The sequence below is a fragment of the Streptomyces sp. JN8 genome, from assembly GCF_055808075.1.
In genome coordinates this window covers 280,892-1,203,637 of record NZ_CM147852.1, presented here as the reverse complement: position 1 = coordinate 1,203,637, position 922,746 = coordinate 280,892, and the positions used below count along the sequence as shown (strand labels likewise).

Below are 922,746 nucleotides of genomic sequence, written 5' to 3'. Positions count from 1 at the left end.
CGGCGAGGCTTCGGCTTCTCCTCGTTCCCCGGCTCCGATCCGCCCCCGGTCGAAGCCTCCAGGACCTGCGCCCCCTGGTGCAGGTCCTCTCCCGCCCCTTCGGGGGCGGGTACGGCGGAAGCTTTGCTTCCGCCCCAACTTGCTCCGTCGGAGACCGAGTTGTCGTCAGCCGAACCATGCGGCAGAAGTGAGGAGATGGGCGTCGGGAGCGGACGGCCGTCACCGGAATCGGAGCAGGGAGGGGTGGCGGACATGGGGTTCCTCCGGAGACGGGGCGCTTGGGTGAACGGGGCGGTGGCCCGGCGAGGCCGGGCCACCATCGGGAGAGCCGTGGTTCAGCAGCACAGCCTGCACCGGGAGTAGTGGCGAGAGAGCGCCCGTCCCATGTTCAGCTTCACGCCCTTGGCGATCCGGCTGCTCGCCTTCGCCGGGTTGCTCCCCTCGTGCTGGGCAGCGTGGCTGTTCAGGATGGCGAGGTCATTCTCGAAACCGGCCTTTATCCGGTTGAAGCGGTCGCAGGTCTTCATCGAGCAGCTCCTTTGGAGGAAGTAGAGGCCGGGGTGGCGGCCCGTACGAGGGCCAGGACTGGGGTCAGATGTTCGTTGCTGAGCGGGATCTCGTGGCTGCGCATGATCTTCCGGAGCTGGGCTCGGGTGATCTGGGCGTTGCCGTCCTCTCTCAGGACGTCGGGCACGTGGGGGAGGACCAGCTCGACCACCTGCTGGTGCGACAGGCGCTTGGGCCCGGTTCGGGACTGCCGGCTCGCCTGTACCCGAGCGTGCACCGTCCCCGGGCGAGCCGGACCGTTTCGCGTCCGCCGACGGACAGGTCTCGGGTTCGGTCCGGGTTCGGTCTTCGGTCCGGGTTCGGGGTCCGGGTTCGGGCGGTGGTCCGGGGCTGGTCCGGGTTCCGGGGTCGGTCCGGGTTCGGTCTTCGGTCCGGGTTCGGGGTCCGGGTTCGGGCGGTGGTCCGGGGCTGGTCCGGGTTCCGGGGTCGGTCCGGGTTCGGTCTTCGGTCCGGGTTCGGGGTCCGGGTTCGGGCGGTGGTCCGGGGCTGGTCCGGGTTCCGGGGTCGGTCCGGGTTCGGCTTCCGGTCCGGGTTCGGGGTCCGGGTTCGGGCGGTGGTCCGGGGCTGGTCCGGGTTCCGGGGTCGGTCCGGGTTCGGCTTCCGGTCCGGGTTCGGGGTCCGGGTTCAAGATTGGTCCAGTCCCAGAGGCCCGGCTTGGTGGCCGGTCTTCGGAGATCCGGACCTTCTCCTCGTGTGGCAGGGGACTGGCGACGCGTTGGTGGATCTGCCGCATCAGCACCCCGAAGGCGAGCATGCTGGCGGTGGGCGGGACTGCGGCGACGACGTAGTCCAGGTGAGGCACAGGCTCTGGGGTCGCGCCGCTGACCCCGAGGACGTTGAGGGCGATCGAGCCGATGGACCCGGTGGCGGTCACGCCGATCGCCCACCAGTCCGTCCGTCGGCGCAAACCCGCGCGGAACATCAGCAGCTCACCCGCCACGATGAAGGCGTCGAGGGTGGCCGGCCAGGCCCAGGCTCTGATGGGGGAGTTGTCGAGGCCGTGTCGTGCGGCGACTTCCGCCAGGTGGGCGTAGGAGAGCCAGAAGCCGGACCCTGTCAGCACCGCGATCACCATCACGGCTGCGGTCAAGGCGTATCGGTCCGCGGTCTCCTCGGTCAACAGGTGCCTTTCGTTCGGTGGTGGAAGCGTGGAGGGGGCGGCTGGGAAGGCTCATGCCGCCTTCCGCAGGGCGTCGATCAGGTCGCCCGTCTGAGCCTGCCGGGGGACGGGGCAGAACGTTTCTTCCGTGGCGTCGGCCTCGTCGTCGTCCGGGTCCGCCGGCGTCCAGTAGCGGTCGCGGTCCGTGATGGCGTGGCCGGCGTCTCGCAGAAGGTCGCGGGCATGGTCGAGGTCGACGGCGAGGACGTAGGAGAGGCGCTCGGGAGTCCACTTGCGGACGTAGGCATGGCGGGCGACGGCGTCTCGCTCGGCGGCGGTGAGGAACACGTCCCGGCCCATGATCGCGGCGCGCACTCGGGCGTAGTCGAGGCGCTTGGCGACCTTGGCGTGCCAGGGCCGACGCTCGTCTCGGGTCAGTCCGCCCCACATGCCCCAGCGGATGTCGTTGTCGAGGGCGTGGGTGAAGCAGTCTTGTCGGACGGGGCACCGGTGGCAGAACGACTTCGCCTCGGCGATGTCGGAGAGGGCGCGCGGCGCCGAGAAGAACAGCCGGTCGGCCTCGTCGGCTTCCAGGTCCCGGCAGGCTCCGCGGGCGTGCCAGGAGATGTCGGCGATGCCTCGTACGGGCGGGGTCGGGCTGCTGGCGTTGGTGGTGATGTGTCGCATGGGTGTCTCCAGGGGATGCCGCCGGGCAGGCAGGAGCGGCGCGGCATGCGAAGGTCGTGGTCGGCGCGCGGCTGGGGCTGGCGGCGAGAAGCAGGTGAGGGGTTCCGGGGCCGTCAGGCGGCGGCGCGGAAGCGGCGGTCGGGGCCGCCGAGGTGGACCGGGGTGCACATGCCGGACAGGCGGGAGAGGACGCGGTCGCCGATCTTGTCGCGCAGGACAGGCTGGCGGGGGTCCATGTGCTCGGTGCGGACCGGCGGCAGGTTGGTCGTGATGATCGTCGGCCGGCGGTGTTCCGAGCGCCAGTTGAGCAGGCGGAAGGTGATCTCCTCCGTCCACTCGGTGCTCTTGGCGGCCCCGAGGTCGTCCAGCAGCAGCAGCGGCACGCGGACGATCCGGCGCAGCAGGTACTCGGGATCGAGCCCGTTCCGGGCCCGCATCGCGCCGTAGAGGTCCGCCGCGGTCGTCGCCTGCCACCGCACGCCGCACCCCGCGGCGGTCAGCGCGCGGATTGCCCCGTACGCCTCGTGGGTCTTGCCGGCGCCCGTGGGCCCCCACAGCAGCAGGCTGCGACCGTGGGTGATCTCGCGCTGACCGGCCCAGCCGACGTGGGGCGCGAGGGCGTTGGCGGCGTGGCCGACCGCCGCGTCGGCGATGGAGCCCACCCAGCGGGCGACGTCCGGATGCTCGGCCTGAGCAGCGCGGTACTCGTACGGGATGCGCTCCTGGGCGGCTTCCAGGGCCGGGTTCGGCTCAGGCCGTTCGGCGAGCGGCGCAGTGGCGTTCGGGTCGATGCCCCGCTCGGCGAGCTTGCGCTGCATCCAGGCCATCGCCGGGTTGTCGGCGGCCGTCTGAGGGTCGTCGAGGCGAGAGCGGATCACAGGGCGACTCCGAAGGTCCCGGTCGGGGCGGTGGGATTGAGGTACGGGGTGTAGGCGGGGGCGGCGGCGGCCCAAGGGCCCGCGCCGGAGGCGGAGGACGGCGCCGAGTTGACCACCTCGTTGACGAGGCTCGCCAGGACGCTCGGGTGCAGGCCCTTGGCCCGCAGGCGGTCGAGCGCGGGTCGCAGCGCGTCGGGCTCGAAACCCTCGTCCAGCAGCTGGCGGATCTCCTTGCCCAGGTGGCCGAGGAACGTCTTCGGCGGACGGCGGCTGCATCCGCGGAGGTACTCCGCCATCAACCGCTTCGCCGACCACTCGCCCGCCTCGGCGGACTCCAGCACCTGCTCTGAGGAGGCGGCCGGCGCGGGCGCTTCGCGCCCCCTACGGGAAGATCCAGGATCCAAGATCCTAGATCCAGCACCTGAATCCTCACTGAATGTGGCGCCGATCACCCCGACTTCTAGGCAGCTATCGGCCTGACCTGCGGCTTCTCCAGATTCCCGCCAAAGGGCGGACTCTCCCGGAGAAGTGGCCTCCATCACGCACGGGACTGTCGAAGTGGCGCGGGTCACATCAGCGTCCAGAGGTGGGGAATCGGTAGGCATGAGCTCTTCGTGAGTGTTCACGGAGGCGGCTGCCGCCCGATCGCCCTCGTGGTGGCCGAGGTGCTTCTGTGTCGGGCATGCACGGGTGCCGCATTCGCCGCACGCCTTCGCGGCCTCGTGAAGCGGACAGCGCGGCAGACGGGACGCCGAGGGGCGATTGATCCGCTGGTGGCGGTCCCAGGTCACGATGTGCAGCCACGCCTTTCCGTCGCAGCCGGTGTAGCGACAGATCAGGTTCCGCCCCGCCAGCTGCTCCAGGTCGTGGGCGACGTGTGCCGGGGTGTGATCCGGGCGCAGAGCCCACAGCCGTCCGGCGATCACGGCAGGCAGGTCGCGGTGCCGGCCCGCATCGTCGGCCTGGGTGAGGAGGCCGATGAAGGTCAGTACGGCCGTCACGGGGACGGAGGCGAGATCCTCCGACTCCCAGGTTTCCGGCTTGATCGTGCGGATGCGGGCCATCAGGCCTCACCTCCGCGGCGACGGACCGGGACGGGCCGGTGACCGGGGTTGGCTGCGCGGTGCGCGGCGCCGGTCCGGTGGGCCGGGCTTTCGCGCAGGGGCGTGCCCATGCAAAACTCTCCCTCGTAGTACTGCCGCTGCCGGTGTTGCCCCGTGGGAAGGGCCAGCGCGGTGATGACGGGTCGGTCTCTCTGCCGTTGCCTCGGCCGGAGATAGGACTCTTCGCGGTTCGGCGCCTGGGAGTTGCCTCTCCCGGGCGCCGCGGCGTTTTCAGGGCCTGACGGTCCGGCGTCTCATGTGTTCCCTTCGTCGGTCGCCGGGTTGCCTCCCGGCGGGGACGACGAACATACGTAGACCGCCCGCGCAAGTCCATAGTTGGCACTAGAAACCGTTACTGGTCGTACTGTCCGCGAGACGGTGCAAGGCGCGTGGTCGGTGGGAATTGCGCCAGGCGCAATTTGCTGGAAGTGGTGCAGCTCACTATGTGTCCGGTTTTCCGTTCGCGGGGCTTCCATGAATTGAGCTGGAATTTATGCCCGCCTGATGCCGCGCGTCAAGGGTGGTTTAATATCTTCTCGAATTGCGGCACGCGCAATTCGGCGAAATTGCGCGTGACGCAATTTCGGTCAGTGATCTTGAGAAGTCGAGAGGCAGAGAAGTGCGAGCCGTCACCATGTCCAGCTACGGAGGTCCTGAGGTCCTCCAACTCGCGGAGGTACCTGAGCCCGCGCCCGCCGCCGGCCACCAGAGGATCGAAGTCCTCCGGTCGGGCGTCAACTACGCGGACCTCCATGTGCGTGAGGGGAACTACCTTGCCGACGTCGAGCTCCCGTGCATCCCGGGAAACGAAGTGATCGGCTACAGCGACGGGCGGCGGGTGGTGGCCCTGACCCGCGGCGGTGGGTACGCGCAGGTGGCCTTGGCTCACCGCCGCTCCACGATCCCGATCCCGGACGACATCGACGATGCCACGGCGATCTCGTTGACCCTCCAGGGCAACTCTGCCTGGCACCTGCTGCACACCGTGCTGCGCATCAGCCCGGGGGAGACGGTGATCGTGCCCGCAGCTGCCGGCGGCGTCGGGTCCCTGGCGGTGCAGCTCGCCAAGCGGGCCGGAGCCCGCGTGGTGGCCCTGGCCGGCACGGACGCCAAGCGAGCTCTGGCCCTCACCCTGGGGGCGGATGCCGTCGTCGACAGCACCTCGACAAGACTGGACGCAGACCTGAAGGAGGCGACCAATGGCGCAGCCGCTGCGGCGCTGGAGATGACGGGCGGCGACACCCTCCACGCGACCCTGGAAGCCCTGGCGCCCATGGGCCGGATGGCGGTCTACGGAAGCGTCAGCGGCAGCGAGACCACCATCGCCACCGGCGACCTCATGGCCACCGGCAAGACGGTCAGCGGATTCTGGCTTCCCCTGCTCTTCGCGCACCGGACCGCGCTACGCGACTCCATGACCGACCTCTTCCAGGCCATACGGGACGGGGAACTCACCGTCCCGGCGCCCACCGTGTACCCGCTGAGCGAAGCGGCTCGCGCGCACGAGGACATGGCGGCCCGCCGAACCGCCGGCAAGGTCCTCCTCGACCCCGCTTCCTGACTCGGCTCGGTATCCGGCGCGGCCCGGGCCCGGTGCTCCGCCCCCACGAGGGGAGGGACGAGGCCCGAGGTCGAGGTCGCTGCCGTCAACCGATCGGCTCGTCCAGCTGCTCGCGCAGGTCACGCAGAACCGCCAGGCGCTCCGACAGCTCGGTGATCATCGTGTCCAGCTCGCTACCGGCTTCTCCCGCGGAGGCCGGCAGCGTCGTGCGCAGGAGCTGCTGGTACTCGCGCACGACGCCCCGGCGGGACGACTGCGGCACGAGACGACTGAGTGTCGCCTCCACGGAGAGCGAATTCACGCGCCACCCGCCACTGTCCTGCCGATACGCCCACACCACGGTCCGGTCCTGCGGGTTGAGCGTGAGACGACACCCAGGGCCGGCCAGAGCGCTCAGCTCCGGCAGGCCGATCGCCTCGCTGCCCGCGAGCGCTGCCGCGTCCTCCGCTGAGTCAGCCCACCCAGCCTGCGCCCAAGAGGCGTCCCCGATCGCTTCGGAGCCTCCGGCCCCACCCGCTGACAGGGCATTCGGCTGTTGTACGGATCCGGGCTGGAGTTCGTGCTCGCTGCCGAGCCAGGTGATCACCACCGCCCGCAGGTCTGGGTGGCCTGCCGGGAAGAGGAGGTGCGAGACGACTTCGACCTCCTGGAAGTCGAAGCGCGGCAGGCGCATGCGGAACCGGTTGCCGTCGCGATGGGCGACCACATGGGGGCTCTCGTCCCACAGTCGGCGGCAGTCCGGGTCCTCGTAGACCTCGCGCAGCAGAGAGGTCATGAAGCGGTCGGCCTTATGGCGTGCAAGGAACATGCGGATCATGGCCAGGTACACGCGAGCGTGATCTTCCCAGCCCACGTACTGCTTGCGGGCGTCCGGGTGGAGCAGGGCCCAGCGCATCAGGTTGGCGCCCGGCTCAAGAACCCAGGGGTACCAGTCCGCCATCGCCCGGTTGTAGGCGATCAAGGACCAGCGGGCATCGGTCACATAGGCGGGGTGGGGCATCTGCTGGTCCAGCAAGAACTGCAAGGTCCGTAATTCCGGTGGCTCGTCCCTCGGTCTGGTGCGGCCGATCAGGGCACCGCCAGGGGTGTAGAAGAGAAGCGTCTGACGCTCGTCCGGCCCCAGATGCAGCCGCTCGACCAGCTTCTCGACGGCGTCGTGCGGCAGGCGGGGAACCGCGCCTCGTTCCAGCTGCCTGTACCACTTCTCGGACATGCCGATGGCGTGCGCCACCTCTGCCTGAGGGATCGCGCGACCACGTCCCTCCTTCAGCCCCGCAGCGAGGCGCCAGGCCCTGAGCAGACCGGCCAGCCCCATCAGCTCTTCCGGGCCGAGTTCTCCCTCGTCGCTTTCGCCGAGACCCATGCGGCACCAGCTCCCATCACGTGCCGCCAGCTTGAGGCAGCCCGAAGGAGGCGACAACTCGAGTCACGCCGGCAGGGGCGCGAGGCCCTTCTCCTGCAGATTCCTCTGAAGCGCGGCCCGGACCGGTAGCCCTGTTCCGGTAGTCGTGTTCCGGTACTCCAGTTCCGATTCCTTCCTGAGAACGTGTGCAAGCCAGGGACGGAGACGGCTTTCCGCCCCTGCACTGACACGTAGGGCACCAATCATCCCGCTATTAGTTCTGGATTCAACATGACATCCGAGCGCCCCAAGGGGAGCAGCCACGCAGAGCGAGTGCTCCGGGTCATGCAGGCATTCGCCGAGCTCCTGGGCGACACGCATTCTCTGAAAGTCATTTCCGAGTACACGGAATTGGATCCTGCGGTGGTTCACCGAATTCTCGCGGCCCAGGTCGCCGCGAAATGGGTCGAGCGCGTAGGCCGCGGCAAGTACCGGCTCGGCAGCCACGCGGCCCGCGCCGGGATGCAAGCCATGGCCGGCATGTACGACGGCCTGGACCAGCACGAGATCCTCGTCGACCTGCAAGCGGACTGCGGCGGTCTCGTCCTCTTCTACAGCCTCGCCTCCGTCGGAGCACGCCGCGTCTGCACCGACTACGCGATCGGCAACTACTGCCCGGACGACTTCGGCATGACCGCGTACGACATTTTCACCGCAGGCTGCTCCCTCCGCACCGGGGCCTCCGGGCGGGCCCTGCTCGCGTACGTCACCGAGAGCCTCCGGGAGATCGCCCTCGCCGAACCCATCCCCGGAACGGCCGGCCCGGGTGCGCTCAGCAACGACGATCTCCTCGCCACCCTGGACGGAATCCGCACCCGGGGCTACGCCATCGGGCGCCAGGAGTGTCTCCCGGGATGGGACTCCGTCGCAGCGCCGGCCCTGTGGGGTGAGACGGCCCTCGGGGTCGTCCTGCTCCTGAAACCCCTGAGTGCCATTCCGAACGACATCACCGACTACATCGACCAGGTTCTCGGCGCAGCACAGCTGATCAGCCTGGCGGCCACCCAAGGGGGTCGCAACCCCCAGCTCGTTGCTTGACCGCGAGAAAGCACAGGACACCATGACCTTCATCGCTCACGTCCAGACGACAGACGAGGCCAGCGAGCTGATCGCTGACCTCGCCGGCGGCAACGTTCGCGACCTCGACGCGTTGGCCCATCACCTGGGCCCTGTTCAACTCACCCTTGACCTGGAACACAAGGAGATCTGGTGGGCGACGCCCGAGCGTGATCGATGGGCTGTCGAGACGACAACCCCCGGCCAGTGCCTCGACCTCATCCACGATCGGGCCGACCCGACCTGGGCCTCGGAACCGACGGCACGCGCTGACTACCAGCGCATCGTCGACATGCTCCTTCCGTCTGTGGAACTTGCGGGGCGGCAGGCGCTCGTATCAGAGCGTCTCTGACGGCTGTCCGAGATCGGTGGGGACGGCCAGAAGGAACTTCCCGGCCTTGTCAGCCAGCTGCCGGTGCAGGTACTCCGCAGCGTCGTTCGGCCGCATCCGGTACAGGGCGACCAGCCCGGTGATGACTACGTCCGCGACCTCGGAGTGGACATCGCTCCAGTTGTGACTGTCTCCCTTGCGGGGGTTGGTGCCACGCGCGCCGATCACGGTCTGGGACGCCTCACCGGTCTCCTCGGCGATCTTCAGGACCTGCAGGGTCCACTGTTCCTGTGGGGCGAGGCCCCGTTGCTCGTCGTGATCGTTGAATCGACGCGCGAGACTTTCGATGGTCTTCCAGAGCGTGTCGTGCACGAGGTCGTCTCCTTGATCGGGTACGGGTGCAAGGCGTGGGTGATTACCGGTGTATGAGGAAGGTGACATCGTCAGGCTGGGCGGCTGGCGCGAACGAGGGTGCAGGACAGTGGGCTCTCCTGGTCAGGTCCTCTGAGGACGTCGATCACTTCGGCAAGCAGGCCGTGCTCGACGAGGAGGTCTTCCCACAGCGTGGGGCTGAGTACCCACATCTGAACGGTCAAGGGCTCGCCGCCCGCGAGAGAGAGGATCTCGGGCCTGGCGGCGACGGAGCTGGAGGGGCCGTCACCGGTGAAGTTGGTGTGCAGGGCGGAGAAGACCAGTCGGCCACCGGGCCGGAGTCCCCGGACGATGGCGGGCAGGATGCGGTGTGGGTCGATGTATGGGATGCCGTGGATGGAGTAGATGACGTCGTACGGTTCCGCCTGGGTCAGGTGCTCGACCGCGTCCGCATTGATCAGTCGAAGACCTGTCTGGTCCTGGTAGCGGGCGACGGCTCGCTCGTGTTGAGTGCGTGCGCCCTCGACTGCATCGACATGGATGCCGCTGCGCGCGAGGTCGGCGGGGAACTTGCCGATCCCGGAGCAGAGGTCCAGGACACGTCGACCGGCGAGGTCGCCGAGAACCTCCTCGCCTGGGCCATGGTCCGGCCAGTATCCCCACGTCAGCCGCTCGACATCGGGAATGTCGGTGCCGCGGGCCAGATGGTGTGTGCCGTAGACGTTCCAGGAGTGGAGTGTCCGGCGTTCGATGTCCAACAAGTCTGCTCCACAGGTGGTTTGGGGGCGGAGGACGTACCGGCGGACCGAGTCAGTGCCTGTCCCGCCGTACGAACAAGCGCCAGGCGAAGGTCAGCGGTCCTGGGAAAGGACGAGGAGTTCGGCGAAGGTGCCGCCGGCGTGGACGAGGTCGTCGTAGCGGCCCTGTTCGGTGATGCGGCCTTGTTCCATGACCACGACGTGGTCGGCGATCCTGGTGTTCTCCAGGCGGTGGGTGATGACGATGGTGATGCGGTCGGCGGCGATGGCCTTGATCTGCTCGAACATCTGGTGCTCGCCGCGCGGGTCCATCTGGGAGGTCGGCTCGTCCAGGATCAGCAGATCGGGCCGGCGGTAGAGGGCGCGGGAGCAGGCCAGGCGCTGCCACTGGCCGCCGGAGAGTTCCGCGCCGCCGAAGATCTCGCGGGCGAGGAGGGTGTCGAGGCCGGCGGGCAGGTCTTCGACGGCCTCGCGCATGCCGACGGCGTCGACGGCGTCCCACACGGGTCCGTCGTCGTGGGTGCGGGGCTGGCCGAGGGTCACGTTCTCGCGGACGCGCAGGGGCCATTGGGCGAAGATCTGGGGGACGAGGCCGGTGTGCTGCCAGATGGTGGCCGGGTCGGTGTCGGCGAGGTCGGTGCCGTTCCAGGTGACGCGGCCCTTGTCGGCGAGGTAGATGCCGGTGATGAGGCGGGTGAGGGTCGACTTGCCGGAGCCGTTGACGCCGACGATCGCCAGGATCTCGCCGCGACGCAGGCTGAGGGACACGCCGTTGACGGCCGGCGTGTCCTTGCTGGGGTACTGGTAGGAGACCTCCTCCAGGCGGATCTCCTCCGTGACGGGGCCGATCGCGCTGGTCCCGCGTCTGGGGGCGCGGGCCTCGGCGTCGTCGAGGAAGGCCTGCATGTCGGTCAGGTAGAGGCTGGTGTGGAAGAGGGCGGCGCCGTTGAGGATCACCTGGGAGAGGGCGGCGAGCGTGGTCTGCACGGCTACCACGGCCGTCGCGGCGAACGCGACGGCGATCCGTCCGGTGGCGGCGAGCCACGCCAGCGCACCCCACGTCGCGAGCAGGAAGGCGCCGGCGGTCAGGGAGGAGACGAGGGAGATCCACAGCGTGCGCGGGGCCGCGGCCAGGTTCCGCCGGTCGCAGCGGTCGGACAGGGAGCGGTACCAGAACAGCAGGTAGTCGGTCATCGAGTTGGCGCGGACCTCGTCGCCGTACTTCGGGTTCGTCGACCACCAGCGCATCATGCCGCGCACGTTGCGGTCGGCGATGTTCGCGTAGTGGATCTCGTAGTCCACTCGGGCGGTGAGCACCGCGCCGACGCCGGCCGGCAGCACGGCGAGCAGCAACAGCGGCAGCAGCAGCGGGTTGAGCACGCTGAGCGCCCCCGCGGCCGTGACCATCCTGACCAGCGCCGACAGGAACCGCTGCGCGTCGCTGACCATCACATGGGTGCGGACCACGCCTATCTCCGCGGCCTCCTGGCGGTCCGAGAAGCCGTCCTCGGCGTACGCCGACGCCTCGACACGGCAGACCGCCGCGACCAGAGCGGTGTCCGCCTCGGTGGTGAGCCGTGGAGTGATGCGACGCTCGGCGTACGTGGCCACGGCGCCCGCCACACGGGTCAGCGCGGCGGCGACGCCGACCACGACCAGCGCCGGCACCGCGCCGTACAACCGGTCGGCCACGCTCCCCACGCCGAGCAGCGGACGCATCGCGCCGGCCGTCGCCGCCAGCAGCACCGCGGCGGCGGCACCGGTGACCACCGGACAGGCCAGGAGAAGCACGACGGCCCGGCGGTCGATGCGCCACGACATGCCGATGATGCGGGCGAGCACCTTCGGGACCTGGCCGCCGAGCCTGCGGAAGGAGGCCTCGCCGAGGGGGTTCACGGAGTACTCCCCGATGTACCGGATCTCCGCCAGCGGCGGGGGAGAAACCGTATCGTTCTGCTGGACCCCACGTTTTTCTGGTGCGCTCAACTGCGGTCCTCCATCACTGGCGTGCTTGATTTCCGTGACGACACCGAGGTCAACGACGCGGATTCGATATCGAACACACGTGTTTGAGACGAGGCTGGAAGCCCGAGACTGAGCGCTCGGCGTCGTATGTAGGGCGCACGGACCCTTGTTCGGCCCGGGCGCCGAAGGATCCGTCCGTGGCCGACATGCCGAGCGTCGATGCACATGTGACGGGTGGGTTTTCGGGCACCCGCCCTGGGCTGCAGCGGGCGGTCAGTTAATCGGGCGAGAGTGAAGGAATGAGTCGGCTCTCACGAGGTCCTCCGGTGTGTCGACGGCCAGGCCGTCGTCGATGACCGGAAGCATCCGTACGCCGTGGCCGTGCTCCACGAAGCGCAGCATTTCTACGCCTTCGGTTCGCTCCAGCGGCCCTTGAGGCAGTTGTTGGAACAGGCTGAGGGCCGCTCCCGTGAAGCCGTAAAGCCCCAGCTGGCGTCGGTACCTCGGTCGGTCTCCTCGTGGGTACGGGATCGGCTGACGGGAGAACATCAGCGCGTTCTCTTCGGCGTCGACGACGACCTTCACGACGTTGTGGTCAAGGACAGCGCCGGCGTCGTCCAATACCGTGTAAGCGTTCACCGCGAGCGTTCCGGGCGCGAGGTGTTCCAGGGCTTCGGAGACTGCGTCGATCGCGGCAGGAGAGATGAAAGGCTCGTCGCCCTGGACGTTGATGTACGCGTCTGCCGGCAGGCGCGTCGCGCACTCCGCGACGCGGTCCGTACCGGTGAGGTGCTGCCCGGTGCGCAAGCACTCGATGCCCAGCTCGTGGCATGCCCTCTCGATGCGCTTGTCATCGGTGGCGACCACTACGCCGTCGAGGTGCTCGGCCTCCAGACAGCGCTGGTGGACGTGCCAGAGAAGCGGCTTGTCTCCGAGCCGTGCGAGGGGTTTTCCCGGAAACCGGGAGGCTGCCCAACGGCAAGGGATGACGGCCACATGATGGCGGCGTGCGGTATTCGGTGGTGCGGTCGTGGTGGCGGCCACGGCGTACTCCCGTCGGTGGGTGTCAGGAATGGGTGGGGCGGGGGAGGAGGGCCAGGTCGGCCCGGGCGGTCGGCGGGGCGGAGCCGTCGAACGAGCACAACCCGTGGCTCCTCGGCTCTTCGGCCCGCAGCTCGGCGGCCAGAGCCCTCATCTGGGCGTGCATGCCGTTGTGAAGGTCGACCTGCGGCTGCCAGCCCAGGACCTCCTGGGCGCGGCTGCGGTTGGCACGGGTGGTGAGGACGTCGCCGCTGCGCGGGTGCTCCTGGTGAACCTGGACCTCGCGCCCGGTGAGGCTGCGCGCGATGTTGATCACTTCGAGCAGGGAGGCGCCCGAACCACCACCCACGTTGATCACGCCTTGCGCCGTCGGGACGGTGGCCGCGGCGATGGTGGCGGAGACCGCGTCATCGATATACGTGAAGTCCCGGCGCTGGTGACCGTCGCCGTACAGACGGAGTGGTTGACCGGTCAGGGCCGCTGTGAGAGCACGGTGTGTGAACATGTCCGGCCGCTGGCGCGGGCCGTAGACGGTGAAATACCGCAGGGCGACGACGCTGGTCGGGCAGTGGGCCTGTGTGGAGTGCGCGAGGCAGAGCTGCTCCTCGGCGAGCTTGGTGACCGCGTACGGGGACGTCGGCTGGGGCCTGTCGGTCTCCACGCTCGCGCCGCCGTCCGTGGCGCCGTAGACGCTGGAGGACGAAGCCACCACGAGCCGGGGCACGCGCATGCGGGCGACGGCGTTCAGGGCGCGATGGGTTGCGAGGACGTTCGAGGCGACGTAGTCGCTGAACTTCGGCCCCCAGGAAGGGCGTACCCCGGGGATGCCGGCCAGGTGGAAGACGGCGTTCGCCTCGACGAGAAGCGGCTCAATCGCACAGTCGAGGAGGTCGGCGGTGACGTGCATGTATCCCGGGAGGCCCTGCAGAGCGACGAGGTTGGCCGCGGCCGTGGGGTCGGTGGCCGGGTCGCGCCGGTCGACGCCGATGACGATGGTGCCGGCCTGGACGAGGGCGTGCGCGAGGTGGGAGCCGATGAATCCGGCGGCACCGGTGACGACAGCCCGACGCGGGACGGTGGTGGTCAGGTGGGTGGGCGAGTTCTGCGACATGGGGATCTCCGGGAGGTGGCGAAGGGAGACGTTCAGGAGAGGCGGGCCAGCACGGTGCGGCCGTGGGTGCTGAGGGCGGCGTCGTCCTGCTCGTGTCCACGCACCAGTGCGGTGACGGCCTCGATCGCGCCGAAGGACTCCAGCAGCCGCTGTTCGGTGTCCCTCAACGGCTGTCCGTATCCGGCGAAGAAGGCCGTGCGGAGGTTGGGCGCTGTGTGCCAGCGGCGGAACTCGAGCCGGGCGAAGTCGCGGATGCGGGCGTCGCGGCGCATGTGCTCGAAGTCGCACAGCCCGAAGGCGTCCCCGAGGAGCCAGTTCCGCGGCTGGTAGTCGAGGTGGCACACCGCGCTGTCCATAGGCGCGTTCGCCAGGACATCGGCGCTCTGACTCAGGCGGTCGTGTTGGTCCTGGGAGATGAGACCGACCACGTCCGCACGGGCGATCCAACCGCGCAGCCGCTGGGCGAGTTCCGTGCCGACCGCTCCGCTGGACGGCGCCGAGGTGGCGTGGTGCAACTTCTCCAGCACACGCCCGGCCTCGTAATGGAGCTGCTCCTCCTCGGACGATCCCGGTGTGAGCGTGTCCGCCCGAACGCCGGGAACGGCGGTGAGCAGTAGCGTGCACGTCGCGTCCTGCTGACCCACGACGCGGGGGATATGGCCGATCAGGTGGGCTCCCCAGGCGAGGTAGGCCTGGAGCTCACGGACGTACCGGTCGCGTTCGCTGTGCTGCTTGGCGAAGAACTCGTTGCCGTCGGCGTCGACCAGGCGCAGGACTCGGGCCGGGAGCGTCGGGTCGTGCACGATTCGAACCGCTCCGAGCGCGCCCCGGGCCAGGCTCAGACGCGGGTCGTCGAACAGCGTGATCACGAGGCGGCCTCCTGCGCTAAGGCGGCAAGGTGCTCGGTGTCGTTGTGGCGGTCGAGCATCCACCGTCCCTGTCCGAGTCGGTTGAGGTGGTGCTGCCAGCGGGTGATGGAGCCGTGGGAGACCGTGAATCCGGCCGAAGAGCCGGGCGGGATCCCCAGGAGCTGGGTGTGCGCGGCGATCACGGTCTCGCCGTGCGCGGCGAAGAGGACGCGTTCGCCTTCGTGCTGGTCGATAAGTTCCTGCAGGAAGCGGCCGGCCCGCTCCAGGTATCCGTTCCAGGTGTCGGATCCGGCAGCCCAGGGCTGGTCGGGATGGGCGTGCGGGCCGCCGTCGGCGGCGGCCTTCACCTCGGTCCAGGGTCGGCCGTCGGCGGCGCCGTGGACGGGACCGTCGAGACGGTCGTCGGTGCGCATCGGGAGCCGGAGGGCCTGGCTGATGATCTCGGCGGTCTGGCGCAGGCGGATGCGCGGGCCGGCGTACAGTGCGTCGAAGGGCTTGTCACGATGTTCGGCGGCGAGCCGACGGGCGACCCGTTCGACCTGGTCGTATCCGCGGTTGGTCAGCCCGGTGCAAGTGCGTGGGCCGCCGACCAGGCCGTCGACGTTGCACTGGGCCTCGCCGTGGCGGATGAAGACGAGTTCGGTGGTGATCATGCGGAACCTCGGGAGCAGGATTGGGGCCGCCAGCTGCACCGGTAACCGTTGCGCCCGGCATACGGGGCGGTGAGGACGGCGTGCAGGGCCAGGAAGTCGTCGAGCCGCTCGCGATCCGTGGTGCCCAGCCGGCGATCGTGCCGTTCGGCCGCCTCGTTGTAGGCGCGCAGGGCGGAGTCGATGGTTGGGGTCGGCAGCGGACCGTACGTCAGGACCAGCGTCGCGATCAGCTTCGCCAGGTCGTACGCCATCGGTGCGAGCGTCAGGTCGTCGGTGTCGACGGTGTAGATGTCGCCGACCTCGGTGATGATGAAGTTCCGGGGGTTGCTGTCCTTGTAGAAGGCGGTCGGTCCCTCGGCGGTCTTCTCCAGCAGCGTCAGCATCGCGTGGAGGGCGACCCGGTCCGGCAGGTACCCCTGTTCCAGTCTTCTTCGGAGGGCGGTCTGCCGGGGGCCGATGTAGTCGCCGAAGGCGATGCCGTCCCGGAATCGGTGGGGCGTGTTGAGAGACGCCGGCCGGAGGTCGGTGGTCCAGGCGGCGCCGTGGGCGTCGCCCAGCAGCCGGGCCAGGGTCAGAAGGTCCTCGGGCCGGGCCGGGCGGCCGTCGATCCACTCGTACGTCAGACTCGTCGGTCCGACCACGGTCAGCGCCGGCAGACGCAGCGGCCGTGCGTGTTCGGTGAGCCAGGCGTGGTGACGGGCGGCCGAAGCCACCTGGGCAGCGGTCTCGTACCGTTTGGTGAAATGGCGGAGCCTCACAGCCTGCCTCCCTGCGAGAGGGCCACGACGAAGGTGACGAGGGACGTGGTGGTGAGCGGACCGTCCGGAAGTGCCTGGTGCAGGCTTGCGGCTAGCGCGCTCGGATTGCCGTACAGACGGGGGGCGAGGTCGTACTTCGGGTTGGTGGCCAGGTACTCCGCCACGTGGTTGTGGCCGTCGAAGGTGAAGCTGTGCTCTTCGTGCTCCACGGCGAGTACGTCGAGCGACGCGGTGGCCAGGTCGGCGAGATTGCCGCTGTGTGCCGAGATGTACAGGCTCTCGTGCTGCTCGGCTCGCGGGTCGAGGCCGGCGGCAGCGACCAGCTGGTCCATCTCCCGGTAGCTGTCGAGCCGCTTCGTGACGAGCACGGCCAGGCCGCCGGGAGCGAGCGCCCGACCGATCTCCGCGACTACGGTCTGCGGACTCGGCGAGTGGTAGAGGCAGAACGCGGCGACGACGACATCGCACGACCCGGCGGGCACGGGGAGACGGTGGAAGTCGCCCTGCAGGAAGCTCACCGGGAGGCCGGGCAGCCGCCGGGCGCGCTGGCGGGCCTGTTCGACCAGCGCGGGGGCGGCGTCGAGGCCGACGACGCGCCGGGGCCGGAGTTCCTGGGCGAGGGCTAGGCTGCTCGTGCCGCGACCGCAGCCGAGATCCAGAGCCAGGCCGAGACGGTCGGGTCGCTCGTGATGGGCACGCACCAGCCCGACGATCGTCTCCGGTACGGGGCGCCCGGAGGTCTTCGCGCGCAGCAAGGCGTTGGAGCGGCCGGCCAGCCGAGCGACGTGCCCGTACAGCTCCACCTGGCGCGCCGGGTCCAGGAAAGGGTTGGTGCCGCTCATGCCGCGCCCTCCCCTCGGGGGCGCGGGAGGCTCAGCGGTGCTCGGCGGCGACCTTCTGCAGCCAGCGGCGCGTCTGCCGCCGACTGGACAGCAGCACCACCTCGGCACGACCCGAGGCGAATTCCTCGATCTTGGCCATGACCCGCGGGCGCATCTTGCGGCGGTACGTCGCCACGTACTTGACCACGCCCCAGTGGATGCGGTTGTGCACCCCGTTGCCCTTGTGACCGGCCCCGTGCCGGATCTGGCGGGAGAAGATCCCGTACAGCGCAGCCACGGTCGAGACGTCCATCAGGACCACGGTGTCGCAGGCTTCGAGTCGGGTCTGCAGGGTCGAGTTGTAGTTCCCGTCGATCACCCACCTCGGCTGTGCGACCAGCTTTTGCTGTAGGTCGGCGAACTTCTCCATGGGCAGCTCGTTCCACTCGTCGTCGTAGAACGCGGCGTCCAGGTGCGTCACCGGGGCGTCGAGGATCCTGCCCAGCTCGCGCGCCAGGTACGACTTGCCGCTGCCTCCGCAGCCGACGATGGCGACCTTCTTCATGGTGCTCCAGCCTAGAGGGGTTCGGGTGGCCGGTCGGACCGGTCGCCCGGGCACGTTCGGATGTTCCAGACGCGGTGGCCTGGCTGCTCAGCTGCATCAGGCCGCCCCGCGTTCCATCGCGACGGGGCTGGCCGACTTGTCCAGGACGGCCTCCAGCGCGTCCACCTGTCGGCTCAGCCGGAACAGGTCGAGGCGGTCCAGACAGGACGCGATCAAGTCCGCGTGCTGCTGGGTGCTGGAGATCCGCTGGAGATGGGTCAGCCGCTCGATCGCCTCATCACCAGAGCTGACGATCAGCTCCTTGGGCACGAAGCGGTCGGCATGCACGATGTCGGCAGGGGCGAGGGGGAGGCAGCCGGCGAGCACGGCTTCGAAGATCCGCTGCGTCATCTGCCCGGCGGCCGCGTACGTCTCGGGGATCATGAGGATGGTCGCCAGTGACCTGCCGTACAGGCCATGGACCGCCTCGAAGGGGAGCCTGCCGAGGAACCGGACGTGCGGCCAGCGGCCGGTCTTGGTCCACTTGCCTCCGACCAGATGGTCGAAGTGCTCGGCGGCCGGTGCGAAGAAGCGTTCGAAGTGCTCGTCGCGGTCGTACTGGTTGCCGACGTACCCGAGCACGAGGTCCCGGGGCCTCGTGGCGAGCGCGACCGGATCCGCCCCGGCAAGCAGGCGGTCGTCGACGGGGAAGAGCAGGCGGTGCGCCCCGGTCGTCGGTTCGAGAGCTGCCTCGCAGACAGTGACCTGGGGAACGCGCCGCCACACGCTTTCCGCCCGGAGTTTGCGGTCCTTGTCCCAGATCACGGTCGGCGTCTTCCGGCGTACGGTGTAGCGGGTGATCAGTTCGGCCTGGCGGTGGAGGTCGCACGTGTGGCCTTCGGTACCGCATGGGGTGGTGTTGCGTCCCTCGATCGCCCAGCGCCACTCCAGGAACAGGGCGTCGATGTCCGGGCTGCCGCTGTGGAAGGTGTAGGCGTTGCCCAGGTCGTCGCCGGCCTCGATCAGGTCGCGGTTGGCCTGGAGGAAGACGATCTCGTGGCCGCGATCGAGGAGGGCATCGATCAGGGGGCGGCGGTGGCTGCGGCCCCCGTCCGGCGTGTCTGTGATCCCGTTGCCGAGGAAGCCCCAGAAGCTGTATCCGATCTTCACTTGGTGATCCACCGCCCTTCCAGCAGGAGGGCATCCAGGCCCGAGTTGGCCAGGCAGTCGAGCGCCATCGCGGGTGTTCCGCAGATCGGCTTGCCCTTGACGTTGAGCGAGGTGTTGATCAGCACCGGCACGCCCGTGCGCCGGGCGAAGGCGCTGAGGACCTCGTGCATGAACGGGTTCTGCGCGCGAGTGACGGTCTGGAGCCGGGAGGTGCCGTTGGCGTGCACGATGGCCGGCACCAGGTCGCGCGCCTTGTCGGTCACGCCGGAGGCCATCGACATGTAGGGCGCCTCCTGGTCGAGAGTGAAGAACTCCGCAGCGCGCTCGGCGAGCACCATGGGGGCGAAGGGACGGAACGGTTCCCGGAACTTCACGGTGGCGTTCAGTCGCTCGATGACGCCCGGCTCCCGAGGGGAGGCGAGGATCGAGCGGTTGCCGAGGGCGCGGGGGCCGGCCTCGACGCGCCCCTGGAAGAGCCCGACGATCAGACCGTTGGCGAGCTGCTCGGCGAGGAACTCGGCGGCCTCGGTGCCCAGCGCCTTCTCCTGGAGGCCCGGCCACGGCGTGAGGTCGAGAGACGTTCCCTGGTAGGACGGGCCGAGGTAGCAGGCCCGGGTGATGCCGGAGACGGGCTGTCGGGCATGGCGGTCGTGGTGTACGGCGATGGCGGCGCCGATCGCGGTGCCGGCGTCGCCGGGGGCGGGCGGCACGAAGACCTCGTCGAACACGCCGGCCTCGATGATGCGGCCGATGCTCACGCAGTTCGTGGCGACGCCGCCTCCGACGCACAGGCGTCGGGAGCCGGTGACGGCCCGCGCTCGGCGAGCGAGATGCAGCATCACCTGCTCGGTGCGTTCCTGGAGGGCGGTGGCCAGGTCCCGGTGTACGTCGCGCAGCGGCTCGCTCGGGTGGCGTTCGGGGCACGTCGCGTCGATGAGCCGCCGGGCTGTCCTCGGGTAGCCCGAAGTCAGCACCCGCGGGGGAAAGTAGAGCGGGTCGACGGCGAAGCCGGTGGGGGTGAGGCGGATGGCTCGGGCGAAGAGCTCCCGGAATCGCCCGGGGTCGCCGAGCGCGGCGAGCGCCATTACGGTGCCCTCTTCGTCACCGCGACGCCATCCCAGGTGCTCGGTCACCGCGCCGTACACGTACCCGAGTGAGGCGGGATCGTTGATCGCCTCCAGGGTGCGGGTGCGTGGCCGGAGTGCGTCGTGCCCTTGGGCGATGGTCGTCGTCTGCCGCTCGCCGAGGCTGTCGACGACGAGCACGGCGGACTCGTTCCACCCGGAGGCGGCGAAGGCCGCCAGCTGGTGAGCGCGGTGATGCAGTACGGGGGAGACGCGTGCGGCGGGGAATCGCCGGCCGAGGTCGCGGACACGGAGCTGGGTGCGCATCGCCACCTTGGCGAAGCCACGGGCTCGCGGTACCGCCCGGTCACGTGTGGTCGGTGACAGTGCCAGCCACAGTGCCGCAGGGGATTCGAGCAGGTAGCGGGCGGGCTGGAAATTGTAGGCCACGGCGTCGACGTCGGTGGCGGACAGCCCGGCCTCGCTGAGCAGCCACTCGACGGCGTGGTGTGGGTAGTCCTTGGTGTGCTTTATCTGGGACAGTCGCTCCTCCTCGACGAAGCCGACGAGCTGCCCGTCGACGAGCAGCGCGGCGGCGGAGTCGTGGGTGTACGAGCACAGGCCGAGGATGACCGAGGGCGTCTGGTCCACGGCCGCCGTCACCGTGCACCGGCCGAGGCATGCACGGACGAGGTCCTGGTATGACGGTTCAGCTCGTCGTACCAGGCGGTCATGGCCTGGCCGAGCGGCCCGTCGATCTTGCCGGCCAGGTCAGTCGCCTGATCCCGCCGGCCACCCTTTCTGAGCTGGTAGCTGCGCAGGGTCTCGGACATGCTGTCCCAGCCGGCGTGCCCGGTCACGTCCCCTGTTTTGACCTGGTGGAGGAGGGCGTCGAATCCCTCCCACTGTGTGGTGAGGTCCGGCATGTCGACGCTCGCGACGATCGAGGTCAACTCCTCCGCCTGGGCGAGATGGTTCTCGTAGATGTGCAGGGAGCCGACGTGGTGGTGGAAGTCGCCCAGCTCGGCGCCGATCCAGCCGGCCACCAGCTCGTGCAGGACCGTGTAGAAGAACAGGTCGTACGGCATGCCGATCCACACGTCCTGGCCGCGCATCGTCGTCGACATGTGCAGGCGACCGTCGCGCAGGTAGAAGCGGAAGCCGAGTGTGCAGGGCACGTCCTTGTGGCCGGCGGCGTCCCGGGCCGGGTCGTAGAGCTGGATCAGGGCCCGGCGGGAGTCCGGGTCCTGCTTGAGGATGTCCACCACGCGGGCCAGCTGGTCCACCGAGCCGCCCCACTTCCGCATCCGCGGGCCGTAGGCGCCGCGCAGGACTCCGTCGTCGGCGTACTGCCGGAGCTTCGCGTTGTAGTCGAAGATCCACGGTTCGTCCGAGCCGGAGAGGATCCAGACGGTCTCGGCCACCGCGAACGCGGGGTTCAGGATCCTGCTCGGCGGCGCGTACAGCAGGCGGGCCCGCGGCCGGGTCAGCCGCATGTGGACGTCGAGGACCTCACGAGTCGCCATGCCGCGCGGGCTGACGCTCTCGCCGGACTTGGCCAGGGTGACGGCACCGACGAAGAGCTCGGCGATGCTGTCGGCGGTCAGGGATGTCATCGGGCGGGAACTCCTTCGTTTCGGACGTGGTTGAGTCGATTTCCGGACGAACGACGGACGATGAGTTGCGTGACCAGGGCGGCGCTGTCGCCGCTCCAGCGGCACACCGCGTCCGCCGACGTGGGGTCGGCAGCCGTAAGCGGATCGAGGGGTGCGGAGAGCGCGTCGGCGACGTCCCCGGCGGTGCTGCAGCGTCGCGCGAGGCCGAGAGCAGCAAGCCCGAGCGTGCGTTCGTCGGCGTTTCCGATCTCCAGCACCGGCACGCCCAACAGGGCGGCCTCGATGCCGCACGTCGAGTAGGCGCTCGCCACGACGTCGGCGCCGGCGAGGCAATCTCGTGCCCCTACCTGCGGATCGGCGACGGCCACGAGCGGCCTTCCGTCCCGCTGCAGGAGCGAGGCGAAGACGTCCGGGCTCTGCGCCGGATGCGGGGCGATGACCAGTCCCCATTCGCCCTCGGCCTCCCACATCCCGTCCAGGAGGAGGTCGGCGTGGGCCTTGAGCCGGTCGGGACCGAAGGGCTGGCAGGCCCAGACCATGATCCGGTCGGGGCCCCGCCCGGATCCGGGTACCAGCAGCTTCTCCAGGTACTGCCTCTGGGCCTCCCGGTCGAGGCCGGCGAGGATGTCGAAGCGGGGCTGCCCCAGCACGTGGACCTCGGCGTCCGGGTGCCGCGCCCACGCCTTGGCAAGCGGGGCATCGCGATCGCCCATGACGACGATGTCACGGCTGTGCAACGCGGGCCACGCGACCGACTCGGCAGTCCAGGCCCCGTGCTGCACAAGGACCGTGTTCATGCCGTTGAGATCGGCCAGGTGGACGGCGAGCGCGCCGACGGGGCTGGTGTCGTTGCTGACGAGCAGCGTGTGCGGGCGAGACGCCTCCAGGACACCGCTCAGCCAGGTCTCCAGACGGACCACGGAGCGCCACGACGGCTGGGTGCATCCCCCGCTCGTCTCCAGCAGGACGGCCAGGAGACGGACCAGACGCGAGAGCCGGATGACGTGTTCCTTCACCCGGACGACGTGCTCGTCGTCCCACAGCTGCAGGCACTCCACGGCTCCGGACAGGGCGAAGAGGCCAGGGGGAGGCGTAAAGAGCCTGATGCCCTCGACGGCTGGGGTGTCGCAGCGTTGCGCCAGGTCCGTGGCGAAATCGACGAGAAGACTCGTCCGGCCACCACCTGCCAGGTCTTCGAGCACCGGCAGCAGAGTGGCCGCATGCCGGGACGACCACGAGAGCGCGACCACGCCGGCGCGTGGGAGCGCCGACGGCGGAGGGCTCGGCACCCGGATGTCGACCCGCGCCGGCTGCAGGTTGCTCAGCTGTACCGTACGGAAAGGGTTGTACAACGCGGTTGCCCCGAGCAGATACGCGATGCCGGACCACGTGACGGTGTAGGCGCGGTACTCACGGGAACTGGTCTCGCGAAGCCCGACGAGTCCCTCGTGCGGAGCGATCTTCAGCGGGCCGGGCGCCTCTCTGAACGGCTCCCAGGCGCTGAGGGCCATCAGCTTGCGCACGACGTGGGCCACCAGGCGACGGACCGGTACATGCTGCACGTACAGCCACCCGGCCCCGCCCGGCGTCGACCTGAGATCGGCCCCGTACCACTGGAGTGTGTCCATGACACGCTCGACCAGGGCTTCATGCTCCTGCGTGTCTACGGGCAGAGTCTCCAGCTCGCTTGCGGTGATCCGGTCGGATGCCAGAGTCGCGAACGAGCCTTCACCGACCAGTACCCACGCGGGCTGTCCGTCGACGTCGGCCCGCGCCAGACCGTGGACATGGCGAGAGGGAGTGGTCACAACAGACTCCCTTCGAGGACGGGGCCCTGGGAAAGGAGCCTCAGCAGGTCCTCCGGGGACTCGGCGACCACAGGGGAGGGGGAACCCGGGCAGCCGTACCCCCAGCCGGCGTGGACGTACGGAACTCCGGCGCGGCGGGCGGCTTCCTGGTCGACCGCCATGTCGCCCACGTACACGGCGTCGGCGGGGTCGACACCCAGGTCAGTCAGCGCGAGGAGGACCGGATCCGGTGCGGGCTTTCCGCGCCCACCGCCGTTCGGCGTGCGCACCGTGGAGAACGGGCAGCCGAGGTTGGTCAGGAGCGGGGCCGCCCGCTCCAAGGGCTTGGACGTGACGATGCCGAGAAGCCAGCCAGCGGCCACGAAGGCGTGCAGAACCTCCGTGGCACCATCGAACTCACGGGCGAGGTGGGAGGCTGCGATCGACGCCTCGTCGTACGTACGGTGAAACTGCTCGAAGTCGGTGAATCCGAGCCGCTCCATGATGGCGGCGAACGGCCGTCCGAGGTGGCGCTCGTACTCCTCAAACGGTACGTCGAGACCGTGCTCGTTCAGGACGTGCTGCCATGCGCGCTCCATGACCGGGCGGGTGTCGAGGAGTACGCCGTCGAGGTCGAGGAGCAGCGCCTTCGGAGGTAACGGCGAGGGCGGGAGCAGGGTGGACATGAGGTGTCTCCGGTGAAGGGGTCAAGGGGTGAGGGAGGTCTCGGGGCGTTTCACGAAGGCGATGACCCGCTTGCCGCTTCCGTCCTGTTTGGGGCATGCGGTCCAGGCGTCGGCCACGGCGGACACCAGGAGCAGGCCACGTCCACCTGTCGCGTAGGGGGAGGCGGTCCGCGGGACGGGGGGCTCCGGGGAGTTGTCCTCCACCTCGATCCCCACGACGCCGGCCTGGAGGGCGAGCGTCAGAGTGATTTCGTCGCGGCGCGGATCCCGCTTGTCTTGCTCGCCGCCGTGGTGCACGGCACGTCGGCCGTGGCGCTCGGCGTTCGTCGCGAGCTCGCTCACGATGAGCACGACGTGGTCCAGCAGGTCCTCCGCGCCCCAGGCGGTCAGAACGTCGCGGGTGAAGCAGCGTGCCGTGCCTGGGGCGGTGTCGTCGGCGGTGAGCGTCAGTCTCTTCTGGTGCTGCGGGGCGTCAAGGATGGCGCCCAGACCGTCGATGCGGCGGCTGTCCAGCAGGAGGAGTTCCCGTTCGAGGCTCATGGCGCGGTGCTCCCCGAAGCCGGCGTCGAGGTCGATTCGTCTGCTGCGGCCGGCCGGGCCCCTCGTACGAGCAGGATCTCGGTGCCGGCTTCGTTCAGCCGCTGTCGGCGGTCAGCTGCTATGGCCCTGGGGCCCAGGTGGGACGGGGCGGGGAAGACAACGCCGTACGGGCGAGTGGCCGCGACGGCGTCGAGCATGCCCACGAACGCGCCCGACGTCGCCGCGCACCGCTCCATGTACACACCGCCCAGCGTCAGTTCGTGGCGGCGGCAGTAGTCGGTGATGGTCTTGGCGAGAGCCTGCTGTCGGCTCGCGGACACCCCGACGAGCCGCAGAAATCCGAAGACGATCGGGCCCGTGACGTTCCGCTGTTCCGTAAGGGGCTCCATGGTCGTAACCACCCATCGGATCGGGGGGAGGGGGACACTCCGAGCCTGGTCGCCACCCCGCGATCGGGGAATCCACGTCTGTCCCACTTCTGTCCCACAACCGCCCCCCGGCGCGGTCGTCACGTGCTTCGATGGCATCGGAAGGGAGTGGCACGTGGCGACCGTTCACGAATGGACCGGCCTGGAGGCGCTTGCCCTGCGCAAGGCACTCCGGCTGAGCGTGCGCCGCTACTCCGAGCACCTGGGCATCGCGGTCAACACCATCAGCAACTGGGAGAAGTACCGAGAGAAGCGGCGGCCCAACACCGAGAGCCAGGCCATCCTCGACACAGCGCTGGCTCGGTCAGACGCCGCAACCCATCTGAGATTCGAGACGGAGCTCGCGAAGCTCTCCGAGGGAGAAGGGGGACGACTCGCCGGCGAAACGGTGCGCGTCACCATCCCGCGACCTCGGGCGTGGGAGTACGAGTCCTGGACGGACGACCTTGAACGTGCGGTCGTCGCGCTGTCCCACCAGAACTTCGCGTTCGCCGACGACCTGCTTCGGCGCTGGTCGTCCAGCTACCAGCCCTCGGAGCTGGACGAGCGAGGCACCTACCTCCTCGCCCGCTCCGTCGCCCTGCAAGGCGACCTCAAGCGGGACCAAGGGGCAGTCGTGGGCCCGTTCTCCGCCCAACGGTGCTACGCCAACGCTCGCTCTTTTTATATCGAGTTGGAGATTCCCCGGCGTGTGGCGCAGCTCGACCTTTCTCTCGCGGTCGTCACCGAGATGTCCGGAGCGCTGGAGACCGCGGCCCGACAGTACGAGGACCTCGCGATCGACGACCGGTTATCCCCGCGGGACCGTGCCCGCGCGCGACTCTGGGTAGGCACAGCGCTCAGCAAGGACGGCAACCACGACTACGCGGTTCGGGTGATGGAGGAAGCCATCCGCGAGTTCGAGGGCCTTGCCGAGCAGGATGATTGGTCCGTCGCGCAGCAGAAGCTCGCCCTGGCCCACCGCGGAACCGGAGATCTCGACGCGGCCCTGCGCCTCATCGACGTGGCTCGCAGCACAGGCATCACCGACGCGCCGATGCAGCGGGTGCGGCTGGACACCGCGTACGGGCACATCCTCCTGTCCGACCGCGCGACCCTGGATGATGGGTTACGCGTCCTCGACGACGCCGCCAAGCGGGCGGCCCAGTACGGCCTCACCCACCAGCTCCGCAGCATCACGGACATTCGGAGGACGGCCGATGGGCCAGCCAGCCCTTCACCACGTTGACCAGGGAGACGAGCGAGTGACCGACAACCAGCCGGCCATCAACGACGAGCAGATCGGCAATGCCAAGCTGGTCTGGGACTATCACCAGATGGGTCACGAGCTGCGCCCCGTCGATGTCGCCATCGGCCTCGGCAGCCACGACCTCGGCGTCGCAGCCTTCTCCGCTGAGTTGTACCGCGCTGGCCTGTTCCCCACCCTTGTGTTCACCGGCGGCAACAGCCCCACCACCGCGAAGGTCTTCCCCCGCGGCGAAGCCGTCCACTTCCGCGAGCACGCACTCACCCTCGGCGTGCCGGACAGCGCCATCCTGGTGGAACCGAACGCCGGCAACACGGGCCAGAACATCGAGCTGTCCCGAAAGCTCCTCGCCGCCGCCGGCCTCACCCCAAAGTCGGTGCTCCTGGTCTCCAAGCCGTACATGGAACGGCGCTCCTTCGCCACAACCCGCAAGCTGTGGCCCGAGGCCGAAGTGCTGTGCGCCTCTGAGCCGATGGAGTTCGACGACTATCTGAAGAGCATCGGCGACGAGAAGCTCGTCATCGACATGCTCGTCGGCGACCTCCAACGCATCATCGAGTATCCGAAGCAGGGCTTCGCGATCGAGCAGGACGTCCCGGAGAGCGTGCATGTCGCGTACGAAGACCTCATCAGCGCCGGCTTCACCAGCAGGCTCATCGGCGCGTGAAGCAGCACCGGGGGGATTGGTGGCGATCCACCAGCCCAACCTCTTCCCCCGGCTGAGCACCCTCGCGAAGATATTCGCGGCGGACTGCTGGATCGTCCTCGACGACGTCCAGTTTGCCCGCCGCGACTTCCAGCACCGCGCCCGGCTGGCCGCCCTGTCCGGCTCGGCGCGGCGCCAGTGGCTCTCGCTCCCCACTCATCTGCCCAATGGGCAGTCGACCCTGATCAGAGACGCGGTTCTTGCGGACCACGAAGGGTCCCGCCGACGCGTCGCGTCCATGCTGCCCCAGTACTACGGGGCAAGCCCCGACTGGCCTCTGCTGCGCCCTGAACTGGATTCCGTGCTTGCTCGGTTTCGTGAGCGCGCCGGCACCGCTGATGTGGCTGAGGAATCGACGAGGGTCTTGCTACACCTCTTGGGCTGGGAGGGGCACGTCTTGCGGAGCAGCTTGTTCCCTACGCGAGGCGGACGCTCTGAACGGCTTGCAGATCTAGCTGCGCACGTTGGAGCACGCGGCTACCTGTGCGGGACTGGCGGAATGCGGTACCTGGAAGACAAGCCGTTTGCCGAGCACGGTGTGAGTGTCGTGCCATTTCGCTCGCCGTTGGTAGGGGTCTGGGAAGACGCGCGGGACATAAGCGCCGTGGCTCCGCTCATGATGCACGGGATTTCGCCCGTTGCGGACCAAATACGAGACGTGGCAGCCAGGCATCGGGCAATGATCACTTCCACCTAGGCGCTGCCCCTCGGTAGAGCTGGGCCTTCCGCTGCGGCCGGGCTCCTACAACTGGCCCCGGTCCTGCGTGCCTGCGTCAGCGGCTACTTGGGCATCCGGCCGCTCCTTGATGCAGGGCTATGGAAGCTGTCGCGGCCGCCAGCACAAGTGGGTCCACCCGCCCCTAGTTTGCTCACGGCAGACAGGGAATACCCGGCCAGGACTGGAAGAGATTGAAGTCGCATGTCAACCTACAACACCCCTGATCAAGAAGGGTGCTGATCTCTGATGTTCGCCCCCCTGATGGACCCCGCTCCGCTTGAGGAGTACTTCTGCTCATCCCACACTCCGGTCTCTCCGTTCTGCAGCCGCTCGTCCTCTCCTTCAATCTCGTGTGAGGCCTTTGGCCTCTGCCTGCCGGCGTCGCCCCGTCGTTGAGGTGTGTCTCTGACGGGCCATCGCCATGGGTAACCGCTCGCGTGGTCACCCTCTTGCCTGTCGTTTCCCGAAGGTCCTAGGTGACGGCGGCCGTGCGCCTTGCGTCAGTGACCGGCTGAAGAGCTTGCTGACCGTTGTTCTGCTGGGGGAAATATAGCTGACGATCCCCGGTTTTCGAAACCGGGAAAGGAGATGGAGCATTGCTCTCCGAGTCGGCTTCTCGAGCCGAATCTACGTTGAATCGGCTAAGGAGGAAGATCATGGAGGTGCGATTCATGGATGCGCGCGAGACGGCTGCGTTCTTGAATATGTCCCTTGCCTGGGTGTATCGAGATTCGGCGAGGTGCGGCTTGCGGGGATATAAGTTCGGTTCAGGTAGAAACTCGAAGTTGCAATTCGATGTGAACGAGGTCAAGCGATGGGTTGAACAGAGGAGGGTTTCGTGACCTGCTTCATCTCCTGGAGTCCATGCGAGATTGGGGTAACTGCTTGAGCAGGGCGCTAGCGCGCGGGATGGGGGCCTTCTTCAAAGAATGCACCCACTCCGAGTCTGGGTGGCCAAAGTGCCCGCACCCATACAAGGTTCGGTATCGAAATGTCGCGGGGAAGCAGGTGGAAGAGTCTGGCTTCCCGACTCAGAAGAGTGCCATCGGCCGGCTCACTGAAATCTATAACGCAAAGAACTCTCGCCGTGTAGGTCAGGGCAAGCTCGAAAGAATCCAGAAGTACGGCAACATGAGATTCGAAGAATATGTTGCGGAGTGGAAAGAAGGGCAGCGTCATCTGGCTCCTTCCTCTCTGCGGCATCTGGATTCCCTGCTGCAGCACCACCTACTTCCTGCGCTTGCGAGCCGACGCATGAATTCCTTCGACTACAAGGTAGTGGAGGGGTTCGTTCGATCCATGGAGCGCAACGGAGTGGGGCTGGCCACTCAATCGAACGCGTTTGACAAGCTGAAAATGGTACTGCTTGACGCGCATCGCCTAGGTCTGTACGAGGACAGCCCTCTTGAGGGAGTGAAGCCACCTCAGTATGACCCGAGCCGTTCTGTCATTCCCTCTCCTGCTGAGCTCCGTGAGATTCGCTCTGCCGGTGACGATGTGTTCAGACTCGTGGCAGACATGATGAGCGGATGTGGGTTGCGGAATGGAGAGGCCTTGGCGGTAAACGTGAAGAACATCGTTGCTGACGATGTTTATCGAGTGCGGGAGCAGGTGAACCAGACAACTGGAGACTATGCGCCCCTCAAGCACCGCAAGAAGGGGCAGTATCGGGATGTTCCACTTCCTGCTAGGACCAAGGCGACCGTCGAGGAATTCGTGGAGAAGCACGGGGTTGTAGATGGATATCTACTCAGGAATCCGAAGGATCCGTCGAGGGCCTTCTCTCTGCACGTCTTGCAGAATCGGTGGCGGAGAATAAAGGTCGACAAAAAGGTGAAGATCCCGGAAGGGATGACTCTATACGGATTCCGGCACTTCTTCGCCTCTAACTGCCTGTCCCAGGGAATACCCATCACTGACGTGGCTGAGTGGATGGGTCACAAGAGTATCGAGGTCACTTTCAAGACCTACAGGCATCTGATGCCTGGGTCCATTGGAACCGCAGCCAAGATCTTGGATACAGGGCTGGCGGCGTAGTTGGGCACCGCGCCAGCTTTTGGTGATCGGCGCCGCATACGTGGGGTCCCACGTTGTGCGAGGGACTCGTGCGGCTGCTGCGTCAGCGTCTGGGAGCAGCCGACGGGAGATGCTGGACGGCTCCCCGTCGATGAGTACTCAGCAAGCCTGCTCGATACTGCCGTTCGGCCCAGCCTCGAGGGCTCCTCTGCCCAGGGCTGCTGCGTACGCAGGTTGCGAGATGAGTGATGCGTCGAGCAGGCCGATTACAGCTCCGCGCGGTACTGCTCCAGGCGGTCGGCCAGTTCCTTCAGATGGCCGAGCATGGGGCAGTGATCGCCGGGCATCTCGTCCGGTCGGGAACCAAGGTGCTCGGCGACCATCGTCCGCATGAACTCGGGCGGGAAGAAGCGGTCGTCGGACGACAACAGGAACCTGGTCGGCACGTTGGGCCATGCATCGAGCGGCCACGGCTTCCCGAACGGGGTCGGCGCCTGGTTCCGCTGATGCTCGGCCACGAACTCGGCGGCCAGGTCGGCCGGCGAGTCATGCAGCACCAGGGAGGGGTGTCTTCTTCCGTGCCGTCCGCGACACCTCTCCGGCGGTCGACCTCCTCGCGTGCCGGGCCGTAACCAGTGCTGTCCCACCACTTGCCCGGTGGCTCGCCCGGCGTCGGGACCTGGGCCTGGAGCATCACGAGCAGGTCCGCCGCCACCCGATCGCACACCAGCGGCCCGGTGAAGCCATCGGGTCGGGCACCTCGATCGAGGCCCTGTACCACGTGCGAGACGTGACCTACGGCGAGGACACCTCGCGGATGCGTACCGGCACCGCGCCCCGTGCCATGGCCACGACGCGCAACCTGGCCATCGACCTCATACGCCAAGACGGCCCGTCCAACATCGCCGCCGCAGCCGATCATTACCGGTCACGCCTCGACCGCGCCGCAGCCACACTCGATCTTGCCGCCTGAGAACGCATCAGCCCTGCTCCTCTATCGACCCGTTGCCGACATTGACGACATCGACGTCCTCGGGACCCATGAGGTCTTAGCGTCGGACGAGCGCAGTGTCGGATGAGCCTGGGTTCGCCGTCGCAGGCCTTTGCCGGCCGTCGGGCGCCGGTGGATGAAGCCGACTGACTTCCGCCCTGTGAGTCGCCGAAGCGACCAGCAGAGGGAACGGTGCTGACCTTTTGCTGACCCCGGGCGTGCCGACGTGGCTTTCACCTGCAGAGATGCCGTGATGAGGTGTGTTGTGGTGGAACTTCGTGGGACGCACCGACGAGGAGATCCGCCGGGCCCGCGAGGAATGGGCGACCGGCGACCGCTTCGGCGAGGTGAAGGGCTACGACGGCGACCGCCTGGACGCCCCGCCGGTCCCGGCCGCCCACCTGAAGGCCCGCGGCCGGGTGCGCTGACCTCCGGCGGGCCCCCGTGCGCCTGCCCCGCGGTCCGCGAGCCGAACCGTGGGCCCGCCCGCATACTGAGGAGGACGGCAGCCCGTCCCGGGGGTGTGGGCCTACGGGAATCATGGTGGCGATGGAACAGGTGCCCTTCGACGACGCGACCACCGCCGCCGCCCGCGACGCGGGCGGGTGGCTCGGGGACCTGACGGTCGCCGTGGTGGCCACCGGCGCGGACGGGGCGATCGTCCGCTGGGACCACGCGGCGGAGGAACTGCTCGGCTACACCCCGCACGACGTGCTCGGACGGCACATCGCCGATCTGCTCCACCCGGGTGCCGACCGCGGGCTCGGCCGCTCGCTCTGGGAGGGCGCCGCCACCGGCCACGGCGTCACCGGAACGGTCACGGCCTGGCACAAGGAGGGACGCCCGCTCGATCTGGAGATCTGGGCCGCCCCGGTGCCCGCCCGGCACCGCGGCGGCACGACCGTGCTGGTGTTCGCCGCGGAGGCGGAGGCCGCCCGCCGGATCCGCGGCTCGTCGGTCGTGTGGGACGGACTGTTCGCCCGCTCCCCGGTCGGCATCGCGGTCCTCGACACCCAGCTGCGCTTCCTCCGCGTCAACCCGGCCCTGGAGGCCATGAACGGCCTGCCGCAGGCCGCCCACATCGGACGCCGCCTCGTCGAGATCCTGCCCGACGTCAACGCCCCCGACATGGAGCGCTCGATGCGCCGCGCCCTCGACGAGGGCCGGCCCGTCGTCGACTCCCGCCGCACCGGCCGCACCCCGGCCGACCCGGACCACGACCACGTGTGGTCGGGCTCGTACGTCCGCCTGGAGGACGCCGACGGACGCCCCATCGGGCTGGCCGCCACCCTCATCGACATCACCGCCCAGCAGCGGGCGCAGCTGGAGGCCGAGGCGGGCCGCCGCCACCTCGCCCTGGTGAACGAGGCCACGCTGAAGATCGGCACCAGCCTGGACCTGGAGCGCACCGCGCAGGAGCTCGCCGACGTGGCGGTGCCCGACCTCGCGGACGTCGTCACCGTCGACGTCCTGGAGTCCCTGGCCGCCGACGGCGAACCCGGCGCGGGCCTCGTCGGCGGCGCCACGCTGCGCCGGCTGGCCAAGGCCCCGCTGACGGGATCACCGGTCGCGGCCGCCCTCGCCCCGCTGGGCCGCACGCTCGACTTCCCGGCGGCCGCGCCGTACGCCCGGGCCCTCGGCGACCGCCGCGCCTACGTCGTCGGCGAGTTCGACGAGAGGGCCGTCGAACCGGCGGCCGGCCACTCCAGCACCCCGGCGGAGCTCCTGCGCCTGGGCGTCCACTCGTTCATGATGACCCCGCTGCTCGCCCGCGGCGTGGTGCTGGGCCTGGCCACCTTCTACCGGACCCGCCCGGTCGGCCCCTTCACCAAGGACGAGGTCGACCTCGCCGGCGAACTGGCCGCCCGCGCGGCGGTCTGCGTGGACAACGCGCGCCTCTACAGCCGCGAGCACGACACGGCCACCGTGCTGCAGCGCAGCATGCTCCCGCAGCACATCACCCCGCCGCCGGGGATCGAGGTCGCCCACCGCTACCTGCCCGCCAGCGACGTGAACGAGGTCGGCGGCGACTGGTACGACGTCGTCGACCTGACGGACGGCAGGGCCGTCCTCGTCATCGGGGACGTGATGGGGCACGGCACCGCGGCCGCCGCGGTGATGGGACGGCTCTCCGCCACCGTGCGGGCCCTCGCCCGCCTCGACCTCGCCGCCGACGAGATGTTCCACCAGCTGGAGGCCGCCCTGCGCGACCTCGCCGAACCGATGATCGCGACCTTCCTCTCCGTGGTCGTCGACCCGGCCACCGGCCGCTGCGGCATCACCCGCGCTGGCCACCCGCCGCCCGCCGCCGTCCTCCCCGACGGCACCGTGCGCCTGCTCGACGTCCCGCCGGGCCTGCCCCTGGGCGTCGGCGGGGTCGACTACACGACCACCGAGGTCGTGCTGCCCCTCGGCAGCGTCCTCGTCCTCTACACCGACGGCCTCGTCGAGTCCCGGAGCAGCGACATCGACGCCCGCCTCACCGAACTGACCGATCTGCTCGCCGCACCCGTGCCGTCCCTGCCCGCCCTCTGCGACCGGCTGCTCACCCACCTGGTGCCGGCCTCCGCGGACGACGACATCGCGCTGCTCGCCGCCCGCGTCGGCACCGCGACCTGAGCCGCACCGGTCCGCGAGACCCACGCCGCCTCACGGCGGGCCCTCGCCCCGCTCCCGCTCCTGCTCCAGCAGGGCCGACAGGTCCTTGAGCCGGTCCAGGCCGTGCACCGCGCGGGAGATCCGGGCGTTGTGCTCCAGCGTGCCGCGGTGCCGGTGCAGGAAGTTCCAGTAGCCCGCGGTGAACGGGCAGGCGTCCTCCCCGACCCGCCGGTCCGGGCGGTAGCGGCACGGCCCGCACAGGTCGCTCATGCGATCGATGTAGGCGCCGCCCGAGGTGTACGGCTTGGTGGTCATCCGGCCGCCGTCCGCGTACTGCGACATGCCCACGACGTTGGGGAGCATCACCCAGTCGTAGCCGTCGACGAAGCAGCGGTGGAACCAGTCCGTCACGGCGGCCGGGTCCCAGCCCCGCTGGAGGGCGTGGCTCCCCAGCACCATGAGGCGCGGGATGTGGTGGGTCCACCCGGTGTCCCGGACCTGGCGCAGCACGGTGGCCAGGCACCGGGCCGACACGGCGTCCGCGTCGAGCTCGTTCCACCAGTCGGGCAGGGCGGCGGTGTGGCCCAGCTCGTTCGACGACCGGTAGTCCTCGCCGAAGTACCAGTAGAGGTGCCAGACGTACTCGCGCCAGCCGGCGACCTGCCGCACGAAGCCCTCGACGGAGTTCAGCGGCGCCTCGCCGGCCCGCCAGGCCGCCTCGGCACCCTCCACGCACTCGGCCGGGTCGAGCAGCCCCAGGTTCAGCGAGGAGGACAGGAGGCTGTGGCTCATCACGCCGTCGTCGGCGAGCATCGCGTCCTCGTGCGCGCCGAACCCCTCCAGCCGCTCGCCCAGGAAGCGCTTCAGGGCGGCCCGGGCCTCCCGGCGGGAGGCGGGGAACCGCCGCGGCCCGTCGCGGCCCACGAAGGAGACGTCCCCGTCCCGCTCCCAGCGGTCGAGGTCGTGGCGGACCTCCTCGTCGACGTCGCTCTCCCGCGGCCGGTACGGGGCGGGGGCCCCGAGCGTCCGCCGTCCCCGCGGCGGCGGCTCCCGGTTCTCGTGGTCCAGGTTCCACGTGCCGCCCGCGGGGCTCCCGCCGTCCATCAGGAGGTCGTGGTCGCGGCGGACGTGCCGGTAGAAGGACTCCATCCGCAGTCCGCGCTGCCCGTCGGCCCAGGCCCGGAAGTCGTCCTGGCCGACGAGGAACCCGCGCGGCGGGAGGACCGTGACGTCGTCCAGGGACCGCACGAGGGCCAGCGCCGCCCGCGAGGTCGGATGGTGCACCGTCACCGGGCCACGGCCGACCGCCTTCGCCAGCCCCTCCCGGTAGGTGTCGGCCCGCACGTACGTCACGCGGTCGCCCAGTTCCGCGGCGCGGTGACGCATCGCCGAGAGGATCAGATGCGCCTTGGCGCGGTGGAAGCGACGCCTGCGGAAGACCGCGCGGGACTCGATCATCACCACGGGCGCCTCGCGCGACGGGCCCTCGCCGTCCCCCGCGCCGAGGAACGCCGGCCCCAGCTGGTCCCCGAAGAGCCAGTGCGTACGGGTCATGCCGTCTCGATCCGCTCGGTCGCCGTGGGGCGTCTCCTGGCGCCCCTACACGACTTCGGCGCGCGGGTGTCCCGCGGATGCGGGGTCCCGCGGACGATCCGCCGCCGGGGCGCTGCCGCGTAGGACTCCGGAACGGCCGGCGACCGGCGCGATGCCGGCCGGCGGCGGACCGCGGCTCAGAAGGAGAGGAACCGGAAGAGGAAGAACAGCCCTCCGAGGACGGCGCCCGCGGCGATCAGCGCGAGCCACACCGTCGGGTGCTCCCAGACGCCGCCGTCGGGGCGCTCCTGGTGGGCCGAGGACGTGGACCCCTCCGCGGGCGGGGTCTCCTGGGGCGGTACGAGCGGCTGGGTCATGGCCTCTCCCGGGGGGGTGCGGGACGGCGGTGCGCCGCCGGGTCTCCACCGTCCCTCGATCGGCGGATGCCTGCCACGCGCGTCGTTCGTGCGTCGAAGCCCGGCCCTGCCGGGCGGCCCCGGGCCGCCCGGCAAAGTCACAGGTGGTGACCCGGGGATCGCGGGTACACGCTGGGACGAGTGCCCGGGGCGGAGAGAGCCGCCCCGCGACACCGGCCCCATCCGTCGAGGAGGCCTCTGTCGGCAGTGCTTCCGTTCGCCGCTGCCCCGCCCCCGACCACGGGTGAGCGCCACCGTCCAGCACGAGGGAAAGGCAGCACGACCGATGACCGAGAGCCGACCCGCCACCACGACCGACTCCGGCGCCCCGGTGGAGAGCGACGAACACTCGCTCACCGTGGGCCCGGGCGGTCCGATCCTGTTGCAGGACGCCTATCTGATCGAGCAGATGGCGCAGTTCAACCGTGAACGGATCCCCGAGCGCCAGCCGCACGCCAAGGGCAGCGGCGCGTTCGGCCGGTTCGAGGTCACGCACGACGTCAGCGCCTACACCAAGGCGGCGCTGTTCCAGCCCGGCACCCGCACCGAGCTGGTCGCCCGCTTCTCCACCGTCGCGGGGGAGCGCGGGAGCCCGGACACCTGGCGCGACCCCCGCGGGTTCGCGGTGAAGTTCTACACGTCCGAGGGCAACTACGACATGGTCGGCAACAACACGCCGGTCTTCTTCATCAAGGACCCGATGAAGTTCCAGCACTTCATCCGGTCGCAGAAGCGCCGCGCGGACAACAACCTGCGCGACCACGACATGCAGTGGGACTTCTGGACCCTCTCCCCGGAGTCCGCCCACCAGGTCACCTGGCTCATGGGGGACCGGGGCATCCCCCGCACCTGGCGCCACATGAACGGCTACACGTCCCACACCTACATGTGGATCAACGCGGCCGGCGAGCGGTTCTGGGTGAAGTACCACTTCAAGACCGACCAGGGGATCGAGTACTTCACCCAGGACGAGGCCGACCAGATGGCCGCGGTCGACACGGACTACCACACGCGCGACCTCTTCGAGCACATCCGCGACGGCGAGTTCCCGAGCTGGACGCTGCACGTCCAGGTCATGCCGTACGAGGACGCGGCGACGTACCGCTTCAACCCCTTCGACCTCACCAAGGTGTGGCCGCACGGCGACTATCCGCTCATCCCGGTCGGCCGGATGACGCTCGACCGCAACCCCACCGACAACCACGCCGAGATCGAGCAGGCCGCCTTCCAGCCGAACAACCTCGTCCCCGGCATCGGCCCCAGCCCCGACCGGATGCTGCTCGCCCGGCTGTTCTCGTACGCGGACGCCCATCGGCACCGCATCGGCGGCAACTACCAGCAGCTGCCCGTGAACGCGCCCGTCGTCGACGTCCACACGTACTCCAAGGACGGGGCGATGGCGTACCGCAAGACGTCCGACCCGGTCTACGCGCCGAACTCCAAGGGCGGGCCCGCCGCCGACACCGAGCGGTACGGGAACCCGCCGAGCTGGACCGCGGACGGCGAGATCACCCGGTCGGCCTACGTCTCCCACCCGGAGGACGACGACTGGGGCCAGGCGGGCACCCTCGTGCGCGAGGTGCTGGACGACGCCGCCCGCGACCGGCTCGTCGACAACGTCGTGGGCCACCTCCTCAACGGCGTCACCGAACCCGTCCTGGAGCGCGCCTTCACCTACTGGTCCCACATCGACGAGGACCTCGGCAAGCGCATCGCCCAGGGCGTGCGCGCCAAGGCCGACGAGAGGGACCCCAAGGCGGCCGACCAGGGCAACCCCGCCCGCCGCTCGATGCAGGACAAGGCCTGACCGACGGAACACGACGGCCGGTGGGCGCCCCTCGTCTCCGAGGGGCGCCCACCGGCCGTTCGGCGTGCCGGGCAGGCGTCACCGCCCCGGCACGCCGGCCTCTTCCTCCCGCAGCTCCAGGAGGTCGGCCGCGGGAGCCGTGACCACCTTCGGAAGGGCACCCGGATGCTCGCGGGCGAGCCAGCCGACGAGCTCCTCCCGGACGGCGCACCGGGTCGTCCACAGGTCGTCGGGGTCCTTGGCCGTCACGATCGCCCGCACCGTGATGCCGGTCGGCGAGGTGTCCGTCACGGCCAGGTCCCAGGCGCGGCCGTCCCAGGTCTCGCACTTCGCCAGGAACTCCTCCAGGTGCGCCCGCGCGAGGGCGACCGGAGTCGAGTGGTCGCAGTGGAGGAACACCGATCCCGTCATCTCCGCACCGCCCCGCGACCAGTTCTCGAAGGGGCGCGAGGTGAAGTACGAGACGGGGAGGGTGACCCGCCGCTCGTCCCAGGTCCGGACCGTGAGGAAGGTCAGGGTGACCTCCTCCACGACACCCCACTCGCCGTCCACGACGACGGTGTCGCCTATCCGGACCATGTCGCCGAAGGCGATCTGGAAACCGGCGAAGAGGTTGCTCAGCGTGGACTGGGCCGCCACGCCCGCCACGATGCCGATGATCCCCGCCGAGGCCAGCAGGGAGGTGCCGAGCGTACGGAAGGACGGGAAGGTCACGAGTGCCGCGGCGGCGGCGACCACCCCGACGGCGACGGTCACCACCCGCATGATCAGCGTCACCTGGGTGCGGACCCGGCGCAGCCGCGCCGCGTCGCGCGAACGGCCGGCGTACCGCGCGTACGAGGACTCGACCACCGCCGCGACCGTCCGCACCATCAGCCACGCGCCGCCGCCGATCAGGGACAGCAGCAGGACGTGGCCCACCGTGTCCGCGTGCTCCTCGAGCGGCTCCTGTCCCCGCGCCGCCACCGGGTAGGTCCATCTCAACAGGGCCGCCAGCACGACCACGTACAGCGGTGTCCCGCCGCGGCGCAGCAGCCCCCACAGCGGTGTCTCCGGATGCCGTCGGTCGGCGAACCGCGCCAGCATGTCCACCGCGCGGCAGACGACGAAGGCCGCCAGCGCCGAACCGCCGACGGAGATCGCCAGGCGAATAACGCTCTCCATATGCTCCCCAGTCGATAGTCGAACAGGCCGTGAATACGCCTCACCGCCGCCCGGTACGCCAAACATCGACCCGGGGCGACGGCGTACGCCTCGCGGGGGTGCCGGCCGGCGCGCGCCCGCCCCGGGGGTTCACCCGGCCATCCGGCTGCGGTGGCCGGGCGGGCGCGGATCGCGTTGCATGGAGGACAGCGTGAGAACAGCGCACTCCGCCGTCTCGTCGAGGGGGCTCCCCCGTGGTTGGTGAGGATCAGCAGGACCAGCGGTCCGTGCCCCGGGGACTGGGGGACGCCGTGCTCGACGCCCTGTTCTCCCAGTCGCCCATGAGCCTGCACGTCTACGACCGGGACCTGCGCCTGGTCCGGGTCAACAAGGCCGCCCGGCTGATGCGGGAGTTCCCGGTCGACCGCTTCCTCGGCCGCCCCCTGGCCGAGATCCTGCGGTCCTTCGACCTCTCCGAACCGGCGGCCGTGGAACGGGCCGCCCGCGTGGTGCTGGAGACCGGCACACCAGCCTTCGACCTGAGCATCCGGGTGCGCGACCACCGCGTCCCCCCGGCCGAGGCCGTCGTCTCGGCGTCCGCGTTCCGGCTGCAGCGGGCCGACGGCACCGTCCTCGGCCTGGCCGTCGCGCTGACCGACATCACGGCCCGGGCGAGGGCCGAGGCGGAACTGCGCCTGCTGAACGAGGCGGCCGCGCGGATCGGCACCACGCTCGACATCTTCCGCACGGCCGCCGAGTTCTGCGAGGTCGCGTCCCCGGCCCTGGCCGACACCGTGACCGTCGACGTCTACGACACGGTCCTGAGCGGCCGGGCTCCGACGGTGGACGCCCCCGACCGGGACCAGACCCTCCGCCGCGTCGGCTACCGCTCGGTCGCCGGACCGGAGCGGCAGGGCGTCCCCGTCGTCGGCGAGGTGACCGTCTACCCGCCCGCCACACCCCATCGCGCGGCCCTCGACACCCTGGCCCCCAAACTGGTCCGGCGACTGCGCCCCGACGCCCCCTGGCTCGACACCGCGCGCCGCCGCGACGCCCGGATCGTCCGGGCGGGGGCGCACTCGATGCTCCTGGTCCCGATCCGGGCCCGGGGCGTGGTCCTCGGCCTCGCCTGCTTCTACCGCTGGCGCGACCCGGCGCCCTTCGACCACCGGGACCTGCGGCTCGCCCGGCAGCTCACCGCGCACGCCGGCCAGTGCCTGGACAACGCCCGCCTCTACGGCCGCGAGCGCTCCGCCGCCCGCATCCTCTCCGGGGGCTTCGCCCACACCCAGGCCAGCGTGGGCACCGCCGTCGAACTGGCCCGCACCCATCTGCCGGCCGGTACGGGCGGCGGCTGGTCCGACGCCATCCCCCTCTCCGGATCGAGGGTCGCCCTGGTGGCCGGGGACACCACGTCCGGGACGTCGGGCCCGGGGGCGATGAGCGAACTCCGTGCGGCGATCGAGGTGCTGGCCGATCTCGACCTGCCGCCCGACGACATCCTCCAGCGGCTCCACGACCTCGCCAGCCGCCCCGGCGGCCCGCCGACCGGGACCGGCTACGAACCCGCCGACGGACCGCCCGCCACCTGCCTCTGCGTCGTCTACGACCCGGTGTCCCGGCTCTGCACGGCGGCGAGCGCGGGACACCCCCCGCCCGTGCTGGTGCACCCCGGCGGCGACGTCGAACTGCTCGACGTCGCCGCGGGTCCGCCGCTGGGACAGGGCCTCGCCCGGTACGGGCTCACAGAACGCGCCCTGCCCGCCGGCTCCACCCTGCTGATCTACAACAACGCCCTGCTGGCCGGGGCGGGCGGCAGGGAGTCGATGCTCGGCCGGCTGACCGGCCTGTTCGACGCACCGCACGCCTCCCTGCAGACCGCCTGCGACACGTGCGCCGACGCCCTCGCCCCCGAGCAGTCCCCGCGCGACGCCTACCTGCTGCTGGCCCGCACCCGCACGATGGACGCCTCCCGCACGAAGGCCTGGACCTTCCCCAACGCCCCGGAGAGCGCCGGGGAGGCCCGTCGGCGCGCCACGGAGCAACTCGCGGCATGGGGAGTGGACCAGGACGTCATCGACGACACCGCACTGGTCGTCAGCGAACTGGTCACCAACTCCGTCCGCTACGCGAAGGGACCGATCCGGCTGCGCCTCATCCGGGACAGCACGCTCGTCTGCGAGGTCACCGACGACAGCAGCGCCAGCCCCCACCTGCGCCGTGCCCTGAACACGGACGAGAACGGCCGCGGCCTGTTCATCACGGCCCAGCTCACCCGCCGCTGGGGCGTGCGACCGTCGGGCCGCGGCAAGACCCTGTGGGCCGAACGGAGCCTGGTGTCCGGCGAGGACGCCCCCGGGCGGGCCGTCGACGACGGGGTGTGACCCGGGGGGCGAGGCCGCACGCCGTCCCTCCGGCCGGGTCCCGCCCATCCCCGGCCACCGCCGTAGGCCGTCACGGGTGACCGCCGTCGTGCACGTGCTCCGTGCCCCGGGGCGGGGCCGGGGGCGGCGGTCCGTCCTCCCGGCCGAGCGGCCCGACGGCGGCGCCCAGGGCGTACGAGCCGAGGAACACCACCACCAGCAGGGCCAGGAACCCCCACACGGCGGCGGGCGGTCCGTACCGCCGCCGAGGCGTCCTTCCCGCCCCGCCGCCCCGCGCCGCGGGCGACGTCGAGTCCCGGGTGGTGTCCACCGGCCCCCTTCCAGACCACGGAGGGGCGCCGCCAGGCACGGGCGCCCGGGGGAGGAGTCGGATCGCCGGCCGTTCCGGTTCCGGCGGACGGGAGGGAATCCCGGTGAGTGCCGTTCCGGCTCCGGCTCCGGTTCCGGCTCCGGCGGAGCGGACGGGAGCCCCGGGCATTCCGCGGTCCCGTCCGCCGGACGCTTCGGGGGCGGGGCCGCCCCTCCCCGTACCGGATCAGGCCAACGCGGGAGCCCTCGTCGTGCCCCGCTGGGCCGGCAGGGAGGACGGGGACGCCGCCCCTCCCTCGCCCGCCGGCTCCTCGCCGCCCCGCAGCAGCGCGACCAGGGACGTACGGGCCCGGGCGACCCGCGAGCGGACCGTGCCCACCGGACAGCCGATGGCCTCGGCCGCCTCGGCGTAGGGCAGGCCCAGGAGTTGGGTGAGGACGAAGGCCTCGCGCCGCTCCGCCGGGATCGAGTCCATGAGCTCGGCGAGGGCCACGCCGTCCTCGAACCCCGGCAGGCCGAGCGGCTGCGTGTGCTCGGCCTCCGCCTGCCAGTCGTCGCGGTCGGAGAGTCTGGGGCGGGCGGCGGCGCGGCGCAGGCTGTCGACCACCGTGCGGCGCGCGATGGACAGGAGCCAGGTCCGCGCCGAGGAACGGCCCTGGAACCGGGGCAGCGCGGCGATCGCGCGCAGGAAGACCTCCTGGGTGAGGTCGTCGGCGGCCTGGCGGTCGGCGCTCAGGTACGCCACGTACCGCCAGACGTCCCGGTGCAGGGCCCGGACGAACAGGTCGGCCTTCGCGGGGTCGCCGTCCCGCGCGGCCAGGGCGAGCAGCGTGGTCGCGGCGTCGGAGTCGGCGTCCGGCGTGCGAGCCGCGCGGGAGGGGGTGATCGGTCCCTGGTGGAGGGTGCCGTGGGCAGGGGTCATCGCCACAAGTCCTTACGGGGCAAGGGAGGTCCGGCGGCGCGCGGGCGCGCGGCTGCGCCGGTGAAGGGGTCGCGGCCTGCCGGGGCGGCAGGCCCGGTGCCCGGGCGACGGCGGCGCGGAAGGCGCGCCGGCGCGTCGGGGAGCCGGCTGTCAGGAGGAGACAGCGAGGGCGCGCGGCGGACCCCGGGAGACGACGGAATGGGCGAGGAGCAGCCGCCGGGGGGCCCGCTCGTCCTCCGCGCGGACGCGCCGGACCCGCGGGCGACGCGGCGGTACGGGGACGACGGCGGCGAGCAGCAGCCGCAGGGGCCGCAGCGGTGACCTGAACCGCCACAGCGGCAGGGAGCGCGCGAGGCGGAACGCCGCCCGCTCCCCGTACGCCAGCCAGAGACCGCTGAGCAGACCGGCGAGGAGGTGCGCGGACAGCATCCCGAGAGACGACGACATCTCTGACATCTCTGTCATGTCGTGGGCGACGGCCCCGGAGTCCACGGGCGTGCCCCGCGCGGCCCCGTGGACCGCGTCCATGCCGCCCGCGCCCACGTGCCCCGCGTGCCCCATGGCCGCGTGGGCCGCCGCGGCACCGTCCGCGGCAGGTCGACCGGGCGGCGGGGAACCCTGCCGCTGCGACCAGGAGAACACGGTGTGGAGCACGGTCTGGACGGCCACCGCGGCCGCCGTCACCGCGAGAAGGCCCTGTTCACGACCCGCGAGGACCCAGGCGACGCCGAACGTCGCCGCGCACGCCGGACCGAGCACGGCGGCCGGCAGGTCCTGACCCGACATCAGCACGTGGCCGGTGGCCGCGAGCAGCACGCAGACGGCCGCGAACATCGCGGCCCGGGCTCCTCGCGCACATCGGCCTGGTGTCATGGCGCGCCCATCCTTGCACCCCTCCGGAGACACGGGGGCGGGAAGGGCGACCACGGCCGCCCCCTCGACCTGTCGGGTCATCAGTACGCGACTGTGGCGCGGCCCACAAGAGCGCATCGGGAACTTCCGGCACCCGCGCCACGACTTCTCCACGGCGACGGCGGGCGGCCCGACCGTCGCACGGGAGGGGGAGCCACGTGAAGTCCGCAGGCAGGACGGCGGCCACCGGTACGGGGGCGGAGCCCGGGCACACCGCGCCGCGCGGACTGACCGCGCTGCTCACCACCGCCATGGCCTTCTCGATGATGCAGCTCTTCCTCCTGGGGGCGCTCGGGCCGCGCCTCGTGGACGGTCTCGGCGTCTCCGAGACGCTCCTCGGCCTCACGACCACGGTCGGCTTCGGGACCGCCGCCGCCCTCTCCCCGGCCGGCGGACGGGTCGTGGACCGGGTCGGCCCCCGGCGGGCGCTCGTCGCGCTGCTCGTCGTGTCGGGCGCGGCGCTCGGGCTGATCGGCGCGGCCCCCGGGCCGGGCCTGCTCCTCGTGGCGGTGGCGTTGGGCGGGCTCCCGCAGGCCCTCGCCAACCCGGCGACGAACAAGGCGATCCTGGCGTCCGTCCCCGCGCCCCGTCGGGGTGCCGTCACCGGAGCCAAGCAGTCCGGGGTCCAGCTCGGCGCCTTCGCCGCGGGGCTTCCGCTCGCGGCGGCGGCGGGCCTGCTGGGCTGGCGGGGCGCGGTGTGGGTGGCGGCCGCGGCCGCCTTCGGCGCCGCCCTGTGGGCCCGGCGGGCGCTGCCGGCCGACCCGCCGTCCGTGCCCGGCGCCGCGTCCGGCGCACCGGCCCCGCCGGGCGGCCCCGTGCCGTGGCTCGCCGCCTTCTCGCTCTTCCTCGGCGCGGGCATCGCCTCCGTGAACACGTACGTGGCGCTGTTCGGCGTCCAACGGCTCGGCATGGGCCCGGCGGTGGCGGGTGCGCTCGTCGCGGTCCTCGGCCTCGCGGGGATCGCCGGCCGGGTCGGCTGGTCCCGTGCGGCGACACCTGAACGGGCCCCGTGGTTCCCGGCCCTCCTCGCGGTCGGCGCGGTCGGCGCCGCCCTGCTCCTGGCCGGGGCGCTCCGGGTGGGGCCCCTCGTGTGGGTGGCGGCCGTGGCGGTCGGCGTGTTCGCCGTGTCGGGCAACGCCGTCTCCATGGTCCTGGTGATGCAGCGGGCGGCCCCGGGACGGGCCGGGCGGGACTCGGCGCTGGTCGCAGCCGGCTTCTTCGCCGGGTTCGCCGTGGGCCCGCCGCTGTTCGGACTGCTCGCCGAGCGCGGCCGGTACGGCGCCGGCTGGGCCCTGGTCGCGGCGGAGTTCGCGGTCGCCGGGGCCGTCGCCCTCCTCTGGGCGGTCGGGGACCGGCGTACCCGCCGGGGCGGGGCGAGGTGACGGGCACGACGGACTGGGCCGAGGACGCCCTGCGCCTCGTCCTCGGGCGGGTCGCGGAGACCGCCGCGCAGGTGGGTGACCGCTTCCCGCTGTACGCGGACCCCGACGACGGCCGCTGGACGACGACGGGGCGCGGATCGTGGACCGGCGGCTTCTGGGCCGGACTGCACCGGCTCCGCGCCCTGCACACCGGGACGGCGGCCGACCGCAGGGCGGCCGCCGAGGTGACGGCCCGTCTCGCGCCCTGGGCCGAGGCCGACACCGCGGCCCGCGGCCTCGTCCTCTGGTACGGCACCGCCCCGGCCGACGGCGCGGACGGGGCGGCCGCCGCCCTGCGCGAGCGCGCGGCGAGGTCGGTGCTGGCCGCCTGGGATCCGCGGCTCGGCCTGGTCCCGTGGGGCGCGGCGCTCGGCGGGCCGCGGCTGAGGGCCCGCGCGGACGGCGTCCCGGGGCTCGTCCCGCTGCTGGCCGCCGCGGGGCCGGAGGGACGGGCGGCCGCCGCCGCCCATCTGCACCGCCATCTCGACCTGTGCCTGGACGGTCGGGGCGGCGGCGGGCGGCCCGTTCCGGCATGGCGCCTGGACGGGCCGCACGGGAGCCGGGCGGGCGAGGCCGACCCCGCGCCGGGCTGGACGCGGGGCGAGTCGTGGCTGCTCCTGGCGGTCGCGGACGGCCTGCTCCTGGCGGGCGGCGATCCCGCGTGGCGCGCCGACCGCCTTGCGGCGGCCGCCGAAGACCTGCTGGGGAGCGGGGAGTTCCTCGACGGACCGGTCGTCCCGCCGGCCGAGGCCGGCGCCCCCGGCGGGCCTCCCGACACGTCCGCCGCCGCCGTCGCCGCGGTCGCCCTGCTGAAGCTCGCGCGGGCCCCCGGCGTGACCGGGGCCCGGGCCTGCGCGGACCGGGCGGAGACCGTCCTGCGCGGGCTCGTGGACGACCACCTCACCCGGCCGGGCGGCGACCGGCCCGCGGGCATGCTGCTCGACGGCTGCTACGACGCCGGGACCGGGACGGCGGTCCGCCACGAACTGGTCTGGGGCGACTACTTCCTGGCACTCGGTCTGACGGCGGTCCTCGGGCGCGTCGGGTTCGGCCTGGTCTGACGGCGGTCCTCGGGCGCGTCGGGTTCGGCCTGGTCTGACGGCGGTCCTCGGGCGCGTCGGGTTCGGCCTGGTCTGACGGCGGTCCTCGGCCGCGCCGACCTCAGCCGGATCTGACGGCGCTCCCCGCCGTCGCGCTCCGCAGCGCGCGCCGGGCGACCGCGCCGACGTGCTGCTCGTCGGGACCGTCGAGGATCCTGGCCGTCCGCCCCGTGCGGAGCAGCGCCGGGAGCGCGGTGTCAGGGCCCAGGCCGGCCGCGCCGAAGACCTGGACGGCCCGGTCCGCGACCTCCTGGAGCGTGCGGGCCGCCGCGGTCTTCGCCAGACCCACCTCGACGCGGGCGTCGCGCCCCTCCGCGACCAGCGCCATCGCCTCGTACACCAGGGGGCGGGTGCTCCGCAGCGCCAGCAGCGACTCGAAGACGTGCTGCTGCACCAACTGCCGGTCCGCGAGCGGTCCGTGGGCCCCCTGCCGGGCCACGGCGCGGCCGCACAGCAGGTCGTACGCCCGCTGCGCCTGCCCCACCCAGCGCAAGGCCCGCAGGGTGCGCCCGAGCTGGAGCCGCTCACCCGCGATCGCCAGGGCCTGCCCGGCCTCACCGACGAGCTGGTCCCCGGCGACCTCGACCCGGTCGAACGCGATCTCGTACTGGCCGCCGGCGCCCAGGACGGGCAGTTCGCGGACGACCCGGAACCCGGGGGAGTCCGTCGGCACGAGCAGCAGGGAAAGACCCCCGCGGTCCCCGACGGCGCCGCTGGTCCGGGCGAGCACGGTCACCAGGTCCGCCTCCGCGGCGTGCGACACGAACCACTTGCGGCCCGTGACCGTCCAGCCGCCGCTCCGCGGCTCCGCCCGGGTGGCGGTGAGCAGCGGTTCGGTGCCCGGGACGTCCGGCTCGGTCATCGCGTAACAGGTGCGGAGATCGCCGGAGACCAGGCGGCGGAGGTACGCGGAGCGGACCCGCGCCGAGCCGTGGCGCGCCAGCATGGTCACGTCCAGCAGGGGCGCCGACCCCAGGGCCGCCGGGCCGTGGTCGCTGGCCCCCTCGGCCTCGGCGATCGGACCGTACGCGCTCAACGACAGTCCGCCGCCGCCCAGTCCGGAGGGCAGCGGAAGGGCCCACAGTCCCGCCGCCCGCGCCTCGGCGCGCAGCCGCCGCCGCGGTTCCGCCGTGCCGGGCCCGCCCGCGTCCAGCAAGGCCTCCACCGGGAACACCCGGTCCCGGACGAACGCGGAGACCCGCTGCCGCAACGGCTCGGGACCGCCCTCCGCGCCGCCGCCCGTGGCGGACGCGCGGGCGGAGCCGCGGCCGGCCGTCGCTACGTCATGATCCGTCACTGTTTCCTCCGTCTTGGGAACTCGACAGAACACGCGTCCGACTGCCTGCCCGTGGAAGAGGTCGGGCGCACCCGCCCGCCGGTTCCCGCGAACGTCACAGACCCCTGCGCCGGCCACCGCCCGCGCGAGGAGAGGAGAGGCATGGCGTCCCCAGCGACCCCGTACGACGCGGTCCGCCGCAGGCCCGACGGTCCGCGTCCGCTCGACGCACTGCGCGTCGACGTCGGCGGGCCCCCGGCCCTCACCCGTGTCGTCGCGGACCACCTGGGGCGCCTCGGCGGACGGGTGCGGAGCACGGACTCGGGCCGGATCGGCGTCGACGGCGCAGGGTTCGCCCCCGTCACCGCCGACACGGCCTGGGGAGCCCACGGCTCCGGCGTCGAGGACGAGGCCACCGCCCAGGCCGCCACCGGCGTGATGGCCGTCCACGGCCGCCGCCACGGCTCCCCGCGCGGTCTCGGCGTCGACTACCTGGCCACCGCCACCGGCGTGCTCACCGTCCAGGGCCTCCTCGCCGCCCTCGTCGCCCAGGCCCGCGGCGCCGAAGGCCCCCGCCGGGTGAGCACCACCGCCGACGGGGCCGGCCTGCTCGCCGTCTCCCAGTACCTGGCCGCGGCCGGCGCCGACGAGCAGGAGGCCGTCGAACTCGCCGCCGGGGGGCCGCCCTTCACCTCCGCGGACGGCGTCGACTTCGAGCTGGAGACCCTCGACCCCGGAGCCTGGGCCGCCTTCTGGCGCGCCCTCGGGGCATCCGCCGACGCGATACGCGCGGGCTGGCGGCCCTTTCAGTTCCGGTACGCGACGGCCTGCGCGCCCTTCCCGCCCGCCCTGCACGCGGTCACCCGGCGGCACGGCATCGAGCAGGCCCTGCGGGCCGCCGCGGCCTCCGGGGCCGAGGTGTGCCGGCTGCGGACCCTGGCCGAGCGCGCGCGGGAGGACGACGGAGCCGACCCCTGGTCCCTGCGCCCCCTCCTGCCCGCCGCGCCCGAGGCCCCGCGGCCCGCGCCGACCGCCGGGCCGCTCGCGGGCCTGACCGTGCTGGAGGCAGGCCGGCGGATCCAGGCACCGCTCGCCGCCCACCTGCTCGGACGGCTCGGCGCCCGCGTCGTCAGGATCGAGCCCCCGGGCGGCGACCCGCTCCGCGGGATGCCGCCCGCCTGCGACGGCGTCTCCGCCCGGTGGCTCGCCCTCAACCGCGGCAAGGAGGCCGTCGAGATCGACATCAAGTCGCCCGGCGACCGCCGCCGTCTGATCGAACTGGCCGCCGAGGCCGACGTGTTCCTGCACAACTGGGCCCCGGGCAAGGCCGCCGAGCTCGGACTCGACTCCGCCGACCTGGCGGCCGCCGCACCCTCCCTCGTCTACGCCTACACCGGCGGCTGGGCGGACCGGATCGCGGACGCCCCCATGGGAACGGACTTCATGGTGCAGGCCCGGACCGGCGTCGCCGAGGCCGTCCGGGCCGCCGGTGAACCGCCCGCCCCCTCCCTCATGACCCTGCTCGACCTCCTCGGCGGTCTGCACGGCGCCGAGGCGGTGCTGGCCGGACTGCTCCTGCGCGAGCGCACCGGCCACGGCGTACGGGTCGACTCCTCGCTCCTCGGCGCGGCCGACACCCTGCTCGCCCCCGCCCTGGACCGGGTCCGCCGCGGGGACGACCCGCGCCCGCCCGCCGGATTCCGGCACCCCCTCCGCACCTCCGACGGCTGGATCGCGCCCGGCGACGCCTGCGCCGAGGCCGCCGCCGCCCACGACCTCGGCGGCATGTGCACCGAGGACGCCCTGCACCGGCTGCGCTCCCGCGGGCTGACCGCGACCGCCGTCACCACCGACCTCGCCGCCCTGTTCCACGACCCGCGCCTGTCCGGCCCGATCGGCCGGGACGCGCACGGCGCCCCCGCCGTCCCCGACCCCTGGAGCCTCGCGTGACCGTCGCCCTCCCCGACCTCCTGCCCGCCGGACTCCGCCGCTCCTGGGCGGTCGACGGCACCTGCCCGGACCTCGACCTCTACAGCCTCTTCCGGGCCCGGCAGATCGCCGACCTGCACCGGACGGCCGTCCTCGACGCCAGGGGCACGCTCTGCTACACCGCCCTGGACCGCAAGGTGCGCAGCCTGGCCGGCGGCCTGCGGGCCCTGGGCGTCCGTCCCGGTGACGTCGTCGCCGTCCAGCTCCCCGACCAGCGCAACGCGGTCGTCGCCGACCTGGCCGTCGCCGCCCTCGGCGCGGTCGCCCTGCCCTTCCCCGTCGGACGGGGCGCGAAGGAGGCGGAGTGCCTGCTCCGCGGCTCGGAGGCGGTCGCCGTCATCGCCGCGACCGAGCACCGGGGCCGTGCGCACGCCGCCGACCTGCTCGCCCTCGCCCCCTCCCTGCCGGCCCTCCGGCACGTGGTGTCCGCCGGCCCGGGGACCCCGCCGCCGGGAACCGTGCCGCTGCGGGACCTGCTGCGCACCGACCCCGCCGGCTTCGTCGCGGCCCGCCCCGACCCCGACGGCCCCGCCCGCATCCTCGTCTCCTCCGGGTCGGAGGCGGAGCCGAAGATGATCGCGTACTCCCACAACGCCCTCGCCGGGGGCCGGGGGAACTTCCTCGCCTCCCTCATGCCCGACGACACCCCGCCCCGATGTCTCTTCCTCGTCCCGCTCGCCTCGGCCTTCGGCTCGAACGGCACCGCCGTCACCCTCGCCCGGCACGGCGGATCCCTCGTCCTGCTCGACCACTTCACCCCCGGGGCCGCGCTGGAGGCGATGCGCGCGCACGCCCCCACCCACGTCCTCGGCGTCCCCACGATGATCCGGATGATGCTGGAGCACATGGAGCGGACCGGGGAGCGGGTGCCCGCGCCGACGGCCCTCGTCCTCGGCGGCGCGCCGCTCGACGAGGCCACCGCGGCCGCGGCCGCCGCGTCCTTCGGCTGCCACGTCGTGAACCTGTACGGATCGGCCGACGGCGTCAACTGCCACACCGGCCTCGACCACAAGGTCCCGCCCACCGACCGCTCGGGCGTGGTCGCGGGCCGGCCCGACCCGCGCGTCGCGGAGATCCGCGTCACCGACCCCGAGACCCACGAGCCGCTGTCCGACGGGCGGATCGGCGAGATCGTCTCGCGGGGCCCGATGACCCCGCTCTGCTACGTCGCCTCCCCGGAGCTCGACACCCGCTACCGCACCCCCGAGGGCTGGGTCCGCACCGGAGACCTCGGCTACCTCGACGAGGACGGCGTCCTGCACGTCGTCGGCAGGCTCAAGGACGTCGTCATACGCGGCGGGGCCAACATCAGCCCGGCCGAGGTGGAGCGGGAGCTGGCGGGACACCCGGCCGTCCGGGACGTGGTCTGCGTGGGCGTGCCGGACCCGCTCATGGGGGAGCGGCTGGTGGCCTGCCTCGTGGCGCGGGGCGGCGGGCGTCCCACCCCGGACGGCCTGGGCGCGCACCTGGCCGCGCGCGGGGTCGAACGGTACAAGCACCCGGAACACGTCCTCGTCCTGGACGCCCTGCCCCTCACGGCCGCGGGCAAGCCGGACCGCGCGGCCCTCCGGAGGCGCGCCCTCGACGAGAGCAGCGCCGCCACCGCACCCCGGCCGAGGTGAACGCGCGGGAGGGGCACGCGGACCGCGTGCCCCTCCCCGTACGGTCAGGCCGGGTCCATGGCCTTCCTCAGTTCCGCGGCGGCGTTCCGGTACACGGCCAGCAGGTCCAGGTCCTCGCCGGGGTAGTTCACGATGCTCACCTGCTTCGCCCCCGCGTCCGGCAGCACGGTGCCCGACGACATGTGCGCGTTGTCGAGGACGAAGGCCGGCTTCTTCGCGGAGAGTTCGGCCAGCCGCGCCGGGGTGACCGGCTCGGGGCCGTAGGTGCCCACGGTCGTCGCGCCCGCCAGCCCGGCGGCCCATCCGGTGAACACCTGGCTGACCACGGCCGGGCTCTTCCCGCCCGGCCAGGCCGCCCGCAGCTCGCCGTTCAGCTCGGCGACCTCCCCGTCGAGCCGCTTCTTGAACCGCGCGGCGGCGTCCTTCGTACCGAACAGCCCGCCCAGCCGCGTCACTTCGGCGGCCGCCTTCGCGGGGTCGTTGTCCAGGTTCACCTCGACCAGCCGCGCCTTCGAGCCGGCCGCCTCCTTGATCTTCGCCGCGTACGGCTCGAAGGGGGCGTAGAGCACGAAGTCCGCCTTCGCCACGGCCGCGAGGTCGGAGGGCTTCGGGTCGTAGTCGGGTGCGTGGTGGACCGACCGCGGCACGATCACCGTGACGTCCTCGGCCCCGGCGGCCTTGGCGAAGGCCCCCTCCCAGGTGGTCGTGACCACCACCACCGGCGTGCCGCCGGCCTCCTTCGCGGCCTCCGGCGCGGGGGCGTCCCCGCTCCCGCACGCGGCGAGGAGCGGAAGGGCCGCGGTCAGTGCGAGGAGGGAGGCGATGCGGGTGGTGCGGACGCGGGTGCGCGCCATGAGCTGTTTCTCCGTTCGGGGACGAGGTGCGCGGCGAGGACGACTGCCCCCGCCGTGAGGACGAGGACGGGACCCGGGGGCCAGTCCAGCCAGAGGGCCAGCAGGAAGCCGGTCAGGTTGACGGCGATCCCGATGCCGACCGCCCACAGGGTGATCGACCGCAGGGAGCGGCCGAGGCGCCGCGCGGCGAGCGCGGGCAGCAGGGTGAGCGCGTCGACCAGGAGGGCGCCGGTCAGTTTGATCGCCCCCGCCACGGCTACCGCGACGAGCACCAGGAGCGCGGTGGTGAGCAGCCGGACCGGGACACCCGACAGCTGCGCGAGCTCGCGGTCGTACAGCAGCAGGGCGACGTCCCGCCGCTTCCACCAGAACAGGGACGGGACGACCGCGGCGAGGACGCCGAGGACGACGAGGTCGGCGGTGCCGACCGAGAGGATCGAGCCCCACAGGAGGGCGAAGGCCCCCGAGGCGTTGACGCCGGAGACGGCGAGGACCAGCAGGGCCGCCGCGACGGCCAGGCTCATCAGCAGGCCCATGGCGCCGGACAGTCCGTCGGGCGTCCGGGCCAGCGGGGCGACGCCCGCTCCGGACAGCGCGCAGGCCACCAGCGCGCACAGCATCGGATCGAGACCGGTCAGGAGCCCGACGGCGATGCCGAGGAGGGCCACGTGCATCATCGCGAACCGCACCGGCATGATGTCCAGCCCCACGATGATCACGCCGATCACCGGCAGTCCGACGGCGGCCAGGAGCAGGGCGGCGCCCGCCCGCTGCACCGGCACGAGCTGCAGCACGGCACCGAGGTCGGCCGTCGCGAGCGCGCTCACCGGACCTCCCGCAGCCGCCCGGCGGCCATCTCCAGGACCCGGTCGCAGCGCTCGGCGAGCGTCCGGTCGTGGGTCACGACCACGAGCGTCACCGGAAGGGCGGTCAGCACGTCCGCCGCCTCCTCCTGGCCGGCGAAGTCGAGCGCGGCGGTCGGCTCGTCCGCGAGGAGGACCTGCGCCCCCGCCGCGACGGAGCCCATGGCCCGGGCCAGGTACATGCGCTGCAGCTGCCCGCCGGACAGCGTGTCCACCGGTTTCCCGGTCAGCGCGCCGACGCTCAGCCGCCGCGCGGCCTCCGCCGCGTCGGCCGGGGCGCCGCTGCTCGCCAGGAGTTCGTCGCCGCGCAGCGGGAACCGGCCGGCGGCCGGCTTCTGCGGGATCCAGGCGCAGGCCCGGTGCCGCCAGGCCCACTCGGCCGCCGTGCGGGCGGTCCGGCCGCCGACCTCGACGGTGCCGTCGACCCGGCGGTGCAGCCCGAGGACCGCGCGCAGCAGGGTCGTCTTGCCCGAACCGTTCGTCCCGGTCAGCGCCACGCGCTCGCCGGCGGCGATCTCCAGGTCGACGCCGGCGACCGCCTCGGTGCGGCCGTGCCGGCACGCGACCCCCCGCATGCGTATCTCCAGTCCGCCCATCCCGTGCCCTTCACCGCCCGTGTGCCCGTGCGGTGGAGGAGTCGGACGGGAGGGCCGCCGGGTTCCCGCGCACCGGCCGGATCCGCGGGCGGCTCAGCGGACGGGGTAGCCGTAGACGCGGCCCTGCTCCGTGAGGCGGGGGAGGAGCCGGCGGAGCGCCTCGACGGTCTGGGACCGGTCGCCGCCCGCGTCGTGGAAGAGGAGCGTCGGGCCGTTGGGCAGCTCGCGTTCGACGGTGGCGACGATCGCGGCGGTGCCGGGCCGCTCGAAGTCCTTGGTGTCGACGTTCCAGCCGAGGGGCCGCATGCCGTGCGCGGCGGCGAGCTTGCGGCTGTAGGGGGTGAAGGCACCGCCGGGGGCCCGGTAGTACACGGGCCGCACGCCGCCGGAGGCCTTGGTGATCATGCGCTCGGCGTCGAGGATCTGCCGCTTCTGGTAGTCCTCGGAGGCCTTGTCCATCGCGGTGTCGTGCGAGACCGAGTGGTTGCAGAGCCGGTGCCCCTCGGCGACGACCCTCTTCACCAGGTCGGGGTGGGCCCGGGCCTGCGTCCCCACCATGCAGAACGTGGCCTTCACCCCGTACTCCCGCAGCACGTCGAGCACCCGGGGGGTCCACACCGGGTCGGGGCCGTCGTCGATGGTGAGGTTGACGCCCCGCGCGCCGGCCTCCGAGGCGTGGGCGATGGTGATCGAGACCGGCTTGACGGCGGTGGGCGGCGCGGCGGGCCTGCTCGCCTTCGGCGGCGCGTCGTTCGCCGAGCCCGCCTGCGCGGTCCACACCGACGCGCCGGCGGCCAGCACCGTCACTCCCATGGCCGCCCCCACCAGCTTGCCGTACCAGCCCCGCCTGCCACCGTGCCGCGCCATGACCGCCCCGCCCTCTCCCGCACTGCCCCACCGGTTCCCGATCGCGTCGCGACCAGGTGTGAGGACGGTGCCCGGCGGCCGGAGGATGCGTCCGTTACCGATCCCGGACAATTCCGGGACCGTACGCGCGGACGGCACGCCCGCGCGGGCGTGCCGTCTGTGGGTGGGGAGCCGTGCGGGTGGCTCAGGACATGCGGCGCCTCATGTCGTCGCGTGCCTTCAGGGCGCTCTCGTGCACCTTCTCGATCGCCTCCCGCGCCTTGGCGGCCATCTGGTCGGCCTTGCCCTCCGCCTCCAGGCGCGTGTCGCCGGTCGCCTTGCCCGCGACCTCCTTGGCCGCCCCCTCGCCCTTCTGCACGGTGCTCTTGCGCATGACCGCATTCCTTCCGTCGCATCCCACGTCGGGTCCGCATCTCTGTCTACGGACGCGACTGCCCCTGCCGCCGGGAATCATGCGGTGGAGCCGGGACGGCGGATCAGGGGCTCAGTCCGCGGTGCGGTGCGGCACCGCGTTCCTGCGCCGCGCGACCGCCCGCATCAGCAGTCCCATCAGGCACACCGCGGTGACCACCCAGACCGCGGCGAACAGCCACAGCGGCCCGGACGACGAGGACAGGGCCGCCAGGACGAACAGGGCCACGCACGCGACGCCCAGGACGCCGGTGATCAGACCGAGGCGGCGCCCCAGGACCGCGCCCCGGGCGCCCTCGGACCGCCCGTGGCCGCCGCCGGTGTGTCCGAGGGAACGCAGCCTGCGGCTGAGGGACGCGTCGCTCCGAAGGCCCTGCTCGATGCCCTCCAGGATCTTCCGTTCCTGCTGGGTGAGCTTGGGATTGGCATCGTGCATGGCGAACTCCCGTCGAGCGTCGAGCGGTCCGGTCAGGTGCCGTGGCCCCGGAGGGCGGGGTCGAGGCCCCGGACGGCGTGAACGTCCCGGGCCTCGGTGCATGCTGCTCGCAGTAGGGGAAACATGTTCCCCGACCGGTCCTCGCCCGGGAATCCCCGCGCACGCCCCTTCGTGCGCGACGAACGGGCGGTGCGCCCGGTTCCCCGGGCTCTCACCCGGCCTGTTCCCGCAAAACGGCCCCCGTAAGCACCGTGCGGCCCGGCAGCTCACTCCCGTGCCCGCGACCGGTCGCCCTCCGTCAGGAGACGGGCTTCTTCGGTGACCGCCCCAGGGCGCGGACCGCGGGCACGGCCAGCATGACGCCGATCAGGACGACCCCCGTCACCGACGAGAACAGCAGCACCCGGTCCGCTCCGTACGCCTCCGCCGCGGGGCCCGCCAGGGCGCGGCCCACGGGGATGACCATGATGGAACCGGCCACGTCGTAGGCGGAGACGCGGCTCAGGACGGCGAGCGGGATGTGGGACTGCACGCTGGTCGCCCACATGACCCCCCAGAAGGCGAAGCCGCACCCCGCCAGGACGCCCGTGAGGGCGGTCGCCGTGAACGACCAGCCCAGGGCCGGGGCCAGCGGGTTGAGGGAGAAGAAGAACATCGCGCAGGCTCCCGCGACCAGCGGCCTGGTCGGCCGGACCCGCATGCCGAGCAGGCCGCCGACGATCGTGCCGGCGCCGTCGGCCGAGGCGATCCAGCCGTACCCGCTCGCGCCGTGCTGCTCGGTGAGCAGCGCCGCGCCCAGGGGCAGGGCCGGGCCGAAGACGAACAGGCCGTACACCGCCCACACGGCGATGACGCCCCACAGCCAGGAGCGCGAGCGGAACTCGTGCCAGCCGGTGGCGAGCCGGTTCCACAGCGGGTCGTCGCTCTCGTCCTTCGCGGTGCCGAGACCGCGCAGCGGCGCCAGGCCGAGCGCGCTGAGGGCGTACGCCGCCGCGATGACGACGAAGGAGCCCGCCACGTTCCAGTAGGCGACGAGCAGTCCCGCCACGCCGGGCCCGAGCAGGGTGCAGACCGCCTCGGAGATCCGCAGCAGCGCGTTGGCCCGCTGGATGTCCTCGGCGACCCGCGGGATCAGGCTCGCCAGACCCGGCTGGAACATCGCGGTGGCGGCACCGCTGAGCGCGAGGAGCGCCATGATGTGCCAGAGGCGCACGTGCGAGCCGATCAGCAGCACCGCGAGCGCCAGCATGGCCACCATGCGCACCACGTCGGCGCCGACCATCATCACCTGCGGGGTGAAGCGGTCGGCGAGCACGCCCCCGAACAGGACGAGCAGCACGATCGGCGCCATCCACGCGGCCAGCGCGTAGCCGACGCCCGACGCCCCGTACCCGGCGCCCAGCACGGCCGTCGTGAGCGACACCATCAGCATGCCGTCGGCGAGCAGCGAGGTGCTGCGCGCGGTGAAGAAGAGCCGGAAGCGGCGCGATCGCCACGGGCTGGGGGGAGCGCCCTGCTCCCGCTGTGCGGTTGCCTCGTCCATCGTCATGTCACATCCCGGTCCCGGCCGGTCCCTTCCCTGAGAATCTGCTGCCGGAGCCAGGCGCTGGTCCGGTCCGCCTCCGCCGGCGGTCGGTGGACGATCACGTACCGGCGCGGGGCCAGCACCCCGGGGCGGCCGGGGAGCGCGTCCATCAGTGCGGTGTGGGCCGCGGCCGGTGTCAGCGTGCGGTCGCCCACGGCGACGTACGCCGTGAGGCCGCCGTCCTCCGCCGGGCCGCCGTCCTCCGCCGGGCCGCCGTCCTCCGCCGGGCCGCCGTCCTCCGCCGGGCCGCCGTCCTCCGCCGGGCCGCCGTCCGGGCCGGGGGGCCCGGCGGTGACGTGGACCGGCAGGCCCCGCAGGGCCTCGCTCAGCGCCCGTGCCACGAGCGGCGGCGAGGTCCAGGAACCGTCGACCCGGTGCCAGTCCGGTCCGCGGTCGACCGGCCCGACGCCCGTCACCCGGGTCAGCGAGGCCAGCGGTACGTCGTCCTCGGCGGCGGCCTCCAGGAGCCGGACGAGGCCGGTCAGGAAGGCCTCCGCCTCAGCGGGCGCGAACAGCGCGGGATCCAGCCAGGCGGCCAGGTGGAGCTCCGGCTCGATCGCGTGGACGAAGGTCAGCACGCGGGTCGGCAGCACCTGGCCGGGGCCCCAGCGGAGGTCGAGCCCGGCCGCCGCGTCCTCGTCGGCCGGGTCCGGGCCGGCCGCCGACGTGACCGCGGCGACGGTCGGCGGCAGCGTGCTGACGTCGTTGAAGACGATGTCCCGGGCGAACCGGCTGCCCCGTTCGCGGGTCGTCTCGCCGATCATCTCCCAGAGGGCCACCGCGTCGAACTGGCTGTGCCGGTACGCGTTGAGCGCGGCCCCCCAGGCCTTCTTGAGCAGCGCGTCGAAGCTCGGCACCCGGACGTCCAGGGAGAGCAGCGCGTCCTGGGACAGGGTGTTCACCGACCGGGCCAGCCGCGGGTGGTAGCGGTTGGACGTCGGGACGGCGGCCACGCAGACGGGCTGGTCCGCCCGGTGCGCCACCAGGGCGCACCAGGCGGTCAGCAGCACGGTCGCCGGCATGCCTCCGGTGCGCTCCGCCACGCGGGCCAGGGCCCGGGCCGCGCGCCGCGAGCGGAGGGTGAGCCGCGGCGTCGGGACGTCCGTCCCCTCGGCTCCGGGCTCCGCGAACATGGCCTGCGGCTCGGTGCGGATGATCCGTTCCCAGTGCCGCAGCGACGCGGCGGACCGGCGCAGCCCGGCCGGGGCGGCCTCCTCGGCGGCGAGGGCGAGCGGGGTGAGGGAGTCGGGCGGGGGGAGGGTCTCACCGGCGAGCAGGCCGAGCCACTCCTCCCTGAGGACCGCGAGGGCGCCGACGTCGGTCACGGCGTGGCTGGCCGCCACGGCCGCGAAGGCGGGAGCCCCCGACCGGGCGACCAGGCGGACGCGGAGGGGGAAGTCCCGGTCCAGCCGGAACCGTTCGGCACGGGCCCCGCGGGCCAGGGCGTCGGCGTACCCGGCGGGGTCCTCGGGAAGGTCCTCGTGGTCGAGGACGGTCACCGTGAACGTTCCCCCGGTCGCCACCACCTGCTCGCGCGGCGCGCTCCCGGCGGCGTGCGGGAAGGTCGTGCGCAGCGCCTCGTGGCGTACGGCGAGCGTCCGGAGGGCCTCGACGGCGGCGTCCTCCGTGGTGCCCGCGGGAACGGGCCACACGTCGTGGATGTTGATGTGCTCGGGCTCGTCCCGCAGCATGCAGCGGATCATGTTGGCCTGCCCCATGGTGACGGGGCCCCGGCGCTCCCCGCCCCCGGTGGCGTACGCGACCGTGCGGACCCGGGCGCCGCCCGGGGGCCGTGCCGACCGGCTCGCGCCGGTCAGGGCCTCCCACGCCTCGATGAGCAGGGCGAACTCCTCCATGTCCCGGCGCGCCTCGTCGAGGAGCCGCTCCCGGAGCGGGGCGAGGACGTCGGCGGCGGTGGCGTAGCGGCCGCCGAGGGAGCGGTAGGAGCGGTCGAGGACGTCGAGCCGTGCGGCGTTCGCCGCGCGGTCCGCGCGGGCGCCGTCCCGGACGAGGCCCGCGACGGCGGCGGCCCTGAGCCGGCCCCCGGCGTCGAGCAGGCCGTCGCCGGCCTCCTTCGCCGCGGTGTGCACGGCGTCGAAGTGGGGCGTGGAGAGCAGGAACTTGGCGAACCGGAGCTGGTAGGCGAGGAAGCCCTCGTCGGAACGGCGCTCCCCGGTGTGGAAGTTGACGATGTGCCGGTTGTGGAGGACGCCCGGCAGCCGGGCGTTCTGGACCAGGTGCACGAGGAAGTAGTCGCTGCCGATGGTGTCGGTGGCGGGCGGCAGAGGCACCCGGCCGTACACCTCGCGGTGCAGCGCGATGTTGCACATGTCCACCCGCGTCGGACTCACGCTCGTGAGCGTGGTCAGGTCGCCGCTGTACGGGGTCGTCCCGGCGCCCCGGAAGGACTGGGCGATGAGGTTCCTGCGCCAGATGTCCGGATGCCCGGAGGGGATCGAGAGGCCGACGACCTCCTCGTAGACCTCCGGGTCGAGGCGGCGGATCTCCTCGACGTCCACGGACATCGCGCCGACGAAGGAGCCGCCGACCAGGGACACGGGCCGGTGGGCGCACGCGGGGTCGAGCCTGCTCCGGGAGACCAGGCCGGCCGCGTCGGCGGCGCGCAGCCCGAGCGCGGCGAGCTCGTGGTGGATCGGGAAGACCGGCTCGCCGTCCAGCTCCTGGTAGCGGCTGTCGGAGTCGCGGCGGTGGACCGACGCGCACCCAAGAGCCTCGGCGAGGAGGAACGCACGGTTGGTGCAGGCGCCGTAGGACACCCGGTCCGGCAGCATCAGGTCGAGCACGCGGTCCGGCGCGGCGACGCCGGACCGGTCGATCACCGTGCGGAGGAAGGCCCGCTGCTCGTCCTCGTCGAGGTGGTGGACGACCACGCCGGGCGCGGCGGGCAGCGCGGCGACGACCTCGCGGTGTTCGGCGGCGCTCGCCGCGTCGGAGGAGTCCAGGACGAGGAACCGCACCTCGACGCCGAACGTGCGGGCGCCGTAGGCGGCCTCCTCGGCCACCGCCCGCAGGGTCTCGGCGCAGGGCCGGTCGGTGGGGAGGGTCAGGCAGACGCGGCGCACGCCGGCTCCTCGCCCCGGCCGGCGGCGGCGCCCCGGTCCGTGTCCGCCGCGGGGCCGTCGCCCGCGTCCGCGCTCCGGGCCGCGTCCGTGCCGGAGGCGGCGCCCGCGTCTGTCCCGGTGCCGGTGTCCGTGCCGGTGTCCGCGCTCCGGTCGGCGGCCGGGGTCTCCCAGGCGTCCTTCCACGAGGTGAGGCCCAGCAGCCGGCTGCCCAGCTCGTCCAGGGTGGCCGTGGGGTACCGCTCGGACTCGTGGCGCACGGGGTCGCCGACCAGGGTCCGGTTCCAGCGCGGGGTCCGCAGGTGCCGCCAGGAGTCGACGCGGGACCGCCGGAGCCGCTCGTGCTCCTCCAGGGCCGGCATCATCGACAGGTACTGCACGGCCCGGACCTGGTCCCGCGAGACGTTGCGCGCCACGCCGTGGGCCAGCAGGCCGTTCCAGATGAGCAGGTCGCCGGGGCGGAGTTCGGGGCGGACGACGGGGTACTCCGCGCGGTCCACGGAAGGGCGCAGCGGGTCGCGGTCGGCCGGCTGGGCGACCTTCCACTCCTCGAACCGCCGGAAGAGCTCCGGGTTGCACTGGAAGCCGCCGGACTCCGGCCCGGTCTCGTTGAGGGCGATGATCCCCTGCACCCGCTGCGGCGGCACCCCGAGGGTGGTGTCGATGTCCCAGTGCAGCTCGATGTCGAAGCCGCGGTCCGTGGGTTCGATGAGGGCGCGGTCGCGGTTGCCGACGTTGGGCGGGTTGAGGTTGAGCCGGTCCTGGGTGACCCACAGCTCCTCGCAGTCCCAGACGTCGACGAAGGCGTCGTAGACGCGCCGGGCCTGGCGGTTGTCCCAGAGGAGCTGGTGGTGGTACGCCTCCACGAAGCCGTAGACGTGCAGCTGCCGGTCGAGCTCCGAGCGGAACGGCCGGTCCGCGTACCAGCCGTCCGGATCCCCCGGGTCGAGCCCCTGGAAGTCCCAGGTGAAGTCGAGCAGGCGCTTCGCCGCCTCGGCGGGGATCGCCTCGCGCACGACGACGTAGCCGTACGTCTGCCAGTGCGCGAAGTCCTCCTCGGACAGCACCCGCAGCGGCCGCGACTTCTCCAGCTCCCGCAGGGTGGTCTGGGCGAGGTAGGACTCGCCGTCGGCGCTGAAGTACGGCAGGTCCGAGGCCGCCCGGTGCAGGCGCGGGCGGCGGCGGGGACGGTGGGGGGCGGGCGTCGTCATCTGATCGCTCCAGGGCGGGAGTCGGGGCCGCGTTCCCCGGCCGGTGGACAGCACGGAGAGACCCTCGGCGCGGCACCGGGGGCGCGTGGCTCGGACGGAGGGCGGGCGGAGGGCGTGGACGCACGGCAGCGCCCGGCGCGGGGTGCGGGACCACGCCGTTCAGAACAATTGGTTTAGACCATACTCGTTGTCAAGTGACCACTCAATATGCAGAGTTGCACGTGACAGCCTTTCGGCTTTGGTCTAGACAACATTGGAGGGGCTGTCCTAGTGTCCCCCTGCGCAGTCCGGCCGCGGTGCCGTCGCGGCCCCGCCGCCCCTGCGCTCCGCGGTCGACGTCGACCGCGCCCACGGGCGTTCGCCCACATCGCGGTTCGCCCACGCCCAGAGGGAGCGGTTTCCATGAGCACAGCCGGCGCCACCGTCCTGCCGGACGGCGGCCTGAAGAGTCCGGGTGCGGGCCTGGTCACGCTGGACCCGGTCCGGACCGCGCTCCTGCGCGGCCTCGACGAACTCCTCACCGGTCTCGCCGCCCGGCTCTCCGCACCCGAGGTCCTCGGCCCGCCCCTGCTGTCCGTGCCGGGCCTCGCCCGGCTCGACTTCTTCCGCAATTTCCCCCACCTCGGCGTCTCCGCCGGCCGCTTCGCCCCGGACGCGCTCGACGGACTCGCGGCCGGCGCGACGCCGGAGGAACTGCCGCTGCGCCCCACCGGCTACCTGCTGCCCTCCGCCACCTGCTACGGACTGCTGCTCTCCCTGGAGGGCCGGGACGTCGGCGAGGAGGGCCTCCGCCTCTCCGCCACCGGCCGCTGCTTCCGCAACGAGACCCACTACGACGGACTGCGCCGCCTGTGGGGCTTCCACATGCGCGAGGTCCTCTACCTCGGGACCAAGCAGGGCTCGGTCGAGCACCTGGAGAGCGGTGCCGCGTTCGTCCAAGAGACGGCCGCGCTCCTCGGTCTCGACCTGACCAGGGCCGTCGCCGACGACCCCTTCTACGACAAGGGCGGCTCACGCGCCCGGCTGATGGCCCTCGACCCGGTCAAGCACGAGTTCTGCGCGCCCGACGGCACCGCCATCGCCTCCGTGAACCGGCACCGCAACTTCTTCGGCGAACGCCTGGACATCCGCGCGGGCGCCGAGGGCCCGGCGTACAGCGCCTGCGTCGCCTTCGGGGTCGAGCGCTGGATCCACGCGATGATCCTCGCCCACGGCACCCCCGAGCGGGCCCTCGACCGGCTCGACGCCGTCCGCTCCTGAGCCGGGCACCGCACCCGGTCCCCCTCGAACCCCGTACCCGTACCCGTACCCCCGCGACAGCGGTGAGCAAGGAGCGACCCCTCCCCATGGAACGCATCGCCGAGTGGCTGCACGAGAAGAACCCCGGACTCGACGGGCCGATCGCCCCCGACGAGGACCTGATCGAGGCGCGCCTCATCGACTCGATGGACTTCCTGGAGTTCATCGACCTCCTGGAGGAGCTCTCCGGGAGCACCATCGACCTCCAGGAGGTCACCATCGACGACTTCCGCACCCTCGGCCGCGTCCGCGAGCGCTTCCTGAGCGCCGCCACCGGCTGAACCCACGGTGACCGACGGCCCGGACCGGGGCGGGGCCACGGCGCTGGCGATCGTGGCGACGACCGGGGAGGTGCTGGCCCACCCGGAGCTGGGCGAGGGCCTGCTGGCGCCCTGGGAGCGGCGCCGTCTCGCCCCGATCCGGCTGCCCGGCCGCCGCGCCGACGTCCTCGCGGCACGCCTCCTCGTGCGGCTGTGCGTCGCCCGCGCCACCGGCCTGCCGCTGGACACCCCGGACCTCGCCCAGCGGTGCCCCGGGTGCGGCGAGGAGGGCCACGGCCGCCCGTACCTGCGCGGCCGCCCCGGCACCGGCGTCAGCCTCAGCCATGCCGACGGCCTGGTCGCGGCGGCCGCGGGGCCGGGCGCGATCGGCATCGACGTGGAGCCCGCGACCCGCCGTCCCGGCCCCGGCCAGGTCCTGCGCCGCCTCCTCCCCGAGGCGGACCCGGCCGACGGTGCGGCGCCCATGGAGGGCCCGGAGCTGCTCCGGCTGTGGGTCCGCGCCGAAGCCCGGCTGAAGGCGGGAGGGGCCCGGGGCGCCGAACGGCTCGTCCAGGCGGGCTGGTTCGGGCCGGGGGAACGGTTCGGCCAAGGCGACCAGGGAAGCCAGGGCGGCCAGAACGGCCAGAACGGCCGAGGCGACCAGGGCGGCCGAGGCGGCCAAGGCGGCTGGGGCGGCTGGGGCGGCCAAGACGGTCAAGACGGCCAAGGCGGCCAAGACGGCCAAGACGGTCAAGGCGGCCAAGGCGGTCAAGGCGGCCAAGGCGGCCGAGGTGGCTGGGGAGGCCGAGACGGCCGGGGAGGTCTCCGCATCCTGGACTGGACGGACCGGCATCGCGCGGCCGTCGTCGCGGTGGCCGCCACCACGCGGGTCGTGCGCACCTCCGTCTGAGGCTCCGCGAGCCCGCCGCGCCGCCGCCCGCACCGCCGATCGGCGGAGTTCGCGGCACCGGGCCTGCGTCCTCACCGGCTGAGGAAGCCGCGGGTGGTAGGTCGGGGGGATGCAGCCAGGCACCTCACCGACGGTCACCGTCACCCCCTTCCTCCGGACGGCAGCCGCCTACGCGTGGCGGCTGCTCGTCGTCGGCGTGCTCGTCTACAGCCTGTTCGCGGTGCTCGGACGCTTCCACGAGATCGGCGTGGCCCTCTTCCTGGGGCTCGTGATCACCGCACTGCTCAGGCCCGTCGCCGACGTCGTCGCCCGGGGACTGCCCCGGCCGCTCGCCGTCGCCCTCACCCTCCTCGGCAGCATCGCGCTGGTCCTGGGCGTGCTCGCGCTGGTCGGCGAGGCCGTGGCCGGGGAACGGACCACCCTCGTACGCGAGTTCCGGACCGGCGTCGGCCGGATCGAGGACTGGCTGGAGCAGCCGCCCTTCCGGCTGAACCCGGGGGCCCTCAGCGACCTCCAGGCCAAGATCGGGGAGTTCCTCTCCAGCCACCGCTCGACCCTGGTCAGCACGGCGGTCAGCGGCGCCCACCAGGTGGTGGCCGTGCTGACCACGCTGGCCCTCGCGGTCTTCTCCGCGGTGTTCTTCGTCCACTCCGGCGACCGCCAGTGGGCCTGGTTCCAGAAGCAGCTGCCCGGGTCGGTCCGCGACCGGGTGGTGGTCGGCGGACGCGCGGCCTGGCGCACCTTCACCGGCTACACCCACGGGATCGTCCTCGTGGCGGCCGTGAACGCGGTGCTCGTCGGGGTCGCCCTGTGGCTGCTCGGCGTCCCCCTCGCGGTGCCGCTCGCCCTCCTGGAGTTCGTCGCCGCCTTCGTGCCGCTGATCGGCTCGCCGATCGCCCTGGCGGTCGCCGCGGTCGTGGCGCTGGCCTCGAAGGGCCCGCTGGTGGCCGCCATCGTGATCGGCCTGATCGTCGTGATCGGCCAGATCGAGGGCCACCTGCTGCACCCGCTGGTGATGAGCTGGGCCGTGCGCCTCCACCCGCTGGTGGTCGCGATCTCCGTCGTCGCGGGCTCGATCGCCGCCGGCATCGTGGGCGCCGTGGTGGCCGTCCCGCTGGTCTCGGTCGTCTGGTCGGTGCACACGGCGCTGCGGGACGCCCGAGCGGCGGCGAAGGAGAGCGGCGCCGCGCCGGCGCCGTCCGACCCGGAGGGAAACGGCCCCGGCCAGGACGGCCCCGGCCAGGACGGCCCCGGCCAGGACGGCCCCGATCCGCACGGCCCCGGCCCGGACGGCCCCGGCCCCCAGGCCCCGCCGTCCGGCCCGCAGGATCCGACAGCGTGACGCGGCGCGGGTTCCAGGGTGTGAACCCCCGCGTTCACAGGGGGACTTGCGCGGGGCGTCCGGCCTCTCTACTCTCACGGGCCAATGGTTAGGAATATTTCCTAACCATTGGCCATGGAGGGAAAGGGAGTTGTCATGCGTCGACGAAGCGTCTCGCTTCTCGGACTCGCAGGTCTGCTGGCGGTGCCCCTGACGGTGCTGCCGCAGGCACAGGCCGCCGACGGTCTGGTGTCCACCGGCAAGACGGTGACGGCCTCGTCCGTCGAGACCTCGGCCTTCGGGCCCGGACTCGCGGTGGACGGCAGCACGGCCACCCGCTGGGCGAGTCTCGAAGGAGTGGACCCGCAGTGGATCCGCATCGACCTCGGGGCCGTCCACACGATCTCGCGGGTCAAGCTCCACTGGGAGGACGCGTACGGGAAGACGTACCGGATCCAGACCTCGGCCGACGGGTCGACCTGGTCCGACGTCTACTCCACGACGACCGGCGACGGCGCGACCGACGACCTCGCGGTCTCCGGCAGCGGCCGCTACGTCCGCATGTACGGCACCGGCCGCGGCACCGCGTACGGCTACTCCCTCTGGGAGTTCGAGGTGTACGGCGCGCCCACGGGCACGGGCGGCGGGGGAGGCACGGCCGTGCCCTTCGGCAGCCACCTCAAGCCCTACGCGGCCGGCACCCTGAAGCCCTCGGGCTCCCAGGCCGCCCTCGACCAGAAGGTCGTCGACTACTACAACCGCTGGAAGTCCGCCTTCGTCCGCCAGAACTGCGGCAACGGCTGGTACCAGATCATCTCGCCCGACGCCGACCACCCGTACGTCGCCGAGGCGCAGGGCTACGGCATGGTGGTCGCCGCGACCATGGCCGGCGCCGACCCCGACGCCAAGAAGATCTTCGACGGGCTCGTCAAGTGGAAGATCGACCACCCGTCCTCCGTCAACCCGAACCTGCTCGCCGCCGAGCAGGACGCCGCCTGCCGCAGCGTCAACGGCGGCGACGGCGCCACCGACGGCGACATGGACGTGGCCTACGGGCTGCTCCTCGCCGACAAGCAGTGGGGCAGCACCGGCACCTACAACTACAAGGACCTCGCGCTCAAGCACATCGCCGCGATCAAGAAGGACGAACTCAACCCGACCACCAAGCTCCTGAAGCTCGGCGACTGGAGCAGCTCCGGCGACCAGTACTACTACATATCCCGGACCTCGGACTGGATGGTCGACCACTTCCGCGCCTTCCGCACGGCCACGGGCGACACCACCTGGGACGCCGTGCGCACCGCGCACCAGAACCAGATCTCCCGCCTCCAGTCGACCTACGCCTCCGGCACCGGACTCCTCCCCGACTTCGTCGTCGACACGAACACCACCCCCCGGCCCGCACCCGGCCAGGTCCTGGAGGACCCCAACGACGGCGCCTACTGGTGGAACGCCTGCCGCACCCCGTGGCGGATCGCCGACGACGCGGTGACCAGCGGGGACGCCACCTCGCTCGCGGCCGCCCGGAAGCTCAACGGCTGGATCAAGACGAAGACCGGCGGCGACCCGAGCAAGATCGCCATCGGCTACAAGCTCAACGGCACCCAGATCTCCGCGGGCAGCGAGGCCGCCTTCTTCGCCCCGTTCGCGGTGGCGGCGATGACCGACCCCGGCAGCCAGGCCTGGCTGGACGCCCTGTGGAACAAGATGCTGGCCACCCCGATCGACACCAGCAGCTACTTCTCCGCGAGCATCCAGCTCCAGGTGATGATCACGGCCTCAGGCAACCACTGGGTCCCGTAGCGGCACGGACAGCGCCCTGAGGCAGTCCGTCAGGGCCGCCGTGGTCGCGGCGAGCGGGAAGCGCGCGGCGAGTTGCCCGTCGGGGCGCACGACGAAGCCGGTGGCGCCGTCGGGGAGGTAGATCCGCTCGAACTCCCCGGCGGCGTCCCGGTACGCGGGAGCACCGACGGCGGGGACCGAGTCCGCCTCCCCCTCCCGGGGGAGCAGGGCGACGACGTCCAGCGGCAGCCGCTCGCCGGCCGCCGCCCGCGCCGCGGCCACCGCCCGCGACAGCCCGGTCGCCTCGGCCCCGTACAGCAGGGCCACGTGTCCCGGGCGGTCGCGCAGGACGTCCAGGAGGCGCACCGGGTGGACCGCGATCGGTGTGCTCAGCCCGCCGCAGTCCGGTGCCCGGTCCCCGGGCTGCGGCGCCTCGACCGGCCCGTACGGGGCACCGGCCAGCGGGCCGTCCCGGTAGCCGACGAGCAGCTGGGCCTCCCGGAGCATCAGGGTCGTCATGTCGTCCCGGTCGGACCCGATCCCGCGGGTGGCGTGCCGCACCGTACGGCCGACGACCTCCTCGCCCACCGGACGGCGCTCCGCGTCGTAGCTCGCGAGCAGTCCCGGGCCCGCCTCGGCCCGCACCACGAGCGCGAGCTTCCACGCCAGGTTGGCGGCGTCCTGGATGCCGGTGTTCATGCCCTGGGCGCCGGTGGGCGGATGGATGTGCGCGGCGTCGCCCGCGACGAACACCCGTCCCGCGCCGTAGCGGCCGACGATGCGGTGGCTGATGCGGAAGACCGACGACCAGCGCAGGTCGGAGAGCCGGGCCGGGCCCGGACCCAGCCGGTCCACCACCGCCTGCAGTGCGGACAGCCCGGGGCCCGTCCCGCCCTGGAGGCCGTGCGCGGGAACGTCCGGGGAACCGGCGGCCCCGGAGGGCCCGCCGAGCTCGGGAGGCACCTTCATCGACATCCGGTACCGGCCGGCGCCGGGCAGCGGGATGCAGACGAGGACGTCGTCGAGGGTCCCGTCGTCGGTCCGGTGCTCGGAGCGGAGCGCGTACCCGGGCGGAAGGTCCCAGTCGGCGTCGGCCACGACGTCGCCGAGCATGTACGCCTCCGGGAAAGCACCGCCCTCGTACGACAGTCCCAGGGTCTTGCGCACGACGCTGTGGGCCCCGTCGCAGCCGATCAGATAGGGGACCCGCAGCTCCTCGGTGAACCCCGAAGCGCCGCGCAGCAGGGCGGTGACGCCGTCGGAGTCCTGGACGAACGACACGAGCTCCGTGCCGCGTTCGATGCTCGTGCCCAGGCCGGCGAGGTACTCCTCCAGGAGCCGCTCCGTCTCGTACTGGGGGAGGGCGGCGAAGCCGTACGGGACCTCGGGCGGCAGCGCGAGCGTGATCCGCGCCGACTCCGCGCCGTTGACGTGGACCAGCTGGCCGCGCATCGGGACGGCGGCCTCCAGGACCGCGCGGACGAGGCCCATCCGGTCCCACAGCTCCAGGGTGCGGGGCTGGATCCCGACCGCCTTGGCGTACGGCAGCCGGGCCGGCAGCCGGTCGACGAGGCGGCAGCGCACGCCGTGCCGGCGGAGCTCGGCCGCGGCACTGAGGCCGACGGGACCCGCGCCCGCGATGAGTACGTCGGTGGTGGTGCCGGTGTGCGCCACGGATGCCTCCAGTGCCGGCCGGTCTCTCGCCAGGTCCGTCCTCCATGGTCACCCGCGACTCCCCGTTCGGCGAGCGGTGCGGGCCGCTGCCCCGCCGGGCGGGCGGAGACGACGCATGACGCTCCCGTCGAGCCCCGCACGGCGGCGTGCGGCCGCGGCGGACCCGCACCGTCGGCCTGCCCAACCTGCCTGCCTTCGTGCCTGCCTGCCGCCGCTCCGGCCGGCCGACCGGGCTCAGGGCTCCACGATGCCCCTGATCACGCCGAGGTCCAGCAGGTCCCGGGGGCGCAGCCGGAGCCGGTCCGCGACCGCGGCGGACTCCTCCGGCGGACGCTTGAGGATCGACGCGGCCGCCTCCGGGGCGATCACCGAGAAGTAGCTGTCGGGGGTGGCCCAGAGACGCCCGGGCGCGGCCAGGGCCAGAGCCCCGCCCGAACCGCCCTCGCCGATGAGGAGCGAGGTCACCGGGACCCGCGCGGTGGCGACGGCCGCGAACAGGTCCGCGATCGCGGGGCCCGCGCCCGCGCGCTCCGCAGCCGGGTCGTTGGCCGCCCCCGGCGTGTCGATCAGGGTGAGGACCGGGATCCCCAGCCGGTCGGCGAGCCGCACGAGCCGGGCGGCCGTCCGGAAACCGGCCGGGAGGGTCGCGGTCCCGCACTGCGCCGCGTACGCGACCGTGCCGCCGCCGGGGACCCGCCCGAAGCCGCACCGCATCCCCGGGTCGACACCGCCGGCGCGGTCCCCGGAGACCTCCGCGCGGTCGGACAGGTGCGCGTCGAGGTAGGCGTCCGCCCGCGGACGCCCGGGATGCCGGGCCCGGGCCACCGCCTCCCTACCGCTCGCCGAGGGCGGGGCGTCCGGGTCGCCGAGCGCGCGCGGCGGCGCCGGCGCTTCCTCGGCGGGCCGGGTCAGCAGGGCGAGCCATCGCCCGAGGGTGTCGCGGAGCGCCTCGGGGGCCACGACCGCGTCGACGTGGCCGTGCGCGAGCTGCGCCTCCGCGGTGTACGCGGCGGGGTCCGCGTCCGGCGGGCGGACCCGGGACCCGGCGAAGCCGACCTGGGCGCCGGGCAGCGCGAGCACCACGTCCGAACCGGCGCCGAGGGTGGCCCAGCCGCCCCCGGTCGTCGGATCCCGCAGGACGGCGATCTGCGGCAGCCCGGCGGCCCGGGTGCGGGCCGACTCGCCTGCCAGCAGCTGGAGTTGGAGCAGGGCCCGCATGCCCTCGTGCATCCGGCTGCCGCCGGTGGCCGGCAGGACCACCACGGGCAGCCGCTGTGCGCGGGCGTGCGCGTGGGCGGCCGCGGCCCGGGCCCCGGTCCGCTCACCGAGGGAGCCGCCGAGGAAGCCGAACTCGAAGGAGATCAGGACGGCCCGGACCCCGCCGACCACACCCGTGCCACAGACCACGGACTCGGTCTCGCCGGTCCGCGCGGCGGCGCGCGCGTGGGCCGCGGAGTAGCCGGGCCAGCCCAGCGGACCGTCGTCCGCCAGGGGCTCCCCGGTGAAGGCGAACTCGGTGAAGTCGCCGCCGGCGACGAGGGCGATCGCCCCGCGTGCCGTCGTCGGGTCGCTCATGGGGACCTCGCAGCTCGTCGACGCAGGGGAGGACCCGGCAGCCCCGCACGGCGCGCCGGGACCGGACCCGCCGGTACACCGCCACCCTAGGGGGTGGCTGCCGGCGGACTCCCGGCCCCCCACCACGCCAGGCCCCGACGCCGGGCCACCGCGGGCCCTCCGTCCCGCCCCGATGCCCCCGCCCAGGCGGCACCGGCGCGGGGACCTCGGACCCGGCCCCGGCGTCTCCCCGGGGCCGCCCTCCGCCGCTCCTCAGGCCAGGATGCCGCTCCCGTGCGGCGCGTACAGGTCGAGGAGCCGGACCCGGGTCACCTGGAGGCGGTGGGCCAGGATCGCCCCCACCCAGAACATGACCGAGGCCCCGAACTCCGCGTCGGAGCGGCACATCGAGCGCACGGCCGGGGCGTTGAACTCATGGGCGCGGACCGGCGTCATCGCCTCCGCGCCCGACTGGCACAGATACGGCGGGAACATCCACGACAGGCCCACCAGCTCGCCGTGGTGCAGGGTCTCGATCACCGGGGCCCCGCGCCCCGGAACCCGCGCGTCCAGGGTCACGGCCCCCGTCTTCACGATCCAGAACCGGTCGGCGTGCTGCTGCTCCTCGAACAGCCGGTGACCGGACTCGAAGTACACGTCCTCGGCGAAGGCCATCAGGCGCTCCCGGTGCTCCGGCGGCAACGTGCTGACCTTGGGTGCGGCACTGCTCATGGCGGACCCTCCTCGCGCACTCGGCTCCCACCCCCAGTGTCCGCCAGCCCGCCCCTCGGCGCGCGGACGCCACCGGGAGGCCGCTCCCGCACGGGGTACCCGCACCCCTCCGGCGTGCGGGTACCGGACGGAGGGCGGAGCATGAACGTGAGAGGGAGCGGCAAGCGGGGGCGTGAGCCAGGAGGGTGCCATGCCCGTCCCGGAAGGCGGCGTCCCCCAGGGCGGCGACGCGCTCGTCGTGCTGCGCGGGGTCGACAAGCACTTCGGCACGCTGCACGTGCTGCAGTCCATCGACCTCACGATCCACCGCGGCGAGGTCGTGGTCGTGATCGGGCCGTCCGGATCCGGGAAGTCGACGCTGTGCCGGGCCGTCAACCGCCTGGAGACCGTCGACGCCGGCGAGATCGTCGTCGACGGTCGGCCCCTCCCCGCCGAGGGCCGTGAGCTCGCGGCCCTGCGGGCCGACGTCGGCATGGTCTTCCAGTCCTTCAACCTCTTCGCGCACAAGACCGTCCTCGACAACATCACCCTGGGCCAGATCAAGGTCCGCAAGAAGGACCGGAAGGCGGCCGAGGAGCGCGCCCGCGCCCTCCTCGACCGGGTCGGGGTCGCCTCGCAGGCGGAGAAGTACCCGGCCCAGCTCTCCGGCGGCCAGCAACAGCGCGTGGCGATCGCCCGCGCCCTCGCCATGGATCCGAAGGTGATGCTCTTCGACGAGCCGACCTCCGCGCTCGACCCCGAGATGATCAACGAAGTCCTGGAGGTCATGCAGCAACTCGCCCGGGACGGCATGACGATGGTGGTCGTCACCCATGAGATGGGCTTCGCCCGGTCCGCCGCCGACCGGGTCGTCTTCATGGCGGACGGCAGGATCGTCGAGGAGACCACCCCGGACGAGTTCTTCAGCAACCCGCGCAGCGACCGTGCCAAGGACTTCCTGTCCAAGATCCTCCACCACTGACACCACTGACATCACTGACATCACTGACACCACTGACACCGCGGCGCCGCAGCACCGCACCACACGGCGGGTCGCCGCCCGACCAGCAGCCCCCAGGGGTGATCCTCATGAACGCGACCAGGACCGGCGGGAAGACCGCCAGGGCCGGCGTGGCCGCCGCCGCGGCCGTCGTCCTCTCCCTCACCTCCGCAGGACTCGCCGACGGCGCGACCGCCGCCGTGCCGCGCGACCACGGCGGCGACGAGATCACCGTCGGCATCAAGTACGACCAGCCCGGCATCGGCCTCAAGACCCCGGACGGCACGTACACCGGCTTCGACGTCGACGTGGCCACCTACATCGCCAAGGAGCTGGGCCACGACCCGTCCGACATCGTCTGGAAGGAGGCCAAGAGCGCGGACCGCGAGACGCTGCTCCAGCGCGGTGACGTGGACTTCATCGCGGCCTCGTACTCCATCAACGACGAGCGCGCGGAGAAGGTCGACTTCGCCGGCCCCTACCTCCTGGCCCACCAGGACGTGCTCATCCGGGCCGACGACGACTCCATCAAGAAGCCTTCCGACCTGAACAACAAGCGGCTCTGCTCGGTCACCGGCTCGACGTCCGCGCAGAACGTCAAGGAGAAGCTGGCACCCGACGCCCAGCTCCAGGAGTACGGCGGCTACTCCGAGTGCCTGACCGGACTGGAGAACGGCGTCATCGACGCCGTCACCACCGACGACTCGATCCTCGCCGGGTACGCCGCACAGAGCCAGTTCAAGGACAAGTTCAAGCTCGGCGGCTTCAAGATGAGCAACGAGAACTACGGCATCGGCGTCCAGAAGGGCAGCGAACTCAAGGCCCGGATCAACACGGCCCTGGAGAAGATGGTCGCCGACGGCTCCTGGGACGCCGCGGTGAAGAAGAACTTCGGGCCGGCGAACTACCAGAACGAACCCGCCCCCGAGATCGGCGTCGTCGTGAAGTGAGCGGGCCGCCGTGTTCGACTTCCTCCAGGGGTACGACCTGCTCGGAGCCTTCTGGGTGACGGTGCAGCTCACCGTCTACTCGGCGATCGGCTCCCTCGTCTGGGGGACGCTGCTGGCGGCCATGCGCGTCAGCCCCGTCCCCCTCATGCGGGGCTTCGGCACCGTCTACGTCAACGTCGTCCGCAACATCCCCCTCACCGTCATCATCGTCTTCACCTCGCTCGGCCTCTTCCAGACGCTCGGCGTCAGCATGGGCGCGGACCGGTTCACCACGATCAACTTCCGGCTCGCCGTCCTCGGCCTCATCGCCTACACGAGCGCCTTCGTCTGCGAGGCCCTGCGCTCCGGCATCAACACGGTTCCCCTCGGCCAGGTCGAGGCGGCCCGCGCGATCGGGCTCAGCTTCCCCCAGGTCCTGCGGATCATCGTGCTCCCGCAGGCCTTCCGCTCCGTCGTCGGCCCCCTCGCCAACGTCCTCATCGCGCTCACCAAGAACACCACGGTGGCCGCCGCCATCGGGGTCGCCGAAGCGGCCCTGCTGATGCGGGAGATGATCGAGAACGAGGCCCAACTCATCCTCATCTCCGCGATCTTCGCCGTCGGCTTCATCTGCCTGACCCTGCCCACCGGCCTGTTCCTCGGCTGGGTGGCCAAGAAGGTGGCGGTGAAGCGGTGAAGACCAGACCCACCGTCCTCTACGACGTCCCCGGACCCCGCGCCCGGCGCCGCAACCTCCTCTGGACCCTGCTCTTCCTGGTCGCGCTCGCCCTCGTCGTGTGGTGGGTCCTGGCGGGCCTCGCGGCGAAGAACCAGCTCGAATGGTCCAAGTGGGCCCCCTTCTTCACCGACGCCCGCGTCTGGGAGACGTACCTCCTCCCGGCCCTGGAGAACACCGTGATCGCCGCCGGCCTGGCCATGGTGATCGCGCTGCCCCTCGGCGCCCTCCTCGGTGTCTCGCGCCTCTCCGAGCACCGGACCGTCCGCGGCGGCGCGGGCACGGTCGTCGAGTTCTTCCGCGCCATCCCCGTCCTGATCCTCATGCTCTTCGCGAACGCGGCCTACTCCGAGTTCACCGACATCAGCCCCGACACCCGCCCGCTGTACGCCGTCGTGACCGGCCTCGTCCTCTACAACGCCTCCGTGCTCGCCGAGGTCGTCCGGGCCGGCATCCTCTCGCTCCCCTCCGGCCAGACCGACGCGGCGAAGGCCATCGGCATGCGCAAGGGCCAGACCATGGTGTACGTCCTCCTCCCGCAGTCGGTCACGGCGATGCTGCCCGCGCTCGTGTCCCAGCTCGTCGTCATCGTCAAGGACACCGCGCTCGGCGGCGCCATGCTCGGCTTCTCCGAACTCCTCGCCTCGGTCCGCCCGATGAGCGCCAACTACGGGGCCAACACCATCGCCTGCTTCACCGTCGTCGCGGTGATCTTCGTCCTCCTCAACTTCGCCCTCACCAGCTTCGCCTCCTGGCTCGAAGGACGGCTGCGCCGCGGCAAGAGGTCCACGGGCGCCGTCGTCGGAGCGGGCGCCGTGGAGGAGCTGGCCACCCCGGGCGAACACCGGGGGCCGCCCGACGGGACCCCCTGACGCCTCGGGTCCGCACCTCCCCCGGCGGTCGCACGCCCGTGCCGGACGGCGCCTCGCGCGCGTGCCCCGGCCGGGGACACGCGCGCGACACGGTCAGGCCCGGGGGAGGGCGAGCACCGCCACCGGGTCGGAGGTCGGACTCGGCGAACCACCGGCCGGTTCGACGGTGACCCCCACCCCGGACGCCTGCCGCACGGGCCCTTCGAGCAGGGTCGCCTCGGCGGTCGCGCCCGGGTCCATCAGCCCGGCGGACCGCATGCTCCCGCCGTCGTCGTACCAGAGCTGGTAGACCTTCCCGGCCGGCGGCGGCGCCATCCCGGAGGCCGCGAACACCGCCCGGTCCAGGGTGGACGAGACGACGACCGTCCCCACGGCGCCCCCTTCGAGCCGCGTGGTGGAGACCCGGGCGTCCGGGGCCGCCAGGACCTCGGCCACGGAGTCGTTCGCCTGACGCGCGCGGTCCGCCTCCTGCCGGGCGTCCTCGGCCGCGCCGTGCTGCCAGACGGCGACCCCGCCGAGCCCGACCGCCCCGGCCAGACACGCGGCCAGCGCCCAGTGCGACCACCGCCGGAAGCCGCGGACCCGGCGCGAGGCGCCCCCCGCCTTCGAGGTCGGCGGCGGCTCCTGGCGTACGGTCGCGATCCGCTCCAGGACACCCGCCCGCAGCGAGGCGGTCGGGGTCACCGCGACGGCGACGCCGAGCCGGGCGACCGTCTCGGTGAACTCGTGCACCTCCTGCGCGCAGGACGGGCACTGCGCCAGATGGCGCCGGACGGCCGCGTGCTCCTCGACGTCCAGGGCGTCGAGCACGTACGCGCCGGTCAGCATGTGCGGATCCGCGGCGTTCACACGCCCACCCCCAGACAGTCACGGAGCCGGATGAGACCGTCGCGCATCCGCGCCTTGACGGTCCCCAGCGGCACCGCCAGCAGTTCCGCGACCTCGCGGTAGGTGAGGCCCCGGTAGTACGCCAGGGTCACCGACTGGTGCTGCAGCTCGGTGAGACCGCGCAGACAGCGCCGGACCTGCTCGCGCTCCAGCCGGCCCTCCACCTGCTCCACCACCTCGTCGTAGGCCGCCGCGTGGTCCAGGAGCGCCGCCCGCCTCTCGCGGTCCGACGCCGCCTGCTCCGAGCGGACCCGGTCGACGGCCCTGCGGTGCGCCAGCATCAGGACCCAGTTCATCACCGACCCCCGCTCGGGCTGGTAGCGGGCCGCCGTGCGCCACACCTCGACCAGCACCTCCTGCGCCACCTCCTCCGACTGGGCGGCGTCCCTCAGGACGGTCCGGACGAGGCCCAGCACGGGGCCGGACACGGCGTCGAACACGGCCGTGAAGGCCTGCTGGTCGCCGAGCGCCACCCGGCCCATCAGCTCGGGAAGGTCCGGGGCCGCGGGTCGGACGTCTCCGATCCACACGTTCTCTGTCACCGGCGGTTTCCTCCAGGGATCACATCAGTACGGGAGGTATTCGGAGCCGACGGCCCCGCGGACGGGTGTGCGGGAGACCTTTCCGCACAGCCCGGTCCGCCGAGGCGGGTCGGCCGTTCCTCATCCCTCATTCGGCCGATCGGGGGCATCCGGACGCGGCCCCGCCCCGAATCACTCGTGAGGGCCGCTCCGACCGGTCGGCCCCGAGGCTAGGAGTGATCGATCATGAACACCCAGACCTTCAGCCGTGCCACCGTCGCCGTCACCGCCGCCGTCCTGCTGCCACTCGGCCTGACCGCCTACTCGGCCCAGGCGGGCGACGGCGGGTCGGCGTCCTCGTCGAGCGCGGCCGCCGCGAAGGCCGACGGCCCGTTCGGCCCCGGGTGCGCCGCGATCCCGAAGGAAGGCGCCGGCTCCCTCGCCGGGATGGCCGACGACCCGGTCGCCACGGCGGCCTCGAACAACCCCGAGCTCTCCACGCTGGTCACCGCCGTCAAGCAGGCCGGACTCGTCGACACCCTGAACAACGCGAAGGACATCACGGTCTTCGCGCCCACCAACGCCGCCTTCGCCAAGATCCCGAAGGCCGACCTGGACAAGGTCCTCGCCGACAAGGCGATGCTGACGGACATCCTCACGTACCACGTGGTGGGGCAGAAGCTGACCCCGCAGCAGATGGAGAACGGCTCCTTCGAGACCCTCCAGAAGAGCAAGCTGACCACCAAGGGCTCCGGCGAGTCCTTCACCGTCAACGACTCCGCGAAGGTGGTCTGCGGCAACGTCCCCACCGCCAACGCCACGGTCTACATCATCGACACCGTGCTGATGCCCAAGTAGCGGCGTCCGCCCCGGGGGCACCGTCCTCCGGCCCCGTCGCGGCCCGGCCGATCCGGCCGGGGTGCGGCGGGGCCGTCGTACGAGGACGTCAGCGGCGGGGGACGGGCACCTCGCCCAGTTCCTCGTTCAGGGCGTCCAGGAAGCGCACGGCCGCGGCCAGCTCCTCGCCGTCGAACCGCAGCCGGGCCCGCTCCGCCGCCTGGGCCAGCGGCATGAAGTAGCTCCGCGCGGCCGCCCGCGCCCCCTCCACGTAGTGCACGTGGACGACCCGGCGGTCGGCGCTCTCCCGGGAGCGGCGGATGTGCCCGGCCCGTTCGAGCCGGTCCAGGCAGGCCGTGACCGCCCCCGAGGTCAGCCCCAGGTGCTCGCGCAGCCGCCCGGGCGTCAGCGGCTCCGGACTGTCCAGCACGACCGAGAGCGCCTGCACGTCCGTGGGATGCAGTCCCTGCGCGAGCGCGAAACCATGGACCAGCCGATTGATCTCACCGTTCGTCCGCCGCAGCGCGCGGGCGAAGCTGTGCGCATCACCCGGCGTCCGCCCGTGCGCGGTCCCACCGGTCTCGGGTTCCTCTGTTCTGGCCACACGATCAGCCTATAGAAACCGGCCCCCCGCATCCGAGGCGGCCGCACCCGTGGAAGAGAACAGGTGGAAACCCATCCCCCGGCCGGTGGGGGAGTGCGACACCCGACAGCGGAACGGAGCAGATCCATGAGCGACGCGTCAGGGCACGAGACACCGGGGCCCCTGTGCCTGGTCACCGGTGCCAGCGGCTACATCGGCGGCCGCCTCGTCCCCGAACTCCTGGAGGCCGGTTTCCGGGTGCGGTGCCTGGCCCGCACCCCCGCGAAACTGCGGGACCACCCCTGGGCCGGGGAGGTGGAGATCGTCCAGGGGGACGTCACCGACGCCGACACCCTCGGCCCCGCCTTCGACGGCGTGGACGTCGCCTACTACCTGGTGCACGCCCTGGGGGCGGGCCCCGGCTTCGAGCACACCGACCGCGCCGCGGCCCGCACCTTCGCCGTGCGGGCCCGCTCCGCCGGCGTGGGGCGCATCGTCTACCTGGGCGGTCTCACCCCCCGCGGCGTCCCCGAGGAGGAGCTCTCCCCGCACCTGCGCTCACGCGCCGAGGTCGGACAGATCTTCCTGGCGTCCGGGGTCCCCACCACGGTCCTCCGCGCCGCCGTCATCATCGGATCCGGCTCCGCCTCCTTCGAGATGCTCCGCTACCTCACCGAGCGGCTGCCCGTGATGGTCACCCCGAGCTGGGTCCGCACCCGGATCCAGCCGATCGCCGTCCGGGACGTCCTGCGCTACCTGGTCGGCAGCGCGCGCATGCCCGCCGAGGTCAGCCGGGCCTTCGACATCGGCGGCCCCGACGTCCTCACGTACCTCGGCATGATGCGCCGCTACGCCTCCGTCGCCGGCCTGCCCCGGCGGCTCATCTTCCCCGTGCCGGTCCTCACCCCGCGGCTGTCCAGCCACTGGATCGGCCTGGTCACCCCGGTGCCCCGGTCGATCGCCCGCCCGCTCGCGGAGTCGCTCCGCCACGAGGTCGTCTGCCACGAGCACGACATCGCCGCGTGGGTGCCGGACCCGCCCGGCGCCCCGCTCCGCTTCGAGCGGGCCCTCGACCTCGCCCTCCAGCGGGTCCGCGAGGCGAAGACCACCACCCGCTGGTCCTCCGCGTCGCTGCCCGGGGCGCCGAGCGACCCCCTGCCCACCGACCCCGACTGGGCGGGCGGCAGCCTCTACACCGACGAGCGCGAACTGGACGTCGGGGCCTCACCGCAGGCGCTGTGGCGGGTCGTCGAGGGCATCGGCGGGGAGAACGGCTGGTACTCCTTCCCCCTCGCCTGGGCCGTCCGCGGCTGGCTGGACCGACTGGTCGGCGGCGTCGGCCTGCGCCGGGGCCGCCGCGACGCCCAGCACCTGCGGGCGGGGGACTCCCTGGACTTCTGGCGGGTGGAGGAGATCGAGCGCGGCCGACTGCTGCGGCTGCGCGCCGAGATGAGGATCCCGGGACTCGCCTGGCTGGAGATGTACGCCGAGAGCGACGGGAACGGGGCCGCCCGCTACCGCCAGCGCGCCCTGTTCCACCCGCGCGGACTGGCCGGCCACGCCTACTGGTGGAGCGTCGCCCCGTTCCACGCCGTGGTCTTCGGCGGCATGGCCCGCAACATCGCGCTGACGGCGGAGGCGAGCGAGGCCGAGGGCACGGGCGCCGAGGACCGGAGCCCGGCCGGGGAGCCCGAGCCGGCGGGGACCGCCACCGCGGGGAAGCGACCGCTTTCGGCCGGAGAGTCGCCCGGATCCGGCGCATCCGGCGCGCCTCCGGGGGCGGAATGACCCCGCACGCCCGTACAGCGACCACCGGAGCGGCGCCCCGCCGAGCCGGTCGGCGATCCCCTCCAGGAGCGGTCCCATGAACGTCTCGGTCGTCCTCTTCACCTCGGACCTCCGTGTCCACGACCATCCGCCGCTGCGCGCCGCGCTCGGCCGGGGAGGCGAGGTCGTCCCCCTCTTCGTCCGGGACCCGGCCGTGGCCCGGGTGGGCGGCACCTCCCCGAACCGCGACGCGTTCCTCGCGGACTGCCTCGCCTCCCTCGACGCGGGACTGCGGGAGCGCGGCGGCCGGCTCGTGGTGCGCTCGGGCGACCCGGTCGAGGAGGTGTGCGCCGTGGTGCGCGAGGCCGACGCCGACGTCGTCCACATGGCGGCCGGCTGCAGCGGCTTCGCCCGGCGCCGCGAGGACCGGCTCCGCCGCGCCCTGGAGGCGGACGGACGGCGCCTGTACGTCCACGACGCCGTCGTCACGGCGCTGCCCACCGGCGCGGTGACGCCGGCCGGCTCGGACCACTACGCCGTCTTCACCCCGTACTTCCGCCGCTGGGCGCAGGAGCGGCTGCGCGAGCCGATCACGGCCCCGCGCGTGGTCCGGATGCCGGAGGGCGTCCGCTCGGAGGACCTGCCGGCCCGGGCGGACGTCGCCGACGTCTCCGAGGGGCTCGCCGCGGGCGGCGAGGCGGAGGGCAGGAAGCGGCTCTCGGCCTGGCTGTCGCGGGGTGTCGACGCCTACGAGGACGGCCATGACGACCTGGCGGGCGACGCCACCTCCCGTCTGTCGCCCTACCTCCACTTCGGCGCCGTCTCGGCGTCCGAGGCGGTCCACCGGGCCCGCGCGCGGGGCGGGGCGGGCGCCGAGGCGTTCGTCCGCCAGCTCTGCTGGCGCGACTTCCACCACCAGGTGCTGGCCGCGCGCCCCGAGGCCTCCGTCGACGACTACCGCACCAAGCACGACCGCTGGCGGCGTGGGAAGGAGGCGGAGGCCGACCTCCTGGCGTGGCGCGAGGGCCGCACGGGCTACCCGGTGGTCGACGCCGCGATGCGGCAGCTCGCCCACGAGGGGTGGATGCACAACCGGGGGCGGCTGCTCGCCGCGTCGTTCCTGACCAAGACGCTGTACATCGACTGGCGGGAGGGGGCCCGGCACTTCCTCGACCTGCTGGTCGACGGCGACGTCGCCAACAACCAGCTCAACTGGCAGTGGATGGCGGGCACGGGCACGGACACGCGCCCCAACCGGGTGCTCAACCCGGTGACCCAGGGCAAGCGGTACGACCCGGACGGCGCGTACGTACGCCGCTGGGTGCCGGAGCTCGAAGGCATCGAGGGCTCCGCGGTGCACGACCCGTGGAAGCTGCCGGGGCTGGAGCGGGCCCGCTACGACTACCCGGACCCGGTGGTCGACCTCGCCGACGGCCTCGCCCGCTTCCGGCACGCCCGGGGTCAGGACGAGGACTGACCCCTCCTCACGCGCGGGGCGGGTGCTCCGGACCCCGGCCGGTCGCGACCGCCGAGGGTCCCTGGGGGCGCGGGGCGGCGCACAGACCGCTCAGCAGGGACAGGGCCTCCCGCAGCCCGGTGGGCCGCAGCATGCCCGGACCGAGGGTCCGGCCCGCCCAGCCGGGTCCCGTGAGGAGGACCGCCGTCCGGGACCGGGCGCCCCTGACGCCCCATGAGGTCTCGGACACGTGGCGCGCCAGGGGGTGGTTCGCCGTCGAGCGGGCCTGGGCCCACAGCACGACCGCGGCGGGGCCGGTCCTGCGGACCGCCTGGTCGAGCGCCTCCGGCGGCACGGCGCCGCCGAACATCAGGGTGGGGAGCCCGAGTTCGGCCAGTCCGGCGGCGAGCGCCTCCAGCGGGAGGGTGTGCTGCTCGTGGGGCACGCAGGCGAGCAGGACCGGCCGCGTGCCGCCCTTCGGGAGCCCGGTGCGGCCCGGCGCGACGACCCGGCGCAGTGCCGTGGAGACGTGCCAGGACAGCAGGTGCTCCACCTCGACGTAGCGGTCCTCCGAGGTCTCCCACTTGCGGCCCACGGCGTGCAGCGCGGGCGCCAGCACCTCCTCCCACGCGGTGACCAGTCCGTACCGGGCGATCGCGGAGTCCATGATCTCGTCCATGGCGGCGGAGTCGAGCCGGACGGCCGCGCGGCCCAGGCCCCGCAGTTCCATGCGCACGTCGCCGGGCACCGGTTCGCGGGCGCCCGGCTCGGCGGCGGGAGCCTCTCCGGGGAGGGGGGCGGAGGGCACGGGAGTGTCGGCGAACTCGACGGACTCGACGGGAACGGCGGGCGCGGCGGGGTCTGCGGGCTCGACGGGGACGGCCGGGGCCGCTCCGGCGGCTCCGGCCCCGGCCCGGGCCGTCCTGGCGGCCTCCGCCGGCGGGACCCCGGCGGCCGTCAGGCGGCACATCTCCTGGAGGACGGCGATGTCGTGCGGGCTCCACCGGCGGTGCCGGCCGCTCTCGTGGGCGGCGGGGCCGATGCCGTAGCGCCGGTCCCAGGAACGCAGGGTGGTGGGGGCGACACCCAGGCGGCGCGCGACCGCACCGCTGGTGAGACCCGGCGAGGATTCGGTCATGACTCCACCATACGACGCACGAACGATGCGAATGGTGTGAGTGCCTCGTCGGGACGGACTCTGGGGACAGCCCGACAGGGTCCACCCACAGCAGACCGGTCCACTCCGGTCCAGGTCACACAGGAGGCGGGTCGCCATGACCGTACAGGTTGATCTCGCCCGGCCGTCGCTCCCGAACGGGGCGCCGTCCCTGTCCGACCGCGAGGTCGCGGACGGGTTCGTGCGCGGCGACGAGCGCTGCCTGGCCGCGGCGTACGACCGCTGGCACGGCCTGGTGCACACCATGGCCGCCCGCACGCTCGGGGACGTCAGGGAGGCCGAGGACGTGGGCCAGCAGGTCTTCCTCGCCGCCTGGCGGGGACGCGCCGGCTACCGGCCGGAGCGCGGCCCCTTCCCCGGCTGGCTCGTGGGCATCACCCGGCGGAAGATCGCCGACACCCTCTCGGCCCGCACCCGCCGCCGTGACCTGGTGGCCGCCGCCGGCGCCCGGCTGCCGCTCACCGAGGACTCCGGGGCCGACCACGACACGGTCCTCGACCGGATCGTCGTGACGGGCGAGCTGGCCAAGCTCCCCGCCCCGCAGCGCGAGGTCCTCGCCATGGCCTTCTACGGCGACCTCACCCAGGTGCAGATCGCCGAGCGCACCGGAATGCCGCTCGGCACCGTGAAGAGCCACGCGAGGCGCGGCCTCGACCGGATGCGCCGCTCGCTGAGCCGCCCGCCGGGCGGTCCCGGGCTCTCCGCACCCTGCTGACCTGCCGGAACGCCCCGGTGGACGGTCTCACGACCGTCCACCGGGGCGTTCCGCGGTGTCACCCGTCCCGGTGAATCCGTCAAACCGATGCGCGATCGATGCCGAATGAGGAACATGACCCTCTCCGCGCCCCGGCGCGCGCCCACCCGCACCGACCGCCTCCTGGCCGCCGCCGGCGGCCTGGTCGCCGGATACGTCTCCCTCGCCGTCGCCGACCTCGCCTCCTTCTGGGTACGGCCCGAGGCGAGCCCGGTGACCGCCGTCGGCGGCGCCGTCGTCGACCGGACCCCGGCGGCCGTCAAGGAATGGGCCATCCGCCAGTTCGGCGAGAGCGACAAGGCCGTCCTCCAGCTCGGCATCCTGCTCGTCCTCGGCGTGCTCGCCGCCGCCGTCGGACTCCTCGCCCTGCGCCGCCGACTGCTCGGCTCGGCGGCCGTCGGGGCGTTCGGCCTCCTCGGGGCCCTGGCGGCCGTCACCCGTCCGGACTCCGACTCCGCGCTCGACGCCGTGCCCTCGCTCGCCGGCGCCGCCGTCGGCGCGGCCCTGCTGTACGCCCTGACCGGGATCCTCACCCGAAGAGCCGGTACGGGGCCGGCGGCCGCCCGCGCCGACCGCCGGACCTTCCTGGTCGCCGCCGCCTCCGCCGGCCTCGCCGCCACGGGGGCCGCCGCCGTCGCCCGGGCGGTCGGCAGCCCCGTCGAGGAGAACGCCGCCGCCTCCCGCGCCGCCCTGCGCCTGCCCCGGCCCGCCTCGCCCGCGCCGCCCGTGCCCCCCGGCGCCCAGCTCCAGGTCCCCGGCATCAGCCCGTTCGTCACCCCCAACCGCGACTTCTACCGCGTCGACACCGCGCTCGTCGTCCCCCGGGTCGACGCGGCCCGCTGGCGGCTGCGCATCCACGGCAGCGGGGTCCGCGAGGAACGCACCGTCACCCTGCCGCAGCTCATGAGCCGCCGGGTCGTGGAGCGGGACGTCACCCTCGCCTGCGTCTCCAACGAGGTCGGCGGCCCGTACGTCGGCAACGCCCGCTGGCTCGGCGTGTCCCTCGCCGACCTCCTGCGCGAGGCGGGCGTCCGGCCGCCCTCCGAGGGCGGGCCCGCCGACCAGCTGGTCGCCCGCTCCGTCGACGGCATGACCATCGGCACCCCGGTCGAGCAGGTCATGGACGGCCGCGACGCCCTCCTCGCCTTCGGCATGAACGGCGAACCCCTGCCGTTCACCCACGGCTTCCCCGTCCGCATGGTCGTCCCCGGCCTCTACGGGTACGTCTCCGCCTGCAAGTGGATCGCCTCGATCGAACTCACCACCTTCGCCGCGTACGACGCCTACTGGGTTCCCCGCGGCTGGGCCGCCCAGGCCCCCGTCAAGACCGAGTCCCGCATCGACACCCCCCGCCCCCTGGCCCGCGTCGCACCGGGCGCCGTCGCGGTCGCCGGGGTCGCCTGGGCCCAGCACCGGGGCATCCGCCGGGTCGAGGTGCGGATCGACGACGGCCCCTGGCAGGAGGCCGAACTCGGCGCCGAGGACAGCGGCGACACCTGGCGGCAGTGGCTGCACCGGTGGCCGGCCGCCCCCGGCCGCCACACCCTCACCGTGCGCGCCACCGACGGCACCGGCGCCACCCAGCCCGAGGAGCGCACCGGCACCATGCCGAACGGGGCCCAGGGATGGCACTCGGTCGTCGTGGAGGTGGACGACGCGTAGCCGCCGTGCGCGAAGTGAAGGAGCCGTGACGGTCGAAGGGGGTAGCCGTGACGGTCGGGGTGCGGCATCGTGACGGTCGGAAGGGTGTCGCAGCTCCGGTCCGGACCGCGTAACGAACCGGTGCCGCCCGCCCGTTCGTCGTTCTCATGAGGGAGACTGCTCCCGTGCGTGGACATCTGCCGGACGAGAACCCCGGTTTCGTGGGGCGCCGCACGGAACTGGAGCGGATCTCCGCCGCCTTGGCGGAGCACCGCCTCGTCACCGTGACCGGCGTCGGGGGAGTCGGGAAGACCCGGCTCGCGCTGCGTGCCGCGCACCGGGCCGCCGGGCTGTACCCCGACGGCGCCTGGTGGACCGACCTCGCCCAGCTCGACGGCGACCGGCTGCTCGTCGCGCTCGTCGCCGACTCCGTCGACCTCTCCGACCACACCCCGGGCATGGCGGCCACCGGCCTCTGCCACCGGCTCGCCGACGACCGGCTGCTGCTCGTCCTCGACTCCTGCGAGCACCTCGCGGAACCCTGCGCACGGCTCGTGGCCGAACTCCTCGCCGCCGCCCCCGGGCTGACCGTCCTCACCACCAGCCGCCGGCCGCTCGGCGTCGACGGCGAGCAGGTCGTCGCCCTCGACCCGCTGCCGCCCGCCGGGGTGGACGCCCTGGAGCTGCTCCGCGGGGCCGCCGGCGAGGAGTTCACCGCCGCGGGTCCGGCCGGCGAGATCTGCGTCCGCCTCGAAGGCATCCCCCTCGCCCTGGAACTCGCCGCCGCCCAGATCCGCATCCAGGGCGCCGAGGCCGTCCGGGACCAGCTCGGCACCCGCTTCGACGCCCCGCCGTCCGCCCGCTTCGACCTCCTCGCGCACACCGAGCGGGTCTGGCCGAGCCGCCACCAGACCCTGCGGGCGGCCATCGGCTGGAGCCACGAGCTCAGCGCCCCCCTCGAACGGCTCCTCTGGGCCCGCCTCTCGGTCTTCCGCGGCCCCTTCGACCTGGCCTCGGCGACGGCCGTGTGCATCGGCGGCCCGCTGAACCGCGCGACGCTGCCGGGCGCCCTCGACGGCCTCGTCCGCGCCTCCGTGGTCCGCCCGCCGGACGCCGCCGGACGCCTGCGGATGCTCGACACGATCCGCGCGTACGGCGCGACCTGGCTGGACCGGACCGGCGAGACCGCGGCGGTCGCCGACCGGCACGCCGCGCACTTCCGCGGCCTCGCGCGGCGCGGCGAGGCGGACTGGCACGGCGCCCGCCAGCTGCGCTGGTACCGGACGGTCGACTCCCACCACACCGACCTGCGCCTCGCCCTCGACCGGCTGCTGCGGACCGATCCCGACGCGGCCCTCGACCTCATCGGCTCGGTCGCCTTCGCCTGGTCCTGCCGCGGCCGTCTCCGCGAGGCCCGCGACGGCCTCGAACAGGCCCTGCTGCTCAGCGGGGAGCGCGGCCGCACCCGGGCCCGCGCGCTGTGGGCGCTCGGCGTCACCCTCGTCCTCCAGGGCGAGTTCGGTCCGGCGCAGGACGTGAGCGAGCAGTGCGCCCGGGAGGCCCGGTTCGCGGAGCACACCGTCCACCGGGACCGGCCCGGCGACCTCACCCTGGACGCGGCCGCGCTCGCCGGGCTCCTCGCGCTGACCACCGGCCGCCCGATGGCCGCGCACGTGGTCGTGGGCCATGTGCTCGACGCGGCGCGGGGCGGCCCCGCCGACTCCGCGGCCCGGCTCCGCTGCCACCTCGTCCGGGTCTTCGCCCTGACGGGCCTCGGCCGGCTCGGCGAGGCCAGGGAGCGGGCCCTGGCCCTGCGGGACCTGTGCGAGGAGCTCGACGAGCACTGGACCCGGACGGCGCTGGAGTACCAGCTGTCCCTCACCGGGCTCCTGGAGGGCGACCCGGCGCGGGCCGCCGGGCATGCCCGCGCGATGCTCGAAGGGACCCGGGGGCTCGGCGCCAGTCTGGGCGTGGCCCTCGGCCTCGACGTCCTCGCCACGGCCCTCGCGGCGGCCGGCGACGGCGAACGCGCGGCGGACGTCTCGGGTACGGGGGAGGCGTACTGGCGCTCCACCGGGCAGGCCCGCCGCGGACTGCCCGGCCTGCGGGCGCTGCACGAGAAGTACACGGACACCGCCCGCGCGACGCTCGGCGAACCGGCCTACGAGGAGATCTTCGTCCGCGCCCTGACCGGGCTGCCCCAGGACGGTCTGGAGCGGGCCCTCGGCGACCCCCGGCACGCCTGAGGCGGCGCCCCGGGCCCCCGACCCGGCCCTCCGCCCGAGGTGCCGGGCCGCCGGCCGCGGCGCACCATGGGGGCATGGACGGATCGCCGGGCGGTCTGGGCGCCGTCAGCGCCCCGGGACGCGTGGCCGGGCCGGACGAGGGCGTCACCATGGAGGAACTGGCCCTCGCCGCCCGCAACCACGGGCTCCCGCTGGAAGCGCTGCGGTACGACGTCACCCCGCCCGGACTGCACTACGTCCTGGTGCACTACGACATCCCCGACACCGGTGCCGAGAGCTGGCGGCTCACCGTCGGCGGCCGCGTCCTGCGCCCCCTCTCCCTCGATCTGGACGCGCTGCGCTCCCGGCCCGCGGTCACCCGCCGGGTCACGCTGGAGTGCGCCGGGAACGGCCGCGCCCTGCTCTCCCCCCGCCCGGTCAGCCAGCCCTGGCTGGTCGAGGCGGTCGGCACCGCCGACTGGACCGGCGTCCCCCTCGCCGGGCTCCTCGCGGAGGCGGGGATCGCGGAGGACGCCGTCGAGGCGGTGTTCTCCGGCGCCGACCACGGCGTGGAGCGGGGAGTCGAGCAGGACTACCGGCGGAGCCTCCCGCTGACGACCGCCGCGGATCCCGCCCGGGACGTCCTCGTCGCGTATGCCATGAACGGGGCGCCCCTGCCCCCGCAGCACGGCAGTCCGCTCCGGCTCGTCGTCCCCGGCTGGTACGGCATGGCCCACGTGAAGTGGCTCCGCGACATCACGCTCACGGACACCCCCTACACCGGCTTCCAGCAGGCCGCTGCCTACCGCGTACGGCAGTCGCCCGAGGAGCCAGGGGAGCCCGTCACGCTCATGGCCCCCCGGGCCCTCATGGCGCCGCCCGGCTTCCCCGACTTCCAGTCCAGGGCCCGGGTGGTGCGGCCCGGCCCCGTCACCCTCACCGGCCGCGCCTGGTCGGGCCGCGGCCCGGTCGTCCGCGTCGAGGTGAGCGAGGACGGCGGGGCGGCGTGGACCGCGGCGGAGCTCGTCCGGGACACCGCGCACCCCTGGGCCTGGTCCGCCTGGCGCGCCGCGTGGACGGCGATGCCGGGGCTGCGCCACCTGACCGTGCGGGCGACGGACGCCGCGGGCGGGGTCCAGCCGCTCGCGGCACCGTGGAACCGCGGCGGCTTCGCCAACAACCTCGTCCAGCGGGTCGAGGTCCTCTGCGCCCCGGACGCCGCCGGGCCCTGACCGGGGCGGCCGGTCCCGGAGGCGGCGGGGGCCGGGCGACGCCGCCCCGCCCCGGTGCGTAGAGTCGACGTCGGCAGTCCCGAACCCGACGAGGAGACCCCCGTGACCGACCCGGCGTCCACCGCCCGCCAGCAGCAGATCGCCCGGGACCTCCAGGTGGCCGAGACCTTCGACCCGCGGGCCGAGATCGAGCGCCGCGTGGCCTTCCTGACCGAGCGGCTCACCTCAACCGGTCTGCGCTCCCTGGTCCTCGGCATCAGCGGCGGCGTGGACTCCACCACCGCCGGACGCCTCTGCCAGCTGGCCGTCGAGCGGGCCCGCGCCGCCGGACACGAGGCCGTCTTCTACGCGATGCGCCTGCCGTACGGCGTGCAGGCCGACGAGAAGGACGCGCAGACCGCGCTCGGCTTCATCCGCGCCGACGAGGTCCTCACGGTGGACGTGAAGGCCGCGAGCGACGCCGCCCTGGACGCCGCCCTCGCCGGCGGTGTGGCCTTCCGCGACGCCCACCACCAGGACTTCGTGCAGGGCAACATCAAGGCCCGCCAGCGCATGATCGCCCAGTACGCCGTCGCGGGGGCCCGCGACGGGCTCGTCGTGGGCACCGACCACGCCGCCGAGGCCGTGTCCGGCTTCTTCACCAAGTTCGGCGACGGCGCCGCCGACGTCGTGCCGCTCACCGGACTCACCAAGCGCCGCGTCCGCGCGGTCGCGGCCGAGCTCGGCGCCCCGTCCGAACTGGTCTGGAAGACCCCCACGGCCGACCTGGAGACCCTGGACCCGGGCAAGCCCGACGAGGACGCCCTCGGTGTCACGTACGACGACATCGACGACTTCCTGGAGGGGAAGCCGGTCGCCGAGGCCGCGTTCGCCACGATCGTGCGCCGCTACGAGCTCACCGAGCACAAGCGGCAGCTGCCGATCGCGCCCTGAGCGCCCCGCTCCCGGCCCGGGCGGCGGGCGGCGGGCACGCGGCGGATCCTGGAAGGGGCGCCCCGGACCGGGGCCCCGGAAAGGAGCACGTCATGTTCGGCGACACCCCGGCGTTCAGCGGCTTCTCGGTCGACGACCTGGACGCCGCCCGCCGCTTCTACGGCGAGACCCTCGGTCTGCGGGTGGGCGAGGAGGGGGAGGGCGACATGCGGATGCTCTTCCTCACCCTGGCGGGCGGCGTCCGGGTCTTCGTCTACCCGAAGGACGACCACGCCCCCGCCACGTTCACGATCCTCAACTTCGCGGTCGACGACATCGACCGCGCCGTGGACGAGCTGACCGGTCGCGGAGTGGCCCTGGAGCGCTACGAAGGATTCGAGGCCGACGCCAGGGGCGTCGTCCGGGCCGAGGGCGGACCGGCCATCGCCTGGTTCAAGGACCCCGCGGGCAACGTCCTGTCGGTGCTCCAGGAGCCCGGCTGAGCCACGGCGGCCGCGGTGCCGGGCCGTCGGTCCGGCCCCCCGCCCCCGCATGCTCCGCGCCCCTGAGCGGACCGCTCCCCAGCGGACCGCCCCGCCCCCGAACGGCCCGGCCCGGGTGCGCCCCGGCCCCGTACCGCCTCGAATGGGAGGGTGACCGCGCCGCCCGACGACTGCCTCGCCCGCAACGAGTGGATCTGCGGCGCCTACCTCTCCAGCCGCAGCGAGATCCTCACCGACGCCGTCGTCGAGCACCTCCGGCTGACCGCCGTCTCGGTCGCCCTCGCCCTCGCGCTCGCCCTCCCGCTCGCGGTGGCCGCCCGCCGGTGGCGCTGGGCGGCCGGTCCCGTCCTCGGGATCACCACGCTCCTGTACACGATCCCGGCGCTCGCCATGTTCTCGCTGCTGCTGCCCTGGTACGGGCTGTCCGCGTCCCTGGTCGTGGCCGGTCTCGTCCTGTACTCCCTCACCCTCCTGGTCCGGAACATCCTGGCCGGACTCCGCGCCGTCCCCGAGGAGACCCGGCAGGCCGCCCGCGGCCTCGGGTACGGGCCGGTGCGGCTGCTGCTCACCGTCGAACTGCCGCTCGCGGTGCCGTCCGCCATGGCCGGGCTCCGCATCGCCACGGTCTCGGCCGTCTCCCTCGTCACGATCGGCGCGATCGTGGGCCACGGAGGCCTCGGCAACCTCGTCTACGCGGGGATGAACACCTACTTCAAGGCGCAGGTGCTCACCGCCTCCGTGCTCTGCGTGGTGATCGCCGTCGCAGCCGACCTGCTCCTCGTCGGCGCCCAGCGCCTGCTCACCCCCTGGACCCGCGGACGGTCGGCGTGAGCCGCCCCCCGGCCCCGCGGGCGGCGGGCGGACCGCGCCCCCGGAACCCGCGGGCGGCCGGAGCCCCCGGACCGGGAGCACCGCGGGCCTGCCGTACGCCCCCGTCCCCGAACCGCGGGGCGGCCCGATGACCACCCTGGCGGACTCCTGGTCCTGGCTCACCACGTCCGGGCACTGGTCCGGCGAGAACGGCGTCTGGCACCGGCTCGCCGAGCACCTCTTCCTCACCGTCGTCTGCCTCGTCATCAGCTGTGTGATCGCCCTGCCCGTCGCCCTCGTCCTCGGGCACCTCGGCAAGGGCGGCGCCCTCGCCGTGAACCTCTCCAACGTCGGCCGGGCCGTCCCCACCTTCGCGGTCCTCGTCCTGCTGCTGCTCAGCCCGATCGGGACGTACGGCCAGTGGCCGACGATCATCGCCCTGGTCCTCTTCGCGGTGCCGCCGCTGCTGACCAACGCGTACGTCGGGATGCGCGGCGTCGACCCCGACGTCGTCCGTGCCGCCCGGGGCATGGGCATGACGGGCCGCCAGACCCTGACCCTGGTGGAGGTGCCGCTCGCGCTGCCGCTGATCCTGACCGGGGTGCGGATCGCCGCCGTGCAGCTGGTGGCCACGGCCACCGTGGCCGCTCTCGCGGGCGGCGGCGGGCTCGGCAGGATCATCACGGCCGGGTTCAACCTCGCCTCCACCCCGCAGGTCGTCGCCGGGGCCTGCCTCGTCGCCCTCCTCGCGCTGCTCGTGGAGGGGGTCTTCGAGGCGGCCCAGCGGCTGGCCCCCGGTCGGCGGGGGAGGAGCGCGTGAGCGGACGTCCCCGCCCGCGCCGGTTCGCCGCCCCGGGCCTCCTCCTGGCGGTCTGCGCCGCCCTCGGCGGCTGCACCGCGGGACCGTCCCTGGAGGCGCAGGGCGAGGTCACGGCGCGGCCGGGCGACAGCCGCCGGCTGACCGTCGGCTCGGCCGGTTTCACCGAGAGCGACCTGCTGGCCCAGATGTACGCCCTGCTCCTCGAAGAGGCCGGATACGGCACGAAGATCCTCTCCGTCACCAACCGCGAGCTGTACGAGCCGGCCCTGGAGCGCGGCCAGATCGACGTGGTGGCGGAGTACGCGGCGACCTTCGCCGACTGGCTGAACGCCAAGGCCCACGGGCCCGAGGCGCCTCCCGTCGGCTCGCCCGACGCGGACGCCACCATGAAGGCCCTCCGCGCGCTCGCCACGCCCCGCGGTCTGACCGTCCTGGACGCGGGCCGCGCCGTGGACCAGAACGCCTTCGCCGTCACCGCCGAGTTCGCCGCGCGGCACCGCCTCAGGACCCTGAGCGACCTCGGCGCCACCGGGCTCCCGATCCGGCTCGCGGCCGGTGACGAGTGCGTACGGCGGCCGTACTGCGCGCCGGGGCTGCGGAAGGTCTACGGCATCGACGTCACGGCCGTCGACCCCAAGGGCGTGGGCACCACTCCGGCCAAGCAGGCCGTCCAGAACGGCCAGGACCAGCTGGTGCTCACCACGAGCACCGACGCCACCCTCGACGCGTTCGGTCTCGTCCTGCTGGAGGACGACCGGAACCTGCAGAACGCCGACCACATCGTCCCGGTGGTCAACCGCGCCCGGGCCGGCGGTCCGGGGGTCACCGGAGCGCTCTCCCGCCTCAACACGGTCCTGACCACCGCCGATCTGACCCTGCTCAACGAGCAGGTGGACAGCTGGCGGAGGCTGCCGGAGGACGTGGCGCGGAACTACCTGGTGTCGAAGGGACTCGTCACGGGGTGAGCCGCGAGGGGCCGTCCCCGTCAGCCCGCTGAACTGCGTCTCTTGTCATGACCCTTGCGAGGCGGTTCGCGCGGCTGCTCTTCATCCGTTAGGAAAGTTTCCTTCCATTCGAGTGTGTCCTCCCCGGCCCTCCCGGGCCTCGTTCGTCGTTCCGTGGAGACCCCCATGACTTCGGCACGAACCGCACGACCCCGCAGGACCCCCCCGACCCGGCATCCGACGCCTCGGCGTCGCCGGAACCGCCCTCGGCGCGCTGCTCCTCGGCCTCGCCGTCGCCCCGCCGACCGCGACCGCCGCCCCCGTCACCTACGAGGCGGAGACGGCCACCGTCTCCCGGGGCGCCGTCGAGTCCCACCACACCGGATTCACCGGCGGCGGCCCCAACGTCGACCACCTCACGGTCGACACCGCCACCGGCCCGCCGCCCACCGGCACCACACCCGCGGCGGTCAACGGCAGGCTGAAGGTCTGCGGCACCAAGCTCTGCAACACCCACGGCAAGCCGATCCAGCTCCGGGGCATGTCCAGCCACGGCACCCAGTGGTACGCCCAGTGCCTCACCGGCGGCTCGCTCGACGCCCTCGCCAAGGACTGGAAGGCCGACGTCCTGCGCGTCTCCACGTACGTCCAGGAGGGCGGCTACGAGACCGACCCGCGCACGTACACCGACCTCGCCCACTCCCTGATCGAGCAGGCCACCGCGCGCGGCATGCACGTGATCGTCGACTGGCACATGCTCGACCCCGGCGACCCGCACCACAACCTCGCCCGCGCCAAGACCTTCTTCACCGAGATCGCCCAGCGCCACGGCGCCAAGGCCAACCTGCTGTACGAGATCGCCAACGAGCCCAACGGCGTCGCCTGGTCCCGCATCAAGAGCTACGCCGAGCAGCTCATCCCGGTCATCCGAGCCAAGGACGCCCAGACCCCGATCCTCGTCGGCACCCGCGCGTGGTCCTCGTTCGGCGTCTCCGACGGCGCGAACGAGTCCGAGGTCGTGTCCAACCCGGTGAACGCCGCCAACATCATGTACACCTTCCACTTCTCCGCGTACTCGCACCGCGACGAGTACCTGAACACCCTCTCCCGCGCCGCCGACCGGCTGCCCGTCTTCGTCACCGAGTTCGGCACCCAGAACTACGCCGGCGAGGGCGCGAACGACTTCGCGATGTCCCAGCGCTTCCTCGGCCTGATGGCCGCGAAGAAGATCAGCTGGGTCAACTGGAACCTCTCCGACGACGAGCGCAGCGGCGCCGTCTTCAAGACCGGCACGTGCGACGCCGGCGGCCCCTGGGCCGGCACCGGCTCCCTGAAGCCCGCCGGCGTGTGGATCCGCGACCGCGTCAGGACGGCGGACGACTTCCCGACCTCCTGACGCCCCTTCTCCGGTCCGCCCCCGCCGTGTGATCCACTGTCCCGGCGGGGGCGTACCGAACAGGAGCAGCGACAGCGTGACCACCTTCCGGCAGCCGGGACTCGTTCTCACCGACCACCGCTTCCCCGTCCCCCTCGACCACAGCCGCCCCGACGGCGAGCGGATCGAGGTCTTCGGCCGCGAGGTCGTCGCCGGCGGCGACGCCGGCGCGGACCGCGAGCGGCTCCCCTGGCTGGTCTACCTGGAGGGCGGACCCGGCTTCGGCGCCCGCCGGTTCATCGGACCGCAGGCCTGGCTCGGCCGCGCCGTCCGGGAGTTCCGCGTGCTCCTCCTCGACCAGCGGGGCACCGGCCGCTCCACCCCCGCCAACCGCCAGACCCTGCCGCTCCGCGGCACCCCCGCCGAGCAGGCCGACTACCTCGCCCGCTTCCGCGCCGACTCGATCGTCGCGGACTGCGAACTCATCCGCCGCCGGCTCACCGGCGGCGCCCCGTGGACCGTCCTCGGCCAGAGCTTCGGCGGGTTCTGCGCCACCCACTACCTCTCGGCCGCGCCCGAGGGCCTGGAGCGGGTCCTGATCACCGGCGGCCTGCCCGCCCTCTCCGCCACGGCCGACGAGGTCTACCGCGCGGCCTACCCCCGCATCCGGCGCAAGAACGAGGCCCACTACGCCCGGCACCCCGAGGACGCCGAACGGGCCCGCGCCGTCCTCGCCCACCTCCTCGACCACGAGGTCGAGCTGCCCGGCGGCGGCCTGCTCACCCCCGAGGCCTTCCAGTCCCTCGGCATCCTCCTGGGCTCCGGCGAGGGCACCCACCAGCTCCATCTCCTCCTGGAGGGCGCCTTCGTCCCCACCCGGCAGGGGCCCGCGCTCGCCGACGCCTTCCTGGAGCAGGTCCAGGCCCAGTTGTCGTACGCCGGCCACCCGCTCTACGCGGTGCTCCACGAGTCCATCTACGCCCAGGGGCAGGGCCCCACCGACTGGGCGGCCGAGCGGATCCGCGCCGAGCACCCCGAGTTCGACGCCCGCGCCGCGCTCGCCGAGGGACGGCCGCCGCTCTTCACCGGCGAGACCGTCCACCCCTGGCACTTCACCACCGACCCCGCCCTGCGCCCGCTCCGCGAGACCGCGGAACTCCTTGCCGCCCGCGCCGACTGGGCCCCGCTGTACGACCCCGAGCGCCTCGCCGCCAACCGGGTCCCGGTCGCCGCGGCCGTCTACCACGACGACATGTACGTGGACACCGGCCACTCGCTGGCCACCGCGCGCGCGGTCCGCGGTCTGCGCACCTGGGTGACGGACGAGTTCGAGCACGACGGGGTGCGGGCCGGGGGACCGCGCGTCCTGGACCGGCTGCTCGCGCTCTCCCGCGACGAGATCTGACCGCCCGGGCAAGGACGACGCGCGGCCGGCGGGGGCGCGCAAAAGTCCAAGGGTCGGACCGCCCCCGCTCATGGAGTGCACCGGACGGGAGCCGGTACAACTCGGTCCTGGCCCCGTGCGGGGCCGGCCGAGGAGAGGACCCGGACATGAGCACCCACGTCAGCGCGGAGATCGCCGGTCAGCCCGACTGCTGGCGCCGCGCCGCCGAGATCGCCGACCGCGACGCCGCCCTGCTGCCGGCCCGCGGCGAGCGGGTGGCGGTGGTCGGCTGCGGCACCTCGTACTTCATCGCCCGCACCTACGCGGCGCTGCGCGAGTCCCTCGGCGCGGGTGAGACCGACGCGTTCCCCGCCTCCGACTCCACGCCGCTCGGGCGCGGTTACGACCGCATCGTGGCCCTCACCCGCTCCGGCACCACCACGGAGGTCGTCCGGCTCCTGGCCGGCGCGGCGGGGCGCATCCCGACGCTCGTCCTCACCGGAGTGCCCGGCAGCCCCGCGGGACGGCTCGCCGACCGGGTCCTCGAACTCGGCTTCGCCGACGAACGCTCCGTCGTCCAGACCCGGTTCGCGACCACGGCGCTCCAACTCCTGCGCGCGGGGCTCGGGGTGGACCTGGGGCCCGCCGTCACCGACGCCGAACTCGTCCTCTACGAGCGGCTGCCCGCAGCGTGGGAGCGGCGCGGCCAGTTCACCTTCCTCGGCACCGGCTGGACCGTCGGCCTCGCCGACGAGGCCGCCCTCAAACTGCGCGAGGTGGCCCGCGTCTGGACGGAGTCGTACGCGGCTATGGAGTACCGCCACGGCCCGATCAGCGTCAGCGACCGGTCCAGCCTCGTGTGGTGCCTCGGCCCCGCCCCCTCGGGACTCAAGGACGAAGTCGAGTCCACCGGAGCCCTGTTCGCGGCCGACGCGATCGACCCGGTGGCCGCGCTGGTCCGCGCCCAGCGGCTCGCGGTCGCGCTCGCGGTACGCCGCGGACTCAACCCCGACCGGCCCAGGAACGTCTCGCGTTCGGTGATCCTTTCCGGAGCGTTCCGCCCGACCGCGTCGGAGACCGCCCGTATCCTGCGATCATGACCGGAACCGATGTCAACGACCTCACGGAGATGCCCGGCGACTGGCAGCGCGCCCTCGCCGTCGTCGCCCACCCCGACGACCTGGAGTACGGCTGCGCGGCGGCCGTCGCCGCCTGGACGGACGCCGGCAAGGAGGTGGTCTACGTCCTCGCGACCCGCGGCGAGGCGGGCATCGACTCGATCGCCCCGGACGCCTGCGGGCCGCTGCGCGAGCAGGAGCAGCGGGACAGCGCCGCGGTCGTCGGAGTGGACACGGTGGAGTTCCTCGACCACCGCGACGGCGTGATCGAGTACGGGCTCGGTCTGCGCCGTGACATCGCGGCGGCGATCCGCAGGCACCGGCCGGAGCTGGTCATCACCCTCAACCACCGTGACACCTGGGGCGGCGGCCCCGGCGCCCCCTGGAACACCCCCGACCACGTGGCCGTGGGCCGGGCGACGCTTGACGCGGCGGGGGACGCGGGCAACCGCTGGATCTTCCCCGAGCTCATCGACCAGGGACTGGAGCCCTGGAACGGGGTGCGCTGGGTGGCGGTCGCCGCGTCCAGCACCCCGACCCACGCGGTCGACGCGGCCCCGGGCCTGGACCGCGCGATCAGCTCGCTGCTCTGCCACCGCGCGTACATCGAGGGCCTGACGGACCAAGACCCGGAGGAGTACGTCCGGTCCTTCCTCACCGGCGCGACGAGCCGCGCCTCCGACCGCTTCGGCGGCCGTCCCGCGGTCGCCTTCGAACTCTTCGGGCGCTGAGAGGCGCCGGTGGCGCTGAAGGTGGCCGGCCGAGGGGGCGTCGACCGGGCTGGGGCGCTGTCGAGGGCCCCGGCCACCGGATCCGGCCGCCGGACGGCCGTGCCGCCGGGTCAGCCCATCGGGGCCGGCTTCAGCACCGCGAACGGGGCGCCGAAGGGGTCGGCGAGCCAGGCGACGCGGCCGACGTCCGGGATGTCGGCCGCGGGCATCAGGACCGAACCGCCGTGGGACCGGGCCGACGCGACGGTCGCGTCCGCGTCCTCGACGTCGAAGTACACCATCCAGCGCGGGCCGCGCCGGATGTCCTGGAGTTCGGCCGCGCCGCCGAAGGTGGCGTCCTGCTGGTCGCCCTCCGCCGTCGAGAGGACGCGGTACCGCATGCCGGGCGCGTCCATCTCCGCCGATCGCCAGCCGAACAGCGTCCGGTAGAAGGCGAGGACGCCCTCGGGGTTCTCGGTGTGCAGCTCCACCCAGACGAGGGCGTTCGTCGACGAGGTGCGGTCGAGGCCCTTGGTCGTCCCGGGCTGCCAGAGGGCGAACCGGGCGCCGCCGGGGTCGGTGAGGGCGCCCGCCCGGCCCGCCTCCATGATGTCCATCGGCGCGAGGCGCACGGCGCCGCCCGCCGACTCGGCGTCCCGCGCCGTGGCGTCCGCGTCCGGGGTCTGGAAGTACACGGTCCAGGCGCTGGACGCGCCCTGCTCCGTGAGCGGCCCGAGCGCGGCGACCGTCCTGCCGTCCTGCTGGAAGAAGCCGTAGTCGCCGGCGCCCGGGCCGGCCGAGCGGAACTCCCAGCCGAAGACCGCGGCGTAGAAGGCGGCTGCCGCCTCCGTGTCGGGGCTGCCGAGGTCGATCCAGCAGGGGGAGCCCTTGGTGAACTGCGTTCCGAGCATGGGGGGGTGTCCCGTTCCTTCCGTGTGCCGTCGTCCGTGAGCCGTGAGCCGTGAGCCGTGAGCCGTGAGCGTGTCGTCGTCCGTGCGCCGGGCGCCGTCGGCCGCCCGGCGCATCCGGTCACCGCGATCGATCCTCGTCCGTCGGCCCCGGCGGCGCAGCCCCAGCGGCGACGGTTCATCCGACCGGCCGACCGGCCGCCTTCTCCTCCAGGTCGCCGAAGACCAGTTCGCTGTTGAGGGCGGCCGCGGCGCGGTAGCCCCGGCTCACCGCGTTGACCACCTGCTCCTGCGGCCCCGTGACGTTCCCGGCGGCCCAGACGCCCGGCACGCTGGTCCGTCCCACCTCGTCCACCACCACGAACTCCCCGAAGGGCGTCTCGCGCAGCTCCGCGCCGAGCTGCCGCAGCACGCCGTCCCGGGGTGCCAGGCGCGAGGCCGCCGCGAAGACCACCGAGCGGGCGACGGTCCGCCCGCCGGCGAGCCGCACCCCGGTCAGCCGGTCGTCCTCCACCGCGAGGCCCACGACCTCGCCCCGCTCGATCCGGACGCCCGCGGCCTCCAGCAGGGCCGCCTCGTGCTCCGAGGGCTCGGCCGAGGTGTGCAGGAACAGGGTCACGTCCTTGGACCAGTGGGCCACCATCAGGGCCTGGTGCGCGGGCATCGTCGGATGCGCGATCACCCCGAAGGCCTCGTCGCGGACCTCCCAGCCGTGGCAGTAGGGGCAGTGCAGGACGTCCCGGCCCCACCGCCCGGCGAGTCCGTCGATCGCGGGCAGCTCGTCGACGAGCCCCGTGGTGACGACGAGCCGCCGCGCCCGGACCGGGTCCCCGTCGGCCAGGGTGAGGAGGAATCCGCCGTCCCCGTCCGGCGCCGCGCCCGTCACCTCGCCGGTCCGCAGCTCGACCCCGTACCCGGCGATCTCGGCCCGGCCGGCCGCCAGGTAGTCGGCCGGGCTCATGCCGTCCCGGGACAGGACGCCCTGCATGTGCGCGCTGGGCGCGTTGCGCGGTGCGCCGGCGTCGACCACCAGGGTCCGGCGCCGTGCCCGGCCCAGGACCAGGGCGGCGCTCAGCCCCGCCGCGCCGCCGCCGACCACCACGGCCTCGTACGTGTTCTCCAGGTGTGCGTTCATGGGCCGAGCGTCACCCGGCCCCGCTACGGGAGCAAGGTGGCTTGCCGTTTCTGCAAAACTTGGACGTATGACCGAAGACGATCGCATCGACGCCGTGCTCCACGAGGTCGGCCCCCGGCTCCGCAGGCTCCGCCGCGACCGCGGGGTGACCCTGGCCGAACTGTCCGCGGACACCGGGATCTCCGTGAGCACCCTCTCCCGGCTGGAGTCGGGGCAGCGGAGGCCCAGTCTCGAACTGCTCCTGCCGCTCGCCCGCGCCCATCAGGTCGCCCTCGACGAGCTGGTCGGCGCCCCCGCGACGGGCGACCCCCGGATCCGGGCCCGGCCCATCGTGCGGCACGGTCGCACGATGTATCCGCTCACCCGTCAGCCGGGCGGCCTCCAGGCGTACAAGGTCATCCAGGAGAAGCCGCAGCAGGAGGAGCCGGAGCCGCGCGTCCACGAGGGCTACGAGTGGCTGTACGTGCTCTCCGGGAGGCTGCGGCTGGTCCTCGGGGAGCACGACGTGGTGCTGGGCCCCGGGGAGGCCGCGGAGTTCGACACGCGCGTCCCGCACTGGTTCGGCCCCACGCCCGACGGGCCGGTGGAGTTCCTGAGCCTGTACGGGCCGCAGGGGGAGCGGATGCACGTCCGGGCCCGCCCGAAGAAGTCCGGTTGAGCGGTTCCCCTCGAATCAAGCGACCGCTTAGTATGCAACCGACCGCTCGGTACGGAGGAGGCTTTCGGATGCAGGCATGGCGTGTGTACGAGAACGGGGAACCGCGCGCGGTGATGCGCCGCGAGGAGGTGCCGCCGCCCACGCCCGGCGACGGCCAGGTCCTCCTCCGGGTCCGCGCCGCGAACGTCAACTTCCCCGACGCGCTGCTCTGCCGCGGCCACTACCAGATCCGCCCCCCGCTGCCCTTCACCCCCGGCGTGGAGGTCTGCGCGGAGACCGAGGACGGCCGCCGGGTCGTCACCACCGCAGCCCTCCCGCACGGCGGCTTCGCCGAGTACGTCCTGGCCGACGCGCGCGGGCTGCTGCCCGCCCCCGAGTCGCTCGACGACGCCGAGGCCGCCGCGCTCCACATCGGCTACCAGACCGGCTGGTTCGGCCTGCACCGCCGCGCCGCCCTCCAGGAGGGCGAGACCCTGCTGGTCCACGCGGCGGCCGGCGGCGTCGGCAGCGCCGCCGTCCAGCTCGGCAAGGCCGCGGGCGCCACCGTCATCGGCGTCGTCGGCGGACCCGCGAAGGCCGCCGCCGCCCGCGCCCTGGGCTGCGACGTGGTCGTCGACCGGCACTCCGAGGACGTCGTCGCCGCGGTCAAGGCCGCGACCGGCGGCCGCGGCGCCGACGTGGTCTACGACCCGGTGGGCGGCGACGCCTACCAGCAGTCCGCCAAGTGCGTCGCCTTCGAGGGCCGCATCGTGATCGTCGGCTTCGCCAGCGGCACGATCCCGGCGCCCGCCCTCAACCACGCCCTGGTGAAGAACTACTCGGTCCTCGGCCTCCACTGGGGCCTCTACGCGGCGAAGGACCCCGCCTCGATCGGCCGCTGCCACGAGACCCTCACCGCCTACGCCGCCAAGGGCCTCGTCAAGCCCCTCATCGGTGAGCGCGTGCCCTTCGCCGGCGCGGCGGACGCCGTGCAGCGGGTCGCCGACGGCACCACCACCGGCCGCCTGGTCGTCCTCCCGGAAGGAGCCCGCGCATGACCGGCGCCGAGGAACTCCTCGTACGCACCCGGAAGCTGCTGGCCGAGCACCCGCCCTCCACCACCGACCGCACCGACTTCCTGCGGGCCCGCTTCGACGCCGGCCTCGCCTGGGTCCACTACCCCGTCGGCCTCGGCGGCCTCGACGCGCCGCGCGCGCTCCAAGCCGTCGTCGACGCCGAACTCGCGGCCGCCGGCGCCCCCGACAACGACCCGCGCAAGATCGGCATCGGCCTCGGCATGGCGGCCCCCACCGTCCTCACCCACGGCACCGACGAGGTCAGGCGCCGCTTCCTCCGCCCGCTCTGGGTCGGCGAGGAGGTCTGGTGCCAGCTGTTCAGCGAGCCCGGCGCCGGCTCCGACCTCGCCGCCCTCGCCACCCGGGCCGTCCAGGACGGCGAGGACTGGGTGGTGGACGGGCAGAAGGTGTGGACGTCCAGCGCCCACACGGCCCGCTGGGCCATCCTCATCGCCCGCACCGACCCGGACGCGCCCAAGCACCGGGGCATCACCTACTTCGTCTGCGACATGACCGACCCCGGCGTCGAGGTCCGGCCGCTGCGCCAGATCACCGGCGAGGCCGAGTTCAACGAGGTCTTCCTCACCGGCGTCCGCATCCCCGACGCCCACCGCCTCGGCGAGGTCGGCGACGGCTGGAGGGTCGCCCAGACCACCCTCATGAACGAGCGGGTCTCCATCGGCGGCGCCCGCATCCCCCGCGAGGGCGGCATGATCGGGAAGGTCGCCGCGACCTGGCGCGAGCGCCCCGCACTGCGCACCCACGAGCTGCACCGGCGCCTGCTCGACCACTGGGTCGAGGCCGAGGTCGCCCGGCTCGCCGGGGAGCGGCTCCGCCAGCAGCTCGTCGCGGGCCGGCCCGGCCCCGAGGGCAGCGCCATGAAGCTGGCGTTCGCCCGCCTCAACCAGGCCATCAGCGGCCTGGAGGTCGAACTCCTCGGCGAAGAGGGCCTGCTGTACGGCGAGTGGGAGATGCGCCGCCCCGAGCTCGTGGACTTCACCGGCCGCGACGCCGGCTACCGCTACCTGCGCTCCAAGGGCAACTCGATCGAGGGCGGGACCAGCGAGGTGCTGCTCAACATCGTCGCCGAACGGGTCCTCGGCCTGCCGCCCGAGCCCCGCAACGACAAGGACGTCGCCTGGAAGGACCTCGCCCGATGACGGAATCGCCCGAAGCGGTGCAGCAGCCGCTCGACCTCCTCTACTCCGAGACCGAGGACGACCTGCGGGCCGCCGTCCGCGCCCTGCTCGCGGACCGGGCCGGACACCAGGCCCTGCTCGGCCGGATCGAGACGGACAGCCCCTACCTCCCCGGCCTGTGGAAGTCCCTCGCCGCCGACATCGGCGCCGCCGGGCTGCTCGTCCCGGAGAAGCTCGGCGGCCAGGGCGCGAGCCACCGCGAGGCCGCCGTCGTGCTGGAGGAGCTGGGCCGCGCGGTGACCCCGCTGCCGTACCTCACGAGCGCCGTGGTGGCCACCGAGGCCCTGCTCGCCCTGGTGGCGGAGAGCGACGCGGCGGCCGCACTGCTCGCCGAGTCGGCGGCCGGCCGGACGGTCGCGGTCCTCGCCGTACCGCTGCCGACGGCGCCCGGGGCGGACCTCCCGTCCGGCGGCCGGGTCCCGGCGGTCGCCGACGCCGCCGCCGCCGACGTGTTCCTGGTCCTGTCGGCCGACGGGCTGTCCGCGGTCCCCGCCGGCGAGGCCACCGTCGAGCCGCAGACCCCGCTCGACCTCACCCGCCCCCTGGCCGCGGTCACCGCTCCGGCGGGGGCCGGCACCCCGCTGGCCGGCCCCGACGCGGCCCGCGTGGCGGTCGGCCGCGGGCTGCTCGCCGGGGCGGGACTCCTCGCCTCGGAACAGCTCGGGCTCGCCGAGTGGTGCCTGGAGGAGACCGTCCGGTACACGCGCGAGCGCCACCAGTTCAACCGGCCGGTCGGCTCCTTCCAGGCCCTCAAGCACCGCATGGCCCAGCTGTGGCTGGACCTCGTCGGCGCCAGGGCGGCGGCCCGCGCCGCCGCCGACGCCCTCGCCACGAGCAGCGCGGACGCCCCGCTGCTCGTCGCCGTCGCCCAGGCGTACTGCTCGCGGGTCGCCGTCCGGGCGGCCGAGGAGTGCGTGCAGCTGCACGGCGGGATCGGGATGACCTGGGAGCACCCGGCCCATCTGGCGCTCAAGCGGGCCAAGGCGGACCAGATCGCGCTCGGCTCCACCGGCCGCCACCAGGACACCGTCGCCGCCCTGGCCGACCTGGCGCCGCCCGCCTAGCGCCGGATCGTTCCCGCCCCCGGCCCCGCCTGACGCCGGCTCGGCCCCGCCCGGTAAGGGGCCGAGGCGTCCACACCCCTTTACATAATGTTTAATTGCAATCTGTTCGCAAAAACAGTTGATCTCCAAAAGGGGTGTGGACAGGATGACCGCCCGATTCCTCCGCGGCACGGCCGCCGCGACGCTCGCGGGGGCCGTGGCCCTCACCGCGGCGGCCTGCACGAACCCCGGCGCCACCGCCGGGGCATCCGGCGGACCCAAGGACTCCGCGGTCGTCGGCATCGCCTACGAGCCCGAGACCCTCAGCCCGCTCCTCGGCTACGGCAAGGACGGCAACTCCAAGATCTTCGACGGTCTCCTCGCCTTCGACGCCGACATGAAGCTGCGCCCGGCGCTCGCCACCGCGCTGCCCCGCGTCACCGACGGCGGGCTCACCTACACCTACACCCTCCGCGACGGGGTCACCTTCAGCGACGGCGTGCCCTTCACCGCCGAGGACGTCGTCTTCACCTACCGGACGATCCTCGACCCGAAGACGAACAACCCCTCGCGCACCGAACTCGACGCCCTCAGGAGCGTCGAGGCCGTCGGCGACGACACCGTCGTCTTCCGCCTCAAGTACCCCTACGCGCCCTTCGCCGAGCGCACCGTCCACGCCATCGCCCCCGAGCACGTCGCGGCGAAGCAGGACGTCAACACCGGCGCCTTCACCAGCAAGCCCATAGGCACCGGCCCGTACGTGCTCACCGGCTGGTCCAAGGGCGAGAAGCTCAGCTTCAAGGCCAACCCGACCTACTGGAACGGCGCGCCCGCGGTGAAGAGGTTCACCATGGCGATCATCAAGGACGACGACGTCCGCGCCACCCGCCTCCGCGCCGGCGACCTCGACGGCGCCATCCTCCCGCCGAACCTCGCCGCCGGCTTCAAGGGCGACCGGGCGAAGAAGACCTGGACGGCGACGACCTACGACTACCGCACCGTCACCCTCCCCACCCACCACCGCGTCACCGGCGACACCGCCGTACGCCGCGCCCTCGACCTCGCCGTCGACCGGCAGGCCATGGTCGACAAGATCCTCGAAGGAGCCGGGAAGCCCGCCTACGGGCCCGTCCCCACCGGCAGCCCCTGGTTCGCGAAGGGCACCGAGCGCCGCCACGACCTCGCCGGGGCGCAGAAGATCCTCGACGAGGCCGGCTGGAGGCCCGGCCCCGACGGCGTCCGCGTCAAGAACGGCGTCCGCGCCGCCTTCCCGCTCTGGTACCTCTCCGGAGACAAGCTCCGCCAGGACCACGCCCTCGCCTACGCCTCCGACGCCAAGAAGGCCGGCATCGCCGTCACCGCCCAGGCCGGCACCTGGGAGGTCATCGAACCCCGGATGAAGACCGACGCCGTCCTCGCCGGCGGCGGCGCACCCGGCGACCCCGACTTCGACCAGTACCTGCTCCTCAAGTCCAGCCTCGGCGGCGACGGCTTCAACAACATGGCCTGGTACGACAACGAGACCGTCGACCGCGCCCTCGACGAGGGCCGCCGCACGAACGTCCTCGCCGAACGCCGCGCCGCGTACGACACCGTCCAGCGCGAACTCGTGAAGAACCCCGGCTACACCTTCCTCACCCACATCGACCACCTCTACGTCGTCGCCGACGCCTGGGACGGGCTCGGCACCCAGACCGAGCCGCACGACCACGGCCTCGCCTCCGGCCCCTGGTGGAACGTCGAGGACTGGAAGCCGAAGACCACCGGGGACGCCGAGAAGTGAGCCGCCGCCTCCCCTGGGGGGCCATGGCCCGGATGACGGGACGGCGCGCCCTCGCCGCCGTCCCCGTCCTCCTCGCCGTCACCTTCGCGGTGTTCGCCGTCGCGGAGGCCTCCCCGTTCGACCCCGTCAAGGCCTACGCCGGCACCGCCGGCCTCACCGCCTCCCAGGAGAACCTCGACCAGCTCCGCGCCAACCTCGGCGTCGACCGGCCCCTCCTCACCCGCTGGTGGGAGTGGCTCACCTCGGCCCTCACCGGCGACCTCGGCGACTCCGCCGTCATGCGCCGCCCCGTGGCCGAGGTCGTCGGGGAACGCCTGGGCTGGTCCGTCCTCCTCGCCGTCACCGCGTTCCTCGTGGCCATCGCCCTCGGCACCCTCCTCGGCGTCCTCGCCGGGCGCCGCCGCGGCGGCCCGCTCGACCGGGCCGTCAGCTCCGTCGCGTACACCCTGGAAGCCGCGCCGGCCTTCTGGCTCGGCCTCCTCGCCATCTGGTTCTTCGCCCTGCAGCTCGGCGCCCTGCCCGCCGGGGGACTCACCGACACCGCCAGCGACACCGTCACCGCCGACCAGGTCGCCCGCCACCTCGTCCTGCCCGCACTCGTCCTCGGCGTCTCGCAGCTGCCCTGGTTCTTCCTCTACGTCCGCCAGGGCGTCGGGGACGCCCTGGACGAGGACCCGGTGCGCGGCGCCCGCGCCCGCGGCCTCAGCGAGCGCACCGTGCTCACCGGCCACGCCCTGCGCTCCGGCATGCTGCCCATGCTCACCCTCGTCGGCTCCCGCGTGCCCGAGCTGATCACCGGAGCCCTGCTCGTCGAGACCGTGTTCAGCTGGCCCGGCATCGCCGCCGCCACCGTCCAGGCCGCGACCTCCGTGGACTTCCCGCTGCTCGCGGCGCTCACGGTCCTCGCCACCGCCGCCGTCCTCCTCGGCAACCTGCTCTCCGACCTCCTGTACGGACTCGCCGACCCGAGGGTGGGCTTCGATGGCTGACCCGCGCACCCACCGCCTGCGGCTCTGGAGCTCCGCCCTCGTCGTCGGCGCGGTCCTCCTCGCCGTCCTGGCCGTCCCGCCGCTCGTCCAGCTCGACGAACAGGCCGTCGACCTCTCGCGCAAGCTCCTCCCGCCGTCCTGGGACCACCCCTTCGGCACCGACGACCTCGGCCGCAACCTGCTCCTGCGGTGCGTCTACGGCCTGCGGATCTCGCTGCTCGTCGGCCTGGTCGCCGCGCTCGTGGCCACCGTCGTCGGCACCGCCGTCGGCGCGGCCGCCGGCGCCCTCGGCGGCTGGGCCGACCGCACCCTGATGCGCGTCGTCGACGCCTTCTCCTCCGTGCCGCACCTGCTGCTCGGCATCTTCGTGGTCGCCCTCTTCCGGCCCGGCGTCTGGCCCGTGATCGCCTCCGTGGCCGTCACCCACTGGCTCTCCACCGCCCGCATCGTGCGCTCCGAGGTCCTCTCGCTGCGCACCCGGCCCTTCGTCGAGGCGGCGATCTCCGGCGGCGCGGGCCGGTGGCGCGTCACGGTCCGGCACCTGCTGCCCGCCGTCCTGCCGCAGGCGGGACTCGCCGCCGTCCTCATGGTCCCGCACGCCATGTGGCACGAGTCCGCGCTCTCCTTCCTCGGCCTCGGACTCCCCAGCCACCAGGCGAGCCTGGGCAACCTCGTCCAGAACGCCCGCTCCTCGCTCCTCGCCGGCCACGGCTGGCCGACGCTCTTCCCCGGACTGCTGCTCATCGTCCCGACGCTCGCCATCGCCGGCCTCGCCGGCGTCTGGCGCGACCGCCTCAACCCGCGCCGCCGATCGGAGCTCATGCTGTGAGCGCAGAGAACGTGCTCCGCGCCCTCCAGGCCGTCACCGCCGAGCGTGCCGAGGACGCGGTTCTCAGCGTCCGCGACCTGAGCGTCCGCTTCCGGCTGCGCGGCGGCCGTACCGTCGAAGCCGTCGACGGCGCCGGCTTCGACCTGGGCGCGGGGGAGTGCCTCGCCCTGGTCGGCGAGAGCGGGTGCGGCAAGTCCGTGCTGGCCTCCGCCCTCCTCGGACTGCTCCCCGCCAACGCCGAGACGTCCGGTACGGCCCTGCTCGCGGGCTCCGGCGACGCCGGGGCCACCGACCTGCTCGCGGCCGACGAGAAGACCCTCGCCCGCACCGTACGCGGACGCCGGGTCGGGCTCGTACCGCAGAGCCCCGCCGCCCACCTCACTCCCGTCCGCACCGTGCGGGCCCAGCTGGAGGAGACCGTCCGCGCCCTGACCGACGCCCCCCGCCGGGCGCGCCGTCAGGCCGCCGAGGCCGCCGCGGAGCGGGCCGCCTTCCCGGCAGGCCACCTCGACCGCCATCCCCACGAACTCTCCGGCGGACTCGCCCAGCGCGCCGCCACCGCCCTCGCCCTCGTCGGCGACGCGCGGCTGCTGCTCGCCGACGAGCCGACCACGGGCCTCGACCGCGACCTCGTCGACCGCACGGTGGACGAGCTGCGCCGCCACGCCGACGACGGCCGGGCCCTCCTCCTCATCACCCACGACCTGGCCGCCGCCGCCCGGATCGCCGACCGGGTCGCCGTCATGTACGCCGGCCGCATCGTCGAGATCGCCCCCGCCCGGCGCTTCTTCGGACCCGACGGCCCCCGCCACCCCTACGCCCGCGGACTCCTCGACGCGCTGCCCGACCGGGCCTTCACCCCGATCCCCGGGATGCCGCCGGAGCTCTCGGCGCTGCCGGAGGGCTGCGCCTTCGCCCCGCGCTGCCCCTCCGCCACCGCACGCTGCTCCGCCCGACCGGAGTTCACGGCCGACCTGGCCTGTCACCACCCGGAGCGCCCCCGTGCTTGAACTCGACGCCGTCACCGCCGGATACGACCGCCGCGCCCCCGTCTTCCGGGGAGCCTCCCTCACCGTCGCACCCGGCGAGTCCGTCGGACTCCTCGGCCCCAGCGGCTGCGGCAAGTCCACGCTCGCCCGGGTCGCGGCGCTCCTCCACCGCCCCGACGAGGGCCGGTTCGTCCTCGACGGCACCGAGGTCACCGGCTGGCGCCACCGGGCCCCGCGCGCCCAGCGCACCGCCGTCGGCGTCGTGTTCCAGCAGCCCCGGACCGCCGCCGACCCCCGCCTCACCCTCGCCGACCTCCTCGTCGAGCCGCTCCGGGCCACCGGCCGGCGCGCCGAGGCGGCGGCCCGCCTCGCCGAACTCGCCCCCGCCGTCGGCCTCACCCCGGACCTGCTCGGGCGCCGTCCGCACGAGGTCAGCGACGGCCAGCTCCAACGCGCCTGCCTGGGGAGGGCGCTGGCCCTGCGACCCCGCTGGCTGATCTGCGACGAGATGACCGCCATGCTGGACGCCTCCACCACGGCCGCCCTGGTCGGCGCCGTCGAGGCCTACCGGGAGGAGACCGGTGCGGGTCTGCTCGCGGTGGGCCACGACCGGGTCCTGCTGCACCGCTGGTGCGACCGGACCGTGGAGTGGCGGGACTGCCTGCCCGCCGAGACGGGCGGACGGCCGGACGGCGCCGGGCCCGCCGCGGGCTGACCCCGGACCGAATCTCACCCGTATGGCCGCCCCGCCGCTCGCCCGGACGGACCGCGCATTCCGACACACTGTCCGCCGAACGCCGCAATTCCGGTGCGGCGACGGAGGGACGTGAACGCGATGGCCGTTTCCATTTCTGTCGTGGTGCTGCTGCTGGTGCTGGCCGTGATCTTCCTGCGCAACGGCGGACTCAAGGTCACCCACGCGCTCGTCTGCGCCCTGCTGGGCTTCTTCCTCGCCGGCACCAGCATGGCGCCGACCATCCACAACGGGGTCGCCGCCACCGCCAACGTGGTCTCCAGCCTCAACCCGTGATCGTTTCCACAGCGTGAACTGCCCGTGAAACACAGGGCAGTTGCATGTACATCTCACGCACTCGGGCCTAGCGTCGGCCGCCGGCGCGACAGATGCCAGCAACCCGAGGAGCCGCATTGGCCACGCACCCGCCCCGAAGACGAGCCCGCGCGCTCACCCTGATCGCGCTCGCCGCCGCCCTCCTGGTGGGCTCCGTACCCGTCGCCCAGGCCCAGGAGATCCCCCTCGGCCTCGGCCACCGCCTCGTGGAGCACTACGAGGGCGCCCCGGCCACCGCGCGGCCCGTGCCGGGCAGGAGCCCCGCCCAGCACCCGTACCTCGCCCCCAACGGCCGCAGCGGCATGCACGCCGACGGGGCGGGCAGCGGCACCCACCCCCACCCCGGCCCGCTCGGCCGCTCACCCCGGGTGGACAGCGAGAAGATCGCCCCCGTCGGCGGCGAGTGCGCCACCGTCACCTTCGACTCCGGCGGCCGGCTCGTCACCGTCTGCGGCACCTTCAGCGGCTTCCTGCTGAAGCTGCTCGACCCGACCACCCTGGACACCCTCGCCGAGTACAAGCTGCCGCAGCGCTCCTCCACCGTCGAGGCCATCACCCGCCTCGACTTCGAGAAGATCTTCAAGGACACCTCCGGCGGCGCCTACTTCTACCTCGACGACCGCGACCGCGTGGTCCTCGCCGACTCGCGCCAGCACATCCAGCGCATCGCCCACCGCCAGAAGCCGGACGGCACCTGGGAGTTCGTCGTCGAGAACGACTGGGACCTGACCCCGCTCGTCCCGCACGACTGCGTCGGCTGGACCAACCTCTTCCCCAGCGGCGTGTGCGACCCGGTGACCTCCGTCATGCCGGACTGGGACGGCCGCATCTGGTGGGTCACCCGACTCGGCCGGGTCGGCACCGTCGACCCCGCGACCGGCGCGCTGCGCGTCGTCCGCCTGGAGGGCGAGGAGATCCAGAACTCCTTCTCCGTCGCCGAGGACGGCGTCTCCCTCGTCACCGACCACGCCCTGTACAGCTTCCGCGCCGACGCGGACGGCGTGCCGCGGGTGCGCTGGCGCGAAGTGTACGACCGGGGCACCGGCACCAAGCCCGGCTCGGTCAACCAGGGTTCGGGCACCACCCCCGACCTCTTCGGCCCGCACGACGAGTACGTCGCCATCACCGACAACGCCGACGACCGGATGAACGTCCTCGTCTACCGAAGGGGCGCCGACGTCCCCGCCGGCGAGCGCCTCGTCTGCAAGGTCCCCGTGTTCGGCTCCGGCGCCTCCACCACCGACAACTCCCTGATCAGCTGGGGCAACAGCCTCGTCGTCGAGAACAACTACGGCTACGAGAACCCCAGTACGCTCCTCCTCGGCAAGAGCGTCGTCGGCGGCGCCACCCGCATCGACGTCCGCGCCGACGGCAGCGGTTGCGACACCGTCTGGGAGAGCGACGTCCGCTCCCCGTCGACCGTCCCCAAGCTCTCGACGGCCAACGGACTGCTCTACTTCTACGAGAAGCGCCCGAACTCCTGGGGCATCGACGCCTGGTACCTCACGGCCGTGGACTTCCGCACCGGAGAGCGCGTCTTCAGCCGCTTCACCGGCACGGGCCTCGCCTACGACAACAACTGGGCGCCGATCACCCTCGGCCCCGACGGCACCGCCTACGTCGGTGTCTTCAACGGCATCGTCGCGGTCCGCGACGGCGCCTGACCGCAGGGGGCCGCCCCCGGACCGGTGGTCCGGGGGCGGCCCCGCCCGCCAGGCGCCGTCACGACCCGCTCAGACCATCTCGGGCATCTCACCGACGGTGGTCCGGACGTCGATCACGGCGAACGCGGCCCCCTGCGGGTCCAGGATCGCCGCGAAGCGGCCGAACGGACTGTCCATCGGCCCGAACACCTTCCGCCCGTTGAGACGCTCGGCCGCCTCGACCGCCTTGTCGCAGTTGTCGACGGCGAAGTACACCTGGATGTACGAGGGGACCTCCGGCGGGAAGTCCTCCGCCGTCATCTCCATCCGGCCCAGCAGCGGGTCGCCGCCGAGGTCGAAGACCCGGTAGTCCATGTCCTCATCCTGCATCTTCTTCGAGCGGAAGCCGAAGACCGAGGTGTAGAAGGGATCGGCCTTCGCCGGCTCACGGGTGAAGACCTCGGCCCAGATGTAGGAACCGGTCTCCCCCTCCAGCTCGAAGCCCTCGTGCCGCCCCGCCTGCCAGACGCCGAAGACGGCCCCCGTCGGGTCCTGCGCGAGGCACATCGACCCGAAGTCGCCGACCTGCATCGGCTCCATCAGCACGGTGCCCCCGGCGGCCCTGACCTTCTCCGCCGTGGCGGCGGCGTCGGGCGAGGCGAAGTAGAGACACCAGGCCGACTGCCCCTGCCCGTCGTCCCCCGGCATCGGCGGGACGACGGCCGCGACCGCCTTCCCGTTCCGGTAGGCCTGCGTGTAGTTGCCATATTCCGAGGAGGACTCGCCGAAGGTCCAGCCGAGTACGTCGCCGTAGAACGTCTTGGCGAGCTCGACGTCCTTGAACATCGCATCGGCCCAGACGGGCGTGCCTTCGGGTCGTACGGCCATGACGATGACTCCCGTTTCCGATTCGACGACGTGTTCCTGTGAGCCACGCTAGCCACGCTCGCCCCGCCCCGCGCGGTGACACGACGCGACCGGGCTCCGCGGGCGGGGACCATCGGGACCATGACCACACAGGGGGACCACGCGATGATCCGCGTACCGGCGGGGCGGGTCACGCTCGCGGACCGGCGCACACGACGGAGTCGGGCGGTCGACGTCGGCCCCTTCGCCCTCGGCGCCGTCCCCGTCACGCGCGAGCTGTACGGGCAGGTCACGGGCGCCCCGCCGGGGCCCGCGCGCGGCGGCCGGTTCGACGAGCACTGGACCTGCCGCGCCTCGGTCCGCCGCCGCAGCCACCCGACGCCGCGGATCGACGACGTCGGATTCCGGCTCGCCCGCACCCTCCCGGACCGGGCGGCCGGCCCGGATCAGTCCGGCAGCCGGCCCAGCGTGTAGCGGTGGAACGGCCCGCCCGGCAGCGGCAGCTCCGGCCGCCACATCCGCAGCACCTGCGCGGACGGCAGGAACAGTGCCTCCGGCAGCCGGGCGGGGTCCGTCCACTCCCAGCGCTCGATCGAGTCCGGCTCGGCGACGGCGGGCACGCCCCGGAAGGCGCGCACCGCCGTCGCGGCGGTCATCCGGGTCATCCGGGACGAGGTGATCGAGTCCAGGGCCAGCCCGATGACCTCCACGTCCGCGGGCTCCGCGAGGAGCGTCGTCTCCTCGGCCAGCTCGCGGACCGCCGCCTCCTCCACGGACTCGCCCGGCTCGACCTTCCCGCCCGGCAGCTCCCACACGCCGGAGCGGTGCAGGCCGAGCAGCACCCGGCCCGCCTCGTCGGTCACCACGACCCCCGCCCCGAGCGAGGCCTGGGCGGACGGCGGCTGGACGTTGCGCCGGGCGGCTGCGGCCCGTTCGACGGCACTCATGGCACCCCTTCTACCAGCGGCGTTCCCCGCCGCACAACGCCGGGGCCCGCGCCTCCGACCCTGTCAGGGCCGGGACACCGGGGGAACCACCGCGACCGGGCAGTGGGCGTGGTGCAGCACCGCGTGCGCGACCGAGCCGATGAGCAGCGAGCCGAACCGGTGCCGGTGATGGCGGCCCACGACCAGCAGTCCGGCGTCCCGCGACCCCTCCACGAGCACGCCCGCCGCGTCCGCCGGCACCACCGCGGGAACCAGCTCGACGTCCGGCCGCCGGGCGGCGAAGGGCCGCAGCCGCTCGGCCTGCTCCCGCTCCGCCTCCCGTACGAACCGCTCCGCCGCGTCCGCGAGGGGCAGCTGCGGGGGCATCTGGAGCGCCGGGGCGGGCGCCACGACGGGGCTGCCCGGCTGCGGAGGCAGCCGGACCGCCGTCACGGCCGCCAGCGGCACCCCCCGGTGGTGCGCCGCCTCGAACGCGAAGGACACCACCTCGTCCGGCGTCTCCTCCGGGTGCAGGCCCAGCAGCACCCGGCCGGCCGCCGCCCCGCTGCCCAGGGCGGCCGTGCGCGCCTCGTGCGGGACGACGACGAGCGGGCAGGGCGCGGTGGCGGCGAGGGTGCGGCTGGTGGAGCCCAGCAGCAGGCTCGCGAAGCCGCCGTGCCCGCGGGAGCCGGTCACCAGCAGCCGGGCGCCCCGGGCGACGGCGGGCAGGGCGTCGGTCACGGAGCCGTCGAGCGTCTCGTACCGGACGGGCATGCGGTGCCCGCGCTCCTCGACGGTCCTCCGCACGGCCGCCGTGACGGTGTCGGGGATCTCGGGGGAGGGGCCGAGGGAGGCGATCCGGGCGGCCCCGAGCTGGAGGGCGTCGGAGCGCACATGGGCCACGACCAGCGGCGCCGCCAGCTTCTCGGAGGCGCTCAGGGCCCAGGTCAGGGCCCGGAGGCTGTGCTCGGAACCGTCGACGCCGACGACGACCGGCGGCTCGGACGCGGTGTTCGTGTCACTCATGGGGCCATGACTCCCGCGGCCGGGCCCGCGCCACACCGGTCAGGCCCCTCGCGTCCCGCCGGGAGGCCGCGGACGACACCGGACCGGCACCGACGGTCCGCCCGTCGGTCACCGGTCCGGTGGGGGGACGGTCAGGCGCCCTGGGCGCGGCGGGCCGCCCGCTCGGCACGCTCGGCGTTGCGCTCCTTGATGCGGACGGTCTCCTTGCGGACCTCCGCCTGGGTGGCGCGCTCCTTGCGCAGCCACTCGGGGAGCTCCTGCCGGAGCTCCTCGATCTGCTCGGTGGTGAGCGGGTCGGTGATGCCGCCGCGGGCGAGGCCCGCGATGGAGATGCCGAGCCGCTGGGCGACCACGGGGCGGGGGTGCGGGCCGTTCTTCCGCAGCTCCTCGAGCCAGGCCGGGGGATCGGCCTGGAGCTGGTTCAGCTCGCTGCGCGAGACGACACCCTCCTGGAACTCTGCGGGGGTGGCCTCGAGGTACACACCCAGCTTCTTCGCCGCGGTGGCGGGCTTCATCGTCTGGGTGCTCTGGTGCGACGTCATGGTGTCAAGGGTATCGAGCGTGCGGGCGAGTTCCGACCACGGTCGCTACCGGTAACCTGGCGGGGTGACAGGCTCGGACGCTTCCCCCGCTGATTCCCCCGCTTCCCCCGCTCCCTCCCCGTTCTCCTTCCGGCTCGCCTACGTGCCGGGAGTGACGCCCTCCAAGTGGGTGCGGGTCTGGAACGAGCGCCTGCCCGACGTCCCCCTGACCCTGGTGCCGCTGACGCCCGCCGAGGCCTTCGGCGCGCTCCGGGAGGGCGCGGCCGATGCCGGCCTGGTCCGGCTCCCCGTCGACCGGGACGACCTCAGCGCCATTCCGCTGTACACGGAGACGACGGTCGTCGTCGTCCCCAAGGACCACCTGTTCGCGGCGGCCGAAGAGGTCGCGGTCGAGGACCTCGCCGAGGAGCTCGTCCTGCACCCGCTCGACGACACCCTCGACTGGGAGCGGCTGCCCGGCCGCCCGGCGAACGAGCGGCCGGCGACGACCGCGGACGCCATCGAGCTGGTCGCCGCCGGTGTGGGCGTGCTCGCCGTGCCGCAGTCCCTGGCCCGGCTGCACCACCGCAAGGACCTCACCTACCGGACGCTGAACGACGTCCCGCAGTCCCGGGTGGCCCTGTCGTGGCAGGCCGCGGACGAGGCGCCCGACCTGGTGGAGGAGTTCATCGGCATCGTGCGGGGCCGGACGGTGAACAGCACGCGCGGGCGCCGTGCCGAGGCGCAGAAGGGCCAGAAGCAGCCGAAGGAGCAGAAGGACCGCAGGTCGGGGGCCACGCCCGCCCGGTCCGGGAAGCCGGGCGCCGGTTCCCGTACGACGGGCAAGGCCGCGGCCCGCAAGGGCGGCGCCGCCGGGGGCTCGGGCCGGGGCCGTACGGGCGGGAAGCCCCGCAAGCGCTCCTGAGGCGCGCCGTGCGCTCGGGCGGCCTCCGTCCGTACGGCGGACGCCGCCCACCGGGCCCGGCGGGCGGTCGGCATACTGACCCCTCCTGATCACCGAGATCATCCAGGAGGAGCTTTGGCCGCCAGTTTCAGGACCGTCGTCGAGGTGGGAGCGGACCATCTCGCGCAGGCCCGGTCGATCGACCGGGTGTTCCAGGAGGCGATCGCCCCGGCGACCGTCAACTTCGACTTCGAGGCCATCCGGGAGGCCGCCGCGGCCGTCCCGGACAGCACCGTGGTGAAGATGGTGCGGGGCTGGGGGCTCCAGGAGTACGCCCCCGTCCTCGTCATGGTCCTCTCCCTGAAGGAGGCCGTCCGGCAGGCGCTTCCGCCGGAGTGCGCGGAGGCCGGGTTCTGGGCCACCGTCGAGCGGGAGCTCGTCCAGGCCTTCACCGGCCTCGCCGCGCAGGAGGGGCAGCCCGGGCTGTCGTTCTACGAGGAGTCGGCTGAGCGGACCCGGTTCTACCGGGACCTGTTCTTCGCCCTGCAGGACGAGGAGACCGGGGAGCACATGTACGCCCTGGCCTTCTGCGTCGACGTGACCGTCGAGCTGCCGAAGGCGCGGGCCGTCGCCCTGGAGCTGACCGACACCGTGCCGTTCGCGGTCCGGCTCAACGCGATCGTGGTCCGCCAGGCCCTCGACCTCGTGGCCTGACGTCCCGCCCCCCGGCGACCCGCCGGCCCGCCGTCCCGGGCCGGACGCCCCCGCCCCCTGTTCCTCGGGCCGTCCCGTCCCGGCCCCTCCGCGCGGATCCCGCGCCGCCCCCGGACCGCACCGCGGGCCCCTCGGCCCCCTCGGTCAGTCCCTCGGGCGCAGCCGACCGCCCCGCGCCGCCGCCACGAGCTCCGGCACCGTGGCGAGTCTGACCCGCGGGCGTCCCTCGTCCCGTCCCCTGGCCCGCTCGGTGCGGTCGATGGCCGCGAGGCCGCGCGCGTCCACCAGATGACGGCTCCGCCGCCGCGCCAGCCGGCGGAACTCCTGCGCGGTGCCCGTCGGCGCGGGCAGCACACCGGCCACCGCGTCCGCGAGGAGCGACCCGACGGTCTCCTCGGCGCAGGCGCGGTTGGCCCCGATGCCGCCGGTGGGACCGCGTTTGATCCAGCCGACGACGTAGGCTCCGGGCAGCCCGGCGATCCGCCCGGCCTCGTGCGGCACCGTGCCGGTCGCCTCGTCGAAGGGCAGACCCGCCAGCGGGACGCCCCGGTAGCCGATCGCGCGGACGAGGAGGCCCGCCGCGATCTCCGTCCCGTCCGGCGATCCGTCCTCGGTGACCCGGACCGCGCGGACGGCCTCGCCGCCCACGGCCTCCACCGGGGCGGAGTGGAAGCGGAGCACGATGCGCCGGCGGTCCGGCGCGGGCTCCCGCGTCCAGTCCACCGTCTCCCGCGCCACGTCCCGCAGCAGCGCCGCCTTCGCCCCGTCCGCGGCCGTGTCCACGGCCGCGCCCGTGCGCGGGTCCCGGTCGTCGAGGACCAGGTCCACACCCGGCAGGTGCTTCAGGGCGAGCAGTTCGGAGTGCGTGTAGGCCGCCTCCCCGGGGCCCCGACGGCCGAGCAGCACCACCTCGCGCGCCGGTGTGCGGCGCAGCGCGGCGAGGGCGCGGTCGGCGATGTCGGTGGCGGCGAGGGCGTCGGGGTCGGTGACGAGCACGCGGGCGACGTCGAGGGCCACGTTGCCGTTGCCGACGACGACCACCCGCCCCGGGGTGAGCGGGACGGCGTCCGCGGCCGTCTCGGGGTGCGCGTTGTACCAGGAGACGACCGAGGTGGCCGAGACGCTGCCGGGGAGGTCCTCGCCGGGGATGCCGAGCCGGCGGTCGGAGGGCGCGCCGACCGCGTAGACGACCGCGTCGTGGTGCGCCGCGAGCTCCTCGGCCGTGACCTCCTTGCCGATCTCCACGCCCAGCCGCATCTTGACCCTCGGGTGGGCGTGGAAGCGGGCGAAGGCGTCCCCGGCCCCCCTGGTCGCCGGGTGGTCGGGCGCCACGCCGTGCCGGAGGAGTCCCCCGGCCACCGGGAGCCGGTCGATCAGGGTGACCTCGGCGTTGGTGTGCAGCAGGAGGTCCTCGGCGGCGTACATGCCGGCGGGGCCGGTGCCGACGACCGCGATCCGCAGCGGGGCGAAGTCGGCCGGCAGCGAGCGGGGGAACGAGGGCTGGCCCCACGGGTGGAAGTTGGGCGAGGCGAGGGCGGGTCCGGGCGCGCGGTCCGCGTAGTAGGCGGCGTTGACGGCCTCGTACGCGCGCAGCCGGCCGGTGAGCCGGTCGGCGGGGAAGATCGCGTCGACGGGGCAGGCGTCGGCGCAGGCGCCGCAGTCGATGCAGCTCCCCGGATCGATGTAGAGCATCTCCGTGGTGCCGAAGTCCGGTTCCTCGGGCGTCGGATGGATGCAGTTGACCGGGCAGACGGCGACGCACGTGGCGTCGTTGCAGCAGGTCTGGGTGATCGCGTAGGTCATGTCGTCGGCTCTGCTCTGCTCGGCTCGGGGGATCAGACGAGGTGGGCGCGCTGGTAGAAGAAGAGCGCGGGCCGGGTCAGCATGCCGACGTCGGCGAGGAACTCCATGAGTCCGGAGCAACTGGCGCGCAGCTGCGCCTTGTAGTGCTCGTTGGCCGCGGCCTCGCGGCGGGCCCGCTCGGGGTCGAGTCCGGCACGGACGTACACCTCGGGGCTCACCAGGCTGGTGATGATGTAGTACGCGGCGATGGCGACGACGAGGGCCTGGAAGTGGCGGCGGGTCCGGCCCGCGCGGGCGAGGTGGCGGCGCGTCTCGTCCCGGGCGAACTTCATGTGCCGGGACTCCTCGACGACATGGATGTTGCTGATGGTGCGGACGAAGGGGACCACCCGCTCGTCGCGCATCCAGTCGCGCTGCATGACGTCGAGGACCTCCTCGGCGACGAGGATGCCGGCGTAGGCGGCCTCGCCGAAGCCGACGGTCTTCATGAAGCGTCCGAGCTCCAGGACGGCCCGCCTGGGCCGGTAGGAGGGAGCCCCGAGCTTCTGGGAGCCGCGGGCGAACATGATCGAGTGCCGGCACTCGTCGGCGATCTCGGTGAGGGCCCACTGGAACCGGGGGTCGGTGTGGTCCATCCGGTAGATGTCGCGGAGGACCATCTGCTGGAGGATCATCTCGAACCAGATGCCGGTGCTGGCGACCGAGGCCGTCTCCTGACGGGTCAGCTCCTTCTGCTGGGCCTCCGTCATCTCGTTCCAGTACGCGGTGCCGTAGAGGGAGTTCCACTCGGGGCTCTGGCCGTGGAAGTCCTCGTCGAGGGGCGTGTCCCAGTCCACCTCGACGGCGGGGTCGTACGACAGCTTCGCGGCCGACCGGAGCAGCCGCTCGGCGACGTCCTGGTCATCGGGCTCCGGGCGAACGGTGCTGCTTGCCATGGTGCGGCTCCTTGGATCGCGCGATCGGCGGCTCGGGCTCTTATTAGACTTCACGTCTAGCAAGCTGTTAGACGGAACGTATAGCAAGGGGCCGGGTCAGGCCTACCCCCCGGTACCGACTTTTTCCCGCGGGCACGCGAACGGGGCCGGAACCCAGGTGGGTTCCGGCCCCGTCGAGAGGTCGTGCGGGAGGTGCCGGTGGGATCAGAAGGTCAGGTTCCAGGCGTCGATCTTCCCGGTGTCCTGGCTCGCGTTGTCGTTGACCCGGAGCTTCCAGACTCCGTTCGCGACCTCGGAGGAGGCGTTGACGGTGAACGTCTGGACGATGTCGTCCGTGCCGCTGCCGGTCCGGTTGTGGACCGTGTAGACGGTCCCGTCCGGAGCGACCAGGTCGACCTTCAGGTCGCCGATGTAGGTGTGCTTGATGTCCACGCCCACCTTCAGCGTGGCCGGGGCGTTGCCCGTCACGCCGCTGACCGTGATCGGGCTCTCGACCGTGCCGTTGTCCACGATCGTGACGTCGGCGAGGTTCTCGAAGTACTTGCCGGGCGGCGGGGTGGTGCCCCCGACGGCCTTCAGGGCGTCGACGGCGCCCTCGCCGAAGAAGCCGTTCTTGGTCGAGGTGCCCTTGCAGCGGGTGTCCGAGGGGCACGCGCGGTCCGTGGCCTGGGCGCCCAGCTGGTCCCGGATCTGCGCCGGGGTGAACGTCGGGTTGGTGCTGGCGATCAGCGCCGCGACGCCCGCCACGTGCGGGGAGGCCATCGAGGTGCCGCTCATGTTGCCGTACTTGCCGCCCGGCAGCGTCGAGTAGACCTGGGTGGAGCCGTCGCCGCCCGGCGCGGCGACGTCGATCACGCCGTTGCCGAAGTTCGAGTACGAGGCCTTGGCGCCCCCGCTGGCCTGCGAGGCGACGGTGACGACGCCCGGCAGCTCGGTCGGGATGTCGAGGCAGGCGTTGGTGATGGTGCGGGTGACCGGGGTCGAGTCGTTGGGGCTCTCGGAGTCGGTCGTCTTGTTCGCCAGGTCGTAGTTGGAGTTGCCGGCGGCGGCCACCTGGAGCGAGCCCTTGCCCTCGGCGTACACCTGGGCCCGGCGGACGCCCTCGATGATGGCGGCCTGGTCCAGGTTGTCCGGGCAGTTGAACTGCCACGGGTCCGTGTAGTAGCTGTTGTTGGTGACCTTGAAGCCGTGGTCACCGGCCCACATGAAGCCGCAGATGGTGTTCTCCGCGAAGAACAGGCTGCTGGTCGGCTCCGCGATGCGGACCGAGGAGATCTTCACGCCCGGCGCGACGCCGATGACGCCCTTGCCGTTCTTGGCGGCCGCGATCGTGCCCGCGACGTGCGTGCCGTGGGTGCCGACGTCACGCCAGGCACCCGTCCGCGCGTCCGCCTTGCCGTAGGCGCAGGAGGCCGAGTCGGCGGCGTTGAAGTTGGGCGCGATGTCCTGGTGCTGGTCGTCGACGCCGGTGTCGAGGACGCCGACCTTCACGCTCGCCGAACCGGTGGTGACCGCCCAGGCCTGCTCGGCCTTGATCTGGGTCATGTCCCAGCGGTTCGACTCCGTCAGCGTGGTCGCCGACTGCGCGGGGTTGGCCGGGAGGGCCGGGTTGTAGGCGTCGGCGGGGACGTCCGAGGTGCGGGTCGCGCCGACCTGCTGGACGCCGCTGACGGCGCGCATCGACGAGGCGAACGACGCGGAGGTCGAGTGCGCCACGATCACGCCGATCGCGTCGTAACCGGCGAAGACCGAGCCGCCGTTGGCCGTGATCGCGCCGGTGACCGCCGAGGTGCCGCCGGGCGCGGTGATCACCAGGTAGGCGCGGGTGCCCGCGGCCCAGGCGGCCGGAGCCGCCGCCTTCGTCGTGGTGCTCTGCGTCGCCCCCGCCGAACGGGCCGCGACGGGCTCCGTGTCGGTCGGTGCTGCCTGGGCGAGTCCCGCGGGAGCGGCGAGCGCGACGGTCGTGCCGAGCGCCGCGACGGCGATGGCCGACGATCTCAAGCGGCTGGATATGAGGGAAAACAATGCGTCCTCCGATGACCCGGTGGCGCGGGTGGCGCCCGCCGGGCCCTGTGATGTGTGGGGTGGACGCAAGATCCCAGAGTCGCGGGGCGGAAGGAAGCGTTCAGCCCGAGAAGCCCGTTCGCGTTACGCACTGTTGACCGATCGAACCGACTTTCTGGACAGGTGTCCATGTATAGTGGACAGCTGTCCAGGAAATCGGCTGTGCGGAGGAGACGACGGTGGAGACGACGGCGAACGTGCTGGTGGGGCTGGTGGCGGCCCTGCACGTCTACATCCTGGTGCTGGAGATGTTCCTGTGGGAGCGCGGGCCCGGGCGCGGCCTCTCCGGCTTCGACGCCGACATGGCCCGGGCGACCGCCCCGCTCGCCGCCAACCAGGGCCTCTACAACGGCTTCCTCGCCGCCGGACTCGTCTGGGGCCTCGTCGCCGCGGATCCGACCGGATTCCGCGTCCAGGTCTTCTTCCTCGGCTGCGTCGTCGTCGCCGGGCTGTACGGCGGCGCCACCGCCAACCGTCGCATCCTGGTCGCCCAGGCGCTCCCCGGGGCGCTCGCCCTCGGCGCCGTCCTGCTGAGCCGGTGATCCGCCCGTGACCACCACACCCGGCGACCCCCGCGCGGCCAGGACCCGGGCCAAGCTGCGGCAGGCCCTCCTCGACGAGTGCGCCGAACGCCCGCTGGCCGAGGTGGCCATCGCCCCGCTGGTCCGCCGGGCGGGAGTCGGCCGTGCCACCTTCTACCTGCACTACGCCGACCTGGAGGCCTTGGCCGTCGACGCCTGCGCCGGCGTCGTCCGCGACGCGGTCGACGCCCTGCACGCCTGGCGCGGCACCCCCGACCCGGCGTCGCCGCCGCCCGCCCTGGGCGACTTCCTCGCGGAACTCGCCCCGCACGCCGGCCTCTACCGCGCCCTGCTGCGCCCGGGCGGCGGCGGGCCGCTCGGGCTCGTGCTCCACGCGGACCTGCGGGCCCGCAGCCTCCACGAGCGCCGCCTGGTCGGCGCCCCCGAACCCGAGCTGATCGCCTCGGCCGTGGCGGCGACCTTCACGGGGGTGCTCGCCGACTGGCTCCACGGTCTGGTCGAGGGCGACGCCGACCGGATCGCCCGCATGGTCTGGCGTCTGCTCGTCTCGCTGCACCGCACGCCGCCGGGGTAGCCCGTACGGCCCGGGCGGACAGGTCCGTCCGGGCCGTACGGGGCGGCCGGCGCTACTTCAGGTACGGTCCCGCGGTGCCGATCCTGCCGGGGCCGTCGAGCACGTACACCCGCAGGTTGCCGCGGCCGGGTGCGGGGACCGAGAGCGTGCCGCCGGTGACGGTCTTCACGTCGCCGGTGACCGCGTCGGTGTAGGTCCCGTTCGGGATGCCCGTGTAGGTGGCGCCGCCCGAGACGGTGACGAGGGCGAAGCTGTCGGTGCCCCCGCCCGTGTAGCGGCGCTTGAACGCCATGCCGCCCGAGATCCCCTCCGTGGAGTACTGGCCCGACTGGAGCGCCGGGATCGCCCGGCGGATCTGGTTGAGCCGCTGCACGTGCTTCACGAGGGGCTGCGCCAGCGTCGTGGCCACGGCTCCGGAGGCCGCGGAGACCTGGGAGAAGTCCGAGGCCGTGACGGTGCCGGCGAGGTGGTCGCCGAAGTAGGCGCGGCCGGTGGTGGCGAGCGGGCAGGACGGCCCGCAGTCGATCTTCCTGCCTTTCTGGAACTCGATCTCGGAGCCGTAGTACAGCGTCGGGATGCCGCGGAAGGTCCACATCAGCGACATGTTCTCGGCCCAGGCGTCGGTGCCGCCCGCGTAGCGCTCGCTCGACTTGTTCGGGCCGTAGTCGTGGCTGTCGACGTAGACGACGTTGTACGTGGCGTCGTTGTAGCTGTCGTCCGAGTCCTTGCCGTTGGAGAAGGCGTTGGACGCGTCGCCGAAGTTCATGTGCATGCGCATGTCGATCACGTGCATGCCCGAGAAGCGGCTGTGATCGGGGGTGTGGTAGCTGTTGCCGTTCAGGAAGGCGTTGGTGGAGGTGGGCTGGTCGCCCGTGCCCCGCTGCTGCTCGTCGGCGTACATCTCCAGCGCGGCCTTCGCGTCGTCCGCGGCGTACTCCTTGCGCTCCTTCCAGGTGAAGAACTGCGCCGAGTGGTTCACCGAGCCGCGGTTCCACTTGTCGTTGACGAAGGCGGCGACCTCGCCGAAGACGAAGAAGTTCTTCGCGGCCTCGACGCCGTGGCGCTGCGTCACCCGCTCCTGGATGGCGGGCAGGAAGCGCCGGTTCCAGGTGGTGCGGGGGATGTGGACGGCGGTGTCCACGCGGAACCCGTCGACGCCCATGTCGATGTACTTGTCGTAGGCGCCGATCAGGTAGGTCTGCACGGTCGGGTTCTCGGTGTCGAAGTCGGCCAGGTCCTCGTGCAGCCAGCAGGAACGGGAGTCCTCGCCCTCCCAGTTGCCGATCCAGCACTGGTGGAAGAGCGCCTTCGGGAACATGCTGGAGGTCGGGCTCGGCCACTGGCAGTTGTACAGCGTGTACCCCTCGGCGCTCCTGCCGCCGGTGGGCCTGCCCCAGTCGAGGCAGGTGTTGCCGGCCGGCTCGGCCGTCGACCACAGGTCGCCGTTGTAGTACGACTTGCCGGACTTGGCGTCGACCGTGAGTCCGTCGTACTCGAAGCCGGGCTGCCTCTCGTCGTAGTACCAGCTCCACTGACCGTCCCGGACGCCGTAGACGGTGGGCGTGAACAGGCCCTTGGCGCCCCAGCGCGAGGAGTGGTTGTAGACGACGTCCTGGTAGATCTTCATGCCCTTGGCGTGGGCGGCGTCGATCAGGTCCTGGTAGGAGGCGCCGGCGGACTCCAGGCGCGGGTCGACCTTGTAGAAGTCGTAGCCGTGGTAGCCGTGGTAGTCGTAGTCGGACCGGTTGAGGACCACGGGGGTGACCCAGACGGCCGAGAAGCCGAGCGCCTTGATGTAGTCCAGTTTCTGGATGAGGCCCTTGAAGTCGCCCCGGAACATGGGGTCGTCGTGGGCGGCGTTGCCCGATGCGGTGTGCTGGGCGCCGCCGCGGTTGTTCGACGGGTCGCCGTCGTTGAAGCGGGCCGTGAGCACGAAGTAGACGGGGTCCTTGCGCGGGTCGGTGCCGAGCGGACGCCCCGTGCCGGGGGTGGCCGGCCTGTCCCCGGTGGTGGCGCTCGCGGGCGCGGAGGCGGCGGAGACGTTGCCGGCGGCGTCCACGGCCTTCACCGTGTACGTGTACGCGGTCCGTTCGGCGAGGTCCGTGTCGGAGAACACCGTGGAGCCGACATCGGTGACGAGCGTCCCGCCGCTGCCGCCCGTCCGGGTGACCTGGTACTTCGTCACGCCCCTGTCGTCGGTGGCGGGATCCCAGGTGAGCAGGACCGAGACGCCGTCCGCGGCGGCGGTGACCTTCGCCGGGGCGGACGGCGCCCGGGTGTCGGGTGGTTCGGCGGCGCACGGGTCGGCGGCGTTCGCCGTCACGGCCTTGTTCCGTACGGTGCTGACGCCGGTGCCGATGGTGTAGTCGGCGCCGCCGTTGTTGTCCCAGATGCCGTTCCCGTTGTTGAAGGCGGCCGTGAGGGAGCCCGCCGTGCCGAGGTCGACCTCCCGCTTCCACCAGCCTGCGCAGGCGGCCTGCATGCCGACGCCGGGGACCGCGGTCCAGGCGCCGCCCGCAGGCCGGTAGTGGATGTTGGCGGTCGACCAGCCGAGGGCCTCGGTCGAGTAGTAGACGGTGGCCTTCGCGCCGGGCGTCGGGGTCGGGTCGGGGGTGGTCCCGGCGCAGGGGTCGGAGTGGGCGATCACGCCGTCCCTGACGGTGACGGAACCGGTGCCGAGGGCGTAGTTCCGGCCGCCGTTGTTGTCCCAGGTGCCGCTGCCGTCGGTGAAGGCGGCCTGGAGTCCGGCGGCCGCGCCGAGGCTGACGGTCCTCTTCACCCAGTCCGTGCACGCGGCCTCCATCGCGGTGCCCGGGACGGTGGTCCAGGAGCCGCCGTCCGGGGCCCAGTGGAGGTGGTAGCGGGTCCAGTCGCGGGTCTTCGTCCAGTAGAAGACCGTCGTGGTGTTCTCGGCGGCCGCGACCGGCGCGGTGCGCGGTCCCGTGGTCGCGGCGGGACCGCCGGCGGGCGCGGTCAGCAGTCCGAGGATCCCCGCGGCGAGCGCGAGTGCCGCCGGCGGCCGCAGGGGCAGCCGGCGGCGCGCGGGTGTCGGTCCGGGCGCACGTCTCATCCGTGTCTCCAGGCAGGGCCGGGCGTCACCGGGCAGAGCTCTGCCCCGGACGGGAGCCGAAGCCCGCTGGAAACGCTGTCGGAAAGTTTCGGAAACGTCTTGCGTCGCCGGAACGTATCGCCGGGCGGCTGCGCCGTAAAGGGTTTCGACGGAAGTGCGGACGGGCGGTCGCGGCCGTGGCCGGCGTCGGTCGGGCGACCGCGGCCCGGCGGATGCGGGCGGTGCCTCGCGGAAGGCGGTGACGCTCCGTCAGGGCCGCGGCCAGGGGCGCCCCTCCAGGCGTTCGATGTCCCGGTTGAAGCGCTCCAGGAAGCCCGCGAAGCGTTCCACGTCCTCCGGGGACCAGTGCTCCATGACGCGGTCGAGCCCCTCGATGTTCGCGTTGCGGTCGGCCTCCAGGCGCCGCTCGCCCTCCTCCGTGATCCGGAACTTGCGGGCGATCCCGCCGTCCGGATCGGAGATGCGCTCCACGACCCCGGCCCGCAGCATCGCGGCGGTCTGGCGGTTGAGGGTGGAGGCGTCGAGCCCGAAGGCCTCGCTGAGCTGCCCGATGGACATCGGCCCGTGCATCCGGATGCGGCTCAGCAGGACATAGGCGCTGCGGTCCAGCTGACCGCCGGCCGCCCGTGAGCGGGGGGCGTACAGATGGGCGTGCCGGCCGAGCAGCATGGTCTCGAACTCGACCAGGTGGAGGGGTTTGTCCTCGGGCTTGTCCATGACCCCATTGTCCCTCGCCGTGATCGAATGTGCATCATGCATGCCTTGTGTATGGCACCATTAATGTGCACTATGCATATGGAGCCGTGGCGGATCACCGCGCGGACGATCGAGGGAGAACACGTGGACGGCACCAAGCCCGACGCCCGACCCGGAGGCGTCGTCGGCGTCCTCGCGCTCGCCGGCATCGTGGCCGCACTCATGCAGACCCTGGTGGTGCCGCTCATCGGCGACCTCCCCCGGCTGCTCGACACCACCGCGTCCAACGCCTCCTGGGTGATCACCGCCACCCTCCTCGCGGGCGCCGTGGCCACCCCCGTGGCCGGCCGGCTCGGCGACACCCTCGGCAAGCGGCGGGTCCTGCTCGTCTCCGTCGTCCCCCTGGTCGTCGGCTCGGTGGTCTGCGCGCTCGCCTCCTCCGTCGTCCCGATGATCGTCGGACGCGGTCTCCAGGGGCTCGGCATGGGCGTCGTCCCGCTCGGCATCAGCCTGCTGCGCGACATCCTCCCGGCCGAGCGGCTGGGCGGATCCATCGCCCTGATGAGCGCCTCGATGGGCGTGGGCGGCGCCCTCGGCCTGCCGTTCTCCGCGGCCGTCGCGGAGAACGCCAGCTGGCGCGTCCTCTTCTGGGTCGCCGCCGCGCTCAGCGTCGTGGTCGGCGTGCTGATCTGGCGCGTCGCCCCCGCGGGCCGTCGCGCCGCCGCCCCCGGCCGGTTCGACGTACCGGGAGCGCTCGGCCTCGGCGTCGGGCTCGTCGCCCTGCTGCTCGCCGTCTCCAAGGGAGCCACCTGGGGCTGGGGCAGCGCCACCACCCTCGGCCTCTTCGCCGTCGCCGTGATCGTCCTGCTCGCCTGGGGCCGGTGGGAGCTGCGGACCCGCGACCCCCTCGTCGACCTGCGGGTCACCGCCCGTCCGGTGGTCCTGATGACCAACCTGGCGTCGATCCTGGTCGGATTCGCCATGTACGCGCAGTCCCTGGTCGTTCCGCAGCTCTTCCAGCTGCCCGAGGCGACCGGATACGGGCTCGGCCAGTCGATGATGGCCATGGGCCTCTGGATGGCCCCGGCGGGCCTGATGATGATGGTCCTCGCGCCCCTCGGCGCCAAGCTCTCGGCCGCCCGCGGCCCCAAGGTCACGCTCTCGGTCGGCGCCCTCGTCATCGCCGTCGGCTACGGATCGTCGCTGGCCCTTATGGGCACCACCGTCGGCCTGCTCGTCGTGACCCTCGTCTGCAACACCGGGGTGGGACTCGCCTACGGGGCCATGCCGGCCCTCATCATGGGCGCCGTCCCGCAGGAGGAGACCGCCTCGGCCAACAGCTTCAACACCCTGATGCGCTCCATCGGCACCTCCGTCTCCGCCGCCGTGATCGGTGTCGTGCTCGCCCAGATGACCACCACGCTCGGCGGCCACACGCTGCCGTCCGAGGGCGGCTTCCGCGTCGCCATGCTCATCGGCTGCGGCGTCGGCCTCGTGGCCGCGGCCGTCGCCGCGCTCATCCCCGGCAGGCCCGCCGCCGCACCGGCCGGCGACCCCGCGGGCACGGAACCCGGAGCCGCGCCCCGCGCCGCCACCGAGGCCGCGGCCTGAGCCCACCCCGCCCCGCGCAGGACGGGTGCGGGCCCGGATCCCGCTCCCGGGCCCGCACACGGCGGACCCGGGAGCGGCTCAGCTCCTGCCGGGCCCGGCGGGCTCCAGGGCGAACAGGGCGCCCTCGGGATCACGGACCACCACGGCCCGGCGCCCGTCGGCCTCCTCCGGCCCCCGCACCCCGCCCCAGTCGCCGCCCGGCACCACGGTCCCGCCGTAGGCCACCACCGCCACCGCGGCCGCCTCCGGATCCGGCACCCGGAAGCGCACCAGCCACCGCGGACGCAGCTGCGGCCGGGGCGACCCGGACTCGACCGGCCCGCTGTTCAGCCGGGCCACGGCCTCCCCGTCGCGGCGCAGCACCACCTTGTCCTGCTCGTACGAGACCTCGAAGCCGACGGACGCCCGCTCCGCCCAGCGCAGCACCTCCCCGTAGAACACGGCCGCCTCGAACGCGTCCCGGGTGTGCAGCTCCAGCCAGGCCGGCGCCGAGCGCATCCCGAGGTGCAGCCGGCTCTCCGCCGGCCCCTCCCAGACGCCGAACGCCGCGCCCTCGCGGTCGGCGGCCAGCGCGGCCCGCCCGTGCGGCGGGTAGGCGACCGGCCCCACGCCGACCGTGCCGCCGCGCTCGCGGATCCGCGCCACCGCCTGGTCCGCGTCGTCGACCGTGAAGAAGGCCGTCCAGGCGACCCGCACGGACAGCTCCGTCGCCACCGCCGCGATCACGGCCACGGGCTGCTCGTCGAGGCGGCCCACCGAGTACGCCCGCTCACCGGTCTCGTCCCGCCGGAACGTCCAGCCGAGCACGGCCCCGTAGAAGCGCTCCGCCGCGTCGAGATCCCGCGCGGTCAGACTCAGCCAGCACGGCGCTCCCGCCACCTCTCCGGTCGTCGGCCCCGACACCGGCACCACCTCCTGTTCCGTCCTGCTCGCTGCGTGCGTCGTGCGCGTCTTCCCCGGTCCGCCGCCCCGCATGCGCCGACTCACCCGAGTGCCGCCGATCACCACACGCCCGGGTGCGCCGGCCGCCGGCCCGCGGGCCGGGCCTCACCGCCGCCGGTCCGCCCGCGGAGGGTTCCCGGGCTCAGCGCGCCGCGCGCGCCGCGTAGGCGCGGACGTCGGCGTCGGGGTCGTCCGAGGCCCCGGCGAGCGCCGTCCGGGCCCCGGCGTCGGTCCGGTGGACGAGGAGCGAGAGGACGGCGGCCTTCCGCACGTCCGCGTTCACGTCGGCGAGGGCCTTCGCGAGGGCGGGGACGGCCTGCCCGGCCGCGGCGGCCCGCAGGGCGGTGGCGGCGCCCGAGCGGACCTGCCAGGCCGGATCCGCGAGGGCGGACCCGGCGCGCCCCGCGTACTCCGGCGGGCAGCCGGTTCCCGCGAGGGCGGCCAGCGCCGCCCCCCTGACCAGCGGGTCCGCGTCGTCGAGCAGCGGCCGGAGCGGCTCGGGCGCCGGATCCCGCACGGCCGCCAGCCCACGGGCCACCGCGACCCGCACCTCGCGCGCCGGGTCGCCGGCCGCCCCCCTCAGCTCCGCGACGGCGTCCACCGAGACCAGCGCCCGGACGGCCTGGGCACGGACGTCGACCGCCGGGTCGGCGAGCGCACCGCCGTACAGGGCCGCGTCCCCGAGGCGCAGGGCCCGCAGCACCTCCAGCGCGGCCGACCGCACGGCCGCGTCGGGCACGGCGAGCGCCTCCCGCAGCCCGGCGCCGAGGTCCGGGCCCGCGGGCAGCACCTCGACCAGCTCGCGCAGCGCGGCCGCGGCGGCGGCCCGGACGGGCGGCGCGTCGTCCCGGAGCCGGGCGGCCAGCACCGGCCCGGTCCCGGTCGGAGCGGTCTCCCCGAGCGCGGTGACGGCGGCCGCCCGGACGGCCGGATCGGGATCGTCCAGGTAGGGGCCGAGGGCGTCGAGGTCGGGGGAGTCCTCGACCAGGGAGAGGAGGGCGAGGAGGCGGGGGTGGGGCGCCGCGGGCTCCGCCGCTCCGACCGCGAACGCTCCGACCGCCGATGCGGCGGGCGCCGGGTCCGCGTCCGCGCGCGGACGCGCCGCCGGGGGAGCCTCCCGGGGCCCGGCCGTCGCCACCGGCACCAGCTCCACCTCGCCGAGGTGCCGCTCCGCACCCCCCGGAGGCGCGAACCCGGGCACCGGCACCAGGTACGGCTCGACCGGACGCGCCGTGAACTCCATCGCCCCGGAGGGGGACTTGCGCAGATCGAGGTGGTGGAGCCAGCCCTCGTCGTCCCGCTCCGGGTGGTCGAGCCGCTCGTGGTACAGGCCCCAGCGCGACTCGGTCCTGGCGAGCGAGGCCCGCGCCGCCATCTCGGCGCAGTCGCGGATGAACGACACCTCCGCGCACCGCATCAGCTCGTGGGCCGTCCGCGCCCCCATCCCGGCGATCTCCGCCGACATCCGGTCGAAGGCCTCGACCGCGAGGGAGAGCTTCGCGCCCGTCTTCGGCGGGGCCACGTAGTCGTTGACGAAGCGCCGCAGCTTGAACTCCACCTGGGGCTGCGGCGGCCCCTCCGGGTTTCGCAGCGGCCGGTAGACCAGCTCGTGGGCGGCCGCGAGCTGCGCGGGGTCCAACGCGCCCTCGTACGCGCAGTACTGGGAGGCGTCCGCGCCCGCGAGGTCGCCGAAGACGAAGGCGCCGATCATGTAGTTGTGCGGCACGGACGCCAGGTCGCCGGCCGCGTACAGCCGCGGCACGGTCGTCCGGGCGTGGGAGTCCACCCGTACCCCCGAGGCCGAATGACCCCCGCACAGCCCGATCTCCGAGATGTGCATCTCGATGTCGTGCGTCCGGTAGTCGTGGCCGCGGCCCTCGTGGAAGGTGCCGCGGGTGGGCCGCTCCGTGGTGTGCAGGATCGACTCGACCGCGTCCACGGTCTCCTCGGGGAGGTGGCTCAGCTTCAGGTACACCGGGGCCCGGTCGGAGGCGAGTTCGGCCGCGAACTCGGCCATCATCTGCCCCGACCAGTAGTCGGACTCCACGAACCGCTCGCCGTGCCGGTTGACCTGGTAGCCGCCGAAGGGATTGGCGACGTAGGCGCAGGCCGGACCGTTGTAGTCCTTGATCAGGGGGTTGATCTGGAAGCACTCGATGCCGGTGAGCGCGGCTCCCGCGTGGTACGCCATGGCGTAGCCGTCCCCGGCGTTCGTCGGGTTCTCGTAGGTGCCGTACAGATAGCCGGAGGCGGGCAGCCCGAGCCGGCCGCAGGGCCCGGTGGCCAGGACGACGGCCCCCGCCCGGACGACGACGAACGCGCCGGTCCGGGTGTGGAACGCCGCCGCGCCGACCGCCCGGCCGTCCTCGGGGTGGGTGAGGACGCGGACCGGCATGACCCGGTTCTCGATCCGGATCCGCTCCCGCATCTCGCGCCGCCGGAGCTGCCGGTACAGCACCTTCTTGACGTCCTTGCCCTCGGGCATCGGCAGGACGTACGCACCGGACCGGTGCACCTGGCGGACCGCGTACTCCCCGTGCTCGTCCTTCTCGAACTTCACCCCGTACGACTCCAGGCGCTGGACCATGCCGAAGCCCCGCGTCGCCGTCTGCCGGACCGTCGACTGGTCCACCAGGCCGTCGTTGGCGCGGGTGATCTCGGCGACGTAGTCGTCGGGTTCGGCGCGGCCCGGCACCACCGCGTTGTTGACGCCGTCCATGCCCATGGCGAGCGCGCCGGAGTGCCGGACGTGCGCCTTCTCCAGGAGCAGGACGTTCGCCCCGCGCTCGGCGGCGGTCAGCGCGGCCATCGTGCCGGCGGTGCCGCCGCCGATGACGAGCACGTCGCAGGAGAGCTCGGTGGCGTCGGCGAGATCGGGCACGGTCAGGGGGAGGTGCACGGCACTGCCTTTCGAAGCGGGGTGTTCGGGGGACGCGCGGAAGGGGGCGGCGGTCCGCGGCGGCACCGCCCGGGCCACGCCCGGGAGGTCCGCCGACCGGCCGGGCGTACGGCCCGGCCGGCGGGACGCCCCTACAGGGAGTCGAGGACGCGGCGGCGGAGCGCTGCGGTCTCCGGGGCCCGCCGCGCCTCGCGCGAGCGCGGGTGCGGCACGTCCAGCACCTCGCCGGTCGCGAACAGGGCGACCCGGTCGCCGAGATGGAGCGCCTCGTCGACGTCGTGGGTGACGAAGACGACCGTCGCGCCCGTGCCGCGCAGGATCTCCACCAGGAGGTCCTGCATCCCGGCCCGGGTGTGGGCGTCGAGCGCGCCGAACGGCTCGTCCATCAGGACGGCCCGGGGCCGGGCGGCGAGGGCGCGGGCGAGCTGGACGCGCTGCCGCTGCCCGCCGGACAGCTGGTGCGGGAACCTGCCGGCGTGCCCGCCGAGCCCGACCCGCTCCAGCCACTCCGCAGCCTGGCCGCGCCGCTCGGCCCGGGGCACCCGCCGGATCGCCAGGGGCAGTTCGACGTTGGCGCGCACCGAGCGCCAGGGGAGCAGCGCGTCGTGCTGGAAGACCACGGCCCGGTCGGCGCCCGGCCGGCGCACGGGCTCGCCGTCCTGGGTGACCCGACCCTCCAGCGGGGGCAGCAGCCCGGCGAGGGTGCGCAGGAGGGTGGTCTTCCCGCAGCCCGAGGGGCCGACCACGGTCAGCAGTTCGCCGGGGGCGATCCGCAGGTCCACCGGGCCCGGCACGGCGACTCCGCCCGGGTGGCCCAGGCGGACGCCGTGCAGGGCGAGTTCCGCCCCCGCCCGCCCCGCCGTCGAGGGCGGCACCGGCGCGGGCGGCCTCGAGGACACGGCGGACGGGCTCGCGGTGCTCATGGGACCGGCTCCTTCTCGGGACGGCGTACGACGGAGGGGGACGGGGCGGTGGCGGGCGACGGGGTTCCCGCCGGATCGGCGGCACCGGCGGCCCCCGGGGCCCGGGCACCGGCGGCCGGCTGCGGCAGCCACGCCGTGGCCCGGCGGCCCAGTGCCTCCACCGCGGTGGACGTGAGCCGGCCCAGGGCGCCGATCGTGGCCATCCCGACGAAGACGCCGGGGTAGTCGACGACCGTGTAGTCCTGCCAGGTGCGGTAGCCCACCCCGTACTCGCCGGAGATCATCTCCGCGGAGATCACACAGATCCACGAGACGCCGATCCCCACCGAGAGGCCCCCGAAGATCCCCGGCAGGGCACCGGGCAGCACCACCGAGAACAGCACCCGCGCCCGGCTCCCGCCGAGGGTGAGCACCGCCTCCTCCCACACCGGGTCGAGGGCCCGCACGGCGTGCCGGGTCGACACGAGGACGGGGAACAGGGCCGCGGCGCAGGTGATGAAGACGATGCCCTGCTCGTTCGTGGGGAGCAGCAGGATGGCGACCGGCACCAGGGCGATCGCCGGGATCGGCCGCACCACCTCGACCAGCGGCCCGAGGACGTCGGCTGCCCAGCGCGAGCGGGCGACGGCCGTTCCGGCCGCGACCCCGAGGACGGCCGCGAGGAGGAAGCCGACCGCGATCCGGCGCAGGCTGTGCCCGAGGTCCTGCCAGTACGCCTCGGTGCCGATCCGGTCCCCGAGGGCGGAGGCGACATCGACGACCGTGGGGAACTGCTGGAACCGCAGCCAGAGTTCGACGTCGTACGAGGTCAGCAGCTGCCACACGCCGAGCGCGACGAGCGGGGAGGCCACCCGGACCAGTCGGCGCCCGGCGCCGGCCGCGCCGCTTCCGGAGCTCATGACGCGAGCCGCACGGCGTCCGCGTACGGGACGACGCGTGCGCCGGCGTGCCCGGCGACGTACCGCTCGGCGGCCGACCGGGTGACGAAGGCCCGCCAGTCGGAACCGTCGAGGACCCACACCGCCCGGTCCGCGAACCACAGGGTCCCCGTCACCGCGTCCGGCACGTAGGCGGCGCGCACGGAGCCGCCCCCGACGGCCTTGAGGAGCGCGCCGGGGCTCTCGAAGGCACGGGTCGTGCGCTGCCCCTCCAGCCACAGTTCGGCCTTCGAACCGCTCGTCCTCGGGTACGCCGCGTCCGGTACCGCACGGCGCAGGGGCGCCGCGTCGACGAAGGCGTCCACGTCGACGTCCTCCACCAGACCGGCCTCCCGGAGCACCGGCACGTCCTCCTTGAGGGCGGCGATCAGCTCCGGCCGCAGCGCCGGGTCGAAGGTGGCGATGCCCTGGGCGCCGTTGTAGAGGTACACCACCTCGGCGGGCAGTCCGGTCTCCTTCGCGACCGACTCGGCGGCGGCCACCGGCTGCTTCCGCAGGTGCTCCGTGGCGCGGTGCTGCGCACGGAGGAAGGCGTCCAGGACCGCGGGCCGCCGCTCGGCGAACTCCTCGCGGACGGTGACCCCGTGGAAGGTGGGCAGGTTCAGCTCGGCGCCGTCGTACAGCGCGGCCGCCTTGCCCTGGAAGGCGAGCAGGCCGGGCCAGGCGACGAACTGGGACAGCGCGTCGACGCCGCCGGACGCCAGCGCCGAGGATCCCACGCTCGGCTGCTGGTTGAGCTTGCGCACGTCCTTCGCGGGGTCGACGCCCGCCCTGCGCAGGGCGCGTACGAGCGTGCCGTCGGCGGCCGAGCCGACGCTGGTCGACACCTTGCGGCCCTTCAGGTCGGCGAGCGACCGCAGGGGCGAGCCGGGGGCGGTCACCACGGTGCTGAGGCCGCCACGCAGGTTGTAGCCGGTGACCGACACGAGCCGGGTCGGTTCCTTGAGCTGCTTTCCGCGGGCCGCGTTGATCAGCAGCGGGAAGTCCCCCATCGAACCGATGTCGATCTTCCCCGCGGTCATCTGGGCGGTGATCGGTGCCCCGGTCGCGTAGTCCTGCCAGACCACCCGGTAGCGGAGGCCGTCAGCGCGGCCCCGGTCCGCGAGCTCCTCCTCGAAGTAGCCGAGGGAGCGCAGCAGGGTTCCGGCGGTGACGGTGTTGATGGTCTTCGACTGGTAGCCGACGGTCACCGTGACCGTTCCGCCGTCGGAGGGCTCCCCGGCGTCGCCTCCGCAGCCGGTGGCGAGGGCGAGGAGGAGGGCGAGCGGCGGGGCGAGCCGCCCTGCCGCCCGGTGGGGCGGCAGCGCACGTCGTGCTCGGGGCATGGGAGTTCGGCCTTTCACCGGAGCAGATAGGGCATGTTGACGGTGACCGCGCCGGTGGGGCAGCGGGCGGCGCAGGGGCCGCAGTACCAGCACTCGTCCACGTGCATGTACGCCTTGCCGTCCTCCTCGCGGATCGCGAGCGAGTCCAGCGGACACATGTCGACGCAGAGCGTGCACCCGTCGATGCACTTCGACTCGTCGATGGTCACGGGCACGTCGGCGCGCTGGGGGACCAGAGGCATGGCTGTCTCCAGGAAAGGGCTCGGCGGAGCGAGGGGGACGGGACGGGGGAGCGAGGGGGACGGGGTGGGGGAGCGAGGGAGGGGAGGGCGGAGGGGCGGGGCGGGGCGTCAGAGGGAGCGGCGCAGGACGCCGCCCATGGTGATCCGGTCGCCCCGGAACCGGATGAACTCCAGGTCGACCGGCCGGCCGTCGGGCAGACGGGTCAGCCGCTCCAGCATCAGGACGGCCGCCCCGCGGGGGGCTTCGAGCACGGCGGCGGAGTGCGCGTCGGCGTTGACGGCCTCCAGGGTGATCTCCGCGTGGCCGAGCGGGCCGCCGGTCAGCTGCTCCAGGAGCCGGAACACATCCGTGTTCTCCAGGTCGCAGCCCAGGAGTTCGCCCCCGACGTCCATCGGCAGGTACGACAGGTCGAGGGAGAGCGGCAGCCCGTTGAGCCGGCGCAGCCGCTCGATGCACAGCACGTCGGAGTGCTCCGGCAGGCCGAGCCGGTGGGCGACCGGGCCCGGCGCCCCGACCGGTCCCACGGTCCGGACCTCGTTGGTGACCCGCCCGTGCTCGCGCAGCGTCTCGGCGAGCCCCTGCAGCCGGTCCAGGCCGTGCGGGTACTTCTCGCACACCACCACCGTGCCGACGCCCGGCTGCCGTTCGACGATCTGCTCGCCGCGCAGCAGGTCGAGTGCCTGCCGGACGGTGTTCCGGCTGGCCCGGTAGTCGGCCGCGAGGGCGTCCTCCAGGGGCAGGACACCGCCGGGGAAGCCGCCCGCCAGGATCTGGTGGCGCAGCAGGTCGGCGAGCTGCCGCGCCCGGTCCGCACGCAGCCGCAGACGGCGGGCGGCGGCGACGGGGCGGGCGGCGGAGGCGGGTTCGGCGGGCATGGCAAGGAACGTAGCCGCGGGGCGCCGCCGGTGGTGTTGCGGCAGTATTGCGCCACCCGGCATCCCGCGCGCACCGCCCTGACCTGCGCCGATCGGGCTCCTGCGGGGAGATCCGCCACCTCCCCGCCCAGCACGTGGACGCCCGGCCGCCCACCATGCGGGAAGCTCAGCCGGTCCCGGCCCCGGCCCCCGTCCCGCCTCCGGAGCCGACCTCGACGCGCAGGGCGACGGAGAGATGGTGGTGGAGCGCGCCGAGCACCGGCTCCCCCGGAGCGAACAGGCCGGCGGCGAGCTTCCAGTACCGGGTCATCACGGGCCCCTCGCCCCGGGCCAGGAGCGGCGGGAGTCCCCGCCGGAAGGCGGCGGAGTCCGCCGTCCCGCGCGCCCGGGCGTAGGCGTCGACGAAGCAGTCCAGCGCACCGCCCCCGTACGGTGCCCGCCCGGCCGCCAGCTCCGCCGACGCCAGGGCGTACGCCTCGGCGAGTCCCTCGTACAGCACGGCGGGCCGGTACTCCCCGTCCGGCAGCGGCGGCGCCGGGCGCTCGACCCGCGGATCGGCCACCAGGGCGTGCAGCCTCGCGAAGTCGAGGACCTGACGCGGGCTCGGCTCCGCCGGAAGCGCCGGCACCACCGAGTCGAGCACCGTGGACACCACCCGCGCGGGCAGGCGTACGGGCAGGCTCCGGCGCCAGAACCGGGCCAGCGCCTCCGTGTCGGGCGGCGCGGGCAGCGGCCCGACCAGCCGCAGCCGCTCGGCCCGCTCGCCCGGCGGACCGTCGGCGAGGAGCCGCAGCGAGGCCTCGCGCCAGCGCAGCGCCACCAGCCGGGACTCCACCTCCCGCAACTGGCCCGAGACGGCCTCCTCCAGGGCTCCGTCCGGGTCCCCGCCGGCCGCGAGGACCCGCTCGACCTCGGGCACGGGCAGGCCGAGGCCGCGCAGGGAGCGGATCAGCAGGAGCCGGTCGAGCGCCCCCGCCCCGTACCGGCGGTGTCCGCCGGAGCTGCGTTCCGCCTCGGGCAGCAGGCCGCGGTCGGAGTAGTACCGCACGGTCTTCACCCCGACGCCGGCGCGCCGGGCGAGCTCCCCGATGCTCCACAGCCCCTCGGACAACACGGCGCGCGCCTCCCCTCCCCAGGGCCGCTCCCACGGGGAGCGGCCCTTCCACCCGGTCGCTGCCAGTGTGGCGGAAGCGTCCTCCGCCGGCCGGACCGCGACCTTCAGGGCATCTCCCGGCCCTCCGCGCGGCCGCCCTTGAATCTCCCCCCGGGGGAGTTCCTAGCGTGGCGGCGAGTCAGTCCAGAGGCGTTGCGAGGAGACGACCATGACCACGTTCGTGCTGGTTCCGGGCCCCTTCACCGGTGGCTGGGTCTGGGAGGAGACCGCGTCCCTGCTCCGGGCGGCGGGCGAGGAGGCGTACCCGGTGACCCTCCCGGGACTCGGGGACCGGCGGCTCCCCGACGGAGCCGGCGTCGACCTGGAGACGCACGTCCAGGACCTGGTGCGCCTCATCGACGGCATCCCCGTCCCCCGCGTCGTCCTCGTCGGACACGGCTACGGGCTCCACCCCGTCCTCGGCGCCGCCGACCGGCGCCCCGCCCGCGTCGCCCGGATCGTCTCCCTCGACACCGGCCTCCCCGCCGACGGCGAGCCGGCCGCGCGCTCCGTCCCCGACCCCGGGGCGCGGGCCCGCCTGGCGGCCGTCGACGCGTCCGGCCATGCCGGCGGCTGGATCGCACCGCCGGAACCGGGCGGCTGGTCGCGCTGGGGCAGTACCGAGGACGTAACGGCCGCGGCGCTCGACCGGCTCGAACGGCTTGCCTCCCCGCAGCCGGTGCGCACCTTCACCTCTCCGCTCCGGCTGACCGGCGCGGCCGCCGACCTGCCGACCACCGGGGTGCTGTGCACGGCCAACGGCTCCAGCGTCGACCTGGTGAGGATGCTCGTGGAGGCGGGGCCCCCGCAGTTCCGGGAGCTCGGCGACGACCGGTTCCGCTTCGTCGACCTCGCGACCGGGCACTGGCCGATGCTCTCCGCGCCCGGAGAACTGGCGGAGGTGCTCCGCCGTACGGCCGCGGGGGAGGGGCACCGGATGACCGCGCCCGACGGCCCGCACGAGCGGCCGAGCCATCTCCTGCCCTTCCTCGTCGACCTGCCGGAGGTGCCGCGCGAGCGGCTGGGCAGGGTCGACCTGCACCTGCCCGACACCGGCACGTACGCCGGTACGTACGCCGGCACCGGCACGGACACTGGCATCGGCATCGGCATCGGCATCGGCATCGGCACGGGCACCGCCACCGACAGCGGTACAGGCACGGACGCGGACACCGAGACGGACACAGGCACCGGCCCTGGCCCTGTTACCCGTACGGAGACCGTCTCCGGCACCGCCTCCGACCCCGGCGTGCCCCGCCCGGCCGTCGTCTTCGTGCACGGCGGGCCGGTCGCCCCCGACCAGCGGCCCACCCCGCGCGACACCCCGTTCCTGCTCGGCTACGCCCGCTGGGCGGCGCGTCTCGGCGCGGTCGGCGTGACGCTGGACCACCGGCTCCACGGCCTCGGCGACTTCCCGCGGGCGGCCGACGACCTCGCCGAGGCCGTGGCGCTCGTACGCGCCCACCCGCGCGTCGACGGGGACCGGATCGCGCTGTGGTTCTTCTCCACCGGAGGGCTCCTCGCGGCCGACTGGCTGGCCGCGCCGCCGCCCTGGCTGCGCTGCCTCGCGGCGAGCTACCCTGCCCTCGCGCCGCTCCCCGGCTGGGGCGCGGTGGAGTCCCGGTTCCGGCCGGCCGACGTCGTCGGCACGGCGGACGGCCCCCCGGTCGTGCTGACCCGGGCCGGCCGGGAGCACCCGGCCTTCGCCGCGACGGTGGCGGCCTTCCTGGCCGCCGCCGAGGGGAACGGGGCCGACGTCGAGATCGTCGACGTGCCGCACGGCCGTCACAGCTTCGAACTGGTCGATCCGGGCGAGGAGTCACGCGCGTGCGTGGAGCGGGCGATGCGGTGCGTGCTCGGGCACCTCGAAGACCCGCCCCGGCACCCCGGCGGGGCCGACGAGCCGGCCCGGCGGCCGTGACGAAACAGTAGCCATGTACATAGTAGCCATGTACTGTATTGCGAGTGAGTTCAGCAACCGACGGCGCCACGACGGGATTCCTGGTCTGGCGCCTCTCGATGAAATGGCGCGTGGCCGTCGACCGGGCGGTCGCGCCACTGGGCCTGACCCACGCCCAGTACGTGGTGATGGCGTCGCTGTACGGGATGTCGCGCGCGGGGCTGCGGCCCAGCCAGCGCGGGCTCGCCGACCGGACGGGAATGGAGCCGCTGTACGTCTCCAAGCTCGCCCGCGCCCTGGAGGCCTCCGGGCTCCTGGACCGCACCCGGGACCCCGGCGACCCGCGGGCCATGCAGCTGTCGCTCACCGAGCGGGGAACCGACGTCACACGCCGGGCGATCACGGTCGTCCAGGGACTCCTGGACCAGCTCCTGGAGCCGCTCGGCGGTCGGACCGGCCCGCGCGCCCAGGAGTTCACCCGCGAGCTGGCGACCCTGCTCGACGCGCCTCTCGATCCGTCCACCGCACACGACGAGGAGCAGTCATGACCACCACCACCGCACCCCGCGCCGACGGCCGCGTCCTGGCCCTGGCCCACCACGCGGCACGCGCCGTCCTGGAGGGCGTGCTGACCCGCCACGGCATCACCTTCCACCAGAGCGTCACCCTCCGGGCCGCCGCGGCGGCGGGCGGCGCCCCCGGCCGCGCCGAGCTGGTCGACGACGTCACCGGCTCCCTCAAGGCCGACGGCGCACTCGTCTCCGGGGTGATCGACGAGCTGGCGGCCGCCGGACTCCTGGAGACGGACCCGGAGGACCCGGCGCGGGTGCGGCTCACCGACGCCGGACGGGCGACGTACGACGCCACCGCCGCCGAGTCCGCCGGCCTCTCCGCCCGCCTCTACGACGGGATCCCGGACGAGGACCTGCGGGTCGTGGGCCGCGTGCTCACCCTGATCACGGAACGCGCGAACGCCGCCCTGGCCACCGGAGCCTGAGACCCCGTCCGGCCCCCCCCGCAAGGGGGGGCGGACCGGGGCCGCGGGGCGCACCGGCCCGCCGCACCCCGCCGCCTCACGGGTGGGTGAACACACCCACCATCCGGGTGTCCGGGTTGCTGCTCATCCCGACGATCGCACCCCCGTCGGCGCGGTTGGCCCGCGCGTGCGTGCCCGCGTACCCGTCGTCGGTGAGGAAGACGCCGAGCGCCGCGATCCAGTCGTCGACCTCGCCGGTCGCCGGGTCGTACACCGGCTCGGCACGCGGTACGACCCGTTCCTGCGCCACGTAGCCGCCCCGCTCGACGGCCGTCCGCAGCGCCTTGTCCCACTCCGCCTCCGCGCACTCCCAGCCGACGAAGGTGTCCAGACCGCCGTACCCGGCGCCCGGCTTGAGGATGAGCCGTTCGCGCCGCTCCCGGCAGAGGTCGAGCAGTTCGGCCGGGACCGCGGCGTGCAGCGAGCGGCTCCACGGCAGGACCCGGTCGACGAGCGCCCGCTCCCCGGCGTCGAACGCGCCGCTCCAGCGCGGATCGGTGAGCAGCGCCAGCGCGCTCTTGTTCGAGTAGAAGCCGCTCTCCAGGGAGGTGAACAGGACGGTCCGGCCGGCCCGGTCGGCACGGAAGAACGGCTCCGCGACGTCGGGCCCCGCCGGGTCGTCCAGCAGCTGGCTCGCCGCGAAGTTCCGCAGGACCAGGTCCAGCGGGGTGCCGTCCAGGGTCAGCTTGCCGTCGGCGCCGGCCCGCACCCGGTCGATCTCGCCGATCCGCACGTCGATGCCCTGCTCGGCCATCGCCTCGACCGTGGCCCGCATCAGCCTGCCGTACGGGCCGACCCCGCCGCGGCCCTCGATCAGCCCCACCACCGGGTCCGCGCCCCCGGACAGCGCCGGGCGGGCGCGGTCGCGCAGCACGGCCGCCGTCCGGGCCGCGATGTCCACGTGGTCGAGCCGGTGCGCGCGGGCGAAGTCCGCGAACGCGGGCACCCGCAGCAGCCCTCGGTTGAACACGGCCATGTCGAGCCCGCCGACCTCGCTGCCGAGGTTGAACTCCAGGAGCCGGTACGACGTACCGTCGTGGTAGGCGTCGGCCCGCCCGAACCGGGCCGGGACGCCGGAGCCGCCCCGGCGCAGCAGCACCGCGAGCGCGGGATGGATCCCGACCTCAGCCGCGTACCGGTCGAGGTCCCCGTCGAAGAGCCGCCGCGGCAGGGACACGAGCAGCTCGAACAGCCCCTCCAGGTCCCGCGCGAACGCGGCCGTCTCGTCGGCCCGCACGAACCAGGGCCGGGGCAGCAGGTGCGCGCGCCACGCCTCCTCGAAGGCCGGGGGCAGTGCGGCCCGCGCCACGGACTCGGCGAGCCCGCGGTCCCCGCCCAGGCACTGCTCGACGTGTATCCGGCTCAGATCGGTCATCGGCGGCGCTCGCTTCCCTGACGGCATCGGGTACGTGCTCGGAAAGGCGAGCAGACTACCGTGCGGCCCCCACGCGCCCCCGCGTCAGCGGAACGTGAGCGGCCGCAGGGACAGTGGCGGCGGACCGGGGCGGGCCGTGGGGGCCCGCCCCGGTCCCCTCCGCACGCGCGCTCGCCCCCGGTCCCTCCGCGTGCTCAGCTGGTGATCGTCACCACCGTCGCCGCGGTGACCGCGAGCATCGCCGCCTGCATGTCCCGGATCGCCCGGCGCACGCCCTCCGCCGCCCACTGACCGGCCGTGAGCTCCTCCAGTCGGGCCGCGACCTCCTTGCGGGGCAGGTCGGGGAAGGCGAGGCGGTGCAGCCGGGCGCCGTGGACCAGGGCGAGGAGACCCGTGGTGCGGGCACTGTGGGTGGGGCCGGCGGCGAGGACCGTGTGCAGCCTGGCCCGCAGCTCGCGCTCGACGGAGCCGTCCGCCTCCGGGTAGCGGGCCACGGGGAAGAGCCCCATGACCCGCTGCCGCTCCTCGCGCACGAGGCCGCGCTCGCGGAGGCTCCCGACCGTCGCCCTGACCGCCTTGCCGTGGTCCTTCGTCAGCCACTCGGTGACCTTCGGGGCCCTGCTCTTCTTCGCGCACCACGCGTCGAGCTGCCGCAGCCGCTCGTCGAGCAGCGGCACCTCGGTGGGCGTCGCGTCCGTCACCCGCACCCGGCCGTCGTCGACCGCCACGCGCCCCGCCAGCACGAGATCCAGCAGGATGCCGCCCGCGACCGCCCACGCGGCCGTCTGCCGTTCCTTCGCCACCCCGGACACGTCGTCCAGGGACAGCAGCATGATCTCCTCCGCGAGCGTGACCGCCACCCCGTACTCCTCGTCCTCCGCATGCGGCCGTCCGCATGAGCGCCTGTGCGGCGCCGCGCGGCGATCGAACGCCCCCGGCACCCTTCGCACCTCAGGACGAGCGGAGCCCCCGGCCGGTTCCCGACGACCGGCCGGCGCCCGCCGTGACCTGCGCCGATCCCGGAGTGCCGGGGAATCGCGTCCGGTCCTTGGTCTGGACCGCAGCGGGCCGGGGCGTCAAGCTCTCGCTATGGACTTGGAGCTGAGGCACCTCAAGACGATCCGGGCCATCGCCGACGCGGGGAGCCTCACGCGCGCCGCGACCGCGCTCGGACTCGCGCAGCCGGCGCTCAGCGCTCAGCTCAAACGGATCGAACGGGCCCTGGGCGGAGCCCTGTTCGAGCGCGGCCGGGAGGGGGTGCGGACCACCGCCCTGGGCGACCTGGTCCTCGAACGGGCCCGCGTGGTGCTTCCCGCGGTCTGCGAACTCCAGGAGGAGGCCGTGCGGTTCGCCCGCGGCGGCGCGGAGGGCTACCGGCTCGGCGGCACCCACGGGCCGCTGCTCGGCGGCCTGGTCGACCGGATCGCGCGCGAGGACCCCGGGGCCCCGGTGACCACGTACATCTCCTGGTCGGAGCGCGAGATCGCCGGCGGCGTCGCCGACGGCCGCCTCGACTTCGCCCTCGTCGGGGTCTGCGGGGAGAGCGGGCCGCCCGAGGCCGGACGGCTGGCGTGGACGGAGGTCGCCCGCGACCCGGTGTACGTGATGCTGGCCGCCGACCACCCGCTGGCCCCGCGCTCCGAGATCGACCTGGCCGAACTGGCCGCCGAGGCCTGGACCGACGTGCCCGGCGACGGCTGCTTCGGCGACTGCTTCGCGGCCGCCTGCGTACGGGCCGGGTTCACCCCGGCGTGCGTGTACGAGACGGACACCGCGTCCTGCGTGCACCTGGTGCAGGTCGGCCGGGCCGTCGGACTCTGCCGGGCCACCTTCCCCGTCACCCCGGGCCTCGTCACCCGCCCCCTCGCCGGCACCCCGCTCCTCTGGCGCCACCTCCTCGGCTGGCACCCCGAGGGCCGCGCCGCCGCCCGGGCCGGCGCCGTCCTCGACCACACCCGGGCCGCCCACGCCGAGGCGCTGGCGACCAGCGCCGGACGGCGGCACACCGGCGCCGACCCCGGGCATAACGCCGTGGCAGGGGCCGACCGGTAGCTCCCGCACCCCCGTCGCGATTCCTACGGTTCCAGCAGATCCCCCACCGCGATCCGCGACCGGTGATCCACGATCCCGGATCCGAGAACCGAGGAGACTCCCCATGCTCCGACGACACGCCCGCACGGCGTGTACCGCCCTCGCCGCCGCCGGAATGGCACTGGCCGGGCTCCAGGCCGGGACCGCCGCGGCGGCCCCGGACGGCCACGACCCGCACCGCTCCCCGACCGCCAGAACCGCCGCCCAGACCCTGGGCGCCGACTCCGCGCAGCCGGAACTGCTCGACGCCATGCGGCGCGACCTGGGACTCACCCGCTCCCAGGCCGTCACCCGACTCGCCAACGAGGCCGAGGCCGGGGCCACCGCGGCCCGGCTCCGCCAGGGCATCGGCGGCGCCTTCGCCGGCGCCTGGGTGGACGGCGCCGAGGCCGCCACCCTGACCGTGGCCACCACCCGCGCCGCCGACGCGGCCGCCATCCGCGCCACCGGCGCCCGGGCCCGGGTCGTGACGCACAGTCTGACCGCGCTGGAAGGCGCCAAGCAGCGCCTCGACCGCTCCGCCGGCGCCGACGCACCCGTCCGCTACGTCGACGTCCGGGCCAACGTCCTCGTCATCGAGGAGACCCGGGCGGGCGCCGGAGCGCGCCTCGTACGGTCCACCGGGGTCCCGAGCGAGCTGGTCCGCGTCGTCCGCACCGCCGAGGCGCCCCGCCCGCTCTACGACATCCGCGGCGGCGACGCCTACTACATGGGGGGCGGCGGGCGCTGCTCGGTCGGCTTCGCCGTGACCCGGGGCACCACCCAGGGCTTCGCCACCGCCGGCCACTGCGGCCGCGCCGGCACCACCACCAGCGGCTTCAACCAGGTCGCGCAGGGCAGCTTCCAGGCCTCGACCTTCCCCGGGAACGACATGGCCTGGGTCGCCGCCAACACCAACTGGACCTCCACCCCGTACGTCAAGGGCTCCGGCGGCGCCAACGTCCAGGTGACCGGCTCCGTCCTGCAGCCCGTCGGCTCGTCGGTCTGCCGCTCCGGCTCGACCACCGGCTGGCACTGCGGCACCGTGCAGCAGCACAACACGAGCGTCACCTACCCGGAGGGCACCATCTCCGGGGTCACCCGCACCACGGTCTGCGCCGAGCCCGGCGACTCCGGAGGCTCGTACATCTCCGGCAGCCAGGCGCAGGGCGTCACGTCCGGCGGGTCCGGGAACTGCTCCAGCGGCGGTACGACCTTCTTCCAGCCGCTGAACCCGCTGCTCCAGAACTACGGCCTCACCCTGAAGACCACCGGCACCGACCCGGGCCCCGGCCCGGGCGAGCCGGAGCCGGGCGGCACCTGGGCGGCCGGGAAGGTGTACGCCGCCGGTGACACGGTCACCTACGGCGGCGCGAGCTACCGCTGCCTCCAGGGCCACCAGGCCCAGGCGGGCTGGCAGCCCCCGAACGTCCCGGCGCTCTGGCAGCGCCTGTGACCCCGGCGCGACCGTGAGACCGGGGGTGCCGCGAACCCGAGGGGGGTGTCGCGGCGCCCCCTCGCGTTCCCCGTAGGATCACCGCGATCTTGATCATCATTCATGATCGACACGGAGTGCCGCCCTCGGGGCGGCACGTGCGCCTCGCGGGGGAGTCGGCACAGGGGCAGGGTCCGTCACGCCTCCGCCAGGCCGCCGCGCGCGATGACCTCGGCGTACCAGCGGGCGCTGTCCTTCAGCGTCCGCCGCTGCGTCGCGAAGTCCACGTGCACGATCCCGAACCGCTTGCTGTAGCCGTAGGCCCACTCGAAGTTGTCCAGGAGCGACCACAGGAAGTACCCCCGGACGTCCGCCCCGTCCGCCAGCGCGCGGTGCACCGCCGCCAGGTGCTCGTGGAGGTAGGACACCCGCTCGGGGTCCTTCACCCGGCCCGAGGGATCGGCGTAGTCGTCGTACGCCGCACCGTTCTCGGTGATCACCAGGGGGACGCCCGGCAGCTCGTCCCGCAGCCGGATCAGCAGCTCGTGGAGTCCGCTCGCGTCCACCGGCCAGTCCATCGCCGTGCGCGGCCCGGGCGCCGGCTCGAAGCGGACGTGCCGCTCCGCGCCCGCCCACGGCGAGGGCGACTCGGAGCCGCCCGCCCCGACGACCGAGGGCGAGTAGTAGTTGATGCCGAGCGAGTCGATCGGCGCGTTGGCCGCCGCCAGGTCGCCGTCCTGGACGAACGACCAGTCCGTGACCGATGCCGTGTCGCGGACCAGGTCCTCCGGGAGGCGCCCGTGGAACACGGGGTCGAGGAACACGCGGTTGCCGACCGCGTCGATCCGGCGCGCCGCGTCCAGATCCTCCGGCGCCTGCGAACAGGGCCGCACCGCGTGCAGGTTGAGGGTCAGCGACACCTCGGCCGCACCGGGCAGCGAGCCGCGCAGGGTGCGGGCCGCGAGCCCGTGCGCCAGGTTGAGGTGGTGGGCGGCGCGGAGCGAGGCGAGGGCGCTGGTGCGGCCCGGGGCGTGCACCCCGTTGCCGTAGCCGAGGAACGCCGCGCACCAGGGCTCGTTCAGCGTCGTCCAGGTCGCCACCCGGTCGCCGAGGGCGTCCGCCATGATGCCCGCGTACTCGGCGAACCGGTACGCGGTGTCGCGCTGCGGCCAGCCGCCGGCGTCCTCCAGCTCCTGGGGCAGGTCCCAGTGGTAGAGCGTGGCCACCGGGCGGATCCCGGCGTCGAGGAGGCGGTCGACGAGCCGCCGGTAGAAGTCCAGGCCCTTGCGCACCGCGGGCCCGCGTCCGGTGGGCTGGACCCGGGGCCAGCCGATGGAGAAGCGGTAGTCGGTGACGCCGAGCCGCCGCATCAGCTCGACGTCCTCGTCGACCCGGTGGTAGTGGTCGGCGGCGATGTCGCCGGTGTCGCCGTTGCGCACCTTGCCGGGCGTCCGGCTGAAGGTGTCCCAGATGGAGGGGGTGCGGCCGTCCTCCGCCGCCGCCCCCTCGATCTGGTAGGCGGCCGTGGCGGTGCCCCAGCGGAAGCCCTCGGGGAAGCGGAGGGCGGTCGTCGTGTCGGTACGGGCGTCGAGCGCGGTCATGGGATGGGAACTCCCTGGAGTGAGGGGTCTGGAGGATGGGGGAGGCGTCGGCGAGGGCGGCTCGGGCGGCGCGGGGGTCAGCCCTTGACCGCGCCCTGCATGATGCCGCCGACGATCTGCCGGCCCAGCAGGCCGAAGACCAGCAGCACCGGCAGGGTGCCGAGCAGCGTGCCCGCCATGATCACGGACTGGTCGTGGACGTAGCCGCCGCCGAGCTGGCGCAGGGCGACCTGGACCGTGGGCTCCGAGGAGGTGAGGGCGACGACCGGCCAGAAGAAGTCGTTCCAGGCGGCCATGAAGGTCAGCAGGCCCAGGACGGCCATGCCCGGGCGGGCGATCGGCACCACGATGGACCAGAAGATCCGGGCGGTGGACGCGCCGTCGACCCGCGCCGCCTCGATCAGCTCGTCGGGCAGCGACTGCACCAGGTACTGGCGCATGAAGAACACGCCGAAGGCGGACACCAGACCGGGCAGGATGACGGCCTGGAGCTGGTTCACCCAGCCCAGTTCGGCGATCAGCATGAAGAGCGGGATCACCCCGAGCTGCGGCGGGATCATCATGGTGCCGACGGTGACGGCCAGGAGCGCGCCACGGCCCCGGAAGCGGAGCTTGGCGAAGGCGAAGCCGGCGAGCGTGCAGCACAGCACGGTGCCGAGGGTGATCGAACCGGACACGATCAGGGAGTTGAGCAGGGCCTTGCCGATGTCCGCCTCTTCGAGGACCGCCTCGAAGTTGCGCATCAGGTTCGGGCCCGGCAGCAGCGTCGGGGGGACCTTCGCCAGGTCGGCGTTGGAACGGCTCGCGGCGACGATCGTCCAGTAGAAGGGGAAGGCCGAGAACAGGACGGCGACGACGAGGATCCCGTAGGCGAGCGGTCCCGCGTGCAGGGTGCGGCCGGCCCGGGAGGGGCCTCGGGGCGCGGGGGGAACGGGCGGGGCTCCGGCTGCGGAGGGGCCTCGGGTCACGGTGGCACCGGGCGTGGTCATCGGCCGGCCTCCTTGCGGGAACGGCGGCGCGCGATCAGGGCGTTGACCCCGACGAGCACCACGATGAGCAGGAACATCACCCAGGCGATGGCGGCGGCCCGGCCGAGGTGGAAGAAGCCCCAGCCCTGCTCGTACATGTACAGGCCGAGCGTCTGGTACTGGTGCGAGATGCCGCCCGAGATCGACCCCTCCAGGAGCAGCGGCTCGCCGAACAGCTGGGTCGCGCCGATGGTGGAGACGATGACGGTGAACAGGATCGTGGGCCGCAGCCCCGGCAGCGTCACGTGGAAGAACTGGCGCCAGCGCGAGGCCCCGTCCATCGCCGCGGCCTCGTACAGCTCGTGGGGGATGGACTGCATGCCGGCCAGGTAGATCAGCGCGTTGTAGCCCGTCCAGCGCCAGATGACGACCGTCGACACGGCGATCTGGGAGGCGACGGTGCCGTTCTGCCAGTCCACGGGGTCGATGCCGACCAGGCCCAGGGCGTAGTTGATCAGACCGAAGTCACGCCCGAAGAGCTGGGCGAAGACGAGCGTGGCCGCGGCCACCGACGTCGCGTACGGCAGGAGGACCGCGGTCCGCAGGAAGGTGCGCCCGCGCATCTTGTAGTTCAGCAGGTGCGCGAGGCCGAGGGCCATGACCAGCTGCGGCACGGTCGAGAGCACGCCGATGGTGAAGGTGTTGCGGAGCGAGAGCCAGAAGTACTCGTCGGTGAAGAGGGCGGTGTAGTTGCCGAGGCCGCGCCACTCCATGTCGCCGGGCGTCTGGAGCTCCACCCGGTAGAGCGAGACGAAGGCCGTGTAGAGGAGCGGGAAGAGGCCGAAGGCGACGAACAGGGTGAAGAACGGGGCGAGGTAGGCGTACGGCGAGAACTGCTGCCAGGCCCGCCGGGCGGACCCCCGCCGCGCGGGCGGCGGGGCCGGCTTCGGCGGGGCCGGCGTCTCGGATGCGGTGAGGGTCACGGCGCGGCCCTTCGGAGGAGGGGAGGAGGCGGGGGACGACGGGGGTCCGGCGGAGGTCAGCCGACGGTGTTCGCGACGCCCTTCTTCGCGTTCGACCAGGCCTTGTCGGGCGAGGTCCCCTTCCGCTCGACCTCGCTCAGCGCGTTCGTGATCTGCTGCGCGATGTTCTGGTCGTGCACGCCGAGCACCTGCACCGGGGCCGCCTTGGCCGCGTCACCGAAGATCTGGCCGATGGGGGCGTCGGAGAAGAAGGGGTCCTTCGCGCCGGCGACCTTCTCGATCGCGCCGGTGGCGGAGGGGAAGTTGCCCTGCTTCTCGAAGAGGCGGGTCTGCTGCTCGGGGGCGGTGAGCCACTTGATCAGCTCGTACGCCTCCTTCTTGTGCTTGGCGGCCTTCGGCACCGCCAGGTAGGAGCCGCCCCAGTTCCCGGCGCCGCCGGGCAGGGTGGCCACGTCCCACTTGCCCTTGCCGGCCTCACCTGCCTGCCCCTTGATGTAGCCGAGCATCCAGGCGGGGCAGGGGATGGTGGCGAAGGAGCCGGCGGCGAAGGCCTGGTTCCACTGCGGGGACCACTGGTCGAGCTTGGCGCTCAGCCCGTCCTGGGCGGCCTGCACGGAGTGGTCCCAGGCGGTGCGCAGCGCGGGGTTGTCCTCCCAGATCAGCTTCCCCGAGGCGTCGTAGTACCGCTCCTTCTCCTGCCCGATCATGATCGAGTAGAGGCTGCCGACGCTGTCGAGCCAGGCGCTCTTGCCGGGGGCCTTCGCCTTGTACTGCTTCCCGAGGGCGAGGTAGCCGTCCCAGGTGGACCACTTCTCGGCGAGCTCCGCGCGGTCGGTGGGCAGGCCGGCCTTGGCGAAGAGGTCGCTGCGGTAGCACATGGCCTCGGGGCCGACGTCGGTGCCGAGGCCGAGGACCTCGCCGTTCTTCCCGCCGGCGGCGGCCCACTTCGCCGGGGCGAACTGGTCCTTCAGGGAGTCCGCGCCGTACTTCCTCAGGTCCTCGAACCGCTCCGCCTGCTGCTGGGTGACGGAGGCGATCCGGCCCACCTCGATGCCCTGCACGTCGGCGAGGCCGGCTCCGCCCGCGAGCCGGGTCTGGAGGGACTTCCAGTAGTCGGCCTCGTCCTCGGTGTCCGTCTGCTTGATGGTGACGCCCGGGTGGAGCTTCTCGTACTCGGCGTACAGCCCTGCCTCTTTGTATCCGAAGGAGCCGAACAGGTCGACGGTGATGGTGACCTCGCCCCCCGCCCCGTCGGTGGACGCGTCGTCCGACGTACCTCCGCAGGCGGCGAGCAGGGCCCCGGCGAGGACGACCGCCCCCAGGCGGACGGCGGTTCTCCCGGCGGTGGTCGTGACGGCGGCTCGGGCGATGGGCATGGGAAGCCTCCCTTGGCTCCGGAACGAGCGAGAGCGACTGAGAGCGCTCTCAAGCGTGCGGGGGGAGCGTGCCTGGGGCGGAGCCCATCCGTCAAGGCTCGAAGGCGTAACGGACGGGAAGAGCCCTCAAGTCCGGGCTGTGTTCAATCTCTTGACACACGTGTTTCGGCGGTTTTACGTTTCCGGCGTCTTGAGAGCGCTCTCTCGCGGCGTTCGCCGCCGGCGTCCACCGCGAACCGGTCCTCTTCCGCGCTACCTCTCCCCGCGCGTCCCTCCCCACCCGAACCGCCCCGCCGTGCCCCACCCGTCACGACGACACGAGGTGCCGTACATGCCAGCCCCCCGCACAAGGCCGGCCGCCGCGCTGGTCCTGGTCTCCGCCCTCGCCGCCCTGGGCCTCGGCCCGGCGGCCGCCCCCGCCGCCGCGGCCACCGTCCCCACGGGCGCCGGAAGCTACTCCGACACCCGCCCCGCCGGAACCTCCGGCCCCACCACGAACACCGGCGCACCGGTCACCCCCAAGGTCACCGCCGCCGCCCAGGGCAAGCCGGTCCCCACCAACGACTGGTGGTCCTCCCTCGCCTTCCAGCGCTACGGCGACAACCCGTACTCCACTCCGATGTACGGCCACCCGCTGACCTACCAGGCCGTCGCCGGCGGCCTCCAGCTGGGCTACCCGACCAGCCCCGCCATCGTCGGCGACGGACGGCAGTACGAGTTCGCCCACAAGGCCGACCTCACCCTCGGCCTCACCGGGCTCAACTCGCCCGACACCAAGGCCGACGCCTGGTCCGACTGGACCGTCACCCCCTACTGGTCCGACGGCGCCCGCACCCTGCGCACCACCATCGGCCACGGCATGCCCTTCGTGTACGCCAAGGGCAGCGGCGGCGACGCCCGCATCACCACCGCCACCGCGCCCACCGTCTTCGCCGACCAGGGCAACGTCCTCGGGATCACCGTCGCGGGCCACCACTACGCCCTCTTCTCGCCCACCGGCACCGACTGGAACGTCTCCGGCTCCACCATCACCGCCGGGCTCGGCGGCAAGGACTACTTCTCCGTCGCCGTCCTGCCCTCCACCGACGCCCTCGCCACCTACCGCAAGTACGCCTTCAGCTTCGTCACCGGGTCCACCGTCGGCTGGAGCTACGACGCCGGCACCGTCCGCGCCACCTACGCCCTCACCACCGAGGCGAAGGAGGGCACCGAGCGCGGCACCCTCCAGGCCCTCTACCGCCACCAGTGGCTGAACACCACCGACCCGCTCACCCCCTACACCTACGTCTCGCCCCGCGGCACGATGAAGGTCCGCGAGTCGGCGTCCTTCACCACGAGCCAGAAGGCGGCCGCCACCCTGCCCGGACTGCCGGGCGGCGCGGGGGTCGACAGCGCGCGGCTGCGCGGCTACCTGAACGAGGTCGCGAACTCCGCCGACCCGTTCTCCGGGGCCGTGGACACCTACTGGACCGGCAAGGCCCTCGGCAAGCTGGCCCAACTCGTGCCGCTCGCCGACCAGATCGGCGAGACCGCGCTCCGCGACAAGCTCCTCGGCCAGATCAAGGGCCGGCTCCAGGAGTGGTTCACGGCCGGCGGAGCCAACGAGTTCTCGTACGACACCGCCTGGAAGACCCTCACCGGCTACCCGGCCTCCTACGGCAGCGACACCGAACTCAACGACCACCACTTCCACTACGGCTACTACGTGTACGCCGCCGCGATCGTCGCCCAGTACGACGCGGCCTGGGCCGCCGACTCGGCCTGGGGCGCCATGGTGAAGACGCTGGTCCGCGACACCGCCAACCCCAGCCGCACCGACACCGCCTTCCCGTTCCTCCGCGGCTTCGACGTCTACGCAGGGCACAGCTGGGCCAGCGGGCACCAGGGCTTCGCCGCCGGCAACAACCAGGAGTCGTCCTCCGAGTCGACCAACCTCAGCGCCGCCCTCGTCCTGTGGGGATCGGCGACCGGCAACACCCAGCTCCGCGACCTCGGCACCTACCTGCTCACCACCGAGGGCGAGGCCATCGCCCAGTACTGGTTCGACGCCGACCAGCAGGTCTTCCCCGGCGCCTTCCAGCACGACACGGCCGGCATGGTCTGGGGCAGCGGAGCCGCCTACGCCACCTGGTGGACCGCCAACCCCGAGGAGATCCACGGCATCAACGTGCTCCCGGTGACCGGTGGTTCACTGCACCTCGGCGGTCACAAGGACGCCGTCCGCCGCAACATCGCCGAGATGGAGCGGGAGAACCCCGGACCCGCCGTCGAATGGCGCGACATCCTCTGGGAGTTCCAGTCCTTCGCCGACCCGGCCGCGGCCAAGGCGAAGTGGGACGCGGGCAACGCCGGCTACACCCCGGAGGCGGGCGAGTCCAAGGCCCACACCTACCACTGGCTGACCACGCTCGACACCCTCGGCGCCCCCGACGCCACGGTCACCGGATCCATCCCCACCTCCGCCGTCTTCACCAAGGGCACCGCGCGGACGTACGTGGCCCACAACCACGGCGCCACCGCCCGCACCGTCACCTTCTCCGACGGCAAGTCCCTCTCCGTGCCCGCCCGTTCCACCGCCAGCGGCACGGGAACCGGAGGCACCGGCCCCGACCCGGACCCGGAGCCCTCCACCGGCGACACCTTCCAGCTCCGTACGGGCGGCACGCTCACCACGGCCACCGGCGCCGCGGCGGGCAGCGACACCGTCCTCTCGGCGCAGGGCGGCAACCACGACGGCACGCCCAGCCGTCCGGTCGTCTACGAGGCCAGGGGCGTCAACGGCACGCTGAAGGCCGGCGGCACCACCGCCTTCCGCCTCCAGCTCGACGCCGGGACGGCCGTCGGGCTGGGCCAGCAGGCCCGGATCAGCTACGACCTCACCGGTGACGGCACCTTCGAACGGACCGAGACGTACCACTACTTCGCGACCGACCCGGTGACCGGCTGGGAGGAGTACTCCCAGGCCCGCGGGCTCAAGTCCGCCACCGGAACCCTCGGCAACCTGACCGGCGGCACGGTACGCCTGGAGGTCTGGAGCGCGATCGGCAACGGCGACTCGCGCGTCCAGACGGGCACGGACCGATCGGTGGTGGTCATCCCCTACTCCTGACCGTCCGGCCCTCCGGGGAGCGGAGCGGCGGGCCGGGTTCCTCCTCACCCGGCCCGCCGTCCCGCGTCCTCCCACCGCCTTGCCGCCGTCGCCGCCCCGCCGCCGTGCCTCCGCCGCCGCCGGGCCGGCCGCCGCCCCGTCGCCGTCCGGCGCGTTCCCGGCCTCAGGCCGAGTCGCGGAGCACGAGCGAGGTCGGCGTGACGACGGACGCGGGGACCCCGGTACCGGTCCCGTCCAGCAGCCGCATCAACAGCTTCACCATCAGCCGGCCCATGTCCTCGATGTCCTGGTGCACCGTGGTCAGGGACGGCGAGGTCCTCCGCACCACCGAGGCCATGTCGTCGAAGCCGACGACCGCCACGTCCTCCGGGACGCGCACGCCGCGCTCGCGCAGGGTCAGCAACGCCCCCGAGGCCATCAGGTCGTTGGCCACGAACACCGCGTCCACGTCGGGCCGCCGGTCCAGCAGCTCCGCCATCGCGCGGGCGCCGCTCTCCTCGGTGAAGTCGCCCCTGCTCAGCAGGGCGGGATCCGCGTCGACCAGCACGTCCCGGTACCCGTGGAGCCGGTCCAGCGCGGACGTCTGGTCGTCCGGACCCGAGATGTGCGCGATGGTCCGCCGGCCCAGAGCCACCAGGTGCCGCACCGCCTCGCGGGCGCCGCCCCGGTTGTCGCAGTCGACGAACGGCACGGTCGGACTCGTGCCGGGACCGGGGCGCCCGCCGTAGACCACCGGGATCCGGGTCCGGTCGATGACGGCCGGCAGCGCGTCGTCGTTGTGCAGCGAGAACGCCAGCGCGCCGTCCACGTGTCCGCCGCCGAGATAGCGGGCGATCCGGTCGTGGTCGCCGGGCCCCTCCACCCACAGCAGCACCAGCTGCGCGTCGTGCGCGGTGAGTTCCCTGCTGATGCCGCGGACCTGCTGCTCGAAGAACGGGTCCGAGAAGATCCGGAACTCGGGCTCCGCGATGATCACCGCCACGGCGCCGTTGCGCCGGGTGACCAGGGTCCGGGCCGCGTGGTTGGGCACGTAACCGAGCTCGTCGACGGCCCTGCGCACCTTCTCGACCAGCGGGGGCCGCACCCCCGCGCCCCCGTTGACGACCCGCGAGGCCGTCGCGCGGGACACGCCGGCGCGAGCGGCGACGGCTTCCAGCGTGGGGCGGGGCCCCGTGGTCTGCTCGGGCAAGGCGTGCGCTCCTCGACTGCGTGGGCGGGGCGGGTGTCCGTGTGCGGTGTGCGTTCCCGCACGGACCAGGATATCTGTACACCCCACCCGCTGAGAGCGCTCCCAGAACGATCGCCGCGACTCCCGGACGACCTCCGCGGCACGGGTCGGCCTCCCCGGCTCCCCGGCAGACCTCCGCGCACCGGACGACCCCCGGTCCGGCACCGGCCGGCCCCGCGGTGCCGGTCCGCCCGCGGAAACCCCGTTGCCGCCGTCGCCGCGGGCTGGCTAGCGTCGGGGCCCTGCGACGTGTAGCTCAGCAGCAGAGCGCCGGGCTCGGGACCCGGAGGGCGCGGGGGCGGAACCCGCCACGTCGGCTTATGGACACTCACGCTGACAAGCAGCCGCAGACCGTGTCGCGCTCCTACGCGGAGGGCCGTCTGGCCCGTGCCTTCGTCACCGCGCTCCACCACACGGACCCCGCCACGCGGGCGCGTGCCGGGGAACAGGCCGCCGGCTGGCGCCGCGTGCTCGGGGGCATGGCCGCGGGCACCCTCAGCATCGGCTCCCGGACACCGGTCCGCGGCCTGCCCGCCTGGGTGACCCCCGAGGTGCTCCACGGCGGCTTCGCCACCGGCGGGGCACGCGCCGCGGGCCCCCTCCTGCCGTACGAGACCGAGGCGGCCCGCAGGGCCGGCGTACCGGCGGACAGGGGAGCCCTCTTCGCCCACGCCCTCACCGAGGAGGGACTCGCGGACCTGTGGGACCTCCTCGACAGCACCTGCTACGAGGTGACCGTCCCCGAGGAGGCCGCGCTCCTCACCGTGGCCTGGCTGGTCCGGGCCGGGGAGTCCGAAGCCGCCCTCGCCCTCGTACGGGAGATCCGTCCGTTCGCCGCCCTCCTGCGGTTCACCCCGCGTCCGACGGCCTCGCCCGCCCCCGACACCGACGCCGTGCACCGGCGGACCGTCGGCGAGGTCGGAGCCGCGCTGGCGGGGCGGCGCCCGCACCGCGCCGTCGAGACCCAGCGCGAGGCCCACGCCGTCTGGCGGCCGTTCGAGGACGAACTCCTCGCGCACTGGCTGGAGACGGCCGGCCCCGACCACCGCGTGCTCGACCGCGAGCCCGGCGGCGGGTGGCACGAGCGCGGCGCCGCGCTCCTCGACCGCTACCGGCGGCTGGCCCGGGAGCACACCCTGTGCGGCCGCCACCGGGATCCCAAGGGCAACCCCGGGATCCTGCGCGGAGCCCTGGAGGAGACCGCGGCCGGGCGCCCCCTCGACGCGCGCCGGCTCGGACTCCTGCGGCACGCGGTCGCCTCGATGGTCCGCAAGCGGGGCCTGCCCGGCTCGGACCGGCACACGGCGGTCCGGAGCGCCCAGGCGGCCATGGCCGCCCTGCCCTCCCACCGGGACATCGCCCACCTCGTCGCCCACCGGCTGTCCGGCCTCCCGCAGGACACCGGCGCCGCCGACGTGACCGCGCTCGTCGCCCCGGTCACCCGGGCCGAGGAGCGCGGCTCGGGACTCCCCGCCGGGACGGCCGTCCCGGCCGCCGTCCGCCGCGCGGTCGAATCCGCGCGGAGCGCACCGCTCGCCACCCTGGTCCAGGCCGGATTGGTGCCCTCGGCCGAGGTGATGGCCGAGCTCGTGCCCCAACTCGTCGCCGCCGAGACCGCCGCGGCCTACCGGGACGCGCCGCTGCGCGCGCTGTCCGCCGCGCACTACCGCGCGTTCCGCGACCGCCGCTCGCTCCTGCTGCTCCACCGGGAGGGGCAGGTCAGGCAGGAGGAACTGCCCTGGGTGAGCGCGGTGGCGCCGCACCGGACGGCCGACGCGCGCGTGCGTGCCTCCGCGCACACGACGCTGCGCCGGCTCGCCGAGGTCGCCGTCGACGGCTTCCCCGCCACCCTCCTCCCCAACCCGCTGGTCCGGGAACTCGCCGTGCTCGCCCGGCGGACCGACCTCGACGCCCCGCTGGTCGAGGAACTCGCCGCGGACATCTTCACGGGCGGGTTCAGCCCGAAGTTCCAGGCCGCCGCGGGGGTGGCCGGGGAACTCCTCGGCGGCGGTTCGCTGTACGAGCGGTACTACGGCATCGACTACGCCGCCGTCCGGGCCCTCGCCGAGGTCCGGCCGGGAACGGGGCGGACCCCGTCGAGGTCCGCGCCGGACTTCGCCAGGCTGTGCCGGGTGCGGGCGGGAGCGCCGCACTCCGGCAGCCTCCGGGAGAACGGCACGGTGATCGAGCAGGCCCAGATCCTGACGACCCACAACCTCGCCACCCTGGTCCACCGCGTCGGCATCGCCCCCGCCGCCGGCTGGCCCGCCCTCGCCCGGCACTGCCTCGTCACGGTGGGCCGGCTCACGGAGCGCGCGCAGCGCGAGCCCCGCCCGCTCGGCACGGTCAAGGACGCCGCCTACGCCTGGCGGCAGATGCTGTTCCACCTGTCCCTCTGCGAGGCGGCGGCCGCGTCCGACACGATCGCCTGGGCGGAGCAGGCGTCGGCGCGCCTCCCCGCGCCCGTGGCGGCCCGGCTCGCGCCGGCCCTCGCGGGCCTCCGACTGGTCGCCGACGGCGGCGCCTTCGGCGAGGACGGCACGGCGGACGACGGACGGGCCCGCAGGCTGACCGGCTGGAGTGCCACGGGAGGGCACTGGCTGACCGGCGGGCCGGCCGGGCCCCGGGGCTGAACCCCCCGCCGGTTCGGGCCTGTCAGTGGTGCGTGCGACGATCCCGTCATGATCGCCTCGCTCGAAGCCCTGCTGCCCGCCCCGGGGAGTACCCACGTCTCGACCACGTACACCGACTGGGTCGCCGTCCACGACCCGGGCGCCGTGGCGGCGGCCCGGGAGCTCGGCCAGGCGATGGGGAACGAGCTCAACCGGTCCTGGACGAAGCCCGGCGCGTTCGTCGACGCCATGGCGCGGTGGGCGCGGCGGTTGCCGGCCGCCCATCTGCCGTGGTTCTGGGACACCGTCGGGCACCGGCTGATCGGCTACGGGGCGCGCCCCGGCGGCCGGGCCTACGTGGCCGCGCGGGCCGCCGAGGCCGAGCACGGCCTGACCGTCGACCCCGCCTACCGCCGGGCCAACGGGCTGCTGTTCGCCCGGGGCGGGGCCATGCCCGCCAAGGAGTTCGGCGCCCATCAGCGGTTCCTGGCCGACTCCCTCGAACCCGCCGAGGCGCACGTCGCGCTCGGCGCGTTCCTGACCGCCTGGGCCGGTTCCCGGGCCGACCTCCCCGCCGACCTCGTCCGCCGGGTTCGGGCCTCCGCCAAGGCCGCCGGGCACGGGGACGAGGAGGTCGCGCGCGTGGTGACGGAGATCCTCGCGGTCACCCGGGGCAAGTCCGTGCCGGACGCCCTGCTCGCGGGCGCGGAACCGGTCCTGACGGCGCATCCGCCGGCGGACGGGACCGCCGCCGGGCTCCTGGAGGTCTTCCCCGAGGGCGCCGTCGACGGCGGGGCCTGGCTGCGGGTCCTCGCCGGATGCGGCGCGACCGGGGCGATGGAGGCCGGACGACTCGTGCCGGAGGGCGGACTCCACCGCTGGGTCGGGCACTTCGTCCACATGTACCAGTACACGCGCGCGTCCGGCGGCGGAGTCGCGCGCCGCCGGCTCCCGACCGAGTTCCTCGACCTCGTGGGCCGGCTCGGGCCGCGCCTGCGGGCCGCCGGCGAAGCGGTGACCCTGCACACCACCCGCCACCACTACCAGGGCTTCGACGCCGACGTCCTGGACGCGTTCCTGGCCGCCGGGGCCACCGTCGTCGATCCCGGCCCCGCGGTCCGGCTGCACTTCTGGGGAGAGGAGTCCCGGCGCGACCTCACCGCTCTCGCCGCCGACCCCGCCTTCGGCCCCCGCCTCGAAGGGACCGTGCACGCGCGCCTCATGCCCGACTGGTGGGGCGCGCCCGCCCGCAAGCCCGGGTCGGCCGTGACCCTGCTCCCCGGGAACGAGGGCATCGCCCAGGGGGTGGCCGTACGGGTCGGCAGGCTGGTCGACGCCGTCGGGGGCGGCGGCATGGCGGGCGCGGAGGAGGCGGTCGCCGAGCTGGAGACCCTGCTCGACCGGCCGACGGTGACGGCGCTCGGCGGGATCGGCGACGTTCTCGCCGAGGCCTCCGCCGGCGGCGCGCTGCGGCGCTCCCTCGCGGCCGGACTCCCCGAGGAACTGGCGTGGCCGGAGCTGGAGGCCGTGTACGAGGAGTTCGCGGCCGAAGCCGAAGCCGAAGCCGAAGCCGAAGCCGGTGCCGGTGCTGACGCGGCCGGCCCCGCCGGCCCGACCGGCCCCGCAGGCCCGGCCGCCCCGACACCGTCCGTCGGGGCGGCGGGCGGTCAGGAGTCCGTCGGACTGCCCGGTGTGGCAGGAGTGACCTGCACCTGGCCCGTGCTGACCGTCTTCGGGCGCGACCGCGCCGTCGCGGTCGCCCCGGACGGGGTCCGCGGGTCGTGCCGCTTCACGGTGCCGGACGACGCGAACTCGTTCGCCGTCCACTACGCCGGCGGCTCGTTCCTCGTCAGCTGGAGCACCGAGTCCGGCCACACCGCCTTCTGGGCCGACCGCCCGGAGGAGCGCTTCACCCCCGAGGAGTCCGGCGGCCTGGTCGCCTTCGGCGGGAGCCTCGACGGGGCGTACGGCTTCCAGTTCGAGACCGCCGACGGAGGCGGCCGGCACGGCGGCCTCCGGGTGACCCGCCCCGGCGGCACGGAGGGGATCGACCGCGACGAGCTGCAGATGGGCGACGGCACCCGGATCTGGACCAACGCGGTCTACGGGCGGCGCCCGTGGGAGCTCGTCGACGCGGTCACCGGCGAGCCCCGGGGCGCGACCCCGCTGCCCGACTTCCCCGGCCGCCCCGCGAGCACCGATCCGGCCCTGGAGCCCTCCGAGGCCGACCTGACCCTCGCCCACGAGGCGCTGCACCTCGCCCCGCTGCCCGCGGGGCTGACCGACTCCCCGCTGGGCAGCCGCGACGGACTCGTCGGCACCCGGATCCTGTTCCGGACCCGCCACCGCGACCACGCGCCGGACCACTACCTCGTGGAAAGCGTCGACGGCCGCACGGCCCGCTTCGACATCGACCGGCCGGGACAGGAGCCGTGGGGACTCTGGGCCGCGCCGGAGGGCGCCGTGGAGGACGTCGTCCTCGCCGAGTCCCGTACCCGCACCGGGGTGCGCGCCTACGCCGCCGACGGCGTCCTGCTGTGGGAGCTCGACGGCCACCACTCGCCCGCCCATCCGCGGGTGAGCCCGCGGCGGACGGCCACCGTCTCCCGCGGTACGGCTCTGCCGCCCGCCTTCTGGTACCTGCTGCGGACCCGGGACCCGGCGGGCTCCGCCGCGCTCCGCACCCTCGGGCGCGGCACGGCCGACGCCCTGCTCGCCGCCGCCCTCGACGGCACCGGGGCGGCACGCGCCGCCGTGGCACGCGAACTGCCCCGGATCACCGACCCGTTCCTGGCCGAGGCCGTCGTCGCCGTGGCCGAGCGGGCCGCCCGCGTGGAGGAGCGCCGCCGCGCCCTGCACCGGCGCGTCACCCTGCTCGCCGAGGCGCCGCCCGTCCTGCCGAGCCGCCAGGTGCCGGACACCGAGCTGATGCCCGCGCTGTCCGGACTCCTCGTCGACGGTGGGGACGACAGCCGGCGGCGGAGCCGGGACGTCGCCCGGTCCGCGACCCTCAGCGCCCTCGCCGCCGACGGCGCCTGCCTGGCCGGGACGATCGTGGAGGAGGTCCGGCGGCTGTCCCCGCCGGCCCTCCCGCACGACTGGTCGCAACTCCTCGGTGCGATCGACGCCGTCGCCTGGCGCGCGGCCGTCGCACCCACCCCGGAGACCGACCGGACCGCCCTGCGCGCCCTCCTGGAGACCTGGGCCGACCAGCCGTTCGCCCGCGAGGGCAGCCGGTGGCGCGTCGGCCGCGCGCCCTGGCCCGCGGCGCTCGACGCGCTGCGCGAGGGCGGTACGGCCGTGGCGTCCGCAGCGCGCTGGGACGCGGGGGAGGCCTGCTGGTTCGTCGCCCCCGCCGACGGCGTGACGGAGGGCGCCCCCGCGCCGGACGGGATCCCCGAGTCCCGGCTCGTCACGATCGAGCGGGACGACGCGGCCCGCCTGCGGGCCCTCGTCGGGGCGGTCGACGCGCACGGACCGCTGCCCGTGCCGGAGTCCGCCGCCGCGCGGTTCGCCGAACTGACCGGCGTACGACGGCCCGTGGCCCGGCTCGTGGTCGCCGGCCTCGTCGGCCGCGCCGACCGGGACGAGGACCTCGCCCTCGCCCGCAAGGCGCCGTACAAGGCCAGTCCGATGACGGCCGAGTCGTACCGGAGGCTCCGGGCCCGGCTCGGCGGCGACGGCCGGAGGGCCGTGCTGGCGGCGGCGCTGCCCCGGGACCCGGCCGAGCTGTGGCGGCCCGGCGGCGTCGAGGCGGCCGTGGAGCGCATGGCGGGCGTGTGGCGGGAGCGGATGGGCACCCTGCCCGCCGTGGACGACGAGGCCGCCGACGCCCTGGAGGCCGAGCTCGGCCTCTCCGAGGTGTGGGCCCGACGCCTCGCCGGCGGCTACGGGGCGGCCGAGGACGCCACCGTGCCCGCGGCCGGCTGGGAACTCGCGGCACCCAGGTACGGCCTCGGCGTGGAGGTCAGGGCCCTGCCCCCGGCCGGACCCGAGCTGCCCTACGGCACCCCGGTCGGCCTCGCCGTCGGGCGGATCGCGACCGCCCTGGTCTGGGCGTGGACCGACCGCCCCGTCGGCGACCCGGCCGTCGCGGGCGCGACGGCCCTCTACGAGCGGCTGCGGGCCGAACTGTCCCGACCGGAGCTCCTCGTGGCGCTCCCCGACGCGACGGTCGAGGACACGCCGGAGGGCATCGCCGAGCGGTTCGGGCCCGCGACCCTCCCGGTGTCCCTGGCACTCCGCGCGGAGCAGGCGGGGACACCGGACATGACGGCGTACGACTCCGGCGCCCTGGTGGTGTGCGCTCCCCGAGGAGACGCCGCCCTGCGGCCCGCGGCGGTCGCCGACCCCGAGGCGTGGCGGCGGGTCCGCGAGGTCGCCGAGCTCACCGGCCCCCTGGACCGGCTGGAACCGCTGATCGCCGGCGGCGGCCTGGACCGGATCATGCGGAGGGCCGCATCCGGGGCCGTACCGGACGGCGCGTACGAGGCGGACCCCCGGCAGTCCTGCCCGGAGCTCGTCGCGCGGGTGGCCGGGGAGCTGGGCACCGGGCCGGCCGCGGCCGCCCTGTACCTCCAGCTCGCGACGCTGGCCGCGCCCACCGACCGGAACGTCCGCCGGTGGAACGGCTGGACGGCCAAGCGGCACACGGAGGTCCGCACCGAGCTCCTCGCCACCGGCGCGGTCGTCGAGGCCAGGCGGCCGCGGGCCGGCCGCACCCTGTTCCTGCCCGGCGAGTGGAGCGACCTGAAGGCGCCCCACCTGCCCCTGGAGAAGGCGAAGCTGGCGTCCCTCCGGGCCAGGCCGTGGCTGGGCGGCCGGGTCCTCTCGCCCTTCGAGCGGCTGCTGCCGGTTGCCCCCCTGCACGAGATGTTCGAGGAGGCGTGGGCCCGGCGGGCCTGAACCGTGCCCCGCGACCCGGTTCGGCCGGGTCGAGGACCCGCACGGCCGGATGCGGCGCCTGGTCCGACCCCGGAACGCGCGCCCGCCCCGTACGCCGGAGCGTACGGGGCGGGCGGTCCGGGTCCGGTCCGGGACGGGTCAGCCGGGGAGCGGCGCCCCGGCCCCGGCGGGAGTCCCGGCCGCGGTGGTCCGGCCGGCCAGGACCTTCTGCGCGAGGACGCCGAAGACCACCCCGAACACCGCCCAGAGGACGGCCTGGACCGCGAGCGACGCCAGCCTGAACTCCCAGAGCAGCGCGGCGGGGAAGCCCGCCTTGACCGCGTCGTCGTTGGCCGGCAGCAGCACGAAGGCGACACCGGTCACGACGACGAAACCGGCCGCGGCGGCCAGGGTCGCGTTCCAGTTGCCCAGGCGCGGTGCGAGCCGCCGGCCCGCGATCACCGCGGCGAGCCCGAGCAGCACGCTGAGCAGGATCATCAGGAAGAACAGGGTGGTGCGCTTCCCGATCGTGTCCGGGTTGCCGACGGCCGGCGGGGTCGCCGGGTACTTCAGGAACGGCACCAGGTAGACGGTGGTGAACGCCGCCGCCGCGGTGAGCGCCGCCGTCGCCCGGGGGCTGAACCGGCCGATCCGGCCGAGCGCGAAGGAGAAGGCGAGCGCGGCGATGCCGCCGAGCGCCACCCCGTACACGAGGACGCCGGTGGCCAGGCCGAAGGTCGACTGGACGGGGCGGCTGACCGCCTCCTCCTCTTCCTCCGCGACCTCGGCGGCGCCCGTGCCGCCGTGGCCGGCGTGTGCCCCGGCGGCGGGGTCCGCCTCCTGGGCCGCCTGGGCCTCCTCGACGGCGATGGCGCCGTTCACCGGGGGCTCGCCCACCACGTAGGCGACGGCGAAGGCGAGGAGACCGGCGACCAGGCCCGCGAGCATGCCGCGGACCAGCAGGGATCTGACAGTTGAGGCGTGCATGTGCGGATCGCCTCTCAGTGGCAGGGGAAGCCGAGCAGGTGGCGTCCGTCGTGCACCCACTCGTGCACGTCGGAGCCCGCGATCAGGGAGGTGGCACCCTGCTCGGCGCCCACGAAGTACAGCGCGATCAGCGCGAGAAGGCCGACGAAGAACGCCCAGGGAAGGACGGCCCGGACGGGCAGCGGGGCCGGAACGGCCACGGAAGGGGCGGATGCGGCGGCGGTGAGGGCAGCCTCGGCCATGGTGGAACCTCCTACGGGAACTCGCGTCCCGGACGGTGGTGCAGGACGACGGTCCACGGGTCTGACTCACCGTCGCACCGCCTCCGGAAGGAGGGCGGCGCCCGGCTCACAGTGGCGCGACCGTGCCGGATTTCCACCGGACTTCCGTCTCGCCGTCGTCACGCTGTTCAAATGTCGCCCGACCGTACCGCGCACCGGGGGTGCCGCCAAGGGCGTGAGGCCTGAATCACGTTCGCACGCCCCCGGCCGCGCCCCGGGCCGAACACGGTGGTCACCGGGATCGGCGCTACCCTGGGCGCGCCCCGGGACCCGACCGACGAGGACGCCGATGACCGTCCGGCTGACGCTGATCTCCCCCGCCACGAGCGGGGCCCCGCGCGACGTCGGGTTCGACGACGACCGTCCGCTCGACCCCGCGGGCCTGGCCCGTGCCGAGTCGGCGGCCTCCGCCGTCGATGCGTCCGCGCGCGCGTACTCCTCGCCCTCGGCGCGCTGCCGGGGGACGGCGGAGGCCCTCGGCCTGTCGGCCGAGGCGGTGTCCGCCCTCGCGGGCTGCGCCATGGGGCGCTGGCGGGGACGGACCCTGGCGGCCGTCGCCGCCGCCGAGGAGGCGGCGCTCGGCGTCTGGCTGTCGGACCCCACGGCGGCGCCGCACGGCGGGGAGTCCGCGCGCGAGCTGCGACTCCGGGTCGGTGCCTGGCTCGACGCGCGGCGGGGGGAGTCGGGGCGCGTCACGGTCGTCGCCGAACCGGACGTGATCCGGGCCGCCCTGGTGCACGCCCTCGGGGCGCCCGACGAGGCGGCCGGGAGGCTCGACGTCCGTCCGCTGACCGCCGTTCACCTGAGCGGGCGCGCCGGGCGCTGGAACCTGAGCGTCGGGACGCCGCTCGGGTCCGGCTAGGGGGTGTCCCGTCGGTCAGACCCCGCGAGCCCGGCCCGACCGACAGGACACCCCCGAGCACCCGGCGGAGGGGTCCCCCGGGGTCAGGCGACGGGACGCCGCCACTCGCGCAGCAGCAGATAGCCGAGGTACGCGCCGCCGACGGCCATCGTGTAGAGGCCGACGGGCAGGTCGTCGAAGAGCGGCAGCTGCTGCGCCGTCAGGTCGGCCAGGACCAGCAGCAGTGCCCCCAGCAGGGTGGACATCACCAGGTGCGGTCCGCCGCTGCGGGCGACCCGCTTGGCGATCTGGGGGGCGGTCAGGGAGATGAACGCGATCGGACCCGCCACGCTGACGGCTCCCGCCGAGAGGACGATCGACAGCGCGATCGCCCAGGTCGCCGTCCGCCCCGGCCGGGCCCCCAGGCCGGTGGAGAGGTCGTCGCCCATCTCACCGATGCTCAGGGGCCGGGCGAGGAGGGCGGCGAACGGCAGGGAGACGAGGAGCACCGTCCACACGACCGCCGCGTCGTCCCACGAGCGCGCGGAGAGGCTGCCGTTGATGTAGGCGGTCAGGGAACTGGCCTTGTCGCGCTCCACGGCGTACACCACGTACTGGGTCAGCGCGGTCGCCATCGCGGCGACGCCGATGCCGGCCACCACGAGCCGGCCGGGGCTGCGGAACCCGGTGCCGGTGGAGAGGAACACGACCGCCATCGCGAGGACCGAGCCGAGCAGGGCGCCGACGGACACCGGCATCACGTCGGGCAGGAACAGGGCGGCGGCCGCCGCTCCCGCTCCGGCCCCGGCGCTGAGCCCGATGACGTCGGGGCTGCCCAGCGGGTTGCGGGTGACGGACTGGAACAGGGCCCCGGACAGGCCGAGGGCCGCACCGGTGGCGACGGCCACGACGAGCCGCGGGCCGCGCAGCCGGTTCAGGACGAAGGCGTTCTTCCCGGTGGCGTCGCCCGCGAGGGCGGACGGCAGGTCGGGCAGGTCGATGCCGAGGCGGCCCATCGACAGCGTGGCCACGGCGGCCGCGCAGAGCAGCAGGAGCGAGACCGCCGCGGCGATCACGGTCCTGCGGCGCACGGGTACGGCGACCCAGGGGCCGATCCGCAGCACGCCGCGGCGGGCGGGCTTCGGCCCGCGGGGCCCGTCGGTCCGGGCGCGGTCGGGAGAGTCGGTCCGGTCGGCGGTCTTCATCCCGCTCCCCTCATACGGCGAACGGCGAACAGCAGGGCGGGGGCGCCGACGAAGGCCGTGACGACCCCGACCATGAGTTCCTGCGGGCGCAGCACGACCCGGCCGACGACGTCGGCGAGGAGCAGCAGCGTCGGCCCCGCGAGGCAGGTGAAGAGGATCTGGGCCCTGAAGTCGGCGCCCACCAGTGCCCGCACGAGGTGGGGGACGGCGAGGCCGACGAAGGCGATGGGCCCGACGGCCGCCGTCGCGGCGGCGGCGAGCAGCGTCGCCGCGAGCAGCCCGGCGCCCTTGACCCGGGCCGGACTGATGCCGAGGGAGGCCGCCTTGTCGTCGCCCATGGCCATGGCGTTGAGCCCCGGGGCCAGCAGCAGGGCGAGCAGGAGGCCGGCGGCGGCGAACGGCAGGACCGCCCAGAGGGCGTCGAAGCCGCGCCCGCCGAGCGCGCCCACCACCCAGTAGCGGTAGGTGTCGAAGATCCGCGGTCGGGACAGGGCGACGGCCTGGATGAAGGCGGCGAGGATCGCGGAGAGCACCGCGCCGGCGAGGACCAGCCGGACCGGTCCGCCCCCGCCTCCGACGGTGCCGACGACGTGGACGACCACGCCGGTCAGGAGGGCGCCGAGGAGGGCCCACCAGATCGTCTCCCGCTGCCCGGAGGCGCCGAGGAAGGCGGTCGCGGCGACGATGCTGGCGGACGCGCCCGCGTTGATGCCGAGGAGTCCCGGCTCGGCGAGCGGGTTGCGGGTGATGCCCTGCATCAGGGTGCCGGCGACGGCGAGGGCGAGACCCGCGAGCACGCCGAGGGCGGTGCGCGGGTAGCGGCTCTCGACGACGGTGCGGGTGTACGCGTCGCCGCCGTCGCCGAAGACGACCCGCAGGACGTCGCCGGCGGAGGTCGGCTTGCTGCCGAACATGACGCTGGCGAGGAGCGCCAGGGCGAGCAGGGCCAGGCACAGGACGGCGGCCAGGACCTGCCGGCCAAGGCCCCGCCGTACCACGGCGGGGCCTTGAGCGGTCTTGGAGAGAGTGGTCACGCGGGGGCCCGTGGTTACTTCCCGGCCTTGGCGACGGCCTTGTCGATCATCGGGAGGTAGCGCTCGATGCTGTACGGCACCGTCAGCGGGTTGATCATCGAGGAGGCGGTGACGAAGGGGGTGTCGTGGCTGTAGACCAGGGCGTTCTTCTTCACGGCGGGGATGGCCGCGTAGAGCGGCTGGGCCTCGACGGTCTTGCGGGACTTCTCGTCCATGTAGAACGTGAAGGCGATGTCGCTCTTCGCCAGCTTGTTGGCGTTCTCCAGGCCGATGAGGGCGGAGTCGGTGCCCTCGGTCTCCGGGAAGGTGTCGACGATCGGGTCGACCTTGAGGCCGAGCTTGGAGACCATCGCCACGCGCTGCTCCTCGGGCTTGAAGATGCCGAGGGTGCCGGGGCCGGTGTTGTAGATGTACGAGAACGTCACGTTCTTGTAGTTGGGGCGCGATGCCGCCGCGTCGGCGAGCTGCTTGTCGATCTTCGACTCCAGCTCCTCGGCCTTCTCCGGCTGACCGAGCGCCTTGGCGATGATCTCGATCTGCTGGTCCCAGTTCGTGCTCCACGCCTTCTCGGGGTAGGCGACGGTGGGCGCGATGTCCTTGAGGATGTCGTACTGCTTCTGCGTCAGACCCGACCACGGGGCGAGGATGACGTCGGGCTCCAGCTCGGTGATGGCCTCGATGTCGAGCTCCTCGCCGCCCTTGAACTGCTTGGGGAGCGTGGCGCCGGACTTGGTCACCGCCTCGTGGATCCAGGGGAGGTAGCCGGTCTTGTCGCTGCCCCAGGGGTACTCCTCGATGCCGACCGGGACGTTGCCGAGGGCGATGGCGGTCTCGGCGGAGCCCTGACCGAGGGTCACGACGCGCTTGGGCTTGTCCTTGATGACGGCCGAGCCGAGGGCGCTCTTGATGGTCACGGGGAAGGCGCCGGCCGGGGCCTTGTCCGCCGGGCCCGCCGCGTCGTCCTTCTTGTCGTCGGAGCCGCATCCGGTCACCAGCAGGCCGAGCGTGACCGCGGCGGCCCCCGCCACGAGAGCGCGACGGCGAAGGGGGGTGAACACAGAAGGCATGGTGGATCCTTGTCTCCGGGCAGGGGGATGTGGGCCCCGACGGGCGGCCCCGCGGACGGGTGTCCGGGGGCAGCGGCAACGCGGTGCTTGTTAGGTGAGCCTAACCTATTCCTGTCCGGGTGTGGACGCCCGGGGTCCGGTCCCGGTGTGATCCACGCGGCGGCCGGTACGTCCCTCAGGGGGCGACGGCCTTCCGCAGGGTCCGCAGGCACAGGGAGAGGGCCGTGTGCTTGGGGGTGCCCTGGTCGCGCGCCTGTGTCCAGGCGGCGTAGAGCAGCGCCCACACGACGTCCTGGAGCCAGCCGGCGTCGACCCCGGGGTCGAGCGTTCCGTCCTGCTGGCCGCGCCGGACGAGGGTGAGCAGGGACAGGTCGGCCGCCGACTCCTCCTCGATCCCGGACCACGCGACGAACTGCGGGACGTCGTACAGCAGCAGCAGGCGGTCACCGAGTTCGAAGTACTCCAGGCAGAGCCGCTCCAGCGCCTCGGGCGCCGGCCCGTCGTCGAGCCGTGCCCGGTCGGCCGCCGCCGCGACCCGGTCGCGCACGTCCGTGCCGATCGCGGCGAGCAGGTCGGAGCGCTCGGGGAAGTAGCGGTGGACGGTGGTCCGTCCCACCCCGGCCGCCTCGGCGACATCGCCCAGCGACGCGCTGTGGTCGGCCGTGAGTACGGAGACGGCGGCGTCGAGGATCGCGCGCCGGGTGCGGGCGCGGGTGGCGCTCTCGCGGGTGGCCGCGCCGTGCGCGGGAGTGTCGTCGGACCCCATGCGCACACGGTAACCCCTCATACCGTTTGGGAAACCCTTTGACCTTTCTGGAACAGCGGTGTTCCATTGTGGGTATGCAGTCATCCCTTGCGCCTCGCCTGAGCATCCTGTGGTCCTTCGCCCGCCCGCACCGGCGCACCCTGGCCACGGGACTGGCCCTCGCCCTGGTCGCCTCCGCCCTGGGCCTCGCCACGCCCATGGTCACCAAGCACGTGCTCGACGCACTGGGCAGCGCGTCCTCCCTGACGCGCCCCGTGGCGACCCTCGTCGTACTGCTCCTCGTCGGCGCCGCGGTGTCCTACTGGCAGTGGATCCTGCTCGGGGCACTGGGGGAGCGGGTGGTCCTCGACGCGCGCGAGTCGGTCGTGCGGCGCTTCCTGGGCGCCACCGTCCCCGCCCTCACCCGGAGCCCCACCGGTGAACTCGTCACCCGGGTCACCTCCGACACCGTGCTGCTGCGCCAGGCCGCGGCCTCCTCCTTCGTCGGCCTGGTCAACGGAGCGGTGATGCTGGTGGGCAGCCTCGTCCTCATGGGCTTCCTCGACCTGGTGCTGCTCGCCACCACGGTGGCCGCCGTCGCCCTGGTCGGCCTGGCCTTCGCCTTCCTCATGCCCGGCATCGCGAAGTCGCAGCAGCAGGCCCAGGAGCACGTGGGACGGCTCGGCGGCATCCTCGAAGGCACGCTGCGGGCGATCCGCACCGTCAAGGTCAACCGTGCCGAGGAGCGCATGACCGAGCGGATCCTCGCCGACGCGCGGGCCTCGGCCGCCTTCGGGATCGGCGCCGTCCGCCGCGAGTCGCTGGCGTGGACGATCGCCTGGTCCGGCGTCAACCTGGCCGTCATCGCGATCCTCGCCGTCGGCGCCTGGCGCGTCGGCGAGGGCCGGCTCGAGGTGTCCGGCCTGATCGCCTTCCTCCTCTACACCTTCGCCCTGATGGACCCCGTCAGCGAACTCAGCCAGAACGTGACCGCCCTCCAGTCCGGCATCGCCGCCGCCGAACGTATCCGGCAGGCCGACGCCCTGCCGTCCGAGGAGGCCGCACCGTCCCGGGCGACCGGCGCCGGCACACCCATACGGCAGGCCCCGGGGCCGCGCGAACACCAGGAACGCCCCGAGCTCCCCGAACCGAAGGAACCGCGGGGCATCCGCGACGACATTCCCGTCCTGGAGCTGCGGAACGTCACCGCCGCCTACGGCCCGGACGCCGAGCCGGCCGTACGGGGCGTCGACCTCGCCGTCCCGCGGCGCGGCCACACCGCCGTCGTCGGCCCCTCGGGGGCGGGCAAGACCACGCTGTTCTCCCTGGTCCTGCGGTTCCTGGAACCCACCGGCGGCGAACTGCTCCTCGACGGACGGCCCTACCGGGACCACGCCCACGCCGACATCCGGGCCCGCCTCGCCTACGTCGAGCAGGACACCCCCGTCGTCCCCGGCACCCTCCGCGACAACCTGCTGCTCGCCCGGCCCGAGGCCACCACCGAGGAACTGCTGCGCGTCCTGGACGACGTACGGCTCACGGAGAAGGTCGAAGGGCTGGAGGAGGGACTGGACACGCCGCTCGCCACCGCGAACGTGTCGGGCGGGGAGCGCCAGCGCATCGCCCTGGCCCGGGCCCTGCTCGCCACCCCCGACGTGCTGCTCCTGGACGAGGCCACCGCGCAGCTCGACGGCTTGACCGAGGCGGCCGTACAGGAGTGCGTCCGCTCCCGCGCCGACACCGGCGCCGTCGTGACGATCGCGCACCGCCTGTCGACGGTCGTCGACGCGGACACCATCGTCGTGATGGAGGCCGGCCGGGTCCGGGCGCGGGGCCGGCACGAGGACCTGCTCGCCTCGGACGGCCTCTACCGCGACCTGGTCGCGTCCCTGCGGATCTCCGCCGGGACCGGCGTTCCCGTCAACTGACCGCCACCGCCCGGCCGGACGGCGACGCCGGGTCCGTGCCGTGGGCGACGGCGGCCACGTGCCCCTCGGAGAGGAGCACGTCGGCGAGGCGGAGACCGGGCACCGCCGCAGGGACGAGTCCCGACCCCACGTAGGGGTCGGCGGCCCCGCGGACCAGGGCCACGCCGGTCGCCTTGAGCACGGCCTCCTTGCGGGTCCAGCACCGGGCGAAGGCGCCCGCGCGGGCGTTGGCCGGAAGAGCCGCCAGCTCCGCGCGCTCGCGCGGATGGAGGGCCGCGCCCACGTCCCGTACGACGCCGTCGGCCGGCACCGTCTCCACGTCCACCCCCACCGGCACCGACGCCACCGCCAGCAGGACGCGGTCGCCCGCGCGGGAGAGCGAGAAGTGCACGGCGCCGTGGTCCCGCAGACGGGGCTTGCCGTGCGGGCCGCCGCATCCGGCGCAGGGGTCCTGCGCGAACACGAGCCGGTCGGGCCGGGCGCCCACCCGCTCGGCGAGCACCAGGCGCAGCAGCACCCGGGCGACCAGGTAGCGGTCCGCGTCCGCGGGGCGCCGGAAGGCCGCCGCCCTGGCCGTCTCCGCCGCGTCGAGCAGCGGGGCGAGCGCGCGGGCGGCCGCGGCGTTCGGATGCACGGCGGCGGCCACCACCCCGGGGTGGCCCGGCAGTTCCTCGTAGCGCACGGGGCGGCTCAGAAGACCCGGTCGGTCGTGGTGACCACCGCGCACCGGCCGGCCGCCCACTCCAGCGCCATGCGGTGCTCGCGCTCGGAGAAGTCCGCCACGGCGTCGGCCACGACGAACGCCTGGATGTCCTGCATCCACGCGTCGCAGGCGGTCATCAGGACGCCGATGTGCGCGTACACGCCGGTGACGACGAGCTGGTCGCGGCCCTGCTCGCGCAGCTGCTCCAGGAGGTCGGTGCGGACGAAGGCGCTGTACTTCCACTTGGTCAGGAGGGTGTCGCCGGGGCCCGGGGCGACCGCTTCCGTGATGGCCGTGGCGTGCGGGTCGTCCGGGACGCCGGGGCCCCAGAAGTCCTGCTGGAGGCCCCGCTGTTCGGGAGTCTGGCCGCCGGGCTGGGCCGTGTAGACGACGGGCACGCCGAGTCGGGCGGCCTCCTTGCGGAGCCGGCCGAGGTTGCCGAGCAGGGCGGTGATCGGCTCGGCCTCCGCGTCGAACGGGGTGAGGAAGTGGTTCTGCAGGTCGTGCACGAGCAGCACGGCGCGGTCCGGGTCGACGGTCCACTCCACCCGGTTGGCGGGGAGCTCGTCGGGGCGGGGCATGGGGTAGGGCGCGACGGTGGGCAGGGTCATGGGCGTTCCGTTTCGGCGGGTGCTGGTGGTGGTACGGCTGGGGCGCCGGGTCAGTCCCGGGGAGCGGTCCGGGCGCGCAGGTCCTTCTTGGACACCTTGCCCACGCCGGTCGTGGGGAAGGCCTCGACGAAGACGACCCGGTCGGGCACCTTGAAGGCGGCGAGCCCGCGGTCCCGGACGAAGCGCTTCAGCGCGAGCGCCCCGACGGCCGGCGCGTCGGCACGCGGGATGACGTACGCGCAGCTGCGCTCGCCGAGGTACGGGTCGGGCTCGGCCACCACGTTGGCGTCGTGCACCGACGGGTGGGCCAGGAGGTGGTTCTCCACCTCCTCGGCGGCGATCTTCTCGCCGCCGCGGTTGATCTGGTCCTTGGCGCGCCCCTCGACGACCAGGTGTCCACTCGGGGTGACCCGGACGAGGTCGCCGGTGCGGTAGAAGCCGTCGTCGGTGAAGGAACGGGCGTTGTGCTCGGGCGCGTTCCAGTAGCCGCGGATGGTGTAGGGGCCGCGGGTCAGCAGATGGCCGGTCGTGCCCGCGGGGACGTCCTCGTCCGCGTCGTCCACGACCCGGATCTCGTCGTCGGGCGAGATCGGCCGGCCCTGGGTGGTGACGATCGTCTCGGTGTCGTCGTCGAGACGGGTGTAGTTGACCAGGCCCTCGGCCATCCCGAAGACCTGCTGGAGGGTGCAGCCGAGGGCCGGCTTCACCCGGCGGGCGGCCTCCTCGCCGAACTTGGCGCCGCCCACGAGCAGGACGTCGAGGGTGGAGAGGTCGTAGGCCGACGCGGCGGCGGCGTCGGTCCAGACGAGCGCGAGCGGCGGGACGAGACCGGTGATCGTGACGCCCTCGTCCTGGATCAGCGGGAACGCCGCGTCCGGTGCGGGCCGCGGGCACATCACCACGCGGCCGCCCGCGTACAGGGCGCCGAGCGAACCGGGGGAGGAGAGCGGGAAGTTGTGGGCGGCGGGCAGCACGCAGAGGTAGACGGAAGCCTCTTCGACCCCGCAGATCTCGTTGGAGCCGCGCAGCGAGTAGATGTAGTCGTCGTGCGTCCGCGGGATGAGCTTGGGCACCCCGGTGCTGCCCCCGGAGAGCTGGAGGAACGCCAGGTCGGACGGGGCGGGGCCGGTGAGCGGCACCGGTTCGGCGGGCACGTCGGAGAGCGCCTCGAAGGGCCCGGCGTCCCCGCCGGCCACGAAGACGTGCCGCAGCGAGGGCGTCCGGGCGAGCGCGGTGGTGGCGAGGGAGCGGTAGTCGAAGCCCGCGTCCTCGGCCGGGATCACGTAGGCGACCGCTTCGGTGAGGGAGCAGAAGGAGGAGATCTCCGACTCGCGGTGCGCGGGCAGCGCGAAGACGGGCAGGGCGCCCAGCCGGAACAGGGCGAAGATCACCTCGAAGAACTCGGCGATGTTGGGGAGTTGGACGACGACCTTGTCGCCGTGGCCGATCCCGCGGGCGGCGAGTCCGGCGGCGAGCCGGTCGGCGCGGAGGTCGAGCTCTCCGTACGTCCAGGCGCGCCGGGTGCCGGCGGGTCCCGCGTGGTCGACGACGGCGACGCGGTCGGGGTGCGCCGTGGCGCGCTCGCGGAGCACGGCGCCGAAGGTCTCGCCCCGCCACCAGCCGGCCGCGCGGTAGCGCGCGGCGAACTCGGCGGGCCAGCCGGGCGCGGCCTGGGCGGGTTCCGTCCCGGGGGTGTCCGGGGCGGCGGGCCGGGTCGGTGCGGTCACAGCTCGGCCCCCACGGCGTTGAGGAAGGTGCGGAACTTGGCGGCGGTCTCGGCGGTCTCCGCCTCGGGGACGGAGGCGGAGACGATGCCGGCGCCCGCGTAGAGGCGCAGGGTGCGGCCCTCGGCCTCGGCGCAGCGGATGGTGACGACCCACTCGCCGTTGCCCTCCGCGTCGCCCCAGCCGACGATCCCGGTGAAGAAGCCCCGGTCGAAGGGCTCGGTCTCGCGGATCACCTGTCTCGCGAGCGCCGTCGGCGTGCCGCAGACCGCGGGGGTGGGGTGGAGCGCCGAGGCGATCTCCAGGGCCGAGACCTCGGGGTGGGCGAGGGTGCCGGTGACGGTGGTCGACAGGTGCCACATGGTGGCGGTGCGGATCAGCGAGGGCCGGGCGGGGACCTCGACGGCCGAGCAGTACGGCGCCATGACCTGGTGCACGGCGTCGACGACGACGGCGTGCTCGTGGAGGTCCTTGGCGGACTCCAGGAGGGCCGCGGCGCGCCGCACGTCCTCGGCGAGGTCGTCGCTGCGGGGGATCGAGCCGGCCAGCGGGTTGGACACCAGCCGGTCGCCGCGCCGGGAGACGAGGAGTTCGGGGCTGGCGCCGAGCAGCGTGCGGTCGGGGCCGGTGGGCAGCGCGAAGGTGTAGCCGGCCGGGTCCCGGCGGCCCAGCCGCTGGACCATGGCGGCGAGGTCCAGTTCGTCGGGGCCGGTCACCTCCAGGGTGCGCGCCAGGACCACCTTGCTGAACTCGCCGTTCCACATGCGGTCGACGGCCGAGGCGACGCCCTTGGCGTACACGTCGGGCTCCGGCCCCGGCCGGACCGACCAGGCGGTGGCCGGGGGGTCGCCGGCGGGCAGGGCGACCAGCGGGTCGTACGCGAGGGACGGGCCGGTGCGGACCGTCTCGGGTATGACGAGGGCGGCGGGGGCGTCCTGCTCGAAGGGGAGCGCGCCGATGACGACCGGGGCGGCACGGCGGCCGGAGCGGGCCTCCCGCAGGGCCTCGGCCACCCGCTCGGCGACCGGTGCGGTGCCGTGCGGGATCTCCCGCTGGACGCCGTGGGCGAGCAGGGTCCGGGTGGGCGTGGCGAGGAACCGGTCGCCCTCGCGGTAGGCGTCGAGCAGCGCGGTGGCCGCTCCGACGGCGGAATGGGGGTCTGCGGGCGCGGACGTGTGCGCGGCGACCTGGTGGACCGTCGACACGGGGGCTCCTTGGTGTCGTCTGGGGGTGGGGGTGCGGCGGGCGGTTCGGTACGGGGCGGGCGGGCCGGGTGGGCCCGGTTCCGTCAGCGCAGGGTGGCGCCGCCGTCGACGTAGATGTCCTGCATGGTGATGTGGCGGGCCCGGTCGGAGGCGAGGAAGACCACGGTCTCCGCGATGTCCTCCGGGTCGGCGATGCGGCCCAGCGGGATGCCGGTCCGGTGGCTGGCGACGTCCCCTTCGATGACGCGCCGTGGGCCGGAGGGCCCGTCCCAGAGGGCGCGCTGCATGGGGGTGTCGGTGGAGCCGGGACAGACGGCGTTGCAGCGGACGCCCCGGTCGGCGACCTCCAGGCCCAGGCACTTGGTGAAGGCGACGGCGGCGGCCTTGGAGGCCGCGTAGGCGCTCATGCCGGAGCGGGGGATGCCGGCGGCGTTGGAGGCGACGGTCACCACGGAGCCCGTGCCCCGGGCGGCCATGCCGCCGACCACGGCCCGGGAGACGTGGAAGACGCCCGTGGTGTTGACCGCGAAGACGTCCGCCCATTCCTGGTCCGTCATGGCGAGCGCGGGTCCGGTCCTGAGGACCCCGGCGACGTTCACCAGGACGTCCACCGGGCCGAGTTCGCGCTCGATCCGCCCGACGGTCCGGTTGACGTCGTCCCCGTCGGTGACGTCCAGCGGGTAGGGCACGACCGCTCCCGCGGCCCGTTCCCCGGTCGACCGCGCGACGCTCGCGGCGAGTGCGGCCGCCTGCCGGTCGGTGGCCGCGACGGTGGCGCCCCGCGCGGCGAGCGCGTGGACGACCGCCTCGCCTATGCCCTGGGCGGCGCCGGTGACGAGGGCCACGCGCCCCCCGAACTCACCACGCGGTCTGCTGCTTTCAGCCACAATACCTCCTTGACTTAGGTAAGCCTAACCTAAGCTGTGCGATTTACCCATGGGCTTGCCCCGGCGGCGGCCCGAAGGCCGCCGCCGACTGCGGAACACCGAACGGAGCCCGGTCACCGTCGAGCTGACGGACCGTCCGGCACGGCCCGCAGCGCCGCGTCCAGGAGCGGTCCGATCTCCTCCAGCGCCTCCGGCGCCATCAGCTCGTCGTGACCCCGGTCCAGCACGTGCTCGGTGAGGACGCCGTCCACGTACCCGGGCCACACCAGCTGCGACGCCTCCCCGTCCGGAGTCGTCCGCGCGGCCGTGAAGAACAGGACGTCACCCCGGAAGTGCCGGGTCCGGCTGCGGGACAGCAGCCGTACGCAGTGCACGTTCGTCTCCACGATCGCGTGCAGCAGCGCGTCGTCGAAGCCGGCGAGCAGACCCTGGCTGTCCCGGATCGCGGCCACCGCCTCCTCCCGCGAGACGTCCCCGCGCCCGCCGCCCTCCGCGCCGAGCCCGGCCACGGAGAGCAGGAAGCCGTTCTCCTCCTGTTCGAGCCGTTCGCGCCACTCCGGCGTCTCCAGGTACGACCAGTCGTCCCGCTCCGGCGGGTAGGCGTCGAGCAGTGCGAGGAACGCGACCTCCTCACCGCGCTCCTGGAGCATCGCCGCGAGCGTGTGCGCCACCGTCCCGCCGAAGGAGTACCCGGCGAAGTGGTACGGCCCCTCGGGCTGCACCGCCCGGATCTCCGCCAGGTACCGCTCGCACAGCTCGGCGACGTCCGCCGCGTCCGGCAGCTCCCCGGCCAGACCGGGCGACTGCACGGCGTACACCGGCCGGTCCGCGTCGAGATGACGCAGCAGACCCGTGTACTGCCAGCCGAACCCGGACGCCGGGTGGAAGCAGAACAGCGGCGCCTTCCCGCCCCGCTCCCGCAGCGGCAGCAGCACCCGCAGCGCGTCCCGGCGCGAGTCCGAGCCGATCCGGGCCGCCACGTCCGCGACCGTCGGCGCCGACATCACCGTGCCCACCTGGACCGGGACGCCCAGCTCGTCACGGATGCGGCCGACGAGCCGCATCGCGAGCAGCGAATGTCCGCCCAGCTCGAAGAAGTTGTCCTCGACCCCGACCCGCTCCAGACCGAGCACGTCCGCGAAGATCCCGCACAGCAGCTCCTCGCGGGCGTCCTTCGGCGGCCGCCCGCCGCCCGCGTCCGCGAACGCCGGGGCGGGCAGCGCGACCCGGTCCACCTTGCCGTTCACCGTCAGCGGCAGCGCCGGCAGCTCCACGAACGCCGAGGGGACCATGAACTCCGGCAGCGTCGCCGCCAGCCGGGTCCGCAGCGCCGCCGTCACCGCCTCCGGGTCCGTCCGGTCCGCCTCCGAGGCCGGGACCGTGTACGCCACGAGCCGCTTCACCCCGTTCGCCCCCGTGTGCACGACCACCGCGGCGGCCGCCACCTCGGGCGCGTCGGCGAGCGCCGACTCGATCTCGCCCAGCTCGATCCGGAAGCCGCGGATCTTCACCTGGTGGTCGGCCCGGCCCAGGTAGTCGATCCCGTCGTCCTCGCGCCAGCGCACGAGGTCGCCGGTGCGGTACATCAGCGTGCCCGGCGCACCGAAGGGATCGGCCACGAACCGCTCCGCCGTCAGCGCCGGCCGCGCGAAGTATCCGCGCGCCAGACCCGCGCCCGCCAGGTACAGCTCGCCCGGCACCCCGCGCGGCACCGGCCGCAGGGCGCCGTCCAGCACGTACGCCCGGGTGTTGTGGATGGGGCGGCCGACACAGGAGGTGGCGCTGCCGCCGACGTCGGCCCCCAGCGCGTTGATCGTGTACTCGGTGGGGCCGTACAGGTTGTAGCCCATCGTCCCCTCCGTCCCCGCGATCAGCGACCACAGCGAGTCGGGCACGGCCTCGCCGCCCAGCAGGACCAGGGCGGGCCGGTGCCGCCCCGCGCCCAGGAGCCCCGCGTCGACCAGCTGCTGCCCGTACGACGGGGTGACGTTGACGACGTCGATGCCGACCCGGTCGTAGTGCGCGGTCAGCGCCGCCGGGTCGAGCCGCAGCTCCTCGCCGATGACGTGCACCTCGTGCCCGTCGACCAGCCAGAAGAACTCCTCCCACGACATGTCGAACGCGAACGACACGGTGTGCGCGACCCGCATCCGGCGCCCGCCCGCCAGCTTCACCGCGGGCTCGAAGATCCGCTCCCGGTGGTTCAGCAGCATGTTCACCAGACCCGAGCCCGGCACCACCACGCCCTTGGGGCGCCCGGTCGAACCCGAGGTGTAGATCAGGTACGCCGGGTGCCGGCCGTCACGCGGAGCGGCCAGCTCCTCGTCCGCCACCGGCCCGCCCGGCAGCGCGGCCAGCTCCGCGACCGTCGCCGGATCGTCCAGCGCCAGCGGAGGCACACCCGCCACCACCGGCACCCGGCCCGCCACCGCCGAGACGGTGACCAGGCAGAGCGGACCCGCGTCCTCCACCATCGCGGCCAGCCGGTCCACCGGGTGGTCCAGGTCCAGCGGCAGGTACGCCGCGCCCGCCTTGAGCACCGCGAACAGCGCGACGACGAAGTCCGCCGAGCGCGGCAGCCCCAGGGCCACCGTCCGCTCCGGCCCCGCGCCCCGCGCGAGCAGCGCACGCGCCAGCCGGTTCGCCCGCTCGTCGAGTTCCGCGTAGCTCAGCCGCTCGTCCTCGAAGACCAGCGCCGTCGCGTCCGGGGTGAGCGCCGCCTGCCGGGCGAACAGCTCGATCAGCGACACGTCCGGCAGCTCGTGCCCCGTGTCGTCGCCGAGGGCGAGCAGTCCGGCCCGCTCGGGGGCCTCCAGGGTGCGCAGCCGGCCGACCGGCGTCGCCCCGCCCGCCGCGAACTGCTCGACGAGCAGCCGCAGCCGGGCCGCCAGCTCCTCTGCCGCCCCCCGCTCGTACAGGTCGGGCCGGTAGGCCAGGCTGAGTTCGAGCGAGCGGTCCGGCGTGACGGCGAGAGTCAGCGGATAGTGCGTGCCGTCCACGCTGTGCGTCCAGCCGATCTGGTGCCGCTCCACCGCCTCCTCGCGGGCGGTGTCGTCCAGCGGCGTGTTCCGGAACACGTACAGCGTGTCGAAGAGCTGCCCCACGCCCGCCGCCTGCTGGATCCGGCCCAGGCCCAGGGAGTGGTGCGGCAGCAGCTCCGCGTGCTCGTTCTGCGTCCGGACCAGCAGCTCGCGCAGCGTCTCCGAGGGGCGCAGCGTCACCCGGAACGGCAGCGTGTTCATGAACATGCCGATCATCTGGTCGACCCCCGGCACCTCCGCCGGACGCCCCGAGACCGTCGCGCCGAACACCACGTCGTCCCGCCCGGTCATCCCCGACAGCGACAGCGCCCACGCCGCCGACAGCACCGTGTTCAGGGTGACGCCGCAGCCCCGGGCGAAGGCCCGCAGCCGGTCGCTGGTCTCCTCGCCGAGCGCGATGTCCACCACCTCGGCGGTCACCGGCTGCCGCGCCGGATCGGCCGGCGCCACCAGCGTCGCCTGGTCCAGGCCCGACAGGTGGTTCCGCCAGGCGGTCAGCGCCGCCTCGGTGTCCGTCCCCGCCAGCCACCGCAGGTACGCGCGGTACGGCGTGACCGGCGGCAGCACCTCGGCGCGGCCGCCCGCCCCGTACAGCTGGAACAGCTCCTCGAAGAAGAGCGACTCCGACCAGCCGTCGGTGAGGATGTGGTGCTGCGTCACGCAGAGCATCCACCGGTCCTCGGCGAACTTCAGCAGCGTCACCCGCATCAGCGGCGGCGCCGACAGGTCGAACCGCGTCGCCGCGTCCTCCAGCGAGAACACCCGCTGCGCCTCGTCCTGCCCCGCCCGGTCCAGATCCGTCAGATCCCGTACCTCCCAGGGCAGCTCCCACACGGCGGGCACCACCTGCACCGGACCCGCCAGCCCCTCGTGCCAGAAGGCCGAGCGCAGGTTCGGGTGCCGGCGCAGCATCGCGTCGAACGCGGCGCGCAGCGCCGCCGTGTCCACCGCGTGCCGCAGCTCCACGAAGTTCTGCATCAGATACACGTCGAGCGCGCGGTCGTCGTACTGCGCGTGGAAGTACAGCCCCTCCTGGAGCGGAGCCAGCGGCAGCACCTCCCCGGCACCCGGGAAAACCCGGTCGAGCACGGCCCGCCCGGACGCGTCCAGCTCCACCAGCGGCCCCTCGGCCCCCGGCACGGTCCGCGCCGCGGCCTGCTCGTCCGGCGTCCTGGCCGCCACGGCCAGACCCGCCACCGTCCGCTGCTCGAACACGTCGCGCGGGGTGAGGACCAGACCCTCCTTCCGCGCCCGCGTCACCAGCTGGATCGAGACGATGCTGTCGCCGCCCAGGGCGAAGAAGTCGTCGTCCACCCCGACCGAGCGCAGCCCCAGCACCTCGGTGAACACCCGGCACAGGGCCTCCTCCCGCTCCCCGCTCGGGGCCCGGGACTCCGGAGAGGCGCCGAGCACCGGCGCGGGCAGCGCGGCCCGGTCCAGCTTGCCGTTCACGTTGAACGGCAGCGCGTCCAGCACCACCACGGCGGCCGGGACCAGGTAGTCCGGCAGCGCCTCGGCGAGCTCCGCGCGGATCGCGACCGGATCCGCCGTGCCGGTGACGTACCCCACCAGACGCTTCACGCCGGGCGTGTCCTCACGGACCACGACCGCCGCCGCGTCCACCCCGGCCACCGCCGCGAGCGCCGCCTCCACCTCGCCCGGCTCGATCCGGAAGCCCCGGATCTTCACCTGGTCGTCGGCCCGGCCCAGGTACTCCAGCTCGCCGTCCGCCCGCAGCCGCGCCAGGTCACCGGTGCGGTACATCCGCGAGCCGGCCGGACCGTACGGATCGGCCACGAACCGCTCGGCGGTCAGCGCGAACCGGCCCAGATAGCCGCGCGCCGTCCCGTGCCCCGCCAGATACAGCTCACCCGTCGTTCCCGCCGGGACCGGCCGCAGCGCCGCGTCCAGGAGGTACGCGCGCGTGTTGCCGATCGGCCGCCCCACCACCGGGGTCGCACTGCCGGCCAGGTCCGCCGCGAGCGCGTCCACCGTGTACTCGGTCGGACCGTAGAGGTTCACCGACATCACACCGCTCGCCGCCCGCACCGCCGACCACAGCGCCTCCGGCACCGCCTCGCCGCCGAGCAGCAGCAGCGCCGGACGGTGCCGGGCCGGGTCCAGCAGCCCCCAGTCCAGCAGCCCCAGCGCGTACGTCGGGGTGACGTCCATCGCGTCCACCCGGTGCTCGCGCACATAGCCGACGACGAACTCGGCGTCCCTGCGGCCCACCTCGTCCAGCACGTGCAGCTCATGCCCCGCGACCAGCCAGAACAGCTGCTCCCACGAGGTGTCGAAGCTGAACGAGGCCGTGTGCAGGGCCCGCAGCCGACGGCCGCCGGTCGCGTCCACCACCGGGCCGAAGACCTCGGCGACGTGGTTGGCGTACAGGTTCGACAGACCGCCGTGGGTGAGGACCACGCCCTTGGGACGACCCGTCGACCCCGAGGTGTAGATGACGTACGCCGGGTGCCCGTCCGCGATCTCCGGCGCGGCGAACTCCGCCGGGCGCGCGTCGAGCGCGGCGGCCGTCTCCGGCGCGTCGAGCACGATCCGCTCCGGACCGTCCCCGGCCGGCGGCAGCAGCTCCACCGCCCGCGCGGTGGTCAGCACGAACGCGGGCGCCGCGTCCTCGATCATCAGACCCAGCCGGTCCGCCGGATAGTCCAGGTCGAGCGGCAGATAGGCGCCGCCCGCCTTCAGCACGGCCAGGATCGCGACCACCGTCTCCGCCGAACGCGGCACGGCGAGCGCCACCACCGACTCCGGCCCGACCCCGCGCTCCGCGAGCAGCCCCGCGAGCCGCGCGGCCCGCCCGTCCAGCTCGGCGAAGGTCAGGGAGGTCTCCCCGCAGACCACCGCCGTCGCCTCGGGAGTGCGCGCCGCCCGCTCGGTGAACACGTCCGCGACCGTGCCCGACGGCACGTCCCGTACGGTCCCCGGCCAGCTGCCCCGCACCCGCTCCAGCTCGGCCGGCGGCAGCAGCGCGAGCGCGCCGACCGCCGTACCGGGCTCGGCCGCGATCCGGTCCAGGACGTGCGCGAGTCGGTCCGCGATCCGCTCCGCGGCCCGCGCGTCGAACACGTCCGGCCGGTACTCCAGCCGCAGTTCGGCCCGCGCGTCCAGGGACACGGCCAGGGTCAGCGGGTAGTGCGTGGCGTCCTCCGCCTCGACGCCCGTCACCCGCACCCCGGCCGCGACCGTCTCGCGCGCCGAGGGGTCCACCGGGTAGTTCTCGATGACGACGAGCGTGTCGAACAGCTCGCCGCCGCCGCTCTGCCTCTGGATCAGCCGCAGCCCCAGGTGGTGGTGGGCCAGCAGCGCGTTCTGCTCGTCGCGGAAGCGGCGCAGCAGACCCTCCACCGTCTCCTCGGGCCGGGTGGCGAGCCGGACCGGCACGGTCGTGATGAACAGGCCGAGCATCGACTCGACCCCCGGTATCTCGTCCGGCCGGCCCGAGACCGTCAGACCGAACACCACGTCCTGCCGCCCCGTCAGACCGCCGAGCAGCAGCCCCCACGCGCACTGGATCAGGGTGCTCGGCGTCGTGCCGAGCCGCCGCGCCGCCGCCGTCAGCCGGTCCGTCGCCTCCCGCGACAGCTCCAGGGCGTGCACCCCGGGCCGCACCGGCGCCCGCGCCGGATCCGGCGCCGCGACCAGCGACGCCTCCTCGACCCCGGCGAGCGCCGACCGCCAGGCCGCCTCCGCCGCCGGAGTGTCCTGCTCCTTCAGCCACTTCAGGTACGCGCGGTAGGGGCGTACGGCAGGAAGCCCCGAGGGGTCCCCGTCCGCCGCGTACAGCGCGAGCAGGTCGCCCACGAGAAGCGGCATCGACCAGCCGTCGACCAGGATGTGGTGGACCGTGATCACCAGCCGGTGGTCGCCGTCCGCGAGCCGCGCGAGGACCAGCCGCAGCAGCGGCGGCCGGTGCAGCGCGAACCGCCGCGCCAGCTCGGCCCGCCGCAGCACGGCGAGCCGCTCCGCCACCGAGGCGCCGGTCAGCGGAGTGCCGTCGGCGGCCGTCGGGGAGACCCCTGTCAGATCGACGCGCTCGACGCCGGACGTCACCTCCGCCGGCACGAACTGCACCGGCTGGGGCACGCCCTCGTGCCAGAAGCCGGCCCGCAGGTTCGGGTGGCGGCGCAGCAGCGCCGCCGCCGCACGGTCCAGGCGGTCCGCGTCCACGGGCCCGGACAGGCCGACCGACACCTGCACGGTGTACACGTCGGCGCCCTCCCCGTCGTAGACGGAGTGGAACAGCATGCCCTGCTGAAGGGGGGACAGCGGCAGCATGTCCTCGATACGAGCCTGCGTCACTGCTGGGCCCTCCACATTTCTTCGAGCATGGTGATCTGGTTCTGGTCGAGGTCGAGCAGGTCGAGGTCGGACGGGGTGTGTCCGGCGGAGGAACCGCCGGCCGCCCACGCGGCGAGCAGGTCGAGGGCGGCGAGCCAGCCGTCGGCGAGCTCGGCCACCGTGTTCGGGGAGAGCGCCTCACCCGCCCAGACGAAGGTGGCGGCGAGCTCCGGACCGTCCGGGCCGTTCTCGACCTCCGCGTCGACGGCGAGCGGGTGCGAGAGCGGCATCCCGGGATCGGGCCGTACGGCGAGCGCGTCGGCCTCCGCCGCGGGGCCCCACACGGACTGCGTCCGCGCGGTCTGCCGGCCGAGGTAGTTCCACAGGATCTCCGGGCCCCCGCCGGGCGGGAACAGCCCCGCCGTGGCCGCGTTCGCGTACCGCAGCAGCCCCGCCCCGATCCCGCCGTCCGGGACGTCCCGGAGCCGCTCCTTGATCTCCTTCAGGGCGGTCCCCGCGTTCTGCGACCCGGCGGCCACGGCGGCCGGGTCGTAGCCGTCGGCGGTGAGCCGCACCGGGTACACACTGGTCAGCCAGCCGACCGTGCGGGTGAGGTCCGCGCCCGGCACGAGGTCCTGCTCCCGGCCGTGCCCCTCCAGCTCCACCGTCAGTCCGTCCGCCGGCATCCCCGAGCGGGCCGCCCGCTCGCCCACGGCGAGGGCGAGCGCGGTCAGCAGCGTGTCGTTGACGGTGCCGTGGAAGGCCTGCGGAACCGCCGACAGGAGCGGTTCGGTCCGCTCGGGCGACAGCCGGACGGTCAGCCGGCGGGCCGTCGCCACGGTGTCCCGCGCCGGGTCCAGCGGCCGCTCGGCCAGCAGCCGCGCCCCGGGCGCCGCCGCCTCCAGCCAGCGGTCCAGCTCGGCCGCCCGCCGCCCGCCGTGCGCCTCGGCGAGCAGCCCCGCCGTCCAGGTGCGCAGGGCCGTCGGTACGGGGTCGAGCACGGGCGCCCTCCCCGCCGCGGCGGCCTCCCAGGCCGCCCGCAGGTCCGGCAGCAGGATCTGCCAGGACACCTCGTCCACCACCAGGTGGTGAGCGACGAGCAGCAGCCTGCCCGGCTCGTCGGGACCGGTGTCCAGGTGCACGGCCCGTACGGTCGCCCCGGTCTCCGGGTCCAGCGCGGACGCGGCACGGTCGGACTCCTGCCCGACCAGCTCCCGCAGCGCCCCCGAGTCCAGACCGGACGCGTCGGCGGTCCGCAGCACCGCTGCGGCCGACACCGAGCCGGCGGGGGCCACCTCGGCGCTCCACACGCCGGGGCGTGTCACGGTCAGCACCTGCCGGAGCCCGTCGTGGAGGTCGAGCACCGCCTGGAGGGCGGTCACGAGGTCGGCCCGCCGGACCCCCGCGGGCACCACGACCAGCCGGGCCTGGCAGAACCGGCGGAGAGGGCCGCCGCGTTCGGCGAACCACCGCGCGACCGGCGGCAGGACCAGCGGCCCCACCCCCTGTTCGGCGGGACGCGCGGCGGCCGCGGCGTCCGCCGTGGGCGCGGCGACGGCGGCGAGCCCGGCCGGCGTCGGGTGCTGGAACACCTGGCGGGCCGTCACCTTCAGCCCCGCCTTGCGGGCCCGGCTCACGAAGCGGATGGAGACGATGCTGTCGCCGCCCAGCTCGAAGAAGTTGTCCCCGGGGCCCACGGCGGGCAGCCCCAGCACCTCGGCCATGAGCCGCGCGAGCAGCTCGGCCGGGCCCTCGCCGGGCACGGGACCCGAGGCCGGGTCCGGCGCGGAGGCCCGCGGCTCCGGCGGCGCCGGGAGCGCCCGCCGGTCCAGCTTGCCGTTGGGCGAGAGGGGCACCGCCGGGATGTCCAGGAAGACGCTCGGCACCATGTACTCGGGCAGCCGCGCGGCGGCGTGCGCCCGCAGCGCCTCCGCGTCGAACGACGCGCCCGCCGCCGGGACGGCGTACGCCACGAGCCTGCGGCTGCCCGGGCGGTCCTCCCGGATGACGGTGACGGCGCGGAGGACGTCCGGGTGGGCGGTGAGGACGGTGTCGATCTCGCCGGGTTCGATGCGGAGGCCGCGGAGCTTGACCTGGTCGTCGGTGCGTCCGAGGTAGTCGAGTGCGCCGTCGTGGCGTCGGGTGACGAGGTCGCCGGTGCGGTACATGCGGCTTCCCGCGGGTCCGTACGGGTCGGCGACGAAGCGTTCCGCGGTGAGGTCGGGGCGGGAGAGGTAGCCGCGGGCGAGCTGGACGCCGGCGAGGTACAGCTCGCCGGGGACGCCGACCGGAACGGGCCGGAGACGTGCGTCCAGCACGTGGAGACGGGTGTTCCAGACCGCGGAGCCGATGGAGGCGGAGGCGCCGGTCGCCTCCCCGGGCAGGCACGTGGTGGCGGTGACGTCGACGGCCGCCTCGGTGGGTCCGTACAGGTTCTCCAGGGCGACGGACCGCTCGCCGGCCGACTCGTGGAAGCGGGTCACGAGATCGACGGGCAGGGCCTCGCCGCTGCACACCACGACCCGCAGGCTCGGGCAGGAGGAGACCTCCACCTCGGCGACGAAGGCCTGGAGCATGGACGGGACGAAGTGGAGGACGGTGACGCGCTGTTCGCGGATCAGCTCGGCCAGGTACTCGGGGTCCTTGTGTCCTTCGGGTCGGGCGATGACGAGGGGGACGCCCTGGGCGAGGGGCCAGAAGAGTTCCCAGACGGAGACGTCGAAGCCGGTCGGGGTCTTCTGCAGGACGCGATCGGTCCGCGTGAGCCCGTACGCGTGCTGCATCCACTTCAGGCGGTTGACGATGGCCCGGTGCTCGACCATGACGCCCTTGGGCCGTCCGGTGGAGCCGGAGGTGAAGATGACGTACGCCGGGTGGTGCGGCAGCAGCGGAGCCAGCCGGTCGGCGTCGGTCGGCGCCTCGGCGGAGAGCCCCGCCGACTCGGCGACCACGGCGGGGGAGCCGAGCACGATCCGCGGAGCCCCGACACCCCCCGGGAGCGCGGACTCGGAGAGCGGGTCGGTGAGGATCGCCAGCGGTCGCGCCGTCTCCACCATGTGCGTGAGGCGGTCGGTGGGGAGGGTGAGGTCGAGGGGCAGGTAGGCGCCGCCGGCGCGGACGACGGCGTGGAGGGCGACGAGCAGGTCGAAGGAGCGGGGGAGGGCCACGGCGACGACGGTCTCGGGTCCGACGCCGCGTCCGACGAGGAGGCGGGCGAGCCGGTTGACGCGTGCGTCGAAGTCCGTACGGGAGAGGTCCTCGCCCTCGAAGACGAGCGCGGGGCCTTCGGCGCGGGTCGCGCCCGCGGCGACGAGGTCGGCCAGGTCGGCCGGTCCGTCGAGGACGCGCGCGGTGTCGTTCCAGCCGTCCAGCTGCCGCCGCTCCGCCTCGTCCATCAGCTCGATCGAGGCGACCGGCGCGTCCGGATCCGCCACCACGGCTGCCAGGAGCCGGAGCAGACGCTCCGTCAGCCGCTCGGCACCGGCCCGCTCGAAGAGGTCCGTCGCGAAGCGCAGACCGCCGCTGATGGCGCCGTCCTCCTCCGAACCGCCGAACGCGAACTCCAGGTCGAACTTCGACCCGCCGATCTCCACCGGCAGTTCACTCGCCCGCACCCCGAAGAGCTCCGACACCCCGGTCTCCACCGAGTGGTACGTCACCATCGTCTGGAACAGCGGGTTGCGGGACTGCGAGCGGTTCTGGCCGACCGCCTCCGCCACGGCCTCCAACGGCAGATCGGCGTGCGAGAAGGCCGCGAGCCCGGTGTCCCGGACCCGGCCGACCAGCTCGGCGAAGCTCGGCTCTCCCGTGAGGTCGGCCCGCAGCACCAGGGTGTTGAGGAAGAACCCGACCATCGGGTCCAGCTGCTCGTCGCCCCGGCCGGACACCGGCGTGCCGATCGCGATGTCGTCACCGGCACCGAGCCGGTGGAGCAGGGCGGTGACGGCCGCGTGGACCACCATGAACATCGTCGCGCCCGAGTCCCGGGCGATCCGGGCGAGCCCCGATCCCGTCGCCGCGTCCACCGCGAAGGGCACCACGTCGCCCCCGTACGAGGGCGTGGCGGGGCGCTGCCGGTCGGTGGGCAGGGCCAGCTCCTCGGGGACGCCGGCGAGGGCGTCCCGCCAGTAGGCGGCCTGGCGCGCGGCCGGCGATTCCCGGTCCTCCGGGTCCCCGAGCAGCTCGCGCTGCCAGAGCGCGTAGTCGGCGTACTGGACGGCGAGCGGCGCGAACTCCGGAGCACGGCCCGCGGCACGGGCCCGGTAGGCGGTGTCCAGGTCGGCGAGGAGCGGCCCGGTGGACCACTCGTCCGTCGCGATGTGGTGCAGCAGCACCACGAGGACGTGCTCCTCGTCCGAGGCGGTCAAGAGGGCCACCCGCAGCGGGATCTCCCGCTCCAGGTCGAAGACATGGCCGCAGACCGACTCGGACTCCGCGCCGAGCGCCCGGGCGGCGACCCGCCGGACCTCGAAGGGGACCTCGGCGTGCTCCGGCGCGAGGACGCGCTGGTAGGGCTCCCCGTCGATCTCCGTGAACACCGTGCGCAGCACCTCGTGCCGCGCCACGACGTCCCGGACCGCGGCCCGCACGGCCGCCGGGTCCACCGGACCGTCGAGACGGACCGCGAGCGGCACGTTGTACGCCGTCCCCGGGCCGCGCACGTGGTCGATCAGCCACAGGCGGCGCTGGGCGTACGAGAGGGGAGTCGGCTCCGGTCGCGTCCCGGCCGGTGCGAGGGCGGGCCGGCCGGACGCGCCGCGGGCGGAGAGCCGGGCGGCCAGCGCCTCGACCGTACGCGTCTCGAACACGTCTCGCACCGAGCACTCCACTCCGAGCGCGGCCCGCACCCTGGCCGCCGCACGGGCGGCCAGCAGGGAGTGACCGCCGAGGGCGAAGAAGTCGTCCTCGACCCCCGCGGATTCGAGCCCGAGCAGGCTCGCGAACACGCCCGCGAGGATCTCCTCGCGTGCGTCCCGCGGCGCCCGGGACGGCCCCGTCGCGGCGTCCGGCGGTACCGGGAGGGCGCGGCGGTCCAGCTTGCCGTTGGGGGAGAGGGGGACGGCGGGGATGTCGAGGAAGACGCTCGGGACCATGTACTCGGGAAGGCGCGCGGCGGCGTGGGCGCGCAGCGCCTCCGCGGCCACGGTGGCTCCGCCCGCTGGGACGACGTACGTCACGAGCCGCTGGACCCCGGGCCGGTCCTCGCGGACGACGGTGACGGCCCGGGAGACCCCGGGGGCCGCCGCCACGACGGTGTCGATCTCGCCGGGTTCGATGCGGAGGCCGCGGAGCTTGACCTGGTCGTCGGTGCGTCCGAGGTAGTCGAGTGCGCCGTCGTGGCGTCGGGTGACGAGGTCGCCGGTGCGGTACATGCGGCTTCCCGCGGGTCCGTACGGGTCGGCGACGAAGCGTTCCGCGGTGAGGTCGGGCCGGGAGAGGTAGCCGCGGGCGAGCTGGACGCCGGCGAGGTACAGCTCGCCGGGGACGCCGACCGGGACGGGCCGGAGGCGCTCGTCCAGGACGTGGACGCGGGTGTTCCAGACGGGGGAGCCGATCGAGGCCGAAGCACCCTTCGCCTCTCCGGGCGGGCAGGAGGCCGCGGTGACGTCGACGGCCGCCTCGGTGGGCCCGTACAGGTTCTCCAGGGCGACGGACCGCTCGCCGGCCGACTCGTGGAAGCGGGTCACGAGATCGGCGGGCAGGGCCTCGCCGCTGCACACCACGACCCGCAGGCTCGGGCAGGTCGCCGCGTCGACGCCGTCCAGGAAGGCCCGGAGCATGGACGGGACGAAGTGGAGCATGCTGACCCGCTGTTCGCGGATGAGTTCGGCCAGGTACTCGGGGTCCTTGTGTCCCTCGGGCCGGGCGATGACGAGGGGGACGCCCTGGGCGAGGGGCCAGAAGAGTTCCCAGACGGAGACGTCGAACCCGGTCGGGGTCTTCTGGAGGACCCGGTCGGTGCTGCCCAGGCCGTAGGCGTGCTGCATCCACTCCAGGCGGTTGACGATCGCGCGGTGCTCGACCATCACGCCCTTGGGGCGGCCGGTGGAGCCGGAGGTGAAGATGACGTACGCCGGGTGGTGCGGCAGCAGCGGGGCGATCCGGTCCGCGTCCGTCACCTCGGCGTCCGACAGCTCCTCCAGCTCCGCGCGGACCTCGGGCGCGTCCAGGACGACCGGTTCGGCCTCGCACGCCGGGGGCAGCGCCCCGAGCCCTTCGAGGTCGGTCACCACGCAGACCGGCGCGGCGGTGTCCGTCATGTGGGCGAGGCGATCGGTGGGGAGGGTGAGGTCGAGGGGGAGGTAGGCGCCGCCGGCGCGGACGACGGCGTGGAGGGCGACGAGCAGGTCGAAGGAGCGGGGGAGGGCCACGGCGACGACGGTCTCGGGTCCGACGCCGCGTCCGACGAGGAGGCGGGCGAGCCGGTTGACGCGTGCGTCGAAGTCCGTACGGGAGAGGTCCTCGCCCTCGAAGACGAGCGCGGGGCCTTCGGCGCGGGTCGCGCCCGCGGCGACGAGGTCGGCCAGGTCGGCCGGTCCGTCGAGGACGCGCGCGGTGTCGTTCCAGCCGTCCAGCTGCCGCCGCTCCGCCTCGTCCATCAGCTCGATCGAGGCGACCGGCGCGTCCGGATCCGCCACCACGGCTGCCAGGAGCCGGAGCAGACGCTCCGTCAGCCGCTCGGCGCCGGACCGCTCGAACAGGTCGGTGGCGTAGCGGACGCCGCAGCTCATGCCGGGCACCCCCGCCCGCTTCGTACGCCGGAACAGGATCTCCAGGTCGAACTTGGCCGCGCCGCCGAGGACTTCGTACTCCCCGGCGTCCGTGCCGAGCAGCCGGGAGGTGTCCGGGCCGCCGCCCTCGTACGCCACCATCGTCTGGAACAGGGGGTGGCGGGAGAGGGAACGGGCCGGGTGGACCGCCTCCACGACGGCGTCGAAGGGCAGGTCGGCGTGGTCGAGCGCGGCGAGGTCGGTGGCCCGCACCCGGCGGAGCAGCTCCCCGAACGTCGGGTCGCCGCCGAGGTCGGTGCGCAGCACGACCGTGTTGACGAAGAAGCCGACGAGCTCGTCGAGGGCGCTGTCGCCGCGGCCCGCGACCGGCGTGCCGACGGGGATGTCGTCGCCCGCGCCGAGCCGGTGCAGCAGGGTCGCGACGGCGGCGTGCACCACGATGAACATCGTCGCGCCGGACGCCGCCACCAGCCCGTCGAGCGCGGTGACCAGCGCGGCGGGCAGCTCCGCCGTGACCGTGTCGCCCCGGTACGAGGGGGAGGCGGGCCGGGGCCGGTCGGTGGGGAGGGCCAGCTCCTCGGGGAGTCCGGCCAGCCGGTCGCGCCAGTACGCGGCCTGGCGGGCGGCCAGGGATTCCCGGTCGCCCGGGTCGCCGAGGAGCGCCCGCTGCCAGAGCGCGTAGTCGGCGTACTGGACGGCGAGCGGCGCGAACTCCGGCGCGTGACCGGCGACGCGGGCCGCGTAGGCGGTGTCCAGGTCGGCGAGGAACGGTCCGGTGGACCACTCGTCCGTCGCGATGTGGTGCAGCAGCACGAACAGCACGTGCTCGTCGTCGGAGGTGCTGAAGAGGACCGCCCGCAGCGGGAGTTCGGCCGTGAGGTCGAAGACCTCGGTGGCGGCGTCCTCCACGAGCGACGGCAGCTCGGCGGCCGTGACGCGGCGGACGGCGAAGGGCACCTCGGCCGCGCCGGGCACCAGGATCCGCTGGTACGGCTCCCCGTCGGTCTCCGCGAACACGGTCCGCAGCACCTCGTGCCGGGTGACCGCGTCGCCGAGGGCCGCGCGCAGCGCCGACGCGTCCACGGCGCCGCGCAGCCGCAGGGCGAGCGGGATGTTGTAGGTGGCGGAGGGGCCCTCCACGCGGTGCAGGAACCACAGCCGCTGCTGCGCGGAGGAGAGCGGGAGCAGCCCCGGGCGCTCGGCGGCCCGGGCCAGGACGGGGCGGGCGGACGCCGCGCGCCGCGCGAGACGGGCCGCGAGGGCCGCGACCGTACGCGCCTCGAAGACGTCGCGCACCGTGCACGCCGTCCCGCTCGCACGGACGCGGGCCACGACCCGGGTGGCGAGCAGCGAGTGGCCGCCGAGGGCGAAGAAGTCGTCCTCGGCACCGACGGACGCGAGCCCGAGGACCTCGGCGTACACCGAGGCGAGACGTTCCTCCAGCGGTCCGCGCGGGGCCCGCGTGGGCTCGGCGGCCGTCGGCGCGGGCACGGGCAGCGCGGCCCGGTCCAGCTTGCCGTTGACGTTCACCGGGAGGACGTCCAGGGCGACCACGGCCGCGGGCACCATGTACTCCGGCAGCTCCTCGGCGAGGGCGCGGCGGACCGTCGCCGGGTCCGCGCCGCCGGTGGTGTACGCCACGAGGCGGGGCACTCCGGGGGTGTCCTCGCGGACGAGGACGGCGGCCGAGGCCACCCCGGGGAGGGCCGTCACGGCGGCCTCGACCTCGCCGGGCTCCACGCGGAAGCCGCGGATCTTCACCTGGTCGTCGACGCGGCCCAGGAACTCGATCTGGCCGTCGGCGCGGCGGCGGACCACGTCGCCGGTGCGGTACATGCGGGTGCCGGAGGGCCCGTACGGGTCGGCGACGAAACGCTCGGCGGTGAGGGCGGGCCGCCCCAGGTAGCCGCGCGCGTTCTGCACGCCCGCGAGGTACAGCTCTCCCGGGACGCCGGTCGGGACCGGCCGGAGACCGGCGTCCAGGACGTGGGCCCGGGTGTTGTCCAGCGGACGGCCGACGACGGGCGTCGCGCAGTCCGTGACGCGGGCGACGAGCGCGTCGACGGTGAACTCGGTGGGACCGTAGTAGTTGACGGTCTCGACCCCGTCGACGTCCCGGAGTTCGGCCCACAGCGCGGGCGGGACGGCCTCGCCGCCGAGGAGGAACAGCGGGGGGCGCCGGTCGCCGGTGAGGAGGCCGGCGTCGAGGAGGTGGCGGCCGTACGACGGGGTGACGTCGAGGGCGTCGATCCGGTGCGCGCGCACGTGGCCGACGACGGCGTCCGCGTCGCGGCGGCCGTACTCGTCGAGGACGTGCAGCTCGTGCCCGGCGATCAGCCACAGGAGCTGCTCCCAGGAGGAGTCGAACGAGAACGAGGCGGTGTGCAGGGCGCGGACCCGGCGCCCGAGCCGCTCGGCGACCGGGCGGTACAGCGTCCGCTCGTGGTCCCGGTAGAGGTTGGCGAGTCCCGCGTGGTGGAGGCCGACGCCCTTCGGGCGGCCGGTGGACCCCGAGGTGTAGATGACGTACGCCAGGTCGTCGCCGCGGGGCGCGCGCGGCGCGGGACCCGAGGCGGCCGCGAGCCGGTCCCGTACCGCGGGGTCGTCCAGGACCAGCCGGCGCATGCCGGGCCGGTCGGGTACCGCGCCGTCGACGTCGGCGGTCGTGACGGCGCAGACGGGTCTCGCGTCGCCGAGCATGTACGCGAGGCGGTCGGCGGGGTGGCCGAGGTCGAGCGGCAGATAGGCGCCGCCGGCCTTGAGGACGGCGAAGGCGGCGACGACGGAGTCGGCCGACCGGGGCACGGCGAGGGCGACGACCGCGTCGGGACCGGCGCCCTCCGCGGCGAGGAGCAGGGCGAGCCGGGAGACCCGGTCGCCGAGCTCGGCGAAGGTCAGCCGCTCGTCGCCGCAGACGAGGGCGACGGCCTCGGGGGTGCGGGCGATCTGCCGGTCGAGCACCTCGACCACGCTCTCGTCCGGGTGCGCGACGGCGGTGTCGTTCCACCGCTCCAGGAGGTCCCGCTCGGCCGCGGAGCGCAGCTCGTACGAGGAGACCGGGGCCGCGGGGTCGGCGACGGCCTGTTCCAGGACGCGCAGCAGCCGGTCGGCGAGCGTGTCGGCGGTCCGCCGGTCGAAGAGGGCGGCGGAGTAGAACACCTCCAGGTCGAGCCTGTCCCCGTGGGCGGTGTCGGAGAACGTGATGTCGAGGTCGAACTTGGTCACCCCGGGGTCGACCCGGTCCACGCGCGCGTCGAGCCCGAAGAGCGCGCGGACGTCCTGGGTGACGGTGCTGTGCGACACCATGGTCTGGAAGAGCGGGTGCCGGGTCAGGGAGCGGACCGGGTTGACGGTCTCCACGACCGTGTCGAACGGCAGGTCGGCGTGGTCGAGGGCGGCGAGGTCGGCGGCGCGGACGCGCTCCAGGAGCGTCGTGAAGGCGGGGTCGCCGGAGAGGTCGGCGCGGAGCACGAGGGTGTTGACGAAGAAGCCGACGAGCTCGTCGAGCGCCGGGTCGGAGCGACCGGCGACGGGGCTGCCCAGGGGGATGTCGTCGCCGGCGCCCAGGCGGTGCAGCAGGGTCGCGACGGCCGCGTGGACGACCATGAAGACGCTGTTGCCGGACTCGCGGGCCAGCGCCCTGATGTGGGCGGCGAGCGAGGCGGGCACCTCGCGGTGGACCATGCCGCCCGCGTTGCCCGCCACGGCCGGCCGGGGGCGGTCGGCGGGGAGGGTCTGCTCGGCGGGCAGGTCGGCCAGCACCTCGCGCCAGTAAGCGGCCTGGCGGCCGGCCAGGGAACCGGGGTCGGCCGGGTCGCCCAGGAGGTCACGCTGCCAGAGCGCGAAGTCGGCGTACTGGAGGGGGAGTCCGGCGCCGGGGCGCGCGAACTCCGGCGCGCGGCCCTCGCGTCGGGCCGCGTAGGCCTGCTCCAGGCCGTGCAGGAAGGGTCCCATCGACCACTCGTCGCTCGCGATGTGGTGCAGGACGACCACCAGGGCGTCGGACCCGCCCTCGGTGTCGCGCACCAGAGTGACCCGCACGGGAGCCTCGGAGGCCAGGTCGAAGAGGTGCCCGAGGGCACGCTCCACCGCCGCGTCCAGGTGCTCCCGGCCGGTCTCCTCCACCCGGAGGGAGACGCCCGCGTCCTCGGGGGCGAGGATCCGCTGGTGCGGTTCCCCCTCGTGGTCGGCGAAGACGGTGCGCAGGGTCTCGTGCCGGGCGACGACGTCGCGGAGGGCCGCGTCGAGCGCTTCCGTGTCGAGGAGTTCCGCGAAGCGGGCCACGAACGGGATGGTGTACGTGGTGCTCGGACCCTCCATCTGGTGGAGGAACCACAGCCGGCGCTGCGCGTGGGAGAGCGGCAGCACCTCGGGTCGCCCGGCCGCGGCCGGCGTCGGGCGGGAGGCGGACTCCCCGCGGGTGCCGAGGCGTTCGGCGAGGGCGGCGGGGGTGCGGGCCTCGAAGACGTCGCGGACCCCGCACTCGGTGCCCAGGGCGCCGCGGACCCGCGCGGCCACACGGGCGGCGAGCAGCGAGTGGCCGCCGAGGTCGAAGAAGTCGTCGTCCGGGCCGACCGACTCCAGCTCCAGGACGTCGGCGAAGACGCCGCCGACGATCTCCTCGCGGGCGTCGCGGGGAGCCCGCCCGCCCGCCGTCGTGAGGCCGGCCAGGTCGGGGGCGGGCAGGGACCGGCGGTCGACCTTGCCGTTGGAGGTGAGCGGGAGGGCGTCGAGGACGACCACGGCCGACGGCACCATGTAGGCGGGGAGCCGCTCGGCGGTGGCCTGCCGCAGGGCGTCGGCGTCGGGCGCGCCGCCCTCGGCGGCGGTCACGTAGCCGACGAGGAGCTGGGAGCCCGGCACGTCCTCACGGACCACGACGACGGCCCGTCCGACCTCCGGACGATCCGTCAGGACGCTCTCGATCTCGCCGAGTTCGATGCGGAAGCCGCGGACCTTGACCTGGTCGTCGGCGCGGCCGACGAAGTCGATGCGGCCGTCGGGGCGGCGGCGCACCAGGTCGCCCGTGCGGTACATGCGGCTGCCGGGCGGGCCGTACGGGTCGGCGACGAAGCGCTCGGCGGTCAGCGCGAAGCGGCCGAGGTAGCCGCGGGCCAGCTGGGCGCCCGCGAGGTAGAGCTCGCCGGGGCGGCCGTCGGGCGCGGGGCGCAGCGCGCCGTCGAGGACGTGGGCGCGGGTGTTCCAGAAGGGGAGGCCGATGTCCGGGGTGCCGGTGTGGTCCGGCGCCAGGACGGCGGAGGTGGCCCAGACGGTGACCTCGGTCGGCCCGTACACGTTGGTGACGGAGCCGGCCGTCCGGGTCAGGCGCTCGGCCAGGGCGGCGGGCAGCGCCTCGCCGCCGACGAGGACCTTCGTGGTGCCCAGGCCCGTCGGGCGGCCGTCCTCCAGGAGGGCGTGCCACAGGGACGGGGTGGCCTGCATGACCGCCGGGCGGTGGGCGTCGACGAGCGCGGCGAGCGCGGCCGGGTCGCGGACGGTGTCGCGGTCGGCGAGGACCACCGTCGCGCCGCAGACGAGCGGGACGTGGAGTTCGAGCGCGGCGATGTCGAAGGAGATCGTGGTGACGGCGACGAGCCGGTCTCCCGGGGCCATGGCCAGTTCGTGGGCCTGCATCCGCAGGAAGTTGGCGAGCGCGGCGTGCGGGACGACCACGCCCTTGGGGCGTCCGGTGGAGCCCGAGGTGTGGATGACGTACGCCGGGTGGTCGCCGGAGAGCGCGGGTGCCTCGGCCCCGTCGAGCGGGGCGGCGGAGAGGTCGGCGAGCGCCGCCAGGGTGTCGGGCGCGTCCAGGACGAGGGTCTCGGTGCCGCGGACGTCGGGGGCGTCCGGCGCGCCCGTCAGGGTGGTGAGCACGCAGACCGGGCGGGCGTCGCGGACCATGAACTCCAGGCGGTCCGCCGGGTAGTCCAGGTCGAGCGGCAGATAGGCGCCGCCGGCCTTGAGGACGGCGAGCAGGGCGACGACGAGGTCGGTGCCGCGCGGCAGGGCGAGGCCGACGAAGGACTCCGGGCCGACACCGCGCGAGACGAGCAGCCGGGCCAGTCGGTTGGCGCGGGCGTCCAGCTCCGCGTACGTGAGGGCGTCCCGGCCCGCCAGGAGGGCGGTCTCCTCCGGGTGGGCGAGGGCGCACGCGGCGAAGGCGTCCACGACCGTGCCGGGCTCGGTCTCCCGGGCGGTGGCGTCCGCCGCCTCGGCGAGGGCGCGGCGGTGCGCGGCGTCGACCAGGTCGGGGCGTCCGACGGGGGTGTCGGGTCCTGCGGTGGCCGCCTCGGTGAGGAAGTGGGCGAACTCGGCGGTCCTGGCGGCCAGCGAAGCGGCGTCGTAGGCCCGCGGGTTGGCGTCGAGTCCGAGGCGGATGCGGCCTTCGGCCGCGTCGTGGTGGACGGCGAGGGTGAGGTCGTCCACCGGTCCCGCGGCGATGTTGTGCACGGAGCCGGGGGCACCGGCGAAGGCGAGGACGTTGTCGAAGGCCTTCACGTTGACCATCGGTCCGAGCGGGCCGGGGTCGCGGCCGACGAGGCCGAGGTCGCGGCGGATGTCCTCGGCGCGGTAGCGCTGGTGGCGGCGGAGCCCGCGGACGCCGTCCGCGACCTCGGCGACCACCGAGGCCAGCGGCTGCCCGGGCCGTACGGCCACGCGCAGGGGCAGCACGTTGACGACCATCGCCGGGACCGAGAGGGCGGCGGAGCCCAGCCGGGCCATCGCGGGCAGCGACAGGAGCACGTCGCGGTCGCCGGTGGAGCGGTGCAGGAAGGCGGCGAACGCGGCCGTCACGACATCGGCCCAGGTGGCGCGGGCGGCCCGGGCGAGGGCGTGGATCCCGGCGGTCGCCTCGGGTCCGACGACGGCCTCGGCGCGCAGGAAGTCGGGTGCCGCGGGGAAGGAGGCGCCGGACAGCGGTTCGTGGGCGGTGCGGCCTTCGAGGCGGGCGAGCCAGTGGGCGCGGTCCTCGGCGTACCGCTCGCCCGCGCGGTAGGCGCTCTCCTCGTCCAGGACGGCGGAGAGCGGGCCGAACGGGGTCGGGCCGGGCTTCTCGCCGTGCGCGAGAGCCGAGTAGACCTCGGCGGTACGGCGGGAGACCAGGGAGAAGCCGTAGGCGTCGAGCGCGATGTGGTGGACGCGCTGGTACCAGAGCGTGCGGCCGGGGGCCACGCGGTGCAGGGCGAACGCGAAGAGCGGGGCGGTGGCCGGGTCGGCGGACGTCCCCATGTCGGCGCGCATCCGGGCGAGCGCGGCGGCCTCGGGGTCGGCCTCCGCGCGGTGGTCGACCGTCTCCAGGACCGGCCCCCGGCAGGGCTCCTCGGCGAGGATCTGCCACGGGGTCCCCGATGCGTCCTCCTCGAATCGGACGGTGAGGGCCTCGCACTCGTCGACGACCCGGCGGACGGCCGCCTCGAAGAGGTCCGGGTCGACCGGGCCGTCGATCTCGACGTACTGGCCGACGTTGTAGACCGGGGAGTCGGGGGCGAGCCGCTGCCCGTACCAGACACCGGCCTGGGCCCCGGTGAGGGGGAGACGCCGCAAAGCACGCTCGGTCATGGATCTTGCTCCAGGTTCACCCGCGGCGGATCGGTGTCCGCCCGTGGGAAGGAAAGGCGAGGAGGGGAGTCGGAGGGAGGAGGGCCGGGGAGGCGCGGGGCGCGGTGGCGGCGCCCGGTGGCGCGGTTCCCCGGCCGGGTCAGGCGGTGGCCGCCCGGACGTCCACGGCGGGGACGGGAGGGTCGCCCTCGCCCGCCGGGGGCGTCTCGTCGTCGGGCTCGTCGCGGGGCAGGGTCGCCCTGCGCAGCCCGGGGACCGTGACGGCCACGACCACGGCGGCGACGGCACAGATCGCGCCGTTCACGACGGCCGCGCCGGCCGGGCTGAACCAGCGGGCGATCAGGGCCACTTCGACGTCGCCGGCGATGCCGCCCGCGGTGCCCTGGGCGGTGACGACGCTGACGATCCGGCCACGGAGCCGGTCCGGGGTGTTGTGCTGGACGAGGGCGTACTCCAGGATCTCGTACACCGTGCCGGCGGCGCCGCCCACGACCAGCATCGCGTAGGCCACGACGGCGCTGCCGCTGAGACCGAAGCCGACGACGGCCAGGCCGCCGGTGAACGCGGCGGTCAGGAGGAGGCGTCCGGGGCGTCCGGCGCGGGTGATCCAGCCGCTCGTCGCGGAGACGGCGATGGCGCCCACGGCCGGAGCGGTGTAGAGCACGCCGAGCATGAAGTCGCCGCCGCCGAACTCGGTGTAGACCAGCTCGGGGAAGAGGACGACCGGCAGGCTGAACAGCGCGTTGATCCCGCCGAGGGCCAGCAGGGCGCCGACGACGCGGTTGCGCACGGCGAACCGGAAGGCGGCGACCGGCGAGCCGGAGTCCTCGCGGCCCTCCTCGTCGTCCTCGTCCTTGAACGGCGGCAGCGGGCGCAGCCGGAGCAGCAGCAGGGTGGTGATGCCGGTGGTGACCGCGGTGAAGGCGAAGACCGGGCCGGGGCCCGAGGCGGCGAGCAGGATGCCGCCGATGAGCGGGGCGGCGACGGAGCCGATCTCACCGGTGAGGGAGATCAGGGCGCCGGCGGCGGGCAGTTGGTCGGGCCGGACGAGGGTCGGCGCGACCGCCATGAGCGCGGTGACGCTCACTCCGGTGGCGAGTCCGTCCCAGGCGACGCAGAGGTAGACGGCCCACAGTTCCGGGGTGGGCAGGAAGGCGTTGACCGCGAGACCGGCGAAGGCGAGGGCGGCGGAGCCGCGGGCCCAGAGGATCAGCGTCCTGCGGTCGGTGCGGTCGGCCATCCAGCCGCCCCACAGGGAGCCGACGAGGACCGTGACGCTCATGATCATGCTGGCGACGGCGACCCCGAAGGTGGAGCGCGTCATGCCGAAGACCTGCGCGGCGAGGGCGACGGTGGCCATGCCGAGGCCGAACAGCGAGACCACGCGGGCGATGAAGATCGCCCGGAAGTCGCGGCTGGTCCGCAGCGGGCCGATGTCGATCAGGAGATCACCGGCGCGCACGGGGTGCTCCCGTCGGGGTGCTCAGGAGCTCCACCCACGCGTCGAGGGTGGGGCGTTCGGCGAGTTCCACGAAGCCGATCCCGGCTCCGTCCGCGCGCCATCCCTCGACCAGGGTCATCAGCCGGATCGAGTCCAGCCCCTGCTCGACGAGGCTTTCGTCCGGCTCGATCTCCGCGGGGTCGACGTAGAGCACGCCGGCGACGTCCCGCGTGAGCCGCTCGCGTGTGAACGCCTGATGTCCGGCCGTGTCGACCATCGTCGTGTCCTCTTCCCGTCCGGCATGCGAGGTGATGCGGATGCTGTGAGTGAGCAGGTTGGTTAGGTAAGGCTTACCTAACTCTCTATGGTGTGGGGGAGTCAAGCGGCGGTGGTCCCCGTGACCCCCGCCGTCCCCCAAGAGCGCGAGAGTGAGAAGCCGTTGACCACAGTCACGCCCCGCCCGGGCGTCCGGTCGGAGTCCGCCGCCGTCTCCGTCCGGCACGCCGGCCGGTCCGACGCCGCCGCCCTGTACCGGCTGTCCGTGCCCTTCGTGCGTGAGGGCGCGCTGCGGGACCGCCCCGCGGGCGTGTACGCCCGCGACGCGGCCGACTTCCTGGTGGCCGAGGCCGCGCAGGGAGGCCTGGAGGGGTGTGTCGCGCTGTGCCTTCGGCCCGACGTGCACGGCCGGGCGGCCGCCGTGCTCTACAACTTCTGCGTGGCGGAGGGGAGTCAGGGGCGTGGTGTCGGCTCCGCGCTGCTGCGGGCCGTGCTCGGCGAGGCGACGGCCCGGGGGGTGTCCCGGGTCTTCACCGCGACGGCGGGCGGAGGGGAGCTCTTCCTGCGCCACGGGTTCGCTCCCGGTGGCGAGGAGGAGGCTCCCCCGCGGTGGCGGGCCCGCCTCGACCCGGCGCGGGGCTCCCGGGTCCTCGTGCGTTCCCTGGCCTGACCGCCCGGTGGCGTCGGGGCGGGCGCGCGTCGCCCGCCCCGACGCGGACCCCCGGCGCCACGGGGGCGCCGGGGGTCCGCGTCGGGGGTGTGCTCAGGCGCGGGCCGCGAGGCTCGCCGGGCGCATGTCGGTCCAGTGGGCCTCGACGTACCGGGTGCAGCCCTCGCGGGAGTCCTCGCCGTGCACGGTGGTCCAGCCGTCCGGGACCTCGGCGAACGCCGGCCACAGGGAGTGCTGGTTCTCGGCGTTGGCGAGGACGAGGTAGCGGGCGTCGGCGTCCTCGAAGGGGTTGGTGGCGGTCATGCGGGATCTCCTTGCGGGGGGCTGGCTGTGCGGGGCGGGGGAGTCGTCCCGAGGGGTCCGACCGCCCGGGCGGGCCCGCTGACGGGCCGCCCTGGCACGTGAGCGATTAGGTAAGGCTAGCCTAAGATCCTGGAGCGTTGAGGGGCTGTCAAGTGGGCTCCGACCCCCCGGCCCGGTCCCGCCGGGCGATGCGGAACGCCCCTCAGGCGGCCCGGTCGGGGCCTGAACCGGCCTGCTCCGCACGGCCCTTGACCCAGGCTCCCGGCGTGCATCCGAAGTGCTTCCGGAAGGCCAGGATGTAGCCGTTCGTGCTCACGAAACCCACCCGGGTGGCGGCCGTGCTCACCATGTGCCCCCGGTTCAGGAGGTCCAGCGAGCGGTTCAGGCGCACCCGGGTGCGCCACTCGGAGAAGGCCAGTCCCGTCTCGTTGCGGAAGGCGCGGCGCAGACTGGTCGAGCTGGTGTGGAGGCTCTGCGCCCACTCCGTGGCGGTCCGCTGGTCGTCGGGCCTGCGCAGCAGCGCGCCCGCCACCGAGCGGGCCGACTCGCTCGTGGGGCGCGGCACCGGCAGCGCGGCGGACGGGGACCCGGTGAGCAGTGCGAAGGCGGACGCCTCGTCGGCGCCGCATCCGCCGCCCCGCGTCCGGGCGAGCAGCAGACGCCGCTGCGCCTCGTCGATCCGGACCACCGTGGGCTCCGCGTAGGGGAGTTCGTGGGCGCCGGGGTCGAACGGCTCGGCGAGCACCAGGGAGTCGGGGTGGAAGCGCGCGCTGTGCGGAGTGCCCGCGGGGATCCACAGGGCCACGGACGGGGTCAGCTCGTGGGCGGCGCCGGCCGCGGAGACCGATATCCGGCCCAGTGCCACGTAGAGCAGCTGGTGGAAGTCGTGCGCGTGGGGCGGGTGGCCGCCCGCCGTGATGAAGTCCTCGTCCGCCGCGGCGGACGTTCTCTCCTGGGCCATGGCCCACCCCCTGGTCCGCGGGGGCCGGGACGGATTCCCGGTCCCTCGGTGTGATCGGTCGGTCTCCGGCTTGGATGAGCGGAGCTTAGGTAAGGGTAACCTAAGTCGCCGCACGACCCGTGAGGAACAGGAACATCCCATGACAGACACGTCCCCACCGGTGAGAGCCCCGCTGTCACCGGCACGGACCCGGCTCTCGCGCGGCGCGACCGTCGCGGTGATCGCCACCGCGGCCCTGATCGCGACCCTGCTGGCCGGAATCGCGCTCGGCTCCCGGGACATCTCCCCGCCGGAAGTCGTCCGCATCCTGCTCCACCCGGGCGGCGAGGCGTACAACTCCCACGTCCTGTGGACCGAACGCATCCCCAGGACCCTGCTCGGCATCGCCGTCGGCGCCGCCCTCGGTGCCTCCGGAATGATCATGCAGGCGCTCACCGCGAACCCCCTCGCGGACCCCGGCATCCTCGGCGTCGAGCAGGGCGCCGCCATGTTCGTCGTCTTCGGCATCATGTTCCTCGGTGTCACCGACGTGAGCGGCTACTTCTGGCTGGCCCTCGCGGGCTCGGCCCTCGCCGCCTCCCTGGTCTACCTGATCGGCACCCGCACCGACGCGGGCAGCTCCGCCGTCGGCCTCGTGCTCGCCGGAGTCGCCCTCGCCGCCGTGATGTCCTCCCTCATCACCCTCCTCGTCGTCCGCGACAAGGAGGCCTTCGCCCACCTGAGGTTCTGGTCCGTCGGCCAACTCACGGGCCGCGCCGACGTCATGGACCAGATCATGCCGTTCGTGCTCTGCGGACTCCTGCTCGCCCTGCCGCTCGGCGGCACCCTCAACATCCTCGGCCTCGGCGACGACACCGCCCGCGCCCTCGGCGTACGGGTCGAGCGGGCACGGCTCCTCAGCGCCGCCGTCGCCGTCCTGCTCTGCGCCGCCGCCACCGCCGCCGTCGGCCCGGTCGCCTTCGTCGGCCTGGTCGCCGCGCACTGCGCCCGGCTCCTGACCGGCCCCGACCACCGCTGGTCGCTGCCGATCTCCATGGCCGTCGGCGCCGTCCTCCTGACGGCCTCGGACACGGCCGGACGGCTCATCCTCGACCACGGGGAGATCCAGGTGGGGCTCATGACCGCGATCGTCGGCACCCCCTTCTTCGTCTGGCTGGCCCGCCGCCGGGACCTGGTGAAGATGTGAGAACCGCGACCGACCTCCGGCCCGCGCGGCCGGACACCCCGACCGCCTCCGCCGTCGTCGCGCACCTGCGCACCGGCCGCCGCGCCCGCAACCGCCGCACCCTCGTGGTCGCCACCGTGCTCGCCGCCGCGCTGCTCGCCCTCACGGCCGCCTCCGTCCTCATCGGCGGCATCGGCCGGGTCGACCCCGCCGACGTCCTGCCCGCCATGTTCGGCCTGCGCACCGGCCTCGCCGACTACATGATCTTCCAACTGCGCATGCCCAGGGCGCTGGCCGCGCTCCTCGCCGGAGCCCTCTTCGGCCTCGCCGGCTCGCTCTACCAGCGGCTCATCCGCAACCCGCTCGCCACCCCCGACATCGTCGGCATCTCGGCCGGCGCCGGAGCCGGCGCCGCGACCGCGCTGCTCTACGCCCCCGCCGCCTTCAGCGTCGGCGTCCCGGCGGCCGCCGTCGTCGGATCCTTCGTCCTGGTCGCCGCCGTCCAACTGCTCAGCTGGCGGGGCGGGGTCGACACCTACCGGCTCGTCCTGGTCGGCATCGGCCTGAGCGCGGTCTGCACCGCCTACACCAACTACCTGTTCACCGTCGCCGACCAGCAGAGCATCGCCATCGCGATGCGCTGGACCGTCGGCAGCACCAACGCGGCGGACTGGGAAGGCGTCACCACCCTCGCCCTCGGCCTCGGCGTCTGCCTGCTCGCCGCCCTCCTGGTCGGCCGGTCCCTCGGCACCCTCGGACTGGGCGACGGCTTCGCCGCGGGCCTCGGGACCCGGGTGACGACGGTCCGCGTCGGCGTCCTGCTCCTCGGCGCCGCCGCCGCGGCCCTCGCCACCAGCGTCGTCGGACCCATCGGCTTCGTCTCGCTCATCAGCGGGCCCATCGCCGTACGGCTCGTCGGAGTGGACCGCTCGACGGCCGTCGCCCCGGCCGTCGGCGCCGTCATCGTGATCGGCGCCGACGTCCTCGCACAGCACGCGCCGGTGATCAGTCCGGTGCCCACCGGAGTCCTGACCGCGTTGCTCGGCGCGCCCTACTTCGTCTGGCTGATCCTTCGACGCAGGCAGGGAGCCTCGTGACACACGCCGTGACACCACAGACCGACCTCACCCCCCGGGCGCCGAAGGCCCCGACCCCGCCGCCCGACGGCGGGGCGACGACGGCCCACCGGCTCGAAGCCCGCGGCATCGGCGCCGGATACGGCGGCACCCCCGTCATCGAGGACCTCTCCCTGCGGATCGAGGCCGGCCGCATCACCGCGCTCGTCGGCCCCAACGCCTGCGGCAAGTCCACCCTCCTCAAGTCGCTGGCCCGACTGCTGCCGCTCACCGCCGGATCGGTCCTCCTCGAAGGCGCCGACATCCACCGCCTGCCCACCCGCGAGGTGGCCCGCCGGCTCGGCGTCCTGCCCCAGTCCCCGATCGCCCCGGAGAGCATCACCGTCGGCGACCTGGTCTGGCGCGGACGGCACCCGCACCGGCAGTTCGGCCGGCGCCGCGACGCCCACGACGACACCGTCATCGCCGAGGCCCTCCGCGCCACCGGCACCGCCGAACTCGTCGACCGCCCCGTGGACCAGCTCTCCGGCGGACAGCGCCAGCGCGTCTGGATCGCCCTGGCCCTGGCGCAGGACACCCCGACCCTGCTGCTCGACGAGCCCACCACCTATCTGGACGTGGCCCACCAGATCGAGGTGATGGACCTCCTCGCCGACCTCAACGAACAGACGGGCAAGACCATCGTGCTCGTCTCCCACGACCTCAACCAGGCGGCCCTCTACGCCTCGACCATCGTCGCCATGCGCGACGGACGCGTCATCCGGCAGGGCACGCCCGAAGAGGTGCTCGACGCCGACACCGTGGCCGAGGTCTTCGGCCTCCGGTGCGTCGTCGTCCCCCACCCCCTCACGGCACGGCCGCAGATCTTCCCCCTCGGCCGCCACCACGCGCAGGAGAACTGATCATGAACCGCCTCGCAAGACCCGCCGCCCGACGCTCCGCCGTCCGCACCCTGATCGCCGCCGCCGCGGCGGCCGCCCTGCTGGTCGGCTGCGGCTCCGGCACGGAGGACAAGACCGGCTCCGACAAGCCGACCACCGGCGCGAGCGCCGCCCCGGCCGCCTTCCCGGTCACGCTCACCAACGCCTGGGGCAAGACCGAGGTCACCGAGAAGCCGCTGAAGGTCGCCACCGTCTCCGACGGCGACACCTCCATCGCGCTCGCGCTCGGCCTGGTCCCCGTCATCACCCCCGACGCGGAGGACGGCGGCCCCGTCCCCGAGTACAAGCAGCGCGCCCTCACCAAGCTCGGCGCCGGCAAGCTCAAGACGTACGACGACACCGACGGCACCGACTTCGAGGCCATCGCCGCCGAGTCCCCGGACGTCATCCTCGGCATGAACACCTGGTCCATGGACACGGACTACGCCAAGCTCGCGCCGATCGCCCCCGTCGTCACCTACGCCGACAAGAAGGGCGCCGACACCCTCACCTGGCAGGAGCGCCTGAAGAACGCCGCCAAGGCCCTCGGCCTGACGGCCGAGGCGGACAAGGTCATCGCCGCCAACGGCAAGGCCATCGCCGACGCGGCCGCCGCGCACCCCGAGTTCAAGGGCAAGACGTACACCTACGCGGTCGTCCACCCCGAGCAGCTGACCTTCATGTCCCACGCCGACCAGGACCCGGGCATCTTCGAGCAGATCGGCCTGAAGAAGACCGCCAAGGCCGCCTCCTACACGGCCGACAAGAACGCGGTCAGCCTGGAGAACCTGGACGAACTGGAGGCCGACGTCCTGCTGATGACGTACCCCTTCGGTGACAACGGCCTGCTCAGCGCCTCCGAGCTGGAGAGCAACAAGCTCTTCCAGTCCCTCGCGGTCGTCAAGGGCAGGCACTACGCGGTGATCCCCTCGGAGAACACCCTCTCCTCCGCGGTCGCCTACCCCGACGCCCTGAGCTTCCCCTGGATCGTCGAGAAGCTGACCCCGATCCTGGCGCAGGCCGTCGCCGGGAAGTGATCCCCGCTCCCGTCGGGGAGCCGCACCACCCCGCACCACCGAGCACCACCCACCCGTCACCGGCGGGCCGGGCGGACCGGACGGCGTCACCCCGCCACCGGTCCGCCCGGCCGCGGTTCCCGGACCACCGCAGTGCCAGAAGGAGCCCCCTCCATGTCCACCCGCAGCCCCCGCTCGGTCGTCACCTTCCCCATCGTGCTGAGGGAACTGACCGTGCTGCGCGCCGAGAACATCACCCCGGGAATGCGGCGCCTCACCCTCGGCGGAGCCCAGCTCGACGCCTTCGAGAAGAACGGCCTCGAACTCCCCGCCCTGCGCACCGAGGGCTTCGACGACCACGTCAAGTTCTTCTTCGCCGACGAGACCGGCCGGCTGATCCTCCCCGGCCAGAACGTCAGCAGCCTGGACTGGCCCGCCGACGGCCGTCCCGTCGCCAAGGACTACACCCCGGTCCGGCACGACCCCGAGGCCGGGGAGATCGACTTCGACTTCGTCCGCCACGACGGCGGCATCGCCTCCACCTGGGCCGAGCGGGCCGAGCCGGGCGACAGCGCCTGGATCGCCGGACCGAAGATGTCGCACAGTCACCCCGAGGGCGCCGACTGGCTGCTCGTGATCGGCGACGAGACGGCCCTGCCCGCCATCGGCCGCTGGCTCGCCGAGATGCCCGAGGGCACCAAGGCCCGCGTCTTCATCGAGATCGGCGACGACTCGCACCGCCAGGAGCTGCCCACCCGGGCCGACGCCGAGATCGTCTGGCTGTCGCGCGAGGGCGCCCCCGCCGGCACCACCGACCTCCTCGAACAGGCGGTGCGCACGGCGGAGTGGCTCCCGGGCACAGTCTTCGCCTGGGTGGCCGGCGAGACCCTCACCCTCAAGGGGATCCGCCGCCACCTCGTGGCGGAGCGCCGGATCCCGCGCGACCACACCCACATCACCGGGTACTGGCGCCGTACGGAGCACGCGCCGACCGTCCCGTCCGAGGGGGCCGAGGCGGTCACCACCGCCGAGGCGGAGGAGGACGGGGACGCGCACGAGCGGCTGCACGAGCTGACGGATCTCGCCCCCGGCTACGCGATCCGGACGGCCGTCACGCTCGGCCTCTTCGACCTGGTCGACGGCGGCGTGCGCGAGGCGGGCGAGCTGGCCCGCCGGGCCGGGGCCGACGCACCCACGCTGAAGGCGCTGCTCGACTACCTCGTCTCGATCGACCTCCTCGCGGTGGGCGGGGACGGCTACCGCCTCACCCCGGTCAGCGAGGAGCTCGTCGAGGACGACCACTCGGGCGAGGAGTACCACCTGGAAGGCGCCCAGGCCGCGTTCGACGCCTCGCTCTCCGGACTCCTGCACACGGTCCGCACCGGCGAGGCGGGGTACCGCACGCTGACCGGGCGGACCCTGACCGCCGCGATGCAGGACGACCCGAGGCTCGCGGGCACCGCCCGTACCGCGGTCGAGGAGGAGGCCATGTGGATCGCTCCCGGCGTCCTCAAGGCCCATGACTGGTCGGCGGTCACCGAGGTGACCGCGACCGGCCACGGCTCGGCGAGCGTGGTGAACGCCCTGCTCAAGGAATTCCCGGCGCTGCGCGCCCGGATCGCGGCCATGCCGTCGGTGCTGCGCGTGCTGAGCGACCAGGTCCTCGACACGGACGTACTGCCGAGGGTCGAGCTGATCGCCCGGTCCGCGGGCGTTCCGGACGGATCCGGCACCCTGCTGATCTCCCGTCAGCTGGAGTGGCTGGCCGACGAGGACGCCGTCCACACCCTGGCCGAGGCGGCGGCGGGGCTGACGCCGGACGGCACCCTGCTCCTGGTGGAGATGGTCACCGGGGCCGATGCCGACGACGTCGACGCCGTCCTGCACCACCTCCGCCTCAAGTGCGCCTTCGGCTCCGGGGTCCGGGCCGCCGACGAGGTCTCCGCGCTGGCGGAGCGGGCGGGCCTGGTGGTGCGGGAGCGCAGGGACATCGGGTGGGACCACCGCCTCTGGGTCCTCGGCCGAGGCTGACCCGCGGAGAGCGCGCGGACGCGCGCCGATGCCCTCGCCCGGAAGGGCGAGGGCATCGGCCGTGCCGGCGGGGCCGGCGGTGGTCAGGAGCCGCTGCGCGGAGCCGGTGGGACGCCGCCGCGCCCGCGCGCCGCCCCGGCCGCGGGCCGTTCGAGATGGCTGTGCACCCGGCGCAGCAGGGAGGCGAGTTGCTCGCGCTCGGCCCGGTCGAGCGGGGCCAGGATCTCGTCGTCCGCGGTGGCGATCTCCGCGCTGAGCTCGGCGAGGTACGTCCGTCCCGCCGGGGTGAGCCGGACGACGACGCGGCGCCGGTCGGTGTCGTCGCGGACGCAGTCCACCTGCCCGATGCGGGCCAGGTCGTTGACGATCTTCACCAGGTCGCTGGCGTTCATGTCGAGCCGCGCGGCGAGGGCCGTCTTCATCTGCGGGCCGACGTCGGCGAGCAGGGTCATCACGGTCAGGTGCCACAGGCGCAGCCCGCGGCCCTCCAGCCGTTCAGTGAGCCTCCGGCGGGCGACCTTGCCGAGCGCGTACATCAGATACGCGTTGAGGTTCAGGACGCTGGGCGGGGTCATGCTCATGGAGGGAGTGGAGGCGCCGGCGGCGGTGGCGGCGTCGTCACCGCGGTCCGCTCCGGAGCCGGCCGCCTCGACGACCGCACGCAGCAGGGCCTGTTCGCCGCCGCCCGCCTCCGGCCCGATGCCGGGTCGCAGGTCGGCGTCGGCGAGGGAGCGGAAGATCTTCGCCCAGTCGGCCGGCATGTTCGAGATGCCGACGACGGCGAAGGCCGTCCCCGAGGAGTCGCACGCCGTACCGCTGACGATCGGCTGTTCCATTGCTGTGCCTCACTGCCCGGCGGTCGGGGAGGACCGCCGGGACTCACCGATAGGTTGGGCTAACCTACCCATTTCCGACACGGGGGAGGCCGTGGTACCCGGGCGTGGCGTGCGACCCCCGTCGACGTACGCGGAACCCATGCGCGTCAGGGCCGGCTGGTCAGGTAGCCGCCCATGGACGTGAAGTACTCGGTCGCGGGCAGTTCGCGGCCGTCCTCCGTCCGGACGCGGGTGATGGCCAGGCCGTGGTTGCGGCCCGTGCGGGCGTCGGCGCCGGCGACGATCACGACGCCCTCGCCCTCGCGGTAGAAGACGCGGCCGGGCGTGCCGCCGTAACGCCCCTCGGAGACCACCGCGGTGAGGACCTCGAGCCGCTTGCCCCGGTGGAAGGTGAAGGCGCTCGGGTAGGGCGCGGACTGGGCGCGGACGAGCCGCTCCAGCACCTCGGCCGGCCAGCTCCAGTCGATCCGGATGTCCTCCTCGGCGCGCTTGTGGAAGAAGCTCGCCTGGGAGCGGTCCTGCCGGGTGAACTCGGCGCGTCCGGTGGCGATCCGGTCCAGCGCGTCGATCGTGACCGGGGCGATGAGGTCGACCGTCTTGTGGAAGAGGTCGGTCGTCGTGTCGGTCGGCCCGACGGGGACGGCGTGCTGCTGCACGATGTCGCCGGCGTCGAGCACCTCGTCCATCATGTGGGCGGTGACGCCGACTTCGCTCTCGCCGTTGATGAGCGCCCAGATGAGCGGCGAGAAACCGGCGTACTTGGGCAGCAGCGAGTCGTGGATGTTCAGCGTGCCGTGGCGGGGCAGGTTGTAGATGTGCGGCGGGATCCACGTCCGCCAGTTGTTGGCGACGATGATGTCCGGGTCCGCCTCCTTGAGACGGGTCAACAGCTCCTCGTCGTCAGGCCTGTTGCGGATCACGACGGGGACGCCGTGCTCCTCCGCGAGGTCGGCGACGGAGTCGCTCCAGATCTTCTCGTAGGCGTGCTCGCTCTTGGGGTGCGTCACGACGAGCACCACGTCGTGTTCGGAGTCCAGGAGCGCTTGGAGGGTGCGATGGCCCCAGGTCTGGTAACCGAACATGACGACCCGCATCGAGTTCCTCCTCGGGAGAGCGATTGACCGTCAGCAAGTAAAGCAAGCCTTACCTAACAGTGCAACTGGCTTGATTTATGCGGTCGTTGTACGCGCTCGTCTGCGCATTGTCCGTTTTGGGTCATCGACAGGGCCGTCAGATCAGGTTAGCTTTACCTAAGTTCTGCTCGGCTGTCGGTGCCACCGGTGTGCCCGACGCCCCTGTTCCCCCGCCTTCTTCCCGCACGATGGGAGTGACATGTCGCAGGTTCCTCCTGGTGACGCACCTCTGGTCCACGACCTCATCGGTATCGGCTTCGGGCCGTCCAATGTGGCCATGGCGATAGCGCTCAGCGAGCACAACGCACGCGTCGGAAGGCAGGAAGCGGTCACCGCCCACTTCTTCGAGCGCCAGCCCCGCTTCGGCTGGCACCGCGGCATGCTGATCGACGACGCGACCATGCAGGTGTCCTTCCTCAAGGACCTGGTGACGCTGCGCAATCCGACCAGCGAGTACAGCTTCCTCTGCTACCTGCAGAGCAAGGGCCGCCTGATCGACTTCGTGAACCACAAGAACCTCTTCCCGCTGCGCGTCGAGTTCCACGACTACTTCGAGTGGGCCGCCTCCAAGGTCGACGACATGGTGTCGTACGGCCACGAGATCGTCTCCGTCGAGCCGGTCGAGCGGGACGGCGTCGTCGAGTACCTCGACGTGACCGCCCGCTCGGGCTCCGAACTCGTCGTCCACCGCGCCCGCAACCTCGTCCTCGGCACCGGACTCCGCCCGCGCATGCCCGAGGGCGTCGAGCGCAGCGACCGCGTCTGGCACAATTCCGACCTGCTCCGCAAGGTCGAGAGCCTAGAGGGCACCGACCCCCGGCGCATCGTGGTCGTCGGCGCCGGACAGAGCGCCGCCGAGAACGTGGCCTATCTGCACCGCCGCTTCCCCGAGGCCGAGATCTGCGCCGTCTTCTCCCGGTACGGCTACAGCCCCGCCGACGACAGCGCCTTCGCCAACCGGATCTTCGACCCCGACGCCGTCGACGAGTACTTCACCGCTCCCGACGACGTGAAGCAGAAGCTGATGGACTACCACGGGAACACCAACTACTCCGTGGTGGACATCGACCTCATCGACGACCTCTACCGCCAGGCGTACCAGGAGAAGGTCCTCGGCACCGAGCGGCTGCGCTTCATCAACATCTCCCGGCTGACCGGAGTCGAGGACGGCCCCGACAAGGTCCGCGCCTTCGTCACCTCCCTCGTCACCGGCGAGGAGACCGTCCTCGACGCCGACGTCGTCGTCTACGCCACCGGGTACAGCCCCGCCGAACCCCTCGGCCTGCTCGGGCCGGTCGCCGACCGCTGCCACCGCGACGACCGGGGACGGGTCAGCGTGCAGCGGGACTACCGGCTCGCCACCGACCCGGAACTGCGCTGCGGCATCTACCTCCAGGGCGGCACGGAGCACACCCACGGCATCACGTCGTCGCTGCTCTCCAACACCGCGATCAGGGTCGGCGAGATACTCGCCTCCGTCCTCGAACGGAACCCGGCCACCCCGCCGGCCGCCCCCGCCGCCACCGCCGACGCCCGCGTGGCCGACGGCGTCGGCACGGCGCGCTAGGCCCCGCCGTCACCCTCCCGTCCGCCTCGCGGCGACGACGGCCCGGGGGCGACAGGCCCCGGCCGCACCTCCGCTCCACCCCCCACGCGACAAACGCCACACCACCGGGCGGCACCCCGTGCGCCCGAAGGGCGTGGCAGCACTGTGAATCCCCGAAAGGAACGTCCGTGTCCGCTGGTGCACGTCCCGCTCTGGCCCGGTTCGCCAGATCCGCCCCCCGTGTGGCTGTCCTCGCGGTGGCGGCCCTCGCCCTCGCCGCGTGCGGGGGAGGGGCCGAGAAGACCGAGTCGCCCTCCGCCTCCTCCTCTGCCCCCGCCGACGGGGGCGGCAAGCCCGCCGCGTTCCCCGTCACGGTGTCCCACAAGTACGGCTCCACGACCATCGACAAGGAGCCGAAGACGATCGTCACCCTCGGCCTCTCCGACCAGGACGCCGTCCTCGCGCTCGGCGTGAAGCCGGCCGGCGCCGTCGACTGGTTCAAGGAGAAGCCGTACGGCAAGTGGCCCTGGACCAAGGACAAGTGGGGCTCGACCCAGCCGGAGATCGTCGGCGAGCGCGACGAGTACAACATCGAGAAGATCGCGGCGCTCAAGCCGGACCTGGTCATCGCCCAGTACTCGGGGATGAAGAAGGAGCAGTACGACACGCTCTCCAAGTTCACCAAGGTCGTCGCCCAGCCCAAGGAGCACCCGGACTACGGCGCCCCCTGGCAGCTGATGACCCAGCAGATCGGCAAGGCGCTCGGCAAGGACGCCGAGGCCGCCCGGCTGATCGCGGACATCGACACGCGCTTCAAGGCCGTCCGGGAGAAGCACCCCGAGTTCGCCACGAAGACCCTCGCCGTCGCCGACAGCTTCGAGGCGGGCAAGTACTCGGCGTTCACCAAGACCGACCCCAAGGCGATCTTCTTCTCCGAGCTCGGCTTCAAGCCCAAGCCGGAGATCGACACCCTCGCCAAGCCGGGCTGGAACGTCGCCGAGCTCAGTGCGGAGAAGCTGAACGTCCTCGACGTCGACCGGCTCGTCTGGGTCACCTCCAGCACCGAGGCCAACGACCGCATCAAGGCGGAGCCGCTCTACAAGAAGCTCAAGGTCAACCAGGAGAAGCGCGACCTGTTCGTGCCCTACCAGGACCCGGACATCGGCGCCGCGTTCTCCTTCAACACCGTCCTGTCGATCCCGTACGCCATCGACGAGATCGAGCCGCTCCTCGCGGCCGTCAAGTGACGCCCGGTCGCTGACGCGCCCCGGAGCCACCAGTCGACCCCACCGGCGGCGCGGCGGAACCTCTCGCCGCGCCGCCGGTGGCTCACGTCGCCACCCGCCTGCCACGCACCCCCAGGGAAAGGCCACTTCGTACGATGTTTGACGTCGAGCCGTCGGACCGGAACACCCCCTCCGGCCTCCCCGTCACCGGCGGGCAAGCCGGTATCTGGCTGGCCCAGCAGCTGGAACCGGACAGCTCCGCCTACAACATCGTGTTCGCGCTGCACCTCCGCGGAGCCGTCGACCTCGACCGGCTGAGCGCCGCCGTCCGCCAGGCCGTCGAAGAGGCCGAGTGCCTGCACGTGCGGATCGCCCCCGGCGAGGACGGACCCCGCCAGACGCCCCGCACCCGCACCCACCCCGTCGACCTCGCCGTCGTCGACCTGCGCGAGGCCGCCGACCCCGACGAGGCCGCCGCCGCGTGGGTGGCCGCCGACCGCGACCGGCCCGTGAACCTCGCGCTCGACCCGCTCTTCGCCCACACCCTGCTGCGCCTCTCCGACGACCGCGTCGTCTGGTGCCAGCGCTACCACCACATCGCCGTGGACGGGATGGGCGTCTCGCTCATCACCCGGCGGGCCGGCGAGCTGTACACCGCGGGGGACGCCGCCGCGCCGCGCGACTGGTCGCTGTCCCGGCTCGTCACCGCCGACCGCTCCTACCGCGCCTCGGACCGGCACGCAGCCGACCGCGCCTGGTGGCTGGAGCGGATGGCCGGCCGCCCCGAGCCCGTACGCCTCGTCGACCGGGCCGCCGCCCCCATGACCCGCCGCCTGCGCCGGACCGCGGAACTGTCCCCCGAGACCGCCGGACGCCTGGAGTCCGCGGCCCGGACCGCGGGCGTCCGCACCTCCCGCGTCCTGCTCGCCGCCGTCGCCGCCTACCTCCACCGCGCCCGCGGCGAACAGGACCTCGTCCTCGGCCTGCCGGTCGCCGCCCGCGCGGACGAGGTCTCCGCGACGGTCCCCGGCATGGTCTCCAACATCCTCCCGCTGCGCCTCGCCGTCCACCCCGGCACCACCGGCGCCGACCTCGTCGCCCAGGTGCGCGGCGCCGTCGCCGACGCCCTCGCCCACGGGCGCTACCGCGCCGAGGACCTGGCCAGGGAGCTGGGCCTGGTCGACGGCGTCCCGGAACTCGTCGGCCCCACCGTCAACATCCTGCCCCGCTCGGAAGACCTCCGCTTCGCCGACCACCGGGCCGAACTCCGCCCCGAGTGGCTCGGCCCCGTCAGCGACCTCGCCTTCGGCTTCGCCGAGGGCGAGGACGGCCGCGGGCACACCCTCCACCTCGACGCGGACGCCGACGTCTGCGACCCGGCCGTCCTCGCCGACCACGAGCGCCGCTTCCTGGCCCTCCTCGACGCCTTCGCCGACGACCTGGACCGCCCCGTCGGCCGCATCGAGCTCACCTCCGAGGACGAACGCGGCCTCCTCCTCGACGCGTTCGGCGTCTCGCCGCGCGAGACCCCGGAGCTGTCCTGGCCCGCGGCGTTCGAGCGCCAGGTCCGCCGCGGCCCCGAGGCCGTCGCGCTGGTCTGCGAGGACCGGGAACTGACGTACGCCGCCCTCGACGAGGCCGCCGACCGGCTCGCCCGCCTCCTGCGCTCCCGGGGCGTCGGAGCCGAGGACGTGGTGGGCGTGGCCCTGCCCCGCTCACCGGAGCTCGTGACGGCCCTGCTCGCCGTGATGAGGGCCGGCGCCGCCTACCTGCCGCTCGACGCGGACCACCCGCAGGACCGCATCGCCTACATGCTGTCCGACGCCGGGGCCCGCACCGTCGTCACCGTCCGCGACCTCGCCGCCGCCCTCCCGGACACCGCGGGCGTCGCGCGCCTGCTGCTCGACGACCCGGACACCGAGGCGGCCCTCGCCGCCGCGACCCCGGCCGGACCCGCGCCCGAGGTCGCGCTCGACCAGGCCGCCTACGTCATCTACACCTCCGGCTCGACGGGCCGCCCCAAGGGGGTCGTCGTCTCCCACGACGGCGTCGGCAGCCTCATCGCCACCGCCACCGACCGCATCGGCGTCACCGCCGACAGCCGGGTCGTCCAGTTCGCCTCCGTCGGCTTCGACGTGACCGTCTGGGACCTGATCATGTCGCTCTGCGTCGGCGGGCGGATCATCGTCGTCCCCGCCGAGCGCCGTGTCGCGGGCCCCGCGCTGACCGAGTACATCGCCCGCCACCGCGCCACCCACATGATCCTGCCGCCCTCGCTCGTCTCCGCGCTCCCGCCGGAGTGCGAACTCCCGCCGGGCGCCGTCCTCGTCGTGGGCACCGAGGCGGTCCCCAGCGAGCTGATCGCCCGCTGGGGCGACCGGCTCCGGGTCGTCGTCGCGTACGGGCTCACCGAGGCCACCGTGAACTCCACGCTCTGGCTCGCCGACCCCGACCGCCCGGGGCCCGCGCCCATCGGCCGGCCCGACCCCAACACCCGCGCGTACGTCCTCGACACGGCGCTCCGGCCCGTCCCCGTCGGGGCGGAGGGCGAACTGTACGTCTCCGGGCGGGGCCTCGCCCGCGGCTACCTCGGCCGCCACGCCCTCACCTCGGAGCGGTTCGTCGCCGACCCGTACGGCGCACCCGGCACCCGCATGTACCGGACCGGCGACCGGGTCCGCTGGGGCGCCGACGGCAACCTGGAGTTCCTCGGCCGGGCGGACGGCCAGATCAAGATCCGCGGCCACCGCGTGGAACCGGGCGAGATCGAGAGCGCCTTCATGGCCTGCGCGGGGATCGCCCAGGCCGCCGTCCTCGCCCGCGAGGACCACCGCGGGGCGAAGCGCCTGGTCGCCTACCTCGTCCCGGAGGCGTCGGCCGCCCCCGCCGCCGGAACCGACCGTGCGACGGCCCCCGAGGCCGGGACCGGCACGGGCGCGGGCTCCGGCTCGGCCACGGGGACCGCCTCGGCCCCGGGCTCGGCCCCGGCCACCGCGACCGCCCCGGCCACCGCGACCGCCCCGGCCGCCGGGCCGGGCTCGGCCACCGGTACGGGCTCGCCGGCGACCGTGACCGGCACGGCCACCGGTACGACCCCGGCCGTCGGGCCCGACACCTCCCCGGCCACCGCGACCTCCCCGGCCACCGCGACCTCCCCGGCCACCGCGACCTCCCCGGCCGCCGGGCCGGGCGTCGGTGCGGACCCGGCCGCCGCCGTGACCGCGGCACGCGCACGCGTGGCGGACGGCCTGCCCGACCACATGGTGCCGAGCGCGGTCGTCGTCCTCGACGGACCGCTGCCGCTCACGCCCAACGGCAAGCTCGACGCCAGGGCCCTGCCCGAGCCCCGCTGGACCTCCCTCACCGGCGCCGACACCCCCACCACCCCGGCCGAGTCGACCCTCGCCGGCCTCTTCGCCGAGGTCCTCGGGCTGCCGGCGGTCGGGGTCCACGACAGCTTCTTCGAACTCGGCGGCGACAGCATCGTCGCCATCCAACTGGTCAACCGCGCCCGCGCGGCCGGGCTCGCCCTCACCCCGCGCGACGTGTTCCGGAGCCGTACCGTCGCGGCCCTCGCCAGGACCGCCGGCGAGCCCGCGGCGTCGCCCCGGGCCCGCCAGGCGGAGCTCGACCAGGACGCCCTGCCGGTCTCCCCGCTGCAGGAAGGGTTCTTCTTCCACGCGGAGTTCGACCACGGCACCCAGGACCTCTACGTCGTCCAGGAACTCCTCGACCTCGCCGAGGACGCCGACCCGGAGCGGCTCCGCAGCGCCCTCCAGAACCTCCTCGACCGCCACCCGCTGCTGCGCGCCTCCTTCCGCCAGCTCCCCGGCGGAGAGGTCGTCCAGCGGATCGCCGACGGGGTGACCCTGCCGTGGCGCGAGGCCGACACCGCCGGGACGGAGCTCGCGGACATCCTCCGCGCCGACCGCGCCGAGCGCTTCGCCCTCGACCGGCCGCCGCTCCTGCGCGCCACCCTCGTCAGGGACGGCCGCCGCCTCCGGCTCCTGCTCACCCTCCACCACATCGTCGCCGACGGCTGGTCGGTCGCCGTCCTGCTCCGGGAACTCTCCGACGCCCACCGGGGCGCCGCGCTCCCCGAGCCCCCGGCCCCGCAGCCGTACCTCGCCTGGCTCGCCGGCCGCGACCGCGACACCGCGCGCGAGGCGTGGCGGCAGGCGCTCGCCGGCCTCGACGGCCCGACCCGGCTCCCCGCGCTCGCCGCCCCGGCGGACGAGGAGCCCGCCCGCCCCGAACACGTCGACACCCGCCTGCCCCGCGACCTCACCGACACGCTGGGCAGCTGCGCCCGGGCCCGCGGACTGACCCTGAGCAACGTCTTCCACGGACTCTGGGGGCTGCTGCTGGGCGGCCTCACCGGCAGCCGGGACGTCGTCTTCGGCACCACGGTCTCCGGCCGCACCACCGAGGTCGCCGGACTGGACGCCGCCGTCGGCCTGTTCATCAACACGGTCCCCGCCCGCGTCACCCTCCGTCCCGAGGAGACGCTGACCGAGCTGCTCCGCCGCGTCCAGGACGAGCAGGCGGCGCTCCTCGACCACCAGCACCTCGGACTCGCCGACATCCAGCGGACCGCCGGCGGCGGCGAACTCTTCGACACCCTCGTGGTCTTCGAGAACTACCCCGGCGGCACCGCCGACCGGGACCCGGCTCCCCTCGTCACCGGCGCCGAGGTGTTCGACGCGGTGCACTACCCCCTCGCGCTGATCGTCGAGCCCACTGCGGACGGCCTCCTGCTCCGCTTCAAGCACGACGCGGCCCGGATCGACCCGGTCGCCGTGGCGGTCCTCGCCAACCGCTTCACCGCACTGCTGCGGACCCTGGTGGCCGAGCCCGACCGCCTCGTCGCCCGGACCGACCTGCTGTCCGCCGGCGAGCGCGCGCACCTCCCCGAGCTCAACGCCACCGCCCACCCCGTCCCCGAAACCACGCTCACCTCGCTCATCGGAGACCGGGCGGCGCGCACCCCGCGCGCCCCGGCCGTCGTCTTCGACGACACCACCCTCGACTACGCCGAACTCGACCGGAGGGCCGAAGCGCTGGCCCGCCGCCTCCGGGCCCGCGGCGCGGGACCCGAGCGGTACGTGGCCGTCGCCGTCCCGCGCTCGGCCGAACTGATGGTCGCGCTGCTCGGCGTCCTCAAGGCGGGCGCCGCCTACCTGCCCCTCGACCTCGACTACCCCGCCGACCGGGTGGCGTTCATGCTCGCCGACTCCGGCGCGCGGCTCGTCGTCACGACCACCGGTGCCGCCGGTCGCCTCCCCGCCGAGGCCGGGCTCGAACAGCTCCTCGTGGACGCCGGGGAACCGGCGGAGACCCCCGCCGACGCCCCCGCGCCCGCCTCCGGACCCGACCACCCCGCCTACCTCATCTACACCTCCGGCTCCACCGGCCGCCCCAAGGGCGTCGCCGTCACCCATCGCGCCATCGTGAACCGGCTCGCCTGGATGCAGGGCGCGTACGGGCTGACCGCCGACGACCGGGTCCTCCAGAAGACCCCGTCCAGCTTCGACGTGTCGGTGTGGGAGTTCTTCTGGGCGCTCGCCGAGGGCGCCACCGTCGTCCTCGCCCGCCCCGACGGCCACCGCGACCCGGAGTACCTGGCCCGCCTCGTCGCCGAACGCGGCGTCACCACCGCCCACTTCGTCCCCTCGATGCTGGCGGCGTTCGTCCGGGTCATGGAGGCGTCCCCGGACGCCCCCGACTGGTCGGCGAGCCTGCGCCGGGTGTTCTGCAGCGGCGAGGCCCTCCAGGGACCCGACGCCCGCCGCTGGTGGGAGCTGACCGCGCGCTCCGGGCGCCCGCCCGTCCCGCTGCACAACCTGTACGGCCCCACCGAGGCCGCCGTCGACGTCACGTACTTCCCCTACGAGGGGAGCACCGAACAGGCCGTGCCGATCGGGCGGCCCGTCTGGAACACCCGGCTCCACGTCCTGGACCCGTTCCTGCGCCCGGTCCCCGAGGGGGTGGCCGGAGAGCTCTACCTCGCCGGCGTCCAGCTGGCCCGCGGCTACCACGACCGGCCCGCCCTCACCGCCGACCGGTTCGTCGCCGACCCGTTCGGCGCCCCGGGGGAGCGGATGTACCGCACGGGCGACCTGGTGCGCCGCCGGGCGGACGGCGCCGTCGAGTACCTCGGCCGCACCGACCGGCAGGTCAAGATCCGCGGCAACCGCGTCGAACCGGGCGAGGTCGAGACCGCCCTGGCCGCGCTGACCGGCGTGGCCCGCGCGGCCGTGATCGTCCGCGACGGCGCCCTCGTCGGCTACGCCGTACCCGTCCCCGGCGCCGCCCCCGCCCCCGAGGACCTGCACGCCGCCCTCGCCGGGGCGCTGCCCGCCGCGATGGTGCCGAGCGCCGTCGTCGTCCTCGCCGAACTGCCGCTGACGCCCAGCGGCAAGCTCGACCAGAACGCCCTGCCCGCCCCCGAGGCCGCGCCCCGGGCCGCCGGCCGGGCACCCCGCGACGACCGCGAGCGCGCCCTCTGCGCGATCTTCGACGAGGTCCTCGGAGTCCCGGGAACCGGCGTCGACGACGACTTCTTCGTCCTCGGCGGCGACAGCCTCAGCTCCATCGCCGTCGCCACGCGGGCGCGGGACGAGGGCCTGGCCCTCAGCCCCCGCGACGTGTTCGAGCACCGCACCCCCGCCGCCCTCGCCGCGGCCGCCGCCCCCCACGGGGACCCCGCGGCGTCCCCGGCACCCGACTCCACCGAGGTACCCGTGCACTCCGACGGCGTGACCGTCTCCGCCTCCGACGCCGGCCAGGCGGCCGCCGCCCTCCAGGCCGTCCTCGCCCTCCAGCAGCAGTCCGGCGCCGCCGTCGACCCCGCCCTGCGGGCCCTCCTCGACCAGCTCACCGCCGCCGCGCCGACGCCGCCCGCGGCCCCCGAGCCCCCGGCGCCCGCCCCGCTCGACGGACCGCACCTCGACCCGGAGGAGACCGCCCGCGTCCACGCCGCCGCCGGGCTCCCCGTCGCCGACGTCTGGCCGCTCTCCCCGCTCCAGGAGGGCATGTACTTCCACGCCACCTACGACACGGGCGACGCCCTCGACGTCTACCAGTCCCAGGAGACCCTGGACCTCGACCGCCGGATCGACGCCGACCGGCTGCGCGCGGCCTGCCGCACCCTCCTCGACCGCAACACCGGCCTCCGCGCCGGATTCACCAGCGACGGCCTGCCCGGCCCCGTCCAGTTCATCGTCGACGGGGCCGAGATCCCGCTCGTCGAGGAGGACCTCTCCGGGCTGACCGAGGAGGAGCAGCGCACCCGCACGGAGGAGCTCCTCGCCGCCGACCGCAGGCAGCGCTTCGACCTCTCGGCCGCGCCCCTCTGCCGCCTGCTCCTCATCCGCCTCGGCGACGGCCGCGACAAGCTCGTCGTCACCCACCACCTCATCCTCTGGGACGGCTGGTCCGCCTGGCTCTTCCTGGAGGAGCTGTTCACGCTCTACGAGCGGGCCGGCGACGCCGCCGGCCTCCCGGAGGCCGGCTCGTACCGCGACCACCTCGCCTGGCTCGGCGCCCAGGACACCGCGGCCGCCCTGGACGCCTGGCGCGGAGCCCTGGCCGGCTTCGACGAACCGACGCTGCTCGCCCCGACCGGCCGCGACACCGGCCCCGTCATCCCGGTCGACTTCGACGCCTTCCTCACCCGGGAGGCCGGCGACCGGCTCCGCGCCGTCGCCCGGCAGCACGGACTGACCCTCAACACCGTCCTCAACGCGGCCTGGGCCCTGGTCCTCTCGGCCGTGACGGGACGCGCCGACGTCGCCTTCGGCACGGCCGTCGCCGGACGCCCCGCCGAGGTCCCCCGCGTGGCCGGCATCATCGGCATGTTCCTGAACACGGTGCCCGCACGGGTCGCCTTCGCCCCGGACGAACCCCTGCTCGCGCTGCTGCGCCGCATGCAGTCCGAGCGCGCCGCCGTCATGCCGTACGAGCACGTGGGCCTGGGCGCGCTCCAGCAGGAGACCGGCCACCGCCGCCTCTTCGACACCCTGTTCGTGCTCCGCTCGGCCGACGGCGAGGACCGCGCCGCCGCCCTCCGCGCACGCCACGGCATCACCGCGGTGTCCAACGTCGACGGCACCCACTTCCCGCTCACCCTGATCGTCACCCCGGGCGCCCGGCTGAAGGTCACCCTGGCCGCCCGCCCCGACCTCTTCGACGCGACCGCCGCCGGCACCCTCCTCACCCGGTTCACCACCGTCCTCGACCGCCTCGGGGAGGCCCTCGCGGGCCCCGCCGCCGCGTCGGCCCGCACGGTCGGCCTGGACCTGCTGCTCCCGGAGGAGAGCGCCGCCCTGGCCGCCGCCCGGCGGTCGGGCCGCGAGCCCGTCCCGGACGAGACCGTCGCGGACATGCTGTCCGCCCAGGCGGCCCGCACCCCGGACGAGGTCGCCCTGGTCTTCGGCGGGCGGGCCCTCACCTACGCCGAACTCGACGCGCAGGTCAACCGGTTCGCCCGGCTGCTGCTCGCCCGGGGCGCGGGCCCCGAGCAGGTCGTGGCACTCGCCCTGCCCCGGTCCATCGAGATGGTCGCCGCCCTCTTCGCCGTCCTGCGAACCGGCGCCGCCTACCTGCCGCTCGACCTCGACCATCCCGCCGACCGGCTGCGCCTGATGGCCGAGGACACCGGACCGCTCTGCCTGGTCTCCACGACCGCCGTCGCACCGACCCTGCGCGGCGAGGACGGGCCCGTCGCGCCCGAGGTCCTCCTCGACGACCCGGCCGTGCTCGCCGAGCTGGCCGCGCTGTCCGGGGACGAGGTCACCGACGCCGAACGGCCCGCGTTCGCCCGCGGCGTGCCCGACCGCCTGGAGTTCCCGGCGTACGTCATCTACACCTCCGGATCCACCGGCCGTCCCAAGGGCGTCGTCACGCCCTACCGGGGCCTGACGAACATGCAGCTCAACCACCAGAAGGAGATCTTCGACCCGGCCATCGCCTCCGCGGGCGGCCGGCGCCTCCGGATCGCCCACACCGTCTCCTTCGCCTTCGACATGTCGTGGGAGGAGCTGCTCTGGCTCGTCGAGGGCCACGAGGTGCACGTCTGCGACGAGGACCTCCGCCGCGACGCCGAGGCGCTCGTCGCCTACTGCGACGCGCACCGCGTCGACGTCGTCAACGTGACGCCCACCTACGCCCAGCTCCTCATCGAGGAGGGCCTCCTCGCCCAGGACGAGGCCACGGGCAGGCACCGCCCCGCCCTCGTCCTGCTCGGCGGCGAGGCCGTCTCCGACACCGTCTGGACGCAGCTGCGGCGCACCGAGGGCACGTACGGGTACAACCTGTACGGCCCCACCGAGTACACGATCAACACCCTCGGCGGCTCCACCGCCGAGAGCGCCGGCCCGACCGTCGGCCGGCCCATCCGCAACACCCGCACCCACGTCCTGGACACGATGCTGCGGCCCGTCCCGCCGGGCTGCCCCGGCGAGCTGTACATCGCCGGCACCGGCCTCGCCCGCGGCTACCACGACCGGCCCGCGCTGAACGCCGAACGCTTCGTGGCCGACCCGTTCGGCGAGCCCGGCGAGCGCATGTACCGCACCGGCGACCTGGTGCGCCGGCGCCCCGACGGCCTGCTCGACTTCCTCGGCCGCACCGACGACCAGGTCAAGATCCGCGGCTACCGCATCGAACTCGGCGAGATCTCCACCGCCCTGTCCGAGCACCCCGAGGTCGCCCACGCCGCCGTGGTCGTCCACGAGTCCGCCGGGACGAAGCGCCTCGCCGGCTACTTCGTCCGCGAGTCCGCGGCGCCCGGCGGCGAGGACGACGACCTCGGCCGGCGGCTCCGCGACCACCTCAGGTCCCGCCTCCCCGACTACATGGTCCCGGCCGCCCTGGTGCCCGTCGCGGCCCTGCCGCTGACCGTCAACGGCAAGCTCGACGTGAAGGCGCTGCCCGCCCCCGACCTGACCGCCTCCGGCCCGCGGCGGGCGCCCCGCACCCCGCAGGAGGAGACCCTGTGCGGGCTCTTCGCCGAGGTCCTCGGCCTGGCCGCGGAGAACGTCGGCGTCGACAGCGACTTCTTCGACCTCGGCGGGCACTCGCTCCTCGCCACCCGCCTGGTCAGCCGGGCCCGCACCGCCCTCGACGCCGAGCTGGCGATCCGCGACCTGTTCGAGGCGCCGACCGTCGCCGAACTCGTCGAGCGGGCGGCCGCCGCCCGCGGCGCCGCCCGCCCCGCGCTCGTCGCCGCCGAGCGCCCCGCCGAACTGCCCCTCTCCCACGCCCAGCAGCGCCTCTGGGTCATCCAGCAGATCGAATGCACCTCCGCCGCCTACAACTTCCCCCTCGTCATGCGGCTGCGCGGCACCTTCGACCGCACCGCGTGGAGCGCCGCCCTCGCCGACGTCACCGACCGCCACGAGGCACTGCGGACCCTGTTCGCCGCCGGCGAGAGCGACGGCCGGGCCTACCAGCGGATCCTCCCCGCCGGCTCCGCCGCCCCGGTCGTGGAGCACCTGAGGGCCACCGAGGAGGAGATCCCCGGCATCGTGGACGCCGCCGTCCGGCGGCCGTTCGACCTCGCCTCCGAGCTGCCGATCCGCGCCACCGTCGCGGAGGTGGCGCCCGACGACCACGTCGTCGTCCTGCTGCTCCACCACATCACCACCGACGAGTGGTCCGACCGCCCCTTCCTGCGCGACCTGACCACCGCCTACACCGCCCGCCTCGCGGGCACCGCGCCCGACTGGGAGCCGCTCCCCGTCCAGTACGCCGACTACGCCCTCTGGCAGCAGAGGCTTCTGGGCGACCCGGCCGACCCCGCGAGCCTGGCTGCCCGGCAGCTGGAGCACTGGCGCACGGTCCTGGCCGGAGCCCCCGAGGAACTGGAGCTGCCCACCGACCGGCCGCGGCCCGCCCGCCCGGCCTTCACCGGCGCCGCACTCGACATCGCCTTCGACCGCACGGTCCACGAGGACCTGCGACGGCTCGCCCGCTCCACCGGCGCCAGCATGTTCATGGTCGCGCAGGCCGCCGTGGCCGCCCTGCTCCACCGGCTCGGCGCCGGGACCGACATCCCGCTCGGCGCGCCCATCGCGGGACGCGGCGACGAGGCCCTGAACGATCTGGTCGGCTTCTTCGTCAACACCCTGGTGCTCCGCACCGACCTCGCCGGGGACCCCACCTTCACCGAACTCCTCGGCCGGGTGCGGGAGACGGACCTCGCCGCGTTCTCCCACGCGGACGTCCCCTTCGAGGCCGTCGTGGAGAAGCTCAACCCCACCCGCTCCCTCGCCCGCAACCCGCTGTTCCAGGTGATGGTCGGCTACCACGCGCGCACCGACGAGGCCCTGCGGCTGCCGGGAGCCGAGGCCGGCTACCTGCCGTACGGCGTCGGCACCGCCAAGTTCGACCTCGTGTTCAGTTTCACCGAGCACACCTCGGCCGACGGCACGGGCGACGCGCTCGGCTGCCGCCTGGAGTTCGCCACCGAGCTCTTCGACCGGGAGACCGCCGAGCGCATCGGCGAACGCCTGGGCCGCCTGGTCGGATCCCTGGCGGCGGCCCCCGACCGGCCGCTGTCCGAGGCCGGCATCCTCACCGAGGAGGAGCACCGGCTCGTCCTGGAGGGCTTCAACGGCACGCCCCGCGAGGTCGACGAGGAGACCCTGCCGGGCCTCTTCGCCCGCCGGGTGGCCGAGCGCCCCGACGCGGTCGCCGTCGTCGAGCGCTCCCGCTCGGTGACGTACGCGCAGCTCGACGCCCGCGCCAACCGGATCGCCCGGCTGCTCGCCGCCCGCGGCGTCGGAGCGGAGAGCGTCGTCGGCGTGGCCGTGCCGCGCTCGGTCGACATGATCGCCACGGTCGTCGCCGCGCTGAAGCTGGGGGCGGCGTTCCTGCCGCTGGACCTCGTCCACCCCGAGGACCGCCTCGGCTACATGGTCGAGAACTCCGGCGCCGCCGTCGTGGTCGGCACCGAGCCCGTCGCCGGGAAGATCCCCGCCGCGGGCGGCGTCCCGGTGGTGCTCCTCGACGCCCCCGACGTCGCCGCCGCACTCGACGCGCTGCCCGGAACGGCCCCCTCCGGCGGCCCCGTGGGCCTCGACCAGGCCGCGTACGTGATCTACACCTCCGGTTCGACCGGGCGTCCCAAGGGCGTCGTCGTCCCGCACGAGGGCATCGCCAGCCTCGTCGCCACCGCCGTCGACCGGATGGGCCTGGAGCACGACAGCCGGGTCCTCCAGTTCGCCTCCATCGGCTTCGACGTCTTCGCCTTCGAACTGGCCATGGCCCTCTGCCACGGAGGCCGGCTCGTCCTGATCACCGACGAGGCCCGGGTCGCCGGACCCGCCCTCACCGACTTCCTCGCCGACCAGCGGATCACCCACATGATCCTGCCGCCCTCGCTGGTGTCGGCCCTGCCGCCCGGCTGCCGGCTGCCCGAGGGGTCGACGGTCCTGGTCGGCACCGAGACCGTCCCGCCGGACCTCTTCGAGCGCTTCGGCGCGACCGCGCACCTGATCTGCGCCTACGGACTCACCGAGGCCACGGTCAACTCCACCCTGTGGCCCGCGCGGGAGCACGGCGGCCGGGCCACCGGCCGGGTGCCGATCGGCCGCCCGGACCCCAACACCCGCTGCTACGTGCTCGACGACCGCCTCCGGCCCGTCCCGCCGGGCGTCATCGGCGAGCTGTACGTCGCGGGACGCGGCCTCGCCCGCGGCTACCTGGGACAGCCCGGGCTCAGCTCGGAACGGTTCGTCGCCGACCCGTACGGAATCCCCGGCAGCCGCATGTACCGCACCGGAGACCGGGCCCGCTGGCGCGCCGACGGGAACCTGGACTTCCTCGGCCGCGTCGACACCCAGGTCAAGATCCGCGGCTTCCGCATCGAACTGGGCGAGATCGAGGCCGCCCTCGCCTGCCACCCCTCGGTCGCCCAGGCCGCCGTCCTGCCCGACCGCGACGGCGACATCGTCCGCCTCGTCGGCTACGCCGTCCCCGAGCCCGGCGCGGACCCGGCCCTCGACCCGCAGGAACTCCGCGCGCACGTCGCCGCGGTGCTCCCCGAGTACATGGTCCCCGCCCTCGTCGTCCCGCTCGTCGGCCCGCTGCCGCTCACCCCGAACGGCAAGCTCGACCACAAGGCCCTGCCCTCCCCCGACTGGTCCGCGATGACCGGCGACGCCGCGCCCGCGACCGAAACGCAGGCGCGGATCGCCGACCTGTTCTGCGAGATCCTCAAGCTCGACGCCGTCGGCGTCCACGACAGCTTCTTCGCCCTCGGCGGCCACTCCATGGCCTCGATGCGCCTCCTGGGCCGCATCCGCGCCGAGTTCGGCGTCGAGCTGAGCATCCGCGACGTCTTCGACGCCCTCACCGTCGCCGGCATCGCGGGCAAGCTGGAGGGCGCGGGCGCCGCCCGTCCGGCCCTGCGCCCGGCCGGCCCCGGCGACGGCGACGGCGCGGAGTCACCGGCGGCCCCCGTGCAGCGCCGGCAGTGGCAGGCGTACCGGCGTGCCCCCGGCTTCGACCACGCCCTGGTCCTGCGCTCACCCGGCGGCCTCGACGCCGACGCGCTCGCCGCGGCACTCGCCGACGTGACCGCCCGCCACGAACCGCTGCGCACCGCCTTCGCCGAGGTCGACGGCGCCCTGGTCCACCGGCCCGTCGGGGCCCCCGGCCTGGCCGTGGAGGAATGCGCGGACCTGGACGCCCGGCTCGCCGAACTGGCCGCCGCCGCACCGGACCTGGAGCGGGAGGCCCCGCTGCGGGCCCGGCTGCTCACCGGCGGCGGGGGAGCGCAGGCGGTGCTGCTGACCCTGCACTACCTGGCCGTCGACGAGTGGTCGGTGGTCCCGCTCCTCCGCGACCTCACCACCGCGTACGGCGCACGGGTGGCCGGCCGGGCCCCCGACTGGGCCCCGCTGCCCGTCGGATACCGCGACTACGCGCGCTGGGCGCGGGAGGTGCTCGGCGACCCCGCCGACCCCGAGAGCCGGGGCGGCCGCCAGCTCGCCTACTGGCGACGGACGCTCGCCGACGCCCCGCGCGAGCTCGCCCTGCCCGCCGACGCGCCCGCCGCCGTCCCCGCGCAGCGGGGGAGCCGGGCCGCCGGAGTCGTCGAGTTCATGCTCGACGAGCGGCTGCACGCGGACGTGGACCGGCTCGCGCGGACCACCGGCACCAGCATGTTCATGGTGCTGCACGCGGCCCTCGCGACGCTCCTCACCGGCCACGGGGCGGGCACCGACCTGCCGATCGGCACGATGGTCGCCGGCCGCGGCGACGACCAGCTCGCCGACCTCGTCGGCTGCTTCCTGAACACGGTCGTGCTCCGCACCGACACGGCGGGGGACCCCTCCTTCGCGGAGCTCCTGACCAGGGTGCGGGAGACCACGCTGAGCGCCCTCGACCAGCAGGACGTCCCCTTCGACGAGGTCGTCAGCGCGGCCGGGCTGCGACCGGAGGGACCCCAGGTGATGGTGGTCCACCACGAGCAGGCCGACCTGGAACGCCTCCAGGGCGGGGTCGGCGACCTGGTCGCCGTACTGACCGGAGCCACCCGCGCGGAGCTGACCCTCAGCTTCTACGAGCCCCGGGGCGAGGGCCCCGTGCACTGCGGCCTGATCCACGCCCTGGACCGGCTCGGCCCGGCGAAGGCCCGCCGGCTCGCCGAGGAACTGCAGTCCCTGCTGCGCACCGTCGCGGACGATGCCGGACAGCGCCTGTCCCAGCTGTCCGGAGTGACCCACAAGAGGAGTGAGAACGCATGAGCACCAACCCCTTCGAGGACCCGCAGGGCCGCTTCCTGGTCCTGGTCAACGAGGAGAACCAGCACTCGCTGTGGCCCTCCTTCGCCGAGGTCCCCGCCGGATGGCGGACCGTGTTCGGCGAGGACACCCGCGAGGCGTGCCTGGCCTTCGTGGAGACCCACTGGACCGACCTGCGCCCGGCGAGCCTCGTCGCGGCCCAGGACTGACCGGCCCGCCGCCGGCCCGCCGGCGGCACGAAGGGGGCGGTACGACTCTCGTCGTACCGCCCCCTCGGCGTTCCGGCCCCCGTGCTCGGGCGCCCGTCCGCGCGGACGCCCGTGTCCTCGGGCGGTTCCGTCCTCCGGATCCGTCCTCAGACGGCCGGCGAGACCCGGGCGTCCTTGTCCGCCGCCGGGTGCGGCACCGTCTCCCCGGGCTCCCGGCGGCTGGCCGACCACGCGGCCCACAGGTCGGCGTACCGGCCGCCGGCCGCCACGAGTTCCTCGTGCGTCCCGGTCTCCACGACCCGCCCCTGGTCGAGCACGACGACCCGGTCGGCGGCCGCGGCCTGCGGCAGCCGGTGCGCGACGAGCAGCCCGGTGCGCCCTTCGAGGGCCCGCGCGGCCGCGTCCTCCAGGACCCGCGCTCCGGCGCTGCCCGCGTCCGCGGTGGCCTCGTCGAGAATCGCGATCGGCGGATCCGCCAGCACCAGCCGCGCCAGCGCGAGGTGCTGCGCCTGGGTGACCGTCAGCCGGTGCCCGCCCTCGCCGACGACCGTGTCCAGGCCCTCGGGCAGACCCCGCGCCCACTCCAGCGCCCCGACCCGGTCGAGCGCCGCGTGCAGCTCCTCCTCGGTCGACCCGGGCCGGGCCAGGCGCAGGTCGTCGGCGAGGGTCCCGGCGAAGACGTGCACCTCCTGGCTGATGAGCGCCACCGCGCGCCGGACCCCGGCCGGTCCCAGGTCCCGGGCGTCGACCCCGCCGAGCGCGATCGAACCCTCCGCGGGGCTGTGGACGCCAGCGATGAGCTTCGCCAGCGTGGTCTTGCCGGCACCGCTCGCCCCCACGAGCGCCACCCGCTCCCCGGCGCGCACCCGGAGGTCCACCCCGTGCAGCACCGGAGCCCCGGAGCCGTACGCGTGGCTGAGCCCGGACACCTCGACCGATCCGTCCGAGACGTCGTGCCGTTCGTCGTGGGCCCGCTCGGCGGGGAGTCCCGAGACACCGACCAGGCGGGCGAAGCTCGCCCCCGCCGACTGGGCGTCGTCGAGGAGGAACAGGGTCGCGTTGATCGGGTTGAAGAGGCTGTGGAAGTACAGCGCGGCGGCGGTGGCCGTACCGATGCTGACCGCGTCCCGGTCCACCAGGACGAACCCGGTGCCGAGCATCGCCGCGAGGCCGATGAACTCGGCCGCGTTGAGCCGGGAGAAGAAGCCGGTGACGATGTGGATGCCTCGCAGCCCCAGGTCCCGCGCCGCCTCCGACCGCTGCTCCAGGAGGCCCGTGTGGGTCCCGTTCAGCCGGAAGGCGCGGACGGTCCTGACGCCGCCGACGCTGTCGAGCAGCTGGTGCTGCAGCGCACCGGTGGCGATGCGGTGTTCGCCGTAGACCGGGGCGGCCCGGCGCAGGTACCAGCGCACCGAGAGCACCTGGACCGGCGCGGCGACCAGGGCCGCGAGCAGGAACCGCCAGTCGAGGACCGCGAGGCCGACGAAGGTGAGCAGGATCGTCAGGGCGGAGCGGCTGAACTCCGGGAGCGCCTGCCGCACCGACTTGCCGATCATCGACACGTCGCTGGTGACCCGGGAGACGAGGTCGCCCGAGCCGGCCGCCTCGACCCGGTCGAGCGGCAGCCGCAGCGCCCGCTCGATGAACTGCTCCCGCAGGGCTGCCAGGACGGTCTCGCCCAGCCGGGCCACGAGGGTGCTGCCGACGGCCGCCGCCGCGCCCCGCGCCACGGCGACGACGACGAGCAGGACCAGGGGGAGGGTGAGGGCGGAGGCGCCCCGGTGCGCCACCACGAGGTCGACGATGTGGCCGAGCAGCGGCGCGGTGAGCAGACCGACGGCGGTGCCCGCGACCAGGACCGCGATCGCCCCGAGGGCGAGGAGCCGGTGGCCGTGCAGCATGCCCCGGAGGGCGGTGAGCGACTCGGCGCCGGTGGCGGTCGGCAGGAGCTCGCGGTCGGGGCTGGTTCCGCCCATGGTCTGGTCCGTCCTTCTCTCGCGTCCTTCGCCCGCCTTCGTGTCGTGGTCGACGGTGGCCGTCATGCCAGCACCGCCGCTCGGTAGGTCGCGTCGGCGGCGAGGAGTTCGGTGTGGTGGCCGGCGGCCCGTACCGCGCCGTCCTCCAGGACCACCACCCGGTCGGTCACCGCGAGGAGCGCGGGGCTGGTGGTGACGAGGACGGTGGTGCGGTCCCGGCGGACCTCCCGCAGCCCGGCGGCGATCCGCGACTCGGTGACGGTGTCGACCGCGGTGGTCGGGTCGTGCAGGACGAGGACCGGCCGGTCGGCGGCGAGCGCGCGGGCGAGCGCGACGCGCTGGCGCTGGCCGCCCGAGAGCGAGCGGCCCCGCTCGGCGAGGAGGGTGTCCGCGCCGTCGGGCAGGAGCCGGGCGACCTCGTCGGCGGCCGACGCCTCCAGCGCCCGCCGGACGGAGTCCGGGCCGTCGTCCGGCGCGGTCCCCAGCCCGGCCCGGACGTTGTCGAGGAGGGTGCTCTCGAAGAGGTCGGCGTCGTGGTGGGCGACGAGGACCACGCGGCGCAGCTCGTCGGGGTCGAGCGCGGTCAGCGGGGTGCCGTCGAGTTCGACGGCCCCCTCGGCGGGGTCCGCCTCGCGGGCCAGGCAGACGAGCAGGTCGTTGGCGGCGGCGGGGTCCCGGGCGACGACCCCGGTCAGGCTGCCGGCCGGGAGGTCGAGGTCCACGCCGCGCAGCGAGCCGAGCGACACCCCGCGCAGGGCGACGTGCCCGGCGGGGTCGGCGGGCACGTCGTGCCCGGCCTCGACGGTGACGGGGGAGGCGAGGACCTCGGCGATCCGCTTGGCCGACGCCCGGCCCTGGGCGAGTTCGGCGTTCACGTAGGTGAGGAGCTGGAACGGCCCGAGGAGGAACTGGGCGAGACCCACGGCGGCCACCAGGTCGCCGACGCTGATGCTGCCGTCCATGGCGAGGTAGGCGCCGACCACTCCGATCACGGCGATGAAGACGCCGGTCAGGGCGAGGATCGCGCCCTCGTGGCCGGCCCGGCTGCGGGCGGCGCGCAGGGCGGCGGACAGCGAGTCCTGGCTCGTGGTGCGGTAGCGGTCCACGGCGGCCGACTCCGCGCCCATCCCCTTGAGCACGCGCAGCCCGGTGACGAGGTCGGCGGCGACGCCGGAGGCGTGCGCGGCGCGCTCCTGCTCGGCCTCGCTGCGCTGTTCGAGCGGCCGGCTGATGCGGTGTCCCAGCCACAGGAGCGGTGGGATGCCGAGCAGCACGAGCAGGCCGAGGGGCACGGAGATGTTCAGCAGGGCCACGGCGCTGATCACGAGGGCGGCCACCGCGGACACCCCGTACGAGATGACGGTGGCCACGGAGCCGACGCGCCGGGCGTCGTTGGTGGCGATGCTGGTCAGCGCGCCGGGGAGCCGGTTGGCGTCGGCGCCGCCCCGGGGGTCGAGCACCCGGGCCGCCAGGTCGAGCCGCAGCTTGTGCGCGGCGAGTTCGCCGGTCCCCTCGCCGATCCGGGCGCTGGTGCGGTAGCAGGTCGACAGCACCAGGAACAGCACGGCGAGGACGATCAGCAGCTTCAGCAGCGCCGAGGAGGAGCCGGTGGCGACGGCCGTGTCGATGGTGGCGCCGATGACCACCGGGACGAGGGCCTCGCAGCCCTGGTGCGTCATGCCGAGCAGGGATGCCGAGATCACTCGGCGGCGTTGTCCTCTGATGGCCTGACGGAGGACAAGTCCCCCCGTAGGAACGCCCGTTGGCATGTGTCTCCTTCACGGAGGGGAGGGGATGGTTAGGTAAGCCTACTCTGACCGTCGGCTCGGGTGGTGTGGCGCCCGGGGCCGGTGGGCAGGGTGTCCCGGGAGTGCTCCGCGGGTCCTGTTCGACGCGTTGACCGCTCGGCAGGGTTCGGTTAGCCTCACCTAAGTCGTGATCCCGGTCCGTCGCACCACGGGCTCGCGCCGTACATCTGTACCACCGCCAGGGGGAGTTGTCGTTGTCCGTCGAATCCCGGGTGGTGTCGGGACAGCAGCCCGGGGCACGCACCCCGGGTACGGCCGGTGAACCCGGTGACCCCACGGGCCCGCCGCACATCGGCCGCGCCGGCCACGCGTACCGGGGCTTAGGGCTGGTCCTGGGCCTCGCGGCGCTCGTCCTCGTCGGACTCCTGAGCATCTGGGTCGGCACCCGGGGCATCCCCTTCACGGCCACCTGGGACGCCCTCTGGCACCCCGACGGATCCGAGACCTCGGTGATCATCCACGACTACCGGATCCCCCGCACGCTCCTCGGCATCCTCGTCGGCACCGCCCTCGGCCTCGCCGGCGCCCTGATGCAGGCCCTCACCCGCAACCCCCTCGCCGACCCCGGCATGCTCGGAGTCAACCTCGGCGCCTCCGCCGGCGTCGTCGTCGCCATCGCCTTCTTCGGCATCGCCGCCCCCCTCGGCTACGTGTGGTTCGCCCTCGCCGGGGCCGCCGCCGCGTCCGTCGGCGTCTACCTGCTGGGCTCCTCGGGGCGGAAGCTCGCCTCCCCCGAGCGGCTCGTCGTCGCCGGCGCCGCGGTCACCGCCGTGCTGTACGCCTTCAACTGGGCCGTCCTGCTGCTCGACCCGCGGGCCTTCGACCAGTTCCGCTTCTGGACCGTCGGCTCCCTCGCGGGCCGCTACCACGACATCGTCCTGATGTCCCTGCCCTTCATCGGCACCGGCCTCGTCCTCGCCCTCGTCCTCGCGCCCTCGCTCAACGCCCTGGCCATGGGCGACCAGGTGGGCCGGGCCCTCGGGGTCAACGTCGGCCTGACCCGCGCCCTCGGCGCCGCCGCCGTGATGCTCCTGTGCGGCGCCGCCACCGCCGCCGCGGGACCGATCGGCTTCATCGGCCTCGCCGTGCCGCACATCGCCCGCTTCGTCGTCGGCCCCGACCAGCGGTGGGTGTTCGCCTACTCGATGCTGATCGCACCCGTCCTCCTCGTCGGCTCCGACATCGCCGGCCGGGTCCTCGGCGCCCCCGGCGAGGTGCAGGTCGGCATCGTCACCGCCTTCGTCGGCGCCCCCCTGTTCATCGCCCTGTGCCGCCGCCGGAAGCTGGTGATGCTGTGACCGCCGTACGGGAGGCGAAGGCCTCCGCGCCCGACGCCGGGGACCGCACCGCGCCCCGCCCGGGGACGGCGGCCGCCGGGCACCGTCCCCGCGTCGTCGGCGGCCGGGTGGTCCGCACCCGTTCCGGCGCGCTCTCCCTGCGGGTGCGCGGCCGCGCCGTCGCCGTGACGGCCGCCCTCCTCGTCGCGCTCGTCGCCGTCGCCGGCACCACCCTGACCACCGGCGACTTCGACCTCTCCGTGGGCGAGGTCCTCCAGGCCCTCACCGGCAACGGCAACGGCCTCGCCGACTTCGTCGTCAACACCCTCCGCATGCCCCGCCTCGTCACCGCGCTCTGCGTCGGCGCGGCCCTCGCCGTCAGCGGGGCCATCCTCCAGAGCATCACCGGCAACCCGCTGGGCAGCCCCGACATCATCGGCTTCACCAACGGCTCCGCCGTCGGCGCCCTCGTCGTCATCGTCGTCCTGCACGGCAGCATGACCCAGATCGCGGTGGGCGCCCTCGTCGGCGGCCTCGCCACCGCCCTCGCCGTCCACCTCCTCATGATCGGCCGCGGGATCCAGGGCTTCCGCCTCGTCGTCCTCGGCATCGGCGTCAGCGCCCTCCTCCTCGCCGTCAACTCCTACCTGATCACCCGTGCCACCTTCCAGGAGGCCCTGGAGGCACAGGCCTGGCTCATCGGCAGTCTGGGGAACCGGCTCTGGACGCACGCACAGGCCATCGGCCTCGCCGTCGCCGTGCTCCTGCCCCTCGCCCTCCTCCTCTCGCGCCGGCTCTCCATGGTCGAGATGGGCGACACCACCGCCACGGCCCTCGGCGTGGACGTCTCCCGCACCCGCACGATCCTCCTCGTGATCAGCGTCGCCCTGGCCGCCTTCGCCACCGCCGTCACCGGACCCATCTGGTTCGTCGCGCTCGCCGCGCCCCAGGTGGCCCGCAGACTCACCGGATCGTCCGGGCCCGCCCTCCTGCCCTCCGCCCTCATGGGCGCGGTCATGCTCGCCCTGAGCGACCTCGCCGTCCAGCGGCTCTTCGCCCCCGCACTCCTCCCCGTGGGCACGGCGACCGGCTGCGTCGGCGGTCTCTACCTCATCTGGCTGCTGGTCTCCGAGTCGCGAAAGAGCCGCGCATGACTGCCGAGAAACGCCCCGCCGACCACCCCCGCACCGCACCGGAGCCGACGTCCCCCGCGGGCGATCCCGGGCGTTCCGCGGCGGAGCCCCGCCTGCGGGCCGAGCACCTCACCCTCTCCTACGACCAGCGCACGGTGGCGACCGATCTCACCGTCGACATCCCCGACCACTCCTTCACCGTGATCATCGGGCCCAACGCCTGCGGGAAGTCCACCCTCCTCACCGCGCTCGCCCGGATGCTCAGGCCGAAGGCCGGACAGGTCTACCTCGACGGCGCCGCCATCGCCTCCTACCGCTCCCGCGAGGTCGCCCGCCGCCTCGGACTCCTCCCGCAGTCCTCCACCGCGCCCGGCGGCATCACCGTAGGCGACCTGGTGGCCCGCGGGCGCTATCCCCACCAGGGCATGCTGCGGCAGTGGTCGGCCGAGGACGAGGCCGCCGTCGTCGAGGCCATGCGCCGGACCGGCGTCCTCGAACTCGCCGAACGCCCCGTCGACGACCTGTCCGGCGGCCAGCGCCAGCGCGTCTGGCTCTCGATGGTCCTCGCCCAGCAGACGTCGATCCTGCTGCTCGACGAGCCGACCACCTACCTCGACATCGCCCACCAGGTCGAGGTCCTCGACCTCTGCGCCCGACTGCACGCCCAGCAGGGCCACACGGTCGTCGCCGTCCTGCACGACCTCAACCAGGCCTGCCGGTACGCCACCCACCTCATCGTGATGCGGCCCGGCGGCGTCATCGCGGCCCAGGGACACCCGAGCTCGGTCATGACCGCCGAGCTCGTCGAGGACGTCTTCGGACTGCCGTGCCGGATCATCCCCGACCCCGAGACCGGCACACCGCTGATGGTCCCCGCCGCGCCCGCGTGGTACGCCTCCGCCGGAGCGGCCGCCCGGTCCGGGGACGCCGCGGAGCCCGTCGAGGGCCCGGACGGGGGCGGGGCCGCCGGCCACGACACCGTGATGGCCAGAACCACCTGACGCACCGTCACGCCCGGCGTGACCGACGAACCGTGACGGCCGACACCACCCGACGAGGGGACGCGGACCACCCATGCTCTGCACCAGGCTGACGAACGCGCGCATTCTCACCATGGACCCGGACCATCCCGTCGCCCACGACCTCGGCATCTGGCGGGGCCGGATCTTGGGACTCGACGAGGCCGTGGCCCACCTCCCCGCCCGCGAGGTCGTCGACCTGCAAGGGGCCACCGTGCTCCCCGGCTTCATCGACAGCCACGTCCACCTCGCCTGGGCCGGACTCAAGGCCGCCACCCCCAGCATCGCCCCCTGCGAGCGCGTCGAGGACGTCCTCGCCGTCATCGCCGAGGCCGCCTCCCGGCGGGCCCCCGGCGCCTGGGTCGACGTCGCCGGCTACGACCAGCGGTCCCTGGGCCGCCACCTCACCGCCGCCGAGATCGACCGGGTCGCCCAGGGGCGCCGGATCTTCCTGATGCACGACTCCGGGCACGCCTGCGTCGTCGGCAGCGCCGTCCTCGACCTCCTGCCGCCCGAGGTCCCGCACCAGGACGGCTTCCTCGCCGAGAGCGCCATGAGCGCCGTCCGGCGACTGCGGCTGCCGTACTCCCAGGAGGAGCTCGCCGACGCCATCGAACGCGCCGGCCGCACCTGCCTCGCCGAGGGGATCACCGCCTGCGCCGAAGCCGGCATCGGCGGCGGCCTCCTCGGACACAGCCCCGTCGAACTCGGCGCGTACCAACTCCTCAGGGACCAGGGCCGACTGCCCCTCCGCGTCCAGGTCATGGCGGCCGGCGACACCCTCCGCCCCCGCGACTCCCACCGGGACGACGGCATCCCGCGCGCCCTCGACCTCGGACTGCGCACCGGGTTCGGCGACGACTGGCTCTCCCTCGGGGCCCTCAAGATCTACACCGACGGCGGCATGATGGCCCGTACGGCGGCGCTCACCGAACCGTACGAGGGCCTGTCCACCACCGGGCAGTTCCAGGACGACCCCGAACGGATCGCGGACCTCATCGTCGACGGGCACCTCGCCGGGTGGCAGCTCGCCGTCCACGCCATCGGCGACCGCGCCGCCGACCTCGCCCTGGACGCCCTGGAACGCGCGCAGCGGCTCCGCCCCCGCCCGACCGCCCGCCACCGCATCGAGCACGCGGGACTGATCCGGCCGGACCAGCTGCCCCGCTTCGCCCGGCTCGGGGTCAGCGCGGTGGTCCAGCCCCACTTCCTCCGCTCCTTCGGCGACGACTACGCCGACGTCATGGGGGCGCGGCGGGCACCCTGGATGTACCGGGGGCGGGGCTTCCTCGACCACGGCGTCGCGCTCGTCGGCAGCTCCGACCGCCCCGTCACCGACGGATCCCCGCTCCGCGCGATCCAGTTCATGGTGGAGCGCACCTCGCTCTCCGGCCGGCCGATCGGCCCCGAGGAGGCCGTCACCGTCGACGAGGCCCTGCGCGCCTACACGGTGGCCGGCGCCCACGCCTGCCACTGGGACGACAGCGCGGGCGTCCTCGCTCCCGGCAGGCGGGCCGACCTGGTGGTCCTCGGGGACGACCCCCGGGCCGTCGACACCTCGCGCATCGGGGACATCGAGGTCGTGGCGACGTACGTCGACGGCCGCACCGGAAAGGAGCAGCCGTGAGCACGCCGAACGCCGCAGCGCGGACCGTCGACCGGTTCGCGCCGCTGTGAGAGGCCCCCGCCTCGCCGCCGCGGTGGGTGATCTGGGCTCCGGAGCCGGACACGATGGTCTTCGACCGGGAGCTCAACCTCCCGGTGGACATCGACGACCACGTCCTGGACGAGGTCCTGCGCCGGATGCGGGCGGCCGGGGTGCCGGAGAGCGACGCGTACCCGGGACGGCCCTGCGGACGGTGAACGCGGCGGCCCCGGGCGGCCCGTGCTCGGGGAAGAACGGCGGCCGCGCTCGCGAACCGGGTCGCGAGCGCGGCCGCGCAAGGGCCCCGGTCGCCTACCGGCGGACCGCGGCGCGGTCGAGGATCGCCGGCAGCGCCTCCACGAGCTCCCCGACCTCACGCTCGGAGACGGTCAGCGCCGGGGCGAGGCGTACGGTCGAGGGGCCGGCCGCGTTCACCAGGAGACCGGCCTCCTGCGCCGCGCTCCGGACCCGTTCGGCGGTCGGTTCGGTCAGCACGATCCCGAGGAGCAGCCCCGCGCCCCGCACCTCCGCGACCAGCGGGTGCTTCGCCTCCTCCGTACCGGACCGCAGCAGGGCGCCCATCCGCGCGGCGTGCTCCAGGAGCCCCTCCGACACGATGGTGTCCAGGACGGCGCGACCGGCGGCGCAGGCGACCGGGTTGCCGCCGAAGGTGGAGCCGTGCTGGCCGGGGGCGAGCAGCTCCGCCGCGTCGCCGAACGCCACCGTGGCGCCGATCGGCAGCCCGCCGCCGAGCCCCTTGGCCAGGGTCACCACGTCCGGGTCCACCCCCGCCTCGGCCAGGTGCGCGAACCAGTGGCCGGTCCGGCCGATCCCGGTCTGCACCTCGTCGAGCACGAGCAGGCTTCCCGCGGCACGGGTGAGCGCCCGGGCGGCCCGCAGATACCCGGGCGGCGCCGGGATCACGCCGGCCTCGCCCTGCACGGGCTCGACGAAGACGGCGGCGGTGTCCTCCGCGACCGCGGCGCGCAGGGCGTCGACGTCGCCGAAGGGGACGTGCGTGACCTCGCCGGGCAGCGGCAGGAACGGCTCGCGCTTGGCGGGCTGCCCGGTGAGGGCCAGGGCGCCCATGGTGCGACCGTGGAAGCCGCCCTCCATCGCGACCACCCGCGGGCGTCCGGTCCGCCGCGCGGCCTTGAAGGCCGCCTCGTTCGCTTCCGCGCCGGAGTTGGCGAAGAAGACCCGGCCGTCCGGTCGGCCGAACAGCCCGAGGAGCCGCTCCGCGAGCGCGACCGGGGGCTCCGCGACGAACAGGTTCGAGACGTGGCCGAGCCGCGTGAGCTGCTCGTGCACGGCGGCGACCACGGCCGGGTGGGCGTGGCCGAGCGTGCTGACCGCGATCCCGCCGGTGAAGTCCGTGTAGGCGCGCCCGGATTCGTCCCAGACGGTGCGGCCCTCGCCGCGGACCAGGGCCAGCGGCGGTGTGCCATAGGTGTCCATCATGACGGCGCGCCAGCGGTCCGTGAGGGTCCGCGCCGGCGGGGTGCCCGTCCCGGGGGCTGCGGGAACCGCGGGGGCGCTCATGCGGGGTTTCCCGGGGCGGCCGGGGCGTCGTCGGGCAGGACCGTGGTGCCGGGGTTCTCCTCGGTGAGGACGCCCCGGAGGACGGCGTGCGGGGTGCGTCCGTCGAGGACGTGGACGCGTCCGACCCCGGACCGGACCGCCCGCAGGCAGCCCTCCATCTTCGGCAGCATCCCGCCCGCGAGGCCGGGGAGCAGCGTCTCCAGTTCCCGTGCCGTCAGCCGGGCGACGACCTCGGTGCTGCGCGGCCAGTCCGCGTACAGGCCGGGGACGTCGGTGAGCATCACGAGCCGGTCGGCGCCGAGGGCGACGGCCAGGGCCGAGGCCGCGAGGTCGGCGTTCACGTTGTAGACCTGCCCGTCGGCGCCGCGCGCGACGGGGGACACCACCGGTATGCGGCCGCCCGAGAGGAGGTTCCGCACGGTGTCCGGGTCCACGCCGACGATGTCGCCGACGAGACCGATGTCGACGGTCCGGCCGTCGACCCGGGCGGGGCGGCGCACGGCGGTCAGGGTGTGGGCGTCCTCGCCCGACATGCCGACGGCGAAGGGGCCGTGGGCGTTGATGGCGCCGACCAGGTCCCGCTGGACCTGCCCGGTCAGCACCATGCGGACGACGTCCATGGCCTCGGGGGTGGTCACCCGCATGCCGGCCTCGAACCGGACCTCCAGGGCGAGGCGGTCGAGCATCGAGCTGATCTGGGGACCGCCGCCGTGCACCACGACCGGATCGAGGCCCGCCTGCCAGAGTTCGACGACGTCCTGGGCGAACGACCGGCGGAGCGCCGGGTCCTCCAGGGTGCTGCCGCCGCACTTGACGACGACGGTCCTGCCCTGGAGCTCCTCGGACCATGGGACGTCCGCGGCGGGCAGGGCGGCGGCGTCCGCTCCCGGACCGGTGCCCGTCCGTCTCGCACCGTCCGCACCGCGCACGGCGGGCTGCTCGCGGAGCGTCCTCATTCTCGTACCTCCTCGGCTCATGAGCTGTAGGCGCTGTTCTCGTGCACGTACTCGGCCGTCAGGTCGTTGGTCCAGATCTCCGCGGACGCCTCGCCGGCGCGCAGGTCGACCGTGACCGTGATGCGGCGGCCGGTCATGTCGACCTTCTCCCGGGCCTCCCCGGCCGCGCCGTCCCGGCAGACCCACACGCCGTTGATGGCCACGTCCAGGCGGTCGGGGTCGAACACGGCGTCGGTGGTGCCGATCGCCGACAGCACCCGGCCCCAGTTCGGGTCCTCCCCGTGCAGGGCGCATTTGAGGAGGTTGTTCCTGGCGACCGAGCGGCCGACGGTCACGGCGTCGTCCTCGGACGCGGCGCCGACGACCGCCACCTCGATCTCCTTGGACGCGCCCTCCGCGTCGGCGACGAGCTGGCGGGCCAGGTCGAGGCAGACGGCGTGGACGGCCTCGGCGAGGTCCGCGTCCGCGGGGGTCACGCCGGAGGTGCCCGAGGCGAGCAGCAGGACGGTGTCGTTGGTGGACATGCAGCCGTCGGAGTCCACCCGGTCGAAGGTGGTCCGTACGGCGGAGCGCAGCGCGGAGTCCAGTGCCGGACCGTCCGCCGCGGCGTCGGTGGTGAGGACGACGAGCATGGTGGCGAGGCCGGGCGCGAGCATCCCCGCGCCCTTCGCCATGCCGCCGACCGTCCAGCCGGACCGGGAGGCGACGGCGGTCTTGTGGACCGTGTCGGTCGTCTTGATGGCGACGGCAGCGTCCTCGCCGCCGTCGTCGGCGAGCCGGTCCGCGGCGCGCGCGATCCCGGCCGTGATCCGGTCCATGGGCAGCGGGACGCCGATGAGTCCGGTGGAGCAGACGGCCACGGCCTCCGGGGTGACGCCGACGGCGCGGGCCGTCTCCTCGGCCATGGTCCGGGCGTCCTCCGAACCGGTCTGCCCGGTGCACGCGTTGGCGCCGCCGGAGTTGAGGACGACCGCGGTGACCGGACCGCGGGCGAGCGCCCGCCGCGACCAGCGGACCGGCGCGGCCTGGATCCGGTTGGAGGTGAAGACCCCCGCGGCGGCCGGTGCGGGGCCCCGGTTCACCACCAGGGCGAGGTCGGGATCCCCGGACGTCTTGATCCCGGCGGCCACCCCGCTGGCGAGGAATCCCCGGGCGGCGGTCACGGTCACGGTGCCACTCCATTCATGGGCAGGCCGAGCCCTTCGGGCAGGCCGAGGGCGACGTTCATGCTCTGCACCGCGCCACCGGCGGTGCCCTTCGTCAGGTTGTCGACGGCGCTCACGCAGACGAGGCGGCGGGCGGCCGGGTCGACGGCCACCTGCACCTGCACCGTGTTGGATCCGAGCACCGCGGCCGTGGACGGCCACTGGCCCTGGGGTAGCAGCCGGACGAACGGTTCGTCGGCGTAGGCGGCCTCGAAGACCTCGCGGACCTCGCGCAGGCCCCCGTCGGCGTCCACGTGCGGGCGGAGCCGGGCGGAGCAGGTGGCGAGGATGCCGCGGGGCATCGGGGCGAGGGTGGGGGTGAAGGAGACGGTGACCGGCTCGCCCGCCGCGAGGGACAGGTTCTGGGTGAGTTCGGGGGTGTGCCGGTGGCCGCCGCCGACGCCGTACGGGGTCATGGAGCCCATCACCTCGGAGCCCAGCAGGCGGGGCTCGGCGGAGCGGCCCGCTCCGGAGGTGCCGCTCGCCGCCACGACGACGACCTCGGGTTCGACGAGGCGGGCGGCGTGCGCGGGGAAGAGCGCGAGGGTGACGGCGGTCGGGTAGCACCCCGGTACGGCGATCCTGGAGGTGCCCTTCAACTCGTCCCGGGCGCCCGGCAGCTCGGGGAGCCCGTAGGGCCAGGTGCCGGCGTGCTCGGAGCCGTAGAAGCGTTTCCACTCGGCCGGGTCGCGCAGCCGGAAGTCCGCGCCGCAGTCGACGACCAGGGTGTCGGGGCCCAACTCCCCGGCGAGCGCGCCCGACTGCCCGTGCGGCAGGGCGAGGAACACGACGTCGTGGCCGCGGAGCGCGTCCGCCGACGTCTCCGTGAGCACCCGGTCGGCGAGCGCGGACAGCTGCGGCTGCACCTCGCCGAGGGTGCGCCCGGCGCTGCTGTGCGCGGCGAGGACGCCGATGTCGAGACCGGGATGTGAGGCGATCAGGCGGAGGATCTCCCCACCGGCATAGCCACTGGCTCCGGCCACCGCGACCCGAAAGGTCATGCTCTTCCGTCTCTCCTGAGGATGGGGACGTGTCGCGTACCCGGAGGTGGACACCCCGAGTCGACGCACTCGAACTAAACTTAGCCTAACCTAAGTAGCCCTGGTGGCGGAATCGAGGATCCACGGCTCCGGCTCGGGAGGGGGATGACAACGCTGCGGCGGAGGAGCGGAGTTGGAAGGGGCGGGTCGGGGGGGCGCGAGTCCGGCGGGGCGGGTCGGGGGGGCGCGAGTCCGGCGGGGCGGGTCGGGGGGTACGACTCCGGCGGGTCGGGGCCGGCCGGCTCAGGCCGGTGACCCCCAGGCCGTCGTCAGACCGTCCAGCCAGGCCGGGGGCAGCTCGGCCGCGTCCCATTCCTCGTGCAGGGCCGAGGGGGTCTCGGCCAGGCGCTCCAGCACGGCCACGCTCGCCGGGGAGTGCACGAGGGAGTAGCGGCCGTGGATCGCGATCGGACTGCCCGGCCCGTACTGCGCGTACAGCCGCTCCAGGTGGGCGTGGTGGACGGAGGTGAACCGCGTCAGCCGCCCCGGATACCCGGCCCGCTGGCGCGGGCTCATCGTGCGCAGGACCGCGCCGAGCACCTGCTCCGTGACCTCCGGGTCGAGTTCGGAGACGTCGGCGAACGACAGGTACAGCGGCGTGACGGCCACCTTCGCCCGCTCCATCTCGGCGCGTCTGACGGGGGAGGGCTCGTCGGGGGAGTCGGCCGACGGGGCGGTGGCGACGGCCTGGAGCAGGGCCCGCTCGGCGACGGCGCCGAGTTCGCCGGTGACGGCCAGGGCGCCGTCGGACCAGCCCGCCGCGTAGCGCTCCCCCTGCTCGGCCGCCGGCCCGTGCGGAGGGGCGTCCCGCCGCGCCCCGGCGATCTCCGCGTGGGCCAGGGCGAGCGCGCCGGCCTCGACGAGTCCGATGAGTTCCTCCGCGTCGCCGGTGTAGACCCCCGCGCGTGCGAGGAGCTGGAGGAGGGTGGTCTTCGCGTTGAGGACGCTGGCCGCGTCCAACTGCTGCTGCCGTCCCTCGTCGGCGGTGTTCATGGGAGGGTCCTCCTCGTCGTACGGGCGGCACGGTGCGGTGCGCGGAACGCTCGCTTCGAGCCTACGCAACGACGATTCCTCCGGGACCCGCATCCCCCTCCTCCCGCGCGCGTCGCCGGCGGCGCCGAGGGGGCGCGGGCCGTCGGGCGCGCGCCCGACGGACCCGGTGCGACGGGATCAGTCCCGGTACACCCGCAACTGCGCCACCTCGTACGACATCGCCGACACCGAGGGGTCCGGCGCCGGGTGGTAGCGGCCCGCGCAGACCGAGAGGTTCACGATGAGGTGCGCCCGCCAGGACCGCCCCACCCCGCGGCGGTCGTCGAAGACCCGGGCGCCGTTCACCCACCACACCACGTTGCGGGCGCCGAACTCGACCCGCAGGTCGACCCAGGCCCCCGGGCGGATCGCCGGGTTCCGGTAGTAGAGGTGCCGGGACCTGATCCGGTTCGACAGCTCCAGCAGGTCGGGGTTGTCGGGGTGGTACTCGAAGACGTCGATCTCCTGCCCGCCGTCGAGCCAGGTCCAGATCGCCGGCCACGCCCCCGTCTCCACCGGCAGGCGCACCCGCGCCTCCAGGACGTCGTCGGCCCGCACCAGGAACGCCTCGGCGCTGCCCTCGGTCGTGAGCAGCCCCGCGTCCCACTTGCCGTCGGGGCGGCGGGTCGCCCGGAAGACCCCGGACCTGCTGTAGGCGGGGTCCTCGACGAGGTGGTCGAGCTTGTTGTCCCCGGGGTTGGTCGGACCGCCGCCGGGATAGGCCCAGGAACGGCCGGCGACCCACTGCGCGGTGGAGGTGAAGTCCGCGTCGAGCACCACCCTCCCCGGTGAGCGTGCGGGTCCCCGGGGGCCCGCCCCCGGGCGGCCCTCCGAGCCGCGGCGTCGGAACAGTCGGTCGAAGAGATCGGACAGCACGGCACTCTCCTCTCGCGCGGGCCCGATCGGCCCGCCGACGTTTTGCCCGGAACGGCCCCCTCCATACGTGGAAGGGCGGCTCTTGGCGACAAGTCGTCAGAACACCCGCCATGAGGTGTGAGGTGGTGATACTCGCAGAATGTGCCGTTACGACAGTGATAGCTGTATGATGCACGTATAGGTGTGGGGTGAGCTGGCCGCACCGCACGGCACGGGCCGCAGGGGCACGGACCCGGGAGGCGCCCGGCGAGGGCAGAGGGGCGGCCGGCTCGGGGCGCACACGCACGACAACGCACACGAGAGGAACACGCGATGAAGGCACTGCAGTACCGCACGGTGGGCGCCGCCCCCGAGGTCGTCACCGTCCCCGACCCCGAGCCCGGACCCGGCCAGGTGCTCCTCAAGGTCACCGCCGCCGGCGTCTGCCACTCCGACATCGCGGTCATGAGCCTGCCCGCCGAACAGCTCTCCTTCCCGCTGCCGCTGACCCTCGGACACGAGGGCGTCGGCACCGTCGAGGGGCTCGGCGCCGGTGCGGAGGGCTTCGCCGTCGGCGACGCGGTCGCCGTCTACGGCCCCTGGGGCTGCGGCAGCTGCTCCGCCTGCGCCCGCGGCAGGGAGAACTACTGCCTGCGCGCCGCCGAACTGGGCATCAGGCCGCCGGGACTCGGCGCCCCCGGCGCCATCGCCGAGTACATGATCGTGGACAGCCCCCGCCACCTCGTCCCGCTCGGCGGGCTCGACCCCGTCCGGGCCGTACCGCTCACGGACGCCGGCCTCACCCCGTACCACGCGGTCAAGCGCTCCCTCCCGAAGCTGGTCCCCGGCAGCACCGTCGTCGTCATCGGCGCCGGCGGGCTCGGGCACGTCGCCGTCCAGATCCTGCGGGCCATGACGGCGGCCCGGGTCGTCGCCCTGGACGTCACGGAGGAGAAGCTGGCCCTGGCCCGCGCCGTCGGCGCGCACGAGACCGTCCTGTCGGGCGCCGGGGCGGCCGCCGCCGTGCGCGAACTGACCGGCGGACGGGGGGCGGAGGTGGTCCTCGACTTCGTCGGTGCCCCGCCGACGGTCGCGGCGGCCGGCGCCATGGTCGCGATCGAGGGCGACGTCACCATCGTCGGCCTCGGCGGCGGCACCCTGCCCGTCGGGTTCGGCAGCCTGCCGTACGAGGTCTCGGTCACGTCCCCGTACTGGGGGACGCGGGCCGAACTCGTCGAGGTGCTCGACCTGGCCCGGGCCGGGGCGATCGACGTGCACACCGAGACCTACGGCCTGGACGACGCCCCGAAGGCCTACGAGCGCCTGCACGCGGGCCGTGTCGAGGGGCGGGCCGTCATCCTCCCGAACGGCTGAGCCGCACCGCGACCGGCTGCCCGACTCCCCGGCGGAGGACGGCGGTTCGGTCGGGTGGCCCGGGCGCCCGGAACCTCTGACGGCTTGTCGGCCCGGCGATGATCACGTAAGGTCCTCCGACGTGAACACCGGACCGGCGACGAGACGCCACACACAGACGGGCCATCCGGTGGACGACTGACCGCTCCGTGGGTGCGTCCCCCGCACCCCCGCGGTTCCGCACGCGGACCCCCCAGTGCCCCGGCACTGCGACGAGTCCCCTTTCGTGTCGAACCCACAGCGAGGTCATCCCCATGGCAGTCACGTTCAACCACACCATCATCGCCGCGAAGGACCGCCACGCGTCCGCGCGGTTCTTCCGGGAGCTCCTGGAGCTCCCCGAAGCCCCCTCCTGGGGCCCCTTCGTCAACGTCCAGCTCGCCGACGGCGTCCTCATCCAGTTCGCCGAGCCCCCGGTGGACATCCAGATGCAGCACTACGCCTTCCTCGTCGACGACGAGCTCTTCGAGCGGGCCTACGCCCGGCTCCGCGAGCAGGGCGTCGAGCACTGGGCGGACCCCCAGATGAAGCGGCCCGGCGAGACCAACTCCGAGCACGGCGGCCGCGGCGTCTACTTCAAGGACCCCGGCGGCCACGCCTTCGAGCTGATCACGCGGCCCTATCTGTAGTCCTCGGACGCCGGCCGGACCGGGGCGCGGCTCAGGCCAGGAACTCGCCGTCCCGGGCCACCACCGCACCCCCGTGCACCACCAGGTCGCGGCGGGGCATGTCCACGACCACCTGCGGCAGGCACTCGCCCCGGACCAGGACGAAGTCGGCGGGCGCGCCGGCCCTGAAGTCCGCGCGCGCCAGGCCCATGACGTCGGCCCCGCCGTGCGCCGCGACCTCGTAGCAGCCGGTCAGCTCGTCGTCCAGGCGCACGTCCGTCACCCAGCCGAGGATGTGGGCACGGTGCATCATGTCGGCGTTCCCGAACGGGCTCCACGAGTCCCGCACGCCGTCCGAACCGAGTCCGACCCGCACCCCGTGCTCCCGCAGGCGCTCGATCGGCAGGACCAGCGAGTCGGAGGGGGCGACCGTGGTCAGCGCGATGTCCTGGTCCCCGAGGTCGGCCGCGATCGCCCCCAGTTCGCGGTCCGACAGCTCCGGCAGGCAGAAGACGTGGCTCACCGTGACCCGGCCCGCGAGCGACAGCGCCCGCGTACGGTCCACGATGCCCCGCATCGCCTTCATGCCCTTCTCCCCGCGGTCGTGCAGGTGGATGTCCACCCCCACGCCGTGGCGTTCCGCGATGCCGAACACGACGTCCAGCTGGTCGTCGAGCGCCTCGTCGAAGCCGATCGGGTCGATGCCGCCGATCATGTCGATCAGCCCCTCGCGCGCCGCCCGCTCCAGGAGCGCGGCCGTCCCCGGCGTCCGGATCACCCCGTGCTGCGGGAAGGCCACGATCTGGACGTCGAGCGCGTGGCGCAGCCGTTCCCGGGCCTCGGCCACCCCCTCCACCCCGGCGAGGCCGTACGCCGGGGCGACGTCGGCGTGGGCGCGCATGCCGCGGGTGCCCCGGGACACGGCGTGCGACATCAGGCCGTACGCCCGCTCGGCGACCGGACGCCGCTGGCCGCGGAACAGCTCCACGTCCTGCGCCACGTAGTCGGCGATGCCGCTCGCCGGCCGCCGCGACACCCAGGAACCGCCCCAGGTCGTCTTGTCGGGGTGGATGTGCGCGTCCACGAGGGACGGCAGCGCGATCCGGCCGCCTCCGTCGACGACCTTCGCGCCGTGCGGAGCCGGGCGGTCGGAGACGCGGCCGTCGACGACCACCAGGTCCCTGGCCCGCGCCGCGCCGAAGGGGCGCACGTCGCGGAAGACGACCGCCCTCGGCCGGTGTCCGGGGGCGCCCGCCGCCGCGGCTCCGGTGGTGGCCGGGGCGGCCGCCTGCGCGGGCCCGGCCGCGGCGGCCCCGGCGGCGGTGGCTCCGGTGGCGGTGGCTCCGGCCACCGCCGCGGCCCTCGCCAGCATCGTCCGGCGCGACAGCGCGCCGGCGGAGGGTGCGGAGGAGGGCGGGGACGCCGGGGTGGACCAGGACTGCATGGGATCTCCTTCTCGGGAACGGGGTGCTGCGCGTGCTACGGGCGCCGCGGGCGCCGTGACGGGCGCCGCGGGGCGGGGCGGAGGGTGGCGAGGGGGCGCGGTGGGCGGCCGGGTCGTACGCGAGGGGCGGGCCGGTCTCAGGCCGCGACGCCCGCCCGTACCACCGTCACGGGCCGCTTGAGGACCGACAGGTCGGCGAGCGGGTCGCCCGACAGCAGCAGGGCGTCGCCCGCGAAGCCGCGGGTGAGCCGCCCCACCGAGCCGCCGAGGCCCAGCAGACGGGCCGCGCCCGTCGTCGCCGTGCGGATCGCGTCGAGCGGCGACAGCCCCGCGGAATGCATCAGTTCGACCTCGCCGCCGATCGGGTCCACCGTTCCGCCGGAGGAGTCGGTGCCCGCCGCCAGCGGCACGCCCAGTTCGTGGGCGGCGAGGACCGCGCGCTTCAGGACCGGCAGATAGGTGCGGCCGCGCTCGGCGAGGACCGGGTCGGGGGACTCCGCGAGGCCGGCGATGGCGGTGAGGGTCGGGGTGAAGTACGTTCCCCGGCGCCGCATCTCGCGCAGGGTGCGCTCGCCGACGAACGCGCCGTGCTCCAGGGAGCGGATGCCCGCCATGACGGCGTCGTGGCAGCCCTGCTCGCTGTAGCTGTGGCAGAGGACGCCGCGACCGCCCCGGCGGGCCGCCGCGACGATCTCGGCGAGCTGCTCGCGCGAGTAGACCTGGGCGAGCGGGTCCTGCTCCGGGAGCCCGGCGCGCTCGTTGACCCGGGTCTTGACGACGTCCGCGCCCCGCGCGAGGTTCACCTCCACGACCCGTCGGAGCGCCTCCGCCGAGCGCACCCCGCCCTTGAGGCGGGCCAGCGGAGTCAGGTCCGGGTCGGCGAGCACGGTGTCGCCGAGGTCCGGGGTGACGAACACTCCGGCGGCCCGCAGCCGCGGCGCGAGGGCGGGGCTGTGCCGGGCGAGTTCGCGGACGGCGATGTCCTGGTAGAACGAGGTCGATCCGCTGCGCGCGCTCGTCGCGCCCCGGAGGACCGCGTCGCGCGCCTCCGCCGCGGTGCTGAGGTGGATGTGGGCGTCCACCAGGCCCGGCAGGATCCAGCGGCCGTGCGCGTCGAGCGTCCCGACGCCCTGCGGCACGGTGACGGTGCCCCGGCGGCCCGCCGCCCGGACGGTGCCGTCCTCGATGACGACGACGGCGTCCTCGGTGACCTCGCCGGTCGCCGGGTCCAGGAGGGTGCCGCCCCGGATCACCAGGTGACCGGCGCGTGCCGGGGTGCCGGGGGTCCGGCGCCCCGAACCGGAGGCGGGGCCGTCGGCGGCGGTCGCCCGCCCCGCCGCGGCCACGGTGCCGGCGAGGGCGGCCGCTCCGGCGAGGACGCCGCGGCGGGTCACGGCGGGGGAGGGCGGGGGGATGGCTTCGACGCACATGGGTGCTCCTTGGGGGAGTGGTCGAGGGCTTCCCCGTTTTGTATACCAAGCCGAAGGCGGCGGACAAGGGAGGGGGGTGAAGGAATCGGAGACACGCATTCCATGCGGCTTTCGTCCCGGTTCAGGGTGTCAGGGATGCGCGACCGGGCAGTCCTGGTATACGAATGGAGGGAAGGGTGCTACTCCGCCGACCGCCGCGCCGCCTACCGTCGCGCCCGACCGCCGCGCGCCGACCGCCCCCTCAGGCGTCGCCGAACAGGGACCGCAGGGCGACCGCCCGGCTGTCCCGCACGTGGAGCAGCGTGCTCGCCGCGGCCGCCTCGGCGTCCCCGGCGGCGATGTGCCGGTACATCTCGGCGTGCTGGGCCCTCATGTGCGCCGGCTCCTCGCGCAGGCCGAACACCAGGCGCAGCTGCCAGCTGAGCTGCTCCATGGTGCGGGCCAGCAGCGGGTTGCCCGCCATGGCGACCATGCTCTCGTGGAAGGCGGTGTGGGCGGCCACCTCCCGCGTCGCCTCGTCCGCGGCGGCCGCCCGCTCGGCCTGGTGCAGCGCCGCCTCCAGGGTGGCGAGCCCCTCGGTGTCGCCCGCCGCGCGCGCCCGCGCCGCGAGCCGGGACGCCTGGACGGTGAGCGGCTCCCAGACCTCGTACAGGTGCTCCACGTCGGCGCGTTCGAGCCGGCGGACGCGGACCCCGCTGTGCGGGAGCAGCTCCAGGAGGCCCTCGGAGACCAGGGCGCGCAGCGCCTCGCGCACCGGCACGCGCGACATGCCGAGCTCCTCCGCGACCTCGCGCTCCACCAGACGGGCGCCCTGGGCGTACCGCCGGTCCACGATGCGCTGGAGGACCGCCTCACGCGCGCGCCTGCCCATCGGGACCCCGGCCTTGTCGCCGGCCCCGCCGTCCGGGGTCGCGGCCGTCGCGTCGGCCCGTCGTCCGTCCGTCACCCGTGCCGCCCTCTTCCCTGCTCCGCCGTGCCCGCCCGTCCCCGCGCGCGGGGTGTCCGGGGCGAGGATACGACGCTTCGGAGCCGCCCCCGGCGGCGCGCGCCGCTCACCGGCCGGGCCGTCGGGGTCTGTTGGTCCCCGCTGTTCGGCCCCGGCTGTGGTACTGCCTTACAGAGACATCGTCAGGTTTGGGCTGAAATGCCGCTCTTCCCGTGAAAGGTGTGATCTGTGTCGCAGGAAGACCAGGAGCCGGACGGCCGCCGAACAGGCGCCGAGCCGGGCGGACGGGAGACGTTGCCGGTGACGGCCGACATCCCGGGCCACCCCTCCGAACACCAGCGCGCCCGTACCGACCGGATCGTGTTCGGTGTCACCGCCGTCCTGACCGTGGCGTTCGTCGTCTGGGGCGCCACCGCCACCGACAGTCTGGAGAGCGTGTCGAGCGACCTCCTCGACGGACTGATCCGCAACGGCGGCTGGGCGTTCATGCTCGCCGCGTCCGGCTTCGTCGTGTTCGCGCTCTGGCTGGCCGTCAGCCGGTACGGCCGGATCACGCTGGGCCAGGAGAGCGAGGGCCCGGAGTTCCGCACGGTGTCGTGGATCGCCATGATGTTCAGCGCCGGCATGGGCATCGGGCTGATGTTCTACGGCGTGAGCGAGCCGCTCGCCCACTACGGCACGCCGCCGCCCGGCACCCACCCCGTCGACTCGGCCGAGCGCATGCAGACCGCCATGGCCACCACGCTCTTCCACTGGACGCTCCATCCGTGGGCGATCTACGCGGTCGTCGGACTCGCCATCGCCTACTCCACGTTCCGCAAGCGGCGCCGGCAGACCATCAGCGCGGTGTTCGTCCCGCTGATGGGCGAGCGGGCGGCGTACGGCGGTCCCGGCCGGGTCATCGACATCCTCGCCATCTTCGCCACCCTGTTCGGCTCCGCCGCCTCGCTCGGTCTGGGCGCGCTCCAGATCGGCAGCGGCTTCGAGGAACTGAACTGGATGGAGAAGACCGGCACCGGACTGCTCGTCGCCATCATCGCCGTCCTGACCGTGGCCTTCGTCTTCTCCGCCATCTCCGGGGTGGAGAAGGGCATCCAGTGGCTCTCCAACATCAACATGGTGCTCGCCGCGGTGCTCGCCGTCTTCGTCTTCATCGCGGGCCCCACCATCATCGTGCTCGACCTGCTGCCGACCTCGATCGCCGCCTACATCGACGACCTCCCGCAGCTCGCCGGCCGGACGGAGGCGACCAGCGGGGCCGAGATCCACGACTGGCTGGGCAGCTGGACCGTCTTCTACTGGGCCTGGTGGATCTCCTGGACGCCCTTCGTCGGCATGTTCATCGCCCGGATCAGCCGCGGCCGCACCATCCGCCAGTTCGTCGGCGGGGTCATCCTGGTGCCCAGCACCGTCAGCCTCGTGTGGTTCGCCATCTTCGGCGGCACGGCGATGAAGCTGAGCGAACAGGGCGACCTGGCGGGCGAGACGACGCCGGAGGGGCAGCTCTTCGGCGTGCTCCAGCAGTTCCCGATCACCGGCACGATGAGCCTGCTCGTGATGATCCTCGTCGGGATCTTCTTCGTGTCCGGCGCGGACGCCGCGTCGATCGTCATGGGCACGCTCTCCCAGCGGGGCGCGTTCGAACCGACCCGCCCCGTGGTGGTGTTCTGGGGCGTGGTGACCGGCGCGGTCGCCGCCATCATGCTCCTCATCGGCGACGGCCAGGGCGACGCCCTCGCGGGCCTGCAGAACCTCACGATCCTGGTCGCGGCCCCGTTCGTGCTCGTGATGATCGGCATGTGCGTGGCGCTGATGCGGGACCTCCGCAAGGACCCGCTGATCGTCCGCGGCGAGGTCGGCACCGAGGTCGTCGAACTCGCCGTGATCGCCGGCCACGAGCAGTACGACGGCGACTTCGAACTCCGCATCGGCCCCGGCGGCCAGGACTCCGACACGCCCTGAGCCGCTCCGGCGCGCTCACGCCCTGCCCGCCGCCTTCTGGGTGCGGCGGGACAGGGAGTCGACCACCACCGCGGCCAGCAGCACCGCGCCCGTGATCATGAACTGGACGGCGTTGCTCACGCCCATGATGTTCATGCCCGACTGGATGGAGCCGATCACCAGGGCGCCGAGCAGCGCCGACCACACCGTGCCGCGGCCGCCGAAGAGGCTCGTACCGCCGATGACGGCCGCGGCGATCACGTTCATCAGCAGGTTCCCGCCGCCGGAGGTCTGGCTCGCGGACTGGATCTGCCCGGCGAGGAAGAGGCCGCCGACCGCCGCCATGGTCCCGGCGATCGAGAAGACCGTCATCCGGATGAACGGCACGCTGATGCCCGCCCTGCGCGCACCCTCGATGTTCCCGCCGACCGCGAAGATCCGGCGGCCGTACGTGGTGCGCCGCAGCACGAAGTCCAGCACCACCAGCAGGACCAGGAAGATCAGCAGCGCGAGCGGCAGCCCCTGGTACTGGTTGAGGATGTACGCGGTGGCGAAGGCGAGCGCGGCGATGACGACGGTCCGCAGCACGATCTCGGAGAGCGGCCGGAACGGCACCCGGGCCGCCCGGCGCCGCTGGGCGTCCAGCAGCGAGGCCGCCAGGAACAGTCCGACCCCCACCGCCGCCGCCACGTACGCGGCGGCCGGGCTGTGGTAGATCGTCGAGTACAGCTTGGAGACGATGCTCTCGCTGGGGATGTTCACCGTGCCGCTGGTGCCGAGGACCTGGAGCATGAGCCCGTTCCAGGCGAGGTTGCCCGCCAGGGTCACCACGAACGCCGGCACCCCCACCTTCGCGAAGAAGAACCCCTGGATGAGCCCGACCGCCGCGCCGCCCGCGATCGCGACGAGCAGCGCGAGCCACTCGTTCATGCCGTTCAGGACGTTGAGCACGGCGAAGATCGCGGCGCACAGACCGCTGACCGAGCCGACGGAGAGGTCGATCTCGCCCAGCAGGAGGACGAAGACGATCCCGACGGCGATCATGCCCGTGCCGACGATCTGCTGACTGAGGTCGGACAGGTTCTGCGCCGACAGGAACGTGCTGTTCAGACTGCCGAACACGGTCCAGATGATGATGACGGCGAGCACGACGGGCAGCGAGCCCAGTTCGCCGCTGCGCATCCTGCGCCGGAACTCGCCGAGGTACCCCTTGATGCCCTCCTCGCGGACGAGGAGCCGGGTGTCGACGGCGGGCACGGCACCGGGCGCCGGTTCCTGGCTGCCCGCGTCGGGGGAACCGCCGGAGGGGTCGCGGCCACGGTCGCGTCTCATCGCTCCTCCTCCTGCTCCCGCTTGCGCGCCTGACGGCGGGTGACGGCGCTGTCGGTGGCCCCCGTGATCGCGGAGATGATCTCCTCGGTGGTGGTCGAGCGCTTGTCGAAGAAGCCGTTGTTGCGGCCGAGGCGCATCACCGCGATGCGGTCGGCGACCGCCATCACGTCCACCATGTTGTGGCTGATCAGAATGGTGCCGAGGCCCTGCTCACGGAGCCGTTCGACGAGGTCGAGCACTTCGGCCGTCTGCTCCACCCCCAGGGCGGCGGTGGGCTCGTCCAGGATGACGACCTTCGGCGCGCCGATCAGCGAGCGGGCGATCGCGACCGTCTGCCGCTGACCGCCGGAGAGGGAGGCCACGGGGATGCGGACGCTCGGGATGCGGATGGACAGGGTGTCAAGGAGTTCACGCGCCCGCTGGTCCATGCGGACCTCGTCGAGCACGCCGAACCGCCGCAGCTCCCGGCCGAGGAACAGGTTGGCGACCACGTCGAGGTTGTCGCACAGCGCCAGGTCCTGGTAGACGGTGGCGATCCCGAGGTTCTGGGCGTCGTGCGGCCGGCTGATGGAGACCGGCCGCCCCTCCCAGGTGATGACGCCCTCGTCGGGCGGGTTCACCCCGGCGATCGACTTGACCGCGGTCGACTTGCCGGCGCCGTTGTCGCCGACCAGCGCGACCACCTCACCGGGATGGACGTCCAGGTCGAAGTCCTTCAGGGCCTGGACCGCGCCGAACCGCTTGGAGATCCCCCGAAGGGAGAGCACGGGTGGCTCCGGCAAGGGAACCGCCTCCTCCGCTCGCCCGGCCGCGCGGACCGCCCCGCCCCGCGGGGCGGAGGGACCGCGCGCCGGGATGGAACGCCCGGGACCGGAGGGTCCGGGACGGACCTGCCGTGCGCCCGGGCGGAAAGCTGCGCGCCGGGACGGAATCGCCGCGCGCGGCTACTGGAGACCGGCTTCCTTGCAGGCGGCGGCGTACGTCGGGGTGCAGATCTCCTGCACCGTGTACAGGCCGTCCTTGACGACGGTGTCCTTGATGTTGGTCTTGTCGACCACGACCGGCGTCAGCAGGTTGGCCGGGACCTTCTGGCCGCTGCCGCTGGTGACGGTGGTGGGGACCAGGTCGGCCGGCAGGGGCTTGCCCTCGGCGAAGTCGACCGCCATCGTGGCGGCGATGTCCGCCTCCGGCTTGTACGGCTTCATGACCGTGATCGTCTGGGTGCCCAGCAGGATCCGCTGGATCGCGTCGAGCTGGGCGTCCTGGCCGGTCAGCGGCACGTTCATGCCCGCCGCCTTCAGGGCGGTCGCGATGCCCGCGGCCAGTCCGTCGTTGGCCGAGTAGACACCGACGATCTTGTCCTTGCCCAGGGCGCTGATCGCGCCGGACATCTGCTGGTTGGCGTTGTTCGGGTCCCAGTTCGGTGTGTCGTACTCCTTGCCGATCTTCACCTTGCCGTCCAGGACCGAGTGCGCGCCGGCCTTGAACTCCGCCGCGTTCGGGTCCGTCGGCGACCCGTTGTGCATCACGATCTCGCCTGTCCCGGCCTTGTCGCCGAGGGCGTCGAGGAGCGCCTGGCCCTGCAGTTCGCCCACCTTGCGGTTGTCGTACGAGACGTACGAGTCGACCGGGCCCTGCGCGAGGCGGTCGTAGGCGACGACCTTCACGCCCGCGTCGTGGGCCTTCTGCACGGACGACTGGATCGACTTGGCGTCCACGGCGTCCAGGATGAGGACCTTGTCGCCCTTGGCGAGCGCCGTGTTCACCTGCTGCTGCTGGGTCGTCGCGCTCTCGGCGGCGTTGTAGTAGTCGATCTGGGCGTCCGGTGCCAGTTCCTTGATCTTGGCTTCGATGTACGGCCGGTCGAACTTCTCGTACCGCGTGGTCTTGCTCTCCGGCAGCAGCAGACCGATCCGCACGTCCTGCCGCTGCGCCGACGCCGCGCCGGGCTGGGCCGCCCCGCTGGTCGCCACCGCGCCCAGACAGAGGGCGGTGGCCCCGGCGAGGGCTATCGCACCCCGCAATCTACGGGTCATGGGAGGCTCCTTCCGTACTCCGCCCTCCCGCCGCCTGATGAGCACGGGACGGAGGATGCACATGTGGCCTATATATCGACATTAGCGTCAAGCTGGGGTCCGGCAAGCGGGTGAAGCCCCACCGCTCCCGGCCCGAGCGGCGACCGCACCGCGCTCCGGCCGGGCCCCGGGCCCGGCCGGATCACTGCGAGTGCCGTGCCCGCCCCGCCCCGTCCTCGCGGGCCGCCCCCGGCATGCGGCATCCTGGCGGCATGCCGACCCCGCAGACCCTCAGCTCCCGGGACCCGCTGGCCGCAGCCGTCACCGAGGCCGTCGTCACCGGCGACCTCGCCACCCTGCGGGCGCTGCTCGCCGCGCATCCCGGACTCGCCACCGCGCGGATCGCCGAGGACCGCGCGGGCTGGGGCCCCGGCGAACGGAGCCTGCTGCACATCGCCGCCGACTGGCCCGGCCACCGGCCGCGCGGCCCGGAGACCGTCGCCCTCCTCGTCGAGGCCGGCGCGGATCCGGACGCCCGTTTCGCGGGCGCCCACCGGGAGACCCCTCTGCACTGGGCGGCGAGCAACGACGACGTGCCCATGATCGACGCGCTCCTCGCCGCCGGAGCCGACATCGAGGCCGACGGAGCGGTCGTCGCCGACGGAACCCCGCTGACCGACGCCCGCGCCTTCGGACAGTGGCGCGCGGCCCGCAGACTGCTCGAACACGGCGCCCGCCCCACCTTCCAGGACGCCGCGACCCTCGGCCTTCTCGACCTGGTGGAGGCCGGTCTCGCCGTCCGCCCCGCCCCCTCGCCCGACGAGATCGACGCTGCCTTCTGGGGCGCCTGCCAGGGCGACCGGCCCGATGTCGCCGCCCGCCTCCTCGACGCCGGCGCGGACATCGACCGGATCGGCTGGGACGGCCTCACTCCGCTCGACGTCGCCCGCGCCGAGAACGCCGGGGAGACCACCGCCTGGCTGCTGGCGCGAGGCGCCCGGACGGCCGCGCAGCGGGCGGCGGCGGACGGCGCCTGAGCACCGGGACCGGCGCCCAGGGCGTCAGTACACGTCCCGCACGTACCGCCGGTCGGCGGCCAGCCGCTTGACGTACGCCCCCGCCTCCGCCGCGTCCATGCCCCCGTGCGCGACGGCGATGTCGCGGAGCGCGCGGTCCACGTCCTTCGCCATCCGGGCCGCGTCGCCGCAGACGTAGAAGTGGGCGCCGGACCGGAGCCAGGACCAGAGCTGCGGTCCGTGCTCCCGCATCCGGTCCTGCACGTAGACCTTGGCGCGCTGGTCCCGGGAGAAGGCGGTGTCGAGGCGGTCGAGCGTGCCGTCGGCCAGCAGGGCGGTGAGCTCCTCCTCGTAGTAGAAGTCCGTGGCCCGGTGCTGCTCGCCGAAGAAGAGCCAGTTCGGGGCCCGGTGGCCGAGCGCGCGGCGCTCGTCGAGGAAGCCGAGGAAGGGCGCCACACCGGTGCCGGGACCCACCATCACCATCGGCGTCGACGGGTCGGCGGGCGGCCGGAAGTGCGGGGCGCGCCGGACGTGCACGGGGACCGGAGCACCGGAGTCGGCGTCCGCCAGGAACTGCGAGCAGACGCCCTTGCGGGGACGCCCGCGGCGGTTCTCGTAGCGGACCACCGAGACGGTGACGGACACCCGGTGCGGGTCGGTGAGCGGACTGGAGGAGATCGAGTACAGCCGGGGCGCGAGCCGCCCCAGGACCTCGGCCCACTCCTGCGCGCCGGCGCGGACGGGGTGTTCGGCGAGGACGTCCACGGCCTGCCGGCCCCAGGCCCAGCGGGCGAGCCCGTCCTTGTTGTCGGGCCGCAGGAGCCGCTTGAGCTCGCGGTCGCCGGTCCGCTCGGTGACGAAGGCGAGGAGGGCGGGCGTGGCACGGGTGATGTCGAGGTGGCGGTGGAGCGCCTCGCCGAAGGCGACCGTCCCCCGGTCGCGCAGGTCCACCGGGGACTCCGCGTCGAGACCGGTGACGGCCAGCCATTCGGCCACCAGATCCGGGCAGTTGACGGGCTGCACGCCGAGCGCGTCCCCGCTCTCGTACCCGAGGGGCGCCCCGTGCTCCCGGGTGTCGAAGGTGAACCGCCGGACCTCCTTGCCCGCGCCCGGCAGGCTGAGCAGCCGGTTCCCGACGAGGCGGGCGGGGGTGGTCGCCGGGCCGGACCGCCGGGGAGCGGCGGACGGCGGTACGGCCCCCGGGGAGCCGGCGGACCGGGCGGGCGCCGGCGGCCCCTGCTCGCCCGCGAGCCCGGCCAGGACCTGGTCGAGCCAGGCCAGGGCGGAGGCCTCGTAGTCGGGTTCGCAGTCGGTACGCGGTGCCAGGCGGACGCCGCCCAGCTCGTCCAGCCGCCGGTCGAGGCGCCGCCCGTGCCCGCAGAAGTCGCCGTACGAGGAGTCCCCGAGGGCCAGGACGGCGAAGCGGCGGCCGTCGAGGCGCGGCGTGTCGGGGGCGGTCAGCGCGTCCCAGAACCCGGAGCCGTTGTCCGGCGCGTCGCCGTCCCCGAAGGTGCTGGTGATCAGCAGCAGGTCGGCGGCGGGCGGCAGCGCCCCGAGGGCGGTCCCGTCCATGCCCGCGAGCGCGGCCCGGTGGCCGGCCGAGACGAGCCGCTCGGCGGCGGCCGCCGCGAAGTCCTCGGCGTTGCCGGTCTGCGAGGCCCACAGGACGACGACCTCCCGGCCCGCCGCGGCGACTGCGCCGACGGCGGGTGCGGTCGACGGCACGCGGGAGTACAGGCCGGCCAGCACCCCGTTCGCCCACCGGGCGCGGTCCTCGCGGAAGGGCGCGTCGGCCGGCAGCACCGGCACCCCGGGCGCGCCCGACTCCAGCCCGGCGAGGAAGCCGACGAGGTACTGCCGCTCCTCGGCGGAGAGGACGGGCGGCGGGGCGGTGCCGAGGCCGAAGGCGGCCGCGGGCCCGGGCGGCAGGGCGCCGCTCGGGAGGGCCGTCGGCGGCGCCGCGGGGGCCTCTCGGGCGACCGGCGCGGGCAGCGCGGCCCGGACCCGGACCGGGGCCGCCACCCGCGTCAGGGCCACCGCGCACACCTTGAGCTCGGGCTGGAAGGAGAGCGGGTCGACGGCGTCCTGGGTGACGGCGTTGACGCAGAGGTCCTCGCCGAAGAGGTCGTTCCAGTGGAACGGCGCGAAGCAGCTGCCCGGCGCCACGCGGTCGGTGACCACGGCGGGCAGGACGGCCTTCCCGCGCCGCGAGACGATCTCCACCGCGTCGCCCTCCGCGATCCCGAGCCGCGCGGCGTCCCCGGGATGCAGCTCGACGAACGGCGCCGGGTTCAGCCGGTTCAGCCGGGCGACCCTGCCGGTCTTGGTGAGGGTGTGCCACTGGTGCTGGAGCCGGCCGGTGTTGAGGACGAACGGGAAGAGGTCGTCCGGCATCTCGGCCGGGTCGACGTGCGGACGGGCGTGGAAGACGGCCCGGCCGCTCGGGGTCGGGAACACCGGTCCCGTGCCGGGCCCGCCGCCGTTCCCCCCGACGTACCTGATCGGGTTCCGTGCGGGGCCTCCGCTCGCGGCCGGCCACTGGACGGGGGTGCCGCGCAGCCGCTCGTACGACACCCCGCTCAGGTCGTAGCCGGTCCTCGGGTTCCCGGCGCGCCGGATCTCCTCGAAGACCTCCTCGGCGCTGTCGTACGAGAACGCCTTCTCGTAGCCCATCGCGCAGGCGATGCGGGCGATGATCCGCCAGTCGGGGAGCGCCTCCCCGGGCGGGTCGACGGCGGCCCGGGTGAGGGTGAGGCCGCGCTCGCTGTTGATCAGGACGCCCTCGGTCTCGGTCCACAGGGCGGCGGGCAGCACCACGTCCGCGTGGGCGTTGGTCTCGGTGTCGGCGAACGCGTCCTGGGTGACGACGAGTTCGGCGGCCCGCAGGCCCTCGACGACGGTGGCGCGGTTGCCGACGGAGGCGACCGGGTTGGTGCAGATGATCCAGCAGGCCTTGATCTCGCCGTCCGCCATGCGCCGGAAGAGGTCGACGGTGCCCTGACCCGAGCCGTCCTCGCGGATCGTGCCGGGCGGGAGGTCCCAGAGCTCCTCGGTGAAGGCGCGGTCCTCGGCCACCAGGACCGAGCGCTGGCCGGGGAGGCCGGGGCCCATGTAGCCCATCTCGCGGCCGCCCATCGCGTTGGGCTGGCCGGTCAGCGAGAAGGGGCCCGACCCGGGACGGCAGATCGCACCGGTCGCCAGGTGCAGGTTGACCAGGGCGTTGGTGTTCCAGGTGCCGTGGGTCGACTGGTTCAGCCCCATGGTCCAGCAGCTGGTCCATTCGCCCGCCGCGCCGATCCACTCGGCGGCGGTGCGGAGGTCGGCCTCGGGTATGCCGGTGACGCGGGCGACGGCGGCCGGCGGGTAGTCGGCGAGGAACGCGGGCATCGCCTCCCAGCCCTCGGTGTGCGCGGCGATGAACGCGGGGTCGGTGCGGCCGTTCTCGTGCAGCAGGTGCAGGAGCCCGTTGAGCAGGGCGAGGTCGGTGCCGGGCCGGACGCGCAGGAACAGGTCCGCCTTCTCGGCGGTGGCGGTGCGGCGCGGGTCGACGACGATCAGCTTCGCGCCGGCCTTGACCCGCTCCATCAGGCGGAGGAACAGGACGGGGTGGCAGTCGGCCATGTTGGAGCCGATGACGAGGAAGACGTCGGCCAGGTCGAGGTCGTCGTACGAGCCGGGCGGGCCGTCGGCCCCCAGGGACAGCTTGTAGCCGGTGCCGGCGCTCGCCATGCAGAGCCGCGAGTTGGACTCGATCCGGTGGGTGCCGATGAACCCCTTGGCCAGCTTGTTGGCGAGGTACTGGGCCTCCAGGCTCATCTGGCCGGACACGTACAGCGCGAAGGCGTCGGGCCCGTGCTCGTCGACGATCGCCCGCAGCCGGCGGGCGGTCTCGACGAGGGTCCGCTCGGTGTCGGCGGGTACGGGGTCGGCACCGCGCTCCTCGCGGACGAGCGCGGTGGTCAGCCGTCCGGGGGCGGCGAGCAGGTCGGCGGTCGTGGCGCCCTTGGTGCACAGGCGTCCGCGGTTGGCGGGGTGGTCCGGGTCGCCGCTCGCCCTGAGGACGGTGCGGCGTCCGTCGGGTCCGGCGCCGATGTCGAGGAGCAGGCCGCACCCCACGCCGCAGTACGAGCAGACGGTCCGGATCCGGTCGGGCGTACCTGCCGTACCGCCCCCGGGGGTCGGCGTGTCCTGTCGGGTCACCGGGGCGCCTCTCTGTGGAACCGTTCGAGCCCCGACCGTACGCAAGAGCGATGACACCCGTGTCACCCGGGCCGATCTCGGCCCGTAACACCGTTCGCACAGCGGCACCGGGCGCGGTGTGAGGACTCCGGCGCACGGCGTCAGGGGGCGGTGGCGCCCCCGGCGGTCCCGGGCGTGCCGGGTGCGTCGGTGGCGCGGAGCAGCCTCAGGAAGGCCTTGAGCCCGGTGATGATCTCCTCGTTGTCGGTGAGGCGGTTCACCGTCGACTCGAACTCCCGCGCCAGCGCGGCGATCCTCCGGTCGGTCTCGTCGGCCCGCTGGTGCGCGGAGAGCGCGACGGCGTCCACCGTGCGGCGCAGCTCGGCCAGGGCCCGGTACTGCTCCTCCGTCCTCTTGTCCATGGTCGTCGCACCGCTCTCCAGGGCGGCGACCCGCCCGGTCAGGGCCACCACGTCGTCGCGCGGGAACGTCACGTCCTCCAGCAGCACCCCGAGGCGGCCGCGCAGTTGCCCGAAGTACGCCCCGGCCGGCCGGAAGAACGTGCTGAGGAGGAAGAACCCGGCGAACCAGTAGCCCGCCGCGCGGCCGGTCGCCGCGGCCACGGCGAGCGCCGCGCCGGCCGTCGCCACGTGCCCGGCGACGGCGAGCCGCAGCATCCCGCGGGCGATGCGCCGCGCCTCGGCGTCCCGCTCCCCGGGGACGTCGATGCCCTTGCCGCGGCTGATCGCGATCTCGGCGAGGACCGAGTGGGCCCGGAAGTACAGGTTCCACGGCAGGGTGAGGAGCAGCAGGAGCCAGAGCAGCCCGAGAACGCCCGCTCCCACGGCGAGCACCGTTCCGGGCGGCGCGCCCACCGCGTACGCCAGCACCAGCGCGCCGACCGCGCAGCCCGCCGCCAGGAACACCCCCACGACCTTGCTCATGCCGCCCCCTCCGAGCCCGTCCGCATCCGGCGCCATCGTCCCGCCGGGCCCCGGTCCCGGCCATGAGTACGTGTACTCAGATCGGGGCGCGGAGCCGTCCCCGGCGGTGCCGCGGGGGACGGCACGGGCGGACGGGGTCAGCTGATCGCGAGCGGGTCCCCCGGCGCGAGCGCGGCCGCGATCCGCTCGGCGACCACCTCGGCCTGGTTGCCCTCGGGGGTGGTGGCCGTCTGCGTCGCCGAGACCGCGATGGCGAGCCGCTCGGAGGGGAGGTACGCCTGGATCGCCGCGTACCCGGAGAACGACGGGTTCTGCACGATCCAGCCGTTGACCACGATGACCCCGAGACCGAAGTGCTTGGCTTCGGTCTGCTTGAGGCAGATCGTGGCGGGACAGGTGGCCGTCTCGCCGCCGAGACCGACGGTGCCCGGGTCGAGCAGGGTGCGGTACGAGCGGGGCGAGAGCAGCTCGCCCGCGCCGATGGCCTGCGCCGAGCGGGCCAGGTCGCAGATGTCGGTGGTGATGACCGCGCCCGGGGCGGTCGTCCACGACGGGTTCCAGAACGTGGACTCCTCGTACAGTCCGCGGTCCGAGGTGAAGGCGTGCAGGACGGGGCTCGGGATGTCGGGCGTGAAGTTGTTCCGGGTGTTCCGGAGCTCCAGCGGACCGGTGACCTTCTCCCGCACCAGCCGGTCGATCCGCACGCCCGTGATCTTCTCCAGGGCCTCGACCAGGTAGACGTAGTTGGCGTGCGAGTAGCTCCAGCTCGTGCCCGGCTCGTACCAGAAGGAGTGGCGGAGCGGGAACGCGACCAGCTCCTCGGGGGTCCAGGCCTTGAACGGGTGGGTCCCCAGCTCCGCGCCGAACGCCGGGTCGGTGACGTAGTCGTGGAGGCCCGTGGTGTTGGACGCCAGCATGCGCAGGGTGATCCGGTCCGCCTGGGGCAGGTCGGGAAGCCAGTGCTCGACGGTGTCGTCGAGCCGGACGCGCCGCTCCTCGACCAGCCTGAGGAGGGCCGTCCCGATGTGGGCGAAGGCCACGGAGCCGGCCCGGAAGTGCATGGCCGGCTCGGCCGGGACGCCGGTCATGGACTCGCCGAGCGCGTCCGTGAGGACCTCGCGCCCGTCGACCGTGACCCGCACCTGCACGGCGTTGAGCCGGAGGTCCTCCTTGGCCTGCCGGGTGATCTCCAGGACCCTTCGTCCCTGGCCGCCGAGGTGGCCCGGGGTCCGCACGCAGTCGGAGCCGCGGCCGCCGGGACTCCCGGCGGCCGCGGGGGCGACGGCCGCCGTCTGGGTGGCGAGGGCGAGGACGGCGGCGCAGAGCAGGGCCCTGCGGAACCGCGCGCGCGTGCGCGGGAAGTGGGGGGTGTGCGTCATGTCCCGCACTATCTCGGGGCGAGGGGTCGGCCCGAGGGGGAACACTCCGCGGACCGCGCGAGTACCGCCCGTGTGGGGCAGACGAGGGCCCCTCCGGCCGGGGTCCCGGTCCCGAGGGGGCCGTCGCGGCGCGCGGCCGGGCGGTCAGGCGGTGGTGCCGTCGCGCGGCGGCGGCGGGCCCTCCGCGCGCACCGCGCGGACCACGACCACGATCACGCAGAAGGCGATGAGCATCTCGGCCCAGAAGAAGGCCAGGTAGTCCAGGAGGCTGCCGATGGGCGGCGCTCCCGGGGCGGTGTTGCGGAAGGCGGCCAGGGCGAACAGGGTGGCCGCCATCCAGCCGAGCGCCGGCCAGGTCAGGCCCATGCGCCGCCGCACGAGGTGCCGGCCGCCCATGAGGACGGCGACGGCGAGGGCCCACATCGCCAGCATCATGAAGACCGAGAAGACGAGGACGCTGCGGGAGCGCGCCACCTCCGCGGTGAACACGGCCGCGCCCTTGATCTCCGCGGTGTCGACGGCGAGGGAGAACAGGGCGTCCCGGTTGGTGAGCGTCATGCGGACGGGGACGGGCTCGCCGCCCTGCACGGCGCCGAACTCCATGTCCGCGTCGTACGCGTCGAAGGGGTAGTCCGTGATCGGTCCGCCGGTCAGGGCGACCGGTACGTCGACCGTGGCGATCCTGCTGTGTGCGGGGAAGGTGAGGTCCCCCCGCACGGACGAGGAGGTCTGGAGGGTCAGGTTCTCGGCGGGGGAGACGCCGCCCGCCTCCGCGAGCGCGCCGCGGGGCGTGACGAGCAGGCGCAGGACCAGTTCCCGGCCGGCGGCGTCGACGCGCTGGACGGAGGCGTCGATGTCGATCCGGTCGGGGGCCTGTCCTCCGGCGGTGTAGCGGGTGTCCAGGTCCTGGCGTTCGCCGAACTGGAGCCAGAGGCCGCAGAGGGCGGCCGCCGCGACGGCCAGGAGGACGAGCCCGGCGCTCAGCGGCCCGCCGGGGGGCCGTGGTTGACGTCGCTTCTCGGACACGGACGGGCTCCAGGGGGAGAGACGGGGTTCGGCGGGCGGGGGAGGGGAGGCGGTCAGGCGGCGGGCCTGCCCGGCTGGTCGTGCGTCGCGCAGTGGATGCCGCCGCCGCCCGAGGCGATGGTGTCGATCTGCACCTGTACGACCTCGCGGTCGGGGAACTGGTCCTGGAGGATGCCCCGGGCGCGGTCGTCGGCGGTCCGGTCGCCGAACCGGGGCATGAAGACCGAGCCGTTGGCGACGTAGAAGTTGGCGTAGGTCGAGACGAAGTCGTCGCCCTCGCCGGTGATCCGGTCGAGGTCGGGCTGCGGGAGGTCGATGATCTCGAAGCGCCGGCCGCGGGCGTCGGTGGCCCGGCTGAGGACCGAGCGGGCCTGGTCGGCCGAGCGGGACCAGGAGTCCGGGGGAGTGCCGGGGAAGGCCTGGTCGAGCAGGACGACGCCGGGGGCGGTGAAGCGGACGAGGCTGTCGACGTGGGCGTCGGTGATGTCCTCGCCGCGGACGCCCGCGAGCCAGACCACCTTCTCGACGCCGAGGGTCTCGATCAGCTCGTCCTCGATCTGGTCCCGGGTCTTCCCCCGGTTGCGGTTGTCGTTGACGATCGAGCTCTCGGTGACGAGGAGCGTGCCCTCGCCGTCGGTCTCGAAGGAGCCGCCCTCGGCGACGAGGGGGGCCACCTCGCGGGGGATGCCGTACTTGCGGAGCAGCAGCCGGCCCACCTGCGCGTCGTTGGTGTGCTCCTGCTTGTTGCCCCAGCCGTTGAAGTTGAAGTCGATTCCGACGAGCTCGTCGCCGTCCTCCACGAAGACGGGCACGGTGTCGCGGGCCCACAGGTCGTCGACCGGCATCGCGATCACCTCGACCTGGGAGCCGCAGGCCCGCTGGGCCGCGGCGACCTGGGCCGGCCGGGCCATCATGACGACGGCCTCGTACGCGGAGACGGCCCGCGCGATGCGGGCGATGTCCTCCCGGACGGACGGGAGCTCGTCCCCCCAGACGGAGGTGAGCGCGGGCCAGGACATGAAGGTGCGGGTGTGGCTGTCCCACTCGGCGCCGAAGCGGCGCTCGCCGCCCGCGGCGGAGGGGCGGGCGGAGCCGGTGGCCGGGCCGGTGGTGGCGCCGGAGGCACCGGCGGGGGTGGAGTCACCGGGGCCGCAGCCCGCGGCGCCGAAGGCGAGGGTGCCGCCGACGGCGGCGAAGGAGAGCAGGGCCGTGCGGCGGGTGAGGACGGGATGGGACACGCTGTGCTCCGTTCATGGGCTGGCGAGAGTATCCGGCGGTGGCGGGCGGATCGTGGTGAAACGCGCCGCATGCCGGATTCGCGGGCCTGGGCCGCATGCGGGCGACCGGAGGGTTGCGATGGCCGGCGGCCCGGACGTGCGTGGGGGCGGGCCGTGCCGCCACTCGGGCACTGACTGGATTTTCAGTCAAGCTCGGTCGAGGCAGGGGGCGCCGGGGCAGTACGGGTCACGACAGGGCGCAGGGGTGCGCTCGGGCGCTCAGGGCTCCCCTGTGCGGTCGCATCCGAAAAGAAGGCCCACCGCCGGGCCGGGGTGCGACCGCCCTCACTCCCGGACCGTCCCGTGCGACGTCCCCCGTCGGCACCCCCGCCTCGCGGACCTCGGCCGAAGGGCCCGGTGAGGGGAGCCGATAGGGTTCGGGGCATGTCGTCTCGCAGTACTCAGATCCTGGAAGCCGCCGCCCGGGTGATCGCCCGGCGCGGTGTGCGCGGCCTGCGCGTGGAGGAACTGGCCGCGGAGGCCGGCGTCTCCACCGGCCTCATCTACTACCACTTCAAGGACCGGACCGGGATCCTGCGGCACACGCTGGAGTTCATCAACGACCGCGCCGAGCGGTACACCAACCAGCGCGACCCCGACGCCGAACCGCTCGGCCCGCGCGAGGAGCTCGACGAGGTCCTCCTCCTGGAGCTCCAGGACATCCCCGAGGTGCGGGAGAACAGCTCGGCCTGGGGCGAACTGCGGGCCAGCGCCGTCTTCGACCCGATCCTGCGCGAGGACCTCGCCCGGGCCACCCTGGTCTGGGTGCAGGAGGTCGCCGCCCTCCTGGGGCAGGTCCAGCCGATGGCTCCGGCGGCCGCCCTCGCCGCCGCCGCGGAGCGGCTGACCGCCCTCCTGGAGGGCCTCAGCATGCGCTGGCTGAGCGGCGGCATCGGGATCGAGCACGCGCGCACCCTGCTGCGCGAGGCCATCGCCGTCGAGCTGGCCTCGCTCGCCCGCCCGTAGCCGAGCGCGCGGGAGGGCGACCGGAGTCCCGAGTGCGCGGGAGGACGACCGGAGCTCCGACCGCCGGGTCGCGCGTCCGCGCGCCCGGCGGTCGCCGTCGTACGCCCATCGAGGGATCACCGAGTCGCGAGGGCGGACATATCGGGACACGATGACACTTCACGGCCCCTTCTCCCAGGAGGCGGGAATGGCTGAGCTGATCGTCATCGGGTACGACGACCCCCGGGTGGCCGAGCAGGCGTACGACACGGTGCACGAGCTGCAGCGCGACTACGTCGTGCACCTCAACGGCCTCGCGATCGTGTCCGTCGACGCCGACGGCGCCACCCACGTCGACACCGACAGCCGTGTCGTCGGCGTCTCGGCCGCCTCCGGCGCCCTGTGGGGAGCCATCTTCGGCCTGCTCTTCCTCTTCCCCGGCGTGGGGCTCCTGACCGGCGCCGCCCTCGGCGGCCTCGTCGGGAAGATCAGCAAGTCCGGGGTCGACGACCGGTTCCGCCGACAGGTGGAGGACCTCCTCAAGCCCGGCTCGGCGGCGCTCGTGATCATGGCCTCGAAGGTCACCGACGACAAGTTCACCGTGGCCATGCGGCCGCACGGCGGCACCGTCCTCAAGACCTCGCTCAGCGACGCCGACGAGCGGGAACTGGCCGAGCAGCTCGCCGGACCCGGATAGGGCCCGGCCCCTCCCCGCTCCGCCCGCCCCGCAGAACCGCCTGAACCCGCCAGGAAGGCCTCCCCATGGACCCCGCGCTCAGCAGCGACGTACTGGCGAAACTGCGCCAGCCCCGCCCGTACCCCGCCGTGTCCCTCGTGATGCCGACGCACCGCCGCGAGCCGGACAACGCCCAGGACCCCGTACGGCTCCGCAACCTGGTGGCCGCGGCGGAGAAGGCGATCCAGGAGGACCCGGCGATCCCCCGCGAGCGGCGCGCCGACGTCATCGACCAGCTGAGCCGCGCGGTGGCCGAGACCGACCTCGCCCACGCCGAGGACGGCCTGGTCCTCTTCGCGGCCCCGGGCGAGCACTACGTGTGGACCGTCGGCCGGTCGGTCCCCGAACGCGTCGTCCTCGCCGACACCTTCCTCACCCGCAACCTCGTCGCCGGCCAGGCCGCCGAACAGCCCTCCTGGGCGCTCGCGGTCTCGGCCGACCGCGTCTCGCTCTGGAGCGGCAGCCCCGAACGGTTCACCGAGCACACCGGCAACGGCTTCCCGCTCACCCGCGGCCTCGACGACCCGGACGCGGAGCGCAAGGAGCGCATCGGCGATCTGCCGAGCACCTTCCAGGACGAGGCCACCCGCCAGTTCCTGCGCGAGGCGCACACGGCCCTGCGCGCCGTCCTCGCCTTCGCCCCCCGACCGCTCTACGTGCTCGGCGAACCCGCCGCCGTCGCGCTCCTCGAGGACACCGGGCCGCTCCCGCGGGGCGCCACGACCCTGCACCACGGCGGCCTCGCCAAGGGGCCGGCCGCCGCGGTGCACGAGGCCGTCGAGCCCGCCCGCGCCGCCCGGGAGGCCGCCACGGCCACCACCGTCCTGGCCGAACTCGACGCCGCCCGGGGGCGCCGCGAGTTCGCCGGCGGCATCGACGAGGTGTGGCAGGCCGTCAAGGAGGGCCGGGTCCGGCTGCTCGCCGTCGAGGACCACTACCGGACCGTCGTGCGCGACGAGGGCGGCCACCTGGAGCCCGCGGAACCCGCCGAGCCCGGCACCCGGGACGACATGGTCGACGAGATCGTGGAGCGCGCCCTCGACACCGGCGCCGAGGTCCAGTTCGTCCACGACGACGCCCTGCTCGACATGGGCCGCATCGCCGGAGTCCTCCGGTACTGACCACGCCCGTGCCGCGGCCGCGCACCGGCCCCGCGGTCGACACCCTCCGGACACCATCCGACCCACCACGAACGCCCACGAGAAAGAGGACGGATCCTGTGAACCCCACATCGGAGCGCGGCCGCAGGCCGGTCCGCGCACGCGCGGTGAGCGCGGCCGCGGCCGTCGTCGTCACGGCCCTCGGCGCCGTCGGCCTCGTGTCCTGCGGCAGCGACGACGACACCGGAGGCACCGCCGTCAGCGAGCGCCCCACCGCCCCCGACACGGCCGGCTTCACGGGCGAACTCCCCTCCTCCGTCGCGTCCTCCGGGCAGGCGGCGATCGAGTCGGCCCGCGCGTCCGCGTCCTCCGCGGCGGCCTCCGCCTCCGCACGCGAGGCCGAGCGCAAGGCGTCCATCGGGGCCGAGGTCGAGCGCAGCCGCCGGGAGGCCGAGGAGGAGCTGAAGGATGTGCAGGCGCCGGGGAACGCGGGCGACGAGGTGGCGATGACGGGCAAGCCGCGCGCGGAGACCGGCGGCGTGCTCACCGTCGTCCTGAACATCACCAACACCACCGACGAGGAGGCCTCGTACGCCGTGCAGGTCGACTTCCTCGACCCCTCGGGCAAGGTCGTCGAGACGCAGTTCGTCGGCGAGGAGGACCTCGAACCGGGCGAACGCAGGCAGCCGCTGGTGATCAGCCGGCAGCCGGCCGACCCGGTGCTCACCCCGAAGCTCGTCAAGGCGCAGCGGTACTGACACAGGAGGAGAGCCGCATGTCCGAACTCATCGTCCTCGGCTACGACGACCAGGCCGTCGCGAACCGGGCGTTCGCCGCGGTGCAGGAGCTCGGGGAGAGCGATGCGGTCGAGCTGACCGGACTCGCCGTCGTGTCGGTGGACGAGGACGGCAGGACCCATGTGGACACCCCGGCCCGGCGGAAGGGGGAGACCGCGCTCTCGGCCACCGCCGGCGCCCTCTGGGGCCTGGTCCTCGGCATGATCATTCTGACGCCGGGGCTCGGCGTCGTGGGCGCCGCCGTGGGCGGGCTCATCGGCAGGCTCAACCGGATGGGCGTCGACAACGCCTTCCGCGACAAGGTCCAGGAGCTGCTGGCGCCCGGCTCGTCCGCCGTCGTGGTGATGGCCTCGCGACTCGCCGAGGACGGGTTCGCCGCGGCGGTCGAGCCGTTCGGCGGCACCGTGCTCAAGACCACCCTGCCGGAGGAGAGCGAGCGCGAGCTGGCCGAGCAGCTGGCCGGCCCGGACCCGGCCGCCTGACCGGGACCGCCCGGAGACGCGCGGGCCGGCCACCCCGTCCCTCCGGCCGGCCTCACGGAGCGTCACGGGACCCGGCACCGCGCCGCGGTGCCGGGTCCCGGCGCGCCGTCAGAAGTCGACCGCGTCCCTGATCAGCGGGCAGGTCATGCAGTGCCCGCCGCCGCGGCCCCGGCCGAGCTCGGCCCCCACGATGGTGACGACCTCGACGCCCGCCTTGCGGAGCAGCGCGTTCGTCTGGGTGTTGCGGTCGTACGTGAAGACCACGCCGGGTTCGAGGGCGACCGCGTTGTTCCCGCTGTCCCACTGCTGCCGCTCGGAGGCGTACACGTCGCCGCCGGTCTCGATGACCCGCAGCTTCGGCAGCCCCAGGCCCTTCGCCACCACGTCCACGAACGGGGTGCCGCCCTCGTCGGTGATGTCCACGCCGGACGGCTTGCCGCCGGGTCGCAGGGTGAAGGTGTGCACCGAGTCCATGATCGTCGGGTAGAGCGTGACGATGTCCCGGTCGGCGAAGGTGAAGACGGTGTCCAGGTGCATCGCGGAGCGCAGCTTCGGCATGCCCGCGACGATGACGCGGTCGGCCGCGCCGTTCTCGAACAGGGAGGCGGCGACCTGGGTGATGGCCTGGCGCGAGGTGCGCTCGCTCATGCCCATCAGGACGACGCCGTTGCCGACGGGCATGATGTCGCCGCCCTCGAAGGTGGCCTGACCCCAGTCCCGCTCGGGGTCGCCCCACCACACGGTCGCGTCGCGGTAGTCGGGGTGGAAGCGGTAGACCGCCTTCATGAGCAGGGTCTCGCCGTGCCGCGCCGGCCAGTACAGCGGGTTGAGGGTGACGCCGCCGTACAGCCAGCACGTGGTGTCCCGGGTGTAGAGGGTGTTCGGCAGCGGCGGCATCAGGTACTCGCGTACCCCGGTGGCCTCGCGGGCGAGGGAGAGGTACCCCGAGCGGTACGCGTCGGGCAGGTCGGTGGTCGCCAGCCCGCCGATGAGGTACTCGGCCAGGTCGCGGGCCGACACGGAGTCCAGGAAGGCGCGGGTGTCGTCGATCAGGCCCAGGCCGACCTCGTTGGCGACGATCTTCCGGTCGAGCAGCCAGGACCGCGCCTCGGGCAGGGCCATGGTCTCGGTGAGCAGGTCGTGCAGCTCCACGACCTCGACGCCCCGCCGGACCAGTTCGTCGACGAAGTCGGCGTGGTCGCGCTGGGCGTTCTCCACCCACATGACGTCGTCGAACAGCAGGTCGTCCGAGTTGGTCGGGGTGAGCCGGCGGTGGGCGAGCCCCGGGGAGCAGACGAGGACCTTGCGGAGCCGTCCGACCTCGGAGTACACGCCGAGCGCGGGCTGGGCGGGCGCGTCGTTGCTGGTCATGCGGGGCCTTTCGGGTACGGAGGCGAAGGAGCGGGCGAGGGGCGGGGTTCGGGGGAGGGGCGCCGGCCGGCGGGGCGGGCTCAGAGGCTGATCCAGCCGGCCGCGAGGGCGACGACGCCCACGACGGCGCCGGCGACCGAGACGGCGAGGATCACCAGCTCGCGCGGGGAGAAGAGCGTCCTGCCCTGCTCGCGCCGGGCCTTGACGAACAGGAACGTCGCCGGCGCGTAGAGGATGAAGGACACCAGGACGAACTTGAGCCCGGCGGCGAACAGCAGGAAGGCCGTGTACACCGTGGCGAGGAGGGCCACCACCAGCTCGCCCCGGGTGGACCGGCCCACCGCCTTCTCCTGCGCGGGCCGCAGCGCGATCTTCACCGCGAACGCGGCGGCGAGCAGGAAGGGGATCAGGCTGAGCGCGCTCGTCAGGTCGAGGGCGAAGTTGAACGCGTCGTCGGAGAAGGCCGTCACCACGAGGACGACCTGGCTGAGGGCCGTGCTCAGCAGCAGGGCGGGCACGGGGACGTCGTCGCCGGAGGAGCGCCCCAGGAAGCGCGGCATGTCCTCGTCCTTGGCCGCCACGAAGAGCACCTCGGCCGCCATCAGGGTCCAGGCGAGGTAGGCGCCGAGGACGGAGACGATGAGGCCCACGCTGACGAAGACCTGGCCCCAGTTCCCGACGGCCGCTTCCAGGACCCCCGCCATGGAGGGCTGGCGGAGCTCGGCGATCTCGCTCATCGGCAGGATCCCGTACGACACGATGGTCACGGAGGCGAAGACGGCGAAGACGCTGAGGAAGCCGAGGATCGTCGCGCGGCCGACGTCCTCGCGGCGCTTGGCGTGCCGCGAGTACACGCTGGCTCCCTCGACCCCGAGGAAGACGAAGACGGTGGCGAGCATGGTCCCGCGGACCTGGTTGAACAGCGAGCCGGCGTAGTCGGCGCCGCCCCAGTTGTCGGCGAAGACGGAGGCGTCGAAGTAGAACAGGGCGAGGACCACGAAGACGAGGATCGGCACGATCTTGGCCACCGTCACGATCCGGTTGATCGCGGCGGCCTCCTTCACCCCGCGCCGGATGAGCAGGAAGAACGCCCAGAGCCCGGCCGAGGACAGGATGATCGAGAGGGCGGTGTCGCCGTCGCCGAGCGCCGGCCAGATCGCGCCGATCGTCGACATGATGAGCACCCAGTACGTCACGTTGCCGACGCAGGCGCTCGCCCAGTAGCCGAACGCCGAGAAGAAGCCCAGGTACTCGCCGAACCCGGCCTTCGCGTACGCGTAGACGCCGGCGTCCAGGTCCGGGCGCCGCACGGCGAGGGCCTGGAAGACGAAGGCGAGCATCAGCATGCCGAAGCCGGCGATCGCCCAGGCGATCAGCGCGCCGGCGACCCCCGTCTCCTGGGCGAACCGCCGGGGCAGCGAGAAGACGCCGGCGCCGACCATGGAGCCGACGACCATCGCGGTCAGCGTGACGAGCGTCAGTTTGGCCGTGGGCGGGGACCCGGTGGTGGTGGCGCCTGGGCCGGTTTCAGCGTGCGACATGACCTGCCTTCCGTGGGGCCGACGTGGGGGGAGCTGCCGGAGGGGCGTACGTCGGGAGGGGGCGGCTCCGGCCGGAGCCGGTGCGGGGGACGCGCCGCACGGCGTGCGGCGCGCCTGGCGCCGGAAGGGTGGCGAAGGCCCGAGCGGGCGTCGGCTCCCGCGGGGTTCGGTCCTCTGCGGCGGGTTCGCCGGCCTGCATGCCCACCCCTTGGAGCGACGGGAGACGACTGAAATCCGAATCTAGCCGGATGGTGGGTTTTTGTCCCCGTACGGCAAGGTGCGCCGCACCGGCGGAGAGGTGCGCGGGCGTCCGGGCGGAATCGAATCGAACGGACGCTTCGCTCTCGAACGGACTGCGCGAGACCCGGCGGTGGGAACCATGGGCTCTCGGCCACGTGGCCCGAATGCCGCAGATCATCGGGTTAAACCTCGAATGGAGCAAGATCGCCGCTTCGAGGTAATGCCCTCGAACTCGTGGGGTGCGCCCGGGTCGACGGCCGTTAGTGTTCCCCGGGATCTGGACGGATTCCCGGACCTTCCTCCTTGTTCACCCCTCTTTCCGAGCTTTCACCCGCCTTCTCGACCTTCTGATCCTTCTCGTCCTTCCCGTGTCCCTCCTCTTCACCGACCGGTGCGCCCGCGCCCCGGTCACCACCCCCCTGCGAAGGAGAGCCCGCTCCATGACCGTCGACACCGGCCCGGCCGTACAGCAGGACACCCCGAAGCAGTCCAGCCTCAGTACCGCCGCCGCCCGGAACCTGGCCCACACGGCCAAGTCCGCCCCGCAGATGCAGGAGATCAGCTCCCGCTGGCTGCTGCGGATGCTCCCCTGGGTGGAGACCAAGGGCGGCGCCTACCGGGTCAACCGGCGGCTCAGCTACACCGTCGGCGACGGGCGCATCGAGTTCGTGCAGGACGGGGCCCGCGTCCGGGTCATCCCCCGCGAACTCGGCGAACTCGCCCTGCTGCGCGGCTTCGAGGACGACGAGGTGCTGAACGCGTTGGCCGCCCGGTGCGTGCAGCGCGACTTCGCCGCCGGCGAGGTCCTCGTCTCGCGCGGCACCCCCGCCGAGGAGATCCACCTCGTCGCCCACGGGCGCATCAACCAGACCTCGCTCGGCAAGTACGACGACGAGGTGGCCGTCGCGGTCCTCGCCGACGGCGACCGCTTCGGTGAGAACGCCCTGCTGGACGCCGACGCCCGATGGGACTACACCGCGACCGCCGAGACCGCCGGCACGCTGCTCACCCTCTCCCGCGCCGAGTTCGCCGCGGTGCTCGCCTCCTCGTCCGCCCTCCAGGCCCACATCGAGGCCTTCAGCTCGCTCCCGCTCCAGCGCCAGAACCGCCACGGGGAGGCCGAGATCGCGATGTCGGCGGGCCACGTCGGCGAGGCCGCGCTGCCCGGCGCCTTCGTCGACTACGAACTCAAGCCCCGCGAGTACGAACTCTCCGTCGCGCAGACGGTCCTGAAGGTCCACACCCGGGTCGCCGACCTCTACAACGGTCCGATGAACCAGACGGCGGAGCAGCTCAGGCTCACCATCGAGGCGCTGCGCGAGCGCCAGGAGCACGAGCTGATCAACAACCGGGAGTTCGGGCTCCTCCACAACGCCGACTTCAAGCAGCGGATCCAGACCCACTCCGGCCCGCCCACCCCGGACGACCTCGACGAGCTCCTCTGCCGCCGCCGCGGCACCAGACTCTTCCTGGCCCACCCCCGGACGATCGCCGCGATCGGGCGCGAATGGAACGCGCGCGGCCTCAACCCCGGCACCGTCGAGCTCGAAGGACAGCAGGTCCTCGGCTGGCGGGGCGTCCCGCTGCTGCCCTGCAACAAGATCCCGATCACCAAGGAGAACACCAGCTCGATCCTGGCCATGCGCCTGGGCGAGGACAACCAGGGCGTGATCGGCCTCCGCCAGACCGGCCTTCCGGAGGAGTACGAGCCCGGCCTCTCGGTGCGCTTCATGGGCATCAGCGAGCAGGCGATCATGTCGTACCTCGTCACGACCTACTACTCCGCCGCGATCCTCGTGCCGAACGCGCTGGGCGTGCTGGAGAACGTGGAGATCGCCCGCAGGCACTAGGGGTCGCGCATCACTCCCGTCCGTCCCGCGGGCGACGACGGGAGTGCGACGACGGACCCTGGGCCGCAGCCGGAGAGTGCGGCCCGGCCGAGAGGCGCGACGGCCCGCACGCCGGGTCGTCCGCACCGCCGGGCGAGGGCGTCGCCCCCCACGAAGGCCCCCCGTCCGGTGATCGCCCGTACCGCACGCCGCGAGCCCCGCCCGCCGTCGGACGGCGCCGCTCTCCGGATCCGACCCGGGCGCTCTCCCGCGGCCGCCGCCCCGCAGGCCGCGACGGTCCGGACCGTACCGATCGACCGCGCCCGGCACCCCGGACCGCCCCCACCCCCAGCAAGGAGACACGGATGCCCGAACCAGGGCCCTCCCCCCTGCAATCGAGCCTGCCCGGCGCGGCCGCCCACTTCGGCGCCCATGTCCTCGGGTCGGCGGCCGCCCCGACGGCCGCGGCGGGGGCGGCCGGTGCGCCGGTCGCCGCCGGGGCCGCGCCGGTCGCCCCCGGTGCCGCCGCGCCCGCTCCCGTCGCCCCCCGACCCGCGCCGGTCGCCCCGGCACCCGCGGTGACCCCGCTCCTCCCCGCGGCCCCGGGTGCCGCCGCCGTCGCCTCCGGCGCACTCGCCGCCCCGGCCGCCCCGGACGTGTCCGCGCCCCCCGTGCACCTGCCGGGGTTCGCCCTGCCGGGGCCCACCGGTCTGGGCACGGCGGCGCTGTCCCTGGCCCGCGGCGCGGGGGCGCCCGCCCTGCCGGAGCCCCCGGCGCCGGCCGCGGGGCGCCCCGTCCCGGGGCTCTACCACCACCCCGTGCCCGAACCCGACCCGGTGCGGGTGGACGAGGTCAGCCGCCGGATCAAGGCCTGGGCGCTGGACGAGGTGCAGCTCTACCCCGACGACTGGGAGGGGGAGTTCGACGGGTTCTCCGTCGGCCGCTACATGGTCGCGTGCCACCCCGACGCCCCGACCGTCGAGCACCTGATGCTCGCGACCCGCCTGATGGTCGCCGAGAACGCCGTCGACGACTGCTACTGCGAGGACCACGGCGGCTCGCCCGTCGGCCTCGGCGGACGGCTCCTCCTGGCGCACACCGCCCTGGACCCGCTCCACACGACCGCCGAGTACCAGCCGCAGTGGGCCGAGTCGCTGCACGCCGACGCCCCGCGGCGCGCCTACCGCTCCGCCATGGGCTACTTCGTCGACCAGGCCAGCCCCTCCCAGGCCGACCGGTACCGGCACGACATGGCACGGCTCCACCTGGGGTACCTCGCCGAGGCGGCCTGGACGGAGACGGACCACATGCCAGAGGTGTGGGAGTACCTGGCGATGCGCCAGTTCAACAACTTCCGCCCCTGCCCCACCATCACGGACACCGTAGGCGGCTACGAACTGCCGGCGGACCTGCACGCCCAGCCCGCCATGCAGCGCGTCCTCGCGCTCGCCGGGAACGCGACCACCATCGTGAACGACCTGTACTCGTACACGAAGGAGCTCGACAGCCCCGGCCGGCACCTCAACCTGCCCGTGGTGATCGCCGACCGCGAGGGCGTCTCCGACCGCGAGGGCTATCTGAAGGCCGTGGAGGTCCACAACGACCTCATGCGCGACTTCGAGGCCGAGGCCGCCGCCCTCGCCGCGGCCTGCCCCGTCCCGACCGTGCAGCGCTTCCTGCGGGGCGTGGCCGTGTGGGTCGACGGCAACCACTACTGGCACCAGACCAACACCTACCGCTACAGCCTGCCCGATTTCTGGTAAGAAATGGAATTATCTGTGACCAGCACCGAGTTCACCACCGTCTCCGGCACCTCCGCGTTCATCCCCTCGCCGGCGACGCCGTACCAGGGCGACATCGCCCGCTACTGGAACGACGAGGCCAGGCCGGTCAACCTGCGCCTGGGCGACGTCGACGGGCTCTACCACCACCACTACGGCATCGGCGACGTCGACCACGCCGCCCTCGGCAGCACCGAGGACGGCGCCTACGAGAAGCGGCTGATCGCCGAGCTGCACCGGCTGGAGTCGGCGCAGACCGAGGTCCTCCTGGACAACCTGGGGGTCATCGGCCGGGAGGACACGCTCGTGGACGCCGGCTGCGGGCGCGGTGGTTCGAGCGTGATGGCCCACCAGCGCTTCGGCTGCAAGGTGGAGGGCGTCACCCTCTCCTCCACGCAGGCCGACTTCGGCAACCGGCGTGCGAAGGAGCTGGGCATCGACGACCACGTCCACGCCCAGGTGTGCAACATGCTGGACACGCCGTTCGAGAAGGGCAGCATCGCCGCCTCGTGGAACAACGAGTCGAGCATGTACGTCGACCTGGACGACCTCTTCGCCGAGCACTCCCGGTTCCTGAGGGTCGGCGGCCGCTACGTGACCATCACCGGCTGCTGGAACCCGCGGTACGGCCAGCCCTCGAAGTGGGTCTCCCAGATCAACGCGCACTTCGAGTGCAACATCCACTCCCGCCGCGAGTACCTGCGCGCGATGGCCGACAACCGGCTGGTCCCGCAGGCCGTGATCGACCTGACGCCGGACACGCTGCCCTACTGGGAGCTGCGTGCCACCTCGTCCCTGGTCACCGGCATCGAGGAGGCGTTCATCAACTCGTACAAGGACGGCTCCTTCCAGTACGTCCTGATCGCGGCCGACCGGGTCTGATCCGGCTGGTCTCCGGGGTGCCGAGGGGCCCGGTCCGTCGTCGCGACGGACCGGGCCCCTCCGGCCTGCCGTGAGGCCGCCGGGCCGTCCCGCGCGGTCGACGGCCTCGCTCCCGGTCGCGGGGCGGTACGCGGCCGGAATCTCCGGTCATGGTATGGACCTGACAAGTGGAGTATCGCTACGGTGGCTTCCGTGCTCGCTTGAGAGCGCTCTCAGCGCCTGCTCACCCCACTAGGAGGCTCCTGTGAAACGAACGTCCGCCCTGCGCGCCGCCGCGGCGGCCCTGCTGCTCACCGTCGGACTCGGCGCCGCCCAGGCGATGCCCGCGAGCGCCGTCCCCACCGCGGCCTCGCCCACCGCCTCGGCGGGACTGCTCGACGCCATGCGCCAGGACCTCGGGCTCACCGAGCGGCAGGCCGGTGAGCGGCTGGCGGCCGAACGCACCGCGACACGCGTCGAGTCGGCGGCCAGGAAGGCCGCCGGCGGCAGCTACGGCGGCTCGTGGTTCGACGCCGGCACCGGGCGCCTCGTCGTCGCCCTCACCGACCGCGCGGAGCGGGCCGAGGTCGAGGCGTTCGGCGCCGACACCAGGCTCGTCCGGCACAGCGCCGCCGCGCTCGACCGTGCCAAGGCCCGGCTCGACGCCGGCGCCGCCCCGAGCGGCGTCGCCGGCTGGCACGTGGACCCGCGCTCCAACAGCGTCGTGGTCACCGTCGTGCGCGCCGACCGGAACGCCCCGGCCGTCCGCGCCTTCGTCGAGCGGGCCCGCGCGACCGGACCCGTCACCGTCGCCGAGGCGGCCGCGGCACCCCGCACCTACGCCGCCGGGACCGTCGGCGGAGACCCCTACTACACCGGCAACGTCCGCTGTTCCATCGGCTTCTCCGTGCACGGCGGCTTCGTCACCGCGGGGCACTGCGGCGGTGCCGGTGCGGCGGTGCGCGGGTGGGACGGCTCCGCGATGGGCACCTTCCAGGGCTCCTCGTTCCCCGGGAACGACTACGCGTACGTGAGCATCCACAGCGGCTGGTGGACGGTGCCCGTGGTGCTCGGCTGGGGGGTGACGTCGGACCGGCTCGTCAGGGGCTCGGCCGAGGCCCCGATCGGCGCGTCGATCTGCCGCTCCGGTTCCACGACCAAGTGGCACTGCGGCAGCGTCCTGGCCAAGAACGAGACGGTGAACTACAGCCAGGGCGCGGTCCACCAGATGACCAAGACCAGTGTGTGCGCGGAGGGCGGCGACTCCGGCGGCGCGTTCATCAGCGGCGACCAGGCGCAGGGCGTCACCTCCGGCGGCTGGGGCAACTGCTCGTCCGGCGGGGAGACGTGGTTCCAGCCGGTGAACGAGATCCTCGGCCGCTACGGCCTGACCCTGCACACCGCGTGACGCGCTGACGGGGCGGGGGAGGGGGGAGGGGTCCGGTCCAACGCCGTTGACCGCGAGGGTGGTTGACGAATGGTCTGGACCAACCTACGGTCTGCTGGAGCGCGCGCCATCGCCCAGGACCATCCCCCCACGTCCCCAGGAGCACGCATGCCAGCGCCCCGGATCGCCCGACTCCTCGGAGCGGGCCTCGCCACCCTGCTCGCGGCCGCCGCTCTCGCGGCGCCCTCCGCCGTGGCCGCCCCGACCGCCCCGTCCGCTCCCGCCGCGGACACCTGTGCCCTCAAGCAGAAGCCCACCGGCAAGGTGCTCCAGGGCTACTGGGAGAACTGGGACGGGGCGGCCAACGGCGTCCACCCGCCCTTCGGCTGGGCCCCCATCGACGACGCCCGCTTCAAGGCCCACGGCTACAACGTCATCAACGCCGCCTTCCCCGTGATCCGTTCGGACGGAACGGTGCTGTGGGAGGACGGCATGGACAGCACGGTCCGGGTCTCCACCCCGGCGCAGATGTGCAACGCCAAGGCCGCGGGGGCGACGCTCCTGCTGTCGATCGGCGGCGCGACCGCGGGCATCGACCTCAACTCCCGTGCCGTCGCCGACCGTTTCATCGCGACCGTCGTGCCGATCCTCAAGACGTACAACTTCGACGGGATCGACATCGACATCGAGACCGGCCTGGTCGGCAGCGGCAGCATCGGCACGCTGTCCACCTCGCAGGCCAACCTGGTGTACATCATCGACGGCGTCCTCGCCCGCATGCCCGCCGGGTTCGGGCTGACGATGGCACCGGAGACGGCGTACGTCACCGGAGGCAGCGTCGTCTACGGCTCGATCTGGGGCGCGTACCTGCCGATCGTGAAGAAGTACGCGGACAACGGACGCCTGTGGTGGCTCAACATGCAGTACTACAACGGCAGCATGTACGGCTGCTCGGGCGACTCCTACGCGGCGGGGACCGTCGCCGGTTTCGTCGCGCAGACCGACTGCCTGAACCGGGGCCTCGTGATCCAGGGCACCACGATCCGGGTGCCGTACGACAAGCAGGTCCCCGGCCTCCCCGCCCAGCCGGGCGCGGGCGGCGGCCACATGGCCCCGTCGCTCGTGGCGCAGGCGTGGAACCACTACGGCGGGGCGCTCAAGGGCCTGATGACCTGGTCGGCGAACTGGGACGGGTCGAAGGGCTGGACCTTCGGCGACAACGTGAAGGCACTCCAGGGCCGCTGACACCCGCCGGAGCCGCCCGTGCCGCCGGAACCGCCGGGCGGACCGGCGGCTCCGGTCGCTCCTGTCCGGGCGGGCCGGACCGGAGCAGTGCCGGCCCCCCCGTCCGGGCTCCGCCGGCCCCCCCGTCCGGGCTCCGTCGGCCCCCCCGTCCGGGCTCCGTCGGCCATCCGTCCGGCCATCCCGCGGCGGGGACCACTGGTCCGGGGCCGGGCGGTTGTGCTTTGCTTGCGGCATGACCCTGCTCGTGACGCGCCGCCACGTGGACTACGTGCGCGTCACGACCACGTCCTGTTCCGGCTGACCCCGAGGCCCTCGTCCCGGCAGCCGGCCGTCGCCCGCGCGACCTCCGAGCCCCCGTCACCCCCGAGCACCACCCCGCGACCCGCCCGCCCGGGCCCGTCGCCACGGGCGGGCGCGAGGGCCTCCCGGTGCACGCCCCGTTCGCGACGCAGCAGACGACACCTGGAGGACCCGCCCATGCCCATCAGCGACACCCCCGCGCCCGCCACCGGGGCGACGGAGCCCGACGCCGAGGCCTTCACCGCGGCATGGGAGGAGTGGCACCGTGACAAGGACGCCCGGCTCGCCGCCGAGCACGGCTTCCTCGCCATCACGGGCCTGCACTGGCTCACCGAAGAGGCGCAGCGCCTCCCCGACGCCCCCGGGCTCTGGTCGACCGGCCCCGACGGCGTGACCGTGGAGCTCGGGGAGGGGGAGGAACTCGTCGTCGACGGGGCGGCCGTCCGGGGGCGGTACGCCTTCGGCGCCATCCCGGAGCGCGGCGGCGTCGACGCCGTCTGGGGCGACGCCGTGATCGAGGTCGCCAGGCGAGGCGGCCACGACATCGTCCGGCCGCGGCACCCCGGACACCCGCTGCGGGTCGCGTTCGCCGGGACCCCGGCGTACGCGCCCGCACCGCGCTGGGCCGTCACCGGCCGCTACGTCCCCTTCGACGCGCCCCGGCCGACCACGGTCGGCGCCTCCGTCGAGGGCCTGCAGCACGTCTACGACGCGCCCGGCAGCATCACCTTCCGGCTCGACGGACGGGACCTGGAACTCATCGCCTTCAACGGATACACCCCCGGCGGCTTCACGGTCCTCTTCACCGACGAGACCTCGGGCGTCACCACGTACGCGGCCAACCGCAGCCTGCGGGTCGACGCGCCCGGACCCGACGGCGAGGTCCTGCTCGACTTCAACCGCGCCGCCAACCTCCCGTGCGCGTACACCGACTTCGCGACCTGCCCGCTGCCGCCGGCCGAGAACCGGCTGCCGGTCGCGGTCGAGGCCGGGGAGCGCATCCCGCACGAGCGCGAGCCGGCCGCCTCGTAGCCGACCGGCCCGGCGCCGAGGGCCGCCGCACCCCGGCCCGAGCGGCCGTACGACGGCGGCGACGGCGGGGTCCGCGGCACCGCCCCGATCCCTCCGGGGCCGGGCGGTGCCGCACCTCCGCGTCACCGCGCCGGCTCCTCGACCGGGTGACGTCCGCGCGGTCGCCGCAGTTCGCACCCGCGGGGCGGCCGCCGTCGGGGATACGGTCCGCTGCATGGAAGGTGAGCGGGACGTGGAGCGCGATCGTGGGACGACGGACGACCGGGGCACGGAGGAGGACCGCCGGGGCTGGCCGCGCTGCCTGCTCGCCGGTGCCGTGTTCGTCGTGTGCATGGCCGGCACCACGCTGCCGACCCCGCTGTATCCGCTCTACCAGGAGAAGTTCGGGTTCTCCGAGCTGACGGTGACGATCGTCTACGCCGTGTACGCCTTCGGGGTGATCGGGGTGCTCCTGCTCGCGGGCAACGCCTCGGACACCGTCGGCAGACGCCCGGCTCTCTTCCTCGGCCTGGGGTTCGCGGCGGCGAGCGCGGTCTGCTTCCTGATCGCCGACGCCGTGGGCTGGCTGTACGCGGGCCGGCTCCTCTCCGGTCTGTCGGCGGGCCTCTTCACCGGGGCCGCCACGGCGTACGTCATGGAACTCGCGCCGAAGGGCGGCGGGTCGCGGGCGACCCTGGTGGCGACGGCCGCCAACATGGGCGGGCTCGGGTGCGGGCCACTGCTCGCCGGACTGCTCGCGGAGTACGCCCCCGAGCCCCTCGTCCTGCCGTTCGCCGTGCACCTCGGCCTGGTGGCGGTCTCCCTGGGCGTGCTCGTGTGGCTCCCCGAGACCGTACGCGACCGGCGCGGACCGGCGGCCGTACGGCCCCGGCTGCCCGCGCTGCCGCCTCAGGTGCGGGCGGTGTTCGTACCGGCGGCGATCGCGTCGTTCGTGGGATTCGCCCTGTTCGGGGTCTTCACGTCGGTGAGCCCCGCGTTCCTCGCCCGCTACCTGCACATCGACAACCACGCGGTGAGCGGGCTCGTCGTCGCCCTCGCGTTCTTCTCGTCCACCGCCGGGCAGCTCGCCGTCGACCGGGTCGGGGTGGCCCGCTCGCTGCCGCTGGGGTGCGCGGTGCTCTTCGGCGGGCTGGTCCTCCTCGCCGTGGCGCTCCTCACGGACGTCCTGGCGTTCGTCGTCCTCTCCGCTGTGGTGGGCGGCGCGGGCCAGGGCCTCGCCTTCCGCGCGGCCCTGGCCTCGGTCGCCGCGGCGGCGCCCCCGGACCGGCGGGCGGCGGTGATCTCGACGCTGTTCGTCGTCGCGTACACCGGCATCTCCCTCCCGGTGATCGGCGTCGGCGTGCTGGCCGATCCGCTCGGCCTGGAGGGGGCGGGGCTGGTGTTCATCGCCTGCATGCTGGTGCTCGTCGCCTCCGCCGCCGCCTATCTGATCAGGCGGCCCGTGCCGACCGGCGGGCGGTGACCGCTCCGGCGGACGAGGGCGCCGGAGCCGACGGACCGAGCGTCAGACCGCGGTGAAGACGTGCCCGGCCGTGTCGCGCAGGACGAAACCGTTGTCGAGCCGGACGCGCACCCGCACGGGGGCCTCCGCCTCCTGGTAGGCGGTCCACGCCGGCTCCAGGGAGGCGATCCGCTCCTCCAGCCGCGCCCGGCTGGCCGGGGGCATCTGGTGGCCGAAGGAGTCGAGCAGCGAGGCGAGACGCGCGTACTCACGCACCTCCTCGCTCTCCCGGCGGTCGTCGGCCACCTCTTCGACGGTGCCCTCGGTCCCCGCCGGCAGGGCCAGGAAGCCCACGGCGGCCGCGGGCTCCGCGGGGTCCTCCCCGACCGGTGCCGCCTGCCCCGTCAGGGCGAGCTCCACCGCCAGCCGCACGCGCCGGCCCACTGTCAGTGTCATCGATCCTTCGTCTCTCCGCTCGACCGGGCCACGACCGCGTCCGTCCGCGGATCACCCGGGCGGCCATTGTCCCGGGCCGCACCGTGCGGGGCGACGCGGGGCCCGCGGTCTCCGCGGAGGCTCAGCGGTCCCGCCCCGGGACGTCCGGCACGGGGCGGCCGAAGGCGAGGTCGACCAGCCGCCGCCAGTCCACCCGCGGGGCGGGATCGGCGACGCCGGGACGGTCGCGCGGCACCAGGACCCGCAGGGCACCCGGGCGCAGGGTGCAGACGACCGGTGTGGCCATGCGCAGGGCCTCGCCGTCGACCGCCACGGGGATCTCGTCCGTACGGGAGGCGTCCGCTCCGGACCCGCCGGAGCCCGGGCCGTCCGCACCGGCGCGGTCCGACCCCGGGTCCTCCGCCGGGGCGGCGCCCGCCCCCGCGCCGCCCGTCCCCCCGTCGCCCGCGACGGTGGCCGTCACCTCGACGCGGCGGGCGGTCGTGACGGTCAGCCCGGTGGACTGCGCACCGCGCACCGCGAGGTCCGCGGCCTCCGCGGCGCCCTCCACCCTGATGCCCAGCACGCCCAGCTCGCCGTCGTCGAGGCGGGGCCGGCGGCCGCCGCCGCTGAGGACATCGGGCGAGGTGTACGCGTTGTTGCTGACGAGGAGCGCCTGCTGGGACGCCAGCGGCGTGTCGTCGATCCGCGCGTCGAGCCGGCGCACCCCTTCGCCGACCAGCAGGTCCGGCATCAGGGTCAGGGCCGTGCCCGCCTTGGCGTCGCGGTAGTCGGGGTGCTGCACGACATCGGCGTAGACGCCGAACGACACGGTGTTGACGAACGGCCGGCCGTCGACGTCGCCGAGGTCGACCCGCAGTTCCTCGCCGGCCGTCAGCGCGTCGAGGCAGCGCGCGGGGTCGGCGCGGTCGAGGCCGAGGTCCATGGCGAAGTGGTTGCGGGTCCCGGCGGAGATGACGAGGAACGGCAGGTCGTGCTCGGCGGCGACGGCCGCGACCAGGGCCTGGGTGCCGTCGCCGCCGGCGACGCCGAGCAGGTCGGCGCCCCCGGCCACCGCCTCGCGGGCCAGCTCGGCCACGTCGGCCGGGTCGTCGGGATCGAGCACGGTCACCCGGGCTCCCAGGGCCTCGGCCCGCTCGACGAGCCGGAAGCGGCCGACCTTCCCGTCCCCCGACCTCGGGTTCATGATGAGGAAGGCCCGACGGGGCGGGGAGGCAGGGAAGACGCGGGTCCTGCGCCGCGGGCGGGCCTTGCGGAGCGCGGCCCGCGCGCAGGCCACCACGACGACCCAGCACAGGACCAGTGCCAGCGCGGGGCGCCAGAGGCCGTCATGGGAGAGGAGCGTCACGAAGCCGGCCGGCGCGGCGATCGCGACGAACGCGCCGAGGAGGCGGACCGCGCCGCGGTGCGCCACGAACCACCAGGCTCCGGCGGCGCAGACGACGATCCCCAGCAGACCGGCCAGCAGGACCACGAGGCCGCCGTCGCCGATCGCGAACCCCAGGAGGACCAGCGAGCCGACCGCCGCGAGCACCGCGATCCGGGCCAGGAACCGCGCGGCGGCACGCGTGCCGGATCCCGTCGTCCGCTTCCCGCCGCTGCCGTCCTGGCTCATCCCGTGTCCCACCTCTCGGCCCGGCCCGTGCCTCCAGCGTTCACGCCGGCGGGCCGTCGGGCATCCCTGCCGGGCCGTGCGGGTGAGCCCGGGGGCGGCTCAGGAGGCCGCGGTGCGGGGCGCGCGCCTGCGCCGCTCGGCGACGAGGTACGCGAGGCCGGGCAGGGTCAGCAGGACGGTGGCCCACAGGGGCAGCAGGAACAGCGTCTCCTCGCCCACCAGCCGCTGCGTCAGGAAGAGCACCGGAAGTCCCACGGCCAGCGCGACGAGCCACCCCTTGCCGAAGCCGAGGCCGCCCCGGCGCAGTTCGAGGACCACGGTGGCCGCGCCGATGCTCAGCCAGAAGGCGAGCCGTCCCGCGTCGATGTCCACGACCGTCGTCCGGTGCACGAGGTGGGAGAGCAGCAGCAGGACGCCGACGACGAGCGGGACCAGCGCCGCCATCCTCAGCAGCCGCGGGCGCAGCGGTGTCCGGGCCCGGGCCCAGGACGCGGCGAAGGCCCTGACGTCCTGTCCGACGACGTCCTCCGGGGTGCGGCCGGCGGCCTCGGCGTCCTCCAGGTGGGCCCGGAGCTCCGCCAGCATCTCGCGGACCGCCGCGTCGTCCAGGCCCCGGTACTCCCAGTTGCTGCGGCAGACCGCGAGGACGTGCTCGTTGGTCATGGTGTCGTTCCCCCGTGGGTCGTTCGAGTGAGGATCCGGTCGGCCTGGGCGGTGAATCCCTGCCACACGGCCCGGCCGTGCTCCAGCTCGGCCCGGCCCGCCTCGGACAGCCGGTAGTACTTGCGCGGCGCCCCGCCGCTGGACGACGGCGCGCGGAACGGCTCGACGAGCCCCGCCCGCTCCATCCGGGCCAGCAGCGGATAGATGCTGCCCTCACCGACGAGTTCCAGCCCGCTCTCCGTGAGCGCCTCGACGAACTCGTATCCGTACCGGGGCCGTTCGGCGATGAGCGACAGCAGGCACAGGTCGAGGACGCCGCGCAGGAGCTGGCTGCGCCGCTGGTCACCGGCGTTCGGCAGCTCCTTTGTCATGCGGTGCATGGTAGTCGGGCACTGTCTTGCGCCGCAAGGCAGTGAAAGGACGTGTCGCGATGATCGGCCAGGAGGGGGAGGCGGGTGCATGATGTGCACCAACAGCGGACGAGTTTCTGTCTGGAGGCCGAAAGAGTGAACGATGGCAACGGACGGCGGAGCCTTGCCCGCCGTGCCTCGGCCGGAAAGGGCGCCTCGGTCCTCCGCTCGGCCGGCGCCCGCGGACGGCTCGGCCGCAGCCACGGCGAGGTCCCCCTCGACCGCCTCACCACCCGGGGCCGGCTCGCCTGGCTGAACTCCGCGGGGGCCAGGATCGGCACCACGCTCGACCTGGAGCGGACCGCCCGGGAACTGGCCGACTTCACCGTGCCCGTCCTGGCCGACGGCGCCGCCGTCGACATCCTGGAGAGCGTCCTGCGGGGCGAGGAGGGCTCGCGCTGGACGGGGACGGGCATCCCGGTCCTCCGCGCCACCGCGCTCAGCTTCGTCGACGAGCTGGCCTCCCTGGAGCCCACCCCGGTCGGCGAGACCTTCGTCCGCACCGAGGAGGCCCACGAGACCCTCCTCCACCGCTACTGCCTGCGACAGGGCCGGCCCGTCCTGCTCAGCCGCATGCGCCACGAGGACTTCCTGCGCGTCGCGCCCACCGAGAGCGCCGCGGCGAAGATGCGCGCCGCGGGCGTCCACAGCTACCTGGCGGTGCCGCTGATCGCCCGCGGGCTGCTGCTCGGCAGCGCGGACTTCGTACGCGGCCGGGGGACGCCCCCGTTCTCCTCGACGGACCTCGCCCTGGCCGAGCAGCTCGCCTCCCAGGCCGCCGTCTACATCGACAACGCCCGGCTGTACGGTCGCGAGCGCGAGCACGTCGTCTCCCTCCAGCGCAGCCTCCTGCCCCGCGCGACGCCGGTGACGCCGGGCCTGCGGATCCACGCCGAGTACACCCCGTCGACGGCCCACCACGGGGTGGGAGGCGACTGGTACGACGTGATGGCCCTGCCGGGCGGACGGACGGCCCTCATGGTCGGCGACGTCATGGGCCACGGACTGCCCGCCGCCGCCACCATGGGGCGGCTGCGCGCCGTCGCCCGGACCCTGATGACCCTCGACATGGCGCCGGAGCGCGTCCTGGCCCGGCTCGACCTCGCCACCCGCGATCTGGAGGACGAGCAGGTCGCCACCTTCCTCTGCGCGGTCCACGACCCGGCCGACTCCACCTACACGCTGGCCAGCGCCGGCCATCTGCCCCCGCTGCTCGTCGACGGCGAGGGATCCGCGGCCTTCGTGGACGTGCCGATCGGCGCGCCCCTCGGCGCGGGGGTCATCCCGTACGACCCGGTCCGGCTGGAGGTCCCGGCCGGCGGCCATCTCGTCATGTACACCGACGGCCTCGTCAAGTCCCGGCACGCCGACCTCGACCACCAGCTGGAGCTGCTGCGCTCGGCGGCCCGCGGCCTCACCCCCGAGGCCCTGGAACGCGGCGGTCTGACGGACCGCGCCCCGACCGACTCCAGCCGCTTCGACGAGGCCGTGCTCCTCGTCGCGACGACCACGGCCGGGTCCACCCCCGGCGAGCTGCGCGAATGGCAGCTGCCGCGGGAGGGCCGGGCCGCGTCCGTCGCCCGCGGACTGGTCACCGACCAGCTGGACGCCTGGGACCTGGCGGAGCTCGCCGACGTCTGCGAACTGGTCGTCTCGGAACTCGTGGGCAACGCCCTGCGCTACGGCAACGGACCCGGCCGCCTCCGCCTGCTCCGCGGGGAGCGCCTCGTCGTGGAGGTCTCGGACACGGGCCCCGACCTGCCCCAGATCCAGCACGCCGACCTCAGCGACGAGGGGGGCCGGGGCCTCCAGCTGATCAACATGCTGTGCCGCCGCTGGGGCTCGTGCCGGACGGTCTCCGGGAAGGTGGTGTGGGCGGAGCAGAACCTGCCCACGTGACGCACGCACCACGAGGGCCCCCTCCCGCCCGGGAGGGGGCCCTCGCGCGGTCGCTCCCTCCTAGAGTTCCTTGATCCGGATGTCGCGGTAGGAGATCACGTCCGTCGTGCCGTGGACCTGGAGCCCGATGTAGCCGGAGGCGTAGCGCCGGCCGTCGGTGCCCGGGTCGTCGCCGCGCGGCGGTTCGAAGACCTGGCCGCCGGTGTTGTCGAACTCGTTGATCAGCCGGCCGTTGCGGAAGACCGAGTAGTGCTGGCCCTCCACCCGGATCTCGTAGTCGTTCCAGGTGCCCTTGGGCGTCACCCCGGCACCGGCGAGGCCGACCCGGTCGAAGCCGTACAGCGAGCCCGTCTTGTACATGTCGCCGTCGGGCCGGTCGAGGACCTGGATCTCATGGCCGTACTTGACGGCGACCCATTCGGGGCGGGGCTCCTCCGGGTTGTCGTGGACGTACGGGAAGCGGACGAAGACCCCGCCGTTGGCGTTGCCGGAGCCCGGGGCGTCGTCGCGCCACTGGAGCTTGAGCGAGAAGTCGCCGTACTGCCGCTGCGGGAACCACAGCATGCCCATGCCCGGCACCGTGGTGCTGCTGGTCATGGCCCTGTCCGAGGTCAGTTCGAACGCCCCGCCGCCCACGTGCTGCCACTTCGCGAAGCCGGCCGCGGTGCCGTCGAACAGGTCGCGGTACCCCTCCGTCTGCCCCGGCTTCCCGATGCCCGACTCCTTGGCCGCGCGGTAGATCCTGCGGTGCTCGCGGGCGTCGATGACGCCGTCGGCGAGGAGCCGGTCGGTCACCGTGTCGACGTGCTTGAGGAACAGGGCGTGCGAGGACCAGTCCTTCTCGTCCTCGATGAGCTCGTTGACGGTGCAGCGGCGGTTGGTCATCCGGTTCGGGACTCCGGTGTCGACCGTCCCGACGAAGACCGTCGGGCGCTCGTCGAACTCCGGGCAGTTCGGCGCCGGCACCCCGCCGCCCTCGGCGACGGTGAAGGAGGCGCTCCGGGCCGCGGAGGTGTTGCCGGCCTTGTCCGTCGCCCGGTACAGCACCGTGTGGTGGCCGACGCGGTCGACGATCACCGGGGTGGTGTACGCCAGGTACGGGCCGGCGTCGAGCGAGTACTCGATCCGCTCGACGCCCGAGTCCGCGTCGAACGCCGACAGGGTGACGGTGGCGCTGGTGAGGTACGCGCCGCCGGAGTCGCGCGTCCCGGTGACGGAGGCGGCGGCCTCGGGGGCGGTGGTGTCGGGATCGGGCTGCGCCACGACCGTGAAGGCCGCCGACTTCACCGCGGCGCTGTTGCCCGCCTTGTCCGTCGCCCGGTAGCGGACGGTGTGGTCGCCGACCTGGTGCACCATCACGGGGGCGGTGTACGGCTGCCAGGCGCCGTCGCCGATCGCGTACTCGATGGTGTTGACGCCCGAGCCGGTGTCGGAGGCGGTCACCGTCACGGTCGCCATGTCGAGGTAGCGGCCCTGGTCGTCCCGCTCGCCCGACACGGTCGCCGAGGTCTCCGGCGCCGTCGTGTCGTCGGTGGGCCGGGCGACGACCGAGAACGCGGCCGTCTTCTCGGCGGCGGTGTTGCCCGCCTTGTCGGTGGCCCGGTAGCGCAGGGTGTGCGCGCCGACCGTGTCGACGACGACCGGGACCGTGTACGGCTGCCACGGGCCGTCCGCGCCGACCGCGTACTCGATCCGCTCCACGCCCGAGCCGGCGTCCGTCGCGGCCAGGGTGACCGTCGCCTGGCCGACGTAGGCGCCGTCGGCGTTGCGGTCGCCCTCGACCTTCGCGGTGGTGTCGGGCGCGGTGGTGTCCTCGCCGCCGCCCTCGGTGACGGTGAGGATGCCCTGCATCTGGCCGTGCCCGGGGATGGTGCACTTGAAGAGGTAGCGGCCCGGGGTCAGCGTCACCTCGGCCGTGTGCCGGCCGCCGTTCGCGTCGCCCGGGTTGGCCAGGATGTTGAGCGGGACGTCGTTGTTGTACTCCGGGTCGGAGGCGTCGAACGTCAGGGTGTGCGGCATGCCGGTCGTGTTGCCGGTGGCCGTGCTGTTCTCGAAGACGATGGTCGTCGGACCGGCCGTCGCCGTGGTGGGGAACTCCAGGTAGTGGTCGATGGGGTCGCCGGCCTTCCAGGTCAGCACCTGGGCGGCGGCCCGGGTCCCGTCCCCGCCGCGGCGGGCGTCGTCCGCCCTGCCGTAGGCGGCGGCCGAGGTCAGGCCGACGACCATCGCCACGGCGGCCAGCAGCGCCGCCCACAGCCTCGCGCCTCCGCGTCTCGTGAGCATCACCGCGCCGCCCTCCTTGCCAGCTGGTCCGCGGCGGGGGTGGGCCCGCCGCCCGTGTAGGTCACGCGCCACAGCGCGGAGTCGGGGTGGGAGGTGAAGAAGCCCCGCCCGTAGTCGAGCACGTACAGCGAACCGTCCGGGGCGAACTTCCAGTCCATCAGGTTGCGGATGCCGCCCTGCCCGACCGGGATGATCTTCTTGAGGGACTCGGCGTGCACCGGCAGTCCGCCCCTCCCGACGGTCCTGGGGTCGGTGAGCACGGCGTGCCGCGGCTGGTCGCCGTCGTAGAAGTCGCCGACGAACCACTTGCCGTCCCAGTACGAGGGCCACTTGACCGTCGAGTCGCTCGCCGCGTCGTACCGGTACAGCGGACCGTTCATGGTCGCCTGCCCGCCGCCCTTGAGCCAGGGCAGCAGCAGCTTCTGCTCCTCCTGCTTGTAGCTCGGGACGCCGTTCGCGTCCCTGGGGTAGTCGACGCCGCCGCCCTGGGGCGAGTACCAGATGGTGTTCCCGGTCACCGGCGGCAGCTTCACCAGGCCGTCGTTGTTCGGCGACTCGTTCCTCGGGGCGTCGCAGTCGTACCAGCCGAGCGGCTTGGCCGGGTCGGCGAGGCCCCGGTCGCGGTACGGCTGCTTGTTGCCCATGCAGTACGGCCAGCCGTGGTTGCCCGCCTTGGTGATCGCGGCGAACGTGTCGTACTTCGCCGGGCCCCAGGTCGTCGACGGCGCGCCCGCGTCGGGGCCGACCCAGCCCGCGTAGAGGATGTCGGTCTGCCGGTCGACGGAGATCCGCGCGGGGTTGCGGACCCCCATCACGTAGATCTCGCCCCGGGTCTTGCCGCCGCCCTCGTCGCTCTCCTCGCCGGTGAAGAGGTTGCCGGCGGGGAGGGTGTACGTGCCGTCGGGCTCGGGGTGGATCCGCAGGATCTTCCCGTTGAGGTCGTTGGTGTTCCCCGCGGTGCGGCGGGCGTCCGCGAAGGAGACGCCCCGGAAGTTCGGGGCGGGGTTGTTGCCCGAGTAACCGCCGCTGGAACCGGACGAGTTGGTGTCCCCGGTGGCGATGTACAGATTGCCCTTGGAGTCCCAGGCCATCCCGCCGCCCGCGTGGCAGCAGCTGTGGATCTGGACCGGCCAGCTCAGCAGCACCTTCTCGCTCGCGAGGTCGAGCCGGTTCGTCGCGAGGTCGAGGGTGAAGCGGGAGACCCGTCGTTCTCCCCTGTGCTCCACGCGGTCGATCCGGGAGTGCGGTGTGTAGTGGAGGTAGACCCAGCCGTTGGTCATGAAGGCGGGGTCGAGTTCGATGCCGAGCAGCCCCTCCTCGTTCTTGACCAGTTCGTCGCCGCCGCCCTTGTTGCCGAAGACGGTGAGCGCCCCGGCCTTGGTGACCTGTTTGGTCCTCGGGTCGTAGACGTGGATCTCGCCGTTGCCCTTGCCGATGTCCGGGTCGTTCCAGTCGGTGACCACCGGCACGCTCGCGTCCGCGCCGCCGCGGCCGATGTACAGGACGCGGCCGTCGGGAGCGGCGACGAGACCGTGCGGTTCGCCGATCTGGTCGTTCTGGCCGGGCTGGTTGGGCTTGGTGACGCGCTCCGCCGTGTAGTTCGCGTCGATGGTCGCCTTGCAGTCCGACCGGGAGATGCGTGCGGTCCAGGCGATCGCGCCGCGCAGGTGGTCGCGGAAGTCCGCCTCGGCGTAGCTGTCGACGGTGCCGCCCATCGCGGTGTAGAAGGACCGTCCGCCGTCGTAGTCGCGGCACCAGGAGACCGGGTGGTCCCAGCCGTTGGGTCGGGCCGCGGGCTGGTAGGAGGCCTCCCGGACGCGTGCGACGGTGTGCACGGTGCCGGACGGGTTGCGGTCCCAGTTGAACCACTTGTCGGGCCGCTTCCACTCCAGCGGAAGGGACTTCGTCGCCGGGTGCTGCCGGTCGCCGACCTCCACGACCGCGCGCTGCGTGCCGCTCGGCGCGCCGGTCGGCCGGGCCCCGATCAGGCCGGTGAACCAGCTGGAGTAGGGCTCGGTGCGGGCGGCCTCGTGGACGCCGACGAAGCCGCCGCCCGCCTCCATGTAGGCCTCCAGGCCCGCTTCCTGCTCGGGGTCCAGCACATCGCCGCCGCCGGTCAGGAAGACCACCGCGTTGTACGTGCCGAGCCGCTCGGCGTCGGTGAAGACGGCCGGGTCGTCGGTGGCCACCGTACGGAAGCGGCCGGCGGCCGGGCCGGTGAGGCCGATGCTCTCGACGGCCGCGATGCCCGCGTCGACCGTCGGGGACTCGGCCGTCGCGGACCCGTGGAAGACGAGGACCCGGACGTTCGCGCCGCCGGGTGGCGACGGCAGCGATAACGTTGTCGCCGCCTCGGCCGACGGCGGGCCCGGATCCGGCTTGGCCGCGGCGGGGCCGCCGCCGAGCAGCGAGGCGGTCAGGGCTCCCGCCCCGAGTGCCGCCACGAAGAGGCACGTTCTCGCTCTCGACCGGTGATGTGGTGTGCGCTTCATGGGTCACCCATCCCTCTGAGGTCACAACGACAGCCGTTGAAGCTAGACCTCTTTGCACGGTTCGCCAAGGGCTATGACCGCAACCGGACGAACTTTGTCCTGAGTGTGGATAAACAGTCGGCGCCCCGCTACGGTGTGGGCCGTCCCCAGGAGCCCCCGTCGGCCCCGCAGCCCGTCAATCTCCTCTGAAGACCGGAGAGTTCGACATGGACAGACGCAGCTTCAACCGTCGCCTGCTCGCGGGCGGGGCCGTCGCCGCGACCGGCGTGACATCGTTGTCCCTCGCATCCGCCTCCAGTGCCGCGCCCGACGCCACCGCCGCGGCGGCCCCGCTGAGGACTGCCCCGGCCGGCGGCCAGGTACGCCATCTCACGCTGTACGCCCAGAAGTTGGCCGACGGACGCATGGGGTACGGCCTGGAGAAGGGGAAGGCCTCCGTGCCCGGCCCGCTCATCGAGCTCAACGAGGGCGACACCCTCCACATCGCGTTCGAGAACCTGACGGACGTCCCCGTCAGCCTCCACGCGCACGGTGTGGACTACGACATCGACAACGACGGCACCCGGATGAGCGGGAGCCACGTCGAGGCGGGCGCCACCCGCACGTACACCTGGCGGACCCATGCCCCCGGCCGCCGCCCCGACGGGACCTGGCGGCCCGGGAGCGCCGGCTACTGGCACTACCACGACCACGTCGTGGGCACGGACCACGGCACCGGCGGCATCCGCAAGGGCCTCTACGGCGGCCTGGTGGTGCGCCGCAAGGGCGACATCCTGCCGGACAGGCAGTTCACCATCGTCTTCAACGACATGACGATCAACAACCGGCCGGCGGCGGACCCGCCCGACTTCCTGGCCACCGTGGGCGACCGGGTGGAGATCGTCATGATCACGCACGGCGAGTACTACCACACGTTCCACATGCACGGTCACCGCTGGGCCGACAACCGCACCGGGCTCCTCGCCGGCCCCGAGGACGTGAGCCGGATCATCGACAACAAGATCACCGGACCCGCGGACTCGTTCGGCTTCCAGGTCATCGCCGGCGAACACGTCGGCGCCGGCGCCTGGATGTACCACTGCCACGTCCAGAGCCACTCCGACATGGGCATGGCCGGGCTCTTCCTGGTGGCCAAGCCGGACGGCACCGTGCCGGGCCACGGCGACCACGGGACGCACGGGGCGGCGAAGACGGAGGCGGCGGGCGAACCCGCCGCCGGGACCTCCGGGGGCGCCCACCACCACTGACCCGGCCGACCCCGCAGGCCCCGTGGGACCCGAGTGACTCACGTCACTTTCACCGTCTCCCGGGTTTCCGTTATCCGCGTCCCGCTCCAGGCTCTCCCATGCGCAATCACCTCCAACGAACGGGACGGTCGGCGTGCGGCAGAGCACAGGAATCGAGCGGGACACGGAGCTGGTCCTCGCGGCGCGGAACGGCGACCCGTGGGCGCGTGAGCAGCTGGTCACCGCCCACCTGCCCCTGGTCCACACCACCGTGGCGGTCGCCATGAACGGCCGCCACGGTGCCGAACACGTCGAGCACGTCGTACGGGAGACGATGCTGCGCGCCCTCGACGGCCTCCCCGCCCTGACCGACCCCGGGGTCTTCCGGCCCTGGCTGGTCGCCATCGCCGTGGACGGGATCCGGCGCCACCGGCACCAGCAGCCGGCCGGGTACGCCCACGGGGACGGCACGCCCGGCGGGCGGTGGCCCGGGCACGGACCGGCCCAGGAGATCACCGAGGCGGCCCGCTGGCTCGACCCGGACGACGGGGAACTGCTGGCCCTGTGGTGGCTGGAGTGCGCGGGCGAACTGACCCGTCACGAGACGGCGGCCGCACTCAGGTGGCCCGCCGAGGAGGCGCCGGCCCGGTTCGAGGCCGTACGGGCCCGGCTCGACGCCGGCCGGGTCGTCGCCGCAGCCCTCGCCGGGAACCCCGCCTGCCCCTTCCTCGGCCGGGAGGCCGCGGACTGGGACGGCCGGCCCTCCGCCCCGTGGCGGGACCACCTCGCCCACCACACGCTCGGCTGCGGGCACTGCGCCCCCCGCTGGCACGCCCTGGTCCCCGCCGAGGTCCTGCTGTCCGCCGCCTCACCCGTGGGGGCGGCCGGAGCGGACGAGGCCGCGCGCGGACGGGCGGCCGCCTCCGCCTTCGCCGCCGCGCCGACCGCCCACGGCTTCGCCCCCGACGCGTACGCGGCCGCCGATGCCGCCCCGTACCGCGCCCCGGAGTACGCCGACCCCTCCGCGACCGCCCCCCTCGGCGGGTCCGCCCACGAGCACGCGGCCGACCTGACCGAGCCGTTCGTCCTGGCCGGCCAGGCGGGCCCCGGACGCCCCCACCAGCCGCGCTCGGCCCCCGCCTCCGCGGCGCCCGGCCGGCACGGCACGCGCGCGGCCCTCCGGCGCCGCCGCCAGACGCAGGAGCGGAGCCGGCGCCGCGCCGTCATCGCGGCCGGCGTCGTCGTCATGGCGGTCACGGGCGGGGCGTTCTCGCTGTCCGGCGGCCGCGGCGGGGACGACGAGGTCCTGGAGGCGAACCGGGTGACCGCACCCGAGCTCGACCTGCCCCTCGACCAGGACCCGTCCACCCACTCCGGGACGCCGACTGAGGCGACCCCCAGCGGCTCGCCGTCCGCCTCGAAGTCCGCCACCGCGCGCCCCTCCGCGTCGGCCACGCCCAGCGCGCGTCCCACCACCGCGTCCCCCCGTCCGGTCCGCACCGCCAAGCCCGCCCCGGTCAAGACCACCCCGCCGCGCACCGCGGCGCCCACCCCCGACACCCGGCCGAGCAGGCCCGGCTCGGGCACCGGCTCCGGCGGCGAGGCCGGAAACGGGACGGGCGCCGGTCAGAACGACCAGGGTCCGAGCTCCGAGGCCGACCAGGTCGTCGCCCTGGTCAACGCGGAGCGCGCCAAAGCCGGCTGCGGCCCGCTGAGCGCGAACGCGACCCTCACCCGGGCGGCGCAGGGCCACTCCGACGACATGGCGGCCCGCGACTTCTTCGACCACACCAACCCCGACGGCGCCGGCCCGGGGGAGCGGGTGACGGCCGCCGGGTACCCGTGGTCGACGTACGGCGAGAACATCGCCATGGGGCAGAGCTCCCCCGAGCAGGTCATGGAGTCCTGGATGAACAGCCCGGGCCACCGCGCGAACATCCTGAACTGCGACTTCAAGGAGATAGGCGTCGGCATCCACTCCCAGGGCGGCCCGTACTGGACCCAGGTCTTCGGCGCCCGCTGACGGGAGGGGTGCGGCCCGCGGCGCCGCGGGCCGCACCCCTCGCGGCCGTCAGGGCGTCACGGGGACGTTCGTCAGGCCGCTGCGGGCGTTCGTCACCGTGTTGGAGGCGTGCACGACGTTCGGGGCGCTCGCGCACTTCGACGTCGAGGTGATCTTCACGGCGTAGGCGCCCACCCCGCCGAGGTCGGAGCGGTTGCCGCGCCACACGTTGCCGCAGCCGTTCGGGAACGACGGGGTCGTCGACGGGTTGTGGGTCTCGTACCCGTTGGCGAATGTCCCCGGCCGGGTGAACGTCCCGGTGTTGCCCTCGATCAGATAGCCCACGCCCTTGGCGTCGATCCAGGAGTCGGCCGAGTTGGCGCCGCTGATCCCCGTCCCGTCGAAGGTGTTCCCGCGGATCACCCCGTCGAAGGTGCCCTCCTTGACGTCGATGTGCTCGGCGGCGACCGCCGGTCCGATCCTGTTGTCCAGCACCTGGACCCGGTCCGAGCGGTCCACGCCTCCCTGGTTGCCGTGGCAGGCCCAGTTGGAGCCGGCCGAGCCGATGTAGACCCCCTCGCCGTACCCGGCCTGGACCAGGCCGGTGTGGGTGATCGTGGAGTTCCGGAGGACGCCGTCGGCCGAGGAGCGCCGGAAGTGCACCGCCTCCTCGTCGACGTGGTGGACGGAGAGGCCGTCGATCGTCACGTGGTGGGAGTCGTCCAGGACGACACCCTTCTTGGACTCCTTCACCGTGAAGCCGGTCAGCCTCCAGTACGGCGCGCCGTACAGCCACAGCCCGTAGCCCGAGTCCCAGCCGCTCGTCGGGGCCGGGCAGGACGGCGCCGTGCCCGACGGGCCGTCGTTGACGAGGACGGCGTCCGGCGGGCCGGTGAGCGTGATCGGCGCGGCGGCCGTTCCCGGCCGTGTCGCCACGAACGACCCCCGGTACTCGCCGGCGGCCAGCCTGATGGTCAGACCCGGCTGCGCGTCGGCCAGGGCGCCGCGCAGCTGTGCGGCCGTGGACACGTCGACGACCGGGCCGGCGGTGCCGTCGGGGGCGGCCGCGGCGGCGGCCCGGTCCTCGGCGGCGGCGGTGCCGCCGGTCAGGCCGGTGAGGCCGGCCAGGGCCGTGGCGAGGGCCGCGGCGACCGCCAGGGGGCGGCTCGCGCGGAGGGTGCGGTCTTCCGGTGCGGGGCGTGCCTGAGGTGCGTACGACATCCGACGTCCTCTGGGTGAGTGCTGCGCGAGGGCAGCGGTGGGGGCTCGCATCGATGTCCGGACGATGGTTAGGAAATGTTCCTGACCATTGCGCGGGAGAGTAGGGACGGCCGACGGGCCGCGCAAGACCTCGTCCACGATCCGAGCACCTGATTGAGGTTCAGATACTTGGCCGAGACAGGCCGTTGGGGCCGGTTCGGGTGAACGCGTGCCCTCCGGACGGTGTTCCGCGGACCGGCACGCGCGGGGCGCCCCGCGCCCGTACCGTGGGTCCGTGGGCGGCCGGGTGCCGTCCCCAGGAACCGACGAGCAGGAGCCCCGCACCGTGATCGCCCGCGCACCCCGTCCCCTCCGCAGCGCGCGAAGGCGCCGGCACCGCCTCGCGGCCCTGACCCTGGCCTGCCTCCTCGCCGCCGTGACGGGCTGCACCGCGGCGGCGGAGGGCCGGGGCGCCGGCTCCGCCCCCTCCTCCCCGCCGCCCTCCGCCGGCCGCGCGGTCGTCCCGCCCGAGCCCCACGTCGGGTTCGACTACCAGATCGGCGGCCCCTACCCGCCGCCCGCAGGGGTCGGCGCCGTCTCCCGCGACCGTACGGCGGAGCCCGCCCGGGGGCTGTACAACATCTGCTACGTCAACGCCTTCCAGGCCCAGCCGGACGCCACCGACTGGTGGGAGGAGAACCACCCCGACCTGCTGCTCCGGGACGCCGGGGGAGCGCCGGTCGTCGACCAGGACTGGGACGAGGCCCTCTTGGACGTCTCCGTGCCCGCCAAGCGCGAGCGCCTCGCCGCGATCGTCGGCGGATGGATCGACGGGTGCGCCGCCGCCGGCTACCAGGCCGTCGAGGCGGACAACCTCGACTCCCACGCGCGGTCCCGGGGCCTCCTCACGCCCGAACACGACCTCGCCTTCGCGCGGTTGCTCATCGGCCGCGCGCACGCGGCCGGACTCGCCATCGGGCAGAAGAACGCCTCCGAGCTCGCCCGGCGCGGACGGGCGCTCGGCTTCGACTTCGCGGTCGCCGAGGAGTGCGGCCAGTACGACGAGTGCGGTGCCTACGCGACCGCCTTCGAACACCGGGTGCTCGTCATCGAGTACCGGCCCGAGGGCCTGGCCCGCGCTTGTGCGACCTGGGGCGGGACGCTCTCCGTGGTCCTGCGCGACACCGACGTCCGCCCCGCGGGCGAACCGGGGTACGTCCGCCGGACCTGCTGACGGCGCCGGTCCGGCGGCGGACCTCGCCCGCCCCGCCCGCCTACGCCCCCGCGCCGCCCGGCTCGTAGTCCTGGAGTTCGGCGCGCAGCGCGCCCGGGGCGGTCGCCGGGTCCGCGCGGAGGAGACCGAGGAGGCTGCTGAGGGGGCGGTGCTGCGGGCGGGCGTCGAAGTCGATGCCCTCGGGGTCCGGGAACGCGTCGAGCCGCTCGAACGGCACGATGACGTAGGGCCGCCGGGACCAGGGGTGGCCGTCGGAGGGTTCGGGGTCCATGCGCCACCCCGTGCCGCGGGTGCGGTTGTGGACCTCGCCGACGTACCAGCAGGCGACCTGGACCAGCGGGGTCCCCTCGCGGGCGAGCAGGTCCTCGGGGGAGGCGACCTGCTCGCGGACGAGGGCCTCCACCCGGTCCAGGGAGCCCTCTCCGAAGTCCCATCCGCCGCCGTGGCGGCGACTCCACTCCGGGAACGCGCCCCGCTGCTCCTCCAGCCAGGCGCTCAGCCGGGGGTTGTCGGCGTGCGCCGCGTCGATGCGCTCGGCGACGGCGTGCTCGTCGTCGTCCGCGGCTCCGTACTCCCCGATCTCATGGCTCACAGCTGCTCATCGTAGCCCTCTGTGTGAGGGCAAGACTCCTGGATCTGCACGGAGTTGACACACGCCGCACCGCCCCGACCGCATTGCGCAGGCAAAGCGCAGCCCTAGGATCGGACCGCTTGTGCGGCGCCGACATGAGCACGGGGGCCCTGGCGCCGTACAACCCCGCATCGACCCGTGGGGCTCCCGGGGGAAGCACTGTGAAGCCAGCACGAATAACGCGCCGCTGGCGCGCGCTCAGGAACGGCCTGCTCGCACTCGCCTGCGCCACCGTCGTCACGATCACCGGCCAGCCCGTCGTCGGCGTCGCCGAGGCCGCACCGCCCAAGCTGAAGCCGGGCAAGCGCTGCGACGAACTGTACGGGGTGAGGAACGTGCCCACGGGAGGTCTGCCCCAGGGCGACGCCTCACGTGCGGTGGACCGCTGGGACACCTACGACTACGTCAACCCGGGCCTGCAGTTCGACGGTCTCGCCCCGACCCGGGAGCAGCTCGACGAGGCGGGCACCGACTACAAGAAGTACGACCACAGCGATCCGAGGCGCATCTACGCCCGGTTCAACGCGCAGCGGCGGTGGACGTCCTTCGCCGACTACCTGGCGAAGGTCTACATCCCGAACCAGGGGCACGACGCCCGCGGCAAGGCCTTCATGGCCAAGGTCGTGCGCGAGATGGGCCTGACCGGCCCCGACTGGATCTGCGAGAAGGAGTTCGCCTTCGTCGACCCGGACACCGGCGACCGTCACGTGCGCCGCCTCGACGCGTACAACAAGCGCAGCCGGGAGATCGTCGAGGTCAAGTCCAACGGCAAGCCCGACGGGCGCGAGAAGCCCGCGGACCGGGCCTGGGCCAAGAACCCGGGCTGGCGCTCGTACCGGTACACCTACGTCTTCGCCGAGAACCAGACCTCGGACGCCAGGGCGTTCATGAAGGAGCTCAAGGACACCGCGGGCAAGGACTCCCTCGGCCGCGACCGCGTCCGCACCTACGCCTACCAGTCCCACCACAGGGGGCTGGCCCCCAAGGGCACCGAGAACGGGCCCTACCGCGCGAACGGCACGACGATGGCGCCCGGCAACGGCGCCTCCACGGGCTCCCGCGGCTCCGGCAACCAGGTGATCAACCAGTCCCCGCCGAACCCGCGGATGCTCAAGGAGCAGCTGGACCGGCTGGGCCGGACCGGCGAGCGGGCCCTGATGAACCGCGGCCTCGGAGGCATCGACTTCACCACCCTGGACCTGCGCTACATCGGCAAGGCCAAGGACGGCAAGGGGCTGGACTACGCGTTCTCCGCCAAGGAGGTCGCGGACGACTACGCGGCGGGCTGGGGCGGCCGGGAGAAGGGCGACCTCATCTCGGACGCCTTCTTCACCTGGCTCGCCCTCGACCCGTCCACGTTCTGGGTGAACCTCAACCCGGACGAGCCGAACCGCATCATCGACCAGGACTTCGGGAAGACCGACGCGGGCCGCGTGCTCCTGGAGGCGGACCTGGAGCTGAAGCACGACATCTTCAAGGCCATGGACCCGGAGACGCCGGCGGGCCGCGACTTCATGAACGCCCTGCCCCGGCGCGACGGCTTCCCCTGCTGGGCCGGCTTCCGCTACTGGATCGAGCCGGAGACCGCGGTCGTGCGCGAGCAGGACGGCGGCATCCACATCCTCGACACACCGCTGAAGCTGTCCACGGTCCCGCAGCAGACCACCACCCAGCCGCCCGGCGGCAAGGGCTGCGACCTCACGGAGGAGGAGACCCGGCAGTCCGACCGCGTCCTCGACCGCTACATCACCCCCCTCGTCGCGGAGAAGGTGAACGACGGCGACTACTACGCCGACCTGCGCCGCGTCTACACGGCCCGGGTCGCCGCCGAGTGGGTGCGGCAGAACGCCGCGGACCTGCCGGCCGAGTACCGCTCCGTCATCGGCAGCGGCGACGTGCGGCGCTGGCCGCTGCGCGCCCCGCACCGGGACTGGACCGGCAAGCAGGTCTGGGACCGCTACTACAAGGCCTTCACCGAGGGCACCTTCACGTACCGGTGGACGAACGGCGAGGAGGTCTCCGTCTACACCGTGGGCGGCGTCGACTTCTCCCGGCAGCCGAAGAGCAACATGAACCCGGTGCGCTTCCGCACCGAGCAGCGCTACAAGCCGCGCACGGTCGGCTTCGCGGTCGACACCCTCGCCGACGACCCGCACCGGCAGGGCTACCTCATGTTCGGCGGCAACAGCGCCGGGCGGTCCGAGGGCGGCACCCCCGCTCCCACGCCGACCCCGACCGGCACGGGCGGACCGACGGCGACTCCGTCCCCGACGGGAACGGGCGGGCCCGCCCCGACCCCGGCGGACCCGGCGCCGACGACCGGCCGGCCCCCGGGCGCGACCGCGGCGCCCGGTCCCGACGGCCCCGGCGGCGACCTCGCCGACACCGGCAGCAGTGCCCCCGTCGGTCTGATCGCCGGAGTCGCGGCCGTCGCGATCGGCGCGGGCGGCGCGCTCGTGTGGTGGCGGCGGCGCCGGGCGGGTGTCGGCGGCTGACCGGTGACGCCCCGACAGGCGGCCTGCCGGTAGCGCCCCGACAGGCGGCCGACCGGTAGGCCCCGAGAGGAGACCGGGCCCTTCCCGCACGCGGGAAGGGCCCGGTCGCGTCGCGCCCCCCAAGAACATGAGAATTGTTCACTTTCCATTGACAGGGCGAACCCGCGGCCCCGAAAGTGCCGGGAGCAACCCGCACGCCGCCGATCGAAGCGAGTCCACATGACAGCGCCCGTACCCGAGTTCCCGGCCGGCTTCCTCTGGGGAGTCTCCGCCTCCGCCTTCCAGATCGAGGGCTCGCTCACGGCCGACGGCCGCGGCCCGTCCAGCTGGGACGCGTTCACCGGGGAACAGGGACGGGTCAAGGACGGCTCGCGGGCCGACGTGGCCACCGACCACTACCGCCGCTACCGCGAGGACGTCGCGCTGATGGCCGAACTCGGCGTCGGCGCCTACCGGTTCTCGATCTCCTGGTCGCGCGTCCTGCCCGACGGCCGCGGCCCGGTCAACGGCCGCGGCCTGGACTTCTACGACCGGCTCGTCGACGAGCTGTGCGCCGCCGGGATCACCCCGGCCCCCACCCTCTTCCACTGGGACACCCCGCTGGCCCTGGAGGAGGAGGGCGGCTGGCTGAACCGCGACACCGCCGAGCGGTTCGCCGCGTACGCCTCGGTCGTCGCCGAGCGGCTCGCCGACCGCGTGCCCCTGTGGATCACCGTCAACGAACCGGCCGAGGTGACCCTCCTCGGCTACGGCCTCGGCGAGCACGCCCCGGGACGGCGCCTGGTCTTCGACGCGCTGCCCGCGGCCCACCACCAGCTCCTCGCCCACGGACTGGGGGTCCAGGCCCTGCGCGCCGCCGGGGCCCGCAGCATCGGGATCGCCGCCTCCCACAGCCCCGTCTGGACCGCCGGCGACAGCGACGAGGACCGGGCGGCCGCGGAGCTGTACGACACCCTCACGAACCGCCTCTTCGCGGACCCGATCCTCACCGGCTCCTACCCCGCCGGCCTGGACTCCCTCCTCCCCGGCCCGGTCGCGGAGGACCTGAAGACGATCTCGGCCCCCCTCGACTGGTACGGCGTCAACTACTACAACCCGATGCTCGTCGGCGCCCCGAGGCCGGCCGCCGACCCCTCCGCCGGGGAGGAGCCCGCCGGCCCCGCCGACTCCTCGTTCGGCGGCATCGAGATCCCGCCGGACCTCCCCTTCGACATCCGGCAGATCGAGGGACGCGAACTCACCGACTTCGGCTGGCCGGTGGTACCGGACGGCCTGCGCGAGCTGCTCGCCACCCTGCGCGAGCGCTACGGCGACCGGCTGCCGCCCCTCTACATCACCGAGAACGGCTGCTCGTACGGCGACGGGCCCGACCCCGAGACGGGCCGGATCGACGACGCCCGCCGGATCGCCTACCACGACGGCCACGTCCGCGCCCTGCACCGGGCGATGGAGGAGGGCGCCGACGTCCGCGGCTACTTCATCTGGTCCATCCTCGACAACTTCGAATGGGCGGAGGGCTACCGGCAGCGCTTCGGGCTGGTCCACGTCGACTACGAGACGCTCGCCCGGACCCCGAAGCGGTCGTTCGCCTGGTACCGCGACCTGATCAAGAACGCCGGATGACCACCGAGGGGACGGCGGCGGACGGAACCGCCGCCGGACCGGCCGCCGAGCCCGCCGCCCCGGCCGGAGGGCGCTGGGTGGGCGCGCTCTCCCTCGCCAACCTCGGTGTCTGGGTGGGCTGGTTCGGCCCGCTGCAACTGCTGCTGGCCCGTCAGGCGGAGCACCTCACGCCCGACCACAAGGCATCGACCCTCGCCCTGGTGACCGGTGTCGGAGCGGCGGTGTCGATGATCGCGAACCCCGTCTTCGGGGCCCTCTCCGACCGGACGACGGCCGCCGTGGGCCGGCGCGTCCCCTGGGTGGCCGGCGGAGTGGCCGGCGGCGCGGCCGGGCTCCTCCTCCTCGCCTCGGCGCGGAGCGTCACGACCGTGACCGCCGGCTGGTGCCTGGTCCAGCTCGCCCTCAACGCGGCCTTCGCCGCGCTCACCGCGGCCGTCCCCGACCAGGTGCCTCCGCGGCAGCGCGGTCTGGTCGGGGGCTGGCTCGGGGTCTCCCAGGTCGTCGGCATCCTGGTGGGCACGGCACTGGCCACGCTCGCGGGCGGAGTCGGCGGCGGCTACCTGGCCTGCGCGGTCTTCACGGTGCTCGCGGCCGTGCCGTACGTCGTGATGCGCCGCGACACCGCGCTCTCCCCGGCCGACCGTCCGGCCTTCCGGTGGCGGTCGTTCCTCACGGGCTTCTGGATCGACCCGCGCCGCCATCCCGACTTCGGCTGGGCCTGGCTCACCCGGTTCCTGATGAACCTGTCGTACTCGATCAGCACGATGTACCTGCTCTACTACCTGACCGACGCCGTGCACTACAGCGGGAACGCGGACAACGGCGTCCTCGTCCTCACGGCGCTCAACGCGCTCACCCTGCTCTCCACGGTCGTCGTCAGCGGCATCCGCTCGGACCGCAGCGGTCTGCGGAAGCCGTACGTGATCGGCTCCGGCCTGGTCATCGCGGCGGCCACCCTGCTGCTCGCCGTCTGGCAGACGTGGACGGGCGCCGTCGTCGCCTCGCTCGTGCTCGGCCTCGGCTTCGGCGTCTACACGGCCGTGGACTTCGCCCTGCTCACCGACGTGCTCCCGGCGGCCGAGGACCGGGGCAAGGACCTGGGCGTCATCAACATCGCCAACGCGCTGCCGCAGGTCCTCGCCCCCGTCGTCGCCGCCCCGGTCGTGACCGGGCTGGGCGGCTACACGGCGCTGTACGCCCTCGCGGGCGCCCTGGCCCTCGCGGGATCGGTCCTCGTGCGCCGGATCCGGTCGGTCCCCTGAGGCGGGCGGCGCTCCAAGCGGTCCCGGGCCGCCCGGAGCGCGGCGCCTCAGACCTCCGGCAGGGAGGGGTCGGGCGTCCAGGGCTCCGGCGCCGTCACGGCCCAGCGCTCGTGGTCGCGCCAGCCGCCGTCGATGTAGAGGTAGTCCGGCGACAGCCCCTCGTACCGGAAGCCCAGCCGCCGCACCACGGCCAGCGACGGCTCGTTCCCCGGCTGGATGTTCGCCTCCAGCCGGTGCAGCCGCAGCTCGCCGAACGCGTACTCCAGGACGGCGGCGAGCCCCTCGGTCATGTAGCCCCGCCCCGCGGACGGCGCGAAGGCCGCGTAGCCGAGGGAGGCGCCCTGGTACCGGCCCCGGATGATCGAGTTGATGTTGACCATGCCGGCGGCCTCGCCGGTCTCCCGGACCCGGATCAGCAGGCCCAGGTTGGCGCCGTCCTCGAAGCGACGCATCCAGGTCCGGAACTCCTCGGCCGTGGAGGGCAGCTGCATCCACGGCCCGTGCAGCTCGGCGCTGGCGCGGACGAGCGCGCAGAACTCGTCCTGGTCGGTGAGGTCGAGCGGGTGCAGGGCGACCCGTGGCGAAGGGGAGATCATGCGGCCACGCTAGTCCCTGCCGTCACGGGGCCCGGCGCCCCCCGTCGTCCGGTGGATCCGGGGCTCCGCCCGGAACGGACCGAGGGGATGTCGTGCCGATCAGGCCGGACCCCGCGAGCCCGGCCTGATCGACACCCCCGAAGCCCTCCCGCGCCGCGGCCCGGGCCGCGCGCCTGACGTACGCCGTGGTGGCGACCCCGCCGGTCGAGGACCGGCCGGGACGCCCTCCGGGATGCGCCGCCGGCCCGAGAGGAAACGGCGCAGAACCGGCCCCGCCCCCGGTATACGCTCGCGGGAGAGGGCCCGGTCACGACGGCCGGACACGACGGGGGGCTCGCCTTGGAACGCCTGGCCGAAGGGGACCGGCCCGCGCCCGCGGTGCTGCCCCCGCCGATCCGCTCCGTGCTCCTCCCGGTGGCGACCGCCGCCGCGCTGCTCGTCCTCGCGCTCGGGCTCCGGTACGCGGACGCCGGCCGGCCCGGCCGGCTCGACCTGCGCATCCTCGCCGCGATCGAGGGCACGGGGACGAGAACCCGCCACCTCGCCCTCGCCGTCGACTTCCTGGGCGAACCGCTCGGCGCGGCGGCGCTGATCGCCGCGGTCGTCGCGGGCTGCCTGCTGCTCCGCCGCCCCCGCGCGGCGGTGCTCGTCGTCGCCGGCGTCGGCGCCGCCGTGGTGGCGACGCGCGTGCTCAAGCACCTCGTGGGACGCACCATCAACGGCGAGGGGAACCTCTCCTACCCGAGCGGGCACACCGCGTTCCTCACCGCTCTCGCCCTCGTCGCGGTGCTCCTCGCGACCGGCCGCTCCGGCCTCGGCAGGGCGGCCGGGACCACCCTGGTGCTGCTCGCGGCCCTGGCCGCCGGCACCGCCATGGGCTGGGCCCAGGTCGTCCTGAGCGCGCACTACCCGACCGACGCCCTCGGCGGCTGGTTCACCGCCCTCGCGGTGGTGCCGGCGACCGCCTGGACCGTCGACCGGGTGGCGGACTCCGCCCGGCGCAGGCGCTCCGGACGGCACCCCGGGTGACATCGCGTCACCTCGCGCCGGGCGTCACCTCACGTCCGGCGCCTCCTCACACCGTGCGCCGGAAGACGGGCTTCACCGGCCGGCCCCCCAGCCACGGCGCGGGATCGCCGGCGTCCAGCGCCTTCCGGTACACCGCGCAGGCCTGCGCCACCACCTCGACCGTGCGGTCGACGTCGGCCTCGTCGAGGGCGCTGCTCACCACGAACGACGGTGCCAGGATCCCGCCCGCGAGGAGCCGGCGCAGGAACAGCGTCCGGTACTCCTGCGACGGCCTGCCCTCCGCGTCGAGCGTCCCGAAGACCAGGTTGCTGGCCCGCCCCCGGACGACGACGTGGTCCGCGACACCCATGCCCGCCGCGGCCTGCCGCACGCCCGCCGCCAACCGCTCGCCCAGGGCGTGCAGACGGGCGGTCACGCCCTCCTCCGCGTACGTGGTCTGCACGGCCGCCGCGGCGGCCAGCGCGTGCGTCTCCGCGCCGTGCGTGGTCGACAGCAGGAACACCCGGTCGCCCGAGTGCCGCAGTCCGCCCCACTCCATCAGGTCGCGGCGCCCGGCGAGCGCGGAGACGGCGAAGCCGTTCCCCAGCGCCTTGCCGAACGTCGAGAGGTCGGGGACGACCCCGTACAGACCCTGCGCGCCCGCCTCCGACCAGCGCAGACCGGTGATCATCTCGTCGAAGACCAGCACGCAGCCGTGCCGGTCGGCCAGTGCGCGCAGCCCGGCGAGGTACCCGGGCGGCGGCTCGGTGTGCCCGGCCGGTTCGAGGATCAGACAGGCGACCTCGCCGCGGTACCGGTCGAGCAGCTCCTCCGTCGCGGCCAGGTCCCCGTACGGGAACGCCACGGTGAGCTCCGTGGTCGCCGCCGGGATGCCGGCGTTCATCGGCGTGGTGCCGATGAACCAGTCGTCCACGGAGAAGAACGGGTGGTCGCCGCAGACGGCCACCCTCGGCCGGCCCGTGACCGCGCGGGCCAGGCGGACCGCCGCGGTGGTGACGTCCGAGCCGTTCTTCGCGAACTTGACCATCTCGGCGGTCGGCACCGTGGCCAGGAACCGCTCCGCCGCCTCGACCTCCACGATGGACGGCCGGACGAAGTTGCCGCCGCGGTCGATCTCCCGACGGACCGCCTCGACGACCCGCGGATGGGCGTGCCCGAGGCTCACCGACCTCAGGCCGGAGCCGTACTCGATGTACCGGTTGCCGTCGACGTCCCAGACGTGGGCGCCGCGGCCGTGGCTGATGACCGGGGCCAGGCCCTCGGGGTACTGGTCGTCGCCCTTGGCGTAGGTGTGCGCGCCCCCGGGGATCAGGGCGTGCAGCCGCGCGTTCGCCTCGCGCGACCGCGGCAGGGCGAACTCCTCGGTCTCTTGCGTCACTTCGGTCTCCACGCGGGTCACTCTCCGGGGCTCGGGCGCTGCTGCTCCAGGACCTCGGCGAGGCTCGGCGCCTCGCGGTCCCGGGGGGACATCGACACGGGCGGCAGCGGCCACGGGATGGCCAGGTCCGGGTCGTCGAAGGCGATCGTCACGTCCTCGGCCGGGTCGTGGGGCCGGTCGATCCGGTACGAGGTGTCCGCCGTCGCGGACAGCGCCTGGAAGCCGTGGGCGCACCCCGCCGGGATGTAGAGGGTCTTCTGCGTCTCGCCGGAGAGCTCGAAGAAGGCCCGGTTGCGGTAGGTCGGCGAACCCGGCCGCAGGTCCACCACGACGTCGAAGATCCTGCCGTACGAGCACCGCACCAGCTTGGCCTCGCCGGCGCCGGAGCGCAGGTGCATGCCGCGCAGCACGCCCCGGACCGAGCGGGACACGCTGTCCTGCACGAAGGCGTCCGGGTCGACGCCCACCGAGCGGACGACGTCGGCGTCGAACGTACGGCAGAAGAAGCCGCGTTCGTCGGCGTACGGCGTCGGTTCGAACAGGTGGGCGCCGTCGATCTCCGGGACGGGGATCGCTTTCATGAGGTCTCCCGCGGTGCGTGGGCGTGGGCGCGGCCGGTTCCGGGGAACACGGCCGCGGTCAGGGCGGTGAACTGCTCGTCGAGGTGCCGTCCGACGGACAGGTTCCGCTCGGCGAGGGTCAGCCGCAGCTCCGCCGCGTGCTTCTCCAGCTCCCGGAACCGGTCGAGCAGTCGGTCGGCGTCGGCCTCCCGCGCCGGATGGCGGTACGCGGCCAGGCCCATGAGCTCCATCAGGGCGTCGCTCTTCGCCGCGTAGCTCAGCGCGAGGGTCGGCACGCCGACCCGGAGCGCGCAGACCAGGTTGTGGTACCGCGTCGCCACCACCGCGTCGGCGGTGGCCATCTCCTTCATCAGATCGTCGAGCGAGGCCGTCTCGGCGGCCGTGACCAGCGGCGAGTCGACCGCGTCGAGGATCGCCGCGACCACCGTCGCGTCGACCGCGTCGCCGGTCAGCAGTCTCACCGGTCTGCCGTCCTCGACCAGGGCGCGCACGAAGCGGGTCGTCCCGTCCAGATAGCGCCGGTGGATCTCCTCGGCACGGTCGCGGTCGTCGTCGCCGCCGTGGAAGTCCATGACGCCGACGCACACCGGGCCCGGTGCCCCCGAGGGCGCCCCGGACGGCGGCGCCGGCAGCGCGAAGGCGAGGTCCGGGTGGACCGGATCGCCCGCGGTGTCCACGCCCATCTCCCGCAGGGCGTCGCGGGACTGCGTGTCGCGGTACGAGCGGTACGCGGCGAGCCGCGCCGACCAGCGCACCAGCGTCCGCGTCGCCCGGTTGCCGACCGGCCCGGCGCCGACGCCGACGAGCGCGACCCGGGTGCCGAAGAGCCGGCCGGACGCGCAGAGCAGGAACAGGGCGTACGGGAAGCCCCACGGCCGCAGCGGCAGCGTGGCCTCCAGGACGCCCATGCCCGGCACGATCACCACGTCGTGGCGGCGCACCCACGCGGCGGTGCGGACCGCGTCGACGAGCTTGCCGAGCCCCTTGCCCGCGACCGCGCCCGCCCGTGACGCGGTGCGGTACTCCCCGCGGTACCAGTGCAGCCGGGTCGCGGGGAGCCCGTGGCGGAGCCGGACGACCTCGGGTCCGCCGCACATCGCGTCGACGACCGCGTCCCCGTGGTCGCGCCGGAGGTACCCGAGGACGGCCTCCATCGACCCGTCGTTGCCGAGGTTGCCGGAGCCGAGCAGGCCGAAGAGGCCCACCCGCACCGGAGGCCCGGCCGGAGTCCTCACGTCCGCCCGCCCTCGCGGCCGGCCACGATGTCGTCGAGGGAGACGGCGAGCCGGTCCGGGTCGACCGGGGTCCGGTCCTCGACCCGCTCCCCGGCGCCCGGCCGGGCCCGGCTGGCCGCCCACGACACGAGGTGGCCGTAGCAGGCGCGCCGGTCGGCCGGCGTCAGCGGCGCCCGCCGGATCGCCGCGACGAAGCCCCAGACGTACTCGGCGAGCAGCCGGGGCGTCGGATGCAGCAGTCCCGCCCGGCGGGGGTCCAGGTTGACGCAGCGGGAGCGCTTCGAGGGGTTGGCCCGCTCCGCGCGGGTGGGGTGGTCCCGGCGGAAGTACAGCAGCTCCGGCACCTGGTGGAACGGGCCGTGCAGGCCGATCTCGGAGACGAACGTGCGGTCCGCGTGGTGGTAGCTGTCGTGCGGCCTGACCCGGCGCAGCACGTCGGCCCGCATCACCCCGTAGAAGTCGTCCCCGCCGGGTTCGAACAGCATGCTGCGGAAGCGCTCCGGAGCACGCGGCGAGGCGGTCGCGAGGGTGTAGTCGTACGGGACCTTGACCCGGCCGTCGCCGTCGATGACGGCCTGGTCGGCGTGGGCGAGGATCACCTCCGGACGCTCGTCCAGCGCGTCCACGCAGCGCCGCAGCAGGTCCCGGGCGTACAGGTCGTCGTGCGAGGCCCACTTGAACAGCTCGCCGCGGCACTGGGTGAACACGTAGTTGTGGTTCGGCGCGGCGCCGATGTTCCGGGTCAGCCGGATGTACCGGATGCGCGAGTCCCGCGCCGCGTACTTCCGGCAGATGTCCCGGGTGCCGTCGGTCGAGGCGTTGTCCGAGATGACCAGCTCGAAGTCCTCGTAGGTCTGGCCGAGCAGGGCGTCGAGGGCCTCGGCGAGGTACTCCTCGCCGTTGTACACGGGCAGCCCGATGCCGAGCCGGGGTGGGGCGGTCATGGTGTCCTCACTTCGGGAAGGGGTTTCTGGTGGTGCTCACGCAGGGCGGACCGCAGCTCCAGCCACCACACGGCCGAGCTGCCGAGGGTCGCGACGGCCACGCCCCAGGCCGAGCCGACCGTGCCGGCGGCGAGCGCGCCGCCGAGTCCGCCGCCGACGTAGAGGGTCGAGGCGATCAGCTGGCAGCGCAGGCTCCGCCGGGCCGCGGCCAGGGCGCGCAGCCCGGCGGCCGCGCCGGTGCCGAGGCCGGCGGCCGCGACACCGAGGGTGGCCGGCACGATCAGGGCGGCGGCGGCCTGCCAGACGTCGCCGAGGACGAACGCGCCGAGCCGGTCCGGCACGAGGAGCAGCGCCGCGCCCCACAGCAGGGCGGCCACGGCCTGTCCGCCGCCCAGCAGGAAGCAGAACGCGCCCAGCCGGTGCGGGGCCTGTCGCAGCACCCGCGCCGCCTCGGCGACGGTCACCAGCGACAGCCCCATCAGGACGGCGAGGAACGGGCCGAGGAGGAGCTCGGCGCCCCGCACCACCCCGACCGCGCCGACGCCGACGATCGCGCCGAGCCCGTACGCCCGCAGCTGGCCCGCGCCGCTGACGCCGACGTTCTCGACGAGGTAGCGGTACCCGAGGTCGCGCTGCTCGCGGATCCAAGGGCGCGCCCCCGCCGGCCGGGGCCGGATGCCGGACTGGAGACGGCCGTAGCCGGCCGCCACCGCGGCGGCCGCCCCCCAGGCCAGAACGAAGGCGGCGACGCTGCCCACCCGGGCCGCCGCGACCATGGCCGGCACCAGGGCGGCGCCCATCACGAGGTCGTTGACGAACGCCTTGCGCCCGGCGCCGGCGGCGAAGAAGGAGAACCGCCAGGCGTCCTGGAGCAGGAGTCCCGGCAGCACGACGCCGAGGCAGGCGAAGGCGTGGCCCACGGGACCGCCGAAGCCGAGCCCGAGGGCCAGGCACACCGCGCCGACGGCCACGCCGACGCCGAGGGCGGTCCCCGACGACCGGGCCACCGCCCCCCGCCAGGACTCCTCGGGCACCCCGCTGAACCGGACCATGAGCGGGTCGGTGGCCAGCCCCCGGGAGACCCCCAGCACGACGCCGAAGGTCACCCAGGCCAGGCTGAACACACCGAACGCCTCCAGCCCGAGCGAGCGCGCCACGTAGATGCCCACCACGAAGTTGGTCGCGCTGGACGCCGCCTGGTCGGCGAGCCCCCAGGACAGCCGGCCGGCCATGCCCCGCCGCACGGGCGGCCGGGCGGGGCCGGCCGGCTCCGCGGTCGTCGTCTTCTCCCTCTCGGTGCTCGTCACGTCACGCCTTGACCAGTCCGGCGGCCGCCAGGGCGTCGGCCGCGCCGGCGACCGAGTCGAACGGCAGCCCGGACCGCTCGGCGACGTCCAGCAGGCCGTGCTCGCCGTCGGACATGCTGAGCACCCAGAGCATGGCCATCTGGGCCTGCTGGGCGTCGCTGCGCCCGCCGAGCGAGTCGTACAGTCCGCGACGGCCCAGCTGGGGCTCGCCGTGCGGACTGAGATTGACGTACCGCCGGTTGCGGTCGAGCACGGCGAACGCCTCGCGGCAGACGGCGAGGGTGTCCTCCATCGCCTCCGGGGAGACGAAGTCCGGGTTGTCCGCCGAGGTGTGGTACTCGGGGTACCCGGCGTACGGGGTCCGGCTGAGGGACCCCACGCCGAGGTCGAACCCGGGGGAGCAGTACTGCCGCTCGTCATAGCCGTACGGCGTGAACTCCTTGATCAGGTGCGGCCGTTCGGAGACGTTCAGGACGTGCGCCATCACCCGGTCGATCTCCGCGTCGCCCCGCCTGCTCCGCTTGTACGTCAGCCGGCCGGAGTCGCCGGCGCAGGCCAGGACCAGCCCGTGCCTGACCCGGTCGATCCGCTCCGCGTTGCGGGCCAGCCAGGTGATCGCCCCGATGGTGCCGGGCGCGAAGATGAACCGGTACGTGTAGTACGGCGTCTCCTCGGCCAGCGCCCTCGCCAGGAACGTGGCCACCGCGACGCCGGCCAGGTTGTCGTTGGCCAGCGACGGATGGCAGACGTGGCAGGAGACGATCACCTCCTCGGCGACCCGGCCGGGCACCACGTGCTCGGCATAGGTCAGGTGCCCGTCCTCCAGCGTGGAGTCGACGCGGACCTCGTAGTCGCCGTCCGGCAGCGCGTCCAGGGTCTCCTGCGCCAGGCAGAACCCCCACTCCGGTTTGTAGTAGCTCGTGCGGTACGGCACCCAGGTCGGATGCTCCGGCAGGGTGTGCAGGTGCGCCCGCAGTTCGGAGAGCGGCATGGTGCGCGCCACGGGCACGCTGTAGCCGAGCACGTGCAGGCTGGACGCGGCGAAGTCCACGACCCGGTGGCCCGCGGCGTCGGCCACGTACGCGTCCCGGATGTTCCACTCCTGCGGCACCGTCCAGTCGAGGACCTGCGTCCCGGTCGGCACCTCGTGGACCTCCAGCGGCAGGTACTCCCCGACGATGTCCAGGGTGGCGCGCACCCCGTCGCCGGTGATGCTCCGGCAGAGCGGGTGCAGCCGCTCCACCAGAGCGTGCATCCGCTCGCCGGCCGAGGTCGCGGGACCCGGGGCGGACGCGGTCACCGGCGCCACCGCAGGGTGTCGTCGACCGCGCCCGACTCCGACGCCGAGCGCAGCACCGCGAGCCGGGTGAACCGCCGCTCGAAGTCCTCCCGTGTCAGCCCGAACGCGCGGTAGGCGTCGGCGAGTTCCAGGGCTCCCCGCTTCACGGTCCACTCGCAGTCGAAGCCGGGCAGCGCCGCCCGGAACCGGGAGAAGTCCACCCGGTACGACCGCGGGTCCGCGCCCGTCTCGCCCGTGATCACCACCTTGGAGCCGTCCACCGCCTCGGCGACCTGCCCGGCGATCTCGGCGACCGTGACGTTGTTGACCTCGCTGCCGATGTTGAAGGCCCGGTCGTGCACCGCCTCCCGCGGCGCGGTCAGCGCCGCGGTGAAGGCCCGGGCGATGTCGGCCGCGTGCACCAGCGGACGCCAGGGCGTGCCGTCCGACATCACCAGGACCTCGCCGGTCAGCAGCGCGTGTCCCACCAGGTTGTTCAGCACGATGTCGGCGCGCAGCCGCGGCGAGAAGCCGAACGCGGTGGCGTTGCGCATGTACACGGGGGCGAAGTCGCCGTCGGCGAGCTCGTGCAGGTCGTCCTCCACCCGCACCTTGGACTCCGCGTACGGCGTCACCGGGCGCAGCGGGGCGTCCTCCGCGACCAGCTCGTCACCGCCGGCGGCCCCGTAGACCGAGCAGGTGGACGCGTACAGGAACCGCCCGACGCCGGCGTCCTTGGCCAGCCGGGCGAGCCGCACGGAGGCGTGGTGGTTGATGTCGTACGTGAGGTCCGGGGCCAGCGACCCCAGCGGGTCGTTGGAGAGCGCGGCCAGATGGACCACGGCGTCCACCCCGGCCACGTGCTCGGCCGTGACGTCCCGCAGGTCCACCCGGTGCCCGGACGGGTCGGCGGGCGACGGGCCCAGCACGCAGTCCGCGAACAGGCCGGAGTCCAGCCCGACGACCTCGTGTCCGGCGGCCGCGAGGACCGGGGCCATCACGGTGCCCAGGTAGCCCTGGTGTCCGGTCAGCAGTACGCGCAAGGTTCATTCCCCCAGGTCGAGAGTGAGTTTGGTGACGGCGAACGCCTCGGCGTAGCGCGCCTGGCATTCGATGCCGCGGATCCGGGCCAGGCCCAGGAAGGCCTCCCGGTCGTACCAGGGCCGGTGCCGCTGCGAGGGGTAGTGCTCCTGCAGCAGCCGGACCTTCTCCTCGGCCACCTCCGGCGCCAGCGGCTGGTACGCCGACGGACGGCCGAGGTCGCCGTCCCACTTGACGATCTCGTAGCCGAGCACGAGATGGTCGCGGAACGCGGTGGGAAGCAGCCGCGCCAGACCGCGGTGGTCCTGGTGGGCGTCGTCGGTCCGCGGCGCGAGGATCAGGTCCGGGTCCGTCCGGGCCCGCAGCTCCTCGACCGCGGACTTGGCCTCCTCCCAGTGCGCGGGCAGCCGGCCGTCCGGCAGCTTGAGCACCGTCAGCCGCAGATCGGCCCCCGGGCAGAACGCGGCGAGCGCGGCCCGCTCCTCCGCCTCGCGCTCGCCTCCGCCGCCGGACAGCACCAGAGCGTCGACCCGCAGGCCCGGCCGCGCGCGGCACAGGGTCAGCAGCGTGCCGCCGGCGCCGATGGCGATGTCGTCGCAGTGCGCCCCCACCGCGGCGATCCGGTCGACGGACCGGGCTCCGAGCCGGATCACGCGGTCCCCACCGGCGCACCCGAGGCGGCACGGTCCCGCTCCCACACGGCCCACGGGCGGTCGCCCCGGGTGTAGGCGGCGTCGAGGGCGGCCCGCTCCTTCACGGTGTCGGTCGGCTTCCAGAACCCGCGGTGCCGGTAAGCCAGCAGCCGTCCCCGCTTGGCCAGTCCGCCACAGCCGTCGGCGACCAGGTCGCCGTCCTCCGGAATGTGGTCGAAGACCTCCTGGCGGAGCACGAAGTAGCCGCCGTTCTCCCACAGCGGCATGTCGCTCACCGCCGTGATCCCGCCCACCAGGCCGTCCTCGCCCAGGTCCACGCAGTGGAACGAGGACTGCGGCGGCACCACCATCATCGACGCGCCCGCGTCGCGCCGGGCGAACCGGTCGATCATCTCCGGCAGCGGGGCGTCGGTGAGCACGTCGGCGTAGTTGGCGAGGAACATCTCGTCGCCGTCCAGGTGGTGCCGCACCCGGCGCAGCCGCTCCCCGATCGGGGACTCGATGCCGGTCTGCGCGAACGTGATGGTCCAGTCGGCTATGTCGGTGGACAGCAGCTCGGTCCGACCGCCCCGCAGCACGAAGTCGTTGGACGTCGTCTCCTCGTAGTTGAGGAAGAAGTCCTTGATGTGGTGGGCCCCGTAGCCCAGGCACAGGATGAACTCCTTGTGCCCGAAGGACGCGTAGTAGCGCATGACGTGCCAGATCAGCGGACGCGGGCCGACCATCGCCATCGGCTTGGGGATGTCGTCGGAGGCTCCGCTGCGCATCCGCAGCCCGTAACCGCCGCAGAACAGGACGACCTTCATCGCTTCACCTCGACGATGCTCAGTTCCGGGATGGGGAAGACCAGGCGGCCGCCCCAGGCGTGCACGAAGGACAGCTGCTCGACCAGCTCGTCCCGCAGGTTCCACGGGAGGACGAGGACGTAGTCCGGCCGGTCGGCGGCGATCTGCTCGGGCGGCAGGATCGGGATGCGGGTGCCCGGGGTGTACCGGCCGTGCTTGTAGGGGTTGCGGTCGACCGTGTACGGGAGCAGGTCGGGGCGGATGCCGCAGTGGTTGAGCAGGGTGTTGCCCTTGCCGGGGGCGCCGTACCCGACGACCGTCTCGCCGCGCTCCGCCACGTCGATCAGGAACCGCAGCAGGTCCCGGCGGACCTTCGCCACGCGCGCCGAGAACTCGGTGTACCCGGACAGCTCCCGCAGTCCGGCGGCCTTCTCCCGGTCGAGCACCTCGGCCACCCGCCGGCTCGGCTCGCCGGCCACCCCGGCCGGACGGGCCCACAGCCGGATCGAGCCGCCGTGCGTCGGCAGCAGCTCGACGTCCACCAGGGTGAGGCCGCCGCTCTCCAGCGCCCGGGCCGCGGACGCGACCGTGTAGTACTGGAAGTGCTCGTGGTAGATCGTGTCGTACTGGTTCTCCTCGATCAGGGTCAGCAGGTGCTGCACCTCGATCGAGACCCACCCGTCGTCGGCGACCAGGGCGCGCAGGCCCTCGGTGAACCCGACCACGTCGGGGATGTGCGCGTACACGTTGTTCGCCACGACCAGGTCCGCCGGGCCGTGCTCGGCGCGGACCGCCGCACCCGTCTCCGGGCTCAGGAACGCCGTGAGCGTCGGCACGCCCGCGTCCCGCGCCGCGGCACCGACGTTCACCGACGGCTCGACGCCCAGGCAGCGGATCCCCCGGTCCACCACGTGCTTCAGCAGGTACCCGTCGTTGCTCGCCACCTCGACCACGAAGGAGTCGGGCCCGAGCCCCACCCGCCCGGCCGCGTCCGCGACGAACGTCCGCGCGTGCTCCACCCAGGAGGAGGAGAACGACGAGAAGTACGCGTACTCGCTGAACGTCTCCTCCGGCGTGATCAGCGGCGGTATCTGGGCCAGCCAGCACCCGGTGCAGACCCGCAGATGCAGCGGGTACGCGGGCTCCGGCAGGTCCAGGGCGTCCGCCGCGAGAAAGCTCTCGCACGGCGGGGTCGCCCCCAGGTCGACGACGCTGGTCAACGCCGCCGAGCCGCAGAGTCGGCATCGTGTCATCTACTTCCCCCCATCTCCGCCCGCGCGGGAGCCCCGCGACGAGCCGGCTTCTTCGTTCCCCACCGGCGGCGGGGCGTCCCCGCCGCCCGACCGCCCCGCGATCGCGGTGCGGTACTCCTCCTCCAGGCGCGCGAGGCCGACGGCGGGGCTGAACCCCTGCTCGTACCGGCGCCGGGCCGCCCGGCCCATCTCCCGGTTGCGCCCCACGTCCTCCGCGACCGCCCGCAGGCGGGCCGCGAGCGAGGACGGGTCGCCCGGCCGGTGCAGCATGCCGGTCACCCCGTCCTCGACGAGCTCCACGAAGGCGCCGTGCGCGGCGGCCACGGCCGGGACCCCGGCCGCCATCGCCTCCGCGACCACCAGGCCGAAGGTCTCCATGGCCAGCGAGGGCGCCACCACGGCCACCGACCGCGCGACGGCCCGCCGGCACTCCGCCGGGTCCCACAGACCCGCGTACCGGACGTCCTCCCGGCCCGCCGCCCAGGCGGTCACCTCGCGCTCCAGCGGCCCGGCCCCGGCGATCACGAGCGGCACGCCGATCCCGCCCGCCGCGGCGAGCTCGTCCCACGCGGCCATCAGCAACCGGATGCCCTTCGCCTCCGCGAGACGGCCGAGGAAGAGCAGCTGCTCACCCTCGCCGGTCCGCTGGACACCCGGGTCCGGCACGAAGTTGTGCTTCACCGCCAGCCGTTCCGACGGCATGCCGGACCGGACCAGGACGTCCCGCTGCGCCGACGAGATGCAGAGGAACCGCTCCACACCGGACCACCACCGGCGCCGGTTGACCGCCAGGCTGACCGCGAGCGGTACCGTCGCGAGCCGGGAGTCCCGGTAGCAGCCGTGCCGCACGGCGGGCAGCGACGCCGCCGACCCCACGCACTCGGTGCACTGCCGGCCGTCGCGGTGCAGCGTGCCCGGCGGGCAGACCTGGGTGTAGTTGTGCAGCGTCGCGACCACGGGCACGCGGGCGTCCGCGCAGGCCGCGAGCACCGAGGGCGACAGCAGCGGGAACACGTTGTGGACGTGCACCACGTCCGGCCGGTCGGCGCGCAGCCGGGCGGTCAGCTCCGTACGCGTCGCCGGGTTCCACGGCACCAGCAGCGGCACCGCCACCTTGCCCAGCAGCGAGCGGGCGGCGATGTCGTCGCTGCGCCGCTCGAACACGTCGACCCGGTGGCCGGCCGCGCGCAGCAGCCCCACCTCCTCGTCGACGACCCTGTTCTCCCCGCTCGGCTGCGCCGAGGAGTAGCGGTTGTGCACCACAAGGACATGCATGCTCAGGTCACCTCCTGGCCCGCAGCGGGCCACGCCGGCGGGGGATGTCGTACGTCGGAAGGGTCGGGGCCGCGGCGGGCGCCGCGAGGAGCGAGGCCGCCAGTGCCAGGTGCAGCAGATAGGCCGAGGCGTCGCCCAGGCCGACCTCGGTGTACGAGGAGATCCCGCAGTACCCGATCAGGAAGATCGCGCACGCCCTCGGGAGCGACGGCGGCCGCAGCAGCGCGACACCGCCGAGCACGAGGACCATCGCCGCCACGAGCGTCACGCCGAGCAGGCCCTGCTCGTCGTAGACCGCCAGCCAGCTGTTGTCGATCGGCAGCCCGTCGAAGGACTTGTCGCCAAGACCGGTGCCGAACACCCTCTCCCCGAGGGTCCGGGGCTCCGCGAGGAGCGCGTCCCAGACCTTGGCGCGACCGGTGAGGTTGGCGAAGTTCTCCTGGCTCTGCCCGCGCAGGAACCACGCCCGCAGCGCGGAGCTGAACACCACCGCCGCCACCGTCGCGCAGAACACCGCCCAGGCGAAGAACCGGCGGGCGGCGCCGCTGGTCAGGAAGAGCGAGCCGATCGCCAGCACCAGCCCGATCAGCAGGCCGAGGGTGGCCGTCCGGGTATGGGTCATCGCGAGCAGGACGAAGGACGGCACGATGACCACCGCGGCACCGGCTCCGGTCGTCCGGCGGCCCAGCAGGAGCAGCACGGCGAGCCCGATCACCACGGCCGCGTACTGCCCGATCTGCGGCGGGGTGAGCGGCCACAGCGCGCCGACCAGCCGCCCGCCGTAGTACTCGGGCATGGCCGTGCCGGGGGAGACCGCCAGGCCCGCGGCCACCAGCACCAGGACCGCGAAGTACATCCGGACGTGGTGGCGGACGAACGTCAGACTCCCGTCCCACCACCGGCTGAGCAGCCACAGCGTCCCCACGAACAGGGCGAGCCGGGCGCACCGGAACAGGGCGCCGTAGGCGGCCTCCTGCTGCACGCTGCCGATCAGGCTCGGCACGAGCAGCAGCGTGAGCAGGAACACGAAGGCGCTGGGCCGGATCCGCAGCCGCGGATTGAGCGCCAGGGCCAGCGCGAACGCCGCGACCAGCGCGCCCATGGTGGCCATCTGGATGAGGGAGCGGGGGATCGCCACGACGGTCTTCGCCCCGGCCGAGCCGAGCGTGTTGAGCCCCAGCAGCGCCCAGACGACGCCGACCGCCTTCGGCGTGCCGCCCGGCCGCGGCACCGGGGCCCGCGCGCCCGCCTCCGTCCGCTCCTCGTCCCTCAGGTCCTCGGGCACGTCAACCACCGGCCCCGGGGGTGAAGCTGCTGCCCGCGTCCTGCCGGTACGGCGCGCCCCGCCACTGCGCGGGACGCAGGACCCGGCCCGGGTCGCCGGCGAGGAAGGTCCACGGCCCGCGGTAGACGTTGCCGTGCCAGCGGTTCCCCTGACGGCGGGTGATCGCCTCGGCCACCCGCCGGCCCCGGTACGGGGACCAGTCCGGCGCGCCGCCCTCGTTCGCGAACACCGCCATGCGGGCGCACTCCGCGCCGCACCCGACGACGGCCGGGTCGAGGGCGAAGAGGTTGCCGTGGACGTCGACCCGCTGCGTCTTCCACCGGCAGTCGCCGTACAGCGGGGCGCTCGCGATCGCGGGCGGTGCGCAGCGCCGGGCGTCCTTCACCAGCAGGGTGCACGAGCCGGTGGAGGTGTTCGCCGGGCTGTTGCAGAACCGGTCGGCGTTCTCCCACAGGGTGATCCCGTTCCAGTTGTCCTCCAGCACGTTCCCGTGGATCTCGATGCGGTCCGTGCGGGCCGGGATCCGCGGCTCGCCGCCGGACTCGGAGACGTAGACGGTCGCGTACGGGAAGTCGTCCCCGTCCGCGGCGTACGCCCGTCCCTCGACCCGGTTGTTCCCCCTGATGGTGTTGTTCCGGATGACCGCGTTGTAACTGGTCTCGTACATCAGCGCGGCACCGTCGTTGGACTCCAGCAGGTTGTCCTCGAAGAGGAAGTCGTTGTTGTTGTTGTCCGCCCACAGCCCGGTGCCCCGGTTGCCGTGCACCCAGTTCCCCCGGACGTCGGCGCCGTCGACCGCCCAGAACTTGACGCCGCCGGTGCAGCCGCAGCCCGGCTGCCGCCGCTCCCAGTCGTCGGTGTTGTTGCCGGTGATCTCGTTGCCCTCGACCACGAGACCGCGGATCGAGTTCCCGGTCTTGTACGCGTTCATGCCGTACTGGCCGTTGCCCCGCAGGCAGCTGGCCCCGAGCCGCTGCCGGGCGCCCGCCATCAGCCCGGCACCGGAGTTGTGCTGGATCGTCGTGTGCTCGATCACCCACCCGTCGGCCATGTCGTGGTTGACGACTCCCTCGTTGTGCGGAGCGACGAAGTGCTCCACGGTCAGATGGCGGACGGTGACGTCGGAGGCGGTCCCGCCGAACGCGTACTGGTTGACCTTCCGGCCGTCCAGCACCGCCCCCGGGGCGCCGAGGTAGCGGTTCCCCTCCTTGGCGATCACCTGGGCGTAGGCGTCTGGCTCCAGCCGGTGCCGGCCCGGGCGTAGCCAGAACGTGGTGTGCGGCGGACTCTTCTCGGTCTTCGCCGCGAGGTCCCCGACGACGGCCGGATCGACCGTCACCGCGCCCGCGGGAGCCTTCACCGGGCCCGCGGCCGTCCGGTCGCAGACCCGGGCCGGAGCGGCGGCGGCCCCCCGGGCCACGGGCGGCGCGGAGGAGGCGGGGGAGTCCTGGACGGGGGACGCCGCGGACGCCCCCGGCGCCGCGGACGGACCGCCCGGCGTCGGCGTGCCCGTGCAGCCGGTCGCCACCAGCGCGACCAGCACCAGCGGTGCCACCGCCCGCGCCCCGTACCGCCCCCCGATCCCCACGCGCCCGCCTAGCCGTCGAACCCGAGCACGGTGGTGAACCCCGAGACGCCGTCGGCGAAGCCGGTGCCGATCAGCGTGGTGGCGGGCTCCTTGCGTCCGAAGCCGGCGGAGTACCAGCCCAGCGGCGGGTGGTTCTCGCCGCGGTGCGCCCGCCAGGACAGCTCCTCGGGCAGGTCGAGCACCGCGGAGCGGTCCTCGCCGTCCCGGGTCCAGGTGAGCAGCGCCCGGTTCCCCGTCAGATCCGCGGAGATCGCCGGTCCGAGGTGGAAGGCCAGGCGCACGGTGCCGCCGCCGCCGACCTCGTCGACCACGCGCAGCTCCCGGCTCGCGCCGGTCAGCTCCACCCGGCGGCGGTGCACGGAGCCCCCGTAGCCGTCGTGCTCGGCGGACCAGCGGGCCGTTCCCCCGGTCTCCGCGCCGGACGGGTCCGCGACCAGCACGCGGGTGCGGGCGTGCCGGGTCCACAGGAACGGGCCGCCGGACACGGACTGGTCGGCGCCGTCCAGTTCGAGGGTGTTGTGGCCGAGGGTCGACCGGAAGTACCGCCGCCACTCCGGCTGCCCGTGGTAGCAGAAGGTCCCGGGGTCGGCGAGCACGTCGACGCCGTCGTGCCGCACCTCCACGGACAGGGCGTCCGCGTGGGCGTGGGCGGCGATGGAGAGGAAGCCGTGGGGGCCGCCGTCGCAGCGGCACCAGATCTCCCCCGGACCGCGCAGGATGGTCATGCCCGCGTCGGCGAAGTGGGCCGGCCGGCGCGCCGGCCGGGTCACCCTCGGCGCGGCCCCGTCCCTCGCGTACGGCCGGACCAGCGCGGTGAGCAGCGGCGTCCGCACATCGGTGCCGGCCACCTCCGGCCACCAGTCGAGCCGGCCGAACAGGGCGTCCCCGGTGGCGAGGAGCGACCCCCAGCGGTCGGTGCCCGCGCCGTCCAGGACCAGGCCGTGTCCGTCGTCCGCGTCCCCCTGGCGCGGCGGCCGTAACCGTCCGTCGACGACGGCGGCGAGGGCGTCGGTCATCCGCAGCAGCACCAGCCGCACGGTCGCGGGGACCGGCACGCCCGCGGCGTCCGCCTCGGCCACCGCGGCGAGCCCGAGTTCGAGGACCAGTCCGTGGTACTCGGTGGCCAGCTCGCGGTTGAGGCCCGAGCCGAAGGTGTTGCTCCGCAGGTGCCGGTCCAGCATCCGCATCGCGTCGGCGCGCCGGCGCGCCGAGTCGGGGAACCAGTCGAACGCGCAGGCCGCGGCGAGCTGCCCGGCGGCCTCCGCGACGACGTGGTTGTTCGCCGAGGAGCCCCGGCTGGGGAAGGCGGCCAGCCAGCGCTGGTGGTGCCAGATCTGCTTGCGCGCCACCGGGTTGTCCTCGAACAGCGCGGCCGCCCCCGGCCAGCCGTCGAGCAGCCGCCGGACCCACACCCAGGAGACCAGCCGGATCCCGAGCTCGATGCCGCTGATCCAGTGCACCCCGCGCAGCGGGGCGTTGGCGGCCCACCACAGCCGCAGGTGCCGGGCCACCCGCTCCGCGTACCGCTCGTCCCCGGTGACCGCGTACGCGGCGGCGAGCACGGTGAGGTACTGGTGCCGGGACGGCTCCCAGATCTGCTTGATGTCCCCGACCACCTCCTCGCGCCGGTACGGCACGTCGAAGGCGTACCCCCACGGCGCCCGGCGGCCGGTCTTGGGGTCGTACCACCAGTCCGGGTCGACCAGGTCGTCGCGGTGCACCCCGAAGAACTCGGCGTGCCCCGCCATCAGCCGGTCCGCCTCGGCCACCAGGCGCTTCGCCGCGTCCGGGGGCACCGAGGCCAGGGTCCCTGCGGGCAGCACGGCGGTGAACCGGGCGCCGGTCGCGTCCGGGCACTCCGGCAGCGCCGAGCGCCAGCGCCGCCGGCGCACCGCGTCGGCCACCCGGCCGCCGACCTCCTCCGGTCCCATCCGCGACAACCGCCGGAGGTACCAGCCCGCGCTCATGCTCATCGCGCCCCCGCCAGCGCCACCGGAGTGCCGCTCGCCAGCGAGTCCCGCACGGCGAGGGTGGCCGAGGTGGTGGCCACGAGCGACTCCAGCGGCACCGGCATCGGGCCGCCCGTCCGCACCGCCTTGACGAACGCGGCCAGCTCCGCGTTCTGGCCCTTGTTCCGGGCCTGCGGCAGCCGCGAGCTGACCCATCGGCGGCTCCCGTAGACCGAGGCGCGGACGAAGTCGTCGAGCCGCAGCACCTTCCCGTCGGCCACCAGGTCCAGCGTCTCCTTGGGGAAGCTGGACGGGCCGGTGGTCACATAGCCGACGGTGGCGGTGGATCCGTCCGGGTACCCCAGGACGACCTGCAGGTCGTCCTGGCCGGACGAGGCGACCGCGTACACCGAGACCGGGTCCGCGCCGAGCAGCCAGCTCGCCGTGTCGATGAAGTGCCCGCCCTCGCCGGCGAAGCGCGAGCCCTCGGTGCCCTGACGGAGGTACCAGCTGCCGTGCTGGAGCCGTCCGGCGTTGACCAGGTAGCGGAGGTGGGCGGGACCCGTCCGGACGCCGAACTGCGCCTTCGCCTCCTGCAGGAGCGGCGCGAACCGCCGGTTGAAGCCGACCTGGAGCCGGTCGTTCCCGGACTCCTCCACCGCCGCGAGCACACCGGCGAGCTCGTCCTCGGTCAGCGCGAGGGGCTTCTCCACGAACACGGTCTTGCCGGCGAGGAGGGCCTTGCGGGTCAGCTCGGCGTGGGAGCTGTGCCGGGTCACGACGAACACGGCGTCGACGGACGGGTCGCCGAGCACCGCGTCGAGATCGGTGGTCGCCTCGGCGAAGCCGAACTTGCGCTGCGCGTTGGCCGCGGACAGCGCCGTCGTGGTGACGACGGTGGACAGCTCGACGCCCTCGCGCCGGGCCAGGTGCGGCAGCAGCATCGACGTCGCGTAGTTCCCCGCGCCGACGAACGCCAGCCGCACCGGCGTCCTCGCCGACCGGGGCGTGGCGGGCGCCCGGCCGCCGCGGCGGACCGCGGGCACGGTGACCTCGGGCGCCTGCTCCCGGCCCGTGTCCTCGGGATACCGGAACAGCACGGCGACGGCCTTCAGTTCGCCGTCCTTCAGCCGCCCGTACGTCTCGACGGCGTCGTCGAAGTCGGCGACGTGGGACACCAGCGGCTCCACGTCGACGCTGCCGCGGGACACCAGGTCGAGGAAGCACGCGAGGTTGCGGCGCTCGGTCCAGCGGACGTAGCCGATCGGGTAGTCCCGCCCCTCCAGCTCGTACTCCGGGTCGTAGCGCCCGGGGCCGTACGACCGGGAGAACCGGACGTCCAGCTCCTTCTCGTAGTACGCGTTCCAGGGCAGGTCCAGCCGGCACTTGCCGATGTCGACGACCCGGCCGCGGTCCCGGCACAGCCGGGCGGCCAGCTCCACCGGCTGGTTGCTGCCGCCGCCGGCCGCCAGATACACCTGGTCCACGCCGTGGCCGTCGGTGAGTTCGGCGACGGCGGCCTCGACGGCCGAGGAGTCGGGATCGCCGCAGGCCGCGGCGCCCAGCCGCTCGGCGAGCTCGCAGCGCGCCGGGTCGGGGTCGACGCCGACGACCCGGACGCCCGCGGCGGCCAGGAGCTGCACCACCAGTTGCCCGATCAGCCCGAGCCCGATGACCAGGGCCACCTCGCCGAGCTGAGGTTCGCCGCGGCGGACGCCCTGCATCGCGATCGACCCCACGGTGCCGAACGCCGCGTGCTGCGGCGCGAGGCCCTCCGGCACACGGGCGTACAGGTTCTTCGGCACCCAGTTCAGCTCGGCGTGCAGGGCGTGCTCGTTGCCCGCGCAGGCCACCACGTCGCCGACCTTCACGTCGTCGATCCCGGGCCCGACCTGCTCGACCACCCCGCACAGCGAGTAGCCGAGCGGCGTGTAGGAGTCCAGCTTGCCCATCACCTTCTGGTAGGTGGCGGGCAGCCCGTTGGTGGCGACGCTCTGCATGACCTTCGCCACCTGGTCCGGACGCGACCGGGCCTTGCCCAGCATCGACATGCCGGCCTCGGACACCTTCATGAGCTCGGTCCCGGTCGAGATCAGCGAGTAGGAGGTGCGGACCAGCACACCGCCCGGCTTGCATCCCGGCACCGGCACGTCGAGCACCGCGAGCTCACCGCTCTTGTAGTTCTGTACAACCTGTTTCACCGAAGTCCCCTTGTTTCTAAGCCTTCTCGTGCGCATCGCGGCCGGACCCGGAGGTCGCGCCGCGATACCAGTACTCGAGGGTCAGCACGTGCCAGAGATGCTTGGAGAAGTCCCGCTGCCCGGCGGCGTCCTCGGCGACCATCCGCGCCAGCGCGTCACGTCGCAGGAACCCGTTCCGGACGAGCACGCCGTCGTTCACCACCTCGCGCACCAGCGGCGCCAGGTCGCGGCTCATCCAGGCCCGCAGCGGCGCGCTGAACAGGCCCTTGGGCCGGTACACGATCTCCCGCGGCAGGACCGTGGTGGCCGCCTCCTTGAGGACGGCCTTGCCCTGCCGCCCCACGATCTTGCGGTCGCCGGGCACCGCGAACGCCGCCCGGACCACCTCGACGTCCACGTACGGCACCCGCACCTCCGTCGACGCGGCCATGCTCGACCGGTCCGTGTACGCGAGGTTCAGGCCCGGCAGGAACATCCGGGCGTCGCCCAGGCACATCCGGTTCACGAAGTCGTCGAGGTCGTTGTCCTCGTAGACGTCCGCGTGCTCGGTCAGCACGTCCCCGACCGTCCCCGCCAGGTCCGGGTCGACCAGGCCGAGCAGCTCCTCCCGGTCGTACATGGTGTAGCTGCGCCGGAACGCCGTCTCCTCCGGCAGGTCCGCGAAGGAGAGGAACCGCTTCGCGAACCGCACCGACCGGTACCCGCGGCGAGCCGAGGCGACCGGCAGCCGGTCCACCGCCGAGGAGAGACCGCGCCGCAGCGGGCCGGGGACGCGCTGGTAGCGCAGCGCGATCAGGTTCGCCAGGTGCTTGCGGTAGCCGGCGAACAGCTCGTCGGCGCCCATCCCCGAGAGCATCACCTTCACCCCGGCCTCCCGGGCCGCCGAGCAGATCAGGAACGTGTTGATCGCGGCGGGGTCCCCGATCGGCTCGTCCAGGTGGTACGTCATCCGCGGCAGCAGATCGAGCACGTCCGGCGCGATCTCGATCTCGTGCAGGTCGACGCCGAACCGCTCGGCCACCCGACGGGCGTACCGGAGGTCGTCCGGCATCGCCTCGAACCGGGCGTCCTCGGCCCGGAACCCGATCGTGTAGGCGGAGATCCCCGGCCGGTCGCGCGCCGCGAGCGCGGTCAGATAGCTGGAGTCCAGACCGCCGGAGAGGAAGGTGGCCACGGGGACGTCGGCGAGCAGGTGGCGCCGGGTCGACTCCTCGACGACGCCGGCGATGTCGGGCAGTTCGCCGCTCCGCGCCCGCTCCCGGCCCTCGGCCGCGACCTCCCGCAGGTGCCAGTACCGGCCGCGCTGCACCCCGCCGTCCGGCCGGAACCGGATCCAGCTCCCCGGCGGCAGCTTCTCCGCCTCGCGGAAGGCGCACCGCGAGTCCGGCACCCAGTAGTAGAGGAGCGAGGCCACCAGCGCGGCGTCGTCCACCTCCAGCGGGCCGCCGACGGCGGTGGACAGGGCCTTCAGCTCGGAGGCGAAGACCAGGCCGCCGCCGCGCCGGAGCAGGAACAGGGGCTTGATGCCGAGCTGGTCGCGGGCGAGGACCAGCTCCCCGGTGCGCTCGTCGAAGACCCCGAACGCGAACATGCCGCGCAGCCGGGGCAGGCAGTCCGTGCCCCAGCGCCGCCACGCCTCCAGGAGGACCTCGGTGTCGGAGGTGCCCCGGAAGCGCACGCCGGAAGAGGCGAGTTCGGCCCGCAGCTCGGGCGCGTTGTAGAGCTCGCCGTTGTACGTGAGGACCAGCCCGTCCGACACCATCGGCTGGGCGCCGGTCTCCGACAGGTCGACGATGGCCAGCCGTCGGTGCCCCAGGTGCACCTCGCCGTCACCGGCGCGGTGGCTGTACCGGCCGGCCCCGTCGGGACCGCGATGGGCGAGGGTCTCGGTGAGCCGGTCGGTGACGACCTTGCCGTCCGGCCATCGGTACGTGCCTGCGATGCCACACATGTCCTACCGCCCTTCCTGGTCGTCGTCCGCCACCCGTGCCGCCCACATCGGCAGCCGTTCCGTCCTCCGCCGGCCCGTCCCGTTCCGCCGGGCCGGCGGATCCCCCTCGTCGCGCGGCGCGGCCGGCGGCCCGTCCCACAGCGTCCCGTCGGTCCGGTCGCCCGGATCGGGGTCGATCAGCACCACACCGATGACGGAGATCCGCTGGTCGGCGAGGTGACGCGCCACGGTGTGCAGCCAGGCGGCGCTGCCGTGTCCCGCGCGGACCACGAGGACCGTCCGGGTGCCGAGGTGCTGGAGGTCGCCCCACGCCGTGCCGGGCGCCACCGAGCCGATGCCGAGCCGGCGCTGCTGGTGCGGCACCGACGAGGCGTCCCCGGCGTCGACCACGGTGAGGTCCTCCTGCTTCCGGCCGCGGCCGGCGAGCGGCCGGCCGGGCAGGCCGTCGAGGACGGCCACGGGGCCGTCCGCCGCGAGTTCCCCCGCGAGGTCCCGCGCGATCCCGGCGGTGGCGCGGGCGGAGCCGAGTTCCAGCAGCGACACCGGCTCCGCGGAACCGCGCACGGTGCGGGACACGGAGGAGGCGAGCCTCGTCCGGGCGGCCCGGACCCGTCGCCGGCGCCACCACCGCGGCGAGCGGCCGGGCAGTTCGGCGATGACGGAGGCGCCCAGGTGCGCGGCGATCTCGCGGCGCAGCACCGGGCGGTCCGCCACCACGGCGCCCACCGCGGCCACCCCGAGCCCGAGGGCCAGTCCGAGGGCCAGCCCGATCCCCGCGTTGGTGGCGGCGGTCGTCGGCAGGGAGTGCCGGACGAGGCGGGGCGCGTCCACGACCTGCGTGCCGGAGACGAGCCGGGGCGTGCCGATCCTGGCCTCCGCGGCGCGTCGTCCGTAGTCCGATATCTGGGAGGTGAGTTCGGCCCGCCGGGCGAAGAGCGTCTCGCGGTCCGCCGACACCTTCGGCCCCTCGTCCTGTGATCCCTCCCCGATCGTTCGGTCGACCTCGGCGAGGTCCTTGCGGAGCCGGTCGCGCTGGTCGAGGAGGGCCTTGGCCTCGGCGTCCGCCGCCTCCCTTATGCGCCTGACGTGGTCGGCGACGAACGCGTCGGCCAGCGCCCGGGCGCGCGCCACGGCCTCCGTCCCGCTCGCCCCCGCCACGTCGATCCGCAGCAGGTTGTTGGTCAGTCCGACGGCCTCGTAGTCCTCCATGAAGTCCTCGGACTTCTCCCGGGAGCCGAGGGTCCGCAGGGCCGCGTCGGCGATCCGGGTCGTCCGGAGCAGCGCGGCGTCCGTCTGGATGAGGGTTCCGGGGTCGTTCGGCTGGTCCTCCTGGTGCGCCACCAGGAGCTTGGTCGTCGCCGTGGGAGGCGAGGGCAGCAGGACCGCGGACGCCCCGCCGAGGAGCATGCCCACGAGGGCCACGGAGGACCAGAGGCGGCGCCGTCTGCGGACCGCCACCACCAGGACCTGGAGGTCGAGGAGGGGAGCGGGGCCCGTCGGCTCGGAGGCCGTACGCGTCGTCATGCCGCACCGCCCTTCGTACCGGCGCCCACGGCGGGCGCCGGAGCGGGCCCCCGGCGGGAGCGGCCGCCGGCGCGCTCCGGGCGCGCCCGGACCGTGCCGGCCAGGACGGTGCCGATCACCTCGTGCCCGGCGTCCGCGCAGGCCTCGGCGATCCCGGTGAGCTCGCCGGCGGTCCAGCTGCCCGCGCCGACCACGAGGAGGGCGCCGGACTCGGTCCCGCGGTCCGCGACCATCGGCCGGGACACCGGAACGTCCACGACGTGCAGCACCAGCCCCTCGGGGTGGGCGGCATCGGCGGCGGGGTCGCTCCCGGCCTCCGTGACGAGCTGCTCGGCTGCCCTGCGGGCGGTCTCGTCGCCCTCCGGCACGACGACCAGCAGCCGTCCCGACGGCAGCCGGTCCCGCAGGCGGGCGCCCACCCGCCGGTACCGGATCCGCCTGCTCTCCTCGTCGCCCGAGGCGCCCGGGGACGGGACGTCCCAGCGGACGTCGATGCCGAGGAGCCGGCGGAACAGGGCGCGCGCGCCGCCGCCGGACCGGTCCGCGGACCGGCCGCCGGCCACGTCGACGCTGCCGAGCAGGGGCGAGCCCAGGGCCGCGGTGACGTCCGCCCCGGTCCGCAACCGGCGTCCGACCCGCGCGGCGGCCAGGTGGCAGACGACCGCGAGCAGCACGAACAGCAGCGCGCCGGCCACGACGAGCTGCACCCGGGTCGGCGGGGCCTCGCCGGCGGGCCGGGCCGCGGGGCCCATGACGACCATGTCGGGCCGCTCCTTGGCCGGGCCGGCCTGCTCCAGCTTGTCCACGGCCTCCTGGAGCGCGGTGCGCAGCTTGGAGAGCTCGGTGCGGGTCTGCACGCTCTCCACGCTCTTTCCCGGACCGGCCTCGTCGGCCAGTTCGTCGATGCGGCGGGTGGTCCTGGTCACCAGCCGGCGCAGCTCCTCGGGCCGCTTCGCCGCCGCGGGGTCGGTGTGCGCCCCCGTGATCTGGGCGGCGAAGACGACGAACTGGTCGGCGACCGTGTCGGACAGCCGCTGGGCGCGCTCCGGAGTGTCGGCCGTACCGGAGATCTTGATGATGTTGCCGTCCGCCGCCTCGGCGGTGACCCGGTCCCGCAGCTCGGCGCCGTCGACGCCCGCCCAGCCCAGGGTGGTCGCCGCGCGGTCGACGACCACCGAACTGGTCGCGATCTCCGCCTGGGTGAGGAGTTCGCGTTCCTCCCACGCCCCGGGCAGCAGCACCGACGCCGAGGTCGTGTACCGCGGCGGGAGCAGCAGGGAGGTGCCGTAGCCGACGAGCGCTCCCACCACGGCCAGGATGGTGAGGAACCGCCCGCGACGACGGATGATCCGTCCGATCGTGACCAGACGTATGGTGTCTTCGCTCAACGACGCGGCCTTCTCCCCGTCCGGGCCGGGCCGTTCGCCGACACGGGGGCGTGGTCGCGACAGGCGGCCGCGTAGGCGGCGAGCAGCTGCTCCTGCGAGTGCCGCCAGGCGAGTTCCCCGCTGATCCGCTCCTGGCCGGTCTTCCCCATCCGGGCACGCTCCTCGGGGTCGTCGAGGAGCCGGGCGACGAGTCCGGCGAACGCGCCCTCGTCGTTGGCGGGGGCGTACACGGCGGCGTCGCCCGCGGAGACCCGGGCTTCCCGCAGGTCGAACGAGACGATCGGCCGGCCCATCACCATGTACTCGAGGACCTTGTTCATGGTCGACACGTCGTTGAGCGGGTTGCGCGGGTCGGGGGAGAGGCAGACGTCCGCGGTGGACAGGTACCGCGCCAGGTCGGCGTCCGGGATGCGTCCGGTGAACTCCACCTGCTCCGCGAGCCCCAGCTGCCGGGACAGCCGGACCATCGCGTCGAAGGCGTCGCCGGAGCCGACGAACACCGCGTGCCAGTCGGTCCGCCCGAGCTCGTCGCGGAGCTTGGCGAGCGCCCGCAGCGCGTAGTCGACGCCGTCCTGCGGTCCCATGACACCGAGGTAGCACAGCAGATGGGGCTTGCCGCGCTTGAGCTCCGGCTCGGGCGGCACCGGGTGGAACCGGTCGACGTCGGGAGCGCTGCGCACCACGAACACGTCCTCCGGCCGCCGGCCACCGCGGCGCAGCGCGACGTCCCGGTAGCTCTCGTTGGTGGCGAGCACGACGTCCGCGGCCCGGTACGTCATCCGTTCCAGCGCGCAGACGGCGCGGTAGAGCAGGTCCTCGCCCCGGTCGAACCGGGAGAGGTACAGCTCGGGCACCAGGTCGTGCTGGTCGAAGACGAACCGCGCGCCGCGCCGCTTCAGCCAGCGGGCCGGCAGGAACAGCAGGTCCGGAGGGTTGCAGGCGTGGACGACGTCGACGGGGCCGACCGCGCGGGCGAGCCGGAGCGTGTGCCAGAGCGCCGTTCCGTACTCCTTCAGGTAGCCGGCCGGACCGCCGGTGGCGGCGCGCAGCGGGTAGCGGTGGATCCGCACCCCGTCGATCACCGCCTCCGGCTCGGTGTCCCGCTTCTCGCCCCGGGGGCAGATGACGTGCACCTCCCACCCGGCGTCGCGCAGGGTCGTGCACTCCTGCCACACGCGCCGGTCGAACGGCACCGACAGGTTCTCCACCAGGATCAGCGCGCGCCGGGTCGGCCCGGCGCTCCCGGTCATGTCACCAAGCAAGGCCCACGTACCCCGGTTCGGCCCGGCGCTCGTCGGCGTCGGGAAGGTGGATGAGATCGACGATCACGGGGGTGTCGCCGTGGGGGAGCGCCGACAGGACGGCCGGGTCCCCGGTGCCGACCAGGCACACCTCGGCGTGGTCGAGCACCTCGTCGACGGAGTCCGCGAGCAGCTGCGCGAGGTGCGGCAGCCGGGTCTCGATGTACTCGCGGTTCGCGCCGAGCAGTCGGGAGAGGTTCACGTTGGGGTCGTAGATCCGCAGGTCGTACCCCTTGCCGAAGAGCCGCTCGGCCAGCTCGACGAGCGGGCTCTCGCGGAGGTCGTCGGTGCCGGGCTTGAACGACAGGCCGAACAGGCCGACCCGCCGCTTCCCGGTGCGCTCGACCAGGTCCACCGCGCGCTGCAGGTGGTCGGCGTTGGACGCCAGCACGTGCGCGAGGATCGGCACCGAGACGTCGTGCCGCCGTGCCGCGTGCACCAGGCTGCGCAGGTCCTTGGGCAGGCAGGAGCCGCCGAAGGCGAAGCCGGGCCGCAGGTAGGCGGGGCTGATGTTGAGCTTGCGGTCGGCCAGGAAGACGTCGATGACCTGGTGCGAGTCGACCCCGAGGGCCCGGCACACCGCGCCCAGTTCGTTGGCGAAGCCGATCTTGAGGCCGTGGAACGCGTTGTCGGCGTACTTGATCGCCTCGGCCGTGGGGACCGGCACCCGGAAGACCTCGCCGGGCAGCCCGTCGTAGAGGGCCGCGACCACGTCGCCGCTCTCCCGGTCGAGTTCGCCGATGACGGTCTTCGGCGGGTCGAAGAAGTCCCGCACGCTGGTGCCCTCGCGCAGGAACTCCGGGTTGACCGCGACGCCGAAGTCCACCCCGGCCGTGCCGCCGGCGAACTTCTCCAGGATCGGCACCAGCAGGTCGAGGCAGGTCCCCGGGAGCATGGTGCTGCGGAACACGACCGTCTGCCGCCCGCCCCGCTCGGCGACCGCGGCCCCGATCTCCTCGGTGACCCGCTCCAGATACGTCGTGCACAGGCTGCCGTTGGGTTCCGAGGGCGTGCCCACGCAGACCAGCGACACGTCGCTGGCCAGGATCGCCTCACGGACGTCCCGGGTGGCGCGTAACGCACCGGTCCCCACCATGTCGGCGACGAGCTCGCCGATCCGCTCCTCGACGACCGGCGCCTTGCCGTCGTTGACCAGGTCGACCTTCACCTGGTTCACGTCCACGCCGATGACCTCGTGTCCGAGGCTGGCCAGGCACGCGGCCGATACGCAGCCCACGTAGCCGAGCCCGAAAACGCTGACTCTCATGCCCTGTTCCTCCCCCTGGGCAGGCCCTTGCGGCCTGCCGTCCCCGAACCGACCGGACGACGCCCCCCGTGCATCAGTAGGCCCCCTGGCCGTGGATCACCGCACGGAGCGTCTTCCACAAGATCACCGTGTCCAGCGCGAGTGACCAGTCCTCCACGTACCGCAGGTCCAGCCGGACCGCCTCCTCCCACGACAGGTCGCTGCGCCCGCTGATCTGCCACAGGCCGGTGAGTCCCGGCTTCACGAGCAGGCGCCGCCGGATGTCCGGTCCGTACGCGGCGGACTCCTCCGGCAGCGGGGGCCGCGGGCCGACCAGCGACATGGAGCCGGTGAGCACGTTGAACAACTGCGGCAGTTCGTCGAGCGAGTAGCGGCGCAGCACCGTTCCCACCCGGGTGACCCGTGGGTCGCGTCGCATCTTGAAGAGCAGGCCGGCGCCCTCGTTGCGGTGGGCGAGCTCGGCGCGGGCCGCGTCCGCGCCGACCACCATGGTGCGGAACTTGAGAATGGTGAACTCGCGGCCGTCCTTGCCGACCCGGCGCTGGCGGTAGACCGCGCCGCCCCGGCTGTCGACCACGACGAGCAGCGCGACGAACGCCATCAGCGGGGCGAACAGCAGCAGCAGGGCCGCGGCGCCCAGCCGGTCGACGATCTCCTTGACCGCCCTGCGGCCGCCGGTGAAGGTCGGCATGCTCACCCGCAGCAGCGGGATGCCCAGGACCGCGTCGACGTGCAGCCGCGGACCGGCCACCTCCATGAGGACCGGGGCGACGACCATCTCGGCGTCGCTGCCCTCCAGGTTCCAGGCCAGCCGCTGGAGCCGGTCGGGCGACCAGTGCGGGTCCGGTGTGACCGCGACGACCCGGTAGCCGTCCCGGCGCACGTGGCCCGCCACGTCGGACAGCTGCCCGACCACCGGTACGCCGTCCACCTGGTCGAGGTCGGCCCCGGGGCTCCCCGCGGTGCACACCGCCTCCACCCGCCAGCCCAGGTGCGGGAACTTCCGGGTGCGGGCGATCAGGTCGCGCACGGTGGACGGGCTGCCGGCGGCCAGCACCGGGCGCAGGCACCGTCCCTCGATGCGCTGCCGGTGCAGCCAGAGGCGGAGCAGATACCGCTCGGTCATCGTGACCAGCGCGATCACCGGCAGGGCGACGAAGATCCAGAGTTTGATGTTGCGCGAGGTCAGGGCTATCCCGCCCAGCGCGAGCACGACCGCGGCGGTGCCCAGGGAGCGGCCGAGCCGGCGGAACTCCTCCGCCCCCTGTCCGAGGACGGCCGGTGCCCAGGCCCTGCTCACCGCGAGCGCCCCGAGCACCAGCAACTCGGTGGCGAACGCGAGGATCCGCCACTTCTCGTGCCAGTTCGCCGCGTCACGGGCTCCGAAGAAGCCCCCGATCGCCGCCACCACCAGGGCGGTGGCCACGGTGTCGCTGACGATCACGGCCCGGCGGTAGCGCTGCTCCCAGTCGATCGTGGTCCGGCTGATCGGTCCGTTGTCCAGGCGCCCGGGCGCCGATGGAAACGGACTGACTAATTCCCCCTGCTGCACAGACCCCCCCAGGGCGTCAGTGGGCTCGACGTGTTGGCTCCACACGGTTCCTCTCCCCCGGGAGGCCCCCGCCCCCCGCGCTGCTCCTCCCCTCGGGAGGCCCCCGCCTCCCGCCCCGCGCTGTTCCTCCTGCCGGGAAGGGCCCCCGCCCTCCCCGCGCATGACGTACCGGTGTTGCAGCGTTCCGTGGACACGGTGATGCGGGCGACCGGGGATGTGCGCGCCGACCGTCCGCCGGCACGTGATCGAAAGATCATCGTTTGTCGCCTGGTGTCCGAGCTGTGAAGCATGGTCAATCTAGAGCATCGCGGCCGGTCTGGAGAGGGGATGTATGCAAAATGTGCTGAACCTTTGAAGGCGGAATCCGCCACCCCCGACGGCCCGTGCCGGCACCGCCGGCGGCGGCGGATCCGCTGACCTGTGACGATATGACTACTCCCGGCATCCGGCGTCGTCGGTTCCGGTGCGTTCCGGAGGTGACGGACGGGTCATGCTTGGCTTGTTCTTTAGCTTTCGACGAACTGCCCCCGCGCGCCCCCCTGTTGGGATCGCACGCCCCCCGCCAGCAGGTTTCGCCCGATGTCGGCCCTGGTCGCCCCCGTCCTCGCACCGTGTCCCCGGACCGCGGTCAGCCGAGGCGGACGGTGATCTTCTGGGGCGCGCCGGCCAGCCCCGTGAGGTCGCCCAGCACGAGCCTCAGCGACGAGCCGGTCGTGGCCGCCGTGACCGAGGCAGGACGGGAGAGCACGCGGCTCACCCTGCGGTTCCAGACGAGTTCCAGGGAGGTGGCCTGCCGGGCGGGGTCCGAGACGGCGAGGGTCGCGGTGCCGTCGCGGTGCTCCCGTACGAGCACGGAGGCGGGGGCGCTGACCCGCAGCCGCTCCACGGTGCCCGCGCTCCAGAAGTTCACCGCGGTGAGCCCCAGCCCCGGTACGCGGACGCCCTGCTGCGCACCGGAGTTGGCGAGGATCCGCAGCCGGCCGCGGTCGTGGGCGTGCCGGGCGGTGCCGTGCGCACTCGCGCCCGGCAGCAGGACGTAGGCGTAGGCGGCGCCGGCCGGGTCCACGCCGTGGTCGGTGAAGAGGGTCAGGTAGCGGCGGGTGACCGGGTCGGGGGAGCCGCCGGTGTTGATGTCGCGCCAGGAACCGGTGCGTTCCTCGCGCACCGCTTCGAGCCGGGTCCCGCCGGGGAAGACGTAGCCCGCCTGTCCGGCGATGTGGGCCCACGAGGCGCCGTCGAAGGTGCCCGTCCAGCCCTGGGCGACCGGCTGGGCCCGGCCGTCGACCGTGAGCACGGGGGCGCCCGTCGTCCCGAGGGCGCGGTTGTCGACGGTGGTCTCGACGGCGTGGCCGTCGGTGGCGGTGATCCCGGCGCCGAGGCAGACGATCGAGTCGTCGAGGCAGAACCAGGACTTCTTGGCGTCCAGGGTGCTGGAGAGGCCCTTGAGGTGCTGGCCGACGGCGGCGAACTCGCCGTCGGTGGTGCCGCCGACCCAGGCCGCGTCCGGCATGGGCTGGCCCCAGTCGCCGCCCTCGCCGTCGGCGAGCGGCTTGCGCGAGGCGGTGATGCCGGGCAGGCGGTAGGGGTCGACGGTCGGCCAGTACGCGTCCGAGTACTGTTCCAGGCCGAAGCCGGCGCCCCACCAGGAGAGCCAGCCGGCCCCGGTGTGGTAGCCGCGGGCGTGCTCGCCGTTGCCGAACTCGTAGTGGGCGATGCGGTTCGAGGCCATGGACACGGAGGCCGCCCAGTCGCGGCGCCGGTGGGTGGCCCGGGCCATGTTCGGGAACAGCCGGTGCTCGACGGGCTCGGGGGCGGCCCGCACGGACCCGTCGTCCTGGAGGCCCTGCAGGAGCGAGGCCCTGATCAGGCTGAGCCCGGGGTTGCTGAGCGCCGGGTAGTGGTAGTCGCGGCGCAGCCAGCCCTTGACCATCGCCCGCCAGCGGGCGTTCTCCTCGGGGCTCGCGCCCTGGCCGACCAGCAGGATGGTCGCCATCAGTCCGTGGGCGCGCTGGTGGTCGCTGGTTCCCATGCGGCTGATGCCCCGGCTGCTGACGTTGTCCATGATCAGGCCGTTGTAGAGGAAGGGGGCGACGGCCTTCTCGATCGTGTCGAGGAAGAGCTGCGTGCCCGGCCCCGTCACCGCCCAGCTCGATCCGCGCAGCAGGGCGAGCAGCCGGCCCACGCCGTCGTGCAGGACGGCGCCGTAGCCCCCGATGTAGGGGACGTTGCGGTGCTGGACGAAGGAGCCGTCGGCGTAGAAGCCGTCGCCGGAGGTGACGTAGGGGAAGACCGGCTCCAGCGCCCGGGACGCGAGGGCGATCTTCGCCGCGTCCCTGCCGACGATCCCGCGCAGGACGACCCCGCGGCAGAGGTCGACGCGGTTCGCTCCGGTGGAGGTCCCGGTGTACGAGGCGAAGACCGAGTCCGGTACGAACGCGTCCACGGCCCGGCAGTAGGCGGCGATCCGGTCCGCGGACAGGTGGTCGTACATCAGGACGCAGGTGTCCATGAGGGCCTGCGGGGCGCCGATCTGCCAGTTGTACCAGTTGCCGTAGCGCGTCGTGCGCTCGTTGTAGACCTCGGTGTACAGGTGGTCGAGGCCGGTCAGGACGGCGTCCCGGAGCCCGGCGTCCCCGGTCAGTCCGGTGCCCGGCTGGGAGTACGCCTCGGCCATGGTCCGCAGTCGGTTGCAGCTGTCGTTCATCGCCGCGGAGAAGGCGTAGGACTCGGCGTCGGTGTCGGGGTCCGGATCGGCCCAGGAGCGTCCCGGCCACAGGGAGCCGCCGGCCGGCGCCATGGTGGCCCGGTACTCGGCGGCGGTCGCGCCGAGGGTGGCGAGGATGCCGCGGAACGGCTCCGCGGTGGGGCTGAAGCCCGTGCCGAGGACGAGGTCGCGCCACCGGGCGCGCAGGGTGTCGAACTCCGCGTCGGACGCCGTGCCGAGGGCTTCGGGGGCGGTGGGCGGGCCGGTGGGTCCGAGGTCCGCGGCCGGGGCGGGGTGCGCCGCCGTCCCGGCGAGTCCGAGGGCGAGCGCGCCCCCGCCGGCGGCGTGGAGGAAGGTGCGGCGAGGCCAGGGAGAGGGCATGGGGACGACCTTTACGGGAGGAGCGCCTCGTTGCCTCGGCGCTGTCGCTGGCTCGTGAGCGTGGGGTTTCTAGCACGCAGAAAACCAAGAGGGCAACGGTTTGGACAGGAACAGCCAGCAGTTGTCCGTTCGATCAGAAACAGACTGAGCCGATCTCGCGGTGGCTACACTCCCTCCGACCGGGCCGTCGTCCGAGGGGAGCGGGGAGTGCACGCGGAACACAGGCATCAGGCGATCCTGCGCAGACTGCGCGAGGAGGGCTCCCTCAGGGTCAGCGACTTCGCCGCCGAACTCGGCGTCTCCCCGGTGACCGTCCGCAGGGACGTGGAGGTGCTCGCCGACCGAGGCCTGGTCGCGCGCGTGCACGGCGGGGCCATGCTCCCCGAGACCTGGGCGGAGACCGCGCCCGCCGACACGGTCCCCGTCCCGTCGGGCCGCGGCCGGGAGCGCGTCATCGGCCTGGTCGTGCCGTCCGCCGACTACTACTACCCCGAGGTGATCAAGGGCGCGCGCGAGGCGGCGGCGGCCCGGAACGCCCGGCTGGTGCTCGACATCTCCGGGTACGACGCGGCCGAGGAGCGCGCCCAGGTCGAGAGGATGATCGGCGACGGCGTCGACGGGCTGCTCGTCGTCCCGTCCGGCCCCCGCGGCTGGTACGAGCACCTCCCCGTGCCCGCCGTGATCGTCGAACGCCGCCCGGAGTCGGACGAGACGGCCGGCATCGACCACGTCGTCTCCGACCACGTGCACGGGGCCCGCCTCGCGGTGCGCCACCTCGCGGAGGGCGGCCGCACGCGCCTCGCCCTGCTCGTCCGCGGCACGAGCCCGACCGCGCGGTGGATCGTCGAGGGGTTCGGTGCCGGGGTCCGGGCCGCCGGACTCGACGCGCCCCTTCCGGTGTCCGTCCTGGACACCGGCGACGCCGGCCCCGGAAGCCCGGAGTACGACGAGCCGGTCGAGGAACTCCTGGACGCCGTGGCGACCGGCCGGGTCGACGCCGTCGTCGCCCACCCCGACAACCACGCGCTCGCGCTGCTCCGCAGGTTGCGGGCGCGCTCCGTCCAGGTCCCCGGCGACGTCGCGATCGTGGCCTACGACGACGAGGTCGCCGGACTGGCCGACGTCCCGCTGAGCGCCGTCGCCCCGGCGAAGCACGAAGTCGGCGCGTCCGCGGTGGAGTTGCTGGTGCGCCGGATCGAGCAGCCGGACGCACCCCGGCACCGGTTGTTCGTCCTCCCGCGGCTGCGGGTGCGCGCCTCCAGCGGCGGCTGAACGGAAGGGGGGCGCCGTCCGCACGGGCCCGACCGGCCGGACCGGGGGCGACGCGGCGGGTCCTGTCCTGTCGGGGGTCGTCCCCGCAGGCCCGCTTCGGCCGTTCTCGCCGGCCGTCCCCGCCGACCCGCTTCGGGCCTCTCCGGCGGCTCTCCCCGTCGTGTCACTTCGGCCGCTCCCGCCGGCCGTTGTCGGCGACCTGACCACGGCCGTTCCCGCTGGCCTGCCCCGGCCGTTTCCCACCGGCTTGCCCCCGTCAGCCTCCGCCGGCCTGCTCCGGCCGCTTCCGCCGGCTTGCCCCCGGCAGCCTGCCCCGGCCGTTCCCGCCGGCTTGCCCCGGCAGCCTCCGCCGGCCTGCCCCGGCCGCTTCCGCCGGCTTGCGCCTGTCCGTTGCCACCGGCCTGTTCCGGGTGCGGTGTCAGTCCTGGTGGCCGGGGGCCGTGGAGTCGGGGTCCGTGCGCCGGATCCGGGCCAGCACGATGACCGCGTCGTCGGTGGGACCCTCGGGCAGCAGCCGGGCCAGCACGTCGTCCGCCGCCGACTCCAGGGAACCGTCCGCGGCCGCCAGCCGGTCCCGCAGCGCCGTCATGCCCCGGTCGATGTCGACGCCGCGGGCCTCGACCAGCCCGTCGGTGTACAACGCGAGGGTGTCCCCGTCGCGGAGCTCGATCCCGGTCGTGCGGAAGGGCACGCCGCCGACGCCCAGCGGCACTCCCAGGACCTCGTCGACCGACTCGACCGTGCCGTCCGCCCGGCGGAGCAGCGGCGGCAGATGGCCGGCGTTCGCGACGCGGGCCAGGCCCGTCGCGGGGTCGTAGCGGATGTAGAGGCAGGTGGCGTAGGCGATGCCGGCCTCCTGGGCGCAGGCGTCGAGCTCCGCCAGGAGGCTGTCGGGTTCGAGGTTCTGCCGGGCCAGCGCCTTGGTGGTGATGCGCAGCCGCCCCATCGCCGCCGCCGCGGGCACGCCGTGGCCCATCACGTCGCCGACCACCAGGGCCACGCGCCCGCCGGGCAGGTCGAGGACGTCGTACCAGTCGCCGCCGACCTCGGTGACCCGGCTGCCCGGCAGGTAGCGGTGGGCGACCCGCACGGACGGACTGCTCGCCAGGGCGGTGGGCAGCAGCGCGCGCTGGAGGGTGAGCGCGATGTCCTGGACCTGGCTGTAGAGCCGCGCGTTGTCCAGGCAGAGCGCCGCCCGCGACGCGAGCTCGCCCGCCAGGCTGAGGTCCTCCCCGGTGAAGTCGGGCCGGTCGCCGGAGCGGCCGAACATCGTGATGCCCTGCACGGTGCCCCGGGCGATGAGCGGGGCGATGAGCAGCGAGGTCAGACCGCTCTCGACGAGCAGCCGGGCGCGGGAGCGGTGGAGGACCGTCCGGGCCAGGAAGTCGTCGTTCACGGGGACGCAGACGGGCCGGCCCGTCGCGAGGGCGCGGTGGATGTTCGAGCCGGGCGGATACGTCACGAGCTCCAGGCCGCCGACGAGCTCGGCGGCGGGCGGCGGCAGGCTGGTGACGGCCGCGATCCGACGGGTGACCAGCGCCGACTCCGGATCGATGACCTCGTTCTCGTCCTTCCACTCGACGACCTCCACCACGGAGGCGTCGCAGAACTCCGGGACGACCGTCTCGACCAGTTCGCGGGCCGTTACGCGCACGTCGAGCGTGGTGCCGATGCCCGCCGCCGCCCGGTCGAGCAGCGCGAGCCGCTGCCGTCCGGCGGCCGCCTCCACGAGGGCCTGCTCGCGGTCGGTGACGTCGACCAGGAGCCCGCCCACACCCGGCAGGGAGCCCACGGCCCGGCTGAGCGGGAAGAAGCTCACGGAGCGCACCTGCTCCAGGTCGGGGCGGCCCGGCGTGCGCAGCACGACCGGCGTGCTCACGACGGTCCGGCCCTCCTCGGCGACGGAGCGGAGCAGCCGCTCGAACGCGCCCCCGTCGGACGTGATCATGAACTCCGCCGTGGTCCGGCCGATGTGGTCCTCGATCGGGGCGCCGTCCATGTCCGCCAGGGCCTGGTTGAGGTGGACGTACCGCAGGTCCTCGTCGAGCATCACGAGGCCGATGGGGCAGGTCGCGAACAGCGCGTCGACGAAGGCGAGGTTGGTCTTGACCCGGTCGAGGCCCTCGCTCTCGCTCGCCAGCCCCAGGATGACGGAACGGCCCCCGGCGCCGGTCACCGGGAAGACCCGGAACCCGCAGTCGAAGACCCTGCCGTCCCGGTGCAGCGTCGGCACCCGCGCCCGCCAGTACCCGAGGGCGCGGCCGCGCTCCGCGAGCCGCTCCGCCGCACCGGCCCCGTCCAGGGGCGCGGCAGGGAAGAGGACGGACGCCGGACGGGCCAGGACGTCCTGGGCGCGGTGGCCGAAGAGCCGCTGCGCGCCGGGCCCCCAGTAGCAGATCCGGCCGTCCTCGTCGATGCCGAGCACGGCCACGGCCACCTGCTCCAGCAGCGTCCCGGGCTCCGAGCGGAGTGGTCCGGGCGGCTGGTCGTCTCCCGGCCGATCCTCCGGTCGAGGCGAGGACACGGGGCCCCCTTTCCGGGCGCCGACGGACGGCGAGCGCGCTGCTCACCGGGGGAGCGGGGCGTCCACGTCAATTCTGCCCGCGCACGCCGGATCGGACATCACGGCGGCCCCAGGCCGGCCGGGGGCCGGACGTCAGGACGGCTCGCGGCCGCCCCGGACCTCATGCCGCCCCGGACCTCATGCCGCCCCGGACCTCATGCCGGCCCGGACCTCATGCCGCCCCGCACGGCGGCACCCGCAGCACGCCCCCCGTTCCCGCCCCGGCCGGTTCGGGGTGGCCAGGCGGCGACGGCCCGCCCCGGAGCTGCGACCGGAGCCCGTTTGCCCCTCGCCGGAGCCCGCCCGCTCACCCCACCGGCGCGGTCCGCGCCAGCGCGTCCCGGGCCGCCTGCTCGGCCGCGGCGCGGTCCTCCGGGACCAGCCCGATCCGGGTGCGGCGGTCCAGGAGGTCGCCGGTGTCGAGGGCGCCCTCGTGGCGGGCTGCCCACACCAGCTCGGCGCCCGTGACCGGGTGGCCGGGCACGACGGGCCGTGCGAGGGCGGGGTCCTCGACGCCGAGCGCGTGCACGGCGGGCGCCTCGGTGCCGTAGCGGTACACCAGGCGGGCCGGGACGTCGAGCCCGGCCAGCACCTGCGGACGGGCGGCGCCGACCAGCGGGAGGGACGCCGTGCGGCACGGCCCGGCGGTCAGGCCCCCGGCGGTCACGGCTGCGTCGAGGGCGTCCTGGGCCATGCGCCGGTAGGTGGTCAGCTTGCCCCCGACGACGGTGACGACGCCGGAGGGGGAGGTGAGCACCGCGTGCTTGCGCGAGATGTCGGCGGTGCGGCCCGCCGTGTCGCGGGTGTCGAGCAGCGGCCGCAGGCCCGCGAAGGCCCCGACCACGTCGGCGCGGTGGACGGTCACGTCCAGGGCGGAGCCGAGCACGTCGAGGAGGAAGCCGATGTCGGTCTCGGGGACCTCCGGCACGTCGGGGATGTCGCCGTCGACGGGTTCGTCGGTCAGGCCGACGTACACGCGTCCGTCGCCCTGGGGCAGGACCAGCACGAAGCGGTTCGACTCGCCGGGGATCGGGATGTGCAGGCCGGCGGAGAGCCGGCCGAGGTCCTCGGAGCGCAGCACGAGGTGGGTGCCGCGCGAGGGGCGCAGGCGGACGTCGTCGACGAGGCCGCCGGCCCAGACCCCGGCCGCGTTGACGACCGTGCGGGCGCGGATCCGCAGCTCCTGGCCGGTGGTCTCGTCGCGGACGAGGGCGCCGTCGCGGTCGAGCTCCAGGGCCCGGGTCCGGGTCAGGATCCGGGCGCCGTACGCGGCGGCGGTGCGGGCGATCGCGGTCACCAGGCGTGCGTCGTCGGAGAGCCGTCCGTCCCAGGAGAGCAGCCCGCCGCGCAGTCCGGTGGGGCGCAGGGCCGGGGCGAGGTGCCGGGTCTCGACGGCGGACAGCGTCCGCGGCCGGGGCAGGGTGCCGCGCGCGGTGCGGGCGCCGACGCGCAGCAGGTCCCCCGCGAGGAACCCGGCGCGGGCGAGGGCGGCCTGGCCGCGGCTGACGAGCGGGGTGAGCGGCAGGACGAAGGGCTGCGCGCGCACCAGGTGGGGGGCGGTGCGCTCCATGAGCACGCCCCGCTCGACCGCGCTCTCGTGGGCGACGTCGAGCTGCCCCGACGCCAGGTAGCGCAGCCCGCCGTGGATCAGCTTGGAGCTCCAGCGGGAGGTGCCGAACGCGAGGTCGTGGGCGTCGATCGCGGCGACGGTGAGTCCCCGGGTGGCGGCGTCGAGCGCGGCCCCGGCGCCGGTGGCGCCGAGCCCGACGACCAGGACGTCGACCGTGGCGTCGGGACCGCCCTCGGCGAGGCGGCCCAGTTCGCGCCGGCGGCGTTCGGCGCTGAGGGAGGAGCCGGGCAGGGCGGGGCTGCTCGTGGGGGTCATGGGGCGATGGTCCTCTCCAGCAGGGTGCGCAGCTCGTCGAGGAAGGCGGCTTCGCTCAGTTCGGGATCGGTGTCGTCGGTCATGGTGCGCAGCGAGAGCGTGAAGGACTGGACGACGAGCAGCAGCGACCGGGCCTGCAGGTCCGGCCGGACGCGGCGCACCGAGCCGTCCTCGTGGCCGTACTCGAGCGCCGTGTGGAGGAGTCCGAGGAGGGCGTCCTGGCTGGCTCCGCGGCGGTCGAGGATGTACGGGAGCAGCAGCTCCGGGTCGACGTCCAGGATCTTGTGGAAGAGCGGGTGCGCCCGGAAAGCGGCGGCTCCCGCGACGAGCCCCTCGACGATCCGCTCCCGCTCGGGCCGGTCGTCGTCGGCGGGCGGCATGGCGCCGGCGGCGACGGCGATCCACTCACGGGTCATCAGGTCGCCCACCAGGCTGCGCACGTCGGGCCAGCGCCGGTAGATCGTCATCCGGGACACGCCCGCGCGCCGGGCGATGTCGGTGAGGGTGGTCCGCCGTACGCCGACGGCGAGCACGCAGTCGCGTGCGGCGTCGAGCACGGGATCTGCGTCTTCATGGTTGTGACGAATGGGCGTCATCTGTCACAGTGTAATGCCAGCGTCGGCCGTGCGGCAGCGCCATCCGTGAAACAGACCGTAAGGAACCCCTCGAAGTGGACATGTTGTGGAGCGGTTGGGGCGACCCGGCCAAGGCGGCACCCCTGCCCGACTCGGTCACCGGCCTGCTGCGTGACCTGCTCGGCGTCACGCCGAGGGAGAGCGGCCCGGCCGACCTCGCCGACATCGCAGCGCCCGCCGCGGCGCTGCCCGCCGAGGCCCGCACCGCGCTGCGGGCGGCCCTCGGCGCGCCCGACGCGCTGCGGGAGGACGCCGAGAGCCGCATCCGGCACACCCGCGGCAAGTCGACCCCCGACCTGCTGCGCATCCGCGCCGGCGAGGTCGACGACATCCCCGCCGCGGTCCTGCTCCCGGGCGACCACGACGAGGTCCTCGCCGTGCTGCGGGCCTGCGCCGAGCACGGCGTCGCCGCGGTGCCCTTCGGCGGCGGCACCTCCGTCGTCGGCGGCCTCGCGCCCACCACGAAGCGGCCGTTCGTCGCGCTCGACCTGCGGCGGCTCGACCGGCTGATCGCCGTCGACGAGGTCTCCCGCACCGCGACGCTCCAGCCGGGCCTGCGCGGACCGCAGTGCGAGGCCCTGCTCAACGAGCGGGGCTGGACCCTCGGCCACTTCCCGCAGTCCTTCGAGTGGGCGACCGTCGGCGGCTTCGCCGCGGCCCGCTCCAGCGGCCAGGCCTCGGCGGGCTACGGCCGCTTCGACGAGATGGTCCTCGGACTGACCGTCGCCACCCCGGAAGGCACCCTGGAGACCGGCCGGGCCCCGCGCTCGGCGGCCGGTCCCGACCTGCGCCAGCTGGTCCTCGGCTCCGAGGGCGCCCTCGGTGTGATCACCGCCGTGACCGTGCGCATCCGCCCGCTCCCCGCCGAGCGGATCTACGAGGGCTGGCGCTTCGCCTCCTTCGAGGCCGGCACCGCCGCGCTGCGCCGGCTCGCCCAGGACGGCCCCCGGCCCACGGTGCTCCGCCTCTCGGACGAGGCGGAGACCTTCATCGGTCTCGCGCAGCCGGACGCCATCGGCAGCGCCGCGCTCCCGGAGAACCCGGGCTGCATGGCCGTCGTCGGCTACGAGGGCGGCGCCGAGGACACGGCGGCCCGCCGCGCCGCGGCCTGCGAGGTCCTCCTCGCCTGCGGCGGCGAGCTCATCGGCGAGGAGCCCGGCGACCGGTGGGAGCACGGCCGGTACAACGCGCCCTACCTGCGGGACGCCCTGCTCGACGCCGGGGCGTTCGCCGAGACGCTGGAGACGGCGGCCTTCTGGTCCGCCCTCCCCGGTCTCTACACGGCGGTGCGGTCCGCGCTGACCGACACGCTCACCGAGGCCGGCACCCCGCCGCTCGTGATGTGCCACATCTCCCACACCTACGAGAACGGCGCCTCGCTGTACTTCACCGTCGTCTCCGCCCAGGGCGAGGACGCCGTCGCGCACTGGGAGCCGGCGAAGCGGGCGGCCAACGACGCCATCCTGGCCGCCGGCGGCACCATCAGCCACCACCACGGCGTCGGCACCGACCACCGCGACTGGTACGCCCGGGAGATCGGCCCGCTGGGCATCCGTATGCTCCAGGCCGTCAAGGCCGAGGTCGACCCCTCCGGTGTGCTCAGCCCCGGAGTCCTCATCCCCGTCCGCTGAACCCTACTTCTGCCGCCCGGAGGCCATGTCCATGCGACAGTTCACCGCCGTCGTCAACCCCACCGCAGGGGGTTCCAGCGGCACGGCGGGTCTCCTCCCGCTGGCCCGTCTGCTGCGGGAGGCGGGTGCGAGGCTCGACACCGTCTACAGCCGCAGCCTGGAGCACGCACGCGAACTCGCCCGGGAGGCCGGGGCACAGGGGCACGTGGTGCTCGCCGTCGGCGGTGACGGGATGGCCGGCTGCGTCGGCGGCGCCCTCAGCGGTACGGACGCGGTCTTCGGCCTCGTCCCCGCGGGTCGCGGCAACGACTTCGCCCGCGCCCTGGGGCTCCCCTCGGACCCCCGGAAGCTCGCCGAGACGCTGCTCCACGCGGAGCCGCGGGCCGTCGACACGATCGAGGTGGAGTCCGCCGTGCACGCGCGGACCTGCGTCCTCGGCAGCGTGTACGCGGGAGTGGACGCGGTCGCCAACCGGCACGCCAACCACTCCCGGGTGCTGCGCGGCGCGGCCTCCTACTACGCGGGCGGCCTGCGGGCCGTCCTCGCCTGGAAGCCCGCCGCGTACCGCGTCACCGTCGACGGGGTGCGCCACGAGCGCACCGGCTACACCGTGGTGGTCGCGAACTCGGGCTACTACGGCTTCGGCCGGAACGTCGCCCCGGGAGCGCGGATCGACGACGGCACACTCGACGTCGTGATCATCAAGAAGGCGCCTAAACGCCTCTTCTTCGCGATGATGAACGAGCTCAAGACGGGCGCGCACGTGAAGCGGCCCGAGGTCGAGATCCTGCGGGGCGAGGAGGTCCGCATCGAGGCGGACCGTCCCCTCCCGTACGGCGCGGACGGCGAGGTCGACGCGGTCCTGCCGGTGACCCTCCGGGTCCGGCCGGCCGCCCTCGACGTCCTGGCCTGACACGGGCGTCGGGGGGCGCCCGTCCGGTCGCGCCGGTGGTGCCGGCCGGCTCCTCCGCCGAGGAGCCGGCCGGCACCACCGGCGTTCGCGGACGCCCGAGGCGGAGCACGGCCCCCGGACGGGAGAACCGGGGGCCGCGTTCTCCGCCTCGGGGACCATTCCTCCCGCGCGCGCTCCTCCTGTGGTCTGACGAGTCGTGACCGGCGGAAGGATTCGCGCAACTCCCTTCTGAGCAAAGGTGCATGAGACGAATCCACCTCCCGCAAGGATCTGACTCACTGTGCGAAGCACGCGAATAGCACCCCTCGTGGCCATCAGCGCGGTCGCGACCCTGGTGCCCGCTCTCACACCCGCCGTCGCGTCCGCGGCCGCCCCGACACCCCGTCAGGTCGTCAACGATCCCCTCCGGCAGTACACCCACCAGACGCCGCGCTGGAAGCGCTGCGAGGCCGACCTGCCGGCGAACTACCAGTGCGCCACCCTCAAGGTGCCGCTCGACTACAGCCGGCCGGGCGGCAGGAAGCTCGACGTCGCGGTGTCCCGGATCAAGGCCACGAGCCCCCAGAAGCGGCACGGCGTCCTGCTCCTCAACCCCGGCGGTCCCGGCGGTCCCGGCCTCGACATGCCCCTCTGGATGGGCCCGGAACTGCCGACCGCCGTGAAGGAGCGGTACGACCTGATCGGCTTCGATCCCAGAGGCGTCGGCCAGAGCTCGCCCCTCGGCTGCGGCCTGAACGAGGACGAGCTGAACTGGCAGCGCCCGTACAAGGCGGCGACCTTCGACAAGGACGTCCGCTGGGCGCGGACCGTGGCCGACAAGTGCCGGGCGAAGAGCGGTGACGCCCTGGCCCACTTCACCACGCGCAACACCGCACGGGACATGGACGTCATCCGCGCCGTGCTCGGCGAGAAGAAGATCTCGTACCTGGGGTACTCGTACGGCACGTACCTGGGCGCCGTCTACACCCAGATGTACCCCAAGCGCACCGACCGCTTCGTCCTCGACAGCGCGGTCGACCCGCAGCGCATCTGGCGCGGCATGATCCAGGTCTGGGCCGAGGGCGCGGAGCCGGCCTTCACGCGCTGGACCGAGTGGACCGCCGAACGGCACGCGACGTACGGCCTCGGCGACACCCCGGCCCGCGTCTCGAAGACCTTCTGGGACCTGGTCGCCCGCGCGGACCGCGAGCCGATCGAGATCCAGGGCACGCTCCTGACCGGTGACGACATCCGCGCCGGACGCGCCGTGTTCTTCGACGTGCAGGGCGCCGCCGAGGCGGTCGCCGAGCTCAAGAAGGCCGCCGAGGGGACTCCCGCACCGGCGCCCTCGCGCCGCGCCGAGGCCCCCCGCCACGTACCGCCGTCGTTCGGCCGCGCCGTCCCCTCGGACAACTCGGACGCGGTCTTCTGGGCCGTGGCGTGCGCCGACACCCGCTCCTGGCCCCGCGACCCGGAGCAGTACCGCCGCGACGCGATCCGCGACAAGGCCCGGTACCCGCTGTACGGCGACTTCGCCTCGCACATCAAGCCCTGCGCCTTCTGGAAGAACGGCTCCGAGCCCGCCACCACGGTGAACAACTCCGTCGGGGCGCTCATCCTGCAGAACGAATGGGACTCCCAGACCCCGCTGGTCAGCGGGCAGGGGCTGCGCCGCGCCCTGAAGGGCGCCCGCATGGTCACCGTCCTCGGCGGCCAGGGCCACGGCGTCTACGGTTCCAAGTCCTGCGCCGACCAGACGGCCACCGCCTACCTCACGACGGGCAGGCTCCCGGCCTCCGACCTCCGCTGCGTCGCCACCCCGGCGCAGGCGCAGAACCGCCTGGACCTCCCGCTGCCCGCACCCCAGGGCATCCCGGGCCTCCTCGGCCGCTCCTGACGGACCGGGCGAACGCCCGCCGCCGGCGGCGCCCCCCACCCCGGGGGCGCCGCCGGCGGCGGGCCGCTCACGCGCCGGCCAGATACCCGGCGAGCGTGGTGCGGCGCCGGTGCAGGTCGTCGATACGGGCGTCGGCGGCCGCCAGTTCACGGAGCATCAGATCCCGGATGTCGGCGCACCAGTCGAACGCCGTCCCGTCCCCGCCGGTGCAGGGCAGCACCACCCGGATCACCTCGGTGGGCAGCCCGGCGGCCAGCAGGGCACGGACCTTGCGGACGGTCGTCACCGCGTCCTCGTCGTACGACCGGTAGCCGTTCGGGCCGCGCCGCGCCTCCAGGAGGCCCTGCGCCTCGTAGTAGCGCAGCAGCCGCGAACTCACCCCGGTCCGCCGCGACAACTCCCCGATCAGCATGCGCGCCCGCCTTCCGCCCCGTCGTCGATCGGTCCGTTGACCTTGACACCAGTGTCAAGCGTTAGCGTCCGGACATGACCATTCATTCCCCGCGATCCGCGGACCGCTCCTTCCTGTTCGTGCTGGGCAGCTCACGTGCCGACGGCAACACCGCGATACTCGCCAGGGCCGCCGCCGAGGCCCTGCCCGCCGATGTTCCCCAGCGGTGGATCGACCTCAACGGGCTGCCGCTGCCCGACTTCCAGGACGGGCGCCACGAGGAGGGTGACTGGCCGGTCTCCGAGGCCGAGCGCACCCTGCGGGAGGCCACGCTGGAGGCCACCGACATCGTGATCGCCTCGCCCCTCTACTGGTACACCCTCTCCGCCCAGACCAAGCGCTACCTCGACTACTGGTCGGGCTGGCTCGGCGTGCCCGACCTGGACTTCAAGAAGCGGATGGCGGGCCGGACGCTGTGGGCCGTGGCGGCCCTGTCGGACGAGGACGAGGCCGTCGCCGACGGCCTGGCCACCACCCTCCACAACACCGCGGCGTACCTCCGCATGGGCTTCGGCGGAGTCCTCCTCGGCAACGGCTCCCGGCCCGGCCAGGTGCTCGCCGACGAACGGGCCATGAAGCGGGCGGAGACGTACTTCGAGGGCGAGGCGCCCCCGGCCCTGTTCCCGCGGGAGGCCGCCGGGGCGCAGCCCCGGCCGGGCGAGCGGGCGGCGGCGTCCGCCGGGTCGCCCGCCTGAGAAGCCGACCGCGGCGGCCGGCCCGACGGAGCCGCCGACACACACGGCACGGCGACCGCGCTCCGCGACGGGCCGCCCGCACGGCGTGACGCGCGGGAGGGACGCGCGCGGCGCCGGGCGGCGGGACGCGCGGGACGTGTGACCCGCGACACGCGGGGGCGGCGGCAGAGAGGCGTCTGACGGGCGGAAGCCCCGGTCAGGCGCCTCCTCGCGGTCCGCGGGGCGCCGACGCGTCGCCGCCGATCGCGGTCCCGGGATCCGTGAGCAGGCCCTTCTCGTCCGCACCGCTCCGCCCGGCCGCCGCGTACAGCGCGCGCAGCGCGATCAGGAGCACCCCGATGTCGTCCAGGTAGACGGGGTCCGGGATCAGGTCGATCGGCGAGACCGTGTAGACCACCGCCGCCCAGAACAGCGCCTTCGACTGCAGGGGGATCCCCGCGTCGAGGAGGAGCCGGCGGGCCCGGAAGACACGGACGAGCAGCACGGCCGCGCACCCCGCCATCGCGAGCAGGAGAACCACGGCCACGACCAGCCAGACGGTGCCGTCCACGCTGCGCTCCTTCCGTGTGGCGTACCCGCCGCGCCGGCGCGCGGACATTCCAAGGCTACGACGGCGGGGCCGCTGTCCGGGCCTCCTTCGGCCGGAACGGGCCACACCTCGACCGATCGGCGATATGCCCGGATTACGCCCGCTTGAAGCGTGACGACGGCCACTCTCCGCAAGGCATTCCGCATGGATGTCCGCACCCCGGGCAGGCGGCCGAACCGCCGGTGACACCGGCAGGGGGATTCAGAGGAACGAAAGGCCATACCCGACGTGACGGCAGCACAACAGACCATCCATGTGGGCGGAGAATGGCGCTCGGCCCTGTCCGGCGCCACGCGCGAGATCATCGACCCCGTCGACGAGACCGCTTTCGCGATCGTGGCGGAGGGCGGTGTCCCGGACACCGACGAAGCCGTGAACGCGGCGCGGGCCGCCTTCGACGACGGATCCTGGCCGCGCACGCCGGTCGCCGAGCGCGCCGCCCTCCTGCGGCGGGTCGCCGCCCTCCTGGAGCGCGACCGCGAGCGGATCGGCGCCCTGGAGAGCCAGGACGCGGGCAAGACCCTGGAGGAGGGCCGCGTCGACGTCGACTGCGTCCGTGACGCCTTCCTCTACTTCGCCGACCTCGTCGAGAAGGAGGACGGCGGACGGGTCGTCGACGCCGGATCGAACGACATCCACAGCGTCGTCGTGCACGAGCCCGTCGGCGTCTGCGCCCTGATCACGCCGTGGAACTACCCGCTGCTCCAGGCCAGCTGGAAGATCGCGCCCGCCCTCGCGGCCGGCAACACCTTCGTGATCAAGCCCAGCGAGATCACACCGCTGACCACGGTCGTCCTCGTCGAGCTGCTCATGGAGGCCGGACTGCCCCTCGGCGCGGCCAACATCGTCACCGGCCCCGGCCACACCGTCGGCGCCCGGCTCGCCGAGCACCCCGGCGTCGACCTCGTCTCCTTCACCGGCGGACTCGTCAGCGGCACCAAGGTCGCCCGCGCGGCCGCCGACAGCGTGAAGAAGGTCGCCCTCGAACTCGGCGGCAAGAACCCCAACGTCGTCTTCGCCGACGCCTGCGCCACCGCCGAGGGCTTCGACACCGCCGTGGACCAGGCGCTCAACGCCGCCTTCATCCACAGCGGCCAGGTCTGCTCCGCCGGCTCCCGCCTCATCGTCGAGGAGTCGCTGCGCGAGCGCTTCGTCGCCGAACTCGCCCGCCGGGCCGAGCGGATCCGGCTCGGCCGCGGCACCGACCCGGGCGTCGAGTGCGGCCCCCTGGTCTCCGCCGCCCAGCTCGCGCGCACCCAGGAGTACGTGGCCTCCGCCCTCGGCGAGGGCGCGGTCCTGCGTGCCGGCGGCGAGCGGCCCGCCGGCCCCGGCTACTTCTACCGGCCCACCGTCCTCGACCGCTGCCACCGCGGCATGCGGGTCGTCCGCGAGGAGGTCTTCGGCCCCGTCCTCACCGTCGAGACCTTCCGCACCGAGGAGCAGGCCGTCACCCTCGCCAACGACACCGAGTACGGCCTCGCCGGCGGCGTCTGGACCTCCGACGAGAACCGCGCCCGGCGGGTCGCGGCCCGACTGCGCCACGGCACGGTCTGGATCAACGACTTCCACCCCTATCTGCCGCAGGCGGAGTGGGGCGGCTTCGGCAAGTCCGGCATCGGCCGCGAGCTGGGCCCCACCGGCCTCGCCGAGTACCGCGAGGCCAAGCACATCTACCAGAACCTCGCTCCGCGCCCCGTGCGCTGGTTCGCGGGCACGACGGCGAAGGACCAGGCATGAACGACTCCCACCTGTACGACTACGTCGTCGTCGGCGGGGGCACCGCCGGCTCCGTCATCGCCTCCCGGCTGACCGAGGACCCGGACGTCACCGTCGCCGTCATCGAGGGCGGCCCCAGCGACGTCGGCCGCGACGACGTGCTCACCCTGCGCCGCTGGATGGGCCTGCTCGGCGGCGAGCTGGACTACGACTACCCCACCACCGAGCAGCCCCGGGGCAACTCGCACATCCGCCACAGCCGCGCCCGGGTCCTCGGCGGCTGCTCCTCGCACAACACCCTCATCGCGTTCAAGCCGCTGCCCTCCGACTGGGACGAGTGGGCCGAGGCCGGCGCCGACGGCTGGGACGCGGCCGCCATGGACCCCTACTTCGCCCGGCTGCGCAACAACATCGTCCCCGTCGACGAGGCCGACCGGAACGCGATCGCCCGGGACTTCGTCGACGCGGCGCAGACCGCGCTCGGCGTCCCCCGCGTCGAGGGCTTCAACCGGCAGCCCTTCCACGAGGGCGTCGGCTTCTTCGACCTCGCCTACCACCCCGAGGACAACAAGCGGTCGTCCGCCTCGGTCGCCTACCTGCACCCGTTCCTGGACCGGCCGAACCTGCACATCGCCCTGGAGACCTGGGCGTTCCGCCTGGAGCTGGAGGGCACCCGCGCCACCGGCGTCCACATCCGCACCCAGGACGGCGCCGAGCACGTCGTACGCGCCCGGCGCGAGGTCCTGGTCTGCGCGGGAGCCGTGGACACCCCGCGGCTGCTCCTCCACTCCGGCATCGGCCCGCGCGCCGACCTGGAGAAGCTCGGCATCCCCGTCGTGCACGACCTGCCGGGCGTCGGCGAGAACCTGCTCGACCACCCCGAGTCGGTCATCGTCTGGGAGACCCACGGCCCCATCCCGGAGAACTCCGCCATGGACTCCGACGCCGGACTCTTCGTCCGCCGCGACCCGGAGTCCGAGGGGCCCGACCTGATGTTCCACTTCTACCAGATCCCCTTCACCGACAACCCCGAGCGGCTCGGCTACGAACGGCCCCCGCACGGCGTGTCGATGACCCCCAACATCCCCAAGCCGCGCAGCCGCGGCCGGCTCTACCTGACGAGCGCCGACCCCGAGGTCAAACCCGCCCTCGACTTCCGGTACTTCACCGACGAGGACGACTACGACGGCCGGACCCTCGTCGACGGCATCCGCATCGCCCGGGAGATCGCGGCCCGTGAGCCGCTCGCCGGCTGGCTGAAGCGCGAGGTGTGCCCCGGCCCGGAGATCACCTCCGACGAGGAGCTCAGCGCCTACGCCCGCAAGGTCGCGCACACCGTCTACCACCCCGCCGGCACCTGCCGGATGGGCTCCGCCGACGACGAACTCGCCGTCGTCGCACCCGACCTGCGCATCCGGGGCCTCGACGGCGTCCGGATCGCCGACGCGTCCGTCTTCCCGACCATGACCGCCGTCAACCCGATGATCGGGGTGCTCATGGTCGGCGAGAAATGCGTGGACCTCCTGGAAGGGGCCCGACGATGACCCACCCGCCGCAGGACACCGCCGCACCCGTCTTCTCCGTACGCGAGCTGTGGAAGGTGTTCGGCCCGAAGGCCGAGCGCGTGCCCGCCGACCCGGAGCTCGCCTCCCTCGACGCCGCGGAGCTCCGCGAGCGGACCGGCTGCACCGCCGCCGTCCGCGACGTCTCCTTCGACGTCCGCAAGGGCGAGGTCTTCGTCGTCATGGGCCTCTCCGGCTCGGGCAAGTCGACCCTCGTCCGCTGCCTCACCCGGCTCATCGAGCCGACCGCGGGCACCGTCGCCCTCGACGGCGAGGACGTGCTGTCCATGGACGGCGGCCGGCTCCGCGAACTGCGCCGCCACCGCGCCGCCATGGTCTTCCAGCACTTCGGGCTGCTCCCGCACCGCACGGTGCTCGACAACGTCGCGTACGGCCTGGAGATCCAGGGCGTCGGACGCGGCGAACGCCGCTCCCGTGCCGCCGAGTTCGTCACCAAGGTCGGCCTGGAGGGCATGGAGCACCGCAGGCCGGGCCAGCTCTCCGGAGGCCAGCAGCAGCGCGTCGGGCTCGCCCGCGCGCTCGCCGTCGACCCCGAGGTCCTGCTCTTCGACGAGCCGTTCAGCGCGCTCGACCCGCTCATCCGCCGGGACATGCAGGAAGAGGTCGTCCGCCTGCACCGGGAGGAGGGCCGCACCATGGTCTTCATCACCCACGACCTCAGCGAGGCGCTGAAGCTCGGCGACCGCATCGCGCTGATGCGCGACGGCCGGATCGTGCAGCTCGGCACCCCGGAGGAGATCGTGGGCGCCCCCGCCGACGACTACGTCCGGGACTTCGTCCGGGACGTGCCGCGCGAGCAGGTGCTGACCGTCCGCTCGGCGATGCGCCCCGCGGTAGCCGACGAGAGCGAGGCCGGTCCCGCGCTCGCGCCGAGCGCCACCGTCCACGAGGCCATCGAGGCCGTCGCCCGGACGGGCGGCAACGCCCGGGTGGTCGAGAACGGCCGCTGCCTCGGCGTGGTCGACCACGTGGGACTCCTCGGCGTCGTCGCCGGGGTCCCCGCAGCGCCCCGGAAGGCGGTGGCCTGATGTACGCCCACACGACCTGGCCGCCGCCGGGCCCGAAGGCCCCGCACCCGGTCGGCGCCCCGATCTCCGGCGCTCGTGCCGCCGCGGGCACCACGATGCCTGCCGCGGCCCTGCCGCCGGGCACGGAGGCAGGGCACCGGGTCGGCGCCCCGATCTCCGGCGCTCGCCCGGGCACCACGACGTCTGCCGCGGCCCTGCCGCCGGGCACGGAGGCCCCGCACCCGGTTGGCGCCCCGATCTCCGGCGCTCGTGCCGCCGCGGGCACCACGACGTCTGCCGCGGCCCTGCCGCCGGGCACGGAGGCAGGGCACCGGGTCGGCGCCCCGATCTCCGGCGCTCGCCCGGGCACCACGACGTCTGCCGCGGCCCTGCCGCCGGGCCCGAAGGCCCCCCACCCGGTCGGCGCCCCGATCCCCGGCGTGCGCGCCGCCGCGGGCAGCACCACGCCCGCCGCCCCGCTTCCGGTGTGCGCCGCGACCGGCCCCCGCTTCCTCGGGCGGTGGGGCCGATGACCGCCACCGCCACCCCCGCCTCTCCCCGCCCCACGGCCGCCTCCGGCGGGCCCGGTGCGCTGCGCGCGCTCGCGCGGCACCGCGGCCGGCTGATCGCCGGCGGCGCGGCCCTCGCGCTCCTCCTCGGGGCCCTGCTCCTGGGCGGCGGCAGCTGGCCCGGCTCGCTCGCCGTCGACCTGTCGGGGCCGCTCGGCCGCACCAGCGACTGGATCATCGACAACCGCGACGGCCACCCGCTGTTCCTCTACTTCCTCGGACACGTCAGCAACGCCGTGGTCGTGTCCGTCCGCGCGGTGTACCTGCTGCTGCTCGCCCTCGGCTGGGCCGGCGTCACCGCCGCCGCGGGCCTGCTGGCCTGGCGGGTCGCGGGCGTCCGGCTCGCCCTGACGTCCGTCGTCGCCTTCGGCGCCTGCGGGCTGCTCGGCATGTGGGTGCCCACCATGCAGACCCTCGCCCTGATGGTCGTCGCCGTCGCCGCGTCCGTCCTGCTCGGCGGCGCCCTCGGCCTGGCCGCCGGCCTCTCGGACCGGATGGACCGCGTCCTGCGGCCGGTCCTCGACACCATGCAGGTCCTGCCGGCCTTCGCGTACCTCCTGCCCGTCGTCCTGGTCTTCGGCATCGGCGTCCCCGCGGCCGTCCTCGCCACCGTCGTCTACGCCGCCCCGCCGATGGCCCGGCTCACCGCGCTCGGACTGCGCGGCGCGGACGCCGGCGTCATGGAGGCGGCCGCCTCCCTCGGCGCCACCGGACGGCAGCGCCTGCTGACGGCCCGGCTGCCGCTGGCCCGCAAGGAGCTCCTGCTCGGCCTCAACCAGTCGATCATGATGGCGCTCGGCATGGCCGTCATCGCGTCCGTCATCGGCGCGGGCGGCCTCGGCGACCGCGTCTACCAGGCGCTGGCCTCGGTCGACGTGGGCGCCGCGCTCGCCGCCGGCGTGCCCATCGTGCTGCTCGCCGTCGTCCTGGACCGCGTCACCGCGGCGGCCGGGGCGAGGATCGGCGCGGCCCCCGCCCGCGGTTCGCGGACCGGTTGGACGGTCGCCCTCGCGGTGACCGCCGCGGTCGCCGTCGCCGGCCGTCTCACCGACCGGCTCGGCTGGCCCGACGCGTGGACGGTCGACACGGCCGAGCCCGTCAACCGGGCCGTCGACTGGATGACCGCCCACCTGTACTCCGGCGTGCCCGTCGTCGGCGGCACGGCCGACTGGGCCGCCCGGTTCACCACCTGGGTCCTCAACCCCCTGCGCGACGGCCTGCAGTGGCTGCCGTGGTGGTCGGTCCTGCTGGTGGTCGGCGCCCTCGCCCTGCTCATCGGCACCTGGCGCACCGCCGCGACCGCCGTCCTCGCGATGGCCGCGATCGGCGTCCTCGGCGTCTGGGACCCGGCCCTCGACACCCTCTCGCAGGTGCTGGCCGCCGTCGCCGTGACCCTCGTGCTCGGCTTCGCCCTGGGCGTCGCCGCCGCCCGCAGCACCCGCCTGGGCCGCGCGCTGCGCCCGGTGCTCGACGTCTTCCAGACGATGCCGCAGTTCGTGTACCTGATCCCCGTGGTCGCGCTGTTCGGCGTGGGCCGCGCCCCGGCGGTCGCGGCCGCCGTGGTGTACGCGCTGCCCGCCGTCGTGCGGATCACCGCCCAGGGCGTCCGCGCGGTGGACCCGGCCGCCTTGGAGTCCTCCCGGTCGCTGGGGGCGACCGGACGCCAGCAGCTGCTCCAGGTCCAACTGCCGCTCGCCCGGCCCGCGCTGCTGCTCGCCGTCAACCAGGGCGTGGTCCTGGTCCTCGCCGTCGTCGTCATCGGCGGCCTCGTCGGCGGCGGCGCGCTCGGCTACGACGCGGTCTTCGGCCTCGCCCAGGGCGACCTGGCGACCGGACTCGTGGCCGGAGCGGCGATCGTCTGCCTCGGCCTCGTCCTCGACCGCGTGACCCAGCCGACGCAGCGCCGCGACCTCGCCGGAAAGGGGGCCTGAGATGGCTCGCACCCGCCTCGCACTCGGCGGCACCGCCCTGGTGACCGCCGCCGCCCTCGCAGCCGGTCTCACCGGCTGCGGAGCCGCCGACATGACCCGCCAGGCCTCTCCGTACGCCGACGCCAAGGGCTCCCGCACGGTGACGCTCTCCGTGCAGTCCTGGGTGGGCGCGCAGGCCAACGTCGCCGTCGCCCAGTACCTCCTGGAGAAGGAGCTCGGCTACCGGGTGGACACCGTGCAGATCGACGAGGTGCCCGCCTGGGACGCGCTCAGCCAGGGCCGGGTGGACGCCATCCTGGAGGACTGGGGCCACCCCGACCAGGAGAAGCGGTACATCGACGACAAGGGGACGATCGCGCGCGGCGGCGACCTCGGGGTGACCGGTCACATCGGCTGGTTCGTCCCGACGTACTTCGCCGAGCAGCACCCCGACGTCACCGACTGGAAGAACCTGGACAAGTACGCCGACGAGTTCCGCACGGCGGAGAGCGGCGGCAAGGGCCAGCTCCTGGACGGCTCCCCGTCGTACGTGACGAACGACAAGGCGCTGGTGAACAACCTGGACCTGGACTACCAGGTGGTGTTCGCGGGCTCGGAGGCGGCGCAGATCACCCAGATCAAGCAGTTCGCCAAGGAGAAGAAGCCCTTCCTGAGCTACTGGTACAAGCCCCAGTGGCTGTTCGAGAAGGTCCCCATGACGGAGGTGCGACTGCCCGCCTACAAGGAGGGCTGCGACGCCGAACCGGAGAAGGTGGCCTGCGCGTACCCGCACACGCCCCTGCAGAAGTTCCTCAACGCCCGCTTCGCGGACGGCGGCGGCGACGCGGCCGCCTTCCTGAAGAAGTTCCGCTGGACTACCGACATGCAGAACGACGTCGCCCTGATGATCGCGGAGCAGAAGCTCTCTCCACGGGAGGCGGCCCGCCGCTGGGTCGAGGGGAACGAGGCCACCTGGCGGACCTGGCTCCCCGCCTGACGGAGCGGTGCCGGGCGGGCCGGGCCCCCGGCCCGCCCGCCGTCACCCGCCGGCCCGGGGCTCCGGCGCGGTACGCCGGCCCCGGGCGTAGCGCCGGCCCAGGGGTTCGGCGCTCAGCCCGTGCAGCACGACGCTGACCATGACGGTGATCACCATCACCCGGGAGACGAAGTCGCCCCCGCCGGCCCCCCGCAGCTCGATCGCGGCGAGCAGGCCGAAGACCACCGAGGCCACGCCCCTCGGCCCCATCCACCCCAGGAACAGCCGGTCGGACCGGGACAGGTCCGTCCCGGCGAGGGCCAGCAGCACGGGCACCACGCGCACCAGGGTGCAGGCGAGGACGGCGTACAGGACGACGGTGAGGTGGAAGCCGTCCCAGAACTCGTCGCTGACCAGCTGGCCGAAGAGGAACCACAGCGCCAGGGTCGACAGGGTGGCCAGATCGTCCGTCATCTTCACGGTGTCCTCGGGCAGATGACGCAGCGCGGGGGCGACGCAGAGCCCGGCGACGAACGCGGCGACGAACCCGTTGCCGCCCAGGGCGAGGGACAGGGAGTACGCGGCGACGGGCACGCTCAGCACCGCGAGCCTCGTCGCGGTGGGCAGCGCCCAGCCCCGGGACCAGGACCGGCGCAGCAGCCGGCCGGACACCGTGCCGACCAGCGCGCCGGCGCCGACGGCCCAGCCCGCCGCCCCGACGGCGTCGAGGAGGGCCTCGGCGTAGTCCTCGCCCGCCGTCCGGTACTCGGCGGCCGCGGCGACGCAGACCAGGAAGACGGGGGAGACCACCCCGTCGCTGAGTCCGCCCTCGACGTTGAGGAGCTCCCGCAGGCGGGCCGGGATGCGCGCGTCCCGGACGACGGCCGTGGCGGGTGCGAGGTCGAGCGGGACGACGACGGTGGCCAGGGTGGCCAGGACCCAGCCGGGCCGGTCGGGGAAGAAGGCGAGCGCGGCCAGGAAGGCGGCGCCCAGGGTGAGCGGCAGGGCGACGCCGAGGAGCCGGGTGACGATCCGCCTCTCGCGCCGGACGGCCCCCGCCGGCACCTCGGTCGCGTCGACGAAGAGGAGGAGGGCGAGGACGACCTCCACCGCGTGCTCGAACCCGGCCAGGTCGCCGAAGTCGAAGACGAGCGGCGGGTCCGAGCCGCTGGTGAGGGCGATGCCCGTCGCCATCATGGCGATCGGCGCGGTGATGCTCCACAGCGCGAGCCGGCGCGAGAGGACGCACCAGGTGAACAGAATGCCCGCGATGACGGTGACGGCGAACAAGGCATCCGTGCTTTCGGAGAGGCTCGGTCCCGGCGGGTTCGTCCCGGCGTTGCAGCGTAGGACGAACGCCGGGCCGCCCCGCGCCAGCACGCCGACGGCGGTCCGCCCGGGGTGCCGCGCACCGGGGGACCGCTCACCCGGATGGGCGCGTCTCCGCTCTGCCTCCCGCCGGGCCGTCGGTGCCGAACGCCCGGCGGTAGGCGGCGGGCGAGACCCCGAAGGCCGTCCGCATGTGCGCGCGCAGCGAGTTCCCGGAGCCGAGGCCCGCGCGGTGGGCCACCAGGTCGATCGGGAGGTCCGTCGTCTCCAGCAGCTGGCGGGCCAGCTCCAGGCGCTGGGCCGTCAGCCACTGCACCGGGGTCGAGCCGACCTCGTCGCGGAACCGGCGCGTGAAGGACCGCAGGCTCATCCGGGCGTGCTCGGCCAGCCGGGCCAGGGTGAGCGGCTCGGACAGGTGCTCCAGGGCCCAGGCGCGGGTGGCGGTGGTGCTGGCCAGGGTGGGCTCCGGCACGGGCCGGTCGATGAACTGGGCCTGGCCGCCGTCCCGCCACGGGGGCACCACGCACATGCGGGCGGCGCGGTTGGCGACCGAGGCGCCGTGGTCGCGGCGGATCATGTGCAGGCACAGGTCCACCCCGGCCGCCACGCCCGCCGAGGTCAGCACGTCGCCGTCGTCGACGAAGAGCACCTCCTCGTCCAGCTTCACCCCGGGGTAGGCCCGGCGGAACTCGGGGGCCAGGTTCCAGTGGGTGGTGGCGGGCCGGCCGTCGAGCAGTCCGGCGGCGGCGAGCACGTACGACCCGGTGCAGATGGACACCAGCCGGGTGCCGGGCCGGATGCCGGCGATGGCCGCGGCCACCTCGGGGGGCAGCGGGCCGCCGCGGCCCAGCTCAGGCATGGCGTGCGTGGGCGGGACGACCACGGTGTCGGCGGCGGCGAGGGCCTCGGGCCCGGCCGCGGGCTGCACCGTGAAGCCGGCGTCGCTGAGCACGGGGGCCCCGTCCGCCGTGCAGATCACCACCTCGTACAGGGCGTGCCCGTCCGCGTCCTCGGCGCTGCCGAAGACCCGGGAGGGGATGCCGAGCTCGAACGGGGGCACCCCGGGCAGCGCCAGTACGGCCACCCGGTGCGGAGCCTCGGGCGCCGTCCGCGGGCTGTGCGGCCTCGTCCGGTCGACTGTCTCGGTCATGGCCAGATCCTGTCACATGCTGGCCGAACGGCCAACACCGTCCGGTCGTCCCGTACCGGATCGTGGACGCGTCGCCGCCGGAACGGTCCGGTGGCCGAACGAGAAGGAAACGAGGCGGACAGCATGCGTGCGGTGGTCGTGGAGCAGTGGGGCGGACCCGAGACCCTGGTCGAGCGCGAGGTGGAGCGCCCGGAGCCGGGCCTCGGTGAGGTCCTGGTGCGGGTCCACGCGGCCGGTGTGAACCCGGTCGACTGGAAGACGCGAGCCAGTGGGGGCCTGATCGAGTGGGGCGCGGTCCCGGCCGTCGGCTGGGACGTCTCCGGCACCGTGGAGGCCGTGGGTCCGGGCGTCGGGATCCTCCGCCCCGGCGACGAGGTCTTCGGCATGCCGCTCTTCCCCCGGCAGGCGGGCGGCTACGCCGAGTACGTGGTGGCACCGGCCCGGCACCTCGCCCCCAAGCCCGCCTCACTGACCCACGTGGAGGCCGCGGCCCTCCCGCTCGCGGCGCTCACCGCCTGGCAGGCCCTGGTCGACGCGGCGGACGTCCGCCCCGGTGAGCGGGTGCTGGTGCACGCGGCGGCCGGCGGCGTCGGGCACCTCGCGGTGCAGATCGCCAAGGCCCGCGGCGCGTACGTCATCGGCACGGCGAGCGCGGCCAAGCACGACCTGGTGCGGGAGCTGGGCGCCGACGAGGTCGTGGACTACCGCGAGACCCCCTTCGAGGACGTCGTCTCGGACGTGGACGTGGTCCTGGACGGCATCGGCGGCGAGACGGCGGAGCGCTCCCTGAGGGTGCTGCGCCAGGGCGGCCGGCTGATCACCCTGCCGGGCCCGGACGACGTCCCCGCCGCGCAGGACGGCGTACGCGCGTCCTGGGTCCTGGTGGAGCCCGACCACCTCGGCCTGCGGGAGATCGCCGCCCTGGTCGAGGCCGGGCGGCTGCGGCCGGTGGTCGAGGTCGTCGTACCGCTCGCGGAGGCGGCGAAGGCCCACGAGATCGGCGAGCGGGGCCGGACGACGGGCAAGATCGTGCTGGAGATCGCCTGAGGAGAGGCGCCGGGCGGTGGCGGGCGGTACGAGGGGTCCGCGCGTGCGGGGACGACGGGGGAGCCGCCGACGGGCACCCGGCGGCCGGAGGGCCCGGCCGCCGGCGCATCCGGCCGGCCGGAGCGGCGGAGGGGTGCTTCGAGCCCTGGGGCGGGAGCGGACGGCGGAGGGGTGCTTCGAGCTCTGTGGCGCGAGCGGACGGCGGCCTGACAGCCCGACGGCCGGAGTGCCCGGACGGGCCCTGGCGCCGGGAGCGCTCCCGAGCCGCCTCCGGGCGCGCAGGGGCCGCCGTGCAGAATGGCCGGCGCCCCGTCCCCGCTCGGAAGGCCCCCGATGAACCTGCCCGCTTCCGGCCGCCGCGTCCTCGTCAGCGGTGCCTCCCGAGGCCTCGGCCGTGCCGTCGCCCGGGCGTTCGCCGCCAACGGCGACCGGGTCGCCGTCCACTACGGCTCGCGCGTCGAGGAGGCCCGGCTGGCCCTGGAGTCCCTCGACGGCACGGGCCACGCCCTGGTCGGAGGCGACCTGGGGGACCCGGCCGGAGTGGCGGCCGTCGCCGACGCGGCGGCCGGGGCGCTCGGCGGGATCGACGTCCTCGTCAACAACGCGGCCGTGAACGTCCGCCACCCCCTCCCCGAGACCCCTTACGAGGAGTGGGTCGAGGTCTGGCAGCGGCACGTCACCGTCAACCTGCTCGCCACCGCCCAGCTCAGCCATCTCGCGGCCCGCCGGATGATCGACCAGGGCACGGGCGGACGCATCGTGAACATCGGCTCCCGCGGAGCGTTCCGCGGCGAACCCGACCACCCCGCCTACGGCGCCACGAAGGCCGCCGTCCACGCGCTCGGCCAGTCGCTCGCGGTCTCCCTCGCCCCGTACGGGATCGCCGTCGCCTCGGTCGCGCCCGGATTCTTCGCCACGGAACGGGTCGCGCCGCGCCTCGAAGGGGCGGAGGGCGCGGCGATCCGCGCCCAGAGCCCGTTCGGCCGGGTGGCCGAGCCCGCCGAGATCGCGGCGGCCGTCCTGTGGCTCGCGTCCCCGGCGGCGGAATGGTCGTCCGGAACCATCCTCGACCTCAACGGAGCGTCACACCTGCGGAGTTGACCCGTCGGGTGATCGTCTCGCCGGGCCGCGCACGGCCCCCGGTCAACTGCTGCCCCGTAAAGGTGATTTCGGGCATACCGCGAGAACGGTGCATCGGGGGCATATGGCAGCTCGTGTACGAGGTGCCGCGACGGAGCCGGGCGGGAGCTCCTGAACGGCGCCTTGGGTAAAGGCTGTTCACGGGTGCGCCGCGAGCCGGACCGGATCCGCGGCTCGGGCGGCGTGTGGACGGCGGGTGTCTCGCTCTAGACTTGGTCAGTATTTGGCAAAGACAGGTACGGCGCGGGGGAGGCCCCGCTCGAAACGATTGGGTAGCCAGTGGTTCTGAAGACGTTCGGCTGGTCGTTCGCGGTGACCGCGCTCGGCCTCGTCGCGGCGGTGCTCTACGGGGGTTGGGCGGCCTTCGGGATCGTGGCGATCCTCTCCATCCTGGAGATCTCGGTGTCGTTCGACAACGCCGTGGTCAACGCCGGGATCCTGAAGAAGATGAGTGCCTTCTGGCAGAAGATCTTCCTCACCATCGGTGTGCTGATCGCGGTCTTCGGCATGCGACTGGTCTTCCCCGTCGTGATCGTGGCGATCAGCGCCAAGGTGGGCCCCATCGAGGCGGTCGACCTCGCGGTCAACGACGCCGAGCGCTACGAGCAGCTCGTCACCGACGCGCACCCGTCGATCGCGGCCTTCGGCGGCATGTTCCTGCTGATGATCTTCCTCGACTTCATCTTCGAGGACCGCGACATCAAGTGGCTCGGCTGGCTGGAGCGGCCGCTGGCCAAGCTCGGCAAGATCGACATGCTCTCGGTCTGCGTCGCGCTCGTCGTCCTGGCCGTCAGCGCCATGACCTTCGCGGTCCAGGCCCACCAGCACGGCGGCGCGCACGTCGACAAGACGGCGACCGTCCTGCTCTCCGGCGTCTTCGGCCTCATCACGTACCTCGTCGTCGGCGGGCTCTCCGGCTACTTCGAGAACAAGCTGGAGGAAGAGGAGGAGCGCGAGCACGAGGCCGAGGAGGAGGCCAAGCGCACCGGCAAGAACGTCCCCGTGGTCGTCATGGCCGGCAAGGCCGCCTTCTTCATGTTCCTCTACCTGGAGGTCCTCGACGCCTCCTTCTCGTTCGACGGTGTCATCGCCGCCTTCGCCATCACCAACGACATCGTGCTGATGTCCCTGGGCCTCGGCATCGGCGCCATGTACGTGCGGTCGCTGACGGTCTACCTGGTCCGCCAGGGCACCCTCGACGACTACGTCTACCTGGAGCACGGCGCGCACTACGCGATCGGCGCGCTGGCCGTGATCCTCATGATCAGCATCCGCTACCAGATCCCCGAGGTCGTCACCGGCCTCATCGGCGTGATCCTGATCGCCTGGTCCTTCTGGTCCTCCGTCCGCCGCAACCGCAGGCTGGCGGCGGAGGACGGCGGACGGACCGCCGAGGAGAAGGCCGAGGTCCCCTCGGGCGTCTAGCCGGACGCGTCGACACGGCAGCGCCCCCGCGGACCACAGGCCCGCGGGGGCGCCGCCTTGTCGGGCACGGGCACGGGCCCCGGGACCCGCGGGCGCACGGCCGAGCAGCCGCCGGGACCCGCCTCCACGGCCTAGTCGCGGGACCCCGCCCCGTCGCGGAGGAACGGGGGACGGCCGGAAAGCTGCTGGTCCGTCCACGCGAGGCGCTCCTCCAGCGGCGGCCGGAGCCTCGCCGGAGCGACGGACAGCACTCCGGTCAGGAGCCTGCGGCAGCGTGCGAGCACCAGCGGCATGGCGGGGGCCACGACGAGGATCTCGTCCAGACCGACCCGGAGGAGGTCGTCCCACCCCGCCACCGGCAGGAACACCCGCACCGCGCCGGACGCGTCGGGGATCGCCCGGGTCGTCCGTACGACCGGGCCCGCGGCGGCACGGCGCAGGAGGTCCTCGACGGCGTCCAGGGCCTGCACCGCGGTGGCCGGATCGTTGATCGCGGAGGACAGCGCCCGCAGTCCGATGTCGGAGAGCAGCCGGAAGGCGAGCACCGGATCCTGGTGGAAGGTCCGCTCGGGACCGGCCAGAACCGCCCCCAGGACGTCGGCCTCCGCGACGGTCCCGTGGTGCACGTCGGCCACCACGTCGCCTTCGTAGACGACGTCCCCGACCTTCACCCGCAGGACGACCGTCGCCCCGCCCCGCCGCGCCGCCTCCACCAGCGGAACCAGACGGAACTGCTCGACCAGCACGGACGGGCCCCGCCAGAGCACCGAGGCGGCGGCGGGCCCGTGCGGAGGGGCGTCCGGCGCCCGCGCCCGCGGTGCGCCCGGTCCCCGGGCGGATTCCCGCGGTCCGGCCGTACCGTCCGGCGGGCCGTACACGTCGAGGGCCCGCAGACCACGGTCGCGCAGCTCGTCCAGGACGTGCGCCAGCTGGATCGACCGCAGCGCGACCAGCTGGAGGCGGCGGACCAGTACGAACGCGGCGGCGGCCATGACCAGGGCCGCGATCGGGACCGCCACGGACACCGTGGGGCGCGAGCCGATCGCGAGCACCGCGGTCACGGAGTAGACCAGCACCCCGAGGACGAACGCGAACACGCGCCACACCATCGGGTCGGACCGGAACAGCGCGAGTCGGTGGCTGAAGTTGCCCGCGGCCCACTGCACGACGAGGAACATCAGCGAGAAGATCAGCGTGGTGACGCTGAGGACGCCCACGCCGAGCACGTTGAGCACGGCCACCGCGCGGTCCGCGGCGACCCGTGAACCGCCGTCGACCGCGGGCAGCAGGATGCCGAGCACGACCGCCACGCCGACGGCCACACCGTGGGCGAGGCCGGCGCGCAGGGCCCGCCGCGGGCGGACGACCCGCTCGACGGAGTGCCCCGCTTCGCCCGCCGCCCCGGGCGGCTCAGCCACGACCCGTCCCGGGCGCGCGGCCCCGCGACCAGCGGCGGCTCGTGAGCGTGCGCATCGCCACCTCCCCGTCTCGGCGTCTGCCCCCACTCTGCGTCCCGCCCGCCGGGCCCGCCCGTGCTGTCGTGCGAACGGATGAGGCGGCGCCGGCCGGGGAGGCCGGGACTCAGCGGGCCTCGGCCCGGACGAGACGGCCGCGGGTCACGAGTTCCAGGGTGACGGCGGCGGCCACGGCCTGGACCAGGAGCAGGGCGACCAGGACGAAGAGCTGGACGGCGCCCGCGTGCAGGGGCGACGCGCCGCCGAGGAGCATCCCGACGAAGGCACCGGGCAGGGTGACGAGACCGACCGTGCGGGTCTGGTCCATGCCGGGGAGCAGCGCGTCGGAGGCGGCCTCGCGCGCCACCTCCATGCGTGCTTCGCGGACCGTCAGTCCGATCGCGAGTCCGGCCTCGACCTCGCCCCGGCGCACGGCGAGTTCGTCGAGCGAGCGCCGCCCCGCCAGCACGGTGGCGGTGAGCGCCCCGCCGATGAGGATGCCGGTCACCGGCACGAGGGAGACTCCCCGGGCCGGCACCACCCCGGTGAGCAGCAGCGCCACGACCACGGGGAACACCGCCGCCGCGATCGGTACGGCGGCCCACGGCCAGGCCCGTCCGGGCGCGGGGACGACCCGCCGGCCGGCGGTGCGCACCGTCACCGCGTACATCAGGAGCAGGAAGCAGAGCAGGAGCGGGAGGGCGCGGACCACCCAGCCGATCACGAGGGAGACGGCGACGAGCTGGACGGCGGAGCGGGCACCCGCGAGCAGGGTGTCGCGGGGGCGGCCGAGCCGGGCGACCGCGACGACCGCGGTGGCCAGCACGAGGAGGACCGCGAGGAGCGCCGCGAACGTGACGTTCACAGAGAGCAGCACGCGCCCACCCTAGGGGCCGTCCCGCGGACCGGGGGCCGGACGGGATCCGGACCGGCCCCCGGCGCCGGTCAGTGCTCGCAGAGGGAGAACTCCCGCTCGTAGACCTGCTCGTTGTGCTCGTCGACGAAGAACTTGCGTTCCTTCATGAGCTCCTCGCGGAAGGTCTCGGCCTGCTCGCGCGTCATGGTCGAGGTCTCGGCCCAGGGCTGCTGCGGCGGCACGTCTGACGTCGAGACGATCTTCTGCTCCGGGTCGACCAGGAAGAACGCCAGGATCTTCCGGTGCCCCGGCCGGGTGGGATCCGCGAGGCGGAACGAGCCGACGCGGTGCTGGAGCACGTTCGGGAAGGCCAGGCAACGGCCCTCCGGCGTCGCGGCCGACCCGAGGAGCTGGTTCAGCGCGTCCTCGTCCTCCAGGCCGTAGACCTCGCGGAGGCCGCCGTCGTCGTTCTGCTCGTAGTCCGGGTCGTCGAGGGCCGTCCGGAAGCTCAGGCCGCTCTCGGTGATGTTCTCGTTGTCCCAGTAGTAGATGCCGGTCGAGACGATGCGCTCGTTCATCATCCCCTCCACGTGCCACGACCCGCCGGCGTACTCGGGCTTCTCCGGCGTGAGGTGGATGGTGGCCAGCTTCACGATGACCTGGAGACCGCGGCCGCGCAGGTCGACCCGCTCGGAGGCGTCCGGCATCGCGGGCGCGGTGAACGCGGGGGCGTCCGGGACGACCGGGCGGCGGTTCTCCCACCACGCGTCGTAGGCCTCGTCCCAGGCGCGGCGTGCCTCCGCGAAGGCCGCGTCGTCGGCGTAGGAGGCCTTCTCCGGACGCTTCGGCGACGGCTCGTACCAGCCCCAGGGGTCGGCCTCGATCCTGAGCGGCCGCGGGTGGCGCAGGTCGGTCAGCACGCTCTCCCAGAGCGGGCGCATGCGCCCGACCAGCTCCGGCAGGACCGAGAGCAGGTCGCGGTGCTTCTCCGGGTGGACGTTGTTGACGTACGAGCGGAAGGAGACGGCGCCGTCGTCCGCGACGTCGACGTCCGTCGGCAGCCACTGGAACCGCTCCGAGAACTCGTACTTCGTGTACGGCGTCGCCGGGTTGTTCCAGGTCTCCTCGGGGGCCCCGCTCGCCTCCCGCACCAGGCAGAACAGCGAGGGGTGGACGAGGTCCAGCACCTGGCCGTCGGAGCCGGGGTGCCAGTCCCGTTCCTCCTCGGGGACCTCCTCCAGCACCCGGACCGCCTCGCGCAGCCGCTCCCTGAGCGCGGCGTCGACCAGCGTGTCCGACTGCCACACCCCGTCCACGGCCGACACCTCGGCGCCGGTCCCGCCGTCCCGCAGCGCGGCGTAGTGCGCGAGCTCGTCGAGCACGTAGCGGACCTGGGCCTCGGTGAGACCCTGGGCGACCGCCTCCCGCGTCCACCGGGCGACGATCCCGGCGTCGTTCCTCTTCTCGGACCAGTCCGGCTTGGACCGGATGTGCGCGCTGCACTGCGTCATCTGCAGTTCCCGCAGCGTGCGCGGTTTCGCGTACGGAGCGGAACGCGCGGTGTGAAAGGGCAGCGGGAAAGCGGACATGCCGGTCAACTCTCTGGATCCTCCGGGTCGGTGTGCGGTGGCGGGAAGCCTACTTCAGGGCACTGACACCGTGGTCCGGGCACGGGACGGGCCCGGGGCGGGGCCGGACCGGAGGACATCGGGCACGGCCGCGCGACGGCCTACGGCCGGGCGAAGAGCTGGGAGGCCTCGGCCGCCCAGTCGATCCGCCCGGCCTCCTCGCCGTCCGGCACGACCTCGTACGTCTCCGCCAGCCAGCTCCGCAGCCCGGCGCGGTCGACGTCGACGGTGGCGAACGCCTCGGCCGGACCCAGCCGCAGGCGGACGACCCCCTCCTTGCCTTCGGTGCGCAGCGGACAGAGGCGGATGTCGCCCTCGCCGCTCAGGACCCGGGTGCCGGAGCGGAGCAGCTCCCGGGAGAACGTCCAGTGGATCTCCACTCCGAGCGGGAGCCGGAACGTCGTCCGTACGGCCCAGGGATCGTCCGGGTCGTAGCGGAAGGTGGTGTCGACGGGCCGGCCGAACCTTCCTCGGAGCTGACGGGCCGTCGTGCGCCACGAGCGGACCAGCGGTGAGCCGGGCGGCCCGGTCGTCTTGTGCAGGGGCGATTCAGACATGGTGACCAGTTCCGTGGGGACTCGCACCACTGCGTCAGCGGCGCCGTGTCTCTGCTCGTAACCCCGCACCGGGATTTCACGCCTCCCGGGCGGAAGGCACGCGTCCGCGAGCGGGACGCGAGCGCGCGAGGCGCACCGCCCGCGGCGCCCCTCCGCGGACGACGGGTGGGACGACGGGTGGGACGCCGGGTGATTGACCCGCCCGACCCGGGGCAGGCGGTCGCCAGGCGGGGAACGCACCCGCCGCGCACGGCACATCGACGAGGAGGGCGACGGCGATCCGCCGAACGCCCCCGCCGACCGGAGGAGTTGTTTTCTCGTGACTGAGCACGCGTGGGCCTACAAGTCGACCGCGGGGCACCTGGCCGGCACCGACCTGACCGGCTACAGGGTCGAGGCGACCGACGGCCACGTCGGCAAGGTGGACAAGCACTCCGACGAGGTCGAGGACGCGTACCTGGTCGTGGACACCGGGGTCTGGATCTTCGGCAAGGAGGTCCTCCTCCCCGCCTCCACCGTGGTGAGCATCGACCTGGAGGCGCAGACGATCTTCGTCGACCGCACCAAGGAGCAGATCAAGGACGCCCCCGAGTTCCACCGGGAGAAGCACCTCGAGGACCCCGGCTACCGCTCCGAGCTGGGCATGCACTACGGACTCGGAGGCAGCCCCTACGGCGGCCCGATGATCTGAGGACGCTCCGGAACGGCGCCCGCATGGATGACCTGAGGCGGGGTACCCGCCGGATCCGGGCATGCCGCTCCGGTACCGACAGGAAGGCGTTTCCATGCACATTCCGACCGTGACCGCCGCACCGCTCGCCGCAGGCGGATCCCCCGCGCTGCTGCTGATCCTGGTCGGTGCCCTGGTCGCCGTGCTGCTGATCGCCGCCTTCTGGTGGGGATCCCGCCGCGCGGCCCGCAGAAGGGCCGCCACCGCGCCGCCCGCCCAGCCCCCGGCCGCCGCGGCCCGCCGCGACTCCTGGACGGCCCCGGACGACCGACCGGAGCAGTGAGACGCGTCCCGCCGCCCGCGGAGGCCGATGCCTCCGACGGTCCCGGCGGACCGTCCGCAGACCGTGCCCCGCCGCGCGGAGCACGAGGGAAGGAGCTCGCTGTGAACGCACACGAGCGGAGTAGCCGCCCGTCCCGCACCACCCCCTCCGAAGCAGAGGGGGAGAGCGGGGACGAAGAGGCGCGGAAGAAGGCGCGGGACGCCGTGAAGGGCCGCGCGGGGGACACCGACCGCGAGGGCGCCGACGGCCACCGGGCCAAGAGTCAACGTCCCGGGATCGGACGCGAGGAACAGACCGAGCAGAGCCCTTGACCCCGTGACACCCGCCCGGCCGCGGTCACCGCGGCCGAGGGGGGTGACCGTGATCCGTGCGCAGCGCCCGCCCCGGTCCACTGGGGCGGGCGCTGCGCGTTCCGGAGGCCGTGTCCCGCCGCCACGCCTGCCGCGCACCCGTGTGCTCCCCCATGGACGCGGGGGAGCACACGGTCAGATCCGCGGGACGCGCTCGGCCGGGGGCGGCGGGGGAGGCGGGGTCCCGTCGCCGAACGGGCGGCCGACGAGCTCCTCCCGGCCGTGCGGCGACAGCCAGGCGCGGACGTCCGGGCCCGCGGGGACGATCCCGGTCGGGTTGATGTCGTGGTGGACCACGTAGTAGTGCGCCTTGATCTGCGCGAAGTCGACGGTGTCCCCGAACCCGGGGGTCTGGAACAGGTCCCGCGCGTAGCCCCACAGGGCCGGCATCTCGGTCAGCCGCTGCCGGTTGCACTTGAAGTGGCCGTGGTAGACGGCGTCGAAGCGCACCAGGGTCGGGAAGAGGCGGACGTCGGCCTCCGTGAGGGTGTCGCCGACCAGGTAGCGGCGCCCGGAGAGCCGCTCCTCCAGCCAGTCCAGCCGCTCCCAGAGGCGCGCGTAGGCCTCGTCGTACGCCCGCTGGCTCCCGGCGAAGCCGCACCGGTAGACACCGTTGTTGACGTCCCGGTAGACCTTGCCCGCCACGTCGTCGATCTCGTCGCGCCACCGCTCCGGGTAGAGCTCCGGCGCCCCGTCGCGCTGGTGGGCCGTCCACTGGCTGCCGAGGTCGAGCGTGATCCGCTCGAAGTCGTTGGTCACCACCGCGCCGGTGGGGACGTCGACGATCGCCGGCACCGTGACGCCCTTCGGATAGCCCGGCTCGCGCCGTTCGTACGCCTCCCGCAGCCAGTCGATGCCGAGGACGGGGTCCCGGCCGCCGGGGTCCAGGTGGAAGGCCCAGCTGCGCTCGTCGTGCAGGGGCCCGGCGAGCCCCAGGGAGAGCACGTCCTCCAGGCCCATCAGCCGGCGCACGATGGCGCTCCGGTTCGCCCACGGGCAGGCCCGCGCGACGACCAGGCGGTAGCGCCCGGGCTCCACGGCGTAGCCGTCCCGGCCGTCGGCCGTGATCCGGGTCGTGATGTAGGCGCGGTCGCGCTCGTACGAGCCGTCACCGGTCATGGTCTCCGTACCTCCCTGCCCGGCCTCCGACCGCCGTGACCGGCACCGGAGGGCCGCCTGCCGTCGGCTTCCGGACGGCTGCTACCCGTAGCGGCGCCTCCCATGCCCCGGCGCCGCCCCGAGCCCGGGCCCCCACCGGCGGATGAGAGCCGGGGACCGGGGTACGCGGGTGACGTCCGACCCGACAAGGGAGGAACCATGGGTCTGGGAGTCTGCATCATCCTGATAGCCGTCGGCGCGATCCTCACGTTCGCGTCCGACTGGGAGATCGAGGGGATCAACCTCGACCTGGTCGGGCTGATCCTGATGGCCGTCGGCATCATCGGCACCGCCGTGTACACCAGCATCCTGCGCCGCCGCCGGATGGTCGTCCCGCCGGTCGCCCCGACCATGACGGACGACGACCGGCACGGTCTGCGCTGAGGCGTACGACGCCCCGCCGTGCCGCCGGTGCGGAGCTCTGTGTCCGCACCGGCGGCGGACGCCTCCGTGACCCGACGGCCCTCAGAGGGGTCGGCAGAGGAGGGCGGCGGGCTTGTGGCCCCGGGCCCAGGCGCCGCTGTGCGCGACCCCGGCCGCGTACTCGTCGCTGCCGCACTGGCCCTTGTGGAAGCCGAGGGCGAACTCGCCGCCGGCCCCGCCGGCGGGACGGTTGTCGCCGCGGTCGAACCAGAGCGTGCGGCCGGTCCTCGGGAGCGCGCGGGAGGCCTCGGCGCAGAGCACCGAGGAGACGGCCCGGCCGCGGACGCCGTACCCGACCATGAACCGGTCGGCGGGGCACTGGAACTTCGTGTAGCCGCCGGCCCAGTCGCCGTCGGTGACGTACCGCTCGTCGGTGACGACGGTGAACCCTCCGGCGGGCGCGGCGAGTCCGCGGGCCCCGGTGTCGGTGCACAGCCCGCGCCCGCCGTCGTGGGAGAGCCCCGTGAGCCGCTGCCCGTCGGGGCAGGCCGCCTTGCGCGCGCCGCGGTCCCAGTCGCCCAGCGCGCGGACGCGGCGGGACTGGACGAAGTCGGTGTGGTCGGTGGTGAGCATGTCCCAGGTGTCGGCGACGGGTACGGCGCCGGTCCGGCCGGGGGCGTCGACGAGCCGCTGCCAGTGCGGGGTGCGCCAGTCGCCGCCGTCGAGGATGCCGGAGCGGCGTCCCCGGGCGTCGTAGTCGAGGAGCTTCCATCGGCCGTGGCCGGTGAAGCCGACGGCCGGCCAGTAGGCGAAGTCGGCGTCCTGCTCGACGAGGTAGTCGACGAAGTGCGCGAACCAGGTCCTGCCCTGCGGGTTGGACTCGTCGGCGCCGATGCCGAACTCGCTGATCCAGACGGGCGCGGTGTAGTGCCGCGCGGTGTCCCCGGCGACGAAGAGGGCCTGGCGCGTGAGGGTACGGAACAACTCCTCGCGGGAGAGCTCCTGGTAGCGCAGATCGCTGGTCTCTCCCGTGCCGGTGGCGCCGGTGTGGTGCGGTCCGGTGTAGCCGTAGAAGTGGGCCGAGTAGACGAGCTTGTCGGAGGCGACCAGCGTGTGGGACAGCTCGCGGGCCGGTTCCAGGGTGGGGCGGCCGTGCGGGGTGACGTCCGTCGGAACGCCCTGCCAGTTGATGCCCTCGACGATGACGAGCAGGTCCGGGTTGGCCTCGGTGAGCAGCCGGTCGCCGACCCGCTGGGAGGCGGCCCACCAGTCGTGGTCGTCGCCCCGGCCCCAGTTGGCGTCGTCCAGGACCGTGCGGCGGACCTCGTTGTAGAGGTCGGCGCCGACGACGCGCTTGTCGTCCCGGTAGCGCTTGGCGAGGAAGAGCCAGTCGGCCTCCCACTGCGCGGTGGACTGACTGGTGTTCCAGCGCTCGTTGCCGTCGAGCCCGCAGCACCAGCGCGAGGTGTTGGTGTGGTTGTTGAGGACGACGGCGAAGCCCTCCGCGGTCGTCGCCGCGATCACCGCGTCGAGGACCTGGAGCGGGGTCCGGCCCTTGAGCGACGGATTGGCCGCGACGGCGGCGTCCGGCACGGGCCGCTGGTCGTGCAGCATCTCGTTGGAGTACGGCAGCCGGATGCTGTTGGCCCCGAGCCGGTGGAAGTCGGCGAGGAGGGTCGCCAGAGGCACCCGGTCGAGACCGAGGGGGACCTGGTCGGACTTCTCGCCGTCGTGGTGGCTCGCGGGGTCGTTCACGTCCCCCGAGCCGTTGTACGAGCCCTGGGCGCCCTGCCAGTTCACGGACCGGAGCTTGAACCGGTCGCCGCGGGCGTCCACCACGTAGCGGCCGCGGGTGCTGAGGGGCGGCTGCCAGCTCTCCGCGAGCAGGGCGCCGGCGGGGCTGGGGGCGGACGTGCCCGCGCGGGCCGGTGCGGTGGTCGCCGGGACCCCGGCGACGAGGACCGCGGCGAGCGCGGTGCCCAGCAGTAATGTCTTCATGACGGCCGTTCGTGGGTGAGGGGTGGGAGCCGTGCCGCAGCATGCTCGCGTCAACGACGGCGCGTGACAAGACTCCGTACCCACAGGTAACCGCCGCCGGGTCCCCACAGCCGACCGCCACCCACCCCGCCACCGCACCCCCGTCGCAGCCGCCGCCTGCACGAAGACGGCTCCGGGGAGCCGGGGGAGGCCTCAGTGCCCCCGACGGCCCCGGCGCACGAGGAGCAGTGCCGCGAGCGCGGCCGCCGCCGCGATCAGCGGCGCGGGCCCGGTGGTCGCCGCCCTCGCGGCGCGACGGGCCTTCGCGCGCAGCGGCCCCGGTTCGCCGCCGCCGACGACGTGCCCGGCGCGGACCGCCGCGGCCCGCAGGTGCGCGACGACGTCCGCCGGGGTGTCCCGCAGCGCGTCGGGGGTGCTCTCCCTGACGAACCCGGCCGCGTGCCCCGCCGTCTCCCGCACCCGGTCGGTGGCCCGCCCGGCGATCTCCGTGCCCTGGTAGGCGAGTTCGGCAGCCTTGCTCCGGTTCTGGGCCTCGGCGTCCGCCGCGGCGGACGGAGCCCCCGCGGCCCGGTCGGGCTCCTCGGGCGTCGGTCCGACCCGTCCGTAAGGCTCATCGGTGCCGGGGGTGCCCGGATCCCGTGGGTTCTCGCTGCTCATCAGGTGTCCTTCCCTTCGCTCTCGGTCGCGTCGGACCGGTCCGGCCGACGCTCTGGCCGGCCCCGTCGGAACGGGGCCACCGGGGACGGCGAGCGGCTCGCCGGCCGGCCTCCGTCCCGTCGGAGGGGACCCTCAGCCGTCGGCCGACGGGAGGTTCTCCTTGATCTTGGCGATCGCGAAGCCCCAGCCCTGGGACACCGTCGGCTTGCCGGGCACGGCCACCTCGGCTGGGTTCGTCAGCACGTCCAGCAGCACCGGTCCGGGGGTCGCCAGGGCCCGGCGTACGGCCTCGTCGAGTTCTCCCGGCTCGGTGACGCGGATGCCGGTCAGGCCGATGGCCTCGGCCACCGCGGCGAAGTCCGGGTTGTCGAGGACCGTGCCGAACTCGGGCAGCCCCGCCTGTTCCTGTTCGAGCTTGACCATGCCGAGGCGGCGGTTGTCGAAGACGACCAGCTTCACCGGGAGCCGCTCGGACCGGATCGTCATGAGGTCGCCCAGGAGCATGCTCAGCCCGCCGTCTCCGCAGAAGGCCACGACCTGGCGGTCCGGCGCCCACAGCTGGGCGCCGATCGCCTGCGGCATCGCGTTGGCCATGGAGCCGAGGTTGTACGAGCCGATGAGCCGGCGGTCGCCGCGCATCCGCACGAAGCGCGACAGCCAGACCGTGGCCATCCCGGTGTCGGAGGTGAAGAGCGCGTCGTCGGCCGCGTGGCGGTCCACCGCGGCCGCCAGCGCCTCCGGGCGGATCTCCTCGTCCCGGTTGTCGAACACCGCCCGTACCCGCCCGAGCAGGTGGCCCTTGTCGTGGGCGGGGTCGGCGAGCCCCGCCTGGCCCTCCTCCCAGCGCAGGAACCGCTCGCGGGCCCCGTCGAGGTGGGAGCGCGAGGCGACGGGGGAGAGCAGCGGCAACAGGGCCCGCAGCGTCGCGCCGACGTCCCCCGCCAGGCCCACGTCCACGGGGACCCGGCGCCCCAGACGCTCCTCCCGGGTGTCGATCTGCACGACCCGGCAGTCCTTCGGATACCAGTCGCGGTAGGGGAAGTCGGTGCCCAGCAGGATCAGGGTGTCGCAGGAGTCGAGGGCGTGGGCGGCGGCCGGGTTGCCGATCAGGCCGGTCTGGCCGACCTCGTACGGGTTCTCGTGCTCGAACCCCTCCTTGCCCTTCAGCGTGAGCACCATCGGCGCGGCCAGGAGTTCGGCGGCGCGCAGCACCTCCTCGCGCGCGTCCCGGGCGCCCCGCCCCACGAGCAGGGTGACCCGTGAGCCCGCCGAGACGAGCTCCGCCGCCTCGGCCAGCGCCGGGTCGTCGGGCCGGGTCACGGCCGGGCGGGGCAGCGCGAACCGCAGGGGCCGGTCGTCCTCGACCTTCTGGTCGCCGAGGTCGCCGGGGACGGTCAGCACCGCCACGCCCCGGCCCGTCACGGCCGCGCGTACGGCGGACTCCAGCAGCCTCGGCATCTGGGCGGGGGAGGTCACCGTGGCCCGGTACACGGCCACGTCCCGGAACAGGAGGTCGTTGTCCACCTCCTGGAAGTAGTCGCCGCCCATCTCCGACAGCGGCACCTGGCCGCAGATCGCCAGCACCGGGGCGCCGCTCTTGGCCGCGTCGTACAGACCGTTCAGCAGATGGACCGAGCCGGGCCCCACGGTGCCCATGCAGACGCCCAGCCCGTCCGACAGCTGGGCGTGCGCGCCCGCGGCGAAGGCGGCCGCCTCCTCGTGCCGGAAGCCGGTCCACTCGATGCCGTCCGTGGTACGGATGGCATCGGTGAGGGGGTTGAGCGCGTCTCCGACGACGCCGAAGACGTGGCCGACGCCGAGGTCCGCGAGACCGTCGACGATCACTTGGGCGACGGTGCGAGTCATGGGTTCTCCTTCCGCGAAGAGTGACGAACCGGTCATCGGAGGGTGAACCGGTCCGGATGGGGCGCGTTCCAGTCGTCTGCCCACGGGGACGGAATCGAAGCGGCGGAGAGCGGCGGCCCCGCGCCGAGCCGTGCGTACAGGTCCGCACGGAACCGGACGGCGGCCGGGTCGATCCGCCGCGGCGGCATGCGGCGGACCCCGGCGGGGCGGTGCCGGTGCCGTTCCCGAGGTTTGCGAGCGGCTCGTCGGGCGAGACGGCACCCATGACTGCCTCGGAGAACAGTGGAGCCGCCATCCTTCGCCTCGGGTCGTACGCCGGGCGGGGCCGTGTCGGCCGGGCCCGTCGTGTGGACCACGCCGCCGTCGCGGGCGAGGAGCCCGCGCAGGGCACGGAGACCATGGGGACACTGCTCTTCCTTCCGCTGCCGCGGACCGAGGCCGTCCCGGCCGCCGCGTCCGAGGGGACTCCGGCCGCCCCGCGTGCGGCGGAGACCGCCGGGGCCCGGACCCTGGGCGTGGTCCGCGCGCCCGAGACGGGGCGGGCCGGTGCCGCCGTCGGTGCGGCGGCCGCCGCCGCCGTCGTGTACGCGCTCGGCCGTCGGGCGGGTCGACGCGGCCGCAGCCCGGTCGCCCGCTTCCCCGGCCGCCCCTTCTGAGCGACGGCGGAACGCCCGGCCTCCGCCGTACGCCCCTGGTCATCTGTTCCTGAGCCCTCGCGGTGCCGCGGGCGCCGTGCCCCGGCCCCCGGAGCCGTACGCATCCCCGGGCCGTCGCCCCACGGCCCCGGCCCGGCGACCCGAGGTCGCCCCGATGTGAGATCGCCCACGGCACGATGAGCCCGGCACCCTCCGGAAGGAGGGCGCCGGGCTCTTCCGCGTGACGGGTTTCGGCCTCCTGACCCGGCACCGCTCTCCTCTTGTCGATCACGGAGGGGTAGGGTCGTCATCATTGCCGTACGGCAACGGTCGAGACCGTGGTCGTGATGGGAGCGCGGGCGGTGCGGCACCAGGTCGTGACCGAATGGCCCGCAGGCGAATGCCGGATGGCGAACGAGGATGAGGCATGTCTGAGACGACGATCAAGGGCTCCTCGATCGGGGAGCGGCCGGGACCGGCCGCGGTGGGGGAGCCCGAGCTCCGCCAGCTCCTGGCCGGACTCACGGCCGTGCGCGACGGCGACTTCGGCACGCGCCTGCCCGACGAGCCCGACGGCCTGATGGGCGAGATCTCCCGGGTCTTCAACGGGATGGTCGACCAGCTCTCCCTCTTCACCTCCGAAGTGACCCGGGTGGCCCGCGAGGTCGGCACGGAGGGGACGCTGGGCGGTCAGGCCGCGGTACCGGGCGTCTCCGGCTCCTGGGCCGATCTCACCGACTCGGTCAACGCCATGGCCGGCAACCTCACCACCCAGGTCCGCGACATCGCCCAGGTCGCCACCGCCGTCGCCAAGGGAGACCTCTCCCAGAAGATCGACGTGGACGCCCGCGGCGAGATCCTGGAGCTCAAGAACACCATCAACACGATGGTCGACCAGCTCTCCTCCTTCGCCGACGAGGTCACGCGCATGGCCCGCGACGTCGGCACCGAGGGCATCCTCGGCGGCCAGGCCGACGTGAAGGGCGCCTCCGGCACGTGGCGGGATCTCACCGACTCCGTCAACTCCATGGCCGGGAACCTCACCGCGCAGGTGCGGGCGATCGCCCACGTGGCCACGGCGGTCGCCAACGGCGACCTGTCGAAGAAGGTCGACGTGGACGCCCGGGGCGAGATCCTGGAGCTGAAGACGACCATCAACACGATGGTCGACCAGCTGTCCTCGTTCGCCGACGAGGTCACCCGGGTCGCCCGCGAGGTCGGCACCGAGGGCCGCCTCGGCGGCCAGGCCCGGGTGCCGAACGTGGCCGGCACCTGGAAGGACCTCACCGACAACGTCAACTCCATGGCGAGCAACCTGACCGGCCAGGTCCGCAACATCGCCCAGGTCACCACCGCCGTCGCCAACGGCGACCTGTCGAAGAAGATCGACGTGGACGCCCGGGGCGAGATCCTCGCGCTGAAGACGACCATCAACACCATGGTCGACCAGCTGTCGTCGTTCGCGGCCGAGGTGACCCGCGTGGCCCGCGAGGTCGGCAGCGAGGGCCGCCTCGGCGGCCAGGCCGAGGTCGAGGGGGTCTCCGGCACCTGGAAGCGGCTCACCGAGAACGTCAACGAGCTCGCCGGCAACCTCACCCGACAGGTTCGCGCCATCGCCGAGGTGGCGAGCGCCGTCGCCGAGGGCGACCTGACCCGCTCGATCACCGTGGAGGCCTCGGGCGAGGTCGCCGAGCTCAAGGACAACATCAACGCGATGGTCGGCTCGCTCCGCGAGACCACGCGGGCCAACCAGGAACAGGACTGGCTCAAGTCCAGCCTGGCCCGGATCTCCGCCCTGATGCAGGGGCCCCGCGACCTCGCCGTCGTCGCCGAACTCGTCATGGACGAGCTCACCCCGCTCGTCACCGCCCAGTACGGCGCGTTCTACCTCGCCGAGGAGGGAACGGCCGGCGTCGAGCTGGGGCTCGTCGGCTCCTACGGCCGTCCCGCCGGCGACGAGGGCAAGAACCGCTTCCGGCTGGGCGAGTCGCTCGTCGGGCAGGCCGCCCGCAGCCGCCGCACCATCGTCGCCGAGAACGTCCCCGCCGACTACGTCACCATCTCCTCGGGACTCGGCCACACGGCCCGCGGCAGCCTCGTGGTGCTGCCGATCGTCGTCGAGGGCCAGGTGCTCGGCGTCATCGAGCTGATGTCCTTCAGCCCCTTCACGTCCGTGCACCGGGACTTCCTGGAGCAGCTCATGGAGACGGTCGGCGTGAACCTCAGCACGATCGTCGCCAACGCCCGCACCGACGAGCTCCTGGACGAGTCCCAGCGACTGGCCGGCGAACTGCGCTCGCGCACCGAGGAGCTCCAGGTGCAGCAGGAGGAGCTCCAGCGCTCCAACGCCGAGCTGGAGGAGAAGGCGGCCCTGCTCGCGACGCAGAACCGCGACATCGAGGCCAAGAACCTCCAGATCGAGCAGGCCCGCCAGGAGCTGGAGGACCGCGCCCAGCAGCTCGCGCTGGCCTCCAAGTACAAGTCCGAGTTCCTGGCCAACATGAGCCACGAGCTGCGCACCCCGCTCAACAGCCTCCTGATCCTGGCGCAGCTGCTGGCCCAGAACCCGACGCGCAACCTCACCGCCAAGCAGGTCGAGTACGCCGGGATCATCCACTCGGCCGGATCGGACCTGCTGCAGCTGATCAACGACATCCTCGACCTGTCCAAGGTGGAGGCCGGCAAGATGGACCTCAACCCGGAGCGCGTGGCACTGCGCAGACTCCTCGACTACGTCGAGGCCACCTTCCGCCCCCTCACCTCGCAGAAGAGCCTCGCCTTCACCGTCTCCACCGCGGCCGGCGTCCCCGTCGACCTGGTCACCGACGACACCCGGCTCCGCCAGGTCCTCCGGAACCTGCTCTCCAACGCCGTCAAGTTCACCGAGCACGGCAGCGTCGAGCTCCGCATCGAACCGGTCTCGGACGACGAGCTCCCGGCGACCGTGCACCGGGGCGGCCCCGTCGTCGCCTTCCGCGTCGCGGACACCGGCATCGGCATCGCCCGCGAGAACCTGGAGGCGATCTTCGGCGCCTTCCAGCAGGCCGACGGGACGACCAACCGGAAGTACGGCGGCACCGGACTCGGCCTCTCCATCAGCCGCGAGATCGCCTATCTGCTCGGCGGCGCCCTGACGGTCGCCAGCGTCCCCGGCGAGGGCAGCACCTTCACCCTGTACCTCCCCGTCACCCGCCCCGACTTCGCGGAGCAGCCCGCCCTGCCCGGGCCGGCGACGGAGGGCCTGGTGCTCCCCCCGGCACCGCCCGCGGACCCCGGTGACGCCCCCGCGTTCCGCCGGCGGGCCGTCGCCCCCTCGGCCCGTCCGACGCGACGGCTGCTCGTGATCGAGGACCGCCCGCGCGGGCTCCTCGCGCTCGTCGCCGAGAACGCCGTCACGGAACTCGCCGACGGCGGGCGGGCCGGCCGGGACGACGTCGAGCTGATCGCCGTCGTCGGACCCCAGGAGGCCGCCACCGCCCTGGCCACCCAGCCCTTCCACTGCGTCGTGCTCGACGTGGACATGGCCGACGGCGACGCCCTGCGCTTCCTGGACGCCATGGACGGCGACGAGGCCCTGCGCACCGTGCCGGTCCTCGCGCACAACAACCGCCGGCTGGCCGCGGACCACGAGCGGACCCTCCAGGACCTGGCCCGCCGCCGGCCCCTGGAACTCCTCTCCAGCCTCGACGAACTGCGCGAGCGGATCGCCCTCCACCTGTCCGCGGAGCAGCCCGGGGACGTCGTACCCCTGGTCCGCGGGGAGCACCGGGCTCCCGAGCCGCAGACGATCGACACCACCCTGCAGGGCCGCACGGTCCTCGTCGTCGACGACGACGCCCGCAACCTGTACGCCCTCAGCGGCATCCTGGAGCTGCACGGGATCACGGTCCTGCACGCGGAGAACGGCAGGAAGGGCATCGAGGCGCTCCTGGAGCACGCGGAGGTCGATCTCGTGCTGATGGATGTGATGATGCCGGAGATGGACGGCTACACGGCGACCGCGCGGATCCGGGAGATGCCCCGGTTCGCCGGGCTGCCCGTCATCGCCGTCACCGCCAAGGCGATGCCCGGCGACCGGGAGAAGAGCCTCTCCGCAGGCGCCAGCGACTACGTGACCAAGCCTGTCGACGCCGACGAACTCATCGCCTGCGTCCACCGCTGGCTGAACGACGCCTAGCCCCGTGGCAGCCCCCGCCCGCCCGCGCCGCTCCCCGGCGCGGGCACCGCGCCCCTCGGGTGCGTGTCCCCGCCCTTCCGGCGGCCCCCGGGCCGCACGACCCCAGGAGTCCTCGACGTGAGCGGTCCCCACCTCCGGGACGGAGACCCGCGCTCCGGCATCCCGGAGGGCGGCGCTCCGGCGCCCGAGGAGATCCCCGCCGCCCTCCCCGGGCAGCCCGACGACGGCGACCGGACGACGGAGCGCGACCCCATCGGCGCCGGCCGGCTGACGGCCGTGGTGGAACGGCTGCGCGGCGAGGTGCGGGCCGCGCACGCCGCGGCGGAGGGCCGCGCCCTGATCGAGCTCGCCAAGGGAGTGATCGTCGAGCGCCTGGGGTGCGGACCCGCCCAGGCCGCGCGCCAGCTCGGCGAGCTGGCCGAGCAGGCCGGGCTCTCCCAGCTGGAACTCGCCGCGGACATCATCAACCAGGCGGCCCGCGACCGGGTCGCCGAGGTCGCCGGCGACTTCCTGAGGGCGACCGCCGACGAGCCCGGCACGGCCGGGTCCGACGCCTCCGTCGGCGTCCGCCTGCGGACGGCGGAGAGCGCCGCGCTCAGCGCCGACGACACCCAGTCCGTCGCCGAGTCGCTGCTGGCGCACGCCCTCGAACCGCTCGGCGCCGTCGCGGTGGCGATCTGGACCACCGGCGCGGACGCCTCGCTCAGCCTGCGCGGCCACGCCGGGTTCGGCTCCGACGAGGCGGCCCGCTGGCACTACGTCCCGCCGGGCGTGACCACCGCGGCCCGGCAGGCACTCACGGCCCGGCGGGCGGTCTGGTACCCCTCCCTGGCCGCCGCGGGCGTCCCGTCGATCGGACGCTCCCGCCACCCCGACGGCGGCCGCGTCGTCGTCCCCGCCGGGACCGGCGGCCGTATCCACGGCGTCCTGGAGGTCTGCTGGGCCCGCCCGCTGGAGCCCCAGCCCCGGGCCGTGGAACGCCAGATCGAGGCCCTCGCCGAGCTCTGCGCCCACACCCTGGAGGCCCTGCCCGCGCAGGGCGGGCCGACCCCCTCCCTCCCGCCCGGCGGGGAGGGGCCGCTGGAGCTGGCCGAACTCGCCGACGGACTCCACGACCCGGCCCTCGTCCTCACCCCGCACCTGGACGACGCGGGAGACCTCGCCGACTTCCGCATCCGGCACGCCAACGCGCTGTTCCAGGACCCGGCGGGCCGCCCCCGGAGCGCCGTCGAGGGGGCGCTGCTCCTGGAGGCGTACCCGGCGACGGCCGGCGGCAGCGAGCTCTTCGACCGGATCGAGCGGGTCTACGCGACGGGCGAACCGTTCCGCTCGCGACGGACCCGGCTGACCGCGCTCGTGGACCAGGTGCCGCTGTCCTCGCTCGCCGACATCAGCATCAGCCGGCACGGTGACAGCGTCTTCCTGATATGGCGCATCGAGGACGAGTCCGCCCGCCTGGCCAACCTGCTCCAGCACGCCCAGCGGCTGGGCCGGGTCGGCGCCTTCGAGGAGGACGTCCTCACCGGTGAGATCACCTGGAACGGCCAGCTCTTCGACCTCTTCGGCCGGGAGAAGACGGCGCCGCCGGTCTCGCTGCGCGATCTGGCCGCCCACGTCCACCAGGACGACGCCGGCGCCATCCGGCGCTTCCTCCACTCCGTCCTGCACCAGCGGCGGGCCGGATCCGCGGCCTTCCGCCTGATGCGCCGGGACGGGGTCACCCGGCACATCCGGGTGATCGCCGAGCCGGCCCTGGGGGCCGACGACCGGATCCAGGCGGTCCGGGGCGCCTATCAGGACATCTCGGCGCAGCACTGGACCGAGGTCGCCCTCACGGCGACCCGGGACCGGCTCGTCGCCACGGAGGAGGAGGCGGCGGAGCGCAACCGGCTCACCCTCCAGCTCCAGCACGCCATCATGCCCCCGGCCAAACCGCCGCTGGACGCGCCGGGGCTCGACGTCGCGGTGCGCTACCGTCCGGCCGAGTCCGACTCCATGGTCGGCGGCGACTGGTACGACGCCGTCGTGCTGCCCTCCAAGAAGGTGCTGCTCTGCGTCGGCGACGTGGCGGGGCACGGTGTGGAGGCCGCCACCGGGATGGTGGTGCTGCGCAACGCCCTGCGCGGCCTCGCCGTCACCGGGGCGGGCCCCGGACAGCTGCTCGCCTGGCTGAACAGCGTCGCCCACCACCTCACGGCCCACCTCACGGCCACCGCCGTGTGCGGGATCTACGACCCCGAGAGCCGCACCCTGCGCTGGGCCCGCGCGGGGCACCTCCCGCCGGTGCTCGTCCGCGGCGGCGAGGCGGCCGACCTGCCGCTGCTGCGGGGGGTCCTCCTGGGCGCCCTCGCCGAGGCCGAGTACGAGGAGGCGGAGCTGCGGCTCGAACCCGACGACACCGTGCTCATGTACACCGACGGCCTCGTCGAACGGCGCGACACCTCGGTCCCCGAATCGGTGGCCCAGCTGCTGGCCACCGCCCGGCTGCCGGCCGACAGCCTCGAACGACGGCTCGACCTGCTGCTGTCCCGCAGCAAGTCGGACACGGACGACGACACGTGTCTGGTCGGAGTCGAGGTCACGTGAGCGCCGCTCGTCCTCCCCACCGTCCGTCCCCACCGTGGAAAGCAGGGAACATGTCCGAACGAGAGTCGAACCTGGCCGTTGACGTCACGATCCGCGACGCCGGCACAGCGGTGCTGTCCCTGGGAGGTGAGCTCGACATGGAGACCGCCCCGCTGCTCGAAGGCAGTCTGGGGGAGCAGCTCCGGGACGGCCGCGCCCATGTCGTCCTCGACCTGACCGGCCTGGAGTTCATGGACTCGTCCGGTCTGAACGTCCTGATCAGGGCGGTGCACAAGGCGCGGGGGGTCGGAGGGGACGTGTACCTCGCCGCGCCGACGTCAGCGGTGCGGCGCATCCTGGAGATCACCGGGGTGACCACCACGATCCCGCCGCACAGCGGTGTGGCGGAGGCGCTGGCCGCGGCCGGCGGAGCGAGATGAACGCAGGGTGGTGCGGTCCGGTGCCCCGGACCGCGCGGTAGGAAGGAAGCGGAAGAACGTGCACGAGATCGCCGACGTGGAGCAGGAGCTCCGCAGGGCAGCGCCGCACCAGCTGGTGGGTGTCGTCGAGGCGGCACTGGGGAAGCGGTACGGCGCCCGGTGGGTGGAACTCAGGCTGGCCGACTACGGGCTGCGGACACTCCAGCTCGTCGAGCGGACACCGGGCGCGGCGCCGGCGGTGCCGATCCACGACAGCCCCCAGGGCCGGGCCTTCGGTGCCCAGGAGCCGCACGTGACCCTCGGGTTCGAAGGCGTCCTGGTCCACCTCCCGGTCACGGTGCGGGGCGACCGTCTGGGCGTCCTCACGGTGGCGTTCCCGGCCGGGGCCGACGTCGGCCCCGCTCTCCCCGCGCTCGGCCAGGTCTGCGACGCTCTCGGGCACGAGATCATGGTGGCCGAGCGGGACACGGACCTGTACGTCCTGGCACGGCGGGCGACCCGGCTCACCCTCGCGGCCGAGATGCAGTGGCAGCTCCTCCCCGGCCGCTCGTGCGCCCGCCCCGAGTTCGCCCTCGGCGCGCATCTGGAACCGGCCTACGCGATCTTCGGGGACAACTACGACTGGTCGGTGTCGGCCGGGCGACTGAACCTGACGGTCACCAACGGCATGGGCGAGGGCATCGGCGCCGCCCTGCTGACGAACCTGGCGATCAACGCGCTGCGCAACGCCCGCCGGGCCGGGCTGGGCCTCGCGGACCAGGCGGCCCTGGCCGACCAGGCCGTGTACGCGCAGTACCGGGGCACCGCCTTCGTCTCGGTGCTGCTGCTGAGCTTCGACCTCGCGACCGGCGAGGTGGAGGCCGTGGACGCGGGGTCGCCCCGGCTGTGGCGGCTGCGGGGCCCGTCGGTCGAGGCCGTCTCCTTCGAGGCGCAGCTGCCCCTCGGCATGTTCGAGGACTCCCCCTACGTGCCCGAGCGGTTCCAGGTGCTGCCGGGGGACCGGCTGCTCTTCGGCAGCGACGGGGTGTACGACGCCGTCTCGCCCGAGGGGGAGAGCTACGGGGAGCGCGCGCTCGCCCGGGCCCTCAGCGGGACGCGGCTGCTCCCGCCCACGCACGTGCCGCAGGCCGTGCTGCGCGAGCTGGCCGCGTACCACGGCAGCAGCCCGCTGGAGGACGACGCCCTCGTCATCTGTCTCGACTGGCACGGGACCCCGTCAACAGTTGCCGTGTGACAACTGTATCCTTGTGGCAACATCGGGAGCGCCGCCCGATGGGACACGGCGAGGATCACCGGAGGGTGGAAGTGCGGACATGGGGTGTGCGGCCGGCCGGAGCCGGCGGCGCGCGGAGGTCAGGCCGAACTGACGTCCTTGAGCGGCGTGTCGGGGCGTGACGAGCCCGCGGGCCCGTCCTGCTCCAAGGCCTCCTGGAACCCGGTGAGCCCCCGCAGCAGCGCCTTGCGGCTCGTCGGCGACATGTCCGCGATCACCGCGAGGAGGGCCTCCTCGCGGTGGGTCCGCAGATCCCGCAGGTACGCCTTGCCGTGCGCGGTCAGGTGCAGCTCCAGCTGCCTCCGGCTGACGGGGCTGGGCAGCCGCTGGACGAAGCCCAGCGCCTCCAGCCGGTCGCACATACGACTCACCGAGGGCGGCGCGGACCCGAGCAGGTCGCCCAGGGTGCGCAGGCTGATCCCCTCCTCGCGGTCCAGGCTGTACAGCACGCGCAGCTGACTCGCCGACACCGGTGTCGGCGACACCATGTCCCGGCCCCGCTCCCACAGGACCTCGAGGAGCTCGATGACCTCCCGGGCGGCCTCCGTCGTCTGCTGCCGCTCCCGCCGGGACGGGGAGGGGTTGGTGTTCATGACTGCCGACACTCCTCGGGCGTCCGGGGCCGAGGCCGTCGACCTTCCGACGGACCGGTCATCTCCACATCTCTCCAGAAGGCGGTACGAATTCGGTGGATCGACACGTGACAGTGGAAAGCGCACTGCGCGGGGCGGCACCACACCTCCTCCTGGACTCCCTCCGTACCAGTCTCGCGCAGCAGTACGCCGCGTACTCCGCCGATCTGCTGCTCATCGACTACGGCTTCACGTCGCTGCGGCCCGTGCGGCCCGTGCAGGCACGTACCGGGGTGCGGCCCGTGCCCGTGGACGCGGGGACCGCCGGTCGGGCCTTCCGCACGCAACAACCATATCTTTTCCGTGATGACGGGCTCACGGCGACCGTTTTCCTTCCGGTCACCGTGCGCGGCGACCGGCTGGGCGTCCTCGTGGTCCTGCTGCCCGGGGACCGCGCCACCGGGGCGACGGTCCAGAGCCTCGGCCGTGTCGCCGAGACGCTCGGCCACGCCCTGTGCGTGGCCGACCGCCACACCGACCTCTACCGCAGCACCCGCAGGACGCGTCCCCTCACCCTCGCCGGCGAGATGCAGTGGGACACCCTGGCGGGCCGGGCCTGCACCGGCCCGGCGTTCGACCTGCACGCCCACTGGGAGCCCGCCTACGGCTCGGGAGGGCACCTCCTGGACTGGAGCGTGACCGAGGACGAGCTGCTGCTGGTGGTCGCCGACGGCGCGGGGCCCGGCACTCCCGCCGCCCTCGTGAGCACCCTCGCCCTGAGCGCGATCCGCAACGCCCGGCGGGCCGGGCTCGACCTGGTGGGCCAGGCCAGCCTCACCGACCAGGCGCTCTACGGCCAGTACCGGGGAACCAGCCCGCTCGCCGCGCTCCTGATGCGCCTCGACCTCGCGACCGGTGCGACCGAGGTCGTCGACGCCGGGTCGCCGACGCTCTGGCGGACCCGCGGAACCGGCACCGAGCGCATCGCCCTCGACCGCCAACTGCCCCTCGGCATGTTCGAGGACACCGTCTACGCCACGCAGCGCCTCCGCCTGCTGCCCGGGGACCGGTTCGTCGTCGTCGCCCGGGAGCCCGGCCGCCCCCGGCCCGGCGGGACGGGCGGGGTGCCGGACGGGGCCGTCGCCCGGGCCGTGTCCCGGACCGCGCGGCTCGGCTGCGCCGACGTCCCCAGGGCCGTCGTCCGCGCGCTGCGGGAGCCGCCCGGCGACGTGCCGGACACCGCGCTCGTCGTCTGCCTCGACTGGCACGGCGCCGCGGAGGGACGCCCCGAGCCCCCGGCGAGCGGGGGCTGAGCCCCGCCCCCGCGTCCCCCCGGGGCGGGGCCGGTCGGCGTGATTCCCGTGGCGGGCGGTGTGGAAACCGCGAAGGGGGGAAAGGCGGTGTACGGGGTGCCCAGCGCGCCCGACCAACCGTACGAGGGGAGTCCCAGGGCCATGACGGACGCGATCATCGCCGACCGTGCAGCGCCGGAACCCCTGCTGTCCGCAAGCGCAGGGTTCGACAGTGCCGCCGCCGGCGGCGCGATCGGCGCTGCCCGCGACTTCACCGCCGACTTCCTCGCCGCCGCGTCCGACGTCCTGCCGCGGCCGCTGCCGCGGGACCGTGTCGACCTGGCGAAGCTCGTCGTCAGCGAGCTGGTGACCAACGCCTTCCGGCACGCCCCCGGGCCCTGCCGGCTGCTGCTGGAACTGCGGGAGGACCTCCTGGAGGTCTCGGTCTTCGACCGCGCCGCCGCGGCCCCCGTCCCGCGCGGACACGATCCGCGCCGGATCGGGCAGCACGGCGTCGAGATCGTCGTCGCCGTGTGCGAGAGCGTCACGGTGGAGCCGGAGGCCACGGGCAAGCGGGTCCGGGCGCGCCTCTCCCTCCGTGCCGCCGACGACGGGGCCCGCGCCTGAGCGGACGACGGGGCGCACCCCCGGGTGAACGACGGGATCCGCCCCCGCGAGGGCGCCTCCCGCCGCGCCTTTCGGGCCTCCCCGCGCCCCGGTCGCGCCCCGCCCCCGCCCGCCTCGCCGGACGTCCCGGACCGAGCCCCGCCGCCGTGGATTCGAACGGCCCGGACGGGGCAACCGGAGGTCGACCGAGAGGAGCGAGTCGACATGACGACAGCGAAGATGGCGGCGTCCGAAGCGGGTAACGCGGTCCGGGGCGAGCCGGTCCGGATGGCCGCCAGGGCCGGCTTCACGGCCCGAGGTGTGCTGTACCTGCTCATCGGAGCACTGGCCGTACGCATAGGCCTGACGGGCTCGGACGAACAGGCCGACAGGGGAGGGGCGCTCTCCGTCGCCTCGGACACGCCGATCGGCGCCGTCCTCCTGTGGGCCCTGGGCATCGGCCTCGCGGGGATGTCCCTGTGGCGCCTGTCGGAGGCCGTCTTCGGCGGGACCGGCCCCAAGGGAGACAAACCGCACAAGAGAGCCCTGTCCGCCGGCCGCTCCGTCTTCTACGCCGTCTCGGCCTTCCTCGTCCTGTCCTTCGCGATGGGAGAGCGGGGCAGTGGCGCCGGCTCGACCGACCGGCAGAGCCGCGACATCACGGCCCGCCTCATGGATGTCACCGGCGGCCGCTGGCTGGTCGGCGCGATCGCCCTCGGCTTCCTCGGCGTGGGCCTCTGGATGGGCGGCCGGGCGGCCCTGCGGAAGTACCGCAAGCACCTCGCGTGGGGGCCCATGTCGAAGCCGCAGAAGCGCTTCATGGACGTGACCGGAGTGGCCGGCGGCGTGGGCCGCGGCCTCGTCTTCGCCGCGCTGGGGTTCTCCGGCGTGAAGGCGGCGCTGGCGTTCGACCCGAACCGGGCCAAGGGCATGGACGACGCGATCCGTTCGTTCGCGCAGACCCCGGCGGGCCCCTGGCTGCTGATCGCCGTGGCCGCCGGACTCGTGCTCTTCGGGGTCTTCTCCTTCGGCCAGGTGAAGTGGCGCGAATTCTGATCCCTGCCCCGCACCGGAGGAGACCGCGTGCCCCGGGTGTGAAGCTCCTGTGCCGGGACGGTGGGGGTATCGCCGAGCATCCGCCTCAGGTGTACCGGAAGAGGTGGTTTCGCTTGATGTGCTCCCCGCTCTGAGGGAGGGTGGATGACCGAGTGTCGTCGAACGGGAAGGTGGCGGGCCGCTAGGCTGGGACTCGCATATGACTGTTTTCGAAGACGAGTCCGACCGGTCGCGGGGCACCCCCGCGACCGTCGGCACCTCCTGGCTCCGCTCGCCCCACCCCGCGGTGGTCGCCGACCGGCAGGGTGGTGTCGTGGAGTTCAACGAGGCCGCCGCCGACCTCTTCCCCCGCATCGGCGTCGGCTCCTGGCTGGACGAGGTCGTCCCCGGCTGGCTGGCCGACGCGCACCGCCGCCTGGCTCTCCCCCCGCGCCCCAGGTCCGAGGCGGCCCCCGCCCGGGCGGGCGGGCCCGCCCTGCGGGGCAGCCACGAGGGCCGGCTCCTGCGGGCCCACCCCACCCAGTCCGGCCACGGCGACGTGGCCTGGTGGCTCGTCGACGACTCGGACCTCACCGCGGCCGAGGACGCCCTGAGGACCGAGCGGGAGCGCGCCGCTCTCCTGTCCGAGGCCTCCACGCAGCTGCTGGCCTCGCTCAACCCCGAGCGCTGCCTGGAGCGGGTGGCCCTGCTCGCCGCCACCCACCTCGCCGACGCGGCCCTCGTCATCTCCCCGCCCGCGAAGAATCGGTACGGCGTGGTGACCGCCGTGGGGGACCGGGTCACCGCACGCCCGGTCCGCATGGACCCCGCGGACGTTCCCGGCCTGGCCGAGGCCCTCCAGGGATTCCCCCGGGTGCCCGCCCGGTGGATGGACCCCGCCGACCTGCCGGACTGGGCGGTGCCCGAGGGCTTCGACGGACCCCCCGGCTCCGTCTCCATCACCTCGCTCCCCGGCCACGGCGTGCCCGCCGGCGCCCTCATCCTGCTGCGGCGTAGCGGCCGCTCGGCCTTCGACGCCTCCGAGGAGCTCTTCGCCCGGCTCTTCGCCGCCCGCGCCGGCGCCGCCCTCTCGGCGGCACGCATGTACGCGGAGCAGGCGAGCATCACCCGCGCGCTGATCGCCGAACTCCTCCCCCCGCAGCTCCACCACGTCCACGGGGTCGACTTCGCCGGCGGATACCGCACCTCCCAGGACACCGAGCGGATCGGCGGCGACTTCTACGACGTCCACCCCGGCGCCGACGCCGACCAGGAATCGCTCGCCGTCCTCGGCGACGTGTGCGGCAAGGGACTCGACGCCGCCGTGCTCACCGGCAGGATCCGCAGCACCCTCCACGCGCTGCTGCCCCTCGCCGGGGACCACCAGAACGTCCTGAAGCTGCTCAACGGCGCCCTCCTGACCGCCCGGCACACCCGCTTCGCCACCCTGGTCCTGGCCTCGGTGCGGCGCTCCGGAGGACGGGTCCGGATCCGGCTGACCAGCGCGGGCCATCCCGGACCGCTCATCCTGCGCGGCACGGGCGAGGTCGAGGACGTGGACACGAGCGGAACCCTCGTGGGCGTGCTCCCCGACGTCAACTCCCGCTCAGCGACGGTGCACCTGGCACCGGGGGAGACGTGCCTGCTCTACACGGACGGGATCACCGAGGCCCGCGGAGGCCCCCTCGGATCGACCATGTTCGGCGAGCGGCGCCTCCGGACCGCGCTGGCCGAGTGCGTCGGACTGTCGGCCGAGGCCGTCGTCGAGCGGATCCAGATGCTCGCCGGGAACTGGGTCGGCGGCGGGCCGCACGACGACATGGCGGTCGTGGCGATCACCGCGCCGCACACCACCCATCTGACCGCGGTCAACGGTCACACCCGGGGCAGGTACACCGCATGACGACAGAGACCGTGATCGCGCCGCCGGAACTCGCCGACGTCCGGGAACGCCTGTGGACGGCCCTCGGCGCCAGGGACGAGAAGGCCGCCGCCGACGCCGTCTTCGCCGCGTACGACGCCGGTACGCCCCTGGAGGACGTCCTGCTCGACGTCATCGGCCCCGTACAGGCCCGCGTCGGCGGCGAATGGGCCGCCGGCCGGATGACCGTGGCCCAGGAGCACGCGGTGACGGCGATCCAGGACCGCGTCATCTCCGCCCTCGCCCACCGGACCCCGCCCGGCCTCCCCGCCGGCCGGGACGAGCCGGGCGCCTTCCGCCGTCACGTCACCGTCGCCTGCGTCGACGGCGAATGGCACGCCCTCCCCGCCCGCCTCCTCGCCGAGGTGCTGCGCGCCCGCGGCTTCGCCGTCGACTACCTCGGGGCGCACGTCCCCACCTCGCACCTGATCGCCCATGTGCACCAGAGCGGCACGGACGTGGTGGCGCTCTCCTCGTCCCTGCCCGTCCGCCTGCCGACGGCCCACGCGGCCGTCACCGCCGTCCAGGCCGTGGGGATCCCCGTGGTCGTCGGCGGAGCGGCCTTCGGCCCCGACGGCCGGTACGCCCGGCTCTTCGGCGCCGACGGGTGGGCCTCCGACGCCCGGGCCGCGGCGACCCTCCTCGTCGACGGCCTCGGGCCCCCGGGAGAGGCCCTGGCCGACCCGGACCACCACCTGCCGCACCTCCTCGACCAGGAGTACACCCTCGTGTCCCGGGCCCGGATCCAGCTCACCCGCGAGGTCCTCGAAGGCCTTGAGGCCAAGGTCCCGGCCATGGCCGCCTACAGCGACGAGCAGCGGGAGCGGACGGCCGAGGACATCGCGCACATCATCGACTTCCTCGCCGCGTCCCTCTACGTCGACGACCCGGAGCTGTTCACCGGATTCCTCACCTGGACCGCGGGAGTGCTCGCGGCCCGCGGTGTCCCGGGCAGCGCCCTCCTCGGCGCGCTCGACCTCCTCGCCGACGCCCAGCACGACTTCCCCCGCGCGCGGACCCACCTCACGGCCGGCCGCCGCGCTCTGACCCGCGTACCCGCTCAGGCCCCAGGACTCCACGCATGACCGCTTTCCCCGACACCGACTTCGAGCTGGAGGCCACCACCGGTGAGGACGGCGCCCTGCGCGTGCGACTCTCCGGCGACCTCACCTGGGACACCACCGACGAGTTGCTGACCGCGGTCCGCGCCCACCTCGCCTCGGCCTCCGTCCCCGGCGACGTCCACCTCGACTGCGCACGCATGACCCTGTGCGACTCGATGGGGCTCTCCACGTTCCTCGCTCTGCACCGGGACACCACGGCGGCGGGGGTGCGGCTGTCCTTGGAGCGCAGACCGGCCCACCTCGACCGCATGCTCGTGCTCACCGGTACGTACGAGCACCTGACGGGCCTGTCCGAGGCGCGCGCCGGGGACGGCGACGTCCCGGGCGGCGAGGCCGAGAACCCGCAGCGGCCGAGCCCCTGACGGATCCTCGTCCGGACGCCGGAGCCGTCCGGCGGGGAGCTCCGCCGGACGTCCTCAGGCGATGCGGCCGGGCGCCGGCGGGTGGAAGCAGGCGGTGACGTCCTTGCCCCGGGGGCAGGGGCGGGTCTGCCACTCGTCGGCGAGGGCGTCGATCAGGAGCATCCCCCGCCCACCGAGGGCGTCGTCGTCCGCCGGCCGCTGCTCGGGCACGTGGGACGACGCGTCGTGCACGGTCACGTGGAGGCACTTCTCGTCCCACGTCAGGATGAGCTGCGCGTCGCTGTGGGCGTGGACATGGGCGTTGGTCACCAGCTCGGAGACGGCCAGGACCACGGAGTCCAGCAGGTCCGGGGACGTACGGTCCCAGCCCAGTGTCTCCAGGTGTTCGCGCGTCCAGTCCCGGGCCTCCTTCACCCCGCTGCTGATGGGCAGCGTCCGGGCCCATCCGACCGCTCTCATCGACGGATCCTGCACCATGACTCTCTCTCCTCCGATCGGCCGTCCGGCAGGTCCCGTCTGCCCTGCCGTCGTGCGGGGAACCCGGAGGCCGGTCATCCGCTACGGCCGGAACGGATCCGCCCTCCGGAACGTCCGGCGAGAGGGAGGTCGGGGAACCCAGGTGACGTATCGGGTCGAAAACGGACGAGAGGGATGTTTCAACAGGGTGTAACGTAACCATACGTGATGCCCCGTCACGCCGGGCTACATTCGGGTTCCGTGCGAACTTCCTGGAAAATATGTGTGCATGGACCCGCGTCGACCGGGTAGGCGGCAGCCATCGGGCCACCCAGCAGGGGCACGGGATGAATACGAAAGGGGAATGGTGTGACGGTCACCACGATGTCGACCACGGGTGTTGAGGTCGAGGCGGAGACTCTTCCGGCGGTACCGGACCCCATGGCGGTCGCCCCCAAGGACGCCCGCGCCCTGTCGAAGATCTTCTTCCGCCAGCTCACGGTGCTCGAGGAGGGGACGCACGAGTACCAGTACGCGCGGAACACCCTCATCGAGATGAACATGACCCTGGTCCGCTACGCCGCCGGCCGGTTCCGTCACCGTGCCGACGAGATGGAGGACATCGTCCAGGTCGGCATGATCGGCCTGATCAAGGCGATCGACCGCTTCGAGCTGTCCCGCGAGGTCGAGTTCACCACCTTCGCCGTCCCCTACATCGTGGGTGAGATCAAGCGCTTCTTCCGCGACACCTCCTGGGCGGTCCACGTCCCCCGCCGCCTCCAGGAGGCCCGGGTCGAGCTGGCCAAGGCCACCGAGGAGCTGAGCACCCGGCTGGGCCGCATGCCCACGGTCAAGGAGCTGGCCGAGCTCATGAGCCTCACGGAGGAGGAGGTCACCGAGGCGCGCCTCGCCTCCAACGGCTACAACTCCTCCTCCCTCGACGCGGCGCTGAGCGGTGAGGACGAGGCGGGCGACGCCTCCCTCGCCGACTACATCGGCAGCGAGGACCCGGCCATGGAGCTGGTGGAGGACTTCCACGCCCTCGCCCCGCTGCTCGCCGACCTCGACCCGCGGGACCGGCAGATCATCCACCTGCGCTTCGTCGAGGAACTCACCCAGTCGCAGATCGGTGAGCGGCTCGGCTGCTCGCAGATGCACGTCTCGCGCCTCCTCTCGCGCACGCTGAACCGCCTGCGGGAGGGCATGCTCGCCGGCAACGCCTGAGCCCCGGCAGCGAGCACCGCGGCCCGGTCGGAGGTGACGACCACCGGCCGCCCGATCCGCCCAGGCCCCGACCGGCACCGCCGGCCGGGGCCGATCGGCGTCCGGCCCCGCCCGGCCGCCACGGAGTCACCGCCCCCGGCCCGGTTCCCGGCGCCCTCGCTCAGAGCGCGGCCTGGACCGCGTACAGACCGCCGAGCGCGACGGCGAGCGTGCCCAGCAGCAGGCGCAGGGCCCGCTCCGGGAGCCGGGGCTGGAGGAGGGCGCCGAGGTAGCCGCCGACGAGTCCGCCCGCGCCGCACGCCAGACCGAGCCACCAGTCCGGCGCGACCGCTCCCGACTCGGCGACGGAGAGCAGCGCGTACGCGGCGGCGCCCACCACCGAGGTGGTGAACGTCGTCGCCAGCGCCGCCGGGGCGACCTGCGCCATCGGCATGCCGCGGGCCGCCAGGACGGGACCCAGGAGCGAGCCGCCGCCGATCCCGTAGACCCCGCCGACCACCCCCACCCCCAGCGCGAGCCCGCCCAGGGCGGCCGGGGAAGGCTCGGCCCGGCCGCGGACCGCCGGGCCGGCCGGCGCGGAGAGCGCGCGGAGGCACAACCACAGGCCCAGCGGCAGCAGCAGAAAGGCGCTCAGCAGCCGGAAGACCCCCGGTCCGGGCAGGGCGTACACGCGGATCACCGCCCCCGCTACGACGCCCGGCAGGGTCCCGGCGACCAGCCGGCGGGCCAATGGCCCCCGCAGCGCCCCGTCCCGGCGGTACCGCCACAGGGCACCCGGCCCGGACACCACGTTGAACAGCAGGTTGGTCGGCGTGACCGCAGGGTTCGGCACTCCGAAGACGCTCAGGTGGACGGGGAGCAGGAACACCGCCCCGGAGACGCCGGCGGGCGTCGTGACGACCGAGACCAGCAGCCCGGCGACCAGCCCCGCCGCCACCGTCCAGTCCACGCGACTCCCCGTCCTTCCCCGGCCCGAGGGAAGTATGGATCACCCGCGGCGACCGGACCGGGGCCCGCAACACGCTGTTCACAGAAGGCCGCCGGCCCTCGGGGAACCGGACACGTCGGGATCAGACGGCCGTCCCGACCTCCCGGGGGATCCGCAGCGGGGCGGCCGTGGCGGCGACGACCTCGTCGACGGTGACGCCGGGGGCGAGCTCGGCCAGCACGAACCCGTCGGCGGCGACGTCCACGACGGCGAGGTCCGTGATGACGCGCTGCACCACGCCCCGGCCGGTGAGGGGCAGGGTGCAGGCGTCGACGAGCTTGGGGGTGCCGTCCTTGGCGGTGTGCTCCATGAGGACGACGACCCGCCCGGCGCCGTGGACGAGGTCCATGGCACCGCCCATGCCCTTCACCATCCTGCCGGGGATCATCCAGTTGGCCAGGTCGCCGGCCGCGGAGACCTGCATGGCCCCGAGGACCGCCGCGTCGATGTGGCCGCCTCGGATCATGCCGAAGGAGAGCGCGGAGTCGAAGAAGGAGGCCCCCGGCAGGGCCGTCACGGTCTCCTTGCCGGCGTTGACGAGGTCGGCGTCGAGTTCGTCCTCGGTGGGGTACGGGCCCACGCCGAGGATGCCGTTCTCCGACTGGAGCACGACCTCGACGCCGGGTGGCAGGTGGTTGGGGATGAGCGTCGGGAGTCCGATGCCGAGGTTGACGTAGCTGCCGTCGGCCAGCTCCAGGGCGGCGCGGGCCGCCATCTGCTCGCGGGTGAGGGCCATCAGACGGCGCCTTCCTGTCGTACGGTCCGGCGCTCGATGCGCCGCTCGGCCGCGGGGTCCCCGGGCACGACCCGGACCACGCGCTGGACGAAGACACCGGGCAGGTGGACCTCGTCGGGGTCGAGCTCGCCCGGTTCGACGAGGTGGTCGACCTCGGCGACGGTGACGCGCCCGGCCATGGCGGCCAGCGGGTTGAAGTTGCGGGCCGAGGAGCGGAAGACCAGATTGCCGTGCCGGTCGCCGACGGTCGCCCGGACCAGTGCGAAGTCCGTGGTGATGGCCTCTTCGAGCAGGTGCGGGCGGCCGTCGAAGTCCCGGGTCTCCTTGGGCGGCGAGGCCACGGCCACCGAGCCGTCGGCGGCGTACCGCCACGGCAGTCCGCCCTCGCCGACCTGGGTGCCCGTGCCGGCGGGGGTGTAGAAGGCGGGGATGCCGGCGCCGCCGGCCCGCAGCCGTTCCGCCAGCGTGCCCTGCGGGACGAGCTCGACCTCCAGCTCCCCGCTGAGGTACTGCCGGGCGAACTCCTTGTTCTCACCCACGTACGAGCTGGTCATCCGGGCGATCCGCCCGGCAGCCAGCAGCAGTCCCAGGCCCCAGTCGTCCACCCCGCAGTTGTTCGAGACGACCCGGAGACCGCCCGTACCGCGCTGCCACAGCGCGTCGATCAGCGTCCCCGGGATCCCGCACAGGCCGAAGCCACCCACGGCGAGCGAGGCGTCCTCGGGGATGTCGGCCACCGCCTCCGCCGCGCTCGCGACCGTCTTGTCCAGACCCATGAGGATCCCTTCCCTCGGGCAGCCGGATGACCTGCCGGTCAGAGCCGGTGCCGGTACCAGCGACGAGCACGGAGCCTAGGCAGCGGGCGCCGGGCCCGACCATGGCCGCCGTCCACACACCACCCCCCTCCGATGTGGCGGTGACCGCTGCCCCGGCCGCCGCCGGAGGACGGATCGGACGGCGCGCTCCGGCGCCGCCCGGCGGACGAGCGGGCCGTGGCGGCCCGCTGCCTCCGGTCGTTCGGAGGGTGGTGCCGACACCCACCGGCCGGTCGCCGATGGTGGGCCGCACAGCCATGTCTCGTGGCCGGTCGGCCGCATAGCCTCCCGCGAGACCCCTTCCACCGGCCCGGAGGCACACCGATGCGCCGTCCCCCCTTCCGCTTCTCGCCCGTGCTCCCGCGGAGGAGCGCACCCGCGGCACTCGCCCTCGCCGCACTCGCCCTCACCACCGTCCCCGCGACGGCGTCACCGCCCGCCGCCGGCGGCCACTGCGCCCGGTCGGCCGCCCTGCGGGTGCCGGGCGCCGCGCACCAGCAGACCGCCTGCCTCGACGAACTGACCACGGCCGGCACCGTCGCCTCCGGCCACACCGACCCGGCGGACTGGGCGGGCCTCACCCCGAAGGACCTCGCCGTGCCCCGCGGAGTGCCGGGGATCCAGATCGACGGCTACTTCCCCGACAGCTCCACCACCAACACCAACCACGGCTGGCAGCACGACTCCCAGTTCGTCCTCCGCCTCCCCGACCGCTGGAACGGCGGCCTGGTCGTCGCCGGAACCCCGGGCAACCGCGAGCAGTACGCCAACGACCGGGCCATCGCCGACTGGGTCCTCGCCCGCGGCTACGCGTACGCCGCCACCGACAAGGGCAACACCGGGACCGCCTTCCACCGCGACGGCGACGCGCCCGGCGAGGCCGTCGCCGAGTGGAACGACCGCCTCACCCAGCTCACCCGGGCCGCCCGCGCCACGATCGCCCAGCGCTACCACCGTCCCCCGGCCCGCACCCTGGTCACCGGCATGTCCAACGGCGGCTACCTGGTGCGGTGGCAGCTGGAGAACCACCCCGAGCTCTACGACGGCGGGGTCGACTGGGAGGGCACGCTCTGGCGCGCCGACGGGCCCACCCTGCTGGACTTCCTGCCCCCGGCCCTGCGGGCCTACCCCGTGTACGCCGCCGGCGGCGCGGGCGCGGAGGAGGCGCGCCGGGAGCTGCACGCAGCGGGCTTCCCCGCCGGTTCGGAGTTCCTGTGGCCGTACCACCACAAGGTGTACTGGGACCTGACCCAGCGCGTCTACCGCGAGGAGCTCGACCCGGACTACGACGGGGCGACCGAGGCGGGCACCCCGTACTGCGCGACGGGCACGCCCGGCTGCGACGCGGACTACGACTACACGACCCGCCCCGAGGAGGTCCGGCGGGCCGTGCAGCGGATCGCCCTGACCGGGCGCATCGGCAAGCCGCTGATGACGCTGCACGGCACCCTGGACGCCCTGCTGCCCATCGGCCGGGACTCCGACGTCTACGCGCGGATGGTGCGCGAGGCGGGCCGCGCCGGGCTGCACCGCTACTACCGGATCGAGGGCGGCACCCACGCCGACTCCCTCGTCGACGCCTTCCCGGACCGGCTCAGGCCGCTCACGCCGTGCCACCGGACCGCGTTCACGGCCCTGGAGGACTGGCTCGCGAAGGGGCACCGGCCGCCCGCGTCGGGCACCGTCGCCCTGCCCGCCGACCGGGACCCGGTGACCCTGGCCGCCACCTGCTCCCTGTCCGCGGGGAAGGCCGCGCGCGAGCGCTCCTGACCGCCGCGGCCGCCGCCCGCCGCACCCGTCGTCCGCCCGCCCGCCGCCCGCCGCGCCCGCCGTCCGTCCGCCGCCCGCCGCGGCCGCCGCCCGCCCGCCCGGCGGTCGGCGCCCCCCGTCGTCCGCCCGTCCCGCCCCCGGCACGCCCGCATGCCGTCCTCCTATGGTGGACGCCCCTATGGAGCGTCTCCTCTTTATGTCGGTGACACCCATGGGTCAAGCCCCGCCGTCTCCCTACTGTTTCCGGCCATGACGAACACATTTCCCACCCCGGGCGGACCGGCGGCGCCCGCGGCCGGCACCGAACTGGGCGGACGCACCGCACTGGTGACGGGCGGCGGCAGCGGCATCGGCCGGGCCTGCGTCCTCGCGCTGGCGCGGGCCGGGGCCTTCGTCCACGTGGTGGACCGGGACGCGGACGCGGCCGTGGCGGTCGCCGAGACCGCCGGAGGCCGCGCCCAGGTGGCCGACCTCGCGGACCCGGACGCCATCGCGCTCCTGCCCACCGAGATCGACATCCTCGTCAACAACGCGGGCCTGCAGCACGTCGCCCCGCTCACGGAGTTCCCGCCGGAGCGGTTCGAACTCATCCAGAAGGTCATGGTCACCGCCCCCTTCCTGCTCATGCGCAGGACCCTGCCGCACATGTACGAGCGGGGCTGGGGCCGCGTCGTCAACGTCTCCAGCGTCCACGGACTGCGGGCGAGCGCCTTCAAGTCCGCCTACGTCACCGCCAAGCACGCCCTGGAGGGCCTGAGCAAGGTCGCCGCCATCGAGGGCGCCCCGCACGGCGTCACCAGCAACTGCGTCAACCCCGGATACGTCCGCACCCCGCTGGTCGAGGGACAGATCCGCGACCAGGCCGCGGCCCACGGCATCAGCGAGGACGACGTCCTGTCCGACGTGATGCTGGCCCGCTCCCCGGTCAAACGGCTCCTGGAGGCCGACGAGGTCGCCGCCGCCGTGCTGTGGCTGTGCGGTCCCCACTCCGGCTACCTGACCGGAGCCTCGCTCCCGCTCGACGGCGGCTGGACCGCGGGCTGAGCCCGCCGCCGCCCACCGCACCCCCTCACGCCCCACCCCGTCCCCGTCCGTTCCGTGAAACCGGTGAACCCATGTCTGACACCAGCACCCAGCCGAGAAGCGGCATCGGCCGCATCGTCGGAGCCAGCCTGATCGGCACCACCATCGAGTGGTACGACTTCTTCCTGTACGGCTCCGCCGCCGCGCTCGTCTTCAACACCCTGTTCTTCCCCAGCGCCGACCCCCTGGTGGGCACGCTCATCGCCTTCATCACGTACGCCATCGGGTTCGCCGCCCGCCCGCTCGGCGGCATCGTCTTCGGGCACTTCGGGGACAAGATCGGACGCAAGAAGCTCCTGGTGCTGAGCCTCCTGCTGATGGGCGGCGCCACCTTCGCCATGGGCCTGCTGCCCACCTACGGCACCATCGGCGTCTGGGCCCCGATCCTGCTCACCGTGCTGCGGCTGGTGCAGGGCTTCGCCCTCGGCGGCGAGTGGGGCGGGGCGGTCCTCATCGTCTCCGAGCACGGCGGTGCCGAGCACCGCGGCTTCTGGGCCTCCTGGCCGCAGGCCGGCGCCCCGGGCGGCAACCTGCTGGCCACCGGTGTCCTGGCGCTGCTCGCCGCCGTCCAGTCGGAGGCCGACTTCCAGGCCTGGGGCTGGCGGATCCCGTTCCTGCTGTCCGGACTCCTCGTGCTGATCGGCCTGTGGATCCGCGTCTCGGTCTCCGAGTCCCCGGTCTTCCTGGAGGCCCAGGCGAAGGCCGAGGCGGCCGCCGCCGCGGGAGCCAAGGAGGAGGCCCCGGTCGTCGAGGTGTTCAGGCGCAGCTGGCGCGAGGTCCTGTCCGCCATCGGCACCCGCTTCGGCGAGAACATCTCCTACTACATCCTCACCTCCTTCCTCCTCGTCTACGTCACGGTCCACCTGGAACTCCCGAAGAGCACCGCGCTGAACGCCGTCCTCATCGGCTCGGCCGTCCACTTCGTCACCATCCCGATGTGGGGCGCGCTCTCCGACCGCGTCGGCCGACGCCCGGTCACCCTGATCGGCTCCGCGGGCATGGCGGTCTGGGCGTTCGTCTTCTTCGGCCTCGTCGACTCGAAGTCGTTCGTGGTGATCACCCTCGCCGTCACCGCCGGCCTGCTGCTGCACGGCGCGATGTACGGGCCGCAGGCCGCGTTCATCTCCGAGATGTTCGACACCAAGGTCCGCTACTCCGGCGCCTCGATGGGCTCCCAGCTCGCCTCCATCCTCGCCGGCGCCCTCGCACCGATCATCGCGGTGGAACTCCTCAAGGACTACGGCAGCTCCACACCGATCAGCGTCTACCTCTGCGCGGCGGCCGTGATCACCACCCTCACCGTGGCCGTCACCCGGGAGACCCTCGGCCGCGACCTCCGCCGCGGCCGGGACGAGGAGACGGCCCCACAGCCCCCGGTCCCCGCGGCCTAGCGCCCGTCCCGCGCCCGGAGCGGCCCGGACCGCGGCCGTCACCCCCTGACGGCCGCGGTCCGGGCCCGTCACCGCGTCACCCCCCGTCCGCACCACCGCCAGGAGGCCCCGTGACCACCGGTCGCCGAGCCGACGCCCCCACGCCGTCGCCCACCGAGACGGCCGCGTGCCGCCTGCTCGACCTGCTCGCCGCCGACTCCCCGGCCGAGGACCTCGCCCTGGAACCCGCGCGGTCGCGGGCGGACGGAGCCGCGGCGGCGGAGGTCGCACGGATCGAGGAGACCACCGAGGCCGCCCTGACCGTCCGGCGGGTCCTCGACCAGTACCGGCGCCGGGAGGCGGAACTGGTCGCGCTCTTCGACACCGCCGGCGACCTGGCCCGGCTGCGCGACCTCGACGCCGTCCTGCGCGCCATCGTCCGGCGCGCCCGCACGCTGCTCGGCGCGGACGTCGCCTACCTGACCCTCAACGACCCCGTCGCGCAGGACACCTTCATGCGGGTCACCGAGGGTTCCGTGTCGGCGGCCTTCCAGCAGCTGCGCCTGGGGATGGGGGAGGGCCTGGGCGGTCTGGTCGCGCAGACCGCCCGCCCGTACGCCAGCACCGACTACCACGCCGACCGCCGCTACCGTCACACCGGCACCATCGACGACGGCGTGTCCGAGGAAGGGCTGCGCGGCATCCTCGGCGTGCCGCTGCGCCTCGGCGCGGAGGTCATCGGCGTCCTCTTCGCGGCCGACCGCAGCCCCCGCGAGTTCACCCCCGACGCCATCGCCCTCCTCGGCTCGCTCGCCGACCACGCGGCCGTCGCCATCGACAGCGCCCGCCGACTGGGGGAGACCCGTACCGCGCTCGCCCGCCTCGAATCCGCCACCGCACGGGCCCGCGCCCACGGCGAAGCCCTCCACCAGGCCTCCGACGCCCACGACCGGCTGTCCAAGCTGGTGCTGCGCGGCGCCGGCAGCGACGAGGTCGCGGCCGAGATCGCGGCCCTCCTCGGCGGCGGGGTCGCCCTCCACGACACCGACGGAAGCGAACTGGCCCGGGTCGGCACCGACCCGGTCGCCCCCTCGCCCGCGGACCTCGACGCCTCGCGCACCGGGGGCCGGGCCGTCCGCTCCGGCGACGTCTGGACCTGCGCCGTCCTCGCCGGTGCCGAACCCCTGGGCAGCATCGTCCTGACCGGCCGCGCGGACCTGCCCGAGGCGGACCGGCGCCTGTTCGAACGCGCGGCGCTCGTCACCGCCATGCTCCTCCTGATCCGCCGCTCCGTCGCCGAGACCGAGGACCGGGTACGCGGCGAACTCCTCGACGACCTCCTCGCCGGCCCGGGGTCCTCGGCCCACCGGGACGACGGCAGCCTCACCCTGCGCGCCCGCCGCCTCGGGCTCGACCTGGCCCGCCCCCACGCCGTCGCCGTCCTCGACTGCGCGCCCGCCCTGCGGACCCGGCTCGCCGCCGAGAACGCCCGCACCGCCCGCCGCCTCGGCGGCCTGGCCGGGACCCGGCATGGCGCCGTCGTCCTCCTCGTCCCCTGCGACGAGCCCGGCACCCTCGCCCGCGGCCTCGCCGCCGATCTCGGCCGGACCCTCGGCGCCCCGGTCACCGTGGGCGCCGCCGGCCCCGGCACGGCCCCCGCGCACCACGCGGCGCTGCACGCCGAGGCCGTGCGCTGCCTCACCGCGCTCCACTCCCTCGGCCGCACCGGCAGCGGGGCGGACGTCGCCGACCTCGGCTTCGTCGGCGTCCTCCTCGGCGACCGCGCGGACATCGGCCCGTACGTCGACCGCGTCCTCGGCCCCGTCCTCGCCTACGACGCCGAGCGCGGCACCGAGCTCGTGCGCACCCTGTCCGCGTACCACGAGCACGGGTCGAGCCTGTCCCGGGCCAAGGACGCCCTGCACGTCCACGTCAACACCGTCGTCCAGCGCCTCGACCGGGTCGCCCAACTCCTCGGCCCCGACTGGAACAGCCCCGACAGCGCCCTGGAGATCCACCTCGCCCTCCGGCTGCACCGGCTGTCCCACGGCTCTCCCGGCCATTGAACGCCCTGCCGGACACCGCCCCGGACCCGTCCCGTTCCTATGGCAACGCGCCCCACACCGCGACCCGTTGAAGTGGTGGACCCACCCGTGGGCCGGAGCCGCCGCCGTTCCCCAGGATGTCGGCATCCCACCCCCGTCTGGAGAACCCGAATGAAGACGAAGATCAGGCAGTACCTCGCCGCGGCCCTGGCGGCCGTCGGCATCGCCGCCTCCACGGTCGCCGGCGCGACGGCGGCCGTGCCCCCGCCGACCCCGGGCCCGCTCCAGCCCTACGCCATCGGCGCCACCTACGTCAGCGGGCTCTCGTCCGGCGGCTTCATGGCGAACCAGCTGCACGTCGCCTACTCCGAGGTCTTCCGGGGCGCGGGGATCTTCTCGGCTGGCCCGTACGACTGCGCCCAGAACAGCGTCAGCACGGCCCAGTACGCCTGCATGGAGACGTTCACCGCGCGCAGGACCCCGGCGCAGCTGGAGCAGCTGACCCGCGACCGGGCGGCGGCCGGCACGGTCGACCCGGTCGCCAACCTGTCCGGCGACAAGGTCTGGCTGTTCCACGGCACCAACGACACCACCGTCAAGAAGGCCGTGAACGACGACCTCGCCACCTACTACCGGGACTTCGGCGCGGACGTCGTCTACGCCGACACCTCGTCCGCGGGCCACGCCTGGGTCAGCCCGCTGGGCCCCAACGCCTGCTCCTCCACCAGCTCGCCGTACGTCAACGACTGCGGCGGCGACCCCGTGCGGGACATGCTGACCCACCTGCTCGGCCCCGTGAACCCGGCGACCGCCGCCGCCCTCGACGGCACGCTGGTCCGGTTCGACCAGAACGCCTACGCCCCCGGCGGCGACGCCGGCGCGATCAGCATGGGAGAGGAGGGCTTCGCCTACGTCCCGAAGTCCTGCCGGAACGGCGCCACCTGCACCCTCATGGTCACCCTGCACGGCTGCCACCAGTCCTTCGGCACGGTCGGCGACGCCCTCATGGACAAGGCCTACCTGAACGAGTACGCCGACACCAACCGGATGATCGTCCTCTACCCGCAGGCCACCACCATGACCGGCAACCCGCGCGGCTGCTGGGACTGGTGGGGGTACAAGTCGGCCGACTACGCGCAGAAGCGGGGTCCCCAGATGACGGCCGTGACGAACATGGCGAGGGCGCTTGGCGCGGGCGGCGGCACGACCCAGCCGTCTTTGCCCGCCCCGACCGGGCTGAGCGTCACCGGGACCACCGCGACCGGCGCCTCGCTGGCGTGGAACCCGGTCCCCGGCGCGACCTCCTACCACGTGTACCGCAACGGTGCCCGGGTGGACGGCGCGCCGGTCACGACCACCGCCCACACCGACACCGGACTGACGGCCGGCACGACCTACTCCTACGCCGTCGCGGCCGTCGACGCCGCCGGGACGCCCGGGGCCAGGAGCGGATCCGTCGCCGCCACCACGACGGGCTCCGGGGCGTGCGTGACCGCGAGCAACTACGCCCACACCCAGGCCGGGCGGGCCCACCAGTCCGGCGGCTACGCCTACGCCAACGGCTCCGAGCAGAACCTCGGCCTGTGGAGCGTCGGCGTCTCCAGCACCCTCCGGGAGACCTCCCCGGGCCACTGGGCGACCTGCTGACCGCCCGCGACGCCGTCCGGAGCCCGGGCCGTGGCCGACCACGGCCCGGGCACCGGACCTGCACCGGCAGCCACCCGCACCGGGGTCTCAGCCGCAGGCCGCGGTCAGCGCCGCGGTGAACTCCTCCGCCAGTCCCGTGACCACGAGGAGGTCGAAGGCCAGCGCGTTGTACTGCAACCAGCACCGCAGCCCGCCGTCGGGCTGCTCGACCACGGTCAGCTCGGGCACGCCCCGGTCACCGCCCGGCAGCGGCCAGGGCACGGTGCTGCCGCGCGGCAGCTCCCAGGGCTCGCAGGTCAGGCCCGGCAGCTGCGCGGGCGCCGCCCAGGCCTCGTACCGGAGCCAGGCCGCGAACGGCACGGACGGACTGAACTCGGCGAAGGGGTAGAGCTGGTGGTCCAGCGCCTCGCTGTAGACCGTCCGCAGCCGGTCCACCAGCTCGGCGAAACCGGGGCCCCCGCTCGCGTCCACCCGCAGCAGCAGCGACTGGACGAAGCAGCCCACCGTCCGCTCCGCCTCCGGCCGGGGGCGGCCGGGCACCGGCGTCATCACCACCAGGTCGGGACGGCCGCCGCGGCGCGCCAGCAGTCCGGCCCAGGCGGCGGTGACGGCCAGGAAGGGCGTGGCGCCCAGCTCGGCCGCCCGGGCCCGCAGGGCGTCCGCCGCCCGTACCGGCACCTCGAACTCAAGTGCCCGGGTGAGGACTTCGTCGACCGGACGGCGGTCGTCGAACTCCTCCACGGCCTCCGGCGCGCCGGCGAGCGCGGCCGCGAAGTGGGCGCGGGAGGCCGGCCAGTGCCCGTTCGCCCAGTCCACCAGCTCCCCGTAGCCCGGGCCCACCCGGGCGGGCGGGGCCGGCCCCGGCGCAGCGCGGAGTAGCAGACGCCCAGGTCGGACAGGAGCACCCCGATCGACCAGCCGTCGGACACCATGTGGTGCACGGCGACCAGCACCACGTGGTCGGTCGCCGACCGGCTGACCACCAGGAGGCGGGTCATCGGGTCGCGGCCCAGGTCGGTGAGCCGGTCGCGTTCGGCCAGCAGCAGCGCGTCCACCTCCGCGTCCGTGGCGTCCGGCGCCTCGGTCAGCGTGATCCGCACCCGGGGCTCCTCGTCCAGCACCGCCCGGACCACCCCGTCCACCGCCTCGAAGCGGGTGCGCAGCGCCGGATGGCGACGGACGACCTCGGTGAGGGCCCGGCCCAGGGTCTCCGGCGCCAGCCGGTCGGCCACCCGGAACAGCGCCGTCACCGCGCCGGCGTCCCGCCCGGGGGCCTCGGCCATCCACCGGAAGAAGTTCTCCTGCTGCGAGGTGAGGGGGACGGCGTGCGGCTGCGACCTGAGGGCGGCCAGATAGGGCGTCACGGTGTCCGGCGCGGCGGGCGGTCGGGCGACCGGTCCGGCGGGGGCGGCCGGCCGGCGGTCGGGGTGGTCCAGCCAGGCCGCCTGGGCCCGCAGCGAGGGCCGCTCGAAGACCAGGGCGGTACCCGCCCGGATCCCGAACTCGGCGCCGATCCCGGTGGCGAGCTGGACTGCCCGGAACGAGTCGCCGCCGAGCGCGAAGAACTCGGCCGCCACGTCGGTCACGGGGCGGCCGAGCAGGCTCCGCCAGAGCTTCGCCAGCCGGAGTTCCGTCTCCGTGGCCGGGGCGACCGCGGGCGCGGTCGGCTCGGCGGGAGCCTCGAACAGCGGGCGGAGCCTGTGCTTGAGGACCTTGCCGCTAGGGTTCCTGGGCAGCGCGTCCGCGACCAGGAGACGGACGGGGAGCTCGGGGCGGCTCAGCCGTCCGCTCAGGAACAGCCGCAGCTCGTCCAGGTCGACACCGCCGGGTCCGGCCACCACCACCGCCACCGGGACGGCCCCCATCACCGGGTGCGGCACGCCGAGCGCCGCCGCGTCGGCGACCGAGGGGTGCTCGTGCAGCACCTCCTCGATCCGCAGCGTGGAGACCTTCAGCGCACCGCTCTTGATGACGTCGCTCTCCCGGTCGACCAGGTACAGGTAGCCGTCCCGGTCCAGGTGTCCGACGTCGCCCATCCGCACCCAGCCGTCCCGGAACACCCGGTCGCCCCGGCCGTCGGCGCCGAGGTAGCCGCGGGGCGGCCCGGGCTGGCGGAGCCAGACGTCCCCGACGCGGCCCGCCGGCAGCGGCAGACCCTCCGGGTCGAGGATCCGGAGGTCGCGGGGGTCCGCCGGGCGGCCCAGGGAGCCCGGCCGGCGGGTGTCGACCACGGTCGAGATCTGGGCGGGCGAGGCCTCGGCGGAGGTGTACGTGTTGACGAGGGTCGCGTCGGGCAGGGCCGCCGCCAGCGCGGCCGCCACCGGCACGGGCAGCGCCGCGGCCGAGGAGTTGACCAGCCGCAGACTGCTCAGGTCGTACCGCCCCGCGGTGCCCGCGTGGAGCAGTTCGATCGCCATCGAGGGCACCAGGAAGGCGGTGCCGACCCCGAACCTCCGCACGGTGTCGCCGAACCGGTCCGCGTCGAAGCGGGGCAGGCTGAGCGTGGTGGGCGTGGCGGTCAGCGCGTTGAGCAGCATCACCTGGGCCGCGTTGGTCCCGATCGGGAAGGCGTGCAGGGCGTGCCGCGAATGGGCGTAGGCGCGGCGCCGCGGGCGCGGGACCAGGCCGGCGGTCAGGTTCCCGTGGGCGGCGAGCACGCCCTTGGGCGCGCCGGTGGTACCGGACGTGCCGATCACCTGCGCCGGGTCGTCCGGGCGGACCCGGTGCGGCGGGCCGTCCGGCACCGCGTCGTGCGCCGCGAGCAGGGCGTCCAGGGTCAGCTCGACCAGTCCCGGGACGCCCGGAAGCCCGCCGTCCGTCAGGGCCGTGCGGGCCTCGGCCAGCGCGGCCAGGGCGGCGGCGTCGGTCGCGGACAGGTCCTCGCGGACCGGTACGGGCACGCCGCCCGCGTACTGGACGGCGAGGAAGCCCACGGCGTACCGCTCCCAGCGCGCGTTGGAGAAGCGCAACACGACCCGGTCGCGCGGTGCGACCCCGGCGGCCGCGAGCCCGAGGGCGGCGCGCAGCGCCTCCTCGCGCCAGCGGCGGTAGGAGAGCTGCCCGCCCCCGACGACCTGCAGGGCCACCTGGTCCGGGTGTTCGGCGGCACGGGCGTCGAGGAGCTCGGGGACGGTCGTCGCGGCGGGCGGCGGGTTGGTGGCGATGGTGGTCTCCGGTGCGTTCGTCGGGGAAGGGGGTCGGGCGGACGGAGGCAGAGGGGGCGCGTCCGCCGGGGTCGTGCGACGGTCCGGGCGGACGCCTTCGACACCGCACGGCCCGGCGTGGCGGCGGCGTGCGGCGCGTCGGGCACCTTCCTCCGGTCGTGCGGCGGTGTCCGGCGCCTCGTTCCGGTCCTGCGGCGGCGTCGGGCGCACCCGGCGCCGCCGCACGACCGGGCGTGGGGCGGTGGCCTCGGCGGGGAGTCCGTGCGGGACGGGTCGGCGCAGGGACTCCCCGGAGGCGGGTCAGGCCAGCCGGCCTGCGGCCTCCTCCTCGCTCAGGGCGTCGATCTCGGCGATGAGCAGGGCCTCCACCCGGGCCGCCAGGGCCGCCGCGGTCGGGCTCTCGAAGACGTCGCGGATCGACACGTCCAGCCCGACGTCCGCCCGGATGCGGGCGGCGACCCGGGTGACCAGGAGCGAGTCCGCGCCGAGGGCGTGGAGGTCGTCCACGACCCCGATCCTCGGCAGGCCGAGGACCTGCTGCCAGAGCTCCACCACGAGGGCCTCGGCCTCGGTGCGGGGCGCCAGGTACCCGTCCGGACCGCCCGCCGGATCGAGGCCGGGGTCCGGGAGGGCGGCGATGTCGAGCTTGCCGTTGGCGGTGAGCGGGAGGGTGTCCAGCAGCACCACGGCCTCCGGCACCATGTAGGCCGGCAGCCGCCGGGCCAGGTGCTCGCGCAGGGCGCCCGCCCCCGGCGCGGCGGCCGACGCCTCCCCGGCCGCGGGTCGCGGCACGGCGTACGCGATCAGCCGTCGCCCGCCGCGGACCAGCACCGTCGCCCGGGCGACGGCCGGGTGGGCGGTGAGGGCGGCCTCGATCTCGGCCGGCTCGATCCGGTATCCCCGGATCTTCACCTGGTCGTCGGCGCGCCCCAGGAACTCCAGCTGCCCGTCGGCACGCCACCGGACGCGGTCCCCGGTGCGGTACATCCGTGCCTCGGGCGCGTCGGCGAACGGATCCGGCAGGAAGGCCTCCGCGGTGAGCCCGGGCCGGTCGACGTAGCCGCGCGCCAGGCCGCGGCCGCCGACGTACAGCTCGCCCTCGGCGCCGGCGGGCAGCAGACCGCCGCGCTCGTCCAGCACGTAGAGGCGCACGCCCGGCAGCGGGCGGCCGAGCGGGGGACGCCGCCCGGCGGCCGGTCCGACGACGGGGGCGTCGGACCGGCCGCCCGCGAGGTCGCCCGCGGTGACGATCACGGTGGCCTCGGTCGGACCGTAGGTGTTGACGAGACGGACGCCGTCGCCGTGCCGCTCCCGCCACTGGGCGAGGGTGACGGCGCGTGCCTCGGAACCGCCGAGCACCACCAGGCGCAGCGCCGGCGGCCAGGGAGTGCCCTCGCCCAGGGACACCAGCTCCTGCCAGTACGCGGTCGGCAGGTCGAGGACGGTGACGGACCGTCCCGCCTCGCCGCGCAGCAGGTCCGGCAGCATCCGCCCGCCGCCGGGCAGCAGGACGACGCAGGCGCCCGCGGTGAGGGCGGGCCAGAGTTCCTCGGCGTGGGTGTCGAACCCGATCGACGCGAACTGCACGATCCGGTCGCCGGGCCCGAGCCCGTAGCCCTCCGGGCCGGCCATCCACCGGACGCGCTCGGCGAGGGCGCCGTGCTCCACGGCGACCCCCTTCGGGGCGCCGGTCGAACCCGAGGTGTAGAGGACGTACGCGAGCCCGCCCGGGCCGGCCCCGGACGACGCGCCGGCCGCGGCTCCGTCGGCTCCGGGCACGGCACCCGGCTCCTCGGTCCCCCCGGGACCGGCGGACGGCTCGTCGAGGACCAGCACCGGGACGCCGAGGTCGGGCCGGTCGGCGCCGGTGACCAGCAGGGCGGCGTCCGCCTCGTCGAGCATCAGCCGCCGCCGCTCGTCGGGGTGGGCGGGATCGAGCGGCAGGTAGCCCGCCCCGGCCTTCCAGATCGCCAGCAGCGCGACGACCAGGCCGAAGGAGGGCTCGATCAGGACCCCCACCGCGCGGCCGGTCACCGGACCCAGGCGCCGGGCCAACGCGTCCGACGCGCGGTCGAGTTCGGCGTACGTGAGCACCTCGCCCGCGCAGGCGAGGGCGGGCGCGCCGGGGCGGGCGGCGACCTGGTCGGCGAAACCGCGCAGGATCGGTGGGGCGTCCCCGGCGACGGAGGGCCCGGCACCGAGGGCGAGCAGCCCGGCGCGCTCCTCGCCGGTCAGCAGCCAGTCGCCGTGCAGCGGGATCCCGACGTCCAGGACGGCGCGGGCCAGCAGTCCGCGGACCCGGCGGGCGAGGGCCTCGACCGTGGAGCGCTCGAAGAGCTCCCGGTCGAAGCAGAAGGAGAGCGTCATCCCGCCGTCCGGCGTGCGCCAGCTGTCCAGCAGCAGATCGGTCTTGGCCCGGTCGAAGCCCGAGTCCATGCCGGCTGTCCGGACGCCCCCGGGCAGCACCGCGCCCGCGTCGGCCGGGTCGTGCTGGCTCTGGTGGACGAACACCGCCTGGCAGAGCGCGTCGGCCCCGGGCCGCACGGGCAGTCCCAGTGCGGCGGCCACCCGCTCGACCGGCACGTCCTGATGGCTCAGCGCGGCCATCGTGGCGGTCCGGACCCGCCGCAGCACGGTACGGAAGTCGGGGTCCCCCGTGAGGTCCGCGCGGATCACCCCGGTGCGGGCGAAGTAGCCGAGCAGCGCCTCGTGGGCCGTCTCGGTGCGGCCTGCGAGGGGGGTGCCGACGGCGAAGTCGAGGCTGCCGCTCCAGCGGGCCAGCACCATCTGGTAGGCCGCGAGCAGCACCATGAACGGGGTGCAGCGCTGCTCGCGGGCCAGGGAGTCGATCCCGGCGACGAGATCGGCCCCGAGGGCGAGGTCCGCGAAGCCGGCCGGCCGGGCGGGTTCGGCCGGCCTAGGGTGGTCCAGGGGCATCCGCAGGGCTCCGACACCGGCCAGCCGCCCGCTCCAGTACCGGAAGGCCTCCTCGGCGGCGCCGCCGTCGAGCCTGGCCCGCTCGGCGCGTGCGAAGTCGCCGAAGCACAGCTCCAGTTCGGGGAGGCCGGCGGGCCCCTCGCCGGTCTCCTCGCGGTAGAGCGCGAGGAGTTCCCGCCAGAGCACGGTGAACGACCAGCCGTCGGAGACGATGTGGTGGACCACCAGGCTCAGCGCGTGCTCGTGCTCGCCGGAGCTGACCAGGACGGCCCGGAGCGGCGGGCGCTCACCCAGGTCGAACGGGGCGTTGGCGAAGGGGGCGCAGGCCGCGGTGAAGGCCGCCTCGTCCGCCGCGTCGGGGAGCGGAACGCGGGTGAGTACGACCTCGCGCACGGGCTCGACGACCTGGACGGGCAGCTCGCCGTCCAGCGTGAACCGGGTGCGCAGCACCTGGTGCCGTGCGGTCAGCCGGGTGAGCGCCGTGCTCAGGGCGCGCGGGTCGAGCGGGCCGCTCCAGCGCTGGTTCAGGTACATGTTGAACCCGGCGTCGTCCGGGTGCAGTTGCTGGAGCATCCAGAGCCGGCGCTGCTCGTCGGTCAGCGGATGGCGGGTGTCCGCGGTCGGGGAGGTCATGCGGTGATCTCGGCTTTCGCACGGGCCTGGAGGGTCTCCAGGCCGATCAGGTCGTCGGACTCGGCGTCGGGGACTTCCCTGTCGAACCGGGCCAGGACGGGAACGAAGAAGCTGACGAGGGCCAGTGCGGCCATGGCGAGGCCGAACACCAGGTAGAGCAGGCCGATGCCGCGCCCGTCACCGGTGCCGATCAGCGCGCCGACGCTGGAGGCCAGCGCGCCGCCCTCGTCCATCAGGGGCTGGAGCAGCCCCGGGCCCACCGGCGCCACCAGGGCGAACCCGATCGGCAGGGTGGACCAGGCGACCATGGTGTTCACCGCGATCACCCGCCCGTGGAAGCGCATCGGGACCTTGGTCTGGACGACCGTCGCGTAGATGCCGTTGAGCAGGGCGAGCCCGTAGGTCATGCCGAACGCGCCGGCGGCGACCACGGCCACCGAGGGCCGGAGTCCGGTGAGGACGCAGGCGGCGGCGAGACCGAGGGTGGCGCACAGGACGCCCCGCAGCCGCATCCGCCGCGGGCCTCCCCAGACCAGCAGGGTGAGGCCGCCCAGGACGGCGCCGAGCCCGGCCGCGGTGGACACCCAGCCCGCGGCGGCCGTCGACGAGAAGGAGAGGACCAGCGGGGTGACGAGGAGGAAGAGCGGCGAGAGGAAGATGTTGAGCAGCGCGAACCAGAACAGCATGGCCCGGAAGTAGCGGCTGCCGAGGGCCCGCTGGAACCCGGCCCGCATCTCGGCGGCGACGCTCTCCCGGCGGGTGGCGGCCATCGCGTCGGGGAAGCGCACCGCCAGGGTCACACCGGTGGCGAGCAAGTAGCTGACGACGTCGAAGACCAGGATGCCGCCCAGGCCGATCACGTGCAGGATGCCGACGGCGATGAGCGGGACGAGGAACTGGGCCAGGCCGAGCGCCATCTGCACCACGCCGTTGGCGCGGCCGAGGTAGCGCTTGGGCACCAGCTGCGGGACCGCCGAACCCCAGGCGACCCGCTGGAAGGCGAGTGCGGCGGACAGCAGCGAGATCATCACGTAGCAGTGCCAGACCTCCAGCGAACCGCCGAGGTACAGCACCAGCATGGCGGCCTGGGTGAGACCGGCGGCCACGTCGCCCCAGAGCATCACCCGCCGGCGGTCGCCCCGGTCCACGACGGCACCGGCCAGCGGGGCGACCACGATGCCCGGCACCAGGCCGAAGGCGGCGAGCAGCCCGAGCTGGAACAGCGAACCGGTCTGCAGGTAGACCCAGATCGGCAGGGCGAACTCGGTCAGGGCCGAGCCGATCATCGAGAGCTGCTGGCCGGTGGCGATGGTGAGGAACCGCCCCATGGTCGGGCGGACCGGGCGGCGCGTCCCCGACCTCCCCCGCGCCCGGGACCGGTCCCGCCGACGCGCCCGCCCGGCCGCATCCGCCTCCTCCGGCACTCCGGTGATGGACTCCGCCTCCGCGCCGTCGCGGGACAGCCCGGCGAGCCACCAGGTCGCGCCGTCGGTGCGCCGGTGGCGCGCCTCCTCCCCGGCGGCGAGCGAGCGGTGCACCCCGGTCAGGATGTCGGCCAGCTCCCGCGCCCGGTACTTGAGGAAGAAGTGCCCCGCCTCGTCCAGCACCACCACCGCGGCGGTCCCGGTGATGCGGTGCCACTCGCGGAACCGCTCCTCGTAGAACTCGGTCGCCGGGTCGCGGTCGCCGCACACGGCGATCACCGGCGCCGAGAGGACCCCGCCCTCGGTCTCGTACAGCTCGCCGAAGTAGCGTTCGGCCTCCTTGGTGCCGACCCGCCGGTTGCGCACGATCAGCCGCAGCTGCTCCTCGTCGACCTCGTCGGTGTCCAGTCCCGCGGCGGCCAGGGCGTTGATCATGCCCTGGTCGCTGCGCAGGCGGGCGGAGAGTTCGGCGAACCGCTCGGCGAGCGCGGCGCCCCGGCCCCCCGGGCGGGCGAACGGGAAGATGCCCCCGAGGTGTACGGCGTCGATCTTCCGGCCGGCGGCCTCCACCCGGCGGGCGATCTCCACGGTCAGCCGGACACCGACCCCGCAGTGGCCGTAGAGCACCAGCGGGCCGGCGACGTTCGCGACGATCTCCTCGGCGCAGAGCCGGGCGACCTCGTCGATGTCCATCGCCTCCTCACCCAGCTCGTGGCCGGGGACGGCGAGGGAGTGCAGGGCCCAGTCCGCCGGCATGGCGTCGGCGAGCGGCTTGTAGATCAGGGCGCTGCCTCCGCCGTACGGGGCGCAGACCACGCTGCCGGCGAGCGCTCGGCGCTCCGGGGTGAGCCGGTGCAGCAGCCGCAGCGGGCCGCGGTCCCCCTCGGGCGCGGTGACCAGCTCGGCGAGCCGGCGGACCGTCGGGTGCGTGAAGAGGTCCATCACGCCGACCGGGGTGGCCAGGTCGGGGAAGGCCCGCCGCATCCGCGCGACGACCTGGGTGGCGAGGAGGGAGTGGCCCCCGAGTTCGAAGAAGTCGTCCAGCGCGCCGACCCGGGGGAGTTCCAGCAGGTCCGCCCAGAGGGCGGCGATCACCTGCTCGGTCTCGCCCTCGGGGTCCACCCGGGTGCCCTCCGCAGGACCGTCCGCGGGAGCGGGCAGCGCCTTCCGGTCCACCTTGCCGTGCGCGAGCAGCGGCAGCCGTTCCAGCACGACGTAGCGGGCCGGGACCATGTAGTCCGGCAGCACCTCGCCGAGCGCGGCGCGGAGTTCGGCCGCGGTCGGCGGTTCGCCGCCGGCGGGGCGCTCCAGGTGGGCGACGAGGTTCTGCCGGACGCCCTCGCCGCGGACCGTGACCACCGCCTGGGTGACGCCGGGCAGGGCGGTGAGCGCGGCCTCGATCTCGCCGGGCTCGACGCGGTAGCCGCGGACCTTGATCTGGTCGTCGTCGCGGCCCAGGTACTCCAGCGCCCCGTCGGACCGCCAGCGCGCCAGGTCGCCGGTGCGGTACATCCGCGGGTCAGAGGTCCCGGGCGTGCCCGGGCGGGGCGCGTACGGGTCGGGCAGGAAGCGCTCTGCGGTGAGGTCCGGCCGTCCGAGGTAGCCGCGGGCCAGCCGGTCCCCGCCCACGTACAGCTCCCCGGTCACCCCGGGCGGCACGGGCTCGCGGTTCTCGTCCAGGACGTAGCAGCGCCCGCCGGCCAGGGGTGTTCCGATCGGGGTGCTGCCGGGTGCGTCCGCCGCCCGGGCGGTCACCTCGTGGACGGTGATGCCCACCGTCGCCTCGGTCGGACCGTAGTGGTTGAACACCGCGCAGCGGCCGAGCGCGGCGATGCCCGCCGCCCACGACGCGCCGCTGGCCTCGCCGCCGAGGACCAGCGCGCGGCTCGGCAGCAGCTCGACGAGCGGAGCGTCGGCCGTGAGGGCGGCCAGGTGGGAGGGCGTCATCTTCAGGTACGCGATGCCGGCCCGCTCGATCTCGCCGGCGAGTTCCACGCCGGCGATCCGGCGCGGCAGCAGGTGCACCCGGCCGCCCGTCGTCAGGGCCAGGTAGAGCATGGTCATGCTGAAGTCGAAGGACAGCGACTGCAGCAGCCCGTAGGACGCCCCGGGCTCGATCCGGAGCCGCTCGCGCACGCCCGCCAGGTAGTGGAGGAACTGGCGGTGCTGCACCGCCACGCCCTTGGGGGCGCCGGTGGATCCCGAGGTGTAGATGACGTACGCCAGGTGGTCGGCGCCGGAGGCCTCCGGCAGGGGCGACCCGTCCTCGCCGTCCGTCCCGGGGGCCCCGTCGGTCAGCAGGTCGACCGCGGGGTGGTCGCCGAACCGCGGCCGCAGCGCGCCGTCGGTGATCAGGACCCGGGCCCCGGCGTCGGCGACCAGGTGGGCGAGCCGGGCGGGGGGCTGTTCGGGGTCGAGGGGCAGATAGCCGCCGCCGGCCTTGAGCACCGCGACCAGGGCGACCGCCAGCTCGGGGGACTGCTCCAGGCAGACGGCCACCCGGTCGTCCGCGGCCACGCCCAGGGCCCGCAGGCGACGGGCCATGGCGTTGGCCCGGCGGTCGAGGTCGCCGTAGGACAGGGTGCGGTCCCCGAAGACCAGTGCCGGATCGCCGGGCGTCCGGGCGGCGGCGTCGGCCAGCGCCCGGGTGAGGGTGGCGGGGCCGTCGTCCGGGAGCGCGGGCCCCGCGGCCCAGGTCTCCAGGACGGCCGTACGCTCGGCCGCGCCCAGGAGCGGCAGCCGGTCGACCGGCAGCGCGGGGTCGGCGACGCCCGCCGTGATCAGCAGCTCGAAGCGTTCCACGAGGCGCTCGACGGTGCCGGCGTCGAAGAGGTCGGTGCGGTAGGTGAGCAGTCCGTACAGGCCGCCGTCCGCCTCCTCGCGCATGTAGAGGGCGAGATCGGCGTGGGTGGTGGTGGCCTCGTAGCCGAAGCCCCGGGAGTCCAGGCCCGCCGGGCCCGTCGCGGGGCCGGCCGCGCGGTCGCCGTAGTTCTGGAAGGCGAAGGTGGTCTGGAAGACCGCGGCGCGGCTGACGTCGCGCTCCACCGCCAGGTCGCCGACCATCTGCTCGAACGGCACCTCCTGGTGCGCGTACGCGTCCAGCGTGGTCTCGCGGACCCGGCTGATCAACTGCCCGAACTCCAGGTCGGCGGAGAGCCGGGCGCGGATCGGCAGCATGTTGACGAACGCCCCCACGACGTTCTCCAGTTCACGGTGCAGGCGACCGGCCACGGCCGAGCCGACGGCGAAGTCGCGCTGCCCCGCGTGCCGCCCGAGGAGGGCCTGGAACCCGGCCATCAGGACCATGTACGTCGAGGCGCCGTAGGCCCGCGCGGCCTCGCCGATCCGGCGGGAGAGGTCCGGGCTCCAGCGGAACTCGGCGGCGGCGCCGTCGAACGTGAACAGCGGCGGCCGCGGCCGGTCGGAGGGCAGGTCGAGGGCGGGGACGCCGTCGAGCGCCGTGCGCCAGTACGCGCGGGAGGCGGCGAGCGGGCCGTTCTCCAGACGGTCCCGCTGCCAGACCGCGTAGTCGCCGAACTGTACGTCGAGGACCGGCAGTTCGCCGGGTTCCCCGTGGGCGTGGTGGGCGTACCGGAGGTCGAGCTCGCGGTGGAGGAGGTCGATCGACCAGCCGTCGCAGATGATGTGGTGCATCACCAGGGCGAGGACGTGGTCGTCCTCGGCGACCCGGACCACCAGGGCGCGCACCAGCGGGCCGGACCCGAGGTCGAAGGGCTCCGCGATGAGGGCGCCGAGTGCGGCGGTCGCCCGTGCCTCCGGGTCGGGGTCGGTCGTGGCGTCCACGTGCCGGGCGGTGAACGGGGCGGGTTCGGCGACCCGTACCTCGGCGGTGCCGGCCTCGGTGGCGGGGAAGGTCATCCGCAGGCTCTCGTGCCGGGCCACCAGGTCGGTGAGCGCGGCGTCCAGCGCGGCGCGGTCGAGCGGGCCGCGGAGGCGGCGGGCCGGAGCCAGTGTGTAGGCCGTGGATCCGGGAGTGAACTGGTCCATGAACCAGAGGCGTTCCTGGCCGCTGGAGAGCGGCGGCGGGGTGTCCGCCGGGCGGGGGTCCACCACCCGGGCGGGGGCTGCCGTGCCGCGCAGCCGCTGGCTGAGCAGGGCGCGCTTGGCTGCGGACCAGCCGGTGGGCAGGTCCTGGGTATCCGTCATCGGGGTCCTGTTCGGGCGTTCGGAAGGAAGGTGCAGGGGATCGGAGGGCGGGGCGAAGGGCACGTGCGGGCGCGGACGCGGGTGTGGATGCCGACCGGCCTGCCGGGTGGCGGGGCCCGGTTCGGCGTGGGCGCGGGACCCGGCCGCTCGGCGGTCCGGCGCAGGGCGGAACCCGTGCGGTCGGCCGAACGGGGCAGGGCGGGGCCGGGCACGGGCCGGGCGGCCCGTGCCCCGGCGAGGGGGAGTGCGGTCCGACGGGACCGCGGGTCTAGAGGAGTGCGCGGACGGCGGCGGCGATGCCCGCCGGGGTCGGGACGTCGAAGAAGACGTCGAAGTCCACCTCCACGCCGAGCGCGTCGCGGATGCGGGCGGCGATCCGGACCACGGTCAGCGAGTGTCCGCCGAGGTCGAACAGATCGTCCTCGGGGCCGATGTCGGGCAGGCCCAGCACCTCGGCCCAGATCCGGCGGACCGTCCGGGTCGTCTCGTCGTCGCACCCGGCGTCCCGTGCGTCCCCCGGGGACACCGGAGCCTCGCGCGGGGGGTCCGGCAGGGCCCGCCGGTCCAGTTTGCCGTTCGGTGTGAGCGGCAGTCGTTCCAGGGTGAGCCACCGCTGCGGGGCCATCGCGGCCGGCAGGGTACGCAGCAGATGGTCCCGCAGTGCGGCCGGGGCGGGCGGGTGGCCGCCGTCGGCCGGGACCAGGTAGCCGGCGAGGAAGGGCTCGCCGTCCTCCCCGGTGCGGACGGCGACGGCGGCCGCGGCGAGCGCCGGGTGCTCCAGGAGGGCGGACTCGATCTCGCCGAGTTCGATCCGGTGGCCGCGGATCTTGACCTGGTCGTCGATCCGGCCGAGGAAGTCGAGTTCGCCGCTCTCCGTCCACACGGCGAGGTCGCCGGTGCGGTAGAGCCGGGTGTCCGGGGGACCGAAGGGGTCGGGCACGAACCGCTCGGCGGTCAGTTCGGGCCGGCCGAGGTAGCCGTGCGCGACGCCGTCGCCGCCGATCAGCAGCTCCCCGGGGATGCCGAGCGGGGTGGGCCGCAGCCGGTCGTCGACGACGTACACCCGGGTGTTGGCGATCGGGCGGCCGATCCCGACGTGCTCCGGCGCGGCGGGGAGCTCCGCGCAGGTCGACCAGATGGTCGTCTCGGTGGGCCCGTAGACGTTGAACAGCCGTGCGGTGCGGGCCCGCAGCGCGCGGGCGAGGGGGAGCGGGAGTGCCTCGCCGCCGGCCAGGCCGGTGACGGTGGAGAGTGCTTCGAGGCCGGTCCCGGCGGTGAGCATGACCCGCCATCCGGAGGGGGTGGCCTGGACGTGGGTCACGCCCTCGGCGCCGATCAGGGCGAGCAGTCCGGGGCCGTCGACGGCGAGGCCTTCCGGTGCCAGGACGAGGCGGCCACCGGTGATCAGCGGGAGGTAGAGCTCCAGGGCGGAGATGTCGAAGGAGAGCGAGGTCAGGCCGAGCCAGCTGTGGCCGGGGCCGGTCGCGAGCAGGTCGGCGAAGGAGGTGAGCAGGTTCACCAGCGCGCGGTGGCCGACCGAGACGCCCTTGGGACGGCCGGTGGAGCCGGAGGTGTAGAGCACGTACGCCGTGTCGTCGGGGCCGGGCGCGGTGCCGGCGGCCTTGCCCGGGGTCCGCTCCGACGCCGCCGGGAGCCGCAGCACCGCCGGGGCGGCCGCGGCGACCGCGGGGGAGGGCTCGCAGTCCGCGAGCAGCAGCGAGGCTCCCGAGTCGCGCAGGACGAGGGCGAGGCGCTCGGCCGGGTATCCGGGGTCGAGCGGCAGGTAGGCCGCCCCGGCGGCGAGGACGGCGAGCAGCGCGGCCGGCAGGTCGGCGGTGCGGTCCAGATGGAGGGCGACCAGATCGCCGGGACGGACGCCTCCGGCGCGGAGCGCCTCCGTCAACGCGTCTACGCGGAGCATGAGGTCGCGGTAGCTGAGGCGTCGGTCGGCGGCGCTGACCGCGATCGCCGCGGGGGTCGCGTCCGCCTGGGTGCGGACCAGGTCGAGGACGGTCCGGTCGGCCGGATAGGGCCGGTCGGTGGCGTTGGGCGCCAGGGTGACGGCCCGGAGCTCGGCGGGGTCCAGGAGCGGCAGGTCCCGCAGCGGAGTGGTGGGCGAGGCGGCGGCTCCGGCCAGCAGGGTCCGGTAGTGGCCGGCGATCCGGCGGGCGGCCTCGGGGGCCAGGACGGCGGGGTCGTACTGGAGGCTGAAGTCGAGTGCCCCGCCCGAGGTGTCGGGCTCCTCGACGATCTGCAGATGGAGGGTGTTGCGGGCGGTGCGGTTGTGCACGGCCCAGGAGATCCGGGCACCGGCCCCGCCGAAGTCGGGGTCCGGGCCGCGGCGGCGGTAGCCGAGCGAGACGGCCGTCAGGCCGACGCGGGGCTCCAGGGCCGGGACGGCGGCGCCGAAGGGCACGTCGCGGAAGGGATAGCCGGAGCGCAGCTCGGTCCGGACGGCCGCGGCGAAGGCGGTGAAGGGCTGCGACGGGTCGGCCGGGGGTGCGTGGACGGGCAGTTCGTTGACGAACATGCCTATCTCGGAAGCGAGTTCGGGTCTTCGGGTGGAGAGCGGCACGGAGACCGGCACGGCTTCCCCGCCGTAGCGGCGCAGCAGTCCGTGCAGGGCGGCGAGCAGGAACTCGAAGGAGGTGGTGCCGGCGGTGGCGGCCGCCGTGGCCAGTTCCTTCGCCTCGACGCCGTCGAGGCGCCATGCGACGGCCTCTCCGGGGCCCGCGGAGGTCGGTGCGCGGAGCGCGCCGGGGAGCACCGGCTCGGTCGCGGCGGCCCAGCGCGGCCCGTAGAACGCGGCGGCCCGCCGTACGGCGTCCGGTTCCGCCGCGGGCCCGGCCGGTGCGCCGGGGGAGGGGGGCAGCGGGATCGCCCCGTACGCGGCGGCGAGGTCCCGGACCAGTACGTCCTTGGAGTTGCCGTCGAAGACCGAGTGGTGGGCGGTGACGAGGAGTTCGGAGCTCCCGTCGGGGCGTCGGCAGAGGCTGAAGCGGCTGAGCGGACCGGTCTCCAGGACGAACGGGCGGGCCGCGTCGGCGTCGAGCAGCCGCTCCAGGGCGGCCTCGTCCGCGGGTGCGTCGAGGAGGGTCAGTTCGGGCCGCCGCGCGGCAGGTTCCTGCCAGATCCGCCCGTCACGCTCCACCAGGCGGGCGGCGAGGGCCGGGTGGCGCTCGGTCACGGCGGCCACCGCACGGTGCAGCGCGGATACGTCGACCCGGTCGAAAGAGATCCGCAGGGGCATGTGGAACGCCTCGCGGGCCAGTCCCAGCCGATCGGTCAGCCAGACCCCCTGCTGGGCGGGGGAGGCCGGAGTGCGGTCGGGCCGGGAGGGGACTTCGGACATCGGCAGCTCGCTTAGGACGTCGGAGCAGAACGGAGGAGCGGCGGGGTGGACGTGCGGACGCGGCAGGGGCGCGGGCCACCGGACGACCGGTACCGAGGCGCCCGCGGGCACGCCGGAGGAGCCGGGTTCGGTGGCGGCACCGGTCGTCGGATGGGGCCGGTCCACCCCCCGGAGGACCGGCCGACGGCCGTGAGAGGTCCGGACCGCCGGAGACGCCAGGATGCCCCGTAGCTTCTGGTATCTCCGGCCCCGCCCGATGAAGCCCATTGGTCCAGACCTGTCGAGAGATTCGCACACCGTCCAGGCACCGTCAAGAGCCGTCCACCGCCCGGAATCAGCCTTCATGTCCAGGGCGACGTCTACCGGCTTGCACCCAAACATCCGTGTGTATGATCGCCCCTGACGTATCGTCAACCTCTGTGCGGCCGAGGGGAGATAGGCCTTCCGCGAGGCTGCCGTCCGCCAGGACGGCGACCGCCCGCGCCTCCGCTCCGCGCGGACCCGCGCCCACCTCCGGCCTCCGCCGCCCCGCCCCGCCCGCCGGCACCCGCACGGTGGCGAGGACGGCCGGCGAGGCCACCCTCCCGGCGCGCGGCCGCGACGACCGGGACCGCGTGCGGACCGGAGGCGAACGCCTCCCGCGCACCAGCCGCGCCGTCCCGGCCCGCCCGCCCCTCCGGCAGGTCGGCGACCACCGGCCGGACCGGTCCGTCGCTCGGGACGGCGGCCGCCCCACGCGGGCCCGCGACGCCGCCCTCCCCCCTGAGCTCGTCCCCGACGGTCGCCCGCGGCCGGCCCCGGCCCGGCCGGGAGCACCGATCCGGCCCGGGGGCCGCGCGCCACGCCCGGCGCGTGGACCGCAGGGAGGTATGCCTAGGTCCGCCTGGAGGATCAGCGGTGGCGGGGCCGCGGACCCGCTCTTAGCTTCCCCGTATGACCAGACGACAGATCGCCTACCTGGCATGCACCGTGACCCTCGTGGTCTCGGGGATGGGGGCCGCCGCACCGACGGCCGACCATCGGACGGTGCACCGGGTCAAGCCCGGCGAATCGATCCAGAAAGCCGTGGACGCCGCGAAGCCCGGGGACACGGTCGTCCTCTCCCCCGGGACCTACCGCGAGAGCGTCCGCATCACCACGTCGAACCTGACCCTCCGGGGCTCGACCGTCTTCCCCACCGTCCTCGTGCCCGGCGACGGCGCCGACACCTGCGCGAAGGCCGGCCACGGCGTCTGCGTGACCGGCACCGCCGACCGGCCCGTCGAGGACGTCACCGTACGCTCGCTCACCCTCAGGGGCTTCACCCGGAACGGGCTGTGGGCCTCGCGGACCGACCGGCTGAGGATCCAGCGGGTCACCGCCGAGAAGAACGGCAACTGGGGCATCGCCCTGGAGCGGTCCGTCCGCAGCGCCCTCACGCACAACACCGCCCGCGACAACGCCGACGCGGGCCTCTTCGTCTCCAACACCACCGACACGGAGTCCGGCGCCGTCGACGCCCGGGGCACCGTGATCAGCCACAACCGCGTGACCGGCAACCGGATCGGCGTCACCGTGCGACGCCTGCGGAACCTCACCGTCGAGCGCAACGAGGCCACCGGCAACTGCGCCGCCGTGTTCGTCGTGGGCGACGAGTCCACCCCGCGCGCCGGCGCCATGACCCTGCGCCGCAACCACGTCCACGCCAACAACAAGCACTGCCCCAAGACGCCCCGCCTGCCCTTCCTCCAGGGCTCGGGAATCGTCCTCACCGGCGCCGAGGAGACGCTGGTGGCCGAGAACAGGATCGAGGACAACGTCGGCGCCTCGCCCCTGTCCGGCGGCATCGTGCTCTTCAAGAGCTTCGTCGGCGCCCTCAACGAGCGCAACGAGATCCGCGACAACGTCGTGCTCCGCAACGGCTCGGCAGACCTCGCCAACCGGGACACCGGCCAGGGCAACACCTTCCGCGGCAACACCTGCGGGGTCTCGGAGCCCGCGGGCCTCTGCTGACGACCGGCCCCGCACCCCATCCACGGCACCACCGCACAGACAAGGCGACAGATGACCACTGTTGACCCGGTATCCCGGACCGTCGATCCGGCCCCGCCGCCGCCCATGCGGCTCAGGGAGCTCGTGTTCGGCGCGGCCTGCGCCGCCGCCGTCCGGGCGGCCGTCCGCCTCGGCGTCGCGGACGCCCTCGGCGACACGCCCATGACCCCGGAGGACCTGGCCACCGCGGTACAGGCCCGGCCCCGGACCCTGCTGCGCCTCCTGCGCGCGCTGTCCTGCCAGGGCGTCTTCACCGAGAACCCCGACGGCACCTTCGCCCACACGGAGATGTCCCGGCTGCTGCGCGAGGACGACCCGCACAGCCTGCGCTACATCGCCCTGTGGTGCACCGAGCCGTGGACCTGGGACGTGTGGCCGAAGCTCGACGAGGCCGTCCGCTCCGGCGGGAACGTCTTCGAGGACGTGTACGGGAAGGAGTTCTTCCCGTACCTCAACGAGGAGGCCCCCGAGTCGGCGTACGTCTTCAACCGGGCCATGACCACGTCCAGCCGGCAGTCCGCCCAGGACGTCGCCGACCTCCTCGACCTGCGGGAGGCCTCCTCCGTCGCGGACATCGGCGGCGGCCAGGGCCACGTCCTGGCCAGCCTGCTGGAGCGCCACCCCGACCTGCAGGGCACCCTGCTCGACCTCCCCGGAGTGGTGGAGAACGCCGACCCGCGCCTGCGGGACGGCGGCGAGCTGAGCTCCCGCGTCCGCGTCGTCCCCGGCGACTGCCGCGAGGACATCCCGGTCGAGGCGGACGTGTACATCATCAAGAACATCCTGGAATGGGACGACGACAGCACCCGCAGGGCGCTGGCCAACGTCCGCCGGGCCGCCCGCCCCGGCGCCCGGGTCGTCGTGATCGAGAACCTGGTGGACGACACCCCGTCCATGCGGTTCACGACCGCGATGGACCTGCTGCTGCTCCTCAACGTCGGCGGCGCCAAGCACACCCGGCAGAGCATGGTCGACCGGCTGACCGACGCCGGACTCGTCATCGGCGAGATCCGCCCGGTCAACGCGTACCTCCACGCCTTCGAGTGCACGGTTCCCGCCTGACGGGAGCCCCGCAGGGAAACCCGAGGCCGCCCGCTCCGCGTCGTGCGCGGGGCGGGCGGCCTCGGGTGTCCGCCGTGCTGCCTCGGGATCAGGAGACCCCGTCGCGCTCCCAGCGGTAGAAGCACTGCGCCATGGCGTCCTTCGGGCTCCGCCAGGTCTCCGGGTCGTAGGCGCTGACGTACGCCGACAGCCGCTCGCTGGCGTCCCGGAACTCCGGGTGGCCGGTCAGCTTGGCGATGGCCGGGGCCGGGTCCCGCTCCGACTCGATGAGGTGCAGGTACACATCACCGAACTGGAACAGGCGACGCCGGTTGACGCCGACCAGGTGCGGGAGTTCGCCGCGGTCGGACGCGGCGAACACGTCCGCGATCGCCGGCGCCGAACCGGGCGCCATCCGGGCGACGATCAGAGCGTGGTGCATGGGGCTTCCTTCCTCGGAGTTCAGTGGGTGGGCCTGCCGGACGCTCCGGCGGCCGGTCAGCCCGGCAGGACCGGGGCGCCCCGGCGGTCGCGGGCGACCTGCTCGATGCGGTCCCGGATGAGCGCCATCTGCGTCCGCGAGTTCCGGTTGATGTTGTCCGTCATCCACGCGTCGTCGACCGGGGCGTCGGGCTTCATCGCGAAGTCCTGCACCCAGCGCATGTGGACGCCGGCCGGGGTCTGCTCGTACTCCCACCGGATGTCCATGTGGGCGAACGGGCCGGTCTCGACGCGGCGGGCGCGGACCGTCCGCGCGGCGCGGTCCACGGTCCGCTCCGACACCCAGCTCCACACCTTTCCGGACTCGTCCGGGTGCATGGTCAGACGGAAGGTGGTCGAGTCGCCCTCGCGCGAGAGCACCTCCAGCGCGGCGTACTCGCTGAACAGGTTCGGCCAGTTCTCGATGTCGTTGGTGATGTCCCAGACGAGGTCGAGCGGCGCGTCGATGGTGATGCTGTTGTCAGTGTGACCGGACAACGTCAGACTCCCGTCTTGAGGGCGTTGTTCACCAGACCGAGGAACTCGGCCGGCGTCTTGCAGCGCTCGGCGTCGGTGGGCAGCGCCACGCCGTACCGGTTCTCGACCTCGCCCACGATCCCGAGCAGGCCGAGCGAGTCGAGGCCCAGGGTGGTGAACGGCGCGTCCGGGGCCTTCTCCAGCTCCCGGGGCTCGACCGTCACGCCGGCCGCCTGCTTCATCAGCGCGGCGAGTTCGTCGAAGGTCAGTGCGGTGGTGATCATCTGTGCTCTCCTTCCCGCCCGGTCCTACCGGGCGGAGTCGTCGCCGCGGCGCACGACCAGCGCCGCGTTGGATCCCATGAGTCCCCGGCTGAGGACGAGGGCCGTGCGCAGCTCGGCGGGCCGAGCGCGGGACATCACCAGGTCGAGGTCGTGGCAGATGTCGAACACGTTGGGGGTGGGCGGGACCACGCCGTGCTCCATCGCGAAGACGGCGGCGGCGGTGTCCAGGACGGGAGCGCCGCAGTAGGCGCGGCCGATGCCCGTCTTGGGGGCCGTGACGGGCACGCGGGCGGCGTGCGGGCCGAGGGCGTCGGCGATCGCCAGCGCCTCGGCGCGGTCCGCGTCCGGTACGCCCAGGGCGTCGGCGAAGACCACGTCGACCTCCTCCGGGGCGCAGCGGGCCTCGTCCAGTGCGACGCGGATCGCGCGGGCGAGTCCCTCCCGGGACTCCGCCCAGCGGGAAGCGCCGGTGAACGTGGCGCCGTGCCCGGCGACGACGGCCCGGACGACCGCCCCGCGGTCCCTGGCCCGGGTCTCGTCCTCCACGACGAGCATCCCGCCGCCCTCCGCCGGGACGAAGCCGGTGGCTCCGGCGGTGAAGGGCCGGTAGGCCCGGTCCGGGTCCTCGACGGTGCTCAGCTCCGGATAGCCGAGCTGGCACACCATCGAGTACGGGGCCAGGGGTGCCTCCGCGGCCCCGACGATCACCGCGCCGGTCCCGCGCCGTACGGCCCGGGCCGCGTGGGCGATGCCGTCGAGTCCGCCGGCCTCGTCGCTCGCGACGACGCCGCACGGGCCCTTGAACCCGCTCCGGATGGAGATCTGACCGGTGCTCGCGGCGTAGAACCAGGCGATGGACTGGTACGGGCCGACGAACTTGGAGCCCTGGCCCCAGAGCTTCTGGAGCTCCCGCTGGCCGAACTCGCCGCCGCCGGAACCGGCCGCGGTGACGACGCCGATGGAGAACGGCTCCTCCGGGTCGTCGTGGCCGAGCCCGGCGTCGTCGACGGCGAGCTGGGCGGCGGCCATCGCGTAATGGCTGAACCGGTCGGTCTGGACGAGGAAGCGCTCCTCGATCAGGGCCGAGGCGTCGAAGCCCCGCACCTCGCCGGCGACCTTCAGCGGCAGGTCCCCGCACCCCTCGCGCGTGATCCGGTCCAGTACGCCGACGCCTTCGCGGACGGACTTCCAGTACGCGTCGGCCCGCAGTCCGTTGGGCGCGATCACCCCGATGCCGGTGACGACCGCGCGCCGTGGGCGCTGAGTGCTCATCGTGTCCTCCCGCCCGTTCCCGTCAGGAGCACCGCGGACTGGAAGCCGCCGAATCCGCTGCCCACCGAGAGCACGTTCCTCAGCTTCCGGGGGCGGGCGGTGCGCGGCACGTAGTCCAGGTCGCACTCGGGGTCGGGGGTCTCGTAGTTCGCCGTGGGCGGGACCACCTGGTGCTGCAGGGCCAGCACGCAGGCGGCCACCTCTATCGCCCCGATCGCCCCGAGCGAGTGCCCCACCATGGACTTGATGGAGCTCATGGGGGTGTCGTAGGCGTGCGCGCCCAGGGACCGCTTCACCGCGGCGGTCTCGTGCCGGTCGTTCTGCCGGGTGCCCGAGCCGTGCGCGTTGACGTAGTCGATCAGCGTGGGGTCGAGCCGGGCCTGGTCGAGCGTGGTGTCGATCGCCCGGGACATCTCCAGCCCCTCGCCGGTCAGACCGGTCATGTGGTACGCGTTCCCGAAGGTGGCGTAGCCGCCGATCTCGCAGTAGATGTGCGCACCGCGGGCCCTGGCGTGCTCGTACTCCTCCAGGACGAGGACCGCCGCGCCCTCGCCCATGACGAAACCGTTCCGGTTGTTGTCGAAGGGCCGGGAGGCGTGCTCCGGGTCGTCGTTGTCGGGGGACGTGGCCTTGATGGCGTCGAAGCAGGCCATGGTGATGGGGGAGATGGGGGAGTCCGACGCGCCCGCGATGCAGACGTCCGCCCGCCCCTCCTCGATGGTGTGGAAGGCGTAGCCCACGGCGTCCAGACCGGAGGTGCAGCCGGTGGAGACGGTCTGCACCGGGCCGCGGGCGCCGAAGCGCTCGGCCACCACGGAGGCCAGCGTGCTCGGCGAGAACGCCATGTGCAGCTTGGGCGCGGCCGCGCGGTGGTCCACGTCCCAACGCTGTCCGCGCTCGCTGACCAGCACGTAATCGTGCTCCAGGCGGGTCGTGCCGCCGACCGCGCTGCCCAGGGAGACGGCGACGCGCCAGGGGTCCTCGGCGTCGGTGTCGAGCCCCGAGTCGCGGACGGCCTCGCCGGCCGCGACGACGGCGAACTGGATGTACCGGTCGGCGTGGCTGCTCAGCTCCGGGTCCAGACCGTGGTCCAGCGGGTCGAAGTCGCACTCGGCGGCGATGCGCGAGCGCAGCCCGGCCGGGTCGAACAGGGTGATGCCGCGGGTCGCGGTACGGCCGGCGGAGAGGAGGTCCCAGAACGCCTTCGTCCCGGTGCCGCCGGGAGCGACCACACCGATGCCGGTGACGGCCACGCGCCGGGTCACTCGATGGCCCCGCTGCGCTCGGCCACCGGAGCCGGGGCGTGCACGGTCAGGTGCGGGCCCGCGGCGGCCAGCTGGGCCTCCTCGGTGACCTCGGTGTCGACGTGCCCGAGGCTCGGCCGGGGGGCCAGCGGGCCGAGGTGGAAGACCATGCGGGCCTCCACGTCGCCCACGTTGCGGAACCGGTGGCGCACGTCGATCGGGATCAGGAGGCCGTGGTCGGGCTCCAGCGCGAACGTCTCGCCGTCCAGGTCCACCTCCAGGGCGCCCGAGACGACGTAGACGAACTCCTCGGAGTACGGGTGGTAGTGCTCGCCGATGCGCTCGCCCGGCTGGACGATGGCCAGACCCATGAAGCCGCTGGTGGAACCCACGGTGGCCGGCGTGAGCATGGCCCGCAGATCACCCCCGCGCCTGCGGTTGGGTTCCGTCTCGCTCAAGGTCACGATGCGTGGCTTGGGCATGGTGTGTACCTCCAGATGTGGCAGTGACGTGCTGGGTGGGGGACCGCGGTGGGAGCCGCGAGCGGCGTCAGGACTGCGCCGAGCGGTCCGTGACGGGCAGCATGTCGGCGTGCGACAGGAGCCGGTTGACGTTGCGCTCGGTCTCCAGCGACCCCTCGACGCCGATCGCGGCGCCGTCGAGCAGCCGCTCCAGCTCCGCGGCCTTCCCGGCACCCCGGAGCCCGAGCGAGGCGACGGGGTCGAGGTCGAGCTCGCCCGCGACGTCGACGAGGCGTACCACGATGTCGTCGCGCTGGAACACGGTGCTCGCGTGCACCGGGTTCGCGGGGTCGCCCGCGGCGGCCCGGTCCTGGTCGGCGAGCAGCCGGGCGAGGTCCATGCCGTGGCCCTCCTTCGCCGGGTAGTACAGCGCGTGCCGCCGCACGTCCGCCGGGGCCGGCCGGTCGGCCGTCACGTGGTGGACGGCGGGCAGCGCCGCGCGGGTGAAGAACACCCGCGCCGACTCGGGGTCGGTGAGGTCCCGGTCCTGCTCCAGGTACGGGTTGATGGCCTCCTCGACCGCGCGCACCTCGGGCTGCCGGGCGACGTGCCGCAGCGCCACGAGGAGGTCGCCCTCCACCTCGACGGCCCGCACGACGCGGTTGCCGTGCATGAAGAGGGAGGTGCGGCGGAGCCGCGTGGTCTCGTCGACCTGGGCGCGGGGCGACTCGTACCCGGCCAGGATCTCCGCCACCTTGGACTCGGAGCCGGGCTTGACGGTGAAGGTGAGGGCGTGACGCGCCACTCCCTCGCCCACACGGGCCCTCAGCTGTGCGTCGGCCGGGGTCGTGGTCACCGCCGCCACCTGGGCGGGGCCGGTCTCCCGGAGGACGCTGTAGCGCATCGAGCGGGTGTCCCGCACGCAGCTGTGCATCGGCTTGACGATCTCGACGTGCTCCTCGCTGTTCACCCACGCGAGGAAGGGCGGCGCGCTCTCCCACTCGCTGGTGATGAGCCACTGCGAGGGGTTCTCGATGGACTGGCAGAGCTGGTCGCTGATGTGACCGGGGATGGAGGCGACCTGCTTGTGCATCACTTCGTACGCGTCCAGGAACTGCTGCTGAGCTCCCTCGTACAGGTCGAGCAGCAGGATCACCCGCAGCCTGGAGCCGTCGAAAACGGACTGCGAGATGCGTCCCGAGGGGGCCATCCGGCACACCTCTTCTCTTCTCGGTGGGGAGGGGGGAACGACCTGCGTGAGCGACACGCCGGGGTCGTCATGTGTCGATCCTTGACAGGAGCGCCGAGAGTGCGCGAGTCCGCGTGGATCGGACGAGTGAAACGCGGGCCATCCGGGTGCCTCGGGCAGGCGGAGGCTTCCCCGAAGGGCATGAATCTGCATCCCATCCCCGATTCGCGTCGCACGCGACGCCGGAGACGAACATGGACCGATTCGACGTGGCCGGCGAAGCAACCGGTCACCGCACGCCCGTACTCATCGTCGGCGGCTCGCTGGTGGGCCTCTCCACCGCGCTGTTCCTGGGCCGTCTCGGCGTGCCGCACATCCTGGTCGAGCGCCACGCGGGCACCTCCATCCACCCCCGGGGCCGCGGCAACAACGTGCGCACCATGGAGCTGTTCCGCGGGGCCGGGGTCGTCGACCCGATCCAGGAGGCCGCGTCGGTGCTGGCGCGCAACAACGGCATCCTGCAGGCCCCGGACCTGGTGGGAGACGCCGGCGAGTGGCTCTTCAAGGAGATCGACCCCGGCGGCGGCCTCGCCCGCTTCAGCCCCTCCGCGTGGTGCCTGTGCAGCCAGAACGACCTGGAGCCGGTGCTCGTCCGACGCGCCGGGGAGCTGGGCGGAGACCTGCGGTTCTCGGCGGAGCTGATGTCCTTCGAGCAGGACGCCGACGGGGTGACCGCGCAGGTCAAGAGCCGCGGCACGGGTGAGCACACCACCATCCGGGCGGACTACCTCGTCGCGGCGGACGGCCCGCGCAGCCCGGTCCGCGAACAGCTCGGCATCCGGCAGAACGGCCAGGGCGACCTGTTCCACAACGTCAGCATCACCTTCCTCTCCCGCGGCCTCGCCGAGGTCGTCGGCGACCGGCACTTCATCGTCTGCTACCTGACGAGCCCCGACGCCGACGGCGCCCTGCTGCCGGTCGACAACGGGGAGCGCTGGGTCTTCCACGCGCCCTGGCACCCCGAGAACGGCGAGACGCTGGAGGAGTTCACCGACGAGCGGTGCAGGGAGCACATCCGGCGCGCCGTCGGAGTCCCCGACCTCGACGTGGAGATCACCGGCCGGGCCCCCTGGCACGCGGCCGAGCGGATCGCCGAGCGGTACGCGGACGGACGGGTGTTCCTCGTCGGCGACTCCGCCCACGAGATGCCGCCCACCGGCGCCTTCGGCTCCAACACCGGCATCCAGGACGCCCACAACCTCGCCTGGAAGCTCGCCGCCGTCCTGAACGGCTGGGCCGGACCCGGACTCCTCGCGTCCTACGACGCGGAGCGCCGCCCAGTCGCGGAGACGACCAGCGCACGGGCCGCGGCGCGGTCGGTCGAGCACAGCCACCCCGGGTACACCCCCGGCCCCGCCACCGGCAGCCCCAAGGGCCGGAAGGGCGGCATCCTCAACGAGGTGCTCGGCTACCGCTACCAGCGTGGCGCCGTCCTGGGCACCGACCCGGCCCGGCCGGTCGTGCTCGAAGGACTGAGCCTGACCGGCGAACCCGGCAGCCGCGCCCCCCACGTGTGGCTCGACCGCGCCGGCACCCGGATCTCCACCCTCGACCTGTACGAGCGGTCCCTGGTGCTCCTCAGCTCGGCGGACGGCGCCGGCGGCTGGCACGCCGCGGCCGGCCGGGTCGGACCGCAACTGGAGGTGCCGCTCGACTCGTACCGGATCGGTGACGGGCCCGGCGCGGACCTCGGTACCGAGGGCGGGGCGGACTGGGCGGAGGCCCATGGGGTCACCGCGGACGGCGCCGTCCTGGTCCGGCCCGACGGGTTCGTCGCCTGGCGGTCGGAAGGAGCGTCCGCGGACCCGGCGGAGGCCCTGCGGCAGGCCCTCACGGCGATCCTCGGCCGGGACTGACCGCTTGCCCGCCGCCCCTGCGGCGGGTATGCGCCGGGCGCCCGGTCGCCGGACGGCGGGTCCGTCCGGCGACCGGGCGCGGGACTCCCTGCTCGGGAGGCCCGGGAGACCGGGAGACCGCTCCCGGCCGGCGGTCCGGCCGTCGGGCCGGGCGGCGGAGGCAGGTCCGGAGCAGGGCCCGCGGCGCTCGTCGCCGCGGGCCCTCACCCGTTCGCGGGCAGAGGACGGATTCCCTCCCCGCACCGCCGGGTCCGCCGTGACCTGCGGTGTTGATCATCAGTCAGGATGATCAAGCCCCCGACCGGGGGACACCGGCCGCGCTCCTCGCGTTGCGACGGTCCCCGGTCGGCGATCTCCTCGTGCACGGAGCACAGCACAGGCGCCGTGCGGCCCAGCCGGCCAGGAAAGCTCCGCCGAAGGAGAGAAGAAGTATGCGTCTCGCTCGTACGGTTCCCCCGCTCGCCCTGGTCCTGGGAGCCCTCGTCCTGTCCGCGCCCTCCGCCGTCGCGGCGCCCGGCGGCGACGCCCGGGTCAACCCCGGCAAGGCGGCCCCCGGAAGCACCGTCACCGTCACCACCACCGCCTGCGGCAAGGAGACCTACGGCAAGGGCGAGTCGGTGGCGGGCGGGAAGTTCCACCTCCTGCCCGGCGACCGCGAGGGCGTCCTGGTCGGCACCTTCACCCTGCCGGCGGACGCCGCCTCCGGCACGGACACCGTGACCCTCAAGTGCCCGCCGCGGATCCAGCAGACCGTCACCTACCAGATCTCCGGCCGGCCGAACGGCGCCGTCGAGGCGGGCTTCGGATGGGCGGCCGGCGCGGAGGAGACGGAGAGCGGCAGCCCGTACGCCCTCGGCGCGCTCCTCCTCGGCGGCGCCGCCGCGGGCGTCCTGATCAGGAAGCGCCGCCGCGCCGCCGCCCGGAACGCGGGCTGAGCGCACGGCCCCACGCGCCGACTCCCGGCCCCGGTGTCCTCCCGGACACCGGGGCCTCGTCACGTCCCGGGAGCACGCCGCGAGGGCCCTCCACGACCCCGGCGCGGGACGGCAGCGCTTTCGGGCCACCCGTGACACGACCGCCGTCGCGCGAACCGGAGCCTTTTTCCCGTGGTGAAGTGCCGTTCCGCCGGGCGCGTCCGGCCACTGCCCGAGGAGCGTCTTCCGGCCAACATCAGGACCTTTCGACTCTCGGGACAACCGGATGCCCGCCGCCCTCCTCTCACAGCGCGGGTGCACCCGGCGCCCCACACCGCGTCAGCCCCGGGAGGGGGAACTCCCGCAGGGCCGCGGCCGATCTGCTTTTCCACAGCATTCGGAGGACGAGAGAACGATGAGCACCACGCGCACCCACCGGCTCCGGCGGCCGCTGCTCGCGGGGACCACCGCCGTCGCCGCCATGGCCGTGACGGTCGGCTTCATGGCCGCGGCGCCGGAGAAGGCGACGGCGGCCCCGACCGGGCCGAAGCTGAGCCTCATCGCGGCGACCGGCTCGGTCACGCTCACCTCCTGGAAGGAGGAGCCGGGCGTCTACCTGGACCTGGGCACGTACCTCACCTCCGAAGGGCGGCCGCTGGAGCTGAAGGTGACCCGGAAGTCCTACAAGGACCCGGTCACCGTCACCCAGACCGTCTTCGAGGGCGGCAAGACCAAGGCGAAGACGCTGCCCGCGGGCACCGTGAAGGACTTCTCCGGGCTGCCGGGCTTCGCCGAGGTCACCATCACGGACAAGAACGGCAAGGTGGTCGTCACCCGCGCGGAGAGCTTCTGCCCGAACAACGCCAGCGGACGGGTCCGGCCCGACGCGCCCGCCACCTCGAAGTATCCGGAGAGCTGCCCCACCAACCCCTTCACCCTCGGCTCCGTATGGGGCGTCGAGAAGGGCTGGGCCGCGAACACCTACGGCGGCTCCTACACCGAGCCCGTGAAGCTCGCCGCGGGCTCCTACACGGCCAAGGTCAGGGTCGCCAAGAAGTACCGCGACCTCTTCGGCATCGTCGACAAGCCCGCCACGGTGAAGCTGACCATCGAGGAACGCAGCTGGGAGAACGGCCGCTCGGCCGCCGCCGCCCAGGCGCACGCCGGGCACGGCTCCGCGCACCAGGACCCGTCCGCCCACGCCGGACACGGCGCGGGGCACGCCCCGAGCCCCGCCCAGGCCGGCGCGCCGCAGACCAGCGGCGCGGGCCCCTCGTACAACGTGGGCCACGGCCCGCTGAAGGCCGCGCCCCCGGCCCTGCCCTGGGCGGTGAAGGCCCAGCAGGCCGGGCGCTCCGGCTTCCAGGCCGCCCGTGACACCGCCGGGCAGACCGACGGCTCGCGCAAGGCCCCGGCCCTCACCCCCCGGGCGGCCCGCCCGACCGGCACTCCGTCCGTCCCCGACGTCCCCAAGCCCGACCTGAGGTCGCTGCCCGCCTACGGCATCACCATCGGCGACGGCGGCGGCCAGGGCGCCCCCGGCAAGGACTACCTCGCCTTCAGCGCGAACGTCTGGAACGCCGGTCCGGCCCAGCTGGTCGTGGACGGCTTCCGCTCGCCCGGCAAGGCCAAGATGGACGCCTTCCAGTACTTCTACGACGCCAAGGGCAAGCAGGTCGGCTACACGCCCACCGGCACCATGGAATGGGACCCGCGCCCCGGCCACGTGCACTGGCACTTCACCGACTTCGCCAGCTACCGGCTGCTGAAGGCCGACAAGAAGGAAGCCGTCCGCAGCGGCAAGGAGGCCTTCTGCCTCGCCAACACCGACGCGGTCGACTACACGGTGAAGAACGCCAACTGGCACCCGTTCAACACGGACCTCTCCACCGCCTGCGGCCAGGAGAGCTCCATCTCCGTCCGCGAGGTCCTCGACGTCGGCTCCGGCGACACCTACACCCAGGACCTGCCGGGCCAGTCCTTCGACATCACGGACCTGCCCAACGGCACGTACTACATCCAGGTGCTCGCCAACCCGGCCAAGCGGCTGAAGGAGACGAACCTCGACAACAACAGCGCGCTGCGCAAGGTCGTCCTCGGCGGTACGAAGGGCGCGCGCACCGTGACCGTGCCCGCGCACGAGCTGGTGAACGCCAACTGACCCCCACCGCGCGGCCGCGCACCGGCCGCGCTCCCGCGCACGCGCACTGAGCACGGGGCCACCTGTGCGACCCCGCCCGGTCCGAGCGGACCGGGCGGAGGGAAGCGCCCAGACCGGCGCGAGCGGCGGCCGGACCCGGAAGTCCCGGGTCCGGCCGCCGTCGTCGTTCGGCGCCCGGGGGACGCGGGTGACGTACGGGCGTGGCCTGCTTGACCGGCCCCGCCGCCACCTGCACAGTCGGAAGGCGGCACCGCACCGGCCCGCCCCGCCCCGCCCGTCCACGGCACACCCCCTCGCGTCCAGGAGCGGCTGATTCGATGGTCCTTGACCTGATCGTGGTCGGCACGGCCATCAGCCTGGGGCCCCTGCACAACAGCGCCTTCATCCTGCTGCTGTCCTCCCGCCGCGGGGTCCGCCAGGGGCTGGCGTTCCTGCTGTCGTGGCTGGCCAACCTCATCGCGGTGATCGCCTGCGTGGTGCTGCTGACGGGCGGCGAGCCGCCGGCACGCCACAGCGTCCCCTCGACCGCCGCGATCGTCGCGAAGCTGGTCCTCGGCCTGGCCCTGGTCGTCTACGGCGTCCACCGGCACCGCCGGCCGCCCCGACCGCACGGCCCGCCCCGCTGGTCCGCCCGGATCGACGAGGCCTCCACGGCCACCGCGGCCGCCCTCGCGTGGGTGCTGCAGCCGTGGGCCCTGGTCGGCGTCGGCGCCGCGACCGCCGTCGACGCGGACCTGTCCACCCTCACCGCCTGGCTCGTCCTGGCCGGCTACTGCCTGCTGGCCACCCTGAGCCTCGTCGTGATGGAGACGTACGCGGTCCGGGCGCCCGAGGCGGCCGACGCCCGGCTGAACGCCCTGCGGACCTGGCTGGAGCAGCACCAGGAGCGGCTGATCGTCACCCTGGCCCTGGTCGTCGGCCTGTGGACGACGGCCCGGAGCATCTACGAACTGGTCGCCTGACGGGGACGGCCGCAGCGGCCCCCGAGACCTCCGACGGCCGAGCCGGCCACCGCGGCGGTCTCTGCGCCGTTCGGCGGACAAGCGCGACTCACGGTGCGCAGGCCGGGGAAGCCGGGGAAGGAGACGACGGCGGACATGCCGTCCACAGCCGGAGGAGCGACCACCGTGGACCACGTCGGACCGACCAGCGAGAACCAGCCGTCCCCCGACGGCGCGACGGAGGGAGAACAACGAGGCCACGCCTCGTCCGTCTCGCTCCGGGTCAACGGGACCACGTACGAACTGCGGCTCGACCACCGTACGACCCTCCTGGACGCCCTCCGCGAGCACCTGGACCTCACCGGAGCCAAGAAGGGGTGCGACCACGGACAGTGCGGAGCGTGCACCGTCCTCGTCGGCGGCCGCAGGGTCGACAGCTGTCTGATCCTGGCCGTCACCTGCGACGAGCCGGTCACCACGATCGAGGGTCTCGCCGGAGCCGAGGACCGCCTGCACCCCCTCCAGGAGGCGTTCGTCGCACACGACGCCCTGCAGTGCGGCTACTGCACCCCGGGTCAGATCTGCTCGGCGGTGGCCATGCTGGACGAGGCGGCCGCCGGGCACCCCTCGCACGTCACGGCGCCGGACGAGCCGCGCACCGGAGGCTCCCCGGTCCTCACCCCGGAGGAGATCAGTGAGCGCATGAGCGGGAACCTCTGCCGCTGCGGCGCCTACGCGAACATCGTGGACGCCGTCCGGGAGGTCGCCTCGTGAAGCCCTTCGGCTACGTCCGCGCCGATCACACCGACCAGGCGCTCGCCGCGTACGCGGCGCACCCCGGTGCCCACTACATCGCCGGCGGCACCAACCTTGTCGACCTCATGAAACTCGGAGTGGCGACTCCGCCGTTCCTCGTCGACATCGGTCGTCTCCCGCTCGGCGGCGTCGACGAGACCGCGGACGGCGGTCTGCGCGTCGGGGCGACCGTCCGCAACAGCGACCTCGCCGCCCATCCGCTGGTACGCGACCGGTACCCGGTCCTGTCCCAGGCGCTCCTGGCCGGCGCCTCCGCGCAGCTGCGCAACGCCGCCACCACCGGGGGCAACCTGCTCCAGCGCACCCGCTGCCTGTACTTCCAGGACGCCTCGAAGCCCTGCAACAAACGCGCGCCGGGCACGGGTTGCCCCGCCCGTGAAGGCGTACACCGGGACCTGGCGGTGCTCGGGCACTCCCCGCAGTGCGTCGCCACGCACCCCTCGGACATGGCCGTCGCGCTCGCGGCGCTCGACGCCCGGGTCCACCTCGTCGGCCCCGACGGCGAGCGCACCGTGCCCCTCACCGGATTCCACCGGCTGCCCGGTGACACACCGGAGCAGGACACCGTGATCCGGCCCGGCGAACTCGTCACGGCGGTGACGCTCCCGCCTCCCGCCGGAGCCCACAGCGTCTACCGGAAGGCGCGTGACCGCGCCTCGTACGCCTTCGCGCTCGTCTCCGTCGCCGCGACCGTGACCGTCGAGGACGGCGCCTTCCGCCACGCCTCCCTCGCCTTCGGCGGGCTCGCCCACGCACCGTGGCGGGCCCGCCTGGCCGAAGAGGTCCTCCGCGGAGCGCCCGCCACGGAGGAGACGTGCGCCCGTGCCGCCGACGCCGAGCTCGCGGCGGCCGACCCTCTGCGCGACAACGCCTTCAAGGTGCCGCTCGCCCGCAGTCTCGCCGTCCACGTGCTCACCGCGCTCGCGTCCCGCCCCTGAGGAGGCCGACCCCGCCATGCCCCCGCACCCCCCGCGCCCCGCCCCGTCCGCGCCGGACGAGGACGCCCCGGCCCGTCGCGACGCCCGGCAGAAGGTGACCGGATCGGCGCGCTACGCAGCCGAGTACACCCCGCACGGCTGCGCCCACGCCGTCCCGGTTCCCGCCACCGTCGCGCGGGGCAGGGTGACCGCCGTCCACGCCGACGAGCTGCTGCGACGGCCGGGGGTCCACGCGGTGCTCAGCCATGTGAACGCCCCGCGCCTCGGCGAGGCCGACGACCCGACGCTCGCCCTGCTGCAGACCGACCGCGTGCCCCACCGGGGCTGGTACGTGGCCCTCGTGGTCGCCGACACCCTGGAGGAGGCGCGCGCAGCCGCCGACGACCTGCGGATCGAGTACACCGTCGACGAGCACGACGCGGGCCCGGCCGCCGACCACCCCGGCCTCTACGCACCCGAGGAGGCCAACGGCGGTCACCCGGCCCTGCGCGAGCGCGGGGACTTCGACGCCGCCTTCGCCGCGGCGGCCGTGCACGTCGACGCCACCTACACGATGACCGCCCAGCACAACCATCCGATGGAGCCGCACGCCGCCACCGCCTCCTGGGAGGACGGCGCGCTGACCGTGCACGACTCCAGCCAGGGGGCGACGAAGGTGAGGGACGTCCTCGCCCGGCTGTTCCACGTCTCCCGCGACCGCGTCACGGTCACCTCCGCGTACGTCGGCGGGGGCTTCGGCTCCAAGGGCACGCCGCGGCCGCAGGTCGTCCTCGCCTCGATGGCCGCACTGCACCTCGGACGGCCCGTCAAACTCGTCCTCCCGCGCCGCGAACTCGCCGCCGTCGTCGGCCACCGCGCCCCCACGGTCCAGCGCGTCCGCATCGGCGCCGACGCCGACGGCGTGATCCGCGCCCTCGCCCACGAGGTCGTCACCCAGACCTCCACGGTGAGGGAGTTCGTCGAACAGGCGGCCGTCCCCGCCCGCACCATGTACACCTCGCCGCACAGCCGGACGAGCCACCGCGTGGTGGCCCTGGACGTGCCGACACCCTCGTGGATGAGGGCCCCCGGCGAGGCGTCCGGCATGTACGCCCTGGAAGCGGCCATGGACGAACTCGCCGTCGCCACCGGCGTCGATCCCGTCGAACTCCGGCTCCGCAACGAGCCCGACGCCGAACCCGACAGCGGCCGGCCGTTCAGCAGCAGGGGCCTCACAGCATGCCTGCGGGAGGGGGCCCGGCGCTTCGGCTGGGAGGGCCGCGATCCCCGGCCGGGTGTGCGGAGGGCGGGTGACCTTCTGACCGGCACCGGAGTGGCCGCGTCGACCTACCCGTACCTCCTGAGCCCCTCGTCGGCCTCCGCGCACGCCTGGCCGGACGGCCGGCGTCTCGTACGGATCGCCGCCACCGACATCGGGACCGGGGCCCGTACGGTCCTCGCCGGCATCGCCGCCGAGGCGCTCGACGTCCCGGTGGACTCCGTACGGGTGGAGCTCGGCAGCAGCGACCTGCCCACCGCGCCCCTCGCGGGCGGTTCCTCGGGGACCTCGTCCTGGGGCTGGGCCGTCCACAAGGCCTGTACCGCCCTGGCCGGGATGGTGCGCGCCCATTCCGGGCCGCTGCCGCCCGAGGGCCTCACCGCGCGGGCGGACACCGTGGAGGAGGCCGGCCGGGAGTCCCCGTACGCACGGCACGCGTTCGGCGCGCAGTTCGCCGAGGTCGAGGTGGACACCGTGACGGGGGAGGTGCGGGTCCGCCGGTTGCTCGGCGTCTTCGCGGCGGGCCGGGTCCTCAGCCGGCGCACCGCCCGTTCCCAGTTCATCGGCGGCATGACCATGGGGCTGGGGATGGCGCTGACCGAGAGCAGCACGCTCGACCCCGCGTTCGGGGACTTCGCGGAACGGGACCTGGCCTCGTACCACGTCCCGGTCTGCGCCGACCTGCCGTCGCTCGAAGCGCACTGGCTGGACGAGGAGGACCCCCACCTCAACCCCATGGGGAGCAAGGGGATCGGGGAGATCGGGATCGTCGGGACCGCGGCCGCGATCGCGAACGCGGTCCACCACGCGGTGGGCGTACGGCTGCGGGACCTGCCCCTGACCCCGGACCGGATCCTCGGGCACCTGCCCGACTGAACACGCCGTCCGGGCACGGTGCCGTGCGGGACTTCCTCGATAGGCTCGTCCGATGACGGAGAACGAGATCCAGCTCAAGGCCATCGCGGCCCTCACGGCCCTGCGCGGTGGAGTGCCCCAGGACTACGTCTCCGACCTGCTCGGCGAGGTCATTCCGACGCGGTTCCTGGTGCCCGACACCGATGACGCCGTGGAGGTCGGGGCCGCCGTCCTCAGCCAGCTCACCGGACCGGTCAGCGCCCTGGTCCGCGGCTTCGTGCTCGCCTTCGAGACGGTGGCCGACGCCTACGACCGGACGGAACCCGGGGCGCCCACCGAACAGGTCCTCCAAGCCCTCGCGCTGGCGATCGCCGGCGACGAGGAGTGAGGCCCCGCGGCCCCACCCGCGCCGGCGGACCGCGGCCGGAGCACGGCGGGACCGTCACGCGGCCGGCAGTCCCAGGAGGCCGGCCAGCCGGGCGCGGTGCCAGTGCGGCGGGCCGAAGAGCCGGGCCGCGCCGTGCGCCCGCTTGAAGTAGCGGTGGGCGTCGTGCTCCCAGGTGATGCCGATGCCGCCGTGCAGCTGGATCGTCTCGCCGGCCACCGCCGAGTACGCCTCCGAGCAGGCCGACTTCGCGGCGGCGGCGCAGCGGGACAGCTCCGGGGAACCCGCCGCGGCGGCGAAGGCGGCGCCGAGCGCGACCGAGCGCGCCGACTCCACCAGGACGTACGCGTCCGCGAGGCGGTGCTTGACCGCCTGGAAGGAGCCGATGGGCCGGCCGAACTGGATCCGCTCCCCGGCGTAGGCCAGGGTGAGCTCCAGGCAGCGCGCGGCGGCGCCGACCTGCTCGGCGGCGAGCGCCGTGCAGGCCAGGTCCAGGACGTGCGACAGCACCCGCTCGCCGTCGCCCTCGACTCCCAGCAGCCGGCCCTCGGCCCCGGCGAGGACCACCCGCGCCTGGGCACGGGTCTCGTCCATCGTGACCGCGGGCGCGCACTCCACGCCCGCGCCGTCCACGGCCACCTCGAAGAGCGAGACGCCCGCCTCCGTCCGGGCGGCCACCAGCAGCACCTCGGCCCGCCCGGCGTCGAGGACGTGCTCCTTGGCCCCGGTGATCCGCCACCCTCCCGCGGGCCCGTGGACGGCGCGGGCCCGTACGGCCGACGGATCCCAGGAGCCGCCCTCGGCCCACGCCAGGGCGCCCACCCCCGCGCCCGAGGCCAGTCCGGGCAGCACCCGCGCGCAGGCCGCCCTGTCGCCCGTGGCGAGCAGCGCCTGCACCGCCAGCACCGCGGAACCGAGGTACGGGACCGGGCTGAGCTCCCTTCCCAGCTCCTCCATCACCACGCCGACCTCGACCGCCCCGCACCCGGCTCCGCCGTACTCCTCCGGGACGGCCAGCCCCGCGACGCCGATCTGACGGGTCAGCGGCCGCCAGGCCGCGTCCCCCGGGCGGCGGCCGAGCACGGCCCGTACGGCGGACCGCAGTTCGTCCTGCTCCTCGGTCGTCCTCACGCCAGGGCTCCCTTCGCGAGGACGCGGGCGCGGCAGGCCGCGGGAGTGCCCCAGGCGTCACGGAGGGGCCGGGCCTTGCGGATCCAGAGGGCGAGATCGAGCTCCTCCGTGTAGCCGACGGCGCCGTGGAGCTGGAGGGCGGTGCGGGCCGCCGCGTAGGCGGCCTCGCCCGCGGTGACCTTCGCGGCCGCGACCTCGGCGGAGCAGCCGTCCGACCCCTCCGCCAGCGCCAGGGCGGCCGCGTGGAGCAGGGGCTGCGCGAACTCCAGGGCGATGAGCGTGTCGGCGAGCCGGTGCTTGAGCGCCTGGAAGGAGCCGACGGCCACGCCGAACTGGGTGCGCTGCCCGACGTACGCGACGGTCCGGTCGAGCAGGGCGCGGCCGAGGCCGAGCGACTGGGCGGCGGTGGCCAGGGCCGCGACGTCGGCGGCGTACGCGGTGGCGGCGGCCACCTGGGGGCCCCGGGTCAGGACGGTTCCGCCGAGCGGGCGGGCCAGCCTGCGCGCGGGGTCGGCCGAGGGCTGGACCGGGCCGGCGGCCCCGGCGAGGCGGACGGTGTCGCCCTCGACGACGAGCACCGCGTCGGCGGCGTCCGCGTCCAGGGCGTACGGGCCGCCGACGGCCGGCACGCACAGCGAGACGAGGGCCTCTCCCGCCGCGATCCGGGGGAGCAGGCCGGCGGCGTCGGCGGTCCCGAGCCGGTCGAGGAGCGCCGCCGCGGCGACCGTCTCCACCAGCGGACCCGGCACGGCATGGCGTCCCGACGCGGTGAACGCGACGGCCAGTTCCACCGGAAGCGGGCCGAGGCCTCCGTGCCCTTCGGGGACGGCGAGGGCGAAGAGGCCCGCCTCCGCCAGCCGCGCCCAGAGCGCCCGCCCGGGCCCGGTGTCACCGGCCGCCCAGGACCGCGCGACCGCCGGGGTGCCGGCCGCGGCGAGCATGCGGTCCAGCGAGCGGGCGAACTCCCGCTGGTCGTCGTCGAGGAGGAACCGCATCACCGGCGTCCCTTCGGGAGGCCGAGCAGCCGCTCGGCGATGATGTCGCGCTGGATCTCGTTGGTGCCCGCGTAGATGGGCCCGGCGAGGGAGAACGTGTGGCCCTCGGCCCAGCCGCCGCGCGCGGGCGCGTCCGCGGCCTCGTCGGAGAGTTCCCCGTACGGGCCGAGCAGGTCGAGCGCCGTCTCGTGGAGGGCGATGTCGAGCTCGGACCAGAAGACCTTGTTGAGGCTGGACTCGGCGCCCAGCGAGCCTCCGGCGGCGATCCGGGAGGCGTTGGCGTAGGTGAACAGCCGGTAGGCGCGGGCGCCGATGACCGCGTCGGCGACCCGGTCGCGCAGGGCCGTGTCCGAGGGCTCGGCGGTCTCCCGCCACAGTGCGGTCAGACGCGCGGCGGCGGCCGTGAACCGGCCCGGGCTGCGCAGGGTCAGGCCCCGCTCGTTGCCCGCGGTGCTCATCGCGACCCGCCAGCCCTCGCCCGGGGCGCCGATCACGTCCCCGTCGGGCACGAAGACCGAGTCGAGGAACAGTTCGGCGAAGGCGGGCTTGCCGTCCAGGCGCCCGACGGGCCGCACGGTGACGCCCTCGGCGTGCAGCGGGAACATCAGGTACGTCAGACCCTGGTGCGGCCTGGCCGTGTCGGGCTCGCTGCGGAACAGGCCGAAGGCCCGGTCGGCGAAGGCCGCGCGGGACGACCAGGTCTTCTGTCCGCTCAGGAGCCAGCCGCCGTCGGTGCGCTCGGCCCGGGAGCGCAGCGAGGCGAGGTCCGAGCCGGACTCCGGCTCGGACCAGGCCTGGGCCCACACGACCTCGCCGCTCGCCATGGAGGGCAGGACGCGGGCGCGCTGCTCCGCGGTGCCGTGCTCGAAGAGGGTGGGGGCGAGCAGGTTGATCCCGTTCTGGCCGACACGGCCGGGTGCCCCCGCCGCGTAGTACTCCTCCTCGAAGATCAGCCACTGGAGGATGGAGGCGTTCCGGCCGCCGTACTCCTCGGGCCAGGAGACCACCGACCAGCGGTCGGCGAACAGGAGCCGCTCCCACTCCCGGTGGGCGGCGAAGCCCTTCTCCGTCTCCAGGGAGGGCGGCGGAACGTCGGGGACGTGTGCGGCGAGCCAGGCGCGGGCCTCGGTTCGGAAGGCGCGGTCGGCCGCGGAGAAGTCGAGGTCCATCAGGCTCCCGCCGCCTTCATCGAGCGGATGTCCATGCCGCCGAGCGCGTCGGGCGCGGTCTCGGCGTTGTGCGCGTGCGCGAGGTGGTGGAGGCCGAAGACCGAGTCCATTCCGGTGTGCAGGCCCTGGAGGTCCTCCGCCTGGTTGACGGCGCGCTTGGTGAGCGCCAGGCCCATGCGGGGCATCTCGGCGATCCGGTGGGCCAGGGCGAAGGTGTGCTCGGCCAGTTCCCCGGGCGGGACGACCCGGTTGACCATGCCGACCTCGTAGGCGCGCCGGGCGCCCATCCGGTCGCCGGTGTACAGGAACTCCTTGGCGATGCGCGGTGGCATCACCCAGGGATGGGCGAAGTACTCGACTCCGGGGATGCCCATGCGGACCACCGGATCGGCGAAGAAGGCGTCCTCGGCGGCGACGATGAGGTCGCACACCCAGGCGAGCATCAGGCCTCCCGCGACGCAGGCGCCCTGCACGGACGCGATCATGGGTTTGGGCAGTTCGCGCCAGCGGCGGCACATGCCCAGGTAGACCTCGGACTCGCGGGCGAAGCGGCTCTCCGCGCCGGTCTTGTCCGAGTGGTCCCACCAGAGGCCGGCCCGGCGGTCGAACGGCAGGTGCGCGTCGCGCTCCGGGGTGCCGATGTCGTGGCCGGCGGAGAAGTGCCTCCCGGCCCCCGCGAGCACCACCACCTTGACCTCGTCGTCCTCGGCCGCGCGGTAGAAGGCGCGGTCGAGGGCGTAGGTCATGGCGGAGTTCTGGGCGTTGCGGTACGCGGGGCGGTCCATGGTGACCACGGCCACCGGGCCCCGCCGTTCGTAGCGGACGGGTTCCTGCGGTGCGGGCGTGCCGGACGCGGTGCGGGCAGCGGACATCCGCCCTCCTTCCCTAACAAGTGTTTGGTAGGTTAACGTACGGCCATGAACGACGTCGAGGAGTTCCGCAGAGAGGTCCGCGGCTGGCTGCGCTCGCAGCTGACGGGCGAGTTCGCGGCGCTGCGCGGCCGCGGCGGCCCCGGCCGGGAACACGAGGCACACGCCGAACGCCTCGCCTGGGAGCGGCACATGGCCGCCGCCGGATGGACCTGCGTCGGCTGGCCCGAGGAGTACGGAGGACGGGGCGCGACCCTCGAACAGCAGGTCGCCTTCCACGAGGAGTACGCCCTGGCCGACGCCCCCGCCCGCGTCAACCACATCGGCGAGCAGCTCCTCGGGCCCACCCTCATCGCCTTCGGCACGCCCGCGCAGCGCGCCCGGTTCCTCCCGCCGATCGTCGCCGCCGGGGAACTCTGGTGCCAGGGCTACTCGGAACCCGACGCCGGCTCGGACCTCGCCAACGTCCGGACCCGCGCGGAACGCGACGGGGACGACTGGGCGGTCACCGGGCAGAAGGTGTGGACCTCACTCGCCCACGAGGCCGACTGGTGCTTCGTCGTCGCCCGCACCGAGCCCGGCTCGACCCGGCACCACGGACTCTCCTACCTCCTCGTGCCCCTGGACCAGGCCGGCGTGGAGATCCGGCCCATCGTCCAGCTGACCGGGACCTCGGAGTTCAACGAGGTCTTCTTCGACCGCGCCCGCACCCACGCGTCCCACATCGTCGGAGCCCCCGGCGAGGGCTGGCGGGTGGCCATGGCCACCCTGGGCTTCGAGCGGGGCGTGTCCACCCTCGGCCAGCAGGTCGGCTTCCGGCGCGAGCTGGAGGCGGTCATCGCGCTCGCCCGGCGCAACGGCGCCGTAGCCGACCCGCTCGTCCGCGACCGCATCACCCGGGCCTGGATCGGCCTGGAGACCATACGGTTCAACGCCCTGCGCATGCTCGGCGGAACCGCGGCCGGAGCCCCGGGCCCCGAGGCCTCCATCGGCAAGATCTTCTGGGCCACCTGGCACCGGGAGCTGGGGGAACTCGCCATGGACGTCTGCGGCGCCGAGGGCATGCTGGCGGCCGGCGAGCCGTACGACCTCACCGACTGGCAGCGGCTCTACCTCTTCTCCCGCTCCGACACCATCTACGCCGGCTCCAACGAGATCCAGCGGAACATCATCGCCGAGCGCGTCCTCGGCCTGCCCAAGGAGGTCCGCGCATGACCGGGACACCACCCCCCTACGTGCCGGGCCACGGACTGCTGGCCGGCCGGACCGCCGTCGTCACCGCGGCCGCGGGCGCCGGCATCGGCGGCGCCACCGCCCGACGGCTCCTGGAGGAGGGCGCGCGAGTGCTCCTCTCCGACGCCCACGCCCGCAGACTGAAGGAGTCCGAGGCGGAGCTGGCCGCCGAGTTCGGCGCCGACCGGGTCGACGCCCTGCCCTGCGACGTCACCGACGAGACCCGGGTCGCCGCGCTGTTCGACCTCGCCGTCGAGCGCCACGGGCGCCTCGACATCGTCGTCAACAACGCCGGGCTCGGCGGGACCGCCGACCTGGTCGATATGACCGACGAGCAGTGGGAAAAGGTCCTCGACGTCACCCTGAACGGCACCTTCCGCTGCACCCGCGCCGCCCTGCGCCGCATGAAGGACGCGGGCGACGGCGGCGTCGTCGTCAACAACGCCTCGGTCGTCGGCTGGCGGGCCCAGCGCGGCCAGGCCCACTACGCGGCGGCCAAGGCCGGGGTCATGGCCCTCACCCGCTGCGCCGCCCTGGAGGCCGCCGCGTACGGGGTCCGGGTCAACGCCGTCTCCCCGAGCCTGGCCATGCACCCGCACCTGGTGAAGGTCACCACCCCCGAACTCCTGGAGGAGCTGACCTCCCGCGAGGCCTTCGGGCGCTACGCGGAGCCCTGGGAGGTGGCCAACGTGATCGTCTTCCTCGCCAGCGGCTACTCCTCGTACCTGACCGGCGAGGTCCTCTCCGTGAGCAGCCAGCACGCGTGAGCCGGACGGAGGAGCGAGCCGGGGAGCGGGAGCAGGAGGAGCGCGATGGTCGGTCCCGCGCCCGAGCGGCGTGAGGAGATCCTCTCCACCGCCGCCGAGGTGTTCGCCGCCCACGGGTACGACGCCACCACCGTACGGGAGATCGCGGACGCCGCCGGCCTGCTCGCCGGCAGCCTCTACTACCACTTCGACTCCAAGGAGTCGATGCTCGACGAGATCCTCTCGTGCTTCCTGGACGAGCTGCGGGCCGGCTACGACGCCGTGCTCGCCGCCGGTCTCGGCCCCCGGGAGACCATCGAGGCCCTCGTCACCGAGTCCTTCCGGGAGATCGACCGGCACCGGGCCGCCGTCGCCATCTTCCAGAAGGAGGCCGGACACCTCCAGGACCAGCCCCGCTTCGGCCATCTCGCCGACGCGCGACGGCGGTTCGAGACGGCCTGGCTCGGAAGCCTGGAACGCGGGGTCGCGTCCGGGGTCTTCCGCGCCGACCTCGACGTCCGCCTGACCTACCGGTTCGTGCGCGACACCGTGTGGGTGGCCGCCTCCTGGTACCGGCCCGGCGGACAGCACAGCCCCGAGGAGATCGCCCGCCAGTACCTGTCCATGGTGCTGGAGGGGATCGCCCTCCGCACATGACGGACACCGAACAGCGTGGACATCGAAGAAGGAGCGGCCATGGCCGAGGCATACATCGTCGAAGCGGTACGCACCCCGGTGGGCAGGAGGAACGGCGGACTGTCCGCCGTCCACCCGGCCGACCTCGGAGCACACGTGCTCAAGGCACTGATGGAGCGCGCGGGCGCCGACCCGGCGGCCGTCGAGGACGTCGTCTTCGGCTGCCTCGACACCGTCGGCCCGCAGGCCGGCGACATAGCCCGCACCTGCTGGCTGGCCGCCGGACTCCCGGAGGAGGTGCCCGGCGTGACCGTGGACCGCCAGTGCGGCTCCTCCCAGCAGGCCCTGCACTTCGCCGCGCAGGGCGTCCTGTCCGGCACCCAGGACCTGGTCGTCGCGGGCGGCGTGCAGAACATGTCGATGGTGCCCATCGCCTTCGCCAGCCGCCAGGCGGCCGGCCCGCTCGGTCTGACCGACGGCCCGTACGCCGGCTCCGAGGGCTGGCGCGCCCGCTACGGCGACCAGCCGGTCAACCAGTTCCACGGCGCGGAGCTGATCGCCGCCAAGTGGGGCGTCTCCCGCACGGACATGGAGGAGTACGCCCTCCGGTCGCACCGGCGGGCCGCCCGCGCCATCGACGAGGGCCGCTTCGACCGGGAGATCGTGCCGTACGGGGACGTCACCACCGACGAGGGCCCGCGGCGCGACACCAGCCTGGAGAAGATGGCCGGTCTGAAGCCGCTGGTCGAGGGCGGCCGGCTGACCGCCGCGGTCTCCTCGCAGGTCTCCGACGGGGCCTCGGCCATGCTGATCGCCTCGGAACGCGCCGTACGCGAACACGGACTGACGCCGCGGGCCCGCGTCCACCACCTGTCCGTACGGGGCGAGGACCCGATCCGGATGCTCTCCGCCCCCATCCCGGCGACGGCGTACGCGCTGAAGAAGACCGGGATGACGCTCGACGACATCGACCTGGTCGAGATCAACGAGGCCTTCGCCTCCGTCGTCCTGGCCTGGCTCAAGGAGACCGGGGCCGACCCCGGCAAGGTCAACGTCAACGGCGGCGCCATCGCCCTCGGGCACCCGCTCGGCGCCACCGGCACCAAGCTGACGACCACCCTGCTGCACGAACTGGAGCGCACCGGCGGCCGCTACGGGCTGCAGACCATGTGCGAGGGCGGCGGCCAGGCGAACGTGACGATCATCGAGCGGCTGTGACGCCCCCGGAGTGACCGGGAGCGAACGACGTCCGCCGGGGCGACCACACCCCGGCGGACGTCCCTCGTCAGGACCCGGTCACCGGACCAGTCGCGCGCGGAGCCCCGCCAGGGTCCGGGCGTCCAGCCCGAGGCCCTTCGTGAGGTAGCCGTGGAAGCCTCCGTAGTCCCGCCGTATCTGGTCCAGGGCCGCCCCCAGATAGTCCGCGCGGACCTCCTGCAGCGGGACGAGCAGCTCCGGGTCCTCCATGTAGCCGCTCTGCCTCAGTCCCTCGCGGACCTTGCGGTCCGCCTCCGCACGGAAGGCGTTGGACAGCAGGTAGTCCCGCTCGGCCGCCGGGGACGGCACGTCGAGGGCGCGCAGCAGGAGGTAGCCCATCCAGCCGGTGCGGTCCTTGCCCGAGGTGCAGTGGAAGAGGAGCGGCGCCCGGCCGGTGGCGACGTCCCGCAGCGTCGCGGCGAACTGCCGGCGGCTGTCGCGGTCGGTGACGAAGGTGCGGTAGATGTCCCGCATGAGCCGCTCGGCCTTGCCGTCGCCCAGCAGCTCGCGCTGCTTGACGGGGTCCTTGGAGCCGATGGCCGCCGTGGTCGTGGCGTACAGCCCGAGGTCGGCCACGGGACGCGCGGTCGGGGTGAGTCCGGCGGGCAGGCGGTCGGCACCGTCGCGCGCGACCTCCTCCGGGGTGCGGAAGTCGAGCACGGTGCGCAGGTCCAGGGCGGCGAGCGCCGCGAGGTCGCCGTCGGTGAGCCGGCCCAGGGCGTCGCCCCGGAACACCTGGCCGTGGCGGACCTGGCGGCCCCGGTCGGTGCGGTACCCCCCGAGGTCGCGGACGTTGACCGCGCCCTGGAGCGGGACGGGGCGGACCTCGGTGGGGCGGGGGTGGTGCGTGGCGGAGGCCGTGGACCTCGCCGGGGCGGCCGCCGCGGTGAGGGCGGGCAGGCCGCCGAGGACGACGGTGGCGGTGACCAGGGCGGTCGCACGCCGGAGGTGGAGGGCACGCATGGGTCTGCTCCTAGCGGTGTGAGGGGACGTCCCCGGAGCCGGGGAGTCGGCGGGGTGCCGCGGAGTGCCGTCGCGCGCGTCGGCGTGCGGCGGAGGGAGGAGAGGGAGGAGAGGCGGGAGAGGGGGTGCGGGGTCCGGTGCGGCGGACCCCGGCGGGGTCAGGACGTCGCGGGCAGACCGCGGAGGGCGTCCCGGGCCTCGGACATGAGGCGCTCGACGAGTTCGGCGCAGGACGGCAGGTCGTCGATCACTCCCGCGACCTGGCCGGAGGCCATCACCCCGAGGTCGGTGCGGCCGTCCACCATGGACGCCTTGAGCAGCATGGGGGTGTTCGCGGCGAGCAGGATCTGGCTCCAGGTCAGGTCCTTGCCGTGCCGCATCGCCAGGCCGTCCCGGATCATGTCCGGCCAGCTCATGCCGGACTCGCGGCGGAAGGCCGCGGCGTGCCGGACCGCCCGGAGGAGCGCGGACGCCCGGCCCGAGCGCTCCAGCGCGTCGACCAGCTCGGTGCGCAGCATCCGGTGCGGCAGTCCGTCCACCTTGGTGGTGACGGTGACGTCCCTGACCGCCGCCGCGAGGTAGCGGGCCTTCACCGCCTCGGGGACCGTGCTGTCGGAGGTGAGGAGGAAGCGCGTGCCCATCGCGATGCCGGCCGCGCCGTAGGCGAGCGCGGCGACCAGGCCGCGTCCGTCGTGGAACCCGCCGGCCGCGACGACCGGGATGTCCACGGCGTCCACGACCTGGGGGAGCAGGACCGTGGTGGCGACGCTGCCCGTGTGGCCGCCGCCCTCGCCGCCCTGCACGATCACCGCGTCCGCCCCCCACGCGGCGACCTTCTCGGCGTGCCGCCTCGCCCCGACGGAGGGGACGACGAGGACGCCGGCGTCCTTGAGCCGTGCGATCAGCTCGCGGGAGGGGGCGAGCGCGAACGACGCGACCCGCACCCCCTCGTCGACGATGATCCGTGCCCGCTCGGCCGCGTCCCCGGCGTCCGCCCGCAGGTTCACGCCGAACGGCGCGTCGGTACGGGACTTGACCTCCCGCACGGCGGAGCGGAGCTGCTCGACGGTCATCGTCGCCGAGGCGAGGATCCCGAGCGCCCCGGCGTTCGCGGTCGCCGAGACCAGGCGCGGGCCGGCCACCCACCCCATGCCGGTCTGCACCACCGGGTGCCGCACCCCGACGAGTTCGGTGAACCGGGTGGGGATCGCGAGGTCGCTCACGCGGGGACCTCCCGCTCGCGCAGCCCCGCGGGGTCGATCTCCTCGCGCATCAGCCGCAGTTCCTCGGCGGTGGGCTCGCGGGTGTACGGCACCTCGTCCGGGACGGTCAGGGCGAAGCCGGTCGCCTCGGTGACCTGCTCGACGGTGACGCCGGGGTGCAGTGAGCGCAGCCGCATGCGGCGGTCCGGGGTCTCGAAGTCGAAGACCCCCAGGTCGCTGATGACATCGGGGACGCGGTGGTAGCGCGTCGCGGCGGGCCCGGCCGCGGCGGCCCGGTCGTAGCCGACGCCGCAGACCATGTCGACCCGTTCGACGAACACCCGGGTCGAGTGCTTGGGGACCCAGTAACTGGTGGGGTTGTTCAGCGTGTTGACGGGGGCGCCGCGCACACCGAGGAGCTGCCGCCGGGGGCGCGCCCAGTCGCCGATGCAGCTGATGTTCTGGTTGCCGTACCGGTCGAGCTGGCTCGCGCCCATCATCACGTGCCGCCGTCCGGTGGCGACCAGGGCCAGGTGCTGCCGGTACGGCAGCCACCCCTCGACGACCCGGGGCGCGCCGCCGACGGCCGGCACGTCCCCCATGAGCAGCGCCTCCCCGTCGGTGAGCAGCAGGTCGGGGGAGAAGGTGAGCTTCGCGAGGCGGGCGCCGATCAGGGGCACGGTGCCCATCGGGCTGGCCAGCACCTCGCCCGCGTTCCGCCACGCCTCGGCGCAGGCGACGACGCAGTACTCGGCCCGCGTCGCCCCCGCGGCCGGCGGGGTCGTCGTCTCGGTGCCGCTCATGCTTCCTCCTCGTGGAACGCCGCGACGGCGGCCTGGTAGGCGTCCTCGTCACCGGAGAGGAACCGGGCGCTGAAGGCCCGCCACTCCTCCGGGTCGCGGGCGGCCCGGACGTAGGCGCGCTGGAAGACCTCGTCCCGGTCGTAGTCGGGGGCGCAGGAGGTGAAGTGCGCGCCGTTCGGGGTCTCGACGACGCCGTCGACGAACGCGCGCTTCAGCAGCAGGGACTGCGGAGCCGCGTCCTTGAGCAGGTCCGGGGTCTCCACGATGCGCTCGCAGGAGACGTACGCGGTGTCGGCGGCCTCGCAGAACAGGTCGTCGAAGTACGGGTCGGGGCCCAGGTACTGGCCGTTCCCGTGCACGTCGGCCCGGTTGACGTGCACGAGCGCGGCGTCCAGGCGCAGGGCGGGGACGGCGACGAGCTCCTCGCGGTCCCCGTACGGGGAGGTGACGGTCCGCAGCGAGGGGTTGACGTGCATCACGTCCGAGGCGAGACCGGCCCGGATGGGCATGAAGGGCAGCCGGTGCACGGCGGCCGTCAGCCCCCACATGACCATGGCCTCGTCCAGCTCGACCAGTTCGAGGGAGCCCCGCTGCCGGGCCGCGCCGAAGTGCGGCTCCAGGGGGACGGAGTCGAGCGTGGCGAAGGCCGCGACCAGCTTGCGGATCTTCCCCGCGGCGGCGAGCAGGCCCACGTCCGGGCCTCCGTACGAGACCACCGTCAGGTCGGTCACCTCGGACCGCAGCAGCGCCCGGACCAGTGCCATCGGCTTGCGCCGGGAGCCCCAGCCGCCGATCCCGACCGTCATCCCGCTCCGGAGCCGGCCCACGGCCTCCTCGGCGGTCATCGTCTTGTCCCTGCTCACGACTGCTCCTCCTGCTGGGTGTCGAAGGTCCCGGCCGTGGCGCCGCCCCCGCCGAACGTGTCGCGGACCCGGTCGGCGACGCCGCTGAGGTTGGCCTCGAAGGTGAAGCCCTGCTCGAAGCGGTAGCTGCGCCGGACGTCCACCGGGTCGATGCCGTTGATCGCCGCCTTGGCGAGCCGGATCAGGTGACCGTCCTTCGCGGCGATCTCCCGGGCCAGTTCCCGTGCCGCGTCGCGCAGCGCCTCGCGGGGCACGACCCGCCAGACCGAGCCGTGCCGGTGCAGCTCCTCGGCGGTGGCGGTGCGCGAGGTGTAGTACAGGGTCCGCATCAGGTGCTGGGGGACCAGGCGGGCCAGATGCGTGGCCGCCCCGAGCGCGCCCCGGTCCAGCTCGGGCAGGCCGAAGGTCGCGTCCTCGGAGGCGACGATCGCGTCGGCGTTGCCGACCAGGCCGATGCCGCCGCCGAGGCAGAAGCCGTGCACGGCGGCGACCACGGGCACCTCGCACTCGTAGACGGCGGCGAAGGCCTCGTAGCAGCCGCGGTTGGCGCCCAGGAGGGCCTCGTGCCCGGCCGTGCGCTGGAGCTCCTTGATGTCGACCCCGGCGTTGAAACCGCGTCCCTCGGCGGTGAGCACGACGCAGCGCACCTCGGGATCGGCGCCCGCCGCGCGGATCGCGGCGGCGAGGTCGTACCAGCCCCGCACGGGAAGGGCGTTGACCGGGGGGAAGTCGACGGTGACGACGGCGACGCCCTTGTCGGGGGCGGAGGTGGAGACACCCATGAGCAGATCAGCTACCTTTCCACCAAACGTTTGTTAGGTGGAAGATAGCAGCGGTTCGCCCGCTGCGGGAGGTGTCCCTTGGCAGTCACCATCGATCTCTCGGGGTCCGTCGCCGTCGTCACCGGAGGCACACGGGGCGTCGGGGCCGGGATCGCCCGGGCCCTGCTGGAGGCCGGCGCGGAGGTCGTGACCTGCGCGCGCAGGGCGCCCGACGAACCCGTCGAGGCGGCCGGGCGCACGGCGCGCTTCCTCCCCGCCGACCTGCGCGATCCGGCGGCCGTCACGGCCTTCTTCGACCGGGTGCGCGACGACCACGGCAGGCTGGACGTGCTGGTCAACAACGCCGGGGGAACCCCGTTCCGCATGCTCGGCGACGGCGGGGCCGGGCGGCACGCCCGGGTCGTCGAGCTGAACCTCCTCGCCCCGCTGACCGCGACCCTCGCCGCGTACGAGGTGATGCGCCGCCAACCCGGTGGCGGGACCGTCATCATGATCGGCAGCGTCAGCGGGACCCGCCCCTCACCGGGCAGCGCGGCGTACGGAGCGGCCAAGGCCGGCCTGGACAACCTCGCCCGGTCCATGGCCGTGGAATGGGCGCCGCACGTGCGGGTCAACACGCTCGTCCTCGGCATGGTCCGCACCGAACTGTCCCACCTGCACTACGGGGACGAGGACGGCATCGCCGCCGTCGGCCGCACCGTGCCGCTCGGCCGGCTCGCCGAGCCCGCCGACATCGGCGACGCGTGCGTCTTCCTCGCCTCCGAGCGGGCCGCGTACATCAGCGGCGCCAGCCTCCCCGTGCACGGCGGCGGGGAACGCCCGGCGTTCCTGGACGCGGCCACCACCCACCCCTGACGGCCCGGTCGTCGCCCTCATCGAACACCGAAAGGACCCCACCATGACGGGACTCTGCAACGGACGGGTCGTGATCGTCACCGGGGCGGGCCGAGGACTCGGCCGCGCGCACGCCCTCGCCTTCGCCGCCCAGGGCGCCCGGGTCGTCGTGAACGACCTGGGCGTCGGCCTGGACGGCACCGGGGGCGGCGCGGCCCCCGCACAGCAGGTCGTCGACGAGATCAGGGCGGCCGGGGGAGAGGCCGTCGCCCACGGCGGCGACATCGCCACGGCGGACGGCGCCGCCTCCCTCGTCGCCACCGCCCTCGACACCTTCGGCCGCCTCGACACCCTGGTCAACAACGCGGGCTTCCTGCGCGACCGCATGCTGGTCAACCTCGACGAGGACGACTGGGACGCCGTCATGCGCGTCCACCTCAAGGGACACTTCCTGCCTCTCAGGCACGCCGTCGCCCACTGGCGCGCGGAGGCCAAGGCCGGACGCACCCCCGAGGCACGGGTGGTCAACACCAGCTCGGGCGCGGGGCTGCTCGGCAGCGTCGGGCAGGGCAACTACGCCGCCGCCAAGGCCGGGATCATCGGCCTGACCCTCGTCGCCGCCGCCGAGACGGCCCGCTACGGCGTCCAGGTCAACGCGATCGCGCCGGCGGCCCGCACCCGGATGACGGAGGAGACCTTCGCCGGGGCGATGGCCGCGCCCGGGGGCGCCGCCTTCGACGCCATGGCCCCGGAGAACGTCTCGCCCCTCGTCGTCTGGCTCGGCTCGCCGGCCTCCGCCGGGGTCACCGGCCGCGTGTTCGAGGCCGAGGCGGGCCGCATCACGGTCATGGAGGGCTGGCGCCCCGGCCCCACGGCCGACAAGGGGGCACGCTGGACCCCGGCGGAGGCCGGCGAGGCGGCGCTGAAGCTGCTCGCGGCAGCCGAGCCGCCGCAACCGGTCTACGGCGCCCGCTGACCCCGCCCCGCCCGCCCGGAGCCCCGGTCCACCCGCCACGGACCGGGGCTCCGCGCTGCCCGCGCGGGGACGGCGGGCCTGTGGCACCGGCCTCTCACGGGCGTGTGACGCGGGCCTCCCGCAGGGCTGTGGCACCGGACCCCCGCGGGCCGTGCACCGGCACTCCGCAGGCCTGTGACCCCGACCCGCCGGCCCGTGACACCCCCTCATGGGCCCTTTCCCGCTCACCGGGAACGCGCGCTCCCCCGCGGCATCGGCACCGGCCTAGCCTCGCCGGACAGCCCCGACCCGCAGGAGGGACCCGCCATGCTCACGGACCGCCAGAGACGCGAGGCGGCCGAGCTGCTGCGCTCCGCCGAACGCGGTGCGACGCCGATCGCCCCGCTGACCGGTTCGTTCCCCGGCATCGACACCGAGGACGCCTACGAGATCCAGCTCGTCAACATCCGCCACCGGGTGGCCGCCGGGGCGGAGGTGCGCGGCCACAAGGTCGGCCTGTCGTCCCCGGTCATGCAGCGGATGATGGGCGTCGACGAGCCGGACTACGGACACCTGCTGCACGACATGGAGCTCCGGCCCCACGTCCCCGTACCGGTCGCCCGGTACTGCCGGCCCCGGGTCGAGGTCGAGGTCGGCTTCGTCCTCGGCGACGACCTCCCGGGCGGGACCTGCTCCCCGGCGGACGTCCTCGCCGCCACCGAACGCGTCGTGCCCGCCCTGGAGCTGATCGACAGCAGGATCCGCGACTGGCGCATCACCATCGCCGACACCATCGCGGACAACGCCTCCTCCGCCGGCTACGTCCTCGGAGCGGGCCGGGACCCCCGCGAGCTCGACCTCAGGGCGATCGAGGCCCGACTGACCAGCGACGGCGACCTCCTCGCCGAAGGACGCAGCGACGCCGTCCTCGGCGACCCGGCCGCCTCCGTCGCCTGGCTCGCCCGCACCGTCGCCCGCTTCGGCGTGCCCCTCCGGAAGGGGCACGTGGTGCTGCCCGGCTCGTGCACCCGCGCCGTCGACGTCACGCCGGGAGCCACCTTCACCGCCGAGTTCACCGGGCTGGGCTCGGTCTCCCTCTCGTTCACCTGAGGTGATCATGAAGAACACCAGGACCAAGGCGAGCGCCGCCATCGTCGGCTCCGGCAACATCGGCACCGACCTCCTCCACAAGCTGCTCCGCTCCGACCTCGTCGAACCCCGCTGGATGATCGGCGTCGACCCCGCCAGCGAGGGCCTCGCCCGCGCCGCCCGGGCCGGCCTGGAGGCCAGCCACGAAGGCGTCGACTGGCTCCTCGCGCAGGACGAGAGGCCCGACATCGTCTTCGAGGCCACCAGCGCCCACGTCCACCGGGCCAACGCACCGCGCTACGCCGAACTCGGCATCAAGGCCGTCGACCTCACCCCGGCGGCCGTCGGCCCCGGGGTCGTCCCGCCCGCCAATCTCCACGAGCACCTCGACCGGCCGAACGTCAACATGATCACCTGCGGCGGGCAGGCCACCATCCCGATGGTGTACGCGGTCTCCCGCGTCGTCCCCGTGGCGTACGCCGAGATCGTCGCCTCGGTGGCCTCCGTCTCGGCCGGCCCCGGAACCCGGGCGAACATCGACGAGTTCACCCGGACCACCGCCCGCGGCATCGAGACCATCGGCGGCGCCGGACGCGGCAAGGCGATCATCATCCTCAACCCCGCCGAGCCGCCCGTGATCATGCGCGACACCGTCTTCTGCGCCATCCCGGAGGACGCCGACCGGTCCGCCGTCGCCCTCTCCGTCAAGGAGGTCGCCGAGCAGGTCGCCGGCTACGTGCCCGGCTACCGGCTGCGCGCCGAGCCGCAGTTCGACGATCCGAGCCCCGAGAACGGCGGCATGGCCCGCGTCGCGATCTTCCTGGAGGTCGAGGGCGCCGGCGACTACCTGCCGCCCTACGCCGGAAACCTCGACATCATGACCGCCGCCGCCACCAAGGTCGGCGAGGAGTTCGCCCGGGCGATCCTCGCCCCCGGCGCATAAGGAGCGCACGCCATGCCCCCCACCGCACCCGCGGACACCCTCGACATCCGGATCACCGACTCCTCGCTGCGCGACGGCTCGCACGCCAAGCGCCACCGCTTCACCCCCGAGGACGTACGGTCCGTCGTGGCCGCCCTCGACGACGCCGGCGTCCCGGTCATCGAGGTCACGCACGGCGACGGACTCGGCGGGTCCTCGTTCAACTACGGCTTCTCCGCGACGCCCGAACAGGAACTCATCAAGGTCGCGGTCGCCACCGCGCGGCGGTCCAGGATCGCCTTCCTCATGCTCCCCGGGCTCGGCGTCAAGGACGACATCCGCGCCGCCCACGGCAACGGCGCGGGCATCTGCCGCATCGCCACCCACTGCACCGAGGCCGACATCGCGGACCAGCACTTCGGCCTCGCCCGGGACATGGGCCTGGAGACCGTCGGCTTCCTGATGATGGCCCACTCCACGACCCCCGAGAAGCTGGCGCGGCAGGGCCGGATCATGGCCGACGCGGGCTGCCAGTGCGTGTACGTGGTCGACTCGGCCGGCGCCATGGTGATGGACGACGTCACCGACCGGGTCGAGGCCCTGGTGGCCGAGCTCGGCGACGACGCGCAGGTCGGCTTCCACGGACACGAGAACCTGGCCCTCGGGACCGGCAACTCCATCGCCGCGATCAAGGCCGGAGCACGGCAGATCGACGGGTCCACCCGCCGGCTCGGCGCCGGGGCGGGCAACACCGCCGTGGAGGCGCTGGTCGCCGTCTGCGCCAAGATGGGCATCCGGACCGGCGTCGACGTGCTGAAGATCATCGACGCGGCCGAGGACGTGGTCCGGCCGGTCATGGACGAGGAGTGCCGGCTCGACCGGCTCGCCCTGCTGATGGGCCACGCCGGCGTCTACTCCAGCTTCCTCAAGCACGCCTACCGGCAGGCCGAGCGCTACGGCGTCTCCGGCGCCGAGATCCTCCTGCGCGCGGGCGAACGCCGCCTGGTCGGCGGCCAGGAGGACCAGCTCATCGACATCGCCGTGGAACTCGCCGCCCAGAACTGACCCGCACCGCACCGACAGAAGGAACGAGGGACGAGATGACTGCGCTCAACGACGAGGTCCGTGTCATCGACGCGGGCAGCGTGCCCGCCCGTTTCGCCCGGGGCTGGCACTGCCTCGGCCTCGCCGACGGCTTCAAGGACGGAAAGCCGCACGAGATCGCCGCGTTCGGCACCAGGCTCGTGGTCTTCCAGGGGGCGGACGACGGGCAGCTCCACGTACTGAACGCCTACTGCCCGCACATGGGCGGCAACCTCGCCCACGGCACCGTCAAGGGCGACGCCGTCGCCTGCCCGTTCCACGACTGGCGCTGGTCGGGCGACGGCCGCTGCGCCGGCATCCCCTACGCCCGCCGGGTGCCCCCGCGCGCCCGCACCCGCGCCTGGACCACGCTGGAACGCAACAGGCAGCTCTTCGTCTGGCACGACCCGGAGGGCGCCCCGCCGCCGGCCGGGGTCACCGTCCCCGCGATCGAGGGCGTCCACGGCCCCGACGCGGCCGAGTGGAGCGACTGGACGTGGAAGACCGCGCACGTGGAGGGCTCGAACTGCCGCGAGATCGTCGACAACGTCGTGGACATGGCGCACTTCTTCTACGTCCACTACGCCTTCCCCACCTACTTCAAGAACGTCTTCGACGGACACGTCGCCACGCAGTACATGGAGAGCGCCCCGCGCGGTGACATGGACCTGGGCAACCTCAGCTCCCCGCTCCGCTCCGACGCCTCCTACTACGGCCCGTCCTACATGGTCGACCAGGTGTGGACCGAGGTCGCACCCGGCGTCGAGATGGAGATGGTGCTGATCAACAGCCACTACCCGGTCGGCCCGGACAGCTTCGTCCTCCAGTACGGGGCGATCGTCAAGAAGCTGCCCGGCATGACCGACGAGGAGGCCGCCGAGGCCGCCCGCAGCCTGATCGGGGGACTGGAGACCGGCTTCGAGCAGGACATCGAGATCTGGCGCAACAAGACCCGCATCGATAACCCGCTGCTGACCGAGGAGGACGGCCCGGTCTACCAGCTGCGCCGCTGGTACGAGCAGTTCTACGTCGACACCGCCGACGTCAAGGACGAGATGACGCGGCGGTTCGAGTTCGAGATCGACACCGAGCGCGCCAACCGGGCCTGGCGCTCCGAGGTCGACGAGAACCTGGCCCGCCGGACGGCGCAGACGGAGACCGGAGCCTGACATGCAGCCGGTGGAGTGCACGACCTGCGGCAACCAGGTCCTCTGCGAGAAGTTCAGCCCGGCCCACACCTCCGTGCAGTGGACGGCCGAAGCGGGCGTCGTCTGCACGGAGTTCCGCGGCCGGGTGGCAGCCGGCGGGACCAGCGCCCGGATACGGAGCTGCCGGTCGCTGCGGGCGAGCATCGACCGCGCCGTCGCGGACGGATCGCTGACGGCCGAGTCCCCGGACGGCCCGGCCCCGGAGGCCGCCGATGCCTGAGAGCACGCCCGGTGCCCGCACCCACCGGCTGCGCGTCGTCGAGGTCGTCGCCGAGACGGCCGAGGCCCACTCCCTGGTGCTCCAGGCGCCACCGGAGAGCGCGGACCGCTTCACGTACCGTCCCGGGCAGTTCCTCACCCTGAAGCTGCCCGGGGCGGACGGCGGGCCCGTCACCCGCTGCTACTCCCTGGCCAGTTCCCCCCACACCGGCGAGCCGATGAAGATCACCGTCAAACGCGTCGCCGACGGGTACGGCTCCAACTGGGTCTGCGACCACCTGGCCGCGGGGCACGAGCTGGAGGCGCTGCCCCCGGCCGGCACCTTCACCCCGGCCTCCCTCGACGGCGAGCTGCTGCTCGTCGCCGGCGGAAGCGGCATCACCCCCGTCCTGTCGATCGCCAAGTCGGCACTCGCGACCGGAGGCCGGGCCGTGCTCCTCTACGCCAACCGCGACGAGTCCTCGGTCGTCTTCCGCGACGAACTCCGGGCCCTGACCGAGGCCCACCCGGACCGGCTGCTCGTGCTCCACTGGCTGGAGTCGCTCCAGGGCCTGCCGGCCGTGGACCGGCTGGCCGCGGTCCTCGCGCCGTACGCCGACCGGGAGGCGTACGTCTGCGGCCCCGAACCGCTCATGGACGCAGTCGAACGGGCCCTGCGGACGCTCGGCACCCCCGGTGACCGCGTGCACCGCGAGCGGTTCTTCTCCCTCGGCGCCGACGTCTTCGACCCGCCGGCCGTGCCCCGCGCCGCGCCGGCCGAAGCCGCCGGCACGGCCGAGGTCGAGCTGGACGGCGAGACCCACACGGTCGCCTGGCCGCCGACGGCGCCGCTCCTCGACGTGCTCCTGGCCGCCGGCCTGGACGCCCCCTACTCCTGCCGTGAGGGCGCCTGCAGCGCCTGCACCTGCCGCGTCGTGGCCGGCGAGGTCGCGATGCTCCGCAACGACGTCCTCGACGAACAGGACGTCGCCGAGGGATACGTGCTGGCCTGCCAGGCGCTCCCGCTCACCGAGCGGATCGAGATCACCTACTCCTGACGAGGAACCCACCATGTCCCGAACCTGCCTGGTCACCGGAGCGGCCTCCGGAATCGGCAAGGCCACCGCGGCCCGTCTCGCGCAGCGGGGCCACACCGTCCTCCGGGCCGACCTCCGGGACGGCGACATCCACGCGGACCTGTCCACGCCCGACGGCCGGGCCGCACTCGTCGCCCGGGCACGCGAGCTCACGGGCGGCCGTCTCGACGCCGTCGTCTCCTGCGCGGGCGTCGCGCACTTCGACCCCCTGACCGTCAGGGTCAACCACTTCGGCGCCGTGGCCACCCTCGACGGCCTGCGTCCGCTCCTCGCGGCCGGCACCGATCCTCGGGCCGTGGTCGTCGGATCCATCGACTCCGTCCACCCGACGGACCCCGCGATCGTGGCCGCCGCGCTGGCCGGTGACGAGGAGGCGGCGACCGCCGCCGCCCGGGCGGCCGTCGACCGCGGCGAGGGGCACCTCGTCTACTCCTCCTCCAAGGCGGCGATCGCCCGCTGGGTCCGCCGGGCCGCCGTCACCGCGGAGTGGGCCGGCGCGGGCGTCGCGCTGAACGCCGTGGCCCCCGGCGTGGTCCTCACCCCCCTCACCCGCCCGCTGCTCGACGACCCGGACCTGCGGGCGCTCGTCGAGCGGAGCGTGCCGATGCCGCTGCACGGCCACGCCCGCCCCGAGCAGATCGCCCCGCTCATCGACTGGCTGGCCTCGCCCGAGAACACCCTCGTGACCGGCCAGGTCGTCTTCGCCGACGGCGGCGCCGACGCGACCCTGCGCGGCGACGGCGTCTGGTGACGGCCCGGACGAGGACGCCACCCGGGGCCGACCGCCCCCGCACCCGCCCACCCCGCCGCACCGGCGCCCGCACCCGCCCCCGCGCGGCACCCACCCCGCCGCACCCCCGCCGACCGAGGAGACGCCCATGAAGCCCCGTACGCTCGAACGCTCCACCGTGCTCGCGGCCGCACCCGACGCCGTATGGGCGGTGATCGGCGACTTCGGCGCGCCCGCGGACTGGCACCCGCACCTGCCGCCCGCCACCCTGGAGGGCGGGGCGGACCCGGAGGTCCCCGGCGCCGTACGGGTCTTCAGCCTCGACGGCACCGTCGTCGCCCGCGAGCGCCTGATCGCCCGCGACCCCGCCGCCCGCGCGTACCGCTACACCCTCCTCGAACCCGTCGCCCTCGCCGTCCACGACTACGTGGCGACGCTCGCCGTGCACCCGCACGCCGAAGGGGCGGCGGTGACCTGGTCCGCCGCCTACCGGAGCGAGGACGACGTGGTGCCCCGGGTGGAGGCCCTCTTCGGGGACGCCACCTACGCCACCGGTCTCGCCGCCCTGCGGGCGCGCCTCACATCCAGTCGCTGACGCGGAGCCAGGCCATCATGGTGTCCATCGAGGGCTGGGGAGGCTCCGCCTCGGCCACCGGGCCGGCCGCCCGGCCGCGCCTCTCCACGGGGCGCTCCGGCCCGAACATCGACTGCCACACGGCCCGCGCGCAGCCGCGCACCGCCGGGCCGAGCCGCTCCATCTCCCGGTGGACCCCGTGGCCGCACACCGAGATCGCGGCGACGGCCCGGCCGGAACCGCGCAGCGGAGCGGCCACGCAGAACACCCCCCGGTAGCCCTCCTCGCGGTCGAAGGCCACCCCGCGCTCCCGCGTCGCCGCCAGCTCGCGCCGGAAGGACTCGGGCCGGGTCAGGGTGCGCGGGGTCCGCGGCCGCAGCCCGTCCCGGATCACCCGCTCCACCGCCGGGCCGTCGCCGAAGGCCAGGATCGCCTTGCCCGACGCCGTGCAGTACGCCGGCTGGCGCCCGCCCGCCCGCGAAGGCACGACGGAGTCGTCCGAACCGCCGATCCGCTCCAGGTAGACCACCTCGGAACCGTCGAGCACCGTCAGGTGCACCAGGTGTCCGGTGGACTCGTGCAGCGCGTGCAGATGCGGCAGCGCGGCCCGGCGCAGCCGGTTGTGGTGCGAGGCCATGGCGCCGAGCTCCAGCATCCCGATGCCCAGCCGGTAGTCGCGCCCCTCGCGCTCCAGCCAGCGCAGCTGCACGAGCTGGTCGAGGATGCGGTGCGCGGAGGAGCGGCGGATGCCCGAGCGTTGGATGACCTCGGTCAGCGTGAGCCGCGGCCCCGCGCTCTCGAAGGCGCTCAGCACCTTCGCCGCCTTCTCCAGCAGGGACAGGGGCGGCATCCCGGCCTCGGCAGCTTCGACAGCACTCGTCGTCATCGGCACCTCCCGCACGGACCGCCCGGCCGCCTGACGCCGGCCGGGTCCGTGATCTCCGGTATTGCGTGGAGATTGTCAGAGGATGACAGGTGCTGGGAAGGGGGAGTTCCGTCTCGGAACGGTAACGCGTAGGTTCACTTCCGGCACGGCACGAAGAGACCGGAATCCGCGAGGGGCGCCCATGCACGACCAGGACGTCCTCACGGCGGTCCGCGCCCTCGCCCCCGCCCTGCGCGAGCGCGCGACCGGGACGGAGGCACTCCGCCGCCTGCCCGACACCACCGTCCGGGAACTCGCCGACGCCGGCTTCTTCCGGCTGCTCCAGCCCCGGGCGTACGGCGGACTCGCCACCGCCCCGGCCGTCTTCCACACGGCCGTGCACGAGATCGCCCGGGCCTGCGGCTCGACCGGCTGGGCCGCCTCGGTCCTCGCCGTCCACGCCTGGTTCGTCGCCCAGCTCGACCCCCGGGCGCAGCAGGACGTGTGGGAGACCGACGCCGACGCCCGGATCTGCTCCTCGCACGCCCCCACCGGGCGGGTCACCGCCGTCGACGGCGGCTACCGGCTCTCCGGCCGGTGGCACTTCTCCGCCGGCTGCGACCACGCCCGCTGGGCCCTCCTCGGCGGCCTCGTCACCGACGGCGGGGGCACCCCGCTCGACATGCGGACCTTCCTGGTGCCGAGCGCCGACTACCGCGTCGACGACGTCTGGGACACCGTCGGTCTGCGCGGCAGCGGCAGCAACGACCTCGTCGTCGACGACGCCTTCGTCCCCGCCCACCGGACGCTCGGCTACGGCGCCGTCGCGACCCTGCGCTGCCCCGGGCACGCGACCAACCCCGAGCCGGTCTACCGCCTCCCGTACGCCGCCGTCTTCACCACCACGCTCGCCACCGTGACGGTCGCCATCGCCGAGGGCGCCTACGAGGACCACCTGGCCGCGGCCCGCGGGAACCCGCGCGCGGCCCCCGGACGCCCGGCCGCGGAGGACCCCTTCGCCCAGGTGCGACTGGCCCGCGCCGCCGGCGAGATCGACGCCGCGCGACTGCAGCTCTCCCGCAGCACCGACGAGATGTACGCCCTCGCCGCACGCGGCGCCGAGATCCCGACGGAGCTGCGCGCCCGCACCCGCCGGGACCAGGCGCTCGCCGGCGAACGCGCCCGCACCGCCGTCGACCTCCTCCTGGAGAACGCCGGCCGGGGACCGCTCCGCGTCGGCGACGACGTCCTCCAGCGCGCCTGGCGCGACCTCCAGACCGGCCGCGGCCAGGCCGCCAACGACGTGGAACGGGCGCTCGTCCTCTTCGCCCGGGACGCCCTCGGCATGGACGTCGACGACCCCATGCTCTGAGCCGGAGAACCCTCCCCGGGCGGGGTTCCCGCTCAGTGGGAGCAGCGCGTTCCACCGCTCCCGCGGCACCCCGTACGGTCCTGGCATTCCCCCACCACGACCCGAAAGGGGATGCCCCATGGCCGATGACGTCCTGGCAGCGATCCGCGACCTGGCCCCCGCCCTGCGCGACCGCGCGGCCGAGGCGGAGACCCTGCGCCGGGTACCCGACACCTCCGTCAGGGAACTGGAGGACACCGGCTTCTTCCAGCTCCTCCAGCCCAGGGCCTTCGGCGGCCGGGCCGCCGACCCGGTGCTCTTCTACACGGCGGTCAAGGAGATCGCCAAGGCGTGCGGCTCGACCGGCTGGGTCGCCTCCGTGGTCGGCGTCCACCCCTGGCACGTCGCCCTGTACGACCCCCGCGCCCAGCAGGAGGTGTGGGGCCAGGACCCGAAGACCCGGATCGCCTCCTCGTACGCACCCACCGGCAAGGCCTCCGCGACCGGCGGCGGCTTCCGGCTCTCCGGCCGCTGGCACTTCTCCTCCGGCTGCGACCACGCCCGCTGGGCCCTCCTCGGCTGCCTCGTCACCGACGCCGGGGGCGACCCCGTCGACATGCGGACCTTCCTCGTGCCCCGGTCCGAGTACCGCGTCGACGACGTGTGGGACACCGTCGGCCTGCGCGGCACCGGCAGCAACGACGTCGTCGTCGAGGACGTCTTCGTCCCCGAGCACCGCGCCCTGAGCTTCGGACCGGTCACCGCCCTGAAGGTGCCCGGCCACGAGATCAACCCCGAGCCGCTGTACCGGCTGCCCTACGCCGGGGTGTTCACCACCACCATCTCCACCCCGATCGTCGGCATCGCCGAAGGCGCCTTCGACGCGTACACCGAGGCCACCCGGCAGCGGATCCGCGTCTCGTACGGCCAGAAGGTCGCCGAGGACCCCTTCGCCCAGGTCCGCATCGCCCGCGCCGCGAGCGACATCGACGCGGCCTGGCTCCAACTCTCCCGGAACATGCGCGAGATGTACGGGCACGCCGAACGCGGCGAGGAGATCCCGATGGAACTGCGCACCCGCACCCGCCGGGACCAGGTGCTCGCCACCGAACGCGCCGTGGCCGCCGTCGACCTGCTCATGGAGAACTCCGGCGGCAACGCCATGCGCACCGGCCCCGGACCCGTCCAGCGCGCCTGGCGCGACGCTCACACCGGCCGCGGCCACGCCGCCAACGACCCCGAGCGGGCCCTGGTCATGAGCGGCCAGAGCGCGCTCGGCATCGACATCCACGACACCATGGCCTGAGAGGCGCCACAGATGACCGAGCCCACCTATGAGTCGACCTCCCGCACCGTCAAGGCGGCGGGGCTCACCCTCCACTACCACGAGGCCGGGCCCGCCGGCCGCCCGGACGAGGCCCCCGTCGTCATCATGCTCCACGGCGGCGGTCCCGGCGCCTCCGGCTGGAGCAACTTCGGCGGCAACCTCCCCGTCCTCGCCCGGCACTTCCGCACCCTCCTCGTCGACCAGCCCTGCTACGGCCGCTCGGACAAGCCCGAACTCGACAAGGACTACTTCAGCTTCAGCGCGGACGCCGTCGCCGCCCTCATGGCCGAACTGGGCATCCCACGGGCCCATCTCATCGGCAACTCCCTCGGCGGCGGCACCGCCGTCCGCATGGCCCTGGACCACCCGGACAAGGTCGGCAAGCTCCTCCTGATGGGCCCCGGCGGCGTCTCCGTCAACCTCTTCGCCCCCGACCCCACCGAAGGCATCAAACGGCTCTTCGAGTTCAACACCGCGGCGGAGCCCACCAAGGAGCAGCTGCGCGGCTTCCTCGGCGTCATGGCGTACGACCAGGCGATCGTCACCGACGAACTGGTCGAGGAGCGCTGGGCCTCGGCCACCGACCCCGACACCCGGCTCGGCAGCGCCCGCATGGCGGCCTCCTTCGCCGAACCCGCCTGGGCCGCGGACACGATGCTCTGGCGCGAGGCCCACCGGATCACCCAGCCGGTGCTGCTCACCTGGGGCCGCGAGGACCGCGTCAACCCCCTCGACGGCGCGCTGGTCGCCCTCAGGACCATCCCCGACGCCCGTCTGCACGTCTTCCCGCACTGCGGGCACTGGGCCCAGACCGAGCAGGCCGACGAGTTCAACCGCCTCGCCGTCGACTTCCTCTCCCACTGACCCCGGCCGACCCGTACCCCGTCACCCCCCCCGACCCTTCGTCACGACACGTGAGGTGCACACCATGGACATCCGCGCTCTCGGCTACCTCCGGCTGGAGACCACCACGCTGGACGAGTGGCGTCGCTACGCCCTCGACGTCCTCGGCATGGTGGAGGCGGCCGGCACCACCGAGGACACCCTCTGCCTGCGCCTGGACGACCGCGCCTACCGCATCGTCGTCCGGGCGGGCGGCAGCGACCGCCTCCTCGCCGCCGGCTGGGAGGTGGCGAACGCCGCCGCACTGGCCCGCGCCGCCGAGGAACTGGAGGCGGCCGGGATCGCCGTCAAGACCGCCGACGACGCCGAACTCGCCGAACGCCGCGTCCGGGGCCTGATCCACCTCACGGACCCGTGCGGGAACCCGCTGGAGATCTACTGGGGCCAGGCCCAGGACCACACGGCGCTCGGCACCCCGTACGGCAACCGCTTCGTCACCGGCGACGACCTCGGCCTCGGTCACGTCGTCCTCCCCGTCCCCGACGTGGAGGCCGCGCTCGACTTCTACGAGAACCTGCTCGGCTTCCAGCTCCGCGACTCGATGAAGCTGCCGCCGCAGGCCGTCCCGACCGCCGCCGGGCAGCGGGACTTCCACTGGATGCACTTCCTCAGCCCCAACCGCCGCCACCACAGCCTCGGGCTCTACCCCGGCGCGCTGCCGCCCGGCATCGTCCACTTCATGGTCGAGCTGGAGACCCTCGACGACGTGGGCCGGGGACTCGACCGCATGCACGCGGCGGGCATCCCCATCGCCTCCAGCCTCGGCCGCCACACCAACGACCACATGGTGTCGTTCTACGCGCAGGCGCCCGGCGGCTTCCAGGTGGAGTACGGCTGGGACGGCCTCGTCGTCGACCCCGCCACCTGGGTCGCCAAGGAGATCACCGCCGACAGCTTCTGGGGCCACCAGTGGAACGGCTGATCGACCCCTCCGAGTTCCGCGAGGTCCTCGGACGCTTCGCGAGCGGCATCACGGTGGTGGCGACACTCGACGCGGACGGCGCGGAGCCCGTCGGGTTCGCCTGCCAGTCCTTCGCCTCGCTGTCCCTCGACCCCCCGCTGGTCATGCTGGCCGTCGGCCGGAACTCCACCAGCTGGCCGAGGATCGAACGGTCGGGCCGCTTCTGCGTCAACATCCTCGCCGAGGACCAGCGGGCCACCTGCGCCGCGCTCGGCCGCAGCGGCCCCGACAAGTTCGCGGCCGTGCCCTGGAGCGTCAGCGAGCACGGGACCGTCCGCGTCGACGGCGCCCTGGCCCACGTGGAGTGCGAACTGCACGCCGTCCACGAGGCGGGGGACCACCACCTGGTCACCGCTCAGGTCGTCGCGCTCGACGCCGGAGAGGACGGCCGACCGCTGCTGTTCTTCCGCAGCCGCTACGCCGTGGGCGCCTTCTGATGCCCCTCGACGCCGACCGGATGACCTCCGCACCGCCGGTCCGCACCCCCGTCCGCTGGGACGAGCGCGACGTACGGCTCTACCACCTGGCGCTCGGCGCGGGCGTCCCCGAGACCGACCCCCGCGAACTGCGGTACGTCTACGAGGGCCACCCGAGCGGCCTCCAGGCGCTGCCCACCTTCGGCGTGGTCGCCGGCGGCACCGGCGGCGTCGGGTTCCAGGTCTTCGACCTGCCGGGCGCCGACATCGACCTGGCGAACGTGCTGCACGGCGGGCAGGAGATCACCGTCCACCGCCCGCTGCCCGCCGCCGCCCGGGCCACCGCGGAAACCCGGGTCGCGGCCGTGTACGACAAGGGCGGAGCGGCCGTCGTCGTCCAGGAGTCCACCCTCCTCGGCGAGGACGGCGCGCCCCTGCTCACCCAGCGCAACCACATCTTCGTCCGCGGGGAGGGCGGCTTCGGCGGCGACCGAGGCCCCTCCGAGCGCCTCCCCGCCCCCGACCGGGCCCCCGACCTGGTGACGGAGATCCCGACGCTCCGGCAGCAGGCCCTGCTCTACCGGCTCACCGGGGACTGGAACCCGCTGCACGCCGACCCCGCGACCGCCCGCCGCGCCGGGTACGACCGCCCCGTCCTGCACGGGCTCTGCTCCTTCGGGATCGCGGTCAAGGCCGTCACCGACCGCCTCCTCGACGGCGACGCGAGCAGGGTGGCCGACTGCCGCACCCGCTTCGCCGGGGTGTTCCTCCCCGGCGAGACCCTCCGGCTGCGCGTCTGGAAGACCGCCGACGGCCACCGGCTCACGGCCACGGCCGCGGACCGCTCCGACGCACCGGTCCTCACCGACGCCCGCATCACCGCACGCTGACGACCAGGGAGAACGCGATGAACGACACGTGGGACCACACGTACGACGTGGTGGTCGTCGGCTCCGGCGCGGCCGGCCTCGCCGCCGCCGTCACCGCACGGCTGCGCGGACTGACCGTCCTGGTGGTGGAGAAGACCGACCTCTACGGCGGTTCGACCGCCCTGTCCGGGGGCGCGATCTGGGTCCCGGGCAACTTCCACCTGGACGCCGCCGGGATCGGCGACACCCCCGAGAAGGCCCGCGCCTACCTGGACGCCACCGTCGGCGACCGGGTCCCCGCCGAACGCAAGGACGCCTACCTCGCCCACGGGCCGCGGATGGTGCGCGAGTTCCACGACCGCACCGCCATCCGGTTCGTCCACACCCCCGGCTACTCCGACTACTACCCCGAGCGGCTCGGCGGCTCCCCGCAGGGCCGCTCCATCGAACCGCAGGTCTTCGACCTGCGGAAGCTCGGCCCCGAGCAGCGGGCCACGATGCGCCGCGCCGGACTGCCCACGTACGGCCTCACCATCACCTCCAAGGACTTCCGGCAGCTCAACATGGTCGGACGCACCTGGGCCGGCCGCCGCACCGCGCTCACGGTCGGCCTCCGCGCGGTCCGGGCCAGGCTCGCCCGGCAGGAGCCCCTCTCCCTCGGCGAGGCGCTGATCGCCCGCATGCGGTACTCGCTCGACACGCTCGGCGGCGAACTCTGGCTCTCCGCCCCGCTGACCGGACTGGTCGAGAAGGACGGACGGGTCCTCGGCGTCCGGGTCACCAGGGAGGGACGCGAACTCACCGTCCGCGCGAACGGCGGTGTCGTCCTCGCCTCGGGAGGCTTCTCCCACGACCAGCGCCTCCGCGAGAAGCACCTGCCCGCCCCCACCTCCACCGCGTGGAGCTCGGCGGCCGAGGGCCAGACCGGCGACGCCCTGCAACCCGCCGTGGCCATCGGCGCCGCGACGGACCTCATGGACCGGGTCTGGGGCGCCCCCTCCGTGGTGCCCCCCGAGGGCAAGCCGTTCTTCCTCGTCGCCGACCGGGGCATCCCCGGCATGGTCGTCGTCGACACGTCGGGGGAGCGGTACACCAACGAGGCCGCCCCGTACCACGAGTTCGTCGACGCCATGTACGCCAACGACCGACCCGGGGCGGGCACCGTGCCGTCCTGGCTCCTCCTCGACGCCACCTCGAAGTCCCGCTACGTCTTCCTGGGCCTCCTCCCCGGCCGGCCCTTCCCCAGGGCGTGGCTGGAGGGCGGCTTCGTCAGGAGGGCCGCAACCGTCGAGGAACTGGCCGTACGCATCGGCGTCGCCCCGCGGCGGCTGCGCGCCACCGTGGACCGCTTCAACGGCTTCGCCCGCGCCGGCCGCGACGAGGACTTCCACCGCGGCGACAGCGTCTACGACCGCTATTACGGCGACCCGACCCTGCCCTGTCCCAACCTGGCGCCGCTGGAGAAGGGCCCGTACTACGCGATCCCCGTCCACCCCGGCGACATCGGCACCAAGGGCGGTCTGGTCACCGACGCCACCGCCCGCGTCCTGCGGGAGGACGGCACCGCCATCGACGGCCTGTACGCCTCGGGCAACGTCTCCGCCGCCGTCATGGGAGAGACCTACCCCGGCCCCGGCGCGACCATCGGTCCCGCCATGACCTTCGGCCGGCTCGCGGTCGACCACATCGCCCGCACCGCCCCGGCCGGGCCGCGGTGAACCCGACGACGGCCCCCGGAGAGCCCTGCCCGGCGGCGGACCTGCGGGGGCGGACCGTGGTCATCACCGGTGGGGCGCGGGGGATCGGTGCGGCGTCCGCCCTGGCGGCCGTCGAGGCCGGCGCCCGGGTCGTGCTCACGGACGTCCTGGAGGAGGAGGGCCGGAGCACCGCCCGCCGGCTGGGCGGCGACGCCCGGTTCGTCCGGCACGACGTCACCTCGGAGGACGACTGGAGCGCGGCCGTCGCCTTCGCGGCCGCCGCCTTCGGGCGGGTGGACGGACTGGTCAACAACGCGGGCGTGTCCGGCGGCTCCCACCTCCTGGAGGAACAGTCGGCCGAGGCGTTCCGCCGCGTCCTCGACATCGACCTCACCGGCGTCTTCCTCGGCATGCGGGCGGTCATCCCCGCGATGCGCGAGAACGGCGGCGGCTCCATCGTCAACGTCTCCTCCGCGGCCGGACTCATGGGCCTGGCGCGGACCGCCGGCTACGGCGCCGCCAAATGGGGCGTGCGCGGACTCACCAAGCTCGGCGCCGTGGAGCTCGCCCCGGACCGGATCCGCGTCAACTCCGTACACCCCGGCATGATCCACACCCCGATGACCGCCCACCTCGGGATCGAGCGCGCCGCGGGGCACTTCCCGGACACCCCGCTGGGCCGGGTCGGCGAGCCCCGGGAGATCGCGCACGCCGTCGCCTTCCTGCTCTCGGACGCCGCCTCGTACGTGACTGGCGCCGAACTGGCCGTCGACGGCGGCTGGACCACCGGCCCGCCCCTCCGACCCACCGAGGAGAACCGCTGATGCCCGTCGATCTGACAGGAAAGGTCGCGCTGGTCACCGGCGCGGCCCGCGGCATGGGCGAGGCCGAGGCCCGCCTGTTCGCCGCGCTGGGAGCGAAGGTCGTCCTCACCGACGTCCTGGAGCGGGAAGGGGAGGCGGTGGCCGCCTCCCTGGGACCCGCCGCCCGCTTCGTCCGCCACGACGTCACCGACGAGCGGTCCTGGGCGGCCGCGGTCGACGCCGCCGTGGACGCCTTCGGCCGACTCGACGTCCTCGTCAACAACGCCGCGATCTACTCGACCTCGCCCATCGCGGAGGAGGACCCCGCCCGGCTGGAGGCGATCCTCCGCGTCAACCTGATCGGCCCCTTCCTCGGCGTCCGCGCCGTCGCCACGACGATGCGCGCGGGCGGCGGCGGGTCCGTCGTCAACATCTCCTCGCAGGCCGGCCTCCAGGGCCTGTGGGGACACGGCGCGTACGGCGCCGCGAAGTGGGGACTGCGCGGCCTCACCAGGACGGCCGCCCTGGAGCTCGGCCCGGACGGCATCCGCGTCAACTCCGTCCACCCCGGAGCCGTCGCCACCGCCATGACCGCCCACCTCGGCGGCAGGGAGCACCCCGCCGCGCCCCTCGGGCGGGTGGGGGAGCCCGAGGAGGTCGCCCACCTCGTGGCCTTCCTCGCCTCCGACGACGCCTCGTACCTGTCCGGAGCGGAACTCGCCGTGGACGGCGGCGCGTCCGCGGGCCGCATGCCGGTCCTCGCACCGAAGGGAGCGGACACGTGAACCGACCCCCGCACCGGCCCCGCACCGGCCCCGACCCCGCGGTCCGGAACCTCATCGACCTGGCCACCGCGGCCTTCCCCCCGCTCGCCACGGAGATGACGGACATCGCGGACGTGCGGGCCTTCCTCGCCGCCCGGCCCCGGCCGGACGGCCCGGCGCCCGCCGTCGCCCGCGTCTCGGACCGGGACGCCGACGGCGTGCCCGTCCGGGTCTACGACCCCGCCGTCCACGCGACCGCCCCCGTGATCGTGTTCTGCCACGGGGGCGGCTTCGTCCTCTGCGACCTCGACAGCCACGACGCCTTCTGCCGCTCCCTCGCGCGCGCCACGGAGGCGGTCGTCGTCTCCGTCGACTACCGCCGGGCCCCCGAGCACCCCTTCCCCGCCGCCCCCGAGGACGCCTACACGGCGCTGTCGTGGACGGCGGCGGCCTTCCCGGGCCGCCGGATCGCCGTCGCGGGGGACAGCGCCGGCGCCAACCTGGCCACCGTCCTCACCCTGCTCGCCCGCGACCGCGGCGGCCCGGCGATCACCTGCCAGGCCCTCTACTACCCGATGCTCGACCCGACCCGCTCCCGCGCCTCGCACCGCGAGAACGCCCAGGGGTACTTCCTCACCGCCGACCACCTCCGCTGGTACTGGGACGCCTACGTGCCCCGCCCGGCGGACCGCACCAGCCCCTACGCGGCCCCGCTGGCCGGCGCCGACCTGTCCGGGCTTCCACCGGCCCAGCTCGTCACCGCCGGCTTCGACCCCCTGCGGGACGACGGACTGGCCTACGCGACCGCCCTCGCCTCGGCCGGCGTCTCCGTGACGGTCCACCACCACGCCGGCATGTTCCACGGCTTCCTGTCCATGGCGGGCGCCCTGCCCGCGGCCGCCGAGGCCCGCGAGACCGCCTTCGCGACCCTGCGCGGGGCCCTCGCCCCCGGCTGACCGCCGGACGCGGGTGCGCCCCGTCCCCACCCGACCGAGCGGGGACGGGGCGCACCCGCATGCCGCGGGCACCTCACTCCGGTATCAGGGTGAACCCCTTGTACCCGGAGGCCGCCACGTCCGCGATGATCTCCCCGTACACCCCGAAGCCGCCGATGAACGGCATGAACACCCGTGGCTTCCCGGGGATGTTCGCCCCGAGGTACCAGGAGTCCGCCGCCGGGAACAGCGTGGCCGCCGCCCGGTCGCGGCACTGCGCGACCCACTCCTCGACGGCCTCCCCGCTCGCCTCGATCGCCCGGTGGCCCCGCTCGTCCAGATGGGCCAGACAGTCGGCGAGCCAGTCGACGTGCTGCTCCGCGCACAGCACCACATTGGCCATGACGGAGGGGCTGCCGGGACCGGTGAGGTTGAACAGGTTCGGGAAGCCGTCGACCCCCAGGCCGAGATAGGTGCGGGGACCCCCGCTCCAGACGTCCTTCAGCCTCCGGCCGCCCCGCCCCCGCACCTCCACCCGGTCGAGCGCGCCGGTCATCGCGTCGAAGCCGGTCGCGAACACGATCGCGTCCAGCTCCACACGGGTGCCGTCGGCGAGGACGACCCCGGTGGCCTCGATCCGCTCGATCGGGTTCCCCCGGAGGCTCACGAGGCGCACGTCGTCGCGGTTGAACGCCTCGTAGTAGTGCGAGTCGGTGACGATCCGCTTGGTGCCGATCGGATGGTCCGTGGGGACCAGCAGGTCCGCCGTGGCCGGCTCCTCCACGAGACCGCGGACCTTCTCCTCCCAGAACGCGCGCGCCGCGTCGTTGGCCGCGGGGTCCGTGAGCTGGTCCGGGAAGGTCTTGGAGTACAGGACGCCGCCGAGCCGCCAGCGTTCCTCGTACGCGGCCCGCCGCTCCTCGGCGGACACCTCGAACGTCGCCGAGCGATGCGCCGTGTGGGGCGACCCGCCTCCGCTGAGCCGGGAGAGCCGCCGCCGCTCCGCGTAGCCGGCCTTCTGACGGCGGCGCGTCTCCTCGTCCAGGGGCTCGTTGCCCGCGGGGATGCTGAAGTTGGCGCTGCGCTGGAAGACGGTGAGGTGGGCCGCCTGCTCCGCGATGAGCGGGATCGCCTGGATGCCCGACGAGCCGGTGCCGATCACCCCCACCCGCAGCCCGCCGAAGTCCACGCCCTCGCGGGGCCAGGCGCCGGTGTGGCAGACGGCGCCGAGGAAGTCCCCGGCCCCCGCGATGTCCGGGACGTGGGTGCTGGAGAGGCACCCCACGGCGAACACGACGAAACGGGCCGTCAGCACCTCGCCGCCGTCCGTGCGCACCGTCCAGCGCAGCGTCTCCTCGTCCAGCTCCGCCGAGGTCACCGAGGTCGAGAAGGTGTAAGCGGGGCGCAGGTCGAACCGGTCGGCGACATGGCGCAGGTAGCGGACGATCTCCGGCTGGGCGGCGTACTTCTCGCTCCAGTCCCATTCCTGCTGGAGCTCCTCGTCGAAGGAGTACGAGTAGTCCACGGACTCCACGTCGCAGCGGGCCCCCGGGTAGCGGTTCCAGTACCAGACGCCGCCCACGTCGTCCCCGCGCTCGAAGCCGCGCACGCGGTGCCCGAGGCCGCGCAGCCGGTGCACCGCGTAGAGACCGGTGACGCCCGCCCCGACGACCACCACGTCCACGTCCGCGTCGACGGACGCGTCCGCCCCGACCCGGGGCCGTGCCGCGGGGCCGGGGGATCCGGTGATGCTTTCCTTCACGTTCGTGCTCCTCATCGGATGGTGGTGGTCCCCGCCCGCCGCCGCAGGGCGTTCTTGTCGACCTTCCCCGCCGCGTTGCGCGGCAGGTCCGGTACGGAGCGGAAGGCCCGCGGGACCTTGAAGTTGGCCAGCCGCTCCCGGGTGTACGCGGTCAGGTCCGCCGCGTCGATCAGCGCCCCGGCGGCGGGTACGCAGTACGCGACGCCGACCTCCCCGAGCCGCGCGTCCGGCGCGCCGACGACCGCCACGTCCAGAACGGACGGGTGGCCGCGCAGCACCTGCTCCACCTCCGCCGGGTACACGTTGAACCCGCCCACGACCACCATGTCCTTCAGCCGGTCGGTGATCCGCAGGAAGCCGCGCTCGTCGAGCACCCCGACGTCCCCGGTGTGCAGCCAGCCGTCCGCGTCGACGGCCCCGGCGGTCTCCTCCGGGGCGTCGAGGTAGCCGCGCATCACGTGGTACCCGCGCGTCAGGATCTCGCCCGGTTCGCCGGGCGGCGCGTCCACGCGCAGCTCCGTTCCCTCCAGGGCGGTTCCGGAGGTGCGGGCCAGCGTCTCCGGTGACTCGTGCGGCGGGCAGATCGCGACCACGCCCGTCGACTCGGTCAGTCCGTACGCGGTGCTGACGCTCCGGGCGCCCAGGCAGCTCCTGATCTGCCCGATCAGCGCGGTCGGGATGTTCGCCGCCCCGGTGACCGCCATCCGCATCGAGGTGAGGTCGTACGTCTCCCGCCCGGGATGGTGGACGAGCGAGGTGAAGAGGGTGGGCGCGCCGGTCAGCACGGAGATGCGCTCGTCCCGGATGCGCCCGAGGACGGTCCCCGCGTCGAACACCCGCTCCGGGACGATCGTGGCCCCGCGCAGCAGGCAGGCGAGGACGCCCGCCTTGTAGCCGAAGGTGTGGAAGAACGGGTTGACCACCAGGTGGCGGTCCCCGCGCCGCAGGGTCACCGTACGCGCCCAGGCGTCGTACACCCGCAGGTTCTGTCCGTGGGTGCTGGGCACGCCCTTGGGGCGGCCGGAGGTGCCGGAGGTGAAGAGGACGTCGGCGGTGTCGGCGGGCCGCACGGCGGCGGTGCGGGCGAGGCGCTCCCGCCCGGTCACCCGGTCCGCCCCCGCGAGGAAGCCCGGCCAGTCCGCCGAGTGCAGGGTCACCGTCCGCTCCAGGCGCGGGAGTTCCTCGCCCGAGGCTTCGAGCAGCGCCCGGTAGTCCGTACCGAGGAAGCCGTGCTCGGTGAACAGCAGCCGGGCACCGGACCTGCGCAGGATGTCCGCCGCCTCGGCCGCCTTGTAGCGGGTGTTGACCGGGACCAGCACCCCGCCGGCCGCGACCGCGCCCAGCGCGGCCACCACCCAGCGCGCGCCGTTGGGCGCCCACACGGCGACCCGGTCGCCCGGACCGATCCCCTGCGCGATCACCGCCCGGGCCACCCGGTCGACCCGGTCGCGCAACTCCGCGAACGTCCAGCGCTCCTCGCCGAAGACGAGGGCTTCCTCGTCCCCGTACCTCTCAGCGGCCCAGTCCGCGAGCCGGGCGATGGTCTGCGGGCCCTTCATGACCTGTCACGTCCTCCCTGCGGCCCCGCCCCTCGGCCGGGGCGCGGGTGGTGGAACCACGGCGGTTCGGAGCCTGGCAGGGAGACCGGGCCCGGCGCAGGGGGCGGTTCCCGCTCACCGGGAAGGTGCGCGACGGGCCGGACGGGGACCGGGGGCGTACGCCGGAACCCCCGGACACGGAGGAAGCCGGTCCCTCCCCACGGCGGGGGAGGGACCGGCTTCCTCGACCGGCCGGACAGGCCGGCCTAGGAACGGTCGAGCGCGCGGGCGAGGAAGCGGCGCGTGGCCTGCTCCCGCGGAGCGGTCAGCACCTGCTCGGCGGTGCCCTGCTCCACGATCACGCCGTCCTCCAGGAAGCAGACCCGGTCCGCGACCCGCCGGGCGAAGTCCATCTCGTGGGTGGCCATCAGGATGGTCAGCCCGCGCCGCTTCAGGTCGGCGACGACGTCCAGGACCTCGCCGACCAGCTCGGGGTCGAGGGCCGAGGTGATCTCGTCGAAGAGCAGCAGCTCCGGCTCGGTGGCCAGGGCGCGGGCGATCGCCGCCCGCTGCTGCTGTCCGCCCGAGAGCCGGTCGGGGTGCTCGTGGGCCTTGTCCCCGAGCCCGAGGCGGTCGAGCAACTCGCGGGCCGAGGCCTCCGCCTTCCGGCGCGGGACGCCGTGGACGCGGCGGGGCGCGAGCGTGATGTTGTCCAGCACGCTCAGGTGCGGGAAGAGGTTGTACGCCTGGAAGACGATGCCGATCCGACGGCGGGCGACGTCGGGGTCGAGCCGGGGGTCGGTCAGTTCCGTCCCGCTCAGGTGGACGGTCCCGTCGTCGACGACCTCGAGCAGGTCGACGCAGCGCAGCAGGGTCGACTTGCCCGAGCCCGAGCCGCCGATCAGGCAGACCACCTGGTGCTCGGCGACGTCCAGGTCGATCGAACGCAGCACCAGCCGCTCCCCGTACTGCTTGCGGAGGCCGCGGATGCGCAGCAGCGACTCGCTCATCCGGCCGCCCCCGCCCAGGTGCGCCGGGCCGCCCGCCGCTGGAGCCGGTCGGCGAAGCGGGTCAGCGGGATGGTCACCGCGATGAACAAGAGGGCCGCTCCCAGGTACGGGGTGTAGTTGAAGTCGTAGTCCGCCTTGATCTGCGCGGCCCGCAGGGCTTCGAGCGGACCGAGGACGGCGACCAGCGCCGTGTCCTTCTGCAGGGAGATGAAGTCGTTGAGCAGGGGCGGCAGCACGTTGCGCACGGCCTGCGGCAGCACGACGTGCCGTACGGCCTGCCGCTCGTTGAGGCCTAGGGCCCGGGCCGCGTTCCGCTGCGCGGGGTGGACCGAGTTCAGTCCCGCCCGGAACACCTCGGCGACGTACGCCGTGTAGGAGAGGGTCAGGGCGATCACGCCGAGGATCCAGGGCTCGGAGGGGGTGCCCTGCAGTTGCAGCGCGGGCAGCCCGAAGCCGACGAGGAAGACCAGCAGCAGGGTCGGTACGCCGCGGAAGACGTCCACGTAGACCGTGGCCGCGAGCCGCAGCGGCTGGAGACCCGGCGCGCGGGTCACCCGCACCAGGGCGATCAGCAGGCCCAGGACGAGGATCAGCACCTCGGCGACGAGGAACATCTGGATGTTGAGCCAGAAGCCCCGGAGGAGGTCGGGGAGGGCGGCGCGCAGTTCCGCGCCGTCGAAGAACAGACTGTCGACGCGCTCCCAGCCCGGTGAGGCCACCGCTGCCGCGCCCACGACCACCAGGCCGAGCACGGTGCAGAGGGTGGAGACCCAGGTGTGGCGCCGCTTGCGGGAGCGGCGGTACCGCTGCCGCTCCTGTTCGTGCTCGCTGGGCCGGTAGCCCGTGTCGGGCGTCTTCGGAACGGTGGCCGACCGGTCCGGCGCGGCCGTCTTGCCGATGTCCACAGCCGACCCGTTATCGCTTCAGCTCGGGGACGTCCGCCGAGGCGGAGAGCCACTGAGTGGTGAGCCGGGCGAGCGTGCCGTCGGTCCGGAGCTCGTCGAGGGCCTGGTTGACGCAGGAGGTGTACCCGCTGTTCTTCGGCAGCAGCAGACCGAACTTCTCGGGGGTGCCGCCCGCGTAGCCGAACTGGCCGACGATCTCGCCGTTGTCGAGCTCTGCCCCGGCCAGGTAGAAGACGGTGGGCAGGTCGGTGACGATCGCGTCGATCTGACCGTTCCGCAGCGCGGTCACCTCGTCCTTGGTGGTGCTGAAGACGCGCGGCTGCTTCACGGGCTTGATCTGGTCGAGCACGGCCTGGTAGCTGGTCGTCGCGACCTGCACGCCGATCCTGGCGTCCTTGAGGGCGGTCAGGGACGCGGCCTTCGCGAACCGGGATCCGTCGAGCGCGAGGACGGCCTGATTGGCCGTGTAGTAACTGGTCGAGAAATCCACGGCTTTCGCGCGCTGCGGCGTGATGGAGATCTGGTTGATGTCGAAGTCGAAGGACTTGGCGCCGGGGGCGTACGAATGGGAGAAGGGTTCGACGACCCATTTCACCTGACTGCGTTCGAAGCCCAGCTCTTCGGCCACCGCATAGGCGACGGCGCTTTCGAATCCCTTTCCGTTCGAGGGGGTGTTGCTGTCGAACCACGGCTCGTAGGCCGGCGAGTCGGTCGCGACGGTGAGCCGGCCGCGCTCGTGCAGGCTCGGGTCGTCGGTCGTGCAGGCGGCGGATTCCTTGGCACCGGAGGCTTCGGGGGTGCTGTTCGGCTGCGGTGCGCAGCCGGCCGCCGCGAGCGCGACGAGGGCGGCGGCCGAGGCCGCGAGGGACGTGCGGGTACGGGACATCGGAGGTCCTTAGGGAGAAGTCCGGGAAAGGTGAGAGAAAGAGGGCCGGTGCTGTGCGCTCAGCGACACAGATCGGCCGCACAGCGCACGTGGTCCACGTGGCGGCGGCGTACCAGCGGGGGAGTTCCGGACATGCTTTTCAGCATTCCGGCTCGCGGAGACCGGCGTCAATCGGGAAGTCCCCTGCCGTGGTAACGCGTTGATAACATGTCAGCTGGTGAGATCGAATACCCGGTCGCCCTGGCGCAGTCCGAACGCCTCCGCCGCGGAACCGCCGCGGACCACCAGTTCGGCGAATCCGACGCCGGAACTCCCGACGGTGATGCCGGGCTCGCCGAGCGGGACGTCGGGCAGGCGGTCGTAACAGCGCACCCGGATGTCCCGGCCGTCGCGCCGGTTGCGTACGAGGAGGCTCTCGGCGGCGGCGTAGCCGGGGAGTTCGGCGGCCGGGCGGTCCAGCTTGCAGTTGCCGAAGTTGTCGACGACGGCGATCCGCACGTCCTCGGCGGCGGCCGGTGCCACCGCCGCCGGCTGCGCGGGGACGGGGTGGCCGTCCACCAGCCAGCGGGCCAGCAGGGGTGCGTACCAGAGGCTCCGGAACTGGGTCCGCACCATCTCCTCGATCTCGGCCGGCGTCAGGTCGGCCCAGTCGGCGGCGGCGGCTTCCAGCACCTCGCGGACGTCGGTGACCTGGACCTCCGTGAGCCCGAGGTAGCTCGCCAGCGGAGCGAGGACCCGGTGGTTGAGCGTGCTGACCACCAGGTGGTTCCCGTGGCGGAAGGAGCAGAAGGGCACGCCGTTGGGCCAGTGCCCGTCCCTCGGCGCGATGTTGACGAGGACCACGACCGGCCGGCTCGGGCCCCCGATCAGGTCCGTGGAGCGGAGGAGGTCCAGCAGGGTGAGGGCGGCGGCGCCCTCCGGGTCGGGTCCGCCGAGCGGCAGGACGGTCGGCGTGGAGCCGAACAGGGCGGCGATCCGGGTGGACTGGCGGGCGAGCGCGTTGGGGTCGGCGCAGTCCGTGAGGGAGACGACCGGAGGAAGGGACATGGCGGGACTTCGCCCTTCTGTCGAGGGAGGAGGTGGGGTGGAGGAGGCTGGTGGTGCGGGTGCCGACGGGCTCGGCACCGGGCCGGGACACGAAAAAACGGACCCTCCGTTTCCGGAGGGTCCGTCGCGTCCTGCGCGCACACGGCTTCGCTAGCGAAGCGCCTCCGGGGGCGGGGGCATCATTCGCATCATGGCGAGGGTGGCGGTGTGCTGCATGACGTGCACGCTAGCACCGCCCGGAGCCGTCTCAGAGCGCATTCCACATAGTGGACGAGCTCTTCCGTCGGCGCTCCGGCGCCGGTCGCCCGGCGCCCGGGGACCGCCCGCGTGCCCGCCGGACCGGTGACGGCGCCGTTCCGTGTGTTTGGCAGCCCCAGAAGCGGCAAGCCGGGTCCTAGGCGCGCTCAGCAAGCAGTACCGAACAGCCAGCCAGGAGTCCCCGTCCAGGAAGGCAGCCATGTCGACCCTGACCACAGTTCTCATCATCGTGGCGCTGGTCGCGGTGGTACTGGTGGCCGGTGTCCTGATCCGGGCCCGCACGGGCCCGGGCAGCGGCACGCGCTCCCTGAAGCGCAGCTTCGGCCCCGAGTACGACCGCAGCCTCGAACGGCACGGTGGCGACGTCGAAGCGACCCACCGTGACCTGCGCGAGCGGACCGAGCGCTACGGCGGCATCCGTCCGCTGCCGCTCGAACCGGCGGTCCGCGAGCAGTACACCGCCCAGTGGACCACCCTCCAGGAGCGCTTCGTCGACGCCCCGGCGCAGGCCGTCGCCGACGCCGAGCAGCTCCTCACCCGGGTCGCCGCGGTCCGGGGCTTCCCGGACGCCGACCGGCGCGACGAGCAGCTCGCCGCCCTGTCGGTGCACCATCCGCACCACGTGGAGGGCCTGCGCACGATCCACCGGACGACGCGCTCCGGCTCCGCCTCCACCGAGGAACTGCGCGAGGCGCTGGTGCACGCACGTGCCCTGTTCGAGGACCTGACCGCCACCGGCTCCACCGCGGGCACCGACGCCCGACGACACCCGGTGCCGATGCCCGTCCGGGGCCGTGGACCCGTCCTCAAGCCGAAGGGAAGTGGTGCCTGATGGCACGCGACAAGCAGGAACGGTGGGCAGCGGGAAGCACGGACGGCGACGCGCGGAGCGAATCCGCGCCCCCGCCGCCCCCGAAGCCGCCGCCGCCCCTGAGCACCCCCGGCGAACCGGCCGGCTCCGCCGCGCCGACGCCCGCCGGCCGGGAGGGGACCCCCGTCGGGGCCGTTCCCACCCAGCGCTCCGCCCACGCCGCCCCCGACGACGGGACGCTCCACGCGGCCGTTCCCGCCCAGCGGGACGGTGACGCCACGCCGCCGCCCCCCGCGGCTCCGCCCGCCCCGAGACCGCCGGCGGCCGCGCCGCCCGGCGCGGAATCCGGGACGGCGCCGACCGGGGCCCGGCGGTCCGGCCTTCCGTCCGACGACCCCGGTGCCACGGGCCGGAGCGAGGGGAGCCGCACGGACGCTCCCGTCGCGCCCCCCGCCGCGCCGAGCGGACGGCCGGCGACGGAGCGGCCGGCCGACGGCCGGAGCCCCGGAGACCGGCACGACCCCACGGTCGGCGGCACCGGCGACCTGCCGGGCACGCACCACCGGCCGGCGGCCGACGGATCCGAGGACGGCCCCGCGGGGCAGCTGCTCGACGCCGGTGAACGCGACCGGCTCGGCGAACGCCTGCACCACGCCCTCGCCGGCTTCGTCGACTCCCCCCGCGACTCGGTGGCCGAGGCGGCCGACCTGCTGGAGGAGACCGAGCGGCAGCTCGTCGCCGCGCTGCGGGACCGGCGGACCGCCCTGCGGGCGGGCTGGCAGAAGGACGGCGACCAGGGGCGCGCGGCTCAGGACACCGAGCAGCTCCGGCTCACCCTGCGGACCTACCGCGAGGTGACGGAGCGCCTGCTCCGGGCCTGACCCGGGGACGCCCTCGGAGCACGGGAGGAGCCCCCTGGACCCCAGGGGGCTCCTCCCGTGCTCCGACCCGGCGCCCGGCCGTGTCGGCCGGGTGCCCGCCCCTGTTCCCCGTCTCCCGGCGCGGTCATAATCGGGCCGACGGAGCGGCGCCGGCGGGAGGGTGCGCGATGCGCGGGGGCGACGACACGGAACCGGTCCACCGGCTGTTCGGCCATGACACGGTGATCCTCGCCGAGCCCGGGCGTTCGGTCCTGCGCCGGTACACGGGGCCGCGGATGCGGATGACGGCGGAGGACGGAACCGTCCTGGCCCACCTGCGGGAGCACGGCGCCTTCGGGTACGTGCTCCACGACCTCGACGAGCGACCGGTCCTGGGTGTCGACCTGGTGGCCGGGCGGCGTGGATTCGCCCGCCCCGAGTTCCTGGTGACCGGCCCCGGGGGCGATCCGGTCGGAGAGGTCCGTTCCCCCGGCCGTCTCCACCGCACCCGGCGGCTCGACGTGACCACGGCCGCGCACGGTGCGCTGCGGTTCACCCGCAGTGCACCGCTGGGCCGGGTGTGGCACGTGACGGACGACGCCGACGGAGTCGTCGCCCGGGTGACCGTCTCGACCGTCCGCTCCCTGGACGGCCTCCAGGGCTACCGCGTGGAGTTCGACCGGCGGGCCCGGGACGAGCGGCGTCGTCTCGTGGTCGGCGGGACGGTGTGTCTCCAGGTGGTCCGCCGCTGGCTGCTCGCGCCCGGAGGCGACGCGGCCTGACGGCCGGCCGCGCGTCCGGCTGTCCGCGCTGCCGGACGCCTGGCCCGTCGGGTGTCGGTCCGCGCTGCCGGATGCCTGGCCCGTCGGGTGTCGGTGCGCACGACCGGAGAGGCCGTGCGGTCAGGCGCCCGGCCCGGCGTCGACGTCGGCGACCAGGCCTTCGACGAGGCTCCTGATCTCGTCACGGATGGGCCGCACGGCCTCGACGCCCTGCCCGGCCGGGTCGTCGAGCCGCCACCGGATTCCACTTCTCCCGCTCCGGCGGCACCTGCCCCCTGTGGAACGTGTACGAGGCCTTCGCCTTGCCGGGCCGCATCCACGTCCAGATGGCCGCCATGCCCGACGGGCAGCGCCACCTGTGGACGGCCCGCGCCGTCACCCGGCACCGGGGCGGCTGGGGCGAGCCCGGGAAGACCTTCGCGATCGGACTCGGCTGCGAGATCCGCCACGCCCACCGGCTCGTGTACTCGGACGGGCTCGACCTCGCCAACGCGGCCGCCGCCACCCCGATCGGCATGGGCTGCCGCGTCTGCGAGCGCCTCGACTGCCCCCAGCGTGCGGCTCCGCCCCTCGGGCGTCCGCTCCTGATCGACGAGGACACCAGCACCTTCGTCCCGTACCCCGTCGCCGACCCCTCGGCCTGAGCCGGCGGTCAGGGGGCGGGGGCCAGGGCGCCGCCGGCCGTCCGGATCCCGCCGCCGCGCCGCCGGTGGGGGTGGACTTACTAGGACGTCCAACTATATGTTCGTGACGAGCCCGCGGTGCAGGGAAGCCGGTGTGAATCCGGCGCGGTCCCGCCACTGTGACCGGGGAGTGTGCTCTTCCAGCAGGTCAGGCCACTGACGGAAACCATCCGTCGGGAAGGCCGGAGAGCATGCGCTGATCCGGGAGTCAGGATACCGGCCGTGGGGTGTTCCGTGTTGTCCACGAGGATGGAGCAGACACGCATGGCACCGGTACGTGACCACGACCCTGGTGATCCGGCGGAGTACCCGAACCCCGAGGCCCTGTCCCCGCGTTCGTGACTCGACGAAGGCGTCCCCGCCTTCCCCTGTCCCGCGGACGGACCCGCGTGCGCGCACCCCGATCGGTGCCGCCCTCGCGGTCCTCGCCGCGCCTTCCTCGGATCCACACCTGACGAGAGCAGGCTTCGATGGTCCGCGAACTCACCCACTTCATCGGCGGAAGGCACGCCACCGGCACGTCCGGTCTCTTCGCCGACGTGTACGACCCCAACACCGGCGCCGTCCAGGCCAGGGTGCCCCTGGCCGGACGCGCCGACACCGAGGCGGCGATCGCCGACGCGCAGGAGGCCCAGCAGGAGTGGGGCCGGTGGAACCCGCAGCGCCGCGCCCGCGTCCTGCTGCGTTTCCTCCAACTCGTCGAAGGAGAGCGGGACTCCCTCGCCCGGCTGCTCTCCGCCGAACACGGCAAGACCGTCGCCGACGCCCACGGCGACCTGCAACGCGGCCTGGAGGTCGTCGAGTTCGCCGCCGGCATCCCGCACCTCCTCAAGGGCGAGTTCACCGACAACGCGGGCACCGGCATCGATGTCCACTCCCTGCGCGCCCCGCTCGGCGTCGTCGCCGGGATCACGCCCTTCAACTTCCCCGCGATGATCCCGCTGTGGAAGGCCGCACCCGCACTGGCCTGCGGCAACGCCTTCATCCTCAAGCCGTCCGAGCGCGACCCCTCCGTACCCCTGCGGCTCGCCGAGCTGTTTCTGGAGGCCGGGCTCCCGCCCGGCGTGCTGAACGTGGTCAACGGCGGCAAGGAGGCCGTCGACACCCTCCTGGAGGACCCCCGCGTCCAGGCCCTGGGCTTCGTCGGCTCCACCCCGATCGCCGCGCACGTCTACGCCACCGCCGCCGCCCACGGCAAGCGCGCCCAGTGCTTCGGCGGAGCCAAGAACCACATGATCGTGATGCCCGACGCCGACCTCGACCAGGCCGCCGAAGCCCTCGTCGGAGCCGGCTACGGCTCCGCCGGCGAGCGCTGCATGGCGATCTCCGTCGCCGTCCCCGTCGGCGAGGAGACCGCCGACGCCCTCGTGGCCAAGCTGAAGGAGCGCATCGCCGCCCTGCGCATCGGCCCCTCCGACGATCCCGACGCCGACTTCGGACCCCTCGTCAGCCGGGACGCCCTGGACCGGGTCGACCACTACGTCGGGATCGGGGTCGAGGAAGGCGCGGAACTCGTCGTCGACGGGCGGGGGTTCACCCTCCCCGGCCACGAGAACGGCTTCTTCGCGGGAGCCTCGCTCTTCGACCGCGTCACCCCCGCCATGCGGATCTACCAGGAGGAGATCTTCGGCCCGGTCCTGTGCGTCACACGCGCCGCCGACTACGAGAGCGCGATCCGGCTGCCGAGCGAGCACCCGTACGGCAACGGCGTGGCCATCTTCACCCGCGACGGCGACACCGCCCGCGACTTCACCCGGCGCGTCGAGACCGGCATGGTCGGCGTGAACGTCCCGATCCCGGTCCCGGTGGCGTACCACACCTTCGGCGGCTGGAAGCGCTCCGGCTTCGGGGACCTCAACCAGCACGGCCCCGACGCGATCCGCTTCTACACCCGCACCAAGACCGTGACCTCCCGCTGGCCCTCCGGGGTCAAGGAGGGCGCCAGCTTCACCATGCCGACGATGGGATGAGCGCCGTGACCACCCTCACCGAGGACCAACTGGCGCTCGCCGAAGTCACCCTGGACTTCGCCCAGGAGCAGCTGGCCCCGTACGCGGTGGCCTGGGACCAGGACAAGCACTTCCCCGTCGACATCATCCGCAGGGCCGCCGCACTCGGCCTCGGAGGCGTCTACGTACGGGAGGAGCACGGCGGCTCCGGACTGAGCCGGGCCGACGGCGTCCTCGTCTTCGAGACCCTGGCGACCGGCTGCCCCTCCATCGCCGGCTACCTCTCCATCCACAACATGGTCGCCTGGATGATCGACCGGTACGGCAGCCCGGCCCAGCGCGCCCGCCGGCTGCCGGGCCTCTGCACCGCCGAGACCCTGGGCAGCTACTGCCTCACCGAACCGGGCGCGGGCTCGGACGCGGCGGCGATCCGGACCCGCGCGGAGCGCGACGGCGACCACTACGTCCTCAGCGGAGTGAAGCAGTTCATCTCCGGCGCCGGAGCCTCCGACCTGTACGTCGTCCTGGCGCGCACGGGAGGAGACGGCCCGCGCGGGATCACCGCCTTCCTCGTCGAACGCGGCGATCCGGGCCTGTCCTTCGGCGCGAACGAGCGCAAGATGGGCTGGAACGCGCAGCCCACCCGGCAGGTCGTCCTCGACGGTGTGCGGATCCCCGCCGACCGGCGCCTCGGCACCGAGGGCGACGGCTTCCGCATCGCCATGCACGGCCTCAACGGCGGCCGCCTCGGCATCGCCGCCTGCTCCCTCGGCGGCGCCCAGAGCGCCCTCGACCGCAGCCTCGCCCACCTCGCCGACCGCGAGGCCTTCGGCGCACGACTGCTCGACGCCCAGGCCCTGCAGTTCCGCCTGGCCGACATGGCCACCGAACTCACCGCCGCCCGCGCCCTGGTACGGCAGGCGGCCGACGCCCTCGACCGCGGCGATCCGCAAGCGGTGCAGCTCTGCGCCATGGCCAAGCGGTTCGCCACCGACACCGGCTTCTCCGTCGCCGACCGCGCCCTCCAACTGCACGGCGGCTACGGCTACCTGAGCGAGTACGGCATCGAGAAGATCGTCCGGGACCTGCGGGTCCACCGGATCCTGGAAGGGACCAACGAGATCATGAACGTCATCGTCGCCCGCGGCCTGACGGAGAGTCTCCGATGACCGAGGACGTGCTCGTCCGCACCGAGGGCCGCACGGGCCGCCTCGTCCTCAACCGGCCCCGGGCGCTGAACGCCCTCACCCACCCCATGGTGCTGCGCATCGAGGAGGCGCTCACCGCCTGGCGGGACGATCCCGCCGTCGACGCGGTGGTGATCTCCGGCGCGGGGGAGCGGGGACTGTGCGCGGGCGGCGACATCCGGGCCATCCACGAGGACGCACGGGCGGGCGGCACGGCCTCCGCGGACTTCTGGCGGGACGAGTACCGGCTCAACGCCCTCATCGCCCGCTACCCGAAGCCGTACGTCGCCCTCATGGACGGCATCGTGATGGGCGGCGGCGTCGGCGTCTCCGCCCACGGCACCGTGCGGATCGTCACCGAACGCTCCCGCGTCGCCATGCCGGAGACCGGCATCGGCTTCGTCCCCGACGTCGGCGGCACCTACCTCCTGGGCCTGGCGCCCGGTGAGCTCGGCACCCACCTCGCCCTGACGGGGGCGCCCGTCGGCGCCGCCGACGCCCTGCTGTGCGGCCTCGCCGACCACTTCGTCCCCTCCGAACGACTCGACCGGCTGGTGGACGACCTCGCGCGGACCTCCGTGCGCGAAGCGCTCGCCGAGCACGTCGCCCAGGCACCCCCCGGTGCACTGGCCGCCCACCGGCGGTGGATCGACCACTGCTACGCCGCCGGAACCGTCGAGGAGATCGTCGACCGGCTCGTCGCCAGCGGTGTACCGGCCGCCGAGGAGGCCGCCACCACCCTGTCCGCCAAGTCCCCGACCGCGCTCAAGGTGACCCTGACCTCCCTGCGCCGCGCCCGAGGGCTCGGACCGCTGGAGCGCGTCCTGGAGCAGGAGTACCGCGTCTCGTGCGCGGCGCTGACCTCGCCCGACCTGGTCGAGGGCATCCGGGCCCAGGTCGTCGACAAGGACCGCACCCCCCGCTGGTCCCCCGCCCGGCCGTCGGACGTCACCGACGAGGACGTGGCCCGCTACTTCGCCCCGCTGGGAGCCGACCGCGAGCTGCGGCTCACCTCCCCCGACTCGCTCCAGGAGGTGCCCTGGTGACCACCGTCATCGGCTTCGTCGGCCTCGGCCACATGGGCGGCCCCATGGCCGCCCACCTCGCCGCCGCCGGCCACCGCGTCCTCGGCTTCGACCTCGCCCCGGAGGCTCTGGCGACCGCCGCCGCGGCCGGAGTGCGGACCGTCGACTCGGCACGGGCGGCCGCCGCCGCAGCGGACGTCGTGATCACCATGCTGCCGGCGGGCCGCCATGTCCTCGGCTGCTACCAGGAGGAGGGCCTGCTCGCCGCCGCCCGCCCCGGCACCCTGTTCATCGACTGCTCCACCATCGACGTCGCCGACGCCCGCGCCGCCCACGAGGCCGCCGCGGCCGCCGGCCACCGCGCCCTGGACGCCCCCGTGTCGGGCGGTGTCGTCGGAGCCGAGGCCGCCACCCTCACCTTCATGGCCGGAGGAGGAGAGGCCGAGTTCACCGAGGCCGAACCGCTGCTCGCGACCATGGGGAGGCGCGCCGTGCACTGCGGCGGCGCGGGCGCCGGTCAGGCCGCCAAGATCTGCAACAACATGATCCTCGGCATCTCGATGATCGCGGTGAGCGAGGCCTTCGTCCTGGGCGAGAGCCTCGGCCTCTCCCACCAGGCCCTCTACGACGTCGCCTCCACCGCGTCCGGCCAGTGCTGGGCCCTCACCGCCAACTGCCCCGTCCCCGGCCCCGTACCGGCGAGCCCCGCCAACCGCGACTACCGTCCCGGGTTCGCCGCCCCGCTCATGGCCAAGGACCTGGGCCTCGCCGCGAACGCCCTGCGCGCCGGCGGCATCGACGCGGGGCTCGGCCTGCGGGCCGCCGAGATGTACGCCGCGTTCGCGGAGGGCGCGGGAGCCGCCCAGGACTTCTCCGGGATCGTCCACGCCCTGCGGGACACCGCAGCCGAAGCACCGAAGGGAACCACCACCGCATGACCGCGACCGACTACGAGACGATCACCGTCGAGCGGACGGGTGCCCGCACCGCACTGCTCACCCTCGACCGGCCCGAGGCGCTCAACGCCCTGAACCTCCGGGTCATGGAGGAGGTCGTGGCAGCCACCCGGGCCCTCGACCGCGACCCGGCCATCGGCTGCGTCGTGATCACCGGCTCCCCGAAGGCCTTCGCCGCCGGCGCGGACATCAAGGAGATGCGGCCCCAGGGGTACATGGACATGTACCTCACCGACTGGTTCACCGCCTGGGACCGGCTGGGCGAACTGCGCACCCCCACCGTCGCGGCCGTCTCCGGCTACGCCCTGGGCGGCGGCTGCGAGCTGGCCATGCTCTGCGACATCCTGCTGGCCTCCGACACCGCCGTCTTCGGCCAGCCCGAGATCAAGCTCGGCGTCATCCCCGGCATCGGCGGGTCCCAGCGCCTCACCCGGGCCGTCGGCAAGGCCAAGGCCATGGAACTCTGCCTGACGGGACGGACGATGGACGCCGCCGAAGCCGAACGGGCGGGCCTGGTCTCCCGGATCGTCCCGGCCGACGACCTCCTCTCCGAGGCCCTCGCGGTCGCCGAGACCGTGGCGGGCATGTCGAAGCCGGTCGCCATGATGGCCAAGGAGGCCGTCAACCGCGCCTTCGAGACCACGCTCGCCGAGGGCGTCCGCTTCGAACGGCGTCTGTTCCACGCGGTGTTCGCGACGGCCGACCAGAAGGAGGGCATGGCGGCCTTCGTCGACAAGCGGGCCCCGGACTTCACCCACCGCTGACCCGCCCGGGCTGCTGCCCCTCGCCGGGAGGGGAAGCGGCCGTCGGGTCCGCGGCCGTCGGGTCCGCGGCCGTCGGGTCCGCGGACGTCGTGTACACGGACGTCGGTCAGGACGCGGACACGAGAGCGTGCGCGAGCCTGACCGCGTCCGCCGTGGCGCGCACCTCGCGGACCCAGACGGCCCAGGCGCCCCGGTCTAGTGAGGATCCGGTCGTGGGCGCCCGGGCCGGACGTCGGGACGCCCGGCCCGGGTCCGCGGGGCGTCAGCCCTCGTCGGTACTCAGCTCGCTCCTGACCTGCCGCGCCGCGGTGACGAGGTTCTCCAGGGAGGCGCGGGTCTCGGTCCAGCCGCGGGTCTTGAGTCCGCAGTCGGGGTTGACCCAGAGCCGCTCGGCGGGGATGGCCTCCAGACCCTTGCGCAGCAGCGCCGCGGCCTCCTGCGTGCTGGGGACGCGGGGGGAGTGGATGTCCCAGACACCGGGACCGGCCTCGCGCGGGTAGCCGTGCTCGGCGAGTTCACCGGCGACCTGCATGTGGGAGCGGGCGGCCTCCAGGCTGATGACGTCGGCGTCGAGGTCGTCGATGGCCTGGACGACGTCGCCGAACTCGGCGTAGCACATGTGGGTGTGGATCTGGGTGCCGGGCCGGACCCCGCTGGTGGAGAGCCGGAACGACTCGGTCGCCCAGTCGAGGTAGGCGGCGTGGTCCGCGGCGCGCAGCGGGAGGGTCTCCCGGAGCGCGGGCTCGTCGACCTGGATGACCGAGGTGCCCGCCGCCTCCAGGTCGTCCACCTCGTCGCGCAGGGCGAGCGCCACCTGCCGGGCCGTGTCGCCGAGCGGCTGGTCGTCGCGGACGAAGGACCAGGCGAGCATGGTGACCGGGCCGGTCAGCATGCCCTTGACCGGCTTGGCGGTCTGCGCCTGCGCGTACGTGGTCCAGCGCACCGTCATCGGCTCGGGGCGGGAGATGTCCCCGGCCAGGACCGGGGGCCGGACGTAGCGGGTGCCGTACGACTGGACCCAGCCGTGCCGCGTGGCGACGTACCCGGTGAGCTGCTCGGCGAAGTACTGCACCATGTCGTTGCGTTCGGGTTCGCCGTGGACGAGGACGTCGACGCCGGTCTTCTCCTGGAAGGAGAGGACCTCGCGGATCTCGTCCTTGATCCGCTCCTCGTAGCCGGCGGTGTCGACGCGGCCGGCGCGCAGGTCGGCGCGGGCCGCGCGGAGTTCGTCGGTCTGCGGGAACGAGCCGATGGTGGTGGTGGGCAGCAGCGGCAGACCGAGGTGCGCGCGCTGGGCGGCGGCCCGCTCGGCGTACGGCTGGGAGCGGCGGCCGTCCGCGTCGGTGATCGCGGCGGTGCGGGCGCGTACGGCCGGGTCGCGGGTGAGGGCGGAGTCGGCGCGGGAGGCCAGGTCGGCGCGGTTGGCGGCCAGTTCGGCGGTGATCGCGTCGGTGCCCTTCGCCAGGCCCTCGGCGAGCGTGACGACCTCGGTGGTCTTCTGCCGGGCGAAGGCGAGCCAGCGCCGGACCTGCGGGTCGATGTCGCGCTCGACGTCCGCGTCCAGCGGGACGTGCAGGAGCGAGCAGGACGCGGCAACGTCGACCCGGTCGGCGAGACCGAGCAGGGTCGCGAGGGTGGCCAGGGACTTCTGGTAGTCGTTGATCCAGATGTTGCGGCCGTTCACGACGCCCGCGACCAGCCGCTTTCCGGGCAGTCCGCCGACGCCCGCGAGGTCGTCGAGGTTGCCGGCGGCGCGCTCGGTGAAGTCGAGGGCGATCCCGTCCACCGGTGCCGCCGCGAGCACCTTGAGGGCGTCGCCGAGGCGGTCGAAGTAGGAGGCGACGAGCAGCCTGGGCCGGTCGGTGAGCGCGCCGAGATCGCGGTAGGCGCGGGCGGCGGCGTTCAGTTCGGCCGGGGTGCGGTCCTGGACGAGGGCGGGCTCGTCCAGCTGGACCCACTCGGCGCCCGCCGCGCGCAGGTCGGCGAGGACCTCCGCGTAGACGGGCAGCAGCCGGTCGAGGAGGGTGAGCGGGTCGAAGTCCTCGGCCACCCCGGGTGCGGGCTTGGCGAGCAGCAGGTAGGTGACGGGTCCGACGAGGACCGGGCGGGCGGTCAGGCCGAGGGCGACGGCCTCCTTCAGCTCGGCGACCTGCTTCGCCGAGTCGGCGCTGAAGACGGTGCCGGGGCCGAGCTCGGGGACCAGGTAGTGGTAGTTGGTGTCGAACCACTTGGTCATCTCCAGCGGCGCGACGTCCTGCGTGCCGCGGGCCATGGCGAAGTAGCCGTCGAGCGCGTCCGCCTCGACGGCGGCGCGGTGGCGCGCGGGGACGGCGCCGACCATGACACTGGTGTCCAGGACGTGGTCGTAGTACGAGAAGTCACCGGTCGGCACCTCGTCGATGCCGGCCTCGGCCAGCTGCCGCCAGTTCGAACGGCGCAGGTCGGCGGCGGTGGTCCGGAGGGCGTCGGCGGTGACCCGGCCCTTCCAGTAGCCCTCGACGGCCTTCTTCAGTTCGCGGTTCCCACCCTGGCGGGGGTAGCCGTACACGGTGGCCCGTGCGGCCGCGGCTGCGGGCTTCGCTGTCACGGAACTCTCCTTCGCGAGATGTGTCCAGAGACATCCCGGGCGACGGGACGCGGGCGCGAAGGGAACGACAGGACGCGCGGACCACGTCACGGGAGAAGACCGTGCGTGCCGCTCGCTGTGTACGCCGACCCGCCCACGAGGTCACCGGAATGTCCGCGCGCGGAATCGTCCGCGTGCGGGCAACGGGCAGGTCTTCGGACTCGCGGGCACGCTCTCCGGCCTGACCGGAGGACACCTACTGGCCGTCGCTTCCCAGGACCGTTGTCCGGTCCCAGTGCGTATGACGGCGGTCGTTCCCGCTCACCGCTGCGGGGCAGTCCCGGATTCCCACCGGGTTCCCTCTTACGACGCATCCCGCCTGGCGGACGGGGCGAACCAGCTGCCCGGCCAGACTAGGGTGCCGGATCACCCGGGGGCGAGCCCGCGTCCACCATACGGACGCTGAAATGAGACGGGTGGCCGAGTCGCGCCGGTGCGGAGACGGCGGCGAGGGCCCCCCGTCGACGGCGGGACACCGTCGGCGGGCGGACGGGCGCGGCCGGTCCTCCGTCAGAACCGGATCGTCCAGCTGACCGTGGACCTCATCGTCCGGGCGATGCCGCGGTCCCGGACCGAGGGGCTGCGGTCCTCGGCGGTGAGGGACAGGGTGTGCTTCCGGAGGTCGAGCAGCCTCAGGGACAGGTCGGACACCCGGACCCGGGTGCGCCCCGCGAGGGGCTTCACCTCGCGCCCGTCCAGGTACCAGCGGACCGTGAGCTGACGCCCGTCCGCCCCCGCCAGCCGGGGCACCAGGGCCGTGACGGTGTCGCCCCTGCGCAGCGTGCGGTCGGTGGCCGTGACGGGGGAGGCGATGCGCGCCTCGCGGTAGAAGCCGGCGATCATCGCCTCCACTCCGGGCAGGTTGAAGGGCTTGCCGAGGGACCGCATCAGGGAGTCCTCGGTGGGGCGCCGCAGCCCGGTGGCGTAGTAGCCGCCGCCTTCGTACGCGCCGACGACGCCGCCGTCGGGGGACGGCTCGCCGAGCCAGCGGTGCCACTTGGTTCCCCGGTCGGCCAGCTCGCCGGCGGTGAGGGTGGTGATGTTGGAGTCGGCGGGCTCGGGGCCCTCGTACCGCTCGTAGCCGGGATAGTCGGCGTAGAAGTACTCGTCGGCGAGCTTGCCCAGGGAGTGGCCGGTCTCGTGGATCGCGACCTGACCGGACTTCTCGTTGCCGGCCGAGGCCGTCGAGATCCCCTCGTAGCCGAGGGTCTCGCTGCGCTCGTTGTAGCCGGCGCCGCCGTACTTGGTGCTGTGGGAGAGGACGAGGACCAGGTCTGCCTCCGGCGCCTTCGCGACGTACCCGTCGACCTTGTCCTGGTCGACGCAGAGCAGCCGCTCGATCCCGTCGCACCAGAAGTACGAGCCGAGGGCCGTGTCGCGGACGGTGTCGGGCGAGGGGTCGCCGGACACCCCGGACTGGTTCGAGACGGCGTCCACGGTCCACACGTTGAAGAGGCCGCGGTAGGTGGTGTACGGCTCGACGGCCGTCAGCTCCTCCCACTTCCTCCGGGCGTCGGCGTGGAAGCGGGGCAGCTCGGAGACGGTGTACCCGTCGCCGACGACGACGATGTCGAGCCGGTCGGCGGTGGAGCCGTTGTCGACCATCTTGGCCACCTCGCCGTCGGCGGCCACCTCGGCCGACGAGAGGCGGGAGGCCGGCCGGTCCCGGCCCTCCGGCGGCACGTGCGTGTGACCGGAACCGGCGAGCGTGCCGTCCTCGGGCCCCGGTATCTCGACCTCGACCCCGGCCGTACGAGGTGCCGGCGGCTCCGCGGCGGCGCTGCCGGGTGCGGCGGCGAGCACGGCCGCGAGGGCGGCGGCCGCTCCGACCGCCATGACCGCTCGTCGTGCTGAACGCATGAAATCAGCCCCTTGCCAGGCGAGTTAAGCAAGAAAGTAACCACAGTCAACGAGTCGCTTAACCTAGGGGGAGGGCGAGGGCGTGCGCAATGCCTGCCGCGCCTGGATACTGGGCAGTTCACGAACCTGGGGGCCCTGATGGACGAACCGGCCGCGATCGGCCGCCGAGTGCAGCAGCTGCGCGCCCGACGGGGACTGACACAGCGGCAGTTGGCCGAACCCTCGTACACCCCCGCGTACGTGTCGACGCTGGAGTCGGGCCGGGTCAGACCCTCGGAGACCGCCCTGCGCTTCCTCGCGGACCGGCTCGGCACGACGTACGAGGAGCTGGCCACCGGAAGACCCGCGCACCTCGCCACGGAGCTGCGGCTCGCCCTCGTCGAGGCACGCCGCCGGCTCGCCACCGGGACGGCGGAGGAGGCCGCCGTCCACTATCGGCGCCTCCTCACCGACGCGGAGCACCTCGACCTCGTGCCCGAGCGGGCGGACGCACTGCTCGGACTCGGCGACTGCGCCCTGGAGACCGGCCAACTCGGCGACGCGGGACATCACTTCCAGGCCGCCGAGCGACTCCTCGCCGACGAGCCGCTGCCCCGCCGCGTCCACGCGATCCGCGGCCGAGCCGTCGCCCACCTCCTGGCCGGAGAACTGCGCTACGCCTGCTACCTCCTCGAATCCACCATCGACGAGCTCGGGACGAGCGGGCTGACCGACCCGGAGGCGCTGGTCGTCCTGTACGCGGCCGTGATCGGCCCCTACATGGACATGGGCGCCCATGCCCGTGCCGCGCACGCCGCCGAGCTCGCCCTGGCGCTCGCTCCGCAGGTCGACGACCCGGCCCTGGTGGCCGGCATGCACCGGCAGGTCGCCCGCACCCTCCTCGCCGAGGGGCGCACGGCCGACGCGGACGCCTCACTGGCCAAGGCGCAGGCGATCTACCAGCAGCTGAGCCTGCGCACCGACCTGGCGCACTGCCACTGGATGCGTGGCTACGTCCTCGCCCAGCGCGGGGAACTCGATGCGGCCGAGGCGGAGTTGCGGGCCGCCCGAGACATGCTCAGCGACCGGCGCGCGGCGCTGTTCACCGCACAGGTCGAAGTGGAGCTGGCCGACGTCCTGCGGCGGCTCGGACGGCACGACGAGGCCTCCGGCCTGCTCTCGGCCTTCCTCGAACTGGGCGACCGGCACGGCGCGGTGCACGCGGGCGGCGCGCACCGGCTGCTCGGGCTGATCGCCGAGGAGCGGGGGGACGCCGAGGCCGCCGAGGAGCACTACGTCACGGCCCTGGGGCTGCTGGAGCGCAGCGGAGCGAGCGGCGACCTGGCCGACCTGTGCCGTCTCCTGGGCGACCTGCTGCGCCGCGGCGGCCGCACCGAGGCGGCCCTGGACGCCTACCGCACGGGGCTGGGCCACCGTTCGGCTCCCGGTACGACGACGCTGGGGCCCGCTCCGGCGGCGCCGGCGTTCCCACGGACCTGAACGACCGGCCGGCAGGCCCGGAGGAGGAGCGGACCGCCCGGCCGTTCCGGGCGGCCCCCGCGCGATCACGCCGACCGCCCGGTGACCGAGGCCGCCGAAGGCGACCCCGGCGACCGGGCGGTGTCCGCGCGGGGCCGCTCAGCAGTTCCGGATGGACCACACGGGCGTCCAGTCGTACGTGAAGGGCGTGGGCTCCGGCAGGACGACGTCCAGGACCTGGCCGTTCTGGCCGTAGAAGAACGCGGCGGCACCGACCTGGTTGTTCACCACCTGGCCCACACCGTTCCAGTGGGACAGGGAGTACTGCTGGCACCGGTAGAGGAAGAACACCTTGTACTTGCCCACCACCGGGTCCCAGACCCCGGTGCAGAGGTTCCCCGACGCACACGTGACGGGGCTGCCCGACGACGTGTGCACGTAGTCCGCCCACGGCGAGACCGTCGGCGACACGGCCGCCGCGGCCCGCGAGGAAGCCCCCTCGCCGCGGGGGGCCGGTGGCATGACCACGGTGTGGCCGCCTCCGCCGCGGGGACCGTCCGAGACCGCCGCCTGGGCGGGGGCCGCCGCGAAGGCGGACACCAGCACCCACAGGAGGGCACCGACCACACCGGGGGCGGAACGCCAGGTACGCGACATCGTCACTCCTTCTCCGGGAGTCCCCGGGATCACTTCTGACTCGTGCACAGCGGTACGTCCGGCAGCTGGTTGTCCGGATGGCTGAGGTAGATGTTGGTGACGTAGCCCCCGTACTGCGGCAGATACGCCCACCAGTCGTTGCTGTACGGCGGGACCGAGACGAGCTGCCCCTTCCTCTGGCAGCCCACCAGCACCTCCACGCCGGCCGGGAGCCGGGTCACCAGGTTGTCCCCGACGACCGGCCCCGTCCGGACGGCGACGTCCTGGCCCCACGTCCCGTACCACTTCCCCGCCGGCGCCGTTCCGCCGGGAACGTTCAGCGAGCGGGTCAGCCGGCCGAGGTCGGTGTACGCCTTCCCGTACGACGTGCCGTCCGGGTGCAGGGTGAGGACGGCCACGATCGAACGGTCGCCGGCCCCGACGGTGCCGGTCGTGTGCAGTGCCGGCCGGCTCAGGTCGACGCCCGCGCCGGCGGGCACGGCGGCCGCGGTCCCGGCGCCGCGGGCCGCGGTCGCGCTCGCGGACCCGCAGGTCCCCTGCGCGTACCTCCCCGACCAGCCCTGCTTCACGGCCCACGGGCGGTCGAACGCGGCGGCGATGCCGAAGTGCTGGTCGAAGGAGTCCGACGCGCACCGGGTCGACGCGCGCAGACGCTGCATGACGAAGTCACGCACCGGCGCGGGAGCGGACTCCAGGATGTGCCGGTAGGTCTTCACGGTGTCGCGGGCCGACATGGCCGTGTAGCCCCAGTACCCCTCGTAACCCGCCGGCGGCGGAGCGGTGTCCGCGAGCCCGAGCCGCGTGACCATGCGCGCGACGATCGCCGGGCCGCCGTACGTCGACCAGTAGTGGCCGGCGGCGGCGTCCTGACTGCTGCGGAGCATGACGTCCAGCCGGGTGCGGTCGGCGGAGGGGATCGTGTCGGGGCTGCGGTTCCACAGGAAGTCGAGGGCGATCAGGAGCTTGACGACCGAAGCCGACCGGAACGTGGCGGCCGGGGCGAGCTGTTCGGTGAACCTCCCGGTCTGCCGGTCGAACACCGCCACGCCCGCCGTGACCCCCGCGGGCACCTGGGGGCTCGCGGCCGTGACCGGCAGGGCACCGGACGGCTCCGCGGCGGCCGCGACGGGGTGCGGGAGCGCCGTGCCGGCGAAGGTGAGGGAGAGGAGGGCCACGGTCGCGGCGAGCAGGCGCCGAGGCGTACGGCGAGCGGTGGCGGGGGAGTTCCTTGCGAAGCGGAGCATGGCGTGAGGGGTCCTCGCTGGTAGGAGAGCGGGCTGCCCGGGTGCCGGCGCGGGGGCGGCGGGACCGCGGCGCGGAACCCCGGGCGATGCGCGAGGGGCTCCGCGGGTGCGGTCCGGGTGGCTCCCGGCGGCGCTACGGGATGTTGCACTCCGTCATGCCGGGCCAGGGATCGGTCGACGTCCACACGTCGACCGCGGGGATGAAGCCCCACCCGTGGTTGCGCTCGCCACCGGGAGCGATGCGGTCACCCATGGTGTAGTACCAGATGTTGTTGCCGCCGCTGTGCGGGGGACCGCTGGCCCAGCACACGAACCAGCTCGGCGACGTGTCGAGCCAGCCGATCACCGAGCACGCGGGGATGAAGCTGCCGCAGGCGCGCAGCGGGGCGCCGGCGCGGTTGCCGCACACCCAGTCACGCGTCCAGGTGCGCCCCGTGTACGCGTCGTAGTGACTGACGTTCCGCGCGGTGCACGACGCCTGGACCGCGAGTGGCGCGGCTCCGGCCGCAGGCGGCGCGCTCAGCACCGCGCGGCCGGTCGTGCCGACCTGCGGCGTCGACGCCTGGACCGCGCCGGCGCCGAACAGTACGGCCAGGAGGGCGGCGAGCATCGCCACCGCTCGTCTCACAGACATGTTTCGGCCCCCGTTGTCGAGAAAGCAATGGTCGGGACGGCCCCGTGGAACCGATGAGGAGGCACGGGACGTCGCTTGAGAGCCGAGCCTTCCACCCCCACTCCGTCCGTGTCATCGCGTGTGGCCATGCGACATGGAAGACGATCGATAAGGGATTCATCATGGTTACTGGCGAAGCGGCCGCTGGAGGCGCCGCGCCGACGGGTCCCGACCCGAAGACGCCGAGCGCCCATCAGCTCCGGCTGTTCGTCGCCCTCGCGGAGGAGCTCCACTTCTCGCGCGCCGCCGCCCGGCTGTTCATCACGCAGTCGGCGCTGAGCCAGCAGATCAGAGACCTGGAAAGACGCCTCGGGGTCAGGCTGTTCGACCGTTCCAGCCGCGCCGTGACGCTCACCCCGCAGGGCCGGGTGCTGCTGGCGGACGCGCGCGGTGTCGTGGCGGCGATGGAACGGCTGAGCCGCAGCGCCTCGACCCAGGCGCGCCGCCTCTCCGGACGGCTCGTCGTCGGCACCATCGGCGCGGAGGCGGCCATGCCCTACACCCAGGGCGTGCTGCGTCTGCTCACCGATCGGCACCCGCTGGTCGAGGTCGACCTGCGCAGCCTCCACTTCGCCGACCACTTCGACGCCCTGTTCCGCCATGACGTCGACGTCGTCTTCCTCCGTCCACCGGTCCCGCCCGGCGTCGAAGTGCACCACCTGGCCACCGAACCCCGGCTGGCCTGCCTCGCGGCGAGCGACCCGCTCGCGGACCGCGACCGGATCACCCTCGCCGACCTGGCCCGGCACCCGGTGATCGACGTCCCGCCGCAGGTGCCCCGGCTCTGGTGGGACTTCTGGGCCGCCGACCCGCGGCCCGACGGCACCCCGGTCCGCTACGGCCCCGTCGCCTCCGACCTGGAGGGCCTGCTCCACCTCGTGGCCCAGGGCCGGGGCATGTGCTTCCTGCCGGCCGCCGCCCGCGACCTCTTCCCGCGCCCCGGCATCCGCTACGTCGAGGTGACGGACCTCCCCCCGTCGACGGCGGGCCTCGCCTGGCTGAGGGAGAACCGCAGGGAACCGCTCGTCGAGGCCGTGGTGGCGGCGGCCCGCCACGTGGCCGCGACGCGGGACCGGGAGGCTGCCGGCGGCGGCGCCGAGGACTGACCGACGTCACCCGCCGCGGCCTCCCAGGCGCTCTTGCGGCTGCCCGGCGAGCCGTGTCAGGCCGTGGTCCAGCGCTGTACCGTCTCTCCGTCGTGGGTGAGCCAGGTTCCGTCGCCGAGCGGTACGGCGGCGACTCCCGGCGCCTGCGGGTAGTCGATCTCGGCGAGGGGCCCGAGGGTCCGGCCGTCGAGGAGGAGATGGGTGCCCTCCTCCGCCCACTGTTCCTCGGCCGCCACGACCATGATCCGCTTGTCGTCGAGGAAGCCCGGGGTGTAGCCCACGAACACCCAGTCCTCGGGCAGCACGCGCCCGGCTTCCAGCAGGACGACGTCGGTGCCGTCCTGGGCGCGGGTGAGATATCCGCCCCCGATGTCCTGGATGACCAGCGCTCCCTCCGGGCCGACGCCGACGCAGGCTTCCGTGACGGTGCCCGTCGCCCGGACGTCGATCCCCGCGGCCGTGGAGGTGATGAGGAGGCACAGCGTGCCGTCCTGCCCCATGGAAGCAGTGAGCAGGACCTCGGGGCGCGCGTCGGGGAACGCCTGGAACTCGTACGCTGCGGCACGGGACGGCAGGACGTGTTCGCCGAGCACATCGCCGGTGGCCAGGTCGAGTGCGCGGCAGACGTCTCCTCCGGAGAGGCCGTCGGTTCCGAGCGGGCCGGCCATCGTGGCCAGAAGGACGCGTCCGGACGGATCGGCTGTGCACGCGCCGGAGGCCTCGGGTGAGTGCTGCCAGTCCCGGTGACGGTGCTCCCAGCGGACGGTCCCGTCGGCCTCGTAGACAGTGACGGTCTCCCGGCCGCTGATGGCCATGGCGCCGCCCGGCAGGGGTGAGCAGTACGTTCCAGGCGTATGGGGAGCCGGGTCGGTCCACGTCGCGCGGTCGGTGATCACCCCGCTCGGATCGGAGTCCACCCTGCCGATGGTGATCGCGCCGTCGTTCCGGGTCACGACCCAGCGTGCCCCCTCACGCAGCAGCAGGCCGTCCAGGTTTCCGAAGGCCTCGGTGACGCCGGGGACCGGCTCACTGGCGAGCAGCCGTGCGAGTACGCGGGGGTAGTTCATGCGCGTGTCCTAGTTGGTGTTCGGGGTGTGACGGCCGGGCCGGTGCGGCCGGCGCCCGGGGTGGGCGCCGGCCGCTTCTCCTGCCGCTCGGGCTACTGCCAGGCGCAGTGGACGTGGTTGCCCTCGTCCAGGGCCTCCGTCGCGCCGTACGCGCGGCAGGCGCTGACGAAGGTGGCGTTGCCGACGGACATGTTGTCCGCGTCGAACGCGACGCCCCTGTAGTGGTGGGAGTCGGACGAGTGGTCGCCGCCCGCGATCTCGGTGACCAGGAAGGTGTAGCCCCGCTCCGTGGCCAGCTTCAGCATGCCGTTGAGCATGGCCGTGGAGAGCCAGACCTCGCGCTCGCCGACGTCGCTGTAGTTACTGGTCTCGGCGGTGGTGCCGTTCTTCGTGTCGGTGATGTTCGCCTGGGCCGTGGAGTCGGCGTCGACGACCCCGCTCACATGGTAGGTGAGCAGGGAGATACGGGAGTCGGCGTCGATCGACGCCGCGAGCTGGGCCCGGCTGGTGCCGCCCCCGCCGCTTCCGGAACCGCCGACCAGGGCGTTCCAGGTGTTCGGGCCCACGATGCCGTCCGCCGTCAGGCCGTGCTTGGACTGGAAGTCCTTGGCGGCGTTGGTGGACGCGGCGCCGAAGGCCCCGTCGACGGCGAGTCCGTACCCGTACCGGTTCAGCTGGGTCTGGGCCGCCCTGGCGGCGTTGCCGGTGCTGCCGCTCTGCACCGTGGCGACCAGCTTCGGCCAGGTCAGCGGGCCCACCGAGCCGTCGGCCGTCAGTCCGCCGGCGCTCTGGAACGCCGAGACCTTCGCCTCGGTCGCGGGACCGAACCGGCCGTCGGCCGAGACCGCGTACCCGCGGTGGTTGAGCAGATGCTGGATCGTCGTCACCTGGGCCCCGCTGTCGCCGTCGGCGACGACGGGCCAGGTGGCGGCCGAGGCGGTACTCGGCCCGAGCAGGACGGCCACCATCGCGGTGATGACCGCGGCGACCAGAGCCGGGAGGCGTCTGCGCATGTCTCTCCTTCGTGTGCTGCGCCGGCCCGCGTCAGCGGTAGCGGATGTGCAGGTGGTTGTCGTGGTTCGGGTACTGCGTGGTCAGGCCCTCGGAGATCAGCGTCGGGTCGTTGAAGTAGACGACCTGGATGTGTCCGGGGGCCGCCGCGCGGATCGCCTGCACGAGCCGGCGGGTCGCCGCCCGGTCGTAGGTGCCGGACTGCCAGGTGATCCGGCCCGCCGAGCACTGCGCGGAGTCGGTGCGGATCGGCCAGATGTCGATGTCGAGCCCGACCTCGTGACTGGCGTGCCCCGGGATGTCTCCGCCGTGCTCGAAGCCCGCGTCGCCCATCGGCACCTTGCCCTGGCCGGTGGAGGCGAACGACGCGGCCGCGGCCTCCAGCTGGCCGACGGCCGCGGCGGTGGCCCAGTTCGCGGTCGCGTTGCCGTCCGGGTTCTGGTCGCAGAGGTGGGTGAAGTTCACCAGCTCGTAGTGCCAGACCAGGTTGCGCCAGGTGTCGGGGCCGACGACCCCGTCGGCGGACAGTCCCGCGTGGCTCTGGAAGGTCTTCACCGCGGCGGTGGTCGCCGGTCCGAAGTCGCCGTCGACCGTCAGGCCGGCCGAACGCTTGGCGTTGAGCAGGTACTGCACGGCCTTCACGGCCGAGCCGTCGTCCCCCTGGCGCACCGTGGCGACGAGCTTCCCCCAGGTGTTCGGGCCGACGACGCCGTCCGCCGTCAGACCCTGGGAGCTCTGGAAGGCCTTGACGGCGGTCGCCGTGCCGGAGCCGAAGACCCCGTCGGCGGTCACGGACTGGCCGCGCGCGCCCAGCAGGTACTGGAGGGCGACGACGTCGCTGCCTCGGTTGCCCGAGCTCTGGAGGTGGTACGTCGCTCCCGCGAACGCCTGGGCCGGGGTGCCCGTCTGGACGCACAGGGCCGTGGTCAGGGCGAGGAACAGGGCGATCCGGACGCTCTGCTTGCGCAGACCGGATGATCGGAGCATGGTGCGATCCCTCTCGTGTCGAATCATGTAGGGCTCGGCTGCGATGGGTTGGGGGGGGACGGGGGCGTGGGAGGCGGAGACGGAGACGGTGTGTGGGGAGGGAGTCTGGGGGACGGAGACGGGAGGTGGGGGAGGGGCGGGTCGTCGGTGGCGTGCGCGGGGTCCGCCCGGAGCCTTCCCGCGGACGTCCTCGTGACGGTGCTCAGGGGACCGGGTGTCCGAATGTCACGCCGTGCCGCTGCTCCAGTTCCCGGATGCGCGGCAGCAGGACGGCTTCCAGCGCGCGGAGTTCGTCGCGGTGCGCCGCCGCGAAGGCGGTGCGGCGGGCGGTGCGCAGGGGTTCCCGGACCGCTTCCACCGGGGTCATGCAGGCGGCGTAGGCCGCCCCGAGGCCCCGGTCCGCGCGGACGGCCTCCGCTCCGTCCTCGATGCCCTGGACGGTGCGGTCGACGAGGGCGAAGAAGCCGTCCTCGTCCTCGACCTCGACGCCGTACCGCGTGAGACAGCCGGGCAGGGTCCGGAGGGCCTCGCGGGCCCGCGGGTCGTCCCGGACCGCCGAGACCTCCGGCCACCACAGCGACTGGAGCGGCGAGTAGAGGTCCTTGAACTCCTTGGCCGCGGTGCGGCCCTCCGTCTCGCAGCGCTGCTGCACTGCCCGGTCCGTCCGCCCCGCCGCCCGGCCGCTCGGGGAGGCCGACGGCAGGGCGGGCACGCTCATCGTGAGGCCGTGCCGTCCGATGAAGCCCAGGTCGGGCAGGTCGGACCAGCCGATGTACGCGGGGGGCGGCACCTCGGGGGGCCGCACGCCCGCCCGTTGCGCGCACTCCTGGAGCCGGTTGTGCCCCACCAGTTGGGCGAAGCCGTCGAGCCCCTGGGTCAGCCTGCTGTCGGTGCCGGTCGCGGGCAGCACCATCGCCGTCAGGTCCCGGTCCGCCGGCAGGCCCCGCGCCACCGTCGGCGGCCGGACGGGGCCCGAGGCCGTGGGGAGGGACGCGGCGGAGAGGCCGGGCGCGGCGCCCCCGCAGCCCGTGAGGGCGGTCGCCGCGAGGAGGGCGCCCACGATCGCCGCGGTGATCGGCCTCTTCTTCACAAGCGTCTCGTGCCTCTCGGTTGTCCGGGCGCCGCGGGGCCGCCATGCCGGTGGCCCCGCGACGTGCTGCCGATCCGCCGGGGAGCGGGTCAGTGGGTGATCTGGACCGTGTCGCCGCCGTCGAGCAGGCTGGAGACGCTGAACTTGGTGCCGGCGGAGAGCCCGGTGATGAGCCAGTAGGTCGAGTCGTTGACGCTGTGGGAGCCGTCGTACGCCTGGACGTACCGCTTCGAGCCGGTCACCCAGCCGGACGACTTCTTGTAGCGGCCGGCGTAGTGGTCGTAGGTGCGGGCGCCGGAGTTGTACGAGTAGGTCAGGTTCAGGTCGCCGCAGCCGCTGGAGGCCTTGGTGGCGATGGTGCCCTGCGACTCGTACTCACCGGTGGTGAGGGTGGTGACCGTGCACGCCTGGGCCGAGGCGGACGCCGCCGGGGCGAGCGTCACGCAGGTGGCGGCGACACCGGCGAGGGCGAGCGCCCCTGCGGTGAGGGTGGTGCTGCGGATGCGACGCATGTCGTGACTCCTGTCGTCGGATGGATGGCGGGGATGGGTGGTGCGCGAGGGGCCTGCTGCGGCCGCCGCCGTTCCAGGCCCAGCGGAATCCTGACCATGCCGACCGCCGAATGCGTAGGTCCCGTCGCCCACTCGGGACACTCCCGGGACGGGCGCCCACCGGGACGCACCCGGGACGCACCCGGGGGGACGCGAGGGGGACGGGACGGGGGCGGGGGAGGGACGGGCGGAGACAGGGACGGACAGCGGAAACCAGGGGCAGGAACGTGCACGGGGACCAGGGGCAGGAGCGTGCACGGGGAGCAGGGGAAGGAACGTACAGGGGGAGCAGGGGGGGGAGGAACGTACAGGGGGCCAGGGGAAGACCAAGGCCCGGGATACGGGAGAGGGGTGAGGCCGTCTCCCGCCTCACCCCTCTCCCGTACCGGGACACCGGCCACTCAGCCCAGCAGCCGACTCCAGGTGCGGGCGTCCGCCACGCCGTCGGCCGGCAGGCTCGCCGCGGTCTGGAACGCCCGCACCCCCGCCTCGGTGCCCGGGCCGAAGCTGCCGTCGACGGCCAGTGTCTGACCGCGTGCGGCGAGCAGGCCCTGCAGCGCCTTCACCGCGTCGCCCTGGGCTCCTCGCGCGAGCGGCTGCGCGAGCTGGTGCCAGGTCTGGTTTCCGGCCACGCCGTCGACCCCGGCCCGGTTGGTCGCCTGGAAGGCCCGCACCGCGCTCTCGGTCGCCGGCCCGAAGGAGCCGTCGGCCACGATCGTGGCGCCCCGTGAGGTGAGCAGGTGCTGCAGCGACCTGACGCGTTCACCCGAGTCGCCGAGCCGCGCCACCGGCCAGCCGGCCCATGCGGGGCTGCCGCCGATCCGGGCGGCGACGTCGGCCCTGAGCTGCGGCAGCAGCGCGTACAGCCGGTCTCCGGGGCATTCGGTGGTGTTGAAGTCCCGGTGCCCGAAGACCGGGTACCGGCGGCCAGCGCGGCGACGCTGGAGTGGCGGCCCTCGGTGATCCAGCCGCCGCGGCTGATCGTGAAGTGCTGGCCCGAGTCGATCCAGCCCCGTGCGTTCATGTGGTCGGACTGGATCGACCGCGACAGCTCGAAGGCGTGGGCCTGGGTGTAGTCGGTGCTGTTCGCGGTCGCGGTGTGATGAACGATGATCTTGTGCGGCCCGGTGGCCAGCAGCTTCACCGGGGTGCTCGGCTCGCGGGCGCCCCAGGCCGCGCACCCGGAGATCACCGGTCCGGCGAGCGCGGCCCCCGCGGCGGCGTGCGCGGTCCCCGGCAGGGCGGTCCCCAGGACGGCTCCGGCACCGAGGGCGAAGGCCCCGGACAGCAGCGCGCGCCGTCCCGGACGTGGCATCGGCAGGTCGCTCATCGTCTCTCCCCATGGATTCGGCAGCCGCCCCGCACAACGCCGGGCGGCGGCCGCATGCCATGAGCAACTCCTGCGTCCCATCTGCGAGTTCATCACCTCGGGTTTGCGCCCGCCGGCTTCTCGGGACGCCCCGGGATCCCGCGGAGCACCGGCGTCTCAGGGCTGCGGGGCGTCCTGTGCGGGGTCGCACTCCTGCTCCTTGACCTTCGGGATCACTCCGCAGAGGGAGATGGTCGACAGGGGGTACTCGGCCACCGACAGCATTCGCGTGTAGGTGTCGCGGTCCACTCGGATGGTGGACTCCTCCGTCCGGCTGCCCTTGTCGGTGATGATCACGCCGTCGCCGATCGCCCCGTTCTCCAGTCGCCCCCAGACCGCCTTGCAGGCGGCGCTGTGCCGGAGCTGGATCCGCAGCCCGCGCAGGTAGAGGAGCCGGACGGTCTTCGCGTCCCACTGGCAGTTCATCGTCTGCGGTTCGCGCCCGAGGCAGGACTCCCCGGAGCAACCGGGCAGAGGATGGTCGGAGTCGGCGCCGGGCGTGCGGTCGGCCGCCCCCTGCGCCATCACCCCCGAACTCTCGCCGCTCGCCGTCGGCTTGCCCGCGTCCGACCGCGCGCCGTCCGGAGCGGACTTCGGTCCGAGGACGGCGATCACGACGAGGGCGCCCACGACCGCGCCGATCGCCATGTGGACGAGCGGCCGCACCCGTCCGGCGGGGCGGTGCCCGGGCCCGGCGGCGCGGTCCGGCTCCGGCGCGGCCGGACCTCCCGCGGACGCCGTGGCCGGTCCGCTCCCGGCCCGCGCGGACCCGTCGCCGCCGTCGGGCTCCCGGGACAGGGCCGGCACACCCCCCGGCGCCGGCCGCTCCTCCCGTACGGACCCCCACTCCCCCTCCTGCACGGGCTCCTGCACGGGCCCCCTTTCCCGTACGGGTTCCCCGCCCCGTACGGGCTCGCCCCGGCCCGCCCGCTCCTGCGGTCCCGGTCCCTGCCCCGGAGCCTGCGCCGTCGCGTCCCGGCCCTCGTGCCACCCCTCGCCCGGAACCTCCGGGCCCCGGCCGTCCGGCCGCGCTCGCTCGCCCCGCTGCGGCTCCTGCTCCCCCCTGACCAGTGGTTCGGCTCCGTCGCGTCTGCTTCTGCGGGCCAGCTTCTCGGCGTGTTCCCAGAGGGCGATCAGGGGCGCGGGGTCCTGTCCGACGACGTCCGCGAGCTGCTGGATCGCGGCGCGGCTCGGCCACTGCTTTCCGTTGAGGAAGCGCTCCCAGGACGAGCGGCTGTAGTGCGTCTTCTCGGCGAGCCGGCCGTAGCTGAGGCCGAACTCCTCCTTGATCCGCCGCATCCCTGCCAGGACCCGTGCGCGGACGGCCCTGAGCTCGGCGTCCCGCCGACGCCCCTCGTCCCCGGCCTGCTTCTCGACAGCAGTCATGCGAAGCCTCCCCCCGTGTCGAACCCCCTTTGTGGATAAGGGAGTTCCTCAGCATCGTGCCCCTATCTGCGGCAGGACTTTGTCACACCGGGACACCCGCGACCCAGCGGACTCACGGACCTCCCAGGCCCGCGCGAGTGATCTGCGCCACAGCGGGTCGCGGCGCATGAATCGTCCCGCCCCCTCCCGTCCCGCACGTCCCCGGCGTCCCGCGCGTCCCGTCCCGTCCCGCTCGAGAAGGGCTGCGACGCGACTGCCGCGGCAGCAGCATGACGTCGGCCTCCTCCTGAACCACCGTGAAGACGAGGACTCCGCGTGGTACCCACCCGAACCCCGGACCCCCGGCGCCGCCTGTCGCTCGTCCGGGCGGCAACGTGGGCGCGGCGACCGTACGCGTACGGCGCGCGGGCGTGGTGGTGGGAGGACGGCGTGGCCTGAGGCCCTCGGCATGCCGTGCGGACCCCGCTCCGGGGTCCGCACGGTTCCTCCGCCCGCGCCGCAGCCGCGCGGGGGATCACGGATCCCGGTGCCCGCCGGACGGGGCCGCCCGGCTCTCGGCGGTGCCGGGTGGGCCGGGTGCGGGCTCGCCCGCGGCGAGATGCTCCAGGACCTCCGCCAGTTCCCGGCAGGCGCGGCGCACCGAGCGGCGGGTCGCACGCTGCTCCGTGATGACGGAGGCGAGAAGCAGGGCGGTCAGTGCGGCGGAACCGTTGAACGCCTGGAGCTTGGCCATGATCTCGACGTCCGAGAGGTGGAGGAACCCTCCCCGTCCGGCGTTCGCCTCGAAGGTGGCGAGCACGGAGGCGAAGAGCGCGCAGAGCATGCTTCCGGTGAGCTGGAAGCGGAGCGCCGCCCAGATCAGCAGGGGGAAGACGAGGAAGAGCATGCCCACCGGGCTGAGCACGGCCATGGGCATGAGGATCAGGGTCGCGAGACCCAGCAGGGCCGCCTCCTTCCAGCGCCGTACGCGGAACCGTCCGGCCGGCCCCGCGAGGACGAGGAGGAGCGGGGCGACGAGCAGCACCCCCATCGTGTCGCCCACCCACCAGGCCAGCCAGACGGGCCAGAACTCGGTCGTGTCCAGGGAGCTCTTCGCCACCTGCAGTCCGACCCCGGCGGTCGCGCTGATCAGCATGGCGCCGAACCCGCCGAGGAAGACCAGGGAGAGTCCGTCCCGCAGCCGCGCCATGTCGAGCCGGAAGCCGGCCCGTCTCAGCAGCAGGAAGGCGCAGAGCGGCGCGACGGTGTTGCTGACCACCGTGACCACGGTGGTGGGCCCCGGCGTGGTGAGGGAGGCGATGACGAGGAAGGAGCCGAGGGCGATCCCGGGCCAGACGCGCGCGCCCAGCAGCAGCAGGGCGGCGACGGCGACGCCGGTGGGAGGCCAGATGGGGGTGACCACCACGCCTTCGACGACGAGGCGGCCCATCAGGCCGAGTCGTCCGGCCGCGTAGTAGAGCACCGCCACGGCCAGCGACATCAGCGCCGTCGCCGCGGGGGACCGGTACTGCCGAATATCCAACACGTCTGCCATCAGACACCGGCCGGGTTGCCACGACCCGGCATGGCCGCCTGCGTGTCGGGGACCCGCCGCCCGGCCCGGGCCGGGCGGCGGGGAGGCCCGGCCCGAGGCGGGTCCCCTCGCTCACTCCCCGGTCGCCGGCCGGGGCGGACCGCCGTCGTGGCCGACGACGAGGACGGCCGCGTCGTCCTCGTGCCCCACCGTGGCCGCCAGTCTCATGACGGCGGTGGCGAGCGCGTCGACGTCCAGCCCGGCGACGGCCGTGATCCCGGCGAGTCTCGTCACCCGGTCGAGACCCTCGTCGATGTGGAGCGAGGGCCCCTCCACGACCCCGTCGGTCAGCAGGACGAAGACGCCGTCGGCGGTGAGCCGGTGGCGCGTGGCCGGGTAGTCGGCGCCGCGCAGCACGCCGAGAGGAGGCCCGCCCTCGCTGTCGTCGATGCCGGAGCGGCCGTCGGCGGTGGCCCAGATGTGGGGGATGTGGCCGGCCCGGGCGCATTCCAGGGTTCCGGCGGCGGGGTCGAGCCGGAGGAAGGTGCAGGTGGCGAAGAGGTCGGCGCCGAGGGAGACGAGCAGGTCGTTGGTGCGGCCGAGCAGCTCTCCCGGGTCCGCGGTGACGGAGGCCAGGGCGCGCAGTGCCACGCGGACCTGTCCCATGAAGGCGGCGGCCTCGATGTTGTGTCCCTGTACGTCGCCGATGGACATGCCGATCCGCCCGCCGGGCAGGGGGAAGGCGTCGTACCAGTCGCCGCCGACGTTGAGCCCGTGGTTGGCGGGCTCGTACCGCACGGCCAGCCGGGCACCCGGAAGACTGGGCAGGTCCGAGGGCAGCATGCCGCGCTGCAGGGCCACGGCGAGCTCGACACGGGACCGCTGCGTCTCGGCCAGCTCCCGCGCCCTGGCGGTCAGCGACCCGAGCCGGACCAGAAGGTCCTCGCTGCTGTCGGCCGGGCGTCTGCGGAACATCGATCACTCCGACGTCACGACAATCCTCGCATCACTCCGTCCCGTCTCCAGCACGCGGGACCACAGGGGACCACCCCGGTACGAACAGGTCCTTCCCACTGTGCCCGGAGGGGCCGGGGTCCGCATCTCATCGGCGGGAGAGCGCGGTGGATCCCAGGGGGGCCCGCTCACGCCACCCGAGAACGAACAAGCGTTCGATGCGAGTGTCGCTCTGGTCTGTGCGGCCGTTCAGCGTTCGACGGTCACTGCGGTGGCCGCGATGCCGCCGCGCACCAGCCACCGGCCGGTGAACCCGCCCAGCTGCCGTCCGTCGACCGTCGGCCCGGGCACGAGCAGCCGCGCCCTGAAACGGCCGTCCTGCTGGAAGTCGACGGCCGCCTCCCCGAAGTCGAGCCGGCTCCGGGTGAGCGGGAACCACGCCTTGTAGACGGCCTCCTTGGCGCAGAACAGCAGCCGGTCCCACGGGATGCCGGGCCGGGCCAGTGCCAGGGCGGCCAGCGGTCCGCGCTCATCCGCGGTCGTCACCGCCTCGAAGACGCCGGGCGGCAGCGGAAGGGCGGGCTCGGCGTCGATGCCCAGCGACGCCACGTCCGCCTCAGACGCCACCGTCGCCGCGCGGTAGCCGGCGCAGTGGGTCATGCTGCCGACGACACCGCGCGGCCATCCCGGCGCACCCCGCTCACCGGGCACGAGGGCCACCGGCCCCCACCCCAGACCGGCCAGCGCGCGTCGCGCGCAGAAGCGCACGGAGGTGAACTCCCGGCGTCGCTTGTCGACCGCGTGCGCGATCGCCTTCTCCTCGTCGGCGAACAGCCGTGCCTCGGGATACCGGTCGGCATCCAGGACGTCGCCGAAGACGTCCACCGACATCGCGGCGGGCGGCAGCAGTACGCCGATCAGCCCGGCCCACCGCGGCACCGACACGGCCGCGTCGGCCTCGGCACGGTCGTGCACGCACGCCGACGCCGCGGCGTCGGCGAGGGGGCCCGTGTGGCCGCCGTCCCCGGACCGCCGCGCTGAGAACGCCGCCGGCGGGAAGCCGTCCCTCACACGGGCACCGTGGCGTCGTCGTGCGTGCGTCCGAGCGCGTTCAGCCGGGCCAGCTGGCCATCGGAGAGAGCGATGACCGACGCCGCGACGTTCTCCCTCAGATGCGCGGGCGAGCTGGTGCCGGGGATGGGAATGACCGCCGGCGAGCGGTGCAGCAGCCACGCAAGCGCCACCTGACCGGCCGACACCTCCAGCTCGGTGGCGATGTCGGCCACCGGGCTCCCCTCGGCGGCGAGCGCACCGCGGGCGATCGGCAGCCAGGCGATGAACGCGATCCCGTGCTTCTCGCAGTACTCGACCACCTCGTCGTTGCGCCGGTCGGTCAGGTTGTACACGTTCTGGACGCTGGCCACGGTGATGTGCTCACGGGCGGCCTCCACTTCCCGGACGGTGACCTTGGACAGCCCGATGTGCCGGATCTTCCCTTCGTCCTGCAGTTCCCCGAGCGCACCGAACTGCTCGGCCGCCGGAACCTGCGGATCGATCCGGTGCAGCTGGAAGAGGTCGATGCGGTCGAGTCGCAGCCGGCGCAGGCTCAGCTCGGCCTGCTGGCGGAGGTACTCCGGTCGGCCGCACGGTACCCACTGGTCCGGACGGGGCCGGCACTGTCCGGCCTTCGTCGCGATCACGAGGCCGTCGGGGTACGGGCGCAGTGCTTCGGCCAGCAGCTCCTCGTTGCTTCCCAGCCCGTAGGAATCGGCTGTGTCGATGAAGGACACACCGAGGTCCACGGCCAGCCGGGCCGTGCTGATCGCCGCCTCCCGGTCCTCCGGCGGGCCCCAGTACCCCGGACCGGTCAGCCGGAGGGCCCCGAAACCCAACCGGTGTACCGAGAGGTCGCCTCCCAGAGGGAAGGTGGTCCTGCCGGGCTGTGCCATTCGTTCCTCCTGGACGACGTCCGTGCACTCGGGTGGGGCGCGTGGTGACCTCGGTGGGGGGCGGGCCGATGCCGACTGTCCGAACACGGTGGATCCCCCGGTTCAGGGAGCCATCGTGGAGGGCACCCGCTCGTCGGCCCGCCGGGTCACCTCGTGTCCCCGCTCCAGAGTGAGCCGCACGATGTCGCAGACCCGACGGATGTCCTCGCGAGAGACGGTGGGGCCGGTGGGCAGGGCGAGGACCTTCCGCGCGAGCCGTTCGGTGTGGGGCAGGGAGACCGGCCGCTCCGAGCGGTAGGGCTCCATCTCGTGGCATCCGGGGGAGAAGTACCGCTGGCACATGATGTTCTCCGCCCTCAGCACCTCGTCCAGCAGGTCCCGGTGGACACCGGTCACCGCGGCGTCGACCTCCACGACCAGATAGTGGTAGTTGTTGCGCTCGGCACGGTCGAACTCCATGACCTTCAGCCCGGCGAGCCCCGCGAGTTCCGACCGGTAGTCGTCGTGGTTGGCCTCGTTCCGGCGAACCGTCTCCTCGAAGGCGTCGAGTGAGGTGAGCCCCATCGCGGCGGCGGCTTCGGTCATCTTCCCGTTGGTGCCGGTCTCCGTGGACACCCGCCCCTGGGTGAATCCGAAGTTGTGCATCGCGCGGACCCGCTGGGCCAGCCTCTCGTCATCGGTCACCACCGCGCCGCCCTCGAAGGCGTTGACCACCTTGGTGGCGTGGAAGCTGAACACCTCGGCTTGTCCGAAGCCGCCGATCGGCTGCCCTTCCGACGTGCAGCCGAGCCCGTGCGCGGCATCGTAGAAGAGCTTGAGACCGTGATCGGCCGAGACCTTCGCCAGCCGGTCGACCGCGCAGGGCCGACCCCACAGATGGACCGGCACGACCGCACTCGTACGAGGGGTGATCGCCGCCTCGATCAGATCCGGGTCCAGGCAGTTGGTGGCCGGGTCGATGTCGACGAAGACCGGGGTCAGACCCAGCCACCGGAACGCCTGGGCGGTCGCCGGGAAGGTCAGCGACGGCATGATGACCTCGCCCGACAGATCGGCGGCGCGGGCCAGCAGCTGGAGGGCGACGGTCGCGTTGCAGGTCGACACGCAGTAGCGCACGCCGGCGAGCTCCGCCACGCGCTGCTCGAACTCCCGGGCCAGCGGCCCGCCGTTGGTCAGCCACTGGTGGTCCAGCGCCCAGTTCACACGGTCGAGGAACCGCGCTCGGTCGCCCACGTTGGGCCGCCCCACGTGAAGCGGTTGCAGGAACGCCGACGGGCCGCCGAACACGGCGAGATCACCGAGATTGCGTTTCATGGTCATACCTCCCCGGTGCACGGGACGGTGCACCCGGCAGCAGCCGGCACAGGACGTGGACGTACCGAAGGGACAGGGGTCGCAGCGCACGACGGCGTCTCCGTCGTGCGGACGCGAAAGGGGCGCACGGAACGGATCAGTGCTCGCGGCGCCAGTAGACGCCCGTCACGTCCACCGTCTCGATCGGCTCGTCGATGCCGTGTTCGCTCCGATAGTCGTGGACGGCCTGCTTGCACGCCGGGATCAGGTAGTCGTCCACGATCACGAACCCGCCCACGGACAGCTTGGGGTAGAGGTTGACCAGCGCGTCCCTCGTCGACTCGTACAGGTCGCCGTCCACCCGCAGCACCGAGAGCCGGTCGATCGGCGCGGTCGGCAGCGTGTCGGCGAACATGCCGGGCAGGAACCTGACCTGCTCGTCCAGCAGGCCGTAGCGGGCGAAGTTCTCCCTCACCTGCTCCTCGGAACAGCTCAGTACCCAGTTGAGGTTGTGGAACTCCATCGCCCGGTCGAGCGGGTGGCTGTCCTCGGACGTCACCGGGACACCGGCGAACGAGTCGGCGAGCCACACGGTGCGGTCTTCCACACCGTGCGCCTTGAGGAGGGCGCGCATCAGGATGCAGGCGCCGCCGCGCCACACGCCGGTCTCGATGAGATCACCGGGAACATCGTCCTGGAGGACCCTCTCCACGCACCTCTGGATGTTGTCCAGGCGTTGCAGGCCGATCATGGTGTGCGCGACCGTCGGCACGTCCAGGCCTTCGGCCCGGTGGTCGGCGTCGAAGGTCCCGCGCTCGACGTCCGGGCCCTCCGCCCCCGGACGCATGCGGTCCGCCAGCTCCTTGTCCAGGACGTTCATCCCGACCGGGAAGGTCGGGTGATCCCCGTAGATGGTGTTCGACACGACGTTCTTCATGAGGTCCACGTAGAGCTCGCGGGTCTGCACGGTCGACTTACCTCCGGCTAGATATCGAACAGAGAGAGAATGTGCGGGGCGACGCTTCCGCGGACGCGGAGGGAGCCGTCGTGGTCGGGTCACCTCAGGAAGCCGCGCGCGTCCTCCCAGCCGGCCACGACATCGGCCTCCAGCTGGTTGAGCCGCGCCGCCACCACCTGGTCGAACCCGTCCATGAAGTACTCGTCACCGGCGTGCGGCGCTATCAGACGGCCGTCGTCCACGAACCGCTCGACGACCTCCGTCAGGGAGGTGCCCGGCCCCACCCGGCCCGCGATGTACCGGTCCGCTCCGGTGAGATCCGGGAACCCCGCCTCCCGGTACAGGTACACGTCACCCAGCAGGTCCACCTGTACGGACACCTGGGGATGCGCGGACCGGCGCATGGTTCCGGGCCTGATCCTGAGCAGCTCGGCGTCCGCGCCGGTCTTCAGGCTGTGCAACGCGTAGCCGTAGTCGATGTTCAACGTGGGGGTCCGCCGGCTCACCAGCTCCTCGAACGCGAGCAGCCCCTCCTGGAGTTCGGCGCGTTCGGCCTCGAACAGCCTGCCGTCCTCCCGGCCGCTGTAGTCCTCGCGCACGTTCAGGAAGTCCACCGGCCGGTCCGGCGCGGCCTCGTTCAGGTCGGCGATGAAGTCGACGAGGTCGAGCAGCCGGTGGACGCGCCCGGGCAGCACGATGTAGCTGAGCCCCAGCCGGATCGGGCTCTCCCGCTCGGACCGCAGCTGCTGGAAGCGCCGCAGGTTGGCGCGGACCCTTCCGAAGGCGGCGCGCTTGCCCGTGGTCTCCTCGTACTCCTCGTCGTTCAAGCCGTACAGCGAGGTGCGCACCGCGTGCAGATCCCACACCCCGGGCTGCCTGTCCAGGGTCCGCTCGGTGAGCGCGAACGAGTTCGTGTACACGGTCGGCCGCAGCCCGCGAGCCGCCGCACGGCTGCTGAGCACGCCCAGGCCCGGGTTGGTGAGGGGCTCCAGACCGCCCGAGAAGTACATGGCGTACGGGTTGCCGGCCGGGATCTCGTCGATGACGGACGCGAACATCGCGTTGCCGGACTCCAGCGCCGACGGGTCGTACCGCGCACCGGTCACCCGGACGCAGAAGTGGCAGCGGAACATGCAGCTCGGCCCCGGGTACAGGCCCACGACATAGGGGAAGGCCGGCTTGTGCGCGAGCGCCGAGTCGAAGACCCCCCGTCGCTCCAGCGGCAGCAGGGTGTTCTGCCAGTACTTGCCCGCCGGCCCGTTCTCCACGGCGTGGCGCAGCTCCGGGACACGGCCGAAGAGACCGAGGAGCCGGCCGAAGGAGGCCCGGTCCACGCCCAGCATCCGGCGTGCCTCCTCCAGGGGCGTGAAGGGGTGGTTCCCGTAGCGCTCGGCCAGCCGCACGAGCCGGCGCGCGACCGTCGGGCCCTCGTCGACACCGACGCGGCCGTCGGAGACCAGGGCGCGGTGCACCGTGTGGACCGCTGCCGGCAGGTCGGCGCCGGGGCGGGCGCACAGGGCGACCGGATCGGCCGCGGTGGAGGCTTGCGAGGTCATCCTTCGTGTCCAATCGTCTGCGTCCGGAGGGCCGGTCCGTTCCCCGGGAAACGCGGCGGGGCGGTCACCGGGACGGCACCGTGACGGATGTGGTCAGGGACGTCTCGGCCGCGGACGGGCCCACGTGTATGGCCCTCCTGCCGGTACCCGGCTTCCACGTGCCGGCGGCGGTGTCCCAGTAGCGCAGTTGCTGCTCGTCGACGGGGACGGTGACCCGCCGCTGTTCTCCCGGCCGGAGGGTGACCTTGGTGAATCCGGCGAGTTTGCGCAGCGCCTGGGGGGCCTGGGTGTCCGGACTCGCCCCGAGGTAGACCTGGACGGTCTCCCTGCCCGCCCGGTCACCGGTGTTGCGGACGGTGACCGTGGCCTCCAGCCCCCGGGCGGTGCGCGCCACGGACAGGTCGCTGTAGGCGAAGGTGGTGTACGACAGGCCGTACCCGAACGGGAAGAGCGGTGCCACGCCGGTCCGGTCGTACCACCGGTAGCCGACATCCAGTCCCTCGGAATAGACCTCCTTGCCGTCGACACCCGGGTAGCGGTGCGGGTCACCGGCCATGGGATGGCCGGTCTCGGTGGCCGGGAAGGTCTGGGTCAGCCGGCCGCTGGGATTCGCGTCGCCGAACAGCAGGGCAGCGGTGGCCTCCGCGCCCTCCTGTCCCGGGTACCACATCTCCAGTACGGCGGCCGTCTCACGCAGCCAGGGCATGAGCACCGAGGAACCGGTGTTGAGGACGACGATCGTGCGGGGGTTGACCTTGGTGATCGCCGCGATCAGCTCGTCCTGCCGGCCGGGCAGGGACAGCGAGGACCGGTCCACGCCCTCGGCACTGTCGTCGTGGGCGAAGACGACGGCGGTGCGGGCCTCGGCCGCCGCCGCGACGGCGCGGTCGAAGTCGTCCCGGGCCGCCTCGGGAGTGACCCAGCTCAGCTCCGCCGACAGCGGGGTCTGTTCGAAGGCCCAGCCGTTCATGGTCACCGCGTGGGTGCCGCGGGTCAGCCGCATCGTGGTGGTGACGGTGCCGAACGCCTCGGTGCCGAGGACAGCGGACTGCCCCGCGATCTGCAGGTTGGCGACCCCGCCGACGGCGGTGAAGGCGATCTTGTAGTCGCCGTCGGCGGGGACGGTGAGCCGACCCTCGTAGAAGACGCCCTGGCCGCTGGGATCCAGCTGCTTCCCGCTCGTGAAGGCGGGGGTGAGCGAGCTTTCGGGCACGGGCACGCCGACCAGGTCCTCACCGGGCTCGTGGACGACCCGGGCCTTCTCGCCGGCGCGCCGTGCGAGGGCGTCGACGGGTGCGGTCGCCCGGTCGGGTATGACGTGCGCGCTGCCGTTGCCGGTGACCTTGGGGTGCTTGGCGCTGTTGCCGATGACGGCGATGTCCGTGGCGTCCTTCCCGGTCAGGGGCAGCGTCCGGCGCTCGTTGCGCAGCAGCACACCGCCGTTCTCGGCGATGGTGCGGGCCGCTGCGCGGCCGGCCTCGGGATCACGCTGCGGGCGCTCGGTCGCCTTGCCGTCGAGCAGGCCGAAGCGCTCCATCTGGCCGAGGATGCGGACGACGGACCGATCGAGCGTCGCCTCGGGGACGCTGCCGTCCCGTACGGCGGTCCGGAGCGCGGAGGAGAAGTACTTCGATTCCGGCACCGGCTGTCCCAAGGTCAGCTCGACGCCCAGTTCCTGGTCGAGGCCCTTGGTGATGTCGCCGGTGGCGTGGGTCGCCAGCCAGTCGGACACCACCCAGCCGCGGAAGTCCCACTGTTCGCGCAGCACCTCCTGCAACAGGTGCTCGTTCCCGCATGCGTGCGCACCGTTGACCTTGTTGTACGAGCACATCACCGAGGCGGCGCCCGCCCGCACGGCGCTGCGGAAGGCCGGCAGCTCCACCTCCTGGAGCGTCTGCTCGTCGACCACGGCGTCGATGGTCTCCCGCTGGTACTCCTGGTTGTTCGCGGCGAAGTGCTTGACCGTGGCCATCAGGCCCTGGTCCTGGATGCCGCGGACCTCGTGGGCGGCCATCCGGGACGACAGCAGAGGATCCTCGCTGTAGGTCTCGAAGTTCCGCCCCGCGTGCGGCACCCGGATGACGTTGGTCATGGGACCGAGGACGATGTCCTGTCCGAGGGCCCGTCCCTCCCGGCCCAGGACGGTGCCGTACTCCTCGGCGAGGCGTTCGTCGAAGGTGGCGGCGAGCGCCACGGGCGTGGGCATGGCGGTGGCGGTGCCGCCGAGCAGACGGATGCCGACCGGGCCGTCGGCGGTGCGCAGCTCGGGGATGCCGAGCCGGGGCACGCCCGGCAGATAGCCGATGCCGGTCATGGTCGGCCCGCCCACGGGCCCGGTGGTCCAGTGGACGAACGAGATCTTCTCGTCGAGGGTCATCTTCGCCACCAGCCCGCGCACCCGCGCCGTCCCGGGCTCGGCGGCCGGAGCACCGGCGGCGGAGGGGGCGGTGAGCAGACCGCCGACGCACAGGGCCGCGAGCGCGGATCCGACGGTGCGCCGGATGCGGCGGCCCGTCCTCGTCGTGCCGAACAGCATGCTGACGGACGTCCTTTCTGCTGAGGTTGCCGTCCTCATCGGGGCGTGAACGTTTCTGTCCGTGCCGCCACGATCACCAGCCCACGAGCATCGTGCGCGGTCCCCGCACCACCATCTCCGTCTTCCACTCGACGGGCTGGGCGAGGTGCAGCCCGGGGAGTCCGTCGAGCAGGGTCCGCAGCGCCTCCTGAAGCTCCAGCCGCGCGAGGGACGCGCCGAGGCAGTGATGCGGACCGTGTCCGTACCCCAGGTGCCGGCCGGCGTCGTCGCGGGTGATGTCGAGCACGCCGGGCGAGCGGAAGCGCAGGGCGTCCCGGTTGGCGGCGTTCATCTGGACCAGCACCGGATCCCCCGCCCGCACCAGCGTCCCGCCCACCTCGACGTCCTCGGTGGCGTAGCGCGGGAATCCCGCCTGGCTGCCGAGCGGAACGAACCGCGTCAGCTCTTCCACCGCGTTGTCCAGCAGGTCAGGACGGTCCCGGAGGAGGGCCAGCTGGTCCGGCTGTTCGAGCAGGACCAGGACGAAGTTGCTGATCTGGCTGGCCGTGGTCTCGTGCCCGGCGAACAGGAGGAAGACGATCAGGTCGACCAACTCCTCCTGCGACAGCCGGCCCTGGGCGTCACGGGCCTCGACGAGCGCCGAGACGAGATCGTCTCGCGGCGCGGCACGGCGGGCCGTGATCAGGTCCGCCAGATAGCCGGTCAGCTCGCCGGCCAGCCGCACATGGTCCTCGGCGGTGAGCGAGCTGGTGGACATCGCTATCTCGCACCAGCCGCGGAACAGGTCACGGTCCTCCTCGGGCACGCCCAGCAGGCCGCAGATGACCGCCACGGGAATGGGGACGGCGTAGTGGTCCACGAGGTCGACGGGCGAGCCGAGCGCCGTCATGTCCCGGAGCAGCGACGCCGTCATCCTTCGGACGTGCGGCCGCATGGCCTCCACGCGGCGCGGAGTGAACGCCTTGGTGACCAGCCCGCGCAGCCTGGTGTGGTCCGGCGCGTCCATGCCGATGATGCCGTTGGGCGTCCGCAGCTCCCTCATGCGCGGCGCGTCGTTCTCCGCCTCCGCGGCGTGGCTGAACCGCCGGTCGCCGAGGACGAAACGCGCGTCGTCGTAACGGGAGACGAGCCAGCCCGGCTCCCCGTACGGCATGTGGACCCAGAGGAGTCCTTCGCTCTTCCGCGCCTGCTCGTACGCCTCGTCCAGGTCCAGTCCCTCCGGGCGGCCGAAGGGATAGGAGACGGGCGCGGTCTTCGTGCTGGTCAATTGGAGCCCCATATCGCGTCGTTCGGGTGCTTTCTCGTCCTGGGCCGGATCACTCGGCCGAGCCGTCCCAGGTGACGGGGACCGCCTCGGGGGTGCGCAGGAGGGAGCCGGCCCGCCAGCGAAGCTCACTCGCGGGGACGGACAGCCGGAGCTCCGGCAGGCGCTCGACCAGGGTGCTCAGCACGACCTGCAGTTCGAGCCGGGCCAGGGGGGCGCCCATGCAGTAGTGGGCGCCGTGACCGAAGCCGAGGTGCGGGTTCTGGGCACGGGCCAGGTCGAGGGAGGCGGCACCGGGAAACGCCGTGTCGTCGAGGTTCGCGGACGCGATCGAGGTGATGACCGCCTCGCCCGCGCGGATGAGCGTGCCGCCGATCTCGACGTCCTCCAAGGCGATGCGGGCGAACCCGTCCAGGGTGCTCAGCGGGGTGAAGCGCAGCAGCTCCTCGACGGCGGAGGGAACCAGGTCGGGTTCGGTCACCAGGCGCTCGTAGAGCCGGCGGTCGTCGAGCAGGAGGAGGACGAAATTGCCGATCTGCGTGGCGGTGGTCTCGTATCCGCTGATCAGCAGGCCGGAACCCATCATGAGGAGCTCGGCCTCGGAGAGCCGGTCGCCTTCGTCACGGGCCTGGACCATGGTGCTGAGGAAGTCGTCGGTGGGCCGGGCACGGCGATCGGCCACGAGGTCGGCCATGTAGGCGGAGAAGTCCTCCGTCGCCCGCTGCACTTCGGCGGGCCCCAGGGAGGAGGACACCAGCGCCTCGGAGAAGTCCCGGAAGAGGTGGCGGTCGTCGTAGGAGACGCCCAGCAGTCCGCAGATCACGGAGATCGACACGGGCAGCGCCAGGTCTTCCATGACCTCGCCGGACGGCTCGTCGCGCGCGACCATGCCGTCGAGCAGTTCATGGGTGAACCGTGAGACCCGCGGGCGCAGTTCCTCCACCCGGCGGGCGGTGAACGCCTTCCCGGCAAGCCGCCGGAGCCTGGTGTGTCCGGGCGGGTCCATGGAGATGAGACCGCCGGCGGGCAGCGGGTACTCGGTGGGCCGGGGCACGTCACGTCCGGCCCCGGCCTCCATGCTGAACCGCGGGTCGCCCAGGACCGCCCTCACGTCGGCGTGTCGGGTCAGCAACCAGGCCTCACCGCCGTACGGCATGCGGATCCGGGACACGGGCTCGTGCTCCCGCAGACGGCTGTAGAGCGGATCCGGCGCGATGCCCTCGGGCGGGGAGAAGGGGTACGGGCGAGCCCGGTGGACCGGACAGCTAGACGTCATGGACACTCTCTCGGTCGTACGGGGCGGCGGCAGGGCTCGAAGGGTGCGGGCGGCCGACGGCGATCCCGGTCGCCGTCCGGATCGTCCGGCACACCGCTTCCGCCTGCTCGGTGAGGTAGAAGTGGCCTCCGGGGAAGGAACGGAACGCCGTCTCCCCGGTGGTCAGCCCGTGCCAGGCCAGGGCTCCGTCGGTGGGGACGTGCGGATCCGCGCTTCCCGTCAGCACGGTGATCGGGCAGGCGAGCGGAGCCCCCGGACGCCACGTGTAGGTGGCGGCGGCCCGGTAGTCGTTGCGGATCGCCGGCAGGGCCATCCGCAGGACCTCCTCGTCGGCCAGCACCCGGGGGTCGGTGCCTTGCAGTTCGGCCAGCTTGGCGACCAGCCGGTCGTCGCTCAGCAGGTGCGCGGTGGTCCGGTGGGCGACGGTCGGGGCGACGCGGCCGGAGACGAACAGGTGCGCCAGCCTGCTCTCCGGCGCCTGTTCCGCGAGCCGGCGGGCGGTCTCGAAGGCCACCAGCGAGCCCAGGCTGTGACCGAAGAGCGCCACCGGCCGGTCCAGCCAGGGGCCGAGCGCTCCGGCGACGTGCGTCACCAGAGCGTCGACGGAGTCCACGAACGGCTCCAGCCGCCGGTCCTGCCGCCCGGGGTACTGGACGGCGAGCACCTCGACCCGGTCCGGCAGCAGACGGGTGAAGGGGAGGAAGGCGCTGGCGCTGCCGCCGGCGTGCGGAAGGCACACGAGCCGAAGCGCGGGGTCGGCGACGGGCCGGTAGCGGCGCAGCCAGAGGTCGCCGGCGTCGGTGGAGCCGGGCGCCGTCGCGGCGGACCCCCCGCTCATGCGTGATCCGCTTCCGGACGTCACGGTGTCAGCGCCTTCCACCACGTGCCGTTGTCCCGGTACCAGTCGACGGTCTCCGCGAGCCCGCGATCGAAGGCGACGCGGGGAGCCCATCCCAGCTCCTCGGTGATCTTCCGGGTGTCCACGCAGTAGCGACGGTCGTGCGCGGCCCGGTCCGGCACCCTGTCCACCACGGACCAGTCGGCACCGAAGACGCCGAGAAGACGACGGGTGAGGTCGACGTTGGAGAGTTCCGTCCCGCCGCCGATGTTGTACACCTCTCCGGCCCGCCCCCGGGCGGCGACCATGGCGATGCCCCGGCAGTGGTCGTCCACGTGCAGCCAGTCGCGCCGGTGGAGGCCGTCCCCGTACAGGGGAAGGCGCAGGCCCTCCAGCAGACGGGTCACGAAGAGCGGGACGACCTTCTCGGGGTGCTGGTGGGGGCCGTAGTTGTTGGAGCAGCGCGTCACCCGGACGTCGAGGCCGTGGGTACGGTGGAAGGCGAGCGCCAGGAGGTCGGAGGAGGCCTTGGACGCCGCGTAGGGGGAGTTCGGGTCCAGCGGATCGCTCTCGGTCGAGGAGCCCTCGGGGATCGATCCGTACACCTCGTCGGTGGAGACGTGGACGAAGCGGCTCACGCCCGCTTCGAGCGCCGACCGCAGCAGGGTCTGCGTCCCCAGCACGTTGGTGGTGACGAAGGCGGCGGAGTCCGTGATCGAGCGGTCCACGTGCGACTCGGCGGCGAAGTGCACCACCAGGTCGGTGCCGCGCAGGGCCTGGGCCACCGTGGACGGGTCGCAGATGTCGCCGTGCAGGAAGGTGTGACGGGGGTGGCCGGCGACCTCGGCGAGGTTCTCGGTGTTCCCGGCGTACGTGAGCTTGTCCAGCGAGAGGACGTGGGCGCCGGCCAGCTCCGGATAGGAGCCCGACAGGAGCTGTCTGACGAAGTGCGAGCCGATGAAGCCCGCTGCCCCGGTCACCAGGACGCGCATCCTTGATCCGCCTTTCTGCCGTGCTGTGTGGGGGAGGTGTGGTCAACCGGTGCGCGTCGCCCCGAGTCCCGAGGCGACCTCCATGAGGTAGTCCCCGTAGCTGGAGGCGCTCAGCTCCTCACCCAGCCGGTAACAGGTGTCCGCGTCGATGAAGCCCATGCGCAGCGCGATCTCCTCGAGGCAGGCGATGCGTACGCCCTGGCGCTGCTCGAGGAGCTGGACGTACTGACCCGCCTGGAGCAGGGAGTCGTGGGTGCCCATGTCGAGCCAGGCGAATCCACGTCCGAGCTGGGTCAGCCGGGCCCGGCCCTGCTCCAGATAGGAGAGGTTGATGTCGGTGATCTCCAACTCGCCTCGGGCTGAGGGCTTGAGGTCCTTCGCCAGCTCCACCACGTCGTTGTCGTAGAAGTACAGCCCGGTGACCGCGAGGTTGGAGCGAGGACGGCTCGGCTTCTCCTCCAGGGACAACAGGTGCCCCTGCTCGTCGATCTCGGCGACGCCGTAGCGCTCGGGCGACTTGGACGGATAGCCGAACAGTTCACATCCGTCGAGACGTTGCAGGGAGTGCTTCAGCACGGTGGAGAATCCGGGGCCGTGGAAGACGTTGTCGCCCAGAATGAGCGCCACCCGGTCGTTCCCGATGTGCTTGTCGCCGACCAGGAACGCGTCGGCGACACCGCGCGGCTCGTCCTGGACCGCGTAGTCGAGCTGGATACCGAGGCGCGAGCCGTCGCCGAGCATGACCTGGAACGTCTCCACGTGCTGGTGCGAGGAGATGATGAGGATGTCCTGGATTCCCGCCAGCATCAGCACCGACAGCGGATAATAGATCATGGGTTTGTCATAAACGGGCAACTGCTGTTTGGAAAGCGCACCGGTCAGTGGCTGCAGCCGAGTTGCGCTTCCCCCGGCGAGGATTATCCCCCTCACTCCGGGGCGTTTCAGCGGTGTCTCGAACACGGTTGGTCCTCCGTGGTCACATGGCCGATATGGGGGGGTGAAGACACTGTCCTGAGAGGCCGGCGGACCGGCTGTCGCCTCGCGGACACAGCTGCTTAATGCATTCACCCCGCCCCGGGACCGACATCCGAGAAGAAGGAATGCGGTGTCGTGAGAACCGACGTCCAGGAGTGCCTTTCGGCCCGCGGAGTGGCGGCGCGGAGCTTCTGAACCGCGGGGGATTCCAGGGCGGTGGCAGGGAAGAGAACCAGCGCCGCGCCACTCTCCCGGAACGTTCTGCAGTGCGGCGGGCTGTGCTTCGGACGACTTATCTCTGCGCCTGCTGCTGTTCCTGCCAGGCCTGATAGGTCGGCAGCAGTCCGAGCCGTTCGGCCGTCGCGAGGGTCGGGGCGTTCTCGTCCCTGTCGGAGAGCAGCGGCTCGATGTCGTCCGGCCACGCGATTCCGAGGTCGGGGTCGAGCGGATTGACGGAGTGCTCGCGTGCGGGAGCGTATCCGGAGGAGCAGAGGTAGACGAGCGTGGCGTCGTCGGTGAGGGAGAGGAAGGCACGGCCCAGTCCCGCGGTCAGATAGACGGCGGTGTTGCGTTCCGCGTCCATGGGCACGATCTCCCAGCGCCCGAAGGTCGGCGAACCGATGCGGACGTCCACGACGACGTCGAGGCCGGCTCCGCGCACGCACACGCTGTACTTGGCCTGACCTGGCGGGATCTCGGTGTAGTGGATCCCGCGCAGCGCGCCGCGGTGCGACACCGCGACATTGACCTGGGCCACCGGGAAGTCATGACCGAACGCCTGACGGAAGCTCTCGCCCCGGAACCACTCGTGGGACCTTCCGCGGTGGTCGGAGTGGATGACGGGTTCCTGCGACCAGGCCCCCTCGATGCTGAGTGGATGCATCGCGCCTTCTCCTTCGGACCGATGGGTGGGTGCGGGGCGGGCCGGGGGGCACGGCCGAGCCGGTCAGCTGGAGCGTCTCCAGTAGGAACCCTGGCGATCGATCTGGTGGATCTCGTCCGTGATGCCGTGCTCGTCCCGGAACTCGTGGACGGCCTGCCGGCACGCCGGAATGCAGTAGTCGTCGACGATGACGTACCCGCCGACCGACACCTTGTGGTAGAGGTTCGTGAGGACCTCCCTGGTGGCTGCGTACGAGTCCCCGTCGAGCCTCAGCACCGCGAGCCTCTCGATGGGCGCGGTGGGCATCGTGTCCTTGAACCAGCCGGGGAGGAAGCGGACCTGGTCGTCCAGGAGTCCGTAGCGCGCGAAGTTCCCCTTCACGGTCTCCACGTCGACCGGGATGCTGAGGACGTCGTTGTACTGGCCGAGGTCGATGTCGACGTCCAGCTGGTGGTCGTCCTCGGTGGTCTTGGGGAAACCCTGGAAGGAGTCCGCGACCCACACCTTCCGGTCCCGCACGCCGTGCGCCCGGAAGACGCCGCGGGCGAAGATGCAGGCCCCGCCACGCCAGACCCCGGTCTCCGCGAAGTCCCCCGGCACGCCGTCACGCAGCACGTCCTCAAGGCACTTCTGCAGGTTGTCGAGCCGCTTGAGACCGACCATCGAGTGCGCCACGCGAGGAAAGTCCTCACCCACCGAGCGCAGTTCCGCGGAATACGAGCTGCTGGTGATGAGGCCGGCGACATTGGTCTGGTCCTCGTAAATCATGTTCGTCACGACCTTCTTCAGAAGGTCGAGATACAGGTCCGCTTCGGCAGCTATGACAGTCATTTTCCTCACTTACGGGTAGCAGTGCCCAGCGGGCGGCTCGTTCAGGACGGGGGCCGCCGGGGCTGAATTCCCTGTGTCCACACAGATGAGGTGGATGAGGTGGATGAGGTAGCCATCTAACCCCAGTGATCAGATTCGGGCAAGGGTCGAAAACGAGCCAGGTCTTATGTCGATTCTGTCCGGAAGCGAGGGGCATATGGTGCAGTGGCGACTGTGGCCGATCTGGCCGATCCTTGCTGCGGCGCTGACCGTGTGCTTGCATGTTGGACGTAGATCACCTTCTCCCGATTGCATTCAGGGTGAGGAAATCCATGAAATCTTCAAAAGTCGTTCACAGTCGTCCTGCGGAAGCGGGCGTCGCATGGCCCGTTGCGCGAACCTGCCCCTTTACGCTCCCTGATCAGTACGCAGAGAAGCGCAAGAACGAGCCCATATGCCGGGCTCAGGTCTGGGACGACTCCAGAACCTGGCTCATCACCAAGCACGAGCACGCACGAGCCCTTCTCGCCGACCCCCGGGTCACCGTCGACCCGGCCAAGCTGCCCAGGCTCTCCCCCTCCGACGGCGACGGCGGCGGCTTCCGGTCCCTGCTGACCATGGACCCCCCGGACCACAACGCCCTCCGCCGCATGCTCATATCCGAGTTCAGCGTGCACCGGGTCCGGGAGATGCGCCCGGGCATCGAGCGCATCGTGCACGGGCTGCTGGACGGGATCCTCGAACAGCGGGGGCCGGTGGACCTGGTGGCCGAACTCGCGCTGCCGATGTCCACCCTGGTGATCTGTCAGCTCCTCGGAGTGCCCTACGAAGACCGCGAGTTCTTCCAGGAACGCAGCGAACAGGCCACCCGGGTGGGCGGGAGCCAGGAGTCGCTGACCGCACTCCTGGAACTGCGGGACTACCTGGACCGGTTGGTCACCGCGAAGATCGAGACGCCGGGTGACGACCTGCTGTGCCGGCTCATCGCCAGTCGACTGCACACCGGTGAGATGCGACACGCCGAGATCGTGGACAACGCCGTACTGCTGCTCGCCGCCGGCCACGAGACCAGTGCCGCCATGGTGGCACTGGGCATCCTGACACTGCTGCGGCACCCCGGCGCCCTGGCGGAGTTGCGGGGCGACGGTACGCTGATGCCGCGGACGGTCGACGAACTCCTGCGCTTCCACTCCATCGCGGACGGCCTTCGACGGGCCGTCACGGACGACATCGAACTCGGCGGCATCACGCTGCGCGCCGGAGACGGCCTCATCGTCTCGCTGGCCTCCGCCAACCGCGACGAGAGCGCCTTCGCGTCTCCGGACGGCTTCGACCCGCACAATCCGGCGAGCCGGCACGTCGCCTTCGGCTACGGCCCCCACCAGTGCCTGGGCCAGAACCTGGCCCGGCTGGAGCTGGAGGTCACCCTGGGCGCGGTGGTGGAGCGCATTCCCACGCTCAGGCTGGCCGGCGACGTCGACGCACTCCGCGTCAAACAGGATTCGACCATCTTCGGGCTGCACGAGCTGCCGGTCGAGTGGTGACGGAAGGAGGACACAGCGTGCGGGTGACAGTCGAACGGAGCCGGTGTCTGGGAGCCGGCCAGTGCGAGCAGCTGGCGCCGGAGGTCTTCCGCCAGGACGAGGAAGGGCTGAGCCGGGTCCTCGTCGCCGAGCCCGATCCGGCGTCATGGCCGCGGGTGCTCCAGACGGTGGACCTCTGCCCCGTACAGGCCGTCCTCGTCGAAGAGGGCCCCGGTCGCGCGCCGCAGGACATCAAGTGACCGCTGACCGCTGGGCCGGCCGCACGGTGCTCGTCACTGGAGCACTCGGGTTCATCGGCTCCCACTTCGTCCGACAGCTGGAAGCGCGCGGAGCCGAGGTGCTCGCCCTCTACCGCACCGAACGGCCCCAATTACACGCCGAGTTGGCCGCACTCGATCGAGTACGCCTGATCCGGACGGAGCTGCGGGACGAGTCGGACGTGCGAGGGGCCTTCAAGTACCTGGCACCCTCCATCGACACCGTCGTCCACTGTGCGGCCATGGACGGCAACGCACAGTTCAAGCTGGAGCGCTCGGCCGAGATCCTCGACAGCAACCAGCGGACCATCTCCCACCTGCTCAACTGCGTACGGGACTTCGGCGTCGGCGAGGCCGTGGTCATGAGCTCCTCCGAGCTGTACTGCGCGCCGCCCACCGCGGCGGCCCACGAGGACGACGACTTCCGCCGATCCATGCGGTACACGGACAACGGCTACGTCCTGTCCAAGACCTACGGCGAGATCCTGGCCAGGCTCCACCGCGAGCAGTTCGGCACCAACGTCTTCCTGGTGCGACCGGGCAACGTCTACGGGCCGGGAGACGGCTACGACCCCTCCCGGGGCCGGGTGATCCCCAGCATGCTGGCCAAGGCCGACGCCGGCGAGGAGATCGAGATCTGGGGGGACGGCAGCCAGACCCGGTCCTTCGTCCACGTCACCGACCTGGTACGGGCCTCACTGCGCCTGCTGGAGACCGGCAAGTACCCCGAGATGAACGTGGCCGGCGCGGAACAGGTCTCCATCCTGGAGCTCGCCCGGATGGTGATGGCCGTCCTGGGACGGCCCGAGCGCATCCGCCTCGACCCCGGCCGCCCCGTCGGCGCCCCGAGCAGACTTCTGGATCTGACCAGGATGTCGGAAGTGATCGACTTCGAGCCCCAGCCCCTGCGGACCGGGCTGGAAGAGACCGCTCGCTGGTTCCGCCACCACACGCGCTGAACCTCCTTCGTACCCCCCTGAAAGGTAACTCGTGGTCACACACGCCCCGAACTCGCTGATCAGTGACATAATCCGCGCCTCCGGCGGGCATGACGCCGACCTCAAGGACCTGGCCGACCGACACGATCCGGCCGACATCGTCCGCGTGCTCCTGGACGAGATCACCTCACGCTGCCCCGCTCCCGTGAACGACGTCCCCGTCCTCGTCGAGCTGGCCGTCCGGGCGGGAGACCGCCTCTACCCCACCTATCTGTACGTCCTCAAGGGCGGCCCGGTGCGCCTCGCGGCCAAGGACGAGGCGTTCGTCGCCATGCGCGTCGAGTACGAGCTGGGCGAACTGGCCCGCGAGCTGTTCGGACCGGTGCGGGAGAACGTCACCGGCGTCCGCGGAACGACTCTCTTCCCGTACGTCGGGGACACGACGTCGGAAGGCGACGAGGACTCGGGTGCCGAGCACATCGGCACGCACTTCCTGGCCGCGCAGCAGGGCTCCCAGACCGTGCTGGCCGGCTGCCATTCCCACAAGCCGGACCTCAGCGAGCTCTCCTCGCGCTACCTCACCCCGAAGTGGGGCTCGCTGCACTGGTTCACCCCCCACTACGACCGCCACTTCAGGAGCTACCGGGACCAGCCCGTACGCGTTCTGGAGATCGGCATCGGCGGCTACAAGCACCCCGAGTGGGGCGGCGGCTCCCTGCGCATGTGGAAGCACTTCTTCCACCGCGGCGAGATCTACGGCCTGGACATCGTCGACAAGTCGCACTTCGACGCGCCGCGCATCACGACCCTGCGCGGCGACCAGAGCGACCCCGACCACCTGCGGTCGATCGCCGAGAAGTACGGACCGTTCGACATCGTCATCGACGACGGAAGCCACATCAACGACCACATCCGGACCTCGTTCCAGGCACTGTTCCCGCATGTGCGGCCCGGCGGCCTCTATGTGATCGAGGACCTGTGGACCGCCTACTGGTCCGGCTTCGGCGGCAACGAGGACCCGAAGCGGTACAGCGGTACGAGCCTGGGTCTGCTCAAGTCCCTCGTCGACTCGATCCAGCACGAGGAACTGCCGGAGGCCGGCGACAACCGCCCCAGTTACGCGGACCAGCACGTGGTCGGCATGCACCTCTACCACAACCTGGCGTTCATCGAGAAGGGCACCAACGCCGAGGGCGGCATCCCCCCGTGGATCCCCCGCGACTTCGAGACCCTCGTCGCCGTCTCCTCCGGGGGCCACGCATGAGGAGCCGTCGGCACCAGCCATCCGAACACACCCGACCGGACCGCAGGAGGCCCGCATGCGCGTGACCCTGCTGAGCGTCGGATCCCGAGGCGACGTCCAGCCGTTCGTCGCCCTCGGCATCGGCCTCAAGGCCCGCGGCCACGACGTCACCCTGGCCGCCCCCGCCACGCTGCGGCCACTGGTCGAGCGCGCGGGACTGACGTACAGGACGGCCCCCGGGGATCCCGACGGATTCTTCACCATGCCCGAGGTCGTCGAAGCGCTGCGGCGCGGCCCCTCGTTCAAGAACATGCTCGCGGGGATGCCCGAGGCGCCCGAGAGCTACACGCAGCAGGTCGTCGACGCGATCCACGACGCCGCCGAGGGCGCCGACCTCATCGTGAACGCGCCCCTCACCCTGGCCGCCGCGTACGGGCACCCGCCCGCCCCGTGGGCCTCGGTGTCCTGGTGGCCCAACAGCATGACCTCGGCCTTCCCGGCCGTCGAATCCGGGCAGCGCGACCTCGGACCGCTGACGTCCCTGTACAACCGCTACACCCATCGCAGGGCGGCCCGCGACGAGTGGGAGTGGCGACGCCCCGAGATCGACGGCTACCGCCGACGCCTCGGCCTCCGGCCCTTCGGCGACGAGTCCCCGTTCCTCCGACTGGGCCACGACCGCCCGTACCTGTTCCCCTTCAGCCCCAGCGTGCTGCCCAAGCCGCGGGACTGGCCGCGCCAGAGTCACGTCACCGGCTACTGGTTCTGGGACCAGCACTGGGAGCCGCCCGCCGAGCTGGACGCGTTCCTGGAGGACGGTGAGCCCCCGGTGGCGCTCACCTTCGGCAGCACCTGGTCACTCCACCGGCAGGAGGAGGCCCTCCAGGCCGCCCTCGACGCCGTCCGTGGCGTCGGACGCCGACTGGTCATGGTCGACGGACCGGACGGCGACCTGCCCGACGACGTGCTCCGCCTGCACCAGGTGGACTACGCCACCCTCTTCCCCAGGATGGCCGCGGTGATCCACCACGGCGGCGCCGGCACGACCGCCGAGGTCCTCCGGGCCGGAGTGCCCCAGGTCATCGTGCCGGTCTTCGCCGATCACCCCTTCTGGGCGGCTCGACTGTCCAGAACAGGCGTCGCCGCCCGGCCGGTCCCCTTCGCCCGCTTCAGCCGAGAGGCACTGGCGCGGAGCGTCCGCCAGGCGGTGACCGATCCCGCGATGGCGGGCCGGGCCAGGCGACTGGGCGAACTGGTCTCCAAGGAACGGGGAGTGGACACCGCCTGCGACATCCTCGAGAAGTGGGCGGAGACGGCACGGGCCACGGCCTGACACGGCCACCGGCGGGCGGGCCCGGAAGCCGCACGCCCGCCGGCCGACGGGTCCCGGGACCGCGCCGCTACGCAGACAACCGGTAGGCGGAGAGCCGCACGGAGAGCGTGACCCGAGTCGGCACCGGCAGCCGCTGGATCGTCTCCAGATCCCGCTGCGCGTCACGGTGCCAGGCATTGGGCCCCATGCCGACCAGGTGCGCCAGAGCCTGGTGGTCGAGAGCCATGGTCCGGGTCAGCTCCTCCGTGGCGACGGCCGAGAAGTGCGGGGCGAGCTGCTCCGCGAGACGCGACTCCTTGCCCTCGTCCACCTGCAGCAGGCCGAGGGCGCCGATCACCTCCCGCAGGTGATCGGGCAGAGGAGTGACAACCAGGAGGACGCCACGGGGATGGAGAACGCGATGCAGTTCAGGACCGTTGCGGGGAGCGAACGTGTTGATCACCATGCCGGCTGCGGCATCCCGCAGCGGAAGCGTCTGCCAGGCGTCGGTCACCGCGGCCGCGATCCGCGGATGCGCCTTCGCGGCACGCCGCACGGCGTACTTGGAGATGTCCAGCAGCAGGCCCTCGGCATCGGGGAACGCTTCCATGACCCTGGCGTGATAGTGGCCCGTCCCCCCACCGATGTCGACCACACAGCCGGGCACGGCCGGATCGGCCGTCCGCCGCGCCAGATCGACCAGCGCATCCATCACGGGGTCGTAGTGACCCGCCGACAGGAATGCGTCCCGGTCCTCCACCATTTCCTTTGTGTCGGCCCGCAGCTTCGTCGCCCTGGGAAGCAGATTCACATAACCCTGCTTCGCGATGTCGAAGGAGTGTCCGGCGGGGCAGAAAAGTGCGCGGTCGCCCTGATCCAGCGAAGCACCGCAGTGCGGGCAGGCGAGGTAGCGCACGATCCTGTTGAGCATGGGGCACCGTTCCTTCGGGCGAGTCGGCAGACCGGCCAACCCTAACGCAGGCGCCCGGCCGCCCACCGCCCGGCGCAGGGCCGACGAACCACCGTGACGTGCACCAGCCGCGCGTGAACCCCTCATGCGCGCACCCTACGGAAATCGGCAGGCCAACCGGCGATTCCTACTGGAATTCCGAGCGAACGGCCTCACGGTATTTCCCCGCTGTATTTCCTCGCCTAATTAAGCGAATCCCGGCAGTCGACCTGCTCTGCCGGCGTGACAGCCCCTATCGATCGACCAGGAGTTTCGATGGCCCCGAAGAGTGGTGCGCAGCGTTCGAGCGACATAGCCGTCGTCGGCATGTCCTGCCGCCTTCCGGGGGCACCGGGCATCGACGAGTTCTGGCATCTGCTGACCACCGGAGGCAGCGCGATCGAGCGTCGCGCCGACGGCACCTGGCGCGGCTCCCTGGAAGGAGCCGCGGACTTCGACGCCGCCTTCTTCGACATGACCCCCCGCCAGGCCGCCGCCGCCGACCCGCAGCAACGACTCATGCTGGAACTCGGCTGGACGGCCCTGGAGAACGCAGGGATCGTCCCCGGCGGCCTCGCCGGCACGGACACCGGCGTCTTCGTCGGCATCGCGGCCGACGACTACGCGGCACTCCTGCACCGGTCCGCGACCCCCGTCAGCGGGCACACCGCGACGGGCCTGAGCCGGGGCATGGCCGCCAACCGCCTCTCCTACCTCCTGGGCCTGCGCGGTCCCAGCCTCGCGGTGGACAGCGCGCAGTCCTCCTCGCTCGTCGCGGTCCACCTGGCCTGCGAGAGCCTGCGCCGCGGCGAGTCCGACCTCGCGATCGTCGGCGGCGTCAGCCTGATCCTCGCCGAGGACAGCACGGCGGGCATGGAGCTCATGGGCGCGCTCTCGCCGGACGGCCGCTGCCACACCTTCGACGCACGCGCCAACGGCTACGTACGCGGTGAGGGCGGAGCCTGCGTCGTCCTCAAGCCCCTGGAGCGGGCACTGGCCGACGGGGACCGCGTCCACTGCGTCGTCCGAGGAAGCGCCGTCAACAACGACGGCGGCGGCTCCACCCTGACCACACCCGACCGCGAGGCCCAGGCTGCCGTCCTGCGGGCGGCGTACGAACGGGCCGGGGTCGGCCCGGACCAGGTGTCCTACGTCGAACTGCACGGTACGGGGACGCCGGTCGGCGACCCCGTCGAGGCGGCGGCTCTCGGCGCGGTCCTCGGCACGGCCCAGGGCCGTAACGCACCGCTGTCCGTGGGATCGGTCAAGACGAACGTCGGCCACCTGGAGGCGGCCGCGGGCCTCGTGGGATTCGTGAAGGCCGCCCTGTGCGTCCGTGAGGGCGTGGTGCCGCCGAGCCTGAACCACGCGACGCCCAACCCTGCCATCCCCATGGACCGGCTCAACCTGCGCGTACCCACGCGACTGGAGCCCTGGCCGCACGCGGACGAGCGGGCGACCGGCCGGCTGCGACTGGCCGGCGTCTCGTCCTTCGGCATGGGTGGGACGAATGCGCATGTGGTGGTGGAGGAGGCGCCGGTTCCGGAGGGCGGGGAGGCGGTCGGGGGCGGTGAGCCTTTGGCTGTGGTGCCGGTGGTGGTGTCGGGTCGTTCTGCTGGTGCGGTGGCGGAGCTGGCGGGCCGGGTCAGCGAGGTCGCTGCGTCTGGTGGGTTGGTGGATGTGGGGTTGTCGTCGGTGGTGTCGCGGTCGGTGTTCGAGCACCGGTCCGTGGTACTCGCGAAGGACTCTGCTGAGCTGAGTGCAGGTCTGGATGCTGTGGCCGGTGGGGTGCCGTTGCCTGGTGTGGTGTCGGGTGTGGCGTCGGGTGAGGGTGGCCGGTCGGTGTTCGTGTTCCCGGGTGCGGGGGCGAAGTGGGCGGGGATGGCGCTCGGGTTGTGGGCGGAGTCGGCCGTGTTTGCGGAGTCGATGGCGCGGTGTGAGGCGGCGTTCGAGGGGTTGGTGGAGTGGCGTCTGGCGGATGTGCTGGGTGATGGGGCTGCGTTGGAGCGTGAGGACGTGGTGCAGCCGGCGTCGTTCGCGGTGATGGTGTCGCTGGCGGCGTTGTGGCGGTCGTTGGGTGTGGTGCCGGATGCGGTGGTGGGGCATTCGCAGGGGGAGATCGCTGCGGCGGTGGTGGCGGGTGGTCTGTCGTTGGAGGACGGGGCGCGGGCGGTGGTGTTGCGTGCGCGGGTGGCTGAGGAGGTTTTGTCGGGTGGGGGGATTGCTTCGGTGCGTCTTTCGCGGGCCGAGGTGGAGGAGCGGTTGGCGGGTGGGGGTGGTGGGTTGAGTGTGGCGGTGGTGAATGCGCCGTCGTCGACGGTGGTGGCGGGTGAGTTGGGGGAGTTGGAGCGGTTTGTTGCGGCGTGTGAGGCGGAGGGGGTGCGGGCGCGTCGGCTGGAGTTCGGGTATGCGTCGCATTCGAGGTTCGTGGAGCCGGTGCGTGGGCGGTTGTTGGAGGGGTTGGCCGATGTTCGTCCGGTGAGTGGTCGGATTCCGTTCTATTCGACGGTGGAGGCTGCGGAGTTCGATACGGCGGGTCTGGATGCGGGGTACTGGTTCGGGAATCTGCGTCGGCCGGTTCGTTTCCAGGAGACGGTCGAGCGGTTGCTGGCGGATGGTTTCCGGGTGTTCGTGGAGTGTGGTGCGCATCCGGTGCTGACGGGTGCGGTGCAGGAGACCGCGGAGGCCGTGGGCCGGCAGGTCTGCTCAGTGGGTTCCCTGCGTCGTGACGAGGGAGGTCTCCGTCGCTTCCTGACCTCTGCGGCGGAGGCGTTCGTCCAAGGGGTGGAGGTGTCCTGGCCGGCACTGTTCGACGGCACCGGCGCCCGTATCGTCGACCTGCCCACCTATCCCTTCCAACGCCGCCACTACTGGGCACCCGATGGCTCTGCGTCGGCAGCGCCCACATGGGACACCCGACCGGACGAGAACGCCGCCGTTCCATCGGACACGATCGATCTCGCGGGACAACTTCGCGCGGACATGGCGTCGTTGCCCGCCACCGAGCAGATCGCGCGGCTGCTCGACCAGGTACGCGACGGTGTCGTCAGCGTCCTCGGACTGGACGCCCGGGACGAGGTGCGCGCGGAGGCGACGTTCAAGGAACTGGGCGTCGAATCGCTGACCGGCGTCGAGCTGAAGAACCACCTCCGTGCCCGGACCGGACTGCACGTCCCCACCTCGCTGATCTACGACTGCCCGACTCCCCTCGCCGCCGCTCACCACCTCCGTGACGAGCTCATGGGCCGACCCGCGGAGCAGGCCGACATCCACGCCGGCATCCCGGTCGACGAGCCGATCGCGATCGTGGGGATGGGGTGCCGTTTGCCGGGTGGGGTGTCGTCGCCGGAGGGGTTGTGGGATCTGGTGGTGTCGGGGGTGGATGCGGTTTCTCCGTTCCCGACGGATCGGGGTTGGGATGTGGGGGGTCTGTTCGATCCTGAGCCGGGGGTGCCTGGGCGTTCGTATGTGCGTGAGGGCGGGTTCCTGCATGAGGCGGGGGAGTTCGACGCGGGGTTCTTCGGTATTTCTCCGCGTGAGGCGTTGGCGATGGATCCGCAGCAGCGGTTGTTGTTGGAGACGTCGTGGGAGGCGTTGGAGCGGGCGGGTATAGATCCGCACTCGCTCCGCGGTTCACGGACCGGCGTCTACGCCGGAGTGATGGCCCAGGAGTACGGCCCCCGACTCCACGAAGGCGCAGACGGATACGAGGGCTATCTGCTGACCGGATCCTCCAGCAGTGTCGCCTCTGGTCGTATCTCGTATGTGCTGGGTCTGGAGGGGCCGGCGGTGACGGTGGACACGGCGTGTTCGTCGTCGCTGGTCGCGCTGCACCTGGCCGTGCGGGCGCTGCGCAGCGGTGAGTGCGACCTCGCCCTCGCCGGCGGCGCGACCGTCATGGCCGAACCTGGCATGTTCGTGGAGTTCTCACGGCAGCGCGGGCTCTCTGCCGACGGACGGTGCAAGGCGTACTCGGACTCGGCCGACGGCACGGGCTGGGCCGAGGGTGCGGGTGTGCTGGCGGTGGAGCGGTTGTCGGATGCGGTGCGTCACGGGCGTCGGGTGCTGGCGGTGGTGCGTGGTTCGGCGGTGAATCAGGACGGTGCGAGCAACGGACTGACGGCGCCGAACGGGCGGTCCCAGTCGCGTTTGATCCGTCAGGCGTTGGCGGATGCGCGGTTGGGTGTGGGTGATGTGGATGTGGTGGAGGGCCACGGCACGGGGACGCGTCTGGGTGACCCGATCGAGGCGCAGGCGTTGCTGGCGACGTATGGGCAGCGGGATGCGGGTCGGCCTTTGCGGCTTGGTTCGCTGAAGTCGAACGTGGGGCATACGCAGGCGGCTGCCGGTGTGGCGGGCGTGATCAAGATGGTCATGGCGATGCGGCACGGGGTCCTGCCGAAGACGCTGCACGTGGATGAGCCGACGGCGGAGGTGGACTGGTCGGCGGGAACCGTTGCTCTGCTGACGGAGCAGGAGGCGTGGCCGCGTGGCGAGCGTGTGCGGCGAGCCGGAGTCTCCTCGTTCGGTGTGAGTGGGACGAATGCGCACGTGGTGGTGGAGGAGGCGCCGGTTCCGGAGGGCGGGGAGACGGCCGGGGGCGGTGAGCCTTTGCCTGTGGTGCCGGTGGTGGTGTCGGGTCGTTCTGCTGGTGCGGTGGCGGAGCTGGCGTGCCGGGTGAAGGAGACGGCTGGTTCTGGTGGGTTGGTGGATGTGGGGTTGTCGTCGGTGGTGTCGCGGTCGGTGTTCGAGCACCGGTCCGTGGTTCTTGCGGCGGACTCTGCCGAGCTGAATGCCGGTCTGGTTGCTGTCGGGGCTGGTGTGCCGTCGCCTGGTGTGGTGTCGGGTGTGGCGTCGGGTGTGGCGTCGGGTGAGGGTGGCCGGTCGGTGTTCGTGTTCCCTGGTCAGGGGACGCAGTGGGCGGGGATGGCGCTCGGGTTGTGGGCGGAGTCGTCGGTGTTCGCGGAGTCGATGGCGCGGTGTGAGGCGGCGTTCGCCGGCTTGGTGGACTGGAGTCTGGCGGATGTGCTGGGTGACGGGTCTGCGTTGGAGCGGGTCGATGTGGTGCAGCCGGCGTCGTTCGCGGTGATGGTGTCGCTGGCCGAGCTGTGGCGGTCGTTGGGTGTGGTGCCGGATGCGGTGGTGGGGCACTCCCAGGGGGAGATCGCTGCTGCGGTGGTGGCGGGTGGTCTGTCGTTGGAGGACGGGGCGCGTGTGGTGGTGTTGCGTGCGCGGTTGATCGGCCGTGAGCTGGCCGGGCACGGTGGGATGGCGTCGGTGGCGCTGCCGGTCGCTGCGGTGCAGGAGCGGCTGGCGGGGTGGGCGGAACGCCTGGGTGTCGCGGTGGTCAACGGACCGTCCGCCACCGTCGTCGCCGGCGATGTGGATGCGGTGGCGGAGTTCGTGACCGCGTGCGAGACGGAGGGGGTCCGGGCGCGTGTTCTGCCGGTGGACTATGCCTCGCACTCGGCGCACGTGGAGGACCTGAGGGCCGAACTGGAACAGGTTCTGGCCGGTATCCGCCCGGTGACCGGTGAGATCCCGTTCTATTCGACGTCCGAAGCCGCGCAGATCGACACGGCTGGTCTGGACGCGGGGTACTGGTTCGGGAATCTGCGTCGGCCGGTCCGTTTCCAGGAGACGGTCGAGCGGTTGTTGGCGGATGGTTTCCGGGTGTTCGTGGAGTGCGGCGCGCACCCGGTACTGACGGGTGCGGTGCAGGAGACCGCGGAGGCCGTGGGCCGGGAGGTGTGTGCGGTCGGCTCCCTGCGTCGTGACGAGGGAGGTCTCCGTCGCTTCCTGACTTCTGCGGCGGAGGCGTTCGTCCAAGGGGCCGAGGTGTCCTGGCCGGCACTGTTCGACGGCACCGGCGCCCGCACGGTCGACCTGCCTACCTACCCCTTCCAGCGTCGGCGTTACTGGCTGGAGTCACGTCCTCCTGCGGCGGTTGTTCCGTCGGGGGTCCAGGACGGATTGTCGTATGAGGTGGTGTGGAAGAGTCTGTCGCTGTCGGAGTCGTCGCGTCTTGACGGCCGGTGGCTGCTCGTCGTGCCCGAAACCCTGGACGCCGACGGCACGCGGATCGCCCACGACCTTCAGCACGCCCTCACCACCCACGGCGCCACGGTCTCCCGTCTGACGGTCGACGTGACGACGACCGACCGCGCCGACCTGTCGGCGCGGCTCACCACCACCGCGGCCGAAGACCAGGAACCGCTTGGGCGAGTGGTGTCCCTCCTGGGGTGGGCCGAGGGAGTACGGGCCCATGGCCCGAACGTACCGACTTCCATCGCCGCCTCCCTGGCACTCGTGCAGGCCGTCGGCGATGCCGGGTTCGGTGTTCCGGTGTGGGCGGTGACGCGGGGTGCGGTGTCCGTGGTGCCTGGTGAGGTGCCGGAGACGGCGGGTGCGCAACTGTGGGCGTTCGGCCGGGTCGCCGGTCTCGAACTTCCCGACCGTTGGGGTGGTCTGATCGATCTCCCGGCGGATGCCGATGCGCGTACGGCGGGGCTTGCGGTGCGGGCCCTGGCCGCCGGGATCGCCGATGGTGAGGACCAGCTGGCGGTGCGCCCCTCGGGGGCCTACGGCCGGCGTGTCGTTCAGGCAGTCCACCGGGAGCCGTCGGGAGCGAAGACGGAGTGGCGACCGCGTGGCACCGTGCTCGTCACCGGGGGAATGGGCGCCATCGGCACTCGGGTGGCCCGCTGGCTGGCCCGGAACGGAGCCCAGCACCTGGTGCTGACCGGCCGCCGCGGTGCCGGGACCCCCGGCGCGGACGAGCTGGCGGGAGAGCTGAGGGCGTCAGGAGTCCAGGTCACGCTCGCCGCCTGCGACGTGTCCGATCGTGCCGCGCTGGCCGCGCTGCTCGACGCGCATCCGCCGACCGCCGTCTTCCACACGGCCGGTGTACTGAACGACGGAACGGTCGACACGCTCACTCCCGCTCACCTGGACGGGGTCCTGAGCCCCAAGGCGACGGCCGCCGTTCACCTGCACGAGCTCACCGCCCACCTGGACCTGGACGCCTTCGTCCTCTTCGCCTCCGTCACCGGCGTATGGGGTAACGGCGGCCAGGCCGGGTACGCCATGGCCAACGCGGCTCTGGACGCGCTCGCCGAGCAGCGCCGTGCCGGCGGACTTGCGGCGACCTCCATCAGTTGGGGCCTCTGGGGTGGCGGCGGCATGGCCGAGGGTGACGGGGAGGTGAGCCTCAACCGTCGTGGAATCCGCGCTCTTGAGCCCGCCACCGGCATCGAGGCGCTGCAGCGAACGCTCGACCAGGGCGCCACCTGCCGCACCGTCGTCGACGTGGACTGGGCTCAGTTCGCTCCTCGTACGGCGGCACTGCGGCGCGGGCGGCTTTTCGTGGATCTGCCCGAGGTGCGGCGTGTCCTGGAGTCCGACGGAGTTGCACGGCAGGAGGCCGGAACCGTCGAGCCGGGCGCCGTGCTCGCCGAGCGCCTCGCATCGCGCTCGGAGGCCGAACAGCGCCGCACGCTCGTCGAGTTGGTACGAGCCGAAGCAGCTGCCGTCCTGCGTCACGACACGACGGACCTCCTGGCGCCGCGCAGGTCGTTCAAGGACGCCGGGTTCGACTCCTTGACCGCGCTGGAGCTCCGTAACCGGCTGAACACCGCCACCGGTGTCGTCCTTCCCGTCACCGTCGTCTTCGACCACCCGAACCCCGGTGCACTGGCGGACTTCCTGTACGGCGAAGCACTGGGCCTGTCCGCGGCCAGGCCTTCCGGGAGCGATACGGCCGACATGGCCCGCCCGGCCGCCGCCCCCGGAGAGCCGATCGCGATCGTCGGAATGGCCTGCCGTTACCCGGGCGAGGCCCGTTCTCCCGAGGAACTGTGGAAGTTGCTCATCGACGAACGGGACGTCATCGGCCCCATGCCCACGGATCGGGGTTGGGATGTGGCGGGTCTGTTCGATCCGGAGCCGGGGGTGCCTGGGCGTTCTTATGTGCGTGAGGGCGGGTTCCTGCATGAGGCGGGGGAGTTCGACGCGGGGTTCTTCGGTATTTCCCCGCGTGAGGCGTTGGCGATGGATCCGCAGCAGCGGTTGCTGCTGGAGACGTCGTGGGAGGCGTTGGAGCGGGCGGGCATCGATCCGCACTCGCTCCGCGGCTCACAGACCGGCGTCTACGCGGGGATGTTCCACCAGGAGTACGCGGCCCGGCTGCACGAGGCACCCGTGGAGTTCGAAGGTCACCTGCTGACGGGGACGTCCGGGAGTGTCGCTTCGGGTCGTATCTCGTATGTGCTGGGTCTGGAGGGGCCGGCGGTGACGGTGGACACGGCGTGTTCGTCGTCGCTGGTGGCGCTGCATCTGGCGGTGCGGGCGTTGCGGAGTGGTGAGTGTGACCTTGCTCTTGCGGGTGGGGTGACGGTGATGGCGGAGCCGGGTGTGTTCGTGGAGTTCTCGCGGCAGCGGGGGTTGGCCGCGGACGGGCGGTGCAAGGCGTTCGCGGCTGCTGCCGATGGCACGGGCTGGGCCGAGGGTGTGGGCGTGCTGGCGGTGGAGCGGTTGTCGGATGCGGTGCGTCATGGGCGTCGGGTGTTGGCGGTGGTGCGTGGTTCGGCGGTGAATCAGGACGGTGCGAGCAATGGGTTGACGGCTCCGAACGGTCCGTCGCAGCAGCGGGTGATTCGTCAGGCGTTGGCGGATGCGCGGTTGGGTGTGGCTGATGTGGATGCGGTGGAGGGGCACGGCACGGGGACGCGTCTGGGTGATCCGATCGAGGCGCAGGCGTTGCTGGCGACGTACGGGCAGCGGGATGCGGGTCGGCCTTTGCGGCTTGGTTCGCTGAAGTCGAACGTGGGGCATACGCAGGCGGCTGCTGGTGTGGCGGGCGTGATCAAGATGGTTATGGCGATGCGGCACGGGGTGTTGCCGAAGACGCTGCACGTGGACGAGGTCTCTCCGCATGTCGACTGGTCGGCGGGTGCGGTGTCCCTGCTGACGGAGCAGGAGCCGTGGCCCCGTGGTGAGCGCGTACGGCGGGCTGGTGTCTCCGCGTTCGGTGTGAGTGGGACGAACGCGCATGTGGTGGTGGAGGAGGCACCTGCTTCGGAGGCGCCGGTTGCGGGGGAGCTGGTGGGGCCGGGGGCTGTGGCGCTTCTTCCGGTGGTTCCGGTGGTGGTGTCGGGTCGTTCTGCTGGTGCGGTGGCGGAGCTGGCGGGCCGGGTGAGGGAGTCGGCTGGTTCTGGTGGGTTGGTGGATGTGGGGTTGTCGTCGGTGGTGTCGCGGTCGGTGTTCGAGCACCGGTCCGTGGTTCTGGCGGGGGACTCTGCTGAGTTGAGTGCGGGTTTGGATGCTGTGGCCGGTGGGGTGCCGTTGCCTGGTGTGGTGTCGGGTGTGGCGTCGGTCGGGGGTGGCCGGTCGGTGTTCGTGTTCCCGGGTGCGGGGGCGAAGTGGGCGGGGATGGGGCTCGGGTTGTGGGCGGAGTCGTCGGTGTTTGCGGAGTCGATGGCGCGGTGTGAGGCGGCGTTCGAGGGGTTGGTGGAGTGGCGTCTGGCGGATGTGCTGGGTGATGGGGCTGCGTTGGAGCGTGAGGACGTGGTGCAGCCGGCGTCGTTCGCGGTGATGGTGTCGCTGGCGGCGTTGTGGCGGTCGTTGGGTGTGGTGCCGGATGCGGTGGTGGGGCATTCGCAGGGGGAGATCGCTGCTGCGGTGGTGGCGGGTGGTCTGTCGTTGGAGGACGGGGCGCGGGCGGTGGTGTTGCGTGCGCGGGTGGCTGAGGAGGTTTTGTCGGGTGGGGGGATTGCTTCGGTGCGTCTTTCGCGGGCCGAGGTGGAGGAGCGGTTGGCGGGTGGGGGTGGTGGGTTGAGTGTGGCGGTGGTGAATGCGCCGTCGTCGACGGTGGTGGCGGGTGAGTTGGGGGAGTTGGAGCGGTTTGTTGCGGCGTGTGAGGCGGAGGGGGTGCGGGCGCGTCGGCTGGAGTTCGGGTATGCGTCGCATTCGAGGTTCGTGGAGCCGGTGCGTGGGCGGTTGTTGGAGGGGTTGGCCGATGTTCGTCCGGTGAGTGGTCGGATTCCGTTCTATTCGACGGTGGAGGCTGCGGAGTTCGATACGGCGGGTCTGGATGCGGGGTACTGGTTCGGGAATCTGCGTCGGCCGGTTCGTTTCCAGGAGACGGTCGAGCGGTTGCTGGCGGATGGTTTCCGGGTGTTCGTGGAGTGTGGTGCGCATCCGGTGCTGACGGGTGCGGTGCAGGAGACCGCGGAGGCCGTGGGCCGGCAGGTCTGCTCAGTGGGTTCCCTGCGTCGTGACGAGGGAGGTCTCCGTCGCTTCCTGACCTCTGCGGCGGAGGCGTTCGTCCAAGGGGTGGAGGTGTCCTGGCCGGCACTGTTCGACGGCACCGGCGCCCGTATCGTCGACCTGCCCACCTACCCCTTCCAACGCCGCCACTACTGGGCGCAGTCCTCGCCCGCCGGCACCGGCAGCTCCGCTGCGGCCCGCTTCGGGATGACCTGGGAGGAGCATCCGCTCCTCGGCGGCGCGCTGCCGCTCGCGGAGTCCGGTGAGCTGTTGCTCGTCGGGAGGATCTCCCCGACCTCCCACTCCTGGATCGCCGACCACACCGTGGCCGGGACCGCCCTGCTGCCCGGGACGGCCTTCGTCGACATGGCACTGCACGCCGCCGCGGTCGCAGGCTGTGCGGGTGTGGAGGAGCTGAGCATCGAGGCCCCGCTGCCGGTGCACGGCGGGATCCGGCTCCAGGTGGTGATCGACGAGCCCGACTCCTCCGCGCGGCGCCGCGTGAGCGTGTTCGCGAGGCCGGAAGAGGAAGACGGGGACGCCGGCCGCTGGACCCGACACGCCACCGGCGTGCTGACCCCCGACGCCGCCCCCGAGCCGGGCCGGCCGCAGTGGTGCCGGGAGGCCTGGCCGCCGAGCGGTTCCGTCCGGGTGCAGGCGTCGGAGCTCTACGACCGGTTCTCCGCGCTGGGATACGACTACGGCGAGGTGTTCGCCGGGGTCGAGGCCGTCTGGCTGCGCGAGGGCGAGGCCTTCGCCGAGGTCCGCCTGCCCACGAGCGCGGCGCCCGACGCCGAGCGGTTCGGGGTGCACCCCGGCCTCCTCGACGCGGCTCTGCACCCCTGGCTGCTGGGCGACTTCCTGTCGCGGCCCGACGGCGGATCCGTACTGCTGCCGTTCGCGTGGCGCGGCATCACGCTCCACGCGGCCGGTGCCGACGCGCTGCGGGTCCGTCTCGGACCGGCCGGAGAAGGCGCTCTGTCGCTCGAAGCCGTCGACCTCTCCGGTGCCCCCGTGCTGTCGATGGACGCGCTGGTGCTGCGTCCGCTCGCCCAGGACCGGCTGGTGGAACTGGTCGGCGGCACGACCTCCACCCCGCTGTACCGCGTGGACTGGCAGCGGAGCCCGATCGCGAGGACGGCGCCGTCGGCCGCGGGGCTCTTCGGCTCCCTCCCGTCCGGTGCCGTCCGTCGCTGGGCGGTCGTCGGGCAGGGCGGTGTCGCCGCCCGGTACGCGACGGCGGAACCCGGCACGGGGTGCGTCGGGGTCTTCCCCGACCTGGACGCACTGCGTACGGCGCTGGACTCCGGAGCGGACGGCCCCGACATCGTCCTCGCCGACTTCGGGGCCCGGCCAGGCGGCGCCGCGCCGCACGGGACGGATCCGGCCGACGGCGCACGCGACACGGTCCGGCGGGGGCTCGCCCTCATACAGGGCTGGCTTTCCGACGAGCGCTTCGCCGCCGCGCGTCTCGCCGTGCTCACCGAGCACGCCGTCGCCACCGAGGCGGACACGCGCCGGACGGACCTCGCGGGCTCGGCACTGTGGGGGCTGATGCGTTCGGCGCAGACCGAGCACCCCGACCGCTTCGTCCTCGTCGACCACGACGGGCAGGACGCCTCGTACCGGACGCTGCCCACCGCGCTCGACAGCGGAACCCCCCAACTGGCGCTCCGAGCCGGGGAGACGCTGGCCCCCGAACTGGCAGTCCTGCCGAGTCCGGCCGACGGGGGCCCCGCGACAAGCGCGGCGTTCGATCCCGAAGGCACCGTACTCGTCACCGGAGCCACCGGCACCCTCGGCAGCTTGCTGGCCCGGCACCTGGTCACGGCACACGGCGTACGGCATCTGCTGCTGCTCAGCCGCAGCGGACGCGAAGCCGAAGGGGCCGCCGAACTGGAGCGTGAACTCCGCGGATCGGGAGCCCAGTTCCAGCTCCTCTCCTGTGACGCGACGGACCGGGCAGCGCTGAAGGAGGCCCTCGCCACCGTCCCCGCCGCCCACCCGCTGACCGCGGTGATCCACACGGCCGGCGTCCTCGACGACGGCGTCGTCGAGGCGCTGACCCCCGAACGGCTGGACCGTGTGCTGCGACCCAAGGCGGACGCAGCGCTGAACCTGCACGACCTGACCGAGGGAATGCCGCTGAAGGCGTTCGTCCTGTACTCCGGGGCGGTCGGACTGCTGGGTGGAGCAGGCCAGGCCAACTACGCGGCAGCCAACGCGTTCCTGGACGGCCTGGCCCAGCACCGGCACGCGCAAGGGCTGCCCGCGGTGTCCCTGGCATGGGGACTCTGGAGCGCCACCAGCACGTTCACCGACCATCTCGGCGAGGTGGACCTGCGGCGCATGGAGCGGTCCGGCATCACGCCGCTCACGGACGAGCAGGGCCTTGAACTGTTCGACCGGGCCCTCGGCGCCGCGGTGGACGCGCCGCAGATCTGCGTGATGGGGCTGGACACGGCGGCGCTGCGCCGGCAGGCAGCCGAGGACGGGACGGCTTCGATGCCTCCCCTGCTGCGTACGCTGGCGGCGCCTCCCGCACGGCGCGGCGCGGGGCGATCCGGCCGTGACGGACGGGCGGCTTCCGCCACGGACGCGCCGAGCCGGGCACAGGCCCTGCGCGAGCGACTGACGGGCCTGGACGCGGCGGCACGGCGGGACGAACTCCTGGTCCTGTCACAGGCGCAGCTGGCCGATGTGCTGGGCTTCGCCGACAAGACCGCGGTGGACCCCGTCCGCTCCTTCCGCGAGATCGGTCTGGACTCGCTGACCGCCGTCGAGCTGCGCAACAGGCTCGGTGTCGTCACCGGACTGCGGCTGCCGCCGGCGCTGGTCTTCGACCACCCCAACCTCGACGCGCTCGCGGCCCACCTGGCGGAGCTCCTCGCGGCGGAGGGCCGGGACGACGCGGGCGCCGCGGCGCTCTCGGGCATCGACGCCCTGGACCGGGCGGTCCGGGAGATGGCGGCCGACGACACGCGCCGTGACGCCGTCCGCCGACGCCTCGCGGAACTGCTGGCGGTGGTCGGCGACGCCCCGCGGGACGGCGGCCGCGCCCCACGGGCGGCCGCCGACACGGGAGGCCGCGACGCTCAAGCGGACCCCGACCTGCTGGGCCGGCTGGACTCCGCCTCCGACGACGATCTGTTCGCGTTCATCGAAGACCAGCTGTGAGCGGGACGCCGCGCGCGTTCCCCACCCGTCCCGAAGCGCCGCACCAGGCGCACTCGCACCGACACGAGCACGCAGGCCAGGAGGGTCCGGTCGATGACGGCCAACGATGACAAGATCCGCGACTACCTGAAGCGGGTCGTCGCCGAGCTGCACAGCACGCGGCAACGGCTCAACGCCTTGGAGCACGACGCCCGCGAGCCCATCGCCATCGTGGGGATGAGCTGCCGGCTGCCCGGCGGGGTGACCACCCCCGAGAGCCTGTGGAGGCTGGTCGACTCCGGCACCGACGCCGCCTCGCCGTTCCCCGACGACCGGGGCTGGGACCTGGACGCGCTCCACCACCCGGAGTCGGGAGCCGTGCACTCCCGCGAGGGCGGATTCCTCCACGACTGCGCCGACTTCGACGCGGAGTTCTTCGGCATCAGCCCGCGAGAGGCCCTGGCCATGGACCCGCAGCAGCGGCTGCTGCTGGAGACCGCCTGGGAGGTGTTCGAGCGCGCCGGCATCGACCCGGTCTCCGCCCGCGGCTCCCGCACGGGGGTGTACGCGGGCGTCATGTACCACGACTACGGCGCCCGGCTGAACGAGATCCCGCCGGGCCTCGAGGGCTACCTGGTCAACGGCAGCGCGGGCAGCATCGCCTCGGGCCGGGTGGCCTACACCCTCGGTCTGGAGGGCCCCGCCGTCACCGTCGACACGGCCTGCTCCTCGTCACTGGTCGCCGTGCACCTGGCGGCACAGGCACTGCGGCGGCGGGAGTGCGACATGGCGCTCGCGGGCGGCGCGACCGTCCTGTCCACCCCCGACCTGTTCGTCGACTTCGCGCGACTCGGCGGCCTGGCCTCCGACGGGCGCTGCAAGGCGTTCTCCGACGCTGCCGACGGCACCAGCTTCGCCGAGGGCGCCGGCCTGCTGCTCCTGATGCGGCTGTCGGACGCGGTGGCCGAGGGCCACACCGTCCTGGCGGTCATCCGAGGCTCCGCCGTCAACCAGGACGGGGCGAGCAACGGCCTGACGGCCCCCAACGGCCTCGCCCAGCAACGAGTGATCCGCGAGGCGCTCGCCGACGCCGACCTGGACCCCGACCAGATCGACGCGGTGGAGGCGCACGGCACCGGAACCAGGCTCGGCGACCCCATCGAGGCGCAAGCCCTGCTGCACACGTACGGCACGAGCCGCAGCCCCGAACGACCCCTGTGGCTCGGTTCGCTGAAGTCCAACATCGGCCACACCCAGGCCGCCGCCGGAGTGGCCGGAGTCATCAAGACGGTGCTGGCGATGCGCCACGGACGGCTGCCCCGCACGCTGCACGTCACCCGCCCCTCCAGCCGGGTGGAATGGTCGGCTGGCGCGGTGGAACTGCTCACACGGGCACAGGACTGGCCCGGCCAGGGAAACGCCCCGCGCCGCGCCGGAGTGTCGTCCTTCGGTGCCAGCGGCACCAACGCACACCTGATCCTGGAAGGCGTCCCGGACGGCGACACCACGGTCGCGGAGACCCGACCGGCCACCGGCGGCGGCGCCTGGCCGCTCGCGGGCCGGACCGAAGCGGCCCTGCGCGCACAGGCCCGGCGGCTCCACGACCACCTCGCCGCCCGCCCCCACGTCTCACCCGCCGCGGTCGGGCGGACGCTGGTCCGCTCCCGCACGGCGTTCGAGCACCGGGCCGTCGTCCTCGGACAGGACACCGCCGACCTCCTGAGCGGCCTCGCGGAGCTGGCGTCCGGCGGCGCTCACGGACCCGGGGTGATCACCGGCCGGGCCGCGCGCGGCCGCCGTACCGCACTGCTCTTCACCGGACAGGGCAGCCAGCGGCCGGGTGCCGGACGGCAGCTCTACGAGCGGTACGAGGTGTTCGCCCGCGCCCTGGACGAGACGGCCGCGGCACTCGACCGGCACCTCGACCGCCCACTGCGCGACGTGATGTTCGCGGAGCCGGGCGGCGCGACGGCCGGACTCCTCGACCGCACCGAGTACACCCAGCCCGCACTGTTCGCCCTGGAAGTCGCCCTCTTCCGACTGGTGACCGCCGGGGGCCTGCGCCCCGACGCACTCCTCGGGCACTCCGTCGGCGAACTGGCCGCCGCCCACGTCGCCGGAGTGTTCACCCTGCCCGACGCCGCCCGCCTGGTGACGGCGCGGGGCCGACTGATGGGCGAGCTGCCGGCCGGTGGCGCCATGACGGCGATCCAGGCGACCGGCCCGGAGATCGAGGAGACGATCACGGCGCTCGCGGCCCACAGGTCGGCGCGCGTCGCCGTCGCCGCACTCAACGGTCCCGACGCCACCGTGATCTCGGGCGACGAGGACGTGGTCGCCGAACTCGCCACGCTGTGGCGGGAGCGGGGCCGCCGCACCAGGGCGCTGCCCGTCAGCCACGCCTTCCACTCGCCGCACATGGACGCCGCACTGGAACCGTTCGCCCACATCGCGCGCGCCGTCTCCTACGCCGAACCGCGCATCCCGCTGGTCTCCAACCTGACCGGCGACATCGCGTCGGCCGCGACGCTGTGCGCCCCGGAGTACTGGGTGCGCCACGCGCGCGAGGCCGTGCGCTTCAGCGACGGCTTCCGCACCCTGCGCTACCAGGGGATCGACACCTTCGTCGAGCTCGGACCGGACGGCGTGCTGTCCGCCCTGGGCCGCGACTGCCTCCGCGAGGAGGAAGGAGACGCCCCCCGCCAGGACGACCCGGCGGACCCCGACACGACCGGCTCCCGCGCCGACGGCGGGGGGCGACCCGTGCTGACGGTGCCGCTGCTGCGCCGGGACCGCGACGAGACGACCACCTGCCTCGGGGCCCTGGCCACCGTCCACACCCACGGCGTCCCCATCGACCTCGCGGCCGTGCACGGCGACCCCGAGGGGCCCGCCGTCGAGCTCCCCACCTACGCCTTCCAGCGCACGCGCTACTGGCTGGACGCCCCGGCCCCCGCCGCCGGCCCCACCGCCACCGGTCTGGAGGCGACGGACCAGCCCCTGCTCCCGGCCGTCATCGACCTGCCCGACGGGGAAGGCACCGTGCGGACCGGACTGCTCTCCCTCCGCACCCATCCGTGGATCGCCGACCACCGCGTCCGCGACCACGCCGTGGTGCCCGGAGCGGCCCTGCTGGACGTCGCCGCCTGGGCGGGCGCCGAAGCGGGCTGCCCCCGGGTCGCCGAGCTGACCTTCGCCACGCCCCTCGTCCTGCCCGAGAGCGGAGAAGGCGTCCGACTGCGCGTGACGGTCAGCGGCCCCGACGCGGAAGGCATCCGTTCGCTACGCATCGACTCCCGGCCCGCCGACACGGTCCGTCCCGCCGATGCCCCCTCCGACTGGACCCGCCACGCGTCCGGCACCCTCGCCCCCGCACCCGAGGAGGCCGGCGACGGCACCGGCGTGCCGACCGAACTGCTCGGCGCCTGGCCCCCGGCCGACGCGACCCCGGTCGCCCTCGACGCGGACGCCGTCGCGGCCGAGTATCAGCGCCTCGCGGACGGCGGCGTGACGTACGGCCCCGCGTTCCGGGCACTGCGCGCCGTCTGGCGCCGCGGCGCAGAGGTCTTCGCCGAGGTCCGGCTCCCCGGCCAGGTGTCCGCCGACGCCTCGCGGTACGGCATGCACCCGGCCCTGCTGGACGCCCTGACGCACGCCACCGGGTTCGGCGAGCGGTCCACCGAGGCCCGCGGCCTGCTCCCGTTCGCCTGGAGCGACGTCCGGATCCACGTCCGCGGCGCCGACTCCCTGCGCGTACGCATCGCGCCGGCGGGCCCCGACGCCGTGACCGTCGCCGCGGCCGACCCGACGGGCCGCCCGGTCCTCGCCGCCCGCTCGCTCACGCTGCGCCCCCTGGCGGAGAGCCGGTTCCAGGACCCGGAGGCGGACAGCACACCGCTGTACCGACTGGAGTGGACACCGGCCCCCGGTTCCGTGACCGGGCACGCCGGTCCGAGGCCGGCGGCAGCGGAGTGGGGCGTCCTCGGCGACCCGGTCCAGGCCCTCCTCGACGCCGTACGCGACGGGGCGGAGGCACCCGTGCGAACCCATGACGACCTGCTCGCGCTCGCGACCTCCGACACGGCCCCGCCCGACCATGTGCTGGCGCTGCTGGGCCACGACGGGGACGCTCTCGCCACGGGCGCCCACGACCTGGCCGCACGCGCCCTGGCCCTGGTACAGGGCTGGCTGGCCCACGCCCGCTTCGCCGACGCGCGACTGGTCGTGCTGACGCAGGGGGCGGTGACGGCCGGCACGAGCCCCGTCCACCCGGCCGCGGCCGCCGCCTGGGGGCTGCTCCGCAGCGCACAGTCCGAGCACCCGGGCCGCTTCGTCCTCGTCGACGCGGACCCCGCCGACCCGGCCGCCTCGTACCGTTCCCTGCCACGGGCCGTCGCCTCCGGGGCGTCCCAACTCGCGCTGCGCGGCTCCGAGATCCTCGTCCCCCGGCTCGCCCGGGGAACGGCCGGGCAGGACACCGTCCCCGGACACCCCGGCGACGTCACCGCACCGGAGACGACCGCTGCCCCCGAGGCCGCCCCGTCGGGCCCCTCCGGCCCCTGGCCCGCGGACGGCACCGTGCTCGTCACGGGCGGAACCGGGACCCTGGGCAAGGCCGTGGCCCGGCACCTCGTGACCAAGCACGGTGTCCGGCACCTGATCCTGGCCGGTCGACGAGGCGCGGACACCCCCGGGGCGGCCGACCTGGCCACCGAACTGACCGGCCTGGGCGCCACCGTGAACATCGTCCGCTGCGATGCCGCCGACCGCTCGGCGCTCGAAGGCGTCCTGGCCGCCGTCCCCGCCGCGCACCCGCTCACCGCCGTCGTGCACACCGCCGGAGTACTCGACGACGGCATCGTCACGGCGCAGACGCCCCGACGCCTCTCGGCGGTCCTGCGGGCCAAGGCGGACGCGGTCAGCCACCTGCACGAACTGACCCGCGACCTGGACCTGTCCGCCTTCGTCCTCTTCTCGTCGGCCGCCGGAACCCTCGGCAGCCCCGGCCAGTCCGGCTACGCGGCCGCCAACAGCTTCCTCGACGCGTTCGCCGTCTGGCGGCGAGCGCAGGGCCTCCCCGCCGTGTCCCTGGCCTGGGGACTGTGGGGTGACGGCGGTGACGGCGGTGACGGTCGTGACGGCGGTGGCGCGGCGGCCGACGGCATGGGAGCGAGCCTGGCCGCCGCCGACCTGGCACGGCTGCGCCGTTCCGGCATCCTCCCGCTCGACCCATCCGAAGCGCTGCACCTGTTCGACGAGGCCTGCGACCCCGCCAGGACCGAGGCCGTCCTGCTGCCGATCCGCCTCGACCTGACCGGCCTGCGCGCCCGTTCCGCCCGCGGCGCCGTACACGCGGGCGTGGTGCCCGAAGTGCTGCACACCCTGGTGCCCCCGCCCGCCGGTGCCGGACCCTCGGCCGGCGCCGACGCGCTGAATCCCGCGGTGGGCCAGGCGCCCCCGACCCCGGCGTCCGACACCCTGGCCGAACGGCTCGCCGGGAAGCCCCGGGGCGAACGGCTCACCGCCCTCACCGAACTGGTACGCACCGAGATCGCCTCGGTACTCGGGCACCCCGGCGCCGGCCGCGTCCAGCTCCAGTCCTCCTTCAAGGAGTCCGGCTTCGACTCGCTCACCGCCGTCGAACTCCGCAACCGGCTCACCGCGGCCACCGGAACGAAGCTCCCCGCCACCCTCGTCTTCGACCATCCGACACCCGCGGCGCTCGTCGACCACCTGGAACAGGAACTGCCGAAGGGAGCACAGGAGATCCCGGCGGACCTCCCGGCCGTTCTCGACGCACTCGACCGGATCCGGGCCGGACTCGCCACCGCCGCCACCGACGACAGCAGCCGCGACCACATCGCGGAGCGTCTCCAGGCGCTGCTCGGCACGCTCACCTCGGCTGCGGGCGTCAGCCGCCCGACCGGCAGCCCGGGCGAGCACGACCGGCAGGGCCCCGATGAGCTGTCGCTCGGCCAACGCCTCGCCGCCAGCAGCGACGACGAACTCTTCGACCTCTTCGACAGCGACTTCCGATCGACGTAGCCCAGGGCCACCCTTCCGCCTCCGCCGCCCGCCCCACACCCCTGGAGAACAGCACGATGTCTTCCACATCGCCCGCCACCAACGAAGAGAAGCTCCGCGACTACCTCCGCCGCGCCATGACCGACCTGCACGAGGCGCGCGAGCAGATCCGCCGGACCGAGTCGGCCAGGCACGAGCCGATCGCGATCGTGGGGATGGGGTGCCGTTTGCCGGGTGGGGTGTCGTCGCCGGAGGGGTTGTGGGATCTGGTGGTGTCGGGGGTGGATGCGGTTTCTCCGTTCCCGACGGATCGGGGTTGGGATGTGGGGGGTCTGTTCGATCCTGAGCCGGGGGTGCCTGGGCGTTCGTATGTGCGTGAGGGTGGGTTCCTGCATGAGGCGGGGGAGTTCGACGCGGGGTTCTTCGGTATTTCTCCGCGTGAGGCGTTGGCTATGGATCCGCAGCAGCGGTTGTTGTTGGAGACGTCGTGGGAGGCGTTGGAGCGGGCGGGTATAGATCCGCACTCGCTCCGCGGTTCACGGACCGGCGTCTACGCCGGAGTGATGTACCACGACTACGGCAGCACCGCGACCGTCTCCGTCGCCTCCGACGACGAGACCGCCGGATTCCTCGGCACGGGGACGTCCGGGAGTGTCGCTTCGGGTCGTATCTCGTATGTGCTGGGTCTGGAGGGGCCGGCGGTGACGGTGGACACGGCGTGTTCGTCGTCGCTGGTGGCGCTGCATCTGGCGGTGCGGGCGTTGCGGAGTGGTGAGTGTGACCTTGCTCTTGCGGGTGGGGTGACGGTGATGGCGGAGCCGGGTGTGTTCGTGGAGTTCTCGCGGCAGCGGGGGTTGGCCGCGGACGGGCGGTGCAAGGCGTTCGCGGCTGCTGCCGATGGCACGGGCTGGGCCGAGGGTGTGGGCGTGCTGGCGGTGGAGCGGTTGTCGGATGCGGTGCGTCATGGGCGTCGGGTGTTGGCGGTGGTGCGTGGTTCGGCGGTGAATCAGGACGGTGCGAGCAATGGGTTGACGGCTCCGAATGGTCCGTCGCAGCAGCGGGTGATTCGTCAGGCGTTGGCGGATGCGCGGTTGGGTGTGGGTGATGTGGATGTGGTGGAGGGGCATGGGACGGGGACGCGTCTGGGTGATCCGATCGAGGCGCAGGCGTTGTTGGCGACGTATGGGCAGCGGGATGCGGGTCGGCCTTTGCGGCTTGGTTCGTTGAAGTCGAACGTGGGGCATACGCAGGCGGCTGCGGGTGTGGCGGGCGTGATCAAGATGGTTATGGCGATGCGGCACGGGGTGTTGCCGAAGACGTTGCATGTGGATGAGCCGACGGCGGAGGTGGACTGGTCGGCGGGTGCGGTGTCCCTGCTGAGGGAGCAGGAGGCGTGGCCGGAGGTGGGGCGTCTGCGCAGGGCTGCGGTCTCTTCGTTCGGTGTGAGTGGGACGAATGCGCATGTGGTGGTGGAGGAGGCGCCGGTTCCGGAGGGCGGGGAGACGGTCGGGGGCGGTGAGCCTTTGGCTGTGGTGCCGGTGGTGGTGTCGGGTCGTTCTGCTGGTGCGGTGGCGGAGCTGGCGTGCCGGGTGAAGGAGTCGGCTGGTTCTGGTGGGTTGGTGGATGTGGGGTTGTCGTCGGTGGTGTCGCGGTCGGTGTTCGAGCACCGGTCCGTGGTTCTTGCGGCGGACTCTGCGGAGCTGAGTGCCGGTCTGGTTGCTGTCGGGGCTGGTGTGCCGTCGCCTGGTGTGGTGTCGGGTGTGGCGTCGGGTGAGGGTGGCCGGTCGGTGTTCGTGTTCCCTGGTCAGGGGACGCAGTGGGCGGGGATGGCGCTCGGGTTGTGGGCGGAGTCTGCTGTGTTTGCGGAGTCGATGGCGCGGTGTGAGGCGGCGTTCGCCGGGTTGGTGGACTGGAGTCTGGCGGATGTGCTGGGTGACGGGTCTGCGTTGGAGCGGGTCGATGTGGTGCAGCCGGCGTCGTTCGCGGTGATGGTGTCGCTGGCCGAGCTGTGGCGGTCGTTGGGTGTGGTGCCGGATGCGGTGGTGGGGCATTCGCAGGGGGAGATTGCTGCTGCGGTGGTGGCGGGTGGTCTGTCGTTGGAGGACGGGGCGCGTGTGGTGGTGTTGCGTGCGCGGTTGATCGGTCGTGAGCTGGCCGGGCACGGTGGGATGGCGTCGGTGGCGCTGCCGGTCGCGGTGGTGGAGGAGCGGCTGGCGGGGTGGGCGGGGCGTCTGGGTGTCGCGGTGGTCAACGGACCGTCCGCCACCGTCGTCGCCGGTGATGTGGATGCGGTGGCGGAGTTCGTGACCGCGTGCGAGGTGGAGGGGGTCCGGGCGCGTGTTCTGCCGGTGGACTACGCCTCGCACTCGGCGCACGTGGAGGAACTGAAGGCCGAGCTTGAACAGATTCTGGCTGGTATCCGCCCGGTGACCGGCGAGACCCCCTTTTACTCCACGGTGGAAGCGGGTGTCGTGGATACGGCGTCGATGGATGCGGGGTACTGGTTCGGGAATCTGCGTCGGCCGGTTCGTTTCCAGGAGACGGTCGAGCGGTTGTTGGCGGATGGTTTCCGGGTGTTCGTGGAGTGTGGCGCGCACCCGGTACTGACCGGGTCGGTGCAGGAGACCGCGGAATCCACCGGCCGGCAGGTCTGCTCAGTGGGTTCCCTGCGTCGTGACGAGGGAGGTCTCCGCCGCTTCCTCACCTCTGCGGCGGAGGCGTTCGTCCAAGGGGTCGGGGTGTCCTGGCCGGCACTGTTCGACGGCACCGGCGCCCGCACGGTCGACCTGCCCACCTACCCCTTCCAGCGTCGGCGTTACTGGCTGGAGTCACGTCCTCCTGCGGCGGCTGTTCCGTCGGGGGTCCAGGACGGATTGTCGTATGAGGTGGTGTGGAAGAGTCTGTCGCTGTCGGAGTCGTCGCGTCTTGACGGCCGGTGGCTGCTCGTCGTGCCCGAAACCCTGGACGCCGACGGCACGCGGATCGCCCACGACCTCCAGCACGCCCTCACCACCCACGGCGCCACCGTGCACACCCTTGCTCTTGACCCCAGCGCGGCGCACTTCGACGGTCTCTTTGACGGGATACTCCAGGAAGAAACAGATGTCACGGGCATCTTCTCTCTCCTCGGACTGGCATCGGGCCCGCACCCGGATCACGGCGAGGTGGGGCTCGCGGGAGCCGCGTCGCTGACGTTGATGCGCCAAGCCCACCGAGACGGCTTCCGTGTTCCGGTGTGGGCGGTGACGCGGGGGGCGGTGTCCGTGGTGCCTGGTGAGGTGCCGGAGACGGCGGGTGCGCAACTGTGGGCGCTCGGCCGGGTCGCCGGTCTTGAACTTCCCGACCGTTGGGGTGGTCTGATCGATCTCCCGGCGGACGCCGATGCGCGTACGGCGGGGCTTGCGGTGCGGGCCCTGGCCGCCGGGATCGCCGATGGTGAGGACCAAGTGGCGGTGCGCCCCTCAGGTGCCTACGGCCGGCGCCTCGTACGAGCCACCGCGCGCCGGGGACCGAAGGACTGGCGCCCGCAGGGCACGGTGCTGCTCGCCGGGGACCTCGACGCCGTCGGTGAACCACTGGCCCGATGGCTGCTCACCGGCGGCGCGGACCACGTCGTCCTCGCGGATCCCGCCCTGACCGAACTCCCGGCCACCCTCGCGGATCTGGCCCAGAGCGTGACGACCGCTGTGGCACCCGACCTTGCCGACCGTGCAGCCCTCGCCGCCCTGGTCGCCGAGTACGCCCCTGCCACCGTGGTCGTCGTTCCGCCCGCGGCGGAGCTCACTCCGCTGGCGAGCATCGGCCCGGCCGACCTCGCGGCGGCCGTCACCGTCAAGACCGCGACCGCCGCGCACTTCGACGCGCTGCTCGACGGACCACACGCACCGGAGCTGGTGCTGATCTCCTCGGTCGCGGGGATCTGGGGTGGTGTCCGGCAGGGTGCGTACGCCGTCGGTGCCGCTCACCTCGATGCCCTGGCCGCCCGCCGCAGGGCCCGCGGTCTGTCGGCGGCCTCCGTCGCGTGGACGCCCTGGGCGGGTTCCGTCACCGCGGACGGCTCCGCCGCCGAGTCGCTGCGGCAGTACGGCATCGCTCCGCTGGAGCCGCAGGCGGCGCTCGCGGAGCTGGACCGGGCGCTGAACCAGCAGCTGCACGGCGGCGGGGGCGACGCCGCGGTGGCCGACATCGACTGGGAGCGGTTCCTCGCGTCGTTCACCTCCGTACGTCCCAGCGTCCTCTTCGACGAGCTGCCCCAGGTACGCCGTCTCCGCGAGGCGGAGGCGGCGGCCATGGCGGACCAGGCCGCCCGGACCGGAGCGCCCGGCGGCACGGAGCTGGCGCGCTCTCTGCGGGACAAGTCCCGGAACGCCCAGCGAACTGCGCTCCTGGAATTGGTCACTGCCCACGTGGCGGCCGTGCTGGGAGAGAGCGCTCCCGAGGCGATCGACCAGAGCCGGGCGTTCAAGGACATCGGCTTCACCTCCATGACCGCGATGGAACTGCGCAACCGGCTCAAGGAGGCCACCGGGCTCGCCCTCCCTGCCTCCCTCGTCTTCGACCACCCCCACCCCGGCGCACTCGCCGACCACCTGCGCGAGGAACTTCTGGGCGAGGACGGTGCGGCGGGCGCCGACTCCGCGGCGGATGAACCGAGCGCCACCTCTCCGACGGGCCAGGACGAGCCGATCGCCATCATCGGCATGGCCTGCCGCCTCCCTGGTGACGTCGGAACACCCGACGAACTGTGGGAGCTGCTGGAAACCGGCCGCGACGCGATGTCGGACCTGCCCGTCAACCGCGGGTGGGACGTGGCGGGGCTCTACGACCCGGATCCGGACGCGGCGGGGCGTTCCTACGTCCGGGAGGGCGGGTTCCTCCACGACGCGGGGGAGTTCGACGCGGAGTTCTTCGGCATCTCGCCGCGTGAGGCGCTGGCGATGGACCCGCAGCAGCGCATCGTCCTCGAACTCGCCTGGGAATCGTTCGAACGTGCGGGCCTGGACCCGGCCGGCCGCCGCGGCAGCCGTACCGGCGTGTTCATGGGAACCAACGGCCAGCACTACATGCCGCTGCTGCAGAACGGCAACGACAGCTTTGACGGCTACCTCGGCACCGGGAACTCGGCCAGTGTCATGTCGGGCCGCATCTCGTACACCCTCGGCTTGGAGGGGCCGGCGCTGACGGTGGATACGGCGTGTTCGTCGTCGCTGGTCGCGCTGCACCTGGCGGTGCGGGCCCTGCGCAACGGGGAGTGCGACCTCGCCCTCGCCGGCGGAGCGACCGTGATGTCGACGCCGGAAGTCCTGGTGGAGTTCTCCCGGCAGCGTGCAGTCTCCGCGGACGGTCGCTGCAAGGCGTTCTCCGCCTCGGCCGACGGGTTCGGACCGGCCGAGGGCGCGGGCGTGTTGCTCGTCGAGCGGTTGTCGGATGCGGTGCGTCATGGGCGTCGGGTGTTGGCGGTGGTGCGTGGTTCGGCGGTGAATCAGGACGGTGCGAGCAATGGGTTGACGGCTCCGAACGGTCCGTCGCAGCAGCGGGTGATTCGTCAGGCGTTGGCGGATGCGCGGTTGGGTGTGGCTGATGTGGATGTGGTGGAGGGCCACGGCACGGGGACGCGTCTGGGTGATCCGATCGAGGCGCAGGCGTTGCTGGCGACGTACGGGCAGCGAGATGCGGGTCGGCCTTTGCGGCTTGGTTCGCTGAAGTCGAACGTGGGGCATACGCAGGCGGCTGCCGGTGTGGCGGGCGTGATCAAGATGGTCATGGCGATGCGGCACGGGGTCCTGCCGAAGACGCTGCACGTGGACGAGGTCTCTCCGCATGTCGACTGGTCGGCGGGTGCGGTGTCCCTGCTGACGGAGCAAGAGCCGTGGCCGGAGGTAGGGCGCCCTCGCAGGGCTGCGGTGTCTTCGTTCGGACTCAGCGGGACGAATGCGCATGTGGTGGTGGAGGAGGCGCCGGTCGGGGAGGCGGGGCAGGCCGCCGGGGATGCTCGGTTGGCTGTGGTACCGGTGGTGGTGTCGGGTCGTTCTGCGGGTGCGGTGGCGGAGCTGGCGGGCCGGGTCGGCAAGGTTGCTGCGTCTGGTGGGTTGGTGGATGTGGGGTTGTCGTCGGTGGTGTCGCGGTCGGTGTTCGAGCACCGGTCCGTGGTTCTTGCGGCGGACTCTGCGCAGTTGAGTGCAGGTCTGGATGCTCTGGCCGGTGGGGGAGTGTCTCCTGTCCTGGTGTCGGGTGTGGCGTCGGGTGAGGGTGGCCGGTCGGTGTTCGTGTTCCCTGGTCAGGGGACGCAGTGGGCGGGGATGGCGCTCGGGTTGTGGGCGGAGTCGTCGGTGTTCGCGGAGTCGATGGCGCGTTGTGAGGCGGCGTTCGCCGGCTTGGTGGACTGGAGTCTGGCGGATGTGCTGGGTGACGGGTCTGCGTTGGAGCGGGTCGATGTGGTGCAGCCGGCGTCGTTCGCGGTGATGGTGTCGCTGGCGGCGTTGTGGCGGTCGTTGGGTGTGGTGCCGGATGCGGTGGTGGGGCATTCGCAGGGGGAGATCGCTGCGGCGGTGGTGGCGGGTGGTCTGTCGTTGGAGGACGGGGCGCGTGTGGTGGTGTTGCGTGCCCGGTTGATCGGTCGTGAGCTGGCCGGGCACGGTGGGATGGCGTCGGTGGCGCTGCCGGTCGCTGTGGTGCAGGAGCGTCTGGCGGGGTGGGCGGGGCGTCTGGGTGTGGCGGTGGTCAACGGACCGTCCGCCACCGTGGTCGCGGGTGATGTGGATGCGGTGGCGGAGTTCGTGGCCGCGTGTGAGGTGGAGGGGGTGCGGGCGCGTGTTCTGCCGGTGGACTACGCCTCGCACTCGGCGCACGTGGAGGACCTGAAGGCCGAGCTTGAAGGGATTCTGGCCGGGATCTCCCCGGTGACCGGCGAGACTCCCCTCTACTCCACGGTGGAAGCGGGTGTCGTGGATACGGCGTCGATGGATGCGGGGTACTGGTTCGGGAATCTGCGTCGGCCGGTCCGTTTCCAGGAGACGGTCGAGCGGCTGTTGGTGGATGGTTTCCGGGTGTTCGTGGAGTGCGGTGCGCATCCGGTACTGACGGGTGCGGTGCAGGAGACCGCGGAATCCACCGGCCGGCAGGTCTGCTCAGTGGGTTCCCTGCGTCGTGACGAGGGTGGTCTCCGCCGCTTCCTGACCTCTGCGGCGGAGGCGTTCGTCCAAGGGGTGGAGGTGTCCTGGCCGGCACTGTTCGACGGCACCGGCGCCCGCACGGTCGACCTGCCCACCTACCCCTTCCAACGACGGCACTACTGGTACAACGACCCTGCCCGCCGCACGGGCGATGCCTCCTCCTTCGGTATGGCGCAGGCCGGTCATCCGTTGCTCGATGCCGGTACGGAGCTCCCCGAATCAGGCGAGCACCTCTACACCGCTCGGCTCTCCGCCGACTCGCATCCTTGGCTGCTGGAACACACCTTGCTGGGTACGCCGTTGCTGCCCGGTGCGGCGTTCGTCGACCTCGTCCTGTGGGCCGGCGGGCAGGTCGGATGCGACCTGATCGAAGAGCTGACGCTGACCTCGCCGCTGCTGTTGTCCGACAGCGCTGCCCTTCAACTGCGCCTGGTCGTGGGCACGGCGGACGCCGAGGGACGTCGTACGATCACCGTCCACTCGCGGCCGGACGGAGACCCGAGTACGACGCGCACACCTGCGGCATCGTCCGAGACCAGCCCGGACGCGGAGTCGGATACGGAGATCCGTACGGGCACGTCCGCCTGGACGAAGCACGCTCAGGCGACGGTCGCCCCCGCCCCTGACGTCCTCGCTTCCGGGGTGGACGCGGAAGGGGACGCCGTTCGCCCCGCAGTGGAATGGAGCGTGGCAGCGACGGAGTCGGATGCCTTCCAGGCCGAGGACTTCTACGCGTCCTTCGCCGCACACGGCTATGGCTACGGCCCGCTGTTCCAGGGCGTACGGTCAGGCCGTCAGGACGGGGCCGACGTCTACGCCGAAGTCGCCCTGCATCACGTCCCCTTGCCGTCTGCCGAGCAGTTCGGCCTGCACCCCGCGCTGCTCGACGCGGCGTTCCAGACGATGCGTCTGGGAGCGTTCTTCCCCGACGACGGACAGGCACGTGTGCCGTACACCTTCCGGGGGATTCGTCTCTACGCCCCGGGAGCCGAGCGCCTGCGGGTCCGTGTCTCGGCGGTCGGGGCCGATGCCGTACGCGTGGAGTGCGCCGATGAGCGGGGGCGCCTCGTCTGTGAGATCGACGCCCTCGTCGTCAGCACGGTCTCCCCGGACCACTTGCGGCCGGCCGGACAGGACGCGACCCACGACATGCTGCACCGGATCGAGTGGCCCGTCCTCTCCCCGCCGACCGGCAGCGCCACCTCTCCTACTCCGCCCCGCTGGATCGTGGTCGGGGGCGAGGACGAGGGCCTCGGGCTCGACGGCCTTCGACTCGACGGTCCGAGGCCTGACGGTCCCGGGCTTGCGGAAGCGCTGTCCGAAGCCGGTATGGGGACCGAGCGTCACCGGAACCTGGCCGACGCGCTGTCGGCCGTACGGACGCAGGTGGACACGGCAGGCTCCGCTGCCGCCGCCGGCACGACCTCCCTCATAGCCGTCCCCGTGCCGCAGTCGCCCACCATGGACGCCGGTGCCGTGCGCCACGCCGTCCACCGAGCCCTGGAGCTGGTACAGGGCTGGGTGGCCGCGGACGAGGCGGCGGAAGAGGGCGGGAGCGACGGTGCCGCGGGGGACCGGCGCCTGGTGCTGGTCACGAGCGGAGCGGTGTCCACGGGTGACGCCGACCCGCTGCGCGACCCGGTGGCCGCGGCCGTCTGGGGTCTGATCAAGTCCGCGCAGTCGGAGCAGCCCGGCCGCATCGTCCTCGTCGACCTCGACGAGGGAGCCGTGGACGGGGCGGCCTTGGCCGCCGCGATCTCGACCGGCGAACCACAACTCGCCCTGCGCGACGGCGATGTGCACGTGCCCAGGCTGGCACCCCTGTCCGTGAGGGACTCGCAGACGCTGCTGCCGCCCGCCGGTACGCGGGCCTGGCATCTGGTCGGCGGCGGCACCGGAACCCTTTCGGACCTCGCGCTCGTACCGGCGCAGGCCGACACCGTTCCGCTCGCACCTGGGCAGGTGCGGATCGCGGTGCGGGCAGCCGGACTCAACTTCCGGGACACGCTTATCGCGCTCGGCATGTACCCGGGCGAGGGCGTGATGGGCGCCGAGGGCGCCGGAGTGATCACCGAGGTCGGCCCGGACGTGGTGAGCCTCGCCGTCGGGGACCGCGTCCTGGGCATGTGGACCGACGGCTTCGGGCCGTACGCCGTGGCCGACCACCGCATGGTGGCCCCGATGCCGCGCGACTGGTCCTACGCGGAGGCCGCTTCGGTACCCGCCGTCTTCCTCAGCGCCTACTACGGACTCAAGCACCTGGCCGGTCTGCGCGCCGGCCAGTCGGTGCTGGTGCACGCGGCGGCGGGCGGTGTGGGCATGGCTGCCGTCCAACTCGCCCGGCACTTCGGGGCCGAGGTCTTCGGCACGGCCGGCACGGCCAAATGGGACGCACTGCGGGCACAGGGCCTGGACGACCGGCACATCGCCGGTTCACGGACGCTGGACTTCGCGGACCGGTTCCTCGACGCGACCGACGGGCGCGGCGTGGACGTCGTCCTGAACTCGCTGGCGGGCGACTTCGTCGACGCCTCCCTGCGACTGCTGCCGCGCGGAGGGCGCTTCGTGGAACTGGGCAAGGCGGACGTACGCGACGCCGCGCAGGTCGCCGCCGACCGGCCGGGAACCGTCTACCGGGCCTTCGAGCTGATGGAGGCCGGCCCGGAGCTGATCGGCCGCATGCTCGCCGAACTGCTGGAACTGTTCGAGTCCGGGGCGCTGCGCCTGCTGCCCGTCACCCCGTACGACATCCGGCGGGCACCCGATGCCTTCCGCACGCTCAGCCAGGCCGGACACGTCGGCAAACTGGTCCTGACGATGCCACCGGCCTTCGAACCCCACGGCACGGTCCTGATCACCGGCGGCACCGGGAACCTGGGCGGAACACTCGCCCGCCACCTCGTGACCGAACACGGAGTGCGCCACCTGCTCCTGGCCGGGCGTCGGGGGCCCGAGGCCGAAGGCGCCGCCGAACTCGTACGGGAACTGCACGACCTGGGCGCCACCGTCACGGTCGCCGCCTGTGACGTGGCCGACCGAGCGGCACTCCGGAAACTCCTCGGCGGCATACCGCCGGAGCGCCCGCTCACCGGAGTCGTCCACGCGGCGGGCGTTCTCGACGACGGCGTGGTCACGTCATTGACCCCGGACAGGGTCGACGGCGTCCTGCGGCCCAAGGTGGATGCCGCTCTCAACCTCCACGAAGCGGCCCTCGATCCCGAACTCGGTCTCGACATCACCGCGTTCGTCCTGTTCTCGTCCGTCGCTGCCCTGCTCGGCGGCTCGGGTCAGGGAAGCTACGCCGCCGCCAACGGCTTCCTCGACGGACTCGCCCAGTACCGGCGTGGCCGCTCGCTGCCCGCGCTCTCCCTCGGCTGGGGCCTGGCCGGGAGCGGTCGGATGACGTCCCATCTGGACACCGAGGCCCTGCTCCGGCGCATGGCCAGGGGCGGTGTCCTGCCGCTGTCCCCGGCGGAGAGCATGGCACTGTTCGACGCGGCCCAGGGCTTCGACGAGGCGCTCCAGGTGCCGGCGCGCTTCCACACCGCCGCACTGGGCGCCGACGGCAACGTCCCGCCGCTCTTCCGCGGACTGATCCGGAGCGGGACGGCGCATGCCGCGGCCCGTCGCAGGACGGTCGGCGCGTCGCCCTCGGGTGGTCCTGCCGGAGGCGGGCCGGTGAACCTCGCCGACCGGCTGTCCGGACTGACGGAGGACGAACAGCGGGCGCTGCTCCTCGACACGGTGCGCACGCACGCGGCCCTCGTCCTGGGCCACACGGGCACGGACGGCATTCAGGCCGACCGGGCGTTCAAGGACCTGGGATTCGACTCGCTGACGGCCGTCGAGATGCGCAACCGGCTCACCGCCGCCACGGGGCTGCACCTCGCGGCGACGCTGGTCTTCGACCACCCCGCTCCGGCGGACCTCGCCGAGCACCTCCGCTCTCGGCTCGTCCCCGAGGGGACGGACGTACCGCCGCTCCTCGCCGAACTCGGTCGGCTCGAAACGGCGTTCAAGGAGCTGACCGCCGCCGACCTCGCCTCGGTCGTGCCCGACGACATCGCCCGCGACGAGATCGCCGTACGTCTCGCCGCCCTCGGTTCCCTGTGGGACGGGCTCCATGGCAGCGGCCTCAGCGGAGACGGGGCGCAGAAGCACGGCGACTCGATCGTCGAGGACATCGACTCCGCCGACGACGACGAGATCTTCGCCTTCCTCGACGAGAGCTTCGGCGACTCCTGACCGCAGGCACCTCCGTACGGACCGACGACTCTGCAGACGGGTGATGAGAGATGGCGACCGAACACGAGCAGAAGCTCCGCGACTACCTCAAGCGGGCCACCACCGAACTCCACAAGGCCACGGAACGGCTGAAGGAGGTCGAACAACGCGCTCACGAGCCGGTTGCGATCGTGGGGATGGGATGCCGGTTCCCGGGCGGGGCGTCCTCGCCTGAGGAGTTGTGGGACCTGGTGGCGGCGGAGACGGACGCGGTCTCTCCCTTCCCGGTGGACCGGGGGTGGGACGTGACGGGGCTGTACGACCCGGATCCGGACGCGGCGGGGCGTGCCTACGTCCGGGAGGGCGGGTTCCTCCACGACGCGGGGGAGTTCGACGCGGGGTTCTTCGGTATCTCTCCGCGTGAGGCATTGGCGATGGATCCGCAGCAGCGGTTGCTGTTGGAGACGTCGTGGGAGGCGTTGGAGCGGGCGGGCATCGATCCGCACACGCTGCGCGGCACGCGGACCGGGGTCTACATGGGTGCCTGGAACGGCGGATACGCCGAGGGGATTCCCCAACCCACGGCGGAACTGGAGGCCCAGCTCCTCACCGGCGGCGTGGTGAGCTTCACCTCGGGCCGCGTGTCCTACCTCCTGGGTCTGGAGGGTCCGGCGGTGACGGTGGACACGGCGTGTTCGTCGTCGCTGGTTGCGCTGCACCTGGCCGTGCGGGCGCTGCGCAGCGGTGAGTGCGACCTCGCCCTCGCCGGCGGCGCGACGGTGATGTCGACGCCTGACGTGTTCGTGCGCTTCTCCCGGCAGCGAGGAGTGGCCGCGGACGGTCGCTGCAAGGCGTTCTCCGCCTCGGCCGACGGATTCGGACCGGCCGAGGGTGTGGGCGTGCTGGCGGTGGAGCGGTTGTCGGATGCGGTGCGTCATGGGCGTCGGGTGCTGGCGGTGGTGCGTGGTTCGGCGGTGAATCAGGACGGTGCGAGCAACGGACTGACGGCGCCGAGCGGACGAGCTCAGGCGCTTCTGATTCGCCGGGCGTTGGCGGATGCGCGGTTGGGTGTGGGTGATGTGGATGTGGTGGAGGGGCATGGGACGGGGACGCGTCTGGGTGATCCGATCGAGGCGCAGGCGTTGTTGGCGACGTATGGGCAGCGGGATGCGGGTCGGCCTTTGCGGCTTGGTTCGTTGAAGTCGAACGTGGGGCATACGCAGGCGGCTGCCGGTGTGGCGGGCGTGATCAAGATGGTCATGGCGATGCGGCACGGGGTGTTGCCGAAGACGCTGCATGTGGATGAGCCGACGGCGGAGGTGGACTGGTCGGCGGGAGCCGTTGCTCTGCTGAGGGAGCAGGAGGCGTGGCCGCGTGGTGAGCGCGTACGGCGGGCCGGAGTCTCCTCGTTCGGTGTGAGTGGGACGAACGCGCATGTGGTGGTGGAGGAGGCACCTGCTTTGCAGGCGCCGGTTGCGGGGGAGCTGGTGGGGCCGGGGGTGGCCCTTCTTCCAGTGGTTCCGGTGGTGGTGTCGGGTCGTTCTGCGGGTGCGGTGGCGGAGCTGGCGGGCCGGGTGAGGGAGACGGCTGGTTCTGGTGGGTTGGTGGATGTGGGGTTGTCGTCGGTGGTGTCGCGGTCGGTGTTCGAGCACCGGTCCGTGGTTCTTGCGGCGGACTCTGCGGAGTTGAGTGCAGGTCTGGATGCTCTGGCCGGTGGGGGAGTGTCTCCGGTCCTGGTGTCGGGTGTGGCGTCGGGTGAGGGTGGCCGGTCGGTGTTCGTGTTCCCTGGTCAGGGGACGCAGTGGGCGGGGATGGCGCTCGGGTTGTGGGCGGAGTCGTCGGTGTTCGCGGAGTCGATGGCGCGGTGTGAGGCGGCGTTCGCCGGCTTGGTGGACTGGAGTCTGGCGGATGTGCTGGGTGACGGGTCTGCGTTGGAGCGGGTCGATGTGGTGCAGCCGGCGTCGTTCGCGGTGATGGTGTCGCTGGCGGCGTTGTGGCGGTCGTTGGGTGTGGTGCCGGATGCGGTGGTGGGGCATTCGCAGGGGGAGATCGCTGCTGCGGTGGTGGCGGGTGGTCTGTCGTTGGAGGACGGGGCGCGTGTGGTGGTGTTGCGTGCGCGGGTGATCGGTCGTGAGCTGGCCGGGCACGGTGGGATGGCGTCGGTGGCGCTGCCGGTCGCTGCGGTGCAGGAGCGGCTGGCGGGGTGGGCGGAACGCCTGGGTGTGGCGGTGGTCAACGGACCGTCCGCCACCGTGGTCGCGGGTGATGTGGATGCGGTGGCGGGGTTCGTGGCCGCGTGTGAGGTGGAGGGGGTTCGGGCGCGTGTTCTGCCGGTGGACTACGCCTCGCACTCGGCGCACGTGGAGGACCTGAGGGCCGAGCTGGAACAGGTTCTGGCCGGCATCCGCCCGGTGACCGGTGAGGTCCCGTTCTATTCGACGTCCGAAGCCGCGCAGATCGACACGGCTGGTCTGGACGCGGGGTACTGGTTCGGGAATCTGCGTCGGCCGGTTCGTTTCCAGGAGACGGTCGAGCGGTTGTTGGTGGATGGTTTCCGGGTGTTCGTGGAGTGCGGTGCGCATCCGGTACTGACCGGGTCGGTGCAGGAGACCGCGGAATCCACCGGCCGGCAGGTCTGCTCAGTGGGTTCCCTGCGTCGTGACGAGGGAGGTCTCCGCCGCTTCCTGACCTCTGCGGCGGAGGCGTTCGTCCAGGGGGTCGGAGTGTCCTGGCCGGCACTGTTCGACGGCACCGGCGCCCGCACGGTCGACCTGCCCACCTACCCCTTCCAACGACGCCGCTACTGGCTGGAGTCGCGACCTCCTGCGGCGCCGATCGAGCCTGCCGCAGCGTCAGGCATCGAGAGCTGGCGCTACCGCGTGGCGTGGAAGAGCCTGTCGCTGTCGGAGTCGTCGCGTCTTGACGGCCGGTGGCTGCTCGTCGTGCCCGAAACCCTGGACGCCGACGGCACGCGGATCGCCCACGACCTCCAGCACGCCCTCACCACCCACGGCGCCACGGTCTCCCGTCTGACGGTCGACGTGACGACGACCGACCGCGCCGACCTGTCGGCGCGGCTCACCACCACCGCGGCCGAAGACCAGGGGCCCCTCCGGGGCGTCCTCTCCCTCCTGTCCACCGATGAACGGCAGCACCCGGACCATCCCGGTGTCGACCGTGCCACGGCGGGCACGATGCTGCTCGCCCAGGCGTGCGGGGATCTGGTCGTGGCCCGGGGCGTGGAGCCGAGGCTGTGGGTCGTGACCCGCGGGGCGGTCGCGGTGTCCCCCGCCGAGCGTCCGTCGTCAGCCGGCGCCCAGGTCTGGGGCCTGGGGCGCTGTGCGGCGCTCGAACTTCCCACTCGGTGGGGTGGGATGGTGGACCTTCCCCCGGCGGCCCGGGATGCTGGAAGGCACGTACGGCGGCTCGTGCGTGTGCTGTCGGAGACCTGTGCGGAGGACCAGGTGGCGCTGCGTGCGTCGGGTGCGTACGGCCGCCGGCTGCTGCCCGCGTCCAGCCCTTCCGTATCCGTTCCCCGAACCGCGAAGAGCGGCTACCAGCCGCGCGGCACGGTGCTGGTGACCGGCGGAACCGGTTCCCTCGGAGGCCACTTGGCGCGGTGGCTGGCCCGCAACGGCGCCGAGCACATCGTTCTGGCCGGGCGCCGGGGTGAGGGTGCTCCAGGAGTCGCGGAACTGTCGGCGGAGCTCAAGGAGCTGGGTGCAGAGGTCACCGTCGCGGCCTGCGACGTGGCGGACCGGAACGCGTTGCGTGACATGCTGGAATCCCTGCCCGCCGACCGGCCGCTGTCGGCGGTGTTCCACGCTGCCGGTGTCCCGCACTCGGCGCCGCTGGCCGAGACGGATGTGGCGGGGCTCGCCGCCGTGCTTCCGGGGAAGGTCGTCGGGGCACGGCACCTGCACGAACTCACCAGGGAGAAGGCACTGGACGCGTTCGTGCTGTACGCGTCGGGCGCCGGCGTGTGGGGGAGCGGCGGGCAGAGCGCGTACGGAGCCGCCAACGCCGCACTGGACGCGCTGGCCGAACAGCGCCGGGCTGAGGGACTGCCCGCAACTTCGGTCTCCTGGGGCCTGTGGGACGGCGGAGGCATGGCCGGCGAGCGGGGCGAGGAGTTCCTCACCGCCCTCGGCCTGCGGGCCATGGAGCCCGAGTCGGCGGTCGCCGCCCTGGAGGAGGCCCTGGATCGTGGGGACACCTGCGTGAGCGTGGTCGACGTCGACTGGTCCCGGTTCGCCGAGTCGTTCACCGTTTTCCGGCCCAGCCCGCTGATCGGGGAGCTCCCCGGAGTACGTGCCGTGCCGGACGGATCAGCGGGCGGACCGGCGGACGACCTCGCGGACGTTGCGCGGCACGGCGGGGCAGCCGACCGGGGTGTGCCGGCATGGCTCGCCCGGGCGACGGGCGACGACCGGCAGGACATCCTGCTCGATCTCGTACGCCGCCATGCCGCCGCCGTCCTCGGCCATCCGGGACCGCAGCACATCGAGCCCGACGCCGGCTTCCGGACCCTGGGGTTCAGCTCGGTCACCGCGGTGGAACTGGCCAACAAGCTCGGTGCGGCCGTGGGCACGAAGATCCCCGCCACCTTCGCGTTCGACCACCCCAACGCCCGCGCCGCGGCGGCCCGCCTCGACGTCCTGCTGGCGGCGCCGAGCGATGAGGCCGCACAGGAGGCGGAGATCCGGCAGGCGCTGCGGACCGTGCCGCTGGCCCGGCTGCGGGCTGCGGGGCTCCTCGACGGCCTGCTCGAACTCGCCGGGCTGGAAGCGGAGCCCGGCCTGGCGGGCGACGTACCGGACCGCGGTGCGGCCACGCCGGACGAGGAGTCCGCACTGGCGGAAGTCGACGGCCTGGACGCCGAAGCACTGGTCGACCTCGTCCTCAACCAGTCCGACTCCTGACCGCCGGCGGCGGCGCCGCGGCCCACCGTGCCGTCGCCGCCCTCGGCCGTACGAACCCCACAGACCTGACCGGGTCACGGCCCGGTGCTCAGCAAGGAGACCACTCATGGCTCTGTCCCAAGAGAAGGTACTGGAGGCACTGCGCACCTCCGTCAAGGACGCCGAACGGCTGCGCAAGCGCAACCGCGAACTCCTCGCGGCCCGTCACGAGCCCATCGCCGTCGTCGGCATGGCCTGCCGCTATCCCGGCGGGGTCCGTTCGCCTGAAGACCTCTGGGAACTCGTCGTGTCGGGTACGGACGCGGTGGGTCCCTTTCCCGAGGACCGTGGCTGGGACGTGGAGCGGATCTACGACCAGGACCCGTCCGTCCCGGGCACCACGTACTGCCGCGAGGGCGGATTCCTGTACGACGCGGGGGACTTCGACGCGGCTTTCTTCGGGATAGGGCCGCGCGAGGCCACCGTGATGGACCCCCAGCAGCGCCAGTTGCTGGAGGCGTCCTGGGAAGCCCTGGAGCAGGCGGGGCTGGACCCCCGGGCGCTCCGCGGCAGCCAGGGGGGTGTGTTCGTCGGCGCCGCGAACCAGGGCTACGTACCGGGCGACGCGGCGGCGTCGGGACGTCTGCCGGAGGGTTCCGACGGCTATCTGCTCACCGGCAACGCCGACGCCGTCCTGTCGGGCCGGATCAGCTACTTCCTGGGCCTGGAAGGCCCGTCCATGACCGTCGAGACGGCCTGCTCCTCCTCCCTGGTGGCACTACACCTGGCGGTGCAGGCGCTGCGCCGTGAGGAGTGCGAGTTCGCCCTGGCCGGAGGGGTCGCCGTGCTCGCCAACCCGGCCGCCTACGTGGAGTTCGCCCGGCAGCGGGGACTCGCCCCGGACGGGCGCTGCAAGGCGTTCGACGACGCGGCGGACGGTACGGGCTGGGCCGAGGGCGTCGGCGTCCTGGTGGTGGAGCGGCTGTCGGACGCGGTACGCAAGGGGCATCGGGTCCTCGCCGTCGTGCGGGGCACGGCGGTGAACCAGGACGGTGCCAGCAGCGGTCTGTCCGTGCCCAACGGGCCCTCCCAGCAGCGGGTCATCCGCCGCGCGCTGGCCGACGCCCGGCTGGAGGCCGGCCAGATCGACGCGGTGGAGGCGCACGGCACCGGCACTCGGCTGGGCGACCCCATCGAGGCGCAGGCCCTGCTGGACACGTACGGAGAGGAGCGGAGCCCGGAACGCCCCCTGTGGGTAGGGTCGTTGAAGTCGAACTTCGGTCACGCACAGGCGGCAGCCGGAGTCGGCGGCGTCATCAAGACGGTGATGGCGCTCCGGCACGGCGTGCTTCCCCGCACGCTCCATGTGACCAGCCCGACGCGGCACGTCGACTGGGGCGACGGACAGGTGCGGCTGCTGACCGAGCCGGTCGGCTGGCCGCGGACCGGTGCCCCCCGGCGGGCCGCAGTCTCGGCGTTCGGCGTGAGCGGCACCAACGGGCACATCATCCTGGAGGAGGCGCCGCCGCCCACCCGGCCCGAAGCGGTCCGGCAGGCCGGGGGGCGGCGGCCGGTCCTGGTCCCGTGGACGCTGTCCGGACGTACGAGGCCGGCGCTGTGCCGGCAGGCCGCGCGCCTGGCGGCGCACCTCGAACAGCACCCGGATCTCGACCCGCTGGACGTCGGGTTCTCGCTCGCCACGACGCGCACCCACTTCGAGCACCGGGCCGTGCTGCTCGCGGACGCCGCCACCGAGGGCGGCTCCCGTGACGGCGTGCTCGGGGCGTTGCGGGCGATCGCGGAGGACCGCGACCCGGGCGGGGCGGTACGGGACACCGCGCGGGGCAAAGGGCGTATCGCCTTCCTGTTCAGCGGGCAGGGCAGCCAGCGGCCCGGCATGGCGGAGCAGCTGTACGCGCAGTACCCGGCGTTCGCGCGGGAACTGGACACGATCGCGACCCATCTGGACGCCCATCTGGACCGTCCGTTGGCGACGGTGATGTTCGCGCCGGCCGGTACGGCGGAGGCCGCGCTGCTCGACGGCACGCAGTACGCCCAGGCGGCCCTGTTCGCCGTAGAAGTCGCGACGTTCAGGCTCTTCGAGGGCTGGGGGCTGCGCCCCGACGTGCTGCTGGGGCATTCCGTGGGCGAGTTGGCCGCCGCCCACGTGGCCGGGGTGTTCGGGCCGGCGGACGCCTGCGCGCTGGTCGCCGCACGCGGCCGGCTCATGCAGGAGCTGCCGGCCGGCGGCGCGATGCTCTCGGTCCGTGCCGCCGAGCACGAGGTGCGGGAGCTGATCGCCGGGCAGGAGGACCGCATCGCGGTGGCGGCCGTCAACGGGCCCCGCTCCGTGGTCGTATCCGGGGACGAGGACGCGGTCTCGGCGCTCGCCGAGGAGCTGACCGAATACGGCGTGCGGACCAGGCGCCTGAACGTCAGCCACGCCTTCCACTCCCCGCGTCTGGACTCCATGCTGGAGGAGTTCCGCCGGGTCGCGGAGACGGTCGAGTACCGCGAGCCGACGCTCGACGTGATCAGCGGCCTGACCGGCCGCCCGGCCGACGCCGGGGAACTCGCCACCGCCGACTACTGGGTCCGGCAGGCGAGGGAGACCGTCCGGTTCCACGACGGGGTGCGCGCCGCGCACGCGCGCGGCGTCAGCACCTTCGTGGAGCTGGGGCCGGACGGCGTGCTCTGCGGCCTGGCCATGGAGACCCTGGCGGAGGAGACCGACGGGGACGAGGACGCCGAGACGCCCGGCCGGGCGCGGGCCGCGCTGGTGCCCGTGATGCGTCGGGAGCGCCCGGAGGGCAGTACCCTCCTGACGGCGCTCGCCACGGCCCACGCGCGCGGGGCGGAGGTGGACTGGTCCCGGTTCTACGCCGACACCGGCGCCCGCCACACCACACTGCCCACCTATGCCTTCCAGCGCCAGCGGTTCTGGCTGGAGGCAGCGGCCCCCGCCGCGCCCGCGGCGGGCCAGGCGGGCGGCCCGGCCGACACGGAGGAGAGCACCGGTCCGGCCGCCCGGCCCACGCTGACGGAACAGGATTTCCTCCTGCTCGTGCGGACGGAAGCGGCGGCCGCACTCGGCCACGCCGAACTGGAGGACGTACCGGCCGACAGCCTCTTCGGCGACATCGGCTTCGACTCGCTCGCGGCCATCGAACTGGGCGCCGCCCTGACCGGCGCCACCGGGCTGGAAGTGCCGTCGTCCCTCGTCCTCGAACACCCCACGCCCAGGGAGCTGGCCGCGCACCTGGCAGCCGCCCGGACGGCCGCCGACAGCGACGACACGTCCGCCGAAGGCCCGGACACGGCCGGTGAGAGCAGCCTGTCGGCGATGTACCGGCGGGCCGTGCGGCTCGGCCGGGCCGAGCCGTTCATCGGCACACTCGCCGAACTCGCAGCCTTCCGGCCCGCCTTCCCCGCCGATCACACCCTCGCGGACGGCGAGACCGTCGGACAGGCGGCCGCCGCGTGGCAGCCGGCTCCGGTGCGCCTGGCCACCGCGGACGGTGAGGGACCGGAGCTGATCTGCTGCGCGGGTACGGCGGTGGCGTCGGGCCCGGAGGAGTTCACCGCACTGGCCGCGGCCCTGGGCGACCGGCTGACCGTGTCGGCACTGCGCCAGCCCGGCTTCCGCGCGGACGAGCTGCTGCCCGGCTCCCTGGACGGGCTGCTCGACGCGCAGGCGGACGCGGTGCTGCGGCACACGGGTGACAGGCCCTACGCCCTCCTCGGCCACTCGGCGGGCGGGGCGCTGGCGCACGCGCTGGCCTGCCGACTGGAGGAGCTCGGCGCGGGTCCCGCGGCGCTGGTCCTGGCCGACGTCTATCTCCCCAGCTCGCCGGGGGCGATGGGGGTGTGGCGCAACGAGATGCTCGACTGGGTCATGCGGCGTTCCGTGGTGTCCATCGACGATGCCCGGCTGACGGCCATGGGCGCCTACAACCAGATGCTCCTGGAGTGGGCACCGCGGCCCACGAAGGCGCCGGTCCTGTTCCTGCGCGCGACGGAGCCGGTGATGCCGTGGTCCGGAGAACCGGAGAGCTGGCGGGCGCACTGGGACGGCGGCGACCACACCGCCGTCGACGTGCCCGGCACCCACCTGACGCTGATGACCGAGCACGCCCGCCACCTCGCGGCGACCCTCCACACCTGGCTCGACACCCTGTGAACCACGCCCGGGGCGACTTCGCCGGGCGTAGGACTGCCGCCTCCCCCGACTTCCGTACACCGCGACAGCTTGGAGGACTCCCGTGACAACGCAGTGGACCACCCCGTCCGCACTCGGCCGCAGACTGCAACGCACCTACGTGGGGCACTGGTTCGCAGGAACGCAGGGAGACCCCTACGCGCTGATCCTGCGCGCCCAGCGGGACGACACCACCCCCTACGAGGACGACGTCCGCGCACGCGGACCGGTGTTCCACAGCGAGGTGCTCGACACCTGGGTGATCACGGACGGCGCTCTCGCCCGGTCCGTCCTGACCGACGCCCGCTTCGGCGGGCTGACGCGCGCGGGAGGACGGTATCGCGCGGACCTTCTCCCTCCGGCGGGCCCCGAGGTCGGTCCGGCCCGCGCAGGGGTGCGCGGCGGCGTGCAGGCCGACGCCGATCCGGCGGTGTCGGCGCAGGACGAGGTGGTGGTGGAGGCCCTCGCCGAGCAGCTCTCACGCACCCTCCTGGGCGGACTCGGCGACGACTTCGACCTCGTCGCCGCCTTCGCGCGACGCCTGCCGGCACAGGTCCTGGCCGAATTCCTCGGGCTGCCCGCAGCCGCGCGCAGCCGGTTCGAGGAACTGCTGGCCGGCTGCGCCCACAGCCTCGACAGCCGGCTCTGTCCGCAGACGCTCGACATCACACGCACCGGCCTGGGAGCGGCGGCCGAGCTCCGGGAACTGCTCGCGCGCCACCTCGGCGAGAGCGGACCACACTCCGCTCAAGCGGCAGTCTCCCTGGCAGTCGAGGTGGCCGCACCCGCCGGCGCGCTCATCTGCAACGCGGTCGAGGCGCTGAGCAGCTCTCCCGGGCAGTGGAACGCCCTCCGCGAGAACCCGGAGAAGGCCGACGCCGTCGTGGCGGAGACCTGGTGGCGACAACCGCCGGTGCGGGTGGAGAGCCGGATCGCGCAGGAGGACGTCGACGTGGCCGGAGTGCCCATCCCCGCGGACGGGCACGTGGCGATCCTCGTCGCCGCCGCCCAGCGCGACCCGGCGATCACCCCGGCCCCGACGAAGGACGACACCGGCGCCCCCGGACAGGGCGACGGAGGCGTGCCCCTGGGGCTCGTCGGCGACGCGCACTCCACCTCCGCCGCCCGGACGGTCCGCGCCCTCTCCCGCGGTGCGCTGCGAGCGCTCGCGCGGGAGGCACCGGGCCTGCGGCCGAACGGGACCCCGGTGCGCCTCAGGCGGGCACCCGTCACGCTCGGCCACGCCCGCCTCCCCGTCGCCCGGACGGGCCGGGGGACACCGACCGAGGCGGGTGCGGCATGAGCACCCGCGACGACCACCGCCTGCCGAACGGGGAGACGAGCCGATGCGCGTCCTGATGACGTCGATCGCCCACAACACGCACTACTACCACCTGGTGCCGCTGGCCTGGGCCCTGAAGGCCGCGGGCCACGAGGTGCGCGTCGCCGGCCAGCCCCGCGTCACCGACATCATCACCGGGTCGGGACTCACCGCCGTGCCGGTCGGTGACGACGAGGACATGATGGAGCTGTTCGCCGAGATCGGCGGAGACATCACCCCCTATCAGGAGGGACTGGACTTCGCCGAGGAGCGGCCCGAGGCACGGTCCTGGGAACATCTGCTCGGACAGCAGACCGTTCTGACCTCGCTGTGCTTCGCACCGCTCAACGGCGACTCGACGATGGACGACATCGTCGCGCTGGCCCGCTCCTGGCAGCCGGACCTGGTGATCTGGGAACCCTTCACCTTCGCCGGAGCGGTCGCCGCCCACGCCGTGGGCGCGGCGCACGCCCGCATCCTGTGGGGTCCCGACGTCATCGGCCGGGCCCGGGAACGGTTCGTGGAGGCCAAGGCACAGCAGGCTCCCGAACACCGGGAGGACCCGATGGCCGAGTGGCTCGGCTGGACCCTGGAGAGGCTGGGCCTCCCGGCCGCCGGAGACGGGATGGAGGAGTTGCTGAACGGCCAGTGGGTCATCGACCCGGGCCCGGATAGCGTCCGGCTCGACCTTCGCGAGCCGATCCTGCCCATGCGTTTCGTTCCCTACAACGGCCCTGCCGTCGTACCCGGATGGCTGTCCGAGAAGCCGAAGCGACCGCGCGTCTGCCTCACCCAGGGAGTGTCGGGACGCGAGACCCACGGCAAGGACGCCGTCCGCTTCCAGGACCTGCTCGCGGCGCTGGGCGACCTCGACATCGAGATCGTCGCCACGTTGGACAGCACCCAGCGGGAGAACCTGACGGAGGTCCCCGACAACGTCCGGATCGTCGACTTCGTCTCGATGGACGTGCTGCTGCCGAGTTGCGCCATGATCATCTACCACGGTGGCGCCGGCACCTCGGCGACGGCCCTCCTGCACGGCGTTCCGCAGGTCGTCATCGGAGCGCACTGGGACGTGCCGGTCAGGGCACGGCAGCTCGACGACCTGGGCGCCGGCATCTTCATCCGGCCCGAGGACCTCGACGCCGCCACACTGCGCGCGGCGGTTCAGCGCGTGCTCACCGAGCCTTCCCTCCAGCAGGCCGCGGACCGGCTGAGGGCCGAGATGCGCTCCAACCCCACGCCGGCCGAGACGGTCACGGTGCTGGAGCGGCTCTCCCGGAGCCACCGACAGCCCCGCTGACCACACGCGGTACACGGTGCGGGCCCACGTGCCGGGGGCTCCACCGTCGCCGGCGGTCGTCGGATCGCCGTCCGGCCATGTCCCGGCACCCAAGGACGGAGTAGAACAGAACATGGAATTCGAAGGTCAGGTCGCGCTCGTCACCGGGGCCGGCAGGGGGATCGGCCGTGCGACGGTCATCCGCCTCGCGGAGGCCGGATGTGACATCGCCCTCCACTACAACCGAGCGAAGGCGCAGGCCGAGGAAGCCGCCGAGCGCATCGCCGCACTGGGCCGCAAGGTCGAACTGTTCCCGGGCGACCTCTCCCGCCCCGAGACCGGGCGACAGCTCGTGGCCGCGGTGCAGCAGAAGTTCGACCGGATCGACATCCTGGTGAACAGCGCGGGCATCACACGGGACAAACTCCTGCTGTCCATGGAGACGGACGACATCCACCAGGTCATCGCCACCAACCTCGTCGGCCCGATGTTCCTCACCCAGGCGGTCGCGCTCACCATGCTGCGTCAACGCTCCGGGCGCATCGTCAACATCTCCTCCGCCGCCGCGAGCAGGCCCGGAAAGGGCCAGTCCAACTACGCCGCGTCCAAGGCCGGCCTGGAGGCCTTCACCAGGGCCATGGCGGTGGAACTCGGATCCCGCGGAATCCTCGTCAACGCGGTCGCTCCCGGCATCGTCAAGACCGACCTGACCGAGGCTCTCCGCGAGGGGGCGGAGCCCGAACTCCTGGCCCGGCAGGTGATCGGTTCCTTCGCCGAACCCGCGGCGGTGGCGGAGGCGGTGGCCTACTTGGCGAGCCCGCGCAACACGCACACGACGGGCACGGTCCTCACCGTCGACGGCGGGCTCAAGATGGTGTGAAGCCCGCCGCGCATCAGACAGCCGGTCGATCCGGCGGAGGCGGAGACCCGCGCACCGCGGGCGCGCGTGGGGGCGCCCGCGGTGCGCGAAGGCCGCCACTGGCTCGCGTCTCCAGAAAGAAGCCCGATTCTCCAGCGGGCGACCGTGGTCAGAGCGTTGGACCGCCCTGCTCCGCACGTCGAGCCCCACCGTGGCAGCGGCGGACGTGCCCACCGCGGCGGCCGGCGCCGCGGGGTTGCCGCCGCGGCACCGGCCGACGCGCGCTGGTCGCACGGAGTGAGCCCGCGGGAGCGGAGGGCGCCGGTTCGCTCAGGAAGCCGGGATCTCCGCCGGGACGACGGACTCGGGGGCGCCGTCGGGGCCGGGCGTCGTGCCACCGTCGGCGTCGAGCTGCGGCGGATCGGAGAGCTGCTCGCGCACGTACCCCCACACCACGGCGACGAGGGCGGCGACGGGCACGGCGAGGAGGCTGCCGACGATGCCGGCCAGGCTGCCGCCGAGGGTGACGGCGAGCAGGACGACGGCGGCGTGCAGTCCGAGTCCGCGGCTCTGGATCATGGGCTGGAAGACGTTCCCCTCCAGCTGCTGCACCACCACGATGATCGCGAGCACGATCAGGGCGTCGGTCAGGCCGTTGGAGACCAGGGCGATGAGCACGGCGACGAATCCGGCGAACAGCGCGCCGATGATCGGCACGAAGGCGCTGACGAAGGTGAGTACGGCGAGCGGCAGGACGAGCGGGACGCCGAGGATCCACAGGCCGATGCCGATGAGGACGGCGTCGAGGAGGCCCACCGCGGCCTGGGAGCGGACGAAGGCGCCGAGGGTGTCCCAGCCGCGTTCGGCGATCGTGGTGGCGTCGGTCGCGAGGCGGCCGGGGAGCTGACGGGCGAGCCAGGGCAGGAAGCGCGGCCCGTCCTTGAGGAAGAAGAACATCAGGAAGAGCGCGAGCACGGCCGTGACGACCCCGTTCACGACCGTGCCGACGCCGGTGGCGAGGGTGGTCAGCAGGGATCCGACGCTGTTCTGGAGGCGGTCGGTCGCGGTGTCCAGGGCGCCGGTGATCTGGTCGTCGCCGATGTTCAGGGGCGGACCCGCGGTCCACTCGCGGAGACGCTGGATGCCCTCGACGACACCGTCGGCCAGTTCGCCGGACTGCGAGGCGACGGGCACGGCGATGAGTGCGACGGTGCCGGCGGTGACGGCGAGGAAGAGGACGGTGACCACCGAGGCGGCGAGCGCCGGCGGCCAGCCGAGACGGCGCAGCAAGCGGGCGAAGGGCCAGGTCAGCGTGGTGATCAGGAGGCCGATGACGAGCGGCCACACGATCGACCACATCCGGCCGAGCAGCCAGACCACCGCCGCCGTGCCCAAGAGCACCAGCAGAAGCTCCGTCGATATGCGGGCCGAGGCCCGCAGCGCGGCACGTGTTCTCGCAGGACTGAGAGAGGCAGACATGGCGATCACCCTAGAGCGGCCGGGGCGGCCCGCTGCCCCCGTGCCCCGATCCTTCGCGCCGGGGGGACGCGCATCGGGGGATCCGACGCCGTTTCAGCGCCTGCGTGGACGGGGCGGGTCGGGCGTCGATCCCATCCCCTGCCTCCGGCTCCACGGCGGGACGTCATCGAGCTGGAGGCGCGTCGGGCGACGCAGGGGTGCCGAGCCGCCCGAGCCCCGACGCCCCTGGGATCGACCCGACCGCTGCCGGCGGTGGGCCGGTCTCGGCCTGGCGGCCGTGGCGGCTGCTCGTGGTGCCCGCCGCTCCACGGCGTGATGTGCTGGGGGAGGAACGAACCGATGGTCACGGATCTCGGAGGCATGCATGACCAAGCCACTGGTCGTCCTCACCGGTGCCAGCTCGGGGATCGGCGCTGCCACGGCCCGTCTGCTGTCCGCTCAGGGGCACCCGCTTCTGCTGCTCGCCCGGCGGCTGGAGCGGCTGGAGGCCCTGGATCTGCCGCTGGCCCTGTGCCGGAAGGTCGATGTCACCGAACGCCCCGCTGTGGAGGATGCCGTACGCGAGGCGGAGGAACGGTTCGGTCCCGCGGACGCGCTCGTCAACAACGCCGGGGCCATGCTGCTGGGCCGCGTCGCCGATCAGCCGGTCGAGGAGTGGGACCGGATGATCGACCTCAACATCAAAGGAGTGCTGTACGGCACGCGCGCGGTGTTGCCGGGGATGCTGGCCCGGCGTTCCGGGACGATCATCAATGTCAGTTCCGTCGCCGGGCGTAAAACCTTCCCGAACCACGCGGCCTACGTCGCGACGAAGTTCGCCGTACACGCCCTGTCGGAGAACCTGCGGGAGGAAGTGGCGGCGTCGGGCGTGCGGGTCGTGACGATCGCACCCGGCGCGGTGGAGACCGAACTGCTCTCCCACACCAGCAGCGAGCAGATCAAGAGCGACTACCAGGCGTGGAAGGAGTCCGCCGGAGGCGCGCTCGACCCCGAGGTCGTGGCCGAGGCCATCCACTACGCCTACCGCCAGCCACCGAAAGTCACCATTCGAGAGATCGTCCTCGCCGCCACCGGCCAGGAGGCCTGAACGGTTCCGCTCTGTCTCCCCGCGGCGGCATGCGGCGGCCTTCCAAGGTCCTGTCAGAAGGGCGATGCCTCCCCTTCACCTCGACAGGATCACTCCTCATGACGTACCCGAGCGTGGGCGTCGGGGCCCGCACCCCTGCCGGCCGCGCCGGTCCTCGACCGTACGGCGACGTGGAGAGCCGCGCCCACGCCTTCGCACGTTCTCGTTCGCCGGCGCGCAGAGGTCCCCCGGTGTCCCCCCCCCGACCACCCACCCCTCGTCAGGGGGCGGGGTCAGGGGCGAGGTGGATCCGGGCCGCTACCGGGAGGTGGTCGCTGGCCGTCGCGGGGAGGGTCCATGCCGAGGCGGCCCGCACGCCCCCGAGAAGGATCTGGTCGATCCGGACGACCGGCAGGCGCGCCGGCCAGGTGAAGCCGAAGCCCGCGCCCGCCGCGGCCTGTGCGGAGACGAGTCGGTCGGTGAGGGGGCGCAGTGCGCGGTCGTCCGTGGAGCCGTTGAGGTCGCCCAGGAGGACGACGCGCCGGACGGGCTCGGCCCGCACCTTTGCCGCCAGCAGCCTTAGCGCCTCGTCGCGCGCCCCGGCGGTGAATCCGCCCGGGCCCACGCGGACGGACGGCAGATGGGCGACATAGACCGCCAGCGGCCCGCCGGGCGCGTCCACTGTGGCCCGCATCGCCCGCGTCCACGGCATGATCGGCACAGCCCGCGCGTCGCTCAGCGGATGCACGCTCCACAAGCCCACCGTGCCCTCGTAGAAGTGGTACGGGTACGACTCCGCCAGGGCCCGCTCGTACGCGGGCGCCGTGGCCGGGCTCAGCTCCTCCAACGCCAGTACGTCCGCCCCGGCGGCGAGCAGGCTCCGTACCGTTCCGGCGGGGTCGGGGTTGGCCTGCTCGACGTTGTGACTGACCAGCGTGAGGTCCCCGCCGGGCGTCGTCTTGTCGGCCAGCGCTCCGCCGAAGGCCGTCAGCCAGGCCACGGCCGGCACCACCAGGGCCACCGCCGCCGCCACCCGCGCGCGCCGCAGCAGGGCCGCGGTCACTAGCACGGGCACGGCCAGCGCGCTCCAGGGCAGCAGGGTCTCGGCCAGACTGCTCAGCCGTCCGGGCAGTCCGGGGAGCCGCCCGTGCCCCGCGACGCTCACCGCGAGGAGGACGGAACAGCCCGTGACCGCCGCCCCCCGGCGTCGCCACCACCGGCGGCGCGGACCGGTGTCCCCCACGCCGACCGCGGCTCCGGGAGCGGGGTGCCTGCCGTCCGCCGTGCCGTCCGCAGCCGGGGAGCGGACGGTCTGTTCCGCGGTGCCGTCCGCCGCCGTGGAGGAGGGGGCGCTCTCCGCCGCCCCGCTGTCCGGCGCCTCGGGGGAGGGGACGGTCTGTGCCGCCCTGCCGTCCGCCGCCGTGGAGTGGGGGACAGTCTGTGCCGCCCCGCTGTCCGGCGCCGCGGAAGAGGGGACGGTCTCCGCCGCCCCGCCGTCCGCCGCCGCGACCGGATCCCGGCGTGTCGTCGCCGTCATCGTTCCCCGCCCTCGGTTCCGGCGGCGGCCAGCCGCTCGCGGACGGCGGTGAGCAGGCCGCGGGCCGCGTCGACCGCGGCCCGGAGTCCCTCGGCGGGCGTCGTGTTCGCCCGCTGGTGCAGGACGGCGCCCACCAGCAGCCGGGGCTCGCCGCCCACGCGCACCTCGTAGGCCCACATGAGGTTCCCGCCCGCCGGGGTGCTGGAGCCCGTCTTCACACCGAGGACGCCCGGGGTGTCCAGCAGAGGATTGGTGTTGGTGATCGTCCCGAGGCCCGGGACGGTGGTCTCGCGGGTGGCGACGACCGCCCGGAAGACAGGGTCCTCCAGCGCGGCCCGCGTCAGCCGCACCTGGTCGGCCGCGGTGCTCGTGGTCGTCGGCTCGATGCCGCTCGCCCCCGTGTAGACCGTGTCCTTCATACCGAGCCGTACGGCGGCGCGCCGCATCTTCGTCACGAAGGCCGCCTGGCTGCCGGAGTCCCAGCGGGCCAGCAGACGGGCGACGTTGTTGCCGGAGGGGATGAGGAGCAGTTCCAGGAGCCGGCGCTGGGAGTGGCGTTCGCCGGACCGTACCGGAACGGTCGACTCGCCGCCGACCCCCGCCTCGTGCGCGGCCGTCCGGTCCACTTCGATCAGGGGGCCGTCCTCGTCGGGCCTCAGCGGATGCTCCTCGAGGATGACGTAGGCGGTCATCACCTTCGTCAGGCTCGCGATCGGTACGGGCCGCCGCCCGCCCCGCTCGCCCAGCGAGCCGGTCCCTTCGAGCTCGACGGCGCTCTGGCCGTCCTGCGGCCAGGGGAGCGGTCCGATGTCGGAGACCGGCAGTCGCTCGCCTCCGGTCGCCGGAGGCGCGCCGGAGGGCGAGGCGACGGCGATGCCCAGGGCCGTCAGCAGGGCCACGGACAGGGCACCGCCGACGAGGCGGTGACGGGGGGTGCGGGGCAGGGACACGGGCCGCCTCCAGGGGCTGCGGTACGGGATCGGTACGGCAGCAAGACTCCGGGGGCTAGGTCTCCGCCCTACGGTCGGGAGAGCGCGGCCCGCGCTCGGGAACCCATCGGTCGTGTATCGGCGGGGCGGCGGGCGGCCGCGCGCCGACCGGCGAATCCGACGCATCGCCGGGCGGGGCGGGGCGGCGGGACCGGCCGCCGCGCGACGCGGACGGGCACCTGAGGGGCGGGGCGTACCGACAGACGACGGTTCTGGGTCGGGGAGGCCCCCGGGCCGTCCCGGGGACCGGTCCGGTTCACGCCTCGGACGTCTGCCCGTCCTGGGGCAGGCTCAGGGTCGCGACCGCTCCTCCGTCCCGGGCGTTGGCGAAGGCCAGGGTCGCGCCGATCACCCTCGCCTGGCCGGACGCGATCGTCAGGCCAAGGCCGTGCCCGTGCCCCCGTTCGGCCGAGCCCGTGCGGAACCGCTGGGGGCCGTGGGACAGCAGGTCGGCGGGGAAGCCGGGGCCGTGGTCCCGGACGGTCACGGTCCGGCCGGCGACCGTGACCTCCACCCGGCCCGCGCCGTGCCGGTGGGCGTTGACGACGAGGTTGGAGACGATGCGGTCCAGGCGCCGGGGGTCCGACTCGACCACCGCCGCCCCCTGTGGCGTCACCTGCGCCGCGAGGCCCGTCCGCGCCACCGAGTCCCGGACGAGGGCGGCCAGGTCGACCGGTCCCTGCTGGGCCGTCTCGGCGCCCGCGTCGAGCCGGGAGACCTCCAGGAGGTCCTCCACCAGGTCGCGCAGCACCCGTACCCGGCTCTGGACCATGTCCGTCACCTCGCCCTCGGGCAGCAGTTCCGCCGAGGTGACCAGGCCCATCAGCGGGGTGCGCAGCTCGTGTGCGACGTCGGCGGTGAAGCGCTGCTCGGTGTCGATCCGCTGCTGGAGGCTGTCGGCCATCGAGTCGACCACGGCCGAGATCTCGGCGACCTCGTCGCCTCCGCGGACCGTTCCCGTCCGGGCGTCGAGGTCGCCCGCCGTGATGCGCCGGGCCGTGCGGGCGACCCGGCGCAGCCGCCGGGCGGGGAGTTCCGTCGCCAGGGCCGTGGCGGGGACGACGACGCCCAGGGTGAGCAGCGAGTACTTCCACATGTGGCGGTCCAGGGCCTGCCGGGTCAGCAGGTCGGCGGTCATGTCGACCTCGACCGCGTACAGTTTCCCGCCCTCCCGGCGGGCCGCCCAGAAGACGGGGGCCGGGGGCCCGTCCTCGTAGAGGGTGGCCTCGCCGCCGTGCTCGATCTGCCTCAGCAGGGCCTCGGGCAGTTCCTCGGGGGACACCCGGGGCCCTTCCTCACCTGCTGCGTCGGCGTCCTCCAAGGCCGTTGCCAGCACCACCTGGGCCCTGCCCGCGCCCTCGTGCAGGGAGCGCCGCAGCACGGAGTCGTGCACCAGCACGCCGACCGTCAGCGCCATCGAGGCACAGGCGAGCGCCACCAGGAGGACGATCTTCCAGCGCAGTGAGCGGGAGCGCGGTACCAGGCCCGTGACCGCTCCCCGGGGGGCCCGGCTCACCGCTTCCACTTGTAGCCGAAGCCGCGGACCGTCTCGACGCGCTCGGCGCCGATCTTCTTGCGCAGCCGCTGCACGCACAGGTCGACTACCCGGGTGTCCCCGTCCCAGCCGTAGTCCCACACCTCGCGCAGGAGGGTCTGACGGTCCAGCACGATCCCGGGGTGCGCGGCGAACTGGAGCAGCAGCCGCAGTTCGGTCGGGGCGAGCGCGATCCGCTCGCCGCCCCGGCGGACCTCCAGGGCCGCGGGGTCGAGGGAGAGGTCGCCGAAGAGCAGCGGGCCGGCCGGCGTCGCGGGGTCGGCGGGTTCGGGTGCGGGGGACACGAAGGCGGCCCGGCGCAGCAGCGAACGGATGCGCGCCACCAGGACGGCGGTGTCGACGGGCTTCACCACGTAGTCGTCGGCCCCGGCCTCCAGGCCGGACACCACGTCGAGGGCGTCACCGCGCGCCGACATCATCAGGATCGGGTCCGTGGCCGTCTCCCGGATGCGCCGGCACAGTCCGATGCCGTCCAGGCCCGGCAGCATCACGTCGAGCAGCACCAGGTCGTGCCGTCCCTCCCGGAAGAGTTCGAGCCCGCTCAGTCCGTCGGCCGCGACGCGCACGCGGTAGCCGTAGCGCTCCAGGGACATCGCGACGGACCGCCGGATCACCTCGTCGTCCTCGACCAGCAGGACGGTCACGGTCGCAGGCGCGGGCGCCGACACGGAATCAGACATGTCCATCTCTCGGGCACGGGGCGGGGCGGGCCCTCCATCATGCCTCACTCCCGCGCCATCCCCGGCGCCGCCGGAGAGCCGTCGGCACGTCTCTGAGCTGGGCTGATACCTGTCTGATACACCACGGCGCGGTGACCGACACACACCCGAGCGGGGACGGACACGGAGGCGGCGCCGGACACCGGATGGCGCGGGTGCCGCTCCGGCGGCCACCAAGGCCCGTACGAGCGACGCCGTCCGGAGCACACGCCCACGGAGCACGGGCGCCCGCCCCGCCCGGTCCAGGGGCGGTGAGGCGGGCGCCCGCGAGGGCTCGGGGCGGGTGTCAGTGGTGTGCGGCAGGTGCGGGCAGCGTCTCCGGAGCGGGGTCGGTCCTGCGGCCGAGGTGATTGAAGGCGAGGTTGAGGAGGACGGCGACCACGCATCCGGTGCTGATGCCCGAGTCGAGGACGATGCGGGCGCCTTCGGGGAAGGCGTGGTAGAAGTCCGGGGCGGCGATGGGGATGATGCCGGCGCCCAGGGAGATGGCGACGATGAGGACGTTGTCTCCGCGTTCGAGGGCGGCTCCGGCGAGGGTCTGGATGCCGCTGGCGGCGACGGTGCCGAAGAGGGCGATGCCCACTCCGCCGAGGACGGGCTGGGGGATGAGCGCGACGACGGAGGCGAGCAGCGGGCAGAGGCCGAGCAGGAGGAGGATGCCGCCGGCCGCGGCGACGACGAAGCGGCTGCGGACCTTGGTGATCGCGACGAGGCCGACGTTCTGGGCGAAGGCGCTGGCGGCGAAGCCGTTGAAGAGCGGGCTGAGGGCGGTGCCGAGGCCGTCGGCGCGGAGCGCGGCGGCCAGGGTCTTCTCGTCGGCCGGCCGCTCGACGATCTCACCGAGGGCGAGGACGTCGGCGGTGGACTCGGTCATCGACACGAGCATCACGATGCACATGGAGATGATCGCCGCGGCCGCGAACTGCGGAGCGCCGAAGTGGAACGGGGTGGGGAGTCCGATGACGTCGGCGTCGCCGACGGCGCTGAAGTCGGCGACGCCCAGCGGCAGGGAGAGGAGCGTGCCGGCGACGAGGCCCAGCAGGATGGAGATCTGCTTGAGGAAGCCCGTCAGGACGCGGCGCAGGACCACGGTGATCAGCAGGGTGGCGGTGGCGAGGCCGATGTACGTGAGGCTGCCGTAGTCCGGTGCCTGCGCGTTGCCGCCCTGGGCCCAGTTGAACGCGACGGGCAGCAGGGAGACACCGATGAGGGTGATGACCGTGCCCGTGACGACGGGCGGGAAGAAGCGGATCAGTTTGCAGAAGAAGGGGGCGAGGAGGAATCCGAAGACGCCGGCGACGATCACGGCGCCGTAGATGACGGGCAGCGCGTCCTCGGGGCCTTCGGCCTTCGCTATCGCGAGCATCGGTGCGACGCCGGCGAAGGAGACGCCGTTGACGAACGGGAGCCGCGCTCCGACCTTCCAGAAGCCGAGCGTCTGCAGGAGCGTGGCGATGCCCGAGGTGAACAGGCTGGCGCTCATGAGGAACGCGATGTCCGCGGTGGACAGGCCGACGCCGATGCCGACGACCAGCGGCGGCGCGACGACGCCGGCGTACATGGCGGCGACGTGCTGCAGACCGGCGCTGAAGAGCTTCAGCGGGGGCAGCATCTGGTCGACCGGATGGGTGTCGCCCGGTCTTGCGGGGGTGTCGGGACGAGCGTCGGTTCCGTCCTCGGTCTTCGTCGGTTCCGGGGCGGGGCGGGATTCCGGCATGGCGTGTCTCCTGGCCGCGGGCGGTCTCGTGGGAGCGCGGGCAGCCCTGTGGGAGAGCCGGCGTCGCTGACGCACGGCTCTGCGGATGGGGGTGGTGACGGGGTGCGGAGGATGCGGCACCGGGCGTGGGCCGGGAGGCCGTCGTGCCTGGGTGCCGCGGCCGGAGAGCGGGGAGTGGGGCGCCGGAGAACGGGCGGGAGGGATTCGTGTCCCGGTGTTCCCGCGGTCCTCCGGCCGGCCGGCGCGCAGCTGTCCGTGCTGTGCGTCGTGCCACTCCGTCCGGCGAAGTCGGAACAGTTCCTCACGGGGCGGCGTGGGTGTCAAGAGGCGGGACGGGCCGGGTTGACGACCTCCCGGACGTGGTGCCAGAGGTGCAGGTCGATGTGTTCGAGGAAGTCCGCTGCCCGGGCCTCCGCGCGGGCCGCCTGACGGGGCGGGCCGCCGGCCGCGCCCTCCCATTGCTGGTAGGTGAGGTGGAGGCGTTCGAGGGCGTGGCCGAGTACGGCGGGGTCGAGCGGCACGATGCGGGTGAGGGCCCCCACGTAGGGCGGCCACCAGGTGGTGGCGGCCTCTCTGAGCAGGACGCGGAGCCGGCCGGTCCTGCCGCACGCGGCGACGAAGCAGGCCGGTGGCGGGCAGAGGACTCTCAGGAGGGCGTCCGTCTGGGCGGGGGTGCCCTGCCAGCGGTTCCGGCGTTCGGCGTCCTCCCACTGGCCGCGGGTGAGGCCGAGCTCGGTCGCGGTCTCGTTGACGGTGAGTCCGGCGACGGTACGGCACTGGGCGAGGGTGCCGGGCTCTTCGACGAGATCGACCGGGGAGCACCAGAGGGCCGCCGCGAGGGCCTTCACCTGGGTGTTGTCGGGGGTGGCGGCGCCGGCTTCCCACGCCTCGACGAGGCCGGGGTGCGCGGGGTGTCCGCAGTAGGCGGTGACGGCCCAGGCGACCTGGCCGAGCGTCAGGCCGAGCTGGGCGCGGACGGCCGCGGCACGGGTGGGATCGAAGCGGGGCAGGGCGTACGGATCGTCTGCGGGTGGCATAGCGGGACACCGTAGGGACCCCGCCGTCCACGGCCAAGGGCCGGAGCGGTCTCGATGTCGGCTCCGCCGCCCGGCGTTCGGCTTCTTCGTCGGATCTCCTGAGCGGGCAGACCGTCGATGACCTGCTCTTTCATGGGAGAAGGCAGGCGAGTGGAGAGAAGGGGAGGCTGAGGCGACTGTCGGTTCCTCCAGAATCCGCGAGGAACTGGCGGCTTCTCTTGGGGGAGTTGACGAGGTTCAGGCCGGGCCATAAAGTCCCGTCCCGTCCACAACGGAAAACTTCTTCCGTCATGCGAAACCTGTGGTGACAGCCGCCCACCCCTGCGGCTCGCCCCCACCGGCCATGCTCCCGGTTCGGGCCGTCCCCCGGCACCGGTCACTCTGCCCACACGCCCCCGGCAGTCCGCTGCCCGCGGGCGGTGTCTCAAGGACCTGCCTTGCTGCCCCGCGCCACTGACCATGCATCGCCGACCCCACCCCATCCGGTCGACGAGATCCTTCCCGCCCGCCGCATGCTGCCCGCCGCCCTGCAACACGTGGCGAGCATGTACGCCGGCCTGACCGCGCCACCACTGATCATCGGCAGCGCCCTGGGGCTGACCCCGGCCCAGCTCTCCGCCCTCCTGGCCGCCGCGCTGCTGATCGCCGGCCTCGGCACGATCGCCCAGACCCTCGGCGTCTACGGCGTCGGCGCCGGGTTGCCCCTCGTCAACGGCGTCTCGTTCGCCGTCGTGTCACCGGCGCTCGCCGCCGCCGCCACCCAGGGGCGCGACGGCGCCCTCCCGGCGATCTTCGGGGCCACCCTCGTGGCGGGACTCCTCTGCCTGCTCCTCGCTCCCGTCTTCTGCCGACTGGTCAGGTTCTTCCCACCGGTCGTCAGCGGCTGCGTCATCACCCTGGTCGGCATCTCCCTCCTGCCCGTCGCCGGCACCTGGGCCCGGGGCGGAGACGCCGAAGCCGCCGGCTTCGGCTCGCCCGCCGACCTGGCCCTGGCGGCGACGACCCTCGTCATCACCCTGACCGTGCACCGCATGCTCTCGGGCCGCTTCCTCGGACGGGTCGCCATCCTCATCGGCATGCTCGCGGGCACCCTGATCGCGATCCCGCTGGGCAAGGTCGACCTCGACCCCCTCGCCCAGGCGCCCCTCTTCGCCCTGCCCACGCCCTTCGGCTTCGGCACCCCGCAGTTCGTCCCCACCGTGATCGCCACCGCCGCGGTCGTGATGGTCGTGTCCATGATGGAGTCCACCGCCGCGCTGCTGGCGCTGGGCGCGGTCGCCGAACGGCCGGTCCGGGACCGGACCATCGCCGGAAGCCTCCGCGCCCTCGGCCTCGCCACGGTCCTCGGCGGCGTCCTCGGCTCGTTCACCAGCACGTCGTACGCGCAGAACGTCGGCCTGGTCTCCCTCAGCCGGATCCGCAGCCGCTACGTGGTCACGCTCTGCGGCGCCGTCCTCGTCCTGATGGGCTTCGTGCCCGTCCTGGGCTCGCTCGTCGCCCTCGTCCCGCTGCCCGTCCTCGGCGGTGCGGGGGTGGTCTTCTTCGGCTCCGTCGCCGTCACGGGCATCCGTACGCTGGCCAGGGCCGCCCTCGGCACCGGTCACAACGCCCTGATCGTCTCCGTCACCCTCGCCTTCGGTCTCTTCCCCGTCCTGGACCCGGACTTCTACGCCCGTCTCCCCGCCCCGGTGGCGACCGTGCTCGGCTCGGGGATCACCGCCGGCTGCCTGGTCGCGGTCCTCCTCAACTACCTCCTGAACCACCTGGGCCGCGGCACCGAGGCCGACCCCGACGCGATCTCCGCGGAACAGGTCACCGCCCTCGACACCGCGGACACCGTCCTCGGGCCGGAGCATTCCTCCGACCGGACGCCCTTCCAGCCCTCCGGCAGCCCCTCCGGCACCCCTGACCACGGCCGTCACACCAGGGGCACGGCTCCGGCCTGGCCCTACGTGACCGGCCCCGTGGACCCCACCGACATCGGGCGGCACCACCGGCCGCACGAGGTCCCGGCGCCGCCCCACCGGTCAGACGAGGTGCCGCCGCTCCACCCCTCTGCCGCTCACGAAGCCGAACTCCCGCCCGCCGTCACCGAGAACGCGGTCTTTCCCGGCCCGCTCCACCCGCTCCACCCCCGGCCCACCGGTCGTCCCGACCGTCCCCGGCAACGGCACGGTGCGGAGGCCGACTCCTGGCAGCATCCGCAGACCCCCTCCGCATCCGGCGACAGCCAGTAGAGACGACCTCCCCCGACCTCTTCGCAGAGCCCGGCATCGCACAGGCCCGGCGGAGAGGTGGCGCCGACCCACCCGACCACCGCCGGATGCGTCCCGGGAACCCGTGTCCCACCGATTCCCCGGCGACAAGACGAGGTAGCCCCGATGACCACCGTTTCCGCCGCCCGCCACCGCGCGGGCGGCTCCCCGCGCGGCGGCACGCCCCGCCCGGGCCCCGACGAGAGAATCGCCCAGGTCGTGGCCGAGGCCCTCGGGTCCGCCCGGACGGTCCTCGACCCGGATGCGCTGCCCGGCCTCGGCACCACGCGACTCCCGTTCGGCGACGGGAGGTTCGACGCGGCGATGATGCTCTGCAACGCCCCCGGCGTCTCCGACCCGCTCTCGCGGCTCGGGGAACTGCGCCGCGTGACACGGGGCCCCGTCGTGGTCCTCGCCACCGACCCCTCGCGCGTCCGCTCGTTCTGGCTGGACCGGTACGCCCCCGAGGTCCTGGCCGTCGAAGCGCGGCGTCATCCGCCGATCGCCGAGCTGACCGCCGTCCTCGGGGGTTCCGCCGAGGTGCGGAGCGTCCCCGTTCCCCTCGACTGCACCGACACCTTCGACGAGGCGTACTACGGAAGACCCGAGAAGCTCCTGGACCCGTCGGCCCGCCAGGCGGGGTCGGCCTGGAGCTTCGTGGACGACCGGGTCCGCGAGGAGTTCGACACGACCCTGCGCCGCGAACTCCGGTCGGGGGAGTGGGACGAGCGCTTCGGCCACCTCCGCCGCCGGCCCGTCTACGAGGGATCACTGGTGATCGTCCGTGCCATCCCCTGACGTCCTCCCGGGGACGCGCCACCCCCGGGGTTGCGTCAGCGGTCTCCGGCCAGGTGACCCGAGAGCTCGCGCATCAGCGTCTCGTGCTGCTGGAGCAGGTAGAAGTGGCCGCCGGGCAGGACCCGTACCCGGAAGCCCTCGGGTGCGACATCCGCCCAGGCGTCCATGTCCCGTACCGCCACGTTCGGGTCCGTGTCGCCGATCCAGGCGCGCACCGGACAGCCGACGGCGGTGGGGGCGCGGGGTCCGTAGGTGCTCACCACGGTGAAGTCCGCCCGGACCGCGGGCAGCACGAGCTGTCGGATGTCCGGGTCGTCCAGCAGGGCGGTATCGGTCCCGCCGAGCCCGCGCAGTACGGCGACCAGCTCGTCGTCCTCCTTCCGGTGCAGGTCGAGCGGGGTCAGCCGGTGCGGGGCCTTGCGGCTGGAGACGTGGAGGGCGGCGGGCGTGACGCGGTGTCGCTCCTCCAGGCGCAGCGCCACCTCGTAGGCCAGGGACGCGCCCATGCTGTGGCCGAAGAGCGTCAGGGGCACGTCCGCGAACGGCAGCAGCGCCGCCGTGACCCGGTCGGCAAGCACGTCCATCCGGTCGACGAACGGCTCGTTGAACCGCTCCTGGCGTCCGGGGTACTGCGCCACCAGGACCTCGGTGTCGCCGTCGAAGGCACTGCCCCAGGAGTGGAAGAAGCTCGCGGAACCGCCCGCGTGCGGCAGGACCGCCAGCCGGCGCCGGGGCGCGGGAGTGCCGGAGTACCTGCGGAACCACGTCGTGCTGTCCGTGCCGGTCGTCATGTGTGCGTACACCCCGTTCTCGGGTTCGTGGGGTGCCAGTGTCCCCGCAGGGCCCGGTGTCCGGACGCGGTGGGGGTCCGGTGGCGAGCCGCTTACGTGTCTCGGCGCTTCCGGGACCGGCGGCCGCACACGTGTCGGCCCCCACGAACACCAGGGTGCGTGGGGGCTGATGCGTGTTTCGAGTCCTGGTCTGACGATTTCAGGCCGAAAGATATGTCGGACTTTACAGCTGCGATCGAAGCCGATCGATAATGCCGTGGACGGGTAACGTCGGAATCACTCGGTGCTCTTGAGCGCACCACTCACGTTGACGACCTCGTGGCACTCCCGCGCCTGCTGTCCCGTCGCGGGCGTACCGGGCTTCGTACAGGTCACGTCGATGGTGACGGTGTCCTTCGCGCCGATCCTGATGGGAGTCACCCAGTGGTAGTCCTGGTTGCGGAACGTCTCCAGCGCGATCGTAGTGATCTTGCGGTCCCCGAAGGTGATCGTCATCACCCCTTCGTCGCCCTGGAAGTTCGCGACAACGATGTCCGTGATCCCGAACACGGTCTTCTCGGGGACCGTGTACGTCCCGGTCCTGGACTGTCCCGCTCCCGACCTCAGGTCGATGGTGGCCGAACTCTGCCGTCCCCCGCCGGTCGCGGTGCCGTCGTCCGTGCCGGTCGAACCGTCGTCCCCGCCGCCCACTCCACCGCCCGTTCCCGGCTTCTGGCTGCTGCCGCCGGACGGCCGGCCCGGGCCGGGGGAGGAGCCGTCCGAGCCGCTCTCCGTCGGGATCGGGCGGGGCTGCACCGCCTGGGTGGCCGCCTCCTCGGCGGCGCTGCGCACGGCCGGCCGGACCAGCGTGAACCAGGCGATCAGCAGCGCGAGCAGCGCCGCGAGCAGCAGGAGCAGCCACTTGGGGAAGACCGGTATCTGGACGAACTCCGCGTCCAGCGTCGGCGCCGCGTGGGGCTCCTCGGCACGGTCCTCGGTCTGCTCCGGCTCGCCGGTCTCACGGGAGTCCACGGTGAACGGCCAGACCACGGGGTCGCCGAACCACACCGGGCTCGCGGTGCGGACCCGCAGCCGGAGTTCCTTCGACTCGCCGGGCTCCAGCGCCGGTTCCGCCGGCGTGAAGGCGAACCGGAGCTCCTCGCCCGCCTGCCCGGGCGTGAACCCCACCCGTACCGGGGTGTTGCCCTGGTTGCGGACGGCCAGCAGATAGCGGCCCCGGAGCCAGCCGCGCCGGCGGCGTGGCGAGAGGTCGGTCCGCAGCTCGTGGAACGCGCCGACGCGCACCACGGTCTCCAGGACCTTGACCGACTCGGGCTGCTCGTTCGGAAGGATCCGTACACCGAGGGGCAGCTCGCCGGCCCGTGTCTCCGGCGAGCGCGGCGGTGCCAGACGGAGCGTCACCGTCTCGGACGTGCCGGGATAGAGGGAGAGCCGCTCGGGCTCGACGGTGGTCCATTCGGCACCGTCACCGACGACCTTCAGGTCGTACGCCTCGACGATGTCACTGTCGTTGCGGACGGTCAGGGTGGTGGTGGCGATGTCACCCGGCGTCACGGACACGGCCGGGATGTCGAGGCCGGGCGCACCGGGACCGGAGGAGGCTGCGGAAGGCGTCACCCGCCCCACCGTAGGAGACCTGACAGATCCGTACGAGGCACGCGAGGGCAATGTCCGGGCAGCCCGGCTGCCCGGCAAGCACAAGTCAACTCTCCGGTAACAATGGATTTCTAGTCTGGAGAGCCGCCTTCGACACACCGCCGGCCCGTGGTCGGCTCGTGTCGTGTCCGCCTTCCCCCCACCGACTCAGGAAAACAGGTACCCGATGTTCCGCACCGAGGAGAAGAGGCCGGTCGCGACCGGCAGTACGGCGCACGACGCCGTCCGGGGCCACCCGGACCCCCATGCCGCCGGCTTCGGCCGCCCGCGCCGCGTCACCGTGGCGGTCTACGCCGCCGACCCCGTGCTGCGGGTCGGCGTCGTCCAACAGCTCCGCCAGCGCCCCGAGACCGAACTCGTCGACGACGCGGACGCGGAGAACGCGCAGGTCTCCCTGGTCGTCGTCGACGCCCTCGACGACGACGTGACCGCCCTGCTGACCCGGCTGAGCTACAACGGCGCCACCCGCGCGGGACTCGTGATCGGCACCCTCGGCGTCGGGGCGCTCCAGCGCGTCGTCGAGTGCGGGGTGTCGGCGGTACTGCGCCGCGCCGAGGCCGACCAGGACCAGCTCGTCCAGCTGGTCCTGGCGGTGGCCAACGGCGAGGGCGTGCTCCCGGGCGACCTGCTCGGCGAGTTACTGGGACACGTCGGCAGCCTGCGCCGCGCGGCCCTCGACCCCGGCGCCCTGCCCCTCTCCACCCTCACCAGCCGGGAGGCGGAGATGCTGCGCCTGGTCTCGGAGGGCCTGGACACCGCGGCGATCGCCCGCAAGACCTCGTACTCCGAGCGGACCGTGAAGAACGTCCTGCACGAGATCACCACCCGCCTCCAACTGCGCAACCGCGCGCACGCCGTGGGCTACGCGCTCCGCAACGGGCTGATATGACCGTCCCGTCGGGACCGCGGCCCGGCGGCCGGCGCGACAGCCGGAGGGAAGGCGGCGCTGCCCCAAAGTGCATCCCGCCCTTCCCCCGGGTGCGGCCCCCGGGCCCTCCCGCCGCGTGCGCCGCCGCCGCACGATGACGGGGGGCACCTCCCGGTGCCGCACCGGACGGAGAAGGGCACCGTGATGAAGACCGCTGGCCCCGGTGGACGGCACCGCCGGGGGAGACTCGCCTCGGCGCTCCTGCTGCTCGTCCCCCTGCTGGGCGCGACGGGCGTGGTCGGGCCGGACGACCCCCGGACCGCGGCGGCCGCGGCGGACGCCGCCGAGACCACCCGCATCGCCTACGCGGGCACCGGCCACCGCAGCCTCGGCGAACCGGCCTCCACCGACTCCAGCACCCCGCTGTTCGGAGCGGGACCCACCCACTACGACACCGACCCGTCCGCCCTCGGCGACCGACTGGTCTTCGCGAGCCGCCGCGACGAGAAGCACCCCCAGATCTATCTGCGGGGCGCCGACGGCGGAGTCCTGCGGCTCACCAGCGGCCTGGACGCGGCCCGCCCCCGGCTCACCCCGGACGGCGGGTCGGTGCTCTTCGACGCAGCCGACCCGGCCGGCGGCTCCCAGCGCGACCTGTGGCTGGTGCGCACCGACGGCACCGGGCTGACCCGGCTGACGGACACGCCCGCCAGCGAGGAGGACCCGGCGGTCTCCCCCGACGGCGCCCGGATCGCCTACTCCAGCGACGCCGACCCCCTGGCCGGACGGCAGATCTACGTCCGCGCCCTCACGGGCGGCATCCCCACCCGGCTCACCGACCCGGCCCGCGGCACCGCCTCCGAGCCCGCCTGGAACCCCGTCGACGACGACGTCAACCGCGCGTGGATCGCGTACACGTCGACCACGACCGAGGACGGGCGGACCAGGCAGCGGCTGCGGATCACCGACGGCACCACCGACGAGCCCCTGTTCACCGGCGCGTACGCGAACTGGCAGGGCCACGGGGCGGCATGGCTGCCCGACGGGGACGGGATCGTGTTCCTCAGCCCCGAGACCACCTGCACCTGCAGGACCCCCTACGACCACGTCTTCCGGTCGGTCGTGCACGCCGACCGGGAACCCTCCCTGGTGCTCGACGAGGACCGCGACGTCCTCTCGCCCACCTGGATCGGCCCCGCCGAGGGCGGCCACGCGATCGTCGAGCGCAGCTCGGCGGCGACCGCGCACACGGCGACCCTCCAGGACATCCGCACGGACGGTTCCGACCCGCGCGACCTGGAGCGGAAGATCCTGCGCGAGGACCCCCAGGCCGACACCAACACCGACCCCGCCAAGGATCCGCTCTTCCGGCCCGCGCCCCCGTTCGACCCGTGGACCGAACGGCAGAACTACACCCCCGACGGGCGCCGCCTCGTCCTCACCCGCTTCGAGGGCCCCGACGACGCGCGGATCGAGCGGATCTGGACGGCCGACGCCGACGGTACGAACGAGGCGCCGATGCCCCTCGACGGGCGCGGCCCGCGGGACTGGGACACCGACCCGACGTTCTCCCCGGACGGCACCCGCCTGGCCTTCACCCGCACCTCGCCCGGCGGGGTCGGCGAGGCCGCAGGAGACAGCCGCATCCTCCTCGCCGAGGTCGCCACCGGCCGGATCACCGGCGAGATCGTGCCCCCGGCCGGTGAACTCCGCGGCCGGGACGCCCAGCCGACCTGGTCCTCCGACGGCACCACCCTGGCCTTCACCCGCGCCCGGCAGACCGCCGGGGGCGGCGGCAGCAAGCACGTGTGGACCGCGTCCGTCGCCGACCCGACCCGACAGCGCGACCTGAGCGCGACGCACTGCCCGCGCGACTGCGACGTCATCGACGACAGCCCCGCCTTCTCGCCCGACGGACGCGCCCTCGCCTTCAACCGCAAGAACGGCGGCGGGCGGATCGACGAGCGCAACGGCCTCCTCCTGACCACCCTGTCCGGCGACGCCTGCCAGGTCCTGCTGCCCACCGCCGCCCGCGGCCAGGACGGCGCCTGCGAACGGGAACTGCCGGACACCACGCTCACCGGTCCGCACCAGCCGCGCGACGCCGCCTGGACCGCCGACGGCAAGAGGCTGGTCTTCAGCTCCCGGGCCGCCGCCGCGGTCAACAGCCCGGAGAAGCTGAACGTCCTGGACGTCGGCTCCGGCGACGTCACCCCGCTCACCGCCGAGCTCGCCGGACGCCAGAAGGAACCCACCGTCCAGCAGTCCGTGGACCTCGCCGTCGAGGCACCCGGCACGACGCCCGACGTCACCGTCGGCGCGTCCGGCACGGTCACCGTCCACGTGGTCAACCACGGCCCCGCCGCCTCGCCCGGCACCCGGCTCACCGTCGTCCCGCCGTCCGGTGTGCGGATCACCGGGATCGAGTGGCCCGGCGGCACCTGCGACGCCGCCTCCCTCCAGTGCGACCTGGGCGTCGTCGAGGCCGGAGCCCAGGTCCCCGTGGACGTCACGCTCACCGGCGTCACCGCCGGCGACGCACCTGTCGACTGGTCGGTCACCGGCGCGGTCCTCGACCCCCGGCCCGGCGACAACGACGGCCGGAGCGTGATCCCCGTACGCGAGGCACCCCCGACGCCTACCCCCACGCCGACCCCGACCCCCACGCCCACCCCGACCCCGACGCCGACCCCCACCCGGACCCCGACGCCCACCCCGACCCGGCCCCCGCAGCCCCCCGCGCCGAAGGCCGGACCCGGGGTGCGGATCACCGTCCAGCCCGAACCCGGCTACGTCGGCGGACGCGTCGTCGTCACGTACAGCGTCCGCAACGGCCGCAACGCGCTCGCCACCGGACTCCGGCTCAGGATCGGACTGCCCGCCGGGGTGCCCCACGGCGGACTCCCGGCAGGCTGCGACCGGAACGGCGCGTGCGCGCTGCCCGACCTCACCCCGGGCACGACCGCCGTCCTGCGGGTCGTCCTCAGCCCGAAGAAGGCCATGACCGCCCGCGTCACGGCCGTGCTCGACACCACCGGCACGGACGCCGACCGCAGCGACAACACCGCCCGGGAGCGGCTGCGCGTCCTCCAGCCGCGCATCGTCGCCGTGCCCGACATCGGCAAGCCCGGATTCGTCACCTCCGTCCGGGGCGTGGACTTCCCGCCCGGCGTCCCGGTGCGCTTCAGCTGGAACCCGGGAATCACCGCCGCCGCCTCGCCGACCTTCCCGAAGGCGGACGGCACGTTCATCGGACAGCTCCTCATCCTCGCCAAGGACCAGACCGGGCCGCGCACCATCACGGCCTCCGGCCCCGGATTCTCCCCGGTGAAGACCGACTTCCTGGTCGTCAGCGGCACCGTCCAGCCGCCGGACGGGGTGACCCGCCGGTGATCCACGAGGTCGACGAGGGCCTCAGGCGGCTGCTGAACGGCAGCGGCCTGGAGGCCTCGGGCATCGAGGTCACCTTCGACGCCCCCACCCGCGACTGGGCGGCGCGCCGCAGCGCCCCCACCGTGTGCGTGTTCCTCTACGACATCCGCGAGGACGCCCTGCGGCGCGGCTCCGGGACCGGCGAGGTCTACGACGAGGACGGCCACCTCGTCGCGCGCCGCTCACCGCCGCGCTGGTTCCAGCTCACCTACCTGGTGACCGCGTGGGCCAACCGCCCGCAGGACGAGCACCGGCTGCTCTCCCAGGTCCTCGCCGCCCTCGTCGCGCAGGACGCGCTCCCCGCACCGCTGCTCACCGGCTCCCTCGCCGAACTCGGCCTGACCGTCGGCCTGGAGGCCGCCGGACCGGTCATGGACGCGCCGGCCGCGGCCGACGTCTGGTCGGCGCTCGGCGGGGAGATGAAGGCCTCCCTCGGGGTACGGGTGTGGGCCCCGCTCGCCGGGGTGGCCAAGGCCGCCGCACCCCCCGTCACCGAAGGACTCGTCGTCCGCTCGGTGGCCGCCCGCGACGGCGCCCCCGAGGAGGCGGACCAGGGTCGCAGACTGCGCTACACCGAGGTCGCCGACCCCGGCCGCGACGGGTTCACCGGCCCCCGCGAACGCCCGCCCGCCCCGGCCCGCCGACGACGCAGAGGGGACCGGCAGCCGTGACGCACACCATCGAACCCCTGACCGGCGGCGGGCCCGGCGCCCGGCGGCCCAGCGCCCCCGACGCCCTGTGGACGCGGCTCGCCGCCGTCGAAGCGCGCGTGCGGGAGGCCGTGGCCGCCCGCCGTGCCGTCGACCCCGACCCCGACGATCCCTACCGGGGCCAGTACCTGGCACCCGACGCCGCCGCGCGGATCCTGGACGAGCCGCCCGGCCTCGGCCTGCCACGGGCGGAGCCCTGGCGGCCGCCCGCCGGGTCCCTCCTCGGCGTCCTCGCGGAGCGCTTCGGTCTGACCCCGCTCGACGTGGACCTGCTCCTCGTCGCCACCGCCCCGGACCTCGACGCCCGCTTCGAGCGGCTCTACGGCTATCTCAACGACGACCTGACGCGCCGCCGGCCCACCGTCGGGCTGGCCCTGGAGCTGTGCGGACTCGACGGCACCTCGCCCGCCCGGTTCCGGCTCGCCCCCGGCGCGCCGCTGGTCGACCACGGTCTCCTGGAGGTCACCGAACCGGAACGGCCCCCGCTGTCCCGGGTCCTGGCCGTGCCCGACCGCATCACCGCCCACCTCCTCGGCGACGGCCGGCCCGACGCCCGCCTCACCGGGGTGCTCGACGAGGTCCGCGCGGACCCGACCGCCGAGGCGACGGACGTCCGCCGCGCCGCCGCGGCCGCCACCACCGGCGTCGGACTCGTCCATCTGCGCGGCCGGGGCGGCGACGCCGGGGGACTGGCAGCCGCCGCCCTCGCCGACGCCGGGCTCGGCACCCTCGTCCTGGACGCGGCGGCACTCGCCCGGCGCCCCGCGGACGTGCCCGCGCTCGCCCGGGTCCTCGCCCGTGAGGCCCGGCTGACCGGCTCCGGCGTCGTCCTCGGCCCGCTGACCGCGCTGCCCGGCGAACCCGTCGAACGGGAGCGGGTCCTCGCGTCGCTCTGCTCCGCGCTGCGCGGTCTCCCGCTCCTCACCCACGGCACGACCGGCTGGGACCCGGTCTGGGCGGCCGACACCCCCGTCGTCCTCGACGTCGGGCCGCCCTCTCCGGAACGCCAGGCCGCCCGCTGGCGCCACGCCCTCGACCGGGCCGCCGGCGACGGGGGCGCGGCGACCGGCGACGTCGCGGCGCTGGCCCGTGCCGTCGCCGCCCACCGCCTGGACTCCGGGCAACTGCGCCGGGCCGCCGACGCGGCCGTGCGGACCGCCGCCCTGGACGGCCGCCCGGTGGCGCCCGACGACCTGCGGACCGCCGTGCGGGCACAGAACGGCGCGGGACTCGACCGGCTCGCCCGCCGGGTGGAGCCGGCCGTCGGCTGGGACGACCTGGTGCTGCCGCCGACCACCCACCGCCGGCTGCGCGAACTCGCGCTCCGCGCACGCCACCGCGAGCAGGTGCTCGGGCAGTGGGGGATGCGGCCCGGCGGCGGCCGGGGGCGCGGGGTCGTCGCCCTGTTCGCCGGCGGGTCCGGCACCGGCAAGACCATGTCCGCCGAGGTCGTCGCCGCCGACCTCGGCATGGACCTGTACGTGGTGGACCTGTCGACGGTCGTCGACAAGTACATCGGGGAGACCGAGAAGAACCTGGAACGGATCTTCACCGGCGCGTCGGCGGTCAACGCCGTCCTGCTCTTCGACGAGGCCGACGCCATCTTCGGCAAACGCTCCGAGGTCAAGGACGCGCACGACCGGCACGCCAACATCGAGTCGGCGTACCTGCTCCAGCGCATGGAGTCCTTCGACGGGATCGCGGTGCTGACCACCAACCTGCGGGCCAACCTCGACGAGGCGTTCACCCGCCGCCTGGACGTCGTGGCGGACTTCCCCGTGCCGGAGGCGGAACAGCGCCTCGCGCTGTGGGAGCGGTGCCTGGGCTCCCGGCTGCCCCGGAGCGAGGACCTGGACCTCGCCTTCTGCGCTGACCGCTTCGAACTGGCCGGCGGCTCGATCCGTGCCTGCGCGGTCACCGCGGCCTATCTCGCCGCCGAGTCAGGGGAGCCGCTCACCATGGGGCAGGTGGTCACCGCGGTGGCCCAGGAGTACCGCAAGCTCGGACGGCTCGTCCTGGAGGGCGAGTTCGGGCCGTACCTGGCGGAGGCCGCGGGAGCCTGAGGGAGGGATCCGACGCGAGGGGCCCGCGTCCGAGGGTGCCCGACCCCAGGGGGCCCGGTCCGCCGGACCGGGCCCCCTCCCGCGTCTCACATCTCCATCATCTCGGCCTGGTGCACGCCCTGCCTGCCCGCGGCGGGTGCCGCGCCGGGGTCGGTGGCCGCCGCCCAGATCCGTGCGCTCTCCGCCGACGGGACCGTCGCCAGGTTGGCCTTGCGCGCCTCGTCGGTGATCGTCTTGAACATGGACCTGAGCTGCCCCGCCTCGGTGGCCCGCGTGGTCAGCCAGCGCATCTCGACCGGGGCGCCCTTCTGGCCGCCGATGTGCGGCACGAGGGCGGCGTTGGGCTCGTCGGCCTGCGGCAGCGCCTTGCCAGGCGCGATCACGGGGAAGTTCTCGGTGCCGTTGAGGAGGCTGTCGAGCATCTGCGCGGTGTTGACGACCCCGGTGGCACCGTGGCCGTACGCCGGCCCGGCCGGGTTCGCCCTGTTGGCCGGGTACCTCGCCAGCAGCCCCTGCCAGTGACCGACACCGGTCTCCGGGACCTGGCTGTGCAGCCAGGACGCGAGCTGCTGGAGGACGTCCTGCCCGACGACCCTCTCCCGCAGCGTGTCGGTGGTCGCGGCCCTCCGGATGCCGCCCAGGTTCGCCAGCTTGAGCAGGAACGGCACCGCGTTCTTCGTGGAGGCCGTCGGCCCGCGCACCCCCGCCTCGATCATGGCCGAGCCGATCGCGTACGACAGGCCGAGGGCCAGGGTGCCGGTCAGGGCCTGCTGGTCGCCGCTCTCCAGGCCGGGCAGCAGGTGCGGCACGACGTCGGAACGCAGCTGCGGCACCGCGCGGTTGATGGCGGCGGCGGCGTCGCGCCAGCCGTCCGCGATGTGCTCCTTGCCGGCGGCCCGCCGCGAATCGTGGCTGACCTGGGTCTGGAAGCTGTAGAGCGACGGCAGTCCGGAGGGCAGCACGCCGATGGTGGCCTGGATGTACATCTCGCGCTTCACGTCGTTCTGGAAGTCCGCGATCGCCTTCTGCACGTCGGCCCTGGCGAAAAGCTCCGGGCCCAGCCACTCGCGCAGGGCCGCCAGCGGGGTACCGGTCGCGGCGACGGGCGAACCCGGCACACGGGAGGCGCGGTGCTTCGGGTCGTTCCCGAAGATCTCGTTCACATGCGCGTCGATCCGGTCGGCGACCTGCCCGATCGCGACGTCGGAGCCCGGCGCCATCTCGTCGAACGGCGCGGTGACGTACTCCAGGTTGCTCAGCGAGGAGGCTGGCCGCCCGGTCGCCACCGGCTGCCCGCCGTCGCCCGCCAGCCCGCAGAGCACGGCGTACAGGTGCGCGGCCCTGCGGGCGAGCGAGTTGTGGTCGGTGAGGATCGTCAGGTTGGGCTCGCTCATCACGGTGGCCGCGTAGCCGAAGCCGCCGTGGAAGAAGCCGCCGAGGTCGGCCGACGGCGCCCGGCCGCCGACCGTGTTCATGTCCGTCGTGTCGTGCTGGGCGAAGCTCGGCACGCTCAGCTCCACCTCGAAGCCGACCAGACGCTGCACGGAGTCCGGGTCGGCCGCGCGCTGCGCCGTGCCGTGCCCCGGGTGTCCGTGGTCGTGCCCGTCGCCCGCGTGGTGCCCTGTGCCGTGGTCCTCGACGGCGCGGGCCACCGGCACCGGTCCGGAGAGCACCCGCCGGGCGTTGCTCTCCGCCTCCCGCTCGAAGCGGTCGCCGGGGTCGCTGATCCGCAGCCCGTCCCCCCGGTCGGTGCCGGACACCGGGCCCTGCCGCTGCTGGACGACATGGGTCAGCTCATGGGCCAGGGTGTGCTTGTCCCGGCCGCCCTCTCCGAGGACGACATGGCTGCCCGAGGTGTACGCGCGCGCCCCGATGGCCCGCGCCGAGCGGGCCGCCGCGGCTCCGGTGTGCAGCCGCACGCCGGAGAAGTCCGTGCCGAACCGGGACTCCATCTCCGAGCGCACCGGACCGGCCAGCGGCCGGCCCGCCGAGCCCAGCACCTCCCGCACCCCGGTGTCCTGCTGCGCCGGGGCGGGCCCGGCGCTCGCCCGGCGGGCGATCATGCCGCTCACCGCGGCGTTCCCGGCGCCGCCCTGGGCCGCCCGCAGCACGTCGGCCGTGAGCGGGGGCGGGACGGCGGCGCCGGTCCCCGGGCCCTCCCGCCGGGGTCCGGACCGGTCGCGCGCCGACCGGCGCTCCTCGACCCGATCGATGCGCGGCCTGGGGGTCTGCACAGCTGCCTCCTCGTCGGCGCCCGTCGTACGACGCTCCAGCACACCGCCCGCCCGGCTGCGCGTCCAGGGACGAACGGGCAGCGTGCGGGCAGTCCCCAGTGATGTCCGGGCGGCCACCCCGGACCGCCCGTTCAGGCAGAGGCGCTGCCCCCGGGCAGGTCTCCCGGTCCCTGCCGGTCGGGCCGCGGGCCGAACAGACTCGACCTGGACACAGGTCATCGCGAGGCCGCAAGAACGTGAAGGAGCGAGCATGCCGACGTACCTCACCCCGGGTGTGTATGTGGAGGAGGTGCAGTCCGGTGCCAGGCCGATCGAAGGGGTCGGCACGGCCGTCGCCGCGTTCGTGGGCTTCGCCGAGAAGGGGCCGTTCCACACACCGACCCTGGTCACCGGCTGGGACCAGTACACCCAGGCGTTCGGTGGCTTCACCGAGGGCACCTACCTCGCCCACGCGCTCTACGGGTACTTCTCCAACGGCGGCGGCGCCGCGTACGTCGTGCGCATCGGCGGCTCGGCCGAGTCCGGCGCCCGGTCCGCCGCCGCCGGCCGGCCCGACCGCGAGACCGGGGCCGCACGCCCGGTCGAGCTCGGCGGCTTCCTGATCGCGGCCAAGCCGGGCGTGACCGGCGTCTCGGTCGAGGTCGTCGACCCCGAGGGCGAGAACCCGCCGGAGGACCGCTTCCGGCTGCTGGTCCGCCGCGGCGACCAGGTCGGCGAGACCTACGACGCGTCCGCCCGCAAGAACGTCAAGGGCTACCTGGTCACCCAGGCCCGCGCCTCCGAGCTGATCGAGGTCACCGAGCAGCGCGGCGCCCCCCAGACCCGCCCCGGCACCCAGACCCTGGCGATCCCCGACGCGCCCGGCGTCCCCGCCGCCCCGGCCGCCGCCGACGTGGCCCGCATCGACCCCGCCGAGTACGTCGGCGACGCGGCGGCCCGCACCGGCTTCGGCGGCCTGGAGACCATCGACGAGATCACCATGGTCGCGGTCCCCGACCTGATGGGCGCCCACCAGCGCGGCGACATCGACGCCGAGGGCGTGCGCACCGTCCAGCTCGCCGTCATCGCGCACTGCGAGCAGATGGGCGACCGCGTGGCGGTCCTCGACACCCCGCCCGGCCTCAACGCCCAGCAGGTGCGCGACTGGCGCATGGACGAGGCCGGTTACGACTCGCGGTACGCCACCCTCTACTACCCCTGGGTGCGGGTCTTCGACCCGGCCCTCGGACGCAACACCACCGTCCCGCCGAGCGGTCACGTCGCCGGCGTGTGGGCGCGCAGCGACGCCGAGCGCGGCGTGCACAAGGCCCCCGCCAACGAGGTGATCCGAGGCGCGGTCGACCTGGACATCCGCCTCAGCAAGGGCGAGCAGGACCTGCTGAACCCGATCGGCGTCAACTGCGTCCGGGCCTTCCCCGGCCGGGGCATCCGGATCTGGGGCGCCCGCACGCTCTCCTCCGACCCGGCCTGGCGCTACCTGAACGTGCGCCGCCTCTTCAACTACCTGGAGGAGTCGATCCTCCTGGGCACCCAGTGGGTCGTCTTCGAGCCCAACGACGACCGGCTGTGGTCCAGCATCCGGCGCAACGTCACCGCCTTCCTGATGGAGGAGTGGCGCCGGGGAGCGCTGTTCGGCCGCACCGCCGACGAGGCGTTCTACGTGAAGTGCGACCGCACGAACAACCCGCAGGAGTCCATCGACCAGGGCCGCGTGGTCTGTGAGATCGGCGTCTCGCCGGTCAAGCCGGCCGAGTTCGTGGTCTTCCGACTGGCCCAGTTCTCCGACACCACCAGCCTCATCGACGAGTGACCCGCGGGTCCCGGTCACACACGCAAGGAAAGGTCGACAGACAGACATGGCAACGGGCGATGCACTCTCCACCCACGTCTTCGGCGTGCAGCTCGGCGGATACCTCGTGGAGTCCATCCAGGAGATCAGCGGCTTCACCGTCGAAGAGGACGTCGTAGAGGTCAAGCAGGTCACCGCCGAGGGCAAGCAGATCATCCGCAAGCAGCCGGGCGCCCGGCAGGCCGGCGAGATCACGATCACCCGCGGACTCGACCAGAGCAGCGAGTTCACCAAGTGGATCAAGGAGACCCTGAACAACGGGGCCGTCAACTCCGCTCGGCAGAACCTGACCATCGAGATCAAGGACACCGAGGGCACCACGGTGCGCCGCATCCAGCTCATGCAGGGCTGGGCGTCCAAGTGGGAGGGCCCGTCGCTGAAGGCGGGCGAGTCCTCCCCGGCCACCGAGTCCGTCACGATCGTGTTCGAGGAGATCGTCGTCGAATGAGGCGCCGCACCGTGACGGCGGGCAACCTGGAGGAGATCCTCCAGCTGACGGAGCCCGACCGGGCGCAGGAGCAGCAGGCCGCGCCCCCAGCACCCGCCCCGCAGCCCCCGCCGCGCCAGGAGGGCGACGGGCTGCGCACGGAGTTCGAGTTCGAGCTCCCGCGCGGATACGTGGACGAGGCGGGCACGGTGCACCGGCACGGCGCCATGCGCCTGGCCACCGCCCGCGACGAGCTGCGGCCCCAGATCGACCTGCGGGTCAAGGAGAACCCGGCCTATCTGAGCGTGGTCCTGCTGAGCCAGGTGATCACCCGGCTCGGCGGCGTCACCGACGTGCACGCCGGGATCGTCGAGCGGATGTACGCCACGGACGTGGCGTTCCTCCAGGACTTCTACCGCCGCGTCAACAGCGAGGGCCACACCCGCGCGGCGGTCACCTGCCCGCACTGCGAGGGCGGCTTCGAGGTCGACCTCTCGGGTGGGCGCCTGGGGGAATCGTGACGTACGCCCTTCCCCGCCTCCGGGAGGAGATCGCGTACATCGCCTACCACTTCCACTGGCAGCGCGAGGAGATCCTCGACCTCACCCACGGCGAACGGCAGCAGTGGGTGGCCGAGATCGCCCGCATCAACACCCGCATGAACGAAGGCGGCTGAGCACATGGCATGGCGGGACAGGCTGCGCCGCGGCGGAACGGCCGGCCGTACGGGCGCCGGGCCGGGCACGTCCGGCGGCTCCGGCGGTCCCGGCCCGTCCGGGCGCGCCACCGGTCCGGGCGCGACCGGTGGTTCCGGCGGGTCGGGGCCGTCCGGGGGCTCCGGCGTGACCGGCGGCGCGCCGGACCCCTCCGCCGTGCCCGGCGACTGGGACGGCGGCTGGCGGCGTGCCGCACCGCCGCTCCTGACCCTCTCCCGCGCGCCCCTGGGCGTGAGCGACGGCCTCGCCTTCCGCTCCGGCCTCGCCGCCTGGCAGAACCCTTCCTTCGACAGCGGCATGGGCCATGCCCTGCTGCCCACGGCCCCGACCGGTCTGGTGCACGGGGCGACCCGCCCGGCCACGCCCCGCACCACCGACTCCGGCGGAGGGCCGCTGCTGCTCCGCGCGGTCCGCGCGGACGGGACTCCCGAGCCCCTGCACGCCCCGGCCGCCCCGGACTCCGGCACGGCGGCCCGCCCGTCGTCCGGCGGGCGCGGTACGGCGGCCCCCTCGTCGCCCGGCGGGACGCGCGGCGCCGCCACGGCATCCGGAGGCCGGGGCGCGAGCGGTCGTCCGCAGAGCCGTGACCTGCCCCTCACCACGTCCCCGGCGGTGCTCACCGCACCGGAGCCGGCCGCCGTCCAACGGGCCGCCGCTCCCGTCGGCGGGGGCGGCACCCCGGCCACGGCCCCCGTCCCACTGATCCGACGGGTCGCGGTGGTCCCCGTAGCCCCGCGCACCCACGAGGCCTCAGCCCCGCGCACTCACGAGGCGTCAGCCGGCCGGCCCGCGAGCGGCGCCCCGGCACGGACGACCGCGACGGAGACGGGCGTGGCCCGCGAGCCCTCGCCCCGGGGGAAGGGCGAGGCCCGGGGGAGTACGGCACGGGAGGGCTCCACGTCGAGCGGGGCGCGGGTCGCCCCCGGCGGCGGCCGACCGGAACCCTCGTCCCCTCCCGTCGTCCGCCCCCGACCGGTCGGGTCCCCGCTGACGGTCGCCCGCCGCGTGCCGGGGAGCGCCCGCCCGGTGCCCGCGCTCCGGCCCGCCGCTCCGGCGGCACCACCCCGCGAGGACAGGGCGACTCCGGCCACGGACGCTCGCCCCGCCACCGCTCCCGGGCGCGTCGAACCGACCGGGACCGCGGCCCCCGACCCGGCCGTGCCGAGCCCCGCCGTCCAGCGCGCCGCCGCCCGGACGGTCCTGGGCGCTCCCCTGGCCGACCTGCCGTCGACCGCGAGCACCACCCCGACGAGCGACACCCCGTCGCCCGCGCCGGGCGGGGGAGGAGTCCCGGGCCCGGGACTCCCCGTCGTCCAGCGGCAGGCCGACGACCCCTCCCGGGACGCCTCCGGCGCTTCCGCCTCCGACCCGGTGTCCCCCGGCCGTTCGGGAGCGCGGGCGCGCGGCGGCCTGGGCGCACCCCTGTCCGCGATGCCGCCCAGTGCGACCCCGCCCGCCGGTTCCACGGGTTCCGGCGCCCGGCCCGGCCGCCCTGCGCCCGGCCCCGGTGTCCAGCGCGCCCCGGCCTCGCCCGCCGGGGAACGGCCCTCGCCCGCCGCGCCCCGCCCGCATGCCTCCGCACCCGAGGCTCCGTTGCTGGGGACCACCGACGTGCAACGCCGCCTCACGGACCACCCGGCGTCCCCGCCGGCCGCCCGCACGGACCGCACGCCGGGCGGCGCCCCCGTCGTGCGTACCCCGGGCTCCGCCGCGCCGCCCTCGGGGGGCGCGCCGCAACGCGCCGTGAGCCGTGACGCCGTACGCCCTCACCCGGCCCCCGGCGGCTCCGGCTCCACCGCTCCCGTTCCCGTCGTCGTGGCCCGCGCCGCGTCCGGACCCGGTACGCAGGCCTCCGGCGCGGCGCCCGGGTCCGGCGGCGACCGGTCGGGGACGGCCGGACCGCCGCCGACCCCAGGACCCGCGAGCACCACCGGATCGAAGCCCACCTCCGGATCGAAGCCGACCGCCGGGCCCCAGGCGGGCTCCGGTCCGAAGCCGGGCGCCGCCGTGCAGACGGCCGGCGGACCGTCACCGTCGGGGACCGTCGGCGACTCCGGCACTCCCGGGACCGGTCCGCGCCCCACCGCCGGCTCCCCGTCCCGGGTCGGGACCGGCGGCGGGCGTCCGCCGTTCGCCCCGTACCTCGGGAGCGCGGCGAACGGGCCCGTCCCGGTGGCGCGGCGTACGCTCGCGCTGCTCCCGGCCCGCCCCCTCACGCTCAGCACCGGGGCCGCCGAGGCCCTGGCTCCGCCCGCCGCGTCCCGCGCGGTCAGCGGCCCTCCCGTGGTGGCGGCGCGCTGGGACACCGTGCGGGACGCCCCGGGCGGGCCCGCCCCCGCCTCACCCCCCGGCGGCGGCACCTCGCCGCCCGTACAGCGCGCCGCGTCGGCATCCGTACGGGGGGCCGGAGCCGGAGCCGCGTCCGCACCGCGCGCCGCGGCACCCTCGCGGGGTCTCCCGGCGTCCGGCGCCGTACCTCCCCGGTCCAACGGCGCGGACGCGCCGGGGCCCTTCGCCGCGCCGACCGTCCAGCGCGCCGCCACCGCCCCCGGGCCGTGGCACGCCGACGGCGGAGCGGCGGCGGGCGCGCCGGCCGTCGGGGCACGGGTCCCGGTCGTCACGCCCGCTCCGCCCGGCGGAGGAGCGGGCGCCACCCCGGCCCGCTCCCTCCCGGTCGCGCCTCCGCAGGCTCCTCCCGTGGCGCGCGGCCCGTCCGCCGCGGGGACGCCCGCGCCCGGTGCGCCCGTCCCCGTGGTGCGGCCCCGCAGCGTGCCCCCGGCCACCGCCCCGGCGGGTGGCGGCGCGGCGCCCCGGATCCAGCGCGCCGTACCGGACACCGGCAGGAGCGCGTCCGCCACCCCGGCCGTCCCGGTGAAGCAGGCCCCCGCGCGCGGGAAGCAGGCGTCCTCCTCCGCACCGGCCGCCGCCGGCCGGAGCACGGGCCGGAACACCGGACACGACGCCGAGTCGGCGCAGGACCCGGGTCTCGACCTGGACGACCTCGCGCGACGGCTGCTCGACCCGATGGCCCGCCTGCTGCGCACCGAACTGCGGCGCGGCCGGGAGCGCTCGGGCCGCCCCTTCGACGGACGCCGCTGAGCGCACGACACGGCACGGAACGGATGACGGATCAATGACGGACAACATCTTCGCGAGCAGCGTGTTCTTCCGGCTCGCGATCGGCGGCAACGACCTGGGCGCCTTCCACACCTGCTCGGGCATGGGCGCCGAAGTGGAGATGGAGAGCTACGCGGAGGGCGGCAACAACGGCTTCACCTGGCAGCTGCCCGGCCGCGTGAGCTGGTCGAACATCACCCTGACCCGGCCGGTCACCGCCGACACCGCGAAGATCGCCCGCTGGCTCGACGAGACGCTGAAGCGCGTGGAACCCAAGGACGGCGAGATCGTCGCCCTCCGGCCCGACCTGAGCCGGATCATCAGCTGGCAGGTCTTCGGGATCGTCCCGGTGCGCTGGCAGGGCCCGTCCTTCGACCCCAGCAGTTCGCAGGCGGCGGTGGAGACCCTGGAGATCGCCCACGAGGGACTCCGCCCCTCCTGACGCCCCCCCGCCGAGCGTCACCGCCCGTCCCCCACCCCAACCACCCCCCACCCCCCCCGGTTCCCCGGAAAGGATCCCCGTCATGTCCCCAGCGTCCCGAGCCAGTCGGGCCAGGGCCCAGCTCACGCTGAAGGAGCCTCCGGCGTCCGTCGGCGCCAAGCCCGGCGGGACGCTGGCACGGCTGAACCTCCAGTTCAACCCCTCCACCCTGGAACTGCGCAAGAGCACCGAGTGGCGGCGCTCCCCGTCCCGGATGGCGGAGGAGTCCTCCCTGCCCGAGTTCGTCGGCAGCGGCCCGCGCGAGCTCAGCCTCGAAGTGTTCCTGGACGCCACCGCCACCCACGACAACTCCGTGGAACAGGCGGTGGAGAAGCTGATGAAGGCATGCGTGCCGACCAAGGCCAGCCTGGGGCGCAAGAAGCCCGCCAGCCCCTGGCTCCGGTTCGAGTGGGGCAGCGCGCGCACCACCTCGTTCGACGGCGTGCTCTCCAACCTGTCCGTGTCGTACACGCTGTTCGACGTGGACGGGAAGCCGCTGCGCGCCACCTGCCGCCTCTCCATCGAGGAGGCGAGCGTCGGCCCCGGCGGACAGAACCCGACGTCCGGCTCGCGCACCGGGCGCAGCACGCACGTCGTCGTGGCCGGCGACAGCCTGGCCCTGCTGGCCTGGCGGGAGTACGGCGACGCGACGGCCTGGCGCGTCATCGCGGAGGCCAACGACATCGACGACCCGATGGCGCTGGTGCCCGGCACCGAACTCGTCGTACCGGCGCTGACCGACGCGGGCGCCGAGGAGGAGCGGTGAGCGGCGGAGGGCGCGACGGCCGGTCGTTCGCCGCGGACCCGATCGTCGAGACGCCCGGCGAACTGCCGCCGGTCTGGGCGGCCCAGCTGGTGAGCTGCGTGATCGACGAGAACGTGGGGCTTCCGGACGCGGCGGTGCTCACCTACCGTGACCCCGACCACGAGTTCCTGCGCAAGACCGGCATCACCATCGGCACCCCGCTCCGGGTCTCCGTCGTCACCGTGACCGGGCAGGCCCGCGAGCGGCTGTTCAACGGCGAGGTGACGGCCCTGGAGGCGGACCGGGACCGCACCGGTTCGTTCACCGTGCTCCGCGCCTACTCCACGGCGCACCGGCTCCAGCGCGGCCGGAAGGTGGTGGCGTACCGGAACATGACGGCGGCGGCCATCGTCCGCAAGGTGGCCGCCGGGGCCGGCCTGGCCTGCGGCACCGTCGAGGCCGCGCCCGTCACCTACCGGCAGCTGTCCCAGGCGAACGTCTCCGACTGGGAGTTCCTCCAGTACCTGGCAGCCGAGAGCGGCGCGCTGGTGCGCGTCGACGACAAGGGGATGCTCCAGTTCACCAAGCCCCGGAAGGCGTCCGGGGCGCCCTCGCCGACCACCTCGGCCGCCCGCGATCCGCTGGTCCTGGAGTACGGGCGCAACCTCCTCGCCCTGCGGGCCTCCCTGTCGACGGCGGACGGGGCGCAGCAGGTGGAGGTGCGCGGCTGGGACGTCACCACCAAGCGGCCGCTGGTGGCCCGGAAGCCCTCCGTCGACAGCGACACGGTCGTACCGGGCCTGAGCCCGGCGCTCGCCGCCCGGTTCGGCAAGGCGTCCAAGGTCACCGTCACCGACACCCCGTACCGCACCCAGGCCGAGACGAAGGCGGTCGCGGACGCGGTCGCGGGGCAGGTCAGTGCCGGTTTCGGCGAGCTGGAGGCGGTGGTCGAGGGCAATCCGCTGCTGCGCGCGGGCAAACCCGTGGCGCTCGGGAACGTCGGAGGGGCGTTCTCCGGGAAGTACACGGCCACCGCCGTGCAGCACGTCCTCGAACCGCACGGCGGCTACCGCACGACCGTGTGGGTGAGCGCGAGCCCCGACCGCTCTCTGACCGGACTGGTCACCGGCGCCGACGCGCCGTCCCGGGGGCCGCGCATGCCGGGCCTGGCGATCGGCGTGGTCACGGACGTCCGCGAGGCCGGCGGCGCCGAGAGCGGCTCGGTGCGGCTGAGGTTCCCCTGGCTGGACGACACCTACGTCACCGACTGGGTCCGTACGGTGCAGTGGGGCGGCAAGGGAGGCGGCGGAGTGGTGAGCCCCGAGGTCAACGACGAGGTCCTCGTCGGCTTCGAACAGGGCCTGCTCGACAGCCCGTACGTCATCGGCGGGCTCTACAACGGCGTGGACAGGCCCTCGCCGCACGACGTGCCGCTGATCGACAAGACCACCGGCAAGGTCAACCGCCGTTCCCTCGTGTCCCGTTCCGGCCACCGGGTGGAACTGCTCGACGCGCGGGCGCCGGGCCCCTCCGGAGTGCGGCTGAGGTCCGCCGACGAGCGCCTGGAGGTCTTCCTCGACGACCGACGGGACCGGATCGAGCTGACCGTGTACCAGGGGAGGAGCCGGCAGGTGCTCAGCTCCGTGGTCCTCGACAAGAAGGGGATCACGGTGGACGCGGGACGCGGCGACGTCAACGTGTCGGGCCGCAACGTCGCCATCAACGGCCGGGTCGGCGTGAAGATCGGCGGCCGCACCGTGGACGTCTCCGGCGCCACCGGCGTCACCGTCGACGGCGGCCTCCTCGCCACCCTCAAGGCCAAGCTCATCCGCATCAACTGACCCTCCGCAGACAGCTCGTGAAAGGAGCTCCGCATGCCCGCCGCCGCCCGTACCGGCGACCCCACCGACCACGGCGGGGTCGTCGCCACCCCGCCGCCCGCCGTCGCGAGGGCGGTGGCGACCGTGCTCATCGGCGGCCGTCCCGCCGCCGTCACCGGCAGCCTGCACACGTGCGTGGTACCGCCGCACGCCGCCACCGGACCGGCCAACGTGATCCTGCCGAACCCGGCCGGGCTCGCCGGCGGGCAGGTCCTCATCGGCGGCCTCCCGGCCGCACGCGCCCGCGACAGGACGGCCTGCGGCGCGATGATCCTCACCGGAGCGCCCAACGTGCTGATCGGGGGCGTGTGATGGCGGGCGCCGAGCGCCGGCCGGACCGCGAACCCGGGCACGGGTCCCCGCAGGGCACGGGACCGGCCGCCGCCCCCGGCTCCCCGGAGGACGGCCGATGAGCGAACGGTTCATCGGCCGGGGCTGGGGATTCCCCCTGCGCGTCGGACCGACCGGAGGCATCGCCCTCGTCGAACGGGAGCGGGAGATCGAGGAGGCCATCCGTCTGGTCCTCGGCACCGCGCCCGGCGAGCGCCCCATGCGCCCCGAGTTCGGCTGCGGCATCCACGAGTACGTCTTCGCGCCCGGCGACGGCGCCACCGCCGGCCGCGTCGCGCGGCAGGTGCGGGAGGCGCTGGAGCGATGGGAGCCGCGGATCACCGTGGACGACGTGGTCGTCGCCTTCGACGCGGTCGAGGACGGCACCCTCTACATCGACGTGCACTACACCCTGCGTTCCACCAACGACCGGCGCAACCTGGTCTTTCCCTTCTACACGATCCCCTCCGAGGAGGGGGCCGAGGAAGCGGGCGCTGACTGATGGCCCTGCCCTCCCCGAACCTGGACGACCGCCGGTTCCAGCAGCTCGTCGACGAGGCGAAGCGGTACGTGCAGCAGCGTGCCCCGGAGTGGACCGACCACAACGTGTCCGACCCGGGCGTCACCCTGATCGAGACGTTCGCCTACCTGGTGGACCAGGTGCTCTACCGGCTCAACCGGGTGCCGGACAAGAACTACCACGCCTTCCTCGACCTGCTCGGCATCCGGCTGTTCCCGCCGACGGCCGCGGCCGCCGACGTCGACTTCTGGCTGTCCGCCCCGCAACCCGACACCGTCACGCTGCCGCCCGGCACCGAGGTGACCACCGCGGGTGGCGAGACCGACGACGCCGTCGTCTTCGCCACCACCGGTGAACTGCGCATCCTGCCCAGCGAGCTGACGCGCCTGGTGACCGCGTGGCGGAGCAGCGAGCAGCACGACCGGACCGGCATGCTCGCCGACGGCCTCGACATCCCCTGCTTCCAGGCCACGCCGGAACCCGGCGACGCGCTGCTCTTCGGGCTGACCACGGCCGTGCCCCGCTGCATCGTCGCCGTCCGCCTCGACAGCCGCGTCGAGGGCGTCGGTGTCGACCCGCGCCAGCCCCCGCTCGTGTGGGAGGCGTGGAACGGCGCCGGCTGGCAGGCCTGCGAGACCGGCGACGACACCACCGGCGGCCTCAACCGGCCCGGCGAGGTCGTCGTGCACGTGCCCGCCGGACACGTCGCGTCCGTGATCGGCGGCACCCGGGCCGGCTGGCTGCGCTGCCGGGTCACCGAGCCGGAACCGGGCCAGCCGTTCTACTCCGAGTCCCCGACGGTCCGCGAGGCGGAGGTCTTCACCGTCGGCGGCACCGTCTCCGCCGAGCACGCGGAGACGGTCACCGACGTACCGCTCGGCACCTCCGAAGGCGTCGCCGGACAGACCTTCCGGCTCGGCCGGCCGCCCGTCCTCCTCGACGCCGGACCGCCCGAGGTGGAGGTGTCCTCCGAGGAGGGCTGGCAACGCTGGGAGGTCGTCGAGCACTTCGGCCGCTCCCGTCCCGCCGACCGGCACGTCCGGGTGGACGCCACCACCGGTGAGTTCGCCTTCCCCCCGGCCCTGCGGGAGCCGGACGGCACCCTGCGGCAGTGCGGGGCCGTCCCGCCCAAGGGCGAACGGATCCGGGTCGCCCGCTACCGCACCGGCGGCGGCCCCGCGGGCAACGTCGCCCGGGGCGCGATCTCCGTCCTGCTCAGCTCCGTGCCGTACGTCGCCCGGGTCGGCAACCGGGAGGCGGCGCGCGGCGGAGTCGCGGGCGAGAGCGTGCACAACGCCCGGCTGCGCGCCCCCGAGGCGCTGCGCATGCAGGACCGCGCGGTGACCGCCGAGGACTACGAGATCATCAGCCGCCAGGCCGCGCCCTCGGTGCGCCGGGTGCGCTGCCTGCCGGCCGCCGACACGGCGGGCGCGGTCCGCGTCCTTGTGGTGCCGGACGCCGTCGCCGACGAGGGAGACGACCGGCTCCGCTTCGAGCAGCTCATCCCCGGCGAGCAGGTCCTCTCGGCGATCACCGCCAGTCTCGACGAACGGCGCCTGATCGGCACCCGCCTCGTGGTGGAGCCGCCCGTCTACCAGGGCGTCACCGTCGTCGCCCGCCTGTCCGCCGCCCCGGGCGACACGGACGCGGTCCGCACCGCGGCCCTGGACGCCCTGTTCCGCCACTTCAACCCGCTGACCGGCGGTCCGGACGGGACCGGATGGCCGTTCGGACGCCCCGTCCAGTACGGCGAGGTCTTCGGCGTCCTCCAGCGTGCCACGGGCGACGCGCTCGTCGAGGAGATCCGGCTCTTCCCGGCCGACCCGGTCACCGGCCGGCGCGGCGCCCCGGCGGACCGCATCGACGTCGGTCCCGGCGCCCTGGTCTTCTCCTACCAGCACCAGGTGGTCGTGTCCCCGCGCGAAGCGGAGGCACGATGAACCGCGCCGCGATCCCCGGGCTGCCCAGCCGGCACCCCATCGGGGAGCAGCTGCCCGCCCTCTACGCCGACGACGACCTCGCGCAGCGCCTCACCGCCGGTCTCGACACGGTCCTCGCCCCGGTCTTCTCCACCCTGGACAACCTGCCCGCCTACCTCGATCCCCGGCTGGCGCCACCGGACTTCCTGGTGTGGCTGGCCTCCTGGGTCGGCGCCGCCGACGATCCGCGCCGACCCATGGAACGGCGCCGCGAGACCGTCGCGCGCGCGGTGGAGCTGCACCGGTGGCGCGGTACGAGGCGGGGACTGGCCGAGGCCCTGCGGCTGGCCCTGGACGTGCGCACCGAGATCGTCGGCGACGGCGGCGCGGTCTGGTCGGACACCGCGGGCTCCGACCTCCCGCCGGAACCCCACGCCGAACTGCTCGTACGGGTCGCTCCCGAGGGCGCGCGGGCCGAGCGGGTGGACGTGGACCGGGTCCACGACGTCGTACGGGCGATGTGCCCGGTCCACGTGGCGTTCCGGGTGGAGGTCCTCACCGGCCCGCCCGCCGAGGAAGGGAACTGACGCATGCGCGCGTGTCCTGCGTGCGGGGCCGCCAACGACCCCGCCGACGACTTCTGCGGAAACTGCGGCGCGTACCTGGCCTGGTCGAACGAGCCCGCGCGCCCCACGACGAGAGGCGGGGCGGAGCCGGACGGGGACGCCGCACCGCCGGGCGGGAGGCCGTCGTCCGGGGGAGCGGACGAAGCCGGGGCCTCCCCGTCCGGGGAGGCCCCGGTGACCGCGCCGCCGCCGACGGGGAACGCGGGAGGGGCCGACGCGGCGGGCCCGGCCGTCCGGGGCGGCACCCCGGGCGCACCGCCCGCCGCGCCGGACGGAGGGACTCCCGACCGCGCGGCCGCGGCCGGCACGCGCGAGAGGCAAGGAGCCGAGGGGCAGGACGGAACACGGGGGGCGTGCACCGGGCCGACCAACCCCCCGACACCGGACGCGCCCGCATCGGACGCGTCCGCACGGAGTGCCTCCGCACCGCCCGCCGCCGCACCGGATGCCTCCGCACGGAGTGCCTCCGCACCGCCCGCCGCCGTACCGGACGTCTCAGCTCCGGACCTTCAGGCTCCGCGTCTACCGGCGGCTCCAGGCATCCCGGAGCCGGAGAGCCCGGCGTCCGTCGCCGAGGCGGCCCGTGCCCGGGTGGTCAGGACCGGGGCGGCCCTCACCCAGGCGGCGCGGAACCGGATCACCCGGAGCAGGGGGGCTCAGACCCCGGACGGGGGAGCACCGGACGCGCCCGCCCAGGACGCCTCGCAGTCCGGCCCCGAAGCCCCCGGACGCCCCACCGGCCATGCTCCGGCGCCCGGCCCGGCTCCGACACCTGGCCCGGCTCCGACGTCCGAAGCGGCTCCCGCATCCGGCCCGGCTCGCACGCCGGAGCCCGCTGCGGCAGCCGACTCTGCCCCGGCAGCCGCCCCCGCCCCAGCGGCCCGCCCTGCCCCCGCTTCCGGCCCTGCCCCGGCGGCCGACCCGGGGGCGCGACCCGGCCCGTCCGCGGACTCCGGTCGGGCGACGGCCCCCCGTCGGCCGAGCGCTCCCGCCGTGCCGCCCCGAAGCCCCTCCTCACCGATCGGCCCGCGCACGCCCGTCGGCCCCGCGTCCGCCGGCGACCCGATCCTGCCCGTGCTCCCGGCGAAGGCCGCGGCACCGCGTCCGGTCGTGCGCCCGGCAGTGGTGGAGGACGAGGGGAGCGGGCTCGCCTGCCCGGCGTGCGGGGCGGCCAACCGGCCGGACCGGCGCTTCTGCCGGCGCTGCGCAGCGGAGTTGAGGCCCGCTCCGAAGGCGGCGCCGCTGCCGTGGTGGCGTACCGTGTGGCCGTTCCGGCGCCGGGCCCGGGCGGGTTCGGGGAAGGGCACACGCTTCGTCGTGATCCTCCTCGCCGTGCTCGCGCTGTGCGCCGCCGGGTTCCTCCTGATGCCCGCGGGCCGGGCCCTGATCGAGGACACCCGGGACAAGCTGGGGAAGGCCACGGCCATCACGCCCGTGAGCACCGAGGGAAGCGGCGACCTGCCCGGGCACCCCGTGACGAACACCACGGACGGCATCAACAACACGTACTGGGCGGCCCCCGGAGCGGGTGCCTCGGTGACGTACACGTTCCGCAAGCCCTTCCGGATGGTCGACCTGATCATCACCAACGGCGCGTCCAAGTCCCCCGAGGAGTACGCCCGTCAGGGACGTGCCCTGCAGATGGACATGGAGGTGACGACGGCGGACGGCACGCGGCAGACCAAGGAACTCACCCTGACCGACAAGGCGGGCCCGCAGACGATCCTCACCGGGATCAGCGACGTGAAGACGGTCCGGCTGACGCTCCGTTCCCCCGCCGGCCTGTCTCCGAGAACCCATCTCGCCCTGGCGGAGGTGGAGTTCTTCCAGAGGAGCTGAGGCGACGCCTCACCGTCTGCACGCACGCACGCACGCGACGGGGCGGCGCACCACACCGGAAGGCCCCACCCCGTGGCTGCCCGCTCTCGCGCACGCTCCGAGTCCCCCTCCTCACCCCCCTGGATGGCTGATCAGCCTGTCGTCCTCGGTCACCGCCAGCAGGCGTCCCGCGTACGCGGCGAGGGCCCGTACGGGCGGGAAGGGGACCGGAGGCGTGGCGGGGGCGAACGGGGCGTCGTCGAGGCTGGGAGGGCGGGTGAAGAGGCCGTCGGGGGTCGCCGCGTGCAGTCGCGCCCCGAGAACGGTCAGCGTCGATGCCTTGCCCGCAGGGCCCAGCCGTCGCCATGGCGCGTCGAAGTCGCCGGCCGGGCGCGCGTGCAGGGCGTCGTCGTGAGGCGTGACCGCGAACAGGCTGTTGTCGCACATCGCCAGGGCCGTCGTCCCCGTCGGCACCCGACCGGCGGGGAGCCACGGGGCGGGGCCCGGCACCGGCGCCCGGTGCACCAACCGGTCGTCCGCGGTGACCGCCAGCAGGGCCAGCGGCATCGGGTGGGACGCCTCGCGCGGGGCGGTCAGACAGCGCAGCGCGGGCGAGGAGCCGTCAGCCGGCGGGCACGGCGTCCAGGGGAGGTTCTGCTCGGACGGCTCGCGGTGGAGCAGCGTCCGGCCGTCCTCGGCCACGGCGAAGAGCAACCCCTCGCACGCGGTGAGCGCCCGCAGTCGGGGCGCCGGGCCGATGGAGTGCCAGCGCGGGACCGGGGCGGCACCCGAGAGCCGGTCGAGGACGTTGCGCGTGACGCGGTCGACCACCGGATCGTGCAGCGCGCGACCCCAGTTGATGGTCGCGGCGTTGAAGACGGTGCCCGCTCCGGCGCGGAAGACGCCCATGGTCGCCCAGCCGCCCTGCCCGTACGTCCGCCAGTGCCGCAGGTCGGCGGTGGCGAGCACGGCGAACGACCGGGGCGTCCCGTCACGGCCGGTGGCCCGCGGCACCCCGGCCGACCAGTCCAGTTCCGCCGCGTCCGTCTCGTATCCGAGCGTCCCGCGCGCGAAGGTGTCCCCGTCGCGCAGCCCGGTGCCCTCGAAGACCCAGTGGTCGGCGAAGCGGACCGTGTACGCCTCGCGGCCGATGAGGGCCATGCCGTCGCCCCACGCCCCGGCGCCCTGCCGGAAGCTGACGCCGGTCATCGTGTTCTCCGGCCGGTCGACGGGGGAGCTGGACCACTCGACGGTCGCCCGCGCCGGGTCCACGGCGGCGACCGGATCGGCGAGGGCGTCGCGGTGGCAGACCATCGTGCGGCCCCCGTCCTCCAACCGGATCTGCCACCAGGCGGTGTTCCCGGCGAAGACGGCGAGGTTCCCCCCGCGCCGCACGAACCCCTCGACCGAATCCCGCATCTCCGCCGTCCAGTACTCGTCGTGCCCGTTCACGACCAGGAGCCGGTAGGGCGCGAGGAGTCCGCCCCCCTCGTGGAGGTCGAAGCCGGAGCAGAACTCGACGGGGCGCCCTGTCAGGTGCAGCCAGCGCAGCAGCGGCTCCTCCCACCGCTCCGGCGGCGGCCCGCCGCCCGGCGCGGCGAGGGACACCCGTGCGGCCCGGGTGGGCTGCTCCGCGTAGTAGATGCTCCGGCCGGGCTCCCCCGCCCGGTGGTACGCCCGCCACGTCGGGAAGGGGATGGAGACGAGGACGGAGGAGGAGGCGCCCGGCCGCGCGGACCGAACGATGAACCACACCTCGTGCTCGGCGTCCCGCTCCGGGGCGGGCGTCTCGGGACGCGCGTCGTGGAAGGACGCGCGGTACAGCGCACTCGGCCACGACTCCGGCACGTCGAGGGTCCAGCCCGCCCCCGTGACCGCCGCCTCCACCACGACCCGCTTCCCCACCACGTCCGTGACGACCACCCGGCCCCGGAACCGGGCCCCGTCTCCCGCCGCCACGTGGAACCGCATCCGTCCGCCCTGCGCACAGGACGTCGTGTCGGCGTGGGCGAGCGGCCGGGGCACCCGCCGGCCGCTCACCTGCGGACCTCCGGTCCCGCGAGGAGGTCGGCCAGCCGGGAGAGCCGAGGCGGCGCGCCGGCGGCGGACGCGACCACGACCTCCTCGATGCCCCGCAGGTGGGCGTGGATCGCCTCCGGCGGAAGATAGGCCGTGTCGGCGGTGAGGGTGACGGTCAGCGCGGCCGCGTCGCCGGTCAGGTGGAGGCAGTAGCGACAGGCCACCCGCTCCTGCGTCGCCGGGAAGTCGATGACGGTGCGGCGGCGCAGCTCCGCCAGCTCCGCGGCCGCGGGTGCCGGGCCGGGGGCCGCGGCCCGGTCCACCAGGCGCATGTCGTTGAAGCAGCAGTACGGATGCACCTCGGCGCCCCGGTCGAGGGCCGCCCGCTCCAGCAGCGCGTCCCAGCCGACCGGATCGTAGGCGGCGGCGCGGTAGCCGGCCAGCGCGGCGGGCCACGCCTCGGCCAGCAGATCCGTGAAGACCGCCTCGCCGACCGCGTCCTCCGGCAGCTGCAGGACGAACAGCGCGTCCTGCGACAGCGTGCTGACCAGGGTCCGCCGCCGCTCCGCCGCCCGGTTGCCCGCGATCGGCATCACCGCGGCGGCCCGGTGTCCCTGGCCGGCCGCGACCAGCGCCGCGGCCGCGGTCAGCAGCACCGTGGAACCGCTCACCCCGTGGGCGACCGCCAGCGCGTCCACGGCGCGCGGTAGGGCCGCCGAGACCAGCCGGCCCGTCCAGAAGCGCGGCCGGAGGGGCTCCGCCACCCGGTCCGCGAACATCGTGGGCGGCACCTGCGCCAGCCCGCGCTCCCAGTGGGCGAGCGCCGCGTCGCTCGCCCGTTGCCCTGCCGGACCGTGCTGGTGCCGGGCGAGGTCCAGCGGGGTCTCCGGACAGACCGGCCCGGCCGCCCCGCGCCGGACCAGCAGCCGGAGGTCCCGTACCAGGATCTCGGCGGCATGCCCGTCGGCGGCCAGGTGGCACAGGGCGAGCACCGCGTGGGTGATCCGCCCGCCGCTGCGCACCGCGCCCAACCGAACCGGCCACTCCCGCCCGTAGTCGAACCGGTGCCCGGACAGCTCTGCCAGCAGCGCCGCCGCCGTCTCCCCGGTCCGGTCCGGGTCGGGCTCGTCGCGCACGACGAGCTCCGCCCGCCCCTCCGGGTGGAGCCGCTGCGCCGGTTCACCCTCCTCGGCGACCACCCGTGTGCGCAGCGCCTCGTGCCGCAGCAGCAGCGTGGAGAGCGCCGTGCTGAGGCGGGCGGTGTCCACGGGAGCGCCCCGGTCCGCGAGGGGCAGCACCCGGCCGAGGTTGAAGTAGTGGTCGTTGGGGGCGGTCCGGCCGATCGCGTGCCAGAGGGCGCGCTGCCCCCAGGTGAGGGGGGCGTCGCCCGACCGGCCGCCGGCGAAGATGACCTCCAGGACCTTGTCCGGGAGATGGCCGTCCCTCGGCGCGGCCCGCCGTTCCGCAGCGGCGCCGGTGGCGGAGGGGCTCACGGGGTGGCCTCCGCGCCGAGCCGCACCAGCCGCTCCGTGAGCCCGCGCAGACCGTCGCTGTGCAGGCTGCGGTCGCCGAGGTCGACGAAGACGCCGTACGTCTCCTCCACGGCGTCGACCAGACGCAGCAGGGAGAGCGAGCTGACGCCGAGGGCGGCGAGCGGCTCGGTGGAGTCGAGGAGCGCCCGCACGCCGATCAGCCCGTCGGTGGACCGCGACACGAGCGCGGCCACCTGGAGCAGGAGTGCCTCCGCGCCGTCGTGGGGGACGGAGGGAGGCGGCGCGTCCGGCACCGTCTCGTCCGATGGCTGAGCGTCCGGCACCGTCTCGTCCGACGGCTGCGCCTCCGGCACAGGCAGGGATCGAGGGTGCTCCGGCGTGCTCGTCGTGTTCATCGGGCCTCCGTCCGGTCGCCGGAGCGCTCGGCGGCCAGCCGGCGGCGCAGGCTGAGCGGGCGGATGTCGGGCCAGACGCGGTCGACATGCGCGACGCACTGCTCCTCGGTGCCGGCGAAGCCCTCCGACCACCAGCCCGCGGGCAGCGGTGCGTCCTCCGGCCAGACGGCGTGCTGCTCCTCGTCGTTGACGACGACGGTGTAGCGGATCTCGTTGCTCATGGCTGCTCCTCGCGCAGGGCACGGACGACGGCGGCGACGTCGCGTGCGGTGGGTGTGTCGAAGAAGACGTCCAGCGGGACGACGGCGCCGAGCCGCTCGTGGATGCGGGCGGCGATGGCGGTGACGATCAGGGAGTGGCCGCCCAGGTCGAAGAGGTCCTCGTCCGGTGTGAGGTCGTCGAGTTCCAGCACCTCGCGCCAGATCGCCAGCACGGCGGCGCCGACCGGGTCGAGCGCTTCGTCCGTCGGTGGTGCGGTGGCCGGCTCCGGGCGGACGGCCTCCGGCTCCGGCAGTGCGGCGCGGTCCAGCTTGCCGTTGGGCGTCAGGGGGAAGGCGTCCAGGACGACGTACGCCCCCGGGAGCACGGCCGCGGGCAGGGAGCCGGCGAGGAAGGCCCGCAGCGCGTCGGGGTGCGGGGCCGTACCGGACGGGACGACGTAGGCGGTGAGGCGACGGTCGGTCTCCGGGCCGTGCAGGGCCGCCGCCGCTTGGGCGACCAAGGGGTGCCGGGCCAGCCGGGCCTCGATCTCGCCCAGCTCGATCCGGTGGCCCCGCACCTTCACCTGGCTGTCCGAGCGGCCGAGGAACTCCAGGACTCCGTCGGTGCCGCGCCGGACGAGGTCGCCGGTGCGGTACATGCGGCTGCCGGGAGGTCCGTACGGATCGGGCAGGAAGCGGGTGGCGGTGAGCCCCGACCGCCCCCGGTAGCCGTGCGCGACGCCGGCGCCGCCCAGGTACAGTTCGCCGGCGACCCCGTACGGCACCGGCCTCGCGTCGGGACCGAGCACGTAGGCCCGGGTGTTGGCGAGCGGGGAACCGAGGGAGACGCGGCCCCCGGCGGTGAGGGCGGGCTCGGCGAGCATGGACCAGATGGTGGTCTCGGTGGGGCCGTAGACGTTGACCAGACGGGTGGCCGCCGCCGTCAGCCGGGCGGCCAGCGGCGCGGGCAGGGCCTCGCCTCCGGTGAGCGCGGTGGGGACGGGGGCGGTGCCGTCGAGGCCGGCGTCGAGGAGCAGACGCCAGCCGCTGGGAGTCGCCTGCACATGGGTGATGCCCTCGCGGCGGATCAGGTCGAGCAGCGCGGGTCCGTCGCGGTGGACGGCCTCGGGGGCGAGCACGACGCGTCCGCCGGTCGTCAGGGGCAGCAGCAGTTCGACGGCGGAGATGTCGAACGACAGCGAGGTCAGCCCCAGCCAGCGGTCCTCCGGGCGCGACCCGAGGTGCTCGGCCAGGCTCCCGAGGACGTTCGCGAGGGCGGAGTGCGGCACCTCGACGCCCTTGGGGAGGCCGGTCGAGCCCGAGGTGTAGAGCACGTACGCGGGGAGGCCCGGATCGGGGAGCGGCAGGGACGGCGTGGCGGCGCCGATCGCGGGGGCGAGGTCGGCCGGGGTGAGGTCGCCGCCACCCTCCGGGGAGCGGGTGACGCGCAGGACCAGGGCGGCGTCCTCCCGGACGAAGGCCAGCCGCTCCGCCGGATAGGCGGGGTCCAGCGGCAGATGGGCGGCCCCGGCGGCGAGCGTGCCGAGAACGGCGACGAGCTGGTCGAGGCCCCGCGGCAGTCCGATGCCGACGAGGGTGCCCGGTCCGGCGCCGTGCCGGGCGAGCGCCGCCGCGGCGTGGGCGACCCGGCGGGTCAGCTCGGCGTACGTGACGTGCTCGCCGTCCGCGACGACGGCGACCGCGTCGGGGCGTTCCTCCGCGCGGGCGGCGAGCAGCGCGGGGACCGTGCGGGCCGCGAGCTCCGGACGCGGGGCGGGTGCGGCGAGCTGGTCGCGCAGCTCGTCCTCGTCGAGCAGCGGCAGTTCCCCGAGGAGGGTCGTGGGGTCGGCGAGGGCCGCGTCGAGCAGACGCGTCCAGTGGCCGACGATCCGGCGGACGATGCCGGCGGTGAGACACCCGTCGCCGCCGGCCGGGCCGTCCCCGCGGAGCGTGTGCTCGAAGGGCGGCGCGGTCCGGAACTGCGCGCTGCCCTCGATCTCGTGCCCGCTGTCCACGAGCTGGAGGTGGAGGAGGTTGCGGACGGTGCCGGGGAAGCCGATCCAGCGCACCCCGGCGGTCACCGCCCCGAAGTCCGGGGCGGGCGCGTCCGGGCGGCGCCGGTAGCTGACCGACAGGGGGGCGACGGACGTCCGGGGAGCGAGGCCGCGGACGCCCTGCCCGAGCGGGACGGCCCGGTGCGGGTACAGCGCCCGCAGCTCGCCCCGTACCGCGCGCACCCAGTCCTCGAACGTCAGACGGACCGCGCTCCCGCCTTCCACGGGGTCGACGCGCAGGGGCAGTTCGTTGACGGCGAGTCCGACGCCCACCGGCGCGCCGGGCGTCCGCAGGGACAACTCGATCGCCGTGGAGGGTACGGGATCCCCGTACCGGACGAGGAGCGCGTGCCAGGCGGACACGAGGAGTTCGAAGCGGGTGACGCCGAGCTTCCGGGCGGCCTCCGCGAGCGCAGCGCAGCGCCGGGCGTCGAGCCGGAACGGCACCTCGGCGCCGTCCGCGGCCATCAGGCCGCCGTCCGCCGGCGGCACGAGGCCGGGCAGGACGGGCGGTGCCGCGGCGTATCCCTTCTGCTCCCAGTACGCGCGGGCGGCGGCGAGCGCCTCCGGGGCGGGCGGGTCCGCCGGGGCTCCGGCGGCGGGAGGGAGGTCCTCGCCCCGGTACGCGGCGGCGAGGTCGGCGACCAGCCTGTCCTTGGACTCGCCGTCCAGGACGAGGTGGTGGGCGGTGATCAGGAGGACGTGGTGCTCGGGGGCCGTACGGAGCAGGGTGAAGCGGCAGAGGGGACCGGCGTCGACGTCGAACGGTGCCGCGCGCTCCCGGGCCAGGGTGGCTTCCAGCTCCTCGGGCGCGCAGTCGGCGCGCCGGGGGGCCGGCACGTCACAGGGCTGGACGCGGCCGTCCGGTCCCGGCCGGCTCGAGAGCGCCGGGTGGTGCGCCGTCACCGCGCGGCAGGCGAGGTCGAGGGCCGTGGTGTCGAGCGGGCCGGCGAGGTCGAGGGTGACGGCCAGGTGATAGGCGCCGCCGGTGTCGCGTGTGCGCTCGGTGAGCCAGATGCCGTGCTGGGCCGGGCTGAGCTGGGTCATGGGGTGGCCTCGCGGGGGTCGTGGGTGAGGATCCGGCGCAGCTCCCGCTTGAGGACCTTGCCGCCCTCGTTGCGGGGGAGCGCGTCGAGGAACAGGACGGTGGCGGGGAGTTCGTGGGCGGACAGCAGGTCGAGGAGGAAGGTCCGCAGGGCGGTCGCCGTCAGACCGTCGCGGTCGCCGCCGCTGCCCACCGGGTCCGTGCCGCGCGGGACGACGGCGGCGGCCACGACGGCCCCCAGGACGGGGTGCGGGATCCCGACCGCGGCGGCGTCGACGACGTCGGGGTGGGCGTGCAGCGCGTTCTCCACCTGGAGCGTGGAGACCTTGTGGGCGCCGGACTTGACGACGTCCCGCTCGCGGTCGAGGAGGTGCAGGAAGCCGTCCTCGTCGACGCGGCCGAGGTCGCCCATCCGGGTCCAGCCGCCGTGGAACACCCCGTCGTCGCCGTCCCCCAGGTAGGCGCGTGGAGCCTGCGCGGAGCGGAGCCACAGCTCGCCGGGCTCGCCCGCCGGCAGCGGGCGGCCCGCCCCGTCGGTGACGCGCAGCTCGGCCAGCGACGCCGGCCGGCCGGGCGACCACGGCCGGGCCGCGTCGAAGAGCAGCGTGACCTGGGCGGGGGCCGCCTCCGTCGACGTGTAGTAGTTGACGATCTGGGCCGGCGCGAAGGCCCGGCTGAGGCCCAGCGCCACCTGCTGTGGCAGGGCCGCCGCGGTCGAGCCGACGAGGCGGACGGTGCCGAGGGCGCCGGCCTCGGCGGCGGTCTCCAGGGCCGGTGAGCCGAGGAGTTCGATCGCCATGGCGGGCACCACGAAGACGCTGCCGACGCCGTGCTCGGCGATCGCCCGGAGAAACCGTGCCGCGGTGAACTGGGGCGCGGTGACACAGGTCGCGTGAGCGTTGAGCGCGTTGACGAGCATGGTCTGGCCCGCGTTGCTGCCCACGGGGAACGCGTGCAGGAAGGTACGGGAGTGGCGGAGCGGCCGGCGCCGCTCGTCGCGCGTGCAGCCGTGCGCCAGGTTCCCGTGCGAGGCCACCACCCCCTTGGGCACCCCGGTCGTGCCGGAGGTGTACAGGATCTGGGCGGGGGCCGCAGGATCGGGCTCGGGGAGGCCGGGGTCGGCCGGGTGCCCCTGCGCGTCCTCCTCGGTGAGCCCCCGCACGCCCGCCGGCGTGCCGGCCGGCAGACCGGGGCCCGCGTGCACCAGGAGCACGGCCCCGGAGTGCGTCAGGGCGTGTCCCAGACCGGCGGGCGCCATCCGGTCGGAGAGCGGGACGGCGACGCCGCCGGCCCGCAGGACGGCGAGGAACGCCACCGCGTACTCCACCCACCGGTCCGTGCCGAAGCAGAGCCCGACCCGGTCCCCGGCGGCGAGCCCGGCCGCGCGCAGGGCGCCGCCCAGCGCGCCGCTGCGATCCCGCCAGTCGGCGAAGGACAGCCGCGCCGGACCGTTGACGATCGCCGTACGGGCTCCGTGGACGGCGGCCCGGTGGGCGAGCAGCGCGGGCAGGGTGGCGGGCGGGGCCGGGGGAGGGCCCGCGGGGGCACCGGTCCCGGGGCGGCGGATCACCGGGAACCGGCCTTCGCCCGGCTGTTCGCGGCGTCCGGCTCCGGGCCGCGGGCCGCGGCCCTCGCCTTCTCCCCGAGGTCGGTGGAGCCTGCCTCCTCCCGGCGCTCCGAACCTCCCGCCTTCGCCCGGCGGTCGGCTGCGGCCCGAGCTCTCTCCCGCAGGCCGACCAGGTCGTCCGGCTCCGCGTCGGGGACGTCGCGGTCGAAGCGGGCCAGGCTCGGCAGCCGGAGCCCGAGGACGACCAGTCCCGCCATCGCGAGTCCGAACAGCACGTACATCAGGGCGATGCCGCGACCGGGACCGGTGCCGATGAGCGGCCCGAAGACCGGGGCCAGGGCGCCGCCGGGCTCCATCAGCGGACCGAAGAACGCGGAGCCGAGCGGAGCGACGACTCCATGGCCCAACGGGATCGTGGACCAGGCGACCAGCGTGTTGAGGGCGAACACCCGTCCGTGGAACCGCTGCGCCACCTTGGTCTGCACGATCGTCGCGTAGATCCCGTTGACCAGGGCGAGGGCGAAGGACATGCCGAAGGCCCCCAGCGCGACCACCCACAGGTTCGCGCGCAGTCCCGTGACGGCGCCCGCCAAGGCGAGGAGCCCGGCGAGGGCGAGCATGCCGCGCAGGCGATGCCGGCGCGGCCCGCCCCAGAAACCCATGGCCAGGCCGCCCAGGAGCGCGCCGGCGCCGCCCGCGACCGCGACCCGGGCCGCTCCGCCGAGGTCGTCGAAGGAGAGGACCAGCGGGGTGGTGAGGAGGAAGAGCGGAGCGAGGAACACGTTGAGCCCGGCGAACCACAGGAGCATGGAGCGGAATCCGAGGTGCCGCCACGTGTGGGCGAGGCCGTTGCGGATCTCCGCGACGAGGGACTCGCGCCGGGTCCAGGGCAGCGTGCGCGGGAACCGCACCACGAGCAGGATCCCGATGGCCACGACGTAACTGACGACGTCGATGACGAGGATGCCGCGCAGCCCGATCGCGGCCATCAGCGCGACCGCGGCCAGCGGCACGACGAACTGAGCCGTGCCGAAGGCGAGCTGGACGATGCCGTTGGCGTGGCCCAGGTACCGCTTGGGCACGAGCTGCGGCACGGCCGAGGCGTAGGCGAGCCGTTGGAAGGTCAGGGCGACGGAGAGCACCCCGAGCAGGACGTACACCTCCCACGACCGCAACTGGCCGGTGAGCAGCAGGAAGAGCAGCCCGGCCTGGGTGGCGCCGGCGGCGACATCGCCCACGAGCATCACTCTGCGCCGGTCCATCCGGTCGACGAGCGCCCCGGCGAGCGGACCGACGAGGATGCCGGGGAGCATGGCGATGACCGCGTACAGCGCGTACCGGGCCATCGACCCGGTCTCCAGGAGGATCCAGATCGGCAGGGCGAACTCGGTGAGCGCGGAGCCGGTGATGGAGGCGAGCTGACCGCCCGCCACCAGGAGGAACCGGCCCATGCCGGGCTGCGGGCCGCCGTCCGGCTCCGTACCGGGTGCCGGGCCGTCGCCGACCGCGGCGGCGGATCCCGTGCCGTCGGCGGCACCGGTCCCCGAGGCCGGCCCGAGGGCCGCGGACGCGGTGGTCACCGGTGCGGCGTCGTCGACGGCGGGACCGGTCTCGCCATGGAACCACCAGGAGTTCTCCGGATCCGCCGCGGGCAACGCGTCGGTCGTGCCGTCCAGCACGGCACGGTGCACGCGCGTGACGGCCTCCGCGACCTCGGCGGCCCGGTAGGTGATGAAGAAGTGTCCGCCCTCGTCCAGCACGGCCACGGCCGAGCGCTCGGCGAGCAGCAGCCACTCCCGGTAGCGCTCCTGGTAGAAGTCGGCGGCCGGGTCCCGGTCGCCGACCAGGGAGACGACCGGCGCCCGCAGCCGCGGCGCGCCGTCGGCGACCTCCGCGATGGCCCGGGTGAACCAGTCCTCGGCGGCCATCGTGTCCCGGCGCATGTTGCCGATGACGAACCGGACCTGCTCCTCGTCGAGCTCGGAGGTGTCGACGCCCATGCCGGTCAGCCAGTTCGCGTACGTCCGGTCGCCGACCAGCGGCTCCAGCGACGCGATCTTCCCGAGGGCGGTGAGGAAGCGGCTGCGGGGCTTCGCGAAGGGGTACTGGGCGCCGGCGTACACGCCCTCCAGCTCGCGGCCGGACGCCTCCAGGGAGCGGGCGACGGCGACGGCGAGCGCGGTGCCCACGGCGCAGTGGCCGTAGACGGCGAGCGGGCCCTCCACCCGTTCCGAGACCTCTGCCGCGATGCCCTCGGCGAGGTCGTCGAAGGAGAGCCGTTCCTCGGTCACCCCGAGGTCGTGCCCGGGGATGGCGACGGCCCACAGCTCGGTGTCGGGCGGCAGGGCGTCGGCGACGGGCTGGTAGACGACGGCGCTGCCGCCGCCGTACGGGACACAGACGAGGGTGAGCCGCCGCCGCTCGGCGGGGACCGCGCGGGTGAGCCGGTGCAGCAGGGACCGCGGGCCGCTCTCCCGCTCGTCCCGAGCGGCGACGGAGGCGAGCTCGCGGACCGTGCGGTGGGTGAACAGGTCCATCACGCTGATCGGGCGGGCCCCGGCCTCCGTCAGCCGCTTGCGGGCCTTGGCCACGACCTGGGTGGCGAGCAGCGAATGACCGCCGAGGTCGAAGAAGTTCTCGTCGGCGCCCACCCGGGGCAGCCCCAGGACCTCCGCCCAGATCTCGGCGAGGACGACCTCCGCCGGTGTCTCCGGCTCGGCCGCTCCCGCCGCGCGGTGCACCGTCGGGACGGGCAGGGCCCGCCGGTCCAGCTTGCCGTTCGGCGTGAGGGGCAGCGCGGGCACGACGGTGAAGGCGGTCGGCACCTGGTGGTCGGGAAGGCTCCGCCGGAGCGTGGCGCGCAGTGCGGACGGGTCGGGCCCGTCGGCGCCCGCGGCGGCGACGAGGTAGCCGACGAGGCGCTTGTCGCCGGGGCGGTCCTCGCGCAGTACGACGGCGGCGTCCGCGATGCCGGGCTGCGCGCGGAGCGCTGCCTCGGTCTCGCCGGGCTCGATCCGCAGGCCGCGCAGCTTGATCTGCTGGTCGATCCGGCCGAGGTGTTCGAGCCTGCCGTCCGGGCGCCGGCGCGCCAGGTCGCCGGTGCGGTAGAGCCGGGAGCCGGGCGGGCCGTACGGGTCGGGCACGAATCGGGCGGCGGTGAGACCGGGACGCCGGTGGTAGCCGAGGGCGACGGCGGTCCCGCCGATGTGGAGCTCTCCGGGAGCGCCCGGCGGCACCGGGCGCAGCCGCTCGTCGAGTACGTAGAGGCGCGTGTTGTCGATGGGAAGACCGATCGGGACGGTCTCCAGCGGGCCCGCGCACTCCCAGGCGGAGACGTCGACGGCGGCCTCGGTCGGGCCGTACAGGTTCGCCAGCGCCAGACCGGGCAGCCGCGAGGTCAGTTCGCGGGCGGCGTCCGGGGGCAGCGCCTCGCCGCTGCACACCACACGGCGCAGCCCGGTGCAGCGCTCCACGCCCTCCTCGGAGAGGAACGCGGTGAGCATGGCCGGCACGAAGTGGGCGACGGTGACGCCGGCGGAGACGATGAGGTCGCGCAGGTACCCGCTGTCCTTCTGGCCGCCCGGCTTGGCGAGCACGATCCGAGCGCCCGTGGCGAGCGGCCAGAAGAACTCCCAGACCGACACGTCGAAGCCGGTCGGCGTCTTCTGCAGGACGGCGTCGTCGGGCCCGATCCGGTACGCCTCCTGCATCCACTGGATGCGGTTGGCGATGGCCCGGTGGGTGGTGGGCACGCCCTTGGGACGGCCGGTCGAGCCGGACGTGTAGATGAGGTACGCGGTGTCGTCCGGCAGTGGACCGGCGGGCACGGCGCGGGCGCGCGGCCACTCGGCGGGGTCGTCGAGGAGCAGGACGCGGGCGGTGCAGCCGTCGGGGGTGGCGAGCCCGCGCTGGGTGAGCAGCACCGGGGCGTCGCTGTCGGCGAGCAGGAAGGCCAGGCGTTCGGCCGGGTAGTCCGGTTCGAGGGGGGTGTACGCGGCTCCGGTGCGCATCACCCCGAGGAGCCCGGCGACGAGCTCCGGCGAGCGCTCGGCGCTCACGGCGACCAGGTCGCCGGGGCCGACGCCCTCCGCGGCGAGGCGGGCGGCGATCCGGCCGGCCAGGGCGTCCAGGGCGCGGTACGTCAGGGCGGGCCGGTCCTCGACGGCGACCGCCACGGCGTCCGGCGTGCGGGCGGCCTGCTCGGCGAAGAGGGCGGTCAGGGTGGTGGCCGGCCGGTCGACGGCGGTGTCGTTGAACCGGTCGGTCTCGAAGGCCCGCTCCTCGTCGGTGACGGCGTCGAGGCCGGAGAGGGGCACGTCGGGCGCGGCGGCCACGGCGGCGAGAAGTCGCCCGAGGTGGGAGGCGAGGACGGCGACGTCCTCCTCCGCGAACAGGTCGGTGTTGTAGTTGAAGGAGCCGTACAGGCCCTCCGGCCACTCCTGGAGGAACAGTTCGAGGTCGAACCGGGTGCCGTGCGCGCGGACGCCGAACGGCTGTACCTCCACGGGCAGTTGGAGGCCGGCGTCGTCACGCTGGACGGCGTAGTTCTGTACGGCGAGAACGGCCTGGAAGACCGGGGGGCGCGAGACGTCCCGGGGGACGTTCAGCTCGCTGACCAGCTGGGCGAAGGGCAGCTCCTGGTGGGCGTACGCGTCGAGACAGGTCTCGCGGGTGCGGCGGACCAGCTCGGTGAAGGACGGGTCGCCCTCCAGTCGCGCGGGCAGCGCGAGCACGTTCACGAACATGCCGACCAGCGGCTCCAGTTCGGGCTCGGGACGGCCGGCGACCGGCGATCCGACGGCGAAGTCGCTCCGCCCGGCGTAGCGCGACAGCAGGACCTGGAAGGCGGCCAGGAGCACCATGTGGGGGGTGGCGTCCTGACGGTCGCCGAGGGCGGTCAGCCGGTCGAGCAGCCGCCGGTCCACGGAGAAGGCGTATCCGGCGCCCTCGAAGGTCTGCCGGGGCGGCCGGGGCCGTGAGAAGGCCAGCTCCAGCGGCTCGACCCCGCCGAGCTCGCGTCCCCAGTGCGAGAGCTCGGCCGCGAGCCGCTCGCCGTTCAGACGCTCGCGCTGCCAGAGGGCGAAGTCTCCGTACTGGACGGCGAGTTCCGGAAGGGGGTCCGGTGCGCCGGCCACCCGCGCCGCATAGCTCCGCAGCAGCTCCCCCAGGAGCACCTCGCTCGACCAGCCGTCGCTCACGCTGTGGTGGACGAGCAGCAGGAGGACGTGGTCGTCGTCGGCGAGCCGCACCAGCAGCGACCGGAACAGCGGGCCTTCCTCCAGGTCGAAGGGGACCGCGGCGGCCTCGTCCACGATCCGCTCGGCGACGTGCTCGTCGGCCGCCTCCAGCAGGGTGAACGCGGCGGGCCCCGGCGGGTCGACGACGAGCAGCGGACGCCCGTCCTCGGTCGCCGGGTAGCGGGACCGCAGCGTCTCGTGGCGGGCGACGCTCGCGTCGAGCGCGCCCCGGAGGGCGTCGATGTCCAGGTGCCCGCGCAGCCGCCGCACCACCGGGATGTTGTACGCGGAGGTCCCGGGGGCGAACTGCTCCATGAACCACAGGCGTTCCTGCGCGAAGGAGAGCGGAACGGGCGTTCCCGGAGCCCGCCGGGGAATGACGGCCGCGGGCTTCGCCCGTCCCGCCAGCCGCCGCCGGAGCAGCTCGCGCTTGGCGTCGGAGAGGGCGGGAGCGGGGGTGGACCGGGGTGCGGGGGGCGCGGTGCCGGTGGCGCGGGCGCGCGGGGCCTCCGGGGACGGGTCGGCCGGAGTCGTGGTGTCGGCGGTGCTCATGACGTCGGTCGGTTTCCTTCCAGGGCGTCCTGGGCGGCCAGGAGTTCGACGGCGGCGGCCTCGGACAGGCCGTCGATCTCGACGGCCAGGGCGGCTTCGACGGCTTCGGCGAAGGCCGCCACCGTGCGGTGGGTGAAGAGGGCGCGGAGCGGTACGGACAGGTCGACGGCGGCGCGGACGCGGGCGACGACCCGGGTGGCGAGGAGGGAGTGTCCGCCCAGGGCGAAGAAGTCGTCGTGCGCGCCGACCCCGTCGACGCCCAGGACCTCACCCCAGACGTCGGCGACGAGCTCCTCGGCCTCCGTGCGCGGCGGTACGTGCACGGCCCGGGGCGCGGCCGTCCTGTCGGGCGCCCGCAGCGCGGCCCGGTCGAGCTTCCCGTTCGGGGTGAGCGGCAGCGCGTCCAGGAGGACGAAGGCGTGGGGGACGGCGTGCGGCGGCAGCACCGCGGCGAGTCCGCCGCGCAGGACGTCCGGGTCGGGTGCGGGAGCGTCCGGGACGGGGACCACGTGGGCGACGAGGACGTCCCCGTGCGCGGTGACGACCGCCCGCGTGACGCCCGGGAGCGCGAGGAGCGCGGCCTCCACCTCCCCGGGCTCCACCCGGTAGCCGCGGACCTTGACCTGTTCGTCGATGCGCCCCAGGAACTCCAGCGCCCCGTCGGCCCGGCGCCGCACCAGGTCGCCCGTCCGGTAGCGGCGCGCGCCCGGCGGCCCGTCGGGGTCGGGGACGAACACGCGGGCGGTCGCACCGGGCCGGCCCAGATAGCCGTCGGTCACTCCGGCACCGCCGATGACGAGCTCTCCGGGGGTTCCGGGGGGCACCGGACCGCCGTGCCGATCCAGGACCGCGACGGTGGTCGCGCCGATCGGACGCCCGATCGGCGGACGCGTGGCTGCGTCCTCGTCGCCGAGCACCGCCGTGGTCGCGATGATGGTCGTCTCGGTGGGGCCGTACGAGTTGACGAGCCGCACCCGGTCGCCGAACCGCGCCCGCCAGGCCGCGACGGCATGGGATCGGACCTGGTCGGCGCCGAGGATCAGCAGGCGCAGCCGGTCCGGCCAGGGGGTCTCGTCCAGGTCGGCGACCAGGTGGTGCCAGTAGGGAGTGGGCAGGTCGAGCACGGTGATGCCGGTGCAGTACGGCTCGGCCAGCTGGTCGGGGAGGGGGGTGTCGGCCCGGGCGGTGACGAGGACGGCGCCCGCGGCGAGCGTGGGGAACAGCTCCTCGGCGCTGGTGTCGAAGGAGAGCGTGGCGTACTGCAGAACGCGGTCGTCGCCGGTGAGGCCGTACCCCTCGCGCATCCAGTCGACCCGCGCGGCGAGCGCCCGGTGCGGTACGAGCACGCCCTTGGGCGTCCCCGTCGAGCCGGACGTGTAGATGAGGTACGCCGGGTCGTCGGGGCGGGCCGCGTCCTCGGCGGTCGGCTCCGCCGACGCGTCGGGTACGGGCTCCGTCGCGTCGGGAAGCAGGGACAGGAGCGGGATGCCTTCGGGGACCCTGTCGCGGAAACCTTCGGGCAGAGTCCCGTCCGCGGTGACGAGCAGCCCGGCGCCGCTGTCGGCGAGCATGAAGGCGAGCCGGGAGGCGGGGTATGCGGGGTCGAGCGGGAGGTAGCCCGCGCCGAGCCGCCAGGCGGCGAGCATGGCGACGACGGCCCGCGGCCCGCGGGGGAGGCAGAGCGCGACCAGGTCGCCGCGCGCGACGCCGCACGCGGCCATCCGGGCGGCCAGCGTCCGGGACGCTGCGGCGAGCGTGCCGCGGGTCAGGCTCTCGTCGGGACCGACGACGGCGAGGGCGCCGGGTCGCTCGGCCGCGGCCCGGTCGACGGCCTGGAGGACGGTCGGGGCGGCCGGCCCGGTGGGGCCGGGGCCGCGGGACCCGTCGGCGAGCAGCCGGAGTTCGTCCGCGTCGAGGAGGGGGAGCCGGTGGACCGGTGACTCCGGGGCGGCGAGCGCGGCCCGGAGGAGCGTCTCGAAGCGGGACGCGAACGCGGCGGCGGTCCGCGCGTGCAGCAGGTCGGTGCGGTAGCCGAAGACGGCGTGCAGGTCGTCTCCGTCCGGCCGGATGTCCAGCCCGAGTTCGAACTTGGCTGCGGTGTGCCCGCCGTCGGCCTCGGTGCACGTCAGATCTGCGAAGCTCTGCTCGCCGAGCGCGCCGCCCTCGTGGGTGTGGACGGCGAGCAGGGTCTGGAAGACGGGCGTGCGGCCCGTGTCCCGCTCGGTTCTCAGCTCCTCGGCGAGGCGCTCGAAGGGGATGCGTCGGTGGGTGAGCGCGCGCAGCCAGTCCGAGCGGAAGGCGCGCAGCGCCTCGGCGAACGTGGGGGCTCGGGTGTAGTCGGCCCGGAGGACGAGGGCGGAGGAGAAGTAGCCGATGGTCCGCTCGCTGTCGACGGTGTCGCGTGCGGCGGTGGGCACGCCGACGCAGAAGTCGTCCTGGCCGGTGCTCCGGTGGAGCACGCTCGCGTAGGCGGTGGCGAGGACCATGAACGGCGTGACGCGGTGGGCGCGGGCGAAGGCGTCGAGGACGGGGCCGATCCCGCGCAGCACCCGGGTGTGGTACCCGCCGGAACTGCTGGGCGCGGAGGGCCGGGGCAGATCGAGCGGCAGCTCCAGCACGGGTGCCCCGGACAGGTACTCACGCCAGTAGGCCAGTGCGTCGGCGGCCTCGGGACCGTCCAGCCACGCGCGTTCGGCCGCGGCATGGGTCCGGTAGGAGGCCACGGCGGGGAGGTCGGGCTCGCGGCCTCGCCGGTATGCCGCGTAGTGCTCGGCGAGTTCGGTCCGCAGGAGCCCGAGCGACCAGCCGTCCGCGACGATGTGGTGCAGGACGAGGCAGAGCAGGTGCTCGTCGTCGCCGGTACGCAGCAGGGCTGCCCTGAGCAGCGGCCCGGCGGCCAGGTCGAACCCCGTGTTGGTGAGGGAGGCCAGCGTCCGGGCGACGTCCTGCGCTCCGTCGCCGCGCAGATCACGCTCGTCGAGGGGGACGGGCCCCGGATCGTCCACGACCGCCGACGGCCGCCCGTCCTCGGCGGGGAACCGCGTGCGCAACGCCTCGTGGCGGGCGACGACTCCATCGAGCGCCCGCCTCAGTGCGACGGCGTCGAGCTCGCCGCCGAGCCGCAGCACGTACGGAATGTTGTACGCGGGGTCACCGGGTTCCAACTGGTCGAAGAACCAGAGCCGTTCCTGTCCGACGGACAGGACCCCGGAGTCCCCGTCCAGTGCACCGGCCGGCGGCTCGGCTCCCGTGGTCACCACATGGACTCCTGTTCGACTTCAGTGCGAGGGTGCGGCGCCTCTGGGGCGCCGCGTGGAACGGAACCGGGCGTACCTGAACGGAGCGATTCCGGACATGGGAAGAAGGGCGTTCGGAGCGACGGGAGCCCTCGTGGGGCGGCCGCCGTGACGGCACCGATGCTAGGGAGCGGCCTGATGCGAGGTCAATGGTCTGGACCATCTGATCGCGTCGGCCTGCGAGAGGGGAGACCGGTCACCGCAGTTGAGAGCCCGGGACGAACCACCGAACCCGACGCGCCTCGCCGGCCGTGAGAGCCTCGCCCGTCCCGCTTCTGGAGCCGGCCCACGCCACCGGGCCGGCGGAGGCCCGAGGGCGGACTGCGCACGAGGAAGGGACGCCCTGTGGCTGGAACCGAGTGCCTGCGTGGGGATGGGTGTGCGGGTCGACGCGGGGGCGAGCGACGAGACCCGCCTCCGCGCAACGAGCGTGCGGCAGGGTGCAGCGGGCACGACACACTCGCGCAGATCGGCGCCGATGTCGGCACATCCACAGGCATCGTCCACGCCGACGTCGGGGCCGTCTGCAGACACCTCGACGGCCGTACCGAGGTCCTGAGCCTGTCACTCGGACTGTGGGCTCGACCCTGTGGGCCTACTATCCGACCGTCGATGGCGCGCTCACTGTGTTCCGGAAGAGCAGACGACCCCGAGCTTCTTCGACGAGTCGCTGACCAGCGGAAACGGCCACGATGCGGCCGAGCTGTAGGCGGCTGGTCCGCCTATGGCCCAGATCTTGGTCGGCGCGGAGGGAGTCTGGTGTCGCAACTGAACTTCACCCGAGGCACCCGGTGGCGCATCGACCCCGACCCCGCCGACGGCCATCCCTGGTCCGAACGCCCTTACGTCATCGTGTCCTTCGCCCGACTGGACGAGTACCGGGGCCCCGAGGGCATCGACTACGACGCCCGGCATCGACTACGGACCCGGCACCGGCGACGGCGGGCGGGACGGCGGAAAGGAGTGACGCCCTAGATCGCGCGTGTCACTCCGGATCGTTCCGGATGCCCCGCCCGGTGCTCCCCGTCCTACCGTGTCGACGGCGCCCACCAGACCCGACCAGTCCGGAGCCCGGGGAGCAACGATGCCGACGACCGCCACCACCGCCCGCCGTCCCGCCGCCACCGCCCTCGGGCAGCGGGAGCGCCAGGTGCTGTCCGCGGTCGGCTGCGGCCTGCGGGACGACGAGATAGCCGACGCCCTCGCGATCCCCGAGGACGCCGTGGCCGAACTCCTCGCGCGGATACTCGTCACCCTCCGGCTCCGCGACCGGGCCGCGGCCATCGTCCACGCCTTCGACTGCGGCCTGGTCGTCCCCGGCCGTGGTACCCGTACGCAGCCGGTGAGCACGGCCCCCCGGGCGGCGGCCGGCCGGGTGACCGGTCCTGCGGTGCGGATCTCCCTGCTCGGACCGCTGCGGGCGTGGCACGACGGGCGGCCGCTGAACCTGGGGCATCCGCGCCAGCAGGCGGTGCTCGCGACCCTGGCGCTGTGCGCGGGGCGCTCCCTGAGCCGGCAGGAACTGCTCGACGACGTCTGGGGCACGGAGGCGCCGGTGGCGAACGTGGTGCCGGTGTACGTCTACCGCCTGCGCAAGACCCTGCGCATCGGGGACAGTCCCGGCTCGGTCATCGAGCACGCCGGGCACGGATACCGGCTCGTCCCGGGCGCGGTCGACGTGGACGTGGCGCGGATGGAGGAGCTCCTCGTCGGCATCGCCACGGCCGAGCGCGCGGGTGAACCGGCCGAGGCGGTCCGCCTGTGCGCCCAGGCCCTCGACCTGTTCCGCGGGGAACCGCTGGCCGGTCTGCCCGGGCCGCTCGCCGAGCTGGAGCGGCTGCGACTCACGCGGCGCAGGATCGCCGTCGTCCAGCGCAAGGTGGAGTGCCAGCTGAGGCTCGGCCGGGACGCCGAGGCGATCTCCGAACTGTTCGCCCTGTCCGCCGCGCACCCCCTGGACGAGCCGGTGGCCGCGCTGCTGATGCGTGCGCTGTACCGCGACGGCCGCCAGGCCGACGCCCTCACCGTGTTCGACCGGGCCCGCCGCGGCCTCGCCGACGAACTGGGCGTCTCTCCGGGCCGGACCCTGCGGCGGACGCACGAGATGATCCTGCGCGGTGACGAGATCGGCCTCGGCCTCACTGCCTCGGCCGGTCGCACCGCTTTCGCGTGATCACCAGGACGCGGGATACCAGGCGCCGTTGTACCACTGCTCGTTGGCGACGTCGTTGTGGAAGTCCATGTTGAAGTCGTTGGGGTAGTTCCTCACGTGGTTGCCGGGGTAGGTCCAGATTCCGGCGGACTCGTCGCAGACGTAGTCCCAGTGGCAGATGGTCTTGACCGGCACATTGCCGAAGAACCGGTCGGCACCGGCCAGCGGCGCGCCGACGATTCCGCCGAAGGGGACGGATCCGCCGTTGGCGCCGGGATTTCCCTGCCGCTTCGGGTCGGCGATGAGAATGGCGTTGACATTGCCGAACGTCTGCCAGTTCTCGGTGACCCAGATGTGGACGACCGCGGCGCCCAGCGAGTATCCGCCCATCTTCACGTGCTGCCACGGGCACGCGGCCCGCTGGTCACGGACCAGCCGGTTCAGCTCGTTGACACCGGCCCGGGCGCTCGCGCCGTTGGGAATCTGGGTCGGGTATCCCACGTGCTGCTGGATGTTGCCGGAGAAGCCGTCGTTGTTCCACGAGCTTCCCGTACCGCCGACGACGATCGTGTACGTGCCCTCGCACGGAGCCGTCGCCGCCGCCTGCGCCGTGGCGCTCTGCGTCACCGAAATCCCGGCCGTCAGCAGAATTCCGGCCAGCGCGGCCTTGATCCTCTTCGCTCGCATGTCGATCCTCCCGTGTGTTCGGCCTGCGTACGACGAGATTGGCAGCGGCCGATGACATGACGATGAAACGCGCTCGGGAATCGATTCCATCGGCATTTCATCGGTGCCTCCTACTGTCGGCCGCCGACCACCTGAACGCATGACGGAAAGGCACACGATGAGAGGAACCGGCTTCACACGCGTGCTCGGCAGACTGGCCCTGCTGGCCGGCGTCTGGGCACTGGTCGTCGGGTTGACGGCCTCGGTCGCCGTGGCCCTGCCCGACCCCGGACCCTCCCCGCGCGACGACCACTACGGCGTCTCCCGGTACTTCAGGGGACCGGACGCCCTGCCCATACCCACCGAGCCCTGCGACCCGGCCGGCCCGTCGGCCGCCGACGGCATCATGGCCGGCCAGCTCAACCCTCAGATGGGGGCGCGGATGGCGGGCCTTCTGACGCCCTACAGGATGTCCTGTGCGCGGATGGTCACCAAGGCGGTGAAGGACCGGGGGCTCAACCCGAGGGCCGCGGCCATCGCGATCGCCACGGTCATCGTGGAGACCGACATCAACAACTACTCCCAGGCCGTCGACTACACGAGCATCGGGCTGTTCCAGCAGCAGGACTGGTGGGGCAGCAAGGCGCAGCGGCTGGACCCGGTCTACGCCACCAACGCGTTCCTCGACGCGATGGAGGACATGTTCCCCGGCGGCTCGTGGAACGACGTGGCGATCGGGGACGTGTGCTGGCAGGTGCAGCGGCCGCGCGAGGACCTGCGGTACAAGTACGGCCTGGAGGCGGGCGACGCCGTGATCATCGCCAACGCGCTCTGGTCCGGGATGAGCACGGGTCCCCGGCACCCGTACGGCTCCGGGCGGGTGGTGTCGGGCCGGTCCGCAGACGGACGCCTGGAGGCCTTCGCGGCGGGTGCCGACGGCGTCTACCACTCGTGGCAGAACGAGGTGAACGGCGGTTGGGCGCCATGGCGGTTCGCGGGCGGCCCGCGCGACGCCCAGCTGGCGGTGGCCGCCAACGCCGACGGCCGGCTGGAGCTGTTCGCGCTGTCGGGCAGCACGCTCGACCACATGTGGCAGACCGGGCCCAGTGCGGGGTGGTCCGCCTGGGAGACCTTCGGCACCGGCGGCTACCGGCTGGCGGCGGGCAACAACGCCGACGGCCGTATCGAGGTGTTCGCCTCCAACGCGGAAGGGGTGTTCCACCGCTGGCAGACCGCTCCGAGCGGCGGCTGGTCGGGCTGGCAGGGGACCGGTGGTGGCCCGGCGAACGCGCGGCTGGCCATGGAGAACGCGCCCGACGGACGGCTCGAGGTGTTCGCGCTGTCGGACTCGACGTTCGGGCACCTGTACCAGAGGGGCGTCAACGGCGACTGGTCCGCCTGGGAGCACTTCGGCGAGGGCGGGCACGCCGTGACCGCGAGCCACAACCAGGACGGCAGGCTGGAGGTGTTCGCCTCCAACGCCGACGGGGTGTTCCACCGCTGGCAGACCAGCCCCACCACGTGGTCGGAGTGGACGGGCACGGGCACCGGGGGGCTGCCCGACGCCGAGCTGACCACCTCGCGGTCGGTCGACGGCCGGGTGGAGGTGTTCGCGATCAACGCCGACGCGGCGAGCCACTCCTGGCAGACCGCCCCCAACGCGCCGTTCTCGCCGTGGGAGAACTTCGGCACCGGCGGCACCTCGATCGGCGCGGGCAACAACGCCGACGGCCGCATCGAGGTCTTCGGCACCAGCAGTGCCGGTGTCTACCACCGGTGGCAGACCGGGTTCGCCAGCTGGTCGCAATGGGGCTGGCTGAACGGCCCCGGCCCGGCGGTCGGCAGCCCCGCCGCGCCCTCCCGGCCCCTCGCCGCGCCCTCCCGGTCCGCCTCAGCGCCCGCCCGGAGCGCGCCCGCCGGCCGGCCCGTACCGGCGGTCGGCTAGACGTGTCCGCCGGCGGACCGCACAGGCCCGTCGGCGGAGGGTGCGAGCCCGCCGTCGTCCCGTACCGCTCGTGCGGTACGGGACGACGGCGGGCTCATGGCGTCAGGACGCGAAGTGCCTCTCCAGCCGGGGAACCAGGTCCCGGAGGTCCTCCTCCCAGCAGCCGGCGTTGTGGCCGCCGTTGCACAGGGTGCCCCAGCCGGAACCGTCGCCGTAGTTCACGTAGTGGTACGACATGCCCAGCGCGTCCATGGCGTTCTTGACGTGCTTGGCCGCGCCCTCCAGCCAGAACTCCAGGTCGGTGACCGAGCCTCCGCCGTTGCCCACGTAGATCGAGACCCCGATCCCGCCCTGCTTGATCCGGTCCATGTGCTGCGAGGGGTCGACCTCGTTGAACCGCCAGTCGGCGTTGAACACCGGGTACGGCGAGCCGAACGCGGCGTCGCTGTCCACGGAGGGCTCGTAGGCGACGAGGGAGGCGACGACTGCCAGGCGCAGGTCCATGGACCGCACCGACAGGTCGATGTCGCCGGACAGGGACGCGGTCTGGCTGAAGAGGTCCGGGCGCGCCTGGGCGTAGTGGAGGGCTCCGAACCCGCCCATCGAGACACCGGCGACGGCCCTGGCCTTCTTGGTCGCGATGGTCCGCAGGTTGGCGTCGATGAACGGAATCACCTGCTTGAGGTGGAAGTTCTCCCAGTTCTGGGCACCGGCGGCGGTCTTCTGGTTGAGCCAGTTGGTGTACCAGCCCCGGGCGCCGCCGTCCGGGATGACGGTGATCATCCGGTCCGACGTGCGCAGCGCCGGATAGTTCTGCTGGATCGGGTCGTCGGGTGATCCGTGCAGGAAGTACATCACCGGATAGCGCCGGTTCGGGTCGTCGTAGTAGCTCTTCGGCAGGATGATCTTGATGTGCTGTTCCTCCGCGACCTCGGGCGTGGTCACGGTCAGGTAGAACTCGGTCGCGTTGCCCGTCGCCGTGCCGACCTGCGTCAGGCCGAACCCGTTGGCCATCGGGGGCGGCGTGCCGTCGTCGGCGGCCTGTGCCGAGGCCGCCGGCATGACCGTGACCACGGCCAGGACGGCTAACACCCATGCCAGCGCCGTGCGCCGGACGTTCGCTGTTCTTCTCACGGTGCTCCCTCTCGTGTGATGCTCTGTCTGCGCTTCGGATTCCGTGCGTCGGATCAGTCGAGGACCTTGACCACCAGGGCCGGTGAGGCCGCGATCTGTTCCTCGGTGAACCGCTCGGTCACCCACTGGCCGGCCGAGAAGAGCCTGGTCTGGTCGGCGTGGTGCGGCGAGTTCGGGTCGGCCGACTGGGAGTAGGCCAGGACGGAGCGGGCCTGCGGCGGCCCTTCGGCGGTGAACAGGACCTGCTGGATGAAGCTGGACCCGAAGACGACGTCCGTCTTCCCGTCGACCTGGCCCATGGTGATCACGTTGAGTACGCCCAGTTCGCCGGTCATTCCGTGGATCGGGATCTGCTCGCCGCCGCGGGTGACCCTTTGGACGTCCGAGAGCGGCGCGTTCAACGGAATGCCCGCCTTGCGCATCGCGAGGACGGCCCGGCCGAACGCGTCACGGACGGCGGAGCTGCCGGAGTCCAGCGAGTTCGGTGTGTGCACCGGGTCCTTGGGGTCGAAGGGGACCCGCCAGGGGAGCTTCTCGATGCCCTGTCCGCCCTGCAGGGAGGCCCAGTAGTTCGCGAACAGCAGGGAACCCCGGCTGTCCGCCGTGTAGTCGTGGCTCTTCCAGGCGGCCAGGATCGGGCACGCCTCGCTCACGTTGACCAGGGTGCCGTCCACGAGGATGAGCCCGAAGGGCACGCTCTTGCACATCGCCACGGTGGCGTCGAGGGCGAGGTCGGCCGCTCGGCTGTTGTCGGCGAACAGCAGCTTCCCCATGGTCTCCGGGGTGAAGCCCCTGCCCGGCAGCCCGTCCGTGCCGTCGATCCGCTTCCGGGCGGTCAGGATGAGCTCCTGGGTGCGCAGCGAGCGCGGGGCCTGGGCGTCGCCCATCACCCGGGGGAAGGCCAGCGGCTGGTCGGGGTTGGCCAGCCAGGCGCTGTCATTGGCGTTGCCCACGAAGTCGTCCCGGATCAGGCGGGGTTGCTTGCGCGGGTCCAGGAGTCCCGGCGCGACCGCGTTCGGGTCGTCCGGCCAGTCGCACGCGCTCCGCTTGCCGTCGAAGATGGAGATCGGCGGCACGTTCGGCAGTCTCAGCGGCTGGCTGAAGAGGAGTTGGCCGGTCATCGTGAGACACGACTGGGCGTGCGCGTCGGTGATGTTCGCGGTGGCCTGGATGTCCGCGTACAGCGCCTTGCCCTTGCGGTCCGCGGCGATCGTGTTGAAGAAGGGGACGCCCTGCGTGGTCTCCAGGGTGGTGACGACGTCTTCGACGTCCTTGGCCTGGTCGAGACGGAACCAGGTGTTCAGCGCCCGCAGGTTGTTCATGTTGACGTCGCGCACGGCGTGCGCGCTGACCACCCAGGGCAGCGGCACCCCCTGCATCGACGTGGTGACGGGGCCGTACCGGGTCGACCACAGGGTCCTGGTGACCTTGCCGAGGGAGCCGTCCGGCTTCCGCACGTCGACGGTGACCTGCTGCGAGGTCATCTGTTCCCAGACGCCGTCGACGAGGTACTTGGTGGGGTTGAGCGGATCCACCTGGACGTCGAAGAGCCCGAACGGGGCGACCGTGGCGACCGTGTGGCTCCAGGCGACGTCGTCGTTGTACCCGATGTTCACCGCGGGGAGTCCCAGGAGGCTCGCCCCGGAGACGTTGACCTTGCCCGGGATGGTGAGGTGGCTCTGCCACATCCGGTTCTTGCCCTGCCACGGGAAGTGCGGGTTGGCCAGCAGCATGCCGGTGCCGCCGGAGACGCCCTGCGAGCCGACGGCCAGCGCGTTGCTGCCCATGCTCTGCTGCCGGCTCACCGCCAGCGCGGAGCTGATCCTCGCCGCGGTCTCCTTGGGCGAGGACGCGGGTGCCGCGGGGGCGGACGCCGCCCCCGGGGGCGCGGCGTCGACCTGGCCGTCGAGGAGCGCGTCGGCGCTGCCCATGATGATCTCGGCATGCGCGTGCCGGTAGACGTCGAGTTCCGTGATCGGCCGTACCCAGGCGGCGCCCCGGCAGGCCGGGTCGGTGAGGGCGTCGGCGCCGGTCTCGGACAGGAACCGGTTGTATCCCCGGACGTAGCCCCGGATGGCCTCCTTGACCTCGGGCTCCGGGCCGTCGGGGGCGGGCTGTGCGATCAGCCGCTCCACCACCCCGTCGTCCTTGATCCGCTGGAAGTACAGGTCGCTCTTGAGATTGGTGGTGGTGTTCTGGTTCTGGCCGGGACTCGCCCTGCCGTCGGGCCCCAGATGGCGGGACCTCTGGGCGTTGACCATCAGATAGGTGTCGGCCAGGGTGCAGATGTTGTCCTTGGCCGCCGCGTATCCGTAGCCGGTGCCCAGGCCCTCCCAGTCCGAGGCGATGATGTGCGGGACTCCGTACTCGGTGTACCGGATGGTCGGCCTGTCCGGTCCCGCCGCCGGCTGCGTGGCGGCCGTGGAGCCCGTGGCGGCCATCGTGCTCATCACCGCGACGGCGGCCGCCACCGCCATCGGCAGCCTCGCTCTCGCTCGCGTCCGTGCCATCGGCCCGTCCTCCCCTTCGTACCGCTCCTCGTGCGAACGCGGTCACGCTAGGAAGGGGCGATGAAATCCCGATGATGGACCGCCGCCGACGGGTGATCCGGTACCCGAGGCGGGGCCGGCTGTCACCCCGTAACCTTCCGGGGTCTCCGGGCCGTCGGGGCGTTGCTACGTTCCCTACCGCCCGCTCGCGCCACCCGGTCGGCGGCCCGCGCCCCCTGGAGGAGCTTCCTGTGCTTCGTGGACTTTCCCGCCGCGTGGTGAGCTCCGTGCTCGCGGCGTCGGCCGTCCTGCTGCTGCCGGTCCTGGTGCCCACGTCCCCGGCCGCGGCCCGGACCACCGCTTCCACCGCGTCCGTCCGATCCACCGCTCCAGCCGCTTCGGTCGCATCAGCCGCTTCCACCGCGGCGTGTCCGGCCGCGGGGCCCGTGTCCCAGCACTTCCACTCCGGCCACAACGGCGTCGACGTCGCCAACTCGGTGGGGACGCCGATCTACGCCGTGTCCGACGGCGAGGTGACCATCTCCGGGTACGAGTCGGGCTACGGCCAGTGGATCCGGATCCAGCAGCCCGACGGGCGGATCTCCGAGTACGGGCACATGTCCCGGCGGGACGTCTTCGTCGGCGACCGTGTCGCGGCCGGCCAGCAGATCGCCCTGATGGGTTCGGAGGGGAACTCCACCGGCCCCCACCTGCATCTGCGGATCTGGGGGGACTCGTCCGCCTCCTACGGCGTCGACCCCGAGGTCTATCTCGCCGAACGCGGCGTCGTGCTGCCCTGCACCCCGGGCACGGGGCCGCGCCCGAAGCCCCTCGTGTATCCGTCGGAGTCGGGCCGGGTCGTGTCGGCGCGGTCGGCGGACGGGCGTCTGGAGGTGTTCGCGGCCGGGGCCGACGGCATCCACCACGCCTGGCAGCGGGAGGTCAACGGCGACTGGTCGCCCTGGGAGCCGCTGGGCGGTCCCGCCGACGCCGAGCTCGCGCTCGCGCCCAACGCCGACGGCCGGCTGGAGCTGTTCGCGCTCAACGGGACCACCTTCCAGCACCGTTGGCAGCTGAGCCCGTCCGGCGGCTGGTCGCACTGGGAGGGCTTCGGCGAGGGCGGCCGGGACACCGCGGCCGGGGTCAACGCGGACGGCCGCATCGAGGTCTACGCCTCCGGCCCGGTCGGGCTGTTCCACCGGTACCAGCTCGCCCCCAACGGCGGCTGGTCGGGCTGGGAGTCCACGGGCGGCGGCCCCGCCGACAGCCGTGTGGAGATGGGGAAGGCTCCCGACGGACGCCTTGAGGTCTTCGCCCTCAACGGCACCACCTTCCAGCACCGCTACCAGACCGCGCCCAGCGGCGGCTGGTCCGCGTGGGGCCCGTTCGGCGAAGGCGGCCACGACCTGACCGTCGACCACAACGCCGACGGCCGCCTGGAGGTCTTCGCCTCGGGTCCGGTCGGCGTGTTCCACCGGTACCAGACCGGGTCCTCCGGCTGGTCGGGCTGGGAACGCACCGGCGGCCCGGCCGACGCGCAGCTCACCAGCGAACGCACTCCCGACGGCCGCGTCGAGGTCTTCGCCATGAACGGCACCACCGCCGTGCACAGCTGGCAGACCGCCGTCAACGCCCCCTACAGCGACTGGGCCCCCTTCGGCTCCGGAGGTACGGAGGTCACCGCCGCCTCCAACGCCGACGGCCGGATCGAGGTCTTCGGGACCAACCCCTCCGGAACCTTCCACATCTGGCAGACCGGGTTCTCCAGCTGGTCCGGTTGGGAGTGGCTGGGCGGCTCCCCCGGCCCCGGCCAGGGCTGACCACCCCACCCGGAGGGATCAGATCCGTGTCTCCGATCAGCAGACGGAGTGTGCTGCGGGGTGCGGCCGGAGCCGGGGCGCTGCCCCTGCTCGGCCTCTCCCCGGCCGTCGCCGCGCCCACCGGTGACGCCCCGGCGCCCTCGTGGGTCGGCGCGGGCCCCTTCGCGTACGTCCACGACCCGTCGACCCCCGCCGGCCCGCGCTATCTCAACGACCACACGCTGATCAGGGCGCGGGGCCGCTGGCACGTCTTCGGCATCGTCGGCGACAGCGCGCCGCGCGGCGAGGCGCCGGACAGCTCGGCGGAGATCTCCTTCGCCCACGCCTCCGCCCCGAGCCCGCTGGGTCCGTGGACCGCTCACGCCGACGCCCTCACCGTCGACCCGTCCTACTTCGGCGAGGAGCACCTGTGGGCGCCGCACGTCATCGAGGCCGACGGCAGGTTCTGGATGTTCTACGCCGCGGGCGGCGCGAGCGGGGCGGCCGTCAACCTGGCCACGTCGACCGATCTGTTCACCTGGACCCGCGTACCGTCCGGCCCGCTGTTCCGGGGCCTCGCGGCGCGCGACCCGATGGTGCTGCGGGTGGGGGACGAGTGGGTCATGTACTACACGGAGCTCTCCGCACCGGGCGGGCACCACGTCGTCGCCCACCGGCGGTCCGCCGACCTGACGCACTGGAGCGAGCCGGGCGTCGCCTTCACCGACGCGAGCACGGACGCGACCGTCTCGGTCACCGAGTCGCCGTACGTCGTCCGGCGGGACGGCTGGTACTACCTGTTCATCGGCCCGCGGGGCGGCTACGAGGGGACCGACGTACTGGCGTCGCGGGACCCCTTCCGCTTCGAACTCGCCGGGTACGCGGGGCATGTGGCCGGTCACGCCGTCGAGGTCGTCGACGACGGGGGCACCTGGTACGCGAGCGCGGCCGGCTGGTTCCGCAACGGACTGTTCCTCGCGCCGCTCCAGTGGCGCGACACTCCGGTCCCGTGGCAGAGCCCCGACCACCCGGTGGCCGGGCTCGACGTGCACGGCCGCCTCACGCTGTTCGCGCTCGACGCCGCCGACCGCTCGATGCTGCGGCGCGTCCAGCTCGACCCGTACGGCGACGGCTGGTCGGAGTGGGAGCCGTTCGGCGGCCCGGCGGGCGCGGCTCCCTCCCTCGGCCGCGACACCGACGGGAGGCTGGAGGTGTTCTCGCTCGCCCCGGGCGGCACCCACCTGAACCGCCGTGTGCAGCGCCCGGACGGCGGGTGGCACGACTGGGAGGGGTTCGGCGGCCCCGCCGGCGCCGTGCCCGCCGTCGCCCGTGACGCGGCCGGCCGGCTGGAGGTCTTCGCCCTCGGCCCGGGTGGCGCGTCCTTCGCCCGGCGCCGGCAGCGGTCGCCCGGGGCACTGGCCTGGGACCCGTGGGAAGGCGGCTTCGGTCCGGCGGCGGGCGCGCCACCGGTGGCCGCGGCGAACGCCGACGGCAGGCTCGAGGTGTTCGCCCTCGCGCCCGGCGGCGCCGGGATCGTCCACCGGTGGCAGGAGACCCCCGGCGGGCCGTGGACCCCGGCATGGCACCCGTACGGCACCGCGGCGGGCTCCGCGCCCCGGGTGGCCGAGGACGGCAGCGGCCGGCTCGCGGTCGCCGCGATCGGGCCGTCGGGCGTCGGGACCTTCACCCGGCGGCAGACCGCGCCGAGCGGCGGCTGGGACGCGTGGCTGCCGATGTTCGGGTGGAGCGCGGCCGCTCCGGCGTTCGCCGCCAACGCCGACGGCCGCCTGGAGGCGTTCTCGCTCGCTCCGGGCGGCGCCCGGCTGAGTCACCACCGGCAGCTCGCTCCGGGCGGTGACTGGGGCCCCGAGGGGGAGTTCGGCGAGCCCGGCGTCCGGCTCGTCGCCACCCCCACGGCCGTACGCGACGCGGTCGGGCGGCTGCACGTCTTCGCCGTGACCGCCGCGGGGCGGATCCGGACCCGTGTCCAGGAGCGGCCGAGCGGCGGGTGGCGGCCGTGGACCTCCTTCGGCGAGCGTGCGGTGGCGCCGCTGGTGTCGCATGCTCCCGCCCTGTGAGCGGAGCGTACGGATCTCGCCACGTGAACGGTGACCTAGGCCGCCCCCGGACGCCTGTGAGGGCCCCGGACCCGGATTCCGCCCGCCGTTCACGGTGACGTTGCCCACCTTGTACGGCCCCGGGCCCGGCGGCGGCGGCCGGCCCCGGCCCTGCCGGTCCGCCGCTCCGGCGGCCCGCGGACACGGCCCGTCTCCCGCTCTCCCCGGTGCACGCCCCACGTGCCAACTGCTCGGCGGAGAACCGGAAACAGTCCCACATGGCGGCTCATTTCACGGCGCCGACATGACCTGGGCCCGGCGAGAAGGTCCCCGGCGGTCCGCGTCGCGCGGAGTCACGGGGGAGAGGCTCCGGGGCGCCCCGCGCACCGTCGTGGCGGGCGGCTCCGGCCGCCGGGCGGCACGTCCGGACGAGGTGTCCGAAGTACGACGGTGAACTCCCCCTACGGATGAGTATCGTTCGGCTCGTCCGAGAGTACGGCCGGGGGAACGGGGGGAACGGGTGAGCGGCGTAGTCGTCCATCTGCCGCGAGGTACGGGAGGCGCCGACGGCGGCGAGCCGGGCGGGGACGCGGTGACGCTCCGGCTGGGCCCGGGCGAGGTGGCCCGCTTCGGACGGGGCTCCGCCGCGGTCCCCGTCGAGCTGGTCCTGGACGACCCGGCGATCTCGCGGCTCGCCGGGGAGATCAGGGTGACCCAGGACCACTGGCAGCTGACGAACCACAGCGCCGGCCACAGCTATCTGGTGGAGAACCCGGAGGGCGCGGGCGAGTACCTGAGGATTCCGCCGCGCCGGGTCGGGGCGCCCATCCCGTTCGAGTTCTCCCGGGTGGTGCTGCCCACCCGGGGTGACGCCACCGTCTCCTTCCAGGTGTTCGCCCCCGACCACGTGTTCCTCGACCCGGAGGCCATGGACGTCCCCTGGGGGAACAGCACGGTGACCGCGTACTCCCTGGACGAGACGGCCACGTACTTCCTCGTTCTCGTCGCGCTCTGCGAACCGCGTCTGCGGGACCAGTCCCGGGTCGCGGTGCCCACCACCCCGCAGATCGTCGAGCGGCTCAGGGAACACGTCACGTGCGGCACGCTGACCGCTCGGGCGGTCAGTTCGCACATCGACTACCTCGCCGAGGAGAAGCTGCGCATCGCGGGCCCCGCCACCGGGGAGTCCGGCAAGGGGGACCGCCGCAACGGCAAGCGGGAGGAGATCGTCGGGCTCGCCCTGCGGTTCGGGCTCGTGCGTGAGGAGCACCTCGCGCTGCTGCCGCCCCTGACGGGGGCCGGCGGGCGGGAGCGGCAGGGCGCGTCGTGACCTCCCCGGGCGTCCCGGGAGGCATCGCGGGGCACGATCGTACGGACGAACTCCCGCCCGGCTACCGGGTGGGAGGCTGGGTGGTCTCCGAACTGATCGGGTCCGGGGGGTGGTCCACCGTCTACGCGGCGCGGCCGGCCGACGGGCCCGCGGGCGCCGCCGACGTCGCGCTCAAGATCATGCCGACCGCGGGACTCGCGCCCCGGCAGGCGCGCAGGATCATGGAGTCCGCCCGCCGCGAGGTCGAGCTCGGGAGCAGGGTCGGGCATCCCCGGCTGATCGGTCTCCTCGACTCCTTCGTGCTCGCGGCGCCCGACCGGCCCGCCGTGGACGGCGCGATCGTGCTCGTGATGGAACGGGCCTCCGGCAGCCTGCGGGAACTCCTCGACGCGGGGGTGCCCGAGGCGGACCGGGGGCCGCTGATCGCGGGAATCTGCGAGGGGCTCGCGCATCTCCACCGGTCGGGCTGGGTCCACGCCGACCTCAAGCCGGAGAACGTCCTGCTGGGCGCCGACCGCTCGGTGAAGCTGTCGGACTTCGGCCTCGCGACCGAGCTGACGGGGACCCACGGGTACGCCCCGCCGATGGGAACCCTGGACTATCTGCCGCCCGAGCGCTGGCGGGCGCCCCTCGGCGAACTCGGCGTCCGGATCAGGCCGACCGCGGACATCTGGGCCCTGGGCATCGTCGTCCACGAGGTGTTCTCGTCGGGCGGTTCGCCGTTCTCCGGCGCCACGCCGGTGGCGCGAGGCGCCGCGGTCCAGGAGTATGGCGAGGGGCGGGCGCCGCTGCGGATGGACCACGCGGTGCCGCCGTTCTGGCGGGAGCTGGCCGCCGACTGTCTCGCCCCGACCCACGAGGCGCGGGCGCCGCACACCGCCGAAAGCCTGCTCGCCCGCATCGCCGGCCGTCAGGAGACGCACGCCGGCGGGCGTCAGCGGGCCCGGGCCCGCGCCGCCGTCCTCGCGACCGCGATGTGCGGGGTCGCCGCCGCGACCCTGTGCGCGGACGCGGTGCGGCCGGTCGGGTCCGTGCCGCCCGGCGTCGTGGGCTCGACGGCGGGCACGGTCAGGGTGTTCAACGCGGAGCGGAGCTGCCGCGAGCGGGCCGACCGGCACCCCGGGTGCAGTCTGGGGCTGGCGATCGATCCCGTACGGCCGTACACGGCGGACAACGTCGTGCCGACCAGGGTGTGGCACGGCGATGTGCTCGCCGCCGACTGCCAGGTCCCCGACGGGCAGCCCATCGTCGACGAGGAGGCCCGGTGGTCCACCCGCTGGTTCCGCGTCCGGCTCCCTTCCGGGTCTGCTCCCCAGGTGGCCTGGCTGCCCGCCGTGCGCACCAAGGAGCGCCCAGCACTGCCGGAGTGCCCGCGCCCACCGGCCTGAGCCGGAGGCACGGGGACGCGCGTACCCCCGGGAGAGCTGGCCAAGCTGCAAGCGGCTGGTCCGCGTATGGCCCGGATCTTGGTCGGCACGGAAGGACCTCTGGGAATGGCTCGTGGCGGTGATGAGGATCTTGGCTTTCCCCCCGCAACCAGGTGCTCCCCAGACCTACTCACGCGATTCCCCACCCGCATCGCAGGGACCGCGGCCGGAAGGGGCCGTGCCCCATCGCCGGCCTGCTGCATGCGCCTCTTGACTGGCCAGTACAGCCCGCACACTCCGCTGGCTCGGCGCCGCCACGACAGGCGAGGGAGCCGCGCCCGCATCCTCGCCGATACCGTCCGTGGCTCCCCCTCCGCCTCCGCTGTCCCGGCAGGTCAGGTCGTCGGGGGAGGAGAATGTCGTCCTCCTGAGTGTGGCCAGGCTCGCAAGCGGCGTTGTCATCGGCCGCGGCGCACGTTCCGCGCGGCCCGTCCAGGTCAGGTGAACCACTGCCCAGGGGACCGGCCGGGCCGGAACGCTGTACAGGACGTCGGTCCAGTCCTTCGCATCGCGCCACAGCGGTGGCCCGCCGGCGGCGAGTCATCACGCGCTCGCCGGCCTGGTCCGCGAGGCGTGCTGATCATTCGGTGACGCGGACGGCGAGAGCCGGGCGGATGGCGGCCGCGCGCCGGGCCGGTCCGATCGCGGCGAGGAGCGACGCGGCGAAGGTGGCCGCCATCAGCCCGCAGATGCTGGCCCATTCGACCGGGAAGCCTCCTTCGAGACCCTCGAACGCGGCGCTGTTGCTGTACATCAGCCAGGTGGTGAGCACGCCCATCTGCTCCACCACGCGCACTGTCCGGTGGAGATCGTCCCACCTGCCTTCGCGACCCGGGTCGAGGGGTGTGAGGGAGATCCTGCCTCCGTGCCGTCCGGGTCGGGCCCCGTCCGCGGCGGCTGTCCCCGCATGCGGCTGGGTTCCACGGTCCACGGCCTGCCTCGCCCGCGCCATGTGTTCCGTGCATCACCCGTACCTTCCACAGCGCGCGGAGCGCGTCGGCGACGGGCATGGGCCGATCGGTCCCGTTCCGGGACGACCGACCGGACCCGCCCGGCTGACCCCCTCGGCACTGGGGTGCGACACGCTCCCGCGGCACGGTGGGGTGCGAGGACGATCCGATCCGTCCTGCGGTTCCCCGGAGAGGTGAGCACCATGCAGCGCATCCGGATCAGCCGCCGGCCCCGACAGCCCCGCAGGCCGAGCCCCCTCGATCTGCGTACGCCGTCCGGCCGACCGCTCCCGTACTGAGGAAGCCTGCGAGCCACGGAGGATGTCATGGAGCCGACGCGACGCGCCGTACCGTTCAACGAGTTGAGCCGCTCGGACATCGGCCCGGTAGGAGGCAAGAACGTCTCGCTGGGAGAGATGACCAACCGGCGCGGCGCCGCAGGCATACGCGTACCGCCGGGCTTCGCCACCACCCCCGAGCCGTACGAGCGAGATCCCGGCGAACATCGTCCTCGCCGCGACAGAGCCGTGGCGCCATGGGCCGGTCGGTCCAGGTGGGGGCCGTTCGGCTCCGTCGGACAGCCCGGTTGGATGCTGCGCCCCGTGACCCCGCAGGCGGACGATGGAGTCACGGAGTCGGACCGGTTCCGAACCCGGTCCCCAGCCCGTCCGCACCGACTCGGGTCCCTCGCGACCGCCCTGGGCCCCGCGAACGAGGAGTAGAGCAATGGCCGGAGGCACAGTGGAACCCAGGCACAGCCTCTTCCCCGACTTCAACGACTGGTTCAACCGAGAGTTCCCGGGGCTGCCCGGGTGGCGACCCGCGACGGCTGCGCACTCCATACCGGTGGAGATGACCGGCGGAGACGGCATGTACGTGCTGCGGGCCGAACTGCCCGGGATGGAACCCGACGATCTGGCCATCACGGTCGACGACGACCTGATCACCGTGACGGCGGAGCACAGCGAGAGCGCGGAGGACAAAGAGCACTCCGAGTTCCGCTACGGATCGTTCCGCAGGACCGTGCGGCTCCCCGGAACCATCCCGGCCGACGACGTCGAGGCGTCGTACCAGGACGGCATCCTCACCATCAGAGTCCCGATGCCCGAGGAGAAGGCCGACGCCGTACGCTCCATCCCGGTGAAGCGAGGCGGCGCCGCACCCTAAGGAGCAGCGTCGTGAATTCCAAGCGAGTCCTGGTCGCCTACGGCAGCGAGGCCGGCTCGACCGCCGGCATCGCCGAGGAGATCGGCAAGGCGCTCCGGGACGACGGCTTCGACGCCGTCGTCCCGCCCGTCGACACGGTCACGGACGTGAGCGGCTACGACGGCGTCGTCCTCGGCGCCACAGCCAGCGGGACGTTTCCTTGTCCAGCTCGGCCGTCACCTTCACAGGAACGTACGGGGCACTCGGGGTGACCATGATCGTCACTTCCTCATCAGGTCGTCGTCTTCGTACGCGAACCGGTCGACGACCCCCACGACACCGTCGACCCTGTTGCAGAGCCGGAGGAGTACCGGAACGAGTCCCTCAGCCCCGCCGCATGGTGTGCGGAACGGGCGCGTCGGGCGAGCGCGCCGAGATCGCCGCTGTCGCGGCGGATTCCACAGCCCGGGCCGAGCCGCACGTCGCTCAGGACGCGCGGGGCCGTCGCGACCCCGCGGTCTGCGCCGTAGGTGTCGACCAGGAAGGTCGCGGGTCCCGGATGCGTTCGCGCGCACGCCAGGAAGGCCTCCACGTCCGAGGCGAAGGTCTCGATGTACGGGTCGGTGCTGGTCACCTCATACGTGCTGCGGGAAGGCACGCTACCCCCGCGACCCGTGGCGGAAGGCCCGGACATGGCTACGCCCCGGCCTGAGCGGTGAGCTCGCACCGCACGTCGACCACGCCTTCGACGGCGCGGGCCAGGCGGGCCGCGAGCGGGATGCGGGCGCCGTCGCGGACGTCGCCGGCCAGGGTGACGACTCCGGCGTCGACACGGACGTCGACCTGCTGGTGGGAGAGCGGGAACAGGTGCTCGATGACGTCGTGGCGGACCTCGGCGGCGAGATCCTCGTCCGGACGGAGGAAGACCTTGAGGAGGTCGGAGCGGCTCACGATCCCCTGGATCGTGCCGTCGGCGTCGACGACCGGGAGCCGCTTCACGCGATGGGAGGCCATGAGACGCGCGGCCTGAGGCAATGGCACCCCGGCGCCGACGGTGACGGCGGGCGAGGTCATCAGGTCCTCGGCCCGGTGATAGCCGGCTTTGGCGGTGGCGTCGAGGCGGCGCATCTGTTCGACGATGCCGAGGCGGTGGTCGTGGAACTCCTCCTTGTGGAGCAGATCAGCCTCGGAGACCACTCCGACGACGCGGCCCTCGCCCTCGACCACGGGCACGGCGGTCACCTTCCAGCGCTCCATGGTGGCGGCGATCTCCTTGAACTCCGCACCGGGGAGGACGGCGACGACCTTCTTCGTCATCACGTCTGCGACAGTGAACGGCTGAGTGGCCATGGTTCTCTCCTCAGCGGGCGTACACCAGGGGTTCCGCGCCGACGCGCGGCATGAGGTCGTCCAGCAGCGTCCGCAGGGTGCTCATCGTGTCCTCCAACCCTTCCCTCACAGGTTCCCGCGCGGCACGCGGGCGGCGGCAGGGCCGCGCAGGTCACACCGGGGGACCGAAGGGCCCGGCCTCAGCGGACCAGGACGGCCTCCCCGGACCGGGGTACGACGGCCGTCCAGCCCAACTCCCGGTCGATGCGGTCGCGCAGGGTCTCCGACGCGGCCGGCTCGCCGTGGACGAGGTAGGTGGTGTGCGGGGGAGGGGCGCCGCGCAGCCAGTCGATGATCTGGTCCGCGTCGGCATGTGCCGAGAAGTGGGGTACGTCGGCGACCTCGGCCCGTACGGGCACGTACTCACCGAACATCTTGAGCGCCCGGACCCCGTCCACCAGATCCCGCGCCCGGGTGCCTGCCGCGGCGAATCCGACGATGACGACCGCGTTGCGCGGATCGGGCAGCAGCCGGTGGAGGTGGTGCAGGACGCGACCGCCGGTCGCCATGCCGGCCGAGGAGACGATGACGGCGGGCCCGTGCGTGCTGTTGATGTCGATGGATTCCTGGACCGTCCGCGCGGCGAGGAACGGCTCGGGGCTCAGCGCGGCCTCCCCTTCGGCGAGGATCTCGGGCCGCAGCTCGTCCGAGCGCTCCCGTACGGCGTCCCGGTAGACGTCGAGGGCGGCCAGGGCCATGGGGCTGTCCACGTACACGGGCACCGACCGGGGCAGGACGCCCTTCTCGCGCAACAGGCCCAGTTCGTGCAGTACGACCTCGGTCCGGTCGATCGCGAAGGACGGGATGACGACGGTGCCGTCGCGTGCGAGGGCGCGCGCGATCACGGAGGCGAACTCCGACCGCGCGGACTCCTGGTCGTGGCGGCGGTCTCCGTACGTCGACTCCATGAGGAGCACGTCCGCACCCGAGAACGGCTCGGGCGGCAGGAGCAGCGGGTGCCCGGGGCGGCCCAGGTCTCCGGAGGCGGCCACGGTGTGCCCGTCCTCCAGGGCCAGGTGCGCCCATGCGGACCCGAGGATGTGTCCGCCGCGGTGGAGGGCGAGCCGGATGCCGGCCGTGATCTCGACGTCCTCGCCGACCGGGACGGGGTCGAAGAACGACAGCGTCTTCTCGACGTCGGAGTCGTCGTAGAGCGGCTTGGCCGGGCGGTGCTTGGACCAGCCGTGCTCGTCGGCGTGCCGGGCGGCCTCCATCTGGAGGCGGGCGCTGTCGCGCAGCACGATTCCGGCGAGCCGGGCGGTGTGGGCGGTGGTGAGGATCGGGCCCCGGAACCCCTGCCGGACCAGGCGGGGCAGATAGCCGCAGTGGTCGAGGTGGGCGTGGGTGACGACCACGGCGTCGACGTCCGCGGCGTCGCGCGCGAACCGCTCCCAGTTGCGCCGCCGCAGGGTCGCGAAACCCTGGAAGAGACCGCAGTCGAGGAGGATGCGGGCATGGTCGCTCTCGACGAGGAACTTGCTGCCGGTGACCGTCCCCACTGCGCCCAGGAAGCTCAGGAGCGCCGGGCGAGGGGCGGTGGGAGCCGGGTTCGGGGCTGCTTCGGACATGACCAGCCCTCCTTCGGGTGGGGCCGGTCTCCACCTTCGCATCCGGCCGATCCGATCTTGAGGGTCCCACCGGACCCCACTGGGGACCGACCGGCTCATGCGCCGCAGGGGGGAGTCCGCGGAGCCTGGTGTCGAAGACCGCAACGACGCGCGAGAGAAGTGGGTGCACGCCATGAAGGCACTCGTGTTCAAGGGGCCGGGCCACATGGACTGGGAGGACGTGCCCGATCCGGTCGTCACGGATCCGGGCGACGTGATCGTGCGGGTCGACGTGGTCACCATCTGCGGCACGGACCTCCACATCCTCAAGGGAGACGTTCCGGAGGTCACGCCGGGCCGTGTGCTCGGTCACGAGGCGGTGGGCACGGTGGTCGAGGCCGGTGCCGACGTGCGCACCGTGCGTCCGGGCGACCGCGTCCTGATCTCCTGCATCTCGGCCTGCGGCCGGTGCCGTTTCTGCCGCGAGGGCCGCTACGGCCAGTGCAGGGGCGGGGGAGGCTGGGTCCTCGGTCACACCATCGACGGCACCCAGGCGGAGTACGTCCGGGTCCCCTTCGCCGACATGTCCGTACACCCACTGAGCGACTCCACGGACGGACAGGACGCCGTCCTGCTCGCGGACATCTTCCCCACCGCCTACGAGGTCGGCGTGCTGAACGGCGCCGTGCGCCCCGCCGACACGGTGGTCGTGGTCGGCGCGGGACCCATCGGGCTCGCCGCCATCGCCACCGCCGCGTTCTACAGCCCGGGGAACATCGTCGCCGTCGACCTGGCCGAGTCGAGGCTGGACGCCGCCCGCGCCCTCGGCGCGCACGCCACGGCCCACGCCGACGAGGAACCGGAACAACTGGTCGCGGATCTGACCGACGGCCTCGGAGCCGACGTCGTCATGGAGGCCGTGGGCGTCCCCGAGGCGTTCGAGATGTGCACGCGCATGGTGCGGCCCGGGGGGAGGGTCGCCAACATCGGTGTCCACGGCAAGCCGGCGGCGCTCCACCTCGAAGACCTGTGGATCAAGGACGTCACGATCACCACGGGCCTTGTGGACACCTCGTCCACACCCCTGCTGCTGCGGATGATGGCAGCCGGCCGACTGCCGTCCGCGTCGTTGATCACCCATCGGTTCGACCTGGGGCAGATGGAGGAGGCGTACGACGTCTTCGGGCGTGCGGCGGAGACCGGCGCCCTCAAGGTCGCGCTCCGCAGGGCATAGGGGACGCGAGTGAGCGACGTCGACCACCGCCCGGCGGGCGGCGGTCCGGGAATCGACCGGGGTGCCGGCCCCCGCTCGCCCCGTGCCCTCGTCCTCGACACGGACGGGGTGCTCCTCGACTCGGCCGGCCTGCACGCGTCGGCCTGGAAGACCGCGCTGGACGACTGCCTGGACGCGGTCGCCGGCGACGAGCAGCCGTCCTTCGACGCCGACGAGGAGTACCGGCGGTTCGTCGACGGAAGGCCCCGTTACGACGGAGCGGCGGCCTTCCTCGCAGCCCGGGGCCTCACGCTTCCGGCGGGTACCCCCGGTGACCCGCCCGGCCGCGCCACGATATGGGCGGTCGCCGCCCGCAAAGAGCTGGCGTTCGTCGACCTGCTTCGTGAGGAAGGAGTCGAGGCCTTCGGCGACAGTCGGCCGGCTCTCCTGGCCCTGCGCTCGGAGGACGTGCCGTGCGCTGCCGTGTCGGCCTCCCGACACGCTCGGCAGCTGATCCGTGCGGCAGGACTCGCGGATCTCCTCGCCGTGATCGTCGACGGCGAGGACGCCGCCCGACTCGGCCTCGCCGGCAAGCCCGATCCCGCGCTCTTCCTGCGGGCGGCCACCCTCCTCGGTGCCCCGCCCCCCGAGACCGCGGTCGCCGAGGACGCCCTCGCCGGGGTGGCGGCGGCGCGACGCGGCGGTTTCGGCCTGGTCGTCGGCGTCGATCGCACCGCCCGGGGGCGCGCCGCCGGCCCGCTGCGCGAGCAGGGCGCCGACCTGGTGGTCCCCGATCTCACGACGATGGTCCGCAGCGTGTGGGGTGAGCGCGGATGACCTCGGAGTGGACGTGGAGGTACGACCGGTACGACGCGGAACGCGAGCCGCTGGTCGAGGCACTGTGCACCCTGGGCAACGGCCGGTTCGCGACCCGGGGCTCCGCGCCCGAGTGCACGGCCGGCGGCGCGCACTACCCGGGCACCTATCTGGCCGGCTGCTACGACAGGCTCACCTCGCTCGTGGAGGGCGAGCGCGTCGAGAACGAGGACCTCGTCAACCTTCCGAACTGGACGCTGCTGCGCTACCGCTGCCTTCCGGACGACGGTCCGGCCGGCGCGTGGCTGACGCCCGACCACGGGGCACTGCGCCACCACGACGTCCACCTCGACCTGCGGACGGGTGTGCTCACCAGGCGCCTCTTCTTCGAGGACGCCCAGGGGCGCGGCCTACGCGTCAGCCACCTCCGCCTCGTTCACATGGGAGACCCCGGCCTGGCGGCCCAGCGCACGCTGTTCCGCGCCTACGGATGGAGCGGTGACATCGAGGTGCGGTCCGTCCTCGACGGCGCCGTGACCAACTCCGGGGTCGACCGCTACCGGCATCTGCAAGGACGGCATCTCACCGGCCACCGGGCCGGATGCGAGCCCGGCGCCGTCGCCTGGCTCACCTGTCGCACGGCCGACCCGGGCATCGGGATCGCCGCCGCCGTGCGCACGGTCACCAGCCCCGTACGGCCCGCGACGGACGAGGCCACGGCGACCGGCACCGTGCAGACGTACCGCTTGCCCCTCGCCCCCCGCCGTTCGGCGACGGTCGTGAAGACCTTGGCGCTGCACACCTCGATGGACCGGCTCGCCGCCGACCCGCACTCCGCGGTCGTCGACGCGCTCCTCCGCGCCCCCGGCTTCCCCCGGCTGCTCTCCTCCCATCAGGCGGCCTGGCATCGCATCTGGGAGCAGGCCGAGTTGCACGTGCCGGGGGCGGTGGGCCGCATCCTGCGGCTGCACGTGTTCCACCTGCTGCAGACGCTCTCCCCCCACACGGCCGAACTCGATGTGGGCGTGCCCGCGCGCGGCCTGCACGGTGAGGCGTACCGGGGGCACGTCTTCTGGGACGAGCTCTTCGTCCTGCCCTATCTGAACCTGCACTTCCCCGAGGTGGCCCGGGCGCTGCTCATGTACCGGCACCGTCGACTGCCGGCCGCCCGCGCGGCCGCCCGTCAAGCCGGTCGTGAAGGCGCCATGTATCCCTGGCAGAGCGCGAGTTCGGGCCGGGAGGAGACCCAGGCCCTGCACCTCAACCCGCGGTCCGGGCGCTGGCTCCCCGACCACTCCAGGCTTCAGCACCATGTGAACTCCGCCATCGCGTACAACGTCTGGCGGTACGCGCAGGCCACCGGCGACCGGGGGTTCCTGCACTCCGCCGGGGCGGAGATCCTCCTGGAGGTCGCCCGTTTCTGGGCCGGGGCCGCCGCCCTCGACCCGGCCCTGGAGCGCTACCGCATCCGCGGGGTCGTGGGACCCGACGAGTACCACGACGCCTACCCCGGCGCCGCGAACCCGGGGATCGACGACAACGCGTACACCAACGCGACAGCGGCCTGGGTCCTCGCCCGCGGCCTCGACCTCCTCGGGGAGCTGCCCGAGGCCCGCCGCTCGGAACTCCGGGAGGGGCTGTCACTGGACGACGGTGAACTCGCTCGCTGGGACGACGTCTCCCGCCGCCTGTACCTGCCTTTCCACCAGGGCGTGGTCAGCCAGTTCGAGGGCTACGGCGACCTGGAGCAGCTGGACTGGCACCGCTACCGCGACCGGTACGGCGACATCCGCAGACTCGACCGGATCCTGGAGGCCGAGGGCGACACGGTGAACCGCTACCAGGCGTCCAAACAGGCTGACACACTCATGCTCGGCTACCTCTTCCGCCCCGAGGAGCTGGCCGCCCTGTTCGACCGGCTCGGCTACGCGCTGGACGACGAGGTGTGGCGGGCGACCGTCTCGTACCACCTGAGGCGCACCAGCCACGGGTCGACTCTCAGCAGCCTCGTCCACGGCTGGGTGCTGGCCCGGCAGAAGGGCGCGGACGCGTGGCGGTACTGCGAGGAGGCCCTGCTCGCCGATGTGGCCGACGTCCAGGGCGGTACGACCGGGGAAGGCGTCCATCTCGGAGCGATGGCCGGCACGATCGACCTCGTCGAGCGTGGCATCACCGGCCTGGAGACGGGACCGGAAGGTCTGCGCGTGGCGCCGGTGTCACTGGCGGAGATCCCGCGGTTCACGTTCACCCTGTGCTGCGGCCGCCATCGCGGAGTGCGGCTGAGGATGCTCCCCGGGCGGCTCGCCGTCACGGTCCCCGACTCGCCCGAGGGCCCGCTCGCCGTCGTGCTTCCCGGTGACCGGAAGCTCAGCGTCGCACCGGGGCAGGAGCGGTGGTTCCGGCTCTGAGCGCGGCATCAGTCGAAGGTGAGCACCTCGGCGACGGCCCGGCGCGGCGTGGCCCGCCCCCGGGGGCCGTAGCCCAGGCGGAACACCATATGGACGAAGCCCATCGCCGAGTGGGGGTCGCGTGCGTCGGACCGGAGTTCGGGCCATTCCAGCGGCTGGGACATCAGGGAGGTGGCGAGACCGTCCAGCGTGGCCTGGAGCAGCACCCGCTGCATGGCCTGGCCGGCCCTCAGCCATTCCTCCGGCGTGTCCCCGCCCGTGCCGAGCAGCGCGATCTGCGGCCTCTTCTCGAAGCGCGCGGAGACGCGACCGGGTACCTGGCGGGGAGCGCCGAAGTCCCGGACGGGAGACGTCACGTCGTACTGCCGTGGACCGAAGGCGTACGAGGGGATGCCCTCGGCGTCCGAGCCCTCTCCTGCCGCGCCTGTGCGCGTCCAGGCGGCGATCTCCGCGCGGACGGCCTTGTCCGCTGCTTCGAACAGCTCCGAGGTGTGGACGAGGTGCAGGACGGTGTCGGTGTGCCAGTCCCCGGGGACGACCAGCCGGCAGCCCTCCAGCAGGGCCGCGGCGCGGAGCTCGTCCATCAGCTCCGCGGGGATCTCCTCCTCGGAGAAGGGGAACCGGCTGGTGTGCCGACGCGGTAGGGCGGCGTGGAACTCCCTCAGATCGCTGTCGGCCTCGTCCGGACCGTCGAACCGTACGTCCGCGAGGTGCCAGGGATCCTCGGGTGAGGGCAGCAGCCGCACCACCGGCCTCAGGGCCCGGTGCGCGGCGCCGACGCGCAGACCGAACAGGGCGGCGCCGCAGCCGAGGTGGAGGGCGCGGTGGTCCGGGTCCTGGCGCGGCATGCCGCGCAGCGGGTCCCCGTGCAGTTCGACGACGCCCGCGCCCGCCCTGAAGACGAACGCCCACGGCTGCGCGTTGTGCATCGAGGGGGCGGTGACGGCATCTTCGACCAGCGACATCACGAGCGTTCGGGTCAGAGGTGTGGTGGACACGGTGAGTCCTGTCGTCGGTGGGTCACCAGAGGCTGTCGTGCGGAGTCCGCGTGGAGGACGAGAGTCGCGTGTCGTCCTCCTGGGAGGACAGTCGGTCCACGACGGCGACGACACCGTCCACCCTCTCGGCGAGTTCGACGAGCATCCGTGCCTGGGTGTGTCGACGGACACGTCCGGCGAGCGTCGCCACGCCGTCGAGGACATGGACGTCCACGGCGTCGGTCGGCAGGTCCATGGCATCCGAGAGGACGTCCTCCTGGATCCGGCGCCGTATCTCGGCGTCCGGCCGGAGGTAGACGTGGAGCAGATCACGGCGGGTCACGATGCCCACCAGCCGTTCCTCCTCGTCGACGACGGGAAGGCGCTCCACGCCTCGCCGCACCATCAGCCGCGCAGCGTCGGCGACCGTCTCCTCGGCATGGACGGTGACGGCCGGCCGCGTCATCAAGTCCTGCACGGACAGGTCGTGGTGGGCCAGGAGGTCGCTCTCCGACACGACCCCGAGAACGTGGTCGTCTCCGTCCACGACAGGAACTCCGCTGATGTCGTGTTCGGCGAGCGTCTTCGCCACGTCCCGGAACGACATCGCGGGGACGGCGGAAACCACGTCGTCGGTCATCAGACCGCCGACCTTCATGTGCTTCATCGCCATGCCTCCAGTCCGGGGGTGCGGCGGGTGCTCTCCCGCCTCCCCACCCTTCCTCGGCGGATGCGTGCGGGGGAGGGCCGAATGGTCCACGGTCAGGACCGAAGGGTCTCGGCCCGGGCCTGCCGGGCACCCGCCCCCGGCCGGGTGGTGGGCCCCTTGGCCCCGGCGTTGCCCCCAGCGGCCCTTCAGCCACCCGATTCCGGCGGGAAGGGTGGAAGGAAAGGAGTCTCGCGGACCGTGTGAGGACTCGCGGACCGTGTGAGGAGGAGTCATGGCGGCGTCCACGTCCCGTCCGGGTCTCGACACCGTCGTCGTCGGCGTCGACGGCTCACCGTCCGCGCGTACGGCGGCGATGTGGGCGGCGGAGGAGGCCGCTCTGCGGGGCGCCTGTCTGTGCGTCGTCCACGCGGCGGACACGGACGCCCGGCTCCCGTTCCTGTCCCGGGCGGAGATCGACGCGAGCCGACGGGCAGGGCGAGAGCTGCTCGACAGGACGGCCGAGGAGATCGCCGCGCGCCACCCCGGGCTCGTGGTTCTCACGGAACTCGACCAGGGCACCGCCCTCGCCGGTCTCCGCCGCGCCGCCGGCCTCACCGGAACGATCGTCGTCGGGCACCGGGGCCTGGGCGGATTCTCCTCGCTGCTGCTCGGCTCGGTCGGACTCGGCGTCGTGGCTGCCGCGACCGCGCCCGTGGTCGTCGTCCGAGAGGCCACCGCACCCGCCGGGACGGGCGTCGTGCTGGCAGCGGTCCGTGACGCGGCCGACCTGGGCTGCGCCCTCGCGGCCGCGCGTGAGGCCGTGCTGCGCAAGGTGCCGCTGCGGCTCCTCCACATCTGGAACGCGGGCCTGTCGGCCGGCCCGCGCGCCCTGCTGCGCAAGGACTGCGAGGAGATCGCCCGCGAGCACGTACGTGCGCTGGCGGACGTCACCGACCAGATCGAGCAACGGTTCCCGGAACTGGCGGTACAGGCCGACGGCCAGAGGAGCCACAGCGTGCCCGGGGCGCTCCTCGACGCCACGCACGACGCCGAGCTCGTGGTCGTCGGTGGTCGACGGTCGCCCGGATACCTCGGACCCACCCTCGGCCGGACCACGCTCGCCCTGCTGCAGCACGCCCACTGTCCCGTGGAGCTCATCCCCCGGCAGGGCCTTGGACACGGGAGGACGTCATGACGCGCACCACGAACGGCCACGACGTCGTCGTCGGCATCGACCCGGTCAAGAACTGGCATCTGGCCCTCGCCTGGGCCATCGACGAGGCCGGGTCGCGAGGGGCGGGACTGCGGCTGGTGGTCGCGGTTCCGCCGCGGCACGACACCCAGCACGTCGACGACTCACCGCGTCACCTGGCCCAGCGGCTGGCCGCCGCGGACACACTCCGCACGGCACTCGCCTGGGCTCGGTCCCGGCAGCCGGCAGTCGAGGCCGCCTCCGCCCTCTTCGACGGGTTCCCCGCAGGCGTCCTGAACGGTCTGTCGTCCGAGGCCGCCATGATCGTACTGGGCTCCCGGCACCTCAGCCGGACCGAGGAGTTCCTGAGTGCCGGCTCCCTGGTGGTGCCGGTCACCGCACGGGCGCGCTGCCCGGTGGCCGTCGTGGGCGACGCGCCGCACGTCACCCAGGAGACGCCCCACCTCGTGGTCGGCGTCGACGGCAGCGAGTCCTCACGAGCAGCCCTGGACTGGGCCTTCGAGGAAGCCGCCCTCCGACGCTGCGCGCTCCGGGCCGTCGCCGTCTGGCAGCCCCCGGTCTTCTCCCTGCACACCGGTGACACGCTGTTCCACACCGAGCGCCGCCTGCTCGCCGAGACGACCGCGGGCTGGGCGGAGAGCTTTCCCGACGTCCGGCTCACCCACGAGGTGTCCATCGGGTCCCCCGTCGAGACGCTCGCGACCGCCGCCGAGCACGCCCTCGCCCTCGTCGTGGGCCGCCGGGGCCGGGGCGGGTACACCGGGATGCGCGTCGGCTCCGTCGTGCACGGGCTGCTGCACCGCGCCCACTGCCCGGTGATCACGGTTCCCGCCGTGTGAGCGGGCCATGACCGGGTCGGCACCGGGCCGCGCGCCCGCACGGATACGGGAGACGACCGGGCTCACCCGGAAGGAGGCCGCCCGCCGGCTCGCCGACACGGGCCCCAACGAGGTGACGGCAAGCAGGCCGGTGCGGCTCCACAAGCGGATCCTGGCCCAGCTGACAGACCCCCTGATCATGGTGCTCCTCGGGGCGGTCGCACTGACTCTCGCGATCGGCGACCATCCCGACGCGATCGTGATCGGCCTGGTCGTCCTCGTGAACACGACCGTCGGCGTGGTGCAGGAGATCCGCGCCGACAACGCCGTTGCCGCGCTCTCGGCCCTCACGGCCCTGCACGCGCATTCTCGGCGGAGGCGCCTGGCAGCGGCTCCTGGTCCTCGCCGTCGTCGTCACGGCGGCCTCCCTCGGTGCGGGAATCGCCGCCCGGACACTCGGCCTGGCCTGGCAGAGCGTGCTCTTCCTCGCCCTGCTCGCCGCGCAGCTGGGAGTGGCACTGGGGCTCCGATCCAGGCTGTTCACCCGGAAGAACCCGTTCCTGCCCCTGTCCGTGCTGGTGTCCGCCCTCCTCGCGGCGGCGGCGCTGTACGTGCCGTTCCTGCGCACGCTGCTGGGGACCGAGCCGCTCGGTTGGGCGGGCGTCGGGACGGCCGTGGCCTGCGGCCCCGTCGGGTTCCTGGCCGCACGCTCGGTCCGCGCCGCCTTCCGCGGGAGGCCTTCGAGTGGAGAGCCGGGGACACCGGAACTACGTTGAAGGTGTGCCCGCCAGGCGTGAACCGTGCGCCCGCCGGCGACGGAGGTGGCCATGGTGTCGGAGAGGCCGGGGCGCGGGGAAGGCAGACTCCCGCGGCTGCGACTCGACGAACTGCTCGACGAGGTCCAGGTACGCATCGACGAGGTGCGAGGCACCAGGGACCGCCTCAACGGGCTGCTGGAAGCCGTCATGTCCGTGGGCAGGAAACTCGACCTGCCCCAGGTGCTCCGCGGCATCGTGGAGGCGGCCGTCACCCTCGTGGACGCCGAGTACGGAGCCCTCGGGGTCATCGGGGACGACGAGAACCTCTCGGAGTTCCTCCCCGTGGGCATCGGGGACGACCTGCGGGCGAAGATCGGCGATCTGCCCTCCGGGCACGGTCTGCTCGGTGAACTGATCCGCCACCCCGAACCGCTGCGGCTGGCCGATCTGTCCGAGCATCCCGCCTCGTACGGGTTCCCGCCCCACCACCCGCCGATGCGCACCTTCCTGGGCATGCCGATCCGGGTTCGTGACGAGGTGTTCGGCAACCTCTACCTCACCGACAAGCGAGGCGGGGCCGAGTTCGACACCGAGGACGAGGCGGTCGTGACCACGCTGTCCGTGGCGGCGGGCATCGCGATCGAGAACGCCCGCCTGTACGAGGAGGGCCGTCTCCGGCAGCGGTGGCTGACGGCCAGCTCCGAGCTGACCAACGCACTCCTGTCGGGCACGGAGGAGACCGAGGTCCTCGACAGGATGCTGGAGCAGGCCGTGGACATCGCGTCCGCGGACCTGGGGGTCTTCTATCTCGTGGGCCCGGGCGGCGAGCTGCGCGGCTCCCTCGCCCGCGGTGAGGGGTCCGAAGCGCACCGGGGCGTCGTCCTGCCGAGCCCGGAAGGAACGCTGGCCGAGGCGGCCCTCGCACAGGAGGGGCTGCTGACCGTCGCCGACGTCGAGAACGAACCGCAGGTCAGGGTGCAGCCCGAGCGGTGGACGGGGTTCGGGCCCGCGGTGGCCGTGACGGTCGGCACCAAGGAGAGGCTCAGCGGGGTGCTGATCCTGGCACGGAGGCACGGGCGGACTCCGTTCGCGGGAGCCGAGGTCCTTGCTCTCCCCGGATTCGCCGGGCAGGCGGCCCTGGCGCTCGAACTGGCCGACCGTCGCCGTGACGCCGAGCAGGTGGTCCTCCTGGAGGACCGTGACCGGATCGCCCGTGACCTGCACGACCTCGCGATCCAGCGGCTCTTCGCCACCGGCATGACGTTGCAGAGCGCCCGCCGGTTCGTCGAGCATCCGGAGGCCGTCGAGCGCCTGACACGGGCGATCGACGACCTCGACGCCACGATCAAGATCATCCGCTCGACCATCTTCGGTCTTCGGGAACACCAGACCGTCGGGGCGCCGAGGCTCAGGAGCCGTGTGGTCAAGGCGGTCGACGAGGCAGCGACCGTGCTCGGATTCGCCCCGGCGCTCCGGATGGAGGGCCTCCTCGACACGGACGTACCCCCCGAGGCGGCGGATGAGGTGATCGCGGTCATCGGCGAGGCGCTGACCAACGTGGCCCGGCACGCACGGGCCGGCAGGGCGGAGGTGTCGGTCGTGGCCGAGGACGGCATGCTGGCGGTCACGGTGAGCGACGACGGTACCGGCATCGGGCGGGGCGGGCCCCGCAGCGGACTGCGCAACCTCTCCGAACGGGCCGAGCGGCTGGGCGGGACGCTCTCCGTCCGGGCCAGAGCGGAGCCGCGCAGCGGTACGGTACTGGAGTGGCGGATCACCCTGGCGGAAGGGCGGGAGTGAGAACCTGCCCGCGGCCCGGCTAGGCGAACCGCACGCCTACGGGTCCTCGTGCTCGTGTGCCTGCGCCGCGATGACGGCGGCCTGCACACGGCGTTCCACGCCGAGTTTGCCGAGCAGCCGTGAGATGTGGTTCTTGACGGTCTTCTCCGACAGGTAGAGCCGTTTGGCGATCTGCCGGTTGGTGAGCCCTTCGCCGATGAGGTCGAGTACGGACCGTTCCCGCTCGGACAGCACCGCGAGCCGCTCGTTCTCCGGCGACCTCGCCGCCTCCGGGGCCCGAAGCGAGTGCATCAGCCGGGCCGTGGTGGCCGGGTCCAGCATCGACTGCCCGGTGGCCACGGTCCGCACGGCCGACACGAGGTCCGCCCCCTTGATCTGCTTGAGGACGTACCCGGCCGCCCCGGCCATGATCGCGTCGAGGAGAGCGTCCTCGTCGTCGAACGACGTCAGCATCAGACAGACGAGCTCGGGCATACGGGAGCGCAGCTCCCGGCACACGGAGATGCCGTCGCCGTCGGGGAGCCGGACGTCGAGCACCGCGACGTCCGGACGCAGGGCGGGACCCCTGGCCAGCGCCTGCTCGGCCGTCGCCGCCTCACCGACCACCTCGAGGTCGGGTTCGTCGTCGAGAAGGTCGCGAAGCCCGCGGCGGACGACCTCGTGATCGTCGACGAGGAAGACCCGAGTGGGTGGGGTGGCTCCCGTCAGCTCCGTCATGGCGATCCCTGTGATCGATCGGTTGGGAAACCCGCCCCTGCGGAAAGTGTCCATCAGGGGAGGGTCCTATGGCACGCCGAGATCCATCCGGACGTCGACGACGCCCTCCACCGCCCCCACGGCACGGGCAAGCAGCGGCACCAGCGACCGATCGGCGAGCGGTCCACGGACCGTCGCCACTCCGTCGGTGACCTTCACGTCCAGCCCCGCGGCGGCGGCCTGCTCGCCGAGGACGGAACGGCGGACGTCCTCCTCGATCTCGGCGTCCGCGCGGAGGAACACCTTCAGCAGGTCGCTCCGGCTGACCACACCCTCCAGCATGCCGACCCCGCTGACCACGGGCAGGCGCTTCACCTTCCGTGTGGCCATGATCCGTGCGGCTTCCGCGAGCGTCGCGTCGGGATGGACGGTCACGGCCGGGCTGGACATGAGTTCCCCCGCGCGTACGGCTCCGGCTTTGGACGCGTCGGCGAACTCGTCCGGACGGGGTTCTTCCGCGCGGAACTCCTCCTTCTGCAGCAGATCGGCCTCCGACACGACCCCGATCACCCGCCCCTCGCCCTCCAGAACGGGGAGGGCACTCACCTTCCACTGGTCCATGAGCGCGACGATCTCCTTGTACGGCGCGTCCCGGCCGGTGGCGATGGCGGTGTGGGTCATGACGTCGCTGACGGTGTAGCGGGAAGCGGGCATCGCGTCCTCCCTGAGGGGTGAGGGCCTACAGACCGCTCCCGTGGGGGGCGTAGAGGTCCAGCAGCCGCACGCGTGCCGAGAAGAGCCGGTGGGCGAGCATCTGCCCCACGAAGTGGTCCAGGGTGAAGCCGAATCCCGGATCGGAGTCCATCAGCATGCGGACGGTCGCCGCGTCGAACTCGTGGGCTCGTACCCGCGTCATGGCTTCGGCTCCGAAGCGCCACCGGTACGGCTCGAAGAGCCACGACCAGCCGAGCAGTTCGCCGGCGTCGACACGGTCGACCACCGCGGGCCGCCGGCCGGGCACGCGGACGTCCAGGGTGGCCGTCCCGGTCCGGACGATCCAGAACCGGTCGGCGTACCCGCCTTCCTCGAACAGCCGGGTCTCTTCGGGAAAGTCCACGGGTCTGGCGCACGCCAACAGCCGGTCGAGCTGGTCGGCGGAGAGGGCTGCTGTGAGCCGTGGGTTGCGCGGTGTGCTCATCGGAGCCTCCTGGGCGGCGTCACTCCCAGTCTGGCCGTCCCGCGTGACGGGGAGGAGGGCCGGACGGCCCCCCCTCGGGGGCCTGGCCGGCCCGCGCGCGACGTGTCCACGCCTGTGGTGCCCGCCGGGTGCGGCACCCATGACAGTCGGTTCCGCGTGCCTCGGCGGACGACGACCTGGAAGGCAGCGTCCCCGCCGGGTTCACCACCGGCGCAGGCGGTCGGCACGGGGCGATCGGTGGCGCCCCGGCCGGAGTGCCTCGACCTCAGCGCCGTGCCGCCGCGGGACACGGGCCGGCGAGTGGAGCCGCCGAGATCCTGCTCGGGCTCCTGGGCCCGGCATCGCGGATTCGTCGCGATGCCGGGCCCAGGCTCGTCAGGCACGGACGGGACGAGCGATCAGACCGCGGCCGGGGACGGCTCGCAGGTGTTCGCGAGGTCGATGCGGACCGTCCGGTCGCAGAGCCGTTCCACCTGTGCGGGGTCGTGCGAGACGAGCAGGACTGTCCGGTTGCCCCGCAGGGCGGCCACGGACTCCTCGACCGTGTCGCGGCTCCGCTCGTCCAGGGCGCTCGTCGGCTCGTCGAGCAGCAGGGCCGCCGGTTCGAGGGCCAAGGCCCGTGCCAGGCACAGCCGTTGGCGCTGTCCGTTGGACAGCGTCTGGGCCGGCGTGTCCAGCCGGTCGGCGACCTCGCCCCACAGGCCCGCCTCGCGCAGTGCCTGCTCGACGCGGTCGTGCATCTCCGTCCGGGACGCCCGCACCAGATGACGAAGGCCGAACAGGGCGTTGTCCAGGATGCTGCCGCCGAAGACCACGGGGGTCTGGGGCACCAGGACGACGGTGCTGCGCAGATCGGCGTCCCCCTTGCCGAAGCGGACCGGACGCCCGAGGACCTCGACCTCGCCCTGACGGCGGAGCCCGTGGGGCAGCAGGTCGACCAGGGCGCGGAGCACGGTGGACTTGCCGGCGCCCGACGGGCCGCACAGGCCCGTCGTGGATCCGGCGGCCAGCTCGAACGACACGGGTCCGACCAGCCGCTTGGTGCCGTCGAGGATCTGCAGGTCACGGACCGCGATGACGGCCCCGTCGACCGCCTTGTCCGTGGTCATGGCGCCTGTTGTCACGTCGTCCATCGTCGTGCTCCTTCGAAGCGGTTGCGCAGGAGGACCGCCAGGCTGAGCAGGCCCGCGGTGATCAGGACCAGGACGAGGGCGCTGCCCCATGCCTGGGCGATCGCCTCGGGGGCGCCCGAGTCCTGCGACAGGGTGAAGATGTGCGTGGGCAGGGCCTGGACTGGAGCGTCGACGACGCCGGTCGGGAGGGCGGGCGCCCCGAAGAACACCGTGGCGGTGAAGATCAGGGGGGCCGTCTCGCCCGCCGCGCGGGCCAGGCCGAGCAGCAGGCCGGTGAGCGTGGCCGGCCAGGTGTAGGGGATGACCACGGAGCGGACGTACTGGGAGCTGGTGAGGCCCAGGGCGAGTGCGGCCTCGGTGATCTCCGCCGGCATGCTCCGGATCCGGCCCGCGGTGGTGAGGGCGACCACCGGCACCACCACGGGGACCAGGACCACGGCGCCGGCCAGCCAGGAACGGCCCCAGCCCATGGTGGTGCAGAAGAGGACGTACCCCGCGAGGCCCAGCAGGATGGTCGGCGTCCCGCCGACCGCCACGGTCAGCGTCTCCAGGACGCGGGCGGTCTTCGCGGAGGCACGCGTGCCGATCACGATGCCCGCTCCGTAGCCGAGCGGCAGCGCGATCAGCGCCGTGGTCGCGAGCAGCAGAAGCGTGCCGACGATCTGGTCGCGGATGCCACCCCCCGACGCGCCTTCGGAGGGCGTGAACCAGAAGACCGGGTTGAGTGCCGCGCCGCCGCGGGCGAGCAGGATGCCGAGCATCCCGACGAGGAGCGCCCCCGGCAGCAGGAGGGCTCCGAGCCGGACGACGGCGGTGATCCGGTCCTTCGGAGTGCGCAGCCACGCGGAGGACCGCCGGGGGCGTGGAGCGCGCGCGACCCGTCCCGTGGTGCCGCGGGTGCCCCACACGGTGGCGACGGCGACCAAGGCCAACAGGATGGTGCCGAGGCCGCACAGGGCCGCGAAATACGGGCCGGAGGTGCCCGCGAGCATGGGCTCGGGGCCGGCCAGCTTGGTGGTGAGCGTCTGGCCGGGGCGCACGAGGAAGGAGAAGACATCCCCGAGCGACTCGGGGAGCCGGTCGTCGGCGCGGCCGATGACCATGAAGACCGCGATGGCCTCACCCAGCGCCCGGGCCAGACCGAGCAGGACGCCGGCCCGCATGCCGGGACGGGCTTGGGGCAGGACGGCCGATCGCACCACCTCGCGACGGGTCAGGCCGAGCGAGTACGCGGCCTCCCGGTACTTGCCGGGTACGGCGGTCAGCGCGTCCACGCTGACCGCCACGATCGTCGGCATGATCATCACGGCGAGGACGATGCCTGCGGCGAGCAGGCTGTCTCCGCCCGGCACGTCACCGAGGCCCGCCACGAACGGCCGGATCACCATGATGCCGATCAGGCCGTAGACGATGGAGGGGACCGCTGCCAGCAGCTCGATGCTCAGGCGCAGCGGCTTGGCGAGGCGGGGCGGCAGGTACTCGGACAGGGCCACGGCCGCCGCCCAGCCGATCGGGACGGCGAGCACCAGCGCCAGGACGCACACGACCGCCGATCCGTAGATCATGGCCAGGCCGCCGAAGGCGAGGTTCCCCGGACTCCAGGTGGACGAGGTGAGCAGTGCCGTCCAGTCGACGGTTCCGCTCGCGATGCCGGCGACCAGGTAGCCGAGCAGCACCGCGAGGGTGAGCAGCACGGACAGGGTGCCGCTGTACGCCCAACCCCAGACCCATCTCGCCCGGCTGCCGCGACCGCTCCCGGAGGAGGGCCGCGGCAGGGCGGGTCCGGGCGCCCGGGCGGGGCGCTCCAGAGTGAGACCCATGGTCAGAGGCCCATCTGCTCGCGCGTGAGGTAGCCGTGCTTGGGCAGCAGCTTCTGGCCCTCGGACGAGAGGATGTAGTCGATGTACTGCTTGACGGTGCCCTTCGGCTTGCCGTTGGTGATCATGTACAGCGGACGGGTCATCGGGTACGTGCCGGACGCCACGTTCGCCAGGGTGGGGGCGACGCCCTCCAGAGGCACGGCGACCAGTTCGGGGTGACCGTCGATGAAGCCGGTCGACAACGGGGCGACGGAACCGCGGGTGGACTTCAGCTTGTTGCGGGTCTCCAGGTTGCCGCCGACGATGGCGTAGTTCGCGGACTTGGGCGGGGCCGGCGGCTCGTCCTTGCCGTAGATGAACTTGTCGAGCACCTCACGGGTGCCGCGGCCGGGCTCCTTGTCGTACACGAAGACCTGGAGGTCGGGACCGCCGACCTCCTTCCAGTTGGTGATCTTCCCCTCGAACAGGCCCGCCACCTGCGCCTTGGACAGGCCCTTGACCCCGCCGTCGGCCACTTCCTTCGTGATGATGACGCCGACGGCGTCCGCGCCGATCTGTGTGGTGACGAAGTCCGTGTCGGGATAGGCCTTCTGGTCCTTCTCGGACAAGGGCTTGGAGCTGAGGGCGATGTTGATCTGGCCGGTCCCGAGCTGGGAGATGCCGCCGGCGGAGCCGCCCTGGGTGGCGACGGTGATGTTCAGGCCCTTGGTCTTCAGGGCCTCGGCGGCGTCGGAGGCGACCGGAGCCACGGTGGTGGAGCCGCTGGCCTGGATGGCGTCCGAGTCGGCCTTCGCTGAACCGGCGCAGCCGGTCAGGGCGGCTGAGAGGAGGAGGGCGGCGGAAGCGGCAGAGGCGCTCTGGCGGACACGCAGTCCGGTGAGGCGCAATGCTCTGCTGCGGATGTCGGTGGACGTGAAAGACATGGCGGTGCCTTTGCGGTGATGGAAGGAGTGGAAGTCGGGGGAAGTCGTCGACGGATCGCCGCGACCAGGGCCCCCTGGGACAAGCAGGTCTGGGGTTGGGACGTAGAAGGGGCGCAGCCGTGACCGCCGGTGGCCTCCCGCCGCGTGGACGAGGCGGGCGGGCACCAGGCGAGCCGGCAGTGCAGGTGCTCCGCAGGTGCGGCAGGGGACACCGAGGATGCGAGTGATGGCTGCCGGTGACGCCGGTGACACGCAGTGGGATGTCCTTGCGATCCCTACCGCGTTCCCCGTTGGACTCGCTCCGGCCGGCCCCTTGGGCTGCCGTAGGACGCCGGCGATCCTGAGCGGTGATGCTCGGCCCACTCCCCATTGACAGGGCTGAAGCATCAAGACATCGGTACCCGTTCACCCGCTGACCCCGGGTGCGGACCGCGATGCCGTGGGCGAACGCTACCGCCTCCGAGTCGCCCTGGCGAGATCTTGAGGGGCTAAATCATCGATGATCAGCGATTGAATTTGAGTCACCCGCCGGGGCGGCGGGTGAGCTGCCGGAGGTCGACTGCGCATTCCGAAGGCGCTTGGTTCGCTGGTCGACACTCTCGCTCCATGCAGCTGCAAGCTGTGTGAACAACCGGATTCAAGCGCGTGACCTCTCTTCGCAACCAGCCACAGACGAGGGCGAATCGGGGCAGCGGTGCTCTGTGGCCACGGGGAGTCGGAGAGATGGTCTTTCAGTCATTCATCGATCTATTGACATACATCGCTCAACGCTGGCAGGGTTCCGGCCGTCGGTCGACAGCGTCGTTACCGATCTGGGCTCTGACCCGGCCCCCACTCGATTCGTCACGCTCCTTGATCACTCCCTGGGGGGAAGTGTGAGTAGTCCCCGTGTTCTGGTCGCCTCCGCGTTCGAAGCGGAGCTCCAGCCCCTGACGTCCGCTTGTGCGGCCGCCGCTCTACAGCAGCACGGCGCCGACGTCGTCGGCTGGGACGCGCACCTGCTTCCCGACGCCGTTCCGGAAGGCCCCTTCGACCTCACGCTCGTCTCGGTCCAGCAGTTCGAGGGTCTCGAGCGGGGGATCGCCCTGGCGCGCAGGGTGAGGGCGGCGTACGGCACCACGGTCGTGACCTTCGGCCAGTACGCGCAGATGAACCACCGCGAGTTCCTCGATGTCGCCGACGGCATCATCATGGAGGAGCCCGAACTCATCAGTGAGGAGCTGGCCCAGCTCGCCGCCGGCACCATCGCGCTCGACGCTGTGCCCGCCCTGATGACCCGCACGGGCATGCGGCCCAAGCCCCCGCGCCGACGCATCTCGGTCACCAAGCCCGCCCGGGACCTCTTCCCCTCCCTCGTGCACTACCCGGCGCATCACTCGCCGTTCGGCCTGATGGGCAACATCGAGGCGTCCCGCGGCTGCCACCACAAGTGCACGTACTGCTCCGTCTACGGCGCGTACGACGGCGGTGTCGCCGCCTACGACGCCGACAGCGTCCTTGCTGACGCCCTGCAGCTGGCTGAGGAGGGAGTCCGGCACTTCTGCTTCATCGACGCCGAGTTCTTCAACTCCCGCACCATCGGCATCGGTGTGGTCGAGCGGCTCGTCGAGGCCATCGGCCCGATCACGTTCGAGTTCACCACCCGCGTCGACCACGTCCTCGACTACACCAAGGAACTGGAGAAGCTCGTCTCGCTCGGGCTGCGCCGCGTCACCTGCGCCCTCGAGTTCCCCTCCAACCGCATCCTGCGCATCTTCGACAAGCACATCGACGTCGACCACATGCGCGAGGCGGTCGACGAGGCCGAGCGGATCGGCTTCGAGCTCTACCCGACGTTCATCCCGTTCACCCCGTGGATCGAGTACGAGGAGCTCCTCGGCTTCGAGGACTGGCTGGTCGAGACGGGCCTCGCCCGGGTCACCGACCCCACCGCCCTGCAGACCCGACTGCTGCTGTTCAAGGGCTCCCCGCTGCTCTCCTCGCCCTGGATGGAGGACATCGCCACCGTCGACCGCGGCTTCTGGGTGGAGTGGACCCACCCCGACAAGCGCGTCGAGGAGCTCTGGCAGGAGCGCCGCACCGACGCCGAGGACGCGGGCAAGATCCGTTGCTGCGTGAAGTGCTGACCCACCCGCTCACAAGAAAAGGACACTGACATGGGTGGATCACCCCGCGTCGTCATCTCCACCGGCCAGGCCCTCCCGGACATGGACTGGACCGGCGAGCTCGCCGGCCTCACCGACTCGTGGCCGTACCTCGGACCCACCTGGCTCCGCGCCACGGAGAAGGTACTCCCCGAAGTCCAGCCCTGGCACACCCTCGCCCACCGCGCCCGCGGCGAGCTGGCCCTCCTCCCCGGCTACATCCTCACCACCCCGCCCGTCGTCGACCACGAGCCGCGCACCTACCTCGGATGGCAGGCGCCCTCCGGTGAAGAGGTGTGCTGCGGCGCCGAGACCGATGCCGCGCGCAGCGCCGAGGTCGACGCCCTCGGGACCGAGCCGTTCTTCCCGACGCTCCTGCTCGGCTCCCCGCTGGGCTACCGCACCGAGGTCGCCTACAACTTCTGGACTCCCACCCTGATGGGGTCCATCGTCGAGAAGCTCGTGCCCGCCGCGTTCGAGGCGGGTATCCGCTGCATCGTCGCCCCCTGGATACCCAGCCGCCGCGGCAACGACGCCCTCGTCGACGGGCTCGACGCCGCCGGTGCGTCCACCACCTTCTGGGGCTACGAGGACTTCATGAGCCTCGACGCGCCGAACTGGGAGGGACACCTCGCCGCCCTGCCGCTGAAGAAGCGTCAGCGCATCAAGGGCGATGTCCGCCGTGCCGAGGCCGCCGGCGTGACCATCGAGCGCGTCGACGGCGCCGACATCCGGCCCTACGTCGCCCGCATCGCCGAACTCACCTGCCTCAACAGGGAGAAGAACGGAGCCGGCGAGGAGCCCGAGCACATCATCGGCATCCTCTCCGCGCTCATCGACGAGGGAGCGGACGTCCGCGCCTACCTCGGCTACAAGGACGGCGGGCTGGTCGCCACCTGCGTCACCATCCGCAAGAACCACCGCCTCTTCCCGAAGTGGGCCGGCTTCGACTACGCCGCGATCGGCGAGCGCAGCGGCATCTACTTCGCCCTCGTCCTGGACGCGCCCGTCCGCGACGCCTACGCCGAGGGGCTTCGCACCGTCGAGTTCGGCGCCGGGGCCCACCAGGCGAAGGCCCTGCGCGGCTGCACCCCGCGCGAAGTGCGTACGTCGATGCTGCTCTCCGACCCGGCGCTGCGGCCGCAGGCGAGCGCCTGGCTCGACGCCTTCGGCAACAGCAGGCGCGTCGCGTTCGGCGCCGCGTCCCCCGCCCCGGCCCAGCCCGCGAACCTGCCCCTCCTGGGCGGCTCCGGCGACAGCTGCTGCGGCTGACCCCGCCCGGTTCCACGACAAGGACGAGAAGGACCACATGATCACCTTCATCCCCCTGACCGGATTCCTCGGGGCGGGCAAGACCACCACCATGACCGCCGCCGCCCTCGCGCTCCAGGAGCAGGGCCGCAAGGTCGCCGTCATCACCAACGACCAGGGCGTCGAACTGGTCGACACCAAGCTGGTGCGCAGCAAGCTCGACAGCGTCGCCGAGGTCACCGGCGGCTGTTTCTGCTGCAAGTTCGAGGACCTCGTCGAGGCCATCGTCGCGCTGGTCGCCTCCGACAGCGTCGACACCGTGATCGCCGAGGCCGTCGGCAGCTGCACGGACCTCCAGGCCACCGTCGTACGACCGCTGCGCCAGTACTACGGCGACGACATGGTCGTCGCCCCGCTGACCACCGTGGTCGACCCCCTGCGGCACCTGGCGTTCGCCCGCGCCGCCGAGCGGGGCGAGCCGGAGTCGGACCTGTCGTACCTCTTCCGCCAGCAGGTCACCGAGGCCGACGTCATCGCGGTGAACAAGCTGGACACCATCAAGCCGGAACGGGCCGAGGAACTCCTCGCCTCGCTCCGTACGGACAACCCGAAGGCGACCGTCGTCGGTTACTCGGCCACCACGGGTGCCCACCTGGGCACGCTGCTCGACGCGTGGCAGGCGCCGGCCACGAACGAGGACGTCGTCCTCGACATCGACTACGACCGCTACGCGGCCGCCGAGGCCCAGCTGGCCTGGATGAACCAGGAGCTCGACCTCACCGCCGCCGGGGAGGGCTTCGACGCGACCGCGTGGGCCCGTACCGTTCTTCATGAGCTGTCCGTCTGGGCCGCGGAGCACGACGCCGTGATCGGCCACGCCAAGATCACCGTGGAGACGGCCGACGGCGACTTCGCCAAGCTCAGCCTCACCGAGTCCGGCGCGCAGCCCACGCTCGACCGCGCCGCCGCCGCGGACGCGCCGGCCGGGCGGGCCGTCGTCAACGCCCGGGTCGCCTGCGAGCCCGACGCCCTGGACGCGGCCGTCACCGAGGCCGTCAAGGCCGCCGACCTGGCCACCGCCGTCACCTCCTCGGCGACGACCCCGGTGTCGTTCAAGCCCTCCTACCCGCGCCCCGTGCACCGCCTCGCCCCCGCCGGCGCCTGACCGAGAAGGACCACCTGTCATGAGCGACACCACCACCGCCGGCAGCCTGCAGGAAGAGGTCCGGGAGTACTACCGGGCCAAGGCCGCCGAAGCCGAGACGAGCGGCGCCTGCTGCTCGCCCGACCCGCAGACCTTCGGCCCCGCCGCGTACGACGAGATCGGCCCCGGCACCGCCCCGGACGCCGCCCTCCTCGCCAGCCTCGGCTGCGGCAATCCGAGCGCCGTCGCCGAACTGCGCGAGGGCGAGACGGTCCTGGACCTCGGCTCCGGCGGCGGCCTGGACGTCATCCTCAGCGCCCGGCGCGTCGGACCTGACGGCCGCGTTTTCGGCCTGGACTTCCTGGAGGAGATGCTCGCTCTCGCCGCCCGCAACGTCGAGGACGCCGAGATCGACAATGTCGTCCTCCTCAAGGGGACGATCGAGTCCATCCCGCTCCCCGCCGACACCGTCGACGTGATCATCTCCAACTGTGTGATCAACCTGTCGCTGAACAAGCCCGCCGTGTTCGCCGAGATGGCGCGCGTCCTCACCCCTGGCGGCCGTCTCGGCATCAGCGACGTCGTCGCCGAGGACCGGCTCAGCCCCGAGGAACGAGCCGAGCGCGGCGGGCACAGCCAGTGCATCGCCGGTGCTCTCTCGGTCGCCGAGTACAAAGAACTCCTCGACGCGGTAGGCCTGAAGGACGCGGAGGTCGTCTTCACCCAGGAGGCGGCCGACGGCCTCCACGCCGCGATCATCCGCGCCCACAAGCCGGTCGACAGCACCGCCGCCGCGCAGGAGTGCGAGCCCGGCGGCACCTGCTGCTGACCATGTCGCCCGTAACCAGGTGTCCGTGGCGGAGCCGACGCTCAAGCCGCGGACACCTGGTCACGTTGTGCACCCCTCGTGCTCGCCGTGTGCCGATTCCGGCGCGCGCAGCAGCCGACAGCTCCTGATTGCACGGCCGGTCTGCGGCTCGCCGCGGCCGGCGCGGCGGCGGTTCTCGTCGTGGTCCGCTAAGGATGCCCATGCCCGAAACATCGCTCGACCGGGAGACCGTCGAGGAGTACGCCCGCTGGTTCCGAGCCCTGGCAGACCCCACGCGCATCCGCATCATGCGGTTTCTGAGCGGTCGGCTGGAGCCCGTGCCGGTGGGGGAGATCGTCGACCATCTTCGACTCAACCAGTCGACCGTCTCGCACCACCTGAAGATCCTCCACGCCGTCCGCTTCCTGACCCGGCGCCGTGCCGGTGCCAGCATTCGGTACGCCGTCAACCCCCGCTGCATCACCGAGTTTCCCAGCGCTGCCGACATCCTCATCGGCGCCCCGCTCCACTCCTGCCAGGAGCCGGCATCCAGCTGAAGGCCTCTCGGCCGCTGCCCAGAGAGCAGATCAGCCGGCAACGAGTCTCGTTGCCGGCCCCTTGCGCTGTCTCGTGGCCGTGGAGCCGGTGGGAAGACCGGCCGGAGTACGACTCACCATGCTGCCCTGGGAGAGAGCCAGCTCCTGCCCGTCAGGTCCGCCAACGTGACGAGCAGGAGCTGGTGTTCATGGGGAGCTCCACCGCTGGGCCGCGGTGTGGCCTCAGGCCGTGACGGCGACGCCGGCCCCGGTCTTGCTCCTGTCGGCAAGGGCGGCGAGGTAGCGCTCCGCGTCGAGTGCGGCCTGGCAGCCGGAGCCTGCCGCGGTGATGGCCTGCCGGTAGGTGTGGTCGACGACGTCGCCGGCGGCGAAGACACCAGGCAGGTTCGTGCGGGTGGAGGGTGCCTCCACCGTGATGTAGCCCTCGTCGTCGAGGTCGATCTGGCCGGTGAAGAGCTCGGTGCGCGGGTCGTGGCCGATGGCGATGAACAGACCGGTGGCGTCGAGGTCGCGGGTCCTGCCGGTGAAGGTGTCGCGCAGGGCGACTCCGGCGAGCATGCCGTTCTCGGACTTGATCTCGGCGATCTCGCTGTCGAAGGCGAACGAGATCTTGTCGTCAGCGAAGGCGCGGTTCTGCATGACCTGGGAGGCGCGCAGGGTCGAGCGTCGGTGGACGACGGTGACCGAACGTGCGAAGCGGGTGAGGAAGGTGGCTTCCTCCATGGCGGTGTCTCCGCCGCCGACCACGACGATGTCGCGGTCGCGGAAGAAGAAGCCGTCGCAGGTGGCGCACCACGAGACGCCGCGGCCCGAGAGCTCGTCCTCGTTCGGCAGGCCGAGCTTGCGGTAGCCGGAGCCGGTCGCGATGATCACGGCCTTGGCGCGGTGGACCGTGCCCTCGCTGTCAGTGACTTCCTTGATGTCGCCGGTCAGGTCGACGGAGACGATGTCGTCGTCGATCATCTCGGCGCCGAACCGCTCGGCCTGGGCCCGCATGTTGTCCATGAGGTCAGGGCCTTCGATGCCGGTGGGGAAGCCGGGGAAGTTCTCCACCTCTGTCGTCGTGGTGAGGGACCCGCCGACGAAGATCGAACTGCCGAAGAGCAGGGGCCTGAGCTGGGCTCGGGCGGTGTAGAGGGCGGCGGTGTATCCGGCGGGGCCGGAGCCTATGACGATGACCTCACGGACGTCGCCCCCGGTCGCTGTAGTCGAGTCGGTCAAGGGAGTCACGCCTCCTGCTTCGCGTCGATCTCGGCGATGAGCCCCTCGATAAGGACCTTGATCTCGTCACGGATGGGGCGGACTGCCTCGACACCCTGGCCTGCCGGGTCCTCCAGGGCCCAGTCGAGGTACGTCTTGCCGGGGAAGATCGGGCAGGCGTCGCCACAGCCCATGGTGATGACGTAGTCGGATGCCTGGACGGCCTCGGTGGTCAGCACCTTCGGCTTCTGGTCGGAGATGTCGACGCCGACCTCGGCCATGGCCTCGACGGCGGCCGGGTTGACCTGGTCGCCCGGGATCGAACCGGCGGAGCGGACCTCGACGCGGTCGCCGGCCAGGTGATCGAGGAATCCGGCGGCCATCTGGGAGCGCCCCGCGTTGTGGACGCAGACGAAGAGCACGGAGGCGAGCGGAGCGGTGGTCATCGGTTCTTCCTTGCTGGCAAGAGGTCAGCCCCGGCTGGTATCAGCGGCGAGTGATGTGAGAGTATCAGTCCATGATGACGTCAGTCGATACTGATCTGATCCGGGTTCTGGCCGATCCCCTCAGGCTCCAGATCGTGACCCTGCTCGCCCGCGAGACCCTCTGCACCACCCACCTCGTCGAGGAGACGGGCGCCAAGCAGACCAACCTCTCCAACCACCTGCGCGTGCTGCGTGAGGCCGGTGTGGTGGAGACAGAGCCCTGCGGTCGCTTCACCTACTACCGCCTGAAGCCGGACGCCATCGCCCAGCTCGCCGGCCAGTTCGCCGACCTGGCCGAGTCCGCCCGTGCCGCCGCCGAGAACAAGAGGGCCTGTCCGTGACCCCCACCCAAGCGCCCGCTCCGGCGGCGGATTCCTCAGTCGTCGCGAAGCTGTCGACGCTCGACCGTTTCCTCGCTGTCTGGATCCTCCTCGCCATGGGTCTCGGCCTCGGGCTCGGGCGGCTGATCCCGGGCTTGAACGACGCCTTGGCCAAGGTCGAGATCGGCGGCATCTCGCTGCCCATCGCCGTCGGCCTGCTGATCATGATGTACCCGGTGCTCGCCAAGGTCCGGTACGACAAGCTCGACGCCGTCACCGGCGACAAGAAGCTCATGGTCTCGTCGCTCGTCATCAACTGGATCCTCGGCCCGGCACTCATGTTCGCCCTCGCCTGGATCTTCCTTCCTGACCTGCCCGAGTACCGCACAGGCCTGATCATCGTCGGCTTGGCGCGCTGCATCGCCATGGTGATCATCTGGAACGACCTCGCCTGCGGCGACCGTGAGGCCGCCGCAGTCCTCGTCACCCTGAACTCGGTCTTCCAGGTCATCGCCTTCGGGGTCCTGGGCTGGTTCTACCTCGACCTGCTGCCCGGCTGGCTGGGCCTCGGCGAGGGCGAGACGCTCGACATCTCCATGTGGAAGATCGCCCTGAACGTCGTCATCTTCCTCGGCATTCCGCTGGTGGCCGGCTTCCTCACCCGCCGGATCGGCGAGAAGAAGATGGGCCGCGAGTCGTACGAGACGAAGTTCCTGCCGAAGATCGGACCGTGGGCGCTCTACGGGTTGCTGTTCACGATCGTCATCCTCTTCGCCCTCCAAGGGAAGACCATCACCTCGCAGCCGCTGGACGTCGCGCGGATCGCGCTGCCGCTCCTGGTCTACTTCGCGGTCATGTGGTTCGGCACCTTCGCCCTCGGCAAGACCATCGGCCTCGCCTACGATCGCACCGCGACGCTCGCTTTCACAGCCGCGGGCAACAACTTCGAGCTCGCCATCGCCGTCGCCATCGCCACCTTCGGCGTCACCTCCGGCCAGGCGCTCTCCGGAGTCGTCGGCCCGCTCATCGAGGTGCCCGTCCTGGTCGCGCTCGTGTACGTGTCGCTTGCCTGGCGCCGGAAGTTCGCCGCTGCCCAGCGGTAGCCCCGCCAGGACACTCATCGGTGTCCCGCCCCCCGACCAAGCGGGGTGCCGTCGTACGAAGGGAAGCCGGACGGATGAGCCGTTCACTCGACGTCGTCGTGATCGGCGGCGGCCAGGCGGGACTCGCCGCCGGATACCACCTGCGCCGACTCGGCGGCCTCGACTTCGCCGTCCTCGACGCTCAGCCCACGCCGGGGGGAGCCTGGCAGCACACGTGGGACTCGCTGCACCTCTTCTCGCCGGCCGCCTACTCGTCCCTGCCCGGTCGCCTCATGCCGCCGCAGCAGGGGGAGACGTATCCCGACGCACCGCACGTCGTCGACTACCTGACCGACTACGAGCAGCGATACGCGCTCCCCGTCCACCGGCCCGTTCGCGTCGAGGCGGTCCGCCGTGACGGCGGACACCTTCGCGTCGAGACCGACTCCGGTACCTGGCGCGCCCGTGCCGTCGTCAGTGCCACGGGAACGTGGTCACGGCCCTTCCTCCCCGCCGTCCCCGGCCGTGACGCGTTCCAGGGGCGGCAGCTCCACACCGTCGAGTACCGGGCCCCCGGCGAGTTCGCCGGAATGCGCGTCATCGTCGTCGGGGGCGGGAACTCCGGAGCGCAGATCGCCGCCGATCTCGCGTACGACACCCACCTCATCTGGGTCACGCGGCGGCCCGCGCGGTTCCTGTCCGACGACATCGACGGCCGCGCTCTCTTCGACCACGCCACCGCCCGCCGTCAGGCCCTCGACGAAGGCCGCGCCGACGGCGGGGGAGTCGCTTCGCTGGGTGACATCGTCGCCGTACGGCCCGTACGTGAAGCCCGCGATGCGGGCCTCCTCAAGGCGCAGCCGATGTTCGCACGTGTGACGGGGGCCGGAGTCGAATGGTCCGACGGTACGCGCGCCGAGGCCGACGTGATCATCTGGTGCACCGGATTCCGTCCCGCTCTCGCTCACCTCGCCCCGCTCGGGCTCCGCGGTCCACGCGGACACGTCCCCACCCGGGGCACAGAGGCTGTCGGGGAGCCCCGACTCCATCTTCTGGGGTACGGCGACTGGACCGGGCCCGCCTCGGCCACCCTCGTCGGCGTCGGCCGTCCCGCCCGCGAAGTCGCGCGAGCGATCGCCGCCCTGCTGCGATGAGGCTCGGCGGGTGCACGAAGGGTGAACGCCTGACGGATATCGACCATCGGACTCGCCACGCGATCTCGTCGACTCGTATGGTGTCCGGATGGCAACTCCGTTGGCGGGCATACCGATCGAGGACGTGAGCGAGGAGCACTGTGTGCCCTGCTCTCCTGGGCTGCTGATCGACCGCGAAGAAGTCGAGACGCTGACCATCCAGTTGAAGGCGATGGCCGACCAGACGCGCCTGCAGATCGTCCATCTCATCGATCAGGCGCCGGCCGGCGAGCTCTGCGTCTGTGACCTGACCGATTCGCTCGACTTGGCGCAGCCCACGGTGAGCCGACACCTGAAGATCCTCACCGCGGCCGGACTGCTGCGCCGCGAACAGCGAGGGACCTGGGCCTGGTTCTCGATCCGCTGGGATGCCCTTCGGGAGCTCCGCATGCGTGCCTTCCCCCGAAGCATCGACGGCTCACCTTTCTGACCACCCGCGCTGAGCGAGCCTGCGATGCGTCAGTCTCCGCGAGGAGATGCTCGACGAGACTTCTGAGGGTGTGGAGGATGAGGCTCGCTGTCCCCATCCTCAGCCCGACCGGCTCGTCGAGCTTCTCGTCGAGGTAGTGCTCACCGGGGAAGACCGCGCAGGCCCTGCCGCCGCACATCGGCTGTGGTGCAAGGATGTTCAGGGATCTGGTGGTTGACGCCGGTTGTGTTCGGTGTGTCACGATCGGGTCATGCTGACGTCGGTGAACGCAGAACTACTGAGGGCCCTGGCGGACCCCCTGCGGCTTCGCGTCGTGTGCCTGCTTGCCCGCGAGTCGCTGTGCACGACTCACCTCGTCGAGGAGACGGGTGCGCGGCAGACGAACCTGTCGAACCACCTCCGGGTTCTCCGGGAAGCGGGCGTCGTGGAGACCGAACCCTGCGGGCGTTTCACCTACTACCGACTGCGCCCTGAGGTGCTGACCGACCTGGCCACGTTCTTCGGTGGGTTGGCCGACGGGGGATGTGAGGCCTCTTCACCCCGGCGGCCTTGCGGCTGAAGGCTCGGCCGCCTCACCGTTGGAGCGCCCGCGTCGTCTCGACGTCCGCTCACCCGTGACCGCGCGGGCGCGGATCGCGATCCGCACCCGCAGCCGCCCTCTCCCCGCCACTCTGACGACCCCGCTGCGGCTTCGGTCCACGGTCATCCGCCACGTCTGCAGAATCGATAGGTGCCGATCAATTCTGGTCGTTCTCCTCGCGGCCCGGGTATCACTGTGGAGCCTCGCGGCGGGATCGTTCGACTACGCAAGGACTGTGGGCGCACTTGGCGCCTACCATGCTCATCTGCGCGAACGTCCACACCGGCTGACTTCATCGGCATGCTCAAGCGCCCCCAGAGCTGGACGAATCGGTGCAGGGGTGCCGTGTGGCGGTCACGTCCGGCTGAGGGGCGACCTTCAGCCGTTCATCGATCTATTGACATACATCGCTCAATGCTGGAATGGTTCCGGCCGTCGGCCGACAGCGTCGTTCCGACCAGGGCTCTGCACCACTGCGTCGGCCGGCCTCGGCCCCGACCACACGTCGACACGAAGGTTCTCGCCATGGCCGCCACGCCCCACCCGCACTCGTCCACCACCGAGGCACCGGTCCTGCTCCTCATGGGCAGCGGTGACCGCCGCTACCGGGAGTACATCGTGGCGGCCGTCTCCCGCCACTTCCGCCTGTGGCTCCTCGACGCCCACGAGCCGAGCTGGCAACTGCCGTACGTGGAGGGGACCACGCTCCTCGACACCAAGAACCTCGACGAACTCCTTGTCGAGGCGAAGAAGGTCATGGAACAGCTCCCCGTTGCGGGGGTCTTCACCTACGACGAGTCCCTCGTGCACGCCGCCGCGCGACTCGCCGAAGCCCTGGGCCTGCCCGGAAGTGCGCCCGACGCGGTGCTCGCCTGCCGCGACAAGGCGACCACCCGGGCACGGCTGACGGCAGCCGACGTGCCGCAGCCGGCCTGCACCGCGGTCTCCACGGCGGCCGAGGCACGTCGTGCGGCCGACGCGACCGGCTATCCCGTGGTGGTCAAGGCCCGTGGACTCGCCGGCAGCCTCGGTGTCGTCCGGGCCGACCACGGCGACGCCGTCGAAGCGGCCTTCGAGGCGGCCAGCTCCGCCAACTGGCCCGGGGTACCCCGCTACGAGGCCGACGTCCTGGTCGAGGAGTACCTCACCGGCCCCGAGATCAGCATCGACGCGGTCGTCGTCGACGGCGTGTGCACCCCGATGATCGTGGCGCGCAAGCAGGTCGGCATGGACCCGTACTTCGAGGAGACCGGACACACGGTCGAAGCCGCTGACCCCCTCCTCCAGGACGCTGAACTTCTCGACCAGCTGCACCGCATCCACAAGGCGCTCGGCTTCGAACACGGTTCCACGCACACCGAGTTCAAGCTCACCCCCAAGGGGCCCCGCCTCGTCGAAATCAACGCGCGCCTCGGCGGCGACTTCATCCCCCTCATCGGAATGCTCGCCACCGGGACCGACCCCGCCGTCGCAGCCGCCCGCGTGGCGGCCGGACTGGTCCCCGACACCGCGCCGAAGGCGCAGAAGACCGCAGCCATCAGGTTTCTCTACCCGGAGCGCGACTGCGAGGCAGTCGAAGTGACCGTCCGCACCGACCTCTTCGGGCCCACGGTTCACAGTGCGGTCGCCACGGCCGGCCCCGGCACCCGGCTCGCCCTCCCGCCCCGGGCGTACATGAACCGGTACGGCTATGTCATCGCCGTCGGCGACGAGCACGACCAGGTGACCGCCGACGTGGAGGCGGCGCCCACTCTGGTCGAACTGCGGGCTCGTCCCCTGACCGGCTGACCATCAGACCGACCGGTGCCACCTTTCAGGCCCCAAGGAGCCGCCGCCAGTGAGCAAGCCCTCCGATCAGCCGTCACTGCGCTGGGACGACAACGCGATCGTCACCCTCGACCAGCGCGCGCTGCCCCACGAGCGGCGGCTTCTGCGCCTGAACACCGTGGACGACGTCATCACCGCCATCACGACCCTCGCAGTACGCGGTGCCCCGTCCATCGGTCTCGCGGGCGCCCTGGGCGTCGCGCTCTCGGCCTACGCCCACTGCTCGCTGGGCATCACCGGCGACGGCCAGGAGGCCGTGCGCGCCGACGCGCAGCGGATCTCCGCAGCCCGCCCGACAGCCGTCAACCTTGCCTGGGCCGTCGACCGGGCTCTCGCAAAGCTCGGTGATGGTCCGGACGCGGTCCTGGCCGAAGCCACCGCCATGATCGACGAGGACCTGGCGGTCAACCGGCAGATGGTCGCGCACGCCGTCCAGGCCGTACGGGACCGCTGCCCGCAGCGGTCCCTGCGCCTCCTGACCCACTGCAACACCGGCCGGCTCGCGACCGCCGCCGTGGGTACCGCCCTCGGCACGATCCTCGCGCTCGCCGACTCCGGAAGGGTCACGGAAGTCCTCGTGAACGAGACCCGGCCACTCCTGCAAGGAGCCCGGCTGACGGCCTGGGAACTGGCTGAAGCCGGTGTGCCGCACCGCGTGTGCGTCGACAGCGCGGCCGCAGCGGCCATGAGTCAGGGGCTCGTCGACTGCGTCATCGTCGGGGCCGACCGCATCACCGTGCGCGGGGACGTGGCCAACAAGATCGGCACCTACGCGCTGGCGATCGCCGCCGCCCACCATGGCATCCCGTTCATCGTCGTCGCCCCTGAATCGTCCTGGGACAGGTCCCTTGCCGACGGCCGGGACATCGTCATCGAGGAACGCGCCGACGACGAGGTGACCGCGTACGGCGGGATCCGCACCACTCCGCTCGGCACCCGCGCGTACAACCCCGCCTTCGACGTCACCCCTGCCTCTCTGATCACCGCCATCGTCTCCGAGTACGGTGTCCACCACGCATCCGAGGTGAGCGCATGAGTTACGCGCCGTCGACCGCCGCCGGCAAGCAGAGCGCCCAGCAGCTGGCCGACATCTCCCGCACCCTGTACGAGCGTGGGTGGATGCCGGGCACGTCCGGCAACATCTCCATGCGGCTGCCCGACGAACCCGGCCGCGCGCTGATCACGGCGAGCGGCCGGGACAAAGGCGAGCTGACAGCCCGGGACGTCGTCGAGGTTGCCGCCCGCACAGGCCAGGCGTCCCACTCCGGCCAGGACCGCCCCTCGGCGGAGACCTCCATCCACGCGGCGGTCTACCGCGCCACCGGAGCCCGCGCCGTCATCCACGTTCACTCCCCGTACGCCACCGTCGTCGCCCACCGTGCCGCTGCCCGGGACGCTGTCTCCTCGGTACGGATGGAGCGCTTCGAGCTGCTCAAGGGCCTGGGACTGAAGGATCCGGCCGTCGCCGACCTCCCGGTCTTCCCCAACTGGCCCCAGGTCGAACGGATCGCCGACGACGTGGCGGCCCATCTCACGGCGAACCCGGACGGCATGCCCGGGCTCCTCCTGGCAGATCACGGCATCACCGCGTGGGGCGACTCGCTGAGCCAGGCGAAGAACCGACTCGAGTGCCTCGAATCGCTCTGCCAACTGCTCGTGCTCTCCCACGCCGAGCTGCATGTCTCCCGTGCCGTGCAGGCACCCGACCACAGGACCGCGCCATGACACTGCTGCAGATCATGCCGGACGACGCACCGGACACCGTCCTGCTTCGCACTCGCGACGAGGGAGCCATCGCGCAGGCCCTGCGCGAACGGTCGGTCTCCTTCAGTCGCTGGCCGCAGCGCGCAGAGGTGACGCCGCAGACCTCCTCCGAGGAACTGCTCGACGCCTATCGGGCAGAGGTCGACGAGCTGTGCGCCGACCAGGGGCTGCGCCTCGTCGACGTCGCCCGCCTCCACCCCGAGGAGGGAGCGGAGTGGCGGGAGCGGGCGGCCGAGGCACGCTCGACGTTCCTCGACGAGCACCGGCACGCCGAGGACGAGGTCCGGTTCTTCGCCCACGGCACCGGTTGCTTCTACCTGCACCTCGACGACCGCGTGTACGCCGTCGTGTGCGAGGCAGGTGACCTGCTGTCGGTCCCGGCCGGCACCCGGCACTGGTTCGACATGGGTCCGGTACCGGACTTCTGCGCCATCCGGTTCTTCGAGAAGGAGGACGGCTGGGTGGGCGACTTCACCCAGGAGCCCATCGCCGAAGGCTTCCCCCGCCTCGACGCTCTCCTGCGGGAAGGCTGATGCCGGGCAGCCGACAGGCCCGAGCTCCCGAGAACGGACCGCGGGCTGTCGTCCTCGACATCGAGGGAACCACCGGCTCCCTCAGTCACGTACGTGACGTTCTCTTCCCCTACGCGCGTGAGCGGCTCGCTACCTGGCTCGCCGCTCACCGCGGCACCGCCCCCTGGCGGCAGATCCTGGACGCGGTCACCGCCCACACCGGGAAGGTCCAGGACGAGGCGAGCGCTCTGGTGCTGCTGGAGCAGTGGGCCGATGCCGATGTGAAGGCGGCGCCGCTGAAGACGATCCAGGGACTGATCTGGGCCGGTGGGTACGCGGCAGGCGAGTTGCACGGTCACGTGTACCCGGACGTGCCGCCCGCTCTCGAGTGCTGGCAGGCACAGGGCACGGGCCGCTTCATCTACTCCTCCGGCTCCGTGGCCGCCCAGCGGGACTGGTTCGGCCACACCGCCCACGGCGATCTGCGTCCCCTGCTCGACGGCTACTTCGACCTGACCACGGCCGGCCCCAAGGCGGATGCCGACTCCTACCGTGCGATCGCGGCGGAGCTGGGGCACGCACCCGCCGACCTGCTGTTCGTCAGCGATGTCGGTGCCGAGCTCGACGCCGCGGCCGCGGCCGGCTGGCAGACGGTGGCCGTGCGCCGCCCCGAGGACGATCGCGAAGCCGTGCCCGGCCACAGGGCCGTTGTCTCCCTCACCCCACTCGTTTCCCGACCCGGCCCGGGCAGCTCCACCGCCCCGGTCGACACGCACCCGCAGGAGGACCCAAGCGATGAGTGATCCGTCCGGCTCGGCGCCGAAGGCCGACATCGCCGTCATCGGTGGCAGCGGCTTCTACGAACTTCTGGAATCGGTGCAGCGCGTCGAGGTCACCACCCCGTACGGCTCACCTTCCGACGCGGTGTCCGTCGGCACCGTGGGCGACCGCAGAGTGGCCTTCCTGCCCCGGCACGGCAGCCACCACGAACTGCCCCCGCACCGCATCAACTACCGCGCCAACATGTGGGCCCTCCGCTCACTGGGGGTGAGGCAGGTCCTCGCACCCTGCGCCGTCGGCTCGCTGCGCGCGTCCCTCGGCCCCGGAAGCGTCGTCCTTCCCGACCAGCTCGTCGACCGGACCGCCGGCCGGGTCCAGACGTACTTCGAGCACGGCGCCACCCACGTGTCGTTCGCCGACCCGTACTGCACGTCGGGCCGCGCGGCCGTGCTCAAGGCGGCGGGGGAGGCGGGCGCCGACGTCCACGACGGGGGAGTGATGGTGGTCGTCGAAGGCCCCCGGTTCTCCACCCGGGCGGAGTCCCAGTGGTACGCCTCGGCCGGCTGGTCCCTGATCAACATGACCGGGCACCCCGAAGCCGTACTCGCCCGTGAACTCGCCCTCTGCTACACCTCCATAGCCCTGGTCACCGACTACGACGCGGGGGTGGAGCACGGCGAAGGCGTCTCGCAGGACGAGGTGTTCCGCGTGTTCGCGGCGAACGTGGAACGACTGAAGGGCCTGGTCCTGAAGACCGTCGACGCCCTGGAGCGCGAGAGGGAATGCGCGTGCGCGACGGCGCTGGACGGGATGGACCTGCCGTTCGAGCTCCCCTGACACGGTGGTCGGTACGGGCCATGTCCCTACCGGTCGGAGACATGCAGGCTGATGCCGGTCACCGTGGTGACCGGCATCAGTCATTCGACCACCGGGCTGCGGCGCTCCACCAGCAGGACGTCGCGCCAGAGGCCGTGGTGGCGGGCCACGCGCTCCCGCCGGCCGAGCACACGGAATCCCGCGGACTCGTGCAGGGCCAGGCTCGCCGCGTTCTCGGGGAAGACGCCGGCCTGGATCGTCCAGATCCCTGCCTTCTCCGTCGAGCCGATCAACGCCTCCAGAAGTGTGCGACCCACGCCGGCTCCGCGGGCCGCGGGGCTGACGTACACGGAGTGCTCGACGACTCCCGCGTACGCTGGGCGAGCCGAAACACGGGACACCGCCGTCCAACCGACGACCTGCCCATGCGGGTCGAGCGCCACGAGCCGATGGGCCGGCATCTTGGTGGTGTCGAAGGCGCTCCACGGCGGTGCGACAGTCTCGAACGTGGCGTTTCCCTCGTCGATGCCCTGCTGGTAGATCGCCATCACGGCGGACGCATGGTCGTCAGTCATGGGGGCGAGAGCGATTGCGGTGCGTGGAAGTGTGGACATGCTCGGCTCCTTTCCGGGTGCGCTCCTGGCAGGTGCGCACGGGCGGGTACGGCGACGCTCCTGTGGCGGCGTCGACCGCCACAGGAGCGTGGGTGGGGGGTGAGGTGGAGTTCCAGGTCAGAGAATCGCCAGGGAGACCAGACCGATGCCCATGCTGCCGAGCAGGCCCACGCCGAGGTAGAACGCGAAGACCTTCACCTTGACGACGCTTTTGACGGCCACCATCGCCGGGATCGTCGTGATGGCACCGCCGAGAAGGAAGGTGACACCCGCGGCAGCGACCATGCCCTGGTCCAGGAGGCCCTCGACGACCGGGATCGCACCGACGCCGTTGAGGTAGAGAGGGACGCTGATGAGCCCGGCGACCAGGACGGACAGGACGCCGTCCGTGCCCAGAATGCCCGACACGACGTCGGTGGGCACGTAGCGGACGATCAGGGCCTCGAGGACGATGGCGAGCAGCAGCCACTTGCCCAGGATCAGGGAGTCGCTGACGATCTCCTTGAGGATCTCGCCGGCGCGCAGGTTCTTGATGTCACGCCGGACAAGGACACGCCACGGGGTCCCGTCGTCGTCCTCGTCGTTCCGTGCGGCGGTGGAGCAGCCTCCCGCCGCAGGCTCGGGCTCCTGTGCGGCCCCTGCGCAGCCGCCCTCGGACGTGCCGCCGCCGGTACCGCCGCCACCCACGGTCACGGGCTCGGGCACGGTCGCCTTCGCCGTGGAGCACGCCGTCTCGGGAACGGTCACCGTCTCCTGGGAGCAGGTCTTCGCGGGCTTCTTCTCCTCGGTGGAGTCGAGCAGCGGATCGGCGAACCGCCCACGCCGTTCGAGCGCCAGGACGATGAGACCCGCGCCGAAGCTCAGCACCAGGGCACCGATGAGGCGTGCCGTGGCGATGGGGATCCCCAGCTGGGCGGCGGAGAGCGCGTAGATCTCCGGGTCCATGGAGGGTGAGGCGATCCAGAACGACATGACCGCCGAGAGCGGTACGCCGGCTATCAGGAAGCGGCGGATCAAGGGGATCACAGTGAAGGAGCAGAAGGGGCTGAACGCTCCGATGGCCGTGACGATGGCGATGCCGAGGACGCCCCTGCGCCCGTGGGCGAAGCTGCGGCGCGCGACCACGTCGATCGACAGACGCTGTACGGCGATGCCCAGGACGATGGCGACCAGGAACCACGGGAGATAGTGCAGCACCTCGAACAGGATGAACCGGCCGAGGGCCAGCAATTCGTCCACAGGTGAACCTCTCTGAGACGGTGACACATGAAGGGGGAGCGGCGCCGTGCACGAACGTACGGGGGCGTGGCGAGCCGCGTGGGGAAGCTCGACCGGCTCCCCTTTAATCGAATATCGATGATAGACGATTAAAGGAGAGCCCGGCAATGGGGATCCTGGACCCCTGGCCGTGTCGAAGAAGTCCGCCCTGCGCTTTTGGTGGCGGTCGTCCGGAAGCGGGCTTTGTTCCCAGGTCGCACCACCCCGGCTACCTGCTATGTGGTGACTACACAGTCGCTCGCGCCCGCGAACGCGGGCGCGCCTTTGGCGCGGGCGGCCCTCGGTGGGTCCTCCGAGGGCCTCATCCGCCTGGAGTGAACCTTGCCGCCAGGGGTGGTCATCGAATAACATCGATGGATCATGAGCGGTACGATGAATGCCCAGCTGATCGACCGAAGCACGGCCGAGTCCTACGCAACCTGGTTCAAGGCCCTCTCCGACCCGACCCGCGTGCAGATCCTCAATCTCCTCGCGCTGGCAACAGGGCCGATGAGTGTCGGAGAGATCGTGGACCGGATGGGCGTCGGACAGTCGACGGTGTCCCACCACCTGAAGCTGCTCGCCGACGTGCGATTCGTCCTGCGCGAGCGCCAGGGGACCTCGATGCTCTACTCCATCAACGTCGCCTGCGTGGCCTGCTTCCCCAGTGCGGCCGACGCCGTCATGGGCCGCCCCGCGGCCTCGGCGTAAGGATCGGCCCCTTGACCAAGTCGACCCCACACATACCTGGTGCGGCCCCTACCGCCTGCTGCCCACCCATCGTGACCGCCGCGCTGTCCGAAGGGGACGCCGAGGTCATGGCGGCGATGTTCAAGGCGCTGGCCGACCCCGTCCGACTCCGCCTCCTGTCCAGAGTGGCCTCGCACCCCAGCGGTGAGGCATGCGTCTGCGACATAGCCGACGTGGGTGTCTCCCAGCCCACGGTCAGCCACCATCTGAAGAAGCTCCGGGAAGCGGGCCTGCTCACTTCCGAACGGCGCGGCACCTGGGTGTACTACCGCCCGGCGCCCGGCGTCCTGGCCTCGCTGGGGGAGTTTCTCGCCGACACCGAGAAGGTCGGCAAGGAAGAGATCGCTCTGGCGGCCCAGGCATCCTGACGTTCGGTACCGCCTCCCCTGAACAGGGGAGGCGGCGCCGTTCTGTCTTGGTGTGCAGGCATGCGTGCGGGCATGTGCGTGCTTCCTTGCTGTCAGTCGATGCGCGGGCTGCGACGCTCCACGAGGACGGTGTCGCGCCAGACACCGTGGTGGCGCCCGACACGCTCGCGCGTGCCGATGATCCGGAAGCCCGCACGGGCGTGGACGGCGAGGCTGGCGCAGTTCTCAGGGAAGATGCCGGACTGAATCGTCCAGATCCCGGCCGCCTCGGTGGAGTCGATGAGTGCCATCAGCAGCACCGAGGCGACGCCGCGCCCCCGCGCATCGGGGTGTACGTACACGGAATGCTCGACGACTCCGGCGTACGCACACCGGTCGGAGACCTTCGTGGCCGCCACCCACCCGAGCACCCGGCCGGCCTTGTCGATCGCGGCGAATCGATGCTCGGGCATCTTGGCCGCGTCGAACTGTGCCCAGGTCGGAGCGATGGTCTCGAAGGTGGCGTTGCCCTCGTCGATGCCGGCCTGGTAGATCGCGACGACCTCGTCGGCGTGATCGGCCGTGAGCGGTACGACGGTGATGGTGCGGGTGGCTGATCCGGTCATGGGGCGGAGTCTCCCAGACGGCGGTGTGAGTCCGGGGTCGAGGCGGGCGTGGGAGGAGTGGACGAATGCTGAACGGACGCCCGGTGTCTTTCCCCGAAGATCGCACAGCGTCGTAGTGCGCAGGGCACTCAGCAGCGAGGATGCATCGCGTGAGTACTGACCAGGCCTTCGTTCCGCTTCGATCGATTCGCTCGGCGCCCGTGGTGTTCGGGGCTGGGTCAGTCATCGGCATTCTGGGTGGAATGATCGGGCTGGGCGGCGCGGAGTTTCGGCTGCCTCTGCTGATCGGCCTGTTCGGATTCGCCGCTTTGTCGGCCGTCATCCTGAACAAGGCGATGAGCCTGGTCGTGGTCCTGGTTGCGCTGCCCGCCCGACTGGCAGCGGTTCCGGCGGCGGAGGTGGCTGCACGCTGGCCCGTCGCGGTCAACCTCCTGGCCGGCAGTCTGCTCGGTGCGTGGGCCGGGGCCTCCTGGGCGGTGCGCATGCGCACCGCCAGCCTCTACAAGGTGCTGGCCGGGCTGATGGCCATGATGGCGGCTGCCCTGGTGGTCACCCACACCACGACCTTGGGCACGCTTGACCTGCCGCTCTGGGCTGAGGTGCCGTCTGGAGTGATGGCGGGGTTCGGCATCGGAGTGGTCGCCGCCATCATGGGCGTGGCTGGCGGTGAGCTGCTGATTCCCACGATCGTGCTGCTCTTCGGAGAGGACATCCGGACCGCGGGCAGCCTCTCCCTCCTGGTCTCCCTGCCGACGATGCTCGTCGCATTCGCCCGGTACAGCCGGGACGGTAGCTTCGCGGTACTTGGCGCGAACCTGCGCTTCACCATGGTCATGGCCGCAGGGTCTGTGGCGGGTGCGGTACTGGGCGGGCTGCTCCTTGGAGTCTTCCCGGATGCGGTATTGATTCCTGCGCTGGCTTTGATCCTGCTGGTCTCGGCGGTGAAGCTCGCCCGCCACGAATGACGGTGCCGAGGCATCGGCGATCAGCAGTGCCGGTCCGTAGCAGTCGCGCGGAAACGGTGCCGAGATCACCCTTCCAGGACGCGGGGACCCCAGACGTAGAGGACGTCGCCAGCCTCGGACAGCGTCGACCAGACGCCGCTTCCCAGCGCGGTCGGCTCGCCGGAGACCGGCATGGGGTAGTCGATCGGCAGGAAGCCGTGCGTTCCCGTGGTGTCCGAACTCGGGGAAGAGTAGGACGTGCCTCGGACGTAGGCCGCGCAGCGCGTAGTTCGCCTACGAGCGGCGCCACGCGACTACGCAGGCGGCGCCTCGGCGGCCGCGAGACCGTGGTCAGGCCGAGGCGGCCTTGGTGAAGAGGGCGCCCATGGCCGCGAGGACGGTGGGCTCGACGCGGTAGTAGACCCAGGTGCCGCGCCGTTCCGAGGAGAGCAGCCCGGCTTCCTTCAGCTTCTTCAGATGATGGGAGACCGTGGGTTGAGAGACGCCGACGTCGGAGATGTCGCAGACGCACGCCTCGCCGCCCTCGTGCGAGGCGACAGAGGAGAAGAGCCGCAGCCGGACCGGATCGCCCAGCGCCTTGAACATGACGGCGGTCCGCTCGGCCTCCTCAGCGGTCAGCGGCCGCTCGTTGAGGGGCGGGCAGCAGCGCTCTATCTTGGGCTCCAGTAGCGGCAGCACCCTCGCATTCGACATGTATCTATGTTGACACATGTCGAACCAGGTGCCCAGAGGGTCGACAGAGAGGGGCGGCTTCGCTCGGGGTGCCGAGGTAGGCGCTGCCTGGAGGGCGCTCAGCAGACCCATTGATGCGAGCGCAGGTACGTCCCTACTTCAGACAGGTTCGCCTTCTCGCCCATCCAGACGCACACCGCGGCTATGCCGCCGTAATTGATAGCTGTGCAGGCCGTGACGGGGCGGGTCGACGTGCCGTTGTTGAACACCGATTGCACGTGAGTCGACCCGGTCCAGCTGCACACGGTGGCGCCGTTGTGCCAGTCGGCGTCGTCGCTGCTCCATGAGCAGACGGAGCCGGTGCCGTTGTCGCCGGAGTAGACGCAGATCCTGCCCGAGGTGCATGCCCAGGCGGCTGTCGGCGCGGCGCTGGCAGGCGCGGGCAGCAGCCAGGTGGTGGCACTCGGTGTGAGCGCGACGAGGCTGAGTGTCTTGCGCCGATATCCCTGGAACATGGGGTCCCCTTCCGTCCGGTCGGCCCGTATGGGCCCGTCCTGGTGGCGCGATGTGGACCGGCGACCTCGATGGTCGGTCGGGTTCGAGCCCTGACTGTGCGGCTTCATGCCTCGACCGCCTCCGGAAGCGTGATGGGGCCTGGCGGCAGGCGGTGTCGGGAAGCCTCGAAGGGGTGGCGGGATTCGATAAATGTCTATGTTGACGCTTGTCGAATCAAGTGCCATGCTGAAGATGCAAGAGATCGACGAACATCGAATCAAAAGGGGAAGATCCGTGAACGTCGCCACCATCGACCAGCTGCCCGTCGTGGTCGTCGGAGCCGGGCCTGCCGGTCTGGCCGCTGCCGCGCACCTCGTCGACCGGGGCCTGGAACCTTTGGTCCTGGAGGCCGGCAGTCAGGCGGGAGCTGCTGTACAGGAGTGGGCCCACGTGCGGCTCTTCTCCGCGTGGAGCGAGGTCGTCGATCCGGTCGCCGAGAAGCTGCTCGCCCCGACCGGCTGGGTGGAGCCGGACGCGGACGCGTACCCGACCGGCGGGGACTGGGTGGCGGCGTACCTTCAGCCGCTCGCGGACGTCCTCGGCGACAGGATTCGGCTCGGCGCCCGGGTCACGGGCGTCTCCCGCACCGGACGTGACCGGGTCGTCGACGCGGACCGCGAGCAGCAGCCCTTCACCGTGCACATCAGGTACGGCGATGGACGCGAGGAGCGTGTCCTCGCCCGGGCCGTGATCGACGCCTCCGGTACGTGGTCCACCCCGAGCCCCGCCGGCGGCGACGGACTCCCGGCCCTCGGCGAACGGGCGGCGGCCGACCGGATCTCCTACCGCGTTCCCGACCTCAAGGACCCCGCGGTGCAAGCCCGTTACGCAGGCCGGCGCACCGCCGTCATCGGCTCCGGAGCCTCCGCCTTCACCGCCCTCGCCTCGCTCGCCGCCCTCGCGAAGTCCGAGGACGGCGCGGACACCCGTGCGACATGGATCCTGCGGCGCGCCATCTCGGGCAACACCTTCGGCGGAGGCAGCGCCGACCAGCTCCCCGCACGCGGCGCCCTCGGCCTCGCGGCGAAGGCCGCGGTCGACGAGGGGTACGCGGACGCAGTCACCGGCTTCCGTACGGATGCGATCGAGCGCGACGGCGAGCGCCTGGTCCTGGTCGCCGAGGACGGTCGACGGCTCGAGCCGGTCGACGAGGTCATCGTCCTCACCGGCTTCCGTCCCGACCTGACCTTCCTCGACGAGCTCCGCCTAGGCCTGGACGACCGTCTCCAGGCCCCGGTCGAGCTGGCTCCGCTGATCGACCCGAACCAGCACTCCTGCGGCACGGTCTACCCGCACGGTGTGAAGGAGCTGGCGCACCCGGAGGAAGGCGTGTACCTGGTGGGCATGAAGTCCTACGGCCGAGCCCCCTCCTTCCTGGCCCTCACCGGCTACGAGCAGGTCCGCTCGGTCGTCGCCGCCCTCGCCGGCGACCGTGAGTCCGCCGAACGCGTCGAGCTCGTACTCCCCGAGACCGGGGTCTGCGGCGGCGCCGGCCTCTTCGACCAGCCCGCCGACACCTCGACCGACGACGGCGGCTGCTGCGCGAGCCCGACGGCGCTCCAGATCGGCGTCGGAGCGCCGGCCGTCTCCGGCGGCTGCTGACCCGCCCCATCCACCCACTCCAGCTGGAGGAACACGATGTCCCGCGTACAGCTCGCCCTGCGCGTACCCGACCTGGCGGCGTCCGTCGCCTTCTACAGCAAGCTCTTCGGCACCGAACCTGCCAAGCTCCGCGACGGCTACGCCAACTTCGCCATCGAGGAACCGCCGCTCAAACTCGTCCTCGTCGAGGGCGCCGAGAACGAGGACACCCGTCTGGACCACCTCGGCGTCGAGGTCGACACCACCGAGGCGGTGCGTGCCGCCACCGCCCGCCTGGGCGAGGCCGGTCTGCCGACGACGGAGGAGAACGACACCACCTGTTGTTACGCCCTCCAGGACAAGGTGTGGGTCCACGGCCCCGGCCGCGAACCGTGGGAGGTGTACGTCGTCAAGGCGGACGCCGACACCCTGACCAGGCGACAGGGCAGCCCCTGCTGCGCCGACCCGGCGGCCACCGCCGACAACAAGGCGAGTGAACCGGTCGCCGCCGGCGGATGCTGCTGACCTCTCCATGACCGACCTCCACACCCGCGGAGCCGCGACCGGAGCAGGGGACCGGTCGCGGCCCCGCGCCGTCCTGCCCGCACTCTGCGCCACCCAGATCACCGGCTGGGGCATCGTCTACTACGCCTTCCCGGTCCTGAACCCACAGATCACCGCCGACAGCGGCTGGTCCACCGGCGCCACGACGGCGGCGTTCTCGCTCGCCCTCGTCGTCTCCGGGGCCGCCGGAATCCGCGTGGGCCGCATCATCGACGACCGCGGCCCACGCACGGTCATGACGGCGGGCTCCGTGGCCGGGGTCCTGAGTCTGGTGACCGTGGCCCTGGCGCCGAACCTTCCGGTGTTCTTCGCCGGGTGGCTGATGGGCGGGTTGGCCATGGCGGCCACGTTCTACCAGCCCGCGTTCGCCGCCCTCACCCGCTGGTGGGCCCCCGACCACGTCCGCGCCCTCACGATCGTCACCCTCGCCGGCGGCCTCGCGTCCACGGTCTTCGCCCCGCTCACCGCGGCCCTGGCCGACCAACTGTCGTGGCGCGAGACCTATCTGGTGCTGGCGGCGATCCTCGCCGCCGTCACGATCCCGGCCCACGCGATCGCCCTCAGGGCCCCCTGGCCCCCGGCGGCACCCTCCCCGGCCAGTACGGAGGCGAGCCCTGGCTCGGTCGCCCGCAGCCGCCCGTTCCTCCTGCTCGCGGTAGCGTTCACTCTCTCGGCCTTCGCGATGTACGCGGTGGTCGTCACACTTGTCCCGCTTCTGCTCGAACGCGGCTACACCACTTCCCAAGCGGCCTGGGTTCTCGGCCTCGGCGGCGCGGGCCAGACCCTCGGCCGCACGCTCTACGCCCCGCTCGCCCGTCACACCGGTACGACAGTCCGCACCACGACCCTCATCGCACTGGGCGCCCTCACGACCGCGGCACTCGCCCTCACGCCGGGCCCGTACGGCCTGGTGATCGCGGTGTCGATCGCAGCGGGTATGGTCCGCGGCAACCTCACCCTCCTCCAGGCGACCGCGATCACCGACCGCTGGGGCACAGAGCACTACGGCCGACTCTCTGGAGTCCTGGCTGCACTTCCCATGACTGCCTCAGCCCTCGCCCCCTTCGCCGCCGCCCTGCTCGCAGGACCGCTGGGCGGCTATCCAGAGCTGTTCGGAGCGCTCGCTGCCATCGGGTCGGCGGCAGCGCTCGTCGCGACGGCGACATCGGTCCGGGGTGCGAGGTAGACCGAGACGAGCTTCTGTGCCTGGGGGGCGAAGCCGCTAGGCACCCCGCGCCCTCGAAGGAGCTCGCGGAGTGGCTCCGCGACCTGGCACGCATGACCGTGGGCGCTCTGGCAGCGCCTCGGTCCTGACGTATAGGCACAGCGCGCCACGCCATGGGGCATCCGGCGGTGCCGACGCGGGACTACGGCCAGTTCGGGATGAACTCGACCAGGTCTCCGTGGCATTCGGCAAGATCGGAGAGCAAGACCCCAATGATCAGGGCGATCGGTCCGTCCTGGCATGCGGCTTTCGCCCGTGGGCTCCGGCCCTTCGTGGTAAGAGTGGCAGAGGCCATCGGGGAACGACGTGGCATTCACGGCAGCGGCCTCGGGAGCCACAGGGTGGGGGAGCGTGGGGTGGCAGTGTTCGAGGTCCTGAAGCCGGAGGACCCCCGGATGGTGGGGCGTTACCGGCTCGTCGCACGGCTCGGCGCGGGTGGCATGGGCCTGGTGTATCTGGCGCGCTCGCCGGGTGGCCGCCCGGTAGCGGTGAAGGTGGTTCGCCCGGAGTTGGCCGAAGACGACGACTTCCGGCGCCGCTTCGCCCGTGAGGTGACCGCCGCCCGCAGGGTGAACGGGGCCTTCACCGCCGGCGTGGTCGACGCCGATGTGGAGGGTTTCCCGGCCTGGCTGGCCACCGTCTACATCCCCGGTGTCGCCTTGGAAGAGGCGATCGCCGGGCACGGTCCCTGGCCCGTCCGGTCCGTGATCGCCCTGGGCGCCGGGATGGCCGAGGCGCTGGAGGCGATCCATGCCGTCGGGGTCGTCCACCGCGACCTCAAACCCTCCAACATCCTCCTGGCCGCCGACGGCCCGAGAGTGATCGACTTCGGCATCTCGGTCGCGAGCGGGGCCGGCGCACTGACACCCACCGGCTCGACCATCGGCACGCCCGGCTTCATGTCCCCCGAGCAGCTCACCGGTCAGCCGGTCGGACCTGCCAGCGACGTCTTCGCCCTCGGCGCGGTGCTGGCCTACACCAGCACTGGCGCCGGACCGTTCGGCACCGGCACTCCGCACGCCCTGCACTACCGCGCTGTGCACGAACCCCCCAACCTCGCCTCTCTGCCACCCGACCTGTGCGAGGTGGTGGCCGCTTGCCTGGCCAAGGATCCCGGCGAGCGCCCCACTGTCGCGCATCTCCTCGACCGGCTCGCCTCCACGGACGGAGCCGGTGTGGACACGGCCACCGTCGTGCTGCTGGCCGAACCAGGCTGGATGCCAGACCAGGTGGCACGGCTGGTGCAGGCACACACGGCTACGGACCTGCCCGGCACCCCACCATCCGAGCAGCCGAGCCCCGCTCCGGCAATCGGCCCGCCACTCACCCCCGGGTCGCAGCGGACTCCATCCCGGACCACGGAACAGCACTGTCCCGCCCCCTCGGTCCCGCAGCAGCCCGCACCCACCTCGGCAGCAGGGCCGTTGGGCGTCATCCCGCCGCGTGCCGGACGTCGCCCCGAACCTGTACGTCCGATCACTGGACGCCGCACCGTCCTCGGCCTGGCAGGCACCGCTCTCACCGTGGGAGTCGGCCTCACCGGCTGGAAACTCACCGACGACGCCTCGGACTCCGGCGCCAGGACTTCGAAGTCACCCAGCGAGTCCCCCTCACCGAGCGCCACCCCTTCCCCGGACACCGGTACCCCCGGCAGCGGCGACTCCAGCAGTCCGAGCGGCGGTAAGGACACGGGCACGGGGAGCGAGCTCGCGAAGACCACCGACATCCCAGTCGGCGGTGGCAAGATCTTCCCAAGCAAGCGTGTGGTGGTGACCCAGCCCGAGGCGGGCACGTTCACGGCGTTCTCGGCGACGTGCACCCACTCGGGCTGTGCGGTGTCGAACATCGCCCATGGGGTCATCAACTGCCCGTGCCACGGCAGTGCGTTCTCGATCACCGACGGCAGCGTGCAGAGGGGGCCGGCGACGATTGCGCTGCCCGCACAGGAGATCTCGGTGGATGGCGACGCGATCAGACTGGCCTGACCGAGCCGGCCTCGCGGGCGGCAACCGCAACGAGGTCACCCAGCTCACGCCCCTGCTCGATGCCGTCCCACCAGTCCGAGGCCGGCCCGGGCGGCCTCGCCGCAAGCCTCCGTCGGTCTTCGCCGGCCGCGGCTACGACCACGACATCTACCGTGACCCGGACCGGGCCCGTCGGATCCTCCCCGTCATCGCTCGCTGCGGCACAGCGCACGGGAGCGGTCTGGGCGCCTACAGATGGGTGGTCGAGCGCACCTTCGCCTGGCTCCACGGCTTCGTGTCCGCGCCCCAAACCCGTTCACCTACGTCGACAACCCCTTCACCCTCCAGGATCCGCTCGGCCTGACGCCGTGCGACGAGACCGACCCCACCTGGGGCGGTCGCGTCCGGTTCAGCACCGGACCGGGAGGCCGGTCCGGCACCATGCGGGCGAAGATCGAACCAGGCATGACGGGTGGCACGACCAGGCCGCCGACGAACGTCGTCGGCTACCAGAAGTACAAGAAGTGGAACAAGACCCACCTGCTCGGCGCCCAGATCGGCGGCTCCGACAAGGACACCCGCAACTTCGTGGCCATGCACCGCAATGCCAACAGCCCGGTCATGAAGGCGATCGAGGACCAGATCCGACACGCCGTGGACAAGAACCACGAGACGATCAACTACACGGTGACCCCGATCTACCGGACGAACGACCCGACCGACTTGGTCCCGATCGGCCTGTCGATCCACACCACCGGAAACAAGGGGTTTCAGTGCACCCCCTACGAAGGCGCGTCCCCGACCAACCACATCACCTCCTGAACGCCCCCAAGCCTTGAGCCCTCACCCGGAGACACCCTGATGCACCCTGACGTGGAACAGCTCACCCGCGTCGTCCCGCCGCCGGCAGAGCGTCAGCCGCGGGCCTGGCCCGGGGTCGAGGCCCGCCTGGGCAGCGCCCTGCCGGAGGACTTCAAGGATCTGGTCGACACCTACGGCGGGGGCGTCTTCGACGAGACGATCTGGATCCTGGAGCCCGACTGCGCCGACCTCGACTACGACCTCCTGGCCATGAAGGCGGAGCGCGCCAAGGTGCTGGCCCGGCTGTGGGAGATCGGTCTCGAGCACCGTCCCGAGCAGCTGGAGGACGACGGTGCGGGGCTGCTTCCCTTCGCGTACATCGAGGGACGGGCGCCTACCTCTACTGGCTCACCGGCGAGAGCGTGCGCCCCGAGGACTGGACCGTCCTGGCGAACGCGGGCCGCGGACCGGAGTGGGAGTACCACCCGGTGCCGAGTGCCCGGTTCATCCTCTCCGTACTCACCGGCGATGCCCACTCCGACATCCTCGACAACCTGCCGGTCCACGACCACACCTTCGATCCGAACGACGAGATCCTGGGCGGCTGACGGGCGCGGGCATACGGGGGTGCGCTCTCCACCAGCGGCGGGATCGAGCCGCCAGCCGGCGCACTGGCTGGAGAATCTCCAGATGACGGACCTCAGTAGTGCGGGTGTGCCGTCGACCGGTGCCGGTTTCCTCCGCGGTCGGCTCGATGCCTCCGGCGGCGACCTTGTCCAGTATCGCCAGACCTGCGGGGCTGACCTTGCCGAACACCGTGTAGATCGGTCGCAGCGCGGAGTCGCCGTAGACGACGAAGAACTGTGAGCCGTTCGTGTTCGGGCCGGCGTGGCCATCGCCAGCAGGCCACGTCCGTATCTGGATGCTCTGCCGGACGAAGGCCTGGGTGCGGGATCCGTGGCTCCGCTCGTTCTCAGTTGCTCAGCCAGGCTATGTGATGCGGCGGCAGCTTCCGAGCGGCGCGGTGCCACGGGGGTTGTCCGACGAGCACAGGGGGGTCTGGCTGCCGCACGCGTGTCGACCGATCAGGAGTGGTCAACGTTGTTGCGACCGCTGGAGAACCGCCCAGGACGAGAATCCGGAGCCCTGACCACCGGCCCGCCCCGTCGCGTGGGAACGCGTCCAAGGGCCCAATCCGAGAGTTCGCCCCAGGCAGACAGGAAGAAGCGGGGAGGGCCTGGTGGACAGGGGCGAAGGGATGTCAACGTAGACACCTTCTCGAAAATGTCCAGGTCAGAGAGGTGTATGCCCATGGAGTTGCCGTTGTCCTCCACCACTACCGCTCGGGACCTCATCGACCGGCTGTCCGCGGTCGACCCCGACACCCCTGTGTGCCTCGCCATCAACCCACTCTTCCCCTTCCGTCATGGCATCGGCGACGTGATCGCCGCGCAGGACGCGCTCGGTCGTACGACGGTCTACGTGACGGGGAACGGGGATCAGCAGGGCCCCGTCCCGCCGGAGGTTGCCGTCGCCGCTGGCTGGCACGAGCCGACGGAAGCACCCCGCCGCTCGCGCACCGGGATCGCCGCGCGGTAGCCCCACCCCCACCGCCTGGAGGCGCCCCTGAACCCGAACCACCCCTTCCGTTCCTCCCGCCCGGCCTACTGGGTGCTTCCGCGCCACTTGGCCGGAGACGACGACGAACTCGCCGACCGCGTGGCCGTTCCTCTCGTGGACGCCGGGTGGTCGACCTGGACGACGGCTCGCTCCACCCTGCTACACCTCAGTCCTCGCGGACTCGCCGGGGCGCGCCCGCCGCGCGGGGCAGAGCATCGAGGTCCTCTTCCGGCACTACGCCAACTTCCTGGCGGCGTGCGAGAGCAGGCCAACCGCCTCATCGAGCAGTCCATGAAGGAGTGGGACCGCGTCAGCCGCGGTCAGGCGACTGATCGGTGAGTCCCGAGTTTGGTCCGTGACTGGTCCGGAAGTGCTGGTCAGGACTGGGACACGGGCGGGAGGAAATGGGAGTTTCGGCGCAGACGCGACCCCTCCCTTTGCGGTGCGAGTGAGGGGCGCCTGACGGGCGAAAGCCCAGGTCAGGCGCCTCCTTTGGTGTCCCTAGAAGAACCCGAGCTTCTTCGGGGAGTAGCTCACCAGCAGGTTCTTCGTCTGCTGGTAGTGGTCCAGCATCATCCGGTGGGTCTCGCGGCCGATGCCCGACTGCTTGTAGCCGCCGAAGGCCGCGTGGGCCGGGTAGGCGTGGTAGCAGTTGGTCCAGACGCGGCCCGCCTGGATGGCGCGGCCCGCGCGGTAGGCCGTGTTCGTGTCGCGGGTCCAGAGGCCGGCCCCCAGGCCGTACAGGGTGTCGTTCGCCGTGCTGATCGCGTCGTCGAAGTCCGTGAACGAGGTCACCGCCACCACCGGGCCGAAGATCTCCTCCTGGAAGACCCGCATGCGGTTGTCCCCCTCGAAGATCGTCGGCTGGACGTAGTAGCCGCCCGCCAGGTCGCCGCCGTGCTCGACCACCTGGCCGCCCGTCAGGATCCGGGCCCCCTCCTTCTGGCCGATCTCCAGGTACGAGACGATCTTCCGCAGCTGCTCGGCCGACGCCTGTGCGCCGATCATCGTGTCGGTGTCGAGCGGGTGGCCCGGGACGATCTTCTCCGTGCGGGCGATCGCCGCCTCAAGGAACTCGCCGTAGTGGCCCCGCTGGACGAGCGCGCGCGAGGGGCAGGTGCAGACCTCGCCCTGATTGAGGGCGAACATCGTGAAGCCCTCCAGCGCCTTGTCGCGGAAGTCGTCGTCCGCCGCCCACACGTCGTCGAAGAAGATGTTCGGCGACTTGCCGCCGAGTTCCAGCGTCACCGGCTTCAGGTTCTCGGAGGCGTACCCCATGATCAGCCGGCCCGTCGAGGTCTCGCCGGTGAACGCGATCTTGGCGACGCGCGGCGAGGACGCGAGCGGCTTGCCGGCCTCCTCGCCGAACCCGTTGACGATGTTGAGGACGCCCGGCGGCAGCAGGTCCGCCACCAGCCCCAGCCAGAAGTGGATCGAGGCCGGGGTCTGCTCGGCCGGCTTGAGGACCACCGCGTTGCCCGCGGCGAGCGCGGGCGCCAGCTTCCAGACCGCCATCAGGATCGGGAAGTTCCACGGGATGATCTGCGCCACCACTCCCAGCGGCTCGTGGAAGTGGTACGCCACCGTGTCGTCGTCGATCTCGCTGAGCGCACCCTCCTGCGCCCGCAGCACGCCCGCGAAGTAGCGGAAGTGGTCGATCGCGAGCGGGATGTCGGCCGCCAGCGTCTCCCGGACCGGCTTGCCGTTGTCCCAGCTCTCCGCGACCGCCAGCTCCTCCAGGCGGCTCTCCATCCGGTCCGCGATCCGCAGCAGCACGGCCGCGCGGTCCGCCGGCGCGGTCCGCCCCCACGCGGGAGCGGCCGCGTGCGCCGCGTCGAGGGCGCGCTCCACGTCCTCGGCGGTGCCCCGCGCGACCTCGGTGAACGGGCGGCCGTCCACCGGACTCGGGTTCTCGAAGTAGCGGCCGAGCGCCGGAGCGACGTACGCGCCGCCGATCCAGTGGTCGTACCGGGCCTCGTACGACATGAGCGCGCCCTCGGTACCGGGTGCGGCGTAACGGGTCATGGGCAGGGCCTCCCTCGGACGCGCCGGCCGTCCCTGACCGACGTCACCGCCGAGTGTGCGGACCCGGAGGTTGCAACACCGTTGCACCGGCGGACAGTTCCGCCTCCAGGAAGTCGAGGCGCGCCCGTACGGGCGGGAGCTGGGCCGCAGGCACCGCCGCGCACAGCGCCCGCCAGACCACCAGGTCGTCCTCGCCCCAGCCGCTGTACGCCCAGTCCGCGAGCAGCCCGGGGTCCCCCCGGTCGACCAGTGCGGCCCGCAGCCGGCCCGCGAGACGCTCCCGCAGGCGTACGACACCGGGGGCGAGCGAGGCCGGAAGCAGGGGGCCCGCGTACGTTCCGGCCGCCGCCGAGACGGCCCCCGCGGCCAACCGCCGGTCCACCGCCGCGAAGTCCGCGTCCGTGCCGTCCGCGAGCCGGTACGGCCGCGACCGCAGCAGCTCCGGCCCCAGCAGCGCCCGCAGCCGCGACAACTCGGCCCGCAGCGTCACGGGGGTCACGGACTCGTCCTCGTAGAGGAGGGTCAGGAGCTCCTCGCCGCCGAGGCCCTCCGGGCGGTGTGCGAGCAGGACGAGGATCTCGCTGTGCCGCCGGCTCAACCGGGTTTGGCGCCCGTCGAGCGTCAGGACGGCCTCGTCGCGGCCGAGCGCGGCGAGGCTCGCCCGGCCCGTCGTTGGTGCCGGAGCGAGGAGCGCGAGCTGCGACTCCGCCGCCCGCGCCACCGCCTGGACGAAGCCGAGACTGTGCGGATGGGCGAGCCGGCTCCCGCCGGTGATGTCGATCGCGCCGAGCACGCGCCCGCTGCGCGGGTCGTGCACGGGGGCCGCGGCGCAGGTCCACGCCCGCACCGGGTGCCGGAAGTGCTCGGCGGCGACCACCTGCACGGGCCGGTCGACGGCCAGGGCGGTCCCGGGCGCGTTGGTGCCGGCGGCCGCCTCCGACCAGCGGGCCCCGGCGACGAAGTTCATCCCGCGCGCCTTACGGAGCGTGGCCGGGTGCCCCTCGACCCACAGCATCCGCCCGGCGGCGTCGCAGACGGCGAGGAGATGCTCCCCGTCCGTCGCGTACGCCCCCATCAGCTCCCGGACGACCGGCATCGCGGCCGCGAGGGGATGGCCGTCCCGGAGGTCGGCGAGCTCGTCCTCGTCCAGCTCCACGCGGGCCGCTCCGTCCGGACTCACCCGCGCGCGTGCGGAGCGCCGCCACGAGGCCGCGACCAGCGGCCGGACCTCCCCGGTCTCCGGTATTCCGGCCGGAGTCCCGGGATCCGGCCGGCCCGGCCCGGAGGCGCCGCCCGGCCGCGGGACCGCGGCGGCCGGTGCCGCGGGCGTCGATGGTCCGCAGTCGGCCGGCCGGTTCCCCGACGCCGTCCGTCCTGGTACTCGTCTCCCGCTCAACTCGGCCTCCTCGTCGAGGTCGTCCCGGCCCGTCCGGCTCATCGTCATGCCCGGGGACGCCGTCGACAAGCGTCGCGGCGCCGGTTCCGCCCACCCTGTCCGGGACCGGCCCCCGACCGCTCACGTAGAGTGGGGCTCGGGCCGTGACTGGCGCTTGAGGTGGATCACCACCGGGGAGCGGCCCGGCGGAGGCGTTCCCGACCGGCGCGACCGCACCGATGCCGTGCGCCTGGGCGACCACCTGTCAGAGACGACGCCCAGGAGTTTCCGTGTCCACCAGCACCGCCACCCTCATGGACGGCACCGCCCTCGCCCGCCGCACCGTCGAGGAGACCGCCGCCCGCGCCGCCGAGGTGACCCGCCGCACCGGGGTCACGCCCTGTCTCGCGACTGTCCTGGTCGGAGCGGACCCGGCCTCGGTCACCTACGTGAAGATGAAGCAGAACCGCTGTGCGAAGGCCGGAATCCGTTCCCGGCACGTGGAACTGCCCGCGACCACGACCACCGCCGAACTCGTCGCCGCGATCACGGCCCTCTCCGAGGACCCCGAGGTCCACGGCATCCTCCTCCAGCACCCCGTCGGCCCGCACATCGACGAGCGCGCCGCCTTCGAGGCCATCGCCCCGGAGAAGGACGTCGACGGCGTCACCATGGCCTCCTTCGCCGCCATGGGCTTCGGCCTGCCCGGCTTCGTCTCCTGCACGCCCGGCGGCATCATGCGCCTCCTCGACGCGTACGGCGTCGAACTCCGCGGCAGGCGCGCGGTGGTCGTGGGCCGCAGCGCGATCCTCGGAAAGCCGGCCGGTCTGCTCCTCCTCGGCCGGGACGCCACCGTCACGTACTGCCACTCCCGTACCGAGGACCTCTCCTCGGTCGTCCGCGAGGCCGACGTCCTCGTGGCCGCGGTCGGCAAGCCGAACTTCATCAAGGGCGCGGACATCAAGCCCGGTGCCGTCGTCGTCGACGCCGGCTACAACCCGGGCAACATCGGCGACGTCGACTTCGCCTCGGCCGCGGAGCGCGCCTCGCTCATCACCCCCGTGCCGGGCGGCGTCGGCCCCATGACGATCGCCGTGCTCCTCGCCCAGACCGTCGAGGGCGCCGAGCGTCAGCTCGGCCTGTAGGACCGGATCGTGACGGGGCGACGGAAGGAGGGAGGGGCGCGACCGGGGGGTGCGTTGGTCACGTTTCTGTACAGGCCGTTCCCCGCGGCCTTAAAAAGGTGGCCGCGGAGCCGCGGAGCGGCGAACCTTGAACCCGTGCCCCACCCGTCCACTCCCGCCCCGCCGCCCGACCGCCGCCCCGAAGAGCCCGAACCGCTCGGCCGTCCCGCCCCGCTGCCCGAAGCCCTCGACGGGTCCGGTCGATCCGTCGAGTCGGGTCGCTCCGGCGAGCCCGCCGACTCGCCCCGGTGCGGCGAGCCCGTCGCGTCAGACCGGGCCTACGAGCCCGGCGAGCCCGCCGAGTCGGCCTGGTTCGGCGAGCCCGCCGAGCGAGACCGGACCCGCGAGCCCGCGGAGCCAGATCGGACCGGCGAGCCCGCAGAGCGAGATCGGACCGGCGAGCCCGCCGAGCCCGCCGACTGGCCCCGGACCGGCGCGCTCGCCGCGTCGGACCGGGCCCGCAAGTCCCGCCACCGCGACGCTTCCCGCCCGTCCGCCTCCTCCGACGCCCCCGGGCATTCCGGCCCGTCCGGCGCGACAGCCGCCTCCGACGCCCGCGGTGCCGGTGCGGACGCCCCCACCGGCGCCGACAGCGGTTGGTCCCCCCGTCTCGTCCGCCTCGGCGCGCCCCGTCCCGGACCGGCCGCCAGAGGCGCCCGCCGCTTCGGCGTGCCGCTCGTCCCGCTGCTCGTCGCCGGGCTCGTGGCGACGGCGTTCGTTGCCGCGCGGGGCGGGACCGAGCAGAGCCCGTCCGCCGGCGGACGCCCCGGCGGGGACCGGATCGGCGTGCCGTCACCGGTCGGTTCCGACGGAGGCACCGCCGAGGCCACCCCGCCGGCCGGCCGGGCGCCGACCGCCACGGGGACCGCCGGCACCGGAACGGACGGCGGCCGTGCCGCCGACACGCCGACCGCGGGCGCGTCCGCCGCGCCGACCCGCACCGCCGCCCCGCGCCGGACGGGCGAGCCCCGGAAGGCCTCCTCGACGCCCACCCGGACCGGTGGCACCCCCGCCGCACCCCGGCGGACCCGACCCGCGACGCAGGGCGGCGCCGCGCCGCGCCCGGTCTCCTTCGAGGCGCTGCGCGTCGGCGAGTGCTTCGACATCGACCGCGGCGCGCCCGGCACGGCGGTCCGCCGGTCGTGCGACACGCCGCACCACGCCGAGCTGGTCGCGCGGCTCCGGCTGACCGGCCGCCACGCCACGGACACGGCGATCCGCGAGGCGGCCGCGCTGCTCTGCCGCGCACCCCTGCGCGGAAAGGCCGCGCGGCAGCCGATCGGTACGCGCTGGACCACCTTCGTCCAGTACCCGTACCGGACGAGCTACCTCCTCGGTTCGGACGCCGTCGCCTGCAGTCTGGCCGCCACAGGCGGCGGCACCCTCAGCCGGCCGCTCCAGTAGCCGCGGAGGACAGGGCCGTCGCCAGCGCCGTCGCCGGGTCGCGGTCCGCGGGCCCGGCGGGGGACCAGCGGGCACCGTCCTTCAGATAGGGCCACCAGCGCCCGTCCTCCCCGAGCCGCAGCTGCGCCTCCGCCCCCACCACCGTCCAGCGCGCGCCGGCGGACCGCCGGAGGACCGGACGCTCGTCGTCCTCCCAGGCCTCCGCGAGCCGCGCTCCCGCCCACGCGAGCGCCTCGGCGTCCGGCGTCCACTCCTCCTCCAGTACGGCGAGGGCGGCGGCGCCTCCGAACCGCCACGCGCGCGTGGCGAGGTCCATCTCCGTGCGCGTCCGGCCGGAACCCGCGGTCAGCCGTGCCGTGATCCACGGCACGGGGGAGCCCGCGGCGAGCCGCACCGCGTCCTGGGCGACCGTCGGCGGCGCCGGGGACACGCCGGACCCGCCCGCCGGGGTACGGACGTCCCGTGCCCCGCTCGGCGGCGCTCCGCCGGGCGGGTCCCCGGCCGCCAGGGCCTCGACCAGCATCCGGTGTGCGCGGCCCGCCGCGTCCGACGCGAGGAACTCCAGTGCCGTCGGGTCGACGCCCGGCTCCGGGTCCGTCTCCGCCTCCAGGGACGGCGACTGGCCCGGCGCGGGCTGGGCGACCGGAGGCGCGGGCAGCGGCGGCACCAGGAACCCCGCCGCGTAGGCCTCCTCCGCCGACACGCCCGGCATCCCCCCGACCTGCCCGGCCGTCTCCGCGACCGGGGCGCCCTCCGCCCCCCGACCGCCGCGCGCAGCCCGGGAGGCGCTCCGCTCCTGCAACTGGTCGAGGAGGAGGCGCTCGCCACGGCCCCGCATGAGGAGCAGGACGAACGGGTCCTCGTCGAGCAGCCGGGCCACCTGGTAGCAGAGCGCCGAGGTGTGCGGGCAGTGGTCCCACGCCTCGCAGCCGCACTGCGGTTCGAGGTCGCCGATCCCCGGCAGCAGGTCGAGGCCGGCGGCCGCCGCGTCCTCCACCAGATGCGGCGGCATCTCCCGGTCGAGGAGCGCGGCGATGTGGCCCGCGCTGTCGACGGCGAGGTCCAGCAGCCGCTCCCACTCCTCCGCCGAGAACTCCCGCACCAGGACGTCGCTGCGGTGCGCGGTGCCGTCGGGGTCCTGCACCACGGCGGTGATCCGCCCGGGCCGCACCGACACCGCCCCCACCGCTCCCGCGCGCGCGTGCCGCCGTCCGGCCTTGAGCTGCCGGCCGTCGAGCGCGGTGTCCTCCAGCGCCTTCAGCCAGGTCAGCCCCCACCAGGTCCGGGCGAAGGACCCGCCCCGCGCGGGCGGGAGCGCCGCGAACGTCCGCTCGTCACCCTCGTGTCCGTACCCGCTCATCGCGCGTCACCCCGCAGTCGTACGAGCTCCGCCAGCTCGGCGTCGGTCAGTTCGGTCAGCTCCGGCGGGGTGTCGCCGCCGGTGCCCAGGACCGTGTCCGCCAGCTCCCGCTTGCGGTCGAGCATGGCGGCGATCCGGTCCTCGACGGTTCCTTCGGCGATCAGCCGGTGCACCTGCACCGGGCGGTCCTGCCCGATCCGGTAGGCGCGGTCGGTGGCCTGGGCCTCCACCGCAGGGTTCCACCAGCGGTCGTAGTGCACGACGTGTTCGGCCCGGGTGAGGTTGAGCCCCGTACCGGCCGCCTTGAGGGAGAGCAGGAAGACGGGGACCTCGCCCGACTGGAAACGGGCGACCATCGCCTCGCGCTCGGCGACCGGCGTACCGCCGTGCAGGAACTGCGTCCGCACGCCGCGCGCCGCCAGGTGCGCCTCCAGGAGCCTGGCCATCCCCACGTACTGGGTGAACACGAGGGTGCACGCCCCCTCGGCGAGGATGGTGTCGAGGAGTTCGTCGAGGAGCTCCAGCTTGCCCGAGCGGCCCTCGATCCTCGGCCGGTCCTCCTTGAGGTACTGGGCGGGATGGTTGCAGATCTGCTTGAGCCCGGTCAGCAGCTTGACGACCAGACCGCGCCGCGCCATGCCGTCGGCCTCGGCGATCGCCGCCAGGGTCTCCCGCACCACCGCCTCGTAGAGGCCGGCCTGTTCCGGTGTCAGGGAGACGGTCCGGTCGGTCTCCGTCTTCGGCGGCAGCTCGGGCGCGATGCCGGGGTCCGACTTGCGGCGGCGCAGCAGGAACGGGCGGACCAGTGCCGCGAGTCGGGCGGCGGCGGCCGGGTCCCGGCCTCCCTCCACCGCGGCGGCGAACCGGGTCCGGAACGCCCCCAGGGTGCCGAGCAGCCCCGGAGTGGTCCAGTCGAGGATCGCCCACAGCTCCGAGAGGTTGTTCTCCACGGGAGTGCCGGACAGCGCCACGCGTGCGCGTGCCCCGATGGTCCGCAACTGCCGTGCCGTCGCCGAGTACGGGTTCTTGACGTGCTGCGCCTCGTCCGCGACGACGAGACCCCAGTTCCGCCCGGCGAGCCGCGCCGCGTCGAGGCGCATGGTCCCGTAGGTGGTGAGGACCACGTCGCCGTCGGCGAGCCCCTCCAGGTCCCGGGTCGCGCCGTGGAAGCGGCGCACCGGTGTGCCGGGTGCGAACTTCCCGATCTCGCGCTGCCAGTTGCCCATGAGGGAGGTCGGGCACACGACGAGGGTGGGACCGGCGGAGGCGGGGTCGGTCTGGCGGTGCAGATGCAGCGCGATGACCGTGACGGTCTTGCCGAGGCCCATGTCGTCGGCGAGGCAGCCGCCCAGACCCAGCGAGGTCATCCGGTGCAGCCAGTCGAGTCCGCGGAGCTGGTAGTCGCGCAGCGTCGCGGTGAGCGCCGCGGGCTGGGAGACCTGCGGCCGACCGCCCTCCGGGTCGGCGATCCGCTCCCGCAGCCGCTCCAGCCAGCCGCTCGCCGCCACCTCGACGGGCCGGCCGTCGACCTCCGTCGTGCCGGTGAGGACGGCCGAGAGGGCTTCCACCGGGGTCACCGGGCGGTCCTGCCGGGAGCGGGCCAGGCGCACCTCTGCCGGGTCGACGAGGACCCACCGGTCGCGCAGGCGGACCAGCGGCCGCCCGGCCTCGGCGAGGAGGTCGAGTTCGGCGCGGGTCAGCTCCTGGCCGCCGACGGCGAAGCGCCAGTTGAAGCCGAGCAGGGCGTTCGCGGAGAGGAAGGACGGGAGGCCCCCGGCGGAACGTCCCTCGTCCGGCGCCCCGTCGGGGCCGGGCGCCATGGCGTCGACCCCTCCGGCGCCGGCCGTCCCGGCGGGTGATCCGTGGTCAGCGGTCCCGTCGTGGGCGCGGGCGGAGTCCGGTCCGTCCGTCGCGGCGCCGTCCAGGGGACCGACCACGGCACTGGCCGTGAGCCGGTCCGCGAGTTCGCGCGGCCAGTGCACCTGGACGCCCGCGGCGGCCAGGGCCCGGCCCGCCGTGCCGAGCAGTTCCGCGACGTCCTCGTCGTCGAGTCCGACGGTGTCGGGCACCGCCGCCGAGAGGAGCGGGGCGAGCGGCGGCCAGGCACGGGCGGCGCGCCGCAGGGCGAGGAGGGCGTCCATGCGGACCCGGGGGCCGAAGGCGGCCGCCGTCCGGCCCGAGCCGGCCCACACCTCGGCCGCGTCCGCCACCAGGGTCGGGTCGGCGACCCCCCGCAGCTGGAGGACCGCGCGGAAGTCCGGGGCCTTCTCCGACTCGGCGGTGAAGCCCGGGAGTTCGAGCCGGAGCGAGAGCCGGACGCCCGCGTCGTGCACCGCCGCCACATCGGCGGCCCACGCCCGCTGTTCGGGGATCGGATGCGGCGCGTCGGCGGCGAAGGCGGGACCACCCGCGGCGAGCGGCGCGGCCGGGGTGCGGGGGAGGGCGTCCGCCACGGCGTCGGCGAACGCCCGCAGCAGCGCCTCGGGTTCGGGCAGCAGCAGCGGCTCGTCCGGCGAGAGGGGTACGGCGTGGGCCTCGGGAGGCATCGATGCCGCGAGCGTCCGCAGGGCGGCGAGCTCCTCGGGGCCGAGCGGACCGGCGCGCCAGGCGTCGAGGTCACCCGGGGTGAGGCCGGGCAGCAGCAGACCGCGGGAGACGAGGTCGAGGGCGAGGAGCACGGCGGCGCCCCAGAAGGCGCTCGAAGGCGACGCGTCGTCGGAGAAGCGGGCCCGCGCGAGCAGCGGCAGGGCGTCCCGTACGGGGAGGACACGCGCGGGAACGGCCACCGGCCGGAGGGTCTCCCCGTCGACGACCGTGATGTCGACGACGGTGCGGGCGGTGGTTCCGGCGGTGTCGCCGCCCGCGGGCTCGACGGTGTCGACACCGGCGGCGTCCGAACCGGCGCCGGTGGGCGGATCCGGGTCGTCGTCCTCCGGCGACCAGAAGGCGATCAGGCCCGCGCGGGGCGGCTCGGCGGGGAGGAAGACGACGGAGTGGCGGGCGAGTTCATCGGGTCCGTGCGACAGCGACAACGCATTCCTCAAATTTGACTACCTGACGTCCGAGCGGCCGAGGGTACCTCACCACCCGGCCGGAACGTGGATGTTTCCGGGCGTGATCCACACCACACCCGCCTCCGAGGTCGGGACCCCTCGCCGCCGGGGGTGGGGATCCCCCCACCCCCGGCCCCCGGCGCGCCCCCTCCCCGGGTCGGGTGGTGACGCCATGGCTCCGGCAGGGGGCCGATCCGTACGTTCTCGGTGGGCGCCGGACCAGCCGCGTCCGCCGCCCCGGCACCGCGACGCGCCGCCCCGTCCCGCCCGTCACCCCGGTCTCCGGGACGCGCCCACCACACCACACCACGCCACCACCACCCCCGCGCGCGGCCGACCCCCTCGACCGTGCCACCGCCCCTTCCGGCGGTGGCACCGACCCTTCCGACCGACAGAAACCGGAGCCCGCCATGTCCCAGGCCACCGTCCTGCCCCCGGCCGCCGCCGCACCCGCCGCCGCGGCGCCCGCCCGCGCCGGGGGCGGCAGCGAGTTCACCCCGCTCCTGCGGTTGGTCAGGTCGCAGGGACTTCTCGAACACCGCCCCGGCTGGTACGCCCGCGGCATCGCGGTCAACCTCCTCGGCATCGGCGCCGTCGTGGTCGCACTCGCCCTGATCGGCCCCTCCTGGTGGGCGCTGCCCCTCGCCCTCCCCCTCGCGCTGCTCTCGGCCCGCGCCGCGTTCGTCGGCCACGACGCGGGCCATGCGCAGATCACCGCGAACCGCAAGGCCGGCCGGATCCTCCAACTCGTCCACGCCAACCTCCTCCTCGGCATGAGCCGGGAGTGGTGGAACGACAAGCACAACCGGCACCACGCCCACCCCAACCACCTCGACAAGGACCCGGACGTCGCGGCCGACATCCTCGTCTTCGCCGAGCACCAGACGACCGGCCGCACCGGACTGCGGGGCTTCCTCACCCGGCACCAGGCCTGGCTGTTCTTCCCGCTGACGACGCTGGAGGGCATCGCGCTCAAGGTGTACGGCGTACGGGCGCTGCTCGCGAAGGACGGCCCCTGCCGCACCCGCAGCGACCGGCTCGTGGAAGGCGCCCTGCTCCTCGCCCACTTCGCCGGCTACACCGCCCTGCTCCTCGCCTTCCTCGCCCCCCTTCAGGCGCTCGTCTTCGCCCTCGTCCACCAGATGCTGCTCGGGGTGCACCTGGGCATGGCCTTCGCCCCCAACCACAAGGGCATGGAACGGCCCGACGAGCACGCCGACGGCGACAGCTGGGGCCATCTCCGGCGCCAGGTCCTCACCTCGCGCAACATCCGGGGCGGAGCCCTGACCGACTGGTTCCTGGGCGGCCTCAACTACCAGGTCGAGCACCACCTCTTCCCCAGCATGCCGCGACCCCACCTGCGCCTGGCCCAGCCGGCCGTCCGTGCGCACTGCGCGGCCCTGGGCATCCCGTACACGGAGACCGGCTTCGTCGACTCGTACCGCCAGGCCCTCGGTCATCTGCACGACGTGGGGGCACCCCTGCGCTCCGAGGCGGCCGAGTAGGGTCGCTGACGGTCACATCCGATGTGATCATCGGTTCGGCGGTCGGTGCTCCGGTCCGCCGGGGAGCGGAGAAGGGGAACCCTCGCCATGAGCGACGGCACGGTCACCACCGTCAGCAGCAACGGCACGTACACGTTCACGAAGCCCAACCGGGCGGGCATCACCCTCCTCGCCGGGCTCGGGGTGGAGGGCGACGTCCACGCGGGCGTGACGGTCAAGCACCGGTCCCGCGTCGCCCAGGACCCCACCCAGCCGAACCTGCGCCAGGTCCACCTCATCCACGCGGAGCTCTTCGACGAGGTCGCCGGAGCGGGCTTCGAGGTCGCCCCCGGCGACCTCGGCGAGAACGTCACCACCCGGGGGATCGACCTCCTCGGCCTGCCGACGGGCGCGCGACTGCACCTCGGCGCGGAGGCGGTCGTCGAGATCACCGGGCTCCGCAACCCGTGCGCCCAGATCGACGCCTTCCGGCACGGACTGCTCAAGCAGGTGCTCGGCCGCGACGAGAACGGCGACGTCGTGCGCAAGGCCGGGATCATGGGAGTCGTTCTGACCGGCGGCGACGTGCGCCCCGGCGACCCCATCCGCGTCGAGCTGCCGGTCGGCCCGCACCGGCCGCTGGAGAAGGTCTGACCCGCGCGCCGCGGCCCGCCGGCGCCGGCACGCGGGCGCGCCCCGGAGACGACCGGCGCACGGCTCGGTGAGGGCCGGGGCGGGCACGGCACGTGGGTCGGCGATACGTGCCCGGGGTCGGTGGAGGCCGGTACGTGCCCGGGGGTGCGGAGGCCGGTACGTGCCCCGGGGGCGGTGAGGGCCGGTACGTGCCCCGGGGTGTGGTGGAGAGCGGTACGCGCTCGGGGAGCGGCGGAGACCGCCGGCCGCCCCGGGGCGCGGTGGAGACCGTCAGTCGCCCCGGGGTGCGGTCGAGGCCGGCATCCGCCCGGGGGACGGTCAGGTCGGTCGGACGGCCATCGCGTCGAGCCCTTCCAGCAGCGCCGGCAGCCGCGGGCCGCGGGCCACCGGCATGACCTCGCCCGGCAGCTCGTCGAGGAGCACGAACGCCATGTCGTCGGGCCGCGCCACCAGCGACCAGCCGGGGCCGTCCGCGCGCAGCGTCCGTACGCCGCCGTCCGCTTCGGTGCCGGAGGACCGGACCCGGCCGACCGGCGGGGGCTCCTCCAGATAGCCGCGGAGCTGGTCGAGGGCCCGGCGGACTCCCGCGTAGGGGTCGGAGGCGGCGTCCGCGGTCGGGGCCGCGTCGGACCGGTCCGCTCCCGTCGCCTCGGCGGCCGGGGGCGCCTGCGGCGCCGGGGCGGGCGTCGCCCGTGCGCGGGACGGCCTCTCGAACCAGGTCATGGGCCTGGGCGCGGCCTCGCCCGGGACGGCCGCGGGTGCGACGGCCGGCGCGGGTGCCGCGGACCGCTCGGGCGGGGTGGCGGTCGTGGACGGGGCCGGGCCCCCGGAAGGCTCTGCCGTCCGGTCGCCGGCCGTCGTCGCCGCCGCGGCTGCGGCCGTCGGCTCGTCGTCCGTCACCTGGCTGCGCCAGGAGGCCCAGTGGCGCCCCACCTCGTCGGCACCGAGACGCCGCTGCGCGGGCCCCCAGACATCGCCGGACGGCGGTACCAGCGGGGCGGGATCGCCTTCCTGGGGTTCCGGGTCGTGCGGGTCCGGCACGCCGGGCGCGCGGGTGACCACCGCGAGGGGCCAGCCCGGCAGCCCGGCGACCACCGAGTCCTCGTCGGGCGACAGGTCGTAGGCCATGCCGCAGTCCCAGGAGGCGATGGCCACGGCGACCAGCGACACGTCGTCGACGACCACCGTCCAGCGGGCGCCGAGCCCGTCCTGGCCGAACACGAGGCCGTAGCCCTCCGCGTCCGGCCGGAGTCCGAGTGCGGCGCAGGCCGCCGGGTAGTCGTCGCCGAGGACGCTCGGGAAGCGCGCGGGCGTCAGCAGTGCCGCGGTCAGCACGTACAGCGCGTCGGCAGCGCCCTCGACCTCGGCCTCGGCGATCGGGTCCGTCCCAGCCACGCATGCCTCCCCATCTGGTTGTCGGCGCACCTTAACCAGTGAGTAGGGAGGCCTGTCCAGAGCCGCGCGTCGTGACCTGCATCGCCGTGCGGCTCGGCCCGGGACTCCCGCGCTCGCGTCCGCCCCGGTCCGTGTCCGCTACGCGTCGGCCGCCGGGCGGGGCGCCGGCCGCTCCCGCAGACCGAGGAGCGAGCGGGCCACCGTCCCCGGTGACTCGTTCCGCTCCCGGGCGAGGGTGAGGAGCGCACGGCAGGCCAGTTCGTTGACCCCGAACGACAGCATCCCGGGGGAGACGCGGCTCGCCGCCTCCTCCGCGCGGGCCGGATCGTCCTCGGCGCACGCGGCCACGTACTCGGCGGCGGCCTCGAAGAGGTTGTGCCCCTGCCGGGGGCGCGGGGGCGCCGGCAGGGCCGCCTCCGGTGTCCGCCGGGCGGACGGAAGGAGCTTGCGCAGTCTTGCGGGTACCCGTGCCACGCCGCACCGCCTCTCCCGGGCACGACTGCCCGGCACGATCCACGGTAGTCAGTGAAGTGCCCGGAAAGAAGGGTGCGTTGAGGCCGTTCGGGAAGCCCCGGGCGGCCCTGCCGGTCCTGGCCGCGGCACGCCGGCCTGCGGGATCAGGAACGGCGGGCCGACGGGGTGTCGGGATGTGCCCGACGGACAGGAGCCGGAAGGGCGGGCCTGCGGGACGCCGAGGCCCGCCCTTCCGGCGGGGCGGAACGGGCCCTAGCCGCCCGCGGTGCCCCGCCGGCCGGGTGGGGCGGCGTCCTTGAGCAGGGGGAGGTTGCGCTCGACGGCCCGTTTCCAGGAGCCGTCGGCGATCATCTTCTCCAGCGCCCGCCGGATGGCGCCCTTGGCGTCGCCGCCCTCCGGGACGCCGATGCCGTACGGCTCGTCGCTCGCGTCGAAGCCGGCGAGCCTGAAGCGGCCCTTGTACGGGTCGCGCGCCGCGTAACCGGCGAGGAGCGTGTTGTCGGTGGTGACGGCATCGACGGCACCCGAGTCGAGGTCGGCGAGACAGGCGCCGTAGGTGTCACGGTTCACGACCTGTGCCTGGGGGGCGAGGGACGTCCTGATCCGGAGCGCGCTGGTGGAGCCGGTCACCGCGCAGACCCTCCGGCCGTTGAGGTCCGTCGGGCGGGTGACGGAGGTGTCGTCCGCGGGGAGCAGGACGTCCTGGTGGGCGGTGAAGTAGGGGCCGACGAAGTCGACCTTCTGGTCCCGGGCGGAGGTGATCGTGTACGTGGCCACGACGAGGTCGACCTCGCCGCCGGTGAGGAGCGATTCGCGGGTGGCGCTCACGGCCTCCTTCCAGACGATGTCGGCGGGATCGTGGCCGAGCGCGCGGGCGACGTAGGTCGCCACGTCGACGTCGAGACCGGCGTAGGTGCCGTCCGTGTTCTTGAAGCCGAGTCCGGGCTGGTCGAACTTGATACCGACGGTGATCGGGCCGCCGTTTCCCGTCGGCGCCGCCCCGGAGGCGCCCGAGGAGGGCGACGACGAGGCGGAGGAACCCTGACCGCCCGGCCTCCCCTCGTCGCCGTCGTGGCCGCCGCCGAGCGGGAGGAGGTTCCAGAGGAGGGCGCCGCTGACGGCGACGGCCACCCCGGCCGCCGCGTACAGGCCGCCGCGCCGCCTGGGGCCCGCGGGGAGCCCGCCCGCCGGCGGTGGAGGCGCGGGGGAGGGGGCTGTGGCGGTGTTCGCGGCGGGATCGACGAGCGGGCGCTGCGGGTGCCCGGCCTCGCGGGGGACGCGGTCCTCCGGCGCCCGCCCCGGCCTCGGGCGGGACGGCTGGGGGGTCGGGCCGCGCTCCTCGCGCGGGGCGGCCGTGCCGGCCGTCTCCTCTGCGCGGGCGAGCATCCGGTCCAGCGCCTCGCCGTCGGGGCGCGCCGCCGGGTCTCGTACGAGCACGGCGGTCAGCACTCCGGTGAGGGCGCCGGCCCGCCGGGGCGGGGGGACGTCCTCGCCGAGGACCGCGGCGAGCGTCGCGAGCGTGTTCGCCCGGCGCAGCGGATGGCGGCCCTCCACCGCGACGTACAGGGTCATGGCCAGCGACCAGAAGTCGGCGGCCGGGCCGCCCTCCTCGCCCCTGACGCGTTCGGGCGCCATGTAGTCGGGGGTGCCGATGATGGAGCCGGCGGCGGTGAGGGCGGTCGCCCCGTGGATCGCCGCGATGCCGAAGTCGGTGAGGACGGGCTGTCCGCCGGGCCGGATGAGCACGTTCGGCGGTTTGACGTCCCGGTGCTGGATGCCCGCCGCGTGCGCCGCCCGCAGCCCCGCGAGGATCCCGCGTCCGAGCGTCGCGGCCTCGCCGACGGAGAGGGCGCCGCGGTCGAGGCGGTCCTGGAGCGAACCGCCGGGCACCAGTTCCATGACGAGCCAGGGATACGTGCCCTCGCCGCCGTCCACGATGTGATGGACGGTCACCACGTGGGGGTGCGCCACGCGTGCGAGTGCCCGGGCCTCGCGCAGCACCCGGACGCGGAGTTCGCTCGCGGCCCCGGGGTCGTACTCGGCCAGCGAGGGGTCGGGCGGGCGGACCTCCTTGAGGGCCACGTCCCGGTGGAGGGCGAGGTCGCGTGCCCGCCACACGGTGCCCATGCCGCCCCCGCCGAGCCGTTCCACCAGCTCGAACCGATCGTCGACCACCCGCGCCACTCACAGCCCCCTCCGTCGGACCGGCCGGTCCGCTCCGACTCTGCCACATCGGGAGGGCAGCTCCGGCCGGATCGGGGAGGGGGCTCACCGCCCGTTCGAAGGGATGCGCCAAGAGACCCGCGGGGTCGCATCGACGTTCGGGCACACGGGTGGTGGCGCGGTCGGCCGGGCCCTCAGGCCTCCCGGACGGCCAGGGCCAGGTAGCGCGCGTCCTCGTCGACGTAGCGCACGAGCCGCCAGCCCGCCTCGCCGAGTACGGGGCGGAGGCGGGGCTCCGCGCGCAGGTCGTCCGGGGTGATCGTGCGGCCGTGGCGGGCCGCGAGGGCCGCCCGGCCGATCGGATGGAAGAGCGCGAGCCGGCCCCCGGGCCGTACGGCGCGCGCGAGTTCGCGCAGATCGGCCACGGGGTCCGCGAGGTGGGAGACGAGCCCCGCCCCGAAGACCGCGTCGAGGACGCCGTCCCGGACCGGCAGCCGTCCGACGTCGGTGAGCAGCAGCGCCGCCGTGCCCTCCGTGCCGCCCCGCCCCGCGGCGACCGCCCGTTCGAGCATCTCGGGCGTGAGGTCGGCGCCCAGCACGGTGCCGGACGGACCGACGGCGGCGCGGAGCGGGGTGAGGGCGCGCCCGGTGCCGCAGCCCGCGTCGAGCACCGCGTCACCCGGGCGCAGGCCGAGCTCCTCCACCGCGGCCGCGTAGGCGGGGCCGTCGTCGGGGAAGCGGCTGTCCCAGTCGGCGGCGCGGGCGCCGAAGAACTCTCGGACGTGTGTGGGGTCGTCGGTCATGAGCCCATGATTCCGCACCCGGAGGAGTGACCGCCCCATGTGCACATGTGGTGCGCACTCTCTGCGTACACGTTCGAGCGCGGTGCGATCGTTCGGGATCAGCTCCCTGTCATATTCCATCAGCTTTCGAAATGCGCCCCAGATGCGCCCCCCGATGCGCACTAGCGTCCCGGAGCCATGGGACACCTGGACCACGCCACCTTCGGCTGGCTGACACCTGCACTGTCGTACGCGATGGCCTGCGTCGGCGCCGCCCTCGGGCTGCGCTGCACGGTCCGCGCCCTCGACGCGACCGGCCGCTCCCGCCGCAACTGGCTGCTCACGGCCGCCTCGGCGATCGGCACCGGCATCTGGACGATGCACTTCGTGGCGATGCTCGGCTTCGGCGTGACCGGCACCGACATCCGGTACGACGTCCCGCTCACCATCCTCAGCCTGGTCGTCGCGATGGCCGTCGTCGGCGTCGGCGTGTTCGTCGTCGGCTACGGACGGGACCCGGTCCGCTCCCTCCTGATCGGCGGACTCACCACCGGGGTCGGCGTGGCGAGCATGCACTACCTGGGGATGGCCGCCCTCCGGCTCCACGGCGAGGTCCGCTTCGACCCGCTGCTCGTCGGACTCTCCGTGGTCATCGCCGTCGTCGCCGCCACCGCCGCCCTGTGGGCGGCCCTCCACATCCACGCGCCCGCGGCCGTCGCCGTCGCCTCGCTCGTCATGGGCGCGGCCGTCAGCAGCATGCACTACACCGGCATGCTCGCCGTGCGGGTGGACGTGGCCCCCTCCGCCGCGCCCCTTCCCGGCGCCACCGTCATGCAGTTCATCTTCCCGCTCGCCGTCGGCCTCGGCTCCTACCTCTTCATCACCTCCGCGTTCGTCGCCCTCTCGCCGACGGCCGGGGAACGGGCGGCCTACGCCTCGGCGGGCCGCCTCACCGACGAGCGAGCAGTGGACGTCGCACCCCCCGGCTTCCACCCCGCCCCGCCCCTCCGCACCCCCACGAGCTGAACCCGACCCCGCACGCCGCGCACCAGAGACCGCCGCAGCCGGAACGAGGAGGCCATGCGAACTCCCCGCAGGACCAACGACGCAGAGGCGCCGGCGCCGCCGTCGGCGGCCGCGCGCGGGCGGCGCGCACACGCCGGCCCGCCTGCCGACGAGCAGGGCGGACCCGCCCCAGACACCCCCGCGCGCACCGCCGGCGCGGGACACGCGGCGGGCCCCGCCCCCGGGGCACGCGCCCTCCTCGCCACCGGCCGTACCACCGGCGGTCCCTCCGCCGCCGCGGCGCACGGCACCCGAACCCCGGACCCGCGGCGCGGCCTGCGGCCCCGCACCGTCCGCGCCAAGATCGTCTCGCTGCTGATGGTCCCCGTCGTGTCGCTCCTCGCCCTGTGGGGCTTCGCCACCGTCACCACCGCCCAGGACGTCGCCCGCCTCCGCCAGCTCCAGCGCGTCGACGCCGAGATCCGGCTGCCCGTGACGGACGCCCTCGCCGCCCTCCAGGACGAACGGCGGGCCGCCGTACGGCAGGTCGCCGCGCCCGGCGCCACCCGGTCGGCCGAGCTCAAGGACCGCATCCGCCGCACCGACGAGGCCGTCGACCGCCTCCGGCTGGACGACACCCACACCGTCGGCGACACCGGAGACCTCCCCGCCGGAGTCGGACAGCGGGTCAGCGCGTTCGTCGGCAAGGTCGCCGGCCTCGCCCGGCTCCGTACCGCCGCCGTCGACGGCCGCGCCGACGGCGACCAGGTGTACGAGGAGTACACCGCGACGGTCTCCGCCGCCTTCGCCGTCGGCGGCGCCCTCACCGGCATCCAGGACACCCGGCAGGGCTCCGACGCGCGCGTGCTCCTGGAATTCGGCCGGGCCGGCGAGATGCTGGCCCGCGAGGACGCCCTCCTCACCGTCGCCCACCTCACCGGCCGGTTCACCGACGGGGGACTCCGCGCCTTCTCCGGCGCCGTGGAGACCCGCCGCACCCTCACCGCCTCCGCCACCGCCGACCTGCCCGCCGCCGACCGCGCCGCCTGGGACCGGCTCGCCGCCGGCGGAGACCACGCCCGCCTCACCCGGGCCGAGGACCTGATCCGCGCCGCGAACCCCGGCCGCCCCGCGGCCCAGGCCGTCCCCAGCGCCGACTGGGACGACACCCTCGCCGCCGTACGCGCCGGACTCACCGCGATCGAGACCGACGCCCGCACCGCCGCGGCCGACCGCGCCGACCCCGTCGCCGGCGGAGTCCTCACCGCGGGCGGCGCGGCGGTGGTCCTCGGCCTCGCGGCCGTCGCCGCCTCCCTCGTCATCTCCGTCCGCATCGGCCGCGGCCTGGTCGTCGAACTCGTCAGCCTCCGCAACACCGCACTCGGCATCGCCCACGGCAAACTCCCCTCCGCCATGCGACGGCTGCGCGCGGGCGAGGACATCGACGTCCAGGCCGAGGCCCCGCCCGGCACCCTCTCCCAGGACGAGATCGGCCAGGTCGGCGAGGCCCTCACCACCGTCCACCGAGCCGCCCTGTCCGCGGCGGTCGAGCGCGCCGAACTCGCCAGCGGCATCTCCGGCGTCTTCGTCAACCTCGCCCGGCGCAGCCAGGTCCTCGTCCACCGCCAGCTCAACCTGCTGGACAGCATGGAGCGGCGCGCCGACGACCCCAACGAACTCGGCGACCTGTTCCGGCTCGACCACCTCACCACCCGCATGCGGCGCCACGCCGAGAGCCTCATCATCCTCTCCGGCGCCGCCCCCGGCCGCGCCTGGCGGATGCCCGTCCCGCTCACCAACGTCGTCCGCGCCGCCGTCTCCGAGATCGAGGACTACGCGCGCGTGGAGGTGCGCCGGCTCCCCGAGACGGCCGTCGTCGGCGGCGCCGTCGCCGACCTCACGCACCTCCTCGCGGAACTCATCGAGAACGCCGCCCAGTTCTCCCCGCCCCACACGAAGGTCAGGGTCAGCGGCGAGCCCGTCGGCAACGGCTACGCCCTGGAGATCGAGGACCGCGGACTCGGCATGGGCAAGGAGACCCTCGCCGAGGCCAACGCCCGCATCGCCCAGTCCGAGGCCCTCGACCTCTTCGACAGCGACCGGCTCGGCCTCTTCGTGGTCAGCAGGCTCTCCTCCCGCCACGACGTCAAGGTCCAGCTGCGCACCTCCCCGTACGGCGGGACCACGGCCGTCGTACTGCTCCCGACCGACCTCCTCCAGGGCGCCCTGCCGCCGGGCGGGCCCGCAGGCGCGACCGGCCACGAGACCGACACGCCGCCCGCCGGAACCCCGAGGGCGCGCGATCCCCGCGCGCCCGTCGCCGGCCGGGGAGAGCCCGGCCCGGACCACCGGCAGAGCGGCGACGAACGGACCGCGGGCGACCGGTTCGACGGCGGCTTCCGTCCCGGCCGCCCCGGCGCCGACCCGCGTACGGACGCGGCGCGCGCCGCACGCGAACGCGAGGAGGCGCAGCGCGCCGAGGCCCGCCGCTTCGGCCGCCCCCAGGTCGCCCGCCCGCCCGCGGAGTCCGGACCGCCCACCGCCGGAGGCGGCGCTCCCACCGGGCCCGTCCCCGTACCCCGCAGGACCGCCCCGCAGCCGACGGGCGGTCCGCGACCCGGCACCCCGCCCGAGGCGGCGAGCGGCTCCCGGCCGCCGGTCCCGCCGCAGGCGCCCGCGTCCCCGCGCCCGCAGCCCCTGCCGCGTCCGACCGTCGTGCCCGCCCTCGCACCGCCGCCGGAACAGGGGCCGCCCGCCGGGGTCACCGAACTCCGCCGCCGAGGCCCCTCCGTGCCGCCGCCGGCACGGGAGCGGCAGCCCGGCACGCCCGCGGGAGGAACCGGACCCGCCGGGCCCCGGCACGCCGGACACGGCGACGAGGCCGAGGGCGAACTGCCCCGCCGGGTGCGCCAGGCGAGCCTGGTCCCGCAGCTGCGCGAGGCGCCCGCCCCGGAGCCGCTGTCCGTGCGGGCCGATCCGGGCCCGGCGTCCCGCACCCCCGAGGTGGTCCGGGACCGGATGGCCGCCTACCGCGACGGCTGGCGGCGGGGCGGCGGCGCGGCCCCGGGCAGCAGGCGCCCCCTCGGCCCCGGCACGGGCCACGAACCCGGTCACGGCACCACCCCCCTCGACGACCCCCGCCCCGAAGGAGACCAGCCATGATCGACCACGAGAGGATCTCCCACCACCGGTCCGGCGAGCTCGACTGGCTCCTCGACGACCTCGTCATGCGGGTCCGGGAGGTCCGCCACACCGTGGTGCTCTCCAACGACGGACTCGCCGTCGGGGCCTCCAACGGCCTCAGCCGCGAGGACGCGGAGCACCTGGCGGCCATCGCCTCCGGCTTCAACAGCCTCGCGAAGGGAGCGGGGCGGCAGTTCGGGACCGGCGGCGTCCGCCAGACCATGGTCGAGATGGACGACGGCTTCCTCTTCGTCGCGGCCGCGGGGGACGGGTCCTGCCTCGCCGTCCTCAGCGCGGTGAGCGCCGACATCGGCCTCATCGCCTACGAGATGGCCCGCCTCGTCAAGCGCGTCGGCGAGCACCTGCACACCCCGCCGCGGCTCACGGTGACCCCGCCGGCCGCCGGCTGACCCGGAGAAGTCCCATGAACGAGGAGAGCACCGGCGGCGGCCCGTCCGTGCCGGGCAGCCAGTGGTACGACGCCGACGCCGGACCGCTCGTGCGCCCGTACGCGATGACCGGCGGCCGCACCAGGCCCGGGCCCAGCAACGTACGGTTCGACCTCATCGCCCTCGTCGTCGTGGACGACGATCCGCCAGGACCGGCCGAGGAGTCCCTCCTCGGTCCCGAGCACCGGTCCCTGCTCGCGCTGTGCCGGGCCGAGACCCAGTCCGTCGCCGAGCTCTCCGCCGACGCCGACCTCCCCGTCGGCGTCGTCCGGGTCCTCCTGGGCGACCTCCTCGAATCGGGCTTCGTACGGGTCAGCCGACCCGTGCCGCCCGCACAGCTCCCGGACGAGAGAATCCTGAGGGAAGTAATCGATGGTCTACGAGCGCTCTGAGAGCACCGGCGGGGACGACGGCGGGGACGGCGGATCGGACAGCACCGCCCTCGCCCTGAAGATCCTGGTCGCCGGCGGATTCGGCGTGGGCAAGACCACGCTCGTCGGCGCGGTCAGCGAGATCCGGCCGCTCCGTACCGAGGAACAGCTCAGCCGGGCGGGGGAGTCGGTCGACGACACGGGGGGAGTCGACCAGAAGACCACCACGACCGTCGCGATGGACTTCGGCCGCATCACCATCCGCTCCGGGCTCTCCCTGTACCTGTTCGGGACCCCCGGCCAGGACCGCTTCTGGTTCCTCTGGGACGAGCTGTCGCAGGGCGCCCTCGGGGCCGTCGTGCTCGCGGACACCCGGCGGCTGGAGGACTGCTTCCCGGCCGTCGACTACTTCGAGCACCGGAAGATCCCGTTCGTGGTGGCCGTCAACTGCTTCACGGGCGCGCGTACCTACGGCGCGGCCGACGTCTCCCGCGCACTCGACCTGGACCGGGGCACCCCCGTCGTGCTGTGCGACGCGCGCGACCGCGACTCCGGGAAGGAGGTGCTGATCCGGCTTGTCGAGTACGCCGGACGCATGCACACGGCCCGACTCCTCGACACGGTCGGCTGAGCGGCCCCACGCGACGCACGGGCCCGATCCGCACGGGCCCGATCCGCACGGGCCCAATGCGCACGGCTGGGGTTGTCGGCCCCGCGGTCCCTAGTCGGCCACGCTGGCCTGGGCGACGACCTTCTCGATGCGCACCCGGACGAGGAGTTCGCCCGGGACCGCGTTGCGCTCCCCGAACTCGTCCGCCCGGTCCTCGCCCATGTAGCGGGCGCCGATGCGGCCGGCCCAGCGGCGCAACTCCTTCGGCTCCTTGCTCAGTTCGGCTCGTCCGCTGAGCGAGACGAAGGCGAACGGCGGAGCGTCGTCGTCGACGCACAGCGCGACCCGCCCGTCGCGCGCGAGGTTGCGCCCCTTCACCGTGTCCTTGCCCGTGTTGAACACGATGTCGTCCCCGTCCAGGAGGAACCAGATCGGCACCACGTGCGGACTTCCGTCCTCGCGCACGGTCGCCAGCTTGCCGGTACGGGTCCCCTCGGACACGAAGGTCCGCCACTGATCGTCGGTCATCCTCGTCATGGCCCCATCCTGCGCCACACGCGGACACGGCGCAGTCGGCACGCGCGGGCGTGGTGCAGTGCTTGCCCTGTTCACGACAGTGCGTAAGGCTTGCGGCGATACGGCGGACCACTGCGGTACGGGACCACGGGACAGCCGGGTCACCGGGACGCACCACCCAGGGGGAGGACCACTGATGGCGTTGGACAAGGGACTGGACTGGCTGCTCGACGACCTGACGCAGCGGGTCGGGTTCATACGGCACGCGCTCGTGCTGTCGAACGACGGCCTCGTGACCGGGGCGAGCAGCGGACTCGCCCGTGAGGACGCCGAGCACCTGGCAGCCGTCTCCTCGGGCCTGCACAGCCTGGCCCGGGGGTCCGGCCGGCACTTCAGGGCCGGTCGGGCGCGGCAGACGATGGTGGAGTTCGACGAGGCGCTCCTCTTCGTGACCGCGGCGGGCGAGGGCAGCTGCCTCTGCGTCCTGAGTGCGGCGGAGGCGGACGTCGGTCAGGTTGCCTACGAGATGACGCTGCTGGTCAACCGGGTCGGCGAGCACCTCGGCGTGGCGGCGCGGCAGCCCGGGCACCCGGAGGGCGGCCTGTTCTGACGGCCGGGCCTCCAGGGCGGGCCGGGGTTGTCCACAGGCGGTTGTCCACAGGTGGTGCGCCCGCCGTCACTCTGCGTTACGTTCTTGGTGTCGGGCCTGAGCGGCCCGCGACACGGAGGACGACGGACGTACGGGGGAGGGCCGCGGCATGGCGGTGGACGACGGGGCGCGCACGGTGACGGTGACACCGGGGCGGGCCGCACAGGAACTGGAGCTGGGCCGTGACGAGTTCCGGCTCGCGGTCCAGCTGGGCCTGGTGAGGACGGTGCCGGCGGGGGAGAGCGGCCGCTGGCGGGTCGAGCGGGCCGAGCTCGACCGGCTCAGGTCCGCACCCGACTTCCCCGCCGGCCTGCGCGACCGGGTGCACGCGATCGGTACGGCGGAGGCGGCGGCGCTCCTGGAGATCTCGCCCGAGCGCTTCACCCGGCTCGCCCGGACGGGGCACGTGAGTCCCGTGCGGTTCTCCCTGAACCGCTACCGGGCGGTGGTCTGGACGTACCTCGCGGAGGACGTCGCCACGCTCGGCCGCGCCTGCCCGGCGCTGCTCAGCGGGCGACTTCCGGCGGAACTCCGCGAACGGCTCGCCGCCCACGAGGACCTGAGGCCGAGGAACTGGCGTGCGCGGCGTCTCGGCGTACTCCTCCGCGCCACGGACGACCCGTGGGCGCAGGCCGCCGCCATGGCCTCGATGCTCGACCCCGTCCAGGTCGCCGAGGTCGTCGACGACCCGTACGAGCGCGCCCACCTCGACCGTCTCCGCCCGCCGGAGCCGCCGGGAACGCCGGTGCGGGCGCCGGCGCGCGACATCGCCGAGCGGCTCGCGCGGGCCGACGACCCGGACGAGATCCTCTGGCACCGCTTGAGCCTCGCCCTCGCGCTCGACGAGGCGCGCAGCAGAAGGCCGGCGCCCCATCCGGGCGATGCGGGCCCGCTACGGGAGGGCGAGGAGCCGCCGGGCGCCCGGGTGCCCGTCCGCGTGCGCCGGCAGCCGGTCCTGACGGCGGCGCCGTCTCCTCCGCCCGGACGTTCCGGGCCGCCCGCGCGGTTCGCGCCGCCGCCGGTGTCGACCCCGCCCGGGCCCTTCCTGGTCCCGGCCGCGCGGCCGGCCGGGATCGAACCACCGCCGAGCCGGACGGCGGCCCGCGCCGGGCTCCTCGCCCGGCTCCGGCGCAGGAGGGCGGGCGGCGGTGGGCGCGTCGGCGGACGCAAGCGCCCGATGTCCTGGCCCTGACGCCCTGACGCCCTGACGGCCCCGACGTGGTCCCGGCCCTGACGGCGCCGCGCGGCGTGCGGTGCGGGCGCGGTCTGGAGAGGATGGGCCCATGCTGCTCGCCCGTGTCGCCGAGGTGTCCCGGCAGGTCGCCGCCGAGTCCGCTCGCTCGCGCAAGATCCGCCTCCTCGCCGAGCTGTTCGCGGAGGCGGAGCCCGCGGAGAGCCCCCTCGTCATCGCCTACCTCTCGGGACGGCTCCCGCAGGGCCGGATCGGGGTGGGCTGGAGCGTCCTCAAGGAGGTCGCCCCGCCCGCCGTCCCGCCCGCCGACCGGCCCGGGCTCACCCTGGAGCACGTCGACCGCGCGATGGCGGACCTCGCGGCGGTCTCCGGAGCGGGTTCCCGGGCGGAGCGCACCCGACTCGTCCACGCGCTGTTCGCCGCCGCCACCGACGCCGAACAGGAGCTGCTGCTCCGGCTGCTCACCGGGGAGGTGCGTCAGGGGGCCCTCGACGCCGTCGCCCTGGAAGGCGTCGCGCAGGCGGCCGGCGTGCCCGCGGCCGAGCTGCGGCGCGCCGTGATGCTCGAAGGATCGCTCCCCCCGGTCGCCCAGGCGGTGCTCGCCGACGGCGCCGCCGCCCTCGACCGCTTCACCCTCCGCGTCGGGAACCCCGTGCAGCCGATGCTCGCGCACACCGCCTCCTCCGTCACCGAGGCGATCGGCGACCTCGGACCCTGCGTCGTGGAGGAGAAGCTCGACGGCATCCGCGTCCAGGTCCACCGGCGCGGCGACGACGTCAGGGTCCACACCCGCTCCCTGGACGACATCACCGACCGGCTGCCCGAGGTGGTCGCGACCGCCCGCGCGGTGCCGGCCGTCGACTTCATCCTGGACGGCGAGGTGATCGCGCTCGATCCCGGGACCGGGCGCCCCGCGGCGTTCCAGTCCATCGCCTCCCGGGTGGGCTCCCGTACCGACGTCGCCGGCGCGCACGCCACGCTTCCCCTCACCCCGGTCTTCTTCGACGTGCTGGCGGTCGACGGCGAGGGCCTGATCGACCGGCCGGGCCAGGAACGGCACGAGGTCCTCGCGCGACTGCTTCCCGAGGACCGTCGGGTGCGCCGCCTCGTCGTGACCGACCCCGCCGATCCCGCACAGGTGGAGGCGGCCGAGCGGTTCTTCACCGAGACCCTGGCCAGGGGTCACGAGGGCGTTCTCGTCAAGGGCCTCGACGCGCTTTACGTGGCCGGCCGCAGGGGGCGCACCTGGCTGAAGGTGAAGCCCGTCCACACCGTCGACCTCGTCGTGCTCGCCGTGGAGCGGGGCCACGGGCGCAGAACCGGGCTGCTGTCCAACCTCCACCTCGGTGCGCGCGCGGCCGACGGCGGCTTCGTCATGCTGGGGAAGACCTTCAAGGGCCTCACCGACGCGATGCTCCGCTGGCAGACCGAGCGGCTCGGCGAACTCGCCGTGGAGGACGACGGGTTCACCGTGCGCGTGCGGCCCGAACTGGTCGTGGAGATCGCCTACGACGGGCTCCAGGCCTCGACCCGCTACCCGGGCGGTGTCACGCTGCGCTTCGCCCGTGTGCTCCGCCACCGCCCCGACAAGCGGGCGGCCGAGGCCGACACCGTCGAGGGGATCATCGGCCGCACGTGAGCGGAGGACGCCGGGCCTCGCGGGAAGCCGCCCCGCGAGGGATCCTGGAGACGTGGCACGACGAGCGCCGGCCCGACGAGCGCGGAGCGCCACGAGAGACCGGCGGGCCGCGAGGAGATGAGCGACGTGTACGACCTGCACATCGACACCGACGTGACCGTGCAGCTCAGTGGCTGCAGCCGCGAGGACGCGCAGGCCGTCTTCGGCGTCCTCGGCGGCTTCTACGAGCTGGAGGACATGGCGGCCCCCGGGCCCCAGGCGGCCGCGGGGCCGTCCCCCACCGTCTGGACCGCGACCTTCGACACCGCCGGCGGGCGCCACCAGGAGGCAGCTCCCACCCGGCTGTCCTCGCCGGTCGGGGCCACGCTGAGCGGCGGCTACCACGCCGTCAACGAGGTGGAGAAGGTGCTTGCCGCCGGCTTCGACATCCAGTCCCAGCAGTCCGTCTCCGGTGACCAGGAGACCGAGGCCCGACTGACGCTGGCCTCCCGCTGAGTCGGAGGCGCTGACTCCCCGGACGGAGCGGACGGGCGCCGTCCGGGGTTCACGTCTGCCGGTGCGCCTACCCGTCCTGCCGCCCGCCTGCACCCGCCCGCACGCACGCACGCACGCACGCACGTGCGGGCGGGCGGGTGTCCACGCTTGCGTCCGCGTGTCCGCCCGGTCATGCTCTCCTGCCGCCCGCGCGTCCCGTCTGTCCGTCGGCGCGCTCCGCTCGTGCCGGCGCTCGCGCCCGTGGCTGTGGCCGTGAAGGGGCGGAGCCCCTCCTGGACAGTCCCCCTGGGCGAGGACCCCTCGCGCCGAGATTCGAACGTATGGGGGACCCCCCTGCCCTCCCGGTATACACCGTGTGTAGAGTTCTCGATCTGCCGTGAGAGCCGCCCTGACCAGGTGGTTGCCGGCGGTATCGAAGACAGCACCGGGGAAAGCGGGTTCCACCATGTTCCGATCCAGGCCGGGCCGACGCAGGGGGACGGCCGCCGCCCTGATCGCCGCGGCGTCGTTGACGCTGACGCTGGGAGGTTGCGGGGTCGACACCGTCACCCCGCAGGACGCGCGGGGGAAGGGCGGGTCGGACGACAAGGCGGGCGCCGCCGCACGCCGCGTGGACTGCGCCAAGGTCAAGTGCATCGCGCTGACCTTCGACGCGGGCCCCGGCAAGGACACCCCCCGACTCCTCGACGTCCTCAAGGAGAAGCAGGTCCCCGCGACCTTCTTCCTGCTGGGCAGCAAGCACGTCGACCGCTACCCGAAGGTGGTCAAGCGCATCGCCGACGAGGGGCACGAGGTCGCGAACCACACGTGGACCCACCGGATCCTGACCGACCTCGACGAGTCCGAGATACGCGAGGAGCTGTCCCGCACCCAGGACGCCGTCGAGAAGATCACCGGCCGGAAGCCGACCCTCATGCGCCCGCCGCAGGGCCGTACCGACGGGACCGTGTCCGACGTCAGCCGCGAACTCGGACTCGCCCAGATCCTGTGGAGCGTCACCGCCAAGGACTACTCCACGACCGACTCCGCCCTCATACGGCAGCGCGTGCTGGAACAGGCGCACGGTGACGCGATCATCCTGCTCCACGACATCTACGACGGAACGGTCCCGGCCGTCCCCTCCATCATCGACGAGCTGAAGCGGCGGGGCTTCACCTTCGTGACCGTTCCCGAGCTCCTCGCCCCGGGCAGGGCCGAGCCGGGTGCCGTCTACCGCCCCGAGAAGGACTGGCCGGAGGGGATCCCGAAACCGGGTGAGGTGACTCACACCGCCCACAAGGGAACGCTCGGAACATTCGGGAAAGGTCGACCGTTGCTACCTATGTGACGCCCAAGGGGCCGGTCCCCAAGGTCCCCCCCATGAGGTGACCGCCCTTCGCGTCGCGGCAGAACGGCCCCGGTTGGAATCCCCCGTCCAACCGGGGCTCTGTCGTTTCCCGGACCACGCGGATGCCCCCCATCCGGCCGGCACGGCCCGCCGCCCAGCCCGCACCCCGACGCTCGACCGGCATCTCGACCGGCATCCCGACCGGCATCCCGACCGGTATCCCGACCGGCATCCGGCCCGGCATCCGGCCCGGCGGTCCCCGGGACGCGGGCCACCCGTCCGCACGGCAGGACCGCGGCGCGTGAGCGGCGTGCACCCCGGCGCGTTCGACCCGTTCGAGTGAGCCACGGCATGGCGGTCCCGCGCTCGGGCAGTGATCGTCCCGAGCGCCGATCCGATCACTCGTCGGCGCTCCGACCAGTGACGATCGAAGGGGGAACCCATGTTCCGCAGTGCCCCGCGGAGCCGCCGCGTTCTCCTGACCGCGACCGCGGCACTCCTGCTGTCCGGCTGCACGGCCGTGGGTCCGGGCTCCTCCTCCGCCCCCGCCGTCCCGGCCGCCGCGACGGCACAGGACGCGCTCCTCAAGGCCGCCGAGCACCGGCTCGTGGTCGACTGCCTGAGGGGACGGGGACTGTCCCTGACCTCCCGGCCCCGGGCCCCGGACGAGGAGCGGAGGCTCCAGGCGGCGCTGTTCGGCGCCGGCCCGCGGGAGCTCTCCGTCACCCTCGCCACGGGCGCCACGGTCACCGCCCACGAGGACGGCTGCGTCGCCGAGTCCCGCCGGCGGCTCTACGGCGACCAGCGCCGCTGGTTCAGGGCGCAGGTCGTCGTCGACAACCTCCACACCGAGGCCCAGGCGCGGGTGCGTGCCGATCCCGCGCACCAGGCGGCGCTCGCCCGGTGGACCCGGTGCGTGGCACCGGCGGGCGCCCCCCGTCCCGACCGACCCGATCCGGTCGTCGCCGCCCGCTGCGCGCGCGAGAGCGGACTCGACGAGGTGCGCGGGCGGCTGGAGGCTGCCGAGCTGCTGACGGTGCGCGCGCTGCGCCGGGACGAACTCATCACCTACCGGCAGTTGCGCGACCGCGCACTGCGGCGGGCAGTCGAACTGCCCGCCTCCACCCCACCCCAGAAAGGCGCCACCTCCTCGTGAAGCGACTTCTCGTCACCGCCGCCGCGGCGGCCCTGTTCACCGCCACCGCGGGCCTCGCCCTCGCGACCTCAGCCGGGGCGGCCGAGTGCCCGAGCGGAGAGTTCTGCGTGTGGCAGGACGCCCACTTCGGCGGTCAGCGTGCCAACTGGAGCGGGGACGACGGCTGGTGGGAGAGCTGAATCTCCGACACCGACTCCTCCTGGGCCAACCACGGCATCTCCGGACCGGGCATCAAGGACCACGTCAAGGTCTACGAGAGCGCCTGGCAGGGCGGCGGCATGACCATCTGTCTCGCCCCCGGCCAGGAGGTCGGCTACAACGGCGCGGCCAACGACCGGGGCGACTCCCACATCTGGTCGATGGGCTGCTGACCGCTCCGCCGCGTCCCCCCGCGTCGCGGAGCGGACGCCCGTCCCGCCGTCCCCGCCCCTCACCGGCGGGGACGGCGGGACGGCACCGCTCCTCAGCCCTCGTGGCCCAGCCACAGGTCGGGACCGAACACCTCGTAGTGGACGTCGGCGGCCGCGACGCCCCGGCCGAGCAGATCGCCGCGGACCGTACGGAGGAAGGGGAGCGGCCCGCAGAGGTACGCCGTGACCCCGGCCGGCAGGTCGAGCGTCGTGACGTCGGCGCGGCCCGTCCGGGCTGCGGAGTCGCCCGGCTCCTCGTACCAGAGGTGCAGTGTTCCCCCGGGCAGCGCCGCCACCAGACGCCGCAGTTCGGCGGCGTGTGCGTGGGCCGCGGGGGAACGGTCGGCGTGGACGACGACGACCGGCCGGGTCGACCCCGTGGACACCAGGTGGTCGAGCATGGACAGCATCGGGGTGCTGCCGATGCCGGCGGAGGCGAGCAGCAGCGGGCCCTCGCCCTCGGGCAGGACGAGGTCGCCGAACGGAGCCGAGACCGTCAGGACGTCACCGGCTCGGGCCCGGTCGTGCAGCCGGGCGGAGACCTCGCCGGCCGGTTCGCCGGCGACCCGCTTGACGGTGATCCGCCACTGTGGCCGGCCGGGTGCGGCGGACAGGCTGTACTGGCGGATCTGCCGTGCGCCGTCGGGCAGGGGCACCCGGACGCTCACGTACTGGCCCGGCCGGAACGGCGGCGTGGGCGTCCCGTCCGGGTTCCGGAGGACGAAGGAGACGGTGTCGGGGGTCTCCTCCCGGCGCTCGGCTATCTCCATCGACCGCCATACCTCTCCCTCGGGGACCCCGGTCCGCCGGTAGAGCCGGGCCTCCACGGCGATCAGCGCGTTCGCCATCAGCCAGTACACCTCGTCCCACGCCCGCGCGACCTCGGGTGTGACGGCCTCGCCGAGGACCTCGGCGATCGCGGCGAACAGGTGCTCGTGGACCGTCTTGTACTGCGCGGACGTCACGCCGAGCGAGGCGTGCTTGTGGGCGATCCGCGACAGCATCGCGTCGGGGCGCTCGTCCGGCCTCTCCAGCAGGGCGCCCGCGAACGCGGCTATGGCCCCGGCCAGTGCCTTCTGCTGCTCGCCGCCGGCCTGGTTCCCCCGGTTGAAGAGGTCGCGCAGGAGCTCAGGACGAGCCGCGAACAGACGGTCGTAGAACCGCTCGGTGATGCGGTCGAGCGCGCCGCCGACGGCGGGCAGGGTGGCGCGGACGATCGGGACGGCCTGCTCGGACAGCATGGGAACCCTCAATCTGGTAAATGATCTACGTATTCAAGATCGCGCGAGGCCGCACCTCGCGCGAAGGGGCGCGTCGGACGGGGGTGCGCCTCGCGCCCGTGCGCACGGCCGGCGCGCGGGCGCCTCGTGCGCGGCCGCGCGTCGCCGCCGCCGGGCGCCGACGCTTCAGGAGGCGGGGCGCGGAGTGAGGGAGAGGAGCAGGGGGCCGGTGGGGGAGTCGACCAGCTCGGCCACGGTCAGCGGGTCCAGCACGCGGTAGAACGCCTCCTGGGCCTCGCGCAGCGCTCCCCGCAGCCGGCAGGCGCTCCGCAGGGGACACGGGGGATCGCCGTCGCAGGCGACGACCTCCTCCTCGCCCTCCAGGGTGCGGGCGAGCCCGCCCACCGAGAAGCGGCGCCCGGACTCCGTGAGGACCAGGCCGCCGCCCCGCCCGCGCCGGGCCTCGACCACGCCGAGGTGCTGGAGCCGGGTGACCACCTTCGCCATGTGGGCGTAGGGCACGTCCATCGACTCCGCCACCTCGCGGGTGGTGACGGATTCCTCCGGGGTGGTGACCGCCAGGCGCATCACGGCACGGAGCGCCAGATCGGTGAACTTCGTCAGCCTCACGCCGTGACCGTATCAAACACGCATCTCGAATGCGTATTAAGGTCCCGATCGGCTCCCGTCCGCCGATCGGGAGCGCCGCCGGTGGTGCCGCCACAGCCACCATCCGCCCGAGAGCAGACAGCTGGTGGTGAGGACGATCCCCACGACGGGCCACCGCCCGCCCGCGATGCGGATGTCGGTGACGACCACCAGGAAGAGGGCGGCCGCCGGCAGCAGGACGGATCCGACGGCCCGCAGTCCCGCCCGCGCCATGTACGGATCGAGGCGTACGCCCCGGGGCGAGCGCGGGTCGGCGGACCCGACGTAGAAGACGACGGCGCGGTCCGTCATGCGTGTCGTGCCCCGGTAGTACCCCGAGGCCATGTACGGGAGCCAGACCAGGGGCGCCACCAGGCCGACCAGGAACACCGCGCCGAGCAGGGCCCACCTGCCGACCCGGACCCAGCGGCCCGCTCCGTCGTCCGGCGTGACGAGGCCGAGGAGCCGGGCCATCCGGGCGATCAGGTCCAGGAAGGCCGCCAGGCGCCCCCGGTTCCCTTCCGACCCCGGCCGGACCCCGGCCCGGTCGAGTGCGGCCCGTGCCGTCCCGGTGTCCCCGTACACCCCCTGCAGGACAAGGAGTTCGGCGGCGCGTTCCGGGGCCGCGGAGTCCCGCCCCTCGGCGGCGGCGATCTCCAGGACCGTGCGCACCTGGGTGAGGAGCGCGCCGCAGAAGGCCACCGGGATGAGCAGGAGGAACGGGCCGCCGACGAAGGCGCCCTCCGCCGTGACGGCCCGGCGCCCCCGGATCGCGATCAGGGAGCGCAGAGCGGCCGCGTCGGCCTCGGGGTGGGCGGCGCGCAGCCGCTCGACGGTCGGTCCGGCCCCCGGACCCAGGTGGCGGAGGGCGAAGGACGCGAGCGACTCCGGGAGCCTGCCGGGGTCCGCCACGACCTCCCTCAGCAGGGAGCCGGCGAGCCCGGCGGCCGGTGCCGCCCGCGTTCGCTTCCGCACCTCGGCGTGCGCCTTCCTCCCGTGCCCGCCCCGGCCCTCAGGCCAGGACCTTGGCCTTCGCCTTGTCGAACTCCTCGGGCGTGATGGCGCCCTTGTCCTTGAGCTCCGCCAGCCGTGCCAGTTCCTCGGTGGCGCTGCCGCCGCCCTGCTTGCCCGCGGCCTTGCGGATGTAGTCCTGGAAGGCGGCCTCGCTGTCCTTGGCCTGCTTGACGTCGCGTTCCCCCATGCTCCTGCCCCGGGCGATCACGTAGACCAGCACGCCGAGGTAGGGGAGGAGGATGCAGAAGATCAGCCAGCCGGCCTTGGCCCAGCCGTTCAACGAGTGGTCCCGGAAGATGTCGGTGATCACCTTGAAGAGCAGGAACAGCCACATGATCCAGAGGAAGAACCACAGCATGGTCCAGAACACGTTGAGGAGAGGGTAGTCGTCCATACCGGCGCACTCCGTTCCCGCACCGGCCGGGAAGCCGGGCATGGAGCGAGTCTCACCCAGCGCCGCCGCGCCCGCACGTCGTGGCCGCCCCGCGTGCGCGTGGCCCGGCGGTGTGGTCCCCTGGAGGGCCCGCGCCGCACGGCAGGGCCGTGCGGGCCGGGCCGGGACGTCCCTCAGGCGCCGCGCAGGGCGGCGAGCGCGCGGTCCGCGTGGGCGCTCATGCGCAGTTCGCTGCGGACGACCTCCCGCACCCGCCGGTCCTGGCCGATCACGAACGTCACCCGCTTGGTCGGCGCCAGCGAGAACCCGCGCTTGACCCCGAACCGGTCGCGCACGGCGCCGTCCGGGTCCGAGAGCAGCGGATAGCCGAGGGAGTGGCGCTCCGCGAACTCCTGCTGACGCTCCACCGGATCCGTGCTGATGCCCACCGGCGTCGCGCCGACCGCGCGGAACTCGGCGGCGAGGTCGCGGAAGTGGCAGGCCTCGGCGGTGCAACCGGGGGTGAGCGCCGCCGGGTAGAAGAAGAGCACGACCGGCCCGTCGGCCAGCAGGCCGCTCAGGGAGCGGTCGGCCCCCGTCTCGTCCTGAAGGCTGAAGTCCTCGACGAGGTCACCGACGTTCATAGAGGCCCGTCCCCGATCCGTACGTACGCCGCCACCGGCGCCTCCGGTGGCCGGCCGGTGACGTTACCGCACGGTAGGACGCGCCGTCACCCTTTCGGAGCTCCGCGGGTACCCCCGCCTCCCGCCGGGCGTTCCGGTCAGGCGCGGGGTACGGCGGGCGCCACGGCCGCGGTGCCGCGGCCGGCCCGCGCGCGCCGGTCGAGCACGGCCAGCGCGCGCTCGCCCCACCGCAGGTTCTCCTCCTCGAAGAACCGCCCGCGCATCAGCGTGAGGTACGGGCCGACGCGCTCCGCCTCGTCGAGGTACGTCTCCTCGTCCCGCCCGGCGAGCATCCGCTCCCGCAGCCGGTCGTAGCGGGCCAGCTTCGCCCGGGACGCCTCCATCCGCTGGGCCACGAAACCGCGCACGGCCGCGCTGTCGCCGCCGTCGCACGCCTGCACCTGGACCAGCAGTTCGTCCCGGACGGCGCTGGGGCGCGGCGGCGCGGACGTGTACGCGGCCAGATCCCGCAGGCCCGGCTCCGTCAGGCTGAACATCCGCTTGTTGGGACGCCGTTCCTGCTCGACCACGCGCGCCGTGATCAGGCCGGCCTCGGCGAGCTTCTCCAGCTCGCGGTAGAGCTGCTGGGGGGTGGCGGCCCAGAAGTTGGCGACGGACACGTCGAAGATCTTGGCGAGGTCGTATCCGGATGCCTCGCCCTCCAGGAGAGCTGCGAGGACGGCGTGCTTGAGCGACATTCCGACACGCTAGCAGCACGTTGAATAGTTTCCTCCGCACCTATTCAACCGGCGCTCCCCGGGTCGGACGGGGGTCCTACGCTGGCACGTCCGTCCGGCGCCTGCCTAGGCTTGAGGCGGGGGACGGCAGAGCCGAGGGGCAGCGCGATGGACAGCGACACGTTCGTCTACACCACCTACATCCGGACCACCCCCGACGAGCTCTGGACGGCGCTCACGGACCCGGACTCCACCCGCCGGTACTGGGGCGTCGCCTTCGAGAGCGAGTGGACCCCGGGCGCCCCCATGGTCTGGGACGAGACCGGACGCCGCACCGCCGACCCGGAGCAGGTCGTGCTCGCGGCCGAACCGGGCCGGCTCCTCTCCTACACCTGGCACACCTTCACGCCGGCCTGGGCGGAGGCGGTCCGCCTCGACGGGGAGGTCTACGAGCGGCTCGCCCGGGAGCCCCGGTCCAAGGTGACCTTCCTGATCGAGCCCTCGGGCGACACGGTCAAACTCACCGTCACCCATGGGGACCTGGCCCCCGACGGTCTGATGAAGGGGATGATCGGCGAAGGGTGGCCCGCGCTGCTCTCCAGCCTCAAGTCCCTGCTGGAGACGGGCGAGGAGCTCCCCGAACCGCCCCGCTGACCGGTGCGCGTCCCCCGTCGACCCGTGCCGCACGCCCCGCCGACCCGAGCGCACGCCCCGCCGACCCCCGCCGACCCGTGCCGCACGCCTCGCCGACCCCCGCTGATCCCTGCGTGTCCGCCGCTGACCCATTCGAGTCGTCTCGGCCGCCCCTGCGCCGCCACGCCCGGGCCTTGGATCATCCTTTCGTCCTTTCATCGGTTTTGATGCCGATGTCGGTGCCGTTCGCCGACGTCCTGTCGCCGCCGGAAAGGGGAGGGTGTGTCGGACGCGTCGTCACGCAGGTACGTACGGGGGTGGGGAGCGCTCTCCCTGGCGGTCGGGGCCGTCCTCGTCGGCACGGCGGCCCACTCCCCGGCCGGCCGGGCCGCCGGCGCCGCCGGTACCCCGGAGCGCACCGCGCTCGTCACGGTCGACGGCTGCGCCGCCGCCGACGGCCTCTGCTCCGCACCCCGCCACACCGTCGCCCTCCGCGGCGGACGGGTCCTCACGGGGGAGCCGTTCACGCTCGGAGCCCCGGCCACCGGACCGGTGGAGCTCGCGCTCCGCACCCCGGGTGTCCTCGCCGACGTCACCGTCACCGACCAGCGCGGCCGCCGCGTCGCGGGAACGGCGAACGCCGACGGCACCCGCTGGACCAGCACGGCCCCGCTCCCGGCGGGCGCCCGGTACGCCGCCCGCCTCGTCGTCGAGCGGGCCGGTGCCCTCGGCTCCGACCGGCACCGTGCCCGCCTGGACTTCCGTACGGCGGCGGCCCCGGCGGGCGAGCGGCTCACGGTCGTCTTCGGCCCCGACGACGGCGGCACCTACGGGGTGGGACAGCCGGTCACCGCCGAACTCAGCCACCCCGTACCGGCGGACGAACCCGAGGCCCGGCGGGTCGTGGAACGCGCGCTCCTGGTACGGAGCGAGCCCCGTGTCGACGGCGCCTGGCACTGGGTCGACTCCGACACGCTCCACTACCGGCCGCCCGTGTACTGGCCCGCCGGCACCACGGTCAGGGTGCGCAGCGGCCTCGAGGGAACGAGGATCACCGGCGGCCTGTACGGCGGCCCGTCACACCCCGTCACCTTCACCACCGGCAGCCGGATCGAGGCCGTCACCGACGTCGCCGCGCTCCGGATGACCGTCTTCCGCGACGGCGAGCCGCTCCGCACCCTCCCGGTGACCACGGGCAAGGCCGGCTACCGCACCCGGGGCGGCACCAAGGTCGTCCTCGGCAAGGAGCCGCTCGTCCGGATGCGCGGCGACTCCATCGGCATCACCCGCGGCGACCCGGACTACTTCGACCTCAAGGTCCGCTGGGCCACCAGGGTGACCTGGAGCGGCGAGTACCTGCACGCCGCGCCCTGGTCGCTCGACGCGCAGGGCAGCGAGAACGTCAGCCACGGCTGCACCGGCATGAGCACCGGGGACGCCGCCTGGCTGTTCGCCACCGTGCGGGAGGGCGACGTCGTCCGCGTGGTCAACGGCCACGGCGAACCGATGACCCCGTTCGACAACGGCTTCGGCGACTGGAACCTCGGCTGGCCCGAGTGGCTCCGCGGCAGCGCCCTCGCCTCCGGCGCCGCCGGATCCCGCCCGGGCGGCGCGGTCGCCCTCCGTCCGGCCCTGTGAGACGCCGGTCCCGGGCCCGCACCCGCCCGGGGCCGCACCGCCCCGAGCCGGTCGCGGGGGAGCTGAAAGGATGCCGGCATGGGACACGACCACGACGAGCACGAGAAGCAGGACAGGGACGCCCGGCTGGCCGAGGCGGTCGCGATGCGGGGCCGCGGCGACCGGGAGGAGGCCCGCGAGAGGCTCGTCGCCCTCGCCGCCCGCTACCCGGAGGACGCGGAGATCGCCTACCAGACCGCCTGGGCGCATGACGTCCTCGGGCTGGAGACGGAGGCGGTCCCCCACTACGAACGCGCCCTCGCGGGCGGCGGGACCGGCGACGGCGGCCTCGACGCGGACGACCGGCGCGGCGCGCTCCTCGGCCTCGGCAGCACCTACCGCTGCCTCGGCCGCTACGAGGACGCCGTCGCGCTGCTGACCGGCGCGGTCGAGGAGTTCCCGGACGACGGCTCCCTGCGCACCTTCCTCGCGATGGCCCTCTACAACACCGGCCGGCACCACGAGTCCACCAGCCTGCTGCTCCGCCTCCTCGCCGCCACCAGCGAGGACCCGTCCGTGCGGCAGTACCGCCGGGCCATCGACCACTACGCCGGGGACCTCGACGCGATCGGCTGAGAGCGGAGGCGGCCGCGCGCCGTCACCACCCCGGGAGACGACCGCCCGCCGCGGCCGCCGTCAGTCGTTCACCGCCGTCAGCAGCACCACCGAGTCGTCCAGCGCCGTGATCCCGTGCCGCTCCGTGAGCATCCGCAGGATGCCGGCCGACATCTCCTCCGCCCGGCCCGCCATCGTCAGGTTCACCCGGCCCCGGAGCACCTGGAGGCTGGCCGCCGGCGGCGCGTTGTGCTCGTCGAGGGACGTGCCCGCGGTCAGGGCGATGACGGACTGCCGCAGCACCCCGTCGTGCATGATCAGGTGCGCGCTGCGCCCGTGCGGCGCGGTGCGGGCCGCGGCCATGTGCTCGTCGGCCAGGGCGGTGAGGTCCAGCTTCATGACTCTCCCTGCGGGATGCGCGGGCGGATGTCCCCAGCCTCCCGTGTGGCGTCCGGGGCGCAACTCGGGACGGCCCGTCGCGCCGAGCGCACCGCCGCGGTGCCGCCGACGGCGACGAGCGTCCCGGCGCCGAGCAGCGCGGCGGACCAGCCGTGCTCGGCGTACAGCCACGACCCGGCGAGTGAACCGACCGCCCCGCCTCCGAAGGAGGCCAGCATGAACACCGTGTTGACCCGGGCGGCCACCGCGCGACCGATGCCGAAGATCCTCGCCTGATGGGCGATCTGCCCCGCGCCGACCCCCACCACCAGCAGGTTCGCCCCCGCGACCAGACCGGCGGGGGAGTACGGCGCCAGCCCGGCCACGGTGACCCCGAGCCCCGCGAGCCCCAGGCCCGCGACGCTCACCCGAGACGCCCCGTAGCGGTCGGTGAGCGGCCCCGCCGAGGCCGAGAGCAGCGCGGCGGGCAGCGTCAGCACGCCGAAGAGGCCGGCCGCGCCGGGGCCGTACCCCAGCGGCGGAGCCGCCAGGTGGAAGGCGAGCACCGCCCAGAAGACGCTGAAGGCGCCGAAGAGGCAGGCCCCGAGCAGGGCCGAGACGCGCAGCGCGCGGTGGGCGGCCAGCAGCCCGGGCAGTCCGGCGAGCACCCGGGCGTAGGAGACCCGACCGGGCGGCCCCAGCCGCTCGGGCAGGTGGCGCGGCAGGACGACCAGCACGGCCGCCGTCGCCGCGGCGGCCACGAGGTACGCGGCCCGCCAGCTGCCGCTCGCGTCGGTCACGGCGCCCGAGACCGTACGGGAGAGGGTCGAGCCCAGCGTGAGGCCGAGCCCGACCAGTCCGACGACCCGGCCCCGCCGCCCGGGACCCGCGAGCACGGCGGCGACGGGGGTGAGGATCTGGGGGAGCACCGTGGTCGTCGACAGGGCGAGCGTCGCCAGCGCCAGGGTGAGCACGCCGGGTGCCGCGGCCGCGCCGAGCAGGGCGGCGGTGGTCAGGGCGAGCAGGACCGAGGTCAGACGCCGGAGCCGCGCGGTGTCGGCCAGCGGGACGAGCAGCAGGATGCCCAGCGCGTACCCGACCTGGGCGGCGGTGGCGATCAGCCCCGCCGTGCGCTGGGAGACGTCGAGGCTGCGGGCCACCGCCGCGAGGAGCGGCTGGGGGAAGTAGATGTTGGCGACGGTGACGGCGCCGGCGACGGCGAGGAGGAGGACGTTCACCCGGACCGGCGTCGCGGGCGCGGGGGAGGCGGGCGATGCGGGGGCGTCGGTGGTGCGAGGGGCCACGGAGTCTCTTCCGTTCCGGGGGCGGGACTCCTCCAGGCTCCCCGCCGCGGCACCGGGGGAACAAGCTGTCATCATGGAACCGGCGTTGAGCCGCACTCAACGATCAGAGGGGCCGCGCCCGAGCGGTCGCGGGGGAGGAACCGTGCTCGAACGGTACGAACTGGAGACGTTCCTCGTGCTCGCCGAGGAGCTCCACTTCGGACGCACCGGGGAGCGTCTCGGCGTCTCCACCGGCCGTGTCAGCCAGACCGTGAAGAAGCTGGAGCGCCGCTTCGGCACCCCGCTCTTCGCCCGCACCAGCCGCAGCGTCGCCCTCACCCCGGTCGGCCGGCGCCTGTACGAGGACCTCCTGCCCGCCTACCGGCAGCTCCGCGCGGCCGTGGAACGCGCCACCGAGGCCGGACGGGGTGCGCGCGGCCGCCTGCGGGCCGGCTTCGGAACACCCTGGGACGCGGAACTCCTCACGGCCGCCGCGGAAGCCCTCCGCCGCGACCGCCCCGGCTGCGAGGTCAGCGTCCGCGAGGTGCCCCTCGACGGGGGAGTCAGGCCCGTCCTGGACGGCGACCTCGACATCCAGCTGGCCGCCTTCCCGGTGCGCGAGCCCGGGCTGACCACCGGTCCCGTCGCGGTCCGCGACGACCGGGTCCTGCTGCTGCCCGCCTCCCATCCGCTGGCCGGACGGACCTCCCTCGGCGTCGACGACCTCGCCGGACTGCCCCTGATCACCACCGAGGGCGCCCATCCGCGCCACTGGCTCGACCACCACTACCCCCGGCGCACCCCGTCCGGGGCTCCGATCCCCAGGGGGCCGGTCGCGGCCACCTGGCAGGAGGTCCTCTCCCATGTGACCGCGGGCCGGGGCGTCACCCCGGGCGCGGCCCGCGGCGCCCGCTACCACCCGCGCCCCGGCATCGCCTACGTCCCGCTGCGGGACGCCCCGCCCCTCGAGTACGGCCTGGTCTGGCCCACCGCAGCCGAATCGGCCCTGATCAGGACGTTCGTCGCGGCGGTCGGGACGGTGCGGGAGGAGTGACCCGCGCCCGGCCGGTCGCCGGCGCCCGCCTCCGGGGACGTCGTCGAGTCGGCGCAGGGAACACCGGCGGTACGCGGCCCCCCAGTCCGTCTCTTCCTGATCTTGCCTGACCCGCGCCGCCCGGCACCGCACCTCGCCGCGTTGTCGAGGTACCCGGGTACGTCCCCCGTACGCGGGTACCTCTCCGCCTTGCGAGGCAGGGCACCGGACGACGCGGGCTCGACCGGCGAGAGATCCGAAAGAGACGGCCTAGCCGATCGTCACCACCCGCGCCCAGTCGGGCGGGGTGTCCGGCTCGTAGTCGGGATCGTTCTCGATCCACGGCCCGTGGCCCGGTCCGGAGCGCGGGAACAGCCCCACCACCGTCCGGCACGGCGGCCGTTCCTCCGGCCAGGGCGTCTGGCCGTCCGTCAGGACCACGATGACGTCGGGCCGGGGCACCGTGCGCAGCGCCCGGGAGAAGCCGGTCCGCAGATCCGTACCGCCGCCGCCCACCAGGGGGATGCCCTCGGCGCTGCACAGGGGATGCACCGTACGGGCCGCCGCGTCGCAGGACATCACCGTCACCAGGTCGCGGCGCCCGCCCACGGCCCGGGCGATCGCGGCCACTTCGAGGAGCGCGCCGCCGAGCTCCGCGTCGCTCACCGAACCGGAGGTGTCCACGATCACCGAGACCCGGGGCGGTCGCCGCCGAAGGCTGGGCAGCACCACGCCCGGCAGGCCCGCCGAGCGCCGCGACGGCCGCCCGTACGAGTAGTCCTCGCCCGCCCCGGACGCGGACGCCGCCGAGCGGACCGCCGCCCCCAGCAGGTCCCGCCAGGCCTGCGGCGGGTGGAAGACCTCCTCCGCCCACCGCTTCCACGCCTTCGGCGTGTTCCCGGGGCGGCCCTTGACGGCCTGCGCCACCCGGAACCGCACGGCGTCCCGCTGCTGCTCGCTGAGGCCGTCCGCGCCGTCGGCCCCCAGGTCCCACGCGCGGTCCAGTCCGTCGGCGCCGCTGCCGCAGTCCAGCCAGGCGAGGTGCTCCATGCCGGAGCCGAACCCGATCCGGGGCAGGTAGTCCTCCATCAACTCGCCGGAGGGGAGCCCGAGCGCATCCGGGGTGACCGCGTCCTCCGGCATGACGAGCCCGTCCCCGAACACGTCGTCGTTGATCTCGCAGTCCGCCGCGATGTTCATCAGCAACCGGGCGCCCGGTCCGGTCAGGCCGCGCTCCCGGGCGACCCGGTCGCCGCGCCCGTGGTGGTCCCGCAGGAGGTGCGACACCTCGTGCACCCAGACCCCGGCGAGCTCCTCCACGGGCGTCCGCCGCACGAACACCGGCGACACGTAGCACCGCCAGTGCCGGTCGACGGCCATGGTCGGGACGCGCCGGGACTCCACGACGTGCAGGGCGAACAGCGCGGTCGCCAGATAGGGCCGGGCCCGGACGGCGTACAGCCGCGCAGCGAAGAGCTTGTCCAGGTCGAGGCCGGGGCCGCCCGGCTCGGCTGCCGCGCCGCCCTGCGTGGCCGCGTCGGCGCCGGTGACCGGGCTCATCGCGCGCTCGCGGAGGACGCCGGGCGGCCCATCCGCCGTGCGCCGGTCCCGACCAGGGCCGCCGCCTCGTCCGCGCGCCGGGACAGGGAGACCGCCCCCGCGAGGCGTTCGATGGCGGGCGGGACGTCCCAGTCCGCACGGCGGAGCGAGGCGAGCGTGGTCGCCGGGACGACGACCAGGTCCGGCGCGCCGGTCTCCGCGGCCCGGGCGAGCAGCGCCCACGCGGCCTCCCAGCGGGCCTTCTCCGGGCGCGCGCCGACCGCGGACACCACGCCGTCGAGCGCGGCCTGGCGCAGGTCGCCCCGCTCGGGCAGCTCGGCGCCGGCCGGGTCGGCCAGCAGCACCTCGGGGTCCGGCAGCTCCATGCGGTCCAGGTGGGCGAGGAGTTCGAGGCCCGGGCCGTCCCCGACCGTGCCCCTGACGAGCAGCGAGAGCACCTCGCGGGAGGAACCCGCGGCGGTCGCGAAGGCGAGGAGACGCAGACTCATCTCCCAGCTGCGCGGGGACGGCCAGGCGCCGCCCCGCCGGGCCTCCCCGCCGGGCAGCCGGTGCACCAGCGTGGGGCGGGTGGCGAGCAGCCCGCACACGGCGCGTCGGGCGAAGTCCACCGCCTGCGGGAGGAGTTCCGGGTCGAGCCGGGGCAGCGTCGCCCGCGGCCAGGTGCCGCCGAGGCCGCGGACGACGACGTCGTGGTCGTGGGTCCACTGGAGGTGCACGAAGCGGTTCGCCAGCGGAGGGCTCAGCTCCCAGCCGTCCGCCGCCGAGGCGCGCGGGTTGGCCGCGGCCACGATGCGCACCGCGGACGGCAGCCGGAGCGCGCCGACCCGCCGCTCCAGGACGAGCCGGAGCAGGGCCGCCTGCACGGCCGGCGGAGCCGTCGACAACTCGTCGAGGAACAGCAGACCGCGGCCCTCCCTCACGAGCCGCACCGCCCAGTCCGGCGGGGCCATCGGCACGCCCTGCTCGGCCGGGTCGTCCCCGACGACGGGCAGGCCGGAGAAGTCGGACGGCTCGTGGACGCTGGCGATGACCGTCGTCAGCGGAAGGTCGAGGGACTCGGCGAGCCGGGTCAGCGCGGCCGTCTTGCCGATGCCCGGTTCTCCCCAGAGCAGTACGGGCAGGTCGGCGGCGACCGCGAGCGTCAGGGCCTCCAGCTGGTCGTCCGGGCGCGGTTCGGTCGTGGAGTCGCGCAGCAGGGCGAGCAGGGCGTCCGCGATGTCGAGCTGGCCGGGGGCAGGGGTGCTCAAGGGCATGGGTGATCACCTGTGGGTCGTCGGTGGGGCGGACCGGCGCTGCCGTGGTGGTCGGCGGCACCGGCGCACACCGGTGGTGGGAAGAGGACGTGCGGTACCGGCGCGGATGCCGGTGTCGCGCGGGTCAGCGGGAGCGGTCGGGGCGGGTGCGACGGTTGCGGGGACGCTCGGGGCCGGGCGGGCCCGTGCGGGTCGGCCCCGGGCCGTACAGGTCCGCCCGGTACAGCCCGTACGCGATGCGCCGCCGGGCGGCGGACTCCAGGGCGTCCCGCAGCGCGCCGTTGCGCAGCGCCGCGCCGGGACCCAGCAGGCCCTCGACGACGGCCAGCGCGCCCGCGATGTCGCCGTGGTCCAGGCGCTCTTGGACGCCGGTGAGGGCGTCAGGCCGCCGGTGGGCCTCGTCGATGGCCTGGAGGCAGGGGAGCGGCGGGCCGCCGAGGGCGACCAGCAGCTCCTCCCGCCGGATCTCGGCGGGCCCGTGGTCGAGCGGGGCCAGGACGCCGTCGGAGAAGCCGATGCGGTGCGCGACTCCCCCGCAGTCCACCAGGCGTGGCCGCCCGGGCGGGTCGGCCGTCCGGGCGGGTCCCGCGGCCGGTCGGCCGGGCACGAGCGCCGCGGCGACCAGGGGGTGCAGCCGCCCGGCCTCGATGAGTCCGGCGCGCAGCAACGCGAGGTCGGGCGGTACCCAGGTCGCCGCGTCGGGAAGCGTGGGCAGCGCCTCCACCGCCCCGCGGGGAGCGGGCAGGGTCGAGACGGGACCGCCGTCCGGCGGCAGGTCGAGCACCAGGTGCCGGCGGGCCCCGAGCCGTACCCCGACCCGCCCGGAGCCCCGGCCCTCCGACGCGAGGAGGATCCCGGCCTCCGCCGCCCAGCGGTCGACGGCCCGGTCGGCCGCATCCTCGTCCGGCAGCGGCGGATCCGGCGGCGGCACGGTGTCGGCCCCGGAACGGAGCCGCAGTTCGCCGCTGCGGGTCGCGTCCCAGAGGTGACGGTGCAGATCCAGGCGGTACCGCCGGCTCGGCCGCGGATGCGGATGCCGGCGCTCGCCCTCGGAGGACCGCGAACCGTCCCACAGAGCGAGGCTCAGCCGCTGACCGGCGTCCGCCCAGGCGGGCGCGGTCCGCACCACGAGGAAGAGCGGCGGCGAGGAGGCGTCGCCCGGGGGCGCGGCACCCGAGTCGTCCTCCCCCAGGGCCCCGTAGCGTGCCAGCGGCACGGTGAGGCCCGGGCGCAGGAGTCCGTCGGGAGCGATTCGCGGCATGTGCCAGCGCAGCAGGTCGGGAGCGAGTCGCCGGAGGTCGGCCTTGACGAGGGCGGCGCGTTCCCGCCCGTACGCGCGGGAGGCGGAGCGCAGGTCGAGGTCGACGTCGACGCGGGCCGCGGCGCAGGCGCCCGCCCAGTCGCCGACGGAACGGCGGCGGCCGGCGGTCTCGATCATGGAGGGCGGCACGGCGAACTCGCGCACGCGCAGCCAGAGGGAATGGCGGGTGTCGCCGTTCGCGCGGGAAGTGAGCATCAGCACTCACCTTGCGCGGACGGGACCCCCGATCTGAGAGCAGAGGAAGTCGTCATCACGATGATCGTATCGAGCGCCGCACCCCGGGGCCAGGTGTATTCCCGGGGACGCCGAGGCACGGCGGCCCGGCGCCCGCCGCGCGCACGGACGGCCCGACGCCCGCCGCGCGCACGGACTGCCCGACGCCCGTCCGCACCGGGCAGCCCGGCGCCCGCCACCGCGCAACGCCCCGCGCCGAAAGGGCGGTCGGCGTCCGGGCGATGGGTGCGGCCCGTCGTCCGGACGGCCGGCGAGGCCTTCGCCGACCGCCGTACGCATGGCAGCCGTCCGGAACGCTAGGCCGCGCTGACCGCGTCCGGTCCGCTGCGGGCGATGATCGCCGCCGTGTCCACGCCCGCGGGCAGCGTGCCGAACGCGAGGCCGCGGTCGCCGTCGAGCCGCGACGCGCAGAACGCGTCCGCCACCGCGGGGTCGCCGTGCCGTACGAGCAGCGAGCCCTGCAGCACCAGGGCCAGCCGCTCGACGAGGCGGCGCGCCCCCCAGGCGGCGGCGTCCGGGTCGCCGAGCCCCGCGAGGTCCTTGCGGAGGCCGGTGACGGCCGCGTCGAGCCGCCGGTCCGCGCCCGCTGCCCGGTCGACCTCCGCGAAGAAGGCCTCCACCGCCTGGGGCTGACGGGCCATCGCCCGCAGCACGTCGAGCGCGGCGACGTTGCCCGAGCCCTCCCAGATCGACGGCAGCGGCGACTCCCGGTAGAGCCTCGGCAGACCGGAGTCCTCCACGTACCCGTTGCCGCCCAGGCATTCGAGGGCCTCCGCCGCGTGGGCGGGCGCCCGCTTGCACACCCAGTACTTGGTGACCGCGAGTCCGAGTCGCCGCAGCTGCTCCTCCTCCGTGTCGCCGCGCGTGGCCCGGTCGACCGCGCCGGCCAGCCGCAGCGCCGCGAGGGTGGCGGCCTCCGCCTCCACCGCGAGGTCGGCCAGGACGTTGCGCATCAGGGGCTGGTCGACGAGCCGTGCGCCGAAGGCCTCGCGGTGCGTGGCGTGGTGCACGGCCTGGACCAGGCCCAGGCGCATCCCGGACGCCGAGCTGATGGCGCAGTCGAGGCGGGTCATGTTGACCATCCGGATGATGGTGGCCACCCCGCGTCCCTCCTCGCCGACGAGCCGGCCGAGGGCGCCCTCGTACTCGATCTCTGAGGAGGCGTTGGAGCGGTTGCCCAGCTTGTCCTTGAGCCGCTGGAGCCGGATCGCGTTGCGGCTGCCGTCCGGCAGGACGCGCGGCACCAGGAAGCAGGAGAGTCCGCCCGGCGCCTGGGCCAGGGTGAGGAAGACGTCGGACATCGGCGCCGAGGTGAACCACTTGTGGCCGGTCAGCGCGTACAGACCGGGCTCGTCCGTCGGTACGGCACGGGTCGTGTTGGCCCGGACGTCCGAGCCGCCCTGCTTCTCGGTCATCGACATCCCGGCGATGATCCCGCGCTTCTCCGTCGGCACCCGGAGGCCGAAGTCGTACGAGGAGGAGGTCAGGAGCGGCTCGTACACCTCGGCGAGGTCGGGCTGGGCGCGGAGCGCGGGCACCGCCGCGTACGTCATGGAGATCGGGCACAGGTGCCCGGCGTCGGCCTGGCCCCACACGAACAGCTTGGCCGCGCGGGCGACGTGCGCGCCCGGCCGGTCGTCGCGCCAGGGCGCGCCGTGCAGCCCGTGGCGGACGGCCACGTCCATCAGCTCGTGCCAGTGCGGGTGGAACTCGACCTCGTCGATCCGGTGGCCGAACCGGTCGTGCGTGTGGAGCACGGGGGAGTGGCGCTCGGCGAGCCGCCCCCACTCCTGGGCCTGCTCGCCGCCCGCGCGTGCGCCGAGCTCGTGGACCTCCGCCTCGGCCCAGGCCGCACCCTCCCGGCGCAGGGACTCCAGGAGCGCGGGGTCGGCGGAGACGTCGTAGCCGGTCAGGGGCGGTACCTGGTTGGTGACCTCATGCGTGGTCGGCATCGGGAACTCCCAGAGCTCGCAGGGTGAAGGTGACGAGGGCGGGTACGGCACCGGGCCCGACGGACCCCTCCGCCAGCGGGCCGACGAGCGCCTCGGCGCCCGCCCCGACCAGGGCCGAGGCCGTCAGGAACGGGTCCTGGGGCGGCAGCTCGCCCGAGCGCACGCCCTCCTCGACGCGCGCGGCGAACACGTCGCGGAACGCGCGCCGGAAGACCAGGCGTTCGGCGTCCACGGCCGGGTCGACGGGCTCGGCGAGCAGGGCGTAGGCGAGGCGAGGCGACTTGAGGGCACGCAGGGCGAAGGTCTCGATGACGGCGACCACCCGCTCGGCGGCCGAGCCGTGCGCGGGGTGGGCGGCCGCCTCGGAGACGGCCGCGACCTCCCGGCTCACCACGGTCCGGAAGAGCTCCACGGAGAGGTCGGCCTTGCTGGGGAAGTGGCGGTACACGCTGCCGGTGGCGATGCCGGCGCGGGCGGCGACGGCCGCCACCGTGCATCCCGCGTAGCCCTGCTCGGAGAGCAGGGCCCGGGCCGCGTCGACGACGGAGGCGCGCTGGGCGTCGAGTCGGGCCTGGACGGCGGGGGTGCGTCGGTAGGGCATGGAAGGAGTGAAGCAGTGATTCATTGCTTCATCAAGGGGTCCGCGCCGGTGGGATGGGGACGACGGGAGGCCCCCACCCGGTGGGGTGGGGGCCTGTGGTCGCGGGGAGGCCGCGCCGTCGCGGTGGCCGCTCGGCGTCAGCCGGTGAAGACCTCGGTCAGGGACCAGATCGCGAGCCCGGCCATGCAGACGCCGCCGATCCGCTGCACGGTCTTGAGCGGTACGCGCTTCGCGATGAAGCGGCCGGCGACGAGGGCGAGGGCGGAGACGCTCATCAGGGCGGCCAGGGAGCCGATCGCGGTCGACCAGGTGCCGTTCGTGGCGGCGAGGTTGGCCGTGGTGATCTGGGTGAGGTCGCCCCACTCGCTGATGAACACGGCCATGAAGGCCGTCGAGAAGACGGGCAGGAAGCCGGTGACGGTCTTGCCGCCCTCGTCGGCCTCGTCGTCGTCGCCCCCGCCGCGCAGCAGCATGAACGCGCCGAAGCCGAAGAGCAGGGCGGAGACGAGCTTCACGGACCAGCCGGGGAGCAGCCCGAGCAGGCTGCCGGCTCCGACCGCGATGGCGACGTGCGCGAGGAAGGCGGTGGAGGTGCCGATCCAGACGTAGAGGGGACGCATCCGCGTGCCCATGGCGAGGGACGCGAACATCGTCTTGTCGGGAAGCTCGGCGAGGAAGATCAGCCCGAAGGCGGTGAGGATCGCCAAGGGGTCGAGGTGCATACCGGGGCTCTCTGCTCGGTCCGGGCCCGTGGACCCGGCGCGGCGCCTCGGTGGGCGACGGGAGGACCACTCGGCCCGGCATGACGGACCACGCCCACGGAGACGCGGACGCGGTTGATGCCTGGCCGAAGGTCTCGCCCGCCCGCGTCGAACGCGGACCCGGTCACCGGGAACCCGAGGGCTCCAGTATGTCGACGACCGATTCGCAGGGCTACTCCCCTTCGCTGTGCCCCAGTGTAGCGGACCGGGGCGCGAGAGTGAGTAGACAGTGTCTACTCGATCTTGGTAGACAGTGTCCATGAACGAGGGAAGCGAAGGAACGGAAGAGGACCGTCGGGAGCCCGCGAGGGCGACCGGAGGCGGCGACGGCCCCGTCGAGCCCGCAGACGGGCTGCGTGAACGGCTCGTCCGCACCGGCGTCGAGCTGGTGAACGCCGAGGGCGCCCAGGCCCTGTCGCTGCGCGAGATCGCCCGCAGGGCGGGCGTCTCCCACGGCGCACCCCGCCGCCACTTCCCCACCCATCTCGAACTGCTGTCGGCCATCGCCCGCCAGGGCTTCACCGAACTGGCCGACCGCGTCGCGGCCCACGACCGGGAGGACGCCGGGCCGCGCGAACGGATCGCGCTCCTGGCACGCGTCTACCTCGACTACGCCGACACCCGGCGCGGCATGTACGAGCTGATGTTCCGGCACGACCTGCTGGAGAGCGGCCGCCTCGGGCTGCGGGAGACCAGCCTGCCGCTCTTCGCCCGCCTCACCGGGCTCGTCGCCCGCGTCCGCCCCGACGCGGCCGACCCCGCCGTCCTCGCCGGCGCCCTCTGGGCCAACCTGCACGGCATCGCCCAGCTCTGGCACTGGGGAAGCCTCCGGCTCGCCACCGGCGGCGACGACCCCGCCCCGCTCCTCACCGCCGCCCTCGACGCCCACCTCGGACCCGCCGGGGAGGCCCGGTGACCCCGCGCCGCGGCCCGGTCCTGGCGTGCAGCGTCGTCGGCGCGGCGGTCGTCGCCCTCGACGGCACCGTCCTCACCATCGCCCAGCCCGCCCTCCAGCGCGATCTGCACGCCGACATCGGCCAGGTGCAGTGGACCAGCACGGGATACCTCGTCGCCGTCGCGAGCCTCCTCGTCCTCGCCGGACGGCTCGGCGACCGCTTCGGCCACCGCCGGGTCTTCGCCCTCGGCGCCCTCGGCTTCGCCGCCGCCTCCACCGGCATCGCCCTCGCCCCCGGCATCGGCACCGTGATCGCGCTGCGGGTGCTCCAGGGCGTCTGCGGAGCGCTCCTCCAACCCGCCACGCTCGGCATGCTCCGGACCGCCTATCCACCGGACCGGCTCGGCACCCCCATCGCCGTGCGCACCGCCGCCATCGGCCTCGCCGCGGCCGCCGGACCGCTCGTCGGCGGCGCACTGGTCCACGCGTACGGCTGGCGCGCCGTGTTCCTCCTCGGCGTGCCCCCGACCCTGGCCATCGGCCTGCTCGCCCTCACCACCCGGGACCGCGCCGTGCCCCCGCCGGACCTCCCCCCGCGGCCCTCCGCCCCCACGGGCCGCCTGTCCGCGCTCGACCCCGCCGGCGCCCTGCTGCTCGCCGCCGCGCTCGGCCTCCTCGTCCACGGACTCGTCGGCACCGCCCGCCCCGGCGGCGCCCCCGCGGGCCTCCTCGCCGTCGCCGGAGCCGTCCTCACCGGGCTCGCCCTGGCACGCCACGAGCGCCGGGCCGAGCGCCCCCTGCTGCCCCCGGAGCTGCTCCGGAGCGTCCCGGTCCTGGCCGGTCTCGCCGTCCTGCTCGTCGCCTCGGCCGCCCTCTTCGGCGCGCTCTTCGTGGCGACGTACTTCCTCCAGGACGTGCAGGGGCTCGACCCCCTCGGGTCCGCGCTGCGCATGCTCCCGCTCGCCGCCCTGATGGTGCTCGGCGCACCGCTCTGCCCGCCGCTCCAGCGCCGCTTCGGCCCCCGCCGCACGGCGACCGCGGGCGCCGCCCTGCTCACCCTCGGGGTGCTCCTGCTCTCGCGGCTCGACACGACGGCCGGACCGGCACCCGTCGCGGCGAGCGCCGCCCTGCTCGGCGCCGGGTTCGTCACCCTGATGGTGACCGCGACCTCGGTCGTCGTGCACCGGGCCCCCGAGGCCCACGCCGGAGTCGCCGGCGGCCTCCAGCAGACCGTGATGAACGTCGGCCCCGCCCTCGGCGTCGCCGTGGCGACCCTGCTCCTCGCCCTCGTCCCGGACGGCGGGTTCGTACCGGCCCGCGGGGCCGCCCTTCCGGCCCTGGTGCTGATCGCCGCCCTCGCGCTCCCCGCGGCGCTCGCGCTGCCCCGCGACGGCGGACGGCGGACACGCCCGGAGCCGCCGGCAGCCCGATCCGACGGCCGAGCCTGCGTACGATCATGAGATGCCAGCAGGTCAGCGGGGCCGCCCCGGTGCTCCGGCGCGCGCCCAGTTCAACCTCGGCCGCGCGCTCCCCTTCCTGGTCCTCGTCCTGACGTTCGCCGTCGATCTCGTCACCCCGGACCGGGAGCGCTTCGACCGGCTCCTGGTCGCGGCCCCCGCGCTCGCCGCCGTCACCTGGAGCGTGCGCGGGACCGTCGCCATCGGGCTGCTCGCCGTCGTCGCACGGGTGCTGCTCGGCGCCATCCGGGGCGACTTCGCCGCAGTGCCCGAACTCGTCGCCAACCTGACCGTCATCGCCGGCGTCACCGCGGCCGCCGCCTGGGTCAGCCGGGTCCGCACCCGCTACGAGCGGGACATGCGTGAACTCACCGCCGTCGCCGAGGTCGTCCAGCGCGTCGTGCTGCGACCGCTCCCTGCCCGCCTCGGCCGCTTCGACCTCCGCCTGCTGTACGTGGCCGCCGCGGCCAAGGCCAGGATCGGCGGCGACTTCTACGAGGCCGTGCGCGTCCCCGGCGCCGTGCGCATCATGCTCGGCGACGTCCAGGGCAAGGGTCTGGGCGCCGTCGAGACCGCCTCCGTGCTGCTCGGCTCCTTCCGCGCCGCCGTCGACGACGCCTCCGGCCTGCCCGCCCTCGCCGACCGGCTGGAGGAGGGCCTCGCCCGGTACGGCGCCCGGGACCCCGACTCCGACGCCGCCGAACGCTTCGCCACCGTCGTCCTCGTGGAACTCCCCGACGACGAGGACGTCGCCCGGCTGCTCAGCTGCGGCCACCCGCCCCCGCTGCTCCAGCACGGCGGCGAGGTCGCGGCCGTGCGGTTCGCCGACCCCTCGCTGCCGGTGAACCTCGCGGGCCTCGCCGCGTCCCACCACCGCGTCGAGGAGGTGCCGTTCGGCCCGGGGGACCGGCTGCTCCTCTACACCGACGGCGTCAGCGAGACCCGCGACCGGACCGGCACCTTCTATCCGCTGGAAGTCCGCCTGCGCGGCTGGGCACGGGAACCGGTCGACAAGGTGCCCGACCTCCTCCACAAGGACCTCACCGCGTACGGAGCCGACGGCCTCGACGACGACGTCGCGGCCGTGGTCGTGGCGTATCCGCCCGTGCCCCGCTGACCCGACCGCCCCCAGCGCACCCAAACATCGAGTACGGGGCGGCTTGTGTCGTTCCCGCCCGGTTGCGCGACACGTGCGCCGTTCATGCGCTCTGGCCCGTTCCCCACCGCATGCGTGAGGCTCGTGACCGTCCGCCCGGCGGACCGCCACGACACCGGCCCAGCGAGAGGAACGGGTGCCCGTGCCCCAGGAGAACGCCTTCACCACCGGCTCGTCCGAACACTTCCCCGGCTTCCCGCACGTCACGGCGGCCCTGACCGCGGCCGAGACCTCCGCGATCACCGCACGCGGCCTCTGGGCCGCGAACGGCACGGTGGACCCCGGCGCCGTCCGGCTCGGCCAGACCCTCGCCCACGCGCTCCTGGGCGGGCCCGACGGCACCGGCACCGCCACGGAGCTGCTCCCCGCCGAACTCGCCGCGGCCGTCGAGGAGGTCCGCGGGCTGGCGCAGCCGGCCTACCACCGCGTCGAGGGCGCCGCGGCGACCGACGGATCCGCGGAGAGCGTACGGCTGTCCGCGTTCAGCCTCCGGCAGCTCGGCCCCGGACCGCACCCGCTGGTCGTCGTGCCCGCAGGCTGGACCCCCTTCGGCTGGTCCCTGTTCCTCTGGTCGTACCTCGACCTGGCCCGCAGGGGCTACCACGTCCTCGCCTACACCCCGCGCGGCCTCGGCATCCCCGGACTCCCCACCACCTCCGGCGGCCTCGTCGACGTCGCGGGCCCCCACGACTGGGCCGACGGCTCCGCGGTCGTCGACTTCGCCGTCGACCGCTTCGCCCCCAGCGTCATCGGCTTCATGGGAGAGTCGTACGGCTCCGGGATCAGCCAGCTCGTCGCCGCCCACGACGACCGGGTCGCCGCCGTCGTCGCCCTCAGCACCTGGGGCAACCTCGCGACCAGCCTCTACGACCACGACACCCGCCACCTCGCGGCGGTGAAGGCCCTCCTCGCGCTCACCGGCGGACCGGTCGAGACCAAGTTCGACGCGGCCAACCGGGCGATCCTCGCCGACTTCCAGGCCGACCGGAACCTGGACGCCGTCGTCGAGTGGGGTCTCAGGCGCGCCCCCGAGTCCTACCTCGCCCTCACCAACGAGAAGGGCACGCCCACCTTCTTCTCCCACACCTGGCACGAGAGCCTGTTCGCGGTCAACCAGACCCTGGTGACCTTCAACGGCCTGGAGGTGCCCAAGCGGCTCAACCTGTGGATCGGCGACCACGCCGCACCCGAGGGCCCCGCGCTCATCGGACCGCCCGCCGTCCCGGGAGAGACCGACCTCCCCATGGCCGAGGCCTACGCCTGGCTCGACCACCACCTGAAGGGCGAACGCAACGGCGTCGAGGACTGGCCCCAGGTGTGCCACCAGGTCATGTTCTCCTACGTGACGGAACCCGTCCTCGACCCGGAGACCGGCGAACCCACCGGGGAGAACCGGATCGTCGTGCCCGCCCGCCGCGAGACCAGCGCCTCCTGGAGCGAGGTGACCGGCGGGACCGAGGTGTTCGGCCTCACCGGCGACGGCGCGGGCGGCACCGACGGACGCCTCGTCCCGGCGGGCGGGCCCGGGGCGGCGGAGACCGGCTGGCGGCGGGCCTTCCTCGCGGGCGTGGACACCGAGGCCACCGCCATGGACGCCCTCATGAGGACCGGTCAGGCCGAGTGGCGGGGCAACCCCAAGATCTACGCCACCCACAAGATCGACCGCCGCCACGCCGTCGCGTGGACGACGGAGCCCCTCGTCCCGCGCGACGGCACCGGGGCCGTCGGCCGCCGGATCCGGGGCATCCCCCGGCTCCGTCTCACGGTCCGCTCCACAGCCGTCTCCGCGAGCCTCTACGCCCACCTCCTGGACGTCGCCGCGGACGGCACGGCCCGGATCATCAGCCACGAACCCCTCAACGTGTACGGCCTGACACCCGACCAGGACACCACCGTCGCCTGGACGCTCCAGGCGGCCGCGTACGACCTCCCCGCCGGGAACCGGCTGATGCTGGTCGTCGACAGCAAGGACCCGCTCTACGGGGACGCCTCCGTCACCTGGACGCAGACCGTCATCGGCTCCCCCGCGCAGGAGCCGTCCTTCCTGGAACTGCCCCTGGGCTGAACCGGGCCCCGGCACGGAACGGGCCCGGCCGAGGTCGGGAGGGCGGGCCCGCCGCTCCCCGCGCGGGCCGGCCCCTCCCGCCGTCACACCGCCGGGGCGAGCCCCAGGTGCTCCCGCAGCGTCGTGCCCGTGTAGGCGGACCGGTACACGCCCCGCTCCTGGAGCTCGGGCACGAGCAGTTCGACGATGTCGTCGAGACCGTCCGGCACCAGGTAGGGCGAGACGTTGAAGCCGTCGACAGCCCCGTGCCGGACGAACCGGGCGAACTTCTCGGCGAGTCCGGCCGGCGTCCCGGCGTGACCGCGCTGCGGGCCGAGCTCGATGACGGTCTCGCGCAGCGTCCAGCCGTTGGCCTCGGCCTTCGCGCGCCACACCGCCACCACCGCCCGGGGGTCCTCCACCCAGCGGGTCCCGAACGTACCGGTGTCGCGGACGACCACCAGCTCCTCGGCGGGCAGCGGTCCGTCGGCGTCCCGCTCCGACAGGTCGACGCCCCAGAGCCGGCTCGCGATGCCGAGCGCCACCGCCGGGGTGACCTGCTCACCGCGGACCCAGCGCTGTTTCTCCTCGGCCTCCTTCTCGGTGGCCCCGATGACGATCTCCGTACCCGGCAGGATCCTCAGCGCGTCCTCGGCCCGGCCCGCCGCCCGCAGCCGCCTGCGGACGTCCTCCGCGAAGGCCAGCGCCTCGCCGAAGTCCGTGCCGTGCGCCGAGAACACCACGTCCGCCTGCCGGGCGGCGAAGTCCCGGCCCTCGCCCGAGTCGCCCGCCTGGAAGATCACCGGATGACCCTGCGCACTCCGCGGCAATGTCGGCACCAGGTCGACGTCGACGTGCGCGCCCTGCGACCGGACGCGCCCCACCGTGCCGGGCACCGACCAGGACCGCGCGTCGACGGATCCGGCGACCGCGCCGTCGGACCAGCCGTTCCACACGGCGCGTGCCGCCGAGAGGAACTCCTCGGCGCGCCGGTAGCGGTCGGCGTGCTCCAGGAAGCCGCCGCGCCGGAAGTTCTCTCCGGTCCAGGCGTTGTGCGTGGTCACCACGTTCCAGCCGGCCCGGCCGCCGGACAGCAGGTCGAGACCGGAGAGCCGCCGGGCCAGGTCGCCCGGCTCGTTGTACGTGGTGTTGGAGGTGGAGACGAGCCCGATCCGCTCGGTGGCGGCGGCGAGGGCCGACAACTGGGTGATCGAGTCCGGGCGGCCGGCCACGTCGAGCTCGTGGACACCGCCGCCCGACTCGCGCAGCCGCAGGCCGTCCCCGAGGAAGAAGGCGTCGAAGAGCCCGCGTTCGGCGGTCCGCGCGACCCGGAGGAAGGAGGCCGGGTCGATCTGCGAGCCGCTCGACGGATCGGACCAGATCGTCCAGTGGTTGACGCCCTGGAAGAACACCCCGAAGTGCAGCTGCGCGTCAGGACGGGGGACGTCGGCGGGATCGGTGCGGGTCATCGGGTCTCCTCCCGTACGGGCGCGGCGGCGGCGCCGTCGGTGGTCGCGAAGCGGCTGAGGGGCCGGGGGAGGCCCAGGGAGGAGCGCAGGGTGGTGCCGGGCAGCGGACGGGCCGCCGCCCGCCGGACGAACAGCTCGGGCAGCACGAGCCGGGACAGCACGGCGAGGTCCTCGTCGATCACGAGCGGGTGCAGCCGCACCCCGTCGACGCGTCCGCCCAACGCGAGGAGCAGGGAGACCAGCCCGTCGGCGGGACCGGTGTACCGCAGCCGGTCCGGCCGTGCGGTCCACGGGGCGTGCCGCTCCAGGTCCGCGATCCGTTCCCCGGCCGTCTCGCGCGGAGTGTCCAGGGCCACCTCGATCTCGGCGAAGGCGAGCGGCGACACGCCCCTCCCCGCCGCCGCCGCGGCCACCTCGGCGGCGCTGCCGCCGCCGACCAGGGCCACGTCGACCAGCTCGTCCGGTACGAGCCCCGGGCGGGCGAGGACCACCGGCCGCCCCTGCGGCGGGCGCGGCACGATCGACGGCCCCCGCACCGAGTACGTCTCACCGGTGAAGTCGACGGCGTGGAGCCGCGACCGGTCGAGATAGCGGCTGGTCGCCACCGAGCGGATGACCGCGTCGTCCTCCCAGGAGTCCCACAGGTCCCGTACGACGCGGAGCCCGTCCCGCGCCTCGCGGGCCCTGGCCTCCGCCCCCTCGACCGGGGGCCGCCCCCAGGCGCGGGCCGCGGCGGGATCCTCCTCGACCCCCAGCACCCAGCCGGCCCGGCCGGTCGAGACGTGGTCCAGCGAGGCGAGCTGCGAGGAGACGTGGAACGGCTCGGCGTAGGTGGTCGCCAGGACCGGCGCCACGCCGAGGACGCTCGTCGAAGCGGCCACGAACGCGGCACGCTCCACCGCGCCGATCCGCCCCGCGGGGCCGGCCCCGGAGGCCGGCGGCAGGATCGAGTCGTCCAGGGTGACCAGGGTGAACCCGGCGTTCTCTGCGACGGCCGCGACCCGGGCGAGCCGACGGGGGGTCAGCAGCTCGCCGGGGGAGTGCGCGGCACGGCGCCACGCGGCCGGATGGGCGCCGTCGCCGTCGATCTCGACGGCCAGGCGCAGGGCGGGGCGGGGCATGGGAAGTCCTTCCGGGAACGCGGGGCACGCCGCGGGATCCGTGGACGCGCGCGGGCGCGACCGCGCGGGGCCGGGCGGCGTGAGGGCGGCGGTGGCGCGGACCCGGGGGAGCGGGTCAGGCGCGGGCGGAAGGACAGATGGCCGAGGAGGTGCGGCAGAGGTCGACGTGCCGTCGGCAGACGAGCCGTGCGCTCATCCGGCGGCCGGGACGGGGGCGGAAGGGTGCCGCGCTCGCTCCGCGCACATCCGCCTCCCCGCAGGTCCGGGCCGAGATCCCGTCCGGGTTCGGGACGGCGACGGCTCAGCTTAGGCAGGACGGCTTCCTGACTGTCAAGGGCGGTCCGGGAGTTGGGCGGCGGCGAGCCCGACGTATCAGCCCCCGGTCTGACGGGACATGGGCCTCCGGCAGGACGCGCCGACGCGGTCGGATCTCCTACCGTGCCCTCATGATCCGATTCACCAGGGCAGCCGTCGCCGCCCTCCTCGTCTGCTCCGTCGCCTTACCCGCAGGTGTCGCCACCGCCGCCACCACCGACGCCCCGCCGCCGGCGGCGACCGCGCGACCGGCCAAGCCCGCCGTCCTGCCCGCACCCACCGGACCGCACGCCGTCGGAAGCACCGTCCTGCCGCTCGTCGACCGCTCCCGGACCGACCCGTGGGTCCCGTCCGCCGACGGGCGGGCGCTCATGGTGACCCTCCACTACCCGGCCGCACGCGACACGGGCGGCCGCCCCGCGCCGTACGCCACCCGCGAGGAGGCGCGGCTGCTCGCCGAGCAGCTCGGGCCCGGTGTCTCCGGCGACCTGCTCGCCCGCACCCGCACGCACAGCAGGACCGACGCGCGGCCCGCCCCGGGCCGCCGGCCCCTGGTCCTGCTCTCCCCGGGCTTCAGCGTCTCCCGCTGGACCCTCACCCACCTCGCGGAGGACCTCGCCTCCCGCGGCTACGTCGTCGCCTCCGTCGACCACGCCTACGAGTCGTACGGGATCAGCCTGCCCGGCGGCCGCACGCTCACCTGCGTCGCCTGCACCGCTCTCGACGAGGGCGGTGTGCCCGCGTCCGTGGTCACCTCGACGCGCGCCGCCGACATGCGGTACGTCCTGGACCGGCTCACCGGTCCCCGTCCCGCCTGGAAGCACGCCGGGCTGATCGACGGCCGTCGCACCGGCATGGCCGGCCACTCGATCGGCGGGGCGAGCGCGGCCACCACGATGGCGGCCGACCCGCGCGTCGACGCCGGGATCAACATGGACGGCGCGTTCTGGGAGGACCTCCCGGCCGAAGGGCTGCGGGGCCGGCCGTTCATGATGCTCGGCACCCATGACGCCATGCACCTGCCGGGGGGCACGGACACCAGCTGGGACCGGACGTGGGGCGCCCTCGACGGGTGGAAGCGCTGGATCACCGTGGCGGGCTCCGAGCACTTCACCTTCTCCGACGGCCCGGTCATCTCGCGGCACTTCGGCCTGCCGCTGCCCGAGCTGCCCACCGACCGCGCCGTCGCCGTCACCCGGGCGTACGTCGCGGCCTTCTTCGACCAGCACCTGCGGGGACTCCCGCGCCCGCTGCTCGACGGTCCGTCGCCGGCGAACCCGGAGGTCCACTTCCAGCACCGCTGACCCCTCCCGGGCCCGCGTCCCTCAGACGCGGTACGCGGTGTGCGCCGCCGCCCAGTCGGCAAGGGCCCGCGCGCACTCGGCGACCGATTCACGCCAGGTGCGCGCGGCGCCGTCGCCGGCCTCGTCGCTGACGTGCTTCACGATGCGCAGTGGCACCCCGGCCAGCTCCGCGGCCGCCGCCAGCGCGTAGCCCTCCATGTCGACCAGCGGTGCCTGCTCCGCGAGCCGGGCCCGGGCGGCCTCGTCCGAGATGAACGCGTCCCCGGTGGCCAGGACCACGTCCCCGCCGTCCGGGAGCGCCAGCGGAGCGCCGTACGTCTCGCCGGTCAGCGTGGCCAGGAGCTGTCCGTCGAGGTCGTGCTGCACGACCGTGCCGACGACGTGCGTCCCGGTCCAGCCCGGGCGGAGCGCTCCCGCCGTCCCCAGGTTCACGATCCCCGACGGCCGAGGGCCCCGGCCGAGGACGGTCGCGAGGGCCGTCGCCGCGTTCACCTTGCCCATGCCGGTCAGCAGCACCGGCAGCGAGGTGTCCAGGAACTGCGCCTCCTCCTTGACGGCGAGGACGAGCAGCGGGCGGCCGGCGGTGATCTCTCCCAAGAGTTCCATGGGGGTCACGCTAGTTCGCGGGCCCGCCCGGCGTACAACCGAGGCCCGACCGGGGGACGGCCGGCCGTCATCCGAGGGACTGGCCGCGCTCCGCGAGCACCTCGGCGAGCACGCGCAGCGCCTTCGGGCCCACGCCGTGCAGGGCGGCCAGCTCCGCTGCGGGGACCCCGGCGAGCTGGTCGAGCCGTGTGTAGCCGGCCGCGGCCAGCGCACGCGTGGCGGGGGCGCCGATCGCGCGGGGGAGCTCCGTCTCGGGACGGTCGGATCCGGTGGGTGCCATGGACCGATCGTGCCACGCGGGAGCGCACGGCGGGCCTGACTCCGGCCGCGCCACGCCCGCGCGTGGGAGGTCCCGCGGACCCCGCCGGTGTGCGCCCGCCCGCGCGTGGGAGGCCCCGCGGACGCCGCCGGTGTGCGGCGGCCCCCGCGAGGGCGGGCCTCACACGGGGAGCAGCCGGCCGATCAGCGCGCCGAGCTGGCGGGCGTTGCGGCAGGGGCGCATCTCGACGAGGTCGGCGTAGGCGGGGGCCGCCGAGTCGCCCGTGCCCCACAGCGAGGGCTGCTCCGGGTTGAGCCAGTGGACCCGCCGCGCCCGGTCGGCGATCCGCCTCAGGGCCGGGAGGTTCGGGTCGGACCCGTTGGTGCGGGCGTCCCCGAGGACGAAGACCACGGTGCGCGGGCCGAGTGCGTCGGCGTACCGGTCGGCGAACTCGCCCAGGGCCGTCCCGTAGTCGCTCTGTCCGTGCCACCCGGTCAGCTCGGCCTCGGCGAGGATGCGGTCGCCGAGGCCGGCCGGGTCGGCGGACCCCCGGGCGATCAGGCCGGTCACCTCGTCCACCCGGTTGACGAAGGCGAAGACGCGGACCCGGCTGAACTGGTCGTGCAGGGCCTGCACCAGCAGCATCGTGAACTGCGCGAACCCGGCCACCGAGCCGGACACGTCGCACAGCAGCACCAGTTCAGGCCGACGGGGAGGGCGCCGGCGCAGCACGGGCCGCACCGGCACACCGCCGGTCGACAGCGAGCGCCGCAGCGTCCGCCGCAGGTCGATCTCCCCGCGCGACGCCCGGCGCCTGCGGGCCGCGAGCCGGGTGGCGAGCTTGCGCGCCAGGGGACGCACCGTGCGCCGCAGCTCTTCCAGCTGCGCCCGGCCGGCCAGCAGGAAGTCGACGGTGTCCGCGGTCCCCGCGACCGCGCGCCGCGCGACCCGGTCGCGGCCCTGGCGTTCGGCGACCCGCCGCCGGGCGTCGGTCCGGACCCGTTCGCGGAAGTCCTCGATCCGGCGCCGGATCTCGTCGTCCAGCAGCCGCTCGGTGAACTCGGGTCGAGCTGTCCCGGGCGCGGCGCGGAGCCGCTCCCGAACGCGTGCCAGCAGCGTCTCCGGGCGCAGCCGGCCCAGCGTGCGGTACGAGGACCAGCCGTCCGACTCGGGGCCGGAGCCGAACCCGCCGAAGCCCCCCACGGCCTCCGCGGCGAGCCGGTCGAGAGCGGCGGCGTCGCCGGCGACGAGGGCCTCGGCGAGCCGGTCGCGCAGGGCCGCGAGCTCGGCGGGGGAGTCCTCGTACGCCTCCGCCGCCCGGCCGTGGCCGAGGGGGAAGTACAGGTCGAAGACGCGGTCGAAGACCGGACGCTGCGCCCCGCCGTGGAGCAGGGTCGCGGCGAGCGCCTCCCGGACGCGTTCGCGGTCGGTGAAGCCGACCGCCTGGAGGGCGAGTCCGGCGTCCACGGTCTCGCCGGTGCCGATCCCGAACCCGTGGGCGCGCAGCGCGCCGACGAGACCGGTGAGGCGGGCGGCGGCCGTCGCGGGCGGCGTGCCGGCGGCGGAGGCGCCGTCGAGGAGTCCGGTCACACCGCGTCCAGGTCCAGCTTCGCGGCGGCCCTCACGATGTCCTCATGGTGCTTGAGCAGCACGCCCAGCGTCTCGCGCACCACCCGTTCGTCCAGCCGGTCGGCGCCGAGGGCGAGCAGGGTGCGGGCCCAGTCGATCGTCTCCGAGACGGACGGGACCTTGCGCAGGTCCATCGCCCGCAGCGCCCCGACGACCCGCACCACGGACGCGGCGAGCGCCTCGTCCAGGCCGGGCACCTTGAGCGCCACGATCCGGCGCTCCAGCTCCTCCTCGGGGAAGCCGATGTGCAGGAAGAGGCAGCGGCGGCGCAGGGCCTCGGAGAGCTCGCGACTCGCGTTCGACGTGAGCACGGTGAAGGGGCGCCGGGTCGCCCTGATCGTCCCCAGCTCGGGCACGGTGATCTGGAAGTCGCCGAGGACCTCCAGGAGCAGGCCCTCCACCTCGACGTCGGCCTTGTCCGTCTCGTCGACGAGCAGCACGGTCGGCTCCTCGGAGCGGATCGCGGTGAGCAGCGGCCGGGGGAGCAGGAACTCCTCGCCGAAGATGTCCGTGCGCGTGTCGTCCCAGGACTCGCCCCGGCCGGCCGTGATCCGCAGGAGCTGCTTGGCGTGGTTCCACTCGTACAGCGCGCGGGACTCGTCGACGCCCTCGTAGCACTGGAGTCTCACCAGTCGTGCGCCGGTGACCGCGGTGACCGCCTTGGCGAGCTCCGTCTTGCCGACCCCGGCCGGGCCCTCGACGAGCAGCGGCTTGCCGAGGCGGTCGGCGAGGAAGACGGTCGTGGCGACCGCGGGCGAGGCGAGGTAGCCGGTCGCGGCGAGGCGATCGGCGACATCGTCGACGGAGCTGAAGAAACCGGTCGTCATGGGCTGTCCCCCCGGGGCGCGGAATCGTCTACTGGCCAGTAGCCTCTGCTGTACTCGATCAGATCGGGCCCCGCCGCACAACCGTCGCGCACGAGGTCCGTGCCGCGCGCGGGACACCGCCCGCTGGTGGAATGGGGGTGACCGGGTACGCCACCCGGGGACCGCTCGGCGGTGGAGGTGTCGTGGCGGAGCGGGAAACGGAGCGGGAGCACGCCCTCCTGGCCAGGGTCCGGGCCATGGAGGAGGCGGTCGGTGCGATCGGCACGACGCTCGACGAGACGGGCACCTGCCGCGAACTCGCGGCCTTCGCCGCCCGGCGGCTGCACGCCGCCGCCACGGTGGACCTGTTCGCGGAGCCGGGCGCCCCGCCGTGGCGCGCGGCCCACGCGGAACCACCGGAACGGGCGGCATCCGCCGCCCCGGCCGCCGGGGCCGCGACGCACCCCGCCGCCGCCCCGGCCGCCGGGGCCGCGACGCACCCCGCCGACACTCCCGGCGGGCTGCCGCCGACCGCTCCTACGGCTTCCGGCGGGGCTGCTCCCGGCGGGCTGCCGCCGTCCGTCCCCACGGCTGAGGGCGGGGCTGCTCCCGGGGCGCTGCCGCCGTCCGCTCCTTCGGCTTCCGGCGGGGCTGAGGGCGGGGCGGCTTCCGGCGGGCTGCCGCCGTTCGCCTTCACTCCAGGCGGGGCTGCTCCCGGAGCGCCGCCGCCGTCCGCACCCACGGCTCCCGCCACGGCCGCGGCCCGGGGCGCTTCCGGCGACACCGCCCTGGCCGGCACCGCCCCCGGGGGCGCCTCCCACCGGCTCTCCCTCCCCCTCGCCGTCGACGGCGAGGAGCCGGCCGGGACCGTCACCCTGACCCGTGCCGGACCACCCTTCACCGCGGACGAGGCGGGCCTGCTCCGGTACGCCGCACGCCTGGCGGCCCGCCATCTCGGCCACGCCCGACGGCTGGCCGCCGCCGAGGACGCCGCCCTCCACCTCCAGCGCGCGCTCGTCGCCGAGCCCGGCCGCCCGCATCCCAACCTGGAGATCGCCGGCGGCTACCTCCCCGCCGGACCGCGCGCCCTCGTCGGCGGGGACTGGTTCGAGACCGTACGGCTCCACTTCGGCCGCAGCCTGCTGGTCGTCGGGGACGTCATGGGCCACGGCCTGGACGCGGCCGTGGACATGAACGCCTACCGCAACGCGCTGCGCGAGGCCGCGGCCACCGACCTGCCCCCGCACCGGGTGCTGCGCCACCTCGACTCCGTGGTCGCCGAGGACGACGCCCGCCGACCCGCCACCGTCCTGCTGGTCCGGGTCGACCCCGCCCGCGGCACCGCGACCTTCGCGAGCGCGGGACACCTCCCGCCCGCGGTGTTCCACGCCGACGGCTCGGCGGAGCTCGTCCACCTCACCGTGGGCCCGCCCCTCGGCACCGGCGTCGGGGGCTACGAGCCGACCACCCGCCCGCTCGATCCCGGCGACACCCTGCTGCTCTTCACCGACGGGCTCGTCGAGCGCCGCGGCGAGGACATCGACCACTCCCTCGCCCGCCTCGCCGCGCTCCGACTCCCCAGGGACCCCGGTCCCGACCGGGTGGTCGAAGAGGTGCTCGGCCGCCTCGGCGCGCACAGCGCGGAGGACGACGTCGCCGTCCTCGCGGCGCGCATCCGGGTACGACCACACCAGTGACACACGGTCACTTCCGTCCCGCGGAACGTCGTGACGCACGGTCACACCAGCCATGCCGGAGTCATGTTTCGGTCCCCGGCGGGATTCTTCCCGCCGGACGCTTGTGCGCGGCCCCGGGGCCCGGCACGCTCCTCGTATGAACACGGCCAGGCATGCCAGTGAACGATTGATGAGCTGGCCCTCGCTGACCCCCGGCAGCGCCCATTGCGGCGCGCCGCTCGGGTTCGGTACGGCGACGCAGGAGATCGTGCACTTCCACGGCGAGCACGAGGCCGACGTCCATCTCACCCGCGCCATGGTCGCGAAGCTGCGCCATGCCCTCCTCGGGTCGAGCGCGGTCCGTCTGCGCGCCGGATCGGGGTGGGTGACGGTCCGTCTGGACATGGGATCGGACATCGACCTGCTCGCCACCCTGGTGAGCGCCGCCCTCCAGGGCAACGGCGTCCCCGACGTGGCCCCGGACGGCTGCACCCGTACCCGCCCGGTCGCACCGCTCCGCTGACCGCCCCGGACACGGGTGCCGCTCGGAACCGGCACGGGTCTTCCGCGCGCCCGCCGGGACGGCGGCACTACGCGGGCGTGCTCCCCGGACCGCCCGGGACGGGGAACAGCATGCACGTGCTGGTCGCGTGGGCGAGCAGGCGGTCCTGCGCGTCGTACAGGCCCGCCTCGGCGAGCGCGGTCCGGCGCCCGCGGGAGATCACCGTGCCGATCGCCCGGACCTTGCCCGTGTCGAGCGTGATCGGCCGGAGGAAGCGGGTCGCCAGGTCGAGCGAGGTGTAGGCCGTGCCCAGCGGGAGCGTCGAGTGGACCGCGCACCCGGCCGCCGAGTCCAGCAGGGTCGCGTAGACCCCGCCGTGCACGCTGCCGATCGGGTTGTAGTGCTCCTCGCCCGGTTCCAGGGTGAACACCGCGCGCCCTTCCTCGACCTCTTCGAGGCCGAAGCCGAGCAACGCCGCGATCGGCAGCCCCGGCAGGCGTCCCGCGACCATCTCCCGGAGGAAGTCGAGACCGGCCATCGTCCCGGCGGCCCGTGCTGTGGCTCCGGCGTCCTCCCACTCGACCGTGCGCGACCGCCCCATGACCACTCTCCGCCCGTCCCGGCCCGCTGCCGTCAGCTGGCTCTGTACCGCGAAGCTAGCCGTCCCGAAAGCTGACTGTCAACGACGCAGCCAGGTGGCTACAGTGTGACGATGGACTGGCTGGAGACGGACACGCGGAACTGCCCGGTCGGCCGCGCCCTGGAGCTCGTGGGCGAGAAGTGGACCCTGCTGATCGTGCGCGACGCCTTCAACGGCGTGCGCCGCTACGACGAGTTCCGCCGGCACCTGGGGCTCTCGGAGGCCGTCCTCGCCGACCGGCTCCGCAAGCTCGTCGCGGCCGGCCTGCTGCGCGCGGAGCCGTACCGCGAACCCGGTACCCGGACCCGGTACGAGTACCGGCTCACCCGCAAGGGCGTGGACCTCTGGCCCGTGCTCCTCGCCCTCAAGCAGTGGGGCGACACCCACGCGGGGGAACCGGAGGGGCCGGTCCTCGACATCCGGCACACCGACTGCGGAGCCCCCGTCCGCGTCGTCGTCCAGTGCGAGGGTGAGGAACGGGACACCCTGTCCGCCCGCGACGTCACGGTCCGCCCGGGGCCGGGCGCCCGCCCGCTCCACCCCGGACCCGCGGCCTGACGACCCGCGCCGGACTCGGGCGCGCCCGAGCATCCGGACGGCCCCGCTTCCCCGGTCCGGCACCCGTTCGGCCGCACCCCTGCGATGCCCCGCCGCCCAGCCGGGTACCTCACGAGGCATGCCCTCCACACCCGGTCCGCCGTACGACGGTGCCCCCACCGAGCACGGCCCCGAACACGGCCACTGGTTCCAGCGGCTCCACGCGCGCGTGCTCGCCTCGCCCGTCGGGCTCGCCTGGAACCGCGGCCGCGCCATGGAACTCATGCACCGCGCCATGGGCTTCGCGGCGCTCAGCCTGCTCACCCTCGTCCCCCTCCTCATCGTCGTCGCCGCCGCCGACCTCGCGAGCGGCCAGGGATTCGCCCGCTGGCTCGTCCAGGGCCTCGGGGTCTCCGAGGTCTCCGAGGAGGAGGTCGAGCGCCTCTTCGGACAGCCGGGCGCGGCCCTCCAGCGCACCACCGCCTTCGGCCTCGCCGCCCTCGCCGCCTTCGGCGTCACCTTCGGATCCGCCGTACAGACCGGCTACGAGCGGGCCTGGGACCTCCCGACGGCCCGCTGGCACACCATGTGGCGGCACGTCGTCTGGCTGGCGGTCCTGGTCGCCTGCCTCCTGCTCTTCGTCGCCTTCCCCGCGCCCGCGGACGCCCCGGCGGCGATCACCGCCGTCGTGGCCCTGGGCGACCTGATCGGCACCTTCCTGTTCTTCTGGTGGTCGCAGCGCTTCCTGCTCTGCGGGCGGATCCGCTGGCGGGCACTCGCCCCCGGAGCCGTCCTGACCGCCCTCGGCCTCCTCGGGCTGCGCATCTTCTCCCAGCTCGTCTTCTCCCCGCTGATCGCCTCGAACGCGGTGACCTACGGCCAGTTCGGCACCGTCCTCGTCCTCCAGTCGTGGCTGGTCGGCGTCGGCTTCGTCGTCTACGGCAGCGCTCTCGTCGGCCGCCTGGTCCACGAGGGGCTGCTCGACCGGCGCCTGCGCCGCGACCCGCCGACCGGCAGGTGAACCGGGCCGACCCGGCGGGCGCCCCGTCGACGAGCGGTGTGCCGGCCCGGGCCGTCGACCTGACGGAGCGGGTGGGGGACCGGCGGGAAACCGATCACACGATCCGGTGATCCACTCCGGAGGGGCCGGGAGCGGTCCGCGCGACCGCTTGGATGAGGGTGATCCCATCGGTCCGTCGAAGGAGAGCCGCCCATGGCGAGCACCTGGCTGCCACCCGCCGAGTACGTCGCGACCCTGCCCAGAGCGACGGCGTACGCCTGCCTGTACTTCACCGACACGCGAGGCCGCCCCTTCCAGCTCCGGGCCGCCTACGACACCGAGCTGTGGCAGTGGCCCGGCGGGAACATGGACCCGGGGGAGACCCCGTGGGAGACGGCGGTGCGCGAGTGCCGGGAGGAGACCGGGATCGTCTTCACCGGCGCGCCCCTGCTGCTCGGCACCCACTTCGTGACCGACCGGGGCGAGGACTGGCCCGCCAACCACATCGGCTTCGTCTTCGACGGAGGCGAGCTGACGGACGAGCAGATCGCCGGGGTCGTCCTCGACCCCGAGGAGCACAGCGAGTACCGCCTCCACACGCTCGACGAGTGGGAACGGGAGATGGAGCCGCGCGAGTTCGCCCGCCTCGCGGGCGTCGACCGGGCGCGCGGGACAGGCACGCCGTTCTACCTGGAGACCCCCGTCTAGGAGGCACGGCCGGGGGTCGCGAGGAGGGGGCGGGAGGCGGGGGCCGTCGCTCCGGGCGGCCCCCGCCGACGGCCGGAACGTCAGCCCCGGCAGCCCACCGGGTGGGCGACGTCGATCACGAAGCGCTCCGGAGAGTGCAGCCGGAAGGTCTTGTACACGGGTTCGGTGTGGAAGGCGGCTCCGAGGGTGACCACCCCCTCGAAGTCGCCGGTGAGGGCGACCCCCTTGAGGGCGGGGAGGGTGAGTATCACCAGGCGGGGCCCCTGGTAGACGGACCTTCCGGCCTCGTCGTGGGCGGCCGCGGGGGAGAGGCGGATCTCCAGGAACCGGCGGCCCGCCAGGGGGACCGGCCGGCCCGAGCCGTCCTGGTGGAGTGCCGCGACCCGGTGCACGGTGACCGGGGGCATCGCGCCCCGCACGTCGATCACGAGCCGGTCGTAGGACGCGTGGTCGGCCCAGCGCGCGTTCACCACCAGGGGCGTGGTCGGGGCCGACCTGTTCGGGGCGGAGGTGTTCGCGGCGCCTGCCGGGATCGTCGCGCCGATCCCGGCGGTCAGCAGGATTCCCGCGGTGACGGCCGCGAGGGTGTGGCGGTGGTGCATGACGTCCCCCACTCTCTCGTGCTCGGGGACTTGCGGTGTCACTGGGAGAGACATCCGCTCATATCGTATGGTTCCGCCGGAATCGGGAGGAAGCGCGCACGGCGAGGAGAAGGGTGGAGGCCGGCGCGGACCGGAGTGTTCGCCCGGATCCGGCCGAGACCGTAACTCCTCGGCCGTTCAGCAGTTGACCAGGGCATGAAGAAGCGCAGCATGCTCGCCATCGCCTCCCTCGCCGCAGGCGTCGTCACCGCCCTCGTCACGCCTCCGCCGCAGGCCAACGCCGCCGAGAGCCCCCTGGGCGGCGCGACCGGACTCCTCCAGGAGGACAAGGGCGTCGACACGGTGCTCGACACCGTCGAGGGTGCCCAGAGCACCCTCCCCGCCCCCGGCTCCGGCGGGCTCCTCTGACCCTCGCCGTACGCGGCCACCGGTGCCCCGCGCCCCCGACGGGCCGCGGGGCACCGGCGCGCCGGGACCCGGGAGGAGGCGGCCCGTGCGCGCGCCGTGCGTGACTAATGACAGGATGTCCTCATGAGCGACAACGTTTACTTCGACATCACCATCAACGACCAGCCCGCCGGCCGGATCGTCTTCAAGCTGTTCGACGAGGTCGTCCCGAAGACCGCGCAGAACTTCCGCGAGCTCGCCACCGGCCAGCACGGCTTCGGCTACGCCGGCTCCCCGTTCCACCGCGTCATCCCGCAGTTCATGCTGCAGGGCGGCGACTTCACCAACGGCAACGGCACCGGCGGCAAGAGCATCTACGGCGAGAAGTTCGCCGACGAGAACTTCGAGCTCAAGCACGACCGCCCGTACCTGCTCTCGATGGCGAACGCGGGCAAGAACACCAACGGCTCGCAGTTCTTCATCACCACGATCGTCACCGACTGGCTCGACGGCAAGCACGTCGTCTTCGGCGAGGTCGTCGAGGGCCAGGACCTGGTCAAGAAGATCGAGGGCCTCGGCTCCGCCTCCGGCCGCACCTCGGCGTCCGTCAAGGTCTCCGAGTCCGGCGTCGTGAAGGCCTGATCGCCTTCCCGAGCTGAGCGGAGGGCGCCCAGCGCCCTCGCTCGACCCACCCGGCCGGGGCGGGGGCGCCGTCCGCGACGTGCTTCCCCGCCCCCGCCGAGGGCCCCGGCCGCCGCCGGGCGCGCCGTTCCGGCCCGGTCCACGGCGACCGGCCCGCGGGCCCGCCGGCCGCGACGGCCGGCACACGAACCGCCGCGACGACCACGGCCGTACGCCCCTTGCGCGGACGTGGTCGGGGAGTCCCGTACCGACGGCCGGACACCCGCCGCACCCCGGCAGCGGACGGACGGGACGCGCCGACCGCGCTCAGCCCCCCTCGCCGAAACGCCGCTCGAACTTCGCGATCCTGCCCTCGGTGTCCACCGTCCGCGCCTTGCCCGTGAAGAACGGGTGGCTCTCGGAGGAGATCTCCACGTCGATCACCGGGTACGTCCGGCCGTCGTCCCACTCGATGGTCCGCTCGCTGGTCGCGGTCGACCGGGTCAGAAAGGCGTACCCGGCCGCGCGGTCGCGGAAGACCACCGGGCCGTACTCGGGCTGCTTCTCCTGCTGCACGTGTCCTCCTCGGGCTCACGCCCTGGCTCGTCCGGCCTGATCGGCACGGCACCCCCAGCCTCCCCGCGCCCCCGGCGCACGACCAGCGCCGCAGGCCCGACCGGGTGACCCTCAGCCGTGGTCCGGCCGCCGCGCCGCCAGCAGCAGCGCGATGTCGTCCGGGCGCGAGGTCGCCTGGCGGGCGTCCCGGATGACCCGGTCGGCGGCCTCCGAGAGGGGCAGCGCATGGGCCGCGGCGAGCGCACCGCCCAGCAGCGCGATCCCGTCGTCGATGTCCTGGCCCGGCTTCTCCACGAGCCCGTCCGTGAACAGCGCGAGCACCGCACCGGGCTCCAGCCGCAACCGGGTCACCGGGTACGAGGCACGGCCGTCGATCCCCAGCACCATCCCGCCCGCCAGCTCCACCCGCTGCGCCGTCCCGTCGGGGTGCAGCAGCAGGGGCGGCGGATGCCCCGCCCGCACCGCCCGCAGCTCCCCCGACCCCGGATCGAGGAGCACGTAGCAACAGCTGGCGAACTGTCCGGGATCCAGGTCGATGAGCAGCCGGTTGGTGCCCCTCATGACGTCCTGCGGCCGATGCCCCGCCAGCGCGAAGGCCCGTACGGCGCTCCGCAGCTGACCCATCGTGGCGGCGGCCGCCACCCCGTGCCCCTGGACGTCGCCGATGACGAGCGCCAGCCGGTCCCGCCCCGTCTCGATGACGTCGTACCAGTCGCCGCCGACGTCCATGCCCTGCGTGCCCGGCAGATAGCGTCCCACCGTCTCCACCCCCTCCCAGACGGGCAGCCGGTGGGGGAGCAGCGCGTCCTGGAGGCCCCGGGCGACCGCCGACTCCGTGTCGTAGCGCTGGGCCCGCTCCAGGGCCTGCGCGATGAGGCCCGCGAGGGCCGTGAGCACGGTCCGCTCCTCCGAGCTGAAGCCGCGCGGCCGGTCGAAGCCGAGGATGCACGAGCCGACCGGCCGGCCGGAGGCGATCAGGGGGAGGAACGCGCGCGCCCCCGAGTGCGCGTCGAGCGGCAGCCCCGGATATCTGAGGCCCAGCTGCTCCATCGACTCGAAGAACAGCGGCCGGCCCGTGGTGAGCGTCTCCACGCCGGGCACGTGCGCGTCCAGCGCCACGCCGTCGAAGGGTTCGAGGAAGCCGGGCGGGAAGCCCGTCTCCCAGGCCAGGTACAGCCGACGGTCGCTCAGCAGGTAGATGGCCAGCTGGCGTCCGCCGAACGCCGGCAGGAGCTCCTCCGTCACCACCGCCGACACCTGGCGGGCCGTCACCGCCTCGGAGAGAGCGATCGCCAGGGCCACCGGACGGTAGAGCGCCGAGACCTGGTCGTCGGGCAGGGACAGGGTGTCGGTCGTCGGCCCGGTGCCGCCCTTCGGCACCTGCTTCGGCCGGACCGGGTCGTTCTCGGGCAGCAGCACCATGGTCACGCCGTCCCGCCCGGGATGGAGCGAGACCGAGAGCCACTGGCTCCGCTCCGGACGGGCCAGGAAGCGCACCGGCTCACCGGAGACCATCGCGGCCCGCAGCTGCTCCTCGTGGAACGGCTGCGCGAACCAGGGCAGCGCCTCCCACAGCGGGCGGCCCGCCAGAGCCGCGCGCGGGCGGCCGAGCAGCCGCTCGGTCAGCTCGTTGACGTACGTGACGCGTCCGAGGCGGTCGATCGCCAGGATCGCCCGCGGCAGCCGGTCGGTGGCGTCGGAGCCGATCAGACCGGTCCCGAGGTCGACGAGGGTGCAGGTGAGCCGCAGACCGGTGGGGACACCGCCGACGCCGAGCCGCGGCGCTCCCGACCCGTCCATGGGCGGGGCCGCGGGCGTCGCCGGATGCGGTGCGGTGTGCCGCGCCCGCGTGGAGACCTCCAGGAGGTGGAGGCCCCCGTCCGGGCCCTTCAGCCGGATCCGGCGGACCACCGGGCGGCCGTCGGGCCCCGTGGCCTGACGGGCCGCCGCCCACAGGGCGTAGCCGTCCTCGGGCTCCAGGAGCGCCGTGAGGACGTCGATCGGGCAGGGCGAGGGCACGTCCGCGCCGAGGATCGCCAGGAGGCCGTCGTCCAGGGTCACCAGCCCGCTGTCGAGGTCCCACTCGAAGGCGCCGAAGCGGACCGGTGGCGCGCCCGAGGTCGAGAGCTGCACGCACACCGGATCGCCCGGCCACTCCAGAGCCGTCCCCTGCCGGGCCAGATCGGCCAGGGCCTCGCCCAGGTGCAGCCCGCCCCTGGTCATCCGGTTCCGGTCGCGCGCCTCCACCGGAACCCCCGGCGTCGGCGCCCGCAGCACCACCAGGACGCCGAACCGCTCACGACCGGCGACGACCGGCGCGTACAGCGAGGCGAACGGGAACGGCAGGCTGGCGACCAGCTGCGGAAACCGCCGCATCGCCTCCTCGACGTCGTGGAGGTGCACGGACTGCCCCGAGCGGTGGACCTCGGCGACCGGGAACGGTCGGTTCGTGTGCATCCGGAACCACGGGCGGAACAGCGGACCCGGCAGTCCCACCAGAGTCGCCATCCGCAGCAGCCCCGGGGTGCCGGACCGCAGGTACACCCCGCCCGCGTATCCTCCGACCTCGTCGACGGCCCGCAGCGCGGCCTCCGCGAGCGTCCAGGTCAGCGCGCCGGAGGGCGGCCCGTCGGCAGTTCCCCTCCCGGACGGACGCCCGGTGCTGCCGGCCGGGCCGGGGCGGCCGGACGTGCCGTGCAAGGTCACACAGCCAGGATGCGCCCCACCGGAAAGGCGCCGCATCCCGGGCCCCGTCCCGCACGGCCGTCGGGGCGGCAGGGGGTGTTGACCCCCTGCGTCCGTACCGTCACACTCGGTCGTCGACCGGCGCCGCGGGCGCACGGCACCCACTTCACGACCAGGGGACAGGATGACCGACCGGGTTCTTCCGTACGAGGTGCAGGGCGCGGGACCGAGGAGGGCCCTCGTGCTGCACAACTGGTTCGGCGACCGCACCAGCTTCGCCCCGCTGCGGGCCCATCTGGACGACGCCGCCGGCACCTACGCCTTCGTCGACTGCCGCGGCTACGGCGAAGCCGTCGACCACGCGGGGGCCTACACGATGGAGGAGGTCGCGGCGGACGCGCTCGCGGTCGCGGACGACCTCGGCTGGGACTCCTTCTCCGTCGTGGGTCACTCGATGGGCGGCAAGGCGGCGCAGCTGATGCTCCTGGAGGCGCCCGAACGCGTCCGTTCGATCATCGGGATCTCGCCCGTCTCGGCGGCCGGCTTCCCCATGGACGGCGACACCTGGGACCTCTTCGCCGGCGCCGCCGAGGAGGCCGGCAACCGCCGCGCGATCATCGACACCACCACCGGCGGCCGGTACGACGACGCCTGGCTGAGCACCCTGGTCGAGCGCTCCGTCCGACGCTCCTCCGCCACCGCCTTCCGCGCCTACCTGGACTCCTGGTCGCGCACCGACTTCCACGAGCGCGTGCGCGACAACCCGGCTCCGGTCCTGCTCGTCGTCGGCGCCCACGACCCGGCGCTCGGGGCCGCGGCGATGGAGGCGACCTGGCTGCGCTGGTACCCCAACGCGCGCCTGGAGGTCATCAAGGACGCCGGCCACTACGCGCCCGAGGAGACCCCGCAGGCCCTCGCGGAGGCCATCGAGGCCTTCCTCGCGGCCTGACGGGACGGGCCGGCCCCCGGCCCGGCCGGGCTCGGCGGGAGGGGCTGGGCCGACTGGACGAAGGACGGACGGGCCGGGCGGCGCCTGGGCGACTGAGGCCTCACGGTCAGGTTCAGGGTGAGGGTCACGTTCAGGAGGAGGTCCAGGGGAGGCGGGGCGACGCCCGGGGCGTCCGCTCCGCCTCTCCTCCGCCTCTCATCCGAACGTCTCGCGGGACGACGACTTTCGAGGACAGCGGCGGGACCTCCACGGGCCGGATCATCGTGCTCACGACCTCATGGGGCGGGCCTCCGACGGGCCGCCCACGATCGGCAGGAGCACGTCCGATGGGCCTCGCGCAGACGCAGCACCGTTTCCTCGTCCGGCAGAAGGTGACGCCCATGGCCAACCGCTACCTCGTGCACACCGAGGGAGCGGACGGGGCCGAGGGGGAGCTCGTCGCCTTCGCCCACCAGAAGAGGATGGCGTTCAAGGAGCAGGTCACCTTCTACACCGACGAGTCCCAGCGCCAGGTCCTCTTCACCTTCAAGGCCCGCCAGGTGATCGACCTCGGTGCGACCTACGACGTGCACGGCGCGTCCGGCACCCGGCTGGGCGGCTTCCGCAAGAACTTCGGGGCCTCCCTGCTGCGCAGCACCTGGCACCTCAGCCGCGAGGGGGCCGAGGGGGAGACCACAGGCCGGGAGCGCAGCGGGGGCATCGCGCTGCTGCGGCGCGCCTGGGAGCTGCTCCCCTTCACCGACCTGCTGCCCTTCGTCGTGCCGTACCACTTCGACTTCACCGAGTCGGGCCGCGCGGTGATGTCGGTCGACAAGGTCTTCGGGCTCCGCGACCGGTACGTGCTGGACATAGCGGACCCCGAGCTCGACCGGCGCCTCGCGATAGCCCAGGCCGTCGCGCTCGACGCCCTCCAGTCCCGCTGACCGGCCGCTCACCCGACCGCGCGGGAAGGCGCGCCTTACCCTGGAGGGACGGGCGGGGGACCGAGCGGGGCGCTCCTCTCCCCGCGCGGAGCCGTGCGGGCGGAAGGACGCGGGCCCATGCTCTTCAGTGATCGCACCGATGCCGGTCGGCAGCTGGCCGCCCGCCTCGACCACCTCAGGGGACATGACCTCGTGGTGCTCGGTCTGCCGCGCGGCGGGGTCCCGGTGGCGGCGGAGGTGGCCGATGCCCTGGACGCCCCGCTGGACGTCTGCCTCGTCCGGAAGCTGGGGGTGCCCCGGCAGCCCGAGCTGGCGATGGGCGCGCTCGGCGAGGGCGGTGTGCGCGTGGTGAACGAGCGGGTGCTGGCCGAGGCCGGGGTGGGGGCGCGGGACCTCGCGGCGGTCGAGCGGCGCGAGCACGCGGAGCTCGACCAGCGGGCCGACCGCTACCGGGGCAGCAGACCCTCCGTGCCGCTGGAGGGCCGGACCGTCCTGATCGTGGACGACGGACTCGCCACGGGCGCCACGGCGCTCGCGGCCTGCCGGGTGGTGCGGGCCCGGGGCGCGGGGCGGATCGTCCTGGCGGTGCCGGTGGCGCCCCGCGGGTGGAAGGCGAGACTCGGGGGCGAGGCCGACGAGACGGTGAGCGTGCACGCGCCCGAGGCGTTCTCGGCGATCGGACAGTTCTACGGGGACTTCAGCCAGACCCCGGACGCGGAGGTCGTGGCCTGTCTGGACCGGATCCGGGCCGCGCACGGGCCGGTCGTCCGGGACGGGGACGTTCGGATCCCCGTGGACGACCGCGTCACGCTGGCGGGGCGGCTCGCGGTGCCCGAGGACGCCCTGGGCGTCGTCCTGTTCGCCCACGGGAGCGGGAGCAGCCGGCACAGCCCCCGGAACCGGGCGGTGGCGGCCGCTCTCAACCGGGCGGGCCTCGGCACCCTGCTGTTCGACCTCCTCACCGAGGGGGAGGCGGGGGACCGGGCGCACGTCTTCGACACCCCGCTGCTCGCCGGGAGGCTGGCCCGGGCCACGGAGTGGCTCGCGGGGCGGCCGGAGAGCGCGGGCCTTCCGCTGGGCTGCTTCGGGGCCAGTACGGGAGCGGCGGCCGCGCTCTGGGCGGCGGGCGACCCCGACTCCCCGGTGGCCGCCGTCGTGTCACGCGGTGGTCGGCCGGACCTCGCGGCCGACCACCTGGCGCGGGTGAAGGCCCCGACGCTCCTTGTCGTCGGAGGGCGGGACGCGCTGGTCCTCGACCTCAACCGGCGGGCGGAGTCGCTGCTCCGCTGCGAGAGCCGGCTGGAGGTCGTGGAGGGCGCCACGCACCTCTTCGAGGAGCCCGGCGCCCTGGAGGAGGTGGCGGAGCTCGCCACCTCCTGGTTCACCGGGCACTTCCGTGCTCAGTAGGCGCCGTTGACGTTGTCGATGGAGCCGTAGCGGTCGGCCGCGTAGTTGCAGGCGGCGGTGATGTTGGCGACCGGGTCGAACAGGTCCGTCGAGGTGCCGGGCACGTGGTAGGCGAGGAAGGTCGGCTCGATCACCTGGAGCAGGCCCTTGGAGGGGGTGCCGGCCACGGCGTTGGAGTCCCAGAGGTTGATGGCCTGGGGGTTGCCGGAGGACTCGCGCATGATGTTGCGGTGGATCCCCTCGTAGGAGCCGGGGATGCCGCGCTGGGCCATGATGTCCAGCGACTCGCGGATCCAGCCGTCGAGGTTGTCCGCGTACTGGGTGGCGGCGACGGGCGCCGCCTGGACCGGGGCGGACGCCGCGGCGGGGGCGGCGGCCGAGGCGCCGGTGCCGGCGGCGGCCGGGGCGGCGCTGCGGCGCTCGGAGCGGCTCGCCCGTTCGGCCGAAGCGGTCTTCTTCGCCTCTGCCGGGGCGGCCTTGGCCGAACTCCGATGAAGCGTCAGTTCAAGGCCCGGGTGAATGAGTGACGGATTGTCACCCACGGCGCTCTTGTTCGCCTGGTAAAGGCCCTTCCAGCCGCCCTGAATTCCCTTCTTCTGCGCGATGAGGGAAAGCGAGTCACCGCTGACGACCGTGTAGGTGCGCGCTGCGGCCTTGGCGGCGGGCACCTTCGGTGCGGCCTTGGCGGCGACCGGGGCGGTGATGGCCTTCGGCGCGATCTGCGGGGCTCCGGAGACGGGCGCGGCGCCGGCCACGGCCGGGGCGATCAGCGGGAGGGCGAGGGCGGCGCCACCCGTGCCGACCAGCGCGAGTCCACGGGAGACGGGGCGGCGGGGACGGCGGTGCTTACCGTGAGCAGGCATGACGGGATTCCTCTCCGGCGCCTTCGGGGTGAGCTGTCGGGTTCGGACTGGAGATGTCCGGCCGCGCGCACGCGGCTTCACCCCGAGCCGTTCCGGAATCCGGGCCGGCGTATTCGTGGGTCCCCCGCTCCTGCCGTCGGGTGAAAGGGAGGTATTTCGAGCAGTGGCAGGATTCGGCGATCCGCTCGAATGGAGGTGACCGTAGGCCACCTGTGCGACGGAGAACAAGAGGATCTGAGTCCGGAAGTCGGTGAAAGGATCACCGAATTACCGGAATTCATGATCGCCCCTGACGTCGGCGGATCGAACTTCCTTGCCCGGTAAGGCCTGCGGGAATGTCGATCACCGGCGCGTTCCCGGCGGAGTGAGTCGCGTCACCAGGTGCCCTATGTCCGAATGTTCTGGTTAATTCCATTGGTGGCGCAACGGGTTGGAAAGGCAGGGTCGGCCGCGGGGGCACTCAAGGGCATACGTCGTGAAACCGACATTCTTCATGAAAGGTGAAGACCCCGACCGAGGAGCCGCCCGGATGTCGCCCTCCGCCCCCCTGCTGCACCCCGAAGGCCTCGCCCCCGAAGGCCTCGACCCGGACGCCCTCGACCGCGAGGCCGCCGCCCTCTTCGACAGCGCCACCTGGCAGCGCGTCGTCGCCGACTGGACCGACCGGACGCCGCCCGCGCCCGCCGAGGAGGAGTGGCGCACCCTCCTCTCCGTTCCGGTGGAGCGGCTCGTCGCCGACGCGCTCGACGCCCTGCCGCCGCCCCCTCCCGCCGAGCGCCGGCTGCCCGGCCGGCTCGCCGCCGTCCTGCCCGACCGGCTGCACGTCTGGCGTCGCGTCGGCCGGCCCGAGCTGCGCCCCTCGGTCCACCTCGGCTACGCGCGCCTGGTGCTGACCGAGTGGGGCTGGCAGAACGCCCCGTACAAGCTGCGCGACGCCCGCGGGGCCCGCTGCGTCTGCGGTGCGCTCCTCGCCGCGCACCGTCTCGGCCACGGCAGCGCGACGACGATGAACGAGGCCGCCGCCTGGATCATGACGGAGCTCCGTGCCCGGGGGTGGCACGACCTGATCGGGCCGTGGAACCGGGCCCCGGGCCGCACGGCGGCCGACGCCGTGGACCTGCTCGACGCCACGATCCGCCGTGCCGCGGAGGCGGGCCGCTGAGGGGCCGTCCGCGGGGAGGGCCGCGCACGGCGGAGGGGTGCCGCCCCTCCGCCGTGCGGCGTGCTCAGCCGGTGACGCTCGGGGCCCCGGTCTCGATGTGGCCGGTGTACCGGCGCGACCAGGTTCCGTCGATGTCGGCCAGTATCGTGAAGTCGTACCAGCCGTCGTTGTAGGCGACGGCGTTGAAGTGGTCCTCGCGCGAGGAGCCCGCGGGGACGGTGTAGGTCCAGGGGCCGTCGGTGCGGTAGGCGTTCGAACGGATCGTGAACGTCACCGGCCCGGCCGAGGCGTTGGTCATCCGGAACCACAGGGCCGTCCGCCCGGTGCCCGCCTCGGTCGCGAACCGGGCGGCCACCTCGACCGCCTTGCCCGCCTTGGAGGCGTCCCCGACGAACCGGCGCAGGAAGCGGTTGGGGCCCATCATCGAGATGTCGTACTTGCCGGAACCCGACCCCAGGCCGATGTTGAAGTAGTCGGTCGCCGTTCCGCCCGCGTCGACGGTGTACTGCCAGGCGGCCGTGTCGCGGTGCTGGTGGGGATGGATGGAGAAGTGCGCCGCCCGCTTGGCCTCGGCGCCCTGGTTCGTCATCGAGAACCAGGCCAGGATCTTGCCGGCGGCCCCGAACTCGAAGCGGTCGAGGTTGCCGTTCACCTGGTACGGCAGTGCGCGGGCGGGCCGGACGCCCGGCTCCTGGGCCGGCTGGGCGTTGTTCTGCGGGGCCGGGTTCGGCAGCGGGGCGCAGGTCGCCTGGCCGATCACCTTCGCCGTGGAGGGGAGTCCGGCCGGCACGCCGTACACGGGGCGGGCGAAATCGAAGACGCCGGTGAGGTCACCCGTCACCTTCCGCCGCCAGGCGCTGATGTTCGGGCAGGCGGCCGGAGTGCCGAGGGCCGCCGTCCAGCTCTCCATGAAGCGAAGGACCGACGTGTGGTCGAAGACCTCGGAGCTCACCCAGCCGCCCCGGGTCCACGGGGACATGACAATCATGGGGACGCGGAAGCCCAGGCCGATCGGCACGCCGTCCAGGTACTCGCCCGGGGTGCCCGGCGGGGCGACGGGCGGGGGCACGTGGTCGAAGAAGCCGTCGTTCTCGTCGTAGTTGAGGAACAGCACGGTCGAGTCGAACACCTCGGCGTCGGCGGTGAGCGCCCGGTAGACGAGGTCGACGAAGTGGGCGCCGTCCCCGGGGGGCGCGTAGGGATGCTCGGAGAACGCCTCGTTCGCGACCACCCAGGACACCTGGGGCAGGGTGCCCGCGACGACGTCCGCGCGGATCGCGGCGGCGATGTCGTCCGGGGTCGAGCCGGTCACCCGGGGGACCGAGCCCATGCCGCGGTCGTACAGCGGATCCCCGGGGCGCGCGTCGGTGAACCTCTTGAAGTAGGCGAGACCGTTGTCCCCGTAGTTGTCCTGGGCGTTCTGGTAGACCTTCCAGCTCACTCCGGCCCGCTGGAGCGCCTCGGCGTACGTCTCCCAGGTCAGGCCCGACTCGTCGCCGCCGTCCTTGCTGGAGGCGTCGATCCTCCCGCTCCACAGGAACGTGCGGTTGGGTCCGGTGGCGCTCAGTGCCGAACAGAAGTACGCGTCGCAGACGGTGTACTGGTCGGCGAGCGCGTGGTGGAACGGGATGTCCTCGCGGTCCAGGTGCCCGAGCGACCGGGTGTTGCCCACGCCGGTGACCCAGTTGTCGAGGCGGCCCTTGTTCCAGGCGGCGTGCTGCGAGGTCCAGCTGTGCGGCAGGTCGCCGTTGCACTGGGCCAGGGTCTCGCCGTCCACGCCTCCGGCGGGCGGGGTGTCGCTGAGCTTCCAGGGGTACTGGCGGCCGCCCCAGTTGGGCTGGTTGAACATGCCCCAGCCGCCGGGGATGTTCCCCGCGGCGCGGTCGCCGAAGCCGCGTACGCCGCGGAGGGTCCCGAAGTAGTGGTCGAAGCTGCGGTTCTCCTGCATCAGGATCACCACGTGCCGGACGTCGGTGAGCGTGCCGGTCGCCGAGCGCGCGGCGGCGGAGGCGCGGGCCGTCGGCAGTGCCGCCCCGGCCACGAGCCCCGCGCCGATTCCGACGAACCCCCTGCGGCTGATGGGAATCATGCTCCGCCTCTCCTGTCGCGGCGTGCCCCGGCGGCACGTCGAAGACATGATGGGGGAGCCGGATCCAAAGGTATACATCCGTGCGGTAATTGCTGGGTTAACAAGCGGGGGCGTCAGGGATCAATGCTCCGGCGCTCGCGGAATTGGTTCGACCGCGTACCAATGGAGTCCGGCGACTCAGACGGTGAGGACCTTCACCCCGGCCTCGGTGAGCTCGGCGACCGCCTCCGCGTCGATGCCCGTGTCCGTCACGAGGAGGTCGATCCGGTCCAGACCGCAGATCCGCGCGAAGGCCCGGCGTCCCATCTTCGAGGAGTCGGTCACCACGACGACCCGGCTCGCCCGCTCGGCGAAGAGCCGGCTGATGCTCGCCTCGTCCTCCTGGTGCGCCATCACGCCCAGGCCGGGGTCGACCCCGTCGACTCCCAGCACGACCACGTCGAGCACGACCTCGTTGAGCACGCCGACCGTCAGGGGGCCCACGAGTTCGTAGGTCTGGGGGCGTGCGACCCCGCCGGTGGTGACGATCTTGATCTGCGGGCGCACCGCGAGCTCGCCCGCGATGTTGAGCGCGTTGGTGACCACCGTCAGCGCGGGCCCGGAGGGCGCGGGGCCCGCCGTCCCCGCGGTGTCCGCCCGGCCGCTCGCGAACCGCAGGGCGAGGGCGCGCGCCACCTCGGTCGTGGTGGTGCCGCCGTTGAGTCCCACGACCTCGCCGGGGGCGATCAGATCGGCGGCCGCCTCCGCGATCCGCCGCTTCTCCGCCGCGTGCCGCGTCGACTTGTAGCGCAGCGGCAGCTCGTACGAGACGCCGTGCGCGACCGCCCCGCCCCGCGTCCGTATCAACAGCTGCTGCTCGGCGAGCTCGTCGAGGTCCCGCCGGATGGTGGCGGCGGAGACGTCGAGCGCGGTCGCGGCCTCCTCGACCTCCAGCTTCCCCGAGGCGGCGAGCAGTTCAAGGAGCGTGTTCCACCGCTCGTGCTTGGACATGGGTCCCTCCCTCGGGCTCGTGCGCGCGTCCGATTCTATCCGCCGACAGGCGCGGGACCTGGAAAGTCCATGCATGTTTCTGCTTGAATGACATCGACTTCAAGCAACTTCCATCATATGAGTGCACTCTTCTTGCAAGGAGACCGGCATGAGCACCACTCGGACCGCCGTGGAGATCGCCTCCCAGCCGGCGACCTGGCGTCAGGCCGCCCGCACGCTGCCCCAGCACACCTCCGCGCTGCCCCGGCGGGGCGAGCGCGTGGCGGTGATCGGGTGCGGCACCTCCTGGTTCATGGCCCTGGCCTATGCCGAACTGCGCGAGTCCGGCGGCCACGGGGAGACCGACGCCTTCGCCGCCTCGGAGTTCCCCTACGGCCGCGGTTACGACCGGGTCGTGGCCATCACCCGCTCCGGCACCACCAGCGAGGTCCTCGCCGTCCTCTCCCGGCTGCGCGGCGCGATCCCCACGGGTGCGGTCACGGCCGACCCCACGACCCCGGTCATGGACCTCGCCGACGAGGTCGCCGTGCTGGACTTCGCCGACGAGGAGTCGGTGGTCCAGACCCGTTTCGCGACCACGGCGCTGGCCCTCTTCCGTGCGCACCTCGAAGCCGAGGGCGCCCTGCCGGACGGGGTGGCCACCGTCGAGGAGGCGGCGCGGGACGCCGAACTGGCCCTGGTCTCCCCGCTCGGCGAGGACGTCCGCGCGGCCGAGCAGTTCACCTTCCTCGGCATGGGCTGGACCTACGGCCTCGCCCTGGAGGCCGGACTGAAGATGCGCGAGGCCGCGGGCGCGTGGACGGAGGCGTACCCGGCGATGGAGTACCGCCACGGCCCCATCAGCATCACCGGGCCCGGGCGCGTCACCTGGGGCTTCGGCGCCCTGCCCGCCGGACTCGCGGACGAGGTGCGCAAGGTCGGCGGCACCCTCGCCGAGAGCGACCTCGACCCGCTCGCCGACCTGATCCGCGCCCAGCGGCTTGCGGTGGCGGTCGCCGAGGCCCAGGGCCTCAACCCCGACACCCCGCGCAACCTCACCCGGTCGGTCGTCCTCGCCGACGCCCAGGCCTGACCCCGCCAACCCGCGACGCGGCCCTCGGCCGTCACGCCGGCGCCGCCCGCCGTCCCGGCGCCGCCCGCCGTCCCCGCAACCGTTCACCCCACCGGAGAAGGACCACCATGCCGTTGACGCCGACCGATGAGATCGTCCGCCGCGCCCGCGCGGCGGGCACCGGTGTGGGGGCGTTCAACGTCCTCCAGATCGAACACGCCCAGGCCATCGTGGCCGGCGCCGAGAGCACCGACCGCCCCGTCGTGCTCCAGATCAGCGAGAACACCGTCCGCTACCACGGGGCCCTGGAGCCGGTCGCCCTGGCCTCGCTCGCCGTCGCCCGCGCGGCGAAGACCCCCGTCGCCGTCCACCTCGACCACGCCGAGAACCCCGACCTCGTCCGCGAGGCCGTCGGACTCGGCCTGGGCTCCGTCATGTTCGACGCCTCGAAGCTCCCCTACGCGGAGAACGTGGCCGCGACCCGTGAGGTCGTCGAGCACTGCCACCAGCACGGCGTCTGGGTCGAGGCGGAACTCGGCGAGGTCGGCGGCAAGGGCGGCGCCCACACCCCCGGCGTCCGGACCGACCCGGACGAGGCCCGGGCCTTCGTCGCGGCCACCGGGGTCGACGCCCTCGCCGTCGCGGTCGGCAGTTCCCACCAGATGCTGACCCGGGACGCGGTCCTGGACTTCGACCTCATCGCGCGTCTGCGCGCCGCCGTCGACACGCCGCTCGTGCTGCACGGCTCCTCGGGCGTCTCGGACACGGACCTCACCGCCGCCGTCGCCGCGGGCATGACCAAGGTGAACGTCTCCACCCACCTCAACAAGGCGTTCACCGGCGCCGTACGCACCCATCTGGCCGAGCACCCCGAGGCCGTGGACCCCCGCCACTACCTGACCCCGGCGCGCGCCGCCGTGGCACGGGAGGTGGCCCACCTCCTCACGGTCCTGTCACCCGCCTGAGCCGGCGGACGTCCCCGTCGCGGCGGGTCAGACGCCCTGGAGCGCCGCGAGGAGGCCGCGGACGGCGGGAAGGGACAGCGAGGACTTCCGCACCGCCGCGTGGATCGACCGCACCGGTTCGGGCCCGCGGACCTTGCGGACGACCACGTGCGGATGGCGGCTGCCCAGCCCCGTCAGGGGGACCAGACCGACCCCGAGACCGGCCGCGACGAACCCCTGCGCGGTGGCGTACTCCTCGCACTCCACCGCGATGTCGGGGGTGAACCCGGCCGCCGCGCAGGCGTCCAGGACCACGTCCAGGCAGGGGCCGGGGCGCTCGCTCCCCACCCACGGCTCGCCGGCGAGCTCGGCCAGGTCGACGGCGGCCCGGCGCTCGGCCAGCGCGTGCCCCTTGGGCAGCACGGCGCGATAGGGATCGTCGAGCAGATGGACCAGCCGGAGGCCGTCGCCCTCCGAGTCCGGCCGGGCGCCGCGGGGGCGTACGACGAGCGTCAGGTCCGCCTCCCCGTCGGGCGGCGCGCCGTCGGCGATCCTCAGGTCGACGCGTACGCCCGGGTGCTCGACCCGGAACCGTGCCAGGGCGGGGGCCACGAGGTCCGCCCCCGCCGTGGCGAAGTAGCGCACCGAGACCTGCCCGGTGCGGCCCGCCCGCAGATCCGCGAGCGCCGTCTCGGCCTCCGCGACCTGGCGGCCGATGACGGCCGCGTGCTCCGTGAGCAGCCGCCCGGCGGCGGTGGGCCGCACCCCCCGGCCGAACCGTTCGAGCAGGGCGATGCCCGCCTCCTTCTCCAGGACGCCGATCTGCTGGCTCACGGCGGAGGGCGTGTAGCCGAGGTTCGCGGCGGCGGCGGTCACCGAGCCGCTGGTCACGACGGCCCGGAGCACCTGCAGGCGTCTCACATCCAGCATGTAGCACAGCTTAACGCTCACTCCATGATTCATCGCTTGTCCTGCCGGATGGGTGCGCGGGACCGTGGCGTCATGACGTCGGCGACACGCATGGGCGTGCTGGCCCTGCTCTGGGGCTCGGGCTTCCTCTGGATCAAGATCTCCCTCAACGAGGGCCTCACCCCGGGGTGGATCACCCTCGTCCGCTGCGCGCTCGGCGCCGCGGTGCTCCTCGTGCTCGCGTGCGCGGCGGGGCAGCGGCTGCCGAGGGACCGGGCGACCTGGGGCCGGCTCGGCGTGGCCGCCTTCTTCTGCAACGCGCTGCCGTTCCTGCTCTTCTCGGTCGGGGAGCAGACCGTGGACAGCGGAGTGGCGGGCGTGCTCAACGCGACGACCCCGCTCTGGTCCCTGCTCATCGGCCTGGCGCTGGGCACCGAACGCCCCTTGCGCGCCGGCCGCGCGGCCGGCCTCGGTCTCGGCTTCGCCGGCGTGCTGGTGATCTTCGCGCCCTGGAGCCACGGCTCGGGCCTGACGAGCTGGGGCGCCCTCGCCCTCCTCGGCGCCTCCGCGAGCTACGCGGTGGCCTTCGCCTACATGGCCCGGCGCCTCGCCGGCCGCGGCACCGCGCCGCTGGCGCTCTCGGCCGCCCAACTCCTGGCGGCGACCGGCCTGAGCACGCCCGCGCTCGCCACCGGGGGAGCGGGGGCGGTGACCGGGGAAGGGCTGCTGGCGGTCGCCGCCCTCGGGGTCCTCGCCACCGGCCTCACGTTCCATCTGAACTACCGGATGATCGCGGAGGAGGGCCCGACCGCGGCCGCCACGGTCGGCTATCTGCTGCCGGTCGTGTCGGTGGGCCTGGGCGCGCTGGTGCTCGGCGAACCGCTGACCGCGCGGGTGGTCGCGGGGATGGCGGTCGTCCTGGTCGGAGTGGGGCTGACGCGGCCGCGGAGGCGGCCCGGGCCGGCCGGGCGGGCCCGAACGAACGGTCCCGCCCGGTCCGGTCCCGGCCTTCCCGGGCCCACCGGGTCCGGTTCCGCGGGCTCCAGGGGGTGTCGCGCCGATCAGGCCGCGCCCGATCGACGCGACACCCCCTAGGCGATCGGCTCGACCACGAACACCGGGATCTCGCGCTCCGTCTTGAGCTGGTAGTCGGCGTAGTCGGGGAAGGCCGCGACCGCCCGCTCCCACCACGCCGCGCGCTCCTCGCCGGTGACCAGACGGGCCCTCATGTCCCACGACCGGGTGCCGTCGCGGACCTCGACGAGGGGCGAGGCGACGAGGTTGTGGTACCAGACGGGGTGCTTGACGGCCCCTCCGTTCGAGGCGACGAGGGCGTAAGCCCCCTCGTGCTCGACGCGCATGAGCGGGGTCTTGCGGAGCTTGCCGCTCTTCGCGCCGCGGTTGGTGACCAGGACGACGGGCATGCCGCGCATGGTCGTCCCCTTGGTGCCGCCGGAGGACTCGTACAACTCGACCTGGTCGCGCACCCACTTCTCCGGGCTGGGCTCGTATTCACCTTCGAGCGGCATGTGCATCCCTCTCCTTGATCCGGTACGGCCGTCGGCCCGTCCCGGCACCGTCGGTGCCGGACTCCTAGGCTGGCCCCCGACGTGACGAAAGAACGTGTACGACACAGGGAGAGCGCACAGCATGCGGGAATTGTTCCTCGCCGAACAGCGGGCCCACATCCGATGGATCGACCTGCCGGGTGAGGGGGACGGGCCCGTGCGGGTGTTCGTCCACGGCCTCGGGTGCACCGCGGCCTCCGACTTCGCGCACATCGCGGCGCACCCGGCGCTCGGCGGCGGCCGGGCTCTGCTCGTGGACCTGCTCGGGTACGGGCTGAGCGACCGGCCCGCGGACTTCGACTACCGCATGGAGTCCCAGGCGGCGGCGGTCGCGGCGGTCCTCGACCATCTCGGGCTGACGGGGGTGGACCTCGTCGGCCACTCCATGGGCGGTGCGGTGACGATCCATCTGGCGGCCTCGCGTCCGGAGCTCGTGGCGCGGCTCGTGGTGGCGGAGCCGAACCTGTACGGGGGCGGGGGAGCGTTCAGCACACCCGTGGCGGCACAGGACGAGGAGACGTTCGTGGCGACCGGGTTCGCCCGGATGGTCGCCCTCGCGTTCCGTCCCGACTACGCGGCCCGGATGCGGCTGGCCGACCCGCTGGCGGTGCACCGCAGCGCCGTCGCCCTGGTCGAAGGGAGCACGCCGGCGCCCGGTGACCTCCTCGCGGGGCTCGGGATCCCCCGGACGTACCTGGTCGGGCGGTCGAGTCTCCCGGACCCGGGCGCGGAGAGGGCGGCCGGGTGGGGGATCCCGGTCGTGGAGATCCCCGGGGCGGGGCACAACATGTCGCTGGACAACCCCGAGGGCTTCGCGCTGGCCCTCGGTCGCGCTCTCGGGGACGGCCCGGCCCGGTCCGCGCCCGTGCGGCCGAGCACGCGCTAGGGGGTGTCCGCAATGTCAGTTAGGGAGCCATAGTCGCAGGCAGGCGAGGGCACGAGCGACACCGCCACCCACACCATCTCGGGCACCTCCATGGCCGCCCCGCACGTCGCCGGCGCCGCCGCGATCCACCTCTCCGCCACCCCCGCGCAGGTGGCCACCGCCCTCGTGAACGGCGCGACGGCGGGCAAGGTGACCTCGCCGGGCAGCGGTTCCCCCAACCGGCTCCTGCGGATAGTCCCGTAACCCGCCCGCGGACACGACCGTCCCGGAGGCAGCCGGCGCCTCCGGGACGGCCCCCGTCCGGACCTCGCGAGGGCCCCACACGCCGGGAGGGATGCGCACTCCGCGGAGGACCCGAGCCCACGCCGGCGCCCGGCCCCACGCGGGGACCCGACCCCGAGCGGGACCCGACCCCGAGCGGGACCCGACCCCGAGCGGGACCCGACCCCGCCCAGGGACCCGACCCGGGAAGGGCCCCGCCCCCGAGCAGGGACCCGACCCCGCGGAGGACCGCGTCCTGAGAGGATCGCGGTCATGAGCGCTCCGTTCCCCTCCACCCCCGGGCCCTCCGACCGGGAGTCCGCCGTGTCCACGCCCCTCGCCTACGCCGACGTCCGGCGTGCCGCCGACCGGATCGCCGGACAGGTCCGCCCGGTCACGGTGGCCGACGCCGGGCCCGGCGCGGAGACCTACACCCTCCACCTCGCCCTGGAGCACCTGCAGCACACCGGCTCCTTCAAGGCCCGCGGAGCGCAGAACTTCCTCCTCAGCCACCGGGAGGCGGGCACCCTGCCCGACGCCGGCGTCACCATCGCCTCCGGCGGCAACGCCGGGCTCGCCTGCGCCTGGGCCGCGCTGCGCCAGGGCGTCCCCGCCACCGTCTTCCTGCCGACCACCGCGCCGAAGGTCAAGGCCGACCGACTCGCCGGCTACGGGGCCGACGTCCGGCTCGTCGGCACCGAGTACGCCGAAGCGCTCGCCGCCTGCGAGGCGTTCGCGGCCGACACCGGGGCCCTCGCCTCCCACGCGTACGACCATCCGCTGATCGCCGCGGGAGCCGGCACCCTGCTCGACGAGATCCGCGACCGGATCCCGGACCTCGACACCGTCGTGGTCGCCGTCGGCGGCGGCGGTCTCCTCGCCGGCGTCGCCACCGCAGCCCTGCACCACGGCATCCGCACCGTCGCCGTCGAACCCGAGAACTGCCGGGCGCTCGACGCCGCCCTCCGGGCCGGACACCCCGTCGACACGGCCGTCGACTCCGTCGCCGCCGACTCGCTCGGCGCCCGCCGGGCCTCCGCCACCGCCCTGGCGACCGCCCGACGGGACGGCGTCCGCACCGTCCTGGTGCCGGACGCCGAGATCGTCCGCGCCCGCCGCGCGCTGTGGGACGACCGCCGCCTCGCCGTCGAACACGCCGCCGCCACCGCCCTGGCCGCCCTCACCGCACCGGCCGGGCACGGCACGGCGGACCACGCCTACCGGCCGGCCCCCGGGGAGACGGTCTGCGTCGTCCTCTGCGGCGCCAACACGGACCCCGGCGACCTCGCGGCCGGGGAGTAGCGCCGCCGTGGACCACGACCACCCCGAAGCCGTGCCGCCCGAGGCCGCCCGCGCCGAGGCCGCCCTCCCCGCCTCCGACGACCCGGCGTTCCTGGCCTGGCTCCGGAGCCTCTCGCACGCCCTCGACCTCGACGCCGAGGCGGAGCTCGGCTCGCCGGGCGGTCGGGCGTTCCTCCGGACCGGCTTCGCCGAGAACGGCGCCGTCCCCGCGGCGCTCTTCGCGCCCCTCGTGGACGAGCACCGGCGGATCCACGCCGAGCGCGTCGTGGCCGCGCTGCTCGCCCGGGCGCGCCGGGACACCGGCCGCCCCCTCGACGTGCCCGTGCGCCACGAGTGGTCCGACATTCCCGGCGGCATCGGCCGCGTCTCGGTCGGCCACGAGACCGTGGGAGGCCTCGACCCGGTCGACATCGCCGTGTCGGCCGCGGAGGGGGTCCAGTGCCACCTCGCCGACCGCGAGCTGCTGGTCTGGCCGCTCTGCCCCGACCACCGCACCGGCCCCCACGCCGCCCGTACGCCCGAGGGTGCGGCCTGGGTGTGCTCGGTCACCGGTCATGTGGTGGCGCCCCTGCCCGGCTGAGCAGCGGGAGGCCGGTGGCGCGGGGTGCTCCTCCCGTGCGTCAGGATGGAGGCATGACCGAGATTCGCACCCCCCGTCTCCTGCTCCGGCCCTGGAACGACGACGACCTTGTCCCGCTGGCCGAGATCAACGCCGATCCCGAGGTGATGCGCTGGATCGGGGACGGTTCGGTCCGGGACCTGGAGGAGACCGCCGAGGACATCGAGCGGTACGAGGAGGAGTGGGACGAGGAGGGCTTCGGCATCTTCGCCGTCGAGCTCCTCGCCTCGGGCGAACTCATCGGCTTCGCCGGCCTGTCCGTGCCCGAGTTCCTCCCCGAGGCGATGCCGGACGTGGAGATCGGCTGGCGGCTGGGCCGCCAGTACTGGGGACAGGGGTACGCCTCCGAGGCCGCGCACGCGGTCCTGGAGTTCGCACTCCAGGACCGCGGCCTCGACCGGGTCGTCGCGATCACCCACATCAGCAACCGGGCCTCCGAGAACGTCATCGGCAAGCTCGGCATGACCGGGGAACGCGAGACGACCCACCCGGTCTTCGACGTCCCCCTGCGGATCTACGCGATCGACCTCACCGAGTACGAGGCCTGACGCCCCGGACCGGCTCAGCGGCGCTCGGGCAGGTCCCGCTCCGCCGGCAGCGACGTGAGGTCGCGGGCCGTGGACGGGGCGGCGGACCGCGAGGACGCCGCGGGAGCCGGCTTCTTGCCGCAGAACGCGGCCTCCAGCGTCCCGCCGAGCGCCGTGTTGACGGCACCGCGGTTCGAGGTGTTCGCCGTCGCGGCGAGACTGCGGCGCCCGTCGCCGGTCGAGAAGGCGTACGTGTAGAAGCCCTGCACCGTGCCGGTGTGCCCGTAGACCCGGGTGCCGCACGACAGGTCGTAGCGGCGCAGACCGAGGCCGTAGAAACGGGTGTTGGTGGCGTCGGTCGGCGTGACCGTCGTCATGGCCTCCCGCATCGCCGGGGACAGCAGCCGGCCGCGCAGCAGCGCGCTCGTGAAGGTGTTCAGGTCGGCGGGGTCGGAGATGACGGCCCCGGCGGACTGGGCCCAGGAGACGGTCTGCTCCGTGGAGTCCACCAGGGCGCCGCCCTCCTCGTCCGGGTGGAGGTAGCCGCGCACGTGCGTGCCCCGGATCCGGGTGTCGGGGTGCACGTACGAGGTGTTGCGGAGCTTCAGCGGCTTGAAGATGCGGCGCTCGTACGCGTCGGCCACGGGACGACCGGTGGCCTTCTCGATGAGCATGCCGACCACTACGAAGTTGGTGTTCGAGTACGCGTAGGACACGCCCGGCTCGGTGGTCCGGGGCTCGGCGAGGGAGAGGTCGACGAGCTCCTGGTAGCTGAACACCCGGTTCCGCACCGACTCGAAGCCCGGCACCGTGTGCTCGAACATCGCGTTCGTGTAGTCGGCGAGACCGCTGCGGTGGGTGAGCAGGTGACGGACCGTGATGCGGTCGTCGGGGAGCAGACCGGGGAGGAACCGGTTCACCGGCGCGTCCAGTTCCAGCCGGCCCTCCTCCACCAGCTGCAGCAGGACGACGGTGGAGAACGTCTTGCTGACGCTGCCGATCCGGAAGCGGGACCGGATGGTCATGGGCGTGCCCGAGACCCGGTCCTGGACGCCGACCGTACGGGTCCGGACGCCGTCGGGACCGGTGAAGCGGGCCATCGCGCCCGGAGCGCCCTTGGCCATGGCCGAGTCCAGCGCCGCGACGACGCCGTCCATGTCGGGTGCGGGGACCGCGGGCGTCGTGGCGGCGGTGGCCGGGACGGGTGCCGCGGGAGCGGCGAACGCGCTGGTGGCGGGGGTGAGGCCGGCGGCGAGCGCGGCGGCCAGGGTGGCACTCACGGCCAGGCGTCGGTGCGACGACAGGGGCACGGTGATTCCTCGACTTCTTCCGAATCGTTCGACGCGGCGCGCGCCCGACGCGTGCCGCGGGGCGCGGGGGCACCCGGCCGCGAGGCCGGGCCCCGGGACCCATGGATCATGAGTGCCAACGCCCGGGAACGGTTCCTGACACGGCCCGCGGGTTGTGGAACCGGGGCGTCCGTCACCGGCCCGACGGCGTCCGGGCCGGCCGGGTCGCTCACTTGGCTGCGTTCGTGCCGGCGCGTGCTCGACACCCGGTTCGGTGTCCTACGCGGAGCCGTGGCTTTGGAACGTCCCGGCGTGAGCCGTGGCCCATTGCGCGAAACTCCGGGGAGGACGGCCGGTGACACGCTCCACCGAAGACGTCACATCGGCCACCGTGGTGGGCACCGTCGCCCACATGCGCAGCATGAAGTCGATGCCCTCCTCCGGCCATCCCTGAGCCCGCCACAGCTCGCGCGCCTGCCCGTCCGTCAGGTGCGTGAAGTGGATCTCGCGGCCGGTCGCCGCCGCGAGGACGGCGGTCTTGTCGGTCGGGCGGAGAGCCTGAGGGCCGGTCAGGACGTAGCTGCGACCGGCGTGTCCGCCTTCGGTCAGGATGGCGCCGACGACGTCGGCGACATCCCTCTCGTGCACTGAGGCGGTTCGCCGGTCGCCGTACGGTTCACGGACCCGCCCCTCGGTGCGGATGGCCTCGGCCCACCCCAAGGCATTGGCCATCAGGTCGACCGGCCAGAGGAAGGTCCATTCCAGACCGCTGCCACGCACCGCCCCGTCCCACTCCTGCCCGTCGCCGGGCGACAGGACCGTGATCCGGCGCACGCCCGCCTCGGCTGCCATCGTCAGGATCTCGCCCCCGGTCCGCAGTGGCGCGTGGTCCGCCCCCGTGGTGCCGAGCAGGTGCACGGCGCCGACGCCGTCCAGCGCCGCAGCCAGGGACGACGGCTGCTCCAGGTCGCCCTCCACCACCTCGACGCCCGTCGGCAGCCGGGCGGCGCCCGCATCGCGGGTCAGCACGCGGACCGTCTGGCCCGTGAGCAGCAACCGCTCCACGATGTGACGGCCCAGGCGTCCCGTTCCGCCGGTCACCAGAATGGTCATTCGGGGCTCTCCCTTGTGGCGTTCCGCAGGCGTTCCTGCCGAGAACGAACGCTAGGAGGCATCTAGGCCGGCACATGACCTATCTCTGAGCGGATCTCGACCCTTGAAGGCCTCCGCGATCACGCGCGTGAACGCGCGAAGACCCCGCCGGTCGACGGAGCCGACCGGCGGGGTCCTGGGGAATTCACGGGGTCCGCCGCTTTCGGTCCGGTCCGCACCCGTGCGGACCGGACCGGGGGATCAGACGGTGTCGAACCGGTCCAGGTTCATGACCTTGTCCCACGCGGAGACGAAGTCGGTCACGAACTTCTTCTTCGCGTCGTCGCTCGCGTAGACCTCGGCCAGCGCGCGCAGCTCGGAGTTCGAGCCGAAGACCAGGTCGGCGCGGGTGCCCGTCCACTTGACCTCGCCGGTGGCGGAGTCGCGGCCCTCGTAGGCGGTGGCGTCCTCGGACGTCGCCGACCAGGTCGTCCCCATGTCGAGCAGGTTGACGAAGAAGTCGTTGGTCAGGGTGCCCGGGGCCGTGGTGAGGACACCGTGCGCGGAGTTCTGGTGGTTCGCGCCCAGGACGCGGAGGCCGCCGACGAGGACCGTCAGCTCCGGCGCGCTCAGGGTGAGCAGGTTCGCGCGGTCGACCAGCAGGTACTCGGCGGGGAGGCGGTTGCCCTTGCCGAGGTAGTTGCGGAAGCCGTCGGCCTGCGGCTCCAGGGCGGCGAAGGACTCCACGTCCGTCTGGTCCTGCGAGGCGTCCACGCGGCCCGGGGTGAACGGCACCTCGATGTCGACGCCGCCGTCCTTGGCCGCCTTCTCGACGGCCGCGGCGCCCGCGAGCACGATCAGGTCCGCGATCGAGACCTTCTTGGAGCCCGCGGCGTCGAAGGAGGCCTTGACGCCCTCGAGGGTGCGGAGCACCTGCGCGAGCTCGTCCGGGTTGTTGACCTCCCAGTTGCGCTGCGGCTCCAGGCGGATGCGTCCGCCGTTGGCGCCGCCGCGCTTGTCGCTGCCGCGGAAGGAGGAGGCCGAGGCCCAGGCGGCGGAGACCAGCTGCGCGACGGTCAGGTCCGAGGCGAGGACCTGCTCCTTGAGGGAGGCGATGTCCGACGCGTCGAGGGTCTCGCCCTCGCGGGCGGGCAGCGGGTCCTGCCACAGGAGGACCTCGGAGGGGACCTCCGGGCCGAGGTAGCGGACGACGGGGCCCATGTCACGGTGCGTCAGCTTGTACCAGGCGCGGGCGAAGGCGTCCGCGAACTGCTCGGGGTTCTCGTAGAAGCGCCGAGAGATCTGCTCGTAGGCCGGGTCGAAGCGGAGCGACAGGTCGGTGGTGAGCATCGTCGGGAGGTGCTTCTTCGACGCGTCGTGGGCGTCGGGGATGATCGCCTCGGCGTTCTTCGCCACCCACTGGTTCGCGCCGGCCGGGCTCTGGGTGAGCTCGTACTCGTACTCGAAGAGGTGCTTGAAGAAGTCGTGGCCCCACTGCGCGGGCGTGGTGGTCCAGGTGACCTCCAGACCACTGGTGATCGCGTCGGCGCCCTTGCCGGTGCCGTACGAGTTCGCCCAGCCGAAGCCCTGCGCCTCCAGGGGGGCGGCCTCGGGGTCGTCGCCGACGTTGTCCGCGGGGCCGGCGCCGTGGGTCTTGCCGAAGGTGTGGCCGCCGGCGATGAGGGCGACGGTCTCCTCGTCGTTCATCGCCATGCGGCGGAACGTCTCGCGGATGTCGCGGGCCGCGGCGATCGGGTCCGGGTTGCCGTTGGGGCCCTCGGGGTTGACGTAGATGAGGCCCATCTGGACGGCGCCGAGCGGGCTCTCCAGCTCGCGGTCGCCGGTGTAGCGCTCGTCGCCGAGCCAGGTGGTCTCGGGGCCCCAGTAGACGTCCTCGTCGGCCTCCCAGACGTCGGCGCGGCCACCGGCGAAGCCGAAGGTCTTGAAGCCCATCGTCTCCAGCGCGACGTTGCCCGTGAGGATCATGAGGTCGGCCCAGGAGATGTTCTGGCCGTACTTCTTCTTCACCGGCCACAGCAGGCGGCGGGCCTTGTCCAGGTTGCCGTTGTCCGGCCAGCTGTTCAGCGGCGCGAAGCGCTGCTGACCGGCACCGGCGCCACCGCGACCGTCGCTGATGCGGTACGTGCCGGCGCTGTGCCAGGCCATGCGGATCATGAGCGGGCCGTAGTGGCCGAAGTCGGCGGGCCACCAGTCCTGCGAGGTGGTGAGCACCTCGGCGATGTCGCGCTTGACGGCCGCGAGGTCGAGGGCGTTGAACGCCTCCGCGTAGTCGAACTCCTCACCGAGCGGGTTCCCCACGACGGGGTTGGTGGCGAGGATCTTCAGGTTGAGCCGCTCCGGCCACCACTGGCGGTTTCCGCCGCCCTGGGTCGGGTGCGCGGCACGGCCGTGCGCCACCGGGCATCCGCCCGACTCCGGCGTTGCGGGGTCGGTGACGATGGCGTCGTGGTTCTCGGACATGGGAATCCTTCCGGACGGGGCGGATCTCGGTGCTCAGCCAGGGCGGGCACCAGTGGGGTGTCTCGTGCCCGACCGGAGCCGTGGTGTGCCTTGGCTATTGCCGGAAGCGATCCTACAATGGACAGTGTCCAAGTCAAGAACCACGCCAACCGTTCGAAGGGGTGGGCCGAAAATGAGTGACCTGCTGGAGCGCCTGCGGGCGCGTGGCTGGCGCATGACCTCCCAGCGGCGCGTGGTCGCGGAGGTCCTCGCGGGCGAGCACGTCCACCTCACGGCCGACGAGGTGCACGCACGTGCCGTGGAGAGCCTCCCGGAGATCGCACGGGCGACCGTCTACAACACCCTGGGCGAGCTGGTGGCCCTCGGAGAGGTCGTCGAGCTCTCGACCGACGGCAGGGCGAAGCGGTACGACCCGAACGCCCGCCGGCCGCACCAGCACCTGGTCTGCTCGAACTGCGGCATCATCCGCGACGTCCACCCGACGGGGGATCCGCTCGCCGTGCTCCCGCCCGCGGAGCGCTTCGGTTTCACGGTCTCGAAGGCGGACGTGACCTACCGCGGGCTCTGCCCCGCCTGCGCCTGACCGGCCGGCCCGTCCCGGTCGCCGGTTCCGGGCGGCCCGGAACGAGAGGAGCCCCTCCACCTGGCGGTGGAGGGGCTCCTCTGCGTGGCGCCGTCGGGCGGCGCCGGTGCCACTACTTGAGTGCGGCCAGCGCGTCGTCGTAGCTGGGCTCCTCGGCGATCTCGCCGACGAGCTGGGCGTGCAGGACGGTGTCGTTCTCGTCGAGCACGACGACCGCGCGGGCGGTCAGGCCGGCCAGCGGGCCGTCCGCGATCTCCACGCCGTAGTTGGTGTGGAACTCGCGGCCGCGGAGCGTCGAGAGGCTCTTGACGTTCTCGAGGCCCTCGGCGCCGCAGAAGCGGGCCTGCGCGAAGGGGAGGTCGGCGGAGATGCAGAGCACCACCGTGTTCTCCAGCGAGCCGACCTTCTCGTTGAAGGCGCGGACGGAGGACGCGCAGGTGGGCGTGTCGACGCTCGGGAAGATGTTGAGGACCTTGCGCTGACCGGCGTAGTCCTTCAGCGACTTGTCCGCCAGGCCCTCGGCGACGAGCGTGAAGTCAGGAGCCTGGCTTCCCGGGGTCGGCAGGGTGCCGTTGACCTGTACCGGGCTGCCCTTCAGCGTGACCTGGGCCATGGGAGATCTCCTTAGGACGATGTAAGTGACAACGAGGGGAATCGTACGGCGTGATGACCCGCCCGCCGGACACGGATGCCGGATCGGGCCCGTCGTCGCCGACGTGAAGGCGTTCATCGATGTGAACGTCGGGGAAGGTAGGTAGGCACCCTTCCGTCTCGGCCGGATCGAGAACTCCGTCCTTCAGGCCGGGATCCCGGGAATTCTGGGCCTTGACGCCTTTGGTTCAGACCTTTAGATTCCACCCTCGACAGCTTCTGGACGTTCATGTATGTGAAGAGGGGGCAACCCCATGGTCGTACGACGTGACGCCTCCCCGGTGAAGCGGACCGGGAGGAGGGTGGTGCTCGGGGTCCCCCTGCTGGCCGCCGCCCTCGTCGCGGTCCCCGGCGGGGGGCGCGCGGAAGCCGCCCCCGCCGCGTTCGTCCACCCCGGTGTCCTGGTCTCCCGCGGCCAGCTCGACTTCGTCCGGGAGCGGGTCAACGCCGGTGCGCAGCCCTGGAAGAACGCCTACGACCGGATGGCGACGAGCAAGTACGCCTCGCTCTCCCGGGTCCCGAAGCCCCGCGCGGTCGTGGAGTGCGGGTCGTACTCCAACCCGAACAACGGCTGCACCGACGAGCGCGAGGACGCCATCGCGGCCTACACGCTGTCCCTCGCCTGGTACGTCACGCGCGACGCCCGGTACGCCCGGAAGGCCGTCGAGATCATGGACGCCTGGTCCGGTGTGATCGCCGATCACAGCCACTCCAACGCGCCGCTGCAGACGGGCTGGGCCGGCTCGTCGTGGCCGCGGGCCGCCGAGATCATCCGCTACACCTGCACCGGATGGCCGCAGGCGCGCGTGGACCGGTTCAAGGCGATGCTCCGCGACGTCTACCTGCCCGAGGTGGCGGGCGGCTCCCACTCCAACGGCGACTGGTAGCTCAGCATGACCGAGGCGGCCATCGGCATCGCGGTCTTCCTGGAGGACCGCGCCGCCTAAGACCGGGCCGTGGCGACGTTCCGCGGCCGTGTCCCCGCGTACATGTACCTCGCGAGCGACGGGGCCCTGCCGAAGACGGCGCCGGGCAGCGGCCTCGACACGCGCGACGAGATCGTCCGGTACTGGCAGGGCCAGGCCACCTTCGTGGACGGCCTGACCCAGGAGACCTGCCGCGACCTGACCCACACCGGGTACGGGCTGTCCGCCATCTCCCACATCGCCGAGACCAGCCGGATCCAGGGCCAGGACCTCTATCCGGAGGTGGCCGACCGGCTGCGGCACGCGCTCGGCCTGCACGCGACGTACGAACTCGGGGCGACGGTTCCCGGCCGGCTCTGCGGCGGGACCCTCAAGGACCACCTCGGGCCGGTCACCGAGGTCGGCTTCAACGCGCTGAACCACCGGATGGGGTACGCGATGACCAACACCAGGAACCTCACCGAGTCCCGGCGCCCGGCGGGGACCGACAACCTCTTCGTCGCCTGGGAGACCCTCACCCACGCGGGGAACCCCAACCGACCCGGACGCGCGAGGGAGTCCGCACCTCTTGACGCCCCCTTACTTCACTTCTTAAATCATGGAGGCGATCGAACCGCTGCTATGTCATGTGCATGGCAGAGGTCGCCTCTCCCCACACCCGACGGAAGTGAGAGCCATGCCCTCCGCCCGCACAGCACGGCGGCCGCTGTTCACCGCCGTGACGGCACTCGCCCTGGCCCTGGCCACCGCGGCGCTCGGCCCCACCGGCCCCACCCGGAACACCGGCCCCGCCGCAACGACCACCGCCCTCCGGCCGGCGGCCGAGGCGGCCGCCGTCACCTTCTCCGACACCTTCGACGGCGCCGCGGGCCTCCCCGTGGACGGCTCGCGGTGGCAGATCGAGACCGGCGACAACGTCAGCAACCACGAGCGGCAGTACTACACGGCCGGGAACCGCAACGCCGCCCTCGACGGCCAGGGCCACCTCGTCATCACCGCCCGCAAGGAGAACCCCGGCAACTACCAGTGCTGGTACGGGCGGTGCGAGTACACCTCGGCACGGCTCAACACCGCCGGGAAGTTCACCGCCCAGTACGGCCACGTCGAGGCCCGGATGAAGGTGCCGCGCGGGCAGGGCATGTGGCCCGCCTTCTGGATGCTCGGCAACGACCTCGGCCAGGTCGGCTGGCCCGCGTCCGGCGAGATCGACATCATGGAGAACGTCGGATTCGAGCCCTCCACCGTGCACGGCACCCTCCACGGCCCCGGCTACTCCGGCTCCGGCGGCATCGGCGCCGGCTACACCCTGCCCGGCGGGCAGGCCTTCGCCGACGCCTTCCACACCTTCGCCGTGGACTGGGCGCCCGGCAGGATCACCTGGTCGGTGGACGGCACCGTCTACCAGACCCGTACGCCCGCCGACCTCGGCGGCCGCGCCTGGGTCTTCGACAAGCCCTTCTTCCTCATCCTCAACCTCGCCGTCGGCGGCTACTGGCCCGGCGACCCGGACGGCTCGACCGCCTTCCCGCAGCAACTCGTCGTCGACCACGTCCGCGTCACCACCGCCGACACCCCCGTGACCGGCGGACCGATCACCGGCATCGGCGGCAAGTGCGTCGACGTGGCCGCGGCCGACAGCGCGAACGGCACGCCCGTCCAGCTCTACGACTGCAACGGCACCGCCGCCCAGAAATGGACCGTCGGCACCGACGGCACGGTCCGGGCCCTGGGCAAGTGCCTCGACGTCACCTCCGCGGGCACGGCGGACGGCACCCCCGTCCAGCTCTGGGACTGCAACGGCACCGGAGCCCAGCAGTGGACCGCCAACGCGGCCCGGGACATCGTCAACCTCGGCTCCGGAAAATGCCTGGACGCCACCGGCAACAGCTCCGCCAACGGCACCCGGCTGCAGATCTGGTCGTGCGGCGGAGGCGCGAACCAGAAGTGGACGGTGACACGCTGAGTACCGCCCGGCCCCCGGCGGGCCCACGCTGACCCGCGGAGCCGTCCGCGAGTGACGCGGGCGGCCCGCCTAGGCTGGTACCCGTGCCGCCCACTCCCCGCCTCCACCGCGTCGCCGTCCTCGTACTCGAAGGGGCGAAGCCGCTCGACGTCGGCATCCCCGCACAGGTCTTCACGACCCGCGCCAGCATGCCGTACGAGGTGAGGGTGTGCGGCGCGGAACCCGGCCTCGTCGCCGGGGGCGACGGCCTCTCCTACGCCGTCGCCCACGGCCTCGACGCCCTCGCCTGGGCCGACGTCGTCTTCGTCCCCGGCTACCGCTTCCCCGACCGCGAGGACCCGCCGCGGGGCGTGGTCGACGCGCTGATCGCCGCCCACGACCGCGGCGCGCGCCTCGCCGCCATCTCCACGGGCGCCTTCGCGCTCGCCGCCACCGGACTGCTCGACGGCAAGCGCGCCACCACGCACTGGCACTACACCCAGGCCCTCGCCGCGAAGCGCCCCCTCGTCCACGTCGACGAGAACGTCCTGTTCGTCGACGAGGGCAGCGTCCTCACCTCCGCCGGCGCCGCCTCCGGCATCGACCTGTGCCTCCACATCCTGCGCGGCGACCTCGGCGTCGCCGCCGCGAACCACGCCGCCCGACGCCTGGTCGCCGCCCCCTACCGCAGCGGCGGCCAGGCGCAGTACGTGCCGCGCAGCCTGCCCGAGCCGCTCGGCGAACGGTTCGCCGCCACCCGGGAGTGGGCCCTGCACCGGCTCGGCGAGCCCCTCACCCTGGACGTCCTCGCCCACCACGCGGCCGTCTCGGCGCGCACCTTCTCCCGCCGTTTCGTCGAGGACACCGGCTACACCCCCATGCAGTGGGTCATGCGGGCCCGCGTCGACCTCGCGCGAGAGCTCCTGGAGCGCTCGGAGCGGAGCGTCGAGCAGATCGCCGCGGACGTCGGCCTCGGCACCGGCGCCAACCTCCGGCTGCACTTCCAGCGCATCCTCGGCACCACGCCGAGCGACTACCGCCGCACCTTCACCAAGGGCGAGTAGCCCCGCCGCGCGAGGTCGAAGACCTTGGCGCGATCCTTTCGGACCGTGGCGATCCCGCCTCTGTCAGGACCGTTCCCGGCGAGCGAACCTGGTGGCGACGCAGAAGTTGAAGGGACACCATTCATGACTCGCATCGCCATCAACGGGTTCGGCCGCATCGGACGCAACGTGCTCCGCGCACTCCTCGAGCGCGACACCGACCTCGAGGTCGTGGCCGTCAACGACCTGACGGAGCCGAAGGCCCTCGCGCGACTGCTCGCCTTCGACTCGACCTCGGGTCGCCTCGGCCGTCCCGTGAGCGTCGACGGCGACACCCTCGTCGTCGACGGCCGCCGCATCAAGGTCCTCGCCGAGCGCGAGCCGGCGCAGCTTCCCTGGGCCGAGCTCGGCGTCGAGATCGTCCTGGAGGCCACCGGCCGCTTCACCAACGCCAAGGCCGCCCGCGCCCACATCGACGCCGGTGCCAAGCGCGTCCTCGTCAGCGCCCCCGCCGACGGCGCCGACGTCACCCTCGCGTACGGCGTCAACACCGACGCGTACGACGCGGACCTGCACACGATCGTCTCGAACGCCTCCTGCACCACGAACGCCCTCGCGCCCCTCGCCAAGGTCCTCGACGACCTGGCCGGCATCGAGCACGGCTTCATGACGACCGTCCACGCCTACACGCAGGAGCAGAACCTGCAGGACGGCCCGCACCGCGACCCGCGTCGTGCCCGCGCCGCCGGCGTCAACATCGTCCCGACCTCCACGGGTGCCGCCAAGGCGATCGGCCACGTGCTGCCGAACCTCGACGGCAAGCTGTCCGGCGACTCCATCCGCGTGCCGGTCCCGGTCGGCTCCATCGTCGAGCTCAACACCACCGTCGCCCGCGACGTGACCCGCGAGGACGTCCTGGAGGCCTACCGCGCCGCCGCGGCCGGTCCGCTCGCCGGCGTCCTGGAGTACTCGGAGGACGCCCTGGTCTCCTCCGACATCACCGGCAACCCCGCCTCGTCGATCTTCGACTCGGAGCTCACCCGCGTCGAGGGCCGCCACATCAAGGTCGTCGCCTGGTACGACAACGAGTGGGGCTTCTCGAACCGCGTGATCGACACGCTCCAGCTGCTGGCCGGCTGACCCCGGACACCACCGGCACGCGCCACCCCGCACGCCGCCGCCCCCGCCGAACCACGGATTCGGCGGGGGCGCCGTGCGTCCTGGGCAGATGCCCAGGACGGTGGCGCGAGGACTGGGCTCCTGCGGACAGACACCCGCCCCGGCGCGCTCGATCATGGCCTGGTCACGCTTGCGAGGACGCGCAACGTGCCCGACCCGTGAAGGAGTTCGCATGCCAGGGAGAACGAGCCGACTGTTCGGCGGTCTGCTGCTCGCCGCCGTCATGGCCGTGTGCACCGCGCCGGGCACGGCAGGGGCCGCCGATGTGGGGACGGCGGGCACCGTTCCGTCCGTGGGCACCGACTGGGGCCGGACCGGGCCGTACGAGGTGGCCGTCGACATCGAGGCGGTCCACACCTTCTACTACCCCCGGACCATGGGGCAGGCGGGTGAGCGCCACCCGGTCGTCATCTGGGGCAACGGGACGGGTGCCGTGCCCGGGGTCTACAGCGCGCTGCTGCGGCACTGGGCGAGCCAGGGCTTCATCGTCGCCGCCGCCAACACCCCCACCTCGAACTTCGCGATCAGCATGCGGGCGGGGATCGACGTCCTGGAGCGCCGGAACGCCGACCCCTCCAGCCCCTTCCACGGCAAGGTGGACCTCGACCACATCGCCTCGGCGGGCCACTCGCAGGGCGGCGCGGCCGCCGTCAACGCGGCCGTCGACCCCCGGGTCGACACGGCGGTACCGATCCAGCCGGGCCCGCTGACCGACCCGGACCTCATGGACGAACCCGTCTTCTACCTGGCCGGTCAGCGCGACCTGACGGTGTGGCCGGCCCTGGTGAAGGCCCTGTACCGGGACACCGGCCACGCCCCCGCCGTGTACGGCGAGGTCCGCGGCGCCGGACACCTCGCCTCCGTCGGCGACGGCGGGGACTTCCGCGCCCCCACCACCGCCTGGCTCCGCTACTGGCTGCTCGGCGACGAGAACGCCCGCGGGATGTTCTTCGGCCCCGACTGCGGCTACTGCGCCGACGACGACACCTGGTCCGGCTGGGACCGCAACGCCGAGGCACTCCGGATCCCGGGACCCGCGGCCTGAGCGGGGCGCGCACACGGCGCGGCTCCGGGGCGCCCCGGAGGGGACCCGTCCCGGAACCGCACCGCGCCGTGCCGCGCCTGCCGCGCCTGCCGCACCGCACCGTGCCCGGCCGTCAGCGGCGCGCGGCCCGCAGCAGCAGGACGGCACCGAGCACCGGCACGCCCAGCGAGAACACGAGCATCAGCAGGAGTTCCACGATCCCGATGCGGGACGCGGCCCCGAGCAGCGCGCCCAGCAGGACGACGACGGGGACCGCGACGCCCGCGGCGGTCCCCAGGGCCTTCTGCCGACCGGTCCACAGCGGCGCGCTCCAGAGCAGGACCAACGCGGCGATCAGGGCGAGCGCGCCCACCCACGGGTTGAGCAGCAGGAGCACTCCGGAGGCTCCGAGCAGGATCGCGGTCAGCCTGCCCCGCCCGGCCCCGGCGACGGGCGCCCGTCGGGCCGGGGCCTCCTCGGCGAGCGCGGAGGCGGCCACGGTCCGCGGCTCGCCGAGCCCGGCCAGGACGGCGCGGAGCTGCTCCTCGCCCTCCGCGCCGCTGACCTCGATGTGCTCACGGAGGTCCGCGAGGAGCTCGGCCCGGCGCTCGGCGGGCAGTTCGGCGGTCTCGCGCGCGACGGCGTCGAGGTAGGCGGCGACGAGCGGGTGCTGGTCGGTGGCGTTCATGCGGAGTCCCCCTGTGGGTCGGTGAGGAAGTGGTCGACGGCGTCCCTGAACAGCGGCCACGCCTGGGCGAACTCGGCCAGGGAGGCCCGGCCGACGCCCGTGAGCGTGTAGTAGCGGCGCGGCGGTCCGCTGGGGGAGTCGCGCAGCTCGGTGGCGACGAGGCCCTCGCGGCGCAGGCGTGACAGCAGGGGGTAGATCGTCCCCTGGCTGGTGGTCATGACGCTGACCGCGGAGAGCTCGGCGACGAGCTCGACGCCGTACTTCGGCTCGTCCCTGAGCAGCGCGAGGACGCAGTACTCCAGCACTCCCTTGCGGAGCTGGCTGGGGACCCTGTCGCCCGTCTCGTTCATTGCGTTACCAGGAACCATGCAATGCAAGATAGCTCGGGAGCGTGACCACGACAAGCCCGGCCCCCGGGGAGGCGTCCTCCCCGGGGGCCGGACCGTGTGTCAGCGTCCTCCGTCAGCCCGCCGCGCGGTACGCCTCCGTCAGCTTGCCGACGGCGCCCGCGAGATCACCGGTGAGCAGCAGGTGGTCCGCGTCGGCGAACGGCTTGGCCGTGGCCTCGGTGATCCGCTGTCCGATCTTCTTCTGGACGATCTGCCGTGCCACTCCCACGAGCTTCCGCCCCTCGGCGGAGTCGCCGCGGCCGACCGCCTGGAGGGCCGTGGCCGCGACCCGCAGCGCCCGCAGCGCGGGCTCGCCACCGGAGGGCGCCGGGGTGAGGGTGGTCAACCCCCAGCCGTACGGGTACTGGGGGTCGTACCTGAGGTCACCCACGTTGAGGGGCAGCTGGGCCTCGGACTTCGGCCAGCTGACCGGAAGCCGGCCGGTGAACGGCCGCTTGCCGTAGAGGACGTCGGCGACGCCGTCGCCCTCCGTGCCCGGGAGCCAGGAGGCCACCAGGGCGTCGACGGCGGGCAGACGGTCGCCGACGAGCTGCGGCCGGCCCGACACCACCAGGACCGCGCACGGCATCGCCGCGCAGACCTTGTCGACCGCGGCCTTGTCGGCGGCCGTGAGTTCGAGGTCGTGGCCGTTGCCCACGTCGCCGAACCCCTCGGCGTACGGCGTCTCGCCGACCACCACCACGCCGACGTCGTACCCGTCGGTCGGCGCGGAAGCGTCCTTCGACCAGCCGATCCCGGCCTCCGGCGCCGTCTTCCGCATCGCTTCGAGGATCGTCGTGCCGGTCGTGGTGCGGCCGGAGGCGCCCTGCCAGCTGATGGTCCAGCCGCCCGCCTGGTTGCCCAGGTCGTCGGCGTTCGACCCGGCCACGTACACCTTCTGCGAGGGCTTCAGCGGCAGGACCGACCCCTCGTTCTTCAGGAGCACCTGCGACTTCGCCACCGCCTCCCGCGCCACCGCGCGGTGCTCGGCCGAACCGATCGACGGCAGGTTCGAGGTGTCCGCGTACGGCTTCTCGAAGAGTCCGAGGCGGAACTTCTGGGTCAGGATGCGGGCCACCGCGTCGTCGATCCGCGCGGTGGTGATCCGGCCGGACTCCACCTCGGAGGTCAGCGTCCGGGTGAACTCCTGGTAGTTCGTCGGCACCATGATCATGTCGAGGCCGGCGTTGACCGAGGTGCGCACGTCGCTGGGGTAGTCGCCCGGGATCTGGTCGATGGCCTGCCAGTCGCTGACGACGAAGCCCTCGAAGCCCATCCGGTCCTTCAGGACGCCGTTGATCATCTCGGCGTTGGCGTGCATCTTCACCGGACCCTGCTCGTCCCCGAGGATGTCGAGCGAGGAGTACGAGGGCATGACCGTGCCCGTGCCGCGCTTCACCGCCTCGGCGAACGGCGCCAGGTGCACCGCCTCCAGCTCCGCCCGCGTGACCTCGGTGACGCCCTGGTCGATCGTGTACGAACCGGTGGTCGAGGAGCCGAAGGCGGTGCCGCCGTCGCCGACGAAGTGCTTGGCGCTGGTCAGGACCTTGTCGTTGCGGACGAGGTCCTTGCCGTTCCGGGCGCCCTGCATGCCGTTGATGACGGTCTCCATCGCGGTGACGAGCGCCGGGTCCTCGCCGAACGCCTCGTAGGAGCGGCCCCACCGCTCGTCACGGGTCACGCAGAGGCACGGGGCGAAGTCCCAGGGCACGCCCGTCGCCCGGACCTCCTTCGCGGTGACGGCGCCGGTCCGCGCGGCGAGTTCCGGGTCGCGGCCGGCACCGATGCCGATGTTGTGCGGCATGATCGTCGCGCCGATGACGTTGTTGTGCCCGTGCACCGCGTCCACGCCGTAGATCAGCGGGATCTGGAAGCGGGTCGCCTGCGCGCGCAGCTGGTACGCGTCGACCATGGCCGCCCAGGCGGCGGGGGTGTTGGGGGTGGGGACTGAGCCGCCGCCGGAGAGCAGGGACCCGAGGGCGTACCCGGCGATGTCCCCCTGGGCCCGCAGCGCGTTCCGCTCCGCCTGGGTCATCTGGCCGGCCTTCTCGGCCAGGGACATGCGGGACAGGAGATCGGCGACCCGCTTGCGCACCGGCAGTGTGCGGTCGAGGTACGGCAGACCGTGCGCGTTCACCACGACCAGCGGGTTCTCGGCGGGAGCCTTGGCGCCCTCGACCGTGAGCTTCAGCGGGATCGTCTCCGCGGACTCGGCCGAGCCGTCCGCGAGGGTCTGCACGGTGATCGAGCGGGTCGTGCCGGAGGGGGTCCCGGCCGGGAACACGAGGCTCCCGGTGACCGGGCGGTAGTCCTTTCCGGGCTCGGCTCGCCCGGCTTCGGTGCCGCCCTCCGTCGTGTACGCCACGGTGACGGGTTCGCCGATCGGTCCGGAGCCGGTGGTGGCCACCGAGACGTCGACCCGGGCGCCGCCGCCCTCGTCGACGGGGTGCACGACGGACTTCGTGACCACCTTGGTCGTGAGCGCGGGCTCCGCCGTGCCGTACAGCTCGACGCCGTCGAGGGCGAACGACCCCGGTCCGCCGGTCGGGAGCGTGACCGCGTAGCCCCACATCCGGTCGAGCCCGAGGACCTGGTCGATGCCGCCGACGGGCTGGTAGTCGGTGCGGTACTGGAACTCCGCGAACGGGACCTCGACGAGGTGCCAGCCCTCCCAGTCGTCGGTGAAGGAGGTCGTCCACAGCTCGGACGCCTCGCCGTTGGCGCCGCCGTCCTTGAGTTCCAGGGCGATCCGCCTGCCCGAGCCGGGCGGCAGCGGGGCCGTGTTCTGGCCGTACCACCAGAACCGGATCCCCTTGTACGCCGTCCAGTCGTGCGCCGGCCGGTCGAAGGCGAAGTCATGGGTGAAGCCGCCCCAGCCGCTGATGTCGTAGCGGCCTTCGAGGACCTTGCCGCCCTCGGGCGCGTCGGCGCGCTCCCTCAGTTCCAGGCTGGGATGGGACTCGGCGGCGTTCCCCCAGGTGAACAGGCCCTCGGCGGGCGGTGAGGCGAAGGGGATCTCCCCCTCGAACCGGTCGACGGCCCGGGGCGCGGGTTCCTGCGCGGCGGCGCTGGACAGACCGCCGGTGAGCAGACCGGTGAGGACGGCCGTCGCGGCGACGACGGCGGCGCCGACCATTCTGCGGGGACGTGCGGGTGGCATGCGGGCTCCTTGGAAGGCCCCTGCGGGCCTCGTGAGGGGACAGGGCTCTCGGGTGACGCGCGGGGTTCAGGCCGCGTGGTGGGTCCACTTCTGGTTGGCCCCGCCGGTGCAGGTCCAGATCTGCGCCCGGGTCCCGTCGGCGGAGGAGTTTCCGGTGATGTCCAGGCACTTGTTCGCGCCGGTGTTGACGACGTCGTGCGTGGTCGCGTTGTACGTCCAGCGCTGGGCGGCGGTGCCGTTGCAGGTGTACAGCTGGACCTGTGCTCCGTCGGCCGTCGAACCGCCGGTGACGTCGAGGCACTTGCCGAGCGCCCGGATGCCGCCGTCGGCGGAGAGGGTCCAGCGCTGCGCGGTCGTGCCGTTGCAGCCGTACAGCTGGACCGGGGTGCCGTCGGCGGTGGCGCCGCCGGCCACGTCGAGGCACTTGCCGGCGAGACCCGTCAGCGGGCCGGCTCCGCTCCCGCCACCGGTGGTGCCCGACCAGGTGAAGGTCGCGGTGGTGCGGGCCGGCAGCGTGTACGTGAAGGACTGGTTGCCCCAGTCGACGCGGACGGACTGGGCGGAGGTGCCGCCGTTGTGGGCGATCAGCGCCTTCGAGCCGTCGGAGTTCCGCCAGGCCACGTTCCGGACCGTGCTGTTCGCGGTGGAGTCGATCCGGTACGCGCCGGGTTTCACGAACTTGGTGAGGTGTCCCGTCGTGTAGTACTCGACGGTGTAGTCGACCTGCCCGGCCCGCGCGCCGCCCTCCTGCACGGTGACGAGACCGGTGCAGGTGCCGCAGCCGCCGTTGTGCGGGCCCATGTTCTGGTTGAGCCCGAGGCTCCACTTGACCAGGCTGCTGCTCCAGTTGCGGGCGTAGTCGACGATGTCGGCCATGTCCTCGTTGTGCTGGTTCCCGATCCACGTGCCGCCCGAGTGCTCGGTGCTGAACTGCTTCACCGCGGGGTACTGGTCGTGGACCTGGGTGCCCACGGCCGGGTCGCCGAAGTAGCCGTGCCAGGCGATGCCGCCGAACAGGGGGTCGTTGCGCACGCCGGCGTCGTTCAGGATCCCGGCGCCGAAGCCCGCGTAGTCGCCGTAGTTCCAGTCGTGGACGAGGACCTTGGTCGTGATGCCCGCGGCCCGGAACGCCGGGTAGACGTGGTTCTTGGTGAACTCGACGAGCCCGGCGGGGTTCCAGCTCATGCCCGGGTAGTTCATGGCGGTCGGGTTGCCGGCCTGGCAGCAGTTCGGCTCGTTCTGCACGGAGAGGTAGTCGAGCCTGACTCCGGCGGCCTGGTAGCTCTGCACGTACTTCACCAGGTACTGGGCGTACAGCGGGTAGTACTCCGCCTTCAGCCAGCCCATCTGGTCCATTCGGCCGTTGTCCTTCATCCAGCCCGGCGCACTCCACGGCACGCCCTTGACGCGCAGGGCCGGGTTGAGCTGCTTGGCCTGGACGGTCAGCAGCCGGACGTCGGTGTCGTAGCCGTTGGCGCCGAAGTCGTTCAGGTCGCAGCAGGTGTCGTCGAGGGAGACGTGGCCGGGCCGCGAGAGGTCCGAGGCGCCGATGGGGTTGCGGACGAAGGACAGGCCGATGCCCTCGGTCGGCGAGAACAGCCGGCGCATCACCTCGTCGCGGGTGGCGGCGCTGACGGCACCGCCGCGCAGCAGGTGGGCGGTGGTGTCGGTGAGGGAGGCGCCGCCGCCCTCGAACTGCTGGTAGGTGGTGTTCTCGTTCACCGTGATCGTGTGGTTCGCGGAGCCGCCGGCCGGGCCGAAGGCGAGGGGCGCCTGCGGGGCGAGGCCGCGCGTGACGGTACGGCCGCCGGAGTCGGAGGTCGTGGTGAGCCAGACGTCGACCCGCTCGCCCGCGGCCTGCGCGGTGCCGGGCCCGGTGAGGACCAGGCTGCCGGCGACGAGCACGCCGGCGGTCAGCGCGGTGAGGGGCCGGCGGCGGGTGCGGAGCCCGGCGGCTCTCGCCCGTGAGCCCGTCCCCGCCCGCCGGAACCACGTGCGCACCTGCCCGAATGTGTTATGCACCTGACAAACCCTTCGCCGTCTCGCGCCCAACGGACAACAACAGCAAGCCTTTTATCAAGTCCTGAAGCTATGAGGCGCCCCAGTGCCCGTCAACCCTTCACACGTTGTTGGATCACCGGGGTCGCGCGCGCTCGTCACAGATGCTCGACAGGGCCGCAATTCGCTTGCGAAGCCTGCGATACTCTTGCGCTCATGACGCGACGACTTGCCCAGGTGGCCAAGAAGGTGGGAGTCAGCGAGGCGACGGTCAGCCGTGTCCTCAACGGAAAGCCCGGTGTCTCCGAAGCGACACGCCAGTCCGTCCTCACCGCGCTCGACGTGCTCGGCTACGAGCGGCCCACCCAGCTGCGCGGCGAGCGCGCGCGCCTGGTCGGTCTCGTCCTGCCGGAACTGCAGAACCCCATCTTCCCCGCGTTCGCCGAGGTGATCGGCGGCGCGCTCGCGCAGCAGGGGCTGACCCCGGTCCTCTGCACCCAGACCAAGGGCGGCGTCTCCGAGGCCGACTACGTCGACCTCCTCCTCCAGCAGCAGGTCTCCGGAGTCGTCTTCGCGGGCGGCCTGTTCGCCCAGGCCGACGCGCCGCACGACCACTACCACCAGCTCGCCGAGCGCAACATCCCGGTGGTCCTGATCAACGCCTCCATCAAGGGGCTCAACTTCCCCTGCGTCTCCTGCGACGACGCCGTCGCCGTCGAGCAGGCCTGGCGCCACCTGGCCTCCCTCGGCCACGAGCGGATCGGCCTGGTCCTCGGCCCCAGTGACCACGTCCCCTCGCGCCGCAAGCTCGAAGCGGCCCGCGCCGTCGCCGAGGCCGCCGGCGGCGACCTGCCGGACGAGCACGTCGTCCGGTCGATCTTCTCGCTCGAAGGCGGGCAGGCCGCCGCGGCCCGCCTCCTGGAGCGGGGCGTCACCGGCATCGTGTGCGCGAGCGACCCGCTCGCCCTCGGCGCCATCAGGGCCGCCCGGCGCCGGGGCCTCGCGGTCCCCTCGGAGGTCTCCGTCATCGGCTTCGACGACTCCGCCTTCATGAACTGCACCGAGCCGCCGCTCTCGACCGTGCGCCAGCCCATCGAGGCCATGGGGCGCGCCGCCGTCGAGCTGCTCTGCGCCCAGATCCAGGGCACCCAGACCGACCCCGGCGAGCTGCTCTTCGAACCCGAACTGGTCGTGCGCGGCTCGACGGCGCCGCCGCCGACCGTCTGATCCCCCAGCCTGTGCCACGGCTCCGGTGCCGGGGAGGCCTCACCGTCTCCCCGGCACCGGAGCCGTCTGTGTAGGCCGGTCGAGACGTGTCGGCGGGGAGGCCGTCGACGTCTGCCTACGCAAGGTATCGATGAGTTCGCTCAAGAACCAGCTCGTGTGAAGCAATTGATCCTAGGTGGGCGGCTCGAAACCGGAGGAGAGGCCCCGACCTGGCCCCACGTCGGCCCCGACCCGGCGCCGGCACACCGGCTCGGGCACCCCGTACGGCCTCCGTCCCGCCAACCGGCAGCCGACGCCCGCCACCTGACCTGCGGTCAGGCGGCGCAGGCGCCGTACCGGTCGAGGACCTGGGCCAGATAGTCGGAACCCGGGCCGAGACGGTCCGCCTCGGCCGCCGAGGACACGAAGGCGAGCGCGTCCAGCTCGGGCCCGGCCCCGTGCCCGGACTCCGCGGCCACCAGCTCGGCGTGCCCGCGCAGCAACGGAGCGGCGGCCGTGGGCGGGGCGAGGAAGTGGAACCCGAGACTCCCGAACCGGCGCCCCCGGGTGACCGCGAACAGCCGCAGTCCCTCGTCGTCGACCCGCACCCCGACCTCCTCCGCGAGCTCACGCGCGGCTTCCCGCCGGAGGGCCGCCTCGTCGAGCGGGTGGGGCGCCGCGGGCGGCTCCACCGCACCGCCCGGCAGCGTCCAGCGACCCGGTGCCGCGGTGGTCGCCGCCCCGCGGCCGACCACCAGCCCGCGCTCCGTGGGCAGCAGCACCGTCACGAACATCGAGCCGGGCACCTCCCCGGCGGGCCGCAGGGCGCGCAGCGCCCGGTACCGGTAGGAGAGCCGCGCCCAGTGCGCCACCAGGACCCCGGGTGCGGAGAGGTCGATCCCCGTGACCGCCGCCATGGGGCCGTCGAAGACCGCCGGGTTGCCGGCCCGCGTGCCGGCCCAGAGCCGGTCCACCTCGCTCAGCTCCCACGGCGTCAGGGCGGGCAGGGGCCCTTCGGCGAAGGCGATCCGCCGCACGTCGAGGAACGCCACCGGCGGCGGGGCCGGTCGGGTGTCATGCGCGTCGGTCACGCGGCACCTCCTCCGTCTCGTCGAGCGGCACGCGCAGCGCGACCGCGGCCGGGCGTACGTCTCCGGGGACGGGGCGACCGGTCCGGATCCCGTCGACGACGGTGTTCAAGAAGTCCACCGTGTCCCTCGGGCCGTCGGGTCCCAGAGCCCCTCGGCCGTGCCGCGGGCGAGGTGGTCCGCGTACACGCCGACCTTCCAGGTGATGACGGAACGGCACTCCTCCAGCGCCCTGATCCGGGCGTCGACCCGCTGCCGATGGGCGTCGAGCAGGTGCAGCCGCTCCGCCTCGTTGCCGGGGCCGGAGCGCACCAGCTCGGCGAACCGCTTGAGGTCGGAGAGGGGCATGCCGGACTCGCGGAGCTTGACGCAGATCAGCAGCCAGTCCACGTCGAAGGCCGTGTACTGGCGCCGGCCGCCCGACGTCCGGTGCACCGGACCCGTCAGCAGGCCCTCGCGCTCGTAGAAACGCAGGGCGTGGACGCTGAGTCCGGTCCGCTCGGCCACCCGGCCGATGCTCAGAGGCGCCTCGTCGGGCACGGCGGTCGTCATGATCCCCAGTCTAGGACTTGATCTAGACCCGGCTCTAGATCGTAGCGTCGGCCGCATGATCACCACCGACCGGCAGCACCCGCTCGACTCCCCCTTCTCCGCCGCCAGTACGGCCGAGGACGTCCTGGCGGGCCTGGACCTCTCCGGCCTGACCGCCCTCGTGACCGGGGGGTACTCCGGACTCGGCCTGGAGACCGCCCGGGGGCTGGCCGCCGCCGGAGCCCGCGTCATCGTCCCGGCCCGCCGCCCCGACACCGCCCGCGCGGTCCTCCGGGACGTGCCGGGGTGCGAGGTCGTCGCCCTGGACCTCGCCGACGTCCCCGGCGTGCGCGCCGCCGCCGCACTGATCGCCGGGCGCGTCGACCGGATCGACCTCCTGATGGCCGTGGCCGGCGTCATGGCCACCCCCGAGCGGAGGGTCGGGCCCGGTTGGGAGGGCCAGCTCGCCGCCAACCACTTCGGCCACTTCGTCCTCGCCTGCGAGCTCTACCCGCTGCTCGCCGCCGCGGACGGGGCGCGTGTCGTGGTCAACAGCTCCGCCGGTCACGCCCTCACCGACATCCGCTGGCACGACCCGCACTTCCGCACCGGCTACGACAAGTGGCTGGCCTACGGCCAGGCCAAGACCGCCAACTCGCTGTTCGCCGTGCACCTCGACGCGCTCGGACGCGGCGACGGCGTCCGAGCGTTCGCGCTGCACCCCGGCAGGATCATCACCGGTCTCCAGCGCGAGATGAGCCTCCGTGAGCAGCGGGACCGCGGATGGGTGGACGAGCACGGCCGAGTGATCGGCGCCGGTTTCAAGACCGCCTCCCAGGGCGCCGCCACCGGTCTCTGGGCCGCGACCTCCGCCCTTCTCGACGGACGCGGAGGCCTCTACCTGGAGGACTGCGACGTGGCGGTGCGCGCCGCCCCCGGCCGGCCCATGGACGACGGCGGTGTCCACGACCACGCCGTCGACCCCGACGCCGCCGCACGGCTCTGGGAGCTTTCCCTCGCGGCGACCGGCTGCGGCCCGGTCACCCGTTGACTCCGGCGGGCCGGTCGGCCGCCGCGTCCCTCCGTCCCGCCCCTTCCGACACCCGCGGGCCCGTGCCGAGGCCACGGCCCCGCCACAGGAGCTCGATCAGCCGAGCCCCCCGTGGGGCCGCTCATCGGGGCGCTCGGAGATCCGCTCCACGTCCGTCATCAGGGCTTCCAGCCACTCCACCGTCGCGTAGTACGGCCGGGGAGCGCCGGGCGGCTCGACGGTGAAGTCCACGAAGGCGCGCGGGTCGACGGCGGCCGGCCTGCCGGGTGTGTCGCCGCTCGGGCCAGACGCGCGGAGACCAGCAGCATGCCCGCCGCCACCCGGTCGCCGATCCGGGTCGCCGACGCGGCGGAGTCCCGGGGCAGCGGCGGTACGACGGTCGGTTCGAGCGGCACCAGCAGCCGGTCCGCTCCCCACAGGGTGTGGTGGCCGGACATGAGGGCGGCCTGCCAGTCCTGCGGGTCGTCCGGCGCGTTCAGCTCCTTGGGCTCGCTGTGGTACTGGGCGTACGCCGACTCCGCCATGATCAGGGCGTGCTGCAGCGACCGGTGGCCCGGCGAGATGGCCACGGGTCCGCGTGCCCCGCCCGTGGCGAGCTGGGACGTCGTGGACACGACGGTCTCCGCGGCGCTGCGGAGCATCGTCGCCACCGCCCGCCGGAGCTCGTCGTGGGCGCCCCGCGGCCAGGCGAGCAGCCCGAACACGGCACCGACCGCGCTGCCCGCGACCACGTCCAGGAGCCGGAACTCGGCGAGCTGCCAGGTCGCGGGGGCCAGCTGGGCGAAGACCAGGGCGACGACCATCGTGAACATCGCCTGCGCCCAGCCCACGCCCTTCACCGGCCCCAGCGTGAAGGCGACCAGCATCAGAGGAGGCAGCGCGGCCGCGTACACGGTGGTGTCCGAACCGACGACGGAGAGGAGCACGGCCACGACGAGCGCGCCCACCAGGGTCCCGGTGAGCGCCACCCGCACGGTGCTCCGCGTCTCCCGGGCCGTCGTACGCGTCAGGGTGAGGGTGGCGAGGAGCATCCAGAACCCGTGCGGCAGGGTGTCCAGGCCGGCGATCGTCCGCGCCGCCGCCAGCGCCAGCGCGATGCGCACCGCGTTCTGGAAGAACACCGACCGTTGCCCGGCGTGCCCGGAGAGCCGGTGCCACCACAGCCGGGGCGCCCGCATCCGCGCGTACCAGAACCGGCCGGGGGCCGCCGGCGGGGCCGCCCTGCCCAGGACGGCGATCTCCGCCGCCGTCGACATCGCCAGCGCCGCGTCCGCCACCTCCAGGACCGCCGCGTGGCGGCGCAGCGCGGCGGGCGTGGCACCCGGCGCGGCGCCCGCGGCCAGGGAGTGGCGGGCCTCCTGGAGCCGGCCGCGGGCCGGCGCGGGCTCCGCCGGGCGGGAGCGGGCGCTGTCGCGCAGCCGGGCCGCGGTCTCCAGGGACGCGTCCCGCACCGCACGCAGCACCTCCGGTCCCGCTCCGCCCTCCGCCGGGTCGCCGGCGCGCGGTGGCAGCGCGGCCAGCCGCCCCAGCAGGGTCCGGGCGGCCAGACCGGTGTGGGTGAGGGCCCGTGCCCTGACCCCGGGGCCCGCGGGCCGCTCGGCCTCGGGCACCCGCGAGGACCGCAGGCCGCCCCCCACCTCACGGGCGGTCCGGCGTGCGGCGTCTCCGAGTGCGTACGGGGCGGAGACCAGTTCGTCGGCGCAGCGCCCCGCGCTCTCCGCGGCCCGGGCCGCCAGCTCGCGGTAGGGGACGCGCGGTGCGCGGTCGGGCAGCAGGAAGGCCTCGGCGAGGATCAGCACGAGCAGGCCGACGGTCGCGCCCACCAGCCGTTCGCCCAGGGACTCGGGGACGTACGGCGGGAAGGACGGCAGGATGTACATCAGCTGCAGCCCCGGCGCGGCCCCGGCCGGCCGGGGGCCTCCCACGGCCAGGAACGCCAGGACGAAGCCGACGACGAGCATCCCGAGGACCGCGCTCCACGTCCGCACCGACAGGTAGGTGCCGATCGTGATGAGCACCCAGCACGCGGGGACCACCGGCAGCAGCGTCGCGGCGCGCTGCCGCCCGTTGCCGGGGATGCGGGAGAGGCCGGCCATCGCGACCGCGGCGAAGAGCGCGTACGTGGCGGCGACGGGCGAGTCGAATCCGTACAGGAAGAGGTAGAAACCGGCGGCGGCGGAGACCGTGACGCGGACCGACCGCCGCACGGCGGCCGCGTAGGCCGGCGGGAGCCCGGCCTTCGACCGCCGTGTCCCGGGATCTCCACCCATACCCCCAGGATCCACCGGGACGGCGCGTCCGGCATGCGGCGGACGGCCGCCCGGGGACCGCCGGGCCGGCCCCCGGTCCGCCCGCGGGGGCGCACCGGGGGCCGGAGCGGTCCCGCCGGGTTACGGCGCGGCCGGCACCGTGTCCTGGAAGGTGGTGCCCGCCGTGCGGTAGGCGCCGACCTTCGCGGCCACCTGGGCGGGGGTCAGGACCTGGTCCTTGACGTGCAGGACGTAGTCGACCTTCTGGTCGTAGGCGCGCGGTGTCGTCGAGGTCTGGCCGGCCAGGTCGATCAGCCACTGGTTGAAGTTGATCGACATCGGGCGCTCGGGGAGGTACCGGGCGTCGTGCCGGCCGAACTCCTGGCCGTCGACGTAGTAGACGATCGTGCTGTCGTCGATGGTCAGCACGAGGTCGTGCCAGCCGGCGTAGCTCGTGCGGGACTCGGAGTGCTGGTTGACGGCCTCCCAGGGGTCGGGGCGGTAGGTCTCCCACGACGTGGTGTAGAGGATGTTGGCGGGCTCGCCCCAGCCGCCGTTGGGGAGGTACTCGAAGTCGTACTCGGCGTAGTCGTCGGCCATCGGGGCCTTGAGGTCGTTGATGGTGAAGAAGGTCTGCACGACGCGGTCGCCGTCCGGGCCCGACACCGGGGCGTCGGAGAAGCGCACCCGCGCCGCGTAGGTGCCGTTCTTGAACTTCGAGGCCTGGGTGAGGATCTCGGTGTGCCGGGTGGACTCGCCCGTCCCCGCGGTCGAGCTCCGCAGGTTCATGATCGAGTTCGTGCCCTCCTTGGCGAAGGTGACGTTCTCGGGGGCCCAGGTGGCACCCGGCACGCCGGGGCCGCCGGAGTTGGAGCGGACGCTCCACCCGTGGGCGCCGATCGCCGGGTCGGTGTGACCGGTGTAGTCGAAGTCGTCGAAGAGCGTGGCCCCGGTGGGCGGCGGGGTGGTCGGGGGCGTGGTGGGGTCGGTGGGCGTCGGGGTGGGCTCGTTGCCGGCCGGTGCGGTGCCCCAGACCTGCACGCCGCCCACGGTCGCCGTGACCTTGGACCAGTTGGCGTACGTCGTCTGGGCCGGACCGAACGAGTAGTCGTCGCTCTGGTTCAGCGACTGCCAGTTGGACCGGTGGAAGCGCAGCTGCATGTCGCCGGTGTCCGCGCCGGGCGCCAGGGAGCCGGCCCCGGCGGTGAAGCCGATCTCCAGGTAGCGGTCGGCGGTCGCGGTGGGGTGGGCGAGGGTGCCGAAGGTGCCGGTGAGGTTCGCGCAGCCCTTCACGGCCCAGGAGCAGGCGTAGGTGTACGAGGCTCCCGCGTCGGCCTTGAAGTAGTAGCGGACCTTGACCTGGCTCAGCGGCACGCTCGACGCGCCCGTGTTGACCACCTTGAGCCAGGGCTCGACCTGGTCGCCGCCGGTCGAGCTCTGCCGGTACTGGACGGTGAGGGCCTCACCGGCGGCGGCGGCCGGGAGGGCGGTGAGAGCGGTGGCGCCGAGCCCGGTCACCGCGGCGACGGCGAGCGCGGCTCGGATCCGCAGGTTCCTGGTCCGGGTGGGGTCGTTCATGGTGATTCCTCTCCTGGGACGGTGTGGGGCGGAGGTGCGGGCGGGTGGTGCGGCTGACGTACGCGCGGACGGGACCGGCGTACGAGCAGGCGGGGAGGGGTGCGCGGGGTGGGGCCCGGCACGGGCGGGTCCGGGCGCGGGGCGCTCACGCGCGCTCACGGCGCGGGTGTGAGGACCGCCGCCGCGGGCGCGGGAGGCAGCCTCCGCGGCACCCCGAGGGCGTCGAGCCGTGTCCTGTGGTGCCGCAGGCGTTCCTGGAAGCCCGGCCAGTCGTGGCGTCCGGTCCAGACGACCTCGGCGAGCGCGCAGAGCCGGGGGAAGGTCAGGTACTCGGCGTGCGCGGTGGTGGGCACGTACTCGGTCCACAGCTGCACCTGGGAGCCGAGGACCTGGGCGGCCTCCTCGGGGGTCCAGTCGGCCGGAGCCGGTTCGTTGCCGTGCACGGTCCGCAGGTCGACGACCTCGCCGGCCTGGCCCGGCGGCTCGGCGGGGCTCGCCGACTGGGGGTAGTCGAGGTAGGTGGTCCGATGGGGCGCCATGACGACCCGGTGTCCGCGCCGGACGGCCGTCCGGCCGTGGTCGGCGTCGCGCCAGGGCATGACGGTGAAGTACCGGGGGAGGTCCGCGCCGTTCTCGGTCCAGCTCAGTGGCAGCCGGCCCGCGTCGAGCAGGTGGCGTCCGATCCGCTCCATGAACCAGCCGTGCAGGGCGGCCGGTCCCGGCAGGCCCTCCTCGGCGGCCCTGCGCAGCGCGGCGGGTGCGTGGTGCCACTCGGTGGTGGGGCACTCCTCGCCGCCGATGTGCACATAGGAGGAGGGGAAGACCTCCATGACCTCGTCCAGGACCGTGCGGCAGAAATCGAGGGCGCCGTCGTGGACGCCGAGGATCGTGTCGCACACGCCCCACCGGTCCCAGACCTCGTAGCGGCGGCCGGGCTGGTTGCCGAGCTCGGGGTAGGCGGCGAGCGCGGCCCGGACGTGCCCCGGCATCTCGATCTCGGGCACGACGGTGACGCCCCGCTCGGCCGCGTACGCCACCAGTGCGGTGAGTTCGGCCCGGGTGTAGGCGCCGCCGTGCGGCAGCCCGCCGACCTCGGTGAGCCGCGGGAGCGCCGCGACCGGCATGCGCCAGCCCTGGTCGTCGGTGAGATGGAGGTGGAGGACGTTGAGCTTGTGGAGGGCGAGGAGGTCGACGTACCGCCGCAGGTAGGAGACGGGGCGGAAGCGTCGTGCGACGTCGAGCATGGAGCCCCGCCAGGGGAAGCGCGGTGTGTCGGTGATCTGCACGCAGGGGACGGACCAGGCGACGCCCGCCACGGGTTCGGCGCGCAGGGCCTCGACCGGGAGGAGTTGGCGGAGGGTCTGCACGCCGGCGAGGAGTCCCTGGGGCCGGGCGGCCCGCAGCAGGACGCCCTCGGCGCCGACGGTCAGGCCGTAGCCCTCCTCGCCGAGACCGGTGAGGGCGCGGTCGAGCGCCAGGACGACGGAGCCGTCCGCGCGGGAGGGCAGCGGCAGGCCGGTGGCCGGGCCGAGCAGGGTGCGCAGCAGTCCTGCGGCGCCCTCGGCGCCCGGCGAGACCTTGAGAGCGGTCGCCGCGTCGAAGGTGAACGTGCCGGGGAGCGGCTGGAGGTGGGTGGGTTCGGGAACGAGTCGGGGCTGGGGCATCGGGGTGCGTTATCCCTTCACGGCTCCGCCGGTCATTCCGGCGGCGACCCGGCCCTGCAGGACCAGGAAGAGGACGAGGACGGGCAGGGCGAAGAGGGTGGAGGCGGCCATGGTGGCGCCCCAGTCGGTGCCGAAGACGTTCGAGAAGGACGACAGCCAGACGGGCAGGGTCCGGTCGTCCTGGTTCTTGATGATGAGCATGTTGGCGAAGGCGAACTCGTTCCAGGCGGTGATGAAGCCGAAGAGCGAGGTGGCGAGCAGTCCGGGGGCGAGCAGGGGGAGGGTCACCCTGCGGAAGGCGGCGGTGCGGGTGCAGCCGTCGACCTGGGCCGCCTCCTCCAGTTCGGGCGGGACGGCGGCGAGGAAGGAGCGGAGGGTCACGATGGTGAAGGGCAGGGTGACCATGAAGTAGACGAGGCTGAGGGTCGCGAGCCGGTCGAGCAGGTCGGCGTCCCGGGCGATCACGTACATCGGGATCAGCAGGGCCTCCCAGGGCGCGACCTGGGCGATGAACACCATGAGGATGAAGCCCCGCCGACCGCGCCAGTTCATCCGGGCGACGGCGAACGCGGCGGCGAGCGCCACCACGAGCGCGAGTACGACGCAACCGGCGGTCACGAGCAGGCTGTTGCGCCAGAACGTCCAGAACCCGTCGGCGGCCACGGCGTGCCGGAAGTGCTCCAGGGTGACGGAGACGGGCAGGAACCGCGGGGTCTCGGACTGGATGTCGCGGGTCGGCCGGAAGGCCGTGAGCACCATCCAGTACACCGGGAACACGGCCAGGACGAAGACCAGCGCCGCCGCGGTGTTGAGGGGGAGTCGGCGCAGGGCGCGCGGGGTCACCGGTCGGCCTCCTGTCGGAGCATCTGGCGGAAGTAGGCGATCAGGACGGCCACGAGGAGGAGCACGGTGAGCGTGGAGACCGCGGCTCCGAGGTCGTAGCGGTGCAGCGACTGGGCCACGCGGTAGGCGTAGACCGGCAGGGTGGTCGTCGCCTCGCCCGGGCCGCCCTTGGTCACGGCCCAGATCTGCGCGAAGCAGCGGAAGACCCAGATGACCTCCAGGCAGAGGACGAGCCCGAAGATCGGGCGCAGCAGGGGGAGCGTGACGGAGAGGAAGATCCGCCGGCCGCCGGCGCCGTCGAGCCGGGCCGACTCGTAGAGCTCGGCGGGGACGGTCAGCAGCGCCGAGTGCAGGGTGATCGCGGCGAAGGGCACCGACTGCCAGACCACCAGGAGGACCAGGACGGTGAAGGCGGCGGGGCCGTTCGCCAGCCAGGAGTAGCCTTCGAAGGACTCGAACCCGAGCTGGACGAGCACCCAGTTGACCACTCCGAGGCGCGAGGCGAAGAGCCACTGGAAGACGGTCGTGGTGGCGATGACCGGGCTGGCCCACGCGAGGACGAGACCCGTCGTCACGAGGATCCGCATCCGCTTGCCGAGCCGCTGCATCATCAGCGCGACCAGGGTGGCGATCACCATGATGAGGACGACGTTGACCAGGGTCCACCAGAAGGTGCGCCGGACGACCTCCCAGAACTCGGGGTCCGCGAGCACGGCCCGGTAGTTGTCGAGCCCGACGAACGAGGCCTCGCCGCGGATGAGTTCGCCGAGGCCGTACCGCTGGAAGGAGATGACCAGGTTCCGGGCGAAGGGGTATCCGAGGAGGAGCAGACCGCCGAGGACGGTGGGGGCGACCAGGAGGTAGGGCCAGAAGGCGCCCCGTCCCGACGTCCCGCGGCCGTCCGCGGGACGGCCGGACCCGTCCTGCCGTCCCCCGGGCCGTCCTCCGGCCCGCCTTCCGGTCCATCGGCCGGTCCCTCCCTCGGACCGACCGTCGGGGGCCGGGTCGTGTGTGCTGCCGAGCCGTTCCACGGGCGGGCTCACGGGTCCGCTCACGAGCCGAGGGTCTTGGTGATGCTCCGCGAGGCGGTCGCGGCCGCCCGCGCGGGGTCGGTGCCGGTGAGCACCGCCGTCATGTACTGCTTGATCGGGTTGGTGGCCTCGACGGCCGCCCACTGCGGGGAGTTCGGCGTCGCCCGGCCCTGCGCCGCGCCCGCGGCCATCGCGGCCGTCCCCTCGTCGTCCTGGATCACGCGGGCGAGCGAGGTGCGGTTGGGGACGTAGCTCATCGTGCGGGCCATGTCGGTCTGCCACTTCTCGCCGGCCAGCGCCTTGACCACCTCGTACGCGGCCTCGGGGTGGGTCGACGCCTCCGGCACGATCAGGTCGGAGCCGCCGGTGAAGACCGCGCCGGGCTTGCCCGCGGTCTTGCCGGGGACCGGGAAGAAGCCGAGCTTGCCCTTGAGCGCGGGGTTGATCTCCTCGACGATCTTGGCGCCGCCCGGTACCGCGATGATCTGGGCGACCTCGCCCTTGGCGAAGACCTCGGCCTGCGGGGGCTTGGCCTCGTCGGAGTCCTTGGGGCCCTTGCCCAGGGCCTGGAGCCGCCGGTAGAAGTCCATGCCTGCGCGCGCCTGCGGGGAGTCGAGTGCTCCCTTCCACCCGGACCCGTCCTTGACGGCGAGGTCGCCGCCCTCCTCCCAGACGAACCCGGAGAGGGTGTACCAGTTCTGGCCGGGCAGGTAGATGCCCTGGGTCCGGCCCCGGTTCAGCTTCGCCGTGACCGCGAGCCATTCGGCCTGCGTCTTCGGGGGAGAGGTCACGCCGGCGCGGGCGAACAGGTCCTTGTGGTAGATCACGACCCGGTTGGCGGCGTACCAGGGGATGCCGTACTGCTTGCCGTCGACCTTGCCCGGTTCGGCGAGTCCCGGCAGCCAGTCCGCGCCGTTCAGCTCGGCCGTCCTGTCGGTGAGGTCGCGGACGCCGCCGCTCGCCGCGTACTGCGCGACCTGGGTGTTGCCCACCTCGATGACGTCCGGGGCGTCCTTGCTGGCGAGGGCGGCCGTGACCTTCTCGCCGATGCCGTCCCACTCCTGGATCTGGATGTCCAGGTCGATGTCCTTGTGCTCCGCCTCGAAGCCGGTGCGGAAGCGGTCGAGGAAGGCGTCGGTGACGCTGTCCTTCATGATCCATACGGTGACCTTCTCCGGGCCGCCGGAGGCTGCCGGGTCGCCCGATCCGCCACAGGCCGTGGCGGTGAGGGCGACGGCCGCCGCGAGGGCGACGGAGCCGGCGAGGGGACGAGTCTTCACGGGCACCTCGATGCGTGGTTGACCAATTGGTCAAGTGGTCAGGTGTGTGAGCAGAAGGTGGCATGCTCGGAGGGAGCCGTCAATCCCTTGAAAAACATGGGTCGTTCACGGGGTCTCTGGTCAACCGGTGCGGCTAGTATTGGATTTACCAGTTGACCAGTGAGATGAGGGTGGGTGGCATGAAGGACGGCTCCTCCAGCGGGGTGCTGAAGCGGGAGCGGGTACGGGAGCACCTGCTCGGCCTGATCGAGGCGGGCGGACCCGGCGACCCGATCCCCTCCGAGCGCACCCTCTGCGCCGCTCTCGGCGTCTCCCGGCCGACCCTGCGGGCGGCCGTCGACGAACTCGTCGCCACCGGCGCCCTCGTGAGGGAGCACGGCCGGGGGATGTTCGTCGCCCCCGCCAAGATCACCCAGCGGCTCGCCCCGGACGACGCGGCCTTCACCGTCCCCCGCGCGTCGGGCAGTTGGTCCAGCACCGTGCTCGAATCCGCCACGATCCGGGCCGGCGCCCGTATCGGCCGCAGGCTGCGGCTCTCGCCCGCCGCCGAACTGCTCTACGTCGCCCGCCTGCGCCTGGTGGACGGCGCGCCCATGGCCATCGAGCACCTGCACATCCCGGCGGACCTGGTGGGCGCCTCGCTCACCCCCGAGGAACTCGAAGCGGGCGACCTCTACGACCACCTCCGGGAGCACCACCGGGTCCACGTCCAGGAGGCCACCCAGTCGATCGAACCGACCGTCGTCAGCGAGGACGAGGCGGCGCTCCTGGACGTCCCCGTGCTCTCGCCCGCCCTGCTGATCGAACGCCTCACCCTCGACACCGCGGGCCGTCCCGTCGAGTACGTGCACTCGGTCTACCGGGGCGACCGGTACCGCATCGTCTCCCGCCTCGACTTCACCCGCGACGGCCTCGTGACCTCCTCCACGGAGGGGGATGCATACTGACCCGCAGCGAAACGGCGCACGGGGGAGTGGACGGCATGGAGCTGAAGCGGGAGCGGGTGCGCGAGCACCTCCTGACCGTGATCGAGGGCCGCCGCCCCGGCGACGCGATCCCGTCCGAACGCACCCTCTGCGCCACTCTCGGCGTGTCCAGGCCGACCCTGCGCGCGGCCGTCGACGAACTCGTCGCCACGGGCCTGCTGGTACGCGAGCACGGGCGCGGCATGTTCGTCGCCCCGGACAAGATCACCCAGGAGCTGGTCGCCGAGCACCGGACGGCCGGCGCGCCCCGGAGCGGGGGCGACTGGACCAGTACGGTGCTCGGCTTCCGCACCGTCCGGGCCGGCGCCCGCGTGGGCCGCCGGCTGGCGATCTCCCCGGCCGCGGAGCTGTTCCACGTGACGCGGCTGCGGAGGGTGGACGGCGCCCCGATCGCCCTGGAGCACCTCCACGTCCCCGCCGACCTGGTCCCCGGCCTCACCGCCGCCGACATGGAGGGCGGCTTCTACGCCTACCTGCGCGAGCGGCGCGGCATCCGGCCCGCCCACGCCGTCCAGTCGATCGAGCCGACCGTGCTGAGCGAGAAGGAGGCGGGCCTGCTCGACGTTCCGGTCCTCTCGCCTGCGCTGCTCTTCGACCGGGTCACCTCCGACGCCGACGGCAGGCCGGTCGAGTACGTCCGCTCCCTCTACCGGGGCGACCGCTACCGCATCGTCTCCCGGCTCGCCCTCGGCGACGGGCCGGTCGGCGACCCGGCGACGGACGCGGCACGGGCCGGTGCGTGGTGGGGGACGGTGGAGTGACGCCGCCTCATCCGGTGCGCCGGGTGAGCAGGACCCGCGTGAGCACGTCGCGGGTCAGGGCGAGGTGGGACTCCTCGGGATGGGTGGTCAACCGGATCCTGACCCAGGCCTCGTCGATGCTCACCCCGGACACCCGGGAGAGCCTCCTGGCCTGCCAGGAGGTGATGGGGGACCAGATCCAGCGACGTCGTCCGAGCTGCTTCATGCGCTGATCAACGAGGCGATGTCGTCGGCGGAATCACCCGAAAAGGGCTAAAGAGGGGTGTCCTCTGGCTTGGCCCCCGGGGTGGGCCGAGCCGGCGGGAGCGGAGGCCGGTGGGCGGGCCGCACGCGGCACCGCCAGGACCGGTCGCCGACGACATCGTGCCGCATCCCGCCGTCCCGTAGGACGACGAGCGTGCCGCCCTCGAAGCGCAGTCGGTCGCCCGCGGCGAGGAAGAGCGGAGACGCCGGCGCGATGGTGGAGCCGTCGTCGTGCTCGAGCGCGTCCACGAGGACCGCCCGCGGAAGCGGCGAACTGCCGTCGGCGATGAGGCGCATACCGGGAAGTGTCACACGCTCCGGCCCGGCGGTGAGGCGGAGTCACGGCGCAGACCGGGCAGCGGACCGCCCGCCCGGGCACCGCGTCTTTCGGCGTCGTACCCCGCGCCCCCTGACACCCCCGGCCACCCGGCGGTGTGCCGGGTGGCCGGGGGGGGGGCTTGCCGAGGGCGTGTCGGGTGGATGTCCCGAGGGTCGGGAGTCCCGGTGCCCGAGACCTCTAGGCTGTCGCCAGCGCCAGCGTCGGTGACAACCGCGAGGCCCTGACGGCCGGGTAGAGCCCGGCGACCGTGCCGATCGCGAGGGTCGCGGCGAAGCCGCCGCCCACCGCCCACAGCGGTACGACCCACGGCAGGCCGCCCGAGGAGGCGTACACCCCCGTCGCCGCCCCGCCGAGCGCCACGCCCGCCAGGCCGCCCAGGCCGGACAGCATCAGGGACTCCGTCACGAACTGGATCCTGATCTGTCCCCGCGTCGCTCCGAGGGACCGGCGGAGGCCGATCTCGTGGCGGCGTTCGAGGACCGAGATGATCATCGTGTTGGCGACGCCGACCCCGCCCACCAGGAGCGCGATCCCGCCGAGGCCCAGGAGCAGGGTGGAGAACGCGCCTTCCGTCGCCGCCTTGGCCTTGAGCGCCGAGGACGGGTCGGCCACCGACACGTTCTGCGGGTTCCGCGGGTCGATCGTCGGGGCGAGGAGCCGCTGCACCTCCTCGACGGACGCGTCGGAGGACCGCTCGTACACCCTCGTCGGGTGCCCGTCGAAGCCCAGCAGCCGCTCCGCGCCCTGCCAGCCGACCAGGGCCGACCGTTCGATCTCCGGGGCGAGCGGCAGCGGGTCGAGGATGCCGATGACCGTGAAGTACCGGTCGTCGATCCAGACCTGCCGGCCGGGCGCGGTGATGCCGAGCCGATCGGCGGCGACGTGGCCGAGGACCACGGACGGGTAGCGGCCCGTGGCGGCGTTCAGCCAGGTGCCGGACGCGAGTCCGCCCCTGAGGACGCCGAGCAGGTCCTCCGTCGCCGCCTTGACCGCGATCCCGCCGGTCTCGGCCTCCGGGATCTTCTCGGAACGGCGCACCGAGCTCCTGAGGTCCCCGGTACCGGCGGCCTTCTCCACTCCGGGGATCCGGCCGACCATGCCCACCGAGTCCTTCGGGAGCTTGACCTCCTGCCCGCTGAACATGCCCTCGCCCGGCTCGGCGACCAGCATGTTCGTGCCGAGCGCGTCCAGCCGTTGCAGCAACTGGGCCTGGCTGGAGGCGGAGATGCCCACGACCGCGATCATCGTGGCGATCCCGATGGCGATGCCCAGGGCCGAGAGCACCACCCGCACGGGACGGCTCCGCAGACCCGCGGAGCCCACGTGAAGGACGTCCCGCGGACCCAGCCGGGCTGCTGTGAGTCTCCTCGTACGGGGCATCAGGCCGCGACCTCTCCGTCGCCGGACACCGGGGACGTGTCGTCCACCACCCGTCCGTCCCGGATCCGCACCTGCCGCGGCAGTCTCCCGGCGATCTCCGTGTCGTGCGTGATGACGGCGATCGTCGCGCCCTCCGCGTTGAGTTCGTGCAGGAGCGTCATCACCGCCTCCCCGGAGGCCGAGTCCAGGGCGCCCGTCGGTTCGTCGGCGAGCAGGAGGGCCGGTTCGCCCACCACCGCGCGCGCGATGGCGACGCGCTGTTTCTGCCCGCCGGACAGTTCGTGCGGCCGGTGCCTCATGCGGTCGGCGAGGCCCACCCGCGCCAGCGCCTCGGCGGCCATCTTGCGCCGCCGGGCGCGCGGCAGCCCGGAGTAGAGCAGCCCCTCGGCCACGTTCTCCAGCGCGCCCACGCCGGGCACCAGGTGGAAGGCCTGGAAGACGAACCCGATCCGGCGGGCGCGCAGCGCCGACAGCCTGCGGTCCGACAGGGACGCGATGTCGTACCCGGCGATCTCCACCGTGCCGGCGCTGGGCCGGTCCAGGGTGCCGACGATGTGCAGCAAGGTCGACTTCCCCGAGCCGGACGGGCCGACGATGCCGAGCAACTCGCCCTCCGCCACCATGAGGTCGACGCCGTCGAGGGCCCGTACTCCGCCCGCGTACTCCTTGGTGACACCGCGGAGCCGGACGACCGGGGGCGGCGTTCCGGGGGCCGTGGGCGCGGTAGGGGCCGTGGGGGTCGTCGATGTCGTCGCGGTCGTCGTCATGCGGACGGCACCCCGACCTTCATGCCCTCGCGCAGTCCGTCACCGGTGACCTCGACCCGGCCCTGCCCGAACATGCCGAGCTCGACCTCCACGTCGCGTGCCGTGCCGTTCTCGACGACCTGGACGCCGAAACCGCCGCCGGGCAGGGCGAGCAGTGCGTTCACGGGCACGGTCAGGACGTCCCGGCGGGTCTCGCCGGTGAGGTCGACGGTGACCGGCGACTGGTCGATGCCCTCCACCTTCTCCGGCCGGTCGAAGGAGACCGTGACGGAGATCTTCGGGGTCCTGTCCTGCGGGTCGTCGCCCGCCGAGGCGGTCCTGCCCACGGCCGACACCTTCCCCGGCAGCTCCGTGCCGTCCGGCAGCCGCACCGTGACCCGGGTGCCCGCCTTCGCCGACGCGGCCTCCGACACGGGGATCCTGAACCGGACCACCCGCTCGGATCCGGTCACGGTGAGCACCGGCCCGCCGGGTGCGATCCGGTCGCCCGGTGCGGCACCCGCCTCCTTGACCCGTACGGCACCGCCCGCGAAGGCGATCTGGTCCGGGCCGACGGTGCCGGTCTGCTTCAGGCCGTGGGACTTCTGCCAGCGCTTCACGGCGGCGGCCGTCTTCGCCGTGTACTCCTCGTCGACGTCGAACCCGACGTAGCCGAGGGCCGCGAGGTTCTCCTCCAGCTGCCGGACGTCCTTGCCCTCGTCCCCCGCCTTCAGCGTCCGGTACATCGGCTCGGCCCCGTACATCAGCCGGACCGGGCCGCCCTCCACCTCGTAGAGCCGTCCGTCCCGCTCGACGACCGTGCCGCTCCCCGCGACCCAGGTCAGGACCCCGGCGGTGCCGGCGTTGATCTTCCGCTCGCCGAGGTGGCCGAGGGTGCCGTCCTGCTGCGAGGTGTTGCTGAGGTCGCCCCGGGTGACGGGTGCGGTCTCGGCGGGCAGGCCCTGGGAGTCGGCGGCGCCCCCGGCGTCCCGCGGTGCGCGGTCGGGTGCGGACACGGCGGTGACCGCCGCCCCGCCGCCCGCGACGGCCACGATCGCCGCGAGGGCGAGCACCAGCCGGCGCCGCGCCATCGGCCGCTCGCCGCCCTTCACCGGGCCACGCTCTCGCAGGCCTTGGCGGCCTTGTCGAACTTCTGCTTCTCGGCGCCCTGCGGTATCGGAAGGGCCGCCTGCGCGCGTCCGTCGAACGTCGGGTCGGGCATGTCGAAGCCGTTCTTCCGCATGCACTTCGCGTATGCGAGCGCCTTGTCCTTGTCGGCCTGCGTCGGCTCCTTGCCGAATCCGGCGCCGCCGGCCTTGTCCTGGCAGGCCTTGAACGCCTTCTCCATCTTCTCCTTGGACATGCCGTCACCACCGATGGTGAGGCCGACGCCCTGCTCGCCCGGCTTGGGCTCGGGCACGTCGAGCCCCTGCTCGCGGAGGCACTTGCGGTGCTCGAAGGCCTGGTCCGCCTTCTTGCCCTCGTCGCTCACGCTCCCGTCCTTCGTCCCGCTCCCCGAGCCGGCCGCGTCGGAGCCGGCTCCCGAGCAGGCGGTGGCGAGCAGGGTGAGGGCGGCGGCCAGGGAGGTGGCGGCGGCGGCCCGGGTGATCCGTCGAATCGTCATGGCGAGGAGCGTGCCGCGAAGGGGTGTTTCGTTTCTCTCAGCGGTTTCGTTTACAACGGCGAAAGGTCGCTGTCGGATACACAGGAGGCATGCGCGTACTGGTGGTGGAGGACGAGGCGTTTCTCGCCGAGATGATCGCCGAGGGGCTGCGCCGCGACGCGCTGGCCGTGGACGTCGCGGCCGACGGCCTCGAAGCCCTGCGGAAACTGCAGCTGGGGGAGTACGACGTCCTCGTCCTGGACCGTGACCTGCCCGGGATGCACGGCGACGACGTCTGCCGCCGCGTCGTCGCGCAGCGCCTGATGACCCGGGTCTTGATGCTGACCGCGGCCGGGACCGTACGGGACCGGGTCGAGGGCCTGGGCCTGGGCGCCGACGACTACCTGGCCAAACCCTTCGCCTACGACGAGCTGCTGGCCCGGGTCCTCGCGCTCGGGCGGCGTGCCCGGCCCGCGCTGCCGCCCGTGCTGGAGCGGGCGGGGATCGTCCTCGACACCGCCCGCCGGCAGGCCAGCCGCGACGGGCGGCATCTGCAGCTCTCCCGCAAGGAGTTCGCCGTCCTGGAGTCCCTCCTGCGGGCCGAGGGCGCGGTGGTCAGCGGCGAGGACCTGATCGAGCAGGTCTGGGAGGAGAACACCAGCTACCGCACCAACGCCGTGCGGGTCACGCTGAGCAAGCTCCGCGCGAAGCTGGGCGAGCCGCCCGTGGTGGAGACGGTCCCGGGCTCGGGCTACCGGATCGCGTCGTGAAGCGGGTCGTCACGGGGGAGCGGGCCCGGCTGACCGCCCTGTACGGCGGACTCCTCCTGCTCGCGGGCGCCCTGCTGACCGGGGTCGTGTACTTCCTGGTGAAGGAGGGCCTGTACTCGTCGATCAGCCTGGCGGTCACCGGGACCGTACCGGCCCGGCGGCTCGGAGAGCTGCCGAGCCCGGACCCGAACGCGCTCACCAGCGCCGTGCCGGCCAGCCCCCTGCCGGCGAGCCCGGCCCCGACCGCCGGGACCGCGCTCCCCAGCGAGGTGCTGGCGATCACGCGGTCGGTGAGCGGCGCCGCGGAGTCGGCGGCGCTGGAACGACTCCTGACGGTGTCGCTGATCGTGCTCGTCGTATACGCGGTGCTCTCCGTCCTGCTCGCCTGGTGGATGGCGGGCCGGGTCCTCCGGCCGGTCGCCGTGATCACCGAGACGGCGCGCCGGCTGTCCGGCGAGAACCTGCACGAGCGGATCGCGCTCGACGGTCCGCCGGGCGAGCTGAAGCGGCTCGCCGACACCTTCGACGGGATGCTCGGACGCATGGAGGGGCTGGTCTCCGCCCAGCAGCGGTTCGCGGCGAACGCCGCGCACGAGCTGCGGACACCGGTGGCGGTGCAGCGCGCGGCCGCCGAGATCGGCCTCGCGGGCGACCCGTCGCCGGAGCGGGTCGCCCGCATCCGGACGAAGCTGATCGAGGTCGCGGACGACAGTGAACGGATCATCGAGGGCCTCCTGCTGCTCGCCGCGTCCGATCAGGGGCTGCGGGAGCGCCGCCCGGTCGCCGTGCACGAGGTGGCCCGCCGGGCGGCGGAGGCGATGGGCGCGGAGGCGGCGGAGCGCCGGGTGGCGGTGTCGGTGCGGGCCCGTCCGCTGACGGTCGACGGCGACGCGGTGCTCCTCGACCGGCTGGTGCACAATCTGGTCGCCAACGGCGTGCGCCACAACGTCCCCGGCGGCCGGGTCGAGGTCCGTACCGGCCCCGGGGGCATCGAGGTGACGAACACCGGACCCGAGGTCCCGGGCGAGACGGTCCCGCTGCTCTTCGAGCCGTTCCGCCGCCTGACCGCGCGTACCCACGCCCCGGGCGAAGGGGCCGGGCTCGGCCTCTCGATCGTCGAATCGATCGCCCGCGCCCACGGCGCGCGGACGGAGGCGTACCCGAACCCGGAGGGCGGCGGGCTGACCGTGCGGGTGCGGTTCGGCGGAGGGCGCGGCTGACGCGGACGCCGGACTCCGACGCCACACGCGGGCGTTCACGTGCGAGCCCGTGTCGTCCGGCCTCCGCTACGGGGCGCCGCGGTCGGACGCGGGGGTCTTGCCCGCCGCTCCCGACCGCTCGACGCCGTCGACCGCCGTGCAGATGCCGTAGACCCGGGCATGCCCGGTCCAGCCGTTCACCCGGCCGCGGTTGTTGCTGATCTGCACCCGCTTCCTGGCGTGGTCCACGGCGGACACCAGGTGCAGGTACACCGTCCCGGCGACCCGGGCGAGCACGATGTCGCCGACCTCCACCTTCGACGGGTCGACCGGGACGACGACGACCTGCTGCCGGCTGCGGATCAGCGGGACCATCGAGGAGCCGCTCGGCCGGAACGTCACGGTGGCTCCGCCGGCGACCCTGCCGGCCACCGCGTTCAGTACACCCATCCGCGGATGGTGACACGCGGCCCCGGCGCCGCTCCACCCGTTTACCGGCCGGGCGGACGCGCGAAGTGGCGGGCCGTCGGGACCAGGGCCGCCGCGGCCGGTACGAGGAAGCAGGCCGCGGCGCACACGGCGAGGACCGGCGTGACGCCGAAGCGGCCGATCGCCGGGGCGATCAGGGCGAGGCCGACCGGCGCGAGGCCGTAGGAGACCAGGAAGTCGAGCGACGAGACCCGGGCCAGCTTGTCGGGGGCCACCTCGCGCTGGGTCGCGGTGAACCAGGGCACGTTGAACAGCTCGATGCCGATCCCGGCGACCGCGTACGCCGCGACGACCACGGCCGGATGCACCGGCAGCGTCAGGCTCAGGGGCGCGACGCCGTAGGCGCCGAGCCCGGCCAGCGCGGCCCAGCCCGGGGAGCGCGGCCGCCAGCGGGCGATCACGAGCGCCCCGCCGAGCGCGCCCACCGTGTACGCGGTCATCGCGGCCGCCAGTACCCATTCGCTGCCGTAGCGGTCCCGGCTGATCAGGGGCAGCGCGACGCTGGTGGCGGAGTAGCCGAGGGCGATGACCGCGACGAGGGCGGCGAGTCCGCCGAGGAACCAGGGGTGGCGGCGGGCCTCCCGTATGCCCTCCAGGAACTCGGAGCGGAACCCGGCGCGCGGGACATCGGACGCGGCCGATCCTGACGCGGCGTCGGACCCGGCGTCCGAACCGTCGGCCTGCTCCGTGCGCGGCTCCGCGGTGTCCGCGACCACGCCCCCCTTGCCCGGCGCGAGTGCCGCGACCAGCCACAGCGCCCCGATGCCGAGCAGCAGCGTGCGGACGTCCAGGAACGCCGCGAGCAGCGCGGTCAGGGCGGGTCCGGCCAGCGTGGAACCGCGAACGGCCAGGGTCATGGCGGCGTTGGCCTGCTGCCGCCGGCCCGGTTCGACGGTCTCCGCCGTGAGCGCCTGGAACGCGGGCCGGCAGGCGCCCTGCCCCGCGCCGGCGAGGGCTGCCGCGAACGTCATCAGCGCGAGCGACCGGCCGAGCCCCGCGGCGAGCAGGGGAGCGGCGGCCGCCGCCGCGAGGGCGGACCAGAGGACCACCGCGCGGCGCGCGTGCCGGTCGGCCAGGACGCCGCCGACGGCGACGGCGGCGAGGAAGCCGACCGTGCGGGCGGCGAGGACGAGTCCGAGCCCCGCGGCCCCCAGGTCGCGGTGGAGCACGGCGAGCCCGAGGACGAAGGGCAGCGCCCAGGTCGCGAGGCCGGATGCGGTCGTCCCCGCCCACAGGCGCAGGAAGGCGGGGTCGAGAAGGATCGAACGCGGAGGCGGGGAGGGTGACTTGGCCGTCGTCGGCGCGGGTGTGGTGGTCACGGAGAGGTGCTCCTCGGGAGTGGGGGAGCGGCTCGGAGAACCGCCCCCCGGGGTCGTTAATGAAAATGATTGCCATTACAGTACCCTTCGAACGCGGCACTCCTGCCCGGTGCACGACCACACCCCTGCCCGCCCCTCCCAGACCGGAGAACCCATGCGCCACCCCGCCCGCCTCGGTATCGCCCTGACCCTCGCCCTCGCCACCGCGGGCTGCTCCACCGCGGGCGGCGGCGGATCCGCGGCCGACGCCGAGCCCGCCGCACAGTCCCCCGCCCGAACCGCCGTCACCAGCTGCGGCCGGGACGTGACGCTCCCCGGCCCGCCCGAGCGGGCCGTCGCCCTGGACCAGAGCTCGACCGAGACCCTGCTCGAACTCGGGCTCCAGGACCGGATGGCGGGCACCGCCAACCTCAAGACCAAGATCCCCGCCCCGTACCGCGCCGCCTACGCGAAGATCCCCGTCATCGCGCCCAAGATCGCCACCGGAGAGCAACTGCGTGCCGCGACACCCGACTTCGTCATGGCCGGCTCGGCCGACCTCTACACCGCGGACCGCGCCGGCACCCGCGAGGAGCTGGGCGCCCTGAAGGTGCCCACCTTCGTCAGCGCCGTGGACTGCCCCCAGCACAACCCGCCCGGCCGGACCCCCTTCGAGCTGCTCTTCTCCGACTACGAGAACCTGGGCAGGCTCTTCGGCGCCGAGGAGCGCGCCGGAAAGCTCGCCGCGGACCAGCGCGCCGCGGTCGCCCGGGCCGGCGCGAACGCCTCCGCGGCACCCCGGGGAGCGGACCGGCCCACCGTGGTCTACCTCTACTCCGTCTTCAACGGCATGCCGTACGTGGCGGGCGGGACCGGTCTCCCCAGCGAGATGAGCCGGATCGTCGGAGCGGAGAACGCCTTCGACGACGTCGACGAGGACTGGCCCGAGGTCTCGTGGGAGGAAGTCGCCCGCCGCGACCCCGACGTCATCGTGATCGGCGACCTCTCCGAGCGGGGCCGCCCCGGCGACAGCGCGGCCGAGAAGCGGGCCACGATGGCCGCGCACCCCGTGATCTCCCGGCTGGCCGCGGTCCGCGAGAACCGGATCATCGAAGTGCCCGGCATCGAACTCGACCCCTCCGTCCGCTCGGTGCACGCCCTCGGGCTGCTCGCCCGGGGCATGAAGGACCTCGGACATGCCCGCTGACCCGCCCGCCGCCACGGGCCCGGCGACACGCAGGGCCCCCCTGGCGAGCCCGACCGGCCGCACCGCACCGACCAGCCGCGCCACACCGCCCACGGGCAGCACACCGCCCGCCCGCACCACACCGCCCACGGGCACCACACCGCCCGCCCGCCGGAACCCGGCTGACCTGCTGCTCCCGGCGGCCCGCGAGCACGGCGGCGCGCCCGGGGACGCGGGCCCGGGCTCGCCGCACCACTCCGGCCGTCCCGACCCGCACCCCGGCACCCGACCGGTCCCTCGCACTCCTCCCCTCGCCCGATCCCTCCTCCTGCTCCTCTCCACGACCGCCCTCGTGGGCTCGATCGCCGCCGCCGTCCGCATCGGCACCGCCGACACCGGCTGGACCGACCTGGCCCGGGTCCTCGCCACCCGTCTCGGCCTGGACGCCGAGCCGTTGCCCCCGCTGGTGGACTCGCTGCTGTGGGACCTGCGGCTGCCCCGCGTCCTGATGGCCGCGCTCGTCGGCGCCTCGCTCGCCGTGTGCGGCACGGTGCTCCAGGCGGTCACCCGCAACGCCCTGGCCGATCCCTACCTGCTGGGCATCTCGTCCGGCGCCTCGACCGGAGCGGTGGCCGTCGTCGTCCTCGGCATCGGCGCCACCACCCTGGGCGTCACCGGCGGCGCCCTCGCGGGCGCCCTGCTCTCCTTCGCCCTGCTGCTCCTCCTGCTGCGGCGCACCGGCCTCGACTCCGTCCGCATCGTCCTCACCGGAGTGGTCGTCGGACAGCTGCTCACCGCGCTGACCTCGCTGATCCTCATGGCCTCGGCCGATGCGGACACCACACGCGCCGTCACCCACTGGCTGCTGGGATCGATGGCACCCGCCCGCTGGAACACCGTCGTCGTCTGCGCGATCGTCACCCCGCTGGGTCTCGCGGTCGCGTGGCTCTGCTCGAACGCCCTCGACGGCCTCGCGTTCGGCACCGACACCGCGGCGTCCCTCGGCATCGAGGTGCGGCACACCAGGATGCTGCTGCTCGTGGTGACCTCCGCGCTGACCGCGGTCGCCGTGGCCACCGTCGGCGCCATCGGCTTCGTCGGACTCATCGTGCCCCACGGGGTGCGCTTCCTCGTCGGACCGCTGCACCGGGTGCTCCTGCCGTACGCGGCACTGGCCGGCGCGGTGTTCCTCGTATGGACCGACGCGCTCGCCCGGATCGCCTTCGCGCCCCGCGAGGTCCCCGTCGGAGTGATCACCGCGCTCCTCGGCGTACCGCTCTTCCTCCTCGTCCTGCGCAGGAGGGGGGAGCTGTGAGGATCACCGCCGACGACCTGAGCTGGTCGGTCGGGGGGACCCCGGTCGTACGCGAGGTCAGCGTGGCCGTCGCCCCCGGAGAGACCGTCGGCCTGCTCGGGCCGAACGGTTCCGGCAAGTCCTCCCTGCTCCGCTGCCTGGCCGGGCTCCGGGTCCCCGACGCGGGGACGGTCCGCTACGACGGCGCCCCGGTGGCCGACTGGAGCCCGCGCAGGATCGCGCGCCACGTCGCCTTCGTCGCGCAGGACTCGGCCGCCGACAGCGACCTGCGCGTCGCCGACGTCGTCGGCCTGGGCCGCACCCCCTTCCGGGACCGCTGGCGCGGAGCCGACGCCACCGACCGGGCGGTGGTCGCCGCCGCACTGGAGGTCGTCGGCCTCACGGAACGCGCCGACCGCCCCTGGAAGGCGCTGTCGGGCGGCGAGCGCCAGCGCGCCCACATCGCCCGCGCCCTGGCGCAGCAGCCGTACGCGCTGCTCCTCGACGAACCCACCAACCACCTCGACGTCAAGCACCAGTTGGCCCTCATGGAACTGCTGACCGGCACCGAACGGACCGTCCTGATCGCCCTGCACGACCTCTCGCTCGCGGCCCGGTACTGCGACCGGCTGCTCCTCCTGCACCACGGGCGCCTGGTCGCGGCCGGCACCCCCGAGGCCGTCCTGACGACCGATCGGCTGGCCGAGGTGTTCGAGGTCGACGCCGAACTCACCACCGACGCCCTGGGGCACCCGACGGTCGGCTACCGACGCCCCCTCGACCCCGCCCTCCCGATACCCCGACCCACCCGCTGAAGGGACCCGACCCATGACCCCGTCCGCCCGCACCGAGCCCCGCTCCCCGGAGCCCCCGGCCGCCGCCCCGTCGCTCTCCGTCGACCGGCTGATCGAGGCCGTCCTGGCCGGTGAACACGGCCCCCAGCCCGACGGACTCGTCGCGACCAGCGTGTTCTGGATCCACCACGGAACCCGTCTGGCCGGCGGCGACACCACCTACCTCAACCAGTACGTCCTGGTCCGCGTCGGAGCCGCCTTCGGCGGCTGCGCGTTCGAGTCGGGCGAGCTCACACCGGAGATCTCCCGCGACTACTCGGGGGCGCCGCTGGACGTCCTGCTGCGCGACGCCCCCCGCCCCCTGCGGACGGCCGCCCTCGACGCCTACCTCGCCCACGCCCGGCCCCACCGGGCGGCCGCCGAGGAGGGGGACGCCGAGCCGGTGACCCTGCCGAGCGGCACGCCGGAGCTCCGCGCGAGGGCCCGGGACGCGGCCGTCGCCGGCCTCCTCGACATCGAGGAGGGCGCCACGGTCGGTCTCATCGGCGTGGTGAACCCGCTCGTCGCGGCGATCCGCGAGCGCGGCGGCCGACCCCTGCCCTGCGACTTCAACCTCAGGACGACCCAGTGGGGGGACCCCGTCACCGACGACATGCACGAGGTCCTCGACCGTGCCGACGTCGTCGTCGCCACCGGGATGACCCTGAGCAACGGCTCGTTCGACACGATCCTGGAGCGCTGTCGCCACCGCGGCATCCCGCTCGTCGTCTACGCGCAGAGCGGCAGCGCCGTCGCCCGCGCGTTCCTCGGCTCGGGGGTGACCGCCCTGTCGGCCGAGCCCTTCCCCTTCTCCCAGTTCAGCGCCGACGAGACGGTCCTGTACCGCTACCGCGCGGCGGACGGCGCGTGACCCCCGCCCCGCACCGGCCCCCCGCCCCACCGGCACCGGTCCCCGACGCCACCGCCGCCGGCGACGGCACGCCGACGGGCAAGGGCGTCGGCCACGCCCCCTGCCACCACGGCGAGCTCCTCCAGGGCGTCTTCCTCGACGCCCACGGGGGCCGGTGCGCGGGCCTCGTCACGCTCCCGCTGGACGGGCCCGGCAGCCGGGCGGAGTTCGTCCGCCGGCCCGGCACCCCGCCCCAGGCCGTCTCCGTCACCCCCGCGGACCGGGGAAAGGCCGGGCGCGCGGCCGCCCTCGCGGTGGCGGAGTGCGCCGGCCTGGCCGGACTCCCGCCCGAAGGAGGCGAGGTACGGCTCTCCTCGGACGTGCCGATGGGCCTGGGCATGGGCAGCTCCACCAGCGACGTCATCGCGACCATCAGGGCGGTCGCCGACGCGTACGGACTCGCCCTCGCGCCCGGCGCCGTCGCCCGCCTCGCCGTCCACGCCGAGCGGGCCAGCGACCCGCTGATGCTCGACGCCCGGCCGGTCCTCTTCGCCCAGCGCGAGGGCCGGGTCCTGGAGGTCCTCGGCCCGGCGCTCCCGGCCCTGGTCGTGGTGGGCTGCGTCCTCGGCGGGGGAGCGCCCGTCGACACCCTTGCCCTGCCCGGCCGGGAGGCGACCGAGACCGACGTCCAGGAGTACGAACGCCTGCGGGGCCTGCTCCGCGGCGCCGTCGCCCGGGGCGACGCGCGACTCCTGGCCCGGGTCGCCACGGCCAGCGCGCGCCGCGGTCAACGGGTGCTGCGGCACCCGGAGTTCGACGACCTCGTCGCGGTCGCCCGGCACACCGGGGCGGCCGGCGTGCAGATCGCGCACAGCGGAGCCGTGGCGGGCGTCCTCTTCGACCCGGCCGAACCGGGCGACCTGCGCGAACGCCTACGCCGCTGCCGGAACGCCCTGCACCGCCACGGAATCCCCACCACCCGCACCTTCACCACCCCTGCCCCGAACCCCGGCGGGACGCCCGACGCGCCCTCCGCCCCCTCGGTCACCAGCAAGGAGTTCCCCGATGGACCAGCACATCGCTGAGGCGATCGGTCGGCCCGACCTGATACGCCTCGACGACCGTCTCGTCTGCCTGCGCTTTGAGACGATGAAGGTGGTCTCCGCGCTCGCCGCCGTGCGCCGGCTGCTCGACACCGGAGCCGTACGCCGCGGGGACACGCTCCTCGACAGCTCCAGCGGCATCTACGCGTACGCCCTCGCCCTGGCCTGCCACCGGCACGGCATGCACTGCCACATCGTCGGCTCCACGACCGTCGACGGCACGCTGCGCACCCAGCTCGCGGTACTCGGCGCCACCCTCGAACAGATGGAGCCATGCGACGACCTCAAGCTCGACCAGAAGCGGCGCGTCGAGCGGATCCACGAGATCCTCGCGGCCCACCCCGAGTACCACTGGATGCGGCAGTACCACGACGACATCCACTACCTCGGCTACCGGGCGATCGCCGACCGCGTCAGGGAGGAGACGGGCGCCGACCGGCTCACCGTCGTCGGCGGCGTCGGCTCGGGCGCCTCCACCGGCGCCCTCGCCCGCTATCTGCGCGCCGCGGGGGCCGACGCGTCACACGGCCCGTCGGGGCGCCCGTCCGGGGCGCCGGCCGACGTCGAACTCGTCGGCGTCCAGCCCTACGGCAGCCTCACCTTCGGTGCCCAGCACACCTCCGACCCCGAGATCATCATCGCGGGCATCGGGAGCTCCATCCCCTTCGGCAACGTGTCCCACGCGATGTACGACACCCTCCACTGGATCTCCTTCGACGCCGCCCTGTCGGGCGCGGTCGACCTCCTGCGGCGGCACGCCGTCTTCGCGGGGCTGTCGACCGGCGCGGCCTACCTCGCCGCCCGGCACGAGCGCGAGCGCGCCCCCGGACGCACCGTCCTCTTCATCGCCCCCGACACGGGCCACCGCTACACCGACACCGTCTACGCCCGCCACCGTGAGGCGACCCCCGTCGACCGCCTCGCGCCGCAGCACGTCGACGACCAGTCCCAACTCGCCCTGCCCTGGTCGCGGATGCCCTGGAACCGCACCCCGGCCGCGTCGCCGGCGGCCTGACGTCCCCGTGCCGCAGGCGGCCCTCCTCGTACGCGCGCCGAGGCCCGCGTACGAGGAACCCCCGCCGGGGGTCGTCAGATGCCGCAGCCCGAAGCGGACCAGAAGCGGGCGGAGCGGTGGTCGACGTGGGTGTGGTCGCTGTGCCCCGGGTAGCCCGGGCCGAGGATCCCGTTGAAGCCGTGGTTGCGGGCCTGCTGGGCCAGTCGGCACAGCGAGTGCGGCCCGGCTCCGAGGTCGGCGGCGTCACCGTAGAGGTGCCGGCTCGACGAGGCTCCGCCGACGGCGTCGTTGCAGGCGTGGCTGCGGAAGCCGCTGGTGACACGGATGCTCTGGTCGCCGAGGGCGTGCCGCAGGGCCTCCAGCTTCCACATCGTGCGCAGGGCGTTCGACTTGGCGGTGGCCGCGCTCACGGCCCCGCCGGCCCAGGTGGTGTTGCAGTCGTTGAGCTCGGCGTACGAGAAGTGGACCGGGGTGCAGTCGTCGTCCTGGAGGGCGTAGATCTTGCTGAACGTCGCGGGGCCGGCGACGCCGTCGGCGGCCAGGCCGTAGGCGGCCTGGAAGCGCTTGACCGCGGCCTCCGTCCCCGGGCCGTACGCGCCGTCGATCGCGAGTACGCCGCCGTAGCCGGGATAGCCGGCCACCCGGATCTGCAACGCCGTGACGTCGGCGCCGGAGGCGCCCTGGGAGAGGGTGCGCGACCAGGTGTAGCAGCCGTCGGCCTGGGCGGTGCCGGCGGTGGCGACCACCCCGGCCGTCGAGGCAGCCATGATCATGACAAAGGAGAGAAGCAGGCGCAGCGGTAGGGAACGGGGGGAGCGTCGGGACATCGATCCTCCATGGCCTCATGGGTCCGAGGTGACCCAGGGGTTGAAAGTCCCCCCGAGACTGACGCCCCGGTCGACGCGCGTCAACCACGCCGGAGCAGGCGTCATTTGTCGGACCAATGACGCACGGATGAACGGGGAGCGGCACCCGGCGCCCGAAAGGAGCGCCTCGAATGAGCGCCGCGAAGGAGCGCATGAGGACCGCCCGCGGACGGCCGTGGCGGCCGCCACGGCCACCGGCCGCCACCGACCCGGTGAAGGGGCTCCCGAGGCGCGAGCGCGCGGGAGCCCCCACCCCCTCAGAGCCGCTTCGCGCTCCGCAGCGTCTTCGCGTAGTAGCCGTTTCCGTCGAGGCGAGAGACTCCGCCGACGTCGCCGATCGTCGGACCGTTGACCTCCTCGCGGCTGGAGATGAAGATCAGGTGCCCCTCGGTGTCGTGTCCGAGCACCATGCCGACGTGGTCCAGGCGCTGCGCGGTCCGCTTGTCCAGCTTGAAGAAGACGAGGTCGCCCGCCTGCAGCTGGTCGATCGCCGTCGGCCGGTCCTCCTCCCGGACACCGGCCAGCGGCAGCACGTCCACGCCCTCGTCGGACCGGGCCATGCCGTTCGCGGTGCGCGGCAGACCGTCCCCGGACGTGTCCGTCGCCATCAGCGGGTAGCGCGCACGGTAGCCGAGGACCATGCGCATGTAGCCCGAGCAGTCCAGGGACCGGGCCCGCAGGGCGTCGGGCTTGCCGACCGCGCCGTTCCGGAACGGGTACGGGACGCCGAGGTAGTCGTAGAAGTCCGACTGCTCGAGCCGCAGGTCGCCGCCCTCGGCGCCCGAGGTGTTCAGCGGTCCGAAGTTCGCGTCACCCGCGAAGGCGACACCCTGCTCGTCCTTCTGCTGCCGCGCCCCCGCCACGTACTGGTACGCGAACGCGAAGAGGTCGTCCTCCGTGCTGCCAGCGAACTCCGCGTACCACTCCTTGAACCACTTCTGCTTCTCCGCGCCCTTGACCCACGGCTCGGGCATCAGCCGGACCCAGTCCGTCGTCGACACCTTGGACGCCGTGGACGCCGGCTCGGCGAACGTCCGCGCCGGGCCCGTCAGCCTGGCCGTGCGCGCACCGTCCGTCAGCACCGCCTCGACCCGGCCGTCCGCGCCCCGCAGCACGCTCCGCGCCGGGTTCTCGTGCCGCGTCCACCGCTCCGCGCCCTTGGTCGCGGACGGGACCGCCTGCGCGCCCGCCCCGTCCAGCACGCCGATGTCACGCACCTCGGTGACGCCCTGCTCGTCCTGCTTGCGCAGTTCGAGCGTGAGGTACCCGGAGGTCGCGACGAGCCCGAGGACGACGAGGCCCGTGACGAGCGGGCGGGTCTTCTTCTTCCCAGCCATGGTGGTTCCTCGATTCTCAGGCGGCGGGCATGACACCGAGCAGCAGCCCGGCGGCGACGACGATGTAGGCCATCATGGAGACGGAGGCCGTCGCCAGGAGGGTGGGCCCCTTGGGCTGGCGGACGAGCTGGTACGCGATGAGGCCGGGGACGATGAACCCCAGGGTCTGGTTGCCGTACAGGAGCGGGAACTCCAGCGAGAGCACGATCATCACCGTGGCCTGCAGCAGCACGCCCAGCAGCACCACCGCCGCGAACAGCCTCTTGCCGTAGAGGATCACCAGCCGCTGCATGATCTTCGTCCCCGCGTAGGTCAGGGCGGTGACACCCACGACCATGGCGGCCCGCTGCAGGTCCTCGATGAGGGTGAGCGCGAGCCAGCCCGGCGTGATCATGCCGCCGGGGGAGAGGTTGGTCGTGAGGTAGCACAGCAGGGAGAAGAACAGACCGATGGCGATGCCGAGGGCGGCCATCTCCGGGGTCAGGGCGGCGGTGGTCAACGGGGGCTCCGGACGCGGGTACGGGTGGTCGGGCGGGAGTGGAGGAGGCGGGCGGGAACGGCCGGGATCGGCGGCACGCCCTCGGATCAGGACCGAGCGGGCGGTCGCCCGTCCTCGTCGGAGGGCTGCTGGTGGAACCAGCCGAAGGACTCCTCGGCGGCCATCCCGCTCCGCCCGTCCACGATCCGCACCATGGGCACCTCCTGTGTCCGGGCGGACTGGTAGGCCTCCTCGAAGGCCCGGGGGTAGGACGCGTAGGGATCGATCCGGGCCGGCTGGACGGGCACCACCGGCACGACGGGCACCAGGTGCGGACCGGCCGCCCAACCGCCCGTCGAACCGTCCGTGACCACCGTTCCGGTGACCGGGACGGGGTCGCCGGCCGAGGCGTGTCCCTCGGCCGCCCACGGACCGCCGTAGCCGGTGTCCGGGCCGGTGTGCCCGGCGAAGCCGGCCCCGGCAGGCGCGGCGAACTCCTCGTAGGGGTGGTCGACCGGCACGGGACCGCCGGAGTCCGCGGGAGCACCGGCACCGGCTGCGCCGCCGGTGTCGGCGGCACCGCTCTCGTCCGCCGGCAGCTCGGCGAGGAACTCCAGCAGCTCCTCGCCCTGGCCGTGGATGTTGCCGATGGCGACGAGCGAGGCGCCGTCGGACATCCGCCCGAGCATCTCGGGCATGAACTCCTCGGCTGGCCGCCGCTCGCCGCCGAGGTCGACGGCCCGGTCCCGCCACGCGGCGGGGATGGCGTCGATGGCGCTCTTCGAGGGATGACCGATCACGAAGACGTTGTCCGGGCGCAGGTCCGGGATGATCTCGCCCATCTGACCGTTGCGTTCGACGCGGTCGGGCCGGCAGTTGATGACGACGTTCAGCGGACGGTTCACGGCGCCGAGGTCGAGCAGCTGGTTGACGTTCATCAGCGTCGACTCGGGGTCGTTCGCCGCGAAGACGTTGGCGAAGGCGAGGCGCTTGCCCTCGGGCGTCACGTACCGCTCGACGGAGAGCACGCCCGGGTCCGGGGGAGCGTCGTACATGCCCTGCAGGGCGACCTGCCGGTCGATCCCGAGGAGCTCGGCGACCGCCAGGGCGATCGCCACGTTCTCCTTGAAGGTGAACCAGCTGAACCCGCGCAGCTCCTCGTCGCTGACCGTGTCGGGGTCGGCGTAGATCAGGCGGCAGTCACGGGCGTCCGCCTCCTCCTGCAGGATGTGGAAGCGCTCCTTCTCCGCCGTGACGCAGATGCCGTGCTCGGGCATCGAGCGGCACAGCGAGCGGGCCACGTCGTCGAGGGTGGGTCCCATCTCGGCGAGATGGTCCTCACGCACGTTGCACAGGACGCCGATGGTCGAGCGGATCAGCTTGCTCTGGTTGACCTCCTGCAGGGCCGGCATCACGGCCATGCACTCGATGACCAGGGCGTGGGGCCGGTACGAGGCGGCCCGCCGCACGATCCCGATCTGCTCCACGACGTTCGCGATGCCGAACTTGCGGTAGACCGGCTCCTCGGTCGCGTCCGGGTGGATGAACCGCGCGGCCGTCCCGGTCGTCTTCGCGACGGTGACCAGGTCGCCGCCGCGCAGCGCGCCCGCGCAGAGCCGGGTGATGGAGGACTTGCCCCGGATGCCGTTGACGAGCACCCGGGTCGGGATGGTGTGCAGCGCGGCGTAGTGCCTGCGCTGTTCCACGATGCCCGCGATCAGCAGGAACACCCCGCCGGTCAGCAGGACGAAGTAGAGGTAGAGCACTGCCTTGTCACCTTCCGCCGTCGCCGGACCGGGGCGCCGCGGTCCGGCGCGTCTGGTTGTGCCTGAGGGCCTGCTGGTTGTGCCGGAGCGCCTGCGCCTGCTGCCGGAGCAGTTCGAGGCTGCGGACGACGGCTCCCACCTCGTCCTGGTACCGGGGGTAGAGCACGGTCTTGAGGTCGCCGTCGGCGAGCCGCTCGGCACCGGCCGCGAGAGCCCGCAGCGGCCGGACGATCACCAGGTGGATCCAGCCGAGGCAGAGGATGATCGCGGCCAGTCCGAGCATTCCGGCGAGGACGCTGCGGTCCTCCCGCTCGTACGGGGCGATCTCGAAGCGGTGGGCGTCCTGGCGGCTGACGACGGTCCAGCCGATGTCGGCCGTGACTCCGCCACCGGAGAACGGGGCCGCCGCGGCGACCGTGACGCTGTTCCCCTCCCGGATGAGCAGCGCGTTCTCGACGGGCCCGGCGCCGACCCGGACACCGGCCGCGCGCACCAGGTCGCTCAGCTCCGACGGCACCTCCTCGAAGGCCAGGAAGCCCTCGCTCGCGGCGATGGTCAGACCGTCGGAGTCGACCACCCGGACCTCGCCCAGGCCGGGCCTGGCCAGCAGCGAGTTGAGGAACTCCACGCGGATCTCGCCGACGAGCGTGCCGCCGTCGCGTCCCGGTACGGGAGCCCCGGCCTGCACCACCGGTTCCTTGTCGCCCTTGCCGGACACCCGGACGAGCGGAAGCCTCTTGCCCCGGCTCCACGCGTGCGGGTCCGACCCGGCCCGGGCGCGGACCGAACCGTCACCGTCCACCACGTACAGGGCCCGGTAGCGGGAGTGCTTGCCGAGGGTGTCGTCGAGGACGCGCGTGGCCGCCTCGGTGTCCGCGCCGTCCGCCGCGATGAGACGGGAGGCGGACACCAGGTCCGCCTGCGCCTCGTTGAGCGCCCTGCGGAGCCGGTCGGCGATCAGGTCCGTACGGTCGCGCTGGTCGTTGACCATGGTCGTCGGCACGCTGACCGACCCGTCCGTGCGGTTGAGCAGCAGGCCCACGGGCACGCACCACACCAGCAGGAGGACGGCCGTCAGGGCCAGCGGACCTCGTCCGCCGATCCGGTGCCGCCTGCGCGGACCGGCCGCGGGGTCGCCGTCGGAGCCGTCGACGCCGGCCTCCAGCCGTCGGCGGAGCTGCTCCAGGGCCGCACCGATGCGCGCGGCCTCGCCCCAGCGGGGAACCGTGACGGGCCGGGTGAGATCGCCGCGGGCGAGCCGCCGGGACTCCAGGAACAGCCGCAGCAGGGGCCGCTGCACGGTCGCCCACAGCACGCCGGCCGCGAGGAGTCCGAGCAGGACGAGGACACCGGCGGCCGCGAGGCCGAACAGCTCGCGGCCCTGCTCGCCTGTCTGCTGCTGGACCACGGGCAGCAGCGCCACGACGGTGAGGCCGAGGCCGGCGGCCACACTCCGCTTCTCGTCGGGGTCCGAGGACGCGAGGGAGGCGTAGCCCGCGGTGGCGACGCGGCCGTTGTACTCCCCGCCGAGGAGGGTGCCGCTCACACCGGGGTAGCCGCGGGAGCCCGGTTCCTTGGCACGGACGGGGTGCTGCTCGGTGTGCTCGGCGGCCTGGTCGGACAGCTGCTTCATCTGCCGGTGCAGGAAGGTGAGCTCCTTGCGCTCCTGGTCGGAGTTGAGCGCTTCGGCGCGCTCGAAGCCGGCCGTGCCGAGGATCTCGCCGTCCCGCGCGACGACCGCCATGGTCCGGAACGGGCCCAGGTTGATCGCCGGGACGGACAGGCTGCTGGACGCGATCAGCAGCTGCTGCGGCCGGTCGGTCCAGTCGAGGACGGCCATGGTCATGAGCCGCACGTCGCCGGTCTCCAGACGCACCATGCGGGGCGTCAGGGCCCGGTCGCCGGTGAGCACGTCCTTGTCCAGCCAGCCGAGGGGAATCGTTTCACCCCGGGTGGCGAGCACGTCCGCGCTCTTCAGGTCCACCACCGTGGTGCCGGTCCACTTCTGGTACGTCCTGCCCAGGTCCGACAGGACGCGCTCGGGCGCGATCGGCTTGCCCTGGCTCAGCGCCGTGGCGGTGCGCTGCAGGTCGGTGACGCGCTCGTCGATCGAGGCGCGCAGCGCGATGGCGCCGTCCTCCGCGAAGTACTGCTGGGAGGAGAGCACGGCCTTCGGCACGACCGCGTCCTCGTCCGGCCCGAGCACCCGGGCCGTCAGTCCGGCCAGGGCGAGGACCAGGACGCACAGGAGCGCGATGGGCGGGCGGATGCCGCCGAGGAGCGGCATGTCCGCGCGCCTGCGGCTCCGCCGCCGGCCTCCGCGCACCGAGTAGGCGGCACTGCTGGTTGTCACTGCTGCTCTTTCCTGACGTCCCGCGGCGGCGGCACGCGTGGGCGCCGGCGGCGGAGGGGCACGTGGGCGCCGAGGGGCGACGACGGTGCCGGGAGGGTTCGGGGGAGGGCCCGGGATCGTGGGGCCGGGGTGGGCGGGCGGGGGCGGCGCTCAGTCCCGCAGGGAGAGCTCGGCCAGTCCGTCGCCGCCCGGCGCGCCCCGGTTGAACAGGAAGCCGCGCGTGCGGTCGGCGGCCAGGCGGTAGCGGGCGAGCCGGTCGGCGGAGAGCTCGCCCGGTTCGTCGAGCATCTGCCGGACGTCGACCAGCCGGTGGTCCTCGACGGCGTCCTCGGGGAGCTTCTCGTCGTCCTCGGCCTCGGGCGGGATGTCCACCAGCGTCGTGCGGTACCGGGCGGCCACGTCCCATCCGGTCTTCGTCTCGCGGAACTCGAACCAGCCGATGGCGCCCTCCTCGGTCAGTCCGGTGGGGGAGGAGTGCCGGGCCACCTGGTTGCCCAGGCTGTAGGCCACCCAGGTGCCGTTCACCTTCTGGATCGGCTGCACCACGTGCGCGTGGTGGCCGATCACGAGGTCGATGCCGGTCTCCTCGGTGATCCGCTGCGCGAGCTCCAGCTGGGGGACGCTCGGCTCGTTGTAGTGCTCCAGGCCCCAGTGGAGCGAGAGGATCACGACTTCGGCGCCCTGGTTCCGCGCCCGGGTCTCGGCCTGCTTGATCTGCTCGGTGCTGATCCGGTTGAAGGCCCAGCTCTGCTTCTCGGGCGTGGGGTTGAGGAACGACTCCCACGAGTAGGAGAGGTGGGCCACCCGGACGCCCTTGACGTCACGGATGTTGATCTTCTCGGCCTCGGCGGGCGTACGGGCCGAGCCCGCGTGGCCGAGTCCGATCCGGTCCATGGCGTCGAGCGTGCGGCGGACCGCCTTGAGGCCGTGGTCGAAGGTGTGGTTCGACGCGGTCGAGCAGGTGTCGTACCCGACGTCCTTCAGCGTCCTGAGGATCTGCGGCGGTACGAGGAACTCCGGATACCCCTCGAAGGGGCCGCGCGGGGTGCCGACGGGCGTCTCCATGTGGCAGATGGCGAGGTCGGCCTTGCCGATGACCGGCCGAACCCCTTCCATCAGCGGTCCGAAGTCCAGCCCCGCGGTGCCCTTGCCCGTCTTCTTCGCGTCCTTGGCCGCCTGCTGGACGAGTTCGGGGTGGATCAGGACGTCTCCGGCCGCCGCGACGGTGAAGGTGCGACCGCCCGGCTTGGTCTGCGATTCATCGGGGGTCGCCGCGCAGCCGGCGGTGAGGACGGCGAGGACCGCCACCCCTGCCAGTGCACGACCTATACGGAAGGAATCACAGAATGTCACCGCCAGATTTTCACATGCCGCTCAAGATCCACTTTTCGCGGGGCATTACGAGATCATCACTTTCTCTCCGCATTCCGGCCGCTTTGCCTGGCGGGATGCCCTCGAGGCGGTCGGATGTGACGTAGAGCAGTCGATCGCGTGCGGAGCGCCACTTCTCGGCGGCAGTGCGCCTGCATGCGAAATGACTGCTTTGTGGCCCTATGGGACTGATCCCCCGTCAGTCGCTCGCGTCAGGGCCGGAGCCGGCCGCGGGGTCGCGGACCGCGAGCGGACGCACCGCCACGGTCGCCCGGCACGCGGTCGCTCCGCACACGGTCGCCCGGCACGCGGTCGCTCCGCACACGGTCGCCCGGCACGCGGTCGCTCCGCACGCCGTTGTCAGACCCCCGCGAGAGGATCACCTCATGACGACGATTCCCGCCGAAGAGGCGCTGTCCGGCGTGTCCGCCCGGCCCGCAGTGAACGACCGCGCCGCCTACGAGGCCGCGCTCCAGAGCCTACGCGAGGCCTCGCACTCCTACTACGGCGACGGCGACAGCGCCATGGACGACACCTCGTACGACCGGCTCCGACTCGCCGTCCTCGCCTGGGAGGAGGCGCACCCGGCGGACGTCTCCCCCGACACCCCCACGGGACTGGTCGCGGACGGCGCCGCCCCGACGGGCGACATCGCGCACACCACCCGGCTCCTGAGCCTGGACAACGTCTTCGACGCCGAGGGCCTGGTGGCGTGGGGTGCCTCCGTCGAGCGCCGACTCGGACGCGCCCCCGCAGGCGGCTTCACCGTCGAGCCGAAGATAGACGGCGCGGCCGTCGCCGCCCGCTACCGCGACGGCCGGCTCGTCCAGGTCATCACCCGCGGAGACGGCAGGCACGGCGAGGACGTCAGCCATGTCATCGGCCAGATCGACGGACTGCCCGAGCAGCTCGCCGAGGCGGTCACCGTCGAGGTCAGGGGCGAGGTCGCCTTCACCCAGGAGCAGTTCGAGAAGGCGAACGAGGTCCGCGCCGCCCACGGCGCCCCGGTCTTCGTCAACCCGCGCAACGGCACGGCCGGCACCCTGAGGGCCAAGGGTCGCCCGTACCGGCTCCGGATGACGTTCTGGGCGTACGGAGTGGTCGAGCTCGACGGCGTCCCGTTCCTGCCGGCGGGGGCGACCCACGCCGAGACGCTGGCGGCGGCGGCCACCGTCGGGGTGCAGACGACCGCGGCCTCCCCCGCCGGCCTGCTCGTCGTCCCCGACCTCGCCGCCGCCCAGGCCCAGGCCGACGCGGTGGCCGCGATGCGGCCGGAGCTGCCCGTGGGGATCGACGGGCTGGTCGTCAAGCTGAACGACACGGCCGAGCAGGAGGCGGCCGGGCTCGGGAGCCGCTTCCCCTACTGGGCCATCGCGGTCAAGCTGCCCGCCATCGAGCGGCAGACGGTCCTCGAGGACGTCGTGTGGGAGGTCGGACGCACCGGGGTCCTGGCCCCCACCGCCCTCCTCAGGGCGGTCGAGATCGACGGATCGACGGTCACCCGGGCCACCCTCCACAACCCGGCGGACATCCGCCGCCGGGACCTCCACATCGGCGACACGGTGACGGTGTACAAGGCGGGCGACATCATCCCGCGCGTCCAGGCGGCGGTCGTCCCGCTCCGCCCGGCCGGAGCGGTGCCGGTCCCCCTGCCCGAGGCGTGCCCCCGCTGCGGGGGCGAGATCAGCACCGCCCAGGAGCGGTGGCGCTGCGCCAAGGGAACGGCCTGCGCCCTCCCGGCCCTCATCGAGTACGCCGCCGGGCGCGAGATGCTCGACATCGACGGGCTCGGCAGGACGTACGTGGCCGCCCTGGTCGAGTCGGGCGACTTCCGCGACGTGGCGGACCTCTTCACGCTGACCGCGGAGCAGCTGACGGCCGCGTCCGGCAGCGCGAAGCGCGGGGCCAAGCTCGCCGAGCAGATCGCGGCCGCCAAGGACCGCCCCCTCAACCGCGTCTTCTGCGCCCTGGGCGTGCTCGGCACCGGGCGCAGCATGTCCCGGCGGATCGCCCGCCACTTCGGCACGATGGACGCGATCCGGCAGGCCGACGCCGCGGAGATGCAGGACGTCGAGGGGATCGGTCCGGAGAAGGCCCCCGTCGTCGTCGAGCAGGTGGCGGCGCTGGCGCCCGTCATCGACAAGCTGGTGGCGGCCGGAGTCAACATGAGCGAGCCGGAGGCGGCGGCGCAGAGCGGTGGCCCGCTGGAGGGCAAGGTCGTCGTGGTCACCGGCAGGATGACGGGCCCGCTGGACGGCTTCGGCCGCTCCGAGATGAACGCCCTGATCGAGAAGGCCGGCGGCCGCGCGGGCAGCAGCGTCGGCGCGAAGACCTCCATCCTCGTGGCCGCCCCGTCCGCGAACGGCAAGCCGAGCTCCAAGGCGGTCAAGGCCGCCGAACTGGGGGTGGAGGTCCTCACCCCGGAGGCCTTCGCCGAGCGGGTCGCCGACCTGCTGGCCTGACTCGGCGCCGCGGACGCGGGCGACGGCCGCTCCGACGGGCGCCGCTCCGAAGGGCGCCGCCCGTCCGCCCGCGCCGCGACCGTGACGGCGACCCGAGCCGTCCCGGCCGGATCCCGCCCGGCCGGATCCCGCCCGGGCGGGATCCGGCCGGGCGCCGCGGTCCGCAAGCGGCGTCCGCGCCGGCGTCCGTACCGGCCCGCCGCCTGTGTGCGGTCCGTGTCCGCGCCCCGCAGTCCGTGTGCCCCGCGCCCGTACGCGTCCGCCGTCCGTGCCGGCGGCGCACCGGCCCCCGCGGCGGTCGCCCCGAACCGGGTGGCCGGCGACCGATGAGTCCGTGCCGCGGGAGCGGTCTACCCTGCACGACCCGTACGTCCAAGGAGCGGCAGATGACCGAGACGACGACTTTCGACCTCGGGCCCCAGGCCCGGATCGTGGCCCGGCTCGCGGCGGGCACCCCCGACGCGATGCTGGCCGCCCCGACGCCGTGTCCCGACTACACCGTGCGGAACGTCCTGGGCCACCTGGCCGGGCTCGCGGTGGCCTTCCGGGACGCGGCCGTGAAGGATCTCGGGGCGACGACGGACACGCCCCCCGACGGCGCCGTCCCCGCCCTTCCGGCCGACTGGCGCGAGGCGCTGCCGCGGGTCCTCGACGAGTTCGCCGCCGCCTGGCGGGACCCGGCCGCCTGGACGGGCATGACCCGGGCGGGAGGCATCGACCTGCCCGGCGGGATCGCGGCCGCGGTCGCCGTGGACGAGCTCGTGATCCACGGCTGGGACCTGGCCCGGGCCACCGGCCAGGACTACGCCCCCGACGAGACGGCGCTGCGGGCCTCGCACGCGTTCCTGCTGGCGGCCGCCGAGGAGGACGACCGCGGCGGCGGCATCTTCGGCGCCGTGGTCCCGGTCCCGGACGGCGCCCCGCTCCTCGACCGGGCGGTGGGTCTGAGCGGTCGGGACCCGGGCTGGCGGTCACCCGCCGCCCGATGACCCGGTGACCGGCCCCGCGGCGTCCGCGAGCGCCCGCGGGGTCACGGTCCGCAGGAACGGCACGACGATCGCGAGCGTGGCGAGGGCGAACACGGCGAAGGCGGTGCGGATCCCGAACCACTCGGCCAGCACGCCGACCAGTCCGGCCCCGAGCGGCATCGCGCCCCAGCTGAAGAGCCGGGCCGCCGCGTTGTAGCGGCCGAGCATGGCGTCGGGGACGAGCCGCTGACTGAGGGTCCGCGAGTTCACCGTCCACAGGATCCCGCCCATGCCGCCGAGGAAGGCGCCGCCGGCCACGACCCAGAGGCTCGTGGAGAACACCGGGGCGGCGACCATGGCGGCGGTGCCGACGAGGTCGGCGAACATGGACCAGCGCCGTCCGAGCAGCCGGTTGACGCTCGTGACGGTGAGGGCACCGACCAGCCCGCCGGCGCCGAGGGCGCTCAGCAGCAGGCCGTACTCGCGGCTGTCGAGGTCCATGAGCGAGGTGGCGACCAGGGGCATCAGGGCGAGCCAGGCCCCCCAGCAGGCCGAGAGCACGGTCAGCGCGAGGGCCATCAGCCGCAGCAGGCGCTGCTGCCAGAGGAACCGGACGCCCTCGGCGATGCGCTGGTTGACGGTTCCGGTCGGGCGCGCGTCGCCCGAAGCCGGCGTGAAGCGGCCCACGAGGAGCAGCAGGACCAGCGTCCCGATCAGGTACGCGGCGCCGGTCCACCCCAGGGCGACGCCGGCGCCCGCGGCCACCAGCAGACCGCCGACGAAGGGACCGCAGAACTCGTTGCAGGCGGTCTCGGCGCCGGCCACCCACGCGTTGGCCCGCTCGCGGCCCGCGGGGGCCACCAGGGAGGGCACGAGGGTGGCGGCCGAGGTCAGGGCCACCACCTCGGCGACCCCGAGCAGCAGCCCGGCGGCGTACAGCGCGGGGACGGTCACGGCGTCGCGCAGCGCGAGGGCGAGCAGCGTGGCGACGACGAGCATGCGGGCACCGTCGGCGACCCAGAGCAGCAGGCGCCGGTCGAAGCGGTCGACGAGGACGCCGACGTGCAGGGCGACCAGCAGCCAGGGGAGCGTCAGCGTCAGCGCCACCCCGGCCACCTGGGCGGGGGAGTCGGTCAGCCGGGTCGCCATGAGGGGCAGGACGACCTTGGTCACGCCGTCGGCGAGGTTCGTGACGGCCGTGAACCCCACCAGGACCGCGGTGTTGCGGTTGCTCCGGTCGGGCGGATCCGCCGCCTTCCGCGTGCGGGCCGACACCGCCTCCCCTGCTGTCGACACCGACTGATCCGTCATCGCGTCCTGCATGGATAACCCCCTAAAGCCGTTTGGTGGTCAGTATGGCAGGGGTATCGTGAGAGCGCACCAGTGATCCGGCCATCCGTTCTCGGGGAACCCGCGGCGGAGGGTCCGGCAACTTCCCGCGAAAGGCGGCGCGTTCGTGCTCGACCCGTCCCCGGCCGCCGAACTGATCGAGGCCTTCACCAACACCGTCGACCTGGAGAGCGGCGCCGACGACATCGCCACGCCCGCCGCGCTGGCGGAGTGGCTGGCGGGACGGGGCCTCGCGGAGTCCTCCCTGCGGCTCGACGCCGACGAGCACGCGGCCTTCCTCGCGCTGCGCGCCGGCATCAGGGAGGCGCTGGACACCGACGACCCGGTCGCGCCCGAGCGGTTGGCCCTCGCCGACGCGGTCCTGGCCGAGGTGCCGGTCCTCGTCGCCCTCGGCGCCCCCGGCGCGCCGCTGGTCCCGGCGCCCGGCGGACCGCCCGCGCGGACCGCCCTGGCCCGGCTGGCCGTGGCCTGGGCGGAGGTCGTCCTCACCGGCCGGATCCACCGGCTCAAGCGCTGCGCGGAGCACACCTGCGGCTGGGTGTTCTGGGACGCCTCCAAGAACCACAGCCGCCGCTGGTGCTCGATGCGGGTCTGCGGCAACCGCACCAAGTCCCGCAGGTACACCGCCCGGCAGCGGGACTGACGGGTCCGCCGGCCGTCGCGTGCCGGGGCGACGTCCGAGGGCGACCCAGGTGCGCGCCCTCACCCACCGCCGGCCGCGGGCGCGCGCGTACGAAGGCCGTGGCATCCGAGGACTGTGGTGGATGAGGACCGTGGCGTACGGGGACCGGGCGGTGTACGAGGACCGTGGCGTACGAGGACCTTGCGGTGTGCGGGACCGTGGCGTACGACGGCCGTGGCGTCCGAGGGCTGTTCATCCACGCCCCGAGGCCCCACCATGCTCCTGACTACTCGTGCGTAACACGTCGTAGGGGGAAGTGTGTTCAAGCCCGGTTCCCGGATCGTCGCCCGGATCGCCGTTCCGCTGCTGGCCACCGCCGTGTCCCTGCTCGTACCGTCCGCCGCGGTCCGCGCCCAGACCGCCGCCGCGATCCCGGCCGTCCGCACGCCGGTCGTGTTCGTCCACGGCTACAACGCCGACCCCGGCGTATGGGGCGGACTGCGCGAGGACTTCAAGGCCGACGGGTACACGGACGCCGAGCTGTTCTCCTTCGGCTACGACACGCACCGGTCCGTGAACGAGGTCCTCTCCGGCCGGCTCGCCGCCTACGTGGAGGACGTGAAGCGCCGCACCGGCGCCGCACGCGTCGACCTCGTCTCCCACTCCTTCGGGAGCCTCGTCACCCGCTGGTACGCGAAGTACGATCCCGCCGGCCCGGCCTCGGTCGCCCACTGGGTCTCCCTCGCCGGTCCGAACCACGGCACGGCCACCGCCTGGGCCTGCGCCCTGTGGGACCAGGCGTGCCGCGACATGACCCCCGGCTCGTACGTCCAGAAGGGCCTGGCCTCGGGCGACGAGACCCCCGGTGACGTGCGCTACGCCACCTGGTGGTCCGACTGCGACGAGGTCGTCAACCCCGACGACAGCGTGCCGCTGGCCGGCGCCACCAACAACGCCGCCGGCTGCCTCGCCCACAACGACTTCCTCGGCGACGACACCGTCTCCCGGGGCGTCCGCGCGTTCCTCCGGTCCTGAACCAGCGCCGGTGTCACCGGCGAACGCCCGGCGTTCACCATGGCCCGCAGGCGCAGCCGGCCCGCCTCGCCCCACAGGCGCAAGCGCCCCGGCCCGTACGCACGCGCGTCCTGGCCCGTACGCACACGGGCCCGGCTCCGTACGCCATCGGGCCCGGCGCTCCCACCCATGGGGAGCACCGGGCCCGATGCGCGCCGGATCCGTACGAGCGGCTCTAGGACTCCAGGATCCGGCGCTTCTGCTCCTCGAACTCGGCCTCGGTGAGGACGCCCTGGTCCTTGAGCTCGCCCAGCTGCTTGAGCTGGTCGATCTTGCCGGACATGTCCGAGCCCGCCGGGGCGGGGGCGGCCGCGGGGGGCGGCGGCGGAGGCGGAGCCGCGTACTGCTGCTCCTGCTGGGCCGCCCACCGGCCCTGCTGCCGGCGGCTCACTCGGTTCGACACGGCGGTGGCGGTACCGGCGACGACGGCCGTACGCGCGACCCCGCGAAGGAGGCCTGGCATGGGGGTTTCCCTTCTGTTCCGCGCCCGGCGTCAGCCGACGCTCAGCGGGCGCTGTCCGTGGTGTCGAGCGCGGCCAGGAGGGCGGGCACCGGGATCCGCCCGGAGGCGACCACCTGGGCGCCGCCGCGGTTCAGGGCCGCGGCGAACGGCGCGGCCCACCGGTTCTCGTAGACCAGGATTCCGGCGGAACTGCCCGGCTGCAGGGCCGCCGCGGCCTCCTCGAGGTCGTCCTGACCGAGGAGACCCGAGGACGCGCCCTCGAAGACGGCCAGGTCGAGTTCGCCGTCACCGGTCAGGTCGGCGATCTCCAGACCGCTCACGGAGCCGTCCTCCTCCTTCCTGACGAAGGTCAGGTCGAGGATGCGAATCAGGCCACGATCCACGAGATCGACCAGGAGGGGCAGGCCCTCCCCGGTCATTCGGCTCCCTGGGAACTCCACGATCAGGTAGTCGATCGGTCCCAGTTCTTCGGCATCGTCGTTCACGGCGCAACCCCTGGTGTCGTGGCTCTCTCCGTGGCTCCATTGCATCACCGGGCCGGTTCCCCCGCATGTCGGTCGCACGGGCCCCCGCGCCGCCGCGAAAAAGCGCTGGCGGGCGCCGTCGGCCGTTGCTAGCCTTCCCGAGGCCGTGCAGAGAACCAGGAGGTGGTACCCGTGATTCAGATGTCGACAAGGGTGCTCCCCTCCGGGGTCACGGTCGGGCGATAGGTCGTCCGGGAGCGCCTCCCCAGAGCCCTCCCGAAAGGCACGACCGTGCACTTCACCGCTGAACGACGCCTCGACGACGGCGTCCTCGAACGCGAGTTCACCCTCGGCGAGATCCCCGGCACCCTGTGGACCCCCGGCGGACCCGCACGCACCCCCTTGATCCTGATGTCCCACAACAACGGCCTGCCCAAGTCGGACCCCCGGCTCGTGGCCCGCGCCAGGTACACCGCGGGACGCGGCTACGCGGTCGCCACCATCGACGCCGCCGGATGCGGCGACCGCCCCCGCTCCGCCGCCGACGAGCAGGCCCGGGCCGACCTCCGGCGGGCGATCCGCGCCGGAGAACCGGCCGACGAACAGTTCGAGTCCCTCATCGGCCCGCTCGTCGAGAGGGCCGCCCCCGAGTGGCGGACCACGCTGGACGCGCTCCTGGAGCTTCCCGGGATCGACGGACCCGTCGGCTACTCCGGCGGCTGGACCGCCCTCGGCATCCGACTGGCCGTGACCGAGCCGCGCATCGCGGCCGCCGGCTTCTTCGCCGGGGGATACGTGCCCCGCGCCCAGCGCGAGGAGGCCCGCCTGCTCACCGTCCCCCTGCTCTTCCTGCTGCAGTGGGACGACGAGGGAAACCCCCGGCAGCGGGCCCTCGACCTGTTCGACGCCTTCGGGAGCAAGGAGAAGACCCTGCACGCCAACCTGGGAGGACACACCGGCACACCGGCGTTCGAGCTGGAAGACGGCTGCCGCTTCCTGGACCGCCACCTGAAGTGACGCCCCTGCCGTCGTCCGACGCCTGACGGGTGACGAAGGGCCGGTGCGGGGGCCGGCCCCCCCCCGCACCGGCCCGCCCCCGTCCGGCGACTACGCTCGGTGGCCGGGCGCCACCGAGCGCGCCGGACGGGTTCCGAGGGGAGAGCACGATGCATGGGGGATGGGCCGGGCTGTGGCGGTGGACCGCGGTCGGCGGCATCGGACTGAGCCTGTACGCGGGCTGGTTGACGTTCGACGAGATACGCGACCACGCCGCCGGCGAACGCGACATCGCCGCGGCCTGCGACGGACTCGTCTCCGGGGCCGAGGTCATGGACCTCCAGGGCGGAACGATCCGGGCGAAGGCCGCCGACGACGAGCGGAGCAGGCTCGACGCGGACGAACTCCCCGGCTCCTGCGCCGTCTACAAGGTCCCCGGCCCCGGCAGAACCACCGGCCTGTTCACCCTCATGGTGCGGGTCGTCGACCCCGACACGCCGTTGCACTGGATAGGCGACGACAGCAGCCTCGAACCCTTCCGCGACGATTCCGCCCGAGAGGAGCCGGACGTCACGGCGACCGCCGACCGGCGCCCCGAACCGCACCCCGTCGGCGACGGAACCCTGGGCCGGTACGGAGACGACCACACCACCGTCCGCGCCGAGTGCGGCCCCGGCAGCCGCGCGCAGGCGCCGGAACTGCTCCAGGTCACGGCGCGCGCCGACTACGACGACGTCTCCGCGGAGGACCGGGACCGCCTCGCCCGGCTCGCCCGCTCCGCCACCGCGGTGCTCATCGACCGGATCGGCTGCCGAACCACCCTGCCCGCACTGCCCACCCGTCCGCTGCCCGCCGTATCGGCCGACCTGCGGCCCGCGACGGGAGCGACGGACGGCTCGTGCGGCTGGTTCGCGCGGTACGTCCGCCGGGCGGGGCAGGGCGCACTGCCCGACCGGGCCCTCGCGACCCCCGCCCCGGCGGCCTCCCCCGTCGAGAGCTGCCTCCTGGCGGTCGGCCCCGACCAGGTCGGCCGGATCGCCGCCGACCTGCCCGACGACGCGCACGACTACGCCCGCACGGCCCGCACCCACTCCCCGTGGTGGCTGCGCACCGCCTCCTACTTCGGCGCCGACGCGCGCACGGTCGGATACGAGGACCTCGGCCGCCCGGACAAGGTCGTCGCCGTGGGAACGGCCGGCCACGCGCGCGGCGCGTGGTGGGCGTCCTCCGTCTGCGACGGCAGGCCCGCCCTGCACACGCTCAGCGCCGGCTACACCTACGACAACGTGCTGAGCCCCCAGGAGCTGTCCGCCCTGTTCCGCGCGTACGTCGACGACATCACGGCCCGGCGGGGCTGCACCCGGGTCACCTACCCGGCACCGGAGGACTTCCCCGCCCACTGACCCCGCGCCGGCCGGATCAGCCGCAGTCGTACGTGAACGTCGCCGCCGAGGACCGCCGGCCGGGTGACGTGACCACGAGCCGCGCGACGGCCTGGTGCGTGCCCGAACCGTGGAAGGTCCACAGGAGGTGGAGCCGAGCCTCCTCCTGCCCGCGGGCCAGCTTCTCCGTCAGGACACCGGACCGGGTCCCGTCGCTGCGCTCCCAGCGGTACGTGACGGTGCCCGGCCTCCCGTCCGTGCGCACCAGGGCCACCACGTCCGCCGTGCCGTCGCAGCCGAGCCGCCGCTCGGCGACGCCGACGGAGACGCCCCGCACCGCGACGCCCGGGCCGTACTCCCGCCACGCGAGGAAGAGCAGCACGGCGACGAGCACGACGGCGGCGAGGGCGTACCGCCGCGGCCACCGCGAGCGGGCCGGCCGCGGCGGGGGGACGCCCGGGAGTGTGCCGTGCCAGATCTCGACCGCCGTGGGCGTGTTCTCTGCCCGCCGGACCGCCGCCGCGGTCACCCCCGGCCCGAAGCGCAGCACCTCGCCTTCCACCCGGTCCGGTGCCGCCTCCGGCACGGGATGCTCGAACCAGTGGCTGCCGAGCTCGGTGGCGCTGTAGTCGTCGTCGTTCATGAGATCGTGCACCGCCGGATGAAGACCTGCTGAAGGGAACCGCCGTTGGACGCGGCGGGCGAGGTGGACGCGCGCAGCCCCCAGTAGCAGCCCGCGCCCCGGACGTCGTGGGCGAGGGAGAGCGTGTACCGGGTGGCTCCCTCGCGCTGGTAGGTCTCGGAGCCGTCGGGCGCGCCCGCGGTCCCCTTCTCGTCCCCGGTGAACCACTCGATGTGGATGGTCACGGGCCCGGTGCCGTCCGTGGTGACCTCGACGGTGCCCGCGGCGGTGGTCACCCCCGTCTGGCGCAGACTCGTGACGGAGACGTCGGTCACCGCGACGGGGGGCGGGGCGGACGTCGTGGTCGGCGCGGTGTCGGTGGGCGTGGGCGGACTGGACGGGGGTGTCGGTGCGGTCGGCTCCGTGGGGGTCGGCGGGGGAGGGGTCGTGGTAGGCGCCGCCGGCGGGTCGTCGGTGGGCGAGGCGTCGGGGGTGACGGTCGGTCCGGTGCTCCCCGACGGAGAGGAATCCGGGGTGGGCTCCGTCGACGGCGCATCGGAGACCGGCGGCGAGGACGACGGTGCCGTCGAGGACGGGTCGGGCGTGGCCGTGTCCGGCACGGTGCTGGTCGTCGCGAAGGCCTGAGCGGTCTCGTCGCCGCTCGCCGCCTCGACTCCGGCCCGCGCGGCGAGGGCGAGCAGCAGGGCCAGGACGAGCGCGGCCGCTCCTGCCGGCACCCCGCGGGGAACACGCCACCGGGGGCGCCGCGGCGGATCCGGCAGCGTCGTGGTGGCCAGCGAGGTCGTCCCCTCCGACACGCCTCCGCCCGAGGAGGGGAGGAGCAGCGGCAGAAGCGCGGCCAGCGCCGCGAGCCGTCCCCGGCCCCGCTCCTCCCAGTCGGGCCCGTAGGCGGCCATGGCGATCGCCTCCAGCTCGGACACGAAAGCGGCCGCGTTCTCCGGCCGTTCGTCCGGCGACTTGGCGAGACCCCGCCGGATCAGCGGGCGCAGCGGCTCCGGAGCCTCCCCGTCGGGAACGGGCGTGCCCAGGTGGTGCAGGGCGAGCTCCGCGAAGTTGTCACCGGTGAACGGCTTCCGGCCGGTCAGGCACTCGAAGAACGTCGCGGTCGCCGCGTACACGTCGGCCGCCGGCGAGGCGGGAGCGCCGTTCCACTGCTCGGGCGCCATGTAGGCGGGCGTTCCGGCGACGCCCGGCGTCGCGCCCCGGCCGGCCGCGATCCCGAAGTCGACGAGCTTGGACGCGCCGTCGGCCGCCACCAGGACGTTCTCCGGCTTGTAGTCCCGGTGCACGACCCCCGCCCGGTGCGCGGCGGCGAGGCCCAGGAGCGAGCCCTTGAGCACCACGAGGGCGGCCTCGGGACCCGTGGATCCCTCGCGTGCGATCAGGGCCCGCAGGGCGACCCCGTCCACGAGCTCCATGACGATGGCCGCACCGCGCGGCGCCTCGACGTACTCGTAGAACCCGACGACGTACGGACTGTCCAGGGCGCCGAGCAACCGCGCCTCCGACCTGAACCCCCGCACGAACGCCTCGTCCTCACGGAAGCGCTCACTCAGGTACTTCACCGCGACCGGCAACCCGGTCGACTCGTGCCGGGCCAACACCACACGCCCACTGGCGCCCGCGCCCAGCTCCCGGGACTCGACGTATCCCGGAACCACCCATGCGCCGCTCATCCCCATCCCCCGACGGCCGACGTTCCCCCTCACATGGACAGATTCTGGCCACGGCCGGTTCCCCGCGGAAGGGGTCTTGTCATACTCCCGGAATGGACAGGGGAGCCGTGGAGGCGGCGAAGCGATGGCTGGCGGATCAGGGCATCCGCAGGGCCGCCGGAGGGTGGGTGTCCGACGACGAGCCGGACGTGCCGCTCACCGCCGCCGACCAGGTGGCGCACGCACGGGCAGGCGACGTGTTCGCCGAGGACTTGGACGCGGCCGACCGGCTGCGGTTGGCGTTCGGGCTGCTCGATCTCCTCGACGAGTACTGGGTGACCTGCGAGATCCGCTTCGCGCACGACGGCGCGGAGGGCCCCCTGCCCCCGGACGTGCTGTGGGACGGCTACCGGCGGCGGCTGGAGGCGGACCGGGACGCGGAGGCGGTCACGTACTCCCTGTGGGTGGACTGGTTCGAGGACCGCGCCACGTCGGCGTCCGCCTTCGCCGGTGTCCTCGGCGACGACATCGACCGGGTGGTCGCGGAAGGCTCCGACGGCCTGCTCCGCCGGGCCCGTCGGGTCCTGGAGTGCTCGGGCCCCGTGCCATGGCCGGAGAAGGAGCCCGCCTTCCGCACCGCCCTGATGCTTCCCGCTCTGCATCCGGCCCTGTTCCACGCCCTGCGGGCGGGGTTCCACGACCTCTACGGAGACCTGGAACCCACCGCGGCAGCGGCTCTCCTCGGCGATCTGGATCTTCCCGCGGAGACCCGGCACCTCGCCGCGCTGCGCCGGGTCCTCGTCGCGGGGCACCGGAACCACCATCGCAGCCCGGGCGCCTGGGACGAGGCCGTTCGCGCCTGCGCGTGAGCCGTCCGGCGCGACGTGGACCGGCGGAGGTCCGCAAGCCGACTCGCGGTACGGGGCTGTTCGGAAGGCCCCGTCAGCCAGGCCCGAGCCAGGGGCGTTGACCCGACCGGGTCCTCCGTACGGACGCCCGCCGGTGTCGGCATCGGACCGCCGCGGACCTCGGTGAGGATCGACGCATGGGCGTCGTACTGCCGGTCCTCTTCTCCGTGTTCGCCGCGTTCAGCAACGCGCTCGCCACAGTGCTCCAGCGGCGTGCGGCGCTCACCGTCCCGCAGACCGACTCCTTCCGGCCCGGGCTCATCCTCGATCTGTTGCACCGGCCCCTCTGGCTGGCGGGCATCCTCGCCGTCATCGCCGCGGGCGTCGGCCAGGCCGCCGCTCTCGCGACCGGCCCGCTCGCCCTCGTACAGCCCCTGTTCGTCCTCGAACTGCCCCTGGCCCTGCTGATCGCGACCCTCCTCACGCGCGAGCGGCTGCCCGCCCGGCTCTGGGCCGCCGTCGCGGGGGTCGTGGTCGGACTGGGGGTCGCGCTCGCGGCGGCATCGCCCACCGGGAACCGCACCCATGTCGCACTGGACCGCTGGGTGCCCGTCCTCGTCGCCTGCTCCGTCGCCGTCGTGGCCCTCGCCACCGTAGGACTCCGGCGACCCGCCGGGCGCGCGAGGGCCGGCTGCCTGGGCGCCGCGACGGCGATCTGCTACGCGCTCACCGCGGCACTCATGAAGACCTCGATGCACATCCTCGGCGACGGTGGTGTCGGCGCCTTCCTGACGGCCTGGCAGACCTATGCCTTCTGCCTGGCCGGGATCGCGGCCCTCCTCCTGCTCGAACACGCCATGCAAGGCGGTCCGCTCGTCGCCTCCCAGCCCGCCCTCACCCTCGGCGACGCCACGGTGAGCCTCAGCCTCGGCGTCCTGCTCTACGAGGAGCACGTACGGGCGGGCTGGTGGCTGCTGCCCCAGCTCGCCGGCGTCGCGCTGATCGTCCTCGGGGTGTTCGCCCTGGCGCGGAGCGGCGTCGGCACGTCCTGACCGGGCACCGGCCGCCGCGCGTCATTCCGGTCTGCTGAAGCGGCGCGCGGCCCAGAGCACGGCGAGCACACCGGCGCCGAAGAGGAGACCGGCTTCCAGCACCAGCGGCGGCTGCCAGCCGGCCCAGTCGATGCCGGTGGCGGCCTGCTGGTCGGGCACCCGGTACCCGATGCAGCGCCGGAGCAGGTCCACCGCGTAGGCGAGCGGGTTGGCGGCGGCGACCGCCTGGGCCCAGCCCGGCAGGGTGCTCAGGGGGAAGAAGCCGCCGGAGAGGAAGAGCAGCGGCATCATGATCAGCCCGAGGAACGTGTGGAACGTCTCCGCCCTGCTGAGCGACACCGCCAGGGCCAGCGCCAGAGCCGTGATGGTGAACGAGGCCAGGACCATCCCGGCGAGCAGCAGGAGCAGCAGCAGGGGGTCGTAGGGCAGACCGACCGTGCCGGCGAGGCTGAGCAGGACGGCTCCCTGCACCGCCGCCGTGAGGGTGCCGCCGGCACAGAGCCCCAGCAGGAGGGTGGTCCGGCTCACGGGGGCCATCAGCAGCTCCCGCACGTATCCGCTCTGCCGGTCCGTGATCAGGCGGATGCCGACCATGATGGCGGGCGTTTGCACCGTCATCATCAGCATGCCGGGGAACAGGTACGTCTGGTACCCGACACCCAGGGAGGAGCGGGGGATGAGCGCGGCCAGCCCGCCTCCCAGGATGAGCAGGTAGAGCATCGGGTGGAGCAGCATCAGCGCGGTGTGCGCGCGCTGTCCCGCCAGGCGCAGCATGTCCCGGTGGACCAGGGCGTGGATCGCCCGCAGTTCGTGTCGGAGCCGCCCGGCCCGCCCGCCGCCGAGACCGGCCTGGTCGCCGAGGAGGCCGGAGCCGTCCGGGGCCGCGGCTGAGGACTGAGGTGTCCCGGGGGTGCCAGGAGACTGCGTCGTGAGTTCGGTCATCGGCTGCCACCGGTCTCTGACGTGGAGGAGCGGAGGGCGGGTCCGGCGGGCGGCCGGCCGGGCCCGGCCGGGTCGAGGCTGCGGCCGGTGTGGTGGAAGAAGACGTCGTCGAGCGTCGGCGGGGCCGCGGATGCGGCGTGCACGGCGATGCCGTGACCCTGCAGCGCCGCGCAGAGACGCGGGATCCAGGTGCTGCCGTCCGACACTCGCAGGGACACTCCGCCGGCGTCCGCCGTGACGGTCCGGTCCGACGGCACGATCCCGGCCACGACCCGGCGGGCCGCCGTGTCGTCACTGGTGCGCAGCACGACCAGGTCGTCCCCGATCGCGGCCTTCAGGGCGAGGGGCGTGCCCTGCGCCACCACCCGGCCGCGGTCGATGATCGCGATCCGATCGCAGTTCTCCGCCTCCTCCAGATAGTGGGTCGTGACGAAGAGCGTGCTGCCGTGCCGGTCGCGCAGCGCCCCGAGGTGCTCCCAGACCTGGGCGCGGGCGTGCGGGTCGAGCCCGGTGGTGGGCTCGTCGAGGAACAGCAGGCGGGGGGAGTGGAGCAGGGCGCGGGCGATCTCCAGCCGACGCCGCATGCCTCCCGACAGCGTGCGTACCGGCGAGCGCCGTCGGTCGCTCAGTCCGGCGGTCTCCAGCACCTCCGCGGCGCGGGTCCGGGCGTGGCGGCGGGAGAGACCGTAGAGCCGTGCGTGGATGTGCAGGTTCTGGTCGACCGTCAGGTCCGCGTCCAGGGCGCCGTGCTGGAAGAGCATGCCGACGCGCCGACGTACCTCGTGGGGCCGGCTGACCACGTCGGCCCCCGCGACGACCGCGCGACCGGCGGTGGGCCGGGCCAGGGCGCACAGCATGGCGATGGTGGTCGACTTGCCCGCGCCGTTGGGCCCGAGGAAGGCGAAGCTCTCGCCCTGCCGCACGTCGAGGTCCACCCCGCGGACCGCCTCCGTCGTGGTGCCCTGCGGTCCGGGATAGCTCTTGACCAGGCCGCGCATGCTGATGGCGCACGCGGGCTCGGGGTCCGGGTGCGCGACGGGTGTCCTGCCGAGGCCGGTCGTCACGAGGGAGTCCGGTGCGGGGCCGTCGACTCCTGCGGGTCGTTGCATGGGGTCCGCTCCTGGTCGACGTCGGGTCGCTGCATGCGGTCGGGTCCTCGTCCGGGTCTGATGCCTCCCGCGGTCCACGGGTCCGCGGATGGGGGCGGGTCCGCACTCCCGGCACACCGGCCTCGCTCGACCGGTCGCTCGACCGCGAGGGCCCAGGGATCGGTGAGGTCGTGAGGCCGGTGTGCCGGGAGTGTTCGGCTCGCAGAACATCCGGCCGGCGGCTTCCCGGGGTGGACCGCCGGCCGGATGGTGGAGCCTGTCGGTGCTACGCGCAGCTGATGCCGATACAGACCGTGTTGAGCAGGGTCAGCAGGCCGACGCACTCGCACGTCGCGGCGAACGGCGCTCCGTCGACGCCGACGGGGTCGGTCTCCGGAAGGGCGTGGAGGTGAGCCAGCAGTTCGATGTCGTTGTTCTCCATGGGTCTCTCCTTCGTTCGGTGAGCTGGCGACAGACTTCCTGCCGCTCAGACCGGCCTCTGGACCATCCAGTGCCGGTGGTCTGTGTGTCGGGTCCGCAGGAGGAAGGCGAGGATTCCTGCGGAGCCGTCGCTCCAGCTGGTCGTGACGTCCCCGTACTCGTTGGGGAAGACCACCTGGGCGTGTCGTCGGGCCCTCTCGCTGACGATGAGGCGGGCCAGGTCCTCGGCTTCGGCGCGGTGGACGGGGTCACCCGTCAGTGCGGCCATGTCGAGGAGGAAGTCGCCGTTGCCGGCCAGGCCGTGGCACTGGCCGAGGGCGGCGCGGGAGGCGCGCTCGGTGACGGCGTGCGTGCTGCGGCGGGCGAGGTCGGCGAACCGCTCGTCCCCGGTGGCCTGCCACAGGCGGACGAGGAAGCTGCCGATGCCCGCCGCGCCGTGGCACCAGTACGGCGCCGTGGGCAGGTCTCCGGCCTGGGCGGGCCATTGGGCCGTCTCGCCGACGCGTACGGCGTCGGTCAGCAGCTGTTCGCCGACCTCCACCGCCAGGTCCATGTGCTCCGTGCGCTGCGAGACGGTCGCGGCGGCCAGGAGGAAGCAGGCGATGCCGGCCGCTCCATGGGCGAAGCCGAGGTAGCGCTTGCCGTACTCCGCGGAGACGGCCTCCGCGGGAATCGGCCAACTCGCTCCGGACCGGTCCCGGTCCGCCGACGCGGTCAGCCGGTCGGCGGCCGCGACGGCCACGTCGGCGAAGCGGGCGTCACCGGTGCGCTGCCACAGATGGACCGCGGCCAGTCCGCTGCCCGCGCTGCCGTGGGTGATGTCGTGGTGGGGTGTCACCTGCTGCGGGGCCCGTGCCAGCGCGAGCGCGTGGTCCCTGAGCCCCGCGTCGTCCACGGCCTGCCCGGCGTCGAACAGCGCCCAGGCGGTGCCGAGTCCGCCGAAGTGGAGGCCGGGCCGGGTCGAGCGGAGGTCGGTGCGGGCCGCGATCCAGTGGCCCGCGGTGGAGAGCACCTCGGGCAGCCGGTCGTCGCCGGTGAGTTCCCAGTACCGCGTGAGCACCGCGAGGACACCGGCCGCGCCCTGCTGGACCGTGCAGGGGTCCGCCTCTCCCGCGAGGGTCGACACGGGCCACAGCCGGCTCTCGTCCGCGGGGGTCATGGACGTGATGAGGTGGTCCACGATCCCGGCCACCGTGGCGTCCACCTCGGCCGTCCGGTCGTCCTGCCGGTTCTCCCCGCCGCTGTCGTCCTGGCCGCGGTCGTCCCGTGGCTCGACGCGGGCGTCGCTCCGCGCCGGCCGGGCGGCCCGGTCGTTCCGTGGCGGGGTCGTGTCCGCGGTCCGGAGGGCCTCGCGCGCCCGGGCCGGGTCCCATCGCTCGGCGGCGTCGTCCTTCATCAGCCCGAGGATGATCTCCACGAGGGAGTCGGTCAGCCGCAGCGGTCCCGCGGAGGCGGCGAGCCATGCGGCGAGCCGTTCCTCCGTGGCCTGCGTGGAGGGCTCCTCCGGGAGCAGGTGGGGAACCTTGCCGGCCAGCACGAAGCACACGGTGGCGCCGAGACTGTAGTAGTCGGCCGTCGGGCTCACGGGGGCGTCGGCGAGGCGCTCGGGGGCGCTGAAGCCGGGGGTCCCCACCCGGGTCGGCAGGGCGGTCTCGTCCTCCAGGACCGCGAGTTCGAGGTCGATCAGGCGCAGTTCGCCGTCGGGACGCACCATGACGTTGCCCGGTGTGAAGTCCCGCAGGACGCAGCCCCGGGCGTGCGCGGCCGCGACCAGTTCCACCAGCCGTTCGACCTGCGTGAGCGCGTCGACGCGGTACGTCTCCGCCCCGGCGTCGCGGAAGTGCTCGGCGACCCACGTCTGCAGGGTGACGCCCGGCACTTCCTCCTGAGCGAGGAAGAGGTGCCGACCGTGCTCGAAGACCGCCAGCGGATCCGGGGCGAGTCCCGTGCCCTTGAGCTTCTCCAGCGTCCGGGCCTCGGCACGCAGCCAGTCGCGGACGTCGTAGCCGGAGGCGTCGGCCTCGACGTGCGGCCTTGCCTCCTTGATCACCACGGAGGCGCCCGTCCGGACGTCGCTTCCCCGGTAGACCCCGCCCTTGTTCGTGTGCCGGATCGCCTCCCGCACCGCGAAGCGACCGCCGAGCAGCACCGGAGCCTTCGCGCCGGCCTTCCCGGCCGACTCCTCCGCCCCGGCCGGCTTCTTCGATCCGTCCGCCCCGTCCTCGCCGGCCGCGGCGCGGGGCACCACGGGAACGGTGGCGGGGAACGGGCTGACCGCCCACGACGGGGGAGCGTACTGACCGGTGCGCTTGTCCTCGACGGGATTGCCGTCGGGGTCCTCGATGATCCAGACCAGCAGACCGTCCTCCGAGAGCCGCCTCCGGCCCACGAACGAGCCGTACCGGTAGTGCACCAGCGAGTGCACGGCGTACGGCTGGTCGGACAGGATCCGGGGGCCGGCCAGACCGGCGGTGGCCGCGTGCAGCTCCTTGGCGAGACGGGCCGCCTCGGCGTCGGAGGACGGATAGACGGTGATGAACTTGCCCGAGCTGCCGCGGGGTGTGGCACGGGAGTTGAGCGCGCTCACCTGGTCGAGCGACCGGGCGAACTTGAAGGCGGACTCTCCCCGCAGCAGCACCTCCAGGGCCTTGCCGAGGACGGCCGGCGCGGAGGCGGTCGTGGCCGACACGTGCAGCTTCCACCCCTGCTCGCGCGGCGTCCTGGCGCCGGGCGTGAGACGGCACCACATCTCGTCCGTCCGGACCGCCCAGAACTCGCCCGTGCCTGTGGCGCTCAGGGCTTTGCGGAGAAGGCCTTCCAGTTCAACTTCGGTAACCTGGCTCGTCATTCGCGTCCTTTTCAACGGTGTGGTCCGCTGATCGGAAAATGCCCAGTGGCATATCCCGACCAACACATCGCCGGTCCTATTCACCGGATCCGGCGAGCGCACGGCGTGACGGCTTCAGATCATGAATGCGCCCAGCGCAGAAGGGGGCTCACGAAACCCCCGGATCGGAGCGCACGCATCCCTCCTGGTCCGAGCGACTTTCGGCCCAGGCGCACGGCGCGGATCACCGCTCCCGCCCACGCGGGCGCCGGCGCACCCGCAGCTCAGAACCCGCTCGCGGGCACGGAGAGCGACGGAGGGCGTGGGTGGAAAAGGAAGGGGCAGTGGCGCACTTTCGGCCACCCCGCGCCTTCACTCGATCGTTTGTCGGAATGTGTCGAGCTGGCGTGCGTCGAGCTGACGCATATCGAATGACCGAGCGATGGACACCTGTTCATCGGCTATCGCGGCCGCGCATCCCGCCGCGAGCGCTCTCCATGACCCGCGGACACGGCGCATCGGACCGTGAACACGACGATCCGGGCGAGGAGCAGGGCACCTTCGCCCGCACGAGGGCGGCCGGCGGCTTCGAGCCGGGTCGCGATGCGCGGTGAAAAGCTACGGAAGGATGGAGTCCACGTACCCGCCGTCCACACGCAGCGCGCCGCCGGTCGTGGCGGACGCCTGCTCGGAGGCGAGGTACACCACCATGTGGGCGATCTCCTCGGGCTCGATGAGCCGTTGCAGCAGAGACTGCGGCCGGTACTCGCGCATGAAGACGCGCTGCGCCTCGTCCCACGGGAGGGACCGGTCCACCAGCTCGTACACGAAGTCCTCCACGCCGCCGGTGTGCGTCGGGCCGGCGATGACGGAGTTCACCGTGACACCCGTGCCGGCGGCATGCTTGGCGAACCCGCGCGTGACCGCGAGGAGGGCCGTCTTGGACATGCCGTAGTGGATCATCTCGGCGGGGACGACCACCGCCGAGTCGCTCGCGATGTTCTGGACGCGTCCCCAGCCCCGCTCGGCCATGCCGGGCAGGTACTGGCGGACGAGGCGCACCGCGGCGAGGACGTTCACCTCGAAGTAGCGGCGCCACTCGTCGTCGCTGATCTCCAACGGGTGGGCCTCGCCGAAGACGCCGAGGTTGTTCACCAGGATGTCGACCCGGGGCAGTGCCTCGGCGGCGAGCAGCGCGCCCTGCTCGGTGGCGACGTCGGCCACGACGGGGACGAGGTCCGCGTCGGGGTTCTCCGCTCGCAGGGACGCGATGGCGCGCTCGACGCGCTCCTCCGTCCGCCCGTTGACCCCGACACGGGCTCCGGCCCGGGCCAGGCCGGCGGTGATGGCCGCGCCGATCCCCTGGGTGGAGCCGGTGACCAGCGCGGTACGTCCCGTCAGATCGATGAGCATGGCCGGACGTGCTCCTTGCAGAACTCGACGAGTGCTTCGGTGACCGCTACGCGTCCCCTGTACCCCGCCAGCGCCGACGACCACCGCAAACCCCCGCACCACCCTTCGTACGGCCCAGTGTCGGCGCCCCCGCCCCCCCGGCGGGTGCGCCTCGTCGGACGCCGGGCGGCCGGGTGGCTCGTCACCCCGGCCACCCGGCTCCCGCGCGGAAGCGCGAGGTCTCAGTAGCGGAGCAGCCCCGCGTCGATCCGCTCCCAGGCGCTGCGCAGCTCGGCCAGCCGCGCCGCCTCGAAGGGCGCCCGGTCCGCCTGCTCACGGGAGTCCTCGGACAGGTCGAAGAGCTGGTCGCGACCGGACTTGCCCCGGTAGTACTTCCAGTCGCCGCGGCGCAGCGCCCGCTCGCCCCGCACCCGCCAGAAGAGGTCGCGCTCGGGAACGTCCGCGCCGCGCAGCAGGTGACCGGCCAGGCTCGTGCCGTCGAGGGGGTACGCGGCGTGGGGCCGGGCGCCGGCCAGGTCGAGCAGCGTCGCCGTCCAGTCGGGCGAGAACACCGGCAGATCGCTGACCTGGCCGCCGTCGATCCGGGCGGGCCAGCGCAGGATCGAGGGGACGCGGATGCCGCCCTCCTGCAGCGACCCCTTGTTTCCGGCGAGCGGCCAGTTGTACGAGAAGCGCTCGCCGCCGTTGTCGCTGGCGAAGAAGACGAGCGTGTCCTCCTCCTGGCCGGAGCGCTTCAGCGCCTTGAGGACCTGCCCGATCGAGCGGTCGAGGTCCTCGACCATCTCCTTGTACTTCTCGACGGACCCGCCGTCCTGGTGCCACAGGGCGGAGCGGTCGCCCGCCTTGATGCGGCGGACGATCTCGTCACTCGCCTCCTTGTCGCCGTCGGCGATCCAAGGCCAGTGCGGGGTGGTGAAGTTCAGGTTGAGCAGCCAGGGCCTGTCGTGGTCGCGGCCGACGTACTCGGCGGCCCGCTCGGTGAGGATCCGGGTGTAGTAGCGCAGGTCCTTGTACTCGGCGTCGCCCTCGTAGAGGTCGTACTCGCCACCGAGGCCGAGCTTGGAGTAGTACTCCAGGGCTCCGCCGAAGTTGCCGAAGAACTCGTCCCAGCCGGACCGGGTGGGGGAGTAGTCGGGCAGGTAGCCGCAGTGCCACTTGCCTATGAGGGCGGTGGCGTAGCCGGAGTCGCGGAGCAGCGAGGCGAGCGTCGGGTGCGTGGGTTCCAGTCCGACGGACTTGTCGGCGATCGGCTCGGCCAGCCCGCCCTTGGTGCGGCCCGGATAGCGGCCGGTGTAGAGGCTGAAGCGGGTGGGGGAGCAGGTCGCGGACCCGGAGTAGGCGTCGGTGAAGCGGACCCCGTCGCGGGCGAGGCGGTCCAGATGCGGGGTGCGGATGTGCGGGGAACCGTACGAGGAGAGGTCGGCCCAGCCGAGGTCGTCGCCGAGGATGAAGAGGATGTTGGGCCGACGGGAGTGCCGGCGCGGCTGCGCGGCCCGGAAGGGCCGTTCGCGCGTGCCGGCGGTGGGGGCCGCGTGCGCGGCGGAGGCGGCGGTGCCGAGGGCGGCGGCAGCTGCGGCACCGGCGGCGACCCCGCCGAGGGCGCGGCGGGACAGGGGCGTGGACATACGGGTCTCCAGGGAGCGGCGCGCGGGCAGGCCTCCGGAGCCCGGCGGACGGGGCGGGCGGGAGGGGCGCGCAGGCGGGGTGGGTGGGAGTAAGGGCCGATCAGTGGCAGCGACAGACAGCGCTCGCGACACGGACGAGGTCCACGTGCCGGCGCTGGAAGGTGGTGACCGAGAGATCACGCAGGGGGTGCATGGGGCAGGAGTCTGGTCGAGCCACAGGAGGGCGTCAACGGCGTTCGGCCAGGTTGACGCGCGTAGTTCGCATGATCGACACACCGCGAACGCGAGGGCGGGCGCCGGAGGAGCGCCGGACGAACGACGAGACGTCGGGCGAGAGCGCTGTCGACGCTCCGGCCCGACGTCGCCGCCCTCGGGGCGGATGCGGTGTCGGCGGGGTGGGGTGAGGCGTAAGGGGTGGGGCGGAGGCGAGCCGGGTCAGGCGACGGGCGCGGTCGTGCCGTCGGACTCGTGCACCACGGGGTGAACCGTCTCGGCGGGCGGGTCGGCGGTGCGTCGCACCCATACCCCGTACAGGGCGGCGGTGACCAGGAGTCCGACGATCCACGAGATGTCGGCGCCGTCGAGCCTCTTGGTGATCGCGCCGGTGTAGAGCTTGGTGGCCAGGAACGGGATCTGAACGGCGACGCCCAGCACGTAGCAGGTCAGCGCGGTGAGGTTCCAGCGGCCGTAGCGGCCGTCCGGGTCGTACAGGGCGGGGATGTCGACGCGTTCGCGGGAGACCAGGTAGTAGTCGACCAGGTTGATCGCGCTCCACGGCGTGAACACCATCAGAATCAGCAGGACGAAGTTCTTGAAGTTGTTCAGGAAGTCGGCGCTGGCGGCCAGCGCGATGACCATCGACACGGCCGTGAACCCGACGATGTAGGCGGCGCGCGCGGCGGCCGAGATGCGCGAGCGGCCGTCGAAGGCCGTGACGGTGGTCAGGATCGACATGAAGCCGCCGTACGCGTTGAGACAGTTGACGGTCAGCTTGCCGACGACGATCACCAGGTAGATCAGGACGGCGAGGACCGCGGGTCCGGCGAGCTCGCCGAGGAAGCCCACCTGGTCGCCGAGGAAGCTCTTCCCGGCGACCGCGGCCGTGAGCGCACCCAGCGTCATGGCCCACTGGGACCCGATGACGGAGCCGGCGAACGTGGACCAGAACGTCGCGCGGGTACTCGTGTCGCGCGGGAGGTAGCGCGAGTAGTCGGCGACGTACGGGCCGAAGGTCAACTGCCACCCGGCCCCCAGGCCCACGGCGAGGAGGAACGTGGCCGGCTCGAAGCCCTTGATCCCGACGTGCGCGCCCACGTCGTACTGCGTGAACAGCCGCACCAGCAGGTAGCCGAGGCCGAGCACGCCGACGACGGTGGCGACGCGGCCCGCGATGTGGATGAGCCGGTAGCCGGTGACGGCGACCACGGCGGTCAGGGCGCCGAAGAGGAGGATGCCCACGTTCGTGTTGTCGATGTGCAGCATCTCGGACAGCGCCTGGCCCGCCAGGACGCTTCCGGTGGCTGCGAAGCCGAGGTACATCAGGATGACGAGCAGCAGCGGCAGGACCGCGCCGTGCACGCCGAACTGGGCGCGGCTGGAGATCATCTGCGGGACGCCGAGCCGCGGTCCCTGGGCGGAGTGCAGCGCCATCACGATGCCGCCCAGCAGATTGCCGAGCAGCAGCGCCGGTATCGCCCACAGCGCGTCGGCGCCGAACACGACGGCAAGGGCTCCGTCGACGATCGCGGTGATCTGCATGGTGGCGCCGAACCAGAGGGTGAACTGACTGCGCGGCGTTCCGTGCCGCTCGGCGTCGGGGATGACCTCGATGGTGCGCGTCTCCATCGAGAGACGCTCCCCGGGGGTGTGCTGGACCGGCATGGTGAGACCTCTCCCGCAGCGATTCGGGTGTTTCCGGACGAGCCGCAGCCGTCGATCGTGTGCTGCGTCCGCCGAATCTGGCATAGCGATGAACAGGTATCAAGATTCTGAATGGATAATTTCAGCATCTGGTCCGTCTCGTATCCGTCTCCGGGCGGCGCCATGCGCTCGCCGCCACCGCCGTGTGCCGCGCGCCCGCGCCACGAACGGCCACGAGGCGAACGGCCCCACGGCGCCCGGCCACCCGTGTCGGACGCGTGGCCGGATCTTTTTGCCGGACCGGCAAGAATCACGTCATGGGAGCGACCGGACAGTCCATGGTGGGTCCGTGACCGAGAACATCGCAGCGGGACGGCCCGCGACCGACGCCCACCAGCCCATCGACGCCTACGTGGGAGACCCCGCGGTGCGGGACGAATGGGACAGCCGGTACACCGACCGGGAGCGACTCTGGAGCGGACAGCCCAACGGAGCGCTCGTCGCCGAGGTCGCCGGTCTCACCCCCGGGCGGGTGCTCGACGTCGGCTGCGGCGAGGGCGCGGACGCCGTCTGGCTCGCCCGCCGCGGCTGGGACGTTACCGCTCTGGAGGTCTCCGGCGTCGCCCTGGAACGAGCGGCCGGACACGCACGGGACGCGGGCGTCGCCGTCCGGTGGGTGCACGCCACGCTGACGGACGCGCCGCTCCCGCCGGCCTCGTTCGACCTGGTCTCCGCGCAGTATCCGGCCCTGCTGCGCACCCCCGACGCCGCGGCGGAGCGGGCCCTGCTCGGCGCCGTCGCCGTCGGCGGTGTGCTGCTGCTCGTGCACCACGCGGGAATGGAGGACCGGCAGCCGGACGAGAGCGGCTTCGACCCGGCCGACTACGTCTGGCCCGCGACCGTCACGGCGCTCTTCGACGACGACTGGGTGGTGGAGGTCGACGAACAGCGGCCGCGTGTGGCACCCGACGGCGGCGCCGGTGCGCACCACACCGACGACCTGGTGCTCCGCGCCCGCCGCCTGCGCTGACCCCCAGGCCAAGACGCCCGACGAGGCGGCACCGGCACGGGTGCCGCCTTCCCCCCTCGCACGCACGTGCACCCCGGCATGACGTACGCCTCCCGGCGTCGGGCGGTACGTCGTCGTCAGCGGCGGTCGGGTCGACGCCACCTCGACGATTCCCGCCGACCTACCGGCCCGGCGGCCCTGGCCGCTGCGGCCAAGGAGTGAGTTACGCGCGTAACCGGGGATCCCCCGAGGCAGGTGGGACGGGCGGATCATAGGGTGGCCCCATGCCTCGTACCTCTCCTGCCGTAGCGCTTGACGCCCTCCTCGCCGGTAACGCCCGCTTCGTGTCCGGCACGCCCGACCACCCCAACCAGGACGCCGCCCGCCGCACCGAGCTGGCTCCCGGCCAGGACCCCTTCGCCGTGATCCTCGGCTGCTCCGACTCGCGGCTCGCCGCCGAGATCATCTTCGACCAGGGGCTCGGCGACCTCTTCGTCGTCCGTACCGCCGGCCACGTCCTGGGGACGGAGGTGCTGGGCAGCGTCGAGTACGCGACGAGCGTCCTCGGCGCCAGGCTCGTCGTCGTCCTCGGCCACGACTCCTGCGGCGCTGTCGCGGCGGCCCGTGCCGCCGTGGAGGACGGCTTCGCGGCCGGTGGCTTCATCCGTGACGTGGTGGAGCGCGTGACGCCGAGCATCCTCGCCGCCCGGACCGCGGGGCTGACCGCGGACGGGGACATCATCGACGAGCACATCCGACACACCGTGGGCCTGATGCTCGACCGCTCCCGCCTCCTCTCCGAGCAGGTCGAGTCGGGCGAGGTCGCCGTGGTCGGACTCGGCTACGCCCTGTCCGACGGCAACGCCCGGGTCGTGACCACCCGTGGCGACGTGCGCACCGACGCGGCCGCGGTCGACGCGGGCTCCTCGGCCTCGTGACCGCACGCTTCGACTGCTCCGCCCCGGAGACCCGCGAGGCCGGGCTCCGTGAGGCCGCGGAGGCCCTGCGCGAGGGCCGCCTCGTCGTGGTGCCGACGGACACCGTCTACGGCCTCGCGGCCGACGCCTTCGCCCCGGAGGCCGTGAGTGCGCTGCTCGGGGCCAAGGGACGAGGGCGTCACAAGCCGTCGCCCGTCCTCGTCCCCTCCGTCCCGGCGCTGCGACAGTTGACGGACGAGCTGCCGGAGGACGCCCGGAAGCTGATCGACGCCTTCTGGCCGGGTGGACTGACCCTGATCGTGCGGCACCGGTCGAGCCTTGCCTGGGACCTCGGTGAGACCGGGGGAACGGTGGCCGTGCGCATGCCCGACCACGCCCTCACCCTCGACCTGCTGTCCCGGTCCGGGCCCCTCGCGGTCTCCAGCGCCAACCTGACCGACCGTCCCTCCCCGCAGGACTGCGACGCGGCGCAGGGCATGCTGGGAGACTCGGTCGCCGTCTACCTGGACGGGGGTCGGACCCCCGGGGCGCTCTCCTCGTCGATCGTCGACGTCAGCGGCGACGCTCCCGTCCTCGTCAGGGAAGGGACCCTGTCCTCCGCGCAGCTCCGCACGGTGGTACCCCACCTCACCGTGCGCTGATCAGGCATCCGTACACGGGTGGCCTCCCCCGGGGAGGCCACCCCACGGTCTCGCCCCGCGCCGTGCCCCCGGGGGCACCCCATGTTCCGGACCGGCCCCGCCGACCCCCTCTTCTGTGCGCAGAATACGGGTGTGCAGAGTTGGATGCCGCCGGAGCGCGGATCGTTCGTGGGCCGGCAACAGGACGTCGCGACGCTGATCGCGAGATTACAGACAGAACGGCTGGTGACGCTGGTCGGTACGGGCGGCGTCGGCAAGTCCCGCCTGGCCGAGCGGGCCGCCGGTCTCCTCCCGCCCGACGCGTTCGAGAGCGTGCACTGGGCCCCGCTCTGGTCGCTGGGCAGCAGGTCTCTGCTGACCGCGCTGGTCGCCGATGCCTGTGGGCTCTCGGACCATTCGTCACGAGATCCTGTCGACGCCCTGACCGCCTGGATCGGCAGCCGTCGCATCCTGCTGATCCTGGACTCCTGCGAGCATCTGATCACCGAATGCGCCGCGTTGCTGGAGGCGCTGCTCGCTGCCTGTCCCGCCCTGGCGGTGCTGGCGACCAGCCGGGAGCAACTCGCCGTAGCCGGCGAACGTGTCGTCCGAGTCGACCCCCTGGCACCGGACAGCGACGCACTCGAACTCTTCACCGAGCGGGCGGCCGCCGCCGGAGTCCGGTGGGAGAGCGCCGAGGACCGCGTCGCCGCCGCCGAGGTGTGCCACTGGCTCGAAGGCCTGCCACTGGCCGTGGAGTTGGCCGCCGCACAGCTGCCGGAACGGTCGGTGCGCGGCATGGCCCGCCTGCTCTGCGACAGGCTCGCGCTCGCCGAGCAGCCGGACAGCACCGTCCAACCGTCACGGCACCGCGTACTGCGGACCACGATCGGCTGGAGCCATGAACTCTGCGAGCCCACGGAGCGGCTCCTCTGGGCCCGTCTGTCGGTGTTCCGCTCGCACGCCACCCCGGACGAGGTCGTACGGGTGTGCCGGGGCGGCCCGCTGACCGACGGGCTGGTCGCCGAGGCCATCGAAGGGCTACAGCGCAAGAACCTGGTCTCCGTCGACGGGGGCCGTCTGCGGATGCTGGACACCGTGCGCGAGTACGGGGCGATGTGGCTGTCGGAACTCGGTGAGACCGGCGCCCTGGCCGACCGGCACGCGGACCACTTCGACGGGGTGGCCGCGGCCGCCGACCGGGAGTGGTGGGGACCGGATCAGGCGGCCGCGTACACGCGGCTCTCGGAGAGCCATGCGGACCTCTGCGTAGCGCTGGAGCACTTCCTGGCCACCGATCCGCCGAGGGCGGCGACGATGGCAGGCAATCTCGGCTTCTTCTGGGCATGTTGCGGCTACCTCCACGAGGCCGGGCACTATCTGGAGGAGTGCATGCGGGTCGCCGACGCACCCGCGGGTGTCCTGGCGAAACTGTCCTGGTCCCTCGGCGTGGTCCGCTGCCTCCGCGGCGAGTACCCGGCAGCGGCAGACCTGGCCGAGCGGACGCGTACCGAGGCCCTGCGCGCCGCCGACGAGACGTTGCTCGCGGACGCCGCCTATCTGCAGGGGCTGCTGATGCTCCTGCGCGGCGAGCCCCAGGAGGCCATGCGGACCGCGGACCGGGCACTGGAGCGAGCGCATGCCACGCCCGCCGCAGCAGCCCGATGCCGCCTGGTCCGCGTCTTCGCCCTCACCGCGTCAGGCGCCGTCCAGAGCGCCCGCGCCGAGGCCGAGGCGCTGCGCGCGGAGTCGGTCTCCGTGGGAGAGCACTGGACCCGTTCCTACACCGAGTACCAGCTGGCCTTGATAGCGCTGCACGAGGAGAGGTCCGCGGAGGCCGCCGCGCACGCCAGGGCCATGCTGCGGGACAAGCGGCTCATCGGTGACGCCTTCGGCCTGGGCCTTGGCCTCGACCTGCTGGCGGCCGCGATGGCGGCCCTGAAGCAGGGCGACCAGTCCGCCGTCGCCTCCGGAGCCGGGCAGGTGTTCTGGGAGATGGTCGGCCATCCCCAGCGGGGCACTCCGGAGCTCGGCCCCCTCCGTGAAGGCGCCGAGTGCGCGGCACGAGCGCAGATCGGCAACTCCGCCTACGACAGGACGTTCACCCTGGCTGCCCTCACCGACCCGTTCGCGACCCTGACCGACGTACTCGACGCCGACTGAACGCCCTTCCACGTGGTTCGCCTGGCCGCCGGCACGACCGGAAGCCCGCCAGGCGAACCCCGAAGAGGGTCAGTCCCGAGCGACCTCCTACGTCTATGTCGAGGCCTCTCTGGTGCGCAACCGCGTGACTCTTCGGGTCCCGGTCACGAAGTGCACGTCCGCCAGCACTCTCTGCGGGGCAAGGGTGCTGTCGACTCGCACCAACAGCTGTTCGAGGGACGGGAGCACGGAGTCGGGGGAGGCGTCCCGTCGAAGGGCGACCGTCATGCGCAGGCGCAGCCGACGGCGCTCGCGGCCGATCCTGGTCCGGCACCCGGCCACCCCACTGACCTTCAACGCCTCCTCCGTGACGGCCCTCTCCAACGCTCTCCGCAGCGTGACCGCGTCGCGTGTCCTCAGGGTGAGCTTTCCTCTGGTGCCGTGCGTCAACTGACGAACGCACCAGGTCGCAAGGAACAAGCAGCCCAGCGCCGCTGTGGTGGTTGCGACTGCCGGCCACCACTCCCGGGACCTGAACCCGCGCAGCGTCTCCGTGACGCGCCCCTCGCCGAGCACGCCTCGGGCAGGCCACCACGATCCGAACGCGTCGACGTGGGGGAGCGCGAACACCACCACACAGCCGAGCACTCCCAGACCAGAGAGGCCGAGAACCACACGATTGGTCAGCATGAGCTGCCGTGCTGTCACGATTCGGCCCCCTGTCTGATCGTGGGTGTCGGAGAGTCGTCCTTCGGGCGTCTCGGGGCACCGAAAGGCGCGCCATCGGAGTCCTGTGGGCGGGCGGGGTCGGGCCCCGGGGTGGGGCCGGGGTCGAGGCCGCGGCTTGGGCCGGCCTTGCCATGCTCCGTCGGGTCCGGGTCCGGGTCCGGGTCCGGGGCGGGGGTTGAGCTCGCGTGCGGTTCAGGTTTCGCCTGAACCGCCGGGGGCGCGATGGTGTCGACGACGACCCGGAGCCGAGGCGGGCGTACCAGTCGGCATGCGGTCATGGCCTGCTGGGCGGCGCCCTGCGCCTCGGCAAGGGCCGTCTCGCGGTCCCCGAACATCAGCGTCGCTCGTACCGTGGCGGCGCGCCGGTTCATCCGCACCCTCAGGTGCCCGATGCCCTCCACAGCTCCCACGGCATCACGGAGGAGGCCCTCGATGACCTTCCGGTCGACGGTCGATGTGAGAGCCGGCCCGGAGGAGACCGTCCAGCGTCCTCGATGGCCCGGGAGGAGAGCCAGCAGGATCAGGAGGACGGCGAGGCCGACCGCTGCCCCTGCCGCGAAGGCGAACAGGAGAGGTCCGAAGCCATGGTCGGCTGCCCAGGTGACACCGGCGCGCCACCACGCTATCAACGGGCGCCCATGGAGAGGGAACCCAGCGATGTCCAGCGCCAGCGCGCCCAGGAGCAGCGAACCGGCGAGGGCCAAGACCGCCATGGGGCCCCGTCGCTGAGACCAGCACCTGCGCGGACGCCGTGCTACGCGTGCTTCGCCCCCCTCGACCCCTTCGGACAGAGCCGGCGGCCGGGGGACCGGCAAGGTCAGCCGGGTGACCCGGACACCCGGCCGCTCGCACGGGAGCCCCGTGAGTTGTCCGGTGCGTCGGGCCACATGGTCCTGTAGCCCTGCCACCGTCTCGGCCAGGGATTCGGGCCGGTGCAGCCGCACCTCAAGACTGAGGTGCGCCGAGTGTCCCCGCAGCCTGGCCGTCAATCTCTGCGCCGAACTCCCGGCGGACAGGGCCTCCGAGGCCGCGCCGACGGCGATCGCACGAAGCGCCTTCTCCGAGACTCGGGTGATCCCGCGCATCCGGGCCTCCGTCACCGCCGGCCCCTCTCGATGGTCTCCCGAAGGTCCTGAACGCGCCCGCCGCCGTCGAACCAGGCACCGATCGCCCAACCCAAGCCGCCGAACAGGGCCACGAGGAGGAACGCTCCCACCCCTCCGAAGAAGGCCGCGAATCCCAGGGCTACCCCGGCGGCCATCCCCGTGAACGCCTGACTCATTGCCGATCCTCGTTCCACTCGTCGAGAGACATGTCGAAGGACAACCCCACGCGCCCTCACTCCACCCGGGAGTCCGCGGCGATCTCGCTGTCGTCCTCCGGCAGGTGGACGTCGTTGATCGAGATGTTCACCTCGACGACCTCCAGCCCGGTGATGCGCTCGACCGCCACGATGACGTTCTCCCGGACGTCCTGCGCCACGTCGGTGATCGGGACGCCGTACTCCACGACCAGCTCCAGGTCGATCGCCGCCTGACGCTCGCCGACCTCGACCTTCACGCCCCGACCGACGTTCGGCCGCCCACCCGGCACCCGCTCGCGCACCACGCCCAGAGTGCGGGACAGACCGCCGCCCATGTCGTGCACACCCGGGATCTCACGGGCCGCCATGCCGGCGACCTTCACGACGACGACGTCCCCGATCGCCGTCCTGCCCCGCTCCCCGACCGGCAGATCGGCGGGGCGGGAGGACTGCCGCTGTTCCCCGACCGCGCTCGGGGACGCGGCACCGTCCGAGCTCTTCTGCAGGGCGGACGGGTTCTTCGGTGCGGTGGCCGTGCTCGTGGTCATGGTCTTTCCTCTCGTCGAGCGTCGCTGAACTGTTCTCACCCGTATCGACCCGAGCGGTGGAGAGCTGTGACGCGGAAATCGTGACGAGTTCACGCGCCTTCCCCCGCGGCGCGTCCGACGGGCCGCGCCGGCAGGGCGCTCCGCTCCGCTGTTCGGGGTGACGTCCGTGGTCCGTCGGCGTTCCCAGCGCGAGGCCGTGCATCCGGGTTCGCGCCTGCCACGAACTACTCCGTAACGAGTGGAGCCCATCGGTGTCTCACTGGTGAAGGCGAATGAGAGGAGCCGCCCAGTGACGGGCGTCGGCACACGCATCACGCCAGCGGACATCGGCCCCACCGAGGGAGAAGTCCTGCTCGTGACCAGAGCGGTGGAGGGAGACGAGGAGGCGTTCGCCGTGCTCGTCGAGCGCCACACACCCATGCTGCTGGGCCTCGCGACCCGCTTGCTCGGCAGCCGTACCGAAGCGGAGGACGCCATGCAGGAGGCACTCATCAGCGCATGGCGCAGACTGCCCGACTTCCAGGGCCGCTCCGCCTTCGGGACCTGGCTCTACCGCATCGTCACCAACCGGTGCTTCAACGTACTGCGGGGCAGGACCGTCGCCGTGCCGCTGGAGACGGCGGGCGACGTACCGGCGGCCGAGCACGCGGTGTCGCCCGCGAGGATCGCCGAGGGACGGGACGCGGTCCGTGAACTGCGCGGGGCACTGGACCTCCTCTCCCCCGAGCAGCGGGCCTGCTGGGTCTTGCGAGAAGTGGACGGACAGTCCTATGAATTCATCGCGGAGGCGGTCGGCATCAGCCAGGAGGCCGTACGGGCCCGTGTATTCCGCGCACGACGATGTCTGACACAAGCAATGGGGGCCTGGCGATGAACGCACACGTCACTCCGCCCGCCGACGACCTCGGAGACGAGGACACCCGACTGCCCTGCGGGCAGCTGATCTCGGAGGTCTGGGACCGGTGGGAGCGGCAGGAGCACGACGCCCACCTGGCGGCCTGCGAGCACTGTCGCCACGAGGTGGAGGACCTGCAACGACTGGAGTCGGCCGTCCAAGGTCTCCGGGAGGAGACGGAACCGACGGGCGCGGACGTGGACGCGCTGACGCGCCGAGTGATGGACGTCGTCCGTCTCGAGCTGCGCCCGGGGCGGCCTCTGCCTCTCGGCGAGCCGGAGGAGAACCTCTCGATCATGGAGGCGGTGGCCGCCCGTACCCTCAGAGAGGCGGCCGAGACCGTTCCCGGAGTCCACGCCGGCTCCTGTCGGCTCGAACTCACCCCGCACGCACCCGAGATCGCGGTTCGGATCGAGGTGCACGCACCCGCGGACGGGATCCTGCCCGAGATCGCCGAGCGGATCCGATCTGCGGTCCGGACGGCGGCGACGGCCGAGCTCGGCATGTCGGTCTCACCGGTGGACGTGCTGATCAGCGACCTTGTCCGTCCCACCGACGACCAGGAAGGCCGGTAGCCGTGACCGCTCCCCAACCCCTCACGCGCGCCGCGCTCGCGGAGGACATCGCCCGCACGGCCAGAGACGTGCCAGGGGTGGCGTTCCTCAGACCGGGCCTTGCGGGGCTGCTGCGGGCCGGGCGATCCGCCACCTCAGGGGCGACGGCCGTCACCTCGTCCTCGGCAGGAGTCCGACTTCGCGGCGGAGCCGGTGCCTCGCCCTTGGAGGTGGAGGTCCGGCTGGTGGCCATGCGGTCGAGGCGCACCGTGGAGGTCGCGCGGGCCACCCGCTCGGCGGTCGAGGCACGGCTCGCCGCGCTGCTGCCGGAACAGTCGGTCGAAGCCACGCGGGTGAGTGTCACCGTCACGGGACTCGTATGACCTGCCCCGCCGCACTCCCGGCCACGGTTCGTGGCCTGCCACCGGACCTCGCGCTCCCGGCGGCAGGCCGTACCGACGTCAGAAGTGAGGTGCGGGCATCGTCAGGATGAGGTGAAGGGCGACGGTCCACACGCCGACGGCCGCAGCGGTCAGACGCAGCCTGCGCTTGCGCTCGGGCGAGACGGGATCGAACCCGCCACCCACGGGCAGGGCCTCAAGGTCCACAGCGCGTCGTGTGATGCGTTGCGCCGGTACCGGTACCGGCGCGCTGCGCACCCCTGGCTGTGCGGGTCTGCGGGATGTGTCAGCACGGGCAGGCCGCAAGGGGGCTCGTACGGCAGACCGGGGAGATGGCGCGAAGGGGCCGCTCTCCCCGGATGCAAGCCCCGAGGCGAGCCCGCCCAGAAAGGCTGCGTAGGCGGCGCGACGCTTCCCGGTGGGAGACGTTCGTCCCGATTCCCAGGACCGCACGGTTGCGGCGGTCACACCGAAGGCATCGGCGACCTGACGCTCGGACAGCTGCCATGCCAGACGCAGAGCAGCCCTGTCGGCGGGGGAGGGGAGAGCGGGCTTCGCGGACCGGATCCGAGGCCTCGGCGGGCGTTCCTGGATGTGCGTGTGAGTCGTCATGACCTTACGACAGAACCGATCTGACGATGTGATGAAGAATCAGAAACAATGCCCCGTATGTCGTAATCGTGGGAGTCCTTTATGGAGATGAAACTGGCGCTACGGCATCGTCCCCGGCCGCTGAGGCGTCATCGGGGCCTTTGTCGGCAAGGGCCGCCGGTCGGGCCGACCGAGTTCGGCTGCGCATTACACGGAGAGCCATCGGCTGTCCGTGGTCCCGAACGCTTGTCCGGTACAGCGATTAGTCTTCCCGCCATGGCATTGCGACCTGAAGAGTTCTACGACCACGCCCTCTCCGCCGCCGATGCGGAACAGCGTCTTCCCCTGGCCCGTATGACGGGGTGGAGCATCAGCCCGTTCGAGGCGGAGGGGCTGCGTGTCTCGCCCCTGCGCCCACCTGTGGTGCCCGAGCCCCCGCGACATGGAGAAGAGCCATCGGACTGCGACTCGTGCCGCGACCGGGAGGACGGCCTTTGGTTCAACGACCGCTGGCGGCTCACTCGGATCAAGGGAGTCGGCGTCCCTCTCGTCCTCATGCTGCATCCGCTGGACCACTACGACATGGCCGACCTGCCGGACGAACTGGCGGCCGAACTCGGGGTCCTCTCCGCCCACATAGTCCGTCATGTGCAGGCCCTGCCCCACATCTCCCGCGCGCACGTCTACCGCATCGGGGACGGGGGAGCGCATCTCCACATCTGGTTCTTCGCCCGGCCCGAGGGCCAGACCCAGTTGTACGGATCGTGGATGCCGGTCTGGGACGACCTGCTTCCCGAGTACCCGGCCGATGTAGCGGACGCGGACGCGGCGACCGTGGCCGATGCGCTGGTCGCCTCGATCGGCGGACGTCTCGGGGCTGCCGAGGAGGCGGCGCAGCCCGCCTGACCACCGGCGGAAGCCGCTGCGCGGCGGCTGTAAGGAACGCCGTGCGCCGGTCCGGCGGGGGAGTCCCGCCGAACCGGCCCCGGTCGCCCGTCACCTCAGCAGGCGGAGACCCACAGGTGGGAGCCGACCCGGTCGTTGACGAGCTCGCCCTGGCCGTGGCCGGGGCTGAAGAACCTCAGACCCGACGCGGCGAGGTCGGGGAGGGAGTGCCCCTGGTGCAGGCAGACCCAGGAGCCGTTCCAGTCGGTGTCACGGTAGAGCTTCACGTCCTCGGCGACGCCGGGGTAGCCGTTGTTCCAGACGTCCGAGATCTTGTCCCGGCAGCCGGCCCAGTTGGCGTTCGCGCTGTTCCAACGGCAGTGGACGCCGCCCGCGTGGGGGTGCTCCCAGGCGTAGAGGAAGCCGTCCGGGGCGGCGGCCGCCGCCGGGGCGACGGCGGCAGGAGCCGAGACGGCCGCGGATGCGGCGACCACGGGAGCGGCGGTGGCGGCCTTGGCCGTCGCGCCGCCGGCGTCGGCGACCGGGGCGGTCAGCAGGGTGAGGGCTCCGACGGTGAGCGCCGTCGAGAGGGCACGGGTGATGCGCATGGTGGTTCTCCTTCGTGTCTGGGGGGATCTCGGTCGCGGGAGTGGACGGAGATGGGTTCGATGGTGTGACGGGGTTGAGGAACCGAATGGGTCGATGGGTCGATGGATCGATGGGTGGACGGGGGGCGATGGCCGGGCCGTCGTTCGTGCCGGGGCCAGCCGGCCGTCGACTGCCTCGGGCAGTCGACGGAGCTGAGGGGCAGGTGTCTCAGGCCTGCGGGCCTGCGTCGAGAATCCGGCGGGCGCGGGGCAGCGCGGCGGCTCTCAACCGGTCCCACGTCTCGACGTCCGCCCGGTACTCCTCGGCCAGGAGCCGGCCGTGGTGGGAATCGAGACGCCGGGCCGTGGCGGACAGGCCGGACTGTCCGGCGCACCGGACCTCCGTGAGGGCGAGGCCGATCTCCCGGTCGTGCCGCAGAGGGTGAGCGGGGGCGAGAGCGGCGGCACGGGCGGCCGCCGGTGTGGGAAACGCGTGCCCGGCACGCCCCATGCATCGCTGCCACACGCCGAGGTCCTTCGTATAGGCGGCGTCGGCGACGACCCGGCTGCGGAGGATCTGTTCCAGCGTGTTCACGCGGGTCGAGGACCGGAACCAGGCGCCGAGATCTCCGTAGAGCCGATGCTGCGCCTCCGCGACGCAGCCGCGATCGCTGCGGCGTAGGGTGCCACCTCCAGGGAGCCGTACGGTCAGCCCGGTGGGTGACGGGCCGTTCGCGGCGACGAGGGCCGCCGACTTGCGGTGGGCCGGCAGCGCGGAGAAGTAGGCGTGGTTCGGATCGCTCTTCGCCAGGGCCGCCTGCCGGCGGCGCAGCTCGGAACCGTAGCCGTGCTCCCGGGCCCAGGCGGCATTGTCGACGACGTACGGGAAGAGCGTGGACTCCGACTCGTCCGCGAGGTGGAACGGACGGTACGTGAATCCGTGGCGTCCCATGCAGTCGCGCAGCAGCCGCTGCTCGGCGTCGTGAAGCAGACGGTCGTCCGCGGTGTTGCTCGATGCCCCGATGGGGCGGAGCGGGGGCGGTCGTTCGCCCGGCGCGGGGCCGCCGGAGCCCGACATCACGGCGGCGGAGAGGGCGATCGCGGTGGCTGTGACTGCTGCGGCGGAGACAAGGAGGGATCGGCGGTGGGCACGGCTGGTCCGGGTCATGAGGGATCTCCGGTGGAGAAGGCAAGGGCGTTGAGGAGAGGATGCGGTGACTGTCCGTCGGGGCGGCTGCCGAGATACGGCGAGCGGCGCATGCGGCGCTGCGGTCGCGGGGCGCACCGGTCGTCGGGCACGGAGGAGGAGTGCGTCCGGTCGTCGTGCTGCCGTCGAGCGGTGCGGCGGCCGGACAACCGAAGTCTGTGACGGTGGTCGAGCGGGCCGCAAGCGTGTCCCGGCTGCTTCGGCCAAGTCGGGATCAGGACAGCGCTGACCTGCGGGGACGTTCTTGTCCCGGGACACGGGGCGGCCGGGACGGGCGCGCGGCGGAGGGGGCGGACGCCTGATGCCGACGCGCGGAGCTGCCAGGGGCGGGAAGGCCCGTGCTCACGGTCAGACTCCGTGCACAACAGCAGGGGCGAAGGAGACGGGGAACCCGATCAGGCTCCCGACGCGGGGGGCCGATCGTGCCGGTGGCCACGCAACGTGTCGGCCACCGTGTCGTTCTCGTGGTGTGCCCCGGTGTCCACGGTGTCGCCGGAGGTGCGTCGTCAACGGCGTCGGCCGCGAGTGCGCGGCGACCGGAGGAGAAGGAGTCGATCCGTGCACGACCGGATCAACCGAGGAGACGGCCTGCTCCGCGGTCGGGGCGATGAGCGAAGGGATCCGGGGGACGCGCGCGTCCGTGCGGACGGAGTGGCCGAGGGGGTGCCCTACGGAGTGCCGGCCTCGTCCGGAGAAGCAGTCGCGAGCCCCCGACGACCGCTGGGACTGAGCCGCCGGTGGCACGCCCTCCCCCGCCGGGGCTTCGCCGTATCGACGGCGGCGCTCAGCATGGCCGTATGCCTCGCCGCGTCCGCGACCGGAACCACCGCAGCACAGAGGCCCGGAGCCAGCGCCGCGCAGAAGCCCGGAACCGCCGCAGCACAGGCGACCGGAACCACCACAGCGCAGAAGCCTGAAACCGCCGCAGCACAGGCGCCCGGGACCAGCACCGCGCAGAAGCCCGGAGCCATCGCAGCGCAGTTCCCCCGAGCCACCCTGCCGGAGATGTACGGGGCCGACGAGCCGCCGCCGCGGTCTCTCCGAGCTGCCGCGATGCCCCCGCGTACCTCCCGTTTCGCCGCCGTGCCCCGCGGCGCGGCCCGATCGGGTACGACGACGGCCACGCCCACCCGAGCCGATGCGACGTCCACGGCGTCCCGCGCCGACCCCGCCCGGGCCGCGCAGCACCACCCGCGCAACCTGACCCCGATCACCCCCGTCCTGGACCGGGAGTTCGCCGACCCGGACGTCGTGGTGGTCGACGGCGTCTACCACGCCTACGCGACCAACGTCGCAGGGCGGAACGTCCAGCACGCCACCTCCACCGACCTCGTCCACTGGACGATCGACGAGAACGACGTCCTGCCGGTCGTGGGCGCCTGGGTCAGGCCCGACCCGCCGCACGACGTCTGGGCGCCGGAGGTCTTCGACAACGGCGACGGCTTCACCCTCCAGTACACGGCGCGCGACCGCGCCGGCGGACGCCAGTGCATCGGTGCCGCCGTGGCGCCTTCCCCCGAGGGACCGTTCCGGCCGGTCGGCGGGTCATCCCTCGTCTGTCCGACGGAGGCGGGCGGTGCCATCGACGCGTCCAGCTACACCGAGAACGGCACCCGCCACCTGCTCTGGAAGAGCGACGGGAACTGCTGCGGACTGGACACGTGGCTCCACATCCAGCCCGTCTCCTGGGACGGCACCCGCGTCACAGGAGAAGCGGTCCGGCTCCTGAAGCAGGACCGCGACTGGGAGGGCGGTCTCGTCGAGGCGCCCACGCTCGTCAAGCGGGACGGCCGCTACGTCCTCCTGTACTCGGCAGGCGACTACCGCACCGGCGACTACGCGACGGGGTGGGCCGTCTCCGACACCCTCGCCGGCCCCTACGTGAAGGGGAACGAGCCGCTCCTCACCACCCGGTCGTTCGCGGGGGCGATCGGCGGACCGGGCGGCCAGGACGTCGTGACCGGCCCCGACGGCCGGGGCCGGATCCTCTTCCACGGGCGGGGCGCCGACCCGTCACGACGTGCGCTGTACGTGGCGGACATCGGCTTCGCCGACGGCCGCCCGGTCGTCCGGGGCAGCAGGACGTCGTACGAGGCGGAGCTCGCGCGCGTGCACCGGGCCGCGGTCCGCGACGCGAAGGACGCCTGGGGCGGCCGGGCCGTCGGGCACATCGACGAACCCGACAGCTTCGTGGAGTTCCGGGTGTACGCGGCCTCCTCGGGCACCCACGCCCTCACGATCCGCTACGGCAACGGTTCGCTGGACGCGGCGGGTGCGCCCGCCGCCGCCACGCACACCCTGACGGTCGGGGGAGTGGACGCGGGCGTGGTCCACTACCCGTACACGGGCTGGGACGCGTGGCAGCAGCGTGAGGTCCCGGTCGAACTGCGCGAGGGGTGGAACACGATTCGCCTCTCGAAGGGCGACCGGCACACGGAACTGGACGCCGTAGAGGTGGCGTGAACCCCGCGCTCCTGCCGCCAATCCTCTTCTCTCAAGCCCACCTCTGGCGCACGGTCCGGTCGCAGGTCAGCACCTGCAGGCCCGCCGGGCTGTCGTCCAGGCAGCGCCGGGACGCGGTGCTGCGCACCTCGAAGGAGGCGTCGCTCCCGGCGCTGACGGTCCACCGCTGGGTGGCGGCCGGCCCGCACGGCCCGGTGCGCAGGCCGTCGGCGCCGTGGTCGAGGCACTTGCCGGTCGCGTGGTTCCGCAGCTGCGCACCGCCGTCCGCCGCGGTCCGGACGGTCCAGCGCTGGTACGACATGCCGTTGCACGGGAAGGAGCGGGTGCCCTTGTCGAGACTGTCGTCGAGACACGCTCCCGTCGCCCGGTTGACGAAGATCCGGTCGTCTGCGCGGGCGGCGGACGAGCCGTGGCGGGCGGGCGGCAGGTCGTCGCCGGACGTCGGAGCGTCGGGCCGGAGGAGCACCGCGCTCCCGGCGCCCAGTGCCAGCCCGACGAGGGCTCCGACCAGCGCCCAGGCGGTGCGCCCCGGGCGGAGCGAGGAGAGCGGCCGACGGGCGGTCTCGGTGGAAGGCGTCTCCGCGGGGGCGCCGCCGGCCCCGGGCGGTGGCGGTGCCGCGTCGCGCTGACCGGCCCGGCCGCCGTCCTGGCCGGGCCGGCGCTGGCCGCGGTCCGCCGCTTCCCACAGGTGGCGGAACTCGGCGGGGTCCCCGTCCAGCGCTCGGCACAGGTCGTGCACGGTGGACCACGGAGGGACGGTGCTGCCGCAGAAGTACCGCGACAGGGACGAATCGCTGATGCGCACGCTCTCTTCGAGGGCGCGGAGCGTGCGTCCGGAACGACGCTGGAGGTCGCGCAGCGCCCTGCCCAGCGCCACGGCCGGTTCCACGTGGTCAGAGCGGTCCGCAGCCACGAGGACGTCCTTCTGTTCGGGGCCGCGCACGGGGATGAGGTCGACCGGGCACGCGGACGTGCACCAGGGTGTTGCGGCGGTTCAGACCGTAGGACCCGGCCGATCTTGGTGGCAACCGGATCCACTCTCCCGGCGGAGTACGACGTCGGCGGTTGACGTGCCACGGCGCGCAGACGACCGCGGGTGCAGAAACCCGTACGTGCAGAAGCCCCTACGTGCCCGGCTGTTCGTCCAGGGGTGACGGACGGGGACACGGTGGTGGACCGGAGGGCCTCCTGACGAGGCGTAGACGCCGTTCCCCCGCCCCGAGAGAGGCCACCGACACCGGCGGCCTACGGGCCGACCCGGCCGGTCAAGGGCGGAGCCCGATGTGCTTGAGGGCGACCGTGCTGAGGTCGGCGATGGCGTCCGGATCCCCCTGGCGCCAGGCGTCCGCCCATCCGCCCGGCGGAACCGGCAGCTTGGCCAACGCGCGCGGAGGACCCGTGAGAGCGCGCAGGGCGAGCAGATCGGCTCCGCCGGGCCCCTCGGCGAGGCGGCGCAAGGTGCTGCTGCGCCGGATCCACAGCAGGCGGGGCGGGAGCCAGAGCAGGAGCACGAAGAGGACGGGAAGGACGATGAGCGCCGCCGTGATCACATCGGCGACCTGGGTGACGGTCTCCTGGAGCGAGACGCCCGCGTCGGCGATGCCGGAACCGGCGTCGGCCGCGGCCTGGAGCGGCTTCTTCAGCACCCCGCCGATGAGGGGGACGTCCGACGCCGCGTCACCCGCGTTGCCGAGGTTCTCGGCGAGACTGTCGCCGGAACTCTCCACCTTCCGCCCCGGCTCGGCCAACAGCATGATCGTGTCGCGGACGGCGAGGGCTGCCCAGACCGCGGCGGCGATGAGGGCCACGGCGATCAGGTCCACGAGCACCTGGAGGTTCCGACGTGCGGGTGTCTGGGCGTAGAAGCGCAACGGATGACTCCCGTTCGATGCGTGGCGTCGAGGAGGCCCGGCCGCCCGGGCCGCGACGCGGCCGACCGGTCGTCGGATTCAACTCTTCCACGGCGCCCCACGCGCAAACCTGCGGCACATGAGTCACGCGGTGCGCGGGGGCGGCGGGGACGCCGTGAGGAAGCGGCCGCGGGGGCTCGGGCCGGCTCGGTGCGGGTGCCGTGGAGGGCGGGAGCACCCGTCGGGCCGGTAGCCTCCTCTGATGCCGCGTCACGTCGGGTGGCCGGGCTGCCGACGGAGGCAGACCTGTCTTCGACCACGGTGGTCTCCCCTGTTCCGACCTATTCCGGTTGCGGACGCCCAGGTCGGGTGCGGGAGGATGCGTCGATGAGCGTGGAGAACAGCATGGAAAGCAGTGTGGCCGAGGCCATGAAGCGGGAGTTGCAGTTGCTGAGTCCGGCCGGGCGGTCGTCCCGGGAACTGGCCGAGCAACTGCTCGATCCCGAGTTCGTGGAAGTCGGTGCGTCCGGGCGCAGATGGGATCGCCCGTCGATGATCGCGGCGCTGCCGGAGATGCAGGGGGCCGCCGACGAGGGCCCGCAGTACGTGCCCACCGAGATGACGGGCACGGTGCTGGGGCCGGGACTCGTGCACCTGACGTTCGAGACCGTGATCGACGGCAGGCGGGCCCGCAGGAGTTCGATCTGGCGGAAGCAGGACGAGGAGGCCGGGTGGCGCATGTACTACCACCAGGCCACGCCCGTACCGGACGCGTGAGCGGTCGGGGCCGCCGCGGGTCGACGGAGTCGCCGTCGGACGACAGGGGCAGCGCGCGGCTCCGAAGCCACACTCCCCGTCAGCTTGCGGAGGTGGGCATGCCCGGTTCTTCCCCTCGTCGCCGGAGCCTGATCGAGGCGGTCGCCTTGGTCGCGGCTGCGCCGGCGAGTCAGGTCGCCTGGCTGGAGAGGTACGCCGTGCCTCCCGACGAGATGGCTCTGGGCTTCGACGACGGGTTCCGCCTCGTCGTACGGCTCGTCGAGGACGAGGAGCTCAGCCCGGAGGCGGTGCCGCTGCTGCGGATGATCGACGAGGTCTTCTGCGAGATGACCGAGGACGCCACCCCCGTCGATCGGTGGACCATCGATGCCCTGTCTACGGACGCGGGGTGGGAACGCGCCCGGCGACTCGCGCGAGACGTCCTGGCCGTGGAGGGAGAGACGGACGCACAGCCGCCGGACGCCTCCATGGTGTGGTGAACGCGTCGCGCACGCACAGGGGAGCGGCCCTCCTCCTGAGGATCGACCCCCATTCGCTCTGCACGGCGGCGCGTGGTCGGGCGGGCCGGGCGGTCGGTGAGATCGGGGCGGGATGCGACAGGGCTGTCACAGGGTCTCAAGATCACTTGACCGGAGCCCGGCGCAGGGCGGGACAGTGGTCCGTCGATCACCCGAGCGGGCCGCCCGTGGCTCGCCGGCCGGGGAAGAGGATCGGAAAGGGGGAGTTCGCATGGCCGAGCGCTGTGTCGTTCTCGACATCGGGGGAGTCCTGGAGATCACGCCGGACACCGGCTGGGTGGCGGCGTGGGAAGAGCGGCTGGGGCTGTCCCACGGCGCCGTGCACGAGCGGATGCGTGACGTGTGGCAGGCCGGGAGCATCGGCACCATCGGCGAGGAGGACGTGAACGAGCAGGTGGCGGTCCGTCTCGGGCTCGACGCCCTCCGACGCGAGGCCTTCATGGCCGACCTCTGGGCGGAGTACCTGGGCACGCCGAACGACGTCCTCATCGACTACGTCAAGGGGCTGCGCGGGCGCTGCCGGCTGGGCATCCTGAGCAACAGCTTCGTCGGTGCCAGGGAGAGGGAGACGGAGCGCTACGGCTTCGACGACGTGGTGGAGCAGATCGTCTACTCCCACGAGATCGGCATCGAGAAGCCCGACCTGCGCGCCTTCGAAGCTGTCTGCGCCGCCTTGAGCGTGCGGCCGGAGGACTGCCTGTTCGTCGACGACGCCGCGGCCAACATCGCCGCCGCCCGGGCGGCGGGCATGCGGACGCACCTCTTCGAGGACAACGCCCGGACCATCGCGCGCATCGAAGCCCACCTGGAGGCCGGGTCCGCGGCGCCGCCCCGCGCCCTGCCCCTCACATGACACCGGGGACTCGACCGCTCCTCCCGTCGGACGTCTCCGGGGCGGCGAGCCCACGCGGGTGCCCTGTACCCGCCCCGCGCCCCTTAGGTTAGGCTGACCTTGCCTGACGTGCGGGCTCGGAGGTCTCCGGGACGCGGCGCGGCGGGTGGAGCCCAGCGGACGGATCGGGTAGAGGCAGGGTGCAGGTGAGAGACGGTGACCGGGCTTGTGCTCGTCGTGTGCCCGGTGAAGCGGTACGCCCCTCGTGGGTGACGGCGGACGCCGGTAGTGCGTCCGCGTCCGGGGCGAGGCGTCGTGGATAAGATCGCGCTCACGGCCGGAGCCCTCTACGTCATCGTGCTGCTGCGCGCCGGAGGCACCTTCGCCGTCGGATGGCTCGCCGGTGCCGGGGCCCGGCGCAGCAGGTTCGCCGACCGGCTCTCCTCGCCGAAGTTCAAGCGCGCCGAGCGCGCGATCCAGCGCTGGGGTGCGCCGGTCGTGGCCGTCTCCTTCCTCACGGTCGGCTTCCAGACCGCCGCCAACTTCATCGCGGGCACCCTGCGCATGCCGCTGCCGCGCTACCTCCCCGCCCTCTTCGTGGGCGGAGCGGCCTGGGCGCTGGTCTACGCGACCGTGGGCATCGGCATCGTGGAGATGCTGGGCAGGCTCTTCGCCGAGCAGACGGCTCTCGGGGTCTCCGTCGTCGCCGCCCTGCTCCTCGCCGTGTGCGGTGTGGTGGTGTACCGCCGCAAGCGGTCGGTCGCGGCCTCCGGCGAGACGCCGGCCGACGAGGCGTAGGCCTGTCCGGACTGCGGTGACTCGCCCATGCGGCGGTGACTCGTCCGCACGGCCGTGACTCGTCGGGACGGCTGTGACTCGTCGGGACGGCGGTGACTTGTCCGGACGGCCATGATTCGTCCATGCGGCGGTGACTCGTCCAGGCGGTCGTGATTCGTCCGGGCGGGGGTCACCGGGACCCGCCGGAGGATCGCCCCCAGGCAGACGACAGGCCGGGTAGCCCCGACGCGGCCGGGTGGTTGCCCGCCGGCCGCATCGGCGTGCCGGCCGCAGAGTGACGGCAGCCCCGGGTCACCCGGTCGCGGGCGACACCTCCATGTCGATGTCCACCGTGGCGTACTCGTTGACCACGTACGCGCTCGCACCCTCCCAGAGGCTCCGGTCCTTGCCCGTGCGGGCGTCGAGGATGACGCCGTCGGCATCGGCGGCGGCGTAGACGGCGCCGTGGAACGCGTTCTGGACGTCGGGCTTCTTCCGCGCGGGGTCGTCCTCGGAAATGGTCCACAGCACCTCGCGGCTCCGCGCGTCGATGCCGCGCGCGGTCTCCTCGGTGTCGCACACGATCACGGACCGCCGGTCGTCGAAGCACTCGATGAAGCTGCCGTCCGGCGCGCTGGGGACGAGAGCGCCCGTACGGCTGTCGCGCAGCGAGCCCGCGACGAAGAAGCCGCCTCCCACCTGCTGGACCTCCACGGCGGTCCCGCCCTCCTGCTCCCAGCGCGGTGAGCCGTCGGTGAGCGCCAGGCCCGTGAGGGCGAGATCCTCCTGCGGGGAGTGCCAGCCGTCGATGGCCTGGAAGGACGCCTCGTCGCCGAGCCGGGCACCGATGACGACGCCGCTGTCCACCGTGCCGCCCGCGAAGGCGTCCTTCTGCCAGATCACCCGGTGGCTCTTCAGGTCGACACCGTAGGTGGTGGCGCTCTCGCCCCGGTCACTGCCGGAACCGCTCGTGTCGGTGAGGACCCGCACGGCCGCCGTTCCGCCCTCGGCTCCGATCACGGCCGGCTCCAGATCGCCGACGGTCGCCCCCTTCGGCGCGGGAAGCCGGATCGTCCACGACACCTTGCCGCTGTCCGCGTCGACAGAGCGCAGGTAGACGTCGGTGCGGTCGCGCTCGGTGCCCGCGCCCTTCGTGTAGTCGGCGTACGCGAAGAGGACGCCCGTGTGCCCGTCCTGCCGGGCGAAGACCGGGGGAATGGTCTGGTCGTCGCTCGGCTGGCCCTCCTTGCCGGTGTACCAGTCCTCGCGGCCGAGAGGGGAGGCCCAGAGCTTCTGCCCGGAGTAGGTGTCGTACGCGTCGAGGGCCTCGGAGGTGCGGTGGTACAGCGTGGGCCCGAGGAGGGCGAACCCCCAGTCCTTGATGTCCTCGTCCACGGGCAGGGGGATCGCCTTCCCGAACCTCACCGGAGGATCGAACGCCTTCGCCTTCGACGCGGCCGGTGTCCCGGCGCCGGAGGACGCGCCCGGGGCCCCGGAGTCCGCGTCCGTCCCGGACGCGCCGCCGGAGCAACCGACCAGTCCGCCGAGCGCAGCCGCGATGGCCAGATGTATGACGTGCCGGTGCGTGGCTCGCACGGGGGATCTCCTCTTGTTCGATCAACTCCGCAGCAGCCTAGTGGGGTTGAGCTTGCGCCGCGTTCGCATATATCGCCCGGCGGCGGGAGGGCCGGCGCTCATAATCGAGTGCGGGCGTCCCGGTCCGGGTGATACAAGGTCTCCGTGTCTGAGCCTCTCTCCTTCCCGACCCTGCTGCGGATGATCGACGAACGGTCCGCGGCGTTCCGCGCCGCCGTCGCCGTCGCCGCGGCCCCCACCCTCGACGCTGACGTCCCGTCCTGCCCGGGCTGGACGCTGTACGACCTGGCGAACCACCTCAGCGAGGGGGACCGCTTCTGGGCCTTCATCGTCCGGAACACCTCGCCGGGGGACGAACGCCCGAGTAAGGACGGGCAGGCGGCGCCCAGGGACCGCGACGCCCTCATAGCCTGGCTGGCCGACTCGACGGAGCAGCTGCTCGCCGCTCTGCGCGAGGTCGGCCCGGACCGGGGCTGCTGGGCCTGGTGGGAGCCGCTGGCCTCGCCGCACACGGTGGCCGCCGTGGCCCGTCGCCGCGTCCCGGAGTCGCTGATTCACACCTACGACGCCCAGTTGGCCTCCGGCACGCCGCGGGAACTGCCGACGACCGAGGCGGTCGACGCCATCGACGAGTTCCTCGCCACCGTCTGCACCGGCACCGTCCCGTGGCCGGGCGAGCCCGCCACCATGGACTATCACGTGGCCGAGGCCGGCTGCTGGCGTCAGACGGTGGACGCCGCCGGCTCCCGCTTCACCCGCCTCACGGCGGCGGAGGCCGCCGAGAACAAGCCCACCGCCGCCGTCCACGGCACGGCGAGCGAGATGGCCCTGCTCATGTACATGCGCATCCCGGCCGGTTCGTTGCGGATGGAGGGCGACGCGGGCCTGCTCAAGCGGCTGCAGGACGGGGGCTGAGAACCCCTGAGGCGAGGCCCTGGCGGCCTCACTCGTTCTCGGCCCGTGGACCCGTCGCGTAGGCCAGCGGCGGTGCGATCGCCCGTACGTCGGCCTGCTCCGCCACCCACAGCCCGATGAAGAGCGCAGCGGTCGCCTCCAGCAGGCCGGCGCGGTCCAGCCCGCCGCCGGCCACCGGCTCGCAGCCCAGGTCCCGCACCAGCGTGCGTGCCAGCGCGAGCGCCGCCTCGTCGTCCCCGCAGATCGGAACGGCCAGCGGCTGACCGTCGAAGACCGGCGGAGTCATCCGCCACACGTCCTCGTGGCACAGGTTGAACGCCTTCACGACGCGCACGCCCGGCGCCGCCGCGGCCAGCCGGCGTGCGGCCGACGGCCCGTCTTCCGTCAGCAGCCGGAAGCCGGGCCCGACCGGGTTGGCGCAGTCGAGCAGGACCTTCCCCCGCAGCGTCGCCCGAAGGTCCCCGACGACGTCCGTCCCCGTGCCGTACGGCAGAGCGGCCAGCACCGCCTCGCCGAAGCCGGCCGCCGCCTCCAGGCTCCCGTGCCCCGCACCGCCCCCGATGCGCGCCGCGAGCCGCTGGGCCTTCCGTTCGTCGCGGCCCCCGACGAACACCTCGTGCCCGGCCCGTACCCACTGCGTGGCCAGTGCGTCCGCCATGTTCCCCGTGCCCAGTACGCCGATCCTCATCGATACGCCCCTCTCCGTAGGTGGTTCCACCGCGTTCGGGGCGACACTAGGAAACCCGTCAGGCACCATTCGGTACGTGACGACCGACGCCTTCCTCGCCGACTGCCGCGCCCGACTCGCCTTCGACCTCCTCTCCCACACCTGGAACGCCGTGCTGATCTGGAGCCTGCGGGACGGTCCCCGACGACCGGGCGAGTTGCGCGAGCGCATCGGCGGCATCAGCCCCAAGGTCCTGACCGAGACGCTGCGGCGGCTGGAGTTCAACGGGCTGGTCACACGGAACGCCTACGCCGAGGCGCCGCCCCGGGTCGAGTACGAACTCACCGCCCTGGGGCGCACGTTGCTCGCACCGATCGAGGCCTTCGGTGCGTGGGCCTTCGAGTACGGCGACGAGGTGATGGCCGCGCAGGAACGCATGGGCGGGTGAGTGCCCTGCGTGTGACTCGGCGCGATGCGGACCGGGTTGACGCGCCGGGTCAGAACGGGCGGACGTCTCGCCCCGTGCCCGTGCGGAACTCCGCCGCGTCCGTGGGACCGGCTCCCCACTCCGCGCGCGGCGCCGATGCGCCGGGAGGTGCGGGCAGGTCGAGGATCTCCGCGGCGAACCGTGCCGCGAGCCGGTGCCAGAGGCCGGCGCCGCGGAGCATCGTGTGCCGGCCGGTGGGCATGCGGACTCCGCGGACCCGGGCTCCCGCCTCCTCGGCCCGGCGGAGGTACGTCCAGGTACCGGCGGCCGACGTCATCGCGTCCGCCTCGTCGTGCAGCGCGATGACCGTGCGCCCGGCCAGGTGTGACACCGGCTCATCCGGCGGGCACCAGGGCGCGAGCGCCACGACGCCCCGCACGTGCCCACCGTCCGCCGCCCGCAGTGCGGCCCGTGCCCCCATGGAATGACCGAGCAGGACGACGGGGAGCGGGCCGACGACCTCCTCTGCTTCGGCGAGCGCCTGCCGGGCATCGCCGACGGGTTCGGCCCGTTCGCCGTTCCAGCCGCGCATCCGGAAGCGGACGGACCCGACGAGGACGTTCGCCGTCCGGGTGCTTCCGCGCAGCGCCCGGGCGAACGGCCTCATCCGGAGCCCGGCGAGGTTCAGCGCGGGCGGGGGAGCGAAGGAGTCGGCGCGCCCTCCGTGCAGGAGCAGGACCACTCCCGCCGCCCCGCCGTCCGTGCTCGCGACCGAACCTACCTGCGGTTCGGGCAGGTCGAGCGCGCGGTGGGGGACACCGCGTCGACGATCGCTCATTCGGGGCCTTCCGTCGGTCGGTCTGTTGGTCTGTTGGTCTGTAGGCCTGTAGGCCTGTTGGCCTGTTGGCCTGTTGGTCTGTTGGTCTGTTGGCCTGTAGGCCTGTCGGTCCGTCAGCCCGTCGGCCAATCGGTGGCCGCCACCTCCTCTCCCGCCGCTAGCCCATCCCCGGCCGCGAGCCTCGTGGCGGGAGCGGGAAGAACCCGCTGGTCCGCGCCGCGTACTCGGCGAACCCAGGACGGTCGGCCATGTGCTTCTCCAGGAGGCGCTTGCCGCTGCCGACCGTGAGGAGCAGGGTCATGAGCACCGGTGACACCAGGACCGCGAGGGCCGGCTGCCATGCGGTGCAGGCGAGCAGGTACAGGCCCCACCAGACGAGGGAGTCCCCGAAGTAGTTGGGGTGCCGGGTCCAGCCCCACAGGCCGCGGTCCATGATCTTCCCGCGGTTCGCCGGATCCCGCTTGAACCGGGCCAGTTGGAAGTCCCCGAGGGCCTCGAAGCCGAGCCCGAGCGCCCACACAGCGATCCCGCAGTAGTCGAGCACGCCGAGGGGGCCGGCACTGTAGGAGGCGCTCTGCACGGGCAGGGAGATCAGCCAGACGAGGGCGCCCTGCCCGAGGTAGACGTTCCGCAGCGCGTACAGGGTCCGGCTTCCGGAGGCCTTGTCGAGGAGGGCCGTGTACCGGGGGTCCTCGCCGTGCCCCCGGGACCGCCGGGCGATGTGTGCCGCGAGCCGCAGTCCCCAGACCATGGTCGCGGCGGCGACGAGGAGCCGCCGGCCGTCGTCGCCGTGGCCGTCGGAGAGCAGCCAGGTGACCACGGCGACGGCGCTGAACGCGATGCCCCAGGCGATGTCGACGATGCGGTGCAGCCCGCGGCGCACGGCGACGGCGAAGGTCACGAGCAGCACCGCCGCCGCGGCGGCCGCGGTGGCGCCCAGGTTGATGCCGAGGGCTCCCCAGTCGGTGATCATGAGGGCGTCACCGGGGCGTACCAGTCGGTGGGGGTGTGCGGCATGGCCGACGTGCCCTCGCGGGTGGGCCGCACGGCGAGGATCTGGTCGACCCCCATGCGCCGTTCGGAGAAGGCGATCGAGGCGCCGGCCAGGTACAGGCGCCACACCCGGCCGGTGGTCGGGCCGACCAGTTCCTCGACCTCGTTCCAGCGGCGTTCCAGATTGGCGCGCCAGGCGTCGATGGTGGTCGCGTAGTGCTCGCGGATCGATTCGACGGAGCGGGCCTCCAGTCCGGCCGCCTCCAGCACGTCCACCGTGCGTCCCACGGGACGCATGTGCATGTCGGGGGCGATGTACGTCTCGATGAACGCGCCTCCACCGGGTGCCTGGGCGCCCCGGGACATCTGCTGGATCAGGACCCGTCCCTCCGGTCGCAGCGCGTCGTGCAGCTTCGCGGCGAAGGCGGGGTACTCGGCGTCCCCGACGTGCTCGCCCATCTCGACGGCGGAGGCGGCGTCGTAGCCGCCGCCCTCGATGTGGCGCCAGTGCCGCAGCTGCACGTCGACGAGGTCGGCCACGCCCTCGCGGGCGGCGCGGTCGGTGACGAAGGCGTGCTGGGCGCGGGAGAGGGTGACCGCCGTGACCCGGGCCTTGTGCTCCTTGGCGGCGTGCAGGGTGAGCGACCCCCAGCCGCAGCCGACGTCGAGCAGCCGGTCCCCGGGGCCGAGGCCGAGCTTGCGGCAGATCAGCTCGACCTTGTCGCGCTGGGCGTCGGCCAGCGTGTACGCGGGGTCGTCGGGGCGGGTCCAGTAGGCGCAGGAGTACGCCATGGACTCGTCGAGGAGCAGCGCGTAGAAGTCGTTGGAGAGGTCGTAGTGATGGCTGATCGCGGCGCGGTCGCGCGAGGCGCTGTGCAGGCTGCCGGTCAGCCGTGCCCGTCCGTCGGGGCGCTGCGGGCGCGGCCCGGCCGCACCCAGCCGCAGGGCGAGCGCCGCGGACGAGGCCAGGGCGGCCGGCCCCGGGCGCGCGGCCCCGCGGTCGCGGACGGTCCGGCCCGCCACGGACAGGGCGGCGGCGAGGTCGCCGTCGACGTCGAGGTCCCCGCTGACGTACGCCTCGGCGAGGCCGAGCTCGCCCGGCTGCCACAGCACCCGTCGCAGGGCCTCGGGCGAGCGGAGCACGACGGTGGGTGCGTCCGGCGGGCCCGCCTGGCTGCCGTCCCAGGCGCGCAGGCGCACCGGGAGCGGGCCGGGGAGGAAGTGGCCGAGGAGTTCGGCGAGACGGTCGGCGGCGGGCCTCATGGACGGGTCCCTTCGGTGAGGAGCAGCTGGCGCACGTCGAGGTAGCGGGAGCGGAAGCCCGCCTCCGAGTAGGCGAGGTAGAACTCCCACATGCGCTGGAAGACGGTGTCCATGCCGAGTGCGCCGACGGTGGCGCGCTGGGCGGTGAATCGTTCCCGCCACAGCCGGAGGGTCTCCGCGTAGTGCGGGCCGTACCCGTCGTCGGCGACCGTCCGCAGACCGGCGGCGGCGGAGTGCTCGGCGATCGCCGTGCGGGAGGGGATGAGACCGCCGGGGAAGACGTACTTGCTGATCCAGGTGTGGGTGGCGGCGGTGTGGAGCATCTGCTGGTGGCCCATCGTGATGGCCTGCAGGGCGATCCGGCCGCCCGGGGCGAGTGCGCGCCGGAGGGCCGTGAAGTAGGAGGGCCAGTACTCCGAGCCGACCGCTTCGATCATCTCGACGCTGACGACCGCGTCGTAACGCCCTTCGACGTCCCGGTAGTCGCGCAGCTGGACGTCGACCCGGTCGGAGAGGCCGGCGGCCTCGACGCGCTCGCGGGCGAGGGCGGCCTGCTCGGTCGACAGGGTGAGGGTGGTGACCCGGGCGCCCCGGGCCGCGGCCCGCAGGGCCAGCTCCCCCCAGCCGGTGCCGATCTCCAGCAGTCGGGTGTCCTCTCCGACGCGGGCGAGGTCGAGCAGCCGGTCGATCTTGCGGTGCTGTGCGGCTTCGAGGGACTCGAACCGGGCGGGGAAGGCCGTGAACAGGGCGGCGGAGTAGGTGAGGGTGGGGTCGAGGAACGCCGTGAACAGGTCGTTGGACAGGTCGTAGTGGCGCTGGATGTTGTCGCGGGCCCCGGCCCGGGTGTTGCGGTCGGCGGAGGGGCGGGCCGACACCCACAGGCCGCGGAGCCTGCGCAGCGGGGCGGGCACCAGCTCGTCGACGTGCTCCGCGAGGAGGCTCAGCGCGCCGGGCAGATCGTCGCTGTCCCACTCGCCCGCCATGTAGGACTCGCCGAAGCCGATGAGGCCGTGCCGGGCGATGCGGCGGTGGAACGCCTCGGGGTCGTGCACGGTCATGACAGGTCCGGCGGACCCCGGCAGGCGGGTGGGGACGCCGGGGACGCGGTCGGGCCCGTACGTCCCGCCGCGCGTGGAGCCGCCCGCGGGCCGTGTCAGGTCGAGCCGGTTCAGGGCGCCGTCGACCAGGTACCTGGCCACGGCCGTGCGCAGCGGCCCCGACGAGGGCACACGGGCCACGTCCGGCCAGCGGACGGCGTCGACGTCCGCCCGGGAGACCGCGAGGGGGGAGGCTGCGGCGCCGGGGCCCGACGGCGGCTGCGGGGGAATCCCGACCGGGCGGCCGGCCGGCCGGGATCGGTCCGTGGACGTGAGGGCGGGACGGGTCACGGGGTCATGCCTTTCTGAGGAGTGGGCCGGGGACGTGGCTGTACGGGCAGACCGCGCAGCAGCAGGTGGATGCCGTGCCGGCGGATCCCGGCCCAGACGGCGGCGGTGGACCAGGGCCTGCGGGCGGCCGCGGACAGCAGGGCGCGGGTGCCCGCGGGCCTGCGGCGGCCGCGGACGACCGCGGTGAACGCCCGGCCGCCCTCCTGCTCCAGGTGGACGCTCAGGCTCAGCAGCGGGCCGGGCAGCGGGAGCCGCATCCGGTAGCGGCCCTCCACCGCGAAGAAGGGGGAGACGTAGAACGCCTTGTCCGCCTCCGCCTCGTCGGACGCGTCGGTCCGCAGCAGGTAGCAGTGACGCTGTCCGTAGGTGTTGTGGACCTCCGCGACGACGCACACCAGGGCGCCGGAGGAGTCGTGGCACCAGAAGACGCTGAGCGGGTTGAACACGAACCCGAACACCCGGGCGTGCGCCAGCATGACGACGCGCCCGCCGTCCAGGTCGACGCCCTGGGAGGCGAGGTACGCGTCGAGGCCGGCACGGATGTCGGGGGAGGTGCCGGAGAAGTGGTCGCGCGCGTCGAAGCGGGCGAGCGGGCGCAGCGGCGGGGGAAGGACCGGCAGCCGGTCGAGGTCCACGCACCACAGGTACGTGCGGTGCCGGAACGCGTGCTGCAGCGGTGTGCGGCGGACGTGCGTGATCACGCAGTCGTACAGGGCCGCGGTGTGTTCCCCGCCGAGCGGGACCGCGGGCCTGGCGCTCGCCTCCGTACGGGTCACCAGCTCACCCCCAGCGACCGGGCGGCCGCCACACCGGAACGGCAGCCGTCCTCGTGGAACCCCCAGCCGTGCCAGGCACCCGCGTACGCCGTCACGCCCGTGTTGAGCAGGGGCAGTTCCCGCTGCGCCGCGACCGACGCGGTGGTGTACACCGGGTGCTCGTACACCATCCGCTCGACCACGCGGTCCGCGGCGATGCCCTCGTCGCCGCCCAGGGTGACGACGTAGCCGGAACCCGTGGGGAGGCGCTGGAGTCGTTCCATGTCGTAGCTGACGCGGACGGCCTCCGCCGACGGCGAGCAGTCGCTCATGCGGTAGTTCCAGCTGGCGCGGGCGCGCGGCGAGTGCGGCAGGAGGGAGGTGTCGCGGTGCAGGACGGTGCTGTTGCGCGAGTACGCGAAGGACCCCAGAAGACGCCGCTCGTCCGGGGTGGGGTCCGCGAGCAGGCGCAGCGCCTGGTCGGGGTGGGTGGCGACGACCACGGCGTCGTACGTCTCGGACGCGCCGTCGCGGGTGGTGACCAGCGCCCCGCGCCCGGTGCGGCGGACGCTCTCGACCGGGCTGTCGGTCCGGACGCGCTGGATGTGCTTCGAGACGGCCGCCACGTACGCCGACGAGCCGCCGGTGACGGTCTTCCACTGCGGGGAGCCGGTGACGGACAGCAGGCCGTGGTGCTCCAGGAACCTGAAGAGGTAGGCCGCGGGATACGCCAGGGCCGTGCGCGCCGGACAGGACCACACGGCCGCGACCAGAGGCAGGGCGAAGTGGCTGACGAAGTACGGGGAGAACCGGCCCTCGCGGAGGAACTCCCCGAAGGTGACGCCCGCGTGAGGCCTGCGGGCCAGCAGCCGGCGGGCGGCCCGGTGGAACACGGGGACCTCCGCCAGGAGGCGCAGGTAGCGGCCCCGCAGCGCGGCCCGGGAGGCGAAAAGACCTGCCGGACCCCGGGCGCCCGCGTACTCCAGGCCGCAGCCGTCGCAGTGCACCGACATGCTCATCTCGGAGTCCTGGGTGCGGATTCCCAGCTCCCGGAAGAGGCGGAGCAGGTGGGGGTAGGTGCGCTCGTTGTGGACGATGAACCCCGAGTCCACGGAGACGGCCCGTCCCCCGGGGCCCGTCAGCTCGTGGGTGTGCGCGTGCCCGCCCAGCCGGCCGTCCGCCTCGTACAGGGTCACCCGGCACGAGGCCGTCAGCACGTAGGCGGCGGTCAGGCCCGCAACCCCCGCACCGATCACCGCCACTTCGCGGTCTTCCATCACAAGCGCTCCCACCACTCGACATGCCGCCCGACTGCTGCGACTCACCTGTCATTCGCAGCAGGTCGGCGTTTGGATGCGTCGGAGTACGGAAGTTGATGAAAGCCGTCGCAGGCCGGGGGAGGGGCCGCTCCGACGCCCGGGCGGAGATCGGTACATGTCGGGCGGGCATTCTCCGCATCCGGGTCGAAGCCGGGTGATCGTGGCGCAGGCCGACCGCGCGTCGTCAGGAGCCGGGCGCTACCAGGTCAGGACTGCGATGACCTGCTTCCCGCGTTCCGAGGGGCTGACGAAGAGGTCCGCCCCCAGTCCGCGGATTATCTTCAGGCCGCGCCCGCCCGGCCCGATCCGCCGCATGCTGCCCCGGCGCCCGGACAGATCCGTCGACCCGTCGCTGACGGCCACCCCTGCCCGTCCCCGCTCCAGGCTGAAGGTGAGCGCGTATGGGCCGGCGGCGTGCAGGACCGCGTTGGTGACCAGTTCCGAGACGATCAGTTCGAGGTCCTCGGCGACCTCGCGGGGGCAGAGGCCCGCCTCCAGGGCCAGGAGCCGTGCGGCCGTCCGGCGGGCCTGGCGGGCTGCCTGCGCATCGGCGGAGAGCGGGACGTGCGCGGTGGCCCGGCACTCGCTGGACGCGGTGGCGGATTTCATGGTCGTTCCTCGCGTGGGCGACCCCTGCGGCCGACGGCCGGGCACGGGGACTCCGCGAGTCGGGCGTTCCCGAACGCTCCGAGGCCGGCTGGGCGTCGTGGGTGTCGGCTGGTTCCGGTGGCCGAGCGGCCGGTGGCCGAGGGAGGAGAGGTGGCTCGGGGCGGACCCGCGCCCGCATCCCCTCGTCCGGCGCGTACGTCTCACATGAGGTATTCGGCGCGGAGGGCCGGGCGGGTTGCGTCCAGGGAGCGGAATCTCGGCGGATCGGCCGCACGTTTCACGGCCCCGCCCCGCCCCGCGTCACCCTCCCCGCATCAGGCGGCCCGGTCCGCCCGGCGGCGAGGTGCGGTCGAGGGCGGGCGTGGCCTCTCCCGCGGCCGCCCGTCTTGCCTGGCCTATCGATATTCGATAGGTTCCCATCGTAAGTCGATGTAAGGGTGGGTCATGGGAAATCTCGCAGTGCGCGCGTTGCGCGCCGTGCTCGGGGTCGTGCTCGTCGGCACGGGGCTCGTGCAGGTGTTGATGGTGTGGATGATGGTCAGCGGGAACGATCCGGAGGACGGGTCGCTGCCCCTGACCCCGATGAGGATCATCGTGCTCCTGGGAATGGTCGCCGCGCAGGTCGCCCTCGTGTGCGTGTGGCGACTGGTGGCGATGGTGCGACGCGGGACGGTGTTCTCCCACGCGGCCTTCCGGTACGTGGACGGGGTCATCGGCGCGATCGTGGCGGCGGCCCTCCTGTGGTTCGCGGTCACGGCCGTCAACGCCCCGGGCCAGCGCGAGGACCCCGGCGTCACCGTGATCATGGCCGGGATCGGCGTGGCGATCCTCGGCGTCGCCCTCATCGTGCTGGTGCTGAGGATGCTGCTCGCCCAGGCCGTCGAGCGCGACGGCGAGGCCACCCGGATGCGGGCCGAACTGGACGAGGTCATCTGATGCCGATCGTCGTCGACATCGACGTGATGCTGGCCAGGCGGAAGATGTCCGTGGGCGAGCTCGCCGGGCGGGTGGGCATCACCCCCGCCAACCTGGCGGTCCTCAAGAACGGCCGCGCCAAGGCCGTGCGCTTCGCGACCCTCGCCGCGCTCTGCGAGGTCCTGGAGTGCCAGCCGGGAGACCTGCTGCGCTGGGAGGCGGAGGAGGCCCGGGAGGGAGACGAGCCCCTGGAGGCCGAAGGAGCCGCGGCGGCCGCGGACGGCTGACGGGCCGACGGCGATACCGCCGTCTCCCTCCTGCGGCCGGGCGGACGGGGATACGCTCGCACCGTGACCGACCTCTGGGAACCCACGGCGGCGGGCGTCCTGCGACTCCCCTCCGGCCGACTCGTCCGCGGCCGGGGGCTGCGCCGACCGCTTCCGCCGGGTCCGCGGCCCGCCTTCGCGCTCTATCTGCTCGGGCACAGACCGCCGGACGTCGCCTGGGAGAGCCGCTGGCTCCGCTGGCCCGACTTCCGGCTGCCCTCCGACCGGGCCGCGACCGTCGAAGCCCTCCGCGAGGCGTGGGAGCGCGCCGAGGGCGAGCGCGTCGAGATCGCCTGCGCGGGCGGCCGGGGCCGCACGGGCACGGCACTCGCATGCCTGGCCGTCCTCGACGGCGTGCCCGGCGGCGAGGCCGTCGCCTACGTCCGGGAGCACTACGCCCCGCGGGCCGTGGAGACGCCCTGGCAGCGCCGTTACGTCGCACGCTTCCCGTGACGGCGCCGGACCGCCCGGCCAGGCGAGACGCACGGCGCCTGCGCGACACGCGGCGTCACGGGGCGGCGGTGCCGGCGGAGGCGGCGGGGTGCGGCGGCGAACCGGAGGACGGCGGTGAGGTGCTCGACCCGTACGCGTACGCCTACCTCGCCGGTGGCGGGCTGCGGGTCGCGGAAAGCGCGGTCCTCGCGCTCATCGAGCGGGGGACGGTGTCCATGGCCGCCGCCCGCGTGCGCGTCGTCGGCGAGATGCTGCCCGAGCACCCGGTGGAACGGGCCGTACTGGACGCCTGCCCACGGAGCAAGCCGGTGGACGAGGTGATCGAGCGGGTCGCCGACTCCGGTGTGGTGGACGAACTCGCCCGCGGTCTGGTCCTCTTGGGCCTGGCGGGCCGAAGGCGGCGGAAGGCCAACCGGACCGGACGGCGCAGGCTCGCGGAGGCGACCGCCGCGGGACACGTGCCGCCCTACGTCCTGCACGCGCACGCCGTACGCGCCCCGGAGCCACCGCCCGACGCGGGAACCGGTGCCGGTCCAGGCGCCGACGACGGCCTGGGGCGGGCCCTCATCCGCATGGGCAAAGCCCTCGACGACGACCGAGGCCACGGCACGGAGGGCGGCGGTTTCGCCGGAGGCGGTGGCGGCGGGGGAGGCGACTGAGCACGACCCGCGCCCCGACCCGGATTCCGGCGGGGCGTCGCGCCGGGCTTCGGCCGGATGCCTGGCTAGGCCGGCGAATCACGCCGGTCAGTCGCTCCACTCCTTGAGGACCGCGGCGACCTGCCGGACGTCGATCAGGCTCTCGGCCACCTGCTCCACGAGGTCGATGATCTCGTCGGAGGTGGCGCTGACCGGTTGTCCGCAGGCGTGCAGATAGGCCGCGGCGACGACCACGCCGTACAGCTCGTTGGAGTGTTCCAGCGCCGGGACGCGGACGAACTGCTCCAGGAGCGCGGCCGCGCGGTGGTGGGGCTGGTCGTAGACGGGGATGTCCATCACGCGGAAGGCATGGCGCGCGCGGGCGGCTTCGAGGGCTCCCCAGTCGGAGATCTCCGGGTCGCCGGGGATCTCCTGCTGGGCGATGTCGAGCAGCCAGGAGAGGTCGATCTGCAGAATCACGCGAGGCCCGGGATCAGGCGGCGTCGCTGCCGCGGCCGGCGGGCCGGCCGTAGCGCTTGGCGAACGCCTGGCCGTGCTGGCCGACGAAGGAGCGGGCGCCCTCGATGAAGCGGGTGCGGGTGAGGTCGGCGTCCAGCACCCGGCCCACGTAGTCCTCGGCGGGTACGTGCTTCTCGGCTGCGGCGCGCTCGAGTGCCTCGTAGGCCTCGTCGCTGATCTCGATGCGGATTTCCCGTGCCATGCGTCCACGGTAGCGGCTCGGTGTCGCCCGCGGCAGGGGAAGGGTGCGACGGAGACGACGGGCGCGGCCGGGGCCCCTCGCTCCGGCGCGGGACGCGTTCCTACCCGCCGTCGAGCGGCGGTCCGATCACGCGGGCGCCGACCCGGTCGGCGATCCACTCCACCCGGTCCTCGTGGTCCTCGGAACGGAGGTAGAGCGTGTGGTCGGAGGAGGGATCCTCGGCGAGCTCGACATGGCGGTGGTGGAAGCTGATCTGCACGGCGGCGTACTTCCACTCCTCGCCGTGGCGCAGCTCCGGGATGGCCGGCCATCCGAAGGCGTCCCAGGTGAGCTGGAAGTGCGGGCAGAACTCCAGCACCGTACGGGCGATCCGGACCGCTTCCGGAGCGGGCACCTCCAGCGCGAGGTGGTAGTCGTCCTCCGCCAGCGGACGGTCCCCGGGCTCGGCGGCGTCGGCGCGGACATGCGAGGTGGTCGAGACGTCCGGGACGGCGGCCAGGAGCTGCCGGAGCTGTGCACGCCCGGGCACCCGTACCCACAGCTCGGCCCTGGGGCCCGATCCCTCGGTCAGGGACAGCAGCTTCTCGGCGAGCGCGAAGTGGGCGTCGAGGTCGTCCGTCGTCAGCAGGGGGTAGGCGGTGGAGTGTCCCATGGCCGAGATTCTGCCCCAGTCGGTGGCCGGAAGGCGTGGCCGCTGGAGCGGGGCCCCGCCGGAGCTCTGGACCTCGTCGCGTACGGCCGTCCCGTGCGCCGTGGAGTGCGTCGTCCCGCACGCCATCCCGTTACGGAACGGACCCACCGATGCTCACCATGGGAAAGCGGGTGACCGGCCCGGTGCGCCGTCGGCCGAGGAAACAGATGTGCGATTGTCGGTCACGCGTGATAGTCACTACCTCCACGGGGGGAGTGATCACTGGCCTCCCCCTGTTCGATCATGCAAGGGGTGGGGACATGGCGTTGCTCGGTGACTTGGGGCTCACGCTGGGGAGATGGGCGGGTCGGCCCGGCGTGCGCGTCGAGAAGGACTCCGGCGATCCCGCCGTGGCACGCGTACGCGAGGCGGCCGTCGCGGCCGACTGGGCCACCGTGCGGGAGGTGCTCGAAGCGCGCCCCGAGAGCGAGAACCGCGTCGAACTGCTCTGGGCCGTCGGCGACGCCGCCGGGGTGGAGCAGTGGATCACCCGCGTGATCGACGACCAGCCCGAGGCGCCGCTCCCCAAGCTCGTGGCGGGGATCCGCCACATCAGCTGGGGCTGGGAGGCCCGCACCGGAGCCCGCGCGTCCCAGGTCTCGCGCGAGCAGTTCGAGGTGTTCCACACCCGGCTGCGCAAGGCCGAGGAGTGGCTGTACGAGACCGCCGAGCGCGAGCCGCGCTGGACGTCCCCCTGGTACGGCCTCCAGGTCACCGGCCGCGGTCTCCAGGTGGGCCAGGAGACCGCGCGCCGCCGCTTCGAGGCGACCGTGCGGCGCGACCCGCACCACCTGGAGGCCCATCAGCAGCAGTTGCAGCAGGTCTGCGACAAGTGGGGCGGTTCCCACGAGGAGATGCACGCGTTCGCGCGCGAGTCCGCCTTCAAGGCCCCCGCCGGCACCCTGCTCGGCCAGCTCGTCGCGGTCGCGCACATCGAGGAGTGGCTGTCCCTCGACTCGGGTCCGGACGCCGCGTACATGGGCCGTCCCGAGGTCAGGACGTCCCTGCACGAGGCCGCCGACCACTCCTACCGGCATCCGGACTTCGTCCGCAGGGGCGGCTGGAACCAGGTCCTCAACACCTTCGCCATGGCCTTCTCGCTCGCCGGCGACCGTACGGCCGCACAGGAGTGCTTCCGGGCCACGGACGGCCGCGTCACCGAGTTCCCCTGGTACTACCTGGACGGCAACGACCCCGCCGCGGCCTACCGCAAGCAGCGCTCGTCGGCCGGACGCTGACCGCTCCGGCCTCCCGACCGGGACGCCGAGCCCGGCCCCGACGGAAGACACCGGACCCCGCCCCGGACACCGCGGCCACCCGGCCCACGTCCGCGCGCCGGACCACGGTGCGGGCCGACGCCTCAGCCCACCACTCCTCCGCGCCCCCGCACGCGTGCCCTCGCGTCCGCGGGCGACGGCGCCGTCCGGGCCTCCGTCCCCCACCCCGAACCGCCCCTCTCACCGTCGTCCGCACCCGCCCGGCGCGGGCGCCCACCGAAAGACTCCGCCAGGTGCCCCCTTCCGAATCCGCCCACACCTTCCAGGTCGACCTCCGCGGCCTGGTCGACCTCCTCTCCCACCACCTCTACTCCAGCCCCCGCGTGTACCTGCGCGAGCTCCTGCAGAACGCCGTGGACGCCATCACCGCCCGGCAGGCCGTCGACCCCGACGCCGCCGGATCCATCACGGTGCGGACCGGTGAGACCCTCACCGTCACGGACACCGGCATCGGCCTGAGCGAGGCCGACGTCCACCGCTTCCTCGCCACCATCGGCCGCAGCTCCAAGCGGACCGCCGACGGCGCCCTCGACGGAGCCGGTCTCGACGCGGCCCGCGGGGAGTTCATCGGCCAGTTCGGCATCGGACTGCTCGCCTGCTTCGTCGTGGCCGACGAGATCACCGTCCTGAGCCGGTCCGCCGCGGACCCCTCGGCACCCGCCGTCGAATGGCGCGGCCACTCCGACGGCCGCTACACGATCCGGACCCTGCCCGCCTCGGCGGTCCCCGAGCCCGGCACGACCGTGCGGCTCACGCCCCGCGCCGACAACGCCGAGTGGACCACCCCGGACCGGGTCGTCTCCCTGGCCCGGCACTACGGCGGGCTCCTGCGCCACGAGGTCACGGTCGTCGGTCCGCGCGGCGAGACCCACCGGGTCAACGAGGCACCCCCGTGGGAGCGGAGCCACCGCTCCCCGCTCGCCCGCCGCGAGGCGCTCACCGCGTACTGCCGCGACCTCTTCGACTTCACCCCGCTCGACACGATCGACCTCGATCTTCCGGCGGCCGGACTGCGCGGCGTCGCGTACGTCCTGCCCACGGCCGTGAGCCCGGCGCAGCGCGCGGGACACCGCGTCCACCTCAAGGGGATGCTGCTCACCGACCAGGCCCCCGAACTCCTGCCGGAGTGGGCCTTCTTCGTCCGCTGCGTCGTCGACACCACCAGCCTCCGCCCCACCGCGTCCCGCGAGTCGCTCTACGAGGACGGCACGCTGTCCGCCGTACGCGACGCCCTCGGCGACCGGATCCGCGACTGGCTCACCGGTCTCGCCGCCAGCGAACCCTCGCTGCTGCACCGGTTCATCGACACCCACCACCTCGCCGTCAAGGCCCTCGCCCGGCACGACGACGAGCTCCTGCGGATCGTCCTGCCGTGGCTGCCGTTCGAGACCACCGACGGCAACGTCACGCTGGAGGAGTTCGCCCGGACCCACCGGACCCTGCTCGTCACCCGCAGCGTGGAGGAGTTCCGCCAGGTCGCCCCCATCGCGGCCGCGGCCGGCCTGGGCGTCGTCAACGGCGGCTACACCTACGACCGCGACCTCGTGCACCGCCTCCCGGAGATCCGGCCGGGCACGTCCGTCACCGATCTCGACCCGGCCACCGTCACCGCCCACCTCGACGCCGTCGACCCCGGCGCCGAACTGAGGGCCGCGGGCTTCCTCGCCGTCGCCCGGGAGACCATCGGCGTCCACGACTGCGACGTCGTCCTGCGCGACTTCCAGCCCGTCACCGCGCCGGCGCTCCTCCTCGACAACCGGGACGCGCGCCACGAGCGGACCAGGTCGAGCCTCGCCGCCGAGAGCGACGGCCTGTGGGCCGACATCCTCGGCTCCCTGCGCCACGAGACCCCGCGCGCCCAGCTGGTCCTGAACCACCTCAACCCACTGGTCCGCCAGGCGATCACCATCACCGAACGGGGCCTGGCCGTCACGGCGTCCGAGGCCCTCTACGGCCAGGCCCTGCTGCTCAGCCGCCGCCCGCTCCGGGCCAGTGAGAGCGCCCTTCTCAACCGGGCCTTCATCGGCCTGCTCACCCACGCCATGCACCAGCCCGGCACGGACGCACCCGGCTCCGAGCCCCGGAAGGAACTGTAGATGCTGGACACCCCCGAGGCCGTCGTCGAGGCGCTGCGCGAGAACAACGAACGCCCCCACGGCCTGCCCCGCACCGTGACCGCCGAGGAACTCGTCGAGGCCGCCGAGCCCTTCGAGAAGCCGGACGTCCTCGTCACGGCCCTGCTGGAACTCATGTCGGCGTACGAGTTCACCGGCGAGCACCGCAAGTCGCCCGTGGCCTTCGCCCGGCTGCTCAAGCTGTGGGACACCGCACCCGAGGCGTTCAGCCAGTGGGAGGCCCACCAGGTCTTCTGGCGCTTCAAGTGGGTGACGACGTCCCTGCTCCAGGTGCCCGAGATGCCGCTGACCTCGATCGGCAGCTGGATCGAGCAGATGCGGACGCGCTACGAGGCCGCCGACCACGGCATGCAGCCGGTGGCCGCCATGCGCTACCACCTGGCGACGCACACCGGTGTCGGCGTCGCCGACGCCTACGACCTGTGGGCCACCCGCTCCCGCACCGAGCTGAGCGACTGCGAGGCCTGCGAGACCCGTCACCTCGCCCGGCATCAGGTCGCGGCGGGCGACGACGCCGGAGCGCTCGACACCTGGCGCCCCGTCCTCAGCGGCGAGCAGGAGTGCACCGAGGAACCCCAGGTCAGCCAGGCCCGCGCCCTGCTGCCGCTGCTGCGACTCGGCCGCGTGGACGAGGCACGCTCGTCCCACCTCACCGGCTACCGGCGGGTCCGCGGCAACAACGGCACCCAGGAGGAGGTCGGCCTGCACCTGGAGTTCTGCGCCCTGTCGCGCAACGAGGGCCGCGGCCTGGAGATCCTCGCGGAGAACCGCCCGCTGTTCGAGGCGACCGGCGCGCCCCTGGCCCACCTGGCGTTCCTCACCGGTGTCGAGGTGCTGCTCGCCCGGCTCGTCGAGGACGGCCACGCGGACACCCCCGTCGCGGGGCCGGCGGGACGCAGCTGGACGGCGGGCGCACTGGCCGCCCACGTGCGCACGGAGGCGGACCGGCTGAGCGCCGCCTTCGACGCGCGCAACGGCACCCCGGCCGTCGGCGACCTCCGCCGCGCGCGCCTCGCGCAGAAGCCGCTGCTCGACGCACCCCTGCCCCTCGGGCTGCGGACCTCGGTCACCCGTCCCTCCGACGCCGCCGTCCCGGGAGGTGCGGCGGCCACCGGGTCCGCGAGCGGTGCGACGTCCGGGCCCGCGCCCGCGGCCGTGGACGTTCCCGAGGACTTCGTGGAGCTCGTGACCGAGGCACGGAGCCTGGCGCGCATCGGGCACCCCGGCGGCGCGCGGCTCTGGGCCCGCATCGCCGAGCGCGTGGCCGACGGCGACACCCCGCACGCCGACCGGCTCGGGCCCCGGGACCTCCTGCGCGCCGAGCTTGCCGAGCAGGACGCGTACCGGCTCTCGGGCGAGGACCGGCGCGCGGAGAGCATGGACGCCCTCGACCGGGCCACCGCCCTGTACGAACGGCTCGCGATGCCGTGGCAGGCGCTCTCCACCCGGACGCGTGCGCTGGCCTGGGCGACCGCGCCCGACGCCCCCGCCAGCACGGAGGAGAAGCCCGACTCCACGGGCCCGCGCGACGAGACCGCCGCCACCTCGCCGGCCGGCGAGGCCCTGGCGGAGGAACGTGCGGCCGACGGCGCGACCGGTGACGGCTCTGCCGACCCCGACGAGGTCACGGCAGCGGCCGTTCCGGCCGCGACGCGACTCCGCACCGCGCAGCTCGACCGGGACGAGGTCCGCTCCGCCCTCGACGCGACCCTGCGCGAGGCCGAACGCCTCAAGACCGAGGTCCCGTTCACGGGAGAGCCGCTCGGCGAAGCGGAGGCGGCTGCCTCCGCCGGGGCCGAGCTCGCGACGGAACGCGCGCTCGACTACCTCACCGTCCTGTACTCCGCCGTCTTCGTCGCCTACCAGGACCTCCAGCGCCTGCTCCCGGAGGCCCCCGAAGCCGACCGCGAGCGGTTCGACACGGCCGTCGGCGTGCTGCGCTCCGAGGCGGAGCGCCTGTCGGCCCCGCACCACGTGGCCAACGCCCGGCAGTTCGTCGCCGACGTCGCCGGCCAGTGCGGCGACACGACCCTCGCCGAGTCCGAACTGCGGGCCGCGCTGCGGGACGTCGAGGTCTCCGGCCGGCCCTGGCGTGGCTCGCGCCTGCGCGCGCTGCTCGCCCAGATCCTCCTCGCCAAGAGCGAGCCGGAGGAGGCGGCCGAGCTGCTGCACCGGGCGATCACCGACGCGGTCCGGTACGACGAGAAGGACTTCCCGATGGCGCCGACGTACGCGCTGCTCGGCCACGCGGCCACGCACCGCGGGGACTCCGGCGGCGCGGTGCGCCACCTGTCCGAGGCGGCCGCGCGCTTCGACCAGGACGGGGCGTTCGACGACGCCGCGCAGGCGCGTCTCCAGCTCGTCGACGTCCTGGCGGGATCGGGCCGGCAGGCCGACGCGGTCGCCGTGCTGGAGTCCGTCCTGTCGGACGAGGCAGCCGCGTCGCTCGACGAGCGACTGGTCGCCCAGGCACGGCTCATGCTGGCGCGCGGGCTGCGGGAGCTCGGGGAGTACCTGCCCTCCGCCGAGGAGTTCCTGCGTCTCGCCGAGGCCGTGTCCGGCTGGGAGGGCGACGACGGTCCGATCCGGACCCTGGTGGCGGCGGAGGCGGCGACGACGCTCGCGATGGCCGACCGCTGGGAGGCGGCCGAGGCCGCGTACGGCCGGGCCGTCGCGGCGCACGCCGAGGCGCCGAACCCCGGCCTGATCCTCCACATGATGCGCGAGTTCGCCCGTCTCACGATGCTGGCCCGGGAGGCGGAGGGCCTCGACGCGGCGCTCGGGCACCTCACGGAGGCCGAGGAGCTCCTTGCCGCCGTTCCCGGCGACGCGGAGCACTTCCACGCCTGGTACGAGCAGGGCGAGATCCACTACCGCCGCGCCCGCGTCCTGGCGGAGGCGGAGCGCTTCCCGGAGGCGCTGGACGAGGCGGAGGCGGCCATCGCCACCCACGAGCGCGGCGGGCCGCAGGGAGAGATCCCCCGCGCGGAGTCGGTCCGCTTCGCGGCCCTCGTCGAGGGCAACGGCCTGGGTCGCTTCACCGAGGCCGTCGCCCGCCTGACGACGGCGTCCGCCCGCTGCCGCGAGGCGGACCTCACGGACGCCGCCGACATCCTCGACGCCATGCGGCAGGACTTCCTGAAGCGGCGGTAGCGAGAAGCGGTACGGGCCCCCCGCTCGCAGACGCGGGGAGCCCCGCCGATCGCGCCGAAGGCCCCGGAAGGGTGCGCGAGACGGGGGCAGGCGGGGGTCGGCGCCCCCGTGGGAGCCGCCCCGCCGGGAGGCGCATCCGGCTCCCGATCGCGGGCATGTCCGTGGCCGGCCGTGCCGCGGTCAGGCCCCGCGGGCAGCCCCTACGACACGGGTGAGGCCCGGCTGTTCCAGCCGGGCCTCACCCGTCAGGCGGTCGGGCCGCCGCGTCGTCGTGCGGGCCGGGTCAGCTGAGCGTCTTGACGGCGGACGCGTCGTACGGCTGCAGCTCGTCGGTGCGCCCGGCGAGGACCTTCGCCGCCCACTCCGGGTCCTGGAGCAGCGCACGGCCGACGGCGACCATGTCGAACTCGTCCCGCTCCAGGCGGTCGAGGAGCTCGTCGATGCCCTGGAGCGGGGCGCCCTGGCCGGCGAAGGCGTGGAGGAAGTCGCCGTCGAGGCCGACCGAGCCGACGGTGATGGTCGGCCTGCCGGTGAGCTTCTTGGTCCAGCCCGCCAGGTTGAGGTCGGAGTCGTCGAACTCGGCGATCCAGTGGCGGCGGGTGGAGGCGTGGAAGACGTCGACCCCGGCCGCGGCGAGCGGGGCGAGGATCGCCTCCAGCTCCTGCGGGGTCTCCGCCAGCCGCGCGTCGTACGCGTCCTGCTTCCACTGCGAGTAGCGGAAGATCACGGGGAACCCGGGCGAGACGGACGCGCGCACCGCGGCCACGATCTCGGCCGCGAACCTCGTCCGGGCCACCGGGTCGCCGCCGTAGGCGTCGGTACGGCGGTTCGTCCCCGCCCACAGGAACTGGTCCAGGAGGTAGCCGTGGGCGCCGTGCAGCTCCACACCGTCGAAGCCGATGCGCTCGGCGGCCGCGGCGGCCTCGGCGAAGGCGCCGATGACGTCGTCCAGGTCGCTCTGGGTCATGGCCTTGCCCGCGCCCTCGGTGCCGTCCGTGCGGATCCCGGAGGGACCCATCGCCGGGGCGTCCGGGTAGGGGGCCTGGCCCTGCTCGCGCACCATGCCGATGTGCCACAGCTGCGGCACGATCGTGCCGCCGGCCGCGTGCACGTCCTCGGCGACCTTCGCCCAGCCCGCGAGCTGCTCCTCGCCGTGGAAGCGCGGCACGCGGTCGCTCTGCCCGGCCGAGGCGTGGCCGACGTAGGTCCCCTCGGTGACGATCAGGCCGACGCCGGCTGCGGCGCGCCGGGCGTAGTACGACCGCACGTCCTCGCCGGGCACTCCGCCGGGGGAGAACATGCGGGTCATCGGGGCCATCGCGATGCGGTTCGGGACGGTCAGGCCGTTCAGCGTGACAGGCCGGGACAGGATCTCGGCCGCGCGTGAGCCGGTGGACGCGGTGACGGTCACAGGGACGCTCCTCGTGGCAATTACTTGACAATCTTGATGCTTGAGAACTTCATGCAACGAGGGCGACCGTAGACGTCGATGCTTGAGATAGTCAAGTATCTCTGGGCTAGAGTGGCCTCCATGACAGAAGCTCCCCGCGTCGACACGGCCCAGCTCCTGGAGCTGCTCTCCGTGTCCCTCGGCGTGTACTACGGCGATTTCACCGTCGCGGCGGCGAGCGAGAACCTCACGGCCAGCCAGGGGCGGGCCCTGACCGTGCTGCGCCGGGGGCCCGCGGCGATGCGTGCCCTGGCCGGGACCATGACCTGCGACGCCTCCAACATGACGGGGATCATCGACCGGCTGGAGAAGCGCGGCCTGGTGCGACGCGAGGCCGATCCCGCCGACCGGCGCGTGAAGAACGTGATGCTCACGGCCGAGGGCGAGCGCGTCACCGATGCGATCCGGGCGAAGATGCACCTCACCCAGGAGGGGTTGGCCGGGCTGGGAGCCGAGGACCGGGACACCCTGTACACCCTGCTGGAACGGGTCTTCCTCACCGCCCCGGCCACCGCTTGACCTCCGGCCGCCGCAGGCTCCCGCCCCGGCCACCGCCCGACCTCCGGTCACCGCGCGCTCCCGGCCCGGCCCGCCACCGGATCGGCCGACCGGCACGTGCTCCCTGCCCGGCCCACCGTCCGGCCCACGGCCGCCGTACCCTCCCGCGTCGCCGCCGGTCGCCCGATCGGCCCGCCGGAGGGTGCCGGACTCCCGCGGGGCCGCCACAGTGGCCCCATGGAGCAGATCCCGGCCGCCCCGTCCCGAGGTGACCGGTTCGCCGTCCCGGCGAACCGGCCGGTCCTCCGCGGCCACGCCGCGACGTACGACCGGTTCGGCGAGCGTGGCGAGAGGACGAACTGACGTGGCCGCATCCCCGAGCTCCGGTCCAGCCGTCCCCGAGGACCACGTCGTCGTCATCTCCGGCGCCACCGGCGACCTCGCCCGCCGCAAGCTCCTGCCCGGCCTGTACCACCTGGCCCGAGCGGGACTGCTCCCCGACGGCTACCGGATCGTCGGCTCGGCCCCCGCGGCGGTCGCCCTCAGCAGCGAGGCGTTCCGCGCCCACGCACGCGAGGCGGTGGCCGAGTTCGGCCTGTCCCGGCCCGAGGGACCGGAATGGGCGGAGTTCGAGCGCCGGCTGACCTTCGGCGCCGCCGACCCCGAGGACCCCGGTCCGCTCGTCGCGGCCGTGCGCGAGGCCGAACGGGAGATCGGCGGCACCCCGCGGATCCTCCACCACCTCGCCGTACCCCCGCAGGCCTGCGCCTCGGTCGTGCGGCTGCTCGGCGCCTCCGGGCTGGCGCGGAACGCCCGCGTGATCGTGGAGAAGCCGTTCGGCACGGACCTCGCCTCCGCCCGGGCCCTCAACGAGGCCATCCACACCGTCTTCGACGAGGCCCACGTCTTCCGCATCGACCACTTCCTGGGCAAGGAGTCCGTCGACAACATCCTCGCCCTCCGCTTCGCCAACGGACTGCTCGAACCGATCTGGAACCGCGACCACATCAGCCACGTGCAGATCGACGTCCCCGAGCACATCGACATCCAGGGCCGCGCCCACTTCTTCGAAGGTACCGGCACCTTCCGCGACATGATCGTCACGCACCTGTTCCAGCTCCTCGGGTTCGTCGCCATGGAACCCCCGGCCACCCTGGACGCGAACTCCCTGCGGGTCGAGAAGGACAAGGTCTTCCGGAGCCTCCGCCCCGTCGACCCGGCCCGGGTGGTCCGCGGGCAGTACGACGGCTACCGCGACGAGCCGGGCGTCGACCCGGCCTCCGACACCGAGACGCTCGCGGCCCTGTGTCTGGAGATCGACAACTGGCGCTGGGCCGGCGTCCCCTTCTACCTCCGCTCGGGCAAGGCCCTGGCCCAGAGCGGTCACGTCATCACCCTGGGGTTCCGCGAACCGCCCCTCCGGATGTTCCCGCTGGCCGCGCAGGAGTCCGCCGAAGGCCGTCACAACGAGCTGGTCATCGACTTCTCCGACCCGGGGACCATCACCGCGCGCTTCCTTGCCAAGAAGCCCGGCCCCGACATGCGCCTGACCCCGGCGCAGATGGTCTTCGACTACGCGGACTCCTTCAGCCAGGACCACGCGCTGGAGGGCTACGAGCGCCTCATCCTGGACGCCATGCTGGGGGACCAGTCCCTCTTCACCGACGCGACGGGCATCGAGCGGCTCTGGGAGGTGGCCGCGCCCCTCCTGGAGTCCCCGCCGCCGGTCGAACCGTACGCCAAGGGCTCCTGGGGACCGGACAGTCTGACGGAGCTCATCCGGCCCTACCGCTGGCACCTACCCCAGAGCGGCTGACCCGGGCCGCACCGGCCGGGTCGGACCACCGGGAGCGACGCCGGCGCCCCGCACGGGACCGCGGGCGGAACCGACGCCCTCCGGCCCCGGCCGGGAGCCCCGGCGGGCGCCGGTGTCACCCGCGGGCGGTGCGGGGGAGCGGTCGCTGGTTCCAGCCCGACACCACGGGCAGTCCGTGTTCCGTGGACAGCCGGCCGATTCTGGCCGTCGCGAGGAGGAAGAGCCGCCCCTCCGAGGGAGGCAGCCCCAGGTAGCGGGCGGTCAGGACGCGCAGCAGATGCGCGTGCGCGACCAGCACACCGTCCTCCTCCGCGGCGGCGAGCAGGGGTGCGACGCGCGCCAGCACCCGGTCGGCGCGACGCCCCACGTCCTCCGCGGTCTCGCCCGGCCGCCCGTCCGCGTACGGGGCCACCCCGTCCTCCCACAGGGACCAGGCGGGCCGCGTCCCGTGGATGTGGGCCGTGGTCAGCCCCTCGTACCCGCCGTAGTCCCACTCCTGCAGGTCCTCGTCCACCACCGCGTCCCGCAGCCCCGCGAGGTCCGCCGTGTGCCGGGCGCGCCGCAGGGGACTGGTGAGTACGAAGGAAGGGGTGCGCCCTTCGAAGTGCGGGGCGAGCGTGCGTGCCTCCGCCTCGCCCTCCGGCGTCAGGGGGAGATCGGTGCGGCCGGTGTGGCGTCCGGTGGCGCTCCACTCCGTCTCGCCGTGGCGGATCAGGACGAGGTCGCTCATCGCGGCGGTGCTCCGTTCGTCGGCGGGACGGCGCGGGCCGCTTCCCGCCTGCGGGCGGCCGGAAGCGGGGTCCCGGGCTCCAGCATGGGGCCCGGACCACCGGTCACGCACGTGACAGCGCCGCTCGGGTGGGCCGCCGGAGACGGAACGGGTCAGCGGCCGAGCGCGGTGCGGAGCGTCAGCCCGTGATGGCGCCGGAGCCGGTGCAGCTCCCACCACGACAGGGCCGTCACGGTCACGGGCGCGCCGAGGACGAAGAGCCACCGGATCCCGGGCGGCGCCTGGTCGTAGGCGCCGGTGAGCAGATCCAGGAGGGCCATCTCCCACACGAGGACGCCGGCGAGGAGCGGGGGCAGCACCTCGTGGATGTCGGCGGTGCGGAACACGTGCACCAACGACAGTCCGATGCCGTAGAGGGCGAAGCCGATGGACCACACCATGAGGGAGACGATCACGACCCGCCCCGGGAGCCCCACGGCGTCCCGGAACCCCGCCAGCTCCGGCGCCATCGCGAGGGCGGAGGTGCCCATGGACGCCATGATCGCCAGGACCGCGCCGAGGGGGCGCAGGACCCGTCGCAGGTACACCCGGCGCAGGCCGTCCCGGGCGGCGGCCACGAAGGCGCCGACCACCACGGGGAAGGTGCACACGAGCACCAGCACGCTGGTCCAGCTCTGGTCGAGGCGGTCGCCCGCCACACCCTGGACGTCGTCGGCGGTCACCACGGCCTTGTAGCTCAGCATCAGCGCCACCCAGGCCAGCAGTCCCAGCCCGGTACGCCAGTACTGCAGCCGGCGGACCTCACGGTCGTCGACGAGCCCGGGACGGGAGGGACGGAAGGTCCGCTGAGCGGCGTACAGGGGGTCGTAGAGGCACCGGACGACGGTGCGGGCCCGCGAGGGCTCCGGCCGGGGCGGCGGGACCGGTCCGTGGACCGGCGGATACGGGTACCCGGGCGGGGGCCCGGGCCGGCCGTACGGCTGTCCCGGGGGAGGCCCCGATCGCGGATACGGGAACCCCTGGGGAGGCCCGGGCGGCGGGTACGGGGATCTGGGCGGAGGGCCGGACCGCGCGTGCGGACGGCCCTGCGGCCGGCCGGACGGGCCGCTCGGGTTCGCCGGCGGGTTCGCCGGCGGCGCGTAGGGGTCCCGCTGCGGCAGGTTCGCGGCGCTGCCGCCCGCCGCGTCCCCGTACCCGCTGCTTCCGTAACCGCTCATGCCCCGTACCCCCGACGTCCCGCTCGTGCGAACCCAGGCATCCTAGGGGGCCGACCGGGCGGGGGCCTCCGGGGCCTCCGGCCCGGTCGTCGCAAGGCCGCGAACGTCCCTCTCCCCGGAGAACGGCGAGGCAGATCATCGCACGTGGCCGGGGCACGCATGTCCGGGTGGCGCGGGCCGGGCCGGTGATGGCTTCATGAGGGGGTGCGGCGGGCTCCCGCGCCGCCGTCGAACTCGTCCGACCCCCGGGGCGGCATGTGCCCTCGTCCCGCGATCCCGTAGCCGACCCGCCGAGGTGATCTCGCATGGTGACAGACCGATACGGCAACCCGTTGCACGAGTGCACGCGGGAGACGGCCGCGCACCTCGACCGCGCCGTCGAGTCCCTGCTCCACTTCAGCCCGGAGGTGGAGCAGGCGGTCGCCGGCGCTCTGGCGAGCGCACCGACCTCGCCCGTCGCCCAGTCCTTCGCCGCCTACCTCGGGGCGCTGGGAACGGAGCCCGGCGACACCGTCGCCGCCCGGCGGACCTTCGACCGGTTCACGGCAGGCCTGGACGTCTCGGCCCTGCCCCTGCGGGAGCGCCTGCACGTGGCGGCCGCCGGGGCGTGGCTGGCGGGGGATCTGACCCGCGCGAGCGGGCTCCTGGAGGAGTTGTCCCTGGAGTGCCCGAGGGACGCGCTCGCCCTGGCGGTGGGACACCAACTGGACTTCTTCACCGGTGACTCGGTACGCCTCCGCGACCGCGTCGGAGGGGCCCTCTCGGCCTGGGACGCGGCCGAGCCCCATCGCGGCCTCGTGCTCGGCATGTACGCCTTCGGGCTGGAGGAGTCGGGCCACTACCGGCTGGCCGAGGAGGCGGGACTCGCCGCGGTCGAGCAGAACCCGCGCGACGTCTGGGCCATCCACGCCGTGGTGCACACCTACGAGATGCAGGGACGGGTGGCCGAGGGCATCGGCTACCTCGACGCACGCCGCGACGACTGGGCGCGGGGGAACTACCTCAACGTCCACAACTGGTGGCACTACGCGCTCTACGCGCTGGAGGCGGGCGACACCGACACCGCCCTGGGCATCTACGACGCCGCCCTGCACAACGACGAGTCGGCCGGCCTCGCCATGGAACTCCTGGACGCCGCGGCCCTGCTGTGGCGGATCCGGCTCGCGGGAGGGGACTCGGGCGCCCGCTGCGGAGTGCTGGCGGACGCCTGGGAGGCGCGCGCCGATCCGCCCTTCTACGCGTTCAACGACGTGCACGCCGTCATGTCCTACGTGGGCGCCGGGCGTCTCGGCGAGGCGGAACGGCTCATCGCCGACCGACGGAGGTGGCTGGCCCAGGGCGGGGCGGACACGGTCACCAACAGGCGGATGACCGCGGACATCGGTCTGCCCGCGTGCGAGGCGCTCCTGGCGCACGGCCGGGGGGACCACGCCGCCGTCGTCGAACTCCTGTGGCCGCTGCGCCGGAGGCTCCACGAGTTCGGCGGCAGCCACGCACAGCGCGACGCGCTCCAGAAGACTCTGCTGGACTCCGCACTGGCCTCCGGACGGCACGATCTCGCCCGTGCACTCATCAGCGAGCGGATCGGGCTGCGGCCCGACAGCTCGTACAACTGGTCGGCCCGGGCCCGGCTCGCCGACGCCCTGGGGGACACGGCCCAGGCCTCCACGGCCCGCGACCGCGCCAGGCATGCGGCCGAGGCGGCGGCGGAGTCACTGCCGACAGTGCCGTAGTGCCGGCCGGCGTCGGAGGCACGTGGGACACGTTCCGCGGCCCGCCGGCGGGACCCGTACGGGGTCCCGGGGGAATGGCAGGGGTGACAGGAGTCGAACCTGCGACATCCGGTTTTGGAGACCGGCGCTCTGGCCATCTGAGCTACACCCCTTCGGTGTGCAGACAGCGTGACACCGAAAAGGATCAGAGACCACTGATTTTCCGCAGCGATGGTGTCCGCGACCCCTGCCTAGGGCGCCTTCGGGCCCGGGGCAGGGGCGCGCATCCGCTCACGGCCGATCCCGCGAAACGGGAATGAGGGACGGAACGGGACTGGCACCCAGGGAGGAGACCGCCATGGTCGTCGACGGCGGAACCCGCGCGCTCGTGGTGGGTGCGACGGGAAGCGTCGGGGGACTCGCTGCCGAGGCACTGACACGGCTCGGGGCCACCGTGGCGCTCGCGGGACGCGACCGGGAGCGCCTCGCCTCGCGCGCGAAACAGCTGGGAGGCTGCCCCCACCGTGGATTCGAGGCGTACGACCTGGCCGCCTGTGAGGAACTGGCCCCTTGGGCGCACGAGGCCCTGGGCGGGCTCGACGCGGTGGTCGTCGCCGTGGGGGTGGCGGGCTTCTCTCCGGCGGCGGAGGTGCCGGAGACGGTCGCGGAGCATCTGATGACGGTGAACGCGCAGGCGCCGATGGCCGTGGCCCGAGGTGCCCTGCGCGTCCTGCCGCCGGGCGGTGCGGTGTCCGTCGTCACCGGCGTCATCGTTGACCGGCCGCTGCTCGGGACCGCGGACTACGCGGCGAGCAAGACGGCGCTGGCCGCCTGGCTGTCCGTCGTCGGCCGTGAGGCGCGCCGCGCCGGGATCTCCGTCCTGGACGTCCGCATGCCCCACCTGGACAACGGCTTCGCGCAACGCCCGGCGATCGGCAGTCCCCCGTCCCTCCCGGAGGGGGAGGAGACGGCCCGCGCGGTCGAGGAACACGTCGTCGCCCCGCTGGTCGCCCGGCTGGGGGAGGGCGGGTAGACACACCCGTGGGGGCGTCCGGCGGGAACGCACCTCAGGTCGGACCTCTGAGCGTTACTTGCGGCCCACGCCCGCGTACATCGCGACGTCCGGGGTGTCCGCGTCCGCGCGCCAGGCGGAGCAGGACACCACGCCGGGGTCGAGGAGTTCGAGGCCGTCGAAGTAGCGGGCGATGGCGTCGGGGGTCCGCTGGGTGAGCTTCGGGGTCCCGTGCTCGTTCCAGAACGCGACCGCCGCGTCCACGTCCGGCATGTCGGGGTGCCGGACCGTGTGGGAGAGGACGAGGTGGCTGCCGGGTGCGAGCGCGTCCATCAGACGCTTCACGACGGCGTACGACTCCTCGTCGTCCTCGACGAAGATGACCACCCCGAGGAGCATCAGCGCGACCGGCTGCGACAGGTCGAGGGTCTTCGCCGCGGCCGCCAGGATCGTGTCGACGTCCCTGAGGTCGGCGTCCAGGTAGTCGGTGCGCCCCTCGGGCGTCCCGACGAGCAGGGCGCGGGCGTGCGCGAGGACGAGCGGATCGTTGTCGACGTACACGACCCGGGCCTCGGGGGCGACGCGCTGGGCGACCTCGTGGGTGTTGTCGGCGCTCGGGAGCCCCGTACCGATGTCCAGGAATTGCCGGATGCCCTCCTGCTCGGCCAGGTACCGTACCGCACGCCCCAGGAACAGGCGGTCCGCCTTGGCGTAGTCCCCGATTCCGGGATGCAGCGCGCGGATCCGGTCACCGGCCTCCCGGTCGACCGGGTAGTTGTCCTTGCCGCCGGTCCAGTAGTTCCAGATCCGGGCGGTGTGCGGCCGGGACGTGTCGATGCGGGTTTCGATGTCGGTCACCTGTGCAACGTATCGCAGCACTGTGGCAACTCTCGTTCGGTTGTGGCGCGTTACACCCGTTGTTCACACGGAGCTCGTCGACCGGACGGACCGGCGGACGGACGTGTCGACGTCGGTCCCGACGTCGCGTCCACCGGCCGGCCGGTCGACGCTCGCGACGCGTGTGAGGGGCTCGGCCTCAGTCCCGCACGAACGCCAGATCCGCCGCTCGCACCAGCTCCCGCGGCCCGGCGGACCGCAGCACGACATCCAGGACGGGGGCGGGTTCTGCGGCGTACGCGTGGGAGAACCAGGCCATGTTGGCCTCCACCACGGCCCATCGGTGACCCGGGCTGTACGGGTCGAGCAGCTGCCCGACATCCACGACGACGGCGCTCGGCAGGGAGGGGCCGGCCGCGGCGACCAGACGGTCGACGAACTCGGCGATCTCCCCGGCGAGGGGGCCGTTCCGGTCGAGCGGCCGGGGATCGAGTCGGCCGAATACCGCGTACCGACTGCCTGCGGCGATCTGCCCGTCGAGCAGGAAGAGCCGGTACTCGGCGGCGAAGGTCACCACCTCGGAGAGGAGGACGGGCGTCGCGGGGTCCAGGTCGGCGGGCAGCCGCGAACCGTCCGCGTACACGTCCGCCGGGAAGGACTTCTCCCGCGGCGGTTTGACGAACGTCGGCCGGTCGACGGCCCAGGCGTCCAGGACGGTGGCCGTGCGGACCTCGCGCCCCGTGAACTCCTCCGGCAGCTCGGAGAGCCAGTCGTCCGTCGGTTCGAGCAGCGCGAAGCCCAGCCGGGCGGCCATGCGCGCGCCGGCGGCCGGCCCGCCGTACCAGTACGCCGGCCCAGCGGCGGCGCCGACGTCCTCCGCGGCCCGGACCTCCATCCCGCGTCCCGCCGCCTCGACGGCCAGCAGTTCCATCGTGGACGTCCGCCGTCCGGGCATGACCAGCACCGTAGTTCTCCTTCGTGACGTGCAGGCCGCCAGGCTAGACAGATCGCGCGCGGTCCGCCCGCGGATTTCCGGCGGCAACCACGGGCGCGTGGAGACCGGCGACGAGCGCCCTGACCTGCGCGGACCCACGCTCGATCGGCAGGGCGGCGCAGAGCCGGCACCTGTCCGGCCATCCACCCGGCGGACCCTGCCCCCTTCCCGGGCTCAGCCCGCGGTCCGACCGCCGAGGTCCGCCGCCAGCGCCGCGTAGACGTACTCGCTGCCCCAGCGGTCCCCGTCGAGGTCGTTCTCCACCAGGTGCGCCTCCCGGCGCATCCCGAGGCGTTCACAGACGCGCACCGAGCCGGTGTTCTCCACGTCCAGCCGCGCGTAGAGGCGGTGCACGCCCAGCGTCTCGAAGGCGAACCCGGCCAGCGCCGCGGCCGCCTCGGTCGCGTAGCCGTGGCCCTGGTGACCCGGGTCGAGCGTCCAGCCGATCTCGGCCTGGGCCGCCCGGGCATCGGCCAGGGTGAGGCTCACCTCGCCGAGGAGGCCGGGCTCGTCACGTCGGCAGACGGCGAGCGCCAGCTTGTCCCCGCCCGCGACCCACGACGTCTGCGTGGCCCGCTCGGCAGCGACCTCCTCGCTGCGCTCGCGGGTGTGCGCCGGCCGGTACAGGTACCGCGCCACGCCCGGCAGGCTCTGGTAGGCGTACAGGTCGTCCGCGTCGCCCGGGACGAAGAGGCGCAGGGACAGCCGGGCCGTGGTCAGCGGCAGCAGCGGGGCGACGTCCATGCGGACCTCCGGGACGCGGATGTGGATCACAGTGCGGGCCGATCCTCGCAGTCCGCATCCCCGGCGGCCACGTGTTTTCCGGCAGCAGCCGCGCCGTCGTCCCGCCGGGGCAGGGCTCGGCCCCCCACCACCACCGGACGCCGCGCCCCTGAGTCGTCCGCCGGGCCCGCGCCGCTGGTCGGCCGGGTCCGAGTTCGGGCACCATGAGCCGTTCGGGGGGCCGGAGCCGTACGCACGGCCGAGGGACCGCAGTGCGAGGACCGGGGGAGTGGCTGTGGGCAGGTTCGGGCGAGGGCGGGGACGAGACCGGTCGACGGCGCATTCGGACGCCCAACGGCGGGTACGCCGCAGCCCGTTGCTCTTCACCGTGCCGATCGTGATGCTCTTCCTGCTCACGGCGGTGCTCGGCTGGGAGATCGTCCGCGCCAACATGACCGACGCGGCCCGCACGCAGTGGCCCTGGCGGCTGGAACTCCTCGACATGGAGCCGCTCGGCAGCCTGCTCGCGGTCGCCGTCGGCGCCGTCCTCGCCAGGGCGCAGTACGCCCGCACCGTACGGCCCGCCCTCGGCTGGCGCGCCGACTGGACGACGGGGCACCTGCGGGGCGGCGCACCCGAGTGGCAGGTGGGCCTGCTCAACGGCGGCTCGCACACCGTGGTCGTCGAGTCGTACGAGTGCCGGGTCGTCCTGCGCGGCGAGGACCCGCGGGACGCCGCCCCCTGGACCGACGTCGAGGGCGCGGCCGAGGTGCTGACCCGGGCCGGACTCTCCGTCGGCGTGGACTTCCAGCTGGTCGTCGTGGGCAACTTCCCGCTGGTCGGCACCGGCTCGTACGAGACGACGCTCATCGGCGCGTTCTCCCCGCGCTTCGTCGACGAGGTCGCGGCGCTCCACATCCGCGTCCGCGTCGGCGACGCCGTCGGAGACAGCCACGAGCGGATCCTCGACGCCCTCAAGGGCGCCCGCTCGACGTCGTATCAGCGCCCGGCGCCCTGAGCGTCCAGCCAGCGGAGCACGTCCGGAAGGGCCGACTGGGCGGCGAAGTGACCGGCGTCCGGTACGAGGACGGGGTCCGCTCGGGGGATCCGACCGGCCAGCCAGCGGGTGTGCGCCACCGGGGAGAAGGCGTCGTCGAGACCGTGCCACAGCAGGACCGGCGCAGCGACGGAGGCGACGTCGAAGCCCCAGGGGGAGACGAAGGCCAGGCAGTCGTCGAGCCACCCGTGGTGCGACACCCGCAGGGCCTCCTCGTACGTGCGGAGCAGCACCGTGCGCACCCGGGGGTCCTCGACGACCGGCAGGTCGTGGGGGGACAGCTCGGCGCGCAGGTCGTCGAGCAGGCGCGCCGGATCCTGCCGGATGACCGCGGCCCGCGCGGCCAGGTCACTCGGGAGCCCGTCGGGGTCCCGCCCCTCCAGGTGGGCGCGGGCCAGGCCGTACTCGCGCACGTTGAACGGCGTCATGCCGCCGTACCAGTCCAGTCCGTCGGCGTCGGGCGGAGCGAGTCCGACGAGGACGGCGGCGGCCCGGACCCGCTCCGGCAGCAGGGCCGCGCAGGCGAGCGCGTGCGGACCGCCGCCCGAACGGCCGACCACCGCGAAGCGCCCCACGCCGTAGGCGTCGGCGACCGCCGCCGCGTCCCGGGCCGCGTCGGAGACCCGGCGGCCGGGGGCGCGCGCGGACTCCCCGTAGCCGGGACGGTCGTAGGCGAGGAAGCGGAAGCGGGGGTGCTGCGCGGCGAGGCCGGGCAGCAGGGTGCCGAGACGGGTCCCCGGCGTCCCGTGGAAGAGGACCACCGGGGAGCCCGAGGGATCGCCCCATTCCTCGGCCACCAGGAGTCGACCGTCGTCGCTGTGCACAAGGCGCCTCATGGAGGGAGCCTAGGGCGGCGTGTGCTCCGGCGGGAGACGGCCGGACGCACGCCGAAGTCCCTTGAGCACCCGCGGTCCTCGTCACGGGACCCCGCCGCATCCGCCGCCCGGTGCTCACTGGTCCTTCTCCATGCGGATGGCGTCGCGCAACGCGTCAGCGGCTTCGTGGCTCTCGCCCTCGCGCTGCTCCAGCAGCGCGGCGGCGATGGCGTCCAGCTTCCGCTGTACGGCGTGGGTGTCGCGCTGTTCGGAGTTCTTCAGCAGGGCGAGCAGGAGGAGGTTGACGGCCGCCATGACGTCGCCGGCGAAGATCAGCCAGGACAGCGGTGGGTGCAGGAAGTGCAGCACGACCGTGCCGACGACCAGGAGGACGCACAGGGCGTAGAACAGCGGGGAGCTGGTGAGATGGGATGCCCGCTCCGAGAAGGCGGCGAACCGGTCGTGCCCGGTGCCGTCCCGTTCGGCGGGGTGTTCAGTGGCCATGCGGTCCATGCTCCCCGGCCGCGCCCGGTCGCTCGGGGACCCGGGACGGACGGGCGCGCCCTCGCCGTCGCAGGCCCGCGATCCGGGGACCGCCCGCGGCCGGCGGGAGGAAGGCGGCTCGTGCGGGCAACCCGTGCCCGCTCCTCGACGTCCCTTCTCACGAGGACCGATTCCGACCGACCGGGAGAGCACGTGGCGACGAAGGACGAGACGTCGGACGCGGCGCGGGAGAAGGACCGCGAGAAGTGGATGGCGCGCTTCCAGGTGCGGCTGGCGATGCGACCGGGCGTGGACCGGCCGGTCGTGCTCCAGGCGGTCAAGGAGGTCACGACGCACTGCGCGGAGACGGGAGAGCACCCGCGGGACGCGTTCGGCGACCCGGACGCGTACGCCGTGGAGGTCGCCGCACGTCTGGTGCCGCGGGACCGGGCGGACCGGGAGAGGCGACGCGACGGGCGGCTGGCCGCGCTCGACTCCGTGCTGAAGAAGGCCAGGGACGCGACGGGCCTGTGACGTCCCGAAGCCCGGCCGACAGGTGGTCGGCGCGGTGTCGATCTCGGGTGGTCTAGGAAAGGCCCGCCCGGTGACAACGTGCGAGTGGCTTCCCGGGCGGGCGGTATGCCCATCATGCGCTTCCGCGTCGCAACGCGCGCGGCGGGGCCGGTGGATGACACCGCCGGACCGGGATCCGTACGCCTCCGGGACGCCGCCACCCGTCGGTGGCGGGCCCTCGCACCGCATGCCATGGGCCGGTTCGGGTTCGCGCGCCGCGCGGTCGGCCTGTCGTGCGGTCGGGTCGAGCGTCGTGTCGAGGGTGAAGCCTCGCGTGCCGCCCGGCTCGTGGCTCCGCCTGCCCTCCCCGGAGACGAGGGCGGAGCCACGAGCCGGGGTCCGGCCGAGGCGGGCTTCGCGTGCCGCGGTCGTTACTTCGGCATCAGCACGGTGTCGATGATGTAGACGTTGGCGTTGGCCGTCTTCACGTTGCCGCAGACCACGTTCGCGGTGCCGTTGACCTTGTAGGACTCGCCCGATCCGGTCGTGGTGATCATGCCCTTCTGGAGGGTCTCGAAGCTGCCGTTCTCCAGCTGCTTCGGGGTGAGCGGCTGGCCCACGACGTGGTACGTGAGGATCTTGGTGAGCGTGGCCTTGTCGGCCAGGACCTTGTCGAGGTCCGCCTTCGGGATCTTCGCGAAGGCGTCGTTGGTCGGAGCGAAGACCGTGATGTCCTTCGCGTTGTTGAGCGTGTCCACCAGACCGGCCTTCTTGACCGCGGTCACCAGGGTCGACAGGGCCGGGTTGTTGGAGGCCGCGGTGGCCACCGGGTCCTTCGCCATCCCGTCGAAGGAGCCGGCGCCCTCCTTGGGCACCCCGGCACACGCCGGGCCGAAGGGCTGCCCGTCCGTCATGCCCTCGTCCGCGGGCGTGCTCGCCGTGGTCTTGGCCGCGTCGTCCGCGCTCGCGGAGGGACCGGCCTTGGTGTCGCTGCCCGAATCGCTGCACGCGGCCAGGGAGAAGGGCAGCAGAGCAGCCGCGGCGACGGCGATCGCGGTACGGCGGATCTTCTTGCTGTTCATGTTCTTCGACTCCTTGAAGAAGGGCCCGAGGCGGGTCTTGTCGGTGGGGTGGATCGACCCCGCAGCGGGGAATCCGCTCACGCGGCGAGCCGACCGGGTGGCCGGCGCGCCTTCGCACGACGACGCGAAGGCGACCGGGAGACCGGTCGGCGTCGCGCCCGGCGCGGTGCGGATGAGGGTGCTGCGGTAGCTGCTCACATGGGACATTCGGCGGCCCGCGCCCGACGGATGGGTCTATCACCCCAATGAGTGAACGACTCCTCGCGTGTTGCCGTCCGACCGCGCTCGCGCGGGGACCCCTCTCCGGCCTCCACAGGTGCCCCTGGAAGCCGGAGTGGACGGGACCCGTCGGCGGCCCGCAGTGCGCGACGGACGTTCCACGCATCGGGGATCTCCCCGATGGCGCAACCGGGGCCCGGGCGGCGACCGCGCCACCCACCCCTCCTTCACCGACCTCGGGCTCCTCGCGGACCAGTTCGGCGTGCCGCTCGGCGCCGCCGCCCCGGGGCTGCGCACCATGACGATCACCCGGGCCCTCCTGCGCGCCTTCTTCGACCGGCACCTGCGCGACGTCCGTATGACTCCGTTCGACCACCTGCACGCGGACCGCCCCAGGTCCGCTTCTGCGCGCCGCCCGACGACCGGGCCGGAGGCTGACGCGCGGGCCCGGCCGTCCGGCACCTCCGGCCGAACAGCGGTGACACGGGTGACATCCGCCGAGCCGACGCAGAAGGATCAGGGCTCGGCCTCAACCCCTCTGACCTCGCCTTATCGTTGGCCTGAACCATTGCGGAGCGTGATCGCTTCGTGGATGATTCCCCGTCGTGACCATCTCCAACGCCGTCATACTCGGCGTGCTCCTCGTTGTGCTCTACCGCATCGCCGGAACCTCGCGTCCCGTGGGCCGCTGGGTCGAAACCGAGTTCGTGGCGACCGACTACGGGCTACCGCCCCGCGAGGTGCTCGACTCGCGACGAGCCGGGCCGCCGCCGCCCGAACACCGCGCGCGGGAGCGTCAGTCGGTGGCCGACGCCGCATGGGGCGGCGACTGGAAGGCCGCCCGGCGGTACGTCTCCGAGGCCGGGGACGACTGGGACGAGCGCTGGGCCCGGCTGGAACTCCTCCAGCAGGTCGCCCGCGAGGACGACGCCTGGCTCGACGCCTGGGTCGCCGCCGAGCCCGGCGACTGCGACGCGGCCACGCTCCGCGCGAGCATCATGGTCCACCGCGCCTGGGAGATCCGGGGCGGCGGCTACGCCCACGAGGTCATGTCCTCGGACATGGACCGCTTCCGCGCGATGCTCCCCGCGGCGATCGAGGCGGCGGAGCGGGCCGCGCTGCTCGACCCGGCCAACCCCGGTCCCTGGGTGGTCATGATCACGGCGGCGCGCGGGGCCCAGTACAAGCGGGCCCGCTTCAAGCCCCTCTGGGAGGGGCTCGTCGCCCGGGCGCCCCACCACTACGAGGGGCACTGGCAGGCACTCCAGTACTGGTGCGCGAAGTGGTTCGGCAGCGACCGGCGGATGATGCGTTTCGCCCGCCGGGCGGTCCGCACGGCACCGCCCGGCAGTCCGCTCGCCGGTATCTACCTGCACGCACTCGGCGAACTCACCGCGCGGTCCACCACCGACGCGGTGCCGGTCACGCCCATGGCGAGGAAGACGCTGAAGCAGGTCGCGGCCTCGTTCGAACTGGTCGCGCCCGACGACGAGCGCCTGCCGGCCCTGCGGCACCTGCTCGCGTACTACATGCTCCGGTCGATGCTCTACGCGCCCGCGCTGGAACAGTTCCGGCTCATCGGGGCGTGGTGCGGAGCCGACCCCTGGCGCAAGGACGGCCAGGCGGTGAGGGCCTTCGAGGCGGCGCGCGGCGCCGCGGTGAAGCGCTCCCGGGCCCGTCCCGGCTCGACGTCGAAGGTGTACGGGATGGGTCGCTGAACGCCCCCGGTCGTCGCCGAGGGTCGCGTGCCGGGTTCCTCGGTGAGGAACCCGGCGGGGCGGCGGCTGTCGCGCGGGGAGTCGACGGCCGGCCGGCTTCGGACCCCGCGCCCGCCGGCACTCATCCGAGCAGGCGTTTCCTGATGGTTCCGAGGACCTCGCTGCGACTGCGCGGGCCGTTGTCGGCGGCGATGAGGTGGTCGCCGACGCGGAGGGAGAAGGTGATGAGGCAGCGGGCCTCGACCTCGCCCTCGTCGGGGCAGAAGTCCCCGTAGAGCCCGCGCAGATAGTCCATCCGCCGGTTGTCGGCGCCCCGGAGGCGTCGCGCGACGTCCGCGTCGCGCCGGGCCCAGTCGCGGATCGCGAGCTCCACCCCGGGATCGGTCACCGGCGTCTCGCTCGAACCGACGAAGTCGAAGAGCCGGCCCAGTCGTTCGCGGGCGTCGCCGCCGTCGCGCTCGATCCGCTCGATGACGTCCTCGGTGACCCCGCGTTCCCAGCTGTCGAGCATCTCCTCCAGCAGGGCGGCGCGGTTGCGGAAGTAGCCGTAGAAACCGCCCTTGCTGACGCCGAGCGCCTGGGCGAGCACCTCGACCCGCACGGCCTCGGGACCGCCTGAGGCCAGCGCGCGCAGGCCCTCCTCGATCCACTTGTCCCGCGGCGTTCGGATCGTGCCCATCGGTGTGTCTCCTCTTCCTGTCGCCCGGGCAAGTATACGGAGCCGTATAGAGGGGTCTATGCTCGATCTATACGCCACCGTATAGACAGGGGTCTGTCATGAGCGATCTGCGCCTCCCCACCACCGCCCACACGTCCCGTCCCTGGCGGATCCACGAGATCGCCGCCGACTTCGGGGTCGAGGACGTGTGGGTGCTGCCGACGCCCGGCGGTCCGGACGACCTGCACCTTCTGGTCCGGCAGATGGCGGACGGGAGGAAGGGCCCGGACGGCGGCAACCCGGTGGGACGGTTCCTGTTCGCGGTCCGCTGGAAGCTCGGCGCGCTGCTCGGATGGGACACGCCGGCCTCGGGCGTCGGCGGTCGGGTGGCGACGCTGGGCGACCGGCTGCCGGACGACCTCCGGGAGGGGCCGCGAGGGCCGGACCTCGGCACGGCGCCCTTCACCTCGGTCTTCCAGACGCACGACGAGTGGGCCGCGGAGTGCGCGAACAAGACGATGCACGGAGTGATGCACATCGGCTGGGTCCCGGACGGGAACGGCGGCTACCGCGGCCAGATGGCCGTGCTCGTGAAGCCCAACGGCCGTCTCGGCTCGCTGTACATGCTCGGCATCAAGCCCTTCCGCTACCTGGGGGTCTACCCGGCCCTGATGCGGTCGATCGGACGGCAGTGGCGGGAGGACACGAAGCGGCGCACGACCTCCTGAGGCTCACGACCGGGGCGAGCGCCATGCCGGGGATCGGGCGGGGAGGGGCGGGCGCGCGTACGCCGCCGGCCGGCCGTCCCGTGCGTACGCGGTCGTCCACGGGTGGGTGGTCAGTCGGCGTCCACGGCGTTCACGGCGTCCACGACGTCCTCGGCGGCCGGGGCCGCGGCGTCGACCGGCCTGCCGTAGTGCGCGTACGTGGTCGCCCCCGGCGTCTCGCCGCCCGTCGTGACGATCTTCAGGAGGTACGGCGGGCCCTCCGCGGCGATGTAGACGGTGGTCGTCTCGCCCTCGCCGCCGACGGGCTTCGCCAGCCGCAGGGCCTTGCGCCCCTCGACGGTGGCCGGCTCGGACGGCGCGGATTCGTCGTCCCAGCCGTTCTCCAGCCCGGAGGGCACGCGCGCGCCCGTGCAGAGGGCCAGTTCGGGCGGGGTGTCGGGTCCTTCGGCGGGCGGCTTGGTCCAGCGTCCCCGAAGGGCGCTGACCAGCGCGTCGAGTTCCTCGGGGCCTCTGTGCCGCTCCTGCGTGCGCAGAAGCGCCTCGTCGCGGCGCAGGTACGAGTCCCTGCCGGCGATCCTGATCACCTCGGCCGTACCGGCCTCGCCGTAGGACATCCTGGCGGTGCAGTTCCCCCGCCCGTCCCGGGAGACGTGCCCCTTCATCGGCACCGAAAGCGAAAGGGCGTCCGTGTGAACGGTCACGGAGCTCGCGGACTCGGTCGCTTCGATCGCCCTGCTGAGCGTCCCGGTGCCGGTCCGGTCGCCGGGGGACGGCCCGCAGGCGGTGACGGCGCCGGTGCCCGCGATGGCCAGACAGACCACGACGACGGCGGTACGGGGGAAGGGGAGGGGCATGGTCGGCAGTCTCTCCGACGGCGCTCGTCCACGGGAAGAGCCCTTTGCGCCCCTTCGCCGGAAGCGGGCGCCGCCTGGCCGCACCGCTCCGGAGTCCCACCTGCCTGTGACAGCCCTCACCCGAGTCGATGGGCGGCGGGCCGGTGCCATCGCCGGGAGCGTGCGGACGGAGCATGCGTGAGGTCCCGCATGCCCAGGTCGCAGGGCTGGGCGGCTCGCTCGGGGTGGTGGGTGGGCGGATTTCTGAAAGAGGGGGGTGTGAAGTGTGTGAGGCAGGGCAGGCGGGGGCTGAGCGCGTGGGACCGCTCATGGCGTCGACTGGCTTGCCGGTTCCCCCTTCCTGGCAAGCCGGGGCGCACTCGGACGGCCCGCACCCGGCAGGTGTGCGGGCCGTCCGACATGACTCCGAAGGTGTACGTAGCGGCCGCTCCGCCAGACCCCGCGGCACACCGGTTGGCCGCGCCGCATCGGACCTTCGCTCCCTGGACGCACCCTCGCCGTGGGGTCCGGCGGCGGTCTACTCGCGCCTGAGGGTGTAGAGGTCCCAGCTGTCGGGGTCGCCGACGAACACGAACAGTTTCGGGCTCTCGCGGGTTCCGTAGAGGCTCCAGCTGTCCATGTCGACGGGGCAGGCGTCGACGGAGACGTCGACCTGCTGGGAGTGCGGGCCGTCGACCGGACTGAAGGACCAGGTGCCCACCCCGGTGCACTCGCGGACCACCGGGTCGAAGGAGTCGACGGCCTCGAAGTCGAAGGTGTCGATGCGGGTCGCCACGGCTGCGCCGTCCCTCGTGAGGGTGAGGGTGCCGCCCTTGCCGTCGGAGTACGTCCCCGCGAGCTGCGCGGGGTTGAACCACGGAGGCTCGTACGCCACTCCGGCGAAGAGTGCGACGCCGGCGAGGGCGAAGGCGGTGACGGCGGCCAGTGTCCCGTACAGCGCGACCTGTCCGACCATCGTCCGGCCGGAGAGCCGCGGTCGGTCCGGCAGCAGCAGTCTGCGGGCCACCAGGGCCGGGGCGGTGAGCGCCGTCGTCGCCGTCACCCATCCCGCGATGCCCGACGCGATGCCCGCTTCCGTGAGCAGAACCAGGGCCGGCGCGGCCGGGAGTGCCGCCGCGGCCGCCGTGACGGGAACCCACCACCACGCCTCGCGCCCCGAGAGCCTGCGGCCGAGCCACGCGGCCGCGGTGAGGACCGGCACCACGACGCCGACCGCCAGGAACGCGCAGAGGGCGCCGCCCGCGGCCGCCACGAAGGGCGCGGCGATCACCATGAGCACGAGCCCCAGCGCGTTGTACGGCAGGGGTGGGGTCTCCTGGGTCTGATCCCACACGTAGGCCGCGATGATCCCGATCACTGCTTCGACGAGCAGCACCGAGACGGACGTGGCCACCACGGAGCCGAACCGGTCCATCGGCCGCGTCCGGGTACACGCGGGCGCCGGAGCATGTATTTCTGAACGCATTCAAATCCCCTCCGGGGTGCATCATGCACCACGGCGGTACGCACGCGAACGGCGCGGTCCCCCAAGGGGTTCCGGCGGCCGGCCGGGTCCGCCGTCACAGGCCGGCTTCGGCCGGGACCCGGTCCATCCACGCCTCGGGGAGCGCGGGGTTGGCCGCAGCCTCCTCCACGACTTCGGGATCCGGATCCGACAGCAGCCGCTCCAGCAACGGCACCTCGATGTTCGGGTGCCGGGCCACGCCCGCGCGGAGGAACGCCTCCTCGGCGCCGCCGAGCCGGCGCATGACGGCCGCGGGGAGCAGCGGGTCCTCCAAGGCGAGGAAGCGCACGCGTGGGTCGGGCTCCTCGGCGAGGCCGCGCAGCTCATGGCGTGGGAAGCGGGGATGCGCGACGAGGCCGGGCAGGCCGGTCGCGGGATCGCCGTGTTCCCGGACGAGGCGCAGAAGTACCTCGGCGGGTACGTCGTGCCGCCGCGCGGCGGCGAACCGGACGGACACGACGGGGTCCTCGTCCAGTCGCCGCCAGGCCTCCTCCGGAAGCCCCGGGCTGGTCGCCAGTACCTTCCGGAACGCCGGGTGGGGGCAGTCCAGGTAGCTCAGGCGCTCGGCCAGGGGCGCATCCCGCAGCCAGGCGGGGCGGTAGGAGGACCAGTGGAGGGCGACTTCGGCGTCGATGCCGCCCGCTGCGCTCTCGGCCTCCACCAGCGCGAGGAGACGGTCCCGGGTGTCGGGCGTGACGTGTCGGCTGTAGGCCACCGCGACCCGCACAGAGGGGTCCTCGCTGTCTTCGAGGCGGGCCACCATGGCCGGCGTCAGAGCCGGATGGGCGGCGACCGAGGCGAGCACCGACGGGTCCCCGGTGGCGAGGAGTCGTTCGAACTGCTCCTGCGTCAGGGGGAGTCGGTGCACGATGTGGGTCCGGACCGCGGGGTCGGCGAGGCAGCGCTCCGTCAGCGCCGAGGGGATGCCGAGGTGCTGGGCCCGTGCTGCCGCGGCCCGGACGTCCGGGTCCGGATCGGTGAGCAGCATCTCGTGCACGGCGGGGGGCCGGTCGTGCCAGTCCTGTGCGAGCACCGCCCGCACCTTGGGGTCGCCGTGGGCCGCGAGTTCCTCCGGCGGCAGGCCGTAGGCGTCGACCAGGGCGTCCAGTCCCAGAGGGACTCCCCTCGCCACCATCGTGCGCACGAAGTCCGCGTGGGCGTCGCGGATCGCTGGGTCGGGATGCTCGGCGATCCGGCGCCGCACGGCCGGGGAGATCCGGTTCGGGCGCAGGAGGGTCGCGGCGTCGCGGCCGCCGTGGGTCAGCATGGCGTCGGCGACCGGATCGGGCAGCGGCCCCCTGCGCCGCCACAACCCGGCCCGGCCGGCCGCGTGTGCGGCCAGGCGCACCAACGTGCCGGTCGGAGCGGCGGGGTTCCGCGCCAACCCGGACAGTCGAGGCTCAACGAGATGCACCATGCGCTCACGTTAATCGAGCGGCTGCGGCGCCCGGGCGCTTCCCCTGCGCCGGGTGTTCCTGCCCCGATTCCGGTCGAGCGGTCGGCGGCCGCGCCGTCCCCGGCAGGTGTACGGCGGTTCGCCGGGCGGCTTCGGGGACCCTCCGTCCCTGCCCTTCGTACGGCATGGCAGGCTCATGCCACCATCCAGCCGAGGAGGAGTCATACGCCAGCGTTTCTGGGCGGCCGTGTCGGTCGCCCTCGCCCTCGTTCTCTCGCTTGTCGCCCCCGCCGCCGCCGAGGGCGCGCCGCCCGTCGTCACGGGCGCCGTCTTCAACAACCCGAAGGGGACGGCGGCCGAGCAGGACGCCGTGAAGAACCACATCATCGCGGCCATCGACAAGACCCAGGCAGGACGCACCCTGCGGGCGGCCCTGTACGTCATGCAGGACCAGGACTTCACCGACGCCCTGGTCGCCGCCGACCAGCGGGGCGTCAACGTCCGCGTGGTCCTGGACCACAAGTCCGTCGAGGCCCCCGCTCCGGCGCCCGCCCAGAACCTGATCGCCGCCCTCGGCACCGACAAGTCCCAGAACTCCTGGGTGCAGGTGTGCAGCGCGGGCGGTGCCTGCATCGCGGCGGGCGGGACCAATCCGATCAACCACAACAAGTTCTTCACGTTCTCCCGTGTCGGCGACGCGGGCGTCGCGGAGGACGTGGTGATCCAGAGCTCCGCCAACCAGACGGTGTCGTCGACCACCCGCCAGTGGAACAACGCCTACACGATCGTGGGCAACACCGCCCTCTACACGGCGTACACCGACTACTTCAACGACCTCGCGGCCATGAGCAAGAACAGCGACTACTACCGGACGGGCGAGGCCGGCGACGCGAAGTACTACTTCTTCCCGCAGCAGAGCGGCGACGTCGTGCTCGGGTTCCTGAACAACGTCTCCTGCACCGGGAACACGACCACCGGCACGACCTCCCACAAGACGATCGTGCGGATCTCCGCGTGGGCCCTGCACCGGGACGAGATCGCGACGAAGCTGCGCTCGCTCGCCGACCAGGACTGCTGGATCGAGATCGTCTACAAGGACTCCAACGACCTTCCGACCCTGCAGGGCCACGCCCGGATCAAGCCCTACCACCTCGATGCCGGCGGTTACTTCGTCCACTCGAAGTACCTGCTCGTCGAGGGCAACTACGCCGGGCACCCGGACACGAAGTGGACCTTCACCGGCTCGCACAACCTGGACGTCTCCTCCCTTCGGGAGAACGACGAGGCCCTCATCCGTCTGGAGGGCGCCGCCGCGCACGACGCCTACAAGGCGAACTTCCTCGCCATGCGGGCCCAGGCCGTCCTGCAGTGACCGGCCGCTCGGTGTGACCGGCGCATCCGGCGACACCGGGCGTGCCCCCTCGCCCCGCGGGGCGAGGTCGTGCCCGCCCCGGCCCAGGCCGGGACGGGCACGACCGTCCGGTCAGGCGCGGGGCCGGCCCGAGTCGGCGTCGTACGGGTCGCCCGCGGCCGGGCGATCGCCCGGGTGGGGCTGCTTCACCTGGTAGGTGGCCCGGGGCTCGACGGCGGCGCCGTCCGCCTTCATCGCCCTGCCCTCGCTCTTGAGGATGCGGGCCGCCTTGCCCGCGTTGCGGGCCAGCTCGGGGAGCCTCTTGGCGCCCAGCAGGACGATGACGACGATCAGGATGATCGCGATCTCGCTGATTCCGAACACTGCTCTCCGCTTTCTCGCCGGACTGCTTCAGAGGTGTGGAGCGGGCTGCTCACGAAGGGCGGAGCCGGCGTCAGACGCTGACGCCGAAGTCGGACGCGATGCCGGCGAGACCGGAGGCGTACCCCTGCCCGACCGCGCGGAACTTCCACTCGCTGCCGTGCCGGTAGAGCTCGCCGAAGACCATGGCGGTCTCGGTCGCGGCGTCCTCCGACAGGTCGTACCGGGCGAGCTCCGCGCCACCGGCCTGGTTCACGACGCGGATGAAGGCGTTGCGCACCTGGCCGAAGCTCTGGCCGCGGTGGTCCGCGTCGTGGATGGAGACGGGGAAGACGATCCTCGCCACATGGGCGGGCACCGCCGCGAGGTTCACCTTGATCGCCTCGTCGTCACCGTCGCCCTCACCCGTGAGGTTGTCACCGGTGTGCTCGACCGAACCGTCCGGGCTGGTCAGGTTGTTGTAGAAGACGAAGTCCCGGTCGGAGCCGACCCTGCCGGCCTCGTTCAGCAGCAGGGCGCTCGCGTCGAGGTCGTAGTCGCTGCCCGTCGTCGTGCGCACGTCCCAGCCCAGGCCGACGAGTACGGCGGTCAGCCCCGGCGCCTCCTTGCTCAGCGAGACGTTGCCGCCCTTGGCGAGGCTCACACCCATGTCGTTTCCTTCCGTGCCGTGCGTCGGACGCTCGCGTCGAACCGCAGTGTGATGGAACAGCCGAATCTACAGTGATGTAGAAACGTATGAGAAGGGGGATCCGGTGCCCCCTCCCCGCGGGGCGGAGATCAGCCCTCGTCGCCTTCGTCGTCGCCCTCGAAGAAGTCGCCCACCTCGTCCACGACTTCGGCGGCCACCATGCCGCCGACGACGCCCACCGCGAGCCCGGCGGCGCCCGCGGCGACGGCGGTGCCCATGCCGGGGCCGGAGCGCCGGTCGTGACCGTGACCGTGGTCCTCCCCGTAGTGCCCGTCGCCGTACCCGCCGTGAGGGTGCGGTGCATGAGCGGCGTGAGGAGTGCGACTCTCGACCAGTCGGCGGATCCATCCGTCCACCTCCGCGTTCCAGTCGACGTGCTCGACCCCCTGGTGGCCGACCGTGAAGCACGTGAGGGCGTCGTGGCCCTGGGAGAGCATCCCGCCGCGCTTGTCGGCCTCCAGGACGACGTCGAGTCCGGCCGGTCCGGCCAGGAACGTCACCTCGATCTCGGTGACCTGGTGCGCGTAGCGCGGGGCGGGGGTGAGCTCGATCTCCTGGTAGAACGGCAGCTGCTGACCGGTTCCCCGGATGTGGCCGAGTTCGAGGTCGGCCGACCTGAAACCGAAGCCGAGCTGCCCCAGGGCTTCCAGGACCGCCTCCTGGGCGGGGAGCGGACGTACGGCGACGGGATCCAGGTCGCCCTTGTCCTTCGCGCCCGCGACGCCGAGCTCGGTCCGCACGCCGAGGGCGATCCCGAGGCCCTGGCCGTACAGCTCCGTGATCGGCGTCTCCCAGGGGAGCGTCACGCTGAAGGGGATGCTGCGCCGCTCCCCCTCGGCGAGGCGGAAGTTCCCGCCGACGATGAAGCGTTCGAAGGCGACCGTGCCCTCGCACTCGCCGCCGTCGTGCTCGGCCTCGACGCGGGCGACGAGCTCCAGGGCGATGTGTTCGATGGTGAAGTCGGCGCCGCCGCCCGTGAGGTGCACCTGTCCGCTGAGCGTTCCGCCGGGGACGGCCGCACCCGGGTCGAGCACCGTGTCCACGGCGGGGCCGCCGACACCGAGCGAGCCGAGCAGTCTCTTGAACACCATCGTGGCGTCCACTCCTTCGTTCGTACCTGTGGTCCGGGATGCCCGGGCCGCCCGCGGAGCGGTCCTCCGCGGGTCGCGGAAGGGATTGCACCCGTCCCGCTGAGCTCTACAACGGTGTAGAGCATAGGGGCGGTGCGGCGATGCGAAGTGACGTCCCGACAGGTTCACGGGGAACGTCCGAAAACAGCCTTCAAGCTGCTGCCGAGGTGCTTCTCGGTGGCCGAGGGGAGGGGCATGGGCGGCTGGGCCTTCCCGCCCTCGAAGGCGTCCGCGCCGCGGCGAGCGGAGCCCCGACCCGTGACGTGTGAGTGATCGAACAGTGGACGCGCGGCTCGTGTCCTTTACAGTGGGTGTAGAAACCGGAGGATCCCACCTCCGTCCGCACACCACCTCGTTCCCGCGAAGGAGCCACGGGCCCACGATGGAGCCTCCGAGTACCGGCCGCGCCGAACCCCGCCTCCCGCCGTCCGGCGAGCGAGCAGGTGTCGCGCGGTGAACGAAGTCCTCAAGCTGCTCCCCGCCCTCGGGACCGCCCCGGCCCGCGCCGCCTCACCGGCGCCCGGATCCGCCGTGCCTCGGCCCGGGTCCGCCCCGTCGCCCGCCCTCCGGACGACCGCCGCCCGGCCGCAGGCGCCGGCGCGGGCCCCGCTCCCGGCGCCTGCCGCCTCCGAGCCCCCTGCGGCCGTGTGACCCCCGAGGACCACCGCGACGCGCCCACCGCCCTCACGCCGCCGTGTGACGCGGCCTCCCGCCTCCGGTGCGTCGTCCTCCGCAGCCCCGATACTCCCTTCCAAGACCCCGTCCCTTCTGCAAGGAGCCGCTTCTTGTCCGCCAGACCGACGTCCACCGCCACCCCGGAGGGGTGCGCCCGATGAACGCCGCTCTCGGCCTCCTGGCCGTCCTCGTCCTGACCGCCGGAACCGGCTACTTCGTCGCCCAGGAGTTCGCCTACGTCGCCGCCGACCGGCTCGCGCTCGCCCGCGAGGCCGAGACCGGGGACAAGCGGGCGGCCCGCGCGCTGAAGGTCCTCGAACGGCTCTCGTTCATGCTGTCCGGCGCCCAGCTCGGCATCACCGTCACCGGCCTGGTCGTCGGCTTCCTGGCCGAACCGTCCGTGTCCGCGCTGATCAAGCCCGCGCTGGACGGCACCGGCCTTTCCGACGGCGCCGTCTCGGTGATCTCCGTCGTCCTCGCCTTCGTCGTGGCGACGGTCCTGCAGATGGTCCTCGGGGAACTCGCGCCCAAGAACCTGGCCCTCGCCGTCCCCGAACGGCTCGCCAAGTCCCTCGCCCCCTCCACCCTCCTCTACCTGAAGGTCGTCGGCCCCGTCGTGCACGTCTTCGACAGCGCCGCCAACAAGGTGCTGCGCAAGGTGGGCATCGAGCCGGTCGAGGAACTGCACCACGGCGCCACCCTCGAAGAGCTCAGCCATCTCATCGGCGAGTCCCACCAGCAGGGCGAGCTGCCGCTCGACACCGCCGAGCTGCTCGACCACGCCCTGGAGTTCTCCGAGCGGACCATGAACGAGGTGATGGTGCCCCGCGCGGACGCCGTCTTCGTACGGAAGG

Annotated in this window: 737 protein-coding genes, 2 tRNA genes, 14 pseudogenes and 5 riboswitches (2 of these 758 only partly in view); of the genes and pseudogenes, 368 read left to right on the top strand and 385 right to left on the bottom strand. The window is 73.6% G+C overall.

Annotated features, from left to right (window positions below):
• The 7 genes and pseudogenes from ACY0MR_RS05110 to ACY0MR_RS05080 all read right to left on the bottom strand — a co-directional run.
• Positions 1-254: the beginning of a plasmid mobilization protein gene (locus ACY0MR_RS05110; RefSeq protein WP_473559388.1), read on the bottom strand. 412 nt of this gene lie to the left of the window's left edge; 254 of the gene's 666 nt are visible here — the first part of the coding sequence; its start codon is at positions 252-254; the stop codon falls past the left edge of the window.
• An 81-nt stretch (positions 255-335) separates the two neighbouring features.
• Positions 336-527 (bottom strand): hypothetical protein, encoded by a 192-nt coding sequence (locus ACY0MR_RS05105; RefSeq protein ID WP_346171707.1) that lies wholly within the window; start codon positions 525-527, stop codon positions 336-338.
• On the bottom strand, positions 524-784 hold the full coding sequence (locus tag ACY0MR_RS05100; RefSeq protein WP_473562005.1) for a hypothetical protein: 261 nt from the start codon (positions 782-784) through the stop codon (positions 524-526). The genes ACY0MR_RS05105 and ACY0MR_RS05100 overlap by 4 nt, the downstream gene beginning before the upstream one ends.
• A gap of 555 nt (positions 785-1,339) precedes the next feature.
• A pseudogene (locus ACY0MR_RS05095) lies at positions 1,340-1,642 on the bottom strand (DUF2637 domain-containing protein); the annotation flags it as partial.
• A 96-nt stretch (positions 1,643-1,738) separates the two neighbouring features.
• A complete protein-coding gene (locus ACY0MR_RS05090; protein ID WP_473559386.1) occupies positions 1,739-2,353 on the bottom strand; it encodes a WhiB family transcriptional regulator in 615 nt (204 codons plus the stop codon).
• A gap of 113 nt (positions 2,354-2,466) precedes the next feature.
• Positions 2,467-3,171 carry an ATP-binding protein gene (locus ACY0MR_RS05085; protein ID WP_473561702.1) on the bottom strand — a complete coding sequence of 235 codons (705 nt, stop codon included), beginning with the start codon at positions 3,169-3,171 and terminating at the stop codon, positions 2,467-2,469.
• A gap of 56 nt (positions 3,172-3,227) precedes the next feature.
• A complete protein-coding gene (locus ACY0MR_RS05080; protein ID WP_473559384.1) occupies positions 3,228-4,295 on the bottom strand; it encodes a hypothetical protein in 1,068 nt (355 codons plus the stop codon).
• A 673-nt stretch (positions 4,296-4,968) separates the two neighbouring features.
• Here ACY0MR_RS05080 and ACY0MR_RS05075 point away from each other — a divergent pair.
• A complete protein-coding gene (locus tag ACY0MR_RS05075; RefSeq protein WP_473559382.1) occupies positions 4,969-5,895 on the top strand; it encodes a quinone oxidoreductase family protein in 927 nt (308 codons plus the stop codon).
• 85 nt (positions 5,896-5,980) lie between these two features.
• On the opposite strand, the gene ACY0MR_RS05070 is transcribed toward ACY0MR_RS05075, so the two are convergent.
• Positions 5,981-7,258, bottom strand: coding sequence for a helix-turn-helix transcriptional regulator (locus ACY0MR_RS05070; protein ID WP_473559380.1), 1,278 nt, complete (start codon positions 7,256-7,258; stop codon positions 5,981-5,983).
• Positions 7,259-7,528: 270 nt separating this feature from the next.
• On the opposite strand from ACY0MR_RS05070, the gene ACY0MR_RS05065 reads away from it, so the two are divergent.
• Both ACY0MR_RS05065 and ACY0MR_RS05060 read left to right on the top strand, forming a co-directional pair.
• Complete coding sequence (locus ACY0MR_RS05065; protein ID WP_473559378.1) at positions 7,529-8,335, top strand: helix-turn-helix domain-containing protein; 807 nt, start codon at positions 7,529-7,531, stop codon at positions 8,333-8,335.
• Positions 8,336-8,357: 22 nt separating this feature from the next.
• The gene (locus ACY0MR_RS05060) at positions 8,358-8,705 is read left to right on the top strand and encodes a hypothetical protein (RefSeq protein ID WP_473559376.1); all 348 of its coding nucleotides are present in this window, start codon (positions 8,358-8,360) and stop codon (positions 8,703-8,705) included.
• Here the strand turns inward: ACY0MR_RS05060 and ACY0MR_RS05055 are convergent.
• The 17 genes from ACY0MR_RS05055 to ACY0MR_RS04975 all read right to left on the bottom strand — a co-directional run bounded on the left by ACY0MR_RS05055 (position 8,691) and on the right by ACY0MR_RS04975 (position 24,828).
• Positions 8,691-9,056 (bottom strand): MazG-like family protein, encoded by a 366-nt coding sequence (locus ACY0MR_RS05055; RefSeq protein WP_473559374.1) that lies wholly within the window; start codon positions 9,054-9,056, stop codon positions 8,691-8,693. The two genes, ACY0MR_RS05060 and ACY0MR_RS05055, sit on opposite strands and share 15 nt — an antisense overlap.
• Positions 9,057-9,127: 71 nt before the next feature.
• Positions 9,128-9,814, bottom strand: coding sequence for a class I SAM-dependent methyltransferase (locus ACY0MR_RS05050; RefSeq protein WP_473559372.1), 687 nt, complete (start codon positions 9,812-9,814; stop codon positions 9,128-9,130).
• A gap of 93 nt (positions 9,815-9,907) precedes the next feature.
• The gene (locus tag ACY0MR_RS05045; protein WP_473561700.1) at positions 9,908-11,635 is read right to left on the bottom strand and encodes an ATP-binding cassette domain-containing protein; all 1,728 of its coding nucleotides are present in this window, start codon (positions 11,633-11,635) and stop codon (positions 9,908-9,910) included.
• Between the two features lie 417 nt (positions 11,636-12,052).
• Entirely contained in the window at positions 12,053-12,823 is a 771-nt protein-coding gene (locus tag ACY0MR_RS05040) for a 3-deoxy-manno-octulosonate cytidylyltransferase (protein ID WP_473559370.1), read from the bottom strand.
• 22 nt (positions 12,824-12,845) lie between these two features.
• Positions 12,846-13,931 carry an NAD-dependent epimerase/dehydratase family protein gene (locus tag ACY0MR_RS05035; RefSeq protein ID WP_473559368.1) on the bottom strand — a complete coding sequence of 362 codons (1,086 nt, stop codon included), beginning with the start codon at positions 13,929-13,931 and terminating at the stop codon, positions 12,846-12,848.
• A 32-nt stretch (positions 13,932-13,963) separates the two neighbouring features.
• On the bottom strand, positions 13,964-14,800 hold the full coding sequence (locus tag ACY0MR_RS05030) for a phosphotransferase (RefSeq protein ID WP_473559366.1): 837 nt from the start codon (positions 14,798-14,800) through the stop codon (positions 13,964-13,966).
• A complete protein-coding gene (locus tag ACY0MR_RS05025; protein WP_473559364.1) occupies positions 14,797-15,453 on the bottom strand; it encodes a histidine phosphatase family protein in 657 nt (218 codons plus the stop codon). The genes ACY0MR_RS05030 and ACY0MR_RS05025 overlap by 4 nt, the downstream gene beginning before the upstream one ends.
• Complete coding sequence (locus ACY0MR_RS05020) at positions 15,450-16,211, bottom strand: phosphotransferase (RefSeq protein ID WP_473559362.1); 762 nt, start codon at positions 16,209-16,211, stop codon at positions 15,450-15,452. Before ACY0MR_RS05020 ends, ACY0MR_RS05025 begins: the two co-directional genes overlap by 4 nt.
• Complete coding sequence (locus tag ACY0MR_RS05015) at positions 16,208-17,053, bottom strand: class I SAM-dependent methyltransferase (RefSeq protein WP_473559360.1); 846 nt, start codon at positions 17,051-17,053, stop codon at positions 16,208-16,210. Before ACY0MR_RS05015 ends, ACY0MR_RS05020 begins: the two co-directional genes overlap by 4 nt.
• A gap of 31 nt (positions 17,054-17,084) precedes the next feature.
• Positions 17,085-17,597, bottom strand: a complete 513-nt coding sequence (locus ACY0MR_RS05010) for a P-loop NTPase family protein (RefSeq protein ID WP_473559359.1) — start codon at positions 17,595-17,597, stop codon at positions 17,085-17,087.
• Between the two features lie 96 nt (positions 17,598-17,693).
• A complete protein-coding gene (locus tag ACY0MR_RS05005) occupies positions 17,694-18,746 on the bottom strand; it encodes a glycosyltransferase family protein (protein ID WP_473559358.1) in 1,053 nt (350 codons plus the stop codon).
• Positions 18,743-20,461 carry a carbamoyltransferase family protein gene (locus ACY0MR_RS05000; RefSeq protein ID WP_473559356.1) on the bottom strand — a complete coding sequence of 573 codons (1,719 nt, stop codon included), beginning with the start codon at positions 20,459-20,461 and terminating at the stop codon, positions 18,743-18,745. Before ACY0MR_RS05000 ends, ACY0MR_RS05005 begins: the two co-directional genes overlap by 4 nt.
• Positions 20,462-20,469: 8 nt before the next feature.
• Positions 20,470-21,426 carry a thymidylate synthase gene (locus ACY0MR_RS04995; protein ID WP_473559354.1) on the bottom strand — a complete coding sequence of 319 codons (957 nt, stop codon included), beginning with the start codon at positions 21,424-21,426 and terminating at the stop codon, positions 20,470-20,472.
• Positions 21,423-23,234, bottom strand: a complete 1,812-nt coding sequence (locus ACY0MR_RS04990) for a hypothetical protein (RefSeq protein WP_473559352.1) — start codon at positions 23,232-23,234, stop codon at positions 21,423-21,425. The genes ACY0MR_RS04995 and ACY0MR_RS04990 overlap by 4 nt, the downstream gene beginning before the upstream one ends.
• Complete coding sequence (locus ACY0MR_RS04985) at positions 23,231-23,899, bottom strand: HAD family hydrolase (RefSeq protein ID WP_473559350.1); 669 nt, start codon at positions 23,897-23,899, stop codon at positions 23,231-23,233. Before ACY0MR_RS04985 ends, ACY0MR_RS04990 begins: the two co-directional genes overlap by 4 nt.
• A gap of 21 nt (positions 23,900-23,920) precedes the next feature.
• On the bottom strand, positions 23,921-24,439 hold the full coding sequence (locus ACY0MR_RS04980; RefSeq protein WP_473559348.1) for an ATP-binding protein: 519 nt from the start codon (positions 24,437-24,439) through the stop codon (positions 23,921-23,923).
• Entirely contained in the window at positions 24,436-24,828 is a 393-nt protein-coding gene (locus ACY0MR_RS04975; protein ID WP_473559346.1) for a hypothetical protein, read from the bottom strand. The genes ACY0MR_RS04980 and ACY0MR_RS04975 overlap by 4 nt, the downstream gene beginning before the upstream one ends.
• A 154-nt stretch (positions 24,829-24,982) precedes the next feature.
• Here ACY0MR_RS04975 and ACY0MR_RS04970 point away from each other — a divergent pair, with 154 nt between their 5' ends.
• The 4 genes from ACY0MR_RS04970 (at position 24,983) to ACY0MR_RS04955 (ending at position 29,574) form a co-directional block, all read left to right on the top strand.
• On the top strand, positions 24,983-26,095 hold the full coding sequence (locus ACY0MR_RS04970) for a helix-turn-helix domain-containing protein (protein ID WP_473559344.1): 1,113 nt from the start codon (positions 24,983-24,985) through the stop codon (positions 26,093-26,095).
• 16 nt (positions 26,096-26,111) lie between these two features.
• Positions 26,112-26,780: a YdcF family protein gene (locus tag ACY0MR_RS04965; RefSeq protein WP_473559342.1), complete on the top strand. Its 669-nt coding sequence runs from the start codon at positions 26,112-26,114 to the stop codon at positions 26,778-26,780.
• Positions 26,722-27,516: a WbqC family protein gene (locus ACY0MR_RS04960; protein ID WP_473559340.1), complete on the top strand. Its 795-nt coding sequence runs from the start codon at positions 26,722-26,724 to the stop codon at positions 27,514-27,516. The genes ACY0MR_RS04965 and ACY0MR_RS04960 overlap by 59 nt, the downstream gene beginning before the upstream one ends.
• 1,275 nt (positions 27,517-28,791) lie before the next feature.
• Complete coding sequence (locus ACY0MR_RS04955; protein ID WP_473559338.1) at positions 28,792-29,574, top strand: tyrosine-type recombinase/integrase; 783 nt, start codon at positions 28,792-28,794, stop codon at positions 29,572-29,574.
• 245 nt (positions 29,575-29,819) lie between these two features.
• Here the strand turns inward: ACY0MR_RS04955 and ACY0MR_RS04950 are convergent, their stop codons facing one another.
• Positions 29,820-30,110, bottom strand: coding sequence for an alpha/beta fold hydrolase (locus tag ACY0MR_RS04950; RefSeq protein ID WP_473559336.1), 291 nt, complete (start codon positions 30,108-30,110; stop codon positions 29,820-29,822).
• A gap of 233 nt (positions 30,111-30,343) precedes the next feature.
• Here ACY0MR_RS04950 and ACY0MR_RS04945 point away from each other — a divergent pair, with 233 nt between their 5' ends.
• From ACY0MR_RS04945 to ACY0MR_RS04935, 3 genes and pseudogenes are all read left to right on the top strand, one after another.
• Positions 30,344-30,526 carry a hypothetical protein gene (locus tag ACY0MR_RS04945; protein ID WP_473559334.1) on the top strand — a complete coding sequence of 61 codons (183 nt, stop codon included), beginning with the start codon at positions 30,344-30,346 and terminating at the stop codon, positions 30,524-30,526.
• Between the two features lie 278 nt (positions 30,527-30,804).
• A pseudogene (locus ACY0MR_RS04940) lies at positions 30,805-30,972 on the top strand (pirin family protein); the annotation flags it as partial.
• Between the two features lie 121 nt (positions 30,973-31,093).
• Positions 31,094-33,163 (top strand): SpoIIE family protein phosphatase, encoded by a 2,070-nt coding sequence (locus tag ACY0MR_RS04935; RefSeq protein ID WP_388795129.1) that lies wholly within the window; start codon positions 31,094-31,096, stop codon positions 33,161-33,163.
• Between the two features lie 30 nt (positions 33,164-33,193).
• Here the strand turns inward: ACY0MR_RS04935 and ACY0MR_RS04930 are convergent, their stop codons facing one another.
• Positions 33,194-34,696, bottom strand: a complete 1,503-nt coding sequence (locus ACY0MR_RS04930) for a cryptochrome/photolyase family protein (RefSeq protein ID WP_404078463.1) — start codon at positions 34,694-34,696, stop codon at positions 33,194-33,196.
• A 176-nt stretch (positions 34,697-34,872) separates the two neighbouring features.
• Complete coding sequence (locus tag ACY0MR_RS04925) at positions 34,873-35,052, bottom strand: DUF6480 family protein (protein WP_473559331.1); 180 nt, start codon at positions 35,050-35,052, stop codon at positions 34,873-34,875.
• Between the two features lie 325 nt (positions 35,053-35,377).
• Here ACY0MR_RS04925 and ACY0MR_RS04920 point away from each other — a divergent pair, with 325 nt between their 5' ends.
• A complete protein-coding gene (locus tag ACY0MR_RS04920) occupies positions 35,378-36,898 on the top strand; it encodes a catalase (RefSeq protein ID WP_473559329.1) in 1,521 nt (506 codons plus the stop codon).
• A 78-nt stretch (positions 36,899-36,976) separates the two neighbouring features.
• Here ACY0MR_RS04920 and ACY0MR_RS04915 read toward each other — a convergent pair whose 3' ends face one another.
• Positions 36,977-38,062, bottom strand: a complete 1,086-nt coding sequence (locus ACY0MR_RS04915; protein ID WP_388795117.1) for a mechanosensitive ion channel family protein — start codon at positions 38,060-38,062, stop codon at positions 36,977-36,979.
• A gap of 233 nt (positions 38,063-38,295) precedes the next feature.
• Between ACY0MR_RS04915 and ACY0MR_RS04910 the strand changes: the two genes are divergently transcribed.
• Positions 38,296-40,425 carry a SpoIIE family protein phosphatase gene (locus tag ACY0MR_RS04910; protein ID WP_473559327.1) on the top strand — a complete coding sequence of 710 codons (2,130 nt, stop codon included), beginning with the start codon at positions 38,296-38,298 and terminating at the stop codon, positions 40,423-40,425.
• Positions 40,426-40,495: 70 nt separating this feature from the next.
• Here the strand turns inward: ACY0MR_RS04910 and ACY0MR_RS04905 are convergent, their stop codons facing one another.
• From ACY0MR_RS04905 to ACY0MR_RS04895, 3 genes are all read right to left on the bottom strand, one after another.
• The gene (locus tag ACY0MR_RS04905) at positions 40,496-40,735 is read right to left on the bottom strand and encodes a hypothetical protein (protein ID WP_404078472.1); all 240 of its coding nucleotides are present in this window, start codon (positions 40,733-40,735) and stop codon (positions 40,496-40,498) included.
• 225 nt (positions 40,736-40,960) lie between these two features.
• On the bottom strand, positions 40,961-41,656 hold the full coding sequence (locus ACY0MR_RS04900; RefSeq protein WP_388795108.1) for a sigma-70 family RNA polymerase sigma factor: 696 nt from the start codon (positions 41,654-41,656) through the stop codon (positions 40,961-40,963).
• A 150-nt stretch (positions 41,657-41,806) separates the two neighbouring features.
• Positions 41,807-42,529: a hypothetical protein gene (locus ACY0MR_RS04895; RefSeq protein ID WP_392863925.1), complete on the bottom strand. Its 723-nt coding sequence runs from the start codon at positions 42,527-42,529 to the stop codon at positions 41,807-41,809.
• 197 nt (positions 42,530-42,726) lie between these two features.
• On the opposite strand from ACY0MR_RS04895, the gene ACY0MR_RS04890 reads away from it, so the two are divergent.
• Together ACY0MR_RS04890 and ACY0MR_RS04885 are read left to right on the top strand one after the other, a co-directional pair.
• A complete protein-coding gene (locus ACY0MR_RS04890; RefSeq protein ID WP_473559324.1) occupies positions 42,727-43,950 on the top strand; it encodes an MFS transporter in 1,224 nt (407 codons plus the stop codon).
• Positions 43,947-45,050 carry a sugar ABC transporter permease gene (locus ACY0MR_RS04885; RefSeq protein ID WP_473559322.1) on the top strand — a complete coding sequence of 368 codons (1,104 nt, stop codon included), beginning with the start codon at positions 43,947-43,949 and terminating at the stop codon, positions 45,048-45,050. Before ACY0MR_RS04890 ends, ACY0MR_RS04885 begins: the two co-directional genes overlap by 4 nt.
• A 100-nt stretch (positions 45,051-45,150) precedes the next feature.
• Here ACY0MR_RS04885 and ACY0MR_RS04880 read toward each other — a convergent pair whose 3' ends face one another.
• Positions 45,151-46,386 (bottom strand): acyl-CoA dehydrogenase family protein, encoded by a 1,236-nt coding sequence (locus ACY0MR_RS04880; protein ID WP_473559320.1) that lies wholly within the window; start codon positions 46,384-46,386, stop codon positions 45,151-45,153.
• Positions 46,387-46,527: 141 nt separating this feature from the next.
• On the opposite strand from ACY0MR_RS04880, the gene ACY0MR_RS04875 reads away from it, so the two are divergent.
• Together ACY0MR_RS04875 and ACY0MR_RS04870 are read left to right on the top strand one after the other, a co-directional pair.
• Positions 46,528-48,315: a CoA transferase gene (locus ACY0MR_RS04875; RefSeq protein ID WP_473559318.1), complete on the top strand. Its 1,788-nt coding sequence runs from the start codon at positions 46,528-46,530 to the stop codon at positions 48,313-48,315.
• The gene (locus ACY0MR_RS04870) at positions 48,312-49,976 is read left to right on the top strand and encodes a class I adenylate-forming enzyme family protein (protein ID WP_473559316.1); all 1,665 of its coding nucleotides are present in this window, start codon (positions 48,312-48,314) and stop codon (positions 49,974-49,976) included. Before ACY0MR_RS04875 ends, ACY0MR_RS04870 begins: the two co-directional genes overlap by 4 nt.
• A 44-nt stretch (positions 49,977-50,020) precedes the next feature.
• Here the strand turns inward: ACY0MR_RS04870 and ACY0MR_RS04865 are convergent, their stop codons facing one another.
• The 9 genes from ACY0MR_RS04865 to ACY0MR_RS04825 all read right to left on the bottom strand — a co-directional run bounded on the left by ACY0MR_RS04865 (position 50,021) and on the right by ACY0MR_RS04825 (position 59,879).
• On the bottom strand, positions 50,021-50,830 hold the full coding sequence (locus tag ACY0MR_RS04865; RefSeq protein WP_473559314.1) for a metal ABC transporter solute-binding protein, Zn/Mn family: 810 nt from the start codon (positions 50,828-50,830) through the stop codon (positions 50,021-50,023).
• Positions 50,779-51,657 carry a metal ABC transporter permease gene (locus ACY0MR_RS04860; RefSeq protein WP_404078495.1) on the bottom strand — a complete coding sequence of 293 codons (879 nt, stop codon included), beginning with the start codon at positions 51,655-51,657 and terminating at the stop codon, positions 50,779-50,781. The genes ACY0MR_RS04865 and ACY0MR_RS04860 overlap by 52 nt, the downstream gene beginning before the upstream one ends.
• The gene (locus ACY0MR_RS04855) at positions 51,654-52,289 is read right to left on the bottom strand and encodes an ATP-binding cassette domain-containing protein (RefSeq protein WP_473559312.1); all 636 of its coding nucleotides are present in this window, start codon (positions 52,287-52,289) and stop codon (positions 51,654-51,656) included. The genes ACY0MR_RS04860 and ACY0MR_RS04855 overlap by 4 nt, the downstream gene beginning before the upstream one ends.
• Before the next feature lie 93 nt (positions 52,290-52,382).
• Complete coding sequence (locus ACY0MR_RS04850) at positions 52,383-53,156, bottom strand: polysaccharide deacetylase family protein (RefSeq protein WP_403317131.1); 774 nt, start codon at positions 53,154-53,156, stop codon at positions 52,383-52,385.
• A gap of 184 nt (positions 53,157-53,340) precedes the next feature.
• A complete protein-coding gene (locus ACY0MR_RS04845) occupies positions 53,341-53,529 on the bottom strand; it encodes a CsbD family protein (RefSeq protein WP_388795076.1) in 189 nt (62 codons plus the stop codon).
• A gap of 111 nt (positions 53,530-53,640) precedes the next feature.
• Positions 53,641-54,003: a hypothetical protein gene (locus ACY0MR_RS04840; protein WP_404078506.1), complete on the bottom strand. Its 363-nt coding sequence runs from the start codon at positions 54,001-54,003 to the stop codon at positions 53,641-53,643.
• Positions 54,004-54,301: 298 nt separating this feature from the next.
• Positions 54,302-55,552, bottom strand: coding sequence for an MFS transporter (locus ACY0MR_RS04835; RefSeq protein WP_473559309.1), 1,251 nt, complete (start codon positions 55,550-55,552; stop codon positions 54,302-54,304).
• Complete coding sequence (locus tag ACY0MR_RS04830; protein WP_473561698.1) at positions 55,549-58,611, bottom strand: DUF6271 family protein; 3,063 nt, start codon at positions 58,609-58,611, stop codon at positions 55,549-55,551. Before ACY0MR_RS04830 ends, ACY0MR_RS04835 begins: the two co-directional genes overlap by 4 nt.
• 41 nt (positions 58,612-58,652) lie before the next feature.
• Entirely contained in the window at positions 58,653-59,879 is a 1,227-nt protein-coding gene (locus ACY0MR_RS04825; protein WP_473559307.1) for a phytanoyl-CoA dioxygenase family protein, read from the bottom strand.
• A 402-nt stretch (positions 59,880-60,281) separates the two neighbouring features.
• On the opposite strand from ACY0MR_RS04825, the gene ACY0MR_RS04820 reads away from it, so the two are divergent.
• The 5 genes and pseudogenes from ACY0MR_RS04820 (at position 60,282) to ACY0MR_RS04800 (ending at position 65,472) form a co-directional block, all read left to right on the top strand.
• Complete coding sequence (locus tag ACY0MR_RS04820; RefSeq protein ID WP_404078512.1) at positions 60,282-61,139, top strand: class-II aminoacyl-tRNA synthetase family protein; 858 nt, start codon at positions 60,282-60,284, stop codon at positions 61,137-61,139.
• An 86-nt stretch (positions 61,140-61,225) separates the two neighbouring features.
• Complete coding sequence (locus tag ACY0MR_RS04815; RefSeq protein WP_361854490.1) at positions 61,226-61,459, top strand: acyl carrier protein; 234 nt, start codon at positions 61,226-61,228, stop codon at positions 61,457-61,459.
• Positions 61,460-61,466: 7 nt separating this feature from the next.
• Positions 61,467-62,003: pseudogene (locus ACY0MR_RS04810) on the top strand (4'-phosphopantetheinyl transferase family protein); the annotation flags it as partial.
• Between the two features lie 454 nt (positions 62,004-62,457).
• Positions 62,458-63,690 (top strand): AI-2E family transporter, encoded by a 1,233-nt coding sequence (locus ACY0MR_RS04805; protein ID WP_473559304.1) that lies wholly within the window; start codon positions 62,458-62,460, stop codon positions 63,688-63,690.
• 135 nt (positions 63,691-63,825) lie between these two features.
• Positions 63,826-65,472 (top strand): glycosyl hydrolase family 8, encoded by a 1,647-nt coding sequence (locus ACY0MR_RS04800; RefSeq protein WP_473559302.1) that lies wholly within the window; start codon positions 63,826-63,828, stop codon positions 65,470-65,472.
• On the opposite strand, the gene ACY0MR_RS04795 is transcribed toward ACY0MR_RS04800, so the two are convergent.
• The 3 genes from ACY0MR_RS04795 to ACY0MR_RS04785 all read right to left on the bottom strand — a co-directional run bounded on the left by ACY0MR_RS04795 (position 65,449) and on the right by ACY0MR_RS04785 (position 69,411).
• A complete protein-coding gene (locus ACY0MR_RS04795) occupies positions 65,449-67,125 on the bottom strand; it encodes an FAD-dependent monooxygenase (protein WP_473559300.1) in 1,677 nt (558 codons plus the stop codon). The two genes, ACY0MR_RS04800 and ACY0MR_RS04795, sit on opposite strands and share 24 nt — an antisense overlap.
• 234 nt (positions 67,126-67,359) lie before the next feature.
• The gene (locus tag ACY0MR_RS04790) at positions 67,360-68,700 is read right to left on the bottom strand and encodes a carboxyl transferase domain-containing protein (RefSeq protein ID WP_473559298.1); all 1,341 of its coding nucleotides are present in this window, start codon (positions 68,698-68,700) and stop codon (positions 67,360-67,362) included.
• A gap of 252 nt (positions 68,701-68,952) precedes the next feature.
• Positions 68,953-69,411, bottom strand: a complete 459-nt coding sequence (locus tag ACY0MR_RS04785; RefSeq protein WP_361861622.1) for a Crp/Fnr family transcriptional regulator — start codon at positions 69,409-69,411, stop codon at positions 68,953-68,955.
• Between the two features lie 190 nt (positions 69,412-69,601).
• Here ACY0MR_RS04785 and ACY0MR_RS04780 point away from each other — a divergent pair, with 190 nt between their 5' ends.
• The 4 genes from ACY0MR_RS04780 to ACY0MR_RS04765 all read left to right on the top strand — a co-directional run bounded on the left by ACY0MR_RS04780 (position 69,602) and on the right by ACY0MR_RS04765 (position 72,927).
• Complete coding sequence (locus tag ACY0MR_RS04780; protein WP_473559296.1) at positions 69,602-70,372, top strand: amino acid ABC transporter ATP-binding protein; 771 nt, start codon at positions 69,602-69,604, stop codon at positions 70,370-70,372.
• 107 nt (positions 70,373-70,479) lie between these two features.
• A complete protein-coding gene (locus ACY0MR_RS04775) occupies positions 70,480-71,340 on the top strand; it encodes a glutamate ABC transporter substrate-binding protein (protein WP_388795040.1) in 861 nt (286 codons plus the stop codon).
• Positions 71,341-71,350: 10 nt separating this feature from the next.
• The gene (locus ACY0MR_RS04770) at positions 71,351-72,016 is read left to right on the top strand and encodes an amino acid ABC transporter permease (RefSeq protein ID WP_329285723.1); all 666 of its coding nucleotides are present in this window, start codon (positions 71,351-71,353) and stop codon (positions 72,014-72,016) included.
• Entirely contained in the window at positions 72,013-72,927 is a 915-nt protein-coding gene (locus tag ACY0MR_RS04765; protein ID WP_473559293.1) for an amino acid ABC transporter permease, read from the top strand. The genes ACY0MR_RS04770 and ACY0MR_RS04765 overlap by 4 nt, the downstream gene beginning before the upstream one ends.
• A gap of 93 nt (positions 72,928-73,020) precedes the next feature.
• Here ACY0MR_RS04765 and ACY0MR_RS04760 read toward each other — a convergent pair whose 3' ends face one another.
• Both ACY0MR_RS04760 and ACY0MR_RS04755 read right to left on the bottom strand, forming a co-directional pair.
• The gene (locus ACY0MR_RS04760; RefSeq protein WP_473559291.1) at positions 73,021-73,776 is read right to left on the bottom strand and encodes an anti-sigma factor; all 756 of its coding nucleotides are present in this window, start codon (positions 73,774-73,776) and stop codon (positions 73,021-73,023) included.
• Positions 73,773-74,357 (bottom strand): sigma-70 family RNA polymerase sigma factor, encoded by a 585-nt coding sequence (locus ACY0MR_RS04755; protein ID WP_388795033.1) that lies wholly within the window; start codon positions 74,355-74,357, stop codon positions 73,773-73,775. Before ACY0MR_RS04755 ends, ACY0MR_RS04760 begins: the two co-directional genes overlap by 4 nt.
• 225 nt (positions 74,358-74,582) lie before the next feature.
• On the opposite strand from ACY0MR_RS04755, the gene ACY0MR_RS04750 reads away from it, so the two are divergent.
• Complete coding sequence (locus tag ACY0MR_RS04750) at positions 74,583-75,194, top strand: fasciclin domain-containing protein (RefSeq protein WP_388795030.1); 612 nt, start codon at positions 74,583-74,585, stop codon at positions 75,192-75,194.
• An 88-nt stretch (positions 75,195-75,282) separates the two neighbouring features.
• Here the strand turns inward: ACY0MR_RS04750 and ACY0MR_RS04745 are convergent, their stop codons facing one another.
• The gene (locus ACY0MR_RS04745) at positions 75,283-75,777 is read right to left on the bottom strand and encodes a MarR family winged helix-turn-helix transcriptional regulator (protein WP_388795027.1); all 495 of its coding nucleotides are present in this window, start codon (positions 75,775-75,777) and stop codon (positions 75,283-75,285) included.
• 126 nt (positions 75,778-75,903) lie between these two features.
• Here ACY0MR_RS04745 and ACY0MR_RS04740 point away from each other — a divergent pair, with 126 nt between their 5' ends.
• Entirely contained in the window at positions 75,904-77,544 is a 1,641-nt protein-coding gene (locus ACY0MR_RS04740; RefSeq protein ID WP_473559288.1) for an SDR family oxidoreductase, read from the top strand.
• Between the two features lie 76 nt (positions 77,545-77,620).
• Complete coding sequence (locus ACY0MR_RS04735) at positions 77,621-79,000, top strand: cryptochrome/photolyase family protein (RefSeq protein ID WP_392863904.1); 1,380 nt, start codon at positions 77,621-77,623, stop codon at positions 78,998-79,000.
• Positions 79,001-79,007: 7 nt separating this feature from the next.
• Here the strand turns inward: ACY0MR_RS04735 and ACY0MR_RS04730 are convergent, their stop codons facing one another.
• Positions 79,008-80,117, bottom strand: a complete 1,110-nt coding sequence (locus ACY0MR_RS04730; protein ID WP_473559286.1) for a MerR family transcriptional regulator — start codon at positions 80,115-80,117, stop codon at positions 79,008-79,010.
• A 136-nt stretch (positions 80,118-80,253) separates the two neighbouring features.
• Here ACY0MR_RS04730 and ACY0MR_RS04725 point away from each other — a divergent pair, with 136 nt between their 5' ends.
• The 13 genes from ACY0MR_RS04725 to ACY0MR_RS04665 all read left to right on the top strand — a co-directional run bounded on the left by ACY0MR_RS04725 (position 80,254) and on the right by ACY0MR_RS04665 (position 94,605).
• Positions 80,254-80,871: a sigma-70 family RNA polymerase sigma factor gene (locus tag ACY0MR_RS04725; protein ID WP_404078542.1), complete on the top strand. Its 618-nt coding sequence runs from the start codon at positions 80,254-80,256 to the stop codon at positions 80,869-80,871.
• A gap of 114 nt (positions 80,872-80,985) precedes the next feature.
• The gene (locus tag ACY0MR_RS04720) at positions 80,986-82,572 is read left to right on the top strand and encodes a molybdopterin-dependent oxidoreductase (RefSeq protein WP_473559284.1); all 1,587 of its coding nucleotides are present in this window, start codon (positions 80,986-80,988) and stop codon (positions 82,570-82,572) included.
• Positions 82,573-82,718: 146 nt separating this feature from the next.
• Positions 82,719-84,797 (top strand): ATP-binding protein, encoded by a 2,079-nt coding sequence (locus ACY0MR_RS04715; RefSeq protein WP_473559282.1) that lies wholly within the window; start codon positions 82,719-82,721, stop codon positions 84,795-84,797.
• Positions 84,798-84,871: 74 nt separating this feature from the next.
• Positions 84,872-86,008, top strand: coding sequence for a sulfite oxidase (locus ACY0MR_RS04710; RefSeq protein WP_473559280.1), 1,137 nt, complete (start codon positions 84,872-84,874; stop codon positions 86,006-86,008).
• A 102-nt stretch (positions 86,009-86,110) separates the two neighbouring features.
• Positions 86,111-86,941: an ammonia-dependent NAD(+) synthetase gene (gene nadE / locus ACY0MR_RS04705; protein WP_388795003.1), complete on the top strand. Its 831-nt coding sequence runs from the start codon at positions 86,111-86,113 to the stop codon at positions 86,939-86,941.
• Between the two features lie 92 nt (positions 86,942-87,033).
• Positions 87,034-87,423, top strand: a complete 390-nt coding sequence (locus tag ACY0MR_RS04700; protein ID WP_473559278.1) for a VOC family protein — start codon at positions 87,034-87,036, stop codon at positions 87,421-87,423.
• Between the two features lie 150 nt (positions 87,424-87,573).
• Positions 87,574-88,254 (top strand): ABC transporter permease, encoded by a 681-nt coding sequence (locus ACY0MR_RS04695; RefSeq protein WP_361856704.1) that lies wholly within the window; start codon positions 87,574-87,576, stop codon positions 88,252-88,254.
• 127 nt (positions 88,255-88,381) lie between these two features.
• The gene (locus tag ACY0MR_RS04690; RefSeq protein WP_388794996.1) at positions 88,382-89,053 is read left to right on the top strand and encodes an ABC transporter permease; all 672 of its coding nucleotides are present in this window, start codon (positions 88,382-88,384) and stop codon (positions 89,051-89,053) included.
• Entirely contained in the window at positions 89,050-90,018 is a 969-nt protein-coding gene (locus ACY0MR_RS04685) for an ABC transporter substrate-binding protein (protein ID WP_473559275.1), read from the top strand. Before ACY0MR_RS04690 ends, ACY0MR_RS04685 begins: the two co-directional genes overlap by 4 nt.
• 214 nt (positions 90,019-90,232) lie before the next feature.
• Entirely contained in the window at positions 90,233-91,393 is a 1,161-nt protein-coding gene (locus ACY0MR_RS04680; protein ID WP_473561696.1) for a glycoside hydrolase family 5 protein, read from the top strand.
• A 76-nt stretch (positions 91,394-91,469) separates the two neighbouring features.
• Positions 91,470-92,777: an alpha/beta fold hydrolase gene (locus ACY0MR_RS04675; protein ID WP_404078558.1), complete on the top strand. Its 1,308-nt coding sequence runs from the start codon at positions 91,470-91,472 to the stop codon at positions 92,775-92,777.
• 146 nt (positions 92,778-92,923) lie between these two features.
• A complete protein-coding gene (locus tag ACY0MR_RS04670; protein ID WP_473559273.1) occupies positions 92,924-93,856 on the top strand; it encodes an SIS domain-containing protein in 933 nt (310 codons plus the stop codon).
• Complete coding sequence (locus ACY0MR_RS04665; RefSeq protein ID WP_388794983.1) at positions 93,853-94,605, top strand: PIG-L deacetylase family protein; 753 nt, start codon at positions 93,853-93,855, stop codon at positions 94,603-94,605. Before ACY0MR_RS04670 ends, ACY0MR_RS04665 begins: the two co-directional genes overlap by 4 nt.
• Positions 94,606-94,715: 110 nt before the next feature.
• Here ACY0MR_RS04665 and ACY0MR_RS04660 read toward each other — a convergent pair whose 3' ends face one another.
• Both ACY0MR_RS04660 and ACY0MR_RS04655 read right to left on the bottom strand, forming a co-directional pair.
• Positions 94,716-95,495 carry a VOC family protein gene (locus ACY0MR_RS04660; RefSeq protein ID WP_473559271.1) on the bottom strand — a complete coding sequence of 260 codons (780 nt, stop codon included), beginning with the start codon at positions 95,493-95,495 and terminating at the stop codon, positions 94,716-94,718.
• Positions 95,496-95,670: 175 nt separating this feature from the next.
• Entirely contained in the window at positions 95,671-96,627 is a 957-nt protein-coding gene (locus tag ACY0MR_RS04655; protein ID WP_403317081.1) for an NAD(P)/FAD-dependent oxidoreductase, read from the bottom strand.
• Between the two features lie 67 nt (positions 96,628-96,694).
• Between ACY0MR_RS04655 and ACY0MR_RS04650 the strand changes: the two genes are divergently transcribed.
• From ACY0MR_RS04650 to ACY0MR_RS04600, 11 genes are all read left to right on the top strand, one after another.
• Entirely contained in the window at positions 96,695-97,285 is a 591-nt protein-coding gene (locus tag ACY0MR_RS04650) for a helix-turn-helix domain-containing protein (RefSeq protein ID WP_361856685.1), read from the top strand.
• A 68-nt stretch (positions 97,286-97,353) separates the two neighbouring features.
• Positions 97,354-98,322: an NADPH:quinone oxidoreductase family protein gene (locus tag ACY0MR_RS04645; RefSeq protein WP_388794973.1), complete on the top strand. Its 969-nt coding sequence runs from the start codon at positions 97,354-97,356 to the stop codon at positions 98,320-98,322.
• Positions 98,319-99,500 (top strand): acyl-CoA dehydrogenase family protein, encoded by a 1,182-nt coding sequence (locus ACY0MR_RS04640; protein WP_473559268.1) that lies wholly within the window; start codon positions 98,319-98,321, stop codon positions 99,498-99,500. The genes ACY0MR_RS04645 and ACY0MR_RS04640 overlap by 4 nt, the downstream gene beginning before the upstream one ends.
• The gene (locus ACY0MR_RS04635; RefSeq protein WP_473559266.1) at positions 99,497-100,603 is read left to right on the top strand and encodes an acyl-CoA dehydrogenase family protein; all 1,107 of its coding nucleotides are present in this window, start codon (positions 99,497-99,499) and stop codon (positions 100,601-100,603) included. The genes ACY0MR_RS04640 and ACY0MR_RS04635 overlap by 4 nt, the downstream gene beginning before the upstream one ends.
• Positions 100,604-100,748: 145 nt before the next feature.
• Complete coding sequence (locus tag ACY0MR_RS04630) at positions 100,749-102,365, top strand: ABC transporter substrate-binding protein (protein ID WP_473559264.1); 1,617 nt, start codon at positions 100,749-100,751, stop codon at positions 102,363-102,365.
• Positions 102,362-103,354 carry an ABC transporter permease gene (locus ACY0MR_RS04625; protein WP_388794963.1) on the top strand — a complete coding sequence of 331 codons (993 nt, stop codon included), beginning with the start codon at positions 102,362-102,364 and terminating at the stop codon, positions 103,352-103,354. Before ACY0MR_RS04630 ends, ACY0MR_RS04625 begins: the two co-directional genes overlap by 4 nt.
• Complete coding sequence (locus tag ACY0MR_RS04620; protein WP_473559262.1) at positions 103,347-104,183, top strand: ABC transporter permease; 837 nt, start codon at positions 103,347-103,349, stop codon at positions 104,181-104,183. The genes ACY0MR_RS04625 and ACY0MR_RS04620 overlap by 8 nt, the downstream gene beginning before the upstream one ends.
• Positions 104,184-104,194: 11 nt before the next feature.
• The gene (locus ACY0MR_RS04615) at positions 104,195-105,193 is read left to right on the top strand and encodes an ABC transporter ATP-binding protein (protein ID WP_473561694.1); all 999 of its coding nucleotides are present in this window, start codon (positions 104,195-104,197) and stop codon (positions 105,191-105,193) included.
• Complete coding sequence (locus ACY0MR_RS04610; RefSeq protein WP_392863891.1) at positions 105,186-105,887, top strand: ABC transporter ATP-binding protein; 702 nt, start codon at positions 105,186-105,188, stop codon at positions 105,885-105,887. Before ACY0MR_RS04615 ends, ACY0MR_RS04610 begins: the two co-directional genes overlap by 8 nt.
• 120 nt (positions 105,888-106,007) lie before the next feature.
• Positions 106,008-106,202, top strand: coding sequence for a hypothetical protein (locus tag ACY0MR_RS04605; RefSeq protein WP_073905938.1), 195 nt, complete (start codon positions 106,008-106,010; stop codon positions 106,200-106,202).
• Between the two features lie 116 nt (positions 106,203-106,318).
• Complete coding sequence (locus ACY0MR_RS04600) at positions 106,319-107,905, top strand: hypothetical protein (protein WP_473559260.1); 1,587 nt, start codon at positions 106,319-106,321, stop codon at positions 107,903-107,905.
• A gap of 69 nt (positions 107,906-107,974) precedes the next feature.
• Here the strand turns inward: ACY0MR_RS04600 and ACY0MR_RS04595 are convergent, their stop codons facing one another.
• Positions 107,975-108,772 carry a VOC family protein gene (locus ACY0MR_RS04595; RefSeq protein ID WP_473559258.1) on the bottom strand — a complete coding sequence of 266 codons (798 nt, stop codon included), beginning with the start codon at positions 108,770-108,772 and terminating at the stop codon, positions 107,975-107,977.
• A 120-nt stretch (positions 108,773-108,892) separates the two neighbouring features.
• Here ACY0MR_RS04595 and ACY0MR_RS04590 point away from each other — a divergent pair, with 120 nt between their 5' ends.
• Positions 108,893-109,225, top strand: a complete 333-nt coding sequence (locus ACY0MR_RS04590; protein ID WP_473562003.1) for a hypothetical protein — start codon at positions 108,893-108,895, stop codon at positions 109,223-109,225.
• On the opposite strand, the gene ACY0MR_RS04585 is transcribed toward ACY0MR_RS04590, so the two are convergent.
• The 3 genes from ACY0MR_RS04585 to ACY0MR_RS04575 all read right to left on the bottom strand — a co-directional run bounded on the left by ACY0MR_RS04585 (position 109,198) and on the right by ACY0MR_RS04575 (position 111,245).
• Complete coding sequence (locus tag ACY0MR_RS04585) at positions 109,198-109,698, bottom strand: nucleotide triphosphate diphosphatase NUDT15 (RefSeq protein WP_473559256.1); 501 nt, start codon at positions 109,696-109,698, stop codon at positions 109,198-109,200. The genes ACY0MR_RS04590 and ACY0MR_RS04585 overlap by 28 nt on opposite strands.
• Before the next feature lie 63 nt (positions 109,699-109,761).
• The gene (locus ACY0MR_RS04580) at positions 109,762-110,703 is read right to left on the bottom strand and encodes a universal stress protein (protein ID WP_404078591.1); all 942 of its coding nucleotides are present in this window, start codon (positions 110,701-110,703) and stop codon (positions 109,762-109,764) included.
• Between the two features lie 131 nt (positions 110,704-110,834).
• Positions 110,835-111,245 (bottom strand): DUF5997 family protein, encoded by a 411-nt coding sequence (locus tag ACY0MR_RS04575; protein ID WP_388794943.1) that lies wholly within the window; start codon positions 111,243-111,245, stop codon positions 110,835-110,837.
• A 64-nt stretch (positions 111,246-111,309) separates the two neighbouring features.
• On the opposite strand from ACY0MR_RS04575, the gene ACY0MR_RS04570 reads away from it, so the two are divergent.
• Positions 111,310-112,149: a LysR family substrate-binding domain-containing protein gene (locus ACY0MR_RS04570; RefSeq protein ID WP_392863890.1), complete on the top strand. Its 840-nt coding sequence runs from the start codon at positions 111,310-111,312 to the stop codon at positions 112,147-112,149.
• A gap of 114 nt (positions 112,150-112,263) precedes the next feature.
• Positions 112,264-112,842: a Type-2Aa cytolytic delta-endotoxin gene (locus tag ACY0MR_RS04565; protein ID WP_388794937.1), complete on the top strand. Its 579-nt coding sequence runs from the start codon at positions 112,264-112,266 to the stop codon at positions 112,840-112,842.
• 144 nt (positions 112,843-112,986) lie between these two features.
• Here the strand turns inward: ACY0MR_RS04565 and ACY0MR_RS04560 are convergent, their stop codons facing one another.
• The 3 genes from ACY0MR_RS04560 to ACY0MR_RS04550 all read right to left on the bottom strand — a co-directional run bounded on the left by ACY0MR_RS04560 (position 112,987) and on the right by ACY0MR_RS04550 (position 117,605).
• A complete protein-coding gene (locus ACY0MR_RS04560) occupies positions 112,987-114,645 on the bottom strand; it encodes an FAD-dependent oxidoreductase (RefSeq protein WP_403317054.1) in 1,659 nt (552 codons plus the stop codon).
• A gap of 32 nt (positions 114,646-114,677) precedes the next feature.
• Complete coding sequence (locus ACY0MR_RS04555; RefSeq protein WP_361851697.1) at positions 114,678-115,580, bottom strand: AurF N-oxygenase family protein; 903 nt, start codon at positions 115,578-115,580, stop codon at positions 114,678-114,680.
• Positions 115,581-115,784: 204 nt separating this feature from the next.
• Positions 115,785-117,605: a S8 family peptidase gene (locus tag ACY0MR_RS04550; protein WP_361851700.1), complete on the bottom strand. Its 1,821-nt coding sequence runs from the start codon at positions 117,603-117,605 to the stop codon at positions 115,785-115,787.
• Between the two features lie 218 nt (positions 117,606-117,823).
• On the opposite strand from ACY0MR_RS04550, the gene ACY0MR_RS04545 reads away from it, so the two are divergent.
• On the top strand, positions 117,824-118,186 hold the full coding sequence (locus ACY0MR_RS04545) for a DUF1304 domain-containing protein (protein WP_388794930.1): 363 nt from the start codon (positions 117,824-117,826) through the stop codon (positions 118,184-118,186).
• Positions 118,187-118,193: 7 nt separating this feature from the next.
• Positions 118,194-118,760, top strand: coding sequence for a TetR/AcrR family transcriptional regulator (locus tag ACY0MR_RS04540; RefSeq protein WP_473559251.1), 567 nt, complete (start codon positions 118,194-118,196; stop codon positions 118,758-118,760).
• Positions 118,761-118,812: 52 nt separating this feature from the next.
• On the opposite strand, the gene ACY0MR_RS04535 is transcribed toward ACY0MR_RS04540, so the two are convergent.
• Positions 118,813-121,830: a carbohydrate binding domain-containing protein gene (locus tag ACY0MR_RS04535; protein WP_473559249.1), complete on the bottom strand. Its 3,018-nt coding sequence runs from the start codon at positions 121,828-121,830 to the stop codon at positions 118,813-118,815.
• A gap of 249 nt (positions 121,831-122,079) precedes the next feature.
• Complete coding sequence (locus ACY0MR_RS04530) at positions 122,080-122,547, bottom strand: MarR family winged helix-turn-helix transcriptional regulator (protein ID WP_361851710.1); 468 nt, start codon at positions 122,545-122,547, stop codon at positions 122,080-122,082.
• 78 nt (positions 122,548-122,625) lie between these two features.
• On the opposite strand from ACY0MR_RS04530, the gene ACY0MR_RS04525 reads away from it, so the two are divergent.
• Complete coding sequence (locus tag ACY0MR_RS04525) at positions 122,626-124,137, top strand: MFS transporter (protein WP_388796207.1); 1,512 nt, start codon at positions 122,626-122,628, stop codon at positions 124,135-124,137.
• 78 nt (positions 124,138-124,215) lie between these two features.
• Here the strand turns inward: ACY0MR_RS04525 and ACY0MR_RS04520 are convergent, their stop codons facing one another.
• The 8 genes from ACY0MR_RS04520 to ACY0MR_RS04485 all read right to left on the bottom strand — a co-directional run bounded on the left by ACY0MR_RS04520 (position 124,216) and on the right by ACY0MR_RS04485 (position 133,396).
• Positions 124,216-125,049: a VOC family protein gene (locus ACY0MR_RS04520; RefSeq protein WP_388794924.1), complete on the bottom strand. Its 834-nt coding sequence runs from the start codon at positions 125,047-125,049 to the stop codon at positions 124,216-124,218.
• Between the two features lie 172 nt (positions 125,050-125,221).
• Complete coding sequence (locus ACY0MR_RS04515; protein WP_473561692.1) at positions 125,222-127,966, bottom strand: fumarate reductase/succinate dehydrogenase flavoprotein subunit; 2,745 nt, start codon at positions 127,964-127,966, stop codon at positions 125,222-125,224.
• Between the two features lie 143 nt (positions 127,967-128,109).
• A complete protein-coding gene (locus ACY0MR_RS04510) occupies positions 128,110-128,901 on the bottom strand; it encodes an ABC transporter ATP-binding protein (protein WP_473559246.1) in 792 nt (263 codons plus the stop codon).
• On the bottom strand, positions 128,898-129,800 hold the full coding sequence (locus ACY0MR_RS04505; protein WP_473559244.1) for an ABC transporter permease: 903 nt from the start codon (positions 129,798-129,800) through the stop codon (positions 128,898-128,900). The genes ACY0MR_RS04510 and ACY0MR_RS04505 overlap by 4 nt, the downstream gene beginning before the upstream one ends.
• Positions 129,797-131,164 carry an ABC transporter substrate-binding protein gene (locus tag ACY0MR_RS04500; RefSeq protein ID WP_473559242.1) on the bottom strand — a complete coding sequence of 456 codons (1,368 nt, stop codon included), beginning with the start codon at positions 131,162-131,164 and terminating at the stop codon, positions 129,797-129,799. The genes ACY0MR_RS04505 and ACY0MR_RS04500 overlap by 4 nt, the downstream gene beginning before the upstream one ends.
• 14 nt (positions 131,165-131,178) lie before the next feature.
• Positions 131,179-131,406 carry a 4Fe-4S dicluster domain-containing protein gene (locus tag ACY0MR_RS04495; protein ID WP_030313017.1) on the bottom strand — a complete coding sequence of 76 codons (228 nt, stop codon included), beginning with the start codon at positions 131,404-131,406 and terminating at the stop codon, positions 131,179-131,181.
• Between the two features lie 108 nt (positions 131,407-131,514).
• The gene (locus tag ACY0MR_RS04490) at positions 131,515-132,282 is read right to left on the bottom strand and encodes a GntR family transcriptional regulator (protein WP_388794908.1); all 768 of its coding nucleotides are present in this window, start codon (positions 132,280-132,282) and stop codon (positions 131,515-131,517) included.
• 166 nt (positions 132,283-132,448) lie between these two features.
• A complete protein-coding gene (locus ACY0MR_RS04485; protein WP_473559239.1) occupies positions 132,449-133,396 on the bottom strand; it encodes a MerR family transcriptional regulator in 948 nt (315 codons plus the stop codon).
• 208 nt (positions 133,397-133,604) lie between these two features.
• Here ACY0MR_RS04485 and ACY0MR_RS04480 point away from each other — a divergent pair, with 208 nt between their 5' ends.
• From ACY0MR_RS04480 to ACY0MR_RS04470, 3 genes are read left to right on the top strand one after another with little or no spacing between them, the layout of a single operon-like run.
• Complete coding sequence (locus tag ACY0MR_RS04480; RefSeq protein WP_473559237.1) at positions 133,605-135,356, top strand: alpha/beta fold hydrolase; 1,752 nt, start codon at positions 133,605-133,607, stop codon at positions 135,354-135,356.
• A 44-nt stretch (positions 135,357-135,400) separates the two neighbouring features.
• Positions 135,401-135,883 carry a MarR family winged helix-turn-helix transcriptional regulator gene (locus tag ACY0MR_RS04475; RefSeq protein WP_473559235.1) on the top strand — a complete coding sequence of 161 codons (483 nt, stop codon included), beginning with the start codon at positions 135,401-135,403 and terminating at the stop codon, positions 135,881-135,883.
• Positions 135,880-136,332: a MarR family transcriptional regulator gene (locus tag ACY0MR_RS04470; protein ID WP_473559233.1), complete on the top strand. Its 453-nt coding sequence runs from the start codon at positions 135,880-135,882 to the stop codon at positions 136,330-136,332. Before ACY0MR_RS04475 ends, ACY0MR_RS04470 begins: the two co-directional genes overlap by 4 nt.
• Positions 136,333-136,408: 76 nt before the next feature.
• Here ACY0MR_RS04470 and ACY0MR_RS04465 read toward each other — a convergent pair whose 3' ends face one another.
• Both ACY0MR_RS04465 and ACY0MR_RS04460 read right to left on the bottom strand, forming a co-directional pair.
• Positions 136,409-137,746 (bottom strand): hypothetical protein, encoded by a 1,338-nt coding sequence (locus ACY0MR_RS04465; protein WP_473559231.1) that lies wholly within the window; start codon positions 137,744-137,746, stop codon positions 136,409-136,411.
• A 194-nt stretch (positions 137,747-137,940) separates the two neighbouring features.
• A complete protein-coding gene (locus ACY0MR_RS04460) occupies positions 137,941-138,606 on the bottom strand; it encodes a GOLPH3/VPS74 family protein (RefSeq protein ID WP_404078636.1) in 666 nt (221 codons plus the stop codon).
• 229 nt (positions 138,607-138,835) lie between these two features.
• Between ACY0MR_RS04460 and ACY0MR_RS04455 the strand changes: the two genes are divergently transcribed.
• Together ACY0MR_RS04455 and ACY0MR_RS04450 are read left to right on the top strand one after the other, a co-directional pair.
• Entirely contained in the window at positions 138,836-139,798 is a 963-nt protein-coding gene (locus tag ACY0MR_RS04455) for a LysR family transcriptional regulator (RefSeq protein WP_404078639.1), read from the top strand.
• A gap of 103 nt (positions 139,799-139,901) precedes the next feature.
• Complete coding sequence (locus tag ACY0MR_RS04450) at positions 139,902-141,272, top strand: carbohydrate-binding protein (protein WP_473559228.1); 1,371 nt, start codon at positions 139,902-139,904, stop codon at positions 141,270-141,272.
• Between the two features lie 176 nt (positions 141,273-141,448).
• Here the strand turns inward: ACY0MR_RS04450 and ACY0MR_RS04445 are convergent, their stop codons facing one another.
• From ACY0MR_RS04445 to ACY0MR_RS04430, 4 genes are all read right to left on the bottom strand, one after another.
• On the bottom strand, positions 141,449-142,852 hold the full coding sequence (locus ACY0MR_RS04445) for a GH1 family beta-glucosidase (RefSeq protein WP_361850948.1): 1,404 nt from the start codon (positions 142,850-142,852) through the stop codon (positions 141,449-141,451).
• Between the two features lie 77 nt (positions 142,853-142,929).
• A complete protein-coding gene (locus ACY0MR_RS04440) occupies positions 142,930-143,841 on the bottom strand; it encodes a carbohydrate ABC transporter permease (protein ID WP_392863877.1) in 912 nt (303 codons plus the stop codon).
• Positions 143,838-144,803 (bottom strand): carbohydrate ABC transporter permease, encoded by a 966-nt coding sequence (locus ACY0MR_RS04435; RefSeq protein ID WP_388794877.1) that lies wholly within the window; start codon positions 144,801-144,803, stop codon positions 143,838-143,840. Before ACY0MR_RS04435 ends, ACY0MR_RS04440 begins: the two co-directional genes overlap by 4 nt.
• A gap of 56 nt (positions 144,804-144,859) precedes the next feature.
• On the bottom strand, positions 144,860-146,179 hold the full coding sequence (locus ACY0MR_RS04430) for an ABC transporter substrate-binding protein (RefSeq protein ID WP_361850944.1): 1,320 nt from the start codon (positions 146,177-146,179) through the stop codon (positions 144,860-144,862).
• 331 nt (positions 146,180-146,510) lie between these two features.
• Between ACY0MR_RS04430 and ACY0MR_RS04425 the strand changes: the two genes are divergently transcribed.
• Positions 146,511-149,288 (top strand): glycosyl hydrolase, encoded by a 2,778-nt coding sequence (locus ACY0MR_RS04425; RefSeq protein ID WP_473559224.1) that lies wholly within the window; start codon positions 146,511-146,513, stop codon positions 149,286-149,288.
• A gap of 163 nt (positions 149,289-149,451) precedes the next feature.
• On the opposite strand, the gene ACY0MR_RS04420 is transcribed toward ACY0MR_RS04425, so the two are convergent.
• Positions 149,452-150,477: a LacI family DNA-binding transcriptional regulator gene (locus ACY0MR_RS04420; RefSeq protein ID WP_388794868.1), complete on the bottom strand. Its 1,026-nt coding sequence runs from the start codon at positions 150,475-150,477 to the stop codon at positions 149,452-149,454.
• Between the two features lie 284 nt (positions 150,478-150,761).
• On the opposite strand from ACY0MR_RS04420, the gene ACY0MR_RS04415 reads away from it, so the two are divergent.
• From ACY0MR_RS04415 to ACY0MR_RS04405, 3 genes are all read left to right on the top strand, one after another.
• Positions 150,762-150,833, top strand: a tRNA-Pro gene (locus ACY0MR_RS04415).
• 3 nt (positions 150,834-150,836) lie between these two features.
• Positions 150,837-153,149 (top strand): hypothetical protein, encoded by a 2,313-nt coding sequence (locus tag ACY0MR_RS04410; protein ID WP_473559221.1) that lies wholly within the window; start codon positions 150,837-150,839, stop codon positions 153,147-153,149.
• Positions 153,150-153,197: 48 nt separating this feature from the next.
• Positions 153,198-158,033: a hypothetical protein gene (locus ACY0MR_RS04405; RefSeq protein ID WP_473559219.1), complete on the top strand. Its 4,836-nt coding sequence runs from the start codon at positions 153,198-153,200 to the stop codon at positions 158,031-158,033.
• Between the two features lie 138 nt (positions 158,034-158,171).
• Here ACY0MR_RS04405 and ACY0MR_RS04400 read toward each other — a convergent pair whose 3' ends face one another.
• Together ACY0MR_RS04400 and ACY0MR_RS04395 are read right to left on the bottom strand one after the other, a co-directional pair.
• Positions 158,172-158,999 (bottom strand): CbtA family protein, encoded by an 828-nt coding sequence (locus ACY0MR_RS04400; RefSeq protein WP_473559217.1) that lies wholly within the window; start codon positions 158,997-158,999, stop codon positions 158,172-158,174.
• 14 nt (positions 159,000-159,013) lie between these two features.
• Positions 159,014-159,241, bottom strand: a complete 228-nt coding sequence (locus tag ACY0MR_RS04395) for a CbtB domain-containing protein (protein ID WP_388794856.1) — start codon at positions 159,239-159,241, stop codon at positions 159,014-159,016.
• A gap of 33 nt (positions 159,242-159,274) precedes the next feature.
• A riboswitch (cobalamin riboswitch) is annotated at positions 159,275-159,413 on the bottom strand.
• Positions 159,414-159,569: 156 nt separating this feature from the next.
• Between ACY0MR_RS04395 and ACY0MR_RS04390 the strand changes: the two genes are divergently transcribed.
• Positions 159,570-160,142, top strand: a complete 573-nt coding sequence (locus ACY0MR_RS04390) for a histidine phosphatase family protein (RefSeq protein ID WP_388794853.1) — start codon at positions 159,570-159,572, stop codon at positions 160,140-160,142.
• A gap of 83 nt (positions 160,143-160,225) precedes the next feature.
• On the opposite strand, the gene ACY0MR_RS04385 is transcribed toward ACY0MR_RS04390, so the two are convergent.
• From ACY0MR_RS04385 to ACY0MR_RS04370, 4 genes are all read right to left on the bottom strand, one after another.
• Complete coding sequence (locus tag ACY0MR_RS04385; RefSeq protein ID WP_388794850.1) at positions 160,226-161,326, bottom strand: FecCD family ABC transporter permease; 1,101 nt, start codon at positions 161,324-161,326, stop codon at positions 160,226-160,228.
• A complete protein-coding gene (locus ACY0MR_RS04380; protein ID WP_473561690.1) occupies positions 161,323-162,324 on the bottom strand; it encodes a FecCD family ABC transporter permease in 1,002 nt (333 codons plus the stop codon). The genes ACY0MR_RS04385 and ACY0MR_RS04380 overlap by 4 nt, the downstream gene beginning before the upstream one ends.
• Positions 162,325-162,374: 50 nt before the next feature.
• Positions 162,375-163,427 (bottom strand): iron-siderophore ABC transporter substrate-binding protein, encoded by a 1,053-nt coding sequence (locus ACY0MR_RS04375; protein ID WP_392038766.1) that lies wholly within the window; start codon positions 163,425-163,427, stop codon positions 162,375-162,377.
• 175 nt (positions 163,428-163,602) lie between these two features.
• Positions 163,603-164,193, bottom strand: a complete 591-nt coding sequence (locus tag ACY0MR_RS04370; protein ID WP_473559213.1) for a TetR/AcrR family transcriptional regulator — start codon at positions 164,191-164,193, stop codon at positions 163,603-163,605.
• A gap of 74 nt (positions 164,194-164,267) precedes the next feature.
• Here ACY0MR_RS04370 and ACY0MR_RS04365 point away from each other — a divergent pair, with 74 nt between their 5' ends.
• Entirely contained in the window at positions 164,268-166,100 is a 1,833-nt protein-coding gene (locus ACY0MR_RS04365) for an ABC transporter ATP-binding protein (RefSeq protein ID WP_473559211.1), read from the top strand.
• On the opposite strand, the gene ACY0MR_RS04360 is transcribed toward ACY0MR_RS04365, so the two are convergent.
• The 9 genes from ACY0MR_RS04360 to ACY0MR_RS04320 form a co-directional block, all read right to left on the bottom strand.
• A complete protein-coding gene (locus tag ACY0MR_RS04360; RefSeq protein WP_404078668.1) occupies positions 166,093-166,782 on the bottom strand; it encodes a 4'-phosphopantetheinyl transferase family protein in 690 nt (229 codons plus the stop codon). The two genes, ACY0MR_RS04365 and ACY0MR_RS04360, sit on opposite strands and share 8 nt — an antisense overlap.
• 8 nt (positions 166,783-166,790) lie before the next feature.
• Complete coding sequence (locus ACY0MR_RS04355) at positions 166,791-167,414, bottom strand: isochorismatase family protein (RefSeq protein WP_473559208.1); 624 nt, start codon at positions 167,412-167,414, stop codon at positions 166,791-166,793.
• A gap of 50 nt (positions 167,415-167,464) precedes the next feature.
• A complete protein-coding gene (locus ACY0MR_RS04350) occupies positions 167,465-169,141 on the bottom strand; it encodes a (2,3-dihydroxybenzoyl)adenylate synthase (protein ID WP_473559206.1) in 1,677 nt (558 codons plus the stop codon).
• A complete protein-coding gene (locus ACY0MR_RS04345) occupies positions 169,138-170,343 on the bottom strand; it encodes an isochorismate synthase (protein WP_473559204.1) in 1,206 nt (401 codons plus the stop codon). Before ACY0MR_RS04345 ends, ACY0MR_RS04350 begins: the two co-directional genes overlap by 4 nt.
• Before the next feature lie 83 nt (positions 170,344-170,426).
• Positions 170,427-171,233: a 2,3-dihydro-2,3-dihydroxybenzoate dehydrogenase gene (locus ACY0MR_RS04340; protein WP_388796201.1), complete on the bottom strand. Its 807-nt coding sequence runs from the start codon at positions 171,231-171,233 to the stop codon at positions 170,427-170,429.
• A 110-nt stretch (positions 171,234-171,343) separates the two neighbouring features.
• A complete protein-coding gene (locus ACY0MR_RS04335; RefSeq protein ID WP_473561689.1) occupies positions 171,344-178,564 on the bottom strand; it encodes an amino acid adenylation domain-containing protein in 7,221 nt (2,406 codons plus the stop codon).
• Positions 178,565-178,584: 20 nt separating this feature from the next.
• Positions 178,585-192,858, bottom strand: coding sequence for an amino acid adenylation domain-containing protein (locus ACY0MR_RS04330; protein ID WP_473559202.1), 14,274 nt, complete (start codon positions 192,856-192,858; stop codon positions 178,585-178,587).
• A gap of 139 nt (positions 192,859-192,997) precedes the next feature.
• Complete coding sequence (gene entS, locus ACY0MR_RS04325) at positions 192,998-194,320, bottom strand: enterobactin transporter EntS (RefSeq protein WP_473559200.1); 1,323 nt, start codon at positions 194,318-194,320, stop codon at positions 192,998-193,000.
• Positions 194,307-194,576 carry a phosphopantetheine-binding protein gene (locus ACY0MR_RS04320; protein WP_473559198.1) on the bottom strand — a complete coding sequence of 90 codons (270 nt, stop codon included), beginning with the start codon at positions 194,574-194,576 and terminating at the stop codon, positions 194,307-194,309. Before ACY0MR_RS04320 ends, entS begins: the two co-directional genes overlap by 14 nt.
• Before the next feature lie 162 nt (positions 194,577-194,738).
• Between ACY0MR_RS04320 and ACY0MR_RS04315 the strand changes: the two genes are divergently transcribed.
• Complete coding sequence (locus tag ACY0MR_RS04315) at positions 194,739-195,245, top strand: GNAT family N-acetyltransferase (protein WP_403316989.1); 507 nt, start codon at positions 194,739-194,741, stop codon at positions 195,243-195,245.
• Positions 195,246-195,338: 93 nt separating this feature from the next.
• On the opposite strand, the gene ACY0MR_RS04310 is transcribed toward ACY0MR_RS04315, so the two are convergent.
• Together ACY0MR_RS04310 and ACY0MR_RS04305 are read right to left on the bottom strand one after the other, a co-directional pair.
• Complete coding sequence (locus ACY0MR_RS04310) at positions 195,339-195,548, bottom strand: MbtH family protein (RefSeq protein ID WP_388794821.1); 210 nt, start codon at positions 195,546-195,548, stop codon at positions 195,339-195,341.
• A 202-nt stretch (positions 195,549-195,750) separates the two neighbouring features.
• Positions 195,751-196,509 carry a helix-turn-helix transcriptional regulator gene (locus ACY0MR_RS04305; protein WP_473559195.1) on the bottom strand — a complete coding sequence of 253 codons (759 nt, stop codon included), beginning with the start codon at positions 196,507-196,509 and terminating at the stop codon, positions 195,751-195,753.
• 139 nt (positions 196,510-196,648) lie between these two features.
• On the opposite strand from ACY0MR_RS04305, the gene ACY0MR_RS04300 reads away from it, so the two are divergent.
• From ACY0MR_RS04300 to ACY0MR_RS04280, 5 genes are all read left to right on the top strand, one after another.
• Entirely contained in the window at positions 196,649-197,695 is a 1,047-nt protein-coding gene (locus ACY0MR_RS04300; protein WP_392863863.1) for a FecCD family ABC transporter permease, read from the top strand.
• Entirely contained in the window at positions 197,692-198,771 is a 1,080-nt protein-coding gene (locus tag ACY0MR_RS04295; protein ID WP_473559193.1) for a FecCD family ABC transporter permease, read from the top strand. The genes ACY0MR_RS04300 and ACY0MR_RS04295 overlap by 4 nt, the downstream gene beginning before the upstream one ends.
• A 107-nt stretch (positions 198,772-198,878) precedes the next feature.
• A complete protein-coding gene (locus ACY0MR_RS04290; protein WP_473561688.1) occupies positions 198,879-199,652 on the top strand; it encodes an ABC transporter ATP-binding protein in 774 nt (257 codons plus the stop codon).
• A 2-nt stretch (positions 199,653-199,654) separates the two neighbouring features.
• Positions 199,655-200,707: an ABC transporter substrate-binding protein gene (locus ACY0MR_RS04285; protein ID WP_473559191.1), complete on the top strand. Its 1,053-nt coding sequence runs from the start codon at positions 199,655-199,657 to the stop codon at positions 200,705-200,707.
• Between the two features lie 153 nt (positions 200,708-200,860).
• Positions 200,861-202,717 (top strand): SIP domain-containing protein, encoded by a 1,857-nt coding sequence (locus ACY0MR_RS04280; RefSeq protein WP_473559189.1) that lies wholly within the window; start codon positions 200,861-200,863, stop codon positions 202,715-202,717.
• An 83-nt stretch (positions 202,718-202,800) separates the two neighbouring features.
• Here ACY0MR_RS04280 and ACY0MR_RS04275 read toward each other — a convergent pair whose 3' ends face one another.
• Both ACY0MR_RS04275 and ACY0MR_RS04270 read right to left on the bottom strand, forming a co-directional pair.
• Positions 202,801-203,553: a MarR family winged helix-turn-helix transcriptional regulator gene (locus ACY0MR_RS04275; protein ID WP_473559187.1), complete on the bottom strand. Its 753-nt coding sequence runs from the start codon at positions 203,551-203,553 to the stop codon at positions 202,801-202,803.
• A gap of 146 nt (positions 203,554-203,699) precedes the next feature.
• Positions 203,700-204,647: a methionyl-tRNA formyltransferase gene (locus ACY0MR_RS04270; protein ID WP_388794800.1), complete on the bottom strand. Its 948-nt coding sequence runs from the start codon at positions 204,645-204,647 to the stop codon at positions 203,700-203,702.
• 238 nt (positions 204,648-204,885) lie between these two features.
• Here ACY0MR_RS04270 and ACY0MR_RS04265 point away from each other — a divergent pair, with 238 nt between their 5' ends.
• The 4 genes from ACY0MR_RS04265 to ACY0MR_RS04250 all read left to right on the top strand — a co-directional run bounded on the left by ACY0MR_RS04265 (position 204,886) and on the right by ACY0MR_RS04250 (position 222,420).
• Complete coding sequence (locus ACY0MR_RS04265; protein WP_473559185.1) at positions 204,886-206,253, top strand: lysine N(6)-hydroxylase/L-ornithine N(5)-oxygenase family protein; 1,368 nt, start codon at positions 204,886-204,888, stop codon at positions 206,251-206,253.
• A gap of 167 nt (positions 206,254-206,420) precedes the next feature.
• A complete protein-coding gene (locus ACY0MR_RS04260) occupies positions 206,421-207,479 on the top strand; it encodes an iron-siderophore ABC transporter substrate-binding protein (RefSeq protein ID WP_473559183.1) in 1,059 nt (352 codons plus the stop codon).
• 134 nt (positions 207,480-207,613) lie between these two features.
• Positions 207,614-222,214 carry an amino acid adenylation domain-containing protein gene (locus tag ACY0MR_RS04255; protein ID WP_473559181.1) on the top strand — a complete coding sequence of 4,867 codons (14,601 nt, stop codon included), beginning with the start codon at positions 207,614-207,616 and terminating at the stop codon, positions 222,212-222,214.
• Entirely contained in the window at positions 222,211-222,420 is a 210-nt protein-coding gene (locus ACY0MR_RS04250; RefSeq protein ID WP_361858890.1) for an MbtH family protein, read from the top strand. The genes ACY0MR_RS04255 and ACY0MR_RS04250 overlap by 4 nt, the downstream gene beginning before the upstream one ends.
• Positions 222,421-222,566: 146 nt before the next feature.
• On the opposite strand, the gene ACY0MR_RS04245 is transcribed toward ACY0MR_RS04250, so the two are convergent.
• Positions 222,567-224,462, bottom strand: a complete 1,896-nt coding sequence (locus ACY0MR_RS04245; RefSeq protein ID WP_392038813.1) for an ABC transporter ATP-binding protein — start codon at positions 224,460-224,462, stop codon at positions 222,567-222,569.
• Complete coding sequence (locus ACY0MR_RS04240; protein ID WP_392863856.1) at positions 224,459-226,165, bottom strand: ABC transporter ATP-binding protein; 1,707 nt, start codon at positions 226,163-226,165, stop codon at positions 224,459-224,461. The genes ACY0MR_RS04245 and ACY0MR_RS04240 overlap by 4 nt, the downstream gene beginning before the upstream one ends.
• A 227-nt stretch (positions 226,166-226,392) precedes the next feature.
• Here ACY0MR_RS04240 and ACY0MR_RS04235 point away from each other — a divergent pair, with 227 nt between their 5' ends.
• The 5 genes from ACY0MR_RS04235 (at position 226,393) to ACY0MR_RS04215 (ending at position 231,496) form a co-directional block, all read left to right on the top strand.
• Positions 226,393-227,502 carry a FecCD family ABC transporter permease gene (locus ACY0MR_RS04235; RefSeq protein WP_404078713.1) on the top strand — a complete coding sequence of 370 codons (1,110 nt, stop codon included), beginning with the start codon at positions 226,393-226,395 and terminating at the stop codon, positions 227,500-227,502.
• Entirely contained in the window at positions 227,499-228,635 is a 1,137-nt protein-coding gene (locus ACY0MR_RS04230) for a FecCD family ABC transporter permease (protein ID WP_473559177.1), read from the top strand. The genes ACY0MR_RS04235 and ACY0MR_RS04230 overlap by 4 nt, the downstream gene beginning before the upstream one ends.
• On the top strand, positions 228,632-229,615 hold the full coding sequence (locus ACY0MR_RS04225) for an ABC transporter ATP-binding protein (RefSeq protein WP_392863853.1): 984 nt from the start codon (positions 228,632-228,634) through the stop codon (positions 229,613-229,615). The genes ACY0MR_RS04230 and ACY0MR_RS04225 overlap by 4 nt, the downstream gene beginning before the upstream one ends.
• A gap of 73 nt (positions 229,616-229,688) precedes the next feature.
• On the top strand, positions 229,689-231,260 hold the full coding sequence (locus ACY0MR_RS04220) for an amidohydrolase (protein ID WP_473559175.1): 1,572 nt from the start codon (positions 229,689-229,691) through the stop codon (positions 231,258-231,260).
• A gap of 77 nt (positions 231,261-231,337) precedes the next feature.
• Positions 231,338-231,496, top strand: a complete 159-nt coding sequence (locus ACY0MR_RS04215; protein WP_451061117.1) for a hypothetical protein — start codon at positions 231,338-231,340, stop codon at positions 231,494-231,496.
• A gap of 94 nt (positions 231,497-231,590) precedes the next feature.
• On the opposite strand, the gene ACY0MR_RS04210 is transcribed toward ACY0MR_RS04215, so the two are convergent.
• The 6 genes from ACY0MR_RS04210 to ACY0MR_RS04185 form a co-directional block, all read right to left on the bottom strand.
• Complete coding sequence (locus tag ACY0MR_RS04210; protein ID WP_473559172.1) at positions 231,591-232,820, bottom strand: acetylornithine transaminase; 1,230 nt, start codon at positions 232,818-232,820, stop codon at positions 231,591-231,593.
• Positions 232,817-233,776: an acetylglutamate kinase gene (gene argB / locus ACY0MR_RS04205; RefSeq protein WP_388794763.1), complete on the bottom strand. Its 960-nt coding sequence runs from the start codon at positions 233,774-233,776 to the stop codon at positions 232,817-232,819. Before argB ends, ACY0MR_RS04210 begins: the two co-directional genes overlap by 4 nt.
• A 17-nt stretch (positions 233,777-233,793) precedes the next feature.
• Complete coding sequence (argJ, locus tag ACY0MR_RS04200; RefSeq protein WP_473559170.1) at positions 233,794-234,945, bottom strand: bifunctional glutamate N-acetyltransferase/amino-acid acetyltransferase ArgJ; 1,152 nt, start codon at positions 234,943-234,945, stop codon at positions 233,794-233,796.
• A complete protein-coding gene (argC, locus tag ACY0MR_RS04195) occupies positions 234,942-235,982 on the bottom strand; it encodes an N-acetyl-gamma-glutamyl-phosphate reductase (RefSeq protein ID WP_388794757.1) in 1,041 nt (346 codons plus the stop codon). The genes argJ and argC overlap by 4 nt, the downstream gene beginning before the upstream one ends.
• Before the next feature lie 282 nt (positions 235,983-236,264).
• On the bottom strand, positions 236,265-237,014 hold the full coding sequence (locus ACY0MR_RS04190; protein ID WP_403319107.1) for a hypothetical protein: 750 nt from the start codon (positions 237,012-237,014) through the stop codon (positions 236,265-236,267).
• Between the two features lie 177 nt (positions 237,015-237,191).
• A complete protein-coding gene (locus ACY0MR_RS04185; protein ID WP_392863848.1) occupies positions 237,192-237,833 on the bottom strand; it encodes a beta-glucanase in 642 nt (213 codons plus the stop codon).
• A 408-nt stretch (positions 237,834-238,241) separates the two neighbouring features.
• On the opposite strand from ACY0MR_RS04185, the gene ACY0MR_RS04180 reads away from it, so the two are divergent.
• A complete protein-coding gene (locus tag ACY0MR_RS04180) occupies positions 238,242-239,282 on the top strand; it encodes an NAD(P)-dependent alcohol dehydrogenase (RefSeq protein WP_473559167.1) in 1,041 nt (346 codons plus the stop codon).
• 293 nt (positions 239,283-239,575) lie between these two features.
• The gene (locus tag ACY0MR_RS04175; RefSeq protein WP_388794748.1) at positions 239,576-239,950 is read left to right on the top strand and encodes a VOC family protein; all 375 of its coding nucleotides are present in this window, start codon (positions 239,576-239,578) and stop codon (positions 239,948-239,950) included.
• Positions 239,951-239,981: 31 nt separating this feature from the next.
• Here ACY0MR_RS04175 and ACY0MR_RS04170 read toward each other — a convergent pair whose 3' ends face one another.
• The 3 genes from ACY0MR_RS04170 to ACY0MR_RS04160 all read right to left on the bottom strand — a co-directional run bounded on the left by ACY0MR_RS04170 (position 239,982) and on the right by ACY0MR_RS04160 (position 243,674).
• Positions 239,982-241,301, bottom strand: coding sequence for an amidohydrolase (locus tag ACY0MR_RS04170; RefSeq protein WP_473561686.1), 1,320 nt, complete (start codon positions 241,299-241,301; stop codon positions 239,982-239,984).
• 209 nt (positions 241,302-241,510) lie between these two features.
• Complete coding sequence (locus tag ACY0MR_RS04165; protein ID WP_473559165.1) at positions 241,511-242,803, bottom strand: amidohydrolase family protein; 1,293 nt, start codon at positions 242,801-242,803, stop codon at positions 241,511-241,513.
• Positions 242,804-243,044: 241 nt separating this feature from the next.
• On the bottom strand, positions 243,045-243,674 hold the full coding sequence (locus ACY0MR_RS04160) for a GntR family transcriptional regulator (protein ID WP_473561684.1): 630 nt from the start codon (positions 243,672-243,674) through the stop codon (positions 243,045-243,047).
• 303 nt (positions 243,675-243,977) lie between these two features.
• On the opposite strand from ACY0MR_RS04160, the gene ACY0MR_RS04155 reads away from it, so the two are divergent.
• Complete coding sequence (locus tag ACY0MR_RS04155; RefSeq protein ID WP_388794742.1) at positions 243,978-245,711, top strand: BCCT family transporter; 1,734 nt, start codon at positions 243,978-243,980, stop codon at positions 245,709-245,711.
• 15 nt (positions 245,712-245,726) lie between these two features.
• Here ACY0MR_RS04155 and ACY0MR_RS04150 read toward each other — a convergent pair whose 3' ends face one another.
• The 3 genes from ACY0MR_RS04150 to ACY0MR_RS04140 all read right to left on the bottom strand — a co-directional run bounded on the left by ACY0MR_RS04150 (position 245,727) and on the right by ACY0MR_RS04140 (position 249,058).
• Positions 245,727-247,022 carry a sugar ABC transporter permease gene (locus ACY0MR_RS04150; protein ID WP_361854266.1) on the bottom strand — a complete coding sequence of 432 codons (1,296 nt, stop codon included), beginning with the start codon at positions 247,020-247,022 and terminating at the stop codon, positions 245,727-245,729.
• Complete coding sequence (locus tag ACY0MR_RS04145; protein WP_361854269.1) at positions 247,019-247,804, bottom strand: ATP-binding cassette domain-containing protein; 786 nt, start codon at positions 247,802-247,804, stop codon at positions 247,019-247,021. The genes ACY0MR_RS04150 and ACY0MR_RS04145 overlap by 4 nt, the downstream gene beginning before the upstream one ends.
• Before the next feature lie 162 nt (positions 247,805-247,966).
• A complete protein-coding gene (locus tag ACY0MR_RS04140; protein ID WP_388794735.1) occupies positions 247,967-249,058 on the bottom strand; it encodes a sugar ABC transporter substrate-binding protein in 1,092 nt (363 codons plus the stop codon).
• A gap of 251 nt (positions 249,059-249,309) precedes the next feature.
• On the opposite strand from ACY0MR_RS04140, the gene ACY0MR_RS04135 reads away from it, so the two are divergent.
• Positions 249,310-250,074 carry an ankyrin repeat domain-containing protein gene (locus ACY0MR_RS04135; RefSeq protein WP_473559162.1) on the top strand — a complete coding sequence of 255 codons (765 nt, stop codon included), beginning with the start codon at positions 249,310-249,312 and terminating at the stop codon, positions 250,072-250,074.
• Between the two features lie 24 nt (positions 250,075-250,098).
• On the opposite strand, the gene ACY0MR_RS04130 is transcribed toward ACY0MR_RS04135, so the two are convergent.
• The 5 genes from ACY0MR_RS04130 to ACY0MR_RS04110 all read right to left on the bottom strand — a co-directional run bounded on the left by ACY0MR_RS04130 (position 250,099) and on the right by ACY0MR_RS04110 (position 258,819).
• Complete coding sequence (locus ACY0MR_RS04130; protein WP_473559160.1) at positions 250,099-254,253, bottom strand: molybdopterin-dependent oxidoreductase; 4,155 nt, start codon at positions 254,251-254,253, stop codon at positions 250,099-250,101.
• Positions 254,254-254,393: 140 nt separating this feature from the next.
• Positions 254,394-255,176 carry a hypothetical protein gene (locus tag ACY0MR_RS04125; protein WP_473559158.1) on the bottom strand — a complete coding sequence of 261 codons (783 nt, stop codon included), beginning with the start codon at positions 255,174-255,176 and terminating at the stop codon, positions 254,394-254,396.
• A 137-nt stretch (positions 255,177-255,313) separates the two neighbouring features.
• Complete coding sequence (locus ACY0MR_RS04120; RefSeq protein WP_473559156.1) at positions 255,314-256,555, bottom strand: serine hydrolase domain-containing protein; 1,242 nt, start codon at positions 256,553-256,555, stop codon at positions 255,314-255,316.
• A gap of 144 nt (positions 256,556-256,699) precedes the next feature.
• Positions 256,700-257,581: a DUF4436 domain-containing protein gene (locus tag ACY0MR_RS04115; RefSeq protein WP_388794719.1), complete on the bottom strand. Its 882-nt coding sequence runs from the start codon at positions 257,579-257,581 to the stop codon at positions 256,700-256,702.
• 53 nt (positions 257,582-257,634) lie between these two features.
• Entirely contained in the window at positions 257,635-258,819 is a 1,185-nt protein-coding gene (locus ACY0MR_RS04110; protein WP_404078750.1) for an agmatine deiminase family protein, read from the bottom strand.
• Between the two features lie 423 nt (positions 258,820-259,242).
• On the opposite strand from ACY0MR_RS04110, the gene ACY0MR_RS04105 reads away from it, so the two are divergent.
• From ACY0MR_RS04105 to ACY0MR_RS04085, 5 genes are all read left to right on the top strand, one after another.
• The gene (locus ACY0MR_RS04105) at positions 259,243-259,824 is read left to right on the top strand and encodes a TetR/AcrR family transcriptional regulator (protein ID WP_388794713.1); all 582 of its coding nucleotides are present in this window, start codon (positions 259,243-259,245) and stop codon (positions 259,822-259,824) included.
• Positions 259,825-260,011: 187 nt separating this feature from the next.
• Entirely contained in the window at positions 260,012-260,500 is a 489-nt protein-coding gene (locus ACY0MR_RS04100) for a DUF1269 domain-containing protein (protein ID WP_388794710.1), read from the top strand.
• Between the two features lie 65 nt (positions 260,501-260,565).
• Positions 260,566-261,660, top strand: a complete 1,095-nt coding sequence (locus ACY0MR_RS04095; RefSeq protein ID WP_473559154.1) for a baeRF3 domain-containing protein — start codon at positions 260,566-260,568, stop codon at positions 261,658-261,660.
• A 98-nt stretch (positions 261,661-261,758) separates the two neighbouring features.
• Positions 261,759-262,397: an FxLYD domain-containing protein gene (locus ACY0MR_RS04090; protein WP_361854302.1), complete on the top strand. Its 639-nt coding sequence runs from the start codon at positions 261,759-261,761 to the stop codon at positions 262,395-262,397.
• Positions 262,398-262,414: 17 nt separating this feature from the next.
• Positions 262,415-262,918, top strand: coding sequence for a DUF1269 domain-containing protein (locus ACY0MR_RS04085; RefSeq protein ID WP_361854305.1), 504 nt, complete (start codon positions 262,415-262,417; stop codon positions 262,916-262,918).
• A 108-nt stretch (positions 262,919-263,026) separates the two neighbouring features.
• On the opposite strand, the gene ACY0MR_RS04080 is transcribed toward ACY0MR_RS04085, so the two are convergent.
• Both ACY0MR_RS04080 and ACY0MR_RS04075 read right to left on the bottom strand, forming a co-directional pair.
• Positions 263,027-264,289: an arginine deiminase gene (locus tag ACY0MR_RS04080; RefSeq protein WP_388794703.1), complete on the bottom strand. Its 1,263-nt coding sequence runs from the start codon at positions 264,287-264,289 to the stop codon at positions 263,027-263,029.
• Positions 264,290-264,369: 80 nt separating this feature from the next.
• The gene (locus tag ACY0MR_RS04075) at positions 264,370-265,830 is read right to left on the bottom strand and encodes a basic amino acid/polyamine antiporter (RefSeq protein ID WP_404078758.1); all 1,461 of its coding nucleotides are present in this window, start codon (positions 265,828-265,830) and stop codon (positions 264,370-264,372) included.
• Between the two features lie 680 nt (positions 265,831-266,510).
• Here ACY0MR_RS04075 and ACY0MR_RS04070 point away from each other — a divergent pair.
• From ACY0MR_RS04070 to ACY0MR_RS04040, 7 genes are all read left to right on the top strand, one after another.
• A complete protein-coding gene (locus tag ACY0MR_RS04070; protein WP_473559150.1) occupies positions 266,511-267,920 on the top strand; it encodes a family 2B encapsulin nanocompartment shell protein in 1,410 nt (469 codons plus the stop codon).
• 344 nt (positions 267,921-268,264) lie between these two features.
• Positions 268,265-269,662: a family 2 encapsulin nanocompartment cargo protein terpene cyclase gene (locus tag ACY0MR_RS04065; protein WP_473559148.1), complete on the top strand. Its 1,398-nt coding sequence runs from the start codon at positions 268,265-268,267 to the stop codon at positions 269,660-269,662.
• A 3-nt stretch (positions 269,663-269,665) separates the two neighbouring features.
• Positions 269,666-270,562: a geranyl diphosphate 2-C-methyltransferase gene (locus ACY0MR_RS04060; protein WP_388794691.1), complete on the top strand. Its 897-nt coding sequence runs from the start codon at positions 269,666-269,668 to the stop codon at positions 270,560-270,562.
• A gap of 244 nt (positions 270,563-270,806) precedes the next feature.
• The gene (locus ACY0MR_RS04055; protein ID WP_473559145.1) at positions 270,807-271,949 is read left to right on the top strand and encodes a S1 family peptidase; all 1,143 of its coding nucleotides are present in this window, start codon (positions 270,807-270,809) and stop codon (positions 271,947-271,949) included.
• Between the two features lie 147 nt (positions 271,950-272,096).
• A complete protein-coding gene (locus tag ACY0MR_RS04050; RefSeq protein WP_388794686.1) occupies positions 272,097-273,173 on the top strand; it encodes a chitinase in 1,077 nt (358 codons plus the stop codon).
• Between the two features lie 477 nt (positions 273,174-273,650).
• Positions 273,651-274,505 (top strand): DUF1684 domain-containing protein, encoded by an 855-nt coding sequence (locus tag ACY0MR_RS04045; protein ID WP_473559143.1) that lies wholly within the window; start codon positions 273,651-273,653, stop codon positions 274,503-274,505.
• 331 nt (positions 274,506-274,836) lie between these two features.
• Complete coding sequence (locus ACY0MR_RS04040) at positions 274,837-275,967, top strand: MFS transporter (protein ID WP_404079073.1); 1,131 nt, start codon at positions 274,837-274,839, stop codon at positions 275,965-275,967.
• A 42-nt stretch (positions 275,968-276,009) separates the two neighbouring features.
• Here the strand turns inward: ACY0MR_RS04040 and ACY0MR_RS04035 are convergent, their stop codons facing one another.
• The 4 genes from ACY0MR_RS04035 to ACY0MR_RS04020 form a co-directional block, all read right to left on the bottom strand.
• Positions 276,010-276,402 (bottom strand): hypothetical protein, encoded by a 393-nt coding sequence (locus ACY0MR_RS04035; protein WP_473559142.1) that lies wholly within the window; start codon positions 276,400-276,402, stop codon positions 276,010-276,012.
• Between the two features lie 121 nt (positions 276,403-276,523).
• Positions 276,524-278,017: a diacylglycerol/lipid kinase family protein gene (locus ACY0MR_RS04030; protein ID WP_473559140.1), complete on the bottom strand. Its 1,494-nt coding sequence runs from the start codon at positions 278,015-278,017 to the stop codon at positions 276,524-276,526.
• A 99-nt stretch (positions 278,018-278,116) separates the two neighbouring features.
• Entirely contained in the window at positions 278,117-278,680 is a 564-nt protein-coding gene (locus tag ACY0MR_RS04025) for a hypothetical protein (RefSeq protein ID WP_473559138.1), read from the bottom strand.
• Positions 278,677-279,051 carry a PadR family transcriptional regulator gene (locus tag ACY0MR_RS04020; protein WP_388794671.1) on the bottom strand — a complete coding sequence of 125 codons (375 nt, stop codon included), beginning with the start codon at positions 279,049-279,051 and terminating at the stop codon, positions 278,677-278,679. Before ACY0MR_RS04020 ends, ACY0MR_RS04025 begins: the two co-directional genes overlap by 4 nt.
• Positions 279,052-279,186: 135 nt before the next feature.
• Between ACY0MR_RS04020 and ACY0MR_RS04015 the strand changes: the two genes are divergently transcribed.
• Positions 279,187-280,989 (top strand): ATP-binding SpoIIE family protein phosphatase, encoded by a 1,803-nt coding sequence (locus ACY0MR_RS04015; protein WP_361849858.1) that lies wholly within the window; start codon positions 279,187-279,189, stop codon positions 280,987-280,989.
• Positions 280,990-281,049: 60 nt separating this feature from the next.
• On the opposite strand, the gene ACY0MR_RS04010 is transcribed toward ACY0MR_RS04015, so the two are convergent.
• Positions 281,050-283,272, bottom strand: a complete 2,223-nt coding sequence (locus tag ACY0MR_RS04010) for an OmpL47-type beta-barrel domain-containing protein (RefSeq protein WP_473559136.1) — start codon at positions 283,270-283,272, stop codon at positions 281,050-281,052.
• Entirely contained in the window at positions 283,272-285,764 is a 2,493-nt protein-coding gene (locus ACY0MR_RS04005) for a ThuA domain-containing protein (protein WP_473559134.1), read from the bottom strand. The genes ACY0MR_RS04010 and ACY0MR_RS04005 overlap by 1 nt, the downstream gene beginning before the upstream one ends.
• A gap of 206 nt (positions 285,765-285,970) precedes the next feature.
• Between ACY0MR_RS04005 and ACY0MR_RS04000 the strand changes: the two genes are divergently transcribed.
• The gene (locus ACY0MR_RS04000; protein WP_473559132.1) at positions 285,971-287,011 is read left to right on the top strand and encodes a multicopper oxidase domain-containing protein; all 1,041 of its coding nucleotides are present in this window, start codon (positions 285,971-285,973) and stop codon (positions 287,009-287,011) included.
• 133 nt (positions 287,012-287,144) lie between these two features.
• Positions 287,145-289,013: a CAP domain-containing protein gene (locus ACY0MR_RS03995; protein WP_473559130.1), complete on the top strand. Its 1,869-nt coding sequence runs from the start codon at positions 287,145-287,147 to the stop codon at positions 289,011-289,013.
• A gap of 48 nt (positions 289,014-289,061) precedes the next feature.
• Here the strand turns inward: ACY0MR_RS03995 and ACY0MR_RS03990 are convergent, their stop codons facing one another.
• Entirely contained in the window at positions 289,062-290,213 is a 1,152-nt protein-coding gene (locus ACY0MR_RS03990) for a right-handed parallel beta-helix repeat-containing protein (RefSeq protein WP_388794655.1), read from the bottom strand.
• A 274-nt stretch (positions 290,214-290,487) separates the two neighbouring features.
• Between ACY0MR_RS03990 and ACY0MR_RS03985 the strand changes: the two genes are divergently transcribed.
• On the top strand, positions 290,488-291,426 hold the full coding sequence (locus tag ACY0MR_RS03985) for an endo alpha-1,4 polygalactosaminidase (RefSeq protein ID WP_473559128.1): 939 nt from the start codon (positions 290,488-290,490) through the stop codon (positions 291,424-291,426).
• Positions 291,427-291,466: 40 nt separating this feature from the next.
• Here the strand turns inward: ACY0MR_RS03985 and ACY0MR_RS03980 are convergent, their stop codons facing one another.
• Entirely contained in the window at positions 291,467-292,018 is a 552-nt protein-coding gene (locus ACY0MR_RS03980) for a hypothetical protein (RefSeq protein WP_473559126.1), read from the bottom strand.
• Between the two features lie 200 nt (positions 292,019-292,218).
• On the opposite strand from ACY0MR_RS03980, the gene ACY0MR_RS03975 reads away from it, so the two are divergent.
• The 3 genes from ACY0MR_RS03975 to ACY0MR_RS03965 all read left to right on the top strand — a co-directional run bounded on the left by ACY0MR_RS03975 (position 292,219) and on the right by ACY0MR_RS03965 (position 297,437).
• A complete protein-coding gene (locus tag ACY0MR_RS03975; RefSeq protein WP_473559124.1) occupies positions 292,219-294,552 on the top strand; it encodes an LPXTG cell wall anchor domain-containing protein in 2,334 nt (777 codons plus the stop codon).
• Positions 294,553-294,771: 219 nt separating this feature from the next.
• Positions 294,772-296,175 carry a glycoside hydrolase family 1 protein gene (locus tag ACY0MR_RS03970; RefSeq protein ID WP_473559122.1) on the top strand — a complete coding sequence of 468 codons (1,404 nt, stop codon included), beginning with the start codon at positions 294,772-294,774 and terminating at the stop codon, positions 296,173-296,175.
• Positions 296,172-297,437: an MFS transporter gene (locus ACY0MR_RS03965; RefSeq protein ID WP_388794640.1), complete on the top strand. Its 1,266-nt coding sequence runs from the start codon at positions 296,172-296,174 to the stop codon at positions 297,435-297,437. Before ACY0MR_RS03970 ends, ACY0MR_RS03965 begins: the two co-directional genes overlap by 4 nt.
• 47 nt (positions 297,438-297,484) lie before the next feature.
• Here the strand turns inward: ACY0MR_RS03965 and ACY0MR_RS03960 are convergent, their stop codons facing one another.
• Positions 297,485-298,033, bottom strand: a complete 549-nt coding sequence (locus ACY0MR_RS03960) for a GNAT family N-acetyltransferase (RefSeq protein WP_361859847.1) — start codon at positions 298,031-298,033, stop codon at positions 297,485-297,487.
• A 339-nt stretch (positions 298,034-298,372) separates the two neighbouring features.
• On the opposite strand from ACY0MR_RS03960, the gene ACY0MR_RS03955 reads away from it, so the two are divergent.
• Positions 298,373-299,062, top strand: coding sequence for a phosphatase PAP2 family protein (locus tag ACY0MR_RS03955; RefSeq protein ID WP_473559119.1), 690 nt, complete (start codon positions 298,373-298,375; stop codon positions 299,060-299,062).
• 46 nt (positions 299,063-299,108) lie between these two features.
• Here the strand turns inward: ACY0MR_RS03955 and ACY0MR_RS03950 are convergent, their stop codons facing one another.
• From ACY0MR_RS03950 to ACY0MR_RS03845, 22 genes are all read right to left on the bottom strand, one after another.
• The gene (locus ACY0MR_RS03950) at positions 299,109-300,440 is read right to left on the bottom strand and encodes a glutamate-1-semialdehyde 2,1-aminomutase (protein WP_404078796.1); all 1,332 of its coding nucleotides are present in this window, start codon (positions 300,438-300,440) and stop codon (positions 299,109-299,111) included.
• A 17-nt stretch (positions 300,441-300,457) separates the two neighbouring features.
• Positions 300,458-301,021 (bottom strand): dTDP-4-dehydrorhamnose 3,5-epimerase family protein, encoded by a 564-nt coding sequence (locus tag ACY0MR_RS03945; protein ID WP_473559117.1) that lies wholly within the window; start codon positions 301,019-301,021, stop codon positions 300,458-300,460.
• A complete protein-coding gene (locus ACY0MR_RS03940) occupies positions 301,018-302,256 on the bottom strand; it encodes a polysaccharide pyruvyl transferase family protein (protein WP_388794630.1) in 1,239 nt (412 codons plus the stop codon). The genes ACY0MR_RS03945 and ACY0MR_RS03940 overlap by 4 nt, the downstream gene beginning before the upstream one ends.
• Positions 302,253-303,200 (bottom strand): glycosyltransferase family 2 protein, encoded by a 948-nt coding sequence (locus ACY0MR_RS03935; protein WP_388794627.1) that lies wholly within the window; start codon positions 303,198-303,200, stop codon positions 302,253-302,255. Before ACY0MR_RS03935 ends, ACY0MR_RS03940 begins: the two co-directional genes overlap by 4 nt.
• Positions 303,197-304,432, bottom strand: a complete 1,236-nt coding sequence (locus tag ACY0MR_RS03930; protein WP_473561682.1) for a hypothetical protein — start codon at positions 304,430-304,432, stop codon at positions 303,197-303,199. Before ACY0MR_RS03930 ends, ACY0MR_RS03935 begins: the two co-directional genes overlap by 4 nt.
• Before the next feature lie 76 nt (positions 304,433-304,508).
• Positions 304,509-305,762, bottom strand: coding sequence for a DUF4910 domain-containing protein (locus ACY0MR_RS03925; RefSeq protein ID WP_473561680.1), 1,254 nt, complete (start codon positions 305,760-305,762; stop codon positions 304,509-304,511).
• Positions 305,763-305,803: 41 nt separating this feature from the next.
• Positions 305,804-306,829, bottom strand: coding sequence for an NAD-dependent epimerase/dehydratase family protein (locus tag ACY0MR_RS03920; protein WP_404078799.1), 1,026 nt, complete (start codon positions 306,827-306,829; stop codon positions 305,804-305,806).
• A 3-nt stretch (positions 306,830-306,832) separates the two neighbouring features.
• Complete coding sequence (locus ACY0MR_RS03915) at positions 306,833-307,480, bottom strand: PIG-L deacetylase family protein (RefSeq protein ID WP_361855526.1); 648 nt, start codon at positions 307,478-307,480, stop codon at positions 306,833-306,835.
• Positions 307,477-308,286 (bottom strand): glycosyltransferase family protein, encoded by an 810-nt coding sequence (locus ACY0MR_RS03910; RefSeq protein ID WP_388794618.1) that lies wholly within the window; start codon positions 308,284-308,286, stop codon positions 307,477-307,479. The genes ACY0MR_RS03915 and ACY0MR_RS03910 overlap by 4 nt, the downstream gene beginning before the upstream one ends.
• Positions 308,283-309,518, bottom strand: coding sequence for a class I SAM-dependent methyltransferase (locus ACY0MR_RS03905; RefSeq protein WP_388794615.1), 1,236 nt, complete (start codon positions 309,516-309,518; stop codon positions 308,283-308,285). Before ACY0MR_RS03905 ends, ACY0MR_RS03910 begins: the two co-directional genes overlap by 4 nt.
• Positions 309,519-310,793 carry a glycosyltransferase family 4 protein gene (locus tag ACY0MR_RS03900; RefSeq protein ID WP_473559113.1) on the bottom strand — a complete coding sequence of 425 codons (1,275 nt, stop codon included), beginning with the start codon at positions 310,791-310,793 and terminating at the stop codon, positions 309,519-309,521. It abuts the gene before it with no gap.
• A gap of 7 nt (positions 310,794-310,800) precedes the next feature.
• Positions 310,801-312,066, bottom strand: coding sequence for an O-antigen ligase domain-containing protein (locus ACY0MR_RS03895; RefSeq protein ID WP_392864147.1), 1,266 nt, complete (start codon positions 312,064-312,066; stop codon positions 310,801-310,803).
• 13 nt (positions 312,067-312,079) lie between these two features.
• The gene (locus ACY0MR_RS03890) at positions 312,080-313,666 is read right to left on the bottom strand and encodes a right-handed parallel beta-helix repeat-containing protein (RefSeq protein ID WP_473559112.1); all 1,587 of its coding nucleotides are present in this window, start codon (positions 313,664-313,666) and stop codon (positions 312,080-312,082) included.
• 8 nt (positions 313,667-313,674) lie between these two features.
• The gene (locus ACY0MR_RS03885; protein WP_473559110.1) at positions 313,675-315,639 is read right to left on the bottom strand and encodes a heparinase II/III family protein; all 1,965 of its coding nucleotides are present in this window, start codon (positions 315,637-315,639) and stop codon (positions 313,675-313,677) included.
• Positions 315,636-317,816: a bi-domain-containing oxidoreductase gene (locus ACY0MR_RS03880; protein WP_392863816.1), complete on the bottom strand. Its 2,181-nt coding sequence runs from the start codon at positions 317,814-317,816 to the stop codon at positions 315,636-315,638. The genes ACY0MR_RS03885 and ACY0MR_RS03880 overlap by 4 nt, the downstream gene beginning before the upstream one ends.
• A 16-nt stretch (positions 317,817-317,832) precedes the next feature.
• On the bottom strand, positions 317,833-319,767 hold the full coding sequence (gene asnB, locus ACY0MR_RS03875) for an asparagine synthase (glutamine-hydrolyzing) (RefSeq protein WP_404078809.1): 1,935 nt from the start codon (positions 319,765-319,767) through the stop codon (positions 317,833-317,835).
• Positions 319,768-319,770: 3 nt separating this feature from the next.
• The gene (locus tag ACY0MR_RS03870) at positions 319,771-321,291 is read right to left on the bottom strand and encodes a Wzz/FepE/Etk N-terminal domain-containing protein (protein ID WP_473559107.1); all 1,521 of its coding nucleotides are present in this window, start codon (positions 321,289-321,291) and stop codon (positions 319,771-319,773) included.
• Positions 321,288-322,679: a YveK family protein gene (locus tag ACY0MR_RS03865; protein ID WP_404078811.1), complete on the bottom strand. Its 1,392-nt coding sequence runs from the start codon at positions 322,677-322,679 to the stop codon at positions 321,288-321,290. The genes ACY0MR_RS03870 and ACY0MR_RS03865 overlap by 4 nt, the downstream gene beginning before the upstream one ends.
• Positions 322,676-323,929 (bottom strand): glycosyltransferase family 4 protein, encoded by a 1,254-nt coding sequence (locus ACY0MR_RS03860; protein ID WP_473559105.1) that lies wholly within the window; start codon positions 323,927-323,929, stop codon positions 322,676-322,678. Before ACY0MR_RS03860 ends, ACY0MR_RS03865 begins: the two co-directional genes overlap by 4 nt.
• A 1-nt stretch (position 323,930) precedes the next feature.
• Positions 323,931-325,247, bottom strand: a complete 1,317-nt coding sequence (locus ACY0MR_RS03855; RefSeq protein ID WP_361857066.1) for a nucleotide sugar dehydrogenase — start codon at positions 325,245-325,247, stop codon at positions 323,931-323,933.
• Between the two features lie 73 nt (positions 325,248-325,320).
• Positions 325,321-326,799, bottom strand: a complete 1,479-nt coding sequence (locus ACY0MR_RS03850; RefSeq protein WP_388794588.1) for a sugar transferase — start codon at positions 326,797-326,799, stop codon at positions 325,321-325,323.
• Between the two features lie 628 nt (positions 326,800-327,427).
• Positions 327,428-329,884: a polysaccharide lyase 8 family protein gene (locus ACY0MR_RS03845; RefSeq protein ID WP_473559102.1), complete on the bottom strand. Its 2,457-nt coding sequence runs from the start codon at positions 329,882-329,884 to the stop codon at positions 327,428-327,430.
• 207 nt (positions 329,885-330,091) lie between these two features.
• Here ACY0MR_RS03845 and ACY0MR_RS03840 point away from each other — a divergent pair, with 207 nt between their 5' ends.
• Positions 330,092-331,156, top strand: a complete 1,065-nt coding sequence (locus ACY0MR_RS03840; protein WP_473559100.1) for a LacI family DNA-binding transcriptional regulator — start codon at positions 330,092-330,094, stop codon at positions 331,154-331,156.
• Between the two features lie 418 nt (positions 331,157-331,574).
• Here ACY0MR_RS03840 and ACY0MR_RS03835 read toward each other — a convergent pair whose 3' ends face one another.
• The 3 genes from ACY0MR_RS03835 to ACY0MR_RS03825 all read right to left on the bottom strand — a co-directional run bounded on the left by ACY0MR_RS03835 (position 331,575) and on the right by ACY0MR_RS03825 (position 336,200).
• Positions 331,575-333,680 carry a SpoIIE family protein phosphatase gene (locus ACY0MR_RS03835; protein ID WP_473559099.1) on the bottom strand — a complete coding sequence of 702 codons (2,106 nt, stop codon included), beginning with the start codon at positions 333,678-333,680 and terminating at the stop codon, positions 331,575-331,577.
• Between the two features lie 346 nt (positions 333,681-334,026).
• Positions 334,027-335,604 (bottom strand): glycerol-3-phosphate dehydrogenase/oxidase, encoded by a 1,578-nt coding sequence (locus ACY0MR_RS03830; RefSeq protein ID WP_473559097.1) that lies wholly within the window; start codon positions 335,602-335,604, stop codon positions 334,027-334,029.
• Positions 335,601-336,200 (bottom strand): TetR/AcrR family transcriptional regulator, encoded by a 600-nt coding sequence (locus ACY0MR_RS03825; RefSeq protein WP_388794573.1) that lies wholly within the window; start codon positions 336,198-336,200, stop codon positions 335,601-335,603. Before ACY0MR_RS03825 ends, ACY0MR_RS03830 begins: the two co-directional genes overlap by 4 nt.
• 74 nt (positions 336,201-336,274) lie before the next feature.
• Here ACY0MR_RS03825 and ACY0MR_RS03820 point away from each other — a divergent pair, with 74 nt between their 5' ends.
• The 3 genes from ACY0MR_RS03820 (at position 336,275) to ACY0MR_RS03810 (ending at position 340,659) form a co-directional block, all read left to right on the top strand.
• Positions 336,275-337,870, top strand: coding sequence for an FAD-binding oxidoreductase (locus ACY0MR_RS03820; RefSeq protein WP_473559095.1), 1,596 nt, complete (start codon positions 336,275-336,277; stop codon positions 337,868-337,870).
• A gap of 31 nt (positions 337,871-337,901) precedes the next feature.
• Positions 337,902-338,783 (top strand): diacylglycerol/lipid kinase family protein, encoded by an 882-nt coding sequence (locus ACY0MR_RS03815; RefSeq protein WP_392863805.1) that lies wholly within the window; start codon positions 337,902-337,904, stop codon positions 338,781-338,783.
• A gap of 280 nt (positions 338,784-339,063) precedes the next feature.
• Entirely contained in the window at positions 339,064-340,659 is a 1,596-nt protein-coding gene (locus ACY0MR_RS03810; RefSeq protein ID WP_473559092.1) for an alpha/beta hydrolase, read from the top strand.
• Positions 340,660-340,726: 67 nt separating this feature from the next.
• Here ACY0MR_RS03810 and ACY0MR_RS03805 read toward each other — a convergent pair whose 3' ends face one another.
• On the bottom strand, positions 340,727-341,071 hold the full coding sequence (locus ACY0MR_RS03805) for a MerR family transcriptional regulator (RefSeq protein WP_392038970.1): 345 nt from the start codon (positions 341,069-341,071) through the stop codon (positions 340,727-340,729).
• 74 nt (positions 341,072-341,145) lie between these two features.
• Here ACY0MR_RS03805 and ACY0MR_RS03800 point away from each other — a divergent pair, with 74 nt between their 5' ends.
• Complete coding sequence (locus ACY0MR_RS03800; RefSeq protein ID WP_404078828.1) at positions 341,146-341,805, top strand: flavodoxin family protein; 660 nt, start codon at positions 341,146-341,148, stop codon at positions 341,803-341,805.
• 196 nt (positions 341,806-342,001) lie between these two features.
• Here ACY0MR_RS03800 and ACY0MR_RS03795 read toward each other — a convergent pair whose 3' ends face one another.
• On the bottom strand, positions 342,002-342,355 hold the full coding sequence (locus ACY0MR_RS03795; protein WP_398473563.1) for a YkvA family protein: 354 nt from the start codon (positions 342,353-342,355) through the stop codon (positions 342,002-342,004).
• Between the two features lie 267 nt (positions 342,356-342,622).
• Here ACY0MR_RS03795 and ACY0MR_RS03790 point away from each other — a divergent pair, with 267 nt between their 5' ends.
• The 6 genes from ACY0MR_RS03790 to ACY0MR_RS03765 are packed head-to-tail and all read left to right on the top strand — an operon-like array spanning position 342,623 to position 350,176.
• On the top strand, positions 342,623-344,131 hold the full coding sequence (locus ACY0MR_RS03790; RefSeq protein WP_361862359.1) for an aldehyde dehydrogenase family protein: 1,509 nt from the start codon (positions 342,623-342,625) through the stop codon (positions 344,129-344,131).
• A complete protein-coding gene (locus ACY0MR_RS03785; RefSeq protein ID WP_361862362.1) occupies positions 344,128-345,654 on the top strand; it encodes a GMC family oxidoreductase in 1,527 nt (508 codons plus the stop codon). The genes ACY0MR_RS03790 and ACY0MR_RS03785 overlap by 4 nt, the downstream gene beginning before the upstream one ends.
• Positions 345,651-346,721, top strand: coding sequence for a quaternary amine ABC transporter ATP-binding protein (locus tag ACY0MR_RS03780; protein ID WP_404078836.1), 1,071 nt, complete (start codon positions 345,651-345,653; stop codon positions 346,719-346,721). The genes ACY0MR_RS03785 and ACY0MR_RS03780 overlap by 4 nt, the downstream gene beginning before the upstream one ends.
• Positions 346,721-347,233 carry a hypothetical protein gene (locus ACY0MR_RS03775; protein WP_473559088.1) on the top strand — a complete coding sequence of 171 codons (513 nt, stop codon included), beginning with the start codon at positions 346,721-346,723 and terminating at the stop codon, positions 347,231-347,233. The genes ACY0MR_RS03780 and ACY0MR_RS03775 overlap by 1 nt, the downstream gene beginning before the upstream one ends.
• Entirely contained in the window at positions 347,230-349,200 is a 1,971-nt protein-coding gene (locus tag ACY0MR_RS03770; RefSeq protein WP_473559086.1) for an ABC transporter permease subunit, read from the top strand. Before ACY0MR_RS03775 ends, ACY0MR_RS03770 begins: the two co-directional genes overlap by 4 nt.
• Position 349,201: 1 nt before the next feature.
• On the top strand, positions 349,202-350,176 hold the full coding sequence (locus ACY0MR_RS03765) for an ABC transporter substrate-binding protein (RefSeq protein WP_361861275.1): 975 nt from the start codon (positions 349,202-349,204) through the stop codon (positions 350,174-350,176).
• A gap of 42 nt (positions 350,177-350,218) precedes the next feature.
• Here ACY0MR_RS03765 and ACY0MR_RS03760 read toward each other — a convergent pair whose 3' ends face one another.
• Together ACY0MR_RS03760 and ACY0MR_RS03755 are read right to left on the bottom strand one after the other, a co-directional pair.
• Positions 350,219-351,445 (bottom strand): cation:proton antiporter, encoded by a 1,227-nt coding sequence (locus ACY0MR_RS03760; protein WP_473559083.1) that lies wholly within the window; start codon positions 351,443-351,445, stop codon positions 350,219-350,221.
• A gap of 133 nt (positions 351,446-351,578) precedes the next feature.
• Positions 351,579-352,634 carry a GlxA family transcriptional regulator gene (locus ACY0MR_RS03755; RefSeq protein ID WP_473559081.1) on the bottom strand — a complete coding sequence of 352 codons (1,056 nt, stop codon included), beginning with the start codon at positions 352,632-352,634 and terminating at the stop codon, positions 351,579-351,581.
• 123 nt (positions 352,635-352,757) lie between these two features.
• Between ACY0MR_RS03755 and ACY0MR_RS03750 the strand changes: the two genes are divergently transcribed.
• The 3 genes from ACY0MR_RS03750 to ACY0MR_RS03740 all read left to right on the top strand — a co-directional run bounded on the left by ACY0MR_RS03750 (position 352,758) and on the right by ACY0MR_RS03740 (position 356,246).
• Positions 352,758-353,681, top strand: coding sequence for an NADP-dependent oxidoreductase (locus tag ACY0MR_RS03750; RefSeq protein ID WP_473559079.1), 924 nt, complete (start codon positions 352,758-352,760; stop codon positions 353,679-353,681).
• 333 nt (positions 353,682-354,014) lie between these two features.
• Positions 354,015-354,782 (top strand): SDR family NAD(P)-dependent oxidoreductase, encoded by a 768-nt coding sequence (locus tag ACY0MR_RS03745; RefSeq protein WP_473559077.1) that lies wholly within the window; start codon positions 354,015-354,017, stop codon positions 354,780-354,782.
• A 318-nt stretch (positions 354,783-355,100) separates the two neighbouring features.
• A complete protein-coding gene (locus ACY0MR_RS03740) occupies positions 355,101-356,246 on the top strand; it encodes a DUF475 domain-containing protein (RefSeq protein ID WP_473559075.1) in 1,146 nt (381 codons plus the stop codon).
• A gap of 131 nt (positions 356,247-356,377) precedes the next feature.
• Here ACY0MR_RS03740 and ACY0MR_RS03735 read toward each other — a convergent pair whose 3' ends face one another.
• The 4 genes from ACY0MR_RS03735 to ACY0MR_RS03720 all read right to left on the bottom strand — a co-directional run bounded on the left by ACY0MR_RS03735 (position 356,378) and on the right by ACY0MR_RS03720 (position 360,741).
• Positions 356,378-357,664 (bottom strand): DUF2254 family protein, encoded by a 1,287-nt coding sequence (locus tag ACY0MR_RS03735; protein ID WP_473559073.1) that lies wholly within the window; start codon positions 357,662-357,664, stop codon positions 356,378-356,380.
• A gap of 163 nt (positions 357,665-357,827) precedes the next feature.
• Entirely contained in the window at positions 357,828-358,577 is a 750-nt protein-coding gene (locus tag ACY0MR_RS03730; protein WP_473559071.1) for an ABC transporter permease, read from the bottom strand.
• 68 nt (positions 358,578-358,645) lie between these two features.
• Positions 358,646-360,154, bottom strand: coding sequence for a DUF4246 domain-containing protein (locus ACY0MR_RS03725; protein ID WP_404078855.1), 1,509 nt, complete (start codon positions 360,152-360,154; stop codon positions 358,646-358,648).
• Between the two features lie 131 nt (positions 360,155-360,285).
• Positions 360,286-360,741 carry an SsgA family sporulation/cell division regulator gene (locus ACY0MR_RS03720; protein ID WP_388794518.1) on the bottom strand — a complete coding sequence of 152 codons (456 nt, stop codon included), beginning with the start codon at positions 360,739-360,741 and terminating at the stop codon, positions 360,286-360,288.
• Positions 360,742-361,060: 319 nt separating this feature from the next.
• Here ACY0MR_RS03720 and ACY0MR_RS03715 point away from each other — a divergent pair, with 319 nt between their 5' ends.
• The 3 genes from ACY0MR_RS03715 to ACY0MR_RS03705 all read left to right on the top strand — a co-directional run bounded on the left by ACY0MR_RS03715 (position 361,061) and on the right by ACY0MR_RS03705 (position 362,065).
• Positions 361,061-361,432 carry a PRC-barrel domain-containing protein gene (locus ACY0MR_RS03715; protein ID WP_388794515.1) on the top strand — a complete coding sequence of 124 codons (372 nt, stop codon included), beginning with the start codon at positions 361,061-361,063 and terminating at the stop codon, positions 361,430-361,432.
• 94 nt (positions 361,433-361,526) lie between these two features.
• Positions 361,527-361,754, top strand: a complete 228-nt coding sequence (locus tag ACY0MR_RS03710; protein ID WP_392863793.1) for a DUF6479 family protein — start codon at positions 361,527-361,529, stop codon at positions 361,752-361,754.
• A gap of 101 nt (positions 361,755-361,855) precedes the next feature.
• Positions 361,856-362,065, top strand: a complete 210-nt coding sequence (locus ACY0MR_RS03705; RefSeq protein ID WP_392863792.1) for a hypothetical protein — start codon at positions 361,856-361,858, stop codon at positions 362,063-362,065.
• 174 nt (positions 362,066-362,239) lie between these two features.
• Here the strand turns inward: ACY0MR_RS03705 and ACY0MR_RS03700 are convergent, their stop codons facing one another.
• The gene (locus ACY0MR_RS03700; protein WP_388794506.1) at positions 362,240-363,223 is read right to left on the bottom strand and encodes a glutathione S-transferase family protein; all 984 of its coding nucleotides are present in this window, start codon (positions 363,221-363,223) and stop codon (positions 362,240-362,242) included.
• A gap of 198 nt (positions 363,224-363,421) precedes the next feature.
• On the opposite strand from ACY0MR_RS03700, the gene ACY0MR_RS03695 reads away from it, so the two are divergent.
• Positions 363,422-363,646, top strand: a complete 225-nt coding sequence (locus ACY0MR_RS03695; protein ID WP_388794503.1) for a DUF6458 family protein — start codon at positions 363,422-363,424, stop codon at positions 363,644-363,646.
• A gap of 81 nt (positions 363,647-363,727) precedes the next feature.
• Here the strand turns inward: ACY0MR_RS03695 and ACY0MR_RS03690 are convergent, their stop codons facing one another.
• The 3 genes from ACY0MR_RS03690 to ACY0MR_RS03680 form a co-directional block, all read right to left on the bottom strand.
• On the bottom strand, positions 363,728-365,623 hold the full coding sequence (locus ACY0MR_RS03690; protein WP_473559066.1) for a glycoside hydrolase family 5 protein: 1,896 nt from the start codon (positions 365,621-365,623) through the stop codon (positions 363,728-363,730).
• A gap of 192 nt (positions 365,624-365,815) precedes the next feature.
• Positions 365,816-366,280, bottom strand: a complete 465-nt coding sequence (locus tag ACY0MR_RS03685; protein ID WP_392863790.1) for a hypothetical protein — start codon at positions 366,278-366,280, stop codon at positions 365,816-365,818.
• A 132-nt stretch (positions 366,281-366,412) separates the two neighbouring features.
• Positions 366,413-368,146 carry a thiamine pyrophosphate-dependent enzyme gene (locus tag ACY0MR_RS03680; protein ID WP_392863789.1) on the bottom strand — a complete coding sequence of 578 codons (1,734 nt, stop codon included), beginning with the start codon at positions 368,144-368,146 and terminating at the stop codon, positions 366,413-366,415.
• A gap of 263 nt (positions 368,147-368,409) precedes the next feature.
• Between ACY0MR_RS03680 and ACY0MR_RS03675 the strand changes: the two genes are divergently transcribed.
• From ACY0MR_RS03675 to ACY0MR_RS03655, 5 genes are all read left to right on the top strand, one after another.
• Positions 368,410-368,802 (top strand): hypothetical protein, encoded by a 393-nt coding sequence (locus ACY0MR_RS03675; protein WP_473559063.1) that lies wholly within the window; start codon positions 368,410-368,412, stop codon positions 368,800-368,802.
• A 406-nt stretch (positions 368,803-369,208) separates the two neighbouring features.
• Positions 369,209-372,958: a hybrid sensor histidine kinase/response regulator gene (locus ACY0MR_RS03670; protein WP_388794488.1), complete on the top strand. Its 3,750-nt coding sequence runs from the start codon at positions 369,209-369,211 to the stop codon at positions 372,956-372,958.
• A gap of 117 nt (positions 372,959-373,075) precedes the next feature.
• Entirely contained in the window at positions 373,076-375,544 is a 2,469-nt protein-coding gene (locus ACY0MR_RS03665; RefSeq protein ID WP_473559060.1) for a SpoIIE family protein phosphatase, read from the top strand.
• 50 nt (positions 375,545-375,594) lie between these two features.
• The gene (locus tag ACY0MR_RS03660) at positions 375,595-375,963 is read left to right on the top strand and encodes an STAS domain-containing protein (RefSeq protein ID WP_361852432.1); all 369 of its coding nucleotides are present in this window, start codon (positions 375,595-375,597) and stop codon (positions 375,961-375,963) included.
• 58 nt (positions 375,964-376,021) lie between these two features.
• Entirely contained in the window at positions 376,022-377,197 is a 1,176-nt protein-coding gene (locus tag ACY0MR_RS03655) for a PP2C family protein-serine/threonine phosphatase (RefSeq protein WP_404078871.1), read from the top strand.
• A 119-nt stretch (positions 377,198-377,316) separates the two neighbouring features.
• Here ACY0MR_RS03655 and ACY0MR_RS03650 read toward each other — a convergent pair whose 3' ends face one another.
• Positions 377,317-377,829, bottom strand: a complete 513-nt coding sequence (locus ACY0MR_RS03650) for a MarR family winged helix-turn-helix transcriptional regulator (protein WP_473559057.1) — start codon at positions 377,827-377,829, stop codon at positions 377,317-377,319.
• Between the two features lie 107 nt (positions 377,830-377,936).
• On the opposite strand from ACY0MR_RS03650, the gene ACY0MR_RS03645 reads away from it, so the two are divergent.
• The 6 genes from ACY0MR_RS03645 (at position 377,937) to ACY0MR_RS03620 (ending at position 384,148) form a co-directional block, all read left to right on the top strand.
• Positions 377,937-379,121, top strand: a complete 1,185-nt coding sequence (locus ACY0MR_RS03645; RefSeq protein ID WP_392039025.1) for a PP2C family protein-serine/threonine phosphatase — start codon at positions 377,937-377,939, stop codon at positions 379,119-379,121.
• A 141-nt stretch (positions 379,122-379,262) separates the two neighbouring features.
• A complete protein-coding gene (locus ACY0MR_RS03640; RefSeq protein ID WP_473559055.1) occupies positions 379,263-379,727 on the top strand; it encodes an ATP-binding protein in 465 nt (154 codons plus the stop codon).
• 204 nt (positions 379,728-379,931) lie between these two features.
• Entirely contained in the window at positions 379,932-380,762 is an 831-nt protein-coding gene (locus ACY0MR_RS03635) for a DUF1206 domain-containing protein (protein WP_473559052.1), read from the top strand.
• Positions 380,763-380,961: 199 nt separating this feature from the next.
• On the top strand, positions 380,962-382,644 hold the full coding sequence (locus tag ACY0MR_RS03630; RefSeq protein WP_403318091.1) for a PP2C family protein-serine/threonine phosphatase: 1,683 nt from the start codon (positions 380,962-380,964) through the stop codon (positions 382,642-382,644).
• Complete coding sequence (locus tag ACY0MR_RS03625) at positions 382,641-383,747, top strand: cobalamin B12-binding domain-containing protein (protein WP_473559050.1); 1,107 nt, start codon at positions 382,641-382,643, stop codon at positions 383,745-383,747. The genes ACY0MR_RS03630 and ACY0MR_RS03625 overlap by 4 nt, the downstream gene beginning before the upstream one ends.
• Positions 383,744-384,148: an STAS domain-containing protein gene (locus tag ACY0MR_RS03620; RefSeq protein WP_473559048.1), complete on the top strand. Its 405-nt coding sequence runs from the start codon at positions 383,744-383,746 to the stop codon at positions 384,146-384,148. The genes ACY0MR_RS03625 and ACY0MR_RS03620 overlap by 4 nt, the downstream gene beginning before the upstream one ends.
• A gap of 54 nt (positions 384,149-384,202) precedes the next feature.
• Here the strand turns inward: ACY0MR_RS03620 and ACY0MR_RS03615 are convergent, their stop codons facing one another.
• On the bottom strand, positions 384,203-384,625 hold the full coding sequence (locus tag ACY0MR_RS03615; protein WP_473559046.1) for an ATP-binding protein: 423 nt from the start codon (positions 384,623-384,625) through the stop codon (positions 384,203-384,205).
• A gap of 348 nt (positions 384,626-384,973) precedes the next feature.
• Here ACY0MR_RS03615 and ACY0MR_RS03610 point away from each other — a divergent pair, with 348 nt between their 5' ends.
• Positions 384,974-385,828 carry an RNA polymerase sigma factor SigF gene (locus ACY0MR_RS03610; RefSeq protein WP_388794457.1) on the top strand — a complete coding sequence of 285 codons (855 nt, stop codon included), beginning with the start codon at positions 384,974-384,976 and terminating at the stop codon, positions 385,826-385,828.
• A 160-nt stretch (positions 385,829-385,988) separates the two neighbouring features.
• Here ACY0MR_RS03610 and ACY0MR_RS03605 read toward each other — a convergent pair whose 3' ends face one another.
• The 3 genes from ACY0MR_RS03605 to ACY0MR_RS03595 all read right to left on the bottom strand — a co-directional run bounded on the left by ACY0MR_RS03605 (position 385,989) and on the right by ACY0MR_RS03595 (position 388,328).
• Complete coding sequence (locus ACY0MR_RS03605) at positions 385,989-386,777, bottom strand: sulfite exporter TauE/SafE family protein (RefSeq protein ID WP_473559044.1); 789 nt, start codon at positions 386,775-386,777, stop codon at positions 385,989-385,991.
• A gap of 121 nt (positions 386,778-386,898) precedes the next feature.
• Positions 386,899-387,552, bottom strand: coding sequence for a CoA transferase subunit B (locus tag ACY0MR_RS03600; protein WP_388794451.1), 654 nt, complete (start codon positions 387,550-387,552; stop codon positions 386,899-386,901).
• Positions 387,552-388,328 carry a CoA transferase subunit A gene (locus ACY0MR_RS03595; protein WP_361852465.1) on the bottom strand — a complete coding sequence of 259 codons (777 nt, stop codon included), beginning with the start codon at positions 388,326-388,328 and terminating at the stop codon, positions 387,552-387,554. Before ACY0MR_RS03595 ends, ACY0MR_RS03600 begins: the two co-directional genes overlap by 1 nt.
• 363 nt (positions 388,329-388,691) lie before the next feature.
• On the opposite strand from ACY0MR_RS03595, the gene ACY0MR_RS03590 reads away from it, so the two are divergent.
• The 5 genes from ACY0MR_RS03590 to ACY0MR_RS03570 all read left to right on the top strand — a co-directional run bounded on the left by ACY0MR_RS03590 (position 388,692) and on the right by ACY0MR_RS03570 (position 396,282).
• Positions 388,692-390,137: a 3-hydroxybutyrate oligomer hydrolase family protein gene (locus tag ACY0MR_RS03590; RefSeq protein WP_404078880.1), complete on the top strand. Its 1,446-nt coding sequence runs from the start codon at positions 388,692-388,694 to the stop codon at positions 390,135-390,137.
• A 249-nt stretch (positions 390,138-390,386) separates the two neighbouring features.
• A complete protein-coding gene (locus ACY0MR_RS03585) occupies positions 390,387-391,181 on the top strand; it encodes a 3-hydroxybutyrate dehydrogenase (protein ID WP_404078882.1) in 795 nt (264 codons plus the stop codon).
• A 71-nt stretch (positions 391,182-391,252) separates the two neighbouring features.
• Entirely contained in the window at positions 391,253-392,611 is a 1,359-nt protein-coding gene (locus ACY0MR_RS03580; RefSeq protein ID WP_388794439.1) for an MFS transporter, read from the top strand.
• A gap of 110 nt (positions 392,612-392,721) precedes the next feature.
• Positions 392,722-394,656, top strand: coding sequence for a helix-turn-helix domain-containing protein (locus ACY0MR_RS03575; RefSeq protein WP_473559039.1), 1,935 nt, complete (start codon positions 392,722-392,724; stop codon positions 394,654-394,656).
• 150 nt (positions 394,657-394,806) lie between these two features.
• Entirely contained in the window at positions 394,807-396,282 is a 1,476-nt protein-coding gene (locus tag ACY0MR_RS03570) for an extracellular catalytic domain type 2 short-chain-length polyhydroxyalkanoate depolymerase (protein ID WP_473559038.1), read from the top strand.
• A gap of 87 nt (positions 396,283-396,369) precedes the next feature.
• Here ACY0MR_RS03570 and ACY0MR_RS03565 read toward each other — a convergent pair whose 3' ends face one another.
• From ACY0MR_RS03565 to ACY0MR_RS03545, 5 genes and pseudogenes are all read right to left on the bottom strand, one after another.
• Positions 396,370-396,960 (bottom strand): condensation domain-containing protein, encoded by a 591-nt coding sequence (locus tag ACY0MR_RS03565; protein ID WP_473559036.1) that lies wholly within the window; start codon positions 396,958-396,960, stop codon positions 396,370-396,372.
• A 227-nt stretch (positions 396,961-397,187) separates the two neighbouring features.
• Positions 397,188-399,368, bottom strand: a pseudogene (locus ACY0MR_RS03560) (class I adenylate-forming enzyme family protein); the annotation flags it as partial.
• 378 nt (positions 399,369-399,746) lie between these two features.
• Positions 399,747-403,016, bottom strand: a complete 3,270-nt coding sequence (locus tag ACY0MR_RS03555; RefSeq protein WP_473559035.1) for a non-ribosomal peptide synthetase — start codon at positions 403,014-403,016, stop codon at positions 399,747-399,749.
• Complete coding sequence (locus ACY0MR_RS03550) at positions 403,013-408,607, bottom strand: amino acid adenylation domain-containing protein (RefSeq protein ID WP_473559034.1); 5,595 nt, start codon at positions 408,605-408,607, stop codon at positions 403,013-403,015. Before ACY0MR_RS03550 ends, ACY0MR_RS03555 begins: the two co-directional genes overlap by 4 nt.
• A gap of 268 nt (positions 408,608-408,875) precedes the next feature.
• Entirely contained in the window at positions 408,876-411,959 is a 3,084-nt protein-coding gene (locus tag ACY0MR_RS03545) for a non-ribosomal peptide synthetase (RefSeq protein WP_473559032.1), read from the bottom strand.
• Between the two features lie 933 nt (positions 411,960-412,892).
• Here ACY0MR_RS03545 and ACY0MR_RS03540 point away from each other — a divergent pair.
• On the top strand, positions 412,893-413,951 hold the full coding sequence (locus ACY0MR_RS03540) for a right-handed parallel beta-helix repeat-containing protein (protein WP_361863384.1): 1,059 nt from the start codon (positions 412,893-412,895) through the stop codon (positions 413,949-413,951).
• A gap of 51 nt (positions 413,952-414,002) precedes the next feature.
• A complete protein-coding gene (locus tag ACY0MR_RS03535) occupies positions 414,003-415,052 on the top strand; it encodes a methyltransferase (RefSeq protein WP_361863382.1) in 1,050 nt (349 codons plus the stop codon).
• Positions 415,053-415,140: 88 nt separating this feature from the next.
• On the opposite strand, the gene ACY0MR_RS03530 is transcribed toward ACY0MR_RS03535, so the two are convergent.
• The 7 genes from ACY0MR_RS03530 to ACY0MR_RS03500 form a co-directional block, all read right to left on the bottom strand.
• The gene (locus ACY0MR_RS03530; protein ID WP_361859450.1) at positions 415,141-415,473 is read right to left on the bottom strand and encodes a TcmI family type II polyketide cyclase; all 333 of its coding nucleotides are present in this window, start codon (positions 415,471-415,473) and stop codon (positions 415,141-415,143) included.
• A 56-nt stretch (positions 415,474-415,529) separates the two neighbouring features.
• A complete protein-coding gene (locus tag ACY0MR_RS03525) occupies positions 415,530-416,009 on the bottom strand; it encodes an SRPBCC family protein (RefSeq protein WP_361859447.1) in 480 nt (159 codons plus the stop codon).
• Positions 416,010-416,011: 2 nt separating this feature from the next.
• Positions 416,012-416,272 carry a phosphopantetheine-binding protein gene (locus ACY0MR_RS03520; RefSeq protein WP_148003505.1) on the bottom strand — a complete coding sequence of 87 codons (261 nt, stop codon included), beginning with the start codon at positions 416,270-416,272 and terminating at the stop codon, positions 416,012-416,014.
• A gap of 24 nt (positions 416,273-416,296) precedes the next feature.
• Entirely contained in the window at positions 416,297-417,544 is a 1,248-nt protein-coding gene (locus tag ACY0MR_RS03515; RefSeq protein ID WP_388794414.1) for a ketosynthase chain-length factor, read from the bottom strand.
• Positions 417,541-418,809, bottom strand: a complete 1,269-nt coding sequence (locus tag ACY0MR_RS03510; protein WP_361859441.1) for a beta-ketoacyl-[acyl-carrier-protein] synthase family protein — start codon at positions 418,807-418,809, stop codon at positions 417,541-417,543. Before ACY0MR_RS03510 ends, ACY0MR_RS03515 begins: the two co-directional genes overlap by 4 nt.
• A complete protein-coding gene (locus ACY0MR_RS03505) occupies positions 418,806-419,270 on the bottom strand; it encodes a cupin domain-containing protein (protein WP_361859438.1) in 465 nt (154 codons plus the stop codon). Before ACY0MR_RS03505 ends, ACY0MR_RS03510 begins: the two co-directional genes overlap by 4 nt.
• A gap of 67 nt (positions 419,271-419,337) precedes the next feature.
• Positions 419,338-420,459, bottom strand: a complete 1,122-nt coding sequence (locus ACY0MR_RS03500; RefSeq protein ID WP_388794408.1) for a SchA/CurD-like domain-containing protein — start codon at positions 420,457-420,459, stop codon at positions 419,338-419,340.
• 233 nt (positions 420,460-420,692) lie between these two features.
• On the opposite strand from ACY0MR_RS03500, the gene ACY0MR_RS03495 reads away from it, so the two are divergent.
• The 8 genes from ACY0MR_RS03495 to ACY0MR_RS03460 all read left to right on the top strand — a co-directional run bounded on the left by ACY0MR_RS03495 (position 420,693) and on the right by ACY0MR_RS03460 (position 430,625).
• Positions 420,693-422,354 (top strand): FAD-dependent oxidoreductase, encoded by a 1,662-nt coding sequence (locus ACY0MR_RS03495; protein WP_388794405.1) that lies wholly within the window; start codon positions 420,693-420,695, stop codon positions 422,352-422,354.
• Between the two features lie 431 nt (positions 422,355-422,785).
• The gene (locus tag ACY0MR_RS03490) at positions 422,786-423,289 is read left to right on the top strand and encodes a sortase (RefSeq protein ID WP_388794402.1); all 504 of its coding nucleotides are present in this window, start codon (positions 422,786-422,788) and stop codon (positions 423,287-423,289) included.
• A gap of 394 nt (positions 423,290-423,683) precedes the next feature.
• Entirely contained in the window at positions 423,684-425,429 is a 1,746-nt protein-coding gene (locus ACY0MR_RS03485; protein ID WP_388794399.1) for a lysyl oxidase family protein, read from the top strand.
• Between the two features lie 317 nt (positions 425,430-425,746).
• Positions 425,747-426,391, top strand: a complete 645-nt coding sequence (locus ACY0MR_RS03480; RefSeq protein ID WP_404078903.1) for a GAP family protein — start codon at positions 425,747-425,749, stop codon at positions 426,389-426,391.
• 135 nt (positions 426,392-426,526) lie between these two features.
• Positions 426,527-427,144, top strand: a complete 618-nt coding sequence (locus ACY0MR_RS03475; protein WP_388794393.1) for a 2Fe-2S iron-sulfur cluster-binding protein — start codon at positions 426,527-426,529, stop codon at positions 427,142-427,144.
• Positions 427,141-428,124 (top strand): FAD binding domain-containing protein, encoded by a 984-nt coding sequence (locus tag ACY0MR_RS03470; RefSeq protein WP_473559025.1) that lies wholly within the window; start codon positions 427,141-427,143, stop codon positions 428,122-428,124. The genes ACY0MR_RS03475 and ACY0MR_RS03470 overlap by 4 nt, the downstream gene beginning before the upstream one ends.
• A 16-nt stretch (positions 428,125-428,140) precedes the next feature.
• Positions 428,141-430,258, top strand: coding sequence for a xanthine dehydrogenase family protein molybdopterin-binding subunit (locus ACY0MR_RS03465; protein WP_473559023.1), 2,118 nt, complete (start codon positions 428,141-428,143; stop codon positions 430,256-430,258).
• A gap of 52 nt (positions 430,259-430,310) precedes the next feature.
• Complete coding sequence (locus ACY0MR_RS03460) at positions 430,311-430,625, top strand: hypothetical protein (RefSeq protein WP_361852528.1); 315 nt, start codon at positions 430,311-430,313, stop codon at positions 430,623-430,625.
• A 54-nt stretch (positions 430,626-430,679) separates the two neighbouring features.
• Here ACY0MR_RS03460 and ACY0MR_RS03455 read toward each other — a convergent pair whose 3' ends face one another.
• From ACY0MR_RS03455 to ACY0MR_RS03440, 4 genes are read right to left on the bottom strand one after another with little or no spacing between them, the layout of a single operon-like run.
• Positions 430,680-431,753: an acyl-CoA dehydrogenase family protein gene (locus tag ACY0MR_RS03455; RefSeq protein ID WP_473559021.1), complete on the bottom strand. Its 1,074-nt coding sequence runs from the start codon at positions 431,751-431,753 to the stop codon at positions 430,680-430,682.
• The gene (locus tag ACY0MR_RS03450) at positions 431,750-432,748 is read right to left on the bottom strand and encodes an acyl-CoA dehydrogenase family protein (RefSeq protein WP_473561678.1); all 999 of its coding nucleotides are present in this window, start codon (positions 432,746-432,748) and stop codon (positions 431,750-431,752) included. Before ACY0MR_RS03450 ends, ACY0MR_RS03455 begins: the two co-directional genes overlap by 4 nt.
• A complete protein-coding gene (locus tag ACY0MR_RS03445; RefSeq protein ID WP_404078913.1) occupies positions 432,748-433,917 on the bottom strand; it encodes an acyl-CoA dehydrogenase family protein in 1,170 nt (389 codons plus the stop codon). The genes ACY0MR_RS03450 and ACY0MR_RS03445 overlap by 1 nt, the downstream gene beginning before the upstream one ends.
• On the bottom strand, positions 433,917-434,789 hold the full coding sequence (locus ACY0MR_RS03440) for an enoyl-CoA hydratase (RefSeq protein ID WP_361852537.1): 873 nt from the start codon (positions 434,787-434,789) through the stop codon (positions 433,917-433,919). Before ACY0MR_RS03440 ends, ACY0MR_RS03445 begins: the two co-directional genes overlap by 1 nt.
• A gap of 45 nt (positions 434,790-434,834) precedes the next feature.
• On the opposite strand from ACY0MR_RS03440, the gene ACY0MR_RS03435 reads away from it, so the two are divergent.
• The 4 genes from ACY0MR_RS03435 to ACY0MR_RS03420 are packed head-to-tail and all read left to right on the top strand — an operon-like array spanning position 434,835 to position 438,619.
• Entirely contained in the window at positions 434,835-436,001 is a 1,167-nt protein-coding gene (locus ACY0MR_RS03435) for an acyl-CoA dehydrogenase family protein (protein ID WP_473559018.1), read from the top strand.
• Entirely contained in the window at positions 435,998-436,786 is a 789-nt protein-coding gene (locus ACY0MR_RS03430) for an SDR family oxidoreductase (RefSeq protein WP_473559016.1), read from the top strand. The genes ACY0MR_RS03435 and ACY0MR_RS03430 overlap by 4 nt, the downstream gene beginning before the upstream one ends.
• A gap of 45 nt (positions 436,787-436,831) precedes the next feature.
• The gene (locus tag ACY0MR_RS03425) at positions 436,832-437,422 is read left to right on the top strand and encodes a TetR/AcrR family transcriptional regulator (protein WP_473559014.1); all 591 of its coding nucleotides are present in this window, start codon (positions 436,832-436,834) and stop codon (positions 437,420-437,422) included.
• 39 nt (positions 437,423-437,461) lie between these two features.
• A complete protein-coding gene (locus tag ACY0MR_RS03420; RefSeq protein ID WP_392863761.1) occupies positions 437,462-438,619 on the top strand; it encodes an acetyl-CoA C-acetyltransferase in 1,158 nt (385 codons plus the stop codon).
• 78 nt (positions 438,620-438,697) lie between these two features.
• Here ACY0MR_RS03420 and ACY0MR_RS03415 read toward each other — a convergent pair whose 3' ends face one another.
• The 5 genes from ACY0MR_RS03415 to ACY0MR_RS03395 all read right to left on the bottom strand — a co-directional run bounded on the left by ACY0MR_RS03415 (position 438,698) and on the right by ACY0MR_RS03395 (position 443,271).
• Positions 438,698-439,621 carry a tyrosine-protein phosphatase gene (locus ACY0MR_RS03415; RefSeq protein WP_473559012.1) on the bottom strand — a complete coding sequence of 308 codons (924 nt, stop codon included), beginning with the start codon at positions 439,619-439,621 and terminating at the stop codon, positions 438,698-438,700.
• Positions 439,622-439,779: 158 nt separating this feature from the next.
• Complete coding sequence (locus tag ACY0MR_RS03410; protein ID WP_473561676.1) at positions 439,780-440,829, bottom strand: NAD(P)H-dependent flavin oxidoreductase; 1,050 nt, start codon at positions 440,827-440,829, stop codon at positions 439,780-439,782.
• A gap of 11 nt (positions 440,830-440,840) precedes the next feature.
• Entirely contained in the window at positions 440,841-441,626 is a 786-nt protein-coding gene (locus ACY0MR_RS03405) for a CoA-transferase subunit beta (protein WP_404078923.1), read from the bottom strand.
• Positions 441,623-442,471 carry a CoA transferase subunit A gene (locus ACY0MR_RS03400; RefSeq protein ID WP_361852583.1) on the bottom strand — a complete coding sequence of 283 codons (849 nt, stop codon included), beginning with the start codon at positions 442,469-442,471 and terminating at the stop codon, positions 441,623-441,625. The genes ACY0MR_RS03405 and ACY0MR_RS03400 overlap by 4 nt, the downstream gene beginning before the upstream one ends.
• 14 nt (positions 442,472-442,485) lie before the next feature.
• Complete coding sequence (locus tag ACY0MR_RS03395; protein WP_361852554.1) at positions 442,486-443,271, bottom strand: enoyl-CoA hydratase family protein; 786 nt, start codon at positions 443,269-443,271, stop codon at positions 442,486-442,488.
• Positions 443,272-443,349: 78 nt separating this feature from the next.
• On the opposite strand from ACY0MR_RS03395, the gene ACY0MR_RS03390 reads away from it, so the two are divergent.
• The 10 genes from ACY0MR_RS03390 (at position 443,350) to ACY0MR_RS03345 (ending at position 451,982) form a co-directional block, all read left to right on the top strand.
• On the top strand, positions 443,350-444,126 hold the full coding sequence (locus ACY0MR_RS03390) for an SDR family oxidoreductase (protein WP_473559009.1): 777 nt from the start codon (positions 443,350-443,352) through the stop codon (positions 444,124-444,126).
• 43 nt (positions 444,127-444,169) lie between these two features.
• Positions 444,170-445,081, top strand: coding sequence for an SDR family oxidoreductase (locus tag ACY0MR_RS03385; protein ID WP_392863758.1), 912 nt, complete (start codon positions 444,170-444,172; stop codon positions 445,079-445,081).
• A gap of 306 nt (positions 445,082-445,387) precedes the next feature.
• Entirely contained in the window at positions 445,388-446,170 is a 783-nt protein-coding gene (locus tag ACY0MR_RS03380; RefSeq protein WP_388794357.1) for a 2-keto-4-pentenoate hydratase, read from the top strand.
• A 7-nt stretch (positions 446,171-446,177) separates the two neighbouring features.
• Complete coding sequence (locus ACY0MR_RS03375) at positions 446,178-447,092, top strand: acetaldehyde dehydrogenase (acetylating) (RefSeq protein WP_403318039.1); 915 nt, start codon at positions 446,178-446,180, stop codon at positions 447,090-447,092.
• A gap of 12 nt (positions 447,093-447,104) precedes the next feature.
• Positions 447,105-448,136: a 4-hydroxy-2-oxovalerate aldolase gene (dmpG, locus tag ACY0MR_RS03370; RefSeq protein ID WP_388794351.1), complete on the top strand. Its 1,032-nt coding sequence runs from the start codon at positions 447,105-447,107 to the stop codon at positions 448,134-448,136.
• A gap of 35 nt (positions 448,137-448,171) precedes the next feature.
• On the top strand, positions 448,172-449,323 hold the full coding sequence (locus ACY0MR_RS03365) for a Rieske 2Fe-2S domain-containing protein (protein WP_473559005.1): 1,152 nt from the start codon (positions 448,172-448,174) through the stop codon (positions 449,321-449,323).
• 1 nt (position 449,324) lies between these two features.
• A complete protein-coding gene (locus ACY0MR_RS03360; RefSeq protein ID WP_473559004.1) occupies positions 449,325-449,582 on the top strand; it encodes a hypothetical protein in 258 nt (85 codons plus the stop codon).
• Positions 449,575-450,618, top strand: coding sequence for a 2Fe-2S iron-sulfur cluster-binding protein (locus ACY0MR_RS03355; protein ID WP_473559002.1), 1,044 nt, complete (start codon positions 449,575-449,577; stop codon positions 450,616-450,618). The genes ACY0MR_RS03360 and ACY0MR_RS03355 overlap by 8 nt, the downstream gene beginning before the upstream one ends.
• Before the next feature lie 13 nt (positions 450,619-450,631).
• Entirely contained in the window at positions 450,632-451,408 is a 777-nt protein-coding gene (locus ACY0MR_RS03350) for an SDR family oxidoreductase (protein ID WP_473559000.1), read from the top strand.
• A 127-nt stretch (positions 451,409-451,535) separates the two neighbouring features.
• The gene (locus ACY0MR_RS03345) at positions 451,536-451,982 is read left to right on the top strand and encodes an SRPBCC family protein (protein WP_473558999.1); all 447 of its coding nucleotides are present in this window, start codon (positions 451,536-451,538) and stop codon (positions 451,980-451,982) included.
• On the opposite strand, the gene ACY0MR_RS03340 is transcribed toward ACY0MR_RS03345, so the two are convergent.
• The gene (locus ACY0MR_RS03340; protein WP_473558997.1) at positions 451,966-452,847 is read right to left on the bottom strand and encodes an IclR family transcriptional regulator; all 882 of its coding nucleotides are present in this window, start codon (positions 452,845-452,847) and stop codon (positions 451,966-451,968) included. The genes ACY0MR_RS03345 and ACY0MR_RS03340 overlap by 17 nt on opposite strands.
• A gap of 181 nt (positions 452,848-453,028) precedes the next feature.
• On the opposite strand from ACY0MR_RS03340, the gene hsaA (ACY0MR_RS03335) reads away from it, so the two are divergent.
• From hsaA (ACY0MR_RS03335) to ACY0MR_RS03290, 10 genes are all read left to right on the top strand, one after another.
• Positions 453,029-454,198, top strand: coding sequence for a 3-hydroxy-9,10-secoandrosta-1,3,5(10)-triene-9,17-dione monooxygenase oxygenase subunit (gene hsaA / locus ACY0MR_RS03335; protein WP_473558995.1), 1,170 nt, complete (start codon positions 453,029-453,031; stop codon positions 454,196-454,198).
• Between the two features lie 118 nt (positions 454,199-454,316).
• Entirely contained in the window at positions 454,317-455,483 is a 1,167-nt protein-coding gene (gene hsaA / locus ACY0MR_RS03330; RefSeq protein WP_392863751.1) for a 3-hydroxy-9,10-secoandrosta-1,3,5(10)-triene-9,17-dione monooxygenase oxygenase subunit, read from the top strand.
• 12 nt (positions 455,484-455,495) lie between these two features.
• A complete protein-coding gene (gene hsaD / locus ACY0MR_RS03325) occupies positions 455,496-456,368 on the top strand; it encodes a 4,5:9,10-diseco-3-hydroxy-5,9,17-trioxoandrosta-1(10),2-diene-4-oate hydrolase (protein ID WP_388794324.1) in 873 nt (290 codons plus the stop codon).
• Positions 456,369-456,432: 64 nt separating this feature from the next.
• Positions 456,433-457,329, top strand: coding sequence for a VOC family protein (locus ACY0MR_RS03320; RefSeq protein WP_392205523.1), 897 nt, complete (start codon positions 456,433-456,435; stop codon positions 457,327-457,329).
• Positions 457,317-457,805: a flavin reductase family protein gene (locus tag ACY0MR_RS03315; protein WP_388794318.1), complete on the top strand. Its 489-nt coding sequence runs from the start codon at positions 457,317-457,319 to the stop codon at positions 457,803-457,805. The genes ACY0MR_RS03320 and ACY0MR_RS03315 overlap by 13 nt, the downstream gene beginning before the upstream one ends.
• Positions 457,805-458,674, top strand: coding sequence for a MaoC/PaaZ C-terminal domain-containing protein (locus tag ACY0MR_RS03310; RefSeq protein ID WP_473558991.1), 870 nt, complete (start codon positions 457,805-457,807; stop codon positions 458,672-458,674). The genes ACY0MR_RS03315 and ACY0MR_RS03310 overlap by 1 nt, the downstream gene beginning before the upstream one ends.
• 17 nt (positions 458,675-458,691) lie before the next feature.
• Positions 458,692-460,371 carry an FAD-dependent oxidoreductase gene (locus ACY0MR_RS03305; RefSeq protein ID WP_473558989.1) on the top strand — a complete coding sequence of 560 codons (1,680 nt, stop codon included), beginning with the start codon at positions 458,692-458,694 and terminating at the stop codon, positions 460,369-460,371.
• Positions 460,368-461,174, top strand: coding sequence for a glucose 1-dehydrogenase (locus tag ACY0MR_RS03300; RefSeq protein WP_473558987.1), 807 nt, complete (start codon positions 460,368-460,370; stop codon positions 461,172-461,174). Before ACY0MR_RS03305 ends, ACY0MR_RS03300 begins: the two co-directional genes overlap by 4 nt.
• Positions 461,174-461,938: a glucose 1-dehydrogenase gene (locus tag ACY0MR_RS03295; RefSeq protein WP_473558985.1), complete on the top strand. Its 765-nt coding sequence runs from the start codon at positions 461,174-461,176 to the stop codon at positions 461,936-461,938. The genes ACY0MR_RS03300 and ACY0MR_RS03295 overlap by 1 nt, the downstream gene beginning before the upstream one ends.
• On the top strand, positions 461,935-462,873 hold the full coding sequence (locus ACY0MR_RS03290) for an alpha/beta hydrolase (protein ID WP_392863747.1): 939 nt from the start codon (positions 461,935-461,937) through the stop codon (positions 462,871-462,873). Before ACY0MR_RS03295 ends, ACY0MR_RS03290 begins: the two co-directional genes overlap by 4 nt.
• Positions 462,874-462,946: 73 nt before the next feature.
• Here ACY0MR_RS03290 and ACY0MR_RS03285 read toward each other — a convergent pair whose 3' ends face one another.
• From ACY0MR_RS03285 to ACY0MR_RS03260, 6 genes are all read right to left on the bottom strand, one after another.
• Entirely contained in the window at positions 462,947-464,614 is a 1,668-nt protein-coding gene (locus ACY0MR_RS03285) for a flavin-containing monooxygenase (RefSeq protein WP_388794300.1), read from the bottom strand.
• A gap of 11 nt (positions 464,615-464,625) precedes the next feature.
• Positions 464,626-466,173: a FadD3 family acyl-CoA ligase gene (locus ACY0MR_RS03280; protein WP_473558983.1), complete on the bottom strand. Its 1,548-nt coding sequence runs from the start codon at positions 466,171-466,173 to the stop codon at positions 464,626-464,628.
• Positions 466,174-466,418: 245 nt separating this feature from the next.
• Positions 466,419-467,162, bottom strand: coding sequence for an amino acid ABC transporter ATP-binding protein (locus ACY0MR_RS03275; protein ID WP_388794294.1), 744 nt, complete (start codon positions 467,160-467,162; stop codon positions 466,419-466,421).
• The gene (locus tag ACY0MR_RS03270) at positions 467,159-468,067 is read right to left on the bottom strand and encodes an amino acid ABC transporter permease (protein ID WP_404078963.1); all 909 of its coding nucleotides are present in this window, start codon (positions 468,065-468,067) and stop codon (positions 467,159-467,161) included. The genes ACY0MR_RS03275 and ACY0MR_RS03270 overlap by 4 nt, the downstream gene beginning before the upstream one ends.
• 10 nt (positions 468,068-468,077) lie before the next feature.
• Positions 468,078-468,953 carry an ABC transporter substrate-binding protein gene (locus ACY0MR_RS03265; RefSeq protein ID WP_473558981.1) on the bottom strand — a complete coding sequence of 292 codons (876 nt, stop codon included), beginning with the start codon at positions 468,951-468,953 and terminating at the stop codon, positions 468,078-468,080.
• Between the two features lie 210 nt (positions 468,954-469,163).
• The gene (locus tag ACY0MR_RS03260; protein WP_361852572.1) at positions 469,164-470,000 is read right to left on the bottom strand and encodes an SAM hydroxide adenosyltransferase; all 837 of its coding nucleotides are present in this window, start codon (positions 469,998-470,000) and stop codon (positions 469,164-469,166) included.
• A 457-nt stretch (positions 470,001-470,457) separates the two neighbouring features.
• Here ACY0MR_RS03260 and ACY0MR_RS03255 point away from each other — a divergent pair, with 457 nt between their 5' ends.
• The 3 genes from ACY0MR_RS03255 to ACY0MR_RS03245 all read left to right on the top strand — a co-directional run bounded on the left by ACY0MR_RS03255 (position 470,458) and on the right by ACY0MR_RS03245 (position 472,711).
• A complete protein-coding gene (locus ACY0MR_RS03255; RefSeq protein ID WP_361852575.1) occupies positions 470,458-471,090 on the top strand; it encodes a hypothetical protein in 633 nt (210 codons plus the stop codon).
• On the top strand, positions 471,090-471,950 hold the full coding sequence (locus ACY0MR_RS03250; protein ID WP_473558979.1) for a hypothetical protein: 861 nt from the start codon (positions 471,090-471,092) through the stop codon (positions 471,948-471,950). The genes ACY0MR_RS03255 and ACY0MR_RS03250 overlap by 1 nt, the downstream gene beginning before the upstream one ends.
• Positions 471,951-472,117: 167 nt before the next feature.
• Positions 472,118-472,711, top strand: a complete 594-nt coding sequence (locus tag ACY0MR_RS03245; RefSeq protein WP_473558977.1) for a hypothetical protein — start codon at positions 472,118-472,120, stop codon at positions 472,709-472,711.
• Between the two features lie 120 nt (positions 472,712-472,831).
• On the opposite strand, the pseudogene ACY0MR_RS03240 reads toward ACY0MR_RS03245, so the two are convergent.
• Positions 472,832-472,948, bottom strand: a pseudogene (locus tag ACY0MR_RS03240) (phosphotyrosine protein phosphatase); the annotation flags it as partial.
• Between ACY0MR_RS03240 and ACY0MR_RS03235 the strand changes: the two are divergent.
• The 6 genes and pseudogenes from ACY0MR_RS03235 to ACY0MR_RS03210 form a co-directional block, all read left to right on the top strand.
• Positions 472,936-473,355: pseudogene (locus ACY0MR_RS03235) on the top strand (short-chain fatty acyl-CoA regulator family protein); the annotation flags it as partial. The pseudogenes ACY0MR_RS03240 and ACY0MR_RS03235 sit on opposite strands and share 13 nt — an antisense overlap.
• A 98-nt stretch (positions 473,356-473,453) precedes the next feature.
• A riboswitch (cobalamin riboswitch) is annotated at positions 473,454-473,633 on the top strand.
• A gap of 231 nt (positions 473,634-473,864) precedes the next feature.
• Positions 473,865-475,364, top strand: a complete 1,500-nt coding sequence (locus ACY0MR_RS03230; protein WP_473558975.1) for a CoA-acylating methylmalonate-semialdehyde dehydrogenase — start codon at positions 473,865-473,867, stop codon at positions 475,362-475,364.
• Entirely contained in the window at positions 475,361-476,512 is a 1,152-nt protein-coding gene (locus tag ACY0MR_RS03225; RefSeq protein WP_404078971.1) for an acyl-CoA dehydrogenase family protein, read from the top strand. The genes ACY0MR_RS03230 and ACY0MR_RS03225 overlap by 4 nt, the downstream gene beginning before the upstream one ends.
• On the top strand, positions 476,509-477,576 hold the full coding sequence (locus ACY0MR_RS03220) for an enoyl-CoA hydratase/isomerase family protein (RefSeq protein ID WP_473558973.1): 1,068 nt from the start codon (positions 476,509-476,511) through the stop codon (positions 477,574-477,576). Before ACY0MR_RS03225 ends, ACY0MR_RS03220 begins: the two co-directional genes overlap by 4 nt.
• Entirely contained in the window at positions 477,573-478,493 is a 921-nt protein-coding gene (gene mmsB / locus ACY0MR_RS03215; RefSeq protein ID WP_473558971.1) for a 3-hydroxyisobutyrate dehydrogenase, read from the top strand. Before ACY0MR_RS03220 ends, mmsB begins: the two co-directional genes overlap by 4 nt.
• Positions 478,490-479,275 (top strand): enoyl-CoA hydratase, encoded by a 786-nt coding sequence (locus tag ACY0MR_RS03210; RefSeq protein WP_392863730.1) that lies wholly within the window; start codon positions 478,490-478,492, stop codon positions 479,273-479,275. Before mmsB ends, ACY0MR_RS03210 begins: the two co-directional genes overlap by 4 nt.
• Positions 479,276-479,537: 262 nt before the next feature.
• Here ACY0MR_RS03210 and metE read toward each other — a convergent pair whose 3' ends face one another.
• Together metE and ACY0MR_RS03200 are read right to left on the bottom strand one after the other, a co-directional pair.
• Entirely contained in the window at positions 479,538-481,862 is a 2,325-nt protein-coding gene (gene metE, locus ACY0MR_RS03205) for a 5-methyltetrahydropteroyltriglutamate--homocysteine S-methyltransferase (RefSeq protein ID WP_473558968.1), read from the bottom strand.
• 168 nt (positions 481,863-482,030) lie between these two features.
• A riboswitch (cobalamin riboswitch) is annotated at positions 482,031-482,257 on the bottom strand.
• A gap of 154 nt (positions 482,258-482,411) precedes the next feature.
• Positions 482,412-483,761 carry a M64 family metallopeptidase gene (locus ACY0MR_RS03200; RefSeq protein ID WP_473558966.1) on the bottom strand — a complete coding sequence of 450 codons (1,350 nt, stop codon included), beginning with the start codon at positions 483,759-483,761 and terminating at the stop codon, positions 482,412-482,414.
• Positions 483,762-483,899: 138 nt separating this feature from the next.
• On the opposite strand from ACY0MR_RS03200, the gene ACY0MR_RS03195 reads away from it, so the two are divergent.
• A complete protein-coding gene (locus ACY0MR_RS03195) occupies positions 483,900-485,240 on the top strand; it encodes a helix-turn-helix domain-containing protein (RefSeq protein WP_473558964.1) in 1,341 nt (446 codons plus the stop codon).
• A 138-nt stretch (positions 485,241-485,378) separates the two neighbouring features.
• On the opposite strand, the gene ACY0MR_RS03190 is transcribed toward ACY0MR_RS03195, so the two are convergent.
• From ACY0MR_RS03190 to ACY0MR_RS03180, 3 genes are all read right to left on the bottom strand, one after another.
• Positions 485,379-485,876, bottom strand: coding sequence for a hypothetical protein (locus ACY0MR_RS03190; RefSeq protein ID WP_388794240.1), 498 nt, complete (start codon positions 485,874-485,876; stop codon positions 485,379-485,381).
• Positions 485,877-485,905: 29 nt separating this feature from the next.
• The gene (locus ACY0MR_RS03185) at positions 485,906-487,120 is read right to left on the bottom strand and encodes a hypothetical protein (RefSeq protein ID WP_473558962.1); all 1,215 of its coding nucleotides are present in this window, start codon (positions 487,118-487,120) and stop codon (positions 485,906-485,908) included.
• Between the two features lie 133 nt (positions 487,121-487,253).
• Positions 487,254-487,754 (bottom strand): hypothetical protein, encoded by a 501-nt coding sequence (locus tag ACY0MR_RS03180; protein WP_473558960.1) that lies wholly within the window; start codon positions 487,752-487,754, stop codon positions 487,254-487,256.
• Positions 487,755-487,915: 161 nt separating this feature from the next.
• On the opposite strand from ACY0MR_RS03180, the gene ACY0MR_RS03175 reads away from it, so the two are divergent.
• Positions 487,916-488,899 carry a LysR family transcriptional regulator gene (locus ACY0MR_RS03175; RefSeq protein WP_473558958.1) on the top strand — a complete coding sequence of 328 codons (984 nt, stop codon included), beginning with the start codon at positions 487,916-487,918 and terminating at the stop codon, positions 488,897-488,899.
• A gap of 56 nt (positions 488,900-488,955) precedes the next feature.
• Here the strand turns inward: ACY0MR_RS03175 and ACY0MR_RS03170 are convergent, their stop codons facing one another.
• The 6 genes from ACY0MR_RS03170 to ACY0MR_RS03145 form a co-directional block, all read right to left on the bottom strand.
• Entirely contained in the window at positions 488,956-489,966 is a 1,011-nt protein-coding gene (locus ACY0MR_RS03170; protein ID WP_473558956.1) for a hypothetical protein, read from the bottom strand.
• Positions 489,967-490,058: 92 nt separating this feature from the next.
• Entirely contained in the window at positions 490,059-490,979 is a 921-nt protein-coding gene (locus ACY0MR_RS03165) for a peptidoglycan-binding domain-containing protein (RefSeq protein ID WP_473558954.1), read from the bottom strand.
• 31 nt (positions 490,980-491,010) lie between these two features.
• Positions 491,011-491,964 (bottom strand): penicillin-insensitive murein endopeptidase, encoded by a 954-nt coding sequence (locus ACY0MR_RS03160; RefSeq protein WP_388794223.1) that lies wholly within the window; start codon positions 491,962-491,964, stop codon positions 491,011-491,013.
• 202 nt (positions 491,965-492,166) lie between these two features.
• Positions 492,167-493,054 (bottom strand): hypothetical protein, encoded by an 888-nt coding sequence (locus ACY0MR_RS03155; RefSeq protein WP_473558952.1) that lies wholly within the window; start codon positions 493,052-493,054, stop codon positions 492,167-492,169.
• Between the two features lie 89 nt (positions 493,055-493,143).
• Positions 493,144-493,566 carry a hypothetical protein gene (locus ACY0MR_RS03150; RefSeq protein ID WP_388794218.1) on the bottom strand — a complete coding sequence of 141 codons (423 nt, stop codon included), beginning with the start codon at positions 493,564-493,566 and terminating at the stop codon, positions 493,144-493,146.
• A gap of 440 nt (positions 493,567-494,006) precedes the next feature.
• On the bottom strand, positions 494,007-494,393 hold the full coding sequence (locus tag ACY0MR_RS03145; protein ID WP_473558950.1) for a peptidoglycan-binding domain-containing protein: 387 nt from the start codon (positions 494,391-494,393) through the stop codon (positions 494,007-494,009).
• A 114-nt stretch (positions 494,394-494,507) separates the two neighbouring features.
• Here ACY0MR_RS03145 and ACY0MR_RS03140 point away from each other — a divergent pair, with 114 nt between their 5' ends.
• On the top strand, positions 494,508-494,681 hold the full coding sequence (locus tag ACY0MR_RS03140) for a hypothetical protein (RefSeq protein ID WP_473558948.1): 174 nt from the start codon (positions 494,508-494,510) through the stop codon (positions 494,679-494,681).
• 410 nt (positions 494,682-495,091) lie between these two features.
• On the opposite strand, the gene ACY0MR_RS03135 is transcribed toward ACY0MR_RS03140, so the two are convergent.
• The 16 genes from ACY0MR_RS03135 to ACY0MR_RS03060 all read right to left on the bottom strand — a co-directional run bounded on the left by ACY0MR_RS03135 (position 495,092) and on the right by ACY0MR_RS03060 (position 514,178).
• Positions 495,092-496,360 (bottom strand): helix-turn-helix domain-containing protein, encoded by a 1,269-nt coding sequence (locus ACY0MR_RS03135; RefSeq protein WP_473558947.1) that lies wholly within the window; start codon positions 496,358-496,360, stop codon positions 495,092-495,094.
• A gap of 514 nt (positions 496,361-496,874) precedes the next feature.
• Positions 496,875-497,894 carry an MASE1 domain-containing protein gene (locus ACY0MR_RS03130; protein ID WP_473558945.1) on the bottom strand — a complete coding sequence of 340 codons (1,020 nt, stop codon included), beginning with the start codon at positions 497,892-497,894 and terminating at the stop codon, positions 496,875-496,877.
• A 111-nt stretch (positions 497,895-498,005) separates the two neighbouring features.
• The gene (locus ACY0MR_RS03125) at positions 498,006-498,848 is read right to left on the bottom strand and encodes a PP2C family protein-serine/threonine phosphatase (protein ID WP_361860157.1); all 843 of its coding nucleotides are present in this window, start codon (positions 498,846-498,848) and stop codon (positions 498,006-498,008) included.
• A gap of 228 nt (positions 498,849-499,076) precedes the next feature.
• Positions 499,077-499,898, bottom strand: coding sequence for a 4'-phosphopantetheinyl transferase family protein (locus ACY0MR_RS03120; protein WP_404079002.1), 822 nt, complete (start codon positions 499,896-499,898; stop codon positions 499,077-499,079).
• Positions 499,895-500,776 carry an aldo/keto reductase gene (locus ACY0MR_RS03115; protein WP_473558943.1) on the bottom strand — a complete coding sequence of 294 codons (882 nt, stop codon included), beginning with the start codon at positions 500,774-500,776 and terminating at the stop codon, positions 499,895-499,897. Before ACY0MR_RS03115 ends, ACY0MR_RS03120 begins: the two co-directional genes overlap by 4 nt.
• A 102-nt stretch (positions 500,777-500,878) precedes the next feature.
• Positions 500,879-502,090 carry a dTDP-4-dehydro-6-deoxyglucose aminotransferase gene (locus tag ACY0MR_RS03110; RefSeq protein ID WP_473558941.1) on the bottom strand — a complete coding sequence of 404 codons (1,212 nt, stop codon included), beginning with the start codon at positions 502,088-502,090 and terminating at the stop codon, positions 500,879-500,881.
• 136 nt (positions 502,091-502,226) lie between these two features.
• Positions 502,227-503,036 carry a TylF/MycF family methyltransferase gene (locus tag ACY0MR_RS03105; RefSeq protein WP_388794197.1) on the bottom strand — a complete coding sequence of 270 codons (810 nt, stop codon included), beginning with the start codon at positions 503,034-503,036 and terminating at the stop codon, positions 502,227-502,229.
• A gap of 89 nt (positions 503,037-503,125) precedes the next feature.
• A complete protein-coding gene (desII, locus tag ACY0MR_RS03100; RefSeq protein ID WP_404079008.1) occupies positions 503,126-504,583 on the bottom strand; it encodes a dTDP-4-amino-4,6-dideoxy-D-glucose ammonia-lyase in 1,458 nt (485 codons plus the stop codon).
• A 64-nt stretch (positions 504,584-504,647) separates the two neighbouring features.
• Positions 504,648-507,119 (bottom strand): beta-glucosidase, encoded by a 2,472-nt coding sequence (locus ACY0MR_RS03095; protein ID WP_473558938.1) that lies wholly within the window; start codon positions 507,117-507,119, stop codon positions 504,648-504,650.
• A 73-nt stretch (positions 507,120-507,192) separates the two neighbouring features.
• A complete protein-coding gene (locus ACY0MR_RS03090; RefSeq protein ID WP_388794188.1) occupies positions 507,193-508,398 on the bottom strand; it encodes a cytochrome P450 in 1,206 nt (401 codons plus the stop codon).
• A 37-nt stretch (positions 508,399-508,435) separates the two neighbouring features.
• Positions 508,436-509,659 (bottom strand): cytochrome P450, encoded by a 1,224-nt coding sequence (locus tag ACY0MR_RS03085; RefSeq protein WP_473558936.1) that lies wholly within the window; start codon positions 509,657-509,659, stop codon positions 508,436-508,438.
• Complete coding sequence (locus ACY0MR_RS03080) at positions 509,649-510,497, bottom strand: thioesterase II family protein (protein ID WP_404079016.1); 849 nt, start codon at positions 510,495-510,497, stop codon at positions 509,649-509,651. The genes ACY0MR_RS03085 and ACY0MR_RS03080 overlap by 11 nt, the downstream gene beginning before the upstream one ends.
• Before the next feature lie 20 nt (positions 510,498-510,517).
• Complete coding sequence (gene rfbB / locus ACY0MR_RS03075; RefSeq protein WP_404079018.1) at positions 510,518-511,489, bottom strand: dTDP-glucose 4,6-dehydratase; 972 nt, start codon at positions 511,487-511,489, stop codon at positions 510,518-510,520.
• A 42-nt stretch (positions 511,490-511,531) separates the two neighbouring features.
• The gene (gene rfbA / locus ACY0MR_RS03070) at positions 511,532-512,419 is read right to left on the bottom strand and encodes a glucose-1-phosphate thymidylyltransferase RfbA (RefSeq protein WP_392864143.1); all 888 of its coding nucleotides are present in this window, start codon (positions 512,417-512,419) and stop codon (positions 511,532-511,534) included.
• A 337-nt stretch (positions 512,420-512,756) separates the two neighbouring features.
• Positions 512,757-513,347: a dTDP-4-dehydro-6-deoxyglucose 3-epimerase GerF gene (gerF, locus tag ACY0MR_RS03065; RefSeq protein WP_361853004.1), complete on the bottom strand. Its 591-nt coding sequence runs from the start codon at positions 513,345-513,347 to the stop codon at positions 512,757-512,759.
• 63 nt (positions 513,348-513,410) lie between these two features.
• Positions 513,411-514,178, bottom strand: a complete 768-nt coding sequence (locus ACY0MR_RS03060; RefSeq protein ID WP_388794173.1) for a TylF/MycF/NovP-related O-methyltransferase — start codon at positions 514,176-514,178, stop codon at positions 513,411-513,413.
• 596 nt (positions 514,179-514,774) lie between these two features.
• Between ACY0MR_RS03060 and ACY0MR_RS03055 the strand changes: the two genes are divergently transcribed.
• Genes ACY0MR_RS03055 through ACY0MR_RS03035 form a run of 5 tightly spaced genes read left to right on the top strand, consistent with a single transcriptional unit; the run spans position 514,775 to position 519,472 of the window.
• Positions 514,775-515,701, top strand: coding sequence for a cytochrome P450 (locus ACY0MR_RS03055; protein ID WP_473558932.1), 927 nt, complete (start codon positions 514,775-514,777; stop codon positions 515,699-515,701).
• A 17-nt stretch (positions 515,702-515,718) separates the two neighbouring features.
• Complete coding sequence (locus tag ACY0MR_RS03050; RefSeq protein WP_404079024.1) at positions 515,719-515,940, top strand: ferredoxin; 222 nt, start codon at positions 515,719-515,721, stop codon at positions 515,938-515,940.
• The gene (locus ACY0MR_RS03045; RefSeq protein WP_388794164.1) at positions 515,937-516,917 is read left to right on the top strand and encodes an NAD-dependent epimerase/dehydratase family protein; all 981 of its coding nucleotides are present in this window, start codon (positions 515,937-515,939) and stop codon (positions 516,915-516,917) included. The genes ACY0MR_RS03050 and ACY0MR_RS03045 overlap by 4 nt, the downstream gene beginning before the upstream one ends.
• 31 nt (positions 516,918-516,948) lie before the next feature.
• A complete protein-coding gene (locus ACY0MR_RS03040) occupies positions 516,949-518,160 on the top strand; it encodes a hypothetical protein (protein ID WP_404079026.1) in 1,212 nt (403 codons plus the stop codon).
• A gap of 55 nt (positions 518,161-518,215) precedes the next feature.
• Positions 518,216-519,472: a glycosyltransferase gene (locus ACY0MR_RS03035; RefSeq protein ID WP_473558929.1), complete on the top strand. Its 1,257-nt coding sequence runs from the start codon at positions 518,216-518,218 to the stop codon at positions 519,470-519,472.
• Between the two features lie 67 nt (positions 519,473-519,539).
• Here ACY0MR_RS03035 and chrB read toward each other — a convergent pair whose 3' ends face one another.
• Positions 519,540-520,382, bottom strand: coding sequence for a 23S rRNA (guanine(748)-N(1))-methyltransferase ChrB (gene chrB, locus ACY0MR_RS03030; RefSeq protein WP_388794155.1), 843 nt, complete (start codon positions 520,380-520,382; stop codon positions 519,540-519,542).
• Between the two features lie 294 nt (positions 520,383-520,676).
• Here chrB and ACY0MR_RS03025 point away from each other — a divergent pair, with 294 nt between their 5' ends.
• From ACY0MR_RS03025 to ACY0MR_RS02990, 8 genes and pseudogenes are all read left to right on the top strand, one after another.
• Positions 520,677-533,843 carry an SDR family NAD(P)-dependent oxidoreductase gene (locus ACY0MR_RS03025; RefSeq protein WP_473558926.1) on the top strand — a complete coding sequence of 4,389 codons (13,167 nt, stop codon included), beginning with the start codon at positions 520,677-520,679 and terminating at the stop codon, positions 533,841-533,843.
• Between the two features lie 102 nt (positions 533,844-533,945).
• Positions 533,946-539,867 (top strand): annotated as a pseudogene (locus ACY0MR_RS03020) (type I polyketide synthase); the annotation flags it as partial.
• 41 nt (positions 539,868-539,908) lie between these two features.
• Positions 539,909-551,263 carry an SDR family NAD(P)-dependent oxidoreductase gene (locus ACY0MR_RS03015; protein WP_473561673.1) on the top strand — a complete coding sequence of 3,785 codons (11,355 nt, stop codon included), beginning with the start codon at positions 539,909-539,911 and terminating at the stop codon, positions 551,261-551,263.
• 50 nt (positions 551,264-551,313) lie between these two features.
• On the top strand, positions 551,314-556,164 hold the full coding sequence (locus ACY0MR_RS03010; RefSeq protein ID WP_473558924.1) for a type I polyketide synthase: 4,851 nt from the start codon (positions 551,314-551,316) through the stop codon (positions 556,162-556,164).
• Positions 556,165-556,276: 112 nt separating this feature from the next.
• A complete protein-coding gene (locus ACY0MR_RS03005; RefSeq protein ID WP_473561671.1) occupies positions 556,277-560,323 on the top strand; it encodes a type I polyketide synthase in 4,047 nt (1,348 codons plus the stop codon).
• An 82-nt stretch (positions 560,324-560,405) separates the two neighbouring features.
• Complete coding sequence (locus ACY0MR_RS03000) at positions 560,406-561,644, top strand: cytochrome P450 family protein (protein WP_473558922.1); 1,239 nt, start codon at positions 560,406-560,408, stop codon at positions 561,642-561,644.
• A 43-nt stretch (positions 561,645-561,687) separates the two neighbouring features.
• On the top strand, positions 561,688-562,965 hold the full coding sequence (locus ACY0MR_RS02995) for an activator-dependent family glycosyltransferase (protein ID WP_473558920.1): 1,278 nt from the start codon (positions 561,688-561,690) through the stop codon (positions 562,963-562,965).
• Positions 562,966-563,077: 112 nt separating this feature from the next.
• A complete protein-coding gene (locus ACY0MR_RS02990) occupies positions 563,078-563,824 on the top strand; it encodes an SDR family oxidoreductase (protein ID WP_473558918.1) in 747 nt (248 codons plus the stop codon).
• A gap of 309 nt (positions 563,825-564,133) precedes the next feature.
• On the opposite strand, the gene ACY0MR_RS02985 is transcribed toward ACY0MR_RS02990, so the two are convergent.
• Positions 564,134-565,282 (bottom strand): AI-2E family transporter, encoded by a 1,149-nt coding sequence (locus ACY0MR_RS02985; RefSeq protein ID WP_473558916.1) that lies wholly within the window; start codon positions 565,280-565,282, stop codon positions 564,134-564,136.
• A gap of 364 nt (positions 565,283-565,646) precedes the next feature.
• Here ACY0MR_RS02985 and ACY0MR_RS02980 point away from each other — a divergent pair, with 364 nt between their 5' ends.
• Positions 565,647-566,369, top strand: coding sequence for an SDR family oxidoreductase (locus tag ACY0MR_RS02980; protein ID WP_473558914.1), 723 nt, complete (start codon positions 565,647-565,649; stop codon positions 566,367-566,369).
• A 259-nt stretch (positions 566,370-566,628) separates the two neighbouring features.
• On the opposite strand, the gene ACY0MR_RS02975 is transcribed toward ACY0MR_RS02980, so the two are convergent.
• From ACY0MR_RS02975 to ACY0MR_RS02950, 6 genes are all read right to left on the bottom strand, one after another.
• Positions 566,629-567,591, bottom strand: coding sequence for an endonuclease/exonuclease/phosphatase family protein (locus tag ACY0MR_RS02975; protein ID WP_473561669.1), 963 nt, complete (start codon positions 567,589-567,591; stop codon positions 566,629-566,631).
• A 290-nt stretch (positions 567,592-567,881) separates the two neighbouring features.
• Entirely contained in the window at positions 567,882-568,835 is a 954-nt protein-coding gene (locus ACY0MR_RS02970) for a D-alanyl-D-alanine carboxypeptidase family protein (protein ID WP_473558912.1), read from the bottom strand.
• A gap of 295 nt (positions 568,836-569,130) precedes the next feature.
• Positions 569,131-570,390 (bottom strand): ATP-binding protein, encoded by a 1,260-nt coding sequence (locus ACY0MR_RS02965; protein ID WP_403314141.1) that lies wholly within the window; start codon positions 570,388-570,390, stop codon positions 569,131-569,133.
• Positions 570,387-571,109, bottom strand: a complete 723-nt coding sequence (gene cseB, locus ACY0MR_RS02960; RefSeq protein WP_473558909.1) for a two-component system response regulator CseB — start codon at positions 571,107-571,109, stop codon at positions 570,387-570,389. Before cseB ends, ACY0MR_RS02965 begins: the two co-directional genes overlap by 4 nt.
• Before the next feature lie 325 nt (positions 571,110-571,434).
• Positions 571,435-572,865 carry a nucleobase:cation symporter-2 family protein gene (locus ACY0MR_RS02955; protein WP_388799768.1) on the bottom strand — a complete coding sequence of 477 codons (1,431 nt, stop codon included), beginning with the start codon at positions 572,863-572,865 and terminating at the stop codon, positions 571,435-571,437.
• A 320-nt stretch (positions 572,866-573,185) separates the two neighbouring features.
• A complete protein-coding gene (locus tag ACY0MR_RS02950; RefSeq protein ID WP_473558907.1) occupies positions 573,186-573,902 on the bottom strand; it encodes a helix-turn-helix domain-containing protein in 717 nt (238 codons plus the stop codon).
• Between the two features lie 512 nt (positions 573,903-574,414).
• On the opposite strand from ACY0MR_RS02950, the gene ACY0MR_RS02945 reads away from it, so the two are divergent.
• On the top strand, positions 574,415-576,139 hold the full coding sequence (locus tag ACY0MR_RS02945) for a nucleobase:cation symporter-2 family protein (RefSeq protein ID WP_473558905.1): 1,725 nt from the start codon (positions 574,415-574,417) through the stop codon (positions 576,137-576,139).
• A gap of 144 nt (positions 576,140-576,283) precedes the next feature.
• The gene (locus tag ACY0MR_RS02940; protein ID WP_473558903.1) at positions 576,284-576,955 is read left to right on the top strand and encodes an SAM-dependent methyltransferase; all 672 of its coding nucleotides are present in this window, start codon (positions 576,284-576,286) and stop codon (positions 576,953-576,955) included.
• A gap of 35 nt (positions 576,956-576,990) precedes the next feature.
• Here ACY0MR_RS02940 and ACY0MR_RS02935 read toward each other — a convergent pair whose 3' ends face one another.
• Together ACY0MR_RS02935 and ACY0MR_RS02930 are read right to left on the bottom strand one after the other, a co-directional pair.
• Positions 576,991-577,746 carry a thioesterase II family protein gene (locus tag ACY0MR_RS02935; protein WP_473558901.1) on the bottom strand — a complete coding sequence of 252 codons (756 nt, stop codon included), beginning with the start codon at positions 577,744-577,746 and terminating at the stop codon, positions 576,991-576,993.
• A 276-nt stretch (positions 577,747-578,022) separates the two neighbouring features.
• Positions 578,023-579,363, bottom strand: coding sequence for a COG1470 family protein (locus ACY0MR_RS02930; protein WP_473558899.1), 1,341 nt, complete (start codon positions 579,361-579,363; stop codon positions 578,023-578,025).
• A gap of 205 nt (positions 579,364-579,568) precedes the next feature.
• Between ACY0MR_RS02930 and ACY0MR_RS02925 the strand changes: the two genes are divergently transcribed.
• The 4 genes from ACY0MR_RS02925 (at position 579,569) to ACY0MR_RS02910 (ending at position 586,475) form a co-directional block, all read left to right on the top strand.
• On the top strand, positions 579,569-580,291 hold the full coding sequence (locus ACY0MR_RS02925) for a helix-turn-helix transcriptional regulator (RefSeq protein WP_404081479.1): 723 nt from the start codon (positions 579,569-579,571) through the stop codon (positions 580,289-580,291).
• A 183-nt stretch (positions 580,292-580,474) separates the two neighbouring features.
• On the top strand, positions 580,475-583,663 hold the full coding sequence (locus ACY0MR_RS02920; protein WP_473561667.1) for a hypothetical protein: 3,189 nt from the start codon (positions 580,475-580,477) through the stop codon (positions 583,661-583,663).
• Complete coding sequence (locus tag ACY0MR_RS02915) at positions 583,660-584,373, top strand: Pvc16 family protein (protein ID WP_473558897.1); 714 nt, start codon at positions 583,660-583,662, stop codon at positions 584,371-584,373. Before ACY0MR_RS02920 ends, ACY0MR_RS02915 begins: the two co-directional genes overlap by 4 nt.
• 8 nt (positions 584,374-584,381) lie before the next feature.
• Positions 584,382-586,475 (top strand): AAA family ATPase, encoded by a 2,094-nt coding sequence (locus tag ACY0MR_RS02910; protein ID WP_473561665.1) that lies wholly within the window; start codon positions 584,382-584,384, stop codon positions 586,473-586,475.
• An 86-nt stretch (positions 586,476-586,561) separates the two neighbouring features.
• Here the strand turns inward: ACY0MR_RS02910 and ACY0MR_RS02905 are convergent, their stop codons facing one another.
• Positions 586,562-588,709 carry an eCIS core domain-containing protein gene (locus tag ACY0MR_RS02905; protein ID WP_473558894.1) on the bottom strand — a complete coding sequence of 716 codons (2,148 nt, stop codon included), beginning with the start codon at positions 588,707-588,709 and terminating at the stop codon, positions 586,562-586,564.
• A 250-nt stretch (positions 588,710-588,959) separates the two neighbouring features.
• Here ACY0MR_RS02905 and ACY0MR_RS02900 point away from each other — a divergent pair, with 250 nt between their 5' ends.
• The 13 genes from ACY0MR_RS02900 (at position 588,960) to ACY0MR_RS02840 (ending at position 603,158) form a co-directional block, all read left to right on the top strand.
• On the top strand, positions 588,960-590,519 hold the full coding sequence (locus ACY0MR_RS02900) for a phage tail sheath family protein (protein ID WP_473558892.1): 1,560 nt from the start codon (positions 588,960-588,962) through the stop codon (positions 590,517-590,519).
• A gap of 46 nt (positions 590,520-590,565) precedes the next feature.
• The gene (locus tag ACY0MR_RS02895) at positions 590,566-591,006 is read left to right on the top strand and encodes a phage tail protein (RefSeq protein ID WP_053640843.1); all 441 of its coding nucleotides are present in this window, start codon (positions 590,566-590,568) and stop codon (positions 591,004-591,006) included.
• On the top strand, positions 591,003-591,506 hold the full coding sequence (locus tag ACY0MR_RS02890) for a hypothetical protein (RefSeq protein WP_388799798.1): 504 nt from the start codon (positions 591,003-591,005) through the stop codon (positions 591,504-591,506). Before ACY0MR_RS02895 ends, ACY0MR_RS02890 begins: the two co-directional genes overlap by 4 nt.
• A complete protein-coding gene (locus ACY0MR_RS02885; protein WP_163014002.1) occupies positions 591,503-591,661 on the top strand; it encodes a DUF6760 family protein in 159 nt (52 codons plus the stop codon). Before ACY0MR_RS02890 ends, ACY0MR_RS02885 begins: the two co-directional genes overlap by 4 nt.
• Before the next feature lie 4 nt (positions 591,662-591,665).
• On the top strand, positions 591,666-594,800 hold the full coding sequence (locus ACY0MR_RS02880; protein ID WP_473558888.1) for a hypothetical protein: 3,135 nt from the start codon (positions 591,666-591,668) through the stop codon (positions 594,798-594,800).
• Between the two features lie 34 nt (positions 594,801-594,834).
• Positions 594,835-595,260, top strand: a complete 426-nt coding sequence (locus ACY0MR_RS02875; protein ID WP_329857183.1) for a phage tail protein — start codon at positions 594,835-594,837, stop codon at positions 595,258-595,260.
• Between the two features lie 82 nt (positions 595,261-595,342).
• Entirely contained in the window at positions 595,343-596,065 is a 723-nt protein-coding gene (locus ACY0MR_RS02870; RefSeq protein ID WP_473558884.1) for a CIS tube protein, read from the top strand.
• The gene (locus ACY0MR_RS02865; RefSeq protein ID WP_403314158.1) at positions 596,062-597,885 is read left to right on the top strand and encodes a VgrG-related protein; all 1,824 of its coding nucleotides are present in this window, start codon (positions 596,062-596,064) and stop codon (positions 597,883-597,885) included. The genes ACY0MR_RS02870 and ACY0MR_RS02865 overlap by 4 nt, the downstream gene beginning before the upstream one ends.
• Before the next feature lie 33 nt (positions 597,886-597,918).
• Positions 597,919-598,236 (top strand): PAAR domain-containing protein, encoded by a 318-nt coding sequence (locus tag ACY0MR_RS02860; protein WP_388799809.1) that lies wholly within the window; start codon positions 597,919-597,921, stop codon positions 598,234-598,236.
• Between the two features lie 97 nt (positions 598,237-598,333).
• On the top strand, positions 598,334-598,756 hold the full coding sequence (locus ACY0MR_RS02855) for a GPW/gp25 family protein (RefSeq protein ID WP_329857180.1): 423 nt from the start codon (positions 598,334-598,336) through the stop codon (positions 598,754-598,756).
• Positions 598,756-600,714 (top strand): putative baseplate assembly protein, encoded by a 1,959-nt coding sequence (locus tag ACY0MR_RS02850; protein ID WP_473558880.1) that lies wholly within the window; start codon positions 598,756-598,758, stop codon positions 600,712-600,714. Before ACY0MR_RS02855 ends, ACY0MR_RS02850 begins: the two co-directional genes overlap by 1 nt.
• Complete coding sequence (locus tag ACY0MR_RS02845) at positions 600,711-601,280, top strand: phage tail protein (protein WP_388799815.1); 570 nt, start codon at positions 600,711-600,713, stop codon at positions 601,278-601,280. Before ACY0MR_RS02850 ends, ACY0MR_RS02845 begins: the two co-directional genes overlap by 4 nt.
• Before the next feature lie 1,356 nt (positions 601,281-602,636).
• Complete coding sequence (locus ACY0MR_RS02840) at positions 602,637-603,158, top strand: NADase-type glycan-binding domain-containing protein (RefSeq protein WP_473558877.1); 522 nt, start codon at positions 602,637-602,639, stop codon at positions 603,156-603,158.
• A gap of 111 nt (positions 603,159-603,269) precedes the next feature.
• Here ACY0MR_RS02840 and ACY0MR_RS02835 read toward each other — a convergent pair whose 3' ends face one another.
• The 8 genes from ACY0MR_RS02835 to ACY0MR_RS02800 all read right to left on the bottom strand — a co-directional run bounded on the left by ACY0MR_RS02835 (position 603,270) and on the right by ACY0MR_RS02800 (position 620,959).
• Positions 603,270-605,108: a N,N-dimethylformamidase beta subunit family domain-containing protein gene (locus ACY0MR_RS02835; RefSeq protein ID WP_473561663.1), complete on the bottom strand. Its 1,839-nt coding sequence runs from the start codon at positions 605,106-605,108 to the stop codon at positions 603,270-603,272.
• A 65-nt stretch (positions 605,109-605,173) separates the two neighbouring features.
• Complete coding sequence (locus ACY0MR_RS02830; RefSeq protein WP_473561661.1) at positions 605,174-606,574, bottom strand: condensation domain-containing protein; 1,401 nt, start codon at positions 606,572-606,574, stop codon at positions 605,174-605,176.
• A 71-nt stretch (positions 606,575-606,645) separates the two neighbouring features.
• The gene (locus tag ACY0MR_RS02825; protein WP_473558875.1) at positions 606,646-607,044 is read right to left on the bottom strand and encodes a phosphopantetheine-binding protein; all 399 of its coding nucleotides are present in this window, start codon (positions 607,042-607,044) and stop codon (positions 606,646-606,648) included.
• Positions 607,041-607,265 carry an MbtH family protein gene (locus tag ACY0MR_RS02820; protein WP_473558873.1) on the bottom strand — a complete coding sequence of 75 codons (225 nt, stop codon included), beginning with the start codon at positions 607,263-607,265 and terminating at the stop codon, positions 607,041-607,043. The genes ACY0MR_RS02825 and ACY0MR_RS02820 overlap by 4 nt, the downstream gene beginning before the upstream one ends.
• Complete coding sequence (locus ACY0MR_RS02815) at positions 607,262-610,345, bottom strand: non-ribosomal peptide synthetase (protein ID WP_473558870.1); 3,084 nt, start codon at positions 610,343-610,345, stop codon at positions 607,262-607,264. The genes ACY0MR_RS02820 and ACY0MR_RS02815 overlap by 4 nt, the downstream gene beginning before the upstream one ends.
• Positions 610,342-611,913 carry a class I adenylate-forming enzyme family protein gene (locus ACY0MR_RS02810; RefSeq protein ID WP_473558868.1) on the bottom strand — a complete coding sequence of 524 codons (1,572 nt, stop codon included), beginning with the start codon at positions 611,911-611,913 and terminating at the stop codon, positions 610,342-610,344. The genes ACY0MR_RS02815 and ACY0MR_RS02810 overlap by 4 nt, the downstream gene beginning before the upstream one ends.
• On the bottom strand, positions 611,910-617,699 hold the full coding sequence (locus ACY0MR_RS02805) for an amino acid adenylation domain-containing protein (protein ID WP_473558865.1): 5,790 nt from the start codon (positions 617,697-617,699) through the stop codon (positions 611,910-611,912). Before ACY0MR_RS02805 ends, ACY0MR_RS02810 begins: the two co-directional genes overlap by 4 nt.
• A complete protein-coding gene (locus ACY0MR_RS02800; protein WP_473558863.1) occupies positions 617,696-620,959 on the bottom strand; it encodes an amino acid adenylation domain-containing protein in 3,264 nt (1,087 codons plus the stop codon). The genes ACY0MR_RS02805 and ACY0MR_RS02800 overlap by 4 nt, the downstream gene beginning before the upstream one ends.
• A gap of 1,120 nt (positions 620,960-622,079) precedes the next feature.
• Between ACY0MR_RS02800 and ACY0MR_RS02795 the strand changes: the two genes are divergently transcribed.
• On the top strand, positions 622,080-623,168 hold the full coding sequence (locus ACY0MR_RS02795; protein WP_473558860.1) for a BTAD domain-containing putative transcriptional regulator: 1,089 nt from the start codon (positions 622,080-622,082) through the stop codon (positions 623,166-623,168).
• Here the strand turns inward: ACY0MR_RS02795 and ACY0MR_RS02790 are convergent, their stop codons facing one another.
• Entirely contained in the window at positions 623,169-623,834 is a 666-nt protein-coding gene (locus ACY0MR_RS02790) for a cutinase family protein (protein ID WP_473558858.1), read from the bottom strand.
• A 157-nt stretch (positions 623,835-623,991) separates the two neighbouring features.
• Between ACY0MR_RS02790 and ACY0MR_RS02785 the strand changes: the two genes are divergently transcribed.
• Positions 623,992-625,758 (top strand): PLL family lectin, encoded by a 1,767-nt coding sequence (locus ACY0MR_RS02785; RefSeq protein ID WP_473558856.1) that lies wholly within the window; start codon positions 623,992-623,994, stop codon positions 625,756-625,758.
• Between the two features lie 102 nt (positions 625,759-625,860).
• Here ACY0MR_RS02785 and ACY0MR_RS02780 read toward each other — a convergent pair whose 3' ends face one another.
• Complete coding sequence (locus tag ACY0MR_RS02780; RefSeq protein ID WP_473558853.1) at positions 625,861-626,892, bottom strand: alpha/beta hydrolase; 1,032 nt, start codon at positions 626,890-626,892, stop codon at positions 625,861-625,863.
• A 53-nt stretch (positions 626,893-626,945) separates the two neighbouring features.
• Positions 626,946-629,402: a penicillin acylase family protein gene (locus ACY0MR_RS02775; protein WP_473558851.1), complete on the bottom strand. Its 2,457-nt coding sequence runs from the start codon at positions 629,400-629,402 to the stop codon at positions 626,946-626,948.
• A 230-nt stretch (positions 629,403-629,632) separates the two neighbouring features.
• On the opposite strand from ACY0MR_RS02775, the gene ACY0MR_RS02770 reads away from it, so the two are divergent.
• From ACY0MR_RS02770 to ACY0MR_RS02755, 4 genes are all read left to right on the top strand, one after another.
• Positions 629,633-631,201, top strand: a complete 1,569-nt coding sequence (locus ACY0MR_RS02770; protein WP_473558848.1) for a DUF8189 domain-containing protein — start codon at positions 629,633-629,635, stop codon at positions 631,199-631,201.
• Positions 631,202-631,227: 26 nt separating this feature from the next.
• A complete protein-coding gene (locus tag ACY0MR_RS02765) occupies positions 631,228-633,258 on the top strand; it encodes a DUF8189 domain-containing protein (protein WP_473558846.1) in 2,031 nt (676 codons plus the stop codon).
• Between the two features lie 499 nt (positions 633,259-633,757).
• On the top strand, positions 633,758-634,567 hold the full coding sequence (locus ACY0MR_RS02760; protein WP_361858479.1) for a serine/threonine protein kinase: 810 nt from the start codon (positions 633,758-633,760) through the stop codon (positions 634,565-634,567).
• Positions 634,564-635,955, top strand: a complete 1,392-nt coding sequence (locus tag ACY0MR_RS02755; protein WP_473558842.1) for a serine/threonine-protein kinase — start codon at positions 634,564-634,566, stop codon at positions 635,953-635,955. The genes ACY0MR_RS02760 and ACY0MR_RS02755 overlap by 4 nt, the downstream gene beginning before the upstream one ends.
• Positions 635,956-636,574: 619 nt before the next feature.
• Here ACY0MR_RS02755 and ACY0MR_RS02750 read toward each other — a convergent pair.
• A complete protein-coding gene (locus ACY0MR_RS02750) occupies positions 636,575-636,784 on the bottom strand; it encodes a hypothetical protein (protein WP_473558841.1) in 210 nt (69 codons plus the stop codon).
• Positions 636,785-637,670: 886 nt separating this feature from the next.
• On the opposite strand from ACY0MR_RS02750, the gene ACY0MR_RS02745 reads away from it, so the two are divergent.
• Both ACY0MR_RS02745 and ACY0MR_RS02740 read left to right on the top strand, forming a co-directional pair.
• On the top strand, positions 637,671-638,111 hold the full coding sequence (locus ACY0MR_RS02745) for an Hsp20/alpha crystallin family protein (RefSeq protein WP_473558840.1): 441 nt from the start codon (positions 637,671-637,673) through the stop codon (positions 638,109-638,111).
• Positions 638,112-638,122: 11 nt separating this feature from the next.
• Entirely contained in the window at positions 638,123-638,362 is a 240-nt protein-coding gene (locus tag ACY0MR_RS02740) for a flavodoxin domain-containing protein (RefSeq protein ID WP_473558837.1), read from the top strand.
• 20 nt (positions 638,363-638,382) lie between these two features.
• Here ACY0MR_RS02740 and ACY0MR_RS02735 read toward each other — a convergent pair whose 3' ends face one another.
• The 3 genes from ACY0MR_RS02735 to ACY0MR_RS02725 all read right to left on the bottom strand — a co-directional run bounded on the left by ACY0MR_RS02735 (position 638,383) and on the right by ACY0MR_RS02725 (position 641,047).
• Positions 638,383-638,724 carry a hypothetical protein gene (locus ACY0MR_RS02735; protein WP_404081411.1) on the bottom strand — a complete coding sequence of 114 codons (342 nt, stop codon included), beginning with the start codon at positions 638,722-638,724 and terminating at the stop codon, positions 638,383-638,385.
• A 62-nt stretch (positions 638,725-638,786) separates the two neighbouring features.
• Positions 638,787-639,440, bottom strand: a complete 654-nt coding sequence (locus ACY0MR_RS02730; RefSeq protein WP_404081408.1) for a CBS domain-containing protein — start codon at positions 639,438-639,440, stop codon at positions 638,787-638,789.
• A gap of 179 nt (positions 639,441-639,619) precedes the next feature.
• Positions 639,620-641,047, bottom strand: coding sequence for an MBL fold metallo-hydrolase RNA specificity domain-containing protein (locus tag ACY0MR_RS02725; RefSeq protein ID WP_473558834.1), 1,428 nt, complete (start codon positions 641,045-641,047; stop codon positions 639,620-639,622).
• Positions 641,048-641,219: 172 nt separating this feature from the next.
• Here ACY0MR_RS02725 and ACY0MR_RS02720 point away from each other — a divergent pair, with 172 nt between their 5' ends.
• From ACY0MR_RS02720 to ACY0MR_RS02710, 3 genes are read left to right on the top strand one after another with little or no spacing between them, the layout of a single operon-like run.
• Positions 641,220-642,260, top strand: a complete 1,041-nt coding sequence (locus tag ACY0MR_RS02720) for a zinc-dependent alcohol dehydrogenase family protein (protein ID WP_473558832.1) — start codon at positions 641,220-641,222, stop codon at positions 642,258-642,260.
• A 9-nt stretch (positions 642,261-642,269) separates the two neighbouring features.
• A complete protein-coding gene (locus ACY0MR_RS02715; RefSeq protein WP_473558830.1) occupies positions 642,270-643,076 on the top strand; it encodes an HAD family hydrolase in 807 nt (268 codons plus the stop codon).
• Positions 643,073-645,463, top strand: a complete 2,391-nt coding sequence (locus ACY0MR_RS02710) for a glycoside hydrolase family 65 protein (RefSeq protein ID WP_473558828.1) — start codon at positions 643,073-643,075, stop codon at positions 645,461-645,463. Before ACY0MR_RS02715 ends, ACY0MR_RS02710 begins: the two co-directional genes overlap by 4 nt.
• Before the next feature lie 8 nt (positions 645,464-645,471).
• Here the strand turns inward: ACY0MR_RS02710 and ACY0MR_RS02705 are convergent, their stop codons facing one another.
• Together ACY0MR_RS02705 and ACY0MR_RS02700 are read right to left on the bottom strand one after the other, a co-directional pair.
• Positions 645,472-646,461 carry an Acg family FMN-binding oxidoreductase gene (locus ACY0MR_RS02705; RefSeq protein WP_473558825.1) on the bottom strand — a complete coding sequence of 330 codons (990 nt, stop codon included), beginning with the start codon at positions 646,459-646,461 and terminating at the stop codon, positions 645,472-645,474.
• A gap of 22 nt (positions 646,462-646,483) precedes the next feature.
• Positions 646,484-647,107: a CBS domain-containing protein gene (locus tag ACY0MR_RS02700; protein ID WP_473561659.1), complete on the bottom strand. Its 624-nt coding sequence runs from the start codon at positions 647,105-647,107 to the stop codon at positions 646,484-646,486.
• 274 nt (positions 647,108-647,381) lie between these two features.
• On the opposite strand from ACY0MR_RS02700, the gene ACY0MR_RS02695 reads away from it, so the two are divergent.
• From ACY0MR_RS02695 to ACY0MR_RS02675, 5 genes and pseudogenes are all read left to right on the top strand, one after another.
• Positions 647,382-648,284, top strand: a complete 903-nt coding sequence (locus tag ACY0MR_RS02695) for a universal stress protein (RefSeq protein ID WP_473558823.1) — start codon at positions 647,382-647,384, stop codon at positions 648,282-648,284.
• Positions 648,281-649,141: a universal stress protein gene (locus ACY0MR_RS02690; protein ID WP_473558821.1), complete on the top strand. Its 861-nt coding sequence runs from the start codon at positions 648,281-648,283 to the stop codon at positions 649,139-649,141. The genes ACY0MR_RS02695 and ACY0MR_RS02690 overlap by 4 nt, the downstream gene beginning before the upstream one ends.
• 7 nt (positions 649,142-649,148) lie before the next feature.
• Positions 649,149-649,334, top strand: a pseudogene (locus tag ACY0MR_RS02685) (cation-transporting P-type ATPase); the annotation flags it as partial.
• 115 nt (positions 649,335-649,449) lie between these two features.
• The gene (locus tag ACY0MR_RS02680) at positions 649,450-649,896 is read left to right on the top strand and encodes a cation transporting ATPase C-terminal domain-containing protein (protein ID WP_451059177.1); all 447 of its coding nucleotides are present in this window, start codon (positions 649,450-649,452) and stop codon (positions 649,894-649,896) included.
• A gap of 51 nt (positions 649,897-649,947) precedes the next feature.
• On the top strand, positions 649,948-651,678 hold the full coding sequence (locus tag ACY0MR_RS02675) for a sensor histidine kinase (protein WP_473558818.1): 1,731 nt from the start codon (positions 649,948-649,950) through the stop codon (positions 651,676-651,678).
• 36 nt (positions 651,679-651,714) lie between these two features.
• Here ACY0MR_RS02675 and ACY0MR_RS02670 read toward each other — a convergent pair whose 3' ends face one another.
• The 6 genes from ACY0MR_RS02670 to ACY0MR_RS02645 all read right to left on the bottom strand — a co-directional run bounded on the left by ACY0MR_RS02670 (position 651,715) and on the right by ACY0MR_RS02645 (position 657,448).
• Entirely contained in the window at positions 651,715-652,395 is a 681-nt protein-coding gene (locus tag ACY0MR_RS02670; RefSeq protein ID WP_473558816.1) for a response regulator, read from the bottom strand.
• Between the two features lie 66 nt (positions 652,396-652,461).
• Positions 652,462-653,088, bottom strand: coding sequence for a CBS domain-containing protein (locus ACY0MR_RS02665; protein WP_473558813.1), 627 nt, complete (start codon positions 653,086-653,088; stop codon positions 652,462-652,464).
• Positions 653,089-653,113: 25 nt separating this feature from the next.
• Positions 653,114-653,572, bottom strand: a complete 459-nt coding sequence (locus tag ACY0MR_RS02660; protein WP_473558811.1) for a Crp/Fnr family transcriptional regulator — start codon at positions 653,570-653,572, stop codon at positions 653,114-653,116.
• A gap of 398 nt (positions 653,573-653,970) precedes the next feature.
• Entirely contained in the window at positions 653,971-654,705 is a 735-nt protein-coding gene (locus tag ACY0MR_RS02655; RefSeq protein ID WP_473558808.1) for an ATP-binding cassette domain-containing protein, read from the bottom strand.
• Positions 654,693-656,525 (bottom strand): phosphate ABC transporter permease subunit PstC, encoded by a 1,833-nt coding sequence (gene pstC / locus ACY0MR_RS02650; RefSeq protein WP_473558806.1) that lies wholly within the window; start codon positions 656,523-656,525, stop codon positions 654,693-654,695. The genes ACY0MR_RS02655 and pstC overlap by 13 nt, the downstream gene beginning before the upstream one ends.
• Positions 656,526-656,527: 2 nt before the next feature.
• Positions 656,528-657,448: a phosphate ABC transporter substrate-binding protein gene (locus tag ACY0MR_RS02645; protein ID WP_473558805.1), complete on the bottom strand. Its 921-nt coding sequence runs from the start codon at positions 657,446-657,448 to the stop codon at positions 656,528-656,530.
• 875 nt (positions 657,449-658,323) lie between these two features.
• Between ACY0MR_RS02645 and arsL the strand changes: the two genes are divergently transcribed.
• From arsL to ACY0MR_RS02620, 5 genes are all read left to right on the top strand, one after another.
• Positions 658,324-659,574 (top strand): arsinothricin biosynthesis radical SAM protein ArsL, encoded by a 1,251-nt coding sequence (gene arsL, locus ACY0MR_RS02640; RefSeq protein WP_473558803.1) that lies wholly within the window; start codon positions 658,324-658,326, stop codon positions 659,572-659,574.
• A gap of 30 nt (positions 659,575-659,604) precedes the next feature.
• The gene (locus tag ACY0MR_RS02635) at positions 659,605-660,864 is read left to right on the top strand and encodes a GNAT family N-acetyltransferase (RefSeq protein ID WP_473558800.1); all 1,260 of its coding nucleotides are present in this window, start codon (positions 659,605-659,607) and stop codon (positions 660,862-660,864) included.
• Positions 660,865-660,901: 37 nt separating this feature from the next.
• Positions 660,902-662,008, top strand: coding sequence for a GTP-binding protein (locus ACY0MR_RS02630; protein ID WP_473558798.1), 1,107 nt, complete (start codon positions 660,902-660,904; stop codon positions 662,006-662,008).
• 19 nt (positions 662,009-662,027) lie between these two features.
• Positions 662,028-662,816, top strand: a complete 789-nt coding sequence (locus ACY0MR_RS02625) for a methyltransferase domain-containing protein (RefSeq protein WP_073902604.1) — start codon at positions 662,028-662,030, stop codon at positions 662,814-662,816.
• Positions 662,817-663,016: 200 nt separating this feature from the next.
• A complete protein-coding gene (locus tag ACY0MR_RS02620; RefSeq protein ID WP_473558796.1) occupies positions 663,017-663,352 on the top strand; it encodes an ArsR/SmtB family transcription factor in 336 nt (111 codons plus the stop codon).
• A gap of 222 nt (positions 663,353-663,574) precedes the next feature.
• Here the strand turns inward: ACY0MR_RS02620 and trxB are convergent, their stop codons facing one another.
• A complete protein-coding gene (gene trxB, locus ACY0MR_RS02615; RefSeq protein WP_382505918.1) occupies positions 663,575-664,573 on the bottom strand; it encodes a thioredoxin-disulfide reductase in 999 nt (332 codons plus the stop codon).
• A gap of 5 nt (positions 664,574-664,578) precedes the next feature.
• Positions 664,579-664,998, bottom strand: a complete 420-nt coding sequence (locus tag ACY0MR_RS02610) for an arsenate reductase ArsC (RefSeq protein ID WP_231076325.1) — start codon at positions 664,996-664,998, stop codon at positions 664,579-664,581.
• 71 nt (positions 664,999-665,069) lie between these two features.
• Here ACY0MR_RS02610 and ACY0MR_RS02605 point away from each other — a divergent pair, with 71 nt between their 5' ends.
• The 11 genes from ACY0MR_RS02605 to ACY0MR_RS02555 all read left to right on the top strand — a co-directional run bounded on the left by ACY0MR_RS02605 (position 665,070) and on the right by ACY0MR_RS02555 (position 674,362).
• Positions 665,070-665,378: an ArsR/SmtB family transcription factor gene (locus ACY0MR_RS02605; protein ID WP_473558793.1), complete on the top strand. Its 309-nt coding sequence runs from the start codon at positions 665,070-665,072 to the stop codon at positions 665,376-665,378.
• Positions 665,375-666,460, top strand: a complete 1,086-nt coding sequence (arsB, locus tag ACY0MR_RS02600; protein WP_473558791.1) for an ACR3 family arsenite efflux transporter — start codon at positions 665,375-665,377, stop codon at positions 666,458-666,460. The genes ACY0MR_RS02605 and arsB overlap by 4 nt, the downstream gene beginning before the upstream one ends.
• A 74-nt stretch (positions 666,461-666,534) precedes the next feature.
• The gene (locus ACY0MR_RS02595; protein WP_451059187.1) at positions 666,535-667,593 is read left to right on the top strand and encodes an ArsO family NAD(P)H-dependent flavin-containing monooxygenase; all 1,059 of its coding nucleotides are present in this window, start codon (positions 666,535-666,537) and stop codon (positions 667,591-667,593) included.
• A gap of 88 nt (positions 667,594-667,681) precedes the next feature.
• Positions 667,682-668,062: an ArsR/SmtB family transcription factor gene (locus tag ACY0MR_RS02590; protein ID WP_392864570.1), complete on the top strand. Its 381-nt coding sequence runs from the start codon at positions 667,682-667,684 to the stop codon at positions 668,060-668,062.
• A gap of 250 nt (positions 668,063-668,312) precedes the next feature.
• Positions 668,313-668,621 carry an ArsR/SmtB family transcription factor gene (locus ACY0MR_RS02585; protein WP_073903917.1) on the top strand — a complete coding sequence of 103 codons (309 nt, stop codon included), beginning with the start codon at positions 668,313-668,315 and terminating at the stop codon, positions 668,619-668,621.
• Between the two features lie 546 nt (positions 668,622-669,167).
• On the top strand, positions 669,168-670,430 hold the full coding sequence (locus tag ACY0MR_RS02580; protein WP_384330249.1) for an ATP-grasp domain-containing protein: 1,263 nt from the start codon (positions 669,168-669,170) through the stop codon (positions 670,428-670,430).
• A 49-nt stretch (positions 670,431-670,479) separates the two neighbouring features.
• The gene (mtnA, locus tag ACY0MR_RS02575; protein ID WP_473558786.1) at positions 670,480-671,505 is read left to right on the top strand and encodes an S-methyl-5-thioribose-1-phosphate isomerase; all 1,026 of its coding nucleotides are present in this window, start codon (positions 670,480-670,482) and stop codon (positions 671,503-671,505) included.
• Positions 671,502-672,194 carry a methylthioribulose 1-phosphate dehydratase gene (gene mtnB / locus ACY0MR_RS02570; RefSeq protein ID WP_473558784.1) on the top strand — a complete coding sequence of 231 codons (693 nt, stop codon included), beginning with the start codon at positions 671,502-671,504 and terminating at the stop codon, positions 672,192-672,194. Before mtnA ends, mtnB begins: the two co-directional genes overlap by 4 nt.
• Positions 672,191-672,766, top strand: coding sequence for a 1,2-dihydroxy-3-keto-5-methylthiopentene dioxygenase (locus ACY0MR_RS02565; RefSeq protein ID WP_473558781.1), 576 nt, complete (start codon positions 672,191-672,193; stop codon positions 672,764-672,766). The genes mtnB and ACY0MR_RS02565 overlap by 4 nt, the downstream gene beginning before the upstream one ends.
• Entirely contained in the window at positions 672,766-673,548 is a 783-nt protein-coding gene (gene mtnC / locus ACY0MR_RS02560) for an acireductone synthase (RefSeq protein WP_473558779.1), read from the top strand. Before ACY0MR_RS02565 ends, mtnC begins: the two co-directional genes overlap by 1 nt.
• Positions 673,541-674,362 (top strand): S-methyl-5'-thioadenosine phosphorylase, encoded by an 822-nt coding sequence (locus tag ACY0MR_RS02555; protein ID WP_473558776.1) that lies wholly within the window; start codon positions 673,541-673,543, stop codon positions 674,360-674,362. The genes mtnC and ACY0MR_RS02555 overlap by 8 nt, the downstream gene beginning before the upstream one ends.
• 80 nt (positions 674,363-674,442) lie before the next feature.
• Here ACY0MR_RS02555 and ACY0MR_RS02550 read toward each other — a convergent pair whose 3' ends face one another.
• Positions 674,443-674,916, bottom strand: a complete 474-nt coding sequence (locus ACY0MR_RS02550; RefSeq protein ID WP_473558773.1) for a GNAT family N-acetyltransferase — start codon at positions 674,914-674,916, stop codon at positions 674,443-674,445.
• 156 nt (positions 674,917-675,072) lie between these two features.
• The gene (locus ACY0MR_RS02545) at positions 675,073-676,194 is read right to left on the bottom strand and encodes a permease (RefSeq protein ID WP_473558771.1); all 1,122 of its coding nucleotides are present in this window, start codon (positions 676,192-676,194) and stop codon (positions 675,073-675,075) included.
• Between the two features lie 399 nt (positions 676,195-676,593).
• Between ACY0MR_RS02545 and ACY0MR_RS02540 the strand changes: the two genes are divergently transcribed.
• Together ACY0MR_RS02540 and ACY0MR_RS02535 are read left to right on the top strand one after the other, a co-directional pair.
• Positions 676,594-676,923 (top strand): ArsR/SmtB family transcription factor, encoded by a 330-nt coding sequence (locus tag ACY0MR_RS02540; protein ID WP_229902042.1) that lies wholly within the window; start codon positions 676,594-676,596, stop codon positions 676,921-676,923.
• Positions 676,924-676,934: 11 nt separating this feature from the next.
• On the top strand, positions 676,935-677,330 hold the full coding sequence (locus ACY0MR_RS02535) for an ArsR/SmtB family transcription factor (protein ID WP_473558767.1): 396 nt from the start codon (positions 676,935-676,937) through the stop codon (positions 677,328-677,330).
• A 92-nt stretch (positions 677,331-677,422) separates the two neighbouring features.
• Here ACY0MR_RS02535 and ACY0MR_RS02530 read toward each other — a convergent pair whose 3' ends face one another.
• Positions 677,423-677,935, bottom strand: a complete 513-nt coding sequence (locus ACY0MR_RS02530; RefSeq protein ID WP_473558765.1) for a GNAT family N-acetyltransferase — start codon at positions 677,933-677,935, stop codon at positions 677,423-677,425.
• 149 nt (positions 677,936-678,084) lie between these two features.
• Between ACY0MR_RS02530 and ACY0MR_RS02525 the strand changes: the two genes are divergently transcribed.
• On the top strand, positions 678,085-678,900 hold the full coding sequence (locus ACY0MR_RS02525) for a TSUP family transporter (RefSeq protein ID WP_473558762.1): 816 nt from the start codon (positions 678,085-678,087) through the stop codon (positions 678,898-678,900).
• Between the two features lie 330 nt (positions 678,901-679,230).
• Here the strand turns inward: ACY0MR_RS02525 and ACY0MR_RS02520 are convergent, their stop codons facing one another.
• Positions 679,231-679,593 (bottom strand): ArsR/SmtB family transcription factor, encoded by a 363-nt coding sequence (locus ACY0MR_RS02520; RefSeq protein WP_473558760.1) that lies wholly within the window; start codon positions 679,591-679,593, stop codon positions 679,231-679,233.
• Positions 679,594-679,691: 98 nt separating this feature from the next.
• Positions 679,692-680,087 (bottom strand): peptidase inhibitor family I36 protein, encoded by a 396-nt coding sequence (locus ACY0MR_RS02515; protein WP_473558757.1) that lies wholly within the window; start codon positions 680,085-680,087, stop codon positions 679,692-679,694.
• Between the two features lie 232 nt (positions 680,088-680,319).
• On the opposite strand from ACY0MR_RS02515, the gene ACY0MR_RS02510 reads away from it, so the two are divergent.
• From ACY0MR_RS02510 to ACY0MR_RS02480, 7 genes and pseudogenes are all read left to right on the top strand, one after another.
• The gene (locus tag ACY0MR_RS02510) at positions 680,320-681,729 is read left to right on the top strand and encodes an NAD(P)-binding domain-containing protein (protein ID WP_473561657.1); all 1,410 of its coding nucleotides are present in this window, start codon (positions 680,320-680,322) and stop codon (positions 681,727-681,729) included.
• Between the two features lie 36 nt (positions 681,730-681,765).
• On the top strand, positions 681,766-682,233 hold the full coding sequence (locus tag ACY0MR_RS02505; RefSeq protein WP_473558755.1) for an ArsI/CadI family heavy metal resistance metalloenzyme: 468 nt from the start codon (positions 681,766-681,768) through the stop codon (positions 682,231-682,233).
• 7 nt (positions 682,234-682,240) lie between these two features.
• On the top strand, positions 682,241-683,458 hold the full coding sequence (locus tag ACY0MR_RS02500; RefSeq protein WP_473558753.1) for an MFS transporter: 1,218 nt from the start codon (positions 682,241-682,243) through the stop codon (positions 683,456-683,458).
• 395 nt (positions 683,459-683,853) lie between these two features.
• On the top strand, positions 683,854-685,482 hold the full coding sequence (locus ACY0MR_RS02495; protein ID WP_473558751.1) for a protein kinase domain-containing protein: 1,629 nt from the start codon (positions 683,854-683,856) through the stop codon (positions 685,480-685,482).
• 10 nt (positions 685,483-685,492) lie between these two features.
• Positions 685,493-685,756 (top strand): annotated as a pseudogene (locus ACY0MR_RS02490) (transposase); the annotation flags it as partial.
• An 8-nt stretch (positions 685,757-685,764) separates the two neighbouring features.
• A pseudogene (locus ACY0MR_RS02485) lies at positions 685,765-686,300 on the top strand (DNA/RNA non-specific endonuclease); the annotation flags it as partial.
• Between the two features lie 384 nt (positions 686,301-686,684).
• Positions 686,685-686,870 carry a hypothetical protein gene (locus ACY0MR_RS02480; RefSeq protein ID WP_473558749.1) on the top strand — a complete coding sequence of 62 codons (186 nt, stop codon included), beginning with the start codon at positions 686,685-686,687 and terminating at the stop codon, positions 686,868-686,870.
• On the opposite strand, the gene ACY0MR_RS02475 is transcribed toward ACY0MR_RS02480, so the two are convergent.
• Positions 686,782-687,096, bottom strand: a complete 315-nt coding sequence (locus tag ACY0MR_RS02475; RefSeq protein ID WP_473561655.1) for a hypothetical protein — start codon at positions 687,094-687,096, stop codon at positions 686,782-686,784. The genes ACY0MR_RS02480 and ACY0MR_RS02475 overlap by 89 nt on opposite strands.
• Positions 687,097-687,585: 489 nt before the next feature.
• On the opposite strand from ACY0MR_RS02475, the gene ACY0MR_RS02470 reads away from it, so the two are divergent.
• On the top strand, positions 687,586-687,861 hold the full coding sequence (locus ACY0MR_RS02470) for a hypothetical protein (protein WP_473558746.1): 276 nt from the start codon (positions 687,586-687,588) through the stop codon (positions 687,859-687,861).
• A gap of 522 nt (positions 687,862-688,383) precedes the next feature.
• Here the strand turns inward: ACY0MR_RS02470 and exaC are convergent.
• Together exaC and ACY0MR_RS02460 are read right to left on the bottom strand one after the other, a co-directional pair.
• Entirely contained in the window at positions 688,384-689,907 is a 1,524-nt protein-coding gene (gene exaC / locus ACY0MR_RS02465) for an acetaldehyde dehydrogenase ExaC (protein WP_388799838.1), read from the bottom strand.
• Positions 689,908-689,950: 43 nt separating this feature from the next.
• Positions 689,951-691,351 carry a GAF domain-containing protein gene (locus tag ACY0MR_RS02460; RefSeq protein ID WP_473558743.1) on the bottom strand — a complete coding sequence of 467 codons (1,401 nt, stop codon included), beginning with the start codon at positions 691,349-691,351 and terminating at the stop codon, positions 689,951-689,953.
• Between the two features lie 85 nt (positions 691,352-691,436).
• Positions 691,437-691,545: riboswitch (ZMP/ZTP riboswitch) on the top strand.
• 51 nt (positions 691,546-691,596) lie between these two features.
• On the opposite strand from ACY0MR_RS02460, the gene ACY0MR_RS02455 reads away from it, so the two are divergent.
• Both ACY0MR_RS02455 and ACY0MR_RS02450 read left to right on the top strand, forming a co-directional pair.
• Positions 691,597-692,427, top strand: coding sequence for a bifunctional 5,10-methylenetetrahydrofolate dehydrogenase/5,10-methenyltetrahydrofolate cyclohydrolase (locus ACY0MR_RS02455; RefSeq protein ID WP_361862526.1), 831 nt, complete (start codon positions 691,597-691,599; stop codon positions 692,425-692,427).
• Positions 692,428-692,562: 135 nt separating this feature from the next.
• Positions 692,563-693,870, top strand: coding sequence for a hypothetical protein (locus ACY0MR_RS02450; RefSeq protein WP_473558742.1), 1,308 nt, complete (start codon positions 692,563-692,565; stop codon positions 693,868-693,870).
• On the opposite strand, the gene ACY0MR_RS02445 is transcribed toward ACY0MR_RS02450, so the two are convergent.
• Positions 693,851-695,230: an SWIM zinc finger family protein gene (locus ACY0MR_RS02445; RefSeq protein WP_473558740.1), complete on the bottom strand. Its 1,380-nt coding sequence runs from the start codon at positions 695,228-695,230 to the stop codon at positions 693,851-693,853. The two genes, ACY0MR_RS02450 and ACY0MR_RS02445, sit on opposite strands and share 20 nt — an antisense overlap.
• Positions 695,227-698,262 carry a DEAD/DEAH box helicase gene (locus tag ACY0MR_RS02440; protein ID WP_473558737.1) on the bottom strand — a complete coding sequence of 1,012 codons (3,036 nt, stop codon included), beginning with the start codon at positions 698,260-698,262 and terminating at the stop codon, positions 695,227-695,229. The genes ACY0MR_RS02445 and ACY0MR_RS02440 overlap by 4 nt, the downstream gene beginning before the upstream one ends.
• A 431-nt stretch (positions 698,263-698,693) precedes the next feature.
• Here ACY0MR_RS02440 and ACY0MR_RS02435 point away from each other — a divergent pair, with 431 nt between their 5' ends.
• Positions 698,694-699,788, top strand: coding sequence for an acyl-CoA desaturase (locus tag ACY0MR_RS02435; protein ID WP_473558735.1), 1,095 nt, complete (start codon positions 698,694-698,696; stop codon positions 699,786-699,788).
• A gap of 87 nt (positions 699,789-699,875) precedes the next feature.
• A complete protein-coding gene (locus ACY0MR_RS02430) occupies positions 699,876-700,421 on the top strand; it encodes an MOSC domain-containing protein (RefSeq protein WP_388799853.1) in 546 nt (181 codons plus the stop codon).
• Between the two features lie 318 nt (positions 700,422-700,739).
• Here the strand turns inward: ACY0MR_RS02430 and ACY0MR_RS02425 are convergent, their stop codons facing one another.
• The 4 genes from ACY0MR_RS02425 to ACY0MR_RS02410 form a co-directional block, all read right to left on the bottom strand.
• Positions 700,740-701,816, bottom strand: coding sequence for a hypothetical protein (locus tag ACY0MR_RS02425; RefSeq protein ID WP_473558732.1), 1,077 nt, complete (start codon positions 701,814-701,816; stop codon positions 700,740-700,742).
• 138 nt (positions 701,817-701,954) lie between these two features.
• The gene (locus ACY0MR_RS02420; protein ID WP_473558730.1) at positions 701,955-702,290 is read right to left on the bottom strand and encodes a hypothetical protein; all 336 of its coding nucleotides are present in this window, start codon (positions 702,288-702,290) and stop codon (positions 701,955-701,957) included.
• A gap of 252 nt (positions 702,291-702,542) precedes the next feature.
• The gene (locus tag ACY0MR_RS02415) at positions 702,543-704,417 is read right to left on the bottom strand and encodes a bifunctional serine/threonine-protein kinase/glutamate ABC transporter substrate-binding protein (protein ID WP_473561653.1); all 1,875 of its coding nucleotides are present in this window, start codon (positions 704,415-704,417) and stop codon (positions 702,543-702,545) included.
• 230 nt (positions 704,418-704,647) lie between these two features.
• A complete protein-coding gene (locus ACY0MR_RS02410; RefSeq protein WP_388799862.1) occupies positions 704,648-705,256 on the bottom strand; it encodes a class I SAM-dependent methyltransferase in 609 nt (202 codons plus the stop codon).
• Between the two features lie 177 nt (positions 705,257-705,433).
• Here ACY0MR_RS02410 and ACY0MR_RS02405 point away from each other — a divergent pair, with 177 nt between their 5' ends.
• Genes ACY0MR_RS02405 through ACY0MR_RS02385 form a run of 5 tightly spaced genes read left to right on the top strand, consistent with a single transcriptional unit; the run spans position 705,434 to position 710,874 of the window.
• Positions 705,434-706,261, top strand: a complete 828-nt coding sequence (locus tag ACY0MR_RS02405) for an MHYT domain-containing protein (protein ID WP_473558726.1) — start codon at positions 705,434-705,436, stop codon at positions 706,259-706,261.
• A gap of 54 nt (positions 706,262-706,315) precedes the next feature.
• A complete protein-coding gene (locus ACY0MR_RS02400; protein WP_473558724.1) occupies positions 706,316-709,402 on the top strand; it encodes a sensor histidine kinase in 3,087 nt (1,028 codons plus the stop codon).
• The gene (locus tag ACY0MR_RS02395; RefSeq protein ID WP_361858069.1) at positions 709,399-709,833 is read left to right on the top strand and encodes a roadblock/LC7 domain-containing protein; all 435 of its coding nucleotides are present in this window, start codon (positions 709,399-709,401) and stop codon (positions 709,831-709,833) included. The genes ACY0MR_RS02400 and ACY0MR_RS02395 overlap by 4 nt, the downstream gene beginning before the upstream one ends.
• A 14-nt stretch (positions 709,834-709,847) precedes the next feature.
• On the top strand, positions 709,848-710,264 hold the full coding sequence (locus ACY0MR_RS02390) for a DUF742 domain-containing protein (protein WP_361858066.1): 417 nt from the start codon (positions 709,848-709,850) through the stop codon (positions 710,262-710,264).
• Entirely contained in the window at positions 710,245-710,874 is a 630-nt protein-coding gene (locus tag ACY0MR_RS02385) for a GTP-binding protein (protein WP_388799874.1), read from the top strand. Before ACY0MR_RS02390 ends, ACY0MR_RS02385 begins: the two co-directional genes overlap by 20 nt.
• 90 nt (positions 710,875-710,964) lie before the next feature.
• Here ACY0MR_RS02385 and ACY0MR_RS02380 read toward each other — a convergent pair whose 3' ends face one another.
• Positions 710,965-711,390 (bottom strand): PPOX class F420-dependent oxidoreductase, encoded by a 426-nt coding sequence (locus ACY0MR_RS02380; RefSeq protein ID WP_473558721.1) that lies wholly within the window; start codon positions 711,388-711,390, stop codon positions 710,965-710,967.
• A 175-nt stretch (positions 711,391-711,565) separates the two neighbouring features.
• Here ACY0MR_RS02380 and ACY0MR_RS02375 point away from each other — a divergent pair, with 175 nt between their 5' ends.
• From ACY0MR_RS02375 to ACY0MR_RS02345, 7 genes and pseudogenes are all read left to right on the top strand, one after another.
• Positions 711,566-711,979 carry a roadblock/LC7 domain-containing protein gene (locus ACY0MR_RS02375; protein WP_361858057.1) on the top strand — a complete coding sequence of 138 codons (414 nt, stop codon included), beginning with the start codon at positions 711,566-711,568 and terminating at the stop codon, positions 711,977-711,979.
• Positions 711,980-712,127: 148 nt separating this feature from the next.
• Entirely contained in the window at positions 712,128-713,210 is a 1,083-nt protein-coding gene (locus ACY0MR_RS02370; protein WP_473558719.1) for a DUF6397 family protein, read from the top strand.
• Between the two features lie 91 nt (positions 713,211-713,301).
• Complete coding sequence (locus ACY0MR_RS02365) at positions 713,302-714,849, top strand: ATP-dependent DNA ligase (protein ID WP_473558717.1); 1,548 nt, start codon at positions 713,302-713,304, stop codon at positions 714,847-714,849.
• A gap of 117 nt (positions 714,850-714,966) precedes the next feature.
• Positions 714,967-715,344, top strand: coding sequence for a hypothetical protein (locus tag ACY0MR_RS02360; RefSeq protein ID WP_388799887.1), 378 nt, complete (start codon positions 714,967-714,969; stop codon positions 715,342-715,344).
• 445 nt (positions 715,345-715,789) lie between these two features.
• Positions 715,790-716,671 (top strand): polysaccharide deacetylase family protein, encoded by an 882-nt coding sequence (locus ACY0MR_RS02355; RefSeq protein ID WP_473558714.1) that lies wholly within the window; start codon positions 715,790-715,792, stop codon positions 716,669-716,671.
• A gap of 442 nt (positions 716,672-717,113) precedes the next feature.
• Positions 717,114-717,827 carry a hypothetical protein gene (locus tag ACY0MR_RS02350; RefSeq protein WP_473558712.1) on the top strand — a complete coding sequence of 238 codons (714 nt, stop codon included), beginning with the start codon at positions 717,114-717,116 and terminating at the stop codon, positions 717,825-717,827.
• Positions 717,824-718,198 (top strand): annotated as a pseudogene (locus ACY0MR_RS02345) (peptidase inhibitor family I36 protein). Before ACY0MR_RS02350 ends, ACY0MR_RS02345 begins: the two are co-directional and overlap by 4 nt.
• 92 nt (positions 718,199-718,290) lie before the next feature.
• Here the strand turns inward: ACY0MR_RS02345 and ACY0MR_RS02340 are convergent.
• From ACY0MR_RS02340 to ACY0MR_RS02315, 6 genes are all read right to left on the bottom strand, one after another.
• Positions 718,291-719,478 (bottom strand): globin domain-containing protein, encoded by a 1,188-nt coding sequence (locus ACY0MR_RS02340; protein WP_473558710.1) that lies wholly within the window; start codon positions 719,476-719,478, stop codon positions 718,291-718,293.
• A gap of 165 nt (positions 719,479-719,643) precedes the next feature.
• The gene (locus ACY0MR_RS02335; protein ID WP_361858035.1) at positions 719,644-720,087 is read right to left on the bottom strand and encodes an RrF2 family transcriptional regulator; all 444 of its coding nucleotides are present in this window, start codon (positions 720,085-720,087) and stop codon (positions 719,644-719,646) included.
• A 36-nt stretch (positions 720,088-720,123) separates the two neighbouring features.
• Positions 720,124-721,080, bottom strand: coding sequence for a hypothetical protein (locus ACY0MR_RS02330; RefSeq protein ID WP_404081243.1), 957 nt, complete (start codon positions 721,078-721,080; stop codon positions 720,124-720,126).
• Between the two features lie 37 nt (positions 721,081-721,117).
• Positions 721,118-721,513, bottom strand: coding sequence for an SHOCT domain-containing protein (locus ACY0MR_RS02325; RefSeq protein WP_361858029.1), 396 nt, complete (start codon positions 721,511-721,513; stop codon positions 721,118-721,120).
• A gap of 173 nt (positions 721,514-721,686) precedes the next feature.
• Positions 721,687-722,136, bottom strand: a complete 450-nt coding sequence (locus ACY0MR_RS02320; protein WP_404081240.1) for a peroxiredoxin — start codon at positions 722,134-722,136, stop codon at positions 721,687-721,689.
• Positions 722,137-722,273: 137 nt separating this feature from the next.
• Positions 722,274-722,873, bottom strand: coding sequence for a PadR family transcriptional regulator (locus tag ACY0MR_RS02315; protein WP_473558707.1), 600 nt, complete (start codon positions 722,871-722,873; stop codon positions 722,274-722,276).
• Positions 722,874-723,020: 147 nt separating this feature from the next.
• On the opposite strand from ACY0MR_RS02315, the gene ACY0MR_RS02310 reads away from it, so the two are divergent.
• The 3 genes from ACY0MR_RS02310 (at position 723,021) to ACY0MR_RS02300 (ending at position 725,738) form a co-directional block, all read left to right on the top strand.
• Positions 723,021-723,506, top strand: a complete 486-nt coding sequence (locus ACY0MR_RS02310; RefSeq protein WP_388799913.1) for an SRPBCC family protein — start codon at positions 723,021-723,023, stop codon at positions 723,504-723,506.
• 261 nt (positions 723,507-723,767) lie between these two features.
• Complete coding sequence (locus ACY0MR_RS02305; protein ID WP_473558704.1) at positions 723,768-725,123, top strand: L,D-transpeptidase; 1,356 nt, start codon at positions 723,768-723,770, stop codon at positions 725,121-725,123.
• Between the two features lie 78 nt (positions 725,124-725,201).
• Positions 725,202-725,738 (top strand): tetratricopeptide repeat protein, encoded by a 537-nt coding sequence (locus tag ACY0MR_RS02300; protein WP_473558702.1) that lies wholly within the window; start codon positions 725,202-725,204, stop codon positions 725,736-725,738.
• A gap of 60 nt (positions 725,739-725,798) precedes the next feature.
• Here ACY0MR_RS02300 and ACY0MR_RS02295 read toward each other — a convergent pair whose 3' ends face one another.
• Together ACY0MR_RS02295 and ACY0MR_RS02290 are read right to left on the bottom strand one after the other, a co-directional pair.
• Positions 725,799-726,116, bottom strand: coding sequence for a cupin domain-containing protein (locus ACY0MR_RS02295; protein WP_388799921.1), 318 nt, complete (start codon positions 726,114-726,116; stop codon positions 725,799-725,801).
• Positions 726,113-727,399 carry an MFS transporter gene (locus ACY0MR_RS02290; protein WP_473558699.1) on the bottom strand — a complete coding sequence of 429 codons (1,287 nt, stop codon included), beginning with the start codon at positions 727,397-727,399 and terminating at the stop codon, positions 726,113-726,115. The genes ACY0MR_RS02295 and ACY0MR_RS02290 overlap by 4 nt, the downstream gene beginning before the upstream one ends.
• Positions 727,400-727,541: 142 nt before the next feature.
• Here ACY0MR_RS02290 and ACY0MR_RS02285 point away from each other — a divergent pair, with 142 nt between their 5' ends.
• Positions 727,542-728,432, top strand: coding sequence for a LysR family transcriptional regulator (locus tag ACY0MR_RS02285; RefSeq protein WP_451060957.1), 891 nt, complete (start codon positions 727,542-727,544; stop codon positions 728,430-728,432).
• 249 nt (positions 728,433-728,681) lie between these two features.
• Here ACY0MR_RS02285 and ACY0MR_RS02280 read toward each other — a convergent pair whose 3' ends face one another.
• The 6 genes from ACY0MR_RS02280 to ACY0MR_RS02255 form a co-directional block, all read right to left on the bottom strand.
• Positions 728,682-729,971: a vWA domain-containing protein gene (locus ACY0MR_RS02280; RefSeq protein WP_473558696.1), complete on the bottom strand. Its 1,290-nt coding sequence runs from the start codon at positions 729,969-729,971 to the stop codon at positions 728,682-728,684.
• Positions 729,968-731,224, bottom strand: coding sequence for an AAA family ATPase (locus tag ACY0MR_RS02275; protein ID WP_388799933.1), 1,257 nt, complete (start codon positions 731,222-731,224; stop codon positions 729,968-729,970). The genes ACY0MR_RS02280 and ACY0MR_RS02275 overlap by 4 nt, the downstream gene beginning before the upstream one ends.
• A 124-nt stretch (positions 731,225-731,348) precedes the next feature.
• The gene (locus ACY0MR_RS02270) at positions 731,349-732,740 is read right to left on the bottom strand and encodes a hypothetical protein (protein WP_473558694.1); all 1,392 of its coding nucleotides are present in this window, start codon (positions 732,738-732,740) and stop codon (positions 731,349-731,351) included.
• Positions 732,741-733,075: 335 nt separating this feature from the next.
• The gene (locus tag ACY0MR_RS02265) at positions 733,076-734,731 is read right to left on the bottom strand and encodes an acyl-CoA dehydrogenase family protein (RefSeq protein ID WP_473558692.1); all 1,656 of its coding nucleotides are present in this window, start codon (positions 734,729-734,731) and stop codon (positions 733,076-733,078) included.
• Positions 734,715-735,332, bottom strand: coding sequence for a TetR/AcrR family transcriptional regulator (locus ACY0MR_RS02260; RefSeq protein WP_473558690.1), 618 nt, complete (start codon positions 735,330-735,332; stop codon positions 734,715-734,717). The genes ACY0MR_RS02265 and ACY0MR_RS02260 overlap by 17 nt, the downstream gene beginning before the upstream one ends.
• 137 nt (positions 735,333-735,469) lie before the next feature.
• The gene (locus tag ACY0MR_RS02255; RefSeq protein WP_318210284.1) at positions 735,470-736,054 is read right to left on the bottom strand and encodes a TMEM165/GDT1 family protein; all 585 of its coding nucleotides are present in this window, start codon (positions 736,052-736,054) and stop codon (positions 735,470-735,472) included.
• 298 nt (positions 736,055-736,352) lie between these two features.
• Here ACY0MR_RS02255 and ACY0MR_RS02250 point away from each other — a divergent pair, with 298 nt between their 5' ends.
• The 4 genes from ACY0MR_RS02250 (at position 736,353) to ACY0MR_RS02235 (ending at position 741,666) form a co-directional block, all read left to right on the top strand.
• Positions 736,353-737,009, top strand: coding sequence for a TetR/AcrR family transcriptional regulator (locus ACY0MR_RS02250; protein ID WP_473558687.1), 657 nt, complete (start codon positions 736,353-736,355; stop codon positions 737,007-737,009).
• A complete protein-coding gene (locus ACY0MR_RS02245) occupies positions 737,006-738,448 on the top strand; it encodes an MFS transporter (RefSeq protein ID WP_473558685.1) in 1,443 nt (480 codons plus the stop codon). The genes ACY0MR_RS02250 and ACY0MR_RS02245 overlap by 4 nt, the downstream gene beginning before the upstream one ends.
• 1 nt (position 738,449) lies before the next feature.
• Positions 738,450-739,562, top strand: a complete 1,113-nt coding sequence (locus ACY0MR_RS02240) for a PP2C family protein-serine/threonine phosphatase (protein ID WP_473558683.1) — start codon at positions 738,450-738,452, stop codon at positions 739,560-739,562.
• Between the two features lie 181 nt (positions 739,563-739,743).
• A complete protein-coding gene (locus tag ACY0MR_RS02235; RefSeq protein ID WP_473558681.1) occupies positions 739,744-741,666 on the top strand; it encodes a CocE/NonD family hydrolase C-terminal non-catalytic domain-containing protein in 1,923 nt (640 codons plus the stop codon).
• 83 nt (positions 741,667-741,749) lie between these two features.
• On the opposite strand, the gene ACY0MR_RS02230 is transcribed toward ACY0MR_RS02235, so the two are convergent.
• The 3 genes from ACY0MR_RS02230 to ACY0MR_RS02220 all read right to left on the bottom strand — a co-directional run bounded on the left by ACY0MR_RS02230 (position 741,750) and on the right by ACY0MR_RS02220 (position 744,431).
• The gene (locus tag ACY0MR_RS02230) at positions 741,750-743,114 is read right to left on the bottom strand and encodes an NtaA/DmoA family FMN-dependent monooxygenase (RefSeq protein ID WP_473558680.1); all 1,365 of its coding nucleotides are present in this window, start codon (positions 743,112-743,114) and stop codon (positions 741,750-741,752) included.
• Positions 743,111-744,235: an LLM class flavin-dependent oxidoreductase gene (locus ACY0MR_RS02225; protein WP_473558678.1), complete on the bottom strand. Its 1,125-nt coding sequence runs from the start codon at positions 744,233-744,235 to the stop codon at positions 743,111-743,113. Before ACY0MR_RS02225 ends, ACY0MR_RS02230 begins: the two co-directional genes overlap by 4 nt.
• Before the next feature lie 115 nt (positions 744,236-744,350).
• The gene (locus ACY0MR_RS02220; RefSeq protein WP_473561651.1) at positions 744,351-744,431 is read right to left on the bottom strand and encodes a putative leader peptide; all 81 of its coding nucleotides are present in this window, start codon (positions 744,429-744,431) and stop codon (positions 744,351-744,353) included.
• A gap of 250 nt (positions 744,432-744,681) precedes the next feature.
• On the opposite strand from ACY0MR_RS02220, the gene ACY0MR_RS02215 reads away from it, so the two are divergent.
• Positions 744,682-745,854, top strand: a complete 1,173-nt coding sequence (locus tag ACY0MR_RS02215; protein WP_473558677.1) for an alpha/beta hydrolase family protein — start codon at positions 744,682-744,684, stop codon at positions 745,852-745,854.
• 21 nt (positions 745,855-745,875) lie between these two features.
• On the opposite strand, the gene ACY0MR_RS02210 is transcribed toward ACY0MR_RS02215, so the two are convergent.
• The 4 genes from ACY0MR_RS02210 to ACY0MR_RS02195 all read right to left on the bottom strand — a co-directional run bounded on the left by ACY0MR_RS02210 (position 745,876) and on the right by ACY0MR_RS02195 (position 749,175).
• Positions 745,876-746,460: a nucleosidase gene (locus ACY0MR_RS02210; protein WP_392864500.1), complete on the bottom strand. Its 585-nt coding sequence runs from the start codon at positions 746,458-746,460 to the stop codon at positions 745,876-745,878.
• 67 nt (positions 746,461-746,527) lie between these two features.
• Complete coding sequence (locus ACY0MR_RS02205; protein WP_451060434.1) at positions 746,528-746,740, bottom strand: DNA-binding protein; 213 nt, start codon at positions 746,738-746,740, stop codon at positions 746,528-746,530.
• A 159-nt stretch (positions 746,741-746,899) separates the two neighbouring features.
• Complete coding sequence (locus ACY0MR_RS02200) at positions 746,900-748,309, bottom strand: VWA domain-containing protein (RefSeq protein ID WP_392864499.1); 1,410 nt, start codon at positions 748,307-748,309, stop codon at positions 746,900-746,902.
• Entirely contained in the window at positions 748,306-749,175 is an 870-nt protein-coding gene (locus ACY0MR_RS02195) for an AAA family ATPase (protein ID WP_473558674.1), read from the bottom strand. The genes ACY0MR_RS02200 and ACY0MR_RS02195 overlap by 4 nt, the downstream gene beginning before the upstream one ends.
• 182 nt (positions 749,176-749,357) lie before the next feature.
• Here ACY0MR_RS02195 and ACY0MR_RS02190 point away from each other — a divergent pair, with 182 nt between their 5' ends.
• Both ACY0MR_RS02190 and ACY0MR_RS02185 read left to right on the top strand, forming a co-directional pair.
• Entirely contained in the window at positions 749,358-750,851 is a 1,494-nt protein-coding gene (locus ACY0MR_RS02190) for a PP2C family protein-serine/threonine phosphatase (protein WP_473558672.1), read from the top strand.
• Positions 750,852-751,020: 169 nt separating this feature from the next.
• Positions 751,021-751,353, top strand: coding sequence for a luciferase domain-containing protein (locus ACY0MR_RS02185; RefSeq protein WP_392205393.1), 333 nt, complete (start codon positions 751,021-751,023; stop codon positions 751,351-751,353).
• Between the two features lie 67 nt (positions 751,354-751,420).
• On the opposite strand, the gene ACY0MR_RS02180 is transcribed toward ACY0MR_RS02185, so the two are convergent.
• On the bottom strand, positions 751,421-751,933 hold the full coding sequence (locus ACY0MR_RS02180; RefSeq protein WP_473558669.1) for a PaaI family thioesterase: 513 nt from the start codon (positions 751,931-751,933) through the stop codon (positions 751,421-751,423).
• A gap of 111 nt (positions 751,934-752,044) precedes the next feature.
• Here ACY0MR_RS02180 and ACY0MR_RS02175 point away from each other — a divergent pair, with 111 nt between their 5' ends.
• The 3 genes from ACY0MR_RS02175 to ACY0MR_RS02165 all read left to right on the top strand — a co-directional run bounded on the left by ACY0MR_RS02175 (position 752,045) and on the right by ACY0MR_RS02165 (position 754,217).
• Positions 752,045-752,530: a winged helix-turn-helix transcriptional regulator gene (locus ACY0MR_RS02175; RefSeq protein ID WP_388799981.1), complete on the top strand. Its 486-nt coding sequence runs from the start codon at positions 752,045-752,047 to the stop codon at positions 752,528-752,530.
• 118 nt (positions 752,531-752,648) lie between these two features.
• Positions 752,649-753,530, top strand: a complete 882-nt coding sequence (locus ACY0MR_RS02170; protein ID WP_473558667.1) for a YhjD/YihY/BrkB family envelope integrity protein — start codon at positions 752,649-752,651, stop codon at positions 753,528-753,530.
• Between the two features lie 192 nt (positions 753,531-753,722).
• Positions 753,723-754,217, top strand: coding sequence for an NUDIX domain-containing protein (locus ACY0MR_RS02165; RefSeq protein ID WP_388799987.1), 495 nt, complete (start codon positions 753,723-753,725; stop codon positions 754,215-754,217).
• 80 nt (positions 754,218-754,297) lie between these two features.
• On the opposite strand, the gene ACY0MR_RS02160 is transcribed toward ACY0MR_RS02165, so the two are convergent.
• The gene (locus ACY0MR_RS02160) at positions 754,298-754,819 is read right to left on the bottom strand and encodes an AMIN-like domain-containing (lipo)protein (protein WP_473558665.1); all 522 of its coding nucleotides are present in this window, start codon (positions 754,817-754,819) and stop codon (positions 754,298-754,300) included.
• Between the two features lie 195 nt (positions 754,820-755,014).
• Between ACY0MR_RS02160 and ACY0MR_RS02155 the strand changes: the two genes are divergently transcribed.
• Together ACY0MR_RS02155 and ACY0MR_RS02150 are read left to right on the top strand one after the other, a co-directional pair.
• Positions 755,015-755,227 (top strand): hypothetical protein, encoded by a 213-nt coding sequence (locus ACY0MR_RS02155; RefSeq protein WP_361851511.1) that lies wholly within the window; start codon positions 755,015-755,017, stop codon positions 755,225-755,227.
• A gap of 123 nt (positions 755,228-755,350) precedes the next feature.
• Positions 755,351-755,848: a peptidylprolyl isomerase gene (locus ACY0MR_RS02150; protein ID WP_361851508.1), complete on the top strand. Its 498-nt coding sequence runs from the start codon at positions 755,351-755,353 to the stop codon at positions 755,846-755,848.
• Positions 755,849-756,154: 306 nt separating this feature from the next.
• On the opposite strand, the gene ACY0MR_RS02145 is transcribed toward ACY0MR_RS02150, so the two are convergent.
• Both ACY0MR_RS02145 and ACY0MR_RS02140 read right to left on the bottom strand, forming a co-directional pair.
• A complete protein-coding gene (locus ACY0MR_RS02145) occupies positions 756,155-756,403 on the bottom strand; it encodes a type B 50S ribosomal protein L31 (RefSeq protein ID WP_361851505.1) in 249 nt (82 codons plus the stop codon).
• A gap of 111 nt (positions 756,404-756,514) precedes the next feature.
• Entirely contained in the window at positions 756,515-759,109 is a 2,595-nt protein-coding gene (locus ACY0MR_RS02140; RefSeq protein ID WP_404081177.1) for a SpoIIE family protein phosphatase, read from the bottom strand.
• 163 nt (positions 759,110-759,272) lie between these two features.
• Between ACY0MR_RS02140 and ACY0MR_RS02135 the strand changes: the two genes are divergently transcribed.
• From ACY0MR_RS02135 to ACY0MR_RS02125, 3 genes are all read left to right on the top strand, one after another.
• Positions 759,273-760,037 carry an alpha/beta fold hydrolase gene (locus tag ACY0MR_RS02135; RefSeq protein ID WP_388799999.1) on the top strand — a complete coding sequence of 255 codons (765 nt, stop codon included), beginning with the start codon at positions 759,273-759,275 and terminating at the stop codon, positions 760,035-760,037.
• Between the two features lie 326 nt (positions 760,038-760,363).
• Positions 760,364-760,960 carry an LURP-one-related family protein gene (locus ACY0MR_RS02130; protein ID WP_473558661.1) on the top strand — a complete coding sequence of 199 codons (597 nt, stop codon included), beginning with the start codon at positions 760,364-760,366 and terminating at the stop codon, positions 760,958-760,960.
• A 117-nt stretch (positions 760,961-761,077) separates the two neighbouring features.
• Entirely contained in the window at positions 761,078-762,367 is a 1,290-nt protein-coding gene (locus tag ACY0MR_RS02125) for an alpha/beta family hydrolase (protein ID WP_473558659.1), read from the top strand.
• Here the strand turns inward: ACY0MR_RS02125 and ACY0MR_RS02120 are convergent.
• On the bottom strand, positions 762,361-763,230 hold the full coding sequence (locus ACY0MR_RS02120) for a LysM peptidoglycan-binding domain-containing protein (protein WP_473558657.1): 870 nt from the start codon (positions 763,228-763,230) through the stop codon (positions 762,361-762,363). The genes ACY0MR_RS02125 and ACY0MR_RS02120 overlap by 7 nt on opposite strands.
• 5 nt (positions 763,231-763,235) lie before the next feature.
• Positions 763,236-763,419, bottom strand: a riboswitch (cyclic di-AMP (ydaO/yuaA leader).
• 340 nt (positions 763,420-763,759) lie between these two features.
• Between ACY0MR_RS02120 and ACY0MR_RS02115 the strand changes: the two genes are divergently transcribed.
• Positions 763,760-764,392, top strand: coding sequence for a DUF6197 family protein (locus ACY0MR_RS02115; protein WP_388800011.1), 633 nt, complete (start codon positions 763,760-763,762; stop codon positions 764,390-764,392).
• 64 nt (positions 764,393-764,456) lie between these two features.
• Here the strand turns inward: ACY0MR_RS02115 and ACY0MR_RS02110 are convergent, their stop codons facing one another.
• Together ACY0MR_RS02110 and ACY0MR_RS02105 are read right to left on the bottom strand one after the other, a co-directional pair.
• Complete coding sequence (locus ACY0MR_RS02110; RefSeq protein WP_473558656.1) at positions 764,457-766,481, bottom strand: phosphocholine-specific phospholipase C; 2,025 nt, start codon at positions 766,479-766,481, stop codon at positions 764,457-764,459.
• Between the two features lie 177 nt (positions 766,482-766,658).
• A complete protein-coding gene (locus ACY0MR_RS02105; RefSeq protein WP_361851483.1) occupies positions 766,659-767,471 on the bottom strand; it encodes a DeoR/GlpR family DNA-binding transcription regulator in 813 nt (270 codons plus the stop codon).
• A 148-nt stretch (positions 767,472-767,619) separates the two neighbouring features.
• Here ACY0MR_RS02105 and ACY0MR_RS02100 point away from each other — a divergent pair, with 148 nt between their 5' ends.
• Both ACY0MR_RS02100 and ACY0MR_RS02095 read left to right on the top strand, forming a co-directional pair.
• The gene (locus ACY0MR_RS02100; protein ID WP_388800017.1) at positions 767,620-768,543 is read left to right on the top strand and encodes an SIS domain-containing protein; all 924 of its coding nucleotides are present in this window, start codon (positions 767,620-767,622) and stop codon (positions 768,541-768,543) included.
• Between the two features lie 107 nt (positions 768,544-768,650).
• Entirely contained in the window at positions 768,651-769,487 is an 837-nt protein-coding gene (locus ACY0MR_RS02095; RefSeq protein WP_388800020.1) for a class II fructose-bisphosphate aldolase, read from the top strand.
• Between the two features lie 27 nt (positions 769,488-769,514).
• Here the strand turns inward: ACY0MR_RS02095 and ACY0MR_RS02090 are convergent, their stop codons facing one another.
• Positions 769,515-770,396: a LysR family transcriptional regulator gene (locus ACY0MR_RS02090; protein WP_473558654.1), complete on the bottom strand. Its 882-nt coding sequence runs from the start codon at positions 770,394-770,396 to the stop codon at positions 769,515-769,517.
• Between the two features lie 72 nt (positions 770,397-770,468).
• Here ACY0MR_RS02090 and ACY0MR_RS02085 point away from each other — a divergent pair, with 72 nt between their 5' ends.
• Positions 770,469-771,470, top strand: coding sequence for a DMT family transporter (locus ACY0MR_RS02085; protein WP_473558652.1), 1,002 nt, complete (start codon positions 770,469-770,471; stop codon positions 771,468-771,470).
• Here the strand turns inward: ACY0MR_RS02085 and ACY0MR_RS02080 are convergent.
• Complete coding sequence (locus tag ACY0MR_RS02080) at positions 771,467-771,904, bottom strand: nitroreductase family deazaflavin-dependent oxidoreductase (protein WP_404081149.1); 438 nt, start codon at positions 771,902-771,904, stop codon at positions 771,467-771,469. The two genes, ACY0MR_RS02085 and ACY0MR_RS02080, sit on opposite strands and share 4 nt — an antisense overlap.
• Before the next feature lie 121 nt (positions 771,905-772,025).
• Here ACY0MR_RS02080 and ACY0MR_RS02075 point away from each other — a divergent pair, with 121 nt between their 5' ends.
• The 5 genes and pseudogenes from ACY0MR_RS02075 (at position 772,026) to ACY0MR_RS02055 (ending at position 775,559) form a co-directional block, all read left to right on the top strand.
• Positions 772,026-772,829, top strand: coding sequence for an alpha/beta fold hydrolase (locus ACY0MR_RS02075; protein WP_473558650.1), 804 nt, complete (start codon positions 772,026-772,028; stop codon positions 772,827-772,829).
• Between the two features lie 39 nt (positions 772,830-772,868).
• A pseudogene (locus tag ACY0MR_RS02070) lies at positions 772,869-773,072 on the top strand (S8 family serine peptidase); the annotation flags it as partial.
• Positions 773,073-773,363: 291 nt separating this feature from the next.
• The gene (locus ACY0MR_RS02065; RefSeq protein WP_404081143.1) at positions 773,364-774,392 is read left to right on the top strand and encodes a serine/threonine dehydratase; all 1,029 of its coding nucleotides are present in this window, start codon (positions 773,364-773,366) and stop codon (positions 774,390-774,392) included.
• Between the two features lie 7 nt (positions 774,393-774,399).
• The gene (locus tag ACY0MR_RS02060) at positions 774,400-774,972 is read left to right on the top strand and encodes a hypothetical protein (protein WP_473558647.1); all 573 of its coding nucleotides are present in this window, start codon (positions 774,400-774,402) and stop codon (positions 774,970-774,972) included.
• 53 nt (positions 774,973-775,025) lie between these two features.
• Complete coding sequence (locus tag ACY0MR_RS02055) at positions 775,026-775,559, top strand: GNAT family N-acetyltransferase (protein WP_361851466.1); 534 nt, start codon at positions 775,026-775,028, stop codon at positions 775,557-775,559.
• Between the two features lie 14 nt (positions 775,560-775,573).
• Here the strand turns inward: ACY0MR_RS02055 and ACY0MR_RS02050 are convergent, their stop codons facing one another.
• From ACY0MR_RS02050 to katG, 3 genes are all read right to left on the bottom strand, one after another.
• On the bottom strand, positions 775,574-776,848 hold the full coding sequence (locus tag ACY0MR_RS02050) for a serine hydrolase domain-containing protein (protein ID WP_404081140.1): 1,275 nt from the start codon (positions 776,846-776,848) through the stop codon (positions 775,574-775,576).
• A 258-nt stretch (positions 776,849-777,106) separates the two neighbouring features.
• A complete protein-coding gene (locus ACY0MR_RS02045; RefSeq protein ID WP_473558643.1) occupies positions 777,107-777,940 on the bottom strand; it encodes an NAD(P)H-binding protein in 834 nt (277 codons plus the stop codon).
• Between the two features lie 240 nt (positions 777,941-778,180).
• Entirely contained in the window at positions 778,181-780,400 is a 2,220-nt protein-coding gene (gene katG, locus ACY0MR_RS02040) for a catalase/peroxidase HPI (protein ID WP_404081134.1), read from the bottom strand.
• A gap of 172 nt (positions 780,401-780,572) precedes the next feature.
• Between katG and ACY0MR_RS02035 the strand changes: the two genes are divergently transcribed.
• On the top strand, positions 780,573-780,983 hold the full coding sequence (locus tag ACY0MR_RS02035; RefSeq protein WP_388800053.1) for a Fur family transcriptional regulator: 411 nt from the start codon (positions 780,573-780,575) through the stop codon (positions 780,981-780,983).
• Between the two features lie 112 nt (positions 780,984-781,095).
• Here ACY0MR_RS02035 and tpx read toward each other — a convergent pair whose 3' ends face one another.
• Positions 781,096-781,596, bottom strand: a complete 501-nt coding sequence (gene tpx / locus ACY0MR_RS02030; RefSeq protein ID WP_392039422.1) for a thiol peroxidase — start codon at positions 781,594-781,596, stop codon at positions 781,096-781,098.
• 292 nt (positions 781,597-781,888) lie between these two features.
• Here tpx and ACY0MR_RS02025 point away from each other — a divergent pair.
• The 5 genes and pseudogenes from ACY0MR_RS02025 to ACY0MR_RS02005 all read left to right on the top strand — a co-directional run.
• Positions 781,889-783,094 (top strand): annotated as a pseudogene (locus ACY0MR_RS02025) (alginate lyase family protein); the annotation flags it as partial.
• Between the two features lie 142 nt (positions 783,095-783,236).
• Positions 783,237-784,523, top strand: coding sequence for a ricin-type beta-trefoil lectin domain protein (locus ACY0MR_RS02020; protein ID WP_404081130.1), 1,287 nt, complete (start codon positions 783,237-783,239; stop codon positions 784,521-784,523).
• An 83-nt stretch (positions 784,524-784,606) separates the two neighbouring features.
• Positions 784,607-785,566 (top strand): GlxA family transcriptional regulator, encoded by a 960-nt coding sequence (locus ACY0MR_RS02015; protein ID WP_361854007.1) that lies wholly within the window; start codon positions 784,607-784,609, stop codon positions 785,564-785,566.
• Between the two features lie 123 nt (positions 785,567-785,689).
• Entirely contained in the window at positions 785,690-786,685 is a 996-nt protein-coding gene (gene gap, locus ACY0MR_RS02010) for a type I glyceraldehyde-3-phosphate dehydrogenase (protein WP_388800065.1), read from the top strand.
• Between the two features lie 211 nt (positions 786,686-786,896).
• Entirely contained in the window at positions 786,897-787,769 is an 873-nt protein-coding gene (locus tag ACY0MR_RS02005) for a poly(ethylene terephthalate) hydrolase family protein (RefSeq protein ID WP_473558637.1), read from the top strand.
• 112 nt (positions 787,770-787,881) lie between these two features.
• Here the strand turns inward: ACY0MR_RS02005 and ACY0MR_RS02000 are convergent, their stop codons facing one another.
• The 4 genes from ACY0MR_RS02000 to ACY0MR_RS01985 form a co-directional block, all read right to left on the bottom strand.
• Positions 787,882-788,436, bottom strand: coding sequence for an HAAS signaling domain-containing protein (locus tag ACY0MR_RS02000; protein WP_473558635.1), 555 nt, complete (start codon positions 788,434-788,436; stop codon positions 787,882-787,884).
• Positions 788,433-788,804 (bottom strand): PadR family transcriptional regulator, encoded by a 372-nt coding sequence (locus ACY0MR_RS01995; protein WP_392039434.1) that lies wholly within the window; start codon positions 788,802-788,804, stop codon positions 788,433-788,435. Before ACY0MR_RS01995 ends, ACY0MR_RS02000 begins: the two co-directional genes overlap by 4 nt.
• A 94-nt stretch (positions 788,805-788,898) precedes the next feature.
• The gene (locus ACY0MR_RS01990) at positions 788,899-791,985 is read right to left on the bottom strand and encodes a glycoside hydrolase family 3 protein (protein ID WP_473558632.1); all 3,087 of its coding nucleotides are present in this window, start codon (positions 791,983-791,985) and stop codon (positions 788,899-788,901) included.
• A 66-nt stretch (positions 791,986-792,051) separates the two neighbouring features.
• Complete coding sequence (locus tag ACY0MR_RS01985; RefSeq protein ID WP_388801195.1) at positions 792,052-793,890, bottom strand: lectin; 1,839 nt, start codon at positions 793,888-793,890, stop codon at positions 792,052-792,054.
• A 309-nt stretch (positions 793,891-794,199) separates the two neighbouring features.
• On the opposite strand from ACY0MR_RS01985, the gene ACY0MR_RS01980 reads away from it, so the two are divergent.
• Positions 794,200-795,210 (top strand): LacI family DNA-binding transcriptional regulator, encoded by a 1,011-nt coding sequence (locus tag ACY0MR_RS01980; RefSeq protein ID WP_361854025.1) that lies wholly within the window; start codon positions 794,200-794,202, stop codon positions 795,208-795,210.
• 314 nt (positions 795,211-795,524) lie between these two features.
• Here ACY0MR_RS01980 and ACY0MR_RS01975 read toward each other — a convergent pair whose 3' ends face one another.
• Both ACY0MR_RS01975 and ACY0MR_RS01970 read right to left on the bottom strand, forming a co-directional pair.
• Entirely contained in the window at positions 795,525-796,280 is a 756-nt protein-coding gene (locus ACY0MR_RS01975) for an NUDIX hydrolase (protein WP_473558630.1), read from the bottom strand.
• 105 nt (positions 796,281-796,385) lie between these two features.
• The gene (locus tag ACY0MR_RS01970) at positions 796,386-796,829 is read right to left on the bottom strand and encodes a MerR family transcriptional regulator (RefSeq protein ID WP_473558627.1); all 444 of its coding nucleotides are present in this window, start codon (positions 796,827-796,829) and stop codon (positions 796,386-796,388) included.
• Positions 796,830-796,884: 55 nt separating this feature from the next.
• Between ACY0MR_RS01970 and ACY0MR_RS01965 the strand changes: the two genes are divergently transcribed.
• A complete protein-coding gene (locus ACY0MR_RS01965) occupies positions 796,885-797,859 on the top strand; it encodes an oxidoreductase (RefSeq protein ID WP_473558624.1) in 975 nt (324 codons plus the stop codon).
• A 158-nt stretch (positions 797,860-798,017) separates the two neighbouring features.
• Here ACY0MR_RS01965 and ACY0MR_RS01960 read toward each other — a convergent pair whose 3' ends face one another.
• The 6 genes from ACY0MR_RS01960 to ACY0MR_RS01935 form a co-directional block, all read right to left on the bottom strand.
• On the bottom strand, positions 798,018-800,129 hold the full coding sequence (locus tag ACY0MR_RS01960) for an FUSC family protein (protein WP_473558622.1): 2,112 nt from the start codon (positions 800,127-800,129) through the stop codon (positions 798,018-798,020).
• 120 nt (positions 800,130-800,249) lie between these two features.
• The gene (locus ACY0MR_RS01955) at positions 800,250-801,686 is read right to left on the bottom strand and encodes a cellulose binding domain-containing protein (protein ID WP_388800091.1); all 1,437 of its coding nucleotides are present in this window, start codon (positions 801,684-801,686) and stop codon (positions 800,250-800,252) included.
• A gap of 155 nt (positions 801,687-801,841) precedes the next feature.
• Complete coding sequence (locus ACY0MR_RS01950) at positions 801,842-803,350, bottom strand: beta-N-acetylhexosaminidase (protein ID WP_473558620.1); 1,509 nt, start codon at positions 803,348-803,350, stop codon at positions 801,842-801,844.
• A gap of 9 nt (positions 803,351-803,359) precedes the next feature.
• Positions 803,360-804,193, bottom strand: a complete 834-nt coding sequence (locus ACY0MR_RS01945; RefSeq protein ID WP_388800097.1) for a carbohydrate ABC transporter permease — start codon at positions 804,191-804,193, stop codon at positions 803,360-803,362.
• Complete coding sequence (locus ACY0MR_RS01940) at positions 804,190-805,050, bottom strand: carbohydrate ABC transporter permease (RefSeq protein WP_329858697.1); 861 nt, start codon at positions 805,048-805,050, stop codon at positions 804,190-804,192. Before ACY0MR_RS01940 ends, ACY0MR_RS01945 begins: the two co-directional genes overlap by 4 nt.
• Before the next feature lie 194 nt (positions 805,051-805,244).
• Positions 805,245-806,504: an extracellular solute-binding protein gene (locus tag ACY0MR_RS01935; protein WP_473558617.1), complete on the bottom strand. Its 1,260-nt coding sequence runs from the start codon at positions 806,502-806,504 to the stop codon at positions 805,245-805,247.
• 179 nt (positions 806,505-806,683) lie between these two features.
• Here ACY0MR_RS01935 and ACY0MR_RS01930 point away from each other — a divergent pair, with 179 nt between their 5' ends.
• Together ACY0MR_RS01930 and ACY0MR_RS01925 are read left to right on the top strand one after the other, a co-directional pair.
• The gene (locus tag ACY0MR_RS01930; RefSeq protein ID WP_361849834.1) at positions 806,684-807,451 is read left to right on the top strand and encodes a GntR family transcriptional regulator; all 768 of its coding nucleotides are present in this window, start codon (positions 806,684-806,686) and stop codon (positions 807,449-807,451) included.
• A 35-nt stretch (positions 807,452-807,486) separates the two neighbouring features.
• A complete protein-coding gene (locus tag ACY0MR_RS01925) occupies positions 807,487-808,251 on the top strand; it encodes a GntR family transcriptional regulator (protein WP_473558612.1) in 765 nt (254 codons plus the stop codon).
• Between the two features lie 7 nt (positions 808,252-808,258).
• On the opposite strand, the gene ACY0MR_RS01920 is transcribed toward ACY0MR_RS01925, so the two are convergent.
• The 6 genes from ACY0MR_RS01920 to ACY0MR_RS01895 all read right to left on the bottom strand — a co-directional run bounded on the left by ACY0MR_RS01920 (position 808,259) and on the right by ACY0MR_RS01895 (position 812,584).
• Positions 808,259-808,456, bottom strand: a complete 198-nt coding sequence (locus tag ACY0MR_RS01920; protein WP_361849830.1) for a hypothetical protein — start codon at positions 808,454-808,456, stop codon at positions 808,259-808,261.
• A 47-nt stretch (positions 808,457-808,503) separates the two neighbouring features.
• Positions 808,504-808,791, bottom strand: coding sequence for a hypothetical protein (locus ACY0MR_RS01915; protein ID WP_473558610.1), 288 nt, complete (start codon positions 808,789-808,791; stop codon positions 808,504-808,506).
• A gap of 220 nt (positions 808,792-809,011) precedes the next feature.
• Positions 809,012-810,214 (bottom strand): ABC transporter permease, encoded by a 1,203-nt coding sequence (locus tag ACY0MR_RS01910; protein ID WP_473558607.1) that lies wholly within the window; start codon positions 810,212-810,214, stop codon positions 809,012-809,014.
• Positions 810,214-810,981, bottom strand: coding sequence for an ABC transporter ATP-binding protein (locus ACY0MR_RS01905; protein ID WP_473558605.1), 768 nt, complete (start codon positions 810,979-810,981; stop codon positions 810,214-810,216). The genes ACY0MR_RS01910 and ACY0MR_RS01905 overlap by 1 nt, the downstream gene beginning before the upstream one ends.
• Positions 810,978-812,051: a peptidoglycan-binding protein gene (locus ACY0MR_RS01900; RefSeq protein WP_473561649.1), complete on the bottom strand. Its 1,074-nt coding sequence runs from the start codon at positions 812,049-812,051 to the stop codon at positions 810,978-810,980. Before ACY0MR_RS01900 ends, ACY0MR_RS01905 begins: the two co-directional genes overlap by 4 nt.
• 17 nt (positions 812,052-812,068) lie before the next feature.
• On the bottom strand, positions 812,069-812,584 hold the full coding sequence (locus tag ACY0MR_RS01895) for a hypothetical protein (protein ID WP_392864470.1): 516 nt from the start codon (positions 812,582-812,584) through the stop codon (positions 812,069-812,071).
• 89 nt (positions 812,585-812,673) lie between these two features.
• Here ACY0MR_RS01895 and ACY0MR_RS01890 point away from each other — a divergent pair, with 89 nt between their 5' ends.
• Positions 812,674-813,333 carry a response regulator transcription factor gene (locus ACY0MR_RS01890; protein WP_361849820.1) on the top strand — a complete coding sequence of 220 codons (660 nt, stop codon included), beginning with the start codon at positions 812,674-812,676 and terminating at the stop codon, positions 813,331-813,333.
• Positions 813,330-814,553, top strand: coding sequence for an ATP-binding protein (locus ACY0MR_RS01885; RefSeq protein ID WP_404081089.1), 1,224 nt, complete (start codon positions 813,330-813,332; stop codon positions 814,551-814,553). The genes ACY0MR_RS01890 and ACY0MR_RS01885 overlap by 4 nt, the downstream gene beginning before the upstream one ends.
• 66 nt (positions 814,554-814,619) lie before the next feature.
• Here the strand turns inward: ACY0MR_RS01885 and ACY0MR_RS01880 are convergent, their stop codons facing one another.
• Complete coding sequence (locus ACY0MR_RS01880) at positions 814,620-814,982, bottom strand: S26 family signal peptidase (protein ID WP_404081087.1); 363 nt, start codon at positions 814,980-814,982, stop codon at positions 814,620-814,622.
• 41 nt (positions 814,983-815,023) lie between these two features.
• Positions 815,024-816,340, bottom strand: coding sequence for an MFS transporter (locus ACY0MR_RS01875; protein ID WP_473558601.1), 1,317 nt, complete (start codon positions 816,338-816,340; stop codon positions 815,024-815,026).
• Between the two features lie 154 nt (positions 816,341-816,494).
• Here ACY0MR_RS01875 and ACY0MR_RS01870 point away from each other — a divergent pair, with 154 nt between their 5' ends.
• From ACY0MR_RS01870 to ACY0MR_RS01845, 6 genes are read left to right on the top strand one after another with little or no spacing between them, the layout of a single operon-like run.
• On the top strand, positions 816,495-817,526 hold the full coding sequence (locus tag ACY0MR_RS01870; RefSeq protein ID WP_388800130.1) for an ABC transporter substrate-binding protein: 1,032 nt from the start codon (positions 816,495-816,497) through the stop codon (positions 817,524-817,526).
• Entirely contained in the window at positions 817,516-818,820 is a 1,305-nt protein-coding gene (locus ACY0MR_RS01865; RefSeq protein ID WP_473558599.1) for a FecCD family ABC transporter permease, read from the top strand. The genes ACY0MR_RS01870 and ACY0MR_RS01865 overlap by 11 nt, the downstream gene beginning before the upstream one ends.
• The gene (locus ACY0MR_RS01860) at positions 818,817-819,614 is read left to right on the top strand and encodes an ABC transporter ATP-binding protein (protein ID WP_473558596.1); all 798 of its coding nucleotides are present in this window, start codon (positions 818,817-818,819) and stop codon (positions 819,612-819,614) included. Before ACY0MR_RS01865 ends, ACY0MR_RS01860 begins: the two co-directional genes overlap by 4 nt.
• A gap of 13 nt (positions 819,615-819,627) precedes the next feature.
• On the top strand, positions 819,628-820,503 hold the full coding sequence (locus tag ACY0MR_RS01855) for a Rossmann-like domain-containing protein (protein WP_404081078.1): 876 nt from the start codon (positions 819,628-819,630) through the stop codon (positions 820,501-820,503).
• A complete protein-coding gene (locus ACY0MR_RS01850) occupies positions 820,500-821,567 on the top strand; it encodes a GHMP family kinase ATP-binding protein (RefSeq protein WP_473558594.1) in 1,068 nt (355 codons plus the stop codon). Before ACY0MR_RS01855 ends, ACY0MR_RS01850 begins: the two co-directional genes overlap by 4 nt.
• Positions 821,548-822,600, top strand: coding sequence for a pyridoxal-phosphate dependent enzyme (locus ACY0MR_RS01845; protein WP_392864462.1), 1,053 nt, complete (start codon positions 821,548-821,550; stop codon positions 822,598-822,600). The genes ACY0MR_RS01850 and ACY0MR_RS01845 overlap by 20 nt, the downstream gene beginning before the upstream one ends.
• A 74-nt stretch (positions 822,601-822,674) precedes the next feature.
• Here the strand turns inward: ACY0MR_RS01845 and ACY0MR_RS01840 are convergent, their stop codons facing one another.
• The 6 genes from ACY0MR_RS01840 to ACY0MR_RS01815 all read right to left on the bottom strand — a co-directional run bounded on the left by ACY0MR_RS01840 (position 822,675) and on the right by ACY0MR_RS01815 (position 830,708).
• Complete coding sequence (locus ACY0MR_RS01840) at positions 822,675-823,373, bottom strand: D-Ala-D-Ala carboxypeptidase family metallohydrolase (RefSeq protein WP_473558591.1); 699 nt, start codon at positions 823,371-823,373, stop codon at positions 822,675-822,677.
• A 350-nt stretch (positions 823,374-823,723) separates the two neighbouring features.
• Positions 823,724-824,803, bottom strand: a complete 1,080-nt coding sequence (locus ACY0MR_RS01835; protein WP_388800151.1) for a C40 family peptidase — start codon at positions 824,801-824,803, stop codon at positions 823,724-823,726.
• 16 nt (positions 824,804-824,819) lie between these two features.
• Entirely contained in the window at positions 824,820-825,302 is a 483-nt protein-coding gene (locus tag ACY0MR_RS01830; protein ID WP_341622305.1) for a poly-gamma-glutamate biosynthesis protein PgsC/CapC, read from the bottom strand.
• An 86-nt stretch (positions 825,303-825,388) separates the two neighbouring features.
• Positions 825,389-827,047, bottom strand: coding sequence for a poly-gamma-glutamate synthase PgsB (gene pgsB / locus ACY0MR_RS01825; RefSeq protein ID WP_473558588.1), 1,659 nt, complete (start codon positions 827,045-827,047; stop codon positions 825,389-825,391).
• Between the two features lie 7 nt (positions 827,048-827,054).
• Positions 827,055-829,334 carry a HAMP domain-containing protein gene (locus ACY0MR_RS01820; protein ID WP_388801203.1) on the bottom strand — a complete coding sequence of 760 codons (2,280 nt, stop codon included), beginning with the start codon at positions 829,332-829,334 and terminating at the stop codon, positions 827,055-827,057.
• Between the two features lie 216 nt (positions 829,335-829,550).
• Entirely contained in the window at positions 829,551-830,708 is a 1,158-nt protein-coding gene (locus ACY0MR_RS01815; protein ID WP_473558585.1) for a CapA family protein, read from the bottom strand.
• A 449-nt stretch (positions 830,709-831,157) separates the two neighbouring features.
• Between ACY0MR_RS01815 and ligA the strand changes: the two genes are divergently transcribed.
• On the top strand, positions 831,158-833,233 hold the full coding sequence (ligA, locus tag ACY0MR_RS01810; protein WP_473558583.1) for an NAD-dependent DNA ligase LigA: 2,076 nt from the start codon (positions 831,158-831,160) through the stop codon (positions 833,231-833,233).
• Positions 833,234-833,619: 386 nt separating this feature from the next.
• Positions 833,620-834,222: a TIGR03086 family metal-binding protein gene (locus ACY0MR_RS01805; RefSeq protein WP_473558580.1), complete on the top strand. Its 603-nt coding sequence runs from the start codon at positions 833,620-833,622 to the stop codon at positions 834,220-834,222.
• On the opposite strand, the gene ACY0MR_RS01800 is transcribed toward ACY0MR_RS01805, so the two are convergent.
• On the bottom strand, positions 834,205-835,512 hold the full coding sequence (locus tag ACY0MR_RS01800) for an MFS transporter (RefSeq protein ID WP_473558578.1): 1,308 nt from the start codon (positions 835,510-835,512) through the stop codon (positions 834,205-834,207). The genes ACY0MR_RS01805 and ACY0MR_RS01800 overlap by 18 nt on opposite strands.
• A gap of 145 nt (positions 835,513-835,657) precedes the next feature.
• On the opposite strand from ACY0MR_RS01800, the gene ACY0MR_RS01795 reads away from it, so the two are divergent.
• Complete coding sequence (locus tag ACY0MR_RS01795; protein WP_388800170.1) at positions 835,658-836,194, top strand: CGNR zinc finger domain-containing protein; 537 nt, start codon at positions 835,658-835,660, stop codon at positions 836,192-836,194.
• Positions 836,195-836,491: 297 nt separating this feature from the next.
• Positions 836,492-837,208: an esterase/lipase family protein gene (locus ACY0MR_RS01790; protein WP_473558575.1), complete on the top strand. Its 717-nt coding sequence runs from the start codon at positions 836,492-836,494 to the stop codon at positions 837,206-837,208.
• Positions 837,209-837,422: 214 nt separating this feature from the next.
• Here ACY0MR_RS01790 and ACY0MR_RS01785 read toward each other — a convergent pair whose 3' ends face one another.
• Positions 837,423-837,710 (bottom strand): SHOCT domain-containing protein, encoded by a 288-nt coding sequence (locus ACY0MR_RS01785; RefSeq protein ID WP_361848344.1) that lies wholly within the window; start codon positions 837,708-837,710, stop codon positions 837,423-837,425.
• Between the two features lie 41 nt (positions 837,711-837,751).
• Positions 837,752-838,195, bottom strand: a complete 444-nt coding sequence (locus tag ACY0MR_RS01780; protein ID WP_388800176.1) for a DUF6325 family protein — start codon at positions 838,193-838,195, stop codon at positions 837,752-837,754.
• Positions 838,196-838,465: 270 nt separating this feature from the next.
• On the opposite strand from ACY0MR_RS01780, the gene ACY0MR_RS01775 reads away from it, so the two are divergent.
• Both ACY0MR_RS01775 and ACY0MR_RS01770 read left to right on the top strand, forming a co-directional pair.
• The gene (locus tag ACY0MR_RS01775; RefSeq protein ID WP_403314338.1) at positions 838,466-839,191 is read left to right on the top strand and encodes a dienelactone hydrolase family protein; all 726 of its coding nucleotides are present in this window, start codon (positions 838,466-838,468) and stop codon (positions 839,189-839,191) included.
• A 149-nt stretch (positions 839,192-839,340) separates the two neighbouring features.
• Positions 839,341-840,573, top strand: coding sequence for a hypothetical protein (locus ACY0MR_RS01770; protein WP_473558571.1), 1,233 nt, complete (start codon positions 839,341-839,343; stop codon positions 840,571-840,573).
• A gap of 16 nt (positions 840,574-840,589) precedes the next feature.
• On the opposite strand, the gene ACY0MR_RS01765 is transcribed toward ACY0MR_RS01770, so the two are convergent.
• Complete coding sequence (locus ACY0MR_RS01765) at positions 840,590-841,195, bottom strand: hypothetical protein (RefSeq protein ID WP_473558569.1); 606 nt, start codon at positions 841,193-841,195, stop codon at positions 840,590-840,592.
• On the bottom strand, positions 841,192-842,871 hold the full coding sequence (locus ACY0MR_RS01760; RefSeq protein WP_473558567.1) for a serine/threonine-protein kinase: 1,680 nt from the start codon (positions 842,869-842,871) through the stop codon (positions 841,192-841,194). Before ACY0MR_RS01760 ends, ACY0MR_RS01765 begins: the two co-directional genes overlap by 4 nt.
• 92 nt (positions 842,872-842,963) lie before the next feature.
• Between ACY0MR_RS01760 and ACY0MR_RS01755 the strand changes: the two genes are divergently transcribed.
• The gene (locus ACY0MR_RS01755; protein WP_473558564.1) at positions 842,964-843,719 is read left to right on the top strand and encodes a hypothetical protein; all 756 of its coding nucleotides are present in this window, start codon (positions 842,964-842,966) and stop codon (positions 843,717-843,719) included.
• 176 nt (positions 843,720-843,895) lie between these two features.
• A complete protein-coding gene (locus ACY0MR_RS01750; RefSeq protein WP_392039531.1) occupies positions 843,896-844,750 on the top strand; it encodes a DMT family transporter in 855 nt (284 codons plus the stop codon).
• Between the two features lie 21 nt (positions 844,751-844,771).
• Here ACY0MR_RS01750 and ACY0MR_RS01745 read toward each other — a convergent pair whose 3' ends face one another.
• The 8 genes from ACY0MR_RS01745 to ACY0MR_RS01710 all read right to left on the bottom strand — a co-directional run bounded on the left by ACY0MR_RS01745 (position 844,772) and on the right by ACY0MR_RS01710 (position 854,967).
• Positions 844,772-845,692, bottom strand: coding sequence for an ABC transporter permease (locus ACY0MR_RS01745; RefSeq protein WP_473558562.1), 921 nt, complete (start codon positions 845,690-845,692; stop codon positions 844,772-844,774).
• Complete coding sequence (locus tag ACY0MR_RS01740; RefSeq protein ID WP_473558560.1) at positions 845,689-846,801, bottom strand: ABC transporter ATP-binding protein; 1,113 nt, start codon at positions 846,799-846,801, stop codon at positions 845,689-845,691. Before ACY0MR_RS01740 ends, ACY0MR_RS01745 begins: the two co-directional genes overlap by 4 nt.
• 265 nt (positions 846,802-847,066) lie before the next feature.
• Entirely contained in the window at positions 847,067-847,222 is a 156-nt protein-coding gene (locus ACY0MR_RS01735) for a VenA family class IV lanthipeptide (protein ID WP_266972807.1), read from the bottom strand.
• A 45-nt stretch (positions 847,223-847,267) separates the two neighbouring features.
• Positions 847,268-850,069 carry a class IV lanthionine synthetase LanL gene (gene lanL / locus ACY0MR_RS01730; protein WP_473558556.1) on the bottom strand — a complete coding sequence of 934 codons (2,802 nt, stop codon included), beginning with the start codon at positions 850,067-850,069 and terminating at the stop codon, positions 847,268-847,270.
• Positions 850,070-850,666: 597 nt separating this feature from the next.
• On the bottom strand, positions 850,667-851,461 hold the full coding sequence (locus ACY0MR_RS01725) for an SDR family NAD(P)-dependent oxidoreductase (protein ID WP_388800206.1): 795 nt from the start codon (positions 851,459-851,461) through the stop codon (positions 850,667-850,669).
• A 221-nt stretch (positions 851,462-851,682) separates the two neighbouring features.
• Complete coding sequence (locus tag ACY0MR_RS01720; protein WP_392864446.1) at positions 851,683-853,086, bottom strand: sulfatase family protein; 1,404 nt, start codon at positions 853,084-853,086, stop codon at positions 851,683-851,685.
• A 100-nt stretch (positions 853,087-853,186) separates the two neighbouring features.
• Positions 853,187-853,279, bottom strand: coding sequence for a putative leader peptide (locus ACY0MR_RS01715; protein WP_473558551.1), 93 nt, complete (start codon positions 853,277-853,279; stop codon positions 853,187-853,189).
• Positions 853,280-853,521: 242 nt separating this feature from the next.
• Positions 853,522-854,967 carry a purine-cytosine permease family protein gene (locus tag ACY0MR_RS01710; RefSeq protein WP_473558549.1) on the bottom strand — a complete coding sequence of 482 codons (1,446 nt, stop codon included), beginning with the start codon at positions 854,965-854,967 and terminating at the stop codon, positions 853,522-853,524.
• 328 nt (positions 854,968-855,295) lie between these two features.
• Between ACY0MR_RS01710 and ACY0MR_RS01705 the strand changes: the two genes are divergently transcribed.
• From ACY0MR_RS01705 to ACY0MR_RS01690, 4 genes are all read left to right on the top strand, one after another.
• Positions 855,296-855,976, top strand: a complete 681-nt coding sequence (locus ACY0MR_RS01705) for a class I SAM-dependent methyltransferase (RefSeq protein ID WP_473558546.1) — start codon at positions 855,296-855,298, stop codon at positions 855,974-855,976.
• Between the two features lie 263 nt (positions 855,977-856,239).
• Positions 856,240-856,893 (top strand): carbonic anhydrase, encoded by a 654-nt coding sequence (locus tag ACY0MR_RS01700; protein ID WP_388800221.1) that lies wholly within the window; start codon positions 856,240-856,242, stop codon positions 856,891-856,893.
• The gene (locus ACY0MR_RS01695; protein ID WP_473558544.1) at positions 856,890-857,534 is read left to right on the top strand and encodes an L-threonylcarbamoyladenylate synthase; all 645 of its coding nucleotides are present in this window, start codon (positions 856,890-856,892) and stop codon (positions 857,532-857,534) included. Before ACY0MR_RS01700 ends, ACY0MR_RS01695 begins: the two co-directional genes overlap by 4 nt.
• A gap of 132 nt (positions 857,535-857,666) precedes the next feature.
• The gene (locus ACY0MR_RS01690) at positions 857,667-859,676 is read left to right on the top strand and encodes an ATP-binding protein (protein ID WP_388800228.1); all 2,010 of its coding nucleotides are present in this window, start codon (positions 857,667-857,669) and stop codon (positions 859,674-859,676) included.
• Between the two features lie 93 nt (positions 859,677-859,769).
• On the opposite strand, the gene ACY0MR_RS01685 is transcribed toward ACY0MR_RS01690, so the two are convergent.
• The 4 genes from ACY0MR_RS01685 to ACY0MR_RS01670 all read right to left on the bottom strand — a co-directional run bounded on the left by ACY0MR_RS01685 (position 859,770) and on the right by ACY0MR_RS01670 (position 862,235).
• Complete coding sequence (locus tag ACY0MR_RS01685; protein WP_473558541.1) at positions 859,770-860,363, bottom strand: hypothetical protein; 594 nt, start codon at positions 860,361-860,363, stop codon at positions 859,770-859,772.
• The gene (locus ACY0MR_RS01680; protein ID WP_473558539.1) at positions 860,360-861,097 is read right to left on the bottom strand and encodes a DUF6286 domain-containing protein; all 738 of its coding nucleotides are present in this window, start codon (positions 861,095-861,097) and stop codon (positions 860,360-860,362) included. The genes ACY0MR_RS01685 and ACY0MR_RS01680 overlap by 4 nt, the downstream gene beginning before the upstream one ends.
• Before the next feature lie 383 nt (positions 861,098-861,480).
• Positions 861,481-861,666, bottom strand: coding sequence for a hypothetical protein (locus ACY0MR_RS01675; RefSeq protein ID WP_361848402.1), 186 nt, complete (start codon positions 861,664-861,666; stop codon positions 861,481-861,483).
• A gap of 56 nt (positions 861,667-861,722) precedes the next feature.
• Positions 861,723-862,235: an Asp23/Gls24 family envelope stress response protein gene (locus tag ACY0MR_RS01670; RefSeq protein WP_388800237.1), complete on the bottom strand. Its 513-nt coding sequence runs from the start codon at positions 862,233-862,235 to the stop codon at positions 861,723-861,725.
• 349 nt (positions 862,236-862,584) lie between these two features.
• Here ACY0MR_RS01670 and ACY0MR_RS01665 point away from each other — a divergent pair, with 349 nt between their 5' ends.
• Genes ACY0MR_RS01665 through ACY0MR_RS01655 form a run of 3 tightly spaced genes read left to right on the top strand, consistent with a single transcriptional unit; the run spans position 862,585 to position 864,067 of the window.
• Positions 862,585-863,109: an RNA polymerase sigma factor gene (locus ACY0MR_RS01665; protein WP_388801206.1), complete on the top strand. Its 525-nt coding sequence runs from the start codon at positions 862,585-862,587 to the stop codon at positions 863,107-863,109.
• On the top strand, positions 863,106-863,705 hold the full coding sequence (locus tag ACY0MR_RS01660) for an Asp23/Gls24 family envelope stress response protein (protein ID WP_473558536.1): 600 nt from the start codon (positions 863,106-863,108) through the stop codon (positions 863,703-863,705). The genes ACY0MR_RS01665 and ACY0MR_RS01660 overlap by 4 nt, the downstream gene beginning before the upstream one ends.
• A 2-nt stretch (positions 863,706-863,707) precedes the next feature.
• Positions 863,708-864,067 carry a hypothetical protein gene (locus ACY0MR_RS01655; RefSeq protein WP_473558534.1) on the top strand — a complete coding sequence of 120 codons (360 nt, stop codon included), beginning with the start codon at positions 863,708-863,710 and terminating at the stop codon, positions 864,065-864,067.
• A gap of 78 nt (positions 864,068-864,145) precedes the next feature.
• Here the strand turns inward: ACY0MR_RS01655 and ACY0MR_RS01650 are convergent, their stop codons facing one another.
• A complete protein-coding gene (locus ACY0MR_RS01650) occupies positions 864,146-864,292 on the bottom strand; it encodes a hypothetical protein (protein ID WP_361848471.1) in 147 nt (48 codons plus the stop codon).
• Between the two features lie 186 nt (positions 864,293-864,478).
• Positions 864,479-864,697: pseudogene (locus ACY0MR_RS01645) on the bottom strand (helix-turn-helix domain-containing protein); the annotation flags it as partial.
• A gap of 534 nt (positions 864,698-865,231) precedes the next feature.
• On the opposite strand from ACY0MR_RS01645, the gene ACY0MR_RS01640 reads away from it, so the two are divergent.
• Positions 865,232-865,582 (top strand): hypothetical protein, encoded by a 351-nt coding sequence (locus ACY0MR_RS01640; protein WP_388800244.1) that lies wholly within the window; start codon positions 865,232-865,234, stop codon positions 865,580-865,582.
• A 95-nt stretch (positions 865,583-865,677) separates the two neighbouring features.
• Here ACY0MR_RS01640 and ACY0MR_RS01635 read toward each other — a convergent pair whose 3' ends face one another.
• A complete protein-coding gene (locus tag ACY0MR_RS01635; RefSeq protein WP_473558531.1) occupies positions 865,678-866,169 on the bottom strand; it encodes a peptidase inhibitor family I36 protein in 492 nt (163 codons plus the stop codon).
• A 208-nt stretch (positions 866,170-866,377) separates the two neighbouring features.
• Positions 866,378-867,316, bottom strand: coding sequence for a hypothetical protein (locus tag ACY0MR_RS01630; protein ID WP_473558529.1), 939 nt, complete (start codon positions 867,314-867,316; stop codon positions 866,378-866,380).
• Between the two features lie 1,092 nt (positions 867,317-868,408).
• On the opposite strand from ACY0MR_RS01630, the gene ACY0MR_RS01625 reads away from it, so the two are divergent.
• Positions 868,409-869,818: a family 43 glycosylhydrolase gene (locus ACY0MR_RS01625; protein WP_473558527.1), complete on the top strand. Its 1,410-nt coding sequence runs from the start codon at positions 868,409-868,411 to the stop codon at positions 869,816-869,818.
• A 31-nt stretch (positions 869,819-869,849) separates the two neighbouring features.
• Here ACY0MR_RS01625 and ACY0MR_RS01620 read toward each other — a convergent pair whose 3' ends face one another.
• Both ACY0MR_RS01620 and ACY0MR_RS01615 read right to left on the bottom strand, forming a co-directional pair.
• Positions 869,850-870,731: a helix-turn-helix domain-containing protein gene (locus tag ACY0MR_RS01620; RefSeq protein ID WP_473558524.1), complete on the bottom strand. Its 882-nt coding sequence runs from the start codon at positions 870,729-870,731 to the stop codon at positions 869,850-869,852.
• A 352-nt stretch (positions 870,732-871,083) separates the two neighbouring features.
• On the bottom strand, positions 871,084-871,689 hold the full coding sequence (locus tag ACY0MR_RS01615) for a hypothetical protein (protein WP_473558522.1): 606 nt from the start codon (positions 871,687-871,689) through the stop codon (positions 871,084-871,086).
• A gap of 384 nt (positions 871,690-872,073) precedes the next feature.
• Here ACY0MR_RS01615 and ACY0MR_RS01610 point away from each other — a divergent pair, with 384 nt between their 5' ends.
• The 4 genes from ACY0MR_RS01610 (at position 872,074) to ACY0MR_RS01595 (ending at position 874,593) form a co-directional block, all read left to right on the top strand.
• On the top strand, positions 872,074-872,445 hold the full coding sequence (locus tag ACY0MR_RS01610; RefSeq protein ID WP_473558519.1) for a nuclear transport factor 2 family protein: 372 nt from the start codon (positions 872,074-872,076) through the stop codon (positions 872,443-872,445).
• A 98-nt stretch (positions 872,446-872,543) separates the two neighbouring features.
• Complete coding sequence (locus ACY0MR_RS01605; RefSeq protein WP_473558517.1) at positions 872,544-872,924, top strand: hypothetical protein; 381 nt, start codon at positions 872,544-872,546, stop codon at positions 872,922-872,924.
• Between the two features lie 250 nt (positions 872,925-873,174).
• On the top strand, positions 873,175-873,816 hold the full coding sequence (locus ACY0MR_RS01600; RefSeq protein ID WP_473558514.1) for an HAD-IA family hydrolase: 642 nt from the start codon (positions 873,175-873,177) through the stop codon (positions 873,814-873,816).
• Between the two features lie 294 nt (positions 873,817-874,110).
• Positions 874,111-874,593 carry a DedA family protein gene (locus ACY0MR_RS01595; protein ID WP_388800272.1) on the top strand — a complete coding sequence of 161 codons (483 nt, stop codon included), beginning with the start codon at positions 874,111-874,113 and terminating at the stop codon, positions 874,591-874,593.
• Between the two features lie 291 nt (positions 874,594-874,884).
• On the opposite strand, the gene ACY0MR_RS01590 is transcribed toward ACY0MR_RS01595, so the two are convergent.
• Complete coding sequence (locus ACY0MR_RS01590) at positions 874,885-876,168, bottom strand: PQQ-binding-like beta-propeller repeat protein (RefSeq protein ID WP_473558511.1); 1,284 nt, start codon at positions 876,166-876,168, stop codon at positions 874,885-874,887.
• A 144-nt stretch (positions 876,169-876,312) separates the two neighbouring features.
• Between ACY0MR_RS01590 and ACY0MR_RS01585 the strand changes: the two genes are divergently transcribed.
• The gene (locus tag ACY0MR_RS01585; RefSeq protein ID WP_473558508.1) at positions 876,313-877,083 is read left to right on the top strand and encodes a maleylpyruvate isomerase family mycothiol-dependent enzyme; all 771 of its coding nucleotides are present in this window, start codon (positions 876,313-876,315) and stop codon (positions 877,081-877,083) included.
• A gap of 28 nt (positions 877,084-877,111) precedes the next feature.
• Here the strand turns inward: ACY0MR_RS01585 and ACY0MR_RS01580 are convergent, their stop codons facing one another.
• Entirely contained in the window at positions 877,112-877,771 is a 660-nt protein-coding gene (locus ACY0MR_RS01580; RefSeq protein ID WP_388800281.1) for an NADPH-dependent F420 reductase, read from the bottom strand.
• Positions 877,772-877,847: 76 nt separating this feature from the next.
• Between ACY0MR_RS01580 and ACY0MR_RS01575 the strand changes: the two genes are divergently transcribed.
• The gene (locus tag ACY0MR_RS01575) at positions 877,848-878,198 is read left to right on the top strand and encodes a winged helix-turn-helix transcriptional regulator (protein WP_388800284.1); all 351 of its coding nucleotides are present in this window, start codon (positions 877,848-877,850) and stop codon (positions 878,196-878,198) included.
• Between the two features lie 49 nt (positions 878,199-878,247).
• Here ACY0MR_RS01575 and ACY0MR_RS01570 read toward each other — a convergent pair whose 3' ends face one another.
• The 7 genes from ACY0MR_RS01570 to ACY0MR_RS01540 all read right to left on the bottom strand — a co-directional run bounded on the left by ACY0MR_RS01570 (position 878,248) and on the right by ACY0MR_RS01540 (position 885,342).
• The gene (locus ACY0MR_RS01570) at positions 878,248-879,015 is read right to left on the bottom strand and encodes an alpha/beta hydrolase (protein ID WP_473558505.1); all 768 of its coding nucleotides are present in this window, start codon (positions 879,013-879,015) and stop codon (positions 878,248-878,250) included.
• A 157-nt stretch (positions 879,016-879,172) separates the two neighbouring features.
• Entirely contained in the window at positions 879,173-879,988 is an 816-nt protein-coding gene (locus ACY0MR_RS01565) for a DUF1295 domain-containing protein (protein ID WP_388800287.1), read from the bottom strand.
• Positions 879,985-881,271, bottom strand: a complete 1,287-nt coding sequence (locus ACY0MR_RS01560) for a class I SAM-dependent methyltransferase (protein WP_473558502.1) — start codon at positions 881,269-881,271, stop codon at positions 879,985-879,987. The genes ACY0MR_RS01565 and ACY0MR_RS01560 overlap by 4 nt, the downstream gene beginning before the upstream one ends.
• On the bottom strand, positions 881,268-882,659 hold the full coding sequence (locus ACY0MR_RS01555; protein WP_473558500.1) for a class I SAM-dependent methyltransferase: 1,392 nt from the start codon (positions 882,657-882,659) through the stop codon (positions 881,268-881,270). Before ACY0MR_RS01555 ends, ACY0MR_RS01560 begins: the two co-directional genes overlap by 4 nt.
• Positions 882,656-883,435 (bottom strand): DUF1365 domain-containing protein, encoded by a 780-nt coding sequence (locus tag ACY0MR_RS01550; protein WP_404080959.1) that lies wholly within the window; start codon positions 883,433-883,435, stop codon positions 882,656-882,658. The genes ACY0MR_RS01555 and ACY0MR_RS01550 overlap by 4 nt, the downstream gene beginning before the upstream one ends.
• Positions 883,432-884,691, bottom strand: coding sequence for an NAD(P)/FAD-dependent oxidoreductase (locus ACY0MR_RS01545; protein WP_473558498.1), 1,260 nt, complete (start codon positions 884,689-884,691; stop codon positions 883,432-883,434). Before ACY0MR_RS01545 ends, ACY0MR_RS01550 begins: the two co-directional genes overlap by 4 nt.
• A gap of 240 nt (positions 884,692-884,931) precedes the next feature.
• The gene (locus tag ACY0MR_RS01540; RefSeq protein WP_451061220.1) at positions 884,932-885,342 is read right to left on the bottom strand and encodes an ATP-binding protein; all 411 of its coding nucleotides are present in this window, start codon (positions 885,340-885,342) and stop codon (positions 884,932-884,934) included.
• Positions 885,343-885,786: 444 nt separating this feature from the next.
• Here ACY0MR_RS01540 and ACY0MR_RS01535 point away from each other — a divergent pair, with 444 nt between their 5' ends.
• The 4 genes from ACY0MR_RS01535 to ACY0MR_RS01520 all read left to right on the top strand — a co-directional run bounded on the left by ACY0MR_RS01535 (position 885,787) and on the right by ACY0MR_RS01520 (position 887,695).
• Positions 885,787-886,278, top strand: a complete 492-nt coding sequence (locus ACY0MR_RS01535; RefSeq protein WP_473558495.1) for a DUF2975 domain-containing protein — start codon at positions 885,787-885,789, stop codon at positions 886,276-886,278.
• A complete protein-coding gene (locus tag ACY0MR_RS01530) occupies positions 886,278-886,544 on the top strand; it encodes a helix-turn-helix domain-containing protein (protein WP_404080954.1) in 267 nt (88 codons plus the stop codon). Before ACY0MR_RS01535 ends, ACY0MR_RS01530 begins: the two co-directional genes overlap by 1 nt.
• A gap of 63 nt (positions 886,545-886,607) precedes the next feature.
• Positions 886,608-887,036 carry a protein-tyrosine phosphatase family protein gene (locus ACY0MR_RS01525; protein WP_404080951.1) on the top strand — a complete coding sequence of 143 codons (429 nt, stop codon included), beginning with the start codon at positions 886,608-886,610 and terminating at the stop codon, positions 887,034-887,036.
• 68 nt (positions 887,037-887,104) lie between these two features.
• The gene (locus ACY0MR_RS01520; protein WP_473558492.1) at positions 887,105-887,695 is read left to right on the top strand and encodes a TIGR04222 domain-containing membrane protein; all 591 of its coding nucleotides are present in this window, start codon (positions 887,105-887,107) and stop codon (positions 887,693-887,695) included.
• A gap of 87 nt (positions 887,696-887,782) precedes the next feature.
• Here the strand turns inward: ACY0MR_RS01520 and ACY0MR_RS01515 are convergent, their stop codons facing one another.
• The 3 genes from ACY0MR_RS01515 to ACY0MR_RS01505 form a co-directional block, all read right to left on the bottom strand.
• Positions 887,783-888,154 (bottom strand): fic family toxin-antitoxin system, toxin component, encoded by a 372-nt coding sequence (locus ACY0MR_RS01515; RefSeq protein ID WP_361855070.1) that lies wholly within the window; start codon positions 888,152-888,154, stop codon positions 887,783-887,785.
• 13 nt (positions 888,155-888,167) lie between these two features.
• Positions 888,168-888,395, bottom strand: a complete 228-nt coding sequence (locus ACY0MR_RS01510; protein ID WP_388800317.1) for a hypothetical protein — start codon at positions 888,393-888,395, stop codon at positions 888,168-888,170.
• A 100-nt stretch (positions 888,396-888,495) separates the two neighbouring features.
• Positions 888,496-889,047, bottom strand: coding sequence for a hypothetical protein (locus ACY0MR_RS01505; protein ID WP_473558489.1), 552 nt, complete (start codon positions 889,045-889,047; stop codon positions 888,496-888,498).
• 299 nt (positions 889,048-889,346) lie between these two features.
• Between ACY0MR_RS01505 and ACY0MR_RS01500 the strand changes: the two genes are divergently transcribed.
• From ACY0MR_RS01500 to ACY0MR_RS01490, 3 genes are all read left to right on the top strand, one after another.
• The gene (locus ACY0MR_RS01500; RefSeq protein WP_392864419.1) at positions 889,347-890,324 is read left to right on the top strand and encodes a hypothetical protein; all 978 of its coding nucleotides are present in this window, start codon (positions 889,347-889,349) and stop codon (positions 890,322-890,324) included.
• A gap of 272 nt (positions 890,325-890,596) precedes the next feature.
• Positions 890,597-892,459 carry an HSP90 family protein gene (locus ACY0MR_RS01495; RefSeq protein WP_388800325.1) on the top strand — a complete coding sequence of 621 codons (1,863 nt, stop codon included), beginning with the start codon at positions 890,597-890,599 and terminating at the stop codon, positions 892,457-892,459.
• On the top strand, positions 892,460-895,651 hold the full coding sequence (locus ACY0MR_RS01490) for a tetratricopeptide repeat protein (protein WP_473558486.1): 3,192 nt from the start codon (positions 892,460-892,462) through the stop codon (positions 895,649-895,651).
• Positions 895,652-895,934: 283 nt separating this feature from the next.
• Here the strand turns inward: ACY0MR_RS01490 and ACY0MR_RS01485 are convergent, their stop codons facing one another.
• Positions 895,935-897,062, bottom strand: a complete 1,128-nt coding sequence (locus tag ACY0MR_RS01485; RefSeq protein ID WP_388800331.1) for an NADH:flavin oxidoreductase — start codon at positions 897,060-897,062, stop codon at positions 895,935-895,937.
• A 120-nt stretch (positions 897,063-897,182) separates the two neighbouring features.
• On the opposite strand from ACY0MR_RS01485, the gene ACY0MR_RS01480 reads away from it, so the two are divergent.
• The 3 genes from ACY0MR_RS01480 to zwf all read left to right on the top strand — a co-directional run bounded on the left by ACY0MR_RS01480 (position 897,183) and on the right by zwf (position 899,415).
• Positions 897,183-897,620: a MarR family winged helix-turn-helix transcriptional regulator gene (locus tag ACY0MR_RS01480; RefSeq protein WP_388800334.1), complete on the top strand. Its 438-nt coding sequence runs from the start codon at positions 897,183-897,185 to the stop codon at positions 897,618-897,620.
• Positions 897,621-897,836: 216 nt separating this feature from the next.
• Positions 897,837-897,962 carry a hypothetical protein gene (locus ACY0MR_RS01475; protein WP_473558483.1) on the top strand — a complete coding sequence of 42 codons (126 nt, stop codon included), beginning with the start codon at positions 897,837-897,839 and terminating at the stop codon, positions 897,960-897,962.
• 1 nt (position 897,963) lies between these two features.
• Positions 897,964-899,415: a glucose-6-phosphate dehydrogenase gene (gene zwf, locus ACY0MR_RS01470; RefSeq protein ID WP_404080928.1), complete on the top strand. Its 1,452-nt coding sequence runs from the start codon at positions 897,964-897,966 to the stop codon at positions 899,413-899,415.
• Positions 899,416-899,530: 115 nt separating this feature from the next.
• On the opposite strand, the gene ACY0MR_RS01465 is transcribed toward zwf, so the two are convergent.
• Together ACY0MR_RS01465 and ACY0MR_RS01460 are read right to left on the bottom strand one after the other, a co-directional pair.
• Positions 899,531-900,145 (bottom strand): histidine phosphatase family protein, encoded by a 615-nt coding sequence (locus ACY0MR_RS01465; protein ID WP_473558480.1) that lies wholly within the window; start codon positions 900,143-900,145, stop codon positions 899,531-899,533.
• 152 nt (positions 900,146-900,297) lie between these two features.
• Positions 900,298-901,362 (bottom strand): hypothetical protein, encoded by a 1,065-nt coding sequence (locus tag ACY0MR_RS01460; RefSeq protein WP_473558478.1) that lies wholly within the window; start codon positions 901,360-901,362, stop codon positions 900,298-900,300.
• Between the two features lie 305 nt (positions 901,363-901,667).
• Here ACY0MR_RS01460 and ACY0MR_RS01455 point away from each other — a divergent pair, with 305 nt between their 5' ends.
• Complete coding sequence (locus tag ACY0MR_RS01455) at positions 901,668-903,095, top strand: tetratricopeptide repeat protein (RefSeq protein ID WP_473558476.1); 1,428 nt, start codon at positions 901,668-901,670, stop codon at positions 903,093-903,095.
• A gap of 75 nt (positions 903,096-903,170) precedes the next feature.
• Here the strand turns inward: ACY0MR_RS01455 and ACY0MR_RS01450 are convergent.
• Positions 903,171-903,247, bottom strand: a tRNA-Trp gene (locus ACY0MR_RS01450).
• Positions 903,248-903,432: 185 nt separating this feature from the next.
• Between ACY0MR_RS01450 and ACY0MR_RS01445 the strand changes: the two genes are divergently transcribed.
• Entirely contained in the window at positions 903,433-904,107 is a 675-nt protein-coding gene (locus ACY0MR_RS01445; protein WP_473558473.1) for an SDR family NAD(P)-dependent oxidoreductase, read from the top strand.
• Between the two features lie 54 nt (positions 904,108-904,161).
• Here the strand turns inward: ACY0MR_RS01445 and ACY0MR_RS01440 are convergent, their stop codons facing one another.
• The 3 genes from ACY0MR_RS01440 to ACY0MR_RS01430 all read right to left on the bottom strand — a co-directional run bounded on the left by ACY0MR_RS01440 (position 904,162) and on the right by ACY0MR_RS01430 (position 906,661).
• The gene (locus tag ACY0MR_RS01440) at positions 904,162-904,944 is read right to left on the bottom strand and encodes an SAM-dependent methyltransferase (RefSeq protein WP_388800357.1); all 783 of its coding nucleotides are present in this window, start codon (positions 904,942-904,944) and stop codon (positions 904,162-904,164) included.
• A gap of 178 nt (positions 904,945-905,122) precedes the next feature.
• Positions 905,123-905,854, bottom strand: a complete 732-nt coding sequence (locus tag ACY0MR_RS01435; RefSeq protein WP_473561646.1) for an ATP-grasp domain-containing protein — start codon at positions 905,852-905,854, stop codon at positions 905,123-905,125.
• A 237-nt stretch (positions 905,855-906,091) separates the two neighbouring features.
• Positions 906,092-906,661, bottom strand: coding sequence for a GNAT family N-acetyltransferase (locus tag ACY0MR_RS01430; RefSeq protein WP_404081536.1), 570 nt, complete (start codon positions 906,659-906,661; stop codon positions 906,092-906,094).
• Between the two features lie 367 nt (positions 906,662-907,028).
• On the opposite strand from ACY0MR_RS01430, the gene ACY0MR_RS01425 reads away from it, so the two are divergent.
• Complete coding sequence (locus tag ACY0MR_RS01425) at positions 907,029-907,658, top strand: hypothetical protein (RefSeq protein WP_403314416.1); 630 nt, start codon at positions 907,029-907,031, stop codon at positions 907,656-907,658.
• On the opposite strand, the gene ACY0MR_RS01420 is transcribed toward ACY0MR_RS01425, so the two are convergent.
• Together ACY0MR_RS01420 and ACY0MR_RS01415 are read right to left on the bottom strand one after the other, a co-directional pair.
• A complete protein-coding gene (locus ACY0MR_RS01420; protein ID WP_473558470.1) occupies positions 907,640-908,533 on the bottom strand; it encodes an alpha/beta fold hydrolase in 894 nt (297 codons plus the stop codon). The two genes, ACY0MR_RS01425 and ACY0MR_RS01420, sit on opposite strands and share 19 nt — an antisense overlap.
• A 114-nt stretch (positions 908,534-908,647) precedes the next feature.
• Complete coding sequence (locus tag ACY0MR_RS01415; protein WP_388800365.1) at positions 908,648-909,016, bottom strand: hypothetical protein; 369 nt, start codon at positions 909,014-909,016, stop codon at positions 908,648-908,650.
• Positions 909,017-909,208: 192 nt separating this feature from the next.
• Between ACY0MR_RS01415 and ACY0MR_RS01410 the strand changes: the two genes are divergently transcribed.
• Entirely contained in the window at positions 909,209-909,529 is a 321-nt protein-coding gene (locus ACY0MR_RS01410) for a hypothetical protein (RefSeq protein ID WP_361855445.1), read from the top strand.
• Between the two features lie 410 nt (positions 909,530-909,939).
• Here the strand turns inward: ACY0MR_RS01410 and ACY0MR_RS01405 are convergent, their stop codons facing one another.
• Positions 909,940-910,590 (bottom strand): fasciclin domain-containing protein, encoded by a 651-nt coding sequence (locus ACY0MR_RS01405; protein ID WP_388801215.1) that lies wholly within the window; start codon positions 910,588-910,590, stop codon positions 909,940-909,942.
• An 824-nt stretch (positions 910,591-911,414) separates the two neighbouring features.
• Between ACY0MR_RS01405 and ACY0MR_RS01400 the strand changes: the two genes are divergently transcribed.
• The gene (locus tag ACY0MR_RS01400; RefSeq protein WP_392864407.1) at positions 911,415-912,527 is read left to right on the top strand and encodes a hypothetical protein; all 1,113 of its coding nucleotides are present in this window, start codon (positions 911,415-911,417) and stop codon (positions 912,525-912,527) included.
• A 121-nt stretch (positions 912,528-912,648) separates the two neighbouring features.
• Here the strand turns inward: ACY0MR_RS01400 and ACY0MR_RS01395 are convergent, their stop codons facing one another.
• Positions 912,649-913,206: a TetR/AcrR family transcriptional regulator gene (locus tag ACY0MR_RS01395; RefSeq protein ID WP_473558466.1), complete on the bottom strand. Its 558-nt coding sequence runs from the start codon at positions 913,204-913,206 to the stop codon at positions 912,649-912,651.
• A 98-nt stretch (positions 913,207-913,304) separates the two neighbouring features.
• Here ACY0MR_RS01395 and ACY0MR_RS01390 point away from each other — a divergent pair, with 98 nt between their 5' ends.
• Complete coding sequence (locus tag ACY0MR_RS01390) at positions 913,305-913,913, top strand: DUF2867 domain-containing protein (protein WP_473558464.1); 609 nt, start codon at positions 913,305-913,307, stop codon at positions 913,911-913,913.
• Positions 913,914-914,023: 110 nt separating this feature from the next.
• Here the strand turns inward: ACY0MR_RS01390 and ACY0MR_RS01385 are convergent, their stop codons facing one another.
• The 3 genes from ACY0MR_RS01385 to ACY0MR_RS01375 all read right to left on the bottom strand — a co-directional run bounded on the left by ACY0MR_RS01385 (position 914,024) and on the right by ACY0MR_RS01375 (position 917,688).
• Positions 914,024-914,767: a hypothetical protein gene (locus ACY0MR_RS01385; RefSeq protein ID WP_473558461.1), complete on the bottom strand. Its 744-nt coding sequence runs from the start codon at positions 914,765-914,767 to the stop codon at positions 914,024-914,026.
• A gap of 517 nt (positions 914,768-915,284) precedes the next feature.
• Positions 915,285-916,181 carry a hypothetical protein gene (locus tag ACY0MR_RS01380; protein WP_473558458.1) on the bottom strand — a complete coding sequence of 299 codons (897 nt, stop codon included), beginning with the start codon at positions 916,179-916,181 and terminating at the stop codon, positions 915,285-915,287.
• 145 nt (positions 916,182-916,326) lie between these two features.
• Positions 916,327-917,688, bottom strand: coding sequence for a hypothetical protein (locus ACY0MR_RS01375; RefSeq protein ID WP_473558456.1), 1,362 nt, complete (start codon positions 917,686-917,688; stop codon positions 916,327-916,329).
• A gap of 175 nt (positions 917,689-917,863) precedes the next feature.
• Here ACY0MR_RS01375 and ACY0MR_RS01370 point away from each other — a divergent pair, with 175 nt between their 5' ends.
• Positions 917,864-919,039 carry a phospholipase D-like domain-containing protein gene (locus tag ACY0MR_RS01370; protein WP_403314431.1) on the top strand — a complete coding sequence of 392 codons (1,176 nt, stop codon included), beginning with the start codon at positions 917,864-917,866 and terminating at the stop codon, positions 919,037-919,039.
• 111 nt (positions 919,040-919,150) lie between these two features.
• Here the strand turns inward: ACY0MR_RS01370 and ACY0MR_RS01365 are convergent, their stop codons facing one another.
• From ACY0MR_RS01365 to ACY0MR_RS01355, 3 genes are all read right to left on the bottom strand, one after another.
• Positions 919,151-919,402 (bottom strand): twin-arginine translocase TatA/TatE family subunit, encoded by a 252-nt coding sequence (locus ACY0MR_RS01365; protein ID WP_388800389.1) that lies wholly within the window; start codon positions 919,400-919,402, stop codon positions 919,151-919,153.
• Positions 919,403-919,472: 70 nt separating this feature from the next.
• Positions 919,473-920,048 (bottom strand): TerD family protein, encoded by a 576-nt coding sequence (locus ACY0MR_RS01360; protein WP_404080897.1) that lies wholly within the window; start codon positions 920,046-920,048, stop codon positions 919,473-919,475.
• Between the two features lie 128 nt (positions 920,049-920,176).
• The gene (locus ACY0MR_RS01355) at positions 920,177-921,178 is read right to left on the bottom strand and encodes a sporulation protein (protein ID WP_473558452.1); all 1,002 of its coding nucleotides are present in this window, start codon (positions 921,176-921,178) and stop codon (positions 920,177-920,179) included.
• Positions 921,179-922,049: 871 nt separating this feature from the next.
• Between ACY0MR_RS01355 and ACY0MR_RS01350 the strand changes: the two genes are divergently transcribed.
• Positions 922,050-922,746, top strand: the 5' portion of a protein-coding gene (locus ACY0MR_RS01350) for a hemolysin family protein (RefSeq protein ID WP_473558451.1). Its footprint extends 620 nt past the window's final position; only the first 697 of its 1,317 coding nucleotides appear in the window; its start codon is at positions 922,050-922,052; its stop codon lies off the right edge, out of view.

What these genes read in the sequence shown, in the direction of transcription:
- ACY0MR_RS04445 (WP_361850948.1), bottom strand. Translation starts at nt 142,852, where the DNA reads ATGACCGCGCTCGACGCCCGTACCGACACGACGACCGCCCTCCGCTTC.
- ACY0MR_RS01540 (WP_451061220.1), bottom strand. Translation starts at nt 885,342, where the DNA reads ATGAAATCCGCCACCGCGTCCAGCGAGTGCCGGGCCACCGCGCACGTC.
- ACY0MR_RS03265 (WP_473558981.1), bottom strand. Translation starts at nt 468,953, where the DNA reads ATGTCCCGTACCCGCACGTCCCTCGCGGCCTCGGCCGCCGCCCTCGTC.
- ACY0MR_RS04210 (WP_473559172.1), bottom strand. Translation starts at nt 232,820, where the DNA reads ATGAGCGCCCCCGCGGTTCCCGCAGCCCCCGGGACGGGCACCCCGCCG.
- ACY0MR_RS01855 (WP_404081078.1), top strand. Translation starts at nt 819,628, where the DNA reads ATGACCCCGTCCGCCCGCACCGAGCCCCGCTCCCCGGAGCCCCCGGCC.
- ACY0MR_RS02550 (WP_473558773.1), bottom strand. Translation starts at nt 674,916, where the DNA reads ATGACTGACGACCATGCGTCCGCCGTGATGGCGATCTACCAGCAGGGC.
- rfbB (WP_404079018.1), bottom strand. Translation starts at nt 511,489, where the DNA reads ATGCGCGTCCTGGTGACCGGGGCAGCGGGCTTCATCGGCTCGCACTTC.
- ACY0MR_RS04425 (WP_473559224.1), top strand. Translation starts at nt 146,511, where the DNA reads ATGCCAGCCCCCCGCACAAGGCCGGCCGCCGCGCTGGTCCTGGTCTCC.
- ACY0MR_RS04405 (WP_473559219.1), top strand. Translation starts at nt 153,198, where the DNA reads ATGATCGCCTCGCTCGAAGCCCTGCTGCCCGCCCCGGGGAGTACCCAC.
- ACY0MR_RS02165 (WP_388799987.1), top strand. Translation starts at nt 753,723, where the DNA reads ATGGCGAGCACCTGGCTGCCACCCGCCGAGTACGTCGCGACCCTGCCC.
- ACY0MR_RS02565 (WP_473558781.1), top strand. Translation starts at nt 672,191, where the DNA reads ATGACACTGCTGCAGATCATGCCGGACGACGCACCGGACACCGTCCTG.
- ACY0MR_RS01910 (WP_473558607.1), bottom strand. Translation starts at nt 810,214, where the DNA reads ATGCCCCGTACGAGGAGACTCACAGCAGCCCGGCTGGGTCCGCGGGAC.
- ACY0MR_RS03680 (WP_392863789.1), bottom strand. Translation starts at nt 368,146, where the DNA reads ATGACTCGCACCGTCGCCCAAGTGATCGTCGACGGTCTCGCGGACCTC.
- ACY0MR_RS01375 (WP_473558456.1), bottom strand. Translation starts at nt 917,688, where the DNA reads ATGGTGCATCTCGTTGAGCCTCGACTGTCCGGGTTGGCGCGGAACCCC.
- ACY0MR_RS01480 (WP_388800334.1), top strand. Translation starts at nt 897,183, where the DNA reads ATGACAGAAGCTCCCCGCGTCGACACGGCCCAGCTCCTGGAGCTGCTC.
- ACY0MR_RS02745 (WP_473558840.1), top strand. Translation starts at nt 637,671, where the DNA reads ATGGCCGGAGGCACAGTGGAACCCAGGCACAGCCTCTTCCCCGACTTC.
- ACY0MR_RS04875 (WP_473559318.1), top strand. Translation starts at nt 46,528, where the DNA reads ATGGCGTCCCCAGCGACCCCGTACGACGCGGTCCGCCGCAGGCCCGAC.
- ACY0MR_RS03800 (WP_404078828.1), top strand. Translation starts at nt 341,146, where the DNA reads ATGACCATTCATTCCCCGCGATCCGCGGACCGCTCCTTCCTGTTCGTG.
- lanL (WP_473558556.1), bottom strand. Translation starts at nt 850,069, where the DNA reads ATGACGAGCCAGGTTACCGAAGTTGAACTGGAAGGCCTTCTCCGCAAA.
- ACY0MR_RS03700 (WP_388794506.1), bottom strand. Translation starts at nt 363,223, where the DNA reads ATGACCGGTGACGGCTCGTACGAGCGCGACCGCGCCTACATCACGACC.
- ACY0MR_RS04400 (WP_473559217.1), bottom strand. Translation starts at nt 158,999, where the DNA reads ATGCACGCCTCAACTGTCAGATCCCTGCTGGTCCGCGGCATGCTCGCG.
- ACY0MR_RS02340 (WP_473558710.1), bottom strand. Translation starts at nt 719,478, where the DNA reads ATGCTGTCCGAGCAGGCCGTCCCGATCGTCCGCGCCACCCTGCCCGCC.
- ACY0MR_RS05085 (WP_473561702.1), bottom strand. Translation starts at nt 3,171, where the DNA reads ATGCAGCGCAAGCTCGCCGAGCGGGGCATCGACCCGAACGCCACTGCG.
- ACY0MR_RS01430 (WP_404081536.1), bottom strand. Translation starts at nt 906,661, where the DNA reads ATGGACGTCGCCCCGCTGCTGCCGCTGACCACGGCCCGGCTGTCCCTG.
- argC (WP_388794757.1), bottom strand. Translation starts at nt 235,982, where the DNA reads ATGACCTTTCGGGTCGCGGTGGCCGGAGCCAGTGGCTATGCCGGTGGG.
- ACY0MR_RS04920 (WP_473559329.1), top strand. Translation starts at nt 35,378, where the DNA reads ATGACCGAGAGCCGACCCGCCACCACGACCGACTCCGGCGCCCCGGTG.
- ACY0MR_RS02940 (WP_473558903.1), top strand. Translation starts at nt 576,284, where the DNA reads ATGACCACCGTTTCCGCCGCCCGCCACCGCGCGGGCGGCTCCCCGCGC.
- ACY0MR_RS04075 (WP_404078758.1), bottom strand. Translation starts at nt 265,830, where the DNA reads ATGTCGCACGCTGAAACCGGCCCAGGCGCCACCACCACCGGGTCCCCG.
- ACY0MR_RS04250 (WP_361858890.1), top strand. Translation starts at nt 222,211, where the DNA reads ATGAGCACCAACCCCTTCGAGGACCCGCAGGGCCGCTTCCTGGTCCTG.
- ACY0MR_RS03180 (WP_473558960.1), bottom strand. Translation starts at nt 487,754, where the DNA reads ATGTCTGTGAGACGAGCGGTGGCGATGCTCGCCGCCCTCCTGGCCGTA.
- ACY0MR_RS03340 (WP_473558997.1), bottom strand. Translation starts at nt 452,847, where the DNA reads ATGACGACGAGTGCTGTCGAAGCTGCCGAGGCCGGGATGCCGCCCCTG.
- ACY0MR_RS01765 (WP_473558569.1), bottom strand. Translation starts at nt 841,195, where the DNA reads ATGAACGACGACGACTACAGCGCCACCGAGCTCGGCAGCCACTGGTTC.
- ACY0MR_RS02775 (WP_473558851.1), bottom strand. Translation starts at nt 629,402, where the DNA reads ATGGCACGGACGCGAGCGAGAGCGAGGCTGCCGATGGCGGTGGCGGCC.
- ACY0MR_RS03960 (WP_361859847.1), bottom strand. Translation starts at nt 298,033, where the DNA reads ATGATCTCCCCTTCGCCACGGGTCGCCCTGCACCCGCTCGACCTCACC.
- ACY0MR_RS03060 (WP_388794173.1), bottom strand. Translation starts at nt 514,178, where the DNA reads ATGACTGTCATAGCTGCCGAAGCGGACCTGTATCTCGACCTTCTGAAG.
- ACY0MR_RS03620 (WP_473559048.1), top strand. Translation starts at nt 383,744, where the DNA reads ATGACCGCTTTCCCCGACACCGACTTCGAGCTGGAGGCCACCACCGGT.
- ACY0MR_RS02625 (WP_073902604.1), top strand. Translation starts at nt 662,028, where the DNA reads ATGAGCGACACCACCACCGCCGGCAGCCTGCAGGAAGAGGTCCGGGAG.
- ACY0MR_RS05015 (WP_473559360.1), bottom strand. Translation starts at nt 17,053, where the DNA reads ATGAGCGGCACCAACCCTTTCCTGGACCCGGCGCGCCAGGTGGAGCTG.
- ACY0MR_RS03385 (WP_392863758.1), top strand. Translation starts at nt 444,170, where the DNA reads ATGACGGGACTCTGCAACGGACGGGTCGTGATCGTCACCGGGGCGGGC.
- chrB (WP_388794155.1), bottom strand. Translation starts at nt 520,382, where the DNA reads ATGCTCAACAGGATCGTGCGCTACCTCGCCTGCCCGCACTGCGGTGCT.
- ACY0MR_RS02660 (WP_473558811.1), bottom strand. Translation starts at nt 653,572, where the DNA reads ATGAGCACACCGCGCAACCCACGGCTCACAGCAGCCCTCTCCGCCGAC.
- ACY0MR_RS02510 (WP_473561657.1), top strand. Translation starts at nt 680,320, where the DNA reads ATGCAAGAGATCGACGAACATCGAATCAAAAGGGGAAGATCCGTGAAC.
- ACY0MR_RS03550 (WP_473559034.1), bottom strand. Translation starts at nt 408,607, where the DNA reads ATGACGGATACCCAGGACCTGCCCACCGGCTGGTCCGCAGCCAAGCGC.
- ACY0MR_RS03935 (WP_388794627.1), bottom strand. Translation starts at nt 303,200, where the DNA reads ATGACCGCCCCACCCCGGCTCGGCATCGGGCTGCCCGTGTACAACGGC.
- ACY0MR_RS04430 (WP_361850944.1), bottom strand. Translation starts at nt 146,179, where the DNA reads ATGCCCATCGCCCGAGCCGCCGTCACGACCACCGCCGGGAGAACCGCC.
- ACY0MR_RS03250 (WP_473558979.1), top strand. Translation starts at nt 471,090, where the DNA reads ATGGCACGCGACAAGCAGGAACGGTGGGCAGCGGGAAGCACGGACGGC.
- ACY0MR_RS01920 (WP_361849830.1), bottom strand. Translation starts at nt 808,456, where the DNA reads ATGAAGCAGCTCGGACGACGTCGCTGGATCTGGTCCCCCATCACCTCC.
- ACY0MR_RS02880 (WP_473558888.1), top strand. Translation starts at nt 591,666, where the DNA reads ATGGCATGGCGGGACAGGCTGCGCCGCGGCGGAACGGCCGGCCGTACG.
- ACY0MR_RS04580 (WP_404078591.1), bottom strand. Translation starts at nt 110,703, where the DNA reads ATGAGTGACACGAACACCGCGTCCGAGCCGCCGGTCGTCGTCGGCGTC.
- ACY0MR_RS02530 (WP_473558765.1), bottom strand. Translation starts at nt 677,935, where the DNA reads ATGACCGGATCAGCCACCCGCACCATCACCGTCGTACCGCTCACGGCC.
- desII (WP_404079008.1), bottom strand. Translation starts at nt 504,583, where the DNA reads ATGACCTCGCAAGCCTCCACCGCGGCCGATCCGGTCGCCCTGTGCGCC.
- pstC (WP_473558806.1), bottom strand. Translation starts at nt 656,525, where the DNA reads ATGGGTCTCACTCTGGAGCGCCCCGCCCGGGCGCCCGGACCCGCCCTG.
- ACY0MR_RS04980 (WP_473559348.1), bottom strand. Translation starts at nt 24,439, where the DNA reads ATGAGCCTCGAACGGGAACTCCTCCTGCTGGACAGCCGCCGCATCGAC.
- ACY0MR_RS04840 (WP_404078506.1), bottom strand. Translation starts at nt 54,003, where the DNA reads ATGCACGATGCCAATCCCAAGCTCACCCAGCAGGAACGGAAGATCCTG.
- ACY0MR_RS04120 (WP_473559156.1), bottom strand. Translation starts at nt 256,555, where the DNA reads ATGACGCACACCCCCCACTTCCCGCGCACGCGCGCGCGGTTCCGCAGG.
- ACY0MR_RS01820 (WP_388801203.1), bottom strand. Translation starts at nt 829,334, where the DNA reads ATGCCGCTCCTCGGCGGCATCCGCCCGCCCATCGCGCTCCTGTGCGTC.
- ACY0MR_RS02095 (WP_388800020.1), top strand. Translation starts at nt 768,651, where the DNA reads ATGCCGTTGACGCCGACCGATGAGATCGTCCGCCGCGCCCGCGCGGCG.
- ACY0MR_RS01680 (WP_473558539.1), bottom strand. Translation starts at nt 861,097, where the DNA reads ATGGCGGTCTTGGCCCTCGCCGGTTCGCTGCTCCTGGGCGCGCTGGCG.
- ACY0MR_RS01510 (WP_388800317.1), bottom strand. Translation starts at nt 888,395, where the DNA reads ATGGCACGGGAAATCCGCATCGAGATCAGCGACGAGGCCTACGAGGCA.
- ACY0MR_RS01560 (WP_473558502.1), bottom strand. Translation starts at nt 881,271, where the DNA reads ATGAGGCCCGCCGCCGACCGTCTCGCCGAACTCCTCGGCCACTTCCTC.
- ACY0MR_RS02090 (WP_473558654.1), bottom strand. Translation starts at nt 770,396, where the DNA reads ATGCTGGATGTGAGACGCCTGCAGGTGCTCCGGGCCGTCGTGACCAGC.
- ACY0MR_RS01950 (WP_473558620.1), bottom strand. Translation starts at nt 803,350, where the DNA reads ATGCCCCAGCCCCGACTCGTTCCCGAACCCACCCACCTCCAGCCGCTC.
- ACY0MR_RS01530 (WP_404080954.1), top strand. Translation starts at nt 886,278, where the DNA reads ATGCCGATCGTCGTCGACATCGACGTGATGCTGGCCAGGCGGAAGATG.
- ACY0MR_RS03930 (WP_473561682.1), bottom strand. Translation starts at nt 304,432, where the DNA reads ATGGCCGGCCGGCTGTCCTGGGGGCTCGCCGACCAGGCGGCGTCCAGC.
- ACY0MR_RS02195 (WP_473558674.1), bottom strand. Translation starts at nt 749,175, where the DNA reads ATGACGACCGGTTTCTTCAGCTCCGTCGACGATGTCGCCGATCGCCTC.
- ACY0MR_RS01435 (WP_473561646.1), bottom strand. Translation starts at nt 905,854, where the DNA reads ATGGAACTGCTGGCCGTCGAGGCGGCGGGACGCGGGATGGAGGTCCGG.
- ACY0MR_RS04735 (WP_392863904.1), top strand. Translation starts at nt 77,621, where the DNA reads ATGAACGTCTCGGTCGTCCTCTTCACCTCGGACCTCCGTGTCCACGAC.
- ACY0MR_RS02125 (WP_473558659.1), top strand. Translation starts at nt 761,078, where the DNA reads ATGCTCTTCAGTGATCGCACCGATGCCGGTCGGCAGCTGGCCGCCCGC.
- ACY0MR_RS03200 (WP_473558966.1), bottom strand. Translation starts at nt 483,761, where the DNA reads ATGCGTTCAGCACGACGAGCGGTCATGGCGGTCGGAGCGGCCGCCGCC.
- ACY0MR_RS02935 (WP_473558901.1), bottom strand. Translation starts at nt 577,746, where the DNA reads ATGACGACCGGCACGGACAGCACGACGTGGTTCCGCAGGTACTCCGGC.
- ACY0MR_RS01420 (WP_473558470.1), bottom strand. Translation starts at nt 908,533, where the DNA reads ATGAGGCGCCTTGTGCACAGCGACGACGGTCGACTCCTGGTGGCCGAG.
- ACY0MR_RS03190 (WP_388794240.1), bottom strand. Translation starts at nt 485,876, where the DNA reads ATGTCGCGTACCTGGCGTTCCGCCCCCGGTGTGGTCGGTGCCCTCCTG.
- ACY0MR_RS03540 (WP_361863384.1), top strand. Translation starts at nt 412,893, where the DNA reads ATGACCAGACGACAGATCGCCTACCTGGCATGCACCGTGACCCTCGTG.
- ACY0MR_RS04265 (WP_473559185.1), top strand. Translation starts at nt 204,886, where the DNA reads ATGTCGCAGGTTCCTCCTGGTGACGCACCTCTGGTCCACGACCTCATC.
- ACY0MR_RS04240 (WP_392863856.1), bottom strand. Translation starts at nt 226,165, where the DNA reads ATGCCAACGGGCGTTCCTACGGGGGGACTTGTCCTCCGTCAGGCCATC.
- ACY0MR_RS01995 (WP_392039434.1), bottom strand. Translation starts at nt 788,804, where the DNA reads ATGGTTCCTGGTAACGCAATGAACGAGACGGGCGACAGGGTCCCCAGC.
- ACY0MR_RS02045 (WP_473558643.1), bottom strand. Translation starts at nt 777,940, where the DNA reads ATGACCATTCTGGTGACCGGCGGAACGGGACGCCTGGGCCGTCACATC.
- ACY0MR_RS05060 (WP_473559376.1), top strand. Translation starts at nt 8,358, where the DNA reads ATGACCTTCATCGCTCACGTCCAGACGACAGACGAGGCCAGCGAGCTG.
- ACY0MR_RS01610 (WP_473558519.1), top strand. Translation starts at nt 872,074, where the DNA reads ATGGAAAGCAGTGTGGCCGAGGCCATGAAGCGGGAGTTGCAGTTGCTG.
- ACY0MR_RS04530 (WP_361851710.1), bottom strand. Translation starts at nt 122,547, where the DNA reads ATGGACAAGCCCGAGGACAAACCCCTCCACCTGGTCGAGTTCGAGACC.
- ACY0MR_RS03485 (WP_388794399.1), top strand. Translation starts at nt 423,684, where the DNA reads ATGAGCACCACGCGCACCCACCGGCTCCGGCGGCCGCTGCTCGCGGGG.
- ACY0MR_RS02115 (WP_388800011.1), top strand. Translation starts at nt 763,760, where the DNA reads ATGTCGCCCTCCGCCCCCCTGCTGCACCCCGAAGGCCTCGCCCCCGAA.
- ACY0MR_RS01720 (WP_392864446.1), bottom strand. Translation starts at nt 853,086, where the DNA reads ATGTCCACGCCCCTGTCCCGCCGCGCCCTCGGCGGGGTCGCCGCCGGT.
- ACY0MR_RS03710 (WP_392863793.1), top strand. Translation starts at nt 361,527, where the DNA reads ATGCACATTCCGACCGTGACCGCCGCACCGCTCGCCGCAGGCGGATCC.
- ACY0MR_RS02260 (WP_473558690.1), bottom strand. Translation starts at nt 735,332, where the DNA reads ATGCCCTACCGACGCACCCCCGCCGTCCAGGCCCGACTCGACGCCCAG.
- ACY0MR_RS04595 (WP_473559258.1), bottom strand. Translation starts at nt 108,772, where the DNA reads ATGGCCGTACGACCCGAAGGCACGCCCGTCTGGGCCGATGCGATGTTC.
- mtnB (WP_473558784.1), top strand. Translation starts at nt 671,502, where the DNA reads ATGAGTTACGCGCCGTCGACCGCCGCCGGCAAGCAGAGCGCCCAGCAG.
- ACY0MR_RS02360 (WP_388799887.1), top strand. Translation starts at nt 714,967, where the DNA reads ATGAGCGACGTGTACGACCTGCACATCGACACCGACGTGACCGTGCAG.
- ACY0MR_RS02795 (WP_473558860.1), top strand. Translation starts at nt 622,080, where the DNA reads ATGCCGACGACCGCCACCACCGCCCGCCGTCCCGCCGCCACCGCCCTC.
- ACY0MR_RS04375 (WP_392038766.1), bottom strand. Translation starts at nt 163,427, where the DNA reads ATGCCTTCTGTGTTCACCCCCCTTCGCCGTCGCGCTCTCGTGGCGGGG.
- ACY0MR_RS05070 (WP_473559380.1), bottom strand. Translation starts at nt 7,258, where the DNA reads ATGGGTCTCGGCGAAAGCGACGAGGGAGAACTCGGCCCGGAAGAGCTG.
- ACY0MR_RS03505 (WP_361859438.1), bottom strand. Translation starts at nt 419,270, where the DNA reads ATGCCCAAGCCACGCATCGTGACCTTGAGCGAGACGGAACCCAACCGC.
- ACY0MR_RS01660 (WP_473558536.1), top strand. Translation starts at nt 863,106, where the DNA reads ATGAACGCACACGTCACTCCGCCCGCCGACGACCTCGGAGACGAGGAC.
- ACY0MR_RS02215 (WP_473558677.1), top strand. Translation starts at nt 744,682, where the DNA reads ATGATCCGATTCACCAGGGCAGCCGTCGCCGCCCTCCTCGTCTGCTCC.
- ACY0MR_RS04720 (WP_473559284.1), top strand. Translation starts at nt 80,986, where the DNA reads ATGACCCTCTCCGCGCCCCGGCGCGCGCCCACCCGCACCGACCGCCTC.
- ACY0MR_RS01965 (WP_473558624.1), top strand. Translation starts at nt 796,885, where the DNA reads ATGATCACCACCGACCGGCAGCACCCGCTCGACTCCCCCTTCTCCGCC.
- ACY0MR_RS04005 (WP_473559134.1), bottom strand. Translation starts at nt 285,764, where the DNA reads ATGAAGCGCACACCACATCACCGGTCGAGAGCGAGAACGTGCCTCTTC.
- ACY0MR_RS02265 (WP_473558692.1), bottom strand. Translation starts at nt 734,731, where the DNA reads ATGCCGACCACGCATGAGGTCACCAACCAGGTACCGCCCCTGACCGGC.
- ACY0MR_RS04635 (WP_473559266.1), top strand. Translation starts at nt 99,497, where the DNA reads ATGACGGAATCGCCCGAAGCGGTGCAGCAGCCGCTCGACCTCCTCTAC.
- ACY0MR_RS02065 (WP_404081143.1), top strand. Translation starts at nt 773,364, where the DNA reads ATGAGCGCTCCGTTCCCCTCCACCCCCGGGCCCTCCGACCGGGAGTCC.
- ACY0MR_RS03165 (WP_473558954.1), bottom strand. Translation starts at nt 490,979, where the DNA reads ATGCGCAGACGCCTCCCGGCTCTGGTCGCCGCGGTCATCACCGCGATG.
- argB (WP_388794763.1), bottom strand. Translation starts at nt 233,776, where the DNA reads ATGAGGACGCTCCGCGAGCAGCCCGCCGTGCGCGGTGCGGACGGTGCG.
- ACY0MR_RS03855 (WP_361857066.1), bottom strand. Translation starts at nt 325,247, where the DNA reads ATGAGAGTCAGCGTTTTCGGGCTCGGCTACGTGGGCTGCGTATCGGCC.
- ACY0MR_RS03945 (WP_473559117.1), bottom strand. Translation starts at nt 301,021, where the DNA reads ATGAAAGCGATCCCCGTCCCGGAGATCGACGGCGCCCACCTGTTCGAA.
- ACY0MR_RS02370 (WP_473558719.1), top strand. Translation starts at nt 712,128, where the DNA reads ATGGCGGTGGACGACGGGGCGCGCACGGTGACGGTGACACCGGGGCGG.
- ACY0MR_RS01605 (WP_473558517.1), top strand. Translation starts at nt 872,544, where the DNA reads ATGCCCGGTTCTTCCCCTCGTCGCCGGAGCCTGATCGAGGCGGTCGCC.
- ACY0MR_RS03815 (WP_392863805.1), top strand. Translation starts at nt 337,902, where the DNA reads ATGCGACAGTTCACCGCCGTCGTCAACCCCACCGCAGGGGGTTCCAGC.
- exaC (WP_388799838.1), bottom strand. Translation starts at nt 689,907, where the DNA reads ATGACCCGTTACGCCGCACCCGGTACCGAGGGCGCGCTCATGTCGTAC.
- ACY0MR_RS03090 (WP_388794188.1), bottom strand. Translation starts at nt 508,398, where the DNA reads ATGGGGCTCCAATTGACCAGCACGAAGACCGCGCCCGTCTCCTATCCC.
- ACY0MR_RS04510 (WP_473559246.1), bottom strand. Translation starts at nt 128,901, where the DNA reads ATGAGCACCGCGAGCCCGTCCGCCGTGTCCTCGAGGCCGCCCGCGCCG.
- ACY0MR_RS03295 (WP_473558985.1), top strand. Translation starts at nt 461,174, where the DNA reads ATGCCCGTCGATCTGACAGGAAAGGTCGCGCTGGTCACCGGCGCGGCC.
- ACY0MR_RS02455 (WP_361862526.1), top strand. Translation starts at nt 691,597, where the DNA reads ATGGACGGCACCGCCCTCGCCCGCCGCACCGTCGAGGAGACCGCCGCC.
- ACY0MR_RS03745 (WP_473559077.1), top strand. Translation starts at nt 354,015, where the DNA reads ATGAACCTGCCCGCTTCCGGCCGCCGCGTCCTCGTCAGCGGTGCCTCC.
- ACY0MR_RS01750 (WP_392039531.1), top strand. Translation starts at nt 843,896, where the DNA reads ATGGGCGTCGTACTGCCGGTCCTCTTCTCCGTGTTCGCCGCGTTCAGC.
- ACY0MR_RS02815 (WP_473558870.1), bottom strand. Translation starts at nt 610,345, where the DNA reads ATGACCCAGCTCAGCCCGGCCCAGCACGGCATCTGGCTCACCGAGCGC.
- ACY0MR_RS01415 (WP_388800365.1), bottom strand. Translation starts at nt 909,016, where the DNA reads ATGGCCACTGAACACCCCGCCGAACGGGACGGCACCGGGCACGACCGG.
- ACY0MR_RS01980 (WP_361854025.1), top strand. Translation starts at nt 794,200, where the DNA reads ATGACGCGACGACTTGCCCAGGTGGCCAAGAAGGTGGGAGTCAGCGAG.
- ACY0MR_RS02170 (WP_473558667.1), top strand. Translation starts at nt 752,649, where the DNA reads ATGCCCTCCACACCCGGTCCGCCGTACGACGGTGCCCCCACCGAGCAC.
- ACY0MR_RS04815 (WP_361854490.1), top strand. Translation starts at nt 61,226, where the DNA reads ATGGAACGCATCGCCGAGTGGCTGCACGAGAAGAACCCCGGACTCGAC.
- ACY0MR_RS03465 (WP_473559023.1), top strand. Translation starts at nt 428,141, where the DNA reads ATGCCCCCGCACCCCCCGCGCCCCGCCCCGTCCGCGCCGGACGAGGAC.
- ACY0MR_RS03080 (WP_404079016.1), bottom strand. Translation starts at nt 510,497, where the DNA reads ATGAGCGGGGGGTCCGCCGCGACGGCGCCCGGCTCCACCGACGCCGGC.
- ACY0MR_RS03530 (WP_361859450.1), bottom strand. Translation starts at nt 415,473, where the DNA reads ATGCACCACGCTCTGATCGTCGCCCGGATGGCGCCCGGTTCGGCGCCG.
- ACY0MR_RS03420 (WP_392863761.1), top strand. Translation starts at nt 437,462, where the DNA reads ATGGCCGAGGCATACATCGTCGAAGCGGTACGCACCCCGGTGGGCAGG.
- ACY0MR_RS04050 (WP_388794686.1), top strand. Translation starts at nt 272,097, where the DNA reads ATGCCAGCGCCCCGGATCGCCCGACTCCTCGGAGCGGGCCTCGCCACC.
- ACY0MR_RS01460 (WP_473558478.1), bottom strand. Translation starts at nt 901,362, where the DNA reads ATGAGCGGTTACGGAAGCAGCGGGTACGGGGACGCGGCGGGCGGCAGC.
- ACY0MR_RS02220 (WP_473561651.1), bottom strand. Translation starts at nt 744,431, where the DNA reads ATGAGCGCACGGCTCGTCTGCCGACGGCACGTCGACCTCTGCCGCACC.
- ACY0MR_RS01845 (WP_392864462.1), top strand. Translation starts at nt 821,548, where the DNA reads ATGGACCAGCACATCGCTGAGGCGATCGGTCGGCCCGACCTGATACGC.
- ACY0MR_RS03630 (WP_403318091.1), top strand. Translation starts at nt 380,962, where the DNA reads ATGACTGTTTTCGAAGACGAGTCCGACCGGTCGCGGGGCACCCCCGCG.
- ACY0MR_RS04135 (WP_473559162.1), top strand. Translation starts at nt 249,310, where the DNA reads ATGCCGACCCCGCAGACCCTCAGCTCCCGGGACCCGCTGGCCGCAGCC.
- tpx (WP_392039422.1), bottom strand. Translation starts at nt 781,596, where the DNA reads ATGGCCCAGGTCACGCTGAAGGGCAGCCCGGTACAGGTCAACGGCACC.
- ACY0MR_RS05075 (WP_473559382.1), top strand. Translation starts at nt 4,969, where the DNA reads ATGTCCAGCTACGGAGGTCCTGAGGTCCTCCAACTCGCGGAGGTACCT.
- ACY0MR_RS04410 (WP_473559221.1), top strand. Translation starts at nt 150,837, where the DNA reads ATGGACACTCACGCTGACAAGCAGCCGCAGACCGTGTCGCGCTCCTAC.
- ACY0MR_RS02515 (WP_473558757.1), bottom strand. Translation starts at nt 680,087, where the DNA reads ATGTTCCAGGGATATCGGCGCAAGACACTCAGCCTCGTCGCGCTCACA.
- ACY0MR_RS01370 (WP_403314431.1), top strand. Translation starts at nt 917,864, where the DNA reads ATGCCACCATCCAGCCGAGGAGGAGTCATACGCCAGCGTTTCTGGGCG.
- ACY0MR_RS03490 (WP_388794402.1), top strand. Translation starts at nt 422,786, where the DNA reads ATGCGTCTCGCTCGTACGGTTCCCCCGCTCGCCCTGGTCCTGGGAGCC.
- ACY0MR_RS01570 (WP_473558505.1), bottom strand. Translation starts at nt 879,015, where the DNA reads ATGAGCGATCGTCGACGCGGTGTCCCCCACCGCGCGCTCGACCTGCCC.
- ACY0MR_RS03350 (WP_473559000.1), top strand. Translation starts at nt 450,632, where the DNA reads ATGTCCCGAACCTGCCTGGTCACCGGAGCGGCCTCCGGAATCGGCAAG.
- ACY0MR_RS03380 (WP_388794357.1), top strand. Translation starts at nt 445,388, where the DNA reads ATGCTCACGGACCGCCAGAGACGCGAGGCGGCCGAGCTGCTGCGCTCC.
- ACY0MR_RS02645 (WP_473558805.1), bottom strand. Translation starts at nt 657,448, where the DNA reads ATGTCTTTCACGTCCACCGACATCCGCAGCAGAGCATTGCGCCTCACC.
- ACY0MR_RS03720 (WP_388794518.1), bottom strand. Translation starts at nt 360,741, where the DNA reads ATGTCTGAATCGCCCCTGCACAAGACGACCGGGCCGCCCGGCTCACCG.
- ACY0MR_RS02690 (WP_473558821.1), top strand. Translation starts at nt 648,281, where the DNA reads ATGACGCGCACCACGAACGGCCACGACGTCGTCGTCGGCATCGACCCG.
- ACY0MR_RS04030 (WP_473559140.1), bottom strand. Translation starts at nt 278,017, where the DNA reads ATGAGCCAGGACGGCAGCGGCGGGAAGCGGACGACGGGATCCGGCACG.
- ACY0MR_RS02460 (WP_473558743.1), bottom strand. Translation starts at nt 691,351, where the DNA reads ATGACGATGAGCCGGACGGGCCGGGACGACCTCGACGAGGAGGCCGAG.
- ACY0MR_RS04385 (WP_388794850.1), bottom strand. Translation starts at nt 161,326, where the DNA reads ATGAAGACCGCCGACCGGACCGACTCTCCCGACCGCGCCCGGACCGAC.
- ACY0MR_RS04390 (WP_388794853.1), top strand. Translation starts at nt 159,570, where the DNA reads ATGACCGTCCGGCTGACGCTGATCTCCCCCGCCACGAGCGGGGCCCCG.
- ACY0MR_RS02790 (WP_473558858.1), bottom strand. Translation starts at nt 623,834, where the DNA reads ATGCGAGCGAAGAGGATCAAGGCCGCGCTGGCCGGAATTCTGCTGACG.
- ACY0MR_RS04355 (WP_473559208.1), bottom strand. Translation starts at nt 167,414, where the DNA reads ATGACCCTGCCCACCGTCGCGCCCTACCCCATGCCCCGCCCCGACGAG.
- ACY0MR_RS03195 (WP_473558964.1), top strand. Translation starts at nt 483,900, where the DNA reads ATGGACGAACCGGCCGCGATCGGCCGCCGAGTGCAGCAGCTGCGCGCC.
- ACY0MR_RS02035 (WP_388800053.1), top strand. Translation starts at nt 780,573, where the DNA reads ATGAGTGACCTGCTGGAGCGCCTGCGGGCGCGTGGCTGGCGCATGACC.
- ACY0MR_RS04790 (WP_473559298.1), bottom strand. Translation starts at nt 68,700, where the DNA reads ATGAGCGACCCGACGACGGCACGCGGGGCGATCGCCCTCGTCGCCGGC.
- ACY0MR_RS01395 (WP_473558466.1), bottom strand. Translation starts at nt 913,206, where the DNA reads ATGGGCACGATCCGAACGCCGCGGGACAAGTGGATCGAGGAGGGCCTG.
- ACY0MR_RS02520 (WP_473558760.1), bottom strand. Translation starts at nt 679,593, where the DNA reads ATGTCGAATGCGAGGGTGCTGCCGCTACTGGAGCCCAAGATAGAGCGC.
- ACY0MR_RS01990 (WP_473558632.1), bottom strand. Translation starts at nt 791,985, where the DNA reads ATGCCACCCGCACGTCCCCGCAGAATGGTCGGCGCCGCCGTCGTCGCC.
- ACY0MR_RS02700 (WP_473561659.1), bottom strand. Translation starts at nt 647,107, where the DNA reads ATGAAGCACATGAAGGTCGGCGGTCTGATGACCGACGACGTGGTTTCC.
- ACY0MR_RS04480 (WP_473559237.1), top strand. Translation starts at nt 133,605, where the DNA reads ATGACCACGTTCGTGCTGGTTCCGGGCCCCTTCACCGGTGGCTGGGTC.
- ACY0MR_RS03870 (WP_473559107.1), bottom strand. Translation starts at nt 321,291, where the DNA reads ATGACGACGCGTACGGCCTCCGAGCCGACGGGCCCCGCTCCCCTCCTC.
- ACY0MR_RS01500 (WP_392864419.1), top strand. Translation starts at nt 889,347, where the DNA reads ATGGCGTTGCTCGGTGACTTGGGGCTCACGCTGGGGAGATGGGCGGGT.
- ACY0MR_RS01405 (WP_388801215.1), bottom strand. Translation starts at nt 910,590, where the DNA reads ATGAACAGCAAGAAGATCCGCCGTACCGCGATCGCCGTCGCCGCGGCT.
- ACY0MR_RS01670 (WP_388800237.1), bottom strand. Translation starts at nt 862,235, where the DNA reads ATGACCACGAGCACGGCCACCGCACCGAAGAACCCGTCCGCCCTGCAG.
- ACY0MR_RS04670 (WP_473559273.1), top strand. Translation starts at nt 92,924, where the DNA reads ATGAGCACCCACGTCAGCGCGGAGATCGCCGGTCAGCCCGACTGCTGG.
- ACY0MR_RS04045 (WP_473559143.1), top strand. Translation starts at nt 273,651, where the DNA reads ATGCCCATCAGCGACACCCCCGCGCCCGCCACCGGGGCGACGGAGCCC.
- ACY0MR_RS04715 (WP_473559282.1), top strand. Translation starts at nt 82,719, where the DNA reads ATGAGGGAGACTGCTCCCGTGCGTGGACATCTGCCGGACGAGAACCCC.
- ACY0MR_RS04730 (WP_473559286.1), bottom strand. Translation starts at nt 80,117, where the DNA reads ATGACCGAATCCTCGCCGGGTCTCACCAGCGGTGCGGTCGCGCGCCGC.
- ACY0MR_RS03925 (WP_473561680.1), bottom strand. Translation starts at nt 305,762, where the DNA reads ATGCACGCTCTGGTGGAGCGGCTGCACCCGCTCTGCCGGAGCATCACC.
- ACY0MR_RS03535 (WP_361863382.1), top strand. Translation starts at nt 414,003, where the DNA reads ATGACCACTGTTGACCCGGTATCCCGGACCGTCGATCCGGCCCCGCCG.
- katG (WP_404081134.1), bottom strand. Translation starts at nt 780,400, where the DNA reads ATGTCCGAGAACCACGACGCCATCGTCACCGACCCCGCAACGCCGGAG.
- ACY0MR_RS03135 (WP_473558947.1), bottom strand. Translation starts at nt 496,360, where the DNA reads ATGACTGCTGTCGAGAAGCAGGCCGGGGACGAGGGGCGTCGGCGGGAC.
- ACY0MR_RS01800 (WP_473558578.1), bottom strand. Translation starts at nt 835,512, where the DNA reads ATGACGGATCAGTCGGTGTCGACAGCAGGGGAGGCGGTGTCGGCCCGC.
- ACY0MR_RS03210 (WP_392863730.1), top strand. Translation starts at nt 478,490, where the DNA reads ATGACCGCGACCGACTACGAGACGATCACCGTCGAGCGGACGGGTGCC.
- ACY0MR_RS04780 (WP_473559296.1), top strand. Translation starts at nt 69,602, where the DNA reads ATGCCCGTCCCGGAAGGCGGCGTCCCCCAGGGCGGCGACGCGCTCGTC.
- ACY0MR_RS02725 (WP_473558834.1), bottom strand. Translation starts at nt 641,047, where the DNA reads ATGTCCGAAGCAGCCCCGAACCCGGCTCCCACCGCCCCTCGCCCGGCG.
- ACY0MR_RS04660 (WP_473559271.1), bottom strand. Translation starts at nt 95,495, where the DNA reads ATGCTCGGAACGCAGTTCACCAAGGGCTCCCCCTGCTGGATCGACCTC.
- ACY0MR_RS04080 (WP_388794703.1), bottom strand. Translation starts at nt 264,289, where the DNA reads ATGACCAGCAACGACGCGCCCGCCCAGCCCGCGCTCGGCGTGTACTCC.
- ACY0MR_RS04955 (WP_473559338.1), top strand. Translation starts at nt 28,792, where the DNA reads ATGAATTCCTTCGACTACAAGGTAGTGGAGGGGTTCGTTCGATCCATG.
- ACY0MR_RS03110 (WP_473558941.1), bottom strand. Translation starts at nt 502,090, where the DNA reads ATGAAACGCAATCTCGGTGATCTCGCCGTGTTCGGCGGCCCGTCGGCG.
- ACY0MR_RS01600 (WP_473558514.1), top strand. Translation starts at nt 873,175, where the DNA reads ATGGCCGAGCGCTGTGTCGTTCTCGACATCGGGGGAGTCCTGGAGATC.
- ACY0MR_RS02400 (WP_473558724.1), top strand. Translation starts at nt 706,316, where the DNA reads ATGCGAACTCCCCGCAGGACCAACGACGCAGAGGCGCCGGCGCCGCCG.
- ACY0MR_RS04925 (WP_473559331.1), bottom strand. Translation starts at nt 35,052, where the DNA reads ATGACCCAGCCGCTCGTACCGCCCCAGGAGACCCCGCCCGCGGAGGGG.
- asnB (WP_404078809.1), bottom strand. Translation starts at nt 319,767, where the DNA reads ATGTGTGGCATCGCAGGCACGTACCGATGGCCGGACGGCAAGGTCGTC.
- ACY0MR_RS02985 (WP_473558916.1), bottom strand. Translation starts at nt 565,282, where the DNA reads ATGTCTGCCTCTCTCAGTCCTGCGAGAACACGTGCCGCGCTGCGGGCC.
- ACY0MR_RS01840 (WP_473558591.1), bottom strand. Translation starts at nt 823,373, where the DNA reads ATGATCATGGCTGCCTCGACGGCCGGGGTGGTCGCCACCGCCGGCACC.
- ACY0MR_RS04835 (WP_473559309.1), bottom strand. Translation starts at nt 55,552, where the DNA reads ATGACGATGGACGAGGCAACCGCACAGCGGGAGCAGGGCGCTCCCCCC.
- ACY0MR_RS04500 (WP_473559242.1), bottom strand. Translation starts at nt 131,164, where the DNA reads ATGCCCCGAGCACGACGTGCGCTGCCGCCCCACCGGGCGGCAGGGCGG.
- ACY0MR_RS01565 (WP_388800287.1), bottom strand. Translation starts at nt 879,988, where the DNA reads ATGATCACCGACTGGGGAGCCCTCGGCATCAACCTGGGCGCCACCGCG.
- ACY0MR_RS03305 (WP_473558989.1), top strand. Translation starts at nt 458,692, where the DNA reads ATGAACGACACGTGGGACCACACGTACGACGTGGTGGTCGTCGGCTCC.
- ACY0MR_RS04455 (WP_404078639.1), top strand. Translation starts at nt 138,836, where the DNA reads ATGGACTTGGAGCTGAGGCACCTCAAGACGATCCGGGCCATCGCCGAC.
- ACY0MR_RS02085 (WP_473558652.1), top strand. Translation starts at nt 770,469, where the DNA reads ATGACGTCGGCGACACGCATGGGCGTGCTGGCCCTGCTCTGGGGCTCG.
- ACY0MR_RS02155 (WP_361851511.1), top strand. Translation starts at nt 755,015, where the DNA reads ATGAAGAAGCGCAGCATGCTCGCCATCGCCTCCCTCGCCGCAGGCGTC.
- ACY0MR_RS04310 (WP_388794821.1), bottom strand. Translation starts at nt 195,548, where the DNA reads ATGACCGCCACCAACCCCTTCGAGGACGCCGACGCCCGCTACCTCGTC.
- ACY0MR_RS02230 (WP_473558680.1), bottom strand. Translation starts at nt 743,114, where the DNA reads ATGACCCGCACCGATCCCGCCGACGTCCCCCGTCCTGACGCGCAGCTG.
- ACY0MR_RS02875 (WP_329857183.1), top strand. Translation starts at nt 594,835, where the DNA reads ATGACGGACAACATCTTCGCGAGCAGCGTGTTCTTCCGGCTCGCGATC.
- ACY0MR_RS02390 (WP_361858066.1), top strand. Translation starts at nt 709,848, where the DNA reads ATGAACGAGGAGAGCACCGGCGGCGGCCCGTCCGTGCCGGGCAGCCAG.
- ACY0MR_RS02845 (WP_388799815.1), top strand. Translation starts at nt 600,711, where the DNA reads ATGAACCGCGCCGCGATCCCCGGGCTGCCCAGCCGGCACCCCATCGGG.
- ACY0MR_RS02320 (WP_404081240.1), bottom strand. Translation starts at nt 722,136, where the DNA reads ATGAACGTCGGTGACCTCGTCGAGGACTTCAGCCTTCAGGACGAGACG.
- ACY0MR_RS04035 (WP_473559142.1), bottom strand. Translation starts at nt 276,402, where the DNA reads ATGACACTGACAGTGGGCCGGCGCGTGCGGCTGGCGGTGGAGCTCGCC.
- ACY0MR_RS03035 (WP_473558929.1), top strand. Translation starts at nt 518,216, where the DNA reads ATGCGCGTGACCCTGCTGAGCGTCGGATCCCGAGGCGACGTCCAGCCG.
- ACY0MR_RS01835 (WP_388800151.1), bottom strand. Translation starts at nt 824,803, where the DNA reads ATGGCTGGGAAGAAGAAGACCCGCCCGCTCGTCACGGGCCTCGTCGTC.
- ACY0MR_RS01915 (WP_473558610.1), bottom strand. Translation starts at nt 808,791, where the DNA reads ATGCGCCTCATCGCCGACGGCAGTTCGCCGCTTCCGCGGGCGGTCCTC.
- ACY0MR_RS02595 (WP_451059187.1), top strand. Translation starts at nt 666,535, where the DNA reads ATGAGCCGTTCACTCGACGTCGTCGTGATCGGCGGCGGCCAGGCGGGA.
- ACY0MR_RS04975 (WP_473559346.1), bottom strand. Translation starts at nt 24,828, where the DNA reads ATGGAGCCCCTTACGGAACAGCGGAACGTCACGGGCCCGATCGTCTTC.
- ACY0MR_RS03515 (WP_388794414.1), bottom strand. Translation starts at nt 417,544, where the DNA reads ATGAGCACTCAGCGCCCACGGCGCGCGGTCGTCACCGGCATCGGGGTG.
- ACY0MR_RS01635 (WP_473558531.1), bottom strand. Translation starts at nt 866,169, where the DNA reads ATGCGCATCACCCGTGCCCTCTCGACGGCGCTCACCGTCGGAGCCCTC.
- ACY0MR_RS03770 (WP_473559086.1), top strand. Translation starts at nt 347,230, where the DNA reads ATGACCGCCACCGCCACCCCCGCCTCTCCCCGCCCCACGGCCGCCTCC.
- ACY0MR_RS03425 (WP_473559014.1), top strand. Translation starts at nt 436,832, where the DNA reads ATGGTCGGTCCCGCGCCCGAGCGGCGTGAGGAGATCCTCTCCACCGCC.
- ACY0MR_RS02620 (WP_473558796.1), top strand. Translation starts at nt 663,017, where the DNA reads ATGCCCGAAACATCGCTCGACCGGGAGACCGTCGAGGAGTACGCCCGC.
- ACY0MR_RS02635 (WP_473558800.1), top strand. Translation starts at nt 659,605, where the DNA reads ATGGGTGGATCACCCCGCGTCGTCATCTCCACCGGCCAGGCCCTCCCG.
- ACY0MR_RS04255 (WP_473559181.1), top strand. Translation starts at nt 207,614, where the DNA reads ATGTTTGACGTCGAGCCGTCGGACCGGAACACCCCCTCCGGCCTCCCC.
- ACY0MR_RS02005 (WP_473558637.1), top strand. Translation starts at nt 786,897, where the DNA reads ATGCCAGGGAGAACGAGCCGACTGTTCGGCGGTCTGCTGCTCGCCGCC.
- ACY0MR_RS01505 (WP_473558489.1), bottom strand. Translation starts at nt 889,047, where the DNA reads ATGGGACACTCCACCGCCTACCCCCTGCTGACGACGGACGACCTCGAC.
- ACY0MR_RS02130 (WP_473558661.1), top strand. Translation starts at nt 760,364, where the DNA reads ATGGGCCTCGCGCAGACGCAGCACCGTTTCCTCGTCCGGCAGAAGGTG.
- ACY0MR_RS04100 (WP_388794710.1), top strand. Translation starts at nt 260,012, where the DNA reads ATGGCTGAGCTGATCGTCATCGGGTACGACGACCCCCGGGTGGCCGAG.
- ACY0MR_RS04850 (WP_403317131.1), bottom strand. Translation starts at nt 53,156, where the DNA reads ATGGCGCGGCACGGTGGCAGGCGGGGCTGGTACGGCAAGCTGGTGGGG.
- ACY0MR_RS03675 (WP_473559063.1), top strand. Translation starts at nt 368,410, where the DNA reads ATGACTGCCTCGGAGAACAGTGGAGCCGCCATCCTTCGCCTCGGGTCG.
- ACY0MR_RS03185 (WP_473558962.1), bottom strand. Translation starts at nt 487,120, where the DNA reads ATGCTCCGCTTCGCAAGGAACTCCCCCGCCACCGCTCGCCGTACGCCT.
- ACY0MR_RS03025 (WP_473558926.1), top strand. Translation starts at nt 520,677, where the DNA reads ATGGCCCCGAAGAGTGGTGCGCAGCGTTCGAGCGACATAGCCGTCGTC.
- ACY0MR_RS03555 (WP_473559035.1), bottom strand. Translation starts at nt 403,016, where the DNA reads ATGACCTCCCCGACCGCGGACACCCGCCATCCGCTGACCGACGAGCAG.
- ACY0MR_RS03660 (WP_361852432.1), top strand. Translation starts at nt 375,595, where the DNA reads ATGTCCGAACGAGAGTCGAACCTGGCCGTTGACGTCACGATCCGCGAC.
- ACY0MR_RS02825 (WP_473558875.1), bottom strand. Translation starts at nt 607,044, where the DNA reads ATGAACACGACGAGCACGCCGGAGCACCCTCGATCCCTGCCTGTGCCG.
- ACY0MR_RS04270 (WP_388794800.1), bottom strand. Translation starts at nt 204,647, where the DNA reads ATGCGGGTCGTCATGTTCGGTTACCAGACCTGGGGCCATCGCACCCTC.
- ACY0MR_RS01715 (WP_473558551.1), bottom strand. Translation starts at nt 853,279, where the DNA reads ATGCACCCCCTGCGTGATCTCTCGGTCACCACCTTCCAGCGCCGGCAC.
- ACY0MR_RS03650 (WP_473559057.1), bottom strand. Translation starts at nt 377,829, where the DNA reads ATGAACACCAACCCCTCCCCGTCCCGGCGGGAGCGGCAGCAGACGACG.
- ACY0MR_RS03585 (WP_404078882.1), top strand. Translation starts at nt 390,387, where the DNA reads ATGACGAACACATTTCCCACCCCGGGCGGACCGGCGGCGCCCGCGGCC.
- ACY0MR_RS02710 (WP_473558828.1), top strand. Translation starts at nt 643,073, where the DNA reads ATGACCTCGGAGTGGACGTGGAGGTACGACCGGTACGACGCGGAACGC.
- ACY0MR_RS04640 (WP_473559268.1), top strand. Translation starts at nt 98,319, where the DNA reads ATGACCGGCGCCGAGGAACTCCTCGTACGCACCCGGAAGCTGCTGGCC.
- ACY0MR_RS03905 (WP_388794615.1), bottom strand. Translation starts at nt 309,518, where the DNA reads ATGACACGATGCCGACTCTGCGGCTCGGCGGCGTTGACCAGCGTCGTC.
- ACY0MR_RS03220 (WP_473558973.1), top strand. Translation starts at nt 476,509, where the DNA reads ATGACCGAGGACGTGCTCGTCCGCACCGAGGGCCGCACGGGCCGCCTC.
- ACY0MR_RS02555 (WP_473558776.1), top strand. Translation starts at nt 673,541, where the DNA reads ATGAGTGATCCGTCCGGCTCGGCGCCGAAGGCCGACATCGCCGTCATC.
- ACY0MR_RS03130 (WP_473558945.1), bottom strand. Translation starts at nt 497,894, where the DNA reads ATGGCAGACGTGTTGGATATTCGGCAGTACCGGTCCCCCGCGGCGACG.
- ACY0MR_RS02675 (WP_473558818.1), top strand. Translation starts at nt 649,948, where the DNA reads ATGGTGTCGGAGAGGCCGGGGCGCGGGGAAGGCAGACTCCCGCGGCTG.
- ACY0MR_RS01625 (WP_473558527.1), top strand. Translation starts at nt 868,409, where the DNA reads ATGCCCCCGCGTACCTCCCGTTTCGCCGCCGTGCCCCGCGGCGCGGCC.
- ACY0MR_RS02255 (WP_318210284.1), bottom strand. Translation starts at nt 736,054, where the DNA reads ATGCACCTCGACCCCTTGGCGATCCTCACCGCCTTCGGGCTGATCTTC.
- ACY0MR_RS01475 (WP_473558483.1), top strand. Translation starts at nt 897,837, where the DNA reads ATGGAGCAGATCCCGGCCGCCCCGTCCCGAGGTGACCGGTTCGCCGTC.
- hsaD (WP_388794324.1), top strand. Translation starts at nt 455,496, where the DNA reads ATGACCGAGCCCACCTATGAGTCGACCTCCCGCACCGTCAAGGCGGCG.
- ACY0MR_RS02270 (WP_473558694.1), bottom strand. Translation starts at nt 732,740, where the DNA reads ATGCTCACTTCCCGCGCGAACGGCGACACCCGCCATTCCCTCTGGCTG.
- ACY0MR_RS02695 (WP_473558823.1), top strand. Translation starts at nt 647,382, where the DNA reads ATGGCGGCGTCCACGTCCCGTCCGGGTCTCGACACCGTCGTCGTCGGC.
- ACY0MR_RS03430 (WP_473559016.1), top strand. Translation starts at nt 435,998, where the DNA reads ATGACCGGGACACCACCCCCCTACGTGCCGGGCCACGGACTGCTGGCC.
- ACY0MR_RS02505 (WP_473558755.1), top strand. Translation starts at nt 681,766, where the DNA reads ATGTCCCGCGTACAGCTCGCCCTGCGCGTACCCGACCTGGCGGCGTCC.
- ACY0MR_RS04495 (WP_030313017.1), bottom strand. Translation starts at nt 131,406, where the DNA reads ATGCCTCTGGTCCCCCAGCGCGCCGACGTGCCCGTGACCATCGACGAG.
- ACY0MR_RS01955 (WP_388800091.1), bottom strand. Translation starts at nt 801,686, where the DNA reads ATGAACGACCCCACCCGGACCAGGAACCTGCGGATCCGAGCCGCGCTC.
- ACY0MR_RS01385 (WP_473558461.1), bottom strand. Translation starts at nt 914,767, where the DNA reads ATGCCCCTCCCCTTCCCCCGTACCGCCGTCGTCGTGGTCTGTCTGGCC.
- ACY0MR_RS05045 (WP_473561700.1), bottom strand. Translation starts at nt 11,635, where the DNA reads ATGTCGTGGCGCATCGACCGCCGGGCCGTCGTGCTTCTCCTGGCCTGT.
- ACY0MR_RS04285 (WP_473559191.1), top strand. Translation starts at nt 199,655, where the DNA reads ATGAACCGCCTCGCAAGACCCGCCGCCCGACGCTCCGCCGTCCGCACC.
- ACY0MR_RS01745 (WP_473558562.1), bottom strand. Translation starts at nt 845,692, where the DNA reads ATGACCGAACTCACGACGCAGTCTCCTGGCACCCCCGGGACACCTCAG.
- ACY0MR_RS03640 (WP_473559055.1), top strand. Translation starts at nt 379,263, where the DNA reads ATGACGGACGCGATCATCGCCGACCGTGCAGCGCCGGAACCCCTGCTG.
- ACY0MR_RS02295 (WP_388799921.1), bottom strand. Translation starts at nt 726,116, where the DNA reads ATGAAGCTGGACCTCACCGCCCTGGCCGACGAGCACATGGCCGCGGCC.
- ACY0MR_RS04490 (WP_388794908.1), bottom strand. Translation starts at nt 132,282, where the DNA reads ATGCCCGCCGAACCCGCCTCCGCCGCCCGCCCCGTCGCCGCCGCCCGC.
- ACY0MR_RS03115 (WP_473558943.1), bottom strand. Translation starts at nt 500,776, where the DNA reads ATGGCACAGCCCGGCAGGACCACCTTCCCTCTGGGAGGCGACCTCTCG.
- ACY0MR_RS03445 (WP_404078913.1), bottom strand. Translation starts at nt 433,917, where the DNA reads ATGGACCTCGACTTCTCCGCGGCCGACCGCGCCTTCCGAACCGAGGCC.
- ACY0MR_RS04165 (WP_473559165.1), bottom strand. Translation starts at nt 242,803, where the DNA reads ATGTGCGTCGAAGCCATCCCCCCGCCCTCCCCCGCCGTGACCCGCCGC.
- ACY0MR_RS04060 (WP_388794691.1), top strand. Translation starts at nt 269,666, where the DNA reads ATGGAATTATCTGTGACCAGCACCGAGTTCACCACCGTCTCCGGCACC.
- ACY0MR_RS04370 (WP_473559213.1), bottom strand. Translation starts at nt 164,193, where the DNA reads ATGGGGTCCGACGACACTCCCGCGCACGGCGCGGCCACCCGCGAGAGC.
- ACY0MR_RS02665 (WP_473558813.1), bottom strand. Translation starts at nt 653,088, where the DNA reads ATGCCCGCTTCCCGCTACACCGTCAGCGACGTCATGACCCACACCGCC.
- ACY0MR_RS05010 (WP_473559359.1), bottom strand. Translation starts at nt 17,597, where the DNA reads ATGAAGAAGGTCGCCATCGTCGGCTGCGGAGGCAGCGGCAAGTCGTAC.
- ACY0MR_RS04865 (WP_473559314.1), bottom strand. Translation starts at nt 50,830, where the DNA reads ATGGCGCGCACCCGCGTCCGCACCACCCGCATCGCCTCCCTCCTCGCA.
- ACY0MR_RS02365 (WP_473558717.1), top strand. Translation starts at nt 713,302, where the DNA reads ATGCTGCTCGCCCGTGTCGCCGAGGTGTCCCGGCAGGTCGCCGCCGAG.
- ACY0MR_RS01785 (WP_361848344.1), bottom strand. Translation starts at nt 837,710, where the DNA reads ATGCCAGGCCTCCTTCGCGGGGTCGCGCGTACGGCCGTCGTCGCCGGT.
- ACY0MR_RS03615 (WP_473559046.1), bottom strand. Translation starts at nt 384,625, where the DNA reads ATGGTGCAGGATCCGTCGATGAGAGCGGTCGGATGGGCCCGGACGCTG.
- ACY0MR_RS01725 (WP_388800206.1), bottom strand. Translation starts at nt 851,461, where the DNA reads ATGCTCATCGATCTGACGGGACGTACCGCGCTGGTCACCGGCTCCACC.
- ACY0MR_RS01880 (WP_404081087.1), bottom strand. Translation starts at nt 814,982, where the DNA reads ATGGGTGTACTGAACGCGGTGGCCGGCAGGGTCGCCGGCGGAGCCACC.
- ACY0MR_RS03320 (WP_392205523.1), top strand. Translation starts at nt 456,433, where the DNA reads ATGGACATCCGCGCTCTCGGCTACCTCCGGCTGGAGACCACCACGCTG.
- ACY0MR_RS01960 (WP_473558622.1), bottom strand. Translation starts at nt 800,129, where the DNA reads ATGGGTGGAGATCCCGGGACACGGCGGTCGAAGGCCGGGCTCCCGCCG.
- ACY0MR_RS04000 (WP_473559132.1), top strand. Translation starts at nt 285,971, where the DNA reads ATGGACAGACGCAGCTTCAACCGTCGCCTGCTCGCGGGCGGGGCCGTC.
- ACY0MR_RS04180 (WP_473559167.1), top strand. Translation starts at nt 238,242, where the DNA reads ATGAAGGCACTGCAGTACCGCACGGTGGGCGCCGCCCCCGAGGTCGTC.
- ACY0MR_RS02430 (WP_388799853.1), top strand. Translation starts at nt 699,876, where the DNA reads ATGAGCGACGGCACGGTCACCACCGTCAGCAGCAACGGCACGTACACG.
- ACY0MR_RS05105 (WP_346171707.1), bottom strand. Translation starts at nt 527, where the DNA reads ATGAAGACCTGCGACCGCTTCAACCGGATAAAGGCCGGTTTCGAGAAT.
- ACY0MR_RS02395 (WP_361858069.1), top strand. Translation starts at nt 709,399, where the DNA reads ATGATCGACCACGAGAGGATCTCCCACCACCGGTCCGGCGAGCTCGAC.
- ACY0MR_RS02310 (WP_388799913.1), top strand. Translation starts at nt 723,021, where the DNA reads ATGGACAGCGACACGTTCGTCTACACCACCTACATCCGGACCACCCCC.
- ACY0MR_RS02385 (WP_388799874.1), top strand. Translation starts at nt 710,245, where the DNA reads ATGGTCTACGAGCGCTCTGAGAGCACCGGCGGGGACGACGGCGGGGAC.
- ACY0MR_RS03600 (WP_388794451.1), bottom strand. Translation starts at nt 387,552, where the DNA reads ATGGCCCTCACCCGCGAGCAGATGGCGGCCCGCGCCGCCCTGGAGCTG.
- ACY0MR_RS03230 (WP_473558975.1), top strand. Translation starts at nt 473,865, where the DNA reads ATGGTCCGCGAACTCACCCACTTCATCGGCGGAAGGCACGCCACCGGC.
- ACY0MR_RS02900 (WP_473558892.1), top strand. Translation starts at nt 588,960, where the DNA reads ATGCCGACGTACCTCACCCCGGGTGTGTATGTGGAGGAGGTGCAGTCC.
- ACY0MR_RS04450 (WP_473559228.1), top strand. Translation starts at nt 139,902, where the DNA reads ATGCTCCGACGACACGCCCGCACGGCGTGTACCGCCCTCGCCGCCGCC.
- ACY0MR_RS03910 (WP_388794618.1), bottom strand. Translation starts at nt 308,286, where the DNA reads ATGAAGGTCGTCCTGTTCTGCGGCGGTTACGGGCTGCGGATGCGCAGC.
- ACY0MR_RS03625 (WP_473559050.1), top strand. Translation starts at nt 382,641, where the DNA reads ATGACGACAGAGACCGTGATCGCGCCGCCGGAACTCGCCGACGTCCGG.
- ACY0MR_RS03085 (WP_473558936.1), bottom strand. Translation starts at nt 509,659, where the DNA reads ATGACGTCTAGCTGTCCGGTCCACCGGGCTCGCCCGTACCCCTTCTCC.
- ACY0MR_RS02630 (WP_473558798.1), top strand. Translation starts at nt 660,902, where the DNA reads ATGATCACCTTCATCCCCCTGACCGGATTCCTCGGGGCGGGCAAGACC.
- ACY0MR_RS03775 (WP_473559088.1), top strand. Translation starts at nt 346,721, where the DNA reads ATGTACGCCCACACGACCTGGCCGCCGCCGGGCCCGAAGGCCCCGCAC.
- ACY0MR_RS04305 (WP_473559195.1), bottom strand. Translation starts at nt 196,509, where the DNA reads ATGGCCCAGGAGAGAACGTCCGCCGCGGCGGACGAGGACTTCATCACG.
- ACY0MR_RS04280 (WP_473559189.1), top strand. Translation starts at nt 200,861, where the DNA reads ATGTCCACCCGCAGCCCCCGCTCGGTCGTCACCTTCCCCATCGTGCTG.
- ACY0MR_RS04895 (WP_392863925.1), bottom strand. Translation starts at nt 42,529, where the DNA reads ATGACACCAGGCCGATGTGCGCGAGGAGCCCGGGCCGCGATGTTCGCG.
- ACY0MR_RS02670 (WP_473558816.1), bottom strand. Translation starts at nt 652,395, where the DNA reads ATGACGGAGCTGACGGGAGCCACCCCACCCACTCGGGTCTTCCTCGTC.
- ACY0MR_RS01890 (WP_361849820.1), top strand. Translation starts at nt 812,674, where the DNA reads ATGCGCGTACTGGTGGTGGAGGACGAGGCGTTTCTCGCCGAGATGATC.
- ACY0MR_RS02540 (WP_229902042.1), top strand. Translation starts at nt 676,594, where the DNA reads ATGAGCGGTACGATGAATGCCCAGCTGATCGACCGAAGCACGGCCGAG.
- ACY0MR_RS03360 (WP_473559004.1), top strand. Translation starts at nt 449,325, where the DNA reads ATGCAGCCGGTGGAGTGCACGACCTGCGGCAACCAGGTCCTCTGCGAG.
- ACY0MR_RS01900 (WP_473561649.1), bottom strand. Translation starts at nt 812,051, where the DNA reads ATGGCGCGGCGCCGGCTGGTGCTCGCCCTCGCGGCGATCGTGGCCGTC.
- ACY0MR_RS03780 (WP_404078836.1), top strand. Translation starts at nt 345,651, where the DNA reads ATGACCCACCCGCCGCAGGACACCGCCGCACCCGTCTTCTCCGTACGC.
- ACY0MR_RS04630 (WP_473559264.1), top strand. Translation starts at nt 100,749, where the DNA reads ATGACCGCCCGATTCCTCCGCGGCACGGCCGCCGCGACGCTCGCGGGG.
- ACY0MR_RS02860 (WP_388799809.1), top strand. Translation starts at nt 597,919, where the DNA reads ATGCCCGCCGCCGCCCGTACCGGCGACCCCACCGACCACGGCGGGGTC.
- ACY0MR_RS04805 (WP_473559304.1), top strand. Translation starts at nt 62,458, where the DNA reads ATGCAGCCAGGCACCTCACCGACGGTCACCGTCACCCCCTTCCTCCGG.
- ACY0MR_RS04995 (WP_473559354.1), bottom strand. Translation starts at nt 21,426, where the DNA reads ATGACATCCCTGACCGCCGACAGCATCGCCGAGCTCTTCGTCGGTGCC.
- ACY0MR_RS04900 (WP_388795108.1), bottom strand. Translation starts at nt 41,656, where the DNA reads ATGACCCCTGCCCACGGCACCCTCCACCAGGGACCGATCACCCCCTCC.
- ACY0MR_RS02785 (WP_473558856.1), top strand. Translation starts at nt 623,992, where the DNA reads ATGAGAGGAACCGGCTTCACACGCGTGCTCGGCAGACTGGCCCTGCTG.
- ACY0MR_RS04535 (WP_473559249.1), bottom strand. Translation starts at nt 121,830, where the DNA reads ATGAGACGTGCGCCCGGACCGACACCCGCGCGCCGCCGGCTGCCCCTG.
- ACY0MR_RS04825 (WP_473559307.1), bottom strand. Translation starts at nt 59,879, where the DNA reads ATGACGACGCCCGCCCCCCACCGTCCCCGCCGCCGCCCGCGCCTGCAC.
- ACY0MR_RS04775 (WP_388795040.1), top strand. Translation starts at nt 70,480, where the DNA reads ATGAACGCGACCAGGACCGGCGGGAAGACCGCCAGGGCCGGCGTGGCC.
- ACY0MR_RS03830 (WP_473559097.1), bottom strand. Translation starts at nt 335,604, where the DNA reads ATGACCCCCACGAGCAGCCCCGCCCTGCCCGGCTCCTCCCTCAGCGCC.
- ACY0MR_RS03175 (WP_473558958.1), top strand. Translation starts at nt 487,916, where the DNA reads ATGGTTACTGGCGAAGCGGCCGCTGGAGGCGCCGCGCCGACGGGTCCC.
- ACY0MR_RS02205 (WP_451060434.1), bottom strand. Translation starts at nt 746,740, where the DNA reads ATGGCACCCACCGGATCCGACCGTCCCGAGACGGAGCTCCCCCGCGCG.
- ACY0MR_RS03500 (WP_388794408.1), bottom strand. Translation starts at nt 420,459, where the DNA reads ATGGCCCCCTCGGGACGCATCTCGCAGTCCGTTTTCGACGGCTCCAGG.
- ACY0MR_RS03150 (WP_388794218.1), bottom strand. Translation starts at nt 493,566, where the DNA reads ATGCGTCGCATCCGCAGCACCACCCTCACCGCAGGGGCGCTCGCCCTC.
- ACY0MR_RS03900 (WP_473559113.1), bottom strand. Translation starts at nt 310,793, where the DNA reads ATGCATGTCCTTGTGGTGCACAACCGCTACTCCTCGGCGCAGCCGAGC.
- ACY0MR_RS02175 (WP_388799981.1), top strand. Translation starts at nt 752,045, where the DNA reads ATGGACTGGCTGGAGACGGACACGCGGAACTGCCCGGTCGGCCGCGCC.
- ACY0MR_RS03480 (WP_404078903.1), top strand. Translation starts at nt 425,747, where the DNA reads ATGGTCCTTGACCTGATCGTGGTCGGCACGGCCATCAGCCTGGGGCCC.
- ACY0MR_RS04320 (WP_473559198.1), bottom strand. Translation starts at nt 194,576, where the DNA reads ATGGTCGACACGGCCGGACATCAGGCGTTCACACGCGAGCGGCTCACG.
- ACY0MR_RS04085 (WP_361854305.1), top strand. Translation starts at nt 262,415, where the DNA reads ATGTCCGAACTCATCGTCCTCGGCTACGACGACCAGGCCGTCGCGAAC.
- ACY0MR_RS02250 (WP_473558687.1), top strand. Translation starts at nt 736,353, where the DNA reads ATGAACGAGGGAAGCGAAGGAACGGAAGAGGACCGTCGGGAGCCCGCG.
- ACY0MR_RS03750 (WP_473559079.1), top strand. Translation starts at nt 352,758, where the DNA reads ATGCGTGCGGTGGTCGTGGAGCAGTGGGGCGGACCCGAGACCCTGGTC.
- ACY0MR_RS04585 (WP_473559256.1), bottom strand. Translation starts at nt 109,698, where the DNA reads ATGAGTGCCGTCGAACGGGCCGCAGCCGCCCGGCGCAACGTCCAGCCG.
- ACY0MR_RS01710 (WP_473558549.1), bottom strand. Translation starts at nt 854,967, where the DNA reads ATGCCGGTCCAGCACACCCCCGGGGAGCGTCTCTCGATGGAGACGCGC.
- ACY0MR_RS02610 (WP_231076325.1), bottom strand. Translation starts at nt 664,998, where the DNA reads ATGACCACCGCTCCGCTCGCCTCCGTGCTCTTCGTCTGCGTCCACAAC.
- ACY0MR_RS02160 (WP_473558665.1), bottom strand. Translation starts at nt 754,819, where the DNA reads ATGCACCACCGCCACACCCTCGCGGCCGTCACCGCGGGAATCCTGCTG.
- ACY0MR_RS03275 (WP_388794294.1), bottom strand. Translation starts at nt 467,162, where the DNA reads ATGAGCGAGTCGCTGCTGCGCATCCGCGGCCTCCGCAAGCAGTACGGG.
- ACY0MR_RS01465 (WP_473558480.1), bottom strand. Translation starts at nt 900,145, where the DNA reads ATGAGCGACCTCGTCCTGATCCGCCACGGCGAGACGGAGTGGAGCGCC.
- ACY0MR_RS01675 (WP_361848402.1), bottom strand. Translation starts at nt 861,666, where the DNA reads ATGAGTCAGGCGTTCACGGGGATGGCCGCCGGGGTAGCCCTGGGATTC.
- ACY0MR_RS01760 (WP_473558567.1), bottom strand. Translation starts at nt 842,871, where the DNA reads ATGAGCGGCGCATGGGTGGTTCCGGGATACGTCGAGTCCCGGGAGCTG.
- ACY0MR_RS04160 (WP_473561684.1), bottom strand. Translation starts at nt 243,674, where the DNA reads ATGGGCAGGCGCGCGCGTGAGGCGGTCCTCCAGCGCATCGTGGACCGG.
- ACY0MR_RS03010 (WP_473558924.1), top strand. Translation starts at nt 551,314, where the DNA reads ATGGCGACCGAACACGAGCAGAAGCTCCGCGACTACCTCAAGCGGGCC.
- ACY0MR_RS02580 (WP_384330249.1), top strand. Translation starts at nt 669,168, where the DNA reads ATGGCCGCCACGCCCCACCCGCACTCGTCCACCACCGAGGCACCGGTC.
- ACY0MR_RS03460 (WP_361852528.1), top strand. Translation starts at nt 430,311, where the DNA reads ATGACGGAGAACGAGATCCAGCTCAAGGCCATCGCGGCCCTCACGGCC.
- ACY0MR_RS03690 (WP_473559066.1), bottom strand. Translation starts at nt 365,623, where the DNA reads ATGAAGACATTACTGCTGGGCACCGCGCTCGCCGCGGTCCTCGTCGCC.
- ACY0MR_RS03355 (WP_473559002.1), top strand. Translation starts at nt 449,575, where the DNA reads ATGCCTGAGAGCACGCCCGGTGCCCGCACCCACCGGCTGCGCGTCGTC.
- ligA (WP_473558583.1), top strand. Translation starts at nt 831,158, where the DNA reads ATGACGACGATTCCCGCCGAAGAGGCGCTGTCCGGCGTGTCCGCCCGG.
- hsaA (WP_392863751.1), top strand. Translation starts at nt 454,317, where the DNA reads ATGGCCGATGACGTCCTGGCAGCGATCCGCGACCTGGCCCCCGCCCTG.
- ACY0MR_RS04010 (WP_473559136.1), bottom strand. Translation starts at nt 283,272, where the DNA reads ATGCTCACGAGACGCGGAGGCGCGAGGCTGTGGGCGGCGCTGCTGGCC.
- ACY0MR_RS02135 (WP_388799999.1), top strand. Translation starts at nt 759,273, where the DNA reads ATGACCGACCGGGTTCTTCCGTACGAGGTGCAGGGCGCGGGACCGAGG.
- ACY0MR_RS03415 (WP_473559012.1), bottom strand. Translation starts at nt 439,621, where the DNA reads ATGCGTGCCCTCCACCTCCGGCGTGCGACCGCCCTGGTCACCGCCACC.
- ACY0MR_RS04525 (WP_388796207.1), top strand. Translation starts at nt 122,626, where the DNA reads ATGGAGCCGTGGCGGATCACCGCGCGGACGATCGAGGGAGAACACGTG.
- ACY0MR_RS01380 (WP_473558458.1), bottom strand. Translation starts at nt 916,181, where the DNA reads ATGGACCGGTTCGGCTCCGTGGTGGCCACGTCCGTCTCGGTGCTGCTC.
- ACY0MR_RS04105 (WP_388794713.1), top strand. Translation starts at nt 259,243, where the DNA reads ATGTCGTCTCGCAGTACTCAGATCCTGGAAGCCGCCGCCCGGGTGATC.
- ACY0MR_RS02835 (WP_473561663.1), bottom strand. Translation starts at nt 605,108, where the DNA reads ATGCGGTTCCACGTGGCGGCGGGAGACGGGGCCCGGTTCCGGGGCCGG.
- ACY0MR_RS04150 (WP_361854266.1), bottom strand. Translation starts at nt 247,022, where the DNA reads ATGAGACGCGACCGTGGCCGCGACCCCTCCGGCGGTTCCCCCGACGCG.
- ACY0MR_RS02955 (WP_388799768.1), bottom strand. Translation starts at nt 572,865, where the DNA reads ATGCCGGAATCCCGCCCCGCCCCGGAACCGACGAAGACCGAGGACGGA.
- ACY0MR_RS02820 (WP_473558873.1), bottom strand. Translation starts at nt 607,265, where the DNA reads ATGAGCAACGAGATCCGCTACACCGTCGTCGTCAACGACGAGGAGCAG.
- ACY0MR_RS04505 (WP_473559244.1), bottom strand. Translation starts at nt 129,800, where the DNA reads ATGAGCTCCGGAAGCGGCGCGGCCGGCGCCGGGCGCCGACTGGTCCGG.
- ACY0MR_RS04845 (WP_388795076.1), bottom strand. Translation starts at nt 53,529, where the DNA reads ATGCGCAAGAGCACCGTGCAGAAGGGCGAGGGGGCGGCCAAGGAGGTC.
- ACY0MR_RS02240 (WP_473558683.1), top strand. Translation starts at nt 738,450, where the DNA reads ATGCCAGCAGGTCAGCGGGGCCGCCCCGGTGCTCCGGCGCGCGCCCAG.
- ACY0MR_RS03580 (WP_388794439.1), top strand. Translation starts at nt 391,253, where the DNA reads ATGTCTGACACCAGCACCCAGCCGAGAAGCGGCATCGGCCGCATCGTC.
- ACY0MR_RS02410 (WP_388799862.1), bottom strand. Translation starts at nt 705,256, where the DNA reads ATGACCGACGACCCCACACACGTCCGAGAGTTCTTCGGCGCCCGCGCC.
- ACY0MR_RS03860 (WP_473559105.1), bottom strand. Translation starts at nt 323,929, where the DNA reads ATGACCGGGAGCGCCGGGCCGACCCGGCGCGCGCTGATCCTGGTGGAG.
- ACY0MR_RS04170 (WP_473561686.1), bottom strand. Translation starts at nt 241,301, where the DNA reads ATGCTGGCGAGGGCCGCGGCGGTGGCCGGAGCCACCGCCACCGGAGCC.
- ACY0MR_RS01640 (WP_388800244.1), top strand. Translation starts at nt 865,232, where the DNA reads ATGCTGCATCCGCTGGACCACTACGACATGGCCGACCTGCCGGACGAA.
- ACY0MR_RS04020 (WP_388794671.1), bottom strand. Translation starts at nt 279,051, where the DNA reads ATGACAAAGGAGCTGCCGAACGCCGGTGACCAGCGGCGCAGCCAGCTC.
- ACY0MR_RS03345 (WP_473558999.1), top strand. Translation starts at nt 451,536, where the DNA reads ATGAAGCCCCGTACGCTCGAACGCTCCACCGTGCTCGCGGCCGCACCC.
- ACY0MR_RS03695 (WP_388794503.1), top strand. Translation starts at nt 363,422, where the DNA reads ATGGGTCTGGGAGTCTGCATCATCCTGATAGCCGTCGGCGCGATCCTC.
- ACY0MR_RS04025 (WP_473559138.1), bottom strand. Translation starts at nt 278,680, where the DNA reads ATGACCAACGAGCACGTCCTCGCGGTCTGCCGCAGCAACTGGGAGTAC.
- mtnC (WP_473558779.1), top strand. Translation starts at nt 672,766, where the DNA reads ATGCCGGGCAGCCGACAGGCCCGAGCTCCCGAGAACGGACCGCGGGCT.
- ACY0MR_RS01970 (WP_473558627.1), bottom strand. Translation starts at nt 796,829, where the DNA reads ATGACGACCGCCGTGCCCGACGAGGCGCCTCTGAGCATCGGCCGGGTG.
- ACY0MR_RS01865 (WP_473558599.1), top strand. Translation starts at nt 817,516, where the DNA reads ATGCCCGCTGACCCGCCCGCCGCCACGGGCCCGGCGACACGCAGGGCC.
- ACY0MR_RS03965 (WP_388794640.1), top strand. Translation starts at nt 296,172, where the DNA reads ATGACCACCGAGGGGACGGCGGCGGACGGAACCGCCGCCGGACCGGCC.
- ACY0MR_RS04065 (WP_473559148.1), top strand. Translation starts at nt 268,265, where the DNA reads ATGCCCGAACCAGGGCCCTCCCCCCTGCAATCGAGCCTGCCCGGCGCG.
- ACY0MR_RS02870 (WP_473558884.1), top strand. Translation starts at nt 595,343, where the DNA reads ATGTCCCCAGCGTCCCGAGCCAGTCGGGCCAGGGCCCAGCTCACGCTG.
- ACY0MR_RS04645 (WP_388794973.1), top strand. Translation starts at nt 97,354, where the DNA reads ATGCAGGCATGGCGTGTGTACGAGAACGGGGAACCGCGCGCGGTGATG.
- ACY0MR_RS01925 (WP_473558612.1), top strand. Translation starts at nt 807,487, where the DNA reads ATGGAGCTGAAGCGGGAGCGGGTGCGCGAGCACCTCCTGACCGTGATC.
- ACY0MR_RS03435 (WP_473559018.1), top strand. Translation starts at nt 434,835, where the DNA reads ATGAACGACGTCGAGGAGTTCCGCAGAGAGGTCCGCGGCTGGCTGCGC.
- ACY0MR_RS01445 (WP_473558473.1), top strand. Translation starts at nt 903,433, where the DNA reads ATGGTCGTCGACGGCGGAACCCGCGCGCTCGTGGTGGGTGCGACGGGA.
- ACY0MR_RS04190 (WP_403319107.1), bottom strand. Translation starts at nt 237,014, where the DNA reads ATGAACACCGCCGACGAGGGACGGCAGCAGCAGTTGGACGCGGCCAGC.
- ACY0MR_RS03225 (WP_404078971.1), top strand. Translation starts at nt 475,361, where the DNA reads ATGAGCGCCGTGACCACCCTCACCGAGGACCAACTGGCGCTCGCCGAA.
- ACY0MR_RS04275 (WP_473559187.1), bottom strand. Translation starts at nt 203,553, where the DNA reads ATGGAACAGCCGATCGTCAGCGGTACGGCGTGCGACTCCTCGGGGACG.
- ACY0MR_RS02655 (WP_473558808.1), bottom strand. Translation starts at nt 654,705, where the DNA reads ATGGACGACGTGACAACAGGCGCCATGACCACGGACAAGGCGGTCGAC.
- ACY0MR_RS04335 (WP_473561689.1), bottom strand. Translation starts at nt 178,564, where the DNA reads ATGCTGCCGCTGTCCCCCCTTCAGCAGGGCATGCTGTTCCACTCCGTC.
- ACY0MR_RS02890 (WP_388799798.1), top strand. Translation starts at nt 591,003, where the DNA reads ATGAGGCGCCGCACCGTGACGGCGGGCAACCTGGAGGAGATCCTCCAG.
- ACY0MR_RS04125 (WP_473559158.1), bottom strand. Translation starts at nt 255,176, where the DNA reads ATGAGCAAGGTCGTGGGGGTGTTCCTGGCGGCGGGCTGCGCGGTCGGC.
- ACY0MR_RS04555 (WP_361851697.1), bottom strand. Translation starts at nt 115,580, where the DNA reads ATGGCAAGCAGCACCGTTCGCCCGGAGCCCGATGACCAGGACGTCGCC.
- ACY0MR_RS03395 (WP_361852554.1), bottom strand. Translation starts at nt 443,271, where the DNA reads ATGGGTGTCTCCACCTCCGCCCCCGACAAGGGCGTCGCCGTCGTCACC.
- ACY0MR_RS03990 (WP_388794655.1), bottom strand. Translation starts at nt 290,213, where the DNA reads ATGTCGTACGCACCTCAGGCACGCCCCGCACCGGAAGACCGCACCCTC.
- ACY0MR_RS02300 (WP_473558702.1), top strand. Translation starts at nt 725,202, where the DNA reads ATGGGACACGACCACGACGAGCACGAGAAGCAGGACAGGGACGCCCGG.
- ACY0MR_RS02990 (WP_473558918.1), top strand. Translation starts at nt 563,078, where the DNA reads ATGGAATTCGAAGGTCAGGTCGCGCTCGTCACCGGGGCCGGCAGGGGG.
- ACY0MR_RS01930 (WP_361849834.1), top strand. Translation starts at nt 806,684, where the DNA reads ATGAAGGACGGCTCCTCCAGCGGGGTGCTGAAGCGGGAGCGGGTACGG.
- ACY0MR_RS05090 (WP_473559386.1), bottom strand. Translation starts at nt 2,353, where the DNA reads ATGCGACACATCACCACCAACGCCAGCAGCCCGACCCCGCCCGTACGA.
- ACY0MR_RS02585 (WP_073903917.1), top strand. Translation starts at nt 668,313, where the DNA reads ATGCTGACGTCGGTGAACGCAGAACTACTGAGGGCCCTGGCGGACCCC.
- ACY0MR_RS04855 (WP_473559312.1), bottom strand. Translation starts at nt 52,289, where the DNA reads ATGGGCGGACTGGAGATACGCATGCGGGGGGTCGCGTGCCGGCACGGC.
- ACY0MR_RS04470 (WP_473559233.1), top strand. Translation starts at nt 135,880, where the DNA reads ATGACCACCACCACCGCACCCCGCGCCGACGGCCGCGTCCTGGCCCTG.
- ACY0MR_RS04800 (WP_473559302.1), top strand. Translation starts at nt 63,826, where the DNA reads ATGCGTCGACGAAGCGTCTCGCTTCTCGGACTCGCAGGTCTGCTGGCG.
- ACY0MR_RS04245 (WP_392038813.1), bottom strand. Translation starts at nt 224,462, where the DNA reads ATGACGGCCACCGTCGACCACGACACGAAGGCGGGCGAAGGACGCGAG.
- ACY0MR_RS04820 (WP_404078512.1), top strand. Translation starts at nt 60,282, where the DNA reads ATGAGCACAGCCGGCGCCACCGTCCTGCCGGACGGCGGCCTGAAGAGT.
- ACY0MR_RS01770 (WP_473558571.1), top strand. Translation starts at nt 839,341, where the DNA reads ATGCATGGGGGATGGGCCGGGCTGTGGCGGTGGACCGCGGTCGGCGGC.
- ACY0MR_RS04750 (WP_388795030.1), top strand. Translation starts at nt 74,583, where the DNA reads ATGAACACCCAGACCTTCAGCCGTGCCACCGTCGCCGTCACCGCCGCC.
- ACY0MR_RS03825 (WP_388794573.1), bottom strand. Translation starts at nt 336,200, where the DNA reads ATGACGCCCATTCGTCACAACCATGAAGACGCAGATCCCGTGCTCGAC.
- ACY0MR_RS02995 (WP_473558920.1), top strand. Translation starts at nt 561,688, where the DNA reads ATGCGCGTCCTGATGACGTCGATCGCCCACAACACGCACTACTACCAC.
- ACY0MR_RS04175 (WP_388794748.1), top strand. Translation starts at nt 239,576, where the DNA reads ATGGCAGTCACGTTCAACCACACCATCATCGCCGCGAAGGACCGCCAC.
- ACY0MR_RS02350 (WP_473558712.1), top strand. Translation starts at nt 717,114, where the DNA reads ATGTTCCGCAGTGCCCCGCGGAGCCGCCGCGTTCTCCTGACCGCGACC.
- ACY0MR_RS03310 (WP_473558991.1), top strand. Translation starts at nt 457,805, where the DNA reads ATGCCCCTCGACGCCGACCGGATGACCTCCGCACCGCCGGTCCGCACC.
- ACY0MR_RS02380 (WP_473558721.1), bottom strand. Translation starts at nt 711,390, where the DNA reads ATGACGAGGATGACCGACGATCAGTGGCGGACCTTCGTGTCCGAGGGG.
- ACY0MR_RS01455 (WP_473558476.1), top strand. Translation starts at nt 901,668, where the DNA reads ATGGTGACAGACCGATACGGCAACCCGTTGCACGAGTGCACGCGGGAG.
- ACY0MR_RS01755 (WP_473558564.1), top strand. Translation starts at nt 842,964, where the DNA reads ATGGACAGGGGAGCCGTGGAGGCGGCGAAGCGATGGCTGGCGGATCAG.
- ACY0MR_RS03885 (WP_473559110.1), bottom strand. Translation starts at nt 315,639, where the DNA reads ATGAGCATGAGCGCGGGCTGGTACCTCCGGCGGTTGTCGCGGATGGGA.
- ACY0MR_RS04725 (WP_404078542.1), top strand. Translation starts at nt 80,254, where the DNA reads ATGACCGTACAGGTTGATCTCGCCCGGCCGTCGCTCCCGAACGGGGCG.
- ACY0MR_RS02605 (WP_473558793.1), top strand. Translation starts at nt 665,070, where the DNA reads ATGATGACGTCAGTCGATACTGATCTGATCCGGGTTCTGGCCGATCCC.
- ACY0MR_RS04710 (WP_473559280.1), top strand. Translation starts at nt 84,872, where the DNA reads ATGGACGGATCGCCGGGCGGTCTGGGCGCCGTCAGCGCCCCGGGACGC.
- cseB (WP_473558909.1), bottom strand. Translation starts at nt 571,109, where the DNA reads ATGTCTGATTCCGTGTCGGCGCCCGCGCCTGCGACCGTGACCGTCCTG.
- ACY0MR_RS02925 (WP_404081479.1), top strand. Translation starts at nt 579,569, where the DNA reads ATGTTCCGCACCGAGGAGAAGAGGCCGGTCGCGACCGGCAGTACGGCG.
- ACY0MR_RS04785 (WP_361861622.1), bottom strand. Translation starts at nt 69,411, where the DNA reads ATGAGCAGTGCCGCACCCAAGGTCAGCACGTTGCCGCCGGAGCACCGG.
- ACY0MR_RS02280 (WP_473558696.1), bottom strand. Translation starts at nt 729,971, where the DNA reads ATGAGCCCGGTCACCGGCGCCGACGCGGCCACGCAGGGCGGCGCGGCA.
- ACY0MR_RS04575 (WP_388794943.1), bottom strand. Translation starts at nt 111,245, where the DNA reads ATGACGTCGCACCAGAGCACCCAGACGATGAAGCCCGCCACCGCGGCG.
- ACY0MR_RS04225 (WP_392863853.1), top strand. Translation starts at nt 228,632, where the DNA reads ATGACTGCCGAGAAACGCCCCGCCGACCACCCCCGCACCGCACCGGAG.
- ACY0MR_RS03670 (WP_388794488.1), top strand. Translation starts at nt 369,209, where the DNA reads ATGTCTGAGACGACGATCAAGGGCTCCTCGATCGGGGAGCGGCCGGGA.
- ACY0MR_RS02100 (WP_388800017.1), top strand. Translation starts at nt 767,620, where the DNA reads ATGAGCACCACTCGGACCGCCGTGGAGATCGCCTCCCAGCCGGCGACC.
- ACY0MR_RS03765 (WP_361861275.1), top strand. Translation starts at nt 349,202, where the DNA reads ATGGCTCGCACCCGCCTCGCACTCGGCGGCACCGCCCTGGTGACCGCC.
- ACY0MR_RS02185 (WP_392205393.1), top strand. Translation starts at nt 751,021, where the DNA reads ATGAGCTGGCCCTCGCTGACCCCCGGCAGCGCCCATTGCGGCGCGCCG.
- hsaA (WP_473558995.1), top strand. Translation starts at nt 453,029, where the DNA reads ATGCACGACCAGGACGTCCTCACGGCGGTCCGCGCCCTCGCCCCCGCC.
- ACY0MR_RS03785 (WP_361862362.1), top strand. Translation starts at nt 344,128, where the DNA reads ATGAACGACTCCCACCTGTACGACTACGTCGTCGTCGGCGGGGGCACC.
- ACY0MR_RS03365 (WP_473559005.1), top strand. Translation starts at nt 448,172, where the DNA reads ATGACTGCGCTCAACGACGAGGTCCGTGTCATCGACGCGGGCAGCGTG.
- ACY0MR_RS01700 (WP_388800221.1), top strand. Translation starts at nt 856,240, where the DNA reads ATGCCTCGTACCTCTCCTGCCGTAGCGCTTGACGCCCTCCTCGCCGGT.
- ACY0MR_RS02080 (WP_404081149.1), bottom strand. Translation starts at nt 771,904, where the DNA reads ATGCCGCTCGAAGGTGAATACGAGCCCAGCCCGGAGAAGTGGGTGCGC.
- ACY0MR_RS04620 (WP_473559262.1), top strand. Translation starts at nt 103,347, where the DNA reads ATGGCTGACCCGCGCACCCACCGCCTGCGGCTCTGGAGCTCCGCCCTC.
- ACY0MR_RS04095 (WP_473559154.1), top strand. Translation starts at nt 260,566, where the DNA reads ATGGACCCCGCGCTCAGCAGCGACGTACTGGCGAAACTGCGCCAGCCC.
- ACY0MR_RS04935 (WP_388795129.1), top strand. Translation starts at nt 31,094, where the DNA reads ATGGAACAGGTGCCCTTCGACGACGCGACCACCGCCGCCGCCCGCGAC.
- ACY0MR_RS02415 (WP_473561653.1), bottom strand. Translation starts at nt 704,417, where the DNA reads ATGGGCACCGTGTGGCGGGCACGCGACCTCGCCCTCCACCGGGACGTG.
- ACY0MR_RS03125 (WP_361860157.1), bottom strand. Translation starts at nt 498,848, where the DNA reads ATGTTCCGCAGACGCCCGGCCGACAGCAGCGAGGACCTTCTGGTCCGG.
- ACY0MR_RS05025 (WP_473559364.1), bottom strand. Translation starts at nt 15,453, where the DNA reads ATGATCACCACCGAACTCGTCTTCATCCGCCACGGCGAGGCCCAGTGC.
- ACY0MR_RS04140 (WP_388794735.1), bottom strand. Translation starts at nt 249,058, where the DNA reads ATGACCCGTAGATTGCGGGGTGCGATAGCCCTCGCCGGGGCCACCGCC.
- ACY0MR_RS05035 (WP_473559368.1), bottom strand. Translation starts at nt 13,931, where the DNA reads ATGTCGCAGAACTCGCCCACCCACCTGACCACCACCGTCCCGCGTCGG.
- ACY0MR_RS04740 (WP_473559288.1), top strand. Translation starts at nt 75,904, where the DNA reads ATGAGCGACGCGTCAGGGCACGAGACACCGGGGCCCCTGTGCCTGGTC.
- ACY0MR_RS04665 (WP_388794983.1), top strand. Translation starts at nt 93,853, where the DNA reads ATGACCGGAACCGATGTCAACGACCTCACGGAGATGCCCGGCGACTGG.
- ACY0MR_RS03255 (WP_361852575.1), top strand. Translation starts at nt 470,458, where the DNA reads ATGTCGACCCTGACCACAGTTCTCATCATCGTGGCGCTGGTCGCGGTG.
- ACY0MR_RS03450 (WP_473561678.1), bottom strand. Translation starts at nt 432,748, where the DNA reads ATGCGGTTCCTCCTCGACGACGACCAGCGGGAGTTCGCCCGCTCGCTG.
- ACY0MR_RS02895 (WP_053640843.1), top strand. Translation starts at nt 590,566, where the DNA reads ATGGCAACGGGCGATGCACTCTCCACCCACGTCTTCGGCGTGCAGCTC.
- ACY0MR_RS04655 (WP_403317081.1), bottom strand. Translation starts at nt 96,627, where the DNA reads ATGAACGCACACCTGGAGAACACGTACGAGGCCGTGGTGGTCGGCGGC.
- ACY0MR_RS01535 (WP_473558495.1), top strand. Translation starts at nt 885,787, where the DNA reads ATGGGAAATCTCGCAGTGCGCGCGTTGCGCGCCGTGCTCGGGGTCGTG.
- ACY0MR_RS04960 (WP_473559340.1), top strand. Translation starts at nt 26,722, where the DNA reads ATGTCGCGTACGAAGACCTCATCAGCGCCGGCTTCACCAGCAGGCTCA.
- ACY0MR_RS03755 (WP_473559081.1), bottom strand. Translation starts at nt 352,634, where the DNA reads ATGACCGAGACAGTCGACCGGACGAGGCCGCACAGCCCGCGGACGGCG.
- ACY0MR_RS03970 (WP_473559122.1), top strand. Translation starts at nt 294,772, where the DNA reads ATGACAGCGCCCGTACCCGAGTTCCCGGCCGGCTTCCTCTGGGGAGTC.
- ACY0MR_RS02805 (WP_473558865.1), bottom strand. Translation starts at nt 617,699, where the DNA reads ATGAGCACCGCCGACACCACGACTCCGGCCGACCCGTCCCCGGAGGCC.
- ACY0MR_RS04070 (WP_473559150.1), top strand. Translation starts at nt 266,511, where the DNA reads ATGACCGTCGACACCGGCCCGGCCGTACAGCAGGACACCCCGAAGCAG.
- ACY0MR_RS02445 (WP_473558740.1), bottom strand. Translation starts at nt 695,230, where the DNA reads ATGAGCGGGTACGGACACGAGGGTGACGAGCGGACGTTCGCGGCGCTC.
- ACY0MR_RS02730 (WP_404081408.1), bottom strand. Translation starts at nt 639,440, where the DNA reads ATGGCCACTCAGCCGTTCACTGTCGCAGACGTGATGACGAAGAAGGTC.
- ACY0MR_RS02945 (WP_473558905.1), top strand. Translation starts at nt 574,415, where the DNA reads ATGCTGCCCGCCGCCCTGCAACACGTGGCGAGCATGTACGCCGGCCTG.
- ACY0MR_RS02405 (WP_473558726.1), top strand. Translation starts at nt 705,434, where the DNA reads ATGGGACACCTGGACCACGCCACCTTCGGCTGGCTGACACCTGCACTG.
- ACY0MR_RS02105 (WP_361851483.1), bottom strand. Translation starts at nt 767,471, where the DNA reads ATGTCCAAGCACGAGCGGTGGAACACGCTCCTTGAACTGCTCGCCGCC.
- ACY0MR_RS04300 (WP_392863863.1), top strand. Translation starts at nt 196,649, where the DNA reads ATGACAGACACGTCCCCACCGGTGAGAGCCCCGCTGTCACCGGCACGG.
- ACY0MR_RS04560 (WP_403317054.1), bottom strand. Translation starts at nt 114,645, where the DNA reads ATGACCTACGCGATCACCCAGACCTGCTGCAACGACGCCACGTGCGTC.
- ACY0MR_RS03635 (WP_473559052.1), top strand. Translation starts at nt 379,932, where the DNA reads ATGACGACAGCGAAGATGGCGGCGTCCGAAGCGGGTAACGCGGTCCGG.
- ACY0MR_RS03595 (WP_361852465.1), bottom strand. Translation starts at nt 388,328, where the DNA reads ATGGGTCTGGACAAGACGGTCGCGAGCGCGGCGGAGGCGGTGGCCGAC.
- ACY0MR_RS03280 (WP_473558983.1), bottom strand. Translation starts at nt 466,173, where the DNA reads ATGAAGGGCCCGCAGACCATCGCCCGGCTCGCGGACTGGGCCGCTGAG.
- ACY0MR_RS01895 (WP_392864470.1), bottom strand. Translation starts at nt 812,584, where the DNA reads ATGACGATTCGACGGATCACCCGGGCCGCCGCCGCCACCTCCCTGGCC.
- gerF (WP_361853004.1), bottom strand. Translation starts at nt 513,347, where the DNA reads ATGCATCCACTCAGCATCGAGGGGGCCTGGTCGCAGGAACCCGTCATC.
- ACY0MR_RS03590 (WP_404078880.1), top strand. Translation starts at nt 388,692, where the DNA reads ATGCGCCGTCCCCCCTTCCGCTTCTCGCCCGTGCTCCCGCGGAGGAGC.
- ACY0MR_RS01630 (WP_473558529.1), bottom strand. Translation starts at nt 867,316, where the DNA reads ATGACCCGGACCAGCCGTGCCCACCGCCGATCCCTCCTTGTCTCCGCC.
- ACY0MR_RS02110 (WP_473558656.1), bottom strand. Translation starts at nt 766,481, where the DNA reads ATGATTCCCATCAGCCGCAGGGGGTTCGTCGGAATCGGCGCGGGGCTC.
- ACY0MR_RS02000 (WP_473558635.1), bottom strand. Translation starts at nt 788,436, where the DNA reads ATGAACGCCACCGACCAGCACCCGCTCGTCGCCGCCTACCTCGACGCC.
- ACY0MR_RS03475 (WP_388794393.1), top strand. Translation starts at nt 426,527, where the DNA reads ATGCCGTCCACAGCCGGAGGAGCGACCACCGTGGACCACGTCGGACCG.
- ACY0MR_RS02850 (WP_473558880.1), top strand. Translation starts at nt 598,756, where the DNA reads ATGGCCCTGCCCTCCCCGAACCTGGACGACCGCCGGTTCCAGCAGCTC.
- ACY0MR_RS02950 (WP_473558907.1), bottom strand. Translation starts at nt 573,902, where the DNA reads ATGCCACCCGCAGACGATCCGTACGCCCTGCCCCGCTTCGATCCCACC.
- ACY0MR_RS02980 (WP_473558914.1), top strand. Translation starts at nt 565,647, where the DNA reads ATGACCAAGCCACTGGTCGTCCTCACCGGTGCCAGCTCGGGGATCGGC.
- ACY0MR_RS03260 (WP_361852572.1), bottom strand. Translation starts at nt 470,000, where the DNA reads ATGTCCCTTCCTCCGGTCGTCTCCCTCACGGACTGCGCCGACCCCAAC.
- ACY0MR_RS02315 (WP_473558707.1), bottom strand. Translation starts at nt 722,873, where the DNA reads ATGTCGCTCAAGCACGCCGTCCTCGCAGCTCTCCTGGAGGGCGAGGCA.
- ACY0MR_RS04590 (WP_473562003.1), top strand. Translation starts at nt 108,893, where the DNA reads ATGACCACACAGGGGGACCACGCGATGATCCGCGTACCGGCGGGGCGG.
- ACY0MR_RS02855 (WP_329857180.1), top strand. Translation starts at nt 598,334, where the DNA reads ATGAGCGAACGGTTCATCGGCCGGGGCTGGGGATTCCCCCTGCGCGTC.
- ACY0MR_RS02055 (WP_361851466.1), top strand. Translation starts at nt 775,026, where the DNA reads ATGACCGAGATTCGCACCCCCCGTCTCCTGCTCCGGCCCTGGAACGAC.
- ACY0MR_RS03400 (WP_361852583.1), bottom strand. Translation starts at nt 442,471, where the DNA reads ATGACCGCCGAGGAGGCCGTGGGCCGGCTCCGGAGCGGGATGACGGTC.
- ACY0MR_RS01735 (WP_266972807.1), bottom strand. Translation starts at nt 847,222, where the DNA reads ATGGAGAACAACGACATCGAACTGCTGGCTCACCTCCACGCCCTTCCG.
- ACY0MR_RS03685 (WP_392863790.1), bottom strand. Translation starts at nt 366,280, where the DNA reads ATGAGCAGCGAGAACCCACGGGATCCGGGCACCCCCGGCACCGATGAG.
- ACY0MR_RS02075 (WP_473558650.1), top strand. Translation starts at nt 772,026, where the DNA reads ATGCGGGAATTGTTCCTCGCCGAACAGCGGGCCCACATCCGATGGATC.
- ACY0MR_RS03520 (WP_148003505.1), bottom strand. Translation starts at nt 416,272, where the DNA reads ATGATCACCACCGCACTGACCTTCGACGAACTCGCCGCGCTGATGAAG.
- ACY0MR_RS04700 (WP_473559278.1), top strand. Translation starts at nt 87,034, where the DNA reads ATGTTCGGCGACACCCCGGCGTTCAGCGGCTTCTCGGTCGACGACCTG.
- ACY0MR_RS02500 (WP_473558753.1), top strand. Translation starts at nt 682,241, where the DNA reads ATGACCGACCTCCACACCCGCGGAGCCGCGACCGGAGCAGGGGACCGG.
- ACY0MR_RS02920 (WP_473561667.1), top strand. Translation starts at nt 580,475, where the DNA reads ATGAAGACCGCTGGCCCCGGTGGACGGCACCGCCGGGGGAGACTCGCC.
- ACY0MR_RS01545 (WP_473558498.1), bottom strand. Translation starts at nt 884,691, where the DNA reads ATGGAAGACCGCGAAGTGGCGGTGATCGGTGCGGGGGTTGCGGGCCTG.
- ACY0MR_RS02355 (WP_473558714.1), top strand. Translation starts at nt 715,790, where the DNA reads ATGTTCCGATCCAGGCCGGGCCGACGCAGGGGGACGGCCGCCGCCCTG.
- ACY0MR_RS02225 (WP_473558678.1), bottom strand. Translation starts at nt 744,235, where the DNA reads ATGCCCCGCCCCGCCCTGCGCCTGGCCGTCGAGATCGACGGCGACGGC.
- ACY0MR_RS01390 (WP_473558464.1), top strand. Translation starts at nt 913,305, where the DNA reads ATGAGCGATCTGCGCCTCCCCACCACCGCCCACACGTCCCGTCCCTGG.
- ACY0MR_RS04605 (WP_073905938.1), top strand. Translation starts at nt 106,008, where the DNA reads ATGGCCGTTTCCATTTCTGTCGTGGTGCTGCTGCTGGTGCTGGCCGTG.
- ACY0MR_RS02590 (WP_392864570.1), top strand. Translation starts at nt 667,682, where the DNA reads ATGGCAACTCCGTTGGCGGGCATACCGATCGAGGACGTGAGCGAGGAG.
- ACY0MR_RS03095 (WP_473558938.1), bottom strand. Translation starts at nt 507,119, where the DNA reads ATGCTGTTCGGCACGACGAGGACGGGCCGCCGCATCCGGCGCACCGTC.
- ACY0MR_RS02435 (WP_473558735.1), top strand. Translation starts at nt 698,694, where the DNA reads ATGTCCCAGGCCACCGTCCTGCCCCCGGCCGCCGCCGCACCCGCCGCC.
- ACY0MR_RS02375 (WP_361858057.1), top strand. Translation starts at nt 711,566, where the DNA reads ATGGCGTTGGACAAGGGACTGGACTGGCTGCTCGACGACCTGACGCAG.
- ACY0MR_RS03245 (WP_473558977.1), top strand. Translation starts at nt 472,118, where the DNA reads ATGCGCGGGGGCGACGACACGGAACCGGTCCACCGGCTGTTCGGCCAT.
- ACY0MR_RS01905 (WP_473558605.1), bottom strand. Translation starts at nt 810,981, where the DNA reads ATGACGACGACCGCGACGACATCGACGACCCCCACGGCCCCTACCGCG.
- ACY0MR_RS02275 (WP_388799933.1), bottom strand. Translation starts at nt 731,224, where the DNA reads ATGCCCTTGAGCACCCCTGCCCCCGGCCAGCTCGACATCGCGGACGCC.
- ACY0MR_RS04440 (WP_392863877.1), bottom strand. Translation starts at nt 143,841, where the DNA reads ATGACCACGCCCGGTGCCACCGTGACCCGAGGCCCCTCCGCAGCCGGA.
- ACY0MR_RS03160 (WP_388794223.1), bottom strand. Translation starts at nt 491,964, where the DNA reads ATGCTCCGATCATCCGGTCTGCGCAAGCAGAGCGTCCGGATCGCCCTG.
- ACY0MR_RS01805 (WP_473558580.1), top strand. Translation starts at nt 833,620, where the DNA reads ATGACCGAGACGACGACTTTCGACCTCGGGCCCCAGGCCCGGATCGTG.
- ACY0MR_RS02720 (WP_473558832.1), top strand. Translation starts at nt 641,220, where the DNA reads ATGAAGGCACTCGTGTTCAAGGGGCCGGGCCACATGGACTGGGAGGAC.
- ACY0MR_RS04365 (WP_473559211.1), top strand. Translation starts at nt 164,268, where the DNA reads ATGCAGTCATCCCTTGCGCCTCGCCTGAGCATCCTGTGGTCCTTCGCC.
- ACY0MR_RS04915 (WP_388795117.1), bottom strand. Translation starts at nt 38,062, where the DNA reads ATGGAGAGCGTTATTCGCCTGGCGATCTCCGTCGGCGGTTCGGCGCTG.
- ACY0MR_RS03570 (WP_473559038.1), top strand. Translation starts at nt 394,807, where the DNA reads ATGAAGACGAAGATCAGGCAGTACCTCGCCGCGGCCCTGGCGGCCGTC.
- ACY0MR_RS01740 (WP_473558560.1), bottom strand. Translation starts at nt 846,801, where the DNA reads ATGCAACGACCCGCAGGAGTCGACGGCCCCGCACCGGACTCCCTCGTG.
- ACY0MR_RS05065 (WP_473559378.1), top strand. Translation starts at nt 7,529, where the DNA reads ATGACATCCGAGCGCCCCAAGGGGAGCAGCCACGCAGAGCGAGTGCTC.
- ACY0MR_RS03845 (WP_473559102.1), bottom strand. Translation starts at nt 329,884, where the DNA reads ATGCCCTCTCCCTGGCCTCGCCGCACCTTCCTCCACGCCGCCGGCGGG.
- ACY0MR_RS03805 (WP_392038970.1), bottom strand. Translation starts at nt 341,071, where the DNA reads ATGCTGATCGGGGAGTTGTCGCGGCGGACCGGGGTGAGTTCGCGGCTG.
- ACY0MR_RS02150 (WP_361851508.1), top strand. Translation starts at nt 755,351, where the DNA reads ATGAGCGACAACGTTTACTTCGACATCACCATCAACGACCAGCCCGCC.
- ACY0MR_RS04650 (WP_361856685.1), top strand. Translation starts at nt 96,695, where the DNA reads ATGACCGAAGACGATCGCATCGACGCCGTGCTCCACGAGGTCGGCCCC.
- ACY0MR_RS01360 (WP_404080897.1), bottom strand. Translation starts at nt 920,048, where the DNA reads ATGGGTGTGAGCCTCGCCAAGGGCGGCAACGTCTCGCTGAGCAAGGAG.
- ACY0MR_RS01490 (WP_473558486.1), top strand. Translation starts at nt 892,460, where the DNA reads ATGCTGGACACCCCCGAGGCCGTCGTCGAGGCGCTGCGCGAGAACAAC.
- ACY0MR_RS01580 (WP_388800281.1), bottom strand. Translation starts at nt 877,771, where the DNA reads ATGAGGATCGGCGTACTGGGCACGGGGAACATGGCGGACGCACTGGCC.
- ACY0MR_RS04040 (WP_404079073.1), top strand. Translation starts at nt 274,837, where the DNA reads ATGGCCGGCACCACGCTGCCGACCCCGCTGTATCCGCTCTACCAGGAG.
- ACY0MR_RS04690 (WP_388794996.1), top strand. Translation starts at nt 88,382, where the DNA reads ATGACCACCCTGGCGGACTCCTGGTCCTGGCTCACCACGTCCGGGCAC.
- ACY0MR_RS03440 (WP_361852537.1), bottom strand. Translation starts at nt 434,789, where the DNA reads ATGTCCGCTGCCCGCACCGCGTCCGGCACGCCCGCACCGCAGGAACCC.
- gap (WP_388800065.1), top strand. Translation starts at nt 785,690, where the DNA reads ATGACTCGCATCGCCATCAACGGGTTCGGCCGCATCGGACGCAACGTG.
- ACY0MR_RS05080 (WP_473559384.1), bottom strand. Translation starts at nt 4,295, where the DNA reads ATGGCCCGCATCCGCACGATCAAGCCGGAAACCTGGGAGTCGGAGGAT.
- ACY0MR_RS04395 (WP_388794856.1), bottom strand. Translation starts at nt 159,241, where the DNA reads ATGGCCGAGGCTGCCCTCACCGCCGCCGCATCCGCCCCTTCCGTGGCC.
- ACY0MR_RS04330 (WP_473559202.1), bottom strand. Translation starts at nt 192,858, where the DNA reads ATGACCGAGCGTGCTTTGCGGCGTCTCCCCCTCACCGGGGCCCAGGCC.
- ACY0MR_RS03495 (WP_388794405.1), top strand. Translation starts at nt 420,693, where the DNA reads ATGGACCGATTCGACGTGGCCGGCGAAGCAACCGGTCACCGCACGCCC.
- ACY0MR_RS03405 (WP_404078923.1), bottom strand. Translation starts at nt 441,626, where the DNA reads ATGAGCGGCACCGAGACGACGACCCCGCCGGCCGCGGGGGCGACGCGG.
- ACY0MR_RS04220 (WP_473559175.1), top strand. Translation starts at nt 229,689, where the DNA reads ATGCTCTGCACCAGGCTGACGAACGCGCGCATTCTCACCATGGACCCG.
- ACY0MR_RS02180 (WP_473558669.1), bottom strand. Translation starts at nt 751,933, where the DNA reads ATGGGGCGGTCGCGCACGGTCGAGTGGGAGGACGCCGGAGCCACAGCA.
- ACY0MR_RS02020 (WP_404081130.1), top strand. Translation starts at nt 783,237, where the DNA reads ATGCCCTCCGCCCGCACAGCACGGCGGCCGCTGTTCACCGCCGTGACG.
- ACY0MR_RS04465 (WP_473559231.1), bottom strand. Translation starts at nt 137,746, where the DNA reads ATGACCGATCTGAGCCGGATACACGTCGAGCAGTGCCTGGGCGGGGAC.
- ACY0MR_RS03545 (WP_473559032.1), bottom strand. Translation starts at nt 411,959, where the DNA reads ATGTCCGAAGTCCCCTCCCGGCCCGACCGCACTCCGGCCTCCCCCGCC.
- ACY0MR_RS04985 (WP_473559350.1), bottom strand. Translation starts at nt 23,899, where the DNA reads ATGTCCACCCTGCTCCCGCCCTCGCCGTTACCTCCGAAGGCGCTGCTC.
- ACY0MR_RS03055 (WP_473558932.1), top strand. Translation starts at nt 514,775, where the DNA reads ATGGACCCCCCGGACCACAACGCCCTCCGCCGCATGCTCATATCCGAG.
- ACY0MR_RS04930 (WP_404078463.1), bottom strand. Translation starts at nt 34,696, where the DNA reads ATGACCCGTACGCACTGGCTCTTCGGGGACCAGCTGGGGCCGGCGTTC.
- ACY0MR_RS02325 (WP_361858029.1), bottom strand. Translation starts at nt 721,513, where the DNA reads ATGGACGACTACCCTCTCCTCAACGTGTTCTGGACCATGCTGTGGTTC.
- ACY0MR_RS02120 (WP_473558657.1), bottom strand. Translation starts at nt 763,230, where the DNA reads ATGCCTGCTCACGGTAAGCACCGCCGTCCCCGCCGCCCCGTCTCCCGT.
- ACY0MR_RS03170 (WP_473558956.1), bottom strand. Translation starts at nt 489,966, where the DNA reads ATGAACTACCCCCGCGTACTCGCACGGCTGCTCGCCAGTGAGCCGGTC.
- ACY0MR_RS03375 (WP_403318039.1), top strand. Translation starts at nt 446,178, where the DNA reads ATGAAGAACACCAGGACCAAGGCGAGCGCCGCCATCGTCGGCTCCGGC.
- dmpG (WP_388794351.1), top strand. Translation starts at nt 447,105, where the DNA reads ATGCCCCCCACCGCACCCGCGGACACCCTCGACATCCGGATCACCGAC.
- ACY0MR_RS01870 (WP_388800130.1), top strand. Translation starts at nt 816,495, where the DNA reads ATGCGCCACCCCGCCCGCCTCGGTATCGCCCTGACCCTCGCCCTCGCC.
- ACY0MR_RS01355 (WP_473558452.1), bottom strand. Translation starts at nt 921,178, where the DNA reads ATGGTGTTCAAGAGACTGCTCGGCTCGCTCGGTGTCGGCGGCCCCGCC.
- ACY0MR_RS02210 (WP_392864500.1), bottom strand. Translation starts at nt 746,460, where the DNA reads ATGGAACTCTTGGGAGAGATCACCGCCGGCCGCCCGCTGCTCGTCCTC.